Source organism: Amycolatopsis rubida, from assembly GCF_900115345.1.
Lineage (GTDB): Bacteria > Actinomycetota > Actinomycetes > Mycobacteriales > Pseudonocardiaceae > Amycolatopsis > Amycolatopsis rubida.
The window spans coordinates 55,225-706,696 of the sequence record NZ_FOWC01000003.1; the positions used below are offsets into that span (position 1 = coordinate 55,225).

Below are 651,472 nucleotides of genomic sequence, written 5' to 3' on the forward strand. Positions count from 1 at the left end.
CGGGCGCCTCGCCGCCGGTTGCCGCCGAGACTGGGGCGGCTGAGCACGCGACAGTCGCTTCTGCCGGGCCGGAGGGGTTCACGGCCGCCGCCGAGGTCGCCGCGGCCGGGCCCGCCGCGGCCGGGCCTGCTGAACTCGGGCCTGTCGAATCCGGGCCTGTCGAATCCGGGCCTGCTGAACTCGGGCCTGTCGAATCCGGGCCTGTCGAATCCGGACCCGCCGAACCCGGACCCGCCGCGACCGTGCCCGCCGAACCCGGAGACCCGGCCCCCCAAGCCTCGGACAGGGCGCTCGAAGGTGCCGACCTCATCGCTGCCTCCACTCGCGTCCCGCCGTCCGCTCCGTCTCGCCGCGTCCCAGGCCAGCACCGACCAGGGGATGGCGTTTCCGAAGCCGGATGTCATTGCCGATAACCTTCGCCGCCATCGTAGTGTTCCCTTCCCCGGGCGCGGTGATCGCCGGGGCCCGGGGGACCGGCGATCCGGATTGACCCGATCGGGTGAGTTCGTGAAGATGTGGCTTGTCGGCCTCGCAAGTCGTCGCGGACGGTGCAAGGTTGTCCTGGGGGCGATTCGTCGCGTCTCGTACAGTGGCGGATCGCTCGGGGTTGCCGAAGGGCAGTGGGGAGACATGACTCGTTTCGTGACGAAGGCCGCGGTGGCGGCCCTGGTGGCACTGCCGGCGCTGGCCCCGGCCGCCGCGGCGCAGACCCAGGCCGGGCAGGCGGTCGACGAGAAGACCGGTCCGGTGTCGTTCGCCAACGTGGCGTCCGTGCGGCTCGGCGGCGACCCGCAGCACGGCGGCGCGCTGATCACCGAAACGCAGCGGTCCCCGCTCACCCCCGGCCAGTCGCAGCTCGGCACGGACCGCGTGGCGGTGCCGAAGAACGACGGCGAGCGCAACACCTTCGGCCCGAACTACGAGATCGACCTCGGCAAGTACGACAAGCCGTCGGCCAGCCCGTACCCGCAGGGCATCGCGAGCCGCGACCACAAGGTCGTCGCCGCGCTGCAGACCACGCACGTGCCCACCGCGGTGGCGGAGACGAACTACGCGCTGCGCGACAACGGCCGCGGCAAGCCCGCGCCGGTCGACAACACGGTGCTGGTTCTCGAGGGCGCGCACAGCGCGGTCGACTGCTCCGGCCCAGGCAAGGTCTCCAGCACCACCACGGCCGCCCGCGTCTGGGTGCGCGGCGAGGACGACGCGCTGAAGCAGGTCGCGATGCCCGCCAGCGGGACGCTCAGCGTGACCGGCCTCAAGATGAACTCGCCCACCCCGGTGCCGCAGAGCGATCCCGGCAAGACCACCTCCGACCTCGTCGTGTCCCGGGTTTCCGCCTTCGACCAGCTGATCAAGCAGGACGGTTGGCGCTCCGGCGACGTCACCGCGCAGGCGGGCTGGCGCGTCGAGATCACCACGCACGCGCGCGACGCCGAGGACACCAAGCTGAGCGACGTGCAGACCACCATGGTGCTCGGCGGCGTCAGCTGCTCGATCCCGAAGAACTTCGTCGCCGCGGCCGGCAACGGTTCGGGCAGCGGGGGCACGGTGCAGCAGCCGTCGGTGCCCACCGAGGTCCCGGCAGGCTACCTCGGCGCTCAGGCCGCCGCGCCGTCCGACGACCTGCGCCTGCCTCTCGGCTTCGGCCTGCTCGGCGGCGGGCTGCTCTTCGGCGCCGTCGCGATCGTGCTCGGCCGTCGCCGCGCGGCGCGGGTCGTCCGCTCCCGCGGCGAATAGGCCGTGCCGCGCACCGTGCTGACGGTCGCGTCGGCGGTGGTCGCCGTGCTGGCGATCGCGGCCGGCGTGATCGTCCTGACCTGGGTGCCCGCCCCGGTCCCGGTCGCCGTCGCCGATCCGCCGCCCGGCTCGCTGCCGGGCGAGGACGGCGCGCCCGCCGAACTGCCCTCGGACGGCCAGGCGATCGGACTGCAACGCCCCGGCAGCATCCGCCTGCCCGACGGCTCCGAGGCCCGGCTGAAGCGCACCGAGATCACCCAGAAAGGCATCCTGCCGATCCCGCGCGGACTCAGCGACGCCGCGTGGTGGGGTGCCCGCCTCGGCGCGAAGCAGGGCGCGGCGGTGCTGTCCGGGCACGTCAACTGGGCCGGCACGAAGGGTCCCTTCGACGACCTGTGGCGCGTCCGCACCGGTGACAACGTCAGCATCGTCGACGCGTCCGGCGGCCGCTGGCTCTACCGCGTCACCGGCGCGGCCACGATCCCGAAGGAACAGCTGCCCGCACAGGCCCCCGGCTGGTTCGCCCAGACCGGCCCGCACCGCCTGGTCCTGGTCACCTGCGGCGGCGACTACGTCGGCGGCACCGAGGGCTACGACGAGAACCGGATCGTCACGGCGGACCTGGTCTCCCGGCCGGACTGAACCAACCAGACCGGGAGAGCGGGACCGGCCGGCCGCGACCGCGCCGCGTGGCGGGTCCCCTCCTCCGAAACCGCCCGCGGCCACCGAGGTCGCGAAGGCTCCCGCCGCTCCGGCGAAAATCCGTGCAACCCCTTCGGCGCCCCACCGCATGTCTCCCCAGAGAAACCTCCAGACCAGGGGAGCACGATGCAGGGGACACAGGCACAACCGGCACGCAAACGCGGCGCAGTGATCGTCGTAGCCGCCGTCGTCGCAGTGGCAGCGGTCATCGCCGCCGTGCTGATCTTCTTCACCGGCAACGACAATTCGGCGCAGCCGCAGCAGCAGACCGGCACCGCGCAGGTCGGCGCCGGCCAGGCCGGAAGCAGCCGAGCCGGGAACACCCAGCCGGACCCCGGACAGACCCCCGGCACCGTCAAGCTGCCCAGCGGCGGGCAGGCGAAGCTGATCGCCGAGGAGGTCGGCGAGGACGGCGCGCTGCCGATCCCGAAGAGCCTCGCCGAAGCGGCCTGGTGGGGATCCGGCCTCGGGGCCGCGCAAGGCGTCACGCTGCTGTCCGGGCACGTCAACTGGGCGGGCGAGTCCGGGCCGTTCCAGCAGCTCTGGAAGATGAAGGCGGGCCAGGTCGTCACCGTCACCGACACCGCGGGCAAGCAGTGGGAGTACAAGATCGACGAGGTGCGCACGATCCACAAGTCGGATCTGGCGGCCGAATCCGCGAAGCTCTTCGACCCCGACGGGCCGCACCGGCTCGTGCTCGTCACGTGCGGCGGCGACTACGTGGGCGGCCAGGAGGGCTACGACGACAACCGGGTCGTGACGGCCTCTCCGGTCACCCGTTCGTGACCTCCGACCTGCGCGGAGGCCCCGGGGACCGGCCGGATACGCTGGACCTTCCGATAACTGTCCCCGCATGCGTCCGGAGCGTGGAGTGCCCGCCAACAAAATCGAAACCGTCGTCAGTCTGTGCAAGCACCGTGGCTTCGTCTTCCCGTCGGGAGACATCTACGGCGGCACCAGGTCGGCGTGGGACTACGGGCCGCTCGGCGTTGAGCTGAAGGACAACATCAAGCGCCAGTGGTGGAAGACCGTCGTGCAGAGCCGCGAGGACGTGGTCGGCATCGACTCCTCGGTGATCCTGCCGCGCCAGGTCTGGGTCGCCTCGGGCCACGTGAACGTGTTCACCGACCCGCTGATCGAGTGCCTTTCGTGCCACAAGCGGTTCCGGGCCGACCAGCTCGCCGAGGACTTCGAGGCGCGCACCGGCAAGACGACCACCGAGGACGACCTGTCCGAGGTGCCGTGCCCGAACTGCGGCACCCGCGGCAAGTACACCGAGCCGCGCGACTTCAACATGATGCTGAAGACGCACCTCGGCCCGGTCGAGTCCGAGGAAGGCCTGGCCTACCTCCGCCCGGAGACCGCGCAGGGCATCTTCGTCAACTTCCTCAACGTGCAGAAGGCCTCGCGCAAGAAGCCGCCGTTCGGCATCGGCCAGATCGGCAAGTCCTTCCGCAACGAGATCACGCCGGGCAACTTCATCTTCCGCACGCGCGAGTTCGAGCAGATGGAGATGGAGTTCTTCGTCGAGCCGGGCGACGACGAGCAGTGGCACCAGTACTGGATCGACGCGCGCACCGACTGGTACACCGACCTCGGCATCAAGCCCGAGAACCTGCGCCACTTCGAGCACCCGAAGGAAAAGCTCTCGCACTACGCGAAGCGCACCGTCGACATCGAGTACCGGTTCGCGTTCAACGCCGGGCAGGAGTGGGGCGAGCTGGAGGGCATCGCCAACCGCACCGACTTCGACCTGACCACGCACTCGAACCACTCGGGCGTGGACCTGTCGTTCTTCGACCAGGCCTCGGGCCAGCGCTACCGGCCGTTCGTGATCGAGCCTGCCGCGGGCGTGGGCCGTTCGATGATGGCGTTCCTGGTCGACGCGTACGACGAGGAAGAGGTGCCGAACGCCAAGGGCGGCACCGACAAGCGCACCGTGCTGCACCTCGACCCGCGGCTCGCGCCGTTCAAGGCCGCGGTGCTGCCGCTGTCGCGCAACGCCGACCTGTCGCCGAAGGCGCGCGACCTGGCCGCGCGGCTGCGCAAGCACTGGAACGTCGACTTCGACGACGCCCAGGCGATCGGCCGCCGCTACCGTCGCCAGGACGAGATCGGCACGCCGTTCTGCGTCACGGTCGACTTCGACACGCTTGAGGACAACGCGGTGACGATCCGCGAGCGCGACAGCATGAAGCAGGAGCGCATCTCGATCGATCAGGTCGAGTCGTATCTGGCTGGTCGTCTGCTCGGCTGCTGACCGCCGCGTACTCCGTTCCGGACGGCCCTTCCCCGCGCTTGCCGGGGCAGGGCCGTCCGGCGTTTGTCGCGCGGTGCCGACCTGTCGTCGAAGGTGCGTGGGCGCGCGGCTGCGCAAGCACGACTTCGACACGCTTGAGGACAACGCGGTGACGATCCGCGAGCGCGACAGCATGAAGCAGGAGCGCATCTCGATCGATCAGGTCGAGTCGTATCTGGCTGGTCGTCTGCTCGGCTGCGGGGCAGGGCCGTCCGGCGTTTCGTCCCCGGCACCCCTGACACCTGTCACGGTCGGGTCGTGACGCTCGGCCTGCGCACCGGCCGCAGGCGCGCGGCAGGCTTCAAGCCATGGACAACACACAGGAAATCGCGGCGGGGGCGGCGATCCGGCTGGGCGGGATCGCCAAGCGCTACGGGGATGTGCGTGCGGTCAGCCACGTCGACCTGACCATCGCGCCGGGGGAAGTGGTGGCGCTGCTCGGACCCAACGGGGCGGGCAAATCGACCACCGTCGACATGATTCTGGGGCTCACCACACCCGACGAGGGCACCGTTTCGGTGTTCGGCCAGACACCCGCCGACGCGGTGCGCGCGGGGATGATCGGCGCGATGCTGCAGGGCGGCACGCTGCTGGATGACCTGACCGTGCGCGAAACCGTCGGTCTCGTCGCGAAACTCCACCGCCGTCCGATGCCGGTGCGGGAGGCGTTGCGTGCCGCCGGGGTCGAGGACATCGCCGACCGGCGGGCCAACAAGCTTTCCGGCGGCCAGAAACAACGTGTGCGGTTCGCGGTCGCGCTGGTGTCGGATCCCGATCTGCTCGTGCTCGACGAGCCGACCGCGGCGATGGACGTCGGCAGCAGGCGCGAGTTCTGGAAGTCGATGTACTCGTTCACCGACACCGGCCGCACCGTGCTGTTCGCGACGCATTACCTGGAAGAGGCCGAGGAATTCGCCGACCGGGTCGTGCTGATGCGGGCGGGGGAGATCGTCGCCGACGGGTCCGTCGCGGAGGTCCGCGCCCTCGCCGGCGGGCGCACGATCCGCGCGGTGCTGCCGGCCGGGGTCAGCGACCAGCTGGTCTCGGCACTGCCCGCGGTCACCTCCTTCGCACTGCGCGGCGAACGCGTCGCATTGTCCAGTTCCGACTCCGACACCACCTTGCGCGCGCTGCTCGCCGCCGTCCCGGCCGTGCGCGACATCGAGATCGGCGCGGTCGGCCTCGAAGGCGCGTTCCTTTCCCTGACCTCCGGCGAAACGGAAGAAGCAGTCCGATGAACCCCGCCTACCTCCTCGTCGAAACCCGCAGGCTGTTCCGTTCGCCGCGGTTCCTGATCTTCGTCGTGGCCTTCCCCGTGCTCATGTTCCTGTTGCAGGCCACGGTGTTCACCGACCAGTCCGCGGCGGACCACGTCGCGGTCGCGGGCGTGGTCATGGTCAACATGATGACGTTCGGCACCTTCGCCGCGGCCACCACGAACGGCGCCCGGCTGGCGATCGAACGGGCGGGCGGCTGGCAGCGGCAGCTGCGGCTGACCCCGCTGTCCGGCGCGGGCTACCTCGGCGGCAAAGCGCTGTCCGGGATGCTCGCCGGGCTGCCCGCGCTGATCCTGGTGCCGGCCATCGCCGCCTTCTCCCAGGGCGTGCACCTCGACCCGGCGGGCTGGCTGCGGGTCTTCCTCGGCATTTTCCTCGGCACCATTCCGCTGGTGCTGCTCGGACTGCTGCTGGGCCAGTTCGGCACGCCGGAGTCGATGCAGCCGATCAGCATGATCGTCACCCTCGGCATCGGTTTCCTCGGCGGGCTCTGGATCCCGCTGGAGGGCATGCCGTCCTGGATGCACGACGTCGCGCAGATCATGCCGACCTACTGGGTTCTCGGGCTGGTCCGGCCGGTCGTGACGAATCAGCTGCTGGTGAGCCTGCCGACCGCGATCGGCGTGCTGGGCGCGTGGACGCTCGTGCTCGGGATTGTCGTGGTCAGGCGATACCGTAAGGACAGCGCCCGGGTTTGACCGGGCGGGGAAGGAAGAGCGACGTGTGGCCACTCGGCCGTGAGGCGACGACCGGCGAGTTCCCGGAGCACCGGTTCGGGCTCAAAGACCGGACGTCCTGGTGGGACGATCCGCCGGCGCGCCCGGGACGCGGTCCGCACAAGATCGGCTGGCCGCTCTTCTCCGCGGCGTTCCTGCTGCCGTTCCTGATCCCGGCGACCCGCGGCCTCGTCGTGGACCCCGGTCCGCTGTGGCTCCGGATCTTCCTCGGCGTGCTGATCTACGCCTACAGCGCCTGTTACGCGGTGTTCCCCGCGGTCTTCGGCAAGTCCCGGCGCGTGAAGCTCTGGTTCGGCGGCGGCATGTTGGTGCTGGGCTTGCTGTGCGCGCTGATCACCGACGCCAACCCGTACGTTCTGCTCTACGCCACCGCCACGCTGGCCTTCCTGTTCCCGGCCGCCTGGTCGTTGATCTTCAACGGGACGGCGCTGGGCCTGCTGGTGCTGGCCCTGCACCTGCGGGGGGATCTGCCGGAGCACCTCGCGGACGTGATCACGGTCGCCTCGGTCACGTCGGCGATGTTCTTCATGTCCAATCTGATCCGGGTGATCCGCAGGCTGGAGCTGGCGAACCAGGAGATCGGGACGCTCGCGGTCGCCAGCGAACGCGAGCGGGTCGCCCGCGATCTGCACGATCTGCTCGGGCACAGCCTCACCACGATCACCGTCAAAGCCGGGTTGGCGCGGCGGGTGCTGGAAAGCTCCGGCGACATCGACCGGGCGGTGCGGGAGATCCGCGAGGTCGAGGGGCTCACGCGTTCGGCGCTGTCGGACGTGCGGGCGACGGTGTCGGAGTATCGCGAGGTGTCGCTGCCCGCGGAAATCGCCGGGGCGAGGGCCGCGTTGCGCGCGGCGGAGGTCGACGCCGACCTGCCGCACGCCGTGGACAACGTCCGGGCTGAGTTGCAGAGCACGTTCGGCTACGTGCTGCGCGAGGCGATCACCAACGTGTTGCGGCATTCCGGCGCGAAACAGGTGAAAGTGCGGCTGGGGCGCGACTGGCTGGAGGTCGAGGACAACGGCCGTGCCACAGGCGACGCCGTCCCGGGCAACGGGTTGCGCGGACTGTCCGAACGCTTGGCCGCGATCGGGGGCACGGTGACGGCGCGGGCGCGGCCCGGGGGAGGATGGGTCGTCCGGGCCAAGGTCCCGGAGCCGAGCCCGGACGGATCCGCCGTCGCGGTGCGGGCCGAACCCGCTGGAGGACTGGCGTGATCCGGGTGCTGCTGGCCGACGACCAGGCGATGGTGCGCGGAGCGCTGGCCACCGTGCTCGGCCTGGAAGCCGACATCGAAGTGGTGGCCCAGGTCGGCACCGGCGACGAGGTGGTGGCCGCGGCGAAGGAAGCGGCGCCGGACGTCGCGCTGCTCGACGTGCAGATGCCCGGCATGGACGGGCTCACCGCGGCGGCCGAGCTGAAAACCGCGCTTCCGGCGTGCCGGGTGATCATCTGCACGACCTTCGGCCGCCCTGGTTACCTGGCCAGGGCCATGGCCGCGGGCGCGGCCGGGTTCGTGGTGAAGGACGCGCCGCCGGAACAACTCGTGGAGGCGGTGCGCCGAGTCCACAGTGGACTTCGGGTGGTGGATCCGGCGCTGGCCGCGGAGTCGCTCGCGACGGGCACCAGTCCGCTGACCGCCCGGGAACGCGACGTGCTCAGCGCGGCCAAGGACGGCAGTACGGTCGCGGATATCGCGAAGTCTCTTTTCCTGTCCGACGGAACTGTGCGGAACCACCTGTCGTCGGCGATCGGGAAGACGGGTGCGCGCACGCGCGCGGAGGCGGTGCGGTTGTCGGAGGAGCGGGGCTGGCTTTAGCGCTGGACTTCGCGCCGAAGGTTCTCGGTAGCTGTTGTGTGCGGCCTCACTACGGTGATGCGCAGCACCGGCCTGCCTGCGTGGCTTTGTCCGCCCACGTACTCCTGCACCGGTCGCGCCCATCGACACCGGGGTGAGTGCCGGCGGCCTGCCCTGGGTGGCATCGGGGTGTCTTTCCGGCACCGGACAGCGGCTCTGCGAGGATGGCCGCCATGGAGGCGCGGACAGGTCCTACGGCGGGAAACTGGGTGCGCCGCATCGTTTTCGGTGTGGTGCTGGCCCTCGTCGCGGTCGTCGGGGGCACCGCGTTCCGCGTGTGGCAGGTCGCGCGCGAGAACGACCGGACGCCTGCCGACGCGATCGTCGTGCTGGGCGCCGCTCAGTACAACGGCAAGCCCTCGGAGATCTTCACCGCCCGGCTGGAGAAGGCGCGGCAGCTCTACGCCGACGGCGTGTCGAAGACCGTCATCACGGCCGGCGGCAAGAAAACCCGCGACAACTACACCGAGGCGACCGCGGGGGCGCGCTGGCTGACCAGGCACGGGGTGCCCGAAGCCGCGACGCTGCCGGTCGGCGAGGGCAACGACACCCTGCGCAGCCTCCGCGCGGTCGCCGATCAGGTGAAGGCGCGCGGGTGGCGGTCGGTGGTGCTGGTCAGCGATCCGTGGCATTCCTACCGGTCGCGGACGATGTCCGAGGACCTCGGGCTGGAGGCGTGGACCGCGCCGACGCACAGCGGGCCGATCGTGCAGGAGCGCTCGACGCAGGTCCGCTACATCTTCCGCGAAACCGGCGCGCTGTTGTTCTACGAGCTGACCAAGTCGCCCGCGGACGACCTGTTCGGCACGACGATGGGCTGAATTGCCGGTCCCCGCGCCTAAGCTGACGGGGTGAGTGACGGCTACCGCGAGCACGACCGCGCCCGCGTGCTGGCCGAGGAACCCAAGGGCGCGGCGCTGGCCGGTGCGCGGCCGGACGGGCGCAGCGCGTTCGCCCGCGACCGCGCGCGGGTGCTGCATTCCGCCGCGCTGCGCAGGCTGGCGGGCAAAACGCAGGTGGTCGGGCCGGGCGAGGGCGCGGAGGTCAGCGGCGCGCCGCGGACCCGGCTCACGCATTCGCTGGAGGTCGCGCAGATCGGTCGCGGCATCGCCGAGGAGCTGGGCGCGGATCCGGACCTGGTCGACACCGCGGGGCTGGCGCACGACATCGGGCATCCGCCGTTCGGCCACAACGGCGAACGCGCGCTCGACCAGGCGGCCCAGGCATGCGGCGGCTTCGAGGGCAACGCGCAGACGCTGCGCATCCTCACGCGGCTGGAGCCCAAGGCGGTCGGCCCGGACGGCGCGACGGCGGGGCTCAACCTCACCCGGGCGTGTCTCGACGCCACCACGAAATATCCGTGGCCGCGCCGGTCGGGAGAGCCGAAATACGGCGTGTACCCGGACGACACCCCCGTGTTCGGCTGGGTCCGCGAGGGCGCGCCGGGCCTGCGCCGGTGCCTGGAAGCGCAGATCATGGACTGGTCGGATGACGTGGCGTACTCGGTGCACGACGTCGAGGACGGGGTGCTGGCCGGGCGGATCCGGTTGCGGCTGCTGGCCGACCCGGAGGAACGCGCGGCGGTCGCCGAGGCCGCGGCCCGGCATTTCTCCACGCTGTCGGTGTCCACTTTGGAGGGTGCGGCGAAAGAGCTGCTCGACCTGCCGGTGGTCGCCGAGCTGGTGCGCGCGGAGCCGGACGGTTCGCTGCGCGCCCAGGTCGCGCTGAAGCGGCTCACCAGCGAACTCGTCGGCCGGTTCGCGTCGGCCGCGGTGACCGGCACTCGCGCGGGCTACGGCGAGGGCCCGCTCACCCGGTACGCGGCGCGGCTGGCAGTGCCGGAGCAGGTCGGAGCGGAGGTGGCGCTGCTCAAGGCGCTGGCGCTGCGGTACGTGATGAGCGATCGCCGTCGGCTGGCGATGCAGGACGGGCAGCGGGAGGCGATCACCGAGCTGGTGGCGGCACTGTGCCGGCGAGCGCCCGAGGCACTGGATCCGCTGCTGGTGCCCGCGTGGAACGTGGCAGCGGATGATGCGGCGCGGTTGCGGGTCGTAGTGGACCAGGTGGCATCGCTCACTGACGCGCAGGCGTACGAATGGCATCGATGGCACACCGGACGGCACGGAACGGCGCCGCCTGCCGAACTGTGAGCCGCGGAACCACCCGTTCCGGTACGGTCGCCGCATGGCCCTGGACAGCCACCTCACTTTCACCCTGGCGCTGCACGGTGCGACCGCGCCTCCCGGAAGCGACGCGTGTCTCTCGCCGTACTCGGCGGCGAGCGCGCTCGGCCTCGCCCGTCTGGCCGCTCGCGGCCGCACCGCGGACGAACTCGGCGCGGTACTGGGCGACGACCAGGGCGGGCTGCTGCGCGCCGCGGCTGAGCTGGGCGACGACGTCCAGCTGGCCGTCGCGAACACGCTCTGGGCCGCGGACCGGATCACCGTCGAGGACAGCTTCCAAGCCGAACTCGTGCGCTGGCCCGGCGGCAAAGCCGAGACCGCGCCGTTCGAGACCGACCCCGAGGGCGCTCGCCTGCGGATCAACGCGGATGTGGACCAGACCACTCACGGGCTGATTCCGGAGCTGCTGCCCGAGGGCGCGATCCATTCATACACGCGCGCCAGCCTGGTCAACGCGCTCTACCTGAAGACCGCCTGGCGGCACCCGTTCCCCGAGGGGGCCACCGCGGACGCGGACTTCCACACGCCCGACGGCGTGCGCCCGGTGCCGACGATGCACCTGGACGAATCCGTCGGCTACGCGCACGAAAACGGCTGGCAGGTCGTCCGGCTGGCGGCCGAGGGCGGCGTCGAGACGGTGATCCTGCTCCCGGACGGCGACCTTGAGAGCGCCGAATCCGCGCTCGACGGACAGTCGCTGCGCGCGCTCGTGGAAAGCCCGAAGCAGCGCAAGATCCAGCTGTCACTGCCCAAGATCTCTCTCGATGTGCGTGCTGATCTCGAACGGGCGTTGCAGGGTCTCGGCGTGCGCGAGCTGTTCACCGACGCCGCGGATCTGACCGGTCTCACGCCGGACCGTCCGCTGTGGGTGGACAGCATCCTGCACCAGGCTGTGCTCCGGCTGGACGAACAGGGCCTCGAAGGCGCGGCCGCCACCGCGGTCCAGATGCGCACGATGTCGCTCATCTCCGGCGAGCCGCTCAAGGTCCGGGTCGACCGGCCGTTCCTGCTGCTGGTGCGCCACGCCGAAACCGGCGCGGTGTACTTCTTCGCCCGGGTGGTGCGCCCCGCGTGAGCGTGTTCCGGCCCGAAGCAAACCCCGAAGCGAAACCCGAAGCACCGCCTCGCGAACCCGGCGCGATCGCGGTCGCCGCCGCCGAACCGCGGATGCGCCGGTCTTGGGCGGACGCCGGGATCATCGGCGCGTACCTGGCGTTCTCCGTGCTCCTGTTCGGCGGCTTGTGGGCCGACCTCGGCCAGGGCTACCTGTGGAACAGCGCGTCGGACCAGAACCTGTGGGAATGGTTCTTCGCGGTCACCGCGAAATCGGTGCAGCACCTGGAAAACCCGCTCACCAGCGGCCTGCAGAACTACCCGCTCGGCGTGAACATGATGGCCAACACGGCCATGCTGGGCGTCGGCGTCCCGCTCACCCCGATCACGCTCGCCTTCGGCCCGACCCTCACCTGGGCGATCGTGCTCACCGGCAGCCTCGCCGGCAGTGCCGCGGCCTGGTACTGGGTGCTGTCGCGGCACCTCGTGCGGCACCGGGTGGCCGCGGCGATCGGCGGCGCGTTCGCCGGTTTCGCGCCGCCGATGATCTCGCACGCCAACGCCCATCCGAACTTCGTCGCGTGGTTCCTGCTGCCGTTCATCGCGCTCAAGGTGATCCAGCTGGCGCAGGGCAAGCGCCCGGTGCGCAGCGGGATCTGGCTCGGCGTGCTCACCGCGTACCAGATCTTCCTCGGCGAAGAGCCGTTGCTGATCTTCGCGCTCGGTTTCCTGATCTTCGCGGTCTCCTACTGCGTTTCGCGGCGTCGCGAGGTCAAGGCGATGGTGCGGCCGGTGCTGCTCGGCGGCGGCATCGCGGTGGTGCTGACGCTGGTGGTCGTCGCGTTCCCGTTGTGGTGGCAGTTCTTCGGCCCGGACAGCTACACCGGGCTGGAGCACGGCCAGGTCGGCAATGACACCGCCGCGATGACCCGGTTCGCGACCCAGTCGGTGTCCGGGCAGCCGGAGGCGGCGGCCGCGGTGTCGCTGAACCGCACCGAGGAGAACGCGTTCTTCGGCTGGCCGCTGATCGTGCTGATGGTCGTGGTCACGGCGTGGCTGTGGCGCGAGGTCGTGGCCCGTTCGCTGGCGATCTCGATGTTCCTGATGGCGTGGCTTTCGCTCGGTTCCGAGATCACCGTGCTGCACGAGAACACCGGCGTGCCCGGTCCGTGGAAACTGCTCGCGGACCTGCCGTTGTTCGAATCGCTGCTGGAATCGCGGCTGGCGATGGCGTGCGTGCCCGCGATCGGCGCGCTGCTGGCGATCGCGACCGATCGGGTGTTCCGTGCCGCGAGGAAGGGCGAACTGCAGCTGCCGGTGCGGCTGATCTGGCTCGGCGCGGTCGCGGCCGTCCTGCTGCCGATCGCGCCGACCCAGCTGCTCGTGCAGAAACGCCCGCCGACGCCCGCTTTCTTCGCCGACGGCACCTGGCAGACCTACGTCGCGCCCGGCGGCACCGTCGTGCCCGTGCCGCTGCCGAGTTCGGGGGAGTCGGAGCCGCTGCACTGGCAGATGGACGCCGGCCTGCGGTACGCGATGCCCGAGGGCTACTTCGTCGGACCGCAGGGCCCGGACGACAAACGCGGTCGCTACGGCTCCTACCAGCGGCCGACCTCGACGCTGTTCGACCGGGTCCGCGACTCCAAGCAAGCGCAGGAGATCACCGACGCCGACCGGGACCAGGCGATCGAGGACCTGCGCTACTGGAACGCCAGCGTGCTCGTGCTGATCCCGCGCGAGCACAGCGACGCCTACCGCGCCACCGTCGACCTCCTGCTGCGCAAACCCGCGCAGTTCGTGGACGGGGTGTGGATCTGGGATGTGCGCCCGATCACGGGACGCCGCTGACGCTGTCACATCTCGCGCGGCTGTCCCGTTCCTCCTCCGAACCACTCAGAAGGAGGACCCGACATGCCTCGTATCCCGGTCAAACGAGCCGCGGACGGCGGCCCGGTGCTCAAGCTGTTCTACCGGATCGCCGGCAAGCGGTACGGCGCGGTGCCGGAGCCGATGGCCGTCGCGGCGCACCACCGCGGGCTGCTGCGGACCAGCATGGTGCACGAGCTGATGGCGGAGAAGGCGTCCAAACACCTGCCCGCCAACGTGCGGGAACTCGCGGTCTACCGCGTCGCCACGCAGATCGGCTGCTCGTGGTGCGTCGACTTCGGCACCATGCTGCAGCGGCACGACGGCCTCGACATCGACCGGCTCAAGCACATCGACGAGTACGCGACGTCGCCGCTGTTCACCCGGCAGGAGCGGCTGGCGCTCGCGCTCGCGGACGCGATGTCCGGGCCGGCCGTCACGGTCACCGACGAGCAGATCGCCGAGCTGGCGGCCGAATTCGGCGAGAAGGGCGTCGTCGAGCTGACCTACCAGATCGGCCTGGAGAACTCGCGGGCGCGGATGAACAGCGCGCTCGGCATCCTCGACCAGGGCTTCACCTCGGGAGACGCCTGCCGGGTGCCGATCCCGTAACCCCTCGTGAGTGGCGATCACGGTTCTCACCGTGATCGCCACTCACGACTCCGGCCGGGTGATGCGGGTGAGCTTCTCCGGGTTGACCTGGTCGTAGACGCCGGCGATGCGCCCGTCGCGCACGCTGAACGTCTGCACACGCTCGTCCAGCGCGAGGTACCCGTCGACCGCCGGCAGCTGCGGCAGCCACAGGCCGAGGTCGCCGTTGACGAGCACCGGCCGCCCGTTCGCCATCGTGCCCGGCGCGTACTTCGCCAGCACCCCGAGCACGAAGCGCGCGACCTTGTCCGGCCCGGCGATCATCCGGCGGCTGGTGCGCGAGCGGCCGTTGGAATCGCCGATCATGACCACGTCCGGGTGCAGCAGTTCGGTGACCGCGCGGATGTCGCCGGCCAGCAGCGCGGTCACGAACTTCTCCAGCACCGGCTGCTGCCGCGCGAGGTCGAGCCGGGCGGGCGGGTCGGAGTCCTCGACCGCGCGGCGGCCGCGGGAGGCGTGCTGGCGGGCCGCCGCCGGGCCGCAGCCCAGGACGCCGGCGATCTCGGCGAACGGCACCGCGAAGGCGTCGTGCAGCACGAACGCCACGCGCTGCTCGGGCGTGAGCCGGTCGAGCACGACCATCGCGGCCATGCGCAGCCCGTCGTCGCGCACCGCGGCCTCAAGCGGATCCTCGCTCGCCGGCGCGCCGAGCGGCGTGACGATCGGCTCGGGCAGCCATTCGCCCACGTACTTCTCGCGCTGCACGGCCGCCGACCGCAGCCGGTCGAGGCAGATCCGGCCGACCACGGCGGTCAGCCAGCCGCGCAGGTCGCGGATCCCGGCGCGGCCCGCGTCGTCGAGCCCGGACAGCCGCAGCCAGGCCTCCTGCGTCGCGTCTTCGGCGTCCGCGCGGGTGCCGGTGAGCCGGTAGGCCGCTCTGATCAGGTGCGGCCGGTGAACGTCGAACTCGGCGGCGAACTCCTCCAGCGCGGTCGTGGTGCCCATGTCCCGAGTGTGCCGCACGGCGCGGCGGGAGGGAGAACTATTGTGGTCACCGTGGCTGGACTGATTCGGGAGAGCGATATCGCGGAGGTGCGTGAGCGCAACCGGATCGACGAGGTTGTGGGGGAGTACGTCGCGCTGCGCCGCGCTGGCGGGGGCAGCCTGAAGGGCCTGTGCCCGTTCCACAACGAGAAGACCCCGTCGTTCAACGTGCGCCCCACTCACGGGACTTTCCACTGCTTCGGCTGTGGCGAGGGCGGCGACGTCATCAAGTTCATTCAGAAGATCGACCTCGTGTCGTTCGTGGAGGCGGTCGAGCGGCTCGCCGACCGGGTCGGGATCCGGCTGACCTACGAGGGCGGCGGCGCGTCGGTGCAGCGCGACCGGGGCACCCGTGCCCGGCTGATCGAAGCGCACCGCGCGGCGGCCGAGTTCTACATCGAGCAGCTGGTCACCGACGAGGCGCGGGCGGCGCGGGACTTCCTGTCCGAGCGCGGTTTCGACGCCGCGGCGGCCAAGCAGTTCGGCTGCGGGTTCGCGCCCGGCGGCTGGGACAAGCTCACCAAGCACCTGCTCAACCGCGGGTTCGAGGTGAAGGAGCTGATCGCGTCCGGCCTGGCGAAGGAGGGCCAGCGCGGCCCGATGGACCGGTTCCACCGGCGGCTGGTGTGGCCGATCCGCGACGTCGGCAACGACGTGGTCGGCTTCGGCGCGCGGCGGCTGTTCGACGACGACCGGATCTCGGCGAAGTACCTCAACACCTCCGAAACGCAGATCTACAAGAAGTCGCAGGTCATGTTCGGCCTCGACCAGGCCAAACGGGAGATCGCGAAACGGCACCAGGTCGTGGTGGTCGAGGGCTACACCGACGTGATGGCGATGCACGCGGCGGGCGTGCCGACGGCGGTCGCGTCCTCGGGCACCGCGTTCGGCGAGGACCACATGAAGGTCCTGCGGCGGCTGATGATGGACGACGACGCCTTCCGCGGCGAAGTGATCTTCACCTTCGACGGCGACGAGGCGGGGCAGAAGGCGGCGCTCAAGGCGTTCGAGGGCGACCAGACGTTCGCCGGGCAGACCTACATCGCGGTCGCGCCGGACGGGATGGACCCGTGCGAGCTGCGGATCGCGAAGGGCGACGCCGCGGTGCGCGACCTGGTGGCCCGGCGCACGCCGCTGTTCGAGTTCGTGATCAAGAGCATGCTGAAGCAGTTCGACCTGGATTCGGTCGACGGGCAGGTCTCCGCGCTGCAGAAGACGGTGCCGATGGTCGCCGCGATCAAGGACCGGGCGAGCCGGGACGGGTACGCGTCGAAGCTCGCGTGGTGGGTCGGCTGGCAGGACGTCGCGCAGGTGGTCAACCGGGTGCGCGGCGCGGCCGGAGCGGCGGCCCGGCGCGGACCGGCCGAACCTCAGCCGCGGCGCGGCGCGGCGCGGCGGGAAACCCCCGCACCCGAACCGGAGAAGCAGGATCTGCCGCGTCCCGCGCCGAACGACCCCAGGTTCGCCGGGCAGCGCGAAGCGCTCAAGGCCGCGCTGCAGCAGCCCGCGATCGCCGGTCCGGAGTACGACTCGCTGCCGGAAGAGGCGTTCACGCATCCGGTGTACGTCGCGGTGCACCTGGCCGTGCTGAAGGCGGGCGGGGCGGCGTCCGGGCTCACCGGGCCCGCGCTGCTGGACGCCGCTTCGGCGCACTGCCCGGCTGGGACGGTCCGCCGCGTGCTCAGCGAACTGGCGGTGGAACCGTTGCGCGCCTTGGGAGAAGTGGACTCGCGCTACATCTCCGGCGTGCTCGCGGGCGTGCAGGAGAACCTGGTCGGCAGGCAGATCGGCGAGATCAAATCGAAGCTGCAGCGGCTGTCGCCGGTCGAGGCCCCGGACGACTACCGGGCCCTGTTCGGCGACCTGGTCGCGCTGGAGCAGTACCGGAAGTCGCTGCGCGAGCAGGCGGCGAGCGGGTGGGAGTGACGTGGGACTGCTGAACCGGTTCTTCGGCGGCGGCCTGCCCCCGGGATTCCCCGGCAAGCTGGCCGAGGGCGAGGATCCGGTGGCCGCGGCCGCCGTCGAGGGCGGCGGGCACCTGGTCGTGACGTCGCTGGGCCTGTGGATCCCGTCCGGCGACGGCACGACGCGGCGGGTCGGCTGGCACTTGGTGGGCAAGGCGACCTGGGGCGAGGGTGTGTTCGCGCTGACCGAATCGGAGGAGACCGGGCGGGCCGGCGCGGTCGCGGTGCTGGCCGACCGCGAGCCGGTGCGGTTCCGGCTGCCGCAGCCGGGGAAAGTGCCGCAGCAGGTGCGCCTGCGGGTCGACGGCTCGGTGCGGGGAAGGCACCGGCACGAGTTCCCCGAGGGCGGCGCGTGGTTCGTCCAGCGCAAGGTCCCCGGCCGCGACGGCGTGGAACTGCAGGTCCGTCCCGATCCGGGCACCGACCCGGCGCTGGTCGAGGCGGTCGCGGCGGAGGTCGCGGAGAAGCTGGCCAACCGCGGCGAGTAGCAGTACGCTCGTACTCAGTACGTCTGTACTGTTTACTGGCGGGAGGCTGCTCGTGTGGGACCCGGCGAAGTACCTCGACTACTCCGACCTGCGCGGCCGGCCGTTCTACGACCTGATCGGGCGAATCTCGGCGACTTCGCCCCGCCGGGTGGCCGACCTGGGCTGCGGCCCCGGCACCCTGACCCTCGACCTGGCTCTCCGCTGGCCCGACGCGGTCCTGGAGGCGATGGACAGCTCGCCGGAGATGGTCGCCGCCGCCCGGGAACGCGGGGTGGCCGCCGAGGTCGGCGACGTCCGGACGTGGACGCCGAAACCGGACACCGACGTGGTCGTCTCGAACGCGGTCCTGCAGTGGGTGCCCGGACACGAGGACCTGCTGCGCCGCTGGGCCTCGGAACTGCCCGCCGGAGCTGTGCTGGCGGTGCAGGTACCCGGCAATTTCTCGGCCCCTTCGCACGCCCTCACGCGTGCGCTGGCGGCCTCCCCGGCCTGGGCCTCGCGTCTCTCGCCGGTGTCCTTGCGGGCCGAAGACGCAGTCGGCGAACCCCGCGACTACGCGAACCTCCTCGCCGACGCCGGATGCCTGGTCGACGCGTGGGAAACGACGTACGTGCAACAACTTTCCGGCCCGCGCGCAGTCCTGGAGTGGATCACCGGAACCGCACTCCGTCCCGTCCGCGCCGCCCTGGGCGACGAGGACTGGGCCGCCTTCCAAGACGACCTCGCCCCGCTGCTGGACGAGGCCTACCCGCCACGCCCGGACGGCACCACCTGGTTCGCATTCCGGCGCATCTTCTTCGTCGCCAAGGTCCCGGGCTGATGTCGTACTGGACCACGAACGTCGCCCGCCATCCGGGCATCCTCCGCGCCGTTCCCCGCGGCTGCTCGACCGCGCTCGACGTCGGCTGCGGAGACGGCCTGCTGGTGCGGAAACTGGCTCTCGTGGTGCCCGAGGTCAGCGGCATCGACAAGTCTGCGGAGATGGTCACGCAGGCTCGTTCGCGGTCCGGCGACACCTTCGTCGAGGGAGACTTTCTCTCCGCTGACCTCGGTACCTACGACTTCATCTGCTCAGCGGCCGCCATCCACCACCTGGATTTCGAAGCCGCCCTCACCCGGATGCGGGATATGCTGCGCCCAGGCGGCGCACTGGTGGTCGTCGGCCTGGCCCGCGACGCGAGCGCGACGGACTGGGCAGCGACGATCGCGGCCGCACCGATCGTGCGAACCGTGAAGACGGTCCGCCGCGCACACGGCCCGGAGGGCATGCCGACGGTGCAGCCGCGGATGAGCTACCGCGAGGTGCGCACCGCAGCGCGGCGGCTGCTGCCCGGGGTGCGCTACCGCCGACACGTGCTGCGCCGGTACTCGCTCACCTGGCAAAAACCGTCCTGAGCTGGGCTTGCTCAGCCGTTCCCGCGCCCGAACTTCTCGCCGAGCTTCGCCCGAGCCACCCCGGCGGCCCCCTGGACCATCGGATGGTCGGCCAGTTTGCGGTAGGTGCGCACGATCTGCTCGTACCGTCCCCGGCCGGCCTTGGTGCCCAGCACGTATCCCAGGCCCACGCCCAGCAGGAACTTCTTCATCAGCGGCCACACCTCTTTCTCACCAGGACTTCCGACTGTCCATTGTCCAACACAACCGGCTTCCGCGCGGGGCCGCCGCAAACCCACCCCCCCCTGTGCGGGGCGGGGACGGCATGGGCTAAAGTTCTTCCCGTCAGCCCGGAGAGATCCGGACCGGCGAAGCACGATCCCCTGTAGCTCAACTGGCAGAGCATTCGGCTGTTAACCGGAGGGTTCTTGGTTCGAGTCCAAGCGGGGGAGCAAAGCCCAGGTCAGCGACCTGGGCTTTTGTGTTACCTGTGAGTAGGGGCGATTTAGTGTCGATTTTGACAGTCGTCCAAGCGGTCGGCTGTCGGGTCGTCGGTGGTTCGCTGAGCCCGTGGCCAGTTCGGAGCGGCGTCGCCGCGTTGGCCGCTGTCGATCCTGGTGTGGTCGGCCCTCGCTCGACATGTCGATTCGTCGCTTGACGCGCGCATGCAATGCCTGTGGCAGCCGTGTTCTGGGCGCATCGCCGCGCTTCGGGCCGCGCGGCCGCCGAGTTCGTTTCGGTTGAGTCGATCAACGTAGCTGCCGACGAAACGTCGCAGGGCTAAAGAGAGCCATCGGCAGAGACGCGATGAAGCAGCGGATGTTGCGTCGTCCGGGGATCCTGCGCTCGGACGTCAATCGTGTGGTGAACCGCGATCGGGTGCCGACTTGTGCCTTGCGGCTTCGATGATCGAGCTAAGGATGCGAGAGTTCAACTTAATTGCCCTCGGAGCCTTCTTTTCCTGCGCTGATAGGAATGGCGAAGGGGCGGAGCATAATCTGCTGGACTGCATTCTTCGAAGAACCGCCAGAAGCAGTTCGAGGTGGCGCTTCCGGCGAGTTGTTGTTCAGCAGGTCGCACGTGTTGTGGCGCTGCTCTGTGCCGCAGAGATCGTGTTAACTAGACGTTCCTGACCTGCGGGAACAGCATCGTTGACCTCCTCACTGCCAGTCTGGTCTAAATTGGCCTCTGACCTGCGGTTTTAGGGAAACTGCTGGAGGGGTGGGGCAGTGGGCTGCCGTTGAGTGCGGTTCACTGCTGGTCGTTGCCGTTGGGAGTACGGCACTGCTCCAGTTTTGCTCCAGGTCTGTTTGCGTGAATGTTTTTGGTGCGAGTGTGTTCGGTGCGTTCGTCGTCGGGCGAAGGCAGGGGTGAGCGCGGCGTTGCCATGTGCTTTGTGACACATGTCAGTGTTGTGGCGCGTGGATGGGAAGTCGGTCTCCGTCTAGGCGGGCGGCTGCGAGGTCGACTGGCTCCGGCGAGGACCCCCCGCATGCGAGGGAAAGACAAGTCACAGACGCCGATCACATCATCCCCTGGGGGCCACCCCCGCTCGCGCGGGGAGACCGTCGAGACAGCGGTCCGGCGGACGGCCTGAGCTGAGCGGTGCTGCTCGACGAGGTGGAGGTCGAGGTACGGCAGGTCGTCGATTTCGACGAGATCCCGAGGCATGACGCCATCGGAACGGTCGGCATCCATGCGGACCAGCCCATGTCGTCATGGCGGTGGGAGGACATCCGCGACATCGGCGACCTGCTTGAGGAACGTGTCGGAGGGGCGGCCGTTGATCGGGTCTGTTTCGGCGATGACAACTAGCTTGCCGTCCAGCCGCGATCGGTAGTGCTTTCCGGTGAAACGAAAGCCTTCTGCTTCGAGAATCTCTGTTCCGAATGGGGTGACGTCGCCGGATCCGTACGTGTCTTCCAGGCTGCGGAGCTGTGCTGCTGATTCGGCCGACGGCATCTTCACCCAGGCGACCGATCCTGCGATTGTGTTTCCGTTCTCGGCTTGCACGACGAACAGCAGCTGGTCGAGCTTCTTGCATGGGTGGCGAAGGAAGAACTGCTGAACCTGGCCATACGATTGCACGGCGCAGTGCAGGCCTTTCTCGATCTTCTTCCTGACTTCCTTGAGAGCCAGCCGTCGCCATGCCTCGGCGCGATCTCCCTTCTGCGCTGCCTTCTTGCTGTTGGCTGTGTCCGCGTCGGACACGCTCTTGGTCGTCGCAGCGTCGAGTCCGTCTCCGACCGAAGTGACTGCGTCTCCGCCGCTTGCCGCCGCCACGACTGTCGCCAAGGCTGCCGCGGCGAAAACGCCGCCTGTTTTGATCCATTTGCCATCGGGGCCTCTGGGCTGGTTCGGGTCGAAAGGCACGCGCTGCGCTCCTGAGTCGAGTCGGGCGACGGCTCGACTTTGCCGGAACAGGAGCTGGCCGAAAACTGTGAGGATGAGAATCACCTGATCGTCTCAATGCCCGCAGTCCTGTCGTGCCGCGTTTGATGCTCCCTTGCGGGATCGACATCGTTTCAACGGCTTCGCGACGCTATCCGCGTATGGAAGGGCTCGTCGACTGGCGAGATTACGCGCGGAACGCGACTCGAGGACGTGGTCCCGGCCCGGTCTGGCTGGGCCAGCCACGACAGGATGTGGAGGAATGCACAAAGCCACCGGACACGATCTCGGCCCACGTGCCCATCCTGGACCGGCACGTCATCCCCGGTGTTGGCGCGCTGCGGGCGCGGGAAGCATTTCAGCGTCGCCGTGCGCTATAAGAGACGACGGAGCCAGTCTCCGCATGCGAGGAGAAGAGACCGCTGCCGATGATGGCCCTGCGGTCGAGCCTGGACTGCTCCTGCACCGTCGCGAAGATGAACCATCCGGCTCAGACCCGGATGGTTCAGAGGACCAACCCCCGCTCGCGCGGGGAGAACGTGTCGCGGACCGCGATGCCGTAATTGACCTGGGGACCACCTCCGCTCGCGCGGGGAGAACGCCGCGTCGTGGCCGTGGTTCATCCACTACAACGGACCACCCCCCGCTCGCGCGGCGTGAACAAAACCGCAGATCAGCGGACGTCGTAACCGCGTGGACCACCCCCGCTCGCGCAGGGAAGAGGACCAGGTTCTCCGCCGCCTGAGTCGGGGTGACCGGACCACCCCACTCGCACGGGGAGAACGTCGACGTAGGCAGTGCTGGGGTCGCTCTCGAAGGACCAGCCCCGCTCGCGCGGGGAAACAAAGACGACGCGGGCGGCTGGTCGATCCTCCAGGGACCACCCCCGCTCGCGCGGGGAAGGCATTCCAGCGACCAGGTCTATACCAGTCGAGTGTCTGTCTGGGCGGTTTCGTCGGCTCCGACGAGATGGTCTGCTTCGGGGCTGGTTCCGTGTCGGCCGTGAGCTTGGCTTGGGTATGCGGGGTACTGGCTTTGCTGGGCTGTTCGCAGCGGGCCGGGTGCCGCGTTGTGGCTGTGGCGGCACCCGGCCCGCTGCGGTGTGGTCAGGTCGTGAGGCGGCAGGAGTCGGGGGTGGCGGTCATGCCGTAGAGGCCGTGCCAGCCGGTGCCGATGAGTTTGCCGTTGGCGCGTCCGGTGTCGGACCAGGTGTCGCTGGCGGGGAGGTAGCGGTACCAGAGGAGGCCGCCGCCTTCGGCGGGGTAGGAGCCGTAGAGGACGTCGGCTCCGGGGGAGGTGATGGTTTTGAAGCCGTTCCAGCCGGTGCCGGAGGGTTTGGCCCATTGGGTCCATTCGCCGGTGGCGGCGTCGTAGGTGTGGCGGAACAGGTCGCCTTTGGGGGTGCGGGCGTAGAGGACGCCGTCGCCGGCGGCGGTGATGAGGTCGTATTTGCCCCAGCCGTCTTTGAGGACGCGGTGGTCCCATTTTTTGGCGGTGGGGTCGTAGGTGCGCCAGTGGAGGTTGCCGTCGGGTTCGATGGTGTAGATGTGTCCGCGGGTGTCGACGGTGATGCGGTTGTTGTATTCGGCGGTGGCGTAGCGGGCCCAGCCGTTGTCGATGACTTCGTAGTAGGGGGTGGGGCTGGTGTTGAGGTCCCAGCCGGTGCCGTTCCAGCGGAATTTGCGCAGTTGGCCGTTGCTGTTGGCCTGGTAGACGAGGCCGTCGGGGCCTGCGGTGGTGCGGGCGGACTGCCATCCGCTGCCGATCTGCTGGCCGTTGCCGTTGATCCAGGAGAAGGCGCCGTTGCGGGGGTCGGTGTGCTGGTAGAGCCAGAGGGTTCCGTCGCCGCGGGTGGTGAAGATGGGGGCGGCGGGTTTGCAGGTGATGGCGAGGTCGGGCACGTTCTGCCGGATCCAGCCGCCGAGGTCGTCGGTCCGGGTGGCGGTCACTCCGGTGCCGGTGGCGGTTTCGGCGAGGCATCCGTGCTGGTCCGATCCTGTGACCACGCCTGCGATCCGGCCGTCGCCGGTCAGCACCGGGGCGCCCGCGTCGCCCCGGCACACGCCGGTGGTGCCGGAGGCGGTGAACGTCATCTCGTTGCCGGTGGCCCCGGTGACGGCGAGGGCTGCGGTCTGCGGCTTGTCCGGGACCCATTCGGTGCCGGTCCGGCCGAACCCGGCCACGGTCATCTGCCCGCTCGCCGGCGGCGGTGTGGTGGCGAACTCCGCGGTGCGGATGCCGGGAACCGGTGTGGCGAGCCGTACGAGGGCGAAGTCGCGGTCGGTGCGCGGCGCGACCAGATCGACCGGTGCCTGCCGCGCCGGGCCTCCGGCCACCGGTGCCTGCGCGGTGACCGGAACGGCGGGAGGCTGGCCGCCGACGAGCCCGTCCGCCGCCCGCGCGCCGGCCTTCCCGGTCAGGCATGACGCGCTGGTGGCGATCCATTGCGGGGAAACGAAAATGCCGGTGCAGGCGTGTCCGCCGCCGCGCGGGTCGCCGTCGACCGCCAGCACGGCCAGCGCGTCGCCCGGGCTTCCGGTCGCGGCGGTGCCGCCGGCTACCGCTGCCGCAGGCGGCGCGCCGGCCAGCGCCAGTCCGGCGACGGCGGCGCAGGCGGCGTAGCCGGTCCGGCGCGCCATGGTGCGCGCGGCCACACGGTTGAGCCTCATCAGGAAACCTTTCGAACAGCACGACGACGCGCCCCTTTGGGCGCGGTCGTGTTCACCGAGGACAGCCCGGCAAGGCCGGGAAAGGGTCAGGATTGAGTGGTGATTTCCACCAGCGTGGTGGGCGCGTGCTGCGGATCGACGCCTTCCCCGAACGGGGCGTACGCCTTCGGTTCGAGGGTGTGGTCTTCGGACTGGCCGTTGCTGGTCAGCCGCATTCCGACCTTGTGGGAGTCGGCTTTGCCGAGGTACACCTTGGGGATCTCCACGGTCAGCCAGCCGCCCGGCGCCGTGGAGCGGAAGCAGGTGGTGCCGATCTCGCGCGAGCGGACTTCGATCACGTCCCCGCCGCAGTCCGCGAGCATGATTTTCCCGTCGCCCTTGAGCAGTTTCACGTGCTTGTCGGCGAGGATCGCGTCCCGCCCGGGATAGTTGTAGTCCTCGACCAGCGCAGCCTGGCCGGTGTCCCCGGAGTCCGCGGCCGACGCGGCAGCCTTGCCGCTGGCTACGCCCGCACCGGCGATCACGAGCCCGGCGGCCGCCGCGCCCGCCGCAACCCACGCCGCGATTCTCCTCGCGCCTCGCGGGCGCGCCACTGACATCCCCATTTCATCCCCTCGTTAATCCGACCTGATGCGAGATTCGCAATTCCCAAAAACAGGTTCTGTTTCGACGCGCTTCAGTCGACCCCTGTCGGATTCGTCAACCCTATCCACCGGCCGAGATTCGGGTCAATGCGACACGGGACACATCGCCGTATGCGCACGATCGCCGTTACACAATCCCGTGGCTGTTATGAAATCTTTGCCAAGGTTGCACCGTTCGGCGCATCGCGCCTGGCGGAGAAGCCATCCGGGTTTGGCTGTTCGCGTTTCCCGGGTGTAGGTTCGGCGAACCGAATAGTCTTCGCGGGCTTCTTCCGCGACATTTTCCGGTCTCTATGTTGGGGCTCCGTTTCCGGTTCGGAAACGGAGCGGGGGTGCGCACGGCCTGTGCGCTGGACACGAGGAGGGGCGAGTGCGCGCCTGGGGAGACGCAACGGGGAACACGCGCGGCCGGAGACGCTTCCGGCCGCTCGCGGCTGCCGCGCTCGCAGCGGCGGCGGTGATCGGCGGGGTCCAAGTCCCCGCCGAAGCCGCCGTACCGCACGCGGCAGCAGCCGCGCGGACGAGCGCGCAGACCGCAGGAACTTCTGCGGGTGCCACGGATCCGGCGGATGGGCCGGTGTCGGACCGGGAGAAGCTGGCCCGCGCCTGGAACGCCGGCGGGGAGCAGGTCCGCGAGCGCGCCGGACGAGTTCTGGTCGGCAGCGACGCGGACGTGTCGGCGTTTCTCGCGAAAGATCTCGCTGCCGCGCAGCAGATCGACGACGAGCTGCGGGTCTCGCGGATGCTGGCCGGCGGTGGCCCGGCGGTCAAGGAGGCCGCGGCCAAGGCACTGGACGGCGGGCCGGACGCGGTGCGTGCGTACCTTTCGTCCGGATGGGTGACGCCGTCCCAGTCGGACGCGGAGATCGAGGCGTCCCGGCTGCTCGCGTCCGGCGGGCCCGGAGTGAAGGAAGCCGCGGCCAAGGCGCTGGACGCGCACACCTACCGGGCGCTGGAGGACTTCCTGCGGCGCGGGCAGTTCGCGGCCCGCGAGGACGACGACCGGGTCCGGGCCACGCAGATCATGACCGCCGGCGGTCCGGAGGTGAAGGCCGCCGCGCAGCGCGCCTTCGACGACGGGTCCTACACCGCGATCACCGAATTCCTCGCCCGCGACCAGTTCGTCGCTGCGGAGCGGGACAAGGAGACCCAGACCGTCGCCGGCCTGGCCGCAGTCGCGAAACGCGCCCAGCAGCAGGCTGCCGTGGAGACCGCCGCGGCGAAGACCGCGTCCGAGCGTGCCGTGCAGGCCGCCGCGATGGCCAAGGAAGCCGCCGAGCGCGCCGCGCGGGAAGCCGAGGCCGCGCACGGCGACGCGGGCCGGGCGGCCGGCGCGGCGTCGCGGGCCGCGGACGCGGCGGACGGAGCCGCATCCGCCTCCGCGCAAGCGGTCTCGGCGGCCCGGACCGCGCACACCGCGGCCATGACCGCCGTCGCCGCCGCGCAGCGCGCCGCGTCCGCCGCAGCGATGGCCGGGAACGCGGCATCGGCGGCCTACCGGGCCGCGAACGCGGCCCGTGCCGACGCGGGCAAAGCAGCCGAAGCCCGCCAGGCAGCAGAAGGTGCCCGGACCGCGGCCCAGGGCGCGCGGACTGCGGCCGAAGCGGCGTGGGACGCGGTAGCGGCCATTCAGGGCGCGCTCGGCGCCGCCCGCTCCGCCGCCTCGGCAGCGGGCAACGCCGCAGCAGCCGCCGACGCCGCCGCCCGCGCCGGCCGGGCCGCCGGGGCCGCTGCCAGCGAGTCCGCCCGGGCCAAGGCCGCCGCGGACAACGCGCGCGCCGCGGCGGCGCGGGCGAACCGGGCGGCGAACTCCGCCCAGCGGCTGGCCAACGCAGCCGCAGACAACGCCGCAGAGGCGCGATCGGCGGCGAACAGCGCCGCAGACCATGCCGATGCCGCCGCACGAGCCGCGGACGAAGCCGCCCAGCACGCCGGAGAAGCTGAGCACGCCGCCGAAGACGCGACCCGGCACGCGGCGGGAGCGAAAACCGCCGCAGACGCCGCCTCCGCCGCGGTCGAACAGGCGAAGAAAGTCGTGGCCCTCGCCCGCCAGACCGAGGACGAGCAGCTCGTGATCCGCGCCGAGCAGGACCGTGCCGACGCGCAGAAGGCCGCCGACGACCTGCGCGCCCACCCCCGGCCCGACCCCGGAACCGAAGACGCGATCCCGGCCGAGTCCACCCGCGACGCCGACGTCCGAAACTGGCTTGCCGCGGCCCGCGACACCGCCACACCTGCCGGGGAAGCGGCGACTGCGGCGCGCAAGGCCGCACTGCGGCTGGCCGAGCAGAGCAGCCCGTGGACGAAACGCTCCGCGCTGACCGCACTCGGCGGCGCTGACGCGGAAGTCGTCGCCTGGGCCCGGGCCGGCGTCGACACCGCCGCGGACCAGGACGACCGCGCCACTGTGGTGGCGATGGCGACCCGGGGCCCGGCTCCGCTCACCACCGCCGCACAAGAAGCGCTCAACGGCGACCACGCCGCCGTCGTCGGCTTCCTGGCCAACCCGGACTACCCGGGCCGCCAGCAGGACGACGAGATCCAGGTCGCCCGCCTGCTGAACAACGCGCGCCCGGCCATGAAGGACGCCGCGAGCAAAGCTCTCGACGGCGGACAGGCCGCAGTGACGGAATTCCTCCGGCACGGCCAGTTCCGCGCTCGCGAGCGCGACGACGACCTGCAGACCACGCAGGTCATGTCCGCCGGCGGCGCGGAAGTCAAAACCGACGCGCAGACCGCGCTCGAGGGCACCCCGCAGATGCGCCACGACTTCCTCGCCACCGGACAGCACCGCGCCCGCCTGCGCGACCAGGCCCGAGACGCCCACCGCGCGGGCATCGACCGGCTCGTCGCCGACGCGGCCCAGTCCGCCGCGCTCGCGCAACAACAGGCCGGCGAAGCCGCCCAAGCCGCCGCGATCGCCCGCAACGCCGCCCAGGAAGCCGCCGGATACGCCGAACAAGCACGCCAGGCAGCCGACCGGGCACGCGGCTACGCCAACGACGCCGCCCGTTCCGCCGACGCCGCCGCCGCATCAGCCGCAGCGGCCGCCGAATCCGCCCGCGTCGCACGCAACGCCGCCAACCAAGCCGCAGCCGACGCCAAAACCGCCGCGAACGCCGCCCGGCAAGCCGCAGCCTCCGCCGCGCAAGCACGCGCTTCGGCCAACGCTGCGGCAGCCGACGCCGCCCGTGCCCGCCGTGCCGCGCTCGACGCCGGAAAAGACGCCGCAGCGGCCATGCGAGCCGCCGGCGAAGCGCTCCAAGCGTTCCTCGGCAAATACCGAGCCGAACAGATCGCCCGCGCCGCCCAAGGCAACACGAACACCAGCGGCCTGCCCGAGAACCTCGGCGGCAAAGGCGGCCAAGCCACCTACCCCAACGGAACCCGCCTCGTCGTCATCGGCACCACCTGCTACATCAACGGCTTCCAGCTGCCCGCACACATCGGCACCGGAAACTGCGACAGCCTCGCCATCGACCTCGACCACTGGCTCGCCGGCCGGCAGATCATCTGGGAATTCCTTGAGCAGCTGCCCGACGGAAGCACGGCAGGCGCGGCCCTTCTGTGGGACTACTGCGGTAACAACCCGGAGGCCTGCGGCCCGGAACTGCTCGCGCTGCTGCCCAAATTCAGCGTCCCGATCTTCACCGGCCCCATCCCCCTCCTCGACGAGCTCGAGTCCAACCTGCACCGCGTCATCTTCAACGACGACAACGGCCTCGCCAAAGACATCGGCGACCTCCTCGACGGCGCCGCCGACCTCAGCAACGTCGCCCGCACCCGCATCGACCAGGTCTACAACCTCGTCACCAAGGACGGGAAGTTCCTCGGAGAAAAAGGATCGTCTGAGGAGATCCGGATCGTCACCCCGGACGACATCAACCGGCTACGGGGACAGTTGACCGCCCAACTCGGGCAGCCCCAGCGACGGGAAATTCCCGGAAAGGGCCAGATCGAGCTGTGGTACATCGGTGACGGCAAGAAAAACGTGACCTGGCGCGACTACTCTAAATCCGGCGGTGCGACGATCGACTTCAACGACTTCGAACCAGGCGACAAACTTGACAAATTGAAGCGTTGGCACTACGAGAGCTAGCTAGGAGCGAGAAACCGAATGTCCATTGCAGACATGACTCCGGACGCATGGGAGGAACTGGCCTGGCTGCAGCAGATCTTCGCCGCGGAGTACAGCGGGCCAGGACACGTCGTCCGCGAAATCCTGCCCGTCGACTACCCGGCGTACGTGCGGATCCTGCACTCGTTCGCCCGCGCCAGCGACACGGGGTCCCTGCGCAGCTGGGCCAGTATGGCCGCCGAGATCGGGTTCGAACTCCACGCGGAGACATCGCATCAGACCCTGATGAAAGCCGAACTCGCCACGGGGCCTCGGCAGTGGGTGACCCAACACGGTCGTCTCCGGGCTTCCGAGCAGCGCGCGCTGAGCGGCATCCTGGCTGGAGTGTCGGGTGCTTCGGAGGTCTACTTCGGCTACCTCACTTCGGCGGACGCGGCGGGCGGGCTGCCTGAGTTCACTACTGCCGCCCCCCTGGATCAGCTCGATGACGTGCGGAAACAGGTCGGCGAAGAAGTCGGGATCCGAAATGGTCCGGATTACTGGTGTCCCCGGGGCCACGCCTGGGTCGTGTGCTCCGACCACGATCTCGCGTCCACTTACGTAGCCTGCAGCGAAGAGGTCGCGAAGGCGATCGTCGCGCACCCAGATCTCGAAGCCCTCGACGTGACGCCGGATACGCGTATCGATTTCGCGTCGGACCAACCGCGGCCTGCATAAGAAGGGCAGGAAACGGTGCCGATCGCCGAGACCATCGCGGAAATGCGGGCCGAGTTCGCGTGACTGCAGAAGCGCATCAAGTGGGGTTACCCAGGATCTGGTCACATCGTCCGGGAGTTCCTGCCCGAGGGCTGCCCGGCCTCCGTACGGATCCCGCAACCATTCGCCAACACCCGCAACGAGAAGGACCTGCGCAGCTGGGCCAGAATGGCCGACCAGATCGGACTCACCCTCTGGGAGGTCCCTATGGCGGTTGTCAAGCGTTCGGCGGCTCGGGATGCTGACAGAGGGCTTGGTGGCGGAGCATGGCGAGAGCACGTCGCAGCGTCGGCGGGCGAGGCAGGTGAGGGCGGCGTTGTGTTTTCTTGCCTTCGGCTCTCTTGCGGTCGTAGTAGGCCCTGCTGGTCGGGTCGGACAGGGCGGCGAACGCGGCGAGGAAGAACGCGCGTTTGAGTTCGCGGCTGCCGGTGTGGGCGGGGTGTTCGCCTTTGATCGATGTTCCGGAGTCGCGGGTTCAAGCAGCAACAGGCGAGTCCCGCCCCGCCATATCCGGACACCGACCTCGGTGTCGGCCTGACCCAGTGGGAGACCGGCAGCTACCTGCTGATGGTCGGTGACGTCTGCTTCCTCAACGGCGTCCGACTGCCGAGCAAAGACCAGCTCGGCACCAAATCCTGCGACGGCCTCGGCCTCGACATCTGGCTGTCCGGGGTCAATGTCATGAGGGAATCGCTGCCCGACGGTCCGGAAGGCGCGAGGAGGCCGCTGAACGAGTACGGTCCCTCTCGCCCAGAGGCATGCGGCCCAGCCCTGATCAGCATGCTCCTTTCTGGCTACTACTACGCCATCACCCATCAGGAGGCGGGATTCGGGAACTTCCTGGGGAAGATCTTCCGCGTTTCGAGCGAGCCGATCGTCCGAGGAGCACTGCCCGAGGCACTCGGCCCGGCCAACCGGGGCGCTCTGCATGACCGAGATCCTCGGCACCGAAATGGCCAAACCCCACGTGACCACCCCCCGCCTCAAGATGCTGATCAGCCAGATCTGGAAACTTCCGGACAGGGGCCAGGGATTCGGGAGCGGCAGCGTCACCGCGGCCGCACGGACGGAGAAAGCCTTTGCGAAATGGGGGTCAAGCTCAACGGAGCCGACCACGTTGAGAAGATCCGGACCTTGATCCCCGCTGCCGTGGACGGGCTGGCCAAACCGGCCAGGTGATCCACCGCAATGCCCGGGTGGCAGAGAACATCGTGACAACCGACCACGACGACGCGTCGGAGACGTCGGCGGACCTCGAGCCCGAATGGCTGGCCAGGCTCCTCACGCTCGCCCCGGAATTCGCCGAGGCAGACCGGGACCTCCTGGCTTACTGGGACGAGCCGCCCTGCCGCGACCCTACCTGGGAACCGCTCGACGAGGACACCGCGCAACGTCGTCGCCGTCCGGGCCTGCCTCCCCGCACCCGGCTGTCCCAGCGGGTTGCCACGATCGCCCACACGATCGTGCGGACGTGGGACCAGTTCGACGAGGACATCCGCCATCGGACGTTCGACTGCGTCGAGCACGTCCTCTGCACGGCGAAAGAGACCGGCGACGAGGAATCTCGCTTCCAGATGAAAATGTTCCTGCTCGACAACGTGCAGAACATGGCCGGAGCTGAGCGCGAGGACATGCTCCGCGAGATGTGGCCTTACCTGGGACCCGAGTCGAAGAAGGACTGCCTCGAACTGGACCGGGCACAAGGGATCGGGAAGGTGCCGGAGTGGAAACTGCGGTCACCGCAGCCCCAGCGCACTGCGATGGGAATGAAGGCAACGATGTCCGCGGAACACTGCCGGACGCCCGGCACATCAGCGGGATCCGATTCGTCAGCCAAGTCCGCCGGAAGCCGAGGCGTCGGACGTCGCTGCGGAAAGCGCGGCATGTGACCGCATCTGGGACCCAATTCGGGGACGATGAGGATCGGAGTCTCCGAGAATGCTGACGGCGCGTCAGCATGGAAACAACGGGAGCCGTCCGCAATCGTAGCGCCTCGTTGTGGCTGCGCTCGACGTCCTGGTCGAGCGAGACATTCGACGGCAGAAGCGGAGTTTCAGACACGATCCCGGATCCCCGTGTCGAGGTGGCCGTCAGCCTCTGGTCCCAGGCCGACCCGTGAATGCTGAACGCATCTCGGAATACCTTCTCCACCCGCTCCTTATGGTTGGATGATTGCGTGAGTTTGGGCGACTACCGGCGTGCTGCACCCGACGGCCGGCGATACCGGAGCTTCGGGGTCCGGGATCCACTGAACATTCCCTGCGACACTGAGGTATGGGGGACGGCCGGGATGTGTTGTCAAAACGGTGATGGGCACTTCGAGCCGATGAACGAGGGCGTCCATTCCGGAGAGCTGCTAGCCGAGGTCCTGGACGACGTGGCCAGGGTGGTCGGGGCGGAGGTCACTCGTCTCGATCGCCTGCCCGGCGGCGTTAACGCGGGTGCCATGCGGGTTCAGTTGGCCGGAAGGGCAAATGCGGTTCTCAAAGCAGTGCCCCGGGCGCATCCTGGCCACCTCGATGAGATGTTGCGAGCCCGCAGAGTGGTCGAGCACATGCGCGGGCGTGGCTATCCGACTCCGGCCTGGCTCGGAGTGGGGGCCACCGCCACTCAGGTATGGCATTTGACGGACTTCGTTGACGCGGCTCCCGCTCCGGAGCTGACCTCGTCCCTCGTTGAACAGTCGATGGAGATCATCGAAATCCAGGCCGGCCAAGCCGCTGAGCCCTACGACCACTGGTCGTTCGCCTGGCGGGTCGCCACCGGTCGGGAATCGGCTGTTGCCGGGCTGGATTTCCCCGAGACGCCGGAGCAGTCCCTTCTGCGCCGGTCCGCGGCGAAGCTCTCGGGGTATTCCTCGGCGGTGTCGGCTTTGGTCGAACGCGTGCGGCTCGTGTGTGCCGACATCGCACCACCGGAAGCGGCGCCTGATATGGTTCATGCCGATTTCAACCCCAGTAACGTCCTGGTCGGTGACGGAGTGGTGGTGGCGGTCGTGGATATCGCGAACGCGGGTAGCGGCACGCGGGCGACTGATCTCATGACCCTCCAGTGGCACACCTTTGAGGATCCGCTGGACGACGCCCGCAGGAAGCTGTGGAAGAGAATCCTCTCCGTGGTCGGCTGGGAGGGCGCCGCGGTGCTGGCGGCGACACAGATCCTCATGCAGCTTGAGTGGCCCATCCGTCTTGGGCGCCACGATATCGTCCCGGGGGTGGTTGAGCGCGGCCATCGCGCTTTCGACGAGTTGAGCGCGCTTCGTTAAGTGTCGCCCAGCGGAGATGACGCGGGAAACGGGTCGTTGCTGTCGTTGGCACTCGCGACGGAAGCGCTGACGACTCCTGTTCGATTTCCAGGGGATTGCAGCGCCCGTTCTGGCCATTGTTTAACGCTCGTCTCAACTCCGAAGGGAGGCGTCAGCCGCGCGAGAAATGGAGGTATTTCTGTCAGGGGAGGCGATCTCATTCGTTGCCTGAACTCCGAGGTGATGGTGGCGGTGCTGGATGCTAATCCTGATGTGTCGGTTACGAGGATCGGAACTAGTGAATCGATATTGGTAAGCGGGGACACTTGATGAACAAAGTCCAACGGCCTCTGCTGAACTGCCGATCTAATGCTGACGGACGGCTCGCGCGAGCGCTTCCGTGCGATTTGGGGCTCGGCGGTCGGCTGCCGGGGCCGTCGCGGTTCGCTGCGCCGGTGGCAGTTCGGGCGGTAGGGCCGTCCTCTCGACGTGTCGATTCGTCGGTCGAGGCGTGCGGGGAATGCCTGTGGTGGCTTGGGTTGGCGGTCGGTCCTTGGAGCCGCGCCCGGTGTGGCGGGCAGGTTGCTGCCGCGTGCGTGTTCTCGACGCATGGCTGCGGGGTACGGGCAGAGCGGCCGCCGCGAGTTCGGTGCGAACGGGATCACGGCCGCGGAACTTACGCATTGATGGTCACCTCGGTAAACGCGCTGGAATTGCAGCAAGTGTGGGGCCGCCCGCCGCGGACCGGCGTGGTCAGGGCGCGTGCCTTCCGGGAGCCGGATGCGCTTCAGGTCCGGCCCCCTGGCGAACCATGGTGTGAAAGCAAGTCCGCCGATCTTTCGCCAGGACCTGTGCGTTCCCGCGCGGCAGCAGGTGACCAGTCGTCTTGCCGCAGATGAGTCCTGTCCGCTGATCGGGGTACCTCTCGCTCCGCAAGAGTCCTCCGGACGCCGGTAGTTCGCTCCGCCCCCGATTTCACCGGATCGAGATCGGGCTTTGTGCGGTGGTGAACGGAACTTTCGAGCTGGGCCTGTTCTGGTGGCGGGATGGGTTTCGCGAGACGGTCGGTCGGCGGTGAGGAGCGGGTGGCGGTGTGGGTGCGGCATCGGTTCACGTTGGGCGAGGCGGTGGAGGCGGTGCTGGATTCGCACGCGGCTGCCCATGGCGGCACGTTAAGCGTCGCTGTCGGGGAGTTGTCGGTGCTGGGTGTCCGGGTGGATTTGAAGCGCGCCGGGCGCGGACGGCAGTCTGCCGGAACGCGTGTGCCGCCGGTTGACCCGGACTGTGTCGTTCGGCGTTGTCAGGTCGCGCGGGTACGGGGTCAGCTGGTTCGGCTGGGGATGTTCCCGGCCACGGCGGGCAGCCGGGGCGATTGCGCGGCGCAGGAAGTTGTCGTGGAGCATCAGTTCACCTTCGCCGAGGCGGTGGCGGCGGTGATGGGGGTGAAGTCGATGGTGCGGCCGGCGCCTGGCCGCCGGATTGTGCCGCTGACCGCGGGGGAGGTCCGCAGTGCGTTGTGGTGGTCTGCCGAGCACGGTCCCGACAGGGTGCTGCTGGAACGGTGGCGGGCGGAGCCGGAGGACGGGCCGTTGAACCGGCTGGCGGGCTGGGTTCGCGGCGAACTGACGCGGCTGCGGGTGTTCACCGGTCCGCCTGCTGAGCGCGGGTGATCGTCCGCGCTTAGGCTCCCTGCTCGGGGGACGGCATGCGGAGCGGAGGGTGCGTGGAGCGGGGAACAGGGGGCGGGCGGAAGCCGTCCTTTCTGAACCGGTTGCCGGAACGGGACAAGACGCGGTTGACCGCCTTGGGCAGCCGGCAGGGGCTGCGGCCGCGGGCACCGGTCCTGGCGGTGGGCAAGCCGGGCGTCGACGTGGTCGTGCTGGAGAAGGGGCACGTGAAGGTGACCTCGACCGATCACGAGGCGCGGCAGGTCATTCTGGATGTCGGCGGCCCGGGCGACATTTACGGCGAGGCCGCCGTGATGACCCGGCTGCCGCGCATGGCCGACGTGGTCGCGCTGGACGAGGTGGTGCTGCGGCGGATCGACGCGGAGACGTTCCGCCGGTTCCTGCACGAGAATCCGGAAACCATGTACCAGATCAGTGTCCTGCAGAGCGAGCGGCTGTGGAACGCGCAGCGGGAACGCACCAACACCCGTACGCCGGACATGGCCGTGCAGATCGCGCGGCGCCTGCTGTACCTGGTGGACGTCTGTGCGAGCGAGCGGGACGGGGGATGGTCGGTGGACGCGCCGCTGACCCAGGAGGAGCAGGCGGCGTTCATCCCCGTCTCCCGCGGCACCCTCGCGAAAGCGCTGAAGCAGTTGCGGAGCGAGAACGTGATCGCGACGGGGCGGCGATCGCTGACCGTGATCGACCTCCCCCGGTTGCAGTCCCTCGCTGAGATGACCTAGATCACCCGTCCGGGAGCGATTGGTGGTCGGTTCTGTGCACCGGTGAACAGAACTTGATGCCGGGTAGTCGTGACACTCCTGCCTGTTACCAATTGATGACAGCGCAGGGGGAGAACACCGATGAGCGCGTTCACGTCGAGTCACTACGCCGCGCGCACCCGGGCGGTCATCGTGGTCGACATCGTCGGGTCGTCGCGGGCCAGCGACGACCTGCTCGACCCGATGAAATCCGAGATGGAGTCCTTGCTCGCGCAGGCGCTGGCCACGGCGGGACTGTCCTGGGACGAGGCCGGGCATCCGCGGGAGACCGGCGACGGGGCGATGCTCGCCTTTCCCGATCACGAGGCCGGACGGCTGGTGGAGGTCGTGTTCCACCTCGACCACCTGCTGCGGTCGCGCAACCGCTACCACCGGTTCCCGATGCGGGCGCGGGTCGCGGTGCACCTGGGGCCGATGGCGGACGACCGGCGGTACCACCGCACGTACATCACCTTGACCCGGTTGCTCAATTCGGCCGCGTTCGGCGAGGTCGTGCGGCACTGGTGCCACGCCGATCCGGCCGGCGAGCGGTTCGGGGCCGCGCTGGTGATGTCCGAGGCGATCTGGCGGGCGGTGGTCGAACCGTTCACCGTCGGACTGGTCCCGCCCGCCCGCTGCGCCCCGATCCACGTCAGCACCGCTGATTTCACCGGCGACGCCTGGATCCACCTGCCCGGCCTCGACACCTCCGGCACCGTCATCAGCCTGCAGGACCCTCCTGCCGCGACGCCCCTTCCGCCGCTCCCGCCGCAGGGACTCCGGCTCACGCTCCTGAGCCCTGGCGACGCCGCCGGCCCCGGCAGGCCGAGCAGCAACGGCCGCGCCGACAACGGGCTGGCCCACGGTGCCTAGTTTCGGCTCCGGCGCTCGCCCTGTCTTCGGCTACAGCACCAGCAGCGCGATCGCGCGCACCCGGGCCAGACTGCGCGGCAGACACGTCGCCGTCGTCGCTCACCGGGCGGCCACCGCCGGGCTGAGCGTCAACTCCGGCGAACGCTTCTATCTCATCGACCGGCGACTGCAGACCGACAGTTTCCGGATCGCTTTGCCCGCCAGAAGAACAGAACGGCGCTGGCTGACAGTAAAAGCCGATTGGTGGATCCATGATCCGTACCTGCTCCTGTCCACCGCGCCCAGCGACGCACACCAGCAGCTGCACCACGACGTCACGCGGACGGTCGGCGCGCTCGCGCGCACCAGCCCGAGCCCGGAACTGCTCGCTGTCCGTCGCCACGTCGAAGAACTCCTTCGCGGCACGACCACCCACACCTCAGCCGGATGCGCCTGGAAACTCACCGCGATCCGCGCCAGCGCTGCTCCTGCCGGAAAATCCTGGCGAGCCGACGTCGACACGTGGCTGCACCGCCATCTGCGCGAGCTGCCCGACGAGGATCCGCCGCGACAGCATGCGGAGTGACCGACGGCGCGCGTCTCTCGCCGGTCGGTTTCCCCGCGGAGTTCGGCTGGACGAGTGCGCCTGGCGTGCTGTCGCCGCCGGAAAACGCCGCTCGCGGCGAGCCAGGCGTAGAACGGCAGGTCGGCGACCGGACCGAACTGGAGGTACGCGCCGGTGCTTTTCTTCGTGAGCCAGCGGAAGCAGGCCTTGCGGTCGTGCGGCTGGCCGGATTTCGGCGGGTTGGCCGAGACTGGCCAGCCGGTCGCGCCGAACGCGGCCACCGAGCGGAAATAGGTGTCGGTGGTGCGGTTTTCCTGGACCAGGACGACGACGTGGTCGATCGGGCCGGTGGCGGCCATGGCGATCTGTGCGGTGCTCCGGCTCGGCTGAATGATCGCCTGCCGCGGCCATCGGAAGACCCGATGGGAGCAACCGGATTTCCTTGCGCTGCCCGGGATGCGGCGGGGTTGCGCGGAAGGATCGGTTCGCGGCGGGCGTCTGGGCTGGCCGGGTCAGTGCTCGGCGGCGACCGCGTAGCGGCGCAGCTGCTCCTGGCCGGGACCCGGCGACGGCGGCTGCTGCCCGCCGTGCCGTATCGCATTCGATGCCACAGCCGTCGTTTCCCGATCACGCCCTCGACCCTGAACGGGCCTCAGCAATGCGATCAGGAAGTGGCTCGCGGCCGCCGTCCCCGCACCGACGACTGGTGTCCAGCGAACCGAACTTTATCCGCACGGCCGCCCGCGGGCCACGACCGAGTGCGGGAACGCCCGCTGCTCGCCGGCGGAGCGCGGTCACGCCGGGTGGATCGCTTCCGGGCGGTGCACCGCGGTCTTCCCGGACTTGCCGCTCCTGACCAGGTACTGCGGATCGTCCGGAGCCGCTTTGACCTCGCGTCCGCCCGCCGCCGTGTCGCTGGTGAGCTTCCGCTCGGCCACGCCGGTGGGGCTCTCGCCGCCCGCGTCCCACTTCACCTGGTCGCCCTTGCGGAATTCCTTCGTCATACCACCGGGTTGCCCTTTTCCCGGATGATTACCCGTCCGGTCACCCGTCTAAGGCGAGCCGGCGGAGCAACGACGACAGGCCTTCGGGGGCGCGGCCGGCCAGCCGGGCGCTGGTGTGCACGACGGTGCCCGGGTCCGTGCCGACCCGGTATCCGGCTTCCCTGAGCCGCCGCCACAGCGAGTGGTCCTCGCCGGTGGACACTGGGCCGAACCCGCCGACGGCGGCGTACGCGTCGGCTCGGACGGCGAGGTTGGCGCCGTAGACGTTCTCCTTCGTGTTCACGATCTCGCGGTACCGCGCCGCCGCGCCCGGGCCGCCCGGCACCGTGCCGGCGAGGTGCGCCGGGCCGGTCGTGGCATGCCAGCCGTGCCGGGCGCGGGCGAGGTGCCGGGCCGCCCAGCGCGGGTCCACTTCGGTGTCGGCATCGGTGTTGAGCAGCAGTACTTCCCGCGCGGAAAGCCGGGAGAGGGCCGTGCTGCAGCCCAGATCGCGGATCTCGCCGATGGTGCGCGGCGCGTTCGTCGCCACGACCTCGGCCAGCGACCGGGCGCGGGCGGCGGTGTCGTCGGTGCAGCGGTCGGCGACCACGACCACGACGCGTTCCATCGAAACCGGCAGCCGCAGCAGCGACCGCCGGACGGCGTGCAGGCACTGGGACACCGACGAGGCCTCGTCGCGCGCGGGCACGACGACTCCGACGGCGGCGATCATCGCCGCCTCAGCACATCCAGGCGGAACTGCTCGTCGACGTGGGTGACCAGCGTTTCCAGCGCGGGGTGCCCGGCGAGCCGCTCGTGGACGGCGGTGCCGTCGTGCGGTGCCTCGGGCGCCCACGGCAGCCAGTGCACGGCCACCAGGTCACCGCCGGGTCGCAGCGCGGCGACGGACGCTTCGATCGTCTTCCCGAGGTCCGCTTCGCCGAGGTAGTAGAGCAATTCGCTGTACACGAACAGATCCACCGGCCCGGACGGCAACGCGTGCGGAACGAGACCCTCGTGGACCTCCGCTCCCGGCACCGCCGCCCGCGCCCGCTCCGCTGCTTCCGGGACCGGGTCGAACGCGATCAGCCGATCGCACCGTCCGGTCAGTTCCCGGGTGAGCACCCCGGTCCCGCAGCCCGGTTCCACGACGGTGCCGTAGCGCTCGCGCGGCAACGACCCCAGCAGCAGCGACCGTTTCCGCCGCTCGTACCAGCTGGTCTCGACCTGCCACGGGTCCGTGTCGTCCTGGTACAGCGCGGCGAACCGCTCGACCGGGGCCGAGGTTTCGGGCGGCTGCCGGAAGAACGTCTCGACCGGACGGTCGAAGTGCGCCAGGACCTCGCGGGGGAGGATGGGGTCTTCGCCGCGAGGTCCTGGCCGCAGCTGCGTGGCGAACTCGCCGACGGCCGCCGCTTTCGCGGCGCGCTCGGCGGAGGTCAGCCGGTAGGAACACGCCTGCTGCCACGGGATGTCCGGTGCGTCCGGCGCCCGCCAGTGCCACATCCAGATCGGATACGACCAGCGGTGCGCGGAAGCAGGCGCCGCGGCCAGCGCCGCTCGTCCGGCGGCCTGGTGGTCCGGATGCGGGTCGCCGGGCCACGGCAGCAGGCACAGATCGCGGCCCGCGGCGTGCTCGCGGAGAACGCCGGTCAGCTCCCCGGTGTGTGCGGTGAGCCCGGAATCGGGCAGGCCCAGCCAGATCGGCTCGACGTCGAGTCCTTGCGCGGCAAGGGAACGTTCCAGCTCTCCGCGTCGCGCACGGCCAAGCTCGGCGCGTTCGGCGGCACCGGAATCAGGGAAAGCGGCTTCGCCGTCGGTGGCGACGACCAGCGTCACCTCGGTGCCCGCCGCGTGCAGATGCTGGAGGAGCCCGCTCGCGCCGAGCGTTTCGTCGTCGGGGTGTGCGGCCACGACCAGCGCCCGCCGGAACCCCTGCTCCGGCCAGTCGGGGAAAGCGCGCGTCCACTCGTCCTCGGGCACGAACGGCCTCATGCGCGTCCCTCCGCGAGCACGGCGCGGCCCAGCGCCGCCAAGTCCCGTTCGCCGTGATGCTGGCGGATGAACACCTGCAGATCCGCCACCTGCTGCGCGAACCGCCGGTCCCGGCACAGCGGCCCGGGCCCGGTGATGCGGGGTGCCAGGTCGACCACCTCGCGTGCGGTCCGTTCGACGCTCGCGCGGCACGTGTCGTTCTGCGACCCGGGGTCCGCAGCCCGTTCGATCGCGCTCGCGGTCGCGGTGAGCAGTTCCTCCGAACCTCGCAGCGCGACGTGCAGCGCGCCGAGGTGTGCGAGCTGGTGCTCGTCCGCCTTGCCGCGCAGGCTCACGCACACGCTGTCGACCACCCCCGCCGCCCCGCCCAGCCATACCGCCGCGACGCCGGTCCCGCCGAGCACGAACCCGCGCCTCGCGACGTACCAGCCGGGCGGCCCGACTTCACGCAGCACCGGGACGTCCTCGAACACCACGTCGCCGCTGTCGGAGGCGTCCATGCCGAGCGATTGCCACGCGCCGGGATGCCGCCGGACGCCGCGCGCGGACAGGTCGACCTCCACGAGCTGGTCACCGGCCGCGACGAGAGCGCGGTCCAGCGTCGTGAGCCCGGAACAGAACCGGGTGACGCCCGACAACCGTCCATTGTGGAGTTCGGAGCCGGTGCCGCTGGATTTCGACGCCCACACGCCGTACAGCGCCAGAGGTTCCGCCGCGAGACCCGCTTCGGCGAGGATCGCGATCGCGTCGGTGTGGCCCTCGGCGAGCCGGCCGAGAGCGAGGTCGCGGCGGCCGAACCCGGCGAGCGCGCGCCACCGTTGCCGCAGCGCCCCACGTCCCGGCACTGGCAGGTCCAGCGCGCCGTTCGGGAGCATCCTCCGCAGTTCCTCGTCCAGCGTTTCCGGAGTGCGGGGGAGCGGGAGCGGCTTGGGCGGAGCATCCTCCAGCAAGGTCATCGTGCGTCCTCCGGGTGACGGTGCTCGCGAATCACGGCGCTGCCTCGTTCGTAGTCTTCGTCGGCCTCGTGAGTGAGCACGCCCACCACGACCCCGTCGCGCTCGTACCACACGGTGAGCGCGCCGCTGTCGCGCGAAACGGGCCGCGTGCGGTCGTATCCGTCGCCCCACGCGGCGTATTTGAGCGTCCGATCGCCTATCTCCGACCAGAACCCCGGCACGGCGTCCCACGCCGCGTCAGTGCCCGCGGCCGTGCGGCCGGCGACTTCTCCCATGGCCAGCCCCTCTCCCCAGTGTTCGACGGGCAATGCCCGTCCGGCAGCCGCGTTGTGCGCGAGCGCCACGTCGCCCGCCGCGTAGATCCCCGGACGGCTGGTGCGCATGTGTTCGTCGGTTCGGATCCGGCCTTGCCCGAGCGCCAGTCCGGCCTTTTCCGCCAGCTCGACGCGCGGGCGGACGCCAGTGGCCAGAAGCACCAGGTCGGTGTCGAGTTCCTCGCCGGTGTCGGTGCGCAGATGCCGTCCGTCGGCGATGGCCGCCAGGCTGGTTTCGCGCAGCAGCTGGATGTTCTCCGCGTCGAGCCAGTTCGCGATCAGCTCGCCCGCGTCCTCGCCGAGACGTTGCCGCTGCGGCACGGTCTCCGGGCACAGCACCGTGACGCGCAACCCGAGCCGGGACAGGGAAACCGCCGCCTCACAGCCGATGAACCCGGCGCCGACGACGATCGCCTCCTCCGCGTCCGTCGCCGCGTCGCGGAGTTCGGAGGAACTGCGCCGCGATCGGAGCGTCCGCACGGTTTCATGCTCCGTGCCGGGCACATCCGGCCGCACGGGTTCGGCACCGGTGGCGAGTACGCACTGCGTGAACGGGCGGCGAAGGCCTGCCGCCGTGCGCACTTCGCCGTCGCCGAGTTCCACGACCGGATCCCCGAGTACGAGCCCGATGTCGAGGTCGCGGCAGACCTCGTTGTCCGCGAGAGAGATCTGGTCCAGCGTCGTCTCCCCGCGCAGGAAGTCCTTCGACAGCGGAGGCCGTTCGTAGGGCAGGTCGGGGTCGGCGCTGAGGAGCCGGACTTCGCCGGTCCCGCCGGCTTCGCGGTAAGAACGGGCGGCCGAAACCCCGGCCGGCCCGCTGCCGATCACGACGAGCTGCTCTGTGCTCATACGCGCCGGTTACCCGTTTCAGGCGCGAGAACACCCCGGAAGCACCAGAAGATCGACGCTGGAGCACGTGCGCGGTGCGGCCGGCCGTCCTCGGTCGTGGTTCGGATCGTGGCGGTGCCGGTCCGGGCGTCGCCACGGAAATGTCTCCGGCTCGTTCCGTTTCGGCCAGCTGGGGCGCGGGAAGGAGCCGGGGCCGCCTTCGACAGAGGGCGAGTTCCGGCGACGCGCCGTTCTTGTCGTCTTCGGCTACCAGTGCGTCGGTCCGGACGGTCGGACCTTCGGGAGAAGACGGCCTGGAGCAAGGCCCAGTCGTATGAGGGCTGCCGCGCCGGGCAGACCGAAGCTGTGGGTTACCTTAAGGAAGTCCCCAGCTGCTGGCCATGCGACCCGGGTGTCCCGAGGATCGGGGCATGGCGGTCATTTCCGAGCGCGCGGTGGTGCGCCGGCCGCACGATCGGCTGGGCCCCGGCCGGGCGATCTCGCCGCCGGGCCGGCCGCGGGTGCGCAGGCGACCCTCGCTTCCGGACGTCGGAGCGCCGCCCGCGCGACCCGCGAAAGCGGACAAGCCACGCACCAGCTTCAGAGCCAGGTCACGCATGCCGTGCTGTGGTGGCTGGACCGGATCGCGGCAGCCGACCTTCCGGCGGTCGAATGGCTGATCTGGTTTTCGCGACCAGCGAGCAAAAGGTGCGCAGCCCGCGCCTGATGCTCGCGCAGAACCAGACCCTGCGCACGCTCGGCATGGGCAGCTTCACCCAGCTGGCCCACGCGATGATCGTCGACCCCGCCATGCTGCTGTGGCTCGACGGCAACAGCAACAAAGCCGGCAAGCCGAACGAGAACCTCGCGCGCGAGTCCATGGAGCTGTTCACCCCCGGCGTCGGGAACTACACCGAGACCGATGTCCGCGAGGCCGCGCGCCCTCACTGGCCGGACCGCGACCCGCGAGAACCCGGCCGCCCGCCGCCACGACTCGACGCCGAAGACCGTTCTCGGCCAGACCGCGAACTTCGACGCCGGCTCGTTCGTCGACCTCGTGCTGTCCCGGCCGTCCTCGGCGCCGTTCGTGGCCGGACGGCTTTGGTTCCGGCTCGTCTCCGCGACGCCGCAGACGGCGGTATACGGACCAGGCCGCGACATCCGGTCTCTGCTGACCGCGCTGGTCAACGAGGACGCGTTCCACGACTCGGCGACGTCGTTGGTCAAACAGCCGGTGGAATGGCTCGGCGGCCTGCTGCGCGCGCTCCGCGTCCGTCCGTCCGCGCTCGACGCCAAGTCCGGCGCCCAGCTGCTGACCCGGCTGCGGGGGATGGGGCAAGTGCCCTTCCCGCGCGGTGAGCATCACGACCCCCGCCGCGCAGTGCCGCCGGACGACCCGCAGCAGCGCGAACCCGTCGCGTCCGGGCAACAGCACGTCGAGCACGACCAGATCGGGCCGGAAACGGGCCAGCTCCGCTTCGAGCTGTTCGCCGTCGGGGCAACGCCCGCCCCGCGAACCCCGCCGCCCGCGACGCGACCTCCACCGAAAGCCGGATCGCTGCGGCGTCCTCGACGACGAGGATGCGCGGTCCGCCTGGCCATGGCCGAAGTCCAGGCGGACCGGCGGCACCGCAGCACTGCGCCGAAACGCCATTCGTGAGGCCAGGCAAGAAGAGCTCACGCTGTGCGGAGCGCACACCCCCGACGAGCCACCGGCTGTGGCTGCCCACGGAGCGCTGATGCCAGCAGACACGACCAGCAACCGCGTTGGCGCTTTCGTGCGACCGAGGTTTTCGCTGAACTGAACACGCGGATTCAACTGGTCGTGGTGCGGCACTTTCCTGATCTGCGGGAACAGCGCCGCTGACCCCTTCGCTGCTCAGATCGGGTTCGCGGTGTGCTGCGCGCCCAGCTGGGAACGCAGCGTGTTCAGGTCGCAGTACGCCCGCGGCGGCAGCCCGAAGCGGCGGCGGAACTCGTTGATGAAATGCGACGCGCTCGGGTAGCCGACCGCCCGGGACACCGACACGACGGTCCCGTTTCCCCGCACCAGCAGGTCCCGCGCCCTGGTCAACCGCATCTCCTTGACGAACTGGTACGGCGACTTCCCGGTGGACTGCCGGAACAGCGCGGTCAGCGCGGACGGGCTCATCGCCACCTGCTCCGCCATGTCGGTGACGGTCAGCGGCTCGGCCAGGTTGTCCTGGATGAACGTGACGACCCGTGCGACCGGATCGTGGTTCTGCTGCGCCGCGGCGATTTCCAGCAGCCGCTCGTACTGCTCGGCCTGCAGCACGCGATAGACCATCTCCTGCAGGTACGCCGGCGCCAGGATCCGCCGGTCCGGTCCGGTGGACAGCGCCCGCAGAAACCGGATGACCGAACTCATCAGCCCGGAGTCCAGCGCCGAGACGAACGCCTTCGACGGGTCCGGCGGGCTGTCGGCCAGCATTTCCGCCCGCCGCTGCTCCAGCATTTCCACCGACACCCGCCGGACCACCGCGGGGTCGATCTGCAGCACGAAGGAGAGGAAGGGCTTCGTGAAGGTGGCCTCGAGAATCTCGGCCTGGAAGTGCAGGTGGCTGTTCAGAACCAGGTAGTTGAACGGGTCGTACCGGTAGGGCTGCCCGTCCACCGTCACGCACTTGCGGCCCTGGCCGACCACGCACAGCGACAGCGACTGGACCTCTTCCCAGCTCGGCGCGGTCGGCTCGGAGAAGCGGTAGATCGTCAGCCCCGGCCACAGGCCGGTGTTGCCGCCGGCCTCCGGTGCGCGCCTCGCCAGCTCGGCGATCAGGTCGCCGGGTGTCATCCGGTCTTCCAGCGGCGGAACGGACCGCACCATGCCTGCCTCCGACGTCACGGAGCCGCCCCGCCGCACCGGCGACTCTGCCGTTTGGACCTGGGAGTTTACCCTCTTCGGACGAGCGAAGCGAGGCTCGTTCGAGTCCGCTCACCCGATGGTCTCGAACTCCCGCACGCTCCGCTCGGCCAGGTTCGGGATCGCTTCGCCGAGCACATGCTTCCGGAACGCGTCGGTAGCGCGGTGGTCGGCGTACCCGGAGGCGTCGACGTACTTCTCGTACAGCACAAAGGTGTCCGGGTCGTCCCGGCTGACGTGTGCCTGGAACTCCAGCATCTTCTCTTCGGCCCGGTTGCCGGGCGTGACCGTTTCCAGGATCTGCCGGATTTTCTCCGCCTGCCCCGGCTTCGCGACCCAGGTGGCGACGACGACGTAAGCCATGAACCCTCCGAACTGCGCAGAATTGTCAGAACTGCTCACAAGGTGCTGAACCCGATGGCGCGCAACTGTTCGCGGCCGTCGTCGCTGATGTCCGAGGGCCGCCACGACGGGGACCAGACCCACACCACGCGGAAGTCCGCGACGATCCCGGGGTCTTCCAGCAGCGCCGTCCGGATCTGGTCTTCCATGATCCCCGTCAGCGGGCAGGCGGGCGAGGTCAGCGTCATGGTCAGGGTGGCGATGTCGTGCTCGTCCACGGTCACGCCCCGCACGAAACCCAGGTCGACGACGTTGACCCCCAGGTCGGGGTCTAGCACGTCGTAAAGCGCCTCCCGCACCGGAACCGACCGCGCGTCCGCCGGCGCACTGTCGAGGGCGGGTTCGTCCGCCGCCTCGACGGGCGCCGGTACGGCGGCGGCCTCGTACGCACCTGCCGGTTGCAGTTCGACCCGCACGTCGGCTGTCTCGCTGCTGATCCAGTCTGCCTTGCCGTGTGCCTTCCGCCGCACCCGCACGATCGGCTCCGCAGGCGTGGCGGAACCGCCGGCCACGATCAGGTGCCCGGGCGAAAGCCCGGCTCGGGCGGCGTTCGCCAGTGCCCGGTCGAGCACCCTGGCGACCGGCTCGCACGTACGACCAGGCCCCAGTCGCAGCTTCGCGACCGCGTCCACCACGCTCAGCCCACGCACTCGCGCCAGCGCCGCCCGGGCGTCGGCGACTGTCACCCTCGTCTGGGACGCGAGCGTTTCCAGCACTGCAAGGGTCGTCACGGCAGTTCCTCCTCGGTGAACTCAGCGGGCTCAGGCCCGGGATGCTGTCTTGGTGCGCGGCATCAGCCGTTTCAGCGGCAGCGACTCGTCGGCGAGCTGCTCGGCCGTCACCTCGTGCGGTGCGAACAGCATCCGGCGGGCGGCGAGCACGTCACCGGGCCGGTTGAGCGAGATGACACCCTGAATCCGGCCGTCGGCCAGCGAGAACGCCGAGAAGCTGCGATCGGCCAGCCGGCCGCGCAGCACCACCGAATCGAAGGCGCCCATACGGCCGGTCGACTGCAGACTGTGCTCGTACTGGTCGGACCAGAACCAGTGCGGCTCCTCGAACGGCGTCGCCTCGCCGGCCAGGTTGGCGGCGACGTTCGCGCCCTGGCGCACGGCCGTGTCGTGGTGCTCGACCCGGATCCGCGTGCCGTAGCGCGGGTGGTGCTGGGCCGCGACGTCACCGGCCGCGTACACGTGCGGTGCCGACGTCCGCCCGTACTCGTCGACCGCGAGCCCGCCGTTCGCCACGGCGAGCCCGGCGTCCCGTCCCAGCTCGCCGTTCGGCAGCGAGCCGATGCCGACCACCACCAGATCGGACTCCACGCGGTCGCCGCGACTGGTGGTCAGCACGAAGCCGTGCCGGCCGCGGTCGACAGCCGTGACGTGCTCGCCCGCGCGGATTTCCACGCCGCGTTCGCGATGGATGTCCATCAGTATCGCGCCGATCGCCGCGCCGAGCACCCGCGCGAGCGGAGCGGGCTCCGGCTCGAACAGGGTGACTTTGGCGCCGAGCGCGGTGGCGGACGCGGCCACCTCGCACCCGATGAACCCGGCGCCCAGGATCGCGATCCGTTGCGCCGTCGCCAGTTCGGCACGCAGCCGTCCGGCGTCGGCGGCCGTGCGCAGGTAGTGGATGCCCTCGCCGTCGAACCCGGGAAGCCGCCGCGGCCGCACGCCGGTGGCCAGCACCAGGTCGTCGTAGCCGAGACGTTCCCCTGTGGACAGTCCTACGCTTTGGCCGGCCACGTCGAGGGACACAGCGCGCACGCCGAGCCTCAGCTCGACGTCGTTGGCCGCGTACCAGCCGGGTTCCTGCGGCCGCACCAGCTCGGGCGGTCCGGTCAGGAACTCCTTCGACAGCGGCGGCCGCTCGTACGGCACCCCCGGCTCCTCCCCGATGAGCACGACGTCGCCGTCGAAGCCCTTTTTGCGCAGGTGGGCGGCGGCCGACGCGACCGCGACACCGCCGCCCACGAGCACACAACGCCGGGTCGTCATCCGAGGTCCACCCGGATCGTGCCGTCCTCGTCCACCCGGCAGGGGAACGAGGCGAGCCGGCAGTTGTCCGGGTTCACGCCGGAGCCACTGCGGGCGTCGAACACCCACATGTGCCGGGAGCAGGTGAGCGTCTCGCCGTCGAAGTCGCCCTCGTCGAGCGCCCAGGCCTGGTGCGGGCAGCGGTTCCGGTACGCCCGCACGTCGCCGTCGATGTTCATCAGCAGGACCTTCTCGCCGCCGACCTCGACGCCCGCCATCTCGCCTTCCCACAGCTCGTCGAGCCGCATGGCCTCCCGCCACTGCCCGGTCACCGCTCCGCTCACCGCGCCGCACGCATCCCTTCCGGCTCGAAGATCGGCTCGTGGAACGCCTCGCGGGCGGCCTTCGCGCCGGCGGCCACCTCGCTCGCCGGGCGGCCGCGCTCCGGCCGGGTCGCGAGCAATTCGCCCAGCCCGGCCGCCGCCGCGTCCGCGATCGGCGACCAGCGCTCGATCCAGCGGCGCAGCACGTCGGCGTTCGACGGCCGCTGTTCGACGGCGAACCGCGCCAGCGCCGAACTCCACCGGTTGCGCCGGTTGTTGTCCTCCTGCAGGAACGACAGCAGCAGCCAGGACTCTTCGTCGCGGTTCTCGCGCGAGACCTCTTTGAACTGCCTCACCAGCACGTCGTCGAACGTCGGCGCCAGCACCAGGTTCAGCGCGGCAAACGCCTCGCCCCAGTCGTAGCTGACGAGCGCCTTCTCTACCGCGCGCCGGGCCGGCTGCCAGGCTTCGAGCGTTTCCCACAGCCGCCGCTCGGCAGTGCCGGCTCCGCTGTCCGGGTGCGCGATCTGCAGCTCGCGGGTGCGGTAGGCGGTCAGCGTGACCCGGCGCAGGTAGTCGGCCGTGGCGAAGCCCGCCGTGTTGGTCACATACGAGGTCGGGGCCAGGTAACCGAGATACGCCTGGATCTGCTGACAGCCGTGCAGGAGGTAGCGCGACGGCGTGAACAGCGAGGTCAGCAGGGCCAGCTGCCCGGGCGCGAGCGCGGCGTCCGAGCCCGCGTACTCGTCGAGCACGCCACCGGTCTTCGCCTCGGCTTCGGCCTGGGTCGTGACGTATGTCTTGTAGGTCAAGGCATCCGGGTCGCGGAAGGCGTCCCAGTCGTCGACCTGCAACGGCGATTTGTCGCGGTAGGTCAGAAACCACAGGTTCGCCGGCGAGGACGGGTTCTGCTCGAACGCGCCCGTGCGGTTCTTGCGCAGCGTCCAGTTCTGGGCGTGCGTGACGATCTCGTAGTCGCTCGGCATCCGGCGGATGTCGCCGAACGCGCTGAACGTCTTGCGCGGCCTTGTCTTTTTCGGCTGTGTCATGCCCGCACTCCTTTACCGGCCGCCGCGGCTTTCCGTGCCGAGATCCGTTCCCAGACGATCGCGCCGCTCGTGGTGATGGCGCGCCCGGCGAAGGAGGACATCATGGTTTCGAGCGAGCGGATCTCGAACTCGCTGCCGAGGTAACGCCGCAGCGTCTCCTCGGTCAGCACCACCCGGTCCTCGCCCTGGACGCGAACGTAGGCGCCCCGGTCGACGACCTCGATCTCCTTGTCCGGGTTGTCGTCCTCGATCGCCGCGATCACCTGTTCCACCTCGTCGCCCATCCGCAGGATCGGGCCCACTGGGTTCTTCACCGTGCTCCCTCCCGCAGGTCGTACTCGACCCGGACATGGTCGAGCGGGCCGATGCCCGCCTCGGCCACGGTCAGCTCCGGAGCCAGCCGCCGTCCTTGGTGGAACACGACCTTTTCCGCGTCCTGGGCCCGCACCCGCTTGCCCTCGACGTGGTGGGCGACCGCGGCCGCCACTTCCCGGATCGTGTCCGCGGTGGTGACCGGAACCAGGATCTGCACGAAGTCGTCCGCGAAGATGGCGTTGAGCGGCACCAGCTGCGGCGCCTGGTCCTGCGGGTCCGGCTCGACGGTTTCGGCCATGGCTCAGCCCTCCCCGGCGCCGGCGGCCAGCGCCAGGCCCTTCGCGGGGCGGCCGACGTAGTCCCTGGTCCAGGCCTCGTAGTCCGGGTCGTCGCCCATCACCTCGGGCGTGAGTCCCATGTGGGCGAGGATGCCGCCGACGTCCATCGGCTGGATCTGCCCGGCGAGGAACCGGTCGATCAGCGTCTCGTGGTTGACGTTGTCCCGGTCCTTCCACCAGATCTGGCGGCAGGCGTTGGTGCAGAAGTGGTGCGTCTTCCCGTCGTAGTCCAGCTGCCAGGACGGGACGCGCCAGCGGCCGGACCGGGTCGGCACGGCATTGCAGCAGGGCAGGTTGCACATGCTGCACAGCCACGGCAGCGTCTCGGGGAGCGTGGCCTCGACGTTGTTGGCGTTGATGTTGTCGATGATCACGTCCCACTTGTCGCCGTAGACCTGCTCCCAGTTCGGGTACTTCTCGCGCAGCCAGTCGCGCTCGTCCTTGCTGACCGCGGCCTTCGGGCGCCACCACAGCGTCGGGCGCCAGAACCACAGGCCCATGTGCAGCCCGTGGTGCCAGGTGTCGAGGCCGCGCATGAACTCGTCCCAGAACCACGGCTTCTTCAGCCCGTAGTCCTCGATCGTGTGCACGAACTGGTCGACGATCCACTCCTCCATGAACTCCCGGTAGGACTGCTTCCGGTGCTCCAGCGGGGTGTAGTAGTCCATCGCCGGGCCGGTCAGCGCGGCGAACGCGCGGGCCGAGCCCCAGAAGTTCTTGTCGATGATCCACTGGGCGCGCACCGGGTCGTGCTCGACGAGGATCTCCATCGTGGGGCCGCCCTGCTGCGAGTGGCGGGCCTCGTCGGTCTGGATCGAGGAGATCATGTTGGCGAAGTTCACGTCGCCCGCTTCCAGCGCGTCGGCCGAGAGCGCGACGAACTGCAGGTTGGTGAACCCGGTCTCGAAGGTGAACGGCAGCGCGATCGCCAGGTCCACCACGTTCGGGGCGATCATCATGCCGTCGAACAGGTTCCGCAGCGAGATCGGCACCCAGTTGTCCATGTGGAAGGTCTTCTGGGTCCAGTCGTACTGCGGGTCCTTCTTGATGAACTCGTGCCCGAAGAACGTGGTGATCTGCGCGTGCCGCAGCTCGTCCAGCTGGCCGAAGGCGGCCATGTTGCGCCAGGCCGCGTTGAGCCCGAACCGCGCCATCTTCAGTTCGCCGAGCACCGCGGCGTACTCGACCAGCGCGACGCCGCCGAAGTGCATCTTGGTCGAGGACTTCCAGCCCTCGTCGAGGTGATCGAAGGTGGTCGACCGCTGGAGCGCGGCCTTGACCGCGTACGCGGACTGCTCCTTGTCGCGCTGGGTCGTCACGTAGTCGGGGTAGCTGACCTTGTAGTCCTCTTCCCAGTCCAGCCAGGCCTCCCGCGGCACCTTGCCGGTGCCGCTGTGCCATTCGGGGAACACGGCCTCGTCGTCGACGTAGCTGTAGGTCCAGTCGACGTCGCGGACGAACCCCTGCCACTCTTCCCGCTTCAGCAGCGTCATCGGTGCTTCCCTTCTCAGTCGACTTCGAGGTGGCCGAGCTGGCGGTTGATGCCGGCCCCGTCCCAGTAGGCGGAGATCCGGTCGATGAGCCCGTCGCCATCGACGTGGAAGATGAACAGGTGGGGCTCGCTGAACTTCTGTCCCCGGGGCTCCGCGGCACCCCAGGCGAGCTGCTGGCTGCCGCCGATGTCGCACCGCACCACCACATCGCCGTTGTCGTTCGCGTCGACGCTGTGCACGTCGGCGAACAGGTCGGGGAACGAGGCGATCAGCCCGACCCAGATGGTCTTGCCGACCGTCTTCACCTTGCCGTCGCCACGCAGCACACGCTGCTTTCCCCACACCTCGAAGGGCACGTAGAAGAAGTCGGCGTTGTCGGCGCACAGATCGGTCATCGCGTCGACGTCGTGGCGCCGGTAGGCGTCGAAGAAGGCGGTGACCTGTCCGGCGGCTTCCCGGCTCCGGCTCCGCGGTTCGGTTGTTGTCATCGGATTCCCCTCACACGAGCGAGATCTGGTCGAGGCGCTTCACCGCGAGCCGCCGGTAGAGCTGGTTCTGGCACCAGTACGCGTCGACGCCGGTGATGCGGTCACCGGCGACGGTGAACCGCCAGGCCTGGTCCACGTCGAGGTGCTTCTCCTGGTTGATCGCGCCGAGGTAACCCGCCGCCTGGGTGCCCTCGACCTTCAGCTCCGCGGTGACCACGGACCCGGTCTCGATGAGGTTCTTCACCGTCACGAGCAGGTCCGGGAACGCCGTGGCGGTTTCGGTGAGGAACGCCCGCAGTTCGGCCGCACCGCCTTCGCTCAGCCCGGTCGGATGGATGTCCACGCGCACCGAATCGTCCACAACGGACAGTGCGGCCCCGGCGTCACGATTGCCGAACGCGGTCAGGAAAGCCGACACGATCTGCGTGGGGGTCGCCTCCGGGGCGGTCTCGGCCCGGTCTTCGGACTGGTCCCCGCGGGTGAAGAGTTTCATCGCTGTCCCACCGCCTTCAGCAGGGCGTCGGCCGTCGCCTCGGTGGAGGCGGGGTTCTGGCCGGTGATCAGGTTCCGGTCCACGACCACGTGCGAGACCCACGCCGACGGCCCGTCGTCGAACACCGCACCCGCGTTCTTCAGCGCCGTGTCGACGTACCACGGCAGGCCGAGCTTGCCCGGCTCCGTCTGGTCTTCCTCTTCGTCGGTGAAGCAGGTGAGGCGGTAGCCGTCGAAGAGCCATTGCCCGTCTTCGCGTTCGGGGGCCGACAGCAGCAGCGCGGGACCGTGGCACAGCGAAGCGATCGGGGCCTGCTTGTCATGCAGCACCTTCAGCAGCCTGGCCACGTCGGGGTTGTCGGAGAGGTCGACCATCGGCCCGTGGCCGCCCGGGGCGAAAACGGCGTCGAACTCGGCGAGCTGCTCGTCGCTCAGGTCCGCCAACGAGGCGGGCTGCCGGAAACCCGGGATGGCGTCCAGCTTCGCCTTCCGGTCGGCGGCCAGCTGCCGGCTCGCGGCGTCCAGTTCGGCGACCGCGGCCCGGATCTCCTCCGCGGGCAGACCGCCGTCGAGACCGTCGTCCGTCATCACGTCGGCGAGCTGCCGGTCCTCGCGCCAGGCGATCCGGGCGGCCTTGCTGACCAGCGCGTGGGCCTCGACCGGCGAGAACCCGCGGGTCTTGAGCCGCTCGGCGAGCCGCCGCGCGGCGACCAGGCCCAGCTCGGTGTTCTGGTGCAGCGTGATCCGGATGTCGTCCGGGTCGCGGTGGAACGTGCGGGTCACGGACGCGAAGAAGTCCTGATCCGGTTCGGGGTAGTGGAAAAACGGCTCCAGCCCGTAGGGGTCGGCGAACGGCGGCTCCCCGTCGGGCGTCAGCACCACCACCTCGGCTCCGGCGTCGACGAACCGCTCGTACGGTTTGACGGCTTCTTCGGCGAAGTAGCCAGTAGTGTGCCGGCTGCCGTCGGCGAGTTCGATCTCCTTCGCACTCGAGACGAGGTAGGCGATGCGCGCCATGTGACCTCCAGATGAACGTGCGGTTTCGGTTGGCGTGCCGAAACGCTAGCCGCCGGATGATCCCGGCCGCATCGAAGATTCCTGCGGAAGATGTGCGGATTCCGGCAACCGGTGCGGGTTCCGGTCGAGGTCTGCAAGATTCGTGCACGAACCAGCTCGCGCCGCGGCCGCGGCGGTTACTTTCGGGACGGTCTTTCCGGCCGGCGGCGCCGGAGTCGTCTCTTTTCGAGAGCGAGGTTTTCCCCATGACACGCGTACTGTTCGCGGTGTCCGGCTCGGCCCACTGGACACTGGCCGACGGCACCCGGCACCCGTGCGGCTTCTGGCCGGAGGAACTGGCGGTGCCGCACAAGATCTTCCGCGACCACGGTTTCGATCTCGTGATCGCCACCCCGGGCGCGGTGGTCCCCACCGCCGACGAGGCCGGTTTCAGCCCCGAGATGAACGGCGGCTCGGCCGAGCCGGGACAACGGTTCCGCGCCTACCTCGAAAGCATCGCGAGCGAACTCGGCGCACCCGCCGACCTGAACGAGGCCGACCCCGCCGAGTTCGACTTCGTGTTCGTCCCAGGCGGACACGGGCCGATGGAAGATCTGGCTGCCAGCAAGGAATTCGGCAGGCTGATCGCGGAGTTCGACGCCGCGGGCAAACCCGTGGCCGCGGTCTGCCACGGGCCGGCGGCTCTGCTGCCGGCGACGGACGCCGACGGCCGGTGGCTGTTCGCGGGCCGCCGGTTGACCGGCTTCAGCAACGTCGAGGAAGGTCAGGTCGGCTTCGCCGACAAGGCGCCGTGGCTGCTGGAGGACCGCCTTGGTGACGGAGGCGGGCAGTTCGAGAAGAGCGCCAGCGCTTGGGAGCCCCACGTGGTGGTGTGCGGAAACCTTTACACCGGACAGAATCCGGCCTCGTCGGCCCCGTTGGCCGAGCGGCTCGCCGGGGCGCTGAAACCGGTCGAGACCGTTCACTGAGCCGTGCCGGGGGTGCCCGCAGGGGGCACCCCCGTCACCCGTTGCGGACGCCGAACTCCGCGCGAAGCGCGCGAAGATCGGAATACGCGCGCGGGGTCGCCCCGAACCGCCCGCGGAACTCGTTGATGAAATGCGACGCGCTCGCGTAGCCGACCGCCTTCGACACCTGAGTGACACTCAGCCTTTCTTCGATCAACAGATCGCGCGCGCGGTTGAGCCGCATCTCCTTCACGAACTGGTACGGCGATTTCCCCGTCACCTCACGGAAGAGGTGCGAGAACGCCGATGGGCCGAGCGAAACCCGTTCCGCCAGGTCGCTTACCGTCAGCGGCTCGGACATGTTGTCCCGCACGTAGGAGACGACCTCGCTCACCGGGTTGCGCGCCACCTCGGACGCCGCGATCTCCAGCAGCCGCGAGTACTGCTCGGCTTGCAGGATCCGGTACACCATCTCGGCCAGGTAGATCGGCGCCAGCACCCGGCGGTCCGCGCCGGTGCCCGTCGCACGGAGGAACCGCAGGGTGGCCGACATCAGCGTGCAGTCCAGCGGGGTGACGAACGCCCGCTCGGACTGATTGCGGGCCATCCGGTCGAACGTCGTGGCCCGCCGGTCGAGGACGTCGGCCGACACCCGCCGCACCAGCGCGGGGTCCACCTGCAGCACCAGCGAAAGGAACGGCCTGGCCGGGGTGGCTTCGAGAATCTCCGCGGTGAAGTGCTGGCGGTCGCTCAGCACCAGGTAGTTGAACGGGTCGTACGCGTGTGCGCGCCCGTCGGCGACCACGCGCTTGCGCCCCTGCGCGATGATGCACAGCGACAGGGACCGCACCTCTTCCCACTGCGGGGCGACGGGCCGGGTGTAGCGGTAGAAGGTCAGTCCCGGCCAGCCACCGGAGTTGCCGCCGAGCGCGGGCGCGCGGTCCGCGATTTCGGCGAGCAGGTCGCCTGCCGTATGGCGTTCTTCGAGGGGCCGGAGCAGGTCCGTCACGTCGTTCGCCTCCCGTCTGCGGGCCCTCGTCGGCCCAGAACCCCACGGTAGGCCGCAGCCGATCCTGCGGGACTGCGGATTCCGGGTGGCTGTCTGCGGATTCGCGTGCCGCCGGCGCAGGCGGTCCGGCCCGGGGATGGTCCCGCAGGGCACGATGCTCGCGGCCGTCGGCCTCGGCATCCGCCGCAGCGGCTGTTCACCCGCCATCAGGTCGGCCGCGAGCACCGGCAGGCCCAGGACCACGAGATCGCGGTGTGCGGGATGCCGCTGGGCTCCCGGCTCGGGTGCTCCGGGTCAACCAGCTGAGGACTGCCCCGGAATCGGTGTCGGCCTTCGCGCAGGTCATCGGACTCAAGGAGCCGGGGCGGGGATTGATATCCGCCGCGTTGCTGCTGGTCCGGCGTCCGCGCCTTACACTTTCGTGCGAGCAGGGAGCCGACGGAGCTGAGCTGGCGTCGCGCTCGCTACTTCGCACCGAAGCGAGGCAGTATGGGCCAGGAGTACGCACTGACGTGCGAAGCGATCGATATTGTCCTCTCGGACACCCCGCCCAAGACGAAGCGCCTTCTGCTGGGTGATGCCCTGCGTCGCATCCTGGGGGCGGACGTCTTCGCCTCCTTTGTCTGTGATTCGTCCGGGCCCTACGCCGACCCGGTTCAGCTCGACCTCGGCGACGACGCGCTTCGTGCTTATCACCGGCATTTTCGGCACGTCGACGACCTGACCCCGAGCCTTTTCGCGCGGCGGAGCGCTTCGCGGGTCACGCCGGCCGCCGGTGTCTCCGCCGAGTTCGTCCGCGATTTCCTGCACCGCGGCGGGATGTACCACGGCATGAACTACTTCCCGGCCGACGCCGGTCCCGGTTCCGTGGACCTGCGGCTGTGGCGCGGACGCGGCGGCCGCGCGTTCACGGAGGCGGACGCGCGGGTCTTGCGGTCGTTCGGGGACCTGGTCGCCCGGGTCTGGCCCCGGCAGACCCCGGTCGGCGGCAGGCCGCTGTCCAGGCGCGAAACCCAGATCGCGGAGCTGGTCGCGGCCGGGTACAGCGACCGGCAGATCGCCGCGGCCCTCGGCATCGCGCCGCCGACGTTGCGGACCCACCTGAGCAACGCGTTCGCCAAGGCCGGCGCCGCCAACCGCGCGGCCCTGGCGGCGCACCACCTGCGCCATCGTCAGAAATGACGATGGCGGTTACCGCGCGGCATGCCGAGACTCCCGGATAAGCCTCATTCGCTGCAAAGGAGCCCCGGATGCCGCTTTCCCCGGCGGGCGTCGCCGCCCTCGCCCACGTCTTCATCCCGGCCGCGGTCGAACGACCGGAACCAGGAGAGTGGACGCAAATCTGTACGGCCGGCGAGATCGCGGCCCAAGTGCCCTCGGCGGGCGGGCAGCCGTATCCGCTCGCGGTGAAAGCGAACATCTCGGTGCGCGGACTGCGCCGATCCGCGGGATGCGCACTCCTGGACCTCGCGCCGGAGGAGGCCGACGCCCCGGTTGTCGCGCTGCTGCGCCGTTCCGGCGCGGTGGTCGTGGGCATGGCGAACATGCACGAACTCGCCTTCGGGATCACTTCCCGAAACGCGAGCTACGGCGCGGTGCGCTTGCCCGGCCGTCCGGACCGCTCGGCAGGGGGATCGTCGGGCGGCAGCGCCGCGGTCGTCGCGCGCGGCCACGCCGAGGTCGCGCTGGGCACGGACACCGGCGGCTCGATCTCGATCCCCGCCAGTCTGTGCGGGGTCGCCGGGTTCCGCCCCAGCACCGGCCGCTGGCCGACCGCGGGCACCGTCGGCTTGTCGTGGACCCGGGACACTCCCGGGATCTTCGGGCGATCGGTGCGCCGCCTCGCCGAGATCGACCTGGCGATGCTCGGCGGAACACCCGGCCAGGACCTCCCGCGCCCGCGGATCGGCGTGCCCGCCGAACTGTTCCGCGAGTTGCACGCCAGTACGCGAGCGGCGGTCGAACCGGCCCTGGCCGTTCTGGCGGGTGCGGCCGAGCTGGTGCCGGTGCGGCTCGCGGAGGTCTGGGAGCTGACCCGCGCGGCGGCGATGCCCGTCGTCCGATGGGAAGCCCGTCGTCTGCTCGGCGACGTCGCCGCCCGCGCACTGGGCATGAACTCCGAGCAAGCGTTCGCCAGGCTGGTCGCGGAGGTGCGCAGCCCTGACGTCCGGCAGATCCTGGAAGCGGAGATGTCGTCCCCGGTATCGCCCGGCGAGTACGCGATCGCCCAGCGGCAAACCGAGCAAGCGAGAGCGTGCTACACGGAACTGCTGCACAAGCACGCGCTCGACGCGCTCGCGTTTCCCGCCACGCCCGCACCAGCTCCGCCAGCCTGCTGCGACGGGCCGGTGGAGCATCGGGGAAGCCGCGTCGACGCTTTCGAGCTCTATACCCGGAACACGACACCGGGCGCGATGCTCGGGGCGCCCATGGTCACCTTCCCGCTGGCCACCCCCGCGACGGGTCTCCCGGTCGGGCTGACCGTCCAAGGAGCACGGTTCGACGACCGCCGGGCGCTGCGCCTCGCCGAACGAATGGCGGCGGGGCTGTCGGACACCGCCGAGCAGGCCGGTTGACTGAGCGAGAGCGGCGTCAGCCAGCGCCACCGCCCGTTGCCGGCCGGCGTGATCGGGGCGACAGATGTCGTCGCGGCCGTGCGGAAGCGGCGACAGTTGCCTGCTGCCGAAGGGGCGGTCAGCCGGAAAACTGGGGACCACACGGGAGAAAGGCAGCACATGGGCACGGAGATCGTGGTGGTCGGCGCCGGGGTGATCGGGTCGTCGGTGGCGCTGGAGCTGGCCCGCGCGGGGCACCGGGTGACCGTGCTGGACCGCGCCGCCGGACCCGGCCAGGGCTCGACCTCGGCGTCGAGCGCGGTGGTCCGCTACAACTTCTCGACCGCCGCCGGCGTCGCGGCCGCGTGGGAGGCGCATTTCGGCTGGCTGGACTGGGCCGGGCATCTCGGCCGCGACGTCGGGGAACTCGCGCGGTTCGAGAAGAGCGGACTGGTGATGCTCGACGTCGCCGCGGCTCCGCGTGCCGCGTGGCTGCCCCTGTTCGACGAAGCCGGGGTGCCGTACGAGGAATGGGACAGCGCGACGCTCGCCGCGCGCGTGCCCGGCATCGACACCGGCCGCTATTGGCCGCCGAAACCGATTGCCGACAGCCGTTTCTGGGACGACGCCGAAACAACGCTCGGCGGGGTGTACACGCCAGATGCCGGGTACGTCACCGATCCGGCGCTCGCCGCGGTCAACCTCGCGACAGCGGCGGCGGCGCACGGCGCGGAGTTCCGGTTCCGCAGCCAGGTGACGTCGGTGCCGGCGAAGGGCGGGCGCGTCGCGGAGGTGGGGCTGGCCGACGGCACGAGGCTGGCCTGCGACGTGGTGGTGAACGCGGCCGGTCCGTGGTCCGGCGCGCTGAACCGGCTGGCGGGCGCGGGCGCGGACTTCGCGGTGAACGTGCGGCCGATGCGCCAGGAAGTCGCGCACGTGGCCGCGCCGGAGGGCTACGCGGGGCCGGCGATCGCCGACCTGGATCTCGGCGTCTACTTCCGCGGCGAGGTCGGCGGCGGCCTGCTGATCGGCGGCACGGAACCGGAATGCGACCCGTTCCCGTGGCTCGACGATCCGGACGACGCACTCCCGCATCCGACGATGGCGGTGTTCGAAACCCAGGTGACCCGCGCCGCCCGGCGGCTGCCGGAGCTGGCCGTGCCGAACCGGGCCCGCGGCGTGGCCGGGGTGTACGACGTCGCGGACGACTGGACCCCGATCTACGACCGCACCGGCCTGCCGGGCTTCTACGTGGCGATCGGCACGAGCGGCAACCAGTTCAAGAACGCGCCGGTGGTCGGCCGGTTCCTGACCGCGCTGATCGAACAGGTCGAGAACGGAGCCGACCACGACGCGAATCCGGTGCAGTTTCGCGCTCCGCACACCGGCGCGAAGATCGACCTCGGCGCGTTCTCTCGCCGGCGCAGCCCGAATAGGGGCAGTTCCGGCACCGTCATGGGATGAATCCGAAGACGGGATCCGCGGGCCGCCCGAGTCCGGACCGCGCCGGACGGCCAGGAGACCACGGCCGCTGACGAATTCCCGGGTATCCCCTTCACGGACCTCGTAAGAGTTCTCGCCGCCGGGTACGCACTTGCCGGTCGGCTTCGTCACCCGCGAGATGCTCGCGCAGCGCGGCCGACAGCGTCCGGAGCTTCAGCCCTAAGTGGAGGGTCAGCCGGTCGTCCCCGTTGCCGAGGGTGCGGCCGGTGACCTGCTCGACCCGCTTCAACCTCTGGTACAGGGTGGCTCGGTGGATCTTCAGCGCCTCGGCCGTACGGCGGATGTTGCCGCCGTGGTCGAAGAACGTCTCCAGGGTCCGCACGAGGACCTGGTGGTTGTCCTCCTGCTCCAGCGCGGCGAGCGCGGGCACTTCGGCCGCGTCGGCGAGGTCGTCGGCGGAAAGCTTGAGCAGCAAACCGTACGGCCCGAGCTCGTTCCAGCAGGCGACGTCGCCGACGCTCGGGACGAGCAGCGCCGCGCGGGCGGCCAGCGACGCGTGCCGGTAGGAGCCGGCGACCTCGTCGAGCCGTTCGACGGTGGTGCCGATGCCGAACACCGGGTCCGGCCCGGTCGGCGCGATCCGGGCGAACCTGCCGCGAATCCGGTCGGTGACAGCGGAGATCTGCAACCGCGTCGGCGGCCGGCGTCGCGCGAGCAGGATCCACGCCCGCGCGCGGTTCGCCGCCATCAGCGCGACGTCGGGCGAAACCGCGCGCAGGCCTTCCTCGACCGCTGCCCCGAGCGCGACCTCCTGCGGCGGGGGAGTGGCGCCGCCGGTGCGGCAATGCACCGCCACCACGGTGAATCGCGTGGCCGCCTCCGGGAACAACTCCTCGGCCCGCAGGTCTTCGACGGCCTGCGCCCGGATCAGCGCGTCCGGCGACACCAGCTCCCGCAGGATCGCTTCGTGCCGGGCAAGCGATCGCTGGTGCAGCAACAGCCGCCGGTACAGGATCGTGCCCACCTGGCGCGCTGCCTCCGCGGCCGCGGCGAATTCCGCCTCGCGGAACGCGCCTTGCCCGTCGATCAGCCACAGGTAGCCGAGCAGCAGCCCGTCGCATCGCACCGGCGCGCACAGCCGGGGCAGCGCGCCGTCGAGGTCGACCACTCCCGGCTCCGTCCAGCTCGCGATCCCCCTGGCGAAAAGCGGATCGGAGACTTCGGCCGGGATCGAGCGGTTCAGCACCGAGCTCACCCGCAGCGGGTCCTCGTCGCCGAAGTGCCTGCTGGCGGCGAGCAGCCGGATCGCCGGGTCGTCGATCGCGACCGACTGCTCCAGCCGTTCGGCGAGTTCGTCCACGATGGACTGCAGATCGTCGTCGGACACCGTCCGCTCCCTTTCGCCGGCCACCCGGCTCTAGGCGTCGAGGGGTCTCCGACACGAAACCATCAGACCGTTGCCGAGGACAATACGCAGGCACCGCCGGCCGCCGGGGCAGGCTCCGGCGTGCGCGGAGTGACTACCCTTGGGATCGAATCGACCGCGGGAGATGGGGCGAGACCCTGGGTGGCCACCCGAGCATCCCGCGCGGCTTCCGCCGTCTGAACACTCGCCTCCCGACCGGCAGAACCGCCCTGCCCCGCCGATGGAGAACGGTCATCGCAGGCAGGCGCCGCGGTGGCCTCCGGTCCGGTCGTGGCGTCAGGAGCGCGCGCGGAACAGCATGCCGTTCGGTGCGCCGCCGCTGGTGCCGGACGATCCCGACGCGACGGTGTTCATCCCGCGGATCGGCGGAGTGCCGGCGAGTGCGAAGTGGCCGGTCGCCGACGCGGATGCGTTGCGCCCCTACCATTCGCTCGCCACCCGGATGCTGCCGCGGCCGCCGTCCGGCCGGGACGCGCGGCCGCCGATTGCCCGCCGCGCGTCGAGCCGAAGGCGGCGGCACCGTCGATCGCCTCGCTGGTCAGCCGGGTCACCGGCTTCCTGGGGAAGATCATGCTCGTGTGGGCAGTCGGCACCGGCGTGGAAAACGACTCGTTCACGATCGCCAACACCTTGCCGAACAGCGTCTTCGAGCTGCTGCTCGGCGGCGTGCTCACCAGTGTCGTGATGCCGCTGATCGTGCGGTCGCAGGACGATCCCGACGGCGGCGCAGCGAATGCTCACGATGGGCCTGACGGTTCTGGGCGCGGGCACCGTACTCGCCGTGGCAGCGGCGCCCGCGCTGACCTCGCTGTATCTGGAGCAGGGCGGAAACGCCGACTCCGAACTGACCAACGCGTTCGCCCGGCTGCTGCTGCCCGAGATCTTCTTCTACGGCGTGTTCGCGCTGCTGTCGGCGATCCTTGCGCGTCAATCGAGAAGTGCGCGTCCCAGCCGGACACTTTGGCCTGCCAGATCAGCAGCACGTCGTTCAGCGAGCCGTGGTGGAACAGCTGTATGCAACAGATTTTCCTGAGTTCGGTGTTCGCGTCGAACCCGGCCTGCGTCTCCGTCGCGAGAAATGCCGCGGATCTCGTCCAGCCGGCCGCCGGCGGGATGCAACCCGTATCGCTCAAGAAGCCGGAATCAGCATTAGATACCTACCTTGACGACGGTCTAGCCTGTCGAGTTCGGGACGAGAGCGGGAATCCTGCGGCAAGACGGCGATTTCCTATTCCGTACCTGTGGGGGTGTGCTCGCCCGGCCGTGCTCGGCCAAGCTGGGCTGGTGGCGACGTATCGGCGGGTGTTCGGCAGACCGGAGTTCCGGGCGCTGTTCGCGAGCATGGTGGTTTCGGTCGCGGGCGATCAGTTCGCCCGGGTGGCGTTGTCGTTGCTGGTCTTCGACCGGACGCGGTCGGCGGGCTGGACCGCCGGTGTCTACGCCTTGACCTACGTGCCCTCGATTTTCGCCGGTCCGTTGCTGTCGGGCCTGGCGGACCGGTGGCCGCGGCGGCGGGTCATGGTGGCGGCGGACCTCCTGCGCGCGGGGCTGGTCACGGTGATGGCGATTCCCGCGCTGCCGTTGCCGGCGGTCGCGGCGCTGCTGGTGGCGGTCCAGGCGGCCGGTGCGCCGGGCAACGCCGCTCGTGCGGCGACGGCCGCGGCGGTTCTGCCGGGGGAAGAGTTCGTGCTGGGCAAAGGCCTGCTGGACATGGTGGTCCAGGTGGCGCAAGTGGTGGGGTTCGCGACCGGCGGGACGCTCGTCGCGTTCCTCGGCCCGGGGCAGGCGCTCGTCGCGGACGGGGTGACGTTCGTGGCGTCGGCTGTGCTGGTGCGGTTCGGGATCCGGGCGCGGCCGGCGCCAGCAGCGGTGGACTCCGGGGCGCGGCTGGGGCGGTGGTGGGCTGATCTGCGGGCCGGGACGGTGCTCGTCGTGCGGACGCCGCGGTTGCGTTCGCTGGTCGGGTTGGCTTGTGTGGCCGGGTTTTACGTCACGGTCGAGGGGCTGGCGGCGCCGTACGCGGAGTCGATCGGCGGATCCGCCCAGGCGGTGGGGGTACTGCTCGCGGCGAGTCCGGCGGGGACGGTGCTCGGGATGGTGATCGTGGCGCGGCTGCCGTCGCCGGTGCGGATGCGGTTGCTCGGGCCGCTCGCCGTGGCTGCCAGCGTTCCGCTGGTGGTGTGCGCGATCCAGCCGGGGCTGGTCGTGACGGCGGTCTTGTGGGGGCTGTCGGGCATGGCCAGCGCTTACCATCTGCCCGCGTCGGCGGCGTTCACCTTGGCGGTTCCCGATCATCGGCGGGCGCAGGCCTACGGGCTGGCCGCGACCGCGTTGACGACCAGCCAGGGCGCCGGGATCGCGCTGGCCGGACTCGCGGCGACCGCGGCGGGCGCGAGCACGGTCCTCGCGGTCGCCGGGTTGTTCGGCGTGCTGACGGCGCTCGCGGCGGGAGCGGCATGGAACCGCGCCCGCCGCGCTGCCGAACCGGGGTAGCGGGTCAGCGGGTCCACTCGTTTCCGCGACGGCGGTCCCACTCGTTGCCTCGCCGGATCCATTCGTTGCCCTGGCAGCGGGTCCACTCGTTGCCGCGGCCGAAACGGGTCCATTCGTTGCCGGGTGCGTAGGTCATGGTGATGCCTTTCTCGCGGGTGGTTGGTCCGACCGGCGTATCGACGGCCGGTGACATGGCGATTATGGTGATTAATCTTCGTTGACAGGGGCGGATACCAGCGTGACTGGTGAGAGTGGCAGCCGCATAACAACGTGGGGATTGTGGTCCCTGCCGCGCCCCGCGCTGTGCTTGGTGCTCGCGGTCGACGCGGTCGCGGTCGCGATCACGGTGTTTTCGTCGGTGTCCGTCGCCGTCACCCGGACGCAGTGGCTGTGGTTCGCCGTCCTCGTCGCGGCGGCGGTGGCGCATCTTGAGGCGGTCCGCACGATCGAGCGGCGCCGCGAGCAGGCGTCGAAGAAAGCGCCGTACACCAATCTCAAGAGCCTGTGGGTGTTCGCCGCGCTGCTGGTGCTGCCGCTGCCGCTCGTCATCGGCTTGACCGCGGTGTCGTATTTGTATTGCTGGTACCGGGTTTACGGACCGGCGATCTTGTTCCGGAAGTTCTACTCGGCCGCCACGTTCGTGCTCGCGTCGGCCTTCGCCTCCACTGTCCTGGACGGTCCCCGGCTGCCGCACGACGTGTGGTCGCTGCTGCTCGTGGCCGCCGCGGCCGGCGGGTGGTGGCTGGTCAACTACGCCCTGGTCGTCGTCGCGATCGGATTGTCGTCGCAGGAGAAAGTGCCGGTCCGGCAGGCCCTGGGGCATCCGGGCGACCAGCTGGTCGTCGCCTCGGCGCTGGGGCTCGGCGCGACCATGGCGGTCCTGCTGGTCCACGAGCCGTGGGCGTTGCCGGCCCCGATGGTCGCCGTGCTGTGCGTGCACCGCGATCTCTTGCTGCCCCAGTACTTGCGAGCCTCCCGGACTGATCAGAAAACGGGCCTGGCGACGCCGGTGTACTGGGCCGGCGTCGTCACCGCCGCCCTCGACCGCGCGAAACTCAGCCAGACCGGTCTCGGGGTGCTTTTCCTGGACGTCGACAAGTTCAAAGCCATCAACGACACCTACGGGCACCCGGCGGGCGACCAGGCCATCCGCGCTGTCGCCGACCTGGTGCGGGCCGAAGTCCGGGCTCAGGACCTCGTCGCCCGCTACGGCGGAGACGAGCTGGCGATTCTGCTGCCGGGTCTCGAACCGGGTCAGGTGCTGGCTGTCGCCGAGCGGATCCGCTTCCGTGTGGCACGTACTCCGGTCGTGCTCACCGCCACTACGGACGGTCAGCCTCGCACGCTGTCCGGGGTGAGTACCTCGATGGGTGTGGCGTCTTATCCCGACGACGGCGTTTCGGTTGAGCAGCTGCTCACCTCCGCGGACGGTGCGTTGCTGCAGGCCAAGCGGAACGGCCGCAATCAGATCTGGGTGGCGGGCGCGGGTGGGTGCCGGGGTGCTGGCGCGGGCACGTCCGCGTGACGTCCGGCCGCCCGGCTGAGTCTTTCTCCGGTGTCCGAGGCTTCTGGCCTGGTGCGTGAAGCTGAGATGCGCGCCCCCGGCGAGGAACCAGGTTCGCTAGAGATTCACGGTGTCCCTGGAATGGTGCGTGCGGCTTCACTGACCCGGTGCACCGGCAAGGCGCGCTGCCGGTTTGCTCCCGGTTCGCTGGCTGGTCCGCGGCTCGCCGCGGCCGCATGGTGGTCGGGCGGTGCCCCGGTCTCCGCACCGTCCGTCGCGGTTTGACCTGCGCGGACGGGGATTGTCACGCAGAAGGGAATCTTGTGATGACCGCTGTTGCGCGCGGTAGCCGTTCACGGTGCTTGGCTGGGGACCACCGGGTCGCGCTGCGTGCGCTGCGCGCGGCGGCCGAGAACTACGCCGCACGGGGCTGGCCGGTGCTGCCGGGGCCGGTGTGCGACGGGCTGACGACCTGGGATCCGGTCAGTTTCGAACTGCTCGGCGGCCGCGAGTCGTCGGCATCCCGGTCCGAGGCCACGGTCGATCGCCGTATTGTCTCGGAATGGTGGGCGGTGCATCGGCAGGCGATTCTCGCGCCGGTCGGAGAGCACTTTGACGTCGTGCGCGCGCCGACCCACCTTGGCTGGCGGGCGCTCGCCGCGTTCGACGGCGGGCGGCCGCTCGGCCCGATGGCGTTGTCGCCGCACGGGGCGTTCTTCTTTGTCGAGCCCGGGACCTGCGGGGAGCATGAGCTGGCGTCCGGGGTGGAGGTCTTTTCGCCGGGCGACCTCGTGGTTCTCCCGCCCAGCAGGGTCGTCGGCGGGGTTGTGTGGTGGCGGATATCGCCGGTGGATCGCGAGGCGTTGGGCGATGGGGCCGGGATTGTGGGCAAGCTTGCCGAGCTTTCCGCCGGATCCGCGTAGGTTTCGCGGACAGCCTGCTGAGTGCGGGCATGCTCAGCGGGGGCAGCGGTGTTTGCCTCCGTCCCAGGTTCCGCCGATGTCCCGGCAGTCAGCGAATTCTTGCTGCCCGTCGACCCACGCTTTGCGGCCTGCGCATACGTCGTATTTCACCTCGTCTCCGTCCCGGCATTCGCAGCCGGGCCGGCCATGGTCAATCGCGGCGTGCTCGACGGCGCCCACGCGGCCATGATGGTGCACCCGACGCTCAAGGACGCCGTGGTCCCGACGCTGCGTGCGTCGCGTTCCTGGCAGGTGGTCTACACCGGGGTCGGCGGGCATGCTTCGCCGCAGTGAACGCGGCGGTCGTTGCTCGGACCGCGATTGGCTTGCTGCGCCAGCAGTTACGCGATGGCATCAGGGCGCACCACGTGGTTCAGAAGGCTGGGGAGACGGTCAATGTCATTCCTGCCTACGCGGTTGTCGACTGCATGATTCGCGCTGACACCCATCGCCGAAGTCGACGAGGTGTGGGAGCGAGTGCGTCGCTGTTCGACGCGGGGGCGGTGGCGACTGACACCAGTATCGAGCACACCACGTTGCCGTCGATCTACCGGGAATTCCGGCATGATCCCGATTTGGCTCCGCTGTCCGAGAAACACGCGAAGGCGGTCGGCCGGGCTTTTCCGGATTGTCCGGACACGATGTTCGGCTCGGCCGGCCTGGGGAATGTGTCGCCGCGGATCCCGGCGATCCATCCCCTGCGGTCGTTCGATCTTCCGGCCGAGGGAGGCGACCATACCGCCGCTCTCGCGGTGACGGCGGGAGGTCCGGAGGGAGATCGGTTCGTCCGGGACGCTGGGTTGGCGATGGCTCGCACGGTCGCCGAGGTGCGCGGGCCGGGGGAGGCGCCGGGAGCGCTGAGTTCGGGGACGCTCGTCCAGGTGATCTCGCGGTGATCGGTGACGCACGGGAAACGAGGATCGCCATGACTGCCTGGTGGGCCGGACTGTCCGGCATCGCCGGGGCCAGTTCACCCGCATCCTTCGAACGGGGGATCCCCGATGAACTCCCGCGTACGCCGCCAAGCCTGCGCTCTCGTTGCCGAGGCGGTAACCCGCTGGCCGGGTCCGTCGATGCGGCCGTCGTGGTGCCTGGATCCGCGCAACCGCGGAACACCCACGACGACAACGGATTGCGGAGCTTGCTCGGGCTGTCCGGCCTTCTCGGTCTCGCGGGCCCGGTGCGTGCGCCGAGGGCTCAAGCCGGGCGGGATGCCCCGGCTGCTCCGGACCGGCGGCCGCCGCCTCCCGACGGTCTCGGACGAACGGCTCGGCTGCTCGGGCCTTCTCCTGGACCAGGACGGCGATTCGTCGAAAGCCGCTGTCCGGCACAGTGATTCCCGCACCGGAATCCGGCGACCGCGGCTTCCGGCGGTGGGTTCGGCCGGGCGCGATGCGGGCCGGGGAAATGCGGGGCAGGGCACCAGCGTGCGCGGAACGGCCGCCGCCGGAAACGGAGTGCCCCGCACGAAAACCGCCGTCCCGGGCATCAGTCGCCGGGACGGCGGAAGTGGGTTACGGTGTCGAGCACGCCGGGTGGGACCGGCAGGTATCCAGGCCAGGTCACCGGTCCCACCCGCGCCGACGTCGCTGGGCGTCGGATGCACCCGGGGCACGGAGCAGGAGTGTGCAGCTCTCTCCGTGCTCCGGGTACACCTCAGGACGCTGACGCGAACCGTCGGACTCCGTGCCTCAGCCAGCTTTCCGCACACACAGCGGGCGGCTTCGGCAGGAGACTCAGCCGCCCTGGACGCTGCCGCCGTCGACGACGGCGCCCGAGGCGCAGTTGTACGGGGACTCGCCGGCCGCGGTGTTCTCACCCGGCGACAGGATCGGCACGCCGATGCCGTTCAGCGAGTTGCGGACCGGGACCTGGACGCCGAGCACGTTCACGTCGTTGCCGCACAGGCCGAGGGTGCCGTTGACGTTGTGCAGCACGTCGGTGTTGTTCAGGTTCACCAAGCCGACCTGGCCGGGTCCGCCGTGGTGGTGGCCGTGGTGGTGGCCGTCGGTCGTGTCGGCGGCGGCGATGCCGCCGAACAGGAACGCGCCGGCCGCCATCGTGGCGGACACGAGACCGATCTTCTTCAGCATTCAGAACTCCTCTGGGATTTTCGCGACCGGCAATGCCAATCGCGGGCTTTGACGATTGCGTCAGCGGTCGCGGCAATAAAGGTGTGTGCTCCGCGACCGGATGAGGAAAACGTACTGACAATCCGGGGCTGTTTCCAGCTGGCGACACCATCGTGTCGGCAGCTGGTCCTCTGACCTAGGGGCAAGGTCTCGTTCGGGTTTACCCGGACCGTTATTGTATTAAGGCCAACAACGCTCGCCTCTTCTCGGATGTGCGGGTGCGGCGGCACGGACCATGCGGATTCCCGAGTAAACCAGAATATTCCACGCACACTAAAGGGCCCTGCGCCGCCTGGTGCTGCGGCGCAGGGCTTCCCGGAAAGCGTTGCTACCGCGCGGGCCAGGCCTCCGCTTCCGCCGCGAGGGCCGTGGCGACGTCCAGTTCGTTCGTGCGCACTTGTGCCGCGAGCGTCCCCGGCCGCGGCTGGAGCAGCAGCCAGCCGGTGACGTCCTGGTCGGTGTAGCGCGGCGCTTCGTCGTCGCCGATGCCGAGGGCCGCGAAGTATTGGCGCGCGGCCCAGGTTTCCGGGACCCACGCCCGTTCCCAGCGCAGCACGATCCGCGCGAGGTCGTTGCGCGGATCGGCCGGGTGGATGAGCCGGTCGCCGGCGATGGCCACCAGGCGCGGGGTGTACGTGGCGCCCGGGGCGCCGATCATCAGGTGACTGTCCATTCCTCCCCCGAGTCCGCGGGCGGGATCCGTCCGACCGCGCGAAAAAAGCTGGGCATGAGCAGGGAAGGACGGCCGGGGGCGAGCACACCTCACGGGTGCGTCCTTCCGCGGCTCCTGGCTGAACCGGTGACGATAGTACGGGTGCGCCGGAAGGAGCCGAATCCGGCCCGTCGCAAGGGAAAACGCCGACAGGGCGGAGCGGGGTCGCTCCGCCCCGCACTGGGCTCGCCGACTGCGAAAAACGCCGAGAAGGGCTGCCGTGGCTACTGGATCCGGCGAAATAATCTGGCGACTCGCCGCAATCTGAACCACGATCTCCTCTGCGTCTCCGGTGCGGCCGGCGTCGCGTCACCAGTGCCGGGAGCGAAGCGGTTCGGGGTCGGTTCGCTCCCGGCGAGCACGACAATATCGGATCGATCCCGCGGAAAGCGCTTGTTTCCGGAAGAGCATTCCGAAGAGTGTCTTTTCTCGCGCCAGGAAATTGTTCTGGTTACCCGGCTCTCCCGGCGTGAAACCTCACGATCGAAGGGTCCCGGCGTCCTGCTGGGGCCGGTGAATAATTACCGTGCGTGAGAACTCCCGCGATGGATCGACCGCGGCTTCGCCCGTCTGGCGGCAGCGGGCGAAGCCGCCCCGAACTCCGCGAAACACCGGACACGGCAAAGGGCCGGTGCGAGCGCACCAGCCCTTTGCGGTGATGTCCGGTCGTGCTCGCCGGATCAGTCGAGGTCAGGCTCGCGGACATCCGCCGCGGCCCCGGTCGAATGGCTGTAGGCGCCGGTCGGGCCTGCCCCGACGTCCCACGTCCGGTACCCGGCCGCTCCGGGCACCGCGAGCGCGGCGACCCCGGCCGAGGTGGCTCCGGCCGGGCCCGCAGCGAGTTCCGAAGCGCTGTACCAGGCGTGGTCGCGTCCCGCGTGGCTGCTCACCTGCGCCGAAGTCGCCCCTTCCGGACCGGCTGAAGTGGCCTCTTCGTGATACGACGAGCCCCGGCCTTCCCGGTGGTGACGGGCCGGAGAGCCCGCCGCGGCGTCGCGGTCAGCCACGGCCGGGGCCGCCTCGCGGATCGTGCGCACCGGGGCAGTGCCAGCTGTCCGCGCGGCCGCTTTCTTGGTCGGGGAAGAGAGGGCTGCCTTCGCCGGGACAACGGCTTTGGCCGGCTCGGCGGTCGATGCGGAAGCCGGGGCGGCCGCGTGGCCGGGCGAAGCCGCGACGGGAACCGAGCGCTGGGTGCGCACAGCGTCCTGCGCGGGCCAGAGCGGGCGGCCGGGGTGCCCGCTCGTTTCCCGCGACCCGTGCAGCACGGCGGCGCCGCCGATGCCCGCGAGGCTGCCGTCGTGCTCGCTCCACCGGTTGCCCCACTCGTCGACGCCGGACTCGTGGTGCAGCACGCCCGCGCCGCCGATGCCCGCGAACACGGCCGACTCCTCCTCGCTGCTGGACTGATTGGGCCACCAGCCGGTGGTGAGCGGCAGCGTCTCGCCCGGGCCGGCGGCGGCCGCCGCGGTGCCGGGCAGCGCGAGGCACAGCGGAGCGAGGACCAACCCGGACAGCAACGTCCGTTTCATCGACATGGCAGTTTGTTTCCTTTCCAAGGGGAAAGCGCCCGAAGTGAAAGACTGGTGCCGCGAACGAGCGCTGGGACGACCGGCGTCCTGCCGGCCGGACTGACGTTACCCCCAGCCTGGCGCGAATTGCCGCCCGAGGAAAGCGATCCGCCCGCCCGGGTGCCGGCGCTTCCGTCCGGCAGCACCGAAAAACCGGCGTACACCTGGGAATCCCCTTTACCGGCAAGGTAAACCGCCTTGCACGCCAGGGTGACAGGTTGTCCCGCGCGGTTCACCGGAGCGGAAGGCGCGGCGTACACCCTTCCCAGTGGCAGCTCCGGGACGAGCGGGCGATGTCGTCAGCGGGCGAAGACAATCGAGGGCATGTGTTCCTTACGCCGGGCCGGCGCCGTGCTCGTCGCCGTTCTCCTCGGCTGTGCCCACTGTCCGGCCGCGTCCGCGGCCAGTGCGCCGCAGCTCCTGCTGGGACAGGATTTCCCGGACCCCGACGTCGTCAAGACCGGCTCGGGATACCTGGCGTTCTCGACGACCGCCGGGGCCGGGAAAATCCCGGTGGCGAGCGCGCCGGCACCGGAAGGCCCGTGGCGGATCGTCGGCGACGCGCTCGGCTCCGTGCCGAAGTGGGCGAAGCCGGACGGCGGGTTCTGGGCGCCGGACATCTCCGAGGCGGCGGACGGGACCTTCGTGCTGTACTTCGCCGCGTCCCGCCTCCCGAACGGGCCGATGTGCGTCGGCACGGCGACTTCTGCGCAACCCGCGGGCCCGTACCAGCCGGATCGCGGCGAGCCGCTCGTCTGCGTGCCCGCGGACGGCGGCGACATCGATCCGCAGACCTTCCTCGACTCAGACGGCTCCCGGCACCTGCTGTACAAGGCGAACGGGGCGGCCTCCGGTCCGCCGGCGGCGATCTGGTCGCAGAAGCTGAGCCCGGACGGGCGGACGCTTTCCGGCTCCCGCACGGAACTGCTGCGCGCCGATCTCAGCTCGGAGAAGAACGTGGTCGAGGCGCCCGCGATGGTGAAGACGTCTTCCCGGTACCTGCTGTTCTACTCCGCCGATACGTTCCAGAGTTCCGGCTACCACACCGGTTACGCCACGGCGCCGACGCTCGCGGGCCCGTTCGTGAAGGCAGACGCCCCGTTTCTCTCCACCGAGCGGCTCGGCGGCGCCGTCGACGGACCGGGCGGTGCCGATGTGGTCGACGGGAACATCTATTTCCACGGGTGGCTCAACGGCGGACGGCAGGCGCGCGGCCTGTACCGGCTGCCGATCAGGTTCCCCGGCGACATCCCGCAGCTCGGCTGAGGCCGGCCGCGGGGACCGCGGTGTCGAGCACCTGCGCGGCGAGGTCGCGGAGCTTGACGTTGGTGTGCTGGGAAAGCTGCCGCAGCAGCTCGAACGCCTCGTCGGGGGTGACCTCGTGCCGGGCCATCAGCATGCCTTTGGCCTGTTCCAGTACGACACGACTGTCCAGGGCTTCGCGCAGCTGCTTGTTCTCGGCGCGGAGGTGCCGGACGAGTTCCGCCGGACTCGCGCCCTCGCGCGGCGGCGGCATCGGCTCCCAGTGGGCGATGCGCTTTTCGGCGCGGGTCGCGTGGGCGCGTGCCTCGTCCAGGGTGGTGCACAGTGCTATCCGCGCGTCGATCCCGATGATCTGCGACGACCGCCGCACCGGACGGGACGCTGCGACCACCAGCGTCAAACCGGCCTTCCGGGCCTCGTCGTGCACTTCTCGCAGGACAATGCTTCCGCTCGAACCGAAAAAGGTGACGCGGGTGAGGTCCGCGAGCACCACCGGCGCGGTCACTCCGGCGCGCCACAGCCCGTTCCACGCCTCCCGCCACAGCGGCGTCGTGTCCCGGTCCACTTCGCCGACCGCGGTCACCGTCACGACCGACGGCCCGCGTTCGACCCCTACGGAAAGGGGACCGCGCGCCTGGCCCAGCACCGCTTTCACCGAAACCTCCAGTGCGCATAACGGAAGGGCTCCGGCGCGGCGCGCCGGAGCCCGGATGCCGCGAAGCGGCCGCCGCGGGCGCGGGGCCCGCGGCGGCCGCCGGCCCGCGGTCAGCGGCCCTGAGCCGAACCGCCGTCGACGACGGTGCCGGAGGCGCAGTTGTACGGCGCCTTGCCCGCGGCCTCGTTCTCGCCGGGGGAGAGCACCGGCACGTTGATGCCCTGGGCCACGTGGCGCACCGGCACCTGCACGCCGAGCACGTTGACGTCGTTGTCGCACACTCCGCCGACGAGGTTCAGGTTGTGCACCGCGTCCAGGTTCTGCACGTTGCCGAGACCGACCTGGCCGTCGGGGCCGGCCGGCGGGCCCGACACGCTGACCCCGGCCGCGGAAGCCGACCCGCCGAGGACGGCCATCCCGGCGGCGAGAGCCGTGGCGACGAAACCGAGCTGCTTGATCACTGGTGAAACTCCTTGCCAACAACAACCCGCCGCACTTCGGCGGGAAGAACAGGGAAACGGCCGCGGCGAATTCCGCGCCGCGGCCGGGAATCGCGGAAGCGGCGGTTCTCGTTCCGGGCGAGGCCGGCGCGCCCCTGGGCACGTGCGCGCCGGCCCCGCCGTGCCGGCGTCGCCGCGCGTCGCGGCCCCCTGGGCCAGGCCCGGGAATGTCGGGCACGTTCCCGGCCCGGGCGGGCCCGCACGACGCGGCGGTGAACCGCCGGACTTCGCGCCCCTGCCGTCTTCCGCGAGCGGGCCGGGGCGCGAAGGCTCAGTGGTGCTGGACGCTGCCGCCGTCGGTCACCGCACCCGCGGCGCAGTTGTACGGGGACTGGCCCGCCGCCTTGTTCGCTCCGGGGGACAGGACCGGCACGCCGATGCCGTCGAGCGAGTGCCGGACCGGAACCTGGACGCCGAGCACGTTCACGTCGTTGCCGCAGAGCCCGAGGGTGGCGTTCACGGTGTGCAGCACGTCGGTGTTGTCGAGGTTCGCCAGGCCGGCCTGGCCGTCCGCGCCGTGGTGCGGGCCCGGGATTCCGGCCGAGGCGGTTCCGCCGAACAGCAGGATGCCGGCCGCGACCGCGCCCGTGGCGAAACCGATTTTCTTCAGCATGGGGTTGTGCTCCTTGGGGAATGAGGATCGCGTCGGGCGGACGGGGCGTTCCGTCCGCCCGGGTGCGTCGAGAAACCTACTGGCGGAAGGCGAGCGGGTTCCACTTCGTTCCACCATCGTGTCGGGCCGCGATTCCCTGACCGGGATTTCCGTAACCCAATGGGGGAAGCCGTCCGCCGCTTTCTTGCCAGCAAAGAGAACACGCGACGAAAAGCCCTGCGCCGTCCTCGGGGAGAGGGCGCCGGGTTTTTCCAGGGGGTCGCGCGCGGATTCGAAACGAGCTGGTCTTGGGCCGGGCGAGCGGGAGGGAAATGCCGCGGGCTGAGAAGACTCGCGCATTTCCTCGGTTCCGGCGCGCACAGGAGCCGGCGGCGGCCCTTCGGGGTGGGTCGCCGCCGGCTCCGGCTGGCTGGACCAGCCTCATGCGGCGCGGAGCGGGAAGTTACCGTTCCCGGCCTCCGCGCAGGCCCGGACTATGGTGGTGATGGTTCCGGTGCTCGCCGCCGGCGCTCGCGCTGACGTGGGACGAAGTGGCTCCTTCCGGGCCGGCGGTGTTTTCGCCGTGGGCATAGCGGACGCCGCCGCGGGAATCCGCGGCGGCGTAGGTGTAATCGCTGCTCGCGCCGTCTTCGGTCGCGCTGGCGTTTTCCCGGTAATAGGTGGCGGAGCCGCCGGCGTAGTGCGGATTGCTGCCGGTGGAGCTGTAGATCGAGCTGTGGGAGGCGCCGGCCGGGCCTGCCGTCGCCGTGCTCGCGGCGTACGTGTCGGCTGAGGCGATTCCGGCGGCTCCCAAGGTCAGCGGCAGGGCGAGAGCTCCGGCGACGAGCGTCCGGCGCACAGTCCTGTTCATGGTCGACTTCCTTTCTGAACTTCTCGGATGAAACCGAGGCCGGTTTCACTGAACCGGATTCCCGGTCTCGTCGCAGCCATTCCCGCCCGATGTGATGATTCGCGGGAAAAGCCCGTTGGTGGAATATTCCCCATTAGTGGTTTCACCGCGAGCGCGTTGCCGCGGGTCTTTTTGCCCGCCGGCTGTCCGTTCCGCCCCACAGGCACCGGGGCACGTGCGCCCCCTTTCTCTTCGACCCGCCGCATCACCGGTGCCGGACAGGCCGGCTTGGTGGAGTTCGCGGGCGAGGTAGTCGAGAGTGCCGATCCCGCGCACGTCGAAGAACACAAGCGCGGCGCGGCCGCGGGCTGTGGAGCGGATGAGCGAACCGATCCCGGTGAGCGGCCGGACGACGAACACCGCGACGGCCGCGAAGAGGGCTTCGAGCGGAGTGAGGCCGCGCAGCAGACCGTCGCCGAGGGCGAAGCCCAGTCGCTGGATCGCCCGCCGCAGCGGACGTGCGCCGAACTGCGGTCCGTAGCCCAGCTCGCTGATCCGCACCGGCGTGAACTCGACGGTGTGGCCCTTTGCGTGGGAACCCCGTTTCGCGCGCACAGGCAGCAGCCCCGTGATCCAGTCGAGCTGGTCGGCCTCCAGCGGGCGGAAGACGACGATCTCGTCGATCCGGCTGAGCAACTCCGGGCGGAACGATGCGCGCAGCCGCCGCATCAGGCGTTCGCGCAGCTCGTCGGCGGGCTGGACGAAGCCGAACGCGCCGTGGGTCGAGCTGCCGGCCAGGTCCGAGCTGAGGTTGCCGGTCATGATGGGCACGGTGCTGGCGAAGCCGGACGTGCGGCCGCGGCCGTCGTCGAGGACCTGCAGCAGCACGGTGAACAGGTCCGGATGCGCCTTCTCGACCTCGTCGAGCAGCACCACGGAGTGCGGGCGGCGCCGCACCGGCTCGGTGAGCTGGCGGCCGGCTCCGACGTACCCGGGCAGCGAACCGATCAGCCTGCTGACGGCGTGGCGCTCGGAGTACTCGCTCAGGTCGATGCGCACCATGCTGTCCTGGTCGCCGACTAGCGCCTGCGCGAGTTCGGTCTAGCCGACGCCGGTGGGGCCGAGGAACAGGAAGCTGCCGGACGGCCGGTCCGGTTGGGTTCCCGGTGAGCGCCTTTCGCACACCTGAGGCGGCCAGCCGCGTTTCGCGCTCCCGGCGCGCGGGCACCCGGGCGAGCGGAGGTGGTGGGATGTCCTCGAAGGGCCGGCTGGCCGAATACCGCGCCAAACGCGGCCTGCGGCGGAGACTGGAGCCGGGCGGGGGCCGCGCGAACGCCGAACCGGTGTTCCTCGTCCAGCGGCACGACGCGTTCGACTTCCGTCCGGAGATCGGCGGCGTCCTCGTCTCGTGGCCGGTGCCGAAGTGTCCGTCGCTGAACCCGTCGGACGGGCGGCTCGCCATCCGCGCCGGGGATCACCCGCTCGACTATGCCCGGTTCGAGGGCTCCGTCCCCGCCGGCGAGTACGGCGGCGGCACTGTGATCGGGCGGGACACCGGCACCTTCGAACTAGCCCTCGAAGAGGGGGTCGGCCTGCACGGCGAGAAGCTGCGAGGCACCTTATCCTTGCTCCGCCGCGATTCGTCCGGCCAAGAGCAGTGGCGGCTGAGCAAAAAGGACGACGAGGGTGCCGGCCGCCGTCGCAAACTCGCGAAGACCCAGCTCACCGGCTGTGCCAACCGGGACCTCGAATGACCGGACCTGGCTGGCGCGAGCCGGCCCTCGCCACGCTCACCGACCGCCGCTTCTCCGACGAAGGCTGGATCTACGAGCGCAAGCTCGACGGCGTGCGCGCCATCTGCGTGCGCGACAGCGGCACCCCCACGCTGTACTCCCGCAATCGCAAAGTGATGGACAACGCGTACCCGGAGATCGTGGAAGCGCTTGCCGCGCAAGGCGGACCGCGGTTCGTCGCGGACGGGGAGATCGTCGCGTTCGACGGCGGCCAGACCAGTTTCGCCGCACTCCAGCCGCGCATCCACCTGACTGATCCGGAGCGCGCGCGAGCGACCGGCGTGCGCGTCTACTACTACCTGTTCGATCTTCTGTACTACGACGAGCAGGACACCACGCCGCTCCCGCTGCGTCAGCGCAAGTCGATCCTGCGCGACGCTTTCGCTTTCGACGATCCCCTCCGCCTGTCCGCGCACCGCAACACCGAAGGCGAGAAGTACTTCGAGGACGCGTGCCGGCGCGGCTGGGAGGGCGTGATCGCGAAGCGCGCCGACGCGCCGTACCACGGTGGCCGTTCGCCGGACTGGCTGAAATTCAAGTGCCAGCAAGGCCAGGAGATGGTGATCGGCGGGTTCACCGCCCCGCAGGGCAGCCGCGTCGGCTTCGGCGCGCTGCTGCTGGGCTATCACGAGAAGGGGCAGCTGCGGTACGCGGGCAAGGTCGGCACCGGCTTCGGCCACCAGCTTTTGACCTCGCTGCACGCCGAGCTGGCCCGGCGCGAAACCGGCAGTTCGCCGTTCGCCGATCGGGTGCGCGAGCCGGGTGCGCACTGGGTGCGGCCCGAGCTGGTCGCCCAGATCGGCTTCTCCGAGTGGACCCGCGACGGCCGGTTGCGCCACCCGAGGTTCACCGGCCTGCGCCACGACAAGAAGCCGTCCGACGTGATCCGGGAGCGTCCGTGAAGATTTCCCGCCCCGACAAGGTTTTCTATCCCGGTGAGGGGCTCACCAAAGGCGATGTCGTCGAGCACTACCGCACGGTCGCGCCCGCGATGCTGCCGCATCTGCGCGGCCGGCCGCTCACGCTGCGGCGGTATCCGGACGGAATCGAGGCCGAGGGGTGGTTCCAGAAGCACCCTGGCGAGTACTTCCCGTCGTGGCTGCGCACCGTGCGCGTGCCGCGCCGGGGCGGCGGCACCGACGAGTACGTCGTGTGCGACGACGAGGATTCCCTGCTGTACCTGGCAGGCCAGGCCACGGTGGAGTTCCACGTCTGGCTGTCCACTGTGGACGCGCCGGAGAAGCCGGACCTGCTGGTGCTCGACCTGGACCCGCCGGAGGGCACCGACGTCGCCGACCTGCGCACGGCGGCCCGCCGCATCCGCGACCACTACGCCGAGGTCGGCCTCGCCGCGTACGTGCAGGCCACGGGAGGCCGCGGCTTCCACGTGGCGGCGCCCCTCGATGCCACGGCCGCCACGGATGTCGTCCTGGAACTCTCGCGAGCGTTGGCGGACCGGGTCGCGGCTGCCGACCCGGATCGCCTGACCACCGCCCAGCGCAAGGACCAGCGCGGCGACCGCATCTTTGTCGACGCGAACCGCAACGGCTACGCCCAGACCTTCGTGGCCCCGTATTCCCTGCGCGCCCGCCCCGGCGCGGCCTCGGCGACCCCGCTGGACTGGACGGAACTCGGCAAGGCCGAGCCGGACGGCTGGGGCCCGGGCAAACTGCGCCGGCGGCTGGCGCGGAAGGACGACCCGTGGCGCGGGATGGAGAAGAACGCCGGGTCGGCGGAGAAGGCGTGGGAGAAGTTCGGCTGAGGCTGCCGGCCGCGCTGGAGGGACCGCGCGCGATCCCTCCAGCGCGGTACGGCGACGATCAGACGCCGGAGGTCTGCCGGATCCAGTTACGCCCCGCGGCCACGCTGCCGTAGGTCGTGACGCTGGAGCGGTCGCTCGTCGAGCACACCCCGACCTGGACGCCGCCGTCGACCATCGGGCCGCCCGAGTCGCCCCCGGCCACCGCGCCGTTCGGGGTCCTCGCGGTGATCGCGGGTCCGCCGGCGTTGTCGCTGTCCTGGGTGTCCGAGACGGTGACCACGGCCTTCTTCAGCACGCTCGACTGGTGGTTGCCCTCATCGCTGCTCTGCGTCGCGCCCCAGCCGTACACGGTGGCGCTGTCGCCTTCCTGGGCGTCGCTGGAGCTGCTGGCAAGGCGGGCGTACGTGCTGCCGCCGTCGGTGTTCAGCTTGATCAATGCCAGGTCGCCGCCGGAGTAGAGGTAGGTGGAGGCGGCCTTGGCGTGCACTCCGCCGCTGGCGCTGTTGGAACCGATGTACAGGTCGATGTTGGTGAGGCGCTGCCCGTTGTTGTCGTACATGCAGTGCTTCGCGGTGAGGACCCAGCGGCTTCCGATCAGCGTGCTGGTGCAGAAGAAGGTGTAGCCGTTCGCGTGGCCGTTGAACCGCGTGATGTAGCCGGGGTTCTGCGCCGTGCTTCCGCCGATGATCGACGGCTGGGCATCGGGCGTTGCGGTGCTCGCGGACGCGGGGGTCACGGCGAACGCGCCGAGCACCGCGCAGGAACCGGTCAGGACGGCGAGGGCCCGGGTGAGTGCGCGCATGTCGCTCCTTGGGGACAGTTTCCGATGGGGGACGCTTTCGAACGTAAGCAGCGCGGTCGCGCGGCGGAATCCGCCGAACCGCCCGTAGCGGGCAAGCGGCGGCGACGCGACTTTCGGCGGGTTGCCAACCGGTGAACGGATGCCGAGAATCCGGTTCGACCGGTCCGTTTTTTCCAGGAGAGGCGAAATGCGGTTGTTCGCCCCGGCTCCGGGTGGGGAGCGGCTGGCCCAGGCACTGGCCGAGGGGCCCTTCGAACGCGCCCTGACGCTGGCGATCGAGCGCAGCGGTCTCGGCCTGGCGCGGCTGCGCGAACGGCTCGCGGCGTCCGGCGTGCCGGTCAGCACGACCACGCTCAGTTCGTGGCGTACCGGCCGCAGCCGCCCGGAACGGCCGGAATCCTTGCGGGCGCTGGCTTTGCTGGAGCCGGTGCTGGACGTGCCGCCGGGGGCGCTGCGCGCGCTGCTGGACCTGCCGCGCACCGGCAGCCCGGCCCCGCGCGCGGCGCGGTGGGACCGGTTGTGGGAGAACCGCAGCCTGCTTCCGATGGTGCTGAACTCGTTCGAGGACTCTTCGCCGGAATCGGTCAGCGTGCACGAGACACTGCATGTCGACGCCGCCGGACGGATGCGCAGCCTCCACGTGCGGGAAGTGCTGCGGGCGCTGGACGAACCGGCGTTCGTGCGCATCGTCGCGCTGCGGGGGTTCACGCCCGGCCAGTCGCCGGAACTGGTGTCGGCGCGGTACTGCCGCCCTGGCTGCGTGCGGGCGACGCCGGAGCAGGCGTTCTCGGTGACGGAACTGGTCCTCGACCACCCGCTCGCCCCGGGCGAGACGGGGATCGTCGAGTACCGGTTCGCGTTCCGGGACGAGGAACCGGATGCGCGCTACGACCGGCGGTTCCGGCTGCCGATCGCGGAACACCTGCTGGAAGTGCATTTCGATCCGGCGGCATTGCCCGCGGAATGCCTTTCGTACCGGCAGGATTCGCCGACCGGGCCGGAACTGGAGACCGCCGAGGTCCGGGTGCGGCCCGGCGTGCCCGCGCACGTGATCCGGACCGGGCAGGGGGCCGGGATTCACGGAGTGCGGTGGCGGTGGTGACCCGGTGACCGTCCGTTGAGGACTTCGTCGGTATGTCCATTGTGGACGGACGGAAGCCGCTGATTCGATCGGCGGCCTCGGGGTGTCCGAGCCGGGTGGCCGGCGCGGCGGTCAGCCGGGCGTGGCGGCGGATTCGTGCAGCCGGTAGACGCGGCCGCCTTGTGCCGCGTAGACGGTGACCGGTCCGGTGCCGGGATGTGCGGTGGCTTGCCAGGCGTTGCCGTCGGGGATGCCTGGGGCGGGGGAGGGCAGGCCGGTGATTCCGCCGCCGGTGACGGTGCCGGTGGGGTCGGTGACGAGGATGCAGTCGGGGTGCAGGTCGGTCCAGCCGGTGATGAGGGCGCCGCCGGCGGGGCGTGTGGTGGTGACGGCTCCGTGGGCGACGGGGAGGTCGGTGGCGGTGTTGGGGTTGATGGCGGTGCCGAGTTCGGGTCCGTGGCAGCCGAGGGTGAAGCTGGGGTTGAAGGGGTAGGCGGCGAGGGCTTTCGCGGCGGGGATGACGTCGCGTTGGATGTGGAGCTGGTCGAGGACGTCGGTGGCTTCGGTGCGCAGGGCGAGGGGGGCGAGGGCGAGCGGGGCGTAGCCGCGGCGGGTGAGGTCGGCTTTGGTTCCGCCGAGGGCGTGGGTGGTCAGGGAGATCGCGCAGATGCCGATGACGAGCGCGGTGACCGGCCATTGCGGACGGACGAGTGTCGCGAGGACGAGGAGGGCGATGAGCGCGAGGGTGCTGGTGATGGCGTAGCGGCTGATCAGGCCGATGTTTCCGCCGGGGGCGAGGGGGCTGGTGCGGCCGAGGGCGACGAGCGCGGCGAGGGCGGCGGCGTATCCGGCGATGCCGATCCATCCTGCGGCGCGCGGGTCGTGTTTCGCGGCGATGGCGCAGGCGGTGAGGAGTGCTGTGGTGAGGGCTCCGGCGAGGACGGCGAGGACGGCTTGGTCGCCGGACCAGAGGCTGCCGAGCGCGGCGGTGGCGGCGGAGAGGCGGCCGTCGGGGTCGAGCGCGGTGGTGGCCAGGGATTGGGCGCTGTTGGGTTTGGTGAGCAGCCACCCGGTCAGGACAACAACTCCGGCAGCGGCCATGGCGATGGTTGCGGCTCGGTTTTCGCGGCGGAGCAGGAAGATCGCGGCGACGACGAAGAACGCGGGCAGTCCGGCTCCGAAGCTGAGGCTGGCGAGAAGCGCGGCGGTCGCGGCGGTCCGGACGCGGCCGCGGTGGGCTTGGGAGGCGGCGAGGACCGTGAAGAACACCGCGGGGATCCAGCTGATGCCGTTGGTGCCTTGCAGCCAGATCTCGGCCAGGTGCGAGGTGAACAGCAGCCACGACATCCCGGCGGCGAGTGCTGCTTTCCGGTGCGGGGACAGGGATGCGGGCAGCATCGAGTACAGGCACGCGCCGATCCCGGCGACGAGGGCGACGGTGAGGACGGTGAGGACGCGGTTGTCGCCGCCGAACCAGGCGGCGTCTGCGTAGAAGAGCAGCGAGGGGAGGACGAAGGGCTGGTCGAGGTGGTAGGTGAACACCTGGTCCAGCACGAGGTGCCCGCGGTCGTCGGTGATTTTCGCCAGGACGTGCCAGTAGTCGAGAAGGACGTGAGCGCGCGGGGCGTGCAGGGCGGTCCACAGCGCCAGCGCGGCGGGGACGGCGGCGAAGACAGTCAGCGCGGCGATTCCGGCGCGGGGTCTTCGGGCGGCGGGCAGCACGGCGGCGGGGGAAGCGAGCGCGGTCAAGACCTCTCCTGGCGAGTTGGGGCCACCCGGTGACGTGCCCGCTTCCGGCGGCGGGTTTCGCGGTGTGACCTGCTGCTTTTACCGCCTCCAAGGTGGACTGGGCAAGAGTGTCGTCGCTCTCCTTTCCGGCAGTAACGGGACAGTACGGGCAATCGATGCGCGGTTCGCGGGGATCGAGGCCGCTCGTCGTGTCTTCGTCACGGCTGGCGTCTGCGCGGCCCCCGTCCGCGGTGCCCACCGCGGAAGACGGGGAGGTCCAGACCGGTTCGGACGTCGTGGTCATGGAGAACGCACTGGTCCGCGGCCGGGCGCGCAGCCCGCGACGCTGGGGGACGTGGTGCGCCGCCGTGCCTCATGAGCAGTGGATCGGCGGTGTGCTGCTCGGCGTTCACCAAATGCGTGAACCCGCACCTGCCGCGGCTCGGGAAACGCCGTAGTCGAAGCTTCCGCCGCCGATTCGCACAGCGGCCGCGCCCGCGTCCGTCCCCCAGGACCGGTCCCGGCCGCCCAGTGCGGTCGCGCGGATAGCGCAGGTTCGCCAGCAACGCCTCGGCGCCGCCCAGCAGGTGGTCGGCGTATCGGGTGCGGTCGGCTTCGACCCGGCGGTCCAGGATCGGCCGCACAGGCCCGAGGACCAGGTCGCTGTACTCGCGCAGAGCGTGCACGACGCGATGTCCTCGCGCAGGGCGGATTTCGGCTCGGACAGGATGGTTTCGAAGTGCGCGCCGACGTCCGTTTCGTCCAGCGCGGGCGTCCGGAAGCCCGGGAAGTTCCCGGCCGGAACCAGTTCCGCGGCGGCCGTCAGGCAGCGCCAGTGAGCGGGGGCGCGCCGGGCACCGTTCAGGAGCGCTGTTCTCCAGCCGCGGATCTCCGGGGGGGGCTGGTGAGGACCCGGAGACTGTTGATGCTCAAGATCAGCTCCTGCGTCGGCTGCGCGCTCCTCGCCACTCGCACCCGGCACAGGTCCTCGGCGGTGAAAATCATGCGCAGCATCGAAACCGCCCCTGGTCCGCGACTCCCCAGCGCGGCTCTGCGTCCAGGAGGCCGCCGTCCGGCGCGGATCCGTCCGCGGGAGGGGCCAGCGACTTCGCTCGCGCCGAACGACGGCTTCCCAGACCGCGGGTGCTCACGCCTGGCCGCGGATCACCTCGAACAGGCTGGTCCAGCTGTCCCGGCCGTGTCCGGCGGCGGCAGCGCGGTCGTAGTGTTCCTTCACCGCGGCGGGCAGGCCCACGTCGATGCCCGCGTCCCGGCTGGCGGCGAGGATGTGGTCGGCCGTCGCGCCCATCATCTTGGCGTTCGCCTCGTCGCCGGGGTGGCTGCCGCTGTCGACGTTCTTCGCCGCCTCGTCCAGCGACGTCTGCACCAGCGTCAGGAGCTCCTTCGCGTACGGCACCAGCGTCGCGGCGGGCACCCCGGCGGTGCCGACGAGCGCGGCGGAGTGCAGGAACGCCGAGAGCGTCGTGAGGAACAGGTCCAGCAACGACTGGTAGTACAGCTGCGCCAGGCCCGGGTCCGCGCCACGGTAGCCGGGCCGTCCGATGACGCGCAGCGTCGGTTCGATCCGCTCGAACGTCGGCTCCGCGCCGCTGTAGAACACGAACGAACTCTCGGTGCCGACGACCTGCGCGGGCACCATGATCCCGCCGGCGATCATCTCCGCGCCGCGCGCGGCGAGCCATTCCGCGGCCACCCGCGTCCGCTCCGGCGTGTCCGAGCTGAGGTTCACCACGATCTTCCCGCGCAGCGCGTCCTCGGTCGGCGCGAGAATGTCGTACATCGCCTGATAATCAGTGAGACTGAGGAGCACCAGTTCGTTCGCGGCCAGCGCGTCCGCGACGGTCCCCGCGCGTTTCGCGCCAGCGGCCACCACGTCGTCGGCCCGGCTCGCGGTGCGGTTCCACACCGTCACGTCGTGGCCCGCCGCCAGGTAGGACCGCACCATGGCCTGACCCATCGGGCCGAGGCCGATCATTGTCACACTCACCGAGTTCTCCTTATTTCTTCAGCAGTTCGATGACGCTCGTCAGGTTTTCCGCGCCGTGGCCGTCGGCGGCCCGGCGCAGGAGCAGCTGGTGCAGCGGCGCGAGCAGTTCGGAGCTGACGCCCTGGTCGGCGGCCGCGATAGGCAGGTTCTCGAACGCGGCAGCCTGCATCCCCAGGTTCGACACGACGTCCTGGGCGTAGTCGGCGCTGTCGACCTCCACGGCGGCCTGCTCGACGAAGCTGCTCATCGCGGTCAGCCACCCGCTCAGCAACGGCGCGAATTCGACCGCCGAGAGCCCTTCGCTGCGGATCAGCGCGTAGGCCTGCAAAATGCCGGTGAACTGGCCATACATCCCCGACAGCAGCGCGAGGTCGTGCAACGCCGCCAGCCCCGGGTCCTCGCCGACGTAGTTGCTGCCGCCGAACGTGTCGAACGCCGCGCGGTGCGTGTCGAACACGTCCTTGGGCCCGCTGTAGAACACGAACGCGCCGGGCTGCCCGATCATCGGCGGAACCGCCATGATGCCGCCGTCGAGGAACGTCCCGCCCCGCTCGGTGACCCATTCGGCCAGCTCACGGGCCTGTCGCGGGGTGCCGTTGGTCAGGTTCACCACCGTCCGGCCCGCCGGCGAGGCCGTCGCGAGCACCTCGCGCACCGACGCGTCGTCCAGCAGGCAGACGATCACCAGCTCGCTCGCCGCGACCGCCTCGGCGGCCGACTCCGCCGCCACCGCACCCCGCTCCACCAGCGGCTTCGTCTTGTCCGCGGAGCGGTTCCAGACCGTCACCGGCCGTCCCGCACCCAGCAGCGCACCGGCCAGCGCGCCGCCCATCGCACCGAGCCCCAGCACAGTCGCCGAGGTCGCGTTCCCGGACATGTCGTCCCTCCAGTTCGTTGATCTGCCGACCACGGTGCCGAGGGCCGCGCACGGTTCGCTGGGGGTCCGCGCACGGATGCGGTTACGGTGGATCCGTGCGATTCGGCATCCTGGGGCCCTTGGCCGTGAGCAGCGACGACGGCCGGTCGGTGCGGGTACCCGAGGCCAAGGTCCGGACCCTGCTCGCGGTCCTGCTCGTGCACGAGGGCACTCCGGTGCCGGCGGACCGCCTGGCGGACGACCTGTGGGGCGACCAGCTGCCCGGCAATCCGGTCAACACCCTGCAGACGAAGGTCTCGCAGCTGCGCCGCGCGCTCGAACGCGCCGAACCGGGGTACGGCAGCGCGCTGGTGTACCAGGCCCCCGGCTACGTCCTGCGGACCGAACCGGAAGCGGTCGACGTCGGACGCTTCCGTGCGTTGACCGCGGCGGCGAGCACGGCGGAGGACCCGCGGTCGAAGGCCGATCTGCTCACCGAAGCGCTGGCGTTGTGGCGGGGCCCGACGCTCGCCGAGTTCGCCGACGAAGCCTTCGCGAAGCCGGTGATCCAGCGTCTTGAAGAGGATCGCCTTGTCGCGCAAGAAAACCTCGCCGACGCGCGGCTCAGTGCCGGCGAACATGCTGCGCTGACCGCGGAACTCGCCGACCTGGTCCGGCAGCATCCGTTGCGCGAACGTCTGCGCGCTCTCCAGCTGCGCGCGCTGTATGCGGCGGGGCGGCAGAGCGAGGCGCTGGCCTCCTACGACGAACTCCGCCGCCGTCTCGCCGACGAGCTAGGCCTCGATCCCGGCCCTGAACTCACCGCGCTGCACCGGTCGATCCTGGCACAGGACCCGGCCCTGACCGCCGTCGTCCCGCAGCTTCCGGTCCCGCTCACCGAACTGGTCGGCCGGGCCGCCGCGGCCAAGGCGGTCAGCACGCTCGTCCGCGAATCCCGGCTGGTGACGCTCACCGGACCCGGCGGCGTCGGCAAGACCCGGCTCGCGCTGGAGACCGCGCACCGGCTCGGCGGCGATTTCGCCGCGGGAGCGTGGCTCGTGGAACTGACCGGCATGGACCGGCACGAATGCGCGCTGAGCCAGTGCCCGCCGATCGAGTGGGTGGTGGAGGCGATCGCCGCGACGCTCGGGATCCGGGACGCGGCCGCGCCCGCGCGGGCGGACCCGGCGCAACGGCTGGCCGAGTCCTTGCGCGGCAAGGAAACCCTGATCGTCCTGGACAACTGCGAACAGCTGATCGAGCCGGTCGCCGCGACCGCCGGACGGCTGCTGGCGGCCGCGCCCGGGCTGCGGATCCTCGCCACCAGCCGGGAACCGCTCGGGCTCGCCGGGGAAACGCAGTTCCCGGTGCCCCCGCTGGACCACGACAGCGCCGCGCGACTGTTTGCCGCACGGGTCGCCGACACTGGGTGCACTGTGGACAGTGCCGACGCGGGCGCGGTCGCCGAGATTTGCCGGAAGCTGGACGGATTGCCGCTGGCACTCGAACTCGCCGCGACCCGCGTGCGCGCGCTGGGCGTGCCGGAGTTGCTGCGCCGTCTGGACGATCGGTTCCGCCTGCTGGACACTGCCCGCCGGGGTGTGCCCGCCCGGCAGCAGACGCTGCGCGCGATGATCGACTGGAGCTGGGAACTCCTGAGCGAGCAGGAACGCCTTGTACTGCAACGATTGTCGGTGCACACCGAGGATTGCTCGCTGGACGCGGCCGAGGCGGTCTGCGCGGGCGACGGTGTCGGAGAAGGCGAGGTGCTGGGTCTGCTGGCGAAGCTCGTCGACCGCTCGCTGGTCGTGCCCGCGAACGCGCGGTACCGGTTGCTTGAGTCGGTGGCGGTGTACGGCCTGGAGCGGCTGCGCGACGCCGGCGAGGTCGAGAAGACGCGGCGTCGGCACGCGGAGTATTACGTCCAGCTCGCCGGTGCCGCGGACGCCGGTCTCCGCGCCCGGGACCAACGGCGCTGGCTGCAGCGGCTCGACGCGGACCTGCCGAACCTCCGTGCCGCAGCGGAGAATCTGGCCGGCTGGGGGAACGCCGACGAGGCGTTGCGGCTGGCGAACCGGTTGGCCTGGTACCGATTCCTGCGCGGCCGGATGGCCGAGGCGATGCGCTCCCTGCGCGCCGCCCTCAGCCTGCCCGGCGGCGAAGCGGACCTGCGCACGGAAGCGCGGGCGACGCTCACCGCACTCGCCGTCCTCGCCGGCGACCGGCCCGACTGGCGCCCCGTGGCCGAGCTGCCGATGAGCGCCCGGGCCAAATGGTTCATCGGCTACGCACTGTCCACAGTGGCCGATCTGCCCGGTGCGGAACCGCTGACCCTGGACGCGCTCGCCGCCTTCGAAGCAGCCGACGACCGGTGGGGGATTGCCGCGGCCAGCGGTGACCGCGCGAGCCAGGCGCTGTCGAGAGGCGAGATCGCGGAAGCGTGGCGTTACGCCGACCGCTGTGCGGAACTGTTCGCCGAAATCGGCGACAAATGGGGTCAGCTGCAGGCGATTTTCGCGCGGGGCGCACTCGGCTCCCTTGCCGGGAACTACGCGCGCGCTGAGGCGGTCCACGCCGAAGGATTGCGGATCGCCGAGGAACTGGGCTTGTGGCCGGAAGCTTCCTACCAGCTGTCGTGGCTGGGCCGGGCTGCGTTGCTGCGCAAGGACTATGCCGCCGCCCGCGAACTGCATGACCGGGCTCGCCAGGTCGCCGCGGAGCACGGCTTCACGCCGGGGGAGATGTATGCGCTGACCGGGCTGGCCCTCGGCGCCCGGCGCGCGGGCGACCTCGATCTCGCCGAGCAGTATTTGCGGACGCTGATCGAGTGGAACAAGCAGGTCGATTTCGAACCGGGGAACACGTTGATCCTCGCGGAACTCGGTTTCGTCGCCGAATCGCGCGGAGATCCGGCGACGGCGTTGCTGCGGCATCGGGAAGGGTACGAGATCGCCCGCCGGACGGGGGATCCGCGAGCGATCGCGCTGGCGCTGGAGGGGTTGGCGGGCGCGCACGCACTGGCCGGTGCGGCTCGCGAAGCCGCGCGGTTGCTGGGCGCGGCCGCGGCTTCCCGTGCTGGGATCGGCGCACCGCTGCCTGCCGCGGAGCGCACGGACGTGGACCGCATCACCGCCCGCGCGATCGAGGTTCTCGGCGCGGCGGAATTCGCGGCCGAGTTCGGCGCGGGCGGCGAACGAGGAGCACCGCTTGCAGTCGGTGAAGGACTCCTTGAGGGAATCTGATTTCCCCAAGGAGTCCTCCACCGACCTTCGCACGGCATCGATGCGGTGCCGGTTTCAGAAGACGGGCCGCCGGTTTCCGTGCCCGGTCGCCTGCTCGAAAGCGTGCGCGGCCCGCAACAGCCTTAACTCGCCCCGCAACGGCGCGATGATCTGCAGCCCCACCGGACGTCCGTCGCCGGTGAACCCCGCGGGCACCGACAGCGCCGGGCACCCGGTCGCGGAGATCGAGTACGCCGAGCGCATCCACTCCAGGTAGTCGTGCATCGGTTGCCCGGCAACGGTTTCCGGGTACTCCCACTCCACCGGGAACGGCGGCACCTGGCTCACCGGCGCGAGCAGCAGATCGTATTCCGTGAAGAACTCGCGCATTCCGGTGATGAGCTGCAGCTGCCGCGTCTGCGCGCGTGCGATGTCGGCGCCGGAAAGCGTCGCGCCGAAAGCGATGTTGCCGGCGAGCGTCTGCTTCATCTTGTCCGGATGTTCTTCGAGCAGACCGCTGAACCCGGTGTGGAAAAGCCATCCGCGCAGGGTGCGGAACACCTCGTCGGCCGCGGCGAGGTCCGGGCAGGCCGGGTCGACGCGGCAGCCGAGTTCGGCGAACACCCGCACCGCCGGTTCCAGCACGGCGGTGACCGCCGGGTCGACCGGCAGCCCGCCCAGATCCGGCGACCACGCCACGCGCAGCCCGGCGAGGTCGGCGTCGAGCGATCCGGCGAACGGCGCGGCGGGCTGGTCGAGCGCGATCGGGTTGCGCTCGTCGTGCCCGGCGATCACCGAGAGGAGCAGCGCGACGTCGGCGACCGTCCGGCCCATCGGCCCCTGCACGCCCAGCGCCTCCCAAGGCAGCGCCGCGGGCCAGGTCGGCACGCGGCCGGGTGACGGACGCAGGCCGACGACGTTGCAGAACGACGCCGGATTGCGCAGCGAACCGCCCATATCGCTGCCCTCGGCGAGCGGTTGCAGGCCTGCGGCCAGCGCTGCCGCCGCGCCGCCGCTGCTGCCGCCCGCGGACAGCTCGCGCCGGTACGGGTTGCGCGTGGCCCCGAAAACCGAGTTCATCGTGTGCGAACCGGCCCCGAACTCCGGCGTGTTCGTCTTGCCGAGCGTGATCGCGCCCGCGTTCCGGATCCGCTCGACGACGAGGGTGTCGCTGTCGGGAACGTGGTCGGCGAAAATGGGGGAGCCGTAGGTGGTGCGGACCCCGGCGACGTCGTGCGTGTCCTTGTGCGCCACCGGAATCCCGTGCAGCGGACCGACCTCCTCGCCGTGCGCGAGACGTTCGTCGGCGGCCGCGGCCTCGCTCAGCGCGCGCTCGGCGGTGAGCGTGACGATCGCGTTGATCTGGGGGTTGACCTGCTCGATCCGGTCGAGGTGCGCCTGCAGCACCTCGCGGGCGGACAGTTCGCGGATACGCAGCCGCCGGGCCAGTTCGCGGGCGGGCAAGTAGCAGATCTCCTCGGCGCTCACTGGCTTCCTTCCTGACCCCGATGTCCGTTCGCGACCTCAGCCTCGCGCGTGGTGCCGGGGCCGGACAAGTCTTGCTCGACAAATGACGGAATCAGCCACAGTATTGGCTGATGACCGCACGGTTGGACCCGCTCGACCGCCGGATCGCCGGCGCGCTGCAAGTCGACGGCCGCGCGTCCTGGCGGCGGATCGCCGGGGTGCTGGACGCGCCGGAGCGCACGGTGGCCCGTCGCGGGACCCACCTGCTGCGCACCGGCGTCGTGACGGTTGTCGCCGTTTCGCCGCACGGCGTGCCGCTGCTGGTGCGCGGTCGCTGCCGGGCCGGGCTCGGCCGTCCCGCGGGCACCGCGCTCGCGGGACGGCCGGAGACGAGCTTCTGCTACCTGATCACCGGACCGGGCGAACTGGTCGCCGAGGTCTTCTGCGACCGCGACCGGCTGCCGACCTTCATGTTCGACGAAATGGCGGCAATCCCCGGCTTGCACGATCTGACGGCCGATACCGTCACCCGCTACTACCGCACCATCCACGAATGGCAGCCCGGCCTGCTGAGCCCGGCCGAGACGGAGGCGATCTCGTCGCTGCCGCAGCCGACTCCGCAGCCCCGGCAGCCCGACGGTGTCGCCTTCAGCAGCGACGAACGCGCGATCGTGCGCGCGTTGCGAGAGGACGGCCGGCGGACCCACGAGGAACTTGCCCGCGCCGCCGGGATCTCGGAATCGACCGTCCGCCGCCGGCTGGAAGCGTTGCGGCAGGAGGAAAAGGTGTTCATCCGAGCGGTGGTGGAGCCGGCTGTGCTCGGCCTGCCGGTCGAAGCGCTGCTGTGGATCCGCTGCCGCCCGCACGACGTCGACGGCATCGGACGCGCCCTGCTGGGCTCGCCGTACGTGCGCTACGCGGCGGCGATGACGGGCGAGTATCAGCTGCTCGCTGACGTGACCTTGCCCGACATTGCCGCGTTGCACGAGTTCGTCGGCAGCTCCGGCTGGTCCCGGCAGGCGGATTCGGTGCATACCGGGGTGGTGCTGAAGGCGTTGAAGCGCAGCAGCGTCCTCGCGCCCGAGCTGCGCTCCTGACCGGTCAGCCTCGTTCCTCCAGCCCGTTCAGCACCGGCGGCAACGCGCCTCGGTGCAGCACGCCGAGTCGTTGGGTCGCCCGGGTCAACGCGACATACAGCTCAGCCGCGCCGCGTGGTCCGTCCTCGAGAATCCGGTCCGGGTCCACGAGAAGCACGGCGTCGTACTCCAGCCCCTTCGTCTCCGACGCCGCCACCGCGCCCGGCACGTCCGGCGGCCCGATCACGACGCTCGTTCCTTCCCGGCCCGCCTCGTCGCGGACGAATTCCTCGACCGCGGCGGGCAATTCGTCGTCAGCGACCTTCCTCGACCACGGCCGGACCCCGCACGCGCGCACCGATTCCGGCGGTTCGGCCCCCGGCGCGAACTCGGCCAGCACCGCCGCCGCGACGGCCATGATTTCCGCTGGGGTGCGGTAGTTGACGGTGAGCGAACGGTAGACCCAGCGGCCCGGGACGTACGGATCCAGCATCGTGCCCCAGTCGAGCGCACCCGCCGCCGACCGCCGCTGCGCCAGGTCGCCGACCACCGTGAACGACCGGCTCGGGCACCGTCGCATCAGCGCCCGCCAGTCCATTTCGGACAGCTCCTGCGCCTCGTCGACCACGACGTGCCGGTAGGTCCAGTCCCGGTCCGCCGCGGCGCGTTCGGCGAGGTCGCGGGTGTCGTGCTCGACGAACCGCGCGGCCAGATCGGTGTCGTGGAGCAGGTGCTCCGCGGACAGGCCGATGTCCTCGTCCATCTCCTCGCGGTCGAGCCGCATGATGTCCAGCACGCCGGCCGCGTACTCGGCCTCCGCCTCGCGTTCGGCCGCGTCCTCCTTCCGTTTCGCCCGGTCCGGAGCCTTGCCGAGGAGGTCGATCAGCTCGTCCAGGAGCGGGACGTCCGACACCGTCCATGGCTCGCCCGGCTCGCGCAGCAGCGCCCGGCCGGCCCCGGCCGCGGTGAGCCGAGCGGGGGAGGAGTACAGCGTGGTCAGCACGCTTTCCGGAGTCAGGATCGGCCAGAGGCGGTCGATCGCCTTGCCGAACGCCGGGGCGGCGAGGAGTTCTTCGCCGAGCGTGGAACGGAGATCCTCCCATTCCTCCTTGTCCTCGCGAGTGAGCCAACCGTGCCCGATGCGGGTCATGGCGCGTTCGGTGAGCACGTACGTGACGATCTCGACGAACACCGCCCGCGCCTCGTTGTGCGGCCGCCCGCTCTGCCGCGCCTCGTCGCGGGCCCACTCGGCGGTCGCCGCGTCGATCCGGACGGTGGTGTCGCGGAGTTCGATCAGGATGGGTTCGGCGGGCAGCTCCTGCCGGTCCGCGACCGCCGCGCCGAGTACGTCGAGCATCCGCAGAGACCCCTTGAACCGCGCGGTTTCCGGCTCGTCCTCGGCGTGCGCGCGCAGCCCCGGAAGCAGCCCGCCCGGGGTGGTGAACACCACGTCGGACTCGCCGAGCGACGGCAGCACGCGCCCGATGTGGTTCAGGAACGACGGATTGGGCCCGAGGACGAGGACGCCGTGGCGCTCCATCCGCTCGCGCCGCGTGTACAGCAGATACGCGACGCGGTGGAGCGCCACGACGGTTTTCCCGGTTCCCGGCCCTCCCTCGATGACCAGGACGCCGGGATGGTCGAGCCGGATGATGCGGTCCTGCTCGGCCTGGATGGTCGCGACGATGTCCCGCATCCCCTCGCCGCGGGGCGCGTTGACCGCGGCGAGCAGGGCGTCGTTCTCCTCCCCGCTGCCCGGCTGGCCGAAAACCTCGTCGGCGAACGAGGTGATCTGCCGCCCGCGCGTGTGGAATTGCCGCCGTCGCCGCATGTCCTCGGGCGTGGCCGCGGTAGCGGTGTAAAATGCGCTCGACGCCGGCGCGCGCCAGTCGAGAAGAACGGGTTTGTACTCGTCGTCCTCGTCGAAAAGCCCGATCCGGCCGATGTAGGAATGGTCGCCTTCGACCGTGTCGAGCCGCCCGAAACACAACCCGGAGTCGGCGACCGAAAGCCGCCGCGTTTCGCGAGCGAGCGCACGCACCTCGACGTCGCGCTCGCCCGGAGCCTCGTCGTTTCGTTTGAGGGCAGCGGTGTAGCGCTCCTTGGCCCGCCTGCGCTCGCCGTCGAGCCGCCGGTACAGCCCGGCGACGTAGTCCTGTTCGGACCGCAGTTCTTCTTGGTACCCCTGAGTTGACACGTGCCCCTCGCTGCTGTTAATCTGAAACCAGATTCGGCGCGAACTTCTGATTGCTTGGTGAAGACGCGTCGATTTTTTATTGTCCACCTTCTGTCAAGTGGTCCGGTGGAGTGGTGTTTTCTCGCGGTTTTCTCGCGTGGTGAGCTGAGCGGTCCGGTTTGGCTGGAGCGGGTCGGATGGGCGGGTCTGGCCCGGTTTGGCGGGTGAGCGGACCTGTGCTGGCTGACCTGTGCTGACGGGCGCGGGTTGACGGGCTTGTGCTGGCGGACCAGCGCGGCCCGATCCGAGTTCGGCGGCCGGGTTTGCCAGACGGCCAGCCTCAGGACGCCAGACGGCCAGACGGTGCCAGTCAGAGCTGCGCCGCGGTCCGCAGGCCAGCGGGAGACCCGGCTCCAGGCCCGATCAGCGCGAACGACGTGGCGGCCTCGCCCGAGCTGACGATCCCCCCAGCGTGGCGACCTCGCCTGCCGTGGCGATCCAGCCCGCGGCGGCGATCCCGCCCCAGGTGAAGATTCCACTCGGCGCGAGGCCTTGCCAGGGTTGGCGATTGCGTTCGGCGTGGCGGCCTTGCCAGGGTTGGCGATTGCGTTCGGCGTGGCGGCCTTGCCAGGGTTGGCGATTGCGTTCGGCGTGGTGACCTTGCCAGGGTTGGCGATTGCGTTCGGCGTGGCGGCCTTGCGTGCGGTGGCGATCCCGCTCGGCGTGGTGACCTTGCCAGGGTTGGCGATCCCGCCCGCGGTGACGGCCTCGTCTGAGGCGACGACCTCGCACGGCGCGGCGACCTGCCCGAGGCGATGCACTCCAGCCGCGAGTGTGGCCAGCCGACACCCCTGAGCGCTCTCGCACGCGGAGAGTGTGCGGAGGTCGCGGGGCGGCAGGTCGAGCGTCGGAGGCTGAGCCGAATCCCCAGGCGCCCCCGCGCTATGCGGTGGCGGGCGAGCCAGGTGCGGGCGCGCATCCAGTTCCGCGAGCCTTCGTCCCGCGTTCCTGGAGACGGGCCGATTCGGCGACGGCGAACGGTTCGGCCGAGCACAATCGGCCAGCCGAAACGGACCGGACAGTGGCGGCCGTGCCGAGCCGCGCGAATGCGTTCTCGGCTGCCGCTCCGGGTGGATCCGCCGCGGCAGGACATTCCCGCGCACACCCGGGCCTGATCGTGCCCGCACCAATCCCACACTCGCTCCCGACAGCCGGACTTCGTGGTCGAGCAGTGATTCTGCGGCATCCCCCGTGGCTTGCGGCAAGCCCCGGGGTGCGCTATATCTTGAAAAGGGCGGAGGGAATCGTTTCTTGCGGCGCGCGGAATCCCGCGCGGTTCACGGCTGCTTCGCCGGCACCCAGTTCCGCAGCACCGGCTGATACCCCTCCGGCTTGTCGCCCACCTTCGTGCCGGGGTTGATCAGCCATGACTGGTAGTCCGGCGTGAACATCCGGTACGGCCCGGCAGGCGGCACCTCGCTCGCGCGGTCCAGGGCGCGGCGCAGGTCGGCGGACAGGGTGAAGTCGAGCGCGTGCATCGTCGTGTCCAGTTGCTCCGCGCCGCTCGCCCCGACGATCGCCGACGCGATGCCGGGCCGCGTCGCCACCCAGTTGATCGCGACCTGCGCCATCGTCACGTTCAGCTCGTCCGCGACCGTTTCGAGCGTCTTCAGCAGCTCCCACTGCCGCGCGGTCCAGTTCCCGGCCGCGGTTGCGCCCTCGCCGGTCAAGCGGCCCTCGCCGCTCAGGCCGTTCGGCGAGCTGCGGTATTTGCCGCTCAGGAAGCCGCTGCCGAGCGGGCTCCACGCGGTGATTCCCAGGCCCAGCTCCAGACCCGCCGGGACGTGCTCGGTTTCGATCGTCCGCTCGATCAGCGAATACGGCAGCTGCAAGTTGATCATCGGCGGCAGCGAATGCGCGTCGGCGAGGGTCTGCGCGCGGCTCGCGTACCAAGCCGGGACGTCCGACAACCCGGCGTACCGGATCTTCCCCGCCCGCACCAGATCGTCGAACGTGCGCAGCACCTCCTCGACCGGCGTGATCCGATCCCACGTGTGCAGCAGGAACAGGTCGAGATAGTCGGTGCCCAGCCGGCGCAGCGACGCCTCCGCCGACCGGATCATGTGCTTGCGCCCGTTGCCGCCCGCGTTCGGATCGCCCGGGTCGACGCTGTTGGTGAACTTCGACGTCAGCACGAGCCGGTCCCGCCCGCCCGTCTCGGCGATGAACTTGCCGAGCAGCCGCTCGCTCTCGCCCGCGGTGTAGAAGTCGGCGGTGTCGATGAAGTTGCCGCCTTCCTCGACGTACTTGCGGAAGATCGGCCGCGCCTCCTCTTCGGGCTTCCCGTAAGCGGCGTGAAACCCGTCGACGCCGAAGTTCATCGTGCCGAGCGCGAGCCTGCTGACCCGCAATCCGGACCGGCCGAGCAAGTAGTACTGGTCAAGAGACATCGGGGTCCTCGCTCCGTTCCCGAAAACACGCGCGGGCCGTGCCCGCCTGGCTCGGCCAGGGTGCCTTCGGAAAAATGGACTAGCAAGTCCAAAGTTCAGGGCCAGCGCGGCCGGATGCGTTCGGTGCCGAGTGGAGCACGATGCGAGCCAGGCTGGAACAAGCCGGTGCCGGCCGAGGGAGTGCTCACGGTCGAAGAGCCACGCGAGCACCTCGGCCTGGAGTGCGCGGAGACTGGCGAGGGTGCGCTGTTCCGTCTTGACCCGATCGCAAAGCAAAGCCCCTGCACCGCGGCGAAGAACCACCGGCGGCCCCAAACCGAATGTTCCGTACCGAATAATCCAGCACCGAAACTTGCCTTCTCTTGCCCGCCAGGTACTTCCACGAACGAGCACCGCTCGCCTCGCCGAGCGGGCATGTGCCTGGCGTCTGCCCGGCTTGCCCCGGCTTGCCGAGCGGGCATGTGCCTGGCGTCTGCCCGGCTTGCCCCGGCTTGCCGAGCGGGCATGTGCCTGGCGTCTGCCCGGCTTGCCCCGGCTCGCCGAGCGGGCATGTGCCTGGCGTCTGCCCGGCTTGCCCCGGCTCGCCGAGCGGGCATGTGCCTGGCGTCTGCCCGGCTTGCCCCGGCTCGCCAAGCGGGCATGTGCCCGGCGTCTGCCCGGCTCACCCCGCCAAGCGCTTCCCCGGGCGGGCATCGCCCGCCCTCGCCCACGGAAACGTGTCCGGCGATGGCCCGGTTCGCTTCTTCGAGCGAGCACGCCCATCCCGTCTTGCGGGAGCCTGTTTGGCGACGGCTGGTTGCCTTCGCACGGCCGAGCGCTTCCCCGAACCAGCACCGTCGACCCCGCCCCGACGGAAATCGTCCGGCGAAGGCCCGGCTCAACCCATCCCTCCTCAACCCGCGCCGGGACGTAGGCTGCAAGGCATGCCGTCGAACATGATCAGCCTCCGCGGTGTTCGCACGCACAACCTGGCCGACGTGGACGTGGACATCCCGAAGCACCAACTGGTCGCGGTCACCGGCGTTTCCGGGTCCGGCAAGTCGTCGCTCGCGTTCGCGACGCTGGCGGCCGAGTCGCGGCGGCAGTTGTACTCGACGATGCCCGCCTTCGTCCGGACCAAGCTGCCGCACGATCCGGCCCCGGAGGCCAGTTCGCTCAGCGGGCTCACCACCGTCGTCGTGGTGGACCAGCGGCCGCTCGGGACGAATTCGCGGTCCACTGTCGGCACCGCCACCGAGGTGTGGACGATGCTGCGGATGTTGTTCTCCCGCTTGGGCGAACCGTCCGCGGGATACTCGCCCGCATACTCGTTCAACGATCCGTCCGGCATGTGCCCGGCTTGCGCGGGACTCGGCACGGTCACCGACATCGACGGCGAGCGGATGATCGACCGCGGCCGGTCGCTCAACGACGGGGCGATGGTCTTTCCCAGTTTCGCCGTCGGCAGCTGGATCTGGAAGCGCTATGTCTACTCGGGATTCTTCGACAACGATCTGCCGTTGCGGGAATGGCCTGAGAAACTGGTGCAGTTCCTGCTGCACGGGCCGACGCAGAAGCCGCCGCATCCCTTGCCTCGCTTCCCGGCCAGCGCGAAGTACCAGTCGATGGTGCCGCGGATCCGGCGGCTGCTCGTGGAACGCGAGGCCAAGATGGGGCCCGCGGTGCGGACGGCACTCGCCGAGGTGACCCGGCAGCGGCCGTGCCCGGAGTGCGGCGGCAGCAGGCTCGCTCCGGCCGCGCGGGAGAGCCGGATCCACGGGGTGTCCATTGTGGACCTCGGATACCGCGACGCGGCGGGGCTGCTGGAATTCTGCGCCGGACTGGACCACGAGTGGGCACGTCCGCTGGTGGCGGCACTGCGGTTGCGGCTGGAATCGATGATCACGCTCGGCCTCGGGCATCTGCACTGCTACCGCGCGACGCCGACGTTGTCCGGCGGCGAGTCCCAGCGGCTGAAGCTGGTGCGGCACTTGGGTTCGAGCCTCACCGACCTCACCTACGTCCTGGACGAACCGACGGACGGGCTGCATCCGGCCGACGTCGCGTCACTGGTCGACGTACTGCGGCGGCTGCGCGACCACGGCAACACGGTGCTGGTGGTGGATCACCACGAAGCGGTGATGGTGGCGGCGGACCATGTGATCGACTTGGGTCCGGGAGCTGGCGAAGCGGGCGGGCGCGTGGTGTTCCACGGGCCGCCGGCGAAGTTGCGGAAGGCGGACACGACGACCGCGCGGGCGTTGCGCACCGGTGTCCGGCTCAAGGACACTCTGCGGGAACCCACCGGCTGGCTGCCGTTGCGCGGGCTGGACCGGCACACCCTGCGCAACATCGACGTCGACGTGCCGATGGGCGTGCTCACGGTGATCACCGGGGTGGCGGGGTCCGGGAAGTCGACGCTGGCGGGCGAACTCGCCGAGCGGCAGCCGCGGTTCACGGTCGTCGACCAGAGCCAGATCGTCGCGACGACCCGGTCGACGGTCGGTACCTGGCTCGGGCTGGCCGATCCGGTGCAGCGCGCGTTCGCCGAGGTGAGCGGAGAGTCGCCGAAGCTGTTCAACCCGCGGTCGCGGGGCGGGTGCCCGGCTTGCCGCGGCACCGGCGTGCGGCGCACCGACCTGGCGTTCCTGGAGGACGTCGACACGCCTTGCGAGGAGTGCGACGCGACCGGATTCCGCCCCGAGACACTGGAAACGCGGCTCGACGGACGGACGGTGCTGGAGGTGCTGAGCACGCCGGTGTCGACGCTGGCCCGGTACGTGCCGCATCCGGACGTGGTCCGGCTGGCCGCGCTGCTCGGCGAACTGGGCCTCGGGCACCTCGCGAGCGGCCGCACACTCGACACGCTCTCCGGCGGCGAGCGGCAACGGCTGAAACTCGCCCGTCAGCTCGACTCGACCAGCGACGACCTGCTCGTCGACGAACCCACCGCCGGCCTGCACCCCAGCGACACCACGCGGATGGTGGCGCTGCTGGATCGGCTCGTCGACGAGGGCCGGACACTCGTCGTGGTCGAGCATTCGCTGCACGTCGTCGCCGCGGCGGACTGGGTGCTCGACCTGGGTCCCGGCGCGGGCGAGAACGGCGGCCAGGTGCTCTACACCGGCACGCCGAAGGGGCTCGCCGAGCACGACGGCGCGACCGGACGCTACTTCCGGGCCGCGCTCCGCGGTTAGGCCGCCCCGCCGCCCCTCCGGTTCCGTCAGTGAGGGGAATCCTCAGGGAATCTGGATTCCCTCAGAGTTCCCCTCACGACCCGTAGCCGGGAAACCGGCGTGCCCCGGTGCCTCCCTGCCCGAGAACGTCGTCCGGATTCGAGTACGGGCAGGATTTCAGCGACAGGCACCCGCAGCCGATGCAGTCGGAGAACCGGTCGCGCAGCGCGGTCAGCTCCTCGATCCGCGCGGTGAGGCGGTCGTGCCAGCGGCGGGAGATGCGCGCCCAGTCGCGTTTGGTGGGGATGCGCTGGTCCGGCAGTTCGGCGAGCGCGTCCTTGATCTCCTCCAGCGACACCCCGACCCGCTGGGCGGTCCGGATGAAGGCGATCATGCGCAGCGTGTCGCGCCGGTACTCGCGCCGGTTGCCGCTCGTGCGCCTGCTCGCGATGAGCCCGCGGCTCTCGTAATAGTGCAGCGTCGGGACGCTCACACCGGCGCGTTCGGCGATCTGTCCCGGCTTCAGCCAGACGACCTCGCGCGTGATCTGGGGCATGGCAGCTCTTTCCGTGCTTGACATCAAGTTCGCTTGATGAAGTCCACTGTAAGCACCGCCCGGCAGAAGGGGGCGATCGCGCGCGAAGGGGATTCTGTGCCGACTGCGACCCTGCGAGTACGGGCGGACGTGCTGTGTCCGGTGTCCCGGACCGGGTCGAGCAGGCGGGACGTGCGGCTGGGCTGGCCATCCGCATAAACACCGCGTCGGCGCTCGATTCCCGGCCCGCGCACCGGGTGCTGAAGCTGGCCGCGGCGTGGGAGGCGATGTTCGCCGCGCATCTGCGGGACACAACCTTGCCTCGCGGATTGGGACGTGCTTGCGGAGGTGGAAATCGGAGTGGAGCGCGACGAGAAGTACGTGGCGGAAGTGCTGGCGGATCACGAAGAGGGACAGTCGCGCGGGGTCCGTTCTGTGCCGACGATCGTGCGTGGCGACCACCTTCTCGCCGGGCGCGCAGCGTCGAGGAACTGGCGGAATTGGTCCGGGAGGCAGCGAACGGCGGTCTGATGCGCGCTGCGGCGATCGGCAAGTTCGGGCCTGCGGAACGGCTGACCATCCGCCAGGTGCCGACGCTGGTCACGAGCCCGGGGGAGGTGCTGGTGCGAGTGGACGCCACCGGGCGCGACCGTCGAGTTCCCGCAGATCCTGGGCACCGAGTGTGCCGGGCCGATCGTCCAGGCCGGTGCCGGGGTGACCGAATTCGAGACAGGGCAACAGGTTGCCGGACTCCGGGTGCTGGGCTGCTACGCGGAGCGCGGTCCGGTGAGCCGATCGTGATTCACGGCACGGCTGGCGGTGCTGGCTCGACGGCGGTCCAGTTGGCGCGCCACAACGGTTCGCGCGTGACAGGGACCGGCAGCGAGGAGAATCAGGAATATTTCCGCACGCGGGACGCCACGCCAATGGTGTGCGGCGAAGGCGAACTCGACCGCCTCCGGACGGGATCGCGACCGGTCCGCCCAGCGGCTTCGCGGGCTGTTCGATTTGTGCCCGCGGGTGACCGTCCGGGCGAAGCACCCGCTCGACGCCGCCGCGAGCGCCCATCGCGACCTGGCCGCCGGACACGATCGCGGCAAGGTGGTGCTGCGGATCGGCTGAGGAGGATTTAATTCGGTGGACGGGGCAGTCGCGTGCCCGTTATGGTTCGCCCCGACCGTGACTCGACGCCAGGAGGTGAGACCCATGAACGCTGTTTCGATGTGGGTGCTCCCCGTGTCGTCACGGTCGGGCGACTGACGTAGGGGTTGCCAGGAGCGCCTTGAGCAAAGGCACTCCGAAAGGTGACCATCATGGACACTGTGCGTTTCACCGCGGGCGAACCCGCGGTGCGCGTCACCCGGGTCGAACCGGGACTCTGGCAGGCGTTGGACGACGGTCGGCTGGCCGGTCGCGCTGAAGCCACCGCCCGGCCCGACGGGCGGGTTTTTCTCAGCGTCGACGCCTGGCATCGCTCGGTCTTCGACCAGCTGGCCCGCGAGATGCTGGCCGCGCTGCCGGACCAGCTCCACACCGTGGTCGACGAAGCCGACCGCGAACTGCTGGACGGCTGGCGACGGGCCGGTCTGACGGTCCGGCGGCGCGAGTGGGAGTACGTCGTGCCCACGGATCCGCACGTCACCGGGCCGGTCGTGCTGCCGCCGGGCGTCACGGTCGTGCCTGCCGGATCCGCTGACGAGGGTCCGTTGCGCGAGCTGGACCGCGTTATCCGCGCCGAGGTCGAGGCGACTGCGGGCTGGTCGGAGATGCCGGCCGAGGTGCTGCCTCGCACGGCTGGCGACACCGTCGTAGACCCGTCGAAGTACGCCGTGGCTGTCGAGGACGGCGAGTACGCGGGTCTGCTCCGCGTGGTTCAGGTAACGCGCCTGCCCCGGATCGGACTCATCGCCGTCCGTGCGGATCGGCAACGCCGCGGCATCGCGCGCGGACTGTTGCTTCACACGCTCGGCACCCTGCACCGAGCGGGAATCCCGACGGCGTCGGCTGAGGTGAACGAGGCCAACGGAGCGGCGACCGCGCTGTTCGAGGGCATCGGCGCGCGGCGGGCGAACAGCACGGTGGAGCTGATGCGCCATGGCCGGTAAGGGCGGGATCGAAGTCGAGGGAACCGTGGTCGAGTGCCTGCGCGACGCCCGGTTCACCGTCGAACTGGCGAACGGGCACCACGTGCTGGCCCACATCAGCGGCAAGATCAGGAAGAACTTCATCAAGATCGTCCCGTTCGACCGGGTTCTGGTGGAGCTGAGCCCCTACGACCTCGACCGGGGCCGGATCCTGTTCCGGTACCGGAACTAGTCCGGTCCGCCCTGGCGGTCCCGGCCGGGGCCGTCAGGGCGGTCAGCTCGGTTTCGCGGCGGCGAGCCGGGCCAGCGCGTCGCATTTCCGGCCGAAGTTCGCCACGACGTCGGCGCCGATGATCCGCACCATGACCGCGCGCAGCGGGGTGTCGAGGACGATGCGCTGGGTCAGTTCGGTTCCGCCGGGGACGGCCGCGACGCTCAGCCGGAGGTCCATCTTCCCGAGCGGAACGGGCTGGCAGAGCGTGAACTCGTGTCCGGGCCGCCAGCTCGTGAAGGTGAAGTCCTTCGCGATTTTCGCGTGCACGCTGCCGCGGAATCCGCCGCTGGGGTAAAGGAATCCGGTCGAACCCGGCGCGACCGGCCCGTGCAGCACGACGCGCGCGACGTCCGGGTCCCAGCGCGGCCAGTTCTCGACGTCGGCGAGGACGTCCCAGAGCGCGGCCGGGTCGGCGGCGAGGGTGCGGGCGGAGGTTTTGTCCCAGGTCATGCCCCCGAAGATATACGGAACTGACAGTCTCGTAAACTGTGCGCTATGACGCACAACCGGCGCGGACGGCCGCGGGAGCAGGGAATCGACGCGGCGGTGCGGGCCGCGGTCAACGAGCTGCTGGAGGAGGTCGGCTACCAGCGGTGCACCGTCGACGCGATCGCGGCGCGCGCCGGGGTCGGCAAGGCCGCGCTCTACCGGCGCTGGAAGTCCAAGGCGGAACTCGTCTTCGCCGCGGTCGTGCACGACGACACCCTCGCGGCGCCGCCCGACACCGGCACCTTGCGCGGCGACGTAACAGGCGTTCTCGCCGACATTCAGTCCGCTTTGGACGGACCGCAAGTGCGCAACGCCCTGCCCGGCCTGCTTGCCGATCTCCGCACCGAAGACGCACCTGCCGCCCGGCTGGGCGAGCTGTTCCTGGTGCGAGAGCGGGCTTACCTGGTCGAAGTGCTCGACCGCGCGCTCGCCCGCGGCGAACTGGCGCGCCGCCCCGAAGTGCCCGTTGTGCACGCGATGCTGCTCGGCTCGGTCTTCGCCTGGCTGCACCTTCTGCGCGAAACAGTGCCGCCCGGCGGCCTCGCCGACGCGCTCGCCCCCGGCCTGTACGGCGCCATTATCGTGCTGGGCAGGTAATTTCCCCCGTGACCGCACCGGATCCCGCGTTCATCGCCGCGGCCGGGGCGACGGCGTGCGCCGGGACAGCTCGTCCGCGATCAACGCCTCCATGCGGGTGTTCGTACGGCGAAGCACACGGTATCCGCGGTATGCCACCGCGATTACCGCAATCCCGACCACCGCGGCGATCGACAGGACCGGCCCGTGCGAGATCAGGGCGTCGCGATGGTCGCGGGCGAGATAGCCCAGCCCGAGCCCGGCGGCGAGAGCGTCGAGAAGCGCGAGCGGAACCCGTCCGGGAATGGGCATGGCGGTCTCCTCTCGGGACCCGACCCCAGCAATCTAGGCGACCCCGGGGCCACCGCGAGCAGTCTCGACCCGATCGGCCTACGCCCCCGGCCCGCGCGGGGCCTGTGCTAAGTTGACGTGAACTGGGGGGATCGACCTGCGGAAGCGAACCCAGGGGCCGGTAGCTCAGTTGGTTAGAGCAGGGGACTCATAATCCCTTGGCCGTCGGTTCGAGCCCGACCCGGCCCACCATCTTGCCCTCAACACAGCTGCTGACCAGCGAAAACGGGCTCAAAAACGATCTTGAGCCGAGGTCTCGCGGGAGCGCCGGAGACGAGCGCGGCGCTGGTAACCCAAGGGATTGTTCGAGTAAGCCTGTTTTCATGACCGCCGTTGAGGCACCGCTGGAGGTGCTGGAGCCCGATGACATCCGGGAGCTCGTCTCGGACTGGAGAACGCATCTGAGGGCCGAGAACCGTGCCGACTCCACGATCGACGCCTACCTCGACAGCGTGGCCATGCTGGTCGACTACCTCGACGACGAAGACGTCTCGATGGTGGCTCCCGACATTGGACGCCGTGAGCTGGAGCGGTATTTCGAATATCTCCGCCAACGGCCGAATTTCCGCACCGGAGAGTCCCTTTCGCGCAGCTACATCGCCAAGCAATATCGGCACCTTCAGCAGTTCTGGCGCTGGCTCGACGATGTGGAAGAGATTGTCGAGTTGTCCCCGTTTTGCAAAATGGAGGTTCCGCACGTCCCGGACAACCCGCGACGGTCTTGCGTGAAAACGAGTTGAAGGCACTGCTGGTCACTGCGAAAGGAAAAGGGTTTGTCGAACTCCGGGACCGGGCGCAGTCCGGGCACGGTGCCGAACCCAGGTGCGCGTACCGGACCCGGTTGATTTCGTTGAACAGATGTGCCGGTTCGTCGCAGTCCTCTTCGCGGCCGAGCGCACGGATCGCGAATTCTGTCCGGCGCTCGGTCCGGTCCGGTCGGGGGCGCCGGACGCTCGAATCCCGAAGCCGCGGCATGACAGCGCGAGTCCGGTCGAGCCGATGCAGGCGGGACGCCGCTCGGACGGTGTCGGATCCTGGCGGACTGCCCTGTCGGGGATCCGCGGCACGGGCAGGAGAGTCCGGCCGCGCTCCGCGTGCGATGGTTCGAGTCGGGACACGGGCGTGCGCTTTCTGATCTGGTCGGAATTCGCCGACAGGCTTGGGGGAGCAGTCGGGCGAGGAGCGCGGTCTGCCGTCGGACCGCCCGCTCGCATCGGGGTTTGCGGGCGACGCCGACCGCCACGATCCGCCGCGCGACCGTCGGCTCGCCCAGCAGCGGGCCGCTCGGGATCAGCTGCATCCCGTGGAACAGGTCCTCGATCTCGGCGCGGGTGCGGGCCGAGACGTCTTTCATCGACCCGTTGCGGACCGACTCGGGCAGTGCGTGCACCACGTGCTCGTCTTCGGAACCGTCGTGCGGGTCGAGCAGGTGCGAGATCGCGACGTACGAACCGGACGGGAGCCGGTCGACGAACTCCTTCGTCACGCGCGCCGCGAGCCCGCGGTCGCCGGTCTGGTGGTGCCGGGCGAGCAGGAACAGCACCGCGATCGGCTCGTCCCAGTCGAGGTGATCGCGGACGGCCGGGTGGTCGAGAATGCTGTGGGCGGGTCGAAGAAATCCGCCTGGACGTACTCGGTGAACTCAGGTTTACCGCGCGGCCGATGCCGTGGCGGACAAGTACGGACACTACGATTTGTCCGCGCGCATCATCGGCCTGTTGAGCACGGCGGCAGCCGATGCTGAGGACGAACTGCTGGAGGGAAGCGTTTCCTGCGTGCGGGCAGAAACATTCTTCGCTTCAGAAGATCTCAGTGCTGGCCGGCGGATGCTTGAACGGGCCGCCGACCGGATCGACCTCGCTGCTTCCGAAACTGCGGCGGCCACGTACGGGCTATTGCACATGCGCGCCGCAGTGATGGCAGGTCGCGCGGGGGAAGGCCGCCGAGCCCGCGATCATATCGGGGAACCGCAGGAGGCCGCACGACGCGTTAACGAGGGAATCCGCCTCGGAACAGCATTCGGGACGGCGTCTGTGCGTATCCACCATTTCTCTCTCTCGGCGGAGGCCTGTGACGGCAGCGCTGCCTTCCGGGTGGCGGCCGGGCGCGAGCATGCCAGCCGAACGGCAGTCGCATTTCTACATCGACCTCGCGCGCGTCCACGATCTGGCGAACGAACGCGTCAACACAATCGATGCCTTGCGTGCAGCATTACGGATCGCGCCGGAGCGCGTACGAGCCCGTCCCCAAGTCGGGGAAATGGTCGAGTAATTGCGTCGAAAGACTCCGGGCGCGTCGAACGATGCGATGAACGGCCTCGACCGCGAACTGTTTTCCGGAGTTCCGGATCGCGCGACTCGCTGACAGCGAGGAACTCAGCGTTCGCTGCTGAGGAGATCGGGCAGTTCGGAGAGGCTTTCAATCGTCCAAGCGGCGTTGCGAGCGACGACGGGGTCGCTCGCCCACAGGTGGCCCCAGGGGCCGCGGCGAATCGGCGCCGGCCTCAGGCCAGCCGCCCGCGCGGGCACGATGTCGTTGTCTCGGTGATCGCCGACGTAGACGATCTCTCGGGGCTCGCCCGGGGCGAATTCGACGACTTTTTCGAAGAACAAGGGGTCAGGCTTGGCGGTGTTCCACTCGCCCGACGTCGCAACAGCGTCCACCGGCAGTGCCAGTTCACGCAGCAGCCGCGCCGCTTTGGCAGTCTGGTTTCCCGCGATGCCGACCCAGAATCCGGCGTTGCGCAGCGCCGAGAGCGACGATCGCACGTCGGGGTAGAGATCAGACTCCTCGATCTGCTCACCACGTCCAGCAGCCTCTCGGAGCTGGCGTTCGGCGTCCAAGTCGAAGCCGGGGCGAAAAACCTGGAACGTCTCCGCGTTGTTTCTGCCGCTCGAGGTCACGGCGCCCAGGACCGCCGAGAAGGTGTGCCGCTTGACCCCGATCCAGTCTGCCCACGCGCCGAACTCTCGCGAGTCGTCGAGCAAAGTCTCGCCGACGTCGAACACTACCGACCGAATCACGCCGCTCCCAGCGCCTCTTCCTGTCTGGCCTCCAGCACCGTACCGACGAAACCTTCCCACCACCACCCGAGAATCGGCACCTGCGGCGCAGGGGCACGCCTCGGCGTTGCGATCGCGACTGTGCCGATGGGCAACCGATCCATAGCCCGGCCGCCGGCAGACTTGCAGTAGCTGGGCTCGACACGGAGCCCACGTGTCTGCTCGGGCCGGTGGGGAGGGTGTTGGTTCGCAGGCTCCGCGTCCAGGAGGCCACGGCGCCTTCCTGCCGCTTCCAGCCGGATAGAAGGATTTCGGTACGGACGATTGCGCAAGGCGCCGGGCCTGCTGCGACCTCATGTCTGCCGGTATCTGCTGACGGGCGGACAAAGCGGGGCAGGTGGTCCGGCAAGGGGACTATCTGCCCTGGATATGGCGCGAATCCACCAGATTGGTCCGACGTCGAGGCCCCTTGTCGACCTCGCCGAGCAGCCGGTGGTTAAGCGCGAAAATCACCTCCTCGCCGACTTGGAAAGGCCGACGAGGAGGCTGCAAGGACGCGATCCCGCCGGAGCTTTGCCGGGGCCCCTGCTCGGGATGGCTGATCGGCGGTTCGGATCATGCGACGACGAAAGGTTGCCGGTACTTGATGTCCAGGCCTGGTATGTCGATGCGGAGGGCGTATCCGCCTGGGCGAGCATTGAAGTCGGCGATGCGGCAGAGCATGACCGGTGTCGATCCGGAAGCCGTCCCGTATGCCGGTGTCGCCCGCGAGGTAGATGCGTGCGGCGCGGCTGCTTTCCAGCAGGTCTCGTGGCGGCCGAAGGCCCAGCCCCGGGGTTTCCACGGACTCGGCGATCAGGGTCAGGTGAGCCCAGGAGCCGCCGAGGACCAGACCGGTGTGCCAGATGAAGAATTCGTCGGAGCTGGAAACGATGTCGGCGTCGGTCAGGGTGACCGGCCGCGGATCGCGCGCAGTGCCTCCTGGGTCTGGTCGGCCTCCTGGCGGCTGAGCGGGCGGGGGCAGGCTGCCTGTGCCGCTTCCGGCCCGCTTCGCCTGCGGACTGGCTGGCCGACCGTGACCTGGTTGCCTTGGCCGGAGTGTTTCTGCCCGTGGACGGTGCTGAAGTCGTACGGTATCCAGCCGCTGTTGTCGTTGTTGGAGCACGGGAACGAATGCCCTTCGACGAATGGCTGCTGACTGACTCCGCGTCCCTCGGTCGACCCGGCGTCCTCCTCTTCGCCTTCGTGCACCTTGTAGTAGACCCCGGCGCGGGCGTCGTATTCCACGGGTTCGGTGCAGAAGAACTTCACTCCCTAGCGGACGGCCGTGGCGGTCCCGACTGCCACGATCGAGGGGCTCAGGTAGGTGCCCCTGCACGCGCCGACGTCGCCGGGGCTGCGGTCCTCGGGGTGGTGGATCGGAATGGTCCAGTGGTCGGCGTCCTGGAACGAGATCTCCGGGTTGTCGAACGCCAGGCGCACCTTCGGAATTTCGGCGGCACCGGCCTGGGGGCCGCTCCCGAGCACTGACGCCGCACATGCGGCAGCGATGCTCAGTGCTGTATTTGCTTTGTTCACGCGCATGTCCAATTCCTCCCCAAGAATCAGCGTTTTCGCGAAAGGACCGAAGTCCGTGTTGATCAAGGTAAGGCGTGTCCCAGGCTGGAGGCTAGCGCCTTACCGGGTGCTGATCCGGTACCTCATTAGTGGGAAGCGCTGCCGATTGTGCCCGTTGTTGGCGGCATCGGGAAAAACGCGATGTTTCGCCAGGCAGTGTGCCACGAACTGCTGGAAGTCGTGCGGCCTTCGTGACCCTGGCAGCGAAGCGTGCACGCCACGGCTGTGATCGACGCCGGGCTGTGCGCCGAACTGGTGGACGGGCTTTCTGAAGGTCGCTCTGGCCTGATCGGTTGAGACGGGATGCCAGACGGTAAATCCCGTGCGGGACTCCGCTGTCGATTCGACTCGGCCAGTCGCCTGTGCTGCCCCGCGGCCTCGGGCCGTGGACGATGTGCGACATCCGGTTGCCGGCGGTCGAAGGGTTCCTGCTGTGGCCGCACATGAGCCGTCCCGCGCCCCTGGCTGGTTTCGACGTCCGTGAGCAGGAGCGCGATGACGTCTTCGTCCGCGTCGAGCATGCCCTCGGGACGGAGCTCGACCGGTCGTCCGTGGTCGACGGCGAGTCCGGAGCGGCTGAGAGGGCGTTGGGGAAGTGGGGTTTTCGGTTTGCGGTGCGGGTGACGATCTCGACGGTGAGGACGAGGGCCTGCTTGGCCCAGGCGACCAGGTGTCCGGTGCAGCCGCCGTCGGCCCGGACGTGGGCGACGGCGCCGAAGCGTGTGCGCAGTTCCGTCAGCAGCGGGTGCGATCCTGGATGTCGGCGGCGGTGACCACGACGGCGAGGAGGAGGGCCGAGGGTGTGGGTGGCGATGTGCCGTTTGCGTCCTCTGGTTTTCTTGCCCGCGTCGCAGCCCGCGCTGGCGGCGGGCACGGTGCCGGCCCCGCGCGCGGTCTGGGCGTCGATGACTGCGGCGGTCCGGTCGCGCAGCGCGTCGTGGATTCCGCGCCAGGCGCCGGCGCGGACCCAGCGGCGTAACACGCCGTCCAGCACGACCCGGCGCGGGAGGCAACGGTTCCAGCAGTGCCCATTGCGCATCGGTCGTCGACGAGGACGGGTACCCGGGACACGGCGGCGCGGCACGACGAGCAGGAACAGGCAGGCGACAATCACACACGAGCTCCTGGCAGGCGGACTGGCGTAGACAACCACCCGCCTGCCAGGAGCTCACCTCACCACCGGGCAACACGCCCGCGACGACCCCGCATCCGTGACCAGCCGACACCGTGTCAAAACGCCCTCTGAGACAGACCAGTTTGTTTGTTGGCCATCTGGGCGCGCCTGGAGCGCCGCCCGGCCGGCCATCTGGTCGGCGGCCCCGACCGCCTCGACGATCGCAAACTGCGAGCCATCGCCGAGGCCCCGACCGCCGGTCTAGTGCGCGTCGACGTCATGGCCAGGGTGATCGCCATGTCGATGGCCTGGTCGCCGGTCAGCAACGTGTACGCGGCGACCGCACAGGAACCCGCCGAGACACGCGAGCGGCGGCGTGCACTGCTCCGCGAGAGCGTCCGCCGTGCCATCACTGCCGACCGGTCGAGCACCTGATCGAGCCGCTCGATGCGCCGTTGAGATCAGGAACCGGCTACGTCGCGGACACAGCGCTCGGTGCCTGTCAGGGCCGGCACACCCGTTCGATCAAGTCTTGCCAGGCCGAGCCGAGGCTTTGCTCGATTTGCGGGCCTGCGTTGTTGAGTACGTCGGCGGAAAGGTACAGCAGCAGCGGGCCGTCGAGCGCCGCGGTGAGCTGCATCGCGAGCAGGTCGAGGTCCGCGCCGTCCAGGCTCAACTGGCGCAGAAGCATGCGGATGTGCATCTGTGACGCCGGTGTCTGGGAACTGCCCGGGAGGGGCTGCCGGCCGTCGAGTGCGAATCTGGCGATCTCCGTGTTCTCGAGCAGCAGGCGCACCCGTGCCCGGCCGTATGCGACCAGCCGGTCGACCGGCGGCGCACCGGGGCCGAGCGGGGGCGGCCCGGACAGCACCCGCTCCTGCAGGCCTCGCTCGATCTCGTCGAGCAGTGCCCCGAAGATCCCCGCCCGGGTGCCGAAGCGCCGGAAAACGGTGCCCTTGCCCAGGCCCGACCGCTCGGCCAACGCGTCCATCGTCAGCTGATCGGGACCGGACTCCGCCAGCATTCGGCGAGCGGTGGCCAGGAGGTGGGCGCGATTGCGGGCCGCGTCCGCCCGTTCCGGCCGCGGCGCTCGCCAGCTCACCGGTAGCGCGTCCATGTCGGTGACCCTAACAACCGTCGACGCAATCGGGGTCCGTCTGTTTTCGCTCTGTGTGGGTGTTCGGTCTGGTACCGGGGGGACAGGCCCTCAGGCCCGACCAGTGAACGCTCCGGGTTGCGCTCGTCGGCGTTCAGCGTCAGTGAGCTTCCCGGAAGCTGCTCACTGCCGCTACCGGCACGGGTGAGGTCGGGGCTGACATCCAGCCCTGCGAGCTGATGCGGGGTATCGGCAACCTCTGTATTGCCCCCGATCACGATCCCCGCTGCCACCCGCACAGGCTTCGTGACCGCCGTCTTGTCAATCACCCGAGGTCACGCTGAACGCCCTGGTCAGTGCCGCCAAGTCGCTGAGCGCGCGTGATGCGCGGCGCGTTACCCGCGCTGGGCGTCGGCCCTCCGGCATTGCATGCACCCGCTAAGCGGGGTAAAGTCCGATTATGTCGGCTGGACGGTTCCACCTGTCGGCCCGACGGGCGGAACCGTGCGTCGCGGCTCTGCCGAGCCTCACCTGACAAGGGAGAAACCCATGACCGCGATCGACGGCGAGGCGCGTTTCACGGCGCTGCCGGCCGAGCAGACCCTCATCGCCACGGTGACCGCGCTCGAGGAGCACGGCTTCGGCGTGGAGGTCGTCGACGACTTCGAGTCCGCCCGGCTGAGCGTGCTGAACCGGATTCCGCACGGTTCGACGGTGATGACCAACACCTCGGCCACGCTGCGGGAATCCGGCATCGAAGCGGCGATCAACGACCCGGACGGCCCGTACGTGTCGGCCCGCAACCGGATGATGACGCTGGACTTCCGGACCCAGCAGCAGGAGATGAAGGCCATCGCCGGGCAGGCCGACTACGCCCTCGGCAGCGTCCACGCCATCACCGCCGACGGCACCGTGGTCATCGCGTCGGCCACCGGAAGCCAGCTTGCCGCCTACGTCTGGGACGCACCGAACGTCATCCTGGTGGCCGGCACGCAGAAGCTCGTCCCCAGCCTGCGGGCTGCCCATGAGCGAATCGTCGAGCACAGCCTCAAGCTGGAGGACGTCCGGGCGCGGGCCGCGTACGGGCAGCACAGCTACATCGGCAAGCTCCTGGAAGTCCGGCAGGAGCAGCCCGGCCGCATCCACCTGGTGCTGATCCGCCGGAATGTCGGGTTCTGAGAACCCGAGCGAGACGTTCCCCGGGCGACGCCGCCGAGTTCGGTCACCCGTCCGGCATGGACGTTCCCACCTGCCCAGTGAAGCTTTTCAACCGTTGCGAAGAGGACCTCGTGAGACTTCATCGACTGATCGCGACAGCTGGCGCCGCCGCGTGCCTGGCGACCGCCTCGCCGGCAATCGCCGCGGCGGCCCCGGCAGCGACCGACTGCACGGACTACGCGTTCACCACGTCCGGTCGAGCGGTCGGAGGCCGGACCTCGATCCCGTGGAACTACTTCGTCGTCGCCAAGGCAGGAACGATCGCCGCGTGCCTGGACGAGCCGGACGGTGCGGACTTCGACCTCGTGCTCAGGCATTTCGGAACCGACGGGCTCAAGACGGTCGCGACCTCCTCCGGCGAGGAAGGCGTCAAGACCCTCTTCTACGAGGGGGTGCCCGGCGCCTATCGGGTCGAGGTGTCAGCGATCAGCGGCAGCGGTGCCTACACGGTAGGCGTGACCTTCCCCTGAGCCGGTCTGCTTGCCCGCCACCGTTGGCCGTCCCCCCCGGACGCCCGGCAGGCGCGCCGCGGAGTCAGCCACCTCGATCGTCAATCCAGTCCCGTATACGTCAAGGAGTCTCCCATGAGCACCGTTGCGGAAACCGGCCTGTGGCGGCTCGACGCCGCCCGCTCCGCCATCGCCGTCAGTCACGTGACGATGTGGGGCATGGTCACGGTGAAGGGAACGTTCAACGGTGTCTCCGGAGAGGGCGAGGTCCGCCCGGACGGCACCGTCCGCGGTGTCGTGACCCTGGACGCCTCCTCCCTGGACACCCAGCACAAGAAGCGCGACGAGCACCTGCGCAGCGCGGACTTCTTCGACGTCGAGCACCATCCCACCCTTGTCTTCGAGGTCCGTGACGCCGTGTTCGGTCAGAACGACGTCGTCGAGGTCAGAGGTCAGCTGACCGTCCGCGGTGTCCGCCGCCCGCAGACTGTCATCGTTAAGGTCGCCGAGTCGAGCGCGGACGCGATCACGCTCGCCACCGAGTTCACCGTCGACCGAGACCAGTTCGGCATGAGCTGGAACCGGCTGGGCATGATGCGTGGCCTGACGACTGTGACGTCGACGCTCCGGCTCACGCGCAGGCCTGCCTAGGGGCAGCACACACCGCGGGCCGGCGGCTGATCGATTCCGAAGAGCACCGGGAATTGGTGCGCGTTCCGATATCGGCCGCACCGGTTGCCTGGCACGGCGTGCCTCGCCGGTCCTCAGCCATGGCCGGATTTCGGTTTCACCGACCTGACAGGGCAGGAGCATCGCAGTATGGCCCAACGGATCGCCGGCCGGATCGGCCTCGGCAAGATACTGATCTCGGCATCAGCCGTGATCGCCGGAGCGGGTCCCTATATCGCGGACTGGAACGAGACGCACATCCACAATCCGAACTGGCCGCCCCACGCCAAATTCCACAACGCCCACACCATGAGCTTGGGCGCCGGGCTCGCCGGAGCCGCTCTTCTCCACCTGTGGCGTCCGGCTGATTCCCCGGCAGCCGCCAAGGTCGCGCTGGACAGCGGGGCCGTGTCCGCCGCGCTGTACTGGGTGACCCAGATCTCCGCGCTTGCCTACCCGGGCTCCCGAGCTGTCGACCCGCCCGGCAAGCAGATCTTCCCGCAGGCCGTTGCCGCCCTTCCCTCGCTCGCGCTCGTGGGATGGGGATACGCCTTGGAACGGCGACGGCTGCGTGATCAAGATGCCCGGAGGCGAGTGGCGTCGGCATGGCCGAGCTGAGCTGTCCGGCGGGTCCGTCGAGAATGTGGCCGGGTGCCGACGGAGTGCTGGGGCGGGCCGCGAAGCGCTGGCCCGCGATGATCGGCACCGGGTGGGTTCGCCCGGCCGGGCCAGCGCGGACCGCGCTCTTGTCTCGGTCGCGAACCGGTGCTAGCCGGCAGCGGAGGTGCTCGACGGCCCGGTGATGACGTTGCGGGCGTTCGGCGGCGCGAACGGGTCGGTGTCCAAGCCCCAGGCGAGTACGCGGACGGGACGGATGCGGATCAGCGCGGCGTCGAAACCCGGCCGAGGCGGCTCCGCGGCGAGGAGTTCGGCGGTGCCGCGGATCTCGACGCCACGCGGATTCCAGGGCGTGGTCGAGGCCAGATCGTCAATGACGAGGGAGACACGCGGGTCGGCCTGGATGTTGCGGTACTTCCGGCTGGCAACGAGGTTGTGGCCGCCGATGTCGATCGTGTCGTGCTCGCGGTTGTGGACGAAAGCGACCGGCCTGGCCTGAGGCGCTCCGTCGGGAGCGATGGTTGCCAGACGGCCAAGGGACTGGCTGTCGAGGTATGTCTGCTCGTTGGCGGTGAAGACGCTCATGGATGCCCTCCATCAGGCAAGTACGGGCAGCGGGGCGACGCGTGGGCCCGTCCTCGAGCCCGCAGGTGCGCATCTCCCGACGAATAAACGGACTATACCCCGCATGGTGGCTCTCGGACCATCGCCATGAACGGGTCGCCGGTGAGCGGATCCTCCTACGGAGCCCGCGAAGATTCCCAGCCGTCGTGCTGCCAGCGCTTCGGCAGTTCGCGGACGACAAGCCCGTCCTTCCGATTACGGAGGTAAGAACACGGAGTTCGGGGTGCCGGTTGCGGCATGCGGAGAACGCGAACTGGGCCGGGCGGTTCCGTGCGCCGCCGGCATCGTCGCGCGAGTGGTCGAGGAGGTGCTGACCAGGGGACATGCGTGCCTGCGCCCGGTCGGCTACGAACAGAATCGCGGCGAGCATCTCGCGGTGGAAAGGCCGCCGGATTCGCGAGCTTCGATCCTGGTGAACGACCGGTCATGGCGACGTAACGCGGCCGCGCACCTGGGGGGCCAGGCGGTTTCTCAAGCGCATGGACCGAAGCAACTCGCGGCCTTCGCTCGTCTTCTCGCCGCGCTCACCGGCTGGTTCGCGCTGTCAGCGACGGCCCGCGGCGTGCGCTGGACGCAGTGCGAGCGTTACCCGGGGTTCGCGGAGCGCTGTTCCGAGGCGCTGAGGGACGCGAGGAAGGCCAGGGCATCGGCTGTGGGGCTGCCAGGAGGGGCGTGCAGCAGCAGTACTTCCAACTCCTGGGGGCCGGCTACCTGGAATTTTTCGACCAGCAGCTCCATCGGGCCGGTCTGCGGGTGCCGGATGCGGAAGGTGGCTTCTTGTGCGGTGCGTACGTCGTGGCGGGCCCACAGCCGGCGGAACCGTTCGCTTTTGAGGGAAAGCTCGCCGATCAGGGCGTGGAGGCGTTTGTCGTCGGTTTCGGTGCCGATCCGGGCGCGCAGGTGGGCGACGGCGGTGGCTGTGTAGGGCTCCCAGTCCTCGCGGTAGTCGCGGACTGCCTGCTCGGCGAAGAGCGCACGCAGGCGGTTCGTCCCGGGCTTCATTTCCGGCGACAGGGCCCTGGCCAGATGGTTCGCGGCCAGCACGTCGCTGTACTTGTTGAACACTAGGGCGGGCACATTGAGGGTCTGCAGCAGCAAGGCGAGGTTCGCAGGCACATGTTCGTTCTCCGGGCCCGGCTTACGGCGCGTTCTGCGGCCGGTCAGCGACATCAGGTAGGCCGTGCCTTCGGCGTCCAGGCGGAGCACACCGGCCAGTGCGTGGCCGACCTGGGCGGAAGGGTTGCGGTCGCGGCCCTGTTCCAGGCGCAGGTAGTACTCGACGCTGATGCCCGCCAGCATGGCCACTTCTTCACGGCGCAGCCCCGGCACCCGGCGAATCCCGTGACCGGTCCGCAGGCCCGCCTCGGCCGGTGTGATGAGTTCGCGGCGGGCCCGCAGAAAGTCTCCGAGAGCGTTGTCCACGTCGTCAGCTTAGGCGGCCGCCACACGTGCGAGTGTCCCTGTCACTACCAGGAACGACAGGAACTGGTGCGCACTGTTCGCGCTGGTGAAGGGTGTGGGCATGACGGCACGTACTTGGTTCATCACGGGGGTCAGCAGCGGGTTCGGCCGGGAGCTGGCTGAGCAGCTTCTCGCGCGCGGCGACCGCGTCGCCGGGACCGTGCGGCGGGAGGGGTCGGCCGACGATCTGCGGACGAAGCACGGCGAGCGGTTGTGGCTCGGGCTCCTCGACGTCACCGACCTGGACCGGGTGCGGGACGTCGTCGACGCGGCCTTCGGCGAGCTGGGCCGTATCGACGTCGTGGTGATCAATGCGGGTTACGGCCTCTTCGGCGCCGCCGAGGAATTCTCCGACGAGCAAGTGGTCCACCAGATCAGGACCAACCTGCTCGGCTCGATCCAGACAGCGCGAGCGTCGCTGCCGCACTTGCGCGCTCAGGGCGGCGGCCGGATCATCCAGCTGTCCTCGGTCGCCGGCCTCGCCGCCCACCCCGGTGCCTCGCTCTACCACGCGGGCAAGTGGGGCGTCGAAGGGTTCATGGAGGCCCTTGCCGCCGAGGTCGCCCCGTTCGGCATCGAGGTGACACTCGTCGAGCCCGGCGGTGCGCGTACCTCGTTCGCCGGCAGCAGCCTGCGGCTGAGCGAGCCCTTGGCCGCCTACGACAACACCCCGGCCGCGGCCGTGCGCGTCTTCAAGGACATCGCGGTCCCGGTGCCCGGAGATCCGGTCAAGGTCGCTGCCAGGATCATCGACAGTGCGTCCCGGCAGCCTGCTCCGTTGAGGCTGGTGCTGGGCAGCGACTGCTACCAGGGCGCCACCGCCGCGCTGCGCGAGCGCCTCGCCCAGATCGAGCCGCAGCAGGCCAGTGCTGCCGAGACCGACGCGGACACGTGAACACTCCTGCCCGTGCCACCGGCTCCACCCCTTGCCACGCAGGCTGAATCCCAGGGAGCGCCACGTCGAGGTCAAGACGACAGCCGGAACGATCAGAGGCGCGCTCACCGGTCGGATCGCCGCGTTCAAGGGCATCCCTTACGCCGAGGCGCCATTCGGCCCGAACCTCTTCCGGCCGCCCGTCCGACGCGGCAGCTGGGAGGGCGTACTGGAGTGCACCGACTACGGTCTGCGTTGCCCGCAGCCCTCCTCGGGCTTGTTCACCGACCGGGCGACGGGCGAGGATTGCCTGTCGGTCAACGTATGGGCACCGCGGGGAGCATCTCAGCTGCCGGTCCTGTTCTGGATCCACGGCGGTGGCTTCCTGATGGGCTCCAACGCCGACCCGGGCCCGAACGGGCCGCATTACGTCATCGTCGGCCAAGGCAAGTACCCGGAAGCGGCCAACCACGTCCGCGAAGCCCGGATGGGCACCTCGTGGCGCGGGGACCAGCCGTTCAACCGCATGCGGCCCGCCGAGGTCACCGTCGACCGTGACGGCGCGGACGAGCGGCGGGCCGAAGCGATGAAACAGGTACCCCAGACCAGGCCTGGTTACGATCGCGACGAATGCCCGCCGGCAGTGTTCCAGGAAGGCGGCACCGGCTCCTCCGTGAAATACATCGACCCCTTCGACAACCAGGGCTCGAGCATCCGGCACCAGATCTCCGGGCTGGACGACGGTGAGAAGGTCGCCGTCGTGGCGGACTAGACCATGGACACACACCTCGAACGGCTCCTGTCCCGCGCCCGCGGCCCGCTCGGGCCCCGCATCGTCCTGGACCTCGGGCACGCCGACGGCCCGCTGCACGAACTGGCCGGCCTGCTGAGCACCGTCAACGGATTCACCGTCTTCGACGCGGACATCCAGTTCTTCCGCGCCGCTTTCGCGCGGCCTCGGCCCCGAACTGCGGCACTGGAACGCCCCGGACACCTGGAAAGACTCCTGCCGCGGCCGCGCGGACGGACTGTTCTGCTTCGCCCAGGACCTGTTCGGCCGCCAGTCCGCGGTCGACGCAAACCACCGCGTCGTCGCGTTCGAGCCCGAAACCGCAGACACCCAGGACCTCGGCAACCGGCTCGACGACTGGGCGGCCTGGCTCCTCGCCGACCCCGACGACCGCGGCACGCACTCTTTCGCCCGCGCCTGGCAAGACCGCAACGGGCCGCTCGACCACGATCAACGGCTGGTCCCGAACCGGCTGTTCACCTTCGGCGGCAGCTACGACGACACCAACCTCGTCGCGGCCGACTCCGCGACCTGCATGCGCATCCGCGGCCCCCAGCCCGCATCCATCCACGATCTCCCCGACTGAGCCCAGGTACAGCTCATGCCCGACGAACCCGCCCCCGACGCCTCCCGGATCGCCTACGCCGAACTCGACGTCTTCGCCGACTACGGCAGCTTCTTCGTTCAGGACGACCTGGCCCGCCGCGACCGTCGGCGCCATCGGCGTCGGCACCGCCCGCCGGATGACCCTGCCCGTGCTCCTCGACGTCCGCGCCGACGCACCCGGCGACGGATGGGACCACGTCACCGAAACCGGCCTGCGCGTCCCCAGCGGCAGGATCCTCGTGTCCACATTCGACTGCCGGCACCAGATTCCCCGCACCGAGGTTCCGCCCGGCGACTACACCGCCCGCGTCTACGCGAAAGGCTTCGACACCATCACCGAAGACCGCATCCACGACGACCTCTACCGCGTTGTCCCTCTGGCCGGGCCCGGTGCTCGAACCCCGCGTCCTCAAACGGATCTCGGGTCGTGGAGACGGCGAAGAGCCGGTCGCACACCCGAAAATGTCCGCTGGCGGCTCGTCTTGGTCGACCCGGACATCGATGTGCAGACCTGAAAAAAGCGGCAATGCTTCCGCGAGAACGCCTGCGGCGACTCGCGGCAACCGGAAAGTAACGCCCGAACGGCCTATCCGCCCGCTCGCCGATCCTCGGGCGGACCGAAGGGATGGCCTTGCCGGAAGCAGGAAAGACGGTCGTGAACCGGAAGAGAGATCGGGTGGGAGCGGAGGATTCCTTTACGAGGCGCGGAGTTCGCGTTCGCGGATCTTCTTCGCGCGCGCCGGCCGGCGGGAGGTTCCGGCGAGGACCTGCCGCGTGGTGTGCTCGTGCGGTGCGGGACGCTCGTTGGCGAACGCGACGACCTTGGCGGCCTCTCCCGTTGTCCGGGTGCGTGGGTCAGGTGACGGTGGCGGTGATGGTGAAGCAGGTGTTGCGCAGCAGGTATGAGCCGTCGGGGCGTCGGTAGGGCGAGATGGATTCGGTGATGGTCTCCGTCGCCCGCGCCAGGCCGGCGTGGCCGATCGCGACCGCCGCGGGGCCGGTGGAAAGGAGCCCGCGAAGGGCGGTTTCCTGATCGGGATACTCCCAGGGGCATTCGACGGTCCGGCCGGGGGAGAGGGTCAGGCCCGCGTGTGACAGCAGGCGGCGGACGGATGCGGGATCGGTCAGGTCCGGCGACGGTTGCGCTCGGCGCGGTGTCGCCGGCATCAGCCCGCCGAGATCGAGGAGGTACGCCAGCGCGTCGCAGTCGGTGAGCGGGTCCCACGCGGCGATGGCGATGTGCCCTCCGGGCCGGGTGACGCGAATCGCCTCGGCGATGACCTTGGCGGGATCGCGTGCGAAGTGGAGGCTGTTGAACGCCGTCACCGCTGAGAACTCGTCGTCAGGGAAGGGAATCTGTTCCATGTCGCCGACCCGGAAGGTTCCCGCGGAGGTCCGGGTGCGTGCGATGGCGACCAGGGCGGCCGACGTGTCCAGCCCGCTGACCCTGATGCCCCGCCCGGCGGCCAGCCTGGCGAACCCGCCGGCGCCACAGCCCAGGTCCAGCAACTGCCGTCCCGGAGAGGGCGTCAGCTCGTTCAGGACGGCGAGCCACGCGGGGCGGGCGGTGCGTTCCTGGATCTCGGCCCAGTCGCGCGCGTTGGCGTTCCAGTGTTTCCCGCCTGGCGCCGCCGTCCCCGGCTTGTTCTCAGCCACCCGCGACCGCGGTGAAGAACTCGATCCGATCGTCGTCGCCCAGCGGCATGGCCCTGTCGGGGTGCGGAATCAGTTCGCCGTTGAGGAAGACGCGGTGTGCTGTGCGGAGGTTTCCGGTGTTGTCGAGAAGGACCCGGTCCATCGACGGGAATTTCGTGGTGAGTTCGGCGAGTGCGCCGGCGAGTGTGGTCGCGTCGATCGCGACCCTGTGGTTGTTGTTCGCGGCGCGCAGGAGGATTCCCGTGAACTGGATGTTCATGCGCGGTCTCCGTTCTCCTTGCGGCGGCCCGATCGTGCCACCACGCCTGCCCCGAGGTTGACTTCCAGGATGTCGTTGGTTCCCGCGACGATCGGGAGACCGGTGAAGTCGCGCAGGAAACGGCCCAGATGCGGTGTCCCGTAGAAGCCCTGGCCGCCCATCACGCGAAGCGCTGATTCGAGCACGAACCGGATCTGGTCCGCCGCGAAACACTTGGCCGCGGAGAGCGTGGGATCGAACACCGGCTCGGCGCGGCCCGCTTCGACATGGGAAAGAGCGTGATACAGCATGGCCCGAGCGGATTCGATCGCCACGTACATCCGCCCGAGCGTCGATTCCACGTTCTTCAGCTCGGCGACCGGTTCGCCGTAACGGACACAGCCCGACAGCCACGCGACGCAGTCTTCGAGGACCCGCTGCGCCCGTCCGAGCGGAGCGCAGGTGATCCACAGCCGTTGATCGCTCAGGAATCGTTGCGCGTGGGTGAGCCCGTCGCTCGGTTCGAGGATGCGTTCCGCGGTCAGCGGAACGTCCTGGAAGGTCAGGGACGCGGCTCCCGCGGTCCGCATGCCGACAGGTTCCGCCGGCGTCACCGTCACGCCGGGGTCGCTCCGTTCCACCAGGCAGGCCACCATGTCCCCGGTTTCATCGAGCGGGTAGACGAGGAAGACATCGCTCATGACGCCGGCCGTCACGTAGGACTTGTGGCCGGACAGGACAAAGTCGCCGCCCTTGCGCCGGAGCACGGTGCGGAAGGACCAGGCGTCCGCGTCTTCCGTATAGGCGACGCCCGCGCAGACGGCCCCTCGGCCGATCGGTTCGGCGTACTTCTCGATCAAGCCGGGCCGCCCCGACTCGTGGATGAACCGCGCGATGTCGATAGCGTGGTTGACGATCATCGGGAGTGCGGAATCCAGGCAGCGGTAGCCGACCTGTTCGAGCACCATGCCCCAGGTCAGGACATCGGCCCCGGCGCCGCCGATGTCCGGGGGCAGGGAAAGCCGGTGGTACCCGGCGGCCGCGAGCGCGCCCATCAGGTCCGCCGGAGGCGGAAGCCGTGCCTCGTCTCGTTCGACCACGGTCTCGCCGACCTTGTCGAGCAGCGTTCCCCAGCGGGATCGGACCATGTCGGCGATCTCGGCCCGTTTGCCCGTGACATCGAGCACTGACTGCCTCCAGTCGTCGGAGTGGGACTCTCAGTACACCGTCGGGCCTTGCGGCAACGCAGCCGTGCTGAGCAATCTAAATGTTGAACATGTTGAACGGCCGAGCATCTCCTCTCCGGACCAGGCGGAGGCACTATGTCGGGCAGCGCGCGCAACGACCGGCTTCGGGACCTGCTGGACGCCGGCGGATGGAGTTTCGACTGTCTGGCGCGCGCGGTGAACAAGGCGGGCTCCGAGGCCGGGTTGTCGTTGCGCTACGACCGGACAGCTGTCGCGCACTGGCTGACCGGGACCCGCCCTCGCGGCCCGGTTCCCGCACTGATCGCCGAAGTGCTGACCCGAAGGCTCGGCCGCCCGGTCGCACTCGCCGACCTCGGCATGGACCTGGCCACGGCCGAGCAGCCCGCCGGAAGCGCCGGCAGCGGGATCGCGGCGCTGACTGAGCTGGTCCGGACCGACCTGGATCTCGTCGGCCGTCGCCGCCTCGCTCGCTCGGTGTACCGGCTGGATGTGCTTGTGGCGCCCGCGTGGCCGGAGGGGGGATGGGAGGACCGCTGGCAACGCGAGCCCGACCGGGACTCGGCGCGGTCGAGCTTGGACCACCACCTGATTCAGGCATTCGTCTCCGCCAATCACCGGTTCGGCGGCGGTCGCGGCAGGAGCGCGCTGACCGCCTACCTCGCCGATGACGTCCTCCCGCACCTCGCTCGCCTGGAAACCGGTACCGCGCATCGGCGCCTGCTGGGTTCGGCTCTCGACCTGGTGCTGTTGATCGGGTTCGCGTGCTTCGACAGCAACGAGCACGGGCTGGCCCAGCGCTACTATCGCATCGCGCTCGACCTCGCGGTCCTCAACCGCGACCCGCTCCGGTACGCCATCGTGCTGCGTGCGCTCAGCCTGCAGGCGTCTCATCTCGGGCACGGGAGGCCTGCCCTGGGCTTGGCTCTCGCCGCGCTCTCCGCGGGGGACCCCCACGCCCAGCCGCACACCAGTGCCTTCCTGCATGCCCAGGTGTCACTGAGCTACGCCGCGCTCGGGCGCGGGCAGGCGGCGCTCGCGTCGCACCGGCGTGCTCACGAGAGCCTCAGCCGGGCCACCGGGCCGGCACCGACCTTCGGTTCCTATCACCGGGGCGAGCTGAACTACCATGCCGCATCGATCCGGGTGTTCGACGGCGATATCTCCGGGGCGGCGGAGTCGCTGCGTTCCGCGCTGCGCCATTACCCGCCCGCCGAGCGCCGCTCGCGCGCTTTGACACTTGCCCAGCTCGCCGAACGACAACTCGACCTTGGCCTGCTCACTCGCGCCTGCGCCACCGCGGACCGTTTCCTCGATGCCTGCTCGAGTCTGTGCTCCGGCCGAGTGACCATCGCGATGCGTGATCTGAGAAAGCGCCTTCGGCCATTCCACCGGAACTCCGAAGCCCGCGCTTTCCTCCAGCGGTGTGCGGCCTTACCCGATTCCTGTGCCGGCTTCACTCGTTCGGGCATCTGAAATAACTCTCAGTGGCCCGCCGCGGACGGCACTCATCTCTCAAGGGAGGGAATGAGTATTCCGCCAGCCTCGTGCGGGCTCCCGTCCAGGCCCCGTGCCTGAACCACCCGAAGACCGGCAACACTACACCCCATGGCCCGTCGATCGCGGAAACCGTTGACGGCTGGGCAAAATCTCTCCCGACGGATCGAGAGCCGGGACGAGGCAAGGAGCCCGTTCGCTGGCACCGTGCGTGAAAGCCTTGGCGAGGAAGCGAATTCCGGGACGATCAGCGTCGTCTGCGCCCACGCTTCGCGATGGGGGCAGCTCCTGACAGGTCCGGGGCGAGGCAGTGCAGGCTCGCAGCGGTGGTGACGACGCGTCCCAGGCTGACGTCGACCAGTTCGAGAAGCAATGCGAAGAGCGCCGCGGCGACGATAGCGTCCTCGTTTCCGGAAGGCAGCGACTCGCGGACGCACCGCGCCGCACCGGGGCCTGAACAGCAGTCGCAGCGTAACGGGGCCGCTGGCCCGGCAGTACCGTAGAACGGAGTCACTTCCCGGTGCGGAGGGCCGGCTCCGGCCCCGTCAGCGCCGGGGCAAGCGCGTCCAGACGATTCCACAGTGGACACTTCGGGAAGACGCCAAGGGGACCGGCCGACCTCGGGACGGGGCGACGCGGGAACGCGGAACGATAGGATTCGTCTCGTCGAACGTGTAGAGTGGGGTAATCGTTTCGGTCACCTCGCCCCGGACCTCGGTGACGTCTCTCTTGATGACAATGGGAGGTTCGCGGTCGGCTCTGTCGTCGCCTGCCCCGCTGATCCGTAGCTGGAATCCGTCGTGCGTGCGCTGGCCGCGGCGTCGCGAAGCCTTGTCACGAAACGGAACTCGCAGCGGTGCGGGTTCCGGCCGGAGCCAGGCCGGGGATGTGTTCCCGGTGCCGATCGAAGACTGGGCGGGGGCCAAGCAGGCGGCTGCGGCGGAGGCCGGAGCAGACCTCCGCACGGTTCGCGGCCGGCTTGCCCTCGTCGCGCTGATCCCCGAGCCCGCACCGGCTTGCGGACGAACGTGCCCGATCCCCCTCGGGGGGCGGGCCTGAAACAGGGAACGGGAGGCCGTCGTGGTCGTGTTGCTGATCGTCGTGCTGGTGATCTGGGTCATCGTGGCGATCGTCGGATTCGCCGTCAAAGGATTGCTGTGGCTGGCGATCGTCGGAATTGTTCTGTTCCTGGGAACCGCGGCGATCGGGGCCGTCCGGCGCAAGGCGCTGCGCCGCTGAACCGGAGGGCTCGCGGAGGATTCCGCGGCCAGCCGCCCGGGTCGCCAGGTCACGGTGTCGCCGTGATCAGGAACGTGTAGTGCCCGTTGATGTCCTTGCGGACGTCGAGGGTCTTACCGGCGAGCCGGACCCGGGTTTCGCGCGCGAGGAACACCTGAGTGCCGCCGGCCGCGACGATGTCATCCCCGGCCGAGGGGTACGCGGCGACGTCGACGGCGAACGCGGCGCCGTCCTCGGGAAGGCCGTCGAGCGTGAGGCGCAGGCCGCCTTCGGCGTGCACGTTCTCGGATGCGGTGAGCTGGTTGATCGCTTCGGTGGCTGCTGCGGTCATGGTGAACATCGGCGGTTCGCTTTCTTTGTGCTGTAGCCGGTACCGTTTCCGCCGCACCTTCGTGCTCCGCGGATCGGCGGCAGGAGGAGCGCACTGCGTGCGGGGCGAGTCCGAAGCCCGGCCATCCGGAAACCACGGTCGTGCTCCTGTCGCGGGGGCGCGACCGCCGAAACCGGTGCGGCTGGGGGTGAATTCGGTCGCTGGGAGGGCGAAGTCCAGGCTCTCCGGCGCTGTTTACCCGATTCTACGCGCCGCCAGGAGCCGGGGCGGCGTTCCGCTGGCAGCGCGGCAGCGTTGTCGCGAGCACTGGGTCGGCGAAAGCCCGGCCCGCCGCTGGGTTCATTCCCGCCCGTGCCGGATCACGCCGGCCCCGCCCAATGCGCCGCTGGCGGCGAGGAGCACGTGCGCCGCGCCGGTGCTGTCCGGGTCGATGGCCGAGCGCAGGGCGCGTTCCGCCGCCGCCGGGCTGGCGTCCGGCGGGATCACCAGCAGGGTCAGGCGGCGGATGCGCGGGCCGATGACCACGACTGTGTGCTGCTGGAGGCCGAAGAACGCGGCGAGCCGCACGAGGTCCGGTCCGCGGGCGAGCCGGGCGGGGGCGAGATCCCAGGCACCGGGGGTGAAACCGATCCGGTCCACGCGGCCGAAGCGGCCGACGAGTGCGCTGGCGAGTGCGCTGAATTCGGTGACCGGTTCCCGGGAACGAGGCCACCAAACGCCGTCGAAACATCCTTGCGCGGTGTGCTTTTCTTTGAAGCGCAAGCGAAGCCCGAGCGCCGGCGAGCCGATCGCGGTGCCCGCGCCGGAGCTGTCCGAGGCGTATTTCACGATGGCGCTCCTGTCCGGCCGGTCCGGGAGCGGATGCCTGCGGGGCGGGCCTTGTCCGGCAAGCCTACGCCGAAGGGGAGACAATCAACCGGAATCAGCCGGGTTTCCCGGTGCGGCGAACAAATCGGCGGAACGACAGCTGCGGCAGGAAACCGCCGCGGTCGCGTTCGGGGCCGGGAGTAGGCTGGCCGGAGGCGGTGAAGGCGATTCCGGCGAGCATGGCGCAGGCCGTGCTCCCGGATCCGCGGCCGCATTCTGAAGGGACCGCACATGCAGGTCGAGATCAGCACTGACAACAACGTCCCCGGCAGCGCCGAGCTGAACCGCTGGGCCGAGGAAGAACTCCGCGCCGCGCTGTCGCGGTTCAGCGACCACCTGACTCGGCTGGAAGCACACCTCAGCGACGAAGCCGCGGCCGGTGCCGGCGGGGTGGACCGCCGGTGTGTGCTGGAGGCCCGGCCTGAAGGAAAGCCCGCCGTCGTGGTCTCCCACTGCGCGGGCTCGGTGGACGAAGCGCTCCGCGGCGCGACGCGCAAACTGGAAGGCATTCTCGACCGCCAGCACGACCAGGCGGCACACCACAAGGGTGGCGACACCGTCCGATACGGACGGTCGGCGAACCAGGGCTGACCCGGTCCTGCGGGCAGTGCTGTTCCGCCGTCGCCGCGATCGGGGCAGGCGGGACGTCGCTGCGTTGCCGGTTGCCTCGCGGGCGCCGATCGCCCGGCCGCGCGACGCGCATCTCGATGACGGCCCGGCAGCGGACGAGGCTCTGGCCGAAGCGGCTCGCGGGCTTCCCGGCCCGAATCCCCGGATGTGGTGCGTGACCGTTCCGCGTCCTGATCACGAGCAGTGCCGGCAAGATCCGGGAGCAGCCGAGCCGGTGCCGTCCCCAATCCTCGCGCGCCGCGTGGTCCCGATCGCTGCCGAAGCCAGGAGCGTCAGGGGCGGCTTCCTGAGCATCGCGGCCGTTGCGGTGAAGCGGCCTCCGCGGTCCGGATCGTGAAGCAGTGCGGACGCGGGTCCTGTTCCGGCCCGGCCGGGTGATGCGGAAGCCCATTCCGAGTCCGGCAGGGCAGCCCGCTGCCGGACGCGATGAAACGGGCGACGGCGTGCCCGGCCGGGCCGGAACGCGAGAAGACGGCCGCGCTGGACAGACCGGTCGAGCGGGGTCGCCCGGTCTGTCCACACGAGACGCATGCGCGCGACGGCAGCAAACCGTTTCCGCGCGACGGGCGGTGGCTGCGCGGCCGGAAGTCCTGAACCGGAGAAGGGAGAGGGCTGCCTGCTCCACGACCCGGCCTTCGTGTCCCAGGGGAGATGGCAGGCGGGCCCCGCGCTCGGCGCACGGAAGTGCCCGTCCGCGCATGGGCCGACGGGATTCCTTGCCACGCAGGAGGAACTCACCGATCGCGTGCTGCTTGGTCTGCCCGTACGGGACCCGCGCGGCACCGTCGAGATCCGGGACCGGCATCCGAGCAGCTGCCCGCACCCGGAACGAAAAGCGTCGTGCGCGGGTCTCCCGGCCTGGGTTGGTGCCGCGGCATGTCCGGATGGCTGTCCGCGCCGACCTCGCGGCCCGCGATGGGCGGGCCGCATGCGGGCGGGAGCCGTAGGCTGGGTGCAGCGGCACGAGTCGAGCGTCGGGGAGGACCGATGGTAGAGAGCCGGCCTCAGCGAAGGCGGGCGCTGCTGGCTGCCGCCCGCCGTCCGGCCCGCGGCATCGGTGACTCTGGCGGATGAGCGGTGCGTGCGGGAGTTGTCGGTGCCCGGGGCTGGTGCGACCGTGCTGAGCGGGCTGACCGGCCGCCGAGCCCGGCTCGGCGGCAGGCGTTCGCCCGTTCGGCTTGCGAACGGGGCGCGACAGCTGTGTTCGCCTTCCGCTCGGACACGCCGGCCGCCGTTTTCGACGTCCTCGGTTCCCCCGGCATGCTCGCCGAACGGGCCGCGGATCCGCTGGGCGTCGACGCCGCCGGTCTCGTCCGATCGGATCAGCGAGGCGGGCACCGGCCTGATTTCGCCCCCGCGGCGGCGCACTCCTGGGGGAGATCGACGATGCCAGCGTCGCGCCCGGCCCGGCCCACGTCGCGACCACCGGGATTCCGCGACGGCGCGCGATTCGGCGCCATGCGGCGGCCATGCTCGGCGTCGCGCGGCTATGCCCGCGCGCACCACGGCCGGTTGTCGCGACGTCGGTCGTTGATCCGCGCGAACTGCTCGCCGCCTCGCCGGACAGTTCCCGGCGGCGGCCCGGACCAGGACAGGAGGCACTACGTTCATGTCGCCCACCCCGAAATCGCCGAAGGAAACCCTCGCCGGCCGGGAGCGGCGCGTGTCCCGCGCGTTCGTGAGTCTCGCTGACACCTTGGTCGCCGATTTCGACATCGCCGAATTCCTGAGCATGCTCGCCGAGCGGTGCGTCGACTTGCTCGGTGTCTCGGCGGCAGGCGTGCTCCTGCTCGATCCCGCCGGCGGTCTGCGGGTCGCGGCCACCTCTTCGCATCGGGCTCAGCTGCTGGAACTGTTCGCGGTGGAGACCGACGCCGGCCCATGTGTCGAATGCGCGCGCAGCGGATCTCCGGTGTCCTACGCGGACCTGCCCGCGTCGGCGCGGCGCTGGCCGAGGTTCGCCGCCGCGGCCGCGGAATGCGGATTCCGGGCCGCCCAGGCTCTTCCGATGCGGCTGCGGGAGCAGCCCGTCGGGGTCTTGACTCTTTTGAGCACCGCACTGGGCAGCGTGGAACAGGACGATGTCGAACTCGGGCAGGCGCTGGCGGACGTCGCCACCATCGGAATCCTGCAGCAGCGCACCATCGAACGCGGGGACCAGCTCACCGGGCAGCTGCAGACCGCCCTGCACAGCCGGGTGGTGATCGAACAGGCCAAGGGCGTGCTCGCCGAGCACAGCGGCGTCTCGATGGACGAAGCGTTCTCCCAGCTGCGCGGCTATTCCCGCGCGCGTAACCTCCGCCTGACCGACGTCGCTCGCGCCATTTCGACGGGTGCCATCGAACCTGCGGTGCTGGCGAAGTACTCGCATCGCTGAGCGGCTCCGAGCAGGCTCCGGCGCAAGACGCCGGGTCACGGGCGGCATTTCGGGAAGGGCAGCGTCCGGCGTCGGCCCGTTTTCTGGTCGCAGCGCGTTTCCGGTGCCGGCTCGTGCTTTCGAAGATCCAGGCACAGGTCTGTGCCGATGCGGCGAATGCCCGGGCGAAGTTGCCCGTGCGACGTTCTGGCAGCGAGCGCCGCCGAGGCGGCGGGCTTGGTGTGCTGGGCGACACCCTCGCCTGGGCCGGCGGCGCGGGACCGGGCGGCTGGGGGATCCTCGCGGGAGTCGTCCTGGCGCAAGTGACTCCGGCGTCGTTGCCGGGCGGGCGGTGCCCGTGGCGATTCCGCGGCCCGCTGACCGTCCACAAAGAACACCAGCATTGGCGAAGTCCGTGAGGGGAAGCCTGAGGGGAATCAGATTCCCTCAGGGTTCCCCTCACGGACATCAGGCCGATGCGGGAATTCACGGCGGCTCTGCGGGTGGGTCAGCGACTCGCCCTCAGCCCGTCCCGAGTTCTGGCGCTGGGTCTGAACCCGGCATGGCACGAGCCCGGCGCGGCCCTCGGAGGCAGGCACGCCGGGCCCGTGGTCGCGGGCGGAGCGGTCAGTTCTTGTTGGTGCCCGGGGTGAGCACCTTGTCGATCACGAAGACGGTGGCGTTCTTGGTGGGGATGTTGCCGCAGAGGACCTTCGCGCCGTTGACGGTCATGTTGTCGCCGGTGCCTTCGACCTTGAGCGGTCCGCCTGCGGTGTTGAGCGAGGTGACGTCGCTCGCGGCGGCGAGGCCCTTGGCGTCGTAGCGCTTGCCCAGCACGTGGTATTGCAGGATCGGGGCGAGCTGGCTGGGGTTCTTGGCCAGTTCGCCGAACTTCGCGTCGCCGAGTGCCTGGAACGCGCTGTCGGCCGGGGCGAACACGGTGATCGCGGGCTGGCTGTTGAGGGTGTCGACGAGGTTGGTGGCCTTGACCGCGGCGACCAGTTTGGTCAGCAGGGGGTTGGTCGAGGCGGCGCTGGCGACCGGCTGCGGGCCCATCGAGTCGAGCGAGCCGGGGGCGTTGCCCTGCGGCAGCTTGGCGCAGGCGGGGCCGAACACGTCGGCGTTGGTGGTCATCCCGTCGCCGGAGGCGCTGCTGGACATCGGCGCCGACGAGGACGACATGGGTGCGGGAGCGCTGGAGGAGCCGTTTCCCGAGGAGGCCTGGTCGGTGCCGCTGCACGCGGTGAGGACGAGCGCGGTGGCGGCGGTGAGGCCGATTCCGGCGATACGAAGGGTTTTCACGGGTGTTCTCCGTTCACGATGGACTGGGGCCGGGCGGCCGGTTCTCTGGGTATTCGGTGCTGCTCGCGATCTGGATGGGTGCGTTCGGAAAGAAATTCCTCAGGCGGCGATGAAAGTGGTCGAATGCCAGCCGGTGGCCCCGTCCGGCACGGTGCCGGCGCGCTGGTCGGTCTGGGTGTGGCCGGTTTTGTCGGTGGCGCGGACGAAAACCTGGTGGGTGCCGGGTTTCACGGCGATCTGCGTCCACCACATCCGCCACGTGTTCAGGTTGACCTCGGCCGAGAGCGTGACCGGTTGCCAGGTGCCGCTGTCGACGCGGACTTCGACCTTCTCGATGCCGTTGTGCTGCGCCCAGGCGATCCCGGCGAGACGGACCGCGCCGGCCGGGACGGTGGCGAATCCCTTCGGGGTGTCGATCCGCGATTCGGTTTTGATCGGGGCCTGTTCGCCCCAGCCGCGTTTGAGCCAGTACGCCTGCCGGGCTTTCCAGGTGGTCACCTCGATGTCCACGACCCATTTCGTCGCGGATACGTAGCCGTAGAGCCCGGGCGTGACGAGTCTCGCCGGAAAGCCGTGTTCCAGCGGAAGCGGTTCCCGGTTCATGCCGATCGCCAGCATCGCCCCGCGGCCGCGGTCGAGCGCGGCGGCGACCGGGGTGCCGGAGGTCCAGCCGTCGACGCTGGTGCAGAACAGCTGCTGCGCACCCGGGCGCACCCCGGCTTCGGCGAGCAGGTCGGCGAGGTCGACGCCGATGAAGTCCGATGTGGACACATAGTCGCCGCCGACCTCGTTGGACACGCAGGTCATCGTGATCGTGCGTTCGACGAGCGGCCGGTTGCGGATGTCGGCGTACGTGTAGGTCCGTTCCTTGCCGACCATGCCGTGGATGCGCAGGCTCCAGTCTTCGGTGCGGACCTGCGGCACCGACAATGCCGTGTCCACGCGGTAGAAGTTCGGGTTCGGCGTGAGGAACGACGGGGTGCCGAGTTTGGCGAAGTCGGCGTCGGCCGGGATGGCCGGCGCGGCGGTGGCGGGCATCAGTTTTCCCACGGCCGCGCGGGAAGCGGTCGCGTCGCGGGTGCCGCTGATCAACTGGCCGGCACCGCCCAGCGCACCGGCTCCGACCACGATCCCGGCTCCGCCGAGCAGGAAGGAACGGCGAGACGAACCGGCCGATGCGTGCTTCGAGGCGTCCTGTTTGCGCGGAGCGAGCCGGTGCAGCAGAACGAATGCCGCCACGCCGACCACGAGGCTGGCCAGCGGAGCGAGCAATGCCACGGCGGACAGATCCGGCCGCGCGTACACGGCGATCCCGCCCACCACGCCGAACAGCGCGATGATCGCGACCCCTGGCCGGGGCGAGCGCGCCGAGAGCATGCCGGCTGCCGCCGAGGCGACGGCCATCACCGCGGCCATCCCGCTGAGCAGCACCAGTTTGTCGTAGGTGCCGAACGTGCGGACCGCGAAGTCCTTCAGCCGCACCGGGGTGAGGTCGATCGCGCCGTTGCCGACCGCGAGGTAGGGGGAGGCGTTGATGCTGACGAACGACGCCACCAGGTGCCCCGCGGCCAGCGCGGCGAGCAGCGCGAGGACCCCGCACCACGCCGCGGACGGCAGGCGCAGCCGTGATGGTGCCGGGCGGGAGACTTCGGTGGCGGTCATACCGGTGCTTCGGAGCCGGACGCCCGGGGGATGGGTGAGCCGGGCAATCCGCACCTGGCGAGACCAATCCGGCCCGGGCGTGGCGGCGAATCCCTTCCCGCAGCCGTGCGCGGCGAACTCAGGCGCACCTCGCCAACCGGAAGGAGTCGCATGGGAAGCCATCCCGGAATCCTCCGGAACGAGGCGGCAGTGCCGCGCGCCGTGGCGGTGGACTCGCCCGAGATGCTGCTCGGCCGGGTCGCACTGGGCGACGAGCGCGCGTTCAGCCAGGTGTACGAAGCCCTCGCCGGTCCCGTGCTGGGAACGGCGACGCGAGTGCTGCGCAATCGCGCGCTGGCCGAGGAAGTCGCCCAGGAAACCCTGCTGGAAATCTGGCGCAAGGCCGCCACGTTCACGCCGGGCAGAGGGAACCTTCAGTCCTGGGCGCTGACGATCGCGCACCGCAGGGCGGTCGACCGCGTCCGGTCCGAAGAGGCCGCGTCCGCCCGGGAGACCCGCGCTTGGCGGATGGATCCGCGCCGAGGCCTCGACCAGGTCGCCGACCAGGCCACGCTCGGGTGCGAGTGCGTGGAGGTCCGTGCCGCGCTGAGGGTGCTGACCGCCCTGCAGCGCCGTGCTGTCGAACTCGCCTATTTCGACGGCTTCACCTGCCGAGAGGTCGCCGAACGCCTCGAAGTTCCGGTCAGCACCGCGAAATCCCGGATACAGGACGGGCTGGTCCGCTTGCGCGACGCATGGGGGGGATCAGAATGACCGCGGCCGACATCCACCTGCTGACCGGCGCCTACGCGCTCGACGCGGTGACCGGGATCGAGCGCGAGCGGTTCGAACGGCATCTGCGGGAGTGCGCCGTCTGCGCCCAGGAAGTCGAGGAACTGCGCGAAGTCGCGGCCCGGCTCGCGGTGGCTGCCGACGCCCGGCCGGAACCGGGGCTGCGGACCGCCGTGCTGGCCCGGGTCGCGCTCACCCGCCAAGACCGGCCCGGTGCGGCGGAGCCGGTCGTCCGCAGGCGGTGGCGGGGCAGGGCCGCGATGGCGTTCGCCGCCGCGGCCGCGGTCGCCGGGGCGCTGGCCGGCGGCGTCGCCCTCGGCGAGCGGACGGCCGGCGGAGGATCGATCGCCCTGGAACAAAGCCAGGTCCAGCAGGCCCCGGACGCGGTCACCGTGACCGGGCGCGGGCCGACGGGCGCCACCGCGGCCGTCGCGGTCTCGCGGTCGCTGGCGAAGGTGTCCGTTTCGCTGGACGGCGTTCCCGCGCTCGACGCCCGGCACGCCTACCAGGTGTGGCTGATCGGGCCGCGCGGGCCGCAGTCGGCCGGGCTGCTGCGCCCCGGCGCCGGGCCGGGTTCGCTCGTCGGCGCGCTCCCGGCGGACACCGACCGGATCGCCGTCACCACCGAGCCGGTCACCGGTTCGCCCCAGCCGACCACTCCGGGCGTCATCCGTCTCGACCTGGCCTGACCGCGGTTCGCGTCCAGCCATGCCGCTTCGCCGGGTTTACGATCGAGCGGCCAGGGCATCCAGGCGATACGTCCCTCCAGACCCCGGGGCCCGATTCCAGTTCCCCGAGGGGGCGGTCATGACCGCAGTCGACCACATCGCGGCACCGCCGGATCCGTTGTTCCTCGAACGGGCCGCGACCACTTTCGTCAAGGCCGCCGACGCCGGGCTGATCGACGCCGACGAGCTGATCTGGCTGCTCGGCCGCCTTCGGCCGGCGGCGCTGCCCGAGGGCGGGAACCGGTGACCGCCTGCCCGCGGGACGCCTGCCTGCCGTCCTGGCTCGACGGCGAACCCGCGGTCGGCGAACGGATGCTGGCTCTGGCGCATCGGGTCGCGCAGCAGGCCGTTGGACAGTCCCGCCGCGGGCGCGTCCGAGCCCGGGCGAGCGTGGTTTTCGCACTGTGTGCAGCGGGCACGTCGCCTCGGTCGACAGACCCGGGCAGCCGGGACACGCGCGCCGAGGTGCTGGCCGCGTTGCGGGCCACGCTCGCCTCGCGAGCCGATCCCGTACGGCTGGAATCGGCCGTACGGGACGCGGTCCTGCTCGACGAGCTGGCGCTGCTGCCGCCCCGGCAGCGCTATGCGCTGTGGGCGACGGCGTTGCGGCACCGGAGCGTCGCCGAGGTCGCCGCCGCGACGGGCTGGACTCCGGCCCAGGTCGCCCGGCTGGTCCGGGCCGCGCTGCGGACTGTCACGGCACAATCGCGGTCCGGTCCCGCGCCTGGCCGGCCCGTCCCCGTCGCGTCCAGCTCGGCTTGACTCGCTCAGCAGCCCCGGGCGGGACGCCCGCGAAGGCCCGCACCGGAGGGAGCGGCCTTCGCGAGACGTGCTCGGCTCAGCCGTTGGCGGCGCTGGTGTTCACCGCGCCGTTGACGCCCTTGGGGAAGAATCCGCCGGAGGTCGCGGCCTTGGGGGTCAGGTAGACGATGTTGAGGACCTGTCCGGGGCTGCGGCTGTAGGCGATGCCGTTCGTGTCGGTGGGCACGATGTTCGCGTTGCCGTGGCTGTCGATCACGCCCTGGTCGTCGTCGGCCGGTCCGTCGAGGCTGTCGCGCGCGTCGGACAGCTTGACCGATGCCTTGCGCGGGTCGGTGCTGAACAGGCCGCTGCCGAGCAGCCCGCTGCCGCGCTGGTAGAGCGCGCTGCGGATGGTTCCGGCGTGGTAGGCCTCCACGGCCAGGATCCCGGCCGCCGCTTCGAGATAGGTTTTGTTGGTGATCAGCGGGGCGGCTCCCTTGTAGGCGGTCACGCCGACGTCCTCGAACAGGAACGCCGCGAGGAGGAAATTCTCCTCGCAGGCGAAGGCGTCGAAGGAGTGCCCCTTTTTCACGATTCCCGCGGCTTGTGCGGCGGCGGTGAAACTGGACTGCAGGTCGATCGCCGGCCGGCTGACCGCGGCCGAACCGAGCGCGGTCCGCAGGAATTGGACGTGCGCTTTCTCGTCGCCGGCGATTTCCTGCGCGTACTGCCGCGCGGCCCGGGTTTCGAACCGCACCGCCCGTCCGCCGGTCACGCCGCCGCGGGTGCCGGTGCCGGTGGTCATCGAGTCGGCCAGCCCCCGCCCGGTCACGGCGTGCAGATAGAACTCGGCTTCGAGGTACTCCAGGTTGAGCGCGAAGTTGAGCACCGCGCCGTCGCTCACCTCGCCGGAGTCTTGCGCGACCGGGGCGGCACCGCGGACGGCGGCCGCGGCGGGGTTCGTGAGGCCGCCGAGCCCGAGAGCGCCGGCCACGCCGAGCCCGGTCATGCCGGCGGCTTGCAGGAAATTGCGTCGGTCCTGAGAATTTTCCGCGCTCCGGGCGATCATCGAGGCGGCATAACGGGTGCCAAACACGGGCGATCTCCTTCCCGCCCGGCGCGAACGCCGGACGTGCCCGCACGGACAGCCGCCCGCGCGGGTATGGCCTTCGTGGACTGTCCTGCTTCGTCGCCGGGAGCGGTTTGGACGGGTCAGTCCCCCGATCGGGGGTACGGCCGCGGAAAAAGCACAACGCACTACCCGATTCTTCTCCGTTCACACTCTTTTCGGGAAAGAAAAAGTGTTCCCGGCCTTTTCGCGACGTCGCGGGCGACGGCTGCCGCAGCACGGATCCCGAGGCGCGGTGAACCGCATGACCGCGGTGCGGCCGGGGTACCCGGGGCGGATGAACGAGAATCCGTCCGGCGCGACCGTGACGCTGTACGAGGACGGGCCGCTGCTGCTGCGCGGCGACGTCGAGATCCGCTCACAGGACGGCGTAGTCATCGATCCCGGACGAAGCACCGTGGCGTTGTGCCGGTGCGGTCTGTCCGCGGTCAAGCCGTTCTGCGACGGCACCCACAAGGTCCGCGGGTTCCGCGCCGCCGGCGGCGATCAGCGCTGAGCCCGGCGCCGGGAGCAGGGAAGGCTGATCGTCGTCCCAGCGCGTCAGCAGCGTCCGGCCGAACTCCGCTTCCACCGCCAGCGCGCACGCCGCTCCGAAGAGGATGTCCGCCGCGGCGGACGGGTTCTCCTCGGCGAACGTGCCGCACAAGTCGTGCGCGGCGACCTGTTCGTGCACCGCGTCGGCTTCGACGTGCACGTCGAAGAACCGGGTCGCGTCGTCGTCTCCGCCTAGGCGGCGCAATCCGTTGCCGTAACGCCGGTTCGGCAGTGACGACGTCATCTCGAACGCCGCGAGGTGGCCCAGGGACGCGCCGAGCCACCGGCGGTGGAACCCGAACAACGACATCAGATTGCTGACAGCCAAGGTCGTCGCCGGTGCGCGGTCGACGTAGTGGCCGTAGCCGTCGTCGAGCGCGAGGGCGCGCATGGTGGTGCGGAAGAGTTCGGAGTGCATGCGGTCGAGACGGCCCTGCCCGTATTCGTCGGTCTGGATTTCCAGCAGGGCGACCTTGGCCGCGCCGGACAGGCGGGGGATGGCCCAGCTGTGCGGATCGGCTTCCTTCAGGTGGTACACCGAACGGTGCGCGACGAACTCGCGGAACTGGCCCCTGCTTGCGTTGCGCTGCAGGAATTTCGCCAGCGACGGCCCGTCGTCGGCCCGGACCAGTTCGGCGAGGGCGCCCGGCACGCCCTCCGGCCGCGCGGAGCGGGGCGGGGCGAGTTCGCGCAGACCGGCTGCCCAGCGTCGTTCCAGCCGCCGTCTCAGCCCGGTGACGAATCCGGCGTGCTCCCACTCCGCGTCGACGCCGTCGAAGCCGCGGTAGGCCAGCTCGTAGCAGATCCACAGGGTCAGCTGCAGATCGTCGTCGTGAAGCACCGGCTGCCCGCTGTCCGGCACGGACCGCGCGGGAGTGTCCGCCGGCGGACGGCGGAGCCGGTCGGCGACTTCGGCGCTCAACGGGCCGCGGGGTTGGGGCAACCGCATGGAACCTCCTGGGATCGCTGGGCCCCGGATACCCGCGCACGGAGGTTTCACTCCATTGCCGGGCGCGCGCCCGGCAACCGACGCGCGGAAAAGAACTCCGGCTTCCGGGAGACCTGCCGGTTTCCGGCCGCCGGGCAGCGGGTAGGCCCGCGGGTATGCGCATTGTGATCACCGGGGCGAGCGGCAATCTGGGCACGGCCCTGCTGCGCGCCCTGGAACCGGGCTGCGAGATCGTCGGCGTGGCGCGCCGGACGCCTGGTCGCGAAGCCGAGCCGTACTCGCGCGCGAAGTGGCAGCCGCTCGACGTCGGCGAACCTGGGGCAGCCCGGCGGCTCGCCGAGGTCTTCGCCGGAGCCGACGCGGTGGTGCACCTGGCATGGGCGATCTCGCCCGCGTGGGACAGCCCGCCGATGTGGCGCACCAACGACCACGGCACCCGCCACGTCCTGGAGGCCGTTGCCAAGGCCGGCGTGGGGCACCTCGTGTGCGCGTCGTCGGTGGCCGCGTACTCGCCGGGACCGAGGGATCAGAAGGTCGCCGAGGACTGGCCGCGCGGCGGAATCGAGGCCAGCGCGTACAGCCGGGGAAAGGCCGGCCTGGAGACGATGCTGGACGGTTTCTCTTCGGCGCACGCCGAGGTGGCCGTTGCTCGGATCCGTCCCTGCGCGGTGGTGCAGCGGACGGCGGCGGGGGAGTTCGCCCGGTGGACGCTCGGGCCGCTGGTGCCGCAGCGGATGATCGGCGGGCGGCTTCTGCCGGTGCCGCTGTGGGCGGGGCTGCGCGCCCAGGCGGTGCACGCGGACGACGTCGCCGAAGCCATCCGGCTCGTCTTGGGCCGCCGCGCACGCGGCGCGTTCAACATCGCCGCCGAGGACGTCCTCGACGCCGCCGCGCTCGGGCGGCTGCTGGGCGGCAGGCGCGTGCCGGCGGCCAAACGCGTCGTGCGGACGGTCGTCCGGGCGGGGTGGCGCGCCGGGCTGCAGCCGCTGCACCCGGGATGGCTGGAGCTGGCCGACCGAGCCGCGCTGGTGGACACCGCACACGCCAAGAGCAAGCTAGGCTGGCAGCCGCGGCACAGCTCCGCCGAAGCGATCCAGGAGCTGGTGGCGGGTCTGCGCGGGCACGACCGCGGGCAGTCCGCTCCGCTGGCCCCGCCGCAGCCCGGTTTCCTGGACCGTGCCCGGGCGCTGACCCGCGGCCGGCCGGCCCGTCAGTCGCAGGACTGAGCCGGTGCACTCCGTCGACGCGATCGTCATCGGGGCCGGCCACAACGGACTGGTCGCCGCGAATCTCCTCGCCGACGAGGGCTGGGACGTCCTGGTCCTCGAGCACCAGCCCGAACCGGGCGGCGCGGTGCGCACCGGGGAGATCACCGCCCCCGGCTTCCGCTCCGACCTGTGCGCGGCTTTCTTCCCGCTCGGCTTCGCCTCGCCGGTGCTGACCGGGCTGGGCTTGGCGGAACACGGCCTGCGGTGGCGGCACGCCCCGGACGCGCTCGCGCACGTGTTCCCGGACGGCCGCTGCGCCGTGCTTTCGCGCGATATCGACCGCACCGCCGAATCCATCGCACGCTTCGCGCGAGCTGACGAGAAATCCTGGCGCGCTCTCTTCCGGCAGTGGCAGGGGCTCCGAGACGATCTGCTCGCGGCACTGTTCACCCCGTTTCCGCCGGTGCGGTCCGGACTCCGGCTGCTGCGCCGCACCGGCACGGCGGAAGCACTGCGGCTGGCCCGGATGCTCACGCTGCCCGCCCGCCGGTTCGCCCGGGAACACTTCGACGGCGAGGGCGCGCGGCTGCTGCTGTCGGGCAACGCCGCGCACAGCGACCTGTCCGTGGACAACGCGGGCAGCGCGGTCTTCGGCTGGCTGCTCGGAATGCTGGCGCAGGACGTCGGATTCCCGGTGCCCGAGGGCGGTGCGGCAGAGCTGGTTGCCGCGCTGGTGCGGAGACTGGAGTCCAGGGGCGGAACTGTCCATTGTGGAGAGTCAGTGTCCGGGGTGCTGGTCTCCGGCGGCAGGGCGGCCGGGGTACGCCGCGCGGACGGAGAGCTGATCCGGGCGCGCAAGGCAGTGCTGGCGGATGTGCCGGCACCCGCGCTGTACGGACGGCTGGTCGATCCGGAGTGGCTTCCGTCGCGACTGCTGGCGGATCTGAAGGCGTTCGAATGGGACAGTGCGACGGTGAAGGTCGACTGGGCGCTGTCCGGCCCGATCCCGTGGACTGCCGGGGACGTCCGCGGCGCAGGCACCGTGCACCTCGGCAGCGGCGAAGACGGGCTGTCCGCTTTCGGCGCCGCGCTGGCGCGGGACCAGGTGCCGGAGCATCCGTTCGTCCTGCTGGGCCAGATGACCACGGCGGACCCGTCCCGCTCCCCGGCCGGCACGGAAGCGGTGTGGGCGTACACGCATCTTCCGCGCGGCTGCGACGCTGCGACGGTGCGGCGGCAGGCTGAGCGCGTCGAGGAGACGGTGGAACGCAGCGCGCCGGGATTCCGGGACCTGATCCTGGCCCGGAACGTGCAGGGCCCGGCCGATCTCGCCGCGCACGACGCCAACCTCGCCGGCGGCGCCATCAACGGCGGCACCACCGCGATCCACCAGCAGCTGTTCTTCCGGCCCGTGCCCGGTCTCGGCCGCGCGGACACGCCGGTGGACCGCTTGTTCCTCGCCGGATCCGCCGCGCACCCGGGCGGCGCGGTGCACGGCGGCCCCGGCGCGAACGCGGCGCGCGCGGCGCTGGCTCGTGACCACGTGCTCGGCGGGGGCTACGCGGCACTCGTCCGCGCGGCGAACCGGGCCGTCTACGGCTGACTCCGCCCCGCCCGCCCGGCCGCCAGGTCCGAGAGCCGGGCGAGCGATTCCTCGTTGCGCGGCGACAGCAGCAGCCGCTGCAGGCTTTCCGGGAGGAGCCCGCCGATTCCGGTGCGGACAGTCTCGGCCATCCGTACCAGCGTCTCGCCGTCCCCGTGCGGGGCCAAGATGATCGTGATGTCGGCGGTGCCGAGGATGCCGCCGCGCGCCTCCAGGAAGAGCGAAACCCGCGGTACGACCGCCTGCACCGAAGTGGTGTCCTCCAGTTGCAGCGGCCAGGCGCCGACACTGTGGTGGATCCGGGCGCCCTCGGCGGGCCAGCCGTCGTCGACAGCACGGATGTGGGAGCTGCCCACGACCCAGCCGGCGTAGGACCAGCCGTCCGCGAGCACGTCGAAAACCGTCTCGGGCGGGACCGGAACAACGCGGCTGACTTCGATCATCGGGTATCTCCTCGTTCCGGGACCGGCGGCCGGAGCATCGGGTTCCCGCCACCGGACGGGGCAAACACCCGGCCGGCGCTCGCGCGTGCGGCACCGGGTCCGCGTCCCGTGCCGCGCGGCCTTGTTTGGGGCTTCGCCGGGGAGGGAATCCGCGCAGCAGAAGCGGTCGCCCCAGTCCCCGGCGCCACCGGACTCGGGGAAGGACGCCTATGCTCACGTCACCGGTGACTCCGCCGGCCAGGAACGACACCGCTGCCGCGGCGCCGCGCGACGAATTCGGCGCTCTCATCCGGCTCGTGCGGGGAGAGGGCCTGCTGGAGCGGCGTTATGGGTACTATGCGGTGAAAATCGTTCTCACCGCGCTCGCGCTGGCCGCCGGGTGCCTGGTGTTCGCCCTGCTGGGCGATTCGTGGTGGCAGCTGATCACCGCGGTGTTCTTCGCGGCGATGTTCACCCAGATCGCGTTCCTCGGCCATGACGCCGGGCACAACCAGATCTTCCGGACCGGACCGGCCAACGACCGCCTCGGCCGGGTGCTCGGCGGGGTCGTCGGGATCAGCTACGGCTGGTGGATGGGCAAGCACACCCGCCACCACGCCAACCCCAACCACGAGGACGAGGACCCGGACCTCGACATCCCGTTGCTCGCGTTCACCCGCGGGCAGTCGCGCGAGCGCAGCGGGCTCGTGCGCTGGACGGCCAAGCACCAGGCGGCGCTGTTCTTTCCGCTGCTGCTGCTGGAAGGGCTGAACCTGCACTGGGCCGGCGTCGAAGCCGCGTGGCGCGGGGAAATCGCGGCGCGCCGGACGGAAGCGGTTCTGCTGCTCGTGCATGCCGCCGTATACCTCACCGCGGTGTTCGTGGTGCTGTCCCCGCCGGTGGCGATCGCGTTCATCGCCGTCCATCAGGGACTGTGGGGGGTGTACATGGGCTGCTCGTTCGCGCCCGGGCACAAGGGCATGCCCACTTACGTCCGGGAGACCAGGCCGGACTTCCTGACCCGGCAGGTCCTCACCAGCCGCAACGTCCGCGGCGGCCGCTGCGTCGATTTCGCCCTCGGCGGCCTGAACTACCAGATCGAGCACCACCTGTTTCCCGGCATGCCGCGTGCCAACCTTCGCCGCGCGCAACCTCTGGTCCGCGCGTTCTGCACCGAGCGCGGCATCGAGTACGCCGAGTGCGGCCTGCTCACGACCTACCGGCACGTGCTCAAGCACCTGCACGACGTAAGCGCCCCGCTCCGCGCGAAGAGTGCCGCCTGAGATGGGCCCGCGCCGCAGCCCGGACCCGGCCGCTCCCGGGCGGCTGTCGCGCGCGGCCCGCCGGGCGGGGGCCAGTCCGGCGGCGAGGGCCGGGCGGTCCGGATTTCCCGTCCACACCGGGTGCGCTCCCGAGGAAGGACTCCGGTGAAAATCGCCATGGTGTCCGAGCACGCCGGCCCGCTCGACGGGAACAGCGAGCACGTCGCCGCGCTTTCCGCCGCGCTGGCCGGGTGCGGGCACGACGTGACTGTCTGCACGCGACGGGACAGCCGGAGCGCCCCGGACGAGGTGACGACGGCAGCGGGCTACCGGGTGCGGTACTTGCGGGCCGGCCCGCCGTGCCCGGTGCCGAGCGATGAGCTGCTGCCGCACCTGGGGGAGTTCGCCAGCCGGTTGCGCGGCGAGTGGGCGCTGCGGCGGCCGGATGTCGTGCACGCGCACTTCTGGACGGCCTGCCTCGCCGCGGCGCTGGCCGCGAACGAGCACGGGATCCCGGTGGTGCAGACGTTCCGCACTCTCGGCATCGTGCAGCGGCGATGCCAGGGACGGGCGTACCCGGGCCCGCCGGACCGGATCCGCCTGGAGCGGATGCTCGGCCGCCGGGCCCACCGGGTCGTCGCGGCCTGTTCGGCGGAGATGTCCGAACTGGTCCGCCAGGGCGTGCCGCGGCATCGGATGACGGTCGTCCGGTCCGGAGTGGACTTGAGCCCGTTCCGAACGGACGGCACGACCGCGGAGCGGTTCGCGCCGCCGCGGCTGCTGGCAGTCGGGCGGTGGGCGCCGCGCGATGGGCTCGACCTCGCGATCGCCGCGCTGCCGCTGGTCCCGGGAACCGAGCTGGTGATCGCCGGCGACCCCGCCGCGCCCGCGCTCGGTCCCGAGGTACGGCGGTTGCACGGGCTGGCGGCCCGGCTCGGGGTGGCCGGCCGGGTGCGCCTGGCCGGCCAGGTCGCCCGCGAGGACCTGCCTGTCCTGATGCGCTCGGCGGACGCGGTGGTGTGCACCCCGTGGTACGAATCGTTCGGCGTCGCGGCGCTGGAGGCGATGGCGTGCGGTGTTCCGGTGGTCGCGACCGCCGTCGGCGTGCTCGCCGACGCCGTGGTCGACGACGTGACCGGGCGTCTGGTCCAGCCGGGCTCGCCGGAGAAGCTCGCGGCCTGCCTGCGTGCCCTGCTCGCCGAACCGGCCTGGCTGCATTCGCTCGGCGTGGCCGGCCGGGATCGCGCGCGCGTGTGCTATTCCTGGGATCGCGTCGCGGCGGAAACCTTGCAGGCGTACGAGCACGCCGTGTCGGCCAGCGAGCTGAGCCAGGCTGCCGCGCAGTGACGGCCGCCGGCGGACAGGTCGCGTTCAGCGTCCCGGACGCGCGCTTGCCCGGCACCGCGGGCTTCTTCCCCGCAGGCCGCCGCCGAGCCGCGCCGGAACCGGAATGACGACCTTCCCTCCGGGGAATGCCAAGGACTTAGGCCGCAGGCCCCAGCCCGCTGTCCGTCCACGGAGACGCCACTGTCGCCGAATTGCCCGATGGACAACCCCTGCCCCCGTTTCCCCGGATTCCTCTCACGGACCGCAAACCCGCTCCCGCTGTCCGGCGGCGGCCTTCGGTCTGGGAAGCCGTGTGTCGATCGCACTTGGGGTGCCGCCTTACGGCCCTGTGTATGGGGGCGTCCGTCGCGCGGCGGCACGGCTCACTCGTCGGCCAGCTGCTGGAGCAGCCGTCGGGCGGGCAGCGCCATCGCGCCGAGGCCCAACGCGGCGGCCACGCCTTCGCGCGAGGAGACCAAATGCTCCTCCACCTGAGAGAGCAGCTCGCGGCACCGGTCCAGGCCCGGGTGCGCGGCCGGGTCGGCGGCGGTCCGGATCGCGGCGGCGAACTCGAGCAGCAGATCGGCGAGGGTGTCGCGGGCGGCCGGCGACGGGTACCGGAACGGCTCCCGGCCTTCCGCCGCCGCGCGCACGGCCTCCACGAGCTGCTCGACCGGTGGCCACAGCGCGCGGAGCATCCGGAGCGGACGGTCGTGGCGCAGGCCGGTGTGCCTGCTGCGGCGGCGCAGATTGAGAAATCGCCCCTCGTGGGTCAACCCGGTGGCGTCGTCCGCTTCGCGCGCCATGCTCTGCACATCGCGGATCCGGGTGAGCCATTTGTCCAGGTTGGCCAGCGATTCGTCGGCGCGGATCAGCTCGGCGGTGTCCGCCAGGAGCCCGGCCAGCGCCGCGGCCAGCCGGTCCGCGGCGGAGGCGAGCCGTTCGCCGTACACCGGCGGGAAGACGAGCATGTTGACCGCGAGCCCGATCGCCGCGCCCAGCGCGGTTTCCAGCAGCCGGTCGCCGAGCAGTCCGGAGTTCCCCGCGGTGCCGTAGGTGACCAGCAGCATCCCGGTCACCCCGGCCCACACGCCGGAGCTGCCGAAGCGGTGCCAGGAGCCGATGAGCAGCCCGGTGAACAGGACGATCGCGAGCACCGCCGTCTGCTGCGGGACCAGCTGGGTGGCGAGCGCGGCCAGGAGCACCCCGGTGGCGACCGCGCCGACCTGTTGCAGCCAGCCGTAGAGGCTCCGGTACACCGTCGCCTCGACCAGGAACACCGCCGCGTAGGGCGCGAGGAATGGTTGCGGCAGCCCGAAAACCATGGTGGCGAGCAGCCAGGCCGCCACGGCCGCGAAGGTCGCCTTGCCGGTCTGGACCAGTGTGCGGCGTTCGCGGCCGGGCGTGCGCAGGGCGCGGGCGGCCCAGCCGGACGGGGTCCGGTCCAGCCAGGCTCTCACCGCTGGCCCGCCGACGGGCGGCGGGCGGCGTCCGCCCGGGCCCGCACGTCGCGCGGCCGGCCGGATGCGGCGCTGCCGCAGGGGCGGGGACAGGGCACCGGTCCGGTTCGGCCGCGCCTGCCGAGCGGGCCGGGCCGGAGGTCTCTTCTCGCCGGATCCGCACCCTTCCGGTGCGGCGGCCCCGGATCGCCGCCGGACGGGGTGCTCCCGCTCCGGACGCGACGTACTCGCCAGGGAGCGGACAACCGGTGCGGCGCCGTTCGCGGCGGAGCTGTTCCGCCACCACCAGGTGCGCGGAAAACCTTCCACGGCAAAGCACATCCCGTACGCACGGGTTCGGCGGCCGGGCGAACGATCGCGGTGCTTCCGTCGTCCGCGGAGCGCGGACGCCGTGCGGGGCTTCCGGCCGGCGCGACCGGACGGCGACGTTGTCCGCGGGCCTGGCGGCTCCGGCCAGGGTCGTGCGATCTCGGCATCGCATCTCCTCAGGTTCACTCGATCGGGTGGTTACCCGATGCGGCGGCCCTTCATGCGTGCCGTCAGCCGCGCCGCACGGCCGGGCAGATCCGGAGCCGACGCGGATTCCGTTGGCACGGAGGCGATCCCGGCGTCCGTCCGGTTCCGGGTCTGCCCGGTGTGCCGCGGTCCGAGGTTCCGGCTCCGCAGCCGCGGATTCCGTTGGCACGGAGGCGATCCCGGCGTCCGTCCGGTTCCGGGTCTGCCCGGTGTGCCGCCGCCCGACGTCCCGGCACCGCAGCCGCGGGAACCGCTTGTCGTCGCGATGGGCGGCCTGTCCGGGAACTCGCGGCACCGCAGCCGGTCCGGCGGCGCTGAGGCGGGCCTGTTCTCCGGAACGGGCCATGGCGTTGCCGGGACTCGCACGCCGGATACGAAGCTGCCGAGCTTGCCAGTCCTCGTCGCACGGCGCGCTCCTGGCCGCGGATCGCGCGAGTTCTCGCCGGCACTGGGCGGCGGCGACGTTTCGACGACGCTCCGGCGGCTATCCCCGTGGGGACGGAGGTGCTGGTCGATCCTCGGGCAAGAGCGGTCACCGGTGCTTGCTTGCGGGCACGGGGTTTCAGGTCAGCAGAGTGAGGATGGTCCCGGCCGCCTCCAGCACCTCCGTCACCGGTTTCCGCGTCGCCGACAGGACAGGCAGCCCCGGATCCTCGTCGAAACCCCCGTGCACGGTCCACGCCGCTGCGGGGCCGCCCCGCGGTCGCTCGCCGATTTCGGTCATGCCGAGGACTGGGATCCCAGCACGGAGCGCCGCATCCCCGACGACAGCGGCCGGGCCAGGGCGAGCTTGTCCTGGCCCAACACCGCCGGCGTCAGCGCCGAGCTGACCTGCACGTTCGAGCACTAGGGATCGCGTCGTGCGGGTGGGGCGCAACGCACCACCGCCACCTCGACCGAGACCATCGAAGCGACGCCCGGCGGTCCGGGCTCGAACAGCACTTGCCCGAACGAGTTCGAGTTCGCCGGAACGGCCGAGGCGACCTTCGAGAAGCTCGGCGACGACGCCGGGAGCCAGCTGACGAAGCGCTCGAATCTGGGCCGGGACTTCTGACTGTGCGGCGCGGTCCGGGCGGCGGAGGCGCTCGTTTCCGCCGCTTCGTTTCGTGCTCGCGAGGACAGGAAGCCCTCGCCTGCCGGGCGGGTCGGCGTCAGTGCCGGAGTTGCCGGAAGAAGGCGCGGATGTCGCCGACGAACAGGTCGGGAACCTCGAACGCGGGGAAGTGCCCGCCTTCGGGGTGGTCCCGGAAGAAGACCGCTTGGCCGGCGGCGCCGAGGACCTTGCGGACGAGCGGGTCGCTGTGGAACAGGGACTGGCCCTGGGGCACCGGAGAGGATCCGCCCCAGCCGGTGTTCTCGGCGTGGGCCAGTTCCCAGTAGAAGTCGGCCGCCGCGGGCCCGGTCCGGGTGAACCAGTAGAGGCTCGCGGTGAGCAGGATGTCCTCGCGGCTGATCGGCGTCGCGGGATGGGCCCACTCGGCGAGCTTTTCGGCGATCCAGGCCAGCTGCAGGATCGGGGAATCGGCCAGACCCGCGGACAAGGCGTTGGGCTCGGTCGAATGCAGCACCCGGTAGCCCTTCATCTGCGACCAGCGTCGTCGCGCCGCCTCGAGTTCGCCGCGTTCGGCGGTGCTCAGGCCCTCCGGGACCGGGAGATCCTCGCCGGCCATGCCGAGCTGGAGCCGGTCGCCGTGGGTGTGGGCGCCGATCACCCGGTCGGGCAGCAGCGCCGCCACCCGGCTGGTCACCCCGGCTCCGAGATCGCCTCCCTCGACGCCGAAGCGCTCGTACCCCAGGCGGGTCATCAGCTCCCCGAACGCCAGCGCGGTCCGCTCCAGATTCCAGCCGCGCGCCGAGAGCGGGCTCGAGAAAACGAAACCGGGCAGCGAGGGGATGACGAGATGGAACGCGTCGGCCGGGTCGCCGCCGTGCGCGCGCGGATCGGTCAGCGGCCCGCTCACCCCGAGGAACTCCGCGAACGAGGTGGGATAGCTGTGGTTGAGCAACAGGGGAGTGGCGTCGGGTTCGGGCGAACGCAGATGCAGGAAATGGATGGTCTGCCCGTCGATCTCGGTGACGAACTGCGGGAAAGTGTTCAGCTCGGCCTCGTGCGCCCGCCAATCGAACTCGCCGGCCCAGCAGGCGGCCAGTTCGCGGAGCCAGCCGGACGGGATGCCCCGGTCCCACTGCGATCCGGCGTCCGGCACCGGGTGCGGAGATCGGGTGCGGGCCAGGCGATCGCGCAGATCGTCGAGTTCGGCCTGCGGAATGCGGATCCGGAAGGGAGCGATGGCACTGTTCATGAAGATCAACCTAGAGTGCGTCCAGGTCAGGTGCTGTCCTCGATCATCCGGTCAGGCGGTGTCCGCGGCCACAAGCTCCTCGGCGCACCCGGGGCGCAACGCGGTGAAGCAGACGCGGTGCCGGGCGGATCGGGAGGCTGCCGCTGCGCCGTCGCGAAGCAGCGGTATGAGCCCTCCGCCCTGACATCGGAAAACCGCCCAGCAGAGGCAGGACTGCCCGCCGAGGACCGCTGCGGACGCCGGACGCGCGGACAGGTGTGCAGGACTGCCCGCCCTCCGCGGTCGTCGAATCCGCGGCAGGCGGAGAACCCGTCCGGCGATCAAGCCGGGGGAGAAGCCGGTTGGTCCTCGACGGGCCAGCTGCGGGGAGTGGCGAAGGCGGACGGGCGGAGGGTGCCGCCGGCGAGGTCGCGGGCGACCTCGGAGAGGCGCCGCTGATGGTGGTGGCTGTACTCGCGGAGCCGGGTGAACGCGTCGTGCATGTCGAAGGCGAGGTACTCGGCGAGGACGCCTTTGGCCTGTTCGATGACGGTGCGCTGCTGCAGGGTGGCTTCGAGCTGCTCGGCGAGCAGCTCGCCGCGAGCCGCCGCGTGCTGGTGCAGGATTCCGATCGTCGCGACGTCGGCGAGGGCCTGGCCGATCTCGATCGTGTCCGGGTCGAGAGTGACGGGTTCGTGGTTGAGCAGCGTCAGTGCCCCGACGGTCTGGTCCCGCAGCCGCATCGGCACCGCGGAGGCGGCGCGGAACCCGGAACCGGCGGCCGCGAGCGAGAAGCGCGGCCAGCGGGTTTGGGCCTCGGCGGTGCGCAGGTCGGCGCAGGTGACCGGCTTCCCGGTGGCCACGCAGTCGAAACAGGGACCTTCGCGAGTCTGTGCGGTGAACAGCTCAAGCAGGTCGGCGCGTTCGGAGGAACCGGCGGCGGGCCGCCAGCCGCCGCGCTGGTCGGACAGGATGACCCCGGCCGCGTCGACGGCCAGGTGCTCGACACTGCGTTCGGCCAGCAGCGCCAGAAAATCCAGTACGTCGAAGTCGACGACAAGGGTGTCGGCGAGCGTGACGAAGGTGCGGGCCAGCCGCCGGTCTGCGGTCATGCTCATGCGTCGCGCCTTTCTCCGCTGGTCATCATGCGGGATCCTCCTCGGGCCGGAACCGTAATGTGCGGGTGACCACTTGCCCGGCGACGTCGGCCAGCGTCACGTCGTGGGCGAAGGCGTGGCCGCGCAGCCGCAGCAGCGCGGCGTCGGTGCTGACGCCGAGCTGGACTTGCACCATGCCCACGGCTTGGTACACCTCGGCATGGGAGTCGGCGAGCCAGCTCAGATCACTCGACGCGTGCCCGTCGAGCTGGTCGATCACCGTGGCGGTGGCCAGATCGGCGAGGACGAGCGCATCGGTGACCTGCGCCCGGGACAGCGGGCCGGGCCGGTCGCGGTAGAAGTCCAGCGAACCCAGCCGCACCACCCCGAGCTGTAAGGGGAACGAGAAGACCGCCGCCGCGCCCAGGCCGGTCGCGGCCGGCCCGAACGCCGGCCACCGCGTCGCGGCGGCCGCCAGATCGGGAACCAGGACCGGACCGCCGGCGACGAAGGCGTCCCGGCACGGTCCTTCCCCGACGGTCAGCTGCAGGTCTTCCAGCCCGGAGCTGACCGGATCGGTGGCATGCACCAAAGCACGGCGGTAATCGGCCGCCGCGCCGTTGGCGGAGGCGCTGAGCACTGTGGCCCCGGCTCCGGTCACCTTCAGTTCCGCGACCGCCAGCGCACAGATCCGGGACATCCGCCCGCCCTGGTCGGCATCGCCCTCGGACGCGAGCAGGTCGGCGAAGCGCTGCCGCCGGTCTTCCACCTCGACCACTCCCGTCGCACCCGCCGTCGTCGATCCTAGATCCCCTCGGGAGGGACCGCCTCGCCGGGCGCGGCAGCGCGGGAACCGCCGCCGGCCACCAGCCACCGGGCAACATCCACCAGCTGCGCGCCGACCAGCAACCCGGCCGCGGCCGCGGCGCCGATACCGAACCGCTCCGCCAAAATACCCTTGGCCTGCCCGATCACGTCGCGGGTCAGCAGCACCTGCTGGTCGAGCCCGGCTTGCGGAACCGAATACAGGTAGAGGGCGCCCAGCGTGTCGTCACTCGTGGACAACGGGAACGACACCGTGCTGGCCGCTCCCGACGCGAACGCCGGCCACCGATCCGCTTCCGCGGCCAGATCGTCGACGAGCACGGTGTGGTGCTCCCACAACGCCGTCACGCCCGGTCCTTGCCGCGACTGCGCCTGGACCCGGTCGATCCGCGCGACCGGATCGCTGCTCGACGCATACGAGGTCACCGCACCGTCGCGGCTCAGCGACAGCACACCCGCGTGGTCGGCACCGGGCACGGTCTGCGTCGCGTCGGCCACGATCAGCTCCAGGACCCGGCCGGGCCCGCCCGCTCAGTTCTTGCGCCGCGTCGCCGAGCGCCTGGACCAGCCGCTGCTCCGGTTCCGTTGCCGGTTGTCCGGTCATCCTCGCACCGCGCGTCTCGCGCCGCCTGAACCGGGAACATCCGGCACACCAGCGAGATCCCGGAGCGGGCGACACATCCGTCCACAGTAGACATCGGGTTCATTCGGGTTCGCCCTTCTCCTCGGGCTGGCCGGTGCCGGTGCGGGCGCTGCGGGGCCGCAGCGGGTCGATTCCGCCGGGGTCGAGCCGCGGATCGTGCAGCAGGGATCCGATCGCGGATTTGGCGACGGCGAGGATCGGCACGACGAGCAGGGCTCCGACGACGCCGGCGATCTCGAGACCGAGGGCGATGCCGACGACGACGGCGAGCGGGTGCAGCCGGACCGCTCGCCCGAGAAGGAACGGTTGCAGGACATGGCTTTCCAGTTGCATCACGGCGATGACGACGGCGAGCACGATGATCGCGGCGAGGAATCCGTTGGCGACGAGGGCGACCAGGACGGCGACGGCGCCGGCGATCACCGCGCCGATGATCGGGACGAACGCGCCGATGAAGATCAACGCGGCCAGCGGGACCGCGAGGGGGACTCCGACCAGCCAGATGCCGATCCCGATGCAGATCGCGTCCACGCAGGCGACGGCCACGGTGGCACGCACGTAGCTGACCAGCGAGGCGAAACCGCGACGGCCCGCGACGTCGACGCTCTCGCGGGACGCGGCGGGCACGATCCGCAGGAGGAAGCTCCACACCTGGCTGCCGCTGTAGAGGAAGAAGATGAGCACGAACAGCGTCAGCAGGATTTCGGTCAGCACCCCGCCGACGGTCGCGGCGGTCGAGAGCACCCGGCCGGTCAGCTCGGAGGTGTTGCCCTGGACGGCTTTGACCGCGTTGTCGAGCAGTTGCTGCAGCTGGGCGTGCGACAGGTGCAGCGGTCCGTTCCGCAGCCAGTCGTTGATGTTCGCCAGACTGGCCGCGAGCTGGTTCTGCAGTTGCGGCAGGCTTGCGGCGACCGTGGTGATCACCAGGGTGAGGACCCCGCCGAGCACGGCGAACCCGACGATGATCGCGAGGATCGTGGCCAGCGCGCGGGGCACGTGCCAGCGCACCAGCCGGTCGACCAGCGGCGCGAACAACGCCGACAGGAGCAGGGCGATCCCGATCGGGACGGTGACGGTCGCGAGGTGGCCGAGCACCCAGGCGATGGCCCCGACCATGACCAGGACGACCAGGAACCGCCAGCCGGTCGCGGCCGCGACGCGCAGCGGCCACGGCACCGCGCCCGCGGCGTCGCGTCGGTGCTGCCGGTTCCCGCCCGCGATCCGGCGAGCGGGAACGTGTCCGTCCTGAACGGCCACCTGGTCACCTCTTTCCTGAGCTTCTCCAGCATCTGGGTCTCTGGTTCGCGGCCGTCCGAGCGGGCCAAGCTGGGTCACGACGACCTGGCTGGAGCATCGCGAGCGACTTCGCGGCCCGGTCGGCCATGAGCGCGGTGCCGTTCCGGAGGCCCGGCCGGCCGGTGTCTCCGCCGCTCCGGCGAGCACGAGCAGAATGCTCTCCAGAACGATCACCGGTCCCTGTCTTTCCTCGTGGCGAGCATGGGATTCGAACGCTGAGGTGCTGAGGGCCCGGGTACCCGTCGCCCGGACGGGCAAACTCCGCGGCGGCGGGAGTTTCGCGGAGGTGCGGCCGGGGCGCGCGGAATCCGGTGCGCACGAGGCGGCGGGGATCGGGAAGCGCGAGCTGGGGTTCGTCCTTTATGGACTGCTGGAACCGGGCTCTGAGCGGTGCCGAGCACGTGGCGGTCCAGCCAGGCGCGGGACATCCGGCGCTCGCGACCACGAGCACCGCCGCCTGCGGCGCGATCGCCCTCCCGGAGCGCCGAGATCGAGACCTGTTCGTCGCGCTGGCCTTCCCGTTCGGCTCGGACGCAGTCCTTTTCCTCTTTGGCTTTGGCGAGGTGGCTGGCGGCGAGGTCGAGTTTTTCCAGGCGCGGCCGGCTGACCCCGGTCTGATTATGGGCGGTTTTTCGCCGCGGTGGACCAAATTCGAAACTTCTTGGCTGCGGGAGGGCCAAGTCCCGGCGAGCGGGGCGAGTCGGCGGTGCGGCTCGATCGGATGCCTGGGACGGTTCGCCTGCCGACGGGCGTACGGTGGGTGCTGGCCGCGCTCCCCGATGACCCGCGTTTTCGCAGTGCGGCACACCGTTCGGTCCAGGAGGGCGCATAAACCCTTGGCCGTCGGTTCGGGCCCGATCCGGCCCACCCCTTCGCATAGGGTCTGGACTGCGAAAACGGGATCGTGCGGCGAGGTCTCGCGGCCGCGCCGGAGGCGAGCGCGGCGCGACCGGCCAGGGGATTGTTCGAGCTGGCCGGTTTCCTGACTGCCGTAGCAGGGAGCCTGTCTCGGGCTGGAGAACGCATCCGAGGCAAGAACAGTGCCGGCTTGGCGATCGCGCGTACTGGGGACCGGGCGATGACGGCGGTGCTGCCCGACTGCGTTGTGGCTCGGTCGTTACCGCCCGACGACCATGCGGGGGCATCAAGTCGATGCTCGGCCGTCGAGCGGAGCAAGCCGGGGTTTCCGCCGCGCCTGGGCACACCGGCGCGGCGGGGAGCGGATGAGCTGGTGAAGAATTCAGTCGAGCGACGTTGCCCGCCGGAGCAGGGGTCAGCGTCCGGTTTCGAGTTCGGACAGGTTCAGCGCCAGCTTGCGATGGACCGCGGGCAAGCCAGTCCAGAGTGCGCATCGCGGTATTGCGCACGGCTCGCCGCTCAGCACCCGACCGGCGGGCCAGATCCAGCGCGTCTTGGATGCCAGTGTTCGTGCCCTGGCGGCCGACTGGGCTGTGCACCCGCGCGGCGTCGCCGGCGCGGTAGCCTCAGCCAGGCGATGGTGCACGTGGAACCGCCAACTCCGTCCCTGTCCGGTCACCTTCGCCACGATCCGGTGCCGGGCAGCGACGTGAGCACGGTGACGCCTTCGGAGTCCTTTCGCTTCATCAACATCTGCTCGGTAATGTCCTGCGGCACCAGCAGGGCATAGGGATGGGCCCGGGGCAGTCGCCGAGGTCGATGTGCGGCGGCACGCGATCATGCTCGCGCACAGTGAATTTCGAGACGAGGATGCCGCGCGCCGCGAGTTCCTCGGTGTCGCCCAGTTCCTTGAGGGCGCAGGCGTGCGAACAGGCCGGGGTTCGTGCCGTCGACGACGCCCGGCGGGTCTGCGGCGAATGGCGCAGGACCATGGCGGCTTCGAGCGACTCGCGACATTCGGCCTTGGCGACGCACGCCGGCCGGCATGATGTTTTCCTTTGCCCGCACCGGGGATTCCCCGTGGCTATCGCGTCAACGCCGCCAGGTCCGCGGTTGCCGAGCGTCCGGTGGCTTTCTGCAGCAGGGGCGAATAAACCAGCGGGGTAACGAGTTCCACGACCAGCATCGCGACGTAGAACCAGTGCGGCCAGCCGACATAGGCCACGGTCAGCAAGCGCACCAGGCCGCCGGCGAAGAACACCAGCATGAGGAGGTGGATCAGGCCGGCGTGCCGGTCCAGATCCCGGGCGGCCCACACGCAGGCGATCCCGTACCCGAGGAACAACAGCATCGAGAACCGCAGATCCCCGTCGAGGGTGGCGTTCGGCGTGTTCGCGCCGATGATCGTGCTCGGCCCGATCAGGATGTGCGCCAGCGCGATCAGTGCGCAGGCGATGCCGAAAACGACGAGGTACCAGCGCAATACGGCCTTCATGATCGCCTCCCGATCCGGATCCCCGGCGTTAGTACACACGCGTCTACTAGGCCGCCGAAGCGTAACCGCGCTAGTGGACGCGCGTCAACTAGGGTGGGGTGATGCCGCCCCGCCGCCGCCTCGCCCCGGACCAGCGCCGCGCCGAACTTCTCGACATCGGCGCACAGATGTTCGCCGCACTGCCCTACGAACAGGTGCAGATGGACCGGATCGCCGAACGCGCCGGAGTCTCCCGTGCCCTGCTGTACCGGCACTTCCCGAAGAAGAGCGTCCTGTTCGCGGCGATCTACCAACGGGCCGCCGACCGGCTGCAGGCCCGGATCCGGTTCGAGTCCGGCCGGCCGCTGACCGACCAGGTGGCCGCCGGCCTCGACGCGCACATGGACTACTTCGCGGCCAACCGCCACACCGTGCTGGCCGCCAACCGCGATCTCGCCGGCGACCCCGTCGTGCAGGCCATCGTGCTGGGCGACCACCGGGCCATGCACGACGTCATGCTCGCCGCCACCGGTCTCAGCGGCGCGCAGCGCGCCACCATGTCCGCGGCGCTCACCTCATGGCTGATGTTCGTGCACACCCTGTGCCTGGAATGGCTCGAACACGACCGCCTCACCCGCGACCAGGTCCGTGATATCAGTCTCGGCGCGCTGACCGGAACCATTGCCGCACTGCAGGATCCGTCGCGGACCGGCGTCCGGTAGCGACAGCCGGGCACGGAACCGCTCGCCCTCGTGCCTCCGCCCGGAAACGGGGCGCACACACCGGGCATCGAGGAATACCGAACGTCGCGTCGCAACGGTGGATCCCGTCGACGCCAACGCCCGGAGACCGCGGCCGGGGATGGCTGCGCTCGCGAGGTCGACCAGATCCGAACGGACGGCCGTGACGCCGGATCAGCGCGGCGGCCGTCGCGAGGCCGCCGCCCGCACCTGACCCGGATGACAGCTTGGCCGGCCGGCGTGCAGCCAGGTTTCGTGGGCGGCCAGATACGGTTCGGCGAGGTCCGGCCGATCGGGGCCGGGCAGGTCGGGGCTGATCGCGTACCCGGCTTCGGCGAGGACGGCGGCGAGGTAGCGTTACGGCCGGTCGAAAGGGAACGAGTAGCCCGCCAGCGGCGAGGGGTCGTCGGCGGGATTCGCGAGCGTCACGACGTCCTGGCAGTAGAGCATGGTCAGTTCGCTGATGCGCCACTCGCCGCCGGTGCGTAGGAGCCGTTGGAAGAGGCGGCCGTGCGAGGCGAGGTTGAGTTCGACGCCGGCGAGGGTCGCGGTGGTGTGCACGGTGCAGTTCTCGCTGGCGAGGGCGCGGTCGCCGACGACCTGCGAGCTGACCGCGCCGAGGGTGTGGAAGCTGCGGCTGCCGCGTTCGTGCATGCGGCGGGACGCGGCGGCGAATTCCTCGCCGGTGCCGGAGAACCAGCTCAGTTCGACCTTGGCGCCAGGGGCGAACGCGGACGCCATCAGGTCCCACCGGGCGGTGTCGCGGGCGGTACGTTCGAGCAGGACGACCTCGGAGATTTCGGACACGGCGCTACCTCGCCAGCCGGGGGAACAGCCGGCGGGCGTTGGCGGTGGTGAGCGTGCGCCACTGCGGTCCGGCGGCGTCGATCGACGCGACCTGTCGCAGCACTGCCGGCACCGGGGTCCAGCAGGAATCGCTGCCGTAGAGCAGCCGTGCGGTGCCGACGGCGGCGGTGAGCGCCGGGACCTGGCGGGGGAAGGGCGTGCCGGCGAGGTCGAACCAGAATTCGGCGAGTCGCTCGCGCACCGGCGGGGCGTCCGGGCCGAACGCGGTGCGGAACAGTTCGAGCCGGTCCGCGAGCAGGGGCAGCGCGCCGCCGCCGTGCGGGAAGATCCATGCGATGCCCGGGTAGCGCGCGGCTGTTCCGGTGAGCAGCAGATCCGTTGCGGCGCGGGCGGAATCGAAGATGAACTCCAGCAGCGGCCGCGGCAGGCCGAGGCTCACGGCCTCGTGGGCGGGCGGCGAGGTGGGGTGCACGAACACCACTGCGCGGCGGCGGTCGAGTTCAGCCCACACCGGCTCGAACGCGGGGTCGGCGAGGTAACGGCCGTGTGCGTTCGTTTCGACGGCGACTCCGTCGCTGCCGAGGGTGTCGAGTGCGTAGGCGAGTTCGGCCAGTGCGCCGTCGACGTCGGGCAGCGGAAGGTTGGCGAAGTGCCCGAACCGGCCGGGGTGGTCGCGGACGTGTCCGGCGGCGAATTCGTTGACCTCGCGGGTGAGGGCGCGTGCGGCGGCGTCGTCGCCGAAGTGGGTGCCGGGGGAGGAGACCGACAGCAGCGCGGTGCCGATTCCGGCCCGGTCCATCAAGCCGAGGTGTTCGCGCACGTTCCACGACGGCCACGCGGGCATGCCGTCGGGATCGCGGTGTCCGGCGGCGATCGCGGCTTCGACGTAGCGGGGCGTGACGAAGTGAGAGTGGACGTCGACCAGCGGTTCGGCGGTCACGACCGGATTCCTTCCTGCTCGACGCCCGCGCACCAGACGCGCTGGATTCGGCGGGTGGCGCTGATGTCTTCGAGCAGGTCGCCGTCGATCAGCACCGCGTCCGCGCGCAGGCCCGGGGCGATCGCGCCGCGGTCGGCGAGCCCGAAATGCCGGGCCGGTCCGCTGGTCGCGGCGCGCAGGGCCGCGGCGGGGGAGAGCCCGGCCCGGACCAGGAGTTCCAGCTCGTCGTGCAGGCTTTCGCCGTGCGCGACGAGCGGCGGCAGCCCGCGCACGACGGCCGCGTCCGTCCCGGCCAGCACCGGCACCCCGGCCTGGTGCAGCGCGGTGACGTTCCCCATTGCCACGTCGAGGGCTTCTGGCAGCCCGCGCATCGTGCCCAGGGCCCGTTCCATGGTCAGCGTGGGCACCGAGACCCGCCCGGCCATGCGGGCGATCTCGTCGTCGCCGAGCGGTGCGTCCATCGGGACGTGCGTGACGATGTCGACGCCGAGATCGAGCGCGAGCACGTACGCGCCGCGAGAAGCCGCATGCGCGACAACAGATTTCCCGTGCTGGTGAGCAGCTTCGACCAAAGCCGCGGCCGCGGCGGGATCGGGTCCGCCCGCGCCGGGCGCTTCCAGCACGATCTTCACGTAGTCCACGCCTTCGCGGACCCGGTCGGCGACGAACTGCGCGCCGTCGCGCAGGATCGCGTCCGCGGGCAGGTCCGGGAACTGCGCGTGCGGTCCGCCGGGGCCGATCGCGGGGGTGCCCGCGCTGCGGATGTCCGGGAGCCCGGGCAGGCCGCGCTGAGCCGCCACCCGCTCGGCGGGCCAAGTGGCCATGTCGAGCGCGGTCGTCACGCCCCACCGGCCGAGCTGGCGCAGCGTGTCCACCTCGTGGAGGTGCAGGTGCGCGTCGATGAGGCCGGGCAAGAGCACCGCGCCCGCCGCGTCGACGCGTTCCGCGCCCGCTTCCTCGGTTCCGATGACCCCGCCGTCGAACACGACGGTCCGCGGCGGCGACAGCGTTTCGCCCTCGAACACCCGTACCCCGGTCAGCGCGATGCGCACAGCGGTCCTTTCGTCGGCGGATGACTGGCTAGCGAAGAGCATTGCGCAATTCGCCGATTCCTTCGATTCGGCTGACCAGCGTGGCGCCGCGCGGCAGGAAGCGCGGCGGTTTGCGGCTGCCGCCCACCCCGGCGGGCGTGCCGGTGAAGACCAGGTCGCCGGGCAGCAGCGGGCACACCGCCGACAGCCGCGCGATCAGTTCCGGCACCGGGAAGATCAGGTCGGCCGTCGTGCCCTTCTGCAGCACCTCGTCGCCGAGCGCGCATTCGATCGCGAGGTTCGCCGGGTCGCCGAGTTCGTCGGGGGTCACCACCGCCGGGCCGATGGGGCCGAACCCGGGGAACGATTTGCCGAATCCGAACTGCGGGGCCGGGCCGGCCAGCTGCACGACGCGTTCGGACAGGTCCTGGCCCACGGTCAGCCCGGCCACGTGCGCCCAGGCGTCCGCCGCGGCGACCCGGTGGGCGCGCGCCCCGATCACCACGACCAGCTCCACCTCCCAGTCGACGTGGTCGCTGGGCAGGTCGATCGCCGCGACCGGGCCGGTGACGCAGGTCGGGAACTTGGTGAACACGAGCGGCTCTTCCGGCTCGGCCAGGTTCGCCTCGGCGGCGTGGTCGCGGTAGTTGAGCCCGATCGCGAACACCTGCCTGGGGAGCGCCACCGGGGCGTCGAGCCGGGCCGGGTCGAACGGCCGGTACGCGGACGCGGGCACGCTGGGGGCCCAGGCGGCGAGTTCGGCCCAGCGTTCGTAGACGTCGAACCCGTCGGGGGCGAACGCGCCGCCGCTGGCTTCGGCGATGTCGGCTGCGGTGTCCCCGGAGACGAGGCGGTAGCGGCCGTCGATCCTGCTGATGCGCATTGAGTGTCCTTTGCGGTCAGTCGGCGGAGTGGGAACCGGTCATCAGCGCGGCGAGGTCTTCCGGCGCGAGGAACGACGGAGGCGGCGGCGGACCCCAGTTGTACAAGCCTTTCGCGCCTTCCACGACCTCCGGCTGCCACAGCGCGTCCTCGACGACGCAGTCGAGATCGCTGTAATACTCGGAGAAATTGCCCGCCGGGTCCTTGAGATACCAGAAGAAGTTCGACCCGATGTGATGACGGCCGAGCCCCCACACGTGCCGCTCCGGGTCGGCCTCCAGCATCGCGGTCGCGCCGCGGCCGACCTCGTCCACGTCCTCGACTTCCCACGCGGTGTGGTGCAGGAAGTTCAGCGGAGCCTGCTGGACGAGCACGTTGTGGTGGTCGGTCGAGCAGCGCAGGAAGCTCGCCAGCCCGGGCACGCGGTCGCTGACCTTGAACCCGAGCCCTTCGGTGAAGAACCGCTGGGTGGCTTCCTGGTCGAGCGAACCGAGCACGACGTGGCCGAGTTTGCGCGGCCGGACGGGGCCGGTGCGGCCGATGCCGTCGGCACGCGCGTCGGGACGGCCCACGCGGCCCGGCCCGTTCGTGGCGGCGACCGGTGCCGGTTCCTGCCGTACTTCCGGGGCGATCGCGACGACGACGGTCAGCGCGGAGTGGGGGTCCTCGACGGTCAGCGACGTCGCGTCGGTGCGGTAGGCGACGCCGAGCTTGTCGAGCTGGGCGCCGATGCGGCCGAGGTCGTCCTGGTCGTGCACGCCGACGCCGAGTTCCAGCAGCCGCCGCCGTTCGGCCGGGGCGAGGCGGAGCTGTTCGCCGCCGTCGACGGTGCCGTAACGGTGGCCGCCGAGGTCGGCCAGCCCGAAATCGCGGTAGTAGGCGGCGGTGGCGTCGACGTCGGGCACGCCGATGGCGAGCGAGGTCAACCGGTGCAGGCTCATGCGGTCTCCTTGGCGAGGGCGGCGGCACGCGCGGCGGCGACGCCGGCGTACCAGTCGATCAGGGCGGGGTCGTCCACCGCCGCGGGATCGGCCACAGCGGACGGTTCGGCGCCCTGCATGATCCGTTTCAGCGGGACTTCGAGCTTTTTCCCGGTGCGGGTGTGCGGGATGCCGGGCGCGGCGACGATCTCGTCCGGCACGTGCCGCGGCGAGGCATGCGCGCGGATGGCGGCGACGAGCCGGGAGCGGAGGCCGTCGTCGAGTTCAGTGCCGGGGGAGAGCGTGACGAACAGCGGCATCCAGTACCCGCCGTCAGGCTCTTCGACACCGAGGACGAGGGCTTCGGCGATTTCCGGCAGCGGTTCGACGGCGTCGTAAATGTCGGCGCTGCCCATGCGCACGCCGTGCCGGTTCAGCGTCGAATCGGAACGGCCGTGGAGCACGAAAGTGCCGCGCTCGGTGTGCGTGGCCCAGTCGCCTTGCCGCCACACCCCTGGATAGGTCGAGAAGTACGCCTCGCGGAAGCGGACGTCTCCGGGATCGTGCCAGAAGCGCAGCGGCATCGACGGCATCGGCTCGGTGATCACCAGTTCGCCGACTTCGCCGACCAGCGAGCGCCCCGCCGGATCGTAGGCGTCGGCGGCCACGCCGAGACAGGGCCCGGAAATCTCGCCCGCGTACACCGGCAGCGTCGGGGCGGCGCCGACGAATCCGGTGACGACGTCCGTGCCGCCGCTGGTCGAGGCGATCTGCACGTGCGGCCCGAGCCGGTCGGCCAGCCATTCGGCGGTGCTGGCGGGCAAGGCCGAACCAGTCACGCCGACACATCGCAACGACGGCAGGGCAGGCAGCTTCGCCCCCTCCTTCACGCAGCTGAGCAGAAAGCCGGGGCTGGTGCCGAGCACGGTGACCTCGCACCGGGCGGCGAGTTCCCACAACGACGTGGGACTGCCGTCGTAGCAGACGATTCGCGCGCCGGTCAGCAGTCCGCCCGCCTGGCTGTTCCACATCATCCAGCTCGGTGTGGTGAACCAGAAGAACGTGTCGCCTTCGCCGAGGCCGAAATGCAAGCCGCTCGTCTTCAGCTGTTCCAGCAGCACGCCGCCGTGGCCGTGCACGATGCCCTTCGGCACGCCGGTGGTGCCGGAGGAGAACACCACCCACAGCGGATGGTCGAACGCCACCGGTTCCGCCGCGAACTCGGGTTCTCCGGCGACAGCGTCGGCCCACGGCAGCATCCCGGGCACGCCGGAACCGAGCCGTGGCACCGAAATCGCCAGCCGCACGGTCGGCAACTGCTCGCGCAGTCGTTGTGCTTCCGCTGCGCGGCTGCGGTCCGCACCGGCGAAGCGGTAGCCGTCGGCGGTGATCAGCGCGACGGGTTCGAGCTGGCCGAACCGGGCGACTGCGGCGGGCACCGCGTAGTCCTGGCCGCACGACGACCACACGGCGCCGAGCGAGGCCGTCGCGAGGAACGCCACGACCGCTTCGGCGATGTTCGGCAGGTACCCGACCACGCGATCATCGCGGCCGACTCCGTTGCGGCGCAACGTGTCCGCCAGTGCAGCGACCTGACGGCGAAGATCGCCCCAGGTGTACTCCACAGGTTCAGCCGCCTCGCGGACGTCGAGAATCGCGACGCTCTCTGGCCGCCGGTCCCGCAGCGCGTGCTCGGTGTAGTTGAGCTGCGCGCCGGGAAACCATTTCGCGTGCGGCATTTCCGGTTCGGCGAGCGCGGGACCCGGCGGCGTGGCGGAGCGGACGTCGAAGAAGTCCCACACCGCCTGCCAGAAATCGCCGAGCTGCTCGACCGACCAGCGGTGCAGTTCCGCGTAGCCGGGGAACCGGAGGCCGCGGCGCTCTCCGGCGAACGCCGCGAACCGGGCGATCCGGGTGTCCGCGCCGGGGTCCGGGACCCACCGGGGTTCGGTCATGCGTGCTCCTCAGACCAGCGGGGTGACGGGGTCGGCGACGCCGAGCAGCGCCTTGCCGTAGATCTCGTAGCCGACCGCGGGCGACACGATGGCGTGCCGGGCGGCGGTCGCCGAATCGCGCCAGATCCGCTGCAAGGGGTTGACCTCGGCGAAGGAACCGGCCCCGTGCGCCGACAGCAGGATTTCGAGGGCGCGGGTGACGCATTCGGCGACGTAACCGGTGTCGGACCGCACGCGGGCGCGGGTGAGGTAGCCGGGGTATTCGCCGCGGGCGGCCGCGCCGTCGACGTCGTCCGCCGCGCGGTACGCGACGAGCCGGGCAGTGTCGAGCAACCGGGACGCCTCGGCGATCTGGAGCTGGAAGCCGACCGAATCCTGTTGCGCGGTGAAGAAGGTATAGGAGATGGGCTTCTTCGCGGCTTTGCCGACCACGAGGTCCAAAGCGGCCTTGCCCATGCCCAGCTGCGGGCCGACCAGCACCAGCGCGAGCACCGGGACCAGCGCGGAGCGGTACAGGACCTCGTCCTTGTGCTCGGTGGGATAGTCGCCGCCGATGGCGGGCGGGATCCGCAGGACGCGGTGCTCGGGCACGAACACGTCCTCGGCGACCATGCAGTTGCTGCCCGACGAGCGCATCCCGGCCACGAACCAGGTGTCTTCGAGCGTGAGATCGGCGCGCGGGATCAGCGCCATGCCCTGGTCGACCGTGGCTCCGGTCTCGTCGGTGATCGGGATGCCGAGTCCGGCCCAGGTCGCGTGCCAGGAGCCGGAGTTGTAGAACCACTTGCCGGTGACCCGCCAGCCGCCCTCGACCTTGCGGGTCTCGGCGGTGGGCGTCAGCACGCCGGAGACCTTGGCGTCCGGGTCGGCGCCGAACACCTCGTCCTGCGCGCGTTCCGGGAAGAGCCCGACCACCCACGACATCACGTTCGTCAGGGTCACCACCCAGGACGTGCCGCCGTCGGCTTCGGCGACCGCGGCGGAGACGTCGAGCATCGTGCGCAGCGAGGTTTCGTAGCCGCCGTACCGTTTCGGCGTCGCGATCCGGAACAGCCCGGCGTCGGTCAGTGCCTTGATGCTTTCCTCGGCGACGCGCCGGTTCCGCTCGCCTTCGGCCGCGTTGTTCTTCAGCAGCGGCGCGAGGTCCTCGACCCGGGCGATCAGTTCCTCCGCGGTGGGCACGACGGTGTGCGTGGCGGTCATGGATTCTCCTGGTTCGGTTGCGGTTCAGCGGGAACAGGCAGCGATGTGGTCGGCGAGCGGGGTGCGCGGCCGCGCGGCGAAGCGGGAGTGCGTGCCGAAGGTGCGATGGCTGTACACGAGCGGCGGCCGCGGTGCGGAGACGGCGAGAACGACCTGGCCGACCAACAGCAGGTGGTCCCCGGCGGGCACCGCTTGAGCCAGTTCGCACACGGCCCAGCCGGCCACGTCGTCGAGCCGCGGCAGCCCGGAGGAGGGGGACCAGCGCGCGGCGGAGAACCGGTCGGCGCCCGGCTTGGCGAATACGGTCGCCAGGCCGTCCTGGCCGGCGCTGAGGACGTTGACGCCGAACCGGCCGGCCGCCTGGATCCGCGACAGCAGCCGGGACCGGCGGTCGAGCGCGATCGAGATCAGCGCCGGCCGGAGGGAAAGCGAGGCCAGCGAGCTGACCGTGGCGCCGTGCGGCCCGTCCCCGTCGGCCGTGGTCACCACCGCGACCGGGGCGCACACCCCGGCCATCAAGTCACGAAAGTGCTGGTCCAGCATGACCGGCCACCCTTCGCTAATTAGTAATGATTAATTGGCTGAGGCTCAGTGTCGGCGTGGGTCCGGGCATGCGTCAAGAGGGGGCGGATAATTAATCATGGTTTTTTCGGCCAGGGCGGCACGGCGGTTGTTAAGGTGAGCCGGGGAGGAGAGCTGATGGACGGCGGATCGACACCGGTCGAGGACCTGGAGGGTCCCGCCTACTCGCGCGAGCTGTGGGCGCGGGTGGCGGATCCGGGCAGCACCGTGGCGGTCGGCCGCTCGCGCGCGGAACAGGCGGCGGGCCGGATCGCCCGGCTCGCCGCCTCGGTGCCCGCCGGTCAGCGCCTCGGCAGCAAAGAAGACCTCCGCAAGCTGTGCGGGGTGTCGGTCGGTGCGATCAACGAGGCGATCAAACTGGCGCAGACCCGAGGGGTCGTCACCTCGAGGCCGGGCCCGGGCGGCGGGTTGTTCGCCTGCGATCCGTCGCCGCTGTCCCGGATGAACGGCTGGTTCCGCTCCGCTGCCGAGGACGCCTCGGCGTTCGACGAGACCGTGCAGATCCGCGACGCGATCGCCCCGCTGCTCGTCGGCGAGGCGCTGCGGCACATCACGCCGGCCGACCAGGAGGCCTTGGCCGAGCGGCTCGGGCGCGTCCGCCGTACCCGGGACGAGCACGAGGTCGCGGAGTTCGTGTCGGCGTGCTGGGAACTGCACGCGTACTTCGCCGAGCTGGGCAAAGGCGTCCTGCTGAACACGCTGTACCTGAGCATTATGGATCTCGGCACCGGCTATCTGCGCGCCAAGCTCGCAGACGCCGACCTGGCGGCAGTGCGCCTGGATCCGCTTGCCGAGGCGATGGAAGAGCTGGTGGACGCGTTGGAACGGCGCGACGCTCCGGCAGCGGTCGCTGCGTTGCACCGCACCGTCCCGACGGTGATTCTGCCCGAGGGGGAGTGACTCTCCGCCGGATCGTCAGCCGGAATTCGCGGGGTCAGGCGGGTTTTGCCAGACCGGGCCTCATCGGGTGCGAGGCGGTGGTCGCGGCACGTCGGCACTGATTTCGCGGCGCGACGCCGGAACCGGCGTCGCGCAAGGTCGTCGAGCCGGGCGCACCGGCGGAACGGCTCGCCGACGCGGCTGGTGAGTGCGTCAGCTTCGATGCCGTCGGCGTCCGGGGGAAGAGGGCCGCGCACGTGGCCCGGCCGGTTGACCTCTACCAATGTCGAGGTTCGAGAATCGCGACCATGACATTGTGGATCTGCGACCGATGCGGCATCGAGCAACCCGGTTCCCCGGAACCCCCGCATTGCGTGATGGACCGCGGCGAGGCCGGCATCGAGGAGCGCGGGGACCTGGGCCCGCATTCCGGGAGCTGGCGGACTCACGAACAGCTTGCCGCCGAACCGCACACGGTGCGGCAGCGGGACCACGGCCGCGGGGTGCACAGCCTGCGCCGGGAACCGGTGGTGGGCATCGGGCAGTGGTCGTTCGTCGTGCGGACCGCGCGGGGGACCGTGCTGTGGGATCCGCCGACCTCCATCGAGCCGGACACGCTCGCCGCGGTCCGGGCGCTGGGCGAGGTCGCCGCGGTGGCGACCAGCCACCCGCACATGTTCGCCGCCCAGATCAGCTGGAGCCACGCGTTCGGGCGGGTCCCGGTGCTGGTGAACGATGCGGGCCGGGAGTGGCTGGGCCGCACCGACCCCGTGCTCGAGTTCTGGACGGAGCGCGCCGAGCCGGTGCCCGGGGTCGAACTGATCCAGGTCGGCGGCCATATGCCGGGCAGTGCGGTGCTGCGCACCCCGGACGGCACGATCCTGTCCGGCGACACGATCAGCGGCGGCCTGGCGCCGAACTGGGTGTCGTTCCAGCGCAGTTTCCCGAAGCACATCCCGCTGTCGGCCGCAGTGGTCCGGCGGATCGCGGACCGGCTGGACGGCTGGTCCTACGACCGGTTGTACACGCTCGGCGGCGACACCGTCGACGCGGACGCCAAGGCCGTCGTGCACCGCTCCGCCGAGGCGCACATCCGTTGGGTCAGCGGCGAATTCGACCACCTGACCTGACCGGCTTCCTCCGGCGCCAACGCGGCGATCGCCCGGACAGCTTCGGTGCCAAGGCCGATCTGGCCCGGGCGATCGCGCACAAGCACTCCGCCGCGATCGAGCCGGACTTCACCGGTGTGCGGCCTCGGGCGATGACCGACACGCTCGTCGTCAATACGCACAACGCCGCCCTGACGCATCCCGGCTCTGTCGCCCACCTGCCGGTCGAAGAGCGCGTCTGCCCGGCGTGACGCATGGCTCGGCCGATCGCTTCGGCGAAGCGATTGTGACCCGCGGTGTCCTCCTTGGCCTGGCGCCTGGGGGCGGCACCGACCTCGATGCTGCCCTGGAACGGGCGGGTGCCACCCTGTCCGCGGGCGACGCCGTCGCGGTTCGCGGCGGATGGGACATCAACTAGCCACTCGGCCAGCCAGTGCGTGAACTGGACCTCAGCGCTGTGCGGTGGTTGAGCGAGCACGGCGCGAGTGTCTCCGTCGGCGACGCCCGGCCCTCGCGATTCCCGATGCTCCTGCACCAGGTCGCCCTCGCCCGACTCGGCCTCCCGCCGGCCTCGAAGCACTCGCCGGGGTCTGCGAAGCGTCGAGTCGCTGGAGCTTCATGCTGGTCTTGGTGCCGCCCGGGCTCGTGGTCAATCCGATCGCCGTCTTCTGCGCCCGTGGAGAGCAGTACTTGGTCGTGACGGACGTTGTGGCGCGGTCAGCCACGCGATAGTCGCCGCGCTTCACGGCGGCCCGGCGGGCTTCACGTTTCCCGAACGGCGAAAGCAACTGGATCCGGAGGTCTCGCGATGCCGGGAACGGGCGGGCCGCGGCGTTTCCGGACCAGGCCGGGTTTCCACCCGGTGACGCGGAGCCGGCGGCGATCCGCTGGAGCAATGCCTGCTCAGCCGTCCCCTGCGCGACGTCGAGCGGCCGAGATCATCCCGCGCCCCCGGAGACCGGAGCGCTCGGCACGATGCCGGCCGCTGCGACCAGGGTTCGCGGGGTCCGGCCTGCTCAACGCCGCTTCGGCTAAGTTTCGCGGACAACGAAGCAACGGACGCCGCTATCTGTCGTCTTTGACTGTATGCGGACCATGGAGCGAAGCATCTCCGAGCGGACCCGGCAGCTGACCGCGAACATGGAAGCCAGCCCGGTGTCACGGCCCCACGCAGCGGAAGTCCGGGCATGATCGGCACCGAGACGCACTACCGCGCCGTCGTGCGCGTGCTCCCGGCCTGGTATCGCGCCGAGCGAGGCGACGAGATGGTCGGCACCCTGCTTGACCTGCGCGGCGAGCAGAACCACAAGGCGCTGTGGAGCGAACTGTGGGCGGTGCTGGCGCTGGGCGTGCGCACCCGGCTGGCGGCCAGGGCGGCACCCGCGCGCACGATTGCTCTCGGCGATCTCGTGCGGCAGGTCGCACTCCTCGGCCTGCTCTGGGACGTGCTCAAATCGGCCTGCGCCGCGAGCAACACGCTCTGGCTGCTGCTCACCTTCTCCGGCCCTCGCCCGGGGACCTTCCGCACGGCGCTGACGGCCGATCTGATCACGGAGCTCATCCCGCTGGCGGCCGCGCTGATCCCGCTCGTGCTGCTGGTCGACGGGTGGCGCCGCCTGGCGCGGATCGCTGCCGGGGCGATCCTGTCGATCGGCGCGATCTGGTTTCTGGTCAAGCATTCCAGCCCCGAAGCGCTCGGGTACTTCGCTCCGCAGTGGGTTCCGCTGGTGCTGTTGCTGGCGGCGTTCCACACCGACGCCCCGTTGCCGCCGGCGCGGCCGTGGTGGTGGGGCATCGGCGGAAGTATGCTCCTCGCTCCCGTCCTCGCACTCAGGTCCGGGCTTCCCGGCGAGCTCGACCGGATCGCCGGATTGTCCCCGCTGGTCTGGTTGTGCGCGATCGCCGGAGCCGGATGTCTGCTGCTCCGGCTCCGCTCCGAACCACGCGCGGCACGGACGCTCGCGCTGGCCCTGTGCATCGCTCTGGCGGTGATCCAGAACCTGGTGCTGAAAAACGGAGTCATCCCGTTCGACGAGATAGTGCTCGCGCAGGTCTGCTGTGCCGGGGCGATCGTCGGGGCATTGACCGTCGTCGGAATTCGCGACTACCGCCGGGCGGTCGTAAAGCGCTGAGGTCGGCGGAGTTCGCGCGAGACCGCGGTGAGCCAGACGGTTTCGGCGGCGATGGTCGGGGCGAGGAGGGCGGCAGGCAGTCCGCCGCGGTGCGGAAGCGGCGGCCCTCGCGGTGGGCGGTCAACGCGGCCACGATCGAGGCTGCTTCGACGGTGGCGGGTACCCGCTCCGGGGCGATCCTGGCGCGCCGGGAGACGGACGCCGCCCGTTCGGCCACTGCGGGATCGAAGTGTTCGCGCGGCGGTAGCAGGCCAGGTGCGCCCCGCCGCCGGGTCGAGGACGATGCCGGGCACTGCCTTTCGCCTCATAGTCCACAGTGGACAAAGTCGTCGGCAGTCCGGATCAGCTCGCAGCCACCGCGCCGAGCAGCACCGATCGGGTGTCCTCGTCGGAACTGACGCGGCCTGCCGCCAGCAGGCGCGACAGCCCACGCTGTCCGCAACAGTCCGCGCCGCGGCGAGCCCGAGCCTGGAATAGCGCCAGATAAGGACGATGAACAGCGACAACGCCGCTGCGGCAGAGGCGGTGCAGGTGACGTAGTAGATCAGCGGTGCCAGAATGCCGGTCCCGCTCACCACGGTGTTTCCGCCGACCTCGCGGGCGTCGGCGACGACGAGGAGAACGCGGTTGACCGCGAGCGCCTCGCCGGTCGCGAACAGGCCGCAGCGGTCCTGCCGCCGAGTCGGTTGTCCCGGTGACAGCGAACGCGCGAACAGGACGAGGAAAGCGAGCGAGGCGAGCTTCAGTTCGTCGCCGAGCAAGCTCGCCGCATTGCCGCCCGAGACGGCGAGCAGCGTCATCCCGGCGGTCAAGCATCCGATGAACATGCACAGGTACCTGACTCCGGGCTGTGGAGCCGGGCGGCGGGATTCCACCTTCGCTGCGACGGCGAGCAGCGCGCACCGACAACCGGAGTAACCGATCGCCTCGATCATCCGAACCACTGCTCCACCAGGGACAGCCCGCGCGACACGAGCGCGTGGTGCCTGCCCGCTGGGCGGCGCGGTGAGCTACCTGCGTGGCCAGCCGTTCCGCCTCCTGATCCTGCGCCTCGGTGTACACCGGGCGGCCGAGCACCCGCTGGACCAGTCGGGGGGAGATGGCGGGGCGCAGTGCGGCGACGTTGACGGTGCCGCCTTCGGCGTGCCCGTGGAGTGGGTGCCCGATTTCGTGCAGCAGTGTGTCGACGTTGACGGTGCTGCCTTCGGCGTGTCCGTGGAGTGGGTGCCCGATTTCGTGCAGCAGTGTGTCGACGTTGACGGTGCCGCCTTTGCTGTGTCCGCAGTGCGGGTGCCCGATTTCGTGCAGCAGGATGTGCTGACGGTGCGGCGCGGAAGTGCTGGCGGGCAGCAGGATGTAGTCAGCGCGGTCGGCGGGCGTCACCAGCGCGCACGGGCCGCCGCCGAGTGCCCGCGCCGGCAGCAGTTCGATCGGCCGGTCGCGGGCGACCGCGCGCACGAACTCGATCCGGGCCGAACGGCTCGGGCAGGTCCAGGTCCCCGGCCAGTTTCCGGCATCTCCGCCGCAGCTTCCGATCCGGGAACCGCCCCGCAGTTCCGTTAGCTCGCCCGCTTCTCTCCGCGCGATCGCGTCTCGGCGGCCGGCGCGAACTGCTTCTCGTCGCCGCCCTGCCGGAACCGCCCCGCGGTCATGGGCGGGCTGGGAACAAGGACCGGGCCGCGGCCGTCAGTCCACATCGGACTTCAACGCGCGGCGGACAGCACCAGCTCGCGATAGTTGCGCAACGCCTCCCGCCAGGACTCCAGTTCCAGTTTCTCGTTCGCCGCGTGCATCTCGCGCGGATCTCCCGGGCCCCAGATCACGATCGGAGCTCCGGCCACCGACCCGGCCAGCGCCGAGGCGTCGGTGAAATAGGCAGCGGCTGGTGCGGTGGTTTGCTCAGCCAGCGCATCCGGCAAGTGCGGCGTCCGAACGGCAGGCAGATCGAGATCCACCTCCGCGCTGATGGCCGGATCGAGCGACGAAGCCCAGGCGATCGCGGGCGCTCCACCGTCCACAGTGCGCACATCCAGCGTCAGAACCGCCGAAGCGGGAACGATATTCGTCGCGGTCCCGCCCTCGAACGTGCCGACGTTGACCGTCTCCTCGCCCAGATAGTCCTCAGCGGACAACGGAAAGGAGCCGAGCGCGCCGAGAACCCGCTCGGCGAGCAACTGGATCGCGTTGCGCCCGAGGTGCGGCGTGGACCCGTGGGCCGCCTTGCCTTCCGCGGCGAGGCGCAGCCACGTGGCTCCGCGATGCCCGAGCGAGACGCGGTTCTGCGTCGCCTCCGGCACCACGACGATCCGGGGCGTCAGCTCCAGCGAGCCCGCGGCCTCCGCCGCGCCGCGGCAGCCGATCTCCTCGTCGCTGGTGATGAGGACCTGCGCGTCGGCACCGGCTGCCGCCGCGTTGCGCAACGCCGCCAAGGCGGCGACCAGTCCGCCCTTCATGTCGACGGTGCCCCGGCCGTGCAGGAACTTCTCGTCGGCGGCCGCGGAGAACGGGGCGCGTTCCCACCGGTCAGGGGAGCCGGCCGGAACGGTGTCGATGTGGCACACGAACAGCGCCCCACTGCCCGACCCGGTGCCCAGCAGCACCCACGGACGCCCGCTGGCGGAACGGCGCAGCACGCGTACACCCGCGGTGGCGGTGGCATAGGAGACAGCCAGTTCCTGGGCGGCGGCCTGCGCGGCGCGGTCGCCGGAGGTGGTGTCCTGGCGCACCAGGTCGCGCAGCAGCTCAAGGGCTTCCTCGGTCATGCGGAGTGCTCCCGGGTCGATTCGCGGACGACGAGCTGCATCGAGAGCACGTGGTCCGCGGGGCTGTCCCCGGCCGCGAGGCGGGTGATCTCGTCGACCGCTTTGCGGGCCATCTGCTCGGTCGGTTGCGCAACAGTGGTCAAGCGCGGCGAGGTCCATTCGCCGAGGGTGATTCCGTCGCAGCCGATCACCGACAGGTCTCCCGGCACCGAGACCCCGGCGCGGCGGGCCGCTTCGAGCAGGCCGACCGCGGCGATGTCGCTGGCGGTGAACACGGCGGTCGGCTCGGCTCCGGCTCGCGCCATGTGCGCGAAGAAGTTCATGCCGAACGCCGAACTGAAGGCGCCGCGCACGATCATCGCTTCGTCCGCCTCGACCCCGTGCGCCTTCAGCGCCGCCCGGTACCCGGCCTCGCGCTGGTCGGCCGTCCGCAGCCCGGCCGGGCCGCCGACGTGGGCGATGCGCCGGTGGCCCTGGGAGATCAGGTGGGCGGTCGCCTGGTAGGCGCCGCCGAAGCTGTTCGCGGTGACGTGCGCGATCCGCGGCCCGGCGGCTTCGACGTACTCGTCGAGGAAGACCACCGGGAACTCGCCCGCCAGCCTGCCCGCGAAAGCCTCGTTGGTGCTGTTCATCCCCAGATAGATCAGCCCGCCCACGTCCGGCACCCGCATCAGGCGTTCGACGCTGGCGCGCTCCCGCGACGGCGACGAGCCGGTGAGGGCGGTGAACACGTCGATGCCGTCCGTCGCGGCGGCGTCGGCCACCGCGTCCGCCAGCGCCGAGAAATACGGGTTGTCCAGCGACGGGACCACCAGGCCGAGGCTGAGCCCGGTCACCTGTTTCGGCACGGGCGGATGCCCTTCGGCCGACAGTGCGGCGTCGATGCGCCGGGCCGTCTCGGAGGCGACGTTGAGCTCCCCCCGGACGTACCGCGACACGGTCGACACCGCCACTCCGGCCTCTCGGGCCACCTTCGCCAGCGACATCCGGCTCCTCCCCGTTCGAGCGTTGACGGCGACTGCAACCGCATCCTATATTGGCGGTGTTGCGCTATGTTGCGCAACATGCGCTAAAGCTTTCGCCCGAAGGAGTCGTCGATGGTCAAGGTCCTGCTAGCCGGGGAGTCGTGGGTCAGTGCGACCATCGACCACAAGGGATACGACCCGTTCGCGCACACGCAGGTGGAGATCGGGTGCGAGCGGCTGCTGGCGGTGCTGGCGGCGGAAGGGGTCGAGGTGACTCACCTGCGTTCGCACGACGTGGCCGAGAAGTTCCCGCAGACGCTGGAGGAACTCGGGGCCTACGACGTCGTCCTGCTCTCCGACGTCGGCTCCAACACCTTGCTGCTGCACCCGGACACGTTCACCCGCGGCCGCCCGGCGCCCAACCGGCTCAAGCTGCTGCGCGAGTGGGTCCGGGGCGGCGGCGGCCTGATGATGGCGGGCGGGTACCTGAGCTTCCAGGGCTTCGAGGGCAAGGCCAACTACCACCGGACGCCGATCGAGGAGATCCTCCCGGTCGACATCGACCCGTTCGACGACCGCGTCGAGGCCCCGGAAGGCGTTCGCGCCCAGGTCGTGCGGTCCGGCCACCCGGTGGTCGCGGGCCTCGACCGGGAATGGCCGATCCTGCTGGGCTACCAGCACACCACGCTGAAGCCGGACGCCGAACTGCTCGCCACCGTCGAGGGCGACGTCATGCTGGCCGCGCGCCGGTTCGGCGAGGGCCGCACCCTCGCGTTCACCTCGGACATCTCCCCGCACTGGGCTCCGGAGGAGTTCATGAGCTGGGACGGCTACCGCAAGCTCTTCGCGCAGGCGCTGACCTGGCTCGCCGGACGCGAAATCTGAGCCGCGCGCACTCGGGATCAAGGAGGATTCGATGAGTACGTCACCCACCCGCCGCGCGACCTCGGTCGTCGTGCTGACGATCGCGACCGTCTTCGCCGGAATGCTCGGCCCGTTGCAGTCGCTGGTCAACGGGCATCTCGGCACCGAACTCGGCGACGGGCACGCCGCCGCGCTGGTGTCCTTCGGCACCGGCCTGGTGCTGATGCTGGTCATCGTGCTGGCGCGGGCCCGCACGCGCACCGCGTTCTTCCGGCTGCCGGGTCAGCTGGTGCGCGGCGAGATCCCGCGGTGGAACTTCTTCGCAGGCCTGTGCGGTGCGGTGATCGTGCTCTCCGAAGGCGTGACGGTGGGCTTCCTCGGGGTGGCGATCTTCCAGACCTCGCTGATCTCCGGCATGGTCATCTCCGGCGTGGTGTGCGACCGCCTCGGCATCGGCGTCCCGTTCAAACAGGCGATGAGCGCGCCGCGCGTCGCCGGGGCGATCCTGGCCATCTGCGCCACGGTGCTGGTCGTTTCCCCGAACTGGTCGGCCCCGCACATGATCGCGCTGGCGATCATGCCGTTCGTCGGCGGCCTGCTCGCCGGCTGGCAGCCCGCGGGCAACTCCGAGATCGGTTTGCTGTCCGGCTCGATGTTCATCTCCATCACGTGGAACTTCCTCATCGGCTTCGTGGCGCTCGGCCTGGTGTACGTCGTGCGGATGGCGGCTTCGGGCGCCCACTTCGCGTTGCCGGGCACCTGGTGGATGTACTTCGGCGGGCCCCTCGGGCTCTTGTCGATCGCGCTGATGGCCTTGCTGGTGCGCGGGTTGGGCCTGCTGCTGCTGGGGCTGGCCTCCACGGCCGGTCAGCTCATCGGATCGCTGCTGCTCGAAGTCGTCGCTCCCGCGGCGGGTTCCAGCCTGCACCTGGTCACCGTCCTCGGCGCGCTCGTGGCGCTGGCGGCCGCGGCGATCGCGATGATTCCGTCCCGCCATACGGCCGAACCGGCGGCCCTCGCCCAGCCCGCCGAGGTGCATCGTGGCTGAGGTGCGCGGCGTCCTCGGTGCGGTCGACGCCGCGGACCTCGGGCTGGTGCTGCCGCACGAGCACCTCTTCAACGACCTGTCCTCCGCCGTCGCCGAACCTTCCTATGCCTCCACCCGGCGGCTCGTCGAAGCGGAAGTGGGGCCCGGCTGGCAGTTCCTGCTTCGCCAGGATCCCTACTGCTGCGCCGACAACGTGGCGGTGAAGGACCACGCGAGCGTCGTGCGCGAGGTGGCCGCGTTCGCCGTGGCCGGCGGCGGCACGGTGGTCGACGCGACCGGCAGCGCGGCGATCGGCCGGAATCCGCGAGCGCTGGCGGCGGTGGCCGAGGCGACCGGGGTGAACGTCATCATGGGCACCGGTGCGTACCTGGAGAAGTTCGAGGGCGAGCGCATTACCGCGGTCGCCGTCGAAGCGCAAACCTCGCGCATTCTCTCGGAACTGGACGAGGGCGTCGGCGGAACGGGCATCCGGGCCGGCGTCATCGGCGAGGTCGGCGTCTCGCCGTTGTTCACCGACGGGGAGCGGGCTTCGTTGCGCGCCGCGGCACTCGCGCAGGCGGCCCGGCCGGACGTCGGGCTCAACATCCACATGCCGGGCTGGCAACGGCGCGGACACGAAGTGCTCGACCTGGTGCTGGACGAATGCGGTGCGCTTCCGGGCAAAGTCGCGCTGGCGCACAGCGATCCGTCCGGCGACGATCCGGGCTACCAGCGCGAGCTTCTCGAACGCGGCGTGCTGCTGGAGTTCGACATGATCGGCCTCGACATTTCGTTCCCCGGCGAAGGCGTGGCCCCGACGGTGTCCCAGACCGCGCACGCCGTGGCCCGATGGGTGCGCGAGGGCTTCGGGGAGCAGATCATGTTGTCGCACGACCTGTTCCTGAAGCAGATGTGGACCCGCAACGGCGGGAACGGGCTGGTATTCGTGCCGACCGTTTTCGCCGATCTGCTCGAAGCCGAAGGCGTCCCGGCCGGCGCCGTGGCCCGGCTGATGCGGGACGTCCCGGCGCGATGGCTGACCGCATGAGCCCAGCCGTAGCTGTCGTCGCGTCGCTCAACGTCGACCACATCGTCCAAGCGCCGCGGATTCCCGAGCCAGGGGAGACCCTCATGGGATTCTCGGCGAGCCGGGAACTGGGCGGAAAAGGCGGCAACCAAGCGGTCGCCGCCGCCCGGCTCGGCGCGGACGTGGCCGTGATCGGATGCGTCGGCCAGGACGAGGACGGTGACGAGTACCTGAAAGCCCTCGCCGCCGAGGGCGCGGACGTGACTCACGTGCGGCGATCGCCGCTGCCCACCGGGCGGGCCGCGATCACCGTCGACGAGGAGGGCGTCAACTCGATCGTCGTCGTGGCCGGCGCGAACGCCGACATCCCGGCAGCGGCGGCCGAAGCGGCGATCGGCGCATTGCCGGGCCTTCAGGTAGTCGCGGGCCAGTTGGAGGCGGCGGCCGACGCGACGGAACGCGCGTTCGCGGCTGCTCGTGAACGCGGGGTGCTGACGGTGCTCAACACCGCGCCCGCCGCCGACGTGGCCGGGAAGCTGCTGCCGTTCAGCGATGTGGTGGTGTCGAACGAAATCGAGTTCCGGCAGCTCACCGGCCAGGATCCCTTCGACGGCAACGGGTTGCGTCGCGGCAGTGCTGAACTGTTCGCCGCGGGCTGCCGGTGGGTGATCGTGACGTTGGGGGCCGAGGGGTGCGCGGTCCTCGACCCGTTGTCGTCCGCACACGTTCCGGCCGTCGCAGTCCGGGCCGTGGACACCACTGCCGCGGGAGACTCATTTGTCGGTGCGCTCGCTGCCCGGCTCGCGGAGATTCCCGCTGAGCCGACGACCGAGGACGTCGTGGCGGCCTGCGGTTTCGCAGCGAAAGTGGCCGCGGTCGTGGTGACGCGGCACGGGGCGCATCCCTCGCTGCCGACTCTGGCCGAAGTCCTCGGGGCGTGACGCGGTGGTGTGGACCAGGATCCGCTCGACGGCGACGGTGTGCGGCGTGACAGTGCTGAACCGTTCGCCGCCGGGTGCCGGGGGCTGCGCGGTGCTCGACGCATGACCGGGCGGCGGCAGTCATTGGAGGTGTACCAGACGGGATGGCAGTTCCCGTGCGGCTGGACGTAGTACGCCCTCGGCGAGGCTTGTCCTTGCTTCAGAACGACGTCGTGTAGCGGTGTGTTTGGTTGTTCATCCGCAGAACGCGCCGTAGGAACAGAGTTCGGATGACGTGGGCGGTGCAGCGCGGCGCTCTGCTGGGCAGTGAACCGCGAGGAACGCGGCTGCGCGGCAAAGCCCGCCGACGCGTCCGCCTGCGTCGCGACGGCGGCGAGCGAGACCCAACGCCGCGCTGATTTCCCTCGCACGGAAACCCCTCTTCCGGCGGAAATGTCCAGGAGGCCGCGAACGGCGTATTCCGGCAGCCCGAATGCCGCCAGGCGATTTTCCGGCCCCTGCCGAGAGGTCAATGTTCGCGCACCGAGAGCCGAGATCGCGATGGTGTGAGCTGGAACTCAAACAAGGGGTTTCCGTGCTTCGGCTGCGCTGCACGCCCGAGGATCTTCTGCACGTGTCGATCGCCGAACATCCGGCCCCGCTCGCCGAGCTGACCCTCACGATGCAGATGCCGCAGTGCCGCCACCAGGGCGCGCGAGAGCTACCGGTCGAGAGCTACGGCTCGTCTCGCCCTCCGGCACGGGCCCGATGTTCCCCGATCCGCCCAGCACGCCGAACTGCGGCGGGTCCGCGCGATCGACCGGCCGCTGACCTCCTGGACGACAAGGCTGACCGGACAGGACCGCGACGCGTGGCAGATGCTGGACCAGGCCCTCCGTGCTGGCTACCGGAGCGTCCTCGCCAAGCATTGGTGCTGGTTGCGTCGCCGTAGCTGTTTGGTGGGCGAAAATGCTGGCATGCCAGGCATTGGTGCTGGTTGCGTCGCCGTAGCTGTTTGGTGGGCGAAAATGCTGGCATGCCAAGCACTGGCCCCGGTTGCGTCGCCGTAGCCGTTTGGTGGGCGAAAACCCTTCCACGCCAAGCATCGGAGCGCTGTTCGCCAGTCTCCGGCCGATGCTCCGCTGGAAGGGCCCGGCACGGCCACGGCCCGGTCCTGCGGCCGACGCTGCTGCGGTCCGGATGCCCGCTGGTCGGGTACTTCGCCGACCGCCCCGCCATGCTCATCTCCCCCGTGCTCACCCCGATGCCGCTGCCCGGCCGGTCCGCCGGACCCGCGGCCGCCCTGCTCGGAACCACCCGCGCGGGCGCGCTCCGGTCCTTGCTCCGCGGACGCACCGGCCTCGCCCGCGAACTGTCCGTGCCGGTCGCCGCCGCGTCCTTGCCCACCAAGACTTTGCGCGAGCTGGGCATTCCGTACACGCGCGAGGTGAAAGTTCCTTGCACAGCAAGGAAAGGCCGCCCGCGGACGGGGCGGCCCCTCCTCAGGTTCGAATTCAGCTCACGGTCAGCGCCGTGTCGTCGAGGCAGAAGGAGGTCTGCAGGCTTGAGTCTTCGGAGCCGGTGAAGGTGAGCGTCACCGTCTGGCCGGCGTAGGCCGACATGTCAACGGTGCGCAGCTGGTATCCGTTCGCCTGGTTCAGGTTCGAGTACGTGGCGAGCGTGGTCGACCCAGCCTTGACGGTCAGCTTGTCGTACGCCGTCGAAGCAGTCGTCTCGGCGGTGTCGACGTGCAGGTAGTAGCTCAGCGTGGCGTGGCAGCCGGAGGGGATGGTCACCGACTGCGAGACCGTGTCGGTGTGTGCGCTGCCGTAGCCGTCGAGGTAGGCGAGGTAGGTGCCGCTGTGCGGGGGTTCGCCGTTGGACGACGTGCTGATCACTCCGCTGGACGCGGTCCACGGGCTGGTGCCGTTCTCGAAGCCGGGGTTGCCCAGCTTCTGCCCGGAGCAGGTGCCGCCGCCGGTCGGGGCGATGGTCCAGCTGAACGTGGCGGAGCCGGTGGCGCCCGAGGAGTCCTTGGCGGTCGCGGTCACCGAGTACGTGCCTGCGGTGGTCGGCGTCCCGGAGATCAGGCCGCCGGAGCTGATCGACAGTCCGGCGGGCAGGCCGGTGGCCGTCCAGGTGTAGCCGCCGCTGCCGCCGGACGCGGAGAGCCGCAGGTTCGCCGCGGTGCCGACGACGCCGTTCTGGCTGCCCGGGTTGTTCGCCGTGACGCCGCCGCTCGGCGCGCCCGCGGTGAACGCCGCGGTGCCGTTGGGAGTGCCGAGACCGGTCGGGCCGTCCCAGCCCGGGCCGGCGTTGCACTGCACCGAGGACGAGCAGCTGCCGTTGCTGCCGGAGGTCACGTCGTTGAGGTTGCCGGTGTGCGAGTACGGGTAGGCGGCGGGGGTGTCGGACGCGCCGGGAGTGCCGGCGAGGGCGTAGACCGACGCGATGATCGGGGCGGACGCGCTGGTGCCGCCGTACACAGCCCAGCCGCTTCCGCCGTAGGTCTGGTACACCGCGACGCCGGTCTGCGGGTCCGCGACGGCCGACACGTCGGCGACCGCGCGCTTGCCGCAGGCGGTCGTCACGTTCTGGAACGCGGGCTTGGCCACGTAGCCGGAGCAGCCGCTGCCCGCGCCGCTCCACGCGGTTTCGCCCCAGCCGCGTGCACTGCTGTTGCGGGACAGCGAGGTGCCGCCGACCGCGGTCACGTACTGCGACGAGGCCGGGTAGCTGATGCCGTAGCCGCTGTCGCCGGTGCTCGCGGTGATCGCGACGCCGGGGTGATGGAAGTAGCTTGAGTCGGAGGAAGGTTCGGAACCGTCCTCGCCGCCGCCGTAGCTGTTGGAGACGTACTTCGCGCCCATCGACACGGCGGTGTTCACCGCGGTGCCGAGATCGGCCATGCTCGGCTGGTTCGCTTCGACGAGCAGGATATGGCAATTCGGGCAGATCGCCGAAACCATGTCGACGTCGAGCGAGATTTCGCCCGCCCAGCCGGAATCGGCGGACGGAAGCGGACTGGTCTGCCCGTTTTCGTTCACCTTCTTGAAACAGCCGTTCGCGGTGGTGCAGGCCGGGAGCCCGTAGGCGGAGCGGTAGCTCGCGAGGTCCGATTCAGCGTTCGGGTCATCGTTGGAGTCGACGATGGCCACCGTGGCCGAGGCGCTGCCGGCGGCGGTGAGGTTGTAGGCGGAGCGCAGGTCCGCGGGGCCGAACCCGCTGGGCAGCGCGCCGGGGGAGAGCAGCGCGCGCATGGTGTCGGTCTGGCGTTCGGCGAAACACGTGACCATGCCGGGCTTCGCCTTCTCGGCGCAGACGCGGGCGGTCGGATGCGCCGCGGCGGGCGCGGCCGCGGCGGGCAGGGCCGGGGCGGTCAAGGCCAAGGCCGCGAAACCGGCCATGGCAAGGATTCTTCGGGCTGAACGGGACACGATCCCTCCCAGGGAATTTCCTGCGAACGGCGTCGGGCCGTTCGGTGCCCAGTTGTCTACAGTTCGTTCAGCCCTGGCGGTGACACGCTGGTGCCAGTGGCGCAATGGTGTCGGCCAGCCCGGTGGAGGTGCCTCCGAATGGTTCCCGAAGCAATCGGCCATCTCCTGACGCTCGGGCTCAAAGCGGACGAAGCAGAAATCTATCTCGACCTACTTTCGTCGGGACCGGTTCCGCCTGATCGGCTGGCGCGCGAGACCGGCCGCGACCCCGCGGAGGTGCGCCGCGTGCTGACCGTGCTGGCCGGGATCGGACTGGCCGGCCGCGTCGACGGACCCGGTTCGCCGATGTCCGCGCTGCGCCCGGAACCGGTGCTGGAAGTGCTGAGCAGGCAACGCGAGGCCGAACTGGCCGGAGCCCGCGCGGCGATGACGCGCCTGTACGAGGAATACCGCAGGCACTCGGCCCGCCATGACGCCGACCCGATGATCGAGGTGGTCAGCGGAACCACTGCCGCCGAACGGGTGCGGCAACTGGAGCGAGCGGCGCGGACGGAGGTGCGCGGACTGGACTCGCCGCCGTACTACGCCGACGCGGACGCCAACGAGATCGAACTGGAGAACCTGGCGCGCGGCGTCCGCTACCGCGCCGTTTACGGGCGGCTCGCGCTGGAACGCCCCGAGTACGTCGAGGAAAACATCCTGCCCTGCGGCAAACGCGGGGAGGAGGCCCGGGTGCTGCCCGAGGTCCCGGTGAAGCTCCTGATCGTCGACGACTGCGCGGCGCTGTCCGGCGCGGACCGCACCGTGCTGCTCATCCGCTCGTGCGGCCTGTTCGACGCGCTGGCCGGGCTGTTCGACATGTGCTGGCAGGTCGCGCTGCCGCTCGGCCTCGCCGACGACGCCTCCGGCCCCGAGATCCGGCCCAGCGAACGACGTCTGCTCGCATTGCTCGCCGCGGGCCTCACCGACGACCAGGTCGCGCGGGTGCTCGGCGTGAGCAGGCGGACGATGTTCCGGTATCTGGAGAACCTGATGGCCCGCACTGGTGCGGCGAACCGGTTTCAGCTCGCCTTGCACGCGACTCGCAATGACTGGCTTTCGATGGACAGCCAGCCGGGTGCCTCGCCGGTGCGGTCGGTGCCGTTGTGATCACCGGATGGTGGCGGCTCATTGTGGCCACCGGATGGTGGCGGCTCATTGTGGCCACCGGATGGTGGCGGCTCATTGTGGCCACCGGATGGTGGCGGCTCATTGTGGCCACCGGATGGTGGCGGCTCATTGTGGCCACCGGATGGTGGCGGCTCATTGTGGCCACCGGATGGTGGCGGCTCATTGTGGCCACCGGATGGTGGCGGCTCACTGTGGCCACCGGATGGTGGCGGCTCATTGTGGCCACCGGATGGTGGCGGCTCACTGTGGCCACCGGATGGTGGCGGCTCACTGTGGCCACCGGATGGTGGCGGCTCACTGTGGCCACCGGATGGCTGCGGCTCACTGTGGCCACCGGATGGCTGCGGCTCACTGTGGCCACCGGATGGCTGCGGCTCACTGTGGCCACCGGATGGCTGCGGCTCACCGTGATCACCGGATGGCTGCGGCTCACCGTGGCCACCGGACCGCTGCGGCTCACCGTGATCCCCGGACGGCCGCGGCCCACCCAAAACAGCTGTGCCTCAGAGGTTTCCGCTGTGGCGACCGTCATCCGGAGCCCGCCTGCCGACCGGCGCGGTGGAGAACGTGCGCAGAGCCCAGCTGTCGTCACGACTCACCCGCCTCCTTCGGCGAGCGCCGGAAACGCTTGCCGGACCTCGGCGAACAGCACTCCGTGCCGTCCGTAGCCGAACGCGACCGCGGCTGACCAGAGCGCTCTGAACGCCGCGCTCAGCGGGTCCGGTTCGCGAGCGGAGAACACCGCCGGGAACGCCATCGCTTGCTGCAGGCAGTTGTCGTGCTGTCCGTCCGGCGAGGTGGCCAGCGTGTGCGGAACCCGTTCGTCAGTGAGCAGGAGGTCCCACGCCCGCCGGTCGTCGTCGAACGGCGCGGGCAAAGCTTCGCCCCGGTCCATCGCGGCCAGCGCGGGGGCTATCCACTCGACCTCGGTCAGCTGGGCCTCGGCGAACGCGCGCCGGACCACCCAGCGGGCGATCTGGCGCTGGGTCGCCGGATCCGCCTCGGCGAGCGCGTCGGCCAGCGGCCGGTCCAGCTTCGCCACGCTCAGCGCGTGGCCCCGCAACTGCCGCAGCCGTTCGCTGGGCAAGCGTCCGCCCCACTCGCGCGTCTCGGCCCGCGAGCGCGCTTGCGCGGCGGCCTGTTCTCGTTGCCGCCGCGCGAGGCGTTCTGCCTCGGCTTTCTCCTCCGGGGGCGGCGGAGCAGGCCGTTCCCTGGCCGCCGCGTGCCAGTAGGCAGCGGTCTCGCTGGTCTGCTTGACCACCCGGTCCGGTTCCGGCGGACCCGGCCAGAACTGCAGCAGATAGCGGTCAGGCTCGAACTCCTCGCCCTCCGGAATGCCCAGCCGATGGGCCTCGTCCATCCGGCTCCCGCTGTAGCGGACCCGGTAGCCGATCGCGTCCAGATCCAGCGGCCACGAGCCGTAACCGCCCCAGGCGACCAGGGAGACCGCACCGGTGGGGCGGAACGAAACCTCGACTATGTCCTCCCAGGTCTCGTCCAGGGGCGGCGCCTCGTCGTGCAATTCCGCCCGGAAGCCGACCCGCCCGCTGTTCAAGCCGGTGACCAGGGACAGGCAACCGGGCACGGCAGCACCGCACAGCCCGTTTCGCTGCCCGCCGAAATACTCGGATTCCTTCGGCATGCCCGGCCAGCTCTGGACGTGGATCTGCGCGTAACTCACCGGCGCTTCGCCGCTCATCAGCACTCGCATCGCCGTTCCTCCCCTTCGGCTGCTGCCGGGGGACATCATGGCGCGGGGCACCGACAAAAACGGCACCGGTCAGGTCGTGATCTCCCGGACGCTGTCGGCCAGCAGCCGGAGGCACCCCGGCGCGCCAGGATTGATGAGCAGGTCGACGCCGTCGTAGTCGTTCAGCAGGCGGAGCAGGTCGACGGGCGCGGCCGGACGCCACCCGGCAGCACGCACTCGGCGGCGGTGCGCCGGGGCCGTCGTGACGAGCAGGCACGGGATGTTGTCCGGTGACGGCGCGACGAGCGGGGATTCGTCGGTGTCCACGGCCACCGCGAAGGCTGATTCGCGAAAGACCGCGGCCAGCTGGTCGAAGTCTGCCTCGCCGCGGGCGGACAGGCGGAGCACGGCGTCCAGCGGGTCGGTCGGGGAGTCTTCCGCGGCCGGTTCGTAGGACGGATTGGGCTCGAAGCGGCTGAGGGACCCGTCCTCGCGCGCGAGCCAGCCGCCGACTACTGCCTGGGGCGGCGGGCTCGGGACTTCGGCGCCGTCGGTCGTCGACGCCGGGCGCCACGCCGGGTCGACCAGCAGCACCCACTGGTCCTCGGCCATCGCTGGCACCTCCTTCGCCTCCGGTGAATCTACCGGGCGGAACTCACTCATGGCTTGGACTCCCTTCCGCCAGTGCGGCCAGTTCAGCGGCCTGGCGGGCGGACGCGGCGCGTTCCTCCGCCTGGTAGCGGCGGATGGCCGCGGCGGTGTGCCACCGGTCCAGCCAGCCCAGCCCGGCGACGCTCAGCCGGTGCAGGGCCGGTCGCGTTCGAGGCCCGTCGAGGGCATTCCGCAGTGCAGTGCGGAAGGCGTCCGCGGACAGGTTCTTCTTGGCCAGCTTCTGGATGGCGGCGGCCAGGCCACGGGCGTAACCGTCGGGGTTCGGGTGGTCGGCGAGCCGGGTGATCTCTTCGAGCAGCAAAGCCCGGCCGCCGGGTGCGCTCAGGACGGCGTCCAGGGCGCCGTGCCGCTGCAGGACCTCGACTGTCTCGGCGATCCGGGTGACGTCAGCGCCGTCCCGGGTCGTTTCGGCAAGGTCGGAGAGCACTGCGGCGGCGTCCGGTTTGCCCAGCAAGGTGTCGGTCACGCCGTGCAGCTGGAGGAAGGCGTGCTGCTCGGTCAACTCGTTACGGAGCGCGGCGAGTTCGCCGGCGGCGGTCCAGATCAGGTCCGGTCGTTCGTGCCGCGCGACGTCCTCGGCGAGAGAAGCGGCCGACTCGCCGCGGCCGAGTTCCGCGAGGACCCAGCCGAGCAGTTTGGCGGTGCCGTCCCGGTCGCTCAGCGCGATCGGCCCGGCAGGCGGGGCCGGGCGGAACCACCAGCGGTGCGTGGCGGTTCGCACCAGTTCTTCGACCATCAGGTCCGTTTCGGTGCTGCTGCCGAGCAAGTATTTCGCAGTCGGGTGTCCGGCCGCCGACAGCCGGACGGCGACCGCGTCGGCTGGACGGTCTGTGCCGTCGGTGCGCAGTTGCCTGGTGAAGTTTCGGACAGCTGTCGCGTCGGTGGTCAGGAAGGACGATCCATGAGGGACGGACACATCGGACGGTGAGTAGTGCACCCCCACGGTACGGCCGTGCTGTGTCCAGGGCCGAGGTGTCGCGGGTGCGGGGCCGTCGTCCAGGCCGCGGAAAACCCTTGGCGCGGGCGTGCCGGCCGGCATCTCGACACCCGGGCCGAAAGCGATCCTGACCCGACCGTCCCCTTCGGACACCCGGATCTTCACGGGGACGCGGTCCAGCACGTCGGCGCCCAAGGCTCCGGCGAGGTTCCCGGCCAGTTCGCGCGCCGCGGCGGTGGCGTGCGCCCGGCCGTCCGGCCCGGTTCCGGTGACCTCGATCGGCGGGACCGGGCCGTCCGTCGAACGCAGCCGGGAGATCAGGGTGTCCAGCGGGGTATCCGCCACCAGGACGGCGTCGTCGGCCTGCATGGTGGCGGCGCGCTGGACCTCGCCGAGGTGGTAATGCACGCGGCTGTCGTCGATGGTCAGCAGCGCGCGGGCAGCGGGCGGCAGCGGGACGTCGTGCACCTCGCCGGTGTAACTGCTGCGGTCGGTCACGGTGCGGACCAGAGACGACAGCTTCGGATCGGCCGCGATGTAGGACAACGCCGCCTGCCACACCAGATCCGGGTCGGCGTGCCGGCGCACCGCGGGCTCGACGGCGGTCAGATGCAGGTCGCCGTCGCGGTTGTGCAGGCCGCGCACCAGCGTCTGGATCACGCGCTGGGTCAGCTCCAGCGTCTCGAACCGGTCCGTCAGCGGAGCCGGATCGCCCTGCGGCGGCAGGAGCCAGCTGTGGTCGCTGTTCATCCGGATCTCCGTCATGCCCGGCAGTTCGAGCGCGGAGTTCAGGCCGATCCGCCGGGCCGTTTCGGTCATCGCGACCGGGCCGGAACGGTACATCACCGACTGCCGGTGCACCCGGCCCATCGGGGTGGCGAAGAAGCCCTGGCCGAGCGAGTCCACCTCGCGCGGCATCAGATTCGCCTGCGTCTGCCCGTAGTTGTCCCGCAGCTGGTCCAAATAGGACGCGGCGAACGGGTGTCCTTTCGCCATGGTGAACGCCGAGTTCGCGATGTTCCCGCCGACCCGGTGCACTGCGTATCCGGCGTCCGACTGGGCGGCGCGGACCACGTCGTCGAGGCCGTGCACGACATTGTCGCCGTCGGTGTAGAGGCCGCCGAACCGGTGCATCAGCTCCAGCCGGAGAATGTCGCTCGCCGCCGCGAATCCCGGGCCGGTCTGCTTGGCCGATTCGGACAGGTAGAACTCCTGTGTCCGCATTGGATGTTCGCTGGTGAACACCTCGTCCACATTGACCAGCTGGACGCGGTGCTCGCCGGCCCACCGCAGCAGATCGCGGACGTCGCGCAGCGGATCCGGACCCTCCTGCGGGGCCGTGGTGGTCAGCGCCAGTTCGGTTTGCCAGCGCGGCACGTCCGTCCACAGTACGGGGACGATGCCGTCGCCGAGCCGGTCCGCCGCGTCGCCGAAGTTGCGGCGGAAGGTGTGCATGGTGCCGGTGTCCTTGAGCGGTCCGCCCAGCCAGATCGAGTGCATCAGCAAGGGCGTTGACGTCGTCTTGGCGAGGGGCTCGACGTCGCCGGGCGCCCACGCGGACAGTTTCTCGTCCGGTCGTTGCTTCTCCAGCGTCCAGTCCCGGTTGTCGTCCAGGTTCGCGGGATCGAGGTGTTCGCCGCTCAGCTGGTAGCCCTTGGTGAGGTCCAGCAGGTCCAGGAAGCTGATGCCCTGTCCGGCGGTGAGGGTGCGGAAGTCGTGCCCGCGCAGGAATTCCGGCGGTTCCGGGGCACGGTACAGGCCGAACAGATCCGGTCCCAGCAACGGCGACGGCGGCGGGCCGTCGACTGCGGTCCGCCGCAGGTCTGCCACGAGCTCCGCGGGCGAGGAGTAGCGGGTTTCCTCGACGGGCGGCGCGGTGTCTGTCGTGGACTGGACTGACGGATCGCCGAAGGTGCGGAAATGGCCGCCGTCGGTGACCGCGGTGAACCCGCCCCTCGCCCCGATGGCCTTGCCGAGCGTCGCCGAATCCCGGCCGAACAACGCGGGTTTCGTCGGTGCGTGCACTGTGGACGGTCCGCCGAGTTCGCCGAGCGCTCGCTGGAAGTCGTGGGCGAGGCCGCCTGGTCCGTCGGTCTGGCCGGTGCCGCACGCGATCAGCGTGACCGACTGGGACTGGGCCAGCGGAGCGGCCCTGGCCACGATCCGGGCGAACGTGTCCCCGTCGACCCGCACAGTCTTGCCGCCGAGCAGAGTCACCTTGACCGACTGTTCGCGTCCGTGGGCGAAGACGAAAAGGGAGTCGTCGTCCCACGGTGCCGCGGTGTGGCCGGCCCATTCGCCGAATCGGCGGCCGGACAGCTCCGGCGTGGCCCCGGTGGCGTTGGCCTGCTTCAGCAGCGGGTCGAACTGTTCCGGGGTCGCGCCTTCCGGCAGGGTGCTGACCGTGCCGGAGTTGTTGTCGACCCAGTCCCGTTCGACGCTTTCGGTGTGCTCGTTCGCCGGGAGGAACGAGACGGCCCGAACCCGGCCGGAGCCGTCGGTGATCTGGCGGACCTGGATCTCGTGCGGGTCGAAGCTGTAGGGCCGGTCGGTGTCAGTGTCCCAGCCGGACACGGTGTCGTTCGCTTCGACAGTGCCTTCGCGATGTTGTTCCGAGGCGTTCTCCGGCGGACGCGGCCAAGTGTGCGCGTGGATCTGGCTGTCCGCTTCGGACTTGGCCTGCCACCATTTCCGCAGCGCCTCGTCGGCCTTCTCGCGGGCTTCCTGGATCCGGTTGGCGGCGTCGTCCTGCCGCGCGGAGTGATCGGTGTGGTTGTTGCGGTACTCGTCCAGCACGGCCAGGATTTCCGCGGCGCGATCCTGCGCGGCCTGCCGCTGCTGGACCAGGCGGGCCTGCTCGTTCCGGATCTGCTCGACCTGCCGTTGCGCGTCCCAGGCCCGCGCGACCAGATCGCTTTGCGCGACGGAACCCGGTTCCTCGCCGAGAGCCAGCGAAAGCAACTGCTCGTCGAGTTCGTTGAGCCGGGCGATCTCGTCATTGCCCGCGCGCAGCGCTTGGCCCACGTCGCGAGCTTCGTTCTGCGCCGTCTGCACCGCTTGCCGCATTTGCTGCACGGGATTGCCGTCGACCGGGAGGTTCAGCCCGCGTGCGCCGTCGGTCGTGGTGCGGACGTTGTCGTTCTCGGACAGCCACGCATCATCGAAGTCACGCTGTGCCTTTTCGAGTTCTTCTTCGGCCGTGCGCCAGTCCTCGGCGGCCTTCTTCACTGTGTCCTGCGCCGAAGCGAGCGTCTCCGGCAAGGGCTGGCCGAGCGAGGTTTCGAGGTCCGTTTCGCTCATCCGCGTCCGCGAGGACTGCGGCACCCGCACCTCGACCGCCGCGGTCTTGCCGTCGACCGTCGCGACGATCCGGTACTCGACGTCGAATCCGACCAGCCCGGTCCGGCCCTTGTCCTTGCCGACGACGGACCGCTGCGCTCCGGCGGTGCTGGACGTCGGATCGGTCCGGCCGATCGGGTTGCGGGCGTCGAGCCCGCCCCACGAATGCGTGTTCTGGCCCGGATCGGTGATGCCGCCGGTGCCGATGTTGCCCTGCTGCTCGCCGGTGACCGTTTCCTTGGCCTCGCCGGTGAACGTGGACCCGGATTGGTCCGAACGCTCCAGTTTGACCGAATCGCTCAGCCCGGTCAGCTCCGGTTTCACGACGCGGGTGTACACCTTCACCGAGGCGTGGCTGCTGCCGGTCACCGCGGAGGAATGCAGATCCGGGGTCGCGAACGGTGTGCCGACCATGTTCGGGAGATGCGCTTGCAGCGTCTCGTTGGTGATCGAGGACGAGAGCGTGTTGTGCGCGCCGGTCCCTGGCCCGGTGAGCCCGTTGCCCGCGCCGGCCAGCCGCAACGCGCGGACAGCGGCGGCCCGCACGTCCGCGGCGCCGCGGATCCCTTCGACGGTCGAAGATTTCGGCAGCGGGCCGAAACCTTCCCGCTGCCACGCGTCGAGCCGGTCCGGAGCGGACTCCGCGGCACTGAGTTCGGTCGTCCGCGAGCCGTACAGTTTGGTGTGGTACTGCTCGTCGCCGGAGATCCGGTGGTCGTCCGCGGACGACCGCGAGGTCACGGTCGCCTCCTGCGAAGCGACCGGGTAGGTGCGCCCGTCCCGGGCGACGACCAGCTCGAACTGGAACTGGTGCCGATACCGCGCCGACGGTCCGCTGGAGGACGAGGTCAACGCCGTGGTCGTGGTCGTGTTCTCGACGGTCTGGTCGGTCTTCGCGCGGGTCCCGGAAGCGCCCAGGTACGCGCCGTCGTAGCCGCTGACCTTGGGCTGGCTGTCCTCGAACAGACCGCGGCCGGCACCGCGGACCTGGCCGCCGTAGGACGAGCCGTGGCCGGAATTCTTTTTGCCTGTCCGGGTCGAGTTGACGACGTGGTCGACCTCGCTGCCGTCGTGCTTCACGTCGAGGAACTGGGTGTCGAGGATCTTCGCTTTGAGCAGCAGCTGGTAGTTGTCGGTCCAGAGCACGCCCGCGTCGTGCGCCAGCAAGGACACGCCGCCGTCCAGTGCACCGTCCACAAGGGACGTAACTGCTTCCGGAGAAGCCGTGTCGAGGGTGCGCTGGAGGTTGTTCATCGAATCGTTCAGCACTGATTTCGGCAGCAGTCTGTCGCCGAGTCCGCCGAGCTGCTGCCGGGCGTCCTGCACCAGCTTCGTCAGGTTGGGAGCGTCTTCCAGCACCGCCGAGCCGAGCGAGCTGGACTTGCCGCCCACCAGCGGCGGAGCGGAAAGCTTGCCCGGCGCCGGGGTGCGCGGCTCGACCGGCGGCAGCAATCCTTCCGCGCGTGCCTCGTCCTCGGCCATCGCCACGAAGACCGAACCCGGCAGCTGGACGTCCGCGCCTGCTCGCGAAATCGACCCGTTGACCAAGCCTTCCTGGCGGCTTTCCGCGATCAGCCGGACGTTCGTGTCGTACTGCACCAGCACCGTGCGACTGTCCGAAGAGGACCGGTTGGTGTGGTCGATGCTCGCGGTGATCTCGTGGGACGAACCGGAGCTGCGCTGCCACGGGCTCCACTTCGCGGTACCGAAGAACTGGCCCTGGCCGTGGGTGTCGCTGCCAGGCGGCCGGACGGTGAGGCCGAGTTGCACGTTGGCTTCGACGGATTGCTTGTGCGTGCCTTCGTAGCCGGCCTTCGAACCGCCGGAATACGTCCGGTCGCCGCCGCCGGTTTCCGAGACCGCGACGAGCTTCGGATTGCTCAGCGAAATGCCCATGCCGAGACCGCCGACTCGGTCCGCGACGCGGCGGTCGTAGCGGAATCCGTTCGCGGTACCGCCCTGTTTGAGCAGCTTCGGCGTGAGGCCGCGGAAGTTTTCCGGGGAGAACATCCGGTCCACGCGGGCCCGCGCTTCGCTGCCGGGCAGGCCGAGGACCGCGTCGCCGCCGGCCGCGCGCTGGAGCTGGCGCAACGCCTCGTCTCGCAGCGCCTCGGTGTTCGCAAACGCTTCCACGTGCAGGAATTTCGGCGTCGTGTGGTTCTGCTGCTGGGTCAGCAAGTCGTCGATGCTCGGGGTTTCGTTCGGCGTCATCGAGACCACGCCGGGTTTGCCCGGCTTGAATGCGGCCGGGTCCTTCGTGAGCGCGGCCCCGTCGTTGATCCACAAATCGACTTTGCCGTCGATCTTCGGCAGGCCGGGATCGCCGGTTTTGGCCACTGTGGCCACCTTCGGCGTGACCCGGAAGGGCGATCCGGGCGTCAGCCGCCGCACCCACGGCCGGTGGCGCGTGTAACTGGTGATCTCGACCTCGAACTCGATGTCGTGCTCGAAGACCTGCGAATCCGGGCTGCCGCCCTTGCCGGTCGTGGTGGTCACCGTCGGGCCGCCGGAGTTCTTCCACGTCCGGTTGTCCGAGTACTGCAGCGGGCTGACGGTCGGGCTGACGCCGAGGTTCGCCACCGTCGTGGCGCCCGGAATGATCACGCGGCCTTCGAGGCCGACCGTCCAGCCTCGTTCGGTGGTGGTCGCGCTGGTCAGCGAGGGGCTCGTTTCGTTGCTGTTCTTGACCGCGCGGCCGTCCGCCTGGCCGAGGTGACGGCCAGGCCCGGGCTTCGCCTTCACGGTGACGTTGATGTACTCGTCGGTGAACAGCCCGCGCCGCTTCAACTGGGCTGAAACGCCTTGGGTGAACAGACTGTCCATTTTGCCCCGGAGCGAGGCGAGGGAGAACGTGGACGTGATTTTCCGCAGGTTCGCGAACCGCTCGGAGACGTCCCGGCCGGAGCCTTGGTCGTCGCCTTGGAACTTGTCCCAGCGGGGCAGGAACTTGTCCGCCCCCGGCAGGTTCCGCAGCGCGTTTTCGATCTGCGGCTGGACACGCGTCGCCGGTTCGAACGACCCGGGCCGCGCGGTGCCCGCCGCCATGGCCGCCGCGAGATAGGGCGGTTCGTAGCGCGCACCGACGTCTTTGAACTTCGCCGCGGTGTTCTTCGGTACCGGAAGTCCCTGTGCTTTCGCCTCGGGCAAGCCCATCCGCGTGTACGAAGTGGCCTGGACGGTGGTCTTTTCCCCGGCGGAAGTGGTGACGTCGAGGTCGACGGTGACCTTGTACAGGCCGATGTCGCCCTTCGCGTTCACTGTGGACTTGTTGGTGAAGCTGGTGCCGCTTGTGGACTGCTGGTTGACCTTCCGGGAATAGCTGCCGCTGACCCCGCCGACGCCGCCGACCGCCCCGGGCACATAGGAACCGCCGCCGAAGATCGCATTGACCTCCCCGCCGTATTTCGACGAGACGGTGGTGCTTCCGCCGTTTACCGAGGAATCGTTGAACCGCAGTTCGCTGTCGCCCGGGATGGTGCCGAGGTATTCGACGTTCGTCGGCCGCGCCGCCAACTGCACGGCGTCGCGGTGGGCACCGTGCGGGCTGAGCAGGTCGTTCGACACCACCGGACTGCCCTGCATCGCGGTGCCGAGCATACTGCGCACCCCGCCGCGGCTGAGGAATTCCCGCAGCGAGGTACGGCCCGGGGCGCCGAATTTCGTCACCGACGGATGCAGGTTTTTGCTCACCTGATCGAAGAGCGCGTTCTCGTCGAAGTCGACCGCTTCCGGCGAAAGGAATTCGATCTTCCTGGCCCAGTCCGGCTTCGGCTCCGCGGGCCCGGCAGGCTGTTCCTGCTTCAGGTTGGCCAAGTCCGTGGAGAGGACCACTCCGACTTGGCCCTCCACTGTGGATCCGACCAGTCCGCCGGTTTCGTTGCGCACCGTGATCCGATAGGTGACCGGAGCGTCGGCCCGCTGCATATCGCCCGCGGTGCGGATCACCCGTTGCTCGGTTCCGGTCGTGGTGCCGGTGTGCTCCGCGGACGGGCTGGCGAGCTGCGCGGTGCCGCCGACGGAGGCGTACGGACCGGCCGGGAACATCGCGAAGTACGAGGAGCCGACGACCTTCGCGGTGGTGTCGGTGTTCGGGCTCGCGTGGGTGGTCTTGACCTCGTTCTTGACGTCGCCGATGGTCGGCTGCGGGAGTTTCGTGATCTGGCCGGCGTTGACGGAGCCGAAGTCCGGCTCCGCGGTGACGTGCACCTCGTACCACTTCTCGCCCGCCCGCACCATCTGCTTGCGGCCCTCGCCCATGAAGGACTCGAACTCAGGGCCGGACAGGGAATCGGTAATCGCTTCGATGCCGTGGATGTGCGGCGGGTTCCGCGGTTTCGGGTTGAGGCGGTGGATCAGGTTTTCGATGCTCGTGCCGACCTCCTCGGCGCCGCGGACGTCGACCGGGACCACGGAGCCGAGCGCTGTGCCGTCGCGGGCGAACTCGGGCAGCCGGTCGGCGAGGGGACGGGTGTCGGGCTCCTCTTCGGTGTGCTCGTCGGCGACGAGCACGGCTTCGTCCTGACGCGGCGTCCAGTCCGCGACCAGCTGGTCGAAGAACGCGGCGCGCTGGGGGGCTTCGGCCCGCAACCGGTCCGGGTCGAGGAAATAGAACTTGGCCGCTTCGGCCATGTCCTCGTTCGGGTTCGTCGCGCCGTAGCGGGTGATCGGGCGTTCGCCGTCGAAGGACGGGAAGCCGTCGGCGGTCCAGTATCCGGTGTGCTCGTTGAACGCCGAGAGGTTCTCCTCGCGGAGTTCCTTGGCGATCCGGGCGGCGCGCACGCGGATCAGGTCGGTTTCGCCGCGTTTCGCGAACACCTCGGGATGGGACTGTTCGAGCTGTTTGACGAACTCCGAGCGCCGCGGCGCGTCGGCGGCCAGTTTGCCCGGCGCGGCCAGATGAGTCCGGATCGACCCGGCGAAGTCCTCGAAATCGCTGCGGAACTTCGGGTCCGTCGGCGGTTCGGCGCCGGGCGCCCGCTTCGGCGTGTTGTCCTCGTTCCAGACGCCGACGTGCTTGGTGTAGTCGCCGAGGGCGTATTTGAGCAGGCCGTGGGACAGTTCGTGGGTGAGCATGCCCTCGACCTCGCGGCGCCCGCCGCCGAAGTCCCGGTCGAAGCCGGCCATCGCGTAGACGTTGACCGTCCGGTGCGAGCCGATGTACTCGCCCGCCATGCCAGGGGAAAGCTGCCCGTTCTCGATGCCGAAGTTCGCCGCGCCGACGTGCTGGACTTCCTGCTCGATCCCGGCGCGGGAGGAATTCTGCCGCTGGTCGCCGATGATCGGGGCGTAGTGCTTGAGCGCGTCGGCGACGGCGGCCTTTTCGTCCGGGGTGAACGCGCGGGGTTTCACGCGGTTCGCGACGGTCTCGCTGGCTTTCGGATTGCTTTCCCGGACCGCCTGGACGCCGCGCTCGGAGTCGAACTGGACACCGGTCTGCTGGTCGTGCGTTCCCGGGGCGGGTTCGCTCGACGGGTGCGGGTCCGGCGGGGCCTTGATGGGCGTGTGCAGGTTCGGCTTGCCGTCCGGATCGGGCTGCGAACGGAGGTCGTCCTGCCGCGGTGGCGGGTTCGTCGCGGGGGAGTCGCCGAGATGGTGGTCACGGATGTTCGCGGTGTTCGACACCTGCTCGAGCTGGGCCAGGTTGCCCTGGTTGAGCCGCGAATCGTGCCAGGCGTCCGGGCCCATCACGCCCGGCTGGTCCTGGCGGTTGAACAGCATTTCGTCGTTCTTGTAGCCGTCGCCGAGGCCGAGGAAGTGCATCAGCTCGTGGGTGACGCCGAAGGGCGAGTCGTGCACGTCCCAGTTCAGCTGGTTCGTGTCCGGGGTGCCGGAGTCCACAGTGGAATCGTGCAGGTTCACCGGGATCCGGCGGCCGGGATCGGCCTGCCAGCCGGTGTCCTCCGGGTGGATGTCGTCGGCGACGCGGACGTCCAGGCGGACGTGCAGCTGGTCGCCGCCGGGCAGCCGGGAGGACTGGTTGACCCAGTCGTCGAGGTGGGCCCGCATTTCCTGGATGAACTGCTCCCGCTGCGCAGGCGACACCGAGCCGGAATGCGAGGTCAGGTCGATCGGGATGGTGTGCTCGCGCACCCACTGGCCCGGCGCGATCTCGAACCGGCGCACGTCGAACCGGATGTGCGCCATCGCTCCGGCGAGCTGCCCGCCCTTGAGCCCCGCGCGGTTGCCAGTGAACTGCCCGGCGATCTTCTTGACCGGGTCGAACCGCTCCGCGGAAAACCGGGTGACCGGTGCGGTGTCGCGACGGCCGTTCCAGTCCTTCGGCCCCGGCAGGGTTTTCGGGTTCGGTTTCGGCGCCGCCGTTGCCTGCCCGTTGTTCTTCGGCGCGGCAGCGGGAGTCTGCGTGGTCGCCGGACGGTTGCCGCTGAGGTTGTCGACCAGCGCCTGCCGGGTGGCGAGGGTCAGCTCGGCGAGCTTCTTGCCGTCGTCGACGTTCTCCTTCATGCCCTTGACCAGCGACGTGCGCTCGTTCTTGGGCAGATTCGCGACAACCTCGGAAAACACCTCCGGCCGGTTCGGCGTCGGCCCGCTCGGAGTGATCTCGTGGAACGCGGCTTTCGCGGCGATCTTCGCCAGATTGGGATCGAGAGTCGTGTGATTGCCGAGATAGTGGCCGATCTGGTCGGACCAGGTGGTTTCGTTGGCGTGGCTTTGGGTCAGCGCGGTGATGCCATTCGGATCGGTGCCGACCTTGCCCGCGATCCGCGATCCGTCGGTCTGGACGGCGAGATCGGACGAGAATTTCGCGATCGCGCTCGGATGGTCGCTGTATTGCCAGCTCGGGTTGCGCTGGGACAGGACTGAATCCACCAGGCCCTGGCCTTCTTTGGCCCCGTAGTCGAAATTGCCGGTGTTGGGGTTTCTGGTGCCGAAGGTCGCGTCGTTCTCCAGCTTGTTTCCCGGCATCCGGACGAAAGTGTTCGGCTCCGGAAAATAAACCGACCGGGAGTCGACTCCGGCCAGCGCCTGCCGGACGTCGAGATCCAGCTGCGCGGCACGGTTGGCGAGGTCCCCGTCCTCGGGCCGGACGTGGTAACCGCCGCTGATCACCTCTGGCGGGCCTTCGGGGTTCTGCTGGACGGCGGTGTTGACCGCGTCGAACAGCGGCCCGTCGCGGGTGGCGAGGGAATGGATGTCGGCGTCGCCGGTGTGCAGGTAGACCTCGTTGTCGCCGCCCGCCTCGCGGATCTGCTGGGTGAGCTTCTCGGTGACCGGGTTCCGGACGATCGTTTCGCGGATGCCGCCGTAGGGGATGGTTTTCTGGTCGATGACCGGGTTGCTCGGGTGTTTCCAGGTGAATCCGACGATCGCCACCGGGAAACGGTTGTCCCAGGTATTCTGGAACTGCTGGATTTTCTGGTTGATGGCTTGTTCTGAGCCCGGTGTCCCGTTGAGTCCGATGACCAGGCCGAACCGTCCGTCCGAAGAATTCCCGGTGAACCCGGCGGAGTACTTTTCCGCGAGGTCCTGGAGATTGTCGTCCGGAGTGGCGGCGACGGTGGCCACTACGCCGACGCCTTCCTGGCTGTTGCGGGTGCCGAGGTCGCCGATGATGCCGGTTTCGTGCACGACGGTGAACTTGAAGTTCCTGAGGTGCTGAGCGAAATCGGCCTTGCCGCCGGTGACCGGGGGCTGCTTGCCGACATTCGGCCCGGGGCCGGTGCTGGCGGCGGGGGCCGGCTTTTTCGGCGCGGCGACCGGGGTGTGGAGGTTGGGGGCCGGTTTTTTGGGTGCGGCGACCGGGGTGTGGAGGTTGCGGTGGGGGGTCGGTTTCGTGGGCGGCGAGGGTGGGGTGTCGAGGTCCCGGCGCGGCGGATTCGCCGCGGTGGTCGCCTTCTTGGCCGGCCCGGCCGGCGTGTCCTGGCGGGGTGTCGCTGGGGCTGGTTTCCCCGGGGTGTCTTGGCGCGAAGCGGTGTTTTCGCTCGGCGCAGGGGTGGGCTTGGTGCTGATCGGCCTCGCCGGGGACGGCGCTGGGCTGGCCTTTGGCTGGGGAGCGGGGTCGCGCGGGGCCGGCTCGGCCGCGGGCTTCGCGTTGGTCGCCGGATTCGTCGAACTGTCGGGGTTCCGGTCGGGATTCGGCGTCGGCGAGGAGGCGGTGCCCGGGGTGACGACCGAGGTGGCGGCTGGCCCGCGCTGGGCGGAGGGAGCCGGCGTCGAGGCGGGCTCGGCGGCCGGGTTCGAGGTGGGGTGAGGGTCCGCGGCCGGGCTGGGGTGGGTGTTCGAGGTCGGTTTCGCGGCTGGGTCTGGTGTGGTCGGCGGGTTTGGGCTGGGGTGGGTGTTCGAGGTCGGCTTGGCGGCTGGGTCTGGTGTGGTCGGCGGGTTCGGGCTGGGGTGGGTGTTGGGGTTCGGCGTGGTGGCCGGGCCCGGAGAAGCAGCCGGGTTCGAGGTGAGGTTGGTGTCGGGGTTCGGACGGGCGCTCGGGACCGGATCGGCGCTCGTCGGGCCGGGATTGGCGACCGAGGTCCGGACGAGGCTCGGATCCGGGGCGGGGGAGGCGTGCGGGTTCGAGCCGTCGACGGTCGTCTTGGGGGCGGGGCTGGGGGTCGAGTCGATGCCCTTGACGCTGCTCGAAGTCGGCGGTGGTACCGGCTTGGGCTGCGGGCTGGCGGCCGGGTCGGGGGAGTTCGGGCTGGTGCTGGCGGTCGAACCCTGGCTGGTGTTCGGGGTGCGGACGGCGTCGGGGGACGGGTTCGCCCCGGCGGGGTGATGTGGCGAGGCCGTGCCGTTCGGGCTGGGCGACGAGCCCGGAGAAGCGTTGGCCGCGGGACCCGGGTTGGCGTGGCCGGACGGGCTCGGGGCAGTCTCCTGGCCGGGGTGAGTCGTCGGGTTCGGGGAGCCGTTGGGCTCGCCCGCGGAGTGCGGAGCCGCGGTCGGGTGACCGCTGAAGCCGGGTAGGCCGGCGTCGTGCGGTGCGGCGGGCGAGTGGTTGCCGCTGGTCGCGGGCGGTGAGACGGGGTGGTTGCCCGCTGCGGGGTGACCGTTCGTGCTGGTGGAGCCGGCGGGCGGGTGTCCCGTCGTGCCGGAGTTAGGCGCGGAAGCTGGTGGGGTGGCGTCTTGGGGCCCGGTGGTGTGGGGCGCGGACGACGGCGGAGCGGGGGTGCCGTTCGTGCTGGGGTTCGGCGTGGACGTTGACGGAGTTGCCTCTGGGGACCCGGCGTGGCCAGGTGCGGAGGGTGGCGGAGCCGGGTTGCCGGTCCGCACCGAGTCCGGCGTCGACGGGGGCGGGGCGGTGTGGTGGTCGGAGCCGTTCGTGCCGTGGTTGGCGGAGTCCGGGTTGGGGTTTGTGCCGGGGGACGGGCTGGGGTTGGGGTTTGTGCCGGGGGACGGGCTGGGGTTGGGGTTCGTGCCGGGAGACGGGCTGGGGTTGGGGTTGGCGTTCGTGCCCGGATTCGGGCTCGGGCTGGGGTTTGTGCTCTGGTTTCCGGCGGTCGTGCCGGGGCCGGTGCTCTGGTCGCCGTTCGTGCCGGGAGCGGGGTTCGGGCCGGTGGTGGCGGGCCCGCCGGGGTTTACGGGGCCGGGGTTGGCACCGGGCGGATTCGAGCCGGTGGCGGGAGTGTTCGCGCTGCCGGACGAGTCGGTGCCTCCGGCGGGGTTGCTGCCGGGCGAGTGGGGGCTTGGCGCGGAATTGCCGGCCGGACCGTTCGCGGGGGTGTTGCCGGTGGGCGCGTTCGAGTTGTTCGCGGAGTCTGAGTTGCCTGCTGAGCCGGGGCCGCTCGGTGTAGTCGAGTTGCTTGTGGAGTTGGGGTTGTTCGCCGTGTCCGGGTTGCCCGCGGTGGCGGGGCCGCTCGGTGAAGTTGGGTTGCTGCCTGGGGAGTTGGGGTTGTTCGCCGTGTCCGGGTTGCCCGTGGAGCGGGGGCCGCCCGGTGAAGTGGCGTCGCCGGGTGAGGGCGAGTTGTTCGCGGAGTGGGAACCGTTCGCCGAACTTGAGTTGGCAGCGGAGTTCGGGCCTCCGCTCGGCGTGCTGCCGTTCGCCGAGTGCGAGCCGGTTGCGGAATTGGGGTTGCCGGCCGAGTTCGGTCCGGTGCCGGAGTGTGAGGTGCTGCCGGGGGAGTTCGAGCCGCCCGTCGAGCGGGGGTCGCCGGAAGTCGAATTGCCGGTGGAGTTGTTGCCGTGCGCGGAGGAGGTGTTCTGGCCGTCGTTGTGCGGAGCGTTGTTGCCGGAGCCGCCGGGGCCGACTTCGCCGGAGCCACCTGCGCCGTGGGAATTGCCGGAGCTGCCGGGGCCGACTCCGCCGGAGCCACCTGCGCCGTGGGAATCGCCGGAGCCGCCGGGGCCGACTCCGCCGGAGCCACCTGCGCCGTGGGAATTGCCGGAGCTGCCGGGGCCGACTCCGCCGGAGCCACCTGCGCCGTGGGAATCGCCGGAGCCGCCAGGGCCAACGCCGCCAGGACCAACGCCGCCAGAGCCGCCGGACCCGCCGGAGCCGCCGGACCCGCCGGGTGCCGTGGGGCCGTTGATCGGGTTCACCTTGATGTTCCCGGGACCGTTCTCCCCGCCGGGGTCGTTCGGGCCCTTCCCCTGACCACCGCCGTCATTGCCGCCGCCGGTGAGTTTGTCGTGCAGGCTCTGCCCGGCGTGGTGGGCGCCGTGGGTGGCGGCGCCGCTGAGGCCGCCGTTGAGGGCTCCCCAGCCCAGGCTGTCGAGGTCTCCGCCGAACAGGCCGGCCCCGGACAGGCCGACGACCACCTCGGTGGCCGCTTCCACCCCGGCCGCTCCGAAGACGTTGTGGCCCCACTTGCCGAGGCCGCTGTGCGCGCCCGCGGCGAACGCCCCGCCGATCGCGCCCAAGGCCGCGTTCTGGCCGATCTGTTTCCAGTCGAAGCCGTCCCGGTTTCCCTGCGCGATCTGGATGAACTCGGCCAGCATCTCCTCGGCCGCCTCTTCCGCGGCTTCCTGCGCGGCCTCGCGCGCGACCCTCGACAGCAGGCTCATCAGGCGCGACATCAGCGAGCGTTCGATCTGCATCACCGCGGTCCGCCCGGCCGCCCAGATTCCCGGGATCAACGGGGCGGTGAACGGGTTCGTCATCGCCCAGATCAGGTCCGCGGCGGTGACCGCGATGGAAATGAGAATGCCGTATTTGGCGTTCTCGACATTCAGCGCGTATTCGCGCAGCGCGGCGGCCTGCTGCTGGGCCCGGTAGGAGAAACCCGCGCCCATGGTGCTGAGTTTGTTGGCGTAGTCGGCGAAGTTGGTCGCTACCTCGCCGCCCACGTTGGAGATCACCTGGTCCGCCAGCTGGCTGAAACCGGTTCCGGCGGCGGAGATTTCCTGTGCGACCTGATCCCATTCGGCGGCCAGTTCGCGTGCTTTGTCCTCGTCGCCCTGCGGCCAGGCGTCACCCGCGATGATGTAGAACACCCAGTTCAGGCTGGGGTCCACCATGAGACTCATCGCGGGGGCACCTCCTTAGCGCACAGCAGTCAGGAAACGGGGTCTTCCGGGGTGATCGCGGGCTGGGCGGGGATCGACTTCGCCGGTTCCCAGCCGCGTGGTGCGGGTTCTCCCTTCACCGCGGGCACCCAGGACTCCGTCGGCTCCAGGCGGGCCGGGGTCCGCTCCGGCAGGGTGACCTCGCCTTCGGGGGTCTCCATCCGGTCCTCGACCGCGTGCACCGGTTTCTCCGAGCGGACGAAGACCGTCGATTCGGTCGGTTGCAGCGGGGTCTCGACCTTGTGCTGGGCCGGGCGCTCGGCCGAGAGGCGCTTCAAGCGCGGTGCGTCGCCGGTCACGGGTTCCTTGCCGCGATCCGGGACCTGCGCCCGGAGGCTCTTGGCCGGGGTCCAGCCGCCGCCGTCTTCGGCTTCCGGTTCGGTGCGCAGCAGCTTGCCCTGGATCCGCACGCCGCGCTGGTACTCGGTCGGAGGGTTGTCCGAACCGCCGCCGGGGTCGGCCTTGCGGACCTTGTGGTTCAGGTCGGTGAAGTTCTTGAACAGGGCGTTCGACCCGTCGTAAGCACCCTGGTCTGCCTCGCGGAACGACGTCGCCATGTCGCCGATCGCGTCGCGCGTCGCTTCCACCGCCAGTGCCCAGGCGTTGATGCCGTTGTAGATCTCGGCCGCCGACTGGATGTGCGTTTTCGAGAATTCGTTGCCGTTCTTGTCGTTCCCGGCCGCGTCCTGGATCCGGCCGGGGTTCGCCAGGCTCTGCACCCGCTGGGCCAGCGTGCGCAGTTCGGCGCTCTTGCCGTCGAAGCCGTCGCGGCCGCCGTCCAGACCGTCGGCGTCGACGAAAAACTGGTCGGTCACGGCAGGTTCCCTTCGTCGAATCCCGGCACCCGCGCCGAGAACAGGGCGTTGACGTCCACTTTTCCGCTCATCAAATCCTCCGCTGAGATGCCCGGCGGCAGCATGGGGGCCATCATTTCCGCGGCCGCGGCGACGGATTTCTGCCGGGCGGCGGCCACGGTCTGCACGATCACCGAGGCCAGCTCGGCGGGAGCCATGCGTTTGTACGCGCTGGTGGGGAAGGAAAGTTCGGTCAGGTCGCCGGTACGGCCTACGGTCGCCGTGACCTCGCGGCGAGCCGAAGTGGCGGTGCTGGTGGCGGTTTCGACGTCCTGGCGGGCTTGGTCGAAATGGTCGCGTTGGTGCTGGTAAGCCGCCATCGCGTCCTCAAGCATCTTTTCGTAGTGCGTGCTCATCAATCCCCTCCCGAGGGTCAGCCGACCGAGGCCAGTCCGGGCCCGAGGGCCATGGCGCCGGTGTCGGGCGGGCGGATGCCGCGCAGATCGGCGGCGGCGAGCGTGCGGGACGCGGCGGCGGCCGAGAGCGTGCGGGCGAGTTCGTGCGCGGCGTACGCGGTGTGGTCGGACGCGGCGGACAGTTCGTGGGCGAGGGCGTCGCGGACGTCGTCGGGAACCTCGTGACCACGCCGCACCAGCAGGCGTACGGCGATCTCGGCGAGTTCGTCCACTGTGTATTCGCCGAGCTGCCAGCCGTACGGGAAGGCGTCGCGCAGGGTGGGCAGTTGGGCGAGCAGTTCGCCGACGCGGTCGCTTTCGCCGGTGAACACCACGACCGGATCGGCGGGACGGCGGGCGATCATTTCCGACAGTGCTTCCAGGGCTTCGATGCCGGGGGTGTGCGGCGAGGTGTCCCAGTCGCCGTCCAGGTCGACGACCAGGGTGCCGCCGGAAGCGTCCTCCACCGCGGCCCGGACCAGGTGTTCGGCTTGGCCCGGCCATTGCGGGGAAAGCTCTTCGGCGAGGTTGCGGCGCACCAGCTGTCCCATCGGGGCCATGCCGAATTCGGAGAGGATTTGCGCGTACAGTTTCGCGTACTCCGACCGTCCGGTGCCGCGTTTGCCGCTGATCACCAGATTGGCCTGGTGGCCGAGCGGCTGGCGTTCGTGGGCGAGCCTGCCGAGTTTGAGCAGCAGCCGTTCGGCGTTCTCTCGCACCGATTTCTGGCCGGCCAGGCCGCTGAGACGCTTCCAGCCCGCACTGGTCTTGACAGCGGCGGCGGGATCGGCGGCGACCGAGACCGTTGACTTCGCGGCGGACGGCAGTTGCGCGAGCTCGGCCTGAAGGTCATCGGCGGTGAGGCGGTTCAGTTCGATGTCTTTGGACGGCGGATAAAGCGCCAGCCGCGACGCCTGGTTGTTCACCATCGCCTCGAACAGCTTGCGCGCGACCCGGCCGTTGCCGAACGTCGAGGTCTTCGGCACCCGTTCGAAATACTCGCGCAGCGCGGCGAGCGCGTCGTCGGTCATCTCGTAGTAGTGCTTGCGGGTCAGGCCGGTCGTGATGGTGACCAGTTCGTCGACGCTGTAGTTCGGGAATTCGATGGTGCGGGTGAACCGCGAGGCGAGGCCGGGGTTCGACTGCAGGAACTGTTCCATCTGCTCGGAATAGCCCGCGACGATCACCACCAGCGAATCGCGCTGGTCCTCCATGATCTTCATCAGCGCGTCGATCGCTTCCTGCCCGAAGTCCGGACCGGAGCCGCCGGTCGGCGCGCTCAGCGTGTACGCCTCGTCGATGAACAGCACCCCGCCGACGGCCTTTTCCACGACCTCGGTGGTCTTGATCGCGGTGGACCCGATGTACTGGCCGACCAGGTCCTGGCGGGCCACCTCGATCATGTGCCCCTTCGACAGGATGCCGAGTTCGGCGAGCACCGTGCCGTACAGCCGGGCGACCGTCGTCTTGCCGGTGCCGGGCGGGCCCGCGAACACCAGGTGCCGCGACATCGGCGGCATCGGCAGGCCCATCCGCTCGCGCATCTGCGACATCTTGATCAGGTTGATCAGGCCGGTGACTTCCTTCTTCACCCCGGCGAGCCCGACCAGCGCCTCCAGATCGCCCAGCGGGCCTTCGAGCACCTCGCCGGCGGCCTCGCTCACGGTCTGGTCAGCGGCCGCGAAGCCGCCCGGCGGACCGGCGGGCGACGGCTCGGCAGTTCGGGCGGAATCGGTGCCGAGGTTGTCCACGTCCGCGTGCTCGCCGCTCACGAGTTCGCCCGAGGCGTCGTTGACCACGCAATCGCGGATGCTGACCGGTTCGGTGGTTTCCACGTGGAAGCCGTCCTCGCCCGCGCCGAGGATCTCGCATTCGGTGAACGACGCCTGAGCACCGACGTACACCCCGTTGCCTCGCGCATTGCGCACCCGGCAGCGGGAAGCGGTCAGCCTCGATCCGACGGTGATTCCGTCCCCGGCGGAATCGATGATCTCGCAGTCCTGCAAGGAGATCTCCGCGGTACCGGCAAGGTGCAGGCCACCGCCGCGCACCTGCACCGACTTCGCCGAGGACGGCGCGCCACCAGTGAACGAGACCGCCTTGTCGGCCGTCGAATCGACGCGGAGGTCGGCGACAGTCAACCGGGCGTCCTCGGTGACCTGCACCCCGGTTTCCCGGCCGGTGTCGATGGAGGCGTCCGCGAGGTCCAGAGTGGACTGTCCGGAAAGGACGACCCCGACGCCGCTGTCCGGCGTCATCCGCAGCCCGCCGACGGTTACCGCGGATTCCGCGCTGACCGACATCGCGGTGTGCGTAGAGCCCCGCACGGTCGCGCGCTCGAACCGCGGCCGTGCCTGGTCGTCGACCAGGATCGTGACCGGCGAGCCTTCAAAAGTGCAGTCCACGAACTGCGGTGCGGAGGTTCCGGTGGCCTGCACCGCGTTCGTGCCCGCCCCGGCGAACACGCACTCGCGCAGCAACGGCTCGGCGGACGCGGCGATGTGCGCGGCCTGCATCGGTGCCGACCGGAACTGCGACGACGCCACCGAAATCCGGCCCTTGCTGGTCACGTACAGGTCGACGTTCGCGCTGTCCCGCACGCTCAGCCCGGTGATCGTCGCGCGCCCTTGCTGTTCCACGACCATCGCCGGTTTCTGCGCGCCGACGATCTCGCACTGCTCGACAATCGCGACCGCTTCGCCGTTGACGCACACTCCGTTGCCCGCCGCGCCCCGCACCGCGCAGCGCCGCAGCAGCACCGATCCGGTCTCGGCCACGACCACCCCGGACGACGCGGCGTCGACGATCTCAGTGTCCTCAATGGCCGATTGCACCGGCGAGGCGATGACGACCCCGGCGCCGCCGGTGCTGGTCACCGTGCAGCCCCGCAGCGCGAGCGAACCCTCCAGCCGGGCCAGCAGCGTCGCCCACGAGGTCCCGGACAGCCGGCAGCCGTCCAGCGCCGCCTCGCCGCGCACGACGTCCACCGTGACCAGCTGGTCGTCGACGCCGGTGAGAACGAACCCGCTGAGCTGCACCGCTTCGGCGTTCGCGACGAGCACGCTTCCGGTGTTCGCCACGATTTCCACGGTCCCCGCGCCCTGTTCGGCCACCAGCGACACCATCCGGTCCACCACGAGGTTTTCCTCGTACCGTCCGGGGTGCACGCTGATCGTCGCCCCCGGCTGCGCCTGCGCCAGCGCCGCGCCGATGGTTCCGAAGGCACCCGGCCGGTCGCCGCCGACCACGAGCAGCTGTCGGTTCATCGTCTCCGCCTCTCCGCACTCACGCCAGGCCCGGGAGCGCCCCGAACCGCTCCGCCGCCTGCTCGTCCATCACGGTCCGGGCCAGGTCCTCGCCCGCTTCCGCCCACGTCCGCACCGTCTGCCGGAGCGAGTTCATGGCCAGCTCGTCCAGCGACGCCCGGTCGTTCGCCACCCGCCCGGTCTCGTCGATCTCGCTCGCGGTCAGCTCCCGCAGCAGCACCGCGCCCCGCGCGCCCGCCGCCGGTTCGCGGGTTTCCAGCACCTTGAAGCTGGTCCCCGGCACGAACAGCACCCGGTTTTCGACGCCGCCCTCGCTCGGCTCCAGCAATTTGGTGCGCCGTCCGGTGATCGACCACACCAGCACGTCCGTCTCGCCGTCCACCGTGGACGACGGTTGCGTCAGCGCGTTGAGGAAGCCCCATTCGGTCAGCACTTTCCGCTGGTCCAGCAGCGGCCACGCGGACGGCGGCAGCTCGGCGGCGAAGGTCGCCGGACCGCGGTGCGAGGGCAGCCTGCTCAGCCCGGCCACGACGCACCGGGCGACCGGGACGTGCGGACCGTTCGCGCCGCGCCGCAGTCCGGCGTCGATCGTCGATCCCTTGGGGGACAGGTAAAGCTGCACGGCTACCGCGTCGGTCAGCACCTCGGCCGAGGAGGAGGTCGACAGCACGCCTTGGAAGCCCGGGTGCTCGGACAGGATCCGCGCGACGGTGTTGGACATCAGGCCGTATTCCGCGCCGAGCGATTTGCGCAGCCACTGGCGTTCCTTGTCCGCGCCGCGCCGGGGCAGCAGCGCGGTCGATTCCGCACCGGGGGTCTCCTGGAAGCGCAGCTCCGCCGGGGCTTTCGCCGGTTTCGGCGCGGGCTCCGGTTTGTCCGCGGCGGACACCGGCCCGGCCGGCTTTTCCGCGACCGGAACCGCGGGCTTGGCGACCGGCGGTTCCACCGGCTTGGCCGGTGCGACGTCGGCCGGAGCGAGGTGCGTGATCGGCTTCGCCGCCGGAGGAGCGGCAGAGACCTTGACCGGCGGTTCGGCCGGAGCCTCCGGCTTGGCGGGCGCGGCGACCGGAGCGGGAGCGGCGATCGCCCCGGGAACCTCGGTCGGCGCGGCAATACCCAACGCCGCCGGAGCCGCAGGCAGATAAGCCGCCGGAGGAGCCGCGGCCACCACGGGCACCGGATGCCCGGACTCGATAGCGTCCAACGCCCGCGCCACCACCCGCGGGCGAGCACGCTCGGCGAGCAGCGCGGCGGCAGGCAGCACCCGGCTCATCCGGCGGGTCTGCTCGTCCAGCCGCGCCAGCAGATCCTCCGCCAGCAACCGCATCCGCGAGGCCGAGCCCTCGTCCGCCGCGTCGAAGGTCAGATTGTGCACCGCGGCATCGAGGCCGATCTCGCGGATCGCCGCCGAGGACGGGCCGTCCTGGGGCGGACGCACCAGCAGACCGGACTGCACGACCTCGACCACCGCGTCCGGCGAGTACCAGTACACCGCCGGAGACACCTGGTCGAGCCCGTGGATCGGCGGACGGTGCGAAAGCAGTTCCGGCAACGGCGTTTCGTCACCCGAACGCGGTTCGTAGCCGAGTTCGGTGGTGAACGGACGCCAGCCGAGCCGCCCGTCGTGCAGCACGGTCCGCAGAGTCGGCAGCTGCGGCGAACCGACCGGCACGCCCGCGTAGAACGCGACCGGCTTGCCGAGCAGGTCGGCCAGCGCCTGCCCGATCGTGGCCTCGCCGGGCACCTGCATCGGGCCGTACTGCACGAACCGCGCCTTGGCCCGCACCTTCTCCGGCAGTTGCACCCACAGCCGGGCCGCGTCGTCCAGGGCCAGCGGCGGGCAGCCGGGGCAGCCCAGCACGATCGTCATGGTGTCGTGCTGCGCGGGCATCCGGGAGATCAGCGCCGTGCGGTGCTGCCGCTGGGGAGCGTCGAACCCGACCGGGCGCACCCACAGACCGCCCGGGAGAGGTTCGGCGACGCCGCGCGAACTCGTCGGAGTCAGCTCGGCGGCGATCCCGGAATCCCACGCCGGGCGCGGGAACCGCTTCGCCTCCCAGGCCGGCGGGCGGCCCGGCCGGAAACGCACCCAGCCGCCGCCGCGTCCGGCGTGGACGAACAGCGCGCCGCCCGCGCTCGGGATCACCGAACCGTCCGGCGCGAGCACCGGGCGGTTGATCCGCTCGGCCAGCCACTGCCCGGCCAGCGCGGTCGTCTCGCGCGAGCGCCCGCCGATCACCAGCCGCACCCCGCGCCGCCGGCGCGGCAGCGCCTTGGCCACCGATTCCCACATCGTGATCGGCGAGTCCACCGGCAGGTCCACCACGACCAGGTCGTGGTCGGGATCGGCCGCGACGCCGAGCGCGAGCGACTGCGCCTCGCCGGTCATCCCTTCCGCGGGGTGCACCACCAGCGCGTTGCCCACGGTCTTCTTTTCGAGCGCGGCGCCCGAATCGCCGCGCCGGATCAGCGAGAGTTCCATGGCTGCCTCCTTTCAGGCCCGGCGGCCGACGGCGGGCGCCGCCCCGCCGGTGTGGTGCGCGATCAGCCCGTACACGAAGAACCCGACCGCGATCAGCAGGCCGAGGACCAGCCCGACCAGCAGGCCCACCCAGGCCCGCCGGGCGGGCACGTCGAGGTGGGCCGCGTCGCCGAGCACCAGCGCCGAGGTCATCCGCCCGATCAGGAACGAATACGCCTCGACGTGGTCCTTCTGCGTCTGCACCATGGCACCTCTCCTTCGCTTATTCGGTGAGCCCGACGGCCCACGCGTAGACGCCGAACAGCTGCAGCAGGATCGGGATCATCGCCACCGCGCTCAGCGTTTCCAGCCAGTTCGCCAGATGCCCCCAGATCGGCAGCAGCCGCCGCGGCGGCGGGCGCAGCATCGCCAGCAGGAGCAGGAAGAACACCAGGCACAGCCCGGCGAGGCAGGCGCCGCGCCACGGCGTGGGCAGCGGCTGGATCAGCGACAGCCCGAGCAGCACCAGGCCGATCGCGCCGGCGACGGCGAGCGGAACCCGCTGCCACACCCCGAGCAGCGCCCGCGAGCGCATCAGCACCGCCGCGGACACCAGCCCGCCGAGAACGGTCGGGAACAGCCCGTTGCCGACCAGGAACGGGAAGCAGCCGACGAAAACGGCCGTGGCGGCGAGGCAGGCGATGGTGAGGTAGCCGTCGGCGTACCCGGTCTGGTGCACCATTTGCGCGGCCGGCATCGGCTCGATGTCGTACTGCAGTTCCCCGGCCGAACGCGGCAGCTGCGGACCGCGGATGCGAGCGAACCGGATGCCGATCCGCGGCGCGAACACCATCAGCCCGACCAGCACGAACGACACCAGCCCGGCCGCCTGCTGGGTGGTGAACCCGGCACCGAGGTGCAGCCACAGCGAGAGCGCCCCGGCCAGCCCGGTCGCGACGACCGCGCCGAACGGCACGAACGGGATGGCGTGCGACCACGCGGCCCGTCCGCCGAGCACGAGACCGCCGGCCAGCGCGAAGGTCAGGCAGCCGGTCAGGATCGGTGTGCCTTGCAGGTCGAACGCCGGATCGAGCCCGGCCACCGCGACCGCGCCGGAGAGGAACGCGAACGCGCAGCCGCCGAGGCCGAGCAACGTCAGCAGCGCCTTGTCCTCGGAGCGCACCCCGGTCGCCACGGCCGCGACGAGCAGCCCGAGCGACACCACACCGCCGCCGATCGCGGTCAGCCCGGCCGAACCCGGGTAGAGCAGCACCTTGGCCAGCACCACGAGGGAGAAGATCGCGAACCCGAGGAACAGGCCGCGGTTGAACTCCGGGCGCCAGCGGCCGGGATGGCGGCTCACCGCCGTGGCCATGCCGTCCGCGATGTCGTCGAAATCCAGCTCGGGCAACGGGTCCGCGCGAGGGCGCAGGTGGAATTCCTCGCCCTCCTTCCAGTCCAGCGACTCCGGCGTCCCCGACGCGTCCAGCGGCTCTTCGCCGAGCCGCTGGAGCACCCAGCCCTCGCCGAGGTCGTCGCGGCCGCCGGTGTGCTCCAGCAGCACCGGCAGCAGGCTGGTCAGCGGGACGGACATCGGCACCGCCAGATCCGCCCTGCCCTGCGGCCCGTACACGGTGATCCGGCACAGTTCGCCGGTCGACGCGGTCATCGCACGCCCCTTTCGGTCATCGCGAGCGGGGACCAGCCCTCGCCTGCCCGGTCTTCTTCCGCGATCGCGGTCTGCACGAGCTTCACGCCGCGGCGGGTGACCAGCTGCGCGCGTCCGGCGGGCAGCTGGCGAGGAGCCGCCTCGCCGAGGAATTTGCCCTCCTCCTTGGGATAGGAGAACACCGCGCCCGGGCTGCCCAGCTCCCAGATCCGGCGGACCACCGAGTCGCTCAGCGCCCGCATCGCGCCCGAGGTGCTGCGGCTGAGGATCAGGTGGAAGCCGATGTAGGAACCCTGCGACAGCAGGGACAACAGCGGTTCCAGCGGCGAGCCCATGCCACTGGTCAGCAGCTGGTAGTCGTCGACCACGAAGAACAGCCGCGGGCCGGTCCACCAGTCGCGGCGCTTGAGCCGGTCCGCGGTGATGGTCTGGTCCGGGACCCGGGGAGTGAGCGAAACGCTGGCCTGCTGCGCCAGTTCCTGCAGGGCCTCGGTCGTGGTCGCGTAGCCGACGCGGTACTCCTCGGGCACTTCCGCGTCCAGCTGGCGGCTCGGGTCGGCCAGCACGATCTTCGCCTCGCTCGGCGAGTAGCGCGTCAGGACCGAACGCAGGACGACCCGCAGCAGGTTGGTCTTGCCGGTTTCGTTGTCCCCGAAGGCAAGCAGATGCGGAGTGGCCGCGAAGTCGTGCCACACCGGCAGCAGCCGCTGTTCGTCCTGCCCGAGCGCGATCCGCAGGTCGCCCTCGGGCGCGGGCAGCTGGGCCATCGGCAGTTTCGCGGGCAGCAGCCGGACCGCCGGGGCCGGCGCGCCCGGCCAGAACAGGTGGACCTCTTCGGCGACCGCCTTGGCCGCCGCCGCGAGGTCGTCGGTGTTCCCGCTGCCGTCCATGCGCGGCAGCCCGGCGAGGAAGTGCAGGCCGTCCGGGGTCAGGCCGCGGCCCGGCTGGTTCGGCACCGTTTTCGCCTTGCGCGAGCCGATTTCCGACTCCATCGGATCGCCGAGCCGCAGCTCGAACCGCGTCTGCAGCAGGTCGCGCAGGTACGGGCGGATCTCCGACCAGCGGGTCGCGCCGATCACCACGTGCACGCCGAAGGACAGTCCGCGCGAGGCCAGCTCGCCGATCTTCTGCTCCAGGTCGCTGTAGTCGTTCTTGAGGCTGTACCAGCCGTCGACCACCAGGAAGACGTCCCCGAACGGATCCTCGATCTGGCCGCTTCGGCGCAACGCGCGGTAAGCGTCCATGGATTCGATGCCGTGCTCGGAGAACAGCGTCTCGCGGCCCTCCATGACCTGCGAGATTTCCTCGATGGTCCGGACGACGCGGTCGCGTTCGAGCCGGGTGGCGACCGAACCGACGTGCGGCAGCCCGGACAGCGACATGATCCCGCCGCCGCCGAAGTCCAGCCCGTAGAACTGGACCTCCTGCGGGGTGTGCGTCATCGCCAGCGCCAGCACGAGCGTGCGCAGCAGCGTCGACTTGCCGGTCTTCGGCCCGCCGACCACCGCGACGTGCCCGGCCGCCGAGGACAGGTCCGCCGTCAGCAGCTCGCGGACCTGCTCGAACGGCCGGTCGATCATCCCCATCGGCACCCGGAGCCTCCCCCAGTGCGCCGGGTCGGCCACCGCCATGCCGCGCACCGGGTCCGGCGTGACGCTCGGCAGCAGCGAGTCCAGGCTCGGCGATTCGGCCAGCGGCGGCAGCCACACCTGGCGCGCCGCCGGACCCGCGCCGGTCAGCCGGTCGATGAACGCGTCGGCGAGCGTCGGCCCGCCCGGCACGGCGGCTTCGAGAGCGTCCACATCGGACTGCTTCTCGGCCGGTTCCGGTTCGTCGTCGCGGATGATCAGCTTGGCGGGCCGGGCCTCGGTGCGGAACGGGACGACCTCGCGGCTCGCCCGTGCGGCCGCGACCGCGGAGTTTTCGCCGCTGCCCGCGGGGACCGGTCCGGAGACGTAAGCGGCCTTGAACCGCACCAGGTTCGTGGTGTCGATCTTCAGGTAGCCGTTGCCCGGTTCCGGCGGCAGCTCGTAGGCGCTGCCCGCGCCGATCACGCTGCGGGATTCCATCGAGGAGAAGGTGCGCAACGCGATCCGGTACGACAGGTGGCCTTCGACGCGGTGGATGCGGCCCTCGTCCAGCCGCTGCGAGGCGAGCAGCAGGTGCACGCCGAGACTGCGGCCCAGCCGCCCGACCGAGACGAACAGCTCCATGAACTCCGGCTTCGCGCTCAGCAGCTCGGAGAACTCGTCCACCACCAGGAACAGCGTCGGCATCGGGGCCAGCTGTTCGCCGGCCGCGCGCGCCTTCTCGTATTCGTACAGCGACGGGTAGCCGCTCGCGCGCAGTTGTTCCTGCCGCCGCACCATTTCGCCGTTGAGCGAGTCCTGCATGCGGTCGACCAGCGGCAGTTCGTCGGCGAGGTTGGTGATCGTCGCCGAGGTGTGCGGCAGCCGGTCCATGCCGAGGAACGTCGCGCCGCCCTTGAAGTCGACAAGCACGAAGTTGAGGATCTCCGACGAATGCGTCGCGGCCAGCCCGAGCACGAGCGTGCGCAGCAGTTCCGACTTGCCCGACCCGGTCGCGCCGATCAGCATCCCGTGCGGGCCCATCCCGCCCTGCGCCGATTCCTTCAGGTCCAGCTCGACGATCTCGCCGTCCTCGGTCACGCCGATCGGCACGGACATCCGGGCCCGCTGCGCCGCCCGCGGCCGCCACTGGCCCGGGATGTCGAAGGTGTGCACGTCCTTGATGCCCAGCAGAGCGGTCAGCCCGAAGTCGCTTTCCAGCGGCTGGTCGGCGATTTCCAGGGTGCCGCTGGTCCGCTTGGGCGCGAGCAGCCGGGCGAGGCCTTCGACCTGGGTCACCGACAGCTCGTCGCGGGTCGCCGAACCGACGCCGCTGCCCGCCGGGAACTCGACCAGATCGTCCTTTGTGGTCAGTCGCAGCACCTTGGGCCCGCCCGGGAGCGCGCCGGTGACGTCGAGCAGCACCACGTTGCGCAGACCCGCGCCGACCAGCCGCGAGGACTCCGGGATCGTCGCCAGATGCGCCACGACCACCACGAACGGTTCGGTCGTGGTCGGCCCGACGGTCTTGTCGTGGTCGTCGCGGTCGGCGACGTCCGGGCCGAGGAGATCCATCAGCTCGTCGTGGTCGGCGGCGAGCAGCCGCAGCGGGCCCGCCGCGTCGCGCAGGGTCGGATGGTTGTTGTGCGGCAACCACTTCACCCAGTCCCACTGCGCCTGCGCGGCTTCGGTGGTGAGCACCGCGAGCCGCAGTTCGTCCGGCGAATGGAAGGCGACCAGCTGCGCGAGCATCGCCCGGACCAGCCCGGCGGCCGCGTCCGGATCGCCGTCGAACTCGACGCTGGTGAAGCTCCGCAGCCCCACCGCGGTCGGGATGCCCGAGAGCGTGCGGTAGGTCTCGGTGAACCGGCGCAGCGAGATCGCCGACAGCGGTTCGAGGTCCTCGATCGGCTTGGTCACCGGCGGCACCAGTTCGAGCGCCGACTGCTGCGTGCCGAGCCCGATCCGCACCCGGGCGAAGTCCTCGTGGCTGATCCGGCGCTCCCACAGCCGCGGCCCCATCGCGAGCGACCACAGCGCATCCGGGGACGGGTTGTTCCAGGCCACCGCCTGCCGCTGGTCCTCGGCGGTCGAACGGGCCCGCTCGCGGACCTGGCCGATGTAGCGCAGGTAGTCCCGCCGCTCGGCCTGCATCTTGCGCTTGCGCTCGGCGGCCGCGCGGGACAGCTGCCCGAGGCTCATCGCGATCATGGACACGCCCATGCCGCCGCCGATCACGTAGGTGAACGGCGAACTGCCCGCGACTCCGGAGAACGCCAGCACCATCACCAGCGAGCCGATGGCCATCGGCAGCATCATCAGCAGCGAGTTGAAATCGCGCGCCGCCGGTTCCGCCATTACCGGCGGTTCCTGCAGTTCTTCCTGCCCCTCGGGCATTTCCGGACCCGCCGCACGCGGGCCCCGCTTGACGGTTTCCGTGCTCATTCGAGCACCCCCGGCGTGCTGCGGTGCACCGGCTTGCCCCAGGCCGAATCGTCCTGCCGGAGCAGATCGGCCATGGTGCGTTCCTCTTCTTCCTCGGTCTCTTCTTCTGCGGTGTCCGCTTCGGGCTCCAGGGGCTCCGGCGCGTCGCCGCAGGTGGGCAGCTCGTCGGGGAGGATCTCGGCCGGGCCGCCGCGGACGCGCTGGTAGGTGCCGAGCGCGGGTGCTTCGCCGGGACGCCACGGTTCGTCGCTGCGCTGGACGTAGTCAGTGGTGATTTCCTCGGCCCGGTCTTCCGCCTGCGTGGCGACCGGCAGGAGAGCGGGGAGGAAATCGGCGGTGCCCACGTCCCAGGCTGAGGTGTCCTCGTGGTCAAGGGGCTGGACCACGGCGATCCGCACGCTCTCGGGTTCAGGGTTCGCCGCGGTTCCCCAGCCGGTGTTCGCCGGTCCGGTCCGGTCCGGACGGTCGTTGCCGCGCTGCGGCGCCGGCACGGGCGGAGTGCCCACAGCGGACCAGGCGGCGGCCTCGGCCGGCGGAGTTTCCTCGTGCGCGCTGGGACTTCCGACGCCGGCCGGGACGCTCGCGGCCCAGGGTTCCTGGACGTCGCCGAGCAATCCGGCGGAGTCGGGTCGTTCGGCGGCGGGCTGGTTCGCCCCGCTGCCCGCATTGCCCGGCGGGACGATCGGCGCGCCAGGCGGCTGCGCGGAGCCGTTGCTCGGTGCCGGAGCCGAGGTGCTTGGTCCTTCCGGTGCGAGGGGGTTCCCTGCGCCGGTCGGCACGGTCGTCCCGCGAGCTGGCGCGCCTGGGGGAGTTTCGCCTTGTGTGGCAGGACTTCCGATGCCGGCCGGGGTGCTGGCTGTCCAGGGTTGCTGGACGTCGCCGAGCAATCCGGCGGAGTCGGGTCGTTCGGCGGCGGGCTGGCTCGCCCCGCTGCCCGCATTGCCCGGCGGGACCATGGGCATTCCCGGGCCCTGGGCTTGCGTTGCCCAGCCGGTCGAGGTGCTCGGCGGGGTTTCGCCTTGGGCGGTGGGGTTTCCGATGCCGGCGGGGGTGCTGGCTGTCCAGGGTTGCTGGACGTCGCCGAGCAATCCGGCGGAGTCGGGTCGTTCGGCGGCGGGGGTGTTCAGTCCGCCGCCGGCGCCACCCGGCGGGACCATGGGCATTCCCGGCCCTTGCGCCTCTTTGCCCGAAGGCGCCCACTTCGCCGATTCGCTCGGCGGCGTCTCGCCGAAGGCGCTCGGATCGCCGATCCCGCCGGGAAGATCGGCGGTCCACGGCTCCTGCACGTTGCCCAGCAGTCCAGCCGAATCCGGTCGCTCCGCGGCAGGCGTGTTCAAGCCGCTGCCGCCGCCCATCCCGCCCGGCGGCACCATCGGCGGCATTCCCGAAGCCGGGAGCTGCTGCTGCTCGTGGTTCTGGTTCGCGATGGGATCCGGCAGCTTCGGCAGGTCGCTTTCGCCGAGTCCTTTCACTCCTGGGCCGACCGGCTCTCCGCCGCCCGGCGTGCCGGGTCCGCCGATGCCGTCGCCGGTCCCGCCGGTCCCGCCGCTCGCGCCGGGAGGCGGAGCCCACTTGGCGGAGCTGAGCGGCGGTGTGTCGCCGTGCGCGTCGGGGTTGCCGATGCCGTCCGGGGGAGGGCTCAGCCACGGCTTTTTGATGTTGCCGAGCAGTCCGGACGAATCCGGGCGTTCCGCCGCGGGCGTGTTCAGGCCGCTGCCGCCGCCCATGCCGCCTGGCGGGACCATCGGCGGGGTTCCGCCGCCGGGGACCTGCTCGTGGTTGCCGACCGGATCCGGCAGCTTCGGCAGATCGCTCTCGCCCAGGCCCTTGATCGCGCCCGGACCGGTGTCACCGGGTCCGCCGATGCCGTCACCGGGTCCGCCGAGGCCGTTGACGCCGGGTCCGCCGATGCCGTCGCCGGTCCCGCCGCTCGCGCCGGGAGGCGGAGCCCACTTGGCGGAGCTGAGCGGCGGTGTGTCGCCGTGCGCGTCGGGGTTGCCGATGCCGTCCGGGGGAGGGCTCAGCCACGGCTTTTTGATGTTGCCGAGCAGTCCGGACGAATCCGGGCGTTCCGCCGACGGCGTGTTCAGGCCCCCGCCGCCGCCCATGCCGCCCGGCGGCATCATCGGGATGCCGCTGCCGCCCGGCGTCTGGTTGCCCGGCGGGTTGCTGAGGCCCGGCGGCAGGTGAGCCGGGTTGAGCGCGTTGTTCGCCAGGTTGCCGCCGGAAGCGCCCGGAGGCGGCGGGATCGACGCCGGGTTCACGTGCCCCGACCCGCCCGAGCTTCCCGGCGGGGCCGGGATCGATGGCGGGTTGACGTGGCCGCCCAGGTTGTTGCCCGAGGCACCGGGCGGGGCGGGGATCGATGGCGGGTTGACGTGGCCGCCCAGGTTGTTGCCCGAGGCACCGGGCGGGGCGGGGATCGATGGCGGGTTGACGTGGCCGCCCAGGTTGTTGCCCGAGGCACCGGGCGGGGGCGGGATCGACGGCGATTTGAGGTTGTTGCCTCCTGGCGAATCGCCCGGCGGCGGCGGAATGGCCGGTGACTTGACCGACGGCGGCTTCACGTTGTTCCCGCCGACCCCGTTGGGCGGCGGCGGAATGGAGGCAGCGTTCACCGGAGGCGGCGTGCCGTTGCCCCCAGGACCCTTGAGGTCCCCGGGAGGAGGCGGCACGGCGGCGTTCTTCAACGGAGGCGGCGTGCCGTTGCCACCCGGTCCCTTGAGGTCCCCGGGCGGAGGCGGCACGGCAGCGTTCTTCAACGGAGGCGGCACATTGCTCCCGCCAGGACCGTTCACGCCATTCGGCGGCGGCGGAATCGCGGCCTTGTTCACCGGCGGCGGAGCGCCATTGCCGCCGCCACCGCCCGGAGGCGGGGACACGGGCGGCGGTTTCGGGGTAGGCGGCGGCTGCGTCACCGGGGGCGGCGGCGGAGAAGCCGGCGGGGGCGGGGGAGGCGTCACCGGCGGCGGAGGCGGCGGCGGTGTGGGCGGAGGCGGAGGCGGCGGTGGTGGCGGGGGAGGCTTGGGCGTGTTGCCGTCACCGCCGCCAGGGGTCGGCGGCGGGGTCGTCTTGCCCGCGTTGACGTGCACGGTGTTGTACTTCTGCGCGAGCTGGCCGCCCACCTTGCGCATGTCGTTCGTCATCATCTCGACGGCTTCGGGGAACTGCGAGATGTACGCGCGCCCGTCGCTGAGGTGGTATTTGCTGCCCTGGTCGAGGACCTGGCTGGCGTAGTAGCTGTCGATATAGCGGATCGTGTCCTGCGCCCACTTGAGGTAAGCCGCGGAATTGACGAGGTTCGTCGGCACGTTGTTCGACCCGCCGCCGTCGCCGATCCGGTCGGCCAGATCGGAGAACTTGTTGCCCAGCGTGGTCATCATGTCTTTGAACTTCGTCGCGGCGTCGCCCTTCCAGGGACCGTCCGGTCCGGCGAGGGCGGCGGTCTGGTCCTGAATGGACTGAGCGACCATCGCGAGGTTCTGCTGCGTCTCCTGAAACACCCCGGCCGCGTCCTGAAGCGACTGCCAGTTGACGTTGCCGTAGGCCTTGTCCCGGTTGTCCTGGCCGCCCGACAGCGAACCGCCGCCGAGGATCGCCGCTTCGATCTGCTTCCACGTCAGGCCGTCGAAGTCCTTCGACGGGTCACCAGTGGTGTTCTGGTTGCCGGTCTGCGTGGTGTCCGGCCAGACCCCGTTGTCGTCCGAGGTGAACCCGTGGGTGTTGTCGTCCGCCATCTTTCCCTCGATCGCTTCGAACCGGAGAGACCGCCGCCCGTCCGGTCAGGCTTTCTGACCGGCGCCGGTGATGTGCCCGCTGACGGTGTTGAAGTACTGGTTGTAGTCGTCAGCGGACATCTTGTTGACCTCGTCGGCGTTGTCGTACGCCTTCGAGGCCTTGTTCACCGCGTCCGCCACCTCGTCGAGCGCTTTGCAGAGGTCGTGGATCGCGGTGCGGGTGGTGTCCCGCAGCGCGTTCGTGCCCTGGATCGGCGTGAAGATCTTGCTCTGCGCCGTCAGGAACACGCCGGGCTTGAGCTGGATGCCGTCGAGTTTCGCCGGCAGATCCTTCAGCGGCCCGTCCGCGAGCGCCTGCAGGTTCTTCGCGAACGTGCGCATCGCCTCGGTGTTGACCGCGGTGACGCCCTTGCCCGGATGCTCGGAACCGCCCGGCACCGGCGGCGGCTTGCCGACGTCGCCCGGCGGGATCCACTCGTTCTTCACGTCCGGCGGCGTCTGGTCGCCCGGGCTGTGGAACTTGCCGTCGTCCGACGTGGTCTGGTGGTTGTCCGAGGAGTTGTCCTTGTGCTCCCCGTTGCCGTTGCCGTCCACCGTCGCTCACCCTCCTTTCAGGTCAGTTGTGCCGAACCGGGCCGCGTCAGTTCGCGGCGAAGCGCTTGGCGTTGTTGCCTTCGGTGTTGGAGGTGCCCTCGTTGATCTGGCCGAGGGTCTGCGCGGCGGCGTCGAGCGCCTGCGGCAGCGTCAGCGCCGCCTGGTGGCAGTAGTTGTAGGTCTCGTGGAACATGTCCGCCGCTACACCGGTCCAGTTTTCGCGCTGGCCTTCGATGACGGCCTTCATCTGGTCCAGCAGCTCGGTGATCTGGTTGGACTGCTGCTTCGCCTGCCCGACGGTGTCCTGCATGGTGGCGAAGCTGATCTGGAACTGGCCCAAAGCCATGGGAATGTCCTTTCGTGGGAAGGAAGGGGATCAGAAGCCCTGCAGACCGCCGCCGCCGATGACCGCGGCGGCGTTGTTGGCGGTGGAGGTGTTGTCCGAGTCCCGGCTGTCGTACTCGCTCGCCGAGGTCTGCACGTTCTGCGCGAGCTCGTCCAGCTTCTGCACGATCTTGCGGACCGTCTGGTCGAACTGGCCCATGGCCTGGTTGAACACGTTGGCCGAGTCGGACCGCCAGGTGCCGAACAGCGTCTGCATGGTGCCGTCGACCTTCTGGTTCACCCCGGTGATGTTCTGCCCGGTGTCGCTGATCGTCTGCGCGCCCTTGCGCATGACGTTGGTGTCGACGCGGGCGCCGTCCTGCGAAGCCATGCTTTCTCCTCTGGTCGGGTTCTCCGGATATGACGGACTGGCATGCCAGACCGCCGATGTCGCCGCGGATGCCCTTCGTTCGGCCGATACGACAGAGCACGGGGGAGACTGCGGACTTACGGTAAGCGCCGGTCTACGGGTTGTCGCCGCGTTGTTCCCTTCTGAACACCAGTGCGCGGACGGCGGGGCAAGGGGCTCCTCCACCTGGGGGGCGCTGGGCAGCGGCAACGCTTTCCGCCGGACCCGGTTACGCACGATTGCCCGTTCAGGCACCGCTGGTGCCCGGGTTCGCGGTTCGCGCTCATGTGAGCGGAAATCGACAGTGGACTCCGCCAAGTCCTTTGTGGATGAACGGCGGCTGTCCGGGAGGGGAATCCCGGAGGAGCAAGAGTGCCCGCGGCTCGGCGCTTGAGCGTGAAGGAGAAGTCGCCGGAGAGCTTGCCGCTCGGCCGGACTCCCGACCCGGCCTTCCCCTCGGCGAGCAGCCGCTCGACCACAGCCCCGCGCGAGGCCGCGACCCTCGGCGATCAGCCGCTCGACCTCAGCCCGCGCGAGGCCGCGACCCTCGGCGAGCAGCCGCGCCGGGCGGACCGGGATCCGGGCCGCGAAGCCGGCCGAGACGTCGATCGCGTCCTGGTCCGCATGGTCCGGACCACTGGTGTCGAGCCGCCGAGCGCCGTCCCGGTCGAGCGCGATGCGGTTGCGCCGTCGCAGGACCGGGTCCTGGAGCAGTTCGGCGGCGAGGCCGGGATCGTTGTGGTGCAAGCGATCCAGCAGAACCGGGCGGATCGAGCACACCTTCGCCCGTTCTGGCACGGCGAATTTCGCCGTTTCCCCGCAGCCGGTGCGGAGCGCGAGAAGCCAGGCGTCGGCGAGTTGGTGGTTGGCATTGACCAGGACCTTGCCGTCCGCTCGAAAACGCTCAGATGAGCAGGTGTGGCAGCGTCGCCGGACGAGCGGCAGACAGGTGGGCGGGACTGTCCAGTGATAGAGCGCAGGAGCACACCGATCCAGTGAGAATTCCGCAGCACGAAGAAGCGCGACGCTCGAAGGCGGCACGCGACGAAGTCAGAGCTTGGGATGCCTCACGCGATGTGCAACGGCACGTCCTTGCCTGGCCGGCACTGGCCGAGCGAGAGCAGCCGCGGGGGCGGGCACGGTTCCACTGGATTTCCGGTCAGCGCCCCGCCCGGCGTTCCCGCCGGACGGGGCGGAACGGGGCCCGGCGGGCGTTCCCGTCGGACGGGGCGGAACGGGGCCCGGCGGGCGTTCCCGTCGGACGGGGCGGAACGGGGCCCGGCGGGCGTTCCCGTCGGACGGGGCGGAACGGGGCCCGGCGGGCGTTCCCGTCGGACGGGGCGGAACGGGGCCCGGCGGGCGTTCCCGTCGGACGGGGCGGAACGGGGCCCGGCGGGCGTTCCCGTCGGACGGGGCGGAACGGGGCCCGCCCGGCGTTCCCGTCGGACGGGGCGGAACGGGGCCCAGCAGGCGTTCCCGCCGGACGGGGCAGAACGGGCCTGGCAGGCGTCAGCCGACCGCCGTCAGTTCCCCCTGCTCCGCCGCGGTCGCCTGCCGGGCGTAGCGGCGCGCCATCGCCGCGCACACGATCAGCTGGATCTGGTGGAACAGCATCAGCGGCAGCACGATCAGCCCGACCTCGGCGTGCCCGAACAGCACCGTCGCCATCGGCAGGCCGCTCGCGAGACTCTTCTTCGAACCGCAGAACATGATCGTGATCCGGTCCGCGCGGGCGAATCCGAGCAGCCGCGCGCCGCCGCTGGTCGCGCCGAGCACCGCCGCCAGCAGGACGCAGCAGACCGTGACCAGCGCCAGCAGCGGGCCCACGTCCAGCTGGTGCCAGATGCCCTCGGTCATGCCCTCGCTGAACGCGGTGTAGACCACCAGCAGGATCGAACCGCGGTCGACGATCTTGAGCGGCGCGGAATGCCGCCGCACCCACTCGCCGATCCAGCGGCGCGCCAGCTGCCCGGCGACGAACGGCACCAGCAGCTGCGCCACGATGTCCAGCACGGCCGAACCGCTCACGCCCGGGCCGTCGGTGGCCAGCAGCAGCGCGACGAGCAGCGGCGTCAGCACGATGCCGAGCAGGTTGGACAGCGACGCGCCGCAGATCGCGGCCGCGACGTTGCCCTTGGCGATCGAGGTGAACGCGATCGACGACTGGACGGTCGAGGGCAGCAGGCAGAGGAACAGCACGCCGGTGTACAGCGGCGAGGTCAGCAGCCCGGGGGAGAGGAACGACGCGGCGAGCCCCAGCAGCGGGAAAAGCACGAACGTGGCGCAGAGCACGGTGACGTGCAACCGCCAGTGCCGCATCCCGTCGACCGCTTCCTGACTGGAAAGCCTTGCGCCGTAAAGGAAGAAGAGCAATCCGACCGCGATCTTGGTCAGCCCGCCGAACCCGGTCGCGACCGCGCCGGAAGCCGGCAGCAGCGAGGCGATGCCTACGGTGACGAGGATCAGGGCGATGAACGGGTCGATCCGCAGCTTGGCGAGCAAGGCCGAGACAGGGCGGGCGAACGAAGCGAGCACGGTGGATCTCCTTTCCCGGTCATTCTCCCGTCGCCCGCGGTCATTCGGAACCCCGATGACCATACTGACTGTCATTGTGAATTCCGATAAGATGTGACGCATGCTGGATCCGCGGTTGTGCCGTTCTTTCCTCGCTGTGGCCGAAACTCGCAGCTTCACGGCGGCAGCGAGGCGCTTGGGTGTGGGGCAGCCCACCGTCAGCCAGCACATCCGGCGGCTTGAGTCCGAGGCGGGCGGGTTGCTGTTCGCCCGGGACACGCACGCGGTCGACCTGACCGCGCGCGGGCAGGCGATGCTCGGGTTCGCGCAGACCATTGTGGACACCGAGGACCGCGCGGCCCGGCATTTCCGCGGCACGCAGGTGCGCGGCCGGGTCCGGTTCGGGGTGTCCGAGGACTTCGCGCTCGGCGAGCTGCCGGAAATCCTGCGGCGGCTGCGGGAAAGCCATCCGCTGGTGGACGTCGAACTGCACGTGGAACTGTCCGATGTGCTCGCCCGCCGGATCGCCGAGGGCCGGCTCGACCTGGTGCTCGGCAAACGCCGCCCGGGCGCGCCCGGCCCGGGACGGCTGCTGCGCCGCGAACCCCTGGTGTGGATCGGCTCGGCGGCGACGGACCGCACGCCCGGCCATCCGGTGCCGCTGGTGCAGTACCCGATGCCGTCGGTCACCCGGCAGCTGGCGGTGGAAGCGCTGGAACGCGCCGGGCTGGAATGGCGGGCGGCCTGCCAGACTTCGAGCCTGACCGGCCTGCGCGCGGCGGCGGCCGCGGGACTCGGGATCACGGTGCACGCGCGGAGCCTGGTGCCCTCCGATCTGGTCGAATTGCCTGCCGAGCTCGGTCTTCCGGACCCGGGTGACGTCGACTTCATCCTGCTGTCGCGAGACGGCGGCGAGGGCCCGGTGGCGGCGCTGGCGGAGTTCGTGGTGGCGCGGATCGGGTCAGCGACGTCGTTCGAGGGCTGAGCGGAGCCGCAGCAGCGCGCGGTGTTGCGCCACCCGTACCGCGCCCGGTGTGGAGCTGACCGCTTCGGCCGCTTCGTCGGCGGAGAGTCCGACTACGATGCGCAGCAGCACAATCTCCCGCTGTCGCTCCGGCAACAACTCCAGCAGCCGGGCCAGCTGCCGGTTCAGCTCCGCGCGCAGCGCCCGTTCCTCCGGCCCGTCGGCCAGGTCGACCGCCTCCGGCACCTCGGCCACCGCCTCGGTCCGGTTGCGCGCGTGCGCCCGATGCGCGTCAGCCACCTTGTGCTGCGCGATCCCGTAGACGAAAGCGAGAAACGGCCGCCCCTGATGCCGGTAACCGGGCAGCGCGGTCAGCAACGCCAGGCAGGCTTCCTGCGCCACATCGTCCGCGGAGGAATATGCGTCGGCGCCGCCCAGCCGGGCCCGGCAGTAGCGCACGATCAGCGGCTGGACCGCGGCGAGCAGGTCCTGCGCCGCGTCCGGATCGCCCTCGACTGCCGCGCGCACCGGGCCGTCGAAGCCGAAGCGGCCTGCCTGGACCCGTGGCGCGGCCAAGGCGGTCGCCTCGGTTTTCACCCGGGTCAACGCTTCTTCGACGTCGAGCGCCGAGCGCAGCGCGCTGACCAGTGCGCCCTCGGCTTCGCGCAGCGCGGTCATCAGGGCCTCCTCGCGCCCGGCCAGGCCGAGCCGATGTTTCAGCCGTTCCCGTGCATGCCGCAGATTCGAGCGGACTGTGGTGCCCGCCATGCCGAGCGCCGAGGCGATCGCGGCGGGCGAGAACCCGTCGAGCGACCAGGTCAGCACCGTGCGCTGGGTTTCCGGCAGTGTCGCCAGCAGTTCGACCCCTCGCGCGTTCCGCTCGACGACCGAGGTCAGCCGGTCGCCGGGGGGATCCGCGGACGGGTCGCCGCCGTCGAACCAGGTCTGCTCGGCGGCGAGCCGGACAGCGGTCAGCCGCACCGCCACGCGCGGGTCGCCCGGCGGCGGCCACGTCCCGGTTTCCTGGACGAAGGCCTCCACCGCGACCTCGCGCGCGGTGCCCGGGCCGAGCCCGCCCGCGCACAGGAATGCCACGAGACGAGGGAAATCGCCCCGGAAAAAGCCGTCGAACCCCGCCACGCGCACCCCCTCCCGATCCCGCACTTGTCGAACAGGTGCGGTGACGCGCCCGTAGGATGTAACGATCCGATCACGGAAATGTGGTTAACTCCGGGACGGACGGGTACCTGGACCGGACGGGCGGCTCGTCCTCGGCTGCGACGGAAGGGGAAAATGGTGCGCGGAAAAGGAAAACCCGGACTCTCCGGGCCCGGAGAGCCCGGCCGCGGGGGCTGTAGCACGTCCGGCGGCAACCGCGTCCGCGATGTGAGCTGAATCGAAATTTCGCGCGCGGGCGGTGATCGGTGGTAACTTGGAAAGCCGGTCGTCCGCCGGGTCCTTCGCGGCCCGGAGCGGTTCGGCCGAAAAGCCCACCGAACATCCTCCGAAGGCATGGCGTGCCCGTGCGCGCGGAGAAGTCGGTTGACCACGGTTCGACAATGAGGACAGGAGGTGAAAAGCAACAATGGAACTCACGGCCACCAGCTGGCTCGCCCGCGCGGCGTGCCAGGACGAGGACCCGGAACTGTTCTTCCCGATTTCCGACATGGGTCCGGGGGCGCAGCAGGTCGCGAAGGCCAAGGCGGTCTGCGCGCGATGCCCGGTCCGCGCGGAATGCCTTTCCTATGCTCTCGACAACGGTCTCGGCAACGGGATCTTCGGGGGAACCACCGAGCTGGAGCGCCGGAAGCTGGTGCGAACCGGCTCCGCCGCCGCACGGCATCGAGTCGCCTGACCGCGTGCCGGTGACCATTTCCCGGCGGCGAGGGCGCTAGCAGTTTCCCCACCACGACCGGCCGCAAAGCCCGGAACCCGGTGGTTGCGCCCGGGCGGCGATCGCAGTACAGGCGATCGCCGCCCGGGCGTTGTTGCTGATCCGACCGGAAGCAGGCGGACCCGGTCCGCCGCCGATCTGCTCGGGCGAGCGGTTTCCGCCGTGGCGGTAAACCGGATCAGCCATCATCGGCTCAGTATTCGTCGAATGTTTCGGGGAGCCCGTACGGTGCCAGTGCCGCCGTTTCGAACGCGGCCATCGCCGTGACCAGTCCATTTCGCACGGTGAGGACGCAGACGCCGAAAGCGCGATAAACCGGTTCGCCGGGCCGGCGCAGATAACTCGCGACCGCGGGCTGCCGGTTCGCGCGCACCGGCACCATCCGGAAACTGCCCCGGTAGTACGGCGATCGCGGATCGAAGCCCGGTCCGAGCGCGCCGAGAATCCGATCGCGACTGTCGAACCACAACGAGTACGGCGGCATCACCGCACGCGCGTCCTCGCTCAGCACAGCGGCCACCGCCTGCACGTCTGCCGATTCGTAGGCAGCGATGAACTTCCGCAGCAGCGCCGTTTCCTCGGCGGTCGTGCTGTCCGGCGCGGACCATTCGGCGCGCCGTGCGGGCAGCTTGGCGCGCAGAGTCTCCCTGCCCCGCTGCAGCGCGCTGTTCGCCGAGGCCACCGAAGTGTCCAGCAGTTCGGCAGTGTCCTTTGCGGACCAATCGAGCACGTCGCGCAAGATCAGCGCGGCGCGTTGGCGCGGCGGGAGCAACTGGATGGTGGCGAGGAACGCCAGTTCGACGGTTTCCCGTTCGACGACCGCGGCGGCGGTGTCGTCCGGCGCCGCGGGGTCGAGCAGCAGATCGGGGAAAGGGCCGAGCCACGGCACGTCGAGCGCGGAGATCTCGCCCGCCGGGTCGGCCGCCGGACCCAGTTCGTCCGGCAGTGCCCGCCGCGGCCGCCGGGCGAGCGCGTCGAGGCAGACGTTCGTGGCGATCCGGTACAGCCACGTCCGCACGCTCGCCCGCCCGGCGAAGCCCCGGCGGCCTTTCCAGGCCCGGAGGAATGCCTCCTGCGTGAGGTCCTCCGCCTCCTCGAACGAACCGCTCATCCGGTAGCAGTGCACGCGGATCTCGCGCCGGTGCCGTTCGATCAGGGCGCCGAACTCCTCGTCGCTGGTCACCCGGGCAACGGTAGCTCGTGAGTGCCTGTGCTAACCGGCACAGGCCGTTCCAGCACGTCGATGTCCTGCGCGAGCCGGCCACGAACGGCCAGGAAAGTTCGCCCCAGAGCGGGACGGTCGCGGTCATCGCGAGCAGTTCGGTGGTGACGGCCCAGGTGCGGGACGACTGGCTGCCGCCCAGCTCGGACACGATCCGCGGCAGCGCGTTCGCGACCACAGTGGATGCGAAAATGCCCACCATCAGGCCGGACATCGCCTTGCCGCACTTGCCGGTGGCTCGTCGCCGGGGAAGGCGCGGTGGACAGGGACAGTCCTTTCCGGACTCGGGCGGGAGAAGGATGCGAACGGCGCGGGGTTCGGCGGCGGATCCCCGCGCGAGGGATCCGGTCAGCGCGGGTCGGGCGGCCCGGCGGCGGTCTCGTCGAGGATCGCGGGCGGCGGACGCGCGCCGTCGAGCGCGGACCAGCGGCTGAGCGGGGAGGTGAGGACTCCGGTCAGCAGCGCGAGCGCCCGCCCGGGGAACAGGTGCTGATCCGGGCGATGGCCTCGATCATCGGCCGGTGGGACTGGGAGCCGAGCACGGTCGCCCGGCTGGGCGGCACCGGTTCGTCGCTGATGACGCGCGGCCGGGCGAGCCATTCGGCGCGGTCCAGTGGCGAAGAACCGGGCGATCGCCTGCGCGGCTCGCTCCGCGTACGCGAGCAGCACAGCGTCCTCCTTGGCGGCGAAGCAGTTGAAGAACATGAACACGGACACGCCTGCCCCGGCGATGTCGTCGACGGTGACCTGGTCCAGACCGCACTTCTCGATCAGCCGAAGCGCCGCGAGGGCGATGGTGCGCTGGATCGGCGTAGCGAGATCCTGCAGAGTCTGCGAAGTTGCAGTTCGTGAATCAGGGTCCGCTCAGTGCCTGGCCGGCCGGGCGTCGGGATAGTCGGGGAGATCGACGGCGTCTGCCGGCGGGTTGGCGAACCGCGCCGTGACGCGGCTGACCCTGGGGTGCGCGGCGAGGCGGGCGGCGGTGGTGAGGAGCCGGATGCCGGTGCGGGTTTTCGGGGAGGCCAGCCGCGGCGCGAGCCACGAGACGTTCTGGGCTTGGGCGACGTAGGGCCGCATGATGGTTTCGTAGGAACGGAAAGCCTCGCGGTGGCCGGGGTGCCGGCTGAGTTCGCCGGCGAGGACGTAAGCGCCGGCGAGGGCGAGGCTGGTGCCCATGCCGCTGAGCGGGGAGGCGCAGTAGGCGGCGTCGCCGACAGCGGCGATCCGGCCGCGAGACCAGCGCCGCAGGCGCATTTGCCCGACGGATTCGAAGTAGAAGTCCGGCGCGTCGCCCATCGCCTCCAGCACGCGTGGTGTTTCCCAGCCGGCGTCGGCGTAGTGGCGGCGCAGGAAGTCTTGCTGTGCCGGGGCTCGCAGGCGGTCGAGCCCCGGCTCTGGGTGCAGGAAGGACAGGGTGGCGCGGGTGGTGCCCTGATTGTCGGGGCGCAGGAGGACGACGCGGCGGCCGGGGACGTTGTGCCAGCGGGCCCAGCGGGCGTCGGATCCGGTGCGGGGAATGGTGAAGTAGGCGGTGTACAGGCCGAACGAGCGGGTGCTGGCGAGGTCGGCGAAGACGAGGTCCCGGGTGCGCGAGCGGAAACCGTCGGCGAGGACGACGAGGTCGAATCGCTGATCGGGTCCGGTGCGGAAGGTGACGTCCACGCCGTCGCCGGTGTCGGTCAGGCCGGTGATCTCGTCGCCGAAGACGTACCGGGTGTCCTCGCGCGTGTGCTGGTGGAGCAGGTCGGCGAGTTCGCCGCGCAGGAGTTCCAGTTCGGTGACGAACCCGTCGCCGTCGAGGGCGTCGCTGGCGAAGGACGCGCGGACCCGGTCACGGTCGTCGACGAAACGCAGGCCCTCCTCGTGCGTGACGCGGTCGCGGGCGGCTTGTTCGAGGCCCATGCGTTCGATGACGGTGCGGCCGGCGCCGCGCAGGTCGACGGTCTGCCCGCCGAGACGGAGTTCCGGCGCGCGCTCGATCACGGTCGCGGTCATGCCGTGCCGGTGGAGCCAGTAGGCCAGGGCGGGTCCGGCGATGCTGGCGCCGGAGATCAAAACGGTGCGGGACAAGGGATCCTCCCCCTAAGAAGTGGTGCGGGAGGCCGGCGCGGCGCTCTCCGGGGTGGTGGTTTCGCCGGGGCGGGCGCGGCGGGGGAACAGCGGTGAGATGAGCAGGAACAGCGCGATGACGATCCCCTGGACCACGAGGGCGTCGCGGAAGCTTTCGGTGACCTGGCCGGCGAGCGCGCCGGCGAAGAACACAGTGCTGAACACCGCGACGCCGACCGAGCCGCCGATCGACTGGACCGCGGACAGGACGCCGGAGGCGGAACCGACCTCGTCGTCATCGACGGCGCCGAGCACGGTGTTGAACACCGCGGCGATCACGATGCCCGCGCCGATGCCGGCGACGGCGCTGCCGGGCACGATCTGCCAGAACGTGAAACCGGCGGCGTCGTCGAGGGACAGCCACAGCCAGGCGGTCCCGGCGAGCTGGACCACGGCCCCGGCCCGCAGCACCCCGCGGCCGAGTTTTGCGGCGAGCAGCCCGCCGCTGATGGTGCCGCCGACCGCGGTGCCCAGTGCGACCGGGAGGTTGCCCAGCCCGGCCTGCCCGGCGGTGAAGCCGTGTCCGAGCTGCAGGAAGAACGTCAGCGTCAGCTGCGTGCCGATCAGCCCGCCGAAGAACAGCGCGACCGCGGCCAGCCCGGCAGTGAACGCGGACTTGCCGAACAGGCTCGGGGTGACCAGCGGGGCCCGGCCCCGGCGCACGGTGCGGCGTTGCCACAGCGCGAATCCCGCGTAGCCGATCGCCGCGGCGCCTAGCGACAGCCACGTCCACAGCGGCCACCCCGAGGTCTGCCCCTCGTTGAGCGGGAGGACCAGCAAAGCCGAGGCCGCGGCGACGAGAACGGCTCCGGCGACGTCCACGCGCAGTGTCCGGATTCCGTCGCCGCGGGGCACCAGCCGCCAGGCGAGCGCCGCCGCGGCGAGGCCGACCGGAACGTTGACCAGGAATACCAGCCGCCAGCCGAGGCCGGACAGGTCCCAGTCGATCAGGGCGCCGCCCAGCACCGGGCCGAACACGCCGCCGAGGCCGAGCACCGGACCGAACACGGCAAGAGCCTTCGTGAGCTGCCGGGGAGTGAGGTTGTCGCGCAGGATGCCGAGGCCCTGGGGCAGCATCATCGCCCCGGCCGCGCCCTGGATCAGCCGGAAGGCGATCAGCAGGCCGATGTCCGGGGCGAGTGCGCACAGCAGCGACGCGAGGGTGAAGACGGCGAGCCCGGACAGGAACACGGGACGGCGGCCGTAGCGGTCGCCGAGCCGCCCGCCCAGCACGAGGCCCGCGCCGAGCGTCAGCGCGTAGCCGCCGATGACCCACTGCAGCCCGGCCGGACTCGTCCCCAGTGACCGCTCCAGCGACGGCCCCGCCACGGTGACGATCGTCGAGTCGAGCAAATCCATCAGCTCGACCACGAGCACGGCGGCCAGCAGCCATCCCGTCGCTCGCGGCGAGGCCTTCTTTTCGGGTAGGGACATGGTTCGCTCCGAATTCTGGCGCTCGTTTTCCGGGCGCGTTCGTGTACCGGGCGGAACGAATGCGCGCCCGGCGGGGAGGTGCGGGCGGTCAGCCCTGGGGGAAGGAGTCCGCGGTGTCGGTGTAGATCCGCACGACACCCGCCAGGAACGACGTGACGACGTCCCGGTCGCCGGGGCCCAGCGCCTCGACCAGGCCCGCCACGCCGCGCAGCAGCGGCTGCAGGTGGCCGAAGAGCCGGTCCATCGATTCCCCGACCGGCTCGACCAGCACCTTGCGGCGATCGGTGGCGTGCGGGCGGCGGACGACGTGCCCGGCCTTTTCGAGCCGGTCCACGATGTGGGTGCTCGCCGCGGTCGAGACCCGCAGCCGGTCCGCGAGGTCCTTCGCCGTCAGCGGGCCGTCGGTGGCGAGGTGCTCCAGCGCCGCCAGGTCCGTGCCGTTGATCCCCAGCGCCCCGCTCAGGCGTTGTTCGATGACCCGCGTCAGGGTTCCCACCTCTTGCAGGCGCTCCATCGCCGCGTTGCCGGCACCCGGGGATTCGGTTCGCCGCGAGCCGCGGGCTGAGGAGGTCATGACAAGAAGACTACTAGATAAGTAACTAACCAAGTTAGTGAAATAGTGTGACGAGCAGCACCGGGCCGAAACCCGTCGAGCGCGGAGTTCCGGGCCGGCCGCGGCATCGACGGCGAAGCTGGCAGACTCACCGACCGTGAGCGGAACGGTGCTGGTACTGGGCGGGCGCAGCGAAATCGGGACAGCGGTGGCCGTCCGGCTGGCGCGCGAGGGCGCGAAGCGGTTCGTGCTCGCCGCGAGGCCGGGCGCGGATCTCAGCGAGCAGACAGCCGCCCTGCGCGAAGCGGGCGCGGAGACTGTCGCGACCGAAGACTTCGACGCCGACGACCTCTCCGCGCATCGCCCGCTGCTCGATCGCGTCCTCGAAGAGCACGGGCCGCTCGAAACCGTCGTGCTGGCGTTCGGCATTCTCGGCGACCAAGCCCGCGCGGAGGCCGACGCCGCACACGCGACCGCGATCGTGCACACCGATTACGTCGCTCAGGTGTCAGTGCTCACTCACGCGGCGGAACTGTTGCGTGCTCAGGGTTCCGGGAACCTGGTCGTCTTCTCGTCGGTCGCCGGGATTCGCGTGCGGCGGGCGAACTATGTGTACGGCTCGGCGAAAGCGGGCCTCGACGGGTTCGCCTCGGGACTGTCCGACGCGCTGCACGGCACCGGCGTCCATCTGCTGCTCGTGCGCCCGGGCTTCGTGATCGGCCGGATGACCGAAGGAATGTCTCCCGCGCCGTTCTCCAGCACCGCCGATCAGGTGGCCGGCGCGGCGGTGGCCGCGTTGCGCCGCCGCCGGGAAGTCGTGTGGGTGCCGGGCGTGTTGCGCTTGGTGTTCGCGGCGACGCGGTTCGTGCCGCGCGCGGTGTGGCGGCGGATGCCGCGCTGAACTCCCTGTGCCCGAAGGGATACCGGCTGTCGCCGCGCGCTCGGCCGAACGGGCAGCATCACATCTTCGCGACAGGTTTCTCAGGCTATTCCCAGCTAACGCGGTGATCCTCGAACGCGGGGGTCGAGATCCGTCCCCGGGGAAGCGAGGAACCGGCCGTGCTGATCACGTCCCGGGGCCGCCGGATCGGCGGCCGTGCGGTGCTGGGGGTGGTGTCCACCCTGGTGCTGGGCGTCACCGGATTCGCATGGTCGCAACTGCACCGCCTGGACACCGGCCTCGTCACCGCCGACGTCATCGCGCCCTCGGCGCAGGTGCCCGACATTCCGGCCGGGGAACCGCTCGCCGTCGCGCAGAACATCTTGCTGGTAGGTCTCGATTCCCGCACCAAACCGGACGGGACGCCGCTGCCGCAGAACGTGCTCGACGCGCTGCACGCGGGCGGGGGAGACGACGGCGGCAACACCACCGACACGATGATCGTGGTGCACGTCCCGGTCGGCGGGGCGGCCGCCACCGCGATCTCGATCCCCCGGGATTCCTATGTGGACATTCCGGGGTACGGCAAGCACAAGATCAATTCGGCGTACAGCCGGGCGCGCGCCGACCAGCGGGGAAAGCTTGCGCAGCAAGGAATGAGCGGCCCGGAGCTGGAAGTGGCCGCGGACGCGGCCGGGGCCAAGTCGGCGATCGCCGCGGTGCAGAAGCTCACCGGGCTCACCGTCAACCATTACGCCGCGGTCAATCTCTCCGGATTCGCCGCGCTGAGCCAGGCGGTCGGCGGAGTGCGGGTGTGCCTGAAGGCCCCGGTGCACGATTCCTTCTCCGGAGCGGATTTCCCCGCTGGGACGCAGACCGTCTCGGGGACCCAGGCGCTCGCCTTCGTCCGGCAGCGGCACGGCCTGCCCAACGGCGATCTGGACCGGATCGCGCGGCAGCAGGCGTTCATGTCGGCGATGGCGGAAACCGTCCTCGGCTCCGGCACCTTCACCGATCCGGCGCGGCTTTCGTCCCTTGTAGACGCTTTGGCGGGTTCGGTCACCCTCGATCACGGCTGGAACCTGCTGAGCTTCGCCCAGCAGCTGCACGGACTCAGCTCGGGCGCGATCGCGTTCGGCACGATCCCGGTGCAGAGCCTGTCGCTGGCCACCCCGTCCGACGGGGACGCGGTGAAGGTGGATCCGGCGCAGGTGAAGGAATTCGTTCAGGCGCAGATCAGTTCGCCGGATGTTTCGGCCTCCGGGGGAACGCCCGGCTCGGGCACCGTCCACCCGTCGTCGAGCGGCGGCGTGGTGCGGCCGATCGCGGAGACCACGACGCCCGCCCCTCCGGCGGGGACTCCGGCGCAGCCGAAGATGACGACTGCCAGCGGGTGCGTGAACTAGGCCAGCGGCAGCGCGATGGTGAAGGCGGCGCCGCCTTCGGGCGCCGGTCCGGCCGTCAGCGCCCCGCCCATCCGCCTCACCAGCCCGTGCGCCAGCGCCAGCCCGATGCCGGACCCGACCGGGCGGCTGTCGCGGTACCGGGCGTTGAGCACGCCGCGCTCGAAAGCCACTGGGTAGTCCTCCGGCGCGAGCCCCGGTCCGCCGTCCCGGACCGACAGGCGGGCGTGGCCGTCCTCGACCACCAGGGCGAACACCATCGGTGCACCCGGGGGTGTGACGCGCAGGGCGTTCTCCGCCAGCCCGTCCACGACCTGGCGCAGCCGCCGGGCGTCGGCGGTGACCATGGCGGTTCCCGGGGGAGACCGCACGGTCAGCGGAACATCCGAGCGGGCGCAGCGCAGCCGCCACACCTCCGCGCAGTCCCGGACCAGCGCGGCGAAGTCGAAAACGTCCAGGTCGAGCCGGAATTCGTCGGCACCGAGGCGGGCTAGCTCCAGCAGATCCGACACGAGCCGTTCCAGGCGCTGGGCCTCGCGGTGGATCGTCTCGCCGGCGCGGCGGGCGTCCGGGCCTTCGGCGACTCCGTCGGCGATCGCCTCGGCGAAACCGGTCACCGCGGTCAACGGGGTGCGGAGTTCGTGCGACACCGACAACAGGAACTCTCGTTGCCGGGATTCGCTGCGGGCCAGCGCGTCGGCGAGTTCGTTCAGCGAGCCCGCCACCTGCGCGACCTCGGCAGGACCTTCGACCGGAACCCGGACGTCGCGTCGGCCCGCGCTGAGGCTGCCCGCGGCAGCGGCCGCACGGCGCAGGGGGCGGCCGAGCAAGCGACCGGAGACGTATCCGGCGATGGCGGCGACCAAGAGCCCGATGCCCAGTGCCAGAAGGATGTTGCGCAGCAACGCATGCTGCGTGGATTCGGCGCTGCGCACCGGCTGCACGAGCGCGAACGCGACTTGCGGGCCGACCGGGCGCACTTCCACGAGGTAGTCGACCTCGCCGATCGTGACCCGCGTCGAATGGTCCATTCCGGAGGTGAGCCCGGCCCGTTCCGCCGCGCGCACCGCGGTCGCCTGGCCGGAATTCTGGCCGCTGACCCGGTGCACGACGACCTCGATGCCCTGGCCCCGCACGACGGCGGCCACCTTGCCGATCGCGAGCCGGTTGCCGATGCCGGTGCCGTCGAGCTGCCCGGCGACGACGTCGGCCTGGTCCCGCAACGATTGCCGCAGCACCGAATCGGCGGTGCTGCGGACCAATCTGGACGCGACGAGCCCGGCCACGAGCACCGCGATCCCGGCGACCGCCAGGCACACCACGGTGATCCGGAGCGCGAGCGTGGTTTTCATCCGGCGTCCGCCGCGTAACCGATGCCCCGGACTGTCCGAATCGGACTTTCTTCGCCGAGTTTTGCCCGCAGCTGCGCGACATGCACGTCCACCGTGCGGGTCCCGGCCGCGGCGGCGTAGCCCCACACCGCGCTGAGCAGCTGATCGCGCGAGAGCACCTGGCCGGGGTGGCGCAGCAGGTAAGCGAGCAGGTCGAACTCGGTGGAGGTGAGCGTGACCTCCGCCTGGCCTGCCCACGCGCGACGGCCGGGAACGTCGATGCGCACGCCGCCGCAAGCCAGTGTCGTGGCCGGACTGCCGGACGCGCGGCGCAGCACAGTCCGTACGCGGGCGGCGAGTTCACGGGGACTGAACGGTTTGGCCAGGTAGTCGTCCGCGCCGATTTCGAGGCCCAGCAAGCGATCCAGCTCGTCATCGCGAGCGGTCACGAACAGCACCGGCGTCCAGTCGCCCGCCGCGCGCAGTGCCCGGCAGATCTCGATACCGTCCATTCCGGACAGTCCGATGTCGAGCACCACGGCGACCGGCCGTGTCCGGCGGATCGCCGCGAGCGCCTTCGCGCCGTCCGGTTCGATCGCCACCCCGAACCCGTCGCGCCGCAGATACAGCGCGGCGAGCTCGGCGATCGCGGTCTCGTCCTCCACGACGAGGACGAGACCGCGGCCAGCTGACCCCATCCGGGCTCCCGTTCCTCCGGCCGGCTACGTCGGGGGAAACGGTACGCGCGTCACCGCTGCCCGTCGCCCGCCATATCGGACTGGATCGAGTCCAGCGTGGACTGGACGGTGCTCAGATCGCCGTCCGATGCCGCCCCCGACGACGGCGTCGAACTGTCGTCGCACGCCACGCAGCCGAGCCCGGCGACAGCGGCCGCGGCAGCGATCGCGATCAGCCGTTTCACTTCGGCGCCTGGCAGTGCGCCGCGGTGAACGCGTCGAGCTGCTTCGTCGCGTTCGCCAGCTCTCCGATCCGGCCCTGCCGCTTGTCCGCCCGCTTCTGCAGCCGGTCGGCCTGCGCCGTGTGCCCCTTCGTGCGGGCGTCGTTCGCGCGCGCCTTGAGATTCGCGACCGACCCGGAAACCTCCGGTCCGCCGTTGATCCGGTTGGTCAGGTTCTGGGCCTGTTTGCGCAGTTTCGGCACCCAGGCCGTGCACATCTGCTGCACCTCCTGCGGGCTCAGCGTGACCGGAGCCGGGGCCGGCGCCTGCGTGCCGGCGCTGGCGATCGGCGCGGCCACGAGCAGGCCGGCCGCGATCCCGCAGCCCGCCAGTGCCAGCCGCCTCGTTCCTCGCATCGTTCTCGTCCTCCCGTGTCGGTGTTCCGCGGACCACCGTCGCGCGCGGGTGTACGAGGGGTGTGGGACGAATGTTCGGGTTCGGTAAAGCCTGCTGACCGGGGGAGTGTTACTCTCTTGCGGAGAGTGAGGAGGCCGCCGTGCTCGGAAACCCGTACGACCGCGACTGCCCGACGCGCCAGCTGCTCGACCGCATCGGCGACCAGTGGACAGTGCTGATCGTCGGCGCACTGACCGACGGCCCGCTGCGGTTCACCGAGATCGGCAAGCGCGTCGACGGGATCTCGCAGAAGGTCCTGACGCAAACCCTGCGCAGCCTGGTCCGCGACGGCATCCTGATCCGCACCGCCTACCCGGTGATCCCGCCGAAGGTCGAGTACGAGCTGACCCAGCTGGGCCGCAACCTCGCCGAACCGCTGGACCTGCTGGACCGCTGGGCCCGCCGGAACATGGACCAGGTGACGGCGGCGCGAGCGGCTTACGACGCGGAGAACGCCGCCACCGCCTCGTGAGCGGCGATCGCGGTTCTCGCCGGGATCGCCCTCACGAGGGCTGCCGGAGCACGTTCGTCAACGCATGCGCCTCCTTGAGCAGCAATGCCCCCAGCTCACCCCGCCGCTCCTCCCGGAACCGCGACTCCACTCCCGTCAGCGTCAGCGCCCATGCCGGTTCCCCGCCCGGCGTGAACACCGCCGCCGCCATCCCCCAGCTCCCCTCGACCACCAGCCCGGGATTGGTCGAGTACCCGTCCTCCCGCGTCCGCGCGACCCGGGCCCGCACGTCTTCCGCCCGGTGCGCCGGACCCCACTCGGCCGTCAAGTCCACTGTGGACAGATAGTCCTCGACCTCCCGGTCCGGCAGCATCGACAGCACCACCAGCCCCGCCGACACCACGCCGAGCGGGAACCGGGCGCCCTCGTACAGCACGAACGACCGGATCGGGAAGTCGCCGTCCTCGCGCAGCAGGCAGACCGTCTCGTTGCCGCGGCGGGCGGAGAAGAACGCGCTTTCCCCGGTGGCCGCGGCCAGCCGGTGGACGCTCGCGCGCGCCTGGTGCGTCACGTCGTAGCGCGGCGCGGCCGCTTCGCCCAGCAGGTACAGCTCCGGGCCCAGGTACCAGCGGCCGGTTTGCCGGTCACGGTCGACGTAGCCCTCGGCGGCCAGCGACGCGAGCAGCCGGTGGACCGTCGGCCGGGCCAGGCCGCACTGGCGCGCCAGCTGCGAGGTCGACGCTCCGTCGCGGTAGGCGGACAATGCGCGCAGGACCGCGGACACCCGTCCGACGACGTGGTCAGGAGGCGAGGAGGGCACGGGACCGAGGGTACGTCCGCTCAGTGGACGCATCGGGCGCGGGTGTTCGGTGCGCGAGAGGTTTGCCGGGGATCCCGGCGTGTCGGTTGACCCGTTTCCCCCGCGCTGGGTGGAATGCGGGTACTGACCACTCACCGAACGAAGTGGAGAGGATGCCGTGCCGACGAAGTACCGCAGCGCCGCGGAGGCCCTCGACGGGCTGCTCGAGGACGGGCTGACCATCGCGGTCGGGGGCTTCGGCCTCACCGGGAACCCGAACGACCTCATCGAGGCGGTCCGGGACTCGGGCGTGCGCGATCTGACGATCGTCTCGAACAACATGGGAGTCGACGGGGCCGGGCTCGGCATCTTGCTCGACAACCGGCAGGTGCGCCGGGTCATCGCGTCGTACGTGGGCGAGAACAAGCTGTTCGCGCAGCAGTACCTGGACGGGACCGTCGAGGTCGAGTTCACCCCGCAGGGGACGCTCGCCGAGCGGATGCGGGCGGGCGGCGCGGGGATCCCGGCGTTCTACACCAAGTCCGGGGTCGGCACGCCGATCGCCGAGGGCAAGCCGCACGCCGAGTTCGACGGGGTCGCCTACGTGCAGGAGCGCGGGATCGTCGCGGATCTTTCCCTGGTGCACGCGTATGTCGCGGACCCGGCCGGGAACCTGATCTACCGGTACGCCTCGCGGAACTTCAACCCGCTCGTCGCGACCTGCGGCAAGGTGACCGTCGCCGAGGCCGAGCAGGTTTCGGACGAGTATCTCGATCCGGAGCGGATCACCACGCCGGGAATTTACGTGCAGCGGCTGATCCAGGCCGCCGCCCGGGAGAAGCAGATCGAAAAGCGGACTGTGCGCGTGCGTGAGGAGGCGTCGGCGTGAGCTGGAGCCGGGACGATATGGCCACGATCGGGGCTCGCGAGCTGCGGGACGGCGATTACGTGAACCTCGGGATCGGGATTCCGACCCAGGTGGCGAACCACATTCCCGACGGTGTGCAGGTGACCTTGCACAGCGAGAACGGGATTCTCGGGCTGGGGCCGTTTCCGTGGGAAGGCGAGGAAGACCCGGACCTGGTGAACGCGGGCAAGCAGACGGTGACGTTGCGGCCCGGGGCCAGTTTGTTCGATTCCGCGGAGTCGTTCGCGATGATCCGCGGCGGGCACATCGACGTGGCGTTGCTCGGGGCGTTGCAGGTCGGCGCGAACGGGGATCTGGCCAACTGGACGGTGCCCGGTGCGTTGGTCAAGGGGATGGGCGGCGCGATGGATCTCGTCGCCGGGGCTCGCCGGGTGGTGATCATCACGGATCACACTGCCAAGGACGGGACGCCCAAGATCGTCGAGAAGTGCACCCTGCCGTTGACCGGGGCCGGAGTGGTGAATCGGATCATCACCAATTTGGCTGTGCTCGATGTGACCGAGGACGGGTTGAAGCTGGTGGAGCTTGCGCCCGGGGTGTCCCTTGCCGAGGTGCGGGAGAAGACCGGGGCGCCGATCGCGGAGTAAGCGCCGGCGCGCCGCGAAGAAGTACGTGAGGGGAACCCTGACGGAATCAGGGTTCCCCTCACGTACTTCGGCCCGGCTACTGCGCGGGAAGGATGCGGCCCCGGACCTCGCCGAAGCCCAGTTTCGCGCCGCTGCTGGCGGTGGCGGCGCCGGTGATGGCGACCTCGTCCCCGTCCTGGAGGAAGGTGCGGGATTCGCCGTTGACGGTCAGCGGGTCCCGGCCGCCCCAGGACAGTTCCAGGAACGAGCCCCGTTCCGCTGGCTCCGCACCGGAGATCGTGCCGGAGCCGTAGAGGTCGCCGGTGCGGGCGGAAGCTCCGTTGACGGTCAGGTGGGCCAGCATCTGGGCCGGAGACCAGTACATCTCGCGGTACGGCGGGCGGGCCACCTCCTGGCCGTTCCACTCCACGGCCAGCGTGATGTCCAAGCCCCACGGAGACGATTCCCGCAGATAGGGCAGGGGTTCCGGCGAGGTCTGGCCGGGCAGCGGCACCCGGGCCCCGGCCAGCGCCAGCACCGGGACCACCCACGGCGAGATCGACGTCGCGAAGCTCTTGCCCAGGTTCGGGCCCAGCGGGACGTACTCCCAGGCCTGGATGTCGCGCGCCGACCAGTCGTTCAGCAGGACCGCGCCGAACACGTGGCGAGGGAAGTCGTCCGGCGGGATCGGACTGTGGGGCGGGGTGCCCGCGCCGACGACGAAGCCCAGCTCCGCCTCGATGTCCAGGCGGGTGCTCGGGCCGAAGACCGGGCCGTCCTCGCCCTTGCGCTGGCCGCTCGGGCGGACCACGTCGGTGCCGGACACGTAGACCGTTCCGGAGCGGCCGTGGTAGCCGACCGGGAGATGTTTCCAGTTGGGCAGCAACGGTTCCGCGTCCGGACGGAACAGTCGGCCGACGTTCGACGCGTGGTGTTCCGAGGCGTAGAAGTCCACGTAATCGGCGACGTCGACGGGCAGGTGCAGCTGGACGTCGGCGACCGCGTGCACGGCTTCGGCGGGCACCTCGCCGGTCACCAGCGTCTGCAGCCGCGTGCGGACCTCGACCCAGCGGTCGTAACCCTGCGCCATGAAGGCGTTCAGCGTCGGCTCGGCGAACACTGCGTCGCCGAGTGCGATCGACAGGTCCAGCACGTGCTCGCCCACGCGCACGCCCACCCGGGGACCGCTCTCGCCTGCCGAGAAGACGCCGTAGGGCAGGTTTTCGACGCCGAAGAGGGAGCCGGCGGGAATGTCGAGCACGGTCATGCGGGGGCTCCGATCAGGCCTAGGTCTGTCAGTTCGGTGAGCGGGTCGGTGATGCTGCAGGTCCCGAACGAGGTGAACTCGGCACGGGCCGCGGCCAGGCGTTCCGGGGCCAGCGCGCGGATCCGGCCGGCGACCGCGGCACCGTCGCGTTCGGCAAGCAGCGCGACGACTTCCTCGTCCTCGGCACCGCGGTCGACTGCCTCGGCGGCGAGCAAGAGGTTCAGGAATCCGTGCTGTTCGAAACCCGTGTGCGGGTCGGTGTTGCGGATCGCGTGGTGCAGGCCCGCGGTCGCCTTGAACGGGACGCCCGCCTCGCCGGTCGCGCGGATCGCGGCGGCGAGTTCGGCTTCGTCCGGGTAGTACTCGGCCGACGTGCCGCCGGTGCGGAACTTCGCCTTGTGCGGGGTGCCAGAAAGCGCCCGCAGCAACGGAACCCGGCGTTCGTCGCGCGGGATCTCCACGGCGACCGGGACCGGGCAACCGTCCACTGCGGACAGGAAATCGGCGACGCCCATTTCCTGCGGCACCGCGATTTCCAGCGATTCGATCGACACCGGCAGCCCGTCGGCCGCCTTGAGCACGTCGGCGATCCCGCTCGGCCCGGCAGGCAACGTGACGGTGAGCGGCAACGGGGCTTCGCGGCCAGCGACGACCTCGGCCAGCTCCGCCAAACCGGACGCGGCGACAACCAGCGGGCCGACCATCGCGGCGTACGGCGAAGCGGTGTGCCGGTCGTGGGCGGCGACGGCGTCCGGCAGCGGCGCGAGGCCGGGCGGGAAGACCGCGGCGTCGTCCAGCAGACCACGGGTCAAGGCGTCGGTCACGACTGCGGTCCCCGTCCTGCCCAGGTCCAGGCGTAACCGGGGTCGTCGCTCGCGTGGCCGCCCTCGCCGATCTCCAGCGGGCGGAACGTGTCGACCATGACCGCCAGCTCGTCGAAGAACTCCGCGCCGAGCGAGCGTTCCACCGCGCCCGGCTGCGGGCCGTGGCTGTGGCCGCCGGGGTGCAGGCTGATCGAACCCTGGCCGATGCCGGATCCCTTGCGCGCCTCGTAGTTCCCGCCGCAGTAGAACATCACCTCGTCGGAGTCCACATTGGAGTGGTAGTACGGCACCGGGATCGAGAGCGGGTGGTAGTCGACCTTGCGCGGGACGAAGTTGCAGATGACGAAGTTGTTGCCCTCGAACACCTGGTGCACGGGCGGCGGCTGGTGCACGCGGCCGGTGATGGGCTCGAAGTCGGAGACGTTGAACGTGTACGGGTAGAGGCAGCCGTCCCAGCCGACCACGTCGAACGGATGCGTCGGGTACACATAGCGCGTGCCGACGACGCCGCGCGAGCCTCGGTGCTTCACCAGGACCTCGACGTCGGTGCCTTCGGCGAGCAGCGGTTCGGCCGGGCCGTGCAGGTCGCGCTCGCAATAGGGCGCGTGCTCCAGCAACTGGCCGTAGCGCGACAGGTAGCGCTTCGGTGGCGCGATGTGCGAGTTCGCCTCGATCACATAGGCGCGCAACGGTTCCGTGCCCTTCGGCACCCAGCGGTGCGTGGTGGCGCGGGGGAGGAGCACGTAGTCGCCGGTGCGGGCGGGCAGCGCGCCGAACACCGTCTCGACGACCGCTTCGCCGGACTCGACGTACACGCATTCGTCGCCGATCGCGTTGCGGTACAACGGAGAAGCCTCGCCGGCGGCGACGTAGGAGATCCGCACGTCGCCGTTGCCGAGCACGAGCCGCCGGTTGGTCACGACGTCCGCGCTCTTCCATTCCTCGCCCGGGAAGAGTGTGTGCAGCTTGAGGTGCAGCGGCTTCAGCGGCCGGTTCTCGGTGAGCGTCTGGTCCGGCAGTTCCCACGGCGTCGCGTCGACGATCGCGGACGGGATGCCGCGGTGATACAGCAGCGACGAGTCCGACGAGAAGCCCTCCTCGCCCATCAGCTCCTCGGAATAGAGCCCGCCTTCGGGCGTGCGGTGCTGGGTGTGCCGCTTAGGCGGGATGCTGCCCGCGCTGCGGTAGTAGGCCATGGGTCGCCTCCTCGGCGCGAAGTAATTAAAGTATGTACTACTTTCTGGCCAGCGTAGTCCACCAGTCAGAACAGCGGAAGGGTCAACGGCGGGTCGCGAAGCCCGCCCGGCCGGAGATGAGCTTGTCGAGCAGCAGCACCAGCACGCGCTGCTCGGCCTCGGTGAGCACCTCGACCCACCCGGCCTCGCGTTCGTTCTGCGCCTCGAACACCTGGAGCATCTCGGCGTGCCCGGCCTCGGTGAGCGACAGCCGCACCGAACGGCCGTCTGTCTCGCCCGGTGTCCTGGTCAGCAAACCCTCGCTGACCAGGGTTTTCGCCAGATTCGACACCGCCGCCCGGCTCATCCCGGCGAGCCGCGCGGCCGCCGACGGTTCGAGCGGCCCGGCCAGCCACACCACGAACAGCACCCGGAACGCCGACCACGACCGCCCGCGCGGCCGGTGCACGGCGGCCTCGAGGTCGTAGGTGACCAGGTTCGACGCCCGGTTCAGCGTCAGCAGCACCTCGGTCGCCAGCTGGTGGCGGAACCCGAATTCGCCGGCCAGCCTGCGGTTGGCCAGCGCGATGAACGACCAGAAGTCGAGCGAGTCCGGGTCCGGCGGCGCGGCGGGGTCCTGCATGGACAGCACGGTACCCGCGCCGCCGGGATAATCAAACTCGAAACTACTTCACCGGACGAGACAGGCGGGTGCCCGCGTCGCGCGGCACTTTCAGGAACGCCAGCATCACCGCCGCGACGACCAGGCAGCCGATCGGGAAGTACAGCCCGATCGTCACGTCGCTCTCGCTCGCCGCGAGCCCGATCGCGTACGGCCCGAAGAACCCGCCGAGCGCGGCGATCGAGTTGATCGCGGCCAGGCCGACCGCCGTGTGCTCCTTCGACAGCACGCGCGCGGCCATCGCCCAGTACGGCGCGAGGTAGCCGAGCACGCCGATCGCCGCCAGCGAGAGGCTGATCAGCGACCACGTCGGCACGGTCTTGAACTGGATCGCGCCGAAGAACCCGATCGCCGCGACCAGCACGGTGCCGATCACGTGGCCCTTGCGCTCGCCGGTGCGGTCGGAGTTGCGGGCCAGCAGGAGCATGCCCACCGCGCCGACGACGTACGGGATCGCGCCGAGCAGGCCGATGTTGGTCGAGGAGTACTTCGGGTCGAGCTGCTTCACGATCAGCGGCAGGAAGAACGTGAGCCCGTACAGGCCGCAGGCGATGAAGAGGTTGGAAATCGCCAGCAGCATGACCTTGCCCTCGCGCACCGCGCGCAGCTGGCCGAGGAACGTCTCCTTCTCCTCCGGCACGTATTCGCGGTCGATCTCGGCCTGCAGCCAGGAGCTTTCCGCGGCGGTCAGGAACTTCGCGTCGGCGGGCTTGTTCGGCAGGCAGAAGAAGGTCAGCAGGCCGATCAGCACGGCGGGCGCGCCCTGCAGGATGAACACCCACTGCCAGCTGCTCATCCCGAACCAGTGCACGTGGTCGAGGATCCAGCCGCCGAACAGGCTGCCGAGGATCAGCGCGATCGGCTGCGCGAGCGCGAGCGTCGCGATGGCCCTGCCGCGTTCTTTGCCGCGGAACCAGAAGGTCAGGTACAGCAGCAGCCCGGGGAACAGGCCCGCTTCGGCGATGCCGAGCAGGATCCGCGCGATGATCAGGTGCGTCACGCTCGCGACGAACCCGGTCAGCACGGTCACGATGCCCCAGCTGACCGCGATCCGGCTGAGCCACAGCCGGGCCCCGACCTTCTTCATGATCATGTTGCTGGGAACCTCGAACACCACGTAGGCGAGGAAGAAGATCGCCGACGCGACGCCGAAGGTCGCGGCCGTGATGGTGAGCTCTTTGGCCATGCCGAGCTGGGCGTAGCCGATGTTGGCCCGGTCCATGTAGTTGAAGATGTAGAGCAGCAGGACGATCGGCATGACCCGGACGCCGACCTTGCGGACGGTTCGTCTGGCCAGCGGGGAGTCCGCCGTGGCGGCGGCTGCGGCGGGGACGGACATGGGGTTCTCCTCGACGGTGAGCAGTACTGTGCCGATCGTTGCTGATCCGGCCACGGCCTGACGGCTTCGCGGCAACGGTTACCTGCCGGGCCGGGTTGCCCGGATCAGCGAGTCGGAGGGTCAGGCAGCGGCGGAGCGGCCGGCGATGCGGCCCATGGTGACGGCGTTGGCGACCGCGTTGCCGCCGCCGACGTAGCGGAAGCCGAGCACTCCGGCCCCGGCCTCGCCGGCGGCGAACAGCCCGGGCACGCGGTCGCCGCGGACGTCCAGCACAGCGGCGCCGGAGTCGATCTCCAGCCCGGCGTGCGTGCAGACCAGTTCGGCGGGCAGCGTGCGCGCGGCGAAGAACGGTCCGGTGGCGATTTTCGCGGGCGGCTCGGACGCGCCCTTGGCGGACAGCGTTTCGTGCCGCAGGAACTCCGGGTCTTCGCCGGTGGGGAGCTGGGAGTTCCATCTGTCCACAGTGGCCTGGAGGGCGGCGGCGGGAACGTGCATCTTGCCTGCCAGTTCTTCCAGCGTGTCAGCACGAAGAGTGCGGCCGGCGTCCGCTTCGGACAGTACGTGGTCGGCGTTCCAGTGCGCGTAGCCCGGGGGGAGGTCGCGACGCGCTCGGTCGTCGAAGAGCATCCACACCGGACCGTCCTGCGCCGAGATGATGCCGCTGGACACCGCGTAGGAGGCGTCCTCGTCCATGAACCGGCGGCCGTGCGCGTTCACCAGCACGCGCGAGCGCGGCGGAAAACCGGACTGCCAGTGGTGCAGGCGCTGGAAATACGCGGTCGGCAGCAGCAGCCCCCAGCCTTCGCCGGCGATCGACGCGGACACCTGCTCGCCGAACGCGAAGTGGTCGCCTCGGGAGCCGGGCGCGGCGACGACGAACAGATCCTCGCCCGCCGCGTCCGCGTCCGGGTAATACCGCGAGCGCGAGGCGGGGTCCTGCGCGAACCCGCCGCTGGTCACGATCACCGAGTTCGCGCGGACCTCGATGCCGTCGGCGACCACGCCGGCGACCCGGCCGTCCTCCACGAGCAGCCGTTCGACCCGGGTGTTCAGCACCGCTTCGGCACCGGCCTTGCGACGCGCGCGGTCGAGCACCTGGACGAGGCCGTAACCCTGGTCCTTCGGCACGTGCCCGCGCCAGACGTCCTCGACTCCCGCGCGGGTCAGGCCCGGGGTGTGCGCGTCGTGCGACACCTTCGCCGGGATTTCCGCGCCTAGCCCGATCAGCCATTCGACGGCGGGACCAGCCGCACGGCAGAACGTCTTGAGCAGCCCGGGTTTCAGCTGCCACTGGTTGAGGTCGAGGTAGTGCTGGAAAAACCGCTCCGGCGTGTCCTCGATGCCCAGTTCGCGCTGCACGCTCGTGCCTGCCGCGGTCAGCATGCCCGCGGACAGCTGGGTCGAGCCGCCGAGTTCCTTTTCCGACTCGAACAGCATCACCGAGGCACCGTGCTCGGCCGCGGACACCGCCGCGGCCAGTCCCGCGCCGCCACCGCCGATCACCACGACGCCCATGTCGACGCTCATCCCAGATCACCTCCGGTTTCGGCGAGAATGCGATGGTAGAGACCGTTGGAGACGAGACCGCCGTCCACCGTGACCTCGCTTCCGGTCAAGTAGGTGGACCGGTCCGAGAGCAGGAACAGCACCGTGTCGCTGATTTCCTTGGGGTCGGCCATCCTTCCGGCGGGCACACTGTCCACAGCGGACTTGACGAACGCGTCCGCGCCGGCCAGCAGCCCGGTGCCGACCAGTCCGGGGTGGACGGAGTTGACCCGGATCCGCCACTTCGCGAAATTGCCCGCGGCGGACTTCGACAGTCCGGTCAAGCCCCATTTGCTCGCCGAGTAGGCGGGGGAGAAGTAGCCGATCTGGCCGGAGATCGAGGAGATGTTCACGATCGAACCGCCGCCCGAATCGCGCATCAGCGGCGCGGCCGCGCGCATCCCGTGGAACGGCCCGGACAGGTTCACCGCGAGCACGCGGTCCCAGACTTCCGCGGTGGTGTCCTGGAATTCCAGCCGCCGCGAGATCCCGGCGTTGTTCACGAGCCCGCCGAGCGAACCGTGTTCGGCGCGGATCCGGTCGAGCACGCGAGTCCATTGTGCCGGCTCGACAACGTCCATGGTGTACGGAGTCGCCGCACCGCCGGCCGCGCGGATCTCGTCCGCGATTTCGTCCGCACCGGCGAAATCCGCGACGCAGACGTGCACACCGCGTTCGCCGAGCGCGCGGGCGTGTTCCGCGCCCATCCCGTTCGCCGCGCCCGTTACGAGCACGACATCCGGGTAGCGCACGGTTTCGGTGGCGTCAGACATGCCGGGAGCCGCCGTCGACCGCGAGGCTGTGCCCGGTCACGTACCGCGAGCTGTCCGAAAGCAGGAACAGCAGCACGCTGCACACCTCTTCCGGCGAGCCGATCCGGTGCAGCGGCACCGCGTCGAGCGCCTTCGCCAGCGCGGGCGCGTCGTCCTGGATCCAGCGGGTCATCTCGGTGTCGATGTAGCCCGGGGCGATGGCGTTGACCCGGATGCCCTGGTCGCCGAGTTCCACCGCGAGCGATTCGGTCAGGTGCGCGACCGCGGCCTTCGAGCTGCAGTACGCCGCGCGGCCCTTGCGCACGCGGACCGCGGACACCGACGCCATGTTGACGATCGCGCTGCCCGGTTCCATCCGCGCGGCCGCGGCCTGCGCGCCGAACAGCACACCCTCGACGTTCACCGAAAGCGTCGACCGGATCTGCTCCGGGGTGATGTCGGGAACCTCGGCGTAGGGGAAGATCCCGGCGTTGTTGACCCAGAAGTCGATGCGGCCGAACTCGTCGATCGCGCGCTGGGCGAGCGCGACGTGGTCCTCGGCGCGGGTGACGTCCAAGGCGGACGCGACGATCCGGCCCGGCTTGTCCTCAACGGACTCGGCGGCCAGCGCGACGGCGAGTTCGTCGGCGGTGGCGGTCATCGCGGCGGCGTCGAGATCGCCGCCCACGACGTGCACCCCGCGGGTGGCGAGACCGGCGGCGAACCGCGCGCCCATGCCGCGGGCCGCGCCGGTGACCACGGCGACCTTGCCCGGCATCTCCGGATAGCGCGCGGTCGCGGGCTGGTGCAGCACCCGGCCTGGACCGGTGGGGGCGAGAGGGGGCAGCGGGGCGGGCAAGGGGGCTCCTCGGGTGACGGTGGGTGGTGGGGTCTAGTGAGCGGTCAGGGCTCGCGATGCACGGTGCGGCGGCGCACGCGCCAGCCGCCGGTGGTGCGCACGAGTTCGTCGTCCAGCACGGTGAGCCGGTGCAGTCGCGGGGAGCCGCCTTCCGGCGTCCCGACGATCTGCAGATAGGCCAGCGCTCGCAAGGCGTCCCCGGACTGTCCTGACCGGACTTCCACTGTGGACACCACGTGCCGCAGCCGTTCGCCGGACTCGGCGCACCCGGTGTGGAACCGCTCGGCGAACGCGGTCAGCGCGGCGGCGCCCGCGGCGGGCTCCGGGTAGCTGGGCGAGACGAACTCCCCGTCCGGGGTGAACGTGCCGGCCCAGCGCGCGGCCTGCCCGGAGTCGATGGCGTGGCTCTGGCGGCCGTAGAGCTGATGCACCGCCAGCACGTCCTCGACGGGTACCTCGCTCATGTCCGAACCTCGATCCGCGGGGAGTTGCCTGTCACGGCAAACGTGCTATATTCGCACGCACCGTGCGATATGTAGGAACAGTAGGTCGCCGGACAAGCTGTCGTCAAGGGAGTCGTGTGTCCGAATCGGGGACGTCGAAGACGCTGAGCCACGGGCTTCAGGTGCTGGAGCTGCTGGTGGAGCACCCGCAGGGGCTCACGCTGACCGAGATCGCCGAGGGGATCGGCGTGCACCGCACGGTCGCGCACCGGCTGGTGCGCACGCTGGAGGCGCATCACCTCTGCCGGCGCGACCGGTTCAAGCGGATCTCGCTCGGCACCGGTCTGGTGCGCCTGGCCGAGCCGGTGGAACAGGACCTGCGCACGCTCGCGCGCCCGGTGCTGGAGGAGCTTTCGGACGCCGGGCGAGCGTCGGCGCACCTGGTGGTCCGCGAGAACGCCGAGCAGGTGCGGATGCTGATGATCGTGGAACCGCGGCAGGCGCGGATGCACGTGTCGTTCCGCAGCGGCCAGCTGGACCCGATCGGCCGCGGCTCGGCCGGGCTCGCGCTGCTGTCGGCGGAGCCGCCGGTGGAAGGCGAACGCGAGGAGATCGCTCGCGCCCGGAGCCGGGGTTACGCGGTGTCAGTCGGGGAGATCGCGCCGGGGATCACCGGGATCTCCGCGGTGGTGCCGACCGGCCGGGACGCGCCGGGCACGAGCATCGGGCTGTCGTTGTTCGAGGTGCCGGACCCGGACGAGCTGGGCCGGTTGGTGGTGGCCTCGGCGCAGCGGCTGGGGTCGCTGCTGAAGTGATCTGCGGGCGAAGCGCGGGGGGTCGTGAGTGCTGATGCCGGGCTAGCGGCCGACAAGACCGGCTTCGTGCGCGAGCAGCCCGGCCTGCGTCCGGTTCGTGCAGCCGAGCTTCACCAGCATCCGCGACACGTAGCTCTTCACCGTCGCCTCCGCCAGATGCAACCGGACGGCGATGTCCGCATTGGACAGTCCTTCGCCCAGACACGCCAGCACATCCCGCTCCCGCTCCGTCAACCCGGCGGTCCGGCGGCGGGCTTCGTCCTCGCGCCGGTGGCCGTCCGAGGACAGCGCGACCAACCGGCGCGCAGCCGACGGCGACAGCACGGTGTGCCCGTCCGCCGCGACCCGGACGAGGCCGATCAGGTCCTCCGGCGGCGTCGACTTCACCAGGAAACCGGCCGCGCCCGCACGGAGCGCGCGGATGACGTAGGTGTCCGCGTCGAACGTCGTCAACGCCACGACGGCGGGCGGTTCCGGCAGGGCGCAGATCCGTTCGATCGCGGCGAGCCCGTCTACCCCGGGCATCCGCAGGTCCATCAGCACCACCGAGGGCCGGTGCCGGACGACTTCCTCGACTGCCTCCGCGCCGTCCCGCGCCTGCGCGACTACCTCGATGTCGCCGGCCGAACCGAGGATCGTGCGCAGATGTGCGCACACCATCGGCTCGTCGTCGGCCACCACGACCGTGATCACCGGGCAGCACCTTCCGTGGTCGGGACGTAGGCGGGCAGTATCGCACCGATCTTGAACCCGCCGCCGGGCACCGCACCCGCTTCGAAGGTGCCGCCGACGAGTTCGACCCGCTGGCGCAGCCCGCTCAGCCCCGCACCGGAGCCGCTTCCCGCGAGCGCCGCGTCCGGCGGCCGGGTCCCGCGGGTGTTGGCGACGGCCACGTCCAGCCCGCCCGGGTGATAACGCAGCGAAACTGTCGCCGAGCAGCCCGGCGCGTGCTTGCGGATGTTGGTCAGCGCCTCCTGCACCACCCGGTACGCGGTGCGCGCGACGGTCGGCGACACCGACGTCCGGTCACCGGTCACGGAAAGCTCGGTCGCGATCCCGACCGCCACCGATTCGGCGAGCAGGTCCGCCACTTCGCCGGGCAGCGGCGGATTCGGCACCGGCGGTTCGGCCCCGGTGCCGTCGCGCAGCACGCCGACCAGGTCGCGCAACTCGTCCAGGGCATGCGCACCCTCGCGGCGGATGTCCTCGGCGGCCGATTTCACGGACGGATCCGGAGAGGTCACGCCGAGCGCGCCCGCGTGCAGCACCATCAGGCTCAGCCGGTGCGTGACGACGTCGTGCATCTCGCTCGCCAATCGTCGGCGCTCGGCCGCCAGCGCCTGTTCGGCGAGCAGATGCTGCTCGCGTTCCGCGCGCTCGGCCCGGTCGCGCAACGAACTCAGCAGCTGCCGCCGAGCCTCGAAATACAGCGCGACCGCCACCGGCAGCGCGGTGCTCAGCAGCCCGAACGGCGTCGTGTTCCAGGCCGGATTCCACGGTCGCGTCGCCAGCAGCGCCAGGACTCCGGCGATCCACAGCAGCCGCCGCCGGTCCACCTGCCGGACCGATTGGGCGAGCACGACCGGGGTGATCGTGGGGACGGTCATCAGCGTGGGCTGGTCGACGGGCACGAGCAGGCCGGGGGAGAACAGGTCGGACGCCAGCATCGCCAGCGAGGCCACGATCAGCAGGCCGGCCACGCCGTTCGGGAAGCGCGCCAGGAGCAGCAGGGACGCGTCGCAGACGAGTTCGAGCACGAGCGTCGCGTACGGCCCGAGGAAGCCGGTGGCGGGCCCGGCGGCGAGGAAAAGCCCGAAGTCGAGGCAGGCGAACACCAGCGCGGTGCCGGCCAGCCAGAGCCAGTCGGACGACCGCGGCCAGGGACGGCTCGTGCTGGTCACCCGGCCACGGTATCCGCCTCGCCGCCCGGCCGCGCCGGATCCGCGCCGCCCGGACGGCGGACTACCGCCGAAAGTTGCGGCTCGGGCGGAAACGATCCACTTTCGTCGCCCCGAACCGCTACCGGGCACGCTTACGCCGCACCCGGCCGGCGCGGTGGACTCGACGCCATGACGAGCGAAGGAATCCCGCGGTTCGCCCGGCTGCCGGTGCTGGCGGTCGCGGCGGCCGCCGTCGCGCTGCTGGTGGCGACGAGCACCCGGTACGCGCACGGCTTCGACGAGCTGTACTTCCTCGTGGCCGGTCGAGATCACCTGGCCTGGGGGTATTTCGACCAGCCGCCGCTCGTCCCGCTGCTGGCCGGCACGCTCGACCAGTGGTTCCCCGGTTCGCTGGTCGCGGTGCGGCTGCCGATGGCGCTCGCGGCCGGCGCCGGGGCGATCGTGACCGCGCTGACCGCCCGCGAACTCGGCGGCGGCCGCGGAGCGCAGGCGATGGCGGCCGGGGCGTACGCGACTTCCGGGCTGATGATCATCAGCCACTGGGTCGCCACCTACGCGCTGGACCCGTTCTTCTGGACGCTCGTGGTGTTCCTCCTCGTGCGCTGGACCCGGACCCGGCGCGACGGCCTGCTCGTGTGGGCCGGGGCGGTCACCGCGGTGTCGCTGCAGACGAAGTTCCTGATTCCCGCGCTGTGGGGCGCGGTGCTGGTGTCCGCGCTCGTCTTCGGTCCGCGCGACCTGGCGTCCCGGCCGAAACTGTGGCTGGGCGCGCTGATCGCCGTCGTGGCCACCCTGCCGACGTTCCTCTGGCAAGCCACGCATGGCTGGGCTTACACCCGGATGGGCGAAGTCGTCGCGGCCGAATTCCCAGGCTACCTCGCTTTCGCCCGCGACGGTTTGCTCGGTGCGGGAATGGGAATCGGCGTGCTGGCCCTGCTCTACGGAATGTGGCGGCTGTTCCGTTCGCCGGACCTGGTGCCCTACCGGTACCTCGCGGTGGCGTTGCTGCTGGTCGTGGCGGTGATCATCGGGACGCACGGCCGCTCGTACTATTTGCTGAGCCTGTATTCGCTGCCGTTCGCCGTCGCCGCGACGGAGCTTTCGCGACGGCGTCTGCCGCGGTGGTGGAAGATCCCGGCCGGAATCGCGTTCGTGCTTTCGGCCGCGGTCACCATTGCCGGGCTGCCGGTGTGGCCCGCGTCGATGAAAGCCGCGTCGTTCGGGCCTTTTCCGCTCGGCACCGTGTTCGCGGCCGGGGAGACCGCACAACAGCGGCTGGCGGACGGGGTCGGGCGGACGTATCAGTCGCTGCCCGATCCGGTGCGCCGGGAAACCGCCGTATACGGGGAAATCTACCCGTTCGCCGCGGCCGTGGAATACTACGGACCGCGGTACGGGATCAACACTGTCTACAGTGGACACCGAGGATACTGGTACTTCGACCGGCCGCCGGACTCCGCGCGCAACGTGCTTTTCGCGGGCTTCGATCCGGCTTTGCTGCGCCCGTACTTCTCTTCGGTGACTGAAGTGGTGCCCGGGCTGATGTGGCTGTACACCGGGCGAAAGCAGTCCTGGGAAACAATCTGGCCAGAGGTGAAGAAACAATGAGCGACTCCTTGCCCGCGCGAGCGTATTTCCTCGCCTGCGACCCCGACGGCGGCCCGGTCTCCCGCCGCCCCCGAGCGGCCCTGCTGGTCCGCGCGGCCGCGGTGACCGACCTGGTGCTGCGCGGCAACCTCCGCGACCAGCGCGGCCACGCCGAACCGACCGGCGCCGCCCCGACCGGCGACCTCCTGCTCGACGATCTGCTCGCCGACCTCCGCACGCGCAGCCCGGCGTCCTGGCGGGCGCTGCTGCGCCGGGGCAAGAACGACACGCTGCAGTCGCTGGAAACGCAACTCTCCGCGGCGGGGCTGCTGGAGGAAGGCAGCAGCTCGATCTTGCACCGCAAGGTTGTGGTCCCTTCCGATCCGACGCGAGTACGCGACGCACACGCGCGACTCGACCACGCCCTGACCGCCCCGCTGTCCGAAGTAGACGCCTCGGCCGCGGCGCTGGCCTCCCTCGCCGCGGCGTCCGGAGCCGGGATGTCCCGCTCGGACGCGCGGCGCCACGCCGACCGGCTGAAGGAACTGGAGAAGCTCGCCGGACCGGTGCTTCCCGCACTGCGCAAGGCCGTAGCGGGCCGGCGCGCGGCGCGGATCGCGGCGTTCTCCGGCAGTTCCGGAGGCTGAGCTGCCGCCTCAGCCGAGGGGGCTGAGGCGACAGTTCGGCCGCCGCCGAAGCGTGGCCGTTCTACCGTGGCGGACATGACCTCCTTCGCCGCTCTGCACGTCCCGGGCCGTCCGCTGTTGCTGCCGAATGCCTGGGAGTTCGGCTTCGCCGCCGCGCTCGCGGGCGCGGGCCATCCGGCAGTCGGCACCACCAGCCTCGGCGTCTCGGCCGCCGCCGGGCTCGCCGACGGCGCCCCGGAGTCCCGCGCCGCGACCGTCGCACTGGCGAAATCGCTGGCACCGCTGGACATCCTGGTCAGCGTCGACCTCGCCGACGGCTTCAGCGCCGACCCCGGGGCAGTAGCTGACCTCGTCGCGGAACTCGCCGATGCGGGAGTCGCCGGGATCAACCTGGAAGACGGCCGAGCCGACGTCCTCGCCCCGGCCGTCGTCCAGACCGCGCTGCTGGCCAAGGTGCGCGAACGCGTCCCGGGCATGTTCCTCAACGCCCGCACCGACACCCATTGGCTCGGCACCGGCCCGGTCGCGGACGCCATCACCCGGGCCCGCGCGTACGCCGACGCCGGCGCGGACTGCGTCTTCGTCCCCGGCCTGCACGAGCCGGCGGACGTGGCGGAGCTGGCCGAAGCGGTGGAAGTGCCGGTGAACCTCCTGCACCTGCCAGGGAAAACCACTTTCTCCGAATTGGCTTCGTTGGGCGTGGCGAGGGTCAGTCTCGGCTCGACGCCTTACCGCGTGGCACTTTCCGCCGCTTTATCCACAGTGGACTCAGTCCGGGAAGGGGCGGAGCTGCCGATGAAGCCGCCTTCGTACGGGGATGTCACGGCATTGCTCCCGTAACCTGGACGACATGATCTTCGGAGGAAACACCGACTTCGCCGTCCCCGCCGGATACCTCAACACCCCCAGCATCGGGATCCCGCCGGCGCCGGTCGCCGAAGCGGTGGAAGCCGCGGTCGGCCGGTGGCGCACCGGCAAGAACACCCCGTCGGACTTCGACGAGACGGTAGCCCGCTCCCGCGGCGGATTCGCCCGGCTCGCCGGGGTCCCGGCGGAGCGGGTGGCGACCGGCGCGTCGGTGTCGCAGCTGACGGCGAACGTCGCCGCCGGGCTGGCCCCGGACGCCCGCGTTCTGGTCGCCGAGAACGAATTCACCAGCGTCACGTTCCCGTTCGCGCAGCGGGCGAACGTCACCGAAGCGCCGCTGGCCAAGCTGGCGCAGCACGTCGAAGGCCACGACCTCGTCGCGGTCAGCCTCGCGCAGTCCGCCGACGGCGCGCTCCTCGACACCGCCGCGCTGCGGGCCGCCTCCGAAGCCGCGGGCGTGCCGGTCCTGATCGACGTCACGCAAGCCGCGGGCTGGCTGCCGCTGGAGGTGGCATGGGCGGACTGGATCGTCTGCGCGGGCTACAAATGGCTGTTCTCGCCGCGCGGCTGCGCCTGGCTGGCGGTGCATCCGCGGGCGCGGGAACGGACCCGCGCGGTCGCCGCGAACTGGTACGCCGGCGACGATCCGTGGTCCTCGGTATACGGCATGCCACTGCGCCTGGCCGGAAACGCGCGCGCGTTCGACCTTTCGCCGGTGTGGCTGTCGCACGTTGGCGCAGCGGAAGCGTTCGACTACTTCGCGTCACTGGACCTCGCCGCGGTGCGCGAACACAACGCCGGTCTTGCCGATTCCCTGCGCACCGCGGCCGGACTGGAGCCGCGGGGGAGCGCGATCGTGGCACTGGAAGCCGATCCGGCGCGGATCGCCGAAGCCGGGATCGTCGCGGGCGTCCGCAACGGGCGGGTACGGGTCGGTTTCCATCTCTACAACGGCCCTGACGACGTCGAACGCGTTCTGGACGCCTTGGGCGCGGCGTCTGGCTGAAACCCGCGGAGGCGGTGAACTACGGTGTTCGCGTGTCCCATCCGCACTTCACCCCCGGTCCCTCGGACACGGCCCCGATCCCGGCCGTGCCCGGACAGCCGGGTCCGCCGCCCGGGCCGTCGCGCAACCGCGCCCTGCTGCTGCGCGGCGCCGGGCTCGTGGCGATCGCCGTCGTGGCCGGGCTCGTCTGGTACCTGATCCGGCACGACAGCACGCCGGACGAGCCGGTCGCCGAATCCCCGGCGACCACGGCGAAGCCCGCCTTCGACTACAAACTGGCCGAAGGCCCGGTCAAAGCGACCGACTGCGCCGCCAACGCCTACTCGGGCGCCAAGAAGTTCTTCCAGGACAACCAGTGCACCTCCTTGGCGCGGGCGCTGTACACGGTGCAGTCCGGGGACGCGAAGGCGCTGGTGTCGGTCGTGCTGGTGACGATGCCGGACGCGGCGAAGGCGACCGAGCTGAAACAGCTCACCGACCGGGACGGCACCGGCAACGTGAGCGACCTCGTCCGCGACGGCACCTTCCACGACACCGACGCCCCGAAACTGAGCGGCGACGAGGCGGAGTACGAGTCGAAGGCCAGCGGCCCCGAGGTGACCATCGTGCTGACCGACTTCTACTACGGCCACCATGACAAGCAGCTGCTCAACCGGATCGCGAAGAACGCGCTGAAGCTGTCCGGGAAGCTCCGCTGAGAACGCGCGGGCCGGGTTCGTCCGGCCCGCGCGGGCTCGCGGCCTCGTGAGCGCGTATCCCGGTGAGAACCGCGATACGCACTCACGAGGTCCCTAAGCCGCCTGCCCAGGCAACGCCACCGCAGCTGGCTTCTGCCCGGCTTCCTGCCGCCAAGGCATCCCGCGCCGCGCCGCCGCGATCAACGCCTGCAACGCCATCCCGCGCAACCCCGAATCGTCGGTATGCGTAAGCACGGCCAGCCAAGCCGCCGCCGTATCCGCCTCCGCGTTCGCCACCAGCGCAGCAGCCGAAGCCGTGTCCGTAACCGGCTTAGGCGGCACGTACGCAGCTTCCGGCGCAACCGGTGTCGCCGAGGCCGAAGTGATCATCTGCGTCACCGCATCGCGCCGCGCGGTGTGCTCGGCGCGCCCAGCCTTCACCGCGTCCCCGAAATCGCCCGGCAGGAACGCCGTCACCAGCCCGTACACCCACAGCGACGCGTGCTCGGCCGCCAGCGCTTTCTGCAGCGAATCCACCGCTTCCGTCGGCACCGGCGACGGCGCGGCGGCGGCCTTCGCGTCGGCCCCCGGACCGAGTTCCGGCGCGACCCGCTGCAGCCCGGCGCACCCGGCGGCCACCGACGCGACGAGCCCGGCCCGGTACGCCGGCAGCGCGGGCACCAGGTCCTCGGCCTGCTTGCGCGCGGCGGCGAGCCGGTCCTTGAACCCGGCGAGGCCGGCGGGCGCGGCCGGGACCTCCGCCGCCTGCTTGGGCCGGTTCAGCCGGTCCACTTCAGCCTTCAGCGCGGCCGCCTGCGCGGCTCGGGCGTCGGCGACCTGGCCGGCCGCGTCGCCGCCGGCGGGCAGCTTCCTGGCCGCGGCGGCGTCCGCCTCGGCCGCCGCCAGCAGCGGGGCCAGTGGATCGGGGGCGTCGTCGTAGCCGCCGGAGCAGGCGGCGAGCGGCACAGCCGCGGCGACAGTGGCGCTCAGTGCGCCCAGACGCAGCACGGCGCGCCGGGAGAGGTCTGCGGTCACGTCGGCCCATCCTGCCAGGCCCCCCGGGTGCGCCGCCGCTCGCGCGTCTTCGCGGGGGCGCAGGATAAGCTTGACCTTCACCGACCAACAGGCCGAACAGGAGTGCTCCACGTGCCCAACGAACTCGCCAGCCGGCTGGAGCCGATCGTGGCCGAAGCCGTCACGACCGCGGGTTTCGACCTCGACTCGCTCGAGGTGCAGCAAGCCGGAAGGCGACAGCTGGTGAAGGTGGTCGTCGACTCCGACGACGGCGTCGGGCTGGACGAGGTCGCCGAGGTCAGCCGCACCGTCTCGGCCGCACTCGACGAGAACGAGCACGTGCTGGCGAGCGCGTACACGCTCGAGGTCACCTCGCCGGGCCTCGACCGGCCGCTCACCCAGCGGCGGCACTGGCGGCGCGCCCGGTTCCGCCTCGTCAAGATCACGCCCGTCGAAGGCTCCGCCTACCTCGGCCGCGTCGGGCACGCCGGCGAGAAGAGCGTGCGCGTGCTCGCCGACGGCCGGATCAAGGACGTGCACTACCAATCCGTCGCGAAGGCCGTGGTGGAAGTCGAATTCAAGCAACCGCCCGCCGAAGACCTCAAAGCCCTGACGGACGACAGCGCCGGCGAGGACGACAAGGACAAGAAGGAGGAGTCGAAGTGAACGTGGACATCGCCGCGCTGCGGGCGATCGAACGGGACAAGGACATCCCCTTCGACACGGTCATCGAGGCCATCGAGACCGCGCTGCTCACCGCGTACAAGCACACCGAGGGCCACCAGCCGCACGCTCGCATCGACATCGACCGCAAGACCGGCCTCGTCCGCGTCCTCGCGCACACCCTCACGCCCGAGGGCGAGGTCGACGAGGAGTGGGACGACACGCCCGAGGGCTTCGGCCGGATCGCCGCCACCACCGCGCGCCAGGTCATCCTGCAGCGGCTGCGCGACGCCGAGCACGAGAAGACCTACGGCGAGTTCTCCGCCAAGGAGGGCGAGATCGTGGCCGGGGTGGTGCAGCGCGACGCGCGCGCCAACGCCCGCGGCATGGTCGTGATCCAGGTCGGCGACACCGAGGGCGTGCTGCCTCAGGCCGAGCAGGTCGCGGGGGAGTCCTACGAGCACGGCACCCGGATCAAGGCGTTCGTGTTCGGGGTGTCGCGCAGCAACCGCGGCCCGCAGATCATGCTGTCGCGCTCGCACCCGAACCTGGTGCGCAAGCTGTTCGCGCTGGAGGTCCCGGAGATCGCCGACGGCACTGTCGAGATCGCCGCGGTCGCCCGCGAACCGGGGCACCGGTCGAAGATCGCTGTGCGCTCGACCATCCCGGGCGTCAACGCCAAGGGCGCCTGCATCGGCCCGATGGGCGCGCGCGTGCGCAACGTGATGAGCGAGCTGGCCGGCGAAAAGATCGACATCATCGACTGGTCCGACGACCCGGCCAAGTTCGTCGGGAATGCATTGTCGCCGGCGAAGGTTGTCTCGGTACGTGTCGTGGACGAGCGCGCCAAGACGGCGAGGGTCGTGGTGCCGGACTTCCAGCTGTCGCTGGCGATCGGCAAGGAGGGCCAGAACGCCCGCCTCGCCGCCCGGCTCACCGGCTGGCGGATCGACATCCGCAGCGACGCGGCCCCCGCCGAGCCGGCCGGTCCCGCCGAGGGTGAGCAAGACCACGCCGGCCAGGCGCGGCCCGCCGCGGCAACCGGTTCGGCCGACTGAAGGTGCAGGCGCTAGACTCGACAACGGTTCAAGACCCGCGAAGGGCTACTGGGGACACCCCCGACCTCCAGCGTCACCGGCAGTCGCCGGTGCGCACGTGTGTCGGCTGCCGGAAACGGGACTTGACCGGTGAACTGCTGCGCGTGGTCGCGGCGGACGGGCGGCTGGTCGTCGACGAACGTCGGCGGCTGCCGGGCCGGGGTGCGTGGCTGCACCCGGGGCCGGGCTGCCTGGCCAAAGCCGAGCGGAAGCGGGCGTTCCCCCGGGCTCTTCGGGCCCAGGGCGCGCTCGAGACCGCGGGGCTGCGCGACCACACTGCGTTCGCCGCGGACAACGATTCCGGGACAACCCCGGGGTCGCGAGAAACAAGGAAGCAGGTCGACCCGTCATGAGTCAGCCGTGAAGCTGAAGCCATGAACGCGCGACGATAAGGACGAGGTCAGCGGGTCCCCGCCTGGCCTCCCCTAGATGAGGAGAGCTGTGCCAGGCAAGGCCCGTGTACACGAGCTCGCTAAGGAGCTCGGCATCACCAGCAAAGAAGTTCTCGCCAAGCTGAAGGAGCAGGGCGAGTTCGTGAAGTCCGCGTCGTCCACCGTCGAGGCGCCCGTCGCCCGCCGGCTCCGCGACGCCTACCCCGCCAAGGGCGGGAAGAAGCCCGGTCCCACTCCGGGACCTCGGCCGGCTCCGGCGGCTCCGAAGCCGCCCGCCCAGCAGCAGAGCCCGGCTCCGCAGGCTCCGGCCCAGCCGGCTCCCGCGCAGCAGGCCCCGGCCGCGAAGCCGACCCCGCAGCAGACCGCCAGGCCGGCGTCCCCGGGCCCGAAGCCCGGCGGCCCGCGTCCCGGTCCGCGTCCGCCCGCCCCGGCCCAGCCGGCCCCGGCGCAGGAGGTCCCGGCCGCCAAGGCCGAGCCCGCCGCGCCGACGCCGGCCCCGAAGCAGCAGGACTCGTCGTCCGCCGGTTCGGTCGTGCCGCCCAAGCCGCAGGGCCCCAAGCCCGGCGGCCCGAAGCCCGGTCCGCGCACCCCGCGGGTCGGCAACAACCCGTTCGGCGTCGGGTCCGGTTCCCCGGCCCCGCGTCCGCCCGCCCAGCGCCCCGGCCCCGGCCAGGGCGGCGACAACCGTCCCCCGCGTCCGGGCGGCGGCCAGGGCGGCGGAGAGCGTCCGCCGCGTCCCGGCGGGCCGGGCGGCGGCAACCGGCCGAGCCCGGGCAACATGCCTCCGCGCCCGAACCCCGGCATGATGCCGGGCCGCGCCCGTCCGGCCGGACCGGCAGGCGGCCGCGGCGGTCCCGGTGGCGGCGGCGGTCGTCCCGGTGGCGGCGGCGGTCGTCCCGGCGGCGGTGGCGGCGGTTTCCGCGGCGGCCCCGGTGGCGGCGGCGGTGGCGGCGGCTTCCGTCCTGGCGGCGGTGGCGGCGGTGGCGGCTTCCGTCCGGGCGGCGGCGGTGGCGCCCCGGCCGGCGGCGGCGGTTTCCGCGGCGGCGGCGGTCGCGGCGGCCCCGGTGGCCGCGGCGGCACGGCCGGCGCCTTCGGCCGTCCCGGCGGGCCCTCGCGCAAGGGCCGCAAGTCGAAGCGGCAGAAGCGCCAGGAGTACATGGACAACATGCAGGCGCCCAGCGTCGGCGGCGTCCGCCTGCCCAAGGGCAGCGGCGAGACGATCCGGCTGCCGCGCGGCGCTTCGCTGACCGACTTCGCCGAGAAGATCGACGCCAACCCGGCCTCGCTGGTGCAGGTGCTGTTCCACCTCGGCGAGATGGTCACCGCGACGCAGTCGGTGTCGGACGACATCCTCGAGCTGCTCGGCGGCGAGATGAACTACGTCGTCCAGGTCGTCTCCCCCGAGGAGGAGGACCGCGAGCTGCTGGAAACCTTCGACATCACCTACGGCGAGGACGAGGGCGGCGAAGAGGACCTGCAGGTCCGTCCGCCGGTCGTCACCATCATGGGTCACGTCGACCACGGTAAAACCCGGTTGCTGGACACGATCCGCAAGACGAAGGTCCGCGAGAGCGAGGCCGGCGGGATCACCCAGCACATCGGCGCCTACCAGATCGAGACCGAGCTCGAAGGCGTGCCGCGGCTGATCACCTTCATCGACACCCCGGGTCACGAGGCGTTCACCGCCATGCGTGCCCGAGGCGCGAACTCGACCGACATCGCGGTGATCGTGGTGGCGGCCGACGACGGCGTCATGCCGCAGACGGTGGAGGCGATCAACCACGCGCAGGCCGCGAAGGCCCCGATCGTGGTCGCGATCAACAAGATCGACAAGGAGGGCGCGAACCCGGACAAGATCCGGCAGCAGCTCACCGAGTACAACCTCATCGCCGAGGAATACGGCGGCGACACGATGTTCGTCGAGATCTCCGCGCGGGAGAACATCAACATCGACGGGCTTCTCGAGGCGATCCTGCTGACCGCGGACGCGGCCCTGGACCTCCGGGCCAACCCGGACATGGAGGCACAGGGCGTCGCGATCGAGGCGCACCTCGACCGCGGCCGCGGCCCGGTGGCCACCGTCCTGGTCCAGCGCGGCACGCTGCGCGTCGGCGACTCGGTCGTGGCGGGCGACGCCTACGGCCGCGTCCGCCGGATGGTCGACGAGCACAACGAGGACGTCACCGAGGCGCTGCCCTCGCGTCCGGTCCAGGTCATCGGGTTCACCTCGGTGCCGGGAGCGGGCGACACCTTCCTGGTGGTCGACGAGGACCGCGTCGCCCGGCAGATCGCCGAGCGCCGCTCCGCGCGCACCCGCAACGCGCTCAACGCGTCGCGCCGCAAGCGGGTCAGCCTTGAGGACCTCGACTCCGCCCTGAAGGAGACGAGCAGCCTCAACCTGATCATCAAGGGCGACAACTCGGGTACCGTCGAAGCGCTCGAAGCGGCGCTGCTGCAGCTGGACGTCGGCGAAGACGTCGAGCTGAACGTGGTGCACCGCGGCGTCGGCGGCGTGACCGAATCGGACATCGACCTGGCGACCGCGTCCGACGCGATCGTGCTCGGGTTCAATGTCCGGGCGCAGGGCAAGGCGACCGAGCGGGCCACCCGCGAGGGCGTCGACGTGCGCTACTACACGGTCATCTACCAGGCGATCGAGGAGATCGAGCAGGCTCTGAAGGGCATGCTCAAGCCGGAGTACGAAGAGGTCGAGCTGGGCCGCGCCGAGGTCCGGGACGTCTTCAAGTCCTCCAAGATCGGCACGATCGCGGGTTGCCTGGTCATGTCCGGCGAGATCCGGCGCAACGCCAAGGCCCGCCTCCTGCGCGACGGCAACGTCGTCGCGCAGAACCTGCCGATCAACTCGCTGCGCCGGTTCAAGGACGACGTGGTCGAGGTCCGGGAAGGGTACGAGTGCGGTCTCACGCTGGGCTCGTACAGCGACATCAAGGTCGACGACGTGATCGAGACCTACGAACAGCGGGAGAAGCCCCGTGCGTGAGTGACCTGTCCGGGGTGCGCCAGGCGCGCACCCCGGACCGCCCTCGCGGCACAACTTCGCTGCCTATGTTTGTCGGAGCCCTGGAGCTCGACCTGCTGCTCGACGACGTGCATTCGGTGAAGCAGAAACGATCCGTGGTGCGGCCGGTGGTGGCCGAACTGCGGAAGCGATTCGCCGTCTCGGTCGCCGAGGCGGGACATCTGGACCTGCACCGGCGCGCGCTCATCGGCGTCGCCGCGGTCGCCCCCGACGGCGAGCACATCCGGGACGTGCTCGACGCGTGCGAGCGGTTCGCGGCGGGCCGCCCCGAGGTCGAACTGCTGTCGGCGCGCCGCCGGCTGCTCGGCCCGGACGACTAGAACACCCGGAAATCCGGAGAAGGAGACCTCAGCCATGGCCGATCCCGCTCGGGCACGCAAGCTCGCCAAGCGGATCTCGCAGATCGTGGCCTCGGCGATCGAACACGACGTCAAGGACCCGCGACTGGGCGCGGTGACCATCACCGACGCCCGTGTCACTGCGGACCTGCACGACGCCACGGTGTACTACACGGTGCTCGGCGAAAGCCTCGACGCGGAGCCGGACTTCGCGAGCGCCGCGGCCGCGCTGGAAGCCGCGCGCGGCGTCCTGCGCACGAAGGTGGGACAGGGCACCGGCGTCCGCTACACCCCGACGCTCACCTTCGTCGCGGACAGCGTCCCGGACGACGCCCGCCGCATCGAAGAGCTGCTCGCAAAGGCCCGCGAATCGGACGCCGAGGTGGCCCGGCGGGCGACCGGAGCGCAGCCCGCGGGCGAGGCGGACCCGTACAAGGCCCCTCGTGCCGAAGAGGACGAGGAGCAAGCAGAAGAGGAGACGCGCGGCTGAAGCGATGCGGTCAAAGCCCGGTGTCACGCGACGCGGTCTGCTGTTCGGCAGTGCCGCGGCGCTCGTCTCCGCCTGCGCCGGGCGCTCCGCCCCGGTGGCTGCGCCGACCCCGGCTGCCCCGGCCTCCAGCCCGTCGTCCCTGAAGGCGTCCATCACGATCCACCGCAGGCACTCCGCGGCCCGCGGCCGGGATGTCGACGTGGTGCTCATGACGCCCGACGGCGTCCCGAGCACCGGCTTGCCGGTCTGCGTCGCACTGCACGGCCGCGGGTCGAACGCCCGCACGTTCATGGACCTGGGCCTGCCCGCGGCTCTCACCGCCGCGGTCCGGTCCGGCATCCCGTCGTTCGCGGTCGCCGCGGTCGACGGCAGCCACTACTGGATGCCCGACGGCGACGACGACCCGCACCGCATGCTCACCGACGAACTCCCCGGCTGGCTGTCCGAGTCGGGTCTCCGCCCGATGACCGGACTTCTCGGCATCTCCATGGGCGGCTTCGGAGCACTGAACCTCGCCCGCCACCGCCGCGACGTGACGGCGGTGGCCACCTGCAGCGCGGCCCTGTTCCGCACCTGGCCGGAAGCCCGGTCCCGGCACATCTTCGCGTCCCAGAACGACTGGACGGCCGCCGAACCGCTGCGGCACGCGGACGAACTCCCGACCCGCGGCCTCGGCGTGTGGTGCGGCGACCGGGATCCGTTCCTGGCGGCCAACCGGAAGCTGATCGCCGGCGCCGGCCCGGAGGTCTCGCGGATCACGCCGGGGGAGCACACTTCGGAGTACTGGCGGGGAGTCCTGCCGGAGGTCCTGCGGTTCCTCGGGCCGCGGCTGGCGTAGCGGGATCGCCGGTTCGGGTAGCCGGGGTTGTGTAGGCAATTGGTAACACGGCTACTTGCCGGTGTGGACAGCGATCGAGCGCCGGGAGCCGGCGCGCTACCCGGCAGCCGGGTCCGGCGGCAGCTTCGTGGTGGCGTCGGTGACGGCCAGCCGAAGCGCGTCCCGGCTGAGCCCGCGCACCGATCCGAGGTCGACGCCGACGAGGACGGCGTGCGCGAACGCCGCGCCGGATACGTCGGCGCGGGCCAGGGTCGCCCCGGTCAGGTCGGCATTGCTGAGGTCGGCGTCCGACAGGACGGCCTCGGTCAGATCGGTGCCGCGGAGACTGGCACGGGTCAGCACCGCGCCGCGCAGGTTCGCCCGACGGCAGCTGGCCCGATCGAGCGCCGCGGTGGGCAACTTCGCCCCTGCCAGCTCCGCCGAGGTCAGGATCGCCCCCGTGAAATCGGCGCAGTCGAGCCGCGCCTCGGCAAAGTCCGCGTCGGTCAACTTCGCCGCGGCGAAGTTCGCGTGACGAAGGTCGGTCAGCCTCAGCTCGGCGCCGGGCAGTTGCACGCGGACGAGATCGAGCCGTGTTCCCTGGGGAGGAGGATGAGTGCGCAGCGCCCGCAGTGCGACTCTGACGTCCAGCGGGAGCGGTTGTCCCGTTCCGCCGTGACTGCGCAGGAAGTCCGTAAGCGTTTCGACAACCCGGGCCCGGTCGCGAGGAGAATCCTCGTACATTCTTTCCAACGTCCGGACCCCGCCTGCTCGCGTCGAAGCGCGCTCGGAGCCGAGGTGGCCGATCGCCGTGGCGTAGATATCGGTGACCTGCTTGTCGCGGTCGAGGAGAAGTTTCCGGACCGCCGCCCACGCCGGGACGCTGATGCCGAGCGGGGCGAGAAAGCCGGCTATCTGGCCGCGAATGCCGCTCAGGACAGCGGCCCGCTCGGCGTCCGCGAGGCGTGCGACGTCGGCACCGCCGACCCAGGACGCGAACGGCCCGAGCAGGAACCACAGCACGGCGACAGCCCCGGCCGCTGCGGCCCCGGCAACGGCTAACGTCCGGAGGCGGCGGCGAATCGGGAGCCGCGCCCCCCTCACCGCCCGGCCTCGCGGGAGTCCGGAACAGACCAGCCTCCCGCGATTTCCCCACGCGGATCGAGCCCGTACTTGCGGAACTGTTTGTGGTTCCAGTCCGGGCTTTCCGAGGACGCGAGGTAGTGTTCGATGCGTCTGCGCGCCCGCGGATGACCGTAGGCCAGTGCGGTGCAGTAGAGGTCGAGCACCCTCCCCGGCTGGCCGGCGTTGCGGCGGAGATCGGCCAGCAGGACATGGCATTCGATGTCGCCGCCGCGGACTCCGCGCTCCGCGAGTTCCCACGCTTTGTCGCGGTTTTTCCGGGCCTTGTCGCGGTTTTCTGGTGCTGTGTCGAGTCTTCCGTGCAAGAGAAAGCCACGGGCGACGCCCGCTGCGGAGCTGAAATCATCGTCCGCGATCTGCTGCTCGATCATCCGCTCCGCTTCGGCCAGGTCTCCCAGCCCGGCAAGAGCCTCCGCCCGAAGGCCGGGCAGCCGGGCCGGACAGGTGCTCGTGGAATCGAGCAGCCGGGCCGCTTCCGCGAAGCTCTGCCGCTTTATCAAGAGGCGCACAGCCCGTTCTCTGGCCAGCACCGATCCCGCGGTGGCGGCTTCGGAGTAGAGGCCGGAAGCCACGACCAGGAGGGTCGACGACGCGAGTTCCACGCCGGATCCGCTCACGGTCGCCCGGTCGGTCCCGTCGGTGCGGACGCTGTCGGCGTCGACGAGCGCGTCGGCGACCCAGAGCAGCGCGTGGTTCCAGGAAACGTCCTCGCGCGTGCGATAAGCCGTGACCAGGTCCTTGGCGTAGACATCTGCGATGTACCGAGCGACCGGAGCCAGCGCGCCGGCGACCAGCGGGGCGGTGCCGACATACCACTTCAGTGCTTGAGCGATCGGCTCGGAATACTCGGAATCCGAGGTTTTCCTGGCCTCTCCGAAGCGGCAGAGCAACAGGGCGATCTCGGCGGGGTCCGGGGCGCCGCCCGCTCGCTGGGCGGTCCGGTAGCAGCCGGCGGCGTCGTCGAACAGACCGTGCCGGGCGGCAGCGAGGGCCGCGGCACCCAGCGCACGGGGTTCGTGTTCGGCTGCCTCGTAGTAGCAGTCGAGTGCTTTCCGCGGACGATCCGAGGCGGAGAAGGCGTCGCCGACGGCGATCAACGGTGCGGCATCGCCGTCGGCCGCGCAGGCGAGGGCGAGTCGCTGTGCGGTCATCAGATCTGTGCTCAGGTTTACCCGCACCGCGGCGGCCATCGCGCCCGGGACGTCGTATTGTCGCGCCGTCGCGACCCAGTCGAGCGCGTCTTCCACTTGGCCGGCCGAAGCCAGCACCTGAGCGCCGAGGAGATAGGCGTCGTGCCGGCCGTGCTCGGTCGCTTTCGCCGAGAGCATCCTGACCGCGGCTTCGGGGCCGGCCGCGTCGACCGTCAGGTCCGTGATCATCGGCAGCAGGTCGAGCCCGGTGCGTTCGCCCAGCTCGCTCAGGTAGCTGACCGCTTCGTCGAGCTGCGCCTGCCGACACTGCCGGTCCTCGGCTCGCTCCTTCGGCGTCAGCGGGACCCGGCGAGGCCGTTGCCGGGGGGAGTCCTCCCGGGACGCGATGCCCTCGGCCACGACCGCCGCCGAATGCAGATCTCCCTTCTCGGCGAGCCGCTGATGAATAGCCAGCGCTTTGCGCGGCCGCTTGAGCTGGGTGTGCGCTACCGCGACCAGTACCTCGGCGGAACGGTTTCCTTCGGCGGCGAGCGGGCCGAGCCAGTCGAGGACGTCTTTGGGCCGCTTGGCGGCGAAAAGTATTCTGGCTCCTTCGCGGACGGCGTCCTCGACGCGGTCCGGATCGACGCTGGTCCGCGCGATTGTTTCGTACTGGCTGATCGCGTCGTCGATCCGGCCGGCCCTGGCCAGCATCGCGGCGAGTTCGGCGCGTGCGCGCGGGCATCCGTTCTCAGCCGCTCTGGAGAAGAAGTGAGCGCTCAATTCCAGCAGGTGGCGTTTTTCGCATTCTTTCGCCAGGGCGCGGCAGTTTTCAGGATCTGCTCTCTCGCGCAGCACCGGCCACACCAGCTCGTTCGGCAGGACCAGCTTCGCCGCCCCGGTCACGAAATGCCGCTCGAGCGAGGGGGCGAGGCAGTACGAGTCCGCCGTCTCGCCGGATTTCCGGATCAGGATCGCGGCCCCGCCGGGTACCTGCTCAGTCACCTCGCTCAACGCTTCGGCGAACCACTCGGCTGAATCGGGCGCGCGGCTTCCGAGAAAAGCTTGCGCGCCCTGACGCAGGACGTCGCGCGGAAACCATCGGCCGTGTCCGGCGTGCAGTGCCGCGATCAGGAAGTCGAGCAGCGCGCGAGATTCCGGGCCCGCGTCGCGGTACCGTGCGCGAAGTTCCGGTTCGGCGACGAGAGTCTGGATCACGCGGCCGTCCGGTGCGCTCGCCGCTGCTTCGGCCAGCCTCGGTTCAGGAGAATCGCGCGCCTTGCCGAGTTCGGTCTTGGTAAAGGACTCGTCCACCCGGATGACGGTTCCCTGCCGCGGGAGCAGCTGGACGTTGGGACGGTGCAGGCCCGGCGGTGTCCGGCCGGACGGCGCGTTGAGCGTTTTCCAGCTCTCGCGGGTCAGGGTGATCAGGATCAGGCAGGGGGCGCGGGTTTCGTCGCCGAGGAGATTGCGCAGACAGCGGGCGACCCGGTCGTCGAGTTCGCTGTCGCCGGACAAGAGGCACCGCTCGGCGGCCGGAAGCCACACCACCGTCCGGGGAGACAGGCCGCTCTCGTTCGCCAGCAGCTCTTCCGGCGTGCAGGGGCTGAGTCCTGGCCAGATCTTCCAGTGGCGGAGGAGGAAGGACCCGTCGTCGTTCGCGCGGATCGCCTCCCACAACGCACGTTTCTTCCCCGTCGCCGGATCGCCGACCAGGATGGCCATCCGGCTCGCCCCGCCCGCGGCCGCCGCGATGACGGGTTCCAGCTCCGCGTCGTGTTTGCGCGGGAAGTAGATCGTCGTTTCCGGCACCGTGCGGCCGTGCCGGCCGTCGTCGCTCAAGGGAAAGATTCCGAGCTGATCCGGAGTGCGGGTCGCCAGGTCGGCCGTGGGTATGGAGAGCGGGGCCGGGGTGGGGTGCGCTGTGGTGTCCATCTCTCGCCCGAGCCTGCCGGACCTGGCCGCGGCCGCGCCACTCCCGTCCCGTGCTTTCGGTGAACGGTCAGCTCAGGGGGTTCAATGAGCGGCGAAATTCGCTCGCGCCGAACCCTCGTTCACTCATTTCGGTGAACAATTCTTGCGCGCGGTAACGCTATTCCGCGATCGATTCAGGCCGGTTTTCCCGCCACCACGAGATCCCGCACGATCGCCTGGTCCACCCGGTGCGCCAGCTCCTCGTACGGCCCGCCCGACCGCACCGCCAGCCCCGCCCGTTCCAGGATCGCCACCAGGCCCTCCCGCGGCAGCACATGCGTGTTCCACGAGATCCCGAGCGCCCCGCCCGGCCGCAGCACCCGGTTCCACACCGGGATCGCCGCGGCGAGGAGGTCGCGCGGGCTGCGGGCCAGACCGGTTTCGCGGTGGCTGCCATGCTGCACGCCGTACGGCGCGTCGGTCACGATCAGGTCCGCCGACGCCGGGCGGAGGACCTCGTCGGTGGTCAGGGTGTCCGCGTTCAGGTAGCTGAGCCGCCGGGTGCGGCCTGCCTTGTAGTCGTCCTTGTCGAACGCGTACTCGATGTCCAGCCGGCGGCCGAGGCGGACCTTGTTGCGGCGCAGCTGCCCGGACTCCGCGGTGTGCTTCACCCGCTTCGTGCGCAGCCACGTCTTCACGAACTGTTCGTACGCCTCGAAATCGCGCGCGTCGACGTCGAGGCCAGTGGCGTCGAAGCCGTACATCACGGCCTGGTTCAGCGTCGTCCCGCGGCCGCACAGCGGGTCGAGCACGTGCAGTTCGCGGTCCGGCCAGTCCGCGGGCCGCGAGGTCGCCAGCAGGGTGAGATTGAGCAGCAGTTTCGTGAACTGCTCGTTGGTCTTGCCCGGGTACTTCTGGATGGTCAGCAGGTCGGAGTCCGCCTTCGCCAGCGGATGCACGGCGACCGGCCGCAGCACGCCGTCGCCCAGTTCGAACAGGGCGTACAGCGAGGACAGGTTCGACAGCAACGCCAGGTCGCGCTCGCCGAGCGGGGCCGCGCAGGCGAATTTCACGTACCCGACCCCGCCGAGTTCGATCTCTTCGATCGCCGACACCTCGGCGGAAAGAGCGGTGCCGAAGGCCGCCAGTTCGGCGCGCAGCAGCGCCGGCGACGAGGCGGCGTACACGCGGTTGGCGGAAGGCAGAACGAGGATCACGTACTCAGGCATCCCGCAGAGCGTAGCGTGACACTTTGTGACAGCTTCCCTGGTACAGGACATCGAGGCCGCCGCCGCAGTGCTGGCCCGGGCCACCGACGTGACGCTGCTCGGACACGTCCGCCCCGACGCGGACACCCTCGGCAGCGCGCTGGCCCTCGGCCACGTGCTGCATCGCCGCGGCGCGCGCGTGCGAGTCGCCTTCGGCGAGCCGGACGAGGCCCCCGAAACACTGGCCTGGCTCGACGTCGACGGCCTGATCACTCCCGTCGACGCCCTCCCTCCGGCGGACGGCCTGCTGGTCGCGCTGGACACCCCGACCCTGGCCCGCCTGGGCAGGCTCGCCCCGCGGGTCGCCGCGGTCCGCGACGCGGGCGGTTCGGTCCTGGTCGTCGATCACCACGCGACCAACGCCCGCTACGGCACCCACCACGTCGTGGACGACACCGCCGAAGCGACGGCGATCCTGGTCACGCGGATCGTCGAGGCGATGGGGGCCGAACTGGACGCGGCCGCCGCGCGCTGCCTGTACGCCGGGGTGGTCACCGATACCAGCGGCTTCCGGCGGGCGAGCCCCGAAACGCACCGGATCGCCGCCCGCCTCCTGGAAGCCGGGGCCGACCCGGGCGAGGTGGCCCGCCGAATCGTCGACGACCACCCGTTCGCGTGGCTGCCGATGCTGTCGACGGTCCTGTCGGAGGCCCGTCTGGAACCCGAAGGGGCGCAAGGATTCGGCTTCGTCCACACGGTAGTGCGCGCGGCCGCCGCGGCGACGGTGCGGCTCGAAGAGGTGGAGTCGGTGATCGACGTGGTGCGCGCTACCCGGGAGGCCGGCGTCGCAGCGGTGCTGAAGGAAGCCGGGCCCGGTCCAGTGTGGACGGTCTCGCTGCGCTCGGCCGGCGACATCGACGTGTCCGCGGCCGCCGCGGAGTTCGGCGGGGGAGGCCATCGGATGGCGGCGGGATGCACGGCGGAGGGTCCGGCGGAGGAGGTGCTGGACCGGCTGCGGGAAGCGCTGGGGAGGGCGCCGCTGTTGCGGGCTTCCTGACCGGGCCGGGCGGTGCGCGGCCCGGCCCGGCGGATGAGCGCGGGACTTGGGCGGAGTTCGGCGGGAGCGGCGGGATTGGCGGGATTGGCGAAGCCGCGTCCGGAAGCTTCGCCGGTGCGCCCGCGTGATCGCCGGGGCCGCATCGCCGCCGTGCTGCTGACCGGAGCCTTCGCGCCTGGTCACACCGGCCGACGCAGCCCGTCCAGCACGAGGGTGATGAGATCGTCGGCCTCGGCCCGCCAACGAGGACGGTCATGGGACGCGCCGATGCCGTGCAGCGCCATCAGCACGGCACCGGCGTCCACGTCGTCGCGAACGGTGCCGTCCTCTGCCGCGGCGGCCACCAGGTCGGTGACCGCCTGCTCCAGCGCTTGGCTGCCGCCGGCGAGGGCGTTCGAGCGTTCGGCCATCAGCGTGGCCAGCGTCCGGGCCAGGCCCTCGTGGGCGTCGATGTGGTCGACCATGCCGCGCAGGAAGGTCGCCAGCGCCTCCGCCGGGGGCAGCGTGGCCCGCAGCTGGCGGGCGCGATCGCACAGCGCGGCGACTTCCCCGTGGTAGACCGCCTCGGCCAGCGCCTCCCGGGTGGGGAAGTGGCGGTACAGCGTGCCGGTGCCCACTCCGGCCAGGCTGGCGAAGTCGTCGAAGCGCAGGTCGAAGAATTCGCCGGCGTCGAAGATCTCCCGTGCCTTGGCGACCAGGAGGTCGCGGTTGCGCTGGGCGTCGGCCCGCAGCGGCTTGCCCGCGGTCATGCGCGGCCCTCCCGTCGTCAAGTGGAGATTGTCTCCACTTCGATCGTACCGCACGAGGTGCGGCGCGAAGATCTCGCTGCCCGGCCGCCGCTGGGCTTGCTGTCCGATCCGGTGTCCGCCCGAGGCCGCCCGCGGCTGGCTGGCCGCCCGTGCCGGATCACGCCACAGTGGACTTCTGTCTCTCAAGATCAGCCTGCTTCCCTTGCCGCATAAGCGAATCCCGTGCTCCGATCGCTCGCCTCCGGCTGTCCTCGCGGTCCGGGCCGCCGGAATTGTCGGTCCCGGTGGCTACTCTCATTCCCGTGTCCGAAAACGCCACGACCACCGCCGTAAGCGGTGACCGCATCCCGCCCCGCCGAGTGTTCGGCCTCGCCGTGCCCGCGCTCGGCGTGCTCGCCGCCGAGCCGCTCTACGTGCTGGTCGACACCGCCGTCGTCGGCCATCTCGGGGCGTTGCCGCTCGCCGGCCTCGCGCTGGGCGGCGTGGTGTTGTCGCAGGTCTCCACGCAGCTCACCTTCCTGTCCTACGGCACCACCTCGCGCACCGCGCGGCTGCACGGCGCGGGCAGGCGCGCCGACGCGGTCAGCGAAGGCGTGCAGGCCACCTGGCTGGGCGTGCTGGTTGGGCTGGTGCTGCTGGCGGCGGGGCAGTTGCTGGCCGGGCCGATCGCCCGCGCGCTCTCGGGCAGCGACGAGATCGCCGCGGCGGCCGTGTCGTGGCTGCGGATCGCGTTGTTCGGCGCGCCGCTGATCCTCATCACGATGGCGGGCAACGGCTGGATGCGCGGCGTGCAGGACGCCACCCGTCCGCTGCGCTATGTGCTGGCGGGCAACGGAATCTCCGCCGTCCTGTGCCCGGTGCTGGTGTACGCCGCCGGTCTCGGGCTGGAGGGGTCGGCGATCGCGAACGTCGTCGCACAGGTCGTGTCCGCGTCGATGTTCGTCGCGGCGCTGGTACGGGAAAAGGCGCCGTTGCGGCCGGATTTCCCGGTGATGCGGGCGCAGCTGGGTCTCGGCCGCGACCTGGTGCTGCGCAGTTTCGCGTTCCAGGCGTGCTTCGTGTCGGCCGCCGCGGTGGCCGCGCGCACTTCGACCGAGGCGGTCGGGGCGCACCAGGTGGTCCTGCAGCTCTGGACGTTCCTGTCCCTGGTGCTCGATTCGGTCGCGATCGCCGCGCAGTCGCTCGTCGGCGCGGCGCTCGGTGCCGGAGCGGCGCGGCAGGCACGCGGAGTGGCCACGCAGATCACCGGATACGGCCTGGTTTTCGGCTGTTTCCTCGGCGTGCTGTTCGCGGCGTTGTGGAGCGTCCTGCCGCACGCGTTCACGTCCGATCCGGGAGTGCTCGGCGAAATCCCGCACGCCTGGTGGTTCTTCGTGGCGCTGCAACCGATCGCGGGCGTGGTGTTCGCGCTCGACGGTGTTCTCCTCGGTGCGGGCGATGCCGCCTTCCTCCGCACCGCCACGCTCGTCAGTGCCGGGCTCGGCTTCCTGCCGCTGATCTGGCTGTCGCTGGCGCTGGGCTGGGGGTTGATCGGGATCTGGAGCGGCTTGTCGCTGTTCATGGTGTTCCGGCTGGCGGCCGTGGTGGCGCGGTGGCGGTCCGGGCGGTGGGCCGTGGTCGGCGCGGTGCGGGAGGCGTGATGGCATAACGGCGAAACCCGCTCGCCGCCGGCGCCCGGCGGATGCGAGGGTGGGCGCATGCCGAAGTTCACCCAGGTCGACGTCTTCACCGGCGAGCTCACCCGAGGCAACGCGCTCGCTGTGGTGCACGCCGCGGACGGGTTGTCCGACGAGCGGATGGCCGCGTTCGCTCGCTGGACGAACCTCAGCGAGACCACGTTCCTGCTGGAGCCGTCCGACCCGGCCGCCGACTACCGCGTGCGGATCTTCACCCCGCACGGCGAGCTGCCGTTCGCCGGGCATCCGACGCTCGGGTCGGCGCGGGCGTGGCTGGCCGCCGGGGGAGAGCCGAACGCCGGGCATCTCGTGCAGGAATGCGGGGCCGGGCTGGTCCGGGTGCGCCGCGACGGCGACCGGCTGGCGTTCGCCGCGCCTCCGCTGCGCCGCGGCGGTCCGGTGGACGACGCCGACCTCGCCGCGGTGAAACGCGGCCTGCGCCTCGGCGACGCCGACGTCCTCGACGCGCGCTGGGCGGACAACGGCCCCGGCTGGATCGCGCTGCTGCTGCGCGATGCGGCGACCGTCCTCGCGATCGAGCCGGACTTCGGTGCGCTCGGCTCGTACAAGGCGGGCGTCGCCGGTGCGCAGCCGGCCGGATCCGACACGGCTTTCGAGGTCCGCGCGTTCAGCGACGTCGTCGAGGATCCGGTCACCGGCAGCCTCAACGCGGCGCTCGGCCAGTGGCTGATCGGCGACGGCCTGGCGCCCGAGTCGTACGTCGCGGCGCAGGGCACGCGGCTCGGCAGGCGCGGGCGGGTGCACGTCGAACGGGACGGCGACGACGTGTGGGTCGGCGGCGAAACGGTCGTCGGCATCCGGGGCGAAGCGGACCTGTGGTGAAGCACACCCCGGTTACGGCTATGTATCGAGGTTGCTGAGGCGATACAAGTATCGAGGCGGCAGCGTCGTCGTCCTCCGCTGTCCGACGCTCGCCTGATTTCTGGAGGAACTCTTGACGCCCGCCGGCCGCGCCCCTGTCCGGTCCTGGCTCATCTGGCTCACCGCGGTCACGGTGTACCTGCTCGCCGTTTTCCACCGCACCTCCTTCGGCGTCGCCGGGCTGAAGGCAGCCGAACGCTTCGGCGTCGGGTCCGCCGCGCTCGGCATCTTCACCGTCTTGCAGGTCGGCGTATACGCGGCCATGCAGATCCCGACCGGCGTGCTGGTCGACCGCTACGGCCCGCGCCGCGTGCTCACCGCCGCCGTCCTGATCCTCGGCTCCGGGCAGCTGCTGCTCGGACTCGCCGACACCTACGCACTCGGCCTGGTGGCCCGCGGCGTCCTAGGCCTCGGCGACGCACTCACCTTCGTCAGCGTCCTGCGCCTCGTCGCGGCGCATTTCCCGGCGCACCGGTACGCGCTGCTCGCGTCCTTCACCTCCTGCGTCGGCTACCTCGGAAACCTCGCCGCGACAGTCCCGCTCACCCTGCTCCTCGACGGTCCAGGATGGACAGTCACCTTCCTCGCCGTCGGCGCGGTGACGGTGCTCTATTCGGTGCCGGTCGCGCTGCGCGTCCGCGACACTCCCGGCGGCGTGCCGGAACGCGAGCGCGAACCCGTGCGCCCGGCGGAACTGGCCAGGCAGGTCAAACTGGCCTGGCGAACTCCCGGCACCCGGCTGGGATTCTGGGTGCACTTCTCGACGATGTTCGCGCCGAACGTGCTGACCCTGTTGTGGGGCATGCCTTTCCTGGTGCAAGGCGAAGGCCTGCCCGCGGCGACCGCCAGCGCGCTGCTGACCGTCTTCGTGTTCGGCTCCATGGCAGGCGGCCCGCTGCTGGGCGCGGTGATCGGCCGTGCCCCGGCGCTGCGGGTGCCGCTGGTCATCGGCTACCTCGCCGGAGCGGCGATCGTGTGGGCGGTGCTGCTCGGCTGGAACGGCCACGTCCCGGTAGGCGTCCTCGTCCCCGCGTTCGCGTTCCTCACCCTGGGCGGCCCGGCGTCGATGATCGGCTTCGCCATCGCCCGCGACTACAACCCGCTGTCCCGCGTCGGCACCGCGACCGGAGTAGTGAACGTCGGCGGTTTCCTGGCGACCACCGTGACGGCCTTGCTGATCGGCATCCTCCTCCAGGCCACCGGCGGCAACTTCCGGATCGCGCTGCTGGTCGTCGTAGCCGTGCTGGCGGCAGGCGCGTCGCGAATGCTGGTGTGGTGGCGGCGCGCCCGCGCCCACGTGTTCGCCGCGGCGGCCCGCGGGGAAGAAGTCCCGGTCCGGATCCGGCGGCACCGCTGGGACCGCGCCCCGGAAGAGGCCGTGGCCGCCTGACCGCTCCCGCTGCTCGTGAGTGGCTGTGCCGGTTCTAGCGGATACCGACTTGTCGACCTACCGTGGTGGTATGGCTCACTCACACCAGGTTACCGCAGGTCAGGGTGGTCGGCAGCCGATCTTGGATTCGTATGCGCGGCTGTCGCGGAATCAGCGGGGCAAGCTGGAGAAGTGCGAGACGCAGCACGCGGACAACCGTGAGGTGATCGACCGGTTGGGCGGCGTGCTGGGTGAGGAGATCTCCGATCCGAAGCTGTCAGCCTGGAATCCGAAGGTCCACCGCCCGGGGTGGGAACGGGTGATGAAGCGGGTTGCCGCGCGGGCGTGTGACGGGGTGGTGTTGTGGAACACCGACCGGGGCTGGCGGCAGTCTCCGGACCTCGAAGACATGTTCAAGCTGATCGAGGGCTACGACTCGTTCACGGTCGCGTCCTCGCACGGCCGCTACGACTTGTCGGACTACAACGACCGGTACCAGTTGCGGCAGGAGGTCGCGCACAACCAGCGCAATTCCGACGAGGCATCGCAGCGGATCTCCCGCCGGTTCGACACACTGCGCCGCAAAGGAGTCCCGCACTTGCAGGGCCGGTCGTTCGGATTCCCCGGGCTGGACCGGACAGTGCCGAAAGAAGACGCGCTGGACGAGGACGGCAACGACACCCGGGAACAGGTTCCGGCGGAGCTGGTGGAGCGGGAGCGTGCCGCGTTGCGGTCCGGGACGAGCGCGATCCTGGCCGGGGTGAAACAGCTTGCGCTGGCCGAGGAGTGGAACGCGGCCGGTCTGCGCACGGTCACCGGCGGGTTGTTTATTCCGACGGGAATCCGGGATGTGCTGCTCCGTCCACGCAACGCGGGACTGATCGAGCACGACGGCGAGATCGTGGGGCAGATGCCGGGCGAGCCGGTCGTGGACCCGGAGGAGTTCGAGCGGTTGCGCGCGCTGTACGCGGGGCGCACCCGGGGACGGCAGCCCGGCGGGCGCTATGTCGGCTCGGGCATCGCGACCTGCCCCCGCTGCGAGAAGAAACTGTCCGGTCGGCCGCACGTCGGCGAGTATCCGGACGGAGCACGGCGGCGGCAGTACGCGTGCACGAAAGCGCGCGGCGGGTGCGGCAAGGTCGCGGCCGACGTACGGGCGGTGGACCGCCAGATCCGGGGCATGGTGGTCGCGCGGATGTCGGACAAGAGCCACGCTGCGGCGATCAAGGCCGTGCGGGCGCAGATCTCGGACCGGTTGGAGAAGGTCGAGAACGAGATCACCGAGTGCGAGACGCGGCAGGAGGCGATCTCGGCGAAGTGGGGCGCGCGGAAGATGTCCGACAAGGCGTTCGACAAGGCGAACGAGCCCCTGCTCAAGGATCTCGCGCGCCTGTACGCGGAACGGGAGGAGTTGACCGGCGGCAACCCGGAAGGCCCCACCGAGGCGATGAGCCGGGAGGAAGCCGCCGCGAAGTGGGACGCGGCCGATGTCGGCGAGCGGCGCGCCATGCTCAGCGACGCGTTGGGCCGGGACACGCTCTACGTCGACCCGTCCGAGCGCAAGGGGTTCCGCACGTTCGACCCGAAACGCGTCCGTGTCAAGCCCTACGAGCCCAAGCGCCGCCGGGCCGATACCGGCCCGGTCCCGGCGGCTGACCGCGCTGACGGCGACGACCGCGTTACCGTGAGCACCAGCGACGAGGGAGGTCCTTCCATGGTCATGTTCAGTCCGGGCAGCGGACCTTTGCCGACAGCGCACGAAGACACCGCCGCCGCCAACCTGGACGCGTTCGTCGCGGACGTGTGCGCGCGGTGGGAGTACACCCTGGTCGCGTCCCGCCGCCGCCCCGAGGACGACCGCGACGACGGCCGGTACGTGTGGGATCTGGAGTTCCGGTGCCCGAACGGGAAGCGCCACACGTGCCAGGTGGCCATGTTCGGGGTTCCGCGCGACTATGCCGAGGGCGGCGACCCGCTCATGTTCCCGGAGCCACGGCTGTACGTGGACGGCAGTTCGTGGGTGTGGGACTTCGCGGTGGGCAGCGCGGCGGCGTATTTCGATCAGAATCCCGACGACGAGAATCACCCCGAACACCCGGACTACGACACGTCGTCGCACAACCGGCCCCGGGGCGGCTCGGCGCCGGACGCGTAGTCACCACGCCCGCCCCGATGGTCGCCGGCACCGGCGCGCGGACTCCGCACGCCGGTGCCGGCGCGTCATCAAGGCCGTCAACACCACGAGCAGCACCCGCGGTGAGGCCAGCGTTCGCGCGGCGGGCGTCGATCGCAGCTTCTGTTATCGGCACCCCGACGTGCTCACGCCCATTCACGCCGCGCAGCATCCGCGCCCGCGGCCGTCAGCGGTCAGCCGCGAAATCGCTGCACGGCGATCTCGCCGACGCACTCGCCCGCCTTCTCGATCACTCCTGCGAGCCGGTCTGGGCCTCGCCTGCTGGCACGTCCATGCGGTGACTGGTTCCATCGTAATCGCGGAAAAACCAGGACACCCCGCTGTTCTCGGCCGCGACCGAGGCATGCTCCGTGCCGACTTCGAGACCGGCCGGGTCGGGGAGTTCTTCGCCCAGAACGGTCGTCGCGTTGCTGATCACGACGAGAACGTCCTGGGTCATCTCTTCCATCACGACATGCAGGGGCACGATCAACTCGGCGTCTTCGCCGACCTGGAGCGCCGGCGAGTACGCGAAGGTCGGGCGCAGCGTGATCGTCCGGGCACCGACCGGGCGCTTGATTTTCACGCGGGCGACCACGGCGTTGTCTTCGACCGGGCCGGTGAACCGTTTCTCGTCAACGATCTCGAACGGCTCGCCCTCGGTGAAGACGATCGGTCCGGCATCGAACGCCATCTGACCGATGACCCGGACCGCGCGGTGCTTGTCCGCGTTCGACAGCCACCGCAGCCACTCCAGGGGCATGTCCTGGGGCTGCTCGGCCTGGAAGGGCTGGCAGGCCTCCACCAGGTCCCAGAACTCCGGCGCGACGAGAGGCCGAAGGTCTTTCGCTTTTCCCTTGAAGTTCTTGCTGTTCTCCGTTGCCAGCGGGAAAGTGACCAGGTGAGGGTTCGGCGGCGGGCCGGAATGAGCCATCACCGCGGTCCAGAACGTGTGGTCCAGCGCCGCGCGCAGGTTCGTCAGCACATCCCCGGCCAAGACGCCCCAGCGCTCCGGGAAGGGCTTCAAGATCTTCAACCGCCACTGCGCACTCAGCAACGGGTCAGAGGCGGCTCGCGCGTTGTCGGTCCGGCTGTATGCATACGCCTGGCCGTAATCGAACTCTCGCCCTTCACGAGCAAGAACCGCCTGGTGCTCGACACCGCGAGCCCACTTGATCCATGCCGACCGCATCATGCCCGAGATCCTAGGCGAACAAGCCTGGCACGAGTCCGGGCTCGGGCTCCGCGGCGTTCGATCGTGGCGATGAACGCGCAGGTGACGGGCTTGGCCTCAGGTAATATCGGTGTGTACTGGCGAGTCGGTGCCGAGGGGGCCATGGCTGAGCGGGTAGGAATTCCGGCGGCGCGGGACAGCCGCGACCGGCTGTACGGGCGGGCGGCGATCGACGCGACGCCGCCTCCGTTCGAGGCGTTCAAGCCGCTGCGCTGTGGCGGATGCGCTGTAGCCGTGATCGCAGTGTCGACCCATCCTCGCCGTACGCCCCGGGGCGGAACGACCCAGGTGACGGCGTTGTACCGCCTTCCCCCCAACGGGGAGCACGACCCGGGCTGCCCCTACGACTTCAAGAACCGCGCCGAGAACCTCATCCGCGACAGCCGCGGCACTCTGGTCAAAGACGGCGAGGATTACGAGCTGCGGCTCCCGGACCCCGACACGATCGAACCGCCTGACCCGCTGCCGCCCAGCAAGCCCGGCAAACCCACGGCCCGGCTCGCCGTGACCGCCTCCCCGTACAGGCTCGTCCCGGCGCTGAGCACCGCCGCCGGCATCGTGCGTCTCCTGCGCGAGTTCGACGACGACCCCGACGCGAGCAGCCGGTTCCGCGCCCGATACGCAGGCAGGACGCTGCGCTGGAACGAATTCTGCCGCGGCGCGAACGAGGCCGTCGCGATCGCCGGCTATCTCGGACACGGACCTGCGGCACGGCATCCGCTCGCGCTGCACGGCATCGTCCGGGACGTCGGCACCGCCCACTCTCGCAACACCCACCAGCTGCGCGACGAGCACGAGGACTACCTCGACCACGCGGGCGAACGACGGCGTCTGCGCGTCGTCGTGCGGTCGAGAAACCCCGGCGCCTTCGCCCAGGTGCGCCCCGGCGACCGATGGCTCGGCTACGGACACTGGAAGCTCTGGCCCGCGCCGAGCGCTCCCGTCACCGAAGTCCAGTTGTGGATCGACGGCCCCTGGTCGCTCACCACCTGGCGCGAGGACAACGGATCCGGCCCGCGTGCGTGAACCGTCCTCCGACATCCCATCGAGTACGCGGCAGATCTGGTGGCGGCCCGCCGCGATGTAGGGCTTCATCGGCTCACGGCCGCGCCGGGTTGCGGACGGGTTAGGGGGCGACGCGAACCAACCGGGCGGGATATCGGTCGGCGGTGCGCGGGCAGGGAATCGTGAGCGGCGGATCCCGCAACAGACGAACGGTGGCTCACTGTCCCATGGACGATGAGCCACCGTTGTCTGTATCGCGATCAGCTGCTCTGCTGTCGTTGAGCCCGTTGTCGTTCCTGGCGGGCCTCGATCCGGTTGAGGATCACTGCGAGGGCGCGGATTTGTTCCGGGGTCATCGGCGGCCAGTCCACCACGATCGCGGCCCACCGGTCGACCGCTTCGTCATCCAGTCGCGCTTGTTGCTCGGCGTAGGTTTCCCGCGCGGCCGATTCAGGCTCGATCGTCTCGGGCTCTGATTCGTCGGCGGTGGTGGTTGTGTCGTGATCGATGGGAGTGCCTTCGCCGCTGCTTCGCCGGGCGTGCCCCCGGTTGGCAGTGGCTGCGAAGCGTCCGGCGGAGTGGCCGGTCATCGCGCCTCGGTCGCCGGAGAGCGCTCGCGGCGCGTCCGCGGAATCGGCTCCGGTGCGCGCTGCTCAGCGGAACGGTCCGCGTGCATCGAGGCGGCCCCGGAGTCGTTCCGGAAGATCAGCAGGTCGGTGCGCTTGCTGGCGTGCACTGACTCGGTCGGCAAGGTGACCGAGGCCGGCGGACACGACCGGAGAAGTCGGTCGCGCTCGACGGGGGCGAGCGTGACGATGACGTGCCGGGCGTAGCGCATTCCGGCGTTGGTCGCCGCAGCGGCTACTGCACCCGCATGGTCGGTGAACCGCGCCCTTCCGGCCTCGTCGTGGAGGGCGACCGCGAGCACTCCGCCCGGTGCCAGCCACCGCGCCCAGGACTGGTAAGGCTGACCGTCGGCGTCGATCCACGGTGCGGGCAGTTCGGCGGCGAGCAGAAGGTCCACCGAGCCGTCCTCGGGCGTGCGCGCACCGCCGCCGACGCGAGTGCGGCGGCCTTCGGCGGTGATGGTCTCGGGGCCGATGCAGAGGACTCGGCGGCCCGCGCTGTCGGCGACTGCGGCGATACGGGCGGCGTCCGGGCCGGTCACGACGACGGTGTCGCCGGGTGCGGAGAGGGAAGTCACGGCCTGGGTCACGAGGCTGCGGGTGACGCCCTCGATCAACGGCGGAAGGCCGTGTTCGTCGGCGGGAGCAGGCGGGCACAACCAGATTCCCAGCGGCCCGGATGCGGCTTTCCCTGCTCGCGCTTCAGATTGCTCTTCGATTCCCGAGGAAGATTCCGGCGTTGCAGGGCCAATGCCCATGGTGAGTGTCCTCGCAATTCGCTGCGACGAGTTCTGACACTGCTCTAAAGCGCGGTTCTGCACCGGATTTTGCAGCCGAGTTCGTCCCGCTCGAAGGTCAGGCAGCCTGTGTCTCGCCCGCGCGCAAACGTCCCGGTTCCTTTGTCGAGGCCGAGCCTCCGGCTTGAGCGGGGGCGCTGACCGAGGCGCGTCCAAAGGGCGGGGTTGCCCATGTCCCGAGGCAACCCGATGGGGTTGGCGAAGGTTGACCCGACGTCGTTGGCGTCCAGCCCTCGTGCCGCTCGGAGACGCTGTGCCTCGCCGCCGTGCACCCTTGTGGTCGCTGCACTCGGGCCCCGCGGTCCGGGTTGCCCGATAGCTCCTCGCGATGGCGGATGGTTCGGGCGTGCATGTTGCTGGAGCACCGTATTCCGGTGCCCTGTACTGACGTGGCGAGCGACCGGTCTCACGTGCCTTCGCCTGCGCTTCCGCCGAGCCGCGCGTCCCCAGGGCGAGCGCCGGCGCGCAACCTCCGACGTCGGCGTGACGTCTGCCCGCGCAGAATTCGGCTCGGGAACGCGGGCTGGTTCGATGCGTGTTTGGGCTCCGTCACGGGAGAGTTGCGCCGCTGTGACCGGCGGGGGCATCGCTGAGTGCGCTGTTGCGAGCCAGGCGCTCGTGCTTCTCACCGCATGAGATCGCCCGACTCTGCCACTCCGCCGCGAACACTGTGGAGACTCCCTGCCCGCAGTGCTTGGCGAGCCGGATCGGACGTGTGAATTCCGGCAGCGCGCGATCCGTGACGGCACCGGCTTGGATACCGCGTTTAGCCGAGAGCAAGCAGGCGGCAAGCGCGCGGTCGCTGGCTCGGCCGCGACTTTCTCGTAGAGGTGCCGCCCGGCTGCACGACCGCGCGATTCATCCTTGCGGATCCCCTGCATAGCAGGTCATGACACATGCGAGGCTGTCCGGTCGTCTGCGGCGGGCGGGTGGGGCGGTTCCTGGCGGTTTCCTTGCAGCCCGGGTTTCACGGTCGGCCGGGAAGGTTTCGGCAAGCGGTGTTCGGCGGGATGGACGGCGTCAATCGACCTGTCCGATCCGCGCCGACGTCTGGCGCGGGTCGCTCGCACCCGGGGAGTCCTGCGATGCCACCTATGAATCCGCGCGCCGACCGCGGAGAACCGTTTCGCCGCCGCAACCGCCCGCGCACCGGCACCGAGTCTGTCCACACCGGCTCGGTGCTGAACACCGCGGAAGCAGCGTTTCGTCTGTTGTGCACCGGCCCGGAGCCGCTCGCGTTGGACTGTGCGCGGATAGGGCTCGGGCTGCCGCGCCGACGCGTGCCGTTGATCGAACTGCGTGACGTCCTGCTGGACCGGGCGACGTCCGGGGCCGCGCGGGAAGCGGCGTGGCGGGAGCTGGTGACGGCCGCGCAGACCGGTGATCCCGCGTGGGTCGTCGGCGCCGTCGGGGTCGCGCTGCCCGGGTTGCGCAAGGCCGCCGGAGAGCTGGCCGCCGGCTACCTCGGAGACGTCGACGACATCGACGCCGAGCTGCTGACGGGATTCACCGCCCGGCTGAAGCAGATCGATCCGGACGCCGGTGTGCTGGCCGCGCGGCTCGTGTGGGCGGCCCAGCGCGCCGGCGCGAAACTGCGTGCGGCGGAGCGGGACCACGCGGCCCGCACCGCGCCCTTGCGGGAGTCGTGCGAGCCGCGCCCGCCGGTGCGCGGCCACGAGGATCTGGTGCTCGCCGCGGCGGTGCGCGAGGGCGTGCTGACCGCGGCCGAAGCGTCGCTGATCGCCTCGACACGGCTGGACGGAATGCGCGTTCACGAGGCTGCGGAAGCATTGGGCGAATCGTATTTCCGGGTGTTTCGCGCACGGGAAAAGGCCGAGTCCGCGCTCATTTCCTGGCTCGGCGCGTCGCGTCCGGAAAAGAAATCGAATCCCGTCTGCAAAAAGTCGGCCCGCCCCGCGCTTTAGAGCGGTGTGAGGGGAACCAGGTCGAGCACCGGACACGCACGCGTCTCCGCGATCGCCCGCCGCCGGCCGCGCCCGGCGCGGCGATCCGCGGAGTCCGTGGCCGGGTCCCTGGTCGCCCTCGCATCCACTTCGCCCGCCCGCCGCCGGTGTCCTCGGGAAGGATCCTGGATGTCTCTGCGACCACCGCGCCCTCGGCGCGTCGCGTCCGTACGGCGGTTGCGTGCCGTTGCCGTCCTCGGCGTCGCCGGTGCCCTGTTGCTCGCTGCAGCGGCGCCAGCGGCGGCCGACGCGATCGTCGTCGCCGCACCGCCCGGGTCGCTGGCTCAGGTCATCGACAACCTGCGCGGCATCCTGATCGGTCTGCTGGTCGGTCTGGCGACGCTGTTCCTGACCATCGGCGCTGTGCGCTACCTCGCCGCGGACGGCGATGCGAGCGAGGTCGAGCGGGCGAAGAAAAGTCTGCGCAACGCCGCCATCGGGTACGGCCTGGCGATGCTCGCGCCGGTTCTCGTCGAGGTCCTCAAGAGCGTGGTGGGCTGAGGATGACGAGCTGCTCGCCGCGGCCCGCCCGCCCGTTCGTGCCTCAGGCACTGCGATTCGCCGCCCGGCTGCGCGTCGCCGTCCTGGCGGGGCTGGTGTGCTCGTTCGTCGTCGCGCTGCTGGGCGCCTCGGCCGGGCACGCGCAGGCGCAACCGATGCCGTTGCCCACGGGGTCCGCTCCCGGGCCGGAGATCCGGTTCCCGACTGTGCCGAAGGCCACGCCCGCACCCCCTCCGGCAGCAGTGCCGGGCTCGGGGCAGCCGCCGATGCCGTTGCCGACGAACCCGGACCAGGGCTGGCCGAGCGAGTTGCCGCCGTTGCCGAAACCGGGGCAGCCGCCGCAGCCCTGGAACCCGCCGGCTCCCGCGCCGTCGAGCCCGGTGCAGCCGCCGCCGATCCAGGTCGACCCCGGCCACCCGGTGGCACCCGCGCCGCCAGCGCCGCAGCAGGGGCCGCAGCCACAGGCGGACTCGACCGATTGCGGCTGGCTCGACGTGGTGTGCAAGGCCGGGCAGGCGATCGACAAGTGGTTCACCGGCCTGGTCACGTCGGCGATGGACCCGGTGCTCGACCTGGTCGGCCGGACCTCGATGACGACCCCGGATCTTGCGGGCAACGCGCAGATCAGCCAGTTGTGGGACATCACGCGCTGGGTCGCGAACTCGCTGTTCGTGTTGTTCGTGGTCGTCGGCGGGATCGTGGTCGCGTCGCACGAGACGCTGCAGACCCGGGTCGCTCTCAAGGAGACGCTGCCGCGGATCGTGGTCGGGTTCATCGCGGTCAACGCGTCGCTGTCGCTGATCGGTTTGGCGATCACCACGGTCAACGGGATCGCGACGGGGATCCTGGCCGGCGACGGGTCCGGCGGGATCACGACCGGGGTGAAGGACGAGATCCACCGCCAGTTGGACAAGGGCGGGATCTTCATGATCCTGGTCGCGCTCGTCGTGCTGATCCTGGCGGTCGTCCTGCTCGCGCTGTACGTGGTGCGGCTGACGATCACCGTCATCGTCGTCGTGGCCGGGCCGCTCGCGCTCGTGTGCCACGCCTCGCCCTACACCGAGGGCATCGCCAAGCTCTGGTGGCGCGGCCTGTTCGGAGTGCTGGGGATCCAGGTGCTGCAGGCGGTCACGCTGGTCGTGTTCGTCAAGGTGTTCTTCGTCCAGGGCACAACGGGCCCCGGCGCTACACAGCTGCTCGGCGTGTCGGGCGGGTTGATGAACCTCGTCATCTCGGTCGTGCTGCTGTTCATCCTGATCAAGATCCCGTCCTGGGTGATGCAGCACGTGGGCCTCGGCGGACGGTCGGCGATCGGGTCAATCGTGAAGTACGCGGCCATCGCCAAGGGACTGGGGATGCTCGGCATCGGCAAGGGTGCGGGTGCCGTCGGCGCTCGCGGCACAGGCCGGCGCCGCAGGAACAATGCCGGTGCTTCTGCCCGGCCGGGCGGCAGCCGGTCGGCCGGAAGTCCAGGCCCCGCGCGTGGTGCATCCCGCCGTCGCGGAACCGCGTTCGGGCCCGGAGCACAGCGGGTGGCCCGGGGCGCTGCGCGCGCGGCACGGGAACGGGCCAGCCGGGCGTGGGCCGCGCCCGCGCGCATGGCACGCGACGCGCGCACCGCCGCGCGCGAGCGCCGGCAGCCGTGGAGCGACGGCGGGTTCACTCCCGCCTCCGGCGCGTTCGTGCCCGCACGGATGTCGAGCACGCCGACCGCAGCGACCGTGGCGCCGCCGATCGAGTCCACCCGCTGGGGATCGCCCGACCCGCGGCGTCGTTCCGGTCCGCCTCCGACCGCGGCCGACGCCCGGACGTCGACCGCAGCAAAGACGGCTCGGCCGGCGACCGCGAGCCAGGCACGGGACCGGGCCACGCCGCGCGCGCCGTCCCGTGCCGCCAGCACGGCCGCGCGCCGTACGACGGCAACCGCTCCGCCGCTGCAGGCACCGGGTGCCAGTCCGTCTCCGCAGCGCGCTGCGGACCGCAGCAACCCGGCACGCCGCGCTACGGGCGGTGCGCCGAAGCGACAGCAGCCGGCCGCGCCCCGTTCCGGGGCGGCGACGCCGAAGCAACGGAATCCGAAGAAAGGGGGTGGCCGCTGATGCGCGGTGACGAGGAGGTCCCGTTGTCGGCGCGCGTGCCCGCCGACGTGGAGAAGCCCGACAAGATCCTGTTCGGGTTGACCGCCCGGCAGGCCGCGATCCTCGGTGTCACCGCGCTGCTGCTGTGGGGCGGCTACCAGCTCACCCACGCGTTCGTGCCTCCGGTGGTGTTCGCCGCGGTCGCGATCCCGGTCGGCGGGGCCGCGTTCGCGCTGGTGACCATGCGCCGTGACGGCCTCACGCTCGACGCCTGGCTGCTCGCCGCGCTCAAACAACAGCGGAGCCCCCAGCGCCTGGTGCCCGCTGACAGCGTGCGCGGCGACTCGGTGCCGGGCGCGCCCGCGTGGGTCGCGGCGGACGCCGGGCCGCTCCCGGCGCCGCTGCGGCTCCCGGCGGAAGCGATCTCGGCCGGGGGCGCGATCGACCTCGGCCAGCAGGGCACCGCGCACGCCGCGGCGTGTTCCACGGTCAACTTCGGGCTGCGCAGCGCCGGCGAGCAGAACAGCCTCATCGCCGGGTTTTCCCGGTGGCTGCACTCGCTCTCGGGCCCGGTGCAGATCGTGGTCCGCGCCGAGCGCCTCGACCTGGAGCCCTACCTCGACGCGCTCGCCGACGAGGCCGGCGGGCTCCCGCACCCCGCGCTGGAGCAGGCGTGCTGCGGGCACGTGGAGTTTCTGCGCGAGCTGGCGTCCAGCCGGGACCTGCTGCGCCGCCACGTCACCGTCGTGTTCCGCCAACCGGCCGCCGGACCGCGGGGCCGGGACGTGAGCGCAGCACTGGCCGTGGCTCGCCGGGCGCATGAAGCGGCGCGTGCGCTGCGCGGCTGCGAAGTCGTCGTCGCCCCGCTCGACGGCGCGGCGGCGCACGCGGTGCTCAGCGCCGCCGCCGACCCCAACGGCGACCCGTCCGCGACCCGCGCCGGCACCGCCTCCGGCGTCGTCACCGCACAGCCCGCCCTGCACAGGCCGGGCGCCGACGAGGATCCGGAGGTCTGAGCGATGAACACGATCGAACTCCTCCGGCGCGGAGCCCGCCGTCTCGTCGGCAGCCGCTCCGCACATTCCTCGCCCGGAAGCGGCGCCGCTGTGGCCGGGCCGGACGCGGTCGAAGTCGGGCCGCGGTGGCTGCGTGTCGGCGACGGCTATGCCGCCACCCTCGCGGTCACCGGCTATCCGGCCGAGGTCGGAGCGGGCTGGCTGGAACCGCTGCTGTCCTATCCCGGCCGCCTGGACGTCGCGCTGCACATCGACCCGATCAGCCCCGCCGTCGCCGCGAAACGGCTCCGCAAGCAGCAAGGCCGCCTGGAGTCCGCACGCAACTCGTCGGCGGAGAAGGGCAAGCTGGACGACCCGGAGACCGAGGCCGCCGCGGCCGACGCCGCCGACATGGCCTTCGCCCTGGCCCGCGGCGAGTCGAAACTCTTCCGCGTCGGGCTCTACCTCACCGTGCACGCGGCGACCGAGGAGGACCTCGACGCCGAGGTCTCCGAGGTCCGGTCGCTCGCCGCAAGCCTGCTGCTGGACGCCCAGCCCGCGTCGTGGCGGTCGGTGCAGGGCTGGACCTCCACCCTGCCGCTCGGCGTCGACTTGCTCGGGATGCGCCGCACCCTCGACACCCCTGCACTGGCCGCCAGTTTCCCCTTCACGTCACCGGATCTGCCGACCGCGGACCCGTCTCCGCACGCGCCGTTGACCGGCCGGCTGTACGGGGGCAACGCCAGCTCCCACGGGCTGGTGCTGTTCGACCGCTGGAGCCAGGACAACTACAACTCCGTCGTCCTCGCGACCAGCGGCGCGGGCAAGTCGTACTTCACCAAACTCGAAGCGCTGCGCTCGCTCTACCCGGACCCGCACCGGCCGGCGCCGGAGGGCGAGGTTCCGGTGCAGGTGTTCGTCATCGACCCCGAAGACGAGTACCAGCGGCTCGCCGAGGCCGTCGGCGGCGCCTATCTGCATCTCGGCGCACCGGGCGTGCGGCTAAACCCGTTCGACCTTCCCCCGGGCGCGCAGAAGATCCCGGACGCGCTGACCCGGCGGTCGCTGTTCATTCACACTCTGCTCGCGGTGATGTTCGGCGAGTCGTTGACGCCGCAGGAGGCCGCGGTGCTCGACCGGGCCGTCACCGCCGCCTACGCCTCGGTCGGCATCACCGCCGACCGGCGCACCTGGTCCAGGCCCGCCCCGGTGCTGGCCGACCTCGAAGCCGCGCTCGTCGCCGACAGCACCGACGGCGGGGACCCTGCCGGGGCCGATCTGGCCGCGCGCCTGACTCCGTATGTGTCGGGATCGTTCTCCGGCCTGTTCGACGGGCCCACCACCACCGCGCCGGACGGGCACCTGGTCGCGATCTCGCTGCGGGACCTGCCCGACGAACTGAAATCGGTGGGCACCCTGATCGCCCTGGACGCCGTGTGGCGGCGCGTGCTCGACCCGCACCACCGGCGCCGGCGGCTGGTGATCGTGGACGAAGCCTGGCTGCTGATGCGCCAGCCCGAAGCGGCGAGATTCCTCTACCGGCTCGCCAAAACCGCCCGCAAGTACTGGGCCGGCCTCGCGTTCGTGTCCCAAGACGCCGGGGACGTGCTCTCCACCGATCTGGGCACCGCGATCGTGTCCAACGCAGCGACGCAAGTCCTCATGCGACAGGCGACACAAGCCATCGACGCCATCGCCGACGCGTTCCGCCTCTCCGACGGGGAACGCGCCTACCTGCTGGCCGCCGGGATCGGCGAAGCACTGCTGATCGCGGGCCTGTACCGGGTGGCTTTTCACGCGCTCGCCTCCGACGAGGAAGACGAACTCATCACCACAGACCCGGAATTCCTGGCCGGAATTGAAGATCCGGACGTGGACCCCGGTCGGGAGAATCTTGAATGAGCGTGCACGCGTGTGTGAGTCCACCTACCTCTGCGGCACGGTTGATCGACGCCTGTTCAGGCGGCTGTCGCCATGCAGCCAACGATGGTGCAGGGCGGGCGGGACTTGGCGCGCCCCAAGGGCTTATGCGCTTCCCAGAGCAGATCGAGGTCGAGCTCGCCGACTTCGTCTCGCATCTTCGTAAAGGCTTTGTCGGAAAACCGAAGGTGCCACTGCGATCCGAAGTTGAACCAGTGGTGGCACGTCTCATCGTCGTCGATACCGAGATGCTCGCGAAGCGCTTTGCTCACCGGAATCGTGAGGCCAAGCGCCTTGGCCAGTTCGGTGGGCGATCGATGAAATTTCCGTTGCAGGTCGACTTCGCGAATTGCTGCTGCGGGAACAGATTCGTCCGCGACGAAGCGCACCGGGGCTCCGCGCTTCTGCGTGAAGTGGACAGTCAGGGAGACACCGGCACCGTCTACGGTCGTCGCGACGTCATTGAGCCGAGGAAAGACGCGGTCCAGCGGTTCCGCGTGGCGGATACCGCGTTCGACGCGAGACACGTCGCGGTCGGAGACCCGGACGTCCTCGGCGACGTGTGCCTCCATCGCAAGCAACGTGCGGATGCGAGCGCGAGCTTCGTGTCCAGCGCGGCGACCGGGTTTGAGCAGCGCCGCGATCTGGCTGTACTCCTCGTCGACGATCAGCGCCAGATCGCGCGGAGGGTCGACCGAGACCGGCAGCACCCTCGTCGGCAAGTGGTTGGCCAGCCGTTCATCGAAAACTCGTTGCAGGATCTCGTCGAACAGCGTTATGGCTGCTCGGGCATGCAGGTAGAGCAGTTGTTCCGATACATGGTTGAACCAGTGCTGTTCGTCGTCACGCATGGCGTCGATGGCTCGCAATGTTCCAGCGTCTGCGTCGCTCAGTTTGAGGTGCGGGTCGCCAGCGGCGAGCCGCACGCACTTGTCGAAACCGATCGATCGGCCGGTGGACGGGTCGAACACCTTCGTCCCGCCATGTACCAGCGCAGCCTTCAGCAGCATCTCGAAGGCATGCTGCAACTGCAGCAGCACGCGGCTGATGCGGCCGAGGTCGTGCGGAGAGTTGAACGCTTCGACGGCGCTGGTGAGCGACGCGAGCGCTTTGCCCCGCAGCACTCGAACATCTTGCTTGAGCTTCATAGTTGCCTCCACGCGTCGACCACATCTGGTAATCGGCGAACGCGGCAGAGTGATACAGCGGTTTTGATTGCGGTTCGGTCACTCCAGATTCGTGGAACGGCAAATACCCGCGGCTCTGGGCGACGCTCCGACCCACATCCTAGCTTTGCCGCCTGCGCCGAACCCGTGTGCAGTTCGACCAAACCCCAGTCCGCGTTTTCTGCGGCGACTGTCACCAACGACGCCGGGGTCCCGACGAGGATTCCGGCCGACGACGAGGACGGCCTCGAACCATGAATACAGCACCGACCATGCTCGCCTCCCTCCCCGACCCCGCCCTGCTCGCCAAGCTGGCCGCGGTCCGGGACTGTGCCTCGGCCTGGATCGCCCAGCATCGCGTGTGGGTGATCGGGGTCGCCGTTCTCGCGGCACTCGCCGTCACGGCGGTGGTGCGGTTCCGGCGATCGGCGCGGCGGCGTTGGTACGAGGGCGCCCGGCTGGTGGCCGTGCTGCCGCCAGCCGGGCTGGATCCTGCCGCGGCGCTGGCCGGGGCGCGCCGGTTGTGGTGGGACCTGCCGGGTTTGGCCCCGCCGCGCTGGAAACGTCTCGTCGCCGGGCTGCCGCACCTGACCGTCGAATACCACCTGAGCGCGGGCGAGGATCTTGCCGTCTGCATGTGGTTGCCCGCACCGATACCGACCAGCCGGATCGACGCCGCCCTGCGCGCGGCCTGGCCCGGAACCCTCGTCCTGGACCGGGCCGACCGCGACACACGCGGAAACCCCGCGGCTGAGGGGCTTTCACAGAGGACGGGCCTGGTGGTCACCGGCGGCACCGTGCGCCCCGAACGCCCCGAGCATCTGCCGTTGCAGGTACCCGATCCCCGCGACGACGCTGCGGATCCGTTGCGGGCATTGGAGGCCGTGGCCGGGCAGCTGGCCGACGGCGAATCCGCGGTCGTGCAGATCCTGGCGCGGCCCGCGGTCGGCCGACGGTTGCGCCGCTACCGCCGCACCGTGGACAGGCTGCACTCCGGACGCCCGGGTCGCCGCTCAGCAGTAGCCGGGTTCGTGTCGGTCCTCGTCCGGGAGCTGATGGAGATCGTCACCGGCAGCAAATCCACCGCCGCCACCCACGGCGCCGGGGACCGTCCGGTTCGGCGACTGGACCCGCAGCAGACCGAGGAACTGCGCAAGATCCGGGCGAAAAAGCTTCAGCCGCAGTGGGAAGTCGGGCTGCGCTACTACGCGGCTACCACTGCCAGCGGCCCGAAAGCTGTTGCCCGGGTTCGCGGCCTGGCCGACTCGTTGTTCGGTGCCTTTGCTCTCCTGGCCGGACGCAACGCCCTCGCGCGCCACCGCCTGCCGAGGCCGCGCGCGGCGGTCGAATCACGGCGGATGCGGCGCGGCGCGCTGCTCTCAGCCGCGGAACTGGCGGCACTGGCGCACCTGCCGCCCCGGACCGACGCACTCTCCAGCGGCCAAGCCCGCAGCGTTCCCGCGCCGATCGACGCCACCCGGCGCCTCTGACGCGGGTGCCGGGAAGAAAGGGATTTCGTTGCCCGCGAACAAGAACCCGTCAGCTGCCCGGCGCGAACCCGATTCCGCAACCCCGGGCCGGCTCGTGCTCCGCCCGGCGAACGACCCGCGACGGCGAACGCCGAAACAGCTCGGCGTCACCGACGCCGGGCCGGCGCGCCGAGTCGTGCTGCCTGTCGCCGACGCCCGCACCCATCTCCACCTGGCCGGTGCCACCGGCAAAGGCAAGTCGACCCTCCTGCTGCACTTGGCTCTCGCCGACATCGAGGCTGGCCGCGGCGTCGCGGTCATCGAGCCGCGCGGCGACCTCATCCGCGACCTGCTCGACCGGATGCCGCGAGAATCCGGCGAGCGGCTCGTGCTCATCGACCCCGACGAAACCCAGGCCCCGCCAGCGCTCAACGTGCTCGACCCGGCCGGGCTCGGCGGCGAAATCGTCGCCGAGCACCTGGTGTCCACCTTGCACCGCATCTACTCCGCCTCCTGGGGACCCCGGGTGGAAGACACCCTGCGCGCCGCGGCGTTCACCCTCGCCCAGCGCCCCGGCTCGACCCTGGCGGACATCCCGCTGCTGCTGACCAACGCCCGCTATCGGCACGAAGTGACCGGCCGGATCAAGCGAGAGGACCCGGTCGGCATCGGCGGATTCTGGACCTCCTACGACCGGCTCACTCCCTCGGCCGCGGCTGCGCAAGCCGGACCGGTGCTGTCCAAACTCCGGGCGGTCACCGCTCGCCGGTTCGTCGCGGACCTGTTCGGCACCGCCACGTCCAGCTTCGTGCCCGCCGACATCCTCGACGGCGGGATCCTCCTCGCGCGGCTGCCCAAAGGCGAACTGGGCGAAGACCTGGCACGGCTGGTCGGGTCGCTGCTGGTGGCCTCCCTCTGGCAGGCCGCGATCGGACGCTCGCACCAGCCCGAGCACGATCGCGCCGACGCGACCGTCATGATCGACGAAGCGCAGAACTTCCTCCACCTGCCCACCCCGCTCGGCGACGCACTGGCCGAATCCCGCGGCTACCACCTCGGATGGGTCCTCGCGCACCAGCACCTCGGCCAGCTCACCCCCGAACTCGCCACAGCCCTGGACGCCAACGCCCGCAACAAGTCCTTCTTCGGGGTGAGCCCCGACGACGCCCGGCACCTCGCCGCGCACGTCGGCCCGCACCTCGACGCGAGCGACCTCGCCCGCCTCGCCCCGTATCAGGCCGCGGTGCGGCTGTCGATCGACAACCGCGACACCGCCGGATTCACCATGAGGACCCTGCCGCCGCCACCGGTCATCGACGGCCGCGCCGACGAGCTGCGCGCCGCAGCGCGTGCCCACGGCATCGACCGCGCGATCCGCGATCGCGACCGCAGCCGCCGCATGTTCGCCACCCGCGCACCCGCCACCGACCCGGACTCCGGGCCGGACGAATTCGACTGACCCGCACCGGCTCGCCATAGGCCTACCGAATCCCTGTCCGCGCTTCACGATCGGAGGCACGTTTCCCATGCCCGGCAACAAGAACGAGAGCGACCTCGCCGCGGCGAACACTGGAAGGGTCCGGCGTCACCGTCCCCGAGGAAAGACAGCCGACCCGGTCGAACTGGCCTCGCGGCTGACCGAACGCGACCGGGACCTGTTGCACCTGCTCGGCGAGCACCGCGTGCTCACCAGCGCCCAGGTCGCGGATCTGCTGCCGTACCCGAGTCTCAATCGGGCGCAACGACGGCTGCTCAGCCTGTGGCACTGGCACGTGCTCGACCGGTTCCGTCTCCCTCGCGGCGACGGTGCCCTGACCGGATGGCGCTACACCCTCGGCGTCGCCGGCCACGGCGTCCTCGCCGCCGCGCGGGGCAAGACCCCGCCCCGCCCGAACACCGTCCGCGACCAAGTGCTGCGCCTAGCCACCGACCCGCGTCTCGCTCACCTGCTGGGCATCAACGGCGTCCTCGCCGCCCTGACCGCGCACACCCGCCGCAGCGACGACGCCGAAGTCCGGCTGTGGCACGGCGAACGCTCCGCCGCCGCCGACTGCGGCGGACTCGCGCGCCCCGACGCGCTCATCGTCTACCGCGAACACGGCGACCAGCTCGTCGGCTGCTACGAGCACGACACCGGCACCGAACCCCTCACCCGCGTCACCCAGAAACTCGACGGATACGCCGAACTCGCCCGCGCAGGCGGGCCACGACCAGCCCGCACAACCCAGCAACACTACGGCTTCTGGGTCCTGTTCGGCCTGCCCTCGCCCGCCCGCGAAGCCAACCTCCGCGACCGCCTCACCGCCGCCGACCCGACCGGCCCCGGCCTGGGCTTCGGCGACGTCGGCTGGCACATCGCCACCACCCACGCCGACGCACTGCACAACCCCGCCGGACCGGCCTGGCTGCCCCTCCACAGCGGACGACGGCAACGCCTGGCCGATCTCGCGCGAACCCGAGATCCCGCGCGCTAGCACCCCTCGCCGCCCATCCCCGCTGAGGAAGAGAGGAATCCGGTGAAAGCGACCGTCAAACTCGCGATCACCGCGGGATGCGTGACCCTCGCGCCGGTCCTGGTCCTCTCCGCCAGCCTCGGCGCGGTCCTCGGCACGGACGGCACCAGCGGCGACGGCGGTGCAAGCGGCGCGCTCGCCTGCACCGCCACCGGTGCCCCGACCGGAACCGTGGCCGGATACGACACCGACCAGATCGCCAACGCCGCAACGATCGTCGCCGTCGGCAGACAACAAGGCGTGCCCGAATACGGCCAGGTGATCGCGATCGCGACCGCGATCACCGAATCCCGGCTCCGCAACCTCGACTACGGAGACCGCGACTCGCTCGGCCTGTTCCAGCAACGACCCTCGATGGGATGGGGAACCCGCGCACAGATCCTCGACCCCGCCTACGCCGCCACCCAGTTTTACCGGCACCTGCTCGCGTTGCCGAACTGGCAGCAGACGGGGCTCGCCCCGGCCGCCCAAGCCGTGCAACGCTCCGGGTTCCCCGAGCGATACGCCCAGCACGAGCAAGAAGCCAGGCAGATAGCCGCCGCGCTCACCGGAGTGTCCTGCACCCCGGCCACGCCGCCCTCTGCCACGGCCGGCTGGGTCGTTCCGACCCGCGGGCGGTGCAGCTCGGGCTTCGGCCCGCGAGGCGGGGAATTCCACCGAGGACAGGACATCGCGGCACCCGTCGGCACCCCGATCGTCGCCGCCAGCACCGGCCGGGTCGTCTCCTCCGGCCCGGCCAACGGCTACGGCCTGTGGGTCCGGATCCAACACGCCGGCGGCGTGATCACCACCTACGGGCACAACAACCGCAACCTCGTCGCCGTCGGCCAGACCGTCCAAGCCGGACAACCGATCGCCGAAGTCGGCAACCGCGGCGAATCCACCGGCCCGCACCTGCACTTCCAAGTCGAGCCCGGCGGCCAGCCCACTGACCCGGTCGCTTTTTACCGGCAGCAGCACGCGCCTCCGCTGTGCGGCCCGTAGCGTCGCCGCTAGCCGGTGACGTCCAACGGACACAGGCGGTCCCGATGCACCAAACGCGGAGACGACTGGTCATGTTCGCCGTCGACCAAGATCTCGGCTCCGACAACAGGCAGCCGCCCGTCAGCCAACCTGATGATCTCTGACACCCGAATCTGACCACCGCGAGGAAGCGGCGTCCTCAGACCAGGATCGTCGTACCGCCAACATGATTGACGCCGCCGCTGACATACCAGTCGCCGGGCGCACCCCGTCACGCAACGTGGTGGGATGCATTCCGGCATCTGCACTCAAGAGATCATGCCCGGTAGTTGCCGGGCCTGGTGCGGTGCCCGTTAGGCATCGCCAAGTGAAGCTGGTTGATACGGCGGATGATGAGATTTGCAGAGTCCTCGGCGGTGCGGGCCACCTTGCCGAGCTGACTGTCGGCATCGGCATAGAAACCGTCTTCGTCGAGCGCGAACGAGCCGCTGTATCCGTGGGATCGATGGACAATCAGATGCTCGGCGTTGCGGATTCGGAAGGTCGTGAACGCACCCGTGTGTCCTAAGTGGGCATTGGCGTCCGCGGGCACGATCCGAACGGTGATGTCGCGGGATTGTCGTTGGAGTTTGATCAAGTGGTGGAGTTGCCTCATGACGACGTCGACGTCCGGGTCGCCAACGTGGCACGCGAGCGCGTATTCGCCGACATAGGCGCTGACGCGGATTTTCTTCAGGTATTCGGTGGTTTCATCGAAACGTGCATGCAGATCGGAGTCCGTCGCTCGTTCCGGCAGGACGTGCTTGGCGACGGCACAGGAGTAACTCGGTGTTTGCAGAATGTCCGGCATGAGCGTCGGGTGCCAGTCCACGATCTCTGCAGCCGCCCGCGCACACACGGCTGCGGTCGCGACGTGGTACGGCTGGCTGCGGCGGCCGAGAAGAATCGAGTCCGTGTCGGCGAGCCGCGCCAGTTCCAGGATCCTGTCCTTGCGCTCGCCGACGATGCCGAGCGCGCCCACAATGCAGGCGACATCGACCAGCGGCGGGGTGCGCTCTCCGCGTTCCCAGTTGTGCAGCAACGCTGGATTCACGCCGATTCTGCGGGCCAGTTCTCTGCCTCTCCACTTGTTGCCGCGAGCCGCCCGCAGTTCGAGGCCGAGCAGAACAGTCCGGATGAGAGGGCGGATCGACTTCACTCGTCGCCCTCGCGCGTGGCCGACGAACAGCCGGTGCTCGTCCGCAACGGAGAAGCTGCCCCATTCGCGCCCGTGTGAGCCGGACGCAACAGCCGCATCACCGCCGAGTCCATTCGGCGAGAGAGGAGGCGAGTGGCGGTCCGTCCCTGTCTTCGAGTTGGTTGAGGGCGTGCTTCGCAGCGAAGCTCAGCAGCGCCTTCGTCGATTCCTCCTTACTGAGGGCTTTGTTGGCGAGCTGGTCCGCAGCACGGCTGTAGTGGCGGTCTTGGTCGTCCACGAATGTTCCGGATTCGACATGGCCGAGGTAGACGATGGCGCGCTTTTCCATGCTGTAGATCGCCCAAGGGCTGGCCAGCCCGGGGTGCAGGGTGATCTTGCTGAAGGGCACAACCCGGACGGTGACCTGCTCGTCTGCGCTCGTGTTGAGCTGCGCGAGGCTGCGCAGCTGCGAGCACATGGCCTGGTCCGAGGCGGCCCTGCTGGTGAGGGCGGTTTCGCCGAGGTAAGCGGTGATCGGCAATGGTTGTTCCCGGAGATGACGCCTGTCGGTCTGCAGATCGGCGAGCCGGGCTGCGCGCTCCGGGGCGTGCCCGACGGCGAGGAGGGTTTCCCGGGCGTAGTCCTCCTCCCACAGAAGCTCGGGAACGAGAAGGGGCTCCCAGACCGTTACCTGTGCGGCTTGGGCTTCGCAGTCGATAAGAGTCGCCAAGTAGTGAGGAACATCCTGGCGACCGGTGACGACGACGCCCGGAGTGGTGACGGCCGCGAGATTACGGATTCGCGTCTTGTCTTCGCCCACGACGTTGAGGGCACCGAGGACGCCGGCCACGTCTTCGGACAGCGGTGTCCGGGAGCCGAGCTCCCAATTCGACACAATCGCCGGGTGCTTGTCGATCGCGCGACCCACCTCGCGCAAGCCGGACCCGTTCTTGACGCGGGTGGTGCGCAGGACCGCGCCGAGCACGGTCGTGAAGGGCTGTGCTGCACCGCCTTCGCCGTTGGGCTCATTTTCGTACTTGGTCTCGTCCATGCCTTGCCTCTGAGGTTCAGAAATTCCTTTTTGATCAGTCTTCCATTGGAATCTTCGATGGCTCCCGGCCGACTCCAGTGCTGGCTGAACGCCAAATTCTGCAGCTAGATTAAATTTGAAATAACTAAGATCCTTGCGCCTGTTGGGGTGCAGCCGAGAGAAGTCCGGATGACGTCGAATCCCAGCCACGACGCACGCCCCGCAGCCAGGACGCCGTGAATCAGCTGTGGTTCGCGTCGGCCGTCTCTCGTGTCATGGCATCCTGCGGATCTGGTCGCCCGATCATCGCGGATGCCACCGTCCGGTCGTGTCTGTCGCGAAGGTCGACCCGGGTGGAGGTCGGCGTGGCGTAGGCGAGTGCGTACAGAGGAAGAGCGTGGCCCATCAGCCGGTGGTCGGCGCTGTGCCGCACGGTGACGCCGCCGTACGAGGCGGACCAGGTGGTGGCGGTGGTGCCGTCGGTGGTCTCGGTGACAGGTGTTCCTGTGATCGTGGTCGACATCGAAGGTCACTGTTTCTCGCGGTGCCGGGAGTCAGCAGGGACGAGATCTCGGCGGCGTTCTGGCCGCCGTGCGGGCGGATTCTCACGTCGTTCTTGATCAGGAGTCGGATCGGTGAACGGCACGCCGGCCTCCATTGGGCCAGCATCAGCGCGTTGCGAGACCGTTTGACCTCAACAGCGGCCATTTGGGCCGCCTCCCCGGTTGGCGCCCAGCCGCCACGACTGAGGTCGGGGTCTCGTCGCGGCGACTGGGTTGTCCTTGAGCAGCGCGAGCAGTTTCGTGTACGCCGCAGCGGTCTCTCGACCGCGGACCTCGTCGGAAATGTCGGTGCGGCCTGCTACACCCACGAGCAGAATCAGTTGCGCCCGAGCGGCCGGGTCGCGCAGACCGTTCGCAGCCGCGACCACTAGCTCGTATCGCTCGCGTTCCTCGGCGTCCCGGGCTGCGCGATCCGCGTAGCCGCCCGTGCTCGCGGTCCCCCGGCGCGGCGGACGGAGCCGTCCGGTCGTTCGCTGGGGCCGGGGGACCCTGCCGCCACCCGGCGCGGCGGCAGGGTGTGGAGCGCCGCCGAGTCGGCGCTCGTCTGCGTTCGCATCCGGCGATGCAGCCGGGGCGGTACGGCTGCGATGCGGGTTCGCCGGGTCGGGTGCGTCGCGCAGAGGGTGGGTGGGGTCGATGCCGCGCCCGGTCATCACGCCCCACCAAGGGTTTCGTTGTCGCGGCCGGCGGTCCAGTGGAGACGGATTGTGGCCCCGCAGTCGCGGCATTCTGTTTCGTTCGACTGGTTCAATTCCTGGCAATGTATGCATCTGACCTGTGACGGAAAGTCCTGGATGAGCTGCTCCGGGATCCGGCCCTTCGGGTAGTGGCGATCCACGTAACGGGCGGCCGCTTCCAACGCTGCCTCAGGGACGGGCTCCCCTCGCCTACGTCGGGTACGCATCAGTGCAAGGTCGACTTCGTCCTCGTCGAGAGCCGCGGTTTCGTCCATCGCAGCCACTCCGGGCCCGAACTGATCACGAGCGAGGCTTGTCACCGCATCCACGTCGGCCATGATCATCATCCGTTCACTATCCGCGCCGAGGCTGGCCAATTCCACGAGTGCCGGACTTCCGGCGGACGCGTCCAGCCCGGTTCCAGCGTGGTTCGGTTGAATCCCGTCCGGAATCACGCGCGTTTTCCCTTGTATGTCAAGCGGTCCTGGGCGTCCAGGTCACGACCCGGCCATTGCGGAGTCACCGGCCCGGTAATGCGATGGCGCGCAGCATCCCGACCGGGCCGTTCCGATGTTTCGCCGATCGTCCGGTTGTGCACCGCAAGAGGTCTTTCCGGTTCATCTGATCGTTTGGATTGGACGGCGGTGTCCGCGATCACCTCTTGCCACAAGGCATACGTCTCGTCACGCCAGCGCTGGGCATCGTCACGCAACGCGTGAATCCGCTGGACTGTGCGGCGCATGATCCACGCCGCCCCGCCGATGGATACCACGGTCGAGATGATGGGCAGCAACAAGATCGCCGCCGACACGGCGAGCGCATGGTAATCGACATCGTTAGTCATGACGGACTAGCTCCAACGGTCAGAGTCGGACCGAGGTCAAAATGGGGGTCACTGCGCGGCTTCGTTCCATGTGCGGATTCCCGGGCACGACGGACATCGACGTACCGGAGAAACCGGTTACCGGCGGCGAACTTCTCGACGCAAGCCATGGTCAAACCTCTTCCATGCTGTGCGGGGGCCGCACGGTGGGAGAAACTGCGGACCGCGCGGCCCCCTGCGGACGCGAACTGACGGCGAATTGGGAGAATTCATGCCGTGCGCTCGTCTGCGCCCGAAGAAACGCACGATGGCAAGGAGCGCTCTTGCCCGGCAGGCGATCAACCCTGCTTTCACCGCGCGCCACTGGCACCACACCTGCACACCACGCGGTGCGCTGCCAGCGATGGTCATGACCGTTGCCGCGGAATTCACGCGGGTCGGCGACGGACCCGTTTCTGATGACAGAAGTTGCGTGTCCGTCGAACTCCGCCTGTTTTTCAATCAGACACTCGATTTTCGGCGAAGCCGATGCTGGTACGCGGCGAGGCCGGAGGAAACCGCACTCCGACCCTGCGCGCAAGACCTGACTGTTTCGTTCGGAGTCTGCGGCGTGCCGCCCCACAAGCGAGGAGCCGGCCAGGTGGCAGTGAATGCTCTCCGAAATCCTGCGCATGATGCCGGGCGCGCGGTGCCGCGCGGCCCCGTGCGCGGCAGAGGTCATCTGCAACCGCCGCCAGCTGCGCTGCTCGCAATCCCGTCGGGTCAGGCACCCGCGGCACTGTGGAAATGGAGGGCAGATCATCGGTGCGGGAACCACAGATCGACCGCAAAGCGCGTGGAAGCCGAGTGCCTGGTCCGAAGAAATCGCCCTGCCCATATCGTCGTCGTTGACCAGATGATCCAGCCCGTTGTCCTGGCAGGTCACCCAGATGGGACGTGCCGAAGGAGTACGAGCGCCCCGGCAATCCCAACGCTGCGCAGCGTCGCCTGAGCGAAGGCTGTCGGCCGAGTCGTTGAGTACGTGAGCCAATGCCTGCATGCCAGCCTCCTTCCGGACGTCCGGGTCGCGTTCGTGCTGGTAATGACCATCGGATGAAGCTGGGGCGCATGTGGAGGCCAAACTGGGGCCATTTGCGGCTGGTCTGAGGCCAAGTCGGGCCCTCCGGCCGCTCCGGGCCAAACGGAGGCCACTTGCGGCCGATTCGGGGCCACTGGCGCTCGACGCGCGCGCGAGCGATGGTTGCTAGCTACGGTGGATGGAGAGGAGGCACACGGGATGGCCGATCGATCGCCGCGTACGCGGCTGGAGCAACTGCTGTTCACTCGGAATCTGTCGCTGATCGATTTCGTAGACCAGTTCTCCGAGCGCGCGAACGATGCTGGGATTCGTGCGCACACCTCGGAGCGTTCGGCGAAGCGGTGGTTGCGAGGTGATCCCGGCAGCCCGCGCGCGGAATCCCGCCGAGTACTGGAGTACTGGTTCGACGAGCCAACGGAAGAGCTGCTCGGTCCGCCGAAGGCAGAGGTCGCCTCGCACCGCATGTCCCCACGGAGCGAACAGGAACTGATGGTGAACGCCGCTCGCGAATCGTCCGAGCACGCTATCGAGTCGTCCTCGGCAATTGACCCATCCGCGCTGGAACAGCTGCACGCAGCAGCCGGACAAGCAGCCCGTGACTACTACGTGACGCCGCCCCTGACAATGCTGACCGACTTATTGCAGCAAAGGGACATGATCTATAAGCAGCTCGACCGGACGCACAAGCCCCGTCAGCAAGCGGAGCTGTACCTGCTCGCAGGGCAAGTATGCGGACTGCTGTCCTCAGTGTCGTGGGATCTCGGAAATGCCGACGTCGCCGAAGAACAGGCGCGCGCGGCCTACACCTACGGCAGCATCATCGATCACCCGTCGTTGCGCGCGTGGGCACGTGCGTTGCAGGTCACCGTGGCCTTGTGGTGCCGCCCGCGTCGCGCTGTGGGCATTGCGGAGGGAGCCTTGGAGGACGCTCCGGCAGGGACGGCCAGTGCCCGGCTGCATAGTGTTCACGCACGCGCTCTTGCTCTAAGCGGCGCTCGCGACGAGGCACAGTCCGCGCTTGACGCGGCGACGATCGAGCTTGATCGCGCGGGCGATGACCGCTTCCTGGACGAGGTCGGCGGCGAGCTGGCCTTCGACCGTTCGCGCGCGGCATTGTGCGGTGGCGCTGTCTACGTCGCGCTTGGCGACGGTCGGCGTGCTGAAACCGAAGCCAGCCGCGCGATCGCGTTGTTCGGTCAGATGCCCAAGGAACGGCGGTGGGGTGCGGGTGCGCTGGGTGCGCAGGTAGACCTTGCTACAGCTCGGACGTTGCATGGCAATCTCGCGGGTGCCCAGGACGCACTGGTGCCGGTGTTCGCGCTTGAGCCAGCTCGGCGGACCGAAGCCATCACACAACGGCTGTCCGCCCTTGGTCGCATGCTCGGTCAGACTCGTTACCGCGGCGCGATCGAGGCCGCGCATATCGGCGAGGACATCGAGGACTTCACCGCCGCGAGCCTTGCCCGCATGACTGCCCGTCCGGCCTTGCCTTCCGGGAACTAGCGGACACCGAGCTGGGGCCTACCTGGCGTCGTCGCGGCTGCGTTCGCGTGCGTCCCACGCATCGAGGATCGTGCGCTCTTTGTCCGGATCGATGCCTTGTTCGCTGGCACGCTCGTGGTCAACGGTGCCTGTGCCGCTGCGCAGCCATGCCCAGGTCGCGGTCGCGGTGTCGAACAGCGGTCGAGTAGTCAAGCCCGCCTCACGAGCCTTCGCGGAGTCGACGGCCCAAGCGCCACGGTAGGTGCGCCAGAGCGGCAGTTCGGTCCACTGCGCGACGCCCTGGGCGACGAGCCAGTCCTCGTCGGTGATCCAGGTGAAGGTTGCATCCGATTCGGTCACGCGCTGGCAGGCGGTCAGGAAGTCGGACATCGTTTCCCGTCCGCTGGCGGTTACGTTGAAGGTGCCGGCTGGCCCGTCCGCCTTCGCGGTGTGCAGCGCGAAGGCGGACACGTCGCGAACATCGACAGGTTGGACGCTCCTGCTGGGCTGGCCCGGTGCGAGCACCCTGCCGCCGCGCGCAACTCGGTGCAGCCACCAGGGAAGCCGCCCGACGTACTCGTACGGCCCGAGGATCACGCCGGGCCGCAACAGCACGGTGCGGTCGGGGCCAAAGACCTCGGCGATGGCGCGTTCGCATCCGGCCTTGCCGAAGCCGTAGGTTGAGGGGCCGGGATCGCCGTCGTAGCCGAAGTCGGGTCCGGCATCGCTGGGGCACTCCAGCACGGCCGAGTTCTCCGTGAGCGGTTCGACCGGCCAGCCCTCGTACACCGACACGGTGGAGATCAGCACGTAGCGACCCACGACTGGGGCGAGGGCCGTGGCGACGGCGAGAGTCTCGCGGGGGACGAAGCCGCTGGTATCCACGACGGCATCCCACGGTCCGGCCGCAGCGAGTCGATTGAGGTCTTCCGGCTTTGTGCGATCCCCTCGAATGCGGGTGACACCGGAGACATCGGTCCCGGATTGCCCGCGGCGGAAGGTGGTGACCTCCCACCCGTCGGCGAGAGCATCTTCCACTACCGTGCGGCCGAGGAACCAGGAGCCGCCAAGCACCAGCAAACGAGCCATGCCGCCCATCCTGGCGGATGCCAGGATGGCGCGCTACAGGCCCTATGAGCACCGCCACTCGGTGAGCCACACTTGCTGCGAATGCCGGATGACTTGCCCTGCGGACAGTGCTCGACCTCGGTCAATCTGACTTGCCTGACGCGATCGTCGGCGTGCGCCGATGACAGTCGGCTGCACTTGCCCGGACTACCTCATACGAGTGAACCTGTCGCTGTTTGTGTCTCCCTGGCCACTCTCCGGCATACCTTAGTAAGTCAAGATCGCCGGTCCGGGAGAGCCGTCGGTCGGTTTGGCTAGCTCCGGGGAGGGAGCGAGCACATGCAATCTGGCGTGCGCGGAAACTTCGCGGCGGCTCTGCGGTTTCGCGAGTTTCGCACGATGTTGGTGACCGAGACGTTGTCGGTTGCTGGAGACCAGCTTGCCCGGGTTGCCCTGGCGTTGCTGGTCTACGGTCGCACGAACTCGGCGTCCCTCACTGCGTTGAGCTATGCGTTGACCTTCGCGCCGGCGGTGCTGGGCGGTTTCCTCCTGTCCGGCCTCGCGGACCGGTATCCGCGTCGCACGGTGATCGTCGTGAGCGACGTGCTCCGGGGCTGTTTGGCGATCTCGATGGCGATTCCTGGTCTCCCGTTGCCTGCGTTGTGGTGCATCGTCGGGGTGTTGACGTTGGCCAGCGCTCCGTTCAAAGCCGCACAACTGTCCCTTCTGCGCGACGTGCTTCCGAACCGGCTTTACCAAGCAGGGCTTGGCTTGCGGCAGATCACCACTCAGATCGCACAAGTGGTCGGTTTCGGATTGGGCGGCCTGCTTGTCGTCGCCATTCAGGTCGAAGGAGCTCTGCTGCTCAACGGTGCGACGTTTCTGCTTAGCGCGCTGGGCGTTTTGCTCGGCGTGGCAGCCCGTCCGGCGTCTCGGGACGCCTCGGCGGCAGCAGGCCCGTCTGCGGCGAGCCGCGACTACCTCATCGGTCGGCAGCTTGTCGCGCCGGTGATCTTGATTTCGCTTGTCGGCCTGTTGGTCGTCCCCGAAGGAGTTGCCGCGCCGTATGCAAGCGCGGTTGGCGCGACATCATTCACTGTCGGCGTGCTGATGGCGGCGGATCCCATCGGCAGCGTCCTGGGCGGATGGTGGGCCAGCCGCGGGGAGCCGGTGAACTCGCCGCGGGGAGTGCTGGTTCCGGCGGTTGCGGCGGGTCTTCCTCTGCTGGCCTCAGCCGCGATGCCGTGGTTGGCCGGGTCGGCGGTGCTGTGGGCGATCTCGGGCGCACTGTCCACGGTTTATCTGATCCGGCTGCAAGGAATCGTCGCCGAGATCGTGCCGGACAGCAGGCGCGGGACTGTCATGGGCAGGATGAGCACCTGCCTACAAACCTCGCAAGGGGTGGCGATTGTCGCCGCCGGCCTTGCGGCTGACCAGGTCGGGCCCGTGACCACAGTGGCAGCGTCCGGCCTGATGGCGTCTGTGCTTGCCCTTGGTGCCGCGATCGTTTGGAGAGGGGCTCGTCCACGCCAGGTGAGATCTGCCGAGGACGAGCCCGCGTCAGGAGCGCGAACGCCGTCACCAGTCCTTGCTGCGCATGAAACCCCCTCCCGGGACATCCAGCCGCAGGAAGGGCCGAGCCTGGGACAAGTCGTGTAGCCGCAGCCCTCCCCGTGGGAACGGAAGCGAGTTCAGTATGCAGCATGTAACCGATCCGGGGCAGTCTCGCGGACTGAGCCGGGTGAAGCGCTGGGAGTTCTGGTCACACCCCGTGCGTGTCCGTGCGTTTGTGATGACCGTGGTGCTGGCGGCGACGGTAGTCACGGTCGCCGCCGCGGTGTCGGCTCGCGTGACGTTCGAGGACATCCGAAGTTGCCTCGTTCTCGTCGGGCTCGGGATCGGCGCAGCCGAAATGGCTCGCCAGGTCGAGCGCCGCCGCCGCAGGTTCGCCGATACCCCGCACGTGAACTTCTCCTCGGTCTGGACGTTCGCGGCATCCCTCGTGCTTCCGGTCGCGCTGACGGTTGCCGTCGTCGTCGCGCTCTATCTGCACTTGTGGCTGCGGAGCTGGCGCGGCATTCCAGGCGTACACCTGCACCGCACGCTGTTCAGCGCCTGCAACGTGATCTTGTCTTGCCAGATGGCGGCATGGTGCGCTCGCGGCGTGTCCGTCGTTCCGCTCGGACACGACCTCGGTGTCATGAGCTTGCTCGGAGCGGCCGCGGTGATCGGGGTGTTCTTCACGGTCAACTCGGCGCTGGTCGGCACCGTCATCGGGATGTCGCTGGGCACATCCTCGCGGAGGCGTCTGACTGGCCCGGCAGACGAGAACCTGCTCGAACTGGCCACGCTGTGCATGGGCCTGGTAACCGCGGTGCTGCTCACGCTAGCCCCCTGGCTGGTCGTCTTCCTGGTCTTCCCTTTGTATGCGCTGCACCGTTCTGCGTTGGTCCGGCAGTTCGAACACGCGGCCACCCGCGACTCGAAGACCGGGCTTCTCAACATCGCCAGCTGGCGGGCGCTGGCGGAAAGCGAACTGAAGCGGGCGGAGAAAGCAAACGGGAGTCTCAGCATCCTGCTGATCGACGTCGATCACTTCGCTCTGGTTAATGTCGTTCACGGCGAAGACGTCGGCGATCGCGTCCTCAAGGAGGCAGGGGCCGCGTTGAGTTCGGTCGTGCGGAACACGGACCTGTGCGGACGACTCGGCGGTGACGAGTTCGTGGTGATGCTGCCTGGAAGCAGCGCGGACGAAGTCCTCGCCATCGCCCATCGCGTTCGCGACAGCATCGCGGCAGCCGAGGTCGCGCCCGCGTCCGGAGGCTCGCCCCGGATCACCGTCTCGATCGGCACCGCGGCGTATCCCGCTGCCGGAACTGACCTAGACGACTTGCTTCGCGCTGCTGACAATGCCCTCTTCGCGGCAAAGGACCGTGGACGCAACCGGGTGGTTGTCAGCTAGGCGGCGTGGTCTCGTCCTCCAACGCGGCGATGACGTGCCGCTGGGCAGACCAACTGGCCAGCGGCCTCAGCATGCTCAGCAACTCCTGGCCGTCCGCGCTGAGCCGGTACCAGACCTTGTTGAACTTGATGCCCTCGGCGCGCCGCTCGATCAGGGCGTTGGCTTCGAGCCGCCGCAGATGGCTGCTCAGCACTTTCGAGCTGAGCGGCTTGGCGTGGCTAGTCCAGCCCTGCTGTTCTTCGGCTTTGTTCACCTCGTCGAGGAGTTCGGTGTAGCTCCGCTCGCCGACCGCGAGGGTGGCAATGACCGCGACTGTCCACTGTCCGCTCAGGAGCGTCAGCAGCTCATGAAGACTCCGGCGGTACGACACGTTCCAGTCGTTCACCACTCGGTGTCTACACGATCACGGCACTCCGTGCCATTGCGGCGCGAACCCGGCTGACCCGAGCCGCGGACATTGGTCTGAATGGGTGGCAACTCGTCGTGCTACTTCAAAGTCGCACGGGTTCTTACGTTGCAGTCGCACGAGGTCAGCGGGCTAAACCTGGGACTCACCGGGGACAACTGCCCCGGGGACGGAAGCAGCGAGGCGCCCGGCAGCCGAGCCTCAAGCCGGGCTCCTCGTGTCCCGCCCGAGAACCCAGACCCAGAACGATCGCCGCGCCGACGGCAACACAGCGCGCAGACGGCTCACCCGTTCGCAGGCGATCACCAGACGCGTGGCGGACAGTTCGCTCCCAGGACCTTTGGAGACACCATGGCACGCAGAAACGCATCTGGTCCGGCAGGACCAGTGCGCACCGCGTCCTTCCCGGACGGGCTGGATTCCCTGCTTCTGAATCCCGCCGTATCAGACGCTGAACTGCGCAGAGAACGTGTTCGCGCGGCACTCAGTCCGGTCACCGTTCTCCCGTGCCTGGGCGGCATCATCGTTACCCTCGTCGGGCTGATGACCGGAATCGGTGTGGTCGTGGTGTGCGCGGGCGTCCTGGTCGTTGGCATGAGCGTCGTCGCTGGCCTGGACCACATCGCCAACCTTCTGACCGATCATCGTCATGATGCCGGGAGTCCGTGCCGGCTGGATCGGGTCCGAGGAGAGTTCTTCTTCCGCAGCCGCGACTTCAGCGAACTCGGCGAAGCGCACCATGCGGCGCGGATTTTGATCGACAGCGTGGGAGAACTGCACCGCAGCCCGGCACGAGCCTGGATCGACCCGACGATTCCGGGCAAGGTGCACCGGCTCGTGTGGCAAGCGTTGTGCTGCCTGGACCGAACGCGGGCAGCCCGCAGCCTCGCCGTCGAACTGGCCGCAGATCCCGGTTCCGCGGTCGGCGACCTGGCGGTCGCGGCCCGCGAGTCGGTTGGCGTGATCGATGGCGCGCTCAGCGAGGTCGTCCGGCATGTGAATGCTTGCCTCGTGCTGGTCCGGGAATGGGAGGCAAAGCTGCGGCGCGCTGAACTGGCCGACCTCACGGACCACACGCTTGCGGCGCTGCCGGTCGATACGGATGTTCGTCGCCTGTCGGAGTTTGCGGAGGCGTTGCCGCAGAACGTGTTCGCCTACGTCACCGCCGCACGAGACGTCCTAGGTGCCGGAGCCTTCCCATGGGAGCAGCGCTTGCCCGATTCCGCTGGAGAGGAAGGCTCGTCGTGATGCCGAAAGCAGGGCCGCTGGCCGGCTGTCCGTCGGAACTGGCCGTGAACCCGTCCGCAGACTCGCAAATCGCACCGATCGGCACCGATCAGCCGACCGCCGAACCCGGTGGAATTGGCGAACATTCCGCAACTCCAGCCGACCCTCAGAACGTTTTCTGTCACCGGGGGCAGTCGATGATGTTGATTCCGGTGCTCGGAGCCGCCAGCGTCGTCGCGGGACCATGTTTGCTAGCAGCAGCGGAACGAACGACCGGCACCACCGTGGCGGCGAGCCGGTCCGCGCGCACGGCATTGACCGCGGGCATGTCGGTGGCGGCGGCGGGTCTCGGCTGCATCGGGCTGCCCAAGCTCGGCGCGACGCCGATCTGGGTGGCTTGGTGCTGGGCGTGTGCGCTGGGATGCGGCTTGACGCTCACCGACCTACGTTGCAGAAGGTTGCCGTTTCCGATGGTGGCAGCGTTGGCGGGCGGAGGTGCTGCGCTCCTGCTCTTCGACGCGATCGTCCACGGAACCTGGATTCGATTCGGCTTCGCCTGTGCGTCGATGGTGGCATTACTGGGTCTTGCACTGCTGGTTCAGGTGTGCGCGCCGGAACACACCGGAGGGGGCGACACGGCCTTGTATGCCGCGCTCGGGCTCTACCTCGGCTGGTTCGGATGGGACGGCCTGCTGCGCGGCCTGCTGATCGCCAGCGGGCTCACCGCCCTGGTAGCCCTTGCCGTCACGCTGTCGTCCAAGAGCATGAATTCGCGATTTCCCGCTGGCCCGCCACTGCTTGTTGGCTCATTGGCCAGCATCCTGTTGACCTAGGCACATGGCAGCCTTCGCAAGAGCAGACTGCCATCGGAATTGATACCGCAGGAGACGGGGAGGATCTTGTGAACAACTTCGGTGCTGGTCGTCGGCAACTACACGTCGTCCTGGCCGGTGCGGCTGCCATGCTGCTTGCGGGGTGCAGCGGTGGGAACGTGCCAGCGCCGACTTCCCCGTCTCACCTGTCGGCTCCGACGCAACCGTCCTCGGTCCCCAGTTCATCGGGACCCGAGCAGCGTCAAGCGGTCGAAGCTGCCTACCGCCAGTTCTGGCACAGCACGTTCCACACCAGCGACAAGCCTGAAAGCACCTGGCATGACGCGGTCGCCGCAGTCGCGGTCGACCCCCAGCTCACGACGGCCTTGGGCGCGATGCAGACGCAGAAGCAAGCCGGGATCACGGTGTACGGCGATGTCACCACTCGAATAGTCTCGGTTCAGATCACCGGTGTTTCCGCGAAAGTAGTCGACTGCCAAGACACTTCGAAGGCAGGCCAGGCGGATGCCAAGACTGGCAAGCGGAAAACCGTTGGCGTACCGCGGAATCCGGTCAATGCGGATCTCGAGCGTGACTCGGCTGACGGTCGGTGGAAGGTTTCTCAAGTCACGTTCCCCGGCGGGACATGCTGATGGCCCGCCGACGCATTGCGCTTGTCTCGACCGGCGTCCTTTGCCTGTGCGGGGTATCGGTGACTGGCCTGCCGTCACCGGCCCTGGCCGACCCGCCGCCGTCGAGCAACGACGATGGCCAGGTCATCGTCGTTCCGGGAGACGTGTCCGGTCTGGTCGCGCCGCCGCACATCGACATGCGGGCGTTGGATCAACGGGGCCAAGCACCTGTGCGGCCTGGCGGTCCCGGGAAGAAGCCGGCCGGTGCCAGCGGCCAAGATCAGCAGGCCGCGACGGGCTCCGGTAATTCTGCGAATGCGCCGAGCGGGCTTCCGCCAGGTTGTTTTGTGGGCGGCTTCGGTGCAGGTGGTGCTCCGGGCGCTGGCCGTCCAGGTGGCAGTGCGTTCGGAGTGCGGTGTCTCCCGCCGCTTCCCGCGAACAATGCGCCGGTGCCGCCCGGTGGCGCGCCTGCGCCCCCGCCGTTGCCGACTCCGGCGCAGTTGGCGGCGCAGGCGTTCGAGCAATTGCGGCTTCCCTTGCCAGTGCCGCGGCATTCACCGGATGTGCATTTGCCGGACGGGTGGGACGCGACGATCGTCGGCGAGAACACCTGGGTGTGGACTGATCGCGCGGTATGGCATCCGGCGGTGCGGCGAGTTCAGGTCGGACCGGTGTGGGCGGAGGTGACCGCGACTCCGACGGGCATGACGTTCAACTCGGGCACTGGCGGATCGACGTCGTGTTCGGGGCCGGGCACGCCATATGACCGTTCCTACGGTCTGCACGCCGCGAGTCCGGATTGCGGGTTCGTCTACACCCGCAGCTCGGTTGGACGGTCGGGTGACCAAGCCCGCGCGGAGTGGGCGATCCAGTGGTCGGTCAGCTGGGTCGGGTCGGACGGAACCGCTGATGTCGACGGGGAATTCCCGCAGATGCAGTCAAGGGCCGGCGCCAGCTTCGCGGTCGCCGAGGTACAGGCTTTGCGCGCGAAGTAGCGCAGGGAATTCGACAGACAAATAGCTGCATACAAGAAAGTCGCACTTCCGGAAATGAGTAAGGAGTTTCCCGGTGGGTACTGCTCTGTCTTTTTCACGGCCGCGCCAAGCGCGTGCTGACGACTCGGCGCTCCATGAGCGGCGTCGGGACGGTGGCGAGCCGCGGGTGCCGCGGCGGCGGAGGTGGTGGCTGCTCGGCATCGCGGTCGTGCTGGCAGCCGGGGCCGCCTCCGGCAACTACGTCCTGATCGCGGGCCAGGACGAACGGGTCGACGTCGTGGTGCTGACGCGGGATGTGGGCTGGGGTCAGCGGATCGGCGACGGGGATCTTGGCATCGCGAAAGCGGTTCCAGACCAGGGACTGTCCGCGATTCCCGCCGCTGACCGCGCGGGCGTCGTCGGTCAGGTCGCACGCTCTGCGTTGCCCGCCGGCAGCGTGCTCGCGCCTCGCCAGCTCTCTGCGCAGCCGGTTCCTGGCCCCGGTGAACGCCTGGTCGGGCTCGTGGTGAAACCGGGGCACCTGCCCGCCCGCGGCCTGTTGCCCGGCGATCTGGTCCAAGTCAGTCCAGTCGCGGGAGGAACCGGGGCAGACCTCGGGCAGCCGTCGGTGAGCGTTTCCGGGCCGTTCGACGCACGTGTGGTGGGCACCGGTCCGCCGGACTCGACCGGCGCGGTCACGGTCGATGTTGTCGTCGGCGCGGATGCCGCGTCCGCAGCGACCGGCGCTGCTGCGGGTCAGGTTGTTGTGGTCCAGCTCGGGCCGGGCTCGTAGGAAGCGACTTCGTCTGGGAAGGAGGTGAGGGTGTTGGCGATGATCACGATCGTCTCGGGCAAGGGATCGCCCGGCGGGACAACGACGTTGGCCGCGCTGGCGGCAGTGTGGCCTGCGCCGGTGCTGCTGGCCGACTGCGACCCGGCTGGGGGCGACCTCGCGCCAGGCTGGCTGGGCCAGTGGCTCGTGGCCGGCACGATCCGCGCCGATCGCGGGGTGCTGTCGCACGCGACAGCGACGCGCCACGCGACGACGGGAGACCCAGGTGCGCTGATTGAGCACGTCCAGCCGGTGCCGCCCGCACCGCACGTGGGCTTGCTCGTGGGGTTGATGTCGCCGGGCCAGCACTCCGCGATCAGCGCTGCCGGGTGGACACGGTTGACCGCGTCGCTGGCCGCGTTCCGAACCGCGGCCGGGCGTCCCGCAGACGCTTTGGTCGATGTCGGCCGCTTCGGCGCGGCCACACCGTGGCCGTTGCTATTGGCCGCCGACGTGGTGCTGGTGGCGGTCCGCCCCACCCAGCGGCATGTGCTGGCCGCGCGCCCGGTGCTGGCCGAACTCGCCGAACGGATCGTGCCTGAGCGGCTCGGCCTGGCGGTGTGCGCGACGTCGCCTGTGGGCACCCACGAAGTTCGCGCCGCACTGGGCTGGGATATCGGTGTGGAAATGCCGGTCGACGGCCGGACTGCCGCAGTGCTCTCCGACGGGAATGACGCAGGCGCTGTTCCGGGCCGGTCCCCATTGCTGCGCGCTGCACGCCGGGCCGCGCGTCGGCTGCACGGTACGCACCACAACTACACGCCCGCCGAATTGCGTGTCCCGGCACCGCGTGTGTCTGCTGGCGTATTGACCGGAGGACTGCGATGACATTGCCTCACAACGGATATCGTCTGCCCAACGACCCCGCCGATTACCCGATTGCGGTGCCGCCGGCACGCGGACTGCCGACGAACCCCACGCTGGCGGGGCGACCGGACTCCCACGCCGTCCGGGCGATCCGGGAATCGGTCGCGGCCCGGCTGGAGCGAGTCGCGGCCGGGGAGGCTCACCTGGACGGGCCTTTGTCGGCAGAAGAGCAACAAGCCCGGCTGCGCGCGTACGCGGCCGAGGAAGTTGCTGCCTGGGTTGTGCACCGAGCTGCCGACGGGCAACTGCCGCTGTCCGTTGAGGACGAATGCCGGTTGACCCGGGCGGTAGTGGCCGCGTTGTCCGGGCTGGGCGCGCTGGAGGAGCTTCTGGAGCGCGATGATGTGGAGAACATCCATGTGCACGGTTGCGACCGCGTTCTGCTGGAGCTGGCCGACGGGTCGATCGAGCGATGGCCGTACCCGGTGGCCGACACCGACGCCGATCTGGTGGAAATGCTGGCCGCGATGTTTGCCCGCCAGGGCCAGACCGGTCGCGAGTTCAACGCCGGCCGTCCGTTGGGGAACCTCCGCATCGGCGCTGGCGGCCCGCTGGGCGCTCGGGTCGCGGCCGTGATCGAGGTCAGCGACCGGCCGCGGGTGGCGATCCGGCGTCATCGCCTGGTCGACGTCGCGCTCGATGGCCTCGTGGCCAACGGCACCCTCGACATCCCGGTTGCCTCGTTCCTGCGGGCGGCGGTGCTCGCTGGCTGCAACATCATCGTTTCCGGCGGGCCGGCTGCCGGGAAGACCACCCTGCTGCGCGCGTTGTGCGCCGAGATCCCGGATGGCGAACACGTCGTGACCGTCGAGGAGGAGTACGAACTCGGCCTCCACACCGGCTCTCGGCTTCTGGTGACGCCGTTGGAAGCTCGGCCGGCGAACTCGGAAGGGATCGGCGAAATCACTCTTGACGATTTGCTCAAGCAGACCTTGCGCCACTCGCCGAGCCGGGTGATCGTCGGGGAAGTCCGTGCCGGAGAGGTCACGGCGATGTTGCGTGCGCTGGGCAACGGCGCGACCGGCGGGATGTGCACCTTGCACGCGACCAGCGCGTCCGCGGTGTTCGACCGGATCGGCGCGCTCGGGCAACTGGCCGATCCGCCGCTGGCGATCCAAGCCGCCCACCAATGGACCGCCTCGGCGATCGACCTGGTCGTGCACGTCGCCCGCACCGACCACGCCCACCTCGGCGCACACCGTCGGCAGCGGTACGTCTCCGAGATCATCGAGGTCGGCCCGGTCGGCGATTCCGGCCGTCCGGACACGACGAGGATCTTCGCGCCACGCGCGGCCGACGGCCGCGCGGTGCCCGAGTACGCACCCAGCCTTGATCTGCTGGAGCGTCTGGAGCGGCACGGCTTCGACCGCGTCCGCCTCGACGCCGCCGATCCGCAGGCAGGCACCGGAAATGTCACCGGTTTTCCGGCTGGAGGTCGGCGATGACGAGCATGTGGCCGGGTCTGCTCGGCGTGGTCGCGGTGCTGGCGCTCGCCTGCGCAGGCGTGGCGTTTGTCCCTCCCGCTCAGGTAGCGGCAACCAGGGCCCGAGGCTCGGCTCGGCAGCGGCTGCGCAGGTGGCGGTCTGTCGCGGAGCGGCTGCCGGTGCGGCGAGTCGCTGTAGCGGTTGCCGCGGGCGTGGCGGTGTGGTGGGCGACCGGGTGGCCGGTCGCGGCGGTGGTGGCCGTCGCCGGGGCGGTGACCGTTCCGGTTCTGGCGCGCGGGCACGACGCGCAGCGGCTGATCGCCCGTTTGGACGCGTTGGCCAGCTGGGTGCGGCGCCTGGCCGACGTGCTGGCGTCCGGCGCGGGCGGATTGGAACAGGCGATCACCAGCTCGGCCCGCACCGCCCCCGACGCCCTGGCTGCGGAGGTCGAAACGCTCGCGGTGCGGCTGCGCACCCGCGGCCTGGAAACCGCGCTGCGCGCGTTCGCCGAGGACGTGGGCGACGAGGCCGCCGATGAGGTCGTCCTCGCCCTGATCCTGCGCGCTCGCGCGGGAGGGCGCGGCCTGGTCGACGTTCTCGACGCGAAAGCCACCGCCCTGGAACGGGAGGTCGTCGCTCGCCGGGACATCGAAGCCGACCGTGCGAAACCGCGCACCGATGTGCGCACGATCCTGGCCATCACCGTGGTCCTGCTGGTCGGGCTGGTCCTGTTCGCGCGGGAATTCCTCTCGCCCTTCGACGGGGCGTTGGGCCAGATGGTGATGGTCGGGATTGGCGGTTTGCTTGGCGCGGCGGGATGGTGGATGCACACCCTGACCAGGACTCGTCGCCCCGCACGCCTCCTCGGCGATGCGTCGCGCATCCCCGTCGGTGCGTCGGCCGCGAAGCGCACGGCAGCCCAGCCTGATGCGGAGGCGCTGCGATGAGCCCCGGGACTGCCGCTGCTGTTGTCGGTGCGGTAGCGGGATTGTCGCTGGTGTGCGTGATTCTGGCGCTGGTGCGTCCGGCCCCGGTCAACCTCGCCGCTGCGGTGGCGGAACTGGACGACCGCGCCGCGCGCCGCACAGATCCTGCGCTCCCGAGCGGTCGCTGGTCTGCTCGATTGCGCCGCATGGCCGTGTTCTCGGCGCGGTCGTCAAACCGCTGGTGGGGCATCCCGGCGGACGACCTCGATGTGCTCGGCCAGACCGCCGAGCGCTACCTCGTTCGTCGCCTGGCGTGGGCCGGTGGTGCCGCCGCCACGGTGCTGGCGGTGGCGGGAATGGCGTGGTTCGGCGGCATTGGCTTGTCCGGCACGGCGGTTGTGCTGGTCGTGCTCGCCGCCGCTGTCGGCGGATCGGTCGTGCCGGTTCTGGCTGTGCGGGAGGACGCCGATCGGGCGCGCGACGAATTCCGCCGTGCCACCGCCGCCTATCTGGATCTGGTGGCCCAGGAACGGGCGACCGGACGCGCTCCGAGCCAGGCGCTCGGAGAAGCCGCTGCCGTCGCTGATTCCTGGACGTTCACACGGATCAGCCGAACGCTCGGCCGAGCGATGCGGGCCGGGCACACCTCGTGGGAAGCCTTGTCCCGGCTGGGCAAACGAATGGGCGTGGTCGAACTCGCAGACCTGGCCGACATTCTGGCCACGGCCGCCGACGGAGCCGCGATCTACAGCACGCTGATCGCGAAAGCGGCTGCATTGCGCTCCGCCGCGCTCGCTGCGGACAAGGCCGACGCCAACTCCCGCTCACAGCGGCTCGCGCTCCCCGTTGCCGTCCTGCTGGTCGCGTTTCTCCTGATGGCCATGTATCCGGCGCTGATTCGCCTGCTGACCGGAAGCGGCTAGCCCAACGGCCGGAAACCGTTGCAGCGCAACCTACTACCTCGTCGCAGCAAGGAGTTGACCACCCATGATGCAGATTCTGGACCACCGTCTCGCCGCCGCGCGGCACTGTGCAGCACGGCTCACGCTCACGGTCGGCCGTGTCGTGCTGCTTCTGTTCGCCGCGGTCGCGGCCCGTTGGGAGCGGGTTCGTGCTTCCGGCGATCGTGGGTCGGAGAGCGTGGACAAGGCCGTCCTCGTCGCCATCGGACTCGCGGTGGCCATCGGCCTCGCCTTCGCGATCCGGGCCGTAGTGGAGGAATTCCAAGGCCAGATCAAGAAATGACACGAAGGAGGCAGAACCCAAGATGGCTACCAGCGAGGAAATCGAACTCCGGGTCGAATCGGAAGACTCAGCCCGCAGCGCCAAGCGATCCGTCGCTGCGAAGCGAATCGGCGAGCTAGCCGAACGCCGCGCCGCGATCGCCGGAGAACTGGACGACGTCGAACGAGAACTGGGTGAGGTTCTCGTCGACTCCAGCGCTGTCATCGAGATCGGCGAACTCGCGCGGTTCACCGACGTTGATGCCGCCGACCTCACCCGATGGCGGGAGAACCAGCTGAAGAGCCAAAAGACCGGGCGTGCCAAGCGAAAGAAGCCAACCCGCGCGTCCGGCCCCAGCGGTGCCCCGCAGCAGAAACCCGCCGCGCTTCGCGCACCGAGCACCGATAAGGCCGTTGTGCCAGAGGAATCTCCTCGCGTGCGGGACGCCGCCGCAAAGACGCCGGCGGGAGTTTCTTGATGCTGCTCAAACGACAGAGCCTGACTGCGGACCGTGCCGCACTGACCCGGCCGAGGACCTTCAACTGCGCGAGAACCGGTGCCGACCGCGGATCGGAGTCGGTAGGGCTGGCGGTGCTGTTCCCGGTCGTGCTGGTGCTGATCCTCTCGGCGGTGCAAGGAGGCCTGTGGTGGCACGCACGCGCCGTCGCAGCCCAGTCCGCTCAGGCCGGTGTCGATGCCGGACGTCCGATCGGTGGCACGAACACCACCGCAGCCGCGGCCGCCCGGTCGTTCGCCACCCGCGCCGGGCACGGGGTGCTCACCGGCCCCCAGGTCCGGGCCGCGGTCACCGCGGACACCGTCCAGGTCGAGGTGTCCGGGACCGCTGTCCGGCTGGTGCCGATTCCCGGCCTGGATATTCGGGTGACAGCGTCCGCACGTGCCGCGAAAGAGCGTTTCACCGTGCCCGCTCGGGCCGCAGGAAGCAGTTCATGAATCCTCCGACCCGAGCCAGCCGCGGTCTGCTCTGGAGTGACACAGGCTCCATCAGCGTCGAGGCCGCTGTCCTCGTGCCTGTCGTGCTGTTCGTGGGGTTGCTGATCGTCGCCGGTGCCCGGGTCGGCTCAGCACAGCAAGCGGTCGACAACGCCGCCAGCGCCGCAGCGAGAGCCGCGTCGATCGCCCGCAGCCCGGCGGCCGCGCAGCACGCCGGCACCCGCGTCGCCCGCGAACGGCTCGCTCGCGAAGGCATGTCCTGCCAGGAGTCCAGTGTCTCGGTGGATGCCCGCCAGATCGCCCTCGGCCGCGCCGGACAAGTCCGGGCCACAGTCGAGTGCCGTGTCGCTCTCAGCGACCTCGGCCTCCCCATCCCCGAAGGAACACGCACGATCACCGGCAGCTTCACCAGTTTCGCTGACCCGTACCGAGGTATCCCATGATCTGTCGAAAAGCACCGCAGGATGCCGGGTCGGTCAGCGTCATGGTCGCGGTTCTAGTACCCGCTCTGCTGCTTGTTTTCGCTTTGGTGGTCGATGGTTCCGCGCGGCTGCGCGCGATCGCCCGCGCCGACGCCCTCGCCGCTGAAGGCGCTCGTGCGGCCAACACCGCCGTGGACACCCGCAGCAGCAGCATCGGGATCGACACCGCGACCGCGGCGCGTACGGCTTCCGGCTACCTTGCCCGCGCTGGGCAAGCAGGGAAGGTCAGCGTGACCGGGCCCCGCACCGTGGGGGTGACGGTCACGGTCACCGAACCCGCTCCCATCGGATTGTTCGGCCGCAGCATCGAAGCCACCAGCACCGCGGTGGCCGTCCTGGGCGTCGGCACGCGCGACGGCAACCTGCCATGACCACCGCAGCGGCACAACGGATCCGCGGCGCGCTGGCCGCGCTGGCGCTGCTCGCCTTCGTCGCCGGGGTACCTTGCGGATTCCTTGCACTCGGCGCCGAGCCTGCCCACTTGGTCCCGGACCGCTGGCCCGACCCGGTACCGATCAGCCAGCGGCCCGAACGGATCTGGAGCACGCTGCGGTGGGCATGGCTGACCGGGGACCTCGTGCACTGGCTGATCGTCGCCGTGGCGTGGGCAAGCTGGTTGCTGCTGACCCTCTCTGTTGTCGTTGAGGTGATTCGCCAGACAGGACAAGGGATCCGCACCGCGCGCGGACTGCTGAACCGTGTTCCGCGCGGCCAGTGGATTGCGGGTCTCGTCGCCGCCGCGCTCATGGCAGCCTCGGCAGGCACTGCTACCGCCTCCGGCCTTCCTGCCACACCGGCCGCGGCGACCGCGCCACCGTGGCCCGGCATCCAACCAGGCACCGCCACCCGGCAGCCCGCGACTCCAGCCGCGGGCGTCCGCACCCTCGACGCTGCCACCGTGGCCTCCGATCGACCGCGCCATGCGAACGCCGTGCCGTACACCGTGGTGCACGGGGACACGCTGTGGGACCTGGCCCAACGGCATTTAGGCAAGGGCACCCGCTACCACGAGATCATGCGGCTCAATCCCGCCTTGTCGAAGGCCCCCGACGAACTGGAACCCGGGTGGACTCTGATGCTTCCAGGCGACGCGGAAGGCCTTCCCCTGCCCGCCAACACCAAGGCGACGGGTCGCACGGTGAACGTGGCGGCAGGGGACACGCTTTCCGACATTGCTGAGCGGGAACTCGGCGACCCGGATGCCTGGCGCACGCTCTTCGGCCTCAACGCAGGCCGTGTCCAGCCGGACGGACGCGTGCTGCGCCATCCCGGCCAACTCCTCCCCGGCTGGCAGCTGCACCTGCCCGCCACGCCGACACCGCCCGCCGAAGCTATGCCGCAGCCCGCACCGGTGCCTCCGTCCGCTGCTCCGTCACAAGAGCCGACTCCGCCGCCGAGCACTGGCTCATCCGCGACACCCACACCGCGCGCCGCACCGGAACACGACACCCAGCCCGGCACCAACCCGGTGCCGCTGCCCGAGGGCGGGCTGGTCGGGCTCGGCCTCGCGCTGAGCGTGACCGTCCTGCTCTTCCTCGCCCGCCGCCGACGCCGCGCCCGCCGCAAACCAACCGGCGATCTCACACCACCGGGACCTGGTGGAGCCGAGCCGTTCCGGCCCGGCTCCACCGTCGCAACGCTCACCACAGCCGCGCACACTCGCCACACCGCACCCGAGGACGGCGAAGCCGAGCACGCAGGCACGGACACCGCCGGACGCGGCAAGGCAATCGACCTCATCGTGGCCGAACACCGGCGTGTCTGGCCGCCACCCGCTCCCGTCCTGACCGCATACGCCGGCACCGCCATGCAGACCGTTGACCTGGCCGCATCCGGCGGGCTGGCACTGACCGGCCCCGGCGCAGCGTCCGCTGCCCGAGCCGTCCTCGCCGCCGTGATGGCCGTCGACACCCGCTACCCGGCCGAAGCGCTGCTGGCCGACACCGGCACCGCCGAACTCATCGCCGGACGACCAAGGCGGACACCGCTGCACGAAGCCCCCGGCATCGAGACCGGCACCGACGAAACGACCGCGCTGGCGCAGCTGCACACCGAACTCGCCCGGCGCGCCAGACTGCGCGACGAGGACCAGTTCGACGCCGATCTCCAGCCCGGTCCCGATGCCCGCGATCGTCGTCCAGGACCAGCCCAGGCCGCCGACCCGGTACCGCTGCTGCTGGTGCTGGCGCACCCGTCTCCACAGCATCGGCGCGAATGGGCCACAGTCCTCGCCCAGGGAAGCGACGTTGGCATCCACTCGCTGCTTCTCGGCGACGAGAGCCTCCACGATGCCGACGGCTTCAGCGGCCTGACCCTCGCGACCGACGGCACAGTCCAGGCCGTGCACGGCGAAAGCGGCATCACGGCCGGAGCGCGCGCGGAAACCCTCAACGCCGCCGAAGCAGACGAACTATGGTGCCTGCTCGCCGCAGCCCGCGCACCCGCCCCACGCCGAGCCGCGAACAGCGAGACGACCGACCACAGACACGAGCCCGCCCGAGACCTCACCCAGACCAACGCCGCACGCGACGACCACCGGCCGACTGCCGCACAGGAATCGGTCGCCCGAGTGCGATTGCTCGGCGGAGTACGAGTGGAAACCGGAGGGAACCACGTCCAGGGATTGCGCTCCCGAGCCCGGGAAGTTTTGGCCTACCTCGCAGCCCACCCGCACGGCACGACCGTGGACACACTGCGCGAAGCGGTCCTGCCCGACCGGCCTGCCGCCCGCCTGCACGAGGCCGTCTCCTTCGCCCGCGGCGCACTGCGCACCGCCACCGGCCGCAACGACGAGCAGTTCGTCCTCGCCGAATCCGGTCGCTACCGGCTCGACCCGGCCAGCATCACCGCCGACGTGTGGGACCTCGATGACACCCTCACCCACGCCAGCGGCGAGCCCGCCACTCGCCTGGAATCCTTGCGGCACCTCGCGGAACTGTGCCGCGCCGGAGCGCCTCTGGACGGTGCCGGTTATTCCTGGGCTGAACCAGTGGCCGAGCACTGGCGCAGCCGGGTCATTGATGCGCTGGTCGCTCTCGCCGACGAAGTTCGCGACCACAACCCGGACGAAGCCCTCGACGCGCTCGCCATCGCCATCACCTGGGATCCTTACATCGAAGCCCTTTACCGGCGTACTATGAAGCTGCAACGAGACCTCGGCCGATACCCGGCTGCCCACAGCACCTACCAGCGATTGTGCACAAATCTTCGTGACATCGATCTGGAACCAGCGCCTGGAACCGCTGCGCTGCTGAGTGAATCGCCTTTGCCGATTTAGCGAAATCCGCATTCCGCGACTGACCGTGTTGCACATGAGGAAGTCGTTTAATCGAACTGAACTTCTGCAATGACCGCAAACCCAGGGGGTCGATCAGGGGTCATCCAGGCCGTCATCCTGGAGATCGGAGACTCGTCATCTTAAGGATGCCCCCTCACTGACCACCCTTGCATCGGCAAGAGTGCAGGTCAGCCCGCCTTGCCCCGCGTGTCCGACGAACCCGACTGGTCACGATAGCCATCTTTCCGCGAGCCTATTTCCCGGCGCCCTGCCCGCCTCGGTTAAGCATCTATTTCTTGCTTTCTCCTCGTTCGGACATGTTCACCGCTTCTCGGTGCCGTAGACATTCGCTCTCTCGCCGCGCTCTGGCTAGGACTCGCGACCCTCGTCGCGACCTCTTTCCGGCGAATGGAAATGAACGTTTCCGTGAATTTCTGCGATCTCGGCGAACCGTCCGCGCGCCTCCAGCATTGACGCCCTAAGGGTTGCTGGGATGTCCTCCCCGCTGGACATCATGTGGACAAGTTCAGCACGGTTTTCCAGGAGGTCTGGCAGGTGAATCTCATTGTTTCGGAACTTTTTCGCGCCAAGGGTCAACGGATTTTTTGGCCCGTCTCCAGGCCCTGCTTCGCCGTCCTCCGATTCAATCCGCTGGCCGCTCCGGGCTTGCCGACGTTTCCGAACGGCATTCTGAACACGAGCTGGCACTCCGTCGAACAATAGAGTGGCGAACTGCTCGGCCACCCAGATCAGCTGCTCCCGACGCGGAACGTCTCGCAGTTCGGCGATCAACTCGTCTCGTCGAGGATGACCCTTCGGATAGATCCGGGCCAGCACGTTCACCACGAACGTCGGGAAGAACCCGAAGACCAAGGCTGTCATGAACAGCGTGCCGATGCCCCACGTCATGACCAGATGCGCGAGCGTGTCCATCACGTCAACCCCAGCTTCATGCTGCGGAACCGTCCATCGCTGGCCGCTCGAACAAGGATCGCGCCCAGTTCGACCTTGCCCTTCTCCGTGAGAGTGTAGTAGCGCCGCGGCGGCCTGCCAGCGGCCTCTCTCGCCGATTCCCAGCCGTCGGCAAGCCAGCCTTCGTCCAGCATCTGAGTCAGACGGGGGTACATCGCGCCGGAGCGGACGCCGGACACTCTCGACAGCTGGTAGCCCCAGTGCCGGTCACTGGGTGCAGCCATCAGTGCGGCAGCTAGCTGCACCAGGGCGTAAGTAACGCGCATCAGCCAATTTTGACCTATGTCGCATAAGGCTGCAACCTCGATCCTTGCACGGTCGCTAAGCCCAGCCTGCCTCACGCATGAGTTGGTCGTGCGACGCCACAGAGAGAAGCTCTTTACGGATTACCTTGATCAATTCGGTCCGCCTGCGTCCCTGTTGCCGCAAGACGGAGCACTCCGACCGAGCGAGCGCGGCCGAGCGCGGACTGGGGTTCCCGGGGGACCGTGGGCGCGACCCGGCGGGCACGCGGTGCCCCGTCTGGATGACGCGGATCGCGGGCACCGAGTTGCATGCTGCCCGGTTGGTCTCCGGGTGGCCATGGCGACCTGATCCCGACTACGGACTGCCACCACAGTGCGCGGTCAACTCCTCATGGCATGCTTGCCGACGAGAAAATACGCCACGTTCATTCCGGCCATCCGCGTGCCATCAACATTCGAATTTCATCTGGCTTCATCCGCGATGTAAAATCTCCATTGCGGAGAAAAATTGATATCCCACCCTGTTTGGTGACCATGAAAGGTTTAGAGTTCCGCTCCTGAGCGGGAATGCTAACCGCTACTAGCACCCCGTCCTCGACGGCGATGATCCCGACCTTTAACCCCACCACGACTGGGCTGACTTGCTCAGAAATTATCTTCCGGTAGCGATCCTCAGTGTGCGCCCTGGCGGACACGGGCGACACCGATGAAACAACGTCCCTGCTGTTGATGCGGTCAGTCTTGAGGCCGATTACGAGCAGGCCAGACTCATCACCGTTTGCGAACCCGCAGACAGCCTTTACGAGCTTGTCGTTTCCGTCCGCGTTGCCGATGTTCAATTCACTCTTGCATTCTAGCCAGCTGGACTCTTCGGTGCCAACTAGATCTTCAAATCGACCCCGGGTCAAGCTATCCATGAAGTCGGCACTGCAATCGGAATAGGCTTCCGTCCGCACTTTGCAAAGTGCGGATCGAGTGTTCCTGAGCGCCTCGCAGAGTTCCCCTATTGTAACACTCTGACTGTTTAATGACATGCGTATAGACCAAAAGTCGTGATCAATACCCTCGTCGGCAAAGAAGTGATCAGCTTCCAAGACGGAGGCATTGGCGGCTCCAAAAAGTTTCTCAACCTCGATTTTTAGCCGAGTATCCCTCAGTCTGGACGGGTTCCCGCCCTCCAGGTCGAGATCTAATTCAACAGTTCCATCCAGGCGAATCGTAAACAGGAGCTCCTCATGCCTGTTGCCATTCTTGAAGTGAACGGCAAGAAACGCGTACTCATAGTTGGGCAAGTTCTTGAATCTGGATGTAAAGTACTCGGTTATCGATCGAATTGTCACATCCTCCATCTCGGGGAGGCGCACGTCAACACCGCAGAGTCGACCCTCATCGTGCTCAACAAATCCGCCAGGATCCTCCTTTCCGAGTTGATGCAGCATTACCCGCGCCCTGAGGTTCGAGTACTTAATCCTGTCTTCGAGAGTGAAATGACGCATCATGCCGCTAGATGATACAAGACACGCTTGAACGCAAAAATCGGCAGCCTCAATTGGGGCGAGCCGAATATGGTTCCGCCACCTTGCGCACGGCTATTCATTTCGCAAGTTCATAATTTGGGCCGATGTCTCATTTTCTACCTTGATGGCCGCGTGTCCATCGACCGCGGCGAGTCACGTGGCGTGGCGCTCGGCGAGCCGGTCGAAGAACGTCGTAAGCCGTTGGCTTGCGGCCGGGGTGTCGACCAGTTCGGCACCGCCGAATCGGTAGACCTCGTAGCCACGCAGCCTCAGTTCACGGTCCTCAGCAACCATCTCAGCGTACTTCTGGGAGTCGCCGCGCCCAGTCTTGTCGGTGTAGTGCTGCCGCCCGTCGCACTCGATGACGATGCGGATTCGTTGCGGCAGGAGCAGCAGGAAGTCCATCCGCTGACGTGGCAACGGGGCTAAGCCGGGAGCGCGATGTGTTCGGGTGTATGGGTCGTAGTGCAGGTACACCTGTGGGATGAGGGCAGGGATGCCGTCGCCGAGTTGGACGTAGCGGTCCGCATAGGCGCGCAGGATCCGGCGCTCGGCCTCGTTGTTGCCCAGCGCGCGGTCGAGCCGCCTGTACAGGCTGAGTGAGACCTCCCTCGCCGTTGCCCCTGTCAACCCCTCGTGGTCGGCCCACCAGTTGGTCAGGTCGGCCCAGGTGAGGCCGTGTGCCGCCAAGGGTCGGTCGTAGACGAGACAGAACTGTTCGTTCTTGACCACCAGGACGTCGTTGTTGAGAGCATCGCGGAACACGATCTCCGGCTTGGGGCCGTCGGCGGCGAAGATCAGGTTCTTCAGCTCGCCTGCCACGCCATGCGCACCGAGTGCATCGAGCACTGGCTGCAAGTACTCGGGGACATACTCGGCCGCGACGCGGTAGCCGAGGTCGGCCAAGGCGGTCAGCGACATGCCCTGCAGTCGCCCCTCGACGTAGCTGCGTTTGCTGTTGAACGGCTCGGCACTGCCTTCGCGAGCGGGTGCCATGCCGAGCGCATCGCACGCCGCTTCCAGGTGGTGCGCCTTGACGCAATCCCAGAGCGTTTCCGCAATGGCCGAGCGCAGCCTCATCGGGGTAACGGTCGGGGTCATGCCGGTCCACGGAGTACGTCAGCCCCAGCCGCGCCCACCTGAGCATGTCGCGTTCGCTGGTTGACCATCGCATAACAGTAGCGCGCAGCACCGACGCTAAGGCTCCTAACAGCGCGGTGTCCGGCAGCTCAGGCGCGATGCCGGCCGCGAGAGCGAAAACGAGCAGGCACCGACGGGCGCACTCAAACCCAGGTCACAAGTAGGTAACCAATTCGGTATCGGCTCTAACCGGCACAGCCACTCACGAGCACCCGTCCGGTGCCCGTCCGGCACCAAGCCCGCCCGCCCGCCGCACCTGTCCGGCACCAAGCCCTCCCGCCCGACCGCACCCGTCCGGCACCAAGCCCGCCCGCACCCGCCCCTCCCGAACCAGGCTCCGCCCGCGAATCCCGTCCTAGGTAGGGTTTCCGCCGTGTCCCGCCCGAAAGAACCGCGTCGTCCCGCCCCTCCTCCCGGACTGCTCATCGTCGACAAACCGGCGGGCATGACGTCGCACGACGTGGTCGCGCGGGCGCGGCGGATCATGGGCACCCGCAAGGTCGGCCACGCCGGCACGCTCGACCCGATGGCGACCGGCGTGCTGGTGCTCGGCATCGAGCGCGCCACCAAACTGCTCGGCCACCTCGCCCTCGACCGCAAGACCTACCTCGCCACGCTGTCGCTCGGCCGGTCCACCACCACCGACGACGCCGAAGGCGAACCGCTCTCCGGAACCGATGCCGCGCCGGAAACCCTGGCCGCCGTCGCCGACGAGCAGATCGCCGGCGGCATCGCCGCGCTGACCGGCGACATCCAGCAGGTGCCCAGCGCTGTCTCCGCGGTCAAGATCGACGGCAAGCGCGCTTACGCCCGGGTGCGCGCGGGCGAAGACGTCGTCCTCCCGCCGAGGCCGGTGACCGTGCACCGGTTCGACGTTCTAGGCCTCCGCCGCGAGGACGACCGGATCGAACTCGACGCGATCGTCGAATGCTCGTCCGGCACCTACGTCCGGGCGCTCGCTCGCGACCTCGGCGCCGGACTCGGCGTCGGCGGGCACCTGAAAGCCTTGCGCCGCACCACAGTCGGGCCGTTCACGCTCGCCCGCGCGCGCACGCTCGACCAGCTCGAAGAAAAGCCGGAACTGTCGCTTGACCTCGATGCCGCCGTCGCCGCCGCGTTCCCGCGCCGGGATCTCGACGCCGCCACCGCCAAGGCGGTCCAGTACGGCAGGCGCATTCCGGCCGCCGGAATCACCGGCACGTACGGCCTGTTCGCGCCGGACGGCCACGTGCTCGCGCTGGCCTCCGACGCCGAGGGAGTGACCCGTTCGGTGGTGGTCCTCCTGCCCGCATAGGGTGGGAGGCAAAGGCACCTCGCTCGGGGAGAGTTGACAACAGTGCAGCGGTGGCGTGGGCTCGGGGACCTCCCGGGCGGCTGGGGACGGTGCGTGGTCACCATCGGCGTGTTCGACGGCGTGCACCGCGGGCACCAGGAACTGATCAAGCGCACCGTGGCGACGGCCGCCGAACGCGGCGTGCCCAGCGTGGTGCTCACCTTCGACCCGCATCCGTCCGAGGTGCTGCGCCCGGGCAGCCATCCCGCGCAGCTGACCACCCTGCGGCGCAAGGCCCAGCTGGTCGAGGGGCTCGGCGTGGACGTGTTCTGCGTGCTGCCCTTCACCTTGGAACTGTCCCGGCTCAGCCCGCACGAGTTCGTGCACGAGGTGCTGGTCGACCGGTTGCACGCGGCGGCCGTGCTGGTCGGCGACAACTTCACCTTCGGGGCCAAGGCGGCCGGCAACGTCGCGCTGCTGCGCGAACTCGGCCGCCGCTTCGGGTTCGTCGCCTACGGCGCGGAACTGCAGGGCCGTTCGCTCGACGACGACCGCGGCGCCAACGACATCACCTTCTCCTCGACCTACGTGCGCTCGTGCATCGACGCGGGCGACGTGGTGGCCGCGGCCGACGCGCTCGGCCGCCCGCACCGGCTGGAGGGCATCGTCGTCCGCGGCGACGGACGGGGCCACGACCTCGGCTACCCGACCGCCAACCTGTCCACCGCGCGGTTCGCCGCCGTGCCCGCGGACGGCGTCTACACGGCCTGGTTCACCCGGCTGTCCGACCCGGACCGGCGGCTGCGCGCGGCGGTGTCGGTGGGCACGAACCCGACGTTCTCCGGCCGCGAACGCACCGTCGAGGCGTTCGTGCTGGACGTCGACGAGGACTTCTACGGCCAGCACGTCGCGCTGGACTTCGTCACCCGGTTGCGGGATCAGGCGCGGTTCGGCGGGTCGGCCGATCTCGTCCGGAAGATCGACGAGGACGTGGCCCGGACCAGGGAAGCACTCGGCTCGGACAGCTGAGCGGACCCGGCGCCGGGGCAGGCCGGGCCCGGGGCGAATCGGGCGTTCCGGCCCGCCGGGGGCGTCCGGAGTGGCAAGATGGGCCGGCGGCACCGGGCCGGAGGAGCAAGGTCCCGCGGCCGGAGCCGCCGGACGACACGCTAGGGGAGCGGAGCCAGGTGGAGGACCACAAGATCGTCCAGCGGAACATCGCGCTGCAGCGGGAGTGGTACGGGGAGCCGCTGGGCGATCGGGTGCGCAGGCTGGTCGTGGCCTTCGACGTGTCGCAGGCGTTCCTGGCCGAGGTGCTGGGGATCAGCGCGCCGATGCTGAGCCAGGTGATGAGCGGGCGGCGGGCGAAGATCGGCAATCCGGTCGTGCTGGCCCGGATGATCATGCTCGAACGCAAGATCCTGGTGCCCGAGGTCGCCGCGGGCGACCGCGACGCGATGCAGGCCGCGCTGGAGGACGTGCGCGATTCGCGGCCCACTGTCGGCCGCGACAACATCCCGGTCAACTCGGACGAGAAGATCGTGCTCGCGGGCATCCGGGACACCGCCGAGGACGAGAACCTGGCCGAAGCGGCGAAGCTGCTCGACGAGGACTTCCCGGCGATCGCCGACCTGCTCCGCCGCGCGGGAGCTTCGGGCCAGTAGCCGATGCAGCTGTTCTCCGCGCTGCGCCCGCCCGCCGACGTCGCGGCGGAAGTGGCCGACGCGCTCGGCGCCCGGGACCGGTTGCTGCGCTGGTCCGATCCGGCCGGATGGCACATCACGCTGGCCTTTTACGGCGAGGCGGACCCCGCCGGACGCAGTGCTGTCCTCGACCGGGCGCTGGACGGGCGAAAAGCCGTTGACGTCCAGCTCCGGAGTTCGGGAACATTTCCGGGAGTGCTGTGGCTGGGAGTGGCGGGGGAGGACCTCGCCGCGCTCGCCGCGGCCGCGGGCCCCGACGAGGAGCGCCCCTACCGCCCGCACCTGACACTGGCGCGATGCTCCCGCACGCGACCGCCGACGGCGTGGACGGAACAGCTCGCCGGTTTCCGCAGCCGCGTCTGGACCGCGGACCGGGTCGAGCTGCTGGGCGGCGGCAGCCCGTACCGCACGCTGGCGTCCTGGCCGCTGCGCCGCGCGTGAGCCGATGCCGCCCGGGTAGCCGCACGCGGCTGAAGCCGCAGTTCAACCGGCTGGTAACCTCGGTAATCGGGTCCGGCTGCAGTCCGTGGCGGCCGCGACCGTCTCACCCGGCCGCGTGGCGCGGTGCGGGCCTCACGGCACTAGATGCACAAGGAGCACCACCAGTGGCGCTGTCTACCGATGAGAAGAAGACGATCCTCGCCGAGTACGGGCTGCACGACTCGGACACCGGATCCCCCGAGGCCCAGGTCGCGCTGCTGACCAAGCGGATCATCGGCCTCACCGAACACCTGAAGACCCACAAGCACGACCACCACTCCCGTCGCGGTCTCCTGCTGCTGGTCGGCCGTCGCCGCCGGCTGCTGAACTACACGGAAAAGGTGGACGTGGCGCGGTACCGGGACCTGATCAAGCGTCTCGGCCTGCGCCGATAGCGTGCTGACGAGGGGGAGCGGCTCCGGCCGCTCCCCCTCGCCGCAAGCACACCCCCCCACACGGCGCGAGCGCGCTGGAGGAACGATCTCGCCGGTCCTCGGTAGTGGTTCCCGGGCAACGGACCCGGGGGCTTCGATCGAAGACCGGCCTCACACCTCCTCAAGCGTCCTCGGGCGAACCGGGTCCCACAGTGGGAGACTCGCGCTGCTGCGATGGAACCAAAGAGGAGATTGACCATATGACCGACTCCACCGGAGTCACCGTGTTCGAAACCGAAGCCGTTCTGGACAACGGCCGGTTCGGCACCCGCACCGTCCGGTTCGAGACCGGCCGGCTCGCCAAGCAGGCCGCCGGCGCCGTCGTCGCGTACCTGGACGAAGAGACCATGCTGCTGTCGGCGACCACGGCGTCGAAGCACCCGAAGGAGCACTTCGACTTCTTCCCGCTGACCGTGGACGTCGAGGAGCGGATGTACGCCGCCGGCCGCATCCCGGGCGCGTTCTTCCGCCGCGAGGGCCGCCCGTCGACCGACGCGATCCTCACCTGCCGCCTGATCGACCGCCCGCTGCGTCCGTCCTTCGCCGACGGCCTGCGCAACGAGATCCAGGTCGTCATCACCGTCCAGAGCCTCAACCCGGACGACCCGTACGACGTGCTGGCGATCAACGCCGCGTCGGCCTCCACCCAGATCGCCGGCCTGCCGTTCTCCGGCCCGGTCGGCGGCGTGCGCGTCGGGCTGATCGAGGGCCAGTGGGTCGCGTTCCCGACCTGGTCGCAGCTGGAGAAGGCCACCTTTAACATGGTGGTCGCGGGACGCATCGTCGGTGACGATGTCGCGATCATGATGGTCGAGGCCGAGGGGACCGAGCACACGCTCGACCTGATCGCCGACGGCGGCACCGCGCCGGACGAGATCACCGTCGCGCAGGGCCTTGAGGCCGCGAAGCCGTTCATCCGCGTGCTGTGCGAGGCGCAGCAGCGGCTGGCCGCCGACGCCGCGAAGCCGACCGGCGAGTTCCCGGTGTACCCGGCCTACCAGCCGGACATCTACGAGGCCGTCTCCGCGATCGCGTCCGACGAGCTGGCCAAGGCGCTGCAGATCGCCGGCAAGCAGGACCGCGACAAGGCGACCGACGAGGTCAAGGCGGCCGTCCTGGAGAAGCTCGGCCTCGGCGAGGGCGAAGCCTTCGAAGGCCGCGACAAGGAGGTCGGCGGTGCGTTCAAGGCGCTGACCAAGAAGATCATGCGCACCCGCGTCCTCACCGAGAAGATCCGGATGGACGGCCGCGGCCTGACCGACATCCGCCAGCTCTCGGCCGAGGTCGCGGTGATCCCGCGGGCGCACGGTTCGGCGCTGTTCGAGCGCGGCGAGACCCAGATCCTGGGCATCACCACGCTGAACATGCTCCGCATGGAGCAGCAGATCGACTCGCTCTCCCCGGAGACGCACAAGCGCTACCTGCACCACTACAACTTCCCGCCGTTCTCCACCGGCGAGACCGGCCGCGTCGGTTCGCCGAAGCGGCGCGAGATCGGCCACGGCATGCTCGCCGAGCGCGCCCTGGTCCCGGTGCTGCCGAAGCGGGACGAGTTCCCCTACGCGATCCGCCAGGTCTCCGAGGCGCTGGGCTCCAACGGCTCCACCTCGATGGGCTCGGTCTGCGCGTCCACCATGGGCCTGTTCAACGCCGGCGTGCCGCTGAAGGCTCCGGTCGCGGGCATCGCCATGGGCCTGGTGTCCGACGAGGTGGACGGCGAGACGCGCTACGTCGCGCTGACCGACATCCTCGGCGCCGAGGACGCGCTGGGCGACATGGACTTCAAGGTCGCCGGCACGAAGGACATCATCACCGCGCTGCAGCTGGACACCAAGCTGGACGGCATCCCGTCCGAGGTGCTCGCGGCCGCGCTGAAGCAGGCGAAGGACGCTCGCCTCGCCATCCTGGAAGTCATCGCCGAGGCGATCGACGGCCCGGACGAGATGAGCCCGTACGCCCCGCGCGTCACGTCGGTGAAGATCCCGGTCGACAAGATCGGCGAGGTCATCGGGCCGAAGGGCAAGATGATCAACTCGATCACCGAGGAGACCGGCGCCGACATCTCGATCGAGGACGACGGCACGATCTACGTGGGCGCGGCCGACGGCCCGTCGGCGGAGGCGGCGATCGGCAAGATCAACGCCATCGCCAACCCGCAGCTGCCGAAGGTCGGCGAGCGCTTCCTGGGCACCGTGGTGAAGACGGCCGCGTTCGGCGCGTTCGTCTCGCTGCTGCCGGGCAAGGACGGCCTCGTGCACATCTCGAAGCTGGGCAACGGCAAGCGGATCGCGAAGGTCGAGGACGTGGTGAACGTCGGCGACAAGATCCGCGTCGAGATCGCCGACATCGACAACCGCGGCAAGATCAGCCTGATCGTCGTCAAGGAAGAAGACGCGAAGCCCGCCGAAGGCGACGCCGCTCCGGCCGAGACCGCCGAAGCCAAGTAAGGTTCGCCCCGCAGTTCCATCGAGGGCCTCCTGACCCGAACCCGGGCAGGAGGCCCTCGCTGCGACCCAGCCCGCCCCGGCGCTTCGCCGCTCACCCAAGCGAACCGCGGGATCGCCGACTTGACGGCGATCCCGCCGCGACGGCGGAGCCGGCGCACTCAAACACAGAGGTTTCATTGGCACGGCAGGTTTCCGGGCACGAGCAGCCCGTCGGCACCACCCGTACGCTGGAGTCCACTTCGGACGGTGCGGTCGTCAAGCGGAGTGTCCTTCCCGGCGGCCTGCGGGTGATCACCGAGCACGTCCCCGCGTCCCGGTCGGCGACGGTCGGGCTGTGGGTCGGAGTCGGTTCGCGGGACGAGCCGTCGCCGGTCGCGGGCGCGGCGCACTACCTGGAACACTTGCTGTTCAAGGGAACCGCCCACCGCGACGCCACCCAGATCGCGGAAGAGATCGACGCGGTGGGCGGCGAATTCAACGCCTTCACCGCCAAGGAACACACCTGCTACTACGCCCAGGTGCTGGACGCGGATCTGCCGCTGGCGCTCGACCTCGTCACCGACGTGGTCTTCGAAGCGCAGTGCACGGACCGCGACATGGACATGGAGCGCAGCGTCGTCCTCGAAGAGATCGCGATGCGCGACGACGATCCGGAAGACCTGCTGCACGAGGAATTCGTCAGCGCGGTCCTCGGCGACCACCCGCTGGGCCGTCCGGTGCTGGGCACGGAAAAGTCCATCACCGAGATGTCGCCGGTCGCGCTGCGCGGCTTTTACCGCCGTCGCTACACCCTGCCGCGGATGGTGCTCGCAGTTGCCGGGAACGTCGACCACGGCCAGGTCCTGCGCCTGGTCAAACGCGCGCTGAAGGACCGCCTCGGCGGCACCGCCACGCCGGTCGCGCCGAGGTCCGGCCGCGCGCGGCTGAAGACGGTGCCGAAGCTGGCGTTGCACCCGGACGACACCGAGCAGGCGCACGTGATGCTCGGCTTCCGCGCGTTGCCGCGGCACGACGAGCGCCGGTTCACCCTGTCGGTGCTCAACGCGGCGCTCGGCGGCGGCATGAGTTCGCGGCTGTTCCAGGAGATCCGCGAGCGCCGGGGCCTGGCGTACCAGGTGTATTCGTCGGTGGCGAGCTACGCCGATCTCGGGCATATGTCGGTGTACGCGGGCTGTCAGCCGGAGCGGCTCGGCCAGGTCGCCGGCGTGATCCGCGAGGTGCTCGACTCGGTCGCCGCGGACGGGCTGTCCGGCGCCGAGGTCGCGCGGGCCAAGGGACAGCTGCGCGGCGGGCTCGTGCTGGGGCTGGAGGACACGTCGTCGCGGATGTCCCGGATCGGCAAGAACGAGCTGAACTACGCCCGGTACCTGGGCGTGGACGACACCATCGCGAGGATCGACGCGGTCACGACCGAAGACGTGTGTGCGCTCGCTCGCACTCTGCTGCGGCGTCCCGGCGGGGTGTCGTCCGCGGCGGTGGTGGGGCCGTACGCTCACGCCGACGACCTGCCGGACGATCTGCACGAGGTGATCGCGTCATGACCGAGTCCCCGATCCGCGTCGGCGTGCTGGGCGCACGCGGCCGCATGGGCGCCACCGTGGTGAAAGCCGTGGAAGGTGCCGCGGACCAGGAACTGGTGGCCGCGCTGGACGCGGGCGACGATTTCGCCGCGCTCGAGAACGCGCAGGTGGTCGTGGACTTCACGCACCCGGACGCGGTGATGGACAACCTGCGCTGGCTGATCGCGCACGACCGGCACGCGGTTGTCGGCACCACCGGCTTCAGCGAGGAACGGCTGGCCGAACTGCGCGGGCTGCTGGCGGACAAGCCGTCGGTGGGCGTGCTGATCGCCCCGAACTTCGCGCTGGGCGCGGTGCTGGCGATGCGGTTCGCGGCGCAGGCGGCGAAGTTCTACGCCTCGGCCGAGATCATCGAATTGCACCACAACCGCAAGGCCGACGCCCCGTCCGGCACCGCCGCGCACACCGCGCGGATGATCGCCGCCGCGCGCGCTTCCGCTGGCGTCACGCCCGGCCCGGACGCCACGACGGCCGAATTGGACGGTGCCCGCGGCGCTTCCGTCGAGGACGTCCACGTGCACTCCGTCCGGCTGCCGGGCTTGGTGGCGCACGAGGAAATCCTGTTCGGCGGCGAGGGCGAAACCCTGACCATCCGGCACGATTCGCTGGACCGGACGTCGTTCATGCCGGGCGTGCTGCTCGGCGTGCGCTCGGTGGTGTCGCGACCCGGCCTGACGGTCGGCCTGGAGAACGTGCTCGACCTGTGAAAGCCCGTAATTTCGCGCTGCTGATGACGGCGGCGCTGGTGGTGTACCTGGTCCTGCTGGCGGACCGGGCCGTGGCGCTGCTCGGCACCGGGACGCCGGCCGGGATCGCGCTGGGCATCGGCGTGTTCCTGCTGCCGCTGCTGGGAGTGTGGATCGTCGTGGTGACCTGGCGCTCCGGCATGCAGATCCAGCGGCTGTCCCGGCAGCTGGACGCCGAGGGCGGCCTGCCGGACGTGTCGGAGCTGCCGCGCCGCCCGTCCGGCCGCGTGGACCGCGACGCCGCGGACGCGTGGTTCGACGAACGCCGCGCGGAAGTCGAGGCGGACCAGGAAAATTGGCGGCCCTGGTACCGGCTGGCCTACGCGTACGACATCGCAGGCGACCGGCGGCGGGCTCGGGCGACCATGCGCAAGGCGATCGAGCTGGAAGCCGCCGAACGCCAGTAGCGCTGGACAAAGGTCCGTGAGGGGAACTCTGCGGGAAGCAGATTCCCGCAGGGTTCCCCTCACGGACTTCTAGCCGGTTACTGCAGCCAGCCGGCGAACATCGCGGGCGAAGCCGCCAGCAGACTGAACCGCACCCATCGCCCGGCCAGCCCCGCGGCGAGGAATGTCGACAGCCGCATCCGGACCATCCCGGCGAGCACGCTCGTCGCCATGAACGGCGGCAGCCCGACGAGCGAGCTGACCCCGTAGGTGCCGGTCATCCAGTGCGGATGGCGCTGGCAGCGTTCGCGCAGCGCCTCGATCTTGCCTCGGATCACCTTGGTGCGCAGCTGCCAGCGGACCCGCCGCGGCGTCAGCGGGCGTTCGCGGTGCAGCCGGTCGTGCAGGAACTTCGGGAGCCGGATCGAGCCGCGCGCGGCCAGGTAGTACAGCAGTTTCCCGGCGATCTGCCCGGCCGCGACCGCGCCGCCGAGCCACAGCCAGTGCACGCTGTGCTGGCTCGCGCAGAGGCCGATGACGAAGAGCTCGGCATTGACCAGCGGCACGATCGCCGAGCCGAAGGCGACGCCGAGGGTGATGAGCACCCATCCCATTGCGTCACCCCCTCCGTGTCCGTGCTCACTCCAAGCTATCAGCCATCACGAAAAGATCACGGGGGTTAACCCCACTCTTTTCCCTGGCGCCAACCCCAGAAGATCACCTGGCCGACCGGTCTCGGACACCTTCTGCTGCCACTCTCGAACCCGTGCCCGAGGTGCCGATCGCCGACCGTTTCGCCGGGCTGTGCGCCGCCGTCGTGCGCGTGCTGCCGTTCGGCTTGTCCCGGATCGTCGCGCCGAGTTTCCTCGGTTTCGCGGTGATCAACGGCTTCACCTTCGGCGTCGATCTAGTGCTGCTGACGGTGTTCCACGGCGGGCTCAAGTGGCCGGTGTGGCTGTCGATCAGCGTCGCGTACCTGGTCGCGTTCGGGCTGAGTTTCGTGCTCAACCGCGCGCTCAACTTCCGTTCGCACGCGCCGGTGGGCCGCCAGGCGGTGCTGTACGTGGCGGCGATCGCGGTGAACTACGTGGTGTTCCTGCTCGGGCTAGGCGCCGGATTGGCCGCGCTGGGCGTCGAGTACCACCTGTCGCGGCTGATCGCCGGGGCGGGCGAGGGCGTGTTCATGTACTCGGTGATGCGCTGGGTGGTGTTCGCGAAGCGCGAAGAGCCGGTCAGTGTGTGAGTTCTAGTTCCAGTGTGCCGGTGAGCCGGACCTCGCGCAGCGTGCCGCGGCCGGTGTCGAGGGTGCGGACGGTGCCGTCGGGGGACCAGCCGGCGCGACGGTAGAAGCCGAGGGTCGCGTGGTCGGACTGCGCGACCCAGGTGATGCCGCGGCTGAGCCCGTTCGCGCGCAGGTCGGCGGCGGCGGTCGCGAGCAGTCGCCCCGCGTGCCCGCGACGGCCCCAGCGCGGCTCGACCACCAGCGACGCGATCAGGCCGGGAGCGTCCTCGGGCGCGGACCCGTCGGCCGCGGCGGCTTCGTCCCGCGGGGCCGGGCCCGCGACGCAGTAGCCGACCGTGAACGAGCCCTCGGCGGCCAGGTAGACGCGGGAATCGGGGTACTCGATCGTCTCCGCCCAGGTGCCTTCGAGGTCGGCCCGGTCGAGGTCGTCGATGGCTTCGTCGCCCAGCAGACCGGCGTAGGCGGCCCGCCAGGTCAGCCGCTGGATGCGGGCGATCTCCGCGGCGTCGGACGGGTTCGCGGGACGGACTTCGGCGGCACTCACGCGGGCAATGTACCGAAACTGTCGGGGGTGGCTGGCACCATGGCGGGATCATGCAGACGATCAGCCTTTCCGCCGCCCGCCGCACCGCTCTGGCCGCGCAGGGGTTCGCCGACCCCCGGCCCTCCGCCGACCCGACCCGGCGGCACCTCGCCAAGGTGTTGTCCCGGGTCCAGTTGCTGCAGCTGGACTCGGTCAACGTCGCCGTGCGCGCGCACTACATGCCGCTGTTCTCGCGCCTGGGCGCGTACGACCCGGCGCTGGTCGACGACGCCGCGTGGAGCCACCGCGCACGGCGGCCGCGGCTGCTGGTCGAGTCGTGGGCGCACGAGGCCAGCCTGCTGCCGGTCGAAGACTGGCCGCTGCTGCGGTCCGGGGCCAAGCGGGACGGCTGGTGGCGGAACTACACCCGGGTGGTCGACACGGTGCCCGGCCTGCTCGACGACGTGCTGGCGGTGGTGAAAGAACACGGTCCGATCGGCGCCGGGGCGATCGAGAAAGCACTGGAGAGCGAGGCGGTCCGGCGCGGGCCGGGTGCGTGGTGGGAACGCTCGGTGGTGAAGAAGGCGTGCGAGTACCTGTTCGGCGTCGGCCAGCTGAGCACGGGAACGCGGCGGTCTTTCGAGCGGCTGTACGACCTGACGGAGCGAGTCGTGCCGCCGGAGGTGCTGTCCCGCAAGGTTTCCGCGGAGGAAGGCGCCCGCGGCCTGATCGACCGCTCGGCACGGGCACTGGGCGTGGCAACGGAAACCGATCTGCGCGACTACTACCGCCTTGGCCCGGCCGTCTCCCGGCAGGCTGTTCAGGAGCTGGTCGAGGAAGGCGTCCTGGAGCCAGTCCAGGTGGACGATTGGCGCGCGGTCGCCTACCGGCACGCCGAAGCGCGGACGCCGCGGGCAGTGTCCGGACGGGCTTTGCTGTGCCCGTTCGATCCGCTGATCTGGGAACGCGCGCGGACCGAGCGGTTGTTCGGTTTCCGGTACCGCATCGAGATTTACGTCCCGGAAGCCAAGCGGGTGCACGGGTATTACGTGTTCCCGTTCCTGCTGGACGGGGCGCTGTCGGCAAGGGTGGACCTGAAGTCCGACCGGGCGGCCGGGGTGTTGCGGGTGCAGGGTGCGTTCGCCGAGCCCGGCGTCGACCAGCCGCGGGTGGCGGCGGAGCTGGCCGGGGAACTGCGGACGATGGCGGAATGGCAGGGGCTGGGCGGCGTCGTGGTGGGGGAGCGAGGTGATCTGGCCCGGGCGTTGCGGCGTGCGGTGAAGTGAGCGGGGCTCGTGAGTGCTGGTGCCGGTTAGGACCGGCGTCGCCACTCACGACGTCTCGCGCGCTCGGGGCCGCGCTGACTGGGGTGACGGCGTCGGCGGCGTGGCAGCCGGGGCGTCGTGAGTGCCTGTGCCGGTTAGAACCGGCATCGCCACTCACGACGCACGCGGGGGCGTTGAGGGGTTCGGCGCGTGGGGAAGTCGTTGCGGCGGCTGTGATTTGGCGTGCGGGAAATCCGCGCCGAGACGACTTGCTATGGCGCACAGCGGCTTCCCAGCTACCGCACGAAGCGGCTTCCCGGCCACCGCACGAAGCGGCGGGCCACCCGGAATTCCCGGTGCGGCCCGCCGCCTCCCCCTTGCATCCGTCTGCTCGGCGCACCCGGGGTAGCGGAGTAACGGGTGTGCAGGCCGGAGCAGACGGGATGGTCCCGCGTCAGCCGGCCGCGCGGGTGACCACCGCGTTGCCGGTTCCGGTGCGGGCGCGGACTTTCAGCGCGACCGCGTCCTCCGGCGGCGTGTCCGAGACGGCCAGCTCGCTCGAAACCCGCCCGGCCGCCGACGCCAGTTCCACTTCCGCCCGCACCCCGCTGCGGATGCCGACTCGCACCTCGCCCGAGCCGGTGATCAGTTCGAGCGAGCCGGACGCCGCGTCGGCCACCGACAGGTCGCCGCTGCCGGTGCGGGCCATCACGTCGCCCTCGACCGCGCCCAGCCAGACGTTTCCGGTGCCGGTGCCGAGCGTCGCCGGTCCGGCGATCGACGCCGCTTCGACCGAACCGCTTCCGCTCCGCAACTGAAGTCCGGCCAGGGTCGGGCCGAGTTTCACGGCTCCGGTGCCGGTCCGGATGGTGGCCGCGCCGTCCGCGCGTTCCAGCGACACTTCCCCGGATCCGGTGAGGATGTCCGCGCGGCCCGCGGCACCGGTCACCGCGACGTCTGCCGAACCCGCGCGCACTTCGAGATGCGACCCGGCCGGCGCGTGCACCGTCACCGCCACCGGAACATTCCGCAGCTGCCACGCCTTCGCCGCCCGCACGACGACCCGGTTGCCGGTCTTCTCGATCCGCGCCTGACGCACCGCGTCGGCGACCGAGAACTCCGGCACGCCGCCGAACTGGTCCCCGAACTTCTCGCCGACCCACGACAGCAGGCTGCTGACCCCGTTCACCCACGACGGCTGTTCGCCCGCGTCGTGCTGCAGCCGCACCGTCACCCCGGACTCCCGCCCGAGCACGACCTCGACCCGCCCGATCGTGACGCCCAGGTCCAGTTCGACCGGACCGTCCGCCGCGAAGTCCTGCAGCCGCACGTACGGACCCGGTTCCGCGGAATCCGAACCGCTGCTTGCCGAAGCGCTGGAGCGGGCCGCCGAGCTGTCCGAAGCGGACTCGGCGCCGACGGATCCAGCCTCACTGCCTGCCTCGCTCGACGCGGACGCGGTCCCCGAGGGACCTCCGCCGTGCCTGGTGCCCGCTGGCGCGGCATCCGCTCCCGCGGAGGTTTCGCTTGCCGCAGCATCCGCTCCCGCGGGGGTTCCGCTTGCCGCAGCGTCCGCTCCGGCGGGGGTTTCGCTTGCCGCGGCATCCGCTCCCGCAGGGGTTCCGCTTGCCGCGGCATCCGCTCCGGCGGAGGTTCCGTCCGCCACGGCCCCTGCGTCCGCCCCGCCCGCGCCTTCCGTCCCGAAGCCAGCTTCCCCAACCCGGCCTTCGGTGTTCTTCCCCTGGTCTTCCCGGTTTTCGCCCATGGTGGTGCCCCCTCCTAGCCTTCGACCCAGCCGTGCAGCTTGGTCTCGGTGTGGCCCCCGCCGCTGCCGCTGTCCTGCCAGCGCTGGTGCCGTTGCTGGTGCTGCTGCGCCTGGCCGAGCGCCCCCTGCACGGCCTGCGCCACGAACGTGTTCAGCGAAACCCCTTGCGCGGCCGCTGCCTGCTCGGCCTGGCCCTTGATCTGCTCGACCAGCCGCAACGTGATCCGCGAGATGTCGCCGCCGTCGATCGGAGGGACCGGCGGCGGGGGAGGCGCGGACGAAGAACGGTCCTCGCCGCCGGTCACGACCACGCGCACGTCCCGGCCGTCGAGCCGGACGTCCACGACCTGGCCGGGCAGTGCGGCGGTCACCTCGGCCGCCAGGTCGGCCAGCGCGTTCATCAGCGTGAGCCGGACTGCCGGTTCCAGAGCAGACGACAGCAGTGCGGCCGCCCGCCGGGTCTGCTCGTCCCCGGCGGAGGCCGTGTTCGCGAGGTCTTCGCGAAGGTTCGCGATATACGGCGTCAAGTCCATGACATCACTATGGCGTCACCGGTGACGTCACGTCAAGGCACGGTGATGTCACCGGTGCTGCCGGGTTAGGCTGGCGGAGCCGACATGAGGGGAGCGAGACCGGTGCCGCCCAAGGTGCAGCTGATCGCGAAAACCGAGTTCTTCCCGCCCGAGGACGTGCCCTGGTCCACTGACGCCGACGGAGGCGAGGCGCTCGCCGAGTTCGCCGGGCGCGCCTGCTACCAGTCCTGGGAGAAGCCGAATCCCGCGACCGCGACCAACGCCGGGTACCTTGAGCACGTCATCGACGTCGGCCATCTGGCCGTGCTGGAGCACGGATCGGTCACCTTCTACCTGTCCGGGATCTCCCGCTCGCTGACCCATGAGCTGATCCGGCACCGGCATTTCTCCTACTCCCAGCTGTCCCGGCGCTACGTTCCCGAGCGCGACGCGGAGTTCGTCGAGCCGGACGTCATCGCCGAAGACCCGGTGCTGCACGAGAAATTCGTCAAGGCCACGCAGGCGAGCGCGGCCGCGTACGACGAGCTGCTCGCCGGGCTGGAGGAGAAGTTCGCGGACACGCCCAGCGCCACCCTGCGCCGCAAGCAAGCCCGCCAGGCGGCCCGCGCCGTGTTGCCGAACGCGACCGAGACCCGCATCGTCGTCACCGGCAACTACCGCGCCTGGCGGCATTTCATCGCGATGCGCGCCACCGAGCACGCGGACGTCGAGATCCGTTCGCTGGCCATCGAATGCCTGCGGCAGTTGCACAAGGCGGCGGCCAACGTGTTCGCCGACTTCACGATTTCGACCCTGCCCGACGGCACCGAGATCGCGTCGAGCCCGAAAGTGCTGGAAGGCTGACAACGCACTGATGAAACACCTGACGATCGACCTCCGTCCCGCCCCGTTCTCGGTCGTGCGGCTGCCCGCCGACGCCGCCGTTCCCGCGGAGCTGCTCGAACCCGGCGAGCCCGCGCTCGTCTCGGTCACCCGCACGCCCGACGAGCTGTCGGTGATCTGCCCGACCGGCCGCGAGCCCGAGGGCGGCACCGTCGAGGACGGCTGGCGGCTGTTCACCGTGCGCGGGCCGCTGGCATTCACTCTCACCGGCATCATTTCCGCGCTCGCCTCGGAGCTGGCGGCGGCGGGCGTCGCGCTGTTCTCGCTGTCCACCTTCGACACCGACCACATCCTGGTGCGCTCGGACGACCTCGACCGCGCGGTGGCGGCGTTCCGCGAAGCCGGTCACGAAGTGCTCTTGCCTGCCTGACCGTCCGCAGGAGTGGCGTGGTGCAGCACACCCTTGCCCGGTAAAGTTCGGCATGCCTAAACTTCGAGTTGGGGTTACCGATATCAGGGAGTGGGCGCACATGGCGGTGGCGGAAGCGGCACGTCCGCGCGGCGTGGCCCGGCTGCGGGCGGGCTGGGCGCTGCTCGGACCGGCGTTCGTCGCCGCGATCGCGTACGTCGACCCGGGCAACGTCGCGGCCAATGTCAGCGCCGGCGCGCGCTACGGCTACCTGCTGGTGTGGGTGATCGTCGCGGCGAACCTGATGGCCGTGCTGGTGCAGTACCTGTCGGCGAAGCTCGGTCTCGTCACCGGCCAGTCGCTGCCGGAGGCACTGCGCGACCGGCTGTCCAGCCGGTCGCGGCTCGCGTACTGGGCGCAGGCCGAGATCGTCGCGGTCGCCACTGACCTGGCCGAGGTCGTCGGCGGCGCGATCGCGCTCAACCTCCTTTTCGGACTCCCGCTGGTCGCCGGCGGGCTCGTCACCGGGCTCGTGTCGCTGGTGCTGCTCGCGGTGCAGGACCGCGGCGGACAGCGCCCGTTCGAACGCGTCGTGACCGGTCTGCTGGTGGTGATCGCGGTCGGGTTCCTGGCGAGCCTGTTCGTCGAATCGCCGTCGGCCGCCGGGATCGCGAACGGCCTCATCCCACGCTTCAGCGGCGGCGACAGCGTGCTGATCGCGGCGGCGATGCTCGGCGCGACGGTGATGCCGCACGCGGTGTACCTCCACTCCGGGCTGGTCCGCGACCGGCACGGCGAACCGGAACCCGGGCAGCGCCGGCGGCTGCTGCGGGCGACCCGCTACGACGTCGGGTTCGCGATGCTGCTCGCCGGCGCGGTGAACCTCGGCATGCTTCTTGTGGCCGCGACGAATCTCCAAGGCCAGCAAGGCGTCGACACCATCGAAGGCGCACACGGCGCGGTCGCCGCCGCGCTCGGGCCAGGGGTCGCGCTGTTGTTCGCGATCGGCCTGCTCGCTTCCGGGCTGGCCTCGACATCCGTGGGTGCGTACGCGGGTGCGATGATCATGCAAGGCTTGCTGCGCAAGAGGATTCCGATCGTGGTGCGTCGGCTTGTCACGCTCGCCCCGGCGATTGTCGTGCTGGCGCTGGGCGCCGATCCGAGTGCCGCGCTGGTGGTCTCGCAGGTGGTGCTGTCGTTCGGCATCCCGTTCGCGCTCGTGCCGCTGATCCGGCTCACCGCCGACCGCGGAGTCATGGGCCCGGACGTCAACCGCCGGATCACCACGGTGCTCGCCGCCGTCGTCGCGGCGGTGATCATCCTGCTCAACGTCGTGCTGATCGTGCTCACCTTCACCGGCTGAAGCAGTCCCGGCCGGACGGAACCGGCGAGGCTGCCGGACGGTCGGACTAGCATCTGCGCGAAGCCGACCGAGGAGCCCGACCCCGTGACCGACGAACAGACCCGCCCGCACGACCCGAACCGCACGGCCCCCGCCGGCCGCGTGGTGGCCGGCCGCTACCTGCTGCTCGGCGAACTGGGCCGCGGCGGCATGGGCATCGTGTGGCGCGCGCAGGACCAGGTGATCGGGCGGCACGTCGCGATCAAGGAATTGCGGCTGCCCGAAGCCGAAGGCGCCGCGGTGTTTTCCGAACGGATCCTCCGCGAGGTGCGTGCGGGCGGACGGCTCAACGACCCGGCCGTCGTCACGGTCTACGACGTCATCACCGACCAGGGCACCACCTGGATCGTGATGGAACTGGTCGAGGCGCCCACTCTCGCCGACCTCGTGCGCGCGTACGGCCCGATGCCCGAACAGCAGGCCGCGGTGATCGGGGAGCGGGTGCTGTCGGCGCTGCAGGCCGCGCACGCTGCCGGGATCGTGCACCGCGACGTCAAGCCGGCCAACATCATGGTCGCGCCGGACGGCCGGGTGAAGCTCACCGACTTCGGCATCGCGCACGCCATCGACGACCCGCGGCTCACCACGAGCGGGATGATCGTCGGCTCGCCCGCGTTCATGGCCCCGGAGCGGGTCGAAGGCCGCGAGGCGATGCCGGAATCGGACCTGTGGTCGCTCGGCGCGACGCTGTACTTCGCGGTCGAGGGAATCGTCGCGTTCGAACGCCCCACCACGGCCGCCACGCTGCACGCGATCATGACCGAAGTGCCGTACCTGACCCGCGTGCAGGGGCCGCTCGGCGCGGTCATCCTCGGCCTCTTGGTGGCGGACCCGGAAGCGCGGCTCACCGCGACGCAGGCGCGGGCGCAACTCGCCCACGCCACCGGTCCGCAGCAACGTCCGGCCACCGCGGTGCTGCCGCAGCAGGAGACCCGCGTCGGCGGACAGCCGACCCGGACGGCCGCGAAGCCGGAAAGCAAGATCCGCCGCGGCTGGTGGGCGGGCGCGATCGCGGTGCTGGTGATCGCCGCGCTGGCCGGCGGGTTCTTCCTCGGCAAGCCGGTGTGGTCGCCGAAGAAGGACGAGCAGCAGGCCGAGACCGTCACTTACGGTCCGGACGGCTACCTCAAGACGTCGATCTCCTCCTCCTCGATCTGCTACAACGCCGTGGTCCAGCCGGGCGTCGTGATCAGCTCGGACAACAACGTCGACTGCAAGAAGAACCACACGCTCGAGATCTACGCCAGCGGGGATCCGATTCCGCTGGAGAGCTGGAGCGACTCCGATTCGGCGGTCGCCCCGTACCCCGGGCTCGACGTGGTCGCCAAGGCGGCGGAGGCGCGGTGTGCGGCGGCGTTCCACTCCGCGGTGGTGCCCGAGCAGCAGCGCGCGGGACTGACCTACCGGGCGATCGTGCCGACCCAGCAGGAGTGGCAGCTGCAGCCGGAGAGCGACAGCAGCGGCGGGCCGGAGCGCGAGGTCTACTGCGTCCTTTCGCGCTCGAACAACGACCAGATCCCGGCGCAGATCACCGCCAAGGTCAAGTAGCCGCGCGAGAAGTTCCGGGCGAACCGGCGCGGCGGCGGAAATTCTCCGAAGTTGCCGCATGCCACACCAGGTCGAGGCCGGGTTCGGCGGTTCGACGAGGTACCGTCGTGGCCATGTCCACCTCACCTGCCGCCGCGCCCGGACGTCCGTTCGGCCGCGTGCTCACCGCGATGGCGACCCCCTTCGACCGGGCCGGGGCGCTGGACGTGAAGCGGGCCCAGGAACTGGCCGAGTACCTCGTGGACCTCGGCAACGACGGCCTCGTCGTCAACGGCACCACCGGCGAGAGCCCGACCACCACCGACCAGGAGAAGACCGCCCTGGTCCGCGCCGTCGTCGAGGCGGTCGGCGACCGCGCGACCGTCGTCGCGGGGGCGGGCACCAACAACACCGCGCACAGCATCGAGCAGGCGCACGCCGCCGCCGAGGCGGGCGCGCACGGCCTGCTCGTCGTCACGCCCTACTACTCGCGGCCGAGCCAGGCCGGGCTGTACGCGCACTTCACCGCGGTCGCGGACGTGACCGAGCTGCCGGTCATGCTCTACGACATCCCGCCGCGCTCGATCGTGCCGATCGAGGTCGACACGCTGCAGCGGCTGGCCGAGCACCCGCGGATCGTCGCGGTGAAGGACGCCAAGGGCGACCTGATCGCCGGCTCCGAGGTCATCGCGAACACCCACCTCGCCTACTACTCCGGCGACGACGGCCTGAACCTGCCGTGGCTGTCGGTCGGCGCGGTCGGCGTGGTCAGCGTGGTCGGGCACGTCGTGGCGGGCCGGATCCGCGCGATGATCGAGGCCTACGAGGCGGGCGACACGTCCACCGCGCGCACGAACCACCGCGGGATGCTGCCGGTGCTGCGGGCGATGTCGCGCGTCGGCGGCGTCGCGTTCAGCAAGGCTTCGCTGCGCCTGCGCGGGTTCGACATCGGCGACCCGCGGCTGCCGATCGTGGCCCCGTTCGACGACCAGCTGGAGCAGATCGCGGCCGATCTCGCCCAGGGCGGCGTGCCGCTGGAGGACAGCGCGGCCTCGGACTGGCATGGTGCACGGGTGGCACAAGCAGATTCGCAGGCGGCCTACACCGCCCCCACCTCGCACACCAGCGTTGGGACAATGCCCCGGTGACCTCACTTCCCGCCGGACCCGGCCCGACGCACCTCCCGCCCGCCCTTCCCGAGGGAGCCCTGCGCGTCGTCGCGCTCGGCGGCATCGGCGAGGTCGGGCGCAACATGACCGTCTTCGAATACGACGGCAGGCTCCTGATCGTCGACTGCGGCGTCCTCTTCCCCGAGGACGACCAGCCGGGCGTCGACCTGATCCTGCCCGACTTCCGCGCGATCGAGGACCGGCTCGACGACATCGACGGCCTCGTGCTCACCCACGGGCACGAGGACCACATCGGAGCCGTCCCGTTCCTGCTCCGGCTGCGCCCGGACGTCCCGATCTACGGTTCGCGCTTCACCAACGCGCTGCTCGCGGCCAAGGCCAAGGAACACCGCCAGCGGCCGAAGCTGATCGAGGTGCGCGAGGGGGAGAAGCGCAAGGTCGGCGCGTTCGACCTCGAGTTCTTCGCGGTGAACCACTCGATCCCGGACGCGCTCGCGGTCGCCATCCGCACGCCGGCCGGCGTCGTGCTGCACACCGGCGACATCAAGCTCGACCAGCTGCCGCTCGACGGGCGGCTCACCGACCTCGCGGGCTTCTCGCGCCTGGGCGACGAGGGCGTGGACCTGTTCTGCGTGGACTCGACCAACGCCGAGGTGCCCGGGTTCGTCATGCCCGAGCGCGACATCGGCCCGGTGCTCGACGACGTCATCCGGCGCGTGGACCAGCGCGTCATCGTCGCCTGCTTCGCCAGCCACGTGCACCGCGTGCAGCAGGTGCTCGCCGCCGCTGTCCGGCACGGCCGCCGGGTGGCGTTCGTCGGCCGGTCGATGGTCCGGAACATGGGCATCGCGGCCGAACTCGGCCTGCTGGACGTGCCCGAAGGCCTGCTCGTGGACCTGGACCAGGCGAGCAACCTGCCGGAGAGCAAGGTGCTGTTCGTGTCGACCGGTTCGCAGGGCGAGCCGCTTTCGGCGCTGTCGCGGATGGCCCGCGGCGAGCACCGGCAGATCTCGATCCGCGCGGGCGACACCGTCGTGCTGGCCAGCTCGATGATCCCGGGCAACGAGACCGCGGTGTTCGGCGTCGTCAACGGCCTGACCCGGCTCGGCGCGAACGTCGTGCACCAGGGCAACGCGAAGGTGCACGTGTCCGGGCACGCGTCCGCCGGCGAGCTGCTGTACCTGTACAACGCGGTCCGGCCGAGCAACGTGATGCCGGTGCACGGCGAGTGGAAACACTTGCGCGCCAACGGGGAACTGGCCATCCGCACCGGCGTCGCGCCGGACAACGTGGTGATCGCCGAGGACGGCGTGGTCGTGGACCTGGTCGACGGCAAGGCCTCGCGCACCGGCCGGGTCGAGGTCGGGCACGTGTATGTGGACGGGCTGTCCGTCGGCGACGTCGGCGAGTCGACTCTGTCCGACCGGCTGGTGCTCGGCGAGGGCGGGTTCATCGCGATCACCGTGGTGGTCGACTCGAACACCGGCCGCGCGGTCAGCAGCCCGACGATCTCCGGCCGCGGGTTCTCCGACGACCCGAAGGCGCTGCACGCCGTCGTGCCGCTCGTGGAGATGGAGCTGGCGCGGACGGAAGCCGAGGGCATCACCGACACCCACCGCATCGCGCAGGCGGTGCGCCGGGTCGTCGGCCGGTGGGTCGCCGACACCTACCGCAGGCGGCCGATGATCGTGCCGACGGTCATCCCGGTCTGACTCAGCGCCGCGCGCCCGCCAGCAGCAACGCCATCATGACGATCGCTGCCTGGCGGGCGAGCGCGTCGCGGGCTCCGCGCTGGCCGGCCCGGCTCGGTCGGTGGTCCATGAGATCCCCCGGGTGTCTCGTGCGGCTCGCTCCAGTGCGGCTGGTCCGCGGACAGGACACATCCCGCTGAAGATTGGTTCCCGGCTCCACCCGGAGAGGGAGTCAGGCGACCGCCGCGGTCTGCCGTTGGACCAGGTAGGCGCCGCCGAGCAGCAGCGCGGCGCCGACCGCCTGCGGCCAGGCGAGCGCTTCGCCGAGCAGCGCCCACGCGAACGCCGCCGCTGTGACGGGTTCGAGCAGCCCGACGACGCTCGCCACCGAGGCGGGCAGGTGGCGCAGCGCCGAGATTCCCGCGACGTAAGGGATCGCCGTCGACAGCACCACCAGGCCGAGCAGCAGCAGCCACAGCGGCGGGGTCCACGGTCCGAATGCGGCGGTCTGGCCCGCCATCCCCAGCGGCAGCGTCCACGGCGGAGCGGTGACGCTCACGAGCGCCCCGCCGATCACCATGCCCCAGGTGACCAGCCCGAGCGGTTCGCGCTCGGCGACCGCGCGTTCGCCGAGCAGGAAGTACCCGGCCGAACAGAGCGCCGCGCCGATCCCGGCCAGCAGCCCGATCGCGTCGAGCCGCAGTCCCTGCCAGACCTGGGCGACCAGCGCCAGCCCGGCCAGCGCGATCGCCATCCCGAACCACAGCATGCGCGGCAGCCGTTTCTTCCGCACCACGCGCACCCACAACGCGATCAGCACCGGCGACAGGAACTCCAGCAGGATCGCGATGCCGACCGGGATCCGTTGCGCGGCAATGAAATACAGCAGCTGCGTACCGGCCACGCCGAGCGCGCCGTACGCCAGCAGCATCGGCCATTCCCCGCGCCGGACGCGCAGCGTGCGCGGCGCGAAGAGCGCGGTGCCGATCAGCAGCAGGACTCCCGCCGTCCCGATCCGCAGCACCGCCACCTGCTCCGGCGTCATGCCCGCGCCCATGACCGGCTTCGCGAGCGTGCCGGACGTGCTGAAGAAGACCGCGGCGAGCAGGACGAGCGAGAGTCCGCGGCCCCGGTGGATCGCCCGGGGTTGTTCCAGGACGGGGAGTTCGGTGGTCACGCTCGGGACATTACGGAGCGGGGCGACCGAACGAAACTAAGTTATTCCCCGGTTTTCAGGCCCGTCGCGACGTGTGTCGTGATCGTCGCCAGCCGCCGCCCCTGAATCCGCAACGCCTGCAGTGCGGTGTCGTCCGGCGCCGCGGATGCGCGCGAGACGAACGAGCCGCCGTAGGGGTTGCCGGACTCCAGCAGGTGCGGGTCCGCGTAGCCGAGGGGGAGGACGATCGCGCCCCAGTGATAGAAGATGTTGTTGATTGCCAGCACGGTCGCTTCGAGGCCGCCGTGCGCGGTGGAGGCCGAGGTGAACGACGTCGCCACCTTGCCGGCCAGTTTCCCTTGCGCCCACAGGCCGCCCGTGGTGTCCACAAAGGACTTCAACTGTGCGGCGGGTCCGCCGAACCGGGTCGGGCTGCCGAGTGCGAGCCCGTCCGCCCATTCGAGATCGGCCAGCGTGGCGGTTTCGTGGTGCGGCCCGGAATCGACCCAACCCTGCCAACGCCGATTGCTGGCGATCGCTTCCGGCGGCGCGGTCTCGGCCACGGTGCGGACGCGTACCTCCGCCCCGGCTTCGCCCGCCCCTTCGGCGAGCGCCCCGGCGAGGGCGGCGGTGTTGCCAGTGGCGCTGTAGTAGACGACCAGAATGCGGGTGCTCACACCTCGTGACCCTAGCCCGGCTCGGCGAGGCGTCCCACGATCCGGACTCAGCGCTGCGGCTTCCAGGGACTGACGGTGTCGGTCGGCCGGGTCGGGTCGTGGAAGCGCGGACGAAGGGGTTCGTGGCGGCGCAACGGAACCAGGCCGTCCGTGATGGCCTGCATGATCTTGGCGTGCGCGCGAACGCCCGCGCCCGGCCGCTCCGGCTCGACCTCGGAGAGGTCCACCGGGGCCCCGAAATGCACCTTGAACCGGGGCCGCCGCAACGGCGCGCTCAACCCGGATTTCGCCAGCGGCAGCAGATCCGCGGGCCCGTGCACGGTCTCCGTGCCCCAGTAGACCGCCTCGTGCGCGCCCCACTGGCTGATCGGGATCACCGGCACCCCCGCCGCGAGCGCGAGCCGCGCCGCCCCGGTCTTGCCGCGCTCCGGCCACAGCCCCGGGTCGTGACTGATCCGCCCCTCCGGATAAACGACGATCGGCTCGCGCGTGGTCCGCAACGCCTCAGCCGCCTCGGCGAACTGCCCGACCGCGGTCGCCGCCTTGGCCCGGTCCACGCGCAAATGCCCGCTCACTTTGAGCGCCGGGCCGATCACCGGCGCGTCGAGAATCCCGCCGGCGAGCATGAACCGGGGATTGAGGCCGATCCGCTTGCACGCCGCCATGAGCACGAAGGCGTCGAACACGCCGATGTGATTGGCCGCCATGAGCAACGGCCTGCCCCGGAGCTCCCGCGGCACCGACCCGGTGACGGTGAGCCGCCCGACCAGGTTCACCAGCCCCCGGTCGAGGGTGAGCATCGTCCGCCAGATCGCGGGGGCACGGCGCGGAGCCTCGTCCTGCTGGAGCGCGAACATGAGCAGAGCATTTCACGAGTGGCAAATCGCACCTGATCGGGTGGTTCTCCCTGCCGGTCGGCACCGGATCGGCACTAGCGTCTGCCCGGGAGACGAAGCCGCCTCTCCCGTCGTGATGCGGAGAGGTGCCGGATGCCTGGCTCGGCTCTTGCTTCCGAGTTCGTTCAACGTCCTGGGTTCGACCCGGTGCGTGCCCTGGCTTCATCACGGTGGAGTGCTTTGTGGTCCGCCATTCGCCAGTTGAGGGAAGAAGGCACTGACGATGCGCAGCTGTCCGATCTCGTAGCGCTCGCCGAGGTGGAGAGGGCGGTGCTGAACCGGGGGTTCCATCATGCGGAGTGGTGCGATGACCAGTCTCCCGGACGGCACGACCGCGGGTCTTTCGCTGACTACGTGATCGGGGTTTCCCGCGGGAGAGGAGACCCGGCGCCATCGGCGAAGGCGGAAGCTTGGGCCAAGGAAGAGGACGGTGCCGAGTCGGCGGGCGTGCGTCTGCTGGCAGATTCGGAAGACGATGCGAGCGGCACAGCGGGCTGGTTCACTCCCGGCGCGGCTCGTGCGCTGGCCGCACAGCTGGTCGAGGCAGCCGACCTGCTGGAGAGCCGCCGTCGACGGTGATCTGGAGACGATTGTTTCGCCTGCGCCGCGAGTGGCACATGTGACTATCGGTCCTCGCCCGTTACCGTGGAGGCATGGCTGGGTCGGCGACGAGGAAGCGGAGCACTGCGGGAAGCGGCGGGAAGGCACCGGCGCGCAGTTCGCCTGCGCCGGCGAAGTCGCGGGCGGCTGCGTCGAGCAGGCCGGCAAAAGGCGGTTCGGCCAGGGGGCGGAGCAGCGCCCGGCCACGGACGTCCAGCGCCCGGCGCCCAGCCCCCCGGCGCAAGAACGGGGCGTTCGGGCGCGGCGTGCGCAGCACCTGGAACCTCGTCGCCAAGGGCGTCGGTTCGCTGGCCCGCACGGTCGGGCGCACGCGGGAGCTGGAGGCCGAGCACCGTCGTGACGGGCTTGCGCTCGGGCTGATCGCGCTGGCCATCGTCGCCGCGGTCGGCGTCTGGTGGCGGGCGGCCGGGCCGATCGGGGCCGGGGTCGAGGTCGCGACGCGGACGGTGCTCGGCGCGGGAGCGGTGACGCTGCCGCTGGTGCTGCTCGTGGTCGCCGTGGCGTTGATGCGGTCCGAACCGAGTCCGGAGACCCGGCCGCGGATGGTGATCGGCACGCTGCTGGTCGTCCTGTCCGTGCTCGGGATGCTGCACATCTTCACCGCGCTCCCGGACACCAACGACGGCCGCATGTACGCGGGCGGCGTTCTCGGCGCGTTTTCCGGCGGGCTGCTCACCAAGGGCGTCACCACCTGGGTCGCGGTTCCGTTGCTGATCCTCGCGCTGCTGTTCGGCGTGCTCGTGTTCACCGGCACGCCGGTGCGCGACATCCCGCACCGCCTGCGCACCTGGGGCCTCGACGAGCAGGAGCTGGCCGACTACGAGGCAGGCCAGCACGACGAAGAGCCCGAACCCGGACCTGAGGCCGGCCCGAAGGCGGTCCGGCTGCGGAAGCCGTCGCGCCGTCGCCAGGCCAGCGCCGGCAAGGACGGCGAGCAGCTCGACATCGACGCCGCGCTCGCCGAGCCGGCCACGCCGATCCGGCCGCCGAAGCCGGTCGCGCCGCCTGCCGAGGCGCCGGAGAAGAAGCCGAAGAAGGCTCCGGAACCCGCGCTGTCGGTCACCCGCACCGTCGAGGGCGACTACGCGCTCCCGCCGCCGGACCTGCTGAAGCTCGGCGACGCGCCGAAGTCCCGCAGCAAGGCCAACGACCAGATGATCGAGGCGATCACCGGCGTCCTCGACCAGTTCAACGTCGACGCGCAGGTCACCGGCTTCACCCGCGGCCCGACGGTCACCCGGTACGAGGTCGAGCTCGGCCCGGGCGTGAAGGTCGAGAAGATCACCGCGCTGACCAAGAACATCGCCTACGCGGTGGCCACCGACAACGTCCGCCTCCTGGCCCCGATCCCGGGCAAGTCCGCGGTCGGCATCGAGGTGCCCAACTCCGACCGCGAGATGGTGCGCCTCGGCGACGTGCTGCGCGCGCCGACCACGGTCAAGGACAACCACCCGATGCTGATCGGGCTCGGCAAGGACATCGAGGGCGAGTTCGTCACCGCGAACCTCACGAAGATGCCGCACTTGCTGGTCGCCGGTTCCACCGGTTCCGGCAAGTCCAGCTTCGTGAACTCGATGCTGGTGTCGCTGCTGGCCCGGTCGACGCCCGCCGAGTGCCGGATGATCCTGATCGACCCGAAGATGGTCGAGCTGACGCCGTACGAGGGCATCCCGCACCTGATCACGCCCATCATCACGCAGCCGAAGAAGGCCGCCGCCGCGCTGGCCTGGCTCGTCGAGGAGATGGAGCAGCGCTACCAGGACATGCAGGCCAACCGGGTCCGGCACATCGACGACTTCAACGCCAAGGTCCGCTCCGGCGACATCACCGCGCCGCCGGGCAGCGAACGCGAGTACCAGCCCTACCCCTACATCATGGCGATCGTCGACGAGCTGGCCGACCTGATGATGACCGCCCCGCGCGACGTCGAGGACGCGATCGTCCGGATCACCCAGAAGGCCCGTGCCGCGGGCATCCACCTGGTGCTCGCGACGCAGCGGCCGTCGGTCGACGTCGTCACCGGCCTGATCAAGACGAACGTGCCCTCGCGGCTCGCGTTCGCCACGTCGTCGCTCACCGACTCGCGGGTCATCCTCGACCAGCCCGGCGCGGAGAAGCTGATCGGCATGGGCGACGCGCTCTACCTGCCGATGGGGGCCGGGAAACCGGTCCGCATCCAGGGCGCGTTCGTCGGCGACGAGGAGATCGCCGCGGTCGTCAACTTCGCCAAGGAACAGGCGCAGCCGGACTACAACGAGGGCGTCACCAGCGCCAAGGCGGGCGAGAAGAAGGAGATCGACCCGGACATCGGCGACGATCTCGACGTCCTGCTGCAGGCCGCCGAGCTGATCGTCACGTCGCAGTTCGGGTCCACCTCGATGCTGCAGCGCAAGCTCCGCGTCGGCTTCGCCAAGGCGGGACGGCTGATGGACCTGCTGGAAAGCCGCGGCGTGGTCGGCCCGTCGGAGGGCTCGAAGGCCCGCGACGTGCTCATCAAGCCGGAGGAACTGGAGTCGGTGCTGTTCATGATCCGCGGCGGCTCCGACGCGGGCGGATCGCCCGCCGGCGGCGAGGACGAAGACTTCTGAGCCGCTCGTGCAACCCGGCGGCGCGTCCGGCCCGTCCAGTGCGCATGGACCTCAAGAAGCTCGCACTGGGTATCGGGACGGCCGCCGCGCTGGCCGGGTGCGCGGGCGGCCCGGCCGCCGTCGCGCAGACACCGTCGCGCCCGCCCGCCGCGGAGCCGGGCGGGAACGTGGCGCTCACGCCCGGCCAGGAGGTGCAGGTCGCCGGACGGGACCTGACCGTCCGCTACCGCCAGCTGGTCTCGGATTCGCGCTGCAAGCCGGGCCAGCGGTGCCTCGTGGCGGGGGAGGCCGTCGTCGCGCTGGTCCTGACCGAACCGGGCCGCGGCGAGCACACGTCCGTCCAGCTGCACACCGGCCGCCAGGGCCCGGACGCGACGTCCTTCGCCGGTACGACGGTGAAGCTCGCCGCCGTGGACGGGTCGGGCAACCACATCCTCGTCCGGTTTTCCTGAGCACTCAGAACTCGAGCAGCATCCGCGAGTTCCCGAGCGTGTTCGGCTTGACGTAGGGCAGGTCGAGGAATTCCGCGACGCCCGGGTCCAACGACCGTCGCATCTCCTCGTACACCTCGTGCGAGACCGGGGCGCCGTCGATCTCGACGAACCCGTGCGCGGAGAAGAACGACGTCTCGAACGTCAGCACGAACAGCCGCTTGAGTCCCAGCTCTCGGGCCTCTTCGACGAGCCTGCCGACCAGCGCGCGGCCGATCCCGCGGCCGCGCGCGGCTTTGTCGACCACCACGGTGCGCAGTTCGCCGATGTCCTCCCACAGCACGTGCAGCGCGGCGGCGCCCAGCACGTCGTCGGTGCCGTTCTCTTCGTCGATCGCGACCCAGAACTCCTGCACCGCCTCGTAGAGCGTGACCAGATCTTTTTCGAGGAGCACGCGGCCCGCGTCGGAATCGACGAGGGCCTTGATCTTGCGGACGTCGGCGATCCGCGCGCGGCGGACGGACGGAGAGGGGGAATCGGGCACCTGGTCAAGATAACGACCGCGAGGACCGGCCGCGCCGAGCGGCTCGATGTCAGGGACTCAAGCCGGGTGGCCACACCGGCTGCTCAGCGTCGGACAAGGACGCCGAAGCCGGCGAAATACGCGATCCGTCATCCGCTGGCTCTGGTTCTCGCAAGCCCGCTCCCGGCCAGCAGGGCTGGCCAGCCCTGCTGGCTCGGCACCCACCGCGCCTCAGCCGCACGTTGAGTCCCGGGCAGTGGCCGAGCGGCTCCATCGGGGGACCCCGGATGCGTGACGCCGCGAGCCGTCACGTATAGCTAGTGGGCGCACATGACCAGTAGTCGGCGGCCCGGCCCGCTGCCGGCCCTCGGGAGGAACCTGCATGTCCGGCACCACGGTGGCCGCCCCGGAACGGCCCGGCAAACCTCCCGCCGGGCCGAGCGCGCAAGCCCGGTTCCGGCCCGAGCTGCAGGGCGTGCGGGCGCTGGCCTCGGTGCTGGTCGTCGTCTACCACGTGTGGTTCGACCGGATCTCCGGCGGCGTCGACGTGTTCTTCCTCGTCTCCGGGTTCCTGATCACCGGCCAGCTCTACCGGGCGCTGCTGCGCGGCCGCATCGAGCTGCGCGCCACCTGGGGCCGGATGATCAAACGGCTCTTCCCGGCCGCGATGACCGTGCTGCTGACCGTCGTGGTCCTGTCGCAGCTGCTGCTGCCGCAGGACCGCTGGTTCCAGACCATCCGCGAGGTCGTCGCGTCGGCGCTGTTCTACGAGAACTGGCAGCTCGCGGCCGATTCGGTGGACTACTTCGCCCAGCACAACAGCGCGAGCCTGGTGCAGCACTTCTGGTCGCTGTCCATCCAGGGCCAGTTCTACCTGCTGTGGCCGCTGCTGTTCGTCGGGCTCGGCCTGCTCGTGCGCCGGCTCGGCTGGTCGCTGCGGCGCACGGTGAACCTGCTGCTGATCGTCCTGTTCGCCGCCTCGCTCGCGTACTCGGTGTACCTCACCGCGGCCGACCAGCCGCTGGCCTACTTCCACGGCCTCACCCGGGTGTGGGAATTCGCGCTCGGCGGCCTGATGGCGATGTTCCTCGACCAGGTCACGCTGCCGCGGCTGCTGCGCATCGCGGCAGGCTGGGCCGGCGTCGCCGGGCTCGTGCTGTGCGGCGTGCTGCTCGACGTCGACAGCGTGTTCCCCGGCTGGATCGCGCTGTGGCCGACCCTCTCGGCGGGCCTGGTGCTGGTCGCCGGGCAGACCGGCAGCGTGCTCGGCGCGGACCGCTGGCTCAGCTCGAAGTTCCTCGGCTACGTCGGCAACCTCAGCTTCTCGCTGTACCTGTGGCACTGGCCGGTGCTGGTGTTCTACCTGATCGTCCGCGACCGGGTGGCGGTCGGCCTGCTCGGCGGCACGTTCGTGGTCGGCCTGTCGTTCCTGCTCTCGATCCTGACCTATCACCTGATCGAGAACCCGATCCGGCTGTCGAAGATCGGCACCGCGAAACGGTGGGGCGCCTACCGGTTCGGCGTGCTCGCGCTGGCCCCGGTGCTCGTCGGCAGCGGCGTCTGGCAGGGCGTGAGCAGCGCGCGGGCGAACTACGAGATCGCCATCGGCGACCCGGACCACCCGGGCGCGGTCGCGCACGCGCAGGGCTTCGTCTACCGCGGCGCGCCGTCGCCGTCGATCGTGCCGCCCACGGTGAAGCTGGCCGACGACTGGGCCCGCACACCCCCGGACCAGTGCTCGATCTCGCCGCGCAACAAAGAACTCCAGATCTGCACCGAATCCCCGGACGGCCCGCCGACGAAGCGGGTCGTGCTCGTCGGGGATTCGCATATCCAGCAGTTCCTCGCCGCGTTCCGCCCCGCGGTCACCTCCGACGGCTGGGAGGTCTCGACCATGCTGAAGGGCGCGTGCCCGTACTCGTCCGGCTCCGAGCTGATGCCGGGCGACCAGCCCTGCCTCGACTGGAACAAGGCCGTCACCGACGAACTGCTCGACACGCGGCCGGACGCGGTGATCATGCTCGGCACCATCAACTCCAAGCCGGGGCCGAACGAGACGACGCCGAAGGGCTTCGTCGACGCCTGGTCCACTTTGGACGAAGCAGGCATCCCGGTGGTCGCCGTGCGCGACAACCCGCGCTACACGTTCAACATGGCCAGCTGCGTCGCGCAGAAGAGCCCGACCGACCCGTCGTGCTCGGTGCCGCGGTCCGCGGCGGTGGCCGCGAAACCGTCGTGGGAGCAGGTCGGGAACGTTCCGGACAACGTGACGTTCCTGGACTTCACCGACTACTACTGCGACGACAAACGCTGCCGCGCGGTCGTCGGCAACGTGCTGGTCTACATGGACGACAACCACCCGTCCGCGACCTTCAACACGACGCTCGCGCCGATCGCGGTCAAACAGCTCAAACAAGCCCTGGGGTGGTGACCGCGCGCGCAGCGGGAAAGGACGAGTTCGGCGGCTAGCCGTCGCGGAGCGTCCCGGGTTGGGCACAATGGGGCGGCGGGTTCGCCGCACGGGCACCTGAGGGGGAGCTGGTCTTTTTGACGCGCGCAGGGTGGGACGCATTCCAGGCCGCACAGTCCGAGGCGGCGGCGGGCCGGACGGCCGCGCTGACCGGCCCGGACGGCGTCGGATGGCTGCTCGTCCCCGGCCAGGCGTGGCAGCGGAGGCTGCCGGACGGGACCTGGCAGTACACGCCGCCGCCCGCGGATCCCGGCTACCGCGGCGCCGCCCGTCTCGTGCCGCCGCCCTCTCCCGGCCCGCCCGCGCCGGGGTACGGCGCGCCGCAGCAGTACCCCGGCGGCCAGCCGGGCCGCCCCGGTCCCGGCGCCGGGGGACCCCGGCAGCCGTATCCGGGCCCGCAGAGCAACCCGGGCGGATTCGCCGGACCGCACGGCAATCCCGGGGGGTACGCCGGACCGCAAGGCTATCCCGGCGGATACCCCGGACCCGCCGCGCCGCAGGGGAACGGATTCGGCGGCCCGCCTCCCGCTCCGCAGGGCTACCGGCCGCCGCGGCCCGGGTACCAGCAGCCGCCGGACTGGTCCGGGCAAGTCCCGCCGCCCGCCCCGCTTTCGGGACCTCCGTCGCCGCCCGCCACCCCGCCTTCCGCGCCGCCGGTTCCCGCGAGCGCCCCGGTGCCGAATCCCGCCCGGCCGCCGCGGATCCGGGTGGAGAACCTGGGCCGGACGGGGATGTTCGTCGCCGGGACCGACTCGATGGCCGAGTTCGTCACGCGCGCCACCCGGGTGGTCGCCTGGGCGGACGCCACCCGGCACGGCACCGCGAACGGCGCCGGCGAACCGCCGCCGCCCGAACCGGAACGGCCGGGTTCGGACGGCTCCGGCGACACCGTGCTCGGCGACATGGCGCGGCACAGCCGGTCGGTCACGCTCGACCTGCTGGCCGCGGGCAACCGCATGTGGCAGCGCAAGGAGCAGTCCCGCTACGAAAAGGCCTACGAGGAGTGGCAGCAGGCCTACGCCGAATGGGAGAAGCGCGAAGCGGCCCGGACGACCGCGGGCACCAAGCAGCCGAACCCGTTCATCCTGCTGGTGGGGGAGGCGAACACCGGCCAGCGCCGGTTCACCCGGGCGCTGAAGGCGTCGCTGGCCGACGCCGAAGTCGGCTTCGACAACGCCGAGTTCTTCGACTGCGCCGCCCTGATCGCCGAGTACGGCGACGACCCGGTCGAACGTTCGGTGCCCGCGACGATCAACGAAATCGAAAACGGCGGCTCCGCGCTCATGCTCGCTGAGCGGGTCGACGCGCTCTTCGGCAAGGACGCCGCGGGCACCGTCCGGCTGCTCCGCAATTACGCGCGCGACCAGGACAGCTGCCGCCTGATCGTCTTGGACGGCACCGAAAAGGTTCTCGACCAGCTCCGCACCGAGGCCCCCGACCTGGTGCAGAACATGCTGCAGTACCGGCTGCCCCGGTTCGATCGGCCCGCCGAGGCGGCCGCGCTGCTCGACGTCCTCGCCCGGGAACGCTCGTTCGGCCTGCCCGCCGACGTGCGCGACCGGCTCGCCGCACTGGCCGGGGAACCCAGTGCCCGCACGGTGGAGGCCCTGCTGGACGCGGCCTCGCGGCAGGCGATCAGCCGGGGCGCGATGCCGGGCGCCCGGATCGAGATCGGCCACCCGGACATCGAGCCGCTCGTCGCCGCGGCCGGCCAGCGCGGCGGATCCTCGATCGAGGAGCTGCTCGCCGAGCTGGACGGGATGATCGGCCTCGCCGAGGTCAAGGAGCGGGTCCGTTCGCTGACGTCGGAGATGACGATCGACGCGCGGCGCCGGGAAGCGGGCATGAAGGTCGCGGTGCGCAGCCGCCACCTGCTGCTGACCGGCAATCCCGGCACGGCGAAGACGACCGTCGCCCGGTTGCTCGGCAAGATCTACCAGGCGCTCGGCGCGCTGCCCAAGGGCCACGTCGTCGAGGTGACCCGCACCGACCTGGTCGGCGAGTACGTCGGCCAGACCTCGCTGAAGACCCGCGCGGCGGTCCAGCGGGCCGTCGGCGGCGTGCTGTTCCTGGACGAGGCGTACAACCTCGTGAACGACAAGGACGACGACTTCGGCCGGGAAGCGGTCGCGGAACTGCTGGTGCAGATGGAAAACCATCGCGAGGACCTGGTGGTCTTCGCGGCCGGTTACCCCAAGGAGATGGACGCCTTCCTGGAGTCCAACTCCGGCCTGCGCTCGCGGTTCGCCGGGTCCGTCGAGTTCCCGGACTACTCCAACGACGAGCTGGCGCGGATCTTCCGTGCGATGGCGAAGGGCCAGGGCTACGAGCTGTCCGCGGACCTGCTCGCGGCGCTGCCCGAGGCGGTCCGGCGGATCCCGCGCGGCCGCGGCTTCGCGAACGGCCGGTCCGCGCGGGTGCTGCTGGAAGCGGCGATCGGCAAGCAGTCCACCCGGTTGACCACCGACGGCGGCGCGGACCTGGTCACGCTCGTCGCCGCCGACCTGCCCCGTCCCGGCGAATCCGGGGTGGGCGCGGTGGACGACTCCGGACCGCGGCGCAGTCTCCCCGAACTGCTGGCCGAGCTGGACGCGATGATCGGGCTCGGCTCGGTGAAGCAGCGCGTGCGGTCCATGGTGGACGAGATGGCCGTCGACGCACGGCGGCGCGACGCGGGCATGAAGGTCGCCGTCCGCAGCCGCCACCTGCTGTTCACCGGCAATCCGGGCACGGCGAAGACGACCGTGTCGCGGCTGGTCGGGCAGATCTGCCGCGAGCTGGGCGTGCTGCCGTCCGGGCACCTCGTCGAAGTCGGCCGCGGCGATCTCGTCGCCGAGTTCACCGGCCAGACCGCGCCGAAGACCCGCGAAGTGTGCGAACGGGCCGCGGGCGGCGTGCTGTTCATCGACGAGGCGTACAACCTCGTGCGCGACGACAACGACGACTACGGCAAGGAAGCCGTCACCGAGCTGCTGGTGCAGATGGAGAACCACCGCGAGGACCTGGTGGTCTTCGTCGCGGGCTATCCGAAGCAGATGGACGAGTTCCTGGAGTCCAACCCGGGCCTGCGGTCGCGGTTCGCCGGCCGGATCGAGTTCCCGGACTACACCAACGAAGAACTCGCCGGGATTTTCGCCGTGCTGGCGAAGAGCCAGGGCTACGAGCTGTCCGCCGACCTCGCCTCGGCGCTGCCCGAAGCGATCCGCCGCATCCCGCGCGGCCGGGGGTTCGCGAACGGCCGGTCCGCGCGCGGCCTGCTGGAAGCCGCGATCAGCGGGCAGTCCAGCAGACTCGCCGCCGCACCGGACACGCCGCCGGACCAGCTGGCCGTCCTGGTCGCCGCGGACCTGCCGGGCGAGGCCGGGGTGGCGGTCAGCGACGACGCCGGACCGCGCCGAGGACTGGAGGACCTGCTCGCCGAACTCGACGGCATGATCGGCCTGGACGAGGTGAAGGAGCAGGTCCGCGCGCTGGTCGCGGAAACGCGGCTGGACGCGCGCCGCCGCAAGGCCGGGCTGCCGGTCGGGGCGCGCAGCAGGCACCTGGTGTTCACCGGCAATCCGGGCACGGCGAAGACGACCGTCGCGCGCCTGATGGGTCAGCTCTACCGTGAGCTGGGCGTGCTGCCGTCCGGGCACCTCGTCGAGGTCGCGCGGCCGGATCTGGTCGGCGAGTACATCGGCCAGACCGCGCCGAAAACCCGCGAGGCGTGCGAGCGGGCGATCGGCGGGCTGCTGTTCGTCGACGAGGCGTACAACCTGGTCCAGAACTACTCGAACGGCACCGACTTCGGCGGTGAGGCGGTCGCCGAACTGCTGGTGCAGATGGAGAACCACCGCGAGGACCTGATCGTGATCGCCGCGGGCTACCCGGCGGAGATGGACCGCTTCCTCGACGCGAACGCGGGCCTGCGGTCCCGCTTCGGCGCGACCGTGCGTTTCGCCGACTACGACGACGCCCAGCTGGCCGCGATCTTCACCGCCATGGCGGGCAAACAGGGCTACCGGCTCGACGCCGGGCTCGCCGAAGCGCTGCCCGGATTCATGGCCGGACTCGACCGCGGAACGGGGTTCGCCAACGGCCGTTCGGCCCGCGGCCTGCTCGAACGCGCCATCCGGGCGCAGGCGATGCGGCTGGCCGGCCCGGACGTCGACCTGGAGGCGCTGGACGACGCGGAGCTGACGTTGCTGACGGTTCCGGACGTGTCCGCCGCGGGGTGAGCTCGTGCCGGGGGCTTGTGCCGGGCGGCTCGCAGGTTCGCGAGGGGCCCTTGAGGGACTCTGCGTCCCCTGCTGACTTGAGCCGCCGCACCGGGTGCGGTTGAGGCGCGTCGGCACCGGCCGAAGCGAATGGCGGGCCCGCCAGGCTCTTGTCGGGCCGGTGCGGCGGTGCAAGCCGGGGAAGAAACAGTGAAATGGGCATCAAACAGGCATTTCGACGGCGTTAGTGTCCTGTGCGGACGGGTAACAGGGCTGAGGCGACGCGGCTCGGGTTCCTGGCAGTGCATCCGATTCCTTCAAGAGCCCCGCACGGACGACCAGCCCCCATGTCAGCCCGGCAAGAGCCGCACCGGCTCCGTCGACCCGGGCCGACGCGAGTCAGCCGCACGCCCTCCAGCCCCGGGGCACCGGCGGAGCGGCCCGGCCGGAGAAGGCCGCGTCACCGCACTGGGCGACGCCGTCGCGGGGCGGTCCGGATGCGACGGCTACCCTGAACGTCGTGCCTTCTCCCGCCGCTGACTCCGCTCGCGCCCGCCGTGTCTCCCTCGTGACCTTGGGCTGCGCCCGCAACGAGGTCGATTCCGAGGAGCTGGCGGGCCGGCTGGCCGCGGGCGGCTGGGAACTGGCCGCCGAACCGGAGGACTCCGACGTCGTCGTGGTCAACACGTGCGGGTTCGTCGAATCGGCCAAGAAGGACTCGGTCGACACGCTGCTCGCCGCCGCCGACACCGGACGCAAGGTCGTCGCGGTCGGCTGCATGGCCGAGCGCTACGGCAACGAACTCGCCGACAGCCTGCCCGAGGCGAACGCGGTGCTCGGCTTCGACCACTACGCCGACCTGTCCGCGCGGCTGGACGACGTGGTCGCCGGCCGCGCGATCGCCGCGCACACCCCGTCCGACCGGCGCAAGCTGCTGCCGATCAGCCCGGTGCAGCGGCCCGCCGCGACGGCCGAGGTCGAGGTGCCCGGGCACGCGCAGCACGGCTGGGGCCCGCGGGTCCTGCGCACGCGGCTCGACGATTCCCCGGTCGCCGCGCTGAAGATCGCCTCCGGCTGCGACCGCCGCTGTTCGTTCTGCGCGATCCCGTCGTTCCGCGGTTCGTTCGTGTCCCGCCAGCCCGACGAGATCGTCGCCGAGGCGGCCTGGCTCGCCGAGAACGGCGCGAAGGAACTGTTCCTGGTCAGCGAGAACTCCACGTCGTACGGCAAGGACTTCGGCCGCGACGGCACCCGCGCGCTCGAACTGCTGCTGCCGCGGCTGGCCGAGCTCGACGGCATCGAGCGCGTCCGCGTGTCCTACCTGCAGCCCGCCGAAACGCGGCCGCAGCTAGTGCGAGCGATCGCGACCACGCCGGGCGTCGCGGACTACTTCGACCTCTCCTTCCAGCACTCCAGCGAGCGGGTGCTGCGCCGGATGCGCCGGTTCGGCTCCACCGATTCCTTCCTCGCGCTCACCGAGCAGATCCGCGAGTACTCGCCCGAGGCGGGCATCCGCACCAACGTGATCGTCGGCTTCCCCGGCGAGACCGAGGACGACCTCGCCGAGCTGGAGCGGTTCCTCACCGGGGCCCGGCTCGACGCGGTCGGCGTGTTCGGCTACTCCGACGAGGACGGCACCGAGGCCGAGACCTTCGAGGGCAAGCTCGACCCGGCCGTGGTCGCCGAGCGCGTCGCGCGCATCTCGGCGCTGGTCGAGGAGCTGACCGCGCAGCGCGCCGAAGACCGGATCGGCACTTTCGTGGATGTGCTGGTCGAGCACGACGGCACCGACGGCGACGACGCGGTCGGCCGCGCCGCGCACCAGGCCCCCGAGGTCGACGGGGAATGCGTCATCCTCGAAGACGAAGACACCAAGCCGTTCGCGGTGGGCGACCTCGTCCGCTGCGAGGTCGTCGACTCCGCCGGCGTCGACCTGGTCGTCCGCCCCGCGCCGGACGCCGGCCGGTGAGTGCCGCGCCCAGCGGGGCGGGCGAGGGCGTGCCCCGCGCCGCGTCCGAGGGCGGGGCGCAGGTGCCCGAGGCGACTGAAGTCCCGACGCTGAACCTGGCGAACCTGCTCACCATCTCGCGGCTCGTCCTGGTCCCGCTGTTCGTCGTCGCGCTGTTCACCGGCCACGGCGAGGACACCACGTGGCGCGCGATCGCCACCGGGCTGTTCGCCGTCGCCTCGGCCACCGACCAGGTCGACGGCTGGGTCGCCCGCCGCTACGGGCTCATCACCGACTTCGGCAAGATCGCCGACCCGATCGCGGACAAGGCGCTCATCGGCGCCGCGCTGGTCGGGCTCAGCGCGCTGGGGGAGCTGTCCTGGTGGGTCACGATCGTGATCGCGGTGCGCGAGATCGGCGTGACGCTGCTGCGGTTCTGGGTGATCCGGCACGGCGTGATCCCGGCCAGCCGCGGCGGCAAGGCGAAGACGATGGCGCAGATCCTCGCCATCGTGACCTATCTGCTGCCGCTGCCGGCCGGTGCGGACCCGGTGCGCTGGGCGCTGATGGGCCTCGCGGTCGCGCTGACCGTGATCACCGGCGTCGACTACCTGGTCCGCGCGATCCGCCTGCGCGCGGCCGGCCGGCGCGCGATGGGCGCGTGATGACCGAGGCACCCGAACTGGTCGCGACCCTCACCCGCCGGGGGGAAACCGTGGCCGCGGCGGAGTCGCTCACGGCCGGTCTCGTCTGCGCCACGCTCGCCAAGGTGCCGGGCGCGAGCGCGGTGCTGCGCGGCGGTCTGGTGGTCTACGCCACAGAGCTGAAAGCCGCGCTCGCCGGGGTCGACGAACAGTTGCTGGCCGAGCACGGCGCGGTGCACCCCGACGTCGCCGCGCAGCTGGCCAGGGGCGCGCGGGAGCGGTGCGGGGCGACCTGGGGCCTCGGCCTGACCGGCGTCGCCGGGCCGGATCCGCAGGACGGCGTGGCGCCGGGAACGGTGTACGTCGGGATCAGCGGACCGGGCGTGGACACGGTGCGTGAACTGGCCGAGACCGGTGACCGGGACACGATCCGGACCGCGTCGGTGCGCGCCGCGTTCGCGCTGCTCGGGGAACAACTAGACTGAAAACGGCGTTCGCCCTTGGCGTACGTACGTGTCAAGTCCTGCACTCGGGGTACCGCTCTGGGTAACGTGGGAGGCACCAGTTCGGGAAGGGAGGCGCGTGATGACCGTGCTGTTGCGCGAGGCGATCGGTGATCGGCTCCGTCATGCCCGCACCAACCAGCGTCGAACGCTGCGTGACATCTCCCGCGCCGCCCGGGTGAGCCTCGGCTACCTGTCCGAGGTCGAGCGCGGCCAGAAGGAAGCTTCCAGCGAGCTGCTGGCGTCGATTTGCGAGGCGCTGGAGCTGCCGCTGGGCGAGCTGCTGCACAAGGTCGCCGCCGACGTGTCGGCCCTCGACAAGGTCGAGGTCGCGCCGGTCGAAGAGGTGGAGACCGCGCCGAGGGAGACCGTGCCCGACCGGGGCGAGGCCGGGTTCGAAGGCGGCCGCATGGTCTCGGAGCTGATCGGCGACGACCTCTCCGACCTGCGGCTTCAGCCCGCGCCGCGGATGAACACGACGTTGCGGACCACGATCGGCGCGCCCAAGCTCGCGTCCACGATCGCGGCGTAACGCCGGCGCTGTTTCGCTGCCCGGCCCCGGGGCTCTCCCCGGGGCCGTCGGCGTGCGCGGGGTTCCCCTCCGGGCCGGGCCCGGCCGCCGGTCAGGGCTGACCCTGAATTCCCCCGGGGTCGCCTGGAACGGCGGAGGCCGACCTGACACGATGGAACCCGACGCCGGGGTCGGTACGTTGTGCGACTAGGGGAGCGACGCCCCGCCCCGAAGCAATCAGGGCCCGTGGGACGCAAGAAGGCAGGCGGAGGAGATGGCCAACCCGTTCGTGAAGTTCTGGAAGTACATGATGGCGGCGTTCTCGTCGAAGATCGACGAGCACGCCGACCCGAAGGTACAGATCCAGCAGGCCATCGAGGAGGCACAGCGCAACCACCAGGCGCTGACGCAGCAGGCCGCCTCCGTGATCGGCAACCAGCGGCAGCTGGAGATGAAGCTCAACCGCCAGCTCGGCGAGGTCGAGAAGCTGCAGGCTTCGACGCGCCAGGCGCTGGTGCTGGCCGACGAGGCCCGCGGCAAGGGCGACGAGGCGAAGGCGACCCAGTTCGAGACCGCGGCGGAGAGCTTCGCCGCGCAGCTGGTCACCGCCGAGCAGAGCATCGAAGACCTCAAGACGCTGCACGACCAGTCGCTGCAGGCGGCCACGCAGGCCAAGCAGGCCGTCGAGCGCAACGCGACGATGCTGCAGCAGAAGCTGGCCGAGCGCACCAAGCTGCTCTCGCAGCTGGAGCAGGCGAAGATGCAGGAGCAGGTCTCCGCCTCGCTGAACCAGATGAGCCAGCTGGCCGCGCCGGGCAACACGCCGTCGCTGGAAGAGGTTCGCGACAAGATCGAGAAGCGCTACACCACCGCGCTGGGCTCGGCCGAACTGGCGCAGAACTCGGTGCAGGGCCGCATGATGGAGGTCCAGGAGTCGGCCACCCAGATGGCGGGCCACTCGCGGCTGGAGCAGATCCGCGCGTCGATGCGCGGCGACTCGGTCGCCCAGGTCACCGACGGCGGGTCGGGCTCGGCCGCGGCCGCGCCGGCCCCCGCCTCGGGCGACATCCAGCGGGAGATCCAGGCCCGCGTGCAGGCCGAACAGGGCAAGAACCCGGCCTGACCGGCCGGGCACGAGCGGCGCGCAGGGGGCGGGGCGGATGACCAAGCGGCGGGACTTCAGCGAGTTCAACGCCAAGCTCGAGAAGCACATCGAGCGGTTGCCCGACTACGCCCAGCGCGCCCAGGAAAAACTGCAGCGGTACTTCCCGCCTGCCGACGAGGCAGGCGGGAAGCCGCAGCAGAACAGCCGGCCCCAGCGCGGTCCGGTCTCCCCGCCGCCGGTGCCGCGCCGCCCGTCGGCCCCGGCCGCCTTTTCCGCGGTCGCCGGGCAGGTGCCCGCGGTCGCCGAGGTCCGCGCGAAATGGCAGCGCTGGAACGAGCCGAGCGCGAAGCACCAGCGCCGGATCCGCCGCACCTCGCGCGTGCTGACGTTGTGGGTGCTGGTCACGATCCTGCTCGGGATCCTCACCGTGCTCACCGCCACCGGCCTGCTCGGCGGAGCGGCGGCCGGCGCGGAGATCGGGCAGGCGGTGTTCTCCGGTTTCGCGACCCTGGTGTTCGGCACGTTCAGCGTCCGCACCGGGATGCGGTTGCGAGAGCTGAAGAAGCTCGAACTGCCCGCCGCGCCCAGCGGTCCGCCGCCGCTGCCCGCCGCCGGTTCGGCCGCGCGCGAGCCGATGGAGCGGTTGGCCGAGTCGGAAGCTTCGCTGCGTGAGCTCCTGAAGCAGCTTTCGGTCCCGACTTCGCTGGGCACCACGGCGGTTCCCGAGGTCTCGGTCGCCGACGCCCGCGCGACGGCCGACGAGGCCGCCCGTGCGCTGCGCGGCCTGGCCGACCGGATCCAGGCGATCGAACGAGGCCGCGATTCCGCACCGGAGCGCGAACGTTCGGCGCTGCAGGCCGCGGTCGCGAAGCTGCGCGAACAACTCGACGACGGCATCGAAGGCTACGGCGGCCTGGTCGCCGCGGCCGGTCGCGCGGTGGCGGCGAGCAGTGACGGGATGGTCACGTCGCGGGAGGCGCTGACGGACGCGACGGACCGGCTCGCCGGGTTGGCGCTCGCGCTGAAGGATCTTGGCTGACCCGCTGATCCAGCCCCGTCGCCGGACCCCGCGGCCGGGCAATCCGCCGCGAAACGCCCGATCCGGGGGTGAATGTGGTCCGGGCCCGCGGCTTCGCGACGTCCCCGGGAATCGCAGTGGCCGGACCGAAACGCCGTCCTGATGGCCGAGTTTGGGATTCCGGTCGGCGCAACGGGACACCGCCGGCCGCGACGGTGCGTGAGTTTCCCCCGCACACCGCAACAATCGCGTAATCCGATCCTGCTGGTGACGGAAACGTCCGCGGTTTAACGTTTTTCTCATGAGGTCGGTGTTGGCACCCGCCAGGCCCGGCGTCGCGGGCTGAGGTTCGCGGCGCCGGACGTACACAGTGGACTCCTCCGATCCCGCCGAGGAAAGGACGCCCTCGTGACTACGCTCCCGCCGGAACCTGATCCCGTTCCCGTCCCTCCGCCCAGCTCGTCCGAGCGGGTCCGCACCGCGTTCGAGCGGCTCGCGAAAGCCGACCGCCCCGGACTCTGGGCTTCGGTGCGGACCATGGAGGAAGTGCTCGTCGAAGCGAAAACCGTCGACGAACGCGTCCACGCCGGAGAAGACCTGCCGCTCGCCGGAACCGTCTGCGCGGCCGACGCCGACGGCCCGCCCGCGATCGCGCGCCTGACCGACGCCGGCGCGGTGGTCCTCGGAACCACCGTCGCGGACCCGGAAAACGCGGTCGTCGGGCTTGAGATCGTCGACCTGGCACTGAATTCCTCCGTACGCGAGATCGCCGCCCCGCCCGGGGTGCTCACCCTCAAACCGACGCCCGGGCTCATCTCCGGGACGATCGTTTCGGTGTCCGCGCACCGCCTCGCGACCGCCCAGCGTGCCGTTGCCGCGATGCTCGGCCCCGATGGTCTGGACCCTGCGGTCCGCGAATGGCCCGCCGACGTCCGTCTCGCCGCCGGACAGCACCCGCGCCTCGGCATCCCCGCCGAAGCCAGCCTCCCGCTGCCCGTGAGAAGAGCGTTCGAGGTCGCTGCTGCCTCTCTGGAGGCTTCCGGGGCCGTGCTGGTCCCAGTGGACGTCAGCGCGCTTTACGGGGCCGGCAACGTCCCTGCGGCTCATTCGCTGCTGGCGGCTCTGGACGCGGTTCTCCTGCCGACTGTCGGCGTTCTGGACGCGACGCTGAACGCCCTGGACCTAGCTGCGGTGACCGTGCCGGGAGACCGGCGGCCGTACGGAATCACGGTGGTGACAAGGGCGTTCGAGGACCAGATCGGTGCCGACCTGGCTTCGGTGCTGACCGGCGAGCAGTCGCCGGATCCGTATCCGTGCGAGAGCGTCGACGTCGTGGTGTTCGGTGCACATCTGTGCGGCCAGCCGTTGCACGGCGAGTTGCGCGGTGCGCGGTTCGGTGGTCTGGTCCGGACCGCTGAGCGCTACCGGATGGTGCTGCTCGACGGTGTCACGCCGCCGCAGCCCGGGGTGATCTCCGGCTCGGCCGGCGTGGACGGCGAGCGCTGGCGGCTGTCTCCCGCGGCGTTCGGCCGGTTCGCGACGGGGTTGGCCGCGCCGTTCGTGCTGGGCCGGGTCGAGCTGGAGGACGGGAGTTCGCCGCTCGCGGTGCTGTGCGAACCGGCGGCCGCGGCGAGCGGGGAAGGTCTGGACCGGTACGCGTCTTGGCGGGGGTATCTGCGGTTCGTCAGCACGGGGGGACGGCGGCTCCCCGGCTGAGGCCGGACGGTCGCTTTCGGCGTCTGGGTCGAGCTGTCCGGCGCCGAAGCGGTGGACCGGCCCGGGTCTTCGCGGGCGGACTCGGGCTCGGCGCTGTCGGGGCTTCGCTACCGGTCGGCGAGTCCCCGGCCGACGCGGCGGACCAGTCCGGGCCCGTGCAGGGCGAAGCCGGTGTAGATCTGCACGAGGCTGGCCCCGGCGTCGAGCATGCGGCGGGCGTCGTCCGGGCCGAGGATGCCGCCGACGCCGATGATGGGCAGCTTGCCGTCGGTCTTTTCGTGGACGAAGCGGACGACTTCGGCCGAGCGCTCGGTCAGCGGGCGGCCGGACAGCCCGCCGGTTTCGGAGGCCAGTGCGGCTTCGGCGGGGGCGACGCCTTCGCGGGAGAGGGTGGTGTTGGTCGCGATGATTCCGGCGACGCCGTGCTCCAGGCAGACTTCGAGGAGTTCGGCGAGTGCGTCGTCGGTGAGGTCGGGGGCGACCTTGACCAGCAGGGGAGTGTCGCCGCCCAGTTCGGCTCCGGTCTCGCGGAGCTCGGCGAGCAGCTCGGCGAGTGCCGCTTTGTCTTGCAGCGCACGGAGACCCGGGGTGTTGGGGGAGCTGACGTTGATCGCGAAGTAGTCCGCGAAGGGGTGCAGGGCGCGGAGGGAGAAGCGGTAGTCCTCGACCGCCTCGTCCAGCGGCGTCACCTTGGACTTGCCGATGCTGATTCCCAGCGGGACAGCGGGCTTTCCGCGGGCGGCCAGGCGGTCGGCGAGGGCTTGGGCCCCGTCGTTGTTGAAGCCCATGCGGTTGATGACCGCGTCGGTGGCCGGGAGGCTGTAGAGGCGGGGTCGGGGATTGCCTGGCTGGGGGTGTCGGGTGACCGTGCCGACTTCGACGAAGCCGAAGCCAAGGGCGGGCCAGGCGTGCAGGGCGCGGCCGTTCTTGTCCATGCCCGCGGCCAGGCCGACGCGGTTGGGGAAGGTCAGGCCCAGGACGGTGGCGGGGTCGTTGGTGCGGTACAGCTTCGAGATCGGGCGGAGGGCGGTTCCGGCTCGGCCCGCTCGGCTCAGGAGGGTGACGGTGCGTTCGTGGACGACCTCGGGGTCGTGGTAGGCGAGCCGGTACATCGCTGGGCGGACGATCCTGTCGAAGAGCACGTCGTCCATGCTGCCGTATCGCTGCTGGTCTGGCTGGGGCGGATCGGGGTTGGTGTGGTTCGGGTCGCGCCGGGGGCGGCTCGTCGCCTGGGGGCGACATTGCCGTGGTCGCTGGCGTGGGGCACCCGAAGCTTGATTGTGCTGACGGGCGGCGGGTGCTTGTCAAGGCGGGAAAGATGCCTTGACAAGCACCCGCCGCCCGCAGGGAGGCTTCGGATCGGGGTGCGGGGATGGCGTGGGTGCCTCGATTGTTGGCTTGCGGTTGGGGTCTGCTGGGCTTCGCGCCCCAATGGGGCGGCATCCCCGGAGGCTTGCGGGCGGGGCTGGCCGGGAAGGGGTCCCTCACGGACCGGTGGCGGGTCGTGAGGGGAACCCTGAGGAACTCTGATTCCCTCGGGTTCCCCTCACGGCACGTGGGCGGCTGGCGGAGCGGGCGGAGCCGCCGCGGGCCGGAAGTGCCGGAGGGGAGGGATCAGTTCCTCCGGGAAGCACCGGCTTTCCACTCGTCTTCCAACATGGCGTAGACCAGCTCGTCGGTCCATTCGCCCTTGACGATCTCGTTCTCCCGCAGGCGTGCTTCCTGGCGCATCCCCAGCCGTTCCATCAGCGACGCCGACGCGGTGTTGCGGCCGTCGCAGCGGCCGATGACGCGGTGCAGGCCCAGATCTTCGAAGCCGAGGCGCAGGACTTCGCACGTTGCTTCCAGGGCCAGGCCTTTTCCGTGGTGGTCGGGGTGGAAGACGAAGCCGATCTCGCCTTGGCGGTGTTCGGCGCTGAGGTATTCGAGGTTGAGGTCGCCGATGAGCTGCCCGGTTTCGGCGAGTTCCACGGCGACGGCGAGGAACTGGCCTTCCTCCGTCAACGTCGCGCTGTGCACGCGCTTCGCCAGCGCGGCCGCGGATTCCGCGCGGCTGCGCGGTCCCCAGTACAGGTAGCGGACGACGTCCGCGCGGGACTGGAACGAGTTCAGGGCATCGAGATCGTCGTCCCGGAACGGGCGGAGGAGCAGGCGTTCGGTGCTGATCGGATAGTCCGGCCTGAGCATCCTCCCAGCCTAGCGACTTTCGCGGGTCCGGAGGAACCGCCAGTGATCGCCGAGAGCGGAAAGAACCGCGAACGGACAGGGAAATTCCCGGGGCGCCTCCTGAACGCCGTCAGCGTCCAGGCCCGAGCCGGACCGGTGCTCGGGAACCCCGGGAACCCGGTGACTGCCTGGTATTCGTCAGCAGGCAGCACGTGAAGCAGGCGATGAGCCGAAGGTGGCTCTTGGTGCGTCGCTGCTCAAAGTCCCAACACGTGCCATCCGCTAGCGGACAGCCACCTCACGAGTCCTGTGTGAATACAACTTAGGACCACCTCCTCTCTCGTGTACTGCCACGCTAACCGCGAACCTCTCGGTACGGCAACATCATTTGCGCGGCGGTCCATCGGCCGGGACGGGGCCGGGCTGGCAGCGCGGGCAGCACCAGGTCGGGCGCTGGTACCGGCCGTCGCCCTGCTGGCGCACCAGCAGCGGGCCGCCGCAGCGGAAGCAGCCCTGGCGGGTGCGTTCGTAGACCCAGGTGCGGCGGCCGCGGCGGAGGTCGCCGGTGGTGGCCTGCTCGTGCCGCCACGCGTTCGCGACCAGCAGCTTCCGGGCGAGCGCCACCGCTCGTGCGGGGTCCACTTCGGACACTGGGGTCCACGGGGAAACCCCTAGCAGGAAAGAGATCTCGCACTTGTACAGGTTGCCGACGCCGGCCATGATCCGCTGGTCCAGCAGTGCGTCGCCGAGTTCGCGGTCCGGTTTCGCGGCGAGATTGGCGGCGGCCAGCGCGGCGTGCTCGTCCCTCCACTGTGGATCGAGCAGGTCCGGGCCGAGGTGGCCGACGAGAGCGGGTTCCTCGGCGGTGGGCAGCAATTTCAGGTCGTGCAACCGGAAACCGATCACCTGGACGTCCTCGGTCATCAGCACGACGCGCGCGTGCTGGGCGGGCATCGCCCACTTCGCGCCCGCCGGCTGGATTTTCCACGAGCCGTCCATGCGCAGGTGGCTGTGCAGCGTCAGGTCGCCGGAGAAGCGCGTGAAGAGGTGCTTCCCGACGGTGCCGACGCTGTGCACCTCCCGGCCCGCGAGGTCCACAGTGGCCAGTTCGGGATGCCGGAACTGGCCGCGCACCAGCGTTTTCCCGGCGAGCGCGCGGTCGAGCAGCTTTCCGGCCAGGAATACGGTGTCGCCCTCGGGCACGGTTCAGCCCGCGGTTTCCGACACTTCCGCCCGCGCCGCTTCCTCCTCGGCGCGCACGCGGTGCCGTCCGGCGCGGCTGGAGCGCAGGATTTTGGCGAGGACCATGTTGAAGGTCAGCGCGATCTCTTGTGCGCCAGGGGAATGCCATTCGTGGATCGGGCTGCACGCGCCCTGGGCCTGCTGCACCGCGAGCCGGTCCGGGATCGCGGTCGGCATCACCAGCGAACCGAAGTTCTCGCGCAGTTCCGAGACCCGGAACTGGTGCTCGTACGACCGCACGCGCAGCTTGTTCACGAGCACGCCGATCGGCCGCAGGGACGGATTGCCGTCCTCGCGGATCCGTTCGATCGCTTCGAGTGCGCGCTGGGCGCCGGCCACCGCATACATTGTGGGTTCGGTCACAATGAGCGCGCTGTCGGCCGCCACGAGTGCCGATTTGGTGAGCCGGCCGAGCGACGGCGGGCAGTCGATGATCGCCAGCTCGTACGGGTCCTCGCGCAGCGGACGTTGGTGGAGTTCGTCGAGCGCGCGGGAAAGGTTTTCCAGGCGGCGGCCGTCGGAGTCGGGTTCGTTGAGCGACTCCAGCTCCTCGGCGCCGACCAGCACGTCGATCTCCTCGCTCCAGACGCTGGGCGCGATCGCGCGTTCGAGGACGGCCCGCGCGGGCGTCTCGAGCACGTCGGCGAGCGTCGCGTCGGTGAACGGCGGATCGAGCGAGGTGGTGGCGTTGCCCTGCGGGTCGAGATCGGCTACGAGCGTGCGGGTTCCCCTACGCAGCGCGGCCGACGCGATACCGAGCGCGACCGTCGTTTTGCCGACACCACCCTTGAGGCTGAGAACGGCGACCGTGTGCACTCGACACAGCCTACGGGCCGCGCGCCGGGGCGGTAGCCCGGAAGGTGGCGAACGCCGCTGCGGTGCCACGCGGGTCACGGCAAGTGACCGGCGGCCATTACCCTGTCGGCCATGAAGACCGACACCGTGGCCGCCCGGGGTTCGGGCGCTGTACGCCGGGCGCTCGAGGCCGAACTGCGGGCCGCCCGCGCCCGCGGCGTGGAGCAGCCGGTCGTCGTCGACGTCGGCGGCGGGAGCGGCGGCTGGGCGGTGCCGTTCGCCTCGGCCGGATGCCTGGTCACCGTGGTCGAACCGAACCCGAACGCGCTCGCGACGCTGCGTCGTCGCGCCGAGGAGGAGGGTGTCTCCGGCCGGATCACGGTGATCGCGGACGACTCCGACGCGCTCGGCGCGCACGTCCGGGCCGGATCGGCGGACCTGGTGCTGGCGCACGGCCTGCTGGAGGTCGTGGACGACCCGCGCGTCGTGCTCGACGCGCTCGCCGCGGCCGTGTCGCCGGGCGGGGCCGTGTCGGTGCTGGTGGCCAACCGCACCGCGGCCGTGCTGCATCGCGCGCTGGCCGGGCGGATCTCCGAGGCGCAGCAGCTGATGGAAGGTCCGGACGGCGTCGTCGCGGGGGACACCGTACTGCGCCGGTACGACAGTGCCGGGCTCACCGATTCGCTCGTGGCGGCCGGCCTGGAGGTCACGCTGCTGCAGGGCGACCGGGTGATCTCGGACGTCGTGCCGGGCGGGGTCCGCGAGGACGAACTGGCCGAGTTCGAGCTGAGTGCCTCGGCGGTGCCCGCGTTGCGCGACGTCGCGGGCCGCTTGCACGCGATCGCCCGGCGGGGCTGATCCGCTCTCCGCCCGCCGCGATGACCGGCCCGGCCACCCGTAAGCGTGGTCGCCGGTGCTCGCACGCCAGGAATTGTCGGTGGCGGCGGGTAGCGTCCGGAGGCGTGGGGAGAAACGCCGAACTGCCGAGCGGGATGGCCCGCTACCGCGTCACCACGGGCGCGACCGAGCTGCCGGACGACACCGGCTGCTCGATTCTTCACGTGGACATGGACGCCTTCTTCGTCTCGTGCGAACTGCGCACGCGGCCGGAGCTGGCGAGCCAGCCGGTCGTCGTGTCCGGCGGCGGCCCGCGCTCGGTCGTCGCCGCGGCGAGCTATCCGGCGCGGCGCTTCGGCGTGCGCTCGGCGATGCCGTTCGCCACGGCCAAACGGCTCTGCCCGCACCTGGTCTGCATCCAGCCGACGCCCGGGCTGTACGGCGAGGTGTCACGCGGAGTCATGGGGATTTTCCGGCAGTTGACGCCGCTGGTCGAGCCGCTGAGCCTGGACGAGGCGTTCCTGGACGTCGGAGGCGCCCTGCGGCGGCTGGGGACCACTCCGGGCGCGCTGGGCGCGCGGATTCGGGAACGAGTGGCGGCCGAGCACGGGATCACGTGCTCGGTGGGCGTCGCGAAGGTCAAATTCGTAGCGAAACTGGCCTCGGGGATGGCCAAACCGGACGGGATGGTGATCGTCCCCGCGGCCGAAACGCTGGAGTTCCTGCACCCGCTGCCGGTATCGGCGCTGTGGGGAGTCGGAAAGCGCACGGAGGAACAGCTGCGGCAACACGGCTGGCACACGATCGCGGACATCGCCGCCACCCCGCCCGCCCGGCTGCGGCGCGCGGCGGGCCGGGCCGTCGGGGATCACCTGTGGGCGTTGGCGAACGGCCATGACGACCGGGCCGTGGAACCGGAGTCGGCGGAGAAGTCGATCGGGGCCGAGCACACCTTCGACGTCGACGTCTTCAATCGGGCCGAGCTGGGTTTGGAGCTGTTGCGGCTGTCCGAACGGGTCGGGGCGACGCTCCGGTCGCGCGGACTGCGCGGGAGGACGGTGTCGATCAAGGTGCGGTTCGGCGATTTCCGCACGATCACCCGAGCGCGCACCGTGCTCTCGGCGACCGACGTGGCCCGCGACATCCACCGCACGGCGGTCGAGCTTCTGGCCGAGCACGCGCCGACGGGAGCGGTCCGGCTCATCGGGGTGCGGGTGGAAGGCCTCGACACCGGCGACGAGGGGGAGCAGTTGTCGTTCACGAACGACGAGCCGCGCTGGCGGGACGCCGAGGTGGCGGCGGACGTGGCTCGCCTGAAGTTCGGCTCGGCGGCGATCCGGCCCGCTTCGCTGCTTTCTCCCCGGGAGGAGTGAGGCAGGGGCGTGGGGTGTGGCCCGGTCTGGCGGAGTGGGGCGGGGGCGGAGTGGGGTGTGGCCCGGTCTGGCGGAGTGCGGCGGGGGCGGGAATTGGGGCGTGCCCGGTCGAGACGAGTGGGGCGGGGACGGAGTGGGGTGTGGCCGGTCGGGCGGAGTGCGGCGGGGGCGGGAGTGGGGGCGTGCCCGGTCGAGACGAGGGAGGCGGGGACGGGGTGGGGTGTGCCGGTCGGGCGGAGTGCGGCGGGGGCGGGAGTGGGGGCGTGCCCGGTCGGAAGGAGCGAAGCGGGAGCGGGGTGTGCCCGGTCGGGACGAGCGAGCCCCGGCACCTCAAGCGTCGAAGTCCACCGTCGCGCACTCGGAAGCCGGATGCGGCGGGCAAGCCGGTGCAAACCTCCGCCTCGGCGGGTCCGTGGGCGATCCTTCGCGGGTAATTCCCCGAAATGACTGCCTGGTCGGCAACCGCCCTCCGGCGCGGGGGCCGAGCGGTCTCCGAAAATCGGGGTCGGCGGTCGCGCTGAGTTAGCGCGCGGCGGGCTGAGTTAGCGCGCGGCGGGCTGTTCGCACGGTGAGGGATTGCCGGTCCCGGCAATGGGCAAGTGAAAAGTCGCGGACGGTATCGATCGGCGGAAGATCCCGCCGAAGGGGACGTCGGCGCGCCAGGCGGTCGGCCCGAAGACAGTTTCTCTCCGTGACGAGGGACCCCGGACGGGGGAGGCCGACGGGGTCGCGGAGGGGCCTGAACTGCGCCGAAGGGGGTGACTTCCGTCGCGGTGACGCACTGTCAACCCGCGTTGGGCGGGATTTCCCCCGATTCGATCATTTCCGGATCGGGGATCGGGTAGTCGGACGAGCGCGGGGCTCGTATCCTGGACAGTGCCACCCCGCCTGGGGTTGGCTGTTGGGTCCAGGACGTTGCGCGGCCCGGCGCCCGCGACAGCTGTGCCGGAGGAGGAAAGATGCCACTCTCCGAGCATGAGCAGCGGCTGCTCGACCAGATCGAGCGCGAGCTCTATGCCGAGGACCCCAAGTTCGCATCCACGGTGCGTGGCACCCGGTTGCGCCGACCCGCGCGCCGTCGGCGCATCCAGGGGATCGCCCTGTTCGTGGTGGGCGTTGCCCTGCTGGTGCTCGGTGTGGTGATCCCGGTGTTGCGGGTCGCCGACATCCCGGTGGTCAGCGTGCTCGGGTTCCTCGTGATGTTCTTCGGGGTCATGATGGCCGTGACGTCGCTGCACCACAGCGACGCGGGCGGCAAGGACAGCCATGACGACGGAGGCGGCGGGGGGAAGCCGTCCGGCCGCAAAAGCTCCTTCACCCAGCGCATGGAGGAACGTTTCCGTCAGCGCTTCGAAGGCCAATAGCACGACGGCGAATCCGCGCTTCTCCCCTCGGGGCGGAGCGCGGATTCTCTGCGCGGGCGCGGGCTGCACCGTTGAGCGGGGCACGGGTGCGCCCGGCGCCGCGAACGTGCGCGCAAGGCGCGTGCTTGGTCTGCGCCAGCTTCGGTCCGGTGCACTTCCGGTTCGGAATGCGCGGCCAGGAAACTTGGTGCGCGGCGTCGACGGGTGATTGCCGACGATGCTCAGCGCGGCGCTGGATCCGGCCTGCCGCGGGAACGGCTCTGCGGAAGGCTGCCGGCCGTGCCGGTCCGGACGGAAGCCCGAGCTGAGCCTGGCCTGCCCGCTGCGGCGACCTTGCCTTGCGCGGCCGCGTTGCCGGTTCGGACCCGGCACGCTGGGGTGGTGCAGACCGGGCGGGAGTGTCGCTGTGGCTGGCCGGTGGCGTGCCGGTTGGGCTTGAGGCGTCAAGTCCGGACGGGCCGGTCGCCCAAGGCAGGGCGGCGCCGAGCCGGGTGCGTCTTGAAACGCCGGGGCTGCTCGGGCTTTCCGGCGCCGCAGCTTGCGGGCGGTCGGGCCGGATCGGTCTGAACGACCGCTGTTCCGGTGCCGCAGCCGCGGCGCATGGTGCTGATGATCCGGCGTATCAGGGGATCTCGGCCTCGATCTGAGCAAGGTGCGCGGCAAGGATTTCTTCGAACGCGGCGCGCCGGTCTGCCCCGAGGGGGCGGATGTCGCGGGCGAAGCTCGACAGGGCGGGGAAGCGTTCGGGATCGGCGCCGAGCACCGCGACGCGGAACTGCTCCAGTCCCTGTTCGTACTCCTCGGCGGTGATGGTGCTGATGCCTGCCTCGGAGGCGATCAGTGCGGCGAGGAGGAGCACGACGCGGTGGTATCGCACCGGGACCTGCTCGTCGGGCAGGCCGGACGCGCGCAGGGCCTGCAGCAGTTCTTCCATGACCAGCCGGGATCCGGTGCCGCCGGACGCGTAGCGGCCCCACACCGTCGCGAGCTGAGGCTGCTCGCCGAAGGCTTCGTGCAGGCGCAGGCCCAGTGCGGTGATGCGCCGCTTCCAATCGCCTTCAGCGCGGTAGTCGTCCATGGCGGCCAGCAGGATCCGGTCGGCGACGGCGCGCAGCAGTTCGGTCTTGTTGCGGAAGTGCCGGTAGAGGCTCGAGGGGTCGGTCCCGAGCGCCGCGGCGAGCTTGCGCACGCTGAACGACTCGGCGTCGCTCGTGCGCAGCAGATCCGCCGCCGTATCCAGGATCTCCTCGGTCGACCATCGCCTGCGGCCCGTCATCTCGCCCCTTTCGCCCGCCCCAGCATAACCTGTGCACTTGTCGATGCACACACCGTGTGCATAATGAGGACAAAGCGCTGGGCGAGAACCGAGACGCACTCGGCGCATCGACTGGGGAAGAAGGAAACATGAGTGAGCTAGCTGCCGTGACACGACCGCCGGAGCCGGACTTCGCGGCGATCACGACCGAGGAACTGCTCGTTTACCGAGACGCGGAGAACCGCTTCCGGGCCTCGGGCGCGGCGCGGGCCATCCTCGGAGAGCCGGACCCAGCCGCCGCGATCGAGTGGCGGAAGATCGCGCTGCCCGGCCGCGACCTGCCCGTCCGGGTCTGCCGGCCGGCGCGGGCTGGAGACGAAGCCGGAACCGGCCTGCCGCTGGTGGTCCACGTTCACGGAGGCGGCTTCGTGGGCACGGCGGCGCAGTGCGACTGGACCAACAGTCACGTCGCCGCGCGCCTGCCCGCCGTCGTCGTCTCCGTCGAGCACCGCCTCCTCGCCCCGGGCAGCTCGCTCGCGGACGCCGCTGACGACGGCTGGGATGTGCTCCGGCACGTGCTGCGGCAGGGCGCGCAGTGGGGCGTCGACCCGGCGCGCGTGGCCGTGTTCGGGGAGAGCTGCGGAGCGCTGATCAGCGCTCTGGCGGCCGTCCGCGCCAGGGACGCCGGTCTGGAACTCAAGGCGCAGGTGCTGGTCAACCCCGTAGCCGACGTGACCGAGACGATGTTCGACTGTCCCTCCATCGCCGAATACGCATACAGCCCGTCCCGGGCCTTGCCGCTGCTGCGACTCTTCCAGCGGCTCGCCGTCCCGCTGGGAGCCGACGCCGGCGCCGTCTCGCCGCTGTACGCCGACGACCTGAGCGGGCTCGCCCCGGCGCTGGTGGTGGTGCCGACCCAAGACGCGGTCGCCGACCACGGGCGCTGCTACGCCGAGCGGCTCCGCGAGGCAGGAACCTCGGTGCGGCTCACCGAGTACCCGGGCGCGAAGCACGCGTTCCTGACCCTGCCCGGAGTGGAACCACAGGCCGAGGCCGCCCAGACAGAGATCCTCGCGTTCCTCCGCGCGGCCCTGGCGACGTGAGGGAGGAGCACGTGCACCGCATTCCCGGCCCAGCTGCACGACAACCCGGCCGTCGCGCTGACCGGCCAATAGCAGCAGTGACGAGAGAAGATCCTGACGACACAACCATTCCAGGCACGAGGGCCGCTCGCAGCGATGTGCGCGGGCTTTGCTCTCGCCATCCTCGCGACGATCGCCGCCCACGTCGGCCGCGGCAGCACTGATCTGCTGGCCGAGCACATCCGAGCCGGCGGCCCCGCCTCGGACTGGCCGGACCGCTGATCAAGGACACCTCCGGCGTGACCGGAACCGGCTTCGGCCGGGGCGGTTCCCTGCCTGACCGGCGTTCTCGCGGTCGCCTTGCGGCAGAGCAGAAGGCGAACGACGTGACGACGGAACGCGACCCGCGCGAGCCACGACTACTGCGCACCGCGGAGGACGACACAACGCAGCGAATCGGCATCGCCGGCGCGGGCGAGGTCGGCGAGGCCATAGTCGAGGGTATGCGCGGCGAAGGCGGTGCGCCCCGGAGGTCTTCCTTTCTCCGGGGCGCCCGCGTCGGCGCCGAACTGCCTGAGCGCTTCTCGAGCGTCCAGATGTGCGCTGGCGATCAGGAGGTGGTGGACAGCGGAACGGGGGACTATCGCCGGGCGTCCGCGTCAACCGAATCTGAAGCTCACCGCCGTCGGCGCAGGACCGACCTCGGGAACAACCGTCCCCGCATCGACAGCGGTGCGGTGCGGCGCAGGCTGTCCCGCAGCTGCCCGAAAGCGGGCTCCAGCGTCGGGTCCGGGGTTGTCTCGTCGCTGTACCAGCTGCGTTCCACCGCGCCCAGCACGGTGCGCAACGCCTCCCTGCCCGAGTCGTCCAGACGGTGGCGTTCGGCGATCTTTCCGCCGGCCACCCGGACCGTGTCGCTGTCGGAGATCGGCAGGTCGCGGTCCGCGCACTCGGCTTTCAGCTCGCGCCAGGCCGCGTCGGCGGCGCCGGGGGAGTGTGTCGCGATCGTCTGGAGGCGGCGGCGGCGCATCAGGTCCCGGATCGCGGCGGGGCCACCGGTTGCCGCGAGCACCAGGACGACGAACGCGGCGAGCCACCACGACACCATTCCGGCCAGCAAACCGAGAGCGGCTACCAGCAGGACGGCTCCGGTCAGGGGCAGCCACAGCGCTGCCAGGCGTAGCCGGGTCGGGGCGGTGACTGGGTTTCTGACCAGGACATCGCCGTCGGGGGTGGATCCAGGCGGGACGCCGGACGGGGGCAGATCCGCGGCGGGCGGCGGGCGGCGGCGCAAGAAGTACGACGTCGCGACGGCCGCGGCGCCGAGGACGGCCAGCGTCAGAGCCAGCCAGGTCAGCCAGCTGTCGTCGGGAGTCGTGTCCACGGGGGCGGCGGGGGTGGCCTGGTCGTGGTTCTTGTCCGCCGACGCGCCGGTGGACGGGGCGGCGGAGCGCGAGGCCGTCGGGAGGTCGTCGGTGGCGTTGGGCTGCTGCGGGTTCTGGGTGTTCTGCTGGAGATACGGCGGGACGATGCCGCGGCCGTCGGCGAGCGGGGTCGGGTCGAAGCTGACCCAGCCCTTGTCGCCGAAGTACGCCTCGACCCACGCGTGCGCGTCCTGCGAGCTGATCGACTGGTAGTCGCCCTTGGAAACGCCGGGAGTGAAGCCGATCGCGACGCGCGCGGGGATGTGCGCGACCCGCAGCATCACCGCCATCGCCGACGCGTATTGCTCGCAGTAGCCCCGTTTTCCCTTGAGGATGAAGTCGGCGAGAGCGTCGGCGTCGGTGGCGTCCGCGGTCTTCGTGTCGTACACGAAACCGTTCTGCGCGCTGAAGTACTGCCACAGCGCGGTGGCCCGGTCGAAGTTGTTGGTCTTGCCCGCGGTGAGCTGGTCGGTCAGCGCCGTGACCCGCTTGTCGACCTGGCTGATCCGGGTGTAGAGACCGGGCACCTCGTCGGATTTCGGTGCGGTGTCCCGCAATTCCGCGGCCGTCGGCTCTTTCAGCGACGCGGTTTCCACGTAGGGCGGCGCGGGCTCGCTGCTCGTGGTGAACACCGAACCGCTGACCCGGTCGTACAGCCACTGCGGCGGCACGCCCCGGAGCGCGCGCGGGGCGCCGTAGACCGGCAGCCAGTTGTCGACCCAGCGCGTCGGCTGGATCTGGATCTGCCGGGACACTCCGGTGCCGTCGTCCCCGGGCGCGGCGGGGAGCGTGCTGTTCGCGAGCACGCCGGTCTGCGCCTGGCCGCCGGCGCGCAGGCCCCAGCCCTTGTTCGGGGTGTAGGTGTCCAAGGTGAACGCGCGCATCAGCCGCCGGTCCGGGCCGAGGCCGCGGACCTGGAACAGCTCGGTGTTCTGACCCTGGTCGAGCAGCCCGCGCAGCTGGGTGAACGGCGCGATGCCGAACCCGCCGGTCCCGTCTCCGTCACCGCCGGGACCCGAGCCGAACGGGATCTTCCCGACCGTCCCGACCATGGTGATCCCGCCGCCCAGCAGGCCGAGCACGATCGCCGAGCTGACCACCGCCACCGGGGCCTGCGCGAGCCGCAGCGTGCCGCCGGAGCCGGGCGCGTCGCGGTTGCGCCAGCGACGGTGCCGGTGGTTGCCGTCGAGGGCGAGCAGGCACGCGAAGGCTCCCGCGCCGAGCACGAACGTCCACCACGGCATCAGGTCGTCCGACAGCGCCGCGGGCACCGCGTACACGCAGAGCAGCACGAGCCCGGTCGCCGCAGGTGCTGCCGCGGCCACGGCGAGCGTGTCGACCAGCACTGCGACCAGGCCGACCGCGATCGTCACCAGGCACAGGATCGGCTGCGTGCTGTCGACCGGCGGGAGGCCGATCCGGATCTGGTCGGCCGCCGCGGTGAGCGTGGCCTGGAGTTCGCCGAAGGCGGTGGGGCCGGGGAAGATCGTGAGCACGCCTTGGGTCGTGAACGCCCCGGTGATGAGGAACAGCAGCACGAGCAGCTGCCCGAACCCGGCGACGACGGTCGGCGCGCGCAGCGATCGCAGCGCCAGCCCGGTGCCCGCGACCAGCACGACGGCCACGAAGACGTACCCGAACCAGGCCCAGCCGGAGACGACGCTGGTCAGCGACGTGGCCGCGCACAGCGTCGCGAGCCCGGCGGCGATCGGCGGCAGGACGCTGCTCCGCCACGCGGGCGGGGGATCGGTCGGCTGCGGCGTCGGGGTGTGCGGGATCGGCGGGGAGGTGGACGGGCGGGGGGAGGCGGTGGTCATCGGGTCTCCCCGCGTGCTCGTGCGCGGCAATCCCGGTGAGAACCGTGATTGCCGCGCACGACGGTCGTCGTCAGCTTCATCGCGTACCGCCGATCACCGTCGACCGGTGGGTGCCCGCGCGGCACAGCAGCCCCCACACCTCGGGCATCGGCGTCCGCGGACCGGCCACCACGACGCCCCAGCCCGCGCCGCGCAGCAGCTCCGCCGACTCCTCCGTCGCCGCGGCCAGGTGGTCCGGCGAGGCCGAACCCGCCCAGCTCGGCGTGTCCAGCAGAACGGCGAGGCTGCGGACCCCGCGAGCCCGGTACCGCGTCAGCTCGTGCACCGATTCCGCGCTCACCGTGCCCAGGATCGCGATCAGTTCCTGCCCTTCGGCCGGGTCGTGGCCGAGCGTCACGTCTCGCTGGTGCGCGGGCTGGAGCGCGGCCAGCGCGTCGAGCACCAGGTTGTCGTAGCCTTCCCCGCCGTCGGCGGGAGAGTCGGCCAGCGAGATGCCGTGTTCGGTCACCAGCCGGACCCGGTGGCCGGTCCGCCGCAGGTGCAGCGACACCGAAGCGGCGAACGACACCGCCCACTCCAGACTCGCCGACGGGCCGCTCCCGTGGTGCGCGGCCGCGCGGTGGTCCAGCAATACTGTCGTGCCGCCGCGCCAGGGGCGTTCCTCGATGCGGACCATGATCTCGTCGCGGCGCGCGGTCGAACGCCAGTGGACCTTCCGCATGTCGTCGCCGGTGCGGTAGTGCCGCACGATTACGTCCGGCTCGCCCTGCCCGGAATGCAGCCGGACGCTTCCGTCGTCTCCCGCCCCGGCCCCGGCACCGCCGGGCAGCCCCCACAGCGGCACCGTGCGCGGCACGACGACCAGCCGCGAATGGCCGATCAGCTCCCGTTCGAATTCGCACAGCCCGAACGGGTCGGTGATCGTCGCGCGCAGCGGGCCGACCTGCTGGATCCCGCGCATGGCCGGGCGCAGCGGGTACCGCAGCAGCACGCGCCGGTCGTGCGGCAGCCGTTCGACCACGAACCGCGGGCGGGTGCCCAGCGCGTACGGCACGCCGTCCTCCAGCAGCACCTCGCCGCCGGGCAGCCGCCCGCTGCGCCACAGCTCCAGGTCGACCTCGCCGGCCGCGCCCGCCGCGACCCGGTCCGGGCGCAGGGAGCGCGCCGCGCCGAGCCGCAGCCGGGTCGCCGAAATGTAGACGGCGACCAGCAGCGGCAGGGCGACGACGAACACCGCGACCCGGAGCAGGTCGCGTTCGTTGAGCACCAGCGAGCACACCGCGGCCGCGATCCCGGCGGCGAGGAGGCAGCGGCCTCGGGTGGTGAGGCCGGAAAGCGCGCGCAGCATGCGGATTCCCTACTCGGGTAGCGGGACGCGCCTCAGCGGGCCGAGCCCTGGGGGACGGGGACGCGGTGCAGCACCGCGCGGACCACGTCGGTCGCCGAACGGCGGGCGGCGTGCGCCTCGGTGGTGAGCACCAGCCGGTGCGCCAGCACGGGGACCGCGACCGTGTGCAGGTCGTCGGGCACCACGTAGTCGCGCCCGGACAGCGCGGCCTGCGCGCGGGCGGCCCGGACCAGGTGCAGCGTCGCGCGCGGCGAAGCGCCGAGCCGGATCTCCGGCACCTGCCGGGTCGCCGACACGACGTCGACGGCGTACCGGCGGACCTCCGGCGCGATGTGCACGCCGCGGACGGTTTCGATCAGCCGCTGCATCGTCTCGCCGTCGGACACCGGAGTCAGGTCCGCGAGCGGGTTGTGCCCGGAATGCTCGTCGACCATGGCCAGTTCGGCCTGCTGGTCGGGGTAGCCGATGGACACCCGCGCGGTGAACCGGTCGCGCTGGGCCTCGGGCAGCGCGTAGGTGCCCTCCATCTCGATCGGGTTCTGCGTCGCGATGACCATGAACGGCGCGCCGAGGGAGTAGGTGCTCGTGTCGACCGTGACCTGGTGCTCCTCCATGCACTCCAGCAGCGCGGACTGCGTCTTCGGCGAGGCCCGGTTGATCTCGTCGCCGACCACGATGTTCGCGAACACCGGGCCGGGCCGGAACTCGAACTCGCCGGTCTGCCGGTTGTAGATGGAAACGCCGGTGACGTCGCTGGGCAGCAGGTCGGGCGTGAACTGGACGCGGCTGACAGTGCAGTCGATCGAGCGCGCGAGCGCCTTCGCGAGCGAGGTCTTGCCGACGCCCGGCACGTCCTCGACGAGCAGGTGCCCCTCGGCGAGGAGGGTCACCAGCGCGATCCGGATGACGTCCGGCTTGCCGACGAGGACGCGTTCCACGTTCGCGGCGATCCGGCGCGCGGCGTCGTGCAGTTCGCCGAGCCCGGCCGCCGGGACCTGCGCCAGCCCGTCCGCGGACTCGACCGCCGGGTACGGCGGCTGCCCGGACCCGGCGCCGTGACCTCCGGCGGGGGAAGCGGACTGGATTCTCGACGTCACTCGACCTCCTGGTGGCGCAATAGCTGGACGGGAACCGGCGGGGATGCGCGCCTGTCCAGCGTTCTCCCCAGTGTGTCAAACCCGGGAGAACCGGGCGGCGGAACCCCGAGATCGTTTCATGGTGACGCCCAGCCACCTCGGTACTCCTTCTTACGGGTGATTATGAGGCATTTTCAGGTGATCCCGCTGACCGTGTGCACTGTCGTATGCTCCGAAACGAAGTCGCCCGACCACGGTTCGACGTCGGAAGAGGTGCATCCGCGCATGAGCGAGGCCGAGGCGGAACGGAAAGCCGGGCTCCCGGGACTGTCCGGCGGCCGGTTCGCGGTCACGCCCGAACTGGCGACCGCGACGTACGCGAAGCTCGGCGAACTGCAGGACGTCGTCGGCGAGATGGTCCGCGAGGCCGCGGTGCTCGGCCGGTCGGTGCCGCTCGGCGGCGGGTACGCCGGCGAGGTCGGCGCGTTCATGGCGAAATACGGCCTCGGCCGCGACGGCTCGGCGGTCGACCAGCTCACCGCGTTCGGGAAAGAAATCGCCGGGCTGAAGAAACGCATCGGCGGCGCGCTGGAGAAGTACCGCGACCAGGACGGCGAAGCCGCCGAAGGCGTGGACTGCACCGGTGGCTGACCGTTCCGCGGCGCGCGCCGCGCTCCTTTTTCTCCCGCTCGCCGGGCTCACGGTGCTCGTTTCGTGCGGCCGGATGCCCGGCATCTCACACGCCGCGCCCGCCGACGGAGGCCCGCCCGCGCCCGCGCCGCCGTCCTCCTCCGCTCCTTCGCTGGCCAAGCTCGATCCGTGCACGCTGCTTTCGCCGCAGGACCGGTCGTCGGCCGGGCTCCCCGGGCAGGGCAAGCCGAAGACGATCGGCGAGGCGCGTGCCTGCGACTGGACGGTGCCCTCGACCTTCGGCGTCACCGTCACTCTCGACGAGACCAACGGACTGGCCAACCTCGACCTCTCCGGCGGCAAGCGCACCAAGAAGGACGTCGGCTCGCACCAGGCGGTGCAGGTGTCCGGCCGCCGCGGCACCTGCGCGGTGCTGCTCGACGTCGGCGGCGCGCGGAGCGTGCAGGTCGACGTGAACAACGCGAACTTCGCCGACTCGGACCTCGCCTGCTCGCGGGCGGGCGACGTGGCCGGGCTGGTCGAGCCGAAGCTGCCGTGAACCCCCCGTGCGAGGAGGAAAGTCGTGACCGACACCCCGGCTGAGTCCCCGGTCCCCGAGCCGACGGCCCGGTACGAAGCGTTCAGCCACGCGGCGCTGGCCGCGCAGGCGGTCAACGGCAACGACCCGGCCGCCGCCGGCGAGTCGGGCACGCGGTGGGCCGGGCTGTCGCAACGGCTTGAGGACTCGATCGGCGGGCTGGTCGCGCTGTCCGCGGGCAGCGAGGAAACCTGGCAGGGCGACGCCGGCGACGCGATGCGGAAAGTGCTCGGCACAGCGTCCGGCTGGCTGGCCGAAACCTCCGTGGTGTCGGCGAAAGTCGGGGAAGCCGTGCAGGGGCAGGCCGAGGTCGCCGCCCGGGCGCGCGCGGACATGCCCGCGCCGGTGGACTTCGACCCGGCGGCGATGATCCGCTCCGCCGCGGCGAGCGGGGACCTGGTGCGGCTGGCCGGGCTGTCGTCCGCCATGGACGAGCGGCGCGCCGAAGCCGAGGCCGCCCGGCAGAAGGCGATCGACGTCCTGCGCACCCGGGACACGGCGTTGCGCGGGCTGCTTCCCGAAGGCGAGTTCCCCGCGGTCCCGCCGCTCGGCGCGGGGCCGGCTTGATCAGCCTGTCGGCGTCCGCGTTCGACATCGTCTGGGCCGACCTCGGCCTCGACGCCCCGCCCGCGCCGCTGGCGGTGCGCAGCGTGGGGGAGACCGACGCCGACCGCTCCGCGATCCGCACGGAGGTCTACCGGAACCTCGGCGAGCGCGGCCTCTTCGACGGCCGTCTCGACGCCGCACTGGAGAACAGCCTCCGCGTGCTGGCGTCCGCGGAACGGTATGTGGAGTGCGAGGCGCTCGCGGACATGACCGCGGACGAACCGTTCCGCGCGGTCGCCGCGATCCGCGGCCGCAACGCGGTGCTGGCCGTGCAGCCGGCGCGGACGATCGGCGTGCGCGGCATCGGGGAAAGCGAACTGGCCTCGGCGATCGTCGACGTGCTGCCGGAACTGTCGGCCGGACCCGGCTACGGCGTCCGGCTGCCCGCGGCGGGGAAACCGCCCGGCGGCGCACAGGGTGAGGAACTGCGGGCGATCCGGTCCCGGCCGGTGTACGCGGCGGGCCAGTTCACCGTCCACGTCCGCGACCGGGCGGGCAAACTGGCCAGGACCGGCGGGCTGACCTGGTTCGACACGGACGCCGGGGCCTATTCGGCGGTGTCCTCGCCGGGTCGCGGCGGGCAGGAATGGGTGACGGTGTCCCCTGTGGACAGTGCACGGCTGGCCGAGCGGGTCATGGAGCTGGCACCGCGCCGACCCGATGGGTCGTGAGCGGCGATGCCGGTTCTGACCGGCACCGCCGCTCACGACGTCGGTTACGGGGGCCGCTGATCACCGTTGACCGGCGTGCGCCCGCGCGACAGCGGTCCTCGCTCGGCCCGCCGCGGTTGTCTCGGCACCGTCGCGCCGGGTTCCGTCCGGCTGGCCGCGGCCAGTTCCCCACGCCGCCCCACCGGACTCGGCCCGCCTGCTCCCCTTGCTTCCACCGCGTGACCAGGCTGCGCTGCCCCGCCCAGCCCCACCGCGCATCTCCCGGGGGTGGCGCCGACTCCCGCCACGCCCTTTCCAGACGCCACTGCGGCTCCCCGCCACCCCGCCGGGCCCCGCTGCGCTGCCCCGTCCTGCTCCACCGCGCATCTCCCGGGGGTGGCACCGACTCCCACCACGCCCCCGCTGCGGCTCCCCGCACTGCTCCACCGTGGCGCCTCCCGAGAGTGGCGCCGACTCCCGCCACGCCCCCTCCGGGCCCCGCCGCGGCTCTCCGCAACGTCGCCCCGCCGGGCCCCGCCGCGGCTCCCCACCCTGCTCCACCCGCGGTCCCCACCAGCCCCCCACCGGTTCCCCCACCGACCCCCACCACTGGTCCCCACGCTGCCGAAAGGCGGACGTTTCAGGCCTTCCGAGGTTGCGGGAGACCCCGGTGCGGGGGATCTTCGCCACGGTCCCCCCACCGCGCCCCCACCTGGACCCACCTCCGTGACCTGCGCAAACGCGCCACCCGACGGAGTGGCGCGGCCGCGAGACGCGTTGACTGTGGTGAAAAGTGGGGTACGGTGGTGCCCAGTGGGGCGGAAGGGAGCCCCCGAGCCGGAACCGGGCGGGGAGCCAACCGGATCCGGTAGGGAGGTGGAGGCCGGTGTTCCTCGGCACCCACACCCCGAAGCTGGACGACAAAGGGCGGCTCACACTGCCCGCGAAGTTCCGCGAAGCCTTGGCAGGCGGGCTGATGGTCACCAAGGGGCAGGACCACTGTCTCTTCGTCTTCCCCCGTGCCGAGTTCGAGCAGATGGCCAGGAAGGTCGCCGAAGCCCCGTTCACGAACGAGGCGGTGCGGGCCTACCAGCGCTACCTGTTCGCCGGGACGGACGAGCAACGTCCGGACGGGCAAGGGCGCGTCGCCATCGCGCCGGAGCTGCGCCGGTACGCGGGGCTCAACAAGGAGTGCGTGGTGATCGGCGCGATCACCCGGCTCGAGATCTGGGACGCCCAGGCGTGGCAGGGCTACCTGGACGAACACGAGGACAGCTACGCACAGGCTCGGGAGGAAGTTCTGCCGGGCGTCTTCTAGGAGACGCCCTGAGCGCACCTGTGTCGTCGGGGGACGCGGGTACGCCGTTCGACGCGGATGCCGTGAGGCCTCTGTCCGCTCTTTGACCCTGGCGCACCTTCCCCGGTGCCAGGTCAGCAAGCGGGCGGGCAGGGACCTGACGGCATCCGCCGCATCTTCCCCGGAACACACGCGGCAGAAAGGGGGAAGACATGGCGGGCGAAGCCGAGCACGTTCCGGTGCTGCTGGACCGCATCGTCGAGCTGTTCGCCCCCGCGCTGGCCGATCGCGACGCCGTGCTGGTCGACGCGACCGTCGGCCTCGGCGGCCATTCCGACGCGCTGCTGGCCGTGTTCCCCCGGCTCCGGCTGATCGGCCTCGACCGCGATCCCGCCGCGCTTGAGCGCTCCGCGGAGCGGCTCGCGCGGCACGGCGACCGCGTCGACCTGGTCCACACTGTCTACGACGGACTTCCCGAAGCGGTGTCCGGGCTGGGACTGTCCTCAGTGGAGGGCATCCTGTTCGACCTCGGCGTCTCGTCGATGCAGCTCGACCGCGCCGAACGCGGATTCGCCTATGCGCGGGACGCGCCGCTGGACATGCGGATGGACCCGACCACCGGGTTCACCGCGGCCGACGTGCTCAACACTTACGCGCCCGGCGAGCTGATCCGGATCCTGCGCGACTACGGCGAGGAACGCTTCGCGCAGCGGATCGTCCGCGCCGTGGTGGCGGAACGGGAGAAAGAGCCGTTCACCCGCAGCGGCAGGCTGGTCGAACTGCTCTACTCCGCGGTTCCGGCGGCGAGCAGGCGCACCGGCGGGCATCCGGCGAAGCGCACCTTCCAGGCGCTGCGGATCGAGGTCAACGGCGAGCTGGAAGTGCTGCGCCGGGCGATGCCCGCGGCGCTGGGCACGCTGGCGATGGACGGCCGGATCGTCGTCGAGTCCTATCAGTCCCTTGAGGACCGGCTGGTCAAGCAGGCACTCGCGGAACTGGCGAAATCCCGGACGCCGGAAGGGCTTCCGGTCGAACTGCCCGGGCACGGGCCGGAATTGAAGCTCCTCACCCGGGGAGCGGAGAAAGCCGGCGAGAGCGAGATCGAGCACAACCCGCGGGCCGCTTCGGTGCGGTTGCGCGCAGCACAACGGATCGGAGAGCCGCGATGACCGCACCCACGAAGTCCCGCCGCTCGTCGTCGACCGCTGCGGAGCGGGCACCGCGGAACACCGTCACCGAGGCCGACGCTCCGGCTCGGCGGCGCACGACGGCGGCCGAGCGCGCGTACGCCCGGCGGGCGCAGCGGGCCGACCTGCTGCGGCAGCGCGCGCCGAAAAAGCCGGTCGCGGAACCGGAAACCGTCGAAACGAAGACCGTGCGCACACGGCTCAAGCTGCGCTGGCCGCAATCGCGCGCGTCGTTCGTGCTCGTGATGATGGGGCTGCTGGCGGTCGGCGTCGCCGCGACGCTGTGGTTCACCACGCAGGCGATCGCCGATTCGTACCGGCTCGAAAAGCTGCGCACGGACAGCGCTTCGCTGATGGAGACGAAGGACCGGCTGGAGCGCGAGGTCGCGAAGGCCCAGTCCCCGGCGTCTCTCGCGCCCGCGGCCAAACAGCTGGGCATGGTGCCCGGCGGCGACCCGGCGCGCATCGTCGTCGGCAAGGACGGCAAGACGACCGTCGTCGGCGAACCGAAGAAGGCCGAGGCACCGCAGGACGACGCGGCCGCCCCGCCGTCGACCCCCGTCGCGCCGCCCGCGGAAGGCGGCATCGAAGGCGATCTGCCGGGCACCACGCCGGGCCTCGCCGGGGGAGGCCAGTGATGGCGGCGGGCGGCAGCAGCCGTTCCCGGGCGGCGGGCAGCGCGCGGCGGACTTACGCCGCGGGCACCCGCCGCGCGGTCGCGAAACGGGGCAACGGCGGACAGCGCAGCCGGTTCTCCGCGGTGCGCATCATGCTCGTCGTGCTGATGGTGGTGGCGGGCGCGAAACTGGTGCAGGTGCAGTGGTTCGAGGCCCCCGCGCTGTCGGCGGCGGCCGAACGGCAGCGCACCCTCACCATCGACATCCCGGCGCAGCGCGGATCCATTGTGGACCGCAATGGGGCGAAACTGGCGTTCAGCGTGGAAACCCGCACGCTGTCGGTGAACCTGCGGGCGCTGCACAAGTCGATGGACGAGTACGCGAAGAAGTACCCGGACAAGGGCCGCAACTTCGAAACCGAGGTGTCGGGAGCGGCGAAGCTGATCGCGCAGAAGCTCCCGCACCTGACGACGGAGGCCGAACAGCTGGCGCTGCTGCACAAACAGCAGTCCTTCACCTACCTTGTCGACAACGTCGAACCTTCGGTGGCCGACCAGATCGTCAAGAAGTACGCGTGGATCAGCGTGGAGAAGCGCGCCAAGCGCGAATACCCGGGCGACACGCTCGCGTCGAACATCGTCGGCATGGCGAACTGGCGGATGGAAGACGCCGACGTGTCGAAGCACAACCTGCACGGCGTGATCGGGCTGGAGAAATCGCGCGACGCGGACCTGGCCGGCACGCCCGGCCGCGAGATCGTGAACACCCAGAACGGCAACGACAATCTGTACCTGCCGGGCACCGAGCACGTGCTGAACGCCGCCGTCCCGGGCTCTGACCTCGAACTGACGATAGATTCCGACCTGCAGTTCGAGCTGCAGCGCCAGCTGAGCGACTACGTCGCGAAGGCGGGAGCCAAGGGCGGACAGGCGGTCATCATGGACGCGAAGACGTCCGAGGTGTACGCGCTGGCCGACGCGAGCACGTTCAACCCGAACGACCCGTCCACCATCAAGGACGACCTGCTCAACAACCGCCCGATCACCACGCCGTACGAGCCGGGTTCGGTGAACAAGGTGGTCACCGCGACCGCGGCGATCGACGACAAGATCGCCACGCCGACCTCGACGCTGGAGGTGCCGGGCTCGATCAAGATCGCCGACCGGACGGTGCACGACGCGTGGGTGCACGGCACGCAGACGTTCACCACCACCGGCGTCTTCGCGAAGTCCTCCAACGTCGGCACGCTGGAACTCGCGCAGCAGGTCGGCCCGGACCGGTATCTCGCGCTGCTGAAGAAATTCGGCATCGGGCAGAAGACCGGCATCGGCCTTCCCGGCGAAAGCTCCGGATACGTGCCGCCGCGCAAAGACTGGTCGGCGTCCACGTTCGGCAACCTGCCGATCGGGCAGGGCCTTTCGATGACCGTGGTGCAGATGGCCGGGATGTACCAGGCGATCGCGAACGACGGCCTGCGCGTCGAACCGCGGATCGTGAAGGCGAAGAAGAACCCGGACGGCACGGTCACGCCGGAAGCGCCGCCGAAGACCGAGCGCGTGGTGAGCCCGGAAACCGCGAAAACGGTGCGGGACATGCTGCGCGCGGTGGTGCAGAACGCGAAGAGCCCGAACGCGGGCACCGCGCCGTCGGCCGGGCTGGAGGGCTACCAGATCTCCGGCAAGACCGGCACCGGCCAGCAGATCGACCCGCGCACCAAGGCCTACAGCTCGAGCCTGGCGAACATCACCTTCGCCGGGATCCTGCCCGCCGACCACCCTCGGTTCGTCGTCGGCATCCGCCTCGACGCGCCGGACAGCACGCCCGCCGGGCATTCTGCGGGGCCGCTGTTCCACTCGATCGCGTCGTACCTGTCGCAGCGGTACCAGATTCCGCTGTCCGACGGTCCGTCGCCGGTGGTGCCGCTCGTCGTGGGCTGACCCGCCCGCTCTCCTGAACCGCCGGTCCGTGAGGGCCCCGCGTCGGGGGCGTTGCCAGCGGCACGCGGAGTTCCGTCGAAGGCCGCGGTGCGGCTTGGGCGGCGCACCGAATGCGGTGTTGGGCGTGCTCAACGCAACCAATGCGGCCTGGGGTGCGTTCGATGCGGCCAGCGCGGCGCTGGGGCCGCGCGAGGCGGCGGACGCGGCACCGGGAGCGGGCCGCGCGTGCGGGCGGCGCGGGCGATCGTCCACACGGGCCGGTGCATCGCGAGGGAAAGGGTTGCGCCGCAACGATCTTGACCGCTCCGCTTACCACACCCGCGGCGGGGGCGCGCGTTCGCCGTACCGCGTTGGGTCACCCGGATCCGGCCTCGGTAACCTCTCCGGCGTGTCCGTGTCCTCGTCCCAGCCCCGAAGCGGGCCCGCTGCCGCGTCGCTGCCGGACAGCCCGGTCAAGGCAGCCGCCGCCCCGCCCCGCCCGGCCCGGATCGACCCGGTCCCGCTGGCCACTCTGCTCGCCCGTGCGGGAGCCCGGCTCATCGCCGACCGTCCCGAGGCCGCCGACTTCACCGTCACCGGCACCACGCTGCGTGCGCAGCACGTGCTCCCCGGTGACCTGTTCGCCGGCCTCCCCGGAGCCCGCGCGCACGGAGCCGACTTCAGCGACCAGGCCCTCGCCGCCGGCGCCGCGGCCGTCCTGACCGACCCGAGCGGAGCCGACCGGCCCGCGCTGCGCGACGCGCCGGTGCCGGTCCTCGTGCACCCGGACCCGCGCGCCGCGCTCGGCGAGATCGCCGCGTGGATCTACGGCGAGCCGTCGCTGAGCCTGTCCGTCCTCGGCGTCACCGGCACCTCCGGCAAGACCACCACCTCCTATCTGGTCGACTCGGGCCTGCGCGCCGCCGGGCGCACCACCGGTCTGATCGGCACGGTCGAGACCCGCATCGCGGGCGAGCGCCTCGTCAGCGGGTTCACCACGCCGGAGGCTCCGGACCTGCAGGCGCTGCTCGCGGTGATGCTGGAACGCGGCGTCACGCACGTGCCGATGGAGGTGTCCAGCCACGCGCTGGCGCTCGGCCGGGTCAACGGCACCCGGTTCGCGGTGGGCGCGTTCACGAACCTGTCGCAGGACCACCTCGATTTCCACAAGGACATGGAGGAGTACTTCGCCGCCAAGTCCCTGCTGTTCGACGGCCGGTCGACCACCGAGGTCGTCGTGGCCGACAGCGCGTGGGGGCAGGCGCTGCTCACGCCGCAGACGGTGACCGTCTCGATCGAGGCCGGGGCCGACGCGCTGTGGCGGGCCGCCGACATCGAGGCGACCCCCGCGGGGGAGCAGACCTTCACGCTGCTCGGGCCGGACGGGCTCAGCCTCGCCGCGAAGATCCCGCTGCCGGGCACGTTCAACGTCGCCAACGCGGTGCTCGCCGCGGCGATCCTGGACAGCGCGGGCATCGACGCCGGCGACATCGTCGCGGGGCTCGCCGCGGTGGAGGTGCCCGGCCGGATGGAGCGGGTGTACCTCGGCCAGGAGTTCACCGCGGTGGTCGACTACGCGCACAAGCCGGCCGCGGTGGCGCAGGGCCTGGACGCCCTGCGCGCCCGCACCGACGGCCGCGTCATCACCGTGCTCGGCTGCGGCGGCGACCGCGACACCGCGAAGCGCCCGATGATGGGCGAGGCCGCGGTGCGCCGCAGCGATCTCCTGATCGTCACCGACGACAATCCGCGTTCGGAGGACCCGGCCGCGATCCGCGCCGCGATGATGGCCGGGGCCCGCGCGGTCGGGCCCGCGGCGGGCGGCGAGGTGGTGGAGATCGGCGACCGGCGCGAGGCGATCGCGTCCGCGGTGTCGCTCGCCCGGCCGGGGGACATCGTCCTGATCGCAGGCAAGGGCCACGAGACCGGCCAGGAGGTCCAGGGTGTGGTGCACCCGTTCTCCGACCGGGACGAACTGGAGGCCGCCATCCGCAAGCGTCTCGAGGTGACCGCGTGATCGAGCTGAGCCTGGCCGAGATCGCCGACGTCGTCGGCGGCAGGCTGCACCGCACCGACGGATCCGCCGTCGTGACCGGCAGCGTCGAATTCGACACCCGCGAGCTCGGCCAGGGCGGGCTGTTCCTCGCGCTGCCCGGCGAACGCGTCGACGGGCACGATTTCGCCGCGAAGGCGGTCGAGGCCGGCGCGATCGGCGTGCTGGCCGCGCGGGAGGTCGACGCCCCGGCGATCGTCGTGCCGCCGCTGCCGCCGGGACAGGGCAACGCCGGGTCGGTAGCGCTGACCGGCGACACCGACGGCTCCGGAGCCGCCGTGCTCGCCGCGCTGGCCAAGCTCGCCCGGCACGTCGTCGAGCGGCTGGCGGCGGGCGGGCTGACCGTCATCGGCGTCACCGGCTCGTCCGGCAAGACCTCGACCAAGGACGTCATCGCGCAGCTGGTCGAGCCGATGGGCCCGACGGTCGCGCCGCCCGGGTCGTTCAACAGCGAGCTGGGCCATCCGTGGACCGCGCTGCGCGCCGACGCGTCGACCAGGTTCCTCGTGCTGGAGATGTCCGCGCGCGGGGCCGGGCACATCGCCGCGGCCGCCGAGACGACGCCGCCGCGGATCGGCGCGGTGCTCAACGTGGGCAGCGCGCACGTCGGCGAGTTCGGCTCGCGCGAGGGCATCGCGAAGGCCAAGGGCGAGCTGGTCGAGGCGCTGCCGGAAGACGGCCTGGCGGTGCTGAACCTCGACGATCCGCTGGTCGCCGCCATGGCGAGCCGCACGAAGGCCCGTGTCGTGGGGGTGGGGGAGTCGGCCGGGGCGCAGGTCAGGGCCGTCGACATCACGGTCGACGACGAGGCCCGCCCGTCCTTCCGGCTGAGCACGCCCGAGGGCGAGGCCCAGGTGACGCTGCCGCTGCACGGCGAGCACCACGTCGGCAACGCGCTGTCGGCCGCTGCCGTCGCGCGCGAACTGGGCGCGACCACCGGGGACATCGCGCAGCGGCTGTCGTCGCTGCAGCGGCGCTCGGAGCGCCGGATGGACGTCACGACCCGCGCGGACGGCGTCACGATCCTCAACGACTCGTACAACGCCAACCCGGAGTCGGTCCGGGCCGGGCTGAAGGCGCTGGCGTCGATGAGCCGCTCCGGCCGCCGCGCCTGGGCGGTGCTCGGCGTGATGGGCGAGCTGGGCGAGGACTCGGTGACCGCGCACGACTCGATCGGCCGGCTCGTGGTCCGGCTCAACATCGAGAAGCTCGTCGTGGTCGGCCAGGACGCGGCCGCCATGCACCAGGGCGCGCTGCAGGAGGGTTCCTGGGGCGAGGAGTCGGTGCTGGTACCCGATGTCGAGGCCGCGGTCGCCGTGCTGCATGATCAGCTCCGTTCCGGGGACGTGGTGCTGGTCAAGGCGTCCAAGGCCGCCGGTCTCTGGCGGGTGGCCGAAGCGCTGCTGGCCGATCCCGGGAACTCCCCCTCCTCGTCTTCCGAACGCTCGAACGGTGGTCACGCGTGATCAACATCATGATCGCGGCCGCGGCGGGTCTGCTGGTCTCGATCCTGCTCACGCCCTACCTCATCCGGGTCTTCTCGCGACAGGGCTTCGGCCAGGAGATCCGCGAGGAAGGCCCGCAGGGGCACAAGTCGAAGCGCGGCACCCCGACCATGGGCGGCGTCGCGATCATCATCGCGATGGTCGTCGGCTATTTCGTCGCGCACCTGATCACCTGGATCAGCAACTCGCGCTCGGCCGCGCCCTCGGCGTCGGGCCTGCTGGTGCTGATGCTCGCGGTCGGGCTCGGCGTGGTCGGCTTCCTCGACGACTTCATCAAGATCCGCAAGCAGCGCAACCTCGGGCTGAACAAGACCGCGAAGCTGGTCGGCCAGCTGGTGGTCACCATCCTGTTCGCGGTGCTGTCGCTGCAGTTCAAGGACGCGCAGGGGCTCACCCCGGCCTCGCAGAGCCTGTCCTACGTCCGCGACCTGGCGCTGATCACCTTCCCGTCGGTCGTGTTCGTGATCTTCTGCTACATCGTCATCTCCGGCTGGTCGAACGCGGTGAACTTCACCGACGGCCTGGACGGCCTGGCGGGCGGCGCGGCGGCGATGGTGCTCGCGACGTACGTGGTCATCTCGTTCTGGCAGGCCCGGCTTTCCTGCTCCACCCAGCCGCTCCCGGCCTGCTACGACGTGCGCGACCCGCTCGACCTCGCGGTCGTCGCGGCCGCGGCCACCGGGGCCTGCATCGGGTTCCTGTGGTGGAACGCCGCCCCGGCGAAGATCTTCATGGGCGACACCGGGTCGCTCGCCCTCGGCGGCCTCGTCGCCGGGCTGTCCATGACCACCCGCACCGAACTGCTCGCCATCGTCATCGGCGGCCTGTTCATGGTCGAGATGATCTCGGTGGTCACCCAGATCGCGGTCTTCCGCACGACGCGGCGGCGGCTGTTCCGGATGGCGCCCTTCCACCACCACTTCGAGCTGGCCGGGTGGGCGGAAACCACGGTGATCATCCGGTTCTGGCTGCTCTCGGCGATCTGCTGCATGTTCGGGCTCGGGCTGTTCTACAGCGAGCAGCTGAACTTCGGAGGCTGAGCCGTGCAGCTGGAGGGCACACACGTTCTCGTCGCGGGCGCGGGGGTCACCGGGAAATCGGTCGTTCCCGTGCTGCGCGAACTGGGCGCGCGAGTCACGGTCACCGACGGCAACGCCGACCGGCTCGCCGAGCTGAAGGACCTGGACGCCGAGCTGGTGCCCGGCCTGACCGAACCGCCCGCGGGCACCGCGCTCGTGGTGACCAGCCCGGGCTGGCGGCCGGCGTCTCCGCTGCTGGTCGCGGCGGCCGAGGCGGGCGTCGAGGTGATCGGCGACGTCGAGCTGGCCTGGCGGATCGGGCAGCTGCGCGAGCATCCGCCCGCATGGCTGGTCATCACCGGCACGAACGGCAAGACGACCACGGTCGGCATGCTGGAGTCGATCCTGCGCGCGGCCGGGGCCGACGCGGTGGCCTGCGGCAACGTCGGCTATCCGGTGCTCGACGCGGTCCGCGGCGGGCACCAGGTGCTGGCCGTCGAGCTGTCGAGCTTCCAGCTGCACTGGTCGTCCACGATCGCGCCGGACGCGTCGGTGGTGCTGAACCTCGCCGAGGACCACCTCGACTGGCACGGTTCGATGGCGGAGTACGCCGCCGCGAAGGGCCGTGTGCACGAGCGTTCGCGCGCCGTCGTGCACAACGTCGACGACCCGTGGTCCGCGCGGATCGCCGAGGACCACGCGCCGGACGGCGCCCGGCGGATCGGGTTCGTGCTCGACACCCCGCGCGCCGGGGAACTGGGCCTGGTCGAAGACCTGCTGGTGGACCGCGCGTTCGGGGCCGACCCGGAGACGAGCGCGGAGGAGCTGGCCGAGATCGCCGACGTCCGCCCCGCCGGACCGCACAACCTCGCGAACGCGCTCGCCGCGGCCGCGCTGGCCCGCGCGCACGGAGTCACGCCCGCGGCGGTGCGGAAGGGGCTGCGCGCGTACGAGCCCGCGCCGCACCGCGCGGTGGAGGTCGCCGAGATCGGCGGCGTCCGCTACGTCAACGACTCGAAGGCCACCAACCCGCACGCCGCGCTCGGTTCGCTGCTCGCGCACGAAAGCGTGGTCTGGATCGCGGGCGGGCAGCTCAAGGGCGCGTCGGTGGACGAGCTGGTCGCCGCGGTCGGCGGACGGCTGCGCGCCGCCGTGCTGCTGGGCCTCGATTCACCCGTGATCGAGGCCGCTCTCGCGCGACACGCGCCGGATGTCCCGGTCAACCGCCTCCTTCCGGGTGACGATGAGCCCATGACTGCGGCGGTGAATGCGGCCAGCGCCCTGGCTCGTCCTGGTGACGTGGTGCTGCTCGCGCCCGCCGCCGCCTCGCTGGACATGTTCCGCAGCTACGGAGAACGCGGCGACGCGTTCGAAGCCGCGGTGCGTGCGCTGGACGACGGCGCGGCGGGGGCGGCGGATGACGGTCGTTGACGGAGACAAGCCCCGGCCGCGCCGCGTCCGCAAGGAAAGCCCGTTCGTCGCGCTCCGCACCGCGCTGACCGCCTGGCTGTCCCGGCCGCTGGCGTCGTTCCACCTGGTCCTCGCGCTGACCGGCATCCTCACCGTGATCGGCGCGGTGATGGTGCTGTCCGCGTCGTCGGTGGCCTCCTACAACCCGAAGACCGGCAGCGGCGTGTACGCGCTGTTCTCCCGGCACCTGATGTTCGTCGCGCTCGGCGGGATCGTGTTCTGGGTCGGCCTGCGGGTGCGGCTCGAACGGGTCCGCCGGATGTCGGCGACGATGACGGTGGTCTGCCTCGGGCTGCTGCTGCTGGTGCTGACGCCGCTCGGGTCGACGGTGAACGGTTCGCAGGGCTGGTTCAAGCTCGGCGTGTTCACCTTCCAGCCGGTCGAGGCGGCGAAGGTGGCGCTGGCCTTCTGGGGCGCGCACATCCTGGTGATCAAGTACAACGTGCTGCACCAGTGGCGGCATCTGCTGGTCCCGGTGGTGCCGGTGGCGCTGCTGATGTTCGCGCTGGTGATGCTGCAGCCCGACCTCGGCGGCACGATCACCCTCGCGGTGGTGCTGCTCGGCCTGCTGTGGTTCGCCGGCGCGCCGAAACGGCTCTTCGGGGTGATCCTGGCCGGCGGCCTGAGCGGCGTGCTGGTGCTGGCGATCATCGCGCCCTACCGGCTCGCGCGGGTGATGTCGTTCCTGTCGCCGGACGCGGACACCTCGGCCGAGGGGTTCCAGGCGAACCAGGCCAAGCTGGCGCTCGCCGACGGCGGCCTGTTCGGCAAGGGGCTCGGGCAGGGCGCGTCGAACTGGGGCTACCTGCCGAACGTGCAGAACGACTTCATCTTCGCGCTGATCGGCGAGGAACTGGGCTTCGTGGGCTGCGCGGTCGTGCTGGCGCTGTTCGCCGGCGTGGCCGTGGTCGGCCTGCGCATCGCCACCCGCAACATCGACCCGTGGATCCGGATCGTCGCGGGCACGCTGACGGTGTTCCTCGTCGCGCAGGCGGCCATCAACATCGGCTACGTGGTCGGGCTGCTGCCGGTCACCGGCGTCACGCTGCCGCTGATCTCCTACGGCGGCACCTCGCTCGTGATCACCATGCTCATCATGGGCGTGCTGGCCAACGCCGCGCGGCACGAACCCGAGGCGGTGGCCGCGCTGCGCTCGCACGGGCCGGGTAAATTCGGACGCCTGCTGCGGCTGCCCGCGCCCGATCCGTACCGCCCGCCGTCCTCCCGCAAGGGAACGCGCGGCGCGGGGACCGGGACGAAGGCGGCCCGGCCGGCGCCGCGTGCGGCCCGGCCCGCACCGGCACAGGAACGCCGCCGGTCGGCGCGGCGGACTACAGCGAACCGCGGTGCCCGGAGCACCGCGAACCGGAGAGGTCATTGGTGAGCAAGCCCGTCAAGGGAACCGAGCGGTCGGCCGCGGGCCGGGCGCCGGTCGTCGTGGTCGCAGGCGGGGGCACCGCCGGGCACATCGAGCCCGCGCTCGCGCTGGCGGACGCGGTGAAGCGGCTGCGCCCGGACGCCGAGGTGATCGCCCTCGGCACGGAACGCGGCCTGGAGAACAAGCTCGTGCCCGCGCGCGGGTACCCGCTGGAGCTGATCCCGCCGGTGCCGATGCCGCGCAAGCCGACGCCGGAGCTGCTCCGGCTGCCGCTGAAGGTGCGCGACGCGGTCCGCCGCACCCGGGAGGTGCTCGACCGGGTGCACGCGGACGTCGTGGTCGGCTTCGGCGGTTACGTCGCGCTGCCGGCGTACCTCGCCGCGCGCGGCCGCACGCCGATCGTGGTGCACGAGGCGAACAAGTCGGCCGGGCTGGCCAACAAGGTCGGCGCCCGGTTCGCCTCCCGCGTCGCGGTCGCGGTGCCGGGCACGCCGCTGCCGAAGGCCGAGGTGGTCGGCATTCCGCTGCGCCGCTCGATCACGTCGCTGGACCGGGCCGCGCTGCGCGCCGAGGCACGCGAATTCTTCGAGCTGGACCCGGACGCGCCGACGCTGCTGGTGTTCGGCGGTTCGCAGGGCGCGGCGTCGATCAACTCCGCGATTTCCGGCGCGGCGAAGGACTTCGCCGAGGCGGGCGTCGGCGTGCTGCACGCGCACGGGCCGAAGAATTCCCTTGTGGTGCAAGAGTTTCCCGGACGCCCGCCGTATGTGCCGGTGCCGTATCTGGAGCGGATGGACCTGGCCTACGCCGCGGCGGACGCGGTGGTGTGCCGGTCCGGCGCGATGACCGCGGCCGAGGTGTCCGCGGTCGGGCTGCCCGCGGTGTTCGTCCCGCTGCCGCACGGCAACGGCGAGCAGGCGGTCAACGCCCAGCCCGCGGTCGACGCGGGCGCGGCGCTGATGGTCGCCGACGCCGACCTCACCGCGGAGAAGGTCGCCGAGCTGGTGATCCCGCTGGTGACCGACGCCGACCGGGTCGCCGCGATGAGCGCGGCCGCCGTCGGGCTCGGCCACCGCGAGGCCGACGAGACCCTCGCCCGCATCGTTTTGGAGGCCGCCGGTGCCTGACACGCCCGAACTGCCCGCGCGGCTGCGCCGGGCGCACCTGATCGGGATCGGCGGGGCCGGGATGTCCGGCATCGCGCGGATTCTGCTCGCCCGCGGCGCGGCCGTGTCCGGGTCGGACGCCAAGGAATCGCGCGCGCTGCTTTCCCTGCGCGCGCAGGGCGCCACGCTGTTCGTCGGCCAGACCGCGGACAACCTCGCGGAGCTGGCCGAACCGCCGTCGGCCGTCGTGGTGTCCACCGCGATCAAGGAGGCCAACCCGGAACTCGCCGCGGCCCGCGAACGCGGCATCCCGGTGCTGCACCGCGCGCAGGCGCTGGCCGGGCTGATGGCCGGGCACCGCGTCGCGTGCATCGCGGGAACGCACGGCAAGACGTCGACCACGTCGATGCTCACCGTGGCGCTGCAGAACTGCCGGATGGACCCGTCGTTCGCGATCGGCGGCGACCTCAACGAATCCGGGGCCAACGCCCACCACGGCGAGGGCGGCGTGTTCGTCGCCGAAGCCGACGAGAGCGACGGCTCCTTTCTCACCTACACGCCGTCGGTGGCGGTGGTGACGAACGTCGAGCCCGATCACCTCGACCACCACGGCACCGCCGAGGCGTACGTGAAGGTGTTCGGCGACTTCGTCGGCCAGATCGCGCCGGGCGGGCTGCTGATCGTGTGCGCCGACGACGAGGGTGCGGCCCGGCTCGGCGACGAGGCCGCCGCTGCCGGAGTGCGGGTGCGCCGGTACGGGCGTGCCGCTTCCGGCGAGGGCGACGTGCGCGTGCTCGACTACACGCCCGCGCCGGACGGCGGTGTCGTGCGGGTCGCGCTGGACGGCGAAGAACACGACCTGCGGGTCGCGGTGCCGGGCGAGCACATGGCGCTCAACGCGGTCGCCGCGCTGCTCGCCGGGCTCGAACTCGGCGCGCCGCTGGACGGCATGGCCGCCGGGCTCGCCGCGTTCGGCGGGGTGCGCCGCCGGTTCGAGTTCAAGGGCCGCGCGGGCGACGTCCGGGTGTACGACGACTACGCGCACCACCCGACCGAGGTGGCCGCGCAGCTGCGCGCGGTGCGCACGGCGGCGGGCAGCGGACGGGTCGTCGTCGTGTTCCAGCCGCATCTTTACTCGCGCACGCAGACTTTCGCCGCCGAGTTCGCCGAAGCGTTGTCGCTGGCCGACGAGGTCGTGGTGCTCGACGTGTTCGGCGCGCGCGAGGAGCCGGTGCCGGGCGTGAACGGCGCGCTGATCGCCGACCGGGTGACCGTTCCGGTGCATTACCAGCCCGCTTTCGACGTCGCCGCCGGTTTGGTCGCGGACCTCGTGCGTCCGGGCGATCTCGCGATCACCATGGGCGCGGGCGACGTGACGCAGCTGGGCCCGGAGATCCTGGCCGAGCTGGACCGGAGGGCCGGCCGAGGATGACCGAGACCCGGCAGCAGCGCCGTCGCTCGCCCGCGCCTCGCGCGGGCGAGGAACAGCGTGCTGCCCTGGCCCGGGAACGACGCGGGAGGCGGACCGAGGAGGAACGCCGGCGCACTCGTGCCCGGACCTCCGCGCGTTCGGGCCGTTCGACGCGGGCTGCCGCGCGGAAGTCCCGGCCCACGCGCGGCAAGGAGATCCGCCGTCGCTGGGTGGCTCTGCTGACTGTGGTCACCCTGGTCGCGCTGGGGTATTTGCTGTTCTTCAGCTCGCTGCTCGCGGTGAAGACGGTCGAGGTGCAGGGCGCGAAAACGGTGTCGGCGGACCAGATCCGCGCGACCGCCGCGGTGCCGCCCGATCAGCCGATGCTGCGCGCGGACGTCGACGGGATCCGCGACCGGGTGGCCCAGATGCCGGGCATCGCGACCGTCGACGTGTCCCGGTCGTGGCCGACGACGCTGGAGATCGCGGTGACCGAACGGACCGCGATCGCGTTCTTCGACAGCGGTCCCGGCGGCGACGGGGTGCACCTGGTCGACGGCAGCGGGGTCGTGTTCAAGACGGTGAAGACCCGGCCGGTCGGGCTGCCCGAGCTGAAGCTGCCGAAGGTGTCGGTGGACGATCCGGTCACTCGCGCGGTGACCGCGGTGCTCGGGGTGCTGCCGGAGCAGTTGCTGAAGCAGACGAAGACGGTCACCGCGCAGACGCCGGCGAGTGTCGAGTTCACGCTGTCCACCGGCAAGACTGTGCGGTGGGGGAACGCGGAGAACACTGACCGCAAGGCGAAGGTGCTGGCTGCGTTGCTGACCCAGCAGGGGAAGATCTACGACGTTTCCGCGCCGGAGCTGCCGACCATCACCTCGTGAGTGGCGCTGCCGGTGAGCGTCGGCATAGCTGTTCACGAGGCTTCCGTATGCCGTACGCTAGTCGAGTTCGTACGCCATACGAGAAGGTGGGGGCATGACAGTTCTGGTGACGGGTGCGACCGGCAACGTCGGGCGGCTGGTGGTTGACGAGCTGGTGGCTCGCGGGGTGCCGGTGCGGGCGTTGACGGTGGACCCGGAGCGGGCGGCATTGCCGGACGGGGTCGAGGTGGCGGTCGGGTCGCTGGCCAAGCCTTCGACGTTGCCTGCTGCGCTGGCCGGGGTCGAAGCGGTTTATCTGGCTCCTTACCCGCGGACTGTTTCGCGGTTTTGCGAACTGGCTTCGGCGGCTGGGATTCCGCGGGTGGTCGCGCTGTCCGGGTCCAGTGTGGGGGATACACATCCGATGTCCAGCGGGCACGGGTTCGCCGCGGTCGAGGCCGCGGTGCGGGCTGGTGAATTCGACTGGACGTTTGTGCGGCCCGGGGCGTTTATGATCAATTCGTTGGGGTGGGCGGCTTCGATTCGGGAGCGGGGGGAGGTCCGGTCGGTTTATCCCCGGGCTACGCAGACGCCCGTTGATTTGGGGGATATCGCCGCGGTGGCTGCCCAGGTGCTGGCCGCGGAAGGGCATGGGGGGCGGACTTATGAAGTGAGCGGGCCGGAGGGGATTTCGCTGGAGGCGATGGCTGCGGCTATCGGGGGTGCGGTGGGGAAGGCGCTGCGGTTCGTGGAGTTGACCCCGGAGGAGCAGATTGCCGAGTGGGTCGGGGCCGGGTATCCGGCGGGGGTTGCTTCGTGGTTGCTGGAGAATTTCGCGGTGACTGATCGGGAGCCGCAGGTTCCTACTGGGGTGGTGGAGGAATTGCTGGGGCGGGACGGGGTTTCTTTTGCTGAGTGGGCCAAGGTTAATGGTGCGGCGTTTTCCTGAGGGGGTGGCTCGTCGCCCGGCGGCGACATTGCGCCCGGTGCTCGGTTAGGGCGCCCCGAAGCTGGGGTGTGACTACGGCGCGGGGGTGCTGGTCAGGGCGGAAAGCTTCCTTGACCAGCACCCCCGCGCTGTGTTTTGGCTTCGTATCAGGGGGTGGCTGCCTGGTTGGGCGGTGCACTGGCTGCGGATGCTTTAGCCAGCGGTTTCGATGAGGTCTAGGTCTCTGGTGCAGAAGCTGTGGTGTTCGAAGGTTTCGGTGAGCACGGTGCCTAGGCATTGGCGCACTGAGCGGCCTCTTGCGTAGGGCGGCCAGACGTCGTCGTCGGGTACTGGGGCTGGTGCTGTTAGCTGGGCGGTGGTGACCTTGTCCAGCCAGGCTTCTAGTTCGGCGGCTTGTGCGTCGCGCACGTTCGCGATTTCGTCTAGGGACGGATCTAGCGAGAGGTCTAGCCCGTGTGCTTCGCGGTAGGGCTCGACGGTGGGGCCGATGCCCATGGGCGTGAATTGCGACGTCGAGCCTAGGCAGCAGCGGCGGAACCAAGAGTCGTGGACGAAGACCAGGTGGCGCATTGTCTGCGCCGCGGACCATTCGTCGTTCACGCTGCGGCGTTCGATGCCTGGTGCGCGGCGGATTCGCTCGATCGTCGCGGTCCAGCCGGCACGGAGCCGGCGCGCTGCCTCGCGCAGGTCGGCGAGGTCCGCCGAGCGGATCAGCACTCGCACCGGATGGCGGCGGTCCAGTTCCGCCTCGACGTACTCGCTGACTTCGACGCCGTTCACCACGAGGTTGGAGACGAGCCCGTCGATCACGGCGTCCCGCATGACCACGCCGATCAGGCGCGCTCCGGTCAGATCGCACTCGCGGAACTCCGCGTCGTGCAGGTCCTCGTCGACATGTCTTTTCACGATCCGCATCGTAGGATCGAGCACCGACAAAACCGGCTGCGCGCGGCCGATCGCGGGTCGTGCGGGGGACCCTGGGGGAAGCAGAGCCCCCCGCACGACCGGCGGGGGTCAGGCCAGTGCGGCGTCCAGGGTGATGGTGGTGCCGGAGAGGGCCTTGGAGACCGGGCAGGTTTGTTCGGCGGCGGTGGCCAGCTCGGCGAACTGGTCCGCGGTCACGCCGTCCAGTTTCGCGCGCAGGGTGATGGCGATGCCGCTGATTTCGAAGCCGCCGCCGTCGGCTGGGCCGAGGGTCACCTCGGCGGAGACGTCGATGTACTCGGCTTCCAGTTTCCGGGACTCCAGCACGCCGGAGAGGTTCATCGCCAAGCAGCTGGAGTGGGCGGCGGCGATGAGTTCCTCGGGGCTGGTCCGGCCGTCCGGATCGCCTGCCCGGGTCGGGAAGGACACCTCGTAGGCGCCCAGGTTCGACGAGTCGAGGGTGACCTCGCCCTTGCCTTTCTGCAGTCCGCCGGTCCAGTGGGTGGTCGCGTCGCGGCTGGGCATCGCTGTCTCCTTCGAAACGGTGGGGGAACACTGCCCCGTTGAAGGTAGTACACAATTACATTGTGTGCAAGTTAAAACGCGGAAAGGGGTGGCCCGGTACGGCAGACTGCGAACGGTGACCGATGCTCCTGAACGTCCCGATCCGCCGATGGCGGGGGACGAGCGCGCCCAGCTCACCGGCTTCCTCGACTTCCTGCGCGCCAGCGTCGTGTGGAAATGCTCCGGGCTCACCGACGAGCAGGCCCGCCGAACGCAGGTGCCCAGCGAGCTGACCACGATCGCCGGGCTGCTGTGCCATCTCACGCTCGTGGAGAACTACTGGTTCCGGGTCGTGCTCGACGGGCAGCCGGACGCGTGGGCGGATCGGCTTGAGATCGATCGCGATGCCGAGTTCCGGCTCGCGCTGGAGCTGCCGATGACGCAGTTGATCGCCGACTACGAGGCGGAGGCCGAGCAGTGCCGGGCGGTCGTGGCGGCGCGGGGGTTCGACGACACGGTGCTGTTCAAGGGGGACAAGCCGCTCACGGTGCGTTGGGTTGTCACGCACATGATCGAGGAGACCGCGCGCCATCTCGGGCATCTTGACCTGTTGCGGGAGCTGACCGACGGTCTCACCGGGGAGTGAGCCCCGATCGCGCGCAGCTGGCCGGCGACCTCGAACCGCTGCGCGCGACCATGGCCTGGGAGTGCCCCGGGCGCATCGGCGAGCAAGCGCACGTGCCCGGCGAGCTGATGACCGCCGCCGGGAGGCCCGCAGCGGTTGGGCCGCGCGGCTGGTGACGGCCGGAACGGTGGTCGAGTGTCAGGTGAAGGAGACCTCGCGGCCGCACGAGTTGTCGCGGAAGCTCATCGGGCAGTGAACTTCTTCGGGGGCAGCGGGACGAATCCGCTGGTGCGGGCGATGTAGCCGGCGTAGCCGGGGCGGGTGTGCCGCATGCCGTTTTCCAGCATGGGCTTGCCGGTGCCGCGGGCGAGGGTGAAGGTCATCGCGACCGGGGACAGGATCGTCAACGCACCGGGCCACGTCGAGCAGGCCAGCAGGTAGAGGCCCCACCAGACGCAGGCGTCGCCGAAGTAGTTCGGGTGCCGGGTGTAGCGCCAGAGGCCGGTGTCGAGGACTTGGCCCCGGGTCGCCGGGTCCTCGCGGAACCGGCGCAGCTGCTCGTCGCCGACGGTTTCGAAGGCGAAGCCGACCAGCCAGACCGCCACGCCCAGCCAGGCGGTGACGCCGAAACCCGTGCCGGACATGGCGAACTGCACGGGCAGCGAGACGAACCACAGGACCACGGCCTGCATCAGGTAGGTCCGCACGAAGATCCGGACGCCGGGATTCGCGCCCGCGCGTTCGGCTATCTGCTGGTAGCGCGGGTCTTCCGGCTTGCCGCGGTTGCGCAGGTGCAGGTGAACGGCCAGGCGCACGCCCCAGACGACGGTGAGCGCGGCCGTCGTCAGGCGCAGGGCGAGCGGGCCCGAGCCGAAGGGGAACGAGACCACCGCGACGAGGGCGAAGCCCAGGCCCCAGAAGGTGTCGATGGTGTCGTAGCGGCGGCGCAGGCGGGCGATGCCGAAGGTCAGGGTCACCGCGACCAGGGTGACCCCGGCGGTGAGGGCGAGCAGCGCGATCATGCCCACTCCCTCGTCCACGGCAGGGCGGAGCGGCCGGTCGCGTCCGGTCGCACCGCGAGGATCTGGTCGACGCCCATGCGGTTCTCCTCGAAGGCGAGTGCACCACCTGCGAGGTAAAGCCGCCAGACCCGGGCTCCGGCCTCGCCGATCAGCGCGACGGCCTCGTCCCAGTGCTGCTCCAGCGTGTCTGCCCAGGCTCGCACAGTCGGGACGTAGTGCTCGCGCAACGCGTGCACGTCGCGGATTTCGAAGCCCGCGGTTTCAAGGTGGCCGAGGGTGCGGCTGAGCGGGCGCATGGTCATGTCGGGGGCGATGTAGCGCTCGATGAACGCGCCGCCGCCGGGTGCGACCGCTCCGCGCGACATTTGCTGCAGCAGCAGGCGGCCGGTGGGTTTGAGCATCCGGTGCAGCGTGGCGGCGTAGGCCGGGTAGTTCTCTTCGCCGACGTGTTCGCCCATCTCGATGGATGCTACGGCGTCGAAGGTCTCTCCGGCGAGTTCCCGGTAGTCCTGCCGCCGGACTTCGACGCGGTCGTCCAGGTCGTGCTGCGCAAGCCGGGTTTTGACGTGCTGCACCTGCTCGGCGGAGATGGTGACGCCGACGACCTGGACGCCGTGGTGCTTCGCCGCGTGCACGACCAGGGAACCCCAGCCGCAGCCGACGTCGAGCAGGCGCATGCCCGGCCGCAGGCCGAGTTTGCGGCAGATCAGCTCAAGTTTGTCGTGCTGGGCGCGAGCAAGATCAGCAGAGCCGGCGTCCTCGGACCAGTAGCCCGAGGAGTACGCCATCGAATCGTCCATCAGCAGCTGGTAGAAGGCGTTCGACAGGTCGTAGTGGTGCGAGATCGCGGAGCGGTCCCGGCCGAGGGTGTGCCGCTTCCCGCGCAGCCGGGCTTCTTCGGCGGGCGGCTTCGGCGGCAGGCCGAACACTCCGAGCCGGGCGGCCAGACGCACGGCCTCGCCGAAGTCTCGTGCGGACAGGTGCGGCCGGTAGGCCCAGGCCCGGCGGAAGCCCTCGGTGAGATCCCCCTCGACGTCCAGATCGCCCGAGACGTAAGCCCTGGCCAGGCCCAGTTCGCCAGGCGAGTACAGCAGCCAGCGCAGCGCGCGGCGGTTTTTCAGGACGACGGTCGGTCCGGCCGGTCCGGCCTGGTGCCCGTCCCAGGTGCGGACGGCGACCGGGAGCGGGCCGCCGAGGACGCGTTCGGCGAAGTCGGCGAGTCGGTGGGCTGCGGATTTCGGCATGCGAGGGATTCGGAGCCGGGGATCGCCCGGATTGGCGCCAATCCGGCCCGGCCGCGGCGCCGAATGCCTTCCGTGCACCACACCACGGGACAACGCATCGCTGTCATCGGCAGCGGGGTCGCCGGCCTCACCGCCGCGTACCTGCTGCAGCGCCGCTACGAGGTTCTGCTGTTCGAAGCCGACGACCGGCTCGGCGGCCACGCCCACACCCACGACGTGCCGAGCGCGCACGGCGGGACCGTCGCCGTCGATACCGGGTTCCTCGTCCACAACGAGCGCACCTACCCGACGCTGCTGCGGCTGTTCGGCGAACTGGGCGTCCGCACCCGCGAGACCGAGATGTCGATGAGCATCCGTTGCGACGGCTGCGGCCTGCAGTACGCCGGGGCGAAGGGCGTGCGCGGGCTGTTCGCGCAACGGAGCAACGTCGCGTCCACGCGCTACCTGCGCATGCTGGCCGAGGTGAAGCGGTTCCACCGGCACGCCGGACGCCTGCTGGCTCGCCCCGACGCGGGCGACGTCCCGCTCGGCGCATTCCTCGCGATCGGCGGGTATTCGCGGTACTTCGTGGACCATTTCGTGCTGCCTCTCGTGTCCACGGTGTGGTCCGCCGATCGCACCGACACCATGCAGTATCCGGCGCGGTATCTGTTCGAATTCCTGCGCAATCACGGAATGCTCACCGTGCGGAATTCGCCGACCTGGCGGACGGTTGCCGGCGGTTCGCGGGAGTACGTCGAGCGGGCGGCCAAGCAGCTCACCGCAGTGCATCTGTCCACTCCAGTACGCGCGGTGCGGCGGACCGCGCGCGGCGTCGAGGTGCGCGACGATGCCGACACAGCACACCGGGTCGACCGCGTCGTGGTTGCGACGCATGCGGATCAAGCGTTGCGCATGCTGACGGATCCCACCGCGGCGGAACAGAAACTGCTCGGTGCTTTCCGCTACTCGCGCAACGAAGCTTGGCTGCACACTGATCCCGCCGTGCTGCCGACCGTGCCTGGTGCCCGGTCTTCCTGGAATTACCGGACGCCTGGCTGCGGGGCGGACATGCGCGCTGTCCAAGTCACCTACGACCTGAATCGCCTGATGGGCCTCGACGAAGCGACGACGTACGCCGTCACCCTCAACCCGAGCGTCGGCCTCGATTCGGACGCAGTGGTCGCGAAAATGTCCTACGAGCACCCGATCTACACGCCGGAATCGGTTGCCGCGCAGAGGAGCCTGGCGGAATTGAACGACGGTGTCCTCGCGTATGCCGGGGCTTATCAAGGCTGGGGATTCCACGAGGACGGCTGTTCTTCCGGCGTCCGCGCCGCGGCCAGTTTCGGGGTGAGCTGGTGACCGCTCTCTACGACGCCACCGTCGCGCACGTCCGCCGGGCCGACCCGCCGTACTCCTTCGCGCACCGGATGTACCTGTGGCGGACCGACCTCGACGACCTGCCGCGGCTGCCGTGGTGGCTCCGGCCGTTCGCGCGCTTCGACGGCCGCGACCACTTCAGCCGGGGCGAGCCCGGCGACATCCGGTCCAAACTGGACGCTTGGCTCGCGCACCGCGGAGTGGACTTGCGCGGCGGACCGGTGACGATGCTCGCGTCGGCGCGCGTTCTCGGGTACGTGTTCAATCCGATCACGGTCTACTGGTGCCACACGCCGGACGGCGCGCTCGCCTGCGTGGTCGCCGAGGTGCACAACACCTACGGCGGACGGCACGCCTACCTGCTCCGGCCCGGCGGGGACCTCGGGGACCTCCGGGCGGACAAGGAGTTCTACGTGTCGCCGTTCCAGGAGATGGCGGGGGAGTACCGGATGCACCTGCCGCGGCCGGACGCGCTGCTGGCGTTGACCGTCGTCCTCCAGCACGACGGAGACGCCGCGCTGACCGCTACGCTGCGAGGAGTCCGCCGTCCGGTCGGGATCCGCACGCTCGCGCGGTTCCTGCTGGGCAGGCCGCTGCAACCGCAGCGCGTCGCGGCGCTGATCCGCCGCCACGGGCTCGCGCTGTGGCGGCGCAAGGCCCCGCTCGCCGCCCGGACCGGACAGAACACGGCAGGAGCCCTCCATGGATGAGAGCGCACGCCCGGCGGACCGGCTCTCGGCGGTGCCCTCGACCGGTGCCGAGGACCTGATGGCGCTGGTCGCGAAGGGGGACGAACGCGCCTTCGAGCGGCTCTACGATCAGCTCGCCGGTCCCGTCTACGGGCTTGTCCGCCGCATCGTGCGAGATCCTGCGCAGTCCGAAGAGGTCGCGCAGGAGGTGCTCGTGGAGCTGTGGAAGACCGCGACGCGTTATTCGCCGGCGAAGGGCAGCGTCCTGAACTGGGCGATGACTCTCGCGCACCGCCGCGCGGTCGACCGGGTCCGGTCCGCCCGGGCGAGCACCGAACGGGAGCGCAAAGCGACCTTCGAAGCCGCGCGCGGGCGGCCGTTCGACGAGGTCGCCGAATCCGTCGCGACCCGGCTGGAACGTTCGCAGGTGCGGCGCTGCCTGAAGACGCTCACCGAACTGCAGCGGGAATCGGTCCTCCTGGCCTACTACCAGGGCTACACCTATCGCGAGGTCGCCGACGTGCTGGACACGCCGCAGGGGACGGTCAAGACGAGACTGCGCGACGGGTTGATCCGGCTGCGCGACTGCTTGGGGGTGACGGCGTGAGCAGCCCGGAGATGCACACGTTGGCCGGCGCGTACGCGCTCGACGCGCTGTCGGAGGTCGAGCGGGCCCAGTTCCGCCGTCACCTCGAGCAGTGCGAGGCCTGCGCGCAGGAGGTGCGGGAACTGAGCGAGACCGCGGCCCGGCTCGGCGCGGCGATGGACGAGCAGCCGCCGTCCGGCCTCAAGGACCGGGTGCTGACGGAAATGCGCACGACGCGCCAGCTGCCGCCGCGGACCGGCGCCGCGGAACCGCGTCCGCGCGGACCGCGCCGCTGGCCGATGCTCATCGCCGCCGCGGCCGCGGTGATCGGGCTCGCCCTGGCCGGCGTGTTCGGCGGGATCGCGCTGCACACCAGCAGCCAGCTGAACAGCGCACAGTCCGAATTGGGCGCCGCGCGCGACCGCTACCTGCCGGTGGCCGAATTGCTCACCGCGCCCGACACGCGGACCGAGCACGTCACGTCGCCGCGCGGGGGCGGAGGCACGGTGGTCGTTTCGCGGAAGCTGGACCGCGTGATGTTCATGCAGTCCGGGCTGCCGCCGGTCCAGTCCGGGCAGGTGTACGAGGCCTGGCTGATGGGCCCGGACCTCGCGCCGCGCCCGGCTGGTCTGCTGCCCGGGGGACCGTCGGGTTCGCTGGTGGTGGCGGACGGCCTGGCTGGTGCGCAGCAGTTCGCGGTGAGCGTGGAGCAGGCCGGGGGATCGCCGTCGGGGAAGCCGTCGAGCGACGTCGTTCTGGTCACTTCCGTGCCCGCATAGCAGACCGCGCGCCCGGCCTCGCGGCGGGCTCCGGCCTTGCGCGCGGCTTCGCGTTGTGGCAAAACACCTTTGCCGCTCACGGCGTGGCTACTGGATTAGAGCTTGCGCGGCGCCTACCGTCCTGCCTTGACGCCGGTGGTTGACATAACTCTCACTCTCGGGTTGAGGTTGAGGGTTTCCGGCCCCGGCGGGCGGCATGTGCACATCACGATCAGGAAGGCGGACCCGATGACGCCCCCGCACAACTACCTTGCGGTGATCAAGGTCGTCGGCATCGGCGGCGGCGGCGTGAACGCCGTGAACCGGATGATCGAGGTCGGCCTCAAGGGTGTCGAGTTCATCGCGGTGAACACCGACGCGCAGGCACTGCTCATGTCCGACGCCGACGTCAAGCTCGACATCGGCCGGGAACTGACCCGCGGACTCGGCGCCGGAGCCGCCCCCGAGGTGGGGCAGAAGGCGGCCGAGGACCACCGCGAGGAGATCGAAGAGGTCATCAAGGGCGCCGACATGGTGTTCGTGACCGCGGGCGAGGGCGGCGGCACCGGCACCGGCGGCGCGCCGGTCGTCGCGCAGATCGCCCGCAAGCTCGGCGCGCTCACGATCGGCGTGGTGACCCGCCCGTTCACCTTCGAGGGCAAACGCCGCGGCAAGCAGGCCGAAGAGGGCATCCAGCAGCTGCGCAACGAGTGCGACACGCTGATCGTGATCCCGAACGACCGGCTGCTGCAGCTCGGCGACATCGGCGTGTCCCTGATGGACGCGTTCCGCTCCGCCGACGAGGTGCTGCTCTCCGGTGTCCAGGGCATCACCGACCTGATCACCACGCCGGGCCTGATCAACCTGGACTTCGCCGACGTCAAGAGCGTCATGTCCGGCGCGGGCTCCGCGCTGATGGGCATCGGCTCCGCGCGCGGCGAGGGACGGGCGATCCAGGCCGCGGAGAAGGCGATCAACTCGCCGCTGCTGGAAGCGTCGATGGACGGCGCGCACGGCGCGCTGCTGTCCATCGCGGGCGGATCGGACCTCGGGCTGTTCGAGATCAACGAGGCCGCGTCGCTCGTGCAGGAATCGGCGCACCCGGACGCGAACATCATCTTCGGCACGATCATCGACGACTCCCTCGGCGACGAGGTCCGCGTCACGGTGATCGCGGCCGGGTTCGACGCGGGCGCGCCCACCCACAAGAAACTCGACCCGCCCGCGTTCGGCGGCAAACAGGGCAACGGCACCGCGTCCGCCGCGGCGGGCCAGGTCGGCGGCGGTTCGGCCGCGCAGACCCCGCCGCAGACCGGGGCCACCCCGGTGCCCCCGGCGGGCAGCTCCGGCTACCCGGTGGCTCCGCCGCGGACTCCGCCGTCGGGCCTGCCGCAGCCGGGCACCGGCACCCCACCGGGCGGCCTTCCCCAGCCGGGCGGCGGCTCGCGCGGCTATTCGCCGATCGGTTCCGGTTCCGCGTCGGGCGGTCTGCCGAGCCGCCCGACGACGGTGCACGACGACCCGACCGACGACGACGTGGACGTGCCGCCGTTCATGCGGCGGTAAGCAAGGACTCGCGAGCGACGGCCGTCCCGACACGTTCGGGGCGGCCGTCGTCGTGTCCGGGCCCTCGTGAGCGCTGGTGCCGGTTTTCACTGGGATCGCCACTCACGAGGCTTGGGGGTGCGGGGCTCGTGAGCGCTGGTGCCGGTTCTCGCCGGGATCGCCACTCACGAGGGCCCGGCCACGACGCGTACTTGCGCGGGACAAGGCAGCTGCTGCGGTGGCCGCGGGGCATGGGCGCAGTGGGCAGAAGCGTGCGGCGGCCAGACCGGCCTCGTGAGCGCTGCTGCCGGTGAGAACCGGGATCGCCGCTCACGAGCCTCGCCCCCGGCGGCCGCCGCGGTTTTTGGCAGGATGACGGGGTGCGAGTACGACGAGTGGTCACGACCAGGGCGGGCGGGGCTTCCCGGCCGCCGTACGAGAGTTTCAACCTCGGCGACCATGTCGGCGACGACGCGGGCGACGTCTACGCCAACCGCAAGCGGCTGGCGACCGAACTCGGTCTCGCCGAGGACAAGCTGGCCTGGATGGAGCAGGTGCACGGCCGCACCGCGACCGTCGTGGACGGCACCGAGACCTCCGCCGCCGAAGCGACCGACGCGCTGGTGACCGATCGTCCGGGCGTCGCGCTCGTGGTGCTGGTCGCGGACTGCGTTCCGGTGCTCATGGCGGATCCGGAAGCGGGCGTCGTCGCCGCGGTGCACGCGGGCCGGGTCGGCGCGCGCGTCGGCGTGGTGCCTGCCGCGCTGGAGGCGATGCGCGAGCTCGGCGCCGAACCGGGCCGCGTCGAGGCGTTGCTCGGTCCGGCCATTTGCGGCGACTGCTACGAGGTCCCGGCCGCGATGGCCGCGGACGTCGAGAAACATCTGCCCGGCAGTTCCGGCACAACGCGCAAGGGCACGACCAGCCTGGACCTGCGGGCCGGGCTCTGGCAGCAGCTGGCCGACCTCGGCGTCGGCCGCGTCGGGGCGGATCCGCGGTGCACGGCGGAGGACAAGACGTTGTTCAGCTTCCGCCGCGACGGCACCACCGGCCGCATCGCCGGAATCACCTGGCTGGAAGAGGAGAAGGCGTGACCGAGGACCCGGCGGAGCAGCGGCGGGCGGAGCTGGCGGCGTCGCTGGCCGCGGTCGAGGAGCGCATCGCGAACGCCTGCGCGGAGGCCGGTCGTGCTCGCGACGAGGTGCGGTTGCTGGGCGTCACCAAGACCTTCCCGGCGACTGACGCCGCGGTGCTGACCGACCTCGGGCTGCTGAACCTCGCCGAAAACCGCGACCAGGAAGCCGGTCCGAAGGCGGCCGAGGTCGCCCAGCTGCGCCCGGAAGCCGCGCCGCGCTGGCACATGGTCGGGCGGCTGCAGCGGAACAAGGCGCGGTCGGTGGTGCGCTGGGCGGCCGAGGTCCAGTCGGTCGACTCGGCGCGGCTCGCCGACGCGCTCGCCCGCGCGGTCGCCGCCGCGCGGGAGGCGGGGGAGCGGACCGGACCGCTCGACGTCCTGGTCCAGGTGAGCCTCGACGGCGACGTCGCGCGCGGCGGGACCCGGCTCGAGGAGCTCGACGCCCTCGCCGACCGCATCGCCCACACGGGGGAGCTGCGACTGCGCGGCGTGATGGCTGTGGCCCCGTTGGGGGAGGACCCGGGCACTGCTTTTGCCCGCCTGTCCCGCGCGGCGGAAAGAGTCCGTGCCCGGTATCCGGAAGCGGCTGACGTCTCCGCCGGGATGAGCCATGATCTGGACCAGGCGATCCGGCACGGCTCCACGTGTGTGCGTGTCGGAACCGCGTTGCTCGGCGGGCGCGGTTTAGCCTCGCCGTAGGGAGTCCGCCCGGTGGTGACGTTTCGTGTCCGGCCGGGCGGGGCACAACGGTGCGGGAGCGGCAGAGGGCTAGGGAGAGGCTATGAGCGCGCTGCAGAAGCTGAAGGCCTACTTCGGGATGGTGCCCGCGGACGAAGACGGCTACGACGACGGGTACGACGACTACGACGACGGCTACGACCAGCCGCCGGCGCGGTCCCGGGCGCGCTACCGCGATGTCGAAGAGACTTACGGCGAACCGGCCGCTCGCGTGCGGTCGCGGTCGATGGCGGCCGAGCCGACGACGCACGGCGCGCTCGCCGTGGACCGCCAGCCGGAGCCGATCGCCCGGTTGCGCCCGGTCGCCGAACCGGTCGCCGCGCCGGTCCGGGACCCGCTCAGCCGGATCACCACGCTGCACCCGACGAGCTACATCGAGGCGCGGGCGATCGGCGAGCACTACCGCGAGGGCATTCCGGTGATCATCAACCTCACCGAGATGGAGAACGCGGACGCCAAGCGGATCGTGGACTTCGCGGCGGGACTGGCGTTCGCCGTGCGGGGGTCGATGGACAAGGTCACCAACAAGGTGTTCCTTCTCTCACCGCCCGATGTGGACGTGACCGCCGAGGACCGCAGGCGGATCGCCGAGGGCGGATTGTTCCTGCGCGGGTGAACGGGGGCGGACCGCTGGGCGCAGCCAGACGTGATTTTGTCGACTATGCCGCCCTCGGGGCGGCTGGTCGCGCCCCATCCGGCCGTCCCCCGCTAGAGTGGTCGCCGTGAATGCTGTGTGGCTTGCGATCTGGTACGTGCTGTTTGCCTTCTGGCTGCTGCTCACGGCCCGGATCGTGGTCGAGCTCGTGCGGACTTTCGCACGGGAATGGCGTCCCGCCGGAGGGGTTGCGGTGACGCTCGAGACCATCTACACAGTGACCGACCCGCCGGTGCGGTTGTTCCGCAGGATCATTCCGATGGTCCGGATCGGCGGCGTAGGACTGGACTTGTCGATTATGGTGCTGCTGTTGGTTGTGTTCTTCGCGATGCAACTGACACCCAGGTGATCGGGGAAAACCCGGGTGTGTCCTGCAGGCCATGGAGTGCGTGAGGTGATCTGATGTCGTTGACCCCCGCTGACGTGCATAACGTCGCGTTCAGCAAGCCGCCCATCGGCAAGAGGGGCTACAACGAGGACGAGGTGGACGCGTTCCTCGACCTGGTGGAGACCGAGCTTGCCCGGTTGATCGAGGACAACAACGAGCTGCGCCAGCAGGTCGAGCAGCTCGACTCCGAGCTCGAGTCGACCCGCTCGGAGCTCGAGAACGCGAAGGTCGCCGGCCCGCCGCCGGGCCGCGACCCCGAGCCGTCGCGGCGGCTCGCCCCGGTTCCGCCTCCCGCTTCGGCGATGGAGCAGACCCAGGCGCACTCGATGGTCCCCGACAGCGGCGAGCCGAACGTCCAGGCGGCCAAGGTGCTCGGCCTGGCCCAGGAAATGGCCGACCGGCTCACCGCCGAGGCGAAGACCGAGTCCGACGGGATGCTGGCGGAGGCGCGGACCAAGTCCGAGCAGCTGCTGTCCGACGCCCGGGCGAAGTCCGACTCGATGGTGAACGAGGCGCGCACCCGCGCCGAGACGATGCTGAACGACGCGCGCACGCGCGTCGAAACGCTGGAGCGCCAGGCGCGCGACAAGGCGACCACGCTGGAACGCGAGTCGCAGCGCAAGTACACCGAGACGATGAACAACCTGAACGCCGAAAAGGGCGCTTTGGGCAAGAAGATCGAAGAGCTCCGCACGATCGAGCGCGAATACCGCACCCGGTTGCGCGGCTTCCTCGAGTCCCAGCTGCGCGAGCTCGACGACCGCGGCTCCGCGGCCCCGGCGTCGGCGTCCTCCGGGTCGAGCCAGTCCTCGACCGGAAACAGCGGCCAGGGCTACTCGTTCGGCCCGCGCGCCGAGGCAGGCTGACCGACCGCCGCACGCACCCCGCCGGATGACCTTCCGACCCGGCGGGGTTTCGGCGTGTCCGGGTCCGGCACCGCCACCGTGGGGAACCGGCGGGGTACGCCGCGTGGGCGGGTCGCATCGGGAAACCGGGCGGCGCGTGTTGTAATTCAGCGTGCTCTACATCGTCCTCCTTCTGGTGCTGGCGGCTCTCGGGCTGCTCGTCACGGCGCTCATCACGGGCACCTCGCTGTGGGCCTGGGTTTCCATCGGCCTTTCCGTGCTCGCCGGGCTCCTTCTGCTCGTCGACTGGCTGCGCCGGCGCAAACGCGCGGACACCGGCTCGGACGAGGACTCCGAAGAGCCGGCCGACGCCGAGGACTCCGAGCCGGACTCGGATTCGGCGGAGAACAAGGACGAGGCGGCCCCGGCCGAAGCGGACGCCGAGCAGACCGCGCTGATCCCGGCGACGGGCGAGCTGGGCGATCCGGCGGACGTGCCGGAACCGGAGGTCGGGAAGCCCGCCGCGGAAGCCGGGCCCCAGTCCGAGGCGAAGGCGGTGCGCGACACGCCGCCCGCCGTGGAGGAGACCGCGCCGGAGGACCTCGAGGTGGTCACGGAGCTTGAGGACGAGGTCGTGGTCGTCGACGAGTACCCGCGCTACCACCTGGTGGACTGCGGCTGGCTGTCCGGCCGCGACACGATCCCGATCGGCGTCGGCGAGGCGCGGCAGCTCGGGTTCACGCCGTGCGCGCGGTGCGGTCCGGACGCGGTGCTGGCCGCGGCGCATCGCTGACGCCCTCGTGCGTGGCGATCGCGGTGCTAACCGTGATCAGCACTCACGAGGCCCAGTACCCGCTCAAGCTCCGCGCTCCCGCTTTCGGTGAGCCGCACCGCTCGATGCGCCCTCGCGCGGCTTTGCAGCCACCCCGCGTCGAGAAACCGTCGCGTCACTGCTGCGCCCAGGGCTCCGGCCAGGTGATGGCGCTGCTCTGTCCAATCCAGACAGAACCGCAGCAGCGGACGACGGCTCTCCGCGGCCGCCTCGACATCCACGCCTAACGCGGCGAACACGTCGTCGGCGGCAGGCCCCAGCACGTACGGATGTTCTTGCAGCTGCGAGGAAATCCGGTCCCCGGCCCGCCGCCGCGTGGTCGGGTCACCATCCACAGTGGCCAGTGCGCCGCGGTCGAGCAGGGCCGCCGTGACGGTCACGCCGAGGCGTCCGGCGACGTGGTCGTAGCACAATCTCGCGGTGCGCAGGGCTTCCGCGCGGGTGCCCTCCCGCAGCGAGCGGACGGGGCGCGCGGGGGAGTGCCGGGCGAGCGCTTCCAGCAGCTCGGGGGCCGCGCCGGCGATGCGGTAGAACCGGTGCCTGCCGGATTTTTCCGCGGTCACCAGGCCCGCGGCCAGCAGTTTCGACAGGTGCGCGCTCACGCCCTGCGCGGTCAGGCCCGCTTCGCCGGCCAGCACGGACGCGGCCAGCGACCGGCCGTCCGCGAGGGCCATCAGCACGCGGACCCGCGCCGGATCGGCGAACAGGGCGGCGGTGCGCGCGATGTCGGCGTCTCCTTCCATGCCTCCAGCATGCTCCCGGCACACTTCCACCGCGACGGAAGCGTTCCCGGTGTCTGCTGGGCCCATGCGCACCGCGATCCTGTTCACCATGTGCGCCGGGATGTTCCTGGTGCAGCTCGACGTCACCGTCGTCAACGTCGCTCTCCCCACTCTCGGCGGCGAACTGCGCGCGAACGTTCCGCAGCTGCAGTGGGTGGTGGCCGGCTATTCGGTCGTGCTCGCCGCGTTGCTGCTGACCGGGGGAGCGCTCGGCGACGTGCTCGGGCACCGCGTCGTGGTGCTGACCGGGCTGGGCGTTTTCGGGGCTGCTTCGGCGGCGTGCGGGCTGGCGCGGTCGGCGGGCTGGCTGGTCGCGGCCCGGGCGGTGCAAGGGGCCGGGGCGGCGTTGGTACTGCCGGGCACGATGGCGGTGATTGCCGGGACGTTCCCCGGCCGTGCGGAACGTGCCCGGGTACTGGGGGTCTGGGCCGGGATTTCGGCGCTCGCCTTGCCTGCCGGACCGTTGCTGGGCGGGATTCTCGTGCAGACGGCCGGATGGCGGCCGGTGTTCTGGCTGAATGTTCCCATCGTCGCCGCGGCGGCCGTCGCGACCCGGCGGCTGGTGCCGCCGGATGTCCGGAAACGGGGCCGCGTGGACGTTCCCGGGGCGGCGACCGCTGCGTTAGCGCTCGGCTCCGGGGTGTACGCGGTGATCGCGAAGACACCGTGGGCCGGGTTGCTCGCGGTGGCGGCGGCGGTGGCGTTCGTGGTGGTGGAACGGCGCGCTCCGGCGCCGATGCTGCCGTTGCCGCTGTTGCGCTCGCGGCAGACGGCGGGCGCGAACCTGGTGTCCGCGGCGATGAACTTCGTCGGCCTGGGTTCGGTGCTGGTGTTCACGCTCTACTCGCAGGACGTGCTCGACGCGGACCCGATCGCCGCGGCCGCCGCGGTGCTGCCCATGTTCGTCCCGATGGTGCTGCTCGGCCCGGTTTCCGGACGGCTCACCGCGAGGTTCGGCTCGCGCCCGCAGATCGTGGCCGGGCTCCTGCTCGGCGTCGCGGCGATGCTGAACCTGCTGCGGATCGGCCCCGGCACCGGGTACTGGACGCTGCTGCCGACGCTGTTGGTGCTCAGCGCCGGGATGGGACTGCTGACCGCCGCCGTGGTGACTGCCGCGGTCGCCGACGCGCCTGGGGAGCGGGCGGGCATCGCGGGCGGGTTCAACAACGCGGCGCGACAGGCGGGCGGCGCGCTCGGCGTGGCGGTTTTCGGTGCGGTGGCGGGAGAACCGGCGGCGCACGCGTCGTTCGTGCACGGCCTGCACTTGCTGGGGCTCGGGTCGGCTGGGCTGTGGCTCGCGGCTGCGGTGCTCGCGGTGGTGACGGTGCACGGCCGGGGCAGGGCGAAAGCGAGTTGCGGCGACAGGTTAACCTGGAGTCAGCAAGGCGTCGATCCGGCCATCACCGGGGAGCCTCCGGAAGAACCGGGCGGTCGCCGCCCGCAGTAGAACCGGACGGGTGCGGCCCGTGACAGCCGCGCGACGAGTGGCCCGGGAGCAGCGCGCCGGGCAAGCGGGGTGGTACCGCGTGACGCGCGAGCGTCTCGTCCCCGTGTGGGTGGTCGCCGGCCGCCCGTACGAGCGACGAACGCAAGGAGCACCCGGATGTACCCCCAGGCTTCGCCGGGCGGAGAGACCACGGTCCCGTCCCAGCCGTCGTTCCCCGCGCTGGAGGAGAGCGTCCTCGCGTACTGGGAGAGCGACCGGACCTTCCAGGCGACCGTCGACGCCCGCCCCGAGGGCACGAACGGCGACAACGAGTACGTCTTCTACGACGGCCCGCCCTTCGCCAACGGCCTGCCGCATTACGGGCACCTGCTCACCGGGTACGTGAAGGACATCGTCCCGCGCTACCAGACGATGAAGGGCAAGCACGTCGAACGGCGGTTCGGCTGGGACACCCACGGCCTGCCCGCCGAACTCGAAGCGATGCGGCAGCTCGGGATCACCGAGACGACCGAGATCGAAGAGATGGGCATCGCGAAGTTCAACGAGGCCTCGCGCGAATCCGTGCTGCGCTACACCGACGAATGGCGCGACTACGTGACGCGCCAGGCCCGCTGGGTCGACTTCGACAACGACTACAAGACGCTCGACGTCACCTACATGGAGTCGGTGCTCTGGGCGTTCAAACGGTTGTGGGACAAGGGACTCGTCTACGAGGGCTACCGGGTCCTGCCCTACTGCTGGCGCGACGCGACGCCGCTGTCCAACCACGAGCTGGGCATGGACGCCGACGTCTACCGCAACCGGCAGGACCCGGCCGTCACGGTCGGATTCCGGCTGGAGGGCAACGACAACGACCTCGACGGCACGCACCTGCTGATCTGGACCACGACCCCGTGGACGCTGCCGGCCAACCTCGCGACCGCGGTGCACCCCGAGGTCGAGTACGTCGTGGTGGAGACCGAAACCCAGCCGGGCAAACGCTTCCTGCTCGGCGAGGCGCGGCTGGCCGCGTACGCCCGGGAACTCGGCGAGGAGCCGACAGTCGTCGCGCGCTACACCGGCGCGCAGCTGGCCGGGGCCCGGTACGCGCCGCCGTTCCCGTATTTCGCCGGGCTGGAGAACGGTCACCGCGTCCTGCTGGCGGACTTCGTCACCACCGAGGACGGCACCGGGATCGTGCACCTCGCGCCGTACGGCGCCGACGACAAGACGGCGACCGACGCGGCCGGGATCGTCCCGCCGACCCCGGTGGACGCGCACGGCAAGTTCGACGCCACCGTGCCGGACTACGCCGGGCAGCAGGTGTTCGACGCGAACCCGGACATCGTGAAGGACCTCAAGAACGGCACCGGCGGCGCGGCGGCGCAGGGCGCGGTGCTGCTGCGGCACGAGACCTACGACCACTCGTACCCGCACTGCTGGCGCTGCCGGAACCCGCTGATCTACAAGCCGGTGTCGTCGTGGTTCGTCGCGGTGACACAGTTCAAGGACCGGATGGTCGAGCTGAACCAGCAGATCACCTGGTACCCGGAGAACGTCAAGGACGGCCAGTTCGGCAAGTGGCTGGAGAACGCCATCGACTGGTCGATCTCCCGCAACCGCTACTTCGGCACGCCGATCCCGGTGTGGCGCTCGGACGACCCGGCCTACCCGCGCATCGACGTCTACGGCTCGCTGGACGAGCTGGAGGCCGACTTCGGCGTCCGGCTGGACAACCTGCACCGGCCCTACATCGACGAGCTGACCCGGCCGAACCCGGACGACCCGACCGGCAGGTCCACCATGCGCCGCGTGCCGGACGTGCTCGACGTGTGGTTCGACTCCGGGTCGATGCCCTACGCCCAGGTGCACTATCCGTTCGAGAACCGCGAATGGTTCGAGCACCACTACCCGAGCGACTTCATCGTCGAGTACATCGGGCAGACCCGCGGCTGGTTCTATCTGCTGCACGTGCTCGCGACCGCGCTGTTCGACCGGCCGGCGTTCCGCACCTGCGTGTCGCACGGCATCGTGCTCGGCTCCGACGGCCAGAAGATGTCGAAGTCGCTGCGGAACTACCCGGACGTCAACGAGGTCTTCGACCGCGACGGGTCCGACGCCATGCGGTGGTACCTCATGGCGAGCCCGATCCTGCGCGGCGGCAACCTCGTCGTGACCGACCGGGGGATCCGCGACGCGGTCCGCCAGGCCGTGCTGCCGCTGTGGAACTCGTACTACTTCCTCGCCCTGTACGCGAATGCCGAAGGCAAGCAGGGGCAGTGGCGCACGGATTCCACGCACCTGCTCGACCGGTACGTGCTGGCGAAGACGCACGAACTCGTCACCGACGTCGAGTCCGCGATGGACGGCTACGACATCGCGGGCGCGTGCCAGACCGTGCGGGACTTCCTCGAAGTGCTGACGAACTGGTACGTCCGCCGGTCGCGCGACCGGTTCTGGGCGGGCGAGCAGGACGCGATCGACACGCTGCACACGGTGCTGGAGGTGACCTGCCGGGTCATCGCGCCGCTGCTGCCGCTCACCACCGAAACGGTGTGGCGCGGGCTGACCGGCGGCCGTTCGGTGCACCTGGCCGACTGGCCGAACGCGCTCGACCTGCCCGCCGACGCCGCGCTGGTGACCGCGATGGACAAGGTGCGGCAGGTGGCGTCGTCGGCGCTGGCGCTGCGCAAGGCGAACAAGCTGCGGGTGCGGCTGCCGCTGGCGAAGCTCGTGGTCGCGGCCGAGGAGGTCGAACCGCTGCGCGGGTTCACCGAGATCCTCCGGGACGAGGTGAACGTGAAGTCGGTGGAGCTGACCACCGACGTCGCCGCGCACGGCTCGTTCGAGGTCGCGGTGAACGCGCGGGCGGCCGGTCCGCGGCTGGGCAAGGCCGTGCAGCAGGTGATCAAGGCGGTCAAGGCGGGCGACTGGACGACCAACGAGTCCGGCGCGGTCGTGGCGGCGGGCGTCGAACTGGCCGACGGCGAATACGACCGGCGGCTGGTGGCCGCGGGCGGCGGCGCGGCGGCCGAACTGCCCGGCGGGGCCGGCCTGGTCGTGCTGGACACCGAGGTCACCGAGGACCTGGCGAACGAGGGTTTGGCGCGCGACCTGGTCCGCGTGGTCCAGCAGGCCCGCCGCGAGGCCGGTCTCGACGTCGGCGACCGGATCTCGCTGACCGTGGACGCCACCGGCGAGGTGACGGCCGCGGTGCGCGAGCACGAGGAGTTCGTGGCGTCCGAGACGCTCGCGACGTCGGTGTCCTACGGCGAGGTGGCCGAGGGCTTCGACGGCACGGTCGGCGAGGGCGTGAAGGTGCGCGTGGCGGTCGCGAAGGCGTGATCTGACGCGGTCCCGCCCCTGAGTACGGGTGCCCCGGGCGCGCGGTCCCGCTGGGGTGAACGTCTGTGAGGGGAACTCTCAGGGAATCAGATTTCCCTCAGGGTTCCCCTCACGTACCTCAGCGGGAGTGGGGAGAGCCGCGCCCAGCCGGGGACTGCGGACGGGCGTGCCTCGGCTCCGGCGCCCGGGCAAGCGTCTGCTAGGGATTCCCCATGACTTCAGAAGCCGCCGCCGAACCGGCCGCCGAGGGGCTGGCCGCCGGCTTGCGCCAGCGGCACCTCGCCATGCTCGCGATGGGCGGCGTGATCGGTTCGGGATTGTTCGTCAGCTCCGGCGTCGGGATCAAGCTCGCCGGGCCCGCCGTCGTGCTGTCCTTCGTGCTCGCCGGCACGCTCGCGATGCTGGTCATGCGCATGATGGCGGAAATGGCCGCCGCGATCCCGTCCAGCGGGTCCTTCTCGGTGCACGCCGAGCGCGCGTTCGGGCCGTGGGCCGGGTTCGCCATCGGCTGGCTGTACTGGGCCGCGCTCGTGGTCGTGCTCGCGGTCGAGGCCACCGCGGCCGCGATCATCGTCAACAGCTGGCTGCCCGGCGTTCCGCAGTGGGCGCTGGTCCTGCTCTTCATGGCCGTGCTGACCGCGGTCAACTTCACGGCGGTGTCCCGTTTCGGCGAACTCGAGTTCTGGCTGGCGCTGATCAAGGTCGTGGCGGTCGTGGCTTTCCTGGTCCTCGGCGTGCTCGCGTTCCTCGGCGTGCTCCCGGGAACGTCTTTCGCCGGAACGGCCAATCTCCTCGGCAACGGCGGGCTGCTGCCCCACGGATGGCAGGGCGTCGGCGCCGGTTTGCTCGCGGTGGTCTTCAGCTTCGGCGGCCTGGAAGTGGTGACCATCGCGGCCGCCGAGTCCGACGACCCCGCGCACGCTGTCGGCAAGGCGGTCCGCAACGCGGTCGTGCGGATTTCGGTGTTCTACATCGGTTCCATGCTGGTCATCGTCTCGCTGTTGCCGTGGCCGAGTGTCCAAACCGGACAGAGCCCGTTCGCCGCGGTGCTCGAACGGATCGGGATCCCGGCGACCGGGCAGATCATGAACGTGGTCGTGCTGTTCGCCTTGCTGTCCACGCTGAACACCAACATGTACGGCGCGGCCCGTATGGTGTACTCGCTGGCGCGCCGCGGCCACGCGCCGCGCGCACTGGCCAAAGTGGACCGCAACGGCGTGCCGAGCTTCGCGGTCGCCGCTTCGGTGCTCTTCGGGTTCGTTGCCGTGGCGCTGAACGCGCTCTGGCCGGACACCGTCTTCCAGTACCTGCTCAACGCGGTCGGCTCGGTGCTGCTGATCGTGTGGATCCTGGTCGCCTGCACGCAGTTGCGGGTGCGCAAGCAGCTGGAACGCACCGCGCCGGAGAGCCGCACCGTGCGCATGTGGGGCTTCCCGTACCTGACCTGGGCGACGCTCGCCGCGATGGTCGCGATCCTGGCGGTGATGACCGGCGACCCCGCCGCCCGGATCCAGCTGATCAGCTCGGGCGTCCTGGTCGCGGCGCTGGTCGCGGCCGGGATCTGCGGGCAACGCGCCCGCCGGAAATCCGACCAAACTGTATAACGACCTATACGGCCCGCCGTTGATCACGAATTCCTCGCGTTTCCCGAGGTAACGCCCGCTTCGGCGCAGCGATGGAAAGCTGAGCGAGGGACGCGGGCGGACCGCGTGGGCGAGGGGGAGGCGACGGTGAGTCCTGCCGGGAAGAAGGGCGTGCTGATCGGGGGCGCGCTGGCCGTGGTCGCGATCGTCGTGGCAGCGGTCGTGCTGCTCAGCGGCGGGGGATCGACGGCGGCCTCGCCAGGTTCGGAGCCAGGGTCAACCGCCGCGGAGCCGAACGACCCGGCCTCGGCCGCTCGCGGATACCTGCTCGCCTTCGCCACGAAGGACGCCGACACCGCCAGCAAGGCCACCGACGCTCCGGCGGACGCCTCTTCCGCGCTGCAGGACGCCTGGGCGACGCTGCGGCCCAAGGAACTGACCGCCAAGCTCGGCGACGTCGGCGCGGCGCAGGGCGGCAAGGCCACGGCCGCCTACACAATCACCTGGAACCTCGGCCCCGGCCACACCTGGACCTACACCGGCAGTCTCGGGCTCGTCCAGGCACAGGGCACGTGGCGGGTCCACTGGGCGCCGACGGTGCTGCACCCCAAGCTGGAAGCGGGGCAGCGGCTGGCGATCGCGTCCTCGGACGTCCCGGCAGTGGTCGACCGCGACGGCAAACCGCTCGTCGTCTCCGGCGGAGGAGGGCTGAAGCTCGCTGACGAGAAGGCGTTCCCGCTGCTCCGTTCGGCGCTCACCGGGCACGGGCAGGCGTCCGAAGCGTTCGCGGTGGAGCGCGTGGACGCCACGGGCAAGAATCTGGAGACGCTGTTCGGCAACCCCGAAGGCGACCACAAACCGGCCGCCACCGGGCTCAGCGTCGCGACCCAGAAGGCGGCCCAGGCAGCGGTCGACGGGTATCACGGCAAGGCCGTCCTGGTCGCCGTCCAGCCGTCGTCCGGCGACGTGCTCGCGGTGGCGCAGAACGGCAGCGTCACCAACGCCGCGTCGGCGTTCAGCGGCCAGTACGCGCCGGGGTCGACGTTCAAGATCGTCACCGCGACCGCGGCGCTGGAAGCCGGCCTGGTCACGCCGGATTCCTCGGTTCCGTGCCCGCTGACCGACCGGATCGGCACCCGCACGCTCTCCAACGAGGGTTTCGACCTCGGCACGACCACCGTGCACCAGGCGTTCGCGAAGTCCTGCAACACCACGTTCGGCAGGCTCGCTTCGCAGCTGCCCGCCGACGGGCTCGCGAAGGCGGCCGCCCAGTTCGGCCTCAACGCCGACTTCGCGATCGAGGGCCTGTCCACCGAGATGGGCCGCGTCGACCCGGCGGCGAACGCGGACGAACAGGTCGAGGACGGCATCGGCCAGGGAAAGGTGCAGGTCAGCCCGATGGGGGCGGCGGTGATGGCGGCGACCGCGGCGTCCGGGCGCGCGGTCGTGCCACGGCTGTGGGAAGGCGGCACCAAGGTCGGCACCGGCTACCAGCCGCCCTCGGGTTCGGTGCTGGCCGCGTTGCGCGGGATGATGCGCGAGGTCGTCACCGGCGGCACCGCGACCGGCCTGGCGCACTCCGGCTCGGTGTTCGGCAAGACCGGCACCGCGCAGTTCGGCGACGGCGCGGAGGCACACGGCTGGTTCGCCGGCTATCGCGGCGACCTGGCGTTCGCGGTGTTCCTGGAGGGGGCCAACGACTCCAAACCGGCCGTCTCGCTGGGCGCGAAGTTCCTCGACGCGCTGTAAGGGCTCACGACACGCACACGCTCAGGCCCGCGCCGACCGCTGCCGGTGAGAACCGGCATAGCCACTCACGACCGCACCGGCGAAGGCGCAACGCGGCGCAGGCAGGCCTCCAGGGGCCGTGAGTGCTGCTGCCGGTTCTCACCGGCATAGCCACTCACGCCCGACTCTTCGGCCGCCGCCGAACGCTGCCCGCTCTACCCTCCCTGTATGGAAACCGTCGCACTGGCCGAGGTCGCCGCCGTGCTCGCCGACCCGAGCCGCGCGACCATGTGTCTCGCGCTGCTCGACGGCCGCGCCTGGACGGTCGGCGAACTGGCCGCCGCGGCGCGGATCGCGGTCTCGACGGCCAGCGAGCACGTGACGCGGCTGGCCGAGGCCGGGTTCGTCGCCCGGGTGAAGCAGGGGCGGCACGCGTACGTGCGGCTCGCGAATCCGCGGGTCGCGGAGCTGATCGAGCATCTGGCGCAGCATGCCGAACTGAAACGGCCGTCCGGGCTGCGGACTTCGTTGCGGGTGCGGCGGTTGTCGTTCGCGCGCAGTTGCTACGACCATCTCGCCGGGACGCTCGGTGTCGCCTTGCGCGACGGGATGGTCGAGCGGGGCCTGATCGACGTGTCGGACGGGCTCGCGCTCACCGACGCCGGACGCGACGTGCTGGCCGATCTCGGCGTCGCGGTGCCGGACCGGCCGCGGCGGCCGCTGCTGCGTGACTGTCTGGATTGGACAGAGCGGCGGGAACACCTCGCGGGCGCGGTTCCGGCGGCGGTGCTGGAGCGGGCGGTCGAAGCCGGATGGCTGACGCGGGACCAGCAGCGCGCGATCCGGGTCCTGCCCGGTGCGCGGGGTCCGTTCGCCGCGCTGGGTGTCGATCTGGCGACGGTGAGTGCCGCCGAGGCTTCGTAACACACCGGCGAGGTCCCCCGGACCGGTGGTGCGCGCACGGGAACCGGACACCGCCTCACTATTCTGGACGCCTGCGGGCGACAGGAGGGAGGCGGAGGGGTGGACGAGCTTCCCATGCTGCTGGGCGTCGGAGCGCTGGTTCTGGTCGTCTCGGTGCTCGCGGTGCGGGTGTCCATCCGGCTCGGATTCCCCTCGCTGCTGCTGTATCTCGGGATCGGCGTCGTGCTCGGCGAAGCCGGGTTCGGCATCCGCTTCGACAATCCGGCGCTCACCCAGTCCCTCGGGCTCGCCGCGCTCGTCCTGATCCTCACCGAGGGCGGGCTCACCACGCGCTGGTCCGCGGTGAAACCCTCGCTGGGGCCCGGAATCCTGCTGTCCACACTGGCCGTGGTGATCAGCATCGCGGTCACCGGCGCGGCACTGCACTGGCTGCTCGGCCTCGACTGGCGGCTGGCCCTGCTGTGGGGCGCGGTCCTCGCGTCGACCGACGCCGCGGCGGTGTTCTCCGTGCTGCGCACGGCCGGGGTCGGCAAACGGCTCGTCGGCGCGCTGGAGCTGGAATCCGGCATCAACGACGCGCCCGCCTACATCGCGGTCGTCGTGCTCGCCTCCGGCGAGGCGGTGGACTGGTCGCTGCCGCTGCTGGTGGTCTACGAACTGCTCACCGGCCTCGCGCTCGGCCTCGCGTTCGGCTGGCTGGGCGCGCAGGCGCTGCGGCGGGCCGCGCTCCCGGCGACCGGCCTGTACCCGCTCGCCACGGTCGCGGTGTGCCTGCTCGCGTACTCCTCGGGACAGCTGGCGCACGCGTCCGGCCTGCTCGCCACCTACGTCGCCGGCCTGGTGCTGGGGAACTCCAAGCTGCCGCACCGCTCGGACACCCTGTCCTTCGCCGAAGGGCTCGGCTGGCTCGCGCAGATCGGCCTGTTCGTGCTGCTCGGCCTGTTCGCGTCGCCGACCCGGCTGCTCGAAGCGCTGATCCCGGGACTGGTCGCGGGCGCGGTGGTGCTGCTGCTCGCCCGGCCGCTCTCGGTGGTCCTGTCGCTGCTGCCGTTCCGTTTGCCGTGGCGGGAGCAGACGTTCCTGTCCTGGGCCGGATTGCGCGGTGCGGTGCCGATCGTGCTCGCGATGATCCCGCTGTCCGAAGGCGTGCCCGGCGCGCAACGGCTCGTGGACGCGGTTTTCGTGCTCGTCATCGTGCTCACCGTGCTGCAGGGCGCGACGCTCAGCCCGCTCGCGCGGATCCTCGGACTGGCGAAGGCGACACAGGCGCACGAGATCGAGGTCGACGCCGCCCCGCTCGACGAACTCGGTGCGGAACTGCTGCAGGTGCGCATTCAGAAGGGGTCGAAGCTGCACGGCGTGTACCTGTCGGAGCTGCGGCTGCCCGCCGGGGCGACGGTCAGCCTCGTGGTCCGCGACGGGGCGGGCTTCACCCCGCAGAAAACGAGCCGCTTGCAGGTCGCCGACCAGCTTCTGGTGGTCACCACCGCCGCCGACCGGGACGCGACCGAACGGCGCATCCGGGCCGTCGACCGGGCCGGCCGCCTCGCCCGCTGGCACGGGGAATCCGGGGCCTGACCCTTCTGCCCTTTGTGGACACACCCGGTGACTGCCGTCTCAGATCACGAGACGGGGCTGGTTTCGTCCGGGGGTTGTCCGCTATCTTCGGTTCCAGGTCATGAGTGCCAGCGCGAAGCCCCGGCTCGCTGGCCGGCAACCCTCCTACCGCGGTGGGGTGCCCCGGGTGAGGACCAGGCCGGTCGCGCAGTGCGGCGGGCAAGCGCGGGCCCCTCGCCGGGGGTCCCCCGGAACGCCGAGGAGGCACCGTCATGACTCTCGCACTCGACCGGTCCACGGAAGCTGTTGGCACCGCTGTTCCCGCTGTCGCTGGTGCGGCGCTGCGGGTCCCGCTGGTGACGGGCGGCGACATCGGCTACGCCAACCTCGACCACGCGGCGAGCGCGCCGTGCCTGGACGCGGTGCGCTCGGCGGTCGACGAGTTTCTTCCCTGGTACGCCAGCGTGCATCGTGGCGCGGGCTTCGCTTCGCAGGTCTCGACGCGGCTGTACGAACGGACCCGGGACGTGGTGCGCCGGTTCGTGGACGCGCGCAGCGGCGACTCGGTGATCTTCACTCGCAACACCACTGACGCGTTCAACCTGCTGGCAAAGGCGTTGCCGCGCAAGACTTCCGTGGTGGTGTTCGACAGCGAGCACCACGCGGCGCTGCTGCCGTGGCGGGGTCCGAACGTCCGGCGCGTGCAGCTGCCGCGGACCCGGCTCGCCGCAGTGTCCGTTGTGGACGAAGCGCTTGCGGAATGTCCGCAGGGGCCTCGGTTGGTGGTGGTCGCTGGTGCGTCCAATGTGACTGGCGAGCTGCTGCCGGTCGCCGAGATCGCCGCGGTGGCCCGGAACCACGGCGCCCGGGTGGCCCTTGACGCCGCGCAGCTCGCTCCGCATCGGCGGATTTCGTTGCGGGAGCTGGATGTCGACTACGTCGCGCTGTCCGGTCACAAGCTGTACGCGCCCTTCGGGGCTGGTGCGCTGATCGGGCGCGGCGACTGGTTGCGGGCCGCCGAGCCGTACCTCGCCGGTGGAGGCGCTACGAAGCTGGTGACCGAGGAGGCCGTGGTGTGGAACAGCGGCGAGGAGCGGCACGAGGCCGGGTCGCCGAACACCGTTGGCGTGTATGCGCTTGGGGTGGCTTGCGAGCAGCTGGCGGCTCAGTGGGATGCCGTTGGCTCGCACGAGGCCGCTCTGCTGGAGCGGCTGCGCAAGGGGCTTGAAGGCTTGCCGGGGTTCGCTGAGCTGCGATTCTTCGACGCGCCGGTGGACCGGGTCGGCACGGTGAGCTTCGTCGTCGACGGATTCGAGCCCGGGTGGCTGGCCGCGGTGCTGTCGGCTGAGTACGGGATCGGCGTGCGGGACGGGGCGTTCTGCGCGCACGTGGCCGCCCGGCGGTTGATCCGCGAGGCCGGAAGCGAGGGCCAGCAGGCGGTTCGGGTGAGCCTCGGGCTGGGGAGCACTGAGGAGCACGTGGACCGGCTGGTGCTGGCGCTGCGGCAGATCGTGGCCCGGGGAGCCCGGTGGGAGTACGCGAAGGCGGACGGGCGATGGGCGCCGGTGGGGGATACGCGGGAGCTGCCGCCGTTTTGCGCCTGAGGGCACTGGGGTGACGGTTCCGGTTTTGGGACTGGCTCGCCAGAAAACTTGACCACGACGCGGGATCGGCTCAACGGCGCGCCCGCCGCGGCGGCGGAGCCGACGCCATCAAACACTGCCGGTGCGCCAGGATGATCGCGTGCAGGTCATTCAGCAGGCCGCGTTCGGCGAGATGGCCGTTGAGGAGCGACCGGGCAGGTGAGTGAACGCGGCTCGGGCCGCGTCGGCCGGGGTGGGGACCGGGGTGTCGCAGCCGGCCAGGGCGGACTGCGGCACGTCGTGGATTTCCCGCGGTTCGGTGCGGGAGAGGCCTGTCAAGGGGCGCAGGTGCGCGCTGTCGGCTGGCCAGCGGGGGAGAGGTCGAAGGCGATCCCGGCCGCGGCGGGGATCTCGGCGGGCAGGGCAGCGAAGCGGTGTCCGGGGCGACTGAATTCGGGCCGGGGACTGCCGCTGTGACCTGCTCGGGCGCGGTTGTGGACAATGGGGGTGTGAGCACCGATCCTTCGCCGTCCGAACCCGAGGTCGAGCCGTCTGCGGAACCGCCCGAGCAGGACGCTGCCGACGAAGGCGCGCCGCTGCCCAAGCGGCGGGTCTGGGTGGTGTTCGCGGTCGCGGCGCTGCTGTGGGCGATCGACCTGATCACGAAGAACCTCGTCGTCGCCGACCTCGAGGGCAAGGAGCCGAAGCCGATCCTCGGCGGGCTGATCTACCTGCAGGTCATCCGCAACCCGGGTGCCGCGTTCTCGATGGCGACCGGCATGACGTGGGTGCTCGCGCTGGTCGCGATCGGCGTCGTGATCGCGATCGTGTGGATCTCGCGCAGGCTCCGCTCGGTCGGCTGGGCGATCGGCCTCGGGCTCGTGCTCGCCGGCGCGCTCGGCAACCTGACCGACCGGTTCTTCCGCGAGCCCGGACCGCTGCGCGGCCACGTCGTCGACTTCATCTCCGCGTTCGCGCCCAACGGCGAAGGCTTCGCGATCTTCAACATCGCCGACTCCGCGATCTGCGTCGGCGGCGCGCTGATCGTGCTGCTGTCCCTGCTCGGCAAGGACTACGACGGCACCTCCAGCCGCGGCAAGAAGAAGGAATCCGCGTGAGCGCGCGCATGCTGCCCGTCCCCGACGGGCTCGACGGGATGCGCGTCGACGCGGGGCTCGCCAAACTGCTCGGCCTGTCCCGCACCGCGGTCGCGGAGCTGGCGGCGGCGGGCGAGGTCCTGCTCGACGGTCATCCGGCGGGCAAATCGGACCGGCTGTCCGCGGGCGGACTGCTTGAGGTGACGTTGCCGGAACCCGAGCGTGCGGCGGAAATCGTCGCGGAGCCGGTCGAAGGCATGAAGATCCTGCACGATGACGACGACATCGTGGTGATTTCGAAACCGGTCGGCGTCGCCGTGCACCCCAGCCCCGGCTGGACCGGCCCGACGGTCGTCGGCGGCCTGGCCGCGGCCGGGCTGCGCATCTCGACCTCGGGCGCGGCCGAACGGCAGGGCGTCGTGCACCGGCTCGACGCGGGCACCACCGGGGTGATGGTGGTGGCGAAGAGCGAGCACGCGTACACCGTGCTGAAGCGGGCGTTCAAGGAGCGGACCGTCGACAAGGGCTACCACGCCGTCGTGCAGGGCCACCCCGACCCGACGCGCGGCACCATCGACGCCCCGATCGACCGCCATCCGCGGCACGACTACAAGTTCGCGGTCGTCGCGGGCGGACGGCCGAGCGTCACGCACTACGAGGTAGTCGAGGCTTTCCGGGCGGCTTCGCTGGCGCACGTGAAGCTGGAAACCGGGCGTACGCACCAGATCCGCGTGCACTTCTCCGCGCTGCGCCACCCGTGCGCGGGCGACCTGACCTACGGGGCGGACCCGGTGCTGGCCAAGAAGCTCGGACTGACGCGGCAGTGGCTGCACGCGCGGACGCTGGGTTTCGCGCATCCCGCGGACGGCCGGTGGGTCGAGTTCGCGGCGGAGTACCCGGACGATCTGGCCGGTGCGCTGGAGATCCTGCGCGACGGGAACTAGGGACTCACGAGACAGCTAGCCGACGGCCCAGGTCAAGGTGCGCTCGTCCGGCTCGGGCCGCGGGCTCCAGCGCACCGAGACCACCCGCGTCGCGGCGGGAAGGACGTAGACGGTGTGCCCGCCGAGCGTCTCGCCCGGCTGCACGCCGATCTTGTGCGGCGGCCGGGACGTCAGCGAAACCGGGGCTTTCGCGACGGTCTCGCCGCTGTCGGTGACGAGTTCGAGGTAGTTGTCGGGCAGCGACGCGAACGGGATCGGCCCGCGATTGGTGATCTCGGTGTGCACGACGACCGCGCGCTCGCCGTCTTCGAGCCGGTAGCCTGCCGCGCCGAAGAGGAAGTCGGCGGGATCCTGGACCTCCAGCAGCTGCACGGAAAGCTGTTCCCCTTCGAGCCCCTGGGACTGCATCGTCTCGCCGATCCGGCCCTGCCTGGCAGGCGCGGCGGCGGGCCGGGGTTCGTCGCCGCGAGCCCAGGAAGCGGTCTGCGGGACGCCCCACGTGCTGACGACCGGATCCGGAGCCGGGTACGGCCCTGATGGTCCATTGCGGACATTCGCGCCGCCGGGCGGCATCCCCGGCTGCCCGGGACCGTACGCGCCGGAGACGCCCGGCCCGGCGGGGATCCCGTTCGGTCCGGGGGGATACGCGCCGGAAACCCCGGGAATCCCGGCCGGTCCGGGCGCGTACGCGCCCGAGGGTCCCGGCGCGGCGGGTCCGGGCATGCCCAGACCTGGCCCGGTTGCCGGGATCCCGGTCTGCGCGGGCGGATACGCGCCGGAGGTTCCGGGTCCGGGCATCCCGTGCTGCCCCTGGCTCGCGGGGGTTCCGGTTTGCGCGGGCGGGTACGCGCCGGAGGTTCCGGGGCCGGGCATGCCGTGCTGCCCCTGGCTTGCGGGGGTTCCGGTTTGCGCGGGCGGGTATGCGCCGGAGGTTCCGGGTCCGGGGATGCCGTGCTGCCCCGGCGGATGCGGGCCGGAGTGCCCCGGCGTCCCGGCCGATTCGGGGCCGGGGAGCCCGTCCGGTCCGGGCGGGTGCGGGCCGGAGCCTTGCGCGCCGGACATTCCGCCCGGCATTCCCGACGCTCCGCCTCGAACGGGAACTCCCGCCGACGCCGGGCCGTTCGGCACCGGGGCGGAGGGCATGGCGCCCGGCGCCGCACCCTGGCCGGAAGCCATCGGGCCCGGCGTCCCGCCCGGGTTCGGTCCGCCCGCCGCGGGGAACGGAGCCGACCCGGTCCCGGCCGGATACCCGCCCGCAGGCGGGCGCTGCCACGACGCCGGAGCCCCGGAGATCGCCGCGCGGAGACCGTTCGGGTCGCTTTCGACCCCGACCAGCAGCGGCAACCCGCTCCCGGACAGCGCGACCAGCCGGTACGCGACCTCCCGCGGGTCCATCCCGACCTTCGCCGCCAGCTCGTGCACAGCCCCCTTGCCCAGCTCGGCGAGCGCGGCGAGCAGGCGGATGTCGGCGGGATCGGTCACGGCCACTCCGGCAACGCTACCGCCTCGCCCGCCCGGCCCGGCCGCACCACGTGCCCGGCGTGCCCCGCCACCGCGACGCCGGCGATCCGCGCGGTGCCGGGCGCACGGGTTCCACGCCCCGGCACGCCGGTACGGCCCGCCGGGGGACCGGCCGCCGAGGACGCGGGCGTGCGCACCCCCGTCTCGATTAGGGTCGGCATCAGCACTCGCTCCGCCTACCCTGGGGGTCCACGCCGATGACCGTCGTTTCCGATCTCGCCGACGAACTCGTCGAGGTGTCGTTCGACCACGAGCCGCTCGACGCCGCCATTCTCGGCATCCGGCCGGACGCGCCGGGGCTCGGCGATCCGTCGGCCGCGGCGGAGGCGGCGTTCCGCGGGAAGCTCGCCGGGATCCGGGAGCGGGCCCAGGCGATCGACCCGGCCGGGCTCGACGCCGTCGACCGCGTCACCCGCGACGTCCTGCTCAGCTCCATCGCCGGAAACCTCGACCGGATGGACAGCCGGGTCGTCGACTTCACCGTCACCGACCTGTTCGTCGGGCCCGCCTCCGGGCTGCTGTCCGCGCTGCCGATGATCACCGTCACCGCGGAAACCGCGGCGGCGCATCTCGATCGGCTCCGCGAGATCCCGGAGTACCTCCGCGCCGTCGCGCACCGGCACCGCGACGGCATCGCCGAGGGGCTCCTGCCGATCGAACGCCTGGTCAAGGCCGCGATCGCGCATCTCGACCGCTACCTCGCCGAGCCCGAGAACGACCCGCTGCTGCGCCAGCCCGCCCCGGACGAGGAGTTCGCCGCGCGCCGCGAGCAGGTGCTCCGCGACGTCGCCCGGCCCGGCTTCCGCGAGTACCGCGACTTCCTTGCGGCCGAGGTCCTCCCGCACGGCCGGCCCGACGACAAGGCAGGCGTCTCCTGGCTCCCCGGCGGCGACGAGATCTACGCCCGCCTCGCCCGCGCCCACACCACCAGCGACCGCACCCCGCAGGAGCTGCACGACACCGGCCTCGCGGTGATCGCCGGCCAGGTCGAGCAGTACCAGGCGCTCGGCGAGCGCGTCTTCGGCACGCGCGAGCTGCCGGAGATCTTCGAGCGGCTGCGCACCGACCCGAAGCTCCGCTGGACGAGCGCCGAGGACCTCCTCGAAACCGCCCGCACGGCCATCTCCCGCGCCGCGGCCGAGGCGCCGAACTGGTTCGGCCACATCCCGCAGCACCCGTGGACCGTCGAGGCGGTGCCGGAGGATTCCGCGCCCGGAGCGCCGCCGGCGTACTACATGCCGCCCGCCGCGGACGGGTCCCGCCCGGGCGTCTACTTCGCGAACACCTACCAGGCCGCCGAGCGGTTCCGGCACACCGCCGAGGTCATCGCGTTCCACGAGGCGATCCCTGGCCACCACTTCCAGCTCAGCACCGCGCTCGGCCTCGCCGGCCTGCCGCTGCTGCGCCGCGTCGGCAACTTCACCGCGTACGCCGAGGGCTGGGGCCTCTACACCGAGCGCCTCGCCGAGGAGATGGGCCTGTACTCCGACGACGTGTCGCTGCTCGGCATGCTGACGATGGAGTCCATGCGGGCCGGCCGGCTGATCGTCGACACCGGCCTGCACGCGCTGGGCTGGAGCCGTCAGCAGGCGGTCGACTACCTGCTGGAGCACACGCCGATGGCGCAGGTCGAGATCGAGTCCGAGGTCGACCGGTACCTCGGTTACCCGGGCCAGGCGCTCGCGTACCTGGTGGGGCGGCTGGAAATCGAGCGGCTGCGCAAGCAGGCCGAACAGCGGCTCGGCAGCCGCTTCGACGTCAAGGCCTTCCACGACACGGTCCTCTCCGGCGGCTCCCTGCCGCTGTCGGTGCTGGACGCCGTGGTCACCGAGTGGGCGGCTGGCCACGGCGACACCGTCGCCGGCCTGGCGGACGAGCTGGTCGAGCTGAGCTTCGAGGCGGAACCTCTGGAGCGCACTGTCCTCGGGCTCCCCGGCGACCACACCAAACTCGCCGACCCGAGTCTCGCCGCGGCCGAGCGCCACCGGGCGGCGTACGCCGCGATCGCCGAGCGCGCGGACGCGCTCGACCCGGCCGGGCTGACCGCGTCCGAGGTCATCACCCGCGAGGTGGTGCGCACGCACGCCCGCGGCGCGATCGACACGATCGACTCGCGGCTGTCCGGGTTCGCGGTGAGCGACGGGTTCAGCTCGCCCGCGCTCAACCTCATGACCATTCTTCCCGCGCTGGCCCCGGACGACGCGGACAAGGCGCGCGACTACCTCACGAGGCTGGCGGCGATCGGCGGCTATCTCGACGCGGTGATCGAGGCGCAGCGGACGACTGTCGGGGACGGGTTCGCGCCGCCGGACTTCCTGGTGCGCATCGGGATCGAGTACGTCGAGCGGTATCTGGCGAACGAAGACGGCGACCCGTTCCGCGTCACGCCGGCGGTCGAGGTCGAAGGCTTCGCCGCGGAGTGCGACCGGCTGCTCGCCGAGGTCGTGCGGCCCGCGTACCGCCGCTACCGCGACTTCCTCGCCGAGGACGTGCTGCCGGTGTCGAAGACCGGCAGCCAGCCGGGCATCGGCCACCTGCCGGGCGGGCTGGAGAAGTACCAGGGCCTGATCCGCGCGCACACCACCACCGACCGCACCGCGCAGGAGCTGCACGACACCGGTCTGCGGATGGGCGAAAAACTGGCCGAGGAGTACCGCGAGCTGGGCTCCCGCGTGTTCGGCACCGGGGACCTGCGGGAGATCTTCGACCGCCTCCGCACCGACCCGCGGCTGCGCTGGCGCGACGGCGAGGAGCTGCTGGCAGGCGCTCGCACCGCCATCGCCCGAGCGGAAACCGTTGCCCCGCAATGGTTCTCCCGGGTGCCGGACGCGAGGTGCGCGGTCGAGCCGGTCCCGGAGGCGGACGCGGCGAGCGGCACTATCGCCTACTACCTCCAGGCCGCGTTCGACGGTTCCCGTCCCGGCACGTACTACGCGAACACTTATGCGGCGAGTTCGCGGCCGCGGTTCACCAGCGAGGGGATCGCGTTCCACGAAGCCGTTCCCGGGCACCACTTCCAGCTCACGTTCGCGCAGGAACTCACCGATCTGCCGCTGCTGCGCCGGATCGCGCCGTTCAACGCCTACATCGAGGGCTGGGGCCTGTACGCGGAGCGCCTCGCCGACGAGATGGGCCTCTACTCCGACGACGTCGCCCGCTTCGGCATGCTCGCCCAGGACTCGATGCGGGCCGGACGGCTCGTCGTCGACACCGGTCTGCACGCGCTGGGCTGGACCCGGCAGCAGGCGGTCGACTACCTGGTCGAGCACACGCCGATGGCGAAGATGGAGATCGAGGCGGAGATCGACCGGTACGTCGCGAATCCGGGCCAGGCGCTGAGCTACATGGTCGGGCGGCTGGAAATCCAGCGGGTCCGCGCCGAGGCCGAGCAGGCGCTGGGCGAGCGGTTCGACATCCGCGCGTTCCACGATGTGATCCTGGGCAACGGAATTCTCCCGCTGTCGGCATTGGACACCGTGGTCGGCGCGTGGATCGCGGAGGCGTCCGCGTGAGCTGGCCCGACCTTCCGGCCGGCACCCTCTTCGGCCTCGACAACCTGCCCTACGGCGTCTTCTCCCGCGGCGAGCGGATCCGCCGGGCCGGTGTCGCGGTCGGAGACCAGGTGCTCGACCTGACCGCGGCGGCCGAGGGGGAGTCCTTCGGCCACCTGCTCGCCGCGGGCGTGCTGAACCCGTTGCTCGCCGCCGGCCCGGACGTCTGGGCCGAGGTGCGGGCGCGGGTCCGCGAATGGCTCGCCGAACCGCGGCACGCCGACCGGATCCGGCCGCATCTGGTGCCCCGCGCGGACATCGTCAGCCATCTGCCGGTGGAGGTCGCCGATTACGCCGACTTCTACTCCAGCGAACAGCACGCGATCAACGCCAGCCGGATCTTCACCGGCGGGGACGATCTGGTGCCGGCGAACTGGAAGCACCTGCCGATCGGCTACCACGGCCGCGCGGGCACCGTCGTCGCGTCCGGCACGCCGGTGATCCGCCCGGCGGGGCAACGGAAACCGCGGAAGGCGGCGGAACCGTCGTTCGGCGCGGCCAAGCGGCTCGACTTCGAGGCGGAGGTCGGCTTCGTCGTCGGCGTGGGATCGCAGCTGGGCACACCGGTGCCGATCGACGAGTTCCCTCGCCGCGTCTTCGGCGTCTGCCTGGTCAACGACTGGTCGGCGCGTGACCTGCAGGGCTGGGAATCGCAGCCGCTCGGGCCGTTCCTCGGCAAATCGTTCGCCACGTCCATGTCGCCGTGGCTGGTTCCGCTGGCCGCGCTGGAGCAGGCCCGCGTGCCGCAGCCCGCGCAGGATCCGGAGCCGTTCGAATACCTGCGCGCGGCCGAACCGTGGAGCCTGGACCTGACGCTGGAAATCCGGATCAACGGCCATCTCGTGTCCAGCCCGCCGTTCGCCACGCAGTACTGGACGGGCGCGCAGCAGCTCGCGCACCTCACCGTGAACGGCGCGAGCCTGCGCACCGGCGACCTGTACGCGTCCGGCACGGTCACCGGCCCGGCGAAGGACCAGCGCGGTTCGCTGCTGGAGCTGAGCTGGGGCGGTCGCGAACCGCTCGCGGTCGGCGAGGAGACCAGGGCGTTCCTGGAGGACGGCGACGAGGTCGTCATCAGCGCCTCCGCCCCGGGCCCAGGCGGTGCCCGGATCGGGTTCGGCGAGGTGCGCGGGACGGTGGCGCCCGCTGTGGTGTGACCCACGCCGTAGCGTCGGCACCCGAGCGGCCGCATAATGAGCAAACGCTTAGTCAGAGTCGACCGGCACGGGAAATGAGGGATCGATGAGGATCGGCACCGGCGTCAGCTACTCGGGCGGGTTCGCCGAAAGCGTCGCGGACATCGTGGAGCTGGAACGGGTCGGGCTCGACATCGTGTTCGTCCCCGAGGCCTACAGCTTCGACGCGGTGAGCCAGCTCGGCTACCTCGCCGCGAAGACCGAGCGCGTCGGCCTGATGTCGGGCATCTTCCAGATCTACACCCGCACGCCGAGCCTCACCGCGATGACCGCGGCCGGGCTGGACTTCGTGTCCGACGGCCGGTTCACCCTCGGCCTCGGCGCGTCCGGGCCGCAGGTCATCGAGGGTTTCCACGGCGTGAAGTACGACGCGCCGATCGGCCGCACCCGCGAGATCATCGAGATCTGCCGCCAGGTGTGGAAGCGCGAGCGCGTCGTGCACGAGGGCAAGCACTACACGATCCCGTTGCCCGCGGACCAGGGCACCGGGCTCGGCAAGCCGCTCAAGCTGATCAACCACCCGGTGCGCGAGCGGATCCCGGTCGTGCTCGCCGCGCTCGGGCCGAAGAACGTCGCGCTGGCCGCCGAGGTCGCCGAGGGCTGGCAGCCGATCTTCTTCCACCCGGAGAAGGCCGCCGACGTCTGGGGCGCCTCGCTGGCCGAGGGCAGGGCCAAGCGCGACCCGCGGCTGGGCGAGCTGGACGTGTTCGCCGCGCCGCCGCTGGCCATCGGCGACGACGTCGAGGGCCTGCTCGACTGGGTGCGCCCGGTGCTCGCGCTGTACATCGGCGGGATGGGCGCGCGCGGCAAGAACTTCTACAACACGCTGGCCTGCAACTACGGCTACGAGGCCGAGGCGAAGCAGATCCAGGACCTCTACCTCGACGGCAAGAAGGAAGAAGCCGCCGCGGCGGTCCCGGCGGAGCTGCTGCGCGCCACGTCGCTGGTCGGTCCGGCGGGGTACGTGAAGGAGCGCCTGGCGGCGTTCAAGGAGGCCGGAGCGACGACCCTGGCGGTCAACCCGCTGCAGCCCGGACGCGAGGCGCGAGTGGCCGCTGTCGCCAAACTGAAGGAGCTGCTCGGGTAGGTCCGCTATGATGCGGACTACTGAGAGTGTGAAGAAACCGCACTTCAGGTCGATGCCGCCGTCGAAATGCCGTCAACTCCCCGCGCGGGACGCGAAACCGGGAGTAGGAACGGGTTCACCGGGGAATCCGGGCGGGGCGAAAGCGAGGTAGGCCGGGCTGTGCGCAGAATCGAAGGACCCGTTGCCGCGGTGCTGGACGTCGGGTCGTTCAGCGCCCGGCTTGTCGTGCTCGAACCCGGCGGATCCCCGATCGACCCGGCCTTGACGCATCAGACCCGGCTGCGGCTGGACCGCGAACTCGACGACGAGGGACGGCTCAGCAAGTGCGGCATCGCGGCCATTTCCCGGGCCGTCGCGAACGGGATGGAATTCGCTCGCGAGCACGGGGTGAAAGACGTATTTCCGCTGGCCACCTCGTCAATTCGAGACGCGGTCAACTCCCGCGAGGCGGTCCGTGCGGTCGCCGCGGAAACCGGGGTCGAACTGCGGTTCCTTTCCGGGCGCCGGGAGGCGGAACTGACCTACGTCGGAGCGCGCCGCTGGTACGGCGCGTCCGGCGGGCCGCTGCTGGCGCTCGACATCGGCGGCGGCACGGTCGAGCTGTCCGCCGGAGCGGGCGAACAGGCCACTTTCGCGCGGTCGCTGCCGCTGGGCGCCCGGTCGGTCACGCGCGACTGGCTGCCCGCCGAACCGCCGGTGCGCGGCAAGCAAGTGCGTGCGCTGCGCGACCACGTGCTGGAGGAAGTCTCCGCCGCCCTGGGCGACGTGAAGGACGAGCTGGCCGAGCACCGGGTGGTCGGCTGTTCGAAGGTGCTGCGGCAGCTGGCCCGGCTGGCGGGCGACCGTCCGGGCAAGGCCCGTGAGCTGCACCTGGACGACGTGCGCGCGTGGATTCCGCGGCTGTCGGCGATGCCGTTCGCGCGGCGCGCGCAGCTGCCGGGGATCTCGCGGCAGCGGGCGCAGCAGGCGCTCGGCGGCGCGGTCGTCGCGGAGGCCCTGCTGACGGTCGCGGGCGGGAAGCTGACGATCTGCCCGTGGTCGACCCGGGACGGGCTCCTGCTGACGCTGCTGGATCAGCTCACGGACGCGACCGGAAAACAGCGCTCGCGTCCGGCCGCGTGAACTCCCTGGTGCGGGCGCGCTGAACCGGGTATCCCGGAGACATGACCCCGCGCAGCGAATTCCGTCCCCGCGACCGGTCCGAGGACGACGACGAGGAAACGCCGTTCCCCGCGCGCCGGAAGAAGCCTGAGCTGCCGGAGCCGGACGAGCTGCCCGGCGAGGTGGCCACCGCGCCGGGGCCGGATCTGAGCCCTTCCCGGACCGACGAGGTGCCGCGGGTGCCGGGCACGGACGAAACGCCGTCGTGAGTGGTCATCCCGGTTTTCACCGGGATGACCACGCACGAGGCGCTGGAGGACGTCGTGAGTGGCCATCCCGGTTCTCACCGGCACCAGCACTCACGAGTCAGGCTCGGTCGAACTGCCGCACCTTCGACGCGTCGCGGCGCGCCGGGGCCCGGCCGATCGGCTGGACCGGCGCGGGGCCCGGGTCCAGCTTCGGGATCGGCAGCTCCACCGGCTCCTCGGCCACGGTGAACCGCTCGCCGTGGTGGATCAGGTCCAGCGGCGGCCCGTGGAGCACCCGGTACGTCGCCGCGCCGGGCCGGATCGACACCTGGAACCGCGTTTCGCGGAACGCGAGGCGGAAGGTGAGGCCGCCGAGTTCGTCCGGCAGCCGCGGTGCGAACGACAACTGGCCGCCGTAGTCGCGGAGCCCGCCGAACCCGGCCACAGCGGCTTGCCAGGCACCGGCCAGCGACGCCATGTGCAGGCCGTTGCGGACGTTGTTGTGCACGTCGTGCAGGTCGGTCAGCGCGGCTTCGGCGAGGTAGTCGTAGGCCAGCTGCAGGTGTCCGACCTCGGCCGCGATGACGGCCTGCGTGCCCGCGGACAGCGAGGAATCGCGGACGGTCCGTGCTTCGTAGTAGGCGAAGTCGCGGGCTTTTTCCTCGGGGCTGAACGAATCGCCGCACAGGTGCAGGGCGAGCACGAGGTCGGCCTGCTTGACGACCTGCTTGCGGTAGAGGTCGAAGTACGGGTAGTTCAGCAGCAGCGGGTAGAAATCCTCGTCGGTGGCGGCGAAATCCCATTCGTCGTGCTGCAGGAAGCCTTCCGACTGCGGGTGCACGCCGAGTTCCTGGTCGTAGGGCAGCGCCATCGCGTCCGCCGCGGCGCGCCAGGAATCGATCTCGGGAGCGTCCACTTCGAACTGTTCGGCGATGTCCGGGTGCCGTCCGCACACTTCCGCCGCCGCGAGCAGGTTCCGGCGCGCCATCAGGTTCGTGTAGACGTTGTTGTCCGCCACCGCGGAGTACTCGTCGGGCCCGGTGACGCCGTCGATGCGGAAGTGCCCGTGGTGGTCGAAATGCCCGAGGGACGCCCACAGCCGCGCGGTTTCCAGCAGCAGTTCCGCGCCGCAGGTGCGCTCGAAATGCTCGTCATGGGTGGCGTTCACGTACCGCACGACGGCGTCGGCGATGTCCGCGCTGACGTGGAACGCGGCGGTGCCGGCCGGCCAGTACGCGGAGCATTCGGCGCCGTTGATGGACCGCCACGGGAAAGCCGCGCCGCGCAAGCCGAGCTGGATCGCCCGCTCTTTCGCTTTGTCTATTGTGGAGTGTCGCCAGCCGAGGGCGTCGCGGGCGGCGTCCGGCATCGTGTACGTCAGCACCGGCAGGACGAACGTCTCGCTGTCCCAGAACGCGTGCCCGTCATACCCCGGCCCGGTGAGGCCCTTTCCGGCGATAGCCCGGGTTTCGCCGCGGGCGCCGGCCTGCAGCAGGTGGAACAGCGCGAACCGGACGGCCTGCTGAAGCTCCGGGTCGCCGTCGATTTCGATGTCCGAAGTGGCCCAGAAGTCGTCCAGGAACTGGCGTTGCTCGGCGGCCAGGCCCTTCCAGCCGGTCTGCCGCGCGCCCGCGAGCGCGGCTTCGACCTGCGCCCGCAGCGCCGGGGCGGAGCGCTGCGCGGACCAGCCGTAGGCGAGGAATTTGGTGACCCGCAGGCGTCCGCCCTTGGGCACGTCCACCGCGGCGGTGAGCCGGGCGAGGTCCTCCTCGGCGTGGATGCGGGTGCGCAGCCCGTCGTCGACCTCGATCTTGTGGTCCATCGCGGCGGCGACCCGCAGCCCGGACATCCGGGTCTGGTGCACCAGCACGGCCTGGTAGCCCGCGGCGTGGCTGAACTCGCCGACCAGCGGCGCGTCGAGCGCGGCGGCGACGCGCGGGTCGCGCGTGTCGGACTCGACCGGTTCGTTGGCCAGCAGGTCGGACTGCACGACGAGCTGCAGGTCCTCGTCGAGCGGTTCGACCTCGTAGCGGATCGCGGCGACCGCGCGCTGGGTGAAGGAAACCAGCCGTTCGGTGGTCACCCGCACGCGCCTGCCGGTGGGGGAGGACCATTCGGTGACGCGCCGCAGCGTGCCGCGGCGGAAGTCGAGCACGCGGTCGTGCGCGGTCGCGATGCCGTAGCGCATGTCCAGCGGCTCGTCCTCGACCAGCAGCCGGATGATCTTGCCGTCGGTCACGTTGACGACGGTCTGGCCTTCCTCCGGATAGCCGTAACCGCCCTCGGCGTAAGGGAGTTCGTGCTGTTCGTAGAAGCCGTTGAGGTACGTGCCGGGCAGCCCGCGCGGCTCGCCTTCCTCAAGCGTGCCGCGAAGTCCGATGTGTCCGTTCGACACCGCGAAGGCGGATTCGGTGCGCTGCAACGCATCCACGTCGAGACCGCGCCAGCGCAGCTCCCACGGCGCGCATTCGTAGCCGAGTTCCGTCACTTGTCCTCCAGCAGGTCGGCGAGGTCGTCCACCACGACGTCGGCGCCGTGCGCGCGCAATGCGTCGGCCTGGTCTTCCCGGTTCACGCCCACGACGTAACCGAAACCGCCGGCTTTGCCCGCCTGGACGCCCGATTGCGCGTCCTCGAACACCACGGCCTGCTTCGGGTCCACGCCGAGCGCCTTGGCCCCGGCGAGGAACGAATCGGGGGCCGGCTTGCCTTTCAGGTGGTCGCGGCGGATGACCAGGCCGTCCACGCGGGCTTCGACGAAGCGGGACAGGTCGGCCGCGTCGAGGACCTTCTCGCCGTTCGCCGAGGAGGTCACCACGGCGATCCTGAGCCCGGCTCGCTTCGCTGCTTCCAGGTAGCGCACGGAACCGGGGTAGGGGTTCACGCCGCGTTCGTCGATGATCTTCAGGACGAGTTCGTTCTTGCGGTTGCCGATGCCGTTCACGGTCGGCGCGTCGACGGCGTCGTCCGGGGTGCCTTCGGGGAGATCGATTCCGCGGGAGCGAAGGAATTCCCGCACGCCGTCGGCCCGGGGGCGGCCGTCTACGTAGGTCGCGTAGTCGGAGTCGGTGAATTCGTGGAAGTTCGCGGCGTCGCGGGTGCGCAGGTATTCGTCGAACGTCCGTTTCCACGCCTCGCGGTGGAGCACGGCCGTCCCGGTCAGTACGCCGTCCAGGTCGAAGAGGCAGGCGGTGATGGTGTCGGGCAGTCCGATCATGCCTGCAAGGTACCGGGCGCGGGGCGGGGTGGCTCGTCGCCTGGGGGCGACATTGCCGTGGTCTTGGCGTGGGGCACCCCGAAGCCCGATTGTGCTGACGCCCGCAGGGAGGCTTCGGATCGGGGTGCGGGGGTGGTGTGGGTGCCTCGATGGGCAGGTGCATTGGCGGCGGTGGGGGTGGGGCGCATCGCGGACCGGTCAAGGGTCGTGAGGGGGACTCTGAGGGAATCAGAGTCAATGAGGGTGGTCCTCACGGAACGTCAGGCGGCGCCTACTCGGCGGTCGAAGACGAGGCGTTCGGCGGCGCGCAGGCCGACGCTGATCGCGCCGGTGAGGACGCCGTCGTCGCCTAGTTCGCCTTGCACCACAGTGGTGGTGAGCGGGGTGAACGCGCGGAGTGCTCGGTCGATTGGTTCCAGCAGCAGGTCTGCTGCGGTTCCGACGCCGCCGCCCAGGACGATCAGTTCCGGGTCGATCACTGCGGCGACTGAAGCGACGGTGTACGCGAGCCGGTCGGCCTCCGCGGAGACTGCGCGTTGGGCGAGGTCGTCACCCTCGCGGGCGAGGCGGAAGACTTCGCGGGCGGATCGTGCTGTGCCCAGGCCGAGTTCGCGTGCGCCGCGGACTACTGACTGGGCGGCGGTGGCCTCTTCCAGGTGTCCGCGCGCGGGCGGTTCGCCGGGTTCGTCGGCGACGCGCGTGCGGCCGTAAGGCAGGTAGCCGATTTCTCCCGCCGCGCCGGTGGCGCCGCGGAAGACGCGGCCGTCGACCATCAGGCCCATGCCTACGCCGGTGCCGATGGTGATGCAGCCGACGACCGACGCTCCGCGGGCGGCACCGCTTTCCCACTCGCCGACCGCGGTGAGGTTCGCGTCGTTTTCCACCACCAGGTCCGGTCCCAGGACCTGCTCCAGGTCGTCGAGCAGACCCGGACGGCCCCAGCCGGGCAGGTTCGGCGCGTGCCGGAAGCAGCGTTTCACCGGGTCCGCGACGCCGGGGGAGCCCAGCACGCGGACCACGATGTCGTCGTTGGTCAGACCGGCCTCGGCCACGATGTCGGCGGCCAGTTTGCCCAGCGCGGAGATCAGTGCGCTGCCGGAGCGGGCCGTGTTGCGCACGTCGCGCCGGGCGACTGTGGTGCGGCCCAGGTCGGCGACCGCGACCCGGATGTGCTCCCGGCCGATGTCCAGGCCGAGCACGTACCCCGCGGTCGGGTCCGCCTCGTAGAGCACCGCCGAACGGCCGGTGCCGGTGGACGTGTGCCCGGTCGCGCGGGCGAGCCCGGCGGCCTCCAGCGCGAGCAGCGCCTGGCTCACCGTGGGCTTCGACAGCCCGGTGTCCTTCGCCACCTGCGGCCGCGTCGCGGGCCCGCCGCGGCGCAGCAGGTCGAGCACCGCTCGCTGGTTGATCATGCGCATCCCGGCCGGGGTGCCGACCGGTGGTGTACCCGACCCTGCCACCTGCTGAGTTTCCTTCCCGTTCGGACTTCCGTCCTGCCACGGTAACCGGATTCGCCCCGCTTTGGCAGGAAAGTTTCTTTTCTTCCGGCTCGGGAGGGCAGGCAGGAGATCTTGGCCCGACGATACGGGCTCGGCGGGCGGAACCCGGGGACGGCACGCAGAGTTCGCCCTCCGCCAGTTGACGGGCTCAGGCGTCGGGCAGCCAGTTGCCGTGGAAGCCGGCGGGCACGCGCCCGGGCAGGCGGACCGTCGCGACCGGATCCGCTTCGAGGTCCTGCGCGTCGAGCACCACCAGGTCGCTGCGGTCGTTCGGCCCGTCGTAGACGTAGGCGAGCAGCCAGCCCGCGCCGTCCGGACGATCGTCTGCCGGAACGAAAACCGCTTCGCCAGGGACGTGCCCTTCCGGGAACAGATGCTCGCGCGAGGCGTTCGTGTGCAGGTCGTAGCGGCGGAGCACGAGCGGACCCGCCGGACCGTGCCGTCCGGTGACATGGCCGAAACGCGCGTCGAGCCCGGCGAGCCGGTCGTCGACGCGGGGGAACTCGCCGTCGCGGTCGTCGAGCGGATCCTCGGCGACGGTGTCCGCGCGCGGGTCGATCGTCCACCGCCACAGCACGCCCTTCGGATCCGGGACGCGCGGCTTGGACAAATGCTCGTACCGCACGACGTGCACCACGATCCGGCCGTCGGCGGTGTCGTGCGCGTTGAGGGTGTGGAAGACGTAGCACGGGTCGATTCCGAACCAGCGCACGCCGTCCTCCGGCCGGTCGCGGCTGAGCAGGCCGAGCCGTGCGCCGTACGTGTCGCTCCAGCGGTACGGGATGCCGCCGTCGGTTCCGTGGTCGAACACCACCGGGAGGTCGAAGAAGACCACGTGCCGCCGGGTGAGCGCGAAGTCGTGCATCATCGTCAGCCCGGGAACGTCGATCGGCTGCCGCAGCACCAGTTCGCCGGCGGCGTCGGCGCGGTAGTAGCTCACGTGCGGGGCGGTGATGCTGCCGTAGCCGAAGAAATGCAATTCGCCGGTTTCCGGGCAGATCTTGGGATGGGCGGTCATCGCGTCGGCGAGCTTGCCGCCGAAATCGTAAACGCCGACGGTGTCGAGATCAGTGGTGATTTCGTACGGCAGCGAGGATTCCACGAGCGCGAGCGTGCGTCCCGCGTGAGTGACGACGTGGGTGTTGGCGACGCTCGACCGGAGATTCCGGGTTCCGTCGGCGTTGTAGAGCACCGGATCCGGGATGTCGAAGCTTTCGGTGCGCACCCAGCGATTGCGATACCAAGCCGCGCGGCCGTTTTCTAGCCGCACGCCGTGCACCATGCCGTCGCCGGTGAACCAATGCGCGCTGTCCTGGCGTGGGTTCGGCCCGTTGCGCAGGTACCACCCGGTGAGTTCCGGCGGCAGCGCACCGGTGACCGGCAGGTCGCGGGCGGTGAGTTCGTCGTGGACCGGGGCGTAATGGCCCTTGAGGTGGAAATCGGTGGTGGCCACGGCTTCACGCGGCTTTCTGGGCACGGGCCCGGACGATGCGCGGATAGCGAATGGTGAACGAGATCGGAATCGCGAAGCCGAGCACCTTGATGATGATCAAGCCGGCGGTGTCGTGCGGCGCGTAATGCAGCAGTACGGCTTCGGCGATTCCGGCGACCGTGAAGCTGGCCGCCCACACCGCGGTGATGACGACGTTGACCCGGCGAAACACCGCGGTCGCGGCGATTTCCGGCGGGACCATGGTTTTCGCGATCCCGAGGGTGAACGGCCGTTTCGCGGCGATCGAACCCCAGGCGGTCACGGCCAGCCAAAGATCGGTGAGCGCGCCGACGTAATCCCGGAGCGGCGAGGCCGGGTCGCTGAAGGACCAGATCGACAGCGCCGCGAAGAACACGACCGCGGAGACCTCGATGAACAGCGTGTCCCAGCCTTTGCCGCGCCGGCGTTCGAGCAGGAGCAGCCCGCCCGCGAGCGCCAGTCCGGTCAGCCCGGACCACCGCCAGCCGGCCTGCGTGGACACGACCGCGAAGGCGATCCACGGAAGGAAACTCTTCAGGTAGTTCATCGGTGCCCCTCGCTCACATTCCTGTGCTGACATGTCAAAGCTAGAACGTCCGGCGTGCACATGTCAATAGTGGAATGTAGGGTGGGCGCATGACCTTGCGACACGCGGTGCTGGGGCTGCTCGCCACCGCCCCCGGAAGCGGCTACGACCTGCTGAAACGCTTCGAAACGGCGATGTCGAGCGTCTGGACGGCCACGCAGAGCCAGCTGTACGGGGAACTGGGCAAGCTCGAGGGCGCGGACCTGATCAAGGTCTCCGCGGAGGGCCCGCGCGGCCGCAAAGAGTACGCGATCACCGACGCCGGCCGGTCGGAACTGCGCAAGTGGCTGCTGGAGGAGCGGCCGCCGGCGGCGCGGCGGAACGAGATGCTGCTGCGGGTGTACTTCCTGGGCGAGGTCACGCCGGAGGAGGCCCGAGGATTCCTGCGCAGGCACGGCGCTTTCGCCGAGGGGCTGGTCGGCGAACTGGCCGCGATCGACGCGGCAGTGGACTGGGACGACAGCGATCCGTCGCTGTACGGCCGCCTCGCGCTGGAGTGGGGCAAGCGATACGCGGCGATGGAACGCGATTGGGCGGAGTGGGCGGCGGAGACGATCCGCGCGGCCCGCGGCTGAGCATGGCCGGCGGCCAGGCCCGCCACTGCGGCGACGATGCCGTTTTCGCGCGCGATCTCCGGGACGAGGGCGAGCCGGAGGCCGAGTGCACTCCCGGCATCGCCGCCCGGTTTCCGCGGAAGAACGTCGCCGCGGGAATGCTCGCCCGCGACGAACACGGACGGATCCTGTTCGTCTTCCCGGCTTACCAGCCGTTCCTGGAGATCCCCGGGAGGCTTGGTCGAAGACGGCGAATCACCGCTGGCCGCGTGTCGTCGAGAGGTCGGCGAAGAACTCGGCATCGACGTGCCGGTGGGGCGGCTTCTCGTGGTCGATTGGCGGCGCCTGGCGGGACAGCCTGCAATTCGTCTTCGACGGCGGCGTGCTGAGCCGCGAGCGGATCGGTGCCCTCCGCCTGGCGGCGGACGAAGTGAGCCGGTTCGAATTCCTTGGCATCGAGGCCGCGCAAGCGCAATCGCGCCCGTCGAAAGCACGGCGAATCACTCTGGCGCACCAAGGGTTTCTGGACGGGGAGACGGTCTGCGGCGAGTTCGGCCGGAGGCTCGGGTAGTCCTCGCCTCCGGCCGCGCCGGGTCATCCGTCGGAAGACCGCTTCCAGATGTTGATGCCTTCTTCGGTGGCGTGCTGGTCGATCTCGGCCAGTTCCTCCGCGGTGAATGACAGGGTGTCCAGCGCGGCGACGTTGTCCTCCAGCTGCTTCACGCTGCTGGCCCCGATCACCAGCGATGTCATCCGCGGATCCCGCAGCGCCCACGCCAGCGCCAGCTGCGCCAGCGTCTGCCCCCGCCGCGCCGCGATCTCGCCCAGCGCCCGGATCTTGCCGAGCTTCTCTTCGGTGATCGTGTCCGGGTTCAGCGATTTCCCTTGCGCCGCTCGCGAATCCGTGGGCACCCCGGAAAGGTATTTGTCGGTCAGCAATCCCTGCGCCAGCGGCGAGAACGCGATGCACCCGGCCCCGGCCTGCTCCAGGGTCCCGAGCAAATCGTCCGTCTCGGTCCAGCGGTTGAACATCGAATACGACGGCTGGTGGATCAGCAGCGGTGTGCCCAGTTCGCGCAGCAACTGCGCGGCTTCCGCGGTCCGCGCGGAGTTGTAGGACGAGATCCCGGCGTACAACGCCTTGCCGGACCGGACCGCCCGGTCGAGCGCGCCGACCGTCTCCTCCAGCGGCGTCTCCGGGTCGAAGCGGTGCGAGTAGAAGATGTCGACGTAGTCCAGGCCCATCCGCCCGAGCGACTGGTCGAGGCTGGCCAGCAGGTACTTCCGCGAACCCCACTCGCCGTACGGGCCGGGCCACATGTCGTAGCCGGCCTTGGTCGAAATGATCAGCTCGTCGCGGTAGGGCTTCAGGTCGCTCGCCAGCAGCCGGCCGAAGTTCTCCTCGGCGCTGCCGTAGGGCGGGCCGTAGTTGTTGGCCAGGTCGAAATGCGTGATGCCGAGGTCGAAGGCGCGCCGGACGATGTCGCGCTGGACGGTGAGCGGGCGGTCGTTCCCGAAGTTGTGCCACAGCCCGAGCGAGATCGCGGGCAGCTTCAGGCCGCTGCGCCCGCAGCGGCGGTAGGGCATCGAGTCGTAACGGGCATCAGCGGCAGCGTAAGTCACGTCCCGATGCTAGCCCGCGAGGCCGGTGACCTCCTGTTCGATGGCAAAAGGCGGTTTTGCGCGCGACATCCCATTCGACTCCGTACTATGCGGGCGGTGGCGCCCGTGACAGGCCAGGTGCCCCGACAGCGAACGAGGGAGGGACTCCCCATGGCCGGCTACAAGGTCATCACCGGTGCCTTGCGCACCGAAGCGAAGAAGTGGGATCCGCACGCTGAGAAGGTCGCCGGTGTGCACACGGCGGTTTCCGGCATGACGCTCGACACCTCGGCGTTCTGGATCGGCGACGGCGTGAACTTCCTCCTCACGGCCGCGGTCGCGCAGATCGACAAAACCGCCTACGACAAGCTCCAGCAGTTCATGGAGCAGAAACTCTCCACGGCGGGCCCGGACATGGGCCACATCGGCGACGTGCTGGTCAAGGCGGCCAACACCTACGACCAGAACGAGGAAATCGTCGAACTCGACCTCAACGACTGGTCGAAGAAGATTCCGGAGGGCGACTCGTGAGCGAAGACGCGGAGAGCACCACCGCCGAATTCAAGAAACTGATCGACCAGCTGGTCCAGTGGGTCAACGACATGGTCAACGGGTTCCGGGAGTTCGTCGGCAAATGGGCGGATTCCGCGTGGCGGTACGTCCTGGGCCCGGCGGTCATCGCCTTCGACCGGGGAATGAAGGCGCTCAACGAGAAGATCACGAAGATCGTCCAGGACATCCAGAAGATCCTGGAGCATTCGACCCCGATCGTCTCGATCATCGTCCAGGGGTTCTCCTGGCTGGAGGACGCCCAGCGCCCCGCCTCCCAGCTCCAGGGCGTGGTCAAGGAACACCCGGACGCGAACTTCGGGCATTGGGAGGGCGCGGCCCGGAAGGCATACGACGACGCCGTCGACGCGCAGCACGCCGCGCTGGGCGCGATCAAGACCAAAGCGGACAACATCAGCAGCTGGCTGCTCGACATCGCCAAGGCGAACATCATGTTCGTGAAGGAACTCGGCGACGCCTTCGCCGCCCTGGTGGGCGAGTTCGTCGCGGTCCTGGTCGAGGCCGGGACCATCGTCGGCGCGCTGGAAGCCATCGGGGAAGCGGGCAAACTCGTCGAGAAGCTGGTCACCACCGCGGGGCAGCGGCTCACCAAGGTCGTGGAAATGTACAGCGAGGCGGTCGGGCGCACGCGCGACGCCACCAGCATCCAGTACGACGCCGCGGAATTTCCGAACGACAAATGGCCGAGCCTGGCCGGCTAGCCGCACGAGAGGAGCGACAATGACCGACCCGGTCGCCTCGGCGAACACCCTCGACGCGGGGCTGGAAGCACTTCGGGACATCGGCGCGCGGCTCGATCGGGCCCCGGCGCCGCAGCCGCCGCCGACAGTCGCCGAACCCGTGCTGGTCGGCACCGGGAAGGCGCGCGGTTTCCGCGCGGCCGACCGGACCGGCGTCGTCACGATCACGCTGGACGAGGACCTCAAGCTGGTCGAGGCGACCGTCCTGGACCACTGGAAATCCCGGGTGGAGCCTGCCTTCCTCGGCGAAGCGCTGACGGAGGCGTACCTGGCCGCGCTGGACGCGGCGGTGCAGGAAAGGTCCGAACGCTTGGCCTCGGAAACGCCGCCCGCCGCGGCTCCGGCGAGCGACGCGGACGGTCCCGTGGTGTTCCCGACGCTCGACGAAGTCGTGGCGGCAGCCCGGGCCAGCCGGGAGCGCAACGAGAACGAACGGCTCCGGCAGCAGCGGGAGCGCGGTCCGGCCGCCGAGCCGGAACCGCCGCACGAGGTGAGCGGGAGCTTCGGCTACCTGACCCTTCGCGTCCAGGGCGGCGCGATGCTCTCCGCGAGCCCGAACGTCAGCGCGCTGGCCAACGCGGGCACGGCCAACCTCCAGGAGGACATCGAAGCCGCGTTCGGCAACGCGGGGCTGAAATCACCGCACGCAGTCTCGGAATCGGGCAGTGTCCGCCGGGACAAGTCGGCCGGTCGCGAGTTCGACGAGGAAGAGGACGCGTGGCGAGGGTTCCATGGCAATGATTAACCGGCTCGTGCTCGGGCTGGCGGTCGCCGTCTCGGCAGCGGGATGCAGCGGCGCCGGCCCGGCCGAGACGTTCGCGAAAACGAACGCCTGCGAGTTGCTGGCGACCGCCGCGCGGGGCACGCCGATCGACCCGCAGCGAAGCGAGTACAAGCTGACGGAATCCGCCCCGGCCGGTGCGGCGGGCGGCGTCGGCGGCTGCCGCACCGAGTGGAACCCGCCGTCCGGCAAGCTGACCGGCGGCGACCTGGCCGCGACGCTGGAGCTGGGCGAGGCGGAGGACTGGAGCGCGCACAGCGAATCGAGCACCCAGAGCGGGCACGAAGTCCGGAAAGACACCACGAAAGCCGGCGGCGGATGCCGTTATCAGGTCCAGATCCCCGGCACGGACGCGGCGGTGCGCATCTGGTACCTCGACCGGTCCGTCAGCAACGAAGGGTCCTGCCCGGTCGCGAAGCGGTTGGTGGATCAGGTCATTCCGAGCCTGCCGTGAAACGGCTCCGGCACCCCGGCATACATCGGAGGAATATCCGGCTTTCAGCGGCGCTGCGGGGGCGTGTGCCAGCTGAGCTCCGATGTCTGGTCGCCGGGAAGCCTGCGGTGCCGACCGCCCAGTACAGTGCGGGTGAGCGATCGCTTAGGAGGCTACGTGGGCACCGGGTTTTTCTCGTCCGTCGACGACGTGTCGGCGCAGCTGGCCGAGGCCGGGTACCTCGCGTCGACCGCGGTCGCGACCACGGTGTTCCTCGCCGACCGGCTGGGCAAGCCGCTGCTGGTCGAGGGCCCGGCCGGGGTCGGCAAGACCGCGCTGGCGACGGCGGTCGCCGAGGTCACCGGCTCGCGGCTGGTGCGGTTGCAGTGCTACGAGGGCATCGACGAGGCCCGCGCGCTGTACGAGTGGAACCACGCGAAGCAGCTGCTGCGGATCACCGCGGGCCGCGACGAGACGTGGGACGAGGCGCGCACCGACATCTTCGGCGAGGAATTCCTGCTGCGCCGCCCGCTGCTCACCGCGATCTCCGGCACCGAGCCGACTGTGCTGCTGATCGACGAAACGGACAAGGCCGACGTCGAGATCGAGGGCCTGCTGCTGGAGGTGCTCGGCGATTTCCAGGTGACGGTGCCCGAACTCGGCACGATCACCGCGACGCGGCAGCCGTTCGTGGTGCTGACGTCGAACGCGACGCGCGAGCTGTCCGAGGCGCTGCGGCGGCGGTGCCTGTTCCTGCACATCGATTTCCCGGACGAGGACCTGGAACGCGAGATCGTCCGGCTGAAGGTGCCCGGCATCGAGGCCGCGCTCGCGGATTCGGTGGTGCGGGTGATCGCCGCGCTGCGGGCCATGGACCTTCGGAAACTGCCGTCGGTGGCAGAGACCGTCGACTGGGCGCACACGCTGCTGGAACTCGGCGCGGGCGCGCTCGACGAACGGGTGGTGCGCGAAAGCCTCGGCGTCGTGCTGAAGCATCAGGACGACATCGCGAAGGCCGGGGCCGGGCTGCGTCTCGACCAGGTGCTGGACGCGTCGTGACCGCCGCGCCGGGCCTGACCGGACGGCTCGCCGAGTTCGTGCGGGCCTTGCGGGCGCAAGGCATCCCGGCCGGACCGGGCGAAACGGCCGACGCGGCAGCCGCGCTGGAGGTGCTCGGCCTGGACGAGCGCGAACTGGTCCGCGAAGGGCTCGCCGCCGCTCTGGTCCGCCGGGGCGGCCAGCGCACGGTGTTCGACGCCGCGTTCGACCTGTACTTCCCGGCGGCCGTCGGCGCTCCGGAGCTGGCGCGCGAAAACCCGCCGCAGGACCGGGAGGAACTGCGGGAAGCACTCGCCGCCGCCTTGGCCGAAGGCGACGACCAGGCGTTGGACCAGCTCGCCGGACTCGCCGTGGACCTGCTGGGCCAGTACGGCGCCGGGACCGGCCCCGGCGGCGGATATTCGGCGCACCAGACGCTGGACCGCCTGCAACCGCAGACGCTCATCGCCCAGGTGCTGGCCGCGATGCGGGCCGCGGGCGCCCCGGACGAGTTCACCGACCGGCTCACCCGCGACGAAATCCGCCGCCGCGTCGAGGGTTTCCGCGGCCGGGTGCGGACCGAAGCGCGCCGCCGAGCCGCGGAACTCCGGGGCCGCGAACGGATCGCCAAACACGCGATCGCTCCCGCCGCCGACCGCGTCGACTTCCTGCTCGCCAGCCGTACGCAATTGGCCGAGCTGCGGCGCACGATCCAGCCGCTGTCCCGAAAACTCGCCACCAGGCTTGCCGCGCGCCGCAAACGCACCACACGCGGCCAGATCGACTTGCGCCGAACGCTGCGTCGTTCACTCTCCACTGGCGGCGTGCCCTTGCGTCCAGCCTACCGGCACCGGCGCCCCGGCCGCCCGGAAATCATCCTCCTGTGCGACCTTTCCGGTTCGGTGGCGGGTTTCGCGAACTTCACGATGCTGCTGGTGCAGGCGTTGCGGGACCAGTTCAGCAAGATCCGCGTCTTCGGTTTCGTCGACAGCACCGACGAGGTGACCCACCTCGTGGACACCGGCGCTGCCGATCCCGAACAGCTGGGCGCGCGCATGCTCAGCGAAGCCGCGGTAGTCCGCTGGGACGGCCACAGCGATTACGGCCGCGCGCTAGGACAATTCACTTCGCACTGGCTCGACGCGGTGGGCCCGCGTACGTCGGTCCTCATCCTGGGCGACGCCCGAACGAACGGCGGCGACCCGAATCTCGGGGCCGTCCGCGCGATCCGCTCCCGCGCCCGGCATGTCCACTGGCTGAACCCCGAACGCCGATCCCTGTGGGGCACCGGCGATTCGGCCGCGCCGGACTACGCGGAACTGGTGGAGATGCACGAATGCCGCAACGCGCAGCAGCTGGGCGTGCTCGTCACGCGCCTTCTGCCGACCTGAGCCAGTCGTCAATCTCCTTGCGCAGCAACGCTTTGGTCTCTTCCGGCGCGAACGATGCCTCCACCGCGTTGCCGGCCAGCTGAGCCAGTGTCGCGTCGCCGTAACCGAAGACTTCCCTCGCCCGAGTGAATTCGCCGGTGATCGTGGTACCCGTGACGTCCGGGACATCCGTGTTGAGCGTGACTCGGAGCCCCGCCTCGATCAACCGGGGGAGCGGGTGCTCCGGAAGCGTCGGCACCAATCCGAGCGCGACGTTCGACGAAGGACACACCTCAAGCGCGATCCCGGTTTCCGCTGCCTGAGCGGTCAACTCCGGGTCGTCCACGATGCGGATCCCGTGCCCGATACGCTCAGCACCACCGATCTCGATCGCCTCGCGGACGCTGTCCGGCCCGGCGTCCTCACCAGCGTGGTGAACGAGGTGCACGCCCGCCTCCCGTGCCCGGGCGAACACCTCCCGGAACGGAGCGAGCGAGTGCCTTTCCTCGCCAGCCATCCCGATCGCGATGATCTCCTCGTGCCGCTTGGCCAGTTCGAGGGTTTTCATCGCCCGCTCGACCGACCGCCGCCGCGAGTGATCGAGAATCAACCGCCATCGCAGCCCATGCTCCTCCCCGCCTTCCGACAGTCCTTTGAGGACCGCGTTGAGCGGCAGTCCAAGATCCCCGAGCCGTTCCCCGTGCGCGGCGGCGGTGAACGTGACCTCGACGTATCGAGTCCCCTGCGCGGCTTCGTCCGCACAGAACTCGCGCGCGATCCGCTCGAAGTCCGCGGCCTCGCGCAAACACGACCGAGTGAGACTGTTGCGATCGGCAAACGCCCGAAACCCGGTGAACACGGCAGGTTTGCCCGGCACCCGGACTCCGTGGAGGGCCGCGAGCTCCTTGAGCGTGCCAGGGCGGACAGTGCTCTCAAGATGGACGTGGAGATGCACCTTGGGAAGGGCCGAAAGATCGCGCACGCGTCGGATGATGCCCGCTCCGTGCGTCCCCTGTCATCCAAGTTTCGTCGCCGGGAACTAGCGGCGGCTTGACGGCGTTGGGGGAGTGACGGAGGTTTCCGCAGGGGAAAGGCTGTGTGCGATGGCTTTGCTGAAGAAACTCACCATGCTGGCCGGTGCCGCGGGCGCGGTGTCGTACGTGCGGAACAACCCGGAGAAGGTCAACGAGGCCGTGGGGAAGGCGGCGCGTTTCGTGGACGAGAAGACCAACGGTCGATACCACTCGCAGATCGCGGGAGCTGTCCGGAAGGTCTCGGACACTACCGGTCCTCGGACGGCTGAGTGAGTCTTGGCTCCGGGGTCTGAGCGAGGTTTGACCCGATCCCGGAGGTCTGCTGAAGCGTAAGCGGCGGGTCCGCGGGTTGAGGTGTGCCCGGCGGGCAGGCTTGCCCCTCCGGACGGGGAGGCGACGCGACCGTCCGCAGCCCCGCCCAGGTGCCGACGAGCGGTCTGGGGCCTGTTGCCTTCGCGCGGGGTCTTGCTGGTCCGGTGCCTGCGTACGGCGTTCTGGCACGCTCGCGCATGCGAGACTGTTCCGGTGCCCGTCCAGGTGCCGCAGTGCGGCCTGGGTCTTGCTGCCTCGCGCGGGGGGTCTTGCTGGTCCGGTGGCTGCGTACGGCGTCCTGCTGTTCCGGTGCCCGCCCAGGTGCCGACGAGCGCCTGGATCCTGCTGCCTCGCGCGGGGTCTTGCTGGTCCGATGTCTGCGTACGTCGTTCTGGCACGCTCCGCATGCGAGACTGTTCCGGTGCCCGTCCAGGTGCCGCAGCGCGGTCTGGGTCTTGCTGCCTCGCGCCGGGTCCTGCTGGCCCGGTGCCTGCGTCCTGCTGGCCCGCCGCCCCGCCCAGGCGCAGCGCGGTCTGGGTCCTGCTGCCTCGCCGCTCGCGCCCTGCTGCTTGACGGGTACTGCTCGGTCTCGCCGCCGGGTCCGTCCTCGGCCTGCTGACGCTGCGGGCTGGAGCGTGCTGCGCTTCAGCCCAGGCCGGGCGGATCCGCGGGCCAGGCTTCGCCCGCGGAGCACCCTGTGCTCAGCGGGCGGCAGTTTCGGCGCGTACTGGCTGATCACCTCCGGCGGCATCGGGGCCGTGCGGGTTCTGCGGCCTCTCGATCGGTCTTCCTAGCCCCCGGGCCGTCGTGCTTCGCCTGCCGTCGAGGCGCTGCCCAGCCCGACTCCCAGCTCCGCGATTCCTGACCGGTCGTTCTCCCGAGCCGTCGTGGTGCTTGCCGAGCCTGGCCAGTCCTTCTGCGCGGTCTGGCTTGTGGTTTTGCCGGGTCTGGCTGGTTGTCCCGGCTCGCTTGCAGCTCTGCCGAGTCTCGCTGGTCTTCCGCCGAGCTAAGCCAGCCGCTCTGCCGTGAATCCGGCCGTCGGCGCCAAACCAAGGCACGCCGCTCCGCGAGGTCTCCAACTACCGCGCGCGACCCAGCCCGGCCAGCGTCCCCGCCCGCCGGCTCCAGCCAGCCCTCACTCCTCGGCCAGCACCGCCAGCACACCCTCCCCGTACTTGGCCAGCTTGCTCTCGCCGACCCCGCTCACCGTGCCCAGCGTGTCGAGCGTCGTCGGCATCATCGCGGCGATCTGGCGCAGCGTGGCATCGTGGAAGATCACGTAAGCCGGGACACCCTGTTCCTTCGCCGTAGCCCCGCGCCAGGCACGCAGGCGCTCGAACACCGGTGCCGCTTCCGCGGGCATGTCGATCGGAGCGGCCGGCGTGCGGCGGGACGTTCGCGGGGCACGCGCCGGGCGTTCCGGTTCGCGGCGCAGCTGCACTTCGTGGGAACCGTTCAGCACCGCGGTCGAACCTTCGGTCAGCACCAGCGATCCGTAATCCCCTTCGACCGCGAGCAGGTTGCGTGCCAGCAATTGCCGCACCACAGCGCGCCACTCCGGTTCGCGCAGTTCGGTGCCGATGCCGAAGACCTTCAGCGTGTCGTGCTGGAACTGGGTGACTTTCGGCGTCGTCTTGCCCAGCAGGATGTCGATGATCTGGCCGGCGCCGAACTTCTGCCGCCGTTCGTTGCGCAGACGGACCACTGTGGACAGTAGTTTCTGTGCGGGAATGGTGCCGTCCCAGCGTTCCGGCGGGGCCAGGCAGGTGTCGCAGTTCCCGCACGGCTGGCCGGACTGCCCGAAGTACGCGAGGATCTGCGTGCGCCGGCATTCGACCGTCTCGCACAGCGCCAGCATCGCGTTCAGGTGCTGGGCTTGCAGGCGACGATGCATCTCGTCGCCCTCGGACTTGTCGATCATTTTGCGTTGCTGCATCACGTCTTGCAGCCCGTACGCGAGCCAGGCGGTCGACGGCTGCCCGTCGCGGCCCGCGCGGCCGGTTTCCTGGTAATAGCCTTCCACGGACTTCGGCAGGTCGAGGTGGGCGACAAACCGGACGTCCGGTTTGTCGATGCCCATGCCGAACGCGATCGTGGCGACCACGACGAGCCCGTCCTCGCGCAGGAACCTCGCCTGGTTCGCGGCGCGGGTCGACTTGTCGAGCCCGGCGTGGTAGGGCAGCGCCGGGATTCCGTTCTGCGCCAGGAAATCCGCCGTCTTCTCGACCGACGCGCGGGACAGGCAGTAGACGATCCCGGCGTCGCCCGGGTGCTCGGTGCGCAGAAGGTCGAGCAACTGCTTCTGCGGCGAGTTCTTCGGCACGATCCGGTACTGGATGTTCGGCCGGTCGAAGCTCGCGACGAAATGCTTCGCGTTGTCCAGGCCGAGCCGCTGCGAGATTTCCTTGTGCGTGGCCTCGGTCGCGGTGGCGGTGAGCGCGATCCGGGGCACGTCCGGCCAGCGTTCGTGCAGCGACGACAGCATCAGGTAGTCGGGCCGGAAATCGTGGCCCCACTGGGAGACGCAGTGCGCCTCGTCGATCGCGAACAGCGCGATCTTGCCGCGGTCGAGCAGCCGCACGGTGGATTCGACCGACAGCCGTTCCGGCGCGAGGTAGAGCAGGTCCAGTTCGCCCGCGACGAAGGCCTCCTCCACCTCCTGCCGCTGCGCGAAATCCTGGGTGGAGTTGAGGAATCCGGCGCGCACGCCGACGTTGCGCAGCGCGTCGACCTGGTCCTGCATCAGCGCGATGAGCGGCGAGATGACCACGCCGACGCCCGGCCGCACCAGCGACGGGATCTGGTAGCACAGCGATTTCCCGCCGCCGGTGGGCATGAGCACCAGCGCGTCGCCGCCGGAGATCACGTGCTCGACGATCTCCGCCTGGTCGCCGCGGAAGGCGTCGTAGCCGAAGACGCGCTGCAGAGTCTCGAGAGCGGGGGAACGGGTGGCCTGCTCGGCCAGATCGGGATGCGCCACGCGGCCGATTCTAGGGCGGCGGGCCGTCCGGGCGAGCCTGCCCCGCCGGGTTCGGCGCGAGAGTCCCCGTCGCACCGGCCGTTTTCGGGGCCTGCGACGGGCCCGGTCGCGCAGGGTGAACAGCGTGGCTACTGGTGAAACCCGGGATGACGGGTCCCTTCACGCCACCCTCGTGACAGACGGTGCCGAGAGGCGGCAGTCCCGGTGCCGGTCGCCCGCCGTCTGGAGGCGCACAATGGGATCCGTGGCTTTTCCGATCAATGACCTGACCGGGTACTTCTCCGGCGAATGGCAGCTCGCGCGCGAAATCGTCGACGTCGACGGTGCGGCGATGGGCTCGGCGAGCGGCCGCGCGTCGTTCACCCCGGAAGACGGGGTACTCGTCTACCACGAGTCGGGAGAGCTGCAGCTCGGAGCGCATCGCGGGCCGTTTGTCCGGACTCTGCACTACCGTCCGGCCGGCGGCTCGCGCGCCGCGGTCCACTTCGACCATGGCGGGTTTTTCCACGACGTGGACCTGGCGACCGGGGAGTGGACGGCCGATCATCCGTGCGCCGCCGACTGGTATCGCGGGGCGTACCGGGTGCTCGACGATCGCCGGTGGGAGCAGGAATGGGTGGTGACCGGACCGGCCAAGGACCACGTCATCACCAGCCGGTTCACCCGGGCGGACCCGTGATCTTCCCGGCTCGGCGCATGATTTCGCGCTGCTGAGCTCAGGATCCGGCGGATAGCGAAGCGAACGTCCCGGGTGGACTACTTGCGCCGGTTGCGCAGGATCACCAGCAGAACCGTGATCGCCGAAACCGCGCAGGCGGCGGTGATCACCATCCCCGCCCAGGCGGGAATCGCGATACCGGCGATGTTGTCGAAGCCGGACAGGGCGCGGGGCGCGGTGATCGCCACAGGGCCCTCCGTTCGCGTCGTCGGCGTGCAGATCGCTTTCGCGCTGGATTTTACCCGACGTCGGCCGCCCCTGTCAGGTCCGAAGTGGACAGTTGCGGTCACCGCTGGTAGTCATCGGATTTCCCGTGTCGAAGCGGTTCGAACCGGCGCGAACGGACCCCTCGTGCCGCTCGAGTCACAGTGCTGGGCACAAGCGGATCTTCGGGGCATGATCGAGGCAAGCGCACGACGACGGAGAGGAGCGCGAGATGAATGTGGCCGATCTGCTCGTGGACGGATTCGGCCGGGTGCGGGAAGCGGTGCACCAGGCAGTCGACGGGCTGACCGCGGAGCAACTGGCGGCGCGACCCGGCCCGGAGGCCAACTCGATCGGCTGGCTGGTCTGGCATGTGGCGAGGGTGCAGGACGACCATGTCGCGGACGTCGCGGGCACCGACCAGTTCTGGACGGCACAGGACTGGCGCGAGAAATTCGACCTGCCGTTCCCGGCCGGCGATATCGGTTACGGGCACAGCAGCGACGACGTGGCCAAGGTGCAACCGCAGTCGCCGGGCTTGCTCACCGGCTACTACGACGCCGTGCACGAGCACACGGTGTCCTGGGTGACCAGCCTCAACGGGGCGGCCCTGGACCGCGTGGTCGACGAAGGCTGGAACCCGCCGGTGACGCTTGGAGTCCGGCTGGTCAGCGTGCTGTCCGACGACCTTCAGCACGCCGGACAGGCCGCCTACGTGAGGGGGTTGCTGCTGGGATGACCCGAACCGGAGCGACCGACGCGCCGGGCGAGTGACCGGGCCTGCTTGCGCGGCAGCGGGCCAAGGAGGGCGGCGATGCCTGCTGGCCAACACGCGGTGCGGGCGTGTGGTGAGAGCTGGGCTGGTGGCTGACGCGGGCATGGTGCGAGTCCGCGGCGAGAGCGGAGCGGAGGAGAGGGCGCGGCGAGAACGGGACTGGTGGTTGACGGGACTGGTGGTTGACGAGAGGACGGTGAGGGTGTGCGGTGAGAGTTAGGTTGCTGGCCAACGCGCAGTGAGAGCGTGCGGCGAAGGCTGGGCTGGTGGCTGACTCGGGCGTGGTGAGAGTGCTTGGTGAGTGCTGGGCTGGTGGCTGACTCGGGCATGGTGAGAGTGCGCGGTGAATGCTGGGCTGGCCGAAGCGGGCGCAGCCTCGCGGGGCGCAGTTTCGTCTGGAGCAGCGCGGCCGCAGTTCCGCGCGGAAGGGTCCTCGGTGCCGGCGGCCGCTCGGTCTCGGAGAAATCTCGGCTGCCGAGCGGTCTCACTCGAAACCGGTTCCCCGATGGTCCGGCAGTCGTCGTGGGCCGGGGCCGTCTTGGCCTAGGCGGTCTTCCGGGTTGGCCAGGCGGCATTTGGCCAGGGACATGCAGCCGCAGCCGATGCAGTCGTTCAGCTGGTCCCGGAGTTGTTCCAGCTGGCGGATGCGCTGGTCGAGGTCGGAGCGCCAGCAGGACGAGATGCGGGACCAGTCGGCGCGGGTCGGGGTGCGGTCGTCCGGGAGGAGGGCCAGCACGTCGCGGATCTGCGCCAGCGGCATGCCCACCCGCTGCGACATGCGGATGAACGTGACCCGCCGCAGGGTGTCGCGGCGGTAGCGGCGCTGGTTGCCCGCGGTGCGCCTGCTGCGGATCAGGTTCTCGTCCTCGTAGAACCGGAGGGCCGACGCGGGTACGCCGCTGCGGTGGGAGAGTTCGCCCACGGTCAGTTCCGGCAGCTCCGTTTTCGTCATGCCCTCAGCATAGCTTGACTTAAAGGGAGCTTGAAGTTCGAGACTCCTTCCGGAGGCGGGAAACCTGTTCCGCCCCGGGAAAGGAGAAAAACGTGTCCGAAGCTCCCGTCCGGCTCGCTGTGCTCGTCGGCAGCGCCAGGGAAGGGCGGTTCGCCCCCACGGTCGTGCGCTGGTTCTCCCGCCAGGCCGACCGGCACGGCGGGTTCGCGGTCGATGTCCTCGACGTCGCCGAGATCTCGCTGCCGCTCGCGATGAACGGCGAGGGGGCCGCGCCCGTCGCTGCCCGGCTCGCGGCGGCGGGCGCGTTCGTCGTGGTCACGCCGGAGTACAACCACAGCTACCCGGCCGCGCTCAAGAACGTCCTCGACTGGTTCCGCGGCGAATGGCACGCGAAACCGGTCGCTTTCGTGTCCTACGGCGGGATTTCCGGCGGGCTGCGCGCTGTCGAACACCTCCGTCCGGTCTTCGCCGAGCTGCACGCGGTCACCATCCGCGAAACCGTGAGCTTCCACGGGGTGCACGGCCGCTTCGGGGAGGACGGCGAACCGCTCGACCCTGCCGCCGAGACCGCGGCGAATGCGTTGCTCGACCAGCTCGAATGGTGGGCCCGTGCGTTGCAGGACGCTCGGTTGGTGCGGGCTTATCCGGCATAACGACCGCGGCGCGGCGTGGTTGAGGTGCCGGAGGCGGGCTGACGGTGCGGACGCTGTTCTGGCGACGCTTGGCTGGCTGTCTGCCGGGAAGCGGCGCATGTGCCGTCCGGAGCCGCCCTGGTCGTGCGACGAGTCCGGTGCAGCACTGTCCGGAGAGTCAGCGAGTCCGGTCTAGCACTGTCCAGAGAGTCAACGAGCCCGGTTCAGCACTGTCCGAAGGGGCAGCGAGCCTGGTGCAGCACTGTCCGGAGAGTCAACGAGCCTGGTGCAGCACTGTCCGGAGAGTCAGCGAGTCCGGTCCGGCGTCGTCCGGAGAGTCAGCGAGTCCGGTGCGGTGCCGCGAAACCCAAGCGGGCGAGCGGCATCGCACCGGACGAACAAGCGGTCAGCCAGCGTGACTGTCCACACCGGACCGTCGGGCGAAAGCAGGTGCGTGTTCCGGGCGCAGCCCAACACCGCCAAGGTAAGCGGTAACCCCGGAAAGCACCGGGAACCGTTGCACCACCCGCATGGGCGCGGGCAAGCGGACCAGCGTCCCGGCGAGTGCGGGGCGGAGCAGCATCTCGTGTTCGCCTCGCTGGCTCGACTGCACCGCGACCGTCGGCAGCAGACGGCGGCGGCGTACGGCGGCCAGGCGGGACATCGGAACCTCCCCGCGGCGCAACGGTTCTGCGAGGAGTCGTGCGGTGGCGACGGCGTCTTGCACGGCGAGGTTCACCCCGACGCCGCCCACCGGTGACATCGGGTGTGCTGCGTCGCCGATGCACAGCCCTCCGGGGGCGTGCCAGCGCGGCAGCAGGCCCATGGTCACTTCGAGTAGTTTCACGTCGTCCCACGAGCGGACGGCGGACACCTGTGCGGGCGTCCAGCCGAACAGTTCGGCCAGCCGCGAGCGGAAGTCTTCGATGGGGCCGGAACGCAGGTGGGCGTCTTGGCCTCGGGGGATGAGGTACGAGGTCTGGTAGTAATCGCCGCGGTCCATGGTCACTGAGGCGTATCCGGGGCCGAACCGGGCGAACACCCCCTGTTCGCCCGGTCCGGCTTTCGGCACTCGCACCTGCCAGACGTCCATCGGGACGTCCGATTCCCGCAGGGCGAGGCCGAGTTCGTGGCGCACTGTCGACCAGCGTCCGTCGCAGCCGACGGTGAGTGGGGCGGCAAGAGAGTGGACGATGCCGTTGTCGTCGAGGTAGTCGACGCCGGTCACGCGTCCGCCCTCGCGGCGCAGGGACACGACGGACGCGCCCATGCGCAGGGAGAATTTCGGTTCCGCCGCACCGGCTTCGGCCAGCAGGGCCAGGAATTCGGCTTGCGGGACCATCGCGATGTGCTTGTGCGGGCCGCGCAGTCTGCTGAAGTCGGCGGCGATCACGGTCTCCGCGCCGATCTCCATTTTCATCCGCTCCAGGACCGAACGGGACAACGCGGCGAACTGAGTGCCGAGGCCGAGTTCGTCCAGCAGCCGCAGCGTCGACGGGTGCACGGTGTCGCCGCGGAAATCCCGCAGGAAGTCACGGTGCTTCTCCAGCACCGCCACCTCGACCCCGGCCCGCGCCAGCAGCAGGCCCAGCATCACGCCTGCCGGACCGCCCCCGGCGACCACGCATCCGGTCCGTTCCATCGGGACCTCCAATCTTAGAGACTCTCTAAGTTTAGAGTAACGCTAAGATTCACGCCATGACCGGGTTGCGGGAAGAGAAGAAGCGGCGGACCCGCCAGGCGCTGATCGAGGCGGCGCTCACGCTGTTCGACGAGCAGGGGTACGACGGCACGACCGTCGCCGAGATCTCCGCGCGGGCGAAGGTGTCCCCGGCGACGTACTTCAACTACTTCGCGGCCAAAGAGGACGTTGTCTTCGCTGACCAGCATCTTTACGACGAGGTGGTGGACGGGGTCTTCGCGGCGGCGGAGCCGGGCGCGCCGGTGGCGGAGATGGTGAGCAGGACCGTCCACGCGCTGGCGTCGGCGGACGCGTGGAGTTTTCCGCTGGACCATCCGCTCACCGAGGTGCGCACCCGGCTGCTGGCCGGGGTGCCTGCGTTGCGCGCGGGATACCTGCTGCGCAACGCCGCGGTGGGCGATCGGTGGGCGGAGAAGCTCTACAAGACGTGTGCGCCGCAGCTGGACCGGGTCGAGGCTGCCGCGTTGACCGGTGCGGTGCTCGGCGCGTTGGAGGCGGCGCTGCGGCAGGTGCCGGAGGGGCGCAGCGCGACGGAAGTCGTGCTGGGGATCGTCGAGCGGGTCGTGCGCGGGTTGATGCCGGAAGGCTAGTTGCAGTACAAGGATTCGAGTTTGGTGTCCGAGGCGACCACGGTGATTCCCTTGCCGACCGGCTGCCCGGACGCCGCCAGCGACGCGGACACGGTGCAGACCACCTGCTGCAGGCCGACCGGGTAAAGCAGTTTCATCGATTCGGAGACGGTCACGGTCACCGGCTGGGCCGAGGTGTCGACCGTGACGGGCCGGCCGGGCGAGAGCGTCGAGTAGAAACCCTCTTGCTCTTCCGTGCGAGTCGGGCCGCCGAACAGCTCCGTCAGCACCGTCGTGGGGTTCGCGTCCCTCGCCCAGGCACGTTGCACGGGGCTGAGTTGTCCCGCGTAGACGAAGTAGAGCGTGATTTGCGGACGCGGCGCGCCCAACTGGAATCCGCCGGGGGCGTCTCCGGCAGGGACCACTCCGGTCGGCTGGATGCCGCAACCAGCGAGGGCCAAGACAGCCGCGAAAGCGACGCAGAGCCGCAGAAGTTTCAACGCTCCTCCTGCGCGGTTCGGGGCAGCAGGAGCGTGAACCGCGCCCCGCCGCCGGTATTGGCCGCTTCGAGGTCGCCGCCGTGCAGCCGGGCGTTTTCCAGCGCGATCGACAGGCCGAGGCCGCTGCCGTCGGACCGGGCCCGCGAGGTGTCGGCCTTCGCGAAGCGGTCGAACACTTTCGGCAGCACCTCCTCGGGGATTCCCGGGCCGTGGTCGGTGACGGTCAGGAAGACAGTCGTGTCGTCGGTGCTCAGCCGGATTTCGACCGGCGGGGCGCCGTGGCGCAGGGCGTTGCCGACGAGGTTGGCGACGACCAGGTCGAGCCGTCGCGGGTCAGCGGGCACGGTGACGCTCGGCAGGTCGGCCGTCACGGAGCCGGTCCAGCCGCGGGCGGCGAGGCTGTTCGCCACGGCCTCGGCCAGGTCGACCTCTTCGACCCGCAGCTCGGCCCGTCCGGCGTCGAAGCGGGAGATCTCGACGAGGTCCTGCACGAGCCGGGTCAGCCGCCGGGTTTCGGCGGATACCAGCCGCGCCGCCACGGCGGTGTCCGAGGGCAGCTGGTCGGCGTCCTCGTCGAGAACGTCGGTGACCACGTTCATCGCGGCCAGCGGGGTGCGCAGCTCGTGCGAGACGTCCGCGACGAACCGGCGCGCGTCGGCCTCCATCTCGCGCAGCGAGCCGACCGTGCGTTCCAGTTCCGCCGCGGTGTGGTTGAACGTGGCGACCAGCTGGGCCAGTTCGTCGGAACCCTTGGCGGGCAGGCGCACGTCGAGCTGTCCGTCGCCGAGTTTGCGGGCCGCGGAGTTCAGCGCGCGCACCGGTCGCAGCACCTGCCGCGCGGCCAGCAGCGCCAGCGCGACCGCGATCGGCAAGGCCAGCGCGGTCATCAGCCACGCGCGCGTCGCCAGCTGCTCGATCGCGGCCTGCTGGGTGGCGAGCGGGACCGTTTTGTAGACCTCGATGCCGGTGTGTTCGCTCTTCGTCGCGCCGTAGCGCAGCAGCGGCATCCCGATGTAGAGCACCGGGCGCCCGCCCTCGACGACCCGCTGGAACTGGATGCTGGTCCCGCCCGCGACCGCGGTGCGCAGCCCGGCGGGCAGCGCCGCCGGATTCAGCCCGGCGCGCGAATGCAGCGACCCGAACACGACGGTCGTGACGCCCTTGAGCGAGCTCGCCATGTTGTCGAGCTGCCGCTGGTCGGGCGGCAGGGTCAGCTGCGGCAGGTACGTCCTGACCTCGTCGCGCAGCTGCACCATCGCCGGGTCCTGCACGCCGGCCAGGATCGTGTTGCGCGCGGACACGTAGCTCGCGCCCGCCGCCGCGCCCGCGCCGACCAGCGTCATCGCCGCGAACGCCAGCACCAGCCGCAGGCGCAGCCCGGACACCCACGACCGGAGCCGTTTCACGAGCGGCCGAACCGGTAGCCGAAGCCGCGGACCGTCTGCACGTGGTCCGGCTGCGCCGGAACGTCCTCGATCTTCGCGCGCAGCCGCTGCACGCAGGCGTCGACCAGGCGGGAATCGCCGAGATAATCATGGCCCCACACGGACGCGAGGAGCTGGCTCCGGCTGTACACCTGGCCTGGCGTGCGCGAGATCTCCAGCAGCAGCTTCAGTTCGGTCGGCGTCAGCGAGACCTGCTCGCCGTGTTTGCGCACCAGCATCCCGGCCCGGTCGATCACCAGGTCGCCGTGCTGTTCGGGGCCCGCGGCGCCGGGTTCGGCGGCGGTGCGGCGCAGCACCGCGCGGATCCGGGCGTCGAGCACGCGCGGTTCGATCGGCTTCACGACGTAGTCGTCCGCACCCGCTTCGAGGCCGGCGACGATGTCGAAATCGTCGCTGCGCGCGGTGAGCATGATGATCGGCACCTGGCCGAGCGCGCGGATCCGGCGGCAGGTCTCGAACCCGTCGATGCCGGGCAGCATGAGGTCGAGCACCACGAGGTCCGGCGCGCGTTCGCGCAGCTGCGCCACGCCGTCCTCGCCGGTCGCGGCCGGGTGCACCGTGTGTCCTTGCCGGCGCAGCGCCAGCTCCATGCCCTCGCGGACGGACGCGTCGTCCTCGATCACCAACACCACAGCCACAGGGGCCATTATTCGGAATGCCCGCGGATTCGCGCGAGCCGGGCGGATCTTGTAGCGAAACCATGACACGGCCCTGACGAGATCCCGAAATCCCGAGGCCAGGCTCGAAGGCATGGCAGTGCTGACTCCTGAAACGCCGACCGTGCCCTCGTCCGCGCCCCGGCCCGCGCTCGCCCCGCCGCGGCGTTCGCGGACCGCCGTGCTGGTCGCGGCCGCGATCGGGTTCGCGGGCGCGTTCGTCGTCGCCTACCTGCTGTTCGTGCGGACCGAGGCCGGGCAGCGCGCCGAGGACGGGGTCGTCCGCTTCGCGCAGAACCTGCCGCGGTCCACTGTGGACTGGGCGCGGCCGCTGGCCGGGATCGACGGGGTCGAGGTGTTCGGCGCGGCCGGGATCGTCATCGTGGCGCTCGCGGTGCTGCGCAAGCGGTTCGCGCTCGGCGTGACCGCGCTGGTGCTGTACTTGCTGCCGCTGGCCGCCGCGCAGCTGCTCAAGATCTACCTGCTGGACCGGCCGGACGTCGGTTCGGCCGGGGCTCCGCACCACAACAGCTTTCCGAGCGGGCACGTGAGCGCGGCCACCGCCGTGCTGCTGGCATTGGCCGTGGTGCTGCCCGCGCGGTTCCGGACCTGGGTGCTCGCCGTGGGGGCGCCCGGCGTCGCCTGGGTGGCCGCGGCGACCGTCGCGCTCAGCTGGCACCGCCTGTCGGACACCGTGGGCGCCTGCCTGCTGGTGGCCGCGGTGGTGTCGGCGGGCGCGGCGGTCGTCTCGGCGCGGCGTCCGGACGGCAGCCGGATTCCGCCGGTGCTGACGGCGATCGCGCTGCTCGCGCCGGTCGCGGTGGTGCTGGGCGGATACGCGGTGCTGGCCTCGGCGACGTCGGTTCCGGCCCGGTTCGTGGCGGCGCTGGTGCTGGCGGCGCTGAGCGCGGTGGCGGTGGTGCTGCTGGCGGCAGGGCCGCTCCGGCGGGTGAATTTCGATCCGTCGGGGGCGCGGAACCGGCTCAGCGGGGCCGAGGGGCCGTGAGCGCTGGTGCCGGTTCTTGCCGGCACCAGCACTCACGAGGGGTTGCGGCGCGGTTTGATCCGCACGGCGGGCAGCGGGGGAGCGGGCAGCCGCGCCGGGCCGCCGGGGTACGGCTCGATCGCGCCGAACTGCTCGGAGTTCGCCTCCCACGCCGCGCGGTACTCGGCGATCTCGTCGTGGCTGCGGCCGACGAAGTTCCACCACATCAGGATTTCCTCGCCGAACGGCGGCCCGCCGAGCACGATCGCCCGCGCCGGGGAGGACCCGGGGTTGTCCAGGCCGAGCGCGGTCGCGCCGATGCCCAGACAGCCGAGCTGGGCCCGCCGCAGCGGAGTGCCCGCGAAGGTGAGCTCTCCGGTGTCGAGCAGGACGCCGTGCTCGAAGGACGGATCCGCGGCGAGGCTCAGCGATGCGCCCGGGTCGAGGACGATTTCCGCGCCCAGCAACGGAGTGAAGGTCTTGACCGGCGAGGTTTGCCCGGCCAGCGTGCCGAGGAAGACACGGGCGGTGGCTCCGTCGAGGTCAGTGGCTGGCGGGACGTAATGCTGGAAGTCGCGGGCGGTGTGCCGGTGCTCGTCCGGCAGCGCGACCCAGAGCTGGACCCCGTGCAGCATCGTGGTTTCCGGCGTCGACACCTCTTCGTGGCAGATGCCGTGCCCGCCGGTCATCAGGTTCAGCTCGCCGGGCCGGACCATCGCGTGCGAGCCGAGGCTGTCGCGGTGCTCGATCTCGCCGGTGAACAGCCAGCTCACCGTCTGCAGCCCGGTGTGCGGATGCGGGCCGACGGACATGCCGCCGCTGACTGAGGTGTCGTCCGGACCGTAGTGGTCGGCGAAGCACCACGCGCCGATCAGCGACCGCCGGCGCTGCGGCAGGGTGCGGCGGACGGGCATCGCCCGCGGGCCGCCGAGCGGGACGGAACGGGCGTCGAGGATCTCGACCTTGCCGGGGTCGACGGGGTCGCCGCCGCACGCCAGTTCGGCCGGGTCGGTCTCGACGTTGCTCATGCCTGCCACGATAACCGGCGATACTCGGGGTCACTGCTCGACTGTCGGTGAGGGCCACCCTGAGGGAATCAGAGTCTGTGAGGGTTCCCCTCACCGACAGCCGGGGAGGTTGCGCAGCCAGTCGAGCGCGGTCGGGAGCGCGTTGAGCACCGAGATGTGCCCGTCGCGCGGACGCAGCCACAGCTCGGCGTCCGGGAGGTTTCGCAGGAGCCATTCGCTGTGGCTGACCGGGACGACCCGATCGCCGCCGCCGTGCACCAGCAGCACCGGGACCCGCACGCCGGAGACGGAGAACCCCCATGGCGCGACGTATGCGAGGTCGTCGTCGGCTTCCGCGGCCACGTCCGCCGCGGCACCGGCGTCCTCGCCCAGCGGACCCCACGTGCCGCGCAGCGCCGCCCAGTCCGCGTCGGTGAAGCTCGCCGGGTCGAATTTCTGCGTTTCTCCGTGCCGCAGCCGGGTTTCGCGACCCTTGCGGGCGGCCCGCAACGAGCTGTCGTCGACCATCCCGCCGTACCAGTCGTACTCCTCGGAGTACGGAGCCAACCCGGCGAGGCACACCGCCGCCGTCACCCGGTCCGGCAGCACCGCGGCGCAAGCCAGCGTGTGCGGTCCGCCGCCGGACGCTCCCATTGCCGCGAACCGCGGCAGGTCCAGCGCATCGGCCAGGTGCTTTACGTCTTCGGCGGCCGAGCCCACCGTCCGGCCGACCTGGGGAGCGGACCCGTCGTATCCGGGCCGCGCATAGGAAACGACGCGAAAACCCCGCGCGGCCGCGGCCTCCACCACCGGCGGCAGCAGGCGACCGGATTGCGGAGTCCCGTGGTGCCACACCAACGGAAAACCGTCGCCCCCGCTGTCGTGGACCCGGAGGTTCCGGCCGTCGGGCAGCGGCACGTCAGTCGTCCCCATGCCGGGGACTCTAGCCGCCCCGGCGCGCTCGATCGGCGAAATTGTCCCAAGCCTGCCGGACCAGTGCGGGATGCGCGAGGAGGTCCGACGCGGTGCGCGCCAGCGCCGACGCCGTCGCGAGCAGCACCGTCCTGGCCCGCGGCGACCCGGTCGCCTCGGCGAACGCCCGGCTGCCGACCGCGCGCACCGGATCGTGCAGCGCGACGGACGGATGGATCGCCGGCATCCGCACGCTCAAGTCGCCCACCTCGGGCCTGCCGGGAATCGCCGCGGCTCCGGACGGGGACGCGTGGATCCCGCACGCCGCGAGATGCCGGGCGAAATGCCCGGACAGCACCGGATTGTCCTGGAACCGCGCGTGAATCGGGCCGAACCGTTCGACGTTCGCCTTGGTTCCGGTCGCCATCGCGGCGCCTTCGGCGGCGGTGGTCACTTCGGTGACGACGTGCCCGAGCGTTTCGGAGTCCGGCGCGCGCAACCCGAAGCGGGCTTCGGCGAAATCGGGCACCACCTCGGTGGATTCCCCGCCGTGCGTCACGATTCCCCGCACCGCCGCGCCGGCGGGGAGCCGGGCCCGCAGTGCGGCGATCGCGGTGAAGACCTGCACCAGCCCGGCGACCGCGTCGGTGCTGTCTTCGGGAGCCGGTCCGGAATTCCCGTGCACGCTCACGCGCAGTTCGGTCCGCGCGGCGAGCGGCGCGGCGGCCCAGGTGTGCACGCCGGGCTGGAAGGTGAGCACCGCGTCGATCTCGTCGCCCGCGCGGTCGGTGACGACGACGGAACCGGATTCCCGCGTCCGGACCGTGGCGAGCGCGGCTCCGAGCACCGCCGCGGCGACGAGGTTGTGCCCGAATTCCCGGAGCCGGTCGGACGGGAGCAGCAGGGCGACGCACGGACGGCCGGAGCCGTACCGCGCGGTGCGGCCGTCGATTTCGAACCCGGCTTCGGCGAGCGGGCCGAGATCCGGCTCCTGCTCGCCGGCCGGTTCGCGAGACCAGGCCCAGAGCCGCTCGGCGAGCAGCTCGATCTCGTGGTCGGTCCGGTCGTGCCGGTCCTCGTCGGACTCCATGCCGCCCAGGTACCCAGCGGGCAGCGATTCGATCCCCTTCGAAAGTGGGTAATTCGGCCGTTGGCGCGCCCGCGGCGGTGCGCGAGGGTCACTGGCATGACAGCGGGAAGCTACCGGGTGCTGCCGGCCGAGGTGTCGGCGATCGTGAAGAACGTGGAGGGCCTCGGCGCCACGGCGTTCTCGGCCGTCCGCGACCTGGAGACGCTCGTGATCGACGCCTTGTCGTTCGCGGGCATCGGCAGCGGGGTCGCCGCGGCGAACACCTTGCTGCAGTCGAAACTCGTGTCGTCGCTCGGCGATTTCGTGAAGCTGATCGAACAGGTCAACGGCAAGGTGCAGCACGCGGCGCGGAACTACGCCGACGCCGACACCGCGGTGGCCCGGGGCTACGGCGGCGGCACGGGCGGCGGCGGAGCCGGGGCGGGCGGCGGCGGTGCGGCTGCTGGGGGTGCCGCACCGCAGCAGCTGGACGACCGGGTCGTCGATTCGATCATGCGGTCCGAGGGCGCGACCGGCGAACAGGGCGGCGTGCGCGAGGCGTACGGCTTCCGGGAGAGCATGCACAACGGCTACGACCAGATCATGGCCGCCCGCCGGCAGTACGGCCTCGGCAGCGCCGAAGAACGCGCGGTGGTGGCGCAGCTGATGACCGCGAACGCGCGCCGCGCCGGGGCGATGGAATTCACCGACGCGGGCGCCCAGGCCGCGATCATGTCCGGCGCGCACATGCGCGGCGCGGGCGGCGTCCGGGCGATCCTGAACCACATGGGCGGCGCGGACATCGTGCAGAGCGCGCGCACCCTCGACTCGGCCGCCGTGCAGCAGCTGCAGGGGCTGTCGCCGCAGGAATTCCAGCAGCAGTTCCACGACGCCCGGATCGAATACGACCGCGAGGTCTACGGCGACACGACCACCCGGCAGAACGGGCACACGCAGAACTGGTGGGACCGCTACGGAAACGGCCTGACCCAGCGCTACGACCGCGAGCAGCAGGAGTTCCTGCGGATGTCGCGCTAACCCCGCTCAGTCCAGTTCGGACAACCGGGCCGTCAGGTCCTCGACCAGCCGGGTCAGCAGCCGGTCGAGGACCTGGCGGTCTTCCGCGCTCCAGCCGCTCATCGCTTCGGCGAACCAGCCCTCGATCACCGCGACGTAGCGTTCGGTCGCGGCCGTTCCCCTCGGGGTCAGCTCGATCAGCCGGGCCCGCTGGTCGTCCGGGTCGGCCACGCGCCGGACCAGCCCGCGGCTCTCCAGCCCCTGCACCTGCCGCGTCACGTGCGGGCCGACGACGTTCATCCGGGTCGCGATCTCGCCGATCCGCAGCGGTTCGTCCTCGAGGTGCAGGATGCCGAGCACGCTCATCGCCGGCCGCTCCAGCGGCAGCCCGGTGGCCGCGATCGCGCGCTCGAACAGCTTGCCCCGGCGCAGCGACCCGCTCAGCTCGTTCAGCCGGGGCAGCAGGTCCCGGAACAGGGAAGGGACGGCGGACATCGCGGGCTCCTTGATTAGATACCTAAGTTAGGTATACGGTTGGGTCACCGGGATCGCGCGAGGCGGTTCCGGCCGGTCTCAAAAATGATACCTAAGGTAGGCATCTATCGCCTGCCGGCGGAAAGGGGAGAACCATGAGCAGGAGCGTGCTGATCTCGGGGGCGAGCATCGCGGGCCCGGCGCTGGCGTACTGGCTGAACCGGTACGGCTTCTCGGTCACCGTGGTGGAGAAGGCGGCCGCGGTGCGCGGCGGCGGATACCCGATCGACATGCGCGGCCCGGCCGTCGAGGTGCTGCGGCGGATGGGGCTGGAGGAGACGGCGAGGGAACGGCACGTCGCCACCCGGCGGCTTTCGTTCCTCGACGCGGACGGCGGCGTCCTGAACAGCGTCGCGCCGACCGTGATCACCGGGGACGAGGCCGGCTACGACATCGAACTGGCCCGCGGCGACCTCACCAGCCTGTTGTACGACGCGGTCCGCGACGACGCCGAGTTCCGCTTCTCGGAGTCGATCGCCACGCTGGACGACCGCGGCACCGGGGTCGAGGTGACCTTCGCCAGCGGCCGGAGCCAGACGTTCGACCTGGTCATCGGCGCGGACGGACTGCACTCGAAGACCCGTTCGCTGGCCTTCGGGCCGGAGGAGCAGTTCCACCGCTACCTCGGCTACTGCTTCGCCGGATTCACCATGCCGAACTATCTCGGCCTCTCGCACGAGGGCATGTCCTGGGCGGTGGCGGGCCGGTCGGCCTCGCTCTACGCCGCGGGCGACCGCGACCGCGGCCAGGTGCACGGGTTCCTGGTGTTCACCCGCGCCGACGCGCCCTTCGAAGCGTTCGCTGACCCGGCCGCGCAGCGTGACCTGGTCGCCAGCCGCTTCGAGGGCTGCGGCTGGGAGGTGCCGCGGATGGTCGAGGCGATGCGCTCGGCGGACGATCTGTTCTTCGACGTGGTCAGCCAGATCCACCTGCCGGTGTGGTCGAAAGGCCGCGTCGCGCTGGCCGGGGACGCCGCGCACGCGACGTCGTTCCTGTCCGGGCAGGGGTCGAGCCTCGCGATGATCGGCGCGTACCTGCTGGCCTACGAGCTGGCCGACGCTCCGCACGACGTCGCCTTCGCGGCGTACGAGAAGCGGTCGCGGGAGTTCGTGGAGGCTAACCAGGCGTTGGCTACGGGCGGGTCGGCGCTGATGTCGCCGCGGACCGAGGCCGAGGTGGCGGCGCGGGCCTCGGCGTTGCGGGCGTTGGACGGGCTGCCGGGGTCGGAGCACAGCGAGGTGCACAACTTGCTGACGCTGCCGCCGGAGCGCGCGACCGTCTGAGGCGTCGTGAGTGGCATGAACACTCGTGCTGCACCGCGCTCCGCAGCTGCCTGAGCTGGTGCGGGCTGCGGTGGCGTAAGCGCAACGTGCGAGGCTTCTGCGGGATTGCGCGGTGACGGAACGGGGCGGGATGAACGCGATTGCGCGCGGCGGCGGGATGCTCGCGGCGATTCTGGTGGTCGTCGGCGGCACGGCCGGGCTCGGGGTGGCGCTCGGGCTCGGCGCGACCGCGATGCTGGCCGGGCTGACCGCGTTGTTCTGTTTCATCGCCGCCACCGGCGGGCCGCTGCGGCCGGACCTGTGGCTGCTCGCGGCGTTCGCTCCGGCGGTGGTGATCGGCGGGGCCGGGCCGCGGTTGCTGGGCGAGGTGTCGCCGGTCGCGTCGATCGCGCTGCTGGTGCTGGTGGTCTTCGCGGCGGCGGTGGTGCCCGCGCTCGGGCCGCGGTACGTGACGGTCGGGCTCGGGCTCGGCATGGCTTCGGTGTTCGGCTACGGCTTCCAGCTGAGCGGTGCGGCCAGCCCGGTGCAGATCATCTGCGCGCCGGCGCTGGCCGTCGCGGTCGTGTTCGTGCTGCGGCTGCTGATGGGCCTGGGCGATCCGGGCAAGCCGACCCGCACCGCACTGGCCGACGCGCTCGCCGGACCGGATCGGGCGAGCGCGGAGCGGGCGGTGCGGTTGTGGGTGACCGACCGGCCGCGAGCGTGGCAGGCGCGGGTTCTGGCCGGTGGCGCGCGGTATCACGGCACCGCCGCGCTGCTGCGGGATCGGCTGCGCGCGTTCGACGAAGAGCAAGCGGCGGTGGTTTCCCGAGTGCTCGACGCCGCGGACGAACAGGTTGCGGCGCTGGCGGAAGCCGTGCGGGCGAAGACTGTTTCTGATCCGCCGGAGATCGAGCGGGCCGACCCGGACGTCGCGTTGCCCGGCGACACCGCCGCGCTGCTCGACGAAGCCTGGGCCGGGTTGCTCGCGATCCGGGAAGCCGTGCTGAACCGCGACGAGTCCATTGTGGACTTCCCGCGGCACCTTGTCCGCGAGGCCTTGCGACGCGAGGCGACCGGGGTGTTCTCGTGGCGGTCCGCGCAATTGCGGCACGCGGTGCGGTGCGCGCTGGGGATGCTGGCCGCCGCGGTGATCGCGGCGTTCCGCCCGGGCGACCCGCTCAGGGTGTCGTTCCTCATGACGACGTTCGCGCTCATGCAGCCGGAATGGCGGGACACGCTGGCGAAGGCGTGGCAGCGCGCCGCCGGCGCGGTGGCCGGGGCGGTGGTGCTGGCGATCGCGTTGTGGTTGTTGCCGCCGGGCGCGTTGCTGCCGCTGGGGATTGCCGCGTTGCTCGTCGGGTTCCCGTTCATGCAGGTGCAGCCCATGGTGTTCAACGGCTGCATGGTGCTGATGAGCGTCGGGATGAACGCGGCGACGCGGCATCTGGACGCCGCTTCGGTGCTCGTGGAGTACCTCCTGCTGGTGGCGCTGGCGGTGGTGATCGGTCTGGTGTTCGGCTTCGCCGCGGTGCCCGGGGTGCCGAAACCTTCAGTGGCGCAACGGTTTTCCGACGCCGTCTCCGAGACTGGCGAGCTGCTGGCGTCGGTGGCCGAGCGGTTGCGCGGTGGAGGTGGCCGGCGCGAGGTCGGGCTGCGGTTCCGCGCTGCGGCCCGGACGCATCAGGACCTGCTGAGCCCCGAACCCGGCAGTCGGGAACCTTCCGCGGAGCAGCGAGAAGCCTTGGAAGAGGCCGGACAGGGGTTGCGCGGTCTCACGGCTTCGGCGGGCGCGCTGCTGCAGCGGGACGGTCAGTCGCCGACGATGGCGTCCTTCGCGGAGGCTGCGGCAGGTGCGCTGGCCGGAAGCGGGGAACTGCCGCCGCGACCGTCGGAAGCGGACGAGGAGGAACGGCTGCTGGCCGACCTCGTACGGGCTGACCTGCTGCGCGTGCACCGCGGCGCGGAGGTCCTCGCGAGCTGAAGGTCCGTGCGGCCACCGGATGCTTCCCTGGTATCCCTTCACCTTCCGCGTTCGCGGTGTCACCATCCGGACATGAGGAAACTTCCGCTCGCCCGCGTCGCGACGGTGGCAGCCTGCGCGGCGTTGCTGTTCCCGGTGTCCGCGGCGTACGCCGATCCGCCGCACAACCTGCCGCAGAACGCCAACGGATACGAGCAGTCCTTCTCACCCGCCTACGACTACGACGGCGACGGTTGCTACGCCACCCCCGCGATCGGCCCGGACGGCACCCTCGCGCCCGGCCTCAAGACCACCGGCGCGGTCAACGGCAACTGTCACGACAAGTCCGACCTGGACAACTCCCAGACCTACTCGCGCTCGACCTGCAACCACGGCTGGTGCGCCGTCGTCTACGCGAGCTACTTCGAGAAAGACCAGGCCGTCGACGGCAGCGGCCTCGGCGGGCACCGGCACGACTGGGAGCACGTGATCTCGTGGATCGACCAGTCGTCGAACCAGGTCGAGTACGTCACGACCACGCAGCATTCGTCGCAGGTGACGTACCCGCGGTCGAAGGTGAGCTTCGACGGCGCCCACCCGAAGGCGGTGTACCACAAGGACGGCCCCGGTACGCACTTCTTCCGCCTCGCCGACGCCCACGACGAGCCGCCGGAGAACCACTACCACGATTGGCGCTATCCGCCCCTGGTCGGCTGGGACGGGTGGCCGTCGACCGCGCTGCGCGACCGCCTCACGGGCGCGGACTTCGGTGCGGCGACGATCAAGATCAGCGAGGGCAGGTACCAGGACCTGCTGGAGAAGTCGAAACCGTCCGGCATCCCCTTCGACCCGCGCGGCTGACCGGTCGGGAGGGGAACCCCGCAGGAATCAGATTCCCTCACGGTTCCCCTCACGACCCTAAAGCCGCCCCGAACCGTCAGGACAATGAAGCTTCGGGGTGCGCCACGCAACACAGCATTCCCGCCGAATCCGAGTAATAGTAAGCAGCATGCACCCAGCCCCCGTCGCGCTTCCGCTGGACGGAATCACCGTCGTTTCCATCGAACAGGCAGTCGCCGCCCCGCTGGCCACCCGCACCCTGGCCGACCTGGGCGCCCGGGTCATCAAGGTGGAACGCGCGGACGGCGGCGACTTCGCCCGTCAGTACGACCACGTCGTGCACGGCACCGGCGCCCACTTCGTCTGGCTCAACCGCGGCAAGGAGTCCCTCGCCCTCGACCTGAAGGCCGGCGAGGGCCGTGACGTGGTGCGGAACCTGATCGGCCAAGCCGACGTCTTCGTCCAGAACCTGGCCCCTGGCGCGGCCGCGCGGCTCGGGTTCGGCGCGGCCGAACTGCGCGCCGGGCACCCGGAACTGGTGGCCGTGGACCTCTCCGGCTACGGCGCCGGCGGCCCGAGGGAACAACGCAAGGCCTACGACATGCTGGTCCAGGCCGAAGCGGGCCTGATCGGCATCACCGGCACCCCGGACACCCCGGTCAAGACCGGCATCCCGACCTCCGACATCGCCTCCGGAATGTACTGCGCGCAAGCAGTGCTGGCCGCCCTGCTGCGCCGGTGGCGAACCGGCCAGGGCGCGACGGTCGAGGTGTCGATGCTGGAGGCGACGGTCGAGTGGATGGGCTATGCGATCTACAGCCAGATGTACTCCGGACGCCAGCCCGCGCGCATGGGCTTGAGCCACGCCTCGATCGCCCCCTACGACGCGTATCCGACGAAAGACGGCCAGCTGCTGATCGGGGTCCAGAACGACAGCGGCTGGCGGACCCTGGTCACCTCGGTCCTCGAAGCCCCGCGGCTGGCCGAGGACTCGCGGTTCACCACGAACGTGCAGCGCGTCGAACACCGCGCGGAATGCGACGCCGCGGTCGCCGCCGAGACCGCCCGATGGTCCACAGCGGAATTGGACGAACGGCTCGCGCAAGCCGGAATCCCTGCCGCGCAAGTGAAACAGGTGGCCGACGTCGTGGCTGACCCGCAGCTTCGTGCCCGTGACCGCTGGCGCGAGATCGGCACCGAACACGCGACCGTCGACGCGCTGCTGCCGCCGGTGACGTTCGCGGACGTCGAGGCTCGGATGGGCGACGTGCCCGCGCTCGGCGCGCATACCCGCGCACTGCTCGAAGAAGCCGGGGTCGACGCGGAGGACCTGCTGCGCCGGGGGATCGCCGCCGAGCCGCGTTGACAGTTGTATGGTGCATCTCTAGCATGCCGGGACATGCCGGGAGAAGACCGCGACGGCGATGCCCTGGACGCTATCCACCGCGCGATGATCCTGTTTTCCCGCGGGTCCCGGGTGCGCTCGAACGAACTGTACGAGGGCCTCGGGTTCGTGCAGTACACGATGCTGTCCTCGATCGACCTCGCGGACTGCGCGCACGCGGCGGATCTCGCCCAGGAGTACGGGCTCGACCCCTCGACGGTGAGCAGGCAGCTGGCGGAACTGGAGAACGCCGGGCTGCTGGTGCGCGGCCCGGACCCGCGGCATTCGCGCAGGCAGCGGCTGGAGCTGACCGAAGCCGGGCATCGCGCGCTGGCGATTACCCGTGCGGCGCAACGGGACCGGCTCGAAGAGCGGCTGCGGGACTGGCCGCGCCGCGACGTGGCCGAGTTCGGGCGGTTGCTGAGCAGGTTCGTCGGATCCTAGCGGTCCACTGTGGACGCTTCGGTCGGCCGGTGCTCGCGCGGCCGCCGCGGTTCCGGCTTCGCGGCGGGGTTTTCGGCGCGGCGGGCGTGACTTCGCGGTGGCGCGCCTGGCGAGGTCAGCCGCGGCGGATCGGGCCCAGTTTCGCCGAAAGGGCCTCGGCGAGGTCGGCCGGACGGGGCGGTCCGGCGGCGCGGTCGGCGGCCCAGGCCAGCGCGAGCCTGCTCGGTTCCCAGCCGTCCTCCTCGATCCGGACCAGCTGGAACTCCGGCGGCGAGAACATCCGGCCGATGAACGAGGCCGGAGCGTAGGAGACGAGGGCGACCAGCCGCCGGTTGAACACCTGCGCGGCCATTTCGAGTTCGCCGCCGCGCCCGCTGACCGCGCGCACGATGTTCCGGACGCCGCGGCTGGCGAGTTTCCTGGTCAGCGCGGCGAGGATGACCGGGTTCGGCCGGGCGAAGTCGATGACCACCTCGCGGTCGCGCAATTCCTCGATGCGGACGAGGTCGCGGCAGGCGAGCGGATCGTCCGCGCGGACCGCGATCGCGCCCTGGTACTCGGCGACGGTGCGGGCGCGCAGCCGCTGATCCTCGACGGCGAGGTGGATCAGCCCGAGTTCCAGATGCCCGGACACGAGTTTCGCGGTGACCTCGGCGGCGGAACCGGCGACCTCGAACGTCGCCGGGGCGGCCAGCCCGCCGACCGCGGTTTCCAGGTCTTCGAGCAGATCCGACGGCGCGTACGCGGTGGCCCCGACCCGGATCGGCGTGCCGTCCTCGAGAACTCCCGCCGCGATGTCCTTCAGGCCCTCGACCTGGCGCAGGATCGCCCGCGCCGGGCCGAGCAGCGCTTGGCCGAGCGGGGTGAGCCGGACCTCGTGGTAGTGCCGTTCGAACAGCGGGCCGCCGAGTTCGCGTTCGAGCAGCTTGATCTGCTTGCTGAGCGGGGGAGGAGTGATCCGCAGCCGGTCCGACGCGCGCTTGAAGTGCAGTTCGTCGGCGACCGCGACGAAGTACTTCAGCCGGGTGAAATCGATCTCCATCGTCCAATGTCCAGCGAGGCGGGCGGGTTGCGGCGATCATACGGCGGGGAGCGGCGGTCGGGTGGGGCTGGCGTCGCCGCGCGGAGCCGCCGGATCCTGGGGCGGTGGGATAGGCGGGGTGGGGCGTCACCGCATCCTCGGGCGACAGGATCGGCGAGGGACCAGAAGCGGCCGCGCGAGGAGGCGAACGTCCGTTCCGAATCTCGCCCGGCGCGCATCGTCGGCCGGTGCCGGCCCGGGCCCGCCGGAATTCACCCGGCGCGAGCAGCCCGCCCGCCCTGCTCGTCCGGTACCTCCACCACCCCGCGAGCGACAAGCCCAGCCGTCTCCGCGACCTCCAACCCGAGCAGTTCCGCCGCGATCTCGAACGTCTGCTCGCCCAGCAGCGGCGCCTGCCCCACCGGCGGATCGGCGACATGCGCGGCGTGGATCTGCACGTTCTCCAGCACGTACGGCTCCTCCGCGTACGGATGCAGCTCCTCCCGAAACGCCCGCCGCTCCCGATACTGCTCCCATTCCGGCAGGTCGCCCGCCCGCAGCAGCGCCCCGGCCGGAACCCCCGCGGCCTGCAGCAGCTCCATCGCCTCGAACGGAGAAAGCCGCTCCGTCCACCCGGTCACCGCCGCATCGATCCGAGTCCGGGAAGCAGCTCGGCCGGAGCGGGTGGCCAAACCAGGGTCAGCAGCCAGATCGGGACGGTCCAGCACCGAGCACAACGCGCCCCAATCGGCGTCGTTCCGCACCGTGACGGCGAGCCACTCGTCGTCGCCAGCGGTCGGGAACACGCCCCAAGGCGCGTCGTGCGAGGGACCGTCCAGACAGTGTCCCCGGCGGGCCAGGTCTTCGGCGGCGATCCGGTCCGCGAAGTGGCTCAGCATTACCTCGGACTGCGCGACGCTCACCGCCCCGCCTTCGTGACTGCGTTCGCGACGGACGAGCAGCGCCAACGCGGCCAGCGCGCCGATCCGGGCGCACACGTGATCGGGATAGACCGTGACGGCGTCGCTGAACGTGCCCGGTTCGCCGGGATAGATCCACTCGCTGGTGAGTCCGGTCGCGGCGCGCACGAGCGGGCCGTAGCCGAGCCGGTCGGCCCACGGGCCGGTCGGGCCGAAGGCGGAGCTGTCCACGACGACGATGCCCGGGTTCACCTCGGACAGCGCGGCCCGGTCGAGCCCGAGCGAGGCGATGACGCCGGGTTTGAAGTTGGTCAGCACGACGTCCGACTGCGCGACCAGCCGCCGCACCAGCGCTTGGCCTTCGGGATCGCGCAGGTTGACGCCGATGGCGCGTTTGTTGCGGTGCCCGGCGGCGAAGCCGTGCGACATCAGCCCGGGCAGTGCGGCGCGGGAACCGTCCGGGAACGCCGAGTTCTCGATCTTGATGACGTCCGCGCCGAGGTCGCCGAAGAGCCGTCCGGTGTCGCCGCCGACCACGATCACGCCGAGGTCCAGAACCCGGATTCCCTCCAGCGGACGCCCTTCGCCGCGACGGGGGCGACCAGCGAGGATCGGCGCGGCGGTGACGCGCGCGCCGGTGTCCGGGACGGCGACGGCGCGGTGTCGGTCGATCTCGGTGATCCCGGCCGGGACCGGTGCGACGAGTCCGGGCGACAGTTCGGTGTCGCGGAAGAAGCCTCGGGCGGCGAGCTGGTCGGTGTGCAGGGCTTCGGCGAGCGCGAGTACCGCAGCGGTGGGCACGCCGTGGCGTTGGCCCTCGCATTCCAGCGAAGCCCGGGTGCGGTCGGCGAAGAAGCGGCCGATCGCGGGCAGCAGATCCGGTGACGCGTAGCGTTCGCGCACCTGGTCGTACTTCGGGTCGGCGAATTCGGCCGGGCTGCCCATCCACTCGAACATCCCGCGCCACTGCCGGCGCGACAGCAGGCAGATCCGGACATATCCGTCCTGGCAAGGGAAAATCGGGTACCGGTGGCGTTCTTCGGTGCGTCCGCGCGGCAGATCGCTCAACGGAACCCCGGCGGCGGCGCTGCCGACCATGCCGAACGCCGGGTCCAGCGCCTGCATCGCCCCGTCGAGGACGGCGAAGTCGATGCGGTCGCCGCGTCCGGTGCGCAGCCGGTCCAGATACAGGCTGACCGCCTGGAACGCGGCCTGGGCGGCGGCGACGTGGTAGGGCAGTTCGCCGGGCGGCAGCAGCGGCGCGCGGCCGGGGATGCCGGACCGGGAGAGTTCGCCGGTCAGCGCGTGGAACACCGGGGTGGTGGCCTGCCAGCGCCGCCGGGTCGTGGCGCGGCCGAAGTCGCTGACCGACAGGACGACCAGCGCGGGATGCCGGGTGCGCAGGCCGGGGACGTCGAGCAGTTCTTCGGCGGGCGAGCCCGGCGGGGTGGTCTCGATCAGCAGGTCGGCGTCGGCCAGCAGCTGTTCCCAGCCGTGCGAGCCGGGTTCGGCGGTGGCGTGGGCGAAGCCGTGCCGGTCGATCGCGGTGCCGATCGCGACGCCGTCGACGACCGGTCCGGTGGTGTGGTCGTCGGTGACGCCGGGCAGGACGACCCGGGTGACGCGCGCGCCGAGATCGGCCAGCAGCCGTGCGGTCGCGGTCATCGGGCCGGAGGACAGATCGAGCACGCGGACCCCGGACAGCGGCGGGTCATAGTCGTCGGGCAAGGGAACCAGCCTCCTCGGAGCTCAGCTGCGGCGGACGGCGCGGAAGGGCAGGTCGCGGTCGATCTCGGGCTCCTTGGGCAGGCCGAGGACGCGTTCGGCGATGATCGTGCGCTGGATCTGGTCGGTGCCGCCGCCGATGGAGGTGAAAAACGCGTTGAGCGCCAGGAAGTTCACGTCGTCGGCGACCGGGTTCTCGTCCCCGGCCAGCAGCGTTTCCGGGCCGGCGATGCCGGTGCGCAGCCGCCCTTCGGCGTGCAGAATGCCGGACATCGCGAGCTTTCCCAGCGACATCACCGAACTCGACGTGCCCGGTTCGGCGGCGGCTTTCGCCCGTGCGTTGTTCAGCGCGTTCAGCTCGCGCAACGCGAGCACGGTGGCCAGGTTGTCGCGGACGACCGGATCGGCGAGGCGGCCGCGTTCCCGGGCGAATTCGACGAGGTCGTCGGCGATTGATCCGTGCCGGGAGGCCCGCGCGCCCTCGCCCATGATCGAGCGTTCGTACGCGAGCGCGGTCTGCAGCACGCGCCAGCCCTTGCCCTCTTCGCCGACCAGGTAGTCCGCCGGGATTTCGACGTCGGTCAGGAACACCTCGTTGAAGTGCGCTTCGCCGGTGATCTGCACCAGCGGCCGGATGTCGACGCCGGGCTGGTGCATCGGCACGACGAAGTAGCTGAGGCCCTTGTGCTTCGGGACGTCCCAGTCGGTGCGCGCGATCAGCAGCGCGTAGTCCGCGGACTTCGCGCCGGACGTCCAGACCTTCTGGCCGTTGACGATCCAGCGGTCGCCGTCGCGGACCGCGGTGGTGCGCACGCCGGCGAGGTCCGAGCCCGCGCCGGGTTCGCTGTAGAACAGGCAGGTCCGGGAGCGTTCGGTGAGGACGTCGTAGAGCAGGTCGTTCTTGAGTCTCTCGGTGCCGAACGCGAGGACGGTGTTGGCCGGGATGCTGTACTTGTCCTGGCGGGCGCCGGGCGCGTCAACGGCGTCGAACTCGGCCGCGACCACATCGGCCAGCTCGGCCGGGCAGGCGCGGCCGAACCATTCGACCGGCCAGGTCGGCACGGCGTATCCGGCGGCGACGACTTTTTCCAGCCAGGCAATGCGTTCCGGGGTGGTGCTCCAGCGATCCTCGGCTGGGGCGAGCCCGGTCCATTCCGCGGCGAGCCACGCGCGGACTTCTTCGCGGAGCTGGTTCGCGCTGATCATGAGTCAGGCTCCCTTCGAGACGAGGTAGCGCTCCCGGTGCAGCCGCGAGCCGCCGAACAGCTGCGCGCCGGAGCGGGCGCGGCGCAGGTACAGGTGCGCCGGGTGTTCCCAGGTGAAGCCGATCCCGCCGTGCATCTGGATCGCCGACAGGGCAACGGTTTCGTACGCTTCCGCGCAAGCGAACCCGGCGAGCGCGATCGCGCCGGGGCTGCCCTCGGCCGCGGCGTGCCGGGCGGCCGACGTCGCGGATTCGACGTCCAGGAGACGGTCCGCGGCGAGGTGTTTCATCGCCTGGAAACTGCCGATCGCGCGGCCGAACTGGACGCGGGTTGTGAGGTATTCGACGGTCGTGGCGAAAATCTGCCGAGCACCGCCCGCTTGTTCTCCGGCGAGTGCGATGACGCCGAGGTCCAAGGCTTTCTGCACGGCTTCCCAGCCCGCGGCGCCAATCCGCCGCGCCGGGGTGTCGGCGAAGGCGAACCGGGACAGCCGCACGGTCGGGTCGAATACCGATTCCGCGGTGCGAGTGAAACCGGAGGCGTCGGGTGCGACCTCGAAGACGCCGATGTCGTCGCCGGTGCGAGCGACGACGAGAATGACGTCGGCGACCTGGCCGAAGGTCACATAGGACGCGGTCCCGGTGAGAGTTCCGTTTGCTTGTACCGCAATGGTTTCAGGTGTCCAGGTGGCACTGACGGCGACGGTCCCGATCGAAGACCCGTCGGCGAGCGCGGGCAGCAGGCGGCGTTTGTCCTCTTCGGACCCGGCGGCGTCGATGAGCGTCGCGGTCAGCACCGCGCTCGACAGGAACGGCGACGGCAGCAGCGCCGCCCCGATTTCCTCCGAAACCGCTTCGAGTTCTTCCGCGCCCAGGCCGACTCCGCCGTATTCCGTCGCGATCAGCAGGCCGGGCAATCCCAGTTCGGCCAGTTGTTTCCACAGCTGCGGGTCGTAACCGGAGCCGCTCGCCATCACCCGGCGTACGTCGGCCTCCGTGCAGCGGTCCGCGAGCAGGTCGCGCACCGCCTCTCGCAGCTGTTCGGTTTCCGCGGCGCTGATCGCCATCGCCGGACCGCCTTTCCCGTCGTCGGGTCTCGATTCCCATGCTGGGTCCGGAAAACCGCGATGTACATCACGGATTCCGACACCGGCAGGTTTCCGGGAGCGACATCGGCGCACGTGTCGCGGGCGCACATCTGCCGGTGTCCCGACCGGTCGTTTACGCCGGGTCAGCGGGATGCGAACGTGGAGACGCGGCCACCGGCCGGGAACGGAGTGCGATGATGACGAGCAGGCGGGAGACCTCGGCGCGCCGGAGGGCGGCAATCGCCGGTCTCGGGCTCACCGAGCTGGGGAAAGTCTACGGTCCGAGCGCGCGGCAGTTCGCCGCGCAGGCCGTCCGGCGGGCAGCCGCGGACGCCGGGATCGGGCTGTCCGGCATCGACGGGCTGCTGGTGTCCGCCGGCACGACGCCCGGAGTGGACCTCAGCCTGCAAGTCGACTTGGGACTGCGGGACCTGCGCCTGTGCACCCAGATGCAGGCATTCGGCTCGACGGCGGGCGCGATGGTGCAGTACGCCGCGATGGCCGTCGAAGCGGGCATGGCCGGCACTGTGGCCTGCGTGTTCGCGGACGCGCCGCTCAAGCAGGGCAAAGCGACCGGTGCGGCTTACGGCGGAGGGCGCACGACTCCGGCCGGCTGGGGAAGCCTGCTGGGCTCCAGCGGTTTCGCCGGGCCGAACTCGTTCTACGCGCTCGCCGCGCGACGGCACATGAAGACTTACGGCACCACGAGCGAGCAGTTCGGCGCGATCGCGGTCGCGCAGCGCGCGTGGGCGGCGAAGAACCCGCTGGCACAGCTGCGCGATCCGATCACCGTGGCCGACCATCAAGCGTCGCGGTTCATCGCGGAACCGTTCCATCTGCTGGACTGTTGCCTGGTGTCGAACGGCGGCGCGGCGGTGATCGTGACGTCGGCTGAGCGAGCGAAAGAACTCGCTCAGCCTGCTGTCCAGGTGCTCGGCTGGGGACAAGCGCATCCGGGCGATTCGTTCCGCCGCAACGACAATCTCGGTCTCGTGAGCGGTGCGGCGCAGTCCGGTCCGGCGGCGATGGAGATGGCCGGAGTGACTATCGAGGACATCGACGTCGCCGAGATCTACGACTGCTACACCTTCACCGCGCTGCTCACCCTGGAGGACTACGGGTTCTGCGGCAAGGGCGAAGGCGGCGAGTTCGTCGAGACGCCGGGCATGCTCGGCCCGGACGGCAAGCTCGCGGTCAACACCGGCGGCGGCCAGCTGTCGTCGTACTACCTGTGGGGAATGACGCCGCTGTCCGAGGCGATCATCCAGGCGCGGGGCCAGGGCGGCGAACGCCAGGTGCCGAAGCACGACACCGTGCTGGTTTCGGGCAACGGCGGCATTCTGGACCACCACAGCACGCTCGTGCTGGGAGCGGAGGGATGACAGTGCGGATCAACCCAGTCGCCCGCGACGAGGAGTCCGCGGCGTTCTTCGACGGCACCGCGGCAGGCGAGTTCCGGCTGTTGCGGCGGCGCGGCACCGGCGAGTGCCTGGATCCGCGTACGGTCCCGGACCCCGACGACGATCTGGAGTGGACGGCAGCCGCGGGAACCGGCACGGTGGTGTCGTGGTCGGTGGTGCACAAGCGGGCGCGCGACGGCGGCGAGCCGGAGCGCGTGGTCGTCGGCATCGTGGAGCTGGCCGAGGGACCGTGGTGGTGGGGCCGGCTCGACGCCGACCCGGACGCGGACCTCTGGCAGTTGCCGGTGCGGGCAGCGTTCGTGCCCTCCGGTCCCGAACCTGACCACGAGAAGGTGCCGGTCTTCGCACCGGCGGAGGAGGACGGTCATGTCCGATGACGCCCCGGCCGCGCTTGTCGACCAGCGCGGGCACGTCCTGGTGATCACGCTCAACCGGCCGCACGCGATGAACGCGGTCAACGCCGAGCTGAGCGAACTCGTCGGCACCGCGCTGGAACGGGCCGAACAGGATCCGGACACGCGCGTCGTCGTGCTGACCGGCGCGGGGGAGCGGGCGTTCTGCGCCGGAGCCGACCTGAAAGCCGTTTCGCGAGGCGAGTCGCTCGCCGCGCCGGGGCACGAGGAATGGGGCTTCGCCGGATACGTGCGGCACCCGGTCTCGAAGCCGACGATCGCCGCGGTGAACGGGTTCGCCCTCGGCGGCGGCACCGAACTCGCGCTGGCCAGCGACCTGGTGGTGGCGGCCGAATCGGCGAAATTCGGGCTGCCGGAAGTGAAGCGCGGCCTCTTCGCGGCGGCGGGCGGGGTGTTCCGGCTGCCGCGGCAGATCCCGCAGAAGATCGCGATGGAGATGATGTTCACCGGCGAACCCCTCGACGCCGCCCGCGCGGCGACGCTCGGGCTGGTGAACCACGTGGTCCCGGACGGCGACGTGCTGACCGAGGCGCTGGCGCTGGCGGAGAAGATCGCCGCGAACGCGCCGTTGGCGGTGCAGGCCAGCAAACGCGTCGCACTGGGCATTGTGGACGGTGCGATCGCGGACGACGACAGCGACTGGGACAACACTCGCGAGAACGCCGTCGGGGTCATGACGAGCGAGGACGTCCGCGAGGGGACGATGGCGTTCGTCGAGAAGCGCGCGCCGGTCTGGCAGGCGAAGTAAGCTTTCTGTACTCGGGAAAACGCGCTCTGTTCGCATCGGGCAGCGCCGCCCCGCCGGCGCCGGGATCGTGGCAGACTCGGTGAATGCGCGGGTGGGGGGCGACGCCGTGGACGCGGGCGCCGAAAACAGGGTGGCGGCAACCAGCGGTCGTCGTAGCGGCAATCGCCGCGGCGGTGCTCGTCGCGTTGCCCGCCGCGGCAGTGGCGTTGTTTCTGTCCTCGGCCGGGAACGCGACGCTGCACGAGCAGATGAACCGGGCGTGCCAGTGGGCGGTCGGCGCGGAGTGGACCGGCGGCTTGCCGATGTCCCAGCCCTATCCGGGCGCCACCGGACCGACCGGGAAGGCACTGGACGACGCCCGGCTCGCGGTCGCCCGCGACGCGGCTCGCGAGGTGCCGCGGCTGTCCGGCGTGGCCTCGACGCTCTTCAGCTCCGCCAAGGTCAACCCGGTCCGGCCGGGTTCGCCGAATCCGGAACAGTCCGCGATGTGGCTGGTGGCCCAGGACGATTTCGCCGCGCACCTGCACGTCGTGGAGGGCGGCAAGGGCCAGGGGATCTGGGTGTCGAGCCAGTTCGCGAAGGCGCGCGGGCTGCACGCGGGCGACCAGGTGGCGATCCAGGGCGGCTGGTCCCCGAACGGCGGCCTGCCGCCGGACGCCCCGGTCAAGACCATGCCGGTGGCCGCGGTGTACCGGGACCTGCGCGAGCTGCCCGACCAGCCGTTCTGGTGCCATCTGCAGTCGCTGTACCGGCCGAATCCGCTGAGCGAGGCTCCGGTCTTCCCGGTCGGGTTCGTGTCGCGGGACGCTCTGTTCGGGCTGACCCCGCCGGATTCGGGCGTCGGCAGCTTCCTCGCGGCCTCGGTCGACCAGAACGGGCTGACCACGGAGAACGCGCCCGGCACCGTCGCCGGGCTGGAACGGGTGCGAGAGCGCACCGAGAACACTCCCGAGTTGTTCGCGCAGCGCGGCCGGATGCAGTTCACGTCGTCGCTGGGCGGCATCGCGGATCGTGCGGACCAGGTCGGATCCTCGCTCGCCGCGACGGTCGTGCCGATCGGCGTCGCCGGATCGCTGACCGGGCTGGTCATTTCGGCGACGGTCGGGTCGTTCTGGGCCGAACGCCGCCGGGCCGAGCTGGCGGTGCTGTCCGCGCGCGGGGCGGGGCCGGGCGCGCTGGCCGGGAAAGCGCTGCTGGAGCTGGGTTCTATCGCGCTGCTCGGCACCGTCGGCGGCTGGTTCGCCGCGCGCGGGCTGGTGAGCGCGCTGGGGCCGAGCCCGCTGGTGACGCCGTCCGCGGTCGGCTACTCGATCGGCGGCGCGGCGGTCGCGTTCCTGGCGACGCTGGCCGGGATCGCCGGTTCGGTCGTGCTTCGCACGCGGGCGATGTTCGACGCGCGCACGTCGCGGATCCGGCATCTGCCGTGGGAAATCCTCCCGCTGGTCGCCGCGGTGGTCTGCTACTTCGCGCTCGGCGACGGCGCGCAGACCGGGCTCGGCCAGGCGGGATCGGTCGCGCGGATCCCGCCGCGGCTGATCGTCGTGCCGTTGCTGCTGGTGCTGGGGCTGGCGATGCTGGTGACCCGGGTCGTGCGGCTGACCTTGCCACGGGCGCCCGCGGTGCGGCGAGAACGGGCAGTGGCGTTCCTGGCCTGGCGACGGCTGGCTTCGGTGCCCGCCGCGGCGGCCGTGCTGGTCGGAGCCACCGCGGTACCGGTGGCGCTGTCGATCTTCGCTACCACAGTCACCGGTTCCGTCCAGCGCACGCTCGACGACGAGGGACAGCTCGTGGTCGGCTCGGACGTCGTGGTGCATTTGACCGGTCCCGCCGCGATCCCGCCTGGCCTGACCGGGCACGCCGCGCTGGTCGACCGTTACGACTCGGCATACCTGGGCAGCAAGACGGTGAACGTGCTGGGCGTCGACCCGGCGACGTTCGGCTCAGCCGCGTTCTGGGACAGCCACTTCAGCGGGCCGGCCCTGCCCGAGCTGCTGGACCAGCTGTCCGGCGACACCCCGGCCGGCATCCTCGCCGGGGTCCCGGACGCCCCCGGGCAGGCGACGCTGAGCATCGGGGGCAAGGACCTGCCGCTGCGGGTCGTCACGGTGGCGCAGCTGCCCGGCAAGAGTGCGGGATTCCCGGAATTGCTGCTGCGCAAGGACCTTCTGGCCAAGTTCGCCGGAGAGAGCGTGCATCGCGAGCTGTGGGCGCGCGGCGACCCGGCGCACGTGCTGCCGGAACTGGGCAAAGCCGGGGTGCCGGCCGGGACGGTCAGCCGCGCTGCCGACGTCACCGCGCACGGCGTCTATGGCGGAGTCACTTACACCTTCGCGTTCCTGACCGCAGTGTCGGCTCTGGTCGGGGTGGTCGTCCTAGTCGGACTGTTGCTGTACCTCAACGCCAGGGCTCGTGCTCGGCGCGGAGCATATGTCCTCTTGCGACGGATGGGCATCACCTCGGGCGCGCATTGGCGAGCGCTCGCCTACGAGGTCGGCGGGCTGCTGGCGGCCGGATTCGCCTTGGGCGTCGGGTTCGCGGCCGTCGCGGTCTCGGTGACCTACGAGGGCTACGACCTCGATCCGGCGACGCCGCCGGGCACCGTGATCCCGGTGCCGTGGGGTCCGGGCGGGCAATTGCTGCTCGCGGCGGTGGTCGTCGCGCTTGCCGTTACTTATGCGGCCCAACGCGCGGCTGCGCGGGCACTGCCTTCGGAGGTGTTGCGTGACACTGCCTGATGCTGTCCGGGGTGCCGGATTGACGCACGGCTATCGCACCGCCGGTCGCTCGCTGACCGCTTTGCACGAGGTGACGATCGCCGCCGCACACGGCCGGATCACCGCGCTGGTGGGCCCCTCCGGGTCCGGCAAATCGACTCTGCTGCGTCTGCTGGCTTGCCTGGAACGACCGGACGAGGGCCGCGTCGAGGTCGGCGGCACGGACGTCACCGCGTTGTCCGCGCGGGCGCGCCGGGCGGTGCGGCGACGGCGGATCGGTTACGTATTCCAGAATCCCGTCGAAAACCTGCTGGATTACCTTACCGTGCAAGAACATCTGGAGCTGGCCGCGAAGATGCGCGGCACCGGCCTTTCGCTCTCCTTGCTGGAGCGGCTGGGGCTGGATCACCGCCGCGGCCACCGCCCGCGCCAGCTTTCCGGCGGTGAACAGCAACGAACCGCACTCGCCTTCGCCGCGGCCGGCGACCCGGACGCGGTGCTGGCGGACGAACCGACCGCCCAACTGGACCGTTCCTCGGCTCGGCTGGTCGCGGAGGCATTCCGTGCGCTGGCCGAGGCAGGGCAGACCGTCGTGGTCGCGACCCACGACCCGGTGCTGGCCGAAGCGGCGGACGACGTGGTGGAACTCGTGGACGGGAGAGTCCGGTGACTGCGCTGCTCAGCGTGTCCGACGTAAGCCGTTCCCACGGCGGGATGCCGGTGCTGCGGCACACGAGCCTCGATCTGGCGGCGGGCGAACTGGTCGCACTGACCGGCCCGTCGGGCTCGGGCAAAAGCACTTTGCTGATGATCGCGGGTGGCTGGGACAAGCCCGACAGCGGGACCGTCACCGCGCATCCGCCGATGCCGGACGCGGCGGTTTCGGAACAGCCGTGGCACGCGCTGGCTTTCGTGCCGCAGTCGATCGCGCTGTTCGAGGAGTTGACGGTCGCGGACAACCTCGCTTTCGCCGCGCGGACCGCGGCGGAGCCGCCGGATCGGTCGAAGCTGCTGGAAACCCTGGACCTGGCGAAACTGGCGGATCGCTTGCCGAGCGAGGTCTCGCGCGGGGAACAGCAACGGGGTGCCGTGGCGCGTGCTTTGGCGGCGGGTCCGCTGGTGCTGCTGGCGGATGAGCCGACGTCGCATCAGGACCGCGCGCACGCGGAGATGGTGCTGACGGCGCTGCGCCAGGCAGCGGATCGCGGGACGGCGGTGCTGGTCGCGTCCCACGATCCGCTGCTGGCCGGGCACGCGGACCGCGTGGTGACCGTCGGCGAGTAACCGGGCCCGCCAGGTCCTGGCACCGGTTCACGGACCTGGAGAGCCGGGCTGAGCCCAGTCAGTCCACTTTGGAGGGATGCCGGGCCAGCGGGGTCACCTGGAGGTCCAGGTACGGGAACAGCGGCAGCTTCGACAGGATCTGGTGCAGCTCGTCGTGGTCGGCGACGTCCAGCACCGAGTAGTTCGCGTACTCCCCGGCGATCCGCCAGATGTGCGGCCATTTCCCGCTGCGCTGCAACTGCTGGCTGTACTCCTTCTCGCGCGCGATGAGGGCGTCGCGGACCGCCGGGTCCAGGTCGGGGGGAAGGCGGACGTCCATCCGCACGTGGTAAAGCATGAGTCTCCTGCCGGATCAGAGGGCCGGGTCGAGGACGAAGTCGTACTCGATGGTCTCGCCGTTGTCCGCCGGGCGCGGGTCGAGCAGCAGTTCCGGCTTCACCGCGGACGCGATGTCGTCGTCGTTGTGCTCGTCGCCCGGGAAGTAGAGCTGCGCGGTGAGCAGTTCGTGCCCCGGCGCGGACACCTTGACGTGCAGGTGCGCCGGACGCCAGGCGTGCCAGCCTGCCGCCGCGATCAGTTTGCCGCAGGCTCCGTCGGTCGGGATCTGGTACGGCGCGGGCCGCACGGTGCGGATTTCGAAGCGGCCTTCGTCGTCGGTGGTGAAGGTGCCGCGCAGGTTCCACTCCGGGATGTCCGGCGCGAACTGCGAGTACAGTCCGTCCGCGTCCGCGTGCCACAGTTCGACCTTCGCGCCGGCCAGTGCCGCGCCGGTGGTCGAGGTGACCTGTCCGGTCCAGGTGAGCGGCGTGCCCGGCTCGTTCTCCCGAGACGGGACCGAACCGCGCGCGCCCTGCTCGGGGGCGTCCGGCACGTAGTAGGGGCCCTCGATGGTGCCCTTGTTGCCCTTGCGGTGCTCGGTGGCGACGTCCTCGACGACGTGCTCGACCCAGACATCGAGAAACAGCGGCCATTCGCCGTCCTCGCCGACGCTGATCAGCCACGATTTGAGCGCGTTGTACTCCTCGTAGGTGACCTTGTGCTTGCGGATGGTCGCGTGCACGGCCTCCAGGACCTCGCGGGCGAGCAGGCTGACCCGTTCCTTCGAGGTGCCCGCGACGCCGGCGAACTTGTCGCTCTTGAACCGTTCGGTGGCGTTGGCTCCGGACGCGGCGGCGGTGGGGGAATGCGTGGCAGTCATGAATCCTCCTTGATCCATCGGGGTTTCCGGCTCAGCGGTCCTGCCGGTAGTGCCGGAGCTTGCCGGGGTCGAGCGCGGCGCCGAGGCCGGCGCCGGGGCGGATGACCAGTTCGCCGTCCGCGATGCGCAGCGGTTCGGCGAGCAGGTCGTCGGTCATGTCGAGGAAATTGGACAGTTCGCCGGGGCGGCGCGACGTCAGTTCGTACGCCGATCCGAACGCGACAGTGCACAGTGAACCGATCTGGCCGTCGATCTGGTTGCCCATCACCACTTCCAGCCCGAGGCCCTCCGCGAGGTGGTGCGTGCGCTGCGAGCGCGTGAAGCCGGTGCGGGCGGTTTTGATGCTGATCGCGGTGGCCGACCCGCCGAGGATCTCGCGGGTCACGTCGGCCGGGGTCACCGCGGATTCGTCGGCGATGAACGGAATGTCCAACCGGGACACCAGCCAGCGGCGGCCGAGCACGTCGTCGGCGGGGCACAGTTCCTCGGCGAACAGCAGGTCGAGGCCGGCCATTTCCCGCATCGCGCGGGCGGATTCCGCGGCCGTCCAGCCCCGGTTGCCGTCCACGTACAGGTCGACCTCGGCGCCGAACCGTTCCCGCATCGCGCGAACCACCGCGGTGTCGAGGGAAACCGGACGGCGCCCGACCTTCACCTTGAACGTCGTGATGCCGTAGCTGTCGCGAATCCGTTCCGCCTCGGCGACCATCGCGGCGGGCTCGTCGAAGCCGAGCATGTGCGAAACCTTCATGCGGTCGGTGTAGCCGCCGAGCAGTTCGGTGACCGAGACGTCGAGGCTTTGCCCCAGGGCGTCCCAGATCGCCATGTCCAAAGCGGACTTCGCGGCCGGGTTCCCGACCGTGCGGGAGAGCCGCGCGTGCACCGTCTCGCGTTCCAGCAGGCTCAGGCCCACTACCTGCGGGGCGAACACGGTCTCCAGCACCGCCACGATCCCGGCTTGCGTCTCGCCGTAGGTGAACGGCCGCGGCGGTGCCTCGGCAACGCCGACCACGCCGTCGTCGGTGTGCACGCGGACCAGCACGTGCTCGGCCGTGTGCACCTCGCCGGAAGCGAAACGCAGCGGTTTGCGGTAGGGGATGGCGAACGGGATCGCCTCCACCCGGGTGATCTTCATCGTGTCCTCCCTGACACGGGCACTGCGACGGGGAACAGCTCGCCGAGCGCGTCGAGCACGGCCGGGACCAGTGCCGAGGCCCGGTCGCGGTGCCAGGCGAGCGCGAGCTGGACAGTGGCCGCCCCGGCGAGGTCGCGGAACACGACCCCGGCCAGCGGCAGCGCCCGCGCGGACGCGGGGACGACGCCGACGCCGAGACCGCCGGCGACGAGCGCGAGCAGCACCGCGGTGCCGGCCGCTTCGTGCTCGCGTTGCGGGGTGAATCCGGCGTCGCGGCAGCTGCGCAGCACCGCTTCGTTGACGACGGAGTAGCTGGCCGGATAGGTGACGAAGGCTTCGGCGCGCAGATCGGTCATCGCCACCACCGGTTCCACCGCGAGCCGGTGGTCGGCCGGGACGGCGAGCACGAGCGGCTCGGTCTCGATGACGTGCAGGTCGAGGTCGCCGCCGGTGACCGGTGGACGCAGCACGCCGATGTCGAGAGTGCCGTCGCGCAGCTGCCGGCACTGCTCGCCGGTGAGCAGGTCGGCGTGCACTTCGAGTTCGACCTCGGGCAGCCGGTGCTGCAGCGTGCGGGCGACCTGCGGCAGATGCGACAGCGCGGCGGTGCCGGTGAAGCCGATCCGCGCGAGCCCGCGGCGGCCGTCGGCGATGCGCCGGGCCCCGCGCGCGCCCGCCTCGACGGCGTCCAGGATCCGCTGGGCCTCGGCGAGGAAGAACCGGCCGGCCGGGGTGACCTGTACCTGCCGCGTCGTGCGGCTGAGCAGGGCGACGCCCAGCTCGTCCTCCAGTTGGCGGATCGCGTGCGACAGCGCGGGCTGGGCGAGGTGCAGGCGTTCGGCGGCACGGCCGAAGTGGCAGGTCTCGGCGACGGCGGAGAAGTACCGCAGGTGGCGCAGTTCCATCGGGCTGCCTCCTCACCGGCTCCTCGTCCCGCTCACCGTAAGTTCCGGCATTGAGTGAAGACAAGGAGCGTTTTGCGTGCGATTGATAAACGACATCGATAAATCACACCCTAGGCCAGGACTGGGTCTCGCCCTGGGGCGGCCGCCGCCGCGGACTGGCACAGTGCGGGAAACGCCCTGCTGGGGAGCCGATCAGTGCAGATCGCCGGCCCGTTGGAGGAGTCATGACCGAGACGCTGGACCACGCCGCTTCCGTAGTCGCGGACGCGGTGGTGGAGGACCCGGGAGGCAGGCGTCTACCGCGCGCACCGCCGGATCTTCACCGACGAGGAGATCTTCGAAGTCGAGATGAAGCACCTCTTCGAGGGCAACTGGATCTACTTCGCGCACGAAAGCCAGCTGCCGAACCCCGGCGACTGCTTCACCACCACGATCGGCCGCCAGCCGGTCGTCCTCACTCGCGACAAGGCAGGCGAACTGCATTGCCTGACCAACGCCTGCGCGCACCGCGGCGCGATGATCTGCCGGCGCAACCGGACCACGCTGACCTGCCCGTTCCACGGCTGGACCTCCCGCAACGACGGCAAGCTGCTCAAGGTCAAGGACCCGGACGGCGCGGGCTACCCGGAATCGTTCGACACCGAAGCCCGATTGTGCTGACGGGCGGCTTCGTATCGGGGTGCGGGCGAGGGGCTGGGTGCCTCGATGGTGGGGTGCGTCGGTTGCGGTGGGTGTGCGGGGGTGTGTGCGGGTTCTCGTGCGCGGAGCGTGCTGGGGGCGGGTGGCAGCGGGGGTGCGGGTAGCGCCCCAAGGTGGCATTACGGCGGCTGCGGCTGGGAGGACCGGTCGCGGGTCGTGAGGGGAACCCTGAGAGAGTGTTTCGAAACCCGCGTGGTCAGTCGCTGAATCCGTGTGTTACACGGCAGCTTGCACACAACCGCCCGATGAACGCCACGCCGCCCCGATATCACAGCTAACGCCCGGCCACGCCGCCGGGTTTCGAAACACCCTCTGAGGGAATCTGGTTCCGTGAGGGTTCCCCTCACGTACCGGTCAGGTGCGGATGGCGAAGGTCCAGCGGGCGTGGGCGCCGGGGCCGGCGGTGAGGGTCGAGTGGCCGAGTTGTTCGACGTGTCTCGTTCCGGTGGGGCGGTTGAGGGCCAGGTCGAGCTGTCGGAGGCCGGCTTGGTCTGCGGGGACGGTGTCGAAGCGGATGGTGGTCATGCCGTCGAAGGCGAGAGCGCCGGTGGGGAGCTGGCGTACGGTCATTCCTCCGGCGCGCAGCAGGGGCAGGGTGTTGCCCAGGTCGCGTGCGGTGACGCCCAGGCGGATGCCGGTGACGTCGCGCATCTGGTGGTTGCGGTAGTCGTCCGGCAGGTAGCGGTTGCGGCTGATGTCGCCGGGGTAGCGCGCGGGGCCGGTGTTGCCGCGCGGGTCGGCGAAGTACTCCGCGCGGTATTCCATGCCCCAGGCGCCGAAGGTGTCGTACTGGTCGGTGGTGAAGACTCCGTTGAACCACGGGATCGGCTTGCCGTCGCCGAAGTCGCGGGTTTGCAGGAATTCCAACGGGTTCGCGATGCCCGCGTCGTGCAGGTGCCGGACCACTGTGGACAGTTGGCCGGTGCGTTCGGCCGAGACTCCCAGGCCCGCCGAACCGAGGTCGCCGTCCTTGCCGGGCAGGTCGCCGACACCGAAGAGTTCCACGTAGGTTTCCCGGCCCATCAGGTAGCGGCCGGTCCATTTTTCGCCGCCCGCGCCGGTCGTGGTGCGGACTTGGAAGTTCGCGAAGTCCTTGAGATAGGCCGAATGCTCGATGGCGTCGGCGGTCTCGCGGTCAAGGACGCCGTAGCCGTGGTTGACGTGCAGCAGGGCCGGTTCGCCCGCTTCCGCGGCGCCGGTGCCGGTCGCGGCCAGGGTCAGGAGAACGGTCAGGAGCTGGAGGATCGTCCGGGTTCTTCGAGGTTTGGACATGGCCGGGGAGGGTAAGGCGGCCGCGGCCGGCCGGTGGCGTTTTCCCGGAATTCGACCGCAACGGCCTACTGGGAATGTCTTTCTCGTTGTCCGGTCAAGTGGAAATTAGGTCACTTGGAGCAGTGACAGTGCATCACATTTAGTAACAGAATCAGGTCCTCGTGCCACCTGATCGGGTGGCACTTCGCGAGGGCATCCGAAAGGACCTGTCAATGACCACTCACCACTGGGGACCCACCGGGAGGGCGCGCCGCCTGACCGGAGCGGTGCTCGCCGCGGCTGCCGCCCTGCTCGTGGCGACCGCGCCGAACGCCGGGGCCGCACCTGCCGCGGCCTGGAGCACCTCGGCCGAGACTCCGGACAACCATCAGATGGGCGCTTCCATCCGGGCGCACGAAGGAGGCGGCGCGTCGGTCGCGCCTGCGTCGGCCGAGGCGACCACGTCGGGCATCGACGTGAGCAGCTACCAGGGGGCGGTCGACTGGAAGTCCTACTGGAACCAGGGCAAACGGTTCGCCTACGTGAAGGCGACCGAGGGCACCGGCTACCAGAACCCGGACTTCACCCAGCAGTACAACGGCTCGTACAACGTCGGCATGATCCGCGGTGCCTACCACTACGGCCGTCCGGACATCTCCGGCGGCGCGGCGCAGGCCGACTACTTCGTCGCGCACGGCGGCGGCTGGTCGAAGGACGGCAAGACCCTGCCCGGCACGCTCGACATCGAATGGGGGCCCAGCTCCGCCTGCTACGGGCTGAGCCAGTCCGCGATGGTGTCGTGGATCAAGGCGTTCAGCGACGAGTACCACAAGAAGACCTCGCGCTGGCCGGTGATCTACACGGCGAACAGCTGGTGGACCCAGTGCACCGGCAACAAGGGCGACTTCAGCTCGACCAACCCGCTGTGGGTGGCGGCGTACGCGTCGTCGCCGGGCGCGCTGCCCTACCACTGGGGGTTCTACACCTTCTGGCAGTACACCTCGACGCCGCTCGACCAGGACTACTTCAGCGCGGGCATCGACCGGCTGAAGGTGCTGGCGACCGGCTGAGCCGGACCTGTCCGGGAGTCCGGTCCGGCCGGGCTCCCGGACGGGGCCGTGCCCAGGCGAGGACCGCCAGCCCGGCCAGCGTGCCCGGCAGTCCGGTCGCTACTTTGGCCGCGACCAGCCAGGCGTTCGCCGGGTCGAGGCTGAGCAGGCCGGTCACCGCCGCCCGGACGAGGAAGCCCGCGGCGAGGAGCGCGGTCGCGACCGCGAACCGGCGGCGGGCGGCGCGCTCGGTCCCGCCGCGGCCGACCGCCGCCCAGCCGATCCCCACGAGCGGCCGCCGGACGACGACCGACCCGGTCAGCACCAGCGCGGCCAGCAGGTACCAGACGAGGTCGGGCAGGAAAAGCCCGCCGCCGGATCCGGTCTGCCAAGCGATGAACCCGGCGATGCCGACGCCGATCAGCCCGCCGAAGGCCGGCCCCTTCGGATCTCCGCGCCGGATCCGGACCGCCGCGAGCACGGCGGCGAGGGCGGCCGCGGCGCCGACCGCGACTCCGGTGCCGGCGACGGCGTTGAGCGGCGCGAGGACCGCCGAGGGGATCGCGGACAGCACGATCCCGCCCGGCGTGTCGATCCGCGGCTTGCCGCGCTGCGGTCTCGCCGCGGGATTCGCTTTGCCGCCAAGGAAACGCCGCTTCATCTCAGCGCTCCCGTCACTGACCGCGCCGCCCGGTCCGGGGCGTCGCCGTACCCGATCGCCAGCCGCACCAGCAGATCCGCCAGCGCCGCCCGCCCCGCGGCCTCCGGCAGCGCGCCGCTGAGCACCATCGTCGCCAGCCCGTGCTGCGTGCTCCACACCTGGGCCGCGCACATTTCCGTCTGCTCGGCGGGCACGCCGGCAAACCGGCCGGACCCCACCGCCCGGTCGAGGATCTTCCGCAGCAGCAGGAAGCACGCCTCGCCCGCGCGGTCTTCGTCCAGCGGACGGTCGACGAACATCGCCCGGTACAGGTGCGGTTCGGCCATCCCGAACCGGAAAAACGCCGCCGCCGCTCCGGCGAGGGCGGCCACCGGGTCCTCGGCGGGCGGGTCCATGGTCTCTTCGAGCCTGCGGAAGCCCTCCAGCCGCACCTCCCGGCGCAACTGTTCGACACTGCCGAAGTAGGTGTAGACCGCTGTCGTCGACACGCCCAGCTCCCGGGCCAGCCGCCGAGTCGACAAGGCTGGACCGCCTTCCTCGGCCAGCACCTGGGCGGCTGTCGCCAGAAGGCTTTCGCGAAGCGCGGCGTCGCGCTGTCTCGGGCTCACGCCCACGATAGTAAAACGACGTTGCGTAACACCGCAATACTAAAATCCCTCCAGTACCTCCACGACCGCGCCGACGATCCGCCGGGTCTGCGGCTGGCACGCCGCCCACGTCGTCAGCGGGACGCTCGGCTCGACCAGCTCGCTCCAGGCCCACTCGGGCAGCATCCGGTTCGCGCTGGGCCTGCTGAGCAGCACCGCGTCCGCCTCGACTGCCTCCGCGCAGGCCAGCGCGTTCTCGTTGAACCGCGCGAGGCGCCAGTTCGGCGACACTCCGAGCCCGTGCGCCGCGGCGAGCATCTGGTCGTGCCCGGCCGGGACCTGCGCCCGCGAGTGCGCCAGCACCCGGACGTCGTCGAGATCCCGCAACCGGCACCGCGCGCGCCCGAAAAGCTCGTGACCAGGCCGGATCGCGACGCCGAACGGATGCTCGAACAACAGCCGCCCGTGCAGTGTCGACGGCGGGTTCTGGTGGACCAGCCCGATGTCGATCCGCCCTTCGCTGAGCATCCGCAGCTGCTCGGTGCTGCTGGCGTCCAAAAACGACAGTGCGGCGTCCGGCACCTGACGGCGGATCTCCGCCAGCGCCGCGAGCACCCAGTCCTGCGGAATCCCCGGCGGCAGCGCGATCTCGACCTGCTCCTTGACCGGAGCCGCGGACCGCGTGACCTCCCGCGTCGCGTCCGCGAGCCGCAGCAGCTGCCGCGCGTGCTCGTGCAATGCCCGGCCGGCGACCGTCGCCTGCACGCCCGTCGGCACCCGGTCGAACAACGGCGTCCCGAGTTCGCGTTCGAGCACGCGGATCTGCCGGGTCAGCGCGGGTTGCGACATCATCAGCGACCCGGCCGCCCGGCTGATCGACCCCTCGGTGAACACGGCGACGAAGTACCGCAGCTGACGCAGTTCCATACCCTGGGGTTATACCTCCTTCGTTTGCGCCGCGGCGGCCGCGGGCGGACGCTGGGCGGCGACGGCAGCCCCCGACCCGGGAAGGAGCCGCTGCCCCGATGAGCAAACGCCAAGTCCAGGTCCGCCGGGTCTACGACGCGCCGGAATCCACCGACGGCTCACGGGTCCTGGTCGACCGGCTGTGGCCGCGCGGGCTGAGCAAAGAGCGTGCGCGTCTGGACGACTGGCTGAAGCAGATCTCCCCGTCGACGGAACTGCGCAAGTGGTACTCGCACGACCCGGACCGCTACGCCGGATTCGCCGAACGCTACCGCGCGGAGCTGGAAGAACCGGAACGCGCGGAAGCGCTGGACCACTTGCGTGCGCTAGCCGGCCGGGGGCCGCTGACCCTGTTGACCGCGACCAAACGCAGCGACATCAGCGAAGCGGCGGTACTGGCCGACCTGCTCGGCTAGCGTTCAGGAACTGCCGACCGAGATGCCCGTTGCGTTCGGCATACCGGCTGCCCCGTTCGTGCGACGCGGTCAGCGCCGGGCGCAGCTCGTGGCCTCCGTGGGCCGGCCGGCACTCGACCGTCGGCACCCGGCTGTAACGGTGCGGGCTTTCCTTGGGCCGCCCGGATCACCGGCTTCCACTTCCCGCCCGTGCCGTCGAGCACCTCCGGTGCCGCCCCGGCCCCGGTGAGCTGGTTCGGTCCGGGAACCGCTCCGGCGGTGCCGTGGCGGAGACGTCCGCGAACCGGGCAGTACGAGCACGCATCAGTTGGTGCTCTTTCTGGCTGGGATTCCGGGGCCGAGACCACCTTCGCGGGGTCCGGCAAACACTGCCCGCCACGTCGCGTTGCCGCCCGGCGGTGCGGTAGGCAATGCCCGGCGAACGTGTTCAGCCGGGCAGCCGGTACTTCGCGCGCCAGCCGGTGATCCGGCCTTCCGCCGCGATCGCGGCGACGAATCGTTCGTACCCGTGCTGCGCTTCGACGCGGCGGCAGGCGTGGCTCGCCGACGCGATCGTCCCGCTGCCGGCGTGCCGGAACCGCCGCCGGTCGCTCCCGTGGTCGTGGGTCAGGTCCCCGCGCGGGATGTTCGCGCACAGCCACTGGATCGCCGCGGCGCGTTCTTCGCCGTCGCGGTAGTCGACGGCGCCCAGCTCCAGCGACGCATTTCGTGCCGGGGAGCCACCACTTCGTCGCGTTCCCCGGGCCGCCGATCAGCTGGAACCAGGGAGTCCGACGCGGACTTCGAGCGCTTTTCCGGTGTGGCAATTCCAGTCCGGCGCGGAGCGCCGTCCGGTGAACAGCGGGTGGCCGCGGGCATTCCACAGTAGACCGTCGGCCCGTGGTCACGCTGAAAATTCTCTTCGCCCCTCCTGACAATGACATCGTCCGTTCCCGCGCGGATGTTTCGCCTGTTCCGGGGTTCGGGGCGAGTTCGGCTGTTCGCCGCAACCGCGGTTCGGGCGTTCGGCGGCACCCTCGGCGGGGTAGTTGGGGCACGCTCGGTGTCCCTCGGGCGCGATAATCCCGTTCCGAAACGGTATTTCGCGTCGCAGGCAAGGGGGAGGTGGTCGCCGTTGCGTCTACTGTGGACGACCTGGTCCGTCCGTTTCGGATATGGTTGGCGGAATGGCTGATCTGACGCTCACCGGCCTGCGGGTCGTGGTCGAGGTGGCCCGGACCGGGTCGTTCAGTGCTGCCGCGCATCGGCTCGGCTACACGCAATCAGCGGTGTCGCGGCAGATCGCGGCGAGCGAACGCGCTACTGGAACCGCGTTGTTCGAACGGCATGCCCGCGGAATCCGCCCTACGACAGCAGGAGAAGTACTGATCCGGCACGCCGGTCGGGTGCTGGACAGTGTGAGTGCGGCCGGAAAAGAGCTCGCCGGACTGCGCGACCGGCTCGCCGGGCGGATCTCGGTCGGCGCATTCCCCGCCGCGTCGGCGGTTTTGCTGCCGCGCGCGGTTTCCCGGCTGCTGCGCGCACATCCGGGCGTGGAGGTGCACCTCGCCGAGTCCGCGACCCTGGCGCAACTGCAGTCCCTGCGCCGCGGCAGGCTCGACGTCTCGGTGGCCGTCACCGGCGACGGCTTGCCGGAATACGACTTCGAGGGCTTGCGGCGCACCGAATTGCGCAGTGGAATCCCGTACGGAGTGGCGGTCGCGGAATCACATCCGTTCGCCGGGCGCAGCTGGGTCGAACCGGACGAACTGGCCGAACAGCAGTGGATCGTCGGCGCGGGCAGCTCGCCGGAATTCGGGACGTGGCCGGGAATCGCCGGGCCGTCGATCGCGTTCGCGGTGCGCGCGTGGCCGACGCGGTTGGGCCTGGTCGCGGCGGGTTTGGGAATTTCGCTGGTGCCCGGGTTCGCGGCGGATTCGCTGCCTGCCGATGTGCGGTGGATCCCCGTGCGCGACGAGTGCGGCGGGGTGCGACGCGCGCTGTGGGCGGTGACGGGGGAGCGGCCGGACCCGGCGGCGGTGGCGATGGTGCGGGCGCTGGAGCAAGAGGCCGGGTCGGTCGGCCGGGGTTGCTAGGTCCGGATTTCGTTGGCGTGCTGCGGTTTCTGCGGATGTGGTGTTCGTGAGTGGCCGGATTCGTTGTCAGGAAAGCGCTGTGGTTCGAGCCCGGCGACGTGCGGCCCGTGGCCGCGGAGAAATGTGGAAAACGGAACCGATTCGCGGGAATCAGCAAAAACCTGGAACGGGAACCTCGGCCGGCGACAGCAAATGCTGTTCCCGGCGAGCGGGAGCTTCGCAACGATGGGCTGGCTCGGGCGCAGCCGTGCGCTGCGTGGCGGGCACGGACGCGCCAGCGGTGCCGGTTTGTTCCACGCGGGTCTCGGTCAAGCTGTCCGGGCCAGGATCTCGAAGACCGCGACCCGGTCGGCGGCCGAGGCGAAGGCGTCGGGATCGGGGCCGCTGACGATGCCGGCCTGGGCGAACATCGGTGCTCCTCTGGGGACCTCCTGCGGATAGGCGCGCATGACCTGCTCCTTCAGCGCGCTGTCGGTGACCTCGGCGAGCGTCACGGGATCGCGGCGGCGTCCCCGGGAGAGATGGCCGTGTCCGGCGGCCCGGACGTTGCGGGCCCAGTCGGAATACCACGTACCGGCGGCCGCTGACCGTCAGCGGCGAGACCGGGGTGGAGCGCGGCTTGCCGGTGCGCCGTCCCGGCACCGTGAGCACGCAGACCGGCCCCATCGCGAACCCGAAGCGCGACAGGACGCCGATTGCGCGGTTGGCGGTGCGGAACCAGCGCGGCAGGGGCTTGACGTCGGGCATGGCGGGAATCCCTTCGAATGCTGGATCGGCGGCAGGGTCTGCGGGCCCGGGCAACGACGTCGGGCCCGCAGGCCGGAACGCGACCGAGGCCGTCGAACAACTCCGCCCGGTCCTGCTCGCGGTCTGTTCCCAGGCCGCCGCCGACCCAGCGGGATACACGCGCCACTTCCAGCTCGTCGAGCAGCACCCGGAACTACGCGCCCGCGACGCCGTGAAGATGCAGCAGTTCGCCGACAAGCTGGGCGATCTGCTCATCGATCGCGGATCCGACGAGGCCACCGCCCGCTTTGCCGCGCAGATCGCCATCGCCTGTTACCAGGCCGTCAAACGCCTGGGCAACGACCCTCGCACCCTGGTGGAGGAGATCCGAGCCGCCTTCGGGCGGGTACTCGCACTGGGGACCGGCGCCACCGAGCCCCAAGCCGGGTAGGCGTCACGGCCGTTCCCGCGTCGCCAACGACACCGCGTTCGGGTTGGCGGCAGGCGTCTGGGTCAGCGACGACCGCAAGACGAACTGGGCACAACCGCGTGGATCGGCGCCGGCAACCGGATCGCTGACCGTTCCACCCACGCCTGGGCAGCGTCCGAAGCCGCGCTGACGCAGCGGTCATAACCCGGAACCTCGTCCGGACTTCCTTCGACGCCGAAATCGCCGCGGGAGAAAATCCTCGGCCGGTCGTCGGCGCCGGGGTCCGCCGGACAGTTCTGCGTCAACGTGCTGGCCGAACCGCAAGCTGACCTCTGCGGCCGCTTCGGGTCCCGCCGCGGGCGTCGCTTCGAAGTACTGGATTGGCAGCTTTCCCGCTGGGAAACGCCGGAATTGCCCGGCGTATTGCTCCGCGTGCACGCCGAGATCGAGACCGTGCACCACGCGGGCGACCACCCGGTCGTACCTGTGGGCGGGTGTCGTCGGCGTTGCCGGGGCGGCGATCATCCTGGCGATGCAGCACGGGCGCAAACCCGCGCAGGGCGGGCTGGCCGAGGAAAGCGACGCGGCCGCCCGAGTGACGGTCGCGCAGACCTGAGAACGGCCATACTGCGTCGCGTGGATCAAGCGGTGCGGACTGAAGACGGTATCCGGCTTTGGGCGGTGAAGACGGGCGACGGCGAACCGGTCGTCTTCTGTCACGGCGGCCCAGGGTTGTGGGACATGATGGCGGACGTCGCGGCTGACCTCTCGGCAGTCGCGACGGTCTGTCGCTGGGACCAGCGAGGATGCGGCCGATCGCAGCGGCAGGGACCGTACTCGGTGGAACGGACAGTGGCCGATCTCGACGCGGTCCGGGCCCATTTCGGCTGGGACCGCGTCGCGCTGCTGGGCCACTCGTGGGGCGCGCAGCTGGCGTTGCGCTACACACTGGCGCATCCGGACCGCGTGGCGAAGCTGGTTTATGTCTCCGGCACCGGAATCGACGACGACTCGACCTGGCACGCGGGGTACGAGCGCAACCTGCGGAACGCACTGGGAACCCGCCTGACGCGATGGGAGTCGCTGGCAGCCAAGGAACGTACCGCCGAGGAAGACCAGGAGTACTGTGTCCTGCAGTGGTCAGCGGACTTCGCCGAGCGCGCGCTTCAGCACGCCGAAGCCATGGCTGACCCGTGGTTCGGCGTGAATTTCGAGTGCAACGCCGCGCTGAACCGCGAGCACTCGCCAGACCTGCGCGCCGGCTGCGAGAGGCTCGATGTCCCGGCTCTGATCGTGGACGGAACAGCGGACATCCGGCCGCGCTCAGCGGTGGATTCGCTGGAACAGGCGTTGCCGGTGGTGTCGCGCGTGCGACTGTCAGCCGGTCATCTGCCGTGGGTGGAGGATCCGGCCGGCTTCCACTCCGCGGTCAGCAGGTTCTTGGCAGGGCCGTGAAGGGCTGCTGCCTACCGGGCGGGGAGCAGCTTTCGTGTCGCCTCGTGCGCGGCCAGTGCCAGTTCCGCGCGCGGGAACCCGCTTCGCTTTTCCGCGGTGGCGAGGTTTCCGCCCGCGACCCACACCGGGCCGTCCGCGAGGCGCGCCAGACGTCCTCCGATTCGGCCACGTTCAGTCCGGGCAGGTCGAACGCCAGTCCGGCCCGCTCCATCGCCGGAGTCCGGGTGACGCCCAGCACCAGTTCGAGCACGTCCATGCCGCGGTCCCGCATCTCCAGCCACAGCCCCTCGGCGAGCACCCGGCCGAACGCTTTCACCGCGGAATACACGCTGATCTCCGCCTGTCCGAGATACCCGGCCAGCGAGCCCACCAGCACGATCCCGCCCCGGCCGCGTGCAGCCATCAGCGCGCCGAAGTGGTGCGTCAACGCGAGATGCGCGGTGATGTTCGGATCGAGGACTCCGCGTACCCGCGACAGATCTCCGGTCACGAACTCGTGTCCATAGCTGTTCGCGCCGGCATTGGAGATCAGCAGCCCGTCAGTCACTTCCCGGATCGCCGAGAGCACCTACGGATCGAGAAGATCTGTTTGCACAGTAAGAACTTCGACGCCAAGCGCTTGCACCGCGGCCGCCGTCTTCGCCAACGGCTCAGGTTTGCGCGCGATCAGCACCAGATTGATCCCGGCCTCGGCGAGCCGAGCCGCCCGCGACGACCGCCCACGAGCTGTACTTCTCGTTCATATTCATTCGCCGGCCACCGCGATCCCCCCGTCCGCGACCGCCCGGTCGATCGAATCCCGCAACGCATGACAGTCGCCGAACAAGTCCTCCGCGCAGGCCGATCGTTCGACGCATCGCGTGGAAGCCGCGGTGTCCCACTGAATGCTCGTCTGATGCCAGCTGCTCTTGCGCACCGTCAGCCAAGCCTCGCAGGTTCCGCATCGGACCGGCCGCATCGGTTCGTCCAGCAGCCGGTTGTCGGCACGGACCGCCATCAGACGCGCTCGCCGGTCCGGCGGCCGAGGTTCTCCTCGACCTCCTCGCACCACGCGGCATTCGGCTTCGCGGTGTCCAATTCGAACTCGAACCGCTCGGTCATCTCCGGCGTGACGTCCGCGACGTCCACATGGAACTGTTCGTACCTGCGCCGCAGCTGGTAGACCGGACCGTCCTCCTCGCACAGCAGCGGGTTCCCGATCCGGATGAAATCACCCATCTTGCGCGCGGTTTCCTCGCCCTCCGCGCCGGAGAGCTGGTCCGTGCGCTTCACGACGATCCCGTACTGCAGCTTGAACGAATTCGCCGTGACGGGGTAGTGGCAGATGATGAGGACTGCGTCGATGTCCATGCCCTCGTAGTGATACGTCAGCTCGTCGATCATGAAGGACGCCCGTAGCAGGCGGCGACGTGTCCCTCGAAGATGTTCTTGAAATACGTGGGGAAAGCGAAGCGGACGGAGAAGAAGTGCGCCATGTCCACGACGTTGTCGACGACCTCGCGGCAGTTCGTGTCGACGTGCGTTTCGTACCAGGTCCAGCCGGCGCGCGTGGCGTCCTCGATGCGCGGGATGACGACGTCGGCGGGCGGCGGACTGCCCTCCGGGTCGTTCCAGGCGAACAGCATCTTGTCCTGCACCATCGTCGTCCACGCGGCGGCCCCAGCGCCCTGCGACAGATCGCCGCCCATGTGCCTGCAGTACGCGTCGAGCACGTTGAGCTGACCGTCCTCGCCGGCGAACACCACGAGCTTCGGCCCGAACGCGGTGATCGGATGCGGCCTGCCGTCGGCGAAGCTCTCGGCCAGCCCGAGACAGTGCCACCCGCGTGGGCGCCGCGCCGGCCTCGATCAGCGGACCTCGTCCGGTGCCGGCTCCACGGTGGTCATCGTCGGATCCCCTTTCAGCGCCTCGCTTCCGCGAGGTCGAACGTAGAACGGCGGGCAGTCCCGGGGCCGGTGGCATCCCGATGGCTGGGAGTCCTTTGCGGATGGTTAGTTCCAGCCGGGTGCGACCGGACCATCGGGTACAGCTCCTGGGTGACCTGTCGCGCGGCGACCACGACGAGCGGTGCGACGCGCTCCAGTGCGGTGTGCGCGTCGCCGACCAGAGAGATCGCCGCCTCGGGTCCTTCCGGGCCCCGGATGGCGGCGGCGACGCAGGAGATGCCGGAAAAGCATTCGCCGCGTTCGAAGGCGAGGCCGTTGCGGTCGCGGATCCGGCCGAGTTCGCGGTGCAGCGTCACCGGGTCGCGGATCGTCCGGCTGGTCTGGCGGACGAGCGTCGGCATGACCCGGTCCTCGACCTGTTCGGCGGACAGCCACGCGAGCATCGCCTTGCCGAGCGCGGTGCACTGCGCGGGCGCGCGGCCGCCGACGCGCGACGGGACGATCGCGGCGAACCGCCCGCCGACCTTGTCGAGATACCGGACGTCGGCTCCGTCGAGGATCGCCAGGTGCGCGACCATCCCGGTGCGCAACCGCAGTTCGTGCAGCACGGCCGCGGTCGCCTCGCGCAGTTCGAGATGGTTGCCGCCGGTGCCGCCGAGGTTCAGCGCCCGTGCGCCGAGCGCGTAGCCGAACGACGAATGCGACAGCCATTGCAGGCGCACGAGCTGGTCGAGGATGCGGTGCGCGGTCGAACGGGGGAGATGGGTCGTTCGCGCGACCTGTTCGAGAGTGAGCCGGGTGCTCGGCGCGTCGAAGGCGTCGAGGATCAGCGTCATCCGCTCGACCATCGACGGCGCCACGGTGCGGTTCTGCGTGCCGTCCGTGCCGAGGGAGCCCGTTTCGATCGCGGCAACCGTCATGCTGTGCTCCTCGCGAACGAATTGAAATCATTTCTAGTTTTGACGGTAACACGGCGGCCGCCCGAACCGTCAACACGCGGCGGGTCACGACTGCGGCACGGCCCCCGATCAACGGGAGAACCCGCTCGCGCCGGCGCGGCGGCCGGTAGGCATGGCGGTATGGACATCGGCCTCGTGAGCCCCGTGGTGACCCGGCTGCCGGGGATCCGAAGGCCTGAGAGGGTGCCGCAGGCATCGAAGACCTGGCACGGATCGCCTCGGCTTCCGGTCCGTTCGCGACGTTCGGTTTCCTCGCCGCGCGCACCAGCCGGATCCGGTTGGTCACGCAGGTGCTCGTGCTGGGGTATCACCACCCGCTGGAGATCGCGAAGCGCTACGGGACGCTCGACGCGGTCAGCGGCGGACGGCTCGTGCTCGGCCCGGGCGCCGGATCGCTGCGGGAGGAGTTCGACCTGCTGGGCGCGCCGCGACCGCGGAATGGGAGGTCCGGGACGCGTTCGGCGAGGTAGTGCCGGACGGCAGCGCGGGGGAGATCTGCGTCCGCAGCCCGTTCACGATGCTTGGCTACGGGGAAGACCCCGAAGCCACGGCTGCCGCTGTCGACGCCGAGCGGTGGCTGCACACCGGGGTTCTCTCGGAGGGACAGCTCCGGCTCGCCGCACGGCGTTCGGATTTGATCTTGCACGGCGGGGAGAACGTCTATCCGGCCGAGGTGGAGAACGTGCTGGCGGAACATCCGGCGGTGCGGGAGTGCATTGTGCTCGGCGTGCCGCAGGCCGACCTGGGGCAGGAAGTGGCCGCGGCGGTGCTCTCGGCAGCGGTCGAGGTGGCGGAACTGCGGGCCTTCGCGGCCGCGCGGCTGGCGTGCTTCGAGGTCCCGACGCGACGGCGGATCAGGCCGGATCCGTTGCCGCGCAACGTGACTGGCAAGGTCGTGCGGAACCAGGTGCCGCGGCCCTGATCCCGTTGACCGGGAGCGCGCTCGCGTGCTCCGCTGGAAGGCTCGGGGCAGCCGGGACCGCACCGTATCCGGACCGGAGGAAGGGAAGCGCCATGACCATCCCGCTCTTGCCGCAGCCGAACAGAGTGCGGAAGCGATCGCCGCCCTCGGACCGGAGAACGAGCGGCTCGGCAGGCTCGCCGACGAAGCGGCCAAGGTGCTCCGGGAAACCGGCGCGGTCACAATGCCGCAACCCGCCGATTACGGAGGCGCATCCGCGTGCATTCGCGGAAACGGTGATGCGGCTGGCTTCGCTCGACGGCTCGACGGGCTGGGTCGCCGGGATCGTCGGCGTGCATCCGTGGGAAATGGCGCTCTGCGACCGTCGCGTGCAGGAAGAAATCTGGGGTGCGGACAACGACACCTGGATCGCCTCGCCGTACGCGCCGATGGGCGTGCTGAAGCCGGTCGACGGCGGGTATGCCGTCACCGGACGGTGGCAGTTCTCCTCCGGCACCGATCACTGCGACTGGATCTTCCTCGGCGACGCGGACGGCAATGTCGTGCAGCCGCCCCGGAATTACCCCGTGCTCCTGCCGCGCGCGGACGACGAAATCGTCGAGGACACCTGGGATGTCGTCGTCAAGGACGCGTTCGTCCCGGACTACCGCGCGGTCCCGTTCACGACGATTTTCCCGCTCGGCATCACGTCCGCGGTGATCGGTATCGCGGAAGGCGCGTTGGCCGCGCACCTGGCCTGTCAACGCACACGCGTGCACATCACCGGCACCCGGGTGAAGGACGACCCGTACGTGCTGTATGCGATCAGTGCCGCCGCGGAAGAGATCAAGGCTTCCCGAACTGCCCTGCTGGACAACGTTTCCCGATTCTACGACAAGGCCGCCGCGGGCTCGGCTCGCCGACCGGGCCGCGTCGCGCCGCACGCAGGTCGCCGCGGCGTGGCGGGACGAGGTGGTCGCCCGCAGCGGCGGCAACGGCCTGCGGATGGACAACCCGGCTCCAGCGGTTCTGGCGCGACGGCCACAGGGGCCTGGCGCACGCGATCCACGTGCCCGCTTCGGTGTTCCACGCGTCCGCGCCGACCGACCTCGACGTCGAGCCTCCGCCCGGCCCGATGCTCTCCATGAGCTGACCTTTCCCGCCCCCGCGAGGAGTTTCGCCATGACCGAGATCCGAGGGCTTGGATACCTCCGGGTCCAGAGCCGGGACCTGCCGCGCTGGCGCGAGCTGACCGTGGAGGCGCTCGGCTTCGCCGAAACGTCCGGTCCGGTCGCCGACGGCCTGTACCGGCGGCGTTCGCGCAGGCTGCGGGGTCACGACGCCTTCTCCCACACCGACACGTGCTGCGCACTCTCGTGCGTGAACGGCTCGCCCGCCCAGTTTTCCCACCGCGACCGCAACCGCAATCCCGCCAGCCGCGCCATCAAATCCAGCTCGGCAGGCCACACATACCGGAACGGAATCGCCCGGAACTCGCCGCGCCCGTCTGCCACTCGCGCGTGGTACGAACTCATCGACTGCGTCGAGACGTCGTACAGATCGAACCCCCACTGCGTCGCGCTGAGAGCGAACGGCACGACAGTCTGCCCCGGCGGCAGCTTCCGCAGCTGCGGCACCCCGACCTCGATCACGAAGCATCCGCCCGGCTTGAGATGCGCCGCGGCATTGCGGAAACAGGCCACCTGCGCGTCCTGAGAGGTCAGGTTGCCGATGGTGTTGTACACCAGGTAGGCCACCGAAAAACTCCCGGCGACCCGGGTCGTCGCGAAGTCGCCGATCGTCACGTCGACGGCTTCGCCGCCCGGTTTCGCGCGCAACCGCGCGGCCATCGCGGGCGACAGATCGATTCCGCACACCGGCACCCCTCGCGCGGCAAGCGGCAACGCGATCCGGCCGGTGCCGACGCCCAGTTCCAGCGCGCGACCACCGCCGGCAAGCCCGGCCAGGACGTCGACCACCGGATTCACCGCTTCCGGCGTGCACATTTCGGCTGAAGATTCGTCGTACCGCGCAGCGACACTTTCCCCGAAGTAGTCCTCCACGCCAGCGACGGTAACCGGCACTGGCGTGGAACGCAGGTCATTTTCCGGCCCGTGCCACCAGATCGTCGACCGCCCGGGCGGCGAAAGCCATCGCCGTGCCCAACGGAATTCCCGGCCCCGGGTACCAACCGCCGGTCATGGACGCCGCCGAATTGCCGACCGCGTAAAGACCTTCCACCGCCGAATCGTCCTCGCGCAGCACCCGCGCGTCCGGATCGGTCACCAACCCGCCCTTCGTGCCCAGGTCCGACAACACCAGCCGGGCAGCGCGGAACGGCGGGCGATCCACCGGCACCAGCACCGGATTCGCGAAATGCCGCGCGTATTCGTCCTCGCCACGGCCGAAATCCGCGTCGTGCCCGGCCTCGGCGAACGCGTTGAACCGGGCAACCGTCCCGGGCAACTCCGGAGCGTCGATCAGCTTCGCCAGCTCCGCGAGCGTGTCCGCCTCCACCCAGGTGCCAGCCGCCAGATGGTCGTCCGGCCGTCCGCCCGGCACCGCGATCGCGGGCAGCCGGCCGCCCTCGCGGTTGTCGAACACGATGTGCGACGGGACCCGCCGCGCCGGATCCGCTGCCATCACGCGGCCCATCTGGTCATACGGCAGCGATTCGTTCGCATACCGCCGCCCGTCGCGGTCCACGACGAGTCCGCCGCGGAAGCCGAGCGTGAACGACGCGCCGCCGTCCGGCATCGCGATTCCCGGGCACCACCAGCCCTCGTCCATCAGATCGACGGCCGCGCCGAGTGCGATCGCCGCCGCCAGGGCCTGGCCGCGGTTCGTTTCCGCGGGCGCCATCGACCACGCCGCCGAGCCCGGCACTCCGGAGTGGTTCCGCAGGTCCGCGTTCCGCTCGAACCCGCCCGCGCCGACGAGCACGCCATAGGTCGCCCCGATCCGCCGCGGGCCGACGCCGACGACCCGGCCGTTCTCGGCCACCAGCTCGCCGACCGGAGTTCCGGTGAAGACGGTTCCGTTGCCGGTCGCGTCGAGGGCCAGCAACAGCCGCCCGATCAGCGCGCGGCCGCCGTCCAGCGGGGCGTCCCGGTGCCCGCGGCCGGCGCGGTCGCGATCGACCGGCGGACGCACCAGCTCGGCTCGTTCGCCCAGCTCGGACAGCGGCAGGCCGACCGGCACGAACGAGCGTCCGCCGGGGACCCGGCCCGGCCGGTCGAAGTAGTCCGGGAACGCCCGCCACTCGAACTCGAGCGCCGGATCCGCCTCCAGCGCCGCGACCAGCTCCGGCGCCTTCGCCAGGAACGCCTCCTGCCGGCCGGTCCGGTCCTCGCCGAGCAGCGCGCGCAGGTACTCGCGCGCGGCGGCGGTGGAGTCCGGGACGCCGAAGCGCTCCTGGACCTGCGTGCCGGGCAGCCAGCAGGCGGCCCCGGAGTACGCGGAAGTCCCGCCGAGCCGGTCCGCGCCCTCGACCACCGCGGTGCGCAACCCGGCCCGGGCAGCGAGGTACGCGCCGGTCAGCGCACCCGCGCCGGATCCGGCTACCACCACGTCGAACTGGTCGTCGAAAGCCATGAGTCCTCCAAGTCGCCGCGACCCGGCGAGCCAACCGCATCCGCGGCGCGCCGGGGCACGGCCGTCCCACTCACCGGTAGCGGCGGCGCCCGGCGGGAGGAGCGTGGGAGAGAATGGCCTGATCACGAGCGGAGGAGTCGCGGTGCCGAGAGTCGCCGAAAACCGGGCGCCGGCCACGCCGAGTTCGCCCGCGCAGCAGGAGCGCTACCGCCGGATCCTGCGAGCGGCCGCGGACCACGGCGCCGAGCACGGCCTCGACCGGATCCAGATGCTCGACGTCGCCCGCGACGCCGACGTCGCCATCGCCACGCTCTACCGGTACTTCCCGTCCAAGACGATCCTGTTCACCGCGCTGCTGCACAGCCAGATCGAGCAGCTGGACCGCAACAGCGTCCCGGTCGAACCCGGCCAGGAACCGGCCGAGGCGGTCGCGCGCGTGCTGGTCGAGGCCGCCCGCCGGCTGCTGGAACGGCCGCGGCTCGCGCAGGCGATGCTGCAGTCGAACAACGCGACCGTCGCGGGGGAGTCGCCCACCATGGCCGCGGCGGTCGAGTTCGCCGATCTGATCCTGCGCGTCGCCGGGGTGGCCGAGGCCGGCGAGCACGACCGACGTCTGGTCCGGCTGATCGAGCAGACCTGGTACGGCGTGCTGACCTCCCAGCTGAACGGGCACATCACCGCCGAGGAAGCGGAGGCGGACACGGTGCTGGCGTGCCGGTTGCTGCTGGCCGAGCTGGGCCGTCCGGCTCGCTGACCGGTTCTCCCGGTGACCGGGATCGACCCGCCGTGCGCGCGCGGAGTCTCGTAGCGTCGGGGCCGTTCCCCGAACCCCGCCTCAGGAGGCCGTCATGCCGCGCACCGTCGTCGTCACCGGAGCGAGTTCGGGGATCGGGGCGGCGCTCAGCGGTCTCCTCGCCGAACGCGGCGATCAAGTCCTCGGCGTGGACCTCGCGGGCAGCGACGTGGACGCGGACCTCTCGACCCCGCGCGGCCGCGCCGCTGCCGCCGAGGAGGTCGGCAAGCGCACCGGGCACGTCGACGCGGTGGTCGCCTGCGCCGGAACGGCGAACCCCGGCGAAGCCATGGTGACGGTGAACTACTTCGGCAGCACCGAGTTCGTCGAAGCCCTGCAGCCGCTGCTCGCGAAATCCGAGGGGCCGCGGGTGGTCCTGGTCGGCTCGATCTCCGGCACCCAGCCGAACGACCCCGCGGTGGTCGAGGGCTGCCTGCGCGGCGACGAGCAAGCCGCGTTGACCGCCGCCCGCGAGGCGATCGCGGACAATCGCGCGCTCCAGCTGTATCCGTCCTCGAAGTCCGCGATCGCGCAATGGGCGCGCCGGACGTCCGTTTCGGCAGGCTGGGCCGACGCGGGCATCGCGGTCAACGTGGTCGCGCCCGGCGTGGTCCGGACGCCGATGACCGACGAGCTTTTCGCCGACCCGAAGATGAAGGCCGTGATGGACAAAGCGGTCCCGATGCCGCTGCACGGTTACGCGGCCGCGGAGGATGTCGCGCGCGTGCTGGCGTACTTCGCCGACGCCGCGACCACGCACATCACCGGCCAGGTCGTCTACGTCGACGGCGGCGCCGAGGCGACGCTGCGCCCGGCGGCGCACTACTGATGACGACTTACGCGGAAAACGTCCCGTTGTCGCCCGTCCCGAACGACGACGGCATCGACGCTGCCGTCGCGGCGGCCCGCCGGGTGGTCAGCGCGCTCCTGCACGCGGGTGCGGACAGCGCCGCACCGATGACCGACCTCGCCCGCGACCTCGACCGGATCGCCGGCCAGCTCGAAGAACACGCGCCGGCGCGGCAGGAACGGTTCGTCGGAATGTGGGCCGGGCGACCGCGCCACGATCCCGTCACCGGTCCGGAAAACGCGCTCGCGCCGCCGCTGCACCTGCACGGTCTGCCGGACGGCTCGGTCGCCGGCACGGTGACACTCGGCCTGCCCTATCAGGGTCCGCCGGGCTGCGTGCACGGCGGGATTTCCGCGTTGCTGCTGGATCACGCGCTCGGCGTCGCCAACAGCTGGGGACCGGGGCCGGACGGGATGACCGGCACGCTCAGCGTCCGCTACCACCGGACGACTCCGCTGTTCGAGGAGCTGACGATCCGCGCGCGGCAGCAATCCAGCGAGGGCCGCCGGATCCGCACGACCGGCGAAATTCTCGCCGACGGGCAGGTCTGCGTTTCCGCGGACGGCGTTTTCGTGGCGAAACACGTCGCACGACCGGTTGCCCCGGACGAAGGAGGCCGATGAACACGCTCGCGGGCCGGGTGGCCCTGGTGACCGGTGCCGGGCAAGGCGTCGGGCAAGGAATCGCGCTGGCGCTGGCGGGGGAGGGAGCGTCGGTCGCGGTCCTCGGGCGCACGCGCGGCAAGCTGGACGAGACCTGCCGCCTCCTGCGTGAGCGGGGAGCTTCCGCGGAGCCGTTCGAGTGCGATGTCGCGGATACCGCGTCGATTCCCGGCGTCGTCGACGAGGTTGTTTCGCGGTTCGGCCGGCTGGACATTCTGGTCAACAATGCCTACTCCGGTGCTTTCGGGCCGTTGCTGGAAATGAGCGACGAGGATTTCGCGCGCGGTTTCGAGACCGGTCCGTTCGCGGCGTTCGCGTTCATGAAAGCCGCCCACCCGCATATGAAGGCGACCGGTGACGGTTCGATCGTCAACCTGGTCACCTCGGCGATGGTGCGCTGGGATCCCACCACCTACGGTGCTTACGCCGCGGCGAAACAAGCCTTGCGCTCGCTGTCGCGCACCGCCGCCGTGGAGTGGGCGCGCGACGGGATCCGGGTCAACGCGATCGCGCCGCACGCGTTGTCGCCCGGGTTGAAGTGGTGGACCGAGCACAATCCCGAAGAGGCCGCTGAATTCGTCGCGACCATTCCGATGGGCCGGATCGGGGAATGCGAGGAGGACATCGGCCGCGCGGTCGTCGCGCTGGTCGGCTCCGATCTGCGCTACCTGACCGGAGCCACCGTGCCGCTGGACGGCGGCCAAGCCTTCTTCGGCTGAGCCTTCCGCGGAGACATCGCCGTGTCCACCCTTTCAGCCCTCGACACCGCGGCCGCCGTCCGCCGCGGCGACCTGTCCGCCCGGGAAGCCGCCGAACAAGCGATCGCCCGCATCGAGGAGGCGGATCCGCGGCTCAACGCCGTCGCCGGCCGCCGCTTCGAGGCTGCCCTGGCGGAAATCGACGCCGGTCTGCCGGACGGCCCGCGCACCGGAGTCCTGTTCCTGGTCAAGGGCCTCGGCACCGAAGTGGCCGGTCTCCCCGCCACTCAAGGCAGCCGGTTGTTCTCTTCTGTAGTGTCCACTGTGGACAGCGAACTGGTCCGCCGCCGCAAACGCGCCGGCCTGGTCATCCTCGGCGCCACCAACACCCCGGAATTCGGCCTCAACGCCAGCACCGAACCGCAGCTGCACGACCTGTCCCGCTCACCCGGCGGCTCCAGCGGCGGTTCCGCGGCCGCCGTCGCCGCGGGCCTGGTCCGCGCCCGCGCGCGCGACCGACGGCGGCGGCTCGATCCGGATCCCGTCGGCGGTGTGCGGTTTGGCCGGCCTGAAGCCGAGCCGCGGCCGCACCACCGGCGCCCCCGACTCCGGCACCCTCGCCGCCCCGGTCCCCGTCGCCCATGCGGTCACCACGACTGTCCGTGACAGCGCGGCCCTGCTGGACGCGATCGCCGGACCACTCCCGGGTGAAGCCTTCGCGGCCCCGAATCCGCCCGGCACTTTCCTCGACGCGACCCGCCGCACCCCCGGTCATCTCCGCATCGGCCTCGCCACCCAAGCCCGAACCGGCGTCGACCCGCATCCGGCATGCCTGGCCGCCGTGCAGCAGACGGCGAAACTGTGCGAGGAACTCGGCTATTACGTCGAGGAAACCGTGGCCCCGTTCGATTTCCCGGACGTCCGCACGACCGGCGGGGTGCTGATGGGCGCGGACCTGGTGGTGATCGTCGAAGATCAGCTGGCGGCGCTGGGCCGCGAACTTCAGCCGGGCGACGTCGAGCCGTTCACTGCTCGACCACTACCGCGGCTTGACCGCCAACCAGCGCCATCGCGCACCGCGCCGGGCACAGGAGATCGGGTGGGAGGCCGGGCAGGTCTTCGCCCTGTGCAGTCGCGGCGGATCTGGGCAGGAGGGGGCGCTGTTGTCGTTGGCGGCGCAGCTGGAGGGGGCGGCCTCGAACCGGGATCAGCACTCACGACACTCCACGCATTGGCCACGCGGCGGCGCGACCAGTCCCGTCGGCGAGGGGCCTCGTGAGTGTTTGTGCCGGTCAGAACCGGGATCGCCGCTCACGAGCCCCGGCCCGCATCCCGGTCACCGGGATCGCCGGAGCGGCCCGCCTCCTCCCCTTCCTACCGTGGCACCGTGACTTCCACGACCGGCACCCCGCCCGATCCGCTGGCCCCCGCCCGGCTCGGGCCGGTGCAGTTGCGCAATCGCGTTGTCAAGGCGGCGACCTACGAGGGGCTCGGCCATCACGGCCGGGTCACCCGGGATCTGGTCGATTTCCACGTCGGCTACGCGAAGGGCGGCGTCGGGATGACGACGGTCGCCTACTGCGCGGTCGCCAAGGAAGGGCGCACCGACCGGCATCAGATCTATTGGACCGACGAAGCCCTCCCCGGGCTGCGCGTGCTCACCGACGCCGTGCACGCCGAGGGCGCGGCGATCTCGGCGCAGATCGGGCACGGCGGGCCGGTCGCGAATCCGAAGGGCAACGGGCTGCCCGCGCTCGCGCCGAGCCGGTACTTCCACAAGACGACGCTCAGCTTCGCCCAGAAAATCGACCACGCCGGCATCGAACGCGTCAAACGTGCCCACGCCGGCGCGGCCCTGCGCGCCATCGAGTGCGGCTTCGACGCGATCGAGGTCCACTTAGGACACAACTATCTGATCAGCTCCTTCCTGAGCCCGAAACTCAACCATCGCACCGACGAATACGGCGGTTCGCTGGAAAACCGCGCCCGGCTCGCGCGCGACACGATGCGCGCGGTGCGTGACGCGGTCGGCGACCGGATCGCGGTGATCGTGAAAATGAACATGGACGACGGCGTGCCCGGCGGCTTCTGGCTCGACGAGGCGATCCCGGTGACGCGCTGGCTCGAAGCCGACGGCACCTGCGACGCGCTGGAGATGACCGCCGGTTCGTCGCTGCTCAACCCGATGTACCTGTTCAAGGGGGACGCGCCGGTCCGCGAGTTCGCGGCGGTGCTGCCGCAGCCGCTGAAGCTGGCTGTGCGGGCGGTGGGGAAGCACTTCATTCGCGAATATCCGTACCGGGACGCGTTCCTGCTTGAGGACGCGCGGCAGATCCGGGCCGCGGTGAAGCTGCCGATGGTGCTGCTCGGCGGGATCACCGGCCGCGCGTCGATGGAGGTGGCGATGCGGGAGGGGTTCCAGTACGTCGCGATGGGCCGGGCTTTGCTGCGCGAGCCGGATCTGGTGAACCGCATCGCGGCTGAGCCGGAGACGCCGTCGTTGTGCGTCCACTGCAACAAATGCATGCCGACCAACTTCACCGGGACCCGGTGCGTGCTGGTGGACCGGACCACGACTCGGGGTGCGCAGTGGGGCCAGCCCGCGGGTTACGTGGACTGACCGCGGCGAATTCGGTGCGGTCAGCGGTTCTGCGGCAGATCCGACAGGTCCAGTACGAACCGGTACCGGACGTCGTTGCGCGCCAAGCGGTCCAGGGCTTCGTTGACGCGTGCGGACGGCAGGAGTTCGATGTCGGCGGTGATGCCGTGCTGGGCGCAGAACTCCAGCATGGCGGCTGTCGCGGGACGCCCGCCACTGCCCGCGGAGCTGAGTTTCTTGCGTCCGATCAGCAGGTCGGTGGCCTGCACGGTCACTGCCCCGAGGTGTCCGACGAGGCTCAGGGTTCCGTCGAGAGCGACGAGCTTCAGGTAGGGGGCGACGTCGTGCGGGACGGCAATGGTGTCGATGACGACGTCGAACCGGTCCCGAGCCGCGGCCATCTGGCGTTGGTCAGCGGAGACGATCAGATCGTGGCCGCCGAGCCGCCGGGTGTCGCCGGCTTTGCCTGCCGATCGGCTGACGACCGTGGTCTCGGCTCCGAGCGCGACGGCGAGTTTGACCGCGAGGTGCCCGAGACCGCCGAGCCCGGCCACGGCGACGCGGGCGCCGGGTCCGACGCCGAGGGCTCGCAGCGGTTCCCAGACGGTGATTCCCGCGCACATTAGGGGAGCGGCGGCCGCGGGGTCGAGCCCGGCGGGGAGCGGGTAGGCGAACTCGTCGCGGACGACGTACTCGCGAGAGAACGCTCCCAGCGTGCTGGTTCCGTCGTGCCGATCGGTGCCGCCGTAGGTCAGGGTCGGGAACTCGTGACAGAAGTTTTCCTGTCCTGCCTGGCACATCGCGCATTCGCCGCACGAGTCGACGATGTTGCCGACAGCGACCTGGTCGCCGAGGGCGAATCGGGTGACCTCGCGCCCGAGGCCGGTCACCACGCCGGTGAACTCGTGGCCTGGCACCAAAGGCGCGTCGCCGGTGTGGGTGCGGACGGCGTGGAGGTCGGTATGGCAGACGCCGCAGTAGTCCACGCGAACGGCGATGTCGTCGGCCCGCAGCTCCCGGCGACGCAGGGAGGTCCGCCGTAACGCGGCTCCGGCGCGGCCGGCCTGCCAGCTCAGCGTGCTCCGCATGCTCGCTCCTTAACAAACAGACTGTTCGGTCTATTGCCACAGTAGCGGCGGCTCGCCGATTCGGCAAACAGACTGGTCTGTTGTTATCGTGCCCGGCATGGCCGACAAGCCCCTGACCTCGCGCGGCACCGCCACCAGGCAGCGCATCCTGGACGTCGCGACCCAGGAGTTCGCCGAGCACGGGATCGCCGGGGCGCGAGTCGAACGCATCGTGGCCGCCGCCCGCACCAACAAGGCGCAGCTCTACGGCTACTTCGGCAGCAAGGAAGGGCTGTTCGACGCGGTTTTCTCCGCTTCGCTGGAGCGGATCATGACCGTCGTGCCGATCGACGCCGCCGATCTCGCCGGCTGGGCCGTCCGCCTCTACGACGAGTATCTCCGTCGCCCCGACCTCATCCGGTTGGCGACCTGGGAGCGTCTGGAACGACGCCCGGCCGGGCATCTCGTCGACGACAGCAACCGGCTCGACGACGCCAAACTGCGGGCCATCGCCGACGCGCAAGCCGCGGGTGTCGTCCGGGACGGGGAGCCGTTCGACCTGATGGCCATGGTCATCGCGATGTCGATGGCCTGGTCGCCGGTCAGCAACGTCTACGCCGCCAGCGACCAGGAGGCTCCGGAACTGCACGAGCAACGCCGGAACCTGCTCCGTGCCAGCGTTCAGCGCGTCATCGCACCCAGCCGAGGGCAGGGCTCGTGAGCCGCTCCCGAGCCGCCCGGCTCAGGTCTCTCGCGGAAAGTTCGTGAACCCCTTCCGGTCGGTCCGCAAGTGCCACCCCGAAGCCGCGAGCGTTCCGCCGTCGACCGGGATCGTGTGGCCGGTGACGTACGAGGCCGCATCAGTCGTCAGGAACTCGATCACCTTCGCGTACTCGTCCACGTGCCCGAACCGGCCCAGCGGCACCCACGTCTCGATCGCCGACGGGTCGTTGTCGCGCAGCATCGCAGCGGCAGGAGTCTGCTGGCTGTCCGCGAGATCCGGCGCGATCGCGTTCACCCGGACGCCATGCCGCCCCACATCGACGGCCAGGCTCTTCGTGAACGCTGAAACCCCGGCATTGTAAGCGGAATACACGGCATGCCCAGGGATGCCGCGAAACGCTTCCACTGTCGAATTGTTCACGATGACACCGGCTCCGTGCGAGATCATGTGCGGCAGCACTCGGTGGGTGACCTTGAAGACGTGCAGCAGGTTCAGTTCATGCAACCGCGCCCACTGTTCCGGCGTGCTGTGCAGGAAATCCCGGGATGCGGGCCGGAAATCGCCGACATTGTTGACCAGGAAGTCGATCCGGCCGTCGCCCAGGTGCAGCGCGGCAGCGGTGACGGCCTCGACCACCTCGTCGGTCACGATGTCGCCGATGACCGTTTCGCACACGCCACCGGCCGCCTCGATCTCGGCGCGCGCGGCGGCAGCGGCGGTGGCATCGATGTCGTTCAGCACGACCAGGTCCCCGCGCGCGGCGAGGCGGCGGCTGGTCGCCCCGCCGATCCCCAGTGCACCCCCGGTGACGATGCTGACCCGCCGGATTGCTTCCTGTGGCATGGAAAACCTCCTCGTCCTCAACCTAGCATTTGTTTGGTAGGCTGAGCGCTCCCGGCGAGAAGGAGCAGCATGCCTGTCAGCTTCGACCTCACCGATCGCGTCGTCCTCGTCACCGGCGGAGCGCGCGGAGTCGGCGACGGCATCGTGGCGACGTTCCTCGAAGCAGGCGCCGAGGTCGAGATCTGCGGGCGCACCGAACCCGGGAAGCTGCGCGAGATTGACGGCCGCAAGCCGCGATTCACGAAGGTTGACGTGCGGGAGCCGGAGCAGGTCCAGAAGTGGCTGGCGGGGATCGGCGAGCGGCACGGGCGGCTCGACGTCGTGATCAACAACGCCGGCGGCGCACCGTTCGCGCAGTTCGCCGAGGCGTCGCCGCGGTTTCATCGCAAGATCAACGATCTCAACTTCCTGGCCGCCGCGTACGTGCTCCACGCGGCGCATCCGATCCTGCGCGAGACGCCTGGAGCGTCGGCGGTGAACGTCACGTCGATCTCGGCACGACGGCCCAGTCCGGGTACCGCGGTGTACGGCGCGGCGAAGGCGGCCCTGGAAAGCCTCACGACCAGCTTGGCGGTCGAGTGGGCGCCGCGGGTGCGAGTCAACGCGGTCAGTTGCGGTTTGGTCGAGACGCCGGGTTCCGAGGACCACTACGGCGATCCGGCGCAGCGCGACGCGGTCGCCCGGACGATCCCGCGTGGACAGTTCGCGTCGCCGGCCGAGGTCGGACAAGCCTGTTTGCTGCTTGCTTCACCGCTCGCGAGCCATGTCAGCGGAGCGGTGCTCAATGTGGACGGAGGCGGCGAATGGCCCGCTTTCCTCCAGCACACCCCGAACGCCTGAGGAGGACCTTGCTGTGCCCGAAGCCGTGATCGCCTCCGCCGCCCGCTCGCCGATCGGGCGGGCGTACCAGGGCTCGCTCAAGGACCTGCGGCCGGACGACCTCGCCGCGCAGATGGTCGAAGCCGCGCTGGCGGCGGTTCCGGATGTCGCCCGGATCGACGACCTGATGCTCGGCTGTGCGCAACCGGCCGGGGAGCAGGCGTACAACCTCGGCCGGATGGTCGCGCTGCGGCTCGGTCTCGACGCGGTGCCCGGCACGACTGTGCACCGGTACTGTGCGTCTTCGCTGCAGACCACGCGGATGGCGATGCACGCTGTCCGCGCGGGCGAGGGCGAGGTGTTCGTCTCGGCTGGTGTCGAGTGCGTTTCGCGGTTCTCCCAAGGCAAAGCCGACGGCATGCCAGACACGAAGAACCCGTTGTACGCCGACGCGATGGCTGTGACCGAGAAGCGCGCGGGCGGTGGTCTGCAATGGACGGATCCACGGAAAGACGGTGCGCTGCCGGATGTCTACATCGCGATGGGCGAAACTGCGGAGAACGTCGCTGACCATTGTGGAGTGTCCCGAAAAGACCAGGACGCGTTCGCCGTGCGCAGCCAGAACCTCGCCGAAGCGGCGGGGGAGTTCTGGCAGAAGGACATCACCCCGGTGACCTTGCCGGACGGTACGGTGGTGTCCGCAGACGACGGTCCGCGGGCGGGTGTGACACTCGCGAAGGTATCTCAGCTCAAGCCGGTGTTCCGTCCGGGCGGGACGGTCACCGCGGCGAACTGCTGCCCGCTCAACGACGGTGCGGCCGCGCTCGTGGTGATGAGCGACGTCCGGGCGCGCGAGCTGGGCATCCAGCCGCTGGCGCGGATCGTCGCCACCGGGGTGTCCGCGTTGAGTCCGGAGATCATGGGCCTCGGGCCGGTTGAAGCGAGCCGGCAGGCGCTGGGCCGGGCCGGACTGTCGGTCAAGGACATCGACCTGGTCGAGATGAACGAAGCCTTCGCCGCGCAGGTGCTGCCGTGCGTCGGCCAGCTGGGCCTGGACCTCGGCCGCGTCAACGTGCACGGCGGGGCGATCGCGCTGGGCCACCCGTTCGGTTCGACCGGCGCGCGGATGGCGACGACGCTGCTGCACGGCCTCCAGGCGAAAGACGCGACCTTCGGCCTGGAGACGATGTGCGCGGCGGGCGGCCAGGGCATGGCGATGGTGCTGGAGCGGCTCGTCTGACCGCGGGACGGTTCGGCGCGCACCGAACCGTCCCGCGGTCAGGATGCGGTCATGGATTCCGTCGTGATCGACCCGCCGGTGCTCTACCCCGGCACCCCCGTCGTGTTGCTGTCCAGCGCGAACGCCGACGGGACGACCAACCTGGCCCCGATGTCGTCGGCCTGGGTGCTCGGCCGCACCGCCGTGCTCGGCTTCGGCAGCACCGGCCACACCTTCGCCAACCTGCGCGACCGGCCGGACTGCGTGCTGAACTACCCGAGCGCCGAGCTGTGGCCCGCCGTCGAGCGCTTGGCCGGGCTGACCGGCGCTCCCGTCGTCCCGGCGCACAAGGCCGGCCAGTTCCGCACCGAACGGGACAAATTCGGCACCGCCCGCCTGACCCCGGTCCCGGCCGACCTCGTCGCGGTCGACCGGGTCGCGGAATGCCCGCTCCAAGTCGAATGCCGGGTGACCGCCGCGCGCCATCCCGGCGATCCCGCTGTCGGCATCGTCGAGGCCGAGGTGCTCCGGGTGCACGTCCATCTCGCGCTCGCCGAACCGGACCTCAGGCACATTCGCGTCGCCGCGTGGGAGCCGTTGTTCTATCTCTTCCGGCATTACGTGGGCCGGGGGCCTGAGCTTGGCCGGACTTTCCGGGCCACTACAGCCGAGTCCGCTCCGGGTCCGTGACGGCACGGTCGGCGATGCGAGGCCGGCCAGGAACTGACCCGAGAGCGGGCTTCTGCCTGCGCGCCGGAAAAAGGATGCGGCCGCCCTGGTCACCCGCCCAGCTCCCGTTTCACGATCTTCCCGCTGGCGTTCCGCGGCAACTCGGCGATCGCCACGAACTCGCGCGGCACCTTGAAGTTCGCCAGCCGCTCCCGGCAGTACTCGCGCAGCGCCTCCGGATCCAGCTCGACCCCCGACCACAGGGTCACGTAAGCGCGGCCGACCGAGCCCATCCGTTCGTCGTCCACGCCGATCACCGCGGCCTCCACGACGTCCGGGTGGGTGCTCAGCACGTTCTCCACCTCGGCCGGGTACACGTTGAACCCGCCGACGGTGAACATGTCCTTGAGCCGTCCGGTGATCTTGACGCAGCCGTGCTCGTCCAGCTGTCCGACGTCGCCGGTGTGCAGCCAGCCGCCGGCGTCGATCGCGGCCGCGGTCGCGTCCGGGTCGTCGAAGTAGCCGAGCATCACGAACTCGCCCCGGATGAGGATTTCGCCGTCCGCGTCGACCGGCACGTCCTTGCCCTCGCCGTCGACCGCCCGGATTTCCAGGCCGGGCACCGCCGGGCCGGTCGTGTGCGCGACGTGGCGAGGGTCCTCGTTCGGCCGCGACTGGGTCGCCACCACGCATTCGGTGAGCCCGTACGCCTGCGCGACCTGCTCGAAGCCGAGGATTTCCAGCATGTCCGAGAACAGGTTCTCCGGCACCGAAGCCGCGCCGGCGATCGCGAAGCGCAGCGACGACAGGTCGAACTCGGTGCGGCGCGGGTGGTTGATCAGCGTGGTGAAGACGGTCGGCGCGCCGGGCAGCACCGAGATGCCTGCTCGCTGGACCAGTTCCATCAACGCCACCGGGTCGAACGTCAGCACCGGATAGATCGTCGTGCCCGCGGTGATCGCCGCGACGACCCCGGCTTTGTACCCGAAGGAGTGGAAGAACGGGTTGACGATCGCGTACTTGTCGGCGGGGGTGAGCGACGCGCCCTTCGCCCAGACGTCCGCCACGCCGATCGTCTGGGCGTGCGTGCTCATCACGCCCTTGGGGACGCCGGTGGTGCCCGAGGTGTACAAAATGTCCGCCACCGTAGAGGGCGTCACCACGGATTCGTCGACGGCGGGCACCGATTCCGCCCCGGCGAGGAATTCGTTCCACGGCAGCGCGACGCCCTCCGATCCGAGGTCGATCACGGTGTGCAGCCGCGGAAGTCCGGGTACCGCACCGGAGCCACCCGGACCGGAAGCGGCCTCGGTCAGCATCCGGAGATAGTCGTTCCCGAGAAATCCGTTGCACAGCACCAGCACCGAAGCGCCGGACCGCTCCAGCACCACCCGGGCTTCCTCGCCGCGGTACCGGGTGTTGATCGGCACCAGCGCCGCGCCGAGGCACTGCGCGCCCAGGAACGTCAGGATGAATTCGACCCGGTTCGGCGACCACACCGCGACCCGGTCGCCGGAGCGGACGCCGACCGCGGCCAGCGCCCGGGAAACCGCCCGCACCCGCTCCCGCAAACCGGTCCAGGACAGCCGTGTCGTACCGTCGGCCACGGCCGGGGCGTCGCCGTGGCGGCGGGCGGCTTCGTCGAGCAGGGCGGGCATCGTGCGAGGCGTCGGCACGCGGGTCTCCTCACTGAACAAGTGCTTGTTCGGTAGCATAGGGGAAAGCAGCGGGCAGAAAGGGATCCATGCGATGACTCCGCGAACCGGCCGGGCCCCGGCGAAAAACGGCGGCACCCGGCGCGGCGAGCTGCTGGGCATCGCCGCTCAGCTGTTCGCGACCCGGGGCTACTCCCAGACCACCGTCCGCGACATCGCCGACGAGGCGGGCATCCTTTCGGGGAGCCTGTACCACCATTTCGCGTCCAAAGAAGACATGCTCCGCGAGATCCTCAAGGAGTTCATGGACGACCTGCTGGCCGCGTTCGCCGGGATCGCCGGGAAGGACGGCACGCCGCGCGAGCAGTTCGACGCACTGGTGTACACCGCCTTCGCGACGATTCACGAGCGGCCGTTCGCGGTGGCGCTGTACCAGAACGAATCGGCCGTCGTCGGCAGCCTCGCCGATTTCGGCTTCGTCGGGAAGACATCGCTGAAGATCGAAAAACTCTGGCTCGGCGTGCTCCAGGCGGGCCGGGAGACCGGCGAGTTCCGCGACGACCTGGAGGTGAGCCTGGTGTACCGGTTCATCCGGGACACGGTCTGGTCGTCGGTCCGCTGGTACAACCCGCGCGGAAAGCTCCGCCACGACGTCGTGGCGGAGCAGTACCTCGCGATGCTGTACGGCGGTTTGCTCGCCGGCTGAGCGGTTCAGGACCGCGACTCCCTGACCTCCCGGTCCCGGGCGTTCTCCGGGTCGAGCACGGTGCGGATCAGGTCCAGTTCGTGCTCGTCCGGCACCCGGGACACGCCCGCGCCGCTGAAGTCCAGCTCGAAGCCGGTGTTCGCGCGCACCTCGTCCGCGGTGACGCCCGGGTGCAGCGAGCGCACCTTCAGCCGTCCGTCCTCGTCGTAGCCGAGCACGGCCAGGTCGGTCACCACGACGCCGAGGTCGTGGAACCGCAACGCCGTCGACGAGTGCGCGCGGGCCCGGTCGTTGCCGACGCCGGACACCACGTCCACCCGGTCCACGAACACCCGGCTCGAATGCCGGCTCACCCAGTAGTCGGTGCGGTGGTTGACCGTGTTGCCCGGCGCGCCGCGCATGCCGATGAGCTGGCGTTTCGGCTTCCGCCAGTCGCCGATCAGCGAGATGTTCTGGTTGCCGAACCGGTCGATCTGGCTCGCGCCCATCATCGAATGCCGCCGCCCGGTGTTGAGGATGTCGAAGATCCGCCCGAACGGGGCCCAGCCCTCGACCGTCCCGCCGGCCGCCGCGGTCTTGCCCAGCGGCGGCGGGTCGGCCATGAAGTGGCATTCTCCGTCGGACAGCACCAGTTCGGGGGAGTGGGTGAGCCGGGCCAGCCGCGCGCTGACCGCCGGGACCGTGCCGACCGCGTGGGCCAGCACCTCGCCGGAGCCGCGCCAAGCGTCCGAGCAGGCGGCGATGCAGACCTCGGCGCGGGTCGCGGGGGCACTCATGCGGTCTCCTTCTCGGTCGCGCGGTGGAAGGCGCGCACTGCTTCGTGGTAGCTGGCCTCGTCGCCGGCCAGGAAGGTCTCGCGGAAGCGCTGCCACGATTCCTCGTCCTGCGCGGACTGCGCGTAATGCCGCTGGAACGCCTCGTCGCGGCCGTAATCCGGGTCGCACGAGGTGAAGTGCGCGCCGTTCGGGGCCTCGATCACACCGTTCACGAACATCCTGCTGATCAGCAGCGACGTCGACCGCTCGGCGGCGGTGAGGTCCTCGGTGTCCACGATCTTCTCGACGCTCAGCAGCGTTTTGCCCGACGCCATCGCGAACAGGTCGTCGAAGTAGGGGTCCGGGCCGAGGAACTGGCCGTTGCCGAGGGTGTCGCTGCGGTTGAGGTGCAGCAGCGAGACGTCCGGGCGCACCGCGGGCACCGCGACATAGACGTCGTCGTCATAGGGCGACGCGACCGTCTTCAGCTCCGGGTTCATCAGCAGCACGTCGCTTTCCAGCCCGGCCCGCGTCGGCAGGAACGACAGCCGGTTGGCGCCCGCCCGGAGCGCGGCGACGAACATGCCCTCGTCGTACTCGGTCGTCTCGACCCGGCCGCCCTCGCGCGCGGCGCGGAAATGCGGGTCGAGCGGGATCGTGTCGAGCGAGACGAACCCGTAGATCACCCGGCGCACCTTGCCCGCCGCGCACAGCAGCCCGACCTCGGGCCCGCCGAAGGTGACCAGGGTGAGGTCTTCGACGTCGCTGCGCAGCAGTTCGCGCACCATCGCCATCGGCTTGCGCCGCGACCCCCATCCGCCGATCCCGACGGTCATCCCGGACCGCACGTACTCGGTGACGCCGTCCAGGGTCATGGACTTGCCGCCCATTCGTTCCTCCATTGTCGTTCCGCTCAGGCGGGCAGTTGCACCAGTTCGACGCGGACCCGGTCCGGATCGAGCACGTACACCGCGCGGCAGCCCGCCATCGGATGGCTCGTGACGATCGGCTCCGAGATCGCGGCGACCCCGCGTCCGCGCAGCCGCTCCAGCGTCGCGTCCAGATCGGCGACGGTGATCGCGACGTGCGCGACGCCCGCCCGCCCGTGGTCCGGGTCGATCCGCGTCGGCGACCCGTTTTCGTACTGCAGCAGCTCGACCACCGTGTCGCCGTCGTCGGCCGACACGAAGCTCTGGCGCACGATCACGCCGGGATATCCGGTGACTTCGCCGATCCGCGGGCCGCTGCGCTCGAACGGGCCTTCGACGTCGCCGCCGAGCAGATCGCGGTAGAACTCCGTCGACGCGGTGAGGTCGTGCACGGTGATTCCGACGTGGTGGATCATAGCCGCGCCCGGTGTTCGCGGGCGTCGCCGAAAAGGTGCGCCAGCGCGTGCGCGCGTTTGAAGTACAGCTGGGCGTCGTGTTCCCAGGTGATCGCGATTCCGCCGTGCAGCTGGACGGTTTCGGCCGCGACGGCGGTGAACGCCTCGCTGCACCACGATTTCGCGCAGGCCGCCTGCTGGACGAGGTTGTCGCCGTTGCTGGCCGCGAAACCGGCTGCCCAGGAGATCGAGCGCGCGGTTTCGACCTGCACCAGCATGTCCGCGACCCGGTGTTTCAACGCCTGGAACGAACCGAGCGGCCTGCCGAACTGCTCGCGTTCCTTCAGGTGCGCGACGGTCCGGTCCAAACAGGACTGCGCGCCGCCGACTTGCAGCGCGGTGCAAGCGATCGCGGCGACGGCGTGCAGCCGGGGGAGGGCTTCGGTGAAGTCGGCGGCGAGCAGCGTCGCCGGGGTGTCGCGGAATTCGACCTTGGCGAACCTCAGCGTCTGGTCGACCGCCGGGGTCGCTTCAGGCGTCGCGGAGGCTTGGAACAGCGCGGGGCGTCCGTCGGCCATCGCGACCACCAGCAGGTGCGACGCTTGCGCGCCGTCCAGCACCAGGGTCGCGGTGCCGTTCAGGGTTCCGGCTGAGGCGGCCACGTCCGAACCGTCGGTTCGATGCCGTCCGGCGCGATCCGCCCACGCGAGCGCGACGACCTCGCCCCCCGCGATCCCGGGGAGCAACTCCGGCGCGTCCGCGGCCAGTAATGCTTGTGCGGCGAGCACTCCCGACCCCAGCAGCGGTGACGGGGTCAGGCTCGCGCCCAGTTCCTCCAGCACGACATGTGTCTCGAACAGGCTGAACCCGGCCCCGCCGTACTCCTCGGGGATGGCCAGTGCCGCGACGCCGATCTGCTCGCACAACGCGGACCACAGTTCGGTGTCGTACCCGGACGGCGAGCCGATCGCCGCCCGCAGATCGGTCTTCGCGGCCCGCCGGGTGACCAGCCCGCGGACGGCGGCGGCGAGTTCCCGCTGCTCGTCGGTCAGCGCGAAGTGCATCAGCGGTCCCTCATCAGGCTCTCCAGCACCCGCGCGCGGTGCACGGCAGGGGTGCCCCAGCAGCCCACAAGCGCCCGGACGCGCAACAGCCACAGGCTCAGGTCGCATTCGAGCGTGTAGCCGATCGCGCCGTGCAACTGCAATCCGGTGCGCGCGGCGAGCTGAGCCGCGTCCGATGTGGCCACCTTCGCGGCCGAGATGGCGCGGGCGCTGGGTTCGCGCGCGGCGCCGAGCAGTAGCGGGCGGGCGAAGTCGAGCGCTACCCGGACGTCTGCGGCGGCGTGCTTGAGTGCTTGGTATTCGCCGATCACGCGGCCGAACTGGCGTCGCTGGCCAAGGTAGGCGACGGTGTCGGCCAGCATCCGTTCGCCGCAGCCCAGCAGCTCCGCGGCGCAGGCGAGGCTGGCGAGATCGAGCGCTTTTTGCCGTTTTTCCGGGGAAAGCGGCTGAACCTCGGCACCGGCGGTCACCTCGAACAGGCGCCGGGAAGGATCGACCGACCGCAGCGTGCGGCCGATTTCCGCCCGGGCCAGGGAATCGCCGACCACGAAGACGTCCGTCGCGACATCAGCATCCAGCGCGTACGGAGTGTCCGGCGCGCTCGCGAAGGTCACGACCGCGTCCCCGGAAGCCAGCGCGGACAACAGCGAAGCGTCGGTGAGCAGCGCAGGCGCGGCGGCGATCGACTCGATCACCGGACCCGGCACGCCGTAGTACCCGAGCCGTCCGAATGCGACTATGAGATCGACCGGAGTCCCGCCGACGCCGCCGTGTTCCTCGGGCACGCCGAGCGCGGCGACGCCCAGTTCGGCGAGCTGTTTCCACAGCAGCAGCCCGGGTTCCGGCCGGCTGGCCGCCCAGGACCGGTTGACGCCGGGGACGTCGGCCGCGCCCAGCAGGGCGTCCAGCGCCCCGGCGAACGCGCGCTGTTCGGCGGACAGCCGGAACTTCATGCTCGTGCCTTCCCGCGGTCGCCGCGGGGGAGGCCGAGCAGCCGTTCCGCGACGATGTTGCGCTGGATTTCGTTGGTGCCGGCGTAGATCGGGCCGCCGAGGGCGAACAGGTAGTCCTCGCTCCAGCGCCCGCGCAGTTCCTGGCCCGCGCCGAGCAGGTCCAGCGCGGTTTCCTGGATGCCGAGGTCGAGCCCGGTCCAGAAGAGCTTGTTGACACTGCCCGCCGCGCCGACGTCGCCGCCGCCGCGCACGTGGTCGACGGTGTCCCAGGTGTAGAGCCGGTAGGCCTCGGCCTTGATCCAGGCGTCGGCCACGCGGTCGCGCAGGTGCGGTGCTTCCGCTCCGCGCTCGGCCCAGAGGTCCAGCAGCCGGCCCGCCGCCGCGAGGAACCGGCCCGGCGAACGCAGCGACAGGCCGCGTTCGTTGCCCGCCGTGCTCATCGCGACGCGCCAGCCGTCGCCGACCCCGCCGAGGACATCCCGGTCAGGCACGAAGACGTCGTCGAAGAAGATCTCGGCGAATCCGCAGTCGCCGTCGAGCTGGGCGATCGGCCGGACGGTGACGCCGTGCGAATCGAGCGGGAACAGGAAGTAGGTGAGGCCGCGGTGCCGTTCGGCGTCCGGATCGGAGCGGAACAGGCCGAACCCCCAGTCCGCGAACGGGGCACGGGAGCTCCAGATCTTCTGACCGCTCAGGATCCAGCCGCCGCGCTCGTCGTCGCGGACGGCGGTGCTGCGGATCCCGGCGAGGTCGCTGCCCGCCTCCGGCTCGGACCAGGCCTGCGCCCAGATCCGGGTGCCGGCGGCGGTGCGCGGAAGGTGCCGCCGGCGCTGGTCGCCGGTGCCGTGCTCGAAGATGATCGGGGCCAGCAGCGAGATGCCGTTCTGCGCGATCCGGGTCGGGGCACCGGCGAGGTAGTACTCCTCCTCGAACAGCACCCACTCGGTCAGTGTCGCGTCCCGGCCGCCGTATTCGGCGGGCCAGGCGACCACGGACCACCGGCCCTCGGCGAGTTTCGCTTCCCACTCGCGGTGCGCGCGGGCACCGTCCTCGGTGTCCATCGAAGGCAGCGGGCCGGGGCTGTTCTCCGCCAGCCAGGCACGGGCCTCCGCTCGGAACTCCTCTTCCGCGGCGGTGAATTCCGGGCTCATGACTCTCCCGCGGCCTGCTTGCTGGCCTTCGCCATGGAACGCGCGTCGAGCCCGGCGAGCGAGTCGGTGTCCAGTTCGGCGTTGTGCGCGTGCGCGGCGTGGTGCAGGCCGAACACCGAGTCCATTCCGGACCGCATGCCCATGAGGTCTTCAGCCTGGTTGACGGCCTTCTTCGTGAGCGCGAGGCCCAGCTGCGGCATCTGCGCGATCCGCTCGGCGATGGCGAACGTCGCCTCTTCGAGCTCGGCGCGCGGCACGACGTGGTTGACCATGCCGAGCGCCTGCGCGCGGCCGGCCCCGAACCGGTCTCCGGTGTAGAGGAACTCCTTCGCCGCACGCGGGTTCATCACCCACGGATGCGCGAAGTACTCGACGCCCGGGATGCCCATCCGCACCACCGGGTCGGAGAAGAACGCGTCGTCGGAGGCCACGACGAAGTCGCACGACCACGCGAGCATGAGGCCGCCCGCGATGCACGCGCCCTGCACCATCGCGATCACCGGCTTGGGGATCTCCCGCCACCGGCGGCACATGCCGAGGTAGACCTCCGACTCGCGGGCGAACCGCGCATCGACGCCCGCCCGGTCGGTGTGGTCCCACCAGATGACCGCTTTGCGCTCGAAGCTCTGGTCGATGTCGCGGCCCGGAGTGCCGATGTCGTGCCCCGCGCAGAAGTGCTTGCCGTTGCCCGCCAGCACGATCGCCTTGACGTCCGGATCGTCCACCGCCTTGGCGAACGCGGCGTCCAGCGCGTAGGTCATCTTCGAGTTCTGGGCGTTGCGGTACTGCGGCCGGTTCAGCGTGACGACCGCGACCGGACCGCGCACCTCGTACGTCACGACCTGCTCGTCGGTGCTTTCTTCGGTTCCGCTCAACGCGCATCACTCCTTCTCGGTTCGGCGGCGATGCTACCAAACAAGTGCTTGGTTTGGTAGCGTGGCCGGACCGGCACCGGCGGACCAGGAGGACGGGTGGATCTTCGCTACACCCCCGAGGACGAGCAGTTCCGCGCCGGCGTGCGCGAGTGGCTCGGCGACCACCTCGCGGGCGAGTTCGCCGCGCTGAAGGGCCTCGGCGGATCCGGGCGCGAGCACGAGGCGCCGCGGGAGCGGCAGGCGTGGAACCAGCATCTGGCCGCGCACGGCTGGACGTGCCTCGGCTGGCCGGTCGAGTACGGCGGGCGCGGGCTGAGCCTGCTGCGGCAGGTGATCTTCCACGAGGAGTACGCGCGGTCGAACGCGCCGGCGCGGGTGAATCACCTCGGCGAAGAACTGCTCGGGCCCACCTTGATCGCGCACGGCACGGATGAGCAGCGGCGACGGTTCCTGCCGGGCATTGCCGGCGTCACCGAGCTGTGGTGCCAGGGCTATTCGGAGCCTGGCGCCGGGTCGGATCTGGCCGGGGTGCGGACGCGGGCCCGGCCGGCGGGCGGCGAGTGGGTGATCGACGGGCAGAAGATCTGGACGTCGCTCGCTCAGCACGCGCAGTGGTGTTTCGCGGTGGTGCGGACCGAGCCGGGGTCTCGGCGGCACGCGGGGCTGTCTTATCTGCTGGTGCCGATGGATCAGCCCGGGGTCGAGGTGCGGCCGATCCGGCAGCTGACCGGGACCAGCGAGTTCAACGAGGTCTTCTTCGACGGGGCGCGGACCGAGGAGTCGCTGGTCGTGGGCGAGCCCGGGGACGGGTGGCGGGTCGCGATGGCGACGCTCGGGTTCGAGCGCGGGGTGTCGACGATCGGGCAGCAGGTCGGGTTTGCCCGGGAGCTGGCCGGCGTTGTCGCTGCTGCGCGAGCGAACGGGCGTTATGACGATCCGGTGGTGCGGGATCGGCTGGCGCGGGCTGCTGTCGGCCTCGAAGTGCTGCGAGTGCACGCGTTGCGGACGTTGAGTGCGTACGAGGCCGGGTCGCAGGGGCCGGAGGCTTCGGTCTCGAAGCTGTTGTGGGCCCGGTGGCATCGGGAGCTGGGGGAACTGGCGATGGAGGTCCGCGGGGGTTCGGCGTTGACTGCCGCCGGCTCTTATGACCTTGATGCGCAGCAGACGCTCTTCTTGTTCAGCCGGGCCGACACCATTTACGGCGGCTCGGACGAAATCCAGCGCAATATCATCGCCGAGCGCGTGCTCGGCCTGCCCAGGGAGCCGCGACCGTGAGCGTTGAACCGGAACAGCCCGCGCCCGACTACGTGCCCGGGCACGGGTTGCTCGCCGAGCGCGTGGTCGTCGTGACCGCCGCGGCGGGCGCGGGCATCGGCGCGGCGGTTGCCCGGCGGTGCCTGGAGGAGGGCGCCCGGGCGGTCGTGATCGGGGATGCCCATGAGCGGCGGCTTGCCGAGGCGGCTGCCGGCCTGGGGGCGGAGTTCGGCGCCGGGCGGGTCGCGTCGGTGGTGTGCGATGTGACCAGGGAGGAGCAGGTCGCTGCCTTGCTGGAGGCTGCCGAGCCGTTCGGCGGGGTCGAGGTGATGGTGAACAACGCCGGGCTCGGGGGCACGGCTTCGATCACCGAGATGACTGACGAGCAGTGGTCGTCGGTGCTGGATGTGACGCTTACCGGGACTTTCCGGTGTATCCGGGCGGCTTCCCGGCGGATGATCGCTCGCGGTTGTCGCGGGGTGATCGTGAACAACGCTTCGGTGATCGGCTGGCGGGCGCAGGAGGGGCAGGCGCATTACGCGGCGGCCAAGGCCGGGGTGATGGCGCTGACCCGGTCGGCGGCGATGGATCTGGCTCCGTCCGGGATCCGGGTCAACGCGGTGTCGCCCAGCCTGGCGATGCATCCGTTCCTGGAGAAGGTCACCACCGCTGAGCTGCTGACCGAACTGAAGGGGCGCGAGGCGTTCGGGCGGGCCGCGGAACCCTGGGAAGTCGCCAATGTGATGGTGTTCCTCGCTAGTGCTTATTCGTCTTATCTCACTGGTGAAGTCGTCTCGGTGAGCAGTCAGCATCCCTGATCCTGCTGGAGGATTTCGTGCCTGAGGCATATGTGGTGGACGCGGTTCGCACTCCGGTGGGACGGCGCGGCGGTTCGCTGGCCGGAGTGCATTCCGCCGATCTGGGGGCGCATGCGATCCGCGCGCTTGTCGAGCGGACGGGGATTGACCCCGGTGCGGTGGACGATGTCGTGTTCGGGTGTTGCGACACGATCGGGTCGCAGGCGGGGGATGTCGCCCGGACTGCTTGGCTGGTCGCCGGGCTGCCGGACCATGTGCCCGGGGTGACTGTTGATCGGCAGTGCGGGTCCAGCCAGCAGGCGGTGCACTTCGCGGCGCAGGGAGTGATGTCGGGGACAGCGGATCTGGTCGTGGCCGGGGGAGTGCAGAACATGTCTGCTATTCCGATTTCTTCGGCCATGGTGGTGGGGCAGCAGTTCGGGTTCAGCACGCCCTTCGCGGAGTCGCCCGGGTGGGTGGCTCGGTATGGGGATCAGGAGGTTTCGCAGTTTCGGTCGGCGCGGATGATTGCGGAGAAGTGGGGGCTTTCCCGGGCTGCGCTGGAGGAGTTCGCGTTGGAGAGTCATCGGCGGGCGTTGGCGGCCATCGACGCCGGCCGGTTCTCGCGGGAGATCTCACCGGTAGGCGAGTTCTCCGTGGACGAAGGTCCGCGCCGGGACACGACTCCGGAGAAGATGGCCGGGCTCAAGCCTCTTGAAGAGGGCAGTCCGATTACGGCGGCGGTGGCTTCGCAGATCAGTGATGGTGCGGGGGCGTTGCTGATTGCTTCGGAGAAGGCAGTCCGGGAGCACGGTTTGACGCCGCGGGCGCGGGTGCGTCACATCAGCGTTTACGGGGCGGATCCGGTGTGGATGCTGACCGCCCCGATTCCAGCTACTCAACGGGCGTTCGAGAAGACCGGGATGTCCGTGGCCGACATCGACCTGTTCGAGTGCAACGAAGCGTTCGCGCCGGTCGTTCTGGCGTGGATGCGGGAACTCGGCGTCCCGCACGAGAAAGTCAACGTGAACGGCGGCGGGATCGCGCTGGGGCATCCGATCGGTGCTACCGGGGCACGGTTGATGACTACGTTGGTGCATGAACTGGAGCGGAGCAGGGGGCGGTACGGGCTGCAGGTAATGTGCGAAGGCGGCGGTCAGGCGAACGTGACTGTCCTGGAACGGCTTTGACCCCTCGCGAGGCCGGTCGCGCACAGTTCTTCGGCGGGTTGCGCGCAGCTGATGCCAGGTGCCGCAGTGCCTTCGCGGTGGCTTTGGCTTCCTTGGCGACCACGGGATACTGCGGACCGCCGACCGTTCGCGCTCAGCCGGCGGCGATGGCGGCAGCCGCGTCCAGGCCGAGCGACGCCAGGCAACCGGCGGCATTCGCGAGCCGCCGGGCACCGGCCCGGACCGCGAAGTACGCCAGGTGCTCGCGGACGCCGCCGGTAACCCGGCCTCGATCCGTTCGGCGAGCCGTTCCCTCGCTTCCGCCCCGCCCAGCGAGCCAGACGGAACCTCCGCGCCGGAGCACCCGGTCGGCCATCCCGCCGCTGCGGGCAGTGACCTGCGCAGCGCGTAGGGCACGGAGGTATTTGTCCCGCGAGGCAAAGCCGGACCGCGCGGCATGGCGCAGGGGTGGCCGTGCGGGTGGTGCAGTGGGACGCCCCCGTCCTCGATGCCGAGCCGGACCGCGTGGTGGTCACCGAAATCGCCCGGAATGCCGGGCTGGCAGAGCAGCAGTCCCTTGTCGAGCGGCCCGGCGAGCACCGGTCCTTCGACAGGACCGCGGTCAGCCGCGCCTTCGCCGCGCGACAGGTTCGGCCGAGCGCCTCGACAGCCGCGTCCACGTCGCTCTCCGGCGTCCAGCGAAGGGATCGAACGGCGGCAGCGCGCCCCTGATCAGCCCGAACCCGAAAGGCGATCCGGTGCGCACCTCGATCACTTCCGGCGGCGGCGCGTCCTTGCCGAAAATCATCGGCGGGGCAGTGGCGAAGCAGTACGGACCGGAGCGGGGCAGGCGATCATGCCGGGCGGCAAAGCGGAATTCGCGGGGCGCTCAGCCCGCGCGGTGCTCGTGCCACCGGTCCGCGGCGGTCTGGACGGCTTCCTCGTCCTCTTTCGCATGCGCGCCGGAAGCTCCGGCCGCGCCGAGGACCACGTCGTGGTCGGTGATCAGGACGCCTCCGGCGTACGGGACGAAGTCGCCGCCGTACAGGTGCTGGATGCTGTCGACGATCGGGCCCGGGAGCTGGAGCTGACCGGACGGCAGCAGCGACAGCAGCGCGGTGCGCGCCTTCGCCATCGCGATCCGGCTGGTCATCGGCATGCCGCCGTCCGCCCGGCGCAACGCGATCACCGATCCGCTCACGTCGAGGACCGCGACCGCCAGCGGCGGCCAGCCCCGCTCGCCGCCGGTTTCGAGCGCGGCGGCGACCAGCCAGTCGGCGTCCGCGAGGGTCAGGCCGGGGAGCCGGGGAGTCTCTGCCATGGTCGCGAACCTATGCCTGGAGCGAGTCCGGGGGCAATCCGCTATGCCTGCATCGCGGCCGTTGCTTTCAGTCGTTCCTGTGCGCTTTCGGCGATCCGAGCCACTAGTTCCGCGCAGCTGGGCAAGTCCTCGATCACTCCGACGACCTGTCCGGCCGCCAGCATCCCGGCTCGCGTGTCGCCCTCCACCAGACCGGCTTTGAGCAGCATGGGGGTGTTCGCGGCCAGCATCGTTTGGGTCCACGAGCGGTCGCTGCCGCGTTTCATGCGCACACCGTCGGCGACGAGCGACGGCCAGGACTGGCCGCTCGACCGCTTGAAGTCTCGGGTTCGACGCAGTGTCCGGGCCATGCGCTGCACGAAGCCTTCCTTCGTGAGGCCCTCGATGAACGGGGTGCGCAGCAGGCGGTGCGGCATGCCGTCGGCCTTGGTGGTGACGACGGTGCCGTCCAGGCCGAAGCCCAGGTAGGTGCGTTTGATTTCATCCGGTACTGCGCTGTCGCTGGTGAGCAAGAAGCGTGTGCCCATACCGATCCCAGCGGCGCCGTAGGAGAGTGCGGCGGCCAGGCCACGGCCGTCGAAGAAGCCTCCGGCGGCGACTACCGGGATGTCGACTGCGTCCAGTACGGCGGGCAGCAGCAGAGTAGTGGCGGTCGGACCGGTGTGGCCGCCGCCCTCGCCGCCCTGCATCATCACCAGATCCGCGCCCCACGAGGCGACTTTTTCGGCATGTCGTGCGGCGCCGACGGTGGGCATTACGACCAGCCCGTGGTCCTTCAGCCGAGCGATCAGGTCTTTTTGGGGAGCCAGAGCGAAAGACGCCACTTTGACGTCGTGGCGGATCAGCAGTTCCGCGCGTTCGCCCGCGTCGCCCGCGTCGGCGCGGAGGTTCACGCCGAAGGGCTTGTCCGTGCGTTGTTTGACTTCTTTGATGGCGTGGTCGAGCTCGTCGTAGGTCATCGTCGCGGAGGCGAGGATGCCCAGTGCGCCGGCGTTGGCTGTCGCGGAGACCAGGCGCGGGCCGGCGACCCAGCCCATGCCGGTTTGCACGATCGGGTGGGTTACGCCGGTGAGTTCGGTGAGCGGGGTGCGGAGAGGCACGGGTCTCCTCGGCAGGTCAGTCGTTCAGCGGGCGGCCGGTGGCGACGAAGGCGTCGCGGTGTTCGTCGGCGGCTCCGATGAGGTTGAGTTCGAAGGTGTAGCCCTGTTCGTAACGGTAGCTGCGGTTGACGTCGATCGGGTCGATGCCGTTCAGCGCGGCTTTGGCGGCCCGGATGACGCGCGGGTCCTTCGCGGCTACCTCGCCGGCGAGGGCGAGTGCGGCGTCGTGCAGGTCGGCGGCGGGCACGGTTTCCAGTACCGAGCCGTGCTGGACCAGGTCTTTCGCCGCGATGGTGCGGCTGGTGAAGTACAGCGTGCGCATCAGGTGCTGGGGGACCAGGCGGGCAAGGTGCGTGGCCGCGCCCAGTGCGCCGCGGTCTACCTCGGGGACGCCGAAGTACGCGTCGTCGGCGGCGATGATCGTGTCGCAGTTGCCGGCCAGGCCGACGCCGCCGCCCAGGCAGAAGCCGTTCACCGCGGCGATCACCGGGACGGCGCATTCGTAGATCGCCTTGAAGGCCAGGTAACAGCCGCGGTTCGCGCCTACGAGGGCGTCGAAACCGGTGGTGCGCTGCATTTCCTTGATGTCGACGCCCGCGTTGAAGCCGCGTCCCTCGGCCCTGAGCAGGACGACGTGCACCGCCGGGTCCTCACCGGCCTCCCGGACCGTTTCGGCGAGGCGGAACCATCCGGCGACCGGCAGGGCGTTCACCGGCGGGTAGTCCGTGGTGACCACGAAGGTGCCGTTGTCGTGGAGCTGCGTGGAAATCGTCACGTGCGTTCCTAACCTAGCGATTGCTTGGTAGCCTAACACTTGCTTGGTTTACGGGGAACTGCCTCGCCTGCCGGTCGACGAAACGGAGATGATGTGAGCGGGATTGTGGAGGGCCGGGTCGCGATCGTGACCGGGGCAGGCCGCGGGCTCGGCCGCGAGCACGCGCTGGAGCTCGCCCGCCAGGGCGCGAGCGTCGTGGTCAACGACCTCGGCACGTCGGGTGCGGGCGAAGGCGCGTCCGACGGCCCGGCCGGCGAAGTGGTCGAGGCGATCCGCGCGCTGGGCGGCGAAGCGGTGGCCAACGGCGCCGACGTCGCGGACTTCGCGGCGGCGGAAGCGTTGGTGCGGCAGGCGGTCGACGCGTTCGGCGGGCTGGACATCGTGGTGAACAACGCGGGCTTCGTGCGCGACCGGATGATCGTGACCACCAGCGAGCAGGAGTGGGACGCGGTCGTCGCGGTCCACCTCAAGGGGCACTTCGCGTTGATGCACCACGCTGCGGGTTACTGGCGGGCGGAGGCGAAAGCCGGGCGAACGCGGGCGGCACGGATCGTCAACACCACTTCCGGTGCGGGGCTGCAGGGCAGCATCGGCCAGGGCAGCTACAGCGCCGCCAAAGCCGGGATCGCCGCGTTGACGCTGGTCGGAGCGGCGGAACTCGGCCGGTACGGCATCACGGTGAACGCGCTGGCCCCGGCCGCGCGCACCCGGATGACCGAGGGTCCGTTCGCGGCGCAGATGGCCACGCCGGACGACGGGTTCGACGCGATGCACCCGGGCAACGTGTCGCCGATCGTCGCGTGGCTCGCCAGCGAGGAGGCCGCGGACGTCACCGGCCGCGTGATCGAGGTCGGGGGCGGCCGGATCTGCGTGGAGAACGGCTGGAGCCACGGCCCGTCCCGCGAACTGGACCGTCGCTGGACAGCCGGCGAAGTCGGCCCGGCGGTGCGTGAACTGCTGAAGGAAGCGCCCGCGCCCGAACCGGTTTACGGAGCGCAGTGAACAGCCCCGCGGATTGGAAGGGTCGGGTCCTCGGCGAACGCACGGTCGCCTATACCGACCGTGATCCGATCCTCTACGCACTCGCCATCGGCGCCCGGCCGGACGAACTCGACTTGGTGTTCGAGGACCGGCTTCGGGTGCTGCCGCCGTTCGCGCTGACGCTCGCCCAATGGGCCCCGGACGTCCTCGGCTCGGCCGGTGCGTTCGAGGTCGGCAACGCGGTGCACGGTTCGCAACGGTTGCAAGTTCTGAAGCCATTGCCGCCCGCGGGCGAGATTTCCATGCGGGCCCGGGTCACGGAGGTATGGGACAAAGGCAGTGCCGCGGTGTACGACGTGGCCGTCGAATCGGACTGCTTCGTCGCGACATGGTCGTTGTTCTGCCCCGGTATCGGCGGGTTCGGCGGCGAACGCGGCCCCGGGCGTCCGTCTGCTTTGGACAGTCCGGATTGGACTGTTCCACTGTCAACCGCGGCCAACCAAGCCCTGCTCTACCGGTTGCTCGGGGACCGGCACCACATCCACGTCGACCCCGCGGCGGCGGCCGGAATCGGCCAGCCGCGCCCGATCCTGCACGGTTTGGCCACCCTCGGCGCGGGCGCGCTGGTCGCCGCCCGGCAGGTCGGCGCGCACCCGGCGGACCTGACGTCGCTGGAAGGCCGGTTCGCCGCTCCGGTGTTCCCCGGCGAGGAATTGCGGGTCGAAGGCTCGTCCGGCGGCGGACTGCGGATCACCTCGGAACGCGGCCCGGTGGTCGACGGCGGGCGAGTCCACTTCGGATAGAGGAATGCGCATGAAGGTCTTGGTCATCGGCGGCACCGGCATGATCGGCGCGAACACCGCTGTGCACTTGAGCGGCTCCGGGCACGCCGTCACGGTCGCCGGGCGACACGAACCCGACGCCGATTCGCTGGTGGCGGGCCTGCCGGTGCTGCTCGGCGACTACGCCCACGGCGGTTTCGACGAGGCTGCGCTGGCACCGTTCGACGCCGTCGTCTTCGCGGCCGGACAAGACATCCGGCATGTTTCCGGCTGGGGCGACGAGGAGTTCTGGCGGACGTACCAAATCGAGGGCGTCACCGCGATCGCGGCGCGCGCGAAACGCGCTGGTGTCGGACGTTTCGTCCAGATCGGCAGTTACTACCACCAGGTCCGGCCGGATCTCGCGGAAACGAACTCGTACGTCGACGCGCGCCGCCTCGCCGACGAAGGAGCGCGAGCCCTCGCCGGGGACGGGTTCACGGTGTGCACGCTGAACCCGCCGTCGATCGTCGGCATGGCACCCGGCCGGTCGACGCGGCAGTTCGCGAAAATGCTGGCGTGGGCTGAGGGGAAGCTGGCCGGGAAGGTGCCGGACTTCGCGCCGGCCGGCGGGACGAACTACCTGTCCGTGCGGAGCCTGGCCGAAGCGGTCGAGGGTGCTCTGCTGCGCGGGGAATCCGGTGCGGCGTACCTGGTGGGCGACGAAAACCTCAGCTTCCGAGACTACTTCCAGCTGATCTTCGACGTCTCGGGCTCGGGCCGGGTCCTGGAAGAGCGCGACGAGGAGCACCCGTTCCTGCCCGACCGGGTTTTGGTCCCGGGGAGGGGCGCGACGATCGCGTACGAACCGGACGCCCGGGAGACGGAGCTGCTCGGGTATCGCCGCCGGGACGTCCGGGCGATGCTGGAGGAGATGGCTGCGGTCGTGCGGTGACGTCTCCGTGTCGTCGAGCCCCGCGATGTCACTGACCGCAAACGTTTTCCTCGGATCGCCCCCTGCGAGCCCGCCGACATCGCGTCGGCCGCGGTGTTCCTGGCCGGCGCCGAGGCGGGCTGGGTGAGCGGGCAGTGCTGGAACGTCGACGGCGGGCAGCTGACGATCCGATGATCACCACGGGAGGCGACCGATGACCGATCGGGACGACATCATCGCGCGGCTGACCGCGCCGGGCGCGGAGTTCGAGATCCGGCCGGAGCCGGTCGCGGGCCGTCCGACGAGGGTGTTCGCGCGCCGGCACCGGTGCCTGACCGCATTGCTGGAGGCCTCGCGCGAGTTCGGCGATCGCGAGTATCTGGTCACTGTGGACAATCGGCTCACCTTTGCCGAGCACTACGACCAGGTCGCCGCGCTCGCCGCGGCGTTGCGGACCGAATACGGGGTCGGCAGCGGGGACCGGGTCGCGTTGTGCGCGGCGAACTGCCCGGAGTGGATAGTGGGATTCTGGGCGGCGGTGTCGCTCGGTGCGATCGCGGTCGGGATGAACTCGATGTGGGCCGGGCCGGAGGTCGCGCACGGCCTCGACCTGACCACGCCGAAGGCCGTGCTGACCGACACCGCCCGGAAGCCGCTGGTCGCGGACCGGTATCCGGTGCTGGAACTCGGCAGCCCGGAATACCGGGAACTCCTCGGCCGGCACGAAGGCGCGCGGCTGAAACCGGGGCCGGTCGACGAGGACGACCCCGCGGTCATCTTTTTCACCAGCGGGACTTCCGGTCGTCCGAAGGGTGCGACGCACTCGCACCGCAATGTGCTCGCCGCGGTCTGGTTCCACCTGTTCAACGACGCGCTGGCGGCGGAATTCGGCCGTCCGGCACGGGATCGCCGATTCCTGCTGGCCACCCCGTTGTTCCACATCGCCGCCCTGCACAACCTCGCCGTCGTGCGGCTCGCGGTGGGCGATACCGCCGTGCTATACCAGGGGAAATTCGACATCCACCGGGTGCTGGACCTCGTGCAGGCCGAGCGGGTCACCAACTGGGGCGCGGTCCCGACGATGCTGTCCCGCCTGGTCGAAGCCGATCTCTCCGGCTACGACCTCAGCACGCTCAAGACGGTCTCGGTCAGCAGCGCGCCGTCGACCGCCGAGCTGAAAGACCAGCTGCGGGGCGCGTTGCCGGGCGCGGCCGCCTCGCTGAGCACGAACTACGGCCTGACCGAATCGTCCACCGCGGCCACCCTCGCGACCCCCGCCGAACTCCTCGCCGACCCGGACACCGCGGGCAGGCCGGTGCCGAACATGGAAGTGCGGATCCGCGACACCGAAGGCCGCCCGGTCCCGGACGGCGCCGACGGCGAGATCCACCTCCGCGGCCCCCAGGTGATGCTCGGCTACTTCAACGACCCGGCCGCGACCGCCGCCGCGTTCACCGACGACGGCTGGTTCCGGACCGGCGACCTCGGCCAGCTGCGCGACGGTGCGCTGTTCGTGCTGAGCAGGCGCAGCGACCTGATCCTGCGCGGGGCGGAGAACATCTACCCGGCGGAGGTGGAGGAACAGCTCGCCGGACATCCCGGGGTCGCCGAGTGCATTGTGGCCGGGCTGCCGGATTCGGATTACGGCCAGATTGTCGCGGCGAAGGTGGTGCTTCGCGCGGAGTCCGAAGTGGACGCTGAGGAGCTGCGCGGCTATCTCGGCGGCCGGCTCGCCCGGTACAAGGTGCCGACGGCCTGGTTCCTGACCCGGGACCCGTTGCCGCGCAACGCGACGGGGAAGGTAGTGCGGCGGTGGGTGCGGTGGGAGTAGGGGGTCGTGCGTGTTGATCCCGCTTCTCACCGTGGTCAACACGCACGAGCCACCCACCCACCGGGACTCTCCCTTGCCCGCGCCACGCTCCTGCCTTCCTGGCAAACGCTTGCTCAAGGAGGAGTGATGACCGGTCTCCGGGCGGACTTCGCCGAGTTCACCGGTCAGCGGGCCGAGCCGGCGCGGTACGCGGTGAACGAGGCGATGATCCGCAACTGGGGCGAGGCGCGCGACGACCGCAATCCGGTATACGTCGACGACGCCGCGGCGAAGGCGGCCGGCCGTCCCGGCGTCGTCGCGCCGCCCGCGATGTGCTCGACCATGGATCATGGCCGGGTACCGGCGCTACTGCGAGATCCAGGAGCTGCGCCCGCGAGGGCGCGGTGGAGGATTTCGCGTACTCGCGGCTGATGAACGTGCTCGACGCGGCCGGCTACACCTTGGTGGTGGCCACCGACGTCGAGCAGGAAATCACCCCGGGCACGCACGTGACCTGCTTCACCTACGTCGGCCGGGTGCTGAGCTACGTCGTCGCGCGGCCGGAGTGGCCGACCGACGCCGACAACCGGCTGGAGGTCGCCTTCGGCTCGGAGGCCGCGCCGGGCGAATCCGCCGAATTCCGCCGCCGGTTCGGCTGCGAAGTGCGGGAGGGCTACGGGTCCAGCGAGGGCGGAATCCGCATCGTGCCCGACCCGGGCGCACTGGGCCGCCCCGCGCCGGGAATGCGCGCGGAAATCCGCGACCAGGACAACCGGGAATGCCCGCTCGCCGGATTCGACGAGAACGGCCTGGTGCTGAACGGCGAGGAAGCGACCGGCGAGATCGTCGCGGTGGGCCGGGGGAAAACGTTCGAGGGCTACTACCGCAACCCCGCCGCTGTGGCCGAACGGCTGAAATTCGGCGGCGAGGACTTCTGGACCGGCGACCTGGGCTATCGCGACCGCGACGGCTACCTGTACTTCGCGGGCCGGGCGGCGGACTGGCTCCGCGTGGACGGCGAGAACTTCGGCACGGTCCCGGTCGAGCGGATCCTGGGCCGGTACCCGGCGTTCGCGGTGGCGCACTGCTACGGCGTGCCCGATCCGCGGACCGGGGACTGGCTCATGGCGTCGGTGATTCTCGCTGAGGATGCCGTCTTCGATCCGGTCGAGTTCGATGGATTCCTTGCCGCGCAACCGGATCTCGGTACGAAATGGCGGCCTGCATTCCTCCGGATCCTCGACGAGGCTCCGGTGACCGGCAGCGGCAAGGGGGACGAGGCTCCGTTGCGCGCGCAGGGCTGGGAGGGCGGCCGGGTGTGGTGCGCGCCGAGCCGGGCCAGTCCGTATCGGCTGCTCACCGAGGAGGATCGGGAGGCGCTGCGGGCCGAGTTCGTCGCGCATGGCAGGGAGAATCCGCTGCCCGCGGCGGCACGGCGCTGCTCACCGAGGCGGCAGCCCCCGGGAAATCCTCGCGAACACCTCGCGCAGCGTCGCCGGAACCGTCTTCTCCAGGCTCTCGTCCAGAAACCGGTTCAGCACCGTGGTCATCGCCGCGATCGCGACGTCCGACACCAGCCGCGGGTACAGTTCGCCGACCTGCGTACCGGTGCGTTCGGCGATCGCCTTGACCAGGTCGCCGGTTTCCACGCGTGCGAGCGCGGTGCGCATCTCCGGCGTCGCGCTCCACGCCTGCACCGCGCTGAGCTGGTCGGATGCTGGCTGCCCGTAGGGCACTCCGTCGGCGCGCAGCGGTTCGATGAGCGCTTCGGCGAGCGCGGTCCACAGCGGTTCGTCCGCCGGGCGGTTGCGCAGCAGTTCCGCGCTGAGCCGGATCCGGTGCTCCTGCCGGTAGGCGACCGCGTCGTATTTCGTGGCGAAGTAGTTGCTGAACGTCCGAAGCGACACCCCGGCCCGCTCGGCGATGTCCTCGCGGACGACGTTGTCTGGACCTCTCTCGTACATCAGCGCCACGGCGGCGTCGCTCAGCGCTTTGCGCGTGTCGAGCTTCTTGCGTTCTCGCAAGCCGAGCGGTCGTTGGTCAGCCATGCCGACCACGGTATCCAATTGCCGGCCGCGTTCGACCGGCCGATCGGTTTCGTTATGGACGAGCGCCGCGCAGGAACTGTTCGACGGCGGTGTCCACGAGCCCGTCGAGCAATTCCGGCGGAACGAGGTCGCCGTTGCCGAGCGTCGCGATTCCTTGCAGCGTCGCGAACAGCACGACGCCGATCCGCTGCGGCGGCCCCTCCTGCAACGCGCCCTGCTGCTGACCTTCGAGGATCAGGTCGTTCATCAGCGCGAACGGCGCTTCGGCGGCCTGCACGATCCGCGACGCGCCAGGGCGGTGCTTGCTGGTGTACATCAGTTCCAGCAGCGCCGAGTTCTCGGTGGCGAAGCGGGTGTACGCGGTTGCCGCGGCGCGTACCCGGCCCGGGAAATCGTCGGCAGTCTTCAACGCCGTGCGCAACGCGCTGTCCAGACGGGCGAAACCGGCTTCGGCGAGCGCGTCGAGCAACGCCTGTCGATCCGGGAAGTGCCGGCGCGGTGCGGCGTGACTGACACCGATCTCCCTGGCCAGGTCGCGCAGCGACAGCTGATCGGCCCCGTGCGCGCGCAACCCGCGTTCGGCCGCGTCGAGCAAGGCGGTGCGGAGGCTGCCGTGGTGGTAGGGGCGGTCTTCGGACTGGTCGGGCACCCGGTCAGTCTAGCAGCATGTTTCCGTTGACAACATTGTTTCCGGTGCCTACTTTGGGGACATGGACCTTCTTCCGGAAAACCAGACCGGCCGCACCGCCGTGATCACCGGTGCGAACAGCGGACTAGGCCGGGCGACGGCGGCGGCGCTGGCCGCCAAGGGCGCGCGGATCGTGCTCGCGGTGCGGAATCCGCGCAGCGGCCGCGAGGTCGCCGGCCAGCTGCCCGGCGACGTCGAAGTCCGCCAGCTCGACCTCGCCGACCTGGCGTCGGTCCGCGCGTTCGCGGCGGAGTTCACCGAGCCGATCGACCTGCTGATCAACAACGCCGGCATCATGATCCCGCCGCTCTCGCGCACCGCGGACGGCTTCGAATCCCAGTTCGGGACCAATCATCTCGGCCATTTCGCGCTCACGAACCTTCTTTTGCGGCAGATCCGCGGCCGGGTGGTCACGGTTTCGTCGAACGGGCACCGGGTGGGCTCGATCGATTTCGCCGACCTGAACTGGGAACGCAGGCCGTACCGGGCGACGGCGGCCTACGGGCAGTCGAAACTCGCGAACCTGCTGTTCACCGCCGAACTCCAGCGCCGGCTGGCCGAAGCCGGTTCGCCGGTGCTCGCGACCGCCGCGCATCCGGGCGTGGCGGCGACGAACCTGCTGAAAGTCGAGATGCCGGTGCTCTCCACCGTCGCGAAATTCGGCACTCGCCTGTTCGCGCAAACCCCCGAACAAGGCGCCCGGCCGACGCTTTACGCCGCGCTGGCCGACATCCCGGGGGACAGCTACGCGGGTCCGCGCGGTTTTCTGCAGAACCACGGCGCGCCGAAACTCGTTGGCCGGTCAGCGAAAGCACGCGATCTTGAGACCGCCCGTCGCTTGTGGACTGTCTCCGAAGAACTGACCGGAGTGCGCTTTCCGCTGGCTGTGCCGGCCTGAGGCGTTATTTCGCGCCGGTTTCGGCCAGGAACGCGGTCAGTTCCTCGGCCAGCCGTTCCGGCTGGTCTTCCGGGATCAGCGTGCCGCTGTCCGGGATTTCGACGAGACGGCCGTCCGGGAACAGCTCGGCGAGCCGCCGTCCGTGCTCGGCGGGCATCATCCGGTCCTTGCCCGCCCACGCGACCAGGACCGGCCGGTCGAACGCCCGCAGCCGCTCGGTCCATTCGAGCAGTACCCGTCGCGGCGGGCTCCCGGTGGCGAATTTGACCATGTCCCGGCGGATTTCCTTGTCCCGCAACGCCGGCGCGAACCAGCCTTCGAGCACGTCGTCGGGGATCCGGCTTTCGCACATCCCGCCGTACGCGGCTTTGGCGTGGCGGTAGAACGACGTCCGGGTGGCTTGGACGTGCAGCCACGGTCCGCCGGGAAGGCGGAGCAGCTTCACGGCCGGTCGCGCGGGCTTGGGCGGGAAGTTGTCGAACGCTTCGCACGCGACGAGCGCGAGCCGTCCGACCCGGGCGACGTGCTCGGCCGGGGCCAACCCGCCGGCGACGAGGAATTGGCCGCCGCCCCAGTCGTTGAGCACGATGGTCGCGTCGCGGAGGTCGAGTGCGGCGAGGAATTCGCCCAGCAGCCGCGCGACCCCGAACTGGGTCAGGTCGGCGTCGGGCCGCATCGGGGCCAGGTGCGCGCCGAGCGGCAGCGTGGGCAGCAGGCAGCGGCAGCCGTCCAGCAGCGGGACGACCTTGCGCCATTGCGTGCCCGACATCGGGAAACCGTGCCCGAACACCAGGGCCGGTCCGGCGCCGCCGGTGTCGGTGTAGTCGATCGGCCCGGCGGACAGCTCCACGCGCGGCATCGGACCTCCCTCGGGTCTGGCGACTAGAGCGATCTCTCTAGTCGCGACCCTAGGCCGGTCCGGACCGGACGGTCAAGCCGGATCACGTGCCGCTGAAGACGACGCGGTTCCCGTCCGGATCGGCGAGCGGCAGAATGCGCGCGCCGCCGCCGGGCAGCGGTCCGTCGTGCGCGATACCGGCCTTCGCGGCCTTGGCGGCGGCCGCGTCGAGATCCGTTTCCTCGAAGACGACCGTCGACCGTCCGGCGCGCTCGGGTTCGGACCACACTTGCAGTCCGAAGGCGTCGTCGAGGTGCCATTCCAGCAGGCCGGGCATCGGCCGCGCGTCGGGACGGCGGCCGAACAACACGGTGTACCACTTCTCGGCACGCGGGAGGTCGGAGACGGTGCACTGGGCGAGTACTCGGCGGATCATGGCTTCCCCTTCGAAGTGATTGTGCTCTGCAAGCGCTTCCAGGAGACCACGAGTGCTAGCGAAGTGCAAGCACTTCTGCCGCTTCGCGGTCTCCGGCCAGGGTCCACAGTGGACCGCACTGCTGCCGGGTGCCGGAGACCCCGGCGCTCCGAGCGGAATCCCTGTTCAGTGGCTTATTATGAGCAAAAGCTCACTGCCGTCGAGGAGGTTCGGGAGGTCCGGAAAGCGGCTCCGGCCGCGCCCGGAACCCCAGCGGGTGCGCGGCGAGCCGACCCGGCAGCGGATCCTCGCGGCCGCCGCGCGGATTTTCGCCGAGCGGGGCTACGCCGCGGGTACCACGAACCGCATCGCGGAGCGGGCGCCGGTGTCGATCGGGTCGCTGTACCAGTACTACCCGGACAAGGACGCCATCCTCGTCGCGCTGGCGGCGCGGAAACCCTGCGCCGCCACCGGGAAACCGCCGGGCCGCCGGAGACGCTCGACGGGGCGCTCCGCGAACTCGTGCACGTGGCCGTCCCCAACCACCTCGACGATCCGCAGTTGCTGGGCGTGACGGCCGACCAGGCCCCGCGTTCGGCGGAGTCGCTGGAGCGGATCGCCGACGTGCGCGATCTGCCGGAGCGGTCGCCGGAACCGATCGTGTCCAATGTGGACATGGCGGCGCGGATCGTGGTGAACACGGTGGAACTGCTCGTGCACAAGCTGATCGCCGGTCCGGAGCCGCTCGACCTTCCCGCGTTCGAGGACGCGCTGAGGGCCATGCTGACCCGCTACGCGACCGCGGGCTCCGAGCGGAGCAGCGGATTGCGCCGCCCGGTCGGCTGAGCCAGGGGAGGCCGGTTGTCAAGTGGCGGACATCACTGCGGACCTCGTGATCGATCCGGCGGCCGGGTCCCCGGGCCCGCCCCCGGCAGCGACGGCCGGGGACCGGCGAGGCGGTTCAACCGGGTAGTCGGCGGTTTCCCGGCTCGCCGCCGCGGCCCGGGAAACCGCGCGGGGGACCCGGCCGCCGCGACCGGCCGGGGCTATGACCGTGATCTCGTCGCACTCGCTGTCGAAAAAGGGGCTCCGGTTGGCTGCCGGAGGCCGGGCGGCATGGGAGTATCCAGCGCATCTGTACCTGAAGCGGGCGAAGTCGGACCAGGTGGCGACCCCAAACGCCGTCAGGCCCGGCCGGCGGATCTTCCGCGAACGAGCGGGAAGGAGACAGCATGCTGATCGGGGTGCTCAAGGAGGCCCAACCGGGGGAGACGCGCGTCGCGGCGACCCCGGAAACGGTGGGCAAGCTGCGCGGGCTGGGCTACGAGGTGGCGGTGGAGCCGGGCGCCGGGCTGGCGTCGGGGTTCTTCGACCAGGCGTATGCGGACGCGGGCGCGGCGGTCGGGTCGATCGTTGAGGCGGACATCGTGTTCGGGGTGAACGCTCCCTCTTCCGAGCAGCTGGACGCGGTGAAATCGGGCGCGACGGTGGTGAGCTTGCTGGCTCCGGCGTTGAAGCCGGAGCTGGTGGAGGATGTGGCGAAGCGGCCGATCACGGCGTTGGCGATGGACGCGGTGCCGCGGATCAGCCGGGCGCAGTCGCTGGACGTGCTGTCCTCGATGGCGAACATCGCCGGGTACCGCGCGGTGGTGGAGGCGGCGCACACGTTCGGGCGGTTCTTCACCGGGCAGGTGACCGCGGCGGGCAAGGTCAACCCGGCCAAGGTGCTGGTCGTGGGCGCCGGGGTGGCCGGGTTGGCGGCGATCGGCGCGGCGGGGTCGCTGGGGGCGATCGTGCGGGCGACGGACCCGCGCCCGGAAGTCGCTGATCAGGTGAAGAGCCTGGGCGGGGAGTATCTGTCCATCGAGGACCCGAACGCGGAGGTTTCCGCCACCGGGTACGCGAAGGAGATGGGCGACGACTACAAGGCGCGCGAGAAGGAGCTGTACGCGACGCAGTGCGAGGACGTCGACATCATCGTCACGACGGCGTTGATCCCGGGCCGTCCGGCGCCGCGGATCATCACCGGCGAGATGGTGGCGTCGATGAAGCCGGGTTCGGTCATCGTGGACATGGCCGCGGTGAACGGCGGCAACGTCGAGGGTTCGGTCGCCGGCGAAAGCATCGTCACCGACAACGGCGTGACGATCCTCGGCTACACCGACCTCGCGGGGCGGCTTCCGGCGCAGGCGTCGCAGCTCTACGGCACCAACCTGGTCAACTTGATGAAGCTGATGACGCCGGAGAAGGACGGCCAGCTCGTGGTCGACTTCGACGACGTGGTGGTCCGGTCGATCACGGTGGTGAAGGGCGGCGAGCTGACGTGGCCGCCGCCGCCGGTGCAAGTCTCCGCGGCTCCGCAGAAGCCCGCGGCGGCGCCGGAGAAGAAGGAGGAACCGGAGAAGCAGCCGATGTCCCCGGGGCGTCGGCTCGGGCTGGTGCTGGGGGTCGCGGCGGTGTTCCTGCTGCTGGCGGCGTTGGCTCCGGCGGCCCTGCTGCCGCATCTGACGGTGTTCGCGCTGGCGATCGTGATCGGCTACTACGTGATCGGGCACGTGCACCACGCGCTGCACACGCCGTTGATGTCGGTGACGAACGCGATTTCCGGGATCATCGTCGTGGGGGCTCTGCTGAATCTGGTCAGCGGCAACACGGTGGTCGTCGTGCTGGCGGCGGTGGCGACATTGCTGGCGACGATCAACATTTTCGGCGGGTTCGCGGTGACCCGCCGGATGCTCGCCATGTTCTCCCGCAGCTGACCCGAGAGGCCTTCTTCAGATGACTGTGCACACTGCGAGCCAGGCCGCCTACATCGTGGCCGGGCTGTTGTTCATTCTCGCGCTGGCCGGGCTGTCCCGGCACGAAACCGCGCGGGTCGGAAACTATTTCGGCATCGCCGGGATGGTCGTCGCGTTGATCGCGACGATCGCCCAAGCCGTCACGGGGGAGATCACCGGGACGTCGATCGCGTTGATGATCGTCGCGATGGTGATCGGCGCCGGGATCGGGCTGCGCCGGGCGGCGGTGGTCGAGATGACCGGGATGCCCGAGCTGATCGCCCTGCTGCATTCGTTCGTCGGTCTCGCCGCCGTTCTGGTGGGCTGGAACGGCTACCTGCAAGTGGAAGCGGACCCGTCCGGCGGGGAAGCGGCGCATCTCGGCAGCCTCGGCACGGTGGGGATCCACCATGCCGAGGTGTTCATCGGGGTGTTCATCGGGGCGGTGACGTTCACCGGGTCGATCGTGGCGAACCTGAAGCTGTCGGCGAAGATCAAGTCCGCGCCGTTGATGCTGCCGGGCAAGAACTTCCTGAACCTCGGCGCCCTTGTGCTGTTCGTGGCGTTCACCGCGTGGTTCGTCGCCAGCCCGGCGCTGTGGCTGCTGATCGTCGTCACCGTGCTCGCCCTCGCGCTCGGCTGGCATCTGGTCGCCTCGATCGGCGGCGGGGACATGCCGGTGGTCGTGTCGATGCTGAACAGCTACAGCGGCTGGGCCGCTGCGGCGTCGGGCTTCCTGCTGGAGAACGACCTGCTGATCATCACCGGCGCGCTCGTCGGTTCCTCCGGTGCGTACCTGTCCTACATCATGTGCAAGGCGATGAACCGGTCGTTCATTTCGGTGATCGCGGGCGGGTTCGGGATCGAAGCCGGACCGTCCGGCGACAAGGATTACGGCGAGCACCGCGAAATCAACGCCGAGGGCGCGGCGGAACTGCTGACGGCCGCGTCGCGGGTGATCATCACGCCGGGCTACGGGATGGCGGTCGCGCAGGCGCAGTACGGGGTGGCGGAGCTGACCCGGAAACTGCGCGACAAGGGCATCGAGGTCCGCTTCGGCATCCACCCGGTGGCCGGACGCCTGCCCGGCCACATGAACGTGCTGCTGGCCGAGGCGAAGGTCCCGTACGACATCGTGCTGGAGCTGGACGAGATCAACGACGACTTCTCCGACACCGACGTGGTGCTGGTGATCGGCGCCAACGACACCGTCAACCCGGCCGCGGCCGAGGACCCGGGCAGCCCGATCGCGGGCATGCCGGTGCTGACGGTGTGGGAAGCGGAGAACGTCGTCGTGTTCAAGCGGTCCATGGCTTCGGGGTACGCGGGCGTGCAGAACCCGCTGTTCTTCCGGGAGAACTCGGCGATGCTCTTCGGCGACGCCAAGGACCGGGTCAACGACATCCTCGCCGCGCTGTGAACCAGGAGAAACGCATGAAAGCCGTACACATCAAGGATCTCGAAGGCCCGTCGACCGTTTCGGTAGCCGAAGCCGACGCGCCTTCGCGTGCCGGGGACCAGGTGCTGATCGACGTGCACGCGGCCGGGGTGTCGTTCCCGGATCTGCTGCAGACGCGCGGGCTGTACCAGGTGAAGCCGGAGTTGCCGTTCGTCCCGGGCGCGGAGGTCGCCGGGGTGGTGGCGGCGGCTCCGGACGGCGCGGCGGTCAAGGCCGGGGACCGGGTCGCGGCGCTGCCGTTCCTGGGCGGGTTCGCCGAGCAGGTCGCGTGCGCGGCCGACGCGGTGTTCCCGATCCCGGACGAACTGGGCTTCGACCAGGCGGCGGCGATTCCGTTCAACTACCTGACCGCGCATTTCGCGCTGTGCCGGCGCGGCCGGATGGCGGCCGGGGAGACCGTGCTGGTGCACGGCGCGGCCGGCGGGGTCGGCACGGCGGTCATCCAGGTCGCGAAGGCGTTCGGCGCGGGCAAGGTGCTCGGCGTGGTGTCGACGCCGGAGAAGGGCGAGACGGCGGTCGCGGCCGGGGCGGACGAGTACGTGCTGGCGGAGGGCTTCAAGGACGCGGTGAAGGCGTCGACCGGCGGCCGCGGCGTGGACGTGATCGCGGATGTGGTCGGCGGCGACCGGTTCACCGATTCGCTGCGCTGTCTGGCCGCGGACGGGCGGATGCTGGTCATCGGATTCACCGGCGGGTCGATCCCCGAGGTGAAGGTGAACCGGTTGCTGCTCAACAATTTGGACGTCGTGGGTGTCGGCTGGGGCGCGTACGCGCTGCCGCGGCCGGGGTACTTGCCGGGGCAGTGGGCGGAGCTGCTGCCGAAACTGGCTTCCGGGAAGATCGTGCCGCCGCTGGGCGGGAGCTACCCGCTGGCCGAAGTGCGGCAGGCGTTGGAAGCCATCGAAAACCGGAAAGCGATGGGGAAACTCATCCTGTCTGTGCGGCCATAGCTGCTGCGGCGTCGACCGGCAACTGGGCGCCCCGATCGAACATCGCGCCGAAGGCGGATTCGCCGAGGACGGATCGGGCGGCCTCGGCGATCCGGTCGACGTCGCCGCGCTCGGCGGGCGGGAGCGGTGCGCCGGCACTGCGCCGCGCGGCGTCGGCGGCGCCGAGCAGCAACGCCGCGGTTTCCGGAACCACCGTGCCCGCTAGCCCTTCCAACGACAGCGCGAAAGCACGTGGCTCATCGAGCATTCGCGCGTACTCCAGGCCTTGCCGGTGATACTTCTTCGCCCGCACTGGATCTCCCCGGAGTTCGGCGATGAAACCGAGTTCCGCGTACCGCAAATGGTCGCCCGCCGTCGAGGACAGGCCGCGGTATTCGTCGCGGATGCGGGTCAGGCGGCGTTCTGCGGCGTCGAGGTCCCCGGAGCGGCGGGCACCCAGTGCGAGGCCCATTTCGGCGTGGATCCGGCCGTAGGCGTAGCCGTGCGCGGCGGCGCTGCGGAGAGCTTGTTCGTGCAGGTCGCGGGCTCGGTGCCAGTCGCGTTCGAGCAGCGCCAGGCGGCCGAGGCCGGACAGTCTCGCGGACACTTCCGCCTGCAAGCCCAGTTCGCGCGCGATGGCCAGTCCTTCGTGCTGGCGGCGCGCGGCTTCGGCGTAGTCGCCCTTGATTTCGGCGAGCGCGGCCAGTGGCGGGATGGTCTGCATCTCGCCCCACCGGTCGCCGAGGCGGCGGAAGATCTCCGCGCTGCGCAGACCGTCGCGGCCGAGCCCGGCGAGATCACCGCGGACCAGGCTGAGCATCGCGCGCAGGCCGAGCGCCGCGGCGACGCCCCATTCGTCGTCGCCGGCAGCTGCCAGGGCACGGGCGTTCACCTCGTGGCTGGCGTCGAGGTCGCCAACGCTGAACAGGCTGTAGGCGCGCAGCCATAGCGCGCGGGCGCTCTCCGGGGAATCGGGCGGGGCTTGTTCGCCGGTCAGCAGGGCGAACGATCCAGTGAGGACAGTGAGATCCGGAGTGGGCCCGGCGACCCGCAGCACGGCGGACAGCATCCGGCGGCCTTCAGTGAGCCTGCCGCGCAGCAGCCACCACCAGGACAGCGCTGTCGCGAACCGCACCGCCTCGGCGGGCGACCGGCAGACGGCCTCGTCCAGAGCCGCGCGCAGGTTGCCTGCTTCGACGTCCAGCCGGGCCAGCCAAACCCGTTGCCCGGCACCGTGCAACTGGGCTTTTTCGGCGATCTCCAGATAATGGCGCAGGTGCCTTTCGCGGGTGACAGCCGGATCCGCCACCCGCTCGACGGCATACGCGGCAACGGATTCCAGCAGCCGGTACCGGATCCCGGCCGGTCCGTTCGAGACGGACACCAGCGACCGGTCGACCAGCCGGAGCACGAGATCGACCACGTCGCCGTCTCCCGCGCAGACGGCTTCGGCGGCGGCGAGATCGAAACTGCCGCGATGGACGGCCAGTCCGCTGAGGACGGTCCGTTCCGGCTCGCTGAGCAGCTCCCAGCTCCAGTCGAGCACCGCGCGCAAGGTCTGCTGCCGCGCCGGAGCGCCGCGCGGTCCTCGGGTCAGCACGGCGAACCGGTCGTTGAGCCGGGCGGCCAGTTCCCGCACGCCCAAGCCGCGTACGCGGGTCGCCGCGAGTTCCAGCGCGAGCGGGAGGCCGTCGAGGCGACGGCAGATCTCGGCGATCGTGCCGGCGTCGCCGGCGAAATCCGGGGCGGCGGCGGTGGCGCGCTCGGTGAACAGCCGCACGGCGTCCGCGGGCGACAGCGGTTCGACCGCGAACACGGTTTCGCCCGGCAGACCGAGCGGTTCCTGGCTGGTGACGAGAATCCGCAGGTGACGGGTCGAGCGGAGGAGCGCTTCGACGAGTTCGGCGGCGGCCTCGACGACGTGCTCGCAGTTGTCCAGGACGAGCAGCATCCGCCGGTCGCGCAGGGCGGTGGCGAGCCGTCGGGCCGGGGAGGCGGCGTCGGCCGAGTCGCGGATTCCGAGCACTGCGGCGACCGTCTCGGCGAGGTCAGCGGAACCGCGAGCGGAGGCGAGTTCGACTAGCCAGGTGCCGTCCGGGAAGCGTCGTGAGTGCTGATCACGGTGAGAACCGTGATCAGCACTCACGACGCCCACTGCCAGCCTGGACTTGCCGACCCCGCCCGGCCCGGTCAGCGTCACCAGCCTGGCCGGCAGCTCCCTCAGCCGGGCGAGCGCGTCTTCCCGGCCGATCAACGGCGTCAACGGGCGGGGGAGGTTGCCGCGTGGTTCGGCAGCCAGTCCGGGGTCTTGGCGGAGCAGCGATTCGTACAGCGCGCGCAGCTGCGGGCCCGGATCGACGCCCAGCTCCTCGGCCAGGCGGGTGCGGAGATCGGTATAGGAGGCAAGGGCTTCGCTCTGCCGTCCGCGCAGGTACAGTGCGCGCATCTGCGCTGCGCGCAAGCCCTCCCGCAGCGGATGCCGCGCGATGACGTCCGCCAGATCGTCCGCGGGGGAGCAATCGCCTGCTTCGACCTGGGCTGTGGCTTGTTCTTCCACCGCGGCCAGGCGTAGCTCGGACAGCCGGTGCGCGGCCGGTCTCGCGAACTCCTCGTCGGCGAAGTCGGCGAACGGCTCGCCTCGCCACAGGTCCAGGGCTTCGGCGAAGCACGCCGCCCGGGCTCGGGGATCCGTCGTCGCGCGAGCCTGGGCGACGAGGTCGCGGAACTGGGCGGCGTCGGAATGGCCGATCCGCAGCCGGTAGCCCGCCGGTTGCCGTTCGACGCCTTCCCGGCCGACGATCCGGCGCAGCTGCGACACCTTGGCCTGCAACGCGCCTGCCGGTTTGCCCGGCGGGCGAGCGCCCCAGAGGTCCTCGATCAGCCGGTCCGGGGCGACCGGCCCGCCGTCGTGGGCCAGGAGCGCTGCGAGCAGCGCCCGTACTTTCGCTTCGGGCACGGCGACCGGTGCGCCTGTCCCGTCCCACACCGCGAGCGGGCCGAGCACCCCGAACCGCATGCGTCGCCCCTCGTTCGCGCCGTCAGATCACCGTCAGCCGATCGTAAGCATTCCCGAAGTCCCGGTCCGCATGGTGGGCGCATGAGCCCCACCTCAGCCGCCGTCGCGCCGACCCGGCGGCTTCCGCTTTTCGCGCTTCTGTCCCTCGCCACCGCGGTGTTCGTCACCAGCCTCACCGAGACGCTGCCCGCCGGTCTGCTGCCCGCGATGAGCGCTTCGCTCGGCGTCAGCGAATCCGCGACCGGGCAGACCGTCACCGGCTACGCGCTGGGCACCGTGCTGACCGCGATCCCGCTGTCCACGATCACCGCGGGCTGGCGACGCAAACGGTTGCTCCTGACCGCGATGGCCGGATTCGCCGTGGCCAACACCGTCACCGCCGTGTCGTCGGAGTACAGCCTGACGATGGTCGCGCGGTTCGTCGCGGGCGTCGCCGCCGGTCTCGCATGGGCGCTGCTGGCCGGGTACGCCCGCCGCCTCGTCGCCCCCGCTCTGCAGGGCCGGGCCATTGCCATCGCCATGGCCGGGATCCCGGTCGCGCTGTGCCTTGGCGTGCCCGCGGGGACCTTCGCCGGCCAGCTGACCGGCTGGCGCACCGCGTTCCTCGCCATGACTGTGCTCACGCTGGTGTTGCTGGCCTGGATCGCCGCGGCCGTGCCGGACTTCCCCGGCCAGCCCGGGGGAGCGCGCCCGAAGATGCTGCCCGCTCTGCGGATCCCCGGAGTCGTGGCGGTCCTGCTCGTCACGCTGGTGTTCGTGCTGGCGCACACCGTGCTGTACGCCTACCTCGCGACCTTCCTCACCGGCCTCGGCATGGGCGGCGACACCGACTTGGTCCTGCTGACCTTCGGCCTCGCCTCGATCGCGAGCATCTGGATCGTCGGCGCGCAGATCCACCGGCGGCTGCGGTCGCTGACGGTCGTCAGCGCGCTGCTGGTCGCCGTCGCCGCAGCCCTGCTCGCGACCGGACCCGCGCTGGTTTACGCGGCTGCCGTGCTGTGGGGGCTCGGCTGGGGAGGGGTGCCGACGCTGCTGCAAACCGCGGCCGGGGAGGCGGGCGGCGAGTCCGCGGACACCGTCCAAGCGATGCTCGTGACGCTGTGGAACGCCGCGATGGCCGCTGGCGGCGTTGTCGGCGGAGTGCTGCTCGACGCGGCTGGCAGCAGTTCGTTCCCCTGGGCTGTGCTGGCGTTGATGGCACCGGTCCTGGCAGTCGTCCTGCTCGCGCGACGACACGGCTTCCCGCCGCAACACGCTTGACGTCGCGGTCGCGGGCGATCTTGGACGGAACCGTGCCAGAGCCGGTGAACACCGACGTCGGAAGCTATCTGCGACGGATGCGCGAACGCCTCCAACCCGCCGAAATCGGCCTGGTCAGCCGCGGTTCCCGGCGAGTGCCCGGATTCCGGCGGGAGGTCGCCGCGCTCGCCGGAGTCAGCTCGACCTACCGCGCCCGGCTCGAACAAGCGCAGACCGCGCACGCGTCGCCGGAAGTCCTGTCCCGCGATCGCCCGCGCGCTGGACCTGAGCGCGGCCGAGGAAGCGCACCTGCTCGACCGCTCCCGCCCTGCCAGCGCGCCCGGCCACGACCGACGTGGTGACCCCGCAAACCCGCATGCTGGTGAACACCCGCGGCGACGCGGCGGTCGCGGTGCCGAATTTCCGCTGCGACATCCTGGCGTGGAATTCGCTGTTCCGCAAACTGTTCGCCGGCCACCTCGATTTCGCCGCGCCGGACGGGGAACGGCCGAATTTCATCACACTGAACTTCCTCGACGAAAATGTCCGCGCGCTGTACGCGGACTGGCCGCTGGAGGCGCGGCAGAATGTCTCCTGCCTGCGCTACCTCGCCGGGGCCGCCGGCGCGACCCGCGACTGGGCGAGCTGATCGGCGAGCCGACGATGGCCAGCCCGGAGTTCGCGAAACTGTGGGTCGGCCAGACGGCCGGGCAAGGCGGCGAGGTCGGTCACGTCTCTCGATCTTGCGCGGCGGCGGAAGCGGTGTCACTGGATATCCGGGCCGCCGCTGCGCCGGTTCCGCCGGACCTGCGCGGCGAAGGGGTCGCCACTCACGAGGCGCCGATGGACGGCCACGGCGGTCCTGGGATCGCCCGGCGCAACGCCGGCGCGACCTCGGCCTGGAACAGCTCCAGCGCGGCACGGTGTTCCCGCGGTGTCCGGCCGTCGCGGTCGGCGGACAGATGCGTCACGCAGTGGCCGAACTGTTCGTGGTAGCGCAACACTTTCTCGGTGACCTGGGCAGGACTGCCGATCAACGCGGAGCTGCGCTCGACGAAATCCGCCAAGGTCGGGAAAACCGGTTCCTGGCCGAGCTTGCGCTGGAGCGCCAGCCGGGCCTCGAAGATCGGCCGGTACGCGTCGAGGGCGTCCTGCGAACGGCCGGCCAGGTGGAATCCGGCCGTGCCCGCGCCGACCACGGCGTCGGCCGGGTCGCGGCCGTGGAAGGCCCAGCGCCGGCGGTAGTGCCGGATCAGCTCGGCGTACGGTTCGATCGGGTTGGTGACGTTCGCGGAGAACAGCGGATCCCCGTGTTTCGCGGCCAGTTCGACGGATTCGCGGCTGGTGGCGCTGCCGTGCCAGATGCGGATCGGCTGCTGCAGCGGACGCGGCCACACCTCCGCCGCGGTGAGCGGCGGGCGGAACCGGCCGGACCAGGTGACCCGATCCGCCTGCCACAGCTTGCGGAACAGCTCGTAGCCCTCGGCGTTGCGGTCCCACTGGTCCTCGGGGGCGACATCGAACAGCTCGCGCTGGGCGGAGCCGTTGCCCTTGCCGATGATGAGTTCGAGCCTGCCGCCGGAAAGGTTGTCCAGCATCGAGTAGTCCTCGAACGCGCGCACCGGGTCGAGCAGGCTGAGCGTCGTGACCGCGGTGAACAGCCGGATCCGGCGCGTGCGGGCGGCGATGTGGCTGAGCACCACCGGCGGGGAGGACGACAGGAACGGCCGCTCGTGCCGTTCGCCGACGCCGTAGCCGTCGAAGCCCAGTTCCTCGGCGAGTCCGGCGTTTTCGACGACCTCCCGCAGCCGTGCGCCGGGGGCGGCGAGTTCGCCGGTGACCGGGTCGGGGGTGTGCGTGATGAGGGTGATGAGCAGGAACTTCACGGCAGCTCCAGATGTTCGCGCAGCGTCGACCCGGTGTAGGTGGTGCGGTACACCCCGCGTTCCTGCAGTTCCGGCACGAGCCGGTCGGCCACCTCGTCGATCGAGCCGGGAACAAGGTGCGGGCTGAGGTTGAACCCGTCGACCACCCGGTCGGCGGCATACCGGGCCCATTCGTCGGCGACCTGTCCCGGCGTCCCGACGAACGAGTGGTGCCGCGGTTCGACCTCCAGCACCAGTTCGTGGATCGACAGGTTCTTCGCCTCGGCGAGATCGCGCCACTGCCGGATGCGCTCGAGTTTCCCGGTGCGGTGCTCGATCGAAATCGTCCCCCGCGAGGGGTCCAGTTCCCCTTCGGCCGGTTCGATGTCCGGCAGCGGGCCGTGCGGGTCGTAGGCCGACAGGTCCTGGCCCCAATACTGTTCGAGGAACGCGACGGCGCGCTGCGGGTTGATCTGGCGGCGGCGGATTTCCTCGGCGCGCTCAGCGGCGTCGGCCGGCGTGTCCCCGAGTACCACTGACGCGCCCGGCAGAATGCGGACCGCGTCGGCGGACCTGCCGTGGCGGGCCAGCCGGGCCCGCAGGTCGCTCGCGTAGGCGGCGGCCTTGTCGTAGGCGGTGTTCGCGGAGAAGACCACGTCGGCGTGTTGCGCGGCGAGTTCCCGGCCGCCGGGGGAATCGCCGGCCTGGAACAAGACCGGACGGGCCGGCGGCAGCGTCGGTTCGGCGCGCAGCCGCACCAGGTCGGTGTCCGCCTCGACGGGGCCGGTCCACAACGCTTTCACGGCTTCGACGAACTGGGTCGCGCGTTCGTAGCGACGCTCGTGCGCCAGCCAGCCGCCGTGCCGGAAGTTGGCCCCGGTCCAGGCGTTGTCGGTGGTGACGATGTTCCATCCGGCCCGCCCGCCGGAGAGATAGTCGAGCGAGGCCAGGCGGCGGGCCAGGTCGGCGGGGTAGTTGTAGGTGGTGTTCTGCGTCGCGACCAGGCCGATTTTCGTGGTGGCCCCGGCGAGCGCGCTCAGCTGGGTGATCGCGTCCGGACGGCCGGCGACGTCGAGGGCGTGCACGCGGCCGCGGTTCTCCCGGACCCGCAGGCCCTCGCCGAGGAAGAACGCGTCGAAGAGCCCGCGTTCCATCGTGCGCGCCACCGACACGTAGGTCTCGATCTCGGTGTGCGCCGCGTTCGACGGGTCGTCCCACCGGAACTGCGGTCCGACGCCGGGGTAGAAGACCCCGAGGTGCAGCTGCGCGGTCATGCGATTCCCTTCGACGACCCGGCGAAGCGGTTCTCGGGGCGCGGGAGGCCCAGCGTCGTGCGCAGGGTCGCGCCCGGTTCCGGCGGAGCGTGCAGGCCTCGCCGGCGCAGCTCCGGGAGCACTTCCCGGCTCAGCAGCGGCAGGTCCGCCGCGCCGGGGTGCAGGCGCACGCCGTCTAAGCCGAGCTGTTCCAGCACCGTGACCAGACCGGCGGGGGAGCCGGTGTAGCGGGCGCGGCCCTTCGGTGCCGGGGCGGCGGAATCGAAGCGGACTTCCAGCTCGCCGAACAGCAGGGGAGCCTCGGCCGGGCGAGACCGCTGGAGGTCGTCGGTGAGCACGATGTCCGGCCGGACGTCGTCGGCGAACTCCTCCGCGGCCAGCACGACGAGGCTGCCCTGCGGCGGCCGCGGCGTGATCAACGGTCCTTTGACGGAGAAGGTCTCCCCGGTGAAGTCCACGTGGTGGACCTTGTCCGGGTCCAGGTAACGGCCGGTCGCGAGGTCTTTGACGACCGCGTCGTCCTCCCACGAGTCCCACAGCCGCCGGACCGCCTCGACCACGTCGGCCACCTCGTGGCGGAGATCGTCCGGCTCCGCGCGGCCGACCGTCGCGAGCGCCTCGGGAGTGGCGGCGGCGCCGACGATCCAGGCGGCGCGGCCGTGCGTGGCGTGGTCGAGGCTCGCCAGCTGGGCGGCCAGGTGGAACGGTTCGGCGGTCAGCACGTGCGACGTCGGGGCCAAGCCGATGCGGGAGGTCCGGGTGGCGGAATAGGCGGCGCGGACGGTGGCGTCGACCCGGAATCCGCCGGCGGGCGGGACGGGTGCGTCGTCGAAGGTGGCGAACGTGTACCCGGCGCGCTCGGCGTCGGCGACGACCTCCGCCAGCGCGCGCGGGCTGGTTCGCTCTCCGTCGCTGTCGAGTTCGACCGCGAGGTGCAAGGTTTTCGATGAACTCATGCGGGCACTGCCCCCTCGATTCGGTTGTGCCAGAGGTAGCCCGGATCCGGGGTGCGCCGCACTGCTGCTCAGGATGTGGGCGTCCGCGCGGTGTTGTTCCGCCGATGTCCACAATGGAGTGTTCCCAGCTGGTGGACGTCGAGGACCAGCGCGGCCGGTCCGCCTACAGTCCTGCGGTCATGAGTTCAGATGCGAAACCGCGAGGCTCCGCGCGGATCAGTGCCGACTGGGCCGCGGTGCTGGTCGCGGCCGTTCTGGTGGCATTGGCCGCGTTCGGCGTGCTGCCGGCGATCCCGTTCCTCGTCAAATGACCGCCGCGCTGGAGGGCCGCCGCGCGGTGCCCGCTGTCGTGCGATACCTGCCGGGGCTTCTGCTGCTCGCCGCGGTGGGCATCGCGGGAACGCTGGCGCAGAACGGGATCCGCAGCCTCGGCCACGCGACCGGGACCGCGCTGCCGGACATCGAATACGTGCTGTGGGCGATCGTCCTCGGACTGCTCATCCGCAACACGATCGGCGTCCCGGCGCTGTTCCGCCCCGGGGCCGGGACCTACGAGTTCTGGCTGAAGACCGGCATCGTCCTGCTCGGCGCCCGGTTCGTGCTGGGCGACCTCGCCAAGCTCGGCGGGTTCAGCCTGGGCCTGATCCTGGTCGACATGGCGGTGGCGACCACCGTGATCCTGGTGGTGGGCAAGGCTTTCGGCCTGGGCGGCAAACTGTCGTCGCTGCTGGCGATCGGCACCTCGATCTGCGGCGTGTCGGCCATCATCGCCGGCCGCGGTTCCATCGACGCCGACGACGAGGACACCGGCTACGCCATCGCCGCGATCCTCGCACTGGGCGCGGTCGCGTTGTTCACCTTCCCGGCGATCGGGCACGCGCTGAACCTGACCGACACCGAATTCGGCCTCTGGGCGGGACTCGCCGTGGACAACACCGCCGAGACGACCGCGACCGGTGCGGCGTACTCCCCGCACGCACAGGACGTCGCGGTCGCGGTGAAAAACACGCGGAACGCGTTGATCGGGCTGGTCGTCCTCGGTTATGCGGCGTACTGGTCCACGCGCGGCGGCAAGGCGGTCGCGAGCGGGGTGAAGGGCCGCGCGGGCTTTGTGTGGCGCACCTTCCCGAAGTTCGTGCTGGGCTTCATCGCGGTCTCCGCGCTGGCGACCGCGCACGTGTTCACCAAGGCGGAGGTCGCCAACCTCGGGAATCTCTCGAAATGGGCGTTCCTGCTGTGCTTCGCCGGGGTCGGCCTGAACTTCGACCTCCGTCAGATGGCCCGCAGCGGGTTGCGGCCGTTGGCGGTGGCCGCGCTCGGGCTGGTGGTGGTCGCGGTGTGCTCGCTGGGGCTGGTGCTGGTGTCGTCGCAGTGGTTCAGCTTGTGACCGGGTAGGCGGGGCTCACCTCGGCAGGGTCGGGATCCCGTTGGCAGGCAACGCCGACGGGCTCAGCGGCAGGTCGAGCTGTGCCGGGGTGTCCCCGTCCGCCACCTGCGTGACGTTCTCCGGCACGACGGACGTGGCCTGTCCGAGCAGCTCCGGGCTCGACCCGTGGACCTGCCCGACCGCGCCGGCCGGCGTCTGGTTGTACTGGCCGGTCGTGGCGACGGTGCCGCCGGGCTGGCCGTGCGCGACGTTGTCGCCCTGCGCGTTCGGGACCCGGGAACTGCACTGGGACTGCCCAGCGCGCGTCGACCGCGCGGGGCGCCCGCGCCGCTGGTTTGATGTCGTGGTTGTTCCGGTAGGTCTGGTGCTGGTTCGAACCGGCGATCTGGACCGGTACCGCCAGTTCGGCCTTCGCCCGGTTGCCGCGCGAGGGATCGCTCGGCCTGAGTGCCGGCGGGCCTTGCTCGGGACAGGCGTGGCGCCCACTTCCTTGGCGGCTGGCTTAGACGCGCTGCTTGCCTTGGGCGGCAAGGCTTTCTGGAGCGGTCCGGCGAGCGACTTCGTCCTGGTGGCCAGGCAGCCTCGGTTGCCCGAGGACGGTGTCGCCGAGGTCGATCGGCACGGTGACCCCGGTGCCGATCGGATTCGCCTGCTTGTCCGGACCGGTGTCGTCGGCGGCCGAGGTGATGCCGGTGCCGAGGACGACCAAGCCGCCCGAGGGGTCAGCGCGCTTCCCGGGTAGCCGAATCGAGCGCGGCCAGCAGGATTCCGGCGGCCGTGCGCACGACGTCCGCGGTGACGTTGAGCGGCGGCAGCAGCCGGACCACGCTGTCGCCGCGTCCGCCCAATTCGACGATGAGCCCGCGGCGCAACGCGTGGTTCTGGACGGCCAGCGCGAGTTCCGAGGCGGGCGCTCCGGTGCGCGGGTCGGCCAGTTCGATGCCCCACATCAGCCCGGCGCCGCGCACGTCCGTCACCCACGGATGGCTGGCCAGCGGGGAAAGCAGTTCCTCGAACTGGTATCCGCGCTCGACGACGTTGTCCAGCACGCTGTCGCGGTTGACGACCTCGATCGCCCGCGCGCCCGCGGCGAAGGCGAGCTGATTGCCGCGGAACGCGCCGGCGTGCGTGCGGGGAGCCCAGTTGTCGAGGCGCTCGTCGTAGATGATCAGCGAGACCGGCGAGCCGATTCCGCTGAGCGCCTTGGACGCGACGATCACGTCGGGTTCGATGCCGTAGCGCTCGAAGGCGAACCAGGTCCCGGTCCGGCCCCAGCCGGTCCGCAGTTCGTCGACGATCAGCGGGATGCCCAGCTCGCGGGTCAGCTCGCGCACCCGGTGCACGAAATCCGCCCGCGCCGGGACCACGCCGCCCTCGCCCTGCACCAGCTCGAGCACCACCGCGGCGGGCAGCGGGAGGCCGCAGTCGGGGTCGTGCAGCGAGCGTTCGAGCAGGTCCGGGCAGGTCGCCGCGCAGGTGTCCGGAGCGTGGCCGGCCGGGCAGCGGGGGCAGGAGGAGTACGGCGGGTAGTGCGTGCCGGGCAAGGCGTTCGCGCTCGGTCGCCGTCCGGCGAGCCCGGTCAGGCCGAGCGCGGCGTGCGCGCTGCCGTGGAACCGGCCCTGGAACGACACGACGCCGCCGCGTCCGGTCGCGGTTTTGCACAGCTTCAGCGCGGCTTCGACGGCGTTGGTCCCGGCGGGTCCGCAGAAGTGCAGTTTCATTCTCGGGCGCAGCGCCTCGGGCAGCATCGTGAGCTGGGCCTCGGAGAACTCGTCCTTGACCGGGGTCGCGAAGTCGAGCGCGTGGGTCAGCTTGCTCAGCTGCGCGGTCATGGCCGCGACCAGTTCGGGATGGTTGTGCCCGAGGGAGAGCACGCCCGCCCCGGCGAGGAAGTCGATGAAGACGTTGCCGTCGGCGTCGCGCACGAAACTTCCCGCGCCCTCGGTGATCGCGATCGGCAGCCGCCGGGGACCGCCGCGGGCGTTCGGTTCCCGGCGGTCCTGCCGGGCGAGGTACTCGGCCGAGCGCGGACCGGGCAGATCGCAGTGGACGGCGGGGCCGGTGAGCGGCGCGGGATGGTCGAGGATGGTCATCTGGCCTGTTCTCCCCTGACAGTGGTGGTGGCGCGGCCGGATCCGGCCGCCGGGAGCCCGCCCCGGTGCGCGGCGGTCTTCCCCGTGAAAAGGGCGTTCGGGGCGAACTGTTCCCGCTCAGTGCGCGGGGAGAGCCGCCGGGCGCGTTTCGCCGGTAAACGGAGCAGTCGTTCTCGCGGTATTGCGTTGCCGTGCCCCGGACAGAATGCTTCGGTTTCGGCCCGGGGATGCGTTTCGCCGGCGTCGCACCGCGCGTCCGTCATGCACTTCTCCTCCTTTTCGCAGGGATTCGCGGGCCGCTGGAAAAACGGCCGGCGACGGGGGAAACGGTTTGTCGCGAGCGGAGGCGGGGGAGGGCGGCGCTGGGCGCAGCCCTCCCCGGTCGACCTCACTGGAATACCGCGGGGCACAGCGTAGCGCAGCCGGTTCCGGCCGACCGGCGCGCCGGACGGCACCGGATCGCGTCCGGCTCCGGAAAGAAAAGAAACGGCCGGGATGCGGCAATCCCATGCGCCGGGAGAGTGAACGCGGCGATTTCGCGGAGTTCGCCGTACTGGGCTGAACGACTGAATGTGCGACGGTGTTCGCGACGGTGCGAAACGGACCGTGAATATTCACGGTCCGTTTCCGGCGAGTGAATCGGGCCGGCGGACCGCATGGTGGGATGCCTTTCCGGACGGTCGCGGGCGGGTTCCGGGATATGTCGGCTGCGGGAAATACCGAGGTTTCTGGCGTGTTTCTGACTTTTTCGCCGTCCGGATCCGGTTGCGGGTGCTGTTTCCGCTGGGGAAAGGCGGCCGACTGCGGTTTCGGCGGCAGGGCTCGACGGGAGGGCGGCGATGGTGGTCCAGACCATGTCGGTGATCCGGACCGGCGGCCAGCTGGTCCAGGCCACCGGCGGCGGGTGCCGGTCGCGGGCGCGCCCGGGGGAGCGGGCCTGGTCCGGCGGGGCGTGCGCGGCCGGGTCCGGGTGTCGTAGTGCGGAGTGAACGAGATCCGCGAACCTGTGTTTATCTCGACCGCAATAGTCATAGTGCATACGTATCGCTAACATTATCTACGGTGGGAAACTTGCCAACTATGACGAAAAGGACTTGATTTTGCGGGGGGTGTGTCGGGGAATCCTTGCTGTTGAGCTGTGATTCATTTACCAAGTGGCGCACTCTGCGTATGACGCACCGTCGCCCGACTGCTACGCGCCGAGGCGATCTGTGTCCGATCCCACTGCCTCTGTACACCTGCTGTTTCCGTTTCGTAATCTTCTCGAGCTTTTGCGGTGACCTGCGATCTACCCCGAGGATCAGCGACCCGAAGCCGCCGCGTGCCGTCGCGGCTCGCTGCCTGGTTCAGGCGCGAGGACGGTGGTGCGGTGTGACAGCGAAGGAGCCCACCCACCGTGGGACGGCACAGCAAACCCAGCAAGACGAAGACAGCTCTCCAGCGCACCGGCGCGACCGCGGCTCTCGCGGGCGCCACCCTCGGCGGCATCGGCCTCGCCGGGGCGGGCACGGCCAACGCCTTCCCCGGGCAGGCCGGCATCGTCAAGTGCGAGAGCAGCGGCAACCCGGCCGCGGTCAACAACACCGCGGCGGGCCAGCGCGCCGGTCGCCCCGCCGGCCTGTTCCAGATCGTCACGAAGACCTGGCTCGCGAACGGCGGCGGCCAGTTCGCCCCGACTGCCGACAAGGCCACGCCAGCGCAGCAGCAGATCGTCGCGGACCGGATCTACGCGAAGCAGGGTTCGGCCCCGTGGCAGTGCCGCGGCGGCTCCGGACCGGCGAGCTACGCCGACTTCGGCGGCGACACCTCCGGCGGCTCCGCCGAGGTCGAGGCCGTGGCCGCGAAGCCGAAGGTCGAGGTCAAGGCCCAGGCCAAGGTCAAGTCCGCGCCGAAGCACGCCGCGCCGTCCTCGAACCCGGGCGGCAGCTACACCGTGGCCGCCGGAGACACCCTGTCCGGCATCGCGAAGAACCTGAACGTCGACGGCGGATGGCAGCACCTGCAGCAGCTGAACGCGAAGCACATCCCCGACGCCAACCTGATCCTGGTCGGCCAGAAGCTCGTCACGAAGTAACCCGCCGAGGCCCCGGCCGGGCTCGCGCCGCTTTCCCCGGGCGACGCGACCCGGCCGGAGGCCGCCGGTGCACGCGCGCGAAAGTGCGCTCGGGCACCGAACGCGCGCCCCGGCGGCCGGCGTGCGGAGCGGGCGGGCCTGCTTTGTGGGAACACAGGCCGGTTCGCGCCGCACGCCTTGCCGCGAGGCCGGAGAGCGCTGGCCGTTCTCGGCGTGTTGGGCGGAGGTTTTCGAGTGCGTGACGCCTGTGCTTGGGTGCTGCGCGTGCTGTGTGGGACGGCGGGCCGGTTCGCGCCGCACGCCTTGCTGCGAGGCCGGAGAGCGCTGGCCGTTCTCGGCGTGTTGGGCGGTTGAAGGTGCTTGGGCGGAGGTTTTCGAGTGCGTGACGCCTGTGCTCGGGTGCCGCGCGTGCTGTGTGGGACGGCGGGCCTGTCCGCCCCGCATGCCTTGCCGCGCGAGGCTTTCGAGCGCACGGCCGCCGTCGCGGTTCGAGGACTGTCTGGCCGGTGCGTTCGGCGAGCAGAGTCGGAAACACGCTTGGACCAGGGAGCGGGAACGCGGCGAAGCCTGTTCGCCGCCGTCGTTGTGCTCGGCTGCGTGCGATCGGCTGTTGTTCGATGGAGCACCGCGAAGAATCCCGTGGCAGCGCGGCGCGTTGAGCAGCCGCCGACGTGATTTGTGGCGCACGGTCGTCGGTGCGCTGACCCTCGTCGGGCTCGTCAGATTGCAGTCGCTCTGGCGGCAGACCAAAAAACGTACCCGCGCTGCTGGGCGGCCCGCGCTGCCGAGCCGGTGGCTCCCAACGCAGTGCGAGTGGCCGCATTGCGCGGCGGCTGGAGGCAAGCCTGGTCGCCCGGATCGGCGCGTACCTCGGCGAACGCGCCGGACGACCGGTGCACCTGACTAACTGCTCGTCTGGCGGCGGACGTGCGAAAACTCGTCGAGCGCGTTCCGGCGGACCGGACGATTCTGCCCGACGTACCGAAGAGTGCTTGCCGAGGTCGCAAACCAGGCGAGAATCGCCCGCGCGTTCCGGAAAGCCCGCCGGTTCGAGGTATTCGCCGCCGACTTCACGCACGTGGACTCACGCGGTCACCAGATTTGGTTCACGGCTTTCCGCCCGCATCTGGACGTGCTCGTTGAGCCCCGGTGGCAGACACCCGCAACGGAACGCTCCGCAGCAACGACAGCGCATCAGCACTGGGACTGCCGGGCTCAGCCTGATAGACGATCAACTGCTGCCCAGGCGCACCGCGCACGTCGAATGCCTGATAGGTCAGCGTCAGCGGCCCGACCGCCGGATGCACGAGCTGCTTGGGCTCGCGGGTTTTCCCCCGCACCTGATGGGTTTCCCACAGCGTCCGGAACTGCTCGCTGCCCTCGCTGAGTTCCGCTGCCAAGCGCGGCAGGGCCGGATCTCCCGCCGCGGCGCGCAGGTTCGCCACGGTGGCCTGGGCTGTCCAGTCCCAGCGGGCGTAGAACTGCCGTCCCGCCGGGTCGAGGAAGGTCATGCGGGCCAGGTTGCCGGCCGTGCCGAAGGGGGAGAACAGGGCGTCGGCGAGGGTGTTCGCGGCAAGGATGTCCAGGACGCGGTTGAGCACGAACGCGGGCGCGTGCGGGTAGCTGTCCATCAGCTGCCGCAGTTCGGGGCTCACGGTCTGGGGAGCGGGGGAAAGCAGGTCGGGCGGGGTGGCGCCGGCGAGGCGGTACAGGTGTTCGCGGGCGTCGGGGTCCAAGTCCAGTGCGCGGCTGAGGGCGTCGAGCACCTGTGGTGACGGGCGGGTTTCCCGGCCCTGTTCCAAGCGCGCGTAGTAGTCGACGTTCACCCCGGCGAGCACCGCGACTTCCTCGCGGCGCAGGCCCGCGACCTTGCGTCGGCCGGAATAGCGCACGCCGGCGTCCTCCGGGGAGCGTTGTGCGCGGCGTGCTCGCAGGAAGTCGCCCAGTTCCGTACTGCCCATGCAGACCAGGGTAGGCGGCGGCTGGGTGGGTGTGGCACGTCCTGTCAGCGAGACTCGCCGCAGCCGAGACTGGTCGGCATGACGAGAGAATTGGCGGGAAAGGTCGCCCTGGTCACGGGTGCCGCGCGCGGGGTCGGTGCGGCGACGGTCGCTTGGCTGCACGCCCGCGGGGCACGAGTGCTGGCCACCGACATCCGGCCCGAGGTCGAACAGCTGGCCCACGACGGCGTGGCGGTGCTGGTCGGCGATGTGTCCGAAGAGGATGTCGCGGTGCGGTCGGCGGCCGCGGCGCTTGAGCGGTTCGGCGGGCTCGACATCCTGGTGGCCAATGCTGGTCGTTCGGTGAACAAGCCGGTCACCGAGACGACTGCGGCGGACTGGGACGAGGTGATGTCCGTCAATGCCCGCGGAGCGTTTCTGCATGCGCGCGAGGCATTTCGGGTGATGCGCGACAACGGCGGGGGAGCGATCGTCACTGTCGGGTCGTTCGCCAGCACGGTGGGGCTGGCCGAGGCGGCGGCGTACAGCGCGTCGAAAGGAGCGCTGGCGCAATTGACGAAGGTGCTCGCGCTGGAAGGCGCTCCCCACGGAATTCGCGCGAATGTGGTCGCTCCGGGCGTGATCGAGACAGATCTGCTCGACACTTTCCGCGCCGACAGCCGGGCGTATCTGCGGTCCTTCGGCGACGCCCATCCGCTCGGCAGGGTCGCGCAGCCTGAAGAAATCGCCGAGGTGATCGGCTTTCTGGCGTCGCCGCGGTCCGCGTTCGTCACCGGTGCGGTCGTCGCTGCCGACGGCGGCTACACCGCGGCTTGATTTCCCTCCGACGAAAGGAATATCCCATGCGGCTCAGCGGCAAGGTCGTGTTGCTCACCGGAGCGACCGGCGGGATCGGGCAAGCCACCGCGGAACTGTTCGCCCGCGAGGGAGCCAGCCTGGTCGTCACCGATGTCGGCTCCGAAGCCGTGGAGAAGCTCGCGGCGCGGCTGGAGACCGACGTGCTGGCCGATCGGCTGGACGTGTCCTCGCCGGAAAACTGGCGCGAAACCGTCGAACGGACCCGGCGGCGGTTCGGCCGCCTCGACGTTCTGGTCAACGTCGCGGGGATCGTGGACTGGCCGGGCATCGAGGAGACCGCCCCGGACGCCTGGGACCGGGTGATCGCGGTCAACCAGACCGGGACCTGGCTCGGGATGAAGACCGCGATGCCGCTGCTGCGCGCTTCCGGCAACGGATCGGTGGTCAACACCTCCTCGGTGCTGGGCCTGGTCGGCAGCGGCGCGGCGGCCGCTTACCAAGCGTCCAAAGGGGCGGTGCGGTTGCTGACCAAGACCGCCGCGGTCGAGTACGCGACGCGCGGCGTCCGGGTCAATTCGGTGCATCCGGGCGTCATCGCCACGCCGATGATCCAGGACCTGCTCGACGAGCAAGGCGACCAGCAGCCCGACATCGTCCGCACGCCGATGCGCCGCGCGGGCAGCCCGGCCGAGGTCGCGCACGCGATGCTGTTCCTGGCCAGCGACGAATCCTCGTTCGTCACCGGAACCGAACTGGTCGTCGACGGCGGGCTCACCGCGTACTGACACCGGACAGGCGAGCCCTAGGATGCGGGGCGTGCAGGGACTGGGCGAGCTGGAATCGGCGGCGATGGACGTCCTGTGGCGGGCGGGCGACCCGCGCACGGTCCGCGAAGTGCTGGAGGCGCTGAACCGGGACCTGGCCTACACGACGGTGCTCACCGTGCTCGATCATCTGCACAGCAAGGGCTGGGTGGAACGCGAGAAACGCAGCCGCGCCTACTGCTACACGCCGGTGTCGTCGCGAGAGGAAGCGGCGGCACGCGCTATGCGGAACCTGCTCGCCGACGCGGGCGACCCCGAAGGCGTGCTGCTGCATTTCGCGCGGTCGGCGTCCGAGCCGGAGCGGGAGGCGCTGCGGCGCGGGCTGCGGCTGCGTTCGTGACCGCCGCGGCGGAATCCCCTTCGCCCGGACAACCACCACCTGGACAGCGACTCCCGCCCTGCTCCGCCCCTGACCGGTATGACTACTATGTCCGGTAGTAAGCGCGAACGGGGGCAGATCAGGTGCTGGGGAGAAAAACGCAGATCATCGCGGGGATCCTCGCCGGGCTGGCGCTGACGGCGGCGTGCACGTCCGCACCGGACCCCGGTCCCGCCGCCGGAAACGACCAGAAGACCAGCGCCGCGCCGGTGCCCGCGACCCTCGACCTCGGGCCGAAGGACGGCTCGAACGACGTCGCGCCCGGTGAACCCGTCACTGCGGTGGCCAGCGGGTCCACGCTCAGCGAAGTCACCCTCGCCGCCGCGGACGGCACCTCGGTTCCCGGCGAGACAGATGCCGCGAAGCAGCGCTGGAACAGCAGCAAGCCCCTGGAATACCGCACGAAGTACACGCTCACCGCTCGCTCCGTCGGCGCGGACGGCAACCCGGTGACCCGCACGAGCACCTTCACCACCGCGACCGCGAAGGCGCAGGCGTACCCGTCGGTGATCCCGCTCGACGGCGAGACCACGGGCGTCGGCATGCCGATCACGATCAAGTTCTCCGCGCCGGTCGCGGACAAGGCCGCGGCCGAGAAGATGCTCACCGTTACCTCCGACAAGCCCGCCACCGGGGCGTGGCGCTGGTTCGGCGACGACGAGGTGCACTACCGCACCAAGGAATACTGGCCCGCGTACTCCACGGTCACCCTCGACATCAAGATCGCCGGCCGCGCGCTCGGCAACGGGGTGTTCGGCAAGGCCGACCGCAAGATCGGCTTCAAGACCGGCCCGTCGATCATCTCGAAGGTGTCCGACAAGGAAAAGCAGATGCGGACCTACCAGGACGGCCAGCTCGTCCTGACGTCCCCGGTCAGCCTCGGCAAGCCGTCGGCGCGCAGTGTTTCCGGAACGATGCTGATCATGACCGTGCAGTCGCCGTACACGATGGACTCCAGCACGTACGGCGTGCCCACCGACTCGCCGGGCGGCTACCGCACCACGGTCAAGTACGCGCTGCGGCTCACCAACTCCGGCCAGTTCCTGCATTCGGCGCCGTGGTCGGTCCGGCAGCAGGGGCGCACCAACACCTCGCACGGCTGCCTCAACGTCAGCGTCGAGAACGCGAGGTGGTTCTACGAGAACTCCCATCGCGGGGACGTCGTGGTCGTGACCGACACCGGCGCGGACCTCAAACCGGGCGACGGCTGGACCGACTGGCGCTTCAGCTGGGACGAATGGCGGAAGAAGGTCTGAGCCGGCCTGGCTTCAGGTCGGTGAAGGGCTCCTCGCGGGAATCGGATTCCCGCGAGGAGCCCTTCACCGACGGCGACCCGGCTCCCGCGGCTCAGACGGACTGCCGGGTCCGCGGCGAGAGCACGTCCTCTCCGTAGATGCCCTGCAGCCAGTTGGTCTGGTAGATCGTGTCGAGGTAGCGCTCGCCGAGGTCAGGGGCGACGGCCACCGCGGTCAGATGATGCGCGTCGTGTTCGGACAGCCAGCCGGTGGCCCCGCTGACCACCGTCCCGGTCGAGCCGCCGAACAGGAATCCGTTGCGCGCCAGCCGGTGGCACGCCCGGACCGAATCCGGTTCCTCGACGAGGACCACGTCGTCCACATAGGACTCGTCGAGGATCGCCGGGCGCACGCTGGTGCCCAGCCCGGGCAGCATCCGCCTGCCCGCCGGGCCGCCGAAGGTCACCGAGCCGGCGCTGTCGATCGCGACGATCCGCACCGGCCGGTGCCATTGGCGGAAGAACCGCGCGCAGCCCATCAGGGTGCCCGTGGTGCCCGCGCCGACGAACAGCACGTCGAGATTCGGGAACGCGGCGGCGATTTCCGGCCCGGTGCGGTGGAAATGCGCTCCCCAGTTGTCCGGGTTGGTGTACTGGTTGAGCCATACGTAGCGCTCGTCGGAGGCGCACAGCATGCGCACGTGGTCGATGCGCGCGCCGAGGAAACCGCTCTCCGGACTGGGCTCGGTGATGATGTGCACCTCGTTGCCGAGCGCTTCGATCGCCCGGCGCGTCGCCAGGTTGCAGCGGGAATCGGTGACGCACAGGAACCGGTATCCCCGGCTGGCCGCGATCATGCTCAGCGCGACGCCCAGATTGCCCGAGGACGACTCGACGATGATCGAACCCGGCCGCAGCAGGCCGTCGCGTTCGGCCGCGTCGACCATTTCGGTCGCGGCTTTCAGCTTGATGGAACCGGCGAAGTTGAACCCCTCGCACTTGAGGTAGAGCGAGTAGCCGAAACTCCAGCGGAGGTCGACGTAGAGCGCCTCCTCGTTGAAAGCTTCGGGAACGGTGATGACTGGCACAGTTTTCTCCTCGTCAGGCAAAGCTCAGTGGCGGACGGCGCTCAGCCATACCGGCGCAGTTCGTGGAAGAAGTCCTCGATGACGTGCAGTCCGCCGGCGTCGGACACTCTCTCGTGGACGAAGGCTCCGACCGCGAGGTCGAGGACGCCGAGCCCGAACGGGGAGAAGATCAGCGGCTGGTCGGCGGGCGGGCTGACCCGGCCGGACAGCACGTCGTCGAGGGTGCCGAGCAGGAAATCCCGGCTGCCGGTGCGCTGCTGCACCAGATGCGGCGACGTGTTGGCCTTGAGGCAGTGCTCGACGTCGTCGACGATGTTCGCCGACGCCAGCAGGACTTCCGGGGCCAGGTCGCGCAGGGACACGTGCAGGACCAGCGGATGGTGCGAGAACCACGAGGGATCGTGCACGTGCGGTTCGCCGGCGATGGTCGCGAAGACCACCAGCTCGCTGTCGCGGATCAGGCCCTCGGCGGTCTCGTGGACGCTGATCTCGCCGGTGAAGCCGGACTGCTCCAGGTAGCCGCGGAATCCCGCGGCGCTGTCCGGGTGCAGGTCGTGCACGTTGATCTCGTCGAACTCCCAGCCGGTCCCGGCGAGGAAGGTGTGGAGGTAGCGGGCGATCAGGCCGACGCCGAAGAATCCGACGCGCCGGGGCCGCTGCCGGGTCCGGCTGAGCCAGTCCGCGGCGAGCGCGGCGGAGGCGGCCGTCCTGGTCGCGCTGATGATGGAGCTTTCCAGGCAGGCGAAGGGATACCCGGTCGCGAGATCGTTCAGGATCAGCACCGCCGACGCCCTCGGGATCCCGGCGGCGACGTTGCCGGGGAAGCTGGAGATCCACTTCAGGCCCGCGACTTCGGTCTTCCCGCCGAGGGAGGCGGGCAGGGCGATGATCCGGTCGGCGGGACGATCGGGGAAGCGCAGGAAATAGGAGGGCGGGTTGACCGAATCGCCGGAGCCGTGCACCCGGTAGGCGGTCTCGACGAGGTCGACGACCTCGCGTTCGCGCCCGGCCAGCGCCTGCTGGACCTGAGCGCCGGAGATCACCGCGAACGGCGGCACGGCGACCGGGTCCGCCGAAGCGGATTCGGCGGTGAAAGAGTGGGTCGTCACCGGATTTTCCCCTCGGAAGCGAGCGAGCAGTCGGAAAGCCGCACCGGGTCGGCCAGCCCGACGAGCACCTCGCGCGGGCCCTCGTAGGCGTCCCGGCTGTGCGCGGTGCGGACGTTGTCGACCAGCAGCAGGTCTCCCGCCTGCCACGGTTCGCGAACGGTGTGTTCCTCGTACGCCTCGTTGAGCAGGTGCACGACGTCCTCGCCGATCGGATCGCCGTTGCCGAAGCGCGTGGTGAACGGAAGGCCCTCGGCCCCGTAGATGTCGACCAGGTACTCGCGCACCTCGGGGGCCATCGTCCACTCGTTGAGGAAGGCGATCTGGTTGAACCAGCAGGGCCTGCCGGTGACCGGATGCCCGACGATCGCGTCGCGGCGCTGCCGGGTGCGCAGGCCGCCGCCGGGCTGCCATTCGAACTCGATCCGGTTGGCGCGGCAGTAATCCTCGATCGCGGAGCGGTTCTCGGTGCCGAACGCCTCGGCGACCGAGGCCCCGATCTCGTCGTTGAAGCTGCGGGTGAGCAGCCAGCCCTCGCGTGCGAACCGCGCGCGCAGGCCGGCGGGCAGCGAGGCCAGCACGGCGGTGGAATCGCTGAGCCCGGTGACCCCGCCCGAGGACGGCGGGCGCACGCAGGCGAAGAGCATCAGTCCCGGGAATTCCAGGGTGTAGCTGAGTTCGTGGTGCATGCACATCGGCTGGTTCGGCGGCCATTCCGTCGAGGAGCGCACCCCGCCGGGGTAGGCGGCGCGCGGCGCGAAGGCCTCCCGCTCGGTCATCAGCAGGTCGCTCAGCCGCCCGAACACGGCCGCGACCGCGGTCTGTTCGGCCAGCCCGAGACCGCGGACGAGCACCGCGCCGTATTCGGCGACGAGTCTTCGCACGGTCTCCCGGTGCGTGCTCGCCCAGCCGGCCGGGTCGCCGCCTGCCTCGGCCCGCAGCACCGCGGGCAGTCCGGGCCGGAAATCCGGCTCGGGCGGGGAAGTCTTCGGCAGGAATTTGGACAACGACATCGTGGAATCCCTTCGATTTCCGCGGTTCGGGAGGTTCAGGAGTTTCCGGAGGCAGCAGACCGGCTGTCGATCAGCGCGGCCAGGTCGGCGAGCACGGGGTGCTTGGCGACGTCCTTGATCGAGACCGCGCGGTCGAGCGCGATCGCCAGCTTCACCGCGGACAGCGACGTGCCGCCCCGGTCGAAGAAGTGGTCCCGGCGGCCGATCTGGGCCGCCCGGATGCCGAGCACCTCCGCCCAGGCCCCGGCGAGCCGTTCTTCGGTGCCGGTGACCGGTTCGTCGTAGTCCGCTTCCGCGGCGTCGAGTCCGACGGCCAGCGCGGCGAGGTTCTTCCGGTCGATTTTCCCGTTGGCGGTCAACGGCAACTGCTCTCGCCAGTGGAACGCCGAGGGCAGCATGTACTCCGGCAGCGCGGCGCCGAGGTGCTCGCGCATCAGCTCGTGATCGAGCTGGTCCTGGCTGGAGTAGAACGCGACCAGCCGCGTGCCCTGCCCGCCGCGGCCTGCCACGACCACCGCGCCGTCGCGCACCTCGGGCACCTGCAGCAGCGTGTTCTCGATTTCGCCGATCTCGATCCGGAAACCGCGGATCTTGACCTGCGAATCGCGCCTGCCGAGGAATTCCAGCTTGCCCTCGGGCAGCCAGCGGCCGTGGTCGCCGCTGCGGTAGAGCCGGGTGTCCGGGCGGTGCGGGTCGGCGGTGAACGCCCGCGCGGTGCGCTCCGGGTCGTTGACGTAGCCGCGGCCCACGCACACCCCGGAGAACACGATCTCGCCGGGCGCGCCGAGCGGGACCGGGTCGAGCCGCTCGTCGACGACGTACACGCGCACGTTCTGCACCGGCGGCCCGAGCGGCACCCGCTCCCGCGTCGGCGCGCGGTCCATCACCTCGTGGTTGGTGTCGTCCGAGGTTTCGGTGAGGCCGTAGGCGTTGACCAGCTTGATGTCCGGCATCGTGGCGAACCAGCGCTGCGCCAGTTCGGTCTTGAGCGCCTCGCCGGTCACGGACACGCAGCGCAGGTCCGGCAGCGCGACCGGGTTCTTGGCCACCGCGGACAGCACGACCTCGAGGTAGGAGGGCACGACCTGCAGCACCGAAACCCCGCCGCTGCCGAGCCGGTCGAGGAAGCGGTCGGCGTCCAGGATCACGTCCTGTTCGATCAGCAGCGTCCTCCCGCCGACCAGCAGCGCGGAAACCAGCTGCCACAAAGAGATGTCGAAGCATTGCGGCGCGACCTGCGCCACCACGGACTCCTCGGTGATGCCGAGGTCGTTGATCTTGGCGTGGAGATGGTTGACCATTCCGGCGTGCTCGCACATCGCGCCTTTCGGCTCGCCGGTGGAGCCCGAGGTGAAGTAGATGTAGGCGAGCTGGCCGGAGTCGACGGCGACGTCGAGGTCGTCTTCGGAACGGTCCTCCTCGTACGCGGCGTCCACGAACAGGGTGCGCACGCCGGGCAGCGATTCGACCGCCTTCCGGAGCGTGGTCGTGCTGCCCGGTTCGGTCAGCACCAGTTCGCAGCCGGCCCGGCGCAGCGTGGCCGCGATGCGGTCGGTCGGGAAACGCGGCTCGATCGGCAGGTAGACGCCGCCCGCCTTGAACACGGCGAGCACGGCCGCCATCCAGTCCAGATTGCGTTCGGTCACCACCGCGACGACGCCCTCGCGGCGCAGCCCGCGCGCCGTCAGCGCCCTCGCCAGGCGGTTGGCGCGCCCGTTGAGCTCCCGGTAGGTCCACTGCCGGTCGCCGTGCACCGCGGCGATCGCGTCCGGATGCCGGGCGACGTTGCGCTGGAACAGTTCGTGGCAGCGCAGGTCCGGCACTTCGACGTGCGGCCCGGCGAGTCCTTCCAGTTGCAGCTTGAGCTCCGCGGCCGACAGCAGGGTCGTTTCGCGGTGCGGTGCGGTGACGTCGGCGCGGATCTGGGCGAGCGCGCTCAGGTGGTAGCCGAGGACGCGTTCGGCGGCTTCGGAATCCAGCACCTCGGTGCGGAAGCGCAGCCGGAGCGTCTCCAGGTCCGGCGAAACGTCCAGCCGCAGCACGGTGTCCCCGGCGAGGTCGCCGTCGGTGCCGGTCGGGTCGAAGACCGTTTCGAACGGCGGCGCGACGATGCCGAGTTCGGCGCGCAGTTCGTCGACCGGGAAGTCCCGGAAAGCGAGAGTCCGCGCGTCGATCCCCGCGGTGTGCTCGATCAGTTCGCGCCAGGTGCCGGATCCGGTGCTGAGCCGGCAGGGCAGCGGCGTCCCGCCCGGCTCGGCGACGTAGCCGGCGCACACCTCGGTCTCGCCCGACAGCGCGGCGAGGACCTTGGCGTGCGCGGCGAGCAGCACCGAGCTCAGCGGCACGCGCAGCTGCTCGGCCAGCAGCCGCAGTGCGGTCGCGATCACCCGGGGGACCGGCGTTTCGTGGTCGCCGACCGCGGAGCCAGCGTCCAGCGTCCAGCGCGGGACGCTGGTGCGGCCGCCTGCGGTGAGTACTTCGCGCCAATGCTCGCGAACCGCTCCCAGTCCCGTTGTCATGGGTCGTCCTTCCGGTGATAGTCGGTGGTCCGTCACGATTTCGCCGCCGGCTGACGGCGGCCCGCCCGGATCTCGTGCGCGGGGTTCCCGCCCCAGTCCGCGTGGTCCGGGACCTCAGTGCCCTTCATGAGGAAGGAATGAGGGGCGAGCGTCGAGCCGTCGCCCATCGTGACGCCGTAATGCACCAGCGCTCCGGTGCCGACTGTGCACCCGCTGCCGATGGAGATGCGGTCCATCTTGTAGCCGCCGTCCTCCTGCGAATGGCATTGCACGACGGACCCGGCGTTCAGGGTGACGTCGTCTCCCAGGCGCACCAGCGTTTTTTCGATGATGAGCGCACCGTCGTCGAACAGGCGGCTGCCGACCTTGACGCCCAGCAGCCGCCACACCAGGCGCTTGAACGGGGTCCCGTCGAGCGCGCGGAAGATCACGCCCGCCGCGGCCGCTTTCCAGAACCGTTCCTGCCGCCAGAACCGCCGGTCGTAGATCGAGCACGACAGCGGGCGCATCGGCCGGACGGCCACGGTGATCCGTTCGAGGGCGATGAAAAAGACCATGCCGTACAGCAGGAAAGCCAGCGTGTCGAGCGCGAAGAGCGGAGCGCCGATCAGGCCGTAGTAGACGTCCGAAGCCCAGGTCAGCAGCAGCAGCCCGGAGAAGAACAGCCAATGGGACAAGGCGTAGAGGAGCATGGCCCCGGCGTTGTGCCGCGTTTTGGCGGCCAGCCTGCGCCGGAACTCCTCCGGCGTCTTCGGGTGGTCGAACTGGCTGTCGCGCTCCACCGAGCGCGGGATCTCGAAGCTGGGGGAGCCGAGCAGGCCGACGTCCTCGCGCACCGGGCCGTCGAGCGGCACCAGGACCTTGGTGGCGAGCAGGCAGTTGTCCCCGGTCCTGGCCCCGGCCGGGTAGACGACGTGGTTGCCGAGGAAGTTCTGGGCCCCGACGTGCACGCGGGAAAGCCGGAACGAGGTGCTGGTGTACTCGGCGTTGACCACCGACAGCCCGTCGGCGACCATCGTGCCCGCCCCGGAAGAGAAGAGAAACGGGTTCTCGTACTTCTCGTCGAGCCCGAAGTTGGACCCGGTCTGCTCTTTCCTGGACACCTGGCAGCCCAGCGCGCGCAGGTAGTGCACGATCGCGCAGCTGTCGCCGAAAAGCGTTTTGAAGAACCGCAGGTTGGTGAGCACGCGGATGGCGCGGTGCGCGGTGTAGCGGAAGGTGTAGAGGCGGTAGACCTCGCCCGGCTTGAGCGCCAGGTTCAGCAGCCGCGGAACGAACGTGACGATCAGGAAACCGATGAGCCGCAAGCCGAAGTACAGGACGAAGGAGACGACGAGGGCCTTCCCGTAGAACTTCGGGTAGGTGAAGTCCATGACGGCCGAGCCGAGTCCCATCGCCGGGCTGAGGTCCGGCAGCGTGTTCACCATGAAGCCGAGCAGGCCGAGCACCAGCGGGGCGAGGACGAAGACCGCGGTCAGCGCCTGGCGCACGGCGAAGAACGCCCGCCGGACGCTGCCGCAGGCCCGCGGCTCGACCCGCCGGTACCGCACGCCGGCGGGGACGGCGGGCACGCCGTGCCAGCTCTGCCCTTCCGGGACCGCCTGCCCGGCGTGCAGGGACGAGGCGTGCCCGAGCTGGGCGTTCTCGCCCATCCTGGTCTCGATGTCGATGACGGACATCTCGCCGACGTAGGCGTGCGCGCCGATCGCGACCGGCCCGGTCCGGATGAGCCCGTTCTGCGCGCGATAAGTGGTGAAGTAGGTGTCCTTGCAGATCACCGTGCCTTCCCCGATGGTGAGCAGATCGGCGCACACCGGGACGAACCGCGAGAAAATCGTGACGCCCTTGCCGATTTTCGCGCCCAGCGCGCGCAGGTAAAGCGAGTAGAGCGGGGAGCCGACGAACAGCGGGACCAGCAGGTTCCGCTGGACGAGGGTTTTGACCACCCAGAACCGCACGTACCCGAGGGTCCACACGCGGATCTCCCTCGGCTTCCAGCGGCCGACGAGGATCCATTTGAGCGCGATCGGCAGGGTGCACAGAACGGCCAGCACCATGGCGCCGAACCCGACCGCGCGCAGGTAGCCCCCGAGCAGGCCGGTCCCGGCCACGATCCAGTCCGTTCCCACGCCGAGCACCTGGGCCACGAGCCAGGAATAGGCCAGGAAGACCGCCAGCTGCAGGACTCCGCAACCGAAGTATTCGAGCCTGCTCGCCCGCTCCGGCGGCTCCGCGGGGGCCGGGGCCGGCGCTTCGGCGGGGACCTCCTCCGTCTCGGACAAGGCGGAGACGAGACTGGCGATGGTCGGATTCCGGTAAACGTCCTTGATGGAGACGGCGGGAAGATCGGCACGCTTGCGCACTCGCGCGCAGAACTGGGCCAGCACGAGCGAGTTGGCCCCGAGATCGGCGAAGAAGTTGCTGTCGACCGACACGTTTTCCTGCCCGGTGACAGCGGCCAGCACCTGAGCGAATGCTTCCTCGGTGTCGGGTGCCGGACCGGGGCGGGCGGTCGGGTGCTCGGTGAGATCCATATTCCTAATGATCGGTGGATGTAACGCCGACGTAACCTACGGACGTCGGTGTTGACAATTTCGTGACCTGTTCGATGCGCGTCGCGGCTGACAAATACGGCACGGCCGAAGATTGAGGTCTAGACCACGCGAACGGCAATTTACCTGACAAAGAGGACTTATACCGTGAATACCCTTTATTTTTCAACAGCCAGTGGCAGCTGTCGACGGATCCGGGACGCTCCGGCGAAGGGTTCCGGTGAAGTCTGATCGTCGTCGTGCGTTTACCGCAAACCGCTCCTCCGCACGGGCGATGGTACCAGGATTTCCCTTCTTCCGGGGGCCGGATTCCCCGGTCGGCGCACGCCGAACTGCTCCGCTGGGGTGAAATCCGTGGCGCAACGAGTGGCGCGAAGTCGCTGTGCGGAGGGGGTGTCCTGTGCTGCCGGGATCTCCCGGGGGTGCTCGTCAAGGTTCTTTGGTCCTTGAATTCGGTGACATTGCGCATCAGGTTGGAATATGCAAGTTCTGCTTTGCGGGATTGGTGGCACTTTCGAGGGAATTGCCGCCTTGTCTCCCGGGTTTATGCCATCCAGGTGATTCGTGCGGCAGACGGCTGATGCGGTTGCGCTGTTCGGCCGAAACGGCGCTGCTCCGGTTTGTTTTTCCGCGGGTGCGCCGGTTGGCACCCGATTCCGCCGGAGGCTCGCACCAGGACCGTTCCGGGCCAAAACGGCCGAGGGCAGGTTTTTCGCGCCCAGTGCCCGAGGTGAAGCGAAGCGCCGAACTGGTGACGGGAATTATGTCGCTTCTCGCGGCTTTCCGGCGCTCTCGAAACATTTTCGTGTTTTCCGGATTTCCCGGATCGCGCCCCCGGGGGCAGGAAGGTGCGGATGCCTGCTCCGGTCTGTTCCCGGATTCGCGTAACGCGGCGATGTCCGACGCCCTGTTCGCGCAGGACGCGGTGGCGATCCGTGCCCGGGCGGACGACGTGACCTGCGCACGGCTCGTCGCCGCATCGCGCGGATCTCGCTGCTTCAGGTGCGCCCCCGGCGGAATCGTCGCGGTGACTGCTCCGCGCACGCCGGAACGACCACCGCTGCTGCTCGGTATTCTTCCGGCGGGCCGCGCACCGCGTCGAGGACGTGTCGCCCGGCCCTCTGCCTTCGTGCCCGCGGGCGGCGCTCTCGCCGCGTCGATCGACAACGTACCGGCTGAGCCCTCCGGCGAACCGCGCTTCCCGACGTTCGCCCGGCCGATCCGGCGACCGTGCGCTGGCCCTTCGGCTGGCTCCGGGAAACCTCTCCCCGGGCAACTTCGCGGCCGGCCGGGACAGGCGGATGTGTCCACCCGGCCCGGCGAGCTGCCGGGCGTGCTGGCGGCCTGTCCGTTCCTGACGCCGAGGGCGGCATCCCAAGCCGCCCGGCGAACGCGGAGAGGCCACGCTCACCGGCGACGGTCTGTTCCCGCGGGCCGCATCGCGCCGCCGAGGTGTTCCGGGAGTTCGACCTCGACGGCGCGCCTCAGCGAGCCGATCTGACCGGCGACCGCGGTTGGCTCGCCGATTCCGGTGCGGCGCGGTCAGCCGAACCGGAGACCGCCGCGCGAGATCGGCCCAACGACGTCCAAAGTGGACGCATGTGGTCCTCGACCTCTGCCGGCGAGCGAAGATCGGGTCAGTGCGCTACCACTGTCCGTAGTGGACGGTTTCGGTTTCCGGCTTCCGGCGTCGGGTGCCTGGGGAGGCTCCGGCGGAGATCTTGGCGTCGGCGTCGTGGCCGATGGCGATCGCGCCGATCGGCTCGTGGGTGTCGGGGATGCCGAACTCGGCGCGCAGCTTGCCGAAATCCTCGGTGCCGATGCCGAAATACACCGCACCGAGTCCTTCGTCGACCACAGTCTGCAGGATCAGCAGGACGGCCATGCCGGTGTCGATGTACCAGAACGGCACCGGCCAGTGGTCCTCGCTGCGGTCGGTCCAGCCCTTGTCCGGCTGGGCGTAGCGGTCGAGGTAGACGTCCTTCACCGAGAACGGGATCACGATCACGGGCGCGGCCTTGGCGTCGTCGTCCAGCGTCCAGGATTCGAGGGTGTCGGCGAACCGCCGCACGTCGTCGCCCTGGAGCACCAGGAAGGCCTGGCCCTGGGAGAATCCGGCGGACGGTCCGCGCAGCGCGTTGCGCATGATCCGGCGGACGCTGTCCTCGGACACGGGTTCGCCGGTGAATTTGCGCACCATCCGCCTGCGCCGCACTACTTCCTGAAACTCCATCGTTGCCCCCTGTGCGGAAGTTTTCGGGCAACTGTAGCGGGTTTACGCTGCTCGCGGTGCGATTTCGGCAGGCGAGGAGCCGGAACGATCCGCGGCGCGGCGGTCAGGGCGGCGGTGGCAGGGGATCCGCCCGACGACGGCGGAGCAGAGCGCGCGGGCGAAGGCCGAGAGGCCCGTCGCGGAGGGAACGCGGCGGCGGTGGTTCCGAGTCTCGGCCGGGATGGGACTGTCGCCCAAGGCTGTGCTGCCGGCGAAACGTCCAGGCGTCGTGCGGATCGCCCTCATGGGACGGCTTCGCGCGCACCGACCTGGGCAGTTGTCTCGGCGCGACGGCCGGACTCGCCCGTCGCCGGAGCCGGAAGGCCGTTATCCGTTCCCGGACGGGGAAAGACCGCCCGGCCGGAGGCAATCGCTCGCGGCCGGGCGGGGTTTTCTTCGTGCGCGGAGGACGGGGTCGCGGGGCACCGGAACTTCGGCGGGGGAGCGAACGCCTCGCCCGGCTTTTCCCGGAATGATCAATCCGGAACCCGCCGAGACCGGGCTCTTATTTCCCGGCGCGCTTTTTCGCGGTGCGCTTGCGGGGTTTCGCCACCGGCTTCTGGCTTTCCTCGTAGGCGGCGATCACCTCGCGCGGGATGCGGCCGCGTTCGGCGATGGCCCAGTTGTTGTCGAGCGCCCACGTGCGGATCGCCTTGGAGCGCTCGCGTTCCTCGGCGCTCGGCGCGGCCGTGGCCCGCACGGTCGTCTTGCGTCCGCCGGTGCGGCGGGCGGCGGCGATGAACGTCGCGAGCTCGTCGCGCAGGGTGGCGGCGTTGTCGTCGGACAGGTCGATTTCGTACTGGACGCCGTCGAGTCCGAAGGGGACGGTCTGCCCGGCTTCGGACCCGTCGAGGTCGTCGATCATCTCGACGAGGACTTTCTGTGCCATCGCGGCGGCTCCTCCTGGAAACGGGACGTGGTCACCGCAGACCATAACAGGAGTCCACTGTGGCTGGTCGCCGGAGACAATGCGCGGCGGGCCGAGGGGGAGAACCGGCCGCGCGGAGAGGAACAAGGGTCAGGAGGTTTTCTGCTCCGGCGCCGGATCGGTCAATGCTCCGAAGCGGTGGCCCATGCGGTCGCGTTTCGTGCGGAGGTAGCGCAGGTTCTGCGGAGTTTCGACCGCGCGCAGCGCGACCCGCGCCACGATCCGAAGCCCGTATTCGCCGAGCCCGCGGCATTTCTCCGGGTTGTTGGTGATCAACCGCACTCGCCGGACTCCGAGATGGTCGAGGATCCGCGCTCCGGAATCGTAGGAGCGGGAATCCGCGGGAAGGCCCTGCGCGACATTGGCCTCGACCGTGTCGAGGCCCGATTCCTGGAGGGCGTAGGCCTGGATCTTGTGCGCCAGCCCGATACCGCGGCCCTCGTGTCCGCGCAGGTAGACGATCGCCCCGCAGCCCTCGTCGGCCACCGCGCGCATCGCTTGTTCGAGCTGGGTGCCGCAGTCGCAGCGCAACGAACCGAGGATGTCGCCGGTCAGGCATTCGCTGTGCACCCGAACCAGCGCGCCGCGCTCGGAGCGACCGGCGGCGGCGACGTCGCCCATGACGAGCGCGAGGTGCTCGGCTCCGTCCACTTGCGACCGGTACGCGACAGCCCGGAAATCGCCGAAGGCGGTCGGCATCGCGGCGGTCGCGACCGGTTCGGCGAGCCGCTCGGTCCGGCGGCGATACCGGACCAGATCGGCGATCGCGACGACCGGCAGATCGTGGTCCGCGGCGAACTCCCGCACGGCCTCGTCGCGCAGCATTTCTCCGTCCGGGCCGATCAGTTCGCTGATGACACCGACCGGTTCACGGCCGGCCAGCTGCAGCAGATCGACCGCGGCCTCGGTGTGTCCAGCCCGGACGAGCACGCCGCCGTCCCGCGCGCGCAACGGGAAAATGTGGCCTGGACGGCGAAGCTTCCCGGGCGTCGTGACCGGATCGGCTAGCGCACGGCAGGTGAGCGTGCGAGCCGTCGCGGACACTCCGGTCCCGGCGTCGGTGTGATCCACGGAGACGGTGAACGCGGTGCCGTGCGCGTCCTTGTTCTCCGCCACCATCGGCGGGAGCGCGAGCGCGCCGGCGCGTTCCTCGGTCATCGGTGCGCACACGATTCCGGTGGTGTGCGCGACGAGAAAGGCCATCTGGCTGGCAGTGACGCTGTCGGCCGGGAGCACGAGGTCGCCCTCGTTCTCCCGGTCCTGATCGTCGACGACCACGACCATCCGGCCTTCCTCTAGCGCGAGCACGGCCGCGCGCACGCTGTCCGCGGCATCCGGCATGGCGAACCTCCCTGAGTCTCGAAGTTAGTGAGCGATAACTGCGAAAGCTATATGAACTGGAAGTATCTGCGTGCTTATGTTATCCACCAATAACATCGAGCGGAAGGGGTGCTGCTTACTTGGCGGGGAGCGAACCCGCTTGCCGGAGATCGCGGACGAAACAGCCGAGCAGATCCGCGAACCGCGCCCGCGCCTCCGGCGACCATCCGGCGAGAGCGTCGCCGAACTGAGCGGCCCGGCGCCGTCGTCCGAGATCGAGGATCCGCCGTCCGGCGGCGGTGACGGCCAGCGGGCTGACTCGCCCGTCCTCGGGATCGGCGCGGCGTTCGACCAGGCCGGACCGGATCAGCCCGGCGACCTGGCGGCTGACCGTCGACGGGTTCACGCCCAGCACCGCGGCGATTTCCCCGGCCCGGAACGGGCCGTCCTCGGCGAGCATGGCCAGCAGCGGCAAGCACATCGGCTCGTCCGGCGCCGCCTCGGATCGCTTGACCAGCCGCGTCAGCGCGAGAAGCTGGCGGGTCACCTGGTCGGCGAGATCGAGATCAGACATCAGCGCGAACGTGACGGTCGCGCCCGGCGCCGTACCCGGTGAAGACCATGACGACACTCAACGCGGTGAGCGCGACGAGCGCGCCGGACCAGCTTCCCGTGGCGTCGTGGAGAATGCCGAGCAGCAGCGGTCCGGCCGCCGCGACCAGGTAGCCGATGGACTGCGCCATCCCGGCCAGAGCAGTGGTCTCGCTCGGACCGGTCGCGCGCTGGCTCTGGAAGCTGAGCGCCAGCACCAGGCAAACCCCGGTGCCGAGCCCGAGCAGGGTGCACCCGGCGATCGCGATTCCCGGCGCCAGAAGGAGGACCGCGAACCCCGCCGCGGTGACCGCCGACGCCGCGGCCGCCGGAAAGCGCTGGTCGGCCCGGCCCCGGGTGAGCAGCGGCAGCACCATGCCGGTGGCCAGTGCGACGAGCTGGTAGTAGAACAGCATCCAGCCGGCCGCCGCGGTGCTCACGCCCTGCCCGCTGAGGATGCTGGGCAGCCACGCGACGGCGGTGTAGAAGGCGAGCGATTGCAGGCCCATGAACAGGGAAACCTGCCACGCCAGCCAAGACCGCCACGGCGTCGGCGCGTGCGAGGCACCCGTCCGCGCTCCGGTGTCCGGCCGCGAACCGCGCAACCTCGGCAACCATCCGGCCAGCGCCGCCAACGCGACGACCACGCCCCAAGCCAGCGCGGAATGCCAGCCGCCCGGCAACGCCCCGGCCAAGGGGACGGAAATCCCGGACGACACCGCCGCGACCACACCCATGACCGTGACGTAAAGCGCACTGACGGCATGGATCCGCGAGGCCGGTACGTGAGTGCGAATCACCGTAGGCAGCAAGACATTCCCCACCGCAATCGCCGCGGAGAGCAACACCGTCCCCGCGAACAAGCAGGCAATCGACGGCAGCGACCGGACCACCGTGCCTGCCGCCAGCACCGCCAGCGAAAGCACGAGCAGCCGCGTGGAACCGATCCGGTGCGAGACACGGCCGACGAGCGGCGAAGTCACCGCGAACATCAGCAGCGGCAACGTATTGAGCACGCCACCAGCCGACGCGGGCAGCCCGGTGTCATGTTCGATGGCGGGCAGCAGCGTGCCGACGCCAGTCAGCGTCGCGCGCAAATTGGCAGCCACCAGAAGGATCGCGAGCAACAACCCGGCCGACCACTCAGGTTTGCCGATCGCTCTCTTCGCGGCGGCCGGCGCTTCGACTTCGGCGGTCACTTCTCCCGCTCCGTCCCGGCCCCGGTGAGCTTCACGATTTCGGCCGCGCAGTACCGTGCCCCGACCTCGTCCTGGGCAGCGATCGCCTCGACCAGCTGCCGGTGCAGCCGAGTGTGCTCGTCGGCGGTTTCGCCGGGCCAGAGAGTGTCGCCGATCTGCTCCGCAACGGACGCGCTGAGGACGTCGTACACCTCGGTGAGCAGCGAATTCCGTCCCGCGTTCACGACGGCCTGGTGAAAACGAACGTCCGCCTCGACAGCTGTCTCGGTGTCGTCTCGGTTCTCGGCCTCGTCGAGCAGATGCCGCAAGGCGGCGAGGTCGGCGTCGCTGCGGCGCACCGCAGCCAGCCCCGAGGCGTACTCCTCCAGCACGGCCCGCAGTTCCAGCACGTCGCTCCGCCGGGAGGAATTGGCCCGTCGCATCAAGACGGACTGCATTTCGCTGGACGCGCGGACGTACGTCCCGTCGCCCCGCCGAGCCTCCAGCAGGCCGAGGTGCACCAGCGCGCCGAGCGCCTCCCGCACCGTCGTCCGCCCGACGCCAAGCTGCTTGACCAGGTCGTTCTCCGCCGGAATCCGCATCCCGACCGGCCATTCCCCGGACGCGATCTGCTCCCGCAAAGTATCCACGAGCTGCGCGGCAAGACTGGCGACCCGGTGGGGTGCCCGAAGATCGTTCATAAGGCAACCCTAACACCGAATGTCTGACATCTGTATGTGACCGCCGTCGCCGGCCGCCGCCCACGGCAAGCCAAGGTGCGTGCGGGGAACCCTCATTGACTCTGATTCCGTGAGGGTTCCCCGCACGACCCTTGACCGGGTCTCACGACCCTTGACCGGGTCTCACGACCCTTGACCGGTCCGTGAGGGGCCCCTTCACTCACTTGGGTTCCCTCATGGGGCCCCTCCCCGGCCCTCCCGGCCGCCCGGACGCAAGCCTCCGGGGGTTGCCCGCCCCCGTGCCTCCGGGGGCTGGCCCGCCCTCATGCCTCCGGGGTTGCCGCCCCAATGCCTCCGGGGCTGTCGCCCCCCATGCGTCCGGGTGCTGCCGCCCCCATGCGTCCGGGGTTGCCGCCCCCATGTGGCATTGGGTGCATCCCACGCACCGAACGCCACAGTGGGTGCATCTGACGCACCCACTGCCGCATGGGGGCGCTACCCCCGCACTCTCACGAACCCGCCACCGTCAGCCCCCAGCACGCTCCGCGTACGACAACCCGCGCACAACCACCGCCGCCGACGCACCCGACGATCGAGGCGCCCAGCCCTTCCCCAACCCCGATACGAAGCCTCCCTGCGGTTCGGGGGTGCTTGTCAAGGCATCTTTCCCGCCTTGACAAGCACCCCCGAACCGTCAGCACACTCAGGGCTTCGGGGTGCCCCACGCCAAGACCACGGCAATGTCGCCCCCAGGCGACGAGCCACCCCGCCTCAGACAGTCCCCGCCGGAACCAGCAACGCATTGACCGCCGCCGTGCGGATCGTCGATGCCACACTCTCCACATCAAGCCCGCTGTTGAACTGCGGCACCGAATTGATCATCGAAAACACCGCGTGCGTCAGCACCCGGTTCTGCGCGTCGGACAGATCGGGCCGAAGCCGCTCCACCAACGCGCTCCACTCCTCGGCATACAGCCGCATCATCCGCCGCATCCGGTGCCGTTCCTCCTCCGGCACGTTGTGCTCATTCTTCAAGAACACCAACGTCGACGGCACATTCTGCAGGCTGCGCGTGACGTGATAGTCGATCATCGCCGCAAGCGCCTTGCGCGGATCGGTCACCTCCGCCGCGGTCTCGCGCGCATGGGCCAGCAGGTCCTTCAGCGGATCCTCGAGCACTGCGATCAGCAACGCCTGTTTGCTGGGAAAATGCCGGTAGAGCGCGGGCCCGGTCACGCCGGCCCGCGCACCGATCATCTCGGTGGTGACCGCGTCGAAGGCGCGCTCGTGGAACAACTCGCCGGCGACCTTGATCAGCGTCTGCCTGCGCGAGGAACGCGGCGACGCGGCGCGAGATGAGCTCGTCATGGCACGAGTCTAGGTGAGAGGCCGATAACGAGCCGTCGCGTACTCCGTCAGCAAGTCCGCGACCGCGCTGAGGCAGGCAAAGCCCAGGTCGGAGGACATTCCGCGAGGGTCGCCGAGCACGCCGTCCGGGGCGACCGCCTGAACGCCGCCGGTTAATACCCGGGCCAGCAGGGCATCGTTCATCGGCTCAGCGAGGCCGGCGGCGGCGCGGTCGGTGCGCACCGCCTCCGGCCGAAGCGCGAGCATGATCGAGCTTTCGGCGACATCGGCATGTCCGCCGACCTGGCTGGCCAGATCGGCGACGGCGGTGCGCCAGGCGTCGAGCACCGCGGCAGCGTCGGCGAACGCGATCACGTCCAGTCCGGCAGGCGGCCGCGTGGCGAGTTTCGCCTCGATCCCGCTCAGCAGCGGATAGTTGCCAATGTGCGCGGAGAAGATCAGGGCCCGGCGAAACCCGTGTGCGGCAAGGCTTTCGCAACAGTCGACGCAGATGGCTTCCAGGGTTTCGGGTCGCAGCGACAGGGTCCCCGGGAAGCCGAGGTGATGCGCGGAGCAGCCAAGACGCACGGTCGGCAGAACGAGCGCGTCGCCGAGTCGTTCCGCGACGAGCGCGCCCAGCCGGTCCGCGTGGTCGCTGTCGACCGACAGCGGCAGGTGGGCGCCGTGTTGTTCGGTAGCGCCCAGCGGCAGGATCGCGGTTCGCTTGCCGCTCGCGAGCGCATCGGCGATCTCCGGCGAGGTCAGGTGCTCGATCCGCAGCTCGCTCATGCGCTCCACCAGACGAAGTTAGTACTAAGTAACACTTTTCCTCCCAAGAGGGCTCTTGACCACGGGTTAGCTCCGCCTTATGTTATCGAGCAATAACATCGACGGGAAAGGGGCACTCATGGACTTCATCCTCATGTCGGAGGGGGACACCCCGGTCGGGCTCACCCACGAGCACCGCTACCGGGAACTGGTCGAGGAGGTGCTGCTCGCCGAGCAGGTCGGCTTCGACGCGTTCGGGAGTTCCGAACAGCACGTCGCCATCGGCACGGCGACGGTCTCGGCGCCGGAGGTGCTCTACCCGTACCTGATGGCGCTCACGAGCAGGATCCGCTTCATCCACCTCGTGACGCTGCTGCCGACGCGAATGAACCACGCACTGCGCGTCGCGGAACGGATCGCGACCGAGGACATCCTGTCCAACGGCCGGATCGAACTCGGCACCGGACGCGGCAACACGACGCTCGCGCTGCGGGCCTTCGAGGTGGACCCGACGGAGAACAAATCCCAGTGGCGCGAAGGGATCGAGCTGATCCGCCGCGCGTTCCTCGACGATCCGTTCTCCTTCGTGGGCGAGCACTACAAGGTCCCGCCGCGCAGCCTGGTGCCGAAGCCGCTGCAGGCGCCGTACCCGCCGATCTCGGTCGCCGCGGGCAGCCCGAGTTCGGTCGAAACCGCTGCCGCGATGGGCATCGGCGCGATCATGGGCGGGTTTTACCTCGGCTACGACCTCGTGGAGAACATGCTGAAGCTCTACGACGAGACCCTCGCCGCCACCACCCACTCGTACCCGATCACTCCGCGCAAGATGGTGCTGGTCAGCGGCGGCATGCACTGCGCCGAAACGACCGCGCTGGCCCGCGAACAGGCGCGTCCGCTGTTCGAGATGTCCAGGCTTTCCACCGACGCGTTCGGGCGGCTGGCGAAGCTTTCCCAGGACTACGCCTACATGGGCGCGGTCAACGACGTCGATTTCAGCGACGAGGAATACCTGTTCGAACGTTCGCAGGGCTTCCTGGTCGGCGACCCGGAGCATTGCGTCGAGCACGTACAGCGGTACGCGGACATGGGCGTGGAGTCGCTGGTGTTGCGAGTGGACAGTCTCCCGCACGACCAGTTGATGCGTTCGATCGAGCTGTTCGGCAAGTACGTGATCCCGCGGTTCAAGCATCCGCGCAACGTGGTGCGCCCGGCTGAGGACGTGCTGGCCGGCATCCGCGCCGCGCGTCCGGCGCACGAGGAAGCGCTGCGCCGGTTCCAGTCCGGGAGCAAGACCGCGGAGGCGGTCCGATGACCGAGCGTTACCAGCACGGCACCGGGAACGTGCTCGTCGAGCGTCCGGCCGACGGCGTCCTGTTGATCACGATCAACCGGCCCGAGCGGTACAACGCGCTGCTGATGCCGATGTTCGAAGAGCTGAGCGAGGTCTGGGCCGACGTCGAGCGCGACGACGAGACCCGGGTCGTCGTGGTGACCGGGGCGGGCAAGGCGTTCTGCACGGGAATGGACGTGCGCGAACCCGACCCGGCGCCGGAAGCCGCGCTCGCGATGCTGGAATCCGAGCGGCGGCGGATTTCGACGATGCTGCGGATCGAAAAGCCGATCATTTCCGCGATCAACGGTCCGGCGGTCGGCTACGGCCTGTCGACGGCATTGCTCGCGGACATCAGCATCGCCGCCGAGGACGCGGTGCTGATCGAAGGCCACACCAAGGTCGGCGTGACCGCGGGCGATCATGCCGCGTTGATCTGGCCGCTGCTGGTCGGGATGGCCAAGACGAAGTATTACGTGCTGACCTCGGAGAAACTGACCGGGGCGGAGGCGGAGCGGATCGGGCTCGTGAGCCTGGCCGTGCCCCGCGAACAGGTGCTGCCGCGTGCGTTGGAGGTCGCCACCCAGCTCGCGCAGGGCTCGCAGCAGGCGCTCCGGTTCACGAAACGCGCGCTCAACATATGGCTCACGAATGCGCTGCCGCAGCACGAATTGGCCGGTGCGCTGGAAATTCTCGACTTCGCCGGAGCCGACTACCGCGAAGCGCGCCAAGCGTTCCGGGAAAAGCGCGCACCGGTCTTTCCTTCCGCTTCCGGCATGTCGGCGACATGACCACGGCTTCGCTCGGCGCCGTCCAGGTGTCCGACGAAACGGACGGCGCGGTGGTCCTGACCCTGAGCCGTCCGCCCGCGAACGCGCTCAGCAACTCGCTGATCAGCCGGCTGGCCACGACGCTGGAAGACCTCGCCCGCGGCCCGGCCGCTCCCGCGGTCGTCCTGACCGGCGCGGGTGACCGGTTCTTCTGCGCGGGCGGCGACCTCAAGGAAGCGGTCGGCCGCGACGCCGAGTCGATGGCCGAGCGGATGACGTCGTTTCACGCGCTGCTCTGCGCACTGGAAAAGTTTCCCCGGCCGCTGGTGTGCGCGGTCAACGGCTGGTGCGTCGGCGGCGGGATCGAGATGGCGTTGTTCGCCGATGTCGTTTACGCGTCGTCGCGGGCGCGGTTCGTTTTCCCCGAAGTCGACCACGGGATGGTGCCCGCGGTGAAGGGGATCGGCCGGGTCCGTGAGGTTGTGGGCGATCGTGGTGCCCGGCGGCTGTTGCTGGGCGGAGAACCGGTCGACGCGGCGGAGGCGAAAGCGTGGGGCATTGTCGACGAAGTGGTTGAGCCCGGCGAGTTGCTGGAGGCCGCTTGCGCACAGGCACGCGCGGCGGCGGCGAAACCGCCCGCGGTGTTCGCGGCCTTGAAACTGGCTCTCCTCCAGGAAACCGCCGGATGGCCGGACGAGAAGCAACTGCAGGTCACGGCCGCCGACGCGCGCACAGTTTTCACCGACCCTGCCGCACGAGCTGCCCGGGAGGCATGGAATGGCTGACGTATCGCACGATCTGGACCCGGCCGTCTTCCGTTCGGCGCTGTCCCGTTTCCCCTCCGGCGTCACGATCGTGACGACCCGGGGCGAGGACGGCACGCTGCACGGATTCACCGCGAGTTCCTTCGCTTCGCTGTCGCTCGATCCGCCGCTGGTGCTCGTGTGCCTCGACCGGGGCGCGACGTGTTTCCCGGTTTTCCTGGCGGCCGAGCGGTTCGTCGTGAACGTGGCGACTGCCTCGCACGCCGAGCTGGCGACGCGGTTCGCCACGAAAGGCGAGAACAAGTTCGCCTACGGGAGCTTCGAGTTCGACGAACACGGCCATCCGCTCCTGCCGGACGCGGCGGCGATCCTCCATTGTGAACTGGCGCAGGCCGTGCCCGGCGGGGATCACGTGATCCTCATCGGGCGGGTGCGCGAGGCGCGGGTCGGCGCCGGGCGACCTGTGATGTGGTACCGGGGTGAGTTCCTCCACCTCGGCGAGCGTGCCGCGTGAGCGCCGCCGGATCCCGGCTCGCGGCGGGAAGAGAGGGCGGGTCATGGAGCTGACCGGGTTCGAACCGGAGCGGACGCTGCCGGGTTTGCTGCTCGACCGCGCTCACCGCGAGCCGGACACCGTCGCGCTGCGGTATTCGTGCGGCGGGACGGTGCGAGCGATCACCTGGCGGAGGTATCTGGACCGGGTGCGCGAATTGGCGTTCGGCCTGGTCGCGCGGGGTGTCCGGCACGGCGATCGCGTCGCGGTGATGAGCGGCGCGCGTCCGGAATGGGTGTTCGCCGCGCTGGCGGTGCAGAGCGTCGGCGGGGTCGTGATCGGGGTGTATCCGACCAACTCGCCCGCCGAAATCGAACAGGTCCTCGTGCACAGCGAGGCGGTCGCGTTCGTCGGCGAGACGGAGACGGAACTCGCCAAGGTCGCGAAGATCGCCGGGAACACTCCGGACCTGCGGCTCGTCGCCGGGATCGACGCGGCCCCGCCGGAGCTGCCCGCGGGGATCACCGGCGTGAGCTGGGACGACCTGCGCTCGGCCGGAGAACCGGACTCCTTGGCCGAGCTGATCGCCGCCACGGCGCTCGACGACCCGGCCGTCCTCTTCTACACCTCAGGCTCCACCGGAGTTCCCAAGGGCGTGACCCATTCCCACCGCACGCTCCAGCACGCGATCCAGAGTGTCATCGGCCTCTACCCGGAGAGCCGGACCACGCGGCATGACGTGGTCGGATTCCTCCCGCTGGCGCACGTGGCTCCGGCAGTGTTGCTTGTTTTCACACCGCTGCGCACGCGCTTGGTCGTGACCTTCTGCCGCATCGAGGACTACGGCGAGGTGCTGCGCGCGGTACGGCCGACGGTCGTGCTGTGGCCGCCTCGGTTCTACGAGAAGCTCGCCGCCGAGCTGATCGCCCTCGCCGGATCCTGGACCGGAATCCGCCGCCTCGCATACCGGACCGCGATGCGGATCGGTCGCCGGATGGCTGAGCGGCGCTGGTCCGGCCGTCGTGCGCCGGTGCCCCTGCGGATCGCCTACGCCGCCGCGGTCCGGGGAGTTTTCGTTCCGCTGCGGGCAAGTCTTGGCATGGACCGGCTGCGCGTCGCGTGGACGGCTTCGGCCGCCATGCCGGAAAGCGTCGTGGCGCTGTGGCAGATCTGGGGCCTCGACCTGCGCGAGAACTACGGGCTCACCGAGACCGGCGGGTGCCCGATCGGGCAGTTCGGGCAGCCGTTCCCGCGCCCGGGGCGGATCGGCCGGGAGTTCGCGGACCCGCGCTACCAGGTGAGACTGGCCGACGACCGGGAGATGCTGATCCGCGCGCCGCTGTTGTTCAGCGGGTACTGGCGGAACCCCGGGGAAACCGAAGCGGTCTTCGCGGACGGCTGGTTCCGCACCGGCGACCTGATGGAGCGGACCGCCGACGGGAACATCCGGCTGATCGGGCGGAAGAAGGACGTGATCATCACCCGGGGCGGCAAGACGGTCGATCCGCAGCCGATCGAGATCCGGCTGAAGGAGAGCTCGCTGATCGAGGAAGCGATCGTGGTCGGCGACGGGCGGAAATACCTGACCGTCCTGATCGAACCGAGCGCGGCCGCGGACGCGGGGCTGGACGGGCGGGTGCGGGCCGAGCTGGAGCGGGTCAACGCGGATCTCGCGCGGGCGGAGCAGCTGAAGGATTTCCGGGTGCTGCCGCGGCCGTTGGAAGCTTCGCGAGGCGAGCGGACGGCGAACGGGAAGGTCAAGCGCGCGGCGGTGGCGGGTTCGTTCGCCGGGTTGATCGACGAGATGTACGGCGTGGACGACGACGCGGCGATCGCGGATCACGTGCGGAGGCCGCGCTAGGCGAGTCGCGGCAGGACGCGGTCCCGCCGCGACTCGGACTTCGCTACTGCGGCCCGTAAACCACGATCGTGTTGCCCCACGGGTCGCGGGCTACGGCACGGACCTCGTGCGGTCCTTGTTCCGGTTGCCGCACAACGGTTCCGCCGCCGGCGATCAGCGCGGCCAGCGCGCCGGCGACGTCGGGCACCTTGAACGACGCGGCGGGAACGCCGCCGGTGACGTCCTCCTCCGGACCGGCGAGGGCGAGCGTCGTTCCGCCCGCGTCGAGGGCGGCGTAGCGGTCTCCGTCGACGAATTTCGCGGACAGGCCGAAGGTCGTGGCGTAGAACCGCACGGCTGAGCTGACGTCGGCGACGGGATGCAGCACGTTCCCGATCTTGGCCGGCTTCGGGGAGTCGTTCACCAGCCGAGCGTAACCCGCATTGATCCCGGACCGGGCGGGTATGCGGAGGGAGAACCCGAGGAAGGGAGCGCCATGTCTGACGTCCGGAAGTATCTGACGGAAGTCGAGTACCCGTGCGAGCGCGACGAACTCCTCCGCCGGGCCGTCGCGAAGGGCGCGGGCGATGACGTGATCGGCCATCTCGGCAAGCTGCCCGAGCAGCGGTACGAGAACGTGGCGGCGGTGCATCGGCTGCTCGGCGACGACATCGACCCGCATTCGTGAGGTCGCCCGACCGCGTCGGCGGCGGCGCGGGCGAGGCCGGGTTCTTCCCGGGAGCGCAAGGTCAGCACCGGAATCTTCGACTCGGGCCTGCTGATCGCCGAATCGCGTTCCCGGGTCCGCGACAGGCGCCAGTGATGCCAAGGACGCCGAGACCGCCTGCGACCGCCTCGGCGGTTTCGGGCTGGTCCCCGCCGATGCCGCCGGTGAACACCAGCGCGTCGATCCGGTCCAGGCTCGCCGCTGCCCGCCGGATGCGGTGTTCGAAGACGGGCCAGGGCGAAGCGGGCTTCGACGGATCCGTCGCGAACCTCAGCCCACGACGACGGTGTGCTCAGCGCGCGGAACGAGTTCGCCGATCACCGGACACCCCGGCAGTTCGCCCGCCACGAGCAGGCCGCCGGAAGTCTGTGCATCCGCCAGCAACAGAGCCTCGTCCTCCGAGATCCGCGACAGGTCGGCATGCGGCCGGACCCAGTCGAGGTTCCGGCGAGTCCCGCCGCTGACATACCCGTCGCGCAGCGCCTCCCGCGCACCCTCAAGGTACGGGACAGCTGCCGGGTCCACCCGCGCGGTGACCCCGCTCGCCCGGGCCAGTTTGTGCAGGTGCCCGAGCAACCCGAATCCGGTGACGTCGGTCGCGCACACCGCGCCTGCCTCCAGCGCGGCGGCCGACGCGGCGCGGTTGAGCGCGGTCATCGCGGCGATGGCTTCCTCGGAGCGTTCGCCGGTGGCCTTGTGCCGCGAGTTCAGGACGCCGATCCCCAGCGGCTTGGTGAGCGTCAGCGGCGTGCCCGGCTGGCCCGAATCGTTGCGCAGCAAGCGGTCCGGGTCCGCGGTGCCGGTGACCGCGAGGCCGTACTTGGGTTCCGGGTCGTCGACGCTGTGCCCGCCGGACAGATGGCATCCGGCCGCAGCGCAGACTTCGAGGCCGCCGCGCAGCACCTCCGCGGCCAGTTCGAACGGCAGCACCTCGCGCGGCCAGCCGAGGAGATTGACCGCGACCACCGGGACGCCGCCCATCGCGTAGACGTCGGACAGCGCGTTCGCGGCGGCGATCCGGCCCCAGTCGAACGGGTCGTCGACGACCGGGGTGAAGAAGTCCGTCGTCGCGATCAGGGCGACGTTCCCGGCGATGCGGACGGCTGCCGCGTCGTCGCCGTCGTCGAGGCCGACCAGGAGTTCGCCGGGCGGGTTGTCCGGGGCGGCGCCGGACAACCCGCGGACGATCGTTTCCAGTTCGCCGGGCGGGATTTTGCACGCGCAGCCGCCGCCGTGGGCGTACTGGGTCAGCCTCATGCTTTTCATCATGCGCGGGCGCGACGGTCTTGGCAGGATGGCGGAATGCCCCAGGGAGGCGTATCCGGCCTGGTGACCGGCGCGGTCTTCAACACCGTTGAGCGGCAGGTCCTGCCGCTGGCGGGTTCGATTCCCGTCCGCCTCCGCCATGGGTGACCCGCGCCGGCCGGTCCCGCGCACCGACGCGGTGCTCGGCGAGCCGAGGATCGCGAAAGCTGTCGAGCGGCTCGGCCGCGACCTGGTGAAGTCGCTGGTCGCGGCGGCGCAGGAGCGGGCGCGGGCGGGCGAGATCGAGCCGGGCGCGGTGGTCGCGGAGGTGGTGGCCCGGCTGCCCGCGACGGTGTCGTCGCTGCGTCCGGTGCTCAACGCGACCGGTGTCCTCGTGCACACCAACCTCGGCCGTGCGCCGTTGTCCGCTGCCGCGCTGGACGCGATCGTGGCGGCGGGCGGCGCCACCGACGTCGAGTTCGCGCTCGAAACGGGGGAGCGGGCGAAACGCGGCCGCGGCACCCTGGCCGCGCTGGCGGAGGCGGTGCCGCGTGCGGAGGCGGTGCACGTGGTCAACAACAACGCGGCGGCGTTGCTGCTGTGCGCGCTGACCTTGGCTCCAGGCAAGGAAATCGTGGTCAGCCGCGGCGAACTGGTCGAGATCGGCGACGGTTTCCGCATCCCGGACCTGCTCGCCTCGACCGGAGCCCGGCTGCGCGAGGTCGGCACCACCAACCGGACTTCGGCGGAGGATTACGCCTCGGCCATCGGCCCGGACACCGGATTCGTGCTCAAAATCCATCCGTCGAACTACCAGGTCACCGGGTTCACCTCGGAGGCGGGCGTCGCCGAACTGGCCGGGCTCGGCGTGCCGGTGGTCGCCGACGTGGGATCCGGGCTGCTCGCGCCGCATCCGCCGCTGCCGGACGAACCGGACGTCACGACCGCGCTGGCGGAGGGCGCGAACGTCGTCACCGCGAGCGGCGACAAGCTTCTCGGCGGTCCGCAGGCAGGCTTGCTGTTCGGGGACGCCGAACTGGTGCAACGGCTGCGCCGGCATCCCGCGGCTCGCGCGCTGCGGGTCGACAAGTTGACGCTCGCCGCGCTCGAAGCCACCCTCCGCGGGCCGGAACCACCCGTACGGGCGGCACTTGTCGCGGAGGGTCTCCGCCAACGTGCCGAAGCGCTTGCTCAGTCACTGCGTTCGGCGGGCGTGGACGCTGAGGCTGTGGATTCGGCTGCGGTCGTGGGCGGTGGTGGAGCGCCCGGAGTCGAGTTGCCCGGCGCGGCGGTCGCGTTGCCTGCCCGGTACGCGGAGGCGTTGCGGCTGGGCGAGCCCGCCGTCGTCGGCCGGATCGTGCGGGACCGGTGCCTGCTCGATCTCCGGACGGTGGCCCCGGCGGACGACGCGATCCTGCGGGAGGCGGTCCGCCGATGCGGGTGATCGCCACCGCCGGGCACGTCGACCACGGGAAATCCACGCTGGTCCGCCGGCTCACCGGCAGGGAACCGGACCGGTGGGCCGAGGAGCGCCGCCGCGGACTGACCCTCGACCTCGGCTTCGCCTGGACCCGGCTGGGCGGCGAGGAAGGCGAGGAAATCGCCTTCGTGGACGTCCCCGGGCACCAGCGATTCGTCCCGAACATGCTGGCGGGCGTCGGTCCTGTCCCGGCCGCGTTGTTCGTCGTGGCCGCGGACGAGGGCTGGATGCCGCAGTCCGCGGAACACCTGGCGGCGCTGGACGCGTTCGGCGTCCACCATGGCCTGCTCGCCGTCACCAAATCCGACCGCGCCGACCCCGCGAGAGCGACGGCGGCGGCGCTTGCGGAGATCGCGGCGACGGCGCTCGGCGAGGTGCCCGCGGTGAGCGTCAGCGGCACGACCGGCGAAGGGCTCGAAGAACTGAGCGCGCAGCTTGCCAAGCTCGCCAGCCGGTTGCCGCCGCCGGACCTGGCCGCGGACGTCCGGCTCTGGATCGACCGCGCGTTCACCATCAAAGGCGCGGGCACCGTCGTCACCGGAACCCTCGGCGGCGGAACGCTGCGGGTCGGCGACGAGGTGACGCTCGGCGCGAACCGGGTGCAGATCCGCGGGTTGCAGGCGCTCGGCGAACCGCGCGAAAGCGTGGCCGCGGTAGCCCGGGTGGCGGTGAATCTGCGCGGCGTGCCCCAGGATTCCGTCGGCCGGGGCGACGTCCTGCTGACCCCGGATGCCTGGCGTCCGACGACCGAAATCGACGTCCGGCTGCGCGGCGCACTGTCCGGCGAACTGCACCGAAATCTGGTGCTGCACTTGGGATCCGCGGCGGTGCCGACCCGCGTTCGCCCGCTCGGGCCGGACACCGCGCGGCTGCTGCTCGCGAGCCCGCTGCCGCTGCGGACCGGCGACCGGGGACTCCTGCGCGATCCGGGGGAGCATCGGATCCCGGCCGGGTTCGACGTGGTGGACGTCCGGCCGCCGTCGCTCGCGCGCCGCGGTGCCGCGCGAGCCCGGGGCGAAGCGCTGACCACGCTGGAGCCAGGCTGGGATTACCTCCGTCGGGAGGGTTTCGTGCGCCACGAGGACTTCCGCGTGCTGGGGCTGCCGGCGGCGGGCGAACGACTCGGCGGCTGGCACGCCGACCCGGCCCGCCTCAGCCAGTCGCGAGCGGAGGCCGCCGAAGCGGTCGCCGCTTGGAACCGAGAACACCCGCTGGCGGCGGGAATCCCGGCCGAGGCGTTGCGGCAACGGCTCGGCCTGCCCGCCGTGGACCTGGTTCCGGCGGTCCTCACCGGCGAGCTGGTCCTCGCCGACGGGCTCGTCCGCACACCGGGCACCGGGCTGACCGCCGCAGTGGACAACGCCGTCGACGTCCTCGAAGAGCGGTTCGCCGAGCACCCGTTCCGCGCGCCGGAAGCGGACGAACTGCGGAAACTCGGTCTGGGCAAACGGGAATTGGCCGCCGCCGTCCGCGTCGGCCGGCTGCGGGCGATCGCCGAGGGAGTGGTGCTGGGCCCGGACGCGCCGGAGCGTGCGGTGGAGGTGCTGGCCGCGCTCGGCGAGCCGTTCACCGTGTCGCGGGCGCGGCAGGCGCTGGACAGCACCCGCCGGGTGATGATCCCGCTGCTGGAGCACCTCGACGCCGCCGGGCTGACCGAACCGCTCGGCGACGGCACCCGCCGGACGCGCGTCCAGGGCTGCGCGGGGCGGGAGAACGGATTACCGTGACAGCGTGGGCATGCGGCAGTGGATCGAAGGCTGGCCGGTGTACCGGCAGCTGGCCGGTCCCGACCGGACTGCGCGCGGCGCGGCGGCCAAATCCAGCGGTTCGGAGAACTGGCACGCCCGCACCGAAGACGTCGACAAGGTAGTCCGTTCGATCTGTCCGTATTGCGCGGTCGGCTGCGGGCAGAAGGTGTACGTCAAGGACGGTGCGGTCACCCAGATCGAGGGCGACCCGGATTCGCCGGTCTCCCGCGGCAGGCTGTGCCCGAAGGGTTCGGCCAGCAAGCAGCTCGTGACCAGCCCGAGCCGCGTCACCGAAGTCCTTTACCGCCGTCCGTACGGCACCGAATGGGAACGGCTGTCCCTCGACCAGGCGATGGACATGATCGCTGATCGTGTGCTTGCTACGCGCGCCGAAACGTGGCAGGACACCGACGACCAGGGCCGCAAGCTCAACCGCACGCTCGGCTTCGCGAGCCTCGGCGGCGCGACGCTGGACAACGAAGAGAACTACCTGATGAAGAAGCTGTACACCGCGCTCGGCGCGATACAGATCGAAAATCAGGCCCGTATTTGACACTCCGCCACGGTTCCCGGTCTGGGGACCTCCTTCGGTCGTGGAGGCGCCACGACGTTCCAGCAGGACCTCGCCAACGCCGACTGCATCGTCATCCAGGGCTCGAACATGGCCGAATGCCATCCCGTCGGGTTCCAGTGGGTGATGGAGGCGAAGGCCCGCGGCGCGAAGATCATCCACGTCGATCCGCGGTTCACCCGCACGAGCGCGGTCGCGCACGTCCACGCCTCGGTGCGGGCGGGTTCGGACATCGCGTTCCTCGGCGGGCTGATCAACTACGTCCTGCACAACGAGCTGGACTTCCGCGAGTACGTGGTGGCCTACACGAACGCGGCGGCGATCCTGACCGAGGAGTTCGCCGACACCGAGGACCTCGACGGCCTCTTCTCCGGCTTCGACCCGGAGAAGCGCCAGTACGACAACTCGACCTGGGCGTACGAGGACGCTGAGGCCAGTCCGGCGGCCGGCGCCCGCGACCCGGACCAGCCGGGCGGCCACCACGGCGGCGAGAAACACCAGTCCTCCGCGCGCGCCGAATCCTACGGCAGCGGCGGCGCGGCGATCGGAGCCAAGCCCAAGAGGGACGAAACGCTGCGGCATCCGCGCTGTGTCTACCAGGTCCTCAAACGGCATTTCTCCCGCTACACCCCCGAAGCGGTCGCCGACATCTGCGGCCTGCCGGTCGAGCAGTTCACCGAAATCGCCGAGGCGATCACCGCGAACTCCGGCCGCGACCGCACCACGGCCTGGGTGTACTCGGTCGGCTGGACACATCACACGGTCGGCGCGCAGTACATCCGCACCGCCTCGGTCCTGCAGACACTGCTGGGCAACATCGGCCGTCCGGGCGGCGGCATCCTGGCGCTGCGCGGGCACGCCAGCATCCAGGGCTCGACCGACATCCCGACGCTGTTCAACCTGCTGCCCGGCTACCTCCCGATGCCGCACGCGCACCAGCACCTCGACCTCGACAGTTACGTCGCGGCCGACGCGGGCAAGACCGGCTTCTGGGGCAACATGCGCTCGTACGCGGTCAGCCTGCTCAAGGCGTACTGGGGCGACAGTGCCCAGCCGCACAACGACTTCCGCTTCGACTACCTGCCCCGGCTGACCGGCGACCACGGGACGTACGCGACCGTCCAGAAGCAGATCGCGGGGGAGTGCAAGGGGTACTTCCTGGTCGGCGAGAACCCGGCGGTCGGCTCGGCCAACGGCAAGTTCCAGCGGCTCGGGCTGGCCACTCTCGACTGGCTGGTGGTCCGGGACCTGCAGCTGATCGAAAGCGCGACGTTCTGGAAGGACGGCCCGGAGATCGAGACCGGCGAACTCGCACCGGAGGAGATCGGCACCGAGGTCTTCTTCCTGCCCGCCGCCGCGCACACCGAAAAGGACGGCAGCTTCACCAATACCCAGCGGCTGCTGCAATGGCACCACAAAGCGGTCGAACCGCCCGGCGACGCCCGCAGCGACCTGTGGTTCTACTACCACCTGGGCAGGCTGCTCCGGGAACGCGCCGGCACCGGCGAGCGCGACGCCCCGCTGCGCGACCTGGCCTGGAGCTATCCGACCGAGGGCCCGGCGGACGACCCGAGCGCGGAGTCCGTGCTCGCGGAGATCAACGGCCACGGACCGGACGGCCCGCTCTCGTCCTACACCCAGCTGGAGGACGACGGTTCGACGTCCTGCGGCTGCTGGATCTACTGCGGCGTCCGCGCCGACGGCCACAACCACGCCGCGAACCGGCAGCCCGGCTCCGAACAGGACTGGATCGCGAACGGCTGGGCCTGGGCGTGGCCGGCGAACCGGCGGATCCTGTACAACCGCGCCTCGGCGGATCCGGACGGGAAGCCGTGGAGCGAACGGAAAAAGCTGGTCTACTGGGACGCGGAGGCGTCCACCTGGACCGGCCCGGACGTCCCGGACTTCGAGGCCGCCAAGGCTCCGGGCTACGTCCCGCCGGACGGGGCGAAGGCGCAGGACGCGCTGAGCGGCCGCGATCCGTTCATCATGCAGACCGACGGCAAAGCCTGGCTGTACGTCCCCGCCGGGCTGGCCGACGGTCCGCTGCCCACGCATTACGAGCCCTTCGAGAGCCCGGTCGCCAACGCGCTCTACAGCCAGCGGGAATCGCCGGTGCGGCAGACGCTGGACAGCCCGCTGAACCCGTACAATCCGGCCCGCAGCGAGGTCTACCCGTACGTGTTCACCACCTACCGGCTCACCGAGCACCACACGGCGGGCGGGATGAGCCGGACGCTGCCGTATCTGTCCGAGTTGCAGCCGGAGTTCTTCTGCGAGATCTCGCCCGCGCTGGCGGCCGAACGCGGGCTGGCGCACCTCGGCTGGGCCACTATCGTGTCGGCGAGGACCGCGATCGAGGCCCGCGTGCTGGTCACCGACCGGGTCAAACCGCTCAAGGTGCGCGGCCGCACTGTCCACCAGGTCGGGCTGCCGTATCACTGGGGCCCGAACGGACTGTCGCGCGGCGACGCGGCGAACGACCTGCTGTCGATCGTGCTGGACCCGAACGTGCACATCCAGGAGGCCAAAGCGGCCACCTGCGACATCCGTCCCGGACGGCGGCCGCGCGGGCCGGCGCTGCTGGAGTTCGTGGCGGAGTACCGGAGGCGAGCCAATGGCTGAGTACGGCGTCCAGCCCCGGATGGGCTTTTTCACCGACACGTCGGTGTGCATCGGGTGCAAGGCGTGCGAGGTCGCGTGCAAGGAGTGGAACGGCGTCCCGGAAGCGGGCGGGCAGGACCTGCTCGGGCTGTCCTACGACAACACCGGCGACCTGGGCTCGAACACCTGGCGGCACGTGGCGTTCATCGAACAGCCCGCGGTCGACCTGGGGATGCCGACGGTCGGTGCGCCGGAGCAGCAGCCGGAAGAACCGGGCGTGCGCTGGCTGATGTCCAGCGACGTGTGCAAGCACTGCACGCACGCGGCCTGCCTCGACGTCTGCCCGACCGGCGCGCTGTTCCGCACCGAATTCGACACGGTCGTGGTGCAGCAGGACATCTGCAACGGCTGCGGCTACTGCGTTCCGGCGTGTCCGTACGGGGTCATCGAGAAACGCGAGAGCGACGGCCGCGCGTTCAAGTGCACCCTCTGTTACGACCGGCTCGGCGCGGGGATGGAACCCGCGTGCGCCAAGGCGTGCCCGACGGATTCCATCCAGTTCGGCGAACTGGACGAACTCCGCGAACGCGCCGCCGCGCGGGTGTCGGCGCTGCACGACGACGGCGTGCCGGAGGCGCGGCTCTACGGGCACGATCCCGGCGACGGGGTCGGCGGCGACGGCGCGTTCTTCCTGCTGCTGGACGAGCCGGAGGTCTACGGCTTCCCGCCGGACCCGGTCGTGACGACCCGCGACCTGCCGCGGATGTGGAAGCGGGCCGCGACGACCGCCGCCGGGGTGGCCGCGGCGCTGGTCGTGTCGTTCCTGGGACGGCGCCGATGAGCCCCCGCCGCGAACGGGAGATGGTCGAGCCCGCCGCATTCCGCTCCTACTACGGCAGGCCGATCCTCAAAGAGCCCGCCTGGAAGCAGCCGGACGTCCCGCTGTACCTGTTCCTCGGCGGCGCGGCCGGTGCGTCGGCGTCGCTGGCCGCGCTCGCCGACGCGACCGGACGGCCCCAGCTGGCCAAGGCCGGCCGGCTGGCGGCTTCCGGCGGTTCGATCGCCAGTGTGGTCGCGCTGATCCACGATCTCGGCAAGCCGACGCGGTTTTTGAACATGCTGCGCGTGCTCAAGCCGACTTCGCCGTTGTCGGTGGGGTCGTGGATCCTGTCACCGTTCTCGGGTCTTGCCGCGGGGGCGGCTTTTTCCACGCTGACCGGGCGTTTCCCGCGGCTCGGCCGGTTGGCTGGGGCGGGTGCGGGCGTGCTGGGCCCGGCGATGTGCACGTATACCGCGGTGCTGCTGGCCGACACGGCGACGCCGTCCTGGCACGAGGCGCACGGGACGCTGCCGGTGCTGTTCGCGGGCAGCGCGCTGACCAGCGGGGCGGGGATCGCGCTGATCGCGGTGCCCCGGAAGGAAAACGGTCCCGTGGTGCGGGCCGGACTCGCTGGCGCCGCCGCGGAGCTGGCCGCCGAGCACCGTCTGGAGACCGGTCTGGGGTTGGCTTCGGAGCCTTACCGGACCGGCCGGGCCGGGCGGTTGCTGAAGGCGGCCAAGGCGCTGACCGCGACGGGTGCGGCGTTGTCGGTGGCTGCCCGGAAGAATCGCGCCGCGGGGGTCGCCGCGGGAGCGGCTTATCTCGCGTCCGGGCTGTGCACGCGGTTCGGGGTGTATGCGGCGGGGGTCGAGTCCGCGAAGGACCCGAAGTACGTCGTGGTCCCGCAACGGGAACGGCTGGCTCGGCGCGCAGCGGAACGCCCGGGCCGGTAAAGCCCGGGCGCGCCGGTTACGCCGCCGGTTCCAGCAGGACCTTCTGGACCCCGTCGAGCTTCTTCTGGAACATCTCGTAGGCCCGCGGCGCGTCGGCCAGCGGGAGTTTGTGCGTCGCGAAGCCTTCGACGCCAAGGGGATCCCCGTCCGCGGTGAGCACCGGCAGGACGTCGTCGATCCACCGGCGGACGTTGGCCTGCCCGGTGTGCAGCCGGATCTGCTTGTCGAACACTTCCATCATCGGGATCGGGTCGGCCATCCCGCCGTACACGCCGGACAGCGAGATCGTGCCGCCGCGCCGGACGCTGTCGATGGCCGCGTACAGCACGCTCAGCCGGTCGATTCCGGCCTTCTCGGTCACCTTCGCGCCCAGCGCCTGCGGCAGCAGCGCGACCAGGTTGTGCGCGAGTTTCCCGATCGGCGCCCCGTGTGCTTCCATGCCGACCGCGTCGATCACCGAGTCCGCGCCGCGGCCGCCGGTCAGGTCGCGGATCGCGTCGCCGATCTGCCGGTGGTCGCGCAGGTCCAGCGTCGTCGCGCCGTGTGCGCGGGCCCGCGCCAGCCGTTCGGGCACGAGGTCGACGCCGATCACCTCGCCCGCGCCCTGGTGCAGCGCGACCCGGGCCGCCATCTGGCCGATCGGGCCGAGGCCGAAGACCACGACGGAACCGCCGTCGGGAATGTCGGCGTATTCCACGGCCTGCCACGCCGTCGGGACCACATCGGACAGGTAGACGAACCGTTCGTCCGGCGGGCCGCCGGGCACCTTGATCGGCCCGTACTGCGCTTGCGGGACCCGGAGGTACTCGGCCTGCCCGCCGGGCACCTGGCCGTAGAGCTTCGTGTAGCCGAACAGCGCCGCGCCCTTGTCCTGGCCCTTGACCTGCGTGGTCTCGCACTGCGACTGCAACCCGCGTTCGCACATCCAGCAGTGTCCGCAGGAAATGGTGAACGGCACCACCACGCGGTCGCCGGGTTTCAGCGAACTCACGCCGCCGCCCACTTCCTCGACGATCCCCATCGGCTCGTGGCCGAGGATGTCGCCCTCGGTCATGAACGGGCCGAGGACCTCGTAGAGATGCAGGTCGGAACCGCAAATGCCGGTGGAGGTCACCCGCACGACGGCGTCGGTCGGCTCCTCGATTTTCGGGTCCGGGACGGTCTCGACTCGCACATCCCGCTTGCCGTGCCAGGTCACTGCTTTCATAGCGGCCGGATTCCCCTTGCCGGGGCGGGCAAACGTCAGAGTCCGCGCAGGTCGGCGACGAACTCGTCGTACGCGGTGTCGCGGTCGGGCGCGCGCAGCACGGCGGACGGGTGCACGGTGGCGACCGCCGAGGCGAACATCCCGGCGAACTCTTCCGGCGGATCCAGCGGCTCGCCGCGATGCCGGGTGAGCCGGAAACCGCTGCCGTACACCGATTGCGCCGCCGTCGCGCCCAGCAGCAACACGAGCCGGGGCCGCACCGCTCGCAGTTCGGCCACCAGCCACGGGCGGCACGCGACGATCTCGGATCGCGCCGGTTTTTCGTGGATCCGGCGTTTGCCGCGGAGCTTGAACTTGAAGTGCTTGACCGCGTTGGTCAGATAGAGGGAATCGCGGTCCAGACCCGCCTCGCCGAGCGCCTTGCCGAGCAGCTTTCCGGCCGGGCCGACGAACGGTTCGCCGCGCCGGTCCTCCTGGTCGCCGGGCTGCTCGCCGAGGGCGAAGATGTCCGCGCGTTCGGCGCCCACGCCGAAAACCGTCGCCGTGGCGTCGCGGTAAAGGCCGCAGCCGCGGCAAGCGCGAGCGGCTCGGCGGAGCTTGCCGAGGCTGGCGGTGTCCGGCGGCTCGGCTCCCGGTTCCTGACGCGCGGCCATCGGATCGCTTTACCCGCAAGCAGCCTCGCGCAAACACGACGAGCGCGACCGCGCCGGGAGAGCTAACGTCGAGGGTCATGACGGACATCACCAGCCTGATCCTCGACGATCACGAGCGGTTCCGGCGGGCGTTCGCGGACCTGGACGACCTGGACGGCCCGGACGAGCTGGCGCGGGCGTGGGAACCGCTCGCCGACCTGCTGGACCTGCACGCCGCGGCCGAGGAAGCGGTCTTCTACCCCGAGCTGATCCAGCGCGGCGCCGACGCCGAGGACGAGACGCTCGACGCGGTCGGCGACCACAACGAGATCCGCGACGCCGTCGCCGAAACCCGCCGCCACCCGGCGGGCAGCGCGGCCTGGCTCGCGGCGGTCCGGCAGGCCCGCACCGCCAACAGCGAGCACATGGCCGAGGAGGAGGACGACGCGCTCGCCGACTTCCGCCAGCACGCCGACCCGGGCCTGCGCGAGGAACTCGGCCGGAAGTTCCTGGCGTTCAAGGCCGAGCACGAGGGCGGGAAGGGCCTCGACACCGGGGACCTCGACCCGGAGCGCTACGTCGAGGAGCAGGAGCGGAAAGCCGGGAAGACCCCGCCGGACGACGGTTCGCTGGGCATCGGCGGCCTGAAGGGAGAACGATGAACCACCTGATGCGCGAGCTCGCGCCGATCCCGGCCGAGGGCTGGAAGCAGATCGACGACGAGGCGCGGGAGCGGTTGGCGACGCACCTGGCGGCACGCAAGATGGTCGACGTCGAGGGCCCGCGCGGCTGGGAGTATTCGGCCACGTCGCTCGGCCGGACCCAGCGGGTCGATCCGCCGGAAACCGCCCGGGAGCGCGAAACACTCGCGCAGCAGCGCCGGGTGCTGCCGCTGGTCGAGGTGCGCGTGCCGTTCACCGTCGAGCGCAAGGAACTCGAAGACGCCGAACGCGGTGCCGACGACCTGGAGTTCGACGACCTCGACCAGGCCGCCGCCCAGGTGGGCCTGCTGGAGAACCGCGCGGTGTTCCACGGCTGGCCGGACGCCGGGATCACCGGCATCGCCGAGGCGAGCCCGCATGACCACGGGACGCTGGGCACCGATCCGGAACGCTATCCGCATGTGGTGGCCAACGCGGTGAACACGTTGCGGTGCAAGGGAATCGAAGGACCGTACGCGCTCGCGATCAACCCCGGCGGCTACACCTCGATCGTGGAGAGCACCGAACACGGCGGCCTTCTCGTGCTCGACCACCTCCGGCGCGCGCTCGGCGGCGGCCGGGTCAAGCGGACGCCGGGGCTGACCGGAGCGGTCGTGCTGAGCCTGGCCGGCGGGGACTTCGTGCTCGAACTGGGCCAGGACCTCTCGGTCGGCTACCGCCACCACGACGCCGAGACGCTCACGCTGTATCTGGAGGAGAGCTTCAGTTTCCGGGTGACCGAACCGGACGCCGCACTCGTGCTGGACTGAGCACCGCGGCTGCCGGGCCACCGCGGCAATGAGCCCTGAGGGTTCCCCTCACGGACGTCTGCGTGGTCCGGCAGCGGGGGCTGGCCGCGGAGCTTCTGGTGAGCACGATTCCGCGGCGGCGCGGCCGGGTATCCGGCTGCCATGAGCAGTCGCGGAAAGATCCAAGTCACCACCCGAGTGCGGCTCGACGACGCCGGCGACCTCGCCGAGCACTACACGCCCGGCGTCGCCGAGCTGGCCAAGCGCGTCGCCGAGGATCCGTCGGTGCTGGCGCGGGAAACCGTGCGCGGCAACTCCGTCGCGATCGTGTCCGACGGTTCCGCGCTGCTCGGGCTCGGCGACCAGGGCCCGGCCGCCGCGCTGCCGGTGATGGAGGGCAAAGCGGCGCTGCTGAAGCGCTTCGCCGACGTCGACGCCTGGCCGATCTGCCCGGTCAGCCGCGAGCCGGAAGACCTGGTGCGCACCGCCAAGGACCTCGCGACGTCGTTCGGCGCGATCAACCTGGAAGACATCGCCGCGCCCCGGTGCTTCACCGTCGAACGGCAACTGCACGACGAGCTGGACGTGCCGGTCTTTCACGACGACCAGCACGGCACCGCGATAGCCGTGCTCGCCGCCCTGCACAACGCGCTGAAGCTGACCGACCGCACGCCGGGGGACACCTCGGTGGTGATCTCCGGCGCGGGCGCGGCCGGGTCCGCGATCGCCCGGCTCCTGCTGAAGGCCGGCTTCAGCGCGGAACGGATCGTGGTCTGCGACAGCAACGGCACCCTGCACGGCGAGCGCGATCTGACCGGGGAGAAGCAGTGGCTCGCGGAGAACACCAACCGCGGTGACGCGGTCCGGGGAAGCCTGCACGACGCCTTGCACGACGCGGACGTCTTCGTCGGCGTGAGCGTCGGCGGCCTGCTCAAGGGCGACGACCTCGCGCGGATGGCCGACCGGGCGATCGTGTTCGCGCTGGCCAATCCGGATCCGGAGGTCGATCCGGACGCCGCGCACGAGCACGCGGAGATCGTCGCGACCGGCCGCAGCGATCTGCCCAACCAGATCAACAACGTCCTCGTGTTCCCGGGGATGTTCCGCGGGCTGCTCGACTCCGGTGCCCCGAGGGTGACCGCGCGGATGCTTCTCGCGGCCTCGCACGCGCTGGCCGCGACAGCCGGCGACGATCTCGACCGCGAGCACATCGTGCCCAGCGTTTTCGACGAGGGCCTGGTGCCCGCGATCGCCGAGGGCGTCGCCGGAGCAGCCGACAACGACTGAAGGAGTGTGGAATGCGAAGCGCAGAGTCCGGACGCAAGTACGAGCTGAGCTTGAAAGCGCGGGTGCCGCAGCTGGCGGGCAAGGGAATCACGCAGGAAGCTCCGGCCGAGCGGACGCTGGAGACCGTTTACTACGACACCAAGGACTTCCGGTTGACCAGAGCCGGGATCGCGGTGCGAAGAAGCAGCGACACCGGGTGGTGCCTGAGACTGCCCGGTCACGAGCTGCGGTTTCCGCTCGGCGACTCGAAGGTGCCTGCTCCGATCGCGACGCTGGTCCGCGCGTTCACGCTGGACCGCAAGCTGCGCCCGGTCGCGCAGCTGCGGACCGACCGGTTCACGCACCGCTTGGCCGACGCGTCCGGGCGGACGCTGGCGACGCTGGCGGACGACCACGTCACCGGAGAATTCCTTGGCGGACAGGCGGTTCGGCTGGACCGCTGGCGCGAGCTGGACGTCGAGGCGGGGCCTGAGCTGCTCGACCGGCTCGATCGCACCTTGCGCAAGCGCGGGGCCGAGAACGCCTGGTGGCCGTCGAAGCTGCGGCGGTTGATGGGAGACGCCGCCGAAGGCAAGCGCGGCTCGAACGAGGTCCTGCCCGCGTATCTGCGCGAGCAATTCGAGCGATTGCGTCGTGCTGACTTGGGCTTTCGCGTCGGGGAAGACGATTCAGTGCACCAGCTCCGGGTCTCGGCGCGGAAGCTGCGGAGCGTGCTTCAGACGTTCAGATCCTTGGTGGGCAAGAAGAAGGCCGATGCGATCGTCGCGGAGCTCAAGTGGCTGGGAGCCGAACTCGCTCCCGCCCGGGACGCCGAGGTCAGCCAAGCGCGCCTGCGAGCCTGCCTCGACGAGGTCCCGCCGGAGCTGGTTTTCGGACCGCTGCGGCAATATCTGACCCGCGACTTCTCCCGCGCCGCCCAAACCGAGCTGGCTCGCGTGACGGAAGCGTTGTCCAGCAGCCGATACGTGACCCTGTTGAGGTCGATCGCCGCGCTTCTCGACACGATGCGTCCGGCGGGAAAGAAGGCGTTGCGGAAGCCCCTGCGCAAGACCGCGCGCAAGCTCAGCCGAGCCACGGAGGCGGCGGAGGGGCTCAGCGGTGCCGAACTGGAGAAGGCATTGCACAACGTCCGGAAGAAGGCCAAGCGCGCTCGCTATGCCGCCGACGCCGTCCGGCCGGTGTCCGGCAAGAAGCTGCGCACGTGGCGCAAGCAGGTGAAGGCGGTGCAGCAGACGCTGGGCAAGCATCAGGACACGGTGGTCGACCGCGCGGCGTTGCGGCACTTCGCGATCGACGGCTTCAGCGAGAACCAGAACACGTTCACCTTCGGTCTCCTCTACGGCCGGGACGAAGCCGCGGCGAAGATGTTGCGGGACAGGTTCGCCGGGCAATGGCGCACGCTGCGCGAGGGTGCTGGCCCGGCCTGGCTGAAGGCCGGAATCCTGTAGTCTACTGTGGACAGCAGAAACGCCGGCGGTGTCCCCGCGGCAACGTAAGTCTGGGCGCGGTTCCGCGCCGCTCGCGGTACCCCGGCCGGTGAAGGTCTCAACCTCCGCCGGACCGGGTTTCGGCGCGGCCGGATCGGGGAACCTCGCCGGAAATGGGATCACAACTGACCGCGACGTGGGTATCGGCGATCGGGAGCGCGGGCTCGCTGCTCGGATTCGCCTCGTATGTGTGGATCATGCTGCTCAACCGCAAAGACCAGGCAGAAGTCCGGCAGGAGCAGCAGGCGCAGTCGGTCTCCGCGTGGCTTGACGAGGGCGCCCGGCACGACCGTGCCGAGGATTACGTCGTGTGCGCGCACAACAGCGGCGACGCGCCGGTGTTCGACTGCTCGCTGGAGGTCGCCCGCCCGGACGAGGACGAACCGCACCGCGCCCGGTTCGCGATCATCCCGCCCGGCGCGACCGCCGTCCGCGCGCTGCCGTTCGGCGAGGACGCCATGGCGGTGGACGACCTGTACTCCGCGGCCGCCGTGCCCGGCCTGTCCTTCACCGATTCCCGCGGCGGCCACTGGAGGCGCGACACCTCGGGCATGCTCAGCCGCGCCGACCACCGTTCGCTGCGCGGGCGCTGGCGGTCCGGAAGCTGATCCTTCCGCCGGAAAGGCACCCGTGACCGCCACGCCGGACGTCCCGCCCGGCACTCAGCACGCCGTCCTCGCCGCACTGCGAGGCTGTCTCGCCTGGGCCGGACGGGTGTCTGCCGGGGTTGCCCCGGCCGGGATGTCGCGTTGCTGGGGAACGAGATCCACGGATGGTCGGCCGCGGTCGAAACGCTTTCCGGCGAAAATCCGCTATTGCGGCGGTGCCAGCGTCGTTCTGCCGCCCGCACAGCTCATCCGGTTCGTCACCGCATTGCGTGAGGACGATCACCGCATCGGGCAGTTCGCGCCGAACCCGGCACTCTGCTGCGCCTGTGCGAGGTGTCTTGAGCCCCCATTCGGGTGGCCGGTTGATTGATCGTGCCCTCGGGCGGGTACCACCCGGCCATGACACTCCGGCTGCCAGGCGTCCCGGCGAGCACGCTGATCCGCCGCTCGCTCGCCTTGCGACGCCGAGCACTGTCCACTAAGGATGATTAGCGTCGGCGACGCGATGCGCTCCATGGCACTACACGAGTCACGTTCCCTTCGGCGCTCAGGAGGATTTACATGACCGCGGCGACCATGACCCGCACCCGGCGTGACGACTACCGGCACTGCGCGGTGCTGTTCGAGGAGATCAGCCGCCTCGCCGAGGACACCGACGAGCACTCCCGGCTGCGGCGCCGCCTCATCGAAGAGCATCTTCCGCTGGCCGAGCACATCGCGCGCCGCTTCGCCCGGCGCGGCCAGCCGTCCGAGGACCTCCTGCAGGTGGCGCGGATCGGTCTCATCAACGCCGTCGACCGCTACGACCCGGCGCGGCAGACGGATTTCGTCGCCTTCGCCGTCCCGACGGTGATGGGCGAGGTCCGCCGGTACTTCCGCGACAACACGTGGTCGGTCCGCGTCCCGCGGCGGCTCAAGGAACTCCACGTGACGATCGGCCAGGCCGCCACCGAACTGGGCCAGCGCCTTGGCCGCGCGCCCACCGCGCGCGAACTCGCCGACCATCTCGATCTCGATCTCGACGAGGTCGCCGAAGCCCTGCACGCCGGGAACGCCTACCAGGCCGCGTCCATCGACTACCCGTCCCACGACGACACCGGCTCGATCGCGCTGGCCGACACCCTCGGCGACGAGGACCCGGAAATCGAGAAGCTCGAAGACCGGGAAACGCTCAAGCCGCTGTTGCGGAGCCTGCCGGAGCGGGAACGCGCGATTGTCGTCATGCGGTTCTTCTCGACCATGACGCAGAGCCAGATCGCCGAACGGGTCGGGCTGTCGCAGATGCAGGTTTCGCGGTTGCTGGCCCGGACGTTGAGCAGCTTGCGGGAGCAGCTCACCGAGGCGGCCAGCCCTAGCCGGTGACGTATCCGGTAGGCGTGCACGCGGTCAGGCCGCGGAAATCGCGGTTCAGGTGGGATTGATCGGCGTATCCGCAGTGGAGCGCCAGCTCCGCCCAGGAGCGCGCAGCGGGGACACCGCGCGGCGCAGGCGGGCGATCCGTCCGACGATGGTGTCGTGAGTGGCGTTGCCGGTGAGAACCGGCAACGCCACTCACGACCCCCGCTCAGGTGACCCGGGGAACCTCCCTGACCGGCGCGGAAACCCGCTCGTCGTCCTCGAACAGGTCGCTCTGCCGGATCGCCAGCGTGCAGGCGACGCTGATCACGGTCGTCGCCGCGAGGTAGATCAGGATGCCGGTCGTCCCGGTCTTCCCGGCGAGATAGGCCAGCACCAGCGGGGTCAGCCCCGATGCCACGACGCCGGAAAGCTGGTACACGACCGAGATCCCGGTGCACCGCCGCGAAATCGGGAACAGTTCGGCATAGAACGCCGCCTGCGGGCCGTACATCACCGGGTAGCTGATGCCCAGCACCGCGACGAGAGAGAGCGTGATCAGCACCGGATTGCCGCTGTGCAGGGCCGCCAGCGCCGGGATCGCCAGCACCAGGGTTGTCACGGCTCCGGTCGTGAAGGTCCGCCGCCGGCCCAGCCGGTCGGACACTCTGCCGAACACCGGGATGAACACCACCATCACCGCGGCCGCGATCATCACGCCGACCAGCAGCGGCTGCCGGTCCAGTTTCAGCGTTCCGCTGCCGTAGGAGATCACGAAGACCGCCCACGCGTTGAAGGCCACGCCCTCGGTGAACCGGCTGCCCATGCCGAGCAGCAGGTGCCGCCGGGAGAGCCGGTCGCGGACCAGTTCGACGGCGGGGACGGTCGCGGTGCCCTCCTCGGCCGCCATGGTGCGGAAGGCCGGGGTTTCCATCACCTTGACCCGGATCAGCAGGCCCGCCACCACCAGCACGGCCGAGAGCAGGAAGCCGATCCGCCAGCCCCACAACAGGAACGCCTCGTCGCTGGTGACCGCGTTCAGCAGCGCCAGCACGCCGGTGCCCAGCGTGAGCCCGATGGCCAGCCCGATCTGCGGGAAACTGCCGTAGAGACCGCGTTTCCCGGCCGGGGCGTATTCGGTGGCCATCAGCACCGCGCCGCCCCATTCGCCGCCGACGGCGACGCCTTGGGCCAGGCGGAGGACGACGAGGATGATCGGGGCGGCCGGGCCGATCATCCGGTAGTCGGGCAGCAGCCCGATGAGACAGGTCGCGGTGCCCATGATGAGCATGGTCGCCACGAGGATCTTCTTGCGCCCGACCCGGTCGCCGAGGTGGCCGAAGACGAACCCGCCGATCGGGCGGGCGAGGAAGCCGAGCGCGAAGGTCGCGAAGGCCAGCACGGTGCCGACCAGGGGATCGGAGCCGGGGAAATACAGTTTGTTGAACACGAGTCCCGCGGCGGTGCCGTAGAGGAAGAAGTCGTACCACTCGACGGTCGTGCCGAACACGCTCGACGCGACCACCAGACGGACGTCGGTGCTCTTTTCCGGAGTTGTCGCCATTGATAACTCCTGGTGGTCAAAGCGATCGGCGGAAGATGTCTTCGAGCGCGGTCCGGGTGACCGGACGGGGCACGACAGCCAGCTGACGGGTCTGCTTGAGGGTGCCCTCGACCAGGGTGTCGATGTCTTCGTCGCGGTAACCGAACGCGTGCAGTCCCTTCGGCATCTGGATGTCGGCCATCAGCTCGGTGAGCACGTGCGGGAGCGCGTCGGCGCCGTCCGCGGCGGTGAAGGTCTGCCCGCCGGACAGCAGGTGCGCGGCGTGCAGATGCCGTTCGGGCGCCGAGGGATAGGTCCAGCGGAACACCTCGGCGGCGGTCGCGGACACGGCCTGGCCGTGCGGGACCATCGGCATTTCCGGGTAGCCCTCGGCGCGGTACTGCTTCACCGCACCGGCGATCGGGTACGCGTTCGCGTGCGGCAGGTGGGTGCCGGCGTTGCCGAAACCGGTTCCGGCGTAGGTCGACGCGAGCGCCATCTGGGTGCGCGCGGTCAGGTCGCGGCCATTGAGGACAGCGGCGCGCAAATGCTTGCCCACCAACGTCAGCGCCATCTCGCACCAGACGTCGCTGATCGGGTTGGAGCCGCAGAACGCCGGTCGTTTCATCGGGTCTTCCGGCGCGGGCTTCGCGTCGAACGCGACGCTGGTGTAGCTCTCCAGCGCGTGTGACAGGACGTCCATGCCGCTGGCCGCGGTGACCGCCGAGGGCAGGCTGACCGTCGTGCGCGGGTCGACGACCGCCAGCGCCGGGCGCAGCGACGGGTGGCTCACCCCGGCCTTGAGATGCAGGCCGAGCAGGTCGACGACGCAGATCGTGGTCGATTCGGATCCGGTGCCCGCGGTGGTCGGGACGGCGATCAGCGGCTTCAGCGGCAGCCACGGCGCCTTGCCGGCGCCGATCGGCGGGGTCACGAAGTCGAGCAGCTCGCCGGGGTGGGTGGTCAGCAGGTTGACGGCCTTGGCGGTGTCGATCGCCGAGCCGCCGCCGATCGCGACGAAACAGTCCCATTCCTGCTGGCGGGCGTAGGCGACGGCCTCGTCGATGCTGGCGTCGGTCGGTTCGACGCCGACGCCGTCGAAGATCTCGCTTTTCACCCCGGCCGCGCGGATCGAGTCGAGCGCCCGGTCCGGGATGCCGGTGCCGCGGACACCGGGATCGGTGAGGATCAGGCAGGACCTGGCCTGCCGGGCGGCCACCTCGGCGCCCAGCTCGTCGAGCGCGCCGGCACCGAACTTCAGCGGGGGCGCCGCCCAGGTGAAGACGCTTTCGTTGCGGGGCATGTCGGTCAAGGAGACCACTCCTCACGGCGAAGTTGACAACATGTGGAAGCTATATCCACTATGTGGCGAGCCTTCACGGTAGCCCGGCGACCGCGGCGCTGTGAACCCCCGATTTCCCAGGAGACGCCCATGCCGGCCCGAGCCCGTTCGCATTCGGCACTGCAGGAAGCACTCGCGCGGGCGGTGTCCGGCGAAGTCGCCGGCGACCCGGCCACGCTCGCCACCCACTCCACCGACGCGTCGAACTACCGGCACATCCCGCTGCTCGTGGTGCGGCCGCGCAGCGCGGACGACGTGGTGGCGGCGCTGCGGGTGTGCGCGGAACACGGCGCGCCCGTCCTCCCGCGCGGCGCGGCGACCAGCATCGGCGGGCAGGCCGCGAACCGCGCGGTGATCCTGGACTTCACCCGCCATCTGAACCGCGTGCTGGACCTCGACCCCGCCGCCCGCACCGCGCGCGTCGAACCCGGTCTGGTGCTGGACCGGCTGCGCGAACGGGCCGCCGGGCACGGGCTCACCTTCGGCCCGGACCCGTCGACGCACAGCCGGTGCACGATCGGCGGCATGATCGGCAACAACGCCTGCGGTTCGCATTCGGTGGCCTGGGGCAAGACGGTCGACAACGTCCGCGCGCTGGAAATCGCCCTCCTCGACGGAACCCGGCTCGAGGTCGGCCCGACCTCCCCGGCGGAGCTGGAGGAATTCTGCGCCCGCGAGGATCCGGTCGGCGCGCTCTACCGCCGCCTGCGGGACCTGCGCGACGAATACCTGGCCGACATCCGGCTCGGCTACCCGAAACTGCCGCGGCGAGTCTCCGGGTACAACCTCGAATACCTGTTGCCGGAGAACGGTTTCGACGTCGCCAAGGCCCTCGTCGGCTCCGAGGGCACCTGCGCGACCATGCTGAGCGCGGTCCTCGACCTGGCCCCGGTCCCGGCGACGCGCGCGCTCGCCGTGCTGGGCTTCGAGAACAGCATCGCCGCCGCCGACGCCGTCCCGTCGCTGCTCGACCTCCCGGTGCTGACCATGGAAGGCATCGAGGCCGGTTTGGTCGCCGCTCTCGACGCCCGGAAACCCGGCGACCGCAGCACCCTGCCGGACGGAACGGCGTGGCTGTACCTGGAAACCGGCGGCGGCGACGCGGCGGAGGCGTTGGCCGTGGCCCACCAGGTCGCCGCCCGCGCGCCGCAGGTCGGCGCTTCCTCGCTCGTCGTGCAGGATCCCGTCGCCCAGCGGAAACTCTGGCGGATCCGGGAGGAAGGCGCAGGTCTCGCGACCCGGCTGGCCGACGGATCCGAGGCGTGGTCGGGCTGGGAAGACTCCGCGGTCCCGCCGGACCGGCTCGGCGCGTACCTGCGCGAATTCGACCTGCTGCTGGACAAGCACGGCCGGAAAGGCGTGGTCTACGGCCACTTCGGCGACGGCTGTCTCCACGTGCGGATCGATTTCCCGATGGCCGCACCGGAAGCGAAGGAAGCGTACCGCTCGTTCATGGTCGAGGCCGCGGAACTCGTCGTGTCCCACGGCGGCTCGCTGTCCGGCGAACACGGCGACGGCCAAGCGCGAGCCGAACTCCTGCCGCTGATGTTCTCGCCCCGGCTGATGCGGGCCTTCGCCGGCTTCAAGGCCGCCTTCGACCCAGCGAACGGCATGAACCCCGGCCGGGTCGTCGATCCCGCGCCGCTGGACGCCGATCTGCGCACGGTCATCGCCCCGCCGGTCCTGCCGACCCGGGCCCGGCTCGCCCTGCACGCCGACGACGGCGACCTGGCCGCGGCGTCCCGGCGCTGCGTGGGCGTGGGCAAATGCGTCTCCGCGTCCGGCGGGATGATGTGCCCGAGCTACCGCGCGACCGGCAAGGAGGAACACTCGACCCGCGGCCGCGCGCGCCTGCTGTTCGAAATGCTGGCCGGGGATGTCATCGAGGACGGCTGGCGCTCGCCGGAGGTCCGCGACGCGCTCGACCTGTGCCTCGGTTGCAAGGCGTGCAAATCCGACTGCCCGGTCGGCGTCGACATGGCCTCCTACCGGACCGAATTCCTCAGCCGCCATTACGAGCGGCGGATTCGCCCGATGTCGCACTACACGATGGGCGCGCTGCCGCGATGGCTCCGGCTGGGCGCCCCGTTCGCCCGCGCGGTCAACGCCGTGGCCGGGGGCCCGCTCCGGCCGGTGCTGAACCGCATGGGCGGGATCGCCGCCGAGCGCGAGTTGCCGCAGCTCGCGGCGCCGACCTTCGCCTCGTGGTTCCGCCGCCGGGAACGGGTGGCTTCCTCGTCGAAGGTCGTGCTGTGGCCGGACACTTTCACGAACTTCTTCGACCCCCGGGTCGGCCGGGACGCGGTCGCGGTGCTGGAAGCCCTCGGCCACGAGGTGGTCATCCCGGAGCGGACCGTCTGTTGTGGACTGACCTGGCACAGCACCGGTCAGCTGGGCACGGCGCGCCGGGTCCTGCGCCGGTCGCTGGACGCGCTGGACCCGTGGCTGCGGAAGGGAATTCCGGTGATCGGCCTGGAGCCGAGCTGCACCGCGACCCTGCGCGAGGACGGATCGGAGCTGCTGCCCGAGGATGCGCGGACGGCCTTGCTGAAGCGCGGCGTCCGGACGTTCGCGGAGCATGTCGGGGAGAGCGAGCTTCCCGCGTTGGCGAAGTCCTCGGCTCCGGTGCTCACTCAGGTGCATTGTCACCAGCACGCGGACCTCGGCTACGACGCGGACTCGCGGCTGCTCGGCCGGTTGTCCGAGCACTCGCAGGTGCTGCGCGAGGGCTGCTGCGGATTGGCGGGGAACTTCGGGTTCCAGCGGGGGCATTACGACGTTTCGGTCGCCGTCGCGGAGCACCAGCTGATGCCTGCCCTGCGCGCGGCGCCGGAGGGGACGGTGGTGCACGCGGACGGGTTCAGCTGCCGGACGCAGATTCGGCAGCTGTCCGAGCATCGGCCCGAGCATCTCGCCTCACTGACCGCGCGCGCCTTGGGAGTCAGCAGCGACTGAGGCGTACCGTCAGTAGCGAGTGAGCCGGTCCGGCGGCAGGAACGGCGCGATCTCCTTGGCCGCATCGATCGCCAGAGCGCCCAGCTGGGGAATCCGGTCCTCGGGCAGCCGGACGGTCGGCACCTGGATGACCACCGCCGCCCGGGCCAGCCCCCGTTCGTCCAGAACGCCGGCGCCGACGCACCGCACACCGGCGACGTTTTCCTCGTTGTCGATGCTGTACCCGCGATCGCGCGTCTCGGCCAGCTCCGCGGCGAGGTCGTCGCGGGTGGCGAGGGTGTGCGGCGTCAGCGCGGGCAGCTGCTCCGGGAGGCCCGCGAGGTAGGACTCCGCGTCGAGGGAGCTGGCGAGCATCGCCTTGCCGGAAGCCGTGGCGTACAACGGGAAACGCGCGCCGGGATGCTGCTCGAACCGCAGCGGGAGCGTCGACTGCGCGCGCAGCAGCACCACGGACTCGTTGCCCTCGCGGATCGTGATGTTGACCGACTCGCCGGTGTCGGCGTTGATCCGCTGGATGACCGGCAGCGCGAGCTGAAGGCCGTGCACCCGCTGGGCGGCCTGGCCGAGCAGGATCGAGCCGGGGCCGAGGTGGTAGCTGTCGGTGCGGGGGTTGTGCGCGACGAGCCCGTCGGCGCTCAGCGCGCGCACGACGCGGTGCGTCGTGCCCGGCGTGAGGTCCAGTTTGCGGGCGATCGCGGACAGGGTGAGTTCCCCGTCCTCGTCCATGAGCAGCGCCAGGATGCCGAGCGCTCGGCGGATGGCCTGCGTTCCGGCTGGCGGCTGTGCTCCGGTCTGGTTCACCTGGGTTCCGTGGTTCTCGCGCGGTCGGTTCAGGCCAGGTTAACGCGTGCCGCGGCCCGCGCGGCGCGGCGCACCCGGATACGGGGAACCGGGGCGCCTCGGCCAGGCCGCCGCGGGACGAAGAAAGGAGCGGGCGGCGTGGATCAGCCGGCTTGGGACCGACGGTCTCGAACTCGGCCGCGCCCGCGGTCACGGGCGCGCGGGCACAGTTCTCCGCCGAGGGGGTTCCCGCCGCGCCCGGAACGGGATGCCCAGAGCGGCGAACACGCCGAGCATCGCCGAGTCCTCCGCACCGGTGTCGGCGACGAACGTCCGCACGCCCTCGTGCTCGGCGGAGGGGACGAGCTGCGCCAGCAGCAGTGCCGCGACGCCGAGCGCCGGGGTGCGGCGGTCGACGACGAGGGAGATCTCCGCCTCGGCCGGGTCGTCGGCGATCTCGTACCGTGCGACGCCGACCAGCCGGGCGCGCCGGAAACATCCGGCCGCGGCCGGTCCGGCTCCTGGGCGGGCCGAGAGCTGCCCGGCGAGCGGGGCCAGTCCCGCGCCGCCCAGTCCGAAGAACCGGCGGCGGTCGCGGCCGGACAGCCGGGCCCGCAGCGCGTCGAGTTCCGTGATGTCGCCGGAGTCCAGTTCGCGAACCCACACGGACTCGCCGTCGGCGAGGAGCGCTTTCACCGGCGGGGTGGTCGCGGTCATGGCCGGCAGCCGCCGATCGGCATGCCGGTTGCGCCCGCCGTCCTCCTCGGCGCTGGAGCCGCCAGGATGCCGCTGCAGCGGCCGGTGGCGCCGCGGCGGGACGCGAGTGTCAGCGCCGCGCGGTGCCCGGCGGTGTCCGACGCGTCCGGCGGCACGACGAGGAGCGTGCCTCGGTGCGGTTCCGGGCCGGTGCGGGACCAGACCTGCCCGCCGAGGCCGGGCGGACCGTCGAGCCGGACGGGCTGCCCGCCGATCTCGGCCCGCCGTGGCGCGCTGTCCCGGCCGGACACCGGGTGCGCCGCCGTGGTCAGGCAGTCCAGGCGGGCTGTGCGCGCCTCGCCCGGTCCCGGCAGTTCGGCCGGCACCTCGCGGGGCCGCGGCCGCCTGCCGTCGTCGACGTGACCGGCGGATCCGGGTTCCGATCTCGGTGCGGGAGGCGCGCCGGGGCACGGCTGCGCGAGGGAGGTGCTGGTTCTGGGGTGCGGTTTCGGCATCATGCCGCCGTCCCGTCCCGATCGCGGGGACCGATGTGGGGGAGCCGAGGACGGCGCCTGCTCCGCTGCCGGCGCGCGAGATGCTCTCGGTGCCTTTCATGCTACGCCCGCGGCCGTCTTCGCCTGGGCTGGCGGCCGGACGTCCTGGTATTCGGGGACGCCCGGCCTGTCCGCACCAGCGGCGGTGGCCGCGCTGCCGCGGACGCTCCGGCGGGCCGCAGACGCGCCGGAGATCGGTGCGCGACAGCTTGCGGGTGGCCTCTTTCGCGGGGGAGGGAGGAAAGAGGCCACCCCTTCCGCGGGCCGGACGGGCAAGCCCTCCGGCGGGCCGCGGGTTTCGCCGGAATTGTCGCGGTGCGCGGGATCAGGCTGCTGCGCGAAGCAGGGTCTCGACCGCCCACGCCCGAGATGCTTTCGGATACCACCGACACTACACCTCGTCCGAGGGAGCCGTGCGGCGCGAAATCTCGCTGGTGGTGCAGAAGGTACTGAAGGAAAACGGCGCCGGCGGCGTGCCCGAAGCACGACAGAAAATCCGCGCTGGCACACCGGACCGGAATTTTCGGCGACCCTGCCGGACCGGCCGCGATTTCCGGAAGAATCCGGTGCCCTCAGCGGGGGAACGGTCCGGAAGAATCACCGGCCGCCCTCGGGAACCGGCGCCGGAAAGGACCCCGCTCACAGCCTTTTTTCGCGCCCGTCGCCGGACCGGCCGCGGTCAAGCCGTGCGGTGCGGGTAGTCCGCGGAGCGCCGCTGAAAAGCGAGAATCGCCGGGTTCGCGATGACGCCGTCGCGGATTTCGACGGCGCGCCCGACCACGTCCTCGGCGTCCCACGCGGAGGGTCCGCCGAGCACCGGCCGCAGCAGGGGGAGCAGCGCCTCGCTGATTTCCCAGGTGGCCGAACTCCACAGATAGGACGGGCTGTGGTCGACGGCGTAGTAGGTGATCCCGTCGCCGATCGGGAAGACCGGGTCGGCGAAGGTCGTGGGCCGGGCCCAGCTGAAACCCATGCCCTCGTCGCACGAGACGTCCACGATGAGGCTGCCGGGCGCGAAGGCGGCCAGGTCGGCTTCGACGAGGAAGGTCAGGGGTTCGGCGGGGTCCTGCAGCACGCAGTTGACGACGATGTCGTGCTCGGCGAGGAATCCGGCGAGGGGGACTCGTCCGCGGTCGGTGAGTGCGTGGCTGCGGCGGGGGTCGCCGGGGCTGTTCGCGTCGTGCTGGAAGTGGATCATCGTCGCGGAGTGGATGGGCGAGCCGACCGCGGTGACGCCGCGGCCGGTGAGGACGCGCACGTCGTGCACGCCGTGGGCGTTGAGCGCGGTGACCGCGCCGCGCGCGGTCGCCCCGAACCCGATCACCGCTGCCCGGAGGCGGCGTCCGTAGTCGCCGGTCGAACCGGTCAGCTGCAGGGCGTGCAGCACCGAGCAGTACCCGGCCAGCTCGTTGTTCTTGTGGAAGACGTGCAGCCCGAAGGAGCCGTCGCGGGTCCAGTGGTTCATCGCCTCGAACGCGATCAGCGTCAGCCTGCGGTCGACGGCCAGCTGGGTGAGTTCCCGGTCCTGGACGCAGTGCGGCCAGCCCCACAGCACCTGGTGCGGCCGCAGTTCGGCGAGGTCGGCCTGCAGCGGCTTGGCGAGCAGGACGACGTCGCATCCGGCGATGAGTTCTTCCCGGGTGCGCATCCCGGCGACCGCGCCCTTCAGCTGCTCGTCGGGCACGCCGAAGTCCTCGCCGTAGCCGTGTTCGAGATAAATGCGCTCGCGCAGGTCGGCGTCGATCCGCTCGACGTGGCCGGGATGGATGGGCAACCGGCGCTCGTCCGGTTTCCGCGAGCGCGCGACGACGCCGAGAGTCAGCTGATGCAACGGTTTCCTTTGCTGGAGGGCGTTCCGGCGAGCCGCGCGCCCATCGCGGCGACCGGCAACGGAATCCGGAGACGGGGACGTCAGAAGCCCGGCGTGCCGCGATCGTCGCCACGTGGCGCGCGAGAACCAGGCGGAATCCGGAGACGGCGCGGGCTCGATCGCCCGCGCGCGGGACGTTCCCGGACCCCTCGACACTACACGTGTCCGGGTCCCGGCAGGTCACGGTCGCGAGGCGAAACGAACGGGCGCCGTGCCCGGGCCAGTATCATCGGGAATCATACGGTCCGCTCACGATGGGCAGGGAAAACGATGTCAGGTCCGCTGGTGCCGGGCGGGATCGGGGAGCACACCAGCTGTCTCCTGGTCAAGCTCGGCCAGGTCGTGTTCCGGCTCGCCGAGGACCGGCTGCACGCGCTGGGCCTGCGGGTGCGGCACTACAGCGTCCTCCAGGCGCTGGCCGACAACGGCCCGATGTCGCAGCTGTCGCTGGGCGCGTACCTGCGCATCGACCCGGCGACCATGGTCAGCAGCCTGGACGACCTGGAGACCCTCGGGCTCGCCGCCCGCGCCCGCGACCCCGAAGACCGGCGGCGTTACGTCGTCGACCTCAGCGACGCGGGACGGAAGACGCTGCGCAAGGCGAACGAACTGCTGGTCGATCTCGACCAGTATGTGCTCAGCGACCTTCCGCGGCGCTCTCACGATTCCCTGCACAAGCTGCTGGCCAAAATGAACGAAGGCGAGACGCTGCCCGGGGAATTCGACCGGATGCGGGATCAGGCCGGGTCGACGAAAATGTCCAGCGCCAGTTCGCCTTCGCCGCGCTGATAGCCGGACAGGTCTGTGACGCCTTCGGCGGCGAGCACCTCGTCGTCGATGAACAGGTTCCCGGTGCATTCGCGCGACGGCCGGACGAGGATCGCGTACGCGGCATCGGCGATGATCTCCGGGGTGCGCGCTTGGCTTGCGCCGCCGATGATGTTGCGCACCGCCGCGGTGTCGATGAGAGTGCGCGGCCACAGTGAATTCGCGGCGATTCCGTCTGCTTTCAGTTCCTCCGCGAGGCCCACTGTGCACAGGCTCATGCCGTACTTGGAGAGCGTGTAGCCCAGGTGTGCGCCGATCCAGGCGGGGGAGAGGTTCAGCGGCGGCGACAGCGTCAGGATGTGCGGGTTCGCGGCCTTGCGCAGCTGCGGGATCGCCGCCTTGCTGAGCAGGAACGTGCCTCGGGTGTTGATGTCCTGCATGAGGTCGTAGCGCTTCATCGAGAGTTCTTCGGTGCCGGACCGGTCGAGCGCGCTGGCGTTGTTCACGACGATGTCGATGCCGCCGAACTGCGTCGCCGCCGCTTCGGCCGCGGCGAGCACGTCGTCCTCGGACCGCACGTCGCCGACGATCGGCAGCGCCTGGCCGCCGGCGGTTTCGATCTCCTTCGCGGCGGTGTAGACGGTGCCTTCCAGCTTCGGATGCGGTTCGGCGGTTTTCGCCAGCAGGACGACGTTCGCCCCGTCCCGCGCCGCGCGGGTCGCGATGGCCAGGCCGATGCCGCGGCTGCCGCCGGACATCAGGACGGTCTTTCCGGCGAGAGTCATGGCCGGGTCCTTTCGGGTGGGCGAACGTGGTCAGCCTGCGGCCCAGGGGAGGTCATGAGCGCAACATACCATTAGTAGTGCATATGATTTAAGAGGCAAATTGTCACGCTGGACCGCTGCCCGCGATCAGCCCCGGAGCGCGGACGCGAAGATGCCGGGCAGCTTCGTCCGGTCACGCGGGCCGGGCAGGTGATGGCGAACCGCGGCGCGCGGGGCGAGATCGCGAATTGCCCGGTGTACGCCGGGGAGGAACGGGTCCGTGCACGACGGCCCGCTTGCGTGGTCGAGAAGCAGCGCGTTGTGCGCGACGCCGATGCCGCGCCGGACGTCGGTGGCCGGGGAACGCGCCCTACGAGGCGCGGGCGGACGTTGACCGCGGTCGTGCCGTACCGCGGGCGCGTGATCTCTTTGGTGAACCCGCTGCCTAGACGCCGCTTCGTCCGCGGGCGGAGCATGATCTTCCCGGCCGGCCTTTCGATCGCGAAGTCGACGGCGCGGTCGAGGAACTGCTGCGGGTTTCCGGGGAGGTGCGCGACCGCCAGCAGGCAGCAGGGAGTGCGCTTCCGTGCCGCGGCATCCGTTTTTCGCCGCGCCGCGAGGAAAGTGTCCTTACCCGTTGTTGTGCAGCTTCTGCTTGTCCAGCCGGAACGACCGGCGGTCCGCCCGGCCCGGACACGGGACCTTCTCAATTCACACCGGGTGTCCAGCGGCGGGCGGGAGAAAGCGACATCGCTTCGCCCGCGTTGTCCGGCCAGGAGAACCAGGCGCTTGAGCACATCAGGTGCCGTATCCGCCGTCGACGTCGAGCTTCTGCCCGCTGATGAACCCGGCGCGGTCCGAGGCCAGGAAGCACACCGCTTCCGCGATGTCCTGTGCGTCGCCGAAGGTGCGCAACGGGATGGCGCGCCGGGCCGCGTCGAGGGCGCGGTCGTCGAGGTCGCCGCTGGCCGTCAGGTCCGCGGCCATCCCGTCGGTCAGCATTCCGGGCCCGACGCAGTTGACCCGGACGCCGAACCGGCCTTCCTCGGCCGCGAACGCCCGTGCGGTCGCTTCCACCGCGCCCTTGGGCCCGGCGGAAAGGCCGTCGCGGGCGGGGTACCGCTTGGTCGCCGCGGTGGTGACCGCGACGACCGAGCCCTTGCTGGCACGCAGGGCGGGCAGCGCCGGGTGGACGAGATTGAAGAACGCGGCGGCTTCCGCGGTGAGGTGCCTGCCGAAGTCAGCGGGATCCACTGTGGACAGATGCTGTTGCGGGACGAGCGGTCCGGCGGCGTGGACGAGGGTGTGGATCGCTCCGAAGCGCTCGACCACGCGGTCGAGGTACGCCTTGGTCTGCTGGGCGTCGGTGAGGTCCAGGGGATCTGCGGTCGCTTCGAGTTCGGCGGCTAGCCGCTTTGCTGCTTCGTGATCGCTGCGGTAGGCGAAGGCGATCGCGGAGCCGCGTTCGGCGAGGGTCCGGCAGATCGCGGCGCCCAGCCCTCCGGTCCCGCCGGTCACGACCGCGACGCCCGGCTTGCCGTGGAAATCCTTCAAGGGCAGCCTTCTCCCATCGGCACAAAGCAAGCGCTTGGTGCAAGCTTACGGTCCCGCACGGCACTGGTCAAACGGGGAAAGCAGGTGTCCGCTGAGCCGACGCATGCCCTCCGCTCGCCGTTCGCGCGAAGGTACCTTCGCGCGACTGAGCGCTCCGAGCCGAAGGAAGTGGAACGTGACCGAACAACTCGTGGAGCTGCGGGACAAAATCGTGTTCGTCACCGGTGCCGCGCAAGGGCAGGGCGCCGAGCACGCGAGGACCACCGCGCGGTTGGGCGCGCGCGTCGTCCTGGCGGACCTGGACGAAAGCGCCGTCGCCGCGGTCGCGGACGAGATCGACGGCGAGACGCTCGCCGTCGGACTGGACGTGCGCAGCAAGGAAAACTGGACCGCCGCCATGGAACGCGCCCGCGCCGGGTTCGGCCGGGTCGACGTGCTCGTCAACAACGCCGGTTTCTACCGCAAGGCGCCCCTGGAGAGCTTCGAGGAAGACCACCTCACACACACCTTGGGCGTCAATCTGATCGGCCCGGTCCTCGGGATGCAGGCCGTGCTGCCGTTGATGCGCGAACGCGGCGGTTCGATCGTCAACGTCGCTTCGACCGCGGCGCTGACCGGCTTCGCGGGCGGGCTGGGGTACGGCGCGTCGAAATGGGGGCTGCGCGGGGCGAGCAAATCCGCGGCGAAGGAGCTCGGCGAGTTCGGCATCCGGGTCAACTGCGTCTGCCCGGGCGCGATCGACACGCAGATGATCTCCGAGACGACCCGCGCGGGCGGCGGTGCGGTGGCGGGGCAGCCGATCCGCCGCCCCGGCAAGACCGGCGAGGTGGCGGCACTGGTGGCGTTCCTCGCCAGTGACGCGAGCAGTTACTGCACCGGGCAGGATTTCGTGATCGACGGTGGCCAGACCGCGTGACGCACCGCTGGCCGGCCCTCCGCGGCGAGGGCCGGTCAGCCGGAAGCGGGCCGTCCGTCGGCGAGCTGGAGTTCGGCCTCCGAAGAGGGCAGGTCCGGCACCGCCCGCGGCCGCAGCGTGGGCACCCCGTTGGCGACCCGCCACACCGTAGCCGCGGCATTGCGCACCTCGGCGGTCGTGGCGACCAGATCGAGCGCCCGCGTCGGCCCGCACACCGACAGCGCGAAGTGCCCGTCGTCGTCCATGGTGGTGATCGGCGCGGCCACCACGGTCACGCCGTGATGAGTGCCCTGCGCGTCCACCGCCACGCCGCCGCGGTCGCGGACCCGGGCGAGGTCGCGCATGAGCTGGCTGCGCGACTGGATGGAGTACTGGGTCGGCGCGTAGTCGAAATGCAGCTCTGGCCAGCGGTCGGGGGAGAGGGTGGCGAGCAGCGCGCGGCCCGGCGCGGTGAGCGTGACCGGCTGACGGGCGCCCGCGCTCCATTGCCCGGAGGCGGACGGCCACGAGCCGATCCGTTCGAGGTGCATGATCTCGGCGCCGACCAGCATGCTCAGGTACACCGTCAACCCGCTGCGGCGGTGCAGTCCGGCCATCACCGCGACGGCGGCGCGGGGGACGGTGCGCCGCCGGGTGAACTGCGAGCCGAGTTCGAACATGCGCACCCCCAGCGTGTAGGTGAATTCCTTGCGCTCCACCCAGCCGAGTTCGACCAGCCGCTGCAGGATCCGGTGCGCCGAGGACCGCGGCACGTGGGAGCGGCGGGCGAGTTCGGCCAGGGTCAGCGGCCGTTCGCCCACGAAGGACTCCAGCAGCGACGCGACGCGGTCGATCATCGCCGCGGGGGCCTCCTCGATGTGCGCCATTGCAACACCACCTCCAGACTGCGTATGTCAGATTGAGACTACCTGTCAGAATCTGACACATTGGAGTGTAGGCACACCGGTGCTCGGCTGTAAACCGCCTGCGGACAGCGAGGTGCGCCGTGCCCGGGGAACCGGGCACGGCGCATCCGTGCGGTCATACGGTCTGGACTATCCGCAGCCCTCCGGCGGCGACTTCGGCTTCGAGGGACTCCTTGAGCCGCGAACATCCCGCCAGCGCGGGACCCGGCATCGGCGCCGCGCCGAGTTCCGCGCAGGCTTCGACGGCGTCGGCGTTCCACTGCAAGCTCGTCTGGTGCACCGTGCTCTTGCGCACCAGCAGACGCGCCGCGCAGTGCTGGCACCGCAACGGCTGCATCGGCACGTCGTCGAGCCGGTTGTCGGTCCTGGATTCGCTCACGGCGCGGTCTCCGTCGGCTTCGCCTGGCGGGCGATGTTGGCGGCCACCTCGTCGTGCCACGCCCGCGTCGGCCGGGTGAGATCCAGTTCGTACTCGAACCGGTCGACCATTTCCGGGCGGACGTCGGCGACGTCGACGTAGAACTGCTCGTACCAGCGGCGCAGCTGGTACACCGGCCCGTCCTCCTCGCACAGCAGCGGATTGTCGATCCGGGCCTTGTTCTTCCAGATCTCGACGTCCTGCTCGAAGCCGGCCTTGATGTAGTCGCCGAGCGCGATCGCCGAGCGCATCGCCGCGTCCTCGGGCAGCGTGGCCGATTTCTTGACGATGATCCCGTACTGCAGCACGAACGAATCCGCCGTGATCGGGTAGTGGCAGTTGAGCAGAACCGTGTGGTGATCGCCGAATTCGTAGTGGTAGGTCAGGTCGTCGATCATGAACGACGGGCCGTAGTACGACGCGACGGAGGTGCTGCCGAGCATTTTCGGCTGCCCCTCCGGCGCGGGATAGTCGTCGCGGGAGTCGCCGTTCATGTACTGGGTCGCGACGTGGCCTTCGAAGACGTTCTTGAAGTAGGTCGGCAGCGATCCGTGCACGTAAAAGAAATGCGCCATGTCCACGACGTTGTCGATGATCTCGCGGCAGTTGGTGTCGACGACGGTGGTGTACCAGTGCCAGTCGGTCCACTCGTCGCTTTCCGCGCCCTCGATGCGGGGGATGGCCACCTCGCCGGTCGGCTTCCCGCCTTCCGGGTCGTGCCAGACGAACAGCAAACCGTCCTGCTGCGAGGTCGTCCACGCCCGCGTGCGCGCGAGCATCGGGACGCGTTTGCTGTACGGGATCCGCTTGCACCGGCCGTCGCCGCCCCAGCGCCAGTCGTGGAACGGGCAGGCGATCTCGTCGCCCTTCACCTCGCCCTGGGACAGGTCGCCGCCGAGGTGGCGGCAGTAGGAATCGAGGATATTGATCTTTCCGTTCGCCCCGCGGAACACCACGAGTTTCGTGCCGAAGGCGTGCACGGTATGCGGTTTGCCGTCGGCGAAATCGCGGACGAGGCCGAGGCAATGCCAGCCGCGGGCGAAGCGGGCGGGTGCCGAATCCGCTTCGATCAGGCGGATTTCGTCCGGTTGCAGAGAAGTCATCGCGCTCTCCTGGAAAGGGTAGGCGGGCAGCTGTCAGTCCGGTGCGTTCCGGTTCTAACAAGCGCCGGGGCGGTGAATCCGGGCGCAGTTCACTGACTGGAACGTCGCTGGTGCACGACGTCGGCCGGGCTCCAGATCGCGCGCATGCTCGTGATCCGGCCGCGCTCGTCGAACGTCATGACGTCGATCGGCTCGATCGAGCTGACGAACTCGCCGGTCGTGGTGATCACGCGCAGGTGGAAGGCGGCAGTGTCGCCGGAGGCCCGGACGGTCAGCAGTTCGGCGGTGAGGGCGAGGCCTTCGAGTTCGCTGTAGAACGCGGCGATGGCTGCCCGGCCCTTGCGGACGGCGCTGCCCGCGGGGTCCTCGACGGTGGCGTCTTCGGCGTAAAGAGCGGCGATCTGCGTCGAGTCGCCTGCTTCGAGCCTGCGCGCGTACTCCGCGACGGTGTGGGCGATCTTGTCGGTAGTCAGCATGCGAGGGATGCAAGCACAGCGAAGAGCGGGAAAAAGCCCGAGCAACCGCTTGGTGGGAAGGTCGTCTCCCAGTCAGCGAAACGACCGCGCTCCGCCGGCCGGGCGCGGCCGTACGGTTCCGCGATCAGGCGACGACGACCAGGAGGGTGGATGTCCACCGAAACGAGCACCGGCGGCGAGGCCGCGCCGGATTCGCGCGGGAAACGGGTCCGGGTGACCGCCGTCGTGGAGGAGACCGCCGACGCGCGCTCGTTCGTCGTGGAGCCGGTCGAGGGACCCGCCTTCGGCTACCGGGCCGGGCAGTTCCTGACCGTGCGGGTCCCGGACGCCGGAACGGGTTCCGCCCGCTGCTATTCGCTGTCGAGTTCGCCGCACTGCGATCAGGCGATGAAGTTCACCGTCAAGCGCGTGCGGGGCGGGCACGGGTCCAGCTGGCTGTGCGACACCGTGACCGCGGGCGCCGAGCTGGACGTGCTCCCGCCTGCCGGAACCTTCACGCCCGCGTCGCTGGACCAGTCCGCGGTACTGGTCGCGGGAGGCAGCGGGATCACGCCGGTGATCGCCATCGCGAAGTCGATCCTGTTCGGCGGCAGCGGGAACGTCGTGCTGCTCTACGCGAACCGCGACGAGGCGTCGGTGATCTTCGCCGCCGAACTGGCCGCGCTCGAAAGCAAGTTTCCCGATCGCTTCACGGTGCTCCACCTGCTGGAATCGCTCCAGGGCTATCCCCGCCGGAACCTGCTGACCGTGGTGCTGCGTCCGTTCGCCGACCGCGACGTCTACCTCTGCGGGCCGGAGCCGTTGATGGATCTGGCGGCGGAGGTCTGCGCGAGCGTCGGAATAACCGGGGTGCACTCGGAACGATTCCTTTCCCTGCGGCAAGATCCTTTTGCGCCAGCGGAATCCGGGACCGGCGAGGTCGCGTGCACCGTGCGGGTCTCGCTCGAAGGCGAGGACCACGTCGTCCCGTGGAAAGCCGGGGAGAAACTCCTCGACGCGCTGCTGGCCGCGGGCGTCGACGCACCGTACTCGTGCCGCGAAGGTGCCTGCAGCGCGTGCGTGTGCGCGGTGACCGAAGGAAAAGTGCACCTGGCGCGCAACGAGATTCTCGCCGAGGACGACCTCGCCGAGGGGTACGTCCTGGCGTGCCAGGCGGAACCGGTCAGCGCCGAGATCGCGATCGAGTACTGAAACCGCTGTTCCACTCATCAGGAGACCGGGGCCGATCCGGCTTCCCGGTTGGCAAGCTCGACCCATCGCCCGCACACGAGGAGCCTTCATGCCGAATCCAGCAATCGACAACATCGAGGCGATCGCCGAGGAACTCCGCGCCGGCGCCGAGGAAGGCGAGTCGCTCGGCCGGTTGCCGGACGACATGGCGAAGCGGCTCAAGCAGGCGGGCATCATTCGCTTGCTGCAGCGCAAGAAGTACAACGGCTACGAAGCGCACCCGCGCGAGTTCGCCGAGACGGTGATGAAGACCGCGAGCATCTACGGGTCGGCGGGCTGGGTGGGCGGCATCGTCGGCGTGCACCCGTGGCAGCTCGCCTTCGCCGATCCTCAGGTGCAGGAAGAGATCCTGGGGGAGGACACCGACACCTGGCAGGCGTCGCCGTACATGCCCGCTGGCGTCGCTGTTCCGGCCGACGGCGGCTTCGTGCTGAACGGCCGCTGGCAGTTCTCGTCGGGGACCGACCACTGCGACTGGATCTTCCTCGGTGCGCTGCTCGGCGGCCAGGACGGTCAGCCGCTGATGCCGCCGCACAGCATGCACGTGATCCTGCCGCGTTCGGATTACGAGATCATCGGCGGTTCCTGGGACGTCGTCGGCCTGCGCGGGACCGGCAGCAAGGACGTCGTGGTCAAGGACGCGTTCGTCCCGGCTTACCGGGTGATGGACGCGGACAAGGTCATCGACGGTTCGGCGGCGAGGGAGTACGGCGTCACCGAGACGCTGTACAAAATGCCGTGGTCGACGATCTTCCCGCTCGGCATCACCTCGGCGACCATCGGCATCTGCGAGGGCGTGCTGGCCGCCGGGATCGGCTACCAGCGCAACCGCGTCGGCGCGACCGGCACGCTCGTCAAGGACGACCCGTACGTGCTGCACGCGCTCAGCGATTCGGCCTCGGAGATCGACGCCGCCCGCCAGCAGCTGCTGTCCAATGTGGACCGGGTGTGGGACAAGGTCGACCGCGGCGAGGAGATCGACTTCGCCACGCGTGCCCGGATCCGCCGGGATCAAGCCCGCGCGGCGTGGCGAGCGGTGCGCGCCGCCGACGAGATCTTCGACCGCGCCGGAGGGAACGCGTTGCGGATGGACAACCCGTTGCAGCGCTTCTGGCGCGACGCGCACGCCGGTCTGCACCACGCCATCCACGTCACCAGCACCACTTACCACGCCGCCGCGCTGGCGTCGTTGAACGTCGAAGTCCCGCAGGGCCCGCTGCGCGTGATGATCTGAGAAAGGACCCCATGATGAGCGAAATCAAGGGACTCGGCTACGTCCGGGTCATCGCCACCGACCTGGCGCGCTGGCGCGAACTCGGCTTCGACGTGCTCGGTTTCGCGCCGGGCTTCGGCGACGAGAAGGACGCGCTGCACTTCCGGATGGACGAGCGGCCGTCCCGGATCACCGTCGAGCACGGCGACGCCGACCGCGTGACGGCGGTCGGCTGGGAAGTGCGGGACGCACCCGCGCTGCGCCGGCTGCGGGCGGCTCTCGAAGAGTCCGGGGTGGAATGCACGCCGATGTCGCACGAACTCGCGGACCGGCGCAAGGTCGAGGCCGGCTTCTCCGCCGAGGACCCGGGCGGGACGCCGCTCGAGTTCTTCCACGGGCCGGTGCTCGAACACAGCCCGGTGCTCACCAAATACGCCCACAAGTTCGTCACCGGCGCACAGGGCCTCGGGCACGTGGTCATGCCGACCACCAGCTTCGACGAGTCCTTCGAGTTCTACACCGGAACGCTCGGCTTCCTGTCCCGCGGCGCGTTCCGGATGCCCGGCCCGCCCGAAGCCGGTCCGCTGCGGATCCGGTTCCTCGGGATCAACCAGCGCCACCACAGCCTGGCGATCATGCCGAGCCTGGAAGGCCGCGACCCGGGCCTGATCCACGTCATGGTGGAGGTCGATTCGCTCGACGCGGTCGGCCGCGCCTACGACCAGGTCCTCGCGCGCGATTTCCCGGTGTCCTCCACGCTGGGGCGGCACACCAACGACAAGATGATCTCGTTCTACGTGCGCGTCCCCGGCGGCTGGGACATCGAGTACGGCTACGGCGGCCAGCTCGTCGACGAGAGCTGTTACACCGCCGAGGAAATCACTGCGGACAGCTACTGGGGCCACGAATGGCTCTGGATGAAGGAGATGAAACAAGCGCAGCAGGCCGCCGAGTCCACTGTGGATGTCTGACGTGGAAGACTGTTTCGACGCAGTCGTCGTCGGGGCCGGGATCGCCGGTCTCTACGCGGTGCACGAACTCCGCTCGCGCGGCCTGCGGGTGCGCGGCTTCGAGAGCGCGGCCGGGGTGGGCGGCACGTGGTACCACAACCGGTACCCCGGTGCGCGGTGCGACGTCGAAAGCATCGACTATTCCTACTCGTTCGACGAAGAACTGCAGCAGGACTGGACGTGGAGCGAACGGTTCGCGACCCAGGAAGAGATTCTGCGGTATCTCGACCACGTGGCGGACCGGCACGATCTGCGTCCGGCGTACGAGTTGTCGACCCGGGTGACCGCGGCGGAGTACGACGAACGGTCCGGGCGGTGGACGGTTCGCACCGACACCGCCCGGACCGTCAGCGCGCGTTTTCTCGTGCTGGCTACCGGTGTCTTGTCCGCCACCACCATGCCGGAGATTCCCGGGCGGGACAGTTTCGCGGGCGAGCTGTACCACACCGGTGCCTGGCCGCAGCACGCCGTGGCATTCGAGGGCAAGCGGGTCGGCGTGATCGGGACCGGGTCGTCCGGGATCCAGACGATCCCGGTCGTCGCCGAAACCGCCGCGCAGGTCACGGTTTTCCAGCGGAGCCCCAACTATTCGATCCCCGCCCGGAACCACCCGCTGACCCCGGAGTACGTCGCGGAAATCAAAGCCGGCTATGCCGAACGCCGGCGGCTGTCGCGGATCAGCGGCGGCGGCACGCCCACCAGCCCGCACCCGCGCGGCGCGCTCGAGGTCGACGCCGCCGAGCGGACCCGGATTTACGACCAGTGGTGGGAGCGCGGGGGATACCTGTTCGCCAAGGCATTCCCGGACCAGACCACGAACCTCGCCGCCAACGACACCGCCCGCGAGTACGTCGAGGCGAAGATCCGCGAACTCGTGCACGATCCGGAGATCGCCGAGCAGCTCATCCCGGACGACCATCCGATCGGCACGAAACGCATCGTCACCGACAGCGGCTATTTCGAGACCTACAACCGCGATAACGTCAAGCTGGTCAACCTGAGGCGCACACCGATCAGCGAGATCACGCCGGAGGGAGTCCGCACGTCGGACGCGTTCCACGAACTCGACCTGCTGATCTTCGCCACCGGCTTCGACGCCATGACGGGTTCGCTGTCCCGGATCGACATCCGCGGCCGGGACGGGCGCGCGCTGCGCGACGAATGGTCGGCGGGACCGCGCACCTACCTCGGGCTGGCGGTCGCCGGATTCCCCAACATGTTCGTCGTTTCCGGGCCCGGCAGCCCGAGCGTCCTGGCGAACATGGTGCTGACCGCGGAACAGCACGTGGACTGGATCGCGTCCTGTGTGGACTATCTCGGCGAAAACCGGGTTTCGACCATCGAGGCGACCGAGGACGCCGTGACGCACTGGGTGGCCGAGTGCAACGCCAACGCGGCGGCGACGTTGTTCCCGGCCGCCAGCTCCTGGTACCTCGGCGCGAACATCCCCGGCAAGCCGCGGGTGTTCATGCCCTACCTCGGCGGGCTCGGCAAATACCGGGCGATCTGCGACGATGTCGCGGCCGCCGGATACCGGGGGTTCGTCCTCGGCGATCCCGCGGGCACCGAGGTGAAGGCGATGCTGGCCGGGCTGGCCGGCTTCCCGGACGTGACCCAGCACGATCCCGCCGAGCTGCGGGCGATCATCCGGTCCCGCCGGGCACCGCTGACGCACCAGCCCGCGATGCGGATCGCGGAGGACCGCGTCATCGAAGGCCCCGGCGGCGACCTGCCGCTGCGGATCTACGCGCCACACCACGACGGGCCGCTTCCGGCGGTCGTCTTCGCGCACGGCGGCGGTTTCGTGTTCTGCGACCTCGACAGCCACGACGAGTTCTGCCGCTCCATGGCCGCCGCGGTGGGAGCTGTCGTGATCGCGGTCGGCTACCGGCTGGCCCCGGACCATCCCGGACCCGCGGCGATGGAGGACATGTACACGGCGCTGGTCTGGGCGGCTCAGCACGCCGCCGAGTACGGGGGAGACCCGGCCAGGATCGGCGTGGCCGGCGACAGCGCCGGGGGCAACCTGGCCGCCACGGTGTGCCTCGCGGCCCGAGACCGCGGCGGCCCGCGCATCGCCGGGCAAGTCCTGCTGTACCCGGTGATCGACGACGATTTCTCCACCGAGTCCTACCGGCGCTACGGCGAGGGCTACTACAACACCGAGACCGCGATGCGGTGGTACTGGGCGCAATACGCGCCGGACGGAACCGACAGCCCCTACCTGGTGCCCACGCGGGCCGAGTCGCTGGCAGACCTTCCGCCCGCAGTGGTCGCGACCGCCGAGCTGGACCCGCTCTGCGCCTCCGGCGACGACTACGCGCAGCGGCTGCGGGCAGCCGGGGCACCAGTCACCGCGCACCGGTTCGAGGGCCTGTTCCACGGCTTCCTGACGATCCCGGCGTTGTCCCTGACCGGACCCGCGCGCGAGAAGCTCTGGCAGATGATGCGGGACCTCCTGGCCTAGGAAGGGCTGATCCATGACGACCGACAAACTGCGTCCCGTCCCGGCCGCCGTGATCACCGACTGGCACGAGACCGCGGATGTGGTGATCGCCGGGTACGGCATCGCGGGCGTGTCCGCGGCGATCGAGGCGGCGAGGTCCGGCGCGCAAGTGCTGATCCTGGAACGCACGAGCGGCTGGGGCGGCGCGGCGGCGCTGGCGGGCGGTTTCGTGTACCTCGGCGGCGGCACTCCGCTCCAGCGCGCCCTCGGTTTCGAGGACAGCGTGGAGAACATGGAGAAGTTCCTGCTCGCAGCTGTCGGCCCAGGCGCGGACGAAGCCAAGATCGCCGACTACTGCCGCGGCAGCCTGGAACACTACGACTGGCTGGTCGGCAACGGCGTGCCCTTCCGCGAGGCACTCTGGGACGAACCCGGCTGGGAACCGCCGCACGACGAAGGCCTGGCGTACTCCGGCGGCGAGAACGCGGCCCCGTTCAACGCCGTCGCCAGCCCCGCGCCGCGCGGACACGTGCCGAAAATGAGCAACAAACGCACCGGTGAGCAAGGCGGCGGCTACATGCTGATGAAGCCGCTCGCGGAGACCGCCGAAGCGCTCGGCGTACGCGTTTCCTACGACGTCCGCCTGAGCCGTCTCATCGTGGACGGCGAGCGAGTCGTCGGAGTGCTCGCGCGGCGCTACGGCCGCGAGATCGCCGTACGGGCCGAACTCGGTGTCGTCCTGGCCACCGGCGGATTCGCCTACTCCGAGCAGATGGTCGCCGACCATACGCCGCAGTTGATCGGCCGCCCGGGAGCCGCCATCGAGGAACACGACGGCGTCGGCATCCTGGCCGCCACCGCGTTCGGTGCGGCGACGGCGCATATGGACGCCACCGAGGTCGCGTTCTTCGGCGACCCGCAGATGATGGCGCGCGGCATTCTCGTCAACGGACAAGGCCAGCGTTACGTCACCGAGGACACCTACCCGGGGAGGATCGGCCAGGCGACGCTGTTCCACCAGGACAACCAGGCGTACCTGGTGATCGACGAACAGGCACACGAGGAAGCGCTCGCCACCGAGACCGCGACCCCGAACTTCCGCGTGCCGCCGACCTGGGCCGCGGAGACTGTCGCCGAACTGGAAGCCGACATGGGCCTGCCGAGACTGTCACTGCAAACCACGGTCGATCTCTACAACACCTATGCGGCGCGAGGCGAGGACCCGCTGTTCGGCAAGAAACCGGAATGGCTGCGCCCGCTCGCCGGCGCGGTCGCCGCCTTCGACCTGCGGGGCGCCACCGCCGGCTTCCCGCTCGGCGGCCTGCGAACCGACCTGGACGCTCGGGTGCTGCACGTGTCCGGGGCACCGATCCCGGGCTTGTTCGCGGCTGGCCGCTGCACGGCGGGAATCTGCACCGGCGGTTACGTCAGCGGCGCTTCGCTGGGCGACGGCAGTTTCTACGGACGCCGCGCCGGACGCGCCGCGGCGAAGGGAGACGTTCAATGACCGAACCGTCGGACCCCATCCGGATGCGAACCGTGCTGGGACATTTCGCGACCGGCGTGGTGGCGATCACCGGCATCGACGAGGAAACCGGCTCACCGGCCGGGCTGGCGGCGAACTCGTTCACGTCGGTGTCGCTCGATCCGCCGCTGGTCGCGTTCTGCGTGGCGGCGACCAGCACCTCGTGGCCGCGGGTGCGCTCGGCGGGCTGTTACGCGATCAGCATCCTGTCTGAATCGCAGGAAGCGGTGTGCCGTCAGCTGGCGGCTCGCGGGGTCGGCAAGTTCGCCGGGATCGAGTGGACGCCGTCGCCTTCGGGCGCGCCCGTGGTAGCCGGTTCGCTGGCGTGGATCGAGGCGGAACTCGATACCGAGCACGGGGCAGGCGATCACGCGATCGTGGTTTCGCGGGTGCGGCATCTGTCCTCGTCGGATCTTGAGCCGCTGGTCTTCTTCCGGGGCCGCTACGGACGGATCAGCGCGGGCGTCCGCTGATCGGGAAGGCTGGCCGAACGGCCCCGGTACCGCTGGCAAGGTCGCCCCATGACCCCCGATCTGGTTGAACTCCCCACCGAACACGGCGTGCTGCGCTACCGCGAAAGCGGCGACGGTCCGCCCTTGGTGCTGCTGCACGGTTCCGGACCCGGCGTGACCGGATGGCGCAACTTCGGTGCCAACGTGGCGACCTTCGCCCAGCACTACCGGACGATCGTCCTGGAGTTCCCGGGCTTCGGGGTCAGCGACGATTTCGGCGCCGTACACCCGATGCGGTCCGCCGGGACCGCCGTGCGCGCGCTGCTCGACGGTCTTTCCCTGGACCGCGTGCGCATGGTCGGCAACTCGATGGGCGGGTTCGTAGCGACGGACTTCGCGCTGTCGGCCCCCGAACGTGTCGAGCGGCTGGTCACGATCGGCGGCATCGGAACCCCGATTTTCAGCGCCCAGCCCGGGGAGGGGATCGTCCGGCTCAGCGAGTTCGTCGAAAACCCGGCCCGCGACGCGCTCGTGGCCTGGCTGCGTTCGATGGTCTACGACCAGGCGCTGGTCACCGAGGAGATGATCGAGGAACGCTGGCTCCAGGCGACGGACCCCGCGACCCTGGAGAACTCGCGCCGGATGTACGGCGCGGCAGCGCTGGCCGGGATGGCGGCAGCCGCACGCAGCGCGGAAACCCCGGCCTGGGCGCAGTTGCGCCGCCTCGACGTCCCGACGCTGGTCACCTGGGGCCGCGACGACCGCGTCAGCCCGGTCGACATGGCTTTGCTCCCGATGCGCGCCCTTCCGCGGGGCGAGGTGCACATCTTCCCGAACTGCGGGCATTGGGTCATGATCGAACAGAAGGCCGCCTGGGAAGCCGCTGTCCTGGCGTTCCTCGGCCGCTGATGTTCCGCTGACTGGACTCGGCCGGGGGACCGGCGCGCCCGGCGAAATACGGTGGCCCGGCCTCCCGCCGAGAACGAAGTGGAGTTCGAAGGACATGAAGAAGAAAATGCCCGCGCTCGTGCCGGCCAGGGACACGACCGTCGATCTCCTCGTCGTCGGCTCGGGAACCGGCATGGCCGCCGCGCTCGCGGCCCACGAACGCGGACTGTCCGCTTTGGTCGTCGAGAAGACCGGCTACGTCGGCGGATCGACCGCGCGTTCCGGCGGCGCCTTCTGGATTCCCGGGAACGCGGTGCTCCCGGACACCGGTCCTCAAGCCGTCGCCGACGCGGGTGCCTACCTGGACGCGGTAGTCGGCGATTCGGCCCCGGCCGAACGCGGCCGCGCCTACCTCGAACACGGTGCCGCCGCTGTCGACATGTTGCGCCGCACCACTCCCATGCGGTTCTTCTGGGCCAAGGGCTACTCCGACTACCACCCCGAGGAACCTGGCGGCCGTCCCGAGGGCCGGACGTGCGAATGCCGCCCGTTCAACGCTTCCGTGCTCGGCGGCGAGCGCCCCCGGCTGCGTCCCGGCGTGATGGAGGCCCCGGTCCCGATGCCCGTCACCGGGGCGGACTACAAGTGGATGAACCTGGTGGCGCGCAAGCCGCTCAAGGCCCTGCCGCGGATCTTCGCCCGAGCCGCGCTGGGCATCGGCGGCATGCTGATCGGCCGCGACTACCTGGCGGGCGGGCAAGCGCTCGCGGCCGGGATGTTCGCGGGCGTGCTGCGCGCGGGCATTCCCGTGTGGACAGAGACCGCCCTCGCCCGCCTGCTTCACGACGACGGCCGGGTCACCGGAGCCGTTCTGCGGCAAGGCGACCGCGAAGTCACCGTGCGGGCCCGCCGCGGCGTCGTCCTGGCCGCGGGCGGCTTCGACCACGACATCGAGGCACGGCACAAGTTCCAGTCGCCGCGACTCGGCGAGCACAGCCTGGGTTCGGAAGGCAACACCGGCGACGGCATCCTCGCCGGCCAGGAACTCGGCGCGGGCACCGCTTTGCTGGACCAGGCCTGGTGGTTCCCGGCCTTCGCCCCGGTGCCCGGCGGCGCCCCGGCGGTGCTGCTCGCCGAACGTTCGCTGCCGGGTTCGTTCATCGTCGACCGGACCGGGAAGCGGTTCCTCAACGAGGCGACCGACTACATGTCGTTCGGCCAGGAAATCCTGGCGCGGGAACGGGCCGGGACGCCGGTCGAGGAGATGTGGCTGGTTTTCGACCAGCGCTACCGGGACAGCTACATCCTCGCCGGCCGCTGCTTCCCGCGGCAGCCGCTCCCGGAATCGTGGTACCGGGCCGGAATCGCCCACAAGTCGGACGACCTCGGCGCGCTGGCACAGGCGATGGGCGTTCCGGCCGATTCCTTCCAGGACACTTTCCAGCAGTTCAACGATTGCGCCGCCGCCGGACGCGACACAGCCTTCGGCCGCGGCGACAGTGCCTACGACCGCTACTACGGCGACCCCACGATCGGCCCCAACCCGAACCTGGCCCCGCTGCGCCGCGCCCCGTACTACGCGGTCAAGGTGGTCCTCAGCGACCTCGGCACCTGCGGCGGATTGGTCGCCGACGAACACGCCCGGGTCCTGCGCGAGGACGGCGCGGTGGTGGAAGGACTGTACGCGATCGGGAACACCGCGGCGAACGCCTTCGGCACCTCGTACCCGGGCGCTGGTGCGACGATCGGGCAGGGCGTGGTGTACGGGTATATTGCCGCGCTGCACGCGGCGGGCGCGTCTTCGTAACCTTGGCGGAACGTGCGTGAGGGAATCAGATTCTCTCAGGGTTCCCCTCACGGCCCGCTGAGAAAAGCTTACCGGGGCAGCCGAGTCAGGCCGCTCAACGCCAACCGCAACCCTCGCGCGTCCCACCGCTCGATGTCCCCGAAATCATCCGACCCCCCGCTGCGCACCCACCGGATCAGCGCGTGCCGCATCGTCTGGATCACCAGCAGCGCCGGAAGCTCGCGCAGGAACGGATCCGCGTCAAGCTCGTAATACCGGGCCAGGAACCGGGTCACCGCCTCGCTCAGCCCCTCGCACCATTCCACGAACCGGAGCCGGTACTGCGGCGTGTTGACGATCAGCGTCATGATCTGGTGGTCGTACTCCGGCACCTGCCGCCGGTTCAGCTCCGTGGTGAGCGCGGCCGTCAGGACCTCGACCGGGTCCGCGTCGTCCGGCGCGTCCTCGAGCCCCTGGAGGATGACGCGTTCGCTGCGGCGCAGCAGCGGCATCAGGACGTCCTCCTTGACCGGGAAGTGCCGGTGGAACGTCCGCGGGTTGATCCCGACGATCTCGCAGATCCGCTCGACAGTGACCGCGGTGTGGCCCTCGGCGACGAACAGGTCGCGCGCGGTGAGCGCGATGTTCATCCGCAGCTCCTCGGCCCGGCGTTCGGTGAGAGTCTGCCGTTTCGGGTCCGTCACCAGGACTCCCTCCCTGTCGCGTGCATGGACCGTAGCCGCCCGGACGCGCCTGGTGATGCCCGCTGACCGCTCTGCGGAACAACGCGCCGTCCGGCCACGGGTGTCAGAATATGACATGTCGCGGCGCGGCCCGCGCCGATCCTGCTCGGCTCGTCGTGCCGAGCGGCTGCTCGACCAGATCGGAGGTTCCGTTCGCCCAAGGTGCGTGCTGACGCACCCTTTCCCCGCGAACGAGAATCCTCGTCTTCCATCCTGGGCGCGCGTGCGACAGTTCGCCGTGGATGATCGAGTCAGCGGGCGCGCGGCCAGCCCTGCCGCGGGTCTGCGTCATCGCCGTCACTTCCGGCTCGGTGAGCGACGCCGAACTGGGCAGCGCGATCCTCGAAATCACCGCGATCGTCCGCGCGATCTGCTCTCGGTGCTGTCGTGCGATGCCGCCGCGTACGTCGCGCAGTTGTGCCGAGACGAGGGAATTCCGTTGCTGGGCGGCGGAGGGACGGATTTGTGGCCCGGCTTCGCCGAAGCGCTGAAGGGCAGCTCTCGACCGGACGCGATCGTGTCGTTGACCGACAGCCAAACCCCTTGGCCGGACACGAAACCGCCGTGCCGGACAGCGGCGGGCCTGTTCCGGCGGGAACATCCAGTGAACGAAGACAATCCCGGCTGTCGGCCGGAGGCCCCGCCTGAGTGGGTTCGGGTGGTCGTGGCGGGGTGGGCTGGTGTCGGTCTTTGCCTGGCCTGAGTGGGTTTGGGTGGTCGTGGCGGGGTGGGCTGGTGTCGGTCTTTGCCTGGCCTGAGTGGGTTCGGGTGGTCGCGGCGGGGTGGGCTGGTGTCGGTCTTTGCCTGGCCTGAGCGGGTTCGGGTGGTCACGGCCGGGTGAGCTGCTGTCGGTCTTTGCCCGGCCCGGACGCCTTGCCGGGTGCCCGGCCGCCGCGGCGCACGCGTCGTGTTCTCGGGCGTGTCCTGCCGAATTCCGCTGACCAGCCACCGGATTCCCCCTCGGCGAGCGCGCGGCGCCGGGTACCCCATACCGCCGGCCGGGTGAAACGGGGTTGCGCAAAACGGGTGCCCCGGAGGTATCTTGGCGGCATCGCCGGTCAGGCCTTCGCCGCACCTGACCAGCCGGCGAGGGGGACTTCCGGCAGCCCGGCCGGTGCCGCCCGTTCCCGGTCCCCGCCCCGCTTTTCGCGAGGAGGGAACGAAAATCATGCACAGCAACGCCCCGCCGTTGAGCTTGACCGTCGTATGCCCGCTCGGCCGTCCCGTGACGACGCTCACCCGCACCGCGAAGTCGACTGTGGTCTCCCTCGCCGGGGACCTCGACGCCGCCGACGTTCGCCGGCTCCGCCGGATCGTGTCCGGCGAACTCGGGCTGCGGCCGCCGGCCCTGCTCGTGGATCTGACCGACGTGCCGTTCTGCTCGGCCCGGGTCCTGAAATTCCTCGCCGAACAGGCCGACGACGCCCGCGCCGTCGGCGTGCGATTCGCGGTGGTCGCGCAGCAGCGGGCTGTGCTGCGCCCGCTGGCGTTGCTGGGCCTCGACCGCGTGCTGCCCGTCGTGGGCAGCCTCGACGAAGCCGTTCTGAACGCGCGCACGCGACGCAGAACAGCGCAGCCGATCGCGCCGCCGCCCTGGCTCAAGCGAACACGTCCTCTGTGGACTAACCCTCCGTGAACCTAGGCTCACTAAGGTGGCGGATTGCGCCACCTGGCCCAGTGGCAGGGCGGCCACAGCGGGTATCCCCACCGCATGAACCGGATCGCCGCCAAAGTCGCCCGAGGAGAAAAGACCGGCACCGCCCAGCTGCTCGGCCGGGCGGGAATGGCCTGTTACGCGCTCGTGCACCTCGTCCTCGCCTACCTCGCCGTGCGGGTCGCCTTCGGCGGCGGCGGGCAGCCCGACCAGAAGGGCGCACTGCAAGAGGTCGGGTCGACGGCGTTCGGCCAGGTCCTGCTGTGGGTGCTCGCGGCAGGCCTGGTCGCGTTCGGACTGTGGCAGTTCCTGATGGCCGCGACCGGATACACCTGGACCAGCGGCGGGAAACGGACGCGCAAACGGTTCGGCGCCGCCGCGCGAGGAATCGTCGTGCTCGCGCTGGGCGGCACCGCCTTCCGCCTGGCCGCGGGCGACGGCGGCGGCGGTTCGAGCGATCAGGCTCAGCAGGAGTTCACCGCGAAGCTGCTCCAGCTGCCCGCCGGTCCGGCGCTCGTGGTGGCCGCGGCCGCGATTGTGCTCGGCGTAGCGGTCGCGGCGGGGGTCAAAGGCGTGAAGCGGAGTTTCCTCGAAGACCTCGACCCCACCGGGTTGCCCGGCAAGACCCGTCGTTGGGTCGGGTGGCTGGGCAGCACCGGGTATCTGGCGAAGGCGGTCGTTTTCGCGGTGACCGCGTTCCTGCTGGGCTACGCCGGTTTCCGCGCCGACGCGAAGCAGGCCGGCGGGCTGGATGCCAGCCTGAAGACCCTCGCCGCCCAGCCGTTCGGCACGGTGCTGCTGACGGTGGTGGCGTTCGGTCTGGCGGCGTTCGGCGGTTATTGCCTGGCCGCGGCGTGGGCGCATCGCCGCTGACGGACTAGGGGGTACCGGCGAGCAGGTCCACGACGTCCTCGCCACGCCCCCGTTCGGCGAACCGACGCCGTTGCCGGTCCGCGCCGCTGCCTTCGGCGCACAGCTGCGCCGTCGCCTCCTGAGCGAACTCCAGATCCCCGGCTGCTTCCAACGCGGACGAGGTCAGCTCGATCAGATCGGCGAGCACCGCCTTGGCCGGCGCCAGGTCACCGCCGCGCGGGTGCGGACAGCAGCCGCTGACGCCGTCCCGCGACGCGCGCCAGAGGTGGGCGCGCAGGACTTCGTTCGGCAGGTCCGGCGGGGGACCGTCGTCCGCGAGCGCGGTGGCGACCAGGCCTCGCGCGAGTACGCCGAGCAAGACCGCTTCCTCCGGCGTCGCGGCGACGTCGGCGATGCGGAACTCGATCGTCGGCTGGTTCTCCGAGAGCCGGACGTCCCAGTAGACCATCCCGCGGTCGAGGATCGCGCCCGAGCGCAGCCACGCGTCGACCACGCTTTCGTACTCGTCGAGCGACGCGAACCGCGGCGGCGGCCCGGCTGAGGGCCAGCGGCTCCACTGCTGGTAGCGCCAGCTGCGGTAACCGGTGTCGTAACCGTCGGCGATCGCGGAATTCGTCGTCACGGTCAGCAGCGCGGGCAGCCACGGCCGGATCCGCCCGAGCACCTGGACGCCGGTCTCCTTGTCCGGGATCGCGACGTGCACGTGACAGCCGCAGGTCGGCGACGTTCGCGCGATGGCGCCGAAATGCTCGCCGATCCGTTCGTAGCGCGGACTCGGGGTGACGCCCGGCAGGCCCGTTTCCGGCACCGGCGGCGAGGCCGACGGCAGCAACCGGCAGTGCTGCCGCCGAGCGGCCGCGGCCAGGTCCGCGCGCAGTTCGCGCAGCCGCTGCAGCGCCTCGTCCCGGGTCCGGCAGACGTCGGTGGCGATCTCGGCCTGCGACTGGATCAGTTCGTGCTGCAGTTCGCCGTTGTCGCCGCCCGTTTTCGCGGCGCGGTCGACCACGTCGTCTGCCTGCGCCAGCCGGCCGTCGCGGTCGACGACGAAGAACTCCTCCTCGATGCCGAAAGTCAGCTCGTTCACCGATGTTCTCCTGGGGTCGGGGGCATCGGAATACCCGGGCGGCTCCGCGCGCAAACGACGCCCGGACCGCGGGCGGCGGGGCCGATCGGGAATAGCGCCGCATTTTCGGCATCGATCACCGAAGAAGAGATCTTCTGCCCGGCGGCGAAAGAAGCCGCGCCGGGCCGAGGCAGTCGCGGGAATGGGGGCAGCGGATGATGAGGCGCGGAAGGATCCGCTGAAACTGCGGAGCGTCTGGAAACCCGTGCCCGGCTGGCGGCGATTGTCCCGTTTCCGCGGTCTTCCCCTGCCGCCCGGCCTAGGGGTGTCGCCGCCCTCTCGGCGTTCCTAACCTCGGAACGAGCCGCAACCGGAAGGGGACGATCAATGCGTCCGCTGACCACGAGAACGTTGACTGCCAAGGAATTCGCGGACCTCAAGCACACCGTGGCGCTCCGTTCGTCGGCACGCCGGGCCGTCGCGGAGGACCCGGCCTACGCCACGCCGCTGCCGAGGGAACTGTGCCTGCAGCTGACGTATCGCTGCAATCTGCGCTGCAGCCATTGCTACCAGTGGAGCGAACAGGGTTTCTTCCGCGACTTCGGCCCCGCCAAGCAACGGACCGAGCTTGACGTGGATATCGTGGCGAAACTGCTGGATGCCACGGAATCCGTGCGTTCGAAGGTATTCGTCTGGGGCGGCGAGCCGTTGCTGCACAGCCGGTTCGGCGACATCGCCGAGCTGTTGCGCCGTTCGCCGCGCACGATCACCGTCTGCACCAACGGGTTGCTCTTCAAGCGCAATCTCGACCATCTGCTGGCGCTCGGCGAGCATCTCAACCTGCTGGTGAGCCTCGACGGCCTCGGCGCCGACCACGAGGAGCTGCGCGGCCGCGGCACTTTCGCCCGGACCACGAAGAACATCGAGCTGATGCTCGGCCTCAAGCGCGAAGGCGTTTTCGCGGGCGAGGTTTCGGTGAACTGCATGGTGTCGCACCGGACCGTGCACACGATGTACGAATTCATGGAGTGGGCGGAAAACCTCGGCGTCAACACGGTCTACTTCCAGTTCCCGTGGTACATCAGCCCGGAGGTGGCCGAGGCCATGGACCGGGTCTACGCCGAGTCGTTCGCCTGGCTGGCTCCGCGGACCGGCACCGCGCGGCCGACCTGGCATTCCTACACCTACCGGCTGCCTCCGGAATGCCTGCCGCGGCTGCGCGAATCGATGGCGCGGCTGGCGTCCCGGCGGTGGCGCGTGCGGATCCGCTACCAGCCGCAGCTCGAACCGGACGAGGTCGAGGACTTCGTGCTCGGCACGCCGAAACCGGCGCAGCACCGCAGCCGGTGTCTCGCGGTGTCGAACCGGATGGAGGTGCACGCCGACGGCAACGTCAGCTCGTGCAAGTTCTTCCCCGAGTTCGTGGTCGGCAACCTGTACGAGACGGACCCGGTGCGGTTGTGGCACAACGAATCTTTCCGCGAGGTCCGCCGCATCCTCGGCGCGAACGGGATGATGCCCGTCTGCTCGCGGTGTGTCCTCCTCTACCTCAACGGAGTGTGAGTTCCGTGGCAGACCTCGAACGCAGGGTCGCCGACGTGCTGGTCGCCGTGCTGGACAACGGAACCGCGGCCGGGGAGATCGGCCAGGACGCCGACCTCGTCGACGACTACGGGCTGGACTCGCTGCAGATGATCTCCTTCCTGCTCGGCGTCGAGGACGAACTCGGCGTGCAGCTGGACTACGAGCACCTCGAACTCGACGACCTGCGCGTGTTCGGCCGGTTCACCGGGTTCCTGCGGACGCTCGCGACGTCATGACCGCGACGGCGCGCTTCGGCACCTTCGACGCCGAACGCTGGTGGCGGCCCGCGGATCTGGCCACGCTGCCGGCCGCTCCCGGCGGCGCCGCGGCCGACGACCTGGACGAACTCCTCGCCGCGGGGTGTTCGCCGGGAGACCTGCTGCTCACCCGCCGCGCCCCGGCCCGGGAGATCCGTGCGTCGCTGGCCGAGTGCGGCATCGAGTTCGACCACCACGCGGTTCCGGCGCCGCCGGGTAGCCCGATCGAGCGAGCTGTCGACGCGGAGACGCTGGCCGGACGGCCGGAGATGGCTCCCTATGCAGTGCTGCCGGACACTGTCGCACTGGCCGCGCGGCTCGGTCGCGCTGACCGGCTTCCGGCCGCGGAAACCGTGGCGGAGGTCAATTCCAAGACCTGGTCGCACGCACTGGTGCGGTCGCTCGGCCTGCCCGGTGCGGGCGTCGTCGTCCGGTCCGCGGCCGAACTCGCCGCGGCGGTCGGCACCCGGCCGAGCGTGGTGAAAGACCCGTACGGAGTCTCGGGCCGCGCGACCCTGGAAGTGACCACGCCCGGCGTGCTGCGCGCGGTCACCCGCACGCTGGAGGCGCAGAAAGCACGCGTCGAACTCCTGGTCCAGCCCCGGTTCGACCGGCGCACGGACTTTTCGGCGCACGTGCGCATCGACGCCGGCGGGCGCTGGGAAACCCTTGGCGTGCAAGTGATGCACAACCGCGGCTTCCGGCACGCCGGATCGGGACCCGCCCCGGACGCGCTCCTCGCCGAGCTGGCCGCGACCGGATACGGCGAAACCCTCGCCGCGGTAGCCGAAGCCCTGTCCGCGGCGGGCTACCGGGGGCCGGCGGGCGTGGACGCGATGGTGCTCGCGGACGGGACGCTCGTGCCGGTGCTGGAGATCAACGCGCGTCAGTCCCTGGGACTGTTGTCGCTGCTGCTGGATCGCCGCGTCCGGCCGCACGGCCTGCGCTGCCACCTGTGGCGGTTCGACCTGAAAGTCCCGCCGGGCAAGGGGATCGGCGACCTCTTCGCCGCGCTGCACCGGCTCCGCTATCGAGGCGGCACAGCCCCCGGAGTCGCCGTGGTCGGCGGCAGCGGCCTCGCCGCACCAGGCGGCCGGATCTACTGCGCGCTGATGGCCCGCCCCGGCGAGAGCGCGACCCTGCGAGCCGGTCTGCTCGACGCGCTCTCGGCAGCCGGAATGGAGGCCAGATGATCGCCGAGGTGCTCGCCGCGGCCGGGGTGCGGCAGGCGGAATGGTCGTCGCTGCCCGGGGCGACCTTCAACACCGCCTACCGGGTCCGCCCGCCCGGCCTGGTCGTCAAGGTCTCCCCGCCGCCGGACGCACCCGCGCTGACCTACGAACGCGGCCTGCTGCGCACCGAAGCGCTGTTCTGCGAAACAGCCGCAGCCGCCGTGCCGGTTCCGCGCGTGGTGCACACCGACTTCTCCGGACGCCTGGTCGACGGCGACGTCCTGGTCATGACCGAACTTCCCGGTGACAGCTGGGCCGCCCGCCGCGTGCCGCCCGCGGAACGCCCCGCGCTGCGGACCGAACTCGGCGGCCTCGTGGCCCGCCTGCACCGCATCACCGGCGCCGGATTCGGCTATCCACGCAAGCTCTCGCCAAGCTGGCGCGCAGCGTTCACCGCGATGCTGGACGCAGTGCTGGCCGACGCCGAACGGTTCGCCGCCGCATTGCCGGCTCCGCTCGACCACATCCGCACGACGCTCATGGCGCGCACCGGCGTGCTGTCCGAGGTGCGGACCCCGGTGCTGGTCCACTTCGATCTGTGGCCCGGCAACATCCTGCTGGGCGACTCCGGGATCACCGGCTTCGTCGACGGCGAACGCGCGTTCTGGGGAGACCCGCTCGCCGACCTGGTGTCGACGGCCCTCTTCGGCGACGTCGAACGCGACGCCGGCTTCGTGCGCGGCTACCGCGAAGCGGGCGGCGAGCTGGTCTTCGACGACGCGGCTCGCGTCCGGCTCGCGCTGTACCGCAGCTACCTGTACCTGATCATGCTGGTCGAGACGGTGCCGCGCGGAGGCGGCGCACCCGCGACGATCCAGCTGGCCGCCGCGCATCTGCGCCGGGCCTTGACGTTCCTCGGGAGGTCGTCGTGATCGAAGTTCTCACTTCCGGCGTGGCACTGGGTGTGCACGTGCCGGGTCTGCTGCTGGCCAGGCGACTGCGCGAACGCGGCGCGGCCGCCGACGTCAGCGTGCTCGAACGGCTGCTGCCACCGCGGAAACTGGCCATCACCGCGGAGATGAAATGGGCCTTCCACCGCGACTTCCGCCTCGCCAAGGCCGGGCACCGCCTCGCGACCGACCCGGCGGCGGTGACCGATCCGGCCGCCGAAGCGGAACTCTTCGCCCGCTGGGACGCCGAGCAGGTCGAGACCTTCGTGCTCTTCTCCGGGTTCTGGCTGCCGATCGTCGAGCGCTACCTCGCGCGCGGCCGCACCGTGCGCGTGGTGCTGTGCCACATCGATGCCGTCGCCTCGCCGTCTTTTCGGAAGGCGGCCGGATGGCAGATGCCGCACGAAGACGTCTTCCTGGTGGACGGGGCGTCGATGACGGTCCCGCGCAGCGTGCCGGTGAGCGCGCGCCCGCCGCTGTCGTGGGCGGAGCGCGAGCCCCGGCTGTACCTGCACGGCGGCGGCTGGGGGATGGGCACCTACCGCGCGCACGTCGCCGAACTGGCCGGCGCCGGGTTCGCCCTCGACGTCCTCGCGTATCGGGAGTCCGATGTGGACTCCCGCCCCGGGATCCGGCACTTCATGCTCGACCCCGAGTGGCATCCCTGGCACGACAACGGTTTCCCGCCGCTCCGGCCCGAACGCAGCGGGACCTACACCCGCGGCGAGGCGCACCCGGACTCGTTCGAACTGGTCCGCTCGGCACGGGCGACGGTCAGCAAACCCGGCGGCGGGACCTGCCTGGACTCGCTGTGGGCCGCGACCCCGTTGCTGCTGCTGGAACCCCTGGGAGCAGCCGAAAAGCGCAACGCCGAGGTGTGGCAGAAGCTCGGTTTCGGCCTCCCGTACGCAACGTGGCGGGACAGCGGCTTCTCCGTCGGCTTGCTCGCCGAAATGCACGAGAACCTGCGGCGAGCGCTGCCGGGGATCGCCGACTACTCGGCGGAGCTGGCCGCGTGAACACCCGCCCGCTTTCGGTGTTCCAACGGGCGATGCTCGACTGCGGCCCGGACTTCACCGGGCAGTGGTTCACCATGAACGCCGTCCTCCGGCTGAGCGCGCCGCTCGACCCGGACGTGCTGTCCGCCGCCTTGACGAACCTGATCGCCCGGCACGAGATACTCCGCACCCGGGTGACTGACGAGGCCCAGGTGGTGTCCCCGCCCGGTCCGCCGGTTTTCGAGGTGCACCAAGGCAGCGACCCGGCCGACTGGCTGCACGCGCCGGTCCCGCCGGAGTCCGGACCGCTGGTGGTCCGCCTGGTGCGCGGCGATCCCGGCCTGCTCGCCGTGCATCTGCACCATCTGGTCGCCGATCCCGGCACGGTCTGGGCCGTCTGCCGGGAGCTCGCCGCGCTGTACTCCGCCGAACTGGGCGGCCCCGCGCCGCCGATGCCCGCCGCTCAGTACGGCGACTACGCTGCGGCCGAAGCCCGCCAGCGCCGGACAACGGAAGCCGGAGACCGGGCGTGGTGGGAAACCGCGATGGCCCGGGACTTCGTGTCAGTTCGGAAAGACGAGAACGGTCCGCCCTACGCCGAGCGCGCGACGCTGCTGCCGAAGGCCGGGCTGGCAGCGGTCCACCGATTCGCGCGGACGCATCGCACCACCCCGGCCACGACGTTGTTCGCCGCGCTCGCCTGCGCGATGCGGCCCTGGACCGGACCGGGGCCGCGGGTGTTCACCACTGTCTTCGGCCTGCGGGACCGTCCGGAGTGGCGCCGGATGCTGGGCCCCTGCCTGCTCACCGCGTATGTCCCGCTCCCGGCCCCGCCGTCGCGGCTGACCCCGGAGTACGCCGTCGAGGTCCGCGACGTCCTGCGCGACTGCCGCCGCCACTGCCGGTTCCCGATGCCGGAAGTCCGGGCGTTCCGCGAGACTCCGGACGCGGTGCCGTTCTACGAGTACGTTCCCGACGACTGGCCCGAACCGTATGAGTTCGGCCCGGTCACCGCCCAGGTCGTCGCGGCTGCCGGGCCCAAGGACACGCGCGCTCCCACGACCCTCGCGATCCGTTCCCGTTCGACCGCCGAGGGCACGGTGACCGCGCACGTTTCCTCCGACGGCCGGGGCTGGTCGCGTGACCGTGTCCGCTCGCTGTGGCCGGCGGTCGCCGGGCAGGTCGGGGCCGGGGCCGCACCGGACTCGCTCAGGTGAGTTCGCCGGCAGCGACGAGCGAGTTCTTCAGCGCCCCCGTGGCCGTGGTGAGCGCCTTGGTCGCAGTGGCGACATCGATGCCGTCGTCCCACGTGCTCATCACCGCGACCGCGAACGTCCGCGACTCCGTCCGGACCAGGCCGGTCGTGTTCAGCACCCGCCGGCCCTCCGACGTGCCCCAGCCCTGTTTGATCGCCCATGCCGCACCGGGGAAGGCGCGCGGAATCCCGAAATGCTGGTCGAACCCGTCGGCAGCGGTGAGCGGGGCGCTTTCCAGCGCCTCGGTGAGGAAGTCGCGTTCCTCGTCCGGCCGGCCCGAGGTGATGTGCCGATAGACCGCGACGACGTCCTCGGGCGACATTTTCGTCGACCCCCACTGGCCAGGCTCGCCGGGCGGCGAAGTGTGCGAGAGCCCCAGCTTCCCCGCCTGCCGCCGGACGATCGCCGGTCCGCCGAGTTGCTGCCAGAACCGGCTGGCGACGCGGTCGTCGCTGGCCGCGAGCATGGCGTGGACGGCGTCGGCCTCGCTGCCTTCGGGGACTCCGGACCGGTCGAGGAGGTCGAGCGCGATGAGCAGTTTCACCACCGACGCGGTCGCCTGCGGCTGATCGGCTTTCCAGCCGACCTCCACCGCGCAGGCGTCGAGGTCGACGACCTCGATCTCGAGCCGGGGGTCGTTCCCGTTGCTGAGCAAAGCTTTCCGGGCTTCGGCGACGGCTGTGGGGTGCTTGCCCGCTGCCGGAGCGGGGGCCGTTCTGCACGCGGCTCGCCAGTCAGTGCCGCCGGAACCGGCGGTCAGGCAGATCGCGGCGGCCAAACCTCCCGCGACGGCGAGGGCGGCGAGCCCCACGAGCATCTTCATCGATGCGAACTCCTTCGGCGACGGTCCGCTTCCGCGGGAAGCGGGAGCGCTCCGAAGGTAGGGAGACCGGGGGAAGGACAGGATCGTCCGAAAAGTCCGTCCATTCAGGCCAGTCGGCGGGCAACCCTGTCCGGGCATCGGCCATCTGGCCGACCCGAGGCGTGCTGACCTGCGACGACGCGACGGCCGGCGACGGTGCGGCGAGGGCGGCCGAGGGCCCGCACCCGGCGACGGCGGCGAGAGCCGGAGGACGATCAGGCAACTCCGCCTGCCCGATCATCCCTTTCGCCGTCGTCGGGTCCGGGGTTCGGTCAATCGGTTTCCGGCTGCTGCCACGCCCTTCCGGCCCGCTGGGCGGCCAGCCGGATCTCGTCGCCTGCCTCCTGCCAGTTCTGGTCCGTCGGGTCGTGGTCGCCGATCCACGTGCGCCGCGGCGTCGCGAGCGAGCCGCCGGCCTGCTGCGGTTCCTGGGTCATCTGAGCCATGATTCCTCCGTCTCCGGGCGAAGGCCAGCGGGGACTGCCCCTTCCGGGGCCCCTGAAACGGGTGCGCGGTCGAGATCGGCCCGGCGAGGCGCCTGCCGGTCATTGCCGTGCACCAGTGCTTGCGGCGACTGTGGGCTCGACCGCGGCGGCCGCTGCCGGGGTTAGGGGCCGGTCGGTCGTCCCGGCCTGCGGCAGTTCGCTGCCGGTCAAGCCGGCGATGTCGCCGGTCGCGGGCCCGCGCGCGTGCGGCTGAGGTCCGGCTGGATTCGCCGGGCAAGCTCGGCAAGGTTGTCCCGCGGACGGAGTGACCGGCGGCGGGCGAGTGTTTCCGATCGCGCCATTGCGAGCCGCCGCCCGTCGAACGCCGGGTTGGGCACCAGCGGGGCTCAACCCGGCGGCGAGGATTTCCGCGGGTTTTTCTCGGCGTCGGGCGATGCGCGAGCCGGGGAGCTTCGGGCAATCGGCTTCGCCTGCCGCGCCGACCAGGAAACCGCGACCCGGATCAGCGTCAGCGTGATCCGCCATGCCGAGGTTTCGTCCGCGGTGCCCACCTCGAATCACTTGCCAGTCTCCGGGGCGGGGGCTTTCCTGCCCTTGACCTGGCGAACGGACCCCGCGCCGAGGGCCCCGTCCGAGGTGGGCGGTCCGGCCGCGCCCGCCGTCCCACCTGATCGTGTCAACGCCTCCTGGCACACCGCAGCAGATGCTTCTGGTCGCCGGGGATCAGGCAGGCCGTCACCTGCCTCGGTGCTGTGTACTTCGCCGATGCCGGGACCGCGCACCCCGGGCTGGGCCGAAACACCGTGCTGGCCGCAGGCATCGCGGGCGGCCGGTGCTGGTCCCTCGGCACCGTGATCGGCGCGATGGCCTCCGACCGGGCCGGCCGCCGCCCGATCCTTCTGGCGGCGACTGGGGCCGCTGTCGTCCCGGTTTCGCAGTCGGCGTCCGGCATGCGGTACCTGGCGCTGCTGTGCGCGACGACGCTCATCGCAGGCTGGGAAATCGGTTCGATCACCGTGATGCTGTCCGAGATTTTCGAGGCCCGGTACCGATGCACGGCTTCCGCGTTCGCCTACAACGTCGGCCTGGTGACCGGCGGAGCCGTGCCGCCGCTCGGGGCGGGCGCGAGCACCGCCGCTTACGGTGCCGTCGTCTTCGGTGCTTTCCCGGCGGTCTGGTGCTCGCTGAGCGCGATCGCCCACCCGGGACCGGGACCTGCTGGACGTGCGAGCGGTGCGGCGCTGGCGCGGCCTCGTGTCTTGGCCTCCGGTGAGCCGCGCCGGTGGCGGGCAGAAGGCGAAAACAGGCGTCCAGCCCCTTGCGGACGCCGGAGCGAGCCCGACGTCCGGGGAGCGCGCCTGGACGAAGGCGCGCTCCCCGAGGGCACTGCCCGGTCGTTGCGGGATGCTCAGTAGATGTTGGTGTCGGCGAACGAGTTTTCGTGGCTGTTGATCTGCGCGCGCAGCGCGATCTGGTCGAACACCCGGACTTCCCGCACGATCCGCCCGTTCTGGATCAGGAACTGCGAGACGCCGAGCAGGTCGACGGGCTGACCGGTCAGCGGGCCGAAGTCGGCCGCGCCGCGGTAGCCGCCGCGCATGACCCAGGCGACCGCGACGCGCAGCCCGGCGTAGCGTTCGGCGTAGTTCGCCTGGACGTCCCGGACCTCGAAACGCGCGTCCGGGAACGGCGCGATCTGGGCCAGCAGGTCCCGCTGGTAGCCGTCGGGCCGGAGCACCGTCCGGTCGCCGACGGTGTGCAGGAAGAGGTCCCGGTGCATGAATTCGGCGACCTTGTGCAGCCGGCGGGCGTTCCAGACCTCTTCGACGAACTCCAGCACCATTTCGCATTCCGGCCGGTATTCGTCCGGGCGCGGGCCGCTGTCGCCCGCGGTCAGCACGTCGGCGGGCGCGGGTTTGGTCATCGAACCCTCGTAGCCGCGGAAGCGCAGCTCGCGCGCCGCCTCGGCGGGGTCGATGCCGCGCTGCAGGCAGTCGGCGAGTTCGTCGCGGACGACCCACTCCTCGACCATCCGGCCCCGCCGGTAGAGGCAGTTCGCGATGGTGCGCTTGCGGATCGGTGCCGGGACGCCGCGCACGAGGTGGGTGTCGCTGGAGAAAACGAGATGGGAGCTCAAGAACGCGTCGCCGCCGCGGGCTTCCCAGACGACGTCCTCGGCCTGGCCCACGTGCTGGGGCACCTCGGCGATCCGCATCAGGCTGCCTTCGATGACGCCGTCCCGCCCGGCGACGGTGCCGAGCCCGCCGTGCACGATCGAGTCGGGTTCGTAGTTGTCGACGATGTAGGAGATGTCGCGCTGTACCCAGATCCGGTCGGTCACCTCGCGGATGAAATCGTCCGGGTCCTCGTAGGGCTGGTAGGCGACCGGGTCGAGCGGCATGGTCTTTCCCTTCACGGCTGCGGATGGCTTGCCCGGCACTGTATCCGTATGCATTGGCCGGGACAAGACGAAGTCCGGATTGCTTCCGGTGCCGGACTTTGGCTCATGATCGCAGTAAATGCCCGCTCGGTGCACCTTGACCGCGGCCGGGTCGCCACTTATGTTCCTTCGTCATACGTATGCAGGCGGCTCCGGCCGTTGTGACCCCGTCATGGAGGTGTCATGTCCACCGTCGCGCCGAGCACCGCCGCGTCCGCTGAGGCGACCGGACGTCGAAGGGTGATCCGCCGGGCGATCCTCGCCGGCAGCATCGGGAACTTCGTCGAACAGTTCGACTACGGTTTGTACGGCTACATGGCACCCGTGCTGGCGGCCTCGTTCTTCCCGGCAGGCGACCGCACCGCGAGCGTGCTGAGCGCGTACGCGGTGATCGCGATCGCGTGCCTCGTTCGCCCGTTCGGCGGCACCGTTCTCGGCCGGTGGGGCGACCGGTTCGGGCGCAAGCGCGTGCTGTTGTGGACAGTGGTGCTCATGGGCGTGTCGACGGCCGCGATCGGCGTGCTGCCGACCTACCGCCAGATCGGGCTCGCCGCCCCGCTGATCCTCCTGGTGCTGCGAGTGTTCCAGGGCATGGTGGCCGGCGGCGAGTACGTCGGCGCGGTCGCGTTCGTCGTCGAGTGGGCCGAGCCGCGCCGGCGCGGGTACTACACCTCGTTCGCGTCGAACAGCTGCTTCCTGGGCATTCTCGCCGGGGCCGGGACCGCCGCGCTGATGAGTGCCGTGTTCAGCGACGAAACGCTGCAGAGCTGGGGCTGGCGGATCCCGTTCCTGGCGGTGCTGCCGCTGTGCGCGGTCGGGATGTGGCTGCGCAGCCGGATCGAAGAGAGCCCGGAGTTCATGGCGGCCACCGACCACGGGACGAACGTGGTGGCGGCGCCGCTGCGCGAGGCGCTGCGGTCGCAGTGGCGGCCGATCCTCGTGTTCTGCGGGGCGTCGATCATGCTGGCGATCCTGTCCTACACCTGGGTCACGTTCTATCCGGAGTACCTGTCCGACACCCTGCACCTGCCGAAGTCCGCGGCCTGGCTGTCGAACATGATCTCGGTCGCGGTGCTGATCCCGCTGCTGCCGCTGGCCGGCGCGCTGTCGGACCGGATCGGGCGGAAACCGATGCTGATCACCGGGGCGGTGTGCTGCATCGTCCTGGTGCCGGTGGCGTTCCGGGTCGGCCAGCTCGGGACCTTCGGCGGCGCGGTGGCGAGCCAGCTGATCTATCTGATCCCGGAGTTCTTCCTGACCGGCATCGTCACGGTGTGCGCGGCGGAGCTGTTCGCCACCCGGACCCGGTTCAGCGCCAGCTCGATCGCCTACAACAGCTCGTTCTCGATCTTCATGGGGATCACGCCGTTCGTCGCGACGCTGCTGGTTTCGGAGTTCGGCACGATCTACGCGGTGTGGGCCTACCTCGCGGCGGCCGCGGTGCTGGCGCTGGCGGTGATCACGCTCTTCATGAAGGAGACCTACCGCAGCGAGCTTTCCGCGGACAAGTACGCCCGCTGAGGCGAATTCCGTTCAGGACACCGGCGGCCCCTGCGCGCGCAGGGGCCGCCGGTGTTCGAGCGTCGGGTTGCGCAGCAACAGATCCACCGCCAGCCGGGCGAGTTCCTCGGTCGCCGGGGACAGCCGCGCGTGCGCGCGCCGGACGAGCGCGAACGTGTTGTGCAGCGGCGGGTCGAAGGTCGTGGTGTGCAGGCGCAAGCCCTCGGTGCGGATGAGCCGTTCGGCCACCGCGCGCGACAGGAACGTGTCGCCGACGCCGCGGGAAACCAGGTGCAGGGCGGCCGGTGCCTGTTCGACCTCCACGAACGGCTCCAGCCGGACACCCGCGAGCTGCGCGCGTTCGGCGAGCTGCAGCCGGTCCGGGTCCGCGTTGCCCGCGTGTGCGTCGTAGAAGACAAGCCTGCGCTCGGCCAGCGCGGCGATGTCGACCGGGGCGGCGGTGTGCGCCGGATCCGCGGACACGTAAAGGACTTCGTCGCGGGCGAGGGGAGTGGTCTCCAGCCCGGCAGGCGTCACCGGGAGCACCACGATGCCCGCTTCGAGGTCACCGGCGGCGACGGCGTCGGCGACGAGGGCGGCATTGACGCCCACCAGGCGGATCCGCACATTCGGGTAAGCGGTCGCGAACCGTTCGCCGAGTTCGGCCAGCAAGTAGTAGTCGGCGTTGCGGAACAGGCCGAACGACGCGACCCCGCCGGTGAGGCCGCGCACCTCCTTCATCGCGTTTTCCGCGTTCTCGGCCGCGTTCACGGTTTGCTGCGCGTGCGGCAGCAGCTGCTCTCCGGCGGCCGTGAGGGCCAGCCGCCGCGCGCCGCGGTGGAACAGCTGCAGGCCGCATTCCTCTTCGAGCCGCCGGACCAGTTCCGAGATGGCCGCCTGGCTGTACCCGAGCGCGGTGCCGGCGGCGGTGAAGGAGCCGAGCTGCGCGGTGGCGACCAGTGCCCGGAGCTGAGTCAGTGTCACAAGGAAATCCTATCGATGACCCAATGCAAGACAAGGTTGTCCCGTGGCATGCGAGAAACTAGTTTTCCGGCCATGTACTTCACCGAAGCCACCCAACGTCGTTTCGCGGGCCGGTTCACCGTGGTCAAGCAGCCTGCCGCCGGGGGAGCGCCGGCCCAGCGCGACCCGAGGGTCGTCGAGACGGTGACCCGCATGCTCGGGCAGATCCGCGCCGGCGGGCTCGACGCGGTCACCCGGTACGCCGCCGAACTCGACGGCTACGACGGACGGCCGCTGGAGATCTCCCGGGACGAGATGCGCCGCGGCGGCGCCAAGCTGCCCGGCGAACTCCGCGCCGCGATCGAACTAGGGGCCGAGCGCACCGCTGCGTTCGCGAAAGCCTCCCGCGCCGCCCTCAAGGACCTTGAGGTCGAACTCGAACCGGGTCTCGTCGCCGGGTACCGCTACGTCCCGGTGCCGCGGGTCGGCGCGTACCTGCCCGCCGGCCGCTTCCCGTTGACCGCCAGCGCGTTCATGACGGTGAACGTCGCCAAGGCGGCCGGGGTCCCGTCGGTGGTCGCGTGCACGCCGCCGCAGCCGGACGGCGGGCCCCACCCGGCGGTGCTGTACGCGGCGTATGTGTCCGGGGCGGACCGGGTGTTCCTGCTCGGCGGGGTGCAGGCGCTGGCGGCGATGGCCTACGGGCTGGTCGGCGACGCGCCGGCGGACATGCTGGTGGGCGCGGGCAACGCGTTCGTCGCCGAGGCCAAGCGGCAGCTTTTCGGCGCCGTCGCGATCGATTTGCCCGCCGGTCCGTCCGAGGTCGCGGTGCTCGCCGACGAGACGGCCGATCCCGAACTCGTCGCGGCGGATCTGCTCGGCCAGGCCGAGCACGGCCCGGATTCGCCCGCCGCGCTCGTCACGACGAGCGCCGGACTGGCGGAGCGCGTCGCGGCGGAGGTCGACCGGCAGCTCAGCGGGCTGGCGACGGCGCCGATCGCGGGCCCGGCCTGGCGCGACCACGGTTCGATCACCGTCGCCGCGGACCGGAGCACGGCCGCGGCGCTGATGGACGACCTCGCCCCGGAACACTTGGAGGTCCAGACCGCCGACGACGAGTGGTACCACGAGCACCTGACCGCGTACGGGTCGTTGTTCCTCGGCCCGTGGAGCACGGTCGCCTACTCCGACAAGGGCATGGCCGGGACGAACCACGTGCTGCCGACCGCGGGCGGCGCGCGGCACAGCGCCGGACTGTCCGTGTCGCGCTTCCTGCGGCCGTTGACCTACCAGCGGGTCGGCCGGGACGCGACGCCCGCGCTCGCCGGGGCCGTGGAGACGATCTCCGCCTCCGAGGGCATGGCCGCCCACCGCGCCACGGCGGCGCTGCGCACGGGCAGGCTGTCCCGGCAGGAGGTGTGAGCGTGCGGCCGCTTTCGCTGGCGCTGGCCCAGGTTCCCGGCCGCGGTGCCGGGGATCTCGGCGGGTTCGCCGCGCACGCCGACGCGACCGCCGCCCGGTTCCCCGGGACGACCCTGCTCGCTTACCCGGAACTGCATCTGACTGCCGAGTCCGATGTGGCCGCGGCGGAACCGGTCGAGGACGGTCCGCGGCATCGGTGCTTCGCCGAACTCGCCGGGGATCTCGGGCTGTGGCTGTGCCCGGGCAGCGTCGCCGAACTAGGCGGCGACGGGCACGTGTACGACACCGCGGTGGTCTATTCGCCCGAGGGAAAACTGGCTGCCGCGTACCGGAAGATGTTCCCTTGGCGGCCCTGGGAACCGTTCAAGCCGGGCCGGGAGTTCGTGGTGTTCGGCGTGCCCGGGATCGGCCGGGTCGGGCTTTCGGTGTGCTTCGACGCGTGGTTTCCCGAGACGACCCGCCACCTCGCCTGGCTCGGCGCCGACCTGGTGCTCAACGTGGTCCGCACCGACACCGCCGACCGGGCGCAGGAGGTCGTGCTCGCCCGCGCGAACGCGACGGTCAACCAGGTGTTCGTGGCCAGCGTGAACGCGGGCGGCCCGACCGGTGCCGGGCATTCGGTGCTCGCCGGGCCCGAGGGACAGCTCCTCGCCGAACTGCCGGGGTCCGGCTCCGGCGTGCTCACCGCCGTGGTGGATCTGGACGCGGTGACCACGGTGCGCCAGTACGGCAGTTTCGGCGTCACGCGGGTGTGGGAGCAGCTGCGGGAGGACGACGACCCGATTCCGATGCCGCTTTACGGCGGCCGGATCACCCCGTCCGCGTGGGCGGAGACCGGCCGCAGGCAGCGCGCGCCGGTCACCGGGCCGCGTGCGTTCCCCTCGGCACGAGAGCCGGAGTGAACACCGTCCGCCGCGACGCGAGATCCGGCGCGGTTCCGGAGAGGCGTTCGACCAGCAGGTCCGCCGCCGCCTTGGCCATGCCGTCGAGGTCGTGGCGCACGGTGGTGAGGTCGAAGGTCTCCCAGGACGCCATCGGCAGGTCGTCGAAGCCGATGACGGTCAGCTCGCCGGGGATGTCCAGGCCGAGGCGCCGGGCCGCGTTCATCGCGCCGATCGCGATCACGTCGTTCCCGCAGAAGACCGCGGTGGGCCGCGGGCCGTCGGACCACAGGTCGAGCAGCCCGGCGTACCCGGTGTCGTAGTCGAAGGGGCCCTGCCGGACGCGGCGGCGCGGCAGGCCGACGCCCGCCTCGGACAGCCCGACCCGGAAGCCGAGTTCCCGGTCGCGTCCGGTGGTCGTGTCCGCCGGGCCGCCGATCAGCGCGATGTCGGCATGGCCCAGCCGCAGCAGTTCCTCGGCGACCAGCCGCCCGCCCGCCTCGTTGTCGACCACCGCCGCGTCGGCGTGGTTCGTGCCGGTTTCCCGGTTCAGGAACACGAACGGGACGCCGCGGCGGACGAGTTCGGCGGGCAGCGCGGAGCCGACCACCGCGGTGGTGAGCACGACCCCGTCGATCGAGCGGTCCAGCAGCCGTTCGGTCTCCAGCGCGGCCTCGCTGCGCTCGGCGAAGAGCATCATCCGGTAGCCGTGCTGTTCGAGCGTGTCGTGCAGCGGGCCGATCAGGTGCGGGTAGAACGGGTTGGTCAGGTCGGTGACCACCACTCCGACGCAGTGGGTCGACCGGGTGGCCAGGCTGCGCCCGGCTTCGCTCGGGACGTAGCCGAGCGCGTCCGCCGCCTCCCGCACCCGCGTGCGGGTGGCCTCCGAAACGCGGTGGTCGCCGCGCAGCGCCCGGGAGACGGTCGGCTGCGAAACCCCGGCGAGCCGGGCCACGTCATGGCTCGTGATCGACATCGACTCCTCTTCCCGTGCCACCGCTTGTGCATACGAATCCTAGCGGAAGCGCCCAGCGCTCCGGCGGCGGTTCCTGGACCGTTCCGGCGCAGCCCGGTCTTGACAGGCGGCCGGTGCCGGTGGTCGTATGCATACGTATAAACACATTAGTTCGGAGGGGTTGCATGCACACCGACGAAAAGCGGGCGACGGCGGCCGAGCTGGCCCGCCGCACGATCCGGCGGGCCGATTTCGTGTCGTGCGACCAGGCGTTCATCGACTGCCGGACGCCCGGGTCGGACCGCAAGGAGAACTACTCGATGATCGGCCCGGGCGTGACGCAGAACCCGGACCAGGTCGTGAACCTGCGCGAGCCGCACGGGTTCAACATCGGCGCGGCGGCGATGCCGCACGGCATCACGAACAACCTGCACCTGCACTTCACCGCGGAAGTGTTCCTGTGCTTCCGCGGCGAGTTCCTGCTCCGCTGGGGCGCGGACGGCGAAGAGGGCGAACTGGTCCTGCGCGAGGGCGACATCGCCTCGATCCCGACCTGGATCTTCCGCGGGTTCACCAACATCGGCCCGGACGACGGCTGGCTGTTCACCGTGCTCGGCCACGACGACACCGGAGGCATCATCTGGGGCCCTTCGGTGCTGCGGGAGGCGCAGGGGCACGGCCTCCACCTGGCCGCGGACAACCGGCTGATCGACACGCTCGCCGGCGACGAGGTCCCGGACCCGGAGGAGCTGGTGTCCCCGATGGCGCCGGCCGACATCGCCGCTCTGCCGTCCTACGACGCCGCGAAGCTGCGGCGGCGGGTGGCTGCCGCGGAGGACCTGGAGTGGTCTGCCCTCGGCTTGCTCGGCAGTGCCGTGCCCGGGGGAGGCGCCGAACTGGCTCCGGTCATCGGCTTCGGCATGACCGAGGACCGTGACCAGGAGCCGCGCATCTACAACCCGCACGGGCACAACGTCGCGTGGCTGCGCGCCGAGCCGGGCGAGGGCGTCCCGCTGCACCGGCACGACGAAACGCAGGTGCTGCTGGTGAAGGACGGCGAGTGGGAGGTCACGCTCAACCGGCACGACGAGGTGAGCGTGCGCCTCGGCCCGTGGGACATGGTCTCCGTGCCGCGCGGGGTGTGGCGGCGCGTCCGCAATGTCTCCGGCGAGCGGGCGACCATGCTCGTCGTCAACGGCGGCGACGGCCGGGTGCGCCTGGAATGGGACGAGGAGGTCGTCAAGGCGGCCGCCGACGCTGGCGTGGGCGTGGACCACAACGGTTACCTCGCGCCTTATCACCTGCTGCCCCGGCCGGTCGGCCAGTGACCGTGCCGCCGGTGGTCCTCGTCCCCGGAATGCTCTGCGACGCCGAGGTCTGGGCCGACGTGCGGCTCCCGGGGCCGGTAGTCCACGCGGAGATCACCGCGCCGGACCTCGGCGGCATGGCCGAGCAGATCCTGTCCGCCGTCGACGGGCCGTTCGTGCTCGCCGGGCTGAGCCTCGGCGCGATCGCCGGGTTCGAGGTCGCCCGCCGGGCGCCGGACCGGCTCGCCGGGTTCTGCGCGGTCTCGACCAACGCCGGCGCGCCCACCCCGGAACAGCTCGCCGCCTGGACGGAGTTCGACCGCCGCACGCGCGCGGGCGGTTTCGGCTCTGTCGTGGCGGAGCAGATCCTGCCCACGATGTTCGCCGACCCGAATTCCGTGCTGCGCCGGCGTTTCCTCGACATGGCGCGGCGAGTCGGGCCGGAAACGTTCCGTGCCCAGCTCGCCGCGCAGGCCACTCGGCGCGACGCCCACGACGCGGTCGCGGGCTTGTCCTGTCCGGTGCTGGTCCTGTGCGGCGAACGCGATGCCTTGTGCCCACCCGGGTTTCACCGCGCGATCGCCGCCCGAGCGGGCCGCGCCGACGTGCGAGTGCTCCCGGAAGCGGGACACCTGCTGACGGTCGAGGCGCCCCGTGCCGCGGCCGCCGCGCTGCACGACTGGTTGTGCAGCACCGTTTCTCTCGTGAAGGAGTCCTGAATGCCGAAGACCCTCAAATCCGCTGTCCCGGTCGAGCAGGTGAGCGCCGCCCGCGACGACGTGCGCGACCGCGTCGGGGCGATCATCGCCGACATCCGCGAGCGCGGGGACGCCGCGGTCCGCGACTGCTCGGCGAAGTTCGACTCGTGGTCGCCCGAATCGTTCCGGCTCTCCGCCGCCGAGATCGAGCGGATCGTCGCGCGGGTGCCCGGCCAGGTGCTCGACGACATCCGGTTCGTCCAGGACCAGGTGCGCGCCTTCGCGCAGCGGCAGCGGGAATCGTTGCGGGAGTTCGAGATGGAGACCCTGCCGGGTGTCCAGCTGGGACAGAAGCACGTTCCGGTCGCCGCCGCGGGCGCGTACGTGCCCGGCGGCCGGTACCCGCTGACCGCGTCCGCGCACATGACGATCGTGACCGCGAAAGTCGCCGGGGTGCCCCGCGTGGCCGCGTGCACGCCGCCGATCCGCGGGGAGATCCCGGAGGCGACCGTCGCGGCCATGCATCTGGCGGGCGCGGACGAGATCTATCTGCTCGGCGGGGTGCAGGCGGTGGCCGCGCTCGCGGTCGGCACCGAGACGGTCGGCCGGGTGGACCTCATCGCGGGGCCGGGCAACGCCTACGTCGCCGAGGCCAAGCGGCAGCTGTTCGGCGAGGTGGGGATCGACCTGTTCGCCGGTCCGACCGAGGTGCTGATCGTCGCCGACCACACCGCCGATCCGTTCGTCGTCGCGGTGGACCTGCTGTCCCAGGCCGAGCACGGGCCGGATTCCCCGGCGGTGCTGATCACCACCGCCGAGGACGTCGCGCGGGAGGTGCTCGACCACGTCGAGGCGCTGCTGCCCGGGATGCCGACCCGCGATTTCGCCGCCCCGGCGTGGCGCGACCACGGGGAAATCCACGTCGTCGACGACCTCGACGAGGCGTTCGCCCTGGCCGACAGCTACGCGTTCGAGCACGTGCAAGTGCTCACCGAGGAACCGCGCCAGGCACTGGACAAGATGCGCGACTACGGCGCGCTTTTCCTCGGTCCGGGCACCTGTGTCTCCTACGGCGACAAGGTGATCGGCACCAACCACGTGCTGCCGACCCGCGGCGCCGCCCGGTACACCGGCGGGCTGTGGGTGGGCAAGTACCTGAAGACGGTCACCTATCAGGAGGTCACGAGCAGCGAGTCGAGCGTGCGGCTCGGCGAGGTCTGCGGACGCGCGGCGCGGGTCGAGCTGTTCGAGGGCCACGCCCGCTCCGGCGACGTGCGCGCGGCCGAGTTCCGGCGGGGAGAACTCTCGTGGAACCCGGCGTGACGGCCGAGCTGGCCGGCCGCACCGCGCTCGTCACCGGCGGCGGCAACGGCCTGGGCCGTGCGATCGCGGCCGCCCTGTCCGGAGCCGGGGCGCGCGTCGTGGTGGCCGGGCGGCGGAAGGCCGCCCTCGACGAGACGGTGGCCGCGCTGCCCGGTCCGGGCCGGGCAGCGCGGTGCGACGTGGCCGATCCGGAGTCGGTGGCCGCGCTGGCGGCCGAACTCGCGGGCGAGGAGATCTCGGTGCTCGTCAACAACGCCGGTGTCGCGGGGCCGGTCAAGCCGCTGGTGGAGGTCGAACCGGCGGAATGGGACGAGGTGTTCGCGGTGAACGTGCGCGGCGTGTACCTCGTGTGCCGGGCTTTCCTTCCGGCGATGACGGCGCGGGGCAGCGGAGACGTCGTCAACATCGCGTCGGTGAGCGGGAAACGGCCGCTGCTGCGCCGTACTCCCTACTGTGCGTCCAAAATGGCCGTTCTCGGGTTGACGGCCACGCTCGCGGGGGAGGCCGGGCCGTTCGGGGTCGCGGTGAACTCGCTCTCGCCGGGCCCGGTGGAGGGCCCGCGGATGGAGCGCAACTTCCGGCTGGAAGCCGAGCGCACCGGGGCCAGCTACGCCGAGGCAGAGCGGGCGTTCACCAGCCGCGCGGCACTGGGCCGCATGGTCACCGAGACCGAGGTGGCGGCCGCGGTGCTGGCGATGCTGCGGATGCCGGGGCTGTGCGCGGCCGACATCGACCTGTCCGCCGGGATGGTGGCGCGGTGACGACGCTGAAACACCGGCTGGGCAAGGGAAACCGGCTCCTCGGCGGGCTGCTGCGGATGCCGTCCGAGACGCTGGTCGAGACGGCCGGGGTGGCGGGGCTGGACTTCGTCGTGCTCGACTGCGAACACGGGCCCGCGGACCTGGTGCCGTTGCAGCAGCACGTCGTGGCCGCGCAGGCGCACGGGCTCGGCGTGCTGGTCCGGGTCGGCGCCGCGGAACCCGCGCTGGTGCTGCGCGTGCTCGACCTGGGCGCGGACGGCGTGATCGTGCCGCACGTCGACACCCCGGAACAGGCTCGCGCCGCGGTCGCCGCCGCGCACTATCCGCCGCTCGGAGAGCGAGGCTTCGCGACCTACAGCCGAGCCGGCCGCTTCGGCGCCCGGGGCGTCGAGGAGCACCTGGCCCGCTCCGCGGAGACCACGCTCGTCGTGCCCATGCTCGAAACCCCGGCGGCGTGCGCGGCGGCGGCGGAGATCCTCGCGGTCCCCGGCGTCGATTCGGTCCTGGTCGGCCCGGCCGACCTGTCAGTGGCGCTCGGCCTGACCGGCGGCGGGGCGGAACCCGCTGTCGCGCAAGCTATCGACGAGGTCGCGGCCGCGGCGGCGGTCGCGGGCAAGCCGATGACCAGCATCGTGGGAACCACGGAACAGGCCCGGAACGCCCCGCCCGGGCCAGTGGTTTACAACCTCGCGCAGGTCCTGCTCGCCACGTTCGCGGGTCTCGCCGCGGCGCGCGTCCCGGGGTGAGGGCCGGGGACCCGGGCAGGCGCGTGTCCGACCGGCGTCCCGGTTCCGGCCGGGGCTGTTCTGCTTCACGGCCCGCCGTCGAGCACGTCGCCGGCCACTTGTCCGCGACCCCGGCGGCCTCGCCGCGACTAAGCGGACCGGGTTTCCGCCAGCTGCGTTCCCGACCTTCTTCGTCGTGGCTGCCGCCTGCTCGGCAGCCACGACGCGCGCACCTGCACCGCGCGGCACGCGCAACCCACGAGGTCCGGGCTTGCGGGCAGGACGAGAGGGGACGGCGCGCGCGTCTCTGGCCGCGCCCGCTCACCGAAAGCCTCCACGGGCCGGGCCCGCCGGCCTCTCGCGTTCGATCCACCTGCGGATGACGTCGACGACGTACGAGGTGTGGAGGTTCATCATCGCCGAGGTGATGGCGACGACCGACGCGGATCCGGTCGTCGTGGACACGTTTCTCGCCTTCGCCGCCGGGATCGGGATGGTCCCGATCCGGAAGGAGAAGCCGAGGGGGCCTGTCGAGATCTTCGGCGTCATCGGGCTGAGCGCGCCGTGCGGCATCGCGTGGCACGGCGACGAGGATCAGCAGCGGATCGCCGCGTGGTTCAAGGCGAGCTACCTCGGCCAGGGC

General features: G+C 70.6%; 591 protein-coding genes, 3 tRNA genes, 15 pseudogenes and 1 riboswitch. Of the genes and pseudogenes, 343 read left to right on the forward strand and 266 right to left on the reverse strand.

The features are described 5' to 3' along the window. The first annotated feature begins 630 nt into the window (after positions 1-630). The 14 genes from BM362_RS14645 (at position 631) to BM362_RS14710 (ending at position 14,324) form a co-directional block, all read left to right on the forward strand. Positions 631-1,740 (forward strand): hypothetical protein, encoded by a 1,110-nt coding sequence (locus tag BM362_RS14645; RefSeq protein WP_093573484.1) that lies wholly within the window; start codon positions 631-633, stop codon positions 1,738-1,740. 3 nt (positions 1,741-1,743) lie between these two features. After that, entirely contained in the window at positions 1,744-2,382 is a 639-nt protein-coding gene (locus tag BM362_RS14650; protein WP_067586409.1) for a class F sortase, read from the forward strand. Between the two features lie 186 nt (positions 2,383-2,568). Continuing rightward, positions 2,569-3,228 carry a class F sortase gene (locus BM362_RS14655; RefSeq protein ID WP_093573485.1) on the forward strand — a complete coding sequence of 220 codons (660 nt, stop codon included), beginning with the start codon at positions 2,569-2,571 and terminating at the stop codon, positions 3,226-3,228. Positions 3,229-3,313: 85 nt separating this feature from the next. After that, complete coding sequence (locus BM362_RS14660; protein WP_093573486.1) at positions 3,314-4,702, forward strand: glycine--tRNA ligase; 1,389 nt, start codon at positions 3,314-3,316, stop codon at positions 4,700-4,702. Between the two features lie 97 nt (positions 4,703-4,799). Beyond that, entirely contained in the window at positions 4,800-5,003 is a 204-nt protein-coding gene (locus tag BM362_RS47400) for a His/Gly/Thr/Pro-type tRNA ligase C-terminal domain-containing protein (RefSeq protein WP_167545312.1), read from the forward strand. 46 nt (positions 5,004-5,049) lie between these two features. Further along, positions 5,050-5,979 (forward strand): ABC transporter ATP-binding protein, encoded by a 930-nt coding sequence (locus tag BM362_RS14670; RefSeq protein ID WP_167545313.1) that lies wholly within the window; start codon positions 5,050-5,052, stop codon positions 5,977-5,979. Further along, positions 5,976-6,716, forward strand: coding sequence for an ABC transporter permease (locus tag BM362_RS14675; protein ID WP_067586415.1), 741 nt, complete (start codon positions 5,976-5,978; stop codon positions 6,714-6,716). Before BM362_RS14670 ends, BM362_RS14675 begins: the two co-directional genes overlap by 4 nt. Positions 6,717-6,739: 23 nt before the next feature. Continuing rightward, positions 6,740-7,969, forward strand: coding sequence for a sensor histidine kinase (locus BM362_RS14680; RefSeq protein WP_167545314.1), 1,230 nt, complete (start codon positions 6,740-6,742; stop codon positions 7,967-7,969). Then, entirely contained in the window at positions 7,966-8,571 is a 606-nt protein-coding gene (locus BM362_RS14685) for a response regulator transcription factor (protein WP_067586420.1), read from the forward strand. Before BM362_RS14680 ends, BM362_RS14685 begins: the two co-directional genes overlap by 4 nt. 212 nt (positions 8,572-8,783) lie before the next feature. After that, positions 8,784-9,431, forward strand: coding sequence for a YdcF family protein (locus BM362_RS14690; protein WP_369805941.1), 648 nt, complete (start codon positions 8,784-8,786; stop codon positions 9,429-9,431). Between the two features lie 30 nt (positions 9,432-9,461). Continuing rightward, positions 9,462-10,760, forward strand: coding sequence for a deoxyguanosinetriphosphate triphosphohydrolase (locus BM362_RS14695; RefSeq protein WP_093573489.1), 1,299 nt, complete (start codon positions 9,462-9,464; stop codon positions 10,758-10,760). Positions 10,761-10,794: 34 nt separating this feature from the next. Further along, a complete protein-coding gene (locus BM362_RS14700) occupies positions 10,795-11,868 on the forward strand; it encodes a serpin family protein (protein WP_093573490.1) in 1,074 nt (357 codons plus the stop codon). Positions 11,869-11,960: 92 nt separating this feature from the next. After that, positions 11,961-13,694 (forward strand): glycosyl transferase, encoded by a 1,734-nt coding sequence (locus BM362_RS14705; RefSeq protein WP_244287185.1) that lies wholly within the window; start codon positions 11,961-11,963, stop codon positions 13,692-13,694. A 63-nt stretch (positions 13,695-13,757) separates the two neighbouring features. Continuing rightward, positions 13,758-14,324, forward strand: coding sequence for a carboxymuconolactone decarboxylase family protein (locus BM362_RS14710; RefSeq protein WP_067586432.1), 567 nt, complete (start codon positions 13,758-13,760; stop codon positions 14,322-14,324). 42 nt (positions 14,325-14,366) lie between these two features. Here BM362_RS14710 and BM362_RS14715 read toward each other — a convergent pair whose 3' ends face one another. Further along, positions 14,367-15,308 carry a sigma-70 family RNA polymerase sigma factor gene (locus BM362_RS14715; RefSeq protein ID WP_067586435.1) on the reverse strand — a complete coding sequence of 314 codons (942 nt, stop codon included), beginning with the start codon at positions 15,306-15,308 and terminating at the stop codon, positions 14,367-14,369. Between the two features lie 51 nt (positions 15,309-15,359). On the opposite strand from BM362_RS14715, the gene dnaG reads away from it, so the two are divergent. From dnaG to BM362_RS14735, 4 genes are read left to right on the forward strand one after another with little or no spacing between them, the layout of a single operon-like run. Then, positions 15,360-17,273 carry a DNA primase gene (dnaG, locus tag BM362_RS14720; protein WP_067586597.1) on the forward strand — a complete coding sequence of 638 codons (1,914 nt, stop codon included), beginning with the start codon at positions 15,360-15,362 and terminating at the stop codon, positions 17,271-17,273. Position 17,274: 1 nt separating this feature from the next. Then, positions 17,275-17,799, forward strand: coding sequence for a hypothetical protein (locus BM362_RS14725; RefSeq protein ID WP_067586438.1), 525 nt, complete (start codon positions 17,275-17,277; stop codon positions 17,797-17,799). 52 nt (positions 17,800-17,851) lie between these two features. Next, positions 17,852-18,619, forward strand: coding sequence for a trans-aconitate 2-methyltransferase (locus BM362_RS14730; protein ID WP_093573493.1), 768 nt, complete (start codon positions 17,852-17,854; stop codon positions 18,617-18,619). Beyond that, positions 18,619-19,194 carry a class I SAM-dependent methyltransferase gene (locus BM362_RS14735; RefSeq protein WP_093573494.1) on the forward strand — a complete coding sequence of 192 codons (576 nt, stop codon included), beginning with the start codon at positions 18,619-18,621 and terminating at the stop codon, positions 19,192-19,194. The genes BM362_RS14730 and BM362_RS14735 overlap by 1 nt, the downstream gene beginning before the upstream one ends. Positions 19,195-19,205: 11 nt before the next feature. On the opposite strand, the gene BM362_RS14740 is transcribed toward BM362_RS14735, so the two are convergent. Further along, complete coding sequence (locus BM362_RS14740; RefSeq protein ID WP_067586600.1) at positions 19,206-19,385, reverse strand: hypothetical protein; 180 nt, start codon at positions 19,383-19,385, stop codon at positions 19,206-19,208. Between the two features lie 167 nt (positions 19,386-19,552). Here BM362_RS14740 and BM362_RS14745 point away from each other — a divergent pair. After that, positions 19,553-19,625: transfer RNA gene (locus BM362_RS14745), tRNA-Asn, on the forward strand. Between the two features lie 1,264 nt (positions 19,626-20,889). Here BM362_RS14745 and BM362_RS14750 read toward each other — a convergent pair. From BM362_RS14750 to BM362_RS14760, 3 genes are all read right to left on the reverse strand, one after another. Then, complete coding sequence (locus BM362_RS14750) at positions 20,890-21,630, reverse strand: hypothetical protein (protein ID WP_244287155.1); 741 nt, start codon at positions 21,628-21,630, stop codon at positions 20,890-20,892. A gap of 1,040 nt (positions 21,631-22,670) precedes the next feature. Further along, positions 22,671-24,233, reverse strand: a complete 1,563-nt coding sequence (locus BM362_RS14755; protein WP_244287156.1) for a tachylectin-related carbohydrate-binding protein — start codon at positions 24,231-24,233, stop codon at positions 22,671-22,673. 86 nt (positions 24,234-24,319) lie between these two features. Next, positions 24,320-24,838, reverse strand: coding sequence for a hypothetical protein (locus BM362_RS14760; RefSeq protein ID WP_143132418.1), 519 nt, complete (start codon positions 24,836-24,838; stop codon positions 24,320-24,322). A 616-nt stretch (positions 24,839-25,454) separates the two neighbouring features. On the opposite strand from BM362_RS14760, the gene BM362_RS14765 reads away from it, so the two are divergent. Together BM362_RS14765 and BM362_RS14770 are read left to right on the forward strand one after the other, a co-directional pair. After that, positions 25,455-28,976: an ALF repeat-containing protein gene (locus BM362_RS14765; RefSeq protein ID WP_143132419.1), complete on the forward strand. Its 3,522-nt coding sequence runs from the start codon at positions 25,455-25,457 to the stop codon at positions 28,974-28,976. A gap of 33 nt (positions 28,977-29,009) precedes the next feature. Continuing rightward, positions 29,010-29,672 (forward strand): hypothetical protein, encoded by a 663-nt coding sequence (locus tag BM362_RS14770; protein ID WP_093573498.1) that lies wholly within the window; start codon positions 29,010-29,012, stop codon positions 29,670-29,672. 256 nt (positions 29,673-29,928) lie between these two features. On the opposite strand, the pseudogene BM362_RS14775 reads toward BM362_RS14770, so the two are convergent. Next, a pseudogene (locus BM362_RS14775) lies at positions 29,929-30,186 on the reverse strand (IS110 family transposase); the annotation flags it as partial. On the opposite strand from BM362_RS14775, the gene BM362_RS14780 reads away from it, so the two are divergent. The 3 genes from BM362_RS14780 to BM362_RS14790 all read left to right on the forward strand — a co-directional run bounded on the left by BM362_RS14780 (position 30,168) and on the right by BM362_RS14790 (position 32,976). Beyond that, complete coding sequence (locus BM362_RS14780) at positions 30,168-30,890, forward strand: hypothetical protein (protein ID WP_093573499.1); 723 nt, start codon at positions 30,168-30,170, stop codon at positions 30,888-30,890. The pseudogene BM362_RS14775 and the gene BM362_RS14780 sit on opposite strands and share 19 nt — an antisense overlap. 17 nt (positions 30,891-30,907) lie before the next feature. After that, positions 30,908-31,600 (forward strand): hypothetical protein, encoded by a 693-nt coding sequence (locus tag BM362_RS14785; protein ID WP_143132421.1) that lies wholly within the window; start codon positions 30,908-30,910, stop codon positions 31,598-31,600. 437 nt (positions 31,601-32,037) lie between these two features. Further along, positions 32,038-32,976 (forward strand): phosphotransferase, encoded by a 939-nt coding sequence (locus BM362_RS14790; protein WP_093573501.1) that lies wholly within the window; start codon positions 32,038-32,040, stop codon positions 32,974-32,976. 1,151 nt (positions 32,977-34,127) lie between these two features. On the opposite strand, the gene BM362_RS47405 is transcribed toward BM362_RS14790, so the two are convergent. Then, positions 34,128-34,358: a hypothetical protein gene (locus BM362_RS47405; protein ID WP_167545310.1), complete on the reverse strand. Its 231-nt coding sequence runs from the start codon at positions 34,356-34,358 to the stop codon at positions 34,128-34,130. Here BM362_RS47405 and BM362_RS14795 point away from each other — a divergent pair. From BM362_RS14795 to BM362_RS47410, 4 genes are all read left to right on the forward strand, one after another. Then, on the forward strand, positions 34,350-34,625 hold the full coding sequence (locus BM362_RS14795; protein ID WP_232791788.1) for a hypothetical protein: 276 nt from the start codon (positions 34,350-34,352) through the stop codon (positions 34,623-34,625). The genes BM362_RS47405 and BM362_RS14795 overlap by 9 nt on opposite strands. 53 nt (positions 34,626-34,678) lie before the next feature. After that, a complete protein-coding gene (locus BM362_RS14800; RefSeq protein ID WP_161269368.1) occupies positions 34,679-35,368 on the forward strand; it encodes a Crp/Fnr family transcriptional regulator in 690 nt (229 codons plus the stop codon). Between the two features lie 120 nt (positions 35,369-35,488). Beyond that, a complete protein-coding gene (locus BM362_RS14805; protein WP_093573502.1) occupies positions 35,489-36,259 on the forward strand; it encodes a hypothetical protein in 771 nt (256 codons plus the stop codon). Beyond that, positions 36,252-36,824 (forward strand): hypothetical protein, encoded by a 573-nt coding sequence (locus BM362_RS47410; RefSeq protein ID WP_167545315.1) that lies wholly within the window; start codon positions 36,252-36,254, stop codon positions 36,822-36,824. The genes BM362_RS14805 and BM362_RS47410 overlap by 8 nt, the downstream gene beginning before the upstream one ends. 773 nt (positions 36,825-37,597) lie before the next feature. Here BM362_RS47410 and BM362_RS14815 read toward each other — a convergent pair. The 6 genes from BM362_RS14815 to BM362_RS48885 all read right to left on the reverse strand — a co-directional run bounded on the left by BM362_RS14815 (position 37,598) and on the right by BM362_RS48885 (position 42,668). After that, positions 37,598-37,807 carry a hypervirulence associated TUDOR domain-containing protein gene (locus BM362_RS14815; protein ID WP_093573503.1) on the reverse strand — a complete coding sequence of 70 codons (210 nt, stop codon included), beginning with the start codon at positions 37,805-37,807 and terminating at the stop codon, positions 37,598-37,600. A gap of 40 nt (positions 37,808-37,847) precedes the next feature. Further along, complete coding sequence (locus BM362_RS14820) at positions 37,848-38,519, reverse strand: glycosyltransferase family 2 protein (RefSeq protein WP_067595422.1); 672 nt, start codon at positions 38,517-38,519, stop codon at positions 37,848-37,850. Then, positions 38,516-39,781, reverse strand: coding sequence for a bifunctional PIG-L family deacetylase/class I SAM-dependent methyltransferase (locus tag BM362_RS14825; protein WP_093573504.1), 1,266 nt, complete (start codon positions 39,779-39,781; stop codon positions 38,516-38,518). The genes BM362_RS14820 and BM362_RS14825 overlap by 4 nt, the downstream gene beginning before the upstream one ends. Next, positions 39,778-40,737, reverse strand: a complete 960-nt coding sequence (locus tag BM362_RS14830) for an acyl-CoA dehydrogenase family protein (RefSeq protein WP_093573505.1) — start codon at positions 40,735-40,737, stop codon at positions 39,778-39,780. The genes BM362_RS14825 and BM362_RS14830 overlap by 4 nt, the downstream gene beginning before the upstream one ends. Continuing rightward, entirely contained in the window at positions 40,734-41,900 is a 1,167-nt protein-coding gene (locus BM362_RS14835; RefSeq protein WP_093573506.1) for an NAD(P)/FAD-dependent oxidoreductase, read from the reverse strand. The genes BM362_RS14830 and BM362_RS14835 overlap by 4 nt, the downstream gene beginning before the upstream one ends. A 579-nt stretch (positions 41,901-42,479) precedes the next feature. Beyond that, a complete protein-coding gene (locus tag BM362_RS48885; protein WP_244287191.1) occupies positions 42,480-42,668 on the reverse strand; it encodes a hypothetical protein in 189 nt (62 codons plus the stop codon). Between BM362_RS48885 and BM362_RS50530 the strand changes: the two are divergent. Next, a pseudogene (locus BM362_RS50530) lies at positions 42,606-43,539 on the forward strand (DUF1800 family protein). The gene BM362_RS48885 and the pseudogene BM362_RS50530 sit on opposite strands and share 63 nt — an antisense overlap. Before the next feature lie 219 nt (positions 43,540-43,758). On the opposite strand, the gene BM362_RS14850 reads toward BM362_RS50530, so the two are convergent. From BM362_RS14850 to BM362_RS14905, 12 genes are all read right to left on the reverse strand, one after another. Next, a complete protein-coding gene (locus BM362_RS14850) occupies positions 43,759-44,724 on the reverse strand; it encodes an AraC family transcriptional regulator (RefSeq protein ID WP_067586512.1) in 966 nt (321 codons plus the stop codon). 108 nt (positions 44,725-44,832) lie between these two features. Next, positions 44,833-45,123 carry a putative quinol monooxygenase gene (locus tag BM362_RS14855; RefSeq protein ID WP_093573834.1) on the reverse strand — a complete coding sequence of 97 codons (291 nt, stop codon included), beginning with the start codon at positions 45,121-45,123 and terminating at the stop codon, positions 44,833-44,835. Positions 45,124-45,158: 35 nt separating this feature from the next. After that, complete coding sequence (locus BM362_RS14860; RefSeq protein ID WP_093573507.1) at positions 45,159-45,893, reverse strand: iron-sulfur cluster assembly protein; 735 nt, start codon at positions 45,891-45,893, stop codon at positions 45,159-45,161. 30 nt (positions 45,894-45,923) lie between these two features. Continuing rightward, complete coding sequence (locus BM362_RS14865) at positions 45,924-47,159, reverse strand: NAD(P)/FAD-dependent oxidoreductase (protein WP_093573508.1); 1,236 nt, start codon at positions 47,157-47,159, stop codon at positions 45,924-45,926. Further along, on the reverse strand, positions 47,156-47,482 hold the full coding sequence (locus BM362_RS14870) for a Rieske 2Fe-2S domain-containing protein (RefSeq protein WP_232791791.1): 327 nt from the start codon (positions 47,480-47,482) through the stop codon (positions 47,156-47,158). The genes BM362_RS14865 and BM362_RS14870 overlap by 4 nt, the downstream gene beginning before the upstream one ends. After that, positions 47,479-48,510 (reverse strand): ferritin family protein, encoded by a 1,032-nt coding sequence (locus BM362_RS14875; protein ID WP_067586518.1) that lies wholly within the window; start codon positions 48,508-48,510, stop codon positions 47,479-47,481. The genes BM362_RS14870 and BM362_RS14875 overlap by 4 nt, the downstream gene beginning before the upstream one ends. Continuing rightward, the gene (locus BM362_RS14880) at positions 48,507-48,824 is read right to left on the reverse strand and encodes an MmoB/DmpM family protein (RefSeq protein WP_067586520.1); all 318 of its coding nucleotides are present in this window, start codon (positions 48,822-48,824) and stop codon (positions 48,507-48,509) included. Before BM362_RS14880 ends, BM362_RS14875 begins: the two co-directional genes overlap by 4 nt. Continuing rightward, the gene (locus BM362_RS14885; RefSeq protein WP_067586523.1) at positions 48,821-49,123 is read right to left on the reverse strand and encodes a toluene-4-monooxygenase system B family protein; all 303 of its coding nucleotides are present in this window, start codon (positions 49,121-49,123) and stop codon (positions 48,821-48,823) included. The genes BM362_RS14880 and BM362_RS14885 overlap by 4 nt, the downstream gene beginning before the upstream one ends. A 3-nt stretch (positions 49,124-49,126) precedes the next feature. Further along, positions 49,127-50,656 carry a ferritin family protein gene (locus BM362_RS14890; protein ID WP_067586526.1) on the reverse strand — a complete coding sequence of 510 codons (1,530 nt, stop codon included), beginning with the start codon at positions 50,654-50,656 and terminating at the stop codon, positions 49,127-49,129. Between the two features lie 14 nt (positions 50,657-50,670). Beyond that, complete coding sequence (locus BM362_RS14895) at positions 50,671-51,144, reverse strand: nuclear transport factor 2 family protein (RefSeq protein ID WP_067586529.1); 474 nt, start codon at positions 51,142-51,144, stop codon at positions 50,671-50,673. Between the two features lie 10 nt (positions 51,145-51,154). Continuing rightward, a complete protein-coding gene (locus BM362_RS14900) occupies positions 51,155-51,637 on the reverse strand; it encodes a nuclear transport factor 2 family protein (RefSeq protein WP_093573509.1) in 483 nt (160 codons plus the stop codon). Beyond that, on the reverse strand, positions 51,634-52,653 hold the full coding sequence (locus tag BM362_RS14905) for a type 1 glutamine amidotransferase domain-containing protein (RefSeq protein ID WP_093573510.1): 1,020 nt from the start codon (positions 52,651-52,653) through the stop codon (positions 51,634-51,636). The genes BM362_RS14900 and BM362_RS14905 overlap by 4 nt, the downstream gene beginning before the upstream one ends. A gap of 245 nt (positions 52,654-52,898) precedes the next feature. Here BM362_RS14905 and BM362_RS14910 point away from each other — a divergent pair, with 245 nt between their 5' ends. Beyond that, a complete protein-coding gene (locus BM362_RS14910) occupies positions 52,899-53,621 on the forward strand; it encodes a type 1 glutamine amidotransferase domain-containing protein (RefSeq protein ID WP_067586534.1) in 723 nt (240 codons plus the stop codon). A 34-nt stretch (positions 53,622-53,655) separates the two neighbouring features. Here the strand turns inward: BM362_RS14910 and BM362_RS14915 are convergent, their stop codons facing one another. Then, positions 53,656-54,609, reverse strand: a complete 954-nt coding sequence (locus BM362_RS14915; protein WP_244287157.1) for an AraC family transcriptional regulator — start codon at positions 54,607-54,609, stop codon at positions 53,656-53,658. Between the two features lie 489 nt (positions 54,610-55,098). Here BM362_RS14915 and BM362_RS14920 point away from each other — a divergent pair, with 489 nt between their 5' ends. The 3 genes from BM362_RS14920 (at position 55,099) to BM362_RS14930 (ending at position 58,628) form a co-directional block, all read left to right on the forward strand. Then, positions 55,099-55,791: a helix-turn-helix transcriptional regulator gene (locus tag BM362_RS14920; RefSeq protein WP_093573511.1), complete on the forward strand. Its 693-nt coding sequence runs from the start codon at positions 55,099-55,101 to the stop codon at positions 55,789-55,791. A gap of 68 nt (positions 55,792-55,859) precedes the next feature. Then, on the forward strand, positions 55,860-57,185 hold the full coding sequence (locus BM362_RS14925) for an amidase family protein (protein WP_093573512.1): 1,326 nt from the start codon (positions 55,860-55,862) through the stop codon (positions 57,183-57,185). Positions 57,186-57,344: 159 nt separating this feature from the next. Beyond that, positions 57,345-58,628, forward strand: coding sequence for an NAD(P)/FAD-dependent oxidoreductase (locus tag BM362_RS14930; RefSeq protein WP_093573513.1), 1,284 nt, complete (start codon positions 57,345-57,347; stop codon positions 58,626-58,628). 91 nt (positions 58,629-58,719) lie between these two features. Here the strand turns inward: BM362_RS14930 and BM362_RS14935 are convergent, their stop codons facing one another. Further along, positions 58,720-59,994, reverse strand: coding sequence for a PucR family transcriptional regulator (locus BM362_RS14935; RefSeq protein ID WP_093573514.1), 1,275 nt, complete (start codon positions 59,992-59,994; stop codon positions 58,720-58,722). 772 nt (positions 59,995-60,766) lie between these two features. Between BM362_RS14935 and BM362_RS48215 the strand changes: the two genes are divergently transcribed. Then, positions 60,767-61,066: a hypothetical protein gene (locus tag BM362_RS48215; RefSeq protein ID WP_067586554.1), complete on the forward strand. Its 300-nt coding sequence runs from the start codon at positions 60,767-60,769 to the stop codon at positions 61,064-61,066. Positions 61,067-61,317: 251 nt separating this feature from the next. After that, positions 61,318-62,526, forward strand: a complete 1,209-nt coding sequence (locus BM362_RS14950; RefSeq protein ID WP_244287158.1) for an MFS transporter — start codon at positions 61,318-61,320, stop codon at positions 62,524-62,526. A 4-nt stretch (positions 62,527-62,530) separates the two neighbouring features. Here the strand turns inward: BM362_RS14950 and BM362_RS14955 are convergent, their stop codons facing one another. Further along, positions 62,531-62,719: a hypothetical protein gene (locus BM362_RS14955; protein ID WP_067586557.1), complete on the reverse strand. Its 189-nt coding sequence runs from the start codon at positions 62,717-62,719 to the stop codon at positions 62,531-62,533. Positions 62,720-62,764: 45 nt separating this feature from the next. Here BM362_RS14955 and BM362_RS14960 point away from each other — a divergent pair, with 45 nt between their 5' ends. The 4 genes from BM362_RS14960 (at position 62,765) to BM362_RS14970 (ending at position 65,888) form a co-directional block, all read left to right on the forward strand. After that, complete coding sequence (locus BM362_RS14960) at positions 62,765-64,051, forward strand: GGDEF domain-containing protein (protein WP_093573515.1); 1,287 nt, start codon at positions 62,765-62,767, stop codon at positions 64,049-64,051. 305 nt (positions 64,052-64,356) lie between these two features. Further along, positions 64,357-64,953 (forward strand): bifunctional DNA primase/polymerase, encoded by a 597-nt coding sequence (locus BM362_RS14965; protein ID WP_244287159.1) that lies wholly within the window; start codon positions 64,357-64,359, stop codon positions 64,951-64,953. Positions 64,954-65,154: 201 nt separating this feature from the next. Beyond that, complete coding sequence (locus tag BM362_RS49930) at positions 65,155-65,286, forward strand: hypothetical protein (RefSeq protein ID WP_280142727.1); 132 nt, start codon at positions 65,155-65,157, stop codon at positions 65,284-65,286. After that, a complete protein-coding gene (locus BM362_RS14970; RefSeq protein WP_208865207.1) occupies positions 65,283-65,888 on the forward strand; it encodes a zinc-binding metallopeptidase family protein in 606 nt (201 codons plus the stop codon). Before BM362_RS49930 ends, BM362_RS14970 begins: the two co-directional genes overlap by 4 nt. 840 nt (positions 65,889-66,728) lie before the next feature. On the opposite strand, the gene BM362_RS14975 is transcribed toward BM362_RS14970, so the two are convergent. The 3 genes from BM362_RS14975 to BM362_RS14985 all read right to left on the reverse strand — a co-directional run bounded on the left by BM362_RS14975 (position 66,729) and on the right by BM362_RS14985 (position 69,371). After that, a complete protein-coding gene (locus BM362_RS14975) occupies positions 66,729-67,085 on the reverse strand; it encodes a hypothetical protein (RefSeq protein WP_067586566.1) in 357 nt (118 codons plus the stop codon). Between the two features lie 367 nt (positions 67,086-67,452). Beyond that, positions 67,453-67,782 carry a hypothetical protein gene (locus BM362_RS14980; RefSeq protein ID WP_237439567.1) on the reverse strand — a complete coding sequence of 110 codons (330 nt, stop codon included), beginning with the start codon at positions 67,780-67,782 and terminating at the stop codon, positions 67,453-67,455. Between the two features lie 734 nt (positions 67,783-68,516). Further along, positions 68,517-69,371, reverse strand: coding sequence for a hypothetical protein (locus tag BM362_RS14985; RefSeq protein ID WP_093573517.1), 855 nt, complete (start codon positions 69,369-69,371; stop codon positions 68,517-68,519). A 357-nt stretch (positions 69,372-69,728) separates the two neighbouring features. On the opposite strand from BM362_RS14985, the gene BM362_RS14990 reads away from it, so the two are divergent. Next, positions 69,729-70,670 (forward strand): glycoside hydrolase family 43 protein, encoded by a 942-nt coding sequence (locus BM362_RS14990; RefSeq protein ID WP_093573518.1) that lies wholly within the window; start codon positions 69,729-69,731, stop codon positions 70,668-70,670. Here the strand turns inward: BM362_RS14990 and BM362_RS48900 are convergent. The 5 genes and pseudogenes from BM362_RS48900 to BM362_RS48905 form a co-directional block, all read right to left on the reverse strand. Further along, complete coding sequence (locus BM362_RS48900; protein ID WP_093573519.1) at positions 70,636-71,322, reverse strand: ANTAR domain-containing protein; 687 nt, start codon at positions 71,320-71,322, stop codon at positions 70,636-70,638. The two genes, BM362_RS14990 and BM362_RS48900, sit on opposite strands and share 35 nt — an antisense overlap. Before the next feature lie 110 nt (positions 71,323-71,432). Further along, complete coding sequence (locus BM362_RS15000) at positions 71,433-71,783, reverse strand: hypothetical protein (RefSeq protein WP_093573520.1); 351 nt, start codon at positions 71,781-71,783, stop codon at positions 71,433-71,435. 310 nt (positions 71,784-72,093) lie between these two features. Next, complete coding sequence (locus BM362_RS15005; RefSeq protein WP_093573521.1) at positions 72,094-72,435, reverse strand: hypothetical protein; 342 nt, start codon at positions 72,433-72,435, stop codon at positions 72,094-72,096. 442 nt (positions 72,436-72,877) lie between these two features. Further along, positions 72,878-73,285 (reverse strand): hypothetical protein, encoded by a 408-nt coding sequence (locus BM362_RS15010; protein ID WP_093573522.1) that lies wholly within the window; start codon positions 73,283-73,285, stop codon positions 72,878-72,880. A gap of 471 nt (positions 73,286-73,756) precedes the next feature. After that, positions 73,757-74,422 (reverse strand): annotated as a pseudogene (locus tag BM362_RS48905) (AAA family ATPase); the annotation flags it as partial. Between the two features lie 92 nt (positions 74,423-74,514). Between BM362_RS48905 and BM362_RS15020 the strand changes: the two are divergent. From BM362_RS15020 to ligD (BM362_RS15030), 3 genes are read left to right on the forward strand one after another with little or no spacing between them, the layout of a single operon-like run. Continuing rightward, positions 74,515-75,018 carry a DNA polymerase ligase N-terminal domain-containing protein gene (locus tag BM362_RS15020; protein ID WP_093573523.1) on the forward strand — a complete coding sequence of 168 codons (504 nt, stop codon included), beginning with the start codon at positions 74,515-74,517 and terminating at the stop codon, positions 75,016-75,018. After that, complete coding sequence (ligD, locus tag BM362_RS15025) at positions 75,015-75,959, forward strand: non-homologous end-joining DNA ligase (RefSeq protein WP_067590386.1); 945 nt, start codon at positions 75,015-75,017, stop codon at positions 75,957-75,959. Before BM362_RS15020 ends, ligD (BM362_RS15025) begins: the two co-directional genes overlap by 4 nt. Next, the gene (gene ligD / locus BM362_RS15030; RefSeq protein ID WP_093573524.1) at positions 75,956-76,819 is read left to right on the forward strand and encodes a non-homologous end-joining DNA ligase; all 864 of its coding nucleotides are present in this window, start codon (positions 75,956-75,958) and stop codon (positions 76,817-76,819) included. Before ligD (BM362_RS15025) ends, ligD (BM362_RS15030) begins: the two co-directional genes overlap by 4 nt. A 58-nt stretch (positions 76,820-76,877) precedes the next feature. Here ligD (BM362_RS15030) and BM362_RS15035 read toward each other — a convergent pair whose 3' ends face one another. Further along, the gene (locus tag BM362_RS15035; RefSeq protein WP_093573525.1) at positions 76,878-77,621 is read right to left on the reverse strand and encodes a S1 family peptidase; all 744 of its coding nucleotides are present in this window, start codon (positions 77,619-77,621) and stop codon (positions 76,878-76,880) included. 187 nt (positions 77,622-77,808) lie between these two features. Here BM362_RS15035 and BM362_RS46200 point away from each other — a divergent pair, with 187 nt between their 5' ends. Then, complete coding sequence (locus BM362_RS46200; RefSeq protein WP_107309534.1) at positions 77,809-78,723, forward strand: hypothetical protein; 915 nt, start codon at positions 77,809-77,811, stop codon at positions 78,721-78,723. A 111-nt stretch (positions 78,724-78,834) separates the two neighbouring features. Here BM362_RS46200 and BM362_RS15045 read toward each other — a convergent pair whose 3' ends face one another. The 3 genes from BM362_RS15045 to BM362_RS15065 all read right to left on the reverse strand — a co-directional run bounded on the left by BM362_RS15045 (position 78,835) and on the right by BM362_RS15065 (position 83,315). After that, on the reverse strand, positions 78,835-80,451 hold the full coding sequence (locus BM362_RS15045) for a DUF2079 domain-containing protein (protein WP_093573526.1): 1,617 nt from the start codon (positions 80,449-80,451) through the stop codon (positions 78,835-78,837). A 1,126-nt stretch (positions 80,452-81,577) separates the two neighbouring features. Continuing rightward, positions 81,578-82,426, reverse strand: coding sequence for an NAD(P)-dependent oxidoreductase (locus BM362_RS15060; RefSeq protein ID WP_067590401.1), 849 nt, complete (start codon positions 82,424-82,426; stop codon positions 81,578-81,580). A gap of 22 nt (positions 82,427-82,448) precedes the next feature. After that, complete coding sequence (locus BM362_RS15065) at positions 82,449-83,315, reverse strand: NAD(P)-dependent oxidoreductase (protein ID WP_093573529.1); 867 nt, start codon at positions 83,313-83,315, stop codon at positions 82,449-82,451. A gap of 95 nt (positions 83,316-83,410) precedes the next feature. Here BM362_RS15065 and BM362_RS15070 point away from each other — a divergent pair, with 95 nt between their 5' ends. Next, positions 83,411-86,536, forward strand: a complete 3,126-nt coding sequence (locus BM362_RS15070; protein WP_093573530.1) for an AfsR/SARP family transcriptional regulator — start codon at positions 83,411-83,413, stop codon at positions 86,534-86,536. 54 nt (positions 86,537-86,590) lie between these two features. Here the strand turns inward: BM362_RS15070 and BM362_RS15075 are convergent, their stop codons facing one another. Further along, positions 86,591-88,003 (reverse strand): amidase, encoded by a 1,413-nt coding sequence (locus BM362_RS15075; RefSeq protein ID WP_067590410.1) that lies wholly within the window; start codon positions 88,001-88,003, stop codon positions 86,591-86,593. 110 nt (positions 88,004-88,113) lie between these two features. On the opposite strand from BM362_RS15075, the gene BM362_RS15080 reads away from it, so the two are divergent. Beyond that, positions 88,114-89,079 (forward strand): Lrp/AsnC family transcriptional regulator, encoded by a 966-nt coding sequence (locus BM362_RS15080; protein WP_093573531.1) that lies wholly within the window; start codon positions 88,114-88,116, stop codon positions 89,077-89,079. A gap of 4 nt (positions 89,080-89,083) precedes the next feature. On the opposite strand, the gene helR is transcribed toward BM362_RS15080, so the two are convergent. Then, the gene (gene helR / locus BM362_RS15085) at positions 89,084-91,255 is read right to left on the reverse strand and encodes an RNA polymerase recycling motor ATPase HelR (protein WP_208865208.1); all 2,172 of its coding nucleotides are present in this window, start codon (positions 91,253-91,255) and stop codon (positions 89,084-89,086) included. A gap of 1,316 nt (positions 91,256-92,571) precedes the next feature. After that, on the reverse strand, positions 92,572-93,684 hold the full coding sequence (locus tag BM362_RS15095; protein WP_093573533.1) for an aldo/keto reductase: 1,113 nt from the start codon (positions 93,682-93,684) through the stop codon (positions 92,572-92,574). Positions 93,685-94,607: 923 nt separating this feature from the next. Here BM362_RS15095 and BM362_RS15100 point away from each other — a divergent pair. Beyond that, on the forward strand, positions 94,608-96,860 hold the full coding sequence (locus BM362_RS15100) for an ATP-binding cassette domain-containing protein (RefSeq protein ID WP_244287160.1): 2,253 nt from the start codon (positions 94,608-94,610) through the stop codon (positions 96,858-96,860). Between the two features lie 73 nt (positions 96,861-96,933). Here the strand turns inward: BM362_RS15100 and soxR (BM362_RS15105) are convergent, their stop codons facing one another. Next, on the reverse strand, positions 96,934-97,395 hold the full coding sequence (gene soxR, locus BM362_RS15105; RefSeq protein WP_067590422.1) for a redox-sensitive transcriptional activator SoxR: 462 nt from the start codon (positions 97,393-97,395) through the stop codon (positions 96,934-96,936). 636 nt (positions 97,396-98,031) lie between these two features. On the opposite strand from soxR (BM362_RS15105), the pseudogene BM362_RS48910 reads away from it, so the two are divergent. The 4 genes and pseudogenes from BM362_RS48910 to infA form a co-directional block, all read left to right on the forward strand. Then, positions 98,032-98,175: pseudogene (locus BM362_RS48910) on the forward strand (alcohol dehydrogenase catalytic domain-containing protein); the annotation flags it as partial. Positions 98,176-98,394: 219 nt separating this feature from the next. Then, positions 98,395-98,496, forward strand: a complete 102-nt coding sequence (locus BM362_RS48915) for a zinc-binding dehydrogenase (protein ID WP_244287161.1) — start codon at positions 98,395-98,397, stop codon at positions 98,494-98,496. A gap of 191 nt (positions 98,497-98,687) precedes the next feature. Further along, a complete protein-coding gene (locus BM362_RS15120; protein WP_093573840.1) occupies positions 98,688-99,479 on the forward strand; it encodes a GNAT family N-acetyltransferase in 792 nt (263 codons plus the stop codon). Further along, complete coding sequence (infA, locus tag BM362_RS15125; RefSeq protein WP_037818449.1) at positions 99,469-99,690, forward strand: translation initiation factor IF-1; 222 nt, start codon at positions 99,469-99,471, stop codon at positions 99,688-99,690. Before BM362_RS15120 ends, infA begins: the two co-directional genes overlap by 11 nt. Positions 99,691-99,732: 42 nt before the next feature. On the opposite strand, the gene BM362_RS15130 is transcribed toward infA, so the two are convergent. Then, positions 99,733-100,182 (reverse strand): SRPBCC family protein, encoded by a 450-nt coding sequence (locus BM362_RS15130; protein WP_093573534.1) that lies wholly within the window; start codon positions 100,180-100,182, stop codon positions 99,733-99,735. 45 nt (positions 100,183-100,227) lie between these two features. Between BM362_RS15130 and BM362_RS15135 the strand changes: the two genes are divergently transcribed. After that, positions 100,228-100,818 carry a TetR/AcrR family transcriptional regulator gene (locus tag BM362_RS15135; RefSeq protein ID WP_093573535.1) on the forward strand — a complete coding sequence of 197 codons (591 nt, stop codon included), beginning with the start codon at positions 100,228-100,230 and terminating at the stop codon, positions 100,816-100,818. 30 nt (positions 100,819-100,848) lie between these two features. Here BM362_RS15135 and BM362_RS15140 read toward each other — a convergent pair whose 3' ends face one another. Continuing rightward, positions 100,849-101,109, reverse strand: a complete 261-nt coding sequence (locus BM362_RS15140) for a hypothetical protein (RefSeq protein WP_208865209.1) — start codon at positions 101,107-101,109, stop codon at positions 100,849-100,851. A 154-nt stretch (positions 101,110-101,263) separates the two neighbouring features. Here BM362_RS15140 and BM362_RS15145 point away from each other — a divergent pair. Next, positions 101,264-101,340 (forward strand) — tRNA-Ile (locus tag BM362_RS15145). Positions 101,341-101,471: 131 nt separating this feature from the next. Next, complete coding sequence (locus BM362_RS15150) at positions 101,472-101,888, forward strand: phage integrase N-terminal SAM-like domain-containing protein (protein ID WP_093573537.1); 417 nt, start codon at positions 101,472-101,474, stop codon at positions 101,886-101,888. 599 nt (positions 101,889-102,487) lie between these two features. Here BM362_RS15150 and BM362_RS48920 read toward each other — a convergent pair. The 5 genes and pseudogenes from BM362_RS48920 to BM362_RS50535 all read right to left on the reverse strand — a co-directional run. After that, positions 102,488-102,745 (reverse strand): annotated as a pseudogene (locus tag BM362_RS48920) (SAM-dependent methyltransferase); the annotation flags it as partial. Between the two features lie 778 nt (positions 102,746-103,523). Next, positions 103,524-104,171, reverse strand: a complete 648-nt coding sequence (locus BM362_RS15165) for an HAD family hydrolase (RefSeq protein WP_093573538.1) — start codon at positions 104,169-104,171, stop codon at positions 103,524-103,526. 924 nt (positions 104,172-105,095) lie between these two features. Beyond that, entirely contained in the window at positions 105,096-105,437 is a 342-nt protein-coding gene (locus tag BM362_RS15170) for a hypothetical protein (protein ID WP_143132422.1), read from the reverse strand. 27 nt (positions 105,438-105,464) lie between these two features. Beyond that, a complete protein-coding gene (locus BM362_RS46820) occupies positions 105,465-105,794 on the reverse strand; it encodes a hypothetical protein (protein ID WP_143132423.1) in 330 nt (109 codons plus the stop codon). Positions 105,795-105,819: 25 nt separating this feature from the next. Next, on the reverse strand, positions 105,820-106,806 hold the full coding sequence (locus tag BM362_RS50535; protein ID WP_425285706.1) for a transposase: 987 nt from the start codon (positions 106,804-106,806) through the stop codon (positions 105,820-105,822). Positions 106,807-107,031: 225 nt separating this feature from the next. Between BM362_RS50535 and BM362_RS15185 the strand changes: the two genes are divergently transcribed. Then, positions 107,032-107,316, forward strand: a complete 285-nt coding sequence (locus BM362_RS15185) for a hypothetical protein (RefSeq protein ID WP_244287162.1) — start codon at positions 107,032-107,034, stop codon at positions 107,314-107,316. A gap of 67 nt (positions 107,317-107,383) precedes the next feature. Here the strand turns inward: BM362_RS15185 and BM362_RS15190 are convergent, their stop codons facing one another. Continuing rightward, on the reverse strand, positions 107,384-107,998 hold the full coding sequence (locus BM362_RS15190) for a TetR/AcrR family transcriptional regulator (RefSeq protein WP_093573542.1): 615 nt from the start codon (positions 107,996-107,998) through the stop codon (positions 107,384-107,386). Between the two features lie 528 nt (positions 107,999-108,526). Between BM362_RS15190 and BM362_RS15195 the strand changes: the two genes are divergently transcribed. The 4 genes from BM362_RS15195 to BM362_RS15210 all read left to right on the forward strand — a co-directional run bounded on the left by BM362_RS15195 (position 108,527) and on the right by BM362_RS15210 (position 110,931). Next, entirely contained in the window at positions 108,527-109,156 is a 630-nt protein-coding gene (locus BM362_RS15195; RefSeq protein WP_167545316.1) for an LUD domain-containing protein, read from the forward strand. A gap of 110 nt (positions 109,157-109,266) precedes the next feature. After that, complete coding sequence (locus BM362_RS15200) at positions 109,267-109,665, forward strand: hypothetical protein (RefSeq protein WP_143132424.1); 399 nt, start codon at positions 109,267-109,269, stop codon at positions 109,663-109,665. Between the two features lie 114 nt (positions 109,666-109,779). Continuing rightward, complete coding sequence (locus BM362_RS15205; protein ID WP_093573545.1) at positions 109,780-110,295, forward strand: YceI family protein; 516 nt, start codon at positions 109,780-109,782, stop codon at positions 110,293-110,295. A gap of 168 nt (positions 110,296-110,463) precedes the next feature. Beyond that, a complete protein-coding gene (locus BM362_RS15210; protein ID WP_167545317.1) occupies positions 110,464-110,931 on the forward strand; it encodes a DUF6640 family protein in 468 nt (155 codons plus the stop codon). A gap of 150 nt (positions 110,932-111,081) precedes the next feature. Here the strand turns inward: BM362_RS15210 and BM362_RS15215 are convergent, their stop codons facing one another. After that, on the reverse strand, positions 111,082-111,516 hold the full coding sequence (locus BM362_RS15215) for a PPOX class F420-dependent oxidoreductase (protein WP_093573546.1): 435 nt from the start codon (positions 111,514-111,516) through the stop codon (positions 111,082-111,084). Between the two features lie 624 nt (positions 111,517-112,140). Beyond that, on the reverse strand, positions 112,141-112,977 hold the full coding sequence (locus tag BM362_RS15220) for a helix-turn-helix domain-containing protein (protein WP_093573547.1): 837 nt from the start codon (positions 112,975-112,977) through the stop codon (positions 112,141-112,143). A gap of 100 nt (positions 112,978-113,077) precedes the next feature. On the opposite strand from BM362_RS15220, the gene BM362_RS15225 reads away from it, so the two are divergent. Next, complete coding sequence (locus BM362_RS15225; protein WP_093573842.1) at positions 113,078-113,911, forward strand: SDR family oxidoreductase; 834 nt, start codon at positions 113,078-113,080, stop codon at positions 113,909-113,911. 31 nt (positions 113,912-113,942) lie between these two features. Beyond that, the gene (locus BM362_RS15230; RefSeq protein ID WP_167545318.1) at positions 113,943-114,662 is read left to right on the forward strand and encodes a carboxylesterase family protein; all 720 of its coding nucleotides are present in this window, start codon (positions 113,943-113,945) and stop codon (positions 114,660-114,662) included. 133 nt (positions 114,663-114,795) lie between these two features. Here the strand turns inward: BM362_RS15230 and BM362_RS47415 are convergent, their stop codons facing one another. After that, positions 114,796-115,413: a hypothetical protein gene (locus BM362_RS47415; protein WP_093573549.1), complete on the reverse strand. Its 618-nt coding sequence runs from the start codon at positions 115,411-115,413 to the stop codon at positions 114,796-114,798. Positions 115,414-115,423: 10 nt separating this feature from the next. Between BM362_RS47415 and BM362_RS15240 the strand changes: the two genes are divergently transcribed. Continuing rightward, positions 115,424-115,801 carry a hypothetical protein gene (locus BM362_RS15240; RefSeq protein ID WP_093573550.1) on the forward strand — a complete coding sequence of 126 codons (378 nt, stop codon included), beginning with the start codon at positions 115,424-115,426 and terminating at the stop codon, positions 115,799-115,801. A 340-nt stretch (positions 115,802-116,141) separates the two neighbouring features. Here BM362_RS15240 and BM362_RS15245 read toward each other — a convergent pair whose 3' ends face one another. The 3 genes from BM362_RS15245 to BM362_RS15255 are packed head-to-tail and all read right to left on the reverse strand — an operon-like array spanning position 116,142 to position 118,367. Next, entirely contained in the window at positions 116,142-116,942 is an 801-nt protein-coding gene (locus BM362_RS15245) for a class I SAM-dependent methyltransferase (protein WP_280142728.1), read from the reverse strand. After that, on the reverse strand, positions 116,935-117,201 hold the full coding sequence (locus BM362_RS15250; protein WP_093573552.1) for a MoaD/ThiS family protein: 267 nt from the start codon (positions 117,199-117,201) through the stop codon (positions 116,935-116,937). Before BM362_RS15250 ends, BM362_RS15245 begins: the two co-directional genes overlap by 8 nt. Continuing rightward, positions 117,198-118,367, reverse strand: coding sequence for an acyl-CoA dehydrogenase family protein (locus BM362_RS15255; protein WP_093573553.1), 1,170 nt, complete (start codon positions 118,365-118,367; stop codon positions 117,198-117,200). The genes BM362_RS15250 and BM362_RS15255 overlap by 4 nt, the downstream gene beginning before the upstream one ends. A 135-nt stretch (positions 118,368-118,502) precedes the next feature. Between BM362_RS15255 and BM362_RS15260 the strand changes: the two genes are divergently transcribed. Together BM362_RS15260 and BM362_RS47420 are read left to right on the forward strand one after the other, a co-directional pair. Next, complete coding sequence (locus BM362_RS15260) at positions 118,503-119,861, forward strand: NsdA family TPR-like regulatory protein (protein WP_067583453.1); 1,359 nt, start codon at positions 118,503-118,505, stop codon at positions 119,859-119,861. 1,101 nt (positions 119,862-120,962) lie between these two features. Further along, complete coding sequence (locus tag BM362_RS47420) at positions 120,963-121,121, forward strand: hypothetical protein (RefSeq protein WP_167545320.1); 159 nt, start codon at positions 120,963-120,965, stop codon at positions 121,119-121,121. Between the two features lie 49 nt (positions 121,122-121,170). Here the strand turns inward: BM362_RS47420 and BM362_RS15265 are convergent, their stop codons facing one another. Next, positions 121,171-121,452, reverse strand: a complete 282-nt coding sequence (locus BM362_RS15265) for an iron-sulfur cluster biosynthesis protein (RefSeq protein ID WP_143132425.1) — start codon at positions 121,450-121,452, stop codon at positions 121,171-121,173. Positions 121,453-121,791: 339 nt separating this feature from the next. After that, complete coding sequence (locus BM362_RS15270; RefSeq protein WP_093573555.1) at positions 121,792-122,280, reverse strand: DUF5994 family protein; 489 nt, start codon at positions 122,278-122,280, stop codon at positions 121,792-121,794. 270 nt (positions 122,281-122,550) lie between these two features. Between BM362_RS15270 and BM362_RS15275 the strand changes: the two genes are divergently transcribed. From BM362_RS15275 to BM362_RS47425, 3 genes are all read left to right on the forward strand, one after another. Next, on the forward strand, positions 122,551-122,910 hold the full coding sequence (locus BM362_RS15275; protein WP_093573556.1) for an HPF/RaiA family ribosome-associated protein: 360 nt from the start codon (positions 122,551-122,553) through the stop codon (positions 122,908-122,910). A gap of 1,648 nt (positions 122,911-124,558) precedes the next feature. Further along, on the forward strand, positions 124,559-125,326 hold the full coding sequence (locus BM362_RS15280; protein WP_093573557.1) for a GAF and ANTAR domain-containing protein: 768 nt from the start codon (positions 124,559-124,561) through the stop codon (positions 125,324-125,326). A 176-nt stretch (positions 125,327-125,502) separates the two neighbouring features. Next, a complete protein-coding gene (locus BM362_RS47425; protein WP_157905069.1) occupies positions 125,503-125,724 on the forward strand; it encodes a hypothetical protein in 222 nt (73 codons plus the stop codon). 208 nt (positions 125,725-125,932) lie between these two features. Here the strand turns inward: BM362_RS47425 and BM362_RS15285 are convergent, their stop codons facing one another. Together BM362_RS15285 and BM362_RS15290 are read right to left on the reverse strand one after the other, a co-directional pair. Then, positions 125,933-126,607, reverse strand: coding sequence for a fasciclin domain-containing protein (locus BM362_RS15285; RefSeq protein WP_093573558.1), 675 nt, complete (start codon positions 126,605-126,607; stop codon positions 125,933-125,935). Positions 126,608-126,706: 99 nt separating this feature from the next. Then, entirely contained in the window at positions 126,707-128,269 is a 1,563-nt protein-coding gene (locus BM362_RS15290) for a molybdopterin-dependent oxidoreductase (protein WP_093573559.1), read from the reverse strand. Positions 128,270-128,419: 150 nt separating this feature from the next. Between BM362_RS15290 and BM362_RS15295 the strand changes: the two genes are divergently transcribed. The 4 genes from BM362_RS15295 (at position 128,420) to BM362_RS15305 (ending at position 130,530) form a co-directional block, all read left to right on the forward strand. Continuing rightward, positions 128,420-129,022, forward strand: coding sequence for a sigma-70 family RNA polymerase sigma factor (locus BM362_RS15295; RefSeq protein ID WP_093573560.1), 603 nt, complete (start codon positions 128,420-128,422; stop codon positions 129,020-129,022). Continuing rightward, positions 129,019-129,729, forward strand: coding sequence for an anti-sigma factor (locus BM362_RS15300; protein ID WP_093573561.1), 711 nt, complete (start codon positions 129,019-129,021; stop codon positions 129,727-129,729). The genes BM362_RS15295 and BM362_RS15300 overlap by 4 nt, the downstream gene beginning before the upstream one ends. Before the next feature lie 118 nt (positions 129,730-129,847). Then, positions 129,848-130,015: a hypothetical protein gene (locus BM362_RS47430; RefSeq protein WP_167545321.1), complete on the forward strand. Its 168-nt coding sequence runs from the start codon at positions 129,848-129,850 to the stop codon at positions 130,013-130,015. Further along, entirely contained in the window at positions 130,012-130,530 is a 519-nt protein-coding gene (locus tag BM362_RS15305; RefSeq protein ID WP_093573562.1) for a sigma factor-like helix-turn-helix DNA-binding protein, read from the forward strand. The genes BM362_RS47430 and BM362_RS15305 overlap by 4 nt, the downstream gene beginning before the upstream one ends. Positions 130,531-130,606: 76 nt before the next feature. On the opposite strand, the gene BM362_RS15310 is transcribed toward BM362_RS15305, so the two are convergent. Further along, entirely contained in the window at positions 130,607-131,605 is a 999-nt protein-coding gene (locus tag BM362_RS15310) for a ferritin-like domain-containing protein (protein WP_093573563.1), read from the reverse strand. Positions 131,606-131,915: 310 nt separating this feature from the next. On the opposite strand from BM362_RS15310, the pseudogene BM362_RS48925 reads away from it, so the two are divergent. Then, positions 131,916-132,035: pseudogene (locus BM362_RS48925) on the forward strand (hypothetical protein); the annotation flags it as partial. Here the strand turns inward: BM362_RS48925 and BM362_RS15315 are convergent. Next, positions 131,997-133,121, reverse strand: coding sequence for an iron-containing redox enzyme family protein (locus tag BM362_RS15315; RefSeq protein ID WP_093573564.1), 1,125 nt, complete (start codon positions 133,119-133,121; stop codon positions 131,997-131,999). The pseudogene BM362_RS48925 and the gene BM362_RS15315 overlap by 39 nt on opposite strands. A gap of 155 nt (positions 133,122-133,276) precedes the next feature. On the opposite strand from BM362_RS15315, the gene BM362_RS15320 reads away from it, so the two are divergent. After that, the gene (locus tag BM362_RS15320; RefSeq protein WP_093573565.1) at positions 133,277-134,347 is read left to right on the forward strand and encodes an NAD-dependent epimerase/dehydratase family protein; all 1,071 of its coding nucleotides are present in this window, start codon (positions 133,277-133,279) and stop codon (positions 134,345-134,347) included. Between the two features lie 4 nt (positions 134,348-134,351). Further along, on the forward strand, positions 134,352-135,932 hold the full coding sequence (locus BM362_RS15325) for a phytoene desaturase family protein (RefSeq protein ID WP_093573566.1): 1,581 nt from the start codon (positions 134,352-134,354) through the stop codon (positions 135,930-135,932). Here the strand turns inward: BM362_RS15325 and BM362_RS15330 are convergent. Next, positions 135,923-136,375 (reverse strand): SRPBCC family protein, encoded by a 453-nt coding sequence (locus BM362_RS15330; RefSeq protein WP_093573567.1) that lies wholly within the window; start codon positions 136,373-136,375, stop codon positions 135,923-135,925. The genes BM362_RS15325 and BM362_RS15330 overlap by 10 nt on opposite strands. Before the next feature lie 209 nt (positions 136,376-136,584). Here BM362_RS15330 and BM362_RS15335 point away from each other — a divergent pair, with 209 nt between their 5' ends. Together BM362_RS15335 and BM362_RS15340 are read left to right on the forward strand one after the other, a co-directional pair. Then, positions 136,585-137,637: a fatty acid desaturase family protein gene (locus BM362_RS15335; RefSeq protein WP_093573568.1), complete on the forward strand. Its 1,053-nt coding sequence runs from the start codon at positions 136,585-136,587 to the stop codon at positions 137,635-137,637. 144 nt (positions 137,638-137,781) lie between these two features. Next, positions 137,782-138,963, forward strand: coding sequence for a glycosyltransferase (locus tag BM362_RS15340; RefSeq protein WP_093573569.1), 1,182 nt, complete (start codon positions 137,782-137,784; stop codon positions 138,961-138,963). Positions 138,964-139,325: 362 nt separating this feature from the next. Here BM362_RS15340 and BM362_RS15345 read toward each other — a convergent pair whose 3' ends face one another. The 9 genes and pseudogenes from BM362_RS15345 to BM362_RS15375 all read right to left on the reverse strand — a co-directional run bounded on the left by BM362_RS15345 (position 139,326) and on the right by BM362_RS15375 (position 149,414). Then, positions 139,326-140,402 carry an FUSC family protein gene (locus tag BM362_RS15345; protein ID WP_093573570.1) on the reverse strand — a complete coding sequence of 359 codons (1,077 nt, stop codon included), beginning with the start codon at positions 140,400-140,402 and terminating at the stop codon, positions 139,326-139,328. Positions 140,403-141,480: 1,078 nt separating this feature from the next. Next, the gene (locus BM362_RS47435; protein ID WP_167545323.1) at positions 141,481-141,642 is read right to left on the reverse strand and encodes a hypothetical protein; all 162 of its coding nucleotides are present in this window, start codon (positions 141,640-141,642) and stop codon (positions 141,481-141,483) included. Positions 141,643-142,069: 427 nt separating this feature from the next. After that, positions 142,070-143,221 carry an epoxide hydrolase family protein gene (locus tag BM362_RS15350; RefSeq protein ID WP_208865211.1) on the reverse strand — a complete coding sequence of 384 codons (1,152 nt, stop codon included), beginning with the start codon at positions 143,219-143,221 and terminating at the stop codon, positions 142,070-142,072. A gap of 320 nt (positions 143,222-143,541) precedes the next feature. Continuing rightward, entirely contained in the window at positions 143,542-144,318 is a 777-nt protein-coding gene (locus BM362_RS15355; RefSeq protein ID WP_093573571.1) for a GAF and ANTAR domain-containing protein, read from the reverse strand. A 25-nt stretch (positions 144,319-144,343) separates the two neighbouring features. Then, positions 144,344-145,075 carry a GAF and ANTAR domain-containing protein gene (locus BM362_RS15360; RefSeq protein ID WP_232791911.1) on the reverse strand — a complete coding sequence of 244 codons (732 nt, stop codon included), beginning with the start codon at positions 145,073-145,075 and terminating at the stop codon, positions 144,344-144,346. Positions 145,076-145,101: 26 nt separating this feature from the next. Further along, positions 145,102-145,620: an ANTAR domain-containing protein gene (locus BM362_RS15365; RefSeq protein ID WP_244287164.1), complete on the reverse strand. Its 519-nt coding sequence runs from the start codon at positions 145,618-145,620 to the stop codon at positions 145,102-145,104. Between the two features lie 205 nt (positions 145,621-145,825). Beyond that, a complete protein-coding gene (locus tag BM362_RS15370; RefSeq protein WP_093573572.1) occupies positions 145,826-147,022 on the reverse strand; it encodes an AI-2E family transporter in 1,197 nt (398 codons plus the stop codon). Positions 147,023-147,231: 209 nt separating this feature from the next. Beyond that, positions 147,232-148,524 (reverse strand): annotated as a pseudogene (locus tag BM362_RS48930) (hypothetical protein); the annotation flags it as partial. Positions 148,525-149,003: 479 nt separating this feature from the next. Continuing rightward, positions 149,004-149,414, reverse strand: a complete 411-nt coding sequence (locus BM362_RS15375; RefSeq protein ID WP_067590493.1) for a DUF4345 domain-containing protein — start codon at positions 149,412-149,414, stop codon at positions 149,004-149,006. Positions 149,415-149,515: 101 nt separating this feature from the next. On the opposite strand from BM362_RS15375, the gene BM362_RS15380 reads away from it, so the two are divergent. Then, complete coding sequence (locus BM362_RS15380) at positions 149,516-150,115, forward strand: TetR/AcrR family transcriptional regulator (RefSeq protein ID WP_093573573.1); 600 nt, start codon at positions 149,516-149,518, stop codon at positions 150,113-150,115. A 375-nt stretch (positions 150,116-150,490) separates the two neighbouring features. Here BM362_RS15380 and BM362_RS15385 read toward each other — a convergent pair whose 3' ends face one another. From BM362_RS15385 to BM362_RS15420, 8 genes are read right to left on the reverse strand one after another with little or no spacing between them, the layout of a single operon-like run. Continuing rightward, on the reverse strand, positions 150,491-150,940 hold the full coding sequence (locus BM362_RS15385; RefSeq protein ID WP_093573574.1) for a nuclear transport factor 2 family protein: 450 nt from the start codon (positions 150,938-150,940) through the stop codon (positions 150,491-150,493). 4 nt (positions 150,941-150,944) lie between these two features. Then, complete coding sequence (locus BM362_RS15390) at positions 150,945-151,880, reverse strand: amidohydrolase family protein (RefSeq protein ID WP_093573575.1); 936 nt, start codon at positions 151,878-151,880, stop codon at positions 150,945-150,947. Next, the gene (locus BM362_RS15395) at positions 151,877-152,932 is read right to left on the reverse strand and encodes an amidohydrolase family protein (protein WP_244287165.1); all 1,056 of its coding nucleotides are present in this window, start codon (positions 152,930-152,932) and stop codon (positions 151,877-151,879) included. Before BM362_RS15395 ends, BM362_RS15390 begins: the two co-directional genes overlap by 4 nt. 28 nt (positions 152,933-152,960) lie before the next feature. Then, a complete protein-coding gene (locus BM362_RS15400) occupies positions 152,961-153,794 on the reverse strand; it encodes a fumarylacetoacetate hydrolase family protein (protein WP_067590507.1) in 834 nt (277 codons plus the stop codon). A 16-nt stretch (positions 153,795-153,810) separates the two neighbouring features. Then, the gene (locus BM362_RS15405; RefSeq protein ID WP_093573577.1) at positions 153,811-154,734 is read right to left on the reverse strand and encodes a VOC family protein; all 924 of its coding nucleotides are present in this window, start codon (positions 154,732-154,734) and stop codon (positions 153,811-153,813) included. Then, entirely contained in the window at positions 154,731-156,668 is a 1,938-nt protein-coding gene (locus tag BM362_RS15410; RefSeq protein ID WP_093573578.1) for an acetoacetate--CoA ligase, read from the reverse strand. Before BM362_RS15410 ends, BM362_RS15405 begins: the two co-directional genes overlap by 4 nt. Positions 156,669-156,677: 9 nt before the next feature. Next, a complete protein-coding gene (locus BM362_RS15415) occupies positions 156,678-157,871 on the reverse strand; it encodes an acyl-CoA dehydrogenase family protein (RefSeq protein ID WP_093573579.1) in 1,194 nt (397 codons plus the stop codon). Positions 157,872-157,895: 24 nt separating this feature from the next. Continuing rightward, on the reverse strand, positions 157,896-158,414 hold the full coding sequence (locus tag BM362_RS15420) for a flavin reductase family protein (RefSeq protein WP_093573580.1): 519 nt from the start codon (positions 158,412-158,414) through the stop codon (positions 157,896-157,898). A gap of 156 nt (positions 158,415-158,570) precedes the next feature. Between BM362_RS15420 and BM362_RS15425 the strand changes: the two genes are divergently transcribed. From BM362_RS15425 to BM362_RS15440, 4 genes are all read left to right on the forward strand, one after another. Further along, positions 158,571-159,353, forward strand: a complete 783-nt coding sequence (locus BM362_RS15425; protein ID WP_093573581.1) for a FadR/GntR family transcriptional regulator — start codon at positions 158,571-158,573, stop codon at positions 159,351-159,353. A gap of 287 nt (positions 159,354-159,640) precedes the next feature. Next, positions 159,641-160,462, forward strand: a complete 822-nt coding sequence (locus tag BM362_RS15430) for an MBL fold metallo-hydrolase (RefSeq protein WP_067590524.1) — start codon at positions 159,641-159,643, stop codon at positions 160,460-160,462. After that, complete coding sequence (locus BM362_RS48230; protein ID WP_208865212.1) at positions 160,429-160,692, forward strand: hypothetical protein; 264 nt, start codon at positions 160,429-160,431, stop codon at positions 160,690-160,692. Before BM362_RS15430 ends, BM362_RS48230 begins: the two co-directional genes overlap by 34 nt. A 936-nt stretch (positions 160,693-161,628) precedes the next feature. Beyond that, a complete protein-coding gene (locus BM362_RS15440) occupies positions 161,629-162,573 on the forward strand; it encodes a hypothetical protein (RefSeq protein WP_244287166.1) in 945 nt (314 codons plus the stop codon). Here BM362_RS15440 and BM362_RS50540 read toward each other — a convergent pair. After that, positions 162,461-162,790, reverse strand: coding sequence for a hypothetical protein (locus tag BM362_RS50540; protein WP_425285704.1), 330 nt, complete (start codon positions 162,788-162,790; stop codon positions 162,461-162,463). The two genes, BM362_RS15440 and BM362_RS50540, sit on opposite strands and share 113 nt — an antisense overlap. Positions 162,791-163,578: 788 nt before the next feature. Here BM362_RS50540 and BM362_RS15450 point away from each other — a divergent pair. Continuing rightward, positions 163,579-164,136 carry a hypothetical protein gene (locus BM362_RS15450; RefSeq protein WP_093573583.1) on the forward strand — a complete coding sequence of 186 codons (558 nt, stop codon included), beginning with the start codon at positions 163,579-163,581 and terminating at the stop codon, positions 164,134-164,136. 140 nt (positions 164,137-164,276) lie between these two features. Here BM362_RS15450 and BM362_RS15455 read toward each other — a convergent pair whose 3' ends face one another. Next, positions 164,277-165,335, reverse strand: a complete 1,059-nt coding sequence (locus BM362_RS15455; protein ID WP_093573584.1) for a M20 family metallopeptidase — start codon at positions 165,333-165,335, stop codon at positions 164,277-164,279. Next, positions 165,332-166,321, reverse strand: a complete 990-nt coding sequence (locus BM362_RS15460) for a LacI family DNA-binding transcriptional regulator (RefSeq protein WP_067590543.1) — start codon at positions 166,319-166,321, stop codon at positions 165,332-165,334. The genes BM362_RS15455 and BM362_RS15460 overlap by 4 nt, the downstream gene beginning before the upstream one ends. A 111-nt stretch (positions 166,322-166,432) precedes the next feature. Between BM362_RS15460 and BM362_RS15465 the strand changes: the two genes are divergently transcribed. The 4 genes from BM362_RS15465 to BM362_RS15480 are packed head-to-tail and all read left to right on the forward strand — an operon-like array spanning position 166,433 to position 170,159. Next, positions 166,433-167,185 (forward strand): glutamine amidotransferase, encoded by a 753-nt coding sequence (locus BM362_RS15465; protein ID WP_067590546.1) that lies wholly within the window; start codon positions 166,433-166,435, stop codon positions 167,183-167,185. A 31-nt stretch (positions 167,186-167,216) separates the two neighbouring features. Further along, positions 167,217-168,212, forward strand: a complete 996-nt coding sequence (locus BM362_RS15470; RefSeq protein ID WP_067590550.1) for a DMT family transporter — start codon at positions 167,217-167,219, stop codon at positions 168,210-168,212. Further along, on the forward strand, positions 168,205-169,239 hold the full coding sequence (locus tag BM362_RS15475) for a phosphotriesterase family protein (RefSeq protein ID WP_067590552.1): 1,035 nt from the start codon (positions 168,205-168,207) through the stop codon (positions 169,237-169,239). The genes BM362_RS15470 and BM362_RS15475 overlap by 8 nt, the downstream gene beginning before the upstream one ends. Beyond that, a complete protein-coding gene (locus BM362_RS15480) occupies positions 169,236-170,159 on the forward strand; it encodes a ribokinase (protein WP_208865213.1) in 924 nt (307 codons plus the stop codon). The genes BM362_RS15475 and BM362_RS15480 overlap by 4 nt, the downstream gene beginning before the upstream one ends. 1,493 nt (positions 170,160-171,652) lie before the next feature. On the opposite strand, the gene BM362_RS15485 is transcribed toward BM362_RS15480, so the two are convergent. After that, positions 171,653-173,545, reverse strand: a complete 1,893-nt coding sequence (locus tag BM362_RS15485) for a putative Ig domain-containing protein (RefSeq protein WP_093573586.1) — start codon at positions 173,543-173,545, stop codon at positions 171,653-171,655. A 168-nt stretch (positions 173,546-173,713) separates the two neighbouring features. On the opposite strand from BM362_RS15485, the gene BM362_RS15490 reads away from it, so the two are divergent. Then, complete coding sequence (locus BM362_RS15490; protein ID WP_067590563.1) at positions 173,714-174,724, forward strand: helix-turn-helix domain-containing protein; 1,011 nt, start codon at positions 173,714-173,716, stop codon at positions 174,722-174,724. Next, on the forward strand, positions 174,721-175,413 hold the full coding sequence (locus BM362_RS47440) for a hypothetical protein (RefSeq protein WP_167545311.1): 693 nt from the start codon (positions 174,721-174,723) through the stop codon (positions 175,411-175,413). The genes BM362_RS15490 and BM362_RS47440 overlap by 4 nt, the downstream gene beginning before the upstream one ends. Here BM362_RS47440 and BM362_RS15500 read toward each other — a convergent pair. The 16 genes and pseudogenes from BM362_RS15500 to BM362_RS15610 all read right to left on the reverse strand — a co-directional run bounded on the left by BM362_RS15500 (position 175,341) and on the right by BM362_RS15610 (position 213,091). Beyond that, positions 175,341-176,456 (reverse strand): hypothetical protein, encoded by a 1,116-nt coding sequence (locus BM362_RS15500; protein WP_093573587.1) that lies wholly within the window; start codon positions 176,454-176,456, stop codon positions 175,341-175,343. The genes BM362_RS47440 and BM362_RS15500 overlap by 73 nt on opposite strands. 69 nt (positions 176,457-176,525) lie before the next feature. Then, positions 176,526-177,098: a type VII secretion system-associated protein gene (locus tag BM362_RS15505; RefSeq protein ID WP_093573588.1), complete on the reverse strand. Its 573-nt coding sequence runs from the start codon at positions 177,096-177,098 to the stop codon at positions 176,526-176,528. After that, positions 177,091-192,795: a WXG100-like domain-containing protein gene (locus BM362_RS15510; RefSeq protein WP_143132428.1), complete on the reverse strand. Its 15,705-nt coding sequence runs from the start codon at positions 192,793-192,795 to the stop codon at positions 177,091-177,093. The genes BM362_RS15505 and BM362_RS15510 overlap by 8 nt, the downstream gene beginning before the upstream one ends. A 29-nt stretch (positions 192,796-192,824) precedes the next feature. Then, a complete protein-coding gene (locus tag BM362_RS15540) occupies positions 192,825-193,649 on the reverse strand; it encodes a hypothetical protein (protein ID WP_093573594.1) in 825 nt (274 codons plus the stop codon). After that, positions 193,646-194,044: a YbaB/EbfC family nucleoid-associated protein gene (locus BM362_RS15545; RefSeq protein WP_067590595.1), complete on the reverse strand. Its 399-nt coding sequence runs from the start codon at positions 194,042-194,044 to the stop codon at positions 193,646-193,648. Before BM362_RS15545 ends, BM362_RS15540 begins: the two co-directional genes overlap by 4 nt. A 17-nt stretch (positions 194,045-194,061) precedes the next feature. Beyond that, positions 194,062-197,349, reverse strand: coding sequence for a right-handed parallel beta-helix repeat-containing protein (locus tag BM362_RS15550; RefSeq protein WP_093573595.1), 3,288 nt, complete (start codon positions 197,347-197,349; stop codon positions 194,062-194,064). 19 nt (positions 197,350-197,368) lie between these two features. Then, on the reverse strand, positions 197,369-199,831 hold the full coding sequence (locus tag BM362_RS15555) for a hypothetical protein (RefSeq protein WP_208865215.1): 2,463 nt from the start codon (positions 199,829-199,831) through the stop codon (positions 197,369-197,371). 12 nt (positions 199,832-199,843) lie between these two features. Then, entirely contained in the window at positions 199,844-200,077 is a 234-nt protein-coding gene (locus BM362_RS15560) for a type VII secretion protein EccB (protein WP_067590599.1), read from the reverse strand. Positions 200,078-200,093: 16 nt separating this feature from the next. After that, complete coding sequence (gene eccD / locus BM362_RS15565; protein ID WP_093573596.1) at positions 200,094-201,479, reverse strand: type VII secretion integral membrane protein EccD; 1,386 nt, start codon at positions 201,477-201,479, stop codon at positions 200,094-200,096. After that, complete coding sequence (eccCa, locus tag BM362_RS15570) at positions 201,476-205,492, reverse strand: type VII secretion protein EccCa (protein WP_067590604.1); 4,017 nt, start codon at positions 205,490-205,492, stop codon at positions 201,476-201,478. The genes eccD and eccCa overlap by 4 nt, the downstream gene beginning before the upstream one ends. After that, positions 205,489-209,229, reverse strand: a complete 3,741-nt coding sequence (locus BM362_RS48235; protein ID WP_208865216.1) for a hypothetical protein — start codon at positions 209,227-209,229, stop codon at positions 205,489-205,491. Before BM362_RS48235 ends, eccCa begins: the two co-directional genes overlap by 4 nt. Positions 209,230-209,274: 45 nt before the next feature. Continuing rightward, complete coding sequence (locus BM362_RS15590) at positions 209,275-209,823, reverse strand: hypothetical protein (RefSeq protein WP_067590613.1); 549 nt, start codon at positions 209,821-209,823, stop codon at positions 209,275-209,277. 46 nt (positions 209,824-209,869) lie between these two features. After that, positions 209,870-210,169 (reverse strand): WXG100 family type VII secretion target, encoded by a 300-nt coding sequence (locus BM362_RS15595; protein WP_037812613.1) that lies wholly within the window; start codon positions 210,167-210,169, stop codon positions 209,870-209,872. A gap of 30 nt (positions 210,170-210,199) precedes the next feature. After that, positions 210,200-210,538 carry a WXG100 family type VII secretion target gene (locus tag BM362_RS15600; protein ID WP_067590616.1) on the reverse strand — a complete coding sequence of 113 codons (339 nt, stop codon included), beginning with the start codon at positions 210,536-210,538 and terminating at the stop codon, positions 210,200-210,202. 573 nt (positions 210,539-211,111) lie between these two features. Then, positions 211,112-211,597: pseudogene (locus BM362_RS48935) on the reverse strand (DUF1062 domain-containing protein); the annotation flags it as partial. A 468-nt stretch (positions 211,598-212,065) separates the two neighbouring features. Further along, positions 212,066-213,091 carry a bile acid:sodium symporter family protein gene (locus BM362_RS15610; RefSeq protein WP_425285705.1) on the reverse strand — a complete coding sequence of 342 codons (1,026 nt, stop codon included), beginning with the start codon at positions 213,089-213,091 and terminating at the stop codon, positions 212,066-212,068. 100 nt (positions 213,092-213,191) lie between these two features. Here BM362_RS15610 and BM362_RS15615 point away from each other — a divergent pair, with 100 nt between their 5' ends. Then, a complete protein-coding gene (locus BM362_RS15615; RefSeq protein WP_093573599.1) occupies positions 213,192-214,055 on the forward strand; it encodes a LysR substrate-binding domain-containing protein in 864 nt (287 codons plus the stop codon). Here the strand turns inward: BM362_RS15615 and shbA are convergent. Continuing rightward, complete coding sequence (gene shbA, locus BM362_RS50545) at positions 214,032-215,129, reverse strand: RNA polymerase sigma factor ShbA (protein ID WP_369806005.1); 1,098 nt, start codon at positions 215,127-215,129, stop codon at positions 214,032-214,034. The two genes, BM362_RS15615 and shbA, sit on opposite strands and share 24 nt — an antisense overlap. 490 nt (positions 215,130-215,619) lie before the next feature. Here shbA and BM362_RS15625 point away from each other — a divergent pair, with 490 nt between their 5' ends. Continuing rightward, positions 215,620-215,889 (forward strand): WhiB family transcriptional regulator, encoded by a 270-nt coding sequence (locus BM362_RS15625; protein ID WP_037812602.1) that lies wholly within the window; start codon positions 215,620-215,622, stop codon positions 215,887-215,889. A gap of 232 nt (positions 215,890-216,121) precedes the next feature. Here BM362_RS15625 and BM362_RS15630 read toward each other — a convergent pair. Further along, positions 216,122-217,114, reverse strand: a pseudogene (locus BM362_RS15630) (RNA polymerase subunit sigma-70); the annotation flags it as partial. A 537-nt stretch (positions 217,115-217,651) separates the two neighbouring features. Here BM362_RS15630 and BM362_RS47450 point away from each other — a divergent pair. After that, positions 217,652-218,002: a hypothetical protein gene (locus BM362_RS47450; protein ID WP_167545324.1), complete on the forward strand. Its 351-nt coding sequence runs from the start codon at positions 217,652-217,654 to the stop codon at positions 218,000-218,002. Between the two features lie 12 nt (positions 218,003-218,014). Here the strand turns inward: BM362_RS47450 and BM362_RS15640 are convergent, their stop codons facing one another. The 3 genes from BM362_RS15640 to BM362_RS15650 all read right to left on the reverse strand — a co-directional run bounded on the left by BM362_RS15640 (position 218,015) and on the right by BM362_RS15650 (position 221,267). Beyond that, positions 218,015-219,220, reverse strand: a complete 1,206-nt coding sequence (locus BM362_RS15640; protein ID WP_093573601.1) for an FAD-dependent monooxygenase — start codon at positions 219,218-219,220, stop codon at positions 218,015-218,017. 12 nt (positions 219,221-219,232) lie between these two features. Further along, entirely contained in the window at positions 219,233-220,693 is a 1,461-nt protein-coding gene (locus BM362_RS15645; RefSeq protein WP_093573602.1) for an MFS transporter, read from the reverse strand. Between the two features lie 88 nt (positions 220,694-220,781). Beyond that, positions 220,782-221,267 carry a MarR family winged helix-turn-helix transcriptional regulator gene (locus BM362_RS15650; protein ID WP_244287167.1) on the reverse strand — a complete coding sequence of 162 codons (486 nt, stop codon included), beginning with the start codon at positions 221,265-221,267 and terminating at the stop codon, positions 220,782-220,784. Between the two features lie 136 nt (positions 221,268-221,403). Here BM362_RS15650 and dprE2 point away from each other — a divergent pair, with 136 nt between their 5' ends. Together dprE2 and BM362_RS15660 are read left to right on the forward strand one after the other, a co-directional pair. Beyond that, a complete protein-coding gene (gene dprE2 / locus BM362_RS15655) occupies positions 221,404-222,147 on the forward strand; it encodes a decaprenylphospho-beta-D-erythro-pentofuranosid-2-ulose 2-reductase (RefSeq protein WP_093573604.1) in 744 nt (247 codons plus the stop codon). 158 nt (positions 222,148-222,305) lie between these two features. After that, positions 222,306-223,532 (forward strand): LCP family protein, encoded by a 1,227-nt coding sequence (locus BM362_RS15660; protein WP_093573605.1) that lies wholly within the window; start codon positions 222,306-222,308, stop codon positions 223,530-223,532. Here the strand turns inward: BM362_RS15660 and BM362_RS15665 are convergent. The 4 genes from BM362_RS15665 to BM362_RS15675 are packed head-to-tail and all read right to left on the reverse strand — an operon-like array spanning position 223,529 to position 226,174. Next, positions 223,529-224,881: a sensor histidine kinase gene (locus tag BM362_RS15665; protein ID WP_093573606.1), complete on the reverse strand. Its 1,353-nt coding sequence runs from the start codon at positions 224,879-224,881 to the stop codon at positions 223,529-223,531. The two genes, BM362_RS15660 and BM362_RS15665, sit on opposite strands and share 4 nt — an antisense overlap. Next, on the reverse strand, positions 224,878-225,558 hold the full coding sequence (locus tag BM362_RS15670; RefSeq protein WP_093573607.1) for a response regulator transcription factor: 681 nt from the start codon (positions 225,556-225,558) through the stop codon (positions 224,878-224,880). Before BM362_RS15670 ends, BM362_RS15665 begins: the two co-directional genes overlap by 4 nt. 50 nt (positions 225,559-225,608) lie before the next feature. Further along, entirely contained in the window at positions 225,609-225,782 is a 174-nt protein-coding gene (locus BM362_RS47455; RefSeq protein ID WP_167545325.1) for a hypothetical protein, read from the reverse strand. After that, positions 225,779-226,174 carry a hypothetical protein gene (locus BM362_RS15675; protein ID WP_093573608.1) on the reverse strand — a complete coding sequence of 132 codons (396 nt, stop codon included), beginning with the start codon at positions 226,172-226,174 and terminating at the stop codon, positions 225,779-225,781. The genes BM362_RS47455 and BM362_RS15675 overlap by 4 nt, the downstream gene beginning before the upstream one ends. 140 nt (positions 226,175-226,314) lie before the next feature. On the opposite strand from BM362_RS15675, the gene BM362_RS15680 reads away from it, so the two are divergent. Then, the gene (locus tag BM362_RS15680) at positions 226,315-226,686 is read left to right on the forward strand and encodes a winged helix-turn-helix transcriptional regulator (protein ID WP_067590647.1); all 372 of its coding nucleotides are present in this window, start codon (positions 226,315-226,317) and stop codon (positions 226,684-226,686) included. A 31-nt stretch (positions 226,687-226,717) separates the two neighbouring features. On the opposite strand, the gene BM362_RS15685 is transcribed toward BM362_RS15680, so the two are convergent. Further along, complete coding sequence (locus tag BM362_RS15685; RefSeq protein ID WP_244287168.1) at positions 226,718-227,485, reverse strand: IclR family transcriptional regulator; 768 nt, start codon at positions 227,483-227,485, stop codon at positions 226,718-226,720. 157 nt (positions 227,486-227,642) lie between these two features. Here BM362_RS15685 and BM362_RS15690 point away from each other — a divergent pair, with 157 nt between their 5' ends. Together BM362_RS15690 and BM362_RS15695 are read left to right on the forward strand one after the other, a co-directional pair. Further along, positions 227,643-228,353, forward strand: a complete 711-nt coding sequence (locus BM362_RS15690) for a CoA transferase subunit A (RefSeq protein WP_093573610.1) — start codon at positions 227,643-227,645, stop codon at positions 228,351-228,353. Continuing rightward, complete coding sequence (locus tag BM362_RS15695; protein ID WP_093573611.1) at positions 228,350-228,979, forward strand: CoA transferase subunit B; 630 nt, start codon at positions 228,350-228,352, stop codon at positions 228,977-228,979. Before BM362_RS15690 ends, BM362_RS15695 begins: the two co-directional genes overlap by 4 nt. A 76-nt stretch (positions 228,980-229,055) precedes the next feature. Here the strand turns inward: BM362_RS15695 and fahA (BM362_RS15700) are convergent, their stop codons facing one another. The 9 genes from fahA (BM362_RS15700) to BM362_RS15740 form a co-directional block, all read right to left on the reverse strand. Then, a complete protein-coding gene (gene fahA / locus BM362_RS15700; protein WP_093573612.1) occupies positions 229,056-230,225 on the reverse strand; it encodes a fumarylacetoacetase in 1,170 nt (389 codons plus the stop codon). Beyond that, positions 230,222-231,079 carry a hypothetical protein gene (locus tag BM362_RS15705; RefSeq protein WP_093573849.1) on the reverse strand — a complete coding sequence of 286 codons (858 nt, stop codon included), beginning with the start codon at positions 231,077-231,079 and terminating at the stop codon, positions 230,222-230,224. Before BM362_RS15705 ends, fahA (BM362_RS15700) begins: the two co-directional genes overlap by 4 nt. After that, positions 231,046-232,245 (reverse strand): homogentisate 1,2-dioxygenase, encoded by a 1,200-nt coding sequence (locus tag BM362_RS15710; protein ID WP_067590660.1) that lies wholly within the window; start codon positions 232,243-232,245, stop codon positions 231,046-231,048. The genes BM362_RS15705 and BM362_RS15710 overlap by 34 nt, the downstream gene beginning before the upstream one ends. Positions 232,246-232,327: 82 nt before the next feature. After that, positions 232,328-232,867, reverse strand: coding sequence for a MarR family winged helix-turn-helix transcriptional regulator (locus BM362_RS15715; RefSeq protein ID WP_067590663.1), 540 nt, complete (start codon positions 232,865-232,867; stop codon positions 232,328-232,330). A 43-nt stretch (positions 232,868-232,910) separates the two neighbouring features. Further along, on the reverse strand, positions 232,911-234,245 hold the full coding sequence (locus BM362_RS15720) for an MFS transporter (RefSeq protein WP_093573613.1): 1,335 nt from the start codon (positions 234,243-234,245) through the stop codon (positions 232,911-232,913). 120 nt (positions 234,246-234,365) lie between these two features. Beyond that, positions 234,366-235,772 carry an FAD-dependent oxidoreductase gene (locus BM362_RS15725; protein ID WP_093573614.1) on the reverse strand — a complete coding sequence of 469 codons (1,407 nt, stop codon included), beginning with the start codon at positions 235,770-235,772 and terminating at the stop codon, positions 234,366-234,368. Next, on the reverse strand, positions 235,769-236,563 hold the full coding sequence (locus BM362_RS15730; RefSeq protein WP_093573615.1) for an SDR family NAD(P)-dependent oxidoreductase: 795 nt from the start codon (positions 236,561-236,563) through the stop codon (positions 235,769-235,771). The genes BM362_RS15725 and BM362_RS15730 overlap by 4 nt, the downstream gene beginning before the upstream one ends. Then, positions 236,556-237,401: an SDR family NAD(P)-dependent oxidoreductase gene (locus BM362_RS15735; RefSeq protein ID WP_232791922.1), complete on the reverse strand. Its 846-nt coding sequence runs from the start codon at positions 237,399-237,401 to the stop codon at positions 236,556-236,558. Before BM362_RS15735 ends, BM362_RS15730 begins: the two co-directional genes overlap by 8 nt. A 44-nt stretch (positions 237,402-237,445) precedes the next feature. Next, positions 237,446-237,865 (reverse strand): nuclear transport factor 2 family protein, encoded by a 420-nt coding sequence (locus BM362_RS15740; protein ID WP_093573616.1) that lies wholly within the window; start codon positions 237,863-237,865, stop codon positions 237,446-237,448. A 116-nt stretch (positions 237,866-237,981) separates the two neighbouring features. Between BM362_RS15740 and BM362_RS15745 the strand changes: the two genes are divergently transcribed. Further along, positions 237,982-238,659 (forward strand): IclR family transcriptional regulator, encoded by a 678-nt coding sequence (locus BM362_RS15745; RefSeq protein ID WP_067590685.1) that lies wholly within the window; start codon positions 237,982-237,984, stop codon positions 238,657-238,659. A 42-nt stretch (positions 238,660-238,701) separates the two neighbouring features. Here the strand turns inward: BM362_RS15745 and BM362_RS15750 are convergent, their stop codons facing one another. Further along, a complete protein-coding gene (locus BM362_RS15750) occupies positions 238,702-239,352 on the reverse strand; it encodes a response regulator (RefSeq protein ID WP_067590693.1) in 651 nt (216 codons plus the stop codon). Then, positions 239,349-240,560, reverse strand: a complete 1,212-nt coding sequence (locus BM362_RS15755; protein WP_093573617.1) for a sensor histidine kinase — start codon at positions 240,558-240,560, stop codon at positions 239,349-239,351. Before BM362_RS15755 ends, BM362_RS15750 begins: the two co-directional genes overlap by 4 nt. A gap of 168 nt (positions 240,561-240,728) precedes the next feature. Between BM362_RS15755 and BM362_RS15760 the strand changes: the two genes are divergently transcribed. From BM362_RS15760 to BM362_RS15780, 5 genes are all read left to right on the forward strand, one after another. Then, positions 240,729-242,168: an ArnT family glycosyltransferase gene (locus BM362_RS15760; RefSeq protein WP_093573618.1), complete on the forward strand. Its 1,440-nt coding sequence runs from the start codon at positions 240,729-240,731 to the stop codon at positions 242,166-242,168. After that, positions 242,165-242,794, forward strand: coding sequence for a GPP34 family phosphoprotein (locus BM362_RS15765; protein ID WP_093573619.1), 630 nt, complete (start codon positions 242,165-242,167; stop codon positions 242,792-242,794). Before BM362_RS15760 ends, BM362_RS15765 begins: the two co-directional genes overlap by 4 nt. Positions 242,795-242,869: 75 nt before the next feature. Continuing rightward, positions 242,870-243,634, forward strand: coding sequence for an isocitrate lyase/PEP mutase family protein (locus BM362_RS15770; RefSeq protein ID WP_067590706.1), 765 nt, complete (start codon positions 242,870-242,872; stop codon positions 243,632-243,634). A 10-nt stretch (positions 243,635-243,644) separates the two neighbouring features. Continuing rightward, the gene (locus BM362_RS15775) at positions 243,645-244,667 is read left to right on the forward strand and encodes an aminotransferase class V-fold PLP-dependent enzyme (RefSeq protein ID WP_093573620.1); all 1,023 of its coding nucleotides are present in this window, start codon (positions 243,645-243,647) and stop codon (positions 244,665-244,667) included. A 32-nt stretch (positions 244,668-244,699) separates the two neighbouring features. Beyond that, the gene (locus BM362_RS15780) at positions 244,700-245,365 is read left to right on the forward strand and encodes a hypothetical protein (protein WP_093573850.1); all 666 of its coding nucleotides are present in this window, start codon (positions 244,700-244,702) and stop codon (positions 245,363-245,365) included. A 93-nt stretch (positions 245,366-245,458) separates the two neighbouring features. On the opposite strand, the gene BM362_RS15785 is transcribed toward BM362_RS15780, so the two are convergent. After that, positions 245,459-246,379: a ferritin-like domain-containing protein gene (locus BM362_RS15785; protein ID WP_167545327.1), complete on the reverse strand. Its 921-nt coding sequence runs from the start codon at positions 246,377-246,379 to the stop codon at positions 245,459-245,461. 111 nt (positions 246,380-246,490) lie between these two features. On the opposite strand from BM362_RS15785, the gene rimP reads away from it, so the two are divergent. From rimP to BM362_RS15820, 7 genes are all read left to right on the forward strand, one after another. Further along, positions 246,491-247,024, forward strand: a complete 534-nt coding sequence (rimP, locus tag BM362_RS15790; protein WP_067590915.1) for a ribosome maturation factor RimP — start codon at positions 246,491-246,493, stop codon at positions 247,022-247,024. Next, positions 247,021-248,079, forward strand: a complete 1,059-nt coding sequence (gene nusA / locus BM362_RS15795) for a transcription termination factor NusA (RefSeq protein WP_067590710.1) — start codon at positions 247,021-247,023, stop codon at positions 248,077-248,079. Before rimP ends, nusA begins: the two co-directional genes overlap by 4 nt. Before the next feature lie 122 nt (positions 248,080-248,201). Then, positions 248,202-248,471 carry a YlxR family protein gene (locus tag BM362_RS15800; protein ID WP_369806006.1) on the forward strand — a complete coding sequence of 90 codons (270 nt, stop codon included), beginning with the start codon at positions 248,202-248,204 and terminating at the stop codon, positions 248,469-248,471. An 88-nt stretch (positions 248,472-248,559) separates the two neighbouring features. Beyond that, a complete protein-coding gene (gene infB, locus BM362_RS15805) occupies positions 248,560-251,511 on the forward strand; it encodes a translation initiation factor IF-2 (protein ID WP_067590716.1) in 2,952 nt (983 codons plus the stop codon). Between the two features lie 65 nt (positions 251,512-251,576). Then, a complete protein-coding gene (locus BM362_RS15810) occupies positions 251,577-251,870 on the forward strand; it encodes a DUF503 domain-containing protein (RefSeq protein WP_067590720.1) in 294 nt (97 codons plus the stop codon). Between the two features lie 34 nt (positions 251,871-251,904). After that, positions 251,905-252,378 carry a 30S ribosome-binding factor RbfA gene (rbfA, locus tag BM362_RS15815; protein ID WP_009080499.1) on the forward strand — a complete coding sequence of 158 codons (474 nt, stop codon included), beginning with the start codon at positions 251,905-251,907 and terminating at the stop codon, positions 252,376-252,378. Between the two features lie 4 nt (positions 252,379-252,382). Then, positions 252,383-253,216 carry an alpha/beta hydrolase gene (locus tag BM362_RS15820; RefSeq protein WP_167545328.1) on the forward strand — a complete coding sequence of 278 codons (834 nt, stop codon included), beginning with the start codon at positions 252,383-252,385 and terminating at the stop codon, positions 253,214-253,216. Between the two features lie 96 nt (positions 253,217-253,312). Here the strand turns inward: BM362_RS15820 and BM362_RS15825 are convergent, their stop codons facing one another. The 3 genes from BM362_RS15825 to BM362_RS15830 all read right to left on the reverse strand — a co-directional run bounded on the left by BM362_RS15825 (position 253,313) and on the right by BM362_RS15830 (position 258,611). Beyond that, positions 253,313-254,218 carry a pentapeptide repeat-containing protein gene (locus tag BM362_RS15825; protein ID WP_167545329.1) on the reverse strand — a complete coding sequence of 302 codons (906 nt, stop codon included), beginning with the start codon at positions 254,216-254,218 and terminating at the stop codon, positions 253,313-253,315. Positions 254,219-254,295: 77 nt separating this feature from the next. Next, complete coding sequence (locus BM362_RS47460; RefSeq protein ID WP_167545330.1) at positions 254,296-257,310, reverse strand: tetratricopeptide repeat protein; 3,015 nt, start codon at positions 257,308-257,310, stop codon at positions 254,296-254,298. Positions 257,311-257,576: 266 nt separating this feature from the next. Continuing rightward, entirely contained in the window at positions 257,577-258,611 is a 1,035-nt protein-coding gene (locus tag BM362_RS15830) for a TRM11 family SAM-dependent methyltransferase (RefSeq protein ID WP_208865217.1), read from the reverse strand. A gap of 25 nt (positions 258,612-258,636) precedes the next feature. On the opposite strand from BM362_RS15830, the gene BM362_RS15835 reads away from it, so the two are divergent. Next, positions 258,637-259,647, forward strand: coding sequence for a DHH family phosphoesterase (locus tag BM362_RS15835; RefSeq protein ID WP_093573624.1), 1,011 nt, complete (start codon positions 258,637-258,639; stop codon positions 259,645-259,647). A 179-nt stretch (positions 259,648-259,826) separates the two neighbouring features. Here the strand turns inward: BM362_RS15835 and BM362_RS15840 are convergent, their stop codons facing one another. Then, a complete protein-coding gene (locus BM362_RS15840) occupies positions 259,827-260,396 on the reverse strand; it encodes a TetR/AcrR family transcriptional regulator (protein ID WP_093573625.1) in 570 nt (189 codons plus the stop codon). 302 nt (positions 260,397-260,698) lie between these two features. Here BM362_RS15840 and BM362_RS15845 point away from each other — a divergent pair, with 302 nt between their 5' ends. From BM362_RS15845 to BM362_RS15860, 4 genes are all read left to right on the forward strand, one after another. Then, positions 260,699-262,036 carry an MATE family efflux transporter gene (locus BM362_RS15845; protein WP_067590734.1) on the forward strand — a complete coding sequence of 446 codons (1,338 nt, stop codon included), beginning with the start codon at positions 260,699-260,701 and terminating at the stop codon, positions 262,034-262,036. A gap of 57 nt (positions 262,037-262,093) precedes the next feature. Then, a complete protein-coding gene (locus BM362_RS15850; protein WP_093573626.1) occupies positions 262,094-262,915 on the forward strand; it encodes a PhzF family phenazine biosynthesis protein in 822 nt (273 codons plus the stop codon). A gap of 112 nt (positions 262,916-263,027) precedes the next feature. Next, positions 263,028-264,344 carry an MFS transporter gene (locus BM362_RS15855; protein WP_093573627.1) on the forward strand — a complete coding sequence of 439 codons (1,317 nt, stop codon included), beginning with the start codon at positions 263,028-263,030 and terminating at the stop codon, positions 264,342-264,344. A 121-nt stretch (positions 264,345-264,465) separates the two neighbouring features. Beyond that, entirely contained in the window at positions 264,466-266,478 is a 2,013-nt protein-coding gene (locus tag BM362_RS15860; RefSeq protein ID WP_244287169.1) for a recombinase family protein, read from the forward strand. Positions 266,479-266,746: 268 nt separating this feature from the next. Here BM362_RS15860 and BM362_RS15865 read toward each other — a convergent pair whose 3' ends face one another. Next, positions 266,747-267,481, reverse strand: coding sequence for a hypothetical protein (locus tag BM362_RS15865; RefSeq protein ID WP_244287170.1), 735 nt, complete (start codon positions 267,479-267,481; stop codon positions 266,747-266,749). 351 nt (positions 267,482-267,832) lie between these two features. Between BM362_RS15865 and BM362_RS15870 the strand changes: the two genes are divergently transcribed. Next, positions 267,833-268,756: a hypothetical protein gene (locus tag BM362_RS15870; protein WP_093573630.1), complete on the forward strand. Its 924-nt coding sequence runs from the start codon at positions 267,833-267,835 to the stop codon at positions 268,754-268,756. Positions 268,757-268,995: 239 nt separating this feature from the next. On the opposite strand, the gene BM362_RS15875 is transcribed toward BM362_RS15870, so the two are convergent. Further along, a complete protein-coding gene (locus BM362_RS15875; RefSeq protein WP_093573631.1) occupies positions 268,996-269,325 on the reverse strand; it encodes a hypothetical protein in 330 nt (109 codons plus the stop codon). Next, complete coding sequence (locus BM362_RS15880; RefSeq protein ID WP_143132430.1) at positions 269,322-270,020, reverse strand: hypothetical protein; 699 nt, start codon at positions 270,018-270,020, stop codon at positions 269,322-269,324. The genes BM362_RS15875 and BM362_RS15880 overlap by 4 nt, the downstream gene beginning before the upstream one ends. A 1,223-nt stretch (positions 270,021-271,243) precedes the next feature. On the opposite strand from BM362_RS15880, the gene BM362_RS15885 reads away from it, so the two are divergent. The 5 genes from BM362_RS15885 (at position 271,244) to BM362_RS15905 (ending at position 277,598) form a co-directional block, all read left to right on the forward strand. Then, complete coding sequence (locus BM362_RS15885; RefSeq protein ID WP_244287171.1) at positions 271,244-272,083, forward strand: hypothetical protein; 840 nt, start codon at positions 271,244-271,246, stop codon at positions 272,081-272,083. A gap of 168 nt (positions 272,084-272,251) precedes the next feature. Beyond that, complete coding sequence (locus tag BM362_RS15890) at positions 272,252-272,623, forward strand: pilin (protein WP_244287172.1); 372 nt, start codon at positions 272,252-272,254, stop codon at positions 272,621-272,623. Between the two features lie 2 nt (positions 272,624-272,625). Beyond that, positions 272,626-274,722, forward strand: coding sequence for a TrbL/VirB6 family protein (locus tag BM362_RS15895; RefSeq protein ID WP_093573633.1), 2,097 nt, complete (start codon positions 272,626-272,628; stop codon positions 274,720-274,722). Then, a complete protein-coding gene (locus BM362_RS15900) occupies positions 274,722-275,717 on the forward strand; it encodes a PrgI family protein (RefSeq protein ID WP_208865218.1) in 996 nt (331 codons plus the stop codon). The genes BM362_RS15895 and BM362_RS15900 overlap by 1 nt, the downstream gene beginning before the upstream one ends. Positions 275,718-275,720: 3 nt before the next feature. Beyond that, the gene (locus BM362_RS15905) at positions 275,721-277,598 is read left to right on the forward strand and encodes a VirB4 family type IV secretion system protein (protein ID WP_107309536.1); all 1,878 of its coding nucleotides are present in this window, start codon (positions 275,721-275,723) and stop codon (positions 277,596-277,598) included. A gap of 56 nt (positions 277,599-277,654) precedes the next feature. Here the strand turns inward: BM362_RS15905 and BM362_RS15910 are convergent, their stop codons facing one another. Further along, positions 277,655-278,764 carry a DUF3644 domain-containing protein gene (locus BM362_RS15910; protein WP_093573634.1) on the reverse strand — a complete coding sequence of 370 codons (1,110 nt, stop codon included), beginning with the start codon at positions 278,762-278,764 and terminating at the stop codon, positions 277,655-277,657. A 290-nt stretch (positions 278,765-279,054) separates the two neighbouring features. Here BM362_RS15910 and BM362_RS15915 point away from each other — a divergent pair, with 290 nt between their 5' ends. The 4 genes from BM362_RS15915 (at position 279,055) to BM362_RS15930 (ending at position 283,748) form a co-directional block, all read left to right on the forward strand. Next, positions 279,055-280,272 carry a hypothetical protein gene (locus BM362_RS15915; RefSeq protein WP_093573635.1) on the forward strand — a complete coding sequence of 406 codons (1,218 nt, stop codon included), beginning with the start codon at positions 279,055-279,057 and terminating at the stop codon, positions 280,270-280,272. Positions 280,273-280,300: 28 nt separating this feature from the next. Further along, positions 280,301-281,710 carry a type IV secretory system conjugative DNA transfer family protein gene (locus BM362_RS15920; RefSeq protein ID WP_093573636.1) on the forward strand — a complete coding sequence of 470 codons (1,410 nt, stop codon included), beginning with the start codon at positions 280,301-280,303 and terminating at the stop codon, positions 281,708-281,710. Between the two features lie 67 nt (positions 281,711-281,777). Then, positions 281,778-282,725, forward strand: coding sequence for a replication-relaxation family protein (locus tag BM362_RS15925; RefSeq protein ID WP_093573637.1), 948 nt, complete (start codon positions 281,778-281,780; stop codon positions 282,723-282,725). A gap of 42 nt (positions 282,726-282,767) precedes the next feature. Beyond that, positions 282,768-283,748, forward strand: coding sequence for a M23 family metallopeptidase (locus BM362_RS15930; protein WP_093573638.1), 981 nt, complete (start codon positions 282,768-282,770; stop codon positions 283,746-283,748). A gap of 295 nt (positions 283,749-284,043) precedes the next feature. Here BM362_RS15930 and BM362_RS15935 read toward each other — a convergent pair whose 3' ends face one another. The 6 genes from BM362_RS15935 to BM362_RS46840 all read right to left on the reverse strand — a co-directional run bounded on the left by BM362_RS15935 (position 284,044) and on the right by BM362_RS46840 (position 289,036). Then, positions 284,044-284,925 carry a Scr1 family TA system antitoxin-like transcriptional regulator gene (locus tag BM362_RS15935; RefSeq protein ID WP_093573639.1) on the reverse strand — a complete coding sequence of 294 codons (882 nt, stop codon included), beginning with the start codon at positions 284,923-284,925 and terminating at the stop codon, positions 284,044-284,046. A 97-nt stretch (positions 284,926-285,022) separates the two neighbouring features. Further along, complete coding sequence (locus tag BM362_RS15940) at positions 285,023-285,955, reverse strand: DUF5753 domain-containing protein (RefSeq protein ID WP_093573640.1); 933 nt, start codon at positions 285,953-285,955, stop codon at positions 285,023-285,025. 220 nt (positions 285,956-286,175) lie between these two features. Next, positions 286,176-286,457 carry a hypothetical protein gene (locus BM362_RS47465; protein WP_093573641.1) on the reverse strand — a complete coding sequence of 94 codons (282 nt, stop codon included), beginning with the start codon at positions 286,455-286,457 and terminating at the stop codon, positions 286,176-286,178. A gap of 692 nt (positions 286,458-287,149) precedes the next feature. Further along, entirely contained in the window at positions 287,150-287,629 is a 480-nt protein-coding gene (locus BM362_RS15950; RefSeq protein WP_143132432.1) for a hypothetical protein, read from the reverse strand. Further along, complete coding sequence (locus BM362_RS46835; RefSeq protein WP_143132433.1) at positions 287,626-288,018, reverse strand: hypothetical protein; 393 nt, start codon at positions 288,016-288,018, stop codon at positions 287,626-287,628. Before BM362_RS46835 ends, BM362_RS15950 begins: the two co-directional genes overlap by 4 nt. A 151-nt stretch (positions 288,019-288,169) precedes the next feature. Further along, positions 288,170-289,036, reverse strand: a complete 867-nt coding sequence (locus BM362_RS46840) for a hypothetical protein (protein ID WP_143132434.1) — start codon at positions 289,034-289,036, stop codon at positions 288,170-288,172. Positions 289,037-289,273: 237 nt separating this feature from the next. Here BM362_RS46840 and BM362_RS15955 point away from each other — a divergent pair, with 237 nt between their 5' ends. Continuing rightward, entirely contained in the window at positions 289,274-290,578 is a 1,305-nt protein-coding gene (locus BM362_RS15955) for an NsdA family TPR-like regulatory protein (protein ID WP_093573643.1), read from the forward strand. An 18-nt stretch (positions 290,579-290,596) separates the two neighbouring features. Here BM362_RS15955 and BM362_RS15960 read toward each other — a convergent pair whose 3' ends face one another. Further along, positions 290,597-291,646 (reverse strand): NAD-dependent epimerase/dehydratase family protein, encoded by a 1,050-nt coding sequence (locus tag BM362_RS15960; RefSeq protein WP_093573644.1) that lies wholly within the window; start codon positions 291,644-291,646, stop codon positions 290,597-290,599. Between the two features lie 318 nt (positions 291,647-291,964). On the opposite strand from BM362_RS15960, the gene BM362_RS15965 reads away from it, so the two are divergent. Then, the gene (locus BM362_RS15965) at positions 291,965-293,284 is read left to right on the forward strand and encodes an MFS transporter (protein ID WP_093573645.1); all 1,320 of its coding nucleotides are present in this window, start codon (positions 291,965-291,967) and stop codon (positions 293,282-293,284) included. Positions 293,285-293,366: 82 nt separating this feature from the next. After that, entirely contained in the window at positions 293,367-294,587 is a 1,221-nt protein-coding gene (locus BM362_RS15970) for a GGDEF domain-containing protein (RefSeq protein ID WP_167545331.1), read from the forward strand. Here the strand turns inward: BM362_RS15970 and BM362_RS15975 are convergent. After that, the gene (locus tag BM362_RS15975) at positions 294,580-294,972 is read right to left on the reverse strand and encodes a winged helix-turn-helix transcriptional regulator (RefSeq protein ID WP_167545332.1); all 393 of its coding nucleotides are present in this window, start codon (positions 294,970-294,972) and stop codon (positions 294,580-294,582) included. The genes BM362_RS15970 and BM362_RS15975 overlap by 8 nt on opposite strands. A 372-nt stretch (positions 294,973-295,344) precedes the next feature. On the opposite strand from BM362_RS15975, the gene BM362_RS15980 reads away from it, so the two are divergent. From BM362_RS15980 to BM362_RS16045, 15 genes are all read left to right on the forward strand, one after another. Beyond that, positions 295,345-296,241, forward strand: coding sequence for a hypothetical protein (locus tag BM362_RS15980; protein WP_143132435.1), 897 nt, complete (start codon positions 295,345-295,347; stop codon positions 296,239-296,241). Continuing rightward, a complete protein-coding gene (locus BM362_RS15985; RefSeq protein ID WP_244287187.1) occupies positions 296,241-297,053 on the forward strand; it encodes an A24 family peptidase in 813 nt (270 codons plus the stop codon). The genes BM362_RS15980 and BM362_RS15985 overlap by 1 nt, the downstream gene beginning before the upstream one ends. A gap of 68 nt (positions 297,054-297,121) precedes the next feature. Then, a complete protein-coding gene (locus BM362_RS46845; RefSeq protein WP_143132436.1) occupies positions 297,122-297,685 on the forward strand; it encodes a hypothetical protein in 564 nt (187 codons plus the stop codon). 428 nt (positions 297,686-298,113) lie between these two features. Next, a complete protein-coding gene (locus BM362_RS15990; RefSeq protein WP_244287173.1) occupies positions 298,114-298,659 on the forward strand; it encodes a hypothetical protein in 546 nt (181 codons plus the stop codon). A 166-nt stretch (positions 298,660-298,825) separates the two neighbouring features. Further along, positions 298,826-299,431 (forward strand): SAF domain-containing protein, encoded by a 606-nt coding sequence (locus tag BM362_RS15995; protein ID WP_244287174.1) that lies wholly within the window; start codon positions 298,826-298,828, stop codon positions 299,429-299,431. A gap of 39 nt (positions 299,432-299,470) precedes the next feature. Continuing rightward, on the forward strand, positions 299,471-300,298 hold the full coding sequence (locus BM362_RS16000; protein WP_093573858.1) for a CpaE/TadZ family protein: 828 nt from the start codon (positions 299,471-299,473) through the stop codon (positions 300,296-300,298). Beyond that, complete coding sequence (locus BM362_RS16005; protein WP_093573650.1) at positions 300,295-301,782, forward strand: TadA family conjugal transfer-associated ATPase; 1,488 nt, start codon at positions 300,295-300,297, stop codon at positions 301,780-301,782. Before BM362_RS16000 ends, BM362_RS16005 begins: the two co-directional genes overlap by 4 nt. Then, entirely contained in the window at positions 301,779-302,708 is a 930-nt protein-coding gene (locus tag BM362_RS16010; protein ID WP_093573651.1) for a type II secretion system F family protein, read from the forward strand. Before BM362_RS16005 ends, BM362_RS16010 begins: the two co-directional genes overlap by 4 nt. Next, positions 302,705-303,610, forward strand: a complete 906-nt coding sequence (locus BM362_RS16015) for a pilus assembly protein TadB (protein WP_093573652.1) — start codon at positions 302,705-302,707, stop codon at positions 303,608-303,610. Before BM362_RS16010 ends, BM362_RS16015 begins: the two co-directional genes overlap by 4 nt. 64 nt (positions 303,611-303,674) lie before the next feature. Continuing rightward, positions 303,675-303,932, forward strand: a complete 258-nt coding sequence (locus BM362_RS16020; protein ID WP_093573653.1) for a hypothetical protein — start codon at positions 303,675-303,677, stop codon at positions 303,930-303,932. A gap of 22 nt (positions 303,933-303,954) precedes the next feature. Beyond that, positions 303,955-304,389: a hypothetical protein gene (locus tag BM362_RS16025; protein WP_093573654.1), complete on the forward strand. Its 435-nt coding sequence runs from the start codon at positions 303,955-303,957 to the stop codon at positions 304,387-304,389. Next, a complete protein-coding gene (locus tag BM362_RS16030) occupies positions 304,389-304,865 on the forward strand; it encodes a TadE family protein (RefSeq protein WP_093573655.1) in 477 nt (158 codons plus the stop codon). Before BM362_RS16025 ends, BM362_RS16030 begins: the two co-directional genes overlap by 1 nt. Further along, positions 304,862-305,308 carry a TadE family protein gene (locus BM362_RS16035; protein ID WP_093573656.1) on the forward strand — a complete coding sequence of 149 codons (447 nt, stop codon included), beginning with the start codon at positions 304,862-304,864 and terminating at the stop codon, positions 305,306-305,308. The genes BM362_RS16030 and BM362_RS16035 overlap by 4 nt, the downstream gene beginning before the upstream one ends. Beyond that, positions 305,305-305,718 carry a hypothetical protein gene (locus BM362_RS16040; protein ID WP_093573657.1) on the forward strand — a complete coding sequence of 138 codons (414 nt, stop codon included), beginning with the start codon at positions 305,305-305,307 and terminating at the stop codon, positions 305,716-305,718. Before BM362_RS16035 ends, BM362_RS16040 begins: the two co-directional genes overlap by 4 nt. Continuing rightward, the gene (locus tag BM362_RS16045) at positions 305,715-308,624 is read left to right on the forward strand and encodes a LysM peptidoglycan-binding domain-containing protein (RefSeq protein WP_093573658.1); all 2,910 of its coding nucleotides are present in this window, start codon (positions 305,715-305,717) and stop codon (positions 308,622-308,624) included. The genes BM362_RS16040 and BM362_RS16045 overlap by 4 nt, the downstream gene beginning before the upstream one ends. 369 nt (positions 308,625-308,993) lie before the next feature. Here the strand turns inward: BM362_RS16045 and BM362_RS46850 are convergent, their stop codons facing one another. From BM362_RS46850 to BM362_RS16065, 4 genes are all read right to left on the reverse strand, one after another. Continuing rightward, positions 308,994-309,557 carry a hypothetical protein gene (locus BM362_RS46850; RefSeq protein ID WP_143132437.1) on the reverse strand — a complete coding sequence of 188 codons (564 nt, stop codon included), beginning with the start codon at positions 309,555-309,557 and terminating at the stop codon, positions 308,994-308,996. Next, a complete protein-coding gene (locus tag BM362_RS16055) occupies positions 309,557-309,862 on the reverse strand; it encodes a PadR family transcriptional regulator (RefSeq protein WP_093573660.1) in 306 nt (101 codons plus the stop codon). The genes BM362_RS46850 and BM362_RS16055 overlap by 1 nt, the downstream gene beginning before the upstream one ends. 404 nt (positions 309,863-310,266) lie before the next feature. Further along, positions 310,267-311,340, reverse strand: a complete 1,074-nt coding sequence (locus BM362_RS16060) for an AlbA family DNA-binding domain-containing protein (protein ID WP_093573661.1) — start codon at positions 311,338-311,340, stop codon at positions 310,267-310,269. Between the two features lie 171 nt (positions 311,341-311,511). Beyond that, entirely contained in the window at positions 311,512-312,438 is a 927-nt protein-coding gene (locus tag BM362_RS16065; RefSeq protein WP_093573662.1) for a hypothetical protein, read from the reverse strand. Positions 312,439-312,871: 433 nt separating this feature from the next. Here BM362_RS16065 and truB point away from each other — a divergent pair, with 433 nt between their 5' ends. The 9 genes from truB to BM362_RS16110 all read left to right on the forward strand — a co-directional run bounded on the left by truB (position 312,872) and on the right by BM362_RS16110 (position 321,568). Next, entirely contained in the window at positions 312,872-313,792 is a 921-nt protein-coding gene (truB, locus tag BM362_RS16070) for a tRNA pseudouridine(55) synthase TruB (RefSeq protein WP_093573663.1), read from the forward strand. Positions 313,793-313,834: 42 nt separating this feature from the next. Next, positions 313,835-314,800 (forward strand): bifunctional riboflavin kinase/FAD synthetase, encoded by a 966-nt coding sequence (locus BM362_RS16075; protein ID WP_093573664.1) that lies wholly within the window; start codon positions 313,835-313,837, stop codon positions 314,798-314,800. 158 nt (positions 314,801-314,958) lie between these two features. Continuing rightward, complete coding sequence (locus tag BM362_RS16080) at positions 314,959-315,435, forward strand: helix-turn-helix domain-containing protein (RefSeq protein ID WP_067590753.1); 477 nt, start codon at positions 314,959-314,961, stop codon at positions 315,433-315,435. 3 nt (positions 315,436-315,438) lie between these two features. Beyond that, on the forward strand, positions 315,439-315,915 hold the full coding sequence (gene thpR, locus BM362_RS16085) for an RNA 2',3'-cyclic phosphodiesterase (protein ID WP_067590757.1): 477 nt from the start codon (positions 315,439-315,441) through the stop codon (positions 315,913-315,915). 164 nt (positions 315,916-316,079) lie between these two features. Beyond that, positions 316,080-316,349, forward strand: a complete 270-nt coding sequence (gene rpsO / locus BM362_RS16090) for a 30S ribosomal protein S15 (protein WP_037812514.1) — start codon at positions 316,080-316,082, stop codon at positions 316,347-316,349. 239 nt (positions 316,350-316,588) lie between these two features. Beyond that, positions 316,589-318,835: a polyribonucleotide nucleotidyltransferase gene (locus tag BM362_RS16095; protein WP_093573665.1), complete on the forward strand. Its 2,247-nt coding sequence runs from the start codon at positions 316,589-316,591 to the stop codon at positions 318,833-318,835. 176 nt (positions 318,836-319,011) lie between these two features. After that, positions 319,012-320,376, forward strand: a complete 1,365-nt coding sequence (locus BM362_RS16100) for a M16 family metallopeptidase (RefSeq protein ID WP_093573666.1) — start codon at positions 319,012-319,014, stop codon at positions 320,374-320,376. Beyond that, positions 320,373-321,122: a 4-hydroxy-tetrahydrodipicolinate reductase gene (gene dapB / locus BM362_RS16105; protein WP_093573667.1), complete on the forward strand. Its 750-nt coding sequence runs from the start codon at positions 320,373-320,375 to the stop codon at positions 321,120-321,122. Before BM362_RS16100 ends, dapB begins: the two co-directional genes overlap by 4 nt. Then, on the forward strand, positions 321,119-321,568 hold the full coding sequence (locus BM362_RS16110; protein WP_067590769.1) for a tetratricopeptide repeat protein: 450 nt from the start codon (positions 321,119-321,121) through the stop codon (positions 321,566-321,568). The genes dapB and BM362_RS16110 overlap by 4 nt, the downstream gene beginning before the upstream one ends. A 77-nt stretch (positions 321,569-321,645) precedes the next feature. Here the strand turns inward: BM362_RS16110 and BM362_RS16115 are convergent, their stop codons facing one another. Beyond that, positions 321,646-322,161, reverse strand: coding sequence for a YqaA family protein (locus BM362_RS16115; protein ID WP_067590772.1), 516 nt, complete (start codon positions 322,159-322,161; stop codon positions 321,646-321,648). A gap of 152 nt (positions 322,162-322,313) precedes the next feature. Here BM362_RS16115 and BM362_RS16120 point away from each other — a divergent pair, with 152 nt between their 5' ends. Then, the gene (locus BM362_RS16120; RefSeq protein ID WP_208865219.1) at positions 322,314-322,790 is read left to right on the forward strand and encodes a GtrA family protein; all 477 of its coding nucleotides are present in this window, start codon (positions 322,314-322,316) and stop codon (positions 322,788-322,790) included. Here BM362_RS16120 and BM362_RS16125 read toward each other — a convergent pair. After that, positions 322,780-323,334 carry a GNAT family N-acetyltransferase gene (locus BM362_RS16125; protein WP_093573668.1) on the reverse strand — a complete coding sequence of 185 codons (555 nt, stop codon included), beginning with the start codon at positions 323,332-323,334 and terminating at the stop codon, positions 322,780-322,782. The two genes, BM362_RS16120 and BM362_RS16125, sit on opposite strands and share 11 nt — an antisense overlap. 50 nt (positions 323,335-323,384) lie before the next feature. On the opposite strand from BM362_RS16125, the gene BM362_RS16130 reads away from it, so the two are divergent. Then, positions 323,385-324,599, forward strand: coding sequence for a winged helix-turn-helix domain-containing protein (locus tag BM362_RS16130; protein WP_093573669.1), 1,215 nt, complete (start codon positions 323,385-323,387; stop codon positions 324,597-324,599). A 433-nt stretch (positions 324,600-325,032) separates the two neighbouring features. On the opposite strand, the gene BM362_RS16135 is transcribed toward BM362_RS16130, so the two are convergent. Then, complete coding sequence (locus BM362_RS16135) at positions 325,033-325,908, reverse strand: DUF4097 family beta strand repeat-containing protein (RefSeq protein ID WP_067590780.1); 876 nt, start codon at positions 325,906-325,908, stop codon at positions 325,033-325,035. A 449-nt stretch (positions 325,909-326,357) separates the two neighbouring features. Then, a complete protein-coding gene (locus BM362_RS16140) occupies positions 326,358-326,876 on the reverse strand; it encodes a toxin-antitoxin system HicB family antitoxin (RefSeq protein ID WP_067590783.1) in 519 nt (172 codons plus the stop codon). A gap of 84 nt (positions 326,877-326,960) precedes the next feature. Here BM362_RS16140 and thyX point away from each other — a divergent pair, with 84 nt between their 5' ends. The 6 genes from thyX to BM362_RS16170 all read left to right on the forward strand — a co-directional run bounded on the left by thyX (position 326,961) and on the right by BM362_RS16170 (position 333,878). Beyond that, positions 326,961-327,719, forward strand: coding sequence for an FAD-dependent thymidylate synthase (thyX, locus tag BM362_RS16145; protein WP_037812497.1), 759 nt, complete (start codon positions 326,961-326,963; stop codon positions 327,717-327,719). A 10-nt stretch (positions 327,720-327,729) separates the two neighbouring features. Continuing rightward, the gene (locus BM362_RS16150; protein ID WP_067590786.1) at positions 327,730-328,128 is read left to right on the forward strand and encodes an ACT domain-containing protein; all 399 of its coding nucleotides are present in this window, start codon (positions 327,730-327,732) and stop codon (positions 328,126-328,128) included. Positions 328,129-328,228: 100 nt separating this feature from the next. Beyond that, a complete protein-coding gene (locus BM362_RS16155; protein ID WP_067590789.1) occupies positions 328,229-329,470 on the forward strand; it encodes an Nramp family divalent metal transporter in 1,242 nt (413 codons plus the stop codon). An 84-nt stretch (positions 329,471-329,554) separates the two neighbouring features. After that, positions 329,555-331,057, forward strand: coding sequence for a serine/threonine-protein kinase (locus tag BM362_RS16160; protein ID WP_067590792.1), 1,503 nt, complete (start codon positions 329,555-329,557; stop codon positions 331,055-331,057). Positions 331,058-331,170: 113 nt separating this feature from the next. After that, complete coding sequence (dapA, locus tag BM362_RS16165) at positions 331,171-332,184, forward strand: 4-hydroxy-tetrahydrodipicolinate synthase (RefSeq protein WP_067590794.1); 1,014 nt, start codon at positions 331,171-331,173, stop codon at positions 332,182-332,184. After that, on the forward strand, positions 332,181-333,878 hold the full coding sequence (locus BM362_RS16170) for a ribonuclease J (RefSeq protein ID WP_067590797.1): 1,698 nt from the start codon (positions 332,181-332,183) through the stop codon (positions 333,876-333,878). The genes dapA and BM362_RS16170 overlap by 4 nt, the downstream gene beginning before the upstream one ends. A 211-nt stretch (positions 333,879-334,089) precedes the next feature. On the opposite strand, the gene BM362_RS16175 is transcribed toward BM362_RS16170, so the two are convergent. The 3 genes from BM362_RS16175 to BM362_RS16185 are packed head-to-tail and all read right to left on the reverse strand — an operon-like array spanning position 334,090 to position 336,547. Next, the gene (locus tag BM362_RS16175; protein ID WP_093573670.1) at positions 334,090-335,034 is read right to left on the reverse strand and encodes an EamA family transporter; all 945 of its coding nucleotides are present in this window, start codon (positions 335,032-335,034) and stop codon (positions 334,090-334,092) included. Positions 335,035-335,075: 41 nt separating this feature from the next. After that, positions 335,076-335,690: an NAD(P)H:quinone oxidoreductase gene (gene wrbA / locus BM362_RS16180; RefSeq protein ID WP_067590803.1), complete on the reverse strand. Its 615-nt coding sequence runs from the start codon at positions 335,688-335,690 to the stop codon at positions 335,076-335,078. A gap of 47 nt (positions 335,691-335,737) precedes the next feature. Beyond that, positions 335,738-336,547: a lysophospholipid acyltransferase family protein gene (locus tag BM362_RS16185; RefSeq protein WP_167545333.1), complete on the reverse strand. Its 810-nt coding sequence runs from the start codon at positions 336,545-336,547 to the stop codon at positions 335,738-335,740. Positions 336,548-336,787: 240 nt separating this feature from the next. Here BM362_RS16185 and BM362_RS16190 point away from each other — a divergent pair, with 240 nt between their 5' ends. The 3 genes from BM362_RS16190 to BM362_RS16200 all read left to right on the forward strand — a co-directional run bounded on the left by BM362_RS16190 (position 336,788) and on the right by BM362_RS16200 (position 340,247). Continuing rightward, positions 336,788-337,165 carry a hypothetical protein gene (locus BM362_RS16190; protein ID WP_093573672.1) on the forward strand — a complete coding sequence of 126 codons (378 nt, stop codon included), beginning with the start codon at positions 336,788-336,790 and terminating at the stop codon, positions 337,163-337,165. Positions 337,166-337,239: 74 nt separating this feature from the next. Further along, entirely contained in the window at positions 337,240-339,795 is a 2,556-nt protein-coding gene (locus tag BM362_RS16195; protein WP_093573673.1) for a DNA translocase FtsK, read from the forward strand. A 44-nt stretch (positions 339,796-339,839) separates the two neighbouring features. Continuing rightward, a complete protein-coding gene (locus tag BM362_RS16200) occupies positions 339,840-340,247 on the forward strand; it encodes a hypothetical protein (RefSeq protein WP_232791923.1) in 408 nt (135 codons plus the stop codon). A gap of 4 nt (positions 340,248-340,251) precedes the next feature. On the opposite strand, the gene BM362_RS16205 is transcribed toward BM362_RS16200, so the two are convergent. Then, complete coding sequence (locus tag BM362_RS16205; protein WP_067590816.1) at positions 340,252-340,770, reverse strand: amino-acid N-acetyltransferase; 519 nt, start codon at positions 340,768-340,770, stop codon at positions 340,252-340,254. Positions 340,771-341,131: 361 nt separating this feature from the next. Between BM362_RS16205 and BM362_RS16210 the strand changes: the two genes are divergently transcribed. The 9 genes from BM362_RS16210 to BM362_RS16250 all read left to right on the forward strand — a co-directional run bounded on the left by BM362_RS16210 (position 341,132) and on the right by BM362_RS16250 (position 354,863). Further along, complete coding sequence (locus BM362_RS16210; protein WP_093573675.1) at positions 341,132-343,180, forward strand: acyltransferase family protein; 2,049 nt, start codon at positions 341,132-341,134, stop codon at positions 343,178-343,180. Positions 343,181-343,296: 116 nt separating this feature from the next. Then, the gene (locus BM362_RS49940) at positions 343,297-347,439 is read left to right on the forward strand and encodes an AAA family ATPase (protein WP_093573676.1); all 4,143 of its coding nucleotides are present in this window, start codon (positions 343,297-343,299) and stop codon (positions 347,437-347,439) included. Positions 347,440-347,938: 499 nt separating this feature from the next. Continuing rightward, positions 347,939-349,387 (forward strand): 30S ribosomal protein S12 methylthiotransferase RimO, encoded by a 1,449-nt coding sequence (gene rimO, locus BM362_RS16220; protein ID WP_093573677.1) that lies wholly within the window; start codon positions 347,939-347,941, stop codon positions 349,385-349,387. Continuing rightward, positions 349,384-350,031, forward strand: coding sequence for a CDP-diacylglycerol--glycerol-3-phosphate 3-phosphatidyltransferase (gene pgsA / locus BM362_RS16225; RefSeq protein WP_093573678.1), 648 nt, complete (start codon positions 349,384-349,386; stop codon positions 350,029-350,031). Before rimO ends, pgsA begins: the two co-directional genes overlap by 4 nt. Then, positions 350,031-350,495 (forward strand): CinA family protein, encoded by a 465-nt coding sequence (locus tag BM362_RS16230; protein ID WP_093573679.1) that lies wholly within the window; start codon positions 350,031-350,033, stop codon positions 350,493-350,495. The genes pgsA and BM362_RS16230 overlap by 1 nt, the downstream gene beginning before the upstream one ends. Before the next feature lie 100 nt (positions 350,496-350,595). Beyond that, positions 350,596-351,045, forward strand: a complete 450-nt coding sequence (locus BM362_RS16235; protein ID WP_067590833.1) for a helix-turn-helix domain-containing protein — start codon at positions 350,596-350,598, stop codon at positions 351,043-351,045. 253 nt (positions 351,046-351,298) lie between these two features. After that, on the forward strand, positions 351,299-352,147 hold the full coding sequence (locus BM362_RS16240; protein ID WP_067590836.1) for a PspA/IM30 family protein: 849 nt from the start codon (positions 351,299-351,301) through the stop codon (positions 352,145-352,147). Positions 352,148-352,184: 37 nt separating this feature from the next. Beyond that, positions 352,185-353,168: a phage shock envelope stress response protein PspM gene (gene pspM, locus BM362_RS16245; protein WP_093573681.1), complete on the forward strand. Its 984-nt coding sequence runs from the start codon at positions 352,185-352,187 to the stop codon at positions 353,166-353,168. 387 nt (positions 353,169-353,555) lie between these two features. Continuing rightward, positions 353,556-354,863 (forward strand): allophanate hydrolase-related protein, encoded by a 1,308-nt coding sequence (locus BM362_RS16250; RefSeq protein ID WP_093573682.1) that lies wholly within the window; start codon positions 353,556-353,558, stop codon positions 354,861-354,863. Between the two features lie 107 nt (positions 354,864-354,970). On the opposite strand, the gene BM362_RS16255 is transcribed toward BM362_RS16250, so the two are convergent. From BM362_RS16255 to BM362_RS16270, 4 genes are all read right to left on the reverse strand, one after another. Further along, a complete protein-coding gene (locus tag BM362_RS16255) occupies positions 354,971-356,005 on the reverse strand; it encodes a quinone-dependent dihydroorotate dehydrogenase (protein WP_093573863.1) in 1,035 nt (344 codons plus the stop codon). 472 nt (positions 356,006-356,477) lie between these two features. Further along, entirely contained in the window at positions 356,478-357,050 is a 573-nt protein-coding gene (locus BM362_RS16260) for a GNAT family N-acetyltransferase (RefSeq protein ID WP_067590846.1), read from the reverse strand. 363 nt (positions 357,051-357,413) lie between these two features. Beyond that, positions 357,414-358,232, reverse strand: a complete 819-nt coding sequence (locus BM362_RS16265) for a DNA-formamidopyrimidine glycosylase family protein (RefSeq protein WP_093573683.1) — start codon at positions 358,230-358,232, stop codon at positions 357,414-357,416. A 3-nt stretch (positions 358,233-358,235) separates the two neighbouring features. After that, the gene (locus tag BM362_RS16270; RefSeq protein ID WP_067590852.1) at positions 358,236-359,087 is read right to left on the reverse strand and encodes a ParA family protein; all 852 of its coding nucleotides are present in this window, start codon (positions 359,085-359,087) and stop codon (positions 358,236-358,238) included. Between the two features lie 111 nt (positions 359,088-359,198). Here BM362_RS16270 and BM362_RS16275 point away from each other — a divergent pair, with 111 nt between their 5' ends. The 3 genes from BM362_RS16275 (at position 359,199) to BM362_RS16285 (ending at position 362,640) form a co-directional block, all read left to right on the forward strand. Beyond that, on the forward strand, positions 359,199-359,924 hold the full coding sequence (locus tag BM362_RS16275) for a methyltransferase domain-containing protein (RefSeq protein WP_067590854.1): 726 nt from the start codon (positions 359,199-359,201) through the stop codon (positions 359,922-359,924). A 134-nt stretch (positions 359,925-360,058) separates the two neighbouring features. Next, positions 360,059-361,276: a DNA polymerase IV gene (gene dinB / locus BM362_RS16280; protein WP_067590930.1), complete on the forward strand. Its 1,218-nt coding sequence runs from the start codon at positions 360,059-360,061 to the stop codon at positions 361,274-361,276. A gap of 959 nt (positions 361,277-362,235) precedes the next feature. Continuing rightward, positions 362,236-362,640 carry a DUF3040 domain-containing protein gene (locus BM362_RS16285; protein ID WP_067590857.1) on the forward strand — a complete coding sequence of 135 codons (405 nt, stop codon included), beginning with the start codon at positions 362,236-362,238 and terminating at the stop codon, positions 362,638-362,640. A 622-nt stretch (positions 362,641-363,262) separates the two neighbouring features. Here BM362_RS16285 and BM362_RS16290 read toward each other — a convergent pair. Continuing rightward, positions 363,263-363,916: a TetR/AcrR family transcriptional regulator gene (locus BM362_RS16290; RefSeq protein WP_067590860.1), complete on the reverse strand. Its 654-nt coding sequence runs from the start codon at positions 363,914-363,916 to the stop codon at positions 363,263-363,265. A 128-nt stretch (positions 363,917-364,044) separates the two neighbouring features. Between BM362_RS16290 and BM362_RS16295 the strand changes: the two genes are divergently transcribed. Both BM362_RS16295 and BM362_RS49945 read left to right on the forward strand, forming a co-directional pair. Continuing rightward, on the forward strand, positions 364,045-364,998 hold the full coding sequence (locus BM362_RS16295) for an alpha/beta hydrolase (RefSeq protein WP_093573684.1): 954 nt from the start codon (positions 364,045-364,047) through the stop codon (positions 364,996-364,998). Positions 364,999-365,133: 135 nt separating this feature from the next. Further along, positions 365,134-365,259 (forward strand): hypothetical protein, encoded by a 126-nt coding sequence (locus BM362_RS49945; RefSeq protein WP_255366208.1) that lies wholly within the window; start codon positions 365,134-365,136, stop codon positions 365,257-365,259. 394 nt (positions 365,260-365,653) lie between these two features. On the opposite strand, the gene BM362_RS16300 is transcribed toward BM362_RS49945, so the two are convergent. The 3 genes from BM362_RS16300 to BM362_RS16310 form a co-directional block, all read right to left on the reverse strand. Further along, entirely contained in the window at positions 365,654-368,218 is a 2,565-nt protein-coding gene (locus BM362_RS16300) for a transglutaminase TgpA family protein (protein ID WP_093573685.1), read from the reverse strand. Positions 368,219-368,294: 76 nt separating this feature from the next. Beyond that, entirely contained in the window at positions 368,295-369,566 is a 1,272-nt protein-coding gene (locus BM362_RS16305) for a DUF58 domain-containing protein (protein ID WP_067581300.1), read from the reverse strand. A gap of 32 nt (positions 369,567-369,598) precedes the next feature. Next, the gene (locus tag BM362_RS16310) at positions 369,599-370,663 is read right to left on the reverse strand and encodes an AAA family ATPase (RefSeq protein WP_208865221.1); all 1,065 of its coding nucleotides are present in this window, start codon (positions 370,661-370,663) and stop codon (positions 369,599-369,601) included. 264 nt (positions 370,664-370,927) lie between these two features. On the opposite strand from BM362_RS16310, the gene BM362_RS16315 reads away from it, so the two are divergent. The 17 genes from BM362_RS16315 to BM362_RS16395 all read left to right on the forward strand — a co-directional run bounded on the left by BM362_RS16315 (position 370,928) and on the right by BM362_RS16395 (position 389,897). Beyond that, positions 370,928-371,293, forward strand: a complete 366-nt coding sequence (locus BM362_RS16315) for a hypothetical protein (protein ID WP_067582245.1) — start codon at positions 370,928-370,930, stop codon at positions 371,291-371,293. Further along, on the forward strand, positions 371,286-371,831 hold the full coding sequence (locus BM362_RS16320; protein WP_093573686.1) for a DUF3558 family protein: 546 nt from the start codon (positions 371,286-371,288) through the stop codon (positions 371,829-371,831). The genes BM362_RS16315 and BM362_RS16320 overlap by 8 nt, the downstream gene beginning before the upstream one ends. A 24-nt stretch (positions 371,832-371,855) precedes the next feature. Next, positions 371,856-372,437 (forward strand): PPE domain-containing protein, encoded by a 582-nt coding sequence (locus tag BM362_RS16325; RefSeq protein WP_067581304.1) that lies wholly within the window; start codon positions 371,856-371,858, stop codon positions 372,435-372,437. Further along, complete coding sequence (locus BM362_RS16330; RefSeq protein ID WP_093573687.1) at positions 372,434-373,147, forward strand: ESX secretion-associated protein EspG; 714 nt, start codon at positions 372,434-372,436, stop codon at positions 373,145-373,147. The genes BM362_RS16325 and BM362_RS16330 overlap by 4 nt, the downstream gene beginning before the upstream one ends. 865 nt (positions 373,148-374,012) lie before the next feature. Next, the gene (gene mraZ, locus BM362_RS16335; protein ID WP_009080393.1) at positions 374,013-374,444 is read left to right on the forward strand and encodes a division/cell wall cluster transcriptional repressor MraZ; all 432 of its coding nucleotides are present in this window, start codon (positions 374,013-374,015) and stop codon (positions 374,442-374,444) included. Between the two features lie 191 nt (positions 374,445-374,635). Next, positions 374,636-375,592: a 16S rRNA (cytosine(1402)-N(4))-methyltransferase RsmH gene (gene rsmH / locus BM362_RS16340; RefSeq protein ID WP_093573688.1), complete on the forward strand. Its 957-nt coding sequence runs from the start codon at positions 374,636-374,638 to the stop codon at positions 375,590-375,592. Further along, on the forward strand, positions 375,589-376,248 hold the full coding sequence (gene ftsL / locus BM362_RS16345) for a cell division protein FtsL (RefSeq protein ID WP_067581309.1): 660 nt from the start codon (positions 375,589-375,591) through the stop codon (positions 376,246-376,248). The genes rsmH and ftsL overlap by 4 nt, the downstream gene beginning before the upstream one ends. Beyond that, positions 376,248-378,164, forward strand: coding sequence for a peptidoglycan D,D-transpeptidase FtsI family protein (locus BM362_RS16350; RefSeq protein WP_093573689.1), 1,917 nt, complete (start codon positions 376,248-376,250; stop codon positions 378,162-378,164). The genes ftsL and BM362_RS16350 overlap by 1 nt, the downstream gene beginning before the upstream one ends. A gap of 436 nt (positions 378,165-378,600) precedes the next feature. Beyond that, positions 378,601-380,160: a UDP-N-acetylmuramoyl-L-alanyl-D-glutamate--2,6-diaminopimelate ligase gene (locus BM362_RS16355; RefSeq protein ID WP_093573865.1), complete on the forward strand. Its 1,560-nt coding sequence runs from the start codon at positions 378,601-378,603 to the stop codon at positions 380,158-380,160. After that, on the forward strand, positions 380,157-381,662 hold the full coding sequence (locus BM362_RS16360) for a UDP-N-acetylmuramoyl-tripeptide--D-alanyl-D-alanine ligase (protein WP_093573690.1): 1,506 nt from the start codon (positions 380,157-380,159) through the stop codon (positions 381,660-381,662). The genes BM362_RS16355 and BM362_RS16360 overlap by 4 nt, the downstream gene beginning before the upstream one ends. Continuing rightward, complete coding sequence (mraY, locus tag BM362_RS16365; protein WP_067581314.1) at positions 381,659-382,741, forward strand: phospho-N-acetylmuramoyl-pentapeptide-transferase; 1,083 nt, start codon at positions 381,659-381,661, stop codon at positions 382,739-382,741. Before BM362_RS16360 ends, mraY begins: the two co-directional genes overlap by 4 nt. Before the next feature lie 3 nt (positions 382,742-382,744). Beyond that, complete coding sequence (gene murD, locus BM362_RS16370) at positions 382,745-384,151, forward strand: UDP-N-acetylmuramoyl-L-alanine--D-glutamate ligase (RefSeq protein WP_067581316.1); 1,407 nt, start codon at positions 382,745-382,747, stop codon at positions 384,149-384,151. Next, positions 384,138-385,574, forward strand: a complete 1,437-nt coding sequence (gene ftsW / locus BM362_RS16375) for a putative lipid II flippase FtsW (RefSeq protein ID WP_067582251.1) — start codon at positions 384,138-384,140, stop codon at positions 385,572-385,574. Before murD ends, ftsW begins: the two co-directional genes overlap by 14 nt. Further along, positions 385,571-386,695 (forward strand): undecaprenyldiphospho-muramoylpentapeptide beta-N-acetylglucosaminyltransferase, encoded by a 1,125-nt coding sequence (gene murG, locus BM362_RS16380; RefSeq protein WP_067581318.1) that lies wholly within the window; start codon positions 385,571-385,573, stop codon positions 386,693-386,695. Before ftsW ends, murG begins: the two co-directional genes overlap by 4 nt. Further along, the gene (gene murC / locus BM362_RS16385; RefSeq protein ID WP_093573691.1) at positions 386,688-388,106 is read left to right on the forward strand and encodes a UDP-N-acetylmuramate--L-alanine ligase; all 1,419 of its coding nucleotides are present in this window, start codon (positions 386,688-386,690) and stop codon (positions 388,104-388,106) included. Before murG ends, murC begins: the two co-directional genes overlap by 8 nt. Then, positions 388,103-388,969 (forward strand): cell division protein FtsQ/DivIB, encoded by an 867-nt coding sequence (locus tag BM362_RS16390; RefSeq protein WP_067581322.1) that lies wholly within the window; start codon positions 388,103-388,105, stop codon positions 388,967-388,969. The genes murC and BM362_RS16390 overlap by 4 nt, the downstream gene beginning before the upstream one ends. A gap of 94 nt (positions 388,970-389,063) precedes the next feature. Then, entirely contained in the window at positions 389,064-389,897 is an 834-nt protein-coding gene (locus BM362_RS16395; protein ID WP_093573692.1) for an NAD(P)H-binding protein, read from the forward strand. A gap of 192 nt (positions 389,898-390,089) precedes the next feature. Here BM362_RS16395 and BM362_RS16400 read toward each other — a convergent pair whose 3' ends face one another. Continuing rightward, on the reverse strand, positions 390,090-390,803 hold the full coding sequence (locus BM362_RS16400; RefSeq protein WP_208865222.1) for a DinB family protein: 714 nt from the start codon (positions 390,801-390,803) through the stop codon (positions 390,090-390,092). Between the two features lie 108 nt (positions 390,804-390,911). Beyond that, positions 390,912-391,346 (reverse strand): OsmC family peroxiredoxin, encoded by a 435-nt coding sequence (locus BM362_RS16405; RefSeq protein ID WP_067581326.1) that lies wholly within the window; start codon positions 391,344-391,346, stop codon positions 390,912-390,914. 115 nt (positions 391,347-391,461) lie between these two features. Between BM362_RS16405 and BM362_RS16410 the strand changes: the two genes are divergently transcribed. Both BM362_RS16410 and BM362_RS47470 read left to right on the forward strand, forming a co-directional pair. Then, positions 391,462-391,971 carry a DinB family protein gene (locus BM362_RS16410; protein WP_093573866.1) on the forward strand — a complete coding sequence of 170 codons (510 nt, stop codon included), beginning with the start codon at positions 391,462-391,464 and terminating at the stop codon, positions 391,969-391,971. Continuing rightward, entirely contained in the window at positions 391,968-392,126 is a 159-nt protein-coding gene (locus BM362_RS47470; protein ID WP_157904907.1) for a hypothetical protein, read from the forward strand. The genes BM362_RS16410 and BM362_RS47470 overlap by 4 nt, the downstream gene beginning before the upstream one ends. A 66-nt stretch (positions 392,127-392,192) precedes the next feature. Here BM362_RS47470 and BM362_RS16415 read toward each other — a convergent pair whose 3' ends face one another. Together BM362_RS16415 and BM362_RS16420 are read right to left on the reverse strand one after the other, a co-directional pair. Beyond that, positions 392,193-392,972, reverse strand: coding sequence for a DUF1295 domain-containing protein (locus tag BM362_RS16415; protein WP_093573867.1), 780 nt, complete (start codon positions 392,970-392,972; stop codon positions 392,193-392,195). Then, entirely contained in the window at positions 392,969-394,216 is a 1,248-nt protein-coding gene (locus tag BM362_RS16420) for an SAM-dependent methyltransferase (RefSeq protein WP_093573694.1), read from the reverse strand. Before BM362_RS16420 ends, BM362_RS16415 begins: the two co-directional genes overlap by 4 nt. A gap of 63 nt (positions 394,217-394,279) precedes the next feature. Between BM362_RS16420 and BM362_RS16425 the strand changes: the two genes are divergently transcribed. The 11 genes from BM362_RS16425 (at position 394,280) to BM362_RS16475 (ending at position 403,710) form a co-directional block, all read left to right on the forward strand. After that, positions 394,280-395,560, forward strand: a complete 1,281-nt coding sequence (locus tag BM362_RS16425) for an NAD(P)/FAD-dependent oxidoreductase (RefSeq protein ID WP_067582260.1) — start codon at positions 394,280-394,282, stop codon at positions 395,558-395,560. Next, on the forward strand, positions 395,554-396,288 hold the full coding sequence (locus tag BM362_RS16430) for a DUF1365 domain-containing protein (RefSeq protein WP_093573695.1): 735 nt from the start codon (positions 395,554-395,556) through the stop codon (positions 396,286-396,288). Before BM362_RS16425 ends, BM362_RS16430 begins: the two co-directional genes overlap by 7 nt. Next, positions 396,281-396,874 (forward strand): ECF RNA polymerase sigma factor SigK, encoded by a 594-nt coding sequence (gene sigK / locus BM362_RS16435; protein ID WP_067581333.1) that lies wholly within the window; start codon positions 396,281-396,283, stop codon positions 396,872-396,874. The genes BM362_RS16430 and sigK overlap by 8 nt, the downstream gene beginning before the upstream one ends. Next, the gene (locus BM362_RS16440; RefSeq protein ID WP_093573696.1) at positions 396,871-397,632 is read left to right on the forward strand and encodes an anti-sigma factor; all 762 of its coding nucleotides are present in this window, start codon (positions 396,871-396,873) and stop codon (positions 397,630-397,632) included. The genes sigK and BM362_RS16440 overlap by 4 nt, the downstream gene beginning before the upstream one ends. Before the next feature lie 228 nt (positions 397,633-397,860). Then, positions 397,861-399,177 carry a cell division protein FtsZ gene (gene ftsZ / locus BM362_RS16445; RefSeq protein ID WP_067582264.1) on the forward strand — a complete coding sequence of 439 codons (1,317 nt, stop codon included), beginning with the start codon at positions 397,861-397,863 and terminating at the stop codon, positions 399,175-399,177. Positions 399,178-399,536: 359 nt separating this feature from the next. Continuing rightward, positions 399,537-400,250: a peptidoglycan editing factor PgeF gene (gene pgeF / locus BM362_RS16450; RefSeq protein WP_093573697.1), complete on the forward strand. Its 714-nt coding sequence runs from the start codon at positions 399,537-399,539 to the stop codon at positions 400,248-400,250. Next, entirely contained in the window at positions 400,247-400,990 is a 744-nt protein-coding gene (locus BM362_RS16455; protein WP_093573698.1) for a YggS family pyridoxal phosphate-dependent enzyme, read from the forward strand. Before pgeF ends, BM362_RS16455 begins: the two co-directional genes overlap by 4 nt. Before the next feature lie 82 nt (positions 400,991-401,072). Next, positions 401,073-401,645 (forward strand): cell division protein SepF, encoded by a 573-nt coding sequence (locus tag BM362_RS16460; RefSeq protein ID WP_067581341.1) that lies wholly within the window; start codon positions 401,073-401,075, stop codon positions 401,643-401,645. 115 nt (positions 401,646-401,760) lie between these two features. Next, positions 401,761-402,033 (forward strand): YggT family protein, encoded by a 273-nt coding sequence (locus tag BM362_RS16465; RefSeq protein WP_037367937.1) that lies wholly within the window; start codon positions 401,761-401,763, stop codon positions 402,031-402,033. Between the two features lie 53 nt (positions 402,034-402,086). After that, positions 402,087-402,938 (forward strand): DivIVA-like cell division protein Wag31, encoded by an 852-nt coding sequence (gene wag31, locus BM362_RS16470; RefSeq protein ID WP_067581343.1) that lies wholly within the window; start codon positions 402,087-402,089, stop codon positions 402,936-402,938. A gap of 151 nt (positions 402,939-403,089) precedes the next feature. Beyond that, positions 403,090-403,710 (forward strand): hypothetical protein, encoded by a 621-nt coding sequence (locus BM362_RS16475; protein ID WP_067581345.1) that lies wholly within the window; start codon positions 403,090-403,092, stop codon positions 403,708-403,710. Between the two features lie 26 nt (positions 403,711-403,736). Here the strand turns inward: BM362_RS16475 and BM362_RS16480 are convergent, their stop codons facing one another. Then, the gene (locus BM362_RS16480; RefSeq protein WP_093573699.1) at positions 403,737-404,492 is read right to left on the reverse strand and encodes an ArsR/SmtB family transcription factor; all 756 of its coding nucleotides are present in this window, start codon (positions 404,490-404,492) and stop codon (positions 403,737-403,739) included. 64 nt (positions 404,493-404,556) lie between these two features. On the opposite strand from BM362_RS16480, the gene BM362_RS16485 reads away from it, so the two are divergent. The 9 genes from BM362_RS16485 (at position 404,557) to BM362_RS16525 (ending at position 418,718) form a co-directional block, all read left to right on the forward strand. Further along, the gene (locus BM362_RS16485) at positions 404,557-405,978 is read left to right on the forward strand and encodes an MFS transporter (protein WP_167545334.1); all 1,422 of its coding nucleotides are present in this window, start codon (positions 404,557-404,559) and stop codon (positions 405,976-405,978) included. Positions 405,979-406,134: 156 nt separating this feature from the next. After that, positions 406,135-409,302, forward strand: coding sequence for an isoleucine--tRNA ligase (gene ileS / locus BM362_RS16490; RefSeq protein WP_093573700.1), 3,168 nt, complete (start codon positions 406,135-406,137; stop codon positions 409,300-409,302). 212 nt (positions 409,303-409,514) lie between these two features. Next, complete coding sequence (locus tag BM362_RS16495) at positions 409,515-410,906, forward strand: amino acid permease (protein ID WP_067581351.1); 1,392 nt, start codon at positions 409,515-409,517, stop codon at positions 410,904-410,906. A gap of 126 nt (positions 410,907-411,032) precedes the next feature. Further along, positions 411,033-412,634 (forward strand): penicillin-binding transpeptidase domain-containing protein, encoded by a 1,602-nt coding sequence (locus BM362_RS16500; RefSeq protein ID WP_167545335.1) that lies wholly within the window; start codon positions 411,033-411,035, stop codon positions 412,632-412,634. A gap of 207 nt (positions 412,635-412,841) precedes the next feature. Then, positions 412,842-413,537 (forward strand): ArsR/SmtB family transcription factor, encoded by a 696-nt coding sequence (locus tag BM362_RS16505; protein ID WP_093573701.1) that lies wholly within the window; start codon positions 412,842-412,844, stop codon positions 413,535-413,537. Positions 413,538-413,636: 99 nt separating this feature from the next. Next, complete coding sequence (locus BM362_RS16510) at positions 413,637-415,115, forward strand: potassium/proton antiporter (RefSeq protein ID WP_067581355.1); 1,479 nt, start codon at positions 413,637-413,639, stop codon at positions 415,113-415,115. A gap of 96 nt (positions 415,116-415,211) precedes the next feature. Then, a riboswitch (SAM riboswitch) is annotated at positions 415,212-415,326 on the forward strand. A gap of 40 nt (positions 415,327-415,366) precedes the next feature. Beyond that, positions 415,367-416,698, forward strand: coding sequence for an aminotransferase class V-fold PLP-dependent enzyme (locus BM362_RS16515; RefSeq protein WP_067581357.1), 1,332 nt, complete (start codon positions 415,367-415,369; stop codon positions 416,696-416,698). A gap of 488 nt (positions 416,699-417,186) precedes the next feature. Next, positions 417,187-417,795, forward strand: coding sequence for a signal peptidase II (lspA, locus tag BM362_RS16520; protein WP_093573702.1), 609 nt, complete (start codon positions 417,187-417,189; stop codon positions 417,793-417,795). Beyond that, the gene (locus BM362_RS16525) at positions 417,792-418,718 is read left to right on the forward strand and encodes an RluA family pseudouridine synthase (protein ID WP_093573703.1); all 927 of its coding nucleotides are present in this window, start codon (positions 417,792-417,794) and stop codon (positions 418,716-418,718) included. The genes lspA and BM362_RS16525 overlap by 4 nt, the downstream gene beginning before the upstream one ends. 15 nt (positions 418,719-418,733) lie before the next feature. Here BM362_RS16525 and BM362_RS16530 read toward each other — a convergent pair whose 3' ends face one another. Together BM362_RS16530 and BM362_RS16535 are read right to left on the reverse strand one after the other, a co-directional pair. After that, positions 418,734-419,591, reverse strand: coding sequence for an AsnC family protein (locus BM362_RS16530; RefSeq protein WP_425285707.1), 858 nt, complete (start codon positions 419,589-419,591; stop codon positions 418,734-418,736). A gap of 605 nt (positions 419,592-420,196) precedes the next feature. Next, complete coding sequence (locus BM362_RS16535; RefSeq protein ID WP_143132438.1) at positions 420,197-420,400, reverse strand: hypothetical protein; 204 nt, start codon at positions 420,398-420,400, stop codon at positions 420,197-420,199. 36 nt (positions 420,401-420,436) lie between these two features. On the opposite strand from BM362_RS16535, the gene BM362_RS48960 reads away from it, so the two are divergent. From BM362_RS48960 to BM362_RS16560, 5 genes are all read left to right on the forward strand, one after another. Beyond that, a complete protein-coding gene (locus BM362_RS48960; protein ID WP_093573705.1) occupies positions 420,437-423,751 on the forward strand; it encodes a DUF885 domain-containing protein in 3,315 nt (1,104 codons plus the stop codon). Further along, complete coding sequence (fahA, locus tag BM362_RS48965; RefSeq protein WP_067581363.1) at positions 423,748-424,947, forward strand: fumarylacetoacetase; 1,200 nt, start codon at positions 423,748-423,750, stop codon at positions 424,945-424,947. The genes BM362_RS48960 and fahA (BM362_RS48965) overlap by 4 nt, the downstream gene beginning before the upstream one ends. An 85-nt stretch (positions 424,948-425,032) precedes the next feature. Beyond that, positions 425,033-426,073, forward strand: a complete 1,041-nt coding sequence (locus tag BM362_RS16550; RefSeq protein WP_093573706.1) for an LLM class F420-dependent oxidoreductase — start codon at positions 425,033-425,035, stop codon at positions 426,071-426,073. A gap of 159 nt (positions 426,074-426,232) precedes the next feature. Continuing rightward, positions 426,233-427,195 (forward strand): Ppx/GppA phosphatase family protein, encoded by a 963-nt coding sequence (locus BM362_RS16555; protein ID WP_093573707.1) that lies wholly within the window; start codon positions 426,233-426,235, stop codon positions 427,193-427,195. 41 nt (positions 427,196-427,236) lie between these two features. Then, positions 427,237-427,443: a hypothetical protein gene (locus BM362_RS16560; protein WP_093573708.1), complete on the forward strand. Its 207-nt coding sequence runs from the start codon at positions 427,237-427,239 to the stop codon at positions 427,441-427,443. Positions 427,444-427,540: 97 nt separating this feature from the next. On the opposite strand, the gene BM362_RS16565 is transcribed toward BM362_RS16560, so the two are convergent. The 5 genes from BM362_RS16565 to BM362_RS16585 all read right to left on the reverse strand — a co-directional run bounded on the left by BM362_RS16565 (position 427,541) and on the right by BM362_RS16585 (position 434,155). After that, positions 427,541-429,910, reverse strand: a complete 2,370-nt coding sequence (locus BM362_RS16565; RefSeq protein ID WP_067581369.1) for a glycoside hydrolase family 65 protein — start codon at positions 429,908-429,910, stop codon at positions 427,541-427,543. After that, a complete protein-coding gene (locus tag BM362_RS16570) occupies positions 429,907-430,638 on the reverse strand; it encodes an HAD family hydrolase (RefSeq protein WP_067581371.1) in 732 nt (243 codons plus the stop codon). The genes BM362_RS16565 and BM362_RS16570 overlap by 4 nt, the downstream gene beginning before the upstream one ends. 260 nt (positions 430,639-430,898) lie before the next feature. After that, complete coding sequence (locus BM362_RS16575; protein WP_202505677.1) at positions 430,899-432,056, reverse strand: ROK family transcriptional regulator; 1,158 nt, start codon at positions 432,054-432,056, stop codon at positions 430,899-430,901. Between the two features lie 229 nt (positions 432,057-432,285). Next, on the reverse strand, positions 432,286-433,590 hold the full coding sequence (locus tag BM362_RS16580; RefSeq protein ID WP_093573709.1) for a carotenoid oxygenase family protein: 1,305 nt from the start codon (positions 433,588-433,590) through the stop codon (positions 432,286-432,288). A gap of 4 nt (positions 433,591-433,594) precedes the next feature. Continuing rightward, positions 433,595-434,155 (reverse strand): hypothetical protein, encoded by a 561-nt coding sequence (locus BM362_RS16585; RefSeq protein ID WP_067581377.1) that lies wholly within the window; start codon positions 434,153-434,155, stop codon positions 433,595-433,597. A gap of 89 nt (positions 434,156-434,244) precedes the next feature. Between BM362_RS16585 and BM362_RS16590 the strand changes: the two genes are divergently transcribed. Next, on the forward strand, positions 434,245-434,769 hold the full coding sequence (locus tag BM362_RS16590) for a PadR family transcriptional regulator (protein ID WP_093573710.1): 525 nt from the start codon (positions 434,245-434,247) through the stop codon (positions 434,767-434,769). 36 nt (positions 434,770-434,805) lie between these two features. Further along, positions 434,806-435,429, forward strand: coding sequence for an NUDIX domain-containing protein (locus BM362_RS16595; protein WP_208865223.1), 624 nt, complete (start codon positions 434,806-434,808; stop codon positions 435,427-435,429). On the opposite strand, the gene mgrA is transcribed toward BM362_RS16595, so the two are convergent. Then, on the reverse strand, positions 435,343-436,371 hold the full coding sequence (gene mgrA / locus BM362_RS16600; protein ID WP_093573711.1) for an L-glyceraldehyde 3-phosphate reductase: 1,029 nt from the start codon (positions 436,369-436,371) through the stop codon (positions 435,343-435,345). The two genes, BM362_RS16595 and mgrA, sit on opposite strands and share 87 nt — an antisense overlap. Positions 436,372-436,521: 150 nt before the next feature. Here mgrA and BM362_RS16605 point away from each other — a divergent pair, with 150 nt between their 5' ends. The 6 genes from BM362_RS16605 (at position 436,522) to BM362_RS16630 (ending at position 441,303) form a co-directional block, all read left to right on the forward strand. Further along, complete coding sequence (locus BM362_RS16605) at positions 436,522-436,881, forward strand: hypothetical protein (protein WP_067581380.1); 360 nt, start codon at positions 436,522-436,524, stop codon at positions 436,879-436,881. Then, positions 436,878-437,621 carry a hypothetical protein gene (locus BM362_RS16610; RefSeq protein WP_067581382.1) on the forward strand — a complete coding sequence of 248 codons (744 nt, stop codon included), beginning with the start codon at positions 436,878-436,880 and terminating at the stop codon, positions 437,619-437,621. The genes BM362_RS16605 and BM362_RS16610 overlap by 4 nt, the downstream gene beginning before the upstream one ends. 19 nt (positions 437,622-437,640) lie before the next feature. After that, positions 437,641-438,405: a hypothetical protein gene (locus BM362_RS16615; protein WP_093573712.1), complete on the forward strand. Its 765-nt coding sequence runs from the start codon at positions 437,641-437,643 to the stop codon at positions 438,403-438,405. Next, on the forward strand, positions 438,398-438,895 hold the full coding sequence (locus BM362_RS16620) for a hypothetical protein (protein WP_067581386.1): 498 nt from the start codon (positions 438,398-438,400) through the stop codon (positions 438,893-438,895). The genes BM362_RS16615 and BM362_RS16620 overlap by 8 nt, the downstream gene beginning before the upstream one ends. A gap of 156 nt (positions 438,896-439,051) precedes the next feature. Beyond that, positions 439,052-439,933, forward strand: a complete 882-nt coding sequence (locus BM362_RS16625) for an AAA family ATPase (RefSeq protein WP_093573713.1) — start codon at positions 439,052-439,054, stop codon at positions 439,931-439,933. Then, positions 439,930-441,303 carry a vWA domain-containing protein gene (locus BM362_RS16630; RefSeq protein WP_067581390.1) on the forward strand — a complete coding sequence of 458 codons (1,374 nt, stop codon included), beginning with the start codon at positions 439,930-439,932 and terminating at the stop codon, positions 441,301-441,303. Before BM362_RS16625 ends, BM362_RS16630 begins: the two co-directional genes overlap by 4 nt. On the opposite strand, the gene add is transcribed toward BM362_RS16630, so the two are convergent. Beyond that, a complete protein-coding gene (add, locus tag BM362_RS16635; protein WP_093573714.1) occupies positions 441,281-442,264 on the reverse strand; it encodes an adenosine deaminase in 984 nt (327 codons plus the stop codon). The genes BM362_RS16630 and add overlap by 23 nt on opposite strands. Positions 442,265-442,385: 121 nt before the next feature. On the opposite strand from add, the gene BM362_RS16640 reads away from it, so the two are divergent. Beyond that, the gene (locus BM362_RS16640) at positions 442,386-442,589 is read left to right on the forward strand and encodes an antitoxin (RefSeq protein WP_067581394.1); all 204 of its coding nucleotides are present in this window, start codon (positions 442,386-442,388) and stop codon (positions 442,587-442,589) included. A gap of 1,174 nt (positions 442,590-443,763) precedes the next feature. Here the strand turns inward: BM362_RS16640 and recQ are convergent. Then, a complete protein-coding gene (gene recQ / locus BM362_RS16645) occupies positions 443,764-445,608 on the reverse strand; it encodes a DNA helicase RecQ (RefSeq protein WP_208865224.1) in 1,845 nt (614 codons plus the stop codon). Positions 445,609-445,852: 244 nt separating this feature from the next. On the opposite strand from recQ, the gene BM362_RS16650 reads away from it, so the two are divergent. Next, entirely contained in the window at positions 445,853-446,287 is a 435-nt protein-coding gene (locus BM362_RS16650; RefSeq protein ID WP_244287175.1) for a DUF6314 family protein, read from the forward strand. Between the two features lie 77 nt (positions 446,288-446,364). On the opposite strand, the gene BM362_RS47475 is transcribed toward BM362_RS16650, so the two are convergent. Continuing rightward, the gene (locus tag BM362_RS47475; protein WP_167545336.1) at positions 446,365-446,514 is read right to left on the reverse strand and encodes a hypothetical protein; all 150 of its coding nucleotides are present in this window, start codon (positions 446,512-446,514) and stop codon (positions 446,365-446,367) included. Positions 446,515-446,762: 248 nt separating this feature from the next. Between BM362_RS47475 and BM362_RS16655 the strand changes: the two genes are divergently transcribed. Beyond that, on the forward strand, positions 446,763-447,269 hold the full coding sequence (locus BM362_RS16655) for a mycothiol transferase (protein WP_067581398.1): 507 nt from the start codon (positions 446,763-446,765) through the stop codon (positions 447,267-447,269). Positions 447,270-447,789: 520 nt separating this feature from the next. Here the strand turns inward: BM362_RS16655 and soxR (BM362_RS16660) are convergent. After that, positions 447,790-448,257, reverse strand: a complete 468-nt coding sequence (soxR, locus tag BM362_RS16660; protein WP_067581400.1) for a redox-sensitive transcriptional activator SoxR — start codon at positions 448,255-448,257, stop codon at positions 447,790-447,792. A 92-nt stretch (positions 448,258-448,349) separates the two neighbouring features. Between soxR (BM362_RS16660) and BM362_RS16665 the strand changes: the two genes are divergently transcribed. Continuing rightward, positions 448,350-448,910 (forward strand): NADPH-dependent FMN reductase, encoded by a 561-nt coding sequence (locus BM362_RS16665; RefSeq protein WP_093573716.1) that lies wholly within the window; start codon positions 448,350-448,352, stop codon positions 448,908-448,910. Between the two features lie 385 nt (positions 448,911-449,295). Here the strand turns inward: BM362_RS16665 and BM362_RS16670 are convergent, their stop codons facing one another. Beyond that, a complete protein-coding gene (locus BM362_RS16670) occupies positions 449,296-450,531 on the reverse strand; it encodes an FAD-dependent oxidoreductase (protein WP_093573717.1) in 1,236 nt (411 codons plus the stop codon). Positions 450,532-450,587: 56 nt separating this feature from the next. On the opposite strand from BM362_RS16670, the gene BM362_RS16675 reads away from it, so the two are divergent. Beyond that, positions 450,588-451,181 carry a TetR/AcrR family transcriptional regulator gene (locus BM362_RS16675; protein WP_093573718.1) on the forward strand — a complete coding sequence of 198 codons (594 nt, stop codon included), beginning with the start codon at positions 450,588-450,590 and terminating at the stop codon, positions 451,179-451,181. Here the strand turns inward: BM362_RS16675 and BM362_RS16680 are convergent. From BM362_RS16680 to BM362_RS16690, 3 genes are read right to left on the reverse strand one after another with little or no spacing between them, the layout of a single operon-like run. Next, positions 451,178-451,660, reverse strand: a complete 483-nt coding sequence (locus tag BM362_RS16680) for a hypothetical protein (protein ID WP_093573719.1) — start codon at positions 451,658-451,660, stop codon at positions 451,178-451,180. The genes BM362_RS16675 and BM362_RS16680 overlap by 4 nt on opposite strands. Beyond that, positions 451,657-453,003: a sensor histidine kinase gene (locus BM362_RS16685; protein ID WP_208865239.1), complete on the reverse strand. Its 1,347-nt coding sequence runs from the start codon at positions 453,001-453,003 to the stop codon at positions 451,657-451,659. The genes BM362_RS16680 and BM362_RS16685 overlap by 4 nt, the downstream gene beginning before the upstream one ends. 59 nt (positions 453,004-453,062) lie before the next feature. Next, complete coding sequence (locus tag BM362_RS16690; protein WP_067581411.1) at positions 453,063-453,743, reverse strand: response regulator transcription factor; 681 nt, start codon at positions 453,741-453,743, stop codon at positions 453,063-453,065. Between the two features lie 112 nt (positions 453,744-453,855). Between BM362_RS16690 and BM362_RS16695 the strand changes: the two genes are divergently transcribed. Next, the gene (locus tag BM362_RS16695) at positions 453,856-454,767 is read left to right on the forward strand and encodes a phosphatase PAP2 family protein (RefSeq protein ID WP_093573721.1); all 912 of its coding nucleotides are present in this window, start codon (positions 453,856-453,858) and stop codon (positions 454,765-454,767) included. Between the two features lie 32 nt (positions 454,768-454,799). On the opposite strand, the gene BM362_RS16700 is transcribed toward BM362_RS16695, so the two are convergent. The 3 genes from BM362_RS16700 to BM362_RS16710 form a co-directional block, all read right to left on the reverse strand. Next, positions 454,800-455,774, reverse strand: a complete 975-nt coding sequence (locus BM362_RS16700; RefSeq protein ID WP_067581415.1) for a pirin family protein — start codon at positions 455,772-455,774, stop codon at positions 454,800-454,802. Between the two features lie 90 nt (positions 455,775-455,864). Continuing rightward, positions 455,865-456,686 (reverse strand): alpha/beta fold hydrolase, encoded by an 822-nt coding sequence (locus tag BM362_RS16705; protein WP_093573722.1) that lies wholly within the window; start codon positions 456,684-456,686, stop codon positions 455,865-455,867. Positions 456,687-456,696: 10 nt separating this feature from the next. Beyond that, a complete protein-coding gene (locus tag BM362_RS16710; protein ID WP_093573723.1) occupies positions 456,697-457,755 on the reverse strand; it encodes a zinc-binding metallopeptidase family protein in 1,059 nt (352 codons plus the stop codon). Positions 457,756-457,851: 96 nt separating this feature from the next. Between BM362_RS16710 and BM362_RS16715 the strand changes: the two genes are divergently transcribed. Further along, positions 457,852-458,772, forward strand: coding sequence for a hypothetical protein (locus BM362_RS16715; RefSeq protein ID WP_093573724.1), 921 nt, complete (start codon positions 457,852-457,854; stop codon positions 458,770-458,772). Between the two features lie 6 nt (positions 458,773-458,778). Here the strand turns inward: BM362_RS16715 and BM362_RS16720 are convergent, their stop codons facing one another. After that, positions 458,779-459,246: a MarR family winged helix-turn-helix transcriptional regulator gene (locus BM362_RS16720; RefSeq protein WP_067581423.1), complete on the reverse strand. Its 468-nt coding sequence runs from the start codon at positions 459,244-459,246 to the stop codon at positions 458,779-458,781. 134 nt (positions 459,247-459,380) lie between these two features. Between BM362_RS16720 and BM362_RS16725 the strand changes: the two genes are divergently transcribed. From BM362_RS16725 to BM362_RS16745, 5 genes are all read left to right on the forward strand, one after another. Then, positions 459,381-460,568 carry an FAD-dependent monooxygenase gene (locus tag BM362_RS16725; RefSeq protein ID WP_067581425.1) on the forward strand — a complete coding sequence of 396 codons (1,188 nt, stop codon included), beginning with the start codon at positions 459,381-459,383 and terminating at the stop codon, positions 460,566-460,568. Between the two features lie 130 nt (positions 460,569-460,698). Then, entirely contained in the window at positions 460,699-462,531 is a 1,833-nt protein-coding gene (locus BM362_RS16730; protein ID WP_093573725.1) for an FUSC family protein, read from the forward strand. Positions 462,532-462,603: 72 nt separating this feature from the next. Continuing rightward, positions 462,604-463,371, forward strand: coding sequence for an NPP1 family protein (locus BM362_RS16735; RefSeq protein WP_093573726.1), 768 nt, complete (start codon positions 462,604-462,606; stop codon positions 463,369-463,371). 148 nt (positions 463,372-463,519) lie between these two features. Beyond that, complete coding sequence (locus tag BM362_RS16740) at positions 463,520-464,716, forward strand: CaiB/BaiF CoA transferase family protein (RefSeq protein ID WP_093573727.1); 1,197 nt, start codon at positions 463,520-463,522, stop codon at positions 464,714-464,716. 33 nt (positions 464,717-464,749) lie between these two features. Beyond that, positions 464,750-465,178 (forward strand): MarR family winged helix-turn-helix transcriptional regulator, encoded by a 429-nt coding sequence (locus tag BM362_RS16745; RefSeq protein WP_093573728.1) that lies wholly within the window; start codon positions 464,750-464,752, stop codon positions 465,176-465,178. Positions 465,179-465,293: 115 nt separating this feature from the next. Here the strand turns inward: BM362_RS16745 and BM362_RS16750 are convergent, their stop codons facing one another. The 4 genes from BM362_RS16750 to BM362_RS16765 form a co-directional block, all read right to left on the reverse strand. Then, positions 465,294-466,220: a LysR family transcriptional regulator gene (locus BM362_RS16750; protein WP_093573729.1), complete on the reverse strand. Its 927-nt coding sequence runs from the start codon at positions 466,218-466,220 to the stop codon at positions 465,294-465,296. A gap of 251 nt (positions 466,221-466,471) precedes the next feature. Next, a complete protein-coding gene (locus tag BM362_RS16755) occupies positions 466,472-468,847 on the reverse strand; it encodes a CaiB/BaiF CoA-transferase family protein (protein ID WP_093573730.1) in 2,376 nt (791 codons plus the stop codon). A gap of 21 nt (positions 468,848-468,868) precedes the next feature. After that, positions 468,869-470,050: an acyl-CoA dehydrogenase family protein gene (locus tag BM362_RS16760; RefSeq protein ID WP_093573731.1), complete on the reverse strand. Its 1,182-nt coding sequence runs from the start codon at positions 470,048-470,050 to the stop codon at positions 468,869-468,871. A gap of 3 nt (positions 470,051-470,053) precedes the next feature. Further along, on the reverse strand, positions 470,054-471,115 hold the full coding sequence (locus tag BM362_RS16765; RefSeq protein ID WP_093573732.1) for an acyl-CoA dehydrogenase family protein: 1,062 nt from the start codon (positions 471,113-471,115) through the stop codon (positions 470,054-470,056). A 218-nt stretch (positions 471,116-471,333) separates the two neighbouring features. Here BM362_RS16765 and BM362_RS16770 point away from each other — a divergent pair, with 218 nt between their 5' ends. The 6 genes from BM362_RS16770 to BM362_RS16795 all read left to right on the forward strand — a co-directional run bounded on the left by BM362_RS16770 (position 471,334) and on the right by BM362_RS16795 (position 477,716). After that, a complete protein-coding gene (locus tag BM362_RS16770; protein ID WP_093573872.1) occupies positions 471,334-472,518 on the forward strand; it encodes a thiolase family protein in 1,185 nt (394 codons plus the stop codon). Then, positions 472,515-472,934: a Zn-ribbon domain-containing OB-fold protein gene (locus BM362_RS16775; RefSeq protein WP_208865225.1), complete on the forward strand. Its 420-nt coding sequence runs from the start codon at positions 472,515-472,517 to the stop codon at positions 472,932-472,934. The genes BM362_RS16770 and BM362_RS16775 overlap by 4 nt, the downstream gene beginning before the upstream one ends. Continuing rightward, entirely contained in the window at positions 472,924-473,718 is a 795-nt protein-coding gene (locus BM362_RS16780; RefSeq protein ID WP_093573734.1) for a crotonase/enoyl-CoA hydratase family protein, read from the forward strand. The genes BM362_RS16775 and BM362_RS16780 overlap by 11 nt, the downstream gene beginning before the upstream one ends. A gap of 83 nt (positions 473,719-473,801) precedes the next feature. Continuing rightward, positions 473,802-476,453, forward strand: a complete 2,652-nt coding sequence (locus BM362_RS16785; protein ID WP_093573735.1) for an ABC transporter permease family protein — start codon at positions 473,802-473,804, stop codon at positions 476,451-476,453. Beyond that, positions 476,440-477,102: an ABC transporter ATP-binding protein gene (locus BM362_RS16790; RefSeq protein ID WP_244287176.1), complete on the forward strand. Its 663-nt coding sequence runs from the start codon at positions 476,440-476,442 to the stop codon at positions 477,100-477,102. The genes BM362_RS16785 and BM362_RS16790 overlap by 14 nt, the downstream gene beginning before the upstream one ends. Beyond that, positions 477,099-477,716: an ABC transporter ATP-binding protein gene (locus BM362_RS16795; protein ID WP_067581445.1), complete on the forward strand. Its 618-nt coding sequence runs from the start codon at positions 477,099-477,101 to the stop codon at positions 477,714-477,716. Before BM362_RS16790 ends, BM362_RS16795 begins: the two co-directional genes overlap by 4 nt. Before the next feature lie 58 nt (positions 477,717-477,774). On the opposite strand, the gene catC is transcribed toward BM362_RS16795, so the two are convergent. From catC to BM362_RS16815, 4 genes are read right to left on the reverse strand one after another with little or no spacing between them, the layout of a single operon-like run. Further along, positions 477,775-478,053, reverse strand: a complete 279-nt coding sequence (gene catC / locus BM362_RS16800; RefSeq protein WP_067581447.1) for a muconolactone Delta-isomerase — start codon at positions 478,051-478,053, stop codon at positions 477,775-477,777. Positions 478,054-478,068: 15 nt separating this feature from the next. Continuing rightward, on the reverse strand, positions 478,069-478,914 hold the full coding sequence (catA, locus tag BM362_RS16805) for a catechol 1,2-dioxygenase (RefSeq protein WP_093573736.1): 846 nt from the start codon (positions 478,912-478,914) through the stop codon (positions 478,069-478,071). A gap of 31 nt (positions 478,915-478,945) precedes the next feature. Further along, positions 478,946-480,049, reverse strand: a complete 1,104-nt coding sequence (locus tag BM362_RS16810; RefSeq protein WP_067581450.1) for a mandelate racemase/muconate lactonizing enzyme family protein — start codon at positions 480,047-480,049, stop codon at positions 478,946-478,948. Then, complete coding sequence (locus BM362_RS16815; RefSeq protein ID WP_067581452.1) at positions 480,046-480,954, reverse strand: LysR substrate-binding domain-containing protein; 909 nt, start codon at positions 480,952-480,954, stop codon at positions 480,046-480,048. The genes BM362_RS16810 and BM362_RS16815 overlap by 4 nt, the downstream gene beginning before the upstream one ends. 224 nt (positions 480,955-481,178) lie before the next feature. Here BM362_RS16815 and BM362_RS16820 point away from each other — a divergent pair. Beyond that, positions 481,179-481,596 (forward strand): annotated as a pseudogene (locus tag BM362_RS16820) (Rieske 2Fe-2S domain-containing protein); the annotation flags it as partial. 411 nt (positions 481,597-482,007) lie between these two features. Here the strand turns inward: BM362_RS16820 and BM362_RS16825 are convergent. Further along, positions 482,008-482,925 (reverse strand): DUF5829 family protein, encoded by a 918-nt coding sequence (locus BM362_RS16825; RefSeq protein WP_093573737.1) that lies wholly within the window; start codon positions 482,923-482,925, stop codon positions 482,008-482,010. Positions 482,926-483,137: 212 nt separating this feature from the next. Between BM362_RS16825 and BM362_RS16830 the strand changes: the two genes are divergently transcribed. Beyond that, positions 483,138-483,974 (forward strand): GH25 family lysozyme, encoded by an 837-nt coding sequence (locus tag BM362_RS16830; protein WP_167545337.1) that lies wholly within the window; start codon positions 483,138-483,140, stop codon positions 483,972-483,974. Here BM362_RS16830 and BM362_RS16835 read toward each other — a convergent pair. The 3 genes from BM362_RS16835 to BM362_RS16845 are packed head-to-tail and all read right to left on the reverse strand — an operon-like array spanning position 483,931 to position 486,128. After that, positions 483,931-484,614 carry a DUF3159 domain-containing protein gene (locus BM362_RS16835; RefSeq protein ID WP_093573739.1) on the reverse strand — a complete coding sequence of 228 codons (684 nt, stop codon included), beginning with the start codon at positions 484,612-484,614 and terminating at the stop codon, positions 483,931-483,933. The genes BM362_RS16830 and BM362_RS16835 overlap by 44 nt on opposite strands. After that, positions 484,611-485,222, reverse strand: coding sequence for a TetR/AcrR family transcriptional regulator (locus BM362_RS16840; RefSeq protein ID WP_067582292.1), 612 nt, complete (start codon positions 485,220-485,222; stop codon positions 484,611-484,613). Before BM362_RS16840 ends, BM362_RS16835 begins: the two co-directional genes overlap by 4 nt. Before the next feature lie 39 nt (positions 485,223-485,261). Then, the gene (locus tag BM362_RS16845) at positions 485,262-486,128 is read right to left on the reverse strand and encodes a LysR family transcriptional regulator (protein ID WP_067581459.1); all 867 of its coding nucleotides are present in this window, start codon (positions 486,126-486,128) and stop codon (positions 485,262-485,264) included. A gap of 98 nt (positions 486,129-486,226) precedes the next feature. Here BM362_RS16845 and BM362_RS16850 point away from each other — a divergent pair, with 98 nt between their 5' ends. The 3 genes from BM362_RS16850 to BM362_RS16860 all read left to right on the forward strand — a co-directional run bounded on the left by BM362_RS16850 (position 486,227) and on the right by BM362_RS16860 (position 488,658). Next, positions 486,227-486,583 (forward strand): DUF488 domain-containing protein, encoded by a 357-nt coding sequence (locus BM362_RS16850; protein ID WP_093573741.1) that lies wholly within the window; start codon positions 486,227-486,229, stop codon positions 486,581-486,583. A gap of 410 nt (positions 486,584-486,993) precedes the next feature. Further along, positions 486,994-487,260 (forward strand): hypothetical protein, encoded by a 267-nt coding sequence (locus tag BM362_RS16855; protein ID WP_067581463.1) that lies wholly within the window; start codon positions 486,994-486,996, stop codon positions 487,258-487,260. Between the two features lie 489 nt (positions 487,261-487,749). Next, on the forward strand, positions 487,750-488,658 hold the full coding sequence (locus tag BM362_RS16860) for a LysR family transcriptional regulator (RefSeq protein ID WP_093573742.1): 909 nt from the start codon (positions 487,750-487,752) through the stop codon (positions 488,656-488,658). Between the two features lie 150 nt (positions 488,659-488,808). Here the strand turns inward: BM362_RS16860 and BM362_RS50550 are convergent, their stop codons facing one another. Beyond that, positions 488,809-489,324 (reverse strand): PNPOx family protein, encoded by a 516-nt coding sequence (locus BM362_RS50550; RefSeq protein ID WP_425285708.1) that lies wholly within the window; start codon positions 489,322-489,324, stop codon positions 488,809-488,811. Between BM362_RS50550 and BM362_RS47480 the strand changes: the two genes are divergently transcribed. From BM362_RS47480 to BM362_RS16875, 3 genes and pseudogenes are all read left to right on the forward strand, one after another. Further along, positions 489,266-489,835, forward strand: a complete 570-nt coding sequence (locus BM362_RS47480) for a hypothetical protein (RefSeq protein ID WP_093573744.1) — start codon at positions 489,266-489,268, stop codon at positions 489,833-489,835. The genes BM362_RS50550 and BM362_RS47480 overlap by 59 nt on opposite strands. Positions 489,836-490,069: 234 nt before the next feature. Next, positions 490,070-490,285 (forward strand): annotated as a pseudogene (locus BM362_RS50555) (flavin reductase family protein); the annotation flags it as partial. A gap of 165 nt (positions 490,286-490,450) precedes the next feature. Beyond that, positions 490,451-491,269 (forward strand): alpha/beta fold hydrolase, encoded by an 819-nt coding sequence (locus tag BM362_RS16875; protein WP_093573745.1) that lies wholly within the window; start codon positions 490,451-490,453, stop codon positions 491,267-491,269. On the opposite strand, the gene BM362_RS16880 is transcribed toward BM362_RS16875, so the two are convergent. The 4 genes and pseudogenes from BM362_RS16880 to BM362_RS16895 all read right to left on the reverse strand — a co-directional run bounded on the left by BM362_RS16880 (position 491,244) and on the right by BM362_RS16895 (position 494,075). Further along, positions 491,244-491,816 (reverse strand): SDR family NAD(P)-dependent oxidoreductase, encoded by a 573-nt coding sequence (locus tag BM362_RS16880; protein ID WP_244287177.1) that lies wholly within the window; start codon positions 491,814-491,816, stop codon positions 491,244-491,246. The two genes, BM362_RS16875 and BM362_RS16880, sit on opposite strands and share 26 nt — an antisense overlap. Positions 491,817-492,014: 198 nt before the next feature. Next, positions 492,015-492,266, reverse strand: coding sequence for a hypothetical protein (locus BM362_RS16885; RefSeq protein ID WP_093573746.1), 252 nt, complete (start codon positions 492,264-492,266; stop codon positions 492,015-492,017). After that, positions 492,266-493,110 (reverse strand): annotated as a pseudogene (locus BM362_RS16890) (3-ketosteroid-9-alpha-monooxygenase, oxygenase component); the annotation flags it as partial. The gene BM362_RS16885 and the pseudogene BM362_RS16890, both read right to left, overlap by 1 nt. Before the next feature lie 59 nt (positions 493,111-493,169). Next, positions 493,170-494,075: an IclR family transcriptional regulator gene (locus BM362_RS16895; RefSeq protein WP_244287178.1), complete on the reverse strand. Its 906-nt coding sequence runs from the start codon at positions 494,073-494,075 to the stop codon at positions 493,170-493,172. Positions 494,076-494,392: 317 nt separating this feature from the next. On the opposite strand from BM362_RS16895, the gene BM362_RS48980 reads away from it, so the two are divergent. The 4 genes and pseudogenes from BM362_RS48980 to BM362_RS50560 all read left to right on the forward strand — a co-directional run. Next, complete coding sequence (locus BM362_RS48980; protein WP_244287179.1) at positions 494,393-494,584, forward strand: LLM class flavin-dependent oxidoreductase; 192 nt, start codon at positions 494,393-494,395, stop codon at positions 494,582-494,584. After that, positions 494,584-495,036, forward strand: coding sequence for an AMP-binding enzyme (locus tag BM362_RS16905; RefSeq protein WP_244287180.1), 453 nt, complete (start codon positions 494,584-494,586; stop codon positions 495,034-495,036). The genes BM362_RS48980 and BM362_RS16905 overlap by 1 nt, the downstream gene beginning before the upstream one ends. A gap of 278 nt (positions 495,037-495,314) precedes the next feature. Then, the gene (locus BM362_RS16910; protein ID WP_244287181.1) at positions 495,315-496,163 is read left to right on the forward strand and encodes an acyl-CoA dehydrogenase family protein; all 849 of its coding nucleotides are present in this window, start codon (positions 495,315-495,317) and stop codon (positions 496,161-496,163) included. Positions 496,164-496,197: 34 nt separating this feature from the next. Continuing rightward, positions 496,198-496,317, forward strand: a pseudogene (locus tag BM362_RS50560) (2,3-dihydroxybiphenyl 1,2-dioxygenase); the annotation flags it as partial. A gap of 32 nt (positions 496,318-496,349) precedes the next feature. Here BM362_RS50560 and BM362_RS16915 read toward each other — a convergent pair. Both BM362_RS16915 and BM362_RS16920 read right to left on the reverse strand, forming a co-directional pair. Next, positions 496,350-497,021: a class I SAM-dependent DNA methyltransferase gene (locus BM362_RS16915; RefSeq protein ID WP_208865242.1), complete on the reverse strand. Its 672-nt coding sequence runs from the start codon at positions 497,019-497,021 to the stop codon at positions 496,350-496,352. Between the two features lie 94 nt (positions 497,022-497,115). After that, positions 497,116-498,609: an FAD-binding protein gene (locus tag BM362_RS16920; protein WP_093573748.1), complete on the reverse strand. Its 1,494-nt coding sequence runs from the start codon at positions 498,607-498,609 to the stop codon at positions 497,116-497,118. A 142-nt stretch (positions 498,610-498,751) separates the two neighbouring features. Here BM362_RS16920 and BM362_RS16925 point away from each other — a divergent pair, with 142 nt between their 5' ends. The 7 genes from BM362_RS16925 to BM362_RS16955 all read left to right on the forward strand — a co-directional run bounded on the left by BM362_RS16925 (position 498,752) and on the right by BM362_RS16955 (position 504,232). Next, positions 498,752-499,363 carry a TetR/AcrR family transcriptional regulator gene (locus BM362_RS16925; RefSeq protein ID WP_093573749.1) on the forward strand — a complete coding sequence of 204 codons (612 nt, stop codon included), beginning with the start codon at positions 498,752-498,754 and terminating at the stop codon, positions 499,361-499,363. Between the two features lie 94 nt (positions 499,364-499,457). After that, complete coding sequence (locus tag BM362_RS16930) at positions 499,458-500,231, forward strand: SDR family oxidoreductase (RefSeq protein WP_067581483.1); 774 nt, start codon at positions 499,458-499,460, stop codon at positions 500,229-500,231. Continuing rightward, positions 500,231-500,875: a PaaI family thioesterase gene (locus BM362_RS16935; RefSeq protein WP_093573750.1), complete on the forward strand. Its 645-nt coding sequence runs from the start codon at positions 500,231-500,233 to the stop codon at positions 500,873-500,875. Before BM362_RS16930 ends, BM362_RS16935 begins: the two co-directional genes overlap by 1 nt. Beyond that, positions 500,872-501,633 (forward strand): SDR family NAD(P)-dependent oxidoreductase, encoded by a 762-nt coding sequence (locus BM362_RS16940; RefSeq protein ID WP_067581488.1) that lies wholly within the window; start codon positions 500,872-500,874, stop codon positions 501,631-501,633. The genes BM362_RS16935 and BM362_RS16940 overlap by 4 nt, the downstream gene beginning before the upstream one ends. Before the next feature lie 21 nt (positions 501,634-501,654). Then, positions 501,655-502,278: an amidase family protein gene (locus BM362_RS49950; protein WP_167545340.1), complete on the forward strand. Its 624-nt coding sequence runs from the start codon at positions 501,655-501,657 to the stop codon at positions 502,276-502,278. Further along, positions 502,172-502,891 carry an amidase family protein gene (locus tag BM362_RS49955; protein ID WP_093573874.1) on the forward strand — a complete coding sequence of 240 codons (720 nt, stop codon included), beginning with the start codon at positions 502,172-502,174 and terminating at the stop codon, positions 502,889-502,891. Before BM362_RS49950 ends, BM362_RS49955 begins: the two co-directional genes overlap by 107 nt. Before the next feature lie 108 nt (positions 502,892-502,999). Continuing rightward, positions 503,000-504,232 carry an NADH:flavin oxidoreductase gene (locus BM362_RS16955; protein ID WP_093573752.1) on the forward strand — a complete coding sequence of 411 codons (1,233 nt, stop codon included), beginning with the start codon at positions 503,000-503,002 and terminating at the stop codon, positions 504,230-504,232. A 20-nt stretch (positions 504,233-504,252) separates the two neighbouring features. Here the strand turns inward: BM362_RS16955 and BM362_RS16960 are convergent, their stop codons facing one another. After that, the gene (locus BM362_RS16960) at positions 504,253-505,299 is read right to left on the reverse strand and encodes an NAD(P)-dependent alcohol dehydrogenase (protein WP_093573753.1); all 1,047 of its coding nucleotides are present in this window, start codon (positions 505,297-505,299) and stop codon (positions 504,253-504,255) included. Between the two features lie 97 nt (positions 505,300-505,396). Between BM362_RS16960 and BM362_RS16965 the strand changes: the two genes are divergently transcribed. After that, positions 505,397-505,999, forward strand: coding sequence for a TetR/AcrR family transcriptional regulator (locus BM362_RS16965; RefSeq protein WP_093573754.1), 603 nt, complete (start codon positions 505,397-505,399; stop codon positions 505,997-505,999). A gap of 21 nt (positions 506,000-506,020) precedes the next feature. On the opposite strand, the gene BM362_RS16970 is transcribed toward BM362_RS16965, so the two are convergent. Further along, complete coding sequence (locus tag BM362_RS16970; RefSeq protein WP_067581503.1) at positions 506,021-506,845, reverse strand: SDR family NAD(P)-dependent oxidoreductase; 825 nt, start codon at positions 506,843-506,845, stop codon at positions 506,021-506,023. 69 nt (positions 506,846-506,914) lie between these two features. Between BM362_RS16970 and BM362_RS16975 the strand changes: the two genes are divergently transcribed. Genes BM362_RS16975 through BM362_RS16985 form a run of 3 tightly spaced genes read left to right on the forward strand, consistent with a single transcriptional unit; the run spans position 506,915 to position 509,573 of the window. Next, positions 506,915-507,685 (forward strand): SDR family oxidoreductase, encoded by a 771-nt coding sequence (locus tag BM362_RS16975; protein ID WP_093573755.1) that lies wholly within the window; start codon positions 506,915-506,917, stop codon positions 507,683-507,685. A gap of 13 nt (positions 507,686-507,698) precedes the next feature. Next, positions 507,699-508,904 (forward strand): acetyl-CoA C-acetyltransferase, encoded by a 1,206-nt coding sequence (locus tag BM362_RS16980; protein ID WP_093573756.1) that lies wholly within the window; start codon positions 507,699-507,701, stop codon positions 508,902-508,904. Between the two features lie 51 nt (positions 508,905-508,955). After that, the gene (locus BM362_RS16985) at positions 508,956-509,573 is read left to right on the forward strand and encodes a flavin reductase family protein (protein ID WP_093573757.1); all 618 of its coding nucleotides are present in this window, start codon (positions 508,956-508,958) and stop codon (positions 509,571-509,573) included. A gap of 89 nt (positions 509,574-509,662) precedes the next feature. Here the strand turns inward: BM362_RS16985 and BM362_RS16990 are convergent, their stop codons facing one another. Then, complete coding sequence (locus tag BM362_RS16990) at positions 509,663-511,228, reverse strand: AMP-binding protein (protein WP_338080415.1); 1,566 nt, start codon at positions 511,226-511,228, stop codon at positions 509,663-509,665. Positions 511,229-511,301: 73 nt separating this feature from the next. Between BM362_RS16990 and BM362_RS16995 the strand changes: the two genes are divergently transcribed. Then, a complete protein-coding gene (locus tag BM362_RS16995; RefSeq protein WP_093573759.1) occupies positions 511,302-511,913 on the forward strand; it encodes a TetR/AcrR family transcriptional regulator in 612 nt (203 codons plus the stop codon). Between the two features lie 5 nt (positions 511,914-511,918). On the opposite strand, the gene BM362_RS17000 is transcribed toward BM362_RS16995, so the two are convergent. From BM362_RS17000 to BM362_RS17030, 7 genes are read right to left on the reverse strand one after another with little or no spacing between them, the layout of a single operon-like run. Continuing rightward, positions 511,919-512,689: a CoA-transferase subunit beta gene (locus BM362_RS17000; protein ID WP_067581518.1), complete on the reverse strand. Its 771-nt coding sequence runs from the start codon at positions 512,687-512,689 to the stop codon at positions 511,919-511,921. Further along, positions 512,686-513,558, reverse strand: a complete 873-nt coding sequence (locus BM362_RS17005) for a CoA transferase subunit A (RefSeq protein WP_067582304.1) — start codon at positions 513,556-513,558, stop codon at positions 512,686-512,688. Before BM362_RS17005 ends, BM362_RS17000 begins: the two co-directional genes overlap by 4 nt. A gap of 23 nt (positions 513,559-513,581) precedes the next feature. Beyond that, positions 513,582-514,013 (reverse strand): VOC family protein, encoded by a 432-nt coding sequence (locus BM362_RS17010; RefSeq protein ID WP_093573760.1) that lies wholly within the window; start codon positions 514,011-514,013, stop codon positions 513,582-513,584. After that, on the reverse strand, positions 514,010-515,056 hold the full coding sequence (locus tag BM362_RS17015) for an acyl-CoA dehydrogenase family protein (RefSeq protein WP_093573761.1): 1,047 nt from the start codon (positions 515,054-515,056) through the stop codon (positions 514,010-514,012). Before BM362_RS17015 ends, BM362_RS17010 begins: the two co-directional genes overlap by 4 nt. Continuing rightward, positions 515,056-516,009 carry an acyl-CoA dehydrogenase family protein gene (locus tag BM362_RS17020; RefSeq protein WP_093573762.1) on the reverse strand — a complete coding sequence of 318 codons (954 nt, stop codon included), beginning with the start codon at positions 516,007-516,009 and terminating at the stop codon, positions 515,056-515,058. The genes BM362_RS17015 and BM362_RS17020 overlap by 1 nt, the downstream gene beginning before the upstream one ends. Further along, positions 516,006-517,160: an acyl-CoA dehydrogenase family protein gene (locus tag BM362_RS17025; protein ID WP_093573763.1), complete on the reverse strand. Its 1,155-nt coding sequence runs from the start codon at positions 517,158-517,160 to the stop codon at positions 516,006-516,008. The genes BM362_RS17020 and BM362_RS17025 overlap by 4 nt, the downstream gene beginning before the upstream one ends. Then, a complete protein-coding gene (locus BM362_RS17030; protein ID WP_067581531.1) occupies positions 517,157-518,035 on the reverse strand; it encodes an enoyl-CoA hydratase in 879 nt (292 codons plus the stop codon). Before BM362_RS17030 ends, BM362_RS17025 begins: the two co-directional genes overlap by 4 nt. A gap of 96 nt (positions 518,036-518,131) precedes the next feature. Here BM362_RS17030 and BM362_RS17035 point away from each other — a divergent pair, with 96 nt between their 5' ends. The 4 genes from BM362_RS17035 to BM362_RS47485 all read left to right on the forward strand — a co-directional run bounded on the left by BM362_RS17035 (position 518,132) and on the right by BM362_RS47485 (position 521,987). Further along, positions 518,132-519,310, forward strand: a complete 1,179-nt coding sequence (locus BM362_RS17035; protein ID WP_067581533.1) for an acyl-CoA dehydrogenase family protein — start codon at positions 518,132-518,134, stop codon at positions 519,308-519,310. Then, positions 519,307-520,107: an SDR family oxidoreductase gene (locus BM362_RS17040; RefSeq protein ID WP_093573764.1), complete on the forward strand. Its 801-nt coding sequence runs from the start codon at positions 519,307-519,309 to the stop codon at positions 520,105-520,107. Before BM362_RS17035 ends, BM362_RS17040 begins: the two co-directional genes overlap by 4 nt. 17 nt (positions 520,108-520,124) lie before the next feature. Continuing rightward, complete coding sequence (locus BM362_RS17045; protein ID WP_093573765.1) at positions 520,125-521,276, forward strand: acetyl-CoA C-acetyltransferase; 1,152 nt, start codon at positions 520,125-520,127, stop codon at positions 521,274-521,276. Positions 521,277-521,723: 447 nt separating this feature from the next. Further along, positions 521,724-521,987, forward strand: a complete 264-nt coding sequence (locus BM362_RS47485) for a hypothetical protein (protein WP_167545341.1) — start codon at positions 521,724-521,726, stop codon at positions 521,985-521,987. A 157-nt stretch (positions 521,988-522,144) separates the two neighbouring features. On the opposite strand, the gene BM362_RS17055 is transcribed toward BM362_RS47485, so the two are convergent. Genes BM362_RS17055 through BM362_RS17065 form a run of 3 tightly spaced genes read right to left on the reverse strand, consistent with a single transcriptional unit; the run spans position 522,145 to position 524,451 of the window. Next, positions 522,145-522,576: a GlcG/HbpS family heme-binding protein gene (locus BM362_RS17055; RefSeq protein WP_093573766.1), complete on the reverse strand. Its 432-nt coding sequence runs from the start codon at positions 522,574-522,576 to the stop codon at positions 522,145-522,147. A gap of 41 nt (positions 522,577-522,617) precedes the next feature. Further along, positions 522,618-523,676 (reverse strand): NAD(P)H-dependent flavin oxidoreductase, encoded by a 1,059-nt coding sequence (locus tag BM362_RS17060; protein WP_093573767.1) that lies wholly within the window; start codon positions 523,674-523,676, stop codon positions 522,618-522,620. 16 nt (positions 523,677-523,692) lie between these two features. After that, positions 523,693-524,451: an enoyl-CoA hydratase family protein gene (locus tag BM362_RS17065; RefSeq protein WP_067581551.1), complete on the reverse strand. Its 759-nt coding sequence runs from the start codon at positions 524,449-524,451 to the stop codon at positions 523,693-523,695. A gap of 93 nt (positions 524,452-524,544) precedes the next feature. Here BM362_RS17065 and BM362_RS17070 point away from each other — a divergent pair, with 93 nt between their 5' ends. From BM362_RS17070 to BM362_RS50565, 6 genes and pseudogenes are all read left to right on the forward strand, one after another. Then, a complete protein-coding gene (locus BM362_RS17070; protein WP_067581554.1) occupies positions 524,545-525,453 on the forward strand; it encodes an SDR family oxidoreductase in 909 nt (302 codons plus the stop codon). Next, complete coding sequence (locus tag BM362_RS17075; protein WP_093573768.1) at positions 525,450-526,235, forward strand: MaoC/PaaZ C-terminal domain-containing protein; 786 nt, start codon at positions 525,450-525,452, stop codon at positions 526,233-526,235. Before BM362_RS17070 ends, BM362_RS17075 begins: the two co-directional genes overlap by 4 nt. A 10-nt stretch (positions 526,236-526,245) precedes the next feature. Next, complete coding sequence (locus BM362_RS17080; RefSeq protein ID WP_093573769.1) at positions 526,246-527,148, forward strand: NAD-dependent epimerase/dehydratase family protein; 903 nt, start codon at positions 526,246-526,248, stop codon at positions 527,146-527,148. Positions 527,149-527,341: 193 nt separating this feature from the next. Next, positions 527,342-528,958 carry a class I adenylate-forming enzyme family protein gene (locus BM362_RS17085; protein ID WP_093573770.1) on the forward strand — a complete coding sequence of 539 codons (1,617 nt, stop codon included), beginning with the start codon at positions 527,342-527,344 and terminating at the stop codon, positions 528,956-528,958. 126 nt (positions 528,959-529,084) lie between these two features. Beyond that, complete coding sequence (locus tag BM362_RS49960) at positions 529,085-529,369, forward strand: FAS1-like dehydratase domain-containing protein (RefSeq protein WP_143132440.1); 285 nt, start codon at positions 529,085-529,087, stop codon at positions 529,367-529,369. Beyond that, positions 529,369-530,196, forward strand: a pseudogene (locus tag BM362_RS50565) (AMP-binding protein); the annotation flags it as partial. The gene BM362_RS49960 and the pseudogene BM362_RS50565, both read left to right, overlap by 1 nt. A 183-nt stretch (positions 530,197-530,379) precedes the next feature. On the opposite strand, the gene BM362_RS17095 reads toward BM362_RS50565, so the two are convergent. Beyond that, complete coding sequence (locus BM362_RS17095) at positions 530,380-530,985, reverse strand: TetR/AcrR family transcriptional regulator (protein WP_167545342.1); 606 nt, start codon at positions 530,983-530,985, stop codon at positions 530,380-530,382. Between the two features lie 52 nt (positions 530,986-531,037). Then, positions 531,038-531,634, reverse strand: a complete 597-nt coding sequence (locus BM362_RS17100) for a TetR/AcrR family transcriptional regulator (protein WP_093573772.1) — start codon at positions 531,632-531,634, stop codon at positions 531,038-531,040. Positions 531,635-531,695: 61 nt separating this feature from the next. Between BM362_RS17100 and BM362_RS17105 the strand changes: the two genes are divergently transcribed. Beyond that, positions 531,696-532,571 (forward strand): oxidoreductase, encoded by an 876-nt coding sequence (locus BM362_RS17105; RefSeq protein WP_093573773.1) that lies wholly within the window; start codon positions 531,696-531,698, stop codon positions 532,569-532,571. A gap of 4 nt (positions 532,572-532,575) precedes the next feature. On the opposite strand, the gene BM362_RS17110 is transcribed toward BM362_RS17105, so the two are convergent. Further along, entirely contained in the window at positions 532,576-533,430 is an 855-nt protein-coding gene (locus BM362_RS17110; RefSeq protein WP_067581576.1) for an alpha/beta fold hydrolase, read from the reverse strand. 82 nt (positions 533,431-533,512) lie between these two features. Then, positions 533,513-533,845 (reverse strand): VOC family protein, encoded by a 333-nt coding sequence (locus tag BM362_RS17115; RefSeq protein ID WP_093573774.1) that lies wholly within the window; start codon positions 533,843-533,845, stop codon positions 533,513-533,515. Between the two features lie 178 nt (positions 533,846-534,023). Here BM362_RS17115 and BM362_RS48995 point away from each other — a divergent pair, with 178 nt between their 5' ends. From BM362_RS48995 to BM362_RS17135, 5 genes are all read left to right on the forward strand, one after another. Continuing rightward, positions 534,024-534,398 carry a TetR/AcrR family transcriptional regulator gene (locus tag BM362_RS48995; protein ID WP_232791650.1) on the forward strand — a complete coding sequence of 125 codons (375 nt, stop codon included), beginning with the start codon at positions 534,024-534,026 and terminating at the stop codon, positions 534,396-534,398. After that, positions 534,353-534,670: a hypothetical protein gene (locus tag BM362_RS49000; RefSeq protein ID WP_232791651.1), complete on the forward strand. Its 318-nt coding sequence runs from the start codon at positions 534,353-534,355 to the stop codon at positions 534,668-534,670. Before BM362_RS48995 ends, BM362_RS49000 begins: the two co-directional genes overlap by 46 nt. A gap of 386 nt (positions 534,671-535,056) precedes the next feature. After that, positions 535,057-536,583, forward strand: a complete 1,527-nt coding sequence (locus BM362_RS17125; protein ID WP_067581582.1) for a Re/Si-specific NAD(P)(+) transhydrogenase subunit alpha — start codon at positions 535,057-535,059, stop codon at positions 536,581-536,583. 19 nt (positions 536,584-536,602) lie between these two features. After that, entirely contained in the window at positions 536,603-538,021 is a 1,419-nt protein-coding gene (pntB, locus tag BM362_RS17130; protein ID WP_067581585.1) for a Re/Si-specific NAD(P)(+) transhydrogenase subunit beta, read from the forward strand. Between the two features lie 14 nt (positions 538,022-538,035). Beyond that, positions 538,036-539,010 carry an NADPH:quinone oxidoreductase family protein gene (locus BM362_RS17135; RefSeq protein ID WP_067582310.1) on the forward strand — a complete coding sequence of 325 codons (975 nt, stop codon included), beginning with the start codon at positions 538,036-538,038 and terminating at the stop codon, positions 539,008-539,010. On the opposite strand, the gene BM362_RS17140 is transcribed toward BM362_RS17135, so the two are convergent. Continuing rightward, on the reverse strand, positions 538,988-542,005 hold the full coding sequence (locus BM362_RS17140; protein ID WP_208865227.1) for an ATP-binding protein: 3,018 nt from the start codon (positions 542,003-542,005) through the stop codon (positions 538,988-538,990). The genes BM362_RS17135 and BM362_RS17140 overlap by 23 nt on opposite strands. A gap of 81 nt (positions 542,006-542,086) precedes the next feature. Here BM362_RS17140 and BM362_RS17145 point away from each other — a divergent pair, with 81 nt between their 5' ends. Next, the gene (locus tag BM362_RS17145) at positions 542,087-543,265 is read left to right on the forward strand and encodes an MFS transporter (protein ID WP_093573775.1); all 1,179 of its coding nucleotides are present in this window, start codon (positions 542,087-542,089) and stop codon (positions 543,263-543,265) included. A 337-nt stretch (positions 543,266-543,602) separates the two neighbouring features. Then, positions 543,603-543,893 carry an MmyB family transcriptional regulator gene (locus tag BM362_RS17150; protein WP_143132441.1) on the forward strand — a complete coding sequence of 97 codons (291 nt, stop codon included), beginning with the start codon at positions 543,603-543,605 and terminating at the stop codon, positions 543,891-543,893. Between the two features lie 181 nt (positions 543,894-544,074). Here BM362_RS17150 and BM362_RS17155 read toward each other — a convergent pair whose 3' ends face one another. Genes BM362_RS17155 through BM362_RS17165 form a run of 3 tightly spaced genes read right to left on the reverse strand, consistent with a single transcriptional unit; the run spans position 544,075 to position 547,339 of the window. Continuing rightward, on the reverse strand, positions 544,075-545,130 hold the full coding sequence (locus BM362_RS17155; protein WP_067581594.1) for an LLM class flavin-dependent oxidoreductase: 1,056 nt from the start codon (positions 545,128-545,130) through the stop codon (positions 544,075-544,077). Beyond that, a complete protein-coding gene (locus tag BM362_RS17160) occupies positions 545,127-546,383 on the reverse strand; it encodes an LLM class flavin-dependent oxidoreductase (protein WP_093573777.1) in 1,257 nt (418 codons plus the stop codon). The genes BM362_RS17155 and BM362_RS17160 overlap by 4 nt, the downstream gene beginning before the upstream one ends. Continuing rightward, positions 546,380-547,339: an LLM class flavin-dependent oxidoreductase gene (locus tag BM362_RS17165; protein WP_093573778.1), complete on the reverse strand. Its 960-nt coding sequence runs from the start codon at positions 547,337-547,339 to the stop codon at positions 546,380-546,382. The genes BM362_RS17160 and BM362_RS17165 overlap by 4 nt, the downstream gene beginning before the upstream one ends. Positions 547,340-547,443: 104 nt before the next feature. Here BM362_RS17165 and BM362_RS46265 point away from each other — a divergent pair, with 104 nt between their 5' ends. Beyond that, the gene (locus BM362_RS46265; protein WP_157904912.1) at positions 547,444-547,650 is read left to right on the forward strand and encodes a hypothetical protein; all 207 of its coding nucleotides are present in this window, start codon (positions 547,444-547,446) and stop codon (positions 547,648-547,650) included. Next, positions 547,647-548,726, forward strand: coding sequence for a YeiH family protein (locus tag BM362_RS17170; protein ID WP_095213421.1), 1,080 nt, complete (start codon positions 547,647-547,649; stop codon positions 548,724-548,726). The genes BM362_RS46265 and BM362_RS17170 overlap by 4 nt, the downstream gene beginning before the upstream one ends. A gap of 502 nt (positions 548,727-549,228) precedes the next feature. Here BM362_RS17170 and BM362_RS17175 read toward each other — a convergent pair. Continuing rightward, entirely contained in the window at positions 549,229-549,435 is a 207-nt protein-coding gene (locus tag BM362_RS17175; protein ID WP_067581607.1) for a hypothetical protein, read from the reverse strand. Positions 549,436-549,448: 13 nt separating this feature from the next. Continuing rightward, positions 549,449-550,819 (reverse strand): aspartate aminotransferase family protein, encoded by a 1,371-nt coding sequence (locus BM362_RS17180; RefSeq protein WP_093573779.1) that lies wholly within the window; start codon positions 550,817-550,819, stop codon positions 549,449-549,451. Positions 550,820-552,215: 1,396 nt separating this feature from the next. Between BM362_RS17180 and BM362_RS17185 the strand changes: the two genes are divergently transcribed. After that, positions 552,216-552,893: a LysM peptidoglycan-binding domain-containing protein gene (locus tag BM362_RS17185; protein WP_067581613.1), complete on the forward strand. Its 678-nt coding sequence runs from the start codon at positions 552,216-552,218 to the stop codon at positions 552,891-552,893. Between the two features lie 1,106 nt (positions 552,894-553,999). On the opposite strand, the gene BM362_RS17190 is transcribed toward BM362_RS17185, so the two are convergent. Next, the gene (locus BM362_RS17190; RefSeq protein ID WP_067581616.1) at positions 554,000-554,854 is read right to left on the reverse strand and encodes a helix-turn-helix transcriptional regulator; all 855 of its coding nucleotides are present in this window, start codon (positions 554,852-554,854) and stop codon (positions 554,000-554,002) included. A gap of 78 nt (positions 554,855-554,932) precedes the next feature. Here BM362_RS17190 and BM362_RS17195 point away from each other — a divergent pair, with 78 nt between their 5' ends. The 4 genes from BM362_RS17195 to BM362_RS17210 all read left to right on the forward strand — a co-directional run bounded on the left by BM362_RS17195 (position 554,933) and on the right by BM362_RS17210 (position 558,111). Then, positions 554,933-555,670: an SDR family NAD(P)-dependent oxidoreductase gene (locus tag BM362_RS17195; RefSeq protein WP_067581619.1), complete on the forward strand. Its 738-nt coding sequence runs from the start codon at positions 554,933-554,935 to the stop codon at positions 555,668-555,670. Positions 555,671-555,696: 26 nt separating this feature from the next. Beyond that, positions 555,697-556,437, forward strand: coding sequence for an SDR family NAD(P)-dependent oxidoreductase (locus BM362_RS17200; protein ID WP_067581622.1), 741 nt, complete (start codon positions 555,697-555,699; stop codon positions 556,435-556,437). Between the two features lie 31 nt (positions 556,438-556,468). Next, complete coding sequence (locus BM362_RS17205) at positions 556,469-556,816, forward strand: BlaI/MecI/CopY family transcriptional regulator (protein WP_067582313.1); 348 nt, start codon at positions 556,469-556,471, stop codon at positions 556,814-556,816. A gap of 122 nt (positions 556,817-556,938) precedes the next feature. After that, the gene (locus BM362_RS17210; protein ID WP_093573780.1) at positions 556,939-558,111 is read left to right on the forward strand and encodes a L,D-transpeptidase; all 1,173 of its coding nucleotides are present in this window, start codon (positions 556,939-556,941) and stop codon (positions 558,109-558,111) included. Positions 558,112-558,202: 91 nt separating this feature from the next. Here the strand turns inward: BM362_RS17210 and sbnA are convergent, their stop codons facing one another. The 13 genes from sbnA to BM362_RS17275 form a co-directional block, all read right to left on the reverse strand. Further along, positions 558,203-559,177, reverse strand: a complete 975-nt coding sequence (gene sbnA / locus BM362_RS17215) for a 2,3-diaminopropionate biosynthesis protein SbnA (protein ID WP_067581625.1) — start codon at positions 559,175-559,177, stop codon at positions 558,203-558,205. Between the two features lie 41 nt (positions 559,178-559,218). Beyond that, positions 559,219-560,286, reverse strand: coding sequence for a 2,3-diaminopropionate biosynthesis protein SbnB (gene sbnB, locus BM362_RS17220; RefSeq protein WP_067581628.1), 1,068 nt, complete (start codon positions 560,284-560,286; stop codon positions 559,219-559,221). Next, on the reverse strand, positions 560,283-561,296 hold the full coding sequence (locus BM362_RS17225) for a TauD/TfdA family dioxygenase (RefSeq protein WP_093573781.1): 1,014 nt from the start codon (positions 561,294-561,296) through the stop codon (positions 560,283-560,285). Before BM362_RS17225 ends, sbnB begins: the two co-directional genes overlap by 4 nt. Before the next feature lie 35 nt (positions 561,297-561,331). Further along, on the reverse strand, positions 561,332-563,815 hold the full coding sequence (locus BM362_RS17230) for a non-ribosomal peptide synthetase (RefSeq protein WP_093573782.1): 2,484 nt from the start codon (positions 563,813-563,815) through the stop codon (positions 561,332-561,334). A gap of 32 nt (positions 563,816-563,847) precedes the next feature. Next, positions 563,848-566,349 carry a Pls/PosA family non-ribosomal peptide synthetase gene (locus tag BM362_RS17235; protein ID WP_208865228.1) on the reverse strand — a complete coding sequence of 834 codons (2,502 nt, stop codon included), beginning with the start codon at positions 566,347-566,349 and terminating at the stop codon, positions 563,848-563,850. Between the two features lie 1,663 nt (positions 566,350-568,012). Next, positions 568,013-568,600 (reverse strand): nitroreductase family protein, encoded by a 588-nt coding sequence (locus tag BM362_RS17240; RefSeq protein WP_093573784.1) that lies wholly within the window; start codon positions 568,598-568,600, stop codon positions 568,013-568,015. Positions 568,601-569,144: 544 nt separating this feature from the next. Beyond that, positions 569,145-569,528: a histone-like nucleoid-structuring protein Lsr2 gene (locus BM362_RS17245; RefSeq protein ID WP_067581642.1), complete on the reverse strand. Its 384-nt coding sequence runs from the start codon at positions 569,526-569,528 to the stop codon at positions 569,145-569,147. 129 nt (positions 569,529-569,657) lie between these two features. After that, positions 569,658-570,908, reverse strand: coding sequence for a bifunctional 3,4-dihydroxy-2-butanone-4-phosphate synthase/GTP cyclohydrolase II (locus BM362_RS17250; protein WP_093573785.1), 1,251 nt, complete (start codon positions 570,906-570,908; stop codon positions 569,658-569,660). A 115-nt stretch (positions 570,909-571,023) separates the two neighbouring features. Beyond that, entirely contained in the window at positions 571,024-571,461 is a 438-nt protein-coding gene (locus BM362_RS17255) for a MarR family winged helix-turn-helix transcriptional regulator (RefSeq protein WP_093573786.1), read from the reverse strand. Beyond that, positions 571,454-572,677 carry a CynX/NimT family MFS transporter gene (locus tag BM362_RS17260; RefSeq protein ID WP_093573787.1) on the reverse strand — a complete coding sequence of 408 codons (1,224 nt, stop codon included), beginning with the start codon at positions 572,675-572,677 and terminating at the stop codon, positions 571,454-571,456. The genes BM362_RS17255 and BM362_RS17260 overlap by 8 nt, the downstream gene beginning before the upstream one ends. After that, complete coding sequence (locus BM362_RS17265) at positions 572,674-573,357, reverse strand: FadR/GntR family transcriptional regulator (RefSeq protein ID WP_093573788.1); 684 nt, start codon at positions 573,355-573,357, stop codon at positions 572,674-572,676. Before BM362_RS17265 ends, BM362_RS17260 begins: the two co-directional genes overlap by 4 nt. 750 nt (positions 573,358-574,107) lie before the next feature. Beyond that, complete coding sequence (locus tag BM362_RS17270; RefSeq protein ID WP_067581654.1) at positions 574,108-574,704, reverse strand: TetR/AcrR family transcriptional regulator; 597 nt, start codon at positions 574,702-574,704, stop codon at positions 574,108-574,110. Between the two features lie 9 nt (positions 574,705-574,713). Further along, complete coding sequence (locus tag BM362_RS17275; protein ID WP_093573876.1) at positions 574,714-575,472, reverse strand: creatininase family protein; 759 nt, start codon at positions 575,470-575,472, stop codon at positions 574,714-574,716. A gap of 118 nt (positions 575,473-575,590) precedes the next feature. Between BM362_RS17275 and BM362_RS17280 the strand changes: the two genes are divergently transcribed. Genes BM362_RS17280 through BM362_RS17300 form a run of 5 tightly spaced genes read left to right on the forward strand, consistent with a single transcriptional unit; the run spans position 575,591 to position 580,669 of the window. Then, positions 575,591-576,763, forward strand: a complete 1,173-nt coding sequence (locus tag BM362_RS17280) for an LLM class flavin-dependent oxidoreductase (protein WP_093573789.1) — start codon at positions 575,591-575,593, stop codon at positions 576,761-576,763. Then, a complete protein-coding gene (locus tag BM362_RS17285) occupies positions 576,760-577,572 on the forward strand; it encodes an enoyl-CoA hydratase/isomerase family protein (RefSeq protein ID WP_093573790.1) in 813 nt (270 codons plus the stop codon). The genes BM362_RS17280 and BM362_RS17285 overlap by 4 nt, the downstream gene beginning before the upstream one ends. Then, positions 577,569-578,336 carry an enoyl-CoA hydratase/isomerase family protein gene (locus tag BM362_RS17290; protein WP_093573791.1) on the forward strand — a complete coding sequence of 256 codons (768 nt, stop codon included), beginning with the start codon at positions 577,569-577,571 and terminating at the stop codon, positions 578,334-578,336. Before BM362_RS17285 ends, BM362_RS17290 begins: the two co-directional genes overlap by 4 nt. Continuing rightward, positions 578,329-578,829, forward strand: a complete 501-nt coding sequence (locus BM362_RS17295; protein WP_093573792.1) for a flavin reductase family protein — start codon at positions 578,329-578,331, stop codon at positions 578,827-578,829. The genes BM362_RS17290 and BM362_RS17295 overlap by 8 nt, the downstream gene beginning before the upstream one ends. After that, on the forward strand, positions 578,795-580,669 hold the full coding sequence (locus BM362_RS17300; RefSeq protein ID WP_143132442.1) for an AMP-dependent synthetase/ligase: 1,875 nt from the start codon (positions 578,795-578,797) through the stop codon (positions 580,667-580,669). The genes BM362_RS17295 and BM362_RS17300 overlap by 35 nt, the downstream gene beginning before the upstream one ends. A gap of 43 nt (positions 580,670-580,712) precedes the next feature. Here the strand turns inward: BM362_RS17300 and BM362_RS17305 are convergent, their stop codons facing one another. Continuing rightward, complete coding sequence (locus BM362_RS17305; RefSeq protein ID WP_067581671.1) at positions 580,713-581,072, reverse strand: VOC family protein; 360 nt, start codon at positions 581,070-581,072, stop codon at positions 580,713-580,715. 72 nt (positions 581,073-581,144) lie between these two features. Here BM362_RS17305 and BM362_RS17310 point away from each other — a divergent pair, with 72 nt between their 5' ends. After that, the gene (locus tag BM362_RS17310; RefSeq protein WP_067581674.1) at positions 581,145-581,336 is read left to right on the forward strand and encodes a DUF2795 domain-containing protein; all 192 of its coding nucleotides are present in this window, start codon (positions 581,145-581,147) and stop codon (positions 581,334-581,336) included. Between the two features lie 61 nt (positions 581,337-581,397). On the opposite strand, the gene BM362_RS49005 is transcribed toward BM362_RS17310, so the two are convergent. Beyond that, entirely contained in the window at positions 581,398-581,547 is a 150-nt protein-coding gene (locus BM362_RS49005; RefSeq protein WP_232791652.1) for a hypothetical protein, read from the reverse strand. Between the two features lie 98 nt (positions 581,548-581,645). Further along, positions 581,646-582,641 (reverse strand): selenide, water dikinase SelD, encoded by a 996-nt coding sequence (gene selD / locus BM362_RS17320; protein ID WP_067582324.1) that lies wholly within the window; start codon positions 582,639-582,641, stop codon positions 581,646-581,648. A 45-nt stretch (positions 582,642-582,686) separates the two neighbouring features. On the opposite strand from selD, the gene BM362_RS17325 reads away from it, so the two are divergent. From BM362_RS17325 to nrfD, 6 genes are all read left to right on the forward strand, one after another. Then, positions 582,687-582,781 (forward strand) — tRNA-Sec (locus tag BM362_RS17325). Continuing rightward, complete coding sequence (gene selA / locus BM362_RS17330) at positions 582,781-584,064, forward strand: L-seryl-tRNA(Sec) selenium transferase (protein ID WP_093573794.1); 1,284 nt, start codon at positions 582,781-582,783, stop codon at positions 584,062-584,064. The genes BM362_RS17325 and selA overlap by 1 nt, the downstream gene beginning before the upstream one ends. Continuing rightward, complete coding sequence (gene selB, locus BM362_RS17335; RefSeq protein ID WP_093573795.1) at positions 584,055-585,827, forward strand: selenocysteine-specific translation elongation factor; 1,773 nt, start codon at positions 584,055-584,057, stop codon at positions 585,825-585,827. The genes selA and selB overlap by 10 nt, the downstream gene beginning before the upstream one ends. Before the next feature lie 4 nt (positions 585,828-585,831). Further along, complete coding sequence (fdh, locus tag BM362_RS17345) at positions 585,832-589,044, forward strand: formate dehydrogenase (protein ID WP_244287182.1); 3,213 nt, start codon at positions 585,832-585,834, stop codon at positions 589,042-589,044. Then, entirely contained in the window at positions 589,037-589,864 is an 828-nt protein-coding gene (locus BM362_RS17350) for a 4Fe-4S dicluster domain-containing protein (protein ID WP_067581689.1), read from the forward strand. Before fdh ends, BM362_RS17350 begins: the two co-directional genes overlap by 8 nt. Continuing rightward, the gene (nrfD, locus tag BM362_RS17355) at positions 589,861-590,796 is read left to right on the forward strand and encodes an NrfD/PsrC family molybdoenzyme membrane anchor subunit (protein WP_067582327.1); all 936 of its coding nucleotides are present in this window, start codon (positions 589,861-589,863) and stop codon (positions 590,794-590,796) included. Before BM362_RS17350 ends, nrfD begins: the two co-directional genes overlap by 4 nt. A gap of 16 nt (positions 590,797-590,812) precedes the next feature. Here nrfD and BM362_RS17360 read toward each other — a convergent pair whose 3' ends face one another. Beyond that, positions 590,813-592,003 carry a zinc-dependent alcohol dehydrogenase gene (locus tag BM362_RS17360; protein ID WP_067581692.1) on the reverse strand — a complete coding sequence of 397 codons (1,191 nt, stop codon included), beginning with the start codon at positions 592,001-592,003 and terminating at the stop codon, positions 590,813-590,815. Between the two features lie 35 nt (positions 592,004-592,038). Beyond that, on the reverse strand, positions 592,039-592,656 hold the full coding sequence (locus BM362_RS17365; RefSeq protein WP_067581695.1) for a UdgX family uracil-DNA binding protein: 618 nt from the start codon (positions 592,654-592,656) through the stop codon (positions 592,039-592,041). Positions 592,657-592,733: 77 nt separating this feature from the next. Here BM362_RS17365 and BM362_RS17370 point away from each other — a divergent pair, with 77 nt between their 5' ends. From BM362_RS17370 to BM362_RS17395, 6 genes are all read left to right on the forward strand, one after another. Then, a complete protein-coding gene (locus BM362_RS17370; protein ID WP_093573798.1) occupies positions 592,734-593,297 on the forward strand; it encodes a hemerythrin domain-containing protein in 564 nt (187 codons plus the stop codon). Continuing rightward, a complete protein-coding gene (locus BM362_RS17375; protein ID WP_067581702.1) occupies positions 593,294-594,106 on the forward strand; it encodes a family 1 encapsulin nanocompartment shell protein in 813 nt (270 codons plus the stop codon). The genes BM362_RS17370 and BM362_RS17375 overlap by 4 nt, the downstream gene beginning before the upstream one ends. 141 nt (positions 594,107-594,247) lie before the next feature. After that, entirely contained in the window at positions 594,248-595,372 is a 1,125-nt protein-coding gene (locus tag BM362_RS17380) for an NAD(P)-dependent malic enzyme (protein WP_093573799.1), read from the forward strand. 11 nt (positions 595,373-595,383) lie between these two features. After that, positions 595,384-596,820: a CYTH and CHAD domain-containing protein gene (locus BM362_RS17385; RefSeq protein ID WP_093573800.1), complete on the forward strand. Its 1,437-nt coding sequence runs from the start codon at positions 595,384-595,386 to the stop codon at positions 596,818-596,820. A gap of 152 nt (positions 596,821-596,972) precedes the next feature. Continuing rightward, positions 596,973-597,467, forward strand: coding sequence for a hypothetical protein (locus BM362_RS17390; RefSeq protein WP_067581714.1), 495 nt, complete (start codon positions 596,973-596,975; stop codon positions 597,465-597,467). Between the two features lie 561 nt (positions 597,468-598,028). Continuing rightward, positions 598,029-598,829: a SigB/SigF/SigG family RNA polymerase sigma factor gene (locus tag BM362_RS17395; protein WP_167545344.1), complete on the forward strand. Its 801-nt coding sequence runs from the start codon at positions 598,029-598,031 to the stop codon at positions 598,827-598,829. A 45-nt stretch (positions 598,830-598,874) separates the two neighbouring features. Here BM362_RS17395 and BM362_RS46270 read toward each other — a convergent pair whose 3' ends face one another. From BM362_RS46270 to BM362_RS17405, 3 genes are read right to left on the reverse strand one after another with little or no spacing between them, the layout of a single operon-like run. Beyond that, complete coding sequence (locus tag BM362_RS46270; RefSeq protein WP_244287183.1) at positions 598,875-599,018, reverse strand: hypothetical protein; 144 nt, start codon at positions 599,016-599,018, stop codon at positions 598,875-598,877. A 13-nt stretch (positions 599,019-599,031) separates the two neighbouring features. Beyond that, complete coding sequence (locus BM362_RS17400) at positions 599,032-600,366, reverse strand: MFS transporter (protein ID WP_067581720.1); 1,335 nt, start codon at positions 600,364-600,366, stop codon at positions 599,032-599,034. 16 nt (positions 600,367-600,382) lie between these two features. After that, complete coding sequence (locus tag BM362_RS17405; protein ID WP_067582330.1) at positions 600,383-601,648, reverse strand: hydroxyacid-oxoacid transhydrogenase; 1,266 nt, start codon at positions 601,646-601,648, stop codon at positions 600,383-600,385. 129 nt (positions 601,649-601,777) lie between these two features. On the opposite strand from BM362_RS17405, the gene BM362_RS17410 reads away from it, so the two are divergent. Then, the gene (locus BM362_RS17410) at positions 601,778-604,642 is read left to right on the forward strand and encodes an FAD-binding and (Fe-S)-binding domain-containing protein (protein ID WP_093573801.1); all 2,865 of its coding nucleotides are present in this window, start codon (positions 601,778-601,780) and stop codon (positions 604,640-604,642) included. A gap of 9 nt (positions 604,643-604,651) precedes the next feature. Here the strand turns inward: BM362_RS17410 and BM362_RS17415 are convergent, their stop codons facing one another. From BM362_RS17415 to BM362_RS17430, 4 genes are all read right to left on the reverse strand, one after another. Then, a complete protein-coding gene (locus BM362_RS17415) occupies positions 604,652-605,443 on the reverse strand; it encodes an IclR family transcriptional regulator (protein WP_093573802.1) in 792 nt (263 codons plus the stop codon). Between the two features lie 189 nt (positions 605,444-605,632). Continuing rightward, the gene (locus BM362_RS17420; RefSeq protein ID WP_067581726.1) at positions 605,633-606,139 is read right to left on the reverse strand and encodes a GNAT family N-acetyltransferase; all 507 of its coding nucleotides are present in this window, start codon (positions 606,137-606,139) and stop codon (positions 605,633-605,635) included. After that, positions 606,136-606,636, reverse strand: a complete 501-nt coding sequence (locus tag BM362_RS17425) for a DUF5994 family protein (RefSeq protein ID WP_342029803.1) — start codon at positions 606,634-606,636, stop codon at positions 606,136-606,138. The genes BM362_RS17420 and BM362_RS17425 overlap by 4 nt, the downstream gene beginning before the upstream one ends. Before the next feature lie 715 nt (positions 606,637-607,351). After that, a complete protein-coding gene (locus BM362_RS17430) occupies positions 607,352-608,503 on the reverse strand; it encodes a N(5)-(carboxyethyl)ornithine synthase (RefSeq protein ID WP_067581732.1) in 1,152 nt (383 codons plus the stop codon). A gap of 309 nt (positions 608,504-608,812) precedes the next feature. Between BM362_RS17430 and BM362_RS47490 the strand changes: the two genes are divergently transcribed. Next, complete coding sequence (locus tag BM362_RS47490; RefSeq protein ID WP_167545345.1) at positions 608,813-609,331, forward strand: MarR family winged helix-turn-helix transcriptional regulator; 519 nt, start codon at positions 608,813-608,815, stop codon at positions 609,329-609,331. Here the strand turns inward: BM362_RS47490 and BM362_RS17440 are convergent. After that, on the reverse strand, positions 609,280-610,095 hold the full coding sequence (locus BM362_RS17440) for an SDR family oxidoreductase (RefSeq protein ID WP_093573805.1): 816 nt from the start codon (positions 610,093-610,095) through the stop codon (positions 609,280-609,282). The two genes, BM362_RS47490 and BM362_RS17440, sit on opposite strands and share 52 nt — an antisense overlap. A 777-nt stretch (positions 610,096-610,872) precedes the next feature. Then, positions 610,873-611,628, reverse strand: coding sequence for an SDR family NAD(P)-dependent oxidoreductase (locus tag BM362_RS17445; protein WP_093573806.1), 756 nt, complete (start codon positions 611,626-611,628; stop codon positions 610,873-610,875). A gap of 175 nt (positions 611,629-611,803) precedes the next feature. Between BM362_RS17445 and BM362_RS17450 the strand changes: the two genes are divergently transcribed. Next, positions 611,804-612,544: an SDR family NAD(P)-dependent oxidoreductase gene (locus tag BM362_RS17450; RefSeq protein WP_067581741.1), complete on the forward strand. Its 741-nt coding sequence runs from the start codon at positions 611,804-611,806 to the stop codon at positions 612,542-612,544. 35 nt (positions 612,545-612,579) lie between these two features. Here BM362_RS17450 and BM362_RS17455 read toward each other — a convergent pair whose 3' ends face one another. The 4 genes from BM362_RS17455 to BM362_RS17470 form a co-directional block, all read right to left on the reverse strand. Continuing rightward, a complete protein-coding gene (locus BM362_RS17455; RefSeq protein ID WP_093573807.1) occupies positions 612,580-613,410 on the reverse strand; it encodes an IclR family transcriptional regulator in 831 nt (276 codons plus the stop codon). A 154-nt stretch (positions 613,411-613,564) separates the two neighbouring features. Further along, positions 613,565-613,828, reverse strand: coding sequence for a ferredoxin (locus BM362_RS17460; protein ID WP_198545340.1), 264 nt, complete (start codon positions 613,826-613,828; stop codon positions 613,565-613,567). Beyond that, positions 613,825-614,970: a 3-ketosteroid-9-alpha-monooxygenase, oxygenase component gene (locus tag BM362_RS17465; RefSeq protein WP_093573808.1), complete on the reverse strand. Its 1,146-nt coding sequence runs from the start codon at positions 614,968-614,970 to the stop codon at positions 613,825-613,827. The genes BM362_RS17460 and BM362_RS17465 overlap by 4 nt, the downstream gene beginning before the upstream one ends. Positions 614,971-615,059: 89 nt before the next feature. After that, positions 615,060-615,446, reverse strand: coding sequence for a nuclear transport factor 2 family protein (locus BM362_RS17470; protein ID WP_067581751.1), 387 nt, complete (start codon positions 615,444-615,446; stop codon positions 615,060-615,062). 150 nt (positions 615,447-615,596) lie between these two features. On the opposite strand from BM362_RS17470, the gene BM362_RS17475 reads away from it, so the two are divergent. From BM362_RS17475 to BM362_RS17510, 8 genes are all read left to right on the forward strand, one after another. Further along, a complete protein-coding gene (locus BM362_RS17475; protein ID WP_093573809.1) occupies positions 615,597-616,637 on the forward strand; it encodes a ferredoxin--NADP reductase in 1,041 nt (346 codons plus the stop codon). Between the two features lie 88 nt (positions 616,638-616,725). Beyond that, on the forward strand, positions 616,726-617,910 hold the full coding sequence (locus BM362_RS17480; RefSeq protein ID WP_093573810.1) for an acyl-CoA dehydrogenase family protein: 1,185 nt from the start codon (positions 616,726-616,728) through the stop codon (positions 617,908-617,910). A gap of 14 nt (positions 617,911-617,924) precedes the next feature. Continuing rightward, positions 617,925-618,860 (forward strand): VOC family protein, encoded by a 936-nt coding sequence (locus BM362_RS17485; RefSeq protein ID WP_093573879.1) that lies wholly within the window; start codon positions 617,925-617,927, stop codon positions 618,858-618,860. Further along, positions 618,853-621,366, forward strand: a complete 2,514-nt coding sequence (locus BM362_RS50280) for a flavin-containing monooxygenase (RefSeq protein ID WP_167545346.1) — start codon at positions 618,853-618,855, stop codon at positions 621,364-621,366. Before BM362_RS17485 ends, BM362_RS50280 begins: the two co-directional genes overlap by 8 nt. A gap of 13 nt (positions 621,367-621,379) precedes the next feature. Next, positions 621,380-622,852, forward strand: coding sequence for an FAD-dependent oxidoreductase (locus tag BM362_RS17495; protein ID WP_093573811.1), 1,473 nt, complete (start codon positions 621,380-621,382; stop codon positions 622,850-622,852). Then, positions 622,849-623,343 carry a flavin reductase family protein gene (locus BM362_RS17500; RefSeq protein WP_067581766.1) on the forward strand — a complete coding sequence of 165 codons (495 nt, stop codon included), beginning with the start codon at positions 622,849-622,851 and terminating at the stop codon, positions 623,341-623,343. Before BM362_RS17495 ends, BM362_RS17500 begins: the two co-directional genes overlap by 4 nt. A gap of 48 nt (positions 623,344-623,391) precedes the next feature. Beyond that, on the forward strand, positions 623,392-624,231 hold the full coding sequence (locus BM362_RS17505; RefSeq protein WP_093573812.1) for an alpha/beta fold hydrolase: 840 nt from the start codon (positions 623,392-623,394) through the stop codon (positions 624,229-624,231). 94 nt (positions 624,232-624,325) lie between these two features. Beyond that, positions 624,326-626,017, forward strand: a complete 1,692-nt coding sequence (locus BM362_RS17510; RefSeq protein WP_093573813.1) for a 3-ketosteroid-delta-1-dehydrogenase — start codon at positions 624,326-624,328, stop codon at positions 626,015-626,017. Between the two features lie 68 nt (positions 626,018-626,085). Here BM362_RS17510 and BM362_RS17515 read toward each other — a convergent pair whose 3' ends face one another. After that, positions 626,086-626,700, reverse strand: a complete 615-nt coding sequence (locus tag BM362_RS17515) for a TetR/AcrR family transcriptional regulator (RefSeq protein ID WP_093573814.1) — start codon at positions 626,698-626,700, stop codon at positions 626,086-626,088. Between the two features lie 281 nt (positions 626,701-626,981). Here BM362_RS17515 and BM362_RS49015 point away from each other — a divergent pair, with 281 nt between their 5' ends. From BM362_RS49015 to BM362_RS17530, 3 genes are all read left to right on the forward strand, one after another. Next, positions 626,982-627,230 (forward strand): hypothetical protein, encoded by a 249-nt coding sequence (locus tag BM362_RS49015; protein WP_244287184.1) that lies wholly within the window; start codon positions 626,982-626,984, stop codon positions 627,228-627,230. A gap of 677 nt (positions 627,231-627,907) precedes the next feature. Beyond that, positions 627,908-628,375, forward strand: a complete 468-nt coding sequence (locus tag BM362_RS17525; RefSeq protein WP_067581779.1) for an STAS domain-containing protein — start codon at positions 627,908-627,910, stop codon at positions 628,373-628,375. Positions 628,376-628,450: 75 nt separating this feature from the next. Continuing rightward, positions 628,451-629,266 (forward strand): DUF1206 domain-containing protein, encoded by an 816-nt coding sequence (locus tag BM362_RS17530; protein WP_067581782.1) that lies wholly within the window; start codon positions 628,451-628,453, stop codon positions 629,264-629,266. Positions 629,267-629,270: 4 nt separating this feature from the next. On the opposite strand, the gene BM362_RS17535 is transcribed toward BM362_RS17530, so the two are convergent. Further along, on the reverse strand, positions 629,271-630,350 hold the full coding sequence (locus BM362_RS17535) for a carboxylate-amine ligase (protein WP_067581786.1): 1,080 nt from the start codon (positions 630,348-630,350) through the stop codon (positions 629,271-629,273). A gap of 366 nt (positions 630,351-630,716) precedes the next feature. Here BM362_RS17535 and BM362_RS17540 point away from each other — a divergent pair, with 366 nt between their 5' ends. Genes BM362_RS17540 through BM362_RS17565 form a run of 6 tightly spaced genes read left to right on the forward strand, consistent with a single transcriptional unit; the run spans position 630,717 to position 636,507 of the window. Then, complete coding sequence (locus BM362_RS17540) at positions 630,717-631,892, forward strand: radical SAM protein (RefSeq protein WP_093573816.1); 1,176 nt, start codon at positions 630,717-630,719, stop codon at positions 631,890-631,892. A 5-nt stretch (positions 631,893-631,897) separates the two neighbouring features. Continuing rightward, on the forward strand, positions 631,898-632,149 hold the full coding sequence (locus BM362_RS17545; protein ID WP_093573881.1) for an acyl carrier protein: 252 nt from the start codon (positions 631,898-631,900) through the stop codon (positions 632,147-632,149). After that, positions 632,146-633,363, forward strand: coding sequence for a hypothetical protein (locus BM362_RS17550; RefSeq protein ID WP_093573817.1), 1,218 nt, complete (start codon positions 632,146-632,148; stop codon positions 633,361-633,363). Before BM362_RS17545 ends, BM362_RS17550 begins: the two co-directional genes overlap by 4 nt. Then, the gene (locus tag BM362_RS17555) at positions 633,360-634,274 is read left to right on the forward strand and encodes a phosphotransferase family protein (protein ID WP_093573818.1); all 915 of its coding nucleotides are present in this window, start codon (positions 633,360-633,362) and stop codon (positions 634,272-634,274) included. Before BM362_RS17550 ends, BM362_RS17555 begins: the two co-directional genes overlap by 4 nt. Then, on the forward strand, positions 634,271-635,311 hold the full coding sequence (locus tag BM362_RS17560) for a glycosyltransferase family protein (RefSeq protein ID WP_067581800.1): 1,041 nt from the start codon (positions 634,271-634,273) through the stop codon (positions 635,309-635,311). The genes BM362_RS17555 and BM362_RS17560 overlap by 4 nt, the downstream gene beginning before the upstream one ends. Further along, the gene (locus BM362_RS17565) at positions 635,308-636,507 is read left to right on the forward strand and encodes a condensation domain-containing protein (protein ID WP_093573819.1); all 1,200 of its coding nucleotides are present in this window, start codon (positions 635,308-635,310) and stop codon (positions 636,505-636,507) included. Before BM362_RS17560 ends, BM362_RS17565 begins: the two co-directional genes overlap by 4 nt. Here the strand turns inward: BM362_RS17565 and BM362_RS17570 are convergent. Together BM362_RS17570 and BM362_RS47500 are read right to left on the reverse strand one after the other, a co-directional pair. After that, a complete protein-coding gene (locus tag BM362_RS17570) occupies positions 636,500-637,369 on the reverse strand; it encodes a serine hydrolase (RefSeq protein ID WP_093573820.1) in 870 nt (289 codons plus the stop codon). The two genes, BM362_RS17565 and BM362_RS17570, sit on opposite strands and share 8 nt — an antisense overlap. Before the next feature lie 311 nt (positions 637,370-637,680). Next, complete coding sequence (locus tag BM362_RS47500) at positions 637,681-637,854, reverse strand: hypothetical protein (protein WP_157904914.1); 174 nt, start codon at positions 637,852-637,854, stop codon at positions 637,681-637,683. 752 nt (positions 637,855-638,606) lie between these two features. Here BM362_RS47500 and BM362_RS17575 point away from each other — a divergent pair. Continuing rightward, positions 638,607-639,269 (forward strand): MFS transporter, encoded by a 663-nt coding sequence (locus BM362_RS17575; protein ID WP_093573821.1) that lies wholly within the window; start codon positions 638,607-638,609, stop codon positions 639,267-639,269. Here the strand turns inward: BM362_RS17575 and BM362_RS17580 are convergent. Then, positions 639,263-640,255 (reverse strand): nuclear transport factor 2 family protein, encoded by a 993-nt coding sequence (locus BM362_RS17580; protein WP_093573822.1) that lies wholly within the window; start codon positions 640,253-640,255, stop codon positions 639,263-639,265. The genes BM362_RS17575 and BM362_RS17580 overlap by 7 nt on opposite strands. Before the next feature lie 222 nt (positions 640,256-640,477). Between BM362_RS17580 and BM362_RS17585 the strand changes: the two genes are divergently transcribed. After that, complete coding sequence (locus BM362_RS17585; protein WP_093573823.1) at positions 640,478-641,815, forward strand: MFS transporter; 1,338 nt, start codon at positions 640,478-640,480, stop codon at positions 641,813-641,815. A 12-nt stretch (positions 641,816-641,827) separates the two neighbouring features. Here BM362_RS17585 and BM362_RS17590 read toward each other — a convergent pair whose 3' ends face one another. Next, positions 641,828-642,778 (reverse strand): LysR family transcriptional regulator, encoded by a 951-nt coding sequence (locus BM362_RS17590; RefSeq protein WP_093573824.1) that lies wholly within the window; start codon positions 642,776-642,778, stop codon positions 641,828-641,830. 72 nt (positions 642,779-642,850) lie between these two features. Between BM362_RS17590 and hisD (BM362_RS17595) the strand changes: the two genes are divergently transcribed. Beyond that, the gene (gene hisD / locus BM362_RS17595) at positions 642,851-644,179 is read left to right on the forward strand and encodes a histidinol dehydrogenase (protein ID WP_067581823.1); all 1,329 of its coding nucleotides are present in this window, start codon (positions 642,851-642,853) and stop codon (positions 644,177-644,179) included. A gap of 2 nt (positions 644,180-644,181) precedes the next feature. Beyond that, positions 644,182-645,081, forward strand: coding sequence for a carbon-nitrogen hydrolase family protein (locus BM362_RS17600; RefSeq protein ID WP_067581826.1), 900 nt, complete (start codon positions 644,182-644,184; stop codon positions 645,079-645,081). Here BM362_RS17600 and BM362_RS17605 read toward each other — a convergent pair. Further along, positions 645,038-646,036 carry a LacI family DNA-binding transcriptional regulator gene (locus BM362_RS17605; RefSeq protein WP_067581830.1) on the reverse strand — a complete coding sequence of 333 codons (999 nt, stop codon included), beginning with the start codon at positions 646,034-646,036 and terminating at the stop codon, positions 645,038-645,040. The genes BM362_RS17600 and BM362_RS17605 overlap by 44 nt on opposite strands. 164 nt (positions 646,037-646,200) lie before the next feature. Here BM362_RS17605 and BM362_RS17610 point away from each other — a divergent pair, with 164 nt between their 5' ends. From BM362_RS17610 to BM362_RS17635, 6 genes and pseudogenes are all read left to right on the forward strand, one after another. Beyond that, complete coding sequence (locus tag BM362_RS17610; protein ID WP_067581835.1) at positions 646,201-647,343, forward strand: cupin domain-containing protein; 1,143 nt, start codon at positions 646,201-646,203, stop codon at positions 647,341-647,343. Positions 647,344-647,354: 11 nt separating this feature from the next. Then, positions 647,355-648,041, forward strand: a complete 687-nt coding sequence (locus BM362_RS17615) for an alpha/beta fold hydrolase (RefSeq protein WP_208865230.1) — start codon at positions 647,355-647,357, stop codon at positions 648,039-648,041. Beyond that, positions 648,042-649,343 carry a histidinol dehydrogenase gene (hisD, locus tag BM362_RS17620; protein WP_067581839.1) on the forward strand — a complete coding sequence of 434 codons (1,302 nt, stop codon included), beginning with the start codon at positions 648,042-648,044 and terminating at the stop codon, positions 649,341-649,343. After that, a complete protein-coding gene (locus BM362_RS17625) occupies positions 649,328-650,104 on the forward strand; it encodes an SDR family NAD(P)-dependent oxidoreductase (RefSeq protein ID WP_067581841.1) in 777 nt (258 codons plus the stop codon). Before hisD (BM362_RS17620) ends, BM362_RS17625 begins: the two co-directional genes overlap by 16 nt. Next, on the forward strand, positions 650,101-650,850 hold the full coding sequence (locus tag BM362_RS17630; RefSeq protein WP_093573826.1) for an HpcH/HpaI aldolase family protein: 750 nt from the start codon (positions 650,101-650,103) through the stop codon (positions 650,848-650,850). Before BM362_RS17625 ends, BM362_RS17630 begins: the two co-directional genes overlap by 4 nt. 358 nt (positions 650,851-651,208) lie before the next feature. Beyond that, positions 651,209-651,472, forward strand: a pseudogene (locus BM362_RS17635) (hypothetical protein); the annotation flags it as partial.

Bases quoted from the DNA above. Each gene is read 5' to 3' on its own strand.
- BM362_RS14645 (WP_093573484.1), top strand. From the start codon at position 631: ATGACTCGTTTCGTGACGAAGGCCGCGGTGGCGGCCCTGGTGGCACTG.
- BM362_RS14655 (WP_093573485.1), top strand. From the start codon at position 2,569: ATGCAGGGGACACAGGCACAACCGGCACGCAAACGCGGCGCAGTGATC.
- BM362_RS14670 (WP_167545313.1), top strand. From the start codon at position 5,050: ATGGACAACACACAGGAAATCGCGGCGGGGGCGGCGATCCGGCTGGGC.
- BM362_RS14675 (WP_067586415.1), top strand. From the start codon at position 5,976: ATGAACCCCGCCTACCTCCTCGTCGAAACCCGCAGGCTGTTCCGTTCG.
- BM362_RS14690 (WP_369805941.1), top strand. From the start codon at position 8,784: ATGGAGGCGCGGACAGGTCCTACGGCGGGAAACTGGGTGCGCCGCATC.
- BM362_RS14700 (WP_093573490.1), top strand. From the start codon at position 10,795: ATGGCCCTGGACAGCCACCTCACTTTCACCCTGGCGCTGCACGGTGCG.
- BM362_RS14705 (WP_244287185.1), top strand. From the start codon at position 11,961: ATGCGCCGGTCTTGGGCGGACGCCGGGATCATCGGCGCGTACCTGGCG.
- BM362_RS14710 (WP_067586432.1), top strand. From the start codon at position 13,758: ATGCCTCGTATCCCGGTCAAACGAGCCGCGGACGGCGGCCCGGTGCTC.
- BM362_RS14715 (WP_067586435.1), bottom strand. From the start codon at position 15,308: ATGGGCACCACGACCGCGCTGGAGGAGTTCGCCGCCGAGTTCGACGTT.
- BM362_RS14735 (WP_093573494.1), top strand. From the start codon at position 18,619: ATGTCGTACTGGACCACGAACGTCGCCCGCCATCCGGGCATCCTCCGC.
- BM362_RS14740 (WP_067586600.1), bottom strand. From the start codon at position 19,385: ATGAAGAAGTTCCTGCTGGGCGTGGGCCTGGGATACGTGCTGGGCACC.
- BM362_RS14755 (WP_244287156.1), bottom strand. From the start codon at position 24,233: ATGAGGCTCAACCGTGTGGCCGCGCGCACCATGGCGCGCCGGACCGGC.
- BM362_RS14760 (WP_143132418.1), bottom strand. From the start codon at position 24,838: ATGGGGATGTCAGTGGCGCGCCCGCGAGGCGCGAGGAGAATCGCGGCG.
- BM362_RS14770 (WP_093573498.1), top strand. From the start codon at position 29,010: ATGACTCCGGACGCATGGGAGGAACTGGCCTGGCTGCAGCAGATCTTC.
- BM362_RS14780 (WP_093573499.1), top strand. From the start codon at position 30,168: ATGTTCCGGAGTCGCGGGTTCAAGCAGCAACAGGCGAGTCCCGCCCCG.
- BM362_RS14790 (WP_093573501.1), top strand. From the start codon at position 32,038: ATGAACGAGGGCGTCCATTCCGGAGAGCTGCTAGCCGAGGTCCTGGAC.
- BM362_RS47405 (WP_167545310.1), bottom strand. From the start codon at position 34,358: ATGCTCCACGACAACTTCCTGCGCCGCGCAATCGCCCCGGCTGCCCGC.
- BM362_RS14805 (WP_093573502.1), top strand. From the start codon at position 35,489: ATGAGCGCGTTCACGTCGAGTCACTACGCCGCGCGCACCCGGGCGGTC.
- BM362_RS14815 (WP_093573503.1), bottom strand. From the start codon at position 37,807: ATGACGAAGGAATTCCGCAAGGGCGACCAGGTGAAGTGGGACGCGGGC.
- BM362_RS14820 (WP_067595422.1), bottom strand. From the start codon at position 38,519: ATGATCGCCGCCGTCGGAGTCGTCGTGCCCGCGCGCGACGAGGCCTCG.
- BM362_RS14825 (WP_093573504.1), bottom strand. From the start codon at position 39,781: ATGAGGCCGTTCGTGCCCGAGGACGAGTGGACGCGCGCTTTCCCCGAC.
- BM362_RS14830 (WP_093573505.1), bottom strand. From the start codon at position 40,737: ATGACCTTGCTGGAGGATGCTCCGCCCAAGCCGCTCCCGCTCCCCCGC.
- BM362_RS14835 (WP_093573506.1), bottom strand. From the start codon at position 41,900: ATGAGCACAGAGCAGCTCGTCGTGATCGGCAGCGGGCCGGCCGGGGTT.
- BM362_RS14850 (WP_067586512.1), bottom strand. From the start codon at position 44,724: ATGGTGCGGTCCGTTCCGCCGCTGGAAGACCGGATGACACCCGGCGAC.
- BM362_RS14855 (WP_093573834.1), bottom strand. From the start codon at position 45,123: ATGGCTTACGTCGTCGTCGCCACCTGGGTCGCGAAGCCGGGGCAGGCG.
- BM362_RS14865 (WP_093573508.1), bottom strand. From the start codon at position 47,159: ATGACGACCCGGCGTTGTGTGCTCGTGGGCGGCGGTGTCGCGGTCGCG.
- BM362_RS14875 (WP_067586518.1), bottom strand. From the start codon at position 48,510: ATGACACAGCCGAAAAAGACAAGGCCGCGCAAGACGTTCAGCGCGTTC.
- BM362_RS14885 (WP_067586523.1), bottom strand. From the start codon at position 49,123: ATGGCCGAAACCGTCGAGCCGGACCCGCAGGACCAGGCGCCGCAGCTG.
- BM362_RS14890 (WP_067586526.1), bottom strand. From the start codon at position 50,656: ATGACGCTGCTGAAGCGGGAAGAGTGGCAGGGGTTCGTCCGCGACGTC.
- BM362_RS14895 (WP_067586529.1), bottom strand. From the start codon at position 51,144: ATGACAACAACCGAACCGCGGAGCCGGAGCCGGGAAGCCGCCGGACAG.
- BM362_RS14900 (WP_093573509.1), bottom strand. From the start codon at position 51,637: ATGAAACTCTTCACCCGCGGGGACCAGTCCGAAGACCGGGCCGAGACC.
- BM362_RS14905 (WP_093573510.1), bottom strand. From the start codon at position 52,653: ATGGCGCGCATCGCCTACCTCGTCTCGAGTGCGAAGGAGATCGAACTC.
- BM362_RS14910 (WP_067586534.1), top strand. From the start codon at position 52,899: ATGACACGCGTACTGTTCGCGGTGTCCGGCTCGGCCCACTGGACACTG.
- BM362_RS14920 (WP_093573511.1), top strand. From the start codon at position 55,099: ATGGGCCAGGAGTACGCACTGACGTGCGAAGCGATCGATATTGTCCTC.
- BM362_RS14925 (WP_093573512.1), top strand. From the start codon at position 55,860: ATGCCGCTTTCCCCGGCGGGCGTCGCCGCCCTCGCCCACGTCTTCATC.
- BM362_RS14930 (WP_093573513.1), top strand. From the start codon at position 57,345: ATGGGCACGGAGATCGTGGTGGTCGGCGCCGGGGTGATCGGGTCGTCG.
- BM362_RS48215 (WP_067586554.1), top strand. From the start codon at position 60,767: ATGCTCACGATGGGCCTGACGGTTCTGGGCGCGGGCACCGTACTCGCC.
- BM362_RS14955 (WP_067586557.1), bottom strand. From the start codon at position 62,719: ATGTCACCGGCCGTCGATACGCCGGTCGGACCAACCACCCGCGAGAAA.
- BM362_RS14965 (WP_244287159.1), top strand. From the start codon at position 64,357: ATGACCGCTGTTGCGCGCGGTAGCCGTTCACGGTGCTTGGCTGGGGAC.
- BM362_RS14975 (WP_067586566.1), bottom strand. From the start codon at position 67,085: ATGCTGAAGAAGATCGGTCTCGTGTCCGCCACGATGGCGGCCGGCGCG.
- BM362_RS14980 (WP_237439567.1), bottom strand. From the start codon at position 67,782: ATGATCGGCGCCCCGGGCGCCACGTACACCCCGCGCCTGGTGGCCATC.
- BM362_RS14985 (WP_093573517.1), bottom strand. From the start codon at position 69,371: ATGTCGATGAAACGGACGTTGCTGTCCGGGTTGGTCCTCGCTCCGCTG.
- BM362_RS14990 (WP_093573518.1), top strand. From the start codon at position 69,729: ATGTGTTCCTTACGCCGGGCCGGCGCCGTGCTCGTCGCCGTTCTCCTC.
- BM362_RS15005 (WP_093573521.1), bottom strand. From the start codon at position 72,435: ATGCTGAAGAAAATCGGTTTCGCCACGGGCGCGGTCGCGGCCGGCATC.
- BM362_RS15010 (WP_093573522.1), bottom strand. From the start codon at position 73,285: ATGAACAGGACTGTGCGCCGGACGCTCGTCGCCGGAGCTCTCGCCCTG.
- BM362_RS15020 (WP_093573523.1), top strand. From the start codon at position 74,515: ATGTCCTCGAAGGGCCGGCTGGCCGAATACCGCGCCAAACGCGGCCTG.
- ligD (WP_067590386.1), top strand. From the start codon at position 75,015: ATGACCGGACCTGGCTGGCGCGAGCCGGCCCTCGCCACGCTCACCGAC.
- BM362_RS15035 (WP_093573525.1), bottom strand. From the start codon at position 77,621: ATGCGCGCACTCACCCGGGCCCTCGCCGTCCTGACCGGTTCCTGCGCG.
- BM362_RS46200 (WP_107309534.1), top strand. From the start codon at position 77,809: ATGCGGTTGTTCGCCCCGGCTCCGGGTGGGGAGCGGCTGGCCCAGGCA.
- BM362_RS15060 (WP_067590401.1), bottom strand. From the start codon at position 82,426: ATGATCGGCCTCGGCCCGATGGGTCAGGCCATGGTGCGGTCCTACCTG.
- BM362_RS15065 (WP_093573529.1), bottom strand. From the start codon at position 83,315: ATGTCCGGGAACGCGACCTCGGCGACTGTGCTGGGGCTCGGTGCGATG.
- BM362_RS15080 (WP_093573531.1), top strand. From the start codon at position 88,114: ATGACCGCACGGTTGGACCCGCTCGACCGCCGGATCGCCGGCGCGCTG.
- BM362_RS15095 (WP_093573533.1), bottom strand. From the start codon at position 93,684: ATGTCTCTTGACCAGTACTACTTGCTCGGCCGGTCCGGATTGCGGGTC.
- BM362_RS15100 (WP_244287160.1), top strand. From the start codon at position 94,608: ATGCCGTCGAACATGATCAGCCTCCGCGGTGTTCGCACGCACAACCTG.
- soxR (WP_067590422.1), bottom strand. From the start codon at position 97,395: ATGCCCCAGATCACGCGCGAGGTCGTCTGGCTGAAGCCGGGACAGATC.
- BM362_RS15120 (WP_093573840.1), top strand. From the start codon at position 98,688: ATGGACACTGTGCGTTTCACCGCGGGCGAACCCGCGGTGCGCGTCACC.
- infA (WP_037818449.1), top strand. From the start codon at position 99,469: ATGGCCGGTAAGGGCGGGATCGAAGTCGAGGGAACCGTGGTCGAGTGC.
- BM362_RS15130 (WP_093573534.1), bottom strand. From the start codon at position 100,182: ATGACCTGGGACAAAACCTCCGCCCGCACCCTCGCCGCCGACCCGGCC.
- BM362_RS15135 (WP_093573535.1), top strand. From the start codon at position 100,228: ATGACGCACAACCGGCGCGGACGGCCGCGGGAGCAGGGAATCGACGCG.
- BM362_RS15140 (WP_208865209.1), bottom strand. From the start codon at position 101,109: ATGCCCATTCCCGGACGGGTTCCGCTCGCGCTTCTCGACGCTCTCGCC.
- BM362_RS15150 (WP_093573537.1), top strand. From the start codon at position 101,472: ATGACCGCCGTTGAGGCACCGCTGGAGGTGCTGGAGCCCGATGACATC.
- BM362_RS50535 (WP_425285706.1), bottom strand. From the start codon at position 106,806: ATGCGCAATGGGCACTGCTGGAACCGTTGCCTCCCGCGCCGGGTCGTG.
- BM362_RS15190 (WP_093573542.1), bottom strand. From the start codon at position 107,998: ATGGACGCGCTACCGGTGAGCTGGCGAGCGCCGCGGCCGGAACGGGCG.
- BM362_RS15195 (WP_167545316.1), top strand. From the start codon at position 108,527: ATGACCGCGATCGACGGCGAGGCGCGTTTCACGGCGCTGCCGGCCGAG.
- BM362_RS15205 (WP_093573545.1), top strand. From the start codon at position 109,780: ATGAGCACCGTTGCGGAAACCGGCCTGTGGCGGCTCGACGCCGCCCGC.
- BM362_RS15210 (WP_167545317.1), top strand. From the start codon at position 110,464: ATGGCCCAACGGATCGCCGGCCGGATCGGCCTCGGCAAGATACTGATC.
- BM362_RS15215 (WP_093573546.1), bottom strand. From the start codon at position 111,516: ATGAGCGTCTTCACCGCCAACGAGCAGACATACCTCGACAGCCAGTCC.
- BM362_RS15225 (WP_093573842.1), top strand. From the start codon at position 113,078: ATGACGGCACGTACTTGGTTCATCACGGGGGTCAGCAGCGGGTTCGGC.
- BM362_RS15240 (WP_093573550.1), top strand. From the start codon at position 115,424: ATGACCCTGCCCGTGCTCCTCGACGTCCGCGCCGACGCACCCGGCGAC.
- BM362_RS15250 (WP_093573552.1), bottom strand. From the start codon at position 117,201: ATGAACATCCAGTTCACGGGAATCCTCCTGCGCGCCGCGAACAACAAC.
- BM362_RS15260 (WP_067583453.1), top strand. From the start codon at position 118,503: ATGTCGGGCAGCGCGCGCAACGACCGGCTTCGGGACCTGCTGGACGCC.
- BM362_RS15265 (WP_143132425.1), bottom strand. From the start codon at position 121,452: ATGACCGCAGCAGCCACCGAAGCGATCAACCAGCTCACCGCATCCGAG.
- BM362_RS15275 (WP_093573556.1), top strand. From the start codon at position 122,551: ATGCAGGTCGAGATCAGCACTGACAACAACGTCCCCGGCAGCGCCGAG.
- BM362_RS15280 (WP_093573557.1), top strand. From the start codon at position 124,559: ATGTCGCCCACCCCGAAATCGCCGAAGGAAACCCTCGCCGGCCGGGAG.
- BM362_RS15290 (WP_093573559.1), bottom strand. From the start codon at position 128,269: ATGACCGCCACCGAAGTCTCCCGCCCGGCACCATCACGGCTGCGCCTG.
- BM362_RS15295 (WP_093573560.1), top strand. From the start codon at position 128,420: ATGGGAAGCCATCCCGGAATCCTCCGGAACGAGGCGGCAGTGCCGCGC.
- BM362_RS15300 (WP_093573561.1), top strand. From the start codon at position 129,019: ATGACCGCGGCCGACATCCACCTGCTGACCGGCGCCTACGCGCTCGAC.
- BM362_RS47430 (WP_167545321.1), top strand. From the start codon at position 129,848: ATGACCGCAGTCGACCACATCGCGGCACCGCCGGATCCGTTGTTCCTC.
- BM362_RS15315 (WP_093573564.1), bottom strand. From the start codon at position 133,121: ATGCGGTTGCCCCAACCCCGCGGCCCGTTGAGCGCCGAAGTCGCCGAC.
- BM362_RS15320 (WP_093573565.1), top strand. From the start codon at position 133,277: ATGCGCATTGTGATCACCGGGGCGAGCGGCAATCTGGGCACGGCCCTG.
- BM362_RS15330 (WP_093573567.1), bottom strand. From the start codon at position 136,375: ATGATCGAAGTCAGCCGCGTTGTTCCGGTCCCGCCCGAGACGGTTTTC.
- BM362_RS15335 (WP_093573568.1), top strand. From the start codon at position 136,585: ATGCTCACGTCACCGGTGACTCCGCCGGCCAGGAACGACACCGCTGCC.
- BM362_RS47435 (WP_167545323.1), bottom strand. From the start codon at position 141,642: ATGACCGAAATCGGCGAGCGACCGCGGGGCGGCCCCGCAGCGGCGTGG.
- BM362_RS15350 (WP_208865211.1), bottom strand. From the start codon at position 143,221: ATGAACAGTGCCATCGCTCCCTTCCGGATCCGCATTCCGCAGGCCGAA.
- BM362_RS15355 (WP_093573571.1), bottom strand. From the start codon at position 144,318: ATGAGCATGACCGCAGACCGGCGGCTGGCCCGCACCTTCGTCACGCTC.
- BM362_RS15375 (WP_067590493.1), bottom strand. From the start codon at position 149,414: ATGAAGGCCGTATTGCGCTGGTACCTCGTCGTTTTCGGCATCGCCTGC.
- BM362_RS15380 (WP_093573573.1), top strand. From the start codon at position 149,516: ATGCCGCCCCGCCGCCGCCTCGCCCCGGACCAGCGCCGCGCCGAACTT.
- BM362_RS15400 (WP_067590507.1), bottom strand. From the start codon at position 153,794: ATGCGCATCAGCAGGATCGACGGCCGCTACCGCCTCGTCTCCGGGGAC.
- BM362_RS15405 (WP_093573577.1), bottom strand. From the start codon at position 154,734: ATGAGCCTGCACCGGTTGACCTCGCTCGCCATCGGCGTGCCCGACGTC.
- BM362_RS15410 (WP_093573578.1), bottom strand. From the start codon at position 156,668: ATGACCGAACCCCGGTGGGTCCCGGACCCCGGCGCGGACACCCGGATC.
- BM362_RS15415 (WP_093573579.1), bottom strand. From the start codon at position 157,871: ATGACCGCCACGCACACCGTCGTGCCCACCGCGGAGGAACTGATCGCC.
- BM362_RS15420 (WP_093573580.1), bottom strand. From the start codon at position 158,414: ATGCTGGACCAGCACTTTCGTGACTTGATGGCCGGGGTGTGCGCCCCG.
- BM362_RS15425 (WP_093573581.1), top strand. From the start codon at position 158,571: ATGGACGGCGGATCGACACCGGTCGAGGACCTGGAGGGTCCCGCCTAC.
- BM362_RS15430 (WP_067590524.1), top strand. From the start codon at position 159,641: ATGACATTGTGGATCTGCGACCGATGCGGCATCGAGCAACCCGGTTCC.
- BM362_RS15440 (WP_244287166.1), top strand. From the start codon at position 161,629: ATGATCGGCACCGAGACGCACTACCGCGCCGTCGTGCGCGTGCTCCCG.
- BM362_RS15455 (WP_093573584.1), bottom strand. From the start codon at position 165,335: ATGACCGAGGAAGCCCTTGAGCTGCTGCGCGACCTGGTGCGCCAGGAC.
- BM362_RS15460 (WP_067590543.1), bottom strand. From the start codon at position 166,321: ATGTCGCTGGCGAAGGTGGCCCGAGAGGCCGGAGTGGCGGTGTCGACC.
- BM362_RS15465 (WP_067590546.1), top strand. From the start codon at position 166,433: ATGGTCAAGGTCCTGCTAGCCGGGGAGTCGTGGGTCAGTGCGACCATC.
- BM362_RS15470 (WP_067590550.1), top strand. From the start codon at position 167,217: ATGAGTACGTCACCCACCCGCCGCGCGACCTCGGTCGTCGTGCTGACG.
- BM362_RS15480 (WP_208865213.1), top strand. From the start codon at position 169,236: ATGAGCCCAGCCGTAGCTGTCGTCGCGTCGCTCAACGTCGACCACATC.
- BM362_RS15485 (WP_093573586.1), bottom strand. From the start codon at position 173,545: ATGGCCGGTTTCGCGGCCTTGGCCTTGACCGCCCCGGCCCTGCCCGCC.
- BM362_RS15490 (WP_067590563.1), top strand. From the start codon at position 173,714: ATGGTTCCCGAAGCAATCGGCCATCTCCTGACGCTCGGGCTCAAAGCG.
- BM362_RS15500 (WP_093573587.1), bottom strand. From the start codon at position 176,456: ATGCGAGTGCTGATGAGCGGCGAAGCGCCGGTGAGTTACGCGCAGATC.
- BM362_RS15505 (WP_093573588.1), bottom strand. From the start codon at position 177,098: ATGAGTGAGTTCCGCCCGGTAGATTCACCGGAGGCGAAGGAGGTGCCA.
- BM362_RS15510 (WP_143132428.1), bottom strand. From the start codon at position 192,795: ATGAGTCTCATGGTGGACCCCAGCCTGAACTGGGTGTTCTACATCATC.
- BM362_RS15545 (WP_067590595.1), bottom strand. From the start codon at position 194,044: ATGAGCACGCACTACGAAAAGATGCTTGAGGACGCGATGGCGGCTTAC.
- BM362_RS15550 (WP_093573595.1), bottom strand. From the start codon at position 197,349: ATGAACCGACAGCTGCTCGTGGTCGGCGGCGACCGGCCGGGTGCCTTC.
- BM362_RS15555 (WP_208865215.1), bottom strand. From the start codon at position 199,831: ATGGAACTCTCGCTGATCCGGCGCGGCGATTCGGGCGCCGCGCTCGAA.
- BM362_RS15560 (WP_067590599.1), bottom strand. From the start codon at position 200,077: ATGGTGCAGACGCAGAAGGACCACGTCGAGGCGTATTCGTTCCTGATC.
- eccD (WP_093573596.1), bottom strand. From the start codon at position 201,479: ATGACCGCGTCGACCGGCGAACTGTGCCGGATCACCGTGTACGGGCCG.
- eccCa (WP_067590604.1), bottom strand. From the start codon at position 205,492: ATGAGCACGGAAACCGTCAAGCGGGGCCCGCGTGCGGCGGGTCCGGAA.
- BM362_RS48235 (WP_208865216.1), bottom strand. From the start codon at position 209,229: ATGGCGGACGACAACACCCACGGGTTCACCTCGGACGACAACGGGGTC.
- BM362_RS15595 (WP_037812613.1), bottom strand. From the start codon at position 210,169: ATGGCTTTGGGCCAGTTCCAGATCAGCTTCGCCACCATGCAGGACACC.
- BM362_RS15600 (WP_067590616.1), bottom strand. From the start codon at position 210,538: ATGGCTTCGCAGGACGGCGCCCGCGTCGACACCAACGTCATGCGCAAG.
- BM362_RS15615 (WP_093573599.1), top strand. From the start codon at position 213,192: ATGCTGGATCCGCGGTTGTGCCGTTCTTTCCTCGCTGTGGCCGAAACT.
- BM362_RS15625 (WP_037812602.1), top strand. From the start codon at position 215,620: ATGGAACTCACGGCCACCAGCTGGCTCGCCCGCGCGGCGTGCCAGGAC.
- BM362_RS47450 (WP_167545324.1), top strand. From the start codon at position 217,652: ATGGCCTCGATCATCGGCCGGTGGGACTGGGAGCCGAGCACGGTCGCC.
- BM362_RS15645 (WP_093573602.1), bottom strand. From the start codon at position 220,693: ATGTCCCTACCCGAAAAGAAGGCCTCGCCGCGAGCGACGGGATGGCTG.
- BM362_RS15650 (WP_244287167.1), bottom strand. From the start codon at position 221,267: ATGACCTCCTCAGCCCGCGGCTCGCGGCGAACCGAATCCCCGGGTGCC.
- BM362_RS15665 (WP_093573606.1), bottom strand. From the start codon at position 224,881: ATGAAAACCACGCTCGCGCTCCGGATCACCGTGGTGTGCCTGGCGGTC.
- BM362_RS15670 (WP_093573607.1), bottom strand. From the start codon at position 225,558: ATGGGGTCAGCTGGCCGCGGTCTCGTCCTCGTCGTGGAGGACGAGACC.
- BM362_RS15675 (WP_093573608.1), bottom strand. From the start codon at position 226,174: ATGCGAGGAACGAGGCGGCTGGCACTGGCGGGCTGCGGGATCGCGGCC.
- fahA (WP_093573612.1), bottom strand. From the start codon at position 230,225: ATGACCGTGCTCGACATTCCCGCCGGCTCCCTCTTCGGCGTCGAAAAC.
- BM362_RS15710 (WP_067590660.1), bottom strand. From the start codon at position 232,245: ATGGCCTACTACCGCAGCGCGGGCAGCATCCCGCCTAAGCGGCACACC.
- BM362_RS15715 (WP_067590663.1), bottom strand. From the start codon at position 232,867: ATGCAGGACCCCGCCGCGCCGCCGGACCCGGACTCGCTCGACTTCTGG.
- BM362_RS15720 (WP_093573613.1), bottom strand. From the start codon at position 234,245: ATGTCCGTCCCCGCCGCAGCCGCCGCCACGGCGGACTCCCCGCTGGCC.
- BM362_RS15725 (WP_093573614.1), bottom strand. From the start codon at position 235,772: ATGAGCGTCGACATGGGCGTCGTGGTGATCGGCGGTGGCGGCGCGGGA.
- BM362_RS15730 (WP_093573615.1), bottom strand. From the start codon at position 236,563: ATGTCTGACGCCACCGAAACCGTGCGCTACCCGGATGTCGTGCTCGTA.
- BM362_RS15740 (WP_093573616.1), bottom strand. From the start codon at position 237,865: ATGAGCGAGGTACCCGTCGAGGACGTGCTGGCGGTGCATCAGCTCTAC.
- BM362_RS15760 (WP_093573618.1), top strand. From the start codon at position 240,729: ATGACGAGCGAAGGAATCCCGCGGTTCGCCCGGCTGCCGGTGCTGGCG.
- BM362_RS15765 (WP_093573619.1), top strand. From the start codon at position 242,165: ATGAGCGACTCCTTGCCCGCGCGAGCGTATTTCCTCGCCTGCGACCCC.
- BM362_RS15770 (WP_067590706.1), top strand. From the start codon at position 242,870: ATGACCTCCTTCGCCGCTCTGCACGTCCCGGGCCGTCCGCTGTTGCTG.
- BM362_RS15775 (WP_093573620.1), top strand. From the start codon at position 243,645: ATGATCTTCGGAGGAAACACCGACTTCGCCGTCCCCGCCGGATACCTC.
- BM362_RS15810 (WP_067590720.1), top strand. From the start codon at position 251,577: ATGTTTGTCGGAGCCCTGGAGCTCGACCTGCTGCTCGACGACGTGCAT.
- rbfA (WP_009080499.1), top strand. From the start codon at position 251,905: ATGGCCGATCCCGCTCGGGCACGCAAGCTCGCCAAGCGGATCTCGCAG.
- BM362_RS15820 (WP_167545328.1), top strand. From the start codon at position 252,383: ATGCGGTCAAAGCCCGGTGTCACGCGACGCGGTCTGCTGTTCGGCAGT.
- BM362_RS15830 (WP_208865217.1), bottom strand. From the start codon at position 258,611: ATGCCTGAGTACGTGATCCTCGTTCTGCCTTCCGCCAACCGCGTGTAC.
- BM362_RS15840 (WP_093573625.1), bottom strand. From the start codon at position 260,396: ATGACCGCGGGCAAGCCGCTGCGGGCCGACGCCCAGCGCAACCGCGAC.
- BM362_RS15850 (WP_093573626.1), top strand. From the start codon at position 262,094: ATGCCGAAGTTCACCCAGGTCGACGTCTTCACCGGCGAGCTCACCCGA.
- BM362_RS15870 (WP_093573630.1), top strand. From the start codon at position 267,833: ATGGCTGAGCGGGTAGGAATTCCGGCGGCGCGGGACAGCCGCGACCGG.
- BM362_RS15875 (WP_093573631.1), bottom strand. From the start codon at position 269,325: ATGACCGGCCACTCCGCCGGACGCTTCGCAGCCACTGCCAACCGGGGG.
- BM362_RS15885 (WP_244287171.1), top strand. From the start codon at position 271,244: ATGCCACCTATGAATCCGCGCGCCGACCGCGGAGAACCGTTTCGCCGC.
- BM362_RS15890 (WP_244287172.1), top strand. From the start codon at position 272,252: ATGTCTCTGCGACCACCGCGCCCTCGGCGCGTCGCGTCCGTACGGCGG.
- BM362_RS15895 (WP_093573633.1), top strand. From the start codon at position 272,626: ATGACGAGCTGCTCGCCGCGGCCCGCCCGCCCGTTCGTGCCTCAGGCA.
- BM362_RS15900 (WP_208865218.1), top strand. From the start codon at position 274,722: ATGCGCGGTGACGAGGAGGTCCCGTTGTCGGCGCGCGTGCCCGCCGAC.
- BM362_RS15905 (WP_107309536.1), top strand. From the start codon at position 275,721: ATGAACACGATCGAACTCCTCCGGCGCGGAGCCCGCCGTCTCGTCGGC.
- BM362_RS15910 (WP_093573634.1), bottom strand. From the start codon at position 278,764: ATGAAGCTCAAGCAAGATGTTCGAGTGCTGCGGGGCAAAGCGCTCGCG.
- BM362_RS15915 (WP_093573635.1), top strand. From the start codon at position 279,055: ATGCTCGCCTCCCTCCCCGACCCCGCCCTGCTCGCCAAGCTGGCCGCG.
- BM362_RS15925 (WP_093573637.1), top strand. From the start codon at position 281,778: ATGCCCGGCAACAAGAACGAGAGCGACCTCGCCGCGGCGAACACTGGA.
- BM362_RS15940 (WP_093573640.1), bottom strand. From the start codon at position 285,955: ATGGACGAGACCAAGTACGAAAATGAGCCCAACGGCGAAGGCGGTGCA.
- BM362_RS47465 (WP_093573641.1), bottom strand. From the start codon at position 286,457: ATGTCGACCACGATCACAGGAACACCTGTCACCGAGACCACCGACGGC.
- BM362_RS46835 (WP_143132433.1), bottom strand. From the start codon at position 288,018: ATGACTAACGATGTCGATTACCATGCGCTCGCCGTGTCGGCGGCGATC.
- BM362_RS46840 (WP_143132434.1), bottom strand. From the start codon at position 289,036: ATGCAGGCATTGGCTCACGTACTCAACGACTCGGCCGACAGCCTTCGC.
- BM362_RS15955 (WP_093573643.1), top strand. From the start codon at position 289,274: ATGGCCGATCGATCGCCGCGTACGCGGCTGGAGCAACTGCTGTTCACT.
- BM362_RS15960 (WP_093573644.1), bottom strand. From the start codon at position 291,646: ATGGCTCGTTTGCTGGTGCTTGGCGGCTCCTGGTTCCTCGGCCGCACG.
- BM362_RS15965 (WP_093573645.1), top strand. From the start codon at position 291,965: ATGCAATCTGGCGTGCGCGGAAACTTCGCGGCGGCTCTGCGGTTTCGC.
- BM362_RS15980 (WP_143132435.1), top strand. From the start codon at position 295,345: ATGGCACGCAGAAACGCATCTGGTCCGGCAGGACCAGTGCGCACCGCG.
- BM362_RS15985 (WP_244287187.1), top strand. From the start codon at position 296,241: ATGCCGAAAGCAGGGCCGCTGGCCGGCTGTCCGTCGGAACTGGCCGTG.
- BM362_RS16000 (WP_093573858.1), top strand. From the start codon at position 299,471: ATGATCACGATCGTCTCGGGCAAGGGATCGCCCGGCGGGACAACGACG.
- BM362_RS16005 (WP_093573650.1), top strand. From the start codon at position 300,295: ATGACATTGCCTCACAACGGATATCGTCTGCCCAACGACCCCGCCGAT.
- BM362_RS16010 (WP_093573651.1), top strand. From the start codon at position 301,779: ATGACGAGCATGTGGCCGGGTCTGCTCGGCGTGGTCGCGGTGCTGGCG.
- BM362_RS16015 (WP_093573652.1), top strand. From the start codon at position 302,705: ATGAGCCCCGGGACTGCCGCTGCTGTTGTCGGTGCGGTAGCGGGATTG.
- BM362_RS16020 (WP_093573653.1), top strand. From the start codon at position 303,675: ATGATGCAGATTCTGGACCACCGTCTCGCCGCCGCGCGGCACTGTGCA.
- BM362_RS16025 (WP_093573654.1), top strand. From the start codon at position 303,955: ATGGCTACCAGCGAGGAAATCGAACTCCGGGTCGAATCGGAAGACTCA.
- BM362_RS16030 (WP_093573655.1), top strand. From the start codon at position 304,389: ATGCTGCTCAAACGACAGAGCCTGACTGCGGACCGTGCCGCACTGACC.
- BM362_RS16035 (WP_093573656.1), top strand. From the start codon at position 304,862: ATGAATCCTCCGACCCGAGCCAGCCGCGGTCTGCTCTGGAGTGACACA.
- BM362_RS16040 (WP_093573657.1), top strand. From the start codon at position 305,305: ATGATCTGTCGAAAAGCACCGCAGGATGCCGGGTCGGTCAGCGTCATG.
- BM362_RS16045 (WP_093573658.1), top strand. From the start codon at position 305,715: ATGACCACCGCAGCGGCACAACGGATCCGCGGCGCGCTGGCCGCGCTG.
- BM362_RS46850 (WP_143132437.1), bottom strand. From the start codon at position 309,557: ATGGACACGCTCGCGCATCTGGTCATGACGTGGGGCATCGGCACGCTG.
- BM362_RS16055 (WP_093573660.1), bottom strand. From the start codon at position 309,862: ATGCGCGTTACTTACGCCCTGGTGCAGCTAGCTGCCGCACTGATGGCT.
- BM362_RS16060 (WP_093573661.1), bottom strand. From the start codon at position 311,340: ATGATGCGTCATTTCACTCTCGAAGACAGGATTAAGTACTCGAACCTC.
- BM362_RS16065 (WP_093573662.1), bottom strand. From the start codon at position 312,438: ATGAGGCTGCGCTCGGCCATTGCGGAAACGCTCTGGGATTGCGTCAAG.
- thpR (WP_067590757.1), top strand. From the start codon at position 315,439: ATGCAGCTGTTCTCCGCGCTGCGCCCGCCCGCCGACGTCGCGGCGGAA.
- BM362_RS16095 (WP_093573665.1), top strand. From the start codon at position 316,589: ATGACCGACTCCACCGGAGTCACCGTGTTCGAAACCGAAGCCGTTCTG.
- dapB (WP_093573667.1), top strand. From the start codon at position 320,373: ATGACCGAGTCCCCGATCCGCGTCGGCGTGCTGGGCGCACGCGGCCGC.
- BM362_RS16115 (WP_067590772.1), bottom strand. From the start codon at position 322,161: ATGGGATGGGTGCTCATCACCCTCGGCGTCGCCTTCGGCTCGGCGATC.
- BM362_RS16130 (WP_093573669.1), top strand. From the start codon at position 323,385: ATGCAGACGATCAGCCTTTCCGCCGCCCGCCGCACCGCTCTGGCCGCG.
- BM362_RS16140 (WP_067590783.1), bottom strand. From the start codon at position 326,876: ATGGACTTGACGCCGTATATCGCGAACCTTCGCGAAGACCTCGCGAAC.
- thyX (WP_037812497.1), top strand. From the start codon at position 326,961: ATGAGGGGAGCGAGACCGGTGCCGCCCAAGGTGCAGCTGATCGCGAAA.
- BM362_RS16150 (WP_067590786.1), top strand. From the start codon at position 327,730: ATGAAACACCTGACGATCGACCTCCGTCCCGCCCCGTTCTCGGTCGTG.
- BM362_RS16155 (WP_067590789.1), top strand. From the start codon at position 328,229: ATGGCGGTGGCGGAAGCGGCACGTCCGCGCGGCGTGGCCCGGCTGCGG.
- dapA (WP_067590794.1), top strand. From the start codon at position 331,171: ATGTCCACCTCACCTGCCGCCGCGCCCGGACGTCCGTTCGGCCGCGTG.
- BM362_RS16185 (WP_167545333.1), bottom strand. From the start codon at position 336,547: ATGTTCGCGCTCCAGCAGGACGAGGCTCCGCGCCGTGCCCCCGCGATC.
- BM362_RS16195 (WP_093573673.1), top strand. From the start codon at position 337,240: ATGGCTGGGTCGGCGACGAGGAAGCGGAGCACTGCGGGAAGCGGCGGG.
- BM362_RS16200 (WP_232791923.1), top strand. From the start codon at position 339,840: ATGGACCTCAAGAAGCTCGCACTGGGTATCGGGACGGCCGCCGCGCTG.
- BM362_RS16210 (WP_093573675.1), top strand. From the start codon at position 341,132: ATGTCCGGCACCACGGTGGCCGCCCCGGAACGGCCCGGCAAACCTCCC.
- BM362_RS16230 (WP_093573679.1), top strand. From the start codon at position 350,031: ATGACCGAGGCACCCGAACTGGTCGCGACCCTCACCCGCCGGGGGGAA.
- BM362_RS16235 (WP_067590833.1), top strand. From the start codon at position 350,596: ATGACCGTGCTGTTGCGCGAGGCGATCGGTGATCGGCTCCGTCATGCC.
- BM362_RS16240 (WP_067590836.1), top strand. From the start codon at position 351,299: ATGGCCAACCCGTTCGTGAAGTTCTGGAAGTACATGATGGCGGCGTTC.
- pspM (WP_093573681.1), top strand. From the start codon at position 352,185: ATGACCAAGCGGCGGGACTTCAGCGAGTTCAACGCCAAGCTCGAGAAG.
- BM362_RS16260 (WP_067590846.1), bottom strand. From the start codon at position 357,050: ATGCTCAGGCCGGACTATCCGATCAGCACCGAACGCCTGCTCCTCCGC.
- BM362_RS16275 (WP_067590854.1), top strand. From the start codon at position 359,199: ATGAAGACCGACACCGTGGCCGCCCGGGGTTCGGGCGCTGTACGCCGG.
- dinB (WP_067590930.1), top strand. From the start codon at position 360,059: ATGGCCCGCTACCGCGTCACCACGGGCGCGACCGAGCTGCCGGACGAC.
- BM362_RS16285 (WP_067590857.1), top strand. From the start codon at position 362,236: ATGCCACTCTCCGAGCATGAGCAGCGGCTGCTCGACCAGATCGAGCGC.
- BM362_RS16290 (WP_067590860.1), bottom strand. From the start codon at position 363,916: ATGACGGGCCGCAGGCGATGGTCGACCGAGGAGATCCTGGATACGGCG.
- BM362_RS16295 (WP_093573684.1), top strand. From the start codon at position 364,045: ATGAGTGAGCTAGCTGCCGTGACACGACCGCCGGAGCCGGACTTCGCG.
- BM362_RS49945 (WP_255366208.1), top strand. From the start codon at position 365,134: ATGTGCGCGGGCTTTGCTCTCGCCATCCTCGCGACGATCGCCGCCCAC.
- BM362_RS16300 (WP_093573685.1), bottom strand. From the start codon at position 368,218: ATGACCACCGCCTCCCCCCGCCCGTCCACCTCCCCGCCGATCCCGCAC.
- BM362_RS16305 (WP_067581300.1), bottom strand. From the start codon at position 369,566: ATGCTGCGCGCGCTTTCCGGCCTCACCACCCGAGGCCGCTGCCTCCTC.
- BM362_RS16315 (WP_067582245.1), top strand. From the start codon at position 370,928: ATGAGCGAGGCCGAGGCGGAACGGAAAGCCGGGCTCCCGGGACTGTCC.
- rsmH (WP_093573688.1), top strand. From the start codon at position 374,636: ATGGCGGGCGAAGCCGAGCACGTTCCGGTGCTGCTGGACCGCATCGTC.
- ftsL (WP_067581309.1), top strand. From the start codon at position 375,589: ATGACCGCACCCACGAAGTCCCGCCGCTCGTCGTCGACCGCTGCGGAG.
- BM362_RS16350 (WP_093573689.1), top strand. From the start codon at position 376,248: ATGGCGGCGGGCGGCAGCAGCCGTTCCCGGGCGGCGGGCAGCGCGCGG.
- ftsW (WP_067582251.1), top strand. From the start codon at position 384,138: ATGACGGTCGTTGACGGAGACAAGCCCCGGCCGCGCCGCGTCCGCAAG.
- BM362_RS16390 (WP_067581322.1), top strand. From the start codon at position 388,103: ATGACCGAGACCCGGCAGCAGCGCCGTCGCTCGCCCGCGCCTCGCGCG.
- BM362_RS16395 (WP_093573692.1), top strand. From the start codon at position 389,064: ATGACAGTTCTGGTGACGGGTGCGACCGGCAACGTCGGGCGGCTGGTG.
- BM362_RS16405 (WP_067581326.1), bottom strand. From the start codon at position 391,346: ATGCCCAGCCGCGACGCGACCACCCACTGGACCGGCGGACTGCAGAAA.
- BM362_RS16415 (WP_093573867.1), bottom strand. From the start codon at position 392,972: ATGATCGCGCTGCTCGCCCTCACCGCCGGGGTCACCCTGGTCGCGGTG.
- BM362_RS16420 (WP_093573694.1), bottom strand. From the start codon at position 394,216: ATGCCGAAATCCGCAGCCCACCGACTCGCCGACTTCGCCGAACGCGTC.
- BM362_RS16425 (WP_067582260.1), top strand. From the start codon at position 394,280: ATGCCTTCCGTGCACCACACCACGGGACAACGCATCGCTGTCATCGGC.
- sigK (WP_067581333.1), top strand. From the start codon at position 396,281: ATGGATGAGAGCGCACGCCCGGCGGACCGGCTCTCGGCGGTGCCCTCG.
- ftsZ (WP_067582264.1), top strand. From the start codon at position 397,861: ATGACGCCCCCGCACAACTACCTTGCGGTGATCAAGGTCGTCGGCATC.
- BM362_RS16460 (WP_067581341.1), top strand. From the start codon at position 401,073: ATGAGCGCGCTGCAGAAGCTGAAGGCCTACTTCGGGATGGTGCCCGCG.
- wag31 (WP_067581343.1), top strand. From the start codon at position 402,087: ATGTCGTTGACCCCCGCTGACGTGCATAACGTCGCGTTCAGCAAGCCG.
- BM362_RS16480 (WP_093573699.1), bottom strand. From the start codon at position 404,492: ATGGAAGGAGACGCCGACATCGCGCGCACCGCCGCCCTGTTCGCCGAT.
- BM362_RS16485 (WP_167545334.1), top strand. From the start codon at position 404,557: ATGCGCACCGCGATCCTGTTCACCATGTGCGCCGGGATGTTCCTGGTG.
- ileS (WP_093573700.1), top strand. From the start codon at position 406,135: ATGTACCCCCAGGCTTCGCCGGGCGGAGAGACCACGGTCCCGTCCCAG.
- BM362_RS16495 (WP_067581351.1), top strand. From the start codon at position 409,515: ATGACTTCAGAAGCCGCCGCCGAACCGGCCGCCGAGGGGCTGGCCGCC.
- BM362_RS16505 (WP_093573701.1), top strand. From the start codon at position 412,842: ATGGAAACCGTCGCACTGGCCGAGGTCGCCGCCGTGCTCGCCGACCCG.
- BM362_RS16515 (WP_067581357.1), top strand. From the start codon at position 415,367: ATGACTCTCGCACTCGACCGGTCCACGGAAGCTGTTGGCACCGCTGTT.
- BM362_RS16530 (WP_425285707.1), bottom strand. From the start codon at position 419,591: ATGCCCGGCCCCGGAACCTCCGGCGCGTACCCGCCCGCGCAAACCGGA.
- BM362_RS16535 (WP_143132438.1), bottom strand. From the start codon at position 420,400: ATGCCGACCCTAATCGAGACGGGGGTGCGCACGCCCGCGTCCTCGGCG.
- BM362_RS48960 (WP_093573705.1), top strand. From the start codon at position 420,437: ATGACCGTCGTTTCCGATCTCGCCGACGAACTCGTCGAGGTGTCGTTC.
- BM362_RS16550 (WP_093573706.1), top strand. From the start codon at position 425,033: ATGAGGATCGGCACCGGCGTCAGCTACTCGGGCGGGTTCGCCGAAAGC.
- BM362_RS16560 (WP_093573708.1), top strand. From the start codon at position 427,237: ATGACCCCGCGCAGCGAATTCCGTCCCCGCGACCGGTCCGAGGACGAC.
- BM362_RS16570 (WP_067581371.1), bottom strand. From the start codon at position 430,638: ATGATCGGACTGCCCGACACCATCACCGCCTGCCTCTTCGACCTGGAC.
- BM362_RS16575 (WP_202505677.1), bottom strand. From the start codon at position 432,056: ATGCGCATGATCAACCAGCGAGCGGTGCTCGACCTGCTGCGCCGCGGC.
- BM362_RS16585 (WP_067581377.1), bottom strand. From the start codon at position 434,155: ATGAACTACCTGAAGAGTTTCCTTCCGTGGATCGCCTTCGCGGTCGTG.
- BM362_RS16590 (WP_093573710.1), top strand. From the start codon at position 434,245: ATGACCTTGCGACACGCGGTGCTGGGGCTGCTCGCCACCGCCCCCGGA.
- BM362_RS16595 (WP_208865223.1), top strand. From the start codon at position 434,806: ATGCCGTTTTCGCGCGCGATCTCCGGGACGAGGGCGAGCCGGAGGCCG.
- BM362_RS16605 (WP_067581380.1), top strand. From the start codon at position 436,522: ATGGCCGGCTACAAGGTCATCACCGGTGCCTTGCGCACCGAAGCGAAG.
- BM362_RS16615 (WP_093573712.1), top strand. From the start codon at position 437,641: ATGACCGACCCGGTCGCCTCGGCGAACACCCTCGACGCGGGGCTGGAA.
- BM362_RS16620 (WP_067581386.1), top strand. From the start codon at position 438,398: ATGATTAACCGGCTCGTGCTCGGGCTGGCGGTCGCCGTCTCGGCAGCG.
- BM362_RS16640 (WP_067581394.1), top strand. From the start codon at position 442,386: ATGGCTTTGCTGAAGAAACTCACCATGCTGGCCGGTGCCGCGGGCGCG.
- BM362_RS16655 (WP_067581398.1), top strand. From the start codon at position 446,763: ATGAATGTGGCCGATCTGCTCGTGGACGGATTCGGCCGGGTGCGGGAA.
- soxR (WP_067581400.1), bottom strand. From the start codon at position 448,257: ATGACGAAAACGGAGCTGCCGGAACTGACCGTGGGCGAACTCTCCCAC.
- BM362_RS16670 (WP_093573717.1), bottom strand. From the start codon at position 450,531: ATGGAACGGACCGGATGCGTGGTCGCCGGGGGCGGTCCGGCAGGCGTG.
- BM362_RS16675 (WP_093573718.1), top strand. From the start codon at position 450,588: ATGACCGGGTTGCGGGAAGAGAAGAAGCGGCGGACCCGCCAGGCGCTG.
- BM362_RS16685 (WP_208865239.1), bottom strand. From the start codon at position 453,003: ATGACGCTGGTCGGCGCGGGCGCGGCGGCGGGCGCGAGCTACGTGTCC.
- BM362_RS16695 (WP_093573721.1), top strand. From the start codon at position 453,856: ATGGCAGTGCTGACTCCTGAAACGCCGACCGTGCCCTCGTCCGCGCCC.
- BM362_RS16700 (WP_067581415.1), bottom strand. From the start codon at position 455,774: ATGAGCAACGTCGAGACCGACCCGGCCGAACTGGCGTGCGGCGGCGAC.
- BM362_RS16705 (WP_093573722.1), bottom strand. From the start codon at position 456,686: ATGGGGACGACTGACGTGCCGCTGCCCGACGGCCGGAACCTCCGGGTC.
- BM362_RS16710 (WP_093573723.1), bottom strand. From the start codon at position 457,755: ATGGAGTCCGACGAGGACCGGCACGACCGGACCGACCACGAGATCGAG.
- BM362_RS16715 (WP_093573724.1), top strand. From the start codon at position 457,852: ATGACAGCGGGAAGCTACCGGGTGCTGCCGGCCGAGGTGTCGGCGATC.
- BM362_RS16720 (WP_067581423.1), bottom strand. From the start codon at position 459,246: ATGTCCGCCGTCCCTTCCCTGTTCCGGGACCTGCTGCCCCGGCTGAAC.
- BM362_RS16725 (WP_067581425.1), top strand. From the start codon at position 459,381: ATGAGCAGGAGCGTGCTGATCTCGGGGGCGAGCATCGCGGGCCCGGCG.
- BM362_RS16730 (WP_093573725.1), top strand. From the start codon at position 460,699: ATGAACGCGATTGCGCGCGGCGGCGGGATGCTCGCGGCGATTCTGGTG.
- BM362_RS16735 (WP_093573726.1), top strand. From the start codon at position 462,604: ATGAGGAAACTTCCGCTCGCCCGCGTCGCGACGGTGGCAGCCTGCGCG.
- BM362_RS16740 (WP_093573727.1), top strand. From the start codon at position 463,520: ATGCACCCAGCCCCCGTCGCGCTTCCGCTGGACGGAATCACCGTCGTT.
- BM362_RS16745 (WP_093573728.1), top strand. From the start codon at position 464,750: ATGCCGGGAGAAGACCGCGACGGCGATGCCCTGGACGCTATCCACCGC.
- BM362_RS16750 (WP_093573729.1), bottom strand. From the start codon at position 466,220: ATGGAGATCGATTTCACCCGGCTGAAGTACTTCGTCGCGGTCGCCGAC.
- BM362_RS16760 (WP_093573731.1), bottom strand. From the start codon at position 470,050: ATGATCAGCGCGAACCAGCTCCGCGAAGAAGTCCGCGCGTGGCTCGCC.
- BM362_RS16765 (WP_093573732.1), bottom strand. From the start codon at position 471,115: ATGGCGATCAGCGCCGCGGAAACCGAACAGCTGCGAGAGGCGGTGCGC.
- BM362_RS16770 (WP_093573872.1), top strand. From the start codon at position 471,334: ATGACGAGCAGGCGGGAGACCTCGGCGCGCCGGAGGGCGGCAATCGCC.
- BM362_RS16775 (WP_208865225.1), top strand. From the start codon at position 472,515: ATGACAGTGCGGATCAACCCAGTCGCCCGCGACGAGGAGTCCGCGGCG.
- BM362_RS16780 (WP_093573734.1), top strand. From the start codon at position 472,924: ATGTCCGATGACGCCCCGGCCGCGCTTGTCGACCAGCGCGGGCACGTC.
- BM362_RS16785 (WP_093573735.1), top strand. From the start codon at position 473,802: ATGCGCGGGTGGGGGGCGACGCCGTGGACGCGGGCGCCGAAAACAGGG.
- catC (WP_067581447.1), bottom strand. From the start codon at position 478,053: ATGCTTTACCACGTGCGGATGGACGTCCGCCTTCCCCCCGACCTGGAC.
- catA (WP_093573736.1), bottom strand. From the start codon at position 478,914: ATGACTGCCACGCATTCCCCCACCGCCGCCGCGTCCGGAGCCAACGCC.
- BM362_RS16810 (WP_067581450.1), bottom strand. From the start codon at position 480,049: ATGAAGATCACCCGGGTGGAGGCGATCCCGTTCGCCATCCCCTACCGC.
- BM362_RS16815 (WP_067581452.1), bottom strand. From the start codon at position 480,954: ATGGAACTGCGCCACCTGCGGTACTTCTCCGCCGTCGCCGAGACCTGC.
- BM362_RS16825 (WP_093573737.1), bottom strand. From the start codon at position 482,925: ATGTCCAAACCTCGAAGAACCCGGACGATCCTCCAGCTCCTGACCGTT.
- BM362_RS16830 (WP_167545337.1), top strand. From the start codon at position 483,138: ATGACCACTCACCACTGGGGACCCACCGGGAGGGCGCGCCGCCTGACC.
- BM362_RS16835 (WP_093573739.1), bottom strand. From the start codon at position 484,614: ATGAAGCGGCGTTTCCTTGGCGGCAAAGCGAATCCCGCGGCGAGACCG.
- BM362_RS16845 (WP_067581459.1), bottom strand. From the start codon at position 486,128: ATGGAACTGCGTCAGCTGCGGTACTTCGTCGCCGTGTTCACCGAGGGG.
- BM362_RS16850 (WP_093573741.1), top strand. From the start codon at position 486,227: ATGAGCAAACGCCAAGTCCAGGTCCGCCGGGTCTACGACGCGCCGGAA.
- BM362_RS16855 (WP_067581463.1), top strand. From the start codon at position 486,994: ATGCCCGGCGAACGTGTTCAGCCGGGCAGCCGGTACTTCGCGCGCCAG.
- BM362_RS16860 (WP_093573742.1), top strand. From the start codon at position 487,750: ATGGCTGATCTGACGCTCACCGGCCTGCGGGTCGTGGTCGAGGTGGCC.
- BM362_RS50550 (WP_425285708.1), bottom strand. From the start codon at position 489,324: ATGGGGCCGGTCTGCGTGCTCACGGTGCCGGGACGGCGCACCGGCAAG.
- BM362_RS16885 (WP_093573746.1), bottom strand. From the start codon at position 492,266: ATGGCGGTCCGTGCCGACAACCGGCTGCTGGACGAACCGATGCGGCCG.
- BM362_RS16895 (WP_244287178.1), bottom strand. From the start codon at position 494,075: ATGACGGTTGCCGCGATCGAAACGGGCTCCCTCGGCACGGACGGCACG.
- BM362_RS16910 (WP_244287181.1), top strand. From the start codon at position 495,315: ATGCGGCTGGCTTCGCTCGACGGCTCGACGGGCTGGGTCGCCGGGATC.
- BM362_RS16915 (WP_208865242.1), bottom strand. From the start codon at position 497,021: ATGTGCACGCCGGAAGCGGTGAATCCGGTGGTCGACGTCCTGGCCGGG.
- BM362_RS16920 (WP_093573748.1), bottom strand. From the start codon at position 498,609: ATGGCTTTCGACGACCAGTTCGACGTGGTGGTAGCCGGATCCGGCGCG.
- BM362_RS16930 (WP_067581483.1), top strand. From the start codon at position 499,458: ATGCCGCGCACCGTCGTCGTCACCGGAGCGAGTTCGGGGATCGGGGCG.
- BM362_RS16935 (WP_093573750.1), top strand. From the start codon at position 500,231: ATGACGACTTACGCGGAAAACGTCCCGTTGTCGCCCGTCCCGAACGAC.
- BM362_RS16940 (WP_067581488.1), top strand. From the start codon at position 500,872: ATGAACACGCTCGCGGGCCGGGTGGCCCTGGTGACCGGTGCCGGGCAA.
- BM362_RS16960 (WP_093573753.1), bottom strand. From the start codon at position 505,299: ATGCGGAGCACGCTGAGCTGGCAGGCCGGCCGCGCCGGAGCCGCGTTA.
- BM362_RS16965 (WP_093573754.1), top strand. From the start codon at position 505,397: ATGGCCGACAAGCCCCTGACCTCGCGCGGCACCGCCACCAGGCAGCGC.
- BM362_RS16970 (WP_067581503.1), bottom strand. From the start codon at position 506,845: ATGCCACAGGAAGCAATCCGGCGGGTCAGCATCGTCACCGGGGGTGCA.
- BM362_RS16975 (WP_093573755.1), top strand. From the start codon at position 506,915: ATGCCTGTCAGCTTCGACCTCACCGATCGCGTCGTCCTCGTCACCGGC.
- BM362_RS16985 (WP_093573757.1), top strand. From the start codon at position 508,956: ATGGATTCCGTCGTGATCGACCCGCCGGTGCTCTACCCCGGCACCCCC.
- BM362_RS16995 (WP_093573759.1), top strand. From the start codon at position 511,302: ATGACTCCGCGAACCGGCCGGGCCCCGGCGAAAAACGGCGGCACCCGG.
- BM362_RS17000 (WP_067581518.1), bottom strand. From the start codon at position 512,689: ATGAGTGCCCCCGCGACCCGCGCCGAGGTCTGCATCGCCGCCTGCTCG.
- BM362_RS17005 (WP_067582304.1), bottom strand. From the start codon at position 513,558: ATGGGCGGCAAGTCCATGACCCTGGACGGCGTCACCGAGTACGTGCGG.
- BM362_RS17010 (WP_093573760.1), bottom strand. From the start codon at position 514,013: ATGATCCACCACGTCGGAATCACCGTGCACGACCTCACCGCGTCGACG.
- BM362_RS17015 (WP_093573761.1), bottom strand. From the start codon at position 515,056: ATGCACTTCGCGCTGACCGACGAGCAGCGGGAACTCGCCGCCGCCGTC.
- BM362_RS17020 (WP_093573762.1), bottom strand. From the start codon at position 516,009: ATGAAGTTCCGGCTGTCCGCCGAACAGCGCGCGTTCGCCGGGGCGCTG.
- BM362_RS17025 (WP_093573763.1), bottom strand. From the start codon at position 517,160: ATGAGCCCGGAATTCACCGCCGCGGAAGAGGAGTTCCGAGCGGAGGCC.
- BM362_RS17055 (WP_093573766.1), bottom strand. From the start codon at position 522,576: ATGGCAGAGACTCCCCGGCTCCCCGGCCTGACCCTCGCGGACGCCGAC.
- BM362_RS17080 (WP_093573769.1), top strand. From the start codon at position 526,246: ATGAAGGTCTTGGTCATCGGCGGCACCGGCATGATCGGCGCGAACACC.
- BM362_RS17085 (WP_093573770.1), top strand. From the start codon at position 527,342: ATGACCGATCGGGACGACATCATCGCGCGGCTGACCGCGCCGGGCGCG.
- BM362_RS49960 (WP_143132440.1), top strand. From the start codon at position 529,085: ATGACCGGTCTCCGGGCGGACTTCGCCGAGTTCACCGGTCAGCGGGCC.
- BM362_RS17095 (WP_167545342.1), bottom strand. From the start codon at position 530,985: ATGGCTGACCAACGACCGCTCGGCTTGCGAGAACGCAAGAAGCTCGAC.
- BM362_RS17105 (WP_093573773.1), top strand. From the start codon at position 531,696: ATGGACCTTCTTCCGGAAAACCAGACCGGCCGCACCGCCGTGATCACC.
- BM362_RS17110 (WP_067581576.1), bottom strand. From the start codon at position 533,430: ATGCCGCGCGTGGAGCTGTCCGCCGGGCCGATCGACTACACCGACACC.
- BM362_RS17115 (WP_093573774.1), bottom strand. From the start codon at position 533,845: ATGATCCGCCGAGTACTCGCCCAGTGCACCGTCTCCGACCTCCCGCGT.
- BM362_RS48995 (WP_232791650.1), top strand. From the start codon at position 534,024: ATGAGCAAAAGCTCACTGCCGTCGAGGAGGTTCGGGAGGTCCGGAAAG.
- BM362_RS17125 (WP_067581582.1), top strand. From the start codon at position 535,057: ATGCTGATCGGGGTGCTCAAGGAGGCCCAACCGGGGGAGACGCGCGTC.
- pntB (WP_067581585.1), top strand. From the start codon at position 536,603: ATGACTGTGCACACTGCGAGCCAGGCCGCCTACATCGTGGCCGGGCTG.
- BM362_RS17135 (WP_067582310.1), top strand. From the start codon at position 538,036: ATGAAAGCCGTACACATCAAGGATCTCGAAGGCCCGTCGACCGTTTCG.
- BM362_RS17140 (WP_208865227.1), bottom strand. From the start codon at position 542,005: ATGCGGTTCGGGGTGCTCGGCCCGCTCGCGGTGTGGGACGGGACAGGC.
- BM362_RS17145 (WP_093573775.1), top strand. From the start codon at position 542,087: ATGAGCCCCACCTCAGCCGCCGTCGCGCCGACCCGGCGGCTTCCGCTT.
- BM362_RS17160 (WP_093573777.1), bottom strand. From the start codon at position 546,383: ATGACCGCGCAGCTGCACCTCGGGGTCTTCTACCCCGGCGTCGGACCG.
- BM362_RS17165 (WP_093573778.1), bottom strand. From the start codon at position 547,339: ATGAGTTCATCGAAAACCTTGCACCTCGCGGTCGAACTCGACAGCGAC.
- BM362_RS46265 (WP_157904912.1), top strand. From the start codon at position 547,444: ATGTCCACAATGGAGTGTTCCCAGCTGGTGGACGTCGAGGACCAGCGC.
- BM362_RS17170 (WP_095213421.1), top strand. From the start codon at position 547,647: ATGACCGCCGCGCTGGAGGGCCGCCGCGCGGTGCCCGCTGTCGTGCGA.
- BM362_RS17180 (WP_093573779.1), bottom strand. From the start codon at position 550,819: ATGACCATCCTCGACCATCCCGCGCCGCTCACCGGCCCCGCCGTCCAC.
- BM362_RS17190 (WP_067581616.1), bottom strand. From the start codon at position 554,854: ATGGGCAGTACGGAACTGGGCGACTTCCTGCGAGCACGCCGCGCACAA.
- BM362_RS17195 (WP_067581619.1), top strand. From the start codon at position 554,933: ATGACGAGAGAATTGGCGGGAAAGGTCGCCCTGGTCACGGGTGCCGCG.
- BM362_RS17200 (WP_067581622.1), top strand. From the start codon at position 555,697: ATGCGGCTCAGCGGCAAGGTCGTGTTGCTCACCGGAGCGACCGGCGGG.
- BM362_RS17225 (WP_093573781.1), bottom strand. From the start codon at position 561,296: ATGTCGTTGTCCAAATTCCTGCCGAAGACTTCCCCGCCCGAGCCGGAT.
- BM362_RS17230 (WP_093573782.1), bottom strand. From the start codon at position 563,815: ATGACAACGGGACTGGGAGCGGTTCGCGAGCATTGGCGCGAAGTACTC.
- BM362_RS17235 (WP_208865228.1), bottom strand. From the start codon at position 566,349: ATGGATCTCACCGAGCACCCGACCGCCCGCCCCGGTCCGGCACCCGAC.
- BM362_RS17240 (WP_093573784.1), bottom strand. From the start codon at position 568,600: ATGGAGTTTCAGGAAGTAGTGCGGCGCAGGCGGATGGTGCGCAAATTC.
- BM362_RS17245 (WP_067581642.1), bottom strand. From the start codon at position 569,528: ATGGCACAGAAAGTCCTCGTCGAGATGATCGACGACCTCGACGGGTCC.
- BM362_RS17250 (WP_093573785.1), bottom strand. From the start codon at position 570,908: ATGCCGGATGCCGCGGACAGCGTGCGCGCGGCCGTGCTCGCGCTAGAG.
- BM362_RS17255 (WP_093573786.1), bottom strand. From the start codon at position 571,461: ATGTCTGATCTCGATCTCGCCGACCAGGTGACCCGCCAGCTTCTCGCG.
- BM362_RS17265 (WP_093573788.1), bottom strand. From the start codon at position 573,357: ATGAACGATCTTCGGGCACCCCACCGGGTCGCCAGTCTTGCCGCGCAG.
- BM362_RS17270 (WP_067581654.1), bottom strand. From the start codon at position 574,704: ATGACGAGCTCATCTCGCGCCGCGTCGCCGCGTTCCTCGCGCAGGCAG.
- BM362_RS17275 (WP_093573876.1), bottom strand. From the start codon at position 575,472: ATGAGCGAGCTGCGGATCGAGCACCTGACCTCGCCGGAGATCGCCGAT.
- BM362_RS17280 (WP_093573789.1), top strand. From the start codon at position 575,591: ATGGACTTCATCCTCATGTCGGAGGGGGACACCCCGGTCGGGCTCACC.
- BM362_RS17285 (WP_093573790.1), top strand. From the start codon at position 576,760: ATGACCGAGCGTTACCAGCACGGCACCGGGAACGTGCTCGTCGAGCGT.
- BM362_RS17290 (WP_093573791.1), top strand. From the start codon at position 577,569: ATGACCACGGCTTCGCTCGGCGCCGTCCAGGTGTCCGACGAAACGGAC.
- BM362_RS17295 (WP_093573792.1), top strand. From the start codon at position 578,329: ATGGCTGACGTATCGCACGATCTGGACCCGGCCGTCTTCCGTTCGGCG.
- BM362_RS17310 (WP_067581674.1), top strand. From the start codon at position 581,145: ATGTCTGACGTCCGGAAGTATCTGACGGAAGTCGAGTACCCGTGCGAG.
- selD (WP_067582324.1), bottom strand. From the start codon at position 582,641: ATGAAAAGCATGAGGCTGACCCAGTACGCCCACGGCGGCGGCTGCGCG.
- selA (WP_093573794.1), top strand. From the start codon at position 582,781: ATGGGTGACCCGCGCCGGCCGGTCCCGCGCACCGACGCGGTGCTCGGC.
- selB (WP_093573795.1), top strand. From the start codon at position 584,055: ATGCGGGTGATCGCCACCGCCGGGCACGTCGACCACGGGAAATCCACG.
- BM362_RS17350 (WP_067581689.1), top strand. From the start codon at position 589,037: ATGGCTGAGTACGGCGTCCAGCCCCGGATGGGCTTTTTCACCGACACG.
- nrfD (WP_067582327.1), top strand. From the start codon at position 589,861: ATGAGCCCCCGCCGCGAACGGGAGATGGTCGAGCCCGCCGCATTCCGC.
- BM362_RS17360 (WP_067581692.1), bottom strand. From the start codon at position 592,003: ATGAAAGCAGTGACCTGGCACGGCAAGCGGGATGTGCGAGTCGAGACC.
- BM362_RS17365 (WP_067581695.1), bottom strand. From the start codon at position 592,656: ATGGCCGCGCGTCAGGAACCGGGAGCCGAGCCGCCGGACACCGCCAGC.
- BM362_RS17370 (WP_093573798.1), top strand. From the start codon at position 592,734: ATGACGGACATCACCAGCCTGATCCTCGACGATCACGAGCGGTTCCGG.
- BM362_RS17375 (WP_067581702.1), top strand. From the start codon at position 593,294: ATGAACCACCTGATGCGCGAGCTCGCGCCGATCCCGGCCGAGGGCTGG.
- BM362_RS17380 (WP_093573799.1), top strand. From the start codon at position 594,248: ATGAGCAGTCGCGGAAAGATCCAAGTCACCACCCGAGTGCGGCTCGAC.
- BM362_RS17385 (WP_093573800.1), top strand. From the start codon at position 595,384: ATGCGAAGCGCAGAGTCCGGACGCAAGTACGAGCTGAGCTTGAAAGCG.
- BM362_RS17390 (WP_067581714.1), top strand. From the start codon at position 596,973: ATGGGATCACAACTGACCGCGACGTGGGTATCGGCGATCGGGAGCGCG.
- BM362_RS17395 (WP_167545344.1), top strand. From the start codon at position 598,029: ATGACCGCGGCGACCATGACCCGCACCCGGCGTGACGACTACCGGCAC.
- BM362_RS17400 (WP_067581720.1), bottom strand. From the start codon at position 600,366: ATGGCGACAACTCCGGAAAAGAGCACCGACGTCCGTCTGGTGGTCGCG.
- BM362_RS17405 (WP_067582330.1), bottom strand. From the start codon at position 601,648: ATGCCCCGCAACGAAAGCGTCTTCACCTGGGCGGCGCCCCCGCTGAAG.
- BM362_RS17410 (WP_093573801.1), top strand. From the start codon at position 601,778: ATGCCGGCCCGAGCCCGTTCGCATTCGGCACTGCAGGAAGCACTCGCG.
- BM362_RS17420 (WP_067581726.1), bottom strand. From the start codon at position 606,139: ATGACCGCGACCACCCCGCCGGTGAAAGCGCTCCTCGCCGACGGCGAG.
- BM362_RS17425 (WP_342029803.1), bottom strand. From the start codon at position 606,636: ATGATGCCGAAACCGCACCCCAGAACCAGCACCTCCCTCGCGCAGCCG.
- BM362_RS47490 (WP_167545345.1), top strand. From the start codon at position 608,813: ATGTCAGGTCCGCTGGTGCCGGGCGGGATCGGGGAGCACACCAGCTGT.
- BM362_RS17440 (WP_093573805.1), bottom strand. From the start codon at position 610,095: ATGACTCTCGCCGGAAAGACCGTCCTGATGTCCGGCGGCAGCCGCGGC.
- BM362_RS17455 (WP_093573807.1), bottom strand. From the start codon at position 613,410: ATGGCGCACATCGAGGAGGCCCCCGCGGCGATGATCGACCGCGTCGCG.
- BM362_RS17465 (WP_093573808.1), bottom strand. From the start codon at position 614,970: ATGACTTCTCTGCAACCGGACGAAATCCGCCTGATCGAAGCGGATTCG.
- BM362_RS17470 (WP_067581751.1), bottom strand. From the start codon at position 615,446: ATGCTGACTACCGACAAGATCGCCCACACCGTCGCGGAGTACGCGCGC.
- BM362_RS17475 (WP_093573809.1), top strand. From the start codon at position 615,597: ATGTCCACCGAAACGAGCACCGGCGGCGAGGCCGCGCCGGATTCGCGC.
- BM362_RS17480 (WP_093573810.1), top strand. From the start codon at position 616,726: ATGCCGAATCCAGCAATCGACAACATCGAGGCGATCGCCGAGGAACTC.
- BM362_RS17485 (WP_093573879.1), top strand. From the start codon at position 617,925: ATGAGCGAAATCAAGGGACTCGGCTACGTCCGGGTCATCGCCACCGAC.
- BM362_RS50280 (WP_167545346.1), top strand. From the start codon at position 618,853: ATGTCTGACGTGGAAGACTGTTTCGACGCAGTCGTCGTCGGGGCCGGG.
- BM362_RS17495 (WP_093573811.1), top strand. From the start codon at position 621,380: ATGACGACCGACAAACTGCGTCCCGTCCCGGCCGCCGTGATCACCGAC.
- BM362_RS17500 (WP_067581766.1), top strand. From the start codon at position 622,849: ATGACCGAACCGTCGGACCCCATCCGGATGCGAACCGTGCTGGGACAT.
- BM362_RS17505 (WP_093573812.1), top strand. From the start codon at position 623,392: ATGACCCCCGATCTGGTTGAACTCCCCACCGAACACGGCGTGCTGCGC.
- BM362_RS17510 (WP_093573813.1), top strand. From the start codon at position 624,326: ATGAAGAAGAAAATGCCCGCGCTCGTGCCGGCCAGGGACACGACCGTC.
- BM362_RS49015 (WP_244287184.1), top strand. From the start codon at position 626,982: ATGATCGAGTCAGCGGGCGCGCGGCCAGCCCTGCCGCGGGTCTGCGTC.
- BM362_RS17525 (WP_067581779.1), top strand. From the start codon at position 627,908: ATGCACAGCAACGCCCCGCCGTTGAGCTTGACCGTCGTATGCCCGCTC.
- BM362_RS17530 (WP_067581782.1), top strand. From the start codon at position 628,451: ATGAACCGGATCGCCGCCAAAGTCGCCCGAGGAGAAAAGACCGGCACC.
- BM362_RS17540 (WP_093573816.1), top strand. From the start codon at position 630,717: ATGCGTCCGCTGACCACGAGAACGTTGACTGCCAAGGAATTCGCGGAC.
- BM362_RS17550 (WP_093573817.1), top strand. From the start codon at position 632,146: ATGACCGCGACGGCGCGCTTCGGCACCTTCGACGCCGAACGCTGGTGG.
- BM362_RS17555 (WP_093573818.1), top strand. From the start codon at position 633,360: ATGATCGCCGAGGTGCTCGCCGCGGCCGGGGTGCGGCAGGCGGAATGG.
- BM362_RS17570 (WP_093573820.1), bottom strand. From the start codon at position 637,369: ATGAAGATGCTCGTGGGGCTCGCCGCCCTCGCCGTCGCGGGAGGTTTG.
- BM362_RS47500 (WP_157904914.1), bottom strand. From the start codon at position 637,854: ATGGCTCAGATGACCCAGGAACCGCAGCAGGCCGGCGGCTCGCTCGCG.
- BM362_RS17580 (WP_093573822.1), bottom strand. From the start codon at position 640,255: ATGCCGCTCGACCCGGTCGCCTACCAGCCCTACGAGGACCCGGACGAT.
- BM362_RS17585 (WP_093573823.1), top strand. From the start codon at position 640,478: ATGTCCACCGTCGCGCCGAGCACCGCCGCGTCCGCTGAGGCGACCGGA.
- hisD (WP_067581823.1), top strand. From the start codon at position 642,851: ATGTACTTCACCGAAGCCACCCAACGTCGTTTCGCGGGCCGGTTCACC.
- BM362_RS17605 (WP_067581830.1), bottom strand. From the start codon at position 646,036: ATGTCGATCACGAGCCATGACGTGGCCCGGCTCGCCGGGGTTTCGCAG.
- BM362_RS17610 (WP_067581835.1), top strand. From the start codon at position 646,201: ATGCACACCGACGAAAAGCGGGCGACGGCGGCCGAGCTGGCCCGCCGC.
- hisD (WP_067581839.1), top strand. From the start codon at position 648,042: ATGCCGAAGACCCTCAAATCCGCTGTCCCGGTCGAGCAGGTGAGCGCC.